The following is an 894,097-nucleotide window of genomic DNA, read 5'->3' as shown; positions in this document are numbered from 1 at the left end:
ATGGTGGCGGCTCAGGAACTTGGTGACCGAGGCCAGCACCTTCTCGCCCTCCTCCTGGTAGTAGCGCTCGACCACCTCCTTGCCCAGCGCCACCCGGGCGCGCGGGGCAGTTGCGGCTGCACCGTGAGGGCGGTGTAGGTGTGGTCGGTGCCCAGCATTTCGTTGTGCGCAGCCAGGTAGGCCAGCATCTTCTTGGTGTAGGGGCTGCCGTCCACGGCGAGCAGGATGTTCATAGGTCGTTCCTCCGGTGGGCGGCAGCGGGGCGCCGCACGCCTGTTCATCTGTTCATGTATGTGCCCGGGCAATCATACGGGGAGCACGCAGTGGGGTGCGAAGGTTCTTTGCTCGCCCTTGCCCCGGTAGCCCAGCGGGTTGGCCACCACGCGGCAGCGGCCCACCGAGCCGTCGGCGCGCAGGCCGTGCGCGGTGTAGTCGCTGGGCGCGTGCAGATGGCCGTGCAGCCACAGGTCGGCCTCGGGCAACAGCTCGTCCAGCGCATTGCAAAAGCCCGCCGTGCCTGGCACCAGGCCGTAGCGCGGGTCGGCGCTGCGCAGGCTGGGAGCAAAGTGCGTCACCACCACCGTGGGGCCAGCAAAGGGCTGGGCCAGCGCAACGCGCAGCCAGGCCTGGCAGGCCAGCGCCTGCTGGCGCACCTGCTCGGCCAGGAAGGGCTGGCCGTGGCGCGTGCCGCCGGTCTTTTCCAGGTAGAAGTTGGCCGCCCGGAAGGCCTTGGCACGCTGGCGCTGGCGCTGCTCGGCGTTGCCGCCGCGCGCCAGCGCGATGGCGTCGAAGTCACTCCACAGCGTGGTGCCAGCGAAGCGCACGCCATCCAGCACCAGGCTTTGGCGCTCCAGCCAGGCGATGCCCAGGCGCTCGCAGGTGGCGCGCAGCCGCTCGTGCGCGGCGTCGAAGTCCAGCGCGTCGTATTCATGGTTGCCGGGCACGAACAGCACCGGCGTCGGCCAGCCGCCGTACTGCGGCAGCGGCGAAAAGCGCGCCAGGCCGAAATCCTCGTCGCGCAGACGCGAGCCGCGCTGGTAGGAGCCGATGTCGCCGGCCAGCACCAGCACATCGGCCCCTGCGGCGGGACTGGCGAAAAATTGCGGCTGGGCTTCCAGGTGCAGGTCGGACAGGAGCTGGATGTTCACGGCAGGTTGGCAGGAAGGACGGAAAAGTCATGGAGCTGCACACGGCGGCGCAGCGCCATCATCCCTGCGGGAAATGGGCTTTCGGGCCGTGACATGGCATGAACCTAGGGAAAACCCTAGGATTGCAGCATCGGCCAGGATTCCCAGGCGGGAAGGCGGCCAGACATGCTGGAGATGCAAGCCATGACGAATTTTGTTCAAGCCAACGACCCTGTCGTCCATCAGGGCGTGCAGCGCATGGCGCAGTTGCTGCGGCGCGGTGTGCGCTCCTGGCGCTTGGCGCACCAGCGCGCCGTCGAGGACGAGCGCACCAGAAACGCCGCCCTGCACGATGCGCGCATCATGGCTGACCTGAGCCGCGCCATGAACGGCATCGCTGTCGATGACACGCGCCGCTACCGTTTCTGAAGGCCAATGCAGGGTTGATGCGGCACGCGCCCGCACGGGCGCTTTACTCCTGAAAAAATAGCTACCATCGCTTGCCTGTCAAGGGTTTCCAGGACTTTTCCTGTAAATCCAGTCAGACTGGCGTGGACAGCCGGCCTGGCGCAGTGGCCTGCCCAGCCCCTGGCTGCCAGGGGCCGGCATGGCCGGTCAGGCCAGGGCGCTCTCAGGCGCCCAGACGCTCGTGCAGGCGCGCCTTGGTGGCCAGCAGCGCCTCGGGCAGGCGCTGGGCCAGCTTGTCGAAGTGCTCGCCGTGCAGGGCCAGCTCATCGAGCCAGGCGGAGCGGTCGATGCCAGTCACGCTGTCGAACTGGGCGGCGGAAAAATCCAGCCCGCTCCAGTTGATCTCGGCGTATTGGGGGGCGATGCCGAAGGGCGTTTCCTGCCCGGCAGCCTGGCCTTCGATGCGGTCGATCATCCACTTGAGCACGCGCATGTTCTCGCCATAGCCGGGCCAGACGAACTTGCCGGCCTCGTTCTTGCGGAACCAGTTGGTGGTGAAGATGCGCGGCAGCTCGGCGCCCTGGGCCTTGATCTTTGCGCCCAGATCCAGCCAGTGCTGGAAGTAGTCGCTCATGTGGTAGCCCATGAAGGGCAGCATGGCGAACGGGTCGCGGCGCACCACGCCCTGCTTGCCAAAGGCTGCCGCCGTGGTCTCGCTGCCCATGGTGGCGGCCATGTAGACACCCTCAGTCCAGTTGCGCGCCTCGGTCACCAGCGGCACGGTGGTCGAGCGGCGGCCACCGAAGATGATGGCGTCGATCCTGACGCCCGCCGGATCGTCCCAGGCCGAGTCCAGCGCCGGGTTGTTGGTCGCGGCGACGGTGAAGCGGGCGTTGGGGTGGGCGGCCTTGGCGCCGGTCTCGCGGGCGATGGCCGGCGTCCAGTCGCGGCCCTGCCAGTCGATCAGGTGCTCGGGCACGACACCGGTGTCGGCCTCCATGCCTTCCCACCACACGTCGCCGTCGTCGGTCAGCGCGACGTTGGTGAAGATCACGTCGCGGTTCAGGCTCAACATGCAGTTGGGGTTGGTCTTCATGTTGGTGCCAGGGGCGACGCCGAAGTAGCCCGCTTCCGGGTTGATGGCGCGCAGGCTGCCATCGGCCTGGGGCTTGATCCAGGCGATGTCGTCGCCGATGGTGGTGACCTTCCAGCCATCGAAGGCCGGCGGCGGCACCAGCATGGAGAAGTTGGTCTTGCCGCAGGCGCTGGGGAAGGCAGCGGCGACGTGGTGCTTCTTGCCGCCTGGGCTTTGCACGCCCAGGATCAGCATGTGCTCGGCCAGCCAGCCCTGGTCGCGGCCCATCTTGGAGGCGATGCGCAGCGCCAGGCACTTCTTGCCCAGCAGGGCGTTGCCGCCGTAGCCCGAGCCGTAGCTCCAGATCTCGCGCGTCTCGGGGTAGTGGACGATGTACTTGGTGGTGGGGTTGCAGGGCCAGGAGGTCTCGTCCTTCTGGCCCTCGGCCAGCGGCGCGCCCACGGTGTGCATGCAGGGCACGAACTCGCCCTCGGTGCCCAGCACGTCGTACACCGCACGGCCCATGCGCGTCATGATCTTCATGTTCACGGCGACATAGGCGCTGTCGGACAGCTCCACGCCGATGTGGGCGATCGGGCTGCCCAGCGGGCCCATGGAGAACGGCACCACGTACATGGTGCGCCCGGTCATGCAGCCATCGAACAGCGGCTGCAGCGTGGCGCGCATCTCGGCGGGGGCCATCCAGTTGTTGGTCGGGCCGGCGTCGTCCTTGTTTTCCGAGCAGATGAAGGTGCGATCCTCGACGCGCGCCACGTCGGAGGGGTCAGACCAGGCCAGGTAGCTGTTGGGACGCTTGGCCGGGTTCAGGCGCTTGAAGGTACCGGCGTCAACCAGTTGCTGGCACAGCTGGTCGTATTCCTCGGCGCTGCCGTCGCACCAGTGGATGCGCGCGGGCTTGCACAGCGCGGCCATGTCGGCCACCCAGGCAATCAGCCTGGCGTTCTTGACGTAGGAGGGGGCCTGGATGTCCAGCCCTTGCATGGTGGGTGCGTTCATGGGAGCGACCTTGAAGTGAAAAAACCGTCTTTTCAAAGGTGCGCGTCTGTGGCCTTCGGTGGCCGGCACCAGCTGCCGGCGCGGATGCGTGAAGCGGGGACGCTGCCTTGGAGAAAACGGCTCTGGACGCTGCGCGCTGCGGCGGCGCACTGTCTATCCATGCCGGCGGACGAACCCGCGATTTTATGAACCCACCTTGCATTTGTCTGTCGGATAGGGGTCAAAACTATGCAAAATCCGCATTGAAATATGCATGAATAAATATCGGGCACAAAAAAGCCCCGCTGCAGGGCGGGGCGTGTGCTGCGGGGACGGCGGCGGGCCGTGGCCGCCTCAGCCGACGTACACGGCGATGAAGGCCAGCAGGAAGATCATGGCCGCGCCCACCGCCGGGATCACGAAGGGGATGACGCCGACCACGGACTCCACAGGATCGACCGGATGGATGGTGTCGGCAGCAAGAGCAGGGTCGTGGGTCATGGCGCGTCTCCGGTGGCTTCATGGGTGGGGGGGTGCCGGCCAGTGTAGCGGAGCAGGGCGCGGCGTGCTCCTGCGCCTGCATGTCGGCGGCGCGCAGGGCGGCCAGCACCTGCTGGATGTGCGCGCGCCCGCGCGTTTGCAGCACCAGCTCGATCTCCACGTTCTGCGCCGCCAGCAGCGTGAAGGCGCGCTGGTGGTGGACTTCCTCGATGTTGGCGCCGGCAGCGGCCACGGTGGCGGTGATGCGCGCCAGCGCGCCCGGCACATCGCGCACGCTGACGGTGATGCGCGCCAGCCGGCCCGAGCGCACCATGCCGCGCTCGATGATGGCCGCCAGCAGCAGCGGGTCGATATTGCCGCCCGACAGCACCAGGCCGACGCGCTTGCCGGCAAAGCGCGCGCCGTGGCGCAGGAGCGCCGCCAGGCCGGCGGCGCCCGCGCCCTCGACCAGGGTCTTCTCGATCTCCAGCAGCATCAGCACGGCCTGCTCGATGTCGCCCTCCTCGACCAGCAAGAGGTCGTCCACCAGGCGGCGAATAGCTTCGCGCGTGATCTCGCCGGGCTGGCCCACGGCAATGCCCTCGGCAATCGTCGAAGTGCCCTGCGCGTGCTGCGTGCCCTGCACCGCATTGACCATGGCCGGAAACCGCGCCGCCTGCACGCCGACGATCTCCAGCCCGGGCTTGAGCGCCCGCGCCGCCGTGGCCATGCCGGCCAGCAGCCCGCCACCGCCGACCGAGACGACCAGCGCGTCCAGATCGGGCTGCTCGGCCAGCATCTCCAGCGCCACCGTGCCCTGGCCGGCAGCAATCGCCGCATCGTCGTAGGGGTGGATGAAAGTCAGGTGCTGCTGCTCGGCCAGCTCGTAGGCATGGGCGCGCGCCTGCTCCAGCGTGTCGCCGTGCAAGACCACCTCGGCGCCGAAGCCGCGCGTGCGCTCGACCTTGACTCCGGGGGTGAAACTGGGCATGACGATGACCGCGCGCAGGCCCAGGCGCTGTGCGTGATACGCCACGCCCTGGGCATGGTTGCCGGCGCTCATGGCGACCACGCCACGCGCGCGCTCCTCGGCCGTGAGCTGCGCCAGCCGGTTGCAGGCGCCCCGCTCCTTGAAGGAGGCAGTGAACTGCAGGTTCTCGAATTTCAGGAAGACCTGCGCGCCCACGATCTGCGACAGCGTGCGCGATTCGAGACAGGGAGTACGCAGTACCTGGCCGTCCAGCCGGGCGGCGGCGGCCTGAATGTCTTGCAGGGTCAGCATGGGCGCATTGTCGCGCCGGCGCCGCTGCCCGCGCGCCGCTGCAAGGCGCGTTCCCAGGTTTTTTCATGGAAGAAGAAGGCCACCGCCTGCACCGTCGGCTCCAGCAGGCTCAGCGTCAGCGAGGCCAGCAAATTGCCCGTGACCAGATAAGCCACGCCGGCGGCCACGCAGATATGGATGACGTAGTAGCTGGCCGTCTTCATCAGGGTCAGGCGGTGGTGCTGCAGGGTTTGGCGTATGCGGGTCATGGCAGTGCTCCTGGTGGGAATGCGACAAATGATAATTATTCTCATTTGACCCTGCCAATCGAATTTCTCTAACCCGGCGATTGCCGGCGCTTGCCAGCGCCGCAGCAACCCCGCGCACCGGCTGCAGCGCTGGCTATGATGGCTGCCGTCCGGCGCCAGCCCCCTCTCCTTTCGCCCTTCCCCCTTCTCTTGTCCTCAACTGCCCGCACCAGGAGCGCACCATGGCCCTCATGGATTTCATCAAGAAACAGTTCATCGACATCCTGCAATGGACGGAGGACGGCGACGGCACGCTGGCCTGGCGCTTTCCGATGCGGGACATGGAAATCCAGAACGGCGCCACTCTGGTGGTGCGCGAGTCGCAGATGGCCGTCTTCGTCAACGAGGGCCAGGTGGCCGACGTCTTCGGCCCGGGCAGCTACAAGCTGACCACCCAGACCCTGCCGGTGCTGACCTATCTGAAGAACTGGGACAAATTGTTCGAATCGCCCTTCAAGAGCGATGTGTACTTCTTCAGCACGCGCCAGCAGGTCGATCAGAAGTGGGGGACGCCCCAGCCCATCACCATCCGCGACGCGGACTTCGGCGCCGTGCGGCTGCGGGCCTTTGGCAACTACGCCTGGCGCGTGGCCGACCCCAAGGTGTTCCACACCGAAATCTCCGGCACGCGCGCCGAATATGTCGTCTCCGACCTGGACGGCCAGCTACGCGGCCTGGTGCTGCAAAACATCAGCAACGCCATCGCCGGCAGCGGCGTGCCCTTCCTCGACCTGGCGGCCAACCAGACCATGTTTGCCGAAGCGCTGGCCAACGCCCTGCAGCCGGCCTTTGCGCGCATCGGCCTCAAGCTCGAAAGCGTGACGGTGCAAAACCTGTCGCTGCCCGAGGAGCTGCAGAAAATCCTCGACCAGAAGATCGGCATGGGCATGGTCGGGGGCGACATGGGCAAGTTCATGCAATACCAGACCGCCCAGGCCATCCCGAAATTCGCCGAAGGCGCCGGCCACGGCGGCGGCGTGGCCGGTGACGCCATGGGCCTGGGCGCCGGCGTGGCGCTGGGCCAGGTGCTGGCGCAAAACCTGCAGGCCGGCCTGCAGGGCGGCGGCAATGCCGGCGCGGCCCCGGCAGCACCGGCAGCAGCCCCCGGCGTCAGGCCCGAGGACGTCATGGCCACCCTGGAAAAACTCGGCGAACTCAAGTCCAAGGGCATCCTGACGCAAGAGGAGTTCGACGCCAAGAAAACCGAGCTGCTCAAGAAGCTGATCTGACACTATCAAAACAATAGCTATCACCGCTTGATGGGCTTGGCTTTCAGCCTGATTTCATACTAAAAACATGGCCAGCAGCGCCCCCCAGCGCGTGTACCGCGCACCCTGCCCGGGCTGCGGCGCGCCGGTGGAGTTCCGCAGCGCGCAGTCCACCCACGCCGTCTGCCCCTACTGCCAGAGCACGGTGGTGCGCAGCGGCGAGGTGCTGCAGCGCGTGGGCCGCATGGCCGAGGTCTTCGACGACCACAGCCCGCTGCAGCTCGGCGCCAGTGGCCGGCTGCCAGCCGACTGGCCGGGCGGGCCGGGCGGGCCGGGCGGGCAGGCCTTCACGCTGATCGGCCGGCTGCAATACCAGGGCGAGCAGGGCCGCTGGGCCGAGTGGGTCGCCCTGCTGGAGGACGGCACCAGCGCCACCCTGGGCGAGGACAACGGCGCCTACGTCCTCTCGCTGCCGGCCACGGGCCGCGAACTGCCGCCGCCCGAGCGCCTGCCCCTGGGCCTGACGACCTCGGTGGCCGGCAAGCCCTTCAGCGTGGCCGCCCACCTGCAGGCGCAGCTGGTGGCCGCCGAGGGCGAGCTGCCCACGCTGGCGCCGCTGGGCCAGCCCTTCACCGTGGTCGAGCTGCGCAGCGCCGACGGCGAAGTGCTGTCCATCGACTACGGCAGCGCCCCGCCCCAGGTGCAGCGCGGGCGCAGCGTGCTGCTGCAGGATCTGGCGCTGCAGGGCCTCAAGGACGACGAATCGGTGCGCGAGGAAGCGGCGCGCCAGCTCGACTGCCCCCACTGCGGAGCGCCCGTGGCGGTGCAGCTGGACACCAGCAAAAGCTGCACCTGCCCGTCCTGCCACAGCATCATCGACCTGAGCAGCGGCCTGGGCGGCGAGCTGCGCCATGCCGCGCAGCGCAACCCCATCAGCCCGCTGATCCCGCTGGGCAGCGTGGGCCGCTTCGAGGGCGCGGACTGGCAGGTCGTGGGCTTTCAGCACCGCACCGGCGTGGAGGTTGGCGACGACGAGGAAGAATCCTTCGGCTGGGAGGAATACCTGCTCTACAACCGCCAGCGCGGCTTCATCTTCCTGGTGGACGCCAGCGACGGCTGGAGCCTGGTGCGCCCGGCCACCGGCGCGCCCACGCACAGGGACGGCACGGCGCTGGCGCAGTACTTGGGCCGCACCTACCGCCTGACCTCGCGCTACCGCGCCGAGACCGGCTACGTGGCCGGCGAGTTCTATTGGCCGGTACACAGCGGGCAGGTGACCAGCAACGCCGATTTTGCCGCTGTCGATGGCAAGGGCATCCTGTCGCGCGAGCAGGCGCCGGGCGAGGTCACCTGGTCGCACGGCCAGCGCCTGGACAGCGCCGCCGTGGCCAGCGCCTTCAAGCTCGACGCCCGCGCCGGGCTGTTTCGCCGCCAGGACGCCGGCCCCATCGGCGGCATTGGCGGAGGCAGCCTGGGCTGCGGCACCCTCATCTTGATCTTCATCGTGCTGCTGATCCTGCTGGTGCTGATGAGCAATTGCTCGGGCTCGTCGGGCAGCAGCAGCTACCGCAGCTCGGGCGGCTCCTGGGGCGGCTATACCTCGGGCGGGGGCACAAGTGATCACCTGTAGCAGCCTGCGCTCTTTCTTCATTCATCTCGTTCACAAGGAGTAAACGCCATGATGGAAATCGAATGGCTCCGGCCCGCAGCCTTTCTCGGGTCCATCCTGTACGCGCTGATCGGCGTGGTCATTTTCTGGCTGTGCTTCGTGCTGATCGACAAGATCACCCCGCACGACCTGTGGGCCGAGATAGTCGAGAAGCAAAACCGCGCGCTGGGCATGGTGGTGGCGGCGATGTGCCTGGGCATCAGCATCATCGTGGCGGCGGCGATCCATGGGGCATGAAATAGCCTGAAACAGGCTGAAAAGCCTTGTGTAGCAAGCGGTATCAGCTACTTTTTTTGAAGCAACTGGCACTGATCAGTGCATGACGACCTGATCAGCAGCCCCGGCCCGTGCGGCGGCAGCTGCCTCGGCGCGCGGGCACCTCGCCCATGAGCAGCAGTACCGGCCAGCCCACCGTCACCGTGGCTACCGCGCCAGCTCCCAGGGCCATCAGGCGTTCACTCTCCAGCGCCAGGCCCAGCAAAGCCAGCGGCACCCCCAGGCCCACCAGCGCCACACACCACAGCACACCTTTCACGTTGACCTCCGTTCATGGCTGAGTCAGGGATCGATTGGTGCCGTTTTGATTCGAGCCTGCTATTGCTGGCGAGCGAACCCGGCAGCGCAGGCGCTGGTCGGTCTGTAGCTGCTCGTTTCAATCCACGCCCGTCATTTCTGACGAGCGAACGCACCAGGGCGACGTGCTCGGATTGCACCACCTTGTTTCAATCCACGCCCGTCATTTCTGACGAGAGAACCATGCGAAGCATGGAAGGTGTGTCCTACCCATGCGTTTCAATCCACGCCCGTCATTTCTGACGAGCGAACGCCCGGCCAGCGCCCACGTTGTAGGCCAGGCTCACGTTTCAATCCACGCCCGTCATTTCTGACGAGCGAACTCACCGGCACCGCCGACAGGTTGGCGCCTACCGCGTTTCAATCCACGCCCGTCATTTCTGACGAGCGAACAGTGGGGTCGAGCGCGGCATCAAGTCGCTCGATGTTTCAATCCACGCCCGTCATTTCTGACGAGCGAACAGCTGTCCGCCGCCGGCATCACCACCAACGACTTCGTTTCAATCCACGCCCGTCATTTCTGACGAGCGAACCCAAGGGCCGCGCGCAAGCTGCATTGCAGGGCTGGTTTCAATCCACGCCCGTCATTTCTGACGAGCGAACAGCTAGTCGCGCCACTGCCCGAGGCAGTCGCGGGGTTTCAATCCACGCCCGTCATTTCTGACGAGCGAACCGTGACGCCGCCAAGACCTGGGCCGCCACGCTACAAGTTTCAATCCACGCCCGTCATTTCTGACGAGCGAACCGCCAATGCCCTGATCAGCCAGCTGCAGCAGCAGGTTTCAATCCACGCCCGTCATTTCTGACGAGCGAACGAGCTTGAGCGCGGCCAGCGCAGCAGCGGACGCTGTTTCAATCCACGCCCGTCATTTCTGACGAGCGAACAGCCGGCAACGCCAACTTCGCGCACGCCCAGGCCCTGTTTCAATCCACGCCCGTCATTTCTGACGAGCGAACTTCAACGTCAAGTGCCATAGGGGCGCCTCAAAATGTTTCAATCCACGCCCGTCATTTCTGACGAGCGAACCGCAAGGCCATCAGCGACCTCAACAACGAACTGTTGTTTCAATCCACGCCCGTCATTTCTGACGAGCGAACCGGCACCATCCAGCGCTTCGGCGAGACTATTGCCGTTTCAATCCACGCCCGTCATTTCTGACGAGCGAACGCGCCCACGGCTGCCACTTTGGCCTGCAGGCTGCTGTTTCAATCCACGCCCGTCATTTCTGACGAGCGAACGACAACGCCAAAGCCAGCTACGACACCATCAAGGTTTCAATCCACGCCCGTCATTTCTGACGAGCGAACTCCTGCGCCCCAGCAGACTGCTGGATGCCGGCGGGGTTTCAATCCACGCCCGTCATTTCTGACGAGCGAACGGCCCACGGTGCGGGTCTCTTCGCTGATGTCCGGGTTTCAATCCACGCCCGTCATTTCTGACGAGCGAACATCGGGCGAGCGCCGCCAGCGCGTGCGCGTCAAGTTTCAATCCACGCCCGTCATTTCTGACGAGCGAACGGCCCACGGTGCGGGTCTCTTCGCTGATGTCCGGGTTTCAATCCACGCCCGTCATTTCTGACGAGCGAACGCAGCGGTGCGCGGTCGAGGTTGCGCAGCAGGCCGTTTCAATCCACGCCCGTCATTTCTGACGAGCGAACCTGGCCAGCACCCTGACCGACGAGCAAAAAGCCGTTTCAATCCACGCCCGTCATTTCTGACGAGCGAACCCAGCGCAACTGTCCACGGGTAGGCGCGGGCGTTGTTTCAATCCACGCCCGTCATTTCTGACGAGCGAACCCTCAGGCAGCACCGAAGTCGTGTCCACCAGTACCGTTTCAATCCACGCCCGTCATTTCTGACGAGCGAACCACCGCCAACGACCCCGGCATCGTGGCCGGCCAGATGTTTCAATCCACGCCCGTCATTTCTGACGAGCGAACCTCCAACGCTTGGCTGGCAGCGGCAGCCTTGGCCTTGTTTCAATCCACGCCCGTCATTTCTGACGAGCGAACGCGCCCACGGCTGCCACTTTGGCCTGCAGGCTGCTGTTTCAATCCACGCCCGTCATTTCTGACGAGCGAACCGTCGTTCAGCACGGTTTCCACGTCCGATTCGATGTTTCAATCCACGCCCGTCATTTCTGACGAGCGAACAGGCGAAGTGCATAGGGGACTGAATTACTCAAGTGTTTCAATCCACGCCCGTCATTTCTGACGAGCGAACCGAAACGGAAGTGGTCGAAGTCTGGCCCGACAACGTTTCAATCCACGCCCGTCATTTCTGACGAGCGAACGCCGGAGATGTACGCCTGCGCCTGGCCGTGCATGTTTCAATCCACGCCCGTCATTTCTGACGAGCGAACGCCATGGAACAAGGCAGCGTCGTAGGCGCTCAGGTTTCAATCCACGCCCGTCATTTCTGACGAGCGAACTTGATGGCGCCCAGGCCAACCTGCCAGTTCGACCGGTTTCAATCCACGCCCGTCATTTCTGACGAGCGAACCAAGGGCCGCGCGCAAGCTGCATTGCAGGGCTGGTTTCAATCCACGCCCGTCATTTCTGACGAGCGAACCATGATGGTTTGCCCCCGGAGGGCATAGGTTGATGTTTCAATCCACGCCCGTCATTTCTGACGAGCGAACAACAGCTCGGTGTTGCTGGTGTCGATCTTCTCCACGTTTCAATCCACGCCCGTCATTTCTGACGAGCGAACGGCAAAGGCATGGGCGGAAAAAACCGCCAATGAGGTTTCAATCCACGCCCGTCATTTCTGACGAGCGAACCGATTTCGCTGATGCTGTCGATGACGATGGCCTTGTTTCAATCCACGCCCGTCATTTCTGACGAGCGAACTGATGGCGCCCAGGCCAACGGCCCAGTTGCTGCGCTTGTTTCAATCCACGCCCGTCATTTCTGACGAGCGAACCCCGCGAACTGCACCACACGCTGATCCGGCTCCTGTTTCAATCCACGCCCGTCATTTCTGACGAGCGAACACCGTCGATGCCGCCACCCTGGACATCACCGGGCTGTTTCAATCCACGCCCGTCATTTCTGACGAGCGAACCGGGGGTTGATCGTTGCGATCCTGCCCAAGGCCGGTTTCAATCCACGCCCGTCATTTCTGACGAGCGAACCCGCTTCGGTTGCGTTAAACCAGCCGTCCAGGTTGTTTCAATCCACGCCCGTCATTTCTGACGAGCGAACGCGCCACCGGCGCGGCGCCGTCCTTGGTGATGCGGTTTCAATCCACGCCCGTCATTTCTGACGAGCGAACGCCAGAGGGTGGATATGTGGTTTTCCGTAACGGAGTTTCAATCCACGCCCGTCATTTCTGACGAGCGAACCCCTGCTGGGCGTTGTGCCAGGTGGCACGCATGAGTTTCAATCCACGCCCGTCATTTCTGACGAGCGAACGTTGTGGGCGTGCTGGGCATGATGGGTACCATCTGGTTTCAATCCACGCCCGTCATTTCTGACGAGCGAACGCCAACTGCTGCGCCAGTTCGGCTTCGAGATTCGCGTTTCAATCCACGCCCGTCATTTCTGACGAGCGAACTCGCGGTGTGCCTGCAGTCGATGCAGTGGGGCATGTTTCAATCCACGCCCGTCATTTCTGACGAGCGAACTGGCGAGATCGAAACAGCCGCCCTTGCCATCGAGGTTTCAATCCACGCCCGTCATTTCTGACGAGCGAACTGCGCTTCGGCGCCATCCATCCCATTCAAGGATTGGTTTCAATCCACGCCCGTCATTTCTGACGAGCGAACCGCATCAGCCATGACGATGAGCATGGACAAGGTCATGTTTCAATCCACGCCCGTCATTTCTGACGAGCGAACGACCGCTGCTCAGGTGGTGAGCATGTTCCAGACGTTTCAATCCACGCCCGTCATTTCTGACGAGCGAACCTGCCTTCGGGCGGCCCTTTTTGCAAGACCGACTGTTTCAATCCACGCCCGTCATTTCTGACGAGCGAACGTCCGGGAAGGTCGCCATCATCGGTGCGGACATGTTTCAATCCACGCCCGTCATTTCTGACGAGCGAACCGGTGCGGACATGAAGTTCACGCCGTTCGCCATGTTTCAATCCACGCCCGTCATTTCTGACGAGCGAACGCGCAGAGTCGATCAAGTCCGACAAGCCGACCAGTGTTTCAATCCACGCCCGTCATTTCTGACGAGCGAACACGCCGACGCCCTACAGACGCACATCGAGCACATGGTTTCAATCCACGCCCGTCATTTCTGACGAGCGAACCGCCGGCTGTCCTGGCCGTGTGCATCAAGGGCCTGTTTCAATCCACGCCCGTCATTTCTGACGAGCGAACCAGTGGACTTACACCAAGACCAAGCTGGAGCCGCTGTTTCAATCCACGCCCGTCATTTCTGACGAGCGAACGACAGTCGGCTCCCGGTTGGTACGGTGAAATTCGGTTTCAATCCACGCCCGTCATTTCTGACGAGCGAACACTGCGCCACCTCGCCCCAGATCATCCCGGCATAGTTTCAATCCACGCCCGTCATTTCTGACGAGCGAACTTGCCAAGCGCGACACATCGGCCATCCCTGAGCCGTTTCAATCCACGCCCGTCATTTCTGACGAGCGAACAAGACCTCGATCCGCATTCGCTGGCGCACTGGCGTGTTTCAATCCACGCCCGTCATTTCTGACGAGCGAACTGTCCAGGGCTTGTTTGATCTTTTTGCTTGCGTCTGTTTCAATCCACGCCCGTCATTTCTGACGAGCGAACCCAAGCGCGCCGAAGAGCGGCAGGAGCGCGAGCGCGTTTCAATCCACGCCCGTCATTTCTGACGAGCGAACGCGCGGTGGCGCGCCGGCTGCGCACGTAGGCGTTGTTTCAATCCACGCCCGTCATTTCTGACGAGCGAACAGCGGCTGATGCGCCAGGCGATGGACGCGCACCTGTTTCAATCCACGCCCGTCATTTCTGACGAGCGAACCCTTCCTCGGCAACTCCTTGTTTTTCAAGGCTTTTTCTTCCTCCACGCGCGAAGCTCCTGCAGATACTGCGGAACATGACCGAGGCGGATGTCGAAAAACAAGAAAAACCATTGTTATCAAAGACTTGGGGAGAGCGCGAACCTGCCACGATGGCGGCCACCGCTTGGGGTTCGCGGCAGCCACCATAGCACGCAGTTCAGCAAGGTCTTGCAGTTGTTCAAAGCACAAGCGGCCCATCGAAATCGGTTGCCTTGAATGTGCCATGCTCCAGTACCTCAAACCCTCGAGTACCAGGAATGCGATACATCCGCAGGCAGTCCTGCGCAGGATCGATTTCCGCCAGCAGCCGGCGCTCCAGTTCTTCGAACCGCGCCACATCCACCTGACACTCGAACACCGACTTCTGCACCCGCTGTCCCGTGCTCTCGCACACTTTGGCGACGCGGCGCAGGCGGCGGCGACCGGCCTTGGTTTCGGTATTGACGTCGTAGCAAACCAGCACCAGCACGGCTGCCTCCTATTTGGGCACAAATGGGATGTACGGCGCGGCGCTGTCGCGCACGGCGCGCGCCATCAGCCGGGCCTGCACCAATGGCACCAGCCCCAAGGGCAGCGTCTGCGCCAGCAGCGGATGGCTGATCTCGTCCTTCTTGCGCTCCTGGAAGGCGACGACCACGGCCTTGCGCGCGTCTGGCGCAAGCGCTACGGCGCCGCCCTCGCGCATCGCGAAATCATGGTCGTTCAACTGGCCGCGGTTGATGAGGGTGAGCGCCAGGCGATCGGCCCAGGGGCGAAATTCCTCCATCAAGTCCAGGGCCAGGGCAGCCCGGCCCGGGCGCAGTGCGTGCAAAAAGCCCGCCTGCGGATCCAGCCCAGCCGCCTCCAGCGCACTGCGGCAATCGTTCATCCACATGGCGTACAAAAAAGACAGCAGAGCGTTGAAGCGGTCACGCGGCGGGCGACGGGTGCGACCGTCCATGGCGAAGGTGGCGCGCTGGTCGGGACGCACCAGCAGATTCAGGCCGCTGAAATACTGCCGCGCGGCTTCGCCCTCCACGCCGCGCAGGCCGTCCAGGCTGCCGGCAGCGGGCAGGGCGCGCAGACTGGCCGCCAGGTCGTCGGCCAAACGGGCCAGCGCGGCGGCCTCGGCTTCCGTCTTGGCCTCGCGCGCGCCGCGCTGTAAAACCTGTCGGCAGTTCTTGACCTTACCGGCCACGCAGGCGCGCGCCGTGTCCAGCGTGAAGGCCGCGTCCGCCAATCGCTGGAACTGCGCCTGGCGCAGCAGCACGTTGCCGCTCATCGCGCCCTCCAGGCGCGCCTTGTAGCGGCCGTTGTCGTCCAGCAGCACCAGGGCAATGCCCTCGTCGGCCAGCCGGTGCATCAGCGGCGCGGACAGGCCGACGTGACCAAAGCAGACCACTGCGCTCAGGTGGTGCAGCGGCACGCGCAGCCGCGTCTCGCGCTCGACCTCCACGCGCAGCGTGTCGTTGTCCAGCCGCAGCCAGGCGCCCTCCAGGGTGACGTACAGAGTGTTGAGCAGTTGCATGCCGGTCTCCTGCGCCGGGGCGGCGGCGTTATGCGTCGGGGTCGAACAGCGTCTGGCGGGCAGCATCCAGGCCGGCGTGCGTGGCCAGCGGCTGGCAGCGGTCGATGAGCGAGCAGCCCTTGCAGCGCCGCGTCGCCTGCTCGCCTGCCAGCGGCGGTGGCAACTCGCCACTGGCCAGCATCTGGCGGATGGCCTGCGCGGTATCGACGACCTGGGCGCGCAATTCGGCATGGATGACCACCACCCGGCGCCGGCGCGAGCTGGCGTAGTACAGCGCACCCTCGGGTACGGGCTGGCCGGTCATGTGTTCCAGGCACAGCGCCTGCGCAGCCAGCTGCAGGTCGTCGCAGGCGGCGATGTCGGCCGCCTTGTGGCGGCTGCCGTGCTTGTATTCGACCGGGTAGGGCGCGCCACCGGGCAAAAATTCGACCACGTCGGACTTGCCCACCAACCCCAGCACGTCATGCCACAGCGGCAGCGCGCGCTCCACACGCACGCCACGGGCCGTCTCGACGCCGGGCTGGTCGGTGCGCGCGTGCATGGCTTGGCCACGCAGGGTGTGCAGGTTGTCGTCGAAGGCCTGCTCCAGATGGATCAGGCCGCACTGGCGCGGGCAGTAGCACCAGTGTTGCAGCGCCGACAGGGGAATGGGGTCGGGCGTCTCGGCCATGGCTCAGCCCTGGCGCTTGCCGCCTTTGGGCGCGGGCTTGCGCGGCAGGCGGGCCGGGGGCTGGACATCAGGCGGCAGGTAGTTCGATGCAGACACCACCGGCTGGCCGGTCTGGCTCTCCAGTTGCTGGCGCGCCTGGCCGGCAATGCGCCCGCCGGCCTGCGCGGCGGTCTTGTTCTCGGCCATGCCGGTGGCCTGCTGGCGCTCGGCGATCTGGCGGGTGGACAGCTCGGCCAGCGCGGTGAAGATGAGCTCGGCCTCGCTCATGTGGTCGCGCAGGTTATGGCTGGTCAGGCCCTTGGTCTGTTTGTGCTCGGCCACGGACAGGCCCGACCATTCCTGGTGGATCAGGTTGGTGAGGATGGCGAACTCGCGCCCCTGCTGGATGCCGTGTTCGCTCCAGTAGTCGGTGAGCTTGTTGCGCGTCTCCTGCCCGGTCATGCGCTGCTGGATCCACTTGTCGCTGCGGCCCTGCTGCTGCCAGGTCTGGCGGGCGCGCTCCAGCGACAGGGCCGGGTCGGTGATCTCCTGCATGCGCTCGTAGCCGACCTTGGCAAGCCAGAGCTTGATGGGCTCGGCTTTGGGGCTGGGGATGGACTGGACGATGCGCAGCAGCGTTGCCGCCTTGGCGCAGTCGGTCTCGCGTTTCCTGCCGTCCGGCGCCGTGAGTTTCAACTGTACGATTTCCGCGTACGGTTGCTCCGACCCGGCCTCGCGCGCCAGTTTGCGCTTGAGGTCTGACCAATACCTGCGCGCATTGGTCGTACCGGTCAGCACCTGCACGATGTCAATCACGGAGAACCACCAGGTCTCGGTGGCCTCGTCATAGATGCGGCGGATGGACTGGCCTTCGAAATCAGTGGGCAGCACTTTCATGGCCGGCCCTCCCGTCAGCAAAGCCGACGCAATGTGACGCCAGGCGCCGCCTGCACTCGCTCGCCAGGCGCCAGACTCTCCCCATCGAACGCCACCTCGTAGGCATCAAAGCCGCGTGCCACCTGACCCGCCTCGCGCGGTGCGACCTTCAGGCGGTCGAACAGCGCATGTGCCGGCGCGTTGCCCAGTTCGCTCTCGTGCTCGAAGACGTACAGCCCGCGCGTCGCCATCTCGCCGCGCGCGGCCGAGCGGTCGTGCTCGAACATCTGGCCGAGTGCCTGCCACAGCAGTTCCAGATCGTCCGGGCCAAAGCCGGTCTGCCTGGCGAGGAAGGAGGAGACGAAGCCATGCGCCACATACAGGCCATAGGGCACGGTGTGCTTGCGGCCCATGGTGCGGTTGTCGCCTTGCTGCTTTTCCGCTTCGGCTTCGGTGGCCACAGCCATGCGGGTGATGGAGTGCTCCAGCGCCACGATGGGCTCGACCGAACGCGCGAAAGTCAACTGCACCGGGCCGCGCACTTGGCCGCAATTGACGCCCGTGGACATCACGGCGCCGAAAGTACGCACGTCGAAGAAGTTCTGGCACATCCACTGGCGCGCCTGGAACACTTCGTCGGCGCTGCCCTTGCGCTTGTCCTTGGCAGGCTTTTTCTTCTTGGTGTCGGGCGCTTCGCTTTCTGTAGCTGCTGGCGCTTGCTCCTCGGGCGCTACGGCCATATTCAGCGCCGAATAGGCACGCTCATGCTGCTGGTTCAGGATGGCCTTTTCACGCACATAGATCTCGAAGCGCTTTTCCCCGGCGGCAGGTTCGCGCGGCTCCTGGTCTTTCACCAGGGCGACGAAATTGCGTACCTTGCGCTTGAGCGCCACGTCGGTGACCAGACCGTGCCCGGTCTCGGCATCCAGGCGCGGCATATTGCCCGCATCCGGGTCGCCGTTGGGGTTGCCGTCCTTCACATCGAAGACAAGGACGAAGTCGTAGCGTCGGGCGAGACTCATTGGGAATCCTCCTGGTTCCTGGTTTCGGTCTTGGTGAAGAAGGCCTGGCGCTGGTGGTAGTAGCCCAGCGCGAAAAGTCCTTGATCAGGCAGCCTCAGGCGCGCAGGAAATTCAGCCACTTCGCCGAGGATGTCGCCTATCAGTTTTTCCATCTGCGCCGCGCGGCCGGGGTTCAGCTTGCCCAGGTGATGGTTCTTCAGCCGCAGCAGCGTGGTGAACACAGCGACCGGCGTGCTCGAAGCGGCGCCGTAAAAGCGGTCGCGGATGGTGGCGTTGAGCCCTGGGCTAGCTTCTTCCTGAATTTTTTCCAGGGTGGCAAACAGCCGACCGAGCCGGTAGGCCGGATGGGCGTTGGACGGGTCGAGCATGGGCAGCAACTCCTTGTCGAGGCTTTTGCGAGAACGGATGAAACGATTGAGGCAGGCCTTGATGGCGGCCGCGCGCGCGTAAGTCACCTTTTGCTCGGCACGGCAGCGCAGGACGGCCAGGTTCAGCCACTGGACTGGATAAGGCAAGCCCTCCAGGATGGAGCGCAGGACGTCGCCGCCCAGCCGCGACGGGATGTTCTCCACCTTGCCTTGCAGCGCCACGGCCGTCAGTGTGCGAAACAGAGACAAATACCGCGCTTCGTGCTCGGCGTGTACGACTTGCAGGTCGTCAAAATGCTGCCGGATGCGGAGCGCCAGCTCCGCAGCGGTGGCTGTCTCCCAGAAACGGATGCTGATGCGCGCTGCGTTCGGTGCCAGGCCCAGCACGTGAAAGCGCGTGTCAGGCCCGCCCTGGGCGAACTGGCCGGTGTGGACTGTGCGGTACAGCGCCTCGACGGCCTGGACATTGCGGTCTGGATCGTCCCTGGCTGGCTCGCCGAACAGGTCGGGCAGGGCGGTTTCCAGGTCGTGCGGCGCTTCGGCCCAGAAAACCGTCGAAGCATCGCCCACCTGGATGCGCTGGCGCGAGTCGCGCGCCAACAGGTGGTTGAGCGCCGTGGTGTAGGCAAAGGTGGCCGCCTTGCCCAGCGGCGCATTGGCGCCCTGCGACTTGCCGTAAGAGTTGAAGGCGTCGAGATTGAACGAGACGATGTTGGCCCCGGAGGTCTGCGCCCCCCAGACCCCCTTGATGGCCGGGTGCAAACGCTCAATGGCCGCAGTTTCGCCCCGCACCAGGCAGACGCCATCCGGTGGCCCTTCGCTTTGCGCGAGGACGGCATGGGCGACGGCTTCACGCTGGCAGACCAGCGCCAACTCGCCCTCCAGGCGAAAACTCAACACAGGGTTGGCCGCCTGGATATCCGCCAGCGCGGGTAGATGTTGCAATGCCTCCAAGTCCAGGCCATCGAGAAACGCCAACACCGCGCGCACCCCGGCGTCATCCTGAACGCCCTCAGGCAGTTCGGCGATTCGAGCTCGGAAGGCCGCGCGCATCTCCAGCAGGCGCGCCCGATATTCACCCTCCTTGCCTTTCTGACGGCTGTCCTCAAGCTTCCTGGGGTCAGGGGTGCCCAGCACGTATTCGGCACTGTCCCATAGCAGATTGGCAGCGACGCCTGAAGTCTTCTTGACGCCCTGCGGCACCAGGAAACGCTGGCCGATCCGCTTTTTGCCCTCGACACTGCAGGTGTCAACCACGTTCCCCAAGCGCCCCTGGGCATCGATTTCCAGGATGAAGGGAATCTCCTTGTCCTCCAGCCCTTCGGCTGGAAGCCGCTGGGCTGGGTCAGGGTCTGCCTGCTTGCGCCGGTAATAGGCGTCCAGGGCCTGGAGAATCATGCGCGCACCTCCTGGCTGCCCCAGTGGGGCACCTCGACGACACCAGCGTTGAGCTGGGCGCGGAAAAAGCGCGGCTGCGGGCTGTCGGGGTTGGAGAAATCCAGATCGTGCAGCAAGTAGCCCAGGTCGCGCGTATCCGGGATGGGGGCTGCTTCAGCCTGCGGATCGTCCACCAGGCGAAAAGCTGCGGCGAACTCACGGCAACCCAGGTAGGGCTGGTTGACGCACTGTCCCTTGCGCGCACGCCGCTCGAACATCTCGTGGTACTTGACGGCATGGGCGCCCGCGTCGCGTTCCTGCAGGAACTCCAGCCCAGCATGGACGCGGTAGGCTACATCGCGCAGAAGCAGGCCGGCACGCTGCTGGCGATCGTCTTCGACGGTAAGCCCCAAGGAGCCCTTGCCCGCCCTCATGGCAGACTCGACGTTGCGCGTGGAGACAACGCTGGCCACCTCGTTGCGCCGCAGATTGATCCAGCGGATGGGCCGCAACACTTCGATCCGGTACACATGCCAGCGAATCGCCGGCTTCCATAAAACAGCCTCGAAGCAGGCGCGCGCGGCCGAAGGCGTCATCACGTCATAACTCACGCGCTCTACTTTCATCTCAGGCCGCGTAAAGCAGGCCCAGGGGCCGGACAGTTCCAGACAGTAGGTCTTCAAGACAACCTCCCAACGCAAAACCTGTAGCGATTATTCTATTTCTTAGAAAGGCCCAATGTAGTGACTTACCCTGAAAAAATGCTCTTGCCTCTTACAATGGCGCGACGCGGCCAGCCGTGCGGATTGAAACTTAGACAGGCCCAAGGTCACGCTGGCCTGAAGCTCCAGGCGGCCGGGGATTCATCCCCGGCTGTTTTTCATGTGACATAGCTCTCGCTGCGCTGCGCCTTCCCATCCGGCAGGAGGCCCAGGTCTGGGTCGTAGAGCAGGTCGCTGACCTGGACGAACAGGCCGGGCATGAGTTCCTCGATGTCGCCCTGGACTAGCAATGCCAATGCCTTCTTCTGGTGCAGCGTGACGGTGTAGCGCTGCAGCTTGCGCATCAGCCAGCGCTGCGGGCCGTCGCGGCGCAGCAGGGCGAGCCACTGGTCGATGCTCTTGTCCTGACCGTCCTTGCCGCGGTAGCGCACGACGATGGGCAGGCTATCTTCGTCGTCGATCAGGCGGAACTTTTCGGCCGCCGTGCGAAAGCCCACAGCCAGCTCGTTGCCCTGCGCCTGCAGGAGTGAACAGATGCCCGCCTTGTCGAGATCGCAGCCGTAGTACAGCCGCTCGAAATAGGCGGAAAAGCGCTCGCGCGCCAATGGCCTGCCCTGCCCATCACGCAGGACGCTGCGGCAGGCGTCCTCCCCCAGCCGCAGCAGACCTGACGGCGCTGGTCTGGGCGGCACGAACACCACCACCTCGCCCAAACCCTCCAATTCCCCTCGCGGTTGCATCGGCCGGCCGCCTGGGCGATGGAGTCCAGCCCGGCCAGCGCCCGGTACACCACAGGAACGCTGATATCGACCCCAGCCTCGATGAGCTGTGTGCTGATGATGCGGGTGGGCACGCCCGCAGCGAGCCGCTGCTTGATGTCCTGTATGAGCTGCGAGCGGTGCGCGCCGCACATGAGCGCGGACAGGTGCAGCGTGCCCGCCGGCATGGTCTGCCAGAGCGCGCGAGCGTCGTCGCGGGTGTTGACGACGGCCAGGCAGGAGGCATGCGTGGCAAGCTCTTTAGCCAGTTCAGGCCACCCGGTCGGCTGGTGCCAATCGGCAGGCAGGCGCACCCGTACGCGCTCCAGCCGGGCGTATAGCGCATCAGGATCGTCAATGATCTCACGCACCGACAAGCCATCGCTGTCCAGCCCGCGCACGTTCTGCCTGGGGTCGAAATAGCTGCGCGTGTTCAGCGCGGGCTGGGTCGCGGTGGACAAGACCACGGTGACGCCGTAGTGGCGCACCAGCAGCCGCAGCACGTCCAAAATAGGCTGCAAGAACTGCGGCGGCAGCAGTTGCGCCTCGTCCAGCACGACGATGGAATGCACGATGTTGTGCAGTTTGCGGCAGCGCGACGTGCGCGCCGCGAACAGCGACTCAAAAAACTGCACGCTCGTCGTGACGATGATGGGCGCATCCCAGTTCTCACTGGCCAGGCGCGAGGCCGCCGTTTCATCGTCCGCAGCGCTCTCGGCGTTGCTGTGGTGCTCGATCACGGCGTCACCGAAGATGCTCCGGAAGATCCCGACCGTCTGCTCGATGATGCTGGTGTAGGGAATGACGTGGATGACGCGCCGCTTGCCATGGCGATGCGCGTGCTCCATGGCAAACGCCATGCCGGACAGCGTCTTGCCACCTCCGGTAGGCACGGTGAGCGAAAACAGCCCCGGTTCCAGCAACGCGGCGGCACGACACTGGCGCAGGATGTAGCCGCGCAACGCATTGACGGGCGTCGCGGCGGCAGTCGCAGCCAGCTTTGCCATGTGCGCATCGAACTGCGGCGCCAGCTCCTGCAGTGATGGCCAGGTGTTGCGCCGCGCGAATTGCTCGGGATCCATGTAGCGCTCGGTATCAAGGAAGTCGGCATCGACCAGCGCGGAAAACAGCATTCGTACCCACAAGGCAAAACCCTCGCTGCCGCCGGGCACGTGCTGCAGGTCAGGCTTGAAGTTTTGTGTGTCCAGAAGATCGGCAGGTGGCTGAGCAGCCAGCGATTCGTCCAGCTCCTCGCGGCTTCTGGGGTCGGACAGGCGTGCGTCCAGGCTGCCGAACCAGTCGGCGAGTCCGGCGTGGTGACCGGCGATCACATACGCCAGCACACGGCCTGCGGCACCGAAACGATCGATGGCCAGCACAGCGCCCGCTGTCGAATGCGGCGCCTTGCCGGCCTCGCCCTTGATGTGGGCGTCCGCCTGAAAGCCGCTGACCAACCGGATGTAGTGTTGAAAACGCAAGCGGAATTTGCCCAGGTCGTGCCAGCGGCCTGCCAGGCGTGCCCATTGAGGACCGAAGTCACGGGCAAAAACGGCGGCAAGCTCGCCCACCTCATAGGAGTGGTCAACCAGATCGTGCGGTGCGCGCCATTGGCCGCTTGCATCGCGGGCCGCGTGGGCGATAGGTGTCAATGCGGGCAAGGTGACTCCTGCATGGTGGATGGATAGTCGAGAGACCAGGCCAATCTATGACTTTTCCTACCTTTCGCAGGCAATATCCGCAGCTTTCTTGTCCCTGATCGGAATAAATCGAAATCTGCGGAGCGGGCAAACCCTCCACAATCCGCCTCCCATGCCCCCCGCACCATCCCTCTCGCCGACATCGACCACTGCGACACCTGGACGCGCCACCGCGCCGGTCTGTGCGCGTCCTGCAACGCCAACTGCTGCACCATGCCGCTCGAAGTGCAACTGTCCGACCTGGTGCGCCTGGGCCTGGTTGAGGCCTTTGAAGCGGACAACTTCGAGCCGCGTCTGATCGCCCGGCGCCTGGCCAAGGCACGGCTGATCGACCACTTCAATGCGAAAAACCAGCTCTTCACCCTGGCACGGCGCGCCAATGGCGACTGCCAGTTCCTGGATGCGCTCACGCGCCGCTGCACGGTCTATGAGCGCCGGCCCGAAACCTGCCGCCTGCACCCGCAGCAAAAAAGCCCGCGCCCAGGCTGGTGCGCCTACGGGGCGCGGATGCCGGCCCGCAGCTGATGCCGCCTCCGATCAGGCATCCGATCCTTGACATCCTCCCCCGCCTAAAGGCGTGGGATTCCTACCGCGCCCATTACAGACTCATCGCCTGAACCAATCGCCTCGGCGGGTTCCTGCTTCACCGAGGCTGCACGCTTGGCCCTTGCGGGCCTTGCACGGCTGACGTCCTCTCCACAGGCTGCTACGCGGTGTCCCCGCGCCAGTATGTTGATCGCGCCGATGTGATCGGCGTTGCCTTCGCACCCGCATTCGATGCACCTGAACACGGCCTGCGCCCTGCGGTTGTCCGCGCTCACGCAGCCGCACTCGGGGCAGGTTCTGCTGGTGTTGTGCGGCGGCACGGCAATCAGCATTCCCCCAGTCCAGGCCAGCTTGTATTCCAACTGCCGCCGGAACTCGTACCAGCCCTGGTCGAGGATGCTTTTGTTCAGGCCGGACTTGGCCCGCACGTTGTTGCCTGGCTGCTCGGCGCTGCCCTTGGCTGACTTGGACATGCTCCTCACCTGCAAGTCCTCGATGCACACCATCGCGTGGTTTTGGCTGATGGCTGTCGTGGCTTTGTGCAGGTAGTCGCGCCGGGCGTTGCCAATGCGGGTGTGAATGCGCTGGACGCGGGCCTTGGCCTTTTTCCAGTTACTGCTGAATTTGGTCTTGCGGCTCATGGCCCGCTGGTATCTACGCAAGCGGGCTTCATGCTTCTTAAAGCTCGCCAGCGGCTCCAGATAGGAGCCGTCGCTGAAGGTGGCGAAGCGGGCCACCCCTACGTCTATGCCGATGGCGGTGCTGGCCTGGGGGATGGGTTGTTCGACTTCCCGCTCGGTCTGGATGCTCACGAACCACTTGCCGCACGACTGGCTCACAGTGATATTTTTCACCGCGCCCAGCACCTCGCGGCTTTGCCGATAGCGCAGCCAGCCCAGCTTGGGCAGGAAGATGCGGCTGCTCGCTTGGTCGAGCTTGATCTGCTTGGCGTCGGGGTAGCGAAAGCTGTCCCGCTGGCCCTTCTTCTTGAACTTCGGGAAGGCAGCACGTTTGGCGAAGAAATTCTGGTAGGCCCGCTCCAAGTCCTTGAGCGTCTGCTGCAACGGGTGAACCGGCGCATCAGAGAGCCATGTCGTATCCGCACCGTTGCGCCACTCGGTGAGCAGCTTGCACAGGCCGGCGTAGCCGAGCTTCTTCTCGCCACGCGCGTAGCGTTCTTTTTGCAACGCCAGCGCCTTGTTGAACACGAAGCAGCAGGAGCCAGCGAAGCGGCGCATTTGCCGCTCTGGCTGGCCGTCTGGGCGCAGTTCGTATTTGAAGGCTTGCAGGCGTTGCATGGCTGGCTAAATATACAGTTGTTTGAGGACGGCTATGCCGTCCGCGCTATCCTTCCCCGGCCTGAACAGCGGGGCTTGCCGCGCACCGGGTCAGCCAGCCGCCCGCTCCAGCACCTGCAGCACCTCCAGCTCCACCGCGCCACTCGTCCCAACCCCAAGGCCCCGCCATGTACCTGCCCCAGCATTTCGCCGAACAGCGCCCCGAGGAGCTGCACCGTCTGATCCGCGCGCACCCGCTGGGCCTGCTGTGCCGCGCCGGCGCACAGGGTCTGGATGCCGACCACCTACCCTTTTTGCTGGACGCCGGGCGCGGCCCGAGCGGCACGCTGGTGGCCCACGTGGCACGCGCCAATGCGCTGTGGCGCGAGGTGCCGCCAGGCGGCAGCCAGCCGGTGCTGGTGGTGTTTCGCGGCGCGCAGGGCTACATCTCGCCCAACTGGTACCCCAGCAAGCAAGCCACGCACCGCGCCGTGCCGACCTGGAATTACGAGGCCGTCCACATCCACGGCCAGCTCACGGTGCATGACGACGAGCGCCACGTGCGCGGCGTGGTGGCGCGGCTGACGCGCACGCACGAGGCCAGCGAGCCAGCGCCCTGGAGGATGGGCGATGCGCCGCGCGGCTATCTGCAGGACATGCTGGGCGCCATCGTCGGCATCGAGGTCGCCATCACGCGCATCGAGGGCAAGCGCAAGCTGAGCCAGAACCGCAGCGCCGAAGACCGGGACGGCGCCATCGCCCAGCTCGAACTCGGCGGCAATCAGGCGCTGGCGGCGGCCATGCGCCAGATCGGCCAAGGCAGCACAGAGCCAGGCGGCTGAAGCGCCGTCAAGCCGCCGTCAAAGCGTCTCGCCCTGCACGAAGCCCTGCGGTGCAGGCACGGGCAGGCCTTCTTCCTGCACCTGCACGCGCTCCACGCGCGCTGCGCTGGGGCCTTGATGCGCCCAGGCGATTAGCTCCTGCACGGCAGGGCCGGCGCCGACGACCAGCGCCTCTACCGTGCCGTCGCTGCGGTTGCGCACCCAGCCGCACAGGCCCAGGCGCCGGGCCGTCTCGACGGTGGACTGGCGGTAGTACACGCCCTGCACCCGGCCATGGATGCGCAGACGGCGGGCCAGCAGCGCGGCAAGGTCAGCGGCGCAGTCGGCGGCGGGAGGGACGGGCGAGGCAGGGCGGGAGCTGTCGGACATGCGCCGACTGTAGCGCCTGACAGGGCTGCCAGCGCAGACCGACAGGGCGCTCCACCAGCCGGTGCTGAGATTGCCGCTCCAGCCGGGCGCACGCCTGCGCCCGGGCATTCCCCCGCGTTCCAAGCGCTACACAGGAGCCAGCAACATGAGCGAGAAATCCGCCTCCGTCCACTGGGAAGGCGCCGGCAAGGCAGGCCAGGGCCAGGTCAGCACCGAGACCGGCGCATTGCAAAAATACCCCTACGGCTTTGCCAGCCGCTTTGGCGACGACCGCAAGGGCACCAACCCCGAGGAAATCCTGGGCGCAGCCCACGCGGCGTGCTTCACCATGGCCGTGTCCTTTGCCTGCGAGAAGGCCGGCTTTGCCACCTGCACGCTGGACACCATGGCGCGCGTGCGCCTGGCCAAGGAGGGCGAGGGCTTCAGGATCGACCGCATCACGCTCATCCTGGAGGCGCAGATTCCGGGCATCGGCGAGCAGCAGTTCCAGCAGATCGCCGAAGACGCCAAGCGCAACTGCCCGCTGTCCAGGGCGCTGGCCGCCGTGCCGGAAATCGTGTTGCAGGCCAGCCTGAAGAATCAGGAATGAAAATCGCCTAAAACTCTTACCCAACAAGCGATTTAAGCTATATTTTTAGAAGCAACATCCTGTCATGTTGCACTGCGGTAAACTGCACGCCATGCCGTGTCTGCTGTCCCTGTCCACTCCTCGTGCCGCCTGCGGCGCGTGCCGTGGCGCCCGTGGGCAGCACACACGCATGATGATTACCACCATGACCACCGCGGCCCCCTGACGCGCGTGGGGTGGCCGCAGCGGCGGCCACTGGTGACTTTCCTTCTCTCCCCCACGAATGAAGAAACCCAGCCCGGCCCGCCGGGTTTTTTTATTGGGCTTTTTGTTGAACAAGGAGAGTTTCCATGCTGGCTGATCCATTCGTGGAAGAAGAACAGACGTCAACGCAGGTGCCGGCTGCCGTGGCGCAGCTAGCGCTGCCGCCCCTGTTGCCCCAGTTGTGGCACCTGCGCGCCCCGGCGGGGCTGTGCGAGGCCACGGCGGTGCGGGCACTGGCGCACGCAGGGCTGCTGATCCAGCGCCGCTGCTGGGTGGCGGCGGCGCAGGCGGGCGACTCGCCCGAGCTGCTGCTGGTGACCGCTGCGGCGCCGGACGCCCAGGTGCAGGTGGCGCTGGCCCGGCTGCGCCGCAAGACCGGCGCCGATGTGCAGTGCCAGCCCTGCCAGCCAGCCCCGGCAGCAGCACGAAGGGCAGCAGAAATTTGAGCCAAATCCGGCCCAAACCCTTGCCTGGCAAGCGCTGGCAGCTATCAAGAAATCATTTTTTCTGCTTGCTGGGAACGGTCGGCTTGCCAACGCTGTGCGCGCGCAATTCCTCGTCGGTGTCCTGCAGGCCGCGCTGCACGTCGCGCCAGCCCTGCTGCACCTGGGCATCGGGCTGGCCGCCGGTCATGTCCTTGTTCTGGTCGCGCTCGTGCGGCAGGTGCGGTTCGGTGGCCGGGGCGTCGGGCTTGGCCGGGGCGTTCAGGTCGATGCCGCGCACATCGGCGAGCCTGCCGGGCGGATCGCGATCCTGGGGCGAGGTGGGCACGGGCGGGGCAGGGCGGTCGGCAGACATGGGAAACCTCTCTTTTGCTGCTGTGCAAGGCATGGGGCGACGGTCGATGCTCACCTCCCGCCCCCAGGCATGGCGTAGGCCTGCGCCGGCTGCTGGCATAGTCCCCAGCGGCCACAGGCTTGCCGCGCTGGATTACCATCCTGGATGAAAACACAGTAAGGCGCTGCGCCAAGCAGCCACCCTTTCCCCGCCATCGTGCCTTCCCCCTCCAGCCCCGCCGGCCTGTTTCCCGGCCCACCCCCTTCCCCCATGTCCACGCAGCAATGGGCCGATGAGGCCTTGCACAGCTTCGAGGCAGTGGTGCAAGCCAGCGCCGGCTTTCGCGCGCGCGAGGGCCAGCGGCGCATGGCCGAGCAGGTGGCGCAGACCTTTGCCGGCGCCGAGCTGGGCAAGGCCGAGGACGAGGCGCACGAGCCGCAGCGCGCCATCGCCGTCATCCAGGCCGGCACCGGCGTGGGCAAGTCGCTGGCCTACAGCGCGCCCGCCGTGGCGCTGGCACTGGCACGCGGCACGCGGGTGCTGATCTCCACGGCAACCGTGGCGCTGCAGGAGCAACTGGTTCACAAGGACTTGCCGGCGCTGGCCGAGCACCTGCAGCAGCCCGTGCGCTTTGCCCTGGCCAAGGGGCGCGGGCGCTATGTCTGCAAGCTCAAGCTGGAGCGCCTGGCCGGTGGCGGCAGCGACGACGATGACGAGTGGAGCGGCACGGACGACCTGTTCGGCCCAGCCGAATCGGCTCAGCCGGCTACGCGCCAGGCGCAGCTCTCGCGCGTGCAGTTCTACGCCAGCATGGCCGATGCCCTGTCCTCGGGCGAGTGGGACGGCGACCGCGACACCCTGGCCACGCCGCCCGAGCCGGAGGCCTGGTCGCCCGTGGCCGCCGAAGCGCATTCGTGTACCGGCAAGCACTGCCCGCTGTTCTCGCGCTGCACCTACTACGATCGGCGCCGCGAACTGGTGGCCGCCCAGGTCATCGTGGCCAACCACGACCTGCTGCTGTCGTCCATCGGCGCGCGGCTGCTGCCCGAGCTGGACAACTGCCTCTTGATCGTCGATGAGGCACACCACCTGCCGGGCACGGCGCTGTCGCAGTTCGCCTGCGAAGCCGACCTGTCGCGCCTGGCCTGGATCGACAAGCTGGCCAGCCGCGCGCTGCGCATCGGCCAGGCGCTGGAAGTGGAGGAGATCGCCGACATCCCCAACCACTCGGCCCGGCTGCGCGCGGCGCTGCAGGATGCGGCGCGGCTGGTGGCGGATGTCTATGGCAGCGCCCTCAAGGCTGCGCCGCGCTTTGGCAGCGCTGCCGGCCAGCCGGCGCGCACGCGCGTGGCCGGCGGCGTGCTGCCTGAGGCGCTGGCCGAACCCTTCCAGCAGGTCGTGCAGCACGCCGAGGGCTTTGCCGCCGCGCTGCGGGCGATTTCCAAGGCGCTGCGCACGGCCATGCGCGACAACCCGGACGAGTCGCGCCGCCTGTCGCAGCTGTATGCCCAGGTCGGCACGCTGGCGCCGCGCCTGGATGGCGTGTACGCCTGCGCCCAGCTGCTGCTGCAGGACGCGCCCGAAGGCGCGGTGCCGGCGGCCAAGTGGTTCACCCAGGCGGTCGAGGGCGACTACATCACCCTGCGCGCCCATGCCTCGCCGGTGCTGCCCGGCCATGCGCTGCGCCAGCACCTGTGGGCGCAGGTGCGCGGCGCGGTGCTGACCTCGGCCACGCTGGCCAGTTGCGGGCAGTTCGACTTCTTTCTGCGCGAGGCCGGCCTGGCGGGCGATCCTGCCGTGCAGACCCTGGCCGTGGACAGCCCCTTCGACTACGCCCGCCAGGGCACGCTGGTGGCGCGCGAGACCCGCGCCGAGCCGCGCGACGTGCAGCAGTTCACCGCCGAGATGGTGGACGCGCTGCTGACCGACCTGGCCCTGGTCGAGGCCGGCGCGCTGGTGCTGTTCACCTCGCGCGAGCAGATGCGCCGCGCGGTCGATGAGCTGCCCACCGTGCTGCGCGCCAGCGTGCTGGTGCAGGGCCAACTGCCCCGGCGCGAGCTGCTGGCGCGCCACCGCCAGCAGGTGGCGGCTGGCCAGCCGTCCATCATCTTCGGGATGCAGTCCTTTGGCGAAGGGCTGGATCTGCCCGGGCAGCTGTGCGAATCGCTGTTCATCACCAAGCTGCCCTTTGCCCCGCCCGATGACCCGGTGGGCGAGGCGCGCGCCGAGTGGTTGCGCGCGGCCGGGCGCGACCCGTTCTCCGAACTGGTGGTGCCGGCCACCGCCATCCGGCTGGCGCAGTGGGTGGGCCGGGCCATCCGCACCGAGGACGACCGCGCCCACGTCTATTGCTACGACAAGCGCCTGGTGCGCACCGGCTATGGCCAGCGCCTGCTGGCCGGCCTGCCGCCGTTTGCGCTGCAGCGCGGCTGAAGTCCGCGTCAGACAGCCCCCACAGCCGCGCTGGCGGCGCACCGACCCGGCCCGCGCCGGTGCGCCCATAGAGTGATCTCTCACGCTTTCTTGCCAGGAGACCAACCACATGGCCACCGACCACCACTCCGACAGCCAAGCCGACCGCGAGGCGCTGTTTGCGCGCATCAAAGACATCCGCTTCGGCATGTTGACGCACCGCGATGCCCAGGGCATGTTGCACGCGCACCCGCTGACCACGCTCGACCAGGACATCGCCGCGCAGGCGCAGTTGCATTTCTTCATCCCGCGCGGCAGCGAACTGCACGAGCGCCTGGCCGCCGACAGCCAGGTGGCACTGAGCTACGCCAATCCCAAGGAGGACTGCTACGTGTCGATCTCCGGCACAGCCGCCTTCATAGAGGATGCAGCGCGCAAGGAGGAGCTGTGGACGCCCATGGCCAAGGCCTGGTTCCCGGACGGCCCGGGCGATCCCAACCTGGTGCTGCTGGCCGTCAACATCCAGCACGCCGAGTACTGGGACGTGCAGGACAGCAAGCTGACCCAGCTCTACAAGCTGGCCACCGCCGCCATGACCGGCGAGCGGCCCAAGGAGCTGGGCGAGCACCGCGAGTTCGATCTCTGAGAGCGTGTTTACGGTCCCCGCGCGGGTGCGCGAGCGCGGCCTCGGGCGGTCTGCGGCGTTGCAAATCCTCGCGATAGCACGGGCTATCGCTGCGGTTTGCGCCTGGCAGCCCATCCCGATCCGCACCCGCGCCCCTGCGCGCGGAGATCGTAAACACGCTCTGAGGCCTGTTCGAGAGGTCGCGCCCCGGCGCCCCATCCATCACCACCACCCAAGGAGCACGCCATGCACCCGCAGAACACCGACACCGACAAGGACGTGGACGACACTACCGGCAAGGGCCGCGAGACCGAGCGCCTGGAGCAGGACGAGATCCTGCAGACCAGCAACAAGCAGTCCGCCCAGCGCCGCGACTTGGAGAGCAACATCGGCAGCGACAACCAGCCCATGGAGCGCCGTGGCACCAACATGGACAAGTTCTGAGGCACCGCCAATAGCCTTGGCAGGCTACTGAAAACATAGCTATCGCCGCTTGCTGCACAAGGGTTTGCGGCGTTTTTCATTGAAATTTCCGAAGCAGCGGCAGCGCCATGAAACGACGCTGCTGCTACCCTGCGGCCCCATGGGCCACTTGCTTCGTGTCCGCATCCCCCGCTCCGCCGCCTGGGCCTTGGCCGCTGCCGCGCTGCTGGCCGGCTGCGCCTCGCCGCCATCGCCGGGCCGGGCCAGCGCCAGCCGGGCGCCGGCGTATTCGCGTCTGTCGGCCCAGCAGTCCAGCGACATCGCCATCCACGCCCTCGGCCTGGTCGGCACGCCGTACCGCTACGGCGGCAACACCCCGAAGGGGGCTTCGACTGCAGCGGCCTGATCGGCTACGTCTATGCCAGCAATGCCGGCGTGGCGCCGCCGCGCACCGTGGCCCAGCTCAGCGGCTTTGGCGCGCCGGTCGCTGCCGGCGAGCTGCGCACCGGCGACCTGGTGGTCTTTGGCCGGGGCGCGGCCACGCACGCCGGCATCTATGTCGGCCAGGGGCGCTTCGTCCATGCGCCCTCCAGTGGCGGCACGGTGCGGCTGGATCATCTGCAATCGCGCTATTGGGCGAAGCAGAACGCGCGCTTTCGCCGGCCCTGAGGGGCGTTGGGCGTCAGGCGCTGTGCGTGGACGGACGCGGGACGCACGGCCATCTGCACGGCGCTGGACGAAAATCCTCCCCACCGCACAACGCACAACGCACAACACCCATCGCACAACCTCCCCCACAACGCCCATGACCCCCGCCACCCTGGACACCACCCGCATCGACGACCTGCGCATCCGCGCCGTGCGCCCCCTCATCACCCCGGCGCTGCTGCAGGAAGGGCTGCCCACGCCGCCGGCTGCGCAGCAACTGGTCGAGGACAGCCGCGCCGCCATCGCGCGCGTGCTGGCTGGCCAGGACGACCGGCTGATCGTCGTGGTCGGCCCCTGCTCCATCCACGACCGGGACGAAGCGCTGGAGTACGCGCGCCGCCTCAAGGCCGAGGCTGATGCGCTGGCCGGCGAGTTGCTGATCGTCATGCGCGTGTACTTCGAGAAGCCCCGCACCACCGTGGGCTGGAAGGGCTACATCAACGACCCGCACCTGGATGGCAGCTTCGCCATCAACGAAGGCCTGGAGCGCGCCCGCGCGTTGCTGCTGGACATCCTGGAGCTGGGCCTGCCGGTGGGCACGGAATTCCTCGATCTGCTCAGCCCGCAGTTCATCAGCGACCTGGTCAGCTGGGGCGCGATCGGCGCGCGCACCACCGAGAGCCAGAGCCACCGCCAGCTGGCCAGCGGCCTGTCGTGCCCGGTGGGCTTCAAGAACGGCACCGACGGCGGCGTGCGCGTGGCCGCCGATGCCATGCTGGCCGCGCGCGCGCCGCACGCCTTCATGGGCATGACCAAGATGGGCCAGGCGGCGATCTTCGAGACACGCGGCAACGGCGACTGCCACGTCATCCTGCGCGGCGGCAAGGCGCCCAACTACGACACCGCTCATGTCCAGGCGGCCTGTGAGCTGCTGGCCAAGAGCGGCCTGCGCGAGCAAGTCATGATCGACCTGTCGCACGCCAACAGCAGCAAGCAGCACGCGCGCCAGATCGAAGTCGGGCGCGACGTGGCCGCACGGATCGCCGGGGGCGACGCGCGCATCACCGGCGTGATGATCGAGAGCCACCTCAACGAGGGCCGCCAGGACATCGTGCCCGGCCAGGCGCTGGCGCACGGCGTGTCGGTGACGGACGCCTGCATCAGCTTTGCCCAGACCGTGCCGCTGCTGCGCGCGCTGGCCGCAGCGGTGCTGGCGCGGCGCCGGCCAGCGCGCTGAGAGCGTGTTTACGATCTCCGCGCGCAGGGGCGCCGGTGCGGATCGGGATGGGTTGCCAGGCGCAAACCGCAGCGATAGCCCGTGCTATCGCGAGGATTTGCAACGCCGCAGACCGCCCGAGGCCGCGCTCGCGCACCCGCGCGGGGATCGTAAACACGCTCTGAGAGCCCAGGCCGGGGCGCTGGCCGCAGGGTGTAGGATTCCGTTTTCGCCTCCTGCAGCATCCGCAGCCCCGGGCCAGCCGCGTTTTCCTGTCAACGTCATGCAGTTGCGCACCCTTCCGACCACATCCCCAGGCGCCTGCCCGCTGCCGTGCTGGCGCCCAGCAGGCGCGGCACGCTGGCGCTGCTGCAGCGCCGGCAGCAAGGGTTGGCAGGCGCCGGGCCGCAGGCATGAAGAGCCCGCACACCTCCACAGCACCCAGCGGCGCGCAGCCCCAGACCCCCGACGAGCTGGATGCGCGTCTGGCGCGCCAGGCGCTGGAGGAAGCGCGCGCCCATGCTCTGCTGCTGCAGGTGCAGCAACTGATCAGCACGCGCACGCAAAGCCTGGAGCAAGCCCTGCAGCAGGCCGTCCAGGTGGTGCTGGAGCTGACCGCTGCCCAGGCCGCGCGCATCGAGCTGTACGCCGGCACGGTGCGGCAGTTCAGCGCCGGCCAGCCGCTCGATGCGGCACTGGCCAACGTCCACGACTGTCGCGGCACCCACGGCGCGCCGCAGCGCGACCACATCCGGATGCCGCTGCAGGCCTCGGGCAGCACGCTGGGGATGCTGCACCTGTGGGCCGAGCCCGAGCGCCACGTGGCTGACCAGCACCTGGAGCACATCCATCTGCTGGCCGGCTCGCTGGCCGCAATGGTCGAGCTGCGCCGCATGGACGAGCGTCTGCGCGCCTCCGAGCAGCAATACCGCGCGCTGTTTGCCAGGCACGCCCAGCCCATGTGGGTGTGCGAACAGGGCAGTCTGCGCCTGCTGGCCGTCAACCACGCCATGGCCCGGCACTACGGCTGGAGCGAGGGCGAGCTGCTGGCCCTGACCATGCACGCCCTGTGGCCGCCGGCGCAGCGCGGCGAGGTGGCCGCCGCCGTGGCCCGCGCCGGGCGCAGCCGCACCCCGGTGCAGTGGCGCCATGCGCGCCGCGATGGCGCAGGCGTGGACATGCAGGCCGTGCTGGGCGAAACCCTGTTCGAGGGCCAACCGGCCTGGCAGGTGCTGGCCAGCGACATCAGCGAACGCCTGCGCATGGAAGCCGAGCTGCAGCGCGTCAACCGCGCCCGGCGGATGCTCAGCGCCTGCAGCCAGATGCTGCTGCGCGCCACGCACGAGCAGGAATTCCTGGACGCCGTGTGCAGCATGACGGTGGACATCGGCGGCTACGTGCTGGGCTGGATCGGCATGGTGCGCAATGACGAGGCCAAGAGCATCCAGGTGCTGGCCCGCGCCGGCCAGCATGGCGAGCACCTGGACGACGCCGAGCTGACCTGGTCGCACGCACGCCACGAAGGCCACGGCCCTGCCGGCAAGGCAGCGCGCAGCGGCCAGACCGTGATCGTGCGCGACCTGGGCGCCGGCGAGGGCTTCCACCCGTGCGCCGCCGTGCTGGCCCGCCTGGGCCTGCACGCCGTGGTCTGCCTGCCGCTCAAGACCGCCGACCACACCTTCGGCCTGCTGTACCTGTATGCGCCGCAGGTGCTGCACATCGGCGCCGAGGAAACCCACCTGCTGGAGACCCTGGCTGCCGACGTGTCCTACGGTATCCAGAACCTGCGCACGCGCGCCGAGCAGCAGCGCCTGCAGGCAGCGCTGCTCAAGGTGGCCTCGGCCGTGTCGGCGCACGTGGGCAAGCAGTTCTTCGACCAGCTGGCCGAGGACATGGCGCAGGCCCTGGGCGCCCAGGTGGCCTGCATGGCCCGGCTGCTGCCCGTGGCCGCCGGCGCGCCGGCGCGCATCCGCACCCTGTCCTACGTCAGCCAGGGCCAGGTGCAGGCCAATGGCGAATATCTGCTGGAGGGCACGCCCAGCCAGCACCTGCTCAGGCACCGCCAGTTCGTGGTCGCCGACCACGCGGCGCAGCTGTACCCGCGCGCGCCCATCCTGCAGGCCAGCGGCGCGCGCAGCTACGTCGGCCAGCAGCTCACGGACAGCGATGGCCGGCTGCTGGGCCTGCTGTTCGTGGCCTTCACCGAGCCGCTGGAGCACTCGCAGTTCATCGTCCACATGCTGCAGATCTTCGCCGCGCGCGCCAGCGCCGAGTTGCAGCGCCAGCAGTCGGATGCGCACATCCAGCACCAGGCCTCGCTGCTGGACGAGGCGCGCGACGCCATCGTGGTGCGCGACATGCACCAGCGCGTGACCTACTGGAACCACGGCGCCGAGCGCCTGTACGGCTGGCGCAGCGACGAGGTGCTGGGCCGCAGCATCACCGACTTCCTGTACCACGACAGGCAGCCCTTCGACCGCGCCATGCAAGCGCTGCTGCGCGACGGCGACTGGAGCGGCGAGCTCACCCAGCACCACCGCAATGGCCGCCGGCTGGAGATGGAGGGCCGCTGGACGCTGGTGCGCGACGAGCACGGCCAGCCCGAGTCGGTGCTGGCCATCTGCACCGACATCAGCGAGCGCAAGGCCAGCGAGCGCGAGATCCAGCGCCTGGCCTTCTTCGACACGCTCACCGGCCTGCCCAACCGGCTGCAACTGCTCGAACACATGGGCGATGCGCTGCTGGCGGCGCGCCACAGCGGCAGCGGCGGCGCGCTGCTGTTCATCGACCTGGACAACTTCAAGACGCTCAACGACACCCTGGGCCACGACAAGGGCGACCAGTTGCTGCAGATCGTCGGCCAGCGCCTGCTGGGCTGCACGCAGGGCGCCGCCGTGGTGGCACGCCTGGGTGGCGATGAATTCGTGGTGCTGGTGCAGGGCCTGGGCGCCAGCGCGGCGCAGCGCGAGCAGGCCGCGCGCGCGCTGGGCGAGCGCGTGCTCAAGGTGCTGGGCGCACCCTACGCGCTGGCCGGCGGCTACCAGGTGCGCAGCACGCCCAGCATCGGCATTGCGTTGTTCGACAGCACCCTGACCACCGTGGGCGATGTGCTCAAGCAGGCCGACATGGCCATGTACGGCGCCAAGAAGGCCGGGCGCAACACGCTGCGCTTTTTCGACCCGGCCATGCAGCACGCCGTGGCCGAGCGCGCCCAGCTGGAGGCCGAGCTGCGCGAGGCGCTGGCGCAGGGCGAATTCCTGCTGATGTACCAGCCGGTGGTCAACGACGCCGGCGACATCGTCGGCGCCGAGGCCCTGGCGCGCTGGGCGCACCCACGCCGGGGCATGGTCTCGCCGGCCGTCTTCATCCCGCTGGCCGAGGAGACCGGCCTGATACTGCCGCTGGGGCGCTGGGTGCTGCGCACCGCCTGCGCGCTGCTGGCCGCCTGGCAGCGCCAGCCGGCGCTGGCGCACCTGACCATGGCCGTGAACGTCAGCTCGCGCCAGTTTCGCGACGCCGGCTTCATCGACGAGGTGGTGGGCGTGCTGCGCGAGACCGGCGCGCCGGCACGCCAACTCAAGCTGGAGCTGACCGAGAGCCTGCTGGTCGAGGACATGCAGTCCACCATCGCCACCATGGAGGCGCTGCGCGCGCATGGCGTGGGCTTTTCGCTGGACGACTTCGGCACTGGCTACTCCTCGCTGGCCTACCTCAAGCGGATGCCGCTGGCGCAGCTCAAGATCGACCAGAGCTTCGTGCGCGACCTGATGCAGGACGCCAACGACGCGGCCATCGTCAAGACCATCATCGCCCTGGCTGCCAGCCTGGACTTGCAGGCCGTGGCCGAGGGCGTGGAGACGCCCGAGCAGCGCGACTGGCTGGTGGACGCCGGCTGCACGCAGTTCCAGGGCTATCTGTTCAGCCGCCCGCTGCCGGTGGATCAGCTCGAACGCCTGCTGCACGAGCAGCCCGGCCTGTTCATGGATTGAAGGGCCACAGCAGCGGGATGAAGACCACCCCGGCGATCCAGAAGATCAGGTTCAGCGGCGCGCCCACCTTCAGGAAGTCCGAGAACTTGTAGCCGCCGGCGCTATAGACCATGGTGTTGGTCTGGTAGCCCACCGGCGTCAGAAAGCTGGTCGAGGCCGAGAACGTCACCGCGATCAGAAACGGCGTGGCATCCGCCTCCACCAGCCGGGCCGTGGAGATCGCAATCGGCGTGAGCAGCACCGCCGCCGCCGCGTTGCTCATCATCTCGCCCAGCAGCAGCGCCATCAGGTACAGCACTGCCAACACCACGTGCGGCCCCCAGCCGCTGGCCAGGCCGATGGTGTGCTCGACGATGAACTGCGCCGCACCGCTGTTGTTCACCGCCGTGCCCAGCGGCAGCAACCCTGCCATGAGCAGCAGGATGCGCCCGTCGATGGCGTCGTAGAGGTTGTCCACATCGATGCAGCGCGCCAGCACCAGCGCCACGGCGCCGGCCAGCGCGGCGATCGAAATGCTGACCAGCCCCAGCGCAGCGCTGGCCACCACCGCCGCCATGACCAGCAGCGCAAACGGCGCGCGCCAGTCCTGGGCCTGAGGCGCGGCGCGCTCGGACAGCACGATGATGGAGTTGCTGTTGCGCAGCCGCCCGACCTCGGCCTCGCGCATCAGCACCAGCAGGATGTCGCCCACGCGCAGGCGCACGCCATCCAGGTGCTCGCGGATGACCTGGCCGCGCCGCTGGATGCCCAGGATGGCGTTGTGGCGGGGCAGGCGCCGGTCAACCACCTGGATGCTGCGCCCGAGCAGGGGGAGTTGGGCGGCACCATGACCTCGACCATGAGCTGCTTGTCCTGTTCGGCCTCAGCCGCCGCATCCGGCGCCGGTGCCGGCGTCCGGCCACGCGGGCGCGCCTGGGCCTGGTAGTGCAGCTTCAAGTCCTGGCGCAGCCTGTCCAGGTTCGACCAGCGCCCGCGCACCAGCAGCACGTCGCCGGGCTGGAGCTTTTCCGACTTGGGCCACCACAGGCGCTGTTCGCCGCGCCACAACTGCAGCACATAGACCTTGTGCTGCTGGGCGATGTCGGCCTGCTCCAGCGTCTGGCCCAGCGCCGGCGAGTCCTCGCCCACCAGCAGTTCGGTCACGTAGTGGCCCGACTCCTGCACTGTCGGCAGGTCGGACTGGCCCTGGCTGGGCAGCAGCCAGCGCCCCAGCGTCAGCAGGTACAGGCAGCCCGCCGCAAAGCAGATCAGCCCCAGCGGCAAGAACTCGAACATGGAAAAGCCCCGGTGGCCCAAGTCCTGGGCCACCGAGTTGACGATCAGGTTGGTGGAGGTGCCGATCAGCGTACACACGCCGGCCATCTGCGCGACATAGGACAGCGGAATCAGCGCCTTGGTCGGCGCCATGCCGATGCTCATGCTGGCATTCATCACGATGGGGATGAACACTGCCACCACCGCCGTGTTGTTGACGAAGGGCGCAATCAGCGCCATCAGGCCGAACAGCATCAGCAAGAAGGCCGTGGGCGAGTGGCTCTTGCCCAGCAGCCGTCCCACGGCCGACAGCGCGCCGGTGCTCTCGATGCCGGCGGCCAGGATGAACATGGCGGCCACGGTGATGGTGGCCTCGTTGGAGAAACCGCTCAGCGCCTCGGCGGGCGTCACCAGGCCCAGCAGCGTCAGGCTGACCAGCACCAGCAGCGCCACCACGTCCATGCGCAGGCGCTCGCTGATGAACAGGTACATCGCCACGGCGGCGATGCCCAGCACGAGGGCGATCTGCAAGGTCATGGCCGGCCTCCTCCTGTTTTCCATGAAAACTGCCTGAAACCCTTGCCAGGCAAGCGTCTCCAGCTATCAATTTTTGTTGGCAGTGCAGCGCTGTGCGACCGCTGCGCGGCGCACCTTGCGCTGCGCCTTGTTATTCATTCAAGGCTTTATCAATACATAGTGGTAGTAGTAGGGCCGCGCCGGCGCTGTGGACAAGTGCTTTTATGGCAATGCTGGCGCGCACTTGCGCCACCTGCCAGGCTGTGCCCGACCATGCTTTCGCGCTGCTTGCGGTTTGGGCACAACTTGCGCCGGCGGGCCGGGGCTGTGGATAAGTGGAAACTTGCAAAAAACGCCTCCCCAGATTTATCCACAGCCGTGGCGCACGGCGTCCTGGAAGGTTGTGCGATGAGCGTCTTGCGTTGTGCGCCGCAGGGCCGGCGGCGGTTCACGCAAAGCGCAGGACGCACGATGCATGACGCACCTCAGAGCGTGTTTACGATCTCCGCGCGCAGGGGCGCGGGTGCGGATCGGGATGGGTTGCCAGGCGCAAACCACAGCGATAGCCCGTGCTATCGCGAGGATTTGCAACGCCGCAGACCGCCCGAGGCCGCGCCCGCGCACCCGCGCGGGGATCGTAAACACGCTCTCAGAAGTGCAGCGCATAGCGCAGCTGCACGAAGTTGTTGCCTGGATTGGGGTGCTTGATGCCGGCGTTGGAGACGTGCTGCACGCGCAGCGCCAGCTCGTGCTGGCGGCGCGCCCCCAGGCGCAGGCCGGCGCCCAGGTGCGAGGCGAAGTTGAAGCGCGTGCTGAATTCGCGCTCGGGCGTCTGATAGCGCTTGTCGGCCAGGGTCGCGCCGATGCCGGCCTCGACAAAAAAGGCCGAGCGGCCCTGGTCGGGCGTCAGGCGCAGCACCGGCGTGATGCCCAGCAGCGTGCTGTGGCCACTGCCGCCGGGCGCGGCGTCGAACGACCAGCGGCTGACGTAGAAATCCCAGTGCCCGCGCAGCTCGCCGCCCCACAACTGGCGCCGAAAACCCTGCCAGGGCAGCGTGGCGCCCAGGGTCAGCGCATCGGTGCCGCCGCGTGCGCGACCGGCCTGGACATAGATGGCCGGCGTGTCTGCCATCCTGTCAGCCGCCGCCGAAGGACTGGCAGCCGGCTGGGGCACCTGGGCCAGCAGCGGCGGGCTGGCCAGGAGCAGGGCACAAACGACTGCGCCGCCCACGCCAGGGAGGGCGGTCGGGCGGCGCGAGAGATGCAGGGCAGGCAGGGGCATGGTGGAGTCAGGGGTGGCACAAATGTGCCGCCACTGTAGGGGCCGCCTCCTGGCGCACCCTGTAGTCCGCCACCGCAACGCCGCGCCAGTGGCCCGGCGCTGGCTGGAGTTGGGCGATGAGCGGCTGTGCTTACTGCTGTGCAGCCTGGCCCGGGCCGGCGTGGTGCTTGCCGTGCTGCTGGCCGTGCATGGCGTGCATACCGTGGCCGCCCTTGCCGAAGCGGCTCATCATGCGTGCGCCCTCGGCATCGAAGGTCTTTTGCTGCTCGGGCTGCAGCGCGGCGTAGAAGGCCTTGATGGCCTCGCCCCGGCGATCCTGCTCGGCCGCGCGCTGGACGCGCAGCTCGCGCATCCGGTCGATGCGCTCGGGCGTGCTGAGCTGCTTCCAGTCCTGGCGCGGGCCGGGCGCCCAGGCCTGTGCATCCGGCTGCATGGCCTGCTGGAAGCTGGCCCAGGCGTTTTCCTGCTCGGGCGTGATGGCCAGTTTTTGCTTGAGCGCGGCGGTGCGGCGCTCGTGGCGCTGCTGGCGGGCCTGCTGGCGCTGCTCGGGCGTCATGTTGCGCCACTGGGCGTGCTCGGCGTGCCCGGCGTGGGCGTTGCCTGCGTCGTGCCGCGCGCTGGCCGTGGCGTTGGCCAGGGCTGCGGCAAGCGAGTTGTCGGGCTGCTGCGCCACGGCGGCGGTAGCGCCGGCCAGCGCCAGCAGCGCGGCGCAGGCGCCGGCAATGAGGGTGGAGCGGGCGGAACGGGTGGTGTGGTTGCGGTTCATGGCTGTCCTTCTTTCCAGGTGGTGGGTTGCGATGGAAGTCAGTGTGCGCCGCCGGTGTGTCGCCCGCGTGTGGCAATGCTGCGCGTGTGTAAAGTTGCGGCGCGCTGGCGCGTATTCCAAGTGTTTTTGGCATGAAATCAGCCTCAAACCCTTGTCTGGCAAGCGCTGGCAGCTATCTTTTTAGATTGGAAGGCAGTATTGCAGTGTTCAAGAATCTCATCGCCTATCGCATCGCCCCAGGCTGGCAGCCCGATCTGACGGCCCTGGAAGACGCCCTGGCGAAAACCCCCTTCACCACCTGCGGCGCCACCCAGGAGCGCAGCGCCGGCTGGGTGCCGCCGCGCGGCGAGGCGCATGGCCCGCTGGCCGAGAGCGTGGCCGGCCAGTGGATGCTGCGCTGGCATAGCGAGGCCAAGGTGCTGCCGGCCAGCGTGCTGGCGCGCAAGGTGCAGGAAAAGGCCGAGCGCATCGAGCAGGAAACCGGCAGAAAGCCCGGCAAGAAAGAGTCGCGCGAACTCAAGGACGAGGCCAGGCTGGACTTGTTGCCGCTGGCCTTCACCAAACAGGGTGGCGCCTGGGTCTGGATCGACCGCGAGGCGCGCACCCTGGTGGTCGATGCCGCCAGCCAGAGCCGCGCCGACGAGATCAGCAGCGCCCTGGTCGAAGCCTTGCCCGGCCTGGCGCTGGCGCTGATCGACACGCAGATCAGCCCACAGGCCGCCATGGCGCAGTGGCTGCGCGAGCACGAGGCGCCCGCCGGCTTTGCCATCGAGCGCGAGTGCGAGCTCAAGAGCGCGGCCGAGGACAAGGCCGTGGTGCGCTACGCCCGCCACCCGCTGGACATCGACGAGGTGCGCGCGCACATCGACGCCGGCAAGCTGCCCACGCGCCTGGCATTGAGCTGGGACGACCGGGTGTCCTTCGTGCTGACCGAAGGGCTGCAGCTCAAGAAGGTGGCGCTGCTGGATGCGGTGCTCGACGGCCAGGACGAGGACGGCGGCTTCGACGCCGACGTGGCCATCGCCACCGGCGAGTTGTCCCGCCTGCTGGCCGAGCTGGTGCAGGCCCTGGGCGGCGAGGGGCGCAGCGCCGCCATGCCGGCGCGGGCCGGCGCGGCGGCATCCGCTGGGCAGCCAGGCGCCGCAGTGCCCGATGCGGCCCATGCAGCCGACGTGGCCGACGTGGCCGACGACGATGCGCCGTTCTGAGCCTGCAGCGCCCTGATCCGGACAAACCGGCAAGAAAGGAAGGCCTGGCATGGCCATGAACTGGGTCTGGGTCGGCCTGCTGGCCGTCGGCATCGCCACCGCTGCGGTGCGCGCCGCGCTGGGCGAGGCGGACATCTTCGGCGCGCTCCTGAAAGCGCTGTTCGACGGTGCGCGCTCGGGCTTCGAGATCTCGCTGGGCCTGGCCGGCATCATGGCGCTGTGGCTGGGCCTGATGCGCGTGGGCGAGGCCGCCGGCATGGTGCAGTGGCTGGCGCGCTTGGCCTCGCCGCTATTGGTGCGCCTCTTTCCCGGCGTGCCGGCGGGGCATCCGGCGCAGGGCGCGATGACCATGAACGTCTCGGCCAACCTGCTGGGCCTGGACAACGCCGCCACCCCCATGGGCCTGGCGGCCATGCGCGAGCTGCAGACGCTCAACCGCGAGAGCGAGGGCACGGCCAGCGACGCGCAGATCATGTTCGTCGTCATGAACACCGCCGGGCTGACGCTGATCCCGACCTCGGTGATCGCCATGCGCCAGAGCGTGGCCGTGCAGCAGGGCCTGGGCGCGGGCTTCAACGCGGCGGACATCTTCCTGCCGACCCTGCTGGCCACGGCGATCTCGCTGCTGTCGGCAGTGCTGGCCGTGGCCTGGCTGCAGCGCCTGCCGCTGCTGCGCCCGCGCGCGTTGCTGGTGCTCGCTGCCATCGCCGCGCTGCTGGCTGGCGTGCTGGCGCTGTTGGCCCGGATGCCGGCCGAGCAGGCCGCGCGCATCACCGGCAGCGTGGGCGCGGCAGCCATCCTGGCGGTGGTGCTCATGTTCGTGCTGGCTGGCGCCTGGCGGCGCATCAACGTCTATGACGCCTTCGTCGAAGGCGCCAAGGACGGCTTTGGCGTGGCGGTGCAGATCATTCCCTATCTGGTGGCCATCCTGGCGGCTATCGGGGTGTTCCGCGCCGCCGGCTGCATGGACGCCATCCTGGCCGTGGTCGGGCGCGGCGTGGCGGCGCTGGGGCTGGATACGGGCTTTTTGCCGGCGCTGCCGGTGGGGCTGATGAAGGTGCTGTCGGGCTCGGGCGCGCGGGCGCTGATGGTCGATGTCATGCAGGCGCATGGCGTGGACTCCTTCCCGGCGCGGCTGGCGGCCATCATCCAGGGCTCGACCGAGACCACTTTTTACGTGCTGGCCGTGTACTTCGGCAGCGTCGGCGTGAAGAACACCCGCCACGCCCTGGCCTGCGCCCTACTGGCCGATGCCGTGGGCGTGCTGGCAGCCATCGGCGTGGGCTACGCGCTGCTGCGCTGAATTCTTTCCTGCCCTCTTTCCCTCTTTTTGACGACAGCGCCCGCCAGGGCGCTTTTTTTCGCCTGTCGAGTTTCGTCTGTCGGATGTCTGCAGTGCGGGGTGCTGCGCCACTACCACCACTATCCATTGACTTCACTATGTCAGATTAGTAGTCGTAGTAGAGTCAGCCCCGTCCTGTGGATAAGTCAGGAATTCTTTTTTGTTTCAAATACTTGTACCCACCAAAAGGCTGGGGGCCGGGGGCAGTGCGGCGGCGCCCGGTTTTGGGGACAAAGGGCGCAGATGCGCCCGTCCTGTGGATAACCATGGGCTTGTCCTGCAACCCTGCTCAGGTTTATCCACAGGCTAGATTTTTTGCGGTTTCATGGCCAAAAAGGCTTGAAACCCTTGCTGGAAAAGCGCAAGCAGCTATTGAAAAATGAGCAAAAGCAACTCTGGCCGATAATCGCCAGCCGTTTTTCCTTCACCACTTCACTTCACTGCTGCTGCCCTGCAGCGCACATCCCATGAGCACACCCACGTCCGACGCCCTGCTGCCCCTGCCCGACCGCCTGTCGATCGATCCGCGCAGCCCGCACCACGCCGCCGCTGTCTTTGCCCAGCCGGTGGAGATCGGCATCCGTTTCAACGGCAAGGAGCGCTTCGACGTGCAGGAGTACTGCGTGAGCGAGGGCTGGATCAAGGTGCCCGCGGGCAAGACGCTAGACCGGCGCGGGCAACCGCTCTTGATTACGCTGAAAGGCAGCGTGGAGGCGTTCTATAAATGACGACAGCCGCCTGGACAGGCGGCTGTTTCGTTGTGAGCAGCTACGCGCTCAAAGGCGCTGCAGGTCGCCCTGGCGCGCCAGTTCCCTCAGACGGAATTTCTGTACCTTGCCGGAGCCGGTCAGTGGAAAGGCGTCGCAGACGAACCAGTGCTCCGGCGCCTTGTGCGGCGCGATGTGCTGGCGGCAGTGTTGGCGCAGCTGTTCGGCGCTGCAGGCCGGGGCGTCCGGGCGCAGTCGCACGGCCGCGGCCACCTGTTCGCCCCAATGCGCATCGGGGATGCCGAAGACCGCCACGTCGGCCACGGCCTCGTGCTTCATGAGCGCTGTCTCCACCTGGGCCGGATAGATGTTCTCTCCGCCGCGGATGACCATGTCCTTGAGCCGGCCGGTGACACGGCAGTAGCCTCTTTCGTCCATGACGCCCAGGTCGCCAGTGCGCAGCCAGCCGTCTGCCAGCAGGGTTTGTCGGGTCGCCTCGGGCTGGCCGTAGTATTCGAGCATGGTCTGGTAGCCGCGGGCCTGGATTTCTCCTTCTTGGCCGATGGGCAGCACTGCGCCGTCGGGGTCGGCAATGCGCACCTCCACATTCCACAGCGGCTGGCCGGCGGTCTGGGCCTTGTCCTGCAAGCTGTCCTTAGGGGAGGTCTGGCAGACGATGGGGCTGAGTTCTGTCTGACCGTAAACCGTGACCAGGTCGCAGCCCAGCTCACGGCGCACCCGTTCGGTCAGTGCTGCGGGAACCGGTGCGCCGCCGGACAGTGCCTGCGCCAAGCTGGAGATGTCATAGCTCTTGGCTTTTCGCTGCTCCAGCAGGGCCAGCAGCATGGTGGGCACCGCGCCAATGTGGGTGCCGCGCTCGTCCTGGATGGCCTGCAACACCAGGTCGGGGTCGAACACTGCCACCAGCACCAGGGTGGACAGCGTGTTCACGCAGCCCAGCACGCTCATCACCGAGCCAGCGGTGTGGAACAGCGGCATGGGGCAGATGTAGACCTCCTGTCCCTGCCCGGCGCGCGCGGCCACGTAGCTGGCGTTGGTCACCAGCCCCATGTGGTGCAGCAGCGCCCCCTTGGGCTCGCCAGTGGTGCCAGAGGTGTACTGGATCTGTGCCGGACCACGCGGATCCACCGGCGCCAGCGCGGCGTCGGCGGGGCAGGCCCGCACCTGGGCGAGCCAGCCGGAAAATGTCACCACGGCCAGTCCGGGGCGTGCCAGGGCACCCGCCATGGCCGCCATGTCGGAGCCTCGGAACTGGTCGATGTGGAACAGGGCGCAGGCGCGTGACTTCTCCAGCACGTACTGCAACTCCTGCGAGCGCAGAGCCGGGTTGGCCGTGACCAGCACCAGTCCCGCCAGCGAGGCGCCGTACTGCAGCACCACCCACTCCGGCACGTTGGGTGCCCACACGCAGATGCGCTGTCCAGGCTCGAAGCGCTGCAGCAGCCAGTGCGCGCAGGCCACGGCATCCCGGTACAGATCGGCATAGGTCCAGCGGCGCTGCGTGCTGTCGGCCGCCGTGAGGGACGCCCAGGCGGCGGGCAGCTTTTCCACCAAGGCCCAGACGTGCGGTGCCTGCTGGGCTGCTTCGCGCAGGGCCTGGCCCTCGGTTTTCTCGAGCAGGGGCCGCGAGCGGTCGGCGGGCCAGTACGAGTGCTGTAGCGGCGTTGGGGGAAGGGCCATGAGGAGTCTCCTTTTTTATGTCAGATCAGGGAATGGCGGGATCAAGAGGCAGAAGTTGCCTGGTTGCCCAGATCCACTGCTGCACCAGCGTGGCAGTGGACTGCGGGTTGCTGCGCAAAATGCCCGAGACGGCCAGGCCGCGCACGAACTCCAGGCTGGTGTTGACCACCAGCTCGTAGGCCGGCGCGTCCCGCAGGGGCGCGAAGATGTCGTCCAGCACGCGCTTGCGGTCGTGCAGCGCGCGGCGCTCGGCCTCCACCAGGGTCGCGCGCAGCTCGCTATCGGTGCGGGCGACGACCCATAGCTCGATCTCGGCGAGGAAGGAGGGCTCTTTCATGCTGTCGACCAGGATGTGGATGGCGCGCTCTAACGGATCGGCAGCCCCGCTCTTGCGTCGCAGCCGTTTTGATACGGCCTGCTCATTGCGCGCCACGATGGTTTCGATCAGCGCATCCATCAGGTCGGCATGCGTGGGAAAGTGGTGCAGCAGCGCGCCGCGACTGACCTCGGCGCGCCGTTGTACTTCCAGCGTGGTGGTACGTGCCACGCCCAGGTCGATCAGGCAACCCATGGCGGCCGACAGGATGCGCACGCGCGTGGCCAGCTTTTGCTGCTCCCGCTGGTTAGGGGCTTCGGTGGACATTCCCTTTGTAGACATAGAAGGGCTTTCAGTCGTTTGATTGACAGTCAATGTTGACTGTAGGAGTTTTTATAAATACAGTCAACACTGACTGCCAAATACGTGCTTCCGTGCAGCGGTGACGCCGTGGGCAGTCCTGTCTAGACAACGAAGCCAAGGAGGCCAACCATGCCGCGCTACACCACACTCCAGATCGAAGCAGACGCACGCAACCCGCGAGTGGCCAGACTGCTGCTCAACCGGCCCGAGCGGCTCAACGCCATCAACGATGAGACCCCGCGCGAGATCCGCCAAGCGGTGGAATGGGCGCAGGACAACCCGGACATCCACGTCATCGTGGTGGAAGGTGCGGGCAAGGGTTTTTGCGGCGGCTACGACTTGGCTTATACGGCCGAGCAGAAGATCGAGCACCCCTGCCAACAGGAAAAATATCCGTGGGACCCCATGGAGGACTACGCCTTCATGAAGCGCAATACGGAAGATTTCATGAGCCTGTGGCGCTGCAGCAAGCCGACCATCGCCAAGGTGCACGGCGCCGCCGTAGCCGGTGGCAGCGACATTGCGCTGTGCTGCGACCTGCTGGTGATGGCTACGAACGCGCGTATCGGCTACATGCCCACGCGGGTATGGGGTTGTCCCACCACGGCCATGTGGGCGCACCGCCTGGGCCCGCTGCGCGCCAAGCAGATGATGTTCACCGGCGACGTGATCAGCGGCGCCCAGGCCGCCGACTGGGGCCTGGCCAACTATGCGGTCGATGAGGCCGAGCTGGAAGCCGCCACCATGCGGCTGGCCGATCGCATCGCTGGCGTGCCGCGCGGCCATCTGGCCATGCACAAGCTGGTGGTGAACCAGTTCATGCTGAACGCGGGGCTGGAGCAGGGCCAGATGCTGGCCACGGTGTTCGACGGCATCACGCGGCACAACCCCGAAGGGCTGTGGTTCCGCCGCTATGCGCAGGCGGAAGGCTTCAAGGCGGCGGTGCAGTGGCGCGATTCGGGCCGCGCCATCCCCGAAGGGGACGAGGCGCGCGCCGAGATCGCACGCATGGAAGCGGCCACGCGCGAGGCTGGCGGCTGATGCCCCTTTGCGGGGAAGAGGGGCCGGTCAGCGGCCCTTGAACTGCGGCGCCCGCTTGGCGAAAAAGGCCTCGATGCCCTCGCGCAGGTCGGCCGTGCGGGCGCAGGCGTCGAAGGACTGGGCCTCGGCGGCCAGCTGGGCGGCCAGGTCGCGATCCAGGCTGGTGCGCATCAGGCGGCGCATGTGGCCATAGGCCACGGTGGGGCCGCTGGCGATGCGCTCGGCGAAGGCGCGCGCGGCGGTGTCCAGCTCGGCGGCGGGCAGCACGCGGTTGACCAGGCCCAGGCGCAGCGCGTCGTCGGCGGCGAAGGTCTCGCCCAGCAGGGCGATCTCCAGCGCCTGGCGCAGGCCCACCAGGCGCGGCAGCGCCCAGGAGGCGCCGACGTCGCAGCTGGTTCCCAGATTGATGTAGGCCAGGTTGAACTTGGTGCCTTCGGCGGCCAGCACGAAGTCGCACATCAACATCAGCGACAGGCCGGCGCCGGCTGCCGCGCCGTGTACCTGGGCGATGACCGGGGCGTCGAGCTGCTGCAGCACCAGCAGCGCCGCGTTCAGCGGCTCCAGCAGCGCGCGCGCACCCTGCACCGGGTCGGCGCGCAACGTGGCCAGGTCGCCGCCGGCGACGAAGGCCCGCCCTGCGCCCCTGAGCAGCACGGCGCGCACGCCGCCGTCCCGAGCCAGGCCTTGCAGCGCCGCCAGCAGCGCCTGGGCCGTGGCCACGTCCAGCGCGTTCAGGGCCTCGGGGCGGTTGAAGGTCAGGGTGGCGATGGCGCCCTGGCGCTCGACGAGCAGTGGGGCGGCGGCGGCAACTGCTGCTGCCGTTGCCGCCGTCATGCCGGTTGCGCCAGAGGTTTCAGGCATGGTTGGTTTGCTCCATTATTGATAGCTGTCAGCGCTTGTCAGTCAAGGGTTTGAGGCTGATTTCATGCATAAAGCGCCTCGATCTCCCGGGCATAGGTCTTGTAGATGCTGGAGCGGCGCACCTTCATGGTGGCGGTGACTTCGCCGTCGTCGTGATCCAGCTCCTTGGTGAGTAGGTGGAACTTGCGGATGTGCGCCACCTGCGCCAGGCGCGCATTGCCGGCGGCGATCTCGCCCTCGATCAGCTCGCGCACCTCGGGCGTCTCGACCAGGGAGCGGAAATGCGTGAAGGCGATGCGCCGCGCCTCGGCCCACTTGCCCACGGTCTCCAGGTCGATCTGCACCAGAGCCGAGACGAACTTGCGCCCGTCGGCAATGACGATGCATTCCTTGATGAAGGGGCTGGCCTTCATGGCGCCCTCGATCTCGGTGGGCGTCAGGTTCTTGCCGCCGGCGGTGATCATGATGTCCTTGAGGCGATCGACGATCTTGAGCTGGCCGCCGGCCTCCTCGCGCACCACGTCGCCGGTGTGCAGCCAGCCGTCCTGGATGGTTTGCGCCGTGGCCTCGGGGTTCTTGTAGTAGCCGGCAAAGACCATCTCGCCCTGAATCTGGAATTCGCCCGTGTCGGGCGCCAGCCGGTAGCGCACGCCCTCGGTCACCGGGCCGACGGTGCCGGGGGTGACGTGCGACAAGTGGTGGCCGGTGACCATGCCGCTGGACTCGGTCAGGCCATAGACCTCGATCAGGGGCACGCCCAGCGTGCGGAAAAAGCGCACCACCTCGGGCGCGATCGGCGCCGCGCCCGTGAGCGCCACGCGCGCGCGGCGCAGGCCGATGAAGTTTTGCAGCGCGCGCAGTATCAGCCAGTAGTGCGCGCCGTAGCTGGCGCGCTCGGCCAGGCTCCACTCTTGGCGCGGCTTGTCGGCCAGCGGGGCGCAGGCGGCCAGGGCGCGCTCGTACAGCGCGCGGCGCAGGCGTCCGGTTTCCTGCATCTTGATGGTGATGGAGGAGTGGAGTTTTTCCCAGATGCGCGGCACGCCCAGGAACATGCTGGGCGCGACTTCGCGCAAGTCTTCCTGCACGGTGCGGATGGACTCGCCGAAGTTGACGGTGGCGCCCAAGTAGAGCGGCACGAAGGTGGTCAGCATCTGCTCGGCCACGTGGCACAGCGGCAGGTACGACAGATGCGAGGCGCCGCTGGACAGGTGCAGCCGCTCGGCAATGCCCGGCACCACGCCGCGCATGTTGCGCCACGAGATCATCGCGCCCTTGGGCGCGCCGGTGGAGCCGGAGGTGTAGATCATCAGGCCGATGTCATCCAACTTTTGCCGCGCCAGCAGCTCGTCGATGCGCGCCTGGCTGTGTACGGCCTGGCCCATTTTTTCCACTTCGGCAAAGGGCACGATCAGGGCGCGCTGCTCGGGCGCAAAGCTGCGCAGGCCCTTGGTCTCCATGACGATGATTTTCTTCAGGCGCGGCAGCTGATCCAGCGCTTCGAGCACCTTGTCGGTCTGCTCCTGGTCTTCGCAGACCATGATGTCGATGTCGGCGTGGCCGACCACGTAGGCGACTTCCGGCGTGGGGCTGGTCGGATACACGCCCACGGTGATGCCGCCGACCAGGCCCGCGCCCATTTGCGCGATGACCCACTCGATGCGGTTTTCGGCAATCACGCCGACATGGCCGCCGGCGGGCAGGCCGAGTTCGAGCAGGCCCTGGCCGAAGTGGCTGGCGCGGCGGTAGTAGTCGCCCCAGGTAAAAGGCTTCCAGATGCCGAAGTCCTTTTGCCGGATGGCGACGCGGTCGGCATCGTGCTGCGCGCGCTGGCGCAGCATTTGCGGCAGGGTGAGTTCGGGGAGTTGGGTCACGACAGCCACCTCTTGCGCCGCTTGTAATGCTTGATGTCCTTGAAACTTTTGGCCTCGCCGCTGCCGCCGGTGCCGAGATAGAACTCGCGCACGTCCGGATCATTGGCCAGGCGCTCGGCACTGCCGTCGATGACGATCTTGCCGTTTTCCATGATGTAGCCGCTGTGCGCCACGGCCAGGGCGACGGTGGCGTTTTGCTCGACCAGCAGCATGGAGGTGCCGCGCTCGGCGTTGATGCGGGCGATGATGGCGAAGATGTCCTCGGTCAGCTTGGGCGACAGGCCCAGCGACGGCTCGTCGAGCAGCATCAGCGTGGGCTGGGCGATCAGGGCGCGGCCAATGGCCAGCATCTGCTGCTCGCCGCCCGAGAGGTAGCCGGCCAGCCCTTTGCGGCGCTCGTGCAGGCGTGGGAAATATTCATACACCAGATCGAAGTCGGGCTTGGGCGCGCCGGCGCGTCCCGACAGGGCGTAGGTCGAGGCGACCAGGTTGTCCTCCACCGTCAGGTCTTCGAAGATGCGCCGGCCTTCCATGACGTGCGACAGGCCACGGCGCACCAGCTGCTGCGGCGCCAGGGCGGCGGTGTCCTGGCCGTCGAAGGCGATACGGCCCGCTTGCAGCGCGCCGTCTTCCAGTTCCAGCAGGCGCGAGATGGCTTTGAGCGCGGTGCTCTTGCCCGCGCCGTTGCTGCCCAGCAGCGCCACGATCTGCCCGCGCGGCACGGCCAGCGACAGGCCGCGCAGGGCCTGCACGGTCTTGTTGTAGATGACCTCGATGTTGTTGACTTCGAGGACGGGGGAGGGGGACGAAGGATTCATGGCGACGATGGATGCGGACGGCTCCTGCTCCCTCTCCCCCGAGGGGGAGAGGGAGAAAGGCGGGTCAGAGCTTGATCCAGTCCGATGCCGCAACCATCTTCTGCGCCTTCATGTCGGCGCGGTACACGCGGCCCACGGGGATGGAGTTGCCGGAAATCGTGATCGGCACGCCGATCAGCCCGCCGGTGTCGAAGTCCTTGATGCTGTTGAGCGCGCTCTTCAGGTTGTCGCCCGTGAGTGGCTTGTTCGCCTCCAGGCAGCGCTTGGCCGACTCCAGGAACAGCATGGTGGCGATGAAGCCCTGGGTGTAGGCCGTGCTCTGGTACTCCGGGCGCATGGCGCGGATCTTTTCCAGCATGGGGGCTTTTTCCGTGTCGTAGTAGTAGCGAAACGGCATCACGCCCATGAAGCCGTCGCCATCCGGGCCCATCTTCATGACGGTGGAGCTGTCCATAGTCCAGAAGGTGCCCATCCACTTGCTGGTCATGCCCTGCTGCTTGCCCTGGGTGATGAATTCGGGAATCGGCGCCAGGATGTAGCCGTGGAAGATGGTGTAGTCGGGCGCGGCGCGGCGCAGCTTGATGACTTCGGTGGACACGTCCACGCTGCCCGCGGGCGTCATGATCTTGACAGGCACCGACAGGCCGAGCTTTTTCGCCAGCGCCTCACTGGAGTCGATGGGGTCGCGCCCGAACTCGGAGTCGGAATAGACGAAGGCCACCTTGGCGCCGGGCTTCTCCTTGGCGATGTGCTTGAGCAGGATGCCGAACATCTCGGTGTAGTCCGGCCCGACCAGGAACTGGTGCGGGTACTTCTTTGGGTCGTTCAGCTCGGTGGCGAACGAGGCACCGGCCATCAGGATGTTGCCGTTGCGGTCCAGCTCGGGGTTGATGGTCTTGGCAAAGCCGGTGGAGTCGCCGTAGTACAGGTTGACCTTGTTCTGGCTGGTGATCTTCTTGAACGCGGCCACCGACACATCGACCTTGTAGCCCGTGTCCTCGGGCACGTATTTCACCTTGCGCCCGGCGATACCGCCGGCGTCGTTGACGATCTTGACGTAGTCCTGGATGCCGGCGTTGATGCCCACGCCGGCAAAGGCGAACACGCCCGTCATGGGGATGGAGCCGCCGATGACGATCTCCTCGGCCCCCTGCGCCAGCACCGACAGGGGCTGGGCGAGGGCGGCGGCGCCGGTGGCGGCAGCCGCAAGCATCAAGCTGCGGCGGCGGGCGGAAAGGGGGTGCTGTGCCATGTCTGTCTCCTGGTTGGTGGGTGGGGTCGGTTGCGCAGATTGCGTCAGTTACGGAAGGGCCACAGGTGGAAGAAGCGCCGCGTGCGTCGCCACATCTCGGCCAGGCCCAGGGGCTCGAAGACCAGGAAGCCGACGATCAGCGCGCCGAAGATGACCAGCCGCACGGGCGAGAGGAAGACGGTGAGATCGGCGCTGCCGGGCAGCACATCGACGATGAGCTTGAGCACCTCGGGCACCAGCGTCATGAAGACCGCGCCCAGAACGCCGCCCAGAATCGAGCCCATGCCGCCGACGATGATGGCCGCCAGGAAGAAGATGGACATGGACAGCGGAAAACTCTCGGGCGTGACCACGCGGAAGAAATACGCCCACAGCCCGCCCGCCACGCCGGCGTAGAACGACGACAGGCCAAAACTCAAGAGCTTGTATTGCAGCAGCGGGATGCCCAGCACCTCGGCCGAGATGTCGCGGTCGCGAATGGCGATGAAGGCGCGGCCGATGCGCGTGCGAAACAGGTTGGCCGCGCCCAGCAGCATCAGCACGGTGATGGGCACGATCAGCCAGTACAGGCGAAACGAGGTGTCGAGCACCACGCCCAGCACCTGCCCCGGCTGCATGGACAGGCCGGCCGTGCCGCCGGTGATCTTCAGGTTAGCGAAGAAAAAATGCGCGATGAAGGATGCGGCAATGGTCACGATGGCCAGATACAGCCCCTTGACGCGCAGCGACGGGATGCCCACCACCATGCCGCCCAGCATGGCGACAAAGCCGCCGGCGAGCAAATTGAACAGCAGCGGCGTGCCCCAGCGCGCCTGCAGTATCGCTACCGTATAGGCGCCCAACCCCATGAAGGCCGCCTGGCCCAGGCTGACCAGGCCGGTGTAGCCGGTCAGGATGTTCAGGCCCGTGCTGCTGGCCACGTTGATGGCGATCAGGCAGGCCAGGTACAGCCAGTAGTCGCTGGCGACGAAGGGAAAGGCCAGCAGCAGCGCAGCGGCGATGCCCAGCCAGACGTGCTGCGTGCGCGAGTCGAACAGCGCAGCGTCGCTGGCGTAGCTTTCCTTGAAGGTTCCGATGCGCATCTACAGCCTCTCGATTTCGCGTGTGCCAAACAGGCCATAGGGCCGCGCCATCAGGATGGCCACCAGCACGATGAAGGTTGCCAGCAGCTTGTATTCGCCGCCCAGGTAGGCCCCGGCCAGCGCCTCGACCAGGCCGACCAAGACGCCCGCAACCAGTGCGCCCAGCACGCTGTCCAGGCCGCCAACGATGACCACCACCAGCACCGACAGGCCGAACACGCCCATCGACGAGGAGATGCCGCCGATGGAGCCGACGATGATCCCCGACACGGCGGCCAGCATGGCCGAGGCCACCCAGGCCAGCGAGAACACGCGCGGCACGTTGATGCCCACCGAGTACGCCGCCCCCTGGTCGCTGGCCGTGGCGCGCAGCGCGACGCCGCCGCGCCAGTGGCGAAACACCAACAGCACTGCGGCGATGAACACGGCAGCGATGACCGCGCCCCAGAAGACCTTGGGCGCCAGAAAGGCCTCGCCGATCATGATGGGCTTGGTGGGCATGAAGTCCGGCAGGCGGCGCTGATCGGCGCTCCAGATCATCTCCACCAGCCCCACCAGGATGGAGCCCAGGCCCACGGTGACCATGAAGGCCGAGATCGGCGGCTCGCCCAGCAGCGGGCGGATCATGGTGCGCTCGATGATGGCGCCCAGCAGGCCACTGGCCAGCACGGCAGCGGGGATGGCCAGCCACAGCGGCAGCGCCCACATGGCGGCGAAGGTGAAGAACAGGTAGCTGCCGGCCATCAGCATCTCACCGATGGCGATGTTGACCACTCGCGTGGCCTTGTAGACCATGACGAAGGCCAGCGCGGCCAGCGCGTACAGGCCGCCGCTGGCGATGCCCGTGAGACTGATCTCGAACAGGTAGGCCCAATCCATCATGCGGCCACCCGTGCAGCTGCGGTTGTCTGTGGCTGCGGCGCGCGCCCGGCGGCGGCCTGCAGCTTGGCGCGCAGCTCGCCCACGTCGCCCGAGCCGAGGTAGGCGCGCGCCACCTCGGGGTCGGCCTGCACCTGCCCCGGCGTGCCCTGGGCGATGACCTGGCCGAAGTTCAGCACCACCACGTGATCCGACAAATCCATGACCATGCCCATGTCGTGCTCGACCATCAGCACGGTGGCGCCCCACTCGGCGCGCACGTCCAGGATGAAGCGCGCCATGTCCTCGGTCTCCTCGCGGTTCATGCCGGCCACGGGCTCGTCGAGCATCAGGATTTCAGGCTGCATGGCCAGCGCCCGGGCCATCTCGACGCGCTTTTGCAGGCCGTAGGGCAGGGCGGCGACAGGCGCGTGGCGGATGTGGTCGATCTCCAGGAAATCGATGATGCGCTCCTCGATGTCGCGGCGCAGTTCGGCCTCCTCGCGCCGGGCGCGGCCCAGGTACAGCAGGGCGTCCAGCACATTGGTCTTCAGGTGGGCGTGGCGGCCCAGCTTGATGTTGTCCAGCACCGTCATGCCGCGAAACAGGGCGATGTTCTGGAAGCTGCGCGCCAAGCCCAGCCGGGCGCGCTCGGGCGGCGGGGTGCGGGTGATGTCCTGGCCACGGAAACGGATGCTGCCGGTCGTGGGGCGGTAAAAGCCCGAGATGGTGTTGAACAGCGAGGTCTTGCCCGCGCCGTTGGGGCCGATGACAGCGGTGATCGAGCCTTGCTGCACGCCAAAACCCACGCCCGAGAGCGCGCGCACGCCGCCAAAGGCCAGCGTCACGCCATCGACTTGCAGCAATGGCGGCGCGGCTGCCTGTGTGCCGCGCCCGGGGCTTGTCTCCATGGTGTCCTCTACGGGTTTCTTCGCAACCACCGGATGTTTACTGGTGCGTAAACTGGTTACTCTTGAGTAGATTCTTGAGCTTGCGGCACAGTGCCGATATCGGGATTTACCCGGACACCAATGGTTACCCTATGGCTTCGACTTCTTCGCGCTCATCCTCCGGCGGCGGCACGCCGGCAAGCCAGGCACCGGCGCGCAAGCGTGTTCCCGCCCCTGCCCCTCGCCCTGGGTGGGGGCGGGCGACCGCCAGCGCCAGCGCGAGGCCAAGCGCAACGCCGTGCTGACTACGGCTGCCGAGCTGTTCAACGAGCGCGGCTTTCACGCCACGTCGCTGGACGACATCGCCGCGCGGCTGCACGTGAGCAAGCCCACGCTGTACTACTACGTCAAGAACAAGGACGAGATATTGCTGGCCTGCGTCAGCAAGGGCCTGGACATGACGCTGGCCGGCATCGAGGCCTCGCGCGCCGCTGGCGGCAATGCGCTAGAGCAGTTGCGCGCGTGCATGCAGGTCTATGCCGACATCGTCATGCAGCCCTTTGGCATGTGCCTGATCCGCGTAGGCGACGAGGAAGTGCCCGAGCCGGCGCGCACCGAGCTGCGCCGGCTCAAGTCCGAGATCGACCTGGCGTTTCGCCGCCTGGTGGCCCAGGGCGTGCAAGAGGGCTTGCTGCATCCGTGCGACCCGAAGATGACGGCCTTCGTCATCGCCGGCGCCCTGAGCTGGATCGGGCGCTGGTACCAGACCCAGGGCAGCTACAGCCCCGAGGAGATCGCCCAGCAGTGCATCGAGACGCTGCTGCGCGGGGTGGTGGTGCCGGCGCCGGCAAAAAGTGCTGGAAAGTTCCTGAGAGCTACTAAAAAAGGAGCTGATAGCGCTTGATGGGCAAAGGTTTTGGGCAGTTTTCACTGAAACCATGGCAGGGCTGCGCAGGACGTGTTCCTACAATGCCGCGATGGCCCGCAAACAACTCCCCATCGGCATCCAGACCCTGGCCAAGATCCGTGCCAAGGACTGTTACTACGTGGACAAGACGCCGATTGCGCTGCGGCTGATAGCGCAAGGCTCGTACTTTTTCCTGTCGCGTCCGAGGCGCTTCGGCAAGAGCCTGTTCCTGGACACCCTGAAAGAGCTGTTCGAGGGTAACCGGGCGCTGTTCGAGGGGTTGCACGCCGAGCAGCACTGGGATTGGTCAGTCAAGTACCCGGTGCTGCGCTTCAGCTTTGGCGGTGGCTTGCTGGGCAGCGTGGAGGACTTGCGCGCCAGCCTGGACGAGCAGCTGGGCACCTTCGAGGCGCGCCACGAGCTGCCCGCCGAGTATCCTGATGCGCGCAGTCGCTTCAAGCGCCTGATCCTGCGCCTGGCCGAGCAGACCGGCCAGCGCGTGGTGGTGCTGATCGACGAATACGACAAGCCCGTCCTCGACCGCATTGAAGACCAGGACGTGGCGCTGCAGCTGCGCGAGGTGCTCAAGGACTTTTATTCCGTCATCAAGGACAGCGACGCGCATATCCGCTTTGCCTTGCTGACGGGCGTGTCCAAGTTCAGCAAGGTGAGCATCTTCTCGGGCCTGAACAACCTGCAGGACATCACACTCGATCCGCGCTACTCGGCCATTTGCGGCTACGCCGAGCACGACATCGACACCGTGTTCGCGCCCGAGCTGCCCGGGCTGGATCGCGATGAGATCCGCCGCTGGTACAACGGCTACAACTGGCGCGGCGAGTCGGTCTACAACCCCTTCGATGTGCTGCTGCTGTTCAGCCACCGGGAGTTTCGGCCCTACTGGTTTGAAAGCGGCACGCCCACCTTTTTGGTCAAGCTGCTCACGCGGCGGCGCCAGTTCACGCCGGCGCTGGAGAGCGTCTTCGAGTTCTCCTCGCTGCTGTCGTCCTTCGAGGTGGACAACATCTCCACCGAAGCGCTGCTGTTCCAGTCGGGCTATCTGACGGTGGATCGGGCCGAGCAGCTGCCCGGGCGCATCGGGCTGCACCTGCGCTACCCCAACCTGGAGGTCAAGACCAGCCTGAACACCAGCCTGCTGGCCGTGCTGTGCGGCGACCAGGACGGGCCGGCGCGCAGCGTCTTGCAGATGTACCGGCTGCTGCAGGCGGGCGACCTGGCGGGCATCCACCAGCTGCTGCACAGCTTCTTTGCCAGCATCCCGCACGACTGGTACCGGGGCAACCCCATTGCCCAATACGAGGGCTACTGGGCCAGCGTCTTCTACAGCTACTTTGCTGCGCTGGGGCTGGACATGGTGCTGGAGGACGCCACCAACCAAGGCCGCATCGACATGGCGCTGCGCTGGCTGGGGCAGACCTGGCTGTTCGAGTTCAAGGTCGTGGAGCTGGTGCCTGAAGGGCGGGCCATCGAGCAGCTGCAGCAGAAAAACTATGCCGACAAATACCGCGCCAGCGGGCCGGTGCACCTGGTGGGCGTGGAGTTCAGCCGCGAGAGCCGCAACATCGTGGCATTCGATACGCTGACCTTTCCGACTCCCTCTCCCCCGAGGGGGGAGAGGGAGTGCGCCCAGTGGCGTGCGTGCAAATCATCCAGCGGCCACCCTCTCCCCCGAGGGGGGAGAGGGAGTGCGCAGCCAGGCCAGCCGCTGGGCGCTGGCGCGGCGCACGGCATCGCACCGCCTGCATCAGCCCCGCAGAACTCCTGTTTTGATAGCTGTCAGCGCTTGCCCAACAAGGATTTGCAGCCGATTTGACCTGAAAACCATCACAGCGCCATGGATGGCCGTTCCCCCATTCTGGAGCGCCAGCGCAGCAGGTGCGTGTGCCGCTCCTGGGGTTTTTTCTTGACGATGCGGGCAAAGTCCACCACGACCACCGCCGTGATGTCGGCCACGCTGAAGCGCCCGCCGGCGATGAAGTCGCGCCCTTGCAGGCGTGCATCGAGTGTGTCGAAGAACTGCTCCACGCGCGCCAGACCGCGCTCGGCCAGTTGCGGAATCTGCGCGTAGTTCACGGCCCCCGGCAAGGCCCGCCCGGCCATGGCGGGCGAGCTGTTGCGCAGCGCATCGGCCACGGCCAGCAGGCCGTCGAACTCGGCGCGCCAGTTCCAGCTGGCGATGTCGGCCTTCTCCTCGGGCGTGCTGCCCAGCAGCGGCGGCTCGGGGTAGCGCGCCTCCAGATAAGCGGCAATGGCGGCGTTGTCGCTCAGCAGCAACCCGTCCTCGGTGCGCAGTGCCGGCACGGTGCATTGCGGGTTGATCTGGCGATAGGCCGCGCCGAGTTGCTCGCCGCTGCGCAAATCCACCTGCACCGTATCGTGGGGAACACCTTTTTCGGCCAGAAAGATGCGTGCGCGCCGTGGGCTGGGGGCGGTGGCGCAGTCGTACAGGGTCAGCATGGCTTGGTATCTCCTTGGGTGTGGTTGCTGAAGGGCGCGGGCTGCTCAGGCGCCGGGAGCGAGCTTGTCCTGCGTGCGGGTGTCGAAGTCGCTGGCGTCGTGGCGTTCGTGCAGCTGGCTGTCCGGCGTGCCGAAGGTGCGGTTGACGCGGCGCCCGCGCTGCACTGCCGGGCGCGCGGCGATCTGCTCGGCCCAGCGCAGCACGTGGGTGTACTCCTGCACCTGCAGGAATTCGCCGGCCTCGTAGAGCTGCCCCTTGGCCAGTAGCCCGTACCAGGGCCAGGCGGCGATGTCGGCCACGGTGTAGTCATTGCCGGCCAGGTATTCGTGCTCGGCCAGGCGGCGGTTCAGCACATCCATCTGGCGCTTGGCCTCCATGGCGTAGCGGTCGATGGCGTATTCGATCTTGACGGGCGCATAGGCATAGAAATGCCCGAAGCCGCCCCCAGAAAAGGCGCGCTGCCCATCTGCCAGAACAGCCAGGACAGGCATTCGGCGCGCCGGGCCGGTTCGGTGGGCAGGAAGGCGCCGAATTTCTCCGCCAGATAAACCAGGATGGCGCCGGACTCGAACACGCGGATGGGCGCGTCGGGCTGGCTGCGGTCGAGCAGGGCGGGGATCTTGGAGTTGGGGTTGACGCCGACGAAGCCGCTGCCGAACTGTTCGCCCTCGTGGATGCGGATCAGCCAGGCGTCGTACTCGGCGCCGGCGTGGCCCAGCGCCAGCAATTCCTCCAGCATCACCGTGACCTTGACGCCGTTGGGCGTGCCCAGCGAGTACAGCTGCAGCGGATGGCGGCCCACGGGCAGCTCCTTGTCGTGCGTGGCGCCGGCGATGGGGCGGTTGATGCTGGCAAAGCGCCCGCCGTTGCCTGGGCTCCATTGCCAGATGGCGGGCGGGGTGTAGGGGGCGGTGTTGGCGGTGGTGTCGGTCATGCGCAAAATCCTGAGAAACGTGTGTCAGCGGGCTTGGTATCCAAAATGCCAGACCATGCCACAGTGCCGGCCTGCGTGCCTGTCTGTCCCAATACGGGCCTAAGAGCGTGTTTACGATCCCCGCGCGGGTGCGCGAGCGCGGCCTCGGGCGGTCTGCGGCGTTGCAAATCCTCGCGATAGCACGGGCTATCGCTGCGGTTTGCGCCTGGCAGCCCATCCCGATCCGCACTCGCGCCCCTGCGCGCGGAGATCGTAAACACGCTCTAAAGAAGCAGTGCCACTCCTGCGAGCAACCACCATGACCGACGATCCAGCCTCCGACTCGCCCATTCTCCAGGCGCTGCAAGCCCTGGCCAGGCCGGCGCCTGCTGCCAAGGGGCGCAAATCCCGCACGCCAGCCCAGCCTGAATCCCGGCCTGGCCCCCGCCCCAGCCGGCCTTTCAGGCCCAGGGCCAGTTGCCGCTGACGGCGCTGGCCGTGCAGGTGGCCGGCTATGGCGAGTTGCCGCAAGTGGTGGACGACACCCAGGCGCGCGCCCTGCACGCCATCAGCCAGCCCGCGCCGTTTGGCCTGCGTGCGGCCACGCTGCACGATGTCCGGGTGCGCGACAGCGGCGAGATCGATGCCGCCGCCCTGGCCCTGCGTTGGCACGGCGACGCCCTGCCGGCCCTGCAGGCCCAAGTGGCCCGCGCCCTGGGCCTGCGCGCGCTGGAGCTGCGCGCGCACAAGCTGCTGGTCTATGGCCCGGGGCAGTTCTTCAAGCCGCACCAGGACACGGAAAAACACTCCGGCATGGTCGGCACGCTGGTGCTGGTGTGGCCGAGCGCGCACATAGGCGGCGCCCTGCGCGTGCACCACGGTGGGCAGCAAGAGCTGTTTGCCTCGCAGCATCTGCGCGTCCAGGCGCTGCGCTGGTGCGCCTTCTATGCCGATTGCCGGCATGAGGTGCTGCCCGTCGAGGAGGGCTGGCGCGTGGTGCTGACCTTCGACCTGGTGCTGCCTGCCGATGCCGGCTTGCCCGCCGCCCCGGTCGATGCGGCGCTGCTGGCGGCACTGCGGGCGCGCTGCTTTCCGCAGGGCGAGCCCAGCGCCCGCCCCTGGGTGCTGCTGCTCGACCACGAATACAGCCAGCGCGGCCTGCGCTGGGAGCTGCTCAAGGGCGACGACCGCCGCCACGTCCAGGCCCTGCGCGCCGCAGCCCAGGAGCTGGGCCTGCACATGCACCTGGCGCTGGCCGAAATCCACGAGAGCTGGACGACCGACGGCAGTGGCAGCGGCGGCTATCGTCGGCGCTATGACGGCGAGGACGAGGGCTATGACGACGGCGATGGCGCCGAGCCACAGGAGCTGATCGACGAGGACATGGTGCTGGACTACTGGATCGATGCCCAGGGCCAGCCGGTGCAGCGTGCCGAGCTGCCAGTCGATCCGGGCGATGTGGAATGCCTGACCGACACCGGCGAGGACTACCTGGTGGCCGAGGAGTACGAGGGCTACATGGGCAACTACGGCGAGACGCTGGATTACTGGTATCGCCGTGCTGCGCTGGTGCTGCACACGCAGCAGGCGCACGAGGCCAACCGCTTCACGACCGAGTTCGACGCGGCCCTGGCCGATGCCGTGGCCCTGGCGCGCACGGGTGATGGGGCAGCGCTCATGCGGCGCCTGCAGCCGGTGTGGAGAACCTTGCTGGAGAAGGCGCGGCGCCTGGACGCTCCTGCCCAAGCCGCCCGCATCCATTGGGCTGCCTACGCCACGCTGGCCTGCGCCGTGCCGGATGCGGACAAGGCGCGGCAGTTGTGCGAACCCTTTGACTGGACGGGCTGGCAGCCGGACGATGCGCCGGCCCTGGCCTGCCTGGCCCGGCGCTGGGGCGCGGACTGGCTGCAGGCGCTGCTGCAGGCCTGGCGGCAGGCGGATGCGGCGAGCTGGGTCTTCAGCCGCCAGGGCGCCGCCGCCCGCGCTCCCTGGCCGCAGCCGCTGCCGGCTTTCATCCAGGCTTGTGCCGCTGCCGGTCTGGGTGAAGCCCTGCTGGATGTGTTGCTGCAGTCGTGCCTGCGCCAGTGTCAGAGCCGTGATGTCTTGTTGCAGCGCAGCACACCGCAGCGGCGCCAGCTCAATCTGCCTGGGCGGCTGCAGCAGGTGGCCGAGCTGGCCCAGGCCATGCAGTGCCGCCCCCGGCCCGAGGCGCAGGTGCGGGCGCTGCTGCAGCAGGTGCGCGCCGCGCCCATGCTGTATCCGCTGACCAGCCTGCGCCCGCTGGCCCAGGCGCTTGAGCCGCTGGCCGCCAGCCTGGCCGAGGCTGGGCAATTGCTGGCCGATGTGCGCGCCGCCCTGCAGGACGCGCTGGCGCAGCCCATGCCATCCGATGCCGACCACGGCAGCCACGCAGTGCAATGGGCCTGCTGCTGCGCCGACTGCCAGCCGGCCATTGCCTGGGCCGAGTCGCCCACTGCCGAGCCGCTGATCCTGGCGCTGGCCGAGATGCGGCGCAGCCATGTGCAGGACAAGCTGAACGCTTCGACGGCGCAGTTCGGCTTCGAGACCGTCAGGCAAGGCCGGCCCTACCGGCTGGTCATCCGCAAGGTGCAGGACTTGCCGGCCCTGCGCCGGCAGCAGCGCCAGCGCTGGCAGGACGACTTGCTGGCCTTGGGCTGAAATTCAAGGCGGTTTTCATGAGTGAAAAATGCCGCAAACCCTTATCCAACAAGCGATGATAGCTATTGAAATAATAGCTATTCAGCCTGCCAGATCGTCCAGGATGGGGCAGTCGGGCCGCTCGTCGCCCTGGCAGCAGCCGACCAGCGCCTGCAGGCTGCGCTGCATGGCCTGCAGGGCGGCGATACGCTCGTGCAGGTCGGCGATGTGCTTTTGCGCAATCTGCTTGACCTGGCTGCTCGCGCGCGCCTTGTCCTGCCACAGCCCGAGCAGGGCGGCTATCTCGTCCATCGAAAAGCCCAGCTCGCGCGCGCGGCGGATGAAGCGCAGGGTGTGTACGTCGGCCTGGCCATACTGGCGATAGCCGCTGTCGGTGCGTGCCACGGGCGCCAGCAGGCCCAGGCTTTCGTAGTGCCGCACCATGCGCGCCGACACCCCGGCGCGGGCAGCCGCCACGCCGATGGCCACGGGCCAGTGTTCGCAGGGTTGGGTCATGGGCACACTCTCGGGGGGCGCAGGATCGGGGCGGCAAATTATCGCTGTGTCATAGTGATAGTGATTGACAGTGACGCCGGCCTGCCGCAGACGGCTACTGCGGCTTCCCCACCCTTGTGCCTCTCCCGCTTTCCTGCTTGCTTGATTCCTCATGGCCTCCCCCACGGATACTGCGCTGCAATCGGACGAAGTCCTGGAGCGCGCCGCCGAGCTGTTTCGCCTGATGTCGGCTCCCATGCGGCTGAAGATCATCGGCGCCCTGTGTCAGGGCGAGAAGAACGTCACCGAGTTGCTGGCCGAGGTGGCCACTACCCAGCCCAACATGAGCCAGCACCTGAATACGCTGTACCGGGCCGGCGTGCTGGGCAAGCGGCGCAAGGGAGTGCAGATCTACTACCACATCGCCAATCCGCACGTCACGCCGCTGTGCCGCGCCGTGTGTACCCTGGTGGCGCAAGGGGCCGTGCCGCTGGCGCAGCCAGGGCTGCAGGCGCAGCACGAGGCCTGAGGGCTTGAGGGCTTGAGGCGTTGCGGGTAAGTCCCCGGTATGGCTGGCCGGGCGTCAGTTCTATGATCGCCCGGGTTTATATAAGCAGCCGACGATTTACAGCGCCGCCACGCGCCGCGACCGGCGCAGCGGCTTGCGGGCGCCGCAGGCGCCGGCGGCTGGCAAGATCGCGGCTCGACAACACAGGAGGCTCCAAGATGAAACAACTCGCTCTCTCCACCCTGGCCGCCGGCCTGCTGGCGCTGGCCGGCAGTGCCAGCGCCCAGGTCGATCCGCTGCAGGTGCGCAGCTGGGCGGCGGCCTGCGCCAACTGCCACGGCACTGCCGGACGCGCACAGCCGGGCAACGAGCCGCTGGCTGGCGTCAACAAGGACGAGATGGTCAAGAAGCTCAAGGACTTCAAGAGCGGCGCCAAGCCGGCCACCATCATGCACCAGCTCAGCAAGGGCTACAGCGACGAGCAGCTCGACGCGATCGCCGGCTGGTTTGCCGCACAGAAGAAATGAGCACAGGGAGCACAACCATGATGGATCGTCGTCAATTCATCCGCGCCGGCTCGGCTGCATCGGCCATTGGCGCTCTGGGCCTGAGTGCCGGCTGCGCATCCACGGGGGCCGCCGGCGGCGCCGGGGGCAAGGTGGTGGTCATCGGGGGCGGCTATGGCGGCGCCACGGCGGCCAAGTACATCCGCATGTGGTCTGAGGGGGGCATCGAGGTCACCCTGGTCGAGCCCAATGCAAGCTTCATCTCCTGCCCGATCTCCAACCTGGTGCTGGGCGGCAGCAGGCAGATGGCCGACATCACCGTGTCCTACGACAATCTGACGCGCCGCCACGGCGTGAAGATCGTGCGCGACAGCGCCGCCGCCATCGACGTGGACAAGCGCCAGGTGCGCCTGGCCGGCGGCAGCACGCTGTCCTACGACCGGCTGGTGGTCTCGCCCGGCGTGGATTTCATGTGGGATGCCCTGCCGGGCATGAAGAAGCCCGGCGCCCAGGACAAGGTGCTGCACTCCTGGAAGGCCGGCGCGCAGACCGTGGCACTGCGCCGCCAGCTCGAAGCCATGCCCGATGGCGGCGTGTATGCGCTGTCCATTCCGCTGGCGCCGTATCGCTGCCCGCCCGGGCCGTACGAGCGCGCTTGCCAGGTGGCGCACTACTTCAAGACGGCCAAGCCGCGCTCCAAGGTGCTGATCCTGGACGCCAACGATGACGTGACCTCCAAGGGCCCGCTGTTCAAGAAGGCCTGGGCCGAGCGCTACCAGGGCATCATCGAGTACCGGCCCAAGCACAGCACCATCGATGTCGATGCGGCCACCAATACGCTGAAGTTCGACTTCAACGATGACGTCAAGGCCGATGTGCTGAACGTGGTGCCGCCGCAGCGCGCCGGCGATATCGCGCATGGCGCCGGCCTGGCCACGGCCAACCAGCGCTGGTGCGAGGTGGACTGGCTGACCATGGAATCAAGCGCCGCCAGAAACGTCCATGTGCTGGGCGACGCGCTGCAGATCGCGCCGCTGATGCCCAAGTCCGGCCACATGGCCAACCAGCACGGCAAGGTGGCCGCAGCTGCCATCGTCGCCCTGCTGTCGGGCCGCGAGCCGGGCAAGCTGCCGATCTACAACAACACCTGCTACAGCTTCGTGAGCGACACCGATGTGGTTCACGTGGCCAGCGTGCATCGCTACGACGCCGAGAAAAAGACCATGCTCGCCGTGCCGGGCTCGGGCGGCGTGTCAGCTGCGGCCAGCGAACTGGAAGGGCGCTATGCCATGGCCTGGGCGCACAACATCTGGGCCGACTCCCTGATGTGAGCCGCTGTGCCGGGCGGCGGGCACGCGCCTGCCGCCCATCGATTTTCCGGGGCCGCTGCTGGCCCCTTTTCCTTGCCTTTTTCTGGCTGAGACAACGAATGGACAAGAGGGGAGCAATCATGCGTGTGCGGCAATGGACGTCCATCATCCTGCTGGGGGCTGCGCTGGGCGCCAGCGTGCTGGCTCCGGGTCTGGCCCAGGCCGACGAGGCCGCACAGGCGCGCGCACGCAAGATCATCGGCGGCTCGTGCTTTCTATGCCACGGCACCGATGGCGAATCGGCCAGCGAGGTGTTCCCGCGCCTGGCGGCGCAGAACGCCGACTACATCGCCAAGCAGCTCGAACAATTCAAGAGCGGTGCGCGCAAGAGCACGGCCATGGCCAGCATGGTGACCAACCTGGCGCCTGAGGACATGCAGGCGCTGGGCCAGTTCTACGCCAGCCGCCCGCCGCACCAGGAAGCAGCCAAGGATGCGCCGCTGGCGGCTGTAGGCCAGTACCTCTACCACCAGGGCAACAAGTACAGCGGCGTGCCGGCCTGCGCCACCTGCCACGGCAAGGCTGGAGCCGGCAGCGACAGCCTGCCGCGCCTGGCCGGCCAGCACGCGGCCTATCTGGAGAGCCAGCTCAAGCTGTTCAACAAGCGCGAGCGCACCAACGACAACGCCGTCATGCACACCGTGGCCGAGAAGATGACACCGCTGGAGATGGCGGCGGTGTCCGAGTACCTGAGCGGTAAATAGACAGGTGTCGGCTGGCAGGCAGCTTCAGCGTGGCGAACTGGCCGGGCCGGCGCTGGCCGGGGCCTCGGGCAGCAGCCTATCCATCAGGCCGCCGCCCAGCCACATGCCCACCAGGGCCAGCCAGGCGGTGAGCGAGAAGATGGCGCCGCCGGTCATGCCCGCGCCCACGGCGCAGCCGCCGGCCAGCACGCTGCCGAAACCCATGGCCACGGCGCCCGCGATGTAGCGCAGCATGGTCAGGCCGTTGTGGAAACCCTCGATCCTGAATTCGCGCCTGACCAGCGCGCCCAGGGCCGAGCCGGCAAACACGGCAGGCAGCATGGCGGCATCGAAATCGAAGGCCGGCGCCGGGCTGTGCAGCACCCGCATCAGCCACTGTGCCGAGGGGCCGCTGAAGGTCAGGCCATTGACCGCCACGGGGTCGAAGCTGGCCACGGATACGGCATGGGTGAACCACCAGGCCAGCGCCACGGCCAGGCCGGTGCCGATGCCGCCCACCCATAGCCAGATGCGGTTGCCGGCGCGCAGCGAAAACCATATGCCGCCGGCCAGCCACAACAGTCCGAAGGCCAGGCCGGCACCGCTGTCCAGGCCCAGGCGCGCCAGCAGATTGCGTGCGCTGCCGCCATCGACCAGCCACCAACTGGCGACTGCGGTGCGCCAGGGTTCCAGGGCACCGCCCAGGGCCGCCTGCGCCGTCACGGCAAACACCAGGCCGGACAGCAGGGCGCGCAGATTGCCGTTGGCCGACAGGATCAGCAGCCGGCTGGCACAGCCGCGCGTCATGACCATGCCGATGCCGAACAATGCGCCGCCAAGCAGTGCGCCCGACAGGCTGCCCCGGTTGGACATCTGCCGCGCGCCACTCACGTCCAGCCAGCCGGCCAGCGTCAGGGCCTGGACGGCAACCACGGCGGTGGCGAAGGCCAGCAGCCAGACCCCCAGGCGCTCGCCGAAGCGACCGCGCCAGACGTCGATGACGGCGGCGCGCAGGCAAAAGCGCGAGCGCTGCGCAAAAAAGCCGAACAGCAACCCGATGGCTGCGCCACCGGCGGCCAGGACGGGCGTCGTGCCGCGCAGCTCGACGATGGTTGTCAGGTCAGGGGTCATTCCAGATAATTACTTTAGCGTTTGCTTATAAATAGGGAGTGGGTATGCAGCGTGCAATTGATCGGCGTCAATTTTTTCTGCGCAGTGCCGCTCTGGCTGGCGCTGCCGGCCTGGGCAGCACGGCGCTCTGGGCCGCCGAGCCGCCCATGCGGGCGCTGGAGGCGGCGCCCGGCTGCTGGTATGTGCAAGGCCTGTCCGAGCTGGGCTCCCGGGACAATCAGAACTTCATCTCCAACGCCGGCTTCATCGTCACCTCCGAATCGGTGGTGGTGATCGATGCCCTGGGTTCGCCCAGGCTGGCCGAGCGGCTGCTGGCCGAGATTGCCCGCGTCACGCCCAGAAAGGTTTCGCATGTGGTGCTGACCCACTACCACGCTGACCATATCTACGGCCTGCAGGTGTTTGAGAAGGCGGGGGCGCAGATCATTGCCCACCAGGGTGCACGCGAATATCTGCATTCCGACACGGCACGGCTGCGCCTGCAGGCCTCGCGCGACGAACTGGCCCCCTGGATCGACGAGCAGACCCGGCTGGTGCCGGCCACGCGCTGGATCAAGGCGCGCGAGGAGCTGACAGTGGGCGACACCCGGCTGGTACTGCAGCCGGTGGGTGCGGCGCACACGCCCGAAGACCTGGTGGTGCATGTGCCCAAGGCCCGGCTGCTGTATGCCGGCGATCTGGTGTTTCGCAGCCGCATCCCCTTCGTCGGCCAGGCCGACAGCCGCAACTGGATCGTGTCGCTGGAGCGGCTGCTGGAGTTCGACGCCCGGGTCATCGTGCCCGGCCATGGCCCGGTATCCACCGAGGCGCGCCAGGACATCCAGCTCACGCGCGACTACCTGATCCATCTGCGCCAGGCCATGGGCGAGGCTGCGCGCGACATGACGCCTTTCGATGAGGCCTACGAGGCCGCCGACTGGAGCCGCTTCGAGCATCTGCCGCTGTTCAATGCCGCTAATCGCATGAATGCCTACAACACCTATCTGCTGATGGAGCACGAGTCACCATGAACGCACCAGTGTCCCTGCCTGCGCTGCGTCGGCGCCACTGGAGTGCCTTGGCCGCTGCTGCCCTGCTGGGTGGTGCCGGCCTGCCGCTGCGGGCCGCCGGCAGGACGCTGCCGCTGTCGGTTTCGCTGCCCGACGAACTGGCCCAGGCCCTGGCCGGCAGGCAGCCGCTGGTGGTCATGGTCAGCCTGCACCGCTGCCCCTGGTGCGAGGAGGTGCGCAACAACTATCTTGCGCCCATGCGCGAGCGCGAGGGACTACCGGTGGTGCAGGTGGACATGCGCAGCGAACAGGGTACGCGCACGGTGCAGGGCGCCGGCATCACGCACGATGCGCTGGTGCGCGCCTGGCAGGTCAAGGTGGCGCCGACGGTGCTGTTCCTGGGCCGGGACGGTGCCGAGGTGGCCGATCGGCTGATCGGCGGTTCGCCGGATTTCTATCACGGCTATCTGGAGCGCCGGCTGGAGCAGGCGCGCCAGGCAGTCGCTGCAGCGCCATAGCCGTGCGACGCGCCAGGGCCGGCAGGGAAGCGGCCTGGGGGTTCTGAAAAAGGAGGTTTCCATGCAAGTCTTCCGCATCCGGTCGCAGCACCTGCTGCTGGCCGCCGCGCTGGCCGCCACCGGCGCCTGGGCGCAGGTGCCCGCTCCGGCCATCTTCAAGGACGCCGATCTGAAGCTGGGCGAGCAATTGATCGCCGAGCACAAGTGCAACCAGTGCCATGCCATGAAGTGGGCCGACGACGGCAAGGCCATCTATCGGCCCCGGGGCAGCATCGATAGCGCGGGCAAGCTGCGCGGCATGGTCGAGGGCTGCAACACGCAGATGAGTCTGGGCCTGTTCCCGGAGGAGGTCACGGCTATCGCTGCCGTGCTCAATCGCGACCACTATCGCTTCGCGCCCTAAGAGCGTGTTTACGATCTCCGCGCGCAGGGGCGCGGGTGCGGATCGGGATGGGCTGCCAGGCGCAAACCGCAGCGATAGCCCGTGCTATCGCGAGGATTTGCAACGCCGCAGACCGCCCGAGGCCGCGCTCGCGCACCCGCGCGGGGATCGTAAACACGCTCTAAGTCGAGCTGCCGGGAGGGTGCGGCTGCGCATGGAGGCGAGCCAGGGTGGGGCGGATTTTTGCGCGCGCCTGCGTATTAACCCCAGCAGTGATCTGGATCAAAGGCCGTAACATAAGTCATTGTGCATATAACCAATAAAGCATGATGACGGACATACAGCCCCAGCCCGCTCCGGCCAGCATGGAGCGCGGGCGCCTGCGCAAGGCGCCGGAAAACTTCCTTGATGCCGCAGGCGTGCGCGCTGTCTTTGCCGAAGGCAAGCAGGGTCGGCGCGACTTCATCCGCAAGGCCTTTGCCACTGCCGCCGCTGCAGGTGGCGCAGCCGCTGCCGCCGCGCAGGGCGCCCGCGACGTGGGTGAGGGCGATCCGGCCATCCTGAACCTGCCTGCGCACAGCACCGGCCTGGGCCAGCCCGTGGTGACCGATGGCTACGGTCTACCGTCCAGGTACGAAGCCAACGTGCAGCGCCGTCCAAGTCCGGGCCTGACGCAGACCACCCAGTCCTCGGTGTCCTTTGCGCCGCTGCAGTCGCTGTTCGGCATCGTCACGCCCAATGGCCTGCACTTCGAGCGCCACCACCAGGGCTGGTGGGATGTCGATCCGGCGCAGCACCGCCTGATGATCAATGGCATGGTCAAGGCGCCCAAGGTCTTCACCATGGACGAGCTGATGCGCCTGCCCAGCGTGTCGCGCTTTCACTTCATCGAGTGCGGGGCCAACACCGGCATGGAGTGGGGCAACGTGGCCGTGCCCACGGTGCAGTATTCGCACGGCATGTTGTCGTGCAGCGAGTTCACCGGCGTGCCGCTCATCACCCTGCTGGAGATGGCCGGTGCCGATCTCAAGGGCGGCAAGTTCGTGCTGGCCGAGGGCGCAGATGGCTCCTCCATGACGCGCACCATCCCCATGAGCCTGGTCACCAGCGGCCAGGTGCTGGTCGCCTACGGCCAGAACGGCGAGATGCTGCGTCCGGAAAACGGCTATCCACTGCGCCTGGTGGTGCCGGGCGTGCAGGGTGTGAGCTGGGTGAAATACCTGCGCCGCATCGAACTGGGCGACCAGCCCTGGGCCACCAAGGACGAAGCCATCCACTACGTCGATTTGCTGCCCGATGGCACGCATCGCCAGTACAGCAGCATTCAGGAGTGCAAGAGCGTCATCACCACGCCCTCGGGCGGGCAGGTGCTGCTGGACAAGGGCTTCTACAACATCAGCGGCCTGGCCTGGTCAGGCCGGGGCAAGGTCAGGCAGGTCGATGTATCCGTCGATGGCGGGCGCAACTGGCGCACCGCGCGGCTGGAAACCCCGGTGCTCGATCGCTGCCTGACGCGCTTCAACATCGACTGGGTCTGGGACGGCAGGCCGACCATGGTCATGAGCCGCGCCACCGACGAGAGCGGCTACGTGCAGCCCAGCCTGCGCCAGTTGCGCGACGTGCGCGGCACGCGCTCGATCTATCACAACAACTCCATCCAGGCATGGCTGGTGCAGGAAAACGGTGAGGTCAAGAATGTCCAGGTTTCGTGATCCGCTGGCGGCAGCGGTGATCGCCGTCTGCCTGAGTACGTCCGTGCTGGCGCAGGACAAATTTCCCGGCATTGGCCGCACGGCCACGCCCAAGGAGGTCGCCGCCTGGGACATCGACGTGCGGCCCGACTTCAAGGGCCTGCCGCCGGGCAGCGGCAGCGTGGCTGCCGGGCAGGACATCTGGGAGGCGCGCTGCGCCACCTGCCACGGCTTTTTCGGCGAGGCCAACTCCATCTTCACGCCCCTGGTGGGCGGCACCAGCGCCGAGGATGTCAAGACCGGCCGGGTGGCCACGCTCAAGCGCGCCGACTACCCCGGGCGCACCAGCCTGATGAAGGTGCCCACGGTGTCCACGCTGTGGGACTACATCCACCGTGCCATGCCCTGGGACAAGCCCAAGTCGCTCAAGACCGACGAGGTCTATGCCGTCACCGCCTTCTTGCTCAACCTGGCGCACGTCGTGCCCGAGGATTTCACCCTCTCGGACAAGAACATCGCCGAGGTGCAAAAGAGGATGCCCAACAGGGATGGCATGACTACGGCACACGCGCTGTGGCCCGGCAAGGATTTCAGGGATGCGCAGGCCAGGCCTGATGTGCAGGCCAAGGCCTGCATGAGCAACTGCGGGCCGCAGCCCACCATCACCTCGCGCCTGCCCGAGCACGCACGCAACAACCACGGCAACCTGCGCGAGCAAAACCGCACCGTGGGCCCGCAGCGTGGCTCCGATACCACGCAGCCCGAAGGGCCGTTGGGTTCCGCCGCCGGCCCGGTCAAGGTAGTGGGCAATGCCCGCAAGGACAGCCCGAACGCGGCAGCCATCGCGCTGACGCAAAAGCACGCCTGCACCGCCTGCCACAACATGGAGGGCAAGCTGGTCGGCCCGGGCTTTGCCGACATTGCCAGGAAATACCCCGGCAAAGTGGACTACCTGCAGTCCAAGATCAAATCCGGCGGCTCGGGCGTGTGGGACGAAACCCCTATGCCGCCGCAGGAGCTGCCGGAGGAAGATACCCGGGCCATGGCGGCCTGGCTGGCGGATGGGGCAGCCAAGTGAGGCCCGCCGGCCCTTTTCCAGCCTCTTTCCCGCCTTTTTCATCCAATTTGCACGCTTCATCTGTAAGGAGAAACCACCCCATGCAAACACGCAGACACACTCTCAAGCAGGGCGCCGTGGTGGCCGGTCTGCTGGCCGGCACGGGCCTGTTCCCACAGTACGCCCTGGCCTTCAACAAGGCGGCGTTCGATGCCAAGAATCTCAATGACGCCCTCAAGGCATTGGGTGCCAGTGGTGCGCCCCAGGCCAGCGATGCCGTAACGCTGACGGCACCCGACATTGCCGAAAACGGCGCCGTCGTGCCGCTGGCCATTGCCAGCACCCTGCCCGAGGTCAAGCAGTTGGTGCTGTTGGTCGAGAAGAACCCCAATGCGCTGGTGGCCGCCTTCAAGGTCAGCCCGGAAGTCGAGCCCAGCTTCGCCACCCGCACCAAGATGGGCGAGTCGTCCGACGTGTATGCCGTGGCCATCACCGCCGACGGCAAGGCGCACTACGCCAAGAAGGAAGTCAAGGTCACCCTGGGCGGCTGCGGCGGCTGATGGCCGGCCCGAGCAGCGACCCGCAAGTTTTCAGAGATCAGGAGTAAAGACATGGCAGATCCGATGCGCATCCGCGCCCAGGCGCAGGGCGACAAGACCACCGTGCGTGTGCTGATGAGCCACGAGATGGAATCCGGCCAGCGCAAGGACGCGTCCGGCAACCTGGTGCCGGCCTGGCACATCCAGGAAGTGACCGCCAAGCTCAACGACAAGGAGGTTTTCTCCTGCGAATGGGGGCCGGCAGTCTCCAAGAACCCTTTTTTGCAGTTCGTGGTCAAGGGCGCCAAGGCCGGCGACAAGATCAGCGTGACCTGGAAGGACAACAAGGGCGAGAGCCGCACCGACACCGCCACGGTGTCCTGACCCGGCAGCCGGGTTGAGGGCAGCGCCCGTGCCGAGTGGCCGGGCAGCTGCCTTTTTGTTCTGCACGCCACAAGGAGACAAGCACCATGAGATTAAAAGGCAGAAACAGCGCCGCGCTAGCCGTTGCCGCCGCCGCCACTGGCCTGATGGCCCTGGCTGGCCCGGCGCAGGCGCAAAAGACCTCCATCGAAGCCATCGAGGAATACCGCGAGATGCTGCAGGACGGCAACCCCGCCGACCTGTTCGAGGCCAAGGGCGAGGAGTTGTGGAGCAAGAAGCGCGGCCCGAAAAATGCCTCGCTGGAGCAATGTGACCTGGGCCTGGGCCCGGGGTGGTCAAGGGCGCCTTCGTGCAGTTGCCGCGCTACTTCGCCGACACCGGCAAGGTGCAGGATCTGGAGTCGCGCCTGGTGACCTGCATGAGCACCCTGCAGGGCATTGACCCGCAGGACATCATCAAAGGTCAGTGGGGCAAGGGCGAGCGCGCCAACACCACGGCGCTGGCCACCTGGGTGGCCGCGCAGTCCAAGGACATGTCTTTTGCCCTGCCGCAGTCGCACCCGCAGGAGCGCACCATGTACCAGGTGGGCAAGCGCCTGTTCTTCATGCGCGGCGGCGCACACGACTTTGCCTGCGCCTCGTGCCACGGCGAGGAGGGCAAGCGCATCCGCCTGCAGGATCTGCCGCTTCTGACCAAGAACCCCGGCGACGGCGTGGGCTTTGCCGCCTGGCCGGCGTATCGCGTGTCCAACGGCCAGATGTGGACCATGCAGCACCGCCTGAACGACTGCTACCGTCAGCAGCGCTTCCCCGAGCCCGATTTCGCCAGCGATGTCACGGTAGCCCTGGGCGTGTTCCTGGGCGTGAATGCCAAGGGCGACAAATCGGCCGTGCCGACCATCAAGCGCTGAGCGCTGCGCAGGAGAAACGAATGAACAAGCACATTTCCTGCGGCGCCCGCGTGGCCCTGCCGCTGCTGGCTGCTGCCGCCCTGGCTGGCTGTGCCGGAGGCTCCGGTGGCGCCGGCACGCCATCGGCTGCCGAGATCGACGCGCTGACGCAGAAAATCGTCCAGGAATCCTTTCACGACAAGGGCATCGTCAAGGTGCAGCAGGCCTTTGCCGAGGATGAGACGCTGCGCGCCTGCAATGCCGCCGACGTGTCCGGCCAGCCGCTGGACGAGGCCACCGCCAAGCGCATCGAGGCGCTCAACATGCAGACCATCAAGTGGCCTGCCGATGGCAAGTACCTGGGCGACTGGAAAGCCGGCGAGGCGCTGGCGCAAAGTGGCCGAGGCATGACCTGGACGGACAAGGCGGGCACGCCCAATGGCGGCAATTGCTACAACTGCCACCAGATCGACAAGAAGGAAATCTCCTTCGGCACCATCGGCCCCAGTCTGTACAACTACGGCAAGCTGCGTGGCGTGAAAGACCCGAATGCCGCCGAGTCGCGCGAGATGGTGCGCTACACCTGGGGCAAGATCTGGAACAGCAAGGCCTATTCGGCCTGCTCCAACATGCCGCGTGCCGGCCACAAGGGCATCCTGACGGAAAAGCAGGTTGCCGACATCGTGGCCCTGCTGCTCGACCCCGCCTCTCCCGTCAACCAGTAACCCGTCTCCAGGCGCGCGCATCCATGAATCTCAGCAAACGCGAATTCCTGCAAGTCCTGAGTGCGGCCAGTGTGGCCGGCCTGGGCCTGGGCGCCTATGCCCAGGCCAGCGCCCAGACGGCCGCCCAGGGGCTGTACGACATCCCGGCCTTCGGCAACGTGTCGTTCCTGCACTTCACCGACTGCCACGCGCAGCTCAGGCCGCTGTACTTTCGCGAACCCAGCGTCAACCTGGGGGTGGGCGACATGCGCGCTCGCCTGCCGCACCTGGTGGGCGACGAGCTGCTCAAGGCTGCGGGCGTGCAGCCGGGCACGGCCATGGCGCACGCGCTGACCTATCTGGACTTCGAGCAGGCCGCGCAGCGCTACGGCAAGGTGGGCGGCTTCGCGCACCTGGCCACGCTGGTCAAGCGCCTGCGCGCCAGCCGCCCCGGCGCCCTGCTGGTCGATGGCGGCGACACCTGGCAGGGCAGCGGCCTGGCGCTGTGGACTAAGGGGCAGGACATGGTGGATGCCTGCAAACTGCTGGGCGTGGATGTCATGACCGGGCACTTCGAGTTCACCCTGGGCATGGAGCGCGTCCAGGAGATTGTCGAGAAGGACTTTGCCGGCAAGATCGACTTCGTCGCGCAGAACATCAAGACCACCGATTTCGGCGATCCGGTGTTCAAGCACTACGCCATGCGCGAGATCAATGGTGTGCCCTGCGCCGTGATCGGCCAGGCCTTTCCCTACACCCCGATCGCCAATCCGCGCTGGATGGTCGCCGACTGGGAGTTCGGCATCCAGGACGAGCACATGCAGCAGGTGGTGGACGAGGCGCGCGCCAAGGGGGCCAAGGTCGTGGTCGTGCTCAGCCACAACGGCATGGACGTGGATCTGAAGATGGCCAGCCGCGTGCGCGGCATCGATGCCATCCTGGGCGGGCACACGCACGACGGGATGCCGGTGGCCAGCGTCGTGAAGAATGCCGGCGGACAGACGCTGGTGACCAATGCCGGCAGCAACGGCAAGTTCCTGGCGGTGCTGGATCTGCAGGTCAAGGACGGCCAGGTGGCGGACTATCGCTACAGGCTGCTGCCGGTGTTTTCCAACATGCTGCCGGCAGACCCGGAGATGGACGCGCTCATCACCCGGATGCGCGCGCCGTACGAGGCCAAGCTGTCCGAGCAGCTCGCCGTCACCGAGGGCCTGCTGTACCGCCGGGGCAACTTCAACGGCACGGGCGACCAGCTCATCGTCGATGCGCTGATGGAGGTGCAGGGCGCCGATCTGGCCTTCTCGCCGGGTTTCCGCTGGGGCACGACGCTGCTGCCCGGCCAGGCCATCACGCGCGAATGGGTCATGGACATGACCGCCACCACCTACAGCTACGCCACGCTGACCGACATGAAGGGCGAGATGGTCAAGACCGTCATGGAGGACGTGGCGGACAACCTGTTCAACCCCGACCCCTACTACCAGCAGGGCGGCGACATGGTGCGCGTGGGCGGCCTGACCTATGACTTCAACCCGCTCGAAAGCATGGGCAAGCGCGTGTCCAACATGCGCCTCAAGGGCGAGCTGATCGACCCGAACAAGACCTATAAGGTGGCCGGCTGGGCGCCGGTGTCTGAGGAAGCCGCCAAGGCCGGCAACCCCATGGTCTGGGATCTGGTCGAGCAGTGGCTCAAGGGCCGGGGCGGCAAGGTGACGGCGCGCCAGGCCAACATGCCGCGCCTGACCGGCGCCGTGCCCAACCCGGGACTGGCGGGCTGATCGCAGCCGAAAATCGCCCGGCAATGGATTGCATTTGGGGTCAAATCGGCATCAAACCCAATACTGGAAAGCGCTGACAGCTATCATTCTTGAATGAAAAACCGGTGCAAGGCAGCAAGCCTGCACCGGTTTTTCCTTGGCATTGGACGCTCAGGCGGCGACTTCGTAGCCCTCGTCGCGGATGGCCTGGGCGATGGCGTCGCGCGACTTGTCGCTCTCGACGCTGACCTGGCCGCTGGCCAGATCGACGCGCACGATGGCCTCGGTGTCCACCTCGCGCACGGCGTGGACGACGGCGCGCTCGCAGTGGCCACAGGTCATGCCCTTGACGTTGAACTGGTATTGCATGGCGGATTCCTTTCTTCGGGGGGTTGATGTCGGATCAGGCAGAAAAACAGTGCCCTGGCCGTGCGGGCGACTGCCAGCGACATGACCATCATGAAGCCTCACACGGTGGCAATGTCAAGCCGGGCGCCAGTGCCGACCCGCCGGCGCCGCAGGTGGCTTGACATTGCCATGCTGTCAAGGTTTAAGGTGCAGCCATGAGCACTGCCCCCATCCCCCCCTTTGCTGCCGCCACGCTCGACCTAGGCGTGGGCGGCATGACCTGCGCCAGTTGCGTGGCGCGCGTGGAGCGTGCCTTGCGCAAGGTGCCGGGTGTGCAGGAGGCTGCGGTGAACCTGGCCACCGAGTCGGTGCAGGTCAGCTACGACGCGCAGCAGGCGCCTGACATGCCGGCGCTGGCACGCCGCGCCATCCGCAATGCCGGCTACGAGCCGCGCGATCCGGAGCAGGCGCAGGCCGAGCGTGCCGATGATGCGCCCTGGGCCGGCTTTGCCCCGGTGGCGCTGGGCCTGCTGCTGTCGGCGCCGCTGGTGCTGCCCATGTTCGGCGACCTGCTGGGCCAGCACTGGATGCTGCCGGCCTGGGCGCAATTCCTGCTGGCCACGCCGGTGCAATTCATCCTGGGCGCGCGCTTTTACCGCGCCGGCTGGCACGCCGCGCGCGCGCTGACCGGCAACATGGACTTGCTGGTGGCTCTGGGCACCAGCGCCGGCTACGGCTTGTCGCTGTGGCTGTGGGCCAGCGCCGCGCCGGGCGAGGTGCCGCACCTGTACTTCGAGGCCTCGGCCGTGGTCATCACCCTGGTGCTGCTGGGCAAGTGGCTCGAAGCGCGTGCCAAGCGCCAGACCACGGCGGCCATCCGCGCGCTGCACGCGCTGCGCCCCCAAGTCGCTCACCTGCTGGGCCGGGATGGCGAGGTGGACGTGCCGATCGCCGAGATCATGGCCGGCGACCGCCTGGTGGTGCGCCCGGGCGAGCGCATCCCGCTCGACGGCACGCTGCTGGAGGGCCATACCCAGGTGGACGAATCCATGCTGACCGGCGAGCCGCTGCCGGTGGCGCGCGAAGCCGGCGGCAAGCTCACCGGCGGCTCCATCAACGGCGAGGGCCGCATCGTCATGCAGGTCACGGCGGTGGGCGCCGAGACGGTGCTCTCGCGCATCATCCGCCTGGTCGAGGACGCGCAGGCTGCCAAGGCGCCCATCCAGCGCCTGGTCGATCAGGTGGCGGCGGTGTTCGTGCCGGCGGTGCTGGTCATTGCCGTGCTGACCCTGGCCGGCTGGCTGCTGGCCGGCGCCGGCACCGAAACCGCGCTGATCCGCGCCGTGGCCGTGCTGGTCATTGCCTGCCCCTGCGCGCTGGGCCTGGCCACGCCCGCAGCCATCATGGCCGGCACTGGCGTGGCAGCGCAGCACGGCGTGCTGATCAAGGACGCCGAGGCGCTGGAGACGGCGCACCGCGTCGATACCGTGGCCTTCGACAAGACCGGTACGCTGACCGTCGGCCAGCCGCGCCTCACGGCGTTTCACGTGGAACAGGGGGCTGACGAAGCCGCACTGCTGGCGGCAGTGGCCGGCGTGCAAAGCGGCAGCGAGCACCCGCTGGCGCGCGCCGTGCTGCAGGCGGCGCACGAGCGCGGCCTGGCCGTTCCCGAGGCGGCCAGCGTGCGCGCCGTGCCGGGGCGCGGCACCGAAGGCCGGGTGCAGGGCCGGCAGTGGCTGGTCGGCAGCCAGCGCTGGATGCAGGAGCTGGGCGCACCGCTGGGCGCGCTGCAGGCACGTGCCGAGGAGTTGCAGCAAGGCGGCGCCACCGTCTCGGTGCTGGCCGAGCAGCACGACGGCGGCCCGCCCGTGGCGCGCGCCCTGCTGGCCTTTGGCGATGAGCCCAAGCCGGGCGCGCGCGAGGCGCTGGCGCGCCTGAAGGAGCACGGCGTGCGCTGCGTCATGATCTCCGGCGACAACCGGGGCGCTGCCGAGGCCATGGCACGCCGCCTGGGCCTGGAGCCGGACGCCGGCGAGGTCATGGCCGAGGTGCTGCCGGGCGGCAAGGCCGAGGCCGTGCGCCAGCTGCAGTCGGGCGGGCATGTGGTGGCCATGGTGGGCGATGGCGTGAATGACGCGCCGGCGCTGGCGGCTGCCGATGTCGGCCTGGCCATGGGCAACGGCACGGACGTGGCCATGCACGCTGCGGGCATCACGCTGATGCGCGGCGATCCGGCCTTGGTGGCGGCGGCGCTGGACATCTCGCACCGCACCGTGATCAAGATCCGCCAGAACCTGTTCTGGGCCTTCATCTACAACGTCGCCGGCATCCCGCTGGCGGCGTTGGGCTACCTCAGCCCGGTGGTGGCCGGCGCGGCCATGGCGCTCAGTTCGGTCAGCGTCATGACCAATGCGCTGCTATTGAAACGCTGGCACGGTTGAAAAATTTGTCCTTGTCGATTGTGCCGGGTCTGGCAGACTGCAACGTTTTGTTGCGCCAGGCAACGGCATGATGCTGCCGAAATCACAGGGACAAAGCCATGAACCTCCATGCCCTCATGCGGGCCTTCTCCATTCGCCTGCGGATGCTGGGCGCCATCGCCGTGGTGTTGCTGCTGCTGGCCTTGCTGGGTGGCGCCGGCATGGGCGGGATGCTGCGCATCCATGCGCAAAGCCAGTCCTTCGTCGAGCAGCAGCACGCCGCCGTGACGGTGCTGGGGCAGTTGCGCGAAACCCTGGGGCAGGTGCGCCAGGCAGAAAAGGACATGATCATCCACTACGAGCGCACCGAGCAGGTGCGCGCCGCGCACGCGCGCTGGGAGCAGGCGGTGGATGCTTCGGTGCAGCTGGCCGAGCGCTTTGGCCAGACCCTGGCCGAGGATGACCAGGCCGCGCCGCGCAAGCTGGCCGAGTATCTGGCAACGTATCGCCAGCAATTTTCCCTGGTGGCGCGGCAGTTGGAGGCGGGGGCCTATGACTCGGCCACCGTTGCCAACCGCATGAGCGAGCGCGCCGTGACGCAAATGGCGGCGGTCGCCCAGCAGATGCAGGAGCTGGACAAGCGGCTGGCGCAGGAAGTGCAGGCCGCCGTCGCCGAGCAAAAGCGCACGGCCGAGCAGACCCAGTGGCTGTTCATCGCGGCAGTGCTGCTGACGCTGGTGGTGGTGGTGCCGCTGACGCTGCTGAACATGGTCTCCATCTGCCGGCCCCTGGCGTCGGCGCGCGAGCTGGCGCAGGCGATTGCTGGGGGCGACCTGTCCGGGCGGGTGCAGGTGCAGGGCCGCGACGAGGTGGCGCAGTTGCAGCGCGCGCTGATGGATATGCAGGGTGGCCTGAGCCGCCTGGTGGCGCAGGTGCGCGATGCCAGCGGCAGCATCGCCAGCGCCAGCCAGCAGATCGCCACCGGCAACCAGGACTTGTCGGCGCGCACCGAGCAGACCGCCAGCAACGCCCAGGAGGCGGTGGTCTCGCTGTCGCAGCTCACCGCCACGGTGCAGCAGACGGCAGCCTCCACGCAGGTGGCCAACCAGTTGATCAGCTCGACTTCGGACGCCGCCACGCGCGGCGGCCAGATCGCCGCGCAGGCGGTGCAAAGTATGCACGGCATCGCTAGCTCCAGCCGCAAGATCGGCGACATCATCGGCCTGATCGACTCGATTGCCTTCCAGACCAACATCCTGGCGCTCAATGCTGCGGTGGAGGCGGCGCGCGCCGGCGAGCAGGGCCGGGGCTTTGCCGTGGTCGCCGGCGAAGTGCGCAGCCTGGCCGGGCGCAGCGCACAGGCGGCCAGCGAGATCAAGCAGTTGATTGGCGCCAGCGTGGCGGCGGTCGATGGCGGTGTGCGCCAGGTCGAGGATGCCGGCAGCGCCATGCAGGAGATCGTCGGCAGCGTGCAGCGCGTGACCGACATCATGGGCGAGATCAACGCTGCCGCCACCGAGCAGACCGCCGGCATCGGCCAGGTCAACGGCGCGGTGGGCGAGATTGACCGCATGACGCAGCAAAACGCCGCGCTGGTCGAGCAGTCCGCCGCCGCCGCCGAGTCGCTGCGCGAGCAGGCCGAGCGCCTGTCGCTGGTGGTGCAGCAGTTCCGCCTGGCCGACGGTGGCGCACCGGCTGGTGGTACCGCCCCGCGCCTGGCGGTTGGGACTGAGGCTGGGGCTGGGCAACTGCGCCTGCTGGCCTGACACCTCTATCGCTACATAAAATATAGCTATCAGCGCTTGCCTGTATTGGGTTTCAGGATATTTTCATGCCCAACACAGGCTTGCCGGGCGATCAATGGCCGCCGTCTGGCGGTAGCACCGGGTAGTCGGTATAGCCGCGCGCATCGCCGCCGTAGAAGGTGCGCGTATCCCACTCGTTGAGCGGCGCGCCGCTGCGCAGGCGCGCCACCAGGTCGGGGTTGGCGATGAAGGCCTTGCCAAAAGCCACGGCATCGGCCCGGCCACTGGCCACGGCCTGGCTGGCCAAGGCGCCGTCATAGCCGTTGTTGACCAGCCAGGCGCCGCGCCCGCCGGCGTCCCGGTAGGCGGTCTGGAAGGCGGCGTAGTCGAAGGGCCGGCCCTCGACCTCGCGCGGCCCGCCGGTGGCGCCTTCGATGATGTGCAGATAGGCCAGATCAAGCGGCGCCAGCTGGCGCGCCAGGTAGGCGTACAGCGGCTGCGGGTCGGCATCCTCGATGTCGTTGGCCGGCGTCACTGGCGACAGGCGGATGCCGGTGCGCCCGCCGCCCACGGCATCGGCCACGGCGCGCGTGACTTCCAGCAGCAGCCGGGCGCGGTTTTCCACGCTGCCGCCGTAGTCGTCGCTGCGCTGGTTGGCGCTGCTCTTGAGGAACTGCTCCAGCAGATAGCCGTTGGCGCCGTGGATTTCCACGCCGTCGAAGCCGGCCGTGTGGACGGCATTGCGCGCGGCGGCGGCAAAGGTGTGGACGATGCCGGGCAGCTCCTGGGCTGCCAGCGCGCGCGGCGTGGAGGTCGGCGCAAAGCCGGCGCGGCCATCGCCACGGTCGTGCAGGTAGGTCTTGGCCTGGACCGGCAGGGCCGAGGCCGACACCGGCGCTGCACCGCCCGGCTGTAGGCTGGTGTGCGAGATGCGGCCCACGTGCCACAGTTGGCAGACGATGCGCCCGCCAGCGGCGTGGACGGCATCGGTCACGCGCTTCCAGCCATCGAGCTGCTCGCTGCCGTACAGGCCGGGCACGTCGGCATAGCCCTGGCCCTGGTGGCTGATGGCCGTGGCTTCGGAGATCAGCAGCCCGGCGCTGGCGCGCTGGCGGTAGTACTCGGCGGCCAGCGCGCCGGGGATGGCGTTGGGGGCGCGGTTGCGCGTCAGCGGCGCCATGACGATGCGGTTGGCCAGGCGCAGCGCGCCGGCCTGCAGGGGGTCGAACAAGGTGGTGGTCATGGGGAGAAGGGAGAAGCGGGGGACGGGGGAGCGGGGCGGAGGTGGGCAGAAAAAGGGCCGCCCGAGGCGGCCCGCTGCGGCGCTGCCTACTTGAGCAGGCCCTCGGCCTTCATGGCGGCCTGCACGGCGGGGCGGGCGGCGATGCGCTCGCGCCAGGCGGCCAGGTGCTTGAGGCCCGAGATGTCCAGGCCGACGTGCTGCGGCCAGCCGGTCACGGTGAACAGGTAGGCGTCGGCGACGCTGAAATGCTCGCCCATCAGATAGTCCTTGCCGGCCAGCTCGCCATCGACCCACTCCAGGCGCTGCAGCAGGTTCTTGCGCGCAATGGGCTTGTAGTCCTCGGGCGTGTCCGGCTTGAACAGCGGCGAGAAGCCTTTGTGAATCTCGGTGCCGATGAAGGTCAGCCACTCCTGCAGGCGGTAGCGCGCCAGCGTGCCGTGGGCCGGCGCCAGATTCTTTTGGGGTGCCTGATCGGCCAGGTACTGCACGATGGCCGGGCCTTCGCGCAGGCGCGCGCCGTCGTCGAGTTCGAGCACTGGCACATAGCCCAGCGGGTTGATGGTGTAGAAATCCGTGCCGTCTTGCAGCTTGTGGCTCTTGGTGCTGGCCAGCACCGGGGTGTAGGCCAGGCCGGCCTCGTGCAGCACGATGTGCGGCGACAGCGAACAGGCGCCGGGGGAGTAATAGAGCTTCATGGCTGATCCTTCTTGGCTTGCGGGCCGTGCGGCCTGCGGTTGTCAGGGGGAGCTGGGTGCCGGGTGGCTGGCGCCCGGGCCACCGGGATGCTAGCCCGGATGGCGCAGGTCTGCCGGCGCTGCCTGCCCATGCGCCGCCCATCGGCGGGGTGCGGCGGCGCTACATTTGGCTGCGGCGGTGCGCTGCCGCCTGCCCCCCGGAGGCCCTGTCGGCCCACGGGCGGCAACAAGATCATCACAGCAAAAAAAACAGAGGGGATTCCATGCAGATATTGCGTTCCTTGTCGCTGCGCGCCCAGATGCTGCTCATGCTGGTGGGGTGGTGGCAGCTGGCCTGGGCCTGACCCTGGCCGTGCTGATGGCCCGCACGGCAGAGCTGGAGCAGACCGCCGCCCTGCGCCATGCCCAGACGCTGGCCGAGAGGCAGGGAGATGCGGCGGCGCAAGGCCTACGCCAGGCCCTGACCACAGCGCAGACGCTGGCTGCCAGCCTGCAGGCCTTGCACCAGACGCAGTTGCCGGCAGCGCAAAAGCGCGGCCTGGGCGATGCCATCCTGCGCACCGCCCTGGAGCAGGCCCCGCGGCTGAACGGCACCTGGTCGGGCTGGGAGCCGGACGCCTTCGATGGCGACGACGCTGCCTTTGCTGGCGCCCCCCACCACGACGCCACGGGGCGCTATCTGCCGTATTTCTCGCGCAATGGCGCCAATGGCAGCGTCACCCAGGCCCTCATGGAAGGCTACGAGCAGCCCGGCGTGGGCGACTACTACCTCAAGCCCCGGGCCAGCCGCAAGAGCGTCCTGATCGAACCCTACGCCTATGAGTTCGAGGGCCGGCAACTGCTCATGACCACCTTGGCCGTGCCGGTGCTGGACGGTGGGCGCTTCGTCGGCGTGGCCGGCAGCGATCTGATCCTGGCCGAGCTGCAGCAGCAGGTGCAGGCCATCCGCCTCTATGACAGTGGCTATGCCAGCTTCTTCGCGCAGGGCGGCACCTATGTGGGCGACCGCGATGCCGAGCGGGTAGGCCGGCAGCCCGATGCCGCAGCCCTGGGCATGGATGCTGCCCAGTTCGCCGCCTGGCAGCAGGCCTTGCACGGCGGCAAGCCCTTCGTCACCGAGGTCGATGACCCGCGCCTGGGCAGCCGGGCCACTTATGTGCAGGTGCCCATCCGCTTCGAGGGTCTGGATACGGCCTGGGCGCTGGCCACCATCGTGCCGACGCAGGAGGTGCTCAAGGACTTGCACGCCCTGCAGTGGCTGGCCGGTGCGCTGGCGCTGGTCAGCATTGCTGTGACCTGCCTGGTGCTGGGCTGGGGGTTGAATCGCCTGGTGCTGCGGCCCTTGGGCGGCGAGCCGCGCGATGCCGCAGCGCTGGCGCAGCGCGTGGCTGCAGGCGATTTGAGCCAGCCGATCGCCGTGCGCGCGGGCGACGACTTCAGCCTGATGCACCACCTGCAGCACATGCAGGAGGGCCTGCGCCGCGTGGTGGCGCAGGTGCGCGAGGGTGCGCACGGCGTGGCCACGGCAAGCGCGCAGATCGCCAGCGGCAATCAGGATCTGTCGGGCCGCACGGAAAGCCAGGCCAGCGCGCTGCAGCAGACGGCGGCCTCCATGGAGCAGGTCGGCAGCACCGTGCAGCACAACGCCGACGGCGCCCGCAGCGCCAGCCGGCTGGCCCAGGAGGCGGCGGACATCGCCAGTCAGGGCGGCGCGGCGGTGGCCCGGGTAGTGGCATCCATGCAGGATATGCGCAGCAGCAGCGAGCGCATCGCCGACATCATCCAGGTCATCGACTCCATCGCCTTCCAGACCAACATCCTGGCGCTCAACGCCGCTGTCGAAGCCGCGCGCGCCGGCGAGCAGGGCCGGGGCTTTGCCGTGGTGGCCGGCGAGGTGCGCACTTTGGCTGGGCGCAGCAGCGCAGCGGCGCGCGAGATCCGCCAACTTATTGGTGCCAGCGTGGAGCAGGTGGCGCAGGGCACGGCACAGGTCGATGCCGCCCGGGCCACCATCGAGCAGGTGGTGCGCGCCATCGAGCGGCTGAATGTGCTGGTGCGCGACATCAGCGCCGCCAGCCAGGAGCAAAGCAGCGGCATCGCCCAGGTCGGCGAGGCGGTCACCCAGATGGATCAGGTGACCCAGCAAAACGCTGCGCTGGTCGAGGAAATGGCGGCTGCCGCTGCCAGCCTGAATCAGCAGGCCGAGGCCCTGGTGCAGACCGTGGCGGTCTTTCGGCTGGCCGCCGGCGGGGCGCAGCTCATGCGCCCGTGACGCCGCCCGGCTGCACCGGCGCAGTCTCGCGCTCCAGCCGGGCCAGCCAGGCCAGCGCCTGCCCGCGCGAGTCGCCGCACATCTCGGGCGCGGGCGCCAGGCCGGCGCAGCAGGCCGGGCGCTGCGGCTGGCCGAAGATGGCGCAGCGGCTGTCCTCGCCCAGCTGCACGCAGCGCACACCCGCCGGCTTGCCGTGCGGCATCCCCGGGATGGCCGAGCTGATGGAGGGCGCGATGCAGCAGGCGCCGCAGTCCGGGCGACAGTCCATGATCGCTACTTTTTTAGTAGCTGTAATCGCTTGCCAGACAAGGGTTTTAGCCGGATTTCATGCGGATTCAGGCGCCGAGGCAGCGCCGTGCAGCCGTGCAGCGGCCCACAGCACCTGCCGCACCACCGCCTGCACCTGCTCATGCTGGGCCGCATCGGGCAGCGCGCCGTGTTCGTCGAAGGCGCTGGCGGCGCGTGCCAGGGCGTACTGGCGCGGCGCCAGCCAGCAGCCCAGGTTGATGAGCAGCGGCGCCAGGTGGCCCTGCGCACGCAGGCCACCCAGGGCGCCGTTGGACGCACTGAGCATCCCGACCACCTTGCCGGCAAAGGGCCGGCTGCCATCGGCGAAGACCGGATGCCCGGCCACCGGGCTGGAGGCCCAGTCCAGCGTGTTCTTGAGCAGGCCGGTGTAGCTGCCGTTGTACTCGGGCGAGGCAATGATCCAGGCCGGGTGGGCGTCCATGATTTCCTTGAGGTGGATGACGTCCGCCGGCGTGCCGCGCGCTTCCAGGTCGGCGTGGTACATGGGGATGTCGAAATCGGCCAGCTCCAGCAGCGTGACCTGGGCGCCGGCAGCGCGCCCAATCTGTGCGGCCACGGCGGCCAGGCGGCGGTTGAAGGACTGCTGGCGCGTGCTGCCGGCGAAGACGAGGAGTTTCATGGAGGGAGCATTCATGGCGGGTGATTGAAGCACAGGCGTCGGCGGCTCGGCGGCGGCCATGTTCCACGTGAAACATGCAGGCTGACCCCGGTGCTGCGCCATTTTGGTGGAGGTGGGAAAATTGCGGGTTTTCCCGGCAGCCATCCTCCGGTGCCTGCCATTTTTTTCATCGAGCACACGCCATGCTGTATCCCCAGGAATTTGACGTCATCGTCGTCGGCGGTGGCCATGCCGGCACCGAGGCGGCGCTTGCCAGCGCGCGCATGGGCTGCGCCACGCTGCTGCTCACGCACAACATCGAGACGTTGGGCCAGATGAGCTGCAACCCCAGCATCGGCGGCATCGGCAAGGGCCATCTGGTCAGGGAGGTCGATGCCCTGGGCGGCGCCATGGCGCTGGCCACCGACGAGGCCGGCATCCAGTTTCGCACCCTCAACAGCTCCAAGGGCCCGGCCGTGCGTGCCACGCGCGCGCAGGCCGACCGCATTCTGTACAAGGCCGCCATCCGCCGTGTGCTGGAAAACCAGCCCAACCTATGGCTGTTCCAGCAGGCGGTGGATGACCTGCTGATCGAGGGCGACCGGGTGGCAGGGGCCGTCACGCAGATCGGCCTGCAGTTTCGCGCCCGCGCCGTGGTGCTGACGGCGGGCACTTTTCTGGACGGGCGCATCCACGTCGGCCTGCAGAATTACGCCTCGGGCCGTGCGGGCGACCCGCCGGCGGTCACGCTGTCGGCGCGCCTCAAGGAGCTGCAATTGCCGCAGGGGCGCCTCAAGACCGGCACGCCGCCGCGCCTGGACGGGCGCAGCATCGACTTCTCGCAATGCCAGGAGCAGCCCGGCGACGGGATGCCTGGCGGCGTCAACGAGGGCCACCTGCCGGTCTTCAGCTTCATGGGCTCGGCCGACCTGCACCCGCGCCAGGTGCCGTGCTGGATCACCCACACCAACGAGCGTACGCACGACATCATCCGCTCGGGGTTCGACCGCAGCCCCATGTTCACCGGCAGGATCGAAGGCGTGGGGCCGCGCTACTGCCCCAGCGTCGAGGACAAGATCAACCGCTTTGCCGACAAGGACAGCCACCAGATCTTTCTGGAGCCCGAGGGCCTGACCACGCACGAGTTCTACCCCAACGGCATCTCGACCAGCCTGCCCTTCGACATCCAGATTGCCCTGGTGCGCTCCATGCGCGGACTGGAGAACGCGCACATCCTGCGTCCGGGCTACGCCATCGAGTACGACTACTTCGACCCGCGCGCGCTCAAAAGCAGCTTCGAGACGCGGCAGATCCAGGGCCTGTTCTTTGCCGGCCAGATCAACGGCACGACGGGCTACGAGGAAGCAGCGGCGCAGGGTCTGTTCGCCGGCCTGAACGCCGCGCTGCAGTGCCGGGGCCAGGCGCCCTGGGTGCCGGCGCGCGATGAGGCCTACCTGGGCGTGCTGGTGGACGACCTGATCACGCGCGGCGTGACCGAGCCGTACCGCATGTTCACCAGCCGCGCCGAGTTCCGCTTGCAGCTGCGCGAGGACAACGCCGACATGCGCCTGACCGAAATCGGCCGGCGCCTGGGCCTGGTCGATGACGCGCGCTGGGAGCGCTTCAGCCGCAAGCGCGATGCCGTGGCGCGCGAGAGCGAGCGCCTGAAAGCCACCTGGGTCAACCCGCGCAACCTGCCGGCAACCGAGAGCGAGCGCGTGCTGGGCAAGGCCATTGAGCATGAATACAAGCTGTTCGACCTGCTGCGCCGCCCGGACGTGGACTACGCCAGCCTGATGAGCCTGGACGGCGGCAAGTACGCCAGTGCCGATGTTTCACGTGAAACGCTGGGCGCGCTGGCGGACAGCGTAGCCCTGCAGGTGGAGATCGCCGCCAAGTATTCGGGCTATATCGAGCGCCAGAGGGACGAGGTGCAGCGTGCTGCGCACTACGAAAGGCTGCGCCTGCCCGAGGAGCTGGACTACAGCCAGGTGCCGGCCCTGTCCATCGAGGTACGCCAGACCCTGCAGAAACACCGCCCCGAGACGCTGGGCCAGGCCTCACGCATTGCGGGCGTCACGCCGGCGGCGATTTCGCTGCTGCTGGTACACCTCAGGCGCGGCGGCTTCAAGGGCTTTGCCGCTGCCGAAGCGCAGGACGCCGCATGAGTGCCGAACAGCATCTGGAAGCCGCGCTGCGTGCCGGTGCGGCAGAACTGGGCCTGGCGCTGCAGCCCGCGCAGGTGCAGCAGCTGCTGGACTTCCTGGCGCTGCTGCACAAGTGGAACCGGGTCTATAACCTGACGGCGCTGCGCGCGCCGCAGGACATGCTGACGCATCATCTGCTTGACAGCCTGGCGGCAGTGCCGCCGCTGCTGCGCTATCTCCAATCCATGCAGGAGCGGGAGCAAGAGCAGGGCAGGGCGCTGCAACTGCTCGATGTCGGCTCGGGCGGCGGCTTGCCGGGCGTAGTGTTTGCCATCTGCTGCCCGCAGCTGCAGGTGCATTGCGTGGACACGGTGGCCAAGAAGGCGGCCTTCATCCAGCAGGCGGCGGCCACCCTGCGCCTGGGCAACCTGCGCGGCATCCACGCGCGGGTGGAGAGCCTGAGCGGCCCCTACGACATCATCAGCAGCCGCGCCTTTGCCGCGCTGGCTGACTTCACCGCTTGGTCACGCGCGGCGCTGGCGCCGCAGGGCGTCTGGCTGGCCATGAAGGGCAAGCTGCCCGGCGACGAAATCGGGCAACTGCCGCCCACGGTGCAGGTGTTTCACGTGGAACAACTCGCTGTGCCGCAACTGCAGGCCGAGCGCTGCATTGTCTGGCTGCGCCCGGCGGGTGGGGAGCCGTCTTGAGGTGAGTGGGCGGGCCTCTCGTGCGTTGCGCGTTGAGCGATGAGTGTTTTGCGTGAACATCCTGCACAACGCACCCAGGCTAAGCGCTCCACCCCCCGGCTACACTTGCCGGCTGTCCACGCCCAACTCGCAGGAAACATGTTCGGCATTTCCGACTACGGCGCCTTTGTCGCGGCCATCGTGCTGTTCCTGGCCATCCCCGGCCCGGGTAATCTGGCCCTCATCACCTCCACCGGCAAGGGCGGCGTGCGCGCCGGGCTGGCGGCGGGCTTTGGCGTCATCGCTGCCGACCAGGTGCTGATGTGGACGGCGGTGGCTGGCGTGTCGGCCCTGCTGGCGGCGTATCCGGCGGCCTTCCATGCCGTGCAGTGGCTGGGCGCGGCCTATCTGGCCTGGCTGGGCTGGAAGATGCTCACTGCCAAGCCGGGCGCGGCGCCGGTGCTCAGGATGCAGCCACGGCAGTATTTCCGCCAGGGCGCGCTGATCACGCTGCTCAACCCCAAGGCCATCGTGTTCTACATGGCCTTCTTCCCGCTGTTCGTCGATCCGCAGCGCCACCAGGGCCTGCTCACTTTTGCCGTCATGGCGGCGACCATTGCCGCGCTCACCTTTCTCTACAGCTTGATCGTGGTGTTGCTGACCCAGCATCTGGCCGAGCGTATGCGGGCCAATCCGCGCATCGCCCAGGTGCTGGAAAAGACCGCCGGCACCTTCCTGATCGGCTTTGGCATCAAGCTGGCCCTGGCGCCCTGATTGCCGCCCTGTCCATCCCCTTTCTTCCCATTTCGTTGCCGTCACACTCTCGCATGGCCAAGATTTTCTGTATCGCCAACCAAAAGGGCGGCGTCGGCAAGACCACCACCACCGTCAACCTGGCCGCCGGCCTGGCCAGGATTGGCCAGCGCGTGCTGCTGGTCGATCTCGATCCGCAGGGCAACGCCACCATGGGCTCGGGCGTGGACAAGCGCACGCTTGCGCGCAGCGTCTATGACGTGCTGCTGGGCGAATGCAGCGTGGCCGAGGCGGCAGTGCCCGCTGCCCAGGCCGCCGGCTACCAGGTGCTGGGCGCCAACCGAGAACTGGCCGGCGCCGAGATCGAGCTGGTCAGCCTGGAGCAGCGCGAAAAGCGCTTGAAAACCGCGCTGGCGCAGGTCGATCGACAATTCGACTTCGTGCTGATCGACTGCCCGCCGTCCCTGAGCCTGCTGACCCTCAACGGCCTGTGCGCCGCGCACGGCGTGGTCGTGCCCATGCAGTGCGAGTATTTCGCCCTCGAAGGCGTGACCGACCTGCTCAACACCATCCGCCAGGTGCATGGCAACCTGAACCCCGATCTGCAGATCATCGGCCTGCTGCGCGTCATGTTCGACGCGCGCATCACGCTGCAGCAACAGGTCAGCGAGCAGCTCAAGGAGCACTTCGGCGACAAGGTCTTCGACACCGTGATCCCGCGCAACGTGCGCCTGGCCGAAGCGCCCAGCCACGGTCTGCCCGGCGTGGTGTTCGATGCCAACGCGCGCGGCAGCCAGGCCTTCATCGCCTTTGCCCAGGAGATGGTGCAGCGCGTCAAGCCGCGCCGGCAGCCTGGAGCGAAAGGGTGAGCGTCGAGCGGTGCGCATGGTGCGGAAAATGCCTTTATTTCAGGTAAAAACAGCCGCAAACCCTTACTGGGCAAGCGGTTGCAGCTATTAAAAAGATAGTAAAACTCCATGCAGGAAGAAGCACAGGTTCTCTTGCTGCCCGGCTGGCAGAACTCCACCGAAGGCCATTGGCAGACCGAGTGGGAGCAGGCCTTGGGCTACCAGCGCGTGCAGCAGCACGACTGGCTGCGCCCCAGGCGCGGCGACTGGTGCGCGCGCCTGGAAGAGGCCGTGCTGGAGGCGCCCGCGCCCGTGGTGCTGGCCGCGCACAGCCTGGGCTGCATCCTGGTGGCCTGGTGGGCCGCGCATTCGCGCCACACGCACAAGGTGCGCGGCGCGCTGCTGGTGGCGCCGGGCGATGTCGAGCAGCCCGGCGTGGGCGAGTTGATTCCCGGCTGGCTGCCGATTGCGCGCCAGCCGCTGCCCTTTGCCGCCACGCTGGTGGCCAGCAGCGACGACCCGTACTGCAGCCTGGAGCGCGCCCACGAGCTGGCGGCGCACTGGGGGGCGCGCTTTGCCCCGGCCGGCGCCTGCGGGCACATGAATGCCGAGTCCGCCCTGGGCCTGTGGCCGCAGGGCCAGGCACTGCTGCGGCCCCTGATGAATGGCACAAGCGAGGACTGAAGGACACATGGTGACCAAGCCATCCAAGAAACCCAAGGGCCTGGGCCGCGGGCTGGAGGCCTTGCTCGGCCCCAAGGTGCCCGAGCAGGCCGAACGCGATCAGGCGGCGCAGGCCGGCCAGCCCTCCAGCCTGGCGCTGGAGCAGCTGGTGCCCGGCCAGTACCAGCCGCGCACGCGCATGGACGAGGGCGCACTGTACGAGCTGGCCGAGAGCATCCGCGCCCAGGGCATCATGCAGCCCATCCTGGTGCGCCGGCTGGGCGAGGGCGAGCACGCCGGACGCTACGAGATCATCGCCGGCGAGCGGCGCTTCCGGGCCGCCCGGCTGGCCGGTCTGGACGAGGTGCCGGTGCTGGTGCGCGACGTGCCCGACGAGGCCGCCGCCGCCATGGCGCTGATCGAGAACATCCAGCGCGAGGATCTGAACCCGCTGGAGGAGGCCCAGGGCCTGCAGCGCCTGGTGCGCGAGTTCGGCCTGACGCACGAGCAGGCCGCGCAGGCCGTGGGCCGCTCGCGCAGCGCGGCCAGCAATCTGCTGCGCCTGCTCAACCTGGCCGAGCCGGTGCAGACCATGCTGATGGCGGGCGACTTGGACATGGGCCATGCGCGCGCCCTGCTGGCGCTGGACAAGGCCGGCCAGATCACCGCCGGGCACCAGATCGCCGCGCGCAAGCTGTCGGTGCGCGAGGCCGAGGGCCTGGTCAAGAAGCTCGGCGCCGAGGCCGAAGGGGCTGCGCCGGCCAGGGCGGCGCGCACGGACAAGCCGCGCGATGTGCGCCGGCTGGAGGAGGAGCTGTCCGACCTGTTGACCGCCGAGGTCGAGATCCGCGTGAAAAAGCGCGTGCGCCGCGCCGGGCGCATGGAGGAGCTGGGCGAGGTGGCCATCCAGTTCGGCTCGCTGGATGCGCTCAACGGCCTGATCGAGCGCCTGCGCGGCGGCGCGGGCGAGTAGCGCGTGGCCGGGCGCCCGTGCGCGGCATGGCTGCCCGGATGCGGGCCTGCAGCCGCCTCGGCGGGCCTGGCAACAGCTCCTGGGCCGCAGTTGCCGCGTCTCTTGCTTGCTGCCCCAGAGGCACGCTTTCAGCATCCTGTGAAACACCGCCCCGTGCCCGCCCAGCCATGCGTCTGAAGCTGCCCTGGCCGCTGCCGGCCCTGCTGGCCTGGGCCGGGGCGTGGCTGTTGTACCTGGCCAGCGCGCGCGCCCTGGGGCCGCTGCCGGCCATGCTGCTGGCCAGCGTGCTAGGCCTGGTGGCCGGCGCGCTGCTGCGCAACTGGTGGCGCCGGGCGCTGGTGGCGCTGGGCTTTCCGCTGTCGCTGGCCCTGTCGGGCGCGGCCACGCTGCCGGCCTGGGCCTGGCTGCTGCCGCTGGCCGCGCTGCTGCTGCTGTACCCGGTGCAGTCCTGGCGTGATGCGCCGCTGTTTCCGACGCCGGCCCAGGCACTGGCTGGGCTGGCCGAGCGGCTGCCCCTGCCGCCCGGCGCCTGCGTGCTGGACGCCGGCTGCGGCCTGGGCCACGGCCTGCGCGCCCTGCACGCGGCCTATCCGCAGGTGCGGCTGGAAGGCGTCGAATGGAGCCGCCCGCTGGCGCTGCTGTGCCGCCTGCGCTGCCCGTTTGCGCGCGTGCGGCGCGGCGACATGTGGGCGCTGGACTGGGGCGGCTACCAGGTGGTCTATCTGTTCCAGCGGCCCGAGAGCATGGCGCGCGCGGCGGCCAAGGCGCAGCAGGACATGGCGCCGGGCAGCTGGCTGGTCAGCCTGGCCTTCGAGCTGCCCGGCCAGGTCGCGCAGGCCCGGCTGCAGACCCTGCCGGGACGCGAGGTCTGGCTGTACCGCCTGCCGCTGGCCGTGCCAGCCACGGCGGCCCAGGCCACGGGCGGCAGTCCATGAAAAAGGCCGCCCGGGCAGGGCGGCCTTGCGTGCCGTGGCAGCGCTGCGCGCGGCTTCAGCGCGGCAGTGCCAGCAGGCGGTTGATGTCGCGGTCGTTGGGCAGGGCGTAGTCGTGCGCGCGGATGATGCGGCTGTCCTCGGTACGCACCAGCTTCAGGCTGATGTAGGTGTAGTGGGCAGCCGGCGAGAAGGTGCCAACCACGACCATCGAGGCGTTGTGGTTGCGTGCGATGTCCTTGAGCTCGCGCGACAGCAGCAGCTCGCCGGCGCCTTCCTTGACGAAGATGTCGCCGCGCAGCTTGATTTCCTTGACATCGAAGCCGGCCATGGCCATGGCGCTGGCGTACTGCTCGGACAGCGTGCGGCCCAGCGGCGAGGACATGCTCATGTCGTTGACGTTGACCACGGTGGCCACCAGCACTGGGCCGGGGCCGGTGATGCTGGTGTCCAGGCGTTCGACCAGCTGGCCGATGGCGTCGCGGCTGCTTTGCAGCAGCGGAGCGCGGGCGGCGTCGGCATAGGTCGGCTCGACGCGCAGCGGCTGGGGCGGCTGCGTCTGGAACTGCGAGCAGCCAGTGGACAGCAGTGCGGCACCGGCCAGGGCGCCGAGCAGCGCCAGGGAGCGGGGCTTGTTGCTCATCGTCGTCTTCGTACTCATTGCGCCACCACCTGCATGGGAGTGGGGCGGTATTGCGGGGGCGGCGGCAGCGGGCGCAGAAACAGCGGCACGTCGGCGTTTTCCAGGTAATAGACGTCGGTCTTGCGCACCAGGTATTGCCCGCCGCGCGCCACCGTGGTGGTCAAGACCAGCTCGGTGTTGGTCGGGCCGCCGGAGTTGATGCTGGCGGCAAAGTCCGCCGCGCCGGCCAGGCCCAGCGTGGCCAGCAGCTTGGCATCGATGTGCTCATGGCGCAGGCCGTAGGCGGCCATCAGGCCGGCGGCGATCATGGTGTACTGGCCGGGGATGACGTGCGGACGGTCGCTGTTGTGGCGTACCAGCTGCGTGGTGTAGCTGACCTCCAGGCCGGCGCCGGGCTGCTGCTGCACCACGGCGCCGCGCTGCACCATCTGGGTGATCAGGAAGTCGCGGAACGCCAGATCGAAGGAGCTGGGGTTGGGCGGCAGCGCCACGTGCAGCGGCGCGTCCTGGCCGAAGCCGATCTGCGCCAGCGAGGCGCGCGTTTGCTCGACCACATCGCTGGACAGCAGCTCCCAGTGCCCGGCGGAGCGCACCTTGTGCTGGCTGGTCTGCTCGAAATTCTTGGCCAGCGGAATCGGCGCACTGCCGCAGCCGGCCAGCGCCAGTGCAGCTGCTGCGGCTGCAGACAGGCCCAGGGCCTTGATCAAGGACATGAATCCCTCCTGATTGGATGAATGGATACGGCGTGCCGTCTGCAAATGATTCTGATGGCTCACCGGGGTAATGACAAGTTTTGCGCCTGCAGCGCACCAACGCCGCGCGGGCCGGTGTTGTTTTGCCGGCATGTCGGCGTGGCCTGCCGAGGTTTCGGCCCTGGTGTCCTGCAGCTTCAGCCGGCAGCGCGCTTTTGCAGAATTTCGAAGGCTGGCAATTCTTTACCCTCCAGCACCTCCAGGAAGGCCCCGCCGCCGGTGGAGATGTAACCAACCTTGTCTTCGATGCCGAATTTGGCGATCGCCGCCAGCGTGTCGCCGCCGCCGGCGATGCTGAAGGCGCTCGATGCGGCAATGGCCTGGGCGATGGCGCGCGTGCCCCCGGCGAACTGGTCGAACTCGAACACGCCTACCGGGCCGTTCCAGACGATGGTGCCGGCGGCCTGCAGCTGCACGGCCAGGCGGGCGGCGGTTTCCGGGCCGATGTCCAGGATCAGGTCGTCGTCCTGCACATCCTGCGCGCGTCTGACCGTGGCTGGGGCATCGGCGGCAAAGGCCTTGGCCACCACCACGTCGGTCGGGATGGGCACCTGGGCGCCGCGTGCGGCCATGGCGTCGATGACGGCGCGGGCCTCGCCCACCAGGTCGGCCTCGGCCAGGCTCTTGCCGATGGGCAGGCCGGCGGCCAGCATGAAGGTGTTGGCGATGCCGCCGCCGACGACCAGGCCATCGACCTTGCCGGCCAGGCTTTGCAGGATGGTCAGCTTGGTGCTGACCTTGGAGCCGGCGACGATGGCCACCAGGGGGCGCTTCGGTGCGGCCAGGGCGCGCGTGAGCGCGTCGATCTCGGCGGCCAGCAGCGGGCCGGCGCAGGCCACGGGGGCATATTCGGCGATGCCGTAGGTCGTGCCCTCGGCGCGGTGCGCGGTGCCGAAGGCGTCGTTGACGTAGATGTCGCACAGTTGCGCCATCTTCCTGGCCAGCGCCGGGTCGTTCTTCTTCTCGCCCGGGTTGACGCGGCAGTTCTCCAGCAGCACGACCTGGCCGGGCGCCACGCGCACGCCGTCCACCCAGCCGGCCAGCAGCGGCACCTCGCAGCCCAGCAGCTCGGCCAGGCGCGCGGCCACCGGGGCCAGCGAATCTTCGGGACGCAACTGCCCTTCCTGGGGCCGGCCCAGGTGGCTGGTGACCATGACGGCGGCGCCGGCGTCCAGCGCCATGCGGATACAGGGCACGGAGGCGCGGATGCGCGTGTCCTCGGTGATGTGGCCGGCGGCATCCTGCGGCACGTTCAGATCGGCGCGGATGAACACGCGCTGGCCGCGCACGCGGCCTTGCTCGCACAGGTCGGAGAAACGAAGAATCTGCATGGTCGGGAAAGTCTGCAAGAGCGCCGGCAGGACTGGCGCAAGGGGAGGAGACGGGACGGGGGACTTGGCGCGCGATTCTAGGCGGCCTGCTGCCGGCTACCAGCCCAGCCCGATGTGCAGCGGCAGATAGACTGCCATGCCGACCACGATGGTGCCCAGAATGCCCCGGCGCCAGAAGTAGTAGCCGCAGGCCAGCAGCACGGCGGGTACCCGCGCGTCGGCCAAGGTCTGGATCAGCGCGCCGCCGGTCATCAGGATTTCCGGCGCGATGACGCCGGCCAGCGCCGCCAGGGGCGCGTATTTCAGGCCCCGGCGCAGCCAGTCGGGCAGGGGCAGCTCGCGTTCGGGCAGCATGAAAAAGGCCCGGGTGATGAGCGTGATGATGGCCAGGCCCACGATGGCCAGCACCGCCCAGAGCCAGGACTGCAGCGCGTCTGCGCTCATGCCGACGGCCCCCGCGCGCGCTGCTGCGCACGCTGCAGGGCGCGGCTGGCGGCCTCGGCGCCCAGGCCGGTGGCGACGGCAGCGACGATGGCCAGCAGGATGTTGAGCTTGAGCGGCAGCGCGAAGGCGGCAATCGCCGCCGTGCCGGCCACCAGCGTGGCCAGCCAGCTGGTGCGGTCGCCCAGCATGGACAGCAGGATGCCCAGCAGCGCCAGCACGCCGGCAAAGCCCAGGCCCCAGGACAGCGGGATGACGTTGGCCAGTGCGATGCCGGCCAGCGACGGCAGCTGCCAGGCCAGCCAGTTGGACACGGCCGAGCCCCAGAAATAGGGCACCTGCTCGGGCGCTGGCTGGGGCTGCGGGAAGCGCTTGAGAAAGGCCACGAAGATCACGTCGCCGCTGAAATAGCCCAGCAACATGCGGTGCCAGCGCGGCAGGTGGGCGAAGTAGCTGCGCCACATGCTGCTGAAGATGACGAAGCGCAGGTTCACGCAGGCGGCGGTGAGCCAGATGACCCACAGCGGCGCGCCGGCGGCCAGCAGCGGCAGTACCGACAGCTGCGCGCTGCCGGCATAGACGAGGAGCGACATGAAGACCGCCAGCCCCGTGGGCAGGCCGGTCTTGACCATGGCCACGCCGGTGACCAGACCCCAGGCGGCGATGCCCAGGCCGGTGCCCAGCATGTCGCGCGCACCCAGGCGCGTCCAGGGATTGGCCAGCCAGGCGCGCAGTGCCGTGCGCGCAGCGGCGCTCATGCGCTGGCGCCCAGCACCAGGCCTGGGGCGAGTGCCGCGCCGCGCAGGAAGTCGCGCGCCGCCAGGCGCTTGCCGCCGGGGCGCTGCAGCTCGGTCAGCACCAGCACCGTGCCATCGCCGCAGGCCACATGCAAGCCAGTATCGTTTGCCAGCAAAATCTGGCCTGGAGCCTTGTCTGGCAAGCGCTGACAGCTATCAATCTTGCAGTCCCAGACTTTCAGCGTCTCGCCTTGCAGCGTGGTTGCTGCGCCCGGGAAGGGGTTGAAGGCGCGCACCCGGCGGGCGATGACCTCGGCGCTGTCGCGCCAGTCGATGGCGGCCTCGGCCTTCTCGATCTTGTGGGCGTAGGTGATGCCCGCCGAGCCATCCGGCGGCTGCGGCGTGGCCTGCAGGCGGTCGGCCTGGGCGTCGGCCAGGGCCTGCACGATGAGCTGGCCGCCAAGCTGCGCCAGACGGTCGTGCAGCGTGGCCGTGCTGTCGTGTGCGGCAATCGGCACGCTGCGGCGCAGCAGCATGTCGCCAGTGTCCAGGCCGGCGTCCATCTGCATGATGGTGATGCCGGTCTCGGCGTCGCCGGCCTCGATGGCGCGGTGGATGGGAGCGGCGCCGCGCCAGCGCGGCAGCAGGCTGGCGTGGATGTTCAGACAACCTCGCGGGGGAGCATCGAGCGCCCACTGCGGCAGGATCAGGCCGTAGGCGGCGACCACCATGACCTCAGCCTGCGCTGCGGCGATGGCGGCCTGGGCGGCGGCGGCGTCTTCGGGGTATCTGCCGTCCAGGCGCAGGCTGCGCGGCTGCGCCACGGCGATGCCGTGCTGCATGGCCAGTTGCTTGACCGGCGAGGCCTGCAGCTTCATGCCGCGCCCGGCGGGGCGGTCGGGCTGGGTCAGCACCAGCGGCACCTCGTGGCCGGCGGCCAGCAGCGCGGCCAGCGCCACGCGGGCGAACTCCGGCGTGCCGGCGAAGATGACTTTCATGCGCGCGCTGGCGGCTGCGCCCTGTGCTGCTTGAGCAGCTTGGTCTTGATGCGCCCGCGCTTGAGCGGCGAGAGGTATTCCACGAAGACCTTGCCCATCAGGTGATCCATCTCGTGCTGGATGCACACGGCCAGCAAGTCCTCGGCCTCGATCAGGCGCTCGCGGCCCTGCTCGTCCAGCGCGCGCACGCGCACGGCCAGCGCGCGCTCCACGCCGTCGTAGATGCCGGGCACGGACAGGCAGCCCTCCTCGCCCAGGCGCGTCTCGGGGCTGGCCCAGAGCAGTTCGGGGTTGATCAGCACCTGCGGCTGGTTGCGCTCCTCGGACACGTCGATCACGACAATGCGCTCGTGGATGTCCACCTGCGTGGCCGCCAGGCCGATACCCTTGGCGTCATACATGGTTTCGAACATGTCGCGGACGATGGCGCGCACGCGCTCATCGACCGTGGCGACGGGCTGGGCGACCTTGTGCAGGCGCGGATCGGGAAAGCAGAGAATGGATAGCAGGGCCATGGTTGCAAGGCGAGTGTTTCGACATTTTCGCCACTTTGCCCTGCCGGCGCGCCGCCCTGTCGCAATAATCGTTGCCCGTTCAAGGGCTTGGAACCAGAATCGCCGCACAGCCAGCGCCGCTGCACGGCCAGTGAGAGGGACATATTTTTCCGATGGATCATCAGCACCACCCCCTGAAAGCCCTGGCGGCTCTGGCCAGCGTCGTCGCGCTGCTGGCCCCGGCCAGCCAGGCACACAGCCAGAGCGTCACCGATGCCCAGCGCGCCACCGCCCAGCAGGTGGCCGAGCGCGGCGTGCCGCTGGCCGAGCTGGCTGCCGGCGCCCCCGACACCTACGTGGTGCAGCGCGGCGACACCCTGTGGTCGATTGCGGCGCTGTACCTCAACCGTCCCTGGCGCTGGCCCGAGCTGTGGGGCATGAACCTGCAAAGCGTCGCCAACCCGCACCTGATCTACCCCGGCCAGACGCTGTACCTGGAGCGCACCGGCGGCCACGCGCGCCTGCGCACCAGCCGCGCCGGCGCTGCGCCGGGCAACGAAACGGTGCGGGTATCGCCGCACACGCGCAGCGAGAGCCTGTCCTCGCTGGCCGTCCCCACGCTCAAGGCCCATCTGATCGAGCCCTTCCTGGCCGAGCCGCTGGTGGTCGATGAGCGCGAGCTGGCCCTGGCGCCGCGCATCATCGCCGCGCAGGAAGAGCGCTTCGTGCTGGGCAGCGGCGACCGCGTCTATGCACGCGGCCCGCAGAGCAGCCCGCTGGAGCTGGAGACCGGCTCGCCGCGCAAGTGGCGCATCTTCCGCAACGCCACGCCGCTCAAGGATCCCGTGACCGGCCAGGTGCTGGGCTACGAGGCGCACTTCGTCGGCCAAGCCACGCTGGTGCGCGGCGAGTCCGTCGAGCAGGCTGTCAACGCCAAGGGCGAGGCCTTCAGCGAGATCGTGCCGGCCACGGTGCAGCTCAGCCGCACGGTCGAGGAGGTGCGCATCGGCGACCGCCTGCTGCCCGCGCCCGAGCGCACCTTCAGCAACTACGCCCCGCACGCCCCGCGCGAGGATGTCGAGGCCGCCGTGGTCTCGCTGTATGGCGGCACGGCCATGCGCTACGCTGGCCAGAACGCCGTCATCGCCATCAACCGGGGCAGCGACGACGGCCTGCAGGCCGGCCACGTGCTGCGCCTGATCACGCGCGGGCGCACCCTGGTGGACAAGACCGATGAAGACCGGGCCAGCGTGCGCCTGCCGCACGAGACCAACGGCCTGGCCATGGTGTTCCGCACCTTCGAGCGCGTGTCCTACGCGCTGGTGCTGCAGGCGCAGCAGCCAGTGGTGGTGGGCGACCGCCTGACCAACCCCGACTGAGCAGCGCCAGCGCTGCCGTCCCAGCGACCCCGACTGCCCCAAGCCCCATGGAGCGCGACGAGCTGACCGCCTGGCTGCGCCTGACGACCACGCCGGGCGTCGGACGCACCAGCGCGCGCCGGCTGCTGGCCGCCTACGGCCTGCCGCAGGAGGTCTTTGCGCACACGCCTGCCGACTGGCGCCAGCACCTCGCCCCGGGGCCGGCGCAAGCCCTGGCGCAACTGCCGCCCCGGCTCGATGAGCAGATCGGGCGTACCTGGCAGTGGCTGCACGCCGGCGCCGAAGCGCCCGAGGCTGCCGGCCTGCGCCGCGCCATCGTCACCCTGGGCGATGCGGCCTATCCGCCGGCCCTGCTGGAGACACCCGACCCGCCGCTGCTGCTGTACCTGCTGGGCGCTGCCGAACTGCTCGATGCCGGCCAGCCTTTCGCGCCCACAGCCTGCCTGGCCGTGGTCGGCAGCCGCAACCCCACGCCCCAGGGCCGCGAGAACGCCCGGCAGTTCGCCCGGGCGCTGGCCGGGCAGGGCCTGTGTATCGTCTCCGGCCTGGCGCTGGGGGTGGACGCTGCGGCGCACGAAGGCGCGCTGGCGCTGGCCGAGGGCGGCCCTGCCGGGGCTGCAGATGCCCCCGGCATGTCCAGCACGCCCGGCGCTCCCCGCACGGCCCGCACCATTGCCGTGGTCGGCACCGGGCTGGATCGCGTCTATCCGGCAGCGCATCGCAGCCTGGCGCAGCGCATCGCGCGCCACGGCGTGCTGGTCAGCGAATATCCGCTGGGCGCGCCGCCGCTGCCGGCGCACTTCCCGCAGCGCAACCGCATCATCTCCGGCCTGGCGCTGGGTACGCTGGTGGTCGAGGCAGCGCCGGCCTCGGGTTCGCTCATCACGGCGCGCATGGCGGCCGAGCAGGGGCGCGAGGTGTTCGCCATTCCCGGCTCGGTACACGCCCCGCAGGCGCGCGGCTGCCACGCGCTGATCCGCGACGGCGCCACGCTGGTGGAGACGGCGCAGGACGTGCTCGACGAGTTGCGTCCAGTGCTGGCACGGCAGCAGGCCGACGGCGGCAGTGGCGCCGGCAGCGCTGCCGATCGCGGCAGCGAAGGCAGCGACAAAGGCAGCGACGAGAGCAGCGACGAGGTGCTGCAGGCGCTGGGCCATGACCCTGCCGGGCTGGACGCGCTCATCGCCCGCACCGGGCTGGACGCCGCCCGGCTGCAGGTGCGGCTGCTGGAGCTGGAGCTGGACGGCCAGGTGGCGCGCCTGCCCGGTGGTCTGTTCCAGCGCATGGCGCGTGCCTGATTGAATCTTTTTTGATAGCTGTCAGCGCTTGCTGGATAAGGGTTTGAGCCGGTTTTGGCTGTAATTCCTCAACCCTCCTCCCCGAGGGTGGTGGCACAGGCCTGGTCGCGCCTGGCGTGCTTGGCGGCATACAGCTGGGCGTCGGCAGCCTCCAGCAGCTGCTGGGCGCTGTGCATCCCGTCCGCCAGGGTGGCCACGCCGATGCTGATGGTCAGATAGGGAGGCTCGGCCAGGGTGTTGGGCAGGTTCAGCGCCGCCACCCCGGCGCGCATCCGTTCCGCCACGGCACGGGCCTCGCTGGCGCTGGTGTCGGGCAGCAGGCAGACGAATTCCTCGCCGCCATAGCGCGCCGCCAGATCGGTGGGCCGGGCGGCGGCCTGGGCCAGCACCTCGGCCACGGCGCGCAGGTAGTCGTCGCCGGTGGCGTGGCCGTAGTGGTCATTGACGCGCTTGAAGTGATCCAGGTCGATCATCAGCAGGCTCAGCGGCGAGGCGGTGCGCTGCCAGCGGCCATGCTCGCGCGCCAGCGTCTGGTCGAACAAGCGCCGGTTGGCCAGCCGGGTCAGCGCATCGGTATGGCTGAGCTGCTCCAGCTCGGCATTGGCGGCCTGCAGCGCGTGCTGCTGCTGCAGGATGCGCTGGTGGCTGTGCGCCAGGCTGCGCGCCAGATGGCGGTACTTGCGCAGGGCGATGCACGCCGCCAGCGCCAGCAGCACGGCCAGCGCCACGGCGGCCTGCATCAGCGTGCCCTGGCTGCGCTGGCGCACGTAGCGCTCGATGAACTGGCGCTCGCCGTCCTCGTGCGCCTGCAGCGACAGCGTGGTGTCGATGACGGCCAGATAGCGGTCGAAGACGGCAGCCAGGTGCCGGTGCTGCGCCGAGCGGGTCAGGTAGAAGCGGTACTGGCGCGGATAGGAGCGCAGCGTGTGGATCACCTCCAGATCGAACAGCTCATGGCGAAAGCGTTGCTCGGCAAAGAAGTCGGCGTTGAACACCGCCACGTCGATGCGGTCGTTGCGCAGCGCCTCGAACAGGCCGGCGGAGGTGGTGATCTGGTTGAAGGCCAGCAGCTGCTCGGCGGGCACGATGTCCTGCAGCACCGGGCGCAGCGCCACGCCATCGATCAGGCCGACGCGGTAGCGTGCCAGGTCGGCGGTCTGCGCCACCGCCAGGCGCCGCCCCTTGCGCGCGATGACCACGTAATAGCTGTCGTAGAACGGCGCCGTGAAGGTGCCCAGGCGCTCGCGTTCGGGCAGATGGCTCAGGGGCAGGAACAGATCGACCTGGCCGTCCTGCACCTGCTGGATCTTCTGCGCCACGGTCAGCTCGGGCGCGGCCACGAATTCATAGCCCAGGCCCAGCTGCGTGGTGATGAAGCACAGTACATCGACGGCAATGCCGCTGTAGCCGCCCGCCTGGTCAGGGGCCGACAGCGGCGGCGCGCTCACGGCCAGCACCTTCAGCGGCGGTAGCTGGCCCAGGATGGCCAGCTCCTGGGCGTCCAGCTCGACGGGCTGGATCAGGCGGATGCGCTCGGCGCCCTGGCAGGGCGCTGGCGCAGCCTCTGCTGCAGCCGCGCTGGCGCAGGCCACCGCCAGCAGCGCTGCAACGATACGGGCGGACTGCCGAAGCAGCCGGGGCAGCGCGATCATGCGGACGGGAATCTCCGGGGCAGGGGGGAGACAGGCGGCCACCGTGGCTGCCTGAAACTGCCAATCATCGCCCCTGGCGGGCTTGTCTGGACAGGGGCAATCTGTCAACAAGTTTGCATCGGGCGGGGCGCACGGGACTGGCTGGGCGCGAACTGCCGGATATTGCGCAAGGGCGCAAGCGCGCAAAAACCGCAGGGTCTTTCAGGCCAGCCGCGTGCCTTCAGGCCGCTGCCGCGAACAGCCGGCGCGTGCCCACTGGCGCCACGGCGCGGGCGATCGCGCCGATGTGCTCGGGCGTGGTGCCGCAGCAGCCGCCGACGATGTTGACCAGCCCCTCGGCGGCGAATTCGTGTACCAGGCGGCTGGTGACCTCGGGCGTTTCGTCAAAACCCGTGTCGCTCATCGGGTTGGGCAGGCCGGCGTTGGGGTAGCAGCTGATGAAGGTGTCGCCGGCCACGCGCGCCAGCTCCTGGATGTAGGGGCGCATCAGCGCTGCGCCCAGGGCGCAGTTCAGGCCCACCGACAGGGGCCGGGCGTGGCGCACGCTGTGCCAGAAGGCGGTCACCGTCTGGCCGCTCAGGATGCGGCCCGAGGCGTCGGTCACCGTGCCGCTGATCATGATGGGCAGGCATTCGCCGGTTTCCTCGAACACCTCGTCGATGGCAAACAGCGCGGCCTTGGCGTTGAGCGTGTCGAAGATCGTCTCGACCAGCAGCACGTCGGCGCCGCCGTCCATCAGGCCGCGCGTTTGCTCGTGGTAGGCGGCGCGCAGCAGCTCGAAGGTCACGTTGCGTGCGCCGGGGTCGTTCACGTCGGGACTGATGCTGGCGGTCTTGGGCGTGGGGCCGAGCGCGCCGGCGACAAAGCGCGGCCAATCGGGGGTGCTGAACTTGTCGCAGGCCGCGCGCGCCAGGCGGGCGCTTTGCAGATTCATCTCGTAGGCCAGTTCGCCCATGCCGTAGTCGTCCTGGGCAATCGACGTGGCGCCGAAGGTGTTGGTCTCGATCAGGTCGGCGCCGGCGGCCAGGTAGCCCTCGTGGATGTCCTGGATCACGTCGGGACGGGTCAGGCTCAGCAGTTCGTTGTTGCCCTTCACGTCGCGCGGGAAGTCGGCAAAGCGCGTGCCGCGGTACTGGTCTTCAGTCAGCTTGAAGCGCTGGATCATGGTGCCCATGGCGCCATCGAGGATGGCGATGCGCTTGGCCAGGATGGCGGGCAGCTGCCGGGCGCGGGTGTAGGCGGGCAGGGCGGGGCGGACAGGGTGGGCGGGTTGCTGGCTCATGGTGGCGGCGATTGTAGGAACGCCGCCTGCAGGCAGCCGCGCGCGCAGTCAATGAAGGCCTGCAGCGCAGGGCTATCGATCTCCTCGTGCCAGACCAGTGCGCCCACCGCCGGATGGCGCAGCCCGGCGATCGGCACGAAGCGCACGCCCTGCAGCCCGGCGCGCGCCAGCGACGCCGGCACCAGCGCCACGCCCATGCGCAGCGCCACCAGCGACACCACGGTCAGCCACTGGCGCGCCGCGTGGCGCGTGCGCGGGTGGATGCCGGCGCGCTGCAGCAGCGCAATCACGTTGTCGTGGTTGGCCGGCGCCGCATCGCGCGCGAACATGACGAAGCTCTCATGCCCCAGCTCGCGCAGCGGCACGGCCTTCGTGTGCGCCAGCGGATGCTCCTGCGGCAGGCAGCACACCAGGTGGTCTTCGGTCAGCGGCAGGTGCGCCAGGCGCGGCGCCAGCGCCAGCAGCTGCTCGCTGGACGACAACTCGCGCAGCTGCACCTCGATGCCCGGCGCGCGTGCGGCAAAGGCGTGGACGATGCGCGGCATGTCGCGATACGCCATGGAGCCGGTAAAGCCGATGTCCAGCCGCCCGGCCAGGCCGGCGGCCACGGCGCGCGCGGCCTCGGCGGCACGCTCCACGTGGTCGAGCACGGCGCGCACTTCGACCAGGTAGGCATGGCCGGCCGGGGTCAGGGCGACGTGCTTGCTGCTGCGCTCGAACAGCCGCACGCCCAGGCCCTGCTCCAGTGCCTTGATGCCCGAGGACAGCGGCGGCTGCGTGATGCACAGCCGCTCGGCGGCGCGGCCAAAGTGCAGCTCCTCGGCCAGCACGGCGAAGTAGCGCAGCAGATGCAGTTTCATGGGCGCGCATGATGCCCCAGGCCGACAGGGGCCTTGCTGCACCTGCCCGCCCTGCCGCACTGCGCGCGGGGATCGTGAACACGCTCTCAGTACGACTTGGGCAGCCCCAGCACCTTCTCGGCGATGAAGCACAGGATGAGCTGCGGGCTCACCGGCGCCAGGCGCGGAATCCAGGCCTCGCGCATGTAGCGCTCGACGTGGTACTCCCGCGCATAGCCCATGCCGCCGTGCGTGAAGATGGCGCGCTCGCAGGCGCGCCAGCCGGCCTCGGCGCCCAGGTACTTGGCGGCGTTGGCCTCGGCGGCGCAGCTCGCGCCCTGGTCGTACAGCCAGGCGGCCTTGTGTACCATCAGGTGCGCCGCCTCCAGCTCCATCCAGGCCTCGGCCAGCGGGTGCTGGATGCCCTGGTTCTTGCCTATGGGCCGGCCAAAGACCTCGCGCTCGGCGGCATAGCCGGCAGCGCGCGCCAGGGCGGCACGGCCCAGGCCGATGGCCTCGGCGGCGATCAGGATGCGCTCGGGGTTCATGCCGTGCAGGATGTAGGAAAAGCCCTGGCCCTCCTCGCCCACGCGATCTTCCACCGGGATGCGCAGGCCGTCGATGAACAGCTGGTTGGTGTCCACGCACTTGCGCCCCAGCTTGTCGATCTCGTGTACGTCGATTTTGCTGCGGTCGAGGTCGGTGTAGAACAGCGTCAGGCCTTCGGTGCCACGCGCCTGCTCCACCGGCGTGGTGCGCGTGAGCAGGAGGATCTTGTTGGCCACCTGGGCGGTGGAGATGAAGACCTTCTGGCCATGCACCACGTAGTGGTCGCCCCGGCCACCGTCGCTGCGCACCGCGCGCGTCTGCAGCTTCAGCGTGTTCAGGCCGGCGTTGGGTTCGGTCACGCCAAAGCAGGCCTTGTCGCGGCCCTGGATCAGCGGCGGCAGCCAACGCTTTTTCTGCTCGTCGCTGCCGAACACCACCACTGGATGCAGGCCGAAGATGTTCATGTGGACGGCAGAGGCGCCCGACAGCCCGGCGCCGCTGGCCGAGATGGTGTGCATCATCAGCGCTGCCTCGCTGATGCCCAGGCCGGCGCCGCCGTACTCCTCGGGCATGGCGATGCCCAGCCAGCCCGATTCGGCCAGCGCCTGGTGGAAGTCGTGCGGAAAGCCGCCCTCGCGATCCTTGGCCAGCCAGTAATCGGCGTCGAAGGGCGCGCAGATGCGCTCGATGGCGTCCTGGATCTGTTGCTGCTCGGGGTGGGGGCGAAGTTCATGGTGGTTTCGGTGTCTCGTGCTGCCGGGCGGGTGGCAGCGCTGGGGAGCGGATGCGCCAGGCATCTTCGGGGTGCAGCGCCCAGCCGTCCAATTCAATCCCCAGACCGCTCCATAGGATTTGAAAATCGTGGCCCAGGGGCAAAATGCCCGTTTGCCCTGCGCTGCCAGCCAGCTCCGCCCCAGGCTCTGGTATTTCAAGCCAAATACGGCCAAAAGCCTTGTCTGGCAAGCGTTGATAGCTATCGAAAAGAGAGTATTTCTTGTCTCCCGCGCACACCGTTTTGCACACCGTCTTTGGCTACGAGCACTTCCGTGGCCCACAGCAAGCCATCGTCGAGCATGTGACCGATGGCGGCGACGCGCTGGTGCTCATGCCCACGGGCGGCGGCAAATCGCTGTGCTACCAGGTGCCGGCCATCGTGCGTCGCCAGGCCGGCTGCGGCGTGACGCTGGTGGTCTCGCCGCTGATCGCGCTGATGCACGACCAGGTCGGGGCGCTGCTGGAGGCCGGCGTCGAGGCGGCCTTTCTGAACTCCACGCTGGACTGGCCGCAAACGCGCGAGGTCGAGCAGCGCCTGGCGCGCGGCGAGCTGACGCTGCTGTATGCCGCACCCGAGCGCGTGACCACCGAGCGCTTCATCGCCCTGCTCGACGACCTGCACGCGCGCGGCCAGCTGTCGCTCATCGCCATCGACGAGGCGCACTGCGTGAGCCAGTGGGGGCACGACTTCCGGCCCGAATACCGCCAGCTGTCCCTGCTGCACGAGCGCTACCCCGACGTGCCGCGCATCGCGCTCACGGCCACCGCCGACGAGCTGACGCGCGCCGACATCGTCGCGGGGCTGCAACTGCAGGAGGCGCGCCTTTTCGTCAGCAGCTTCGACCGGCCCAACATCCGCTACCGCATCGAGGAAAAGAAAAAGGAGCCGCTGGCGCAGCTGGTGCGCTTCATCGAGCACGAGCATCCGGGCGATGCCGGCATCGTCTATTGCCAAAGCCGCAAGCGCGTCGAGGAGATGGCGGCGGCGCTGCAGGACGCCGGCATCCAGGCGCTGCCCTACCACGCCGGCATGGGCGCCGAAGTGCGCCAGCAGCACCAGGATCGCTTTTTGCGCGAGGACGGCATCGTCATGGTGGCGACGATCGCCTTCGGCATGGGCATAGACAAGCCCGACGTGCGCTTCGTCGCCCACCTGGACATGCCTAAGAACATCGAGGGCTACTACCAGGAGACGGGCCGCGCCGGGCGCGACGGCCTGCCGGCGGACGCCTGGATGGTCTATGGCTTGCAGGACGTGGTGAACCAGCGGCGCATGATCGAAGGCGGCGACGCCGCCGAGGAATTCAAGGCCGTGCTGCGCGGCAAGCTCGATGCGCTGCTGGCCCTGGCCGAGGCCACGGACTGCCGCCGCGTGCGCCTGCTGCGCTACTTTGGCGAGGAGTACGGTCGGTCGGCCCGCGCGGACGGCGGCGCCTGCGCCACCTGCGGCAACTGCGACAACTGCCTGCAGCCTCCGGCGGTATGGGACGGCACGGACGCGGCCAGAAAGCTCCTGTCCGCCATCTACCGCGTCCACCAGGCCAGCGGGCTGAGCTTTGGCGCCGGGCACCTGCTGGACATCGTGCGCGGCAAGGACACGGACAAGGTGCGCCAGTACGGCCACGAGCGGCTGTCCACCTTCGGCGTCGGCCGCGAGTATTCAGACCGCCAGCTGCGCGGCGTGCTGCGCCAGCTGCTGGCGCTGGGCGCCGTGGGCGTGCAGCGCGTGCAGCTCGAGGGCAGCTACAGCTTCGACACGCTGACGCTGACCGAAGGCTCGCGCCCGGTGCTGCGCGGCGAGCAGCAGGTGCTGCTGCGCGAGGCCACGGCGCAGGCCGCAGGCCGGCGCACGCGCCGCGCCGCCGCCCCGCCGGTGGCGGCGGCCAATCTGGATCAGGACGCGCAGGTGCGCTTCATCAACCTGCGCGCCTGGCGCGCCGAGGTGGCGCGCGAGCACAACCTGCCGGCCTACGTCATCTTCCACGACGCCACGCTGGCCGCGATTGCCGAGCGCAACCCAGCCTCGTTGCAGGATTTGCAGGGCATCAACGGCATGGGCGCGAAAAAGCTCGAAGCCTATGGCGAGGACGTGGTGCGGGTGTGCCGGCAGTAGGCCGCCGGCGCGTCCAGTGCGTCCCCCGGCCGCCGCAGCGACAGCCAGGCGAACAGCCAGCCCACGAGCGCCCCGGCCATCGCGTCCAGCGCCACGTGCTGCAGCGTCGCCAGCGTGGACCAGGCGATGGCCCCGCAGGTCAGGGCGCTGGCGATGGACCATCCGCGCGGTGCGCCCATGACCAGGAAGATCCGCCGCAGCCAGAAGGCGGCGAACACGGCGGCCGCCACATGCAGCGAGGGGAAGGCGTTGCCGCCGGTGTCCACGCTCTTGAGCAGTGACATGCCGGGGTGGCTGGCCCAGTCCAGCGCGTTGTCGGGTACCTTGGTGGGAAAGACCCAGAACACGGCCAGGCACACGGCGCACATCAGCCCAGCCCACAGGCCGTGCCACAGCAGGCCCCTCAGGTTGCCGATCAGCGCTGGCGGCAGCGACACATAGACCCACAGCGACGCATACACCGGGAACGCCAGCGGGGTGAAGCCTACCCAGTCGTCGATCCACGTCGTAGGCATGGTCCAGACGGTCTGGCCGGGGAAGCGCAGCACGTAGAAGTACGCCTGGAAGAAGAGGGTGATGAAGAGCGTGGTGCCGGCTGCCTTCAGGGGCCAAAGGCAGGTCAGGCGCGGCCGCAGCTGGCTGCGCCAGGACGGCGGCTGGAGGGTGGGTGACGGGGCGCTGTGCATGGAGGGGGCCGACGGCCAGGCGGCATCATATCGGCCGTCCGTGGCGGCAGGGCGGCCAGTGGAGCGCTCGTTAAAATAGCCGATTCGGGCAGGGGTCTTGGCGAGATCTCTGCCGCTGTCCACTTCCGTCCCTCACCACCATGGATTCGATCGAATTGATTCGCAAATTTCTCCAGGAACGCCTGGGTGTCGAGCCCGAGAAAGTCCAGAGGGATTCCGTGCTCGCCGATCTGGGCGTGGATTCGCTGATGGTGGCCGAGCTGATGTTCGAAGCGGAAGACCGCCTGGATATTTCCATCGACAACGACCAGCCGGTGCCCGTCACGGTGGCCGACATGCAGCTCATCATCGACCGGCTGCTCGCGCAAAAAACCGCGCAGGCATGACGGCACGCCGCGTCGCCGTCACGGGCCTGGGACTGGTCAGCCCGTACGGTGGTAACCTGCCGGACTTTTTCAGCCGCCTCATGGACGGTGAGTCCGCGGTCTACCATCTGCAGACCGACGACGTGCCGCGCCCGCTGTCGATGCCATTCGTGACCTGCCGCGACTTCGATGCGAGGGCCGCACTGGGCGGCCCGCTGGCCGCCATGATGGAGCGCTTCGCCCACCTGGGACTGGCCGCCGCCTTCGACGCCTGGGCCGACGCGGGGCTTGAGCGCCAGCCTTGCGAGAGCGAGACGCGCGAGGACTGGGGCTGCGTCTGGGGCACCGCACTGGGCGGCATCCAGGCCTTCGAGCGCGGCTACAAGGACATCTGGCTCAAGGGGCGCGAACGTCTGTCCCCGCTGTCGGTCGTGATGGGAATGAACAACGCCGTGAATGCGCACATTTCCATCCAGCTGGGGCTGGGAGGTGTCAGCTCCAGCCATGCCGCCGCCTGCGCTTCGTCGGCCATTGCGATCGGCGAGGCCTACCGGCGCATTCGCGCGGGCCACGCCAGCGTGATGCTGACGGGCGGATCGGACGCCACGCAGACCTACGGCGTGGCCCAGGCCTGGCTGGCGATGCGCCTGATGTCGCCCGACGTGGGCGATGCCGCCGCGCAGGCCTGCCGCCCCTTCGCCGCCGACCGTGCCGGCCTAGTGCTGGGCGAGGGTGGCGTGGCGCTGGTCTTGGAAGACTGGGAGCACGCCAGAACGCGCGGCGCGGCCATCCATGCCGAGATGGTCGGCTATGGCGTGAGCTGCGACCACACCCACCTGGTGCGCCCCGACGCCGGAGGGCAGGCGCGTGCCATTCGCGCGGCGCTGGCCGAAGGCGGCCTTGCGCCCGAAGACGTGGACTACGTCAATGCCCACGGCACGGCCACGCCCGAGGGCGATCCCATTGAGATCCACGCGCTGCAGCAGGTGTTCGGTGGCCACGCCGCGCACCTGCCCGTGAGCGCCACCAAGTCCATGCACGGCCATCTGATGGGCGCCGCCGGTGCGATGGAGGCACTGGCCACGGTGCTGAGCGTGCGTGAACAGGCGCTGCCGCCTACGGCCCATCTCGAAGGCCGCCTCGACCCTGCGTGCGAGGGCGTCGACCACATCCTGCGGGGGCGGCATGACGTGCGCGTGCGCGCCGCCCTGTCCAACTCCTTTGCTTTTGGCGGCAGCAACGCGGTGCTCGCGTTCCGCCAGGCGTCCATTCAGTGAGCTCTTGCATGACCACCACTTCCATCGACACCCTGCGCTCCGAGGTCGCTGCCCTCATCGTCGAGGCGCTGAACCTGGACGTGCAGCCGCAGGGCATCGACCCGCAGGCGCCGCTGTACGGCGACGGCCTGGGGCTGGACTCCATCGACATGCTGGAGATCGCGCTCGTGGTCTCCAAGCGCTACGGCTTTCAGCTCAAGTCGGACAACGAGAACAACCAGCAGATATTCGCCTCGCTACAAGCGCTGACCGAGCACATCGCGGCCCACCGGACGCAATGACCTGCTGGCGCAACGCCCTGGCCGTGGCGCTGCTGCTGCTGTGGGCTGTTTCGGCCCACCTGGCCAGCACAGGTGTCGGCCCCATCGACTTGCACATCGCCGTCGCGGTCACGCCGCTGGCGTTCTCTGCATTGCTGCTGGCGTTCCAGATGCCATGGCCGGGGCTTGCCGCCAGTCTGGTGGCAGGCGTCAGCGCGCTTGTGCTGGCGGTGGCCTGGCCTTGGCTGCGCGGCCACGTCACATGGCTTTATTACCTGCAGCACCTGGGCGCGCATCTGGCGCTGGCGGCATGGTTCGCGCGCTCGCTTGGCGCGGGGCGCGAACCAGTGGTCAGCGCCATGGCGCGCATGATCGCTGCTGGCCCCTTGAGCGCGCGCACGCGCCGCTACACGCGCAGCGTCACCCTGGCCTGGGCGCTGTTCCTCGCGGGCAATGCGCTGGTGTCCACGCTGCTGTTCGCCTGGGCGCCGGCGGAAGTCTGGTCGGTGCATGCCAACCTGCTCACCGGCCCGCTGCTGGGCGTGTTCTTCCTGCTGGAGATGCTGGTGCGCCAACGGATGCTGCCGCCCGAGGACCGGCCCTCCATCAAGGACGTGGCGCGCGCCTGGCAGGCCCAGCGCGGCCGCTCCCCGGCCTCGGATCGCGTTGCATGAGTGGCCTGCCTCTGGTCGGCGGCCGTGGGCCGGGCGACATCCTTGCCTGGCGCCCGCAAGGGCCGGTCAGCGTTGCGCGCTACTGCGCCGACGCCCTTGCGCTGGCCGCTGCGCTCCCCCCGGGGCGCTATATCGTCAACCTGTGCGAGGACCGCTACCACTACGCGGTGCTGCTCGCCGCCTGCGCGCTGTCGGGGCGCGTGAGCCTGCAGCCCTCGTCGCAGTCCGAGGCGACGCTGCGCCAGCTGGCCTGTACCTACGCCGGTGCGCTGGCCGTGACCGACGCATCCACGCCGCTGCCCGCCGAATTGCCCGCGCATCCGCTGCCCGCACTGCAGGAGCTGGCTGGCCAGCCCGGTGCGGACGTGCCGCACATCGCGCCGGACACGCTCGTCGCCATCCTGTTCACATCGGGCTCCACCGGCATGCCCCAGCCCCATGCGAAGACCTGGGGCAAGCTGGTCGCCAACGGCCGCGCCGAGGCCCAGGCCCTGGGGCTGCTGGACGCGCCGCACACGCTCGTCGGCACGGTGCCGGCGCAGCATAGCTACGGTTTTGAATCGACCTTCCTGCTCGCGCTGCATGGCGGCTGCAGTTTCTGGAGTGGCAAACCCTTCTATCCGCAGGACCTGGCCGACGCGCTCGCCGCGGTGCCCCACCCGGCGATGGTTGTCACCACGCCTTACCACCTGGCGAGCGTGCTGGCCTCGGGCGTGGCGCTGCCGCCGGTGGCGCGCTGGCTCTCGGCCACCGCGCCGCTGGATGTGCCCCTGGCCGCACAGGCCGAGGCCGCCACCGGCGCGCCGGTGCACGAGATCTACGGTTCGACCGAATCCTCGCAGCTCGCCACGCGACGCACTGCGGCTGGGGCCGAATGGACGCTCATGCCCGGCGTGCGCCTGGAGCAGCAGGGCGATACCACCTGGGCGAGCGGGGGCCATGTGGAAGGGCGCGTGGCGCTGGCCGACATCCTTGCCTTGCACGAAGACGGACGCTTCACGCTGCAGGGTCGCCATGCCGACATGGTGAACCTGGCGGGCAAACGCACCTCGCTCGCCTATCTCAACCACCAGTTGCGCACGATCCCCGGCGTGCAGGATGGGGCCTTCTTCCTGCCGGACGAGGAGGAAGCGGCCCGTGCTGGCCGGCTGGTGGCCTTCGCCGTCGCGCCGGCCGGCGAGCGCGCCGCGCTGCTGGCCGCGCTGCGCACGCGGATCGATCCCATCTTCATGCCGCGTCCGCTGGTGCTGGTCGAGGCGATCGCGCGCAACGCCACGGGCAAGATCGCGCGCAGCACGCTGGAGGCATTGCATGAGCGGTGGATACGCAATGCCCGCTGACTGGGCCGTCCCGGCAGATCATCCGGCGTTCGCCGGGCATTTCCCCGGCCGGCCCATCGTGCCGGGCGTGGTGCTGCTCGACCACAGCCTGCTGCGCGCCGGCGCCTTGCCCGTGGGCCGGCGCTGGTGCATCGCGCAGGCCAAGTTCCTGCGCCCGGTGGGCCCGGGCGAGACGCTGCGCTGGTCGTTCACCCCCGCCTCGCCCGGCGCGCAGCGCTTTGCCATCCACGCCGGGGAGGCCCTGGTGGCCAGCGGCGTGCTGCAGCAGGAGGATGCGGCGTGAGCCAGGCCGCCGCCTGGGCGCGAGAGGGCGAGCGCAGCCACATGTGGCTGCTGCGCCTGATGGTCTGGATCTCGCTGACGGCGGGACGCAGCCTGGGCCGGGTCGTGCTGCACGGCATCGCCCTGTACTTCGTGCTCTTCGCGCCCAAAGCGCAGCGCGCCAGCCGCGCCTACCTGGCACGCATGCTGGGCCGCCCGCCGCGCTGGCGCGAGCGCTACAAGCATGTGTTGTGGTTTGCCACCACCATCCACGACCGGGTGTTCCTGCTGCGCAACCGAGGCGCCGGGCTGCAGGTCGACGTGCATGGTGCGGATGCTCTGCACGCCGCGTTGCGCGGCGGGCGCGGCGCGCTGCTGATGGGCGCGCACCTGGGCAGCTTCGAGGTGTTGCGCACCGTGGGCCAGAAGCGCGGCGGCCTGCGCGTGGCCATGGCCATGTACGAGGACAATGCGCGCCAGCTCAACGCCACGCTCGCGGCCATCGCGCCCGATGCGATCCAGGACGTGATCGCGCTGGGCCGGATGGAATCTATGCTCGCAGTGCGCGATCGGCTCGACGACGGCTGCCTCGTCGGACTGCTTGCCGACCGCACGCTCGCCGCCGATGATGCTTGCGCCCGCCTGCCGTTCCTGGGCGAGGAGGCTGCCTTTCCCCTCGGCCCCTGGCGGCTCGCCGCCATGCTGCAGCGCCCGGTGTTCTTCATGGCCGGGCTCTACCTGGGCGGCAACTGCTACGAGATCCGTTTCGAGCCCGTCGCCGATTTCCATGCCACGCCGCGCGCGCTGCGCCCGGCGGCGATGGCCGAGGCGCAGCAGGCCTACGTGGCGGTGCTGGAGCGCACGCTGCGCGATGCACCCCTGAACTGGTTCAACTTCTACGACTTCTGGCAAGCCCCATGATCCTGCGCACCCTGTTCACCGTGATGCTGGCCTGCGCATCGCTTGCCGCGCACGCTTTCGACGTGGGCCAGCTCATGGGTGAGCTGGCCCAATTCAAGGGCGGTCGCGCCCGCTTCGTCGAGACGCGCCACGCTACCCTGCTGGACGCGCCCGTGGTCTCCAGCGGCGAGCTGCGCTTCGCCCCGCCCGACCGGCTGGAAAAGGAAACCCTCAAGCCCCGGCGAGAAAGCCTGGTGCTGGACAAGAACACGCTCACCGTGGAGCAGGGCGGGCGCAGCATGACCTGGCACGTCGGCGGCCGCCCCGAGGCCATGGCCTTCATTGAGAGCGTGCGCAGCACACTGGCCGGCAACCGCGCGCAGCTCGAAAAGTACTACCGGCTGGAACTGCAGGGCAGCGAGAAGGACTGGAAGTTGATCCTGCTGCCCGCGAACGCCGAAGTGCAGGCGCTGGTCACGCGCATCACGGTGGGCGGGCGCGGCCGCGAGGTGCGCCGCATCGAGTACAGCCAAGCCGACGGTGACCGCGTCGAGCTGGCCATCGAACCCCTCTCCGGCGAATGAAGCTCACGCCCCTGAAGGCTTTCCTGCTGTGGCTGGTCGCCGTGGCTGCGGGCGTGGCCTGGATCTTCCAGGCCCGCTTCACGGCGGATATGTCCTTTTTTCTGCCATCCGACCCGAGCCCGGAGCAGCGGGTGCTGGTCGATCAGATGAAAGAGGGCGCCGTCTCGCGCCTGCTGATGATCGGCATCGGGGGCGGCGCCGAGGCAGAGCGCGCGCGCGCCTCCGTCGCGCTGCGCCAGGCCATGACCGACAGCGGCCTGTTCGTCTCGGTGCAGAACGGCGAACCCGGCGGCCTGGAGGCCGAGCGCGACTTCCTGCTGGGCTTTCGCTACCACCTGAGCCCGGCGCTCACGCCCGAGCGCTTCTCGCCCGAGAGCCTGCGCGAGGCGGTGGGTCGCACCATCGACGTGGCGACTTCGCCGGTGGGCTTCCTGTTCAAGCCCTACCTGCTGCAGGATCCGACCGGCGAGATGATCGAAATCCTCTCGCAATTGCACCCGGGCACCGAGCCCGACACCCGCGGCGGCGTCTGGGCGTCGCGCGACGGGCAGCGCGCCCTGCTGCTGGCCCAGACCCTGGCGCCGGGCAGCGATACCGATGGTCAGGAGAAGGCCATAGAGGCAGTGCGCGCGCAGTTCGCGGCCCTGCAGGCAGAACCGTCGCTGGCCCCGCTCTCGCTGACGATGTCGGGGCCGGGGCAGTTCGCGGTCCAGGCGCGCGAGGCCATCCGCTCGGAGATCGAGCGCATTTCGCTGGTCAGCTCGATCGGCATCGGCCTGCTGCTGCTGTGGATCTACCGCTCGCCGCGCATGATGGCGCTGGGCCTGCTGCCCGTGGTGGCGGGCACGGTGGCGGCCATCGTCTGCGTCGACCTGATATTCGGCATGGTGCATGGCATCACGGTGGGCTTCGGCGCGGCGCTGGTGGGCGAGGCGGTGGACTATGCGATCTATTTCTTCGTGCAGTCCGGGCGCGTGGGCCTGCAATCCTGGCGCGAGACCTTCTGGCCCACGATTCGCCTGGGTGTGATCACGTCCATCGCCGGCTTCGGCGTGATGCTGCTGGCGGGCTTCCCGGGCCTGGCGCAACTGGGCGTGTACGCGCTCTCGGGCATTGCCGTGGCGGCGCTGGTGACGCGCTTCATCCTGCCGGTGGTGGCGGGCGACCGGCACGAGATCCCGTCCCCCGGCGTGCTGGGCAACACGACGCTGGGCTGGCTGGGCCAGGCGTGGCGCCTGCGCTGGCCGGCGTGGATCGTGACGGCGGTGGCGCTGGCGTACCTGGTGCAGCACCACGACAGCCTGTGGAGCACCAACCTGTCGGCCCTGTCCACGGTGAGCGAAGCCGATGCCGATGCCGATGCGCGGCTGCGCGCCGACATCGGCGCCCCCGATGCCCGCTACCTGGTGCTGGTCACGGCACCTGACCAGGAGGCGGCGCTGGTCGGGGCCGAAGCCGCTGGCCGTCGCCTGGACGGCCTGGCGGGGCAGGGCCTGATCGGCGGCCACGACAACCCGGCCCGCTTCCTGCCCAGCGCGCAGGTGCAGCGCGAGCGTCTGGCGGCGCTGCCGCCGAGGCAGGCGCTGCAGCGCGACCTGGCGCAGGCACTGCAGGACGCACCGCTGTCGGCGGGGCGGCTGACGCCTTTTCTGGACGCGGTGGACGCCGCGCGAGGGGGCCGCTGATGACGCGCGCCGACCTCGACGGCACGGCCATGGCACTGGCGGTCGATTCACTCATGTCGTCCAACGATGGCCGGTGGCACGTCGTGCTGCCGCTGCGCCCGGCGGCCACGGGCGCGACCGACATCCCGGTCGAACAAGTGCGCCAGGCACTCGAAGGCACCGGCGCGGTGTTCATCGACCTGAAGGCCGAGTTCGAGACGCTGTACGCAGGCTACCTGCAGCAGGCGGTCTATCTGGCGCTGGGCGGCGTGCTGGCGATCACCGTCATGCTGGCCTTCGCCATGCGCTCGTGGACGCGCCTGTGGCGCATGATGCTGACGCTGGCCATGACGGTCACCATCGTGATGGCCACGCTGCATGCCCTGGGCACCGAGCTGAACCTGCTGCACTTGATTGGGCTGCTGCTGATCGTGGCCGTGGGCTCCAACTACACCCTGTTCTTCGACCAGATCGACGCCGACGGCGGGCTGGCGGTCGATGTCTGGTCGTCCATGAGCGTGGCCGTGGTCACCACGGTGATCGGCTTCGGTGCCCTGGCGGTGTCGCACGTGCCGGTGCTCAAGGCCATGGGCGTGACGGTGGCGCCTGGCGTGGTGATCGCGCTGATGTTGTCGGCAGCCTTCATCGTGCCGCGCCGGGAGGCCGCCGTATGACGCCACTGTGGCGGACCGATGGCGCCGACGGCGCGTTGGTGCTGCTGCCCGGCGCCCAGATGGGCGCGGCCGATATGGCCCGGGCCGGGCTGCCGGACGTGCTGGCAGCCTCGGGCGTGCGGCTGGACCTGTTCGCCCCCGAGCTGCCCATCGACCTGGCCCATGTCGAGAACACCGTGCGGCTGCTCGCGAGGGACGTGCTGCCGCCGCTGCGCCAGCGCTACCGTCGCCTCTGGCTGGGGGGCATATCGATGGGTGGTTTGCTGGCGTTGGCCCAGGCGCAGTGCGATCCGGCTGGCCTGGCGGGGCTGTGCCTGCTGGCGCCGTACCCGGGCAGCCGCCTGACGACCAACGCCATCGCCCGCGCGGGTGGGCTCGACGCCTGGCTGCCGACGCCTGCACAGGCGGGCGACCTGGAATTCCAGCTCTGGCAGGGCCTGCGCGAAGGGCGGCCCGATCTGCCGGTCTTTCTGGGAATAGGGCGCGAGGACCGCTTCGCCGATGCCATGCTGATGCTTGCGCGGCGGCTGCCCCGGGCCGCGCTGCACGAAGTGCCGGGCGGCCACGGCTGGGATGCCTGGCTGCCCTTGTGCGACCAGTTCCTGCACTGGCTTGCGCTGCAGGAGCAGGAGCGCTGATGGCGAGGCGCTGGAAGCCCACACCGTTCTTGGCGGGTTCGGCCGCGCTGCATGGTGCCGCCGCCCTTGGCGTGCTGGCCCAACCCGCGCTGTGGCCCTGGGCCGCGGGCGCCGTGGCGGCCAACCATGCCCTCATCACCGCCGCCGGGCTGTGGCCCCGTTCGCGGGCGCTCGGGCCCAACATCACGCGGCTGCCGCTGGTGCCCGCCGGCGTGGCCGGGCGCGTGGCCCTGACCATCGACGACGGCCCCGACCCGCAGGTCACGCCGCTCGTGCTCGACCTGCTGGCCGAGCACCGGCTCAAGGCCAGCTTCTTTCTCATCGGTCACCGGGCCGAGCGGTATCCCGCGCTGTGCCGCGCCATCGTCCAGCAGGGGCACCGGGTGGAGAACCACGGCCACAGCCACTCGCACGCGCTGTCGCTGTTCGGCCCGACGCGGCTGGCCATGGACATCGCGCGCGCCCAGGCCGTGCTGCAGGATGCGAGCGGCCAGGCGCCGCGCTTCTTCCGCCCCACGGCGGGGCTGCGCAATCTGTTTCTGGAGCCGGTGCTTGCCCACCAGGGCCTGCAACTGGCGAGCTGGACACGCCGCGGCTACGACACGCGCGAGCCGCGCCCCGACCGGGTGCTGCAGCGCCTGACGCGGGCGCTGGACGACGGCGACATCCTGCTGCTGCACGATGGCCACGCGGCGCGCGCGGGTGACGGCCGGCCCGTGATCGAGCATCTGATTCCCCGGCTGGCCCAGGGCCTGGCCCAGGCCGGCCTGACCACCACCACCTTGCACGACGCATTGGCATGACTTCCATTCCTGCGCTTTCCCGCGCCCTCGTCGATGCGGCGAGCGCACGCTTCCGTCCGGCAGGGCGCTTTGCCTACCACTACGCACGCGGAAAGATCGGCGGCGATGCGGCGTTTGCCGCCCTGCTGCACCAGGGCATCCTGCCTGCGCGTGCGCGCTGGCTGGACTTGGGCTGTGGCCAGGGCAGCCTGTTCGCCCTGGTGCTGGCGGCCCAGGAGCAGCATGCGAACGGCCAATGGCCGCCAGACTGGCCCGCGCCGCCTCAGCCGCTGCACATGCGCGGCGTGGAGCTGATGCCGCGCGATGTGCAGCGCGCGGCGCAGGCCTTCGGCGCCGGCCACCCCGTCGTGCGCATCGAGCAAGGCGACATGAACCAGACGGATTTCGGGCGGTGCGACGTGGTCACGATCTTCGACGCGCTGCACTATTTCGACCATGAAAGCCAGCGCCGGGTGCTGCAGCGCATCCATGCGGCACTGGCACCCGGCGGCCTGTTCATCACCCGCATCGGCGATGCGGGGGCGGGCCTGCCGTTCCAGCTCTCCCAGTGGGTGGACCGCATCGTCACCTGGTCGCGCGGCCACCGCATGCCGCCGCTGTACTGCCGCAGCCTTGCCGACTGGCGGGCCTTGCTCCTGTCCATCGGGTTCGAAGTCAGCAGCCAGCCCATGAGCGGAGCCCTGCCTTTCGCCAATGTGCTTCTGGTGTGCCGGGTGCGGGACAATGCCCCTCCCGCTGCCTGATACCGTCCACGTGTCTCCCCTGCTTCTTTCCGCCACCACGCTGACGACCTGTCTCGGAAGAGGCCTTGCCGTGCATGCCGAGGCGCTGCGCACCGGCCAATCGGGCCTGCGCCCCTGCGATTTCGAAACGGTGCAGCTGGACACCTGGATCGGCGAGGTGGAAGGCGTTGACGCCGCCGCACTGCCTGCCAGCCTGCACGAGTACGACTGCCGCAACAACCGCCTGGCCCTGGCGGGCCTGGAGGCCGACGGCTTCGTCGAGCGCGTGCGTGCCGCCGTGCAGCGCTACGGCAGCCGGCGTGTGGGCGTGTTCCTGGGCACCAGCACCTCGGGCATCCTGGAAACCGAGCTGGCCTACCGTGCCCGCGACGCAGCCACCGGCGCGCTGCCTGCCTCCCTGCGCTATGCCACCGCGCACTGCCCCTTTTCCGTCACCGACTTCGTGCGCCAGTACCTGGGGCTGGAGGGTGTGGCGCTGACCATCTCCACGGCCTGTTCGTCCAGCGCCAAGGTGTTTGCCGCCGCCGCGCGGCAGATGGCCCTGGGCACCATCGACGCGGCCGTGGTCGGCGGGGTGGACAGCCTGTGCCTGACGACGCTGTACGGCTTCGCTTCGCTGCAGCTCACCTCCACGCAGCCCGCGCGGCCCTACGACGCGCGGCGCGATGGCATCTCCATCGGCGAAGCGGCGGCGTTCGCGCTGCTGGAGCGTGCCGACGCGGCGCAGGGCGGCGGCGTCTGGCTGTTGGGCACGGGCGAATCCAGCGACGCCCACCACATGTCCGCTCCCCACCCCGAGGGCCTGGGCGCACGCCTGGCGATGGAGGCGGCGCTGCGCTCGGCCGGCCTCGCGCCGCAGCAGGTGGACTACGTGAACCTGCACGGCACGGCCACTCCCGCCAACGACGCAGCCGAAGGATTGGCCATGGCGGCGCTGTTCGGCGCCGGCGTGCCCTGCAGCTCGACCAAGGGCGCGACCGGCCACACGCTGGGCGCCGCCGGCGCGGTGGAGGCGGTGATCGCCGCGCTGGCGCTCACGCACGGCTGGATTCCCGGCAGCCCCGGCACGCAGGTGCTCGATGAGGCGCTGGCGCTCGACTACCGCCTCGCGGTCAGCGCGGCGCCGCTGCGCACGGTGCTCAGCAACTCCTTCGGCTTTGGCGGCAGCAACTGTGCGCTGGTATTGGGGGCGCGGCCATGAACCGAGTATTGACGGCCTGGATCGACGGCATCGGCCTGATCGCGCCCGGCCTGCCCGACTGGCCCAGTGCCGCCGCCGTGCTCTGCGGGGCGCAGCCCTGGCGCAGCGAGCCTTCGGTGCTGCCCGCTGCCGCCCTGCTGCCGCCCGCCGAGCGCCGCCGCGCCAGCCGCGTGATCCGCCTGGCGCTGGCGCTGGGCCAGCAGGCCGCCGCGCAGGCGGGCGCCGACCTCGCGCAGCTGGCCACCGTGTTCGCCGCCTCCGGCGCCGACGGTCACAACTGCCATGCGCTGTGCGAACAGCTGGCGGGCGACGACCGGCAGATCTCGCCCACGCGTTTCCACAACTCGGTGCACAACGCCGCCGCCGGCTACTGGGGCATCGCCACGCGCAGCATGGCGCCCTGCCAGGTGATCTGCGCCTACGACGGCAGCCTGGGTGCCGGCCTGATGGATGCGCTGGCGCAGGTGGCGCTCGACGGCCGCTCCGTGCTGCTGGTCTGCTATGACAGCGAGTACCCCGAGCCGCTGCACGCCAAGCGCCCCCTGCCCGACGCGGCGGGCATGGCCTGGCTGCTGGCGCCCCGGCGCTCCGGCGCATCGCTGGCGCAGATCAGCGTGACGCCCGGCGGGCAGGGCGCGCCCACGCGCATGCAGGAGGGGGCGCTGGAAGCGCTGCGCGCGCAATTCCCCTCGCTGCGCGCGCTGCCCGCGCTGGATGCGCTGGCCCGCCGCAGCACCGCCGACGTGGCGCTCGACTACCTGCCCGGCCACAGCCTGGGCCTGCGCTTGCAGCCATGCTGAGACCCGACCTGCTTCCCGACCACGCCTGGATCGCGGCCCATATTCCGCACCAGGGCGGAATGTGCCTGCTCGACCGCGTGCTCGCCTGGGACGCGCAGCACATCCGCTGCAGCGCTACCAGCCACCGCAGCCCCGCCAACCCGCTGCGCGAGCAGGGCCGCCTGGGCGCGGCCAACGCCGTCGAATATGCGGCCCAGGCCATGGCCGTGCATGGCGCGCTGCTGGCGGGTGCGGGCCGGCCGCTGGGCGCGGGCTACTTGGCCAGCGTGCGCGGCGTGCGCCTGCATGCCGAGCGCATCGACGACATGGCGGACGACCTGCAGGTCGAGGCCACGCGGCTTTCGGGCGACGACGCCGTCATCCTCTACGCATTCACCGTTGGCACCGCCGGCCGCTGCCTCGCCGAAGGGCGCGCATCGGTCGTGCTGGACGCCGCTTCCTTTTCCGCCACGCCATGAACACCCCTGCATCCCCTGCGCGCCGCGCGCTCGTCACCGGCGGCAGTGGCGGCCTGGGCGCCGCCATCTGCGAGCGCCTGGCCGCCTCGGGCCTGCACGTCATCGTGCACGCCAACCAGGGCCTGGCGCGGGCGCAGGCGCTGGCCGCGCAGCTGCAGGCCGGCGGCGCCAGCGCCGAGGCCGTGGCCTTCGACGTCACCGACCGGCCGGCGTGCGCAAGCGCTCTTGAAAGGCTGCTGGAAGAGGGCCCCATCCAGGTGCTGGTGAACAACGCCGGCATCCACGACGATGCGGTGTTCGCCGGTATGTCGGGCGCGCAATGGGATCGCGTGCTGGACGTGTCGCTGAACGGCTTCTTCAACGTCACGCAGCCGCTGACGCTGCCCATGCTGCGCACGCGCTGGGGACGCATCGTCAATGTCTCGTCCGTCACCGCCGTGGCGGGCAACCGGGGCCAAGTGAACTATGCCGCCGCCAAGGGCGGGCTGCATGCCGCCAGCCGCTCGCTGGCGCTGGAGCTGGCCAGCCGCGGCGTGACGGTGAACGTCGTGGCGCCCGGCATCATCGACAGCGGCATGGCCGAGGGCCAGTTCGGCGCGGACGCGCTGCGCCAGATGGTGCCCATGCAGCGCGCCGGCCGGCCCGCCGAGGTGGCGGATCTGGTGGACTTCCTCGTGTCCGAGCGCGCGGCCTACATCACGGGGCAGGTGATTTCCATCAACGGCGGCATGGCGTAGGGGGCTTGAGGCCAAATCGGCCTCCAGCGCTTATCCAGCAAGCGCAAGCAGCTATGATTTTCGATGCTGACGCCAGCGCGCCAGCTTCGGCTCCACGATTGGTATGGTCACCATGGTGCTGGCCACCGCCATCAGCAGCAGCGCGGTGAAGGTGGCGCTGGTGATGATCTGCCGGTCCAGCAGCACGTTGGCGAAGATGATCATGATGAGTGCCTTGGTCTGCAGCAGCCAGCCGATCATGCTGGCTTCGCCCGGGCGCCAGCCCAGCACCCGGCCCGCCAGGTGAACGCCGAGCAGCTTGCCGGCGACGGCGGCTGCCAGCAGCCAGGCCGCGGCCAGCACCACGTCCAGGCCGCCCATGCTCCAGCCGGTGCGCAGGCCGGTCGAGAGGAAGAACACCGGCATCAGCGTCAGCAGCACGTGGTGGCGCAGCAAGTCCATCTGTTGCTGGTTGAACCATTCGGCGTCGAGTACGGCGCCGGCCAGGAAGGCGCCGACCATGAAGTGCAGGCCGGCCCAGTCGGCACCGAGCGCGCACAGCGCCAGCCACACCAACGCCAGGTACCAGCGGTCCTGCTCGGGCACGCGGCGCATGAGCCGGCGGCACAACCAGGCCGCCAGGCCAAAGGCCAGCAGGAACAGCGCCTGCCGGCCTACACGCTCCCAGTCCATGACGATCAGCGCCAGCACGCCCCAGATGGCGATGTCGTCCAGGCTGGCGTAGCGCAGGATGCGCTGGCCCAGGGGGTCGCGCAGGATGTCCAGCTTTTCCAGCAGCAGGATCAGGATCGGCAGCGCCGTCACCGCGCAGGCCATGCCCATGCCGAGCACGAACTGCCAGGGCCGGGCCTCGGGCGTGAGCCAGCCTGGCCAGTGCAGCATGGCCAGGGCCGCGCCGCAGCCCAGCAGCATGGGCGTGCCCAGCGCCAGGCCGGCGGTGATGCCGCTCTCGCGCCGGTGCTGCCAGGCGGCTTTCAAGTCCAGCTCGATGCCGGCGATCATCACGAACAGCGTCACGGCCCACCAGGCCAGGCCGTTGAGGGCGTGGCTCACCTCGGGGGTGAACACGGCGTTGTAATAGTCCGGGTACCAGTGGCCCAGCACCCCGGGGCCGAGCACGATGCCCAGCAGGATCTGCACCACCACCAGCGGCGCCCAGCGGTCGGTGCGGCCCAGGCGCCAGATCAGCCAGGGGACGGTGAAGATGATGAGCAGCGCGATCAGGAAGCGCTCGGCGGTGCTCACGGCTGCGCCCGCGTGCCGGTGTATTCGCGGAAGATGCCCAGCGTCACGCCGCAGCGCACGTCCTGGAAGCCGGCGCGGCGCAGCGCGTCCAGCACGGTGTCCGGGTCTACCGCCGCCTCGATGGTGTCACCGTAATAGGCCCACAGCCGCTTGACGTCGGTGTGGCGGCCGCTGAGGCGCGCCATCAGCGGCACCATGGCGCCGATGTGCAGTTTCAGCAGTATGCGGCCCAGCCAGCTCGCGGGCCGACTGATTTCCATGATGCAGGCCTTGCCGCCGGGCTTGAGCACGCGCAGGTATTCGGCGAAGGCCTTGTCCATGTCGCCCACATGCCGCAGCGCGTAGCCCATCGACAAAAAGTCCACCTGCGCGTCGGGCAGCGGGATGGCCTCGGCATAGGCCTCGACGGTCTCGCAGCTGAGCTTGCGGCGCAGCTCGGCCAGCATGCCGGGCGACGGGTCTAGCGCCACGACGCGGCCCTGCGGACCGGCCAGCGCCAGCGCCTCGGCGGTGACGAGGCCGGTGCCCGCTGCCACGTCGAGCACATGCATGCCGGGCTTGAGGCCTTCGCGGCGCAGCACCTCGCGCCGGTACCAGCTACCGCTGCCCAGGGCCGTCAGCGCCTCGGCTCTGTCGTAGCCCGTGGCGGCCTCGTTGAACATGACCTGGGTCACCCGGCGCCGCTCGGCCTCGTCCGAAAAATAGGCCTTCAGGTGCGCGTCGCCGCTTTTCATGGCGCTCTGGGCGCGGGGTCTCGGTTCGGTCATGGTCTTTTCTCTGGTGGCCGCAGACGGCGCCAGGCCAGCAGGGGCAGGCGCAGTACGAAGCCCAGGAACAGGCGCGTGTGCATCCAGGTCAGCAGGGTGTTGTCGCGCAGATAGCGAAAGTGCGAGACGCCGCCTTCGCTGGCGTCCAGGTAGCGCACGGGCGCGTCCAGGTTCACCGGCGGCACTCCTGCCCAGCACAGCCGCACCACGGCCTCGGGGTCGAAATCGAAGCGGCGCATGAAGCGCTGGCCGCGCATGACCTGCATCAGCGGCGCGATGGGATAGACGCGAAAGCCATAGAGCGAGTCGCCAATGCCCGCCCACAGGGTCTCCAGGTTGGCCCAGGCGTTGGACACCTTGCGCCCGTTGACGCGCAGGGCCGGCGCTTCCGGGCCGAACACCGGCTTGCCCAGCACCATGGCAGCGGGCTGCGCCTGCGAGGTGGCCATGAACGCCGGGATGCGGTCGGCCGGGTGCTGGCCGTCCGAGTCCATGGTCAGCGCGTGCGTGAAGCCGGCTGCCCGCGCCTGGCGAATGCCTTCGAGCACGGCGGCGCCCTTGCCCTGGTTCACGGCCTGCACGATCACGCGCAGGCCCGGGTCTTGCCCGGCCATCTCGCGCAGCCACGCGTCGCTGCCGTCGGTGCTGCCGTCCACGACCACCCACACCGGGTTCCAGTGGCGCCGCGCCGCGCGGACGGTGTCGACGACGGTGCGCCCCGGGTTGTAGCTGGGGATCAGCACCAGGTGCGTGCTGGAGGCGGCAGGGGGCGTATTCATGGAGTCGGGTGGGCCAGTTCGGTGCGGAAATGCTGCTCCAGCGCCCGGGTGAAGGCGACGTGATCGGCCGCCGGCTCGAAGCGCCCGCCCAGCCGCGCCGTGCAGCGCAGCGGCAGCACGGGCGGCCTCCACAAGGGCCAGTGCTTGCCCAGGTAGGGCGTGGAGAACTCCAGCAGTACGGTCTGCACCGGCACCTGGGCGCGCCGGGCCAGCAGGCCCAGCGTCCGTCCGAACGGGTCCAGCGGGAAGTGCTGCGTGCGCGAGCCTTCCGGAAACAGCACCACCTGCGCGCCTTCGGCCAGGCTGTGACAGCTATGCCTCACCAGCTGCAGGGCGTCGTCGTTGCGCACGTAGCGCGCCATCCGTGCGGCGGCGCCGAACAGGATGTTGTCCAGCAGGCTGGCCTTCATGATGCACACGGCGTTGGGCAGGCGCGAGACCAGCAGCACCGCGTCCAGCAGCGACGGGTGGTTGGCGGCGATGATCAGCGCGCGCTCGTGGCGCAGCGCATCCAGCTCCGACAGATCGAACCGGCAGGCGCACAGCAGCGACAGTACGCCCAGGTAGAAGCGGAAGGCCAGCGTGATGACCCGGCGCCCCAGCCACTGCGCCTGCGCGCGTGGCACGATGGGGTGCAGCACGGCCGCGAACGGCAGCCACACCAGGCACAGCAGCGCCAGGGTGCCCAGGCCGATGCACATGGCCAGGCGCTCATACAGGTGCCACAGCGCGCGCACCAGGCCCCTGCGCTGCAGGTCAGGGCTGGTACTGCGCTGCGTCATCGACCGGGCGGATGTTCCAGCGCCGCTTTCTCCAGGCCATGAAGGCGCGGCGCGGCTGCAGGACGTTGGCCGAGTAGTACAGCGCCTTGAACACCAGCAGCGAGCGCCAGATGGGCGTCTTGCCGAAGATGTCGCCCGCCAGCACCGACAGCAGCGCTTCCTTCACGCGAAAGACGTTCTTCGGGTACATGAAGAAGTCGCGCATGATGGGGTTGGTCATGCGGTAGATGAACCAGGAAAAGTGGCGCGGCCCGTGGCGCATGACGCGGTCGAAGCGGCGCAGCGCGGCCGGGGCGGCCGCCGGGTCGCGCAGGCAGGCGTCCACGGTGTCGGCGCCGACCACGCCGCTGTTCATGGCCAGCCAGACGCCGGAGGAAAACACCGGGTCCACGAAGGCGTAGGCGTCGCCCAGCATCAGGTAGTTGGCGCCGTGGTTGCGGCTGGCGGAATAGGAGAAGTTACCGGTCGCCTCCACGGGCGTCATGCGCTCGGCGTGCGCCAGCCGCTCCTGCAGCGCCGGGCAGGTGGCGATGTTGTCCATCAGGAAGCGCTCCAGGCTGCGGCCGGCGCGTGTCTTCATGTGGTGCGGCCAGGTCACCATGCCGACGCTGGTGGTGTCGTTGCTCATGGGGATGAACCAGAACCAGCCGTGCTCGAACCAGAAGATGGAAATGTTGCCCTCGGCCAGGCCCTCGTGCCGCCGCGCGTGGGCGAAGTGCGCGTACACCGCCGAGCTGTTGTGGTCCGGGTTGCGCTGCTTGATGCGAAAGCGGTTGGCCAGGAAGGTGTCGCGGCCCGAGGCATCGACCAGGAAGCGCGCATGCCAGCGCCGCTGCGTGCCGTCGCCGTGTTTGGCGTCGACCTGCACGCTGCCGTCGTCGGCGAAGCTCACGCCGGTGGCCTTGCTGCCCTGGTGCACCTGAGCGCCGCGGCGCTCGGCGTTCTTCAGCAGCAGCGTGTCGAACTCCGCGCGCTTGACCTGGTAGGCGTGCGGCATGGACTTGTCCCAGGCGTCGGCGAACACGAAGGTCTGCGTGTGCGCATGGTGCGGCGAGATGAATTCCGCGCCCGCCTTGTGCATGCCGATGGCGCGCATCTCCTCGGCCACGCCCAGGCGCTCGAACAGCGGCAGGTTGGCCGGCAGCAGCGACTCGCCGATGTGAAAGCGCGGGTGGCGGTCCTTGTCCAGCACCACCACCTTGTAGCCACGCTCGACCAGCAGGGCGGACACCGTGGAGCCCGCCGGCCCGCCACCGACCACCAGCACGTCGCAATGCTCTTCTTCGATGGGGTGCGACGGGCTTTCAGAAACTGCGTTCATGGGAGTGTGGGCTCCTGGGAAAACGGGGAGTCGATCATACGTGCGGCGGGCGCTGGCGCAGGCCGCGCCCAGGCACCGTTACTTCGCGGCGACGACGGCCGGCAGCCACGTCGACAGCCCCGGCACGGCGGCGATCAGCACCAGCACCGCGATCACCGCCAGCAGGAAGGGCAGCGTGGCCCGAAACAGCTCGCCCATGCCGATGCGTGCCTGCATCATCGCCACGTACAGGCCCGGCCCGACCGGCGGCGTGACCAGGCCGACCACGGTGACCACGCTGCAGACCACGCCGAAGTGGATGGGGTCGATGCCCAGCCGGTTCACTACCGGCATCAAAAGCGGCACCACCATGATCAGCACGCTGATGCTCTCCAGGAACATGCCCAGCACCAGCAGCAGCGCGGTGACCAGCAGCAGGAAGCCGAGCGGCGAGGTGGACCACGCCGCCATGCGCTGCACCAGCGCGTCCGGCACGCCCTGGAAGGACAGCACCCAGGTGAGCACCGAAGCGGCGGCGATCAGCGCGGTGATGGCGGCCGTGCCGGTGGCCACGTTCAGCAAGATGGCGCCCAGGTCGCGCAGGCGGATCTCGCGGTAGGCCAGTCCCAGGGCCAGGGCGATCATGGACGCCACCGCGCCCGACTCGGTGGGCGTCATGACGCCCAGCATGATGCCGGCGATCACCATCAGCGGGATCATGAGCGGAAACAGGCCCTGGCGCAGTACCAGCAAGCGCGAGCAGCTCCTGTTTTGATAGCTTTTCGGAAAGCCTGCGCCCCACAGCCCGTGCAGGAAGATGACCAGCGCCAGCGCCGCCACGATCAGCAGCCCGGGCACGATGCCGGCGATGAACAGCGGCCCGATGGGCTGCACGGCGACCACGCCATAGATGATCATCAGCATGGACGGCGGGATGATGGGGCCGAGCAGCCCGGCCGAGACCGTGACCGCACCGGCGAACGCGCGGTCGTAGCCGGCGCGCTCCATGGCCGGCATCATGGTCTTGCTCATCACGCCGATCTGCGCCATGGCCGAGCCCAGGATGGACGCGGCCATGGCGTTGGTCACCAGATTGGCATAGGCCATGCCGCCGCGTACGCCGCCCGTCAGCAGCTCGGCCAGGGCGATCAGGCGCCGCGTCAGGCCGGCCTGGTTCATGATCTCGCCGACCAGCAGGAACAGCGGGATGGCCAGCAGGCTGTTGATCTCCAGTGCGCCGTAGAACTGGATGGGGATGGACTGCAGCAGCACGCCCAGGTCGTTGCTGGCCATGAAGGCGATGACCGCCGCCAGGATGGCGCCGACGATGGGCAGGCCCGCGAACAGCAGGCCGAGAAAGACGATCAGCGCGATCACGTGCGCACCGCGCCTTCAACCGTGCGCGCCCCGGGCCGCAGCGGGCCCAGCAGCACCGCCATCTGGTGCCAGGCCATCAGCGCGAAGGCCACGGGAAAGGCGCTGTAGCTGTACCAGCGCGGCACGCGGGTGGTGGCGCCCAGCTCCAGGCGCACGTCCGCGCGGCTCACCCACTGCCAGCCCAGCCAGGCGAGGTACGCCAGCAGCGCCAGCATCAGCGCCGCCAGCAGCGTCTGCACGATGCGCCTGGGCAGCCCGGGCAGCAGGCCGGCGAGGACGTCGATGGCCACCAGCTGCCTGGCACGCACCAGCAGCGACATGCCCACCAGCGTGATGAACACCAGCAGCTGCACCGAGATCTCCTCGGCCCAGAACAGCGGGGCGCTGAAGCAATAGCGCAGCACGACCTGCGCCATCATGATGGCCGCCAGCGCGCCGGTGAGAGCGATCGCCAGCAGCGCTTCGAGCCGCGCCAGGCGCGCGTCGACGGCCTCTACCAGGACGAGCAGCATGGCCTGCGGTGCGCCTCAGAGCCCCTGGACCTGGCGGTAGAAGTCACCGATCAGCGGGTTCTTCGCGATGTATTTGTCGCGCACTTGCCCGCCCATCTTGCGAAAGCTCTCGATGTCGGCATCGACCACCTTGGCGCCATCGGCGCGGGCCTTGGCCAGGTTGCCGGCGTCGGCCTCGATGGCCGCGCGCCAGCCCCACTGCTCGGCGCCCCGGACGGCCTGCTCGATGGTGCTGCGCTCGGCCTGGCCCAGCTGGTCCCACCACTTCTTGGACGCCACGATGACCGCCGGAAAGGCCATGTGCCCGGTCAGCGTCAGGTTCGGCGCCTGATGGTGGAATTTCATGCCGACCAGCGCGTCCAGATCCACATCCACCGCGTCCAGCAGCCGGGTGACCAGCGACGGCCCGATCTCCGACAGCGTCATGGCCGTGGGCGCGGCGCCGTTGGCCGTCCACCAGTCGTTGTAGATCGGGCTGGGAAAGGAGCGCAGCTTCTTGCCGGCCAGGTCGCGCGCGCTGGCCACCGGCTGCACCGACAGCACGTGGCGCATGCCGGCAAAGGCATAGCCTAAGCCGACCAGGCCATGCTGGTCCAGGCGCTTGAGCATCTCCTGCGCCGCCGGCGTGGCCGCGGCCCGGCTGGCGTGCGCCACGTCCTTGAAGGCATAGGGCAGCGACCAGCCCAGCAGCGACTCCTCGCGGTTGGACAGCGCACCCACGGTGAACACCCCAAGCTGCTGCGCGCCGGACTGCATCAGCTGGATCATCTGCGCCTCGTTGCCCAGCTTCTGCAGCGGGCTGACGGCGACCTTTGTCTTGCCGCCCGAGGCGTGCTCCAGGTCGGTCGCGATTTTCTCGGACACCTGGTGCCACACGTGCGAGGGCGGCGTGATGTGGCCGAGCTTGAGCGTCTCGGCGCGGGCGAAGGAGGCACTGGCGAGCAGCAGGGCGGCGACGGCGGCGCGCCCGAAGGCTTGGGTCAGGGATGGCATGGATTGGAGGGCAGGCTTGGCGGAGAAAAAGGACGCGGCGAGCAGGTGTGTGCACGAAAAAGCAGCCGCGCCGGACGATGCTGGAGCAAAGCGCCGGGGCTGGCCACCCCGGGCGTACACCGACCGGTGCCGGACTGCCGCGCCACGTGGCGCGGCATGATACGCAAGGGCTTTGCCACTGTTTTTATAATCAGTGTTTTGCGCGCAACAGCCCATGCCGCCACCCCCACTCGCCCGCCAACACCGCACCCGCCTGATGGCCATCTGGCGCTCGGCCGGCTGGCCGTGCCAAGACGGACTGGAGATCGACCTGCTGGCCGCCGGCCTGCTGGAGCGCCAGACCAGCGCCGCCGGCCATACGCTGCTGCGCGTGACCGATGCCGGCATCGCCTGGCTGGCCGAGGCGCGCCGTGCCGGGCAGCGGCGCATCAGCCTGCACGACCGCATGGCGCTGGCCTTTGCGCGCCAGCAACTGCTGCCGGCTGGGCGCATCGTCTGGCGCGAGCTGTCGCTGCGTGCGGCACTGGCGCCCGATGAAGAACTGGCGCCCGGTGGCGCGGTCGCGGCGCCGGCCCTGCCGCCAGGCGCCGAGGCGGCAGGGCAAGCAAGGGCACCGGGCGCACCACCGCCCCCGGCCCCACAGCCATCTGCAGCGCTGCTGCCCACGCTGTGGGACGAGCAGGAACTGCCCGCGCCGCCCGCCCGCCGCGCCGCCCGCATCTGGCGCGTGGCCCGGCCCGATCTGTTTTCGATTCGCAACACCAGCGTGGCGGCCTACCTGCGGCCCATGGTGCATGAGGTCAAGGCCAGCCGCGCCGATTTGCTGTCCGACTTGCGCCACGCCGCCAAGCGCCGCGCCTACCAGTGGCTGTGCGAGGAGTGCCACTACGTCCTGCCCGCCGGCATTGCCCAGCCGCAGGAGCTGCCGCCCGAGTTCGGCGTCTGGCTGATGCACGGCACGCCCGATGAGGACGGCCAGGGCGCACGCTTCGAGCTGGCGCGCCCCGCGCGGCACGTGCGCTGCACGCTGCCGTTCGATGTCTGGATGGCGCTGTGCAGGGCGACACCCCTAGCGCCCGGGGGCGAGCCGGCGCAAAGCCGGCTGGGCGCGCTCGGGGATGGGCTGTCCGAGCCGGACAGCGAGCGCCCGGACGCCGGCGGGTGAACAAAAAAAGCCGGCCTGTGAAAGCCGGCTGTAAAAGCAAGGTGCCCCTATGCCCTTGCCGATGGAATATGCGAGTGTTTTTGGCCTCCAGCCCTTGTTCAGCAAGCGCTGGCAGCTATCAAAAATGATTCGCCCGGTGCAGCATCAGCGCAGCGCCAGCGCCTCCTCGGCCTCGATGCGCGGGTAGAAGTCGCGGTCTTCGCGGCGCATCCGGTCATAGACGCTGCGCAGCTCGACGTTGGCCTCGGCGCGAAAGCCCTCGGGGTCGGCGGCGATGCGCTCGGCGGTGTTCCAGCGCCGCACGAACAGCATGAAGCGGCTGGCGATCTCGCCCATCTCCTGCTGGAACTGCGCGCCCAGGCGTGCCAGCTCGGCATTGCTGCCGGCCTGCAGCGCCGGATACAGCATCCGGTCTTCCACCGCCAGGTGCAGGCGGATGGTCGAGCTGATGGCGACGATGCCTCGGGCGATCTGCGCGGCCTGCTCGACCGGGCCGGCGTGGCTCAGGGTGCGCAGCTTGTCGATCTGCGCCAGGATGTCGATGTGCTCGTGCTTGAAGCGGTCGATGTTCATGGCAATTCAGCAGGAAGTGGGCGGGATGGGCGCAGCACCTTGCTACACGGCTGGTATCGCTGTGCGGCAGGGGCTGCGCCCGGTGCGGCCCCTCAGCGGGCGCCTGCCAGGCGGGTGCCGCCGGTAGCCTCGCCGGCGCGTGCGCCGAACAGCACGGCGCTGACCACCTGCCAGGTCACGCACAGCGCGCCGGTGATGAACACCACGTCGCCGAAGGTGCGCACCCAGCGCAGCGTGACCAGGAAGGGCTGCTGCATGAACTCCTCGCTGCGGGCGTACCACAGGCCTTCGCTGACGCTGGCGTGGAACTGGAACAGGCCGATGGGCAGCAGGCTGGTGGCGATCATCAGCACCAGGCCGGCGTTCAGCCACCAAAAGCCCGTCTTCATCAGCCGCTCGTTGAGCACCACCTCGGGCCGCACATAGCGCAGCACCAGCAGCACGAACCCGAGGGCCAGGAAGCCGTAGACCCCGAACAGCGCGGCGTGGGCGTGTACCGGCGTGGTGTTCAGGCCCTGGATGTAGTACAGCGACACGGGCGGATTGATCATGAAGCCGAAGACGCCCGCGCCCAGCATGTTCCAGAAGGCCACGGCGACGAAGCACATCACGGGCCACTTCAGGCGGCGCATCCACTCGGCCTTGTGCTGCATGCTCCAGTGCTCCCAGGCCTCATGGCCCAGCACGACGAGCGGCACCACTTCCAGCGCGCTGAACGAGGCGCCGACGGCCATGACCGGCGTGGTCGTGCCCGAGAAATACAGGTGGTGGAAGGTGCCGGGCACGCCGCCCAGCATGAACAGCGACGCCGAGGCCAGGCTGGCAGCCGTGGCCATGCGGTACGACACCAGGCCCAGGGTCGAGAAAATGAAGGCCAGCGCGGTGGTGGCAAAGACCTCGAAGAAGCCCTCCACCCACAGGTGGACGACCCACCAGCGCCAGTACTCCATGACCGAGATGTGCGTGCGCTCGCCGTAGAACAGGCCGGCGCCGTAGAACAGGCCGATGCACACCACCGAGGAGGTCAGCAGGGCCAGCAGGTTCTTGTCCTGGCCGTTGGGCCTGAACAGCGCGGGGAAGATGGCGCGCGCCATCAGCACCAGCCAGAACACGATGCCGGCGAACTTGCCGATCTGCCACAGGCGGCCCATATCGACATATTCATAGCCCTGGTGGCCCAGCCAGAAGTTCAGCTCGGGCGGCAGCACCTGGGCAATGGCCAGATACGTGCCGACGAAGGTGCCGCCGGTGACCACGACCAGCGCCCAGAACAGGATGTCCACGCCGATCTTCTGGAACTTCGGATCCTTGCCGCCATTGATGACCGGCGCCAGGAACAATCCCGCCGCCAGAAAGCCCGTGGCGATCCAGAACAGCGCGGCCTGCAGGTGCCAGGTGCGCACCAGCGAGTAGGGGAACCACCTGGAGATCTCCAGGCCGTAGAACTGCTGGCCTTCCACGGTGTAGTGCGCCGTGACGCCGCCCAGCAGCACCTGTACGGTGAACAGCACCACCACCAGGAACAGATACTTGCCCAGGCCGCGCTGCGAGGGCGTCAGCGCCACGCGGGTCAGCGGATCGTGCGCGGGGATCTTGGGCGCATCGTCATCCTGCTTGCGCAGGAAGGCCCAGCCCCAGACCAGAAAGCCCACGCCGGCCATCATGACGACCACGCTGATGATCGACCACATGATGTTCTCGCCGGTGGGCTGGTTGCCTATCAGCGGCTCATGCGGCCAGTTGTTGGTGTAGGTGGCGCCAGTGCCGCCGTGGTCGGCCGGGCGCTCGGTCGAAGCCACCCACGAAGTCCAGAAGAAGAAACCCATCATCTGCGCGCGCCGCTCGGCGCTGGGCAGGGTGTTTTCCTTCATGGCGAAGTGCTCGCGCGTCTTTTGCAGAGCCGGGGCGTCGCCAAACAGCTGGTCGTAGTACTTGGCGACCTGCTCCACGGCCTGGGCGCGGATGGGCGAAATCGTCGCCGTGTCCGTCACCTTGTCGTAGGTGTTGCTGCGGTACTCCTTCTTCAGCCGGGCCTTCAGCGCCGCCTGGGCATCGCCGTCGAGCTTGTCGAACGGCTTGCCGTACAGCTCCTGCGCCGACAGCTCCAGCCAGGCCAGCAGCTCGCGGTGCAGCCAGTCGGCCGTCCAGTCGGGCGCCTGGTAGGCGCCGTGGCCGAAGACCGAGCCCAGCTGCATCCCGCCAATGGACTGCCAGGCGCTCTGGCCGTCCAGGATGCTGTCCTCGGTGTAGAGCGGCTCGTTGCTGCCGGCGACCAGCACCTTGGCCGGTATCGGCGGTGCCGTGCGATAGACCTCCACGCCGTAATAACCCAGCAGGCTGAAGGTCACGATCAACACGCCTATCAGCGTGTACCAGTACTTCGCGTACTTACCCATGAAGGGCCTCCATCATCGTGAGGTTGTGGATCGAGAAAGAAACGGAAACTTTTGCAATGGCTTTGCGACGCAAAACACGAACCGCAAACGTTGCCTGTCCTTTGCAAGGCCCGTACCAGCTTGGCAGCAACCAAGAATCAAGGGTTTGCACGGGTATGGGTAAAATTGACCATCGCTAAAAATGGTAAAAAGGACTATAAAAAGGTGAATACAACCGTATTCGAGGCCTCCGCAGCAGTGGCGGAGGACGCGCTGCTGGCGCTGTGTACCGACCTGGGGGCCGAGCTGCCGCAGGCCGTGCGCCTGCAGCGCCTGGTGGATTTGCTGCGCGCGCAGTTCGGCTGCGGCGCGGTGGCGCTGCTGCGCCTGGAGGACGAGCGGCTGCGCCCGGTGGCCGTGAACGGCCTGGTCAGCGACGCCCTGGGCCGGCGCTTTGCCGTGGCCCAGCACCCGCGCCTGGCGGCCATCCTGGCGCGCCACGAGGTGACCTGCTTCGAGCACGACAGCCAGCTGCCCGACCCCTACGACGGTCTGCTCGACACCCTGGTCGGCGAGCCGCTGCCGGTACACGACTGCATGGGCGTGGCGCTGCACGTCGAGGGCCGGCCCTGGGGCGTGCTGACGCTGGACGCGCTGGTCACCGGCACGTTCAGCGCGGCGGCGCGCGCGCGGCTGGCGCGCAGCGTGCCGCTGGTCGAGGCGGTGCTACGCGTGGCGCGGCTGGAGCAGGAGCTGCGCACCCTGCGCATGGCTGCCACCACGCCCGGCGCCGGGCTGGCGGGCGATGCCGGCGGCCTGGCGCGCGGCGGCGGCGAGGTCGAGATCGTCGGCGAAAGCCCGGCGCTGGCGCGGCTGCTGCACGAGCTGCAGGTGGTGGCCGCCTCCGAGCTGCCGGTACTGCTGCTGGGCGAGACCGGCGTCGGCAAAGAGCTGTTCGCGCGGCTGCTGCACCAGCGCTCGGCACGGCGCAGCAGGCCGCTGGTTCACGTCAACTGCGCGGCGCTGCCCGAGTCGCTGGCCGAGAGCGAGCTGTTCGGCCACGTGCGCGGGGCGTTCTCCGGCGCGGTGAGCGACCGGCCCGGGCGCTTCGAGGCCGCCGAGGGCGGCACGCTGTTTCTGGACGAGGTGGGCGAGTTGCCGCTGTCGGTGCAGGCCAAGCTCTTGCGCACGCTGCAAAACGGCGAGATCCAGCGCTTGGGCGCCGACCGGCCCAAGAGCGTCGATGTGCGCGTGGTGGCGGCGACCAACCGCAACCTGCGCGAGCAAGTCGCCAGCGGGGCGTTTCGCGCCGACCTGTACCACCGCCTGTCGGTCTATCCGGTGCCGATCCCGCCGCTGCGCGAGCGCGGCAACGACGTGCTGCTGCTGGCCGGGCGCTTTCTGGAGTTGAACCGCGCGCGCCTGGGCCTGCGCAGCCTGCGCCTGTCACCCGAGGCGCAGGCGGCGCTGCGCCGCTATCCCTGGCCGGGCAATGTGCGCGAACTGGAGCACGTCATCAGCCGCGCCGCGCTCAAGGCGCTGAGCCGCGGGGCGGATGCCACGGCCATCGTCACGCTGGAGGCCGGGCTGCTCGACCTGGAGGCGCTGCACAGCCCGGCGCCGCCCGGCTTGCCCCTGCCGGGCGCTGCCTCGGTGGCGGCGCCCGCCCTGGCCGCCGCCACGCTGCGCGACGCCGTGGACGACTGCCAGCGCCGCGCCGTCATGGCCGCGCTGGCGCGCGAGGGCGGCAACTGGGCCGGCGCGGCGCGTGCGCTGGACGTCGATGCCAGCAATCTGCACAAGCTGGCGCGGCGGCTGGGGTTGAAGCATTGAGCGCATCCGGCACCTGGGCGGCTTCCTGTCCCGGCATTAAGGGTAAAAAATCCCTGTAGCCTTTGCCCATCAAGCGTTGATAGCTATCAAAAGATGAGTTATCAGGTGAAGCACGTCTGGCCGAATCTGCGGACGGGACGTGACAATGCCAGCATTCCAGGCCCGCAGCCACCGTCCACGCCCCAGAGTTCAGAAAGATTGCCATGCCCCTGCTGTCCCGTCTCAAGCTGCTGCATAAATTCGGCATCCTGGCGCTGGTGGGCCTGCTCACCAGCGCCCTGCCCATCTGGCTGCACGTCGGCGATGCGCTGCGCACCATCGGCCACGCACGCCAGCAGGCCAGCGGCGCCGCGCCCCTGGCGGCGCTGAGCCGGGTGGTGCAGGAGATGCAAAAACACCGTGGCCTGTCCGCCGGCATGTTGGGCGGCGATACCAATCTGGAGCAGCGCCGTCCGGCAGTGCGCGATGCCATCAACCAGGCCATGCAGGAGGTGGCCCGGCAACTGTCGGCCAGCACGCCGGCCCAGGGTCAGGTTGGCGCCTGGCAGCAGGTGCAGCAGACCTGGCAGCAGCTCGAAGCCGGCGTGGCCGGGCGCCAACTCGCGCAGGCGCAGAGCACGGCGCAGCACACGGCGCTGGTGACGCGCCTGTTTGCCATCAGCGAGGAGTTGCAATACGCCTACGGCCTGCAGGCCGAGGCCGACCCGGCGCTGGCGGCGCTGATCCAGGCCGCCGTGGTGCAGACGCCGCGCCTGGGCGAGACGCTGGGCGTCACGCGCGCCATGGGCAGCGGCTTTCTGTCCTCGCGCGAGCTGCCCGAGCAGGCACGGGGCCGGCTGCAGGCGCTGCACCAGCGCGGCCAGGAGCAGCAGGTCGAGGCTTTCCGCAGCTTCGGGCGCGCCAGCCAGGCCAATGCCGCGTTGCGCCAGGGCCTGGAAGCGCCCGCGCAGGCTGCCCGCGCCCAGGTCGATCAGGCGCTGCAGCTGGTGCTGCGCGAAGTCATCGAGGCGCCGGCGCTGCAGTATTCGCCGACGCAATACTTCGACGCCTTCACGCGCACCATCGACGGGCTGTACGCCCTCAACGCCCAGGCCATGCAGGCGCTGGACGCGCAGCTGAACCAGCGCATCACCTATTTGCAGACCGTGCTGGCGCTGCAGGGCGGGGTGCTGGCGCTGGTGCTGCTGGGCGGCGGCGTGCTGACGCTGCTGTTCGTGCGCTCCATCGCCCGGCCGCTGACCCAGGCCATGGAGCTGGCGCACGCCGTGGCGCAGGGCGATCTGGCCGGCCCGCCGATCGCCCACGGCAACGACGAGGTCGGGCGCCTGGTGCAGGCGCTGGTGCAGATGCGCGCCGCACTGGCGCAGGTGGTGGCGCGCGTGCGCGCCAGCGCCGACGGCCTGGCCAGCGCCAGCAGCGAGATTGCCCACGGCAACCAGGATCTGTCGGCGCGCACCGAAAGCCAGGCCAGCGCGCTGCAGCAGACCGCCTCGGCCATGGAGCAGATGACCGCCACCGTGCAGCACAACGCCGACAGCGCCGCCCAGGCCAGCCAGTTGACCGGCGAGGCCAGCGCCGTGGCGCGCCAGGGCGGCGAGGTGGTGGCGCAGGTGGTCAGCACCATGGCCGGCATCCACGCCTCGTCCGGGCGCATCGCCGACATCATCGGCGTGATCGACTCGATCGCCTTCCAGACCAACATCCTGGCGCTCAACGCGGCTGTCGAGGCCGCGCGCGCCGGCGAGTCCGGGCGCGGCTTTGCCGTGGTCGCCGGCGAGGTGCGCAGCCTGGCGCAGCGCAGCGCCCAGGCCGCGCGCGAAATCAAGGAGCTGATCTCCGAGAGCGTGCGCAGCGTCGAGCAGGGCAACGACCAGGTCGAGCGCGCCGGCGCCACCATGCAGCAGGTGGTGCAGGCGGTGCAGCGGGTCAGCGCCATCGTGGGCGAGATCAGCTCGGCCAGCCGCGAGCAGGCCCAGGGCGTGGCCCAGGTCGGCGAGGCGGTCGTCCACATGGATCGCTCGACCCAGCAAAACGCCGCCCTGGTCGAGCAGATGGCGGCGGCGGCGGCCAACCTGGACAGCCAGGCGCGCGAGCTGGCGCAGGCGGTGGCGGTGTTTCGGCTGCAGGGGCGATGATGGCGCCCATGCAGCATCCATCCGACACTCCAGCCCCATCCTGCGACAACCCATTCGCCGGCGAGCCTGCCGGCGTGCTGTTCGGCCTGCCCATGCCCATGGCCGGCGCGCTGGCGCTGCGCGGCGAGTGCATCGGCGCCGACCGCGCCCAGGTGCGCATGGCCTTCCAGCCGCAGTTCGGCAACAGCCGTCTGCAGGCGCACGGCGGCGCCATCGCCGCGCTGCTGGACTGCGCACTGGCCTCGGCGGTGCGTGCGCACGACCCGGCGGGCCACGGCGTGGCCACCATCGACCTGACGCTGCATTTCGTGGCCACCGCCAGCGGCGACCTGATCGCCAGCGCGCACTGTGAGCGGCGCGGGCGCTCCATCAGCTTTGCCCGTGGCGAGGTGCGCGCCGAGGACGGCACGCTGGTGGCGCTGGCCACCGGCACCTTCAAGCTGCTGCCGCGCCAGCCGGTGCCATGAGCCTGGACGCGCCGCGATGCGGCGGCGCGCTCACAGCGCTCACAGCGTGCGGGCGATGATTTCCTTCATGATTTCGTCGCTGCCGCCATAGATGCGGCCCACGCGCCTTGGCCTCGGCCAGTTTGAAGCGGGTGTTCTGGAGCTCGAACACGCTCTGGCCGAAGGCCTTGCGTTCGCGCGTGTAGTCGATGGTCTTTTGCAGAAAGGTTTCGATGGAGGCGGCGGCGCGCACGGCCACCACCAGGCGCTCCTGCGCCAGCTCTTGCATCAGGTACTGGAAGCCCTGGTTCTCCTGGCCCAGAAGATTGCCCACCGGCACGCGCCGGGCATCCGCTTGATGACCACCATGCTGCACGCGCTCGAAGACAACGGCCAGCGCTTTGGCCTGCAGTCCATGTGCGAGGCCGGCGGCATGGCCAACGCCACCATCATCGAGCGCCTCTGATTCCTCTCTCTCTTGCTTCCTCCCTCTGGGGAAGGAGGCAACACCAAAAACGCCAGGAAACACCATGAAACTGCAACAGGGAATGACCGCTATCGTCACCGGCGGGGTCTCGGGCCTGGGCCAGGCCTGCGCGGAGCAACTGCTTGCGCGCGGCCTGCAAGTCGTCGCCGTCGATCTGAACGCCGAGCGCGGCGCGGCCATGGAGCAGCAACACCCGGGCCAGCTGCGCGAGCGCGGCGCCTGCGTGCTCACCGCCTCGGTGGCCGGCTACGAAGGGCAGATCGGGCAGATCCCCTACGCCTCGTCCAAGGCCGGCGTGATCGGCATGACGCTGGTGGCGGCGCGCGACCTGGCCACCCGACTGATCCGCGTATGCACCATTGCCCCGGGCCTGTTCGAGACGCCGCTGCTGATGCGCCTGCCCGAGAGCGTGCGCCAGTCGCTGGGTGCCTCGGTGCCCCATCCCTCGCGCCTGGGCCAGCCGCACGAGTTCGCCATGACGGCGCTGCACATCCTGGAAAATCCCATGCTCAACGGCGAGACCATCCGCCTCGATGGCGCCATCCGGATGCAGCCGCGCTGAAAGACTGCCCAGCGGCTGCGCCGGGCGATACTGCGCAGCCCGCACCCGCCCGGGTGTTGACCCCTGTGCAACCCCAACCATGAAGGAGAACCCATGAAAGTGCTGGACAGCGTGCGCGTGCTGGAAATTGGCGGCCTGGGGCCGGGGCCGTTCTGTGCCATGCACCTGGCCGACCTGGGCGCGGACGTGATCTCGCTGGTGCGCCGCCCCGAGGGCCAGGCCATCACCTCGGCGCTGCTCAATCGGGGCAAGCGCTCGGTCTTCGTCGATCTCAAGGACGGCGCCGACCGCGAGCTGGTACTCAAGCTGGTGGCCGAAGCCGATGTGCTGATCGAGGGGATGCGTCCCGGCGTCATGGAGCGCCTGGGCCTGGGGCCGACCGAGTGCCACGCCGTCAACCCGCGCCTGGTCTATGGCCGCATGACCGGCTGGGGCCAGGACGGCCCGCTGGCGCCGCGCGCCGGGCACGACACCAACTACGCCGCTGTGGCCGGCGCGCTGTGGGGCTGCAGCCCGGCGGACGCGCGCCCAGTCTCGCCCTTTGCCGTACTGGGCGACATCGGCGGCGGCGCGCTGTACCTGATGACCGGGCTGCTGGCCGGCATCGTGCAGGCGCGCGCGAGCGGGCGCGGCACGGTGGTCGATGCGGCCATCGTCGATGGCGCGGCGCACATGCTCAACCTGATGCTCAGCGCGCGCGCCGCCGGGCTGCTGGGCGACGAGCGCGGCCAGAGCATCCACGACAGCTCGCCCTTCTACGACACCTACGTCTGCGCCGATGGCAGGCACATCACCGTGGGCGCCATCGAGCCGCAGTTCTACGCCCTGCTGCTGCAGACCCTGGGCCTGCAGGAAGACGCCGACTTTGCCGGCCACCAGTGGGACAAGGCCGCCTGGCCCCGGCGCCGCGCCCGCTTGGCCGCGCTGTTCCTGGGCCAGCCGCGCGCGCACTGGCAGGCGCTGCTGGAGCCCACCGATGCCTGCTTCGGCGCCGTGCTCAGCCCGGTCGAGGCGGCGCAGCACCCGCACCTGCGCGCGCGCGGCACCTATGCCGAGCCAGGCGGCGTCCTGCAGGCTGCGCCGGCACCGCGCTTCGATGGCGCGGCCTATGCCATCCAGGATGCCTGCGAGGCCGGCGCGCATACGCAGCAGGTGCGCGAGCAGCTCGGCAGCGGCGGCGCTGGCGCCGTGTGGCGCACTATTTGAGGTCAAATCGGCCCCAAACCCTTGCCAGTCAAGCGCTTGCAGCTATCAAAAATGCAGTTCAACCAGCAGCCTTGCCGCTCCCGCCCGTTGCCAGCAGGGGCGACGCCGGCAGGAAGCGAAAGGCCAGCGACGCCAGGCCCAGCCAGGCGGCAATGGCCAGCAGCACCGCGCGGTAGGTCTCCCAGCCGGCCTGCGCGGCCCAGGCTGCTACCACGCCGGTGAACCACTGCATCAGCGCCACGCCCAGGAACATCGCCGCCGTGAACAGCGACAGCGCCCGCCCGGTCAGCGCGCTGGGGTAGGAGGCGCGCACGTCGGCGTACTGCAGCACGCCATAGCCCGAGATCAGCCCCATCAGCACGATCAGCGCCAGCGCCGCCACGTGGCCCCGCACGAAGGCCAGCAGCACAAACAGGCCGGCCATGAGCAGCGACACGCCGGCGATCCAGGCGCGCCGGCGCCTGACGCCCGGGTCGATGCGGCCAAAGACCGCCGGCACGAACAGCGCCAGCAGCGACAGCACCAGCGCCACGTTGCCGCTGCCCACCAGCGAAAAGCCAAAGCGCCCGATCAGGAATGGCCCCAGCCACAGCCCGCGCAGCGACAGAAACGCCGCATAACCCGACATGCCCAGCGCCAGGATGCCCCAGGTGTGCGGCAGCAGGAACAGCGCCCCCATGCGGGCAAACGACTGGCCCCAGCCCTCACGCGGCGCCGATGAGCCGTAGGCGGGCGGCGGCTCGTGGACGCTGCGCCAGATCAGCAGCCACGACAGCAGCGCCAGCGCCGTCAGCACCCAGAAACCGGCGCGCCAGCCCCAGTGCTGCACCACCCAGGCCAGCGGCGTGCCGGTGAAGATCAGGCCCAGCCCGCCCACGCTCATGCTCATGCCGGAAAACAGCGCAAAGCGCTCGACGGGAAAGTGCCGCGCGATGAACACCGTCGAGGCGATGAAGGCCGGCGAGCAGCCCATGCCGATCAGCAGCTGCCCGGCCATCAGCCAGCCATAGCTGGGCGCCAGCGCCGACAGTGCGCTGCCGGCCACCGCCAGGGCAAAGGCCAGCAGCACCGTGCGGCGCAGGCCATAGACATCCAGGCCGATGCCCATGAGCAGTTGCGCAACGCCGAACGACAGGCCGAACAGCCCGGCAAACGCCCCCAGCGCCTGGCCCGACAGGCCGAACTCGGCCTGCAGGCTCGGCCCCAGCATGGCGGTGACGGTGCGAAACGCCTGGCTCAGCGCAAAGGCCGACAGCAGCGCGGCCAGCATGAAGACCAGCGGCGCCTGCGGGCGCGGCGGCGTTGGCGTTGGCGGTGTCGGCGAGGGGGGCGGGGCAGGGGTGGAGGCGGGATCGGCAGGCATGGGCAGGGGGCGCATTGTGCGCGCGGCGCTGGCGCAGCGCTGTCCCCAGCGCGCCGGGGCGCACCAGAGGCGCATCAGAGCAGGTTCACGAGCTGGGCGGCACCCCCAGGCATTGCGGGGCGGGCCGCAGCCCTGCGCGCTTGTGCGACCGGTGGTGCGTCTGGCGCACCGCGCACCACGCACGGCCCGCCCACGCCCTCACAGCAGCGGCCCCACGCGCGGCCACTGCGCCACCTGCCACAGGCGCTGCACGGCGGCCTGCGCCTGCGCGGCCGGCACGGCGCCGCCGTAGGCCGCCAGGCGCAGCGCCTTGTCGGTGATCTCCTGGCGCGACAGGCTGTTGCCCGGGTCGCCCTTGGGCTCATCGACGCGGCCCGTGAGCTGGCGCCCGTCGGTGGTCTGCACGCTGACGCGGCCCAGCCAGCGGCGCGGGTAGGCGCCATCGACCTCGGGGTCGAGCACCATGCCGACCTTCTCGCGCAGCGCCACGGTCTCGGGCGCCAGATAGTGTTCGTCGAACTCGGCCAGGCCGGCGTGGCCGAAGCGCGCCACCAGCGCCAGCACCGTGCCCATGGAGAACTTGCTCTGATGCACTGTGGCCGGCGCGCTCACCGGGCCGAGCACGTCGATGGCGCCCTGATGGACGCGGCAGGTGATGCGCTCGATGTCCTGCGGCGCAAGCGCGTGTTCGCGCATGAGCTGCAGCAGCGCATCGGCTGCCGGGTGCGTGTGGCGGCACGAGGCGTGCCATTTGAACGAGGTCTCCGCCGTGGCCCAGCGCGCGCCCAGGCCGTCCGTGAGGCGCGCCGGATCGCTGTCGCTCGACATGCCGGCCGCCAGCCCTTGCGGCCCGGTGAAGATGTCCTGCGCGCCGGTGAAATCGTCCTTGGCCAGGTACGCCGCCATCAGCCCGGCGGCGGCGGCGTGCGCGGTATGCAGCTGCTTGCTGTCGGCGCCAGTGCGCAAGAACTCCCACAGCCCGGCGGACTGCGTGCCCGCCGAGCCGAAGGCGTGCTGCATCTGCGCGGGCGTCAGCGCCAGAAGCCGGCCCACGGCGGCGGCGGCGGCCAGCGTGCCGGCGGTGGCCGTGGTGTGGAAGACGCGGTAGTGGCTGCGCCCGAGGAATTCGCCCACGCGGATGCCGACCTCGTAGCCGGCCACGCAGGCCGCCATGAGCTGGGCGCCGCTGGCGCCGATGTCCTGCGCCACGGCCAGCGCCGGCGCAAAGACCACCGCCGCCGGGTGGAAGACCGAGCCGTTGTGTACGTCATCCTGCTCGGCCACGTGCGACGCAGCGGCGTTGGCCAGCGCGGCCATCATGGGCGAGGTGCTGGCGCCCTGGTGGCCGATGACCTCGGCCGGGCCGCTGGCCGGCCCCTGCGCACGGGCAAAGCGCGTGATGCTGGCCACAGGCCGCGCGCGGCAGCCGGCCAGCACCGAGCCGAACCAGTCCACCCACAGGTCTTCGGCGCGGCGCTGCACAGGCTCGGGGATGTCGCTCCACTGGAGCTGGGCGGCAAAAAAGGCCAGGGGGTGGATGGGGGCGGGGGAGGGCGGGTTTGGGGTCATTTAAGGCTCCAGCCGTCTTGGGACAAGCGCAAACAGCTCATGTTTTGATAGCAAATGGCGATGGATGCGCCTCACTGCCCCACCAGTGCGGCGATGCGTGCCTCGGCCCAGCCCAGCTCGGCCAGGATGGCGCGCGTGTGCTGGCCGAGCGCCGGCACGGCGTCCATGCGCGGCTCGAAGGCGCTGCTCACACCCGGGGGCAGCAGCGCCGGGATGCGGCCTGCGGGCGAGTCCACCTCGCGCCAGCGCTGGCGTGCCTGCAGTTGCGGGTGCGCCCACACATCGGCCATGTCGTTGACGCGGGCGTTGGCGATGCCGGCGGCCTCCAGGCGCTCGACCAGCTGCGCGGCCGTGAGCGGGGCAAAGGCCTGGGCGATCAGCTCCTGCAGCTCGGCGCGGTGCTGGCTGCGCTGGGCGTTGGAGCAAAAGCGCGGATCGCTGGCGATATGCGGCTGCTGCAGCACGCCGGCGCAGAAAGCCTGCCATTCGCGCTCGTTTTGCAGGCCCAGCATGACGCTGCCGCCCGCGCCGGCGGCAAACGGCCCGTAGGGGTAGATGCTGGCGTGCGCGGCGCCAGCGCGCGGCGGCGGCGCTGCGCCCTCGAAGGCGTAGTACAGCGGATAGCCCATCCACTCGGCCATGGCTTCGAGCATGGACACGTCGATATGGCTGCCCAGGCCCGTCCTGCCGCGCAGCAGCAGCGCCGACAGGATGCTGGAGTAGGCATACATGCCGGCGGCGATGTCGGCCACCGAGATGCCGGCCTTGGCCGGCGCGTCAGGCGTGCCGGTCACGGACAGAAAGCCCGCCTCGCTCTGGATCAGCAGGTCGTAGGCCTTCTTGTCGCGGTACGGGCCGCTGGCGCCGTAGCCCGAGATGTCGCACACGATCAGGCGCGGGTGCGCCGCGTGCAGCGCGGCAAAGGACAGGCCCAGGCGCGCGGCGGCGCCGGGCGCGAGGTTTTGCACCAGCACGTCGGCGCGCGCCAGCAGCTGCGCCAGCGCAGCCAGCGCCTCGGGCTGCTTCAAGTCCAGCGCCAGGCTTTCCTTGCTGCGGTTGATCCAGGTGAAGTGCGAGGACTGGCCGCGCACGCGCGTGTCGTAGCCGCGCGCAAAGTCGCCGCTGCCCGGGCGCTCGACCTTGATGACGCGCGCGCCCAGGTCGGCCAGCTGGCGCGTGCAAAACGGCGCTGCGACGGCGTGTTCGAGGGAGACGACGGTGATGCCGTCCAGGGGTCGGGTCATGGGTGGGCTCTCGTGCCTGGTGGGCCTGGTGGGGTTGGCGTTGGTTTTCGCTCCCTCCCCCACAGGGGGAAGGAGCAAGGCATCAGAACGATCGTGGCAGTCTGAGGATGTGCTCGGCCACGTAGGAAAAGATCAGGTTGGTGGAGATCGGCGCCACCTGGTACAGCCGCGTCTCGCGGAATTTGCGCTCCACGTCGTACTCGCAGGCAAAGCCGAAGCCGCCGTGGAACTGCAGGCAGGCGTTGGCCGCCTCCCAGCTGGCCTTGGCCGCCAGGTACTTGGCCATGTTGGCCTGCGCGCCCATGCTCTGGTGCGCGTCGAACAGCGCGCAGGCCTTCCAGCGCATCAGGTTGGCGGCCTCGACCTCGATGAAGGCCTCGGCGATGGGGAATTGCACGCCCTGGTTCTGGCCGATGGGCCGGCCAAAGACCTGGCGCTCGCGCGCATAGGCGCTCACGCGGTCGATGAACCAGTAGCCGTCGCCGATGCACTCGGCGGCGATCAGCGTGCGCTCGGCGTTCAGGCCGTCCAGGATGTACCTGAAGCCCTGGCCCTCCTGGCCGATCAGGTTGTCCTCGGGGATTTCCAGGTCTTCGAAGAACAGCTCGTTGGTCTCGTGGTTGACCATGTTGGCGATGGGGCGCACGGTGAGGCCTTTTTGCTGCGCCTCGGCCAGATCGACCATGAAAATGGACATGCCCTCGCTCTTCTTCGTCACCTCGGCCAGCGGCGTGGTGCGCGCCAGCAGGATCATCCAGTCCGAGTGCTGCACGCGCGAGATCCAGACCTTCTGGCCGTTGACCACGTAGCGGCCATCTTTTTTCACGGCGCTGGTCTTGATCCTGGTGGTGTCGGTGCCGGTGCTCGGCTCGGTCACGCCCATGGACTGCAGGCGCCACTGGCCGCTGGCAATTCTGGGCAAAAAGCGCTCCTTTTGCGCCGCCGAGCCGTGGCGCAGCAGCGTGCCCATGTTGTACATCTGGCCGTGGCAGGCGCCGGCGTTGCCGCCCGCGCGGTTGATCTCCTCCATGATGACGCTGGCCTCGGCCAAGCCCAGGCCCGAGCCGCCGTACTCCTGCGGGATCAGCGCCGCCAGCCAGCCGGCCTGCGTCAGCGCATCGACGAACTCGGCCGGGTAGGCGCGCTGTGCGTCCACGCGGCGGAAATACTCGTCCGGGAACTGCGCGCACAGGGCGCGCACGGCCTCGCGCAGTTCCGGGTAGTTGTTGGACAGGGTTTGTTCGATCATGGAAATTTTCAGTGTTTTTGGCTGGAAACCCTTATGGGGCAAGCGCTGACAGCTATTGTTTTTGATGATTTCCGGTTCAGGCCAGGTGGGCTGTGGCCTGCATGGTCAGCCAGCCCTGGTGATCCTCGGCCCACAACTGGACGCTGCGGCCATCGGCGGCTGGCTGGCCGTGGACGCTGAACGGGTGCAGGTCGAAGGTCGGGCGCACGGCGCGGAAATCGAAGGCCGCCAGCCGCGCCTGCGGCAACTGGCGGTGCAGCAGATCGAGTAGCAGCGTGGCGATCAGCGGGCCATGCACCACCAGGCCGGGGTAGCCCTCGGCCTGGGTGGCGTACTGGCGGTCGTAGTGGATGCGGTGGCCGTTGAAGGTCAGCGCCGAGTAGCGAAACAGCAGCACTGCATCTGGCTCGATGCGCCGCGACCAGGCGGCCTGGCCGGCCAGCGGCGGCGCTTGCGGGGGCGCCGCCGGCTCGCCCGGCTGGGCGGCGCTGCGATAGACGATGTCGTGCTCCTCGGTCAACGCCAGGCCGGCGGCGTTGCTGTAGTGATGCTCGACTACGACGAATAGCAACTCGCCCGAGCGCCCGCGCTTGTGCTGCACGCTGCGGATCGTCGATTGGCGCTGCACCGGCTGGCCCACGCACAGCGGGTTGTGCGGCTGCCAGCGCAGGCGCCCGCCGGCCCACATGCGCCGGGGCAGCGGCACTGGCGGCAGGAAGCCGCCGCGCCGGGGGTGGCCGTCCGGGCCGATCGCGCTGCGCGGCGCCAGCGGCAGGAAGTACAGCCAGTGCCACAGCGGCGGCACGGCCTCGTCCGGCTGCGGCGCGGCGCCCGCCAGATCCAGCGTGGCTGCCAGCGCGGCCAGCGGTTGTGCGGCAAGCTGTTCGTGCAGGGTTTCGCTTTTCCCCTGCCAGGACTGCAGGTGCGCCACGGCGGCGGCGTCCAGGGGGGCAGATGGTGCAGAAGGCGTGGATGGCGGCATGTCGGTCATGGCCGCGATGGTCGGCGCTGGGGCCACTGGGCGCAATCTGCCTTTGTGAAAGCGTGCCTTCGACGGGCATGAACAGGGCGGTGAGCCAGGCGGGCGCTTTCAGTGCGCCAAAGCCCGGCCTAGCGATTGGCGAATGGCGCAGGCGTGGTTTTGCGGCCATGCTTGTGCGGTTTTCGACAACTCCATTTCAGCAGCAGCAAAGGACGGCACGACATGGCGCAGCACGGCGGCGACGACACGATGATGCAGGGCAAGGTGGTGGTGGTGACGGGCGCAGGCGGCGGCATTGGCCGCGACATCGCGTTGGCCCTGGCGGCGCAGGGCGCGCAGGTGGTGGTCAACGACATCGGCACCTCGACCAGCGGCGAGGGCCAGGACGCCGGCCCGGCGCAGCGCGTCGCCCAGGAGATCCGCGCCGCCGGCGGCCAGGCCGTGGCCAGCACCGACAGCGTGGCCGAGGCCGCGCCGGCCGGGCGCATCGTGCAAAGCGCGCTGGATCACTTCGGGCGCATTGACGGCGTGGTCAACAACGCCGGCATCCTGCGCGACCGCTTTTTCCACAAGATGAGCCTGGACGAGTGGGACGCGGTGCTCAAGGTGCATCTGTACGGCAGCTACTACCTGAGCCGTGCGGCAGCCAACCACTTCAAGGAGCAGGAAGGCGGCGCCTTCGTCCACATGACCTCGACCTCGGGCCTGATCGGCAACTTCGGCCAGGCCAACTACAGCGCGGCCAAGCTGGCGCTGGTGGCGCTGTCCAAGTCGATCGCGCTGGACATGGCCAGATTCCACGTGCGCTCCAACTGCATCGCGCCCTTTGCCTGGAGCCGCATGATCGGCTCCATCCCGACCGACACGCCCGAGCAGCAGGCGCGCGTGGCCAAGATCCAGCAGATGACGCCGGGCAAGATCGCGCCGCTGGCCGTGTACCTGCTGTCGGACGCCGCGCAGGACGTGAACGCCCAGGTCTTTGCCGTGCGCAACAACGAGATCTTCCTGATGAGCCAGCCGCGTCCGCTGCGCTCAGTCCACAGGAGCGAGGGCTGGACGGCGCAGGACATCGCCGCGCACGCCATGCCGGCGCTGCAAAGCTCGTTCGTGCCCATGGAGCGCTCGGGCGACGTGTTCTCCTGGGATCCGATCTGACGGGGCCGGCGCATGGCCATCGACTACCACCATCTCAAGGGCCGCCCCTTCGCGCCGGTGCGCCAGCACTACGCCGAGCGCGACACCATGCTGTATGCACTCAGCCTGGGGCTGGGCTGCGATCCGCTCGACGGCGCCAGCCTGCCCTACACCTACGAAGGCCTGGACGGCGGCCTGCGCGCCCTGCCCACGCTGGCCGTGGTGCTGGGCTACCCGGGCTTTTGGGCGCGCGAGCCAGACACCGGCATCGACTGGGTGCGCCTGCTGCACGGCGAGCAGCGCGTGCGCTGGCACCAGCCGCTGCCGGCCAGCGGCGATGTGGTCGGCAAGAGCCGCATCACGCGCCTGATCGACAAGGGCGCGGACAAGGGCGCCATCCTGGTGACCGAGCGGCGCCTGGAAAGCGCTGCCGGCGCGCTGCTGGCGACGCTGGAGCAGGTGACATTCCTGCGCGGCGATGGCGGCTACAGCCAGCGCACGGGCCAAGCCAGCGATGCGCCGCTGCCGGCGCTGGCAGCCACGCCGCACGAGCGCGCGCCCGATGGCATCGACCAGCAGGCCATCCGCCCCGAGGCGGCGCTCTTGTACCGCCTGATGGGCGACTACAACCCGCTGCACGCCGACCCTGCCGTGGCGCGCCAGGCGGGCTTCGAGCGCCCCATCCTGCACGGCCTGGCCAGCTATGGCCTGGTGGCCTGGGCGCTGGTGCGCCAGTGCGCAGGTGGCGATGCGTCGCGCCTGAAGGCGCTGGACATCCGCTTTGCCGCCCCGGTCTATCCGGGCGAGACCCTGGTCACCGAAATCTGGCGCGTGCCGGGGCAGGATGGGCGCTATCAATTGCGCGCCCGCGTGGCCGAGCGCGACAAGATCGTCCTGAGCCACGGCCACGCCGAGCTGGCCTGACAACCACCAGGAAACCACCAGGAAACCACCAGGAGACATCGATGAGCGAACCCGCCGTGTTGGCCACCGTCGAAGACGGCATCGGCACCATCACCATGAACCGCCCCGGGGCGCGCAACGCGCTGAACCAGGACATGCGCGCCGGGCTGGACGAGGCCGTGCGGCAGATGCGCGACGACGCCGGCGTCCACGCCGTGATCCTCACCGGCGCGGGCGGCGCATTCTGCTCGGGCGGCGACATCTCCGCCATGCTCGACGCCAGCCGCACCGGCCTGGCGTTTCGCAACGGGATGCGCCAGTTGCACCAGTGGTTTCCCGAGCTGGTCAACCTGGAAAAGCCGGTGATCGCCGCCGTCGATGGCCCGGCGTTCGGCGCCGGCATGAGCCTGGCGCTGGCGGCGGACTTCATCGTGGCCACGCGCAGCGCCCGGTTCAGCGCGGTGTTTGGCCGCATCGGCCTGGTGCCCGATCTGGGCATGTTGCATCTGCTGCCGCGCATGGTCGGCCTGCAAAAGGCCAAGGAGCTGGTCTTCAGCGCACGCACCGTGGCCGCCGAGGAGGCCCGGCAGCTGGGCCTGGTGTACGGGATCGTGGCGGACGGCAACGAGCTGCGAGCCGCTGCGCTGCAGCTTGCGCAGCGCTTTGGCGATGCCTCCACCGCCGCTATCGGCATGGCCAAGAACCTGCTGAACCAGTCGTTCGAGACCGACGCGCGCACCTTGGCCGAGCTGGAGGCCTACGCCCAGTCGCTGGCACGCAGCTCGGCGTACCACCAGGATGCCGTGCAGCGCTTTGCCGGCAAGCAGCCGCTGCGCTTCGACTGGGATCGCGCGCCGTGAGGCTGCCGGGCGGGCCAGCCTCCGCCCTGCCTGCGTCCGCTAGGCGACAGAGTTCAGGGTCACAACCCTTGCGCAGCGTCTAGGCTTGCACGAAGCTGACATCACCGGACGGTCGGGCGCGACGGCACGGCCGGGACTTTCTCTCATCGCAATCCAATCACCAGGAGACATGGCATGAACCAACCCAGCAATCCCTTCAACCGCCGCAATGCACTCAAGGGCACGCTGGCCCTGGCGGCAGCGCCGGCCATCGTCACCTCGGCCAGCGCGCAGGCCAAGGTGACCTGGCGCGTGCAGTCACACTGGCCCAAGGCCTCGGGCTCGTTCAACGCCAGCCTGGTGCCCTTGGCCAAGGAGCTGGAGGAGCGCACCAAGGGCCGCTTCAAGCTCACCTTGATGGGCGCGGGCGAGATCGCCAAGGGCGGCGAGGTCTTCAACGTGGTGCGCCGCGGCGTGGTGCAGATGGGCTCGACCGCGCCCAGCTACAACCCGGACGAGTCCGAGCTGATGGATCAGTACTTCGGAATGCCCGGCACGCTGCGCGAACCCTGGGAGATGGCGCACCTGGTCAAGAACCTGGGCCTGGAGGCAGCGCTCAATGAGCAGCTCAAGGCCAAGGGCGTGTTCATGATGGCCGAGAAGACCTATCCCACCGAGCTGGTGCTGAAAAAGAAGATCAAGGCCGGCGACGATCTCTCGCGCATCAAGGTGCGCTCGGCGGGCAATCTGATCGACTACCTGTCGGCAGCCGGCTTCGTGCCCCAGCGCATCGATGGCCCCGAGCTGTACCAGGCGCTGGCCACCGGCGTGATCGACGGCGCGCACTGGGGCGCTGCCGTGGGGGCGCTGTCCATGAAGCTGTGGGAAGTGGCCAAGTTCCAGATGAAGCCGCCCATCTTGCTGGCCAACGACGTGTACGTCATCAACCTGGACGCCTACAACAAGCTGCCCGAAGACCTGCGCGGCATCTTCCACGGCCTGCTGGAGGAGCGCTACTTCCGCCGCACCGTGGCCTACCAGCACGAGGAGGCGCAGGCCACCAACAGCGGCGTGTCCAAGATGGGCCTGGAGCTGGTGCCGTTCCCGGACGATGTGCAAAAGCGCATGGCGCAGGCCTCCAAGGACATCCTGGCCAAGGACATGCAAAAAGGCGCCAAGGCCAAGGAGATGGGCGAGCGGCTGCTGGGTCTGATGAAAGACCTGGGCTACGTCTGAGCGGCCATCGGCCATTGCTGCGCCACACCAGGAGAGACAAATGCACGCCTTCGCGCGCTTGATCACGCAGACCAACCTGTGGGTGGGCCGCTTTGCCGGCTGGCTGATCGTGCCCATGTTCCTCGCGCTGCTGGCCGACGTGGCCATGCGCTACCTGGTGGGCAGCGCCACCGTCTGGACGTCGGAGCTGGCGCAGCTGATCTTCGGGCTGTATGCCGTCATCGGCGGCGGCTACCTGCTGGCCGAGCGCGGGCATGTCAGCGTGGACATCTTCTATGGCCGCTGCACGGCGCGCAAAAAGGCCGTCATCGACCTGGCGACCTCGTTCCTGTTCCTGTTCTTCCTGATCGTGCTGATCTGGCAAAGCGGCGACATGGCCTGGGAGTCCATCGGCAAGTGGGAGCGCTCGCACAGCCTGTGGAACCCCTACATCTGGCCCTTCAAGGCGGCCATTCCGGTCGCTGGCGTGCTGCTGCTGCTGCAGGGCCTGGTGCGCATGGGTTCGGACATCCGCGTGCTGCGCGGCCTGCAAAACGACCCGGCGGTCTGGGGCAGACAGGCGGCCGATGGCCCCGAGCATTGACAACGAGGAGTCATCGTGTCGGTTGAATTGATCACTGCGCTGTTTTTCGGCTCGCTGCTGTTTTTCCTGTTTCTGGGCGTGCCGCTGGTGTTCACGCTGGGCGGCATCTCGGTCGCCTTTCTGTTCTTTTCCATCGGCACGCCGGGCTTTTACATCGTCGCGTCCAAGTTCTGGGACTCGATGAGCAATTTCACGCTGCTGGCCATCCCGATGTACGTGTACATGGCCATGCTGCTGGAGAAATCCGGGGTGGCCACCAACCTGTACCGGATGATGCACCTGTGGTTTGGTGGCCTGCGCGGCGGCCTGGCCATCGGCACGGTGGCGATCTGCGCCATCTTTGCCGCCATGAGCGGGGTGAGCGGCGCAGCGGTGGTCACCATGGGCACCATCGCCCTGCCGCAGATGCTCAGCCGGGGCTATGACAAGCGGCTGGCGGCGGGTGCCATCAACTGCGGCGGCGGCTGGGGCATCCTGATCCCGCCGTCGGTGCTGATGATTCTGTACGCCATGCTGACCGAAGTCTCGGTGGGCCGGCTGTTCGCCTCGGGCATCGGCCCGGGCATCTTGCTGTTCGTGCTGGTGACCATCTACATCGGCGTGCGCGCCTGGCTGCAGCCGCACCTGGCGCCGGCGCTGCCGCCCGAGGAGCGCGGCGACTGGAAGATGAAGCTGGACTCGCTCAAGGCGGTGTTCCTGCCGCTGTTCATCGTGGCGCTGGTGCTGGGCGCCATCTTCACCGGCCTGGCCACGGCCACCGAGACGGCGGCGCTGGGCGTGTTCGGCGCGCTGATCGCCGCCGCCGTACACCGCAAGCTGTCCCTGGAGGTGCTGCGCGACTCGGGCGTGCAGACGCTGCGCCTGACGGCCATGGTGATGTGGATTCTGTTTGCCGCGCACGCCTTTTCCACGGCGTACTCGACGCTGGGCGCCGACGCGCTGATCGACGAGTTGATGCTGCTCATCCCCGGCGGCGAGTACGGCGCGCTGGCCTTCATGATGCTGGTCATGTTCATCCTGGGCATGGTGCTCGACCCGGTGGGCATCATGCTCATCACGCTGCCGGCCTTCCTGCCGGTGGTGAACAACTACGGCTGGGATCCGATCTGGTTCGGCGTGCTGTTCATCATCATGATGGAGGTGGGCTACATGACGCCGCCGTTTGGCTTCAACCTGTTCTACCTCAAGGGCGTGGCGCCGCCGGAGATCACCATGCGCGACCTGTACGTCTCGGTCATTCCCTACGTGCTGGTGACGCTGCTGGGGGCGCTGATCATCATCGCCTTCCCGCAGATTGCGCTGTATCTGCCGAATCTGTTCTTTGGCAAGCCGGTGATGTAGGGCCTGGCCACGGCGCCCGCCGCGCCGTTGTGCTTGGCCGTCAACACAATGAATGGGTTCCCGTGGAGGCGGGAGCCCATTTTTCCATGCTGTCGCAAAGACAGGCTCCGTACACGCAAAGCCACCCTTTCACATTGGCAAATTGCCCAGGGCCGGCACTTGCGGGCATCCTCACGTGCCATGCACATGACCGCGCACACCCACTACCAGGCTGAGCTGGACGCCGGGCGCTTCCGGCTCCAGCAATGCGGCGACTGCAGCCGCCATATCTTCCCGCCGCGCGAGCTGTGCCCGCACTGCGGCGCCGGCGCACTGCACTGGACGCCGGCGCGCGGCACGGGCAGCGTGTACTCCACTTCCACTATCGCCCGCAAGCCTGACGCCGGCGGCAGCTACAACGTGGCGCTGATCGACCTGGACGAGGGCGTGCGCATGATGGGCCGCGTCGAGGGCGTGGCACCCGAGAGCGTGGCCATCGGCCAGCGCGTCCATGCCTACGTCGGCAGCAAGGACGGGCGCGGCCTGGTGCTGTTCGCGCCGCTGCGCGAGGCCCAGCAGCAGCCGGCGGCGGCAGGAGGTGCCGCATGAGCCGTACGAACTACCCGCAGCTTCCCACGAGCCGGCTGGATGCCGCCGCCGTCAACCGCCCGCTGCGCGGCAGTGCCGCCATCGTCGGCGCCGCCACCTATGGCTGCGGCGCGGCGCCGGGCATGGACGACATGGCGCTGCTGGTGCGCGCCGCGCAGGCCGCAGTGGCCGACGCCGGCCTGGCCATGCAGGACATCGACGGCATCGCCACCTGCAGCGTCGGCGCCACCATGTGGGCGCTGCCGGTGATCGAGCATCTGGGCATCAATCCCACCTACGTGGACAGCACCATGCTGGGCGGCTCCAGCTTCATCGCCCACTTGCTGCCGGCCATGCGCGCGCTGGCCGCCGGGCAGTGCCAGGCCGTGCTGGTGTGCTATGGCAGCGCGCAGCGCAGCGCCACCTTCGGGCGCAAGGAGGTGCAGGCCGTGCGACGCTTTCTCGACCCCCAGCCCTATGAATTCCCCTACGAGCCGGTGCTGCCGGTGGCCGCCTACGCGCTGGCGGCAGCGCGCCACATGCACGAGTTCGGCACCACACGCGCGCAGCTGGCCGAAGTCGCCGTGGCTGCGCGCGCCTGGGCGCAGCTCAACCCCGAAGCCTTCATGCGCGATCCTTTGAGCATCGACGAGGTGCTGGCCGCGCGCCCGATCGCCAGCCCGCTCACGGTGCGCGACTGCTGCCTGGTGACTGACGGCGGCGGTGCCATCGTGCTCACGCGCGCCGAGCGCGCACGCGACCTGCCGCAAAAACCCGTCCATGTGCTGGGCAGCGCCACGGCGGTATGGCACCGGCAGATCTCGTGTATGCCCGATCTGACCACCACGGCGGCAGTGCAGTCCGGCGCGCAGGCCTACGCCATGGCCGGCCTGGCGGCGGCGGACATGGACATGGCGCAGCTCTACGACGCCTTCACCATCAACACCCTCCTGTTCCTGGAAGACCTGGGCTTTTGCGCCAAGGGCGAGGGCGGCGCCTTCGTTGCGGACGGCGGCATCGCCCCCGGCGGGCGGCTGGCCGTGAACACCAACGGCGGCGGCCTGTCGTGCGTCCATCCGGGCATGTACGGCATCTTTGCCCTGATCGAGGCCGTGCGCCAGCTGCGCGGCCAGGCAGGCGCGCGCCAACTGCCGCAGGCGCGCACTGCCGTGGTGCATGGCAACGGCGGCACCCTGTCGAGCCAGGCCACGGCCATCCTGGGCACGGCGGACACCCTTTGATGAATCTGCAGGAAGGACAGGCATCGCCATGATCCGCGACCCCGAAACCCTGGAGGCGCTGCTGGACAGCGTGCGCCGCTTCGTGCGCGAGCGCCTGGTGCCCGCCGAAGAAACAGTGGCCGAGACTGACGAGATCCCCGAACAAATCGTGCAGGAGATGCGCGAGCTGGGCCTGTTCGGCATGACCATCCCGCAGGAGTTCGGCGGGCTGGAGCTGACCATGGAGGAGGAATGCCGCGTGCTGCTGGAGCTGTGCCAGACCGCGCCGGCCTTCCGCTCGGTCATCGGCACCACTGTGGGCATAGGCTCGCAGGGCATCCTGATGGATGGCACGCCCGAGCAGCAGCGCCAGTGGCTGCCGCGCATGGCCACGGGCGAGGTCATCGCCTCGTTTGCGCTGACCGAGCCTGAGGCCGGCTCGGACGCCGCCTCGCTGCGCACCACGGCGATCCGCGACGGCGAGCACTACGTCGTCAACGGCACCAAGCGCTTCATCACCAATGCGCCGCACGCCGGCATGTTCACGCTGATGGCGCGCACCGACCCGGCCAACAAGGGCGCCGGCGGCGTGTCGGCCTTCATCGTCGATGCCAGGACGCCGGGCATCAGCTTCGGCAGGAACGACCGCAAGATGGGCCAGCGCGGCGCGCACACCTGCGACGTGATCTTCGACAACGTGCGCGTGCCCGCCGCCAACCTGATCGGCGCCAAGGAGGGGCGCGGCTTCAAGACCGCCATGAAGGTGCTGGAAAAGGGCCGCATCCACATCGCCGCCGTGGCCGTGGGCGTGGCCCAGCGCATGTTGCGCGACGCGCTGGCCTATGCGCTGGAGCGCCGGCAGTTCGGCCAGGCCATTTGCGACTTCCAGTTGGTGCAGGCCATGCTGGCCGACAGCCAGGCCGAGATCTACGCCGCCGAGTGCATGACGCTGGACGCCGCGCGCCGGCGCGACGAGGGCCGCGACGTGGCCGTGCAGGCCTCGTGCGCCAAGATGTTCGCCACCGAGATGTGTGGCCGCGTGGCCGATCGCGCGGTGCAGATCCTGGGCGGCGCCGGCTACATGGCCGAGTACGGCATCGAGCGCTTTTACCGCGACGTGCGCCTGTTTCGGCTGTACGAGGGCACGACGCAGATCCAGCAGATCATCATCGCGCGCGGCATGATCCGCGCCGCGCGAGACGCATGAGCGCGCTGGCGCCCGAGCCGGGCTGCAGCGAGGGTGGTGGCGAGCGCCTCGGCCAGGACGGCCCAGCGCCCGAGCGCAGCGCCTTCATGCGCCTGATCGGCGCGGCGCAGGTACCGGCGCCCGAGGGCCGCGTCTGGGTGCGCCTGCCCGAGCTGCGCGAGGAGCTGCTCAACCAGCTGCCTGCTGCGCATGGCGGCGTGATCATGGCGCTGCTGGACTCGGTCATGTCGCGCGCAGCCGGCGAGTTGCCGGGTGCCCCCTCGCGCACCGCCGTGACGGTGGAGATGAGCAGCCGCTTCCACCGCCCGGGCCGGGGTGCGCTGCTGGCCGAGGGCTGGGTGGTACACGCCACGCGCAGCCTGTGTAGCTGCGCGGCGCAGTTGCTGGACGCCGAGGGCCGGGTGGTGGCCACCGGCAGCGGCACCTTCAAGTATTGGCTGGCGCCGACGACCTGGCAGCACCACGAGAAAATGCCTGCAAAAAAGTGAGCTTCCAGCGCTTGCCCCATAAGGGTTTGCAGCGGATTTGACTATGAAAACGGGGTGTTTTGAGGTGCTCTCAATGCTCCCGGATAAATAGCTGCTCACGCTTGCCCTGCAAGGCTTTCTGGCGGTTTTTGCTGAAAAACTCACGTTCCATGCACTGTGCCGGCTCGTCCGTCTCGTAGCTGGCGCCGAAGGCCGCCACGCTCTCCTTGATGCCGCGCTCGATGTGCGGCTCTTCCCAGGCGCGCAGCAATGCCTTTTGCGTGCGCAGGGCGCGCGGGCCGCAGGCCAGCAGTTCGGCCAGGGTGTGCTCGATGGCGCCGTCCAGGCCGCCGGGCTGCGCCACCTCGTTGACCAGGCCCCAGCGCAGCGCTTTTTCCGCATCGATGGGCGCGCCGGTCAGCAGCAGCCAGCGCGCATGGCCCTCGCCGATCAGGCGCGCCAGCAAGATGGCGTGGATGACCGAGGGGATGCCGATGCGCACCTCGGGCATGGAAAAGCGCGCGTCGTGCGCGGCGATGCGCAGGTCGCACGCCGCCGCCAGCTCCAGCCCCCCGCCCATGCACCAGCCGGCCATGCGGGCGATAGTGGGCGCGGGAAAGTCGCGCATGGCTTCGCACAGGTCGCGCAGGCGGCTGATGAAATCGACGGCGCTGTCTGGCTCCAACGCGGCCAGCTCGTGGATGTTGGCGCCGCCGATGAGCGCCCGCTCGCCGCTGCCGCGCAGCACCAGGGCGCGCACGGCGTCGCTGCGGGCCAGGCGGCGCAGCGTGGCCGTCATCGCGGCGATGGTGGCGCTGTCCAGGATGTTCAGCGGCGTGCCGTTGGCGATAGTCAGGGTGGCGACGCCGCGCGCGTCGATGTCGAGGGTGTGGTGTGGCAAGGCCATGGAGATCTCCTGCAGTGGGTCAATGTGCAGCCGGTGCTGGATCGGAACCAAGCTCCCTCTCCCGCCAGCGGGAGAGGAGGAATTGCGCGAAAGCCGTTGCGGGTAAAGCGCGGCTAGCTATTGGAAAAGGAGTGGGCCGCAGCTCATCAGGCCAGCGGCAGCCGCCCCTGCGCATCGGCCTGCAGCAGCTGCACCAGCTCCTGCGCGAAGGCGGGCAGCGCCGGCAGGCTGCGCATACAGATCAGCATCTCGCGCACCGACCAGGCATCGGCCAGCGGCACGATGGCGATCTGCATGGTGTGGGCATGGCGGGCGGCGGCGGACTCGGGCAGCACGCCCACGCCCACGCCGGACTCGATCATGCGGCAGGCGGTCTCGAAGTTGCCGACCTGAATGCGCTGCTTGATGGGCCGGTGCAGCTGGTCGCTGGCCTGGCGCAGAAAGGCGTGGATGGCGCTGGACTCGTGCAGGCCCACGTAGTCCAGCTCCAGCGTGTCGGCAAAGGCGATCTGCGTGTGCCCGTCCAGGGCGTGGCCGCGCGGCACCACCAGCACCAGGCGGTCGCGGCGGTAGGGGCGCGTCTCCAGCGCCTCGGTGCGCACCAGGCCGGCGACGATGCCGATGTCGGCCTGGCCCTCGGTCACGGCGCGCACGATGTCGTGCGACAGCCGCTCGCGCAAGTCCACGTTTACGTCCGGATGCCGGCGCAGGAAGTGGCGCAGCACTGGCGGCAGAAATTCGCCCAGCGAGGTGGTGTTGGCAAACACGCGCACATGGCCCTTGATGCCGCGCACGTACTCCTGCATGTCGCCGCGCAGGTGCTCCAGTTGCGCCAGCACGGTGCGCGCGTGGCCGACGAAGGACTGGCCCGGCGGCGTCAGCGTCACGCCCTGGCTGGTGCGGTACAGCAGCTTGGTGCCGATGCTTTCCTCCAGATTCTTGATGCGCGTGCTGGCCGCCGGCAGCGAGATGTGCGACAGCTCGGCGCCGCGCGTCATGCTGTTGGCGTCGGCGATATGCACCATCAGGCGCAAGTCCACGAGGTCGAAGTGCATGGCCATGGCGCGCGATTGTAGGAAGCGCAGGGTGCGTGCGGCGGCGCCTGAAGAGGCGCTTTCACAAAGGCGAAGGCCGGCGCGGATGGCCCGCGTACCATGCAGCGGCCCACTCTTTGCCTATCCTTGGCCCGTCCTGCGCCGCGCCAGCCGCGCGCCGTCCCCCTTGTCCGACTGCCGTATGAACGCATCCTCCGCCCTCCCGCATCCTCCCAGCCGCCCGCCGGCGCCCTGAGCCATCTGCGCGTGCTCGACCTCTCGCGCGTGCTGGCCGGCCCCTGGTGTACGCAGAACCTGGCCGACCTGGGCGCCGACGTCATCAAGGTGGAAAAGCCCGGCGAAGGCGACGACACACGCCACTGGGGGCCGCCCTTCTTCCCGGACGCCAGCGGCCAGCCCACGCAGGAGGCCTGCTACTTCGCCGCCTGCAACCGCAACAAGCGCTCCATCACCGTGGACATGGCCACGCCCGAAGGCCAGCAGCTGATCCGCGAGCTGGCCAGCACCAGCGACGTGCTGGTGGAGAACTTCAAGACCGGGGGCCTGGCGCGCTACGGGCTGGACTACGCCTCCCTGAGCGCCTTGAATCCACGCCTGATCTACTGCTCGGTCACGGGCTTTGGCCAGACTGGCCCGTATGCGCCGCGCGCCGGCTACGACCTGCTGATCCAGGCCATGAGCGGCCTGATGAGCATCACCGGCCACGCCGACGGCCAACCCGGCGGCGGCCCGCTGCGCGTGGGCGTGGCCGTGATTGATCTGTTCACCGGCCTGTACGCCACCAGTGCCATCCTGGCCGCGCTGGAGGCGCGCCACCACACCGGGCGCGGCCAGCACATCGACATGGCGCTGCTGGACGTGGCCATGGCCGTGCTGGCCAACCAGGGCGCCGGCTTTCTGAACGCCGGCAACATTCCGGGCCGCCAGGGCAACACGCACCCCAGCGTCGTGCCTTACCAGGACTTTCCGACCCGGGACGGCCACATGCTGCTGGCGATTGGCAACGACGGGCAGTTCGCGCGCTTTTGCGAGGCTGCCGGGGTGGACTGGGCGCGCGACGAGCGCTTTGCCAGCAACGCCGGGCGCGTCACCCATCGCGCTGTGCTGATCCCCATGATGGCCGAGCTCACGCGCACGCGCGCCACCGCCGACTGGATCGCGCTGCTGCAGGACAAGGCCGTGCCCTGCGGCCCCATCAACAACGTCGGCCAGGCTTTCGACGACGTGCAGGTGCGCGCGCGCGGCCTGCGCATCGAGCAGCAGCGCTGGCCCGCTGGCCAGCTGCCGCCGGGCCAGGCCGTGGACACGGTTGCCAGCACTGCCAGCCCGCTGCGGCTGTCGGACACGCCGCCCACGCTGCGCCACGCGCCGCCGGCACTGGGCCAGCACACCGAAGACGTGCTGCGCGAGCGCCTGGGGCTGGATGCGGGGCAGATCGAGGCGCTGCGCAGCCGGGGCGTGGTGTAGCGCGCCTGCAGGGCCGCTGCTGCCGGTCTGACGGGGCAGCGCGGGTGGCGCTGCGCGTTGCTGAGAAAATCGCCGCTGGCCGGCGCCACCCAGGCTGCGGCCAATGCCGCCGTGGCGCCTTTCTGTTCTCGTTTGCTCCCGCCTCCATGAATGCCTTTTCTCCCCGCCGGCTCGCTGTCCTGACCGCCCTGGCCTGCGCCGCCACGGCGCACGCCAAAGAACCCGCCACGGTGCTCGATGCGCTCGTCGTCACCGGCACGCGCACGGCCACCACGGTGCGCGACAACCCCGCATCGGTGTCCATCGTCGAGCGCGAGACGATAGAGAACAACGGCTCGGGCAGCATCGCCGAGCTGCTGCGCGACGTGCCGGGCGTGTCGGTGGTCGATTCGGCGGTGGCCGGCATCCAGCGCATCCGCATCCGGGGCGAGCAGTCCAACCGCGTGGTCATCCTGGTCGATGGCCAGGAGCTGACCGACCACAGCTCGTTCGGCTCGCCGCTGCTGGTCGATCCGGCCAACATCGAGCGCATCGAAGTCGTGCGCGGCCCGGCCTCGGTGCTCTACGGCGCCAAGGCCATTGGCGGAGTCATCAACATCATCACGCGCACAGGCGCAGCCGCGCCCCTGGCCACCGAGGTGGGCGCGACCCTGGATAGCGGCACGCGCGGCTGGCGCGGCTGGACGGCGCTGTCGGGCACGCAGGGCCGGCTGGACTGGCGCGTGTCGGCCAGCGCCGACGAGCACGGCGACCGCCGCGTCGCCAAGGGGTCATACAGCGCCGATGGCCGGCTGGACAACTCGTCGTATGCCAACCAGGACGTGAGCGCGCACCTGGGCCTCAAGCTCGACGAGGCCGGCCGGCACTACGTGGCGCTCAAGGCCAACCACCACAGCCTGCGCGCCGACGGCTGGCAGGATCCGTTCGCCCTGGTGACTTTGAGGAACGTGGACATCAACCCGACCATCGCCGGGCGGCAGGCGCGCATCGACATCGCCGAGGCGGCCATCAGCCAGTTCAACGCCAACCTGCCCCAGCGCGACCTGAGCAAGCTGGGCCTGCACTACGAGGGCAAGGAGCTGGGGCCGGTGCTGCGCAAAGTGAGCGCCGATGCCTTCGTGCAGCGCGTCGATCGGGAGTTCGGCAACCTGATCAGAATCCGGGGCCGGGGCGGGCGCGTCCACATCCCCGGGCCGGGGGCGGGAATGACCATCCCCTTGAACACCAGCGACATCGTGATGGACTCGGCCTCCACCGACCGCACCGACACCTGGGGCGCCAGCGTGCAGCTGGACTGGCGTCTGCACCCCGATCACTACACCGTGCTCGGCGGGCAGTGGCTGCGCGACGACCTGCAGACCACCAAGCTCAACAACATCACCGTGGTGGGCGCCAACCCGCTGCCGCCGCTGCCGCAGTACCAGCCACCGTTCGGCGTGCGCAGCACGGCCTATGACCGCGCCACCATGCAGACTGCCTCGGCCTTCGTGCAGGACGAGTGGACGCTGGCGCGCGACTGGAAGCTCACCGGCGGCCTGCGCTACTACCGCGTCAGCTCCTCGCTGGACGAAACCACCAGCAGCGCCCACCAGGCCGGCGAGCGCAGCCGGCACGGGCGCTTCGTCAAGGCGCTGGGCCTGACCTGGACGGGCCTGGCGCATTCCACCGTGCGCGCCGGCTATTCCGAGGGCTACGTCATGCCCTCGCTGCTGGAGCAGTTCACCGACTCGCGCGCCGGGCGTGGCATCGTGCTGCACGGCAATCCAGAACTTGCGCCCGAGCGCTCGAAGAACTACGAACTCGGCCTGCGCTACCAGAACCAGGGCGTGGTCTTCGACGGCACACTGTTCGCCAGCCGTGCCAAGGACTACATCACCTTCGAGTCCTGCGCCATTGGCGGGCGTTGCAGCGGCGGCGACATCTACGTCAACGCCGACAGCGCCAGGAGCTACGGCCTGGAGCTGCTGACGGAATACCTGGTGCCGGGCACCAGCCTGACGCCATATGTCTCCGCCACCTGGATGCGCCGCCAGATCACGGTCGATGATTTCTCCACCTACCAGACCGACGTGCCACGCCTGGCCGGGCGCCTGGGCCTGCGCTACGAGGACACCATCGCCAACGCCAACACCTGGCTGGACGTATTCGTGCAGGGCGCCACGGCGGTGGACAAGCGCGAGCGCGACATCGAGAAATCCGGCAAGGTCTCGCGCCACCTGGCCGGCTGGGGCACGCTCAACCTGGCCGTGGGCACCAGCTTCGGCCCGCAGGATCGCTACCGCGTCGCCCTGCACCTGAACAACCTGCTGGACAAGGGCTACCGCGCCGGCGTCGATGAGCTGCCCGGCCTGGGGCGCAATGCAGTGCTGACGTTCTCGGCCAAGTTCCAGTGATGCAGCCCGGCGGGGCGATGAGCCGCCCCTGACCTGCGCAGAGCGCCATGAAAAAGGCCGCCCGACTGGAGCGGCCTGATCCACCTGACCTGGCAGGAGGGGTCATTCAAGAGCGCTGGCCGTCCGCCTGGCCAAACAACTCCTGCACCGAGGCCGCCGTGAGGATGGCCGCCGCCCAGGCCAGCAGCTCGTCCTGTGTGGCGGCTTGCAAGCGGGCATCGACCCAGGACGGTACGCTGCCAAAGCGCATCTGCACCTGCAGGGCGATGGCGCGGGCCAGGCCTTCAAGACGGCCCTCTTGCCGGCCCTCCTGCCGCCCCTCCTGCCGCCCCTGGCGCACGCCGCGCATGGTGGCCTCATCAAACCAGCGTTCAATCGTCTGCTCCAGCATGGCATGGCCCTCCAACAGGTCGGTGATGGTCTCAATGTCGGTGATGTTAGCTTTGGGCACCTTGCGCCGCAGCAGCTTGCGCACCCAGATGTCCACCGTACGCCGCAGCTGCTGCATCTCCTGGCCCTGCAGCACCTCGCCCAGGCTTTTGAGCACGCGGATGATGTCCTCGGGCGTGCGGCTTTGCTCCAGTTGAAACAGCGCCTCGGCCAGGTTGCGCACTCCCTGCAGGGAATGCAGCTTCAGCCGCGCCTCGTCGACCAGGTGGTAGAGCAGGCGCGGGCGATAGGGTTCCAGCCCGGGCAGGCTGGGCGCGTAGCACTCGGCCACGTCGGTGGCGGCCTTCCACGCCGGCGCGCCGTTGTACAGCACGATGGGCACGATGGCAGGGAGCTTGCCGTCCTGCAATTCCCCCTCCTTGACCAGGTGCTGCGACAGCAGGCCTACATAGACCAACATGCGCAGCGCCATCCAGGCGTCCGCCTCGCTTTGGAACTCCAGCAGCAAATAGACCCACACCCACTGCTCGCCCACCTTGAGGCGCCAGACCATGTCGTCGTGGCGCTGGCGGTCGGATTCGCTCACATAGCTGGCGTTGACGCGCTCCAGTGACGAGAAGTCCGCTCGCTCGCGCCACGGCCCGGGCACGAAGCCCAGCAGCAGGTCGCGCACCATCTGGGGGTGCGAGAACAATTGCTTGTAGCCGCTGTCGTGCTGGTGCGAAGAGGGCGGTGGCATGGTCTGGGCAGCAAGCGTTCTCTCAGGGATACAGCCCGCGCATCTCGCGTGCGTGCAGGATGCGCTTGCAGGCCACGATGAAGGTCGCGGTGCGCAAGGACACCTGGTGCTCCTGCGCCACCTGCCAGACGCCAGCAAAGGCGTTTTGCATGATGCGCACCAGCCGGTCGTTGATCTCGTCCTCCGTCCAGAAAAAACTGGTGAAGTCCTGCACCCACTCGAAATAGCTCACGGTGACGCCGCCGGCATTGGAGATCACGTCCGGCAGCACCAGCACACCATTGCCCTGCAGGATGTCGTCGGCCTCGGGCGTGGTCGGGCCGTTGGCGCCCTCGATGACCATGCGCGCGCGGATGCGGCCTGCGTTGGCGGCCGTGATCTGCCCCTCCAGCGCTGCCGGGATCAGGATGTCGCACGGCACCCCCAGAACTCCTCGCTGGCCATGGCTTCGGCACCGGCAAAGCCGCCCACGCCGCCCGTCTCCTGCACATGGGCCAGCAGCGCCGGCACATCCAGCCCGCCATCGTTGAACACGCTGCCGGTGTGATCCTGCACCGCCACCACCCGGGCGCCAGCCTCGGCAAACAGCCGGCCCGCCGTGCCGCCGACGTTGCCAAAGCCCTGCACGGCCACGCGCGCGCCCCCGATCTCCAGGCCGATATGCCGCGCCGCCTCCACCCCCACAGTGAACACGCCACGTCCGGTAGCCTCCAGGCGGCCCAGCGAGCCGCCCAGGTCGATGGGCTTGCCGGTGACCACGCCGGTCGAGGTCTCGCCCACGTTCATGGAATACGTGTCCATCATCCAGGCCATGATCTGGCCGTTGGTGTTCACGTCGGGCGCCGGGATGTCCTTGGTCGGGCCGATGATGATGCCGATCTCGCTGGTGTAGCGCCGCGTCAGGCGCTCCAGCTCGCCGCGCGAGAGCTTTCTCGGATCGACGCGGATGCCGCCCTTGGCGCCGCCGTAGGGCACGTTCACCGCCGCGTTCTTGATGCTCATCCAGGCCGACAGCGCCATGACCTCCGACAGCGTCACGTCCTGGTGAAAGCGCACGCCGCCCTTGCCCGGGCCGCGGCTGGTGTTGTGCTGCACGCGGTAGCCCTCGAAGTGGGCAATCGTGCCGTCGTCCATCTCGATGGGCACATCGACGATCAGCGCACGCTTGGGGCGCTTCAAGGTCTCCACCCAGCGTGCCAAGTTGCCCAGATAGGGCGTGACGCGGTCGATCTGCTGCAGATACACGCCCCAGGGGCCGAGGTGGGCGGGGTCGAGGTAGGAGGGCAGCGCGTGCTGGAGGTTGGACGAGGAAGAAGAGTGGCTGGACATGGCTGGCTCCTGGCCGGACGGGTGCCCGGCGCAACCGGGCTACTCTATGCCGCACTCGTGGCACTGTCCAACACTGGCGCCCAAGCGCTGCCGGGCCGCCTGTCCTATACGTTACCAAAAGCTATCAATTAAATAGCTGTCAGCGCTTGACTGGCAAGGGTTTTGGCCGCATTTTCCATTATGTTGCACTGCGGTATCGCCCCCTGCCTATACTGGCCCAATGCCTGAGAGCAACTCCCGCACACCCGTGCGCCGCCCATCTTCCCCGCCCCCCCTGATCCCCGGCCTGCAAGGCGCGCGCCGGCGGGTGGTCTTCGTCAGCCTGTACGAATTCATTGCCATCGTCGCCTCCAGCCTGCTGTTCATGGCCATCGGCCAGGAGGCGGCGGCCTCGGGCGTCATGTCGGTCGTGGCCTCGACGCTGGCCATCATCTGGAACGTGACCTTCAACCATCTGTTCGAGCGCTGGGAGGCGCGCCAGAGCGTCAAGGGTCGCTCGGTGCTGCGCCGCATCGTGCACGCCCTGGGCTTCGAGGGCGGGCTGGCGCTGATGCTGATCCCGCTGATGGCCTGGTGGTTCGGCGTCGGCCTGTGGCAGGCCACGCTGATGGAGGCCGGGCTGCTGGTGTTCTTCCTGGTCTATACCTACGCCTTCAACTGGGCCTTCGACCGCATCTTCGGCCTGCCCGCGTCGGCCCTGGCGCTGCCTGAAGCCACGCCCGCCTGAGCCAGTGCCGCAGGCCTGAAAAACCCGTAAAAAAGCCCGCAAACCCTTGCCAGACAAGCGTTGGCAGCTATCAAATTTTCTGAAAAGGCCGGCTCAAAAAACGCGAGCCAGCCGCGCCAAAGCGCCACGGCACATCCACTGCCCGGGTGATGCCAATGCGCGGGCCGACCACCAGGGCCGGCGCCGGCGCGGCGTCCTGTGGTGCCAGCAAGCTGAAAGGCGGCGCATCCAGCGGCAGATGGTCGAAGCTGCCGTCGATGCCCAGCGCCTGCGCCAGCCGCCCCGGCCCGGCGCACAGCAGGCGCACATCCCCGCCTTCGGGCAGCCTGCGCCGCGCGCGCATGGCCTCCAGGCCATGCGTGGGCTGCAGCGCGCGGATCAGCACGGCGGCGCCGTCCTCGGGCCGCCCGCACACCAGGTTCAGGCACCAATGCACGCCATACGAGCGATAGACATAGGCCCGCCCCGCCGGCCCGAACATGGCCGCGTTGCGCGCCGTCGGGCCGCGAAAGCTGTGCGAGGCCGGGTCGCTGGCGTCATAGGCCTCGGTCTCGACAATGCGCCCGCCCACGCCATCGACCAGCAGCGTGACGCCGATGAGCAGCGGGGCCAGCGCCTGGGCGGGCAGCGTGAAGTCGAGCGCGGCGGGCACCAGTGGCTGCACATCGGTGGCGGCAGCAGCGCCGGGCGCTGCGTGGGGGCGGGTGTCAGGCCCATGCGGTGGCCCGAGGTCAGCGCCCGCCTTGGAAGACGAAGAAGTCCACCGCCGACGGGGCCACGCTGGTAATGGTCAATCGCGTGCCATCGAGCAGCGCAATGCCCGCCACGGCAGTGCCGTGCGGCAGGGGGCAGCCATCGCCGGTGAACGACGCGCGCAGGTCATATACGCCGCGCCCACCGGGACGCACCCCGACGGAGCCGCGCACCAGGCAGGCTGGCGTGGGCTCGGTGGACATCAGGCCGCCGTCGGCATGGATGGTCAGCGCCAGCGGCGCCGGCCAGCCGCCCACGCTGCCGACATAGCTGCCAGCCAGTGCAGCGACGGGTGCCGTGCGCTCGTAGCCGGGCACATAGGTGCCGGAGAAGACATCAAAGACGAAGCCTGCCTCCAATTGGCGTTGCGGCACATAGCTGCCGCCGTAGAGCGACGAATGCACCTGCCCGGCGCGCTCGTAGTCCACCACCGCCGCCGAGCCGCGCAACTGCCCGCCGGAGGAGCTGCTGGAGCCATGAAACGCACCGTGGATGACCGGCCCGCGCGTATAGACGCCCCAGGTCTCGCCCGTGTCGAGGATGGTCAGCAGCACGTCATAGCCGGTCGAGGCGCGGCCCGCCCAGCGGCCCTCGGCCCCGGCGATGGGCCTGGCTGGCGGCGGGCCGGTGGACGGGTCATCGTCGCTGCTGCTGCCGCCGCCGCAGGCGCTGAGCAGCAAGGTAGCGGCAGCCGCAGCAGCCACGGACATACGCAGAAAAAATGGAGGTGTACGCATGGAGCAAGCCTTGGAGGGAAGGCCTGAATGTAGCGCGCCCCTGGCGCAGGCCAGCGCCAGCCAATGCCGGCCAGCCCAGGCCAGCGCTGCTTGGCTGATCAGCGCGCGCAAACCCAAATTTTGGCCGTGCCGTAATACGAGCCTTGATAAGCAAATGCCAGCGGGAAGCGCGATTGCGGCTTGGTGTCGAGCGAGATGAAGTGCAGCGGGAATTGCTGGCTGGCGTAATTTCTTTTGCCGTCTGCTTCTTGGGAATAGAAGCTGCCCGCGTAGCCTGACGGCAAGCTTGCGATGCGCTGCTGCGCCCGGGGTTGCTGCAGTCTTCCTAGAATCCCCCACTTTGACCCGCTTTCCCCGCCAAGGAGCGTTGCAGCGGCTGCCTTTTGTCTTGTCCTGTGTGTCGAGCGGCAGACCGTCAGGCTTGGCAGGGCGTGACCACAACCCATCAACGACGCTCACCTGTACCCCTTGATATCGACCCCACAGGTGAGCCTGATGACTTCCACTGGTACTGCAACCACTGCCTCCATTCCTGCTGTCGCTGCCGTGTGCGTTCCCCCATGAAGCTCTCCGGCCTGGAGCCGGTGCTGATCGGCGAGGACAGCCTGTTCGTCAACGTCGGCGAGCGCACCAACGTCACCGGCTCCAAGGCCTTTGCCCGGCTGATCCTGAACGAGGAATACGAAAAGGCCCTGTCCGTGGCGCGCCAGCAGGTGGAAAACGGCGCCCAGGTCATCGACGTGAACATGGACGAGGCCATGCTCGACAGCAAGGCGGCGATGGTGCGCTTCCTGAACCTGATCGCCTCCGAGCCGGACATCGCCCGCGTGCCGGTCATGGTGGACAGCTCCAAGTGGGAGGTCATCGAGGCCGGCCTGCGCTGCCTGCAGGGCAAGGGCATCGTCAACTCGATCAGCATGAAGGAGGGGCTGGAGGAGTTCCGGCGCCAGGCCCGGCTGATCCGCCGCTACGGCGCCGCCGCCGTGGTCATGGCCTTCGACGAGAAAGGCCAGGCCGACACCTTCGAGCGCAAGATCGAGATCTGCGAGCGCGCCTACCGCGTACTGGTCGATGAGGTGGGCTTTCCGCCCGAGGACATCATCTTCGACCCCAACATCTTCGCCATTGCCACCGGCATTGAGGAGCACGCCAACTACGCGGTGGACTTCATCGAGTCGGTGCGCTGGATCAAGGCCAACCTGCCGGGCGCCAAGGTCTCGGGCGGCGTGTCCAACGTGTCGTTTTCCTTTCGCGGCAACGACCCGGTGCGCGAGGCCATCCACACGGTGTTCCTGTACCACGCGATTGCCGCCGGCATGGACATGGGCATCGTCAACGCCGGCATGGTGGGGGTGTACGACGACCTCGACCCGGCCCTGCGCGAGCGCGTCGAGGACGTGGTGCTCAACCGCCGCCCGGATGCGGCGGAGCGATTGCTGGAGATCGCCGAGGCCACCAAGGGCGCGGCCAAGGACGACAGCAAGAAGCTCGAATGGCGCGGCACGCCCGACAACCCCAAGACCGTGGGCGAGCGCCTGTCGCACGCGCTGGTGCATGGCATCACCGACTTCATCGTGGACGACACCGAGGAGGCCTACCAGAACATCGTGGTGCAGGGCGGTGGCCGACCGCTGCACGTCATCGAAGGGCCGCTGATGGATGGCATGAACATCGTGGGCGACCTGTTCGGTGCGGGCAAGATGTTCCTGCCGCAGGTGGTGAAATCCGCCCGCGTGATGAAGCAGGCCGTGGCCCACCTGATTCCCTACATCGAGGAGGAAAAGCGCCAGCAGGAGGCCGCCGGCCTGGACGTGACCAGCAAGGGCAAGATCGTCATTGCCACTGTCAAGGGCGACGTGCACGACATCGGCAAGAACATCGTCACCGTGGTCTTGCAGTGCAACAACTTTGAGGTCATCAACATGGGCGTGATGGTGCCCTGCCACGAGATATTGGCGCGCGCCAAGGCCGAAGGGGCAGACATCGTCGGCCTGTCGGGCCTGATCACACCCAGCCTGGAGGAGATGCAGTACGTCGCCGGCGAGATGCACAAGGACGAGTATTTCCGCATCAAGAAAATTCCGCTCCTGATCGGCGGCGCGACCTGCTCGCGCGTACACACCGCCGTCAAGATCGCGCCGCAGTACGACGGGCCGGTGGTCTATGTGCCTGATGCGTCGCGCAGCGTGAGCGTGGCGCAGAGCCTGCTGGGCGAGGGCAAGGATCAGTACCTGGCCGAAGTCCAGGCCGACTACGACCACGTGCGCGAGCTGCACGCCAGAAAGAAGCGCGTGCCGCTGTGGCCCATCGACAAGGCCCGCGCCAATGCTACGCAGGTGGATTTCGTGCAGTTCCGGCCCACCGTGCCGCGCGCCCTGGGCCGGCGCGTGCTGCGCAACTTCGACCTGGCCGAGCTGGTGCGCTATCTGGACTGGGGGCCGTTCTTCCAGACCTGGGACTTGGCCGGGCCGTTTCCGGCCATCCTGGACGATGAAGTGGTGGGCGAACAGGCGCGACAGGTCTATGCCGATGGCCAGGCCATGCTGAAGAAGATCATCGAGGGCCGCTGGCTCACGGCTAATGGCGTGCTGGGTATCTACCCGGCCAACCGCGTGGGCGACGACATCGAGTTCTACACCGACGAGACGCGCAGCGAAGTGCTGATGACCTGGTACGGGATGCGCCAGCAGACGGAAAAGCAGGTGGACGCCGAGGGCCGGCTGCGCCCCAGCCGCTGCCTGGCGGACTTCGTGGCGACCAGGGAGTCGGGCATTGCCGACTACGCCGGCCTGTTCGCCGTCACGGCGGGCATAGGCGCGGAGAAGAAGGAAAAGGAATTCCTGGACGCGCTGGACGACTACTCCAACATCCTGTTCAAGGCCATTGCCGACCGTCTGGCCGAGGCTTTTGCCGAGTGCCTGCACGAGCGCGTGCGCCGCGATCTGTGGGGCTATGCGGCGGATGAAACCCTGAGCAACGAGGATCTCATCAAGGAAAAATACCAGGGCATCCGCCCCGCGCCCGGCTACCCGGCCTGCCCGGATCACACGGCCAAGGTCGATCTGTTCAAGGTGCTCGATGCACCCGAGATCGGTATGGAGCTGACCGACAGCTTCGCCATGTACCCGGCGTCCAGTGTCAGCGGCTTTTACATCGCCCACCCGCAGGCGACGTATTTCAGCGTTGGGCAGATCGGCGACGACCAGGTGCAGGACATGGCGCAGCGCCGGAGCATGGACGTGGACGAGCTGCGCCGGCGGCTGGCGCCGAATCTGGGGTGAGACAGGCAGAGCATCTTGAGACCCTTGGATCTGGGGGCGGCGGGAGTTGCGGTTTCTACGGGTCGGACAGTGATCGGATTGCGCGTCAAAGCCCGCCCTTCAGGGCTGGGAAGGAAAGCGCGGACACCGAAGGCGTCCTGAAATAACTGTCTATTCATACAGGTATGCAACGCCTGCAAGCCTTCAAATTCGAGCTTCGCCCCAACGGCGGGCAAGCGCTTGCCATGCGCCGCTTTGCCGGGGCGTGCCGTTTCGTCTTCAACAAGGCGCTGGCGCTGCAAAAGGCCAACCATGAAGCGGGCGGCAAATTCATCGGCTACGTGGCGCTGGCCAAGCACCTGACCGCATGGCGCAACGGCTCTGAAACGCCTTGGCCTGGACTGGGGGAATGCTGATTGCCGTGCCGCCGCACAACACCAGCAGAACCTGCCCCGAGTGCGGCTGCGTGAGCGCGGACAACCGCAGGGCGCAGGCCGTGTTCAGGTGCATCGAATGCGGGCGCGAAGGCCACGCCGATCACACCGGCGCGATCAACATACTGGCGCGGGGACACCGCGTAGCAGCCTGTGGAGAGGACGTCAGCCGTGCAAGGCCCGCAAGGGCCAAGCGTGCAGCCTCGGTGAAGCAGGAACCCGCCGAGGCGACTGGTTCAGGCGTTGCGCCTGCAATGAGCGCGGTAGGAATCCCACGCCTTTAGGCGGGGGAGGATGTCAAGGGTACGTGGCTATCATGGCCCGCTGCGCCCCGCCGCTGGCCCGTGCCAGCCGCCGAGGATGTTTTTTTTCTGACAACAGGAGAGCCTCACTATGCAACGACGCCACCTTATCGCCGGCGGCCTGGCCGCTGCCGCGCTGCCCGGCTTCAGCTTCGCCCAGACGCTGGAAAAAACCAAGCTGACCATCGCTGTCGGCGGCAAGAACCTGTTCTATTACCTGCCGCTGACCATTGCCGAGCAGCAGGGCTACTTCAAGGATGAGGGGCTGGACGTCACCATCGTGGACTTTGCCGGCGGCTCGCGCGCGCTGCAGGCGGTGGTGGGTGGCAGTGCCGATGTGGTCTCGGGCGCGTTCGAGCACACCATCAACATGCAGCTCAAGGGCCAACCCATGCGCGCCTTCGTGCTGCAGGGCGCAGCGCCCCAGGTGGTGCTGGGCGTCAACCCCAAGACCATGCCCAACTTCAAGTCGGTGGCTGATCTCAAGGGCAAGAAGATTGGCGTCACGGCGCCGGGCAGCTCCACCAACATCGTCGCCAACTACGTGCTGGCCAAGGCGGGGCTCAAACCCAGCGATGTGAGCTTCGTCGGCGTGGGTGCGGGCAATGGCGCCGTGGCGGCGATGCGTGCCGGGCAGATCGATGCCATCTCCAACCTTGATCCGGTCATCACGCTGCTGGTGCGCTCGGGCGACCTGCGGATCGTCTCCGACACGCGCAAGATGGACGAGGCCGAGCAGGTCTTCGGCGGCCCCATGCCGGCGGGCTGCCTGTACGCGCCGCAGCCGTTCCTGGACAAGAACCCCAACACTGCCCAGGCCCTGGTCAACGCCATGGTGCGTGCCGACAAGTGGATCCAGCAGGCCGGCGGCGGCGATGTCATCAAGGTCGTGCCCGAGAGCTATCTGCTGGGTGACCGGGCCGTCTATATCGATGGCTTTCTGGCGTCCAAGCAGGCCTTGTCGCCCGATGGCAGCTTCCCGGCCAGGGGCGCGGAGACGGCCCTGCGCGCGCTGGCCAGCATCGACCCCAAGCTGGATGCGAAGAAGGTCGATCTGAATGCCATCTACACCAACGATTTCGTCAAGCGGGCCAACGCCAAATATCCCAAGGGCTGATGTGGCAATGAGTGCTCCCGCAATCGAGTTGCAAGGGGTGGCCTGCACCTTCACGGACAAGGACAACCCCGCTCAGCGCTACACCGCCGTGAGCGGCGTGAACCTGACCGTGGGCGCCGGCGAGTTCGTCAGCGTGGTCGGCCCCACGGGCTGCGGCAAGAGCACGCTGCTCAACGTGGCTGCTGGCCTGCTGGTGCCTTCCGAGGGCAGCGTGCGCATCTTCGGCCAGCCGCTGGCGGGCATCAACGCCCGCGCCGGCTACATGTTCCAGGCCGAGAGCCTGATGCCCTGGCGCACGGCGCTGGCCAACGTCATGGCAGGTCTGCAGTTTCGCGGCGTGCCCGAGGCGCAGGCCCGCGCCCAGGCGCAGGATTGGCTGCGCCGCGTGGGCCTGGGCAATTTCGGGGATCGCTACCCGCACCAGATGAGCGGCGGCATGAGAAAGCGCGCCAGCCTGGCACAGACCCTAGTCATGGATCCGGACATCATCCTGATGGACGAGCCGTTCTCGGCACTGGACATCCAGACGCGCCAGCTCATGGAAAACGAGGTGCTCGACCTGTGGCAGCGCAAGAAAAAGGCCGTGCTGTTCATCACGCACGACCTGGACGAGGCGATTGCCATGAGCGACCGGGTGGTGGTGCTGAGTGCCGGCCCGGCCTCGCACCCCATCGGCGAGTTCGCGATCGACATCGAGCGCCCGCGCGATGTGGCCGAGGTCAAGATGACGCCGCGCTTCCTGGAGCTGCACGCCGCCATCTGGGACGAGCTGCGCGGCGAGGTGCTCAAGGGCTATCAGCAACAACTGCAACGCGCCTGATGCCAGGCGCCGTCCGACCATGTGGAATCTGATCAAACCGCGCCCGGCCACGCTGCGGCTGTGGCAACTGGCGCTGCTGGTGGCGCTGTTCGTGTTCTGGCACGTCATGACCCGACCGGGCGTGATCCCGCCCTTCATGTTCGACAACGACCAGCAGGCGGCGTTCTTCTTCGGCGAGCCTTTGAAGATCCTTGGCCGCATCTGGGACTGGTTCGTGGTGGATGCCGACATCTATCAGCACCTGTGGATCACCCTGGCCGAGACGGTGCTGGCTTTTGCCATCGGCGCTGCCGGCGGCCTCGCGGGCGGGCTGTGGCTGGCACTGTCGCCCATGGCCTCGGCCATCCTGGAGCCCTACATCAAGGCGGCCAACGCCATGCCGCGCATCATCCTGGCGCCCATCTTTGCCGTGTGGTTCGGCCTGGGGATAGGCTCCAAGGTGGCCCTGGGCGTGACGCTGGTGTTCTTCATCGTGTTCTTCAACGTCTATCAGGGCGTGCGCGAAGTCAGTCCGGTCATCCTGGCCAACGCCCGCATGTTGGGTGCCAGCCAGCGCCAGTTGCTGCGCCACGTCTATCTGCCCAGTGCCACGAGCTGGGTCTTCAGTTCGCTGCATACCAGCGTGGGGCTGGCCTTCGTCGGTGCGGTGGTGGGCGAGTACCTGGGCTCCAGCCAGGGCGTGGGCTATCTGATCCTGCAGGCCGAGGGCAGCTTCGACATCAACACGGTGATGGCCGGCATTCTGGTGCTGACGGCGTTTGCCCTGGCGCTGGACGCCGCAGTCGGGCGCATCGAGCGGCGCCTGATGCGCTGGCAGCCGCAGGCGGGGGACGGGGGCAAGCTGTAGCTGTTGGCTGCCTGAAGGCCAGCCAGTCAGTCAGCGCGGTGCGGCTGCGCCGGCTCCTGCCTGCAGCAGTTCCAGCGCCAGGTTGACCAGGCCCGCCACCGTCGGGCGGGGCAGCTCCAGGAGGTGCTGCGCAGCCTCGCGGTACAGCGGGTCGCGCACGCGGTACAACTCGCGCAGGCGTGCCAGCGGATCGGCGACCTGCAGCAGAGGCCGGCTCTGGTCGTGGCGCAGGCGACGCAGCAAGTCCTCGGGCGTGGCGTGCAGGTACAGCACCTGTCCGGCGCCAGCGCGCAGGGCGGCGCGGTTGGCCGGGCGCAGCACCACGCCGCCGCCGGTGGACAGCACCATGGGGCCGTCCTGGGCCGTCAGCTCGGCCAGCAACTGCTCCTCATGGTTGCGAAAGCTTTCCTCGCCGCACTGCTCGAAATACTGGCGGATGCTGCTGCCCAGGCGCTCCTCCAGCAATTGATCCATGTCGATGAAGGGTGCCTGCAGGCGGCGCGCCAACTGGCGCCCCACGGTGGTCTTGCCGGAGCCGGGCATACCGATGAGGGCGCAGCGCGTTTGCATGGGAAGGTGCTTGTCTGGATCAGGGAAGAAGGCGGCAGGCGGGGCGCCAGGGACTGGCTGCCGAGTGTACGGGCCTGCCGATGCGGTCTGCGCCGACACGCCTGGTTGCAAAGCTTGCCGACAATGCCGCCATGCCAGCATTTCCGAACAAGCTCCAGGCGCTCAAGACATGGGCGCAGCCGCTGCTCAGGCCCATACGGCCGTTTTTCCGGGCCGTGTCCCTGTGGTCGGGCGCGGACGGGCTGCGCATGAGCGCCGCCATGTCGTTCTACGGGATGCTCAGCCTGGCACCTCTCTTGCTGTTGCTGGTGGGCGTGCTGGGCTGGTGGTTCGACCGCTCCTACCTGGAGAGCAACCTGATCGCCCAGGTGCAGGGTGTGGCCGGCAATCGCGTAGCCGGCGTGGTGCGCGATGCGTTGGCCAGCGCGCAGGAGCCGGCGGAAGGGCGGCTGGCCGCCATCGCTGCCTTCGTGCTGCTGCTGTCGGGGGCCAGCGGGGTGTTCGTCGAGCTGCAGAACTCGCTGGAGCGTCTGTGGGAGGCCGGGCGCGGCGAGCATTCCGGCGAGGCTGCGGCCAGGCCCGCCTGGTGGCGGCTGGCCTCGTTGCGCCTGCGCGGGCTGGCCTACATCCTGGCCATCGGCTTCTTGCTGCTGGTGTCGCTGGTGCTGTCCACGGCCATCAAGGTGTTGTCCACATGGGCCAGCGAGTGGCTGCCCTTTGGCTCGGGGCTGGTCTCGGGCCTGATCAGCGAGGGTGTGGCCATGGGCGTGACGGTGCTGCTGTTCGTCGGCCTGATGCGCATCGGCGGCGGGCACCGGCCACCGCTGCGCTTCCTGTTCTTCGGCGGCTTTATTGGTGCCGTCTTTTTCACCGTCGGCAAGCAGGCGCTGGCGCTGTACCTGTCCACCGCCGCCGTGGTCTCGGCCTATGGCGCGGCGGGTTCGCTGGTGGTGCTGCTGATGTGGATTTATTTTTCCTCGGCGGTGCTGCTGTTTGCCGCCAGCAGCGCGCGCGCGCTGCACGAGCAACGGCGCCCGCAGGACGCGCACACGGCACCGGCAGCGCACCAGCGCCCGGCTCGGCAGGGCAGTGCTGCGCCCGGCAGCCGGGCCACGCTGGCTGCCCGCTCCGGTGGCTGTGCAGTTCCTGCCACCCCGGTCGGCCCGCCCAGCTTCGAGCAGGCTGCCGACCTGGCTGAGCTGGCGCGCATGGCCCGGGGCGAGCCGGGCCGCCAGCCCACGTCCAGCGCTTGAAGTGCTGCGCCTATTTCTCGACGAAGGCGCGCTCGATCACGAAGTCGCCTGGGCGCGTGGTGTTGCCTTCCTCGAAGTCGCGCTTTTCCAGCAATTCCTTGAGCGTGGCCAGCATCTCCGGGCTGCCGCACAGCATGACGCGGTCTTCCAGCGGCGACAGCGGCGGCACGCCCAGGTCGGCAAACAGCTTGCCGCTGTCGATCAGCTCGTTGATGCGGCCCTGGTTGCGAAACGGCTCGCGCGTCACCGTCGGGTAGTACTTGAGCTGCGCCGAGACCATCTCGCCCAGGATTTCATGCTGCGGCAACTCCTTGGTCAGGTAGTCGTGGTAGGCCAGCTCGGCCACCTCGCGCACGCCGTGGATCAGGATGACCTCCTCGAATTTCTCGTAGGTTTCCGGGTCGCGGATGACGCTCATGAAGGGCGCCAGGCCGGTGCCGGTGGACATCAGGTACAGCCGCTTGGCCGGCAGCAGATAGTCGATCAGGAGCGTGCCCGTGGGCTTCTTGCCGACGATGATGGTGTCGCCCACCTGGATGTGCTGCAGGCGCGAGGTCAGCGGGCCGTCGGGCACCTTGATGGACAGGAATTCCAGATGCTCCTCGTAGTTGGCGCTGACGACGCTGTAGGCGCGCAGCAGTGGCTTGCCGTCCACCTTCAGGCCAATCATGGTGAAGTGGCCGTTGGAAAACCGCAGGGCGGTGTCGCGGGTGGTGGTGAAGGAAAACAGGCGGTCAGTCCAGTGGTGTACCGACAGGACACGTTCTTCGAGGAAAGCGCTCATTGCAGGAATGGATCAGCAGTGGATCGGGGAGTGGAAAAATCGGATCAGATCGGATGCCAGAGGTTGCGGCAGCCGGGGCGGCAATGTCGCGGTTTTTTTATGCGGCATGGGCATAAGCCGATATTTATAAGCCAGCATTGATAAATCGTCGGCCTGTCGCGATGCGTTCTGCCTTCGGTTGGCCAACCGTTTGCCATCAGGACAAACCCGCAAATTGTGGAGCAAACTCCCGCCCCGGGTACATTTGCCTCCCCCTGCACTGACCTGCAACAAAGGATTGCGAAAGGATTGCGTCGCCATGCCTCTTCGTCTGCGCGCCCGCGCCACCTCCGTCTTTGCCCTCGGCGTCCTGGCCGCCAGCCTGGCCCAGGCCCAGGGTAGCTACAAGCTGGGCGAGATCAACAGCTACAAGGCCCAGCCGGCCTTCCTGGAGCCCTACAAGAAAGGCATGGAACTGGCCGTCGAGCAGGTCAATGCCACCGGCGGCGTCAACGGCAAGAAGCTGGTGCTGCTCACGCGCGACGACAACGGCACGCCGGGCGACGCCGTGCGCGCTGCCGAGGAGCTGATTGCGCGCGAGAAGATCGACGTGCTCATGGGCAGTTTCCTGTCGCACGTCGGCCTGGCGCTGACCGACTACGCGCAGCAGAAAAAACGCTTCTTCCTGGCCGCCGAGCCGCTCACCGACAAGATCGTCTGGGAACAGGGCAACCGCTACACCTTCCGCCTGCGGCCCTCGACCTACATGCAGGTGGCCATGCTGGTGCCCGAGGCGGTGCGGCTGAACAGGAAGCGCTGGGCCATCGTCTATCCCAACTACGAATACGGCCAGTCGGCGGTGGCGACCTTCAAGAAGCTGCTGGCCGAGGCCCAGCCGGGCGTGGAGTTCGTCGCCGAGCAGGCCACGCCCCTGGGCAAGGTGGACGCCGGCAGCGTGGTGCAGGCGCTGCAGGATGCCAGGCCGGACGCCATCTTCAACGTGCTGTTTGCTGCCGATCTGGCCAGGTTCGTGCGCGAGGGCAACACGCGCGGCCTGTTCGAGGGCCGCGCCGTGGTCAGCCTGCTGTCGGGCGAGCCGGAATACCTGGACACGCTCAAGACCGAGACGCCCGATGGCTGGATCGTCACCGGCTACCCCTGGTATGCCATCAAGACGCCCGAGCATCAGGCGTTTCTGGACGCCTACCAAAAGCGCTTCAAGGACTATCCGCGCGCCGGCTCGGTGGTGGGCTACAACGCCGTGCTGTCGGTCGCGGCGGGGCTGAAGAAGGCCGGCTCGGCCGACACGGAAAAGCTGATCGCCGCCTTTCGCGGGCTGGAAGTCGCCACGCCGTTCGGCCCCATCACCTACCGCGTGCAGGATCACCAGTCCACCATGGGTGCCTACGTCGGCAGGACGGCCCAGCAGCAGGGCAAGGGCGTGATGGTGGACTTCAGCTACATGGACGGCGGCAAGTTCCAGCCCTCGGACGCCGAGGTGGCCAGGCTGCGGCCTGCGGGCAAGTGAGCCTGGCGGTGGCGGCCACCCGCAGGGGCTGGCCCCCATCCCAGTCTTCCCCCAGGGGGCAGCTGTGCCCCGGGTCTTGCTCCCTCTCTCCCTGGCAGAGGGCTGGGGTGAGGGCCGGCTGGCCATGGGCGCAACACCCGCCCGAGACCTCGCCCCATGACCCTGTCCAGCCTGCTCGTCCAATTGCTCAACGGCCTGGCCGGCGCGTCCACATTGTTTCTGGTCGCCGCCGGCCTGTCGCTGATCTTCGGTGTCACGCGCATCGTCAATTTCGCGCATGGCTCGCTGTACATGCTGGGCCTGTACGTGGCGTACTCCAGCGTCGAGCACCTGGCCGCCAGCATCGGCTTCTGGCCGGCACTGCTGCTGGCGCCGCTGGCCATCGGCGCCCTGGGCGCGCTGGTCGAGGTGCTGCTGCTGCGCCGCATCTACCATGCGCCCGAGCTGCTGCAGCTGCTGGCGACCTTCGCCCTGGTGTTGATCATCAAGGACGCAGCGCTGGCCCTGTGGGGCGCGCAGGAGCTGTTCGGCCCGCGTGCGCCCGGGCTGGAGGGAGCAATACAGATTCTGGGGCGGCGCTTTCCGGTCTATGACCTGTTCCTGATCGCCGCCGGGCCGCTGGTGCTCTTGCTGCTGCACCTGCTGCTGACGCGCACGCGCTGGGGCACGCTGGTGCGCGCGGCCACGCAAGACCGGGAGATGCTGGGCGCGCTGGGCGTGAACCAGGCCTGGCTGTTCACGGCAGTCTTTGCCCTGGGCGCGCTGCTGGCCGGCCTGGGCGGCGCGCTGCAGCTGCCACGCGAGCCAGCCAGCCTGGAGCTGGACATGCTGACCATAGGCGCGGCCTTCGTCGTGGTGGTGGCCGGCGGCATGGGTTCGCTGCCGGGGCCTTCGTTGCCGCACTGGTCATTGCCGAGGCCAAGGCGGTCTTCATCTGGCTGGGCGTGCAGCACATCGGCGGCGCCGAGGTGGACTTTCCCAAGCTCACGCTGGTGGTGGAGTTCGCCGTCATGGCCGCCGTGCTGGTCTGGCGGCCCTGGGGCCTGCTGGGCCGCCCGCACGAGGCCACGCGCGCCCCCAGTGCGCCCGAGCTGCCGCTGCGCCCGGTAGGCCGCGCCGCCAGCGCCGGCTGGGCGGCGCTGCTGCTGGTGCTGGCGCTGCTGCCGTTGCTCACCGGCGGCGGCAGCTACGCCACGGTGCTGCTGGCCGATATCGCCCTGGCGGCGCTGCTGGCGGCCAGCCTGCATTTCATCGCCGGGCCGGGCGGGATGCACTCCTTTGGCCATGCGGCCTATTTCGGTGCCGGGGCTTATGCGGCGGCGCTGCTGGCGCGCGGCAGCGGCCTGCCCCTGCCGGCGGTGCTGGCGCTGGCGGCGCTGGGCGGTGCGGCCCTGGCGCTGGTCTATGGCGCGCTGTGCGTGCGCCTGAGCGGCGTGCCGCTGAGCATGTTGACGCTGGCGCTGGCGCAGATCACCTGGGCCGTGGCCTGGCAGTGGGATGCGGTGACCGGTGGCAGCAACGGCCTGACGGGCGTCTGGCCCCCTGAGTGGCTGGCCGAGGGCGCGCGCTTTTACTGGCTGGTGCTGGCGCTGGCCGCCGCTGCCTTGTACGCGCTGCGGCGCGTGCTGTTCGCGCCCCTGGGCTGGGCGCTGCGTGCGGCGCGCGACTCGGCCCTGCGCGCCGAGGCCGTGGGCCTGCACGTGCGCGGCGTGCGCTGGGCGGCCTTCACGCTGGCCGGGCTGGTGGCCGGGCTGGGCGGGGCGCTGTTTGCCTACTCCAAGGGCGGCGTGGCACCGGACGTGCTGAGCGTCAACCGCTCGGTCGATGCCTTGGTCATGGTGCTGCTGGGCGGGGTGCAGCAGCTCGCCGGCCCCATCGTCGGCGCGGCGGCCTTCACCTGGCTGCACGACAGCGTGGCCCGGGCCAGCGAATACTGGCGCGCCTGGATGGGCGGGGCCATGCTGCTGCTGATCTTGCTGTTTCCAAAGGGAATTTCGGGTTTTACCCAATACTGGCAAGCGCGAGCAGCTATCAAAAAAAGAGTGAATGAGGTGCCGGCATGAATGTATCGGCACCCGCCCTGCTGCAGATCGCGGGCCTGCACAAATCCTTTGGCGGCGTGCAGGCGGTGCAGGGCCTGTCGCTGCAGTTGCACGCGGGCGAGTTGCTGGCGCTGATCGGCCCCAACGGCGCGGGTAAGACCACCAGCTTCAACATGGTCGGCGGCCAGCTGGTACCCGACGCCGGGCGCGTGCTGCTGGCCGGGCGGGACATCACCGGCGTGCCGCCGCGCCGCCTGGCGCGCCTGGGCGTGGGACGCACCTTCCAGATCGCGCAGACCTTCCAGAGCTTCACGGTGCTGGAGAACGTGCAGTTGGCGCTGCTGGCGCAGGACGGACTGGCCGGGCTGCTCGGGCGCTGGTGGCGGCGCGCGGCGCGGCATCGCCCGCAGGACGCGCTGGCGCTGCTGGTGCAGGTCGGCATGGACGAGCAGGCGGCCCGGCCCTGCAGCGAGCTGGCCTATGGCGACGTCAAGCGCGTCGAGCTGGCCATCGCCCTGGCCGGCGCGCCGTGCCTGCTGCTGATGGACGAGCCCACAGCCGGCATGGCGCCGGGCGAGCGCGTGGCGCTGATGGCGTTGGTGCGGCGCATCGCGCGCGAGCGGCAGATGGGCGTGCTGTTCACCGAGCACAGCATGGACGTGGTGTTCGGCCAGGCCGACCGCGTGGCGGTGCTGGTGCGCGGGCAGCTGCTGGCCGAGGGCGCGCCGCAGGAGATTCAGGCAGATGCGCGGGTGCAGCAGGCGTATCTGGGGGCGGGTTTTGCAGCGGCGGACGGGCCGGGTGAAGCGTCGGGGGATGCCAGCCTCGCTGGCCCTCACCCCAGCCCTCTCCCAGAGGGAGAGGGAGCAAGACCGGGTACCGCTACGCCAGAGCCTTCGCTCCCTCTCCCCACTGAGGAGAAGACTGACGCAGCCAGAAAATGGCCGACAGCGCAGCAGTCTTCACTTCCTCTGCCCTCTGGGGAGAGGGCTGGGGTGAGGGGCCGGCCCGCCCAGGGCGCTCCCCATCCCCCGCCGCCCCTGCCGCCGCTGCCCCGCCCCTGCTCACCGTCCAGCACCTGCACGCCTGGTACGGCGCCGCGCACGTCCTGCACGGCGTGTCGCTGCACGTTGCCCCCGGCGAGGTCGTGGCCCTGATGGGGCGCAACGGCGCGGGCAAGTCCACCACGCTCAAGGGCATCGCCGGCCTGCTGGCGCGCACGCAGGGCGACGTGGCCTTTCTGGGCCAGCCTATCGCCGGCCTGCCGGCACACCGCATCGCCCGCCTGGGCCTGGGCTATGTGCCCGAGGAGCGGCGCATCTTCACCGATCTCACCGTGCTGCAAAACCTCGAAGCGGGCCGCCAGAGCCCGCGCGCCCGCCCGGACGGCACGCCCCTGCCATCCTGGACGCCCGAGCGTCTGTTTGCGCTGTTTCCCAACCTGGGCGAGATGCCGCAGCGCCCCGGCGGGCGCATGAGCGGCGGCGAGCAGCAGATGCTGTCGGTGGCGCGCACGCTGATGGGCCAGCCGCTGGCGGTGCTGCTCGACGAGCCGTCCGAGGGCGTCGCCCCCCTGATCGCCCAGCAGATGGCGCGCGCCATCGCCGAGCTTAAGCGCCAGGGCCTGGGCGTCCTGCTGTGCGAGCAGAACCTGCCCTTCGCTGCCGCCGTGGCGGATCGTGCCTGTGTGCTGGAAAAGGGCCGCATCGTGCACGAGGCCCCGATGGCCGAGCTGGTGGCCGACGAGGCAGCGCGGCGGATGTATCTGGGGGTGTAGGTTGACAGGGTGACGGCGGGGTCAACGCTTTTTCGCGCTACGAGACCGGCAGGACGCGCCCGCCGCTGGCCCTGGTGCAGCTACTGAAACTGCTGGAGCGGCATCCGCATCTGCTCCAGGAGATGCGGCAGGCCTGAGCCAGTCTCTTGCCCCCTCTCCCGCGCGCGGGAGAGGGTTGGGGTGAGGGTGCCGGCAATGGGCGCTGCGCCGCAGCTGCGCGCCCCTTTTCTCACTGCTCCCGCAGCACGCGCCGGTACTGCACCGCCTCGGCGACATGCGCCACGGCCACCGTCTCGCTGCCGGCCAGGTCGGCAATGGTGCGCGCCACCTTCAGCGCCCGGTGCGTGCTGCGCGCCGACCAGGCCAGGCGCGTGGCGGCGGTCAGCAAGAACGCCCGCGCAGCATCGTCGAGCCGCGCCTGCTGGTCGATCTCCTGCCCGGCCAGCGCCTGGTTGGCTTTGCCCTGGCGCGCCAGGGCACGCTCGTGCGCGGCAGCCACGCGCTCGCGCACCACGCCGCTGGCCTCGCCCGGCGGGGCGGCCAGCAACTCATCCGCCGGCAGGGCCGGCACCTCGACGTGCAGGTCGATGCGGTCGAGCAGCGGGCCGGACAGCCGGCCCTGGTAGCGCGCTACCTGCTCAGGCGTGCAGCGACAGGCGCGCTGGCGCGAGCCGGCAAAGCCGCAGGGGCAGGGGTTCATGGCGGCGATGAGCTGAAAGCGCGCCGGGAACTCCGCGCGCTGCGCCGCCCGGGCGATCGTGATGCGCCCGCTCTCCAGCGGCTCGCGCAGCGCCTCCAGCGCGCTGCGGGCGAACTCCGGGAATTCATCGAGAAACAGCACGCCGTGATGCGCCAGCGAGATCTCGCCCGGGCGCGGCGGCGAGCCTCCGCCCACCAGGGCCACGGCGCTGGCGCTGTGGTGCGGGCTGGCCGTGGGGCGCTGCATCCAGCGCTCGGGCGCAAAGCGCCCGGCCAGGCTGGCGATGGCCGCACTCTCCAGGCCCTGGCGCACGCTCATGGGCGGCAGCAGACCGGCAAAGCGCTCGGCCAGCATGGACTTGCCTGATCCGGGCGGGCCGATCAGCAGCAGGCCGTGGCCGCCGGCAGCGGCGATCTCCAGCGCCCGGCGTGCGCCGGCCTGGCCCTTGACGTCGGCCAGGTCGGGGCCGCAGGGAGTCGGCACGGCGTCGCCCGGCTCCAGGCGCTGCCAGCCGTCGCCATCCGCAACATCCGCACCGCCATCCGCACCGGCAGGCAGGAACTGGCGCACCACATCCAGCAGATGGCGCGCGCGCCAGATGCACGTGCCGGGTACCAGGGCGGCCTCCTCGGCGCTGCCGGGCGGCAGCACCACGCGCGGCGCGGCAGTGCCCGGCAGCGCGCCCAGCGCCAGTGCCACGGCCAGCGCGCCGCGCACCGGGCGCAGGCTGCCCGACAGCGATAACTCGCCGGCGAACTCCCAGCCGGCCAACTGCGCCACGTCGATCTGCCCGCTGGCCGCCAGCAGCCCCAGGGCGATCGGCAGGTCGAAGCGCCCTGAGTCCTTGGGCAGGTCGGCTGGTGCCAGGTTGACGGTGATGCGCTTGTTGTGCGGAAACTCCAGCCCGGCGTTGTGCAGGGCGGCGCGCACGCGCTCGCGCGCCTCCTTGACCTCGACATCGGCCAGGCCGACCAGGGTGAAGCTGGGCAGGCCGTTGGCCAGATGCACCTCGACGGTGACGGCGGGCGCATCCAGCCCCAGCAGGGCGCGGCTTTGGACGAAGGCAAGGCTCATCGGCTGGGAGGGCAAAGCATAGGTGCCCGGCACTTTAGCGGGCTGTGCCCAGGCCGGGAAGCCCAACAGGGATAAAAAATAAATGCATGACCTGATGCTGAATATGCATAATGGTGCGGCGCAACATCTGATCTTCCACAAAGCTTTCCGAAAGGATTCGCGCCATGAAAATGGTCACCGCCATCATCAAGCCGTTCAAGCTCGACGAGGTGCGCCGTGCCTTGTCGGCTGCAGGCGTGCAAGGCCTGACGGTCACCGAAGTTCGGGGTTTTGGCCGGCAAAAAGGGCACACCGAGCTGTACCGCGGTGCCGAGTACGCAGTGGATTTCCTGCCCAAGATCCGCATCGAGACCGCCGTGCCCGACGCCCTGCTCGAGACCGTCGTCGAGGCCATTGAAGCGGCTGCCCGCACCGGCAAGATCGGTGATGGAAAGGTCTTCATCACCGAGCTGCTCCAGACCGTGCGCATCCGCACGGGTGAGACCGGCGACGCGGCCGTCTGAACTCGTGAACATCCCCTGAACAGCCATGACCTGCGCCTGCGTGCTGTCAACGGCTGCCTATTGCTGCGCTTTTTCCACCTTTCCAGGGAGCTTCCATGCCCACCCCGCACACTCCTGAAGACGTCCTGTTCATCCTCCTGGGCGCCATCCTGATCCTGGCTATGCACGCCGGCTTTGCCTTCCTCGAACTGGGCACCGTGCGCCCCAAGAATCAGGTCAACGCCCTGGTCAAGATCCTGGTGGATTTCTCGGTCTCCACGCTGTCGTACTTCTTCATTGGCTATGGCATCGCCTACGGCATCCACTTCTTCAGCGGCGCGCCGGCATTGGCCGAGCACAACGGCTATGACCTGACACGCTTTTTCTTCCTGCTGACCTTTGCCGCCGCCGTGCCGGCCATCGTCTCGGGAGGCATTGCCGAGCGCGCGCGCTTTGCTCCGCAGTTGGCGGCCACCTTCTTCATCGTCGGCTTCGTCTATCCGTTTTTCGAGGGCATTGCCTGGAATGGCGCCTTCGGGCTGCAGGACTGGCTGACGAGGCACCTGGGCGCGCCTTTCCACGACTTCGCCGGCTCGGTCGTGGTACACGCGGTGGGCGGCTGGATTGCCCTGATGGCGGTGCTGCAACTGGGCGCGCGCCGCGGGCACTACGCTGCGGGCGGCGTGACGGCGCACCCACCCTCGAGCATCCCGTTCCTTGCCCTGGGCGCCTGGATTCTGATCGTAGGCTGGTTCGGCTTCAACGTGATGAGCGCGCAGTCGCTGGACAAGATCACCGGGCTGGTGGCGATGAACTCGCTCATGGCCATGGTGGGCGGCACCATCGCCGCCACCCTGAGCGGGCGCAATGATCCAGGCTTCGTGCACAACGGCCCGCTGGCCGGTCTGGTGGCCATCTGCGCGGGTTCCGACATCGTGCATCCGCTGGCGGCGCTGCTGATCGGCGCCGTGGCCGGGCTAATTTTCGTGCAGCTGTTCACCTGGACGCAAAACCGCTGGAAGATCGACGACGTGCTGGGCGTGTGGCCGCTGCATGGTCTGTGCGGCACCTGGGGCGGCATCGCCTGCGGCATCTTCGGCCAGCGCGCCCTGGGCGGGCTGGGCGGTGTGAGCTTCTGGAGCCAAGTGCTGGGTACGTTGCTGGGCGTGGCCATCGCCTGTCTGGGCGGGCTGGCGGTGTATGCCACGCTGCGCCGTCTGGTGGGCATCCGTTTGAGCCGCGAGGATGAGTTCATGGGCGCCGACCTGGCCATCCACCGGATTCGCGCCACCTCGGACATGGTCAATTCCTGAGTTGCCGCGCTGAAGGGTGACAGGCCCGGTGGCCCTGTCCCACAATGGCCGCCATGTCCGCCCCTGCTCCTGCCTCTTGCCCCTCTTCCTGGTCGGCGCTGCCCGGCCAGAGTCCCGCCCTGCTGGGCGAGTCGCCCTTGTGGCACCCGCTCGAACAGCGCCTGTACTGGGTGGACATCGCTGGCCGCGCCCTGCTGCGCGCGCGCCTGGATGGCAGCGCGCCCGAGCGCTGGCCCCTGCCGACCGAGCCAGGCTGCATCGCCCCGGCGCGCAGGGGGGGTGCAGCGCCGGCCTGGTCGTCTCCCTGCGCGGGCACATCTGCCATGCGTCCGAGTGGGGCGGCCCGCTGGCCGAGATCGCGCGGCTGCCCTTCGATGCCGCCACCCAGCGCGCCAACGACGGCAAGTGCGATGCGCTCGGGCGGCTGTGGGTCGGCAGCATCCACGAGCCGGCCAGCGGCGCACGCCAGCCCGTGGGTGCGCTGTACTGCATTGATGCGCGCGCCGGCGGCCCGGCGCGGGTGCAGCGCATCTTCGACGGCGTGGCCACGGCCAACGGCCTGGCCTGGGCGCCCGATGGCCGCACGCTGTACTTTGCCGACACGCCCACGCACGCCATCCGCGCCTGGGACTGCGATGCGCAGCTCCAGCCCGTGGACGCGCCGCGCGTGCTGCACCGCTTTGCCACGCGCGAGCAGTGCGAGGCCGCCGGCCAGCCTTATGGCGGTCGGCCCGATGGCGCCAGCGTTGACGCTGCCGGCAACTACTGGTGCGCGGCCTACGAGGGTGCGCGCGTGCTGTGCCTGTCGCCGGTCGGCGAGGTGTTGGCCGATCTGCCCGTGCCGGTGCAGTGCCCGACCATGCCCGTGCTGGGCGGGCCGGACGGGCACACGCTGTTCGTGACCAGCGCCAGCGGTGGTCGGCCCGAGGCCGAGCTGGCGCGCCTGCCGCTGTCCGGCCAGGTGCTGCACAGGCCCGTGGCTGCGACAGCCCTGCCGGTGGCCTGGTGCGAACTGGGCTGAGTGCCAGGGCCTGCTGCCCGAGCACTGCAGGTCGGGGCGGAAAACTTCACGCCGCGCGTTCAGAAAAATCACAAGGCCTGCGCGGGCCTGCGCCTTACCATCGCCGGCCATGGATACCGTCCTTCGCCAGATCACCAAGCGCGTGCGCGATGCCGCCGTACAGCGCCAGCCGCTGCGCATCGCCGGCAGCGGCAGCAAGAATTTTCATCCGGACAGCCGCGCCGGTGCGCCAGTCCCGGCGCTGGACATGCGCCCCTATGCCGGGGTGTTGAGCTACGAGCCCAGCGAACTGGTCATCACCGTGCGCGCCGGCACGCCACTGGCCGAGGTCGAGGCGCTGTTGGCCGCGCACGGCCAGTGCCTGGCCTTCGAGCCGCCGCGCTTCGGTGCGGGCGTGGCTGCAGCGGGGGACGAGGCAGGCGGCACCGTCGGCGGCATGGTCGCTGCCGGCCTGTCCGGCCCGGCGCGCGCCAGCGTCGGCGCGGTGCGCGACTTCGTGCTGGGTGCCGAGATCGTCAATGGCCGGGGCGAGCTGCTGCGCTTTGGCGGGCAGGTCATGAAGAACGTCGCCGGCTACGACATCTCGCGCCTGATGGCCGGCTCCTGGGGCCGGCTGGCGGCCATTACCGAGGTCAGCCTGAAGGTGCTGCCCGTGGCCCCCGCCGAGGCCACGCTGCACTTTGCCGACTGCTCCCAGCACGACGCCCTGGCGCGCCTGCACGCCTGGGGCGGCCAGCCATTGCCACTGAATGCCAGTTTCTGGCTTGAGGAGGGCGGCATCGGCCAGCTCTACGTGCGCCTGCGCGGCGCGCGCGCCGCCATCGAGGCCGCCTGCCGGCGCATGGGCGGCCAGCGCCTGGCCGAATCCGGGGCGGCCGGCGCGGGCAGCCCTGCTGCCGACTGGCAGGCCTGCCGCGACCAGCGCCTGCCCTGGTTCGCCGCACGCGAGCCGGCCCTGGCGCTGTGGCGCCTGTCGCTGCCACAGACGGCGCCGGTGCTGGAGCTGCCCGCCGGCGTCGGCGCACCGCTGATCGAGTGGCAAGGTGGCCTGCGCTGGGTGCAGGCGGCGCCGCAGCATGGCGCCCAACTGGCACGACTGGCCCGGGAGGTGGGCGGAAGTGCTTCGTTATTCATAGCTGACAGCGCTTGTCCAGAGCGGGTTTCAGGCCATTTTGACCTAAAAGATGCGGCCTTGCAGGCGATCCACCAGCGTCTGTACGCGGCATTCGACCCAGCCGGGGTCTTTGGCTTTGCTGCGGCGGCCTGACCATGCGCCGCGTGCTGCGCCACCTGACGGCGCGCCATCGCACCGTGGCCACCAACCGCACGCTGGGGCTGATGCTGGCCTTCAACGCTGGCGCCATGAATGCCGGCGGCTTCATGGCAGTGCATATGTACACCTCGCACATGACGGGCTTTCTGGCCACGCTGGCCGACAGCCTGGTCATCGGCGAGTTCGCCCTGGCGCTGGCGGCGGTGGGGGCGCTGTGGGCCTTCATGTCGGGCGCGGGCACCACGGCCATCCTGGTCAACTGGGGCCGGCGCCAGCGCCTGCACGGCACCTGGGCGCTGCCGCTGCTGCTCGAAGCCGTGCTGATGCTGCTGTTCGGCCTGCTGGGCGCCATCATGCTGCAGTGGCCGACGCCCTTTGCCGTGCCGCTGGCGGTGCTGCTGCTGGCTTTCATGATGGGCGTACAAAACGCCGTGGTCACCAAGATGAGTTCGGCGCAGATCCGCACCACGCACATGACCGGCGTGGTCACCGATCTCGGCATGGAGCTGGGCAAGATGCTGTACTGGAACCGCACTGGCACGCCGCGTGCTGCGCGCGTGCGCGCCAATCGCGAGCGCGTGCGGCTGTACGCCAGCTTGCTGGCGCTGTTCGTCATCGGCGGCGTGCTGGGCGCGGCGGCGTTCCAGCACTACGGCTTCATCTGGGTGGTGCCGCAGGCGGCGCTGCTGCTGGGCCTGTCGCTGCCGCCGCTGCTCATGGACACCCAGCGCCTGGCCGCCTGGTGGCGCAGCCGCCCGGGCCGCCGCCCGGACAGCCGGATGTAGAGGCCGGCTGCAGCAGACTTTGAAGGGATACGACACCATGCAGACCACCCTGGCACCCCAGTACGCCGGCACGCCCGAGGGGCAGGAGGCCGAAGCCATCGTGCGCAAGTGCGTGCATTGCGGCTTTTGCACGGCCACCTGCCCGACCTACCAGTTGCTGGGCGATGAGCTCGACGGCCCGCGCGGGCGCATCTACCTCATCAAGCAGGTGCTGGAGGGCCACGCGCCCACGCGCAGCACGCAACTGCACCTCGATCGCTGCCTGACCTGCCGCAACTGCGAGAGCACCTGCCCCAGCGGCGTGCAGTATGGCCATCTGCTGGACATTGGCCGCAAGCTGGTCGATGAACAGGTGCCGCGCCCCATGGGCGAGCGCGCCGTGCGCTGGGCGCTCAAGGAGGGCCTGACCTCGTCGCTGTTTGCCCCGGCCATGAAGCTGGGCCAGGCCGTGCGCGGCCTGCTGCCGCCGGCGCTGCAGGACAAGGTGCCGCCTGCCGCGCCACCGCAGCAGCGCACCCGGCCCTGGCCCAAGCGCCGCCATGCGCGCCGGGTGCTGCTGCTGGCCGGCTGCGTGCAGCCGACCCTGGCGCCGGGCATCAGCGCGGCCACGGCGCGCGTGCTGGACGCCGCCGGCATCGAATGCGTGATCGCTCCCGAGGCCGGCTGTTGCGGCGCCATCCGCTTTCACCTCAACGACCAGGATGGCGGCCTGGCGCAGATGCGCGCCAACATCGACGCCTGGTGGCCCTATATCGAGCCCGGCACCGGGGCCGGCGGGGTCGAGGCGCTGGTCATCGACGCTTCGGGCTGCGGCGCCACGGTCAAGGAATACGGCCACCTGCTGCGCCGCGATGCGCGCTATGCCGAGCGCGCCGCCCGCGTCAGCCAGCTGGCGCGCGATGTCTCCGAACTGCTGCCCGATCTGGTGCCACGGCTGCAGGGCCGGGTGCGCGCGCCTGCTGCGCCGCTGGCCTGGCATCCGCCGTGTACGCTGCAGCACGGCCAGAAGCTGCGCGGCGGTGTCGAGCAGGGCCTGGCCGCGCTGGGCTTCGAGCTGCGCCTGGCGCGCGTCGAGGCGCACCTGTGCTGCGGCTCGGCCGGCACGTACTCGGTGCTGCAGCCCCAGCTGTCGCAGCAGCTGCGCGAGCGCAAGCTGGGCGCTCTGGGCGAGGTCTTTGCCGACCAGCCGCCGGCGGCCATCGTCTCGGCCAACGTCGGCTGCATCCAGCACCTGCAGGGCGGCACGGCCACCCCGGTGCGGCACTGGATCGAGGTGCTGGACGAAGCGTTGGATGAGGCGCTGGATCAGGGGCCGGTGACGACGGCCTGAACTTGCGCCGAAGCCTTGCCCGCCTGCGCCTGCGCCCAGGCCACCAGCGCATCCTCGGGCAGGGGGCGGCTGAAGTAATAGCCCTGGAACACGTCGCAGCCGGTGGCCACCAGACGCGCCAGCTGGCTGGGCGTCTCCACCCCCTCGGCCAGCACGCACAGGTCGAGCTGGTGCGCCATGGCCACGATGGCATCGATCAGCACCGAGGGCGACTTGCCACCGCTGCCGCCGTCCTGCACCGGCGCGCCGATGTCCATGACGAAGGAGCGGTCGATCTTCAGGGTGTTGATGGGCAGGTGCTTGAGGTAGGACAGGCTGGAGTAGCCGGTGCCGAAATCATCCAGCGCAAAGCGCACGCCGTGGCGGCGCAGCTCGGCCATCTTCTCCAGCGTCGCCTGCAGGTCGTCGGCGACCACGTTCTCGGTCAGCTCCAGCTCCAGCGACAGCGCATCCACGCCCACGCACGCCAGCACATCCTGCACGCGCGCCACGAAGTCGTTGTCGCGGAACTGGCGCGGGCTGACGTTGACGCCCATGGACAGCTGGCGCGCCCAGGGCAACTCGTCGGCGCGGCTGCGCCAGCGGCGCAGGCAGCTCACGGCTTCCTCCAGCACCCATTGGCCCAGCGGCACGATCAGGCCGCTGGCCTCGGCCTCGGCGATGAACTCGCCCGGTGGGATCAGGCCGCGCCGAGGGTGCTGCCAGCGCACCAGCGCCTCCACGCCCAGGATCTGCCCGTGCCTGTCCACCTGCGGCTGGTAGTGCAGCAGCAGCTGGCCATGGCCGTCGAGCGCCTGGCGCAGATCGTTGCGCAGCAGCAGCCGGGCGCTGGCCGCCTGCTGCAGCGCATGGGCGAAGAACTGCACACGCGTGCCGGCCTGCTTGGCCTGGTGCATGGCGGTTTCCGCCTCGCGCAGCAGCTCGGGCGGCTCGCGGCTGTCGTTGGGCATCATGACCACGCCAGCCGCCGCGCTCAGGTGCAGCACCTGCTCGTGCTCGGGCAGATGCAGGGGCTGCGCCACCTGGGCCAGCAGCCCTTCCACAGCGCGCGCCGCCGTCGCCGAGGCCTGCTCCAGGCTGCCCTGCAGCCCGCTGATCAGCAGGGCAAAGCTGTCGGCGTTGATGCGCGCCACAGCCTGCCCGGGTACCAGCGCCGCGCTCAGGCGCCGCGCGATGGTGCGCAGCACCAGGTCGCCGGCGGCCATGCCCAGCGAGTCGTTGACCGACTTGAAGGCGTCCAGGTTCAGCACCGCCAGCGCGGCGCGCCGCCCCGGCAGGCCGTCCCGGGCGACTTCCTCGGCCAGCTGCTGCAGCAGGGCGTGGCGGTTGGGCAGGCCGGTCAGGGCATCGACGTGCGAGAGCTGGCGGATTTCGGCCTGCGCTGCCAGGCGCTCGCGGATGTCGCGCACGGCCACCACGCGGAGGGTGCGCCCACCCACGCTGCGCTGGCGCACGCTGCACTCGGCGGCAATGATGCTGCCTGTGTGGTCGAGCAGATCGACGCTCCAGACGCCTTCCTCGCCCTGCTGGGCGCGCTGGCGCATGATGGGCATGTCATGGGCAGCGACGAAGGAAAACAGGTCGCGCCCCATCAAGCTGCCCGGCGGCACGCCCATCAGTCGCTCGGCAGCGGCGTTGCCATCGACGATCACGCCGTCCTCGTGCAGCACGATGCCCTCGAAGGCGGCGTCCGAGAGCTGGCGGTAGCGTGCCTCGCTGTCCTGCAGCGCGGCGCTGCGCGCCTGCAGTTCGGCGGCCATGCGCGCCATGGCATCGGCCAGTTCGCGCAGCTCGCCCCGGCCGCGCAGGCGCGGCACGTGGGTGAAGTCACCCGCGCCGATGCGTGCCAGGCCCTGCTGCAGCACCTGCAGCGGCCGCAGGATGAGGCGGCGCGCCAGCAGCACCGCAATCAGCGCGCCCAGCAGCAGCACGCTGCCGAAGACCAGCGCCTGCTGCAGCAGATGCCCCAGCGCCTGCCGTGCCAGAGGCGAGAGGTCATATTCGATCAACAGCAGGCCATGGCGGGTGGCGCGCAGCTCGCCCGGGCGCAGGCCCAGGGTGACCGGGGCCAGTGCTGTCAGCCGCTGTCCGGCGATGGACAGCTCCAGCGCCTCGCGCTGTGTCTGCAGCACCTGCCGGGCCGCTTGCTGCGGATAGTCGGGGATGAGCTGCGGCGCTGCCCCGCCCTTCCAGGCCAGGCGTGTCGCGGCCAGGATGGCGCCGGCATCATCGACCAGTGCCGCGTGGCGCACGGCCCGATCCAGGCCCAGTCCGGTGACCAGCCCGTCCAGGCTGCTGCCATCGGTGCGGCGCAGCGCCGCCTCCAGGCTGCGCCGGGTGCGCAGCAGCTCTTCGTGCGCGGTGCGATCGGCGAACTGCTGCAAGCTGGCGATGTAGCGCCCGCCATCGACCACCAGCAGCACGCACAGGATGGCCAGCGCCGTCAGCACCATGCCCAGCGGCAGCCACAACTGCAGGCGCACCACGCGGGGCGTGTCGGGGGCGGCAGTCTGCGCCAGGGGGCGGGTGTCGCTCATGGCGTCTGCTCCGCGCTGGTGTGGGCGAAGCGATCGTCGATGAGCTGGCCCAGATCGGGCTGGCGCGGCAGCAGGCCCTGCTGCCACATGGCCTGCATCAGTTGCCCGGCAGTCTGCGCCAGCGGCGGGTTGGCCCCGGCCAGCAGGCGCTGGTTGGCTGCGCCATCGGGCAGCTCCATGCCAGCCAGGGCTGCGGCCACGCCCTCGGGCGACAGGCCCAGGCGCGGCGCCATGCGCTGCAGGGCGTCCTGGGGCTGCGCTTGCAGATGGGCCAGCGCCTGCTGCTGGCTGGCGATCAGCTGGGCGATGCGCGCCGCGCAGCACTGCAGTGCCGCACGCCGTGCCACCAGCACATCGACGATCTGGCCGGGGATCTGCCGGCTGTCGAACATGGTGCGTGCGCCGGTGTCCAGCAGCATCTGGCGCGGCGGGTCGAAGGTGACCAGCGCATCGACGGCGCCGGTGCTCCAGGCGCTGACATGCTCGTCCACGGGCAGCGGGACGATGGTGACGTCCTCGGCCTTCAGGCCGGCGTGGCGCAGCGCGGCGTCGAGCATATAGGCGCCCAGGGCGGTCTGCTCGACGCCGATGCGCCGCCCGCGCAGGCTGGCCAGGTCAGGCACATCGGCCTGCGCCAGCACGGCGTCGGCGCCGGCGGAGATGTTCATGACCCAGACCACGCTGATGGGCACGCCCTCGTGCAGCAGGGTCAGCGTCTCGTCCAGCGTCAGCCCGGCCACATCCAGCGAACCCACGCGCAGCGCGTCCATGGCCTGGGTGGTCGAGCCCAGCTCCACCAGGCGCAGCGCCAGGCCCTCGTGCAGGCCCAGATCGCGTGCCAGGTACAGCGGCTCGTAGCCCACCCAGGTGTTGGTGCCAATGCTCAACGGGGCCTCATGGCGCGCACCGCAGCCCGCTGCCAGCGCCAGGCCGACGAAACCGGCCAGCGCCAGGGCCTTCCAGCCTCGACGCGGGGGGGCAGGCAGGGGTGAGGGAGGGTTCGGAGGCAGCGGGGCGGATGGGCGCATCGGAGCAATTTTAAAATGCGCCATCGGTTTTTACGTATCGTTGCCTGTCTTACTCGGACTCTGCCGATGGCAGCTGCCATGGCCCTTGTGCAACCGGGTGATGCTGCGGGCGCTGGCATGATGGCGGGCTTTTCTTTCATCGACCACAGGCGCCAGCGCGCCACGCCGCCGTAGCGGTTGAGCCATGAACCATCCCGCGAATACTCCCCCGCCGCAGCCCAGCGCCGAGCTGGCTGCCGTTCCCCTGGCGCCGCCGAGCCGGCAGCGGCTGCGCCAGGCCCAGACAACGCCGCGTCTGGCACTGTGCCTGACACAGCGCCAGCCACCCAGGCCGCAGCCGGCCCAGCCGGGCAGGCAGCTGCTGCGGGGGCGCCAGAGCGCCGCGCCGCCCGCCGTGGTGGCCAGCGCCGCCGGGGCCGGGGCGCCCCTGGCGTGGCGGGCGGCGCTGCCGGGCCGGGAGCTGCGAGCGCACCAGCCGCGCGACCGCCCGCTGGCCCCCGCCCCGCCATCCGCTGCTGGAGCAACTGGCGCAGTGGCACCCGCAGCTGTTCGGCGTGCAGCCGCTGCCGCTCAAGCGCGGCATCTTCCATGACCTGCTGGCTGCGCATGGCGAGGCCATCGCCAAGGACGATTTGAAGCTGGCGCTGGCGCAGCACACGCGCTCCACGCGCTACCTGACGGCGGTGGCCAGCGGCCAGCAGCGCCACGACCTGTCGGGCCAGGCGGTCGAGGCCATGGCGCCCGAGCATGTCCATCATGCGCTGCTGGAAGTGTTTCGCCGCCGCCGCCCGCGCGATGGGGAGGACTTGGCGACTAAGCTGCGCCGGCGCATCGCCCAGGCTTTCGAGACCAGCGGCTTGACGCGGGACGCCTACGACGCGCTGGTGCGCGGGCGCGATGAGCGCGCCAATGCGCTGCTCGACGAGGCCTTTGCCGAAGTCGCCGAGCGTGATGCCCGGGCCGAAGCGCTGCTGCGCGCCTTCGAGGCCAGTGGCGCCACGCCCGAGCACTTTGCCGACATGTACGGGATGGACAGGCGCCAGGTCACCCAGCAGCTGGCACGGGCGCGCCGGCTGCGCGCGGCGCCGGCGCAGGAGGCAGCATCCGAGATACCTGAAACGCCTGAAGCACCCGAGGCACCCGAGGCGCCTGCGACGGGCGCCTGAGGCGGACTCAGCGGGCGCTGCTACTGCTGGCCGGGCTGCCCGAGGCATCGCCCGTGCCCGGCCCCATCAGGGCTGGCGAGCTGGTGCTGGTGCCGGCGGGGTTGACGGCGGCGCGCTCGCCCTGCTCGGGCGCCGGCACTGGCGTGGCGTCGCCCTGCGCCGGGCTGCGGTTGCCCTCCGAGGGCGTGGCCGGGTCAGAGGGCAGGGCGGTCGCCGTCCCGGATGCGTCGGAGGCATCGGCGGCAGCGGGCGGCGGCACGTTGGCGGCTGTGGCCGGGGCTGGCTCGGCGGCGCTGGGCAGGTCGCGCAGCGCTGGCTGGTTGGCCGTGGGCGGGGTCTCGTCACGGCGGTTGCAGCCGCTGGCAAAGGCCGAGGCGGCTACCAGCAGGGCGAGGCACAGGCGGGGCCAGGTGGCGCGGGCGAAGGGGGGCTGGCGGGACATGGGCGGCTCTCCTGAGGTTTGGATGGATGTCCGCCCGATGCTGGCCGCTGCCGGCGCCCGGTGCGTGCCGGGCCGGCCTGATTCCCGCGTCAGGCGTGGGCGCTGGCGGCTGTAGGCCCGCCGAGGGTTGCGGTTGAGCGTGAACAAACGCACAACGCACAACCTCCCCTCACCGCCGCAGCGCCGCCAGCAGTGCCGCGCCCACTACCAGAGCGCCGCCCAGCAGGGTCTGCGCCGTCGGCTGGGCGCTGCCGGCCAGCATGGACGAGCCGCTGGCAAAGACCACTTCCGACAACATGACCACCGCCGTGGTGCCGGCAGCCAGGCGCGCTGCGCCGTACTGCAGCGCCCAGTTGCCCACCATCAGCAGTACGGCCAGGCCCGCCGCCGCCAGCGCCCAGCGCGCATCGAAGGCCGGAAACGCCGGCACCAGCGCCAGGGCCTGCCCGCCCAGGGCTGCCAGCAGTGCCATGGCGCAGCAGCCGACGAACATGGCCAACATGCGCGCCTGGCTGGGCACGGCCTGCATCCGCCGCAGCAGCACGTTGGTCAGCGCGAACATGAAGCCGCCCAGCAGCGCCAGCCCATCGGCCAGGCCAAGCGTGGCCGACAGCCGGGCGCTGGCGCCCGCGCCCTGCGGCCACAGCACCAGCAGCACGCCGGCAAAGGCCAGCGCCAGGCGGCCCAGCGCTGCGGGGGTGGGCCGCTCGCCCAGGATGCGCCAGGCCAGCAGCACGGCCCAGGCCGGCATCAGATAGAACAGCAGGATGACGCGCACCACGTCGCCAATCGAGATTGCCCAGTTGAAGGCCACGTTGTTCAGCCCCGAGCTGAAGGCCAGCAGCAGCAGGGCCGGCACGGCGCGCGCCTGCGCCCAGATGCCCGGGCGCGCCAGCGTCAGCACCGCCACGATAGCGGCATACATCAGCGCCGTGGCCCACAGCGGATGCAGGCCGGCGTCCAGCATCTGCCGGAACGGCCACCAGGCCAGGCCCCAGATCAGGGCGTTGAACAGCAAGGCCAGGACGGGCAGTGGTGTCTTCATGAAGAATTCATGTCAAAAATGCCTCTAGCCCTTGACTGGCAAGCGCTGACAGCTATAAAAAAAGGAGTTTTGGAGAGGCGGTCAGTGCTGATCGCTGCGGGCGATGGCGAGCAGCTGCTCCATCTCCCGGGCGTGGCAGCGCAGGTTGTAGCGGTGCCAGCGCCCGATCAACCACATGACCACGGCCACCAGCAGGCCAAAGATGGTGATGGCGCCAAAGGCCGACAGGCCGAACCTGGTGGACAGGCTGTAGAACGCACCCATGCCCAGGATGGCCGCCTGCTCGTTGAAGTTCTGCACGGCGATGGAGCGGCCCGCGCCCATCAGGTTGTGCCCGCGGTGCTGCAGGAGCGCATTCATGGGCACGACCAGAAAGCCGCCCAGAGCGCCCAGGATGATCAGAAACGGTATCGCCAGCCAGATGCTGTGGATGACGTTCATCAGCATCACGAACACGCCCATGGCAATGCCCAGCGGGATGACGCGCGTGGCCGTGTCCAGCCTCATGCGGGTCGAGGCCAGGATGGCGCCTGCGGCAGTGCCGATGGCCACCACGCCGACCAGCGCCGAGGCCTGCGTCACGCCATAGCCCAGCGCGGCAGCGCTCCAGGCCAGCACGATGTAGCGCAGATTGCCCGACACGCCCCAGAACAGCGTGGTCGTGGACAGCGAGATCTGCCCCAGCCGGTCGCGCCACAGCCGGCCATTGCACGTCCAGAAATCGGGTAGCAGTGCCAGCGGGTTGCGCGGCATGGGGCGCAGTTCCACGTTGGTGCGCGGGATGCGCAGGTTGAACCAGGCCGCCAGGCCGTAGATGGGCACCAGGGCCATGATGGCGGACTCGGCGGGCAGGTCGATGCCGAAGTCGATCAGCGGAAAGTCCAGCGCCAGCAAGATGCCCGAGATGTGCGGCGCCACCAGCTGCCCGCCCAGCAGCACGCCCAGGATGATGGAGGCAATGGTCAGCCCCTCGATCCAGCCATTGGCCTGCACCAGTTGCGAGGCCGGCAGCAGCTCGGTCAGGATGCCGTACTTGGCGGGCGAATACGCCGCCGCGCCCAGGCCGACCACGGCATAGGCCAGCAGCGGGTGCGAGCCGTAGAGCATCATCAGGCAGCCGACCACCTTGATGGCGTTGCTGATGAACATGACGCGGCCCTTGGGCTGCGAGTCGGCAAAGGCGCCGACGAAAGGAGCCAGCACGACGTAGAACAGCGCGAACATCGGCACTAGCGCGGCGCGCTGCCACTCGGGCGCGCCGCTGGTACGCAGCAGCTCCACGGCGGTCACGAACAGGGCGTTGTCGGCCAGCGAGCTGAAAAACTGCGCCGACATGATGGTGTAGAAACCGCGCTTCATCGGGGGCGAGATGTGCCGTCGGCGTTGGCCGGCGGACCTTGAAAACTCCAGGCACTCCGGGGAGCGACGGGTGGTTATAGCACGGGGGTTGCGGCGTCAATGTGAGAATGCCCCCTCGCGACTCCCGTGCCCGACCTGCCATGCCGCGCCCCATTCACGCCACCATCCACCCGGCCGCCGTGCGCGCCAACCTGGAGCGCGCGCGCCGCGCCGCGCCCGACGCGCGCCTGTGGGCCGTGGTCAAGGCCGATGCCTACGGCCACGGCATCGAGCGCGTCTGGGACGCCGTGCGTGCCGCCGACGGCATCGCGCTGCTGGATCTGGCCGAGGCGCAGCGCGTGCGCCAGCTCGGCTGGCGCTGCCCCATCCTGCTGCTGGAGGGCGTGTTCGAGCCGCGCGACCTGGAGCTGTGCTCGCGCCTGTCGCTGTGGCATGTGGTGCATTGCGACGCGCAGATCGACTGGCTGTCGGCGCACAAGACGCACGCGCCGCACCGGGTGTTCCTGAAGATGAACTCGGGCATGAACCGCCTGGGTTTTGCGCCCGGGCGCTTTCGGGCCGCCTTTGCCCGGCTGTCGGCCTTGCCGCAGGTGGACGAGATCTCGCTGATGACGCATTTCTCCGACGCCGACGGCGCGCGCGGCATTGCCCATCAGCTGGCGGCGTTCCAGGGCGCCAGCCAGGATCTGCCGGGCGAACGCAGCATTTGCAACAGCGCGGCGCTGCTGCGCCACGGCCTGCAGGCCGGCGTGCGCCTGGACTGGGTGCGCGCCGGCATCGCGCTGTATGGCAGCGCGCCCGACCACCCCGAGCGCACGGCGCAGGAGTGGCAGTTGCAGCCGGCCATGACGCTGGCCTCGCGCCTGATCGGCGTGCAGCAGCTGAACGCCGGCGACACCGTGGGCTACGGCTCGCGCTTCGTCGCGCCTGAGCCGATGAGCATCGGCGTGGTCGCCTGCGGCTATGCCGACGGCTACCCGCGCCATGCGCCCAGCGGCACGCCGGTGCTGGTCGATGGCGTGCGCACGCGCCTGGTCGGGCGCATCAGCATGGATATGCTGACCGTGGATCTGACCCCGTGCCCGGCGCCGGCATCGGCAGCGCCGTCACGCTGTGGGGCCGTGGCCCGGGCGGCGCCCTGCTGCCCATCGACGAGGTGGCGCAGGCGGCCGGCACTATCGGCTACGAGCTGATGTGCGCCCTGGCGCCGCGCGTGCCGGTGAGCGTCGAGGGCGACTGAAAGCGCCAACGCACAACGCCCCATGCCCCGCAGCACCCGGCCAGACTCCCCCGGGCCACGCTCGAACTGGCGCCGGCTGCAGGCGCGCCAGCGTGCGCCGCTGGCCGACGGTTTGCAGCGGCGCCATGCGCTGCGCCTGCATGGCCTGCTCATCGGCAGCTTCACGCTGGTGCTGATGTGGAGCAGCGCGCACGTGCTGCGCACGCTGGGCGTGCAGTCGCTGGCGCTGCGCTACCTGCTCACGCTGGGCGCGGGCTATCTGGCCTATCTGCTGGTGCTGCGCCTGTGGGCCGGCTGGCTGGTGCGCCGCCCGGATCGGTGGGGGCGCGGCGGCGACGCCTGGCTCGATGGCGGCTGGCCGGTAGGCGACGGGCGCGCCGGCGGCAGTGCAGGCGGTAGTGCGGGGAGCGGCTCCTGGGGCAGCGGTGGCGGCGGACGCTTTGCCGGCGGCGGGGCCAGCGGGCAGTTCGACAGCGCCGGGGCAGCGCAGGTCGGTCTGTTCGACGGCGGCAGTGGCCTGGAGGCGGGTGGCGGCAGCCTGGGCGATGCCGCCGGCGGGGCGCTGGAGGCGGTGTCCGGCGTGGACGAGGGCGCGGTGGTCATCGTGCCGGTGCTGGCCATCTTCCTGCTGGGCGCAGCGCTGCTGACGGGCGCCGGCACCCTGGCCTGGCTGTATTTCAGCTCCGAGGTGCTGCTGGCGGTGGCCGTGGAGCTGGCGTTCTCGGTGGCGGCGGCGCGCGCCGCCATGGGCGCCGAGCGCGCCGGCTGGCTGGGCGCCGCCGTGCGCCTGACCTGGAAGCCGCTGCTGGGCGCCACCCTGTGCGCCGCCGTGCTGGGCGCGGCGCTGCAGCACTTCCTGCCCGAGGCGCAGTCCCTGCCGCACGCCGTGCGCCTGCTGCGCGGGCGCTGAAAAAGGCAGGGCCGAAGGGCGGCAAAGACCCTGTTGAAAAAATAGTCTTGCTTTGCCTCAAGTCAAAGTGCAGCCCAGGGTATTCCCGAAGAATGGGGTTGCAGCGGCCTCGTTGCCCTGCACCCATACAACGATACGAGTGGAGTGCCCCATGCGAGATAAACCCCTGTTCAAGTCCCCCGTCCTGCGCTTGGTGCTGGGCGCCGTGTCCGCCGCCGCCATGCTGGCCTTGGCCCCGGCGCGCGCTGCCGAGCCGGTGCAGCCCATCGAGCCGGCCCGAAACGTCAACGCTGCCCAGGCCGAGCTGGGCAAGAAGCTGTGGTTCGACCCGCGCCTGTCGCGCTCGGGCTTCATCTCGTGCAACTCCTGCCACAACCTGAGCATGGGCGGCTCGGACAACCTCAAGACCTCCATCGGCCACAACTGGCAAAAAGGGCCGATCAACTCGCCCACGGTGCTCAACTCCAGCCTGAACATGGCGCAGTTCTGGGACGGCCGCGCCAAGGATTTGCGCGAGCAGGCCGGCGGGCCGATCGCCAACCCGGGCGAGATGGCCTTCACCCATGACCTGGCGCTGGACATGCTGCGCTCCATCCCGCAGTACGTGGCCGAGTTCAAGCAGGTCTTCGGCCACGACAAGCTGACCATCAACGAAGTGACCACGGCCATCGCCGCTTTCGAGGAAACCCTGGTCACGCCCAATGCGCGCTTCGACAAATGGCTCAAGGGCGACAAGCAGGCCATCAACGCGCAGGAGCTGCGCGGCTACGAGCTGTTCAAGGGCTCGGGCTGCGTGGCCTGCCACAACGGCCCCAACCTGGGCGGTACCTCGTTCCAGAAGATGGGCCTGGTCGAGCCTTACCAGACCGACAACCCGGCGGAAGGCCGCTACGCCGTGACCAAGAACGACGCCGAGCGCTTCAACTTCAAGGTGCCGACGCTGCGCAACGTCGAGCTGACCTACCCCTACTTCCACGACGGCGCCGCCGATACGCTGGCCCAGGCCGTGGACACCATGGGCCGCATCCAGCTCGGGCGCAAGTTCAGCGAGCAGGAAAACGCTGACATCGTGGCCTTCCTGAAGACGCTGACCGGCGAGCAGCCCCAGATCGTGCTGCCCATCCTGCCGCCGTCCAGCGACAAGACCAAGCGCCCCCAGCCGTTCGACTGAGGCACAAGGGCTGAGCGGCGCAGCTGCCGCCGCGCTGCACCATGAAGGCCGGGCCTGCTGCGGGCGCCGGCTTTTTTCGTGGGTGCATCAGCCGCAGAGAATCAACCTGTTGCTATATTTGTAGTAGCTGTCAGCGCTTGCTGGTAAAGGGTTTGAGGCACTTTTCGTATAAATACCGAGTCTGGCCTGCGCTGGTGCTGGTGCTGGTGCTGGTGCCGCCGTGGCCGAAGGGCTGGGCACGGGCGGCGCCGTGGGCTGCAGCGGCTTGTCCGCCGGGCGCGGATCGCAGGCCGCCAGCGCCGCGCACAGCAGCAAGCAGGCGGCGAGGGCACGGCGGGCAGGTGGTGGAGCGGTGGTTGCAGGCATGGACGGCAGGGCGCAAAGGGCAGGGTGGCAGGGCGGGCGCCGCCCATGCTAGGACGCACCCGGCGCTGCGTGGGTAGGAGGGCGGCGCACCAGGCGGCCCCAGTTGCCGACATGACAGCGCCGCCGTGCGCAAGCCGCTACCTTGGGCGCTGCACTTTCCCAAACCCCGCAAGGAGACAGCACCCATGAGCGTGAAAGCATTGTTCGACCTGACCGGCCAAGTGGCCCTGATCACCGGAGGCTCGCGTGGCCTGGGCCTGCAGATGGCCGAGGCCTTGGGCGAGATGGGCGCGCGCCTGGCCATCGTGGCGCGCAAGGCCGATGAGCTGGAGCAGGCGCGCCAGCACCTGCAGGGCCTGGGCCATGAGGTCGAGGCCTTCGTGGCCGATCTGCAGCACTTCGATGCCATCCCCGCCCTGGTGGACGGCGTGCTGGCGAGGTTCGGCACCATCGACATCCTGCTCAACAACGCCGGCGCCACCTGGGGCGCCAAGGCCGAGGACTACCCCGACGAGGCCTGGCACAAGGTCATGAACCTGAACGTCTCGGCGCCGTTTTTCCTGACGCGCGAGGTCGCCCGCCGGGTGATGATCCCGCGTGGCCAGGGCAAGGTCATCATCACCGCCTCGGTGGCCGCCTTCAAGGGCACGCCGCCGGGGATGCACACGGTGGCCTACAACACCTCCAAGGCCGCAGCAGTGCATCTGGCGCGCACCCTGGCCTCGGAATGGGGGCCTTACGGCATCCGCGTCAACGCCATTTGCCCGGGCTTTTTCCCCAGCAAGATGGCCGACGGCCTGATCGGCAAGATCGGCGAAGCCGTCATCGCCCGCGCACCGCTGCGGCGCATCGGCGGCGCGGACGATCTCAAGGGCGCCGTGGTCTATCTGGCCTCGGATGCCTCGCGCCACATGACCGGGCAGGCGCTGGTGCTGGATGGCGGCGCCAGCCTGCTGTGAAGCGGCTGCGCCGGTGACGCCAGGGCTGTGGTGCGCACCGCCCTGCCGATATACTGGTTTACCCCAATAATTCAAGCAACCGCTTGATTGATTGATTGGCCTGGGTGACACTGCCGGCTATGCCAGCAGCACGACCCCAGCCAGCACCGCCTCCGGCCAGCGCCGGCGGCGATGACGCCGCCGCCCACCCCGGGCACGGCGCCCCAGCGCCGCAGCGGCGCAGCCGCTCCGCACGCAGCAGCGAAGGCAGCAGCCGGCGCTCCGAGCTGATTGCCATTGCCGCGCGCAGCTTCCGCGTCAAGGGCTTCGATGCCACCACCACGCGCGACATCGCCAGCGCCAGCGGTATGCAAAGCGGCTCGCCCTTCTATCACTTCAAGAGCAAGGGTGAACTGCTGTTCGCCGTGATGGAAGAGGGCATGTTGGCCGCCCTGGCCAGCCAGCAGCAGGCGCTGGATGCGCTGGCGCAGCCGGCTTCTGCCGAGCAGCGCATCCACGCCCTGGCGCTGCACCATTTGCACGTGCTGCTGACGCCGGGCAACGATTTCATTGCCGTGATGCTGTACGAGCAGCGCGCCCTGAGCGCGCACGAGCGCCGGCGCATCGACGACCTCAAGAACGACTACGAGCGCGCCTGGGCGCAGGCCTTGCAGGAGCTGGCCGAGCAGGGCCGGCTGCGCGCGCCGGCCTCGTTGGTGCGGCTGATGTTCTTTGGCGCGCTGCATGGCACGCTGACCTGGTACGACCCGGCGCAGACGCTGTCGCTGCCCGAGCTGGCCGCGCAGTTCACTGCCGTGTTCGTGCCCCCGGCTGGCACGGCCAACCCGATCCCTTCCCCAACCACCGGCCCAGCCTGCGCGCCAGCCCCGGCTGGCCGCACCCCGCGCAAGCGCACCTGACCCTTTTGTCCATGACCGCCTCCCTTCCCGTCTCTCCCTTCCCGCTGTTCGAGTCGCGCTGGAATGGCCAGTCCACCCAGGCCCTGGAGCGCCGGGCCGCCATGCTGGCACGCCTGGACGAGTGGCGCGCCCTGCAGGAGCGCGCTGCCCAGGCCTCGCTGCGCTCGCTGCCGGCCTTCGAGCGGCGCGGCCAGCTGCTGCCGCGCCAGCGCATCGCTCTGCTGCTCGATGCAGGCCGGCCCTGGCTGGAGCTGTCGGCCCTGGCCGGCTACGGCGCCGACACCGACGACCTGGATAAATCCGTGCCCGGCGGCGGCGTGCTGGCCGGCATAGGCTGGATCAGCGGCGTGCGCTGCATGGTGGTGGCCAACGACTCGGGCATCAACGCCGGTGCCATCCAGGCCATGGGCGGCGAAAAAATCCTGCGCGCGCAGGAGATCGCCCTGCAAAACAGGTTGCCTTTCGTCTTCCTGGTCGAGAGCGCCGGTGCTGACCTGATGCGCTACCGCGTCGAGGGCTTCGTGCTGGGCGGGGCGCTGTTTCGCAACCTGGCGCGGCTGTCGGCGGCGGGCAACCCCATCGTGACCATCCAGCACGGCTCGGGCACGGCGGGCGGCGCCTACATGCCTGGCCTGTCGGACGTGGTCATCATGGTCAAGGGCCGCTCGCGCGCTTTCCTGGCCGGGCCGCCGCTGCTCAAGGCCGCTACCGGCGAGATCGCCACCGAGGAAGAACTCGGCGGCGCCGAGATGCATTGCCAGGTCAGCGGCCTGGGCGAATACCTGGCCGAGGGCGACCGCGACGCCATCGGCATCGCCCGCCAGGCGGTGGCCGCGCTGGGCTGGAGCGAGAGCGCAGCCGCCGACACCGACCCAGCCCCGCCGCGCTACAGCCAGGACGAGCTGCTGGGCCTGTTCGCACAGGACTTGCGCCAGCCGGTGGACATGCGCGAGGTCATGGCCCGGCTGGCCGATCGCTCCGAGCTGCTCGAATTCAAGCCCGACTACGGCGCTGCCACGCTGTGCGTGCAGGCGCGCATCCATGGCCGGGTGGTGGGTTTCATCAGCAACAACGGCCCCATCGACGTGGCCGGCGCCAACAAGGCCACGCACTTCATCCAGTGGATGTGCAAGCTCGGCCAGCCGCTGATCTACCTGCAGAACACCACGGGCTACATGGTCGGCAAGGACAGCGAGCAGGCCGGCATGATCAAGCACGGCTCCAAGATGATCCAGGCGGTGACCAATGCCGCGCGCCTGATCCCGCAGATCACCATCCAGTGCGGCGCCAGTTTCGGCGCTGGCAACTACGGCATGTGCGGGCGCGCCTTCGAGCCGCGCTTCCTGTTCGCTTGGCCGAACGCGCGCACGGCGGTCATGGGCGGCGAGCAGGCCGCGCAGACCATGCGCACCGTGGCCGAGGGCGGCCTGGCGCGCAAGGGCGTGGCAATCACCGATGCCATGCGCGCCCAGCTCGACGCCCAGGCGGCGGCCATCGTGGACAACTTCGAGCGCCAGGCCGATGTGTTCTACACCAGCGGCCAGATGCTCGACGACGGCGTGATCGACCCGCGCGACACGCGCGCCGTGCTGGCGCAGTGCCTGGCGGTCTGCACCGATGGCGATGCGCGCCAGGTGCGCCCGCTGCAATTCGGCCTGCCGCGCATGTGACGCCGGCGCCACAACCCCAATTTTCTTCCCTCACCCGAACCGGACAAGACCGCAGGAGACCCTCATGGAATGGAGCCACGAACACCTGGAAATCCAGCGCACCCTCAAGCGCTACGTCGAAGACCACATCAATCCGCATGTGGACGAGTGGGAGCGCGCCGGCATCTTCCCGGCGCATGAGGTCTTCAAGGGCCTGGGCAATCTGGGCCTGCTGGGCCTGACCAAGCCCGAAGCCTTTGGCGGCGCCGGCCTGGACTACTCCTACGGCGTGGCCATGGCCGAGGCGCTGCACCACATCCCCTGCGGCGGCATCCCCATGGCGATTGGCGTGCAGACCGACATGTGTACGCCGGCGCTGGCGCGCTTTGGCAGCGATGAGTTGCGCCATGAATTCCTGGCCCCGGCCATTGCCGGCGACATGGTGGGCTGCATCGGCGTGTCCGAGCCAGGCTCGGGCAGTGACGTGTCCTCGGTGCGCACCTTTGCCAGAAAGGAGGGCGGCGACTACGTCATCCGCGGCGAGAAGATGTGGATCACCAACAGCCTGCAGGCCGACTGGATGTGCATGTTGGCCAACACCAGCGAGCCGGTGGGCGGCAACATGCACCACAACAAGAGCCTGATCATGGTGCGCCTGCGCGAGAACGGACGCCTGCTGCCTGGCATCACGGCGCACAAGATCGAGAAGATCGGGATGCACGCGAGCGACACCGGCCACCTGTTCTTCGACGACGTGCGCGTGCCGCAGCGCAACCTGATCGGCCAGGAGGGCAAGGGCTTCATCTACCAGATGCAGCAGTTTCAGGAGGAGCGCCTGTGGGCGGCGGCCTCCGCCTGGCCCGATCTGCGCTCGCTGATCGACCAGACCATCGAATACGCCCAGCAGCGCCAGATGTTCGGTGGCTACCTGTCGGACATGCAGTGGTTCCAGTTCAAGATGGGCGAACTCGCCACCGAGGTGGAGGCCCTGCGCGCCATGCTGTACCGCGCCTGCGAGCGCTACGTGGCCGGCAAGGATGTGCTGGAGCTGGCCACCATGGCCAAGCTCAAGGCCGGGCGCACCAGCCGCGTGGTAGCCGACACCTGCCTGCAGTTCTGGGGGGCATGGGCTTTACCTGGGACAACCGCATCTCGCGCGCCTACCGCGATGGCCGGCTGGGCTCGATCGGCGGCGGCGCCGACGAAGTCATGCTGGGCATCCTGGCCAAGACCATGGGCATCGCACGCAAGCCATGAAACGCATCCTTATTGCCAATCGCGGCGTTCATGCCGCAGGCATGGCGAAGCAGATTGCCCGAGCACGCGCAGCGTGCGGGCGGGCGATCGAGCCGCGAGGGCACACCGCATGAAAAAAATTCTGATTGCCAATCGCGGCGTTCATGCCGCAGGCATGGCGAAGCAGATTGCCCGAGCACGCGCAGCGTGCGGGCGGGCGATCGAGCCGCGAGGGCACACCGCATGAAAAAATTCTGATTGCCAATCGCGGCGTTCATGCCGCAGGCATGGCGAAGCAGATTGCCCGAGCACGCGCAGCGTGCGGGCGGGCGATCGAGCCGCGAGGGCACACCGTATGAAAAAAATTCTGATTGCCAATCGCGGCGAGATCGCCCGCCGGATCATCCACACTGCCCACGCCATGGGCATAGAGACCGTCGCGGTCTATTCCGACCCGGATCGGGAGGCGCTGCACGTGCGCGAGGCGACGACCTCGTTTGCCCTGGGCGGCACCACCTCCGCCGAGAGCTATCTGCGCATCGAGCGGCTGCTGGCGGCGGCGCGCGCCACCGGGGCCGACGCGGTGCATCCGGGCTATGGTTTTCTGAGCGAGAACGCCGAATTCGCCCAGGCCGTGCAGCAGGCCGGCCTGGCCTGGATCGGCCCGCCGCCGGATGCCATCCGGGCCCTGGGCGACAAGGCCGGCGCCAAGGCGCTGGCGCGGCAGGCGGGCGTGCCCTGCCTGAGCGGCTACGACGGCGAGGATCAGTCCGAAGAACTGCTGGTGCGCCAGGCGCAGCAGATCGGCTACCCGGTCATGGTCAAGGCCGTGGCTGGCGGCGGCGGGCGCGGTATGCGCCTGGTCAGCCAGCCGGGGCAGTTGATCGAGGCCGTGCGCAGCGCCAAGTCCGAAGCGCTGGCGGCCTTCGGCTCGGATCGTGTGCTGCTGGAGCGCGCCCTGACGGCGCCGCGCCACGTCGAGGTGCAGGTCTTTGCCGACCAGCACGGCCACTGCATCCACCTGGGCGAGCGCGACTGCTCGGTGCAGCGGCGCAACCAGAAGATCATCGAGGAGGCGCCCAGCCCGGCGGTTGACGCGGCCATGCGCGCGCGCATGGGCCAGTGCGCCGTGCAACTGGCCCAGGCGGCGGGCTACCAGGGCGCCGGCACGGTGGAGTTTCTGGTCGAGGGCGGCGAGTTCTTCCTGATGGAGATGAACACCCGGCTGCAGGTCGAGCACCCGGTGACCGAGGCGCTCACTGGCCTGGATCTGGTCGAGTGGCAGATCCGCGTGGCGCGCGGCGAGCCGCTGCCGCTCGCGCAGGGTGAGGTGCGCCTGCACGGCCACGCCATCGAGGTGCGCCTGTGCGCCGAGGACGAGAACTTCGTGCCCTGCGCCGGCAGCGTGGCGCTGTTTGCCGCGCCGGCGGCCAGCCAGTTTTGCACCAGGCCGCTGGGTGCCGGGCCGGTGCTGCGCTTCGACCATGCGCTGCAGGCCGGCATGGCGGTGACGCCGTACTACGACTCCATGCTGGGCAAGCTGATCGTGCACGCAGCCGACCGCGCCAGCGCCATCGACGCCCTGGCACGGGCGCTGCGCGAGGTCTATGTGCTGGGCCTGCCGACCAACCGGGCCTTTCTGGCAGCCTGCCTGGAGCACCCCGTTTTCCGCGCCGGCGCTGCGCTGGTGCCCTTCCTGCAGACCGCTGCCGACCCCATCCGCGAGGGGCTGGCCGAGGCCGAGGGCGCGGCCCTGGTGCCGGCAGTGCTGGCTACGCAGCTGCAGGGACTGGATGCGCGCGCCCTGCTGGCGTGCCCGCTGGAGCGCCCGCTGCGCGTGCGCCACCGGGGCGCCGAGCGGCTGCTGGGCCTGGCCTTGGGTGCCGGGCAGCAGCTGTGCGTGCGCGATGGCGACGGCCTGCAGGACTGGGCCTGGAGCGGCGGGCCGCCAGCCAGGGCGTGGTGCGCCTGCGCCAGGACGGTGCCGAGCTGAGCGTGCGCGCCGCACCCGGCGAGGTGGCCGACCAGTGGCATGTGCAGACCGGCAGCGGCGCCGAGCTGTGGCTGGAGGACACCAGCATCCGCCCGGCGCAGGGCCGTGGCGCCGCTCAGGCCGCCACTGAGCTGCGCGCGCCCTTCAATGGCCGCGTCATCCGCGTGGCCGCCGAGGCTGGCCAGGTGCTGGCCGCCGACGACACGGCCGTGGTCATCGACTCCATGAAGCTGGAGCACAGCTTGAGCACCGGCGCGCGGGTGCGTGTCGAGGAAGTGCTGGCCGAGCCAGGCCAGCAGGTGGCGCGCGGCCAGTTGCTGCTGCGCCTGGCGCCGGCCAGCGACGGCTGAGGGGAAGGCTGGGTGCTTTGCGCCCTGCGGTTTGCGTTGTGCGTTTTGTGTTGGAGAAAGAGGCACCGTGGAGCAAGATCAGGAACTGCTGCAGCAGCGCGAAGGCAACGTGCTGCACCTGCACATCAACCGGCCCGAGCGGCGCAACGCCATGAGCGCCGCCGTTGTCGAGGGCCTGGCCCAGGCTATCCAGGGCGCACGCGCGGATCGCCAGCTGCGTGCCATCGTCATCCGGGGCGCGGGCGAAGCGGCGTTCTGCGCCGGCGCCGACTTGCAGACCGGCAAGTCCTTCCAGTTCGACTTTTCCCAGCCGCAGCTGGCCTTTGCCGATCTGCTGCGCGCCGCGCGGGCCTGCCATGTGCCGCTGGTGGCCTATGTCAACGGTGCCTGCATGGCCGGCGGCATGGGCATCCTGGCCATGTGCGACCTGGCCATTGCCGTGCCGCACGCGCGCTTTGGCCTGCCCGAGGTGCGCGTGGGCGTGTTCCCGGCGCAGGTGCTGGCGGTGCTGCAGCCACTGCTGCCGCCGCGTGTGCTGAACGATCTGTGCCTGACCGGGCGCCACATCGATGCCGAGCGCGCGCTGGCGCTCAACCTCATCAACGAGATCGACCACGACGGCCAGGCGTTGCAGCGGCTGCTGGCCGAGCTGCAGGCCGTTTCGGGCACGGCGCAGCGGCGCGGCCTGTACACGCTCAAGCACGCCCAGGGCCTGGGCTTCGAGCCGGCCATGGCCTTCACCGAGAGCCAGATCGGCCTGTTCGCCCAGACCGAGGACGCGCGCGAGGGCCAGGCGGCTTTCCGCGAAAAACGCCCGCCGGCCTGGACGGGGCGCTGAACGGGCAGGGAGAGGGAGGCGAAGACAGGAGCATCATGCTTCCTGAATCGCTTCTTTATTAATAGCTGACATCGCTTGATGGGCAAGGGTTTTGGGTCGATTTGACCTAAATTACAGGCGGTTCAGGGGCGGGTTGCGGGCGTGGTACGCTGGCTGGCGTGAAGCCTGCCCCCGCCTCTGTCTCTGCCCTCGCCTCTGACCCGAAGTGCCGCCCCGGCCACCCTGCGGCCCCGCCCTTCAACGTGGCCGAAGCTGACGACCGCCGCTTCGTCACCGCCCTGGCGCGCGGGCTGGAAGTGCTGTCGTGCTTTCGCTCTGGCGAAAAGCTGCTGGGCAATCAGGAGATCGCGGCGCGCTGCGGCCTGCCCAAGTCCACCGTATCCCGGCTGACCTTCACCCTCACCGCGCTGGGCTATCTGCACCACCTGCCCGAGGAGGGCAAATACCGCCTGGGCACGGCCACCCTGGCGCTGGGCAGCGCCATGCTGTCGGGTCTGGATGTGCGCCGGCTGGCCCGGCCCCTGATGGCGAAGTTGTCGGCACTGCTGCAGTGCGAGGTGGCGCTGGCCACGCGCGACCGGCACAACATGGTCTATATCGAGCACAGCCCGTGCCCGCAGCCCATCGTCTCCAACCTGGGCATTGGCGTGCGCCTGCCGCTGGCCACCACGGCCATTGGCCGCGCCTGGCTGGCCGCCAGCCCGGCGCATGAGCGCCAGCAGGCGCTGGACTATCTGCGTCGCCACGCCCCCGAGCAGTGGCAGGCCGTGCAGCCGGAGCTGGCGCACTGGCCGACGACGGTCGGCGGGGTGCGCCCCTGGATATGCCACTCCTTTGGCGCGTGGCAAAGCGATGTCAATGCCATCGCCCTGGCATTTGCGCCTGGGCGCGGCCTGCCGCTCATGGCCATCAGCTGCGGCGGCCCGAGCCGGCTGGTGTCTGCAGAACTGCTGCTGCGCCGGGGTCGGCCCGAGCTGGAGCGGCTGGTGCGCCGGCTGCAGCAGCTCATCCAGCGCGCCTGAGGGGCTGGCCCCGGGTGGTTGGGCGCGGTGCGCCGTGCGCTCGGCGCACCGCGCATCACGCACAACGTCTCCCTCACTGGGCCGTTTCGATGGCCAGGATCTTGCCGTCCTTGACGGCTGCGCCGCGCACCTGGGTGATGGTGCCGCCGCGCTCGTCCACGCCCTTGATCTCGCCTGGGTTGGCTGCCGGCGTCAGGGACTTGAAGGCCGCGTCCAGCTTGGCCTGGATGGCTGCAGCGTCGCTGGTCGTGCCGGCCAGCTGCATGGCCTTGATGGTGGCGTGGATGGTGGTGTAGTTCCACTGCGCTTCCGAACCCGGCGTGCGGCCTGGATAGATCTTGCCGAAGCGCTCGACGAAGGCCTTCATCTCCGGGCGCGCGTCCTCGATCACCGGCATCACGCCCATGGCGCCTTCCAGCATGGCGTAGCCGCCCAGCACGCGCGCCATCTCATCGAGCTTGGCCTGATCCATGATGATGAAGCCGCCCTTGAAACCCAGCTCGCGCGCCTGCTTGACCACCAGGGCCGTGGGCTCGGAGGCGCCGCCGATGAACATCACGTCGGGCTTGTCGGCCAGCGCCTTGCTCACGCCGCTGTAGAAGTCCGTGGCGCGGTTGTAGCTCATGGGATTTTCCGCAACCACGCTGCCGCCGAGCTTTTCCCAGCCGGGCTTGAAGGCTGCGGCCCAGGCCTTGGCGTAGTCGTGGTCGGCGCCCACCATGGCCACCTTCTTGCCGAAGCGCTCGATCTCGTATTTGGAGAACGGCTCGATGTAGCCGGTGTACTCGGGCGGGATGCGCAGCGTCAGCTTGTTGCCCTTGGCGGTGATCTGCGGCACCGAGCTGTAGGCCAGCACGATGAAGTTGCTGCGCTCGTTGGTGGTCTGCAGCGCAAAGATGCCGCCCGAGTGCGGCACCAAGATGGCTGCCGTCTTGTGCTGCTGCACCAGGCGCTGGGCGTTGATGGCGGTCTCGGACGGGTTGTATTTGTCGTCCAGGGCGACGATCTCGAACTTGACCTTCTTGCCGGCCACCTCGGGGCTGGCGGCGTTGATCTCGGCCACGGCCATCTGCATGCCGTCCAGGACGTTCTTGCCGTATTGCGCAGCGCCGCCCGACAGCGGGCCGGAGTAGCCGATCTTGACCACTTCCTGGGCCAGGGCCGGCCCGGCCATCAGGGTGGCGCTGGCCAGGGCCAGGGCATTCAACTGGCGGCGGCTGAGGCGGGAAAGGGCGTGCATGAAAGTCTCCTTGTGGATGGGCGAAAGAGGAAAGGGAAAAAAAGGGGGGTCAGGCGCCGATGTAGGCGCGGCGGATGGAGTCGTCGGCCAGCAGCTCGGCGGGTGTTCCCTCGCGCACGATGCGGCCACTCTCCAGCACATAGGCGCGGTGGGCGATCTTCAGCGCGGCATAGGCGTTTTGCTCGGCCAGCAGCACGGTGGTGCCGCCCTGGTTGATGCGCTGGATGACCTCGAACATCTGCTTGATGACCAGCGGCGCCAGGCCCAGCGAGGGCTCGTCGAGCAGCAGCGCCCGGGGCCGGCCCATCATGGCGCGGCCTATGGCCACCATCTGCTGCTGCCCGCCCGACAGCGAGCCGGCGGGGTCGTGCTGCTTCTGGCGCAGGATGGGAAACAGCTCCAGCACCTCCTCCAGGATCTGCTGGCTGGGGCCAGGGTCGCGCCGGTGGGCATAGGCGCCCAGCTCCAGGTTCTTGCGCACGCTCATCTGCGGGAATAGCTTGCGCCCCTCGGGGCACTGCACCATGCCGGCCTGCACGATGGCCGAGGGCTTCTTGCCGATCAGCTCCTGGCCCTGCCAGGCGATGGAGCCGCCGGCGGCGCGGTGGATGCCGCTGGCCGTGAGAAACAGCGAGCTCTTGCCCGCGCCGTTGGCGCCCAGCAGCACCACCAGCTCGCCCTGCTGGGCGTGCAGGCTGACCTCGTCGAGCGCCAGAAAGCTGCCGTAGCGCAGCGACACCTTGTCAAATTTCAGCATGGTCGCTCCCCAGGTAGGCGTCGATCACCGCCGGGTTGCGCTGGATCTGTGCCGGCGTGCCCTCGGCGATCTTCTCGCCGTAGCTGAGCACCAGGATCTTGTCGGCCAGGCTCATGATCATGCCCATCTTGTGTTCGATCAGCGCCACCGTCAGGCCGTGGCGCACCATCTTGCGGATCAGCTCGGCCAGGCCGTCGGTCTCCTCGGGGTTGACGCCGCCGGCGGGCTCGTCGAGCAGCAGCAGCTTGGGCTGGGTGGCCAGCGCCAGGGCGAAGGCCACGCGCTTGCGCTCTTCCTGGCTGATGTCGCCGGCCATGCGCTGGGCGACGTGCGACAGGCCCACGAAGTCCAGCGCCTCGCGCGCCTTCTCGCGGCACACCCGCTCTTCCTCGCGCAGCCGGCTGGAGCCGCGCAGCACGTCCCACAGGCCCGAGTGCGTGCGCAGCCGGTGGCCGACGATCAGGTTGTCCAGCACGCTGGAGCGATCGAACAGCGCCGTGGTCTGGAAGGTGCGGGCGATGCCCAGGCGCGCCACCTGGTCGGGGCGCAGCGAGGTCACGTCCTGCCCGTTGAAGGTGATGGTGCCGCTGGTGGGCCGGTGCGTGGAGCTGATGAGGTTGAAGAACGTCGTCTTGCCGGCGCCGTTGGGGCCGATGATGGCGTTGATCTTGCCCTCTTCGATGACGGTGGAGACGTCGTTGACGGCGGCCAGGCCGCCGAATTTCTTGGTCAGGCGGTCAATTTTCAGCATGGGAGCCTCCCTTGAGGGCGTCCTGGCGCGCGCGCCACTGCAGGAAGCTGCCGACCACGCCATAGGGCAGGAAGATCACCAGCGCCACCAGGATGGGGCCGAAGACGATGAAGCGGTACTCCTGCAGGAACTGCAGCGACTGCGTGATCCACGGCATCCCGATGGAGCCCAGCAGCGGCCCCAGCACCGTGCCCAAGCCGCCGACCATGGCGAAGATCATCATGTCGAAGGTGTGGTGTACGCCGGCCATGTCCGGGCCGATGAAGCGCACGAAGCCGGCGTACAGGCCGCCGGCGATGCCGGCGTAGAACACGCTGAGCATGAAGGCCAGCACCTTGTTGCGCATCAGGTTGATGCCCAGCGCTTCGGCCAGCTCGTCGCTGTTGCGGATGGCGATGAAGGTGCGCCCCAGCAGCGACTTGACGATGCGCCGCATGGCCCACACCAGCACCACCAGAAAGCACAGCACGAAGTAGTACAGGCGCAGCGGCGTGTCGAAGGTGAGGCTGCCGATGGCCTCGGGCTCGGGGATGCCCATGATGCCTACCGTGCCGTGGGTCAGGCTGTCCCACTTCTCGATCACCAGGAACATGATGTAGCCCACGCACAGTGTGAAGATCGAGAAGTAGTGGCCCTTCAGGCGCAGCGACACCAGGCCGATGCCGTAGCCCAGCACCACGCACACCAGGCCGGACATGGGCAGCGCTGCCCAGAACGTCCAGCCGTGATCGACGGTCAGGATGCCCACGGTGTAGGCACCGGTGGCCATGAAGCCGGCGTGCGCCAGGTTGAGCTGGCCGGTGTAGCCGGTGATCAGGTTCAGCCCCAGCGTGGCGATGGCGAAGATGTAGGCCGTGCTCATCACCGTCAGGTGGTAGTCGTTGCCGGCCACCCAGGGGAAGGCGATGGCCGCCGCCAGCAGTAGCCCCCAGGCCAGGCGGCTGTCCAGGAATGCGTTCATGTCAGCGCCCCCTCTTGGCAAACAGGCCCTCGGGGCGCATGGACAGGATGACCACCAGCAGCACGAAGGCAATGATGTCCTTGTAGTCGGTGGAGATGTAGTAGGCGCCGAAGCTCTCGGCAAAGCCGATGATCAGCCCGCCCAGCACCGCGCCGGGGATGCTGCCCATGCCGCCCAGGATGATGATCACGAAGGCCTTGGTGATGACCAGGTGCCCCATGGCCGGATAGACCAGGTTGATGGGCGCATACAGCGCGGCGGCCACGGCGGCCAGCGCGCCGGAGATGGCAAACGTCATCATCGCCACCCGGTTGGCGTCGATGCCCACCAGCGAGGCACCCTCGCGGTTTTGCGCCATGGCGACGATGGTCGAGCCGGTGATGGTGCGCGTCAGGAACAGGTGCAGCGCCACCATCAGCGCAAAGGCGGCAGCGATGATCAGCAGGCGCTGCGCCGGCACGGTGACCGAGCCGAGCTCCACCAGGCTGGTGTAGGGCGTGGGCATGCGCTGGAAGTCCGCGCCCCACAGCGCCTGGGCGCCGGCCTCCAGGAACAGCAGCAGGCCGATGGAGGCGATCTTGGGGTGCAGCGGCGAGGCGTTGCGCAGCGGGTTGAAGACCAGCCGCTCGCTGAGCAGGCCCAGCACCGCCACCGCCACCGCCGCCAGCAGCATGGCCGCCCAGTAGCCCCAGCTCCAGGCCACCATGGCCTGGAAGGCGACAAAGGCGCCGATCATGTAGAAGCCCCCGTGGGCGAAGTTGGGCACGTGCAGGATGCCGTACACCAGGGTCAGGCCCAGCGCCACCAGGCCGTAGATGCCGCCCAGGGTCAGGCCGTTGAGCAGTTGCTGGAAGAAAACGTCCATCACGCCCCCGTCCTGTGGGGCCGCAGCGCGCTGCTGGCCGTCGAGCCGTATTTCATTGCGAAGTCTCCTTGCAGTTGGCTGCTGCCGGTCTGGCCCGGGCCTGTCGGGTGTTTGTCAGGCTCATGTCAGATTTCCGTCAGCGCTTTCAGCTTATGGCGGCAAACACCAGCGACAAGCTGCAAGTTCTGCACAGCGGAACACTTAGGGGAAACCCTGCGGAAAAACGGGGGTGCCGAGTTACCTAGATGACAGGGCGCCCACCCTGGCGCGGGGCCGGCACGTGCCTCGCTATAGTCAGCAGGCGATGGCCAAGGAAAAAACCCTCTACACCTGCACCGAGTGCGCCGCCACCAGTCCGCGCTGGCTGGGCAAGTGCCCTGGCTGCGGCGCCTGGAACACCCTGATCGAGACCGTCGCCGACAGCCCGGGCGGCGGCAGGAACCGCCTGAGCACGCCGCAATACGCCGGTCTGGCGCAGGCGCAGGCCGTGATGCCGCTCTCCAGCATCGAGGCCACCGAAGTGGCGCGCACGGCCAGCGGCATCGAGGAGCTCGACCGCGTGCTGGGCGGCGGTGTGGTCGAGGGCGGCGTGGTGCTGATCGGCGGCGATCCGGGCATTGGCAAGTCCACCTTGCTGCTGCAGGCCATGGACGCGCTGCAGCGCGCTGGCCTGCCGACGCTGTACGTCACCGGCGAGGAAAGTGGCGCGCAGGTGGCGCTGCGCTCGCGCCGGCTGGGGCTGGAGGCCAGCGCCGTCAACGTGCTGGCCGAGATCCAGCTGGAAAAGATCCTGGCCACGGTGCAGGCCACGCAGCCGGCGGTGTGCGTGATCGACTCCATCCAGACCATGTACTCGGATCAGCTGACCAGCGCCCCCGGCAGCGTGGCCCAGGTGCGCGAGTGCGCGGCGCACCTGACGCGCCTGGCCAAGGCCACCGGCATTGCCGTGATCCTGGTCGGCCATGTGACCAAGGAAGGCGCCATTGCCGGCCCGCGCGTACTGGAGCACATGGTCGATACGGTGCTGTACTTCGAGGGCGACACGCATAGCAGCTTTCGCCTGGTGCGCGCCATCAAGAACCGTTTTGGCGCCGTCAACGAGATCGGCGTCTTCGCCATGACCGAGCGTGGCCTGCGCGGCGTGTCCAACCCCAGCGCCATCTTCCTGTCCCAGCACAGCGAGCCGGTGCCCGGCTCGTGCGTGCTGGTCACGCTGGAGGGCACGCGGCCCATGCTGGTGGAGATCCAGGCGCTGGTGGACAGCGGCGGCCCCAGTCCCCGGCGCCTGTCGGTGGGCCTGGAGCGCGACCGCCTGGCCATGCTGCTGGCGGTGCTGCACCGCCATGCCGGCATCGCCTCGGCAGATCAGGATGTGTTCGTCAACGCCGTCGGCGGCGTGCGCATCAGCGAGCCGGCAGCCGATTTGGCGGTGCTGCTGGCCATCACCAGCAGCCTGCGCGCGCGCGCCCTGCCCAAGGGCTTCATCGCCTTTGGCGAGGTCGGCCTGGCCGGCGAAGTGCGGCCCGCGCCGCGCGGCCAGGAGCGCCTGAAGGAAGCCGCCAAGCTGGGCTTCACCGTCGCCGTCGTGCCCAAGGCCAATGCCCCGAAAAAACCCATCGCCGGCCTGGCCATCCATGCCGTGGAGCGCGTCGAGGAGGCCATGCAGGTGGTGCGCGGGCTGGAATGACGCCCGGCTCTACGCAACATCCGCAGTCCTGCCGACCGGCGGCTGCCCGGACAATCGGCGCCATGAGCACCCGATTGCGCAACCTCGCCATCCCTGTCGTCATCATCGCCCTGCTGCTGGCCGGCTGGCAGTCCATGCGCTGGCAGGGTGTGCTGGCAGTCGGCGGCGGCCTGCTGCTGTGGGCGTTGCTGCACTTCACGCGCCTGATGAACGTGATGCACAAGGCCGCCCGCAACCCCATCGGCCACGTCGGCAGCGCCGTCATGCTCAATGCCCGGCTGCGGCCCGGCGTCAATCTGATGCACGTCGTGGCGCTGACGCGCGCGCTGGGCCGGCAGCTGTCCGCCGAAGGGCAGGAGCCGGAAATCTACGCCTGGACGGATGCGGGCGGCGCGCAGGTGTGCTGCGAGTTCGTGCAGGGCCGGCTGGTGCGCTGGCAGCTTGAGCGGCCCAGTGCTGCAGCCGGAACGTAAAATCGCCGGTTTCGCGGCCCGGCCCGCATTGTTTACCTCATCCCCGAGTGTCAAAGGATTCCCATGAGCCCTGTTGTTCCTTCGCTGGCCGACCGTGACGGCAAGATCTGGATGGATGGCCAGTTGGTGGACTGGCGCGATGCCAAGATCCATGTGCTGACCCACACGCTGCACTACGGCTGCGGCGCCTTCGAGGGCGTGCGCGCCTACGACACCGTCGATGGCACGGCCATCTTCCGCCTGCAAGAGCACACCGACCGGCTGTTCAACAGCGCCAAGATCCTGCGTATGCAGATGCCGTTCTCCAAGGACGAGGTCAACGAGGCGCAAAAGGCCGTGGTGCGCGCCAACAACCTGCAGTCGTGCTATTTGCGTCCGCTGGTGTGGATCGGCTCGGAAAAGCTCGGCGTCTCGCCCAAGGGCAACCGCATCCACGTCATGGTGGCCGCCTGGGCCTGGGGCGCCTACCTGGGCGAAGAGGGCATGAAGCGCGGCATCCGCGTCAAGACCAGCAGCTACACGCGCCACCACGTCAACATCACCATGACGCAGGCCAAGGCAGTGTCCAACTACAGCAACTCCATCCTGGCCAACATGGAAGCGCTGGACGACGGCTACGACGAGGCGCTCTTGCTGGACGCCTCGGGCTTTGTCTCCGAGGGCGCGGGCGAGAACATCTTCGTCGTCAAGGACGGGCGCATCTACACGCCCGACCTGTCGGCTGGCGCGCTCAACGGCATCACGCGCAATACGGTGTTTCACATTGCCGAGGATCTGGGCCTGGAGATCGTGCAAAAGCGCATCACGCGCGATGAGGTCTACATCGCCGACGAGGCGTTTTTCACCGGCACGGCTGCCGAGGTCACGCCGATCCGCGAACTCGACCGGGTGCAGATCGGGGCCGGCCAGCGCGGCCCGATCACGGAAAAGGTGCAGGCCGCCTTCTTCGATATCGTGAACGGCCGCAACCCGAAATACGCCCACTGGCTGACCAAGGTCTGAATGCCATGAGCCAAGAAACTGTCGTCGAACTGCTGGCGCGCGATCTGCTACGCGGCAATGGCGTGCATTGCCCCAACCCCCAGGCCGACATGAAGCTGTGGAACACCCATCCGCGCATCTATCTGGAGCTGGGCCACGCCGGCGAGACCAAGTGCCCGTACTGCGGCACGGTCTATCGGCTCAAGGCCGGTGAAGTGGTCGCTGGCGGGCACTGAGACACAGAAAGGCAGGTCATGGAGCAGGCTGCAGGGGGCGCAGCAGCGCCGCCCACGCTGACCGTGGCCGTGCTGACCTATAACGAGGCACAGCGCATCGGCGAGTGCCTGGCCAGCGCCGCCTTTGCCGATCAGCTGCTGGTGGTGGACAGCGGCAGCGACGATGACACCGTGGCCATCGCGCGCCGCCTGGGTGCCGAAGTCCACAGCCACCCCGACTGGCAGGGCTTTGCCGTGCAGCGCAACCGCCTGCTGCAGCACGCGCGCGGCGACTACATCTTCTTTCTCGATGCCGACGAGGTCATGACGCCGGCCTTTGCCCAGGAGCTGCGTGCCATCGTGCAATCAGGCGCCCAGGGCGTGTGGACGATCCGCTGGCGCATGGTGGCTTTTGGCAGCGAGTTGCGCTGGTTTCGCGCGCAGACGCGCATCGAGCGGCTGTTCGTGCGCCGGCTGGTCAGCCGCTTTTCCGGCGCCGTGCATGAGCAGGCCGAGCTGCTGCCTCTGGCGGACGGCACGCCGCCGCCGCGCCGGCACATGCGCGCGCGGCTGCTGCACTACTCGCGCAACACCGTGCGCGGCAGCCTGCAAAAGCTGACCCAGTACGTGATGCTGGGCGCCGCCAAGAGGAGCGAGCGCGGCAAGCGCGGCGGGGTGCTGCGCGGCCTGGCCTCGGGCACCTCCATGTTCGTGCGGCTGTATGTGCTGCAGCTGGGCTTTCTGTGCGGCGGGGCGGGCTTTCTGTACTGCCTGTTCGTCGCGCTGGAGGGCTTTTTCCGCTACGCGGCGCTGCACTACGACAGGGACAGCCTGACCGAACGGGTGATCCGCTGATGGCGCGGTATCCGGCTTCTGGCGCTGGGGCAGGCGCGCAGGCGGTCATGCCGCTGTGGCAGCGCTGGGCCTGCCTGGGCGCCTTCATGGTGCCGGGCCTGTCGCTGGCTCTGCCCTCGGGCTACTCCTATGGCGCGGTGCTGCTGCTGCTGGCGGCGCTGGCCAGCAGCCCGCACTGGCTGCGCCAGCCGCTGCCGCGCCCGGGCTGGGCCCTGGTGGCGCTGTTTGCCGCCATGGCGCTACTGTGGCTTGCCGACGAGGCCGCTGGCCCGGGCTGGGGCAGCCTGGACAGGCCTTCCAAGTACCTGCTGGCCTTGCCGTGCGTGTTCTTCCTGATGCGCTGGCCGCCACGCCTGCCGTGGCTGGTGGCGGGCATTGCCGCTGGCGGTATCGGCGCCGGCGGCGTGGGCCTGTACCAGACGCTGGTGCAGGGCCTGCCGCGCGCCAGCGGCTTCACCAACGCCATCCAGTACGGCGACCTGGCGGCGCTGCTGGCGCTGCAGGGCGCGCTGGCGCTGGCCGTGCTCGGGCGCGGCCTGCGGCGCTGGCAGTGCCTGGTGCTGCTGGCCGGTGCCTTGCTGGGCCTGCTGGCCTCTGTGCTGTCGCAGGCACGCGGCGGCTGGCTGGCGCTGGCGCTGCTGGCGCCGCTTGCCGCCACCTTGCTGGCCCATGCGACCGGCCAGCGCGGCCGCCGCCTGGGCCTGGGCCTGGGCGCCCTGCTGGCGGCGGGCGCCCTGCTGACGCAGGTGCCGCTGTTGCAGGAGCGCGTCGAGCTGGCGCAGCAGGAAGTGCAGGGCTACCTGGACAGCGGCGCTGGCGACAGCTCGGTCGGCCACCGCCTGGCGCATTGGCGCCTGGCCTGGCAGATGGGCCTGGACAAGCCCCTGGCCGGCTGGGGTAAGCAGGGCTACGAAGCCGAAAAAGCCCGGCGCGTGGCAGCCGGCGAGGCGCCGCCCGTGGTGCTGGTCTTTGGCCATGCGCACAACGAGGCGCTGGATCTGTGGGCCAAGCATGGCGCGCTGGGCGTGGCGCTGCTGGGGCTGTTCTATGGCGTGCCGCTGGCCCTGCTGTGGCCGACGCGCGCGCGCATCCACGATGCCCGGGGCCAGCTCGACCGCGCGGCGCTGACGCTGTGCCTGATCGGCTCCATGCTGCCGCTGTCGTATGCCGCCTTCGGCCTGACCCAAGTCTTTCTGGCGCACAACAGCGGCAACCTGTTCTACCTGTTCATGTGCCCGCTGGTGCTGGCTGCGCTGCACGCCCGCCTGGCCAGCCGGGCGGCCCCGCTGGCCCCTGCCGCACCGGCTCCGGCTGCACCCGCTGCACCGAAGGCACCACCGCCATGCACGTCCTGCTGATCAACAACTCGCCGATCCCGGTCTATGCCTACGGCGGCACCGAGCGCGTCATCTGGGACTTGGGCCGCGAACTGGTGCGCCGTGGCCACCGCGTCAGCTACCTAGTGCCCGAAGGCTCGCGCTGCGACTTCGCCGCCGTGCTGCCGATCCGCCCCGACGCACCCTGGGAGGGCCAGATCCCGGCGGACGTGGACATCGCCCACTTCCAGTTCAACCCGCGCTGCGAGCTGGCGCGGCCCTATCTGGTCACCGAGCACGGCAACGCACGCAAGCCCAAGCCCCTGCCGCGCAACACGGTCTTTCTGTCGCACGACCACGCGGCGCGCTATGGCTCGCGCGAATACGTCCACAACGGCCTGGACTGGGCCAGCTACGGCCCGGTGGACTTCGAGCGCGCGCGCCAGCACTACCACTTCCTGGGCAAGGCCGCCTGGGGCGTCAAGAACGTGCGCGGCGCCATCCGCGTAGCGCTGCGCGCCGGTGTCGAGCTGGACGTGCTGGGCGGCGACCGGCTGAACTGGAAGCGCGGCTTTCGCTACACCTTCTCGCGGCGCATCCACTTCCACGGCATGGTCGGCGGGCAGCAAAAAACCGGCCTGCTGGGCGCCTCGCGCGGGCTGATCTTTCCGGTGCGCTGGCACGAGCCCTTCGGCCTGGCCGTCATCGAGAGCCTGTACTTCGGCTGCCCGGTCTTTGCCACGCCCTACGGCGCGCTGCCCGAGCTGGTGCCGGCGCACTGCGGCGTGCTGGCCGACAGCGCCAGCGCCTTGGCCGAGGCCGTGCGCGCCAACGCCTTCGACCCCCGCGCCTGCCACGCCCACGCGCTGGAGAACTTCGGCGTGCAGCGCATGGCCAGCGGCTACCTGCAGATGTACGAGCGCGTGCTGGCGGGCGAGCTGATCAACGCCCAGCCGCCCGTCATCCAGGGCCCGGCGCGCGAGCTGCCCTGGCGGCGCTGATGGCGGGGCGCCCGGGGTCTTTCAGGCCTGTTTCAGGCTTGTTTTGTGGTCATTTCATGAGTCAAATCGACCGCAAAGCCTTATGGGACAAGCGCTGGCAGCTATCAAAAAAATAATTTCCTGCAGTGCCCTCGTGCATGGCCTCGCATCACCCGCGCGCCGCCTCGCCGGGCAGCACCTGCGCCAACTCCCGCGCCAGCACCCGAACCAGCTCCCCTGCCGGCAGCGCCCGCGCCAGCGCCACGCCCTGGCCGGCCCACAGCGACAGATAGTCGGCCCGGCCCTGCTGCGCCGCCGCCCGGCGCAGCGGCCCGGTCAGGGCGTTCTGGATGGGGTAGGGCGGCAGCTCGGCCTCGCAGGCGTCCAGCCGCTGCATCAGGGCGTTGACGATGCCGCGCGCCGGCCGGCCCGAGTAGGCGCGGGTGATGCGCGTGTCGCTGCCCCTGGCCTGGGCCATGGCCGCGCGCTGCGCCGCCCCGATGGCCGACTCCGGGCAGGCCAGGAAGGCCGTGCCCATCTGCACCGCCTGCGCGCCCAGGGCCAGCGCCGCCGCGATGCCGCGCCCGTCCATGACGCCGCCGGCGGCAATGACCGGGATGGCCAGCGCATCGACACACGCCGGCACCAGCGCCAGCGTGCCGATCTGGCTGCTGGAGGACAGATCCAGAAAACTGCCCCGGTGCCCGCCGGCCTCCATGCCCGAGGCGCATACGGCGTCCGCCCCCACGTCCTGCCAGGCCAGCGCCTCGGCCACGGTGGTGGCGGTACCGATGACCAGGCTACCCGCCTCGTGCTGGATGCGCTGCACCTGCGCGCGCGTCAGGATGCCGAAGGTGAAGCTGGCCACCGCCGGGCGCGCCGCGATCAGGGCGTCGAGCTGCGCGTCGAAATCCTCGCACCAGCGTGTGGGCACGGTGGGTGCGGGCAGGCCCAGATCAGCATACAGCGGGGTGAGCCGCTCGATGGCGGCCTGCACCAGGGCCGGCTCGGGTGAGGGCGTGGCCAGCACGAACAGGTTCATGCCAAAGGGCCGATCGGTGGCGGCGCGCACGGCAGCGGCGGCCTCGGCCATGGCGGCGGGCGCACGCATCCCGCAGCCCAACATGCCCAGGCCACCGGCGGCGGACACGGCGGCGGCCAGCGCCGGCGTGTCCGATCCGGTCATGGGGCCCTGGATGATGGGCAGAGCAAGCTGCAGGCGGTCGAGCAGGTCGGTGCGGGTGGCGGGGGCGGCGAGGGTAGCGGGAGCGGTGGCCATGACGGGTTCTCCAGTCCGGGATGAAAAAATCGGTTCAGCTGACAGGTGCGGGGGTGCGGCAGGCCGTCAGTCCGGCGCCGCAGCGCGGGCAGTCGCAGGGGCCACAGCAGACGCGGGCGTCAGCTCTCCGCGCAGCGCCTGCAGCAGCGCCGCCAGCGCCGGCGTCGCATAGCCCGTGCGCTGCACCAGCACCGTGGGGCATTCGCCCAACTCCAGCCAGGTCAGCGGCGGCGGTGCGCGCAGCAGCTCCAGCACCGAGGCCGGCAGCACGCCGGCGCAGCGCCCCGACGCCACGCAGGCCAGGATGGTGGCGTAGGAGGCCAGCTCCAGCACGCGCGGCGCACGGCCCAGGGCGGCGCGCATCCAGTCCTCGCCGATGCGCCGGTAGCTGCAGCCGTGGGCAAAGGCGGCCAGGGTGTCGAGCTGCAGATCGGCGGGCCGGGCCAGCGGCGGATGGCTGGCCGGCAGGGCCAGCAGCAGGCGCTCGGTGAAGACGGGAGTGCGCTGCAGCGGCAGTTCGGCCCCGTCCTCCAGGCCCGGCGGCGGCCAGGCCACCAGGGCGCAATCCAGCCGGTGCGTCAGCACCTCGTCCGTGAGCGGGCGCGAGGAGCCGGTGCGCAGCTCCAGGCGCAACTGCGGCCAGCGCTCGTGTAGTTGCGCCAGCGGGCCGGGCAGGCGGGCGGCGGCGGTGCTCTCCATGGCGCCCAGGCGCAAGCAGCCGCTGGGCGTGTCGGCGCAGACCTCCTGGCGCGCCTGCTCGGCCAGGGCCAGCAGGCGCTCGGCGTGCGGCACCAGGCGCTGGCCAGCCGGCGTCAGCGCCATGCCCCGGCCCTCGCGCACGAACAGCGGGCAGCCCAGCGATTCTTCGAGTTGCTGTACCCGCGTGGTCACGTTGGACTGGGCGCGCGCCAGCCGCTCGGCGGCGCGGGTCACGCTGCCCTCGCGCGCCACGGTCAGAAAGATCTCCAGCGCCACCAAGTCCATGGGCAAGCAATCCTTTTATGGGATGATTCGGAAAAAATCCATCTTAAAACAATATGTATAGTGCAAACGTGGATACCCCGTCCGCCCTGCGCGACCAGCCCCGCGCCGTGGTGCTGGCCGGGCTGCTGTCGCTGGCCGTCGCCATGGGCGTGGGGCGCTTTGCCTTCACGCCGCTGCTGCCCATGATGCTGGCCGATGGTGTGGTCAACCTGGCCGGCGGCAGCTGGCTGGCCACTGTCAACTACATCGGCTATCTGCTGGGCGCGCTGGCCTGCATGGCCCTGCCCTGGGTGGCGGCGGCGTGGTATGCGCGCTGGCACCCGGCGCGGCTGGCGCGCGTCGGGCTGGTGGCCACCGTGGTGCTGACGCTGGCCATGGCGCTGCCCCTGGCCGATACATGGCCCGCCCTGCGCTTTGCCGCCGGCGTGGCCAGCGCCTTCGTGCTGCTGAACGTGGCGTCGTGGTGCATGGTGCGCCTCACCGTGCTGGGGCAGCCGGCGCTGGGCGCGCTGATCTTTTGCGGGCCGGGCGTGGGCATTGCGCTGACCGGCTTCATGACCAGCGCCATGGTGGCTCTGCACTGGCGTGCGGCCAGCGGCTGGGCGGCGTTCGGCGTGCTGGCGCTGCTGCTGTGCGTGCTGGTCTGGCCGGTGCTGCAGGGCCGCGCCGCCGAGCCTGGGCGGGCTGCCGCACCCGGCGCTGCGGCGCACGCGCCGGCGCCGCCGCCGGCCAGCGCCCTGGCGCGGGCGCTGCACGCGCTGGCCTATGGCCTGGCGGGCCTGGGCTACATCATCACGGCGACTTTTCTGCCGGTGATCGCGCGCGGCGCGCTGCCTGCCGGCTCGGCCTGGCCCGATCTGTTCTGGCCCATCTTTGGCGTGGCCGTGGCCGTGGGCGCGGCGCTGAGCTCACGCGCCAGCGCCGCCTGGGATCGGCGTTGGCTGCTGGTGGGCTGCTACGTGCTGCAGGCCCTGGGCATCGCCGCCGGCCTGTGGTGGCCGACGCCAGCGGGCTTTGCGCTGGGCAGCGTGCTGCTGGGCCTGCCGTTCACCGCCATCACCTTCTTTGGCCTGCAGGAGGCGCGCCGCCTGTGGCCGGCGTCGGCGGACAGCTTTGCCAGCCTGGTCACCGCCATGTACGGCCTGGGGCAGATCGCCGGGCCGCCAGTGGCGGCGGCGCTAGTGGCGGCGGGGGGCGAGGCTGCGGGCTTCAGCCGGGCGCTAAGTGTGGCGGCGGGGGCGTTGGTGCTGGGGCAGGGATTTATGTGGGGGCGGCGGTGCGGTGGCGGTCGCCGGCTGCCGGCTGAGAGGCCGCCGACGATAGGATGAGACATTTATCTATGAACTTGGCCAATTTATTTGCACCTTGCGGTTCTGGGCAATGCAGTCACGCAGGTATAAATTAATGAGGCTTTGGTAAGGGACGCCTGCTTCCTCCGCCATATTTTTGAAATAATCCACGACATCCCCAGAAAGGCGCATGGTCACCGGCTTTTTCAACATCGATGCATAAGGATTCTTGCGCGACCGCATCTTGGAAAGATCGTACTCGGATTTCATGTCAATCACCTTGATAAAACGCGCTCTCACGCTTGGTTGCCTTGCGAGCGGAAATAATGCGAATGACATTTCCGTAATCACGCTCGCAGTGACAGAAAATCAACAGTCGAGCCTCTGAGCTGTACCCCAGCATTAGGAATCGCTCTTCCTCCGCGGAATGTTCTTCATCAAAAAACTAGACCGCATATTCATCGAAAAAGACAGACTGGGCCTCATCAAAAGACACTTGGTGCTTTTTCAAATTCGCAGCCGCTTTTTGAGGATCCCACTCGAAAGTAACCATAAATGCATGGTATTTATTTCCGGGGTGGTGTCAAGCTGGACGCAAGAGGAGTCACTGCCGATCAGGCTGGATCGGACTGTCACTCGTCATCGAATACCTGCCGCCTTTGGGTTTGCCGCAGGATGCCTGGAAGCGCACCGCATCAGCTCCCGCCCTCACCCTACGCAGCAGGCTCGGGCTCAGGCCACGGGAGCCACCTCCCCATCCCCCTGATTCACAAAAATCCCCACCCCCAGCAGCGTCATATAGAACCGAAACGCCCCCGCCTGCCCATTCCAGGTCGGTGACTGCCACATCAAAAACCACTCGCCGCCGATGACCATGAAGCCCAGGAACCACAGCACGAAGCCCGCCAGCACGCCCGCCATGGCCCAGTGCTTGGCGCGGGCGAATTGCGCCGCCGATGCGTGCCGCGCCTGCCACAAGGCCCAGGCGCCCCGGCCCAGAAGGAGCGCCGTGGCGATCTCGCCGGCGATGATCAATCCATACAGCGTGTGCCACAGCAGCGGGCTTTGAATCGCCCGCCAGCGGATCAGGTGCCGGCTGCCGTCGAAGATGTCATCCATGGCCAGCACGTGCTGGACGAAGGCAAGGTTGGCGCGGTAGTCCACCAGGTTGTTGAAGGCCACCAGGGCGGCAAACAAGGCCAGGCAGGCCACCATGACGGCCTTGGCGCAGCGGGTCATCAGCATGGGTTTTCCTCCTCCGGGCGGCATCATGCCGCAGCGCCTGACTGCCTCAAAAAACCGGCCTGCACCCAAGGGGACGCAGGCCTCAGCCCGGCTTCACCCCATCGAGGCGCGAGCGCCAGTCCTCGACCTGGCCGCTGTCCAGCCGGCGCGCAAACAGCCGCTCCCAGTTGGGCGGCAGCGGCAGGGTCAGCAGCTGGCGCATGAGCGGCGGCGCGCACTCGCCCGTGGCGATGGTCTGCATGATGCGCGCCAGCGGCCAGTCCGGGTGGGGCCGCGACAGCAGGCGCACGGCGTCGCCCGCCTGCACCTGGCCGCCTTGCAGCACGCGCAGATACCAGCCGGTGCGCAGACTGGTCTGCACGCGCAGCGCCATGCCGGGCACGGCAAAACGATCGCTCAGCTTCCAGCACGGCTGGCGGCCCTGGCTGACTTCAAAGACGGCGCTGCCCACTTGCCACTGGTCGCCCAGGCAGACGCTGGCCTCGGCAATGCCCTGTAGGCTGAAGTTCTCGCCAAAGGCGCCCGGCTGCTCCAGCAGGGCCAGCGCCTGCGGGTATCCGGCCAGCTCGGCGCGCCAGGGGGCGTATTGCTCCCAGGCGTAGCAATGCACGGCCTTGAGCGGGCCGCCGTGGACGCGCAGATCGCCCTGCTCGTCGCCCTCCAGGCCCTGCACGTGAGTAGCTACCGGCCCGCTGCGCGGCTGCTTGGCGATGGCGCTCAGGCTGCCGGGGCGGGTATAGGGCCGGGCCTTGCCGGTCAGCACGCTGGCTAGCGTGCCGATGACGGGGGCCGTGGCTGGTGCCGGTGCTGCGGCGAGTGGGGCACCTGGGATGGGTGCAGGGGTGGTGGTGCAGGGAAGGGCGCAGGTGGGTTTGGCTGGGCGGGTCATGCCCGCGATGATGCCGCAGCGCCCATGCCGCCAGCGCTGGCCGGGTCGCCCGGGGCGCCCGGGGCAAAGGCAGGCGCCGGCCCGGCCTGCACCGGCAGGCGCAGCACGAAGCATGCGCCCGTCTGCCCGTCCGGGCGTGCCGTGCATTGCACGCTGCCGCCGTGGCGCTGGGCGATGGAGCGCACCAGCGCCAGCCCCAGGCCGACGCCGCCGGCGCGCTCGCTGGCGCCGGGTAGGCGGTAAAACGGCTCGAAGATGCGCTCGCGCTGCGCCGGCGGCACGCCAGGGCCGTGGTCGCAGACCTGCAGCACGCAGACCGCGCCAGCGGCGGGCGCTGCGGTAGCCGCCCGGGTGTCGGGCCGACGTCGCCAGCAGCGTTGCCGGCGCCGTCAGCGCTGCCAGGGCCATGCGTGTCCGCGACCCGCGCGATGTGCAGCGTGACCTCGCCCTGGCTGTAGCGGCGCGCGTTCTCCAGCAGGTTGCGCAGGGCGCGGCGCAGCAGCCGGGCGTCGCCGTGGACTTCCAGCGGGCCGCCTGCGCCGTCCATGTCCTGCGCGCCGTCGTCGCTCCCGCTGCTGCCGGCACTGCCGGCACTCAGTTCGGCATCGACGCGGGCGCACTCCTCGGCGGCCAGGCCCAGCAGATCGACGCTCTCGAAGCTGTCGCCGGCAAAGGCGCCGGCGTCCAGCCGGCTGGCCAGCAGGATTTCATCGACCAGCTGATCGAGCTCGGCGATGTTGCGCTCGATCTCGGCGCGCGCGGCGCCCAGGTCGGTGCTGCCGTGCAGCAGCTCCAGGCCCATGCGGATGCGCGTCAGCGGCGAGCGCAGCTCGTGCGAGGCATTGGCCAGCAGCGACTTGTGCGATGCCACCAGCGCCTCAATGCGCGCTGCCGAGGCGTTGAAGCGCTGCGCCAGGCGTGCCACCTCGTCGTGTCCCTGTTCGTGTACGCGCGCCGACAGGTCGCCCTCGCCAAAGCGCTGCACGCTGCGTTCGAGCTGCTCCAGGCGCTGCAGCAGGCGCCGGATGATGGGGAACAGGGCCACGCTCACGGCCAGTCCGGCCAGCGCCAGCGTCCAGGCGAAGCCATAGGGCGGGCGCAGCCAGAAGGCTGCGCCGCGGCGCTCGTGGCCTGGCGCTCGCTCGCGCGGCGCCAGGCGCAGGCGGTAGGACTGGCCGTCCTCGGCCTCGATGCGCAGTTGCAGGCCGGCTTCCGGCTCGCCCGTGACGCGTGTGGACAGGCCCTGCAGCAGCACGCGGCCATCGGGCGCCAGCAATTGCAGCTCGCGCCCGGGCTGGGCCTCCAGGCGCTGGGCGTTGTGCTCGGCAGCCACGCGCCAGGCGTAGCCGACGATCAGCGCGAACACCGCCAGGCTGGCGGCCACAGCCAGCCAGATGCGCAGGTACAGGCGCCGCGCCAGGGGGCTGGTGGGGCTCATCAGGGCCATGGCCGCACTCCTTCGACCGGCGCCGTCAGTCCTGCTGGCGCGCAAAGACATAGCCTACGCCGCGCACCGTGAGGATGCGCCGGGGCGTTTTGGGGTCGGCCTCGATGGCGGCGCGGATGCGGCCCATGTGGACGTCGATGGAGCGGTCGAACGCCTCCAGCTCGCGCCCGCGCACGGCCTCCATGATCTGTTCGCGCGTGAGCACGCGCCCGGCGCGCTCGGCCATGGTCACCAGCAGGTCGAACTGGTAGGAGGTCAGCTCCGCCGGCTGTCCGGCCACGCTCACGGTGCGCGCGTCGCGGTCGATCTCCAGGCTGCCAAAGCGCAGCACGTTGGCCGCGGGCTGGCTGCCGGCCTCGCGCCGGCGCAGGAGCGCCCGGATGCGCGCCAGCAACTCGCGCGGCTCGAAGGGCTTGGGCAGGTAGTCGTCGGCGCCGATTTCCAGGCCGATGACGCGATCCATGGCGTCGCCCTTGGCGGTGAGCATCAGGATGGGCAGGCGCGCCGCGCTGCCCGGCAGCGCGCGGATGCGCCGGCAGACCTCCAGGCCGTCCATGCCAGGCAGCATCAGGTCGAGGATGACCAACTCGGGCAGTGGCGCGCCGGCGGGGTTTTGCAGCAGCTCCAGGCCGCCCTCGCCATCGCCACGGTGCAGCACTTGCAGGCCCGATTGGGCCAGGTAGTCGCTGACCATGTGCGCCAGGCGCGCGTCGTCTTCGATCATCAGCAGCTGGGAACTCATGGCACGTATCCTGGGTGCGGGCTGTGGCACAGGTTTGTCCTGCGGGTAAAGCAGCGGTAAAGATGAAATGCTTTTTTGATAGCTGCTAGCGCTTGCCCATCAAGGGTTTGCGGCGGTTTCTGTGGTTTTTACCCTGGCGGCCAGCGCCACCAGCAGCAGCACCGGCGCGCCCAGCAGCGCCGTGCCGACAAAAAATGTGGCGTAGCCGTGGGCATCGACGAAGGCGCCGGAAAAGCCCGCCAGCCATTTGGGCAGCAGCAGCATCATGGAGCTGAACAGCGCGTACTGCGTGGCCGAGTACTGCACATTGGTCAGGCCCGACAAATAGGCGATGAAGGCCGCCGAGGCGATGCCGCCGGCCAGGTTGTCCGCCGACACCACGAAGACCAGCCCGGCCACGTCGTGCCCGCGCGTGGCCAGCCAGGCAAACAGCAGGTTGCTGGCCGCTGATAGCACTGCTCCCAGCATCAGCACGCGCATCACGCCCCAGCGCATCGCCATGGCGCCGCCGACGAAGGCGCCGGCCAGCGTCATGGCCACGCCATAGACCTTGGTCACCGCAGCCACTTCGTCCTTGGAAAAACCCATGTCCACATAAAAGGGGTTGGCCATGATGCCCATGACCACGTCGGCGATGCGATAGACGGCAATCAAGGCCAGCACCAGCGCCGCCTGCCAGCGGTAGCGGCGGATGAAGTCGGCAAACGGCGCGACCAGCGCGCCGCGCAGCCACTCGGCAGCGCTGCGTGCCGCAGGCAGCGGGCGCGGCTCCGGCTCGGGCGACAGCAGCACCGTGAACACGCCCACCAGCATGGACGCGGCCATGGCCAGATAGGCCGTGCGCCAGGCCAGCGGCTGGTAGCCGGCGATGCCGCCGGCCTCGGCACGCGCGGCCAGCCACAGCACGCCGGCACCGGCCCAGATCATGGCCAGGCGGTAGCCGGTCTGGTAGGTGGCGGCCAGCGCGGCCTGGCGGTCGGCGTCGGCGGACTCGATGCGAAAGGCGTCCAGTGCGATGTCCTGCGTGGCCGAGCCGAAGGCCACGGCCAGCGCGCACCACACCAGCGCCGCCAGATCGGCGCGCGGGTCTTGCCAGGCCATGCCGGCCAGGCCGGCCATCACCAGCGCCTGCGCCAGCAGCAGCCAGCTGCGCCGCCGGCCCAGCCAGCGCGTGAGCAGTGGCAGCGGCATCCGATCGACCAGCGGCGACCAGACCCACTTGAAGGCGTAGGCCAGCCCGACCCAGGACAGGTAGCCGATGGTGGTGCGATCCACCCCGGCCTCGCGCAGCCAGAACGACAGCGTGCCCAGCACCAGCAGCAGCGGCAGCCCGGCAGAAAAACCCAGCGCCAGCATCCGTAGGCTGGCCGGCTCCAGATAGACGCGCAGCGCCTGGCGCCAGGAGCGGCGGGTGGGGGTGGCGGGCGCGGGGGCTGGCAAAGGGGCGGGCATGGGGCTGGCAGCGTGGCTGGAGGACAGGCAAGGTGCGGGGCGGGCGGGTCATTATCCGCAGCCCCCGGCGCCTGCAGGCTGCTTGCAGGGGGTGTGCCGCTGGCATGATCGCCGCCCATGACCGCATCCTCCCTGCCCGGCATTGCGCTGGTGCTGCTGGCCGCCATGCTGTGGGGCACGACCGGCACGGCGCAAAGCCTGGCGCCCGATCAGCTCTCGCCCTACTGGATCGGCGCGCTGCGCCTGGCCGTGGCCAGCGTCTTCTTCGCCCTGCTGGCCCGGCTGGCACGGCGCCAGGACGCCGGCCCCGCACCCTTGCCACGCGGCGCAGCGCTGCTGGCGGCCATTTGCGTGGCGGCCTACAACCTGAGCTTTTTTGCCGGCGTCAAGGCCGCCGGCGTCGCCCTGGGCACGGCGCTGGCCATCGGCAGCGGGCCGATCTGGGCCGGGGTGCTGCAGACTGCGCTGCTGCGTCGCCTGCCGCCGGCGCTGTGGTGGCTGGGCACGCTGCTGGGCGTGGCCGGCGGCGCGGCCCTGGTGCTGGACGGGCAGGGCGGCGGCGCTGCCGGCGTATCGGTGGCAGGCATCGCCTTGTGCCTGCTGGCCGGCCTGTCCTATGCCGGCTATGCCCTGGTCAACCAGCAGCTGGTCGCGCAGGTTGGCGCGGCGCGGGCCAACCTGGCAGCCTTTGGCGGGGCCGCCGTGCTGGCGCTGCCGCTGGCGCTGATGCTGGGCGGCGTGCCGGCGCCGCAGCCTGGCACCTGGGCCGTGGTCATTTACCTGGGGCTGGTGGCCACGGGCCTGGCCTACCTGCTGTTCAGCACGGCGCTGCGGCGCATCAGCGGCGCCACGGCGGTGACGCTGGCATTGGCCGAGCCGGTTACCGCCTTCGCGCTGGCCATTGCCATCGTCGGCGAGCGCCCCGGCGCCCTGGCTTTCGGCGGCCTGGCAGCGGTGCTGGCCGGGCTGCTGCTGGTCATCGTGGCCGAGCTGCGTGGGCAAAGGCAGGCCTGAAAGCGGTTTCAGGGAACATTTTTTGATAGCTGTCAGCGCTTTCCAGGCAAGGGTTTGAGCCTGATTTCATGATTATTCCAGTGATGTTTTGGCGTTTCTGGACGGTTTTTCAGGCGGTTGCCGGCCCGTAGCTGCCGCCTGGGCGCATGATTTCTTGAAAATACAGTCAAATCAGCTCCAAAGCCAATACTGGCAAGCGCCGGCAGCTATCAAAATGTTTGAAAACGCCCATTGCCGGCAGCGCCAGCCGGCCTCGTCCTGCAGCGCCGGGCTGCTGCAGACATAGACTTGCGCCCACCATGCACCGCCCGAATTCCTCCCGCCCGCCCGCCGCTCCTGCTGCCTCTGCGGTCTCTGCCGCTCCTGTCTGCGACTGCTGCCGCGTCTGGAGCGCACGCCGGGCCTTCGTGCTGGCCGCTGCCGTCGCTGGCGCTGGCGCGGCGCTGCCGGCGGCGGCCCAGGTCGATGTCGGCGGCGCCTCGCGGATGCGCAGCCTGGTGCCCGCCGAGACGCTGGAGAGCTCGGCCACGCAGCAATACCAGCAGATGCTGGAGCAGGCCCGCGCCAAGCGCGCCCTGGCCCCGATGGCCATCCGCAACTGGTCAAGCTGCGCGCCATCGCCACGCGGCTGATCCCCTTTGCCGTGCAGTGGAACCCGCGCGCACGCGACTGGCGCTGGGAGGTCAACTTGATCGGCAGCCAGCAGATCAACGCCTTCTGTATGCCCGGCGGCAAGATCGCCTTCTACACCGGCATCCTGGATCAACTGCGCCTGACGGATGACGAGATCGCCATGGTCATGGGCCACGAGATGGCGCACGCCCTGCGCGAGCACGCCCGCGCGCGCATCGCCAAGACGCAGGCCACGGGCATCGGCCTGTCGCTGGGCGCGCAGCTGCTGGGCCTGGGCGATCTGGGCAACATGGCGGCCAACCTGGGCACGCAGCTGCTGACGCTGAAGTTCAGCCGCTCCGACGAGACCGAGGCCGATCTGGTTGGCCTGGAGCTGGCGGCGCGCGCCGGCTACGACCCGCAGGCCGCCGTCAGCCTGTGGCGCAAGATGGGCGAGGCCACGGGCCAGGGCGGCATCGCCTTCCTGTCCACCCACCCCAGCGGCCCGGAGCGCATCCGCGAGCTGCAAAGCAACGTGCCGCGCGTCGAGGGGCTGTACGAGCAGGCGCGCCGGCGCTGAGGTTGTGCGTGAACAGCCCGCGCAACGCCAGATGCACAACGCCCCTACCCTCCGGCCTCCGCCGCGTGCTGCGGCAGCACCACCCGTCCCTCGCGCAGCGCCTGGATCAGCAGGTCGGGCGTGGCGCGGATGTGCGCCTCCAGCGCCAGCGCGGCGCGCGCCTCCTGGCCGGCCAGGGCGTAGCGGGTGATCTCCTCGTGCTCGGCGTGTACGTCGCGCCGGCTGCCCGGCAGCGCCATGGCATACGAGCGGTAGCGCTCGCTGTGGCGCGACAGCAGGCGCAGCACGCGCAGCGTCCATTGCGAGTCGTGGCCCGACAGCAGCGCCTCGTGAAAGCGCAGGTTCAGCGCCTCCCACAGAGGCCGGCGCTCGGGCTGGATGGGTTCCTCGGCCGACAGTGCCTCGAAGGCCTCGTCCACGGCGGTGCGCCAGTCTGGGCCGCCGTTGCGCATGGATTGGCGCAATGCTTCGGTCTCCAGCTGCACGCGCAGCCGCGTCAGGTCTTCCAGCTCCTCCAGCGCGATCGGCGCCACGCGAAAGCCGCGCTGGCCCTGGGCGCTGACCAGCGCGTCGCTGGCCAGCCGGGTGATGGCCTCGCGCAGCGTGCCGGCGCTCACGCCGTAGCGCTCCTTGAGGTGCTCCACGCGCAGCTTCTCGCCCGGCGCCAGCCGGCCTTCGATGATGTCGCCGCGCAGGTGCTCGTAGGCGCGCTCGATCAGCGTGCGCGAGGTGGTGGGACTGCCGGCGGCGGCCTCGGCCCGCCCGCCCGGATCGTTGAGGATGCTGCGCTTGGCCATGTGCGGGGGTCTTTCAGTGCGGTGCGGGTCGATGCGTCAATCGCTGCGGATCTTGTTCAGGCGGTAGCTCAGCTGGGGCCGCGTCAGGCCCAGCAGCCGCGCGGCGGCGGCCAGGTTGCCCTGGCTGCGCGCCACCGCTTCTTCGATGAGCTGGGTTTCCAGGCGCTGCAAGTCCAGCGGCTGGGCCAGCAGTTGCCCGACCAGCGCCGCGCCCAGTGCCGGCGGCTGCTCGGCGCGCAGCCGGCCCGAGGCTTGCAGCGTGTGCGTGGGCGCGGCGCCGACGCCGGCGGCCTGCTCGGGAAAGAGCTGGCCCAGATCCAGCGGCTGGCCGATGTCGGCCAGGATCACGCCGCGCTCGATCAGGTTTTCCATCTCGCGCACGTTGCCCGGCCAGCCGTGCTGGCGCAGCGCGTCCAGGGCGCGGTCGGTGAAGCCGGCGACGTGCTTGTCGTGCAGCCGGGCAAAGCGCTCCAGCAGGTGCCGGGCAAAAGGCTCGATGTCTTCGAGCCGCTCGCGCAGCGGCGGGATGCGGATGGGATAGACGTTCAGCCGGTAGTACAAGTCCTGGCGGAAGCGCCCGGCGCGCACCGCCTCGGCCAAGTCCACGTGCGTGGCGCCGACCAGGCGCACATCGACCTGGCGCGTGTGCGTGGCACCCAGGCGCTCGACCTCGCCCTCCTGCAGCACGCGCAGCAGCTTGGCCTGCGCCGGCAGCGACAGCTCGCCCAGCTCGTCCAGGAACAGCGTGCCGCCGTGCGCGCGCTCGAAACGCCCGGGGCGGGCCGCGTCGGCGCCGGTGTAGGCGCCTTTTTCCGTGCCGAACAGCTCGGACTCGATCAGCTCGCCGGGCAGGGCGGCGCAGTTGACGGCGACGAAGGGCTTGGCTGCGCGCGGGCTCAGGGCGTGCAGGGCGCGGGCGAAGCGTTCCTTGCCCACGCCGGTCTCGCCGCCCAGCAGCACCGTGACCTGCGTGCCGGCGGCCTTGCGCAGTAGCTGCGTGGCCACCGTGAAGGCGGCCGAGCGGCCAATCAGCTGGCCCAGGGCGTCGGCGCTGGTGGCCGGCTGGTCTTCGGCGGGGGCCGGGGCCGAAATGTGGGGCGCTGCGCCGTCGGCCCCGGCCTCCTCGCGCCCGGGTGGGGCGCTGACGGCGCCCGGCGCGTAGTCGGTGGCCAGTTGCGCGCCGTCGGGCCAGTCGCCTACGGGCCGGCCCTCTATGCGGCAGTGCGCCGCGCCGCAGGCGTGGCAGGCGACTTCCTTGTAGAAGATCTGCCGGCCCATGAAGGCGCTGGTATAGCCCGAGGCGTAGCCCAGCAGCGTCCAACACACCGGATCGCGCTGGGCGCCGAAGTCGCGCAGGTGCGTCTCCACCTCCCAGGAGTGATCCCAGCGGAAGATGCCGTGAAAGTGGCCGCTGACGGCATCGAGCTCCAGCAGCTCGGGCGTGACCTGCACCGCGCCCTCCAGCATGTGCAGCTGCGGGCCGACGGCAAAGCGCGCGAAGTCGTCCGCGCCGGCGCGCAAATGGTGCGCCAGGGCCGCGTCGCGCTCGCCTGAGGCATAGCCCACGCGCAGCAACATGCGCCGCGCGCCGGCGTGCCCCAGGGTCTGGATCAGCTCGCGGCGCAGTATGCCCAGCGAGGCCGCGTGCATCAGCACCATGCGCTGGCCGGCCAACCAGATGCGGCCATCGGTCGAGGAGAACTGCACCTGGCGGCGCAGGTCGGCATCAGCGGGCAGGGCAGGCAGCATGGACATGATTGATTATCGATAAAACATTTTGTGTGCGGCAAGCGTCTTGGCACAGGATTTGATCAAATCATCACTTTCCTGCGTTTGATGTACTGCAAAACATCATGTTGCACTGCAAGAAAATGTGGAAACCGGTGCTGGCTGACAAGGCTGAGGCCAGTGATGTGGCAAGGCGGTTAGGGGTTTACCCGGAAATTATCGAGAATTTTCCGAATTGGGCCAAAGCCGGCACGGCTTGTGCAAGACCCTGGGCATGACCCGCACACCCGTCCCCTCTCCCGACGACGAGCGCTGGGATGTCCAGCGCCGCTTCATCCGCATCGTGCATGAGCACGCCAACGGCATGGTGGAGTTCGAGTTCGCCGTGGGCGAGCCCGGCATGTTCGCCGAGATGATCCTGCCGCGTGCCGAGTTCGAGGACTTCTGCCGCACGCAGGGTGTGCAGCCGACCCACGGCGCGCTGCCCGCCGCCGCCGATGGCAGCGCCCAGGGCGAGTGGGACTGGAGCCTGCGCGATGCGCGCGAGCAGCACTTTCGCGCCCCCGACTGAGGCCTGACCGAGTCCGGCCAGCCTGTGCGCGGCGCACTGGCCTTCCCCTTCACCGACAACCCCAGGAGACAAGCCCCATGCAGATCGACCTGCGCACCGTCAGCATCACGCCGCTGCGCCAGACCTACGCCAACATCGCCGCCCGCCAGGGCGACAAGCCGGCTTCGCGCTATCTGGAAGGCACCATGGACGTGCAGCCGGATGCCAACTTCCACTACCGCCCGACCTGGGACAGCGAGCACGAGCTGTTCGACACCGGGCGCACGGCCGTGCAGATGCGCGACTGGTACGCGCTGAAGGATCCGCGCCAGCTCTACTACGGCGCCTACGCCCTGGCGCGCGCCCGGATGCAGGAGACTGCCGAAGCCGACTTCGACTTCGTGGAGACGCGCGATCTGGCCAGCGGCTACGACGATGCCGCACGCCGCACGGCGCTGGACTTCTATGTGCCGCTGCGCCACGTCGCCTGGGGCGCCAACATGAATGGCGCCTACCAGTGCGCCTACGGCTACGGCACGGCCATCACCCAGACCTGCCTGTACGCCGGCATGGATCAGCTGGGCATCGCCCAGTACCTGACGCGCCTGGGCCTGCTGCTGGGCACGCCCGGCGACCTGGAGGCCGGCAAGCACGCCTGGCTGGAGGCACCCGTGTGGCAGCCGCTGCGCCGCCTGGTCGAAGACACCTGGGTGGTCAAGGACTGGTTCGAGCTGTTCGTGGCGCAGAACGTGGCGCTGGACGGCCTGCTGTTCGGCCTGGCGTACCGCGAGGTGGACGTGGCGCTGCGCGAGCGCGCCGGCCCCACGGTGTCCATGCTCACGCGCTTCCAGGCCGAGTGGTTCCAGGACGCCTGCAAGTGGGTCGATGCCGTCATCAAGGTGGCTGCCGCCGAGAGCGAGGACAACCAGCTGCTGCTGTCGGGCTGGTACGCCCGCTGGCGTGGCCGCGCCCACGAAGCGCTGCTGCCGGTGGCGCAGCTGGCCCTGGGCGAGGGCGCTGAAACGGCGCTGGAGCGCGTGCAGGCGCAGCTCGACGCACGCATGAAGAAAGCCGGCCTGGCCGTCTGAGCCGCGCCCACACCAGGAGACACGCAGCCATGTCCAACGTATTCATTGCCTTCCAGAAGAACGAGGAGACGCGCGCCATCGTCGCCGCCATCCTCGCCGACAACCCCCATGCCGTGGCCAACGACCAGCCGGCCATGGTCAAGATCGACGCCCCGGGCCGCCTGGTGGTGCGCAAAAGCACCATCGAGGAAGAAATGGGCCGCGAGTTCGACCTGCAGGAGATGCACATCAACCTCATCACCCTGACCGGCAACATCGACGAGACCGAAGACGAATTCACCCTGAGCTGGAGCCACTGAAGGCCCGCCGCAGCACCCCACAGGACGAACAGGAGACCGACCCCATGGACATGAAAGTCACCAAGAAGCTGGGCCTCAAGGAGCGCTACAACCTGATGACGCGCGACCTGGACTGGACGCCCACCTACCAGGCCGTGCGCGATGTCTTTCCTTACATCGAGTACGAAGGCATCAAGATCCACGACTGGAACAAGTTCGAGGATCCGTTCCGCATGACGATGGATTCCTACTGGAAGTACCAGGCAGAAAAGGAGCGCAAGCTCTACGCCATCATCGACGCCTTCACGCAGAACAACGGCCACCTGAGCGTCACGGACGCGCGCTACATCAACACGCTCAAGCTGTTCCTGACGGGTGTGTCGCCGCTGGAGTACATGGCGCACCGGGGCTTTGCCCACATTGGCCGCCAGTTCCCCGGCGCCGGCCCCAAGGTGGCCTGCCAGATGCAGTCGCTCGACGAGATCCGCCACTGCCAGACGCAGCTGCACGCGCTGTCCAACTACAACAAGCACTACAACGGCTTCGAGAACTGGCGCCACCAGCATGACCGCGTGTGGTACCTGAGCGTGCCCAAGTCGTTCTTCGACGACGCCGTGAGCGCCGGCCCGTTCGAGTTCATCGTGGCCATCAGCTTCGCCTTCGAATACGTGCTCACCAACTTGCTGTTCGTGCCCTTCATCTCGGGCGCGGCCTACAACGGCGACATGGGCGCGATGGCGTTCGGCTTCTCGGCGCAGTCCGACGAGGCGCGCCACATGACGCTGGGCCTGGAAGTCATCAAGTTCATGCTGGAGCAGGATCCGGACAACCTGCCCATCATCCAGGGCTGGATCGACAAGTGGTTCTGGCGCGGCTACCGCGTGCTGACGCTGGTGGCCATGATGATGGACTACATGCTGCCCAAGCGCGTCATGAGCTGGAAGGAAGCCTGGGAGATCTACGGCGAGCAAAACGGCGGCGCGCTGTTTGCCGACCTGGCGCGCTACGGCATCCGCCCGCCGCTGGGCTGGGAGCAGGCCTGCAAGGAAAAGGATCACCTGTCGCACCAGGCCTGGAACGTGTTCTACAACTACGGCGCCGCCGCCCCCTTCCACACCTGGGCACCCAGCGAGGAAGACATGAAGTGGCTGTCGAGCAAGTACCCCGACACCTTCGACAAGTACTACCGCCCGCTGTGGACGCACTACGCCAAGGAGCAAAGCGAGGGCCGGCGCTTCTACAACCAGACGCTGCCCATGCTGTGCCAGACCTGCCAGATCCCGATGTTCTTCACCGAGCCGGACGATCCCACGCAAGTCGCCTACCGCGAGAGCGAATACCAGGGCATGAAGTACCACTTCTGCTCGGACGGCTGCAAGCATGTGTTCGACCAGGAGCCGGAGAAGATCTCCCAGGCCTGGCTGCCGGTACACCAGATCTACCAGGGCAACTGCTTCCCCGAGGACGCCGATCCGACCAAGCCCGACTTCAACCCGCTGGCCGAGGTGCTGCGCTGGTATCGCATGGAGTTCGGCCGCGACAACCTGGACTACGCCGACTCGCCGGACAAGAAGAACTTCGAGGCCTGGCGCGCGCAGGCGACGACCAACTGAGCAACGCACAGACAAGGAGAGACCCCCATGGCCGTCAAAGCCCTCGGCACCTATGACTTCGCGCCCAAGGACACGGTGGACAAGTTCCCCGCGCCGCTGCTGTACATCGGCTGGGATGCGCACAAGATGCTCTGCGCGCCGTTTTGCGTGCCCATGCCGCCCGGCACCCGCTTCGGTGACCTGGTGGCCAACGTGCTGCCCGGCATGTACAGCGCCCACCCGGACTTTGCCCAGATCAACTGGGACGAAGTGCAGTGGTTCGACTCGGGCAAGCCCTTTGCGCCCGACATGGACAAGACCGTGGCCGAAAACGGCCTGGGCCACAAGAGCGTGCTGCGCTTTCGCACGCCCGGCCTGAACGGCCTGTCCGGCTCGGCTTTCTGACGACGCTCCGAAAGCCCCACCCCTTCCCGCCCGCCGCCGGGCGAGGAAGGGCAGAAATTTGCATCGAATTCGGCTCCAGCCCTTGCTGGGCAAGCGTAAGCAGCTATCAATATTGGAGTATTCAGGCATGAGCCACCAGCTCACCATCGAGCCACTGGGCCAGACCATCGAAGTCGAGGAAGGCCAGACCATCCTGGACGCCGCACTGCGCGCCGGCATCTACCTGCCGCACGCCTGCTGCCACGGCCTGTGCGCGACCTGCAAGATCCAGGTCACCGACGGCGAGATCGACCAGGGCGAGGCCAGCGGCTTCGCGCTCATGGACTACGAGCGCGAGGAGGGCATGTGTCTGGCGTGCTGCGCGACGCTGGAATCCGACGTGGTCATCGAGGCCGAGATCGACGAGGAGCCCGATGCGCGCAACCTGCCGGTGCTGGACTACCCCGGCACCGTCACGCGCATCGAGAGCCTGACGCCGACCATCAAGGGCGTGTGGGTGCGCCTGGACTCGCCCATCGCCTTCCAGGCCGGGCAGTACGTCAACCTGAGCATCCCCGGCGAGGGCACGGCGCGGGCGTTCTCGATTGCCAGCTGCCCCAGCGACGGCGGCGAGATCGAGCTGAACATCCGCCACGTGCCTGGCGGGCGCGGCACCGGCTGGGTACACCAGCAGCTCAAGGCCGGCGACCGCGTGCAGCTGGCCGGCCCGTACGGGCGCTTTTTCGTGCGCGAGAGCGGGCATGAAAAGGACAACCTGGGCTATCTGTTCCTGGCCGGTGGCTCGGGCCTGTCCAGTCCGCGCTCCATGGTGCTGGACTTGCTGGCGCAGGGCTGCCAGCGGCCCATCACCCTGGTCAACGGCGCGCGCTGCCAGGGCGAGCTGTATCACCACGAGCAGTTCGAGCAGCTGGCCGCGCAGCACGCCAACTTCACCTATGTGGCGGCGCTATCGGACGAGCCTGCGGACAGCGACTGGAGCGGCGCGCGCGGCTTCGTCCATGACGCGGCCAAGGCCCATTTCGGCAACGACTTCCGTGGCCACAAGGCCTACCTGTGCGGCCCGCCCCTGATGATCGACGCCTGCATCACCACGCTGATGCAGGGCCGGCTGTTCGAGCGCGACATCTACACCGAGAAGTTCATTTCGGCGGCAGACGCGCAGCAGGTGCGCAGCCCGCTGTTTCGCAAGATCTGAGCGCGCACGCGAGGACACGGCGCCATGGGCCACTACACCATCACCATCACCGACACCCAGGAGAGCTTTCGCTGCCTGGACGAGCGCTCCGTGCTTCAGGGCATGGAAGCGCTGGGCAAGCGCGGCATCCCGGTGGGCTGCCGCCAGGGCGGCTGCGGCGTGTGCAAGGTGCGCGTGCTGGAGGGCAGCTACAGCAAGCGCGTCATGAGCCGCGCCCACGTCAGCGCCGAGGAGGAGGCCGAGGGCTGCGTGCTCTCGTGCCGCATCAAGCCCACCAGCGACCTGCGCGTGGCCGTGCTGGGCGCCATGAAGAAGAACGTCTGCCGCCCGCTGGCTGCAGACCCCACCCACCCAAGCATTTCAACCCCCTAGCGACAACGACAAGGAGACCCATCATGGCAATGACAGGAGTTTTGCGCCCCGGCCACGCACAGATCCGTGTGCTGGATATCGAGGAATCAGTCAAGTGGTACACCGACGTCATGGGCCTGAAGTACCAGGGCCGCGACGACCAGGGCCGCGCCTACTTCAAGACCCGTGCCGAGCGCGACCACAACAGCATCGTCCTGCGCCAGGCCGACCAGGCCGGCCTGGATTTCTTCGGCTACAAGGTGCTGGATGCGGCCACGCTGGACGAGCTGGAGAAAAAGCTCAACGAGCACGGCGTCACGACCGAGCGGATCCCCGCCGGCGACCTGCTGGAGACCGGCGAGCGCGTGCGCTTCCAGATCCCCACCGGCCACACCATCGAGCTGTACGCCGAAAAGAGCGCCGTGGGCAGCGCCATGGGCTGTGTCAACCCGGACATGGACGTGATCGACCAGCCCGGCATCACCCCCATCCGCATGGATCACGCGCTGCTGTACGGCACCGACCTGGACGGCGCGACCGAGCTGTTTTGCAAGGTGCTGGGCTTCACGCTGGTCGAGCGCGTCAAGCTCGAAGACGGCCAGACCGACCTGGGCGTGTGGCTGACCTGCAGCGCCAAGGCGCACGACATCGCCATGGTGCGCCACGGCGAGCCGGGCAAGCTGCACCACGTGTCCTTCCAACTCGGCAGCTGGGAGCAGGTGCTGCGCGCCGCCGACATCATGAGCAAGAACCGCGTGTCCATCGACATGGGGCCGACGCGCCACGGCATCACCAACGGCACGACGATCTACTTCTTCGACCCCAGTGGCAACCGCCTGGAGACCTTTGCCGGCGGCTACGACCACTACCCGGACATGGAGCCCATCACCTGGACGTGGGACGAGGTCGGCGCCGGCATCTTCTACCACGACCGCAAGCTCAACGAAGCCTTCCTGAGCGTGGTGACCTGATGGCCGGCAGCAGCAGCCACAGCGTCGAGCAGCGCGTGATCTCTGCCGAGGCGGCCAACGCGGCCGTCCTGGCGGCGGTGGCGCGCGCCGGGGAGCTGGGCATCCGCATCAACGTGGCGGCGGTCGACTCCGGCGGCACCCTGGCGGCCTTTTTGCGGATGCCGGGGGCCTTCCTGCACTCGGTGGACATCGCCATCGACAAGGCCTACACGGCAGCCGGCTTCGGCTTTGCCACCTCGCAATGGGCCGGCATCCTCAAGGGCGACGAGGCGCTGCGCCTGGGGATGCCGGTGCGCGCGCGCAACGTCGTCTTCGGCGGCGGCCTGCCGCTGCGCGAGGGCGGCGTGCTGATCGGCGGCATCGGCGTGTCCGGTGGCTCGGCCGAGCAGGACGAGGACTGCGCGCGCGCCGCCATGGCCGCGCTGGGCCTGGCCGGCGACTGAGGCAGACATTTTTTTAGCAAAGCAACGAGACCATGAAAGACTTCCTCAACTTCATCAACGGCGTGTACGTGCCCAGCTCCGCCGGCAAAACCTTCGACAACATCAACCCGGTCAATGGCCAGGTGATTGGCCGCGTGCACGAGGCGGGCCGGGCCGAGGTCGATGCGGCGGTGGCGGCGGCCCGCGCTGCGCTCAAGGGCGATTGGGGACGTCTTTCCGTGGTCGAGCGCTGCAAGCTGCTGGACGCGCTGGCGCTGGAGATCAACCGGCGCTTCGACGACTTCCTGCAGGCCGAGATTCTGGATACCGGCAAGCCGCACGCGCTGGCCTCGCACCTGGACATCCCGCGCGGCGCGGCCAATTTCCAGATCTTCATCGACACCATCAAGAGCGCCTCGACCGAAGCCTTCAACATGCGCACGCCCGACGGCAAGACGGCGCTGTCGTATGGCGTGCGCGTGCCGCGCGGCGTGATCGCCGTGGTCTGCCCGTGGAACCTGCCGCTGCTGCTCATGACCTGGAAAGTGGGGCCGGCGCTGGCCTGCGGCAACACGGTGGTGGTCAAGCCCTCCGAGGAAACCCCGGCCACGGCCACGCTGCTGGGCGAGGTCATGAACGCCGTGGGCGTGCCCAAGGGTGTCTACAACGTGGTGCATGGCTTCGGCCCGGATTCGGCAGGTGAATTCCTCACGCGCCACCCGGATGTCAACGGCATCACCTTCACCGGCGAGACGCGCACCGGCGAAGCCATCATGAAGGCCGCCGCCGAGGGCGTGCGCCCGGTGTCGCTGGAGATGGGCGGCAAGAACGCCGCCGTGGTCTTTGCCGACTGCGACCTGCAGGTCACCATCGACACCCTGGTGCGCTCGTGCTTCGAGAACACCGGCCAGGTCTGCTTAGGGACAGAGCGCGTCTATGTCGAGCGCCCCATCTTCGACAAGGTCGTGGCCGCGCTCAAGGAGCGCGCCGAGGCCATGAAGCCGGGCGACCCCTACGCTGCCGACACCAAGATCGGCCCGGCCATCAGCCGCGAGCACCAGGCCAAGATCCTGTCGTACTACGACAAGGCGCGCGAGGAGGGCGCCACCGTGGTCACCGGCGGCGGCGTGCCCGACATGCCCGAGGCGCTCAAGGGCGGCTCCTGGGTGCAACCCACCATCTGGACGGGCCTGCCCGAGACCGCCAGCGTCATCACCGAGGAAATCTTCGGCCCCTGCTGCCACATCAGCCCGTTCGACAGCGAGGACGAGGTGCTGGCCAAGGTCAACAACAACCGCTACGGCCTGGCCACGGCGGTGTTCACCCAGGACATCGCCCGCGCCAACCGCCTGGCGCAGCAGATCGAGGTCGGCCTGTGCTGGATCAACGCCTGGTTCCTGCGCGATTTGCGCACGCCGTTCGGCGGCTCCAAGCAGTCGGGCATTGGCCGCGAGGGCGGCGTGCATTCGTTGGAGTTCTATACCGAACTGCGCAACGTCATGGTCAAGTTTTGAGTCAAATATGCCTCAAACCCTTGTCTAGCAAGCGCTGACAGCTATGAAAAAGGAAGCAAATCTAGCCATGTCCCCAGTCTCCGACAACCCCGAAGTGGCGCGCAGCATCACTGCTGCCGGCATCCGCACCAACTACCACGACCTGGGCAGCGGTGCGCCGGTGCTGCTGATCCACGGCTCCGGCCCGGGTGTGTCGGCCTGGGCCAACTGGCGGCTGCTCATGGCGCCGCTGGCCGAGCGTGCGCGCGTGATCGCGCCGGACATGGCGGGCTTTGGCTACAGCGAGCGCCCCGCAGGGTTTGCCTACGGCATGGACGCCTGGGTGCGCCAGGCCGTGGGCCTGCTGGACGCGCTGGGCATAGCGCGCGCCGACCTGGTCGGCAACTCCTTCGGCGGCGGCCTGGCGCTGGCGCTGGCCATTCGCCACCCCGAGCGCGTGCGCCGGCTGGTGCTGATGGGCAGTGTCGGCGTGCCCTTCGAGCTCACGCCGGGGCTGGATGCGGTCTGGGGCTATGAGCCGTCGCTGGCCGCCATGCGCGCGCTGCTGGACATCTTCGCCTTCGACCGCTCGCGCGTGACCGACGAGCTGGCCCGGCTGCGCTACGAGGCCAGCATCCGGCCCGGCTTTCAGGAGTCGTTTGCCGCCATGTTCCCGGCGCCGCGCCAGCGCTGGGTGGATGCGCTGGCCAGCCCCGAGGCCGACATCCGCCGTATCCCGCACGAGACGCTGGTGGTGCATGGCCGCGAGGATCGCGTGATCCCGCTGGCCAACGCCTACCGCCTGACCGAGCTGCTGCCGCGCGTGCAGCTACACGTCTATGGCCAGTGCGGGCACTGGACGCAGATCGAGCACGCCGCGCGCTTCGCCCGCCTGGTGGGCGACTTCCTGGCCGAGGCCGATCCTCAAGAGCCCCACCCCCTCATTCCCACAGCATCCCCTGCCAACAAGACCCATGGACACTGAATTGCACGACAAGCTGGGCGCCGAACTCTACGGCGCCCTGACCGAGCGCAGGACGCTCGCGCCGCTGACCGAGCGCCACCCGGACATCACCATCGAGGACGCCTACGCCATCCAGCAAAAGATGCTGGCGCGCCGCTTGGCCGCCGGCGAACGCGTGGTCGGCAAGAAGATCGGCGTGACCAGCAAAGCCGTCATGGACATGCTGGGCGTGTTCCAGCCCGATTTCGGCTGGCTGACCGACGGCATGGTCTTCAACGAGGGCGAGGCGATTGCTGCCGACTCGCTGATCCAGCCCAAGGCCGAGGGCGAGATCGCCTTCGTGCTGAAAAAGACCCTCAAAGGCCCAGGCGTCACCGCCGCCGACGTGCTGGCCGCGACCGAGGGCGTCATGGCGTGCTTTGAGATCGTCGATTCGCGCATCCAGGACTGGAAGATCAAGATCCAGGACACGGTGGCCGACAACGCCTCGTGCGGCGTCTTCGTGCTGGGCGACCGGCTGGTCGATCCGCGCGATGTCGATCTGGCCACCTGCGGCATGGTGCTGGAAAAAAACGGCGAGATCGTCGCCACCGGCGCCGGCGCCGCGGCCCTGGGCCACCCGGCCAATGCCGTGGCCTGGCTGGCCAACACCCTGGGCCGCCTGGGCATCGCCCTGGAGGCGGGCGAAGTGATTCTGTCGGGCTCGCTGGCCATCATGGTGCCGGTGCAGGCCGGCGACAACCTGCGCGTGACCATTGGCGGCATCGGCGGCTGCTCGGTGCGCTTCATCTGAGGAGATCCACCCCATGAGCAAGAAGATCAAATGCGCCCTGATCGGCCCGGGCAACATTGGCACCGACCTGCTGGCCAAGCTGCAGCGCAGCCCGGTGCTGGAGCCGGTGTGGATGGTCGGCATCGACCCCGAGTCCGACGGCTTGAAGCGCGCCCGCGAGATGGGCATCAAGACCACGGCCGAGGGCGTCGATGGCCTGGTGCCGCACATCAAGGCGGACGGCGTGCAAATCGTTTTTGATGCCACCAGCGCCTACGTCCACGCCGAGAACTCGCGCAAGGTCAACGAGCAGGGGGCGATGATGATTGACCTGACGCCCGCAGCCATCGGCCCGTACTGCGTGCCGCCGGTGAACCTCAAGGAGCACGTGGGCCGCGCCGAGATGAACGTCAACATGGTCACCTGCGGCGGTCAGGCCACCATCCCCATGGTGGCTGCGGTGAGCCGGGTGCAGCCGGTGGGCTACGCCGAGATCGTCGCCACCGTGTCCAGCAAATCGGCCGGCCCGGGCACGAGGAAGAACATCGACGAGTTCACCCGCACCACGGCGGGCGCCATCGAGCGCGTGGGCGGGGCCAAGAAGGGCAAGGCCATCATCGTCATCAACCCGGCCGAGCCGCCGCTGATCATGCGCGACACCGTGCACTGCCTGGTCGAGGGCGAACCCGATCAGGCGGCCATCACGCAAAGCATCCACGACATGATGGCCGAGGTGCAAAAGTACGTGCCGGGCTACAAGCTGGTCAACGGCCCGGTGTTCGACGGCCAGCGCGTGACCGTCTTCCTGGAGGTCGAGGGCCTGGGCGACTACCTGCCCAAGTACGCCGGCAACCTGGACATCATGACGGCCGCCGCCGCCCGCACTGCCGAGATGTTTGCCCAGGAGATGCTGGCCGGCACCCTGAGCCTGCAAGCCGCCTGAACCGGTCACAAGGACACCCCATGAGCACGCAAAAGATCACCCTGCACGACATGACCCTGCGCGATGGGATGCACCCCAAGCGCCACCTGATGACGCTGGAGCAGATGCGCACCGTCGCCCAGGGCCTGGATGATGCCGGCGTCCCGCTGATCGAAGTCACCCACGGCGACGGCCTGGGCGGCGCCTCGGTCAACTATGGCTTTCCGGCGCACAGCGACGAGGAATACCTGTCCACCGTCGTGCCGCTGATGAAGCAGGCCAAGGTCTCGGCGCTGCTGCTGCCGGGCATCGGCACCGTCGATCACCTGAAGATGGCGCACGAGCTGGGCGTGCATACCATCCGCGTGGCCACGCACTGCACCGAGGGCGACGTGTCCGAGCAGCACATCACACAAGCGCGCAAGCTGGGCATGGACACCGTGGGCTTTCTGATGATGGCGCACATGAACGACGCCGCCGGCCTGGTCAAGCAGGCCAGGCTGATGGAGGGCTACGGCGCCAACTGCATCTACGTGACCGACTCGGCCGGCTACATGCTGCCCGAGCATGTGACCGAGCGCATCACCGCCGTGCGCCAGGCCTTGAAGCCCGAGACCGAGCTGGGCTTTCACGGCCACCACAACCTGGCCATGGGCGTGGCCAACTCCATTGCCGCCATCCAGGCCGGCGCCAACCGCATCGACGCCGCCGCAGCCGGCCTGGGCGCGGGTGCGGGCAACACGCCCATGGAGGTGCTGGTGGCGGTGCTCGACCGCATGGGCATAGCCACCGGCGTGGACGTGTGGAAGATCCAGGACGTGGCCGAAGACTTGGTGGTGCCGCTGATGGACTTCCCCATCCGCATCGACCGCGACGCGCTGACGCTGGGCTACGCCGGCGTGTATGGCAGCTTTTTGCTGTTTGCCAAGCGCGCCGAGAAGAAATACGGCATCGCCGCGCGCGACCTGCTGGTCGAACTCGGCCGCCGGGGCATGGTCGGCGGGCAGGAGGACATGATCGAGGACACGGCCCTGACCATGGCGCGCGAGCGCGGAATCAAGGTGGCGGCATGAGACGCCGCGAGCTGCTGGCAGCCGGGCTGACCCTGGCCAGCGCCGGTGGCTCGGGGCCGGCGCTGGCCCAGCAGCAGGCTCAGAGCGAGCCGGTGCGCGTGGCCTTGATCTCGCCCACCACCGGGGCGCTGGCCGCATTCGGGGTGACCAACACCTACGTCCACCAGTTGTTCGCCGAGCGCCTGGCCGCCGGCATCCCGACGCGCAGCCTGGGCCAGCGCCCGGTGCTGCTGGAGCTGCACGACGCCGGCTCCACGCCCACCCAGGCGGCGGCTGCCGCCCGCGCCGCTGCCGACCAGGGCGCGCATCTGGTGCTGGCCAGCGCCACGCCCGAGGTCTGCAACCCGGTGTCGGACGTGTGCGAGGCCGTGGGCCTGCCCTGCGTGACCACGGTGGTGCCCTGGCAGGCCTGGTTCTATGGCCGCAAGGGCGAGCGCAACCGGGGCTTCCAGTGGACATACCATTTCTTTGTCGGGCTGGAGGACTTCGCCAGCATCTACAGCAGCCTGTTTGCCCGCGCCAGGCTGGGCGAGCTGGTCGGCGGCCTGTGGCCTGACGACATCGACGGCGAGGCCTTTCTGAGCGTCATGCCGCAGGCCATGGCGCAGGAGGGCCTGCGCCTGGTCGATCCGGGCCGCCTGCAGATGGCCGCGCCCGACTACACCGGCATCGCCACCCGGCTGCGCGACGCCGGCGTGCAGATGGTCACCGGCGTGCTGCCGCCGCCGGTGGCGCTGGAGTTCTTCGCCGCAGCGCGCAAGGTCGGCTACCAGCCGCGCATGGCCTCGATCGCCAAGGCCTTCCCCTTCCCCGAGACCGTGGCCGAGCTGCAGGGCAGCGGCATGGCGCTGGCCAACGAGGTCTGGTGGTCGCCGGCCTGGCCGTTTCGCTCGGGCTGGACGGATGCCTCGGCGGCGCAGGTGGTGCAGGAGTACGAAAGCCGCACCAAGCGCCCCTGGGTGCAGACCTTGGGCTTCTCGCACGCGCTGGTCGATCTGGCCGTGCAGCTGGTGCAGGAGACGCCCACCCTGAGCCGCCAGGCGCTGGTGCAGACGCTGCGCCGCATCAAGGCCAAGACGGTGCTGGGGCCGTTGAACTTCAGCGGGCGCTTCCCCAGCCTGAACGTGTGCTCGGTGCCGGCCGTCGGCGGGCTGTGGCAGCGCGATGCACAGGGCCGCTGGACGCTGGAGGTGGTGGACAACGCCCGCTCGTCCTTCATCCCGGTGACCACCCGGTTGCCGCAGGGGCTGGGCTGATGGCGGACTGGAGCCAGGCCGCCTGCTTCGCCCTGGGCCTGCTGGTCGGCGTGGGGCTGGCGGCGCTGCTGTGGCAGCTCCAGCTGTGGCGCGCGCGCCGGCGCCGTGGCTCATCGCGCGCGGCGGCGCTGGCGCAGGTCGATCGGCACGCCCTGGACGTCATCGTCAACAACGCCAGCATGTTGTCGTCCTTCACCCGGGTGGTGAGCTTTTCGCGCGCCCAGTCGGCCAGTCTGCAGGCGCTGCGCCAGGCGGTGCAAGGCCTGTCGGACAGCGTGGACACCGTGGTGACCTCGGCCGAGGTCTCGCGCAGCGAGGTGCAGTCCATGCACGAGCTGGCCACCGAGGGCGATCGCCTGCTGCGCGAGACCGCCGAGCAGATCACCGCGCTGGGCAGTTCGGCGCACGGCCTGGATGCGCGCTTTGACGAGGTGCGCCAGCACACCAGCTCCATCGAGGGCATCCTGGCCATGATCAGGAACGTCGCCATGCAGACGCACCTGCTGTCGCTCAACGCCGCCGTCGAGGCGGCGCGTGCCGGCGAGCAGGGGCGCGGTTTTGCCGTGGTGGCCGACGAGGTGCGCAAACTCGCCGCGCGTACCAGCGAGGCCACGCAGCAGATTCAGCAGATGGTCGCCGGCATCACCACCAGCACGCGCGAGGCTGACCAGTTCCTGCAGACCGTGCTGCAGGGCATGGACAGCGGCGTGGCGCGTACCCAGCAGTCCAGCAGCGCGCTGGCCGACATCCGCGCGCGCTCGGGTCGGGCGCTGGCGGCCACCGATGCCATGGCGCAGGCCGTGCAGGCGCAGACCGACTGGGGCCAGCGCCTGCACCAGCAGACCGGCACGCTGGCGCAGGCGGCGCAGGAGGCGGTCGAGTGGGTCGGCAAGAGCAACACCCAGGTGCGCGTGGTGCAGGCCATGGTCGGCCAGCTCAAGCGCGAGACGGCGGCGCTGCAGCCCCGGCGCCAGGCCGGCGTCGTCATGGGCGACTGCGTGGAGGAAATGCGTGCCTGCAACATCCTGATCATGAATTCCGACGCCTGGCGCGAGGTCGAGGCCGTGGTGGCGCGCATCGCCGAGCTGGACGCCCTGCTCGACCAGGCCTGGGCCGGTGCGCCGCGCCTGGGTGCGCAGCCCGGCGCCCAGGCCTTTACCGATGCCCTGCAGCATTACCGCCGCGTGCGCGCCCAGGTGCTGGAGCTGGCGCGCCAGGAAAACTTCGACGAGATCCGCCGCCTGGTGCCGGCGCAGGTGCGCCCGGCCTACGACCGCGTCAAGGAAACGCTGGAGGCGCTGACCGGCCAGCGCAGCCTGGCCGTGGCGGCCACCGTGGCGCCGCCGGCTGGCGCCACCCCTTCGCCGGCCCCGTCCGCCTCGTCCGCCTCGTCCTCTTCGCCCTTGTCTCCGAAGCCGGCATTGCGCCTGGGCCGGGGCTAGCCCGCACGGTGGCCGTCCCTGTCTTTTTCGTCTTTTTGTCTTTTCTGTCTCTTTCCCTTGATTCCTGGAGTACCCACCATGGCCTTGTCCCCTGCCACCATCGCCCAGCTTGCCGAGCACCTGGAGAACTGCCAGCTGCAGGTGCGCGACACCCCCAAGATCACCGACGACCACCCGGACATGGACTGGGACGATGCCTACGCCATCCAGGACACCATCTTGCAGCGCAAGCTGGCGCGCGGCGCGCGCGTCGTCGGCCTCAAGGCCGGGCTGACCTCGCACGCCAAGATGCGCCAGATGGGCGTGACCGACCCGGTCTTCGGCTTCCTGGTCGATGACTACAGCGTCGCCGAGGGCAGCGAAGTGGCCACGCGCGAGCTGATCCACCCCAAGGTCGAGCCGGAGATCGCCTTCGTGCTCAAGACCGCGCTCAAGGGCCCGGGCTGCCACATCGGCACGGTACTGGCGGCAACCGATTTCGTGATGCCCGGCATCGAAGTCATCGACAGCCGCTACCGCGACTTTAAGTTCGACCTCAAGAGCGTGGTGGCCGACAACACCTCGGCGGCGCGCTTCGTGGTCGGCGGCCAGCCGCAGCGCCCGGATGCCGTCGATCTGCGCACCGTCGGCCTGGTGCTGGAGAAGAACGGCGCGCCCGTCGCCCTGGGCGCCGGCGCTGCCGTGCTGGGCCACCCGGCGGCAGCCGTGGCGGCGCTGGCCAACCACCTGGGCCGGCGCGGCCAGGAAATCCCCGCTGGCAGCCTGATCCTGTCGGGCGGCGTGACCGAGGCCGTGGCCGTGGCCGCCGGCGACAGCGTCACCCTGCGCGTGCAGGGCATGGGCAGCGTGTCGCTGCGCTTTGCCTGAGCGTGTCGCCAGCCGCGCTGCTCCAACCCCATCGACCACCCTCCGCGACGCGAGACTTCTCCATGCAAAGACGTGACTTCCTGGCGGCCACCGCCGCCCTGGCCGCCAGCGCCACCACCCCGGCCTGGGCGCAGGCCGCCTATCCGGCCAAGCCGGTGCGCCTGATCGTGCCCTTCCCGCCCGGCGGGCCGACCGACATCATGGGCCGCACGGCGGCCAAGGCCATGGGCGAGCGGCTGGGCCAGCAGTTTGTGGTCGAGAACAAGGCCGGCGCCGGCGGCAACATCGGCACCGACACCGTGGCCAAGGCCGCGCCGGACGGCTACACCATCGGCATCTCGGCCATCAGCAGCCTGGCGATCTCGCCCTATCTCTATGCCAAGCTGCCCTTCAATGTCGAGAAGGACTTGCAGGCCATCTCGCTGGTCGGCACCACGCCCAACGTCATCGTCGCCAACCCGCGCGCCCCGTTCACCGACCTGGCCGGCCTGATCGCCTACGCCAAGGCCAACCCGGGCAAGCTGCTGTATGCCACCTCCGGCGTCGGCACGGGCAACCACCTGGCCGCCGAGCTGCTGCAAAAGCGCGCCCAGATCGAGCTGACCCACGTGCCCTACAAGGGCTCCAGCCAGATCGTGCCCGACCTGATTGCCGGCAACGTCATGATGAGCATGGAAAGCTCGCTGGTGACCACCTTCCAGCACATCAAGGCCGGCAAGCTGCGCGCCATTGCCCTGACCTCGGAGCAGCGCTCGCCGGCGCTGCCCGACGTGCCCACGGTGGCCGAGTCCGGCTATGCCGGCTTCGTCGTGGAGAACTGGTTCGGGCTGGTGGCGCCGGCCGCCATGCCGGCGCCGCTGGTCGAGCAACTGGCGCAGGCCTGGGCAGCCGGGGCGCAGACGCCCGAGGTGCAGGCCGCCTTCCAGTCCATCCACGCCAACCTGCGCAGCAACACGCCGCAGCAGTTCGCCCAGTTCATCCGCGCCGAGAACGAGCGCTGGAGCCCGCTGATTCGCGGCCTCGGGCTGCGCCTCGACTGACCACCCCATCCAGGAGCCGACCAACATGCCTTTTGCCCAGATCTACCTGCTCGAAGGCCGCACCGAAGAGCAAAAGAAAGCCGTGATCGAGAAAGTCACCCAGGCCCTGGTGGACGCCGTGGGCGCACCGCAGGCCAACGTCCGCGTCTGGATCCACGACGTGCCCAAGGAGAACTGGGGCATCGCCGGCGTCAGCGCCAAGGAGCTGGGGCGCTGACCTGCCCCTGTCCGGCCCCTGCTGCTGGCCGCCCGGCTCAGGTGCCGGCTCAGGTGCCGCCGACGAAGGGATTGCTGCGCCGCTCGGCGCCGAAGGTGCTCTCCGGGCCGTGGCCGGGGATGAAGACCGTGTCGTCGCCCATGGGCCACAGGCGCTGCGTGATGCTGTCGATCAGCTGCTGGTGGTTGCCCTGCGGAAAGTCCGTGCGGCCAATGCTGCCGGCAAACAGCACGTCGCCGACGAAGGCGCGCTTCAGTTGAGGCGCGTGGAACACCACATGGCCGGGCGTGTGGCCGGGCGTGTGGCGCACGTTCAGGGTTTCCTGGCCGATGCTCACCGTGTCGCCATCGTGCAGCCAGCGCGTGGGCGCAAAGGGCCTGGCCGGGGCGAAGCCGAACATGGCGCTTTGCTGTGGCAGGCCGTCGATCCAGAACTGGTCGCCTTCGTGCGGGCCGATGATGGGCAGCGCCAGCCGCTCGGCCAGCTCGCCAGCACCGCCGGCGTGGTCGATGTGGGCGTGCGTCAGCCAGATGGCCTTGAGCTGCAGGCCGCGTTGCTCGACGGCGGCCAGCAGCCGATCCAGGTCGCCGCCCGGATCAATCACGGCGGCCTCCAGGGTCTGGTCGCACCAGACCAGCGAGCAGTTCTGCTGGAAGGGTGTCACGGGGATGGTCTGGTAGTGCAGCATGGTCGTGGTTTATGAGTAAAAAGTGCTCGAAAGCGGCCTGCAGCAAGCGCTGATAGCTATTGTTTTAATAGTGAAAAATCATAGCCCACGGTGATGGGCGCGTGGTCGCTGAACTTCTCGCTGCGGTAGATGTGCTCGCTGCGCGCCAGCTGTGCCAGCGCCGGCGTGGCCAGGTGGTAGTCCAGCCGCCAGCCGACGTTGTTGGCGTAGGCCTGGCCACGATTGCTCCACCAGGTGTAGCACTCATCGGTGGTGTGGGGCTGCAGATGACGGTACACGTCCACCAGGCCGCCCGTGCTTTCCGTCGGGTGCAACAGTTTTGTCATCCATTCGCGCTCCTCGGGCAGGAAGCCGCTGTTTTTCTGGTTGCTGCGCCAGTTCTTCAGGTCGGCCTGGCGGTGGGCGATGTTGATGTCGCCGCACAGGATGAACTCGCGCTCGGCCTTGAGCGCCATCAGGTGCGGGTGGATGCCGGCCAGAAAGCGCCATTTCGCCTGCTGGCGCTCCTCGCCCGACGAGCCGCTGGGAAAGTAGGCGCTGATGATGGACAGCCGGCGCGCCGGCGTGTCGAAGCGCAGCTCGACATAGCGCCCCTCGGGGTCGAACTCGCTGCAGCCGTAGCCCACGCGCACGTCGCTGGGCTCGTGCCGGCTGTAGATGCCGACGCCCGAATAGCCCTTCTTGGCGGCAAAGTGGAAGTGCCCGGCGAGGCCGGCGAGTTGCTCGAAGCGCCCGGCCACATCGGGCGCCTGGGCCTTGAGTTCCTGCACGCAAATACAATCCGGGCGCTGCTGGCCCAGCCAGGCTTCCAGGCCCTTGGAGGTCGCGGAGCGAATGCCGTTGAGGTTGAGGCTGGTGAGTTTGAACAGGGATGGATCCATGCTGAATCAGGACGCCGCCACCACGGGCGGGCAGGGGAAAACACAGGAGGCGGCAGCGCAGGCGGCAGCCCTGGCGCAGGACTTCGTGCGCTTTGCCGTCGATTGCGGCGTGCTGCGCTTTGGCGAATTCAAAACCAAGGCCGGACGCCTGAGCCCGTACTTCTTCAATGCCGGGCTGTTTGACGACGGCGCCCGGCTGGGGCGCCTGGCGCAATTCTATGCACAGGCCCTGCTGGCCAGCGGCATCGAGTTCGACATGGTCTTCGGCCCGGCCTACAAGGGCATCCCGCTGGCTGCCAGCGTGGCCGTGGAGCTGGCGCGGCTGGGCCGCAATGTGCCCTTTGCCTACAACCGCAAGGAGGCCAAGGATCACGGCGAGGGCGGCAGCCTGGTCGGCGCGCCGCTAGCCGGGCGCGTGCTGATCATCGACGACGTGATGAGCGCCGGCACGGCAGCGCGCGAGTCGATCGCGCTGATCCGCGCCGCCGGCGCCGTGCCGCACGCCATGGCCATCGCACTGGATCGCCAGGAAAAGGCCACCGAGGATGGGCGCGATGTCGAGCACAGCGCCGTGCAGTACGTGCGCGACGTGCTGGGCCTGCAGGTCTGCGCCATTGCCACGCTGGCAGACTTGTTGCTATATCTTTCGGCCAGCGGTGGCGATGCGCAGATGCACGCGCACCGCGAGCGTGTGCTGGCCTACCGCCAGCGCTATGGCGTCGAGGACGCACTGCGATGAGCTGAACCCGAGTCCCGGGCCAGCAGCGCTGCGGCGCAAGACGTGAAACCGGCCGCAGTCGGCCTTCGTGAACAGGAGCTGGCTTGTTGAGCGCAACGCTGCATCGTCTTCACCGTCTGGCCGGCGCCACTGCCGCGCTGGCCCTGCTGGCCGCTGCCGCTGTCCCCGCCGCTGTCCAGGCCCAGGACAGCCGGGCAGCGCGCGAGGTCTATACCTGCATCGACGCCAGTGGCCGGCGGCTGACCTCCGACCGCCCGATACCCGAGTGCCTCGATCGCGAGCAGCGCGTGCTCGATGGCACGGGCACCGAGCGCCGGCGCATCGGCCCGGCGCTGTCCGAGCTGGAGCGCGCCGAGCAGGAGGCGCAGCGCCGCCGCGAGGCGCACGAGCGCGCCCGCGTCGCCGAGGAGCGCCGGCGCGAGCGCGCCCTGACGGCCCGCTACCCCGACGAGGCCACGCACCAGGCCGAGCGCGCCAATGCGCTGGCGCAGGTCGATGAGGTGATTGCCGTGGCGCGCCAGCGCATCGTCGATGTCGGCGCCGAGCGCAAGCGCCTCAATACCGAGCTGGAGTTCTACCAGGGCGACGCGAGCAAGGCGCCGGTCACGCTGCAGCGCCAGCTGCACGAGAACGACGAGGCGGTGCGCGAGCAGCAGCGCTTCATTGCCGCGCAGGAGCAGGAGAAGCGCCGCATCGGCCAGCGCTTCGACGCCGAGCTGGTGCAGCTGCGCCAGCTGTGGGCAGCGCAGCGCGCGGCTGCGGAAAAATGGACGGCCCCTGGGGGTGGCGGTAGTGGCGGCGGGGGCGAGCGCCAGCAGCCCTGAGGACACTGCCGCAGACACGGCGAAGGTCTCCGCAGAGGCCTTCAATTTTGATAGCTGTCAGCGCTTGCCTGGCTTGGGTTTGCGGCTGATTTCATTGAAAATCAATCCAGCCGGCTCTTGAGCAGGGCATTGACCTGCTGCGGATTGGCCTTGCCCTTGCTGGCCTTCATGACCTGGCCGACCAAGGCGTTGAAGGCCTTGTCCTTGCCGGCGCGGTACTGCTCGACATTGCCCGGGTTGGCGGCGATGACCTCATCGACGATGGCCTCCAGCGCGCCGGTATCCTGCATCTGGCGCAGGCCCTTGGCCTCGATCAGCACATCGACCTCCTGGCCCTCGCCGGCCCAAAGGGCATCGAACACCTGGCGCGCGGCGTTGTTGCTGATGGTGCCGTCGTGGATGCGCGCTATCAGCGCGGCGAGCTGGGCGCTGCTGACCTTGGCCGCCTCCATGCCGATCTCCTCAGCGTTCAGCCGGCGCGAGATCTCGCCCATGACCCAGTTGCTGGCCAGCTTGGGCTGGCCGCAGGCGCGCGCCACGTCCTCGAAGTAGGCCGCCATGGCCTGGCTTTGCGTGAGCGTGGTGGCGTCGTACTCGGGCAGGCCGTACTGCTGCACGAAGCGCGCCGCCATGGCGCGCGGCAGCTCGGGCATCCGGGCGCGCACCTGCTCGATCCACTCGGGTGCAATGACCAGCGGCGGCAGATCGGGGTCGGGGAAGTAGCGGTAGTCAGCCGCGTCTTCCTTGGTACGCATGGCGCGCGTCTCGCCGCTGTCGGGGTCGAACAGCACGGTGGCCTGCACGATCTGGTGCCCGTCCTCGATCTGCTCGATCTGCCAGCGGATCTCGTAGTCGATGGCCTGCTGCATGGACTTGAACGAGTTCAGGTTCTTGATCTCGCGGCGCGTGCCCAGCGGTTGGCCGGGTTTGCGCACCGAGACGTTGGCGTCGCAGCGGAAACTGCCTTCCTGCATGTTGCCGTCGCAGATGCCGATCCAGGTCACCAGCTTGTGCAGCTCGCGTGCATAGGCCACGGCCTCCTCGGTCGAGCGCATGTCCGGCTCGGTCACGATCTCTAGCAGCGCCGTGCCGGCGCGGTTCAGGTCGATGCCGCTCATGCCGATGAAGTCCTCGTGCAGCGACTTGCCGGCGTCGGCCTCCAGGTGGGCGCGCACCAGGCGCACAGTCTTCTTTTCGCCCTCCAGGTAGAACGACACCTCGCCGCCGGCCACCACGGGCTTGTCGAACTGGCTGATCTGGTAGCCGTGCGGCAGGTCGGGGTAGAAGTAGTTCTTGCGCGCGAAGATGCTCTCGTGGGCAATGTCCGAGCCCAGCGCCAGGCCGAGCCTGATGGCGTACTCCACGGCTTTCTTGTTCATGACCGGCAGCGTGCCGGGCAGGGCCAGGTCGATGGCGCTGGCCTGGGTGTTGGGCGGTGCGCCGAAGGCGGTGCTGGCGCGGCTGAAGATCTTGCTGGCGGTGGCCAGCTGGGCGTGCGTCTCGAAGCCGATCACGACCTCGTAGCCCTGGATGAGTTTGGCTGTCATGGCAAGCGGGCAGGTGTCTCGGGTTCAGGCAGTGGCCGGGCGGCGCAGATGGAAGTCGGTGGCCTGCTGCAGGCGGTGCGCCACATTGAGCAGGCGTGCCTCGCCGAAGTGGTTGCCGATCAGCTGCAGGCCCACGGGCAGGCCGTGCGCGCCAAAGCCCGCCGGCAGGCTCATGGCCGGCAGGCCGGCCAGCGACGCGGGCAGGGTGTAGATGTCGGCCAGATACGTGGCCAGCGGGTCGGTCTTGGCGCCGATCGGCCAGGCCACGCTGGGCGAGACCGGGCCGGCAATCACGTCGCACTGCGTGAAGGCCTGCTGCAGGTCGTCGGCGATCATGCGGCGCAGGCGCTGGGCCTGCAGGTAGTAGGCGTCGTAGTAGCCCTCGGACAGCACATAGGTGCCGATCATGATGCGCCGCTTGACCTCCTCGCCGAAGGCCTCGGAGCGCGACTTCTTGTACATGTCCAGCAGGTCGGTGTAATCCCTGGCGCGGTGGCCGTAGCGCACGCCGTCGAGCCGCGCCAGGTTGGAGCTGGCCTCGGCCGGGCTGATGATGTAGTACACCGGCACGGCCAGGTCGGTGCGCGGCAGCGAGATGTCCACCAGCCTGGCGCCGAGCTTTTCGTATTCCTTGAGCGCTGCCTCGATGGCGGCGCGCACGTCCGGCGCCAGGCCGTCGGCGAAGAACTCGCGCGGCACGCCGATGCGCAGGCACTCGATGCTGCCCGAGAGCGCGCGCGTGAAATCCTCTGCCGGCATGTCCAGGCTGGTCGAGTCGCGCTCCACGTCCGGGCCGCACAGGCACGACAGCAGCAACGCGCAGTCGGCGGCCGAGCGCGCCATGACGCCGGCCTGATCCAGGCTGGAGGCGTAGGCGATCATGCCAAAGCGGCTGGCGCGGCCATAGGTCGGCTTGATGCCGGTGATGCCGCACAGCGCAGCCGGCTGGCGGATGGAGCCGCCCGTGTCGCTGGCCGTGGCGCCCGGCGCCAGGCCGGCGGCCACGGCGGCGGCGCTGCCGCCCGAGGAGCCGCCGGGCACGCGCGCCGTGTCCCAGGGGTTGCGCACCGGCTGGGGCGCGTCCAGGCCGATGGCGGGCACGGCGGCGCTTTCGTTGGCGCTGCCCATGGCGAATTCGTCGCAGCTGAGTTTGCCCAAGCTGACGCTGCCCGCCGCCGCCAGGTTGGCAACGATGGTGGCGTCAAAGGGCGAGCGGTAGCCGGCCAGCATCTGGCTGGCGGCGCTGGTCGGGAAGTCCTGCGTGACGAACACGTCCTTGTGCGCGATCGGCACGCCCGCCAGCGGGCCGGCCTTGCCGGCGGCCAGGGCCTTGTCCTGCGCGCGTGACTGCGCCAGCGTCACCTCCTCGTCGATGGCCAGGAAGGCGGCCAAGTCCTGGCGCTGGCGGATGCGGGCCAGAAAATGCTGCGCCAGCTCCACGGCGCTGACCTGGCGGTTGTGCAGCTGCGCCGCCAGCGCCACCACGCCCATGTCGTGCCATGCGGTGTTCTTGGAGTCCATGCTCATGCTCGCTTGTCGTTGTCGCTGTGCTTCGTTCACTCGATGACCCGGGGCACCAGGAACAGGCCGCGCTCGACGGCGGGCGCGTTGGCCTGGCATTGCGCACGGCGGTCGGGCTCGCTGGCCACGTCGTCGTGCAGGCGCAGCTGCACCGGCTGCACGGCGGCCAGCGGATGGGCCAGCGGCTCCACGCCGGTGGTGTCCACCGCCTGCATCCGCGCGACGATGGCGAAGAAGTCGTTGATGGTGGAGAGCATTCGCTCACCCTCTGCGGGCGTGAGCTCCAGCCGGGCCAGATGGGCGATGCGGCTGATGTCCTGGGGGGTCAGTGCCATAGATAGGGGCGGCGGCAACCGGATGTAAATTCGACGCTCGGGCGGCCAGCCGGTGAAAGTTATTCACAGGGGATGCGTTATTATCCAGCCTTTGCCGCAACGCCTTCCCGCCTCATCGGTGATCGTGCGAAAAAAGCGCCTTCCCCCTGCTACCCCTTGAGATTTTGACGGCGACGGCAAGCCGACGCGCATGTCGTGCCGCATGAGGATTCCTGAATGTTCGGATCATTGCGTCGGTACCTCTCCACCGACCTGGCCATCGACCTTGGCACCGCCAACACCCTGATTTTTGCGCGCGACAAGGGGATCGTGCTGGACGAACCCTCCGTGGTCGCCATCCGCCACGAAGGCGGCCCGCACGGCAAGAAGGTCATCCAGGCCGTTGGCTCCGAGGCCAAGGCCATGCTCGGCAAGGTGCCGGGCAACATCGAGGCCATCCGCCCGATGAAGGACGGCGTGATCGCCGACTTCGTCATCACCGAGCAGATGATCAAGCAGTTCATCAAGATGGTGCATCCGCGCTCGGTGCTGACCCCCAGCCCGCGCATCATCATCTGCGTGCCCTGCGGCTCCACCCAGGTCGAGCGGCGCGCCATCAAGGACGCGGCCGAGGCCGCCGGTGCCACCGCCGTCTATCTGATCGAGGAGCCCATGGCCGCCGGCATCGGCGCCGGCCTGCCGGTGTCCGAGGCCTCCGGCTCCATGGTCGTGGACATCGGCGGCGGCACGACGGAAGTCGGCGTGATCTCGCTGGGCGGCATGGTCTACAAGGGCAGCGTGCGCGTGGGCGGCGACAAGTTCGACGAGTCCATCATCAACTACATCCGGCGCAACTACGGCATGTTGATCGGCGAGCCCACGGCGGAGCTGATCAAGAAGCACATCGGCTCGGCCTTCCCGGGCAGCGAGGTCAAGGAGCTGGAGGTGCGCGGCAGAAACCTCTCCGAGGGCGTGCCGCGCAGCTTCACCATCTCCAGCAACGAAGTGCTGGAAGCGCTCACCGAGCCGCTCAACCAGATCGTCAGCGCCGTCAAGAACGCCCTGGAGCAGACGCCGCCGGAACTCGGCGCCGACATCGCCGAGCGCGGCATGATGCTCACCGGCGGAGGCGCGCTCTTGCGCGACCTCGATCGCCTGCTGGCCGAGGAGACCGGCCTGCCCGTGCTGGTGGCCGAGGAGCCCCTGACCTGCGTGGTGCGCGGCTGCGGCATGGCGCTGGAGCGCATGGAGCGCCAGGGCAGCATCTTCACCAGCGACTGAGGCCGGCGCGCTGCCCGCCCGTCCACCCCAGCGCGTCGTGCCTCTGGCCTGTCCGCGCAGCCCTGGCGCGACAGGTGCGCCCCATTGACCCTGAGCCATGCCACCGGGAACGCTTGAACGCGCCGCTCCCTCGATGTTCCGTCAGAGGCCATCGCCACGCGCGCAGTTGCTGCTGTATCTGGCGCTGGCGCTGTTCCTGATGGTGGCCGACGCACGCTTTCGCATCACCGAGCCGCTGCGCAACGTCGTGGCCGCAGCGCTCTATCCGCTGCAATGGCTGGCCCTGCAGCCGGTGCAACTGGCCAGCCAGGGTGCGGATTACGTCCAGCAGCTCGATGCTGCCCGCCACGAACTGGAGCAGGCGCGCGAGGCCATGGCGCAGATGACGCTGCGCGCCAGCCAGAACGAGCAGTTGCTGCGCGAGAACGCCCAGTTGCGCGAACTGCTGGGCCTGCGCGAGCGCCTCACGACCCCGGCGCGCCCGGCGCAGGTGCTCTACGACACGCCCGACCCCTATACCCGCCGCGTCATGATCGACCAGGGCCAGCTGGCCGGCGTCGAGCCCGGCTCGCCGGTGCTGGACGCGCACGGCGTGCTCGGCCAGGTCACGCGCGTCCATGCCGGCCTGAGCGAAGTCACCCTGCTGATCGACCGCGACCAGGTCATTCCCGTGCTCAACGTGCGCACCGGCGCGCGCAGCGTCGCCTATGGCGACCCGGCCGCCATGCAGGGCGGCGGCATGGAGCTGCGCTTCACCCCGGGCAACACCGACGTGCAGGAGGGCGACCTGCTGTCCACCAGCGGCATCGATGGCGTCTATCCGCCCGGCCTGCCGGTGGCGCGCGTGGTGCGCGTCGAGCGGCGCGCCGACTCCACCTTTGCCCGCATCTACTGCCAGCCGCTGGCCCAGGTACATGGTGCGCGCCATGTCATGGTGCTGACGCCGGTGGCGCAGGCGCTGCCCGAGCTGCCTCAGCCGGAAGCCTCGCCGCAGAGAAAACGCATCAAATCCACCCCGGCTGCCGAGGCCGCCGGGGCAGCAGCAGGAGGACGCCGATGATCATGCCGCGCGGCCAGCCGCTGTTGATGCCAGTGCGCCCGGCCTTCATTGCGTTCAGCCTGCTCATTGCCTTGGTGCTGACCATGCTGCCCCTGGGGCGCGTGCTGTGGACGCCCGACTGGGTGCTGCTGCTGCTGGTCTTCTGGAGCCTGCAGCAGCCCCAGCGCCTGGGCCTGGGCGTGGCCTTTGCGCTGGGCCTGGTGATCGATGTGCAGCAATCGGCACTGCTGGGCCAGCACGCCATCGTCTATGCGCTGGCGGTGTTCGGCGTGCAGGCGGCGGCGCGGCGGCTGCTGTGGTTCGGCACGCTGATGCAGGCGCTGCAGCTGGCGCCGCTGTTCGTGCTGGCGCACGCCCTGCAGGTGCTGCTGCGCGTGGCCGCCGGCGGCATCGTGCCGGACTGGACGGTGCTGCTGGCCCCGCTGCTGGAGACGCTGCTGTGGCCGCTGGCCAGCTGGGTGCTGCTGGCGCCGCAGCGCCGCCCGCCCGATCAGGACGACAACCGCCCGCTGTGAGGGACGAGGCTCGATGACGGAACTGCGCAATGCCCAGGCCGAAGCGTGGCGCTTTCGCCTGCGCGTGGTGGTGGTGGCGCTGGTGGTGCTGGCCGCCTTCGGCCTGATCGCCGCGCGCCTGTACGTGCTGCAGGTCGTGCGCCACGAAGGTCTGGCCGACCAGGCCGAGAACAACCGCACGGCAGTCGTGCCCATCGTGCCCAACCGGGGCCAGATCCTGGATCGCAACGGCGTGGTGCTGGCCACCAACTACTCGGCCTACACGCTGGAGATCACGCCCTCGCGCTCAATGGATCTGGAGGCCACCATCAACGCGCTGGCCGAGATCGTGGACATCCAGCAGCGCGACCGCCGGCGCTTCAAGCGGCTGATGGACGAGTCGCGGCGCTTCGACTCGCTGCCGATCCGCACGCGCCTGTCGGACGAGGAGGTGGCGCGCTTTGCCGCCCAGCGCTGGCGCTTTCCGGGCGTGGAGATCAAGGCGCGGCTGTTTCGCACCTACCCGTTCGGCGAGGTGGCCAGCCATGCCATCGGCTACATCGGGCGCATCAACCAGCGCGAGAAAGAGCGTATCGAGGACTCCGAGAACGCGGCCAACTACCGTGGCACGGACTACATCGGCAAGCTGGGCGTGGAGCAGAGTTTTGAAGAAACGCTGCACGGCCACACCGGCGTGGAACTGCTGGAAACGTCCGCCGGCGGCTACGCCGTGCGCCGGCTGGAAAGCCACCCGGCCACGCCCGGCAACACCGTGATGCTGTCGCTGGACATCCGGCTGCAGAAGATGGTGGAAGACCTGTTTGGCGAGCGCCGGGGCGCGCTGGTGGCGCTCGACCCGAGGAATGGCGAGGTGCTGGCGCTGGTGTCCAAGCCGACCTTCGACCCTAATTTGTTCGTCGAAGGCATCGACCAGGAAAACTGGCAGGCGCTCAACGAGTCCATCAACAAGCCGCTGCTGAACCGCGCCCTGCGCGGCACCTACCCGCCCGGCTCGACCTACAAGCCCTTCATGGCGCTGGCGGCGCTGGAGACCGGCAAGCGCGCGGCCAGCGTGGTGGTCAGCGACCCGGGCTTCTACAACTACGGCGGACGGACGTTCCGCAGCCACGAGGGCGGCCTGGGCGGCGTGGACATGCACCGCGCCATCCAGTTTTCCAGCAACACCTACTTCTATTCGCTGGCCGTGGAGATGGGCGTGGACATGATCCACGACTTCATGGCGCCGCTGGGCTTTGGCCAGATCACCGGCATCGACCTGGGCGGCGAGGTGCGCGGCGTGCTGCCCAGCCAGGAGTGGAAGCGAAACGCCTACAAGCGAGCCGAGGCCAAGCGCTGGTACTCGGGCGAGACGGTGTCGCTGGGCATCGGCCAGGGCTACAACAACTTCACCATGCTGCAACTGGCCGTGGCCGAGGCGACGCTGGCCAACGGCGGCACGCGGCATCGCCCGCACCTGATCAAGGCCGTGCGCGATCAGGTCACCGGCATCACCACCGAAGTCGAGCAGCCGCCGGGTGAATCGCTGGGCTTCAAGCCGCGCCATGTCGAAGTCATCAGGAATGCCCTGCGCGCGGTGAACGAGGCCGGCACGGGCCGGCGCGTGTTTGCCGGCGCGCCGTACTCGTCGGCGGGCAAGACCGGCACGGCGCAGGCCGTGGCCTGGGCGCAGGGCACGAAGTACAACGCCCGGCTGCTGGCCGAGCACCAGCGCGACCACTCGCTGTTCGCCGCCTTCGCGCCGGTGGAAGACCCCAAGGTGGCGGTGGCCATCATTGTCGAGAACGCCGGCTTTGGCGCCGCCGCCGCCGCGCCCATCGTGCGCCGGGTGTTCGACTACTGGCTGCTGGGCCAGTACCCGAGCGAGGAAGACATCGCCGCCGTGAGCAAGGGCCAGGGCGGCCCGCCCATCGGCACGCCGCGCCGGGCCGAGGAGGTGGAGCTGGCGCCGACGGTGGTGCCGTAGGGCATACGCGCCGGCTTCTCCGCATCAGACATTTATATTGCTATTTTTATAATAGCTAATATCGCTTGCTGGACAAGGGTTTGAGCCGTTTTTATTCTGATTTTCAGGCCGACATCAGCACCGGCCCGCCCTTGTCCAGGGCGCGCTGGTAGGCCGCCCTGGCCTCCATGCGCTGGCGATAGGCGCGCAGGTGCGGCCAGGCATCCTGGCCGCCGCCACGCGCCAAGGCGGCTTCGACGGCAAAGCTCATCTGGAAGTCGGCCATGGTGATGTGCTCGCCGGCAAACCACAGATGCCGCGCCAGATGCGCCTCCATGAAGGCCAGCGCGGTCTGCACGTTGGGCTGGATGAGGGTTTGCTGCACCTTGGCGCACAGGGCGCGGGCAATCGGGCGCACGAAGAACGGCATGGGCTGGCGCGGGATGGTGTCGAACACCAGCTGCATCACCAGCCAGTTCATCAGCGACCCCTCGGCGTAGTGCATCCAGAAGCGGCACTGGCGATGCTCGGGCGTGCCGCGTGCTGGCTCCAGGTGGGCCAGTTCGGCGGGGGCCTGCGCGCCAAAGCGCTCGACCAAGTATTCGATGATGGCGCCCGACTCGGCCACCACGGTCTCGCCATCCTCCACCACGGGCGACTTGCCCAGGGGATGGATTTTCTTCAGCGCCGCCGGTGCCAGCCGGCTCTTCGGATCGCGCGGGTAGCGGCGGATGTCATACGGCACGGCCAGCTCTTCGAGCAGCCACAGGATGCGCTGCGAGCGCGAAGTTTCGAGATGGTGAACGATGAGCATGATGGGCGCAGTGGGGGAGGACAGGGCGGCCGGGCCGACGGGCGCAAAGCGTAGCAGGGCCGCGCCGGTGCTGCCGGGCGCCGCCTCGGCAGCCGGCAGGGTGCGCCTGGCCTTCAGGGGCTGGTGGGCTGCACTTCCTGCCGCGCCGGCACCCGTGCCGGCTGCACCTGGCTCACGATCAGCGCCGCCACGATCAGCGCCGCGCCGGCCAGGCCGCTGGCGCCCAGCGTCTCGCCAATCAACACCCAGGCCGTGAGCGCGGCAAACACCGGCTCCAGGCCGAAGATGATGGCGCTGCGCATGGCGTCCACGCGCTGCTGGCCCCAGGCCTGCAGGGTCACCACGACCACGCTGGCGACCACGCCCAGGTAGATCAGCGCCGCCAGCGCCGGCCCGGGCAGGTCGCCGATGCTGGCCCAGGTGCCGGCCATGCCGCCGTGGCGCGCCAGCAGCAGGGCGCCAGCGGCCACGAACATGACCAGCGCCTGCATGGCCGCCAGCCGTGTGGCGCGCAGCGGTGCGGCGGCGGTGCGGCGCGCGCACTCCTCCAGCACCAGGATGTAGAGGGCATAGAACAGCGTGCTGGCCAGCGTCAGCGTATCGCCCAGGTTCCACGGCTCGTCCTCGTGGAACATCAGCACCATGCCGGCCAGCGCCATGGCGCACGCCGCCCACAAGGCCAGGCCATAGCGCCGGCCCAGCACCGTCATGGCCAGCAGCGGCACGACCAGCACGTTCAGGCCGGTGACGAAGGCATTGCGGTTGCTGCTGGTGCGCGCCAAGCCTTCCACCTGCAGCCAGAAGGCGACAAACAGCAGCGCGCCCAGCAGCAAGCCCCAGCGGCGCTCGGGCGCGGTCAGGCCACGCCACAGGGGCGCCAGCACCAGCAGCGCGATGGCAAAGCGCGCCCAGATGATTTGCAGGGCATCGAGCTGCGCGGACAGCAGCTTCATGGCCGGGAAAGTCGTGCCCCAGACGGCGACGACGAGGAGCAATGCCAGCAGGCCGTGGCGTTCAAAGCGCATGGTGATAGTGTGGGATGAAAAGCGCCGGTGGGGCGGCGGTGGGGATTTGCTCCTTCCCCCTGAGGGGGAAGGCGGGGATGGGGGCCGGCTCGCGGTGGGCGCCGCCGCTGGCTATCCAGCCGCCGCTGGCCTCCGCCCCAGCCCCCCACAGGGGAGGGAGCAGGAGAGAGTGCAGGGTTCAGGGTAAAAAAGGGCGGTAGCGCACGTCCCACAAGCGTGGGCAGCTATCGAAAAAATAGCTCAATCAACTGCTCATGCGCCGCAGGAAGGAGCGGATGCGTTCGCTGGCCGGGTTGGCGAAGAACTCCGCCGGCGGCGCGTCGTGCGCGATGCAGCCCTGGTCGAAGAACATGACCCGATCCGCCACCTCGCGGGCAAAGCCCATCTCGTGGGTCACCACGATCATGGTCATGCCGCCGCGCGCCAACTCGCGCATGACGTCCAGCACCTCCTGCACCATCTCGGGGTCGAGCGCGCTGGTCGGCTCGTCGAACAGCATGACCTTGGGCGCCATGGCCAGCGCCCGGGCAATGGCCACGCGCTGCTGCTGCCCGCCCGAGAGTTGCCAGGGGTACTTGTGCGCGTGATCCTGCATCCCCACGCGCTTCAAAAGCTGCATGGCCTGGCCATTGGCCTCGGCGCGCGGCGTGCGGTGGATGCGCCGGGGCGCCAGCGTCAGGTTGTCCAGCACCGTCAGGTGACCGAACAGGTTGAACTGCTGGAACACCATGCCGACCTCGCAGCGCTGCGCCTGCAGCGTGCGCGCATCGTCGGTCACCTCCACGCCGCCGATGGTGATGCTGCCGCTGTCGTGCGGCTCCAGCCGGTTGATGGCGCGCAAGAGCGTGCTCTTGCCTGAGCCGGAGGCGCCGATGATGGTCGTGACCTGGCCGGTGTGGAACTGGGTCGATACGCCCTTGAGGACTTCATGGCTACCGAAGGCCTTGCGCACGTCCTTGCAGACGATGTAGGGGGTGCTCATTGGACGCGGCCCTCCACGTCGAAGCGGTGCTCGATGGCGTGCGTGACCTGGGTGACCAGCGTGGTCAGGATCAGGTAGGTGATGGCCACCGTGGTCAGTGTCGCCACCGGCTGGAAGGTGGCCGACTGGATGCGGTTGCCGACGTTGGTCAGCTCGACCACGCCGATGACGTAGGCCAGCGAGGAGTCCTTCAAAAGCGCGACGAAGTTGCTCACCAGCGGCGGCAGGGCGATCTTGAAGGCCTGCGGAAACACCACGTCCAGGAACACGCGCGAGCGCGGCAGGCCCAGGGCGCGCGCGGCCTCGGTCTGGCCGCGCGGCACGGCCAGGAGGCCGGCGCGGATGGCCTCGGCGTTGTAGGCGCCCACGTTCAGGCCCAAGGCTACGCAGGCGGCGGCGAAGTCGGGCAGGTTCAGGCCCGGCACCAGCACCGGCAGGGCGAAATAGACGAACAAAATCTGCACCAGCAGCGGCGTGCCGCGAATGGCCCAGATGTAGAAACTGGCGATGCCGCGCAGCCAGGCCAGGCGCGAGGTGCGCGCCAGCGCCGCCGCTGTGCCCAGGATCAGCCCGGCGATGCCGGCGACCACCGTGAGCTCCAGCGTGGTCAGCGCTCCTTCGGCAAACAGCGCGGCGTTGGAGCCTATGGGCTCGGGGAAGAACGACAGCAGCCAGCCAAGCAGCGACAGAACCAGCGCCATCAGCACCAGCGCCGCCACCAGCGTGGCGTTGCTGCGCTGGGGCCGGCTCCAGTTCGAGGGCCAAAGAGCGACAAGCATGGGACAGACAAAAGCAAAACGCCTGCGCCGGGCGATGCGGCCCAGCGCAGGCAGGAAACGAGGGATCAGGCCGATGCGGGCTGCAGGGCGCTCACTTGCAGGTCACGTCTTCCTGGAAGTATTTCTGCGAGATCTTGCCGATGGTGCCGTCGGCGACCAGCTCCTGGAAGGCCTTGTTCCAGGCGTCGGCCAGCGGCTGGTTGCCCTTGGCCACGGCGGCGGCGACCTTCTCGATGAACAGCATGTCGCCGGTCTTGAAACCGGCCTTGGGCGCCTTGGCCAGCATTTCCTTGGCTACGAAGCGGTCGGTCACCCAGGCATCGACGCGCTTGGAGGCCAGGGCGCTGCGTGCGGCCTCGTCGGTGGGGAAGTTCTTCACGTCCTTGACGCCGGGCACTTCCTTGACGTGCTGCAGGTAGGAGGTGCCGGTCTGCACCGCCACCACCTTGCCGGCCAGGTCGGCAGCCTTGGCGATCTCGGGCTTCATGGAGACGATCTGGCCGCCCGAGCAGTAGTGCGGGTCGGTGAAGGTGGCAGCCTTGGCGCGCTCCTCGGTGATGCCGTGCGAGGCAATGACCAGATCCCAGCGGTCTTGCTGCAGGCCCGTGAGCAGGGCGTCAAAGCCCACCGTCTTCCACTCGTACTTGAGGCCCATTTTCTTGGCCACGGCCTCGGCAACCTCGATCTCGTAGCCCGTCAGCTCCTTGCCCTTGAAGAAGTTGAAGGGCGCGTACTGGCCTTCGGAGCCGAGGACGATGGTGCCGCTTTTCTGGATGTCGGCCAGGGGCGGGCGTGGACGGTGGCGGCGGCGCACAGTGCCAGGGCAGCGGCGGCCAGGGTCTGGAGCATCTTCATGGGTGTTGATCCTGCAGGGGTGTCAGGGACAAAAAAACCGGCCTTGCGGGTGGCAGGCCGGACACTGCAAAAGGCCCAGGCCTGCAACAACCGGTCGGGGAAAAAGGCTGGCCTCGTGGGGGTGGCGCATTATAGGGACGCGCTTTTATCCCTGTGCATGGGCGCAAACCCGGTGAAATCCCGCAGTTTTGTGCCGATCTGCCGCCTCGGGCCGGGGCGGTCAGCGCAGGCGCATCAGCGTGGATTTGCCAAACAGGCTCTCCAGCAGATCGACGGCCAGCTCGGCGGTCTGGTTGCGGATGTCCAGCGCCGGGTTGAGCTCGACCAGATCGCACGAGGCCAGCCGCCCGCTGTCGGCCAGCATCTCCATGCACAGCTGCGTCTCGCGGTAGGTCAGGCCGCCGCGCACGTCGGTGCCCACGCCGGGAGCCACGGCCGGATCCATGGCGTCCATGTCGAAGCTGACGTGCAGGTGGGTGTGCTCATCGACATCGGCCAGCGCCGCCTGCATCACCGCGCGCATCCCCAGCTCGTCGATGGTGCGCATGTCGTGGACTTCGATGCCGTGCTCGGCGACGAAGCGTTTCTCGACCGCGTCCACGCTGCGCACGCCGATCAGGGCGATCTGGCCGGCGGCCAGCGCCGTGCCCCCGGCCAGTTGCGCCAGCGCGCGCGGCCCCTGCCCGAGCAGGCAGGCCACCGGCATCCCGTGCAGGTTGCCCGAGGGCGAGGTCTCGGGCGTGTTGGCGTCGGCGTGGGCGTCGAACCACAGCACCTTCAGGCGCCGTCCCCGGACGTGGCAGTGCGCGGCCACGGCGCTGATGGAGCCGATCGCCAGGCAGTGGTCGCCGCCCATCAGCAGCGGCAGCTCGCCGCGCGCCAGGGCGGCGGCAGTGGCGTCGTGGACGGCGCGGTTCCACTGCACGACTTCATCGAGATGCCGAAAGCCGTCCTGCGCCAGCGCCTGCGGGTTGCCCGGGCCGTGCAGGTTGCCGGCATCGTGTACCGCCAGGCCCAGGGCGCGCAGGGCGCGGGCGAGGCCGGCGATGCGCAGCGCATCCGGCCCCATGCTGGCGCCCAGCACGCTGGCGCCGACATCGGTGGGCGCGCCGATCAGGGTCACGGTGCTCATGGGGCGGACTCCTCGTCGCAAGGTTCAAGAGCAGGCAACTGGGGGCAAGGGTGGGCAAGGCAAGGCTTAGCGCAGGAAAGCATCCCAGCCGGTCTTCACGATCAGCGCGCCGACCACGACGATGAAGATGCCGCGCACGAAGCCCGCGCCGTGCTTGAGCGCCAGGTGCGCGCCCAGCAGGCTGCCGACCACGTTGGCCAGCGCCAGCGGCAGCGCGAAATGCCACCACACATGGCCCTTGGCGGCAAACAGGATCAGCGCGGCGACGTTGGTCGCCAGGTTCAGCAGCTTGGCGCTGGCCGAGGCGTGCAGGAAGTCGTAGCCCAGCACGCGCACGAACAGAAAGACGAAGAAGCTGCCCGTGCCGGGGCCAAAGAAGCCGTCGTAGAAGCCGATGGCCAGGCCGATGGCGCTGGCCGCCCAGGCCTCCTGGCGCGCGGCCAGGCGCGGCGCGTGGGTGCGGCCCAGGTCTTTCCTGGCCAGGGTGTAGGCCAGCAGCGCCACCAGCACCAGCGGCAGCAGCTTGCGCAGGAAATCCGCCGAGATCAGCGTGACCACCCAGGCGCCCGCGAAGGCGCCGGCAAAGCCCGCCGCCGTGGCCGGCAGCATGGCCGGCCAGCGCAGGGTCACGCGCCGGCTGTACTGCCAGGTGGCGATGCCCGTGCCCCAGATGGCTGCGCTCTTGTTGGTGCCCATCAGCGTGGCCGGCGCAGTGGCGGGGAAGGTGGCAAACAGGGCGGGCAGCAGGATCAGCCCGCCGCCGCCCACGATTGCGTCCACGAAACCGGCCAGCAGCGAGGCCAGCGAGACGATGAGCCATTCCATGGGCGCGATTGTGGCAGTGTTGGTGGTTCTTTTTTGATAGCTGGAGGCGCTTGACTGGCAAGGGTTTCAGCTCGTTTTCATCAAAAAATGCAAGGAAAGCGGGCAAAAAAAAAGCACCTGGCGGGCAGGTGCTGGCAGGAAAAAGGCGCCTCTTGCGGGCGCCTGTCTGGATATTGGTGTTCTTGTATCGCGGCGAGCTGTCTCCTCGGCCCCTCGTGTGGCGTGCCGGGGGCGCGCGTCGAGTGGGGGCAATGTAGCCAAGCGAGCTGGCGCCGGCATCGGGGATTTCCCCCGGATGGCCTTGAAATTTTGTTCAGGCCGGCCTTCGGCCCGCTCAGGCGCCAGCGCTGCCCCGGCGGATCCACTGCGCCGCCATCTCGGCCATCATCAGCGTCGGGCTGTTGGTGTTGCCGCTGGTGATGGTCGGCATGGCGCCGGCGTCCACCACGCGCAGGCCGGCCACGCCGCGCACGCGCAGCTGCGCGTCCAGCACCGCCATCGGATCATCCTGGCGACCCATGCGCGTCGTGCCCACGGGGTGGAAGATGGTGGTGGCGATGTCGCCGGCCAGGCGCGCCAGGTCTTCGTCGCTGTGGTACTGCGGGCCAGGCTTGTATTCCTCGGGCGCGTAGGGTGCCAGCGCCGGCTGGCCGGCGATGCGGCGCACTACGCGCAGGCTGTCGGCGGCGACTTGCCGATCCTCCTGCGTGGACAGGTAGTTGGGCGCAATCGCCGGGGCGTCCTCGAAGCGCGGACTCTTGATGGTGACGCTGCCCCGGCTGGTCGGCTGCAGGTTGCACACGCTGGCGGTGAAGGCCGGGAAGCTGTGCAGCGGATCGCCGAAGGCTTCGAGCGACAGCGGCTGGACGTGGAACTGGATGTTGGCGTGCTCGTAGCGCTCGCTGCTGCGCGTGAAGGCGCCCAGCTGCGAGGGCGCCATGCTCATGGGCCCGCTGCGCCTCACGGCGTATTCCAGCCCGATGCGCGCCTTGCCCAGCAGCGTGCTGGCCAGCTGGTTGAGCGTCGGCACGCCCTGCACCTTGTACACGGCGCGGATCTGCAGGTGATCCTGCAAATTGGCGCCGACGCCGGGCAGCTCGTGCCGCACCTCGATGCCGCGCTGCCGCAGCAACTCGCCCGGGCCTATGCCCGACAGCTGCAGCAGCTGCGGCGAGTTCACGGCGCCGGCGCTCAGGATGACCTCGCGCGTAGCGTGCGCCGTGACCATCTCGCGGCCCGTCCAGACCTGCACGCCGGTGCAGCGCTGGCTGCCGTCCTCCTGGCGCTCCAGCAGCAGCCGCGTGGCCTGGGCGTTAGTCCACAGCTCGAAGTTGGGCCGGCCATAGCAGGTCGGGCGCAAGAAAGCCTTGGCGGTGTTCCAGCGCCAGCCGGCCTTCTGGTTGACCTCGAAGTAGCCCACGCCCTCGTTGTCGCCGCTGTTGAAATCCTGCGTGGCCGGGATGCCGGCCTGCTGCGCCGCCTGGGCAAAAGCGTCCAGGATGTCCCAGCGCAGGCGCTGGCGCTCCACGCGCCACTCGCCGCTGCTGCCGGTGCGCTTGTTGCCGTGCAGGCGGGCAAAGGCCTCGTCGGCCTGGCCGGGCGCATCGAGCCGCCAGTGATCCTCGTGGCGGCGAAACGCCTGCAGCACGTTGCTCCAGCGCCAGGCGTCCTCGCCCGTCAGTTCGGCCCAGTGCTCATAGTCGCGCGCCTGGCCGCGCATGTAGATCATGCCGTTGATGCTGCTGCAGCCGCCCAGTGTCTTGCCGCGCGGGTAGCGCAGGGTGCGGCCGTTCAGGCCGGCGTCAGGCTCGGTCTGGTACAGCCAGTCGGTGCGCGGGTTGCCGATGCAGTACAGATAGCCCACCGGCACATGGATCCAGTGATAGTCGTCCTTGCGGCCGGCTTCGAGCAGCAGCACGCGGCACGACTTGTCCGCGCTCAGGCGGTTGGCCAGCAGGCTGCCGGCGGTGCCGGCGCCGATGATGATGGTGTCGAAAGTGGTGTCGGTGCTCATGGCTTTTGCAGTGGCGCCTGGCTGACAGGCTGGCGCGCCATTGTCCGAAGGCAGGCTCGGCTGTCGAGAGGGAAAATCCTGCGTGCTTCTTTTTGTATAGCTGCATTCGCTTGTCCAGCAAGGGTTTCCAGGCTTTTTGGATGTTTTTTCAATACATTCTGGCAGTGCCGCAGGCGATTGTGCAAAACTGCCCCCCCATGCCTGAGCTGACCCCACCCACCCTGAGCCGTGAGCCAGCCGCCGGCGCTGCCGGTGCGCGCGTGCTGTTGCGTGGCGACTGGCTGGCCGCCGCGCTGGCCGACCGGGCGGCGGCGCGGCGGCTGCTGCGCCAGATGCGCGAGAGCGCTGGCGCCGGCCAGGAGAGTGCTGCGCCGGCCTGGGATCTGTCGGGTGTGCAACGCCTGGATCACATCGGCGCGCAGCTGCTGTGGGATCACTGGGGCCAGCGCTGGCCCGGGCAGATCGAACTGGCCGATGCCCAGCGCGCCATGATCGAGCGCGTGGCGCAATACACCACCGAGCGCCCGCCGCGCCAGCGCACCACCCTGGGCGGGGCGCTGTATGCGCTGGGCGGGCAGGTCGTCCATGCGCTGGATCACCTCAAGCACCTGGTCGAGCTGATCGGCCAGCTGCACCTGGACGTGCTGCGCCTGCTGCGCGCGCCCCTGCGCGGGCCGTGGCGCGACATCTCCGGCCACCTGTACCGCATGGGCGCGGCGGCGCTGCCCATCACCGCGCTGGTGGGCTTTCTGATCGGCGTGGTGCTGGCCTATCTGATGAGCCTGCAGCTGCGCCAGTTCGGCGCCGAGGCCTTCATCGTCAACATCCTGGGCATCTCGCTGATCCGCGAGCTGGGGCCGATGCTGGGCGCCATTTTGGTGGCCGGGCGCTCGGGCTCGGCCATCACGGCGCAGATCGGCGTGATGCGCGTGACCGAGGAGCTGGACGCCATGCGCGTCATGGGCATCCCGCACGGCTTTCGCCTGGTCATGCCGCGCGCGCTGGCGCTGGGCCTGGCCATGCCGCTGATCGCGCTGTGGACGACGCTGGCCGCCCTGGGCGGGGGCATGTTGGCCGCCGACCTGACCATGGACATCTCGCCGGCCTACTTCGCCCAGTCCCTGCCGGCGGCGGTGCAGGTGTCCAACCTGTGGCTGGCCATGGGCAAATCGGTGGTCTTTGGCGTGTTCATCGCGCTGATCGGCTGCCACTGGGGCCTGCGTGTGCAGCCCAACACGCAAAGCCTGGGCCAGGGCACGACGGCCTCGGTGGTCAGCGCCATCACCATGGTCATCATCGTGGACGCACTGTTTGCCGTGGCGTTCAAGAACGTGGGCTTCTGACGGTATGGGAAAAGCCAGCGACTCCACCGCCCCGGCAGCTGCTGCGCCACCGGGTGCCGCGCCCGCCGTCGAGATTCGCGGCCTGGCCACGGTGTTCGGCAAGGGCCGCGACGCCTTCACCGTCCACGACAAGCTGGATCTGACGGTGCGCCGGGGCGAGATCCTGTCGCTGGTCGGCGGCTCAGGCACCGGCAAGACGGTGCTGCTGCGCCACATCCTCGGGCTGACGGTGCCCACGCGCGGCAGCGTCAGCGTGCTGGGCCGCCCGGCCACCAAGCTTGGCGGCGAGGGTGCCAGCAGCCGCGTCGGCATGTTGTTCCAGCACGGCGCGCTGTTTTCCGCCTTCAGCGTGCTGGACAACATCGCCTTCGCCCTGCGCGAGCTGGGCACGCTGCCGGAGGGGGTCATCACCGATGCCGCGCTGGTCAAGCTGCGCCTGGTCGGCCTCAAGGCCGAGCACGCCACGCGGATGCCGGCTGACCTGTCGGGCGGCATGATCAAGCGCGTGGCGCTGGCGCGGGCGCTGATCATGGATCCGCCGCTGCTGCTGCTCGACGAGCCGACCGCTGGGCTGGATCCGAACAGCTCCGACGAGTTCTGCCAGTTGCTGCTGGAGCTGCACGCCGCGCTGGGCCTCACGGTCATCATGGTCACGCACGACCTGGATACCCTGTACGCCCTGTCCACGCGCGTGGCCGTGCTGGCCGAGCGGCGCGTGATCGCCCTGGGCACGCCCGACGAGGTCACGCGCTTCAAGCACCCCTTCATCGACCATTTTTTCCTGGGCGAGCGCGGTCGGCGCGCCCGGGCGAGCGAGACCAGCTGATGGAAAACCGATCCCACGCCCTGGCTGCCGGGGCCTTTGTCCTCCTCGTCGCCGCCCTGCTGGCCGGCCTGGCCCTGTGGCTGACGCGCGACCAGACGGCCTACCAGCTCTACGAGCTGTCCAGCAAGGACAGCGTGAGCGGCCTGCAGCCGCAGGCGGCGGTGCGCTACAAGGGCGTGGCCGTGGGCAAGGTCACGCACATCGGGTTCGATCCGCAGGTCAGCGGCAACGTGCTGATCCGCATCGCCGTGAACATGGACGCGCCCATCAGCCCGACCACCTTCGCCACCCTGGGCTACCAGGGCGTGACCGGGCTGGCGCATGTGCTGCTGGACGATGCCCGCCACCCCCTGAGCCAGCCCGCGCCCGGCGCCAGCGGCCTGCCGCGCCTGCCGCTGCAAAGCTCGCCGCTGAGCCAGCTGGCCGAGCAAGGCCCGGCCATCCTGGGCCAGGTGCAGGAAGTGGCCAAGCGCCTCAACCAGGTGCTGGGCGACGAAAACCAGCAGCGCTTTGCCACCGCTCTGGAGCAATTGGGCAGCGCTGCCGGCAACGTCAGCCAACTGGCCCGGCGGCTGGAGCGCACGGTGGACACCCGGCTCGACCCGGCGCTGGCCGCCGTGCCGCAGGTGGCGCAGGACGCGCGCCAGACGCTGGCCGCGCTGCGCCAGGCCGGCGAGAGTGCCGGGCGCACGGCGGATGACATCGGCGCCACCGTGCGCACTCTGAGCGCCGAGGGCGGGCCGGTCGATGCCATCGCCAGCAGCTCCAAGTCGCTGGCCGAGGCGGCTGACCGCTTTGGCCGCGTCACCCTGCCGCGCCTGAACCACGCCGCCGACGAAACCGCCCGCGCCGCACGCCGCCTGGGGCGCACTGCCTCGGGCATCAGCGACAACCCGCAGGCGCTGCTCTACGGCCCGGGGCGCGCTGCCGCCGGCCCGGGCGAGCCGGGCTTCGTCGCGCCGCCAGTCCAGCCGTGAAGGCGCCTGCATACCGCCCGGGAGATCCCATGGATACTATGAAAAATATAGCTGTTAACGCTTGTCTGACAAGGGTTTCAGGGCTTTTTCGTTTGATTTTTCTGGCTGTGGCCAGTGTGGCACTGGCTGCCTGCTCGGTGCTGCCCAAGCCGCCCGAGCGCGCCGACGTCTATGACTTCGGCCCGGGCAGCGCGACTGCTGCAGCCGCGCCGGCCCAGGCCCAGGCCCTGCCGCCGCTGGCGCTGGCCGACGTGGAGGCTACCGGCCTGCCCGAGGCCAGCTCGGCGCTGCTGTACCGCCTGGCCTATGCCAATGCCCAGCAGCTGCAGCCCTACACCCAGGCGCGCTGGAGCCAGCCGCCGGCCATCCTGGTGCAGCAGGCGCTGCGCGAGCAGCTCGGCCAGGGCCGCGCCGTGCTCTCGGGCGACGACGGCCTGGCCATGCTGGCCGACCGTGCCCGGATGCCCACGGTGCTGCGCGTGCAGCTCGAAGAGTTCAGCCAGGTCTTCGAGTCGCCCCAGCGCAGCCACGGCCTGCTGCGCCTGCGCGCGCTGCTGGCCGACAACAGCGCGCGCGGCGAGGTGCTGGTCGCCCAGCGCCTGTTCGTGGTGCAGCGCCCGGCCAGCACGCCCGATGCCGCCGGCGGCGCCCGCGCCCTGGCCGAGGCCGCCGCGCAGGCCGCGCAGGAGCTGGCCGACTGGGTGCAGCGCTCGGGCCGCTGAAGGAGCGCGCCCCTGGGCTGCCTGGACGTCCAGCGTCTGGCGCACGACGCACACGCACGCCCTGACCAGCCGCGCCGCCTACACGCGGCGCTGGCACTGCGCTGACGCTGCGCCGCTGTCCGAGCCGACGCACCGGCTGCCGGGTGATTTCTACAGTGCTTTCCATCGCTTGCAGCCACCCTGGCACGAAGCGATCGACACCAGACATTTCACCCACCGAAGGAGAGCAGCCATGAATGAAGACCGCATCAAGGGCAACTGGACGCAGTTCAAGGGCAAGGTCAAGGAGCAGTGGGGCAAGCTGACCGACGACGACATGGACGTGATCGCCGGCAAGCGCGACCAGATGCTGGGCAAGCTGCAGGAGCGCCACGGCCTGGCCAAGGAAGCCGCCGAAGACCAGCTCAACCACTGGGAGCGTGCCAATCCCGACTTCCGCTGGGATTGAGGCCGCCTCTGCCCGCACCACCCACTGTCCGGAGCACAACACCATGAAACATTTGCGCAACCTGATGGCCCTGGCCATCGCCGGCCTGCTGGCCACTTCCGGCATAGCCATGACCAAGGACGAGCACAAGGCCGCCGAGGAACGCATCGAAGCCGACTACAAGGCCGCCAAGGCCCAGTGCGATGCCCTGTCGGGCAACGCCAAGGACGTGTGCGAAAAAGAGGCCAAGGGCAACGAGAAGGTCGCCAAGGCCGAACTGCAGGCCCAGTACCAGCCCAGCGACAAGCACACTTACAAGGTACACGAGGCACGCGCCGATGCCGACTACGAAGTCGCCAAGGAAAAGTGCGATGACCTGTCGGGCAATGCCAAGGATGTCTGCAAAAAGGACGCCAAGGCAGCGCACGTGGCTGCCAAGGAAAAGGCCAAGGTCTCGCTGGCCGAGTCCAAGCCCGCGCCCAGCAATGCCAACCTGGCCAAGCAGGCCAACGTGGCCGAGGCCCGCAAGGACGCTGCACAGGAAATGCGCGAGGCCAACTACAAGGCTGCCAAGGAGCGCTGCGATAGCCTGAGCGGCGACGCCAAGGACAAGTGCGTGGCCGACGCCAAGCGCGAATACGCGCAATGACCCGTCCCCGGCTACTGCCGCAAAGCCCCGCCCGCCCAGGCGGGGCTTTTTTCCTGGCGCTTTGCCATGAGGCTTGGTGTTGACCTGAGTCAATGCCACTTCCTGCCACGCCCGTAGGCTCGCGCGCCTTCAAGGTTTGAACGGAGAAAGCACGACATGGCGACACTGCAATGGAGCGAAGAGCTGGCACTGGACTTGCCCCGCATGGATGAGACGCACCAGGAATTCGTCCAGTTGCTGCAGGCCGTGCAGGCGGCGGATGACGCCGGCCTGCCTGCCGCCTGGCAGGCGCTGGTCGAGCACACGGCAGAGCACTTCGCCCAGGAAGACCGCTGGATGCAGGCCACGCAGTTCGCCGCCGGCAACTGCCACAGCCTGCAGCACCAGGCCGTGCTGAACATCATGCGCGAGGGCGGCGCGCAGGGCGATCTGCGCGTGCTGCGCACCATGGCCGAGGAGCTGACGGTGTGGTTCCCGCAGCACACCGACAGCATGGACGCGGCCCTGGCGGCGCACCTGCGGCGCGTCGGCTTCGACCCGGCCACTGGCGTGGTGCATCAGCCGGCCGCGCTGCCCGCCGAACCCATCCACGGCTGCGGCGGCGCCTGCTCCTCGGGCGAAGCCGAAGCCGAACGCGAGGCCGAAGCCGCCCCGGCCTGAGCGCCGCGCCGGCCACAATGCCCTTTTTTGTCTGCCCTGCATGGCAAGGAGGTGCATCAATGGGTCAGTGGATCGACATCGTGGCCGAGGGCGGCTTTTGCGTGCCGGCCTGGCAAGTCAGCCCCGAAGGCACGCCGCGCGGCGCGGTGGTGCTGCTGCAGGAGATTTTCGGGGTCAACAGCCACATCCGCGACGTGGCTGGCCGGCTGGCGGCGCAGGGCTGGCTGGCGCTGGCGCCGTCCACCTTCGCCCGCGTGGAAAAGGGTGTCGAGCTGGGCTATGGCGAGGCCGACATGCAGCGCGGCAAGCAGCTCAAGGCCGCCGTGGAGGCCCTGCCCGCGCCCGGCGTGCTGGCCGACATCCAGGCGGCCATCGACCACGCCGCCCGCGACAGCGGCGCGCGCGTGGCGGTCATGGGTTTTTGCTACGGCGGCCTGCTGGCCTGGCGCGCCGCCTGCGAGTTGCAGGGCCTGTCAGCCGCCGTGCCCTACTACGGCGGCGGCATGACCACCCGCGCCGAGCTGGCGCGCACGCCGCGCGTGCCGGTGCTGGCGCACTTTGGCCGGCGCGACCACTTCATCCCGCTCAAGGGCGTGCAGGAGTTCGCCGCCGCGCACCCGCAGGTCGAGGTGCAGCTGTACGACGCCGACCACGGTTTCCACTGCGACCAACGCGCCAGCTACGACGCGCCGGCAGCGCAGCTGGCCTGGGCGCGAACGGTGGAGTTTCTGGGGCGGCATTTGCAAGCCAAATAAGGCGTCAGCCCTTGTCTGGAAAGCGCTGGCAGCTACTTTTAATGTAGCAATTAGGAGCGTCTTGGTGGCTCAATGCGCCCCTGCCGCCGCATCCGCCGCCCCGCCGGCCTGCACTCGCGGCGCGTGCGCCAGCCAGACCAGCGGGATCAGCACCATGAACAGCACGGCGGACAGGTAGAAGATGTCGTTGGCCGCCAGCATGAAGGCCTGCTGCGTGGTCATGCGCTCCATCTGCGCCAGCGCCTGGGCGTCGCTCATGCCGGCGGCGCGCAGCACCGCCAGGGCCTGCTCGAAGCCGGGGCTGGAGGGCCGCAGGTTCTCCACCAGTTGCGCATGGTGCAGCGTGGCGCGGCGCTCCCACAGTGTGGTGGTGACCGAGGTGCCGATGGCGCCCGCCGTGATGCGCATGAAGTTGGACAGGCCCGAGGCCGCCGGGATGCGCGCCGGCTCGATCTCCGACAGCGTAAGCGTCACCAGCGGGATGAAGAAGAACGCCATCGAGATGCCCTGGATGATGGTCGGCACCATGATGGTGGCGAAGTCCGCCTGAGTATTGAAGCGCGAGCGCATCCACAGCACGATGGCAAACACCACGAAGGCAAAGGTGGCGTAGCGGCGCGGATCGACCCGGCCAATGCTCTTGCCGACCATGGGCGACAAAATCATGGCCAGCAGGCCCACCGGCGCCATGATCTGCCCGGCCTGCGTGGCCGTGTAGCCCATGTGCTGCTGCAGCCACAGCGGCAGCAGCACCACGTTGCCGAAGAACAGGCCATAGCCGACCGAAGTCGCCAGCGAGCCGGCCCAGAAGTTGCGATTGCGAAACAGCGTCAGATCGACCACCGGGTGCGCCTCGTCGCGCTCCCAGATCAGGAAGGCGGCCAGGCCCACCACGGCCACCAGGGCGCTGGCCACGACCAGCGGCGAGGCGAACCAGTCGTGCTCCTTGCCGATGTCCAGCACCAGTTGCATGGCGCCTACCCAGATGACCAGCAGCGCCAGGCCGATGGAGTCGATGGGCAGGCTGCGCCGCTCGCTCTCGCGGTGGCGAAAGATGGCCCAGGTGGTGAAGGCGGCGGCAATGCCCACCGGCACGTTGATGTAGAAAATCCACGGCCAGCTCATGTTGTCCGTGATCCAGCCGCCCAGCAGCGGCCCCATCACCGGTGCGATCAGCGTGGTCATCGACCACATGGCCATGGCCAGGCCGGCCAGCGCGCGTGGGTAGCTGGCCAGCAGGAGCGACTGCGACAGCGGGATCATCGGCCCGGCGACGAAGCCCTGCAGTGCGCGTGCGGCGATCAACAGCGCCATGTTGGGCGCCAGCCCGCACAAGAGCGAGGCGATCACGAACAGCACCACGCTGGCCACGAACAGCCGCACCTGGCCGAAGCGCTGCGACAGCCAGCCGGTGAGCGGCACCGAAATCGCATTGGCCACGGCAAAGCTGGTGATGACCCAGGTGCCCTGCGTGGGGCTGACGCCCAGGTCGCCGGCAATGGCTGGCAGCGAGACGTTGGCGATCGACGTGTCCAGCACGTTCATGAACACCGCCGCCGACAGCGACAGCGTGCCCCAGGCGCGGGCGCTGCCAGTGAGCGGCGGCAGCGGCGCCGCCGGTGCGGGCGCGGCGGCCATGTCAGGACTTGCCCAGGTTGGCGGCGATGATGCGCGCCACTTCGGCCTCGGCGCCGTCGCCCAGCTGGTCGAATACGCGCGTTTGCGCCAGCGGCGCGCTGCGCGGCGCCTCGGCCAGCGCGGCGCCGTCCTGCTGGCGCGTATCCACTTCGACGTTCATGGACAGGCCCACGCGCAGCGGGTGCGCGGCGACCTGCCCGGCATCGAGGGCGATGCGCACCGGCACGCGCTGCACCACCTTGATCCAGTTGCCGGTGGCGTTTTGCGCCGGCAGCAGGGCAAAGGCCGCGCCCGTGCCCACGCCCAGGCCGGCCACCGTGCCGTGGTACTGCACCTGCTTGCCGTACAGGTCGGCCGTCAGCGTGGCCGGCTGGCCCAGGCGCAGGTTGCGCAGCTGGTTTTCCTTGAAGTTGGCGTCCACCCAGACCTCGCGCAGCGGCACGATGGCCATGAGCGGACTGCCGGCAGCCACGCGCTGGCCCAGCTGCACACTGCGCCGCGCCACATAGCCATCGACCGGGGCGATCAGCTGTGTGCGCTGGCTGGCCAGCCAGGCTTCGCGCAGCCGGGCGGCAGCGGCCAGCACGCTGGGGTGCTGCGCCACTTCGACGCCCTGGGTCAGCGCGCGGTTGCTGGCCAGCTGTTCGCGCGCAGCGGCAATGCCGGCCTGAGCCGCTGCTGCGGCAGCCTGCGCGGCAGCCTGCTGGGTGCGCGCTGCCGTGAGCTGGGTCTGGGCGTGGTTCATCTCCTCGGTGGAGACGGCGCCGGCGCCGGCCAGCTGCTGGCGCCGCTGCGCGTCGTCCTGCGCGCGGGCCACTTCGGCCTGGGCGCGCTCGATGTCGGCCTGGGCGCGGGCGGCATCGGCCTGGCGCAGGCGGATCTGCGCGGCCAGTGTCTCGTTGTTGGCGTACAGCGTGCGCGCCTGGCGCACGGCCTGGGCCAGCGCGGCCTCGGCCTGCAGCAGGGCGACGCGCGCATCCGCCGGGTCGAGCTGCACCAGGGTGCTGCCGGCGCGCACGAAATCGGTGTCGTCGGCGGCTATGGCCATGACGGTGCCGCCGGTTTGCGGCGTGATCTGCACGACATTGCCCTGGACGTAGGCGTTGTCGGTGTGCTCGTAGTGGCTGGCTACCAGCCAGTCATAGACGGCAAAGGCGGCGGCGCCGGCCAGCACCACACCGGCCAGCAGTCCCAGAGCGCGCTTGCGCCGGCCCCGGGCCTGCAGGGACGAAAGCGGGGCGGCGGCTTGGGGTGCGTTCATGGTGTTGTGTGAAAAGAGAAAAGAGAGCCGGCCCGGCATAGCCAGCCATCAGCAAAAAAGATAGCTATCAGCGCTTGCCTGGTAAGGGTTTGAGCGGGTTTTTATTGATTTTTTGAGGGGTGACCCAGGCCATCCCGGCTATCCGGCGCAGCGGTGGCCAGGTTTTGCAGGTTGGCTTCCAGCCGGTCGAGCGCGGCGCGCAGCGCGTCCTGCTCGTCCTCGTCGAAGCCGTGCAGCAGTTGGCGCTGCGCCTCGCCCAGCAGGGCTGGCAGCTGGCTGGCCACGGCCCGGCCGGCATCGGTCAGGGCCACCAGCACCACGCGCCGGTCGTGCGCGGCGCGCTCGCGCTGCACCAGGCCCTTGGCCTCCAGGCGATCAAGCAGGCGGGTCAGTGCGCCGCTGTCGATGTGGCACTCGCGCGCCAGGGCGCTGCTGGCGCTGGCGTGCTCACCCAGCAGCAGGCGCAGCAGCGGCTTCCACTGTGCGTCGGTCAGGCCCAGTGGCTCGACCCGGCATTCGATGGTCGCGCCCAGCTGGTTGACGATGCGCCGCAACTGCAGGCCGATGCTGCGCTCGGGCGCATAGGAGGCAAGGGACGCTGGTGCGTCGGTGGGGGCGGCAGGCATGGCGCGGCAGAATAATTGACGCGGCAAGCATTGTCAAAGCAAGTTTTGCGTTGAACACCTGGCGTTTTGCGTGGAAGTCCGTCCAACGCACAGCGCTCAACGCTCAACGTCCGTCTGCGCCAGGTAGCGGTTGCGCCAGAAGTACGCCGTCAGCGCGGCGGCGATCAGGAGCATGGCCAGCAGCGCGCCCCAGAAGCCGTTGTGCAGTTCGACGAAGGGCAGCACCTCGAAGTTCATGCCGAAGATGCCGGCGATCAGGTTCAGCGGCAGGAACACGGCGGTGAGCACGGTGAGCACGCGCATGATGTCGTTGGTGCGGTTGTTCTGCACGGAAAAATGCATTTGCACGGCGGCTTCGGTGCTTTGCTCCAGGCGGCGCACGTGCTGCGCCACGCGGGCGATGTGCTCCAGCACGTCGCGGCTCCTGACCTTGAGCAGCTCCAGCTCGCGCTGCGCCAGGCCGTCGTCGCAGGCCATGCGCCCGCCGTCCAGGGCGCTGCTCCAGGCCTGTAGGGCGGCGCGCTGGTCTTCGCAGATGTCGGCCAGGTGGTGCAGCGCCAGGCGCGCCACCATCAGCGAGCGCCAGTGGTTGAAGCGCCCGCGCGGGTTGAGCAGCGCGACCTGCCAGTGATCGAGCTGGCGCGACAGGTCGCGGCGCAGCTCCAGGTAGTTGTCCACGATCTGGTTGACCAGGCGCAGCATCAGATCAGCGGTGCTGCCGGGCAGGCGCACGCCGGCCACCGGGGCGCCGGTGCTGAGTTCGCATACCAGGGTGTCTGCCGCTGCCTCGGCGGCGTCGGCGTCCAGGGGTGGCGGCGCTGGCGGCGGCGGGGCCGTCAGGCGCCTGGCGTAGCTGTCGCGCACCGTGCAGTCGTGCGGATGCACGGACAGCAGCAGGGCGTCGAAGACCACCAGGGCCACCGGGCTGGTGTCGATGCGCCGCAGCACCGGCGGGCCGCCGCGCGCCGTGCGCGGCAGGGGCGCTTCGGCCTGGCCCTCGGTTGCCGCCAGCTGGCGCATGACCAGCAGGTCGTATTGCGAGGTGTAGTCGTAGTGCGAGGGCAGCTGCGTGCTGAGCAGGTCGGTCACGTGCAGATCGACCAGCTGCAGGCCGGTGACGGTCTGGATCATGGCCTGCAGGCGCGCCAGCTCCTGCTGCAGCGCGGCGCGCGTGCAGGCCACCCAGTAAAAGCCCACGGGCGGGGGCTGGGCGGGCAGCGCATCCAGTTCGGTGGCGCCGGCGCCGGGCTGGATGTGGAAGATGCGGATCGGCGCTGGGGTGGCGGCGGCAGCAGCGGGGATGGTTTTGGTGGTCAAAATGAGCTCCTGCGCTTGCTGGGCAAGCGCGGGTAGCTCTTATTTTTGCAGCAGACGGGCGGCTTCCAGGGCAAAGTAGGTCAGCACGCCGTCGGCACCCGCGCGCTTGAAGGCCAGCAGCGCCTCCATCATGGTTTTGTCGTGATCCAGCCAGCCGTTGGCCGATGCCGCTTTCAGCATGGCGTATTCGCCCGAGACCTGGTAGGCGAAAGTCGGTACGTGGAACTCGTCCTTGACGCGGCGCAGCACGTCCAGGTACGGCATTCCGGGCTTGACCATGACCATGTCGGCGCCTTCGGCCAGATCCAGCGCCACCTCGCGCAGCGCCTCGTCGGTGTTGGCCGGATCCATCTGATAGACGTTCTTGTTGCTCGCGCCCAGGTTGGCGGCCGAGCCGACGGCGTCGCGAAACGGCCCGTAGAAGCTGCTGGCGTACTTGGCGCTGTAGGCCATGATGCGGGTGTGGATGTGGCCGTGCGCCTCCAGGGCGTCCCGAATGGCGCCGATGCGCCCGTCCATCATGTCGCTGGGCGCGACCATGTCCACGCCGGCCTCGGCGTGCGCCAGCGCCTGGCCGACCAGCAGCTCCACGGTCTCGTCGTTGAGGATGTAGCCGGCCTCGTCGATCAGGCCGTCCTGGCCGTGGCTGGTGTAGGGGTCGAGCGCCACGTCGGTCATGACGCCCAGCTCGGGGAATTCCTTTTTCAGCGCGCGGATGGTGCGCGGGATCAGGCCGTCCGGGTTGAGCGATTCCTGGCCGTCGGGCGTCTTGAGCGTGCCGTCGATGGACGGGAACAGCGCCAGGTAGGGGATGCCCAGGCGTACGCACTCCTCGGCCACGGGCAGCAGCAGGTCGATGCTCAGGCGCTCGACGCCGGGCATGGACGCCACCGGCACGCGCCGCTGCTGGCCCTCATGGACGAAGACCGGGTAGATGAAGTCGTGCGGCGACAGTTGATGCTCGCGCACCAGGTTGCGGGTGAAGGCGTCGCGGCGCAGGCGGCGCGGGCGCTGGGCGGGGAAGGGGGTGGGGCTGGACAGGTGCATGGCGCTCGATTGTGCGACAGCGCCCGCCCGGCCTGTGTGCGCCAGTGCTTGCGCCTGGGGCAGGGCGGTGCTAGATTGCCGCCGGGCGCTGTGGCGCCCCCCGCTTTACCTCCCTGAGCGGGGCCTTCGGCGGCATCCGTGCCAACGAGGCTTTTCCCGCCCGGCTGCGCCGGGCTTCTTTTTTTGGTGCGCGCGCACCTTCTTGCTCGTCCTCCAATGCTCTGGGTCAAGGCTTTCCACATCGTCTTCATCGCTTCCTGGTTTGCCGGCCTGTTCTACCTGCCGCGCATCTACGTCAACCTGGCCATGACCGAACCCGGCTCGATTGCCGAGCGCGAGCGGCTGCTGCTGATGGCGCGCAAGCTGCTGCGCTTCACCACCTTGCTGGCGCTGCCGGCCATCGGCCTGGGCCTGTGGCTGTGGCTGGGCTACGGCATCGGCATGGGGCCGGGCAATGGCTGGCTGCACGCCAAGCTGGCGCTGGTGCTGGTCATCGTGGGCTACCACCACGCCTGCGCGCGGCTGCTGAAGCGGTTCATTGACGGCAGCAGCCGGCGCAGCCATGTGTGGCTGCGCTGGTTCAACGAAGTGCCGGTGTTGCTGCTGGTGGTCGTGGTGGTGCTGGTCGTGGTCAAGCCGTTCTGAGCCTTGGCAGCCGGGCCGCCCGCCGTGCACAAGACTTCGGCCTGGCCGCTGGCGCTGATCTATGTCGCGCTGATCGTCTTTGCCAGCTTGTTTCCCTTCGAGGGCTGGCGTGCGCAAGGCATCTCGCCCTGGGTGTTCCTGACGGCGCGCATCCCGCCGCCGTACTGGACGTGGTTCGACGTCAACATCAACATCGCCGGCTACGCGCCGCTGGGCTTTCTGCTGGCGCTGGCCTGCCTGCGCTCGGGCTGGCCGCGCGCAGCCGTGCCGGTGGCGGCGGCGAGCGGCGCGCTGCTGTCGCTGTCCATGGAGTTTCTGCAGATCTACCTGCCCCGGCGCGTGCCGTCCAACCTGGATCTGGCGCTCAACGCCGCTGGCGCGCTGCTGGGCGCGCTGGCTGCGGCGCTGCTGGAGCGCCTGGGCGCCATCGCCCGCTGGAGCCGCTTTCGCCAGCAGTGGTTCGTGCCCGATGCGCGCGGCGCCCTGGTGCTGCTGGCGCTATGGCCCTGGGCGCTGTTGTTTCCGGCGGCGCTGCCCTTCGGCCTGGGCCAGGTCTGGCAGCGGCTCGAAGATGCCCTGGTCGAGCTGCTGCAGGGCACGCCCTTCCTGGAGTGGCTGCCCCTGCGCGAGGCGCCTTTGGTGCAGATGTCGCGCGGCGGCGAGATGCTGGCGGTGGCGCTGGGCCTGCTCATCCCCTGCCTGCTGGGCTACTGCGCCGTGCGCCATGTGGGCCGGCGCGCGCTGCTGGCAGCGGGCGCAGCAGCCATCGGCGTGGCGGTGACGGCGCTGTCGGCCAGCCTGAGCTGGGGGCCGATGCACGCCTGGGAGTGGCTCACGCCGGCGGCGGGCGTTGGCATCGTACTGGGCCTGGCGCTGGCCCTGGCGCTGGTGGCGCTGCCACGGCGGGCCTGCGCCGCTGTGTTGCTGGTGGTGCTGATGTTGCACCTGGAGCTGCTCAACGATGCGCCGCCCAACGCTTATTTCGCCCAGACTCTGCAGGCCTGGGAGCAGGGGCGCTTTCTGCGCTTCTACGGCCTGGGGCAGTGGCTGGACTGGCTGTGGCCGCACGCTGCGCTGGTCTATGTGCTGGCGCTGGTGTCGCGCCGGGAGCGCCGCCCCGAAGCTCTGTCCGAAAGTCCGGCGCATGACGGGTCTGCATGAGCCTTCCTAGAATGCGCCCATGAACACCGGCACCCCCTCCTACTTCCAGCGCCACATTTTTTTCTGTCTCAACGAGCGCGCTGCGCCCGAGGCCTGCTGCGCCGCGCACGGCGCGCAGCAGGCTTTCGAGTACTGCAAGAAACAGGTCAAGGCACTGGCCCTGGCCGGCCCGGGCAAGGTGCGCGTGAACAAGGCCGGCTGCCTGGATCGCTGCTCGGGCGCCCCTGTCGTCGTGGTCTATCCCGAGGGCGTCTGGTACACCTATGTGGACAACGATGACATCGACGAGATCATCGACACCCACCTGCTGGGCGGGCAGGTCGTCGAGCGGCTACTGCTGGCGCCGGATGTGGGCCGTTGAGCGGCGCCTGAGCAGCACCTCCGCCGCTGGCTTGATTGTGAGTGTTTTTGGCCTCCAGCCCTTGCTGGACAAGCGCTGACAGCTATTGTTTGGGTAGCAAAACATGAATGCACAGACCGAGCGCCTGAGCCTGGCCGGGCCAGCTGGCGCCATCGAGGCGCTGCGCGATGCGCCGCCTGCCGGCGTGGCCGCGCGCGGCGTGGCCGTGATCGCCCATCCGCATCCGCTGTTCGGCGGCACCATGGACAACAAGGTGGTGCAGACCCTGGCGCGCGCCTGCGTCGCCTGCGGCTGGACGGCGCTGCGCTTCAACTTCCGCGGCGTGGGGGGCACGGCGGGCAGCCATGACGACGGGCGCGGCGAGCTCGACGACATGCTGGCCGTAGTGCAGCAGGCCGCGCCCGAGGGGCCGATCGCACTGGCCGGTTTTTCCTTCGGCGCCTTCGTGGCCAGCCATGCGCTGGCGCGGCTGTGGGGCGTACGGCAGGTCGAGCGCGCGATCCTGGTCGGCACGGCAGCCAGCCGCTTCGAGGTGGCCGAGCTGCCAGCGGACGCGCACCTGGCCACCCTGGTCATCCACGGCGAACATGATGAAACCGTGCCGCTGGCCTCGGTCATGGACTGGGCGCGGCCCCAGCAACTCCCGGTTACGGTTGTGCCCGGAGGCGGCCATTTCTTTCACGGACAATTGCCGCTGCTGAAAAATCTGGCCATGCGCCACCTGCAAGCGGCCCTGCCGTGACGCCTGCCGCTCCTGCAGCGCTTGCGTTTTCCTGTCTTTTCCTGCCTCCTTCTCCTCTCTGTCTGTTTGTCTCCGATGCCCTCTGCCCTGTCCCTGCTGCGAAATCTTCTGTGCGTCCTGATCCTGGCCCCGGCCGTCCTGTGGGCCCAGGCGCCCCAGCCACCGGAAATCGCCGCGCGCAACTATCTGCTGGTGGACGTGACGGCCGATCAGGTGCTGGCCGCCAAGGACATCGACGCGCCGGTGGAGCAGGCGTCGCTCACCAAGCTGATGACCGGCTATCTGGTCTTCGACGCCCTGCGGGCCAAGAAGATCACGCTGGAGCAGCGCCTGCCGGTGAGCGAGCGCGCCTGGAAGATGCCCGGCTCGCGCATGTTCATCGACCCCAAGATGCAGGTGCCGGTCGATGATTTGCTCAAGGGCATGATCGTGCAGTCGGGCAACGATGCCACGGTGGCCCTGGCCGAAGGCGTGGGCGGCACGGTGGAAAACTTCGTGCGCCTGATGAACGAGCAGGCCAAGGCCTTCGGCATGACCGGCACGCAGTACAAGAACCCGGAAGGCCTGACCGAGGCTGGCCACACCACCACGGCACGCGACCTGGCCACGCTGTCGCGTCGGCTGATGCAGGACTTCCCCGAGTACATGCACTACTACTCGACCAAGCAGTACCGCTACGAGGGCACGCCGGCCTCCAACAGCAACAACCGCAATACGCTGCTGTTTCGCGACCCCACGGTCGATGGCCTGAAGACCGGCCACACCCAGGCGGCCGGCTATTGCCTGGTGGCCACGTCCAGGCGTGATTTTCCGCAGGCCGGCCAGCGGCGCCTGCTGTCCATCGTGCTGGGTGCGGCCAGCGAAAACGCCCGTGCCAACGAAAGCCAGAAGCTGCTGAACTGGGGCTACACAGCGTTCGATGCCGTCAAGCTGTTCGACGCCGGCCAGCCGGCAGCCACCCCGGTCGTCTGGAAGGGCACGCAGGGTACCGTGAAGATTGGCCGCACCGAGCCCATCGTGGTCACCGTGCCTTCGGGCAGCGCCGGCAAGATCACCACCACCGTGGTGCGCCAGGATCCGCTGATCGCGCCCTTCACCAAGGGCCAGAGCGTGGGCGCGCTCAAGGTCACCCTGGGCGAGCAGCAGATCGCCGAAGTGCCGCTGGTGGCGCTGGAGGACGTCGGCCAGGCGGGCTTTTTTGGTCGCGCCTGGGATGCCATCCGGCTGTGGATCAAGTAAGAGACCAGTAGGCCGGGGGCGCCGCCGCCGCGCAGTCCGGCCAGCAGGCCGCCGGCTGGTCGCGCCCGCCAGCGCCGCAGGTGCCGATGCAGCCGGCGCAGGTCAAGGCCCGCTCCACTGCCCGGGCACGGCCCCGCTCCCAGCCCCGCTCCCAGCCTCAGCCTCGCACAGGCAGCGCGGCGCCAACTGGCACACCCCATGCGGCGGGTGCGCCAGCGCCGGATCGTCCGATCCTGCACCCCGCCTGGGCCGTGGGCATGGGCGGCTGGAGCCTGTATTTCCTGGCCAAGCTGGGCCTGTACTACCTGGGCGCCATCGACTTCGGCTGGATCGAGAACCTGCTGTTTGCCGCCTTCCTGCTTTGGCCGCCCCGGTGGCCGTGGCTGCGCCTGGCCCGGCGCTGGCTGGCCTGGCCGCTGGCCCTGTGGCTGCTCTATGAAGATTCCCTGCTGCCCGGGCCGGCGCGGCTGCTGGACGGCCTGGCCGCCCTCAGCGGCTTCAGCGGCGCCTATCTCTGGGAGCTGGCAGCGCGGCTCGTCAACCCGTGGGCGCTGCTGGCGCTGGCAGCGGCGGGCGCCGCCTATGTGCTGCTGGCGCGCTGGGTGCCCTTCGCCCTGGTGGCCCTGCTGGGCATTCTGAGCGTGCCGGTGGCCGCGCAATACCAGGCTGGGGGGGCCGGCGCGGCAGCCGCCCGGGGCGGTGCGCCGGCCACTGATCCGCAAAGCCGGCTGCACGCCTTTTATCAGGATGAATCCCGGCGCAAGCTGGAGCTGCCGCAAAGTGGTGCAACCAAGCCGGACTTCGACATCGTCGTCCTGCACGTGTGCTCGCTGGCCTGGGCTGACCTGGAAGCTGCGGGTGAGCGCAACCACCCGCTGTTCGAGCGCTTCGATGTGCTGTTCACCCGCTTCAACAGCGCCGCTGCCTACAGCGGCCCGGCGGTGCTGCGGCTGCTGTACGGCGCCTGCGGGCAGGTGCGGCACGGGCAGCTCTACCGTGGCGCGCCGCGCGAGTGCCAGATTTTCCCGGTGCTGGAGCAGGCCGGCTTCAGGACTGCGGGCCTGCTCAACCACGACGGCGCCTTCGACAATTTTTCCAAACTGCTGGAGTACCGGGGCGGGCTGCACGGCAAGGTTCAGGTCAGCCGCCAGGCGCCGGTACACATGCACGGCTTCGATGGCTCGCCCGTTCACGACGACTACGCTGCGCTCTCCGGCTGGTGGCGCCAGCAGCAAAGCCAGGGCGGACAGCCTGCTGCGCTGTACTACAACACCATCTCGCTGCACGATGGCAACCGCCTGTCCAGTGGCGGCGGGCGCAGCAGCCTGGAGTCGTACAAGCCACGGCTGCGCAAGCTGCTGGGCGACTTCGAGCGCTTCATCGCCCAGCTCGAAGCCAGTGGCCGCCCGGTCGTGCTGGTCATGCTGCCCGAGCACGGCATGGCGTTGCAGGGCGGCGGCATGGGCCAGTTCTCCGGCGTGCGCGAGATACCCGAGCCGCGCATCACGCTGGGGCCGGCGGCGCTCAAGCTGATCGGCCTGCCCAAAGCACGGCAGCCTGGCAGCCCTCTTGTCGTGAGCCAGCCGACCAGTTATTTCGACGTGAACAGCCTGCTGGCCGACCTGGTGGCCGACAGCCCTTTCAAGGCCCAGGGCGCGGCATTGCAGGGGCGCCTGGCGCGCGTCGGCAACACGCCCTTCGTTGCGGAAAACGAGGGCATGGTCGTGATGCAGGATGCATCCGGCGGCTATCTGATGAGAAACGAGCAGGGGCGCTGGAAGCCCCAGGCTTTCTGAGCTGCGAGGTCAGGCGTGAGCGCCTTGGCCTTGCCCGGCATTTCATAAAACGCTACACTCGCGGGCTTTTCGGAAATTTCCGAAGGGATTCACGTTTTCGCTTTTCACGTCCAATTCACGTTTAGGGACTCATCACAGCAATGCCAACCATCAATCAGCTCGTGCGCCAAGGCCGCACGGTCGAAGTTGTCAAATCCAAGAGCCCGGCCATGGAGAACTGCCCCCAGCGCCGTGGCGTGTGTACCCGTGTGTACACCACGACCCCCAAGAAGCCCAACTCGGCCCTGCGCAAGGTTGCCAAGGTGCGCCTGACCAACGGCTTCGAGGTCATCTCCTACATCGGTGGCGAAGGCCACAACCTGCAGGAGCACAGCGTGGTGCTGGTGCGCGGCGGCCGGGTCAAGGACTTGCCCGGTGTGCGCTACCACATCGTGCGCGGTTCGCTCGACCTGCAAGGCGTCAAGGATCGCAAGCAGTCGCGCTCCAAGTACGGCGCCAAGCGTCCGAAGGCCAAGTAAGCCGGTTTTCGTTTTTTCGGTGCTGCCCGTATCCGCCCTGAAGGCGTGGCGCGGTGTGCAGCGTAGTGACCCACAGGTGCCGGCGTCCGCCGCACGGGTCGAGTAAGTGAGAGTCCTGGTTTGACTCTCGCGGTGCCTGCAATGGCGCCAGCTGAAGCAAAGATAGAGGTAACAAATGCCACGTCGTCGCGAAGTCCCCAAACGTGAAATCCTGCCGGATCCGAAGTTCGGCAACGTCGAGCTGTCCAAGTTCATGAACGTGATCATGGAAGGCGGCAAGAAGGCCGTTGCAGAGCGCATCATCTATGGCGCCCTGGAACTGGTCGAGAAAAAGCAACCCGAGAAGGATCCCCTGGAGGTGTTCCTGACGGCCATCAACAACATCAAGCCGATGGTCGAAGTGAAGTCGCGCCGCGTGGGCGGTGCCAACTACCAGGTGCCCGTGGAAGTGCGCCCGGTGCGCCGCCTGGCGCTGTCCATGCGCTGGCTCAAGGAAGCCGCCCGCAAGCGCGGCGAGAAGTCCATGGCCCAGCGCCTGGCCAATGAGCTGATGGAGGCCAACGAAGGCCGTGGCGGCGCCATGAAGCGCCGCGACGAGGTACACCGCATGGCCGAGGCCAACAAGGCCTTCAGCCACTTCCGCTTCTAAGCCTCAAGCTCCGTTCCTCTCCTCGAAGGCTGGGAGCCCGTTCGTCCAACACCGGCGACCGGGCTCTTGGCCGTTAACGAAAGACCATCACCATGGCACGCAAAACCCCCCTGGAGCGCTACCGCAACATCGGCATCTCGGCGCACATCGACGCCGGCAAGACGACCACGTCCGAGCGCATCCTGTTCTACACCGGCGTGACCCACAAGCTGGGCGAGACGCACGAAGGCTCTGCCACCACCGACTGGATGGAGCAGGAGCAAGAGCGCGGCATCACGATCACGTCGTCTGCCGTGACCTGCTTCTGGAAGGGCATGGATCTCAAGCGCCCCGAGCACCGCATCAACATCATCGACACCCCCGGCCACGTGGACTTCACCATTGAAGTCGAGCGCTCCATGCGCGTGCTGGATGGCGCCGTGATGGTGTACTGCGCCGTGGGCGGCGTGCAGCCGCAGTCCGAGACCGTCTGGCGCCAGGCCAACAAGCACAAGGTGCCGCGCCTGGCCTTCGTCAACAAGATGGATCGCACCGGCGCCAATTTCTTCAAGGTCGTCGAGCAGATGAAGCTGCGCCTGAACGCCAACCCGGTGCCCATCGTGGTGCCGATCGGCGCCGAGGACAACTTCCAGGGCGTGGTCGATCTGATCAAGATGAAGTCCATCATCTGGGACGAAGCCTCGCAAGGCATGAAGTTCGAGTACGGCGACATCCCGGCCAACCTGGTGGACACCGCCAACGAATGGCGCGAGAAGATGGTCGAGTCGGCTGCCGAGGCCTCGGAAGAGCTGATGAACAAGTACCTGGAGGAGGGCGAGCTGTCCGAGGAGGACATCATCGCCGGCCTGCGCCAGCGCACCATCGCCACCGAGATCCAGCCCATGCTGTGCGGCTCGGCCTTCAAGAACAAGGGCGTGCAGCGGATGCTGGACGCGGTGCTGGATCTGCTGCCCGCACCCACCGACATCCCTGACGTGGCCGGCACCGATCCCGACGACGAGGAAAAGAAGCTCACGCGCAAGGCCGACGACAACGAGAAGTTCTCGGCGCTGGCGTTCAAGCTGATGACCGACCCCTTTGTCGGCCAGCTGACCTTCGTGCGTGTCTATTCGGGCGTGCTGTCCAAGGGCGACACCGTGTACAACGCCGTCAAGGGCAAGAAGGAGCGTATTGGCCGCATCGTGCAGATGCACGCCAACGAACGTCAGGAAATCGACGAGATCCGCGCCGGCGACATCGCTGCCTGCGTGGGCCTCAAGGAAGTGACCACGGGCGACACGCTGTGCGACCTGGACGCGCACATCATGCTCGAGAAGATGGTCTTCCCCGAGCCGGTGATTGCCCAGGCCGTCGAGCCCAAGACCAAGGCCGACCAGGAAAAGATGGGCATCGCCCTGTCGCGCCTGGCCTCCGAGGATCCGTCCTTCCGCGTGCGCACCGACGAGGAGTCGGGCCAGACCATCATCGCCGGCATGGGCGAGCTGCACCTGGACATCATCGTGGATCGCATGAAGCGCGAGTTCAACGTCGAGGCCAACGTCGGCAAGCCCCAGGTGGCCTACCGCGAAACCGTGCGCTCCACCGTCAAGGACGTGGACGGCAAGTTCGTGCGCCAGTCGGGCGGCAAGGGCCAGTACGGCCACGTGGTGTTCCGCCTGGAGCCCAACGAGCCGGGCAAGGGCTTCGAGTTCCTGGACGAGATCAAGGGCGGCGTGGTGCCGCGCGAGTACATCCCTGCTGTGCAAAAGGGTGTGGAAGAGGCGCTCACCGCTGGCGTGCTGGCCGGCTACCCGGTGGTGGACGTGAAGGTCGCGCTGACTTTCGGCTCCTACCACGACGTGGACTCGTCCGAGCAGGCATTCAAGATGGCCGCTATCTTCGGTTTCAAGGAAGCTGCCAAGAAGGCCAATCCGGTCATCCTGGAGCCCATGATGGCCGTGGAAGTCGAAACCCCCGAGGACTACGCCGGCACGGTCATGGGCGACCTGTCCAGCCGCCGCGGCATGGTGCAGGGCATGGACGACATGGTCGGCGGCGGCAAGGCCATCAAGGCCGAGGTGCCGCTGTCGGAAATGTTCGGCTACGCCACGCAGCTGCGCTCCATGACCCAGGGCCGCGCCACGTACACCATGGAGTTCAAGCACTACGCCGAAGCTCCGCGCAACGTCGCCGAGGCCATCATGGCCGCACGCACCAAGTAATCAGGGTGAAAATGGGCTGAAACCCTTGCCAGTCAAGCGGTGGCAGCTCATTTGTTCATAGCATTTGCAGTCTGCGATCCGGTGCCGCCCCGTGGCCCTGTGCGGGGCGAAACAGCAACCGGGTGCAGACGTTAAACCATCACACAGGCAATGCTCTTTTGGAGTTTGAAAAATGGCAAAAGGTAAATTCGAGCGGACTAAGCCCCACGTGAACGTGGGCACCATCGGTCACGTGGATCACGGCAAGACGACGCTCACGGCAGCGATCGCCACGGTGCTGGGCAAAGCCTTCGGCGGCGAGGTCAAGAGCTACGACCAGATCGACAACGCCCCGGAAGAAAAGGCGCGCGGCATCACCATCAACACCTCGCACGTCGAGTACGAGACGGCCAACCGCCACTACGCCCACGTGGACTGCCCCGGCCACGCCGACTATGTGAAGAACATGATCACCGGCGCCGCCCAGATGGACGGCGCTATTCTTGTGTGCTCGGCCGCCGACGGCCCCATGCCCCAGACGCGCGAGCACATCCTGCTGGCCCGCCAGGTGGGCGTGCCCTACATCATCGTGTTCCTGAACAAGTGCGACATGGTGGATGACGAGGAGCTGCTGGAGCTCGTCGAGATGGAAGTGCGCGAGCTGCTGGACAAGTACGAATTCCCCGGCGACGACACCCCCATCATCCGCGGCTCGGCCAAGCTGGCCCTGGAGGGCGACCAGTCCGAAAAGGGCGAGCCGGCCATCCTGCGCCTGGCTGAAGCACTGGACAGCTACATCCCCACACCCGAGCGCGCCATCGACGGCGCCTTCCTGATGCCCGTGGAAGACGTGTTCTCCATCTCCGGGCGCGGCACTGTGGTCACGGGCCGCGTCGAGCGCGGCATCATCAAGGTCGGCGAGGAAATCGAAATCGTCGGCATCAAGGACACCGTCAAGACCACCGTCACCGGCGTCGAGATGTTCCGTAAGCTCCTGGATCAGGGCCAGGCCGGCGACAACGTGGGCCTGCTGCTGCGCGGCACCAAGCGCGAAGACGTCGAGCGCGGCCAGGTGCTGTGCAAGCCCGGCTCCATCAAGCCGCACACGCACTTCACCGCCGAGGTGTACGTGCTGAGCAAGGACGAGGGCGGCCGCCACACGCCGTTCTTCAACAACTACCGCCCCCAGTTCTACTTCCGCACGACCGACGTCACCGGCTCCATCGAGCTGCCCGCTGACAAGGAAATGGTCATGCCCGGCGACAACGTGTCGATCACCGTCAAGCTGATCGCCCCCATCGCCATGGAAGAAGGCCTGCGCTTTGCCATCCGCGAGGGCGGTCGCACCGTCGGCGCCGGCGTCGTGGCCAAGATCATCGAGTAATCCGCGGTCATCACAGCAAGGGGAACATTATGTCCAAGCAAAAGATCCGCATCCGCCTGAAGGCCTTCGATTACAAGCTGATCGACCAGTCCGCCGCCGAGATCGTCGATACTGCCAAGCGCACCGGCGCCATCGTCAAGGGCCCCGTGCCCCTGCCCACGCGCATGAAGCGTTTCGACATCCTGCGCTCGCCGCACGTCAACAAGACCAGCCGCGACCAGCTGGAGATCCGCACGCACCAGCGCCTGATGGACATCGTCGATCCGACCGACAAGACGGTGGACGCGCTGATGAAGCTCGACCTGCCGGCCGGCGTGGACGTCGAGATCAAGCTGCAGTAATTAGCTGCCGCACCAGGCAGCGCCCGAAACAGGGCGTTGCCTGACCACTGCATGACGCGGGCTTGCCCTTCCGGGCAGCCCGCGTTATACTTTGCGGCTTCGCATTTTTGCGCCTTCCTTTTTGTGGGCGGTGCATGGCAAGTGCGAAGTTTCATCAACCTTCTTTCGTGCGCCCCCAGCCTTTTCTCATGACAGGCCCTGGGCGCAACGCCCGGGCCAATTGAAGTCGGGGCGGCGAGAGTTTCGGAGCAAAAACCAAATGAGTCTGAGCAACTCCCTCGGGTTGCTGGGCCGCAAGGTGGGCATGATGCGCATCTTCACCGACGACGGGCAGGCAGTGCCCGTCACGGTGGTGGACGTGTCCAACAACCGTGTGACCCAGGTCAAAACTCAAGCCAACGACGGCTACGTGGCCTTGCAGGTCACGTTCGGTGCGCGCAAGGCATCGCGCGTGACCAAGCCCGAAGCCGGCCACCTCGCCAAGGCGGGCGTCGAAGCCGGTGAAATCCTGCGCGAGTTCCGCGTGACCGAAGAGACCGCCGGCAAGTACGCCGCTGGTGCGCAGGTTCCCGTGACCGACGTGTTCGCCGTGGGCCAGAAGGTCGATGTGCAGGGCACTTCGATCGGCAAGGGCTACGCCGGCACCATCAAGCGCCACAACTTCAGCTCGCAGCGCGCCTCGCACGGCAACAGCCGTTCGCACAACGTGCCCGGCTCCATCGGCATGGCACAAGACCCCGGTCGCGTGTTCCCCGGCAAGAAGATGACCGGCCACATGGGCGACGAGACCGTGACCACGCAGAACCTGGACGTGATCCGCATCGACGAAGCCCGTCAGCTGCTGCTCATCAAGGGTGCCGTGCCCGGCTCCAAGGGTGGCTTCGTCACCGTGCGTCCCGCTGTGAAGGCAAAAACCTCCAAGGAGGCGAACTAAATGCAGCTCGAACTCCTGAATGAACAAGGCCAGGCTGCGTCCAAGGTGGACGTGCCCGAGACGGTGTTCGACCGTCAGTACAACGAAGCCCTGATCCACCAGATCGTCGTCGCCTACCGCGCCAACGGTCGCCAGGGCACGCGCGCGCAAAAAGACCGCCAGCAGGTGCGTCACTCGACCAAGAAGCCCTTCAAGCAAAAGGGCACCGGCAACGCGCGCGCCGGCATGACCTCCTCGCCGCTGTGGCGTGGGGGCGGTCGCATCTTCCCGAACCTGCCCGAAGAGAACTTCACGCAGAAGATCAACAAGAAGATGTACCGCGCCGGCATGGCCTCCATCCTGTCGCAGTTGGCCCGCGAAGGCCGTCTGGCAGTGGTGGACTCCATCAAGCTCGACAGCCCCAAGACCAAGGTGCTGGCCGACAAGTTCAAGGCCATGAACCTGGAGTCGGTGATGGTCATCGCCGACGAGGTCGATGAGAACCTGTACCTGGCGTCGCGCAACCTGAAGAACGTGTTCGTCGTCGAGCCGCGCTATGCCGACCCGGTGTCGCTGGTGCATTTCAAGAAGGTGCTGGTCACCAAGGGCGCCATCGACAAGCTCAAGGAGATGTTCGCATGAGCCGCGTCAATCCCACTCCCGCCGAACGCCAGTTCGACGAAGGCCGCCTGATGCAGGTGCTGGTCGCTCCCATCGTGTCCGAGAAGGCCACCATGGTTGCCGAGAAGGCCAACGCCGTGACATTCAAGGTGCTGCAAAACGCCACCAAGCCCGAGATCAAGGCTGCCGTCGAGCTGCTGTTCAAGGTCGAGGTCAAGGGTGTGTCCGTGCTCAACACCAAGGGCAAGCAAAAACGCTTCGGCAAATACATGGGCCGCCGCGACAACGTGCGCAAGGCCTACGTGCTGCTCAAGGAAGGTCAAGAGCTGAACCTGTCCGGGGAGGCTGCGTAAACCATGGCTGTCATCAAACTCAAACCGACGACCCCGGGCCAGCGTGGCGCGGTGAAGATCTCGCGTGACCACCTGCACAAGGGTGCGCCGCACGCGCCGCTGCTGGAGCCCAAGTTCCAGAGCGCCGGCCGCAACAACAACGGCCACATCACCATCCGCCACCGTGGCGGCGGCCACAAGCACCACTACCGCGTGGTGGACTTCCGCCGCAATAAGGACGGCATCCCGGCCCGCGTCGAGCGCATCGAGTACGACCCCAACCGCTCGGCGCACATCGCCCTGGTGTGCTATGCCGACGGCGAACGCCGCTACATCATCGCTCCGCGCAACCTGGAAGTGGGCGCCACCATCGTCAGCGGCTCCGAGGCCCCCATCCGCGTGGGCAACACCCTGCCGATCCGCAACATCCCGGTGGGCTCGACCATCCACTGCATCGAGCTCAAGGCCGGTGCCGGCGCGCAGATGGTGCGCTCCGCTGGTGGCTCGGCCACGCTGCTGGCGCGCGAGGGCACCTATGCCCAGGTGCGTCTGCGCTCGGGCGAAGTGCGCCGCGTGCATATCGAGTGCCGCGCCACGATCGGCGAAGTCGCCAACGAAGAGCACAGCCTGCGCCAGCTCGGCAAGGCCGGCGTCAAGCGCCACATGGGCATCCGCCCGACGGTGCGCGGCGTCGTCATGAACCCGGTCGATCACCCGATGGGTGGTGGCGAAGGCCGCTCCAAGAGCGGACGCCATCCGGTTGACCCATGGGGCAACCTGACCAAGGGCTACCGCACCCGTCACAACAAGCGCACGCAGGGCATGATCGTCTCGCGTCGCAAGAAGTAAGGATCTCCGCAAATGACTCGTTCTCTGAAAAAGGGTCCGTTTGTGGACCACCACCTGCTGGCCAAGGTCGAAAAGGCCATCGCCACCAAGGACAAGAAGCCTGTCAAGACCTGGTCGCGCCGCTCCATGGTGCTGCCCGAGTTCATCGGCCTGACGATTGCCGTACACAACGGCAAGCAGCACGTGCCGGTGTATGTCACCGACCAGATGGTGGGCCACAAGCTGGGCGAGTTCGCCCTGACGCGCACCTTCAAGGGCCACCCCGCCGACAAGAAGGCCAAGAAATAAGGAATGAACATGTCTGAAACACGTGCAGTCCTGCGTGGCGTGCGCCTGTCGGTGGACAAGGGCCGCCTGGTGGCCGACCTGATCCGCGGCAAGAAGGTGGACCAGGCTCTGGACATCCTGACGTTCACGCAGAAGAAAGCTGCCGGCATCGTCAAGAAGGTGCTTGAGTCGGCCATTGCCAACGCCGAGCACAACGACGGCGCCGACATCGACGAGCTGAAGGTCAAGACCATCCACGTCGAGCAGGGCACCACGCTCAAGCGTTTCACCGCGCGCGCCAAGGGCCGCGGCAACCGCATCAGCAAGCCTACCTGCCACATCTACGTGACCGTGGGCAACTGAAGGAAGAAGGCAGAACATGGGACAGAAAATCCATCCTACCGGCTTCCGTCTGTCGGTCAGCCGCAACTGGGCCAGCCGCTGGTACGCCAGCAACCGTGACTTCGCCGGGATGCTGGCCGAAGACATCAAGGTGCGCGACTTCCTCAAGGCCAAGCTCAAGAATGCCGCCGTCTCGCGCGTCATGATCGAGCGTCCCGCCAAGAACGCCCGCATCACCATTTATTCCGCCCGTCCGGGCGTGGTGATCGGCAAGAAGGGTGAGGACATCGAGAACCTGAAGAAGGAACTCGCCACTCGCCTGGGCGTGCCGGTTGCAGTGAACATCGAAGAAGTGCGCAAGCCCGAAATCGATGCCAAGCTGATCGCCGACTCCATCACCCAGCAGCTGGAAAAGCGCATCATGTTCCGCCGCGCCATGAAGCGCGCCATGCAGAACGCCATGCGCCTGGGTGCCCAGGGCATCAAGATCATGTCCTCGGGCCGCCTGAACGGCATCGAGATCGCCCGCACCGAGTGGTACCGCGAAGGCCGCGTGCCGCTGCACACGCTGCGCGCCGACATCGACTACGGCACCTCCGAAGCCCGCACGACCTACGGCATCATCGGTGTCAAGGTCTGGGTCTACAAGGGCGACACGCTGGGCCGTGGCGACCTGCCCGTCGAGACACCGCGTCCTGACGAAGAGCGCCGTCCGCGCGGCCCGCGCCGCGATGGCCGTGGCGATCGCCGCGATGGCGAGCGCCGTGGTGGCCGCCGCCCCATGGGCACCAACGCCGCACCTGCCGATGGCAGCGACAAGCCCCAGGGCGCAGGTGCAGACCCCGTTAAGCGCGTAGCCAAGGCCGCGCCCGCTGCTGCTGCAGCGGACGGTAAAGGAGAGTAATCAACATGCTGCAACCTGCACGCCGCAAGTTCCGCAAGGAACAAAAGGGCCGCAACACCGGCATCGCCACCCGGGGCAACTCGGTGGCCTTCGGTGACTTCGGCCTCAAGTGCACCGACCGCGGTCGCCTGACGGCCCGCCAGATCGAAGCTGCCCGCCGGGCGATTTCCCGCCACGTCAAGCGCGGTGGCCGCATCTGGATCCGCGTGTTCCCGGACAAGCCCATTTCCACCAAGCCCGCTGAAGTGCGCATGGGCAACGGCAAGGGCAACCCCGAGTACTACGTGGCCGAGATCCAGCCGGGCAAGGTCGTGTTCGAGATCGTGGGTGTGCCCGAGGAGCTGGCGCGCGAGGCCTTCCGCCTGGCGGCTGCCAAGCTGCCCCTGCGCACCACCTTCGTGGCCCGTCAGATTGGCGCTTGAGGAAGTACAGAGAGATCGATATGACGAAAGCTGCTGAACTGCGCCAGAAGGACGAGGCTGGCCTGAAGGACGAGATCAAGTCGCTGCAAAAGGCCCATTTCGGCCTGCGTATGCAAAAGGCCACGCAACAGCTGGGCAACACCAACATGCTGCGCACCACGCGCCGCGACATTGCCCGTGCCAAGACCATTCTTGCTGAGAAGCAAGCCGCCAAGGCCTAAGGAGCGAACATGACGGAAGCCAAACCATCCCTCAAGCGCACCCTGGTCGGCAAGGTGGTGAGCGACAAGCGTGCCAAGACCATCACCGTGATGGTCGAGCGCCGTGTCAAGCACCCCATCTACGACAAGATCGTGATCAAGTCGAGTAAGTACCACGCGCACGACGAAAACGGCGAGTACAAGATGGGTGACACCGTGGAAATCACGGAAAGCCGCCCGCTGTCCAAGACCAAGAACTGGGTTGCCACCCGCCTGGTGCAAAAGGCCGGCCTGGTCTAAGCCCATGCGAGCGCCGCACCAGCGGCACCCGAGAAAACGACCCACAATGCCTGGGTCGTTTTTTTTCGCCCTCGTTTTCTATTTTTCCAAGGAACCCTGACCATGATCAAGATCGGTGACCCACTGCCCACCGCCACGCTGATGGAGTACCAGCACGCCGAGGACGGCACCTGCGCCACCAGCGGCCCGCAGCCGGTGGATGTGCAGCAGGCCGCTGCCGGCAAGACCATCGCCCTGTTCGCCGTGCCCGGGGCCTTCACGCCGACCTGCTCGGCGCAGCACGTGCCCGGCTATGTCGAGAACGCCGATGCCCTCAAGACCGCTGGTGTCGATGAGATCTGGTGCGTGGCTGTCAACGATGCCTTCGTCATGGGCGCCTGGGCCAAGGATCAGCAGACCGCCGGCAAGGTGCGGATGCTGGCCGATGGGGATGCGGCATTCGCCAAGGCCACCGGCCTGACGCTGGACTTGAATGGCAAGGGTCTGGGCCTGCGCAGCAACCGCTACTCCATGCTGGTCAAGGATGGCAAAGTGGCGCAGCTCAACATCGAGGCCCCTGGCAAGTTCGAGGTCAGCGACGCAGCAACGCTGCTGCAGCAGGCCAAGGGCTGAACCCCCGCCCCCATGCAGCAGGCGCCGTGCAGCCCCGGGAGGCTGCGCGGCGTTTATTTTTGATAGCTGCCAGCGCTTGCTGGACGGGGCTTTGAGGCCGAAAAGACCCTGGATGACGGCTAGAAGATGTCCGCCTTCAGGTAGTGCGCCCCGGCAATCGGGTTGTAGTAGTAGGGCGGGATTTCCTGGAAGCCCAGGTCGGCATACAGGGCGCGCGCTGCCTCCATGCCGTCCAGCGTATCCAGCAGCACGCTGGCGTAGCCGGCGCGGCGTGCGGCGTCCAGCGTGGCCTCGGCCAGCTGGCGGCCCAGACCGAAGCCGCGAAAGGCCTTGCGCACATACAGCCGCTTCATCTCGCAGGCGTTGGCGTAGTCCACGTTGTCCAGCGGCCGCAGGGCGCAGCAACCGGCCAGCGCGCCATCGACCAGCGCCAGCAGCAGACAGCCGCGCGGCGGGGCGTATTCACCCGGCAGATCGGCCAGCTCCTGCGCGAAATCCTGGAACGCCAGATTGACATCCAGGCTGTCGGCGTATTCCTGGAACAGCTCGCGCACGGCGGGCATGTCCGAGGTCTGGCTAGGGTAGAGCAAGGTGATGGACGGCGGCGGCTCTTCCAGCGGCGCTGCGTCCCGGGCAGCAGAGGTCATCCGCCGCAGTGTAGCGGGCTGCTGCCGGTGTCCGGTTTGGGGAAAATTTCAGAAGGCCCCGGCGTCCAGGCGCGAGACCCACCAGGCCAGGGCTGCGGCCAGCGCCAGCAGCACCAGGGCCAGCAGGCGCGTGGCGGCGTCGTCGCGCGAGGGCGGCACGCTGGCGGGCAACTGCTTGTCGCCCGTCAGCATGGCGCGCACGATGGCCCGGCGGCGCACCAGGGCGTAGAACGCCACGGCCAGCACATGCAGGCCGACCAGGACATACAGCACATATTGGCCGACATCGGCGTGGTACCAGGTGGCCCGGCCCACCCACTCGCCGGGCAGGAAGCGCACCAGCGGCCCGGTGAAGGCGATCTCGTCGTCGCTGGCCAGGCCGCTGGCGACTTGCAGCAGCAGCACCAGCAGCAGAGCCAGCACCGACAGCGCGCCCAGTGGAGAGTGCCCGGGGGCTTGGTGCTCCTGGCTGTGGCCGCCCAGATAGCGCAGCAGCCGCCCCGGGGTCGGGGCGAAGCTGGCAAAGCGCGACCAGCGCCCGCCCAGCACGCCCCACAGCAGGCGAAACACCAGCAGGGCCAGTAGCGCATAGCCCAGACGCTCGTGCCACAGCATGGCGTTGCCGCCGAGCTTGGCGGTCGCGACTAGGGCGACGGTGGCAGCAGCCAGCGTCCAGTGGAACAGGCGGGTCGGCAGATCCCAGATGCGGACGGATGAAGTCATGGCGGGCAGGTGAGATGGGCGAAAACTGGCCGGCATTGTGCCCAGCAGAGCCGATACCTGAGCAAATCCCTGGTGCTTGCCGGCGCCGTCTTCCAGGACTGAGGCCATACTTCGCGCCGGCTTTTGACCGCTGCACGCTGCCGTGCAGCCATTGTTTGCTTTCTTGCAGGATGAATACCCCATGAAGTTCAAGACCTTTGCCCTCGCCCTGGCGACCGCCGCTTCGACCACCCTGGCGCTGCCGGCTGCCGCGCAGTTCGCCAAGCCCGAGGACGCCATCAAGTACCGCCAGAGCACGCTGTTCGTGATTGGCCAGCATTTCAGCCGCATCGGCGCCATGGTCAACGGCAAGGCACCGTTCGACGCCAAGGCCGCCCAGGCCGACGCCGAAGTCATCGCCTCCCTGGCGGCCCTGCCCTGGACGGGCTTTGGCCCCGGCACCGACAAGGCAGCGCCCAACAAGTCCAAGCCCGAGGTCTGGAGCGATTCGGCCAAGTTCACCGAGCACGCGCAGAAGTTCGAGGCCGAGGCGCCCAAGCTGCTGGCTGCTGCCAAGAGCGGCAACCTCGATCAGATCAAGGCCGCCTTCGGCCCCACGGCCAACAGCTGCAAGTCCTGCCACGACAACTTCCGGGCGCGTTGATTTACTATGTAAAACATAGCTGCCAACGCTTGCTGTACAAGGGGAAAAGCCGGTTTTCTTGATGGAAACCGGCTTTTTCATGGCGGTGGGAGTGCCCCTCAGGTCTGCGCCAGCAGGCGCTCGATGAGCTGGTGCAGCTCGGCAAAGTCGGGTGCGCCGACATAGGTCTTGACGATCTCGCCGCGCTTGTTGACGAGGTAGGTGGTCGGCGTGAGCCGGACATCGCCCCAGGCGCGCGCCACGGCGCCGGTGTTGTCGATGGCCACCTTGAAGGGCAGCTTGCGCGACTCGGCGAAGTTCACGACGTAGCTGGGCGGGTCGTAGCTCATGGCCACGGCCAGCGTCTCGAAGCCCTGCGTGCGGTATTTTTCGTAGGTGGCCACGATGTCGGGCATCTCGGCCACGCAGGTGGTGCAGCTGGTGGCCCAGAAGTTGACCAGGGCCACCTTGCCATGCAAGTCCTGCGTGGTCTGGCTGCTGCCGTCCAGCAGCACGAAGGTCGATTGCGGCGCGGCGCGCACATTGGAGTTCAGCACCACGACGGTGCCCACTGCAGCGCATACCGCCAGCACACCAGCCACTAGCCACTTCTTCATCGACCACTCTCCGCTTGGCAATCCCCCTGCTGGGCACAGACCTGGTGCGTCCGGGAGCAGGGGATTGCTCGGACACCAGCCTCCTGCCAGAGGCTGGGGGCGGCAGATTGTGCCCCAGCGCCCCTTGGCCGGTTGGGCCTGGTGGGATTGCTGCCGTGCAGCAAAGTTCACCCCTGCCTGGCGTGGGCGCGCCGTGCCGGGCAGATGGTCATAATCCCCGTCCAGCCATGAACACGCGCCTACTCATCATCGCCCACGAGCCCCTGGCCCATGCCCTGCGCGAATGCGCGCTGCATGTGTTTCCCGACTGCGCCGCCGACCTGCAGGCCCTGGACGTGCCCCCCGATGAGCCGCCCGAGGCGACGCTGCTGGCCGCGCGTGCCCTGCGCGCGCAGCAGGACAATGCGCCGCTGCTGGTACTGACCGACTTGCTGGGGGCCACGCCCTCCAACGTGGCGCAGCGCCTGGTCGATGGCGTGCATTCGCGCCTGGTGGCCGGCGTCAACCTGCCGATGCTGCTGCGCGCCGTGACCTACCGCGCCGAGCCGCTGGAGCAGCTCGCCGCGCGCGCCCTGGCCGGCGGCACCCAGGGCGTGGTGCCGGTGGCCGCCCCGGCTGTCGCCGTGGGCTGATTGGCCCGCGCCACGCGACATCCGCCATCCGCTTTGCTCAACGCCATCCGACTGCCTGCTGCCATGCTCCACAAGACTCTCACCATCAGCAACAAACTGGGCCTGCACGCACGCGCCTCGGCCAAGTTGACCAAGCTTGCCGGCAGCTTTCCCTGCGACGTGTTCATCAGCCGTGGCGAGCGCCGCGTCAATGCCAAGAGCATCATGGGCGTGATGATGCTGGCCGCCGGCCTGGGTGCGCAAGTGCTGCTGGAAACCGACGGCGAGCAGGAGGCCCAGGCCATGGCCGCCCTGACCGACCTGATCGAGGACAAGTTCGGCGAAGGCGAATAAGCCAGCCGTAGTGCATCCAGGAGAGCCAGGGCATGACGTTTTCCATCCAGGGTCTGGCCGTCTCGCGGGGCATTGCCATAGGCCGGGCCGTGCTGGCCGCAGCCAGCCGCATGGAGGTCGTGCATTACTTCATCGAGTCCGTCCAGGTCGAGGCCGAGCTGGCGCGAATGCGCCGCGCCCGCGACGCCGTGACGCAGGAGCTGCAGCGCCTGCAGGCCGACATGCCGCCCGATGCGCCGCAGGAGTTGGCGGCGCTGCTGGACGTCCACATCCTGCTGCTGCAAGACGAGATGCTGATCAGCGGCGTACGCCAGTGGGTGTCCGAGCGGCTGTACAACGCCGAGTGGGCGCTGACCACGCAACTGGAGCTCATCAGCCGCCAGTTCGACGAGATGGAGGACGACTACCTGCGCGAGCGCAAGGCCGACCTGGAGCAGGTGGTCGAGCGCATCCTGCGCCACATGCGCGGCGCCCAGGGAGCCGACCCGGTGCGCCAGGCGGCAGCGGCAGGCGTGGGCGATGCTGCGCTGGTGCTGGTGGCCCATGACCTGTCGCCGGCGGACATGCTGCAGTTCAAGCAAAGCGTCTTTGCCGGCTTCGTGACCGGCATCGGCGGCAAGACCAGCCACACGGCCATCGTCGCGCGCAGCATGGACATCCCGGCGGTGGTCGGCGCGCGCGGCATCAGCCAGCTGGTGCGCCAGGACGACTGGGTCATCATCGATGGCGATGCCGGCGTGGTCATCGTCGATCCCTCGCCGCTGGTGCTGGAGGAGTACCGCCTGCGCCAGCGCCAGATCGCGCTGGAGCGCGAGCGCCTGCAGCGCCTGCTGCACATGCCCTCGGTGACGCGCGACGGCCAGAGCGTGGAGCTGCTGGCCAACATCGAGCAGCCCCAGGATGCAGCGGCAGCGCTGGCCGCCGGGGCCATCGGCGTGGGCCTGTTCCGCTCGGAATTCCTGTTCATGGATCGGGGTGGCCGCCTGCCCAGTGAGGAGGTGCAGTACCGGGCCTATCGCCAGGCGGTGGAGGGCATGAAAGGCCTGCCAGTGACCATCCGCACCGTGGACGTGGGCGCCGACAAGCCGCTGGACAAGGGACATCGCGACACCTCGCTGAACCCGGCCCTGGGCCTGCGCGCCATCCGCTGGAGCCTGTCCGACCCGGCCATGTTCCGCACGCAATTGCGCGCCATCCTGCGCGCGGCGGCGCACGGCCAGGTGCGGCTGATGTTCCCCATGCTGGCCCATCTGGCGGAGATCCGCCAGACGCTGGCGCAGGTGGCGCTGGCGCGCGCCGAGCTCGATGCCCAGGGCATCGCCTACGGGCCGGTGCAGCTGGGCGCCATGATCGAGATCCCGGCGGCGGCGCTGATGGTGCGCCAGTTCCTGGAGCACTTCGATTTCCTGTCCATCGGCACCAACGACCTGATCCAGTACACCCTGGCCATCGACCGCGCCGACGAGGCCGTGGCGCACCTGTACGACCCGCTGCACCCGGCCGTGCTGCAGATGGTGGCCGACGTCATCGCCGCCGCCGTGCAGGCCGGCAAGCCGGTATGTGTGTGCGGCGAGATGGCCGGCGACGCCGAGATGACGCGGCTGCTGCTGGGCCTGGGCCTGCGCAGCTTTTCCATGCACCCGGCGCAGACCCTGGCCGTCAAGCAGGAGGTGCTGCGCGCCGACACGCGCCGGCTGCAGTTGTGGGCGCGGCAGGTGCTGGCTGCCGACGAGCCGGCCACGCTGCTGGCCGCCCCGCTCATGCCGGGCGGCCTGGCAGCGGCTTGATTGCTACGGATAAAATAGCTGTCAGCGCTTGCTGGGCAAGGCTTTGAGCCTGATTCGACCAAAAATACGGGTCATACGCCTGCCGCGTGCGCCTGCTGGTCGGCGTGGTAGCTGGAGCGCACCATGGCGCCCACGGCGGCGTGCGAAAAGCCCATGGCATAGGCCTCGCGCTCGTACATCTTGAAAGTGTCCGGATGCACGTAGCGGCGCACCGGCAGGTGGGCGTTCGACGGCGCCAGGTACTGGCCGATGGTCAGCATGTCGATGCCGTGGGCGCGCATATCGCGCATGACCTGCAGGATTTCCTCGTCGGTCTCGCCCAGGCCGACCATCAGGCCGCTTTTTGTCGGCACGGCAGGGTGCAGCTCCTTGAATTTCTTCAGCAGGTTCAGGCTGAACTGGTAGTCCGAGCCGGGCCGGGCCTGCTTGTACAGGCGCGGCGCAGTCTCCAGGTTGTGGTTCATGACATCGGGCGGCGCGGCCTTGAGGATCTCCAGCGCCCGGTCGTCGCGGCCCCGGAAGTCGGGCGTCAGGATTTCGATCTGCGTAGCCGGCGACAGCGCGCGCACCTGGCGGATGCACTCGACGAAATGCCCGGCGCCACCGTCGCGCAGGTCGTCGCGATCGACGCTGGTGATGACCACATAGTTCAGCTTGAGCGCAGCGATGGTGCGCGCCAGGTTCAAAGGCTCGTCCTGATCCAGCGGGTCGGGCCGGCCATGGCCGACATCGCAGAACGGGCAGCGGCGCGTGCATTTGTCGCCCATGATCATGAAGGTGGCCGTGCCACGGCCAAAGCACTCGCCGATGTTGGGGCAGGACGCCTCCTCGCACACGGTGTGCAGCTTGTGCTCGCGCAGGATGCTCTTGATCTCGTAGAAGCGCGTGCTCGGGCTGCCGGCGCGCACGCGGATCCACTCGGGCTTTTTCAGTATCTCGCCCGGCTCGACCTTGACGGGAATGCGTGCCAGCTTGGCCCCGGCCTTTTGCTTGGCCGAAGGGTCATAGGACTCGGCCGGCTGCGCCTCGCGCACGACGGTGGAAGCGCTGGCGCTGCGGGTGATGCTGTAGGAGGCGGGGGGGCTGGTGGTGCTCATGGCGGGCAGGGGCGCAAGAGAGGGGGAATCAGGGCGACAGTCGCATCGCCAGCTGCTGTCCCAGCACCGCGGCGGCCTCGTCCCAGGGGGCGTGGACGCCGATTGTAGAAAGGTCGATGGTCTGCAACCCCGCATAGCCACAGGGGTTGATGCGCGAGAACGGCTCCAGCTCCATGGCCACGTTCAGCGCCACGCCGTGGTAAGTGCAGTGGCGCGAGACCTTGATGCCCAAAGCGGCGATCTTGCCCAGGCCGGTGAAGTCGGGCTGCGGCGGCGGCTCGCCCGGGCGGCGCAGCTGTGGGCGCTGGGCCAGCATGGCGTGGCCGAAGGGGTCTTCGAGGCGCACGTAAATGCCCGGCGCGCCGGCCACGCGGTGCCCGGTCACGCCGAAATGCGCCAGCGTGCGGATGACGGCCTCCTCAATGCGATAGACGTATTCCTTGACGTAGTAGCCGGCGCGCTGCAGATCGACCAGCGGGTAGGCCACCACCTGGCCGGGCCCGTGGAAGGTCACCTGGCCGCCGCGGTTGGTGGCCACCACCGGGATGTCGCCGGGCAGCAGGACATGCTCGCTTTTGCCCGCCAGGCCTTGCGTGAATACCGCCGGATGCTCGCAGATCCAGAGCGAATCGGGGGTCTGTGCGGTGCGCTCGGCAGTGTGCTGCTGCATGGCCGCATAGGTGACGGCATAGTCCACGCGGCCCAGCTGGCGTACCTGGATCGCGCTCATGGCTAGAGCACGACCTTGACCAGCGGGTGCGCGGTCAAGGCGCGGTACAGGTCGTCGAGCTGCGCGCGGCTGGTGGCGGTGATGGTGATGGTCACGCCCTGGTAGTTGCCGGCACGGCTGTCGCGCAGCTCCACCGTGGCCTCGTCGAAATCGGGGTCGAATTGCCGCGCCAGGACTGCGATGGCCGGGGCGAACTCGGGCGTTTTGGCGCCCATAACCTTGATGGGAAAACGCGATGGATACTCGATCAGCGAGTCCTTGCGCGGGTCGGCGCCGCTGGCGCCCTCGGGAGCGGGTGTGGTGTTCATGCGGGTGATTGTGGGGCGCAGATGCAACAGAGCCAGGCGGCAAAGTCCGAAACCCCGGGCGGCCCGTTGCGGGCGACCCGGGGTTTGTACTTATAATGCGGGGCTTTGCGAGAAGTTCCGGTCTGACGTGTAGGAGTGAGCCGGCTTATGAAGCCAGTGGACTTGCAGGCCGAAGCTGAAGCCCAGGACGATGATTTCAAGGCCTTGAGTGCCGAGGAAGCTGCACAGTGGCGCCAGCGCCACCCGCTGCTTTCGCCCTGGCGCATCGTTGCCGTGCAGGCTGCGGCCACCGCGCTGGTGGCACTGGCAGCTTGGCTGTGGAGTGGCCCCGTTGCTGCCTGGTCTGCCGGATACGGCGGGCTGGCCGTGGTGCTGCCTGCAGCGCTGCTGGCGCGCGGCGTGCAGCGGCGCCGGGCCACGGCAGGGGCGGCGATGGCGGCCCTGATGGGCTGGGAGTTGGTCAAGATTGCTCTGACCGTCGCCATGCTGGCGGCGGCACCCCGGCTGGTCCCAGGCCTGAGTTGGCTGGCGCTGCTGGCCGGCATGGTGGTGGTGATGAAAACGTATTGGGTCGCCCTGCTGGTGCGACCCGGTGTCCGAAGAACCGTTTGACATTGAGGAAAAGAGTAGCCCGATGGCCGCAGATGCGAACGCCCCTACTGCAAGTGAATACATCGTTCACCACCTGCAGCACCTGCAAAACGTCAAGCAGGGTTTCATCGTTGACTTTTCCGTGGTCAACATCGACTCCATCGTCGTCGGCATCGTCCTGGGCGTGCTGATGCTGCTGGTGCTGCGCTCGGCGGCCAGCAAGGCCACCTCGGGCGTGCCCGGCCGCTTCCAGGCGGCGGTGGAAATCATGGTCGAGATGGTGGACAACCAGGCCAAGGCCAACATCCACAACGCCGAGAGCCGCAAGTTCATCGCCCCGCTGGCGCTCACCGTGTTCATCTGGATCTTCCTGATGAACGCCATGGACATGCTGCCCGTGGATCTGCTGCCGGTGCTGTGGCAGACTGCCACCGGCGACCCGCACGCCTATCTGCGCGTCGTGCCCACGGCCGACCTGTCCACCACGCTGGGCCTGTCGTCTGCCGTGCTGCTGCTGTGCTTCTGGTACAGCATCAAGATCAAGGGCCTGGGCGGCTGGATCCACGAGCTGTTCACGGCACCGTTCGGCACCAGCAAGAATCCGCTGTTCGCGGCCATTCTGGGCGTGGTGAACTTTGCCATGCAGATCATCGAATACGTTGCCAAGACGGTGTCGCACGGCATGCGACTGTTCGGCAACATGTACGCTGGCGAGTTGGTGTTCTGCCTGATTGCCCTGATGGGCGGTGCGGCGGCGATGTCGCTCTCCGGTGTGTTGCTCCCCGTGGGGCACATCATTGCGGGCTCCATCTGGGCGATCTTCCACATTCTGATCATCACCCTGCAGGCCTTCATTTTCATGATGCTGGCGCTGATCTACCTCGGCCAGGCGCATGACGCTCACTGAGCCACGTTGAGCTTTTTCCTTTCCCTTCTCCCTTCAACCTTTCTTTCTTTTCATCCTAGGAGTCATCATGGAAAACATTCTCGGCCTCGTCGCTCTGGCTTGTGGTCTGATCGTGGGTCTGGGCGCCATCGGCGCCTCGATCGGTATCGCCCTGATGGGTGGCAAGTTCCTGGAATCGTCGGCCCGTCAGCCCGAGCTGATCAACGAGCTGCAAACCAAGATGTTCATTCTGGCTGGCCTGATCGACGCGGCCTTCCTGATCGGCGTGGCCATCGCCCTGCTGTTCGCTTTTGCCAACCCCTTCGTCCTGGCCTAAAGCACTCCTTCAACGCCCCGAATAGAAAGGTGTTGCCGTGAGTATCAACGCGACCCTGTTCGTTCAAGCCATCGTCTTTCTGATCCTGGTGTGGTTCACGATGAAATTCGTGTGGCCCCCGATCGCCAAGGCGCTGGATGAGCGAGCCATGAAAATCGCCGATGGTCTCGCCGCTGCCGACCGTGCCAAGACCGAGCTTGCCGCCGCCGACCAGCGCGTCAAGCAGGAACTGGCCGCCGCCAGCAACGAAACCGCAACGCGCCTGGCTGACGCCGAGCGTCGCGCCCAGGCCATCATCGAAGAAGCCAAGGCGCGCGCGTCCGACGAAGGCAACAAGATCGTCGCCGCTGCCCGTGCCGAGGCCCAGCAGCAGGCCGTGCAGGCCCGCGAAGCCCTGCGCGAGCAGGTAGCGGCCCTGGCCGTCAAGGGCGCCGAGCAGATCCTGCGCCGCGAAGTCAACGCCGGCGTCCATGCCGATCTGTTGAACCGCCTCAAGACCGAGCTGTAAGGCAAGGAGCGAATGAATGGCTGAACTCGCCACCATTGCCCGCCCTTACGCCGAAGCGCTGTACCAGGCCTGCACCGACGCCAAGAGCGGTGCCGACCTCGCTGGCGCCACCGCCTGGGTGGACGAGCTGGCGGCGATTGCCGCCAATCCCGACCTGCTGCAATTGGCCGACAACCCCAAGGTGTCTGCCGCGCAGGTGTTCGACGTGATCACTGGCGTGGCGCGCACAGCGCTGCCCGAGCAGGCCAGGAACTTCCTGCGCACCGTGCTCGACAACGGTCGCCTGCCGGCGCTGCCCGAGATCGCCACACAGTTCCGCGCCCTGGTGAACGCGCAGAACGGCTCCTCCGATGCCGTGGTGTACAGCGCCTTCCCGATCGACGCACAGGCGCTGGCGGACTTGCAGCAGACGCTGCAAAAGCGCTTTGGCCGCAAGCTCAATCTGACCGTGCAGGTGGACGAATCCCTGATCGGCGGCATCCGTGTGGTGGCGGGCGATGAGGTGCTGGACACCTCGGTGCAGGCGCGTCTGCAACAAATGAAAGCGGCCCTCACGGCCTGAGGGCCTGAGGCTTCGGCCATTCCAAAGGAAAGAAGGAAAGAGTCATGCAACTCAATCCCGCAGAGATTTCTGAACTGATCAAGAGCCGCATCGAAGGGCTGGCAGCCAGCAGCGACATCCGCAACCAGGGCACTGTGGTGTCGGTGACGGACGGCATCGTGCGCGTGCATGGCCTGTCGGACGTGATGCAGGGCGAAATGCTGGAGTTCCCCGCTGGCAGCGACGGCCAGCCCTCGTTCGGCCTGGCGCTGAACCTGGAGCGCGACTCCGTCGGCGCTGTGATTCTGGGCGAGTACGAGCACATCTCCGAAGGCGACACCGTCAAATGCACGGGCCGCATCCTGGAAGTGCCCGTCGGCCCCGAATTGATCGGTCGCGTGGTGAACGCCCTGGGCCAGCCCATCGACGGCAAGGGCCCGATCAACGCCAAGATGACCGACGTGATCGAGAAGGTCGCCCCCGGCGTGATCGCCCGCCAGTCCGTGGATCAGCCCCTGGCCACCGGCCAGAAGTCCATCGACTCCATGGTGCCGATCGGCCGTGGCCAGCGCGAGCTGATCATCGGCGACCGCCAGACCGGCAAGACGGCCGTGGCCATCGACGCCATCATTGCCCAGAAGGGCCAGGGCGTGACCTGCATCTACGTCGCCATCGGCCAGAAGGCGTCGTCCATCAAGAACGTGGTGCGCGCGCTGGAGCAGGCCGGCGCCATGGAATACACCATCGTCGTGGCGGCCTCGGCCTCCGAGTCGGCAGCCATGCAGTACGTGTCGGCCTACTCGGGCTGCACCATGGGCGAATACTTCCGCGACCGTGGCCAGGACGCGCTGATCGTCTATGACGACCTGTCCAAGCAGGCCGTGGCCTACCGCCAGGTGTCGCTGCTGCTGCGCCGCCCGCCGGGCCGCGAAGCCTTCCCCGGCGATGTGTTCTATCTGCACAGCCGCCTGCTGGAGCGCGCCGCGCGCGTCAATGCAGACTACGTGGAAGCCTTCACCAAGGGCGAAGTCAAGGGCAAGACTGGCTCGCTCACGGCCCTGCCCGTGATCGAAACCCAGGCCGGCGACGTGTCTGCGTTCGTGCCGACCAACGTGATCTCGATTACCGATGGCCAGATCTTCCTGGAAACGGCCCTCTTCAACGCCGGCATCCGCCCCGCCATCAACGCCGGTATTTCGGTGTCGCGCGTGGGTGGCGCAGCGCAGACCAAGCTGATCAAGGGCCTGTCCGGCGGTATCCGTACCGACCTGGCGCAGTACCGCGAATTGGCCGCGTTCGCGCAGTTTGCCTCCGACCTGGACGAAGCCACCCGCAAGCAGCTCGACCGTGGCGCCCGCGTGACCGAGCTCTTGAAGCAGCCCCAGTACAGCCCGCTGCCCATCAGCCTGATGGCCGCCACCCTGTTCGCGGTGAACAAGGGCTACCTGGACGACGTGGACGTGAAGAAGGTGCTGGCCTTTGAGTCGGGCCTGCACCAGTTCCTCAAGACCAGCCACGGCGCCCTCCTGGAGCGTCTGGAGCAAAACCGCGCATTCGACAAGGAAGGCAAGGACGAGGCCGAGTTGAGCCAGGCCATCGCGTCCTTCAAGAAGACCTTCGCTTAAAGCGCGCACGAGGAGTCCTCATGGCAGCAGGCAAGGAAATACGCGGCAAGATCAAATCGGTGGAAAACACCAAGAAGATCACCAAGGCCATGGAAATGGTGGCCGCGTCCAAGATGCGCAAGGCGCAAGACCGTATGCGCGCCGCCCGCCCGTATGCCGAGAAGGTGCGTCAGATTGCCGCCCACCTCGGCCAGGCCAACCCCGAGTACGTCCACCCGTTCATGCGGGTGAACGATGCGAAGGCGGCCGGCGTCATCGTGGTGACGACCGACAAGGGCCTGTGCGGCGGCATGAACACCAACGTGCTGCGTGCCGTCACCACCAAGCTGCGCGAGCTGCAGGGTGCCGGCGTGCAGGCACAGACCGTGGCCATCGGCAACAAGGGCTTCGGCTTTCTGAACCGCATCGGTGCGCAGGTCGTGGCGCACGCCACCGGCCTGGGCGACACGCCGCACCTGGAGCGCCTGATCGGCCCCGTCAAGGTGCTGCTGGACGCCTATGCCGAAGGCCGGATCAACGCGGTGTACCTGTCGTACACCAAGTTCATCAACACCATGCGCCAGGAGTCGGTGGTCGAGCAGCTGCTGCCCCTGTCCACCGAGCAGATCCAGGCCGGCAAGGGCAAGAGCGCTGGCGCGAGCTGGGACTATATCTACGAGCCCGATGCGCAAAGCGTGATCGACGAGCTGCTGGTGCGCTATGTCGAATCGCTGATCTACCAGGCTGTGGCCGAAAACATGGCCAGCGAGCAATCCGCGCGCATGGTCGCCATGAAGGCTGCCACCGACAACGCCGGCAACGTGATCAACGAGCTGAAGCTGGTCTACAACAAGACCCGCCAGGCAGCGATCACCAAGGAGCTGTCGGAGATTGTGGCCGGCGCCGCCGCCGTCTGATCTGCCTGATTGCCGCAACGCAACCGGTTTCACACAATTTTTGGAGCAAACAATGGCTCAAGAGAACATGCAGCAAGCGAACGCCAGCGCACAGGGCAAGATCGTCCAGTGCATTGGCGCCGTGGTGGACGTGGAGTTCCCGCGCGAACAGATGCCCAAGATCTATGACGCGCTGAAGCTGGAAGGCTCGCCGCTGACGCTGGAAGTGCAGCAGCAGCTGGGCGACGGCGTGGTGCGCACTATTGCCCTGGGCTCGTCGGACGGCTTGAAGCGCGGCCTGATGGTCAGCAACACCGGCAACCCCATCACCGTGCCCGTGGGCAAGGCGACGCTGGGCCGCATCATGGACGTGCTGGGCAATCCCATCGACGAGCGCGGCCCGGTCGATCAGGAGCTGACGGCATCGATCCACCGCAAGGCCCCGGCCTATGACGAGCTGTCGCCCTCGCAGGAGCTGCTGGAGACCGGCATCAAGGTGATCGACCTGGTGTGCCCGTTCGCCAAGGGCGGCAAGGTGGGCCTGTTCGGTGGCGCCGGCGTGGGCAAGACCGTGAACATGATGGAGCTGATCAACAACATCGCCAAGGCGCACTCGGGCCTGTCGGTGTTTGCTGGCGTGGGTGAGCGCACCCGCGAGGGCAACGACTTCTATCACGAGATGGCCGACTCGGGCGTGGTGAACCTGGAGAACCTGGGCGAGTCCAAGGTGTCCATGGTCTATGGCCAGATGAACGAGCCGCCGGGCAACCGCCTGCGCGTGGCGCTCACGGGCCTGACCATTGCCGAGTCTTTCCGCGACGAAGGCCGCGACGTGCTGTTCTTCGTGGACAACATCTACCGCTACACCCTGGCCGGCACGGAAGTGTCTGCCCTCTTGGGCCGTATGCCCTCCGCCGTGGGCTACCAGCCCACGCTGGCCGAGGAAATGGGCCGCCTGCAAGAGCGCATCACCTCCACCAAGGTCGGCTCCATCACCTCGATCCAGGCCGTGTACGTGCCTGCCGACGACTTGACCGACCCCTCGCCCGCCACGACGTTTGCCCACCTGGACTCCACCGTGGTGCTGTCGCGCGACATCGCCGCCCTGGGCATCTACCCCGCCGTGGATCCGCTGGACTCGACCAGCCGCCAGCTCGACCCGCAGGTCGTAGGCGAGGAGCACTACAAGGTGGCGCGCGACGTGCAGGGCACGCTGCAGCGCTACAAGGAGCTGCGCGACATCATCGCCATCCTGGGCATGGACGAGCTGGCCCCCGAGGACAAGCTGGTCGTGGCCCGTGCGCGCAAGATCCAGCGCTTCCTGTCCCAGCCCTTCCACGTGGCCGAGGTGTTCACCGGCTCGCCCGGCAAGTACGTGCCGCTGTCCGAGACCATTCGCGGCTTCAAGATGATCGTGGCCGGCGAGTGCGACCACCTGCCCGAGCAGGCCTTCTACATGGTCGGCACCATCGACGAGGCCTTCGAGAAGGCCAAGAAGCTGGCGTCCTGATGCCGGGGCGCGCGGGCAGGGCGCCTGTGATGGCCCCGGCCCGCTGCCCTTGCACAGCACTGCTGCAGCTTTCAATCCTTTGTCAGAACGAGGCCCCAGATGAACACCCTCCACGTTGATGTGGTCAGTGCCGAGGAGTCCATCTTCTCGGGCGAGGCGCGCTTTGTCGCGCTGCCCGGCGAAGCTGGCGAGCTGGGCATCTATCCGCGCCACACACCGCTCATCACCCGCATCAAGCCGGGCTCGGTGCGCATCGAACTGCCCAGCGGCGAAGAGGAATTCGTCTTCGTCGCCGGCGGCATCCTGGAAGTGCAGCCCGACTGCGTCACGGTGCTGTCCGACACCGCCATCCGTGGCCGCGACCTGGACGACCAGAAGGCCCAGGAAGCCAAGCGCGCCGCCGAAGAGGCCCTCAAGAACGCCAAGAGCGAACTCGACCTGGCCCGCGCCCAGTCGGAGCTGGCCATCATGGCGGCCCAGCTGGCGGCCCTGCGCAAGTTCCGCGACAAGCGTTGAGCGCGCTGCGTCCGCTCCAGGAAGCAAGCAGCCGCCCATCCGGCTATTGCCAGTCAGCCAGTCCAGAGCGCGCCTGAGCTGGCCTGAAAAGGGAACGTGTTGACCACGTTCCCTTTTTCGTTTTGAGCCGGCTGCAGACAGCCCTGAACCAGCCAGGTGTTGGAGTGTGTCCACCACCCGCGCGCTGCCACCTGCTACGCAAGTCCTTGGCCGACAGGCCAATGCGCGTGCCTGCCGGCACCTCGCACCCTGCCCGCGCCCTAGCATGGGCCATGGCCTTGCCTGTTCCTTGCCAGCCAATGTGCAGGCTTTCTGATTGCTGCAAATTCGATAGCTGCCAGCGCTTGACTGGAAAGGCGTTCGGCCACTTTTTGCCTGAAAAACACCAGCCCCGGAGGCAGGCATGAAAGCGCAGCCAGACCTGATCGTTGCCCGCTCCGAAGACCGGCACTGCCCGCCGGGCGATCTCTGCGCCACTCCCCGGTGCCCAGCCCCTGACGCCGCCGGCTGGCTGGCCACGCGCGGCTGGCGGCCTTTTGCCTTCCAGCGCCAGGTCTGGCGTGCAATGAGAGCGGGCCGCTCGGGCCTGCTGCACGCCACCACCGGCGCCGGCAAGACCTACGCCGTCTGGCTGGGTGCGCTGCAGGCACTGGCTCAAGAAAACAAGAGAAAAACGGCTGAAACCCTTACCCAGCAAGCGCTGACAGCTATCAAAAAAGAAGAAAAAACACCATCCGCCGAACCGCTCACCGTCCTGTGGATCACGCCCATGCGGGCGCTGGCCGCCGACACCCTGCAAGCCCTGGCGCAGCCGCTGCAAGACCTGGCACCTGCCCATCCGGCCCTGGCGCGCTGGACCCTGGCCGCGCGCACCGGCGACACCGCCAGCGCCGAGCGCAGCGCCCAGGCGCGCCGCCTGCCCACGGCGCTGGTGACCACGCCCGAGAGCCTGTCGCTGCTCCTGGCGCGCAGCGACGCGCGCGCGCAACTGGCGCAGCTGCGCCTGGTCGTGGCTGACGAGTGGCATGAGCTACTGGGCAGCAAGCGCGGCGTGCAGCTGCAACTGGCCCTGGCGCGGCTGGCCGGCTGGTGTCCGCGCCTGATGATCTGGGGCATGTCGGCCACGCTGGGCAACCTGGACGAGGCGCGCGACACCCTGCTGGCGCCGCTGGCCCTGGCTGCGCCCGGCGTGCTGGTGCAGGGCCGCGCCGCCAAGAAGCTGGTCATCGATACGCTGCTGCCAACGGCTGCGGCAACGGCAGCCCCCCGGCCAGCAGCCCGCCGCAGCGCCCTCGGGCGCTTTTCCTGGCCCGGCCATCTGGGCCTGGCCATGCTGGCGGCGGTCGTGGCCGAGTTGGAGGGCAGCAGCACCACGCTGGTCTTCGTCAACGCCCGCGCACAGGCCGAACGCTGGTACCAGGCGCTGCTTGATGCGCGCCCCGACTGGGCCGGGCAGATCGCCCTGCACCATGGCGCGCTCGATCGCGGCGTGCGCGAATGGGTCGAGGCCGGCCTCAAGGGCGGCAGCCTGCGCGCCGTGATCGCCACCTCCAGCCTGGATCTGGGCGTGGACTTCGCGCCGGTCGAGCGCGTGCTGCAGATCGGCTCGCCCAAGGGTGTGGCGCGGCTGCTGCAGCGCGCCGGGCGCTCGGGCCACGCGCCGGGTCGGCCCTCGCGCATCACCCTGGTGCCCACGCACGGCCTGGAGATCATCGAGGCCGCCGCCGCCCGCGCCGCCGTGCGCGCCGGTCGGATCGAGAGCCGCAGCACGCCCGAGCAGCCCATGGACGTGCTGGTGCAGCACCTGGTCACCGCAGCGCTGGGCGGCGGCTTCGCGCCCGAGGCGCTGTATGCCCAGGTGCGCCGCACCCGCGCCTACCGCGATCTGACGCGCGCCGATTTCGACTGGTGCCTGGCCTTCGTCTCGGGCGGCGGGCCGGCGTTGGCGGCCTACCCCGACTACCGGCGCGTGCAACCGGGCGCGGATGGCATCTGGCGCATGGACGATGCGCGCCTGGCGCGGCGCCACCGCGCCAACATCGGCACCATCGTCGGCGACGCCAGCATGAGCGTGCAGCTCCTGCACGGCGCGCGGCTGGGCAGCATGGAGGAGAGTTTTGTCTCGCGCCTGTCGCAGGGCGACTGCTTCGTGCTGGCCGGCCAGGTGCTGGAGCTGATCCGCACCGAGCAGATGACGGCCTGGGTGCGCCGCGCGCCGCGCGCGCGCGCCGTCGTGCCGCGCTGGTCGGGCGCGCGCCTGCCGCTGTCGCCGCTGCTGTCGGGCTTCGTGGTGCGCGAATTCGCCCAGGCCGCCGCCGGGCGCTATGCCAGTGCCGAGCTGCGCGCCGTGCGCCCGCTGCTGCAATTGCAGGCGCGCTGGTCGCAGCTGCCGGCGCCGGACACGCTGCTGGCCGAGACGCTGCACACGCGCGAGGGCTGGCACCTGTTCCTGTACCCCTTTGCCGGTCGCCAGGCGCATCTGGGTCTGGCCAGCCTGCTGGCCTGGCGCGCAGCGCAGCAGCAGGCGGGCACGTTCTCGCTGGCCGTCAACGACTACGGCCTGGAGCTGCTCAGCGCCACGCCGCGCGACTGGGCGGCACTGGTGCCGCAACTGCTGCGCCCGGCTGGCGGCCATGACCGCGCCACCGACCTGCCAGCGCCGCACGACGCTCTGTGGCAGGAACTGCAGGCCAGCCTGAACGCCACCGAAATGGCGCGCCGGCGCTTTCGCGAGATTGCCCGTGTGGCCGGGCTGATCTTTCACAGCCATCCGGGCGAGCAGCGCAGCGCGCGCCAGCTGCAGGCCTCGGCGCAACTGTTCTTCGAGGTCTTTCGCAAGTACGACCCGGACAACCTGCTGCTGCGCCAGGCCCGCCAGGAAGTGCTGCGCCAGGAGCTGGACTTGCCCGCCATCGCAAGCGCGCTGCAGCACATGCAGGGGCAGACGCTGGCCGTGCAGGCGTTGGCGCAGCCCGGGCCGCTGGCCTTTGCGCTGATGGTCGAGCGGTATCGGGAAACCCTCAGCAATGAATCCCTGGCCGAGCGCATCGCGCGCATGGTGGGCAGCCTGGAGGCGGCTGCCGACGTGCGCGGGCCGGTGCCGCCGCCCGATGCGCAGCAGCAGGCCGGCATTGCGGCGGCGCTGGCCTTTGGCGCGGTAGGCGCGGATGCGGGGCAGGCGGGGCGTGCCGGATCAGGCCCGGGAGCCGGGCGGCGCCGGCGCAAGCCCTCGCGGCCTTTACCGCCGCTGTGAGCGCTGGCCCCTCTGCTGCGGCGTGGTGCTTGGCGCTACAACCGCCTCTTGTCCCCAGGATCGTGTCCATGCCGCCTGCCTCTGCCCCTGCCCCTGCCGCTGCTACTGCCGCCGCCACCGAACCCGGCCCGGCCATCGATCTGCAGGGCATCCGCGTGCTGCTGCTGCCCCAGCACGCCCTGCACTGGCCCGAAGCACACATGCTGTTCGTGGCCGACGTGCATCTGGGCAAGGCGGCCACTTTCCGCGCGCGCGGGCTGCCGGTGCCGGCTGGCGGCACTGCGGACAACCTGGCGCGCCTGTCCGGCGTGCTGGCCGCCACCGGCGCCCGGCATCTGGTGGTGCTGGGCGACTTCCTGCACGCCGCCGAGGCGCAGACGCCGGCACTGCTGGCGCGCCTGGCGCACTGGCGCGCAGCCCATGCAGGGCTGGAGCTGACCCTGGTGCGCGGCAACCACGACTGGCACGCGGGCGAGCTGCCACCCGCCCTGGACATCCGTGTGGTGGACGAGCCCTGGCAGCCCCGCGCCGCTGCGCCGCTGGCCTGCTGCCACCACCCGCAGCAGTTCCCAGGGCAGACCGTGCTGGCCGGCCACGTACACCCTGCCGTGCGGCTGCGCGGCCGCGCTCGCGATGCCCTGCGCCTGCCGGCCTTCTGCCACGACCCCGGCCTGCTGCTGCTGCCGGCCTTTGGCGATTTCACCGGCAGCCACACCCTGGCGGCGGCGCCAGGGCGGCGGCTGTATGCCGTGGGCGCCGGGCGCGTCTGGCCGCTGCCGGGGTGAAGGGCCGGGCGGCTGCCGCAGGACAGCACTTCAGGTCGGTATTTCAAGCAAAAAAGGCCAAAAACCCTTGCCAGGCAAGCGCTGGCAGCTATCAAAATGATTCCTGTTGGAGCGCTGCAGCGGCGCCCCGATCGCCCAACCGCCCCGGCTCCCTCAACTGCCCCGATCGGCCCAGCCGCGCGCCAGCACCGGCGCGTCGGGCAATTCGTTGCCCGGGCCATCCTGCCCGTGCGGCGGCGCCGGAAAGTGCGCCGCCAGCAGCGCCGTCACCTCGCTGAGCGCCTGCGTCAGCCCATCCTCCCAGCGCCCGGCGCGAAACGCCTCGCCCATGTGCGCCGTCATGGCGCGCCAGACCTCGGGCGGCACGGCGCGTGCCAGCGCCCGGTCGGCGACGATCTCGATGCGGCGCTCGGCCAGCAGCAGATAGACCAGCACGCCGTTGTTGTGCTCGGTGTCCCACACGCGCAGCTTGCCGAACTGGGTGATGGCGCGCTCGCGCACGCTGGCGGCGCGCCACACATAGGACAGCGGCAGGCCGCCCTCGATGCAGATGCGGATCTGGCCGGTGTGGCGCTGCTCGCTGGCCGCCACGCGGGCGGCCAGGCGCTGCAGCATGTCGGCGGGCAGGGCGCGGCCCAGGCTACCGTCGGCCCAGCGGTGGCGCAGCAGCCGCGCCAGGCGCGCCCACAGGCCGCGTGGCGGGATGGAGGAGGGTGAAGAAGTCTGCGCTGTCATTTTTTGCGTCCTCACCAGCTGCCCGAAGCGCCACCGCCACCAAAGCCGCCTCCGCCGCCCGAGCTGAAGCCACCCCGCCGCCAAAACCCCGCCACCGCCACCAAAGCCGCCTCCGCCGCCACCCCAGACGATGGGCACGCGCCGCCCGCCAAAGATCCAGGCATACAGCAGCGCCACCAGTCCGGCGCTGGACGCCAGCAGCACGCTGGCTGTGAACCAAAAGGCCAGCGCCCCGGCACCCGCACCCATGGCCACGCCGCCCAGGCGCTGGCCGAAGATGGCGCGCAGCACCGGGCTGAGCAGCATGACGATGAAGAACAGGAAGACCGCCATCTCGCTGAAGCCGGCCTCATCGGCGCCTGCCGTGCGCGTCGGCGCGCCGGGCAGCGGCAGCGCCTCGCCGGCGATGCGTGCGCCGATCTGCTGCACGGCGGCCTGCAGACCGCCGGCGTAGTCACCCTCGCGAAAGCGCGGCGCCATGACGGCGTCGATGATGCGCGCCGCCGCGATGTCGGGAATGGCCCCTCCAGCGCCCGCGCCACTTCGATGCGCATACGCCGGTCGTCCTTGGCGACGATGATCAGCAGGCCGTCGCCCACGTCCCTGCGGCCAATCTTCCAGGTGCTGGCCACGCGGTGGGCGAAGGCGGCGATGTCCTCGGGCGCCGTGGTCGGCACCAGCAGCACCACCACTTGCGAGCCGTGCGTGCGCTCGATCTCGGCCAGCTGCGCCTGCAGCGCCTGGCGCTGGGTTTCGCTCAGCGTAGCGGTCTCGTCGATCACGCGCGAGGTCAGCACCGGCACGGCGCGCAGCGGCTGGGCGCTGGCGGTCAGGCTGGAGATTATCAAAAAGATAGCTGTCAGCGCTTGCAGGAGTAGGGCTACAGGCATTTTTGACCCATATTCAGGCGGGTTTTGGGAGGGGCGTTGAGCATCTGGCGTGAACATCCGGCAACGCACCACGCACCACGCACCACGCACCACGCACCACGCACCACGCACCACGCACCACGCACCACGCACCACGCACAACATCCCCGACCGCCGGCCCTCAGGGCCTGGCCGCCGGCGCCGGCTGCGAGAAGTCCACCTGCGGCGGGGTGCTGATCTGCGCCTCGTTTTGCACCGTGAAGTTGGGCTTGGGCGCGTAGCTGAAGACCTTGGCCGTCAGGTTGGTTGGGAAGCTGCGCGCCAGCACGTTGTAGTCCTGCACGGTCTTGATGTAGGCGTTGCGCGCCACGGTGATGCGGTTTTCCGTGCCCTCCAGCGTCACGCGCAGGTCGCGAAAGCCCTGGTTGGCCTGTAATTGCGGATAGCGCTCGGCCACCACCATCAGGCGGCTCAGTGCGCCCGACAGCTCGCCCTGCGCCTGCTGGAATTTGTTGAAGGCCTGCGGGTCGTTGATCAGCTCGGGCGTGGCCTGGATGGAGGTGGCCTTGGCGCGCGCCTCGATCACGCGCGTCAGCGTGTCCTGCTCGAACTGCGCCTCGCCCTTGACGGTGGCGACGATGTTGGGCACCAGATCGGCGCGGCGCTGGTACTGGTTGAGCACTTCGCTCCAGGCGGCCTGGCTTTGCTCGTCCAGGCGCTGGAAGTCGTTGTAGCCGCAGCCGCTGAGGGCGCTGGCGATGGCAAGGGCGGCGATGAGTCTTTTCATAGGGCGCTGGGCAAGAGTGGAAAAAACGGAAGGCCGGCGCAGTATGCGCCGCGCTGCGCGGGCCAGGCGTCGGCCAGCAGCGCCTTGCATTGTGCTCAAGCGGCGTGGCAGGCAAGCGGCTGACGTGCTGCCGGCGCGGCGACCACAGGATGTCACCGGCGTATCCGTCTGCCATTGCGCGCCACTCCTACAGCGGCGCCGGGGCCGGCCTTCCACCATGGCTGGCACGTTGGCGCTGCGCCCGCTCTGGTCTGGTCTGGTTTGGACAGCGCCTTTTCACCCACCACTTTTCAGACAGGAGAACGGCGCCATGCTGCTGCATCGACTTCGCACCACTGCCACTTTTCTTGCCGCCGCTGGCCTGGGCCTGAGCGCCTGGGCGCAAAGCACGCCGCCGGTCATCGCCCCGCCCAGCTCGGCCGTATCCTCGCCGGGCACGTCCTCGGGGGAGGACAGTGCGCCCAATGCCACCGGCGGCAGCGCCACCAGCTCCGGAAAGACGGGAACGAATGGGGCGACAGGGACGACCGGCACGCCCCCGCCCCGGCGTCCGCCCAGCGCGCGCCCACGCCCACCGACAGCAAGCCGGCCCATGCTGATGCGTCCTTCATGAACGACGCTGCGCACGCCGGCCACTTCGAGGTCGAGGGGGCCAAACTGGCGCTGCAAAAGGCGCACAGCGATGCCGTCAAGAGCTTTGCCCAGCGCATGATCGACGACCATACGGCGGCTGCCCAGCAACTCGAAACCCTGTCTGCGGCCAAGAACCACAAGCTGCCCGACGGGCCGTCGCTGCTGCAAAAGGGCAAGCTCAAGCTGCTTTCCACGCACGACGGCGCCAAGTTCGACCAGAGCTACATCGACAGCCTCGGCCCCAAGGCGCACCGCGAAACCATCGAGCTGTTCGAAAAAGGCGCCACCAAGGCGCACGACCCGGACGTCAAGGCCTGGGCCGAGCGCACCCTGCCGACGCTGCGCGAACACCTGACACTGGCTGAGCAACTTGACCGCAGCGCAAACGGTGCCGATCCCAAGCACGCCACGCGCGACGCGCCGCTGCACGGCGATCCGGCCAAGAAGAAATGAGAGGTTGAAGAAGAAAGGGCAGGCGGCGCGCCCCCTGGCGCGGCATCCTCAGTCGAACTCTGCGGTGCGAAACTTCAATACACCGCAGTTTTCCTTGACTGTGCGCTGCAGCCCCGCCTCAAAGCCCTCCGGCGCGTGCGCCTCGACCTCGATTGTCACGGTCACCTCCACGCCGACGCGCGCTGCGAAGTGCTGGACGACTTCATTGACGATGGTGGAGAAATCCATGGTCGCCGTGGTCGCATCCACCGCCACCGTGCCAAAGAAGCGCTGGGGCAGAGGCTGAGCCCCTTGCGTTGACGTCTCGCCCTGCTGGGTGCCCGCCACCTGCCGTCCTGTAGTCGAGGCCGCAGTCGTAGTCGAACCCCCGCGCAGCGGCTGCGTGTCCGCCTGCTCTGCCTGTTCGTGCTGCTGCTTGTCCAGCCTACGCTGGTGCTCCAGCGCCGCCACAGGGCTGATGAGCAGGCTGTTCGCGTCCAGCGTCACCAGCGCAGGCCGCCCGAACACGAATCCCTGCCAGCGCTCGCCGTCCTTGCCCGCCGCATAGGCAAAGCCATCGCGCGTAGCGCAGCCCGCCGTCACGGTCTGCACGAACACGTCGGCGTTCAGCAGGCGCGGCAGGTACAGGTACTGGCAGCTGTCCTGCCACACCTTCAGCGTCGAGACCTCGCTCACGCCATCCTTGAAATACCAGTCGCTGAGCACCCGGTTCAGATGCACCGGCGACCAGGCCGAGATCACCCATTCCTCCTCGTGCATTTTGGCCTCGATGGCCTCCACCAGGTTGGGGGCCGAGGCGGGCAGGCTCACAGCCTCCCAGCGCAGCACCAGCTTGCCGCGCGCCATCTCCTCGGTGGGCACCATCAGCCAGCGCCAGGTCTCGCGCACCATTTGTTTGAGGCTGTCTTCGGCGCTGTCCATGGCGCGTCTGGACTGGTCGGCCTGGTAGGTGCCCAAGTCCATGCGGCGGTTCTGCACGTCCTCGACGATGGAGCGCCACGCCAGAAAGGTGCGCGCCGCGTCGCGCAGGCGCTGCACGGCATCACCATCCGGCGCCAGGAACACCAGCCGGTTGCGCTTCAGGCGCGGCGCATCGCCGCGCTTTTCCAGCACCTCGGTGGCGGCCAGTAGGGCGGCGCCATCATCCTGCCGGCGGTAGCCTGCGCTGGGTGGCAGCACCACCAGCCGTGGCCCCAGCCCGAAGTCGTCCGGGATGTCTGCCGATGGCACGAACACATGGATGGCCGCGAAATGATTCCTCTTGGAGAACACCTGGTTCACCCGATCCTTGAGCAGCGGCAGCACATCCTCGGCGTCCTTCAGATGCGCCTTGCGCGCCTCCATCTCGCGGCGCAGGTTGGGCCGGGTGTCGAACCAGTAGCAGTCCTTCTCGCCGTACAGATAGTGCAGCCGGTCGCGCAGGCGGCGGATCACGTCCTCGTATGTGCCCACGGCCTGGCCAGGTTGCACGGCGCCCAGCAAAATGCCTTCCACACGAATGCCGCGCACCGCCTGCGCCGCGTTCGACGGCGCGCTGCCCAGAAACACCGTGCGCGCCACGCGCCGCGCGGCCTGTACGCTGCCAAAGCGCGTGTCGTGCCCGTCGATCTCGGCCGCAGCCGAGCGCGACCCGTCGATCTCGCTCTCGATCACCGGCTCCCAGCCGTTGGGCAGGTAGTGGATGCTCTTGCCGCGCACCACAGCATCGCCCAGCGGCAGCGTGCCGGGCATGATGAGCGCGTCCTTGTCGTTGCTGTTCCACAGTCGGTGGATGACGATGGCCAGGTACTGCAGCACTCCGCGCGTGCGCTGGAATTTGTCCAGCGTGGACCAGTCCTCGTACAGCCGGTCGAACACCTCGGGGTGAATCGGATACGCCTGCGCGATGCGCTCCTCGTAGCGCGCGTCCTGCGCCTCGGGCGGAAACTTCGCCGGGTGCTGGCGGTACAGCTCGCCGAACGCCCGCGCCGTGGCCTGGATCTGCGCCGCATCGCCGGCGTAGTCGAACAGCCTGCGCCGCACGATCTCGAACGCCTCCTGCGCCGCCACCGGCTTCCACACTGACTCGATGCGACCGAAGTATTTTTCCAGCACCGTGAGTGCGCGCTGGCCCTGCGTGCCCGCCGCCTCGGTTTCCGATTCGGGCAGGGAGGCTAGCAAGATGGCATTGGGCACGCCCTTCATGGCCTCGGTCAGCGCCTGGATGAAGGTGATGTTGCTGTCAAAGGTGCCACCGGGGTAGCTCTTGCCCGGCTCCAGTTGGCGCACGTAGGCCACCAGCTCATCGAGCAGCACCACGCAGGGCGCGGCGCGCTGCAGCAGCGTACTCAAGGCCTCCTTGCCCGGCGAGGTGCCCGCCCGGTCGGCATCGGCCAACAGCGCCAGGCCCTCGGCGCCCAGCAGTTGCACCGCCAGATCGCCCCACAGCGTATTTACCGTGATGCCGGCGTGCGAACGCGGCAGGCTGGGCGAGAACTTGATGCCGTCGATCACCGCCACCCGCGCCTGCGGCAGCGAGGTGATGCCCACCGTGTCCAGAATCGGCGGAATGCCCGCCAGCCGCTCGGTCGGGCACTGGCGGCTGGCCAGGTGATACACAGCCAGCAGCGTATGCGTCTTGCCGCCGCCAAAGGCCGTCTGCAACTGGATCACCGGGTCACCCCCGCGCCCCGACAGCCGCTCGGCCACGCTTTGCAGCAGCAGCCGCATGCCCTCGGTGATGAAGGTGCGGGCGAAGAATTTCTCCGCGTCCTGGTACTCGGGCGGCGCCGTGCCGGCATGTACCTGCGAGATGTCGGCGGCGAACTCGCTTTGCTTGAACGTGCCTTGCAGCACGTCCCTGTGGGGCTGGGCGACTTCGCGCCAGGGTTTGATGGTCATGTGTCTTATCCCTGAACCGTCCAGTGCATGTCGGGGCGGATAGTGCGCTGGTCTACCACGCAAGGGTGCGGGTCGACAGCGCCAAGCAACTGTTTGAGTTTGTGCAGCACATGGGCGCGGTCGATTGGCTTGGGGTGAAGCCTGGAGAGGCTGCGCGGCGTCTCCAGATGCAGTGCTACACGCAGGCGGCGCTTGCGCAACCACGCATCGGCCATGCGCTTTTCTTCGGCGTCATTGGCATGCAAGCGTGCGGAGACCAGACCCGCGAGCGTATCGCGCACCTTCAGCGCCACTTCCTTGGCCAAATCGCTGGGCTTGGTGCGGGCATGGATGCGGTAGTCCTTCACCTCGATCAACCAGGCAGTGTCCGCTGCCACGCAAACCATATCCACCGCTTTGTTGGCGCTGCCGCACGCATTGTTGAACTGGTTTCTGTAATGTGCCCAGTCATCGTATTTGCTGGCCTGGGCTGTGGCGGCGAAGGTGAAAGTCAGCCGGTCTTCCCGGATCGGGTTGTCAATCACGGGCATGCAGGCCCTCCGCCGCCAGGAATCGATCCGACTGGTGCAGCTCCTCGTCCAGCAACACCAGGGTCTGAATGTCGTAGAGATCCGCACTTTGCTCCAGTGCTGTGGCAGTCCCGGTCTCGCCCGCTTTCAAGGCAAAGTACCTCGGCTGGACGGCGTGCAAGGCGGGTTCTTGCAGCAGGATTTCCAACTCACGCATCAAAAACAGCGAATGCGTGGCAATGAAGACCTGGATGCCCTGCTGGCACAGCGCCAGGATGCTGCGCGCGATGACCTTGATGAGCTTAGGATTCAGGTTGGTTTCCGGTTCATCCCAGAGCAGGTAGCCCTTGTCCAGCAGCACACCCGTGCTGATCAAGCGCGCCAGCATGGCCAGTTTGCGCAGACCCTCGGCCACCAGCGGCATCTCCATGCTGCCCTCGCCGGGAATGCTCAGGTAGAACTCGCCAGTGCCCGAGTCCACCACCACCTTGCCACCCATGGCCTCTTCCAGGGGGGCGAGCAGCGCTGCGGCCTTTTTCTCGCGCGGCCCTTTGACGCTGGGCGCGCCCAGCAGCGAGACCGTGTCGCGCCAGCTTTCTTCAAAGCGCAGATGGAAGTTGTCGTACAGTGGGCCGAACCAGGGGCACAGCGTGACCAGTTCGCGGGTCGGGATATACGCCGGCGCCTGCTCCAAGGCTTGCGTCGGTGCCTTGTCCAGTTGCACCTCCGACTTGGCCTGAGACGCGAAGCTGAATGCGCACGACAGTGCCGCTTCGTGCATGTGCAACTGCACCTCGCAGCGCTCGCGGCCTTGCTTGCGCTTGGCCAGCCGCCCCAGCGCGTCGGGCCGAAACACCCCTACCAACTTCTCGGCATAGGCTTTCTGCAGCTCGGCCTTGGTCAGCTCGCGTGCATCGGCATTGACCTTCAACACGGCATACAAGAGCTTGAGCAACTGCGACTTGCCAAGTCCGTTCTCGCCCACGACCACGTTCAAGCTGGGCGAGAATTGGTAGGTGCCGTTCGGTAAGGGGCCGAAGTTCTGGATGTTCGCCTTTTTCAGCATGTCGCTCTTCCTTGGTGCGCGCGGGCGGCGCGGCTATGTACCTCAAATTTTCGCGCGCGGAAAAAACAGTCGCCTGAGCCAATCGGCGAATGCCTTGCCTGCCGGAAGATTGACGTCGAGATAGCGTGCGGTGATCGCCTGCCCATAAGGCTTGCCAGGCTCCTGCTGCCACGCCAGCCAGGTGTGCATCAGCACCTTCGGACGCTTCAACACCTCAAAGCGTGTTTGCGGCAACGTGCTGACTGCCTGTTCTGCATGCGAGAGCAAGGTGTCGCCAGCGGGCACCAGGAAACGCAGGAAGTCCTCCAGGATGCCCGGCGCCTGGTTATCCGGCATGAGCCAGACCCCCACCCTGGGCAACAGGCTGTCTGCTGGCGGCTCGAAAACACCGCCCTGTGGATCAGGGTGCCCGCCGATGTTTTGATAGCCCGCAGATTGAAGCCGGCTGGACAGCGCCTGCCACCGCGCGCCCAGGTCGGTATCGGCGTCCAGGACGATACCCAGCACCGCCAGGTCGCTCTCCTTGAGCTTGACGGGCAACGTGTCAAGCAGCGGATCCTTGCCCTCCTGCGGCTCGATCCGGTCGATCACTCCCAGGTCAAAGCGACCGCAAATATTCTTGACCACATGCTCGTCATCCCGGCCTTCGACCAACAGCACCCGTTTGCCCTGCATGGTCAGCGCACCTCGATGTCGTTGCGAGTGGCAATTGCCAACTCGCGTTCATCGAACACGGTTGCTGCCACCGTGTCGGCCTGACGGGTCAGGCGAAGCAGCAAGCCGTCCTGCGGGCTTTCGGTGGCGGCCTCCTGAAAGGCCTGCACACAATCGCGGCTGTGCGTCGTGGCGAAAACCTGCACATTGAACTCTGAAGCCAACCGGAAAATCGTCGCCCAGATAGACGCCTGCACGGAGTAGTGCAGGCCGTTTTCGAACTCATCAATCAGCAGCACGCCATTTCTCGCATTGCACAGCGAAAGCACGATGCCGAACAGCCGGTTCACGCCGTCGCCGAAAGTGCGCAAAGGCACGGGCGAATCGAATTGCCGACTCTTGACGATAGCCGTGCGTGCAAGCAGGCGCGGCCCATCGCTGCCGATCATCGAAATTCCTTCGATGTCGGGCGAGATCAACTGCAACGCCTTGAGCACTTCGTCCTGCGCATCGGTCAGGGCTACAGCGTCCCACAAAACGCCAAGCTGGCCGGTAGACCGTGAACTGAAGGGGTCGAGATACACGCAGCGCACAGGTTCCTGTCCACTATCTCCCAGGCTCAACCCCAGCGGGCGCCGAACGAGCCCGCGACGGTACAGGGGAACGACACGCCGGCGCTCGCCCACTGCCAGTTCCAGGGCGGGCACGCCGGGCGCATCGCCAAACAAGTCCTCCACAACCCTGTAGCGAACCGTGCCGCGTTCCGGATCTTCTTGCTGGACTGCCCAACGCGCCGTCGCCAGCAGGGACGACTGGCTGGGTGGCAGCAGCCCCGTTGCCTGGATGGAAAAGCTGGCCGACCGAGCACTGAGGTCTGGAAAGCCCGTGAACAAACTGCGGTAGGGGCCGAAATCCAGACCAACCAGTTCACGCCGGGCTTCGCCCGCTTCGTTGGTTTCCTCGCGATAGTTCAGGATGGCTTGCAAGGTATCCAGCGCGCCGCCGGTTACCAGAATGCGCACTGCCTCCAGCAGCGAAGATTTGCCCGCATTGTTTTTGCCCGTGACCAGGTTGACTTTGCCGAACCCGGAGACGCGCAATTCCTTGAAGCCGCGGAAGCCCTTGACTGCAATGTTTTCAATGAATTCGGACATGGCCTTCTCCTGCCCGCATCGGGTCTTTCACAAACGGCAGACCGGTGGATTTTGGCCCACGCACGAGCGGATTCATGCCTCAAACCCCAACTGCTCCCCGCGCGGCCCCTGCTCGCGGCTGGCGGCCAGCACGGCGTGCCAGGCGGTGATGAGTTCGTTGTAGGCGCGGGCGTCTTCGGCCCATTTTTTGCGCTCGCACAGGGTGTAGAGGTGATAGGCCAGTTGGCGCACGGGCTCGGCCTTGTCGGGCATGGCGGCCAGCAGGGCACCGGCTGCCGCTTCGCCTTGGGTGTTGAGGGCGCGAATCAGGTGGTGCGTGGCTTCCCACACGGGGGCGCGGTGGTCGGTGGCGGGGTTCCAGCCGGTGGGGTAGTCGGCCCAGCGCAGCAGGCGCACTTTGCCAGCACCGCTTTGCACCACGCCGGCTTCGGCCACACCGGCCACGCTGGTGCCTTTGCCACGGGCCAGCACATCGGCCTCGCCAAACGGGCCTTCATCCCAGCCGTATTGCTCGAACCAGCTGTTGGCAAACAGGGTGTCGGCGTCAAAGCTGCCCGCGTCGGGCGTGAGGTACTCGGTGATTTCGCGGTTAATCAGCACCAGCGCATCGTGTACGCGCATGGGCGTGCCGTCTTGGTTGAGAACCGCCGCGTACTGGCTGTAGATGGCCATGCCGGGGCCAATGGCGGCCTGGGCCAGATCGACCGGGGCAATGGGGCTTTGGCCGCTGGTGCCGCCAATCATGGTTTCCAGCGCCTCGGGCAGCTGCTCGCGCAACTGGCGCTGGAACTCGCGGCGGCTGATGGTCTCGGCGGCGGTATCGCGCGGGCGGCAGACCAGCACGATGCTGGAGGCCAGGGCGTTGGTGCCAATGCCGATGGAGCGCGCATCGCGTTCTGTGCGCATGGGCCAGGTGCCTGTCAGGGTGAAACCGGCGCGCAGCACTGCTTCCAAAAACGTCTCCCAGCCAGTGCTGTGGGTGCCGTCGCCCTCGGAGGTATCGCTTTGCTTGAAGGCGTAGTAGATGGTGACCGGAAAGGCTGGGTGCGCCTGCGCGGCCAGGTTGTGCATGGCGGCCGTCATGCCGTCCAGAAAAAACACCTCCGCCGCCTGCTTGCTACCGTGGCGGTAGGGCGTGGCAATCAGTTCTTCGGCCTTGGGCACGGCCAGCGTGGCGTAGAGATTCGGGAAGATAGGCCGCAGGCTGCGGCGCAGCCAGACGTAGAAGAAATCGGACAGGTCGGCGTAGCCAATGTTGTCGTAATACGGCGGATCGGTGGAAATGACTTTGTTCGCACTAACTTTTTGTGTTTGCGCATCAGCTTGTCGGACTTGACCCTGCGGCTTTGCTCCTAACGCTGAGAAAGCTCGGGCAATACCTGAGACAGAAACGCCAATGTCACCTGCTGCTTCGGCAAAAACATTGATTTCTGCGTAGTCCCAAATCATCGGCAACGCTTGCCGACCAAATGTCGTTTTTGCTTGGTCGCGTGTTGGACTCCATGCAACCAAGGAGCTGTTGTAGTCAGTAGTTTTATCAACGGCAATGCCCAAATACACCCCCACCGCCTCCGCATACGCCGTGGCGCCGTTGCCGCCCGCATCCAGCCCGCGGCCATGCCGGCGGCCAGGGCGTCGGCGCGGATGCGGGCGATGGCTTCGGGCACCAGGTCGGAAAACGTGGTCAGCGCCACCAGTTGGCGCGGGGTGAATAGGTCGCCGTACACATCCAAGCCGTAGTTGGAAACATTGACGCGGCATTTGCCATGCAAAGGTGTTTCAGGCCGCCAAGTGGGTGCTGCTGCGCTGGCAATGGCATCTTGTTCTGGCGTCGGCGCGAGGTAAATACGTCCGCGTGCCCCTTCAGCCACGATGGCCATCAGTTTCGCCCCCATACGCCCGGCAGCACCTTCGGCCCGGATGTATTTGTAATCCATGGGCGAACCAGACATCAGGCAGGTAAAGCCTGCGCGCTTGCCCGCTGTCGTTCCAGCCTTGGCACTCTCCGGCGGCTTGCCCGTGCGCACCTCAAAACGGTAGCCGTCGCCCTCCACCACCGGCTCCACCCAGGCTTCCTTGCCCGCCTTGCTGCTCAAGATAAAGCTGCTGGCGAGAGGAACATCCACATGGCTAAAAGCCGGGTTGGGGCTTTTCACGGTGCGCGCCCACAGCCAAGCAATCACCGTTAGTTCTTGGCCCGCTTGCAATCCAGTCAGTCCGGCGTTTTGATGGTCTTTTTGGCCTCTAGCGCTTACTGAGTAAGCGCTAGCAGCTAGCATTTCAGGAGTAATTTGCACCGTCGGATACAGGTGACCCATGCGCTGCTGGGCCTGCTCGCGCATCCAGGCGCCGTAGCGGCGCACGTCTTCGGCCAGGCCGCGTGCGCCGCTCCAGTCTTCAAAGGCGTTTTTGGTGGCGCGTTTGGTGCCACGCTCGGCCTCAATCTGCGGCCCTACCGGCGCGCGGCCCGCAAAGCGCGGCGGGATTTCAATCATGGCCTTGTTGATGGTGACGGCCACGGGGTTCAGGTCAGAGGCGTGGCTTTCCAGCCCCAGGCGCTGCGCTTCCAGTGGCAGCGCACCCCCACCGGCAAACGGGTCGTGGAAGGCAGGCAGCACTTCGGGGTCAAAGCCGGGCTTGCCTTTATTCAGCTCGCAGGTTTCGCGCCAGCTTTTGGCAATGGCGGCGCGGGCGCGGGCCAGCACTTCTTCGTTGTTGGTGTTTTCCCATTTCACCAAGTCGCGCAGGATCTGGAACAGCTCCTCGCGCTCGGCATCGGCCTGGGCGCGCGTCTTGCCGGCGTAGTAGCCACGCTCGCCGCCGGGGTCGTTGACCATCTGCGCAAAGATGACGGCGCGCGCTGCGGCCAGCGGGCGGCGCGCCCACCACAGGTGCAGCGTGCTGGGGTGGCCGTGGCGGATAGACTTTTCGCGGGCGGAGGCGGCGTTGATGTCATCCAGTGGCAGGGCGACTTCGATGAGTTTCTTGGGTGTGCGGATGGACATGGAAAGCGGCCAGGCGGGAAGGCGCAGAGGCGGTTCACAGCACCGTGGCCAGCATGTGGCGATAGGGTGCTGTCTGCAAAAAGGTGTGGATGTCGGCAGGGGCCTGCTGCAACACGGCCAGCGCACTGCGCAGCCAGCGCTGGCGTTCATCGACAAGGTTGGAGTCGGCGTTCAGGCCCAGCATGTCGAGAGTGCGGCCCACGAGTCGCTGCTGCTTTTGGCTCAGGCCAGCGATGGGTTCGATGGTGCCGTCGGTGGACAGCGTCCACTGCGTGTTGCAGCCAGGGCCTGGCTCGATGGGCAGCAGGCCGTTGCCCTTTTTTTGGCCGCAGGTCTTGGGGTGGATGCAGCTGTGGGCGTAGTTGGTGTAGGCAAAGCACAGGTGGGGGTGGCCGTTGCCCCCCGCTTTGGGCTTGATGTGCTCCACCTGTCCACTCGTTGGTTCCAACGGGCTTTCGCAATAGACGCACAGGCCACCTTGATCGTGGTTCAGGTCAGCCTTGACGGCTCGTTTGACCGAGGCGAAGGCCGCGCTGTCGAAATCGGCCACGGCTGCGCCGGGGTGGGCCGCGATGAATGCGGCCAGCGCCGGGGTGGGGTGGGCGCGGTGTTGCAGCTCCACCATGGTCAGCTCGCCCCGCTGGCTTTGCGTGCGGCCAGAAAGCGCCAGGTGGTGAGGTCGCTTTCATGGAACTGATAACCGGCCTTGTCCAGCGAGGTGCGCAGGGTGGTGGCCGCTTCAGTGTGTTCCTGCCCCGCACGCACGAGTTGCTCGTAGTGCCGGATGTGGTCTTGCAGTGGCAGCGGCGGCTCACGGTGTGTGAGCATGATCTTGGCCAGCGCGTCGCCCGATTCGTGGGCCAGTGGGCTGAAGTCGGGCGTCTGGACGGTCATGCCGCCTTGCTCGTCCCGCGACAGGACGCGGATGTTGGCGGCGGGCACCGTCGTCAGCACCTGCGGGCTATGGGTGGTGACGATGAATTGCGTGAGCGGGAAGGTGCGCATCAAGTCACCGAGCACACGCTGCTGCCAAGTAGGGTGCAGGTGTAGGTCGATTTCGTCCACCAGCATGATGGCTGGGGCGCTCATGGCCAGGGTCAGGGCAAAAGGAGCGTGGTCGTCCGCTTCCTGCAGCGGGTGGAGGCCGATCAGCGAGGCCGATGCAGCCGTGATCTGGTCATAAGCAAAGTCGCTATCGCGTGCCAGATGCGGATTGGCCGTTGCCAGTCGGCGGGCAAAGTCCATGGCCAGCGCCAACATGCTTTGGTAGCCCTGGCTCAACTGGCTGACCAGCAAGGTGGCGCCATCGCTGGTGCGCTCCAGGGTGAACTTGTGCCGGGCATTGAAGTGCGGGTTCTCATACGCGCCGCCCAGCAGCGACACCACGGTGGCGCGCACAGCCTCCAAAGAAGCAAAGGGCATGTAGTCGCGCGCCAGCCGGCCTTTGTTGTCGCGCAGCTCGGCAGATTCCTCCTGATCGAACCAGGCCAGCATTTCCCGGAAGTCGCTGCGTGGATTGAGGCAGTCCACCAGGGCCGAGGTGGGATACGCGTAGTTGTGCTTGGCCGAGCGCAGGCGCTGCGGCACTTCAATGTGGCCCCGGCTGGCACCGTAGTAGGCAAAGACTGGGGTCAGGGCCGGGGTGTTGGTTCGGTAGCTGGCCGTGATGGCGTGCAGGTACTGCTTGAGCTCCCCTTCTCCCCAGATTTGGACTGGCTTGGCGCCTGGTGTGGTGCCGGAGGGGCGCCAGTAATCCCAGTGCAAACCATTGTCCAGTGTGTTCATGAGCTGCGCGTAATCGGCAGCGGCCCAATATGCGCTGCCGCGTGTACTGGTCAAGGGCTGGAGGCGAAAGTCCGTGTCCGAGATGCCGCGGCCACTGAGGCGCTGATTGGCAGACGACAGGTGGGTCAGCACCGGCGTCAAGCTGCTGGCGATGCCATCGAGCACAGCAGTCTTGCCGGCGCCGTTTTCACCCACGATCACGGTCAGGCGTGGGTGCAAGTCCAGTGTCAGGGACTCGAAGCAGCGAAAGTTGTTCAGGGTGACGGATTGCAAACGCATGGTGCAGCAGCTTGGGTTGCACGCACAGTTGCGGCGGCGCCGATTGTCGCCCTTATTAACACAATGTTTAGGCTACTGGGGCTTTTGCCTGGCTGTAGTAATGCTGCGGCGTGCAGGCACGCTGCAGCAGCAGCCCCAAGTCCAGGTTCTTGCTCGCCTCGGCCCAGTCTGGCTCTTGGGTGAAGGGAGCGTGGATATAGAGCACCGACTCGGCCTGATCGCCGTCCACGACCACCACGGCCAGCACAAATTTTTCTTTCTGATTCAGTCCATAGCGGATTTCGTTGGCTGTGACGGTGACAGTGTCCTGGCCCTTGGCGCGGCCCTTGACTTCGATGTGGCGCTGCAGCGGCAGGCCCTCCGGCTGGTCGATGGTGGCGGTGATGTCCCAGCCGCATTTGTCCGCCGAAACGTCTTTGGTGTGATGGCCCAGGGCGTGCTCGGCATCGAACACGGCCTGCATGGCGATGCGCTCGATGCGCGCGCGGGCGGCGGCGTCGGCGCTGAAGCCGGGCGCGCCGCGCGTGGCCAGCAAGCCCGCCGGGACGACCAGCGCGCCGCCGATGACGTGCGGCGTGCCGGAGGCGACGTGCTGCATGGCCTGCAGCTCGGCGCTGCGCTGCTTCAGGCGCGCGCTCAGCTCTTCCGCGCGGCGGCGGGCGTTGTCGGGCTGCATGCGGGGCTGCTTGCCGGCGCGCACGTCCAGATCGAGCTTGATGGCGCGGTCGGACCAGTACTGGATTTCCTTGACCAGCCGGTCGCGCACGGCAGCAAGCTGCTTGGTGGCCTGGCGCTGGCGGCGGCTGGCAATTTCCGCCGTGTGCTCGGGCACCAGATGCTGCACGGCATAAGCCTGGGCGCGCGACTCGATGTGCTGGCTGACCCAGTCGGCGCGCAGCACGTCGGCCACCTGCTCGGTCTGCGCGGGCGTGAGGGGCAGCAGGTCGAGGTGGCGCGCGAACGGGGCTGGCGCGGCGTAGCCGTCCGGCGTCATCTCGACGAATTGCAGGCGGCGCGAGATGTCGCGCGTGGCACCCGCGCCATCGGCGGCGGCTTCGCGCACGCTGTGGTCGAGCATGAACAGCACGCGCGGCGTGGTGCCGGCGTCGTGCGGGTCGAGCAGCACGGCGCCGCGCTTGAGCAGGCTGCGGTGGCTGGACAGAACCAGGTCGGTCACGGCGGCCATCAGCGGGTGGCCGGGGTGGATCAGCTCGGCCGTGGGCTTGCCGTGAAGGGTGCGGCGCTCGCGGTCGAAACAGATGCGTTCGTATTTCTTGAGCACCGGCGTGCGGCTGTGGCCGATGACGCGGTCGCGCTCGATCACGTCGGCGGGTACATGGCGCACTTCGTAGCGGCCCGCCTCGCGCTCGCGCAATTCGCCCCCTACCAGCCGAAACGCCTCGCGGAAGAAAGCGCTGATGAAGTGCGGCTGCAGCTTGCGCGCCTCGGCCTTGTCCATCTCCTCGCGGATGGCATACAGGTCGGCCAGGCTCATGTGGTTGTCCACGAGGGCGTTGCGCGCCATCAAATTCTTCAGGTGCTGGGTGTCCAGCGCCTGGCCGATGACCTGCTCCATGCGGGCGCGGGTTTCGGGCTGCTCGCCGTAGCGGATGGCGTCGATCAGCAGGTCTTTGAGCGAAATGTTGTCGAACGCCTCGCCCAGCACGTTGAAGACGCGCCCGCCCAGCGCCTGGTGCTCGACGGCGAGCTTGTCCAGCAGGGTCTTGAAGACCTCACCCTCGCGGGTTTGCGCGGCCACCAGGTTCCACAGGTGACAGACTTCGCGTTGGCCGATGCGGTGGATGCGGCCAAAGCGCTGCTCCATGCGATTGGGGTTCCACGGCAGGTCGTAGTTGACCATCAGGTTGGCGTTTTGCAGGTTGACGCCTTCGCCGGCAGCGTCGGTGGCCACGAGCACCAGCACATCGGGGTCGTTGCGAAAGGCTTCCTGAGTTTTGCGCCGGTCATCGCGATTCGTGCCGCCATGGATGGTGACTACCGCCTCATGGCTGCCCAGGGTGTCGCGGATGCGCAGCAGCAAATAGTTCAGCGTGTCGCGATGCTCGGTGAAGACGATGAGCTTGCGTCGGCGCCCGCCGGTGGTGCGCATTTCGGGCCGGTCTTGCAGCAGGCGCGAGAACTCTTCCCACTTGCGGTCGCTGCGCGACTGCACCACGCTGGCGGCGGCGGCCTCCAGGTCTTGCAGGATCGCGATTTCCGTCTGCAGCTCGGGGATGGTCTCCGACGCCGTGGCCTGATCCACCACCTGGTCGGCGACGGCTTCGTATTCGTCGGCGGACAGCTCGTCCTGCGCATCGTACAAATCCTCGGGCAAGTCCAACCGGCGGCGTACCACGTATTCGCCCAGGTTCTCGCGCAGCACGTCGGCGCGTGCCTGCAACTGCACTTCGTCGAGCCGCGCCTGCAGCTTCTTGCGCCGGCGCGTGAGCGATGTGTAGATGGCCTGCGGGCTGGAGGCCAGGCGGCGCTGCAACTGCGTGAGCGCAAAGCCCACCGTGCCCTTGCGCTTGCCGTCCAGCCGGTCGGCGCGGTTCATCTCGTTGCGCACATAGTCGGTCACCTGGTCGTACAGCAGCACTTCGGCGTCCGACAGCGTGTAGTTGACGGTGTAGGCGCAGCGCTCGGGGAACAGGGGACGACCGTCAAAGCGCAGCAGCTCTTCCTTGACCATGCGACGCATCATGTCGGTGATGTCCACTTTGTGCGCACCCTCGCGGAACTTGCCGTAGAAGCGGTCGCCATCGAGCAGCGACATGAAGAGCTGGAAGTCCTCCTCCTTGCCGTTGTGTGGCGTGGCGGTCATGAGCAGGTAGTGACGCGTCAGGCCGCCCAGAAATTTGCCCAGCTTGAAGCGGCCCGTTTCGTTGACCTTGTTGCCAAAGTAGCTGGCCGACATCTTGTGCGCCTCGTCCACCACGATCAAATCCCACTCGGTCTGCGCCAGCAGGTGTTGATAGTCGTCATTGCGCGAGAGCTGATCGAGCCGGGCGATTAAGCAGTCTTGCTCGGCAAAATAGTTGCGGCTGCGGCACTGTTCTTGCTTTTCGCGGCTGAACAGCTCGAAGTCCAGGCCGAATTTTTCGTGCAGCTCGTCCTGCCACTGCTCGGTCAGCGAGCCGGGGGAGACGATGAGCACGCGCCGGGCATCGGCACGCAACATCATCTCGCGGATCAACAATCCTGCCATGACGGTCTTGCCAGCGCCTGGGTCGTCGGCCAGCACGAAGCGCAGCGGCTGGCGCGGCAGCATGGCTTCGTACACGGCGGAAATCTGGTGCGGCAGCGGCTCGACGTTGGAGGTGTGCACGGCCATCAGCGGGTCGAACAGGTGCGCCAGGCTGATGCGATAGGCTTCCAGCGCCAGCTTGAAGGCGGCGGGGTCGGCGTCGAAGGCCCAGGCCTTGCCGGCAACGGCGAGCACAAGGCGGTATTCGTCCTGGCGAAAGAGGATCTGCTCGTCGAGTTTGCCCTGGCCGTTGCGGTAGGCCACCAGGCGCGCATCGAGGCCGATGGCCTCGACGTTGACGACCTTGACCACCTCGCCCGGCACCAAGCCGGTGAGCTGCGCATCCTTGGTGATTTCTTCGAGTCTGAGCATGGGCGCTGACTGCCTGCTGGTCTGCGGGGAGGGCTGCGGGCGCGTGAGGCCTGGCTCAGGCGGGCGGCATGGGCCGGCGTGCTCTCAGGCGCTCCAGGCTTCGTGACAAAACGATTCAGTCTAGCAGTCAGGCTGCGGCAGGTAGCCGCCGCCCCTGCACGAACACGGCCAGCTCCCCCGGCGCAAACGCCGTCCACTGCTCGTTGCTGGTCAGGGGCGCGGTGGCGATGACGGCCACGCAGTCCTGCGGCGTGGTCAGCGGGGCAAAGTCCACCTGCAAGTCCTCATCGGCCAGCCGTGCTACAGCGAACGGGTGGCGGCGCTCTATCCAGTGCAGGTGTGTGCTGGCGTGCGCCCACAGGGCGTGGCCGTTGGACAGCAGGAAGTTGAAGGTGCCGTGCGGCGCAATGCGCGCGGCCAGGTCGCGCAGCGTCAGCGTCAGCTCCTGCACCGGCGGCAGGCTGGCGTGGCTCTTGGCCAGCTCCTGCATGATCCAGCAGAAGGCGTGTTCGCTGTCCGTGCTGCCCACCGGGCGGAAGTGCCCGTGCAGGCGCGGGCGGAAGTCCTTCAGATCGCCGTTGTGGGCAAAGACCCAGTAGCTGCCCCACAGCTCGCGCACGTAGGGGTGGCAGTTCTCCAGGCTCACGGCTCCTTGAGTGGCCTTGCGGATGTGAGCGATGACGTTGCAGCTCTTGATGGGGTAGCGGCGTATCAGCTCGGCCACGGGCGAGTCGATGGCGCGCTGGTGATCGACGAAGTGGCGCACACCGCGCCCCTCGAAAAAGGCGATGCCCCAGCCGTCGGTGTGATCGGCCGTACCCCCGGCGCGCTGGGCGAAGCCGGTGAAACTGAAGGTCACGTCCGTGGGCGTGTTGGCGTTCATGCCGAGGAGCTGGCACATGGTCGGGCGGGGATCAGGGGGCGGATGAGGGCGGAGGCGGGGCCGGGCCGATCTTATCGGCCACTGGCGCAGCAGCCCCCTGGGCGCAGGCCGGACAGATGCAGGCCCGGCCACGCTGCTCGGGCGCCAGCCGCGCCAGCGCGGCGCGCGACACCGGGGCGCTCATGCACCAGCAGCCTTGCGCCGGCAGGCCGGCGGTGATGGCGCAGGTGTTGGGCTGGCCGCATAAGGGGCAGCAGGTGGCATCGGGTGCGGGCGCAGCAGAGGCAGACATGGCCGGCAGTGTAGAGGGCAGGAAAAACGGCACCCGCAGGTGCCGTCTGTGCCATTTGCATGGATGAAAACTGCCCGCAGCGCCCGTCAGTCAAGCGCTGCAAGCTATGTTTTCAGTAGCTCACCAGGGTATCAACGCTTGGCTTCACCGGATTTCACCTTCAGGCGCCAGGCGTGCAGCAGCGGCTCGGTGTAGCCGCTGGGCTGCTCCACGCCCTTGAAGACCAGATCGCACGCGGCCTGGTAGGCGGCGGACTCGGCAAAGCGCCCGTGCATCCGCTGGTACAGCGGGTCGCCGCCGTTTTGCTGATCCACCTTGGCGGCCATGCGCTCGAAGGTGGCGCGCACCTGGCCCTCGGTCACGATGCCATGCAAGAGCCAGTTGGCCACGTGCTGGCTCGAAATCCGCAGCGTGGCGCGGTCTTCCATCAGGCCCACGTCGTTGATGTCGGGCACCTTGGAGCAGCCCACGCCCTGGTCGATCCAGCGCACCACGTAGCCCAGGATGCCCTGGATGTTGTTGTCCAGCTCCTGCTGCTTTTCCTCGTCCGACCAGTTGGGGTTGCTGGATACGGGCACGGTGAGCAGGCCGGTGAGCAGGTTGTCGCGCTCGGCGTCTGCGTCCACCTTGAGCAGCTCGGCCTGCACGTCGGCCACCTTGACCTGGTGGTAGTGCAGCGCGTGCAGCGTGGCGCCCGTCGGGCTGGGCACCCAGGCGGTGTTGGCGCCGGCCTTGGGATGGGCGATCTTTTGCTCCAACATGGCGCGCATCAGATCCGGCATGGCCCACATGCCCTTGCCGATCTGGGCGCGGCCGGCCAGGCCGCACGACAGGCCGACCAGCACGTTGTTCTTCTCGTAGGCCTGGATCCAGGCGCTGGCCTTCATGTCGCCCTTGCGGATCATGGGGCCGGCCTGCATGGCCGAGTGCATCTCGTCGCCGGTGCGATCCAGAAAGCCCGTGTTGATGAAGGCCACGCGCGCCGGCGCGGCGGCAATGCAGGCCTTGAGGTTGACCGAGGTGCGGCGCTCCTCGTCCATGATGCCCAGCTTCACCGTGTTCTCCGGCAGGCCCAGCGCCTGCTCGACACGGCCGAACAGCTCGTTGGCAAAGGCCACTTCCGCCGGGCCGTGCATCTTGGGCTTGACGATATAGACGCTGCCGGTGCGCGAGTTGCGCAGGCCGCCCGCCCCGTGGCCCTTGAGGTCGTGGATGGCAATGGCTGTGGTGACCATGGCGTCCATGATGCCCTCGGGGATTTCCCGGCCCTCGGCGCCCCACAGGATGGCCGGGTTGGTCATCAGGTGACCGACGTTGCGCAGGAACATCAGCGAGCGGCCATGCAGCTTCAGCGGCTGGCCATTGGCGCCGGTGTATTCACGATCCGCGTTCAGGCCGCGCGTCATCTGCTGGCCGTCCTTCTGGAAGGTCTCGGTCAGCGTGCCCTTCAGGATGCCCAGCCAGTTGCGGTAGCCCAGCGTCTTGTCCTCGGCGTCCACGGCGGCGACCGAATCCTCCAGGTCTAGGATGGTGGACAGCGCCGCCTCGACCACCACGTCGGACACGCCGGCGGCATCGCCCTTGCCGATGGGGGTGTTGCGATCGATGCGGATGTCGATGTGCAGGCCGTTGTTGACCAGCAGCACGGACGACGGGTTGCCCGCATCGCCCTGGTGGCCGACGAACTGCGCGGCGTCCTTCAGGCCCGTGCTGGCGCCGTCCCTGAGGCTGACCACCAGTTTGCCGCCCTCGACCTTGTAGCCGGTCGCATCCTGGTGCGAGCCCTGCGCCAGCGGCGCAGCCTGATCCAGGAAGTTGCGGGCAAAGGCGATGACCTTCTCGCCGCGCTTGGGGTTGTAGCCACGGCCCTTCTCGGCGCCGTCAGCCTCGTCGATCACATCGGTGCCGTACAGCGCGTCGTACAGCGAACCCCAGCGCGCGTTGGCGGCGTTCAGCGCATAGCGGGCGTTCAGGATGGGCACGACCAGCTGCGGGCCGGCCTGCTGCGCCAGTTCCGCATCCACGTTGGCCGTGGTGGCCTGGGCGTCCTTGGGCGGCTCGACCAGGTAGCCGATCTGCGTCAGGAAGCTGCGGTAGGCCGCCATGTCCTTGATGGGGCCGGGGTTGGCCTTGTGCCAGGTGTCCAGCTCCTTTTGCAGCCGATCGCGCTCGGCCAGCAGGGCGGCGTTGCGCGGCGCCAGGTCGGCCACCAGCGCGTCGAACCCTTGCCAGAACGCTTCAGGCGCCACGCCGGTGCCGGGCAGGACGTCGTTGTTGATGAAATCGTGCAGCTCGGTGGCCACCTGCAGGCCGTGGACTTTGGTGCGTGCGGTCATGTCGATCGGATCCCTTGAAACGAAACGGTTGAGACGGTTGGAGGAGAGAAAAGCAGAGGAGGGCGCAGAGGGCGCGAAGCCTTGCGGAGAACTGTATTGCAATAGTTTGGGTTAATAAATAACCGTAAGAAGCTTTAACTAATGACTTTTTTGCAAAAATCAACCACACTGCGCCGCCGCACCAAGCGGGTACACCACCCGTCTGGCCGGCTGAGGATGTGCAAAAATCATAGCTGTCAGCGCTTGTCTGGCAAGGGTTTGAGCCGTATTTCATTCATGAAACGCCGTCAGCTGGCTGTTTTTCTGCCTGTTCATGGACAAACTCAAAGCCTTCGAGTCCTTCGTCTCCGTCGCCACGCGCGGCAGCCTGACGGCGGCGGCGCGCGCCGAAGGGGTGGCCCCGGCCATCATGGGCCGGCGCCTGGACGCGCTGGAGGAGTACCTGGGCGTCAAGCTGCTGGTGCGCACCACGCGGCGCATCACGCTCACGCACGAGGGCAGCGCCTTCCTGGAAGATTGCCAGCGCCTGCTGGCCGACGTGGCCAACGCCGAGGCCAGCGTGTCCGCCGGCGGCGTCAAGGCCACCGGGCACCTGCGCGTCACCGCGCCGGCGGGCTTTGGCCGGCGCCACGTCGCGCCCCTGGTGCCGCGTTTTCGTGACCTGCACCCGGAGGTGACCCTCTCGCTGAACCTGTCCGACCGGGTGGTCGATCTGGCTGGCGAGGGCTACGACTGCGCGGTGCGCGTGGGCGATCTGCCCGACTCGTCCCTGGTCAGCGTGCGCCTGGCTGACAACCGCCGCCTGTGCGTGGCCACGCCCGAATACCTGCGCCGGCGCGGCACGCCGCAGCACCCCGGCGAGCTGGGCCAGCACGACTGCCTGACGCTGTCCAGCGACGCTTCGCAGACGCGCGGCTGGGCCTTTCGCCTGCCGCGCCAGGAGGGCGATGGCAGCGAGGTGGTGCATTTCAAGCCCGGCGGGCCGCTGGACTGCTCGGACGGCCAGGTGCTGCATGACTGGTGCCTGGGCGGCTGGGGCATCGCCTGGCGCAGCACCTGGGAGGTTGAGGCCGAGATCGCCGCTGGCCGCCTGGTGGAGGTGCTGGCGGACTTTGCCGCGCCGCCCAATGGCATCTACGCCGTCTTTCCGCAGAGAAAGCACCTGCCGCTGCGCGTGCGGCTGTGGATCGAGTGGCTCAGGCAACATTACGCGCGCAGCGACTTCTGGTCGCGCGGGCCGGGGTGACCGTGAGGCCGGCTCTGGCCCTTTTCCCCGCTCTGTACACGCCTTTTTTGCCCCTCCAGGATTGCCATGACCATCGAAGCTCTGCTCGCCTACGCCCACATCATGACCTTTCTGATGCTGGCCACCTTCATGACCAGCGAGACGGCGCTGTGCCGCCCGGACTGGGTGAATCCGGCAGTGGTGCGCCGGCTGGTCTGGGTCAATGCCTTGAGCCTGGTGTCGGGCGTGCTGGTGCTGGCCAGCGGGCTGGCGCGCATCGCCTGGGGCGTCAAGGGCAGCAGCTGGTACTGGGCGCAGCCGCTGCTGCACGCCAAGATCACGCTGCTGGTGGTCATGCTGGGGCTGTCGCTGGCGGCGGCGCGGCGCTACCGCGCCTGGCGCAGCGCGCTGGACGCCGGCGGCGCGCTGCCCGATGCGGCAGCACTCAAGGGCACGCGCCGGCTGGTCATGTGGGCGGCGCACATCATGGTGCTGGTGCCGCTGCTGGCCGTGTTCCTGGCGCGCGGCGTGGGCACGCGCTGAACGGCCAGCCATGAAAAACCCCGCAGGCCGGGCGGCGTGCGGGGCTGTGGGGGCAGCCGGATGGCGTCAGGCGGTCGGCTTGTGGGAAAGGCACTCCTTCATGAAGGCCTTGCGTGCATCGCCCTTGAGCTGCTGGGTCTTGGCCTCGGCGTTGCAGGTCTTCATGCGGGTCTGCTGGCCGCCCTTGGCACTCTTGGCACTTTTGTCGGCCTGGACAGCGCCGGTGCCGCGACATTCCTTGATGAAGGCCTTGCGCTCCTCGCCCTTGAGGTTCTTTTCCTTGGCCTGGGCGCGGCAGGTCTCCTTGGTGATCTGGGCCGAGGCCGGGGCCGGGGCCGGGGCCGTGGCTGGGGAGTCGCCTGCTGCCGGGGCGGCAAGCGAGGGCAGGGCCAGGGCGGCAAGCGCCAGGCAGGTGAGCAGATTCTTCAGTGTCATGAAACTGTGCTCCGGTGAAGGGGTGGGCGGGCCGCAGTCGGGCGCTGCAGCCTGGCCAGCATAGCGCCGCCCCCGTGGCAGGGGAACAGGGGGCGCACCCGTAGAATCCCGCCCCATCATGCTGAGTGTCAAACAGGAATTGCTCGCGGCGCTGGCTGGCGAGCTGGAAAAACTGCAACCCGGCGCCGGTGCGCGTGCTGCCTTTGAAAACCCCAAGGTCGCCGCCCACGGCGATCTGGCCTGCACGGCGGCCATGCAGCTGGCCAAGCCGCTGAAGATGAACCCGCGCCAGCTGGGCGAGCAGCTCAAGGCGGCGCTTGCCGCCACGCCGGCCTTCCAGCAGTGGGTGCAGGCCATCGAAATCGCCGGGCCGGGCTTTCTGAACCTGCGCCTGCAGCCGGCCGCCCACCAACAGGTGGTGCGCGAGGTGCTGGCGCAGGGCGCGCGCTACGGCGTCCAGCGCGCGCGCGGCGAAAAAATCATCGTCGAGTTCGTCTCGGCCAACCCCACCGGCCCGCTGCACGTCGGCCATGGCCGCCAGGCGGCCATTGGCGACGCCATCAGTCATCTGCACGCCACGCAGGGCTGGCAAGTCCACCGCGAGTTCTATTACAACGACGCCGGCGTGCAGATCGACACGCTGACCAAAAGCACGCAGCTGCGCGCTGAAGGGCTCAAGCCCGGCGATGCCGGCTGGCCCGAGGCGGCCTACAACGGCGACTACATCCAGGACATCGCCGATGCCTACCTGGCCGGTGCCACGGTGCGCGCCGACGACCGCGAGTTCACCGCCAGCGGCGACGTGCAGGACTACGAAGGCGTGCGCCAGTTCGCCGTGGCCTATCTGCGCAATGAGCAGGACAAGGACTTGCAGGCCTTCGGGCTGAAGTTCGACCAGTACTACCTGGAGTCCAGCCTGTACGAGCGCGGGCACGTCGAGGACACCGTGCGCCGCCTGGTGGCCAGCGGCCACACCTACGAGCAGGACGGCGCGCTGTGGCTCAGGACGACGGATTTTGGCGACGACAAGGATCGCGTCATGCGCAAGTCCGATGGCAGCTACACCTACTTCCTGCCCGACGTGGCCTACCACATCCAGAAATTCCAGCGTGGCTATGGCCGTGCGGTGAATATCCAGGGCACGGATCACCACGGCACCATCGCCCGCGTGCGCGCCGGCCTGCAGGCGGCGGGCGTGGGCATCCCCCAGGGCTACCCGGACTACGTGCTGCACACCATGGTGCGCGTGGTCAAGGGCGGCGAGGAAGTCAAGATCAGCAAGCGCGCGGGCAGCTACGTCACGCTGCGCGACCTGATCGAGTGGACCAGCCGCGACGCCGTGCGCTTCTTCCTGCTGTCGCGCAAGCCCGATACCGAATACACCTTCGATGTCGATCTGGCGGTGGCGCAGAACAACGACAACCCGGTCTATTACGTGCAATACGCCCATGCGCGCATCTGCTCGGTGCTGCGCGGCTGGCGCGAGGATTGGGACATGGCAGCGCTGCAGGGCGTCGATCTGTCGCCCCTGCAAGGCCCGCAGGCCCAGGCGCTGATGCTGCTGCTGGCCAGATACCCCGAGATGCTCACGGCGGCGGCAGCCGGCAATGCGCCGCACGACGTGACCTTCTACCTGCGCGAGCTGGCCGCCAGCTACCACAGCTACTACGACGCAGAGCGCATCCTGGTCGATGACGAGGGCGTGAAGCTGGCCCGTCTGGCGCTGGTCGCTGCCACCGCACAGGTGCTGCACAATGGCCTGGCAGTGCTGGGCGTGTCGGCCCCGGCGCGCATGTAAGCGGCGAACCCCGTCATGAAACACCAGCAACGCGGCGGCACCATTCTTGGCCTGATCCTGGGCGTCATCCTCGGCTTGGGGGCGGCGCTGGCCGTGGCCGTCTATGTCACCAAGGTACCCGTGCCTTTCCTGACCAAGGCCAGCCCGCGCGCCTCCGAGCAGGACGAGGCCGAGCGCAACAAGAACTGGGATCCCAACGCCCCGCTGTACGGCAAGAACCCGGCGCGGCCAGCATCTGGCGACAGCGCTGCCGGGCCGGCGCAGCCACCAGCCCCGGCCACCCCGGCAGCGCCCGCCGAGTCCGCGTCCAGCCAGCCCGTGGCCCCTGCCGTGGTCGGCAACGTCCCCGATACAGCGGCCCCGCCGGCGCGCAGCGCCGACAGCCGCCCGCAGCCGCCACCCACCTCGGCCGATCCGCTGGGCGACCTGGCCCGGGCGCGCGCCAATGCCGCGCCGGCGCCGGCCCCTGCGTCCAGCAGCGATCCGTTCGACTATTTCGTGCAGGCCGGTGCGTTCCGCACCCAGCAGGACGCCGACGCGCAGCGCGCCAAGCTGGCCATGCTGGGCTGGGAAGCGCGCGTGAGCGAGCGCGAGCAAAGCGGGCGCACGGTGTTTCGCGTGCGCATCGGGCCGTTCGGCAAGCGCGACGATGCCGAGGGACTGAAGCAAAAGCTCGATGGCGCCGGTGTCGATTCGGCCCTGGTGCGCGTGCCGCGCTGAGTGCGCCGCGCCAGTCGCAGCGGACGCACGCTGGAACCTTTCGCCCTGCCGGGCAGTCCATCCTCACCTTTGAATCCCCTTGAATCCATCGGAGGCAGCCGCCCATGAATCGCCGTGAGTTTTCCTCGTCCACCGCTTCGGTGCTCGCCCTGTCCGCCCTGGGACTGCCGCTGGTCATGCCCACGACAGCCCAGGCACAGCAGCAGTTCAAGGAGGGCAAGGAATATGTGCGCCTGTCCAAGGCCGCGCCTGTCGAGGCGCCGGCCGACAGGATCGAGGTCATCGAGTTCTTCTGGTACAGCTGCCCGCACTGCAATACCTTCGAGCCCACCTTCGAAGCCTGGAAGAAGAATGCGCCGCAGAACCTGGCCATCCGCCGCGTGCCGGTGGCCTTCAACGCCAGCTTCGTGCCGCAGCAAAAGCTCTACTACGCGCTGGAGGGCATGGGCAAGCTGCCCGAGCTGCACACCAAGGTCTTTCGCGCCGTCCACGTCGAGCGCCTGCCGCTGAACAAGGACGAGCTGATCTACGAATGGATCGCCAAGCAGGGCGTGGATGCCAAGAAGTTCAAGGAGGTCTATACCTCGTTCACCGTGGCCAACCAGATCCGCAAGGCCACCCAGCTGCAGAACGACTACCAGGTCGAGGGCGTGCCCTCCATGGGCGTGGCCGGGCGCTACTACACCGACGGCACCATGGCCGGCAACATGGACAACGTGCTGCGCGTGGTCGAGCACCTGGTCGGCCAGGCGCGGAAAAAGACATGAGCCACCTCGTCTGGACGGCGGATCTGAACACCGGCATTGCCGAGATCGACCGCCAGCACCAGCGCATCGTCGAGTACATCAATGCGCTGTATGACCAGAAGGACAACCCCGATCGCAGTGTCCTGGCAGCCATCATCCACAACGTGGTGGACTACACCGAGTCGCACTTCGCTTTCGAGGAAGCATTGCTGGAGCAGTCGGGCTACGAGTTCCTGGACTTGCACAAGAAAGTCCATGCGCTGTTCATCCGGCGTGTGTCCCTGATCAAGGGCCGCTTCGATGGCGGCGAGGATGTGGCCGGCGAGTTGCACGACATCCTGTCGCGCTGGCTGTTCAGCCACATCCGTGCCGAAGACCACAACTACAAGGAGCGCGTCAAGGGCTATCTGGCCGGACGCGGCGCGGATGCAGCAGCGGCGCAGACCAAGGCCCAGGCCCTGCAGGCCAGCGATTACGAGCGGTTGCTGCCCGAGTTGAATCAGCGGATGCAGAAAAAAGGCTGGCTGGCACGGCTTTTCTCGCGCTGAGCCGGCTCGCAAAGGGCGCGCCGACGTGCATCGCTACAATCCTTGCAAGAAACGTGCCCCATGCAGATCCGCTCCCTTCACCCCTTCGCCCTGTCCTTGCTTGCCGCCGCGCTGCTGGCTGCGGCACCGCTGGCCAACGCCGAGAAGGCCGACCGCAGCAAGCCCATGAACATCGAGGCCGATGCGCTGCGCCACGACGAGCTGCAGCAAGTCACCGTGTTCACCGGCCACGTGGTCATGACCAAGGGCTCCATCGTGCTGCGCGGCGCGCGCCTGGAAGTGCGCCAGGATGCCAATGGCTACCAAAGCGGCGTCATCACGGCAGATGGCAACCAGCGCGCCTTCTTCCGGCAAAAGCGCGACACCGCCCCGGGGGCGCCCGATGAATACGTCGAGGGCGAGGCCGAGCGCATCGAGTACGACGGGCGTGCCGACGTGGTGCGCCTGATCCGCCGGGGCGAGCTGCGCCGCTACCGCGCCGCCGCCCTCAGCGACGAGCTGACCGGCGCGCGCATCGTCTACAACAACGCCACCGACGTGTTCACCGTCGAGGGCGGAGCGCCGACCGGCAAGGGCAGCAGCGGCGGCACACCGGGCGGGCGCGTGCGCGCCGTGCTGGCGCCGCGCGAGACGGCGCCGGCCAGCCCCGCCCCGGCACCCGCCGCCACACCCGCCCTGCGCCCCAGCCCCGAGCTGGGCGCCGGCAAGCCGTGAGCATGGCGCAGCCGGCGGCAGCGCCCCCGGTCGGCAGTGGCGCCGACGCGGCCAGTTGCCTGCAGGCCCACCACCTGCGCAAGAGCTACGGCGGCCGGCAGGTGGTCAAGGATGTGTCGCTGTCCGTGCAAAAGGGCGAGGTGGTCGGCCTGCTCGGCCCCAATGGCGCCGGCAAGACCACGTCGTTCTACATGATCGTCGGCCTGGTGCGCTGCGATGGCGGCCAGATCGGCATCGACGGCCACGACGTGACCGACATGCCCATCCACCGGCGCTCGCGCCTGGGCCTGTCGTATCTGCCGCAGGAAGCGTCCATCTTCCGCAAGCTCAGCGTGCAGGACAACGTGCGCGCCGTGCTGGAGCTGCAAAAGGACGAGCAGGGCCGGCCCCTGCCACGCGCCGAGATCGAGCAGCGCCTGACCAGCCTGCTGCAGGAGCTGCGCGTGGAGCACCTGCGCGAGTCGCCCGCGCCGGCCCTGTCGGGCGGCGAGCGCCGGCGCGTGGAGATTGCCCGGGCGCTGGCCACCCAGCCGCGCTTCATCCTGCTGGACGAGCCCTTTGCCGGTATCGACCCGATCGCTGTGATCGAGATCCAGCGCATCATCGGTTTTCTGAAGGCGCGCGGCATCGGCGTGCTCATCACCGATCACAACGTGCGCGAGACGCTGGGCATCTGCGACCACGCCTTCATCATCAGCGAGGGCAGCGTGCTGGCACGCGGCACACCCTCCGAGATCGTGGACAACGCCGAAGTGCGCCGGGTATACCTGGGCGAGCACTTTCGCATGTGAGCATGACCTTGCGCCACGCCATGACTGCTGTGCGCCTTGCCCTGCTGCCGATCGTGCCGCTCGCGCCCTGCGGCGGCCTTGCGCGATGAGCCGCCCGGCGCTGTCGCTGCGCGTCTCCCAGCAACTGGCGCTCACGCCGCAGCTGCAGCAGTCCATCCGGCTGCTGCAGCTGTCCACCCTGGAGCTGGCGCAGGAGGTCGAGCAGATGCTGGCCGACAACCCCTTCCTGGAGCACGACGACGAGGCCGAGGCGACTGCCCCGCCCGGGCCAGTTGCCGAGCCCCTGGCTGCGTCCCAGCACGGCAGCGCCGAGGATGGCGCCGACGCCGCCGATGCGCCAAGCACGCCCGAGACCGCCGAGCTGCCCGATGCCCCCGAGCGCCTGGAGTGGGAGGGCGAGGGCGCCGGCGAGAGTGACTGGGGCTTGGACGGCCCGGGCCGCAGCGGCGCCAGCGATGCCGAAGGCGAGTTCGACGCCCTGGAGTTGGCCAGCAGCCACGAATCCCTGGCCGAGCACCTGAGCCGCCAGGCGCTGGCGCTGCACCTGTCGCCCGAGGACGCGGCGGCGCTGGCGCTGCTGATCGGCTCGCTCGATGACGACGGCTATCTGCCGGACTCGCTGCCCGAGCTGGCCGACAGCCTGCTGGCGGGCGACCCCGACCCCGAGCGGCGCGAGGACGTGCTGCACCGCCTGACCGTTGCCCTGGGCTTGCTGCAGAGCCTGGAGCCCGCCGGCGTGGGCGCACGCGACCTGGCCGAGTGCCTGACGCTGCAACTGCGCGAGCGCGAGCGCGAGGGCAGCGCCGAGCCGGCACTGGTGCGCGTGGCCCTGGCCGTGTGCCGCCAGCCGCTGGAGTGGCTGGCGCGGCGCGACGTGCGCCGCCTGGCGCATACCTGCGCGGCCAGCGACGAGCAGACGCGCACCGCCATCGCCCTGATCGCCACCCTGGAGCCGCACCCGGGCCGGCGCTTTGCCGACGTGCGCCGCCTGGTGGTCGTGCCCGACGTGATCGTGCGGCGCAGCGGCAGTGGCACGCAGCAGCGCTTTGCCGTGCAGCTCAACCCCGAGGTCATGCCGCGCCTGCGCGTACACGAGCTGTATGCCGGCGCGCTGCGTGGCCACCGGGGCAGCGAGGGCCATGCCCAGCTGCAGGCGCGGCTGCAGGAGGCGCGCTGGTTCATCAAGAACGTGCAGCAGCGCTTTGACACCATCCTGCGCGTGTCCGACGCCATCGTGCAGCGGCAGAAGAATTTCTTCGTGCATGGCGAGCTGGCCATGCGCCCGCTGGTGCTGCGCGACATCGCCGAAGAGCTGGGCCTGCACGAGTCCACCATCTCGCGCGTGACCACCGCCAAGTACATGGCCACGCCGCAGGGCACCTACGAGCTGAAGTATTTCTTCGGCTCCGGCCTGGGCACGGAGACCGGCGGCAACGCATCGAGCACGGCGGTGCGGGCGCTGATCCGCCAGTTCGTTGCCGCCGAAGACCCGGCCAAGCCCCTGTCGGACAGCAAGATCGCCGATTTGCTCAAGGAGCAGGGCATCGAGTGCGCCCGCCGCACGGTGGCCAAATACCGCGAGGCGCTGAAGATCCCGACAGCCAGCCTGCGCAAGACTCTTTGAACTTTTTTTTCCATGGCCCGCATCGTCTTTGACATCCCCGCGCACTTCGGCTTTGCCACCGAGGTGCAGGTCTATATCAGCCACGTCAACCAGGGCGGGCATCTGGACAACGCCCAGCTGCTCAGCCTGGTGTCGGAGGCGCGCGTGCGCTTTTTCCACGCCCTGGGCTGGCGCGAAGGCCACGTCGGCGGCGCCGCCATCGTGGTCGGCGACATGCTGGCGCAGTACAAGTCCGAGGCCTTCCACGGCGAGACGCTGCGGGTGCAGATGACGCCCGCAGAGTTCAACCGCTACGGCTTCGACCTGGTGTTTTGCATGACCGAAACCGTCAGCGGACGCGAGGTCGCCCGGGGCAAGACCGGCATCGTCTTCATCGACCGCGAGTCGCGCCGGGTCACGCCAATTGCGGCAGACGTGCTGGCGCGGCTGCAGCAATGCTCCCAGCCACAGGTGCCGACCGACCCGCCTCCTGCGGCAGCCTGAACTGGCCGACCACCTGCGTCAGCTCCTGCGCCTGCTGGCGCAGGGACTGGGCGGCGGCGCTGGCCTGCTCGACCAGGGCGGCGTTTTGCTGAGTCGCCTGATCCATCTGCGTGACGGCGCTGCCGACCTCGGCAATGCCCCGGCTTTGCTCCTGGCTGGCGCTGCTGATTTCGGTGACGATGGTGCTGACGCGGGCGATGCTTTGCTCGACCTCCTGCATGGTCTGGCCGGCGTTGTGCACCAGGCGGCTGCCGGCGTCCACCTGCTGCACTGAGGCATCGATCAGGCCCTTGATCTCCCGGGCAGCGGTGGCGGCGCGCTGCGCCAGCGTGCGCACCTCGCCGGCCACCACGGCAAAGCCCCGGCCCTGCTCGCCGGCGCGCGCGGCCTCCACGGCCGCGTTGAGCGCCAGGATGTTGGTCTGGAAGGCAATGCCGTCGATGACCTGGATGATGTCCACGATGCGCCGCGAGGCGCTCTCGATGCCCTCCATGGTCTGCACCACCTGGCGCACCACGCCTGCGCCCTCGCCGGCGACCTGCGAGGCGCTGCCGGCCAGCTCGTGCGCCTGGCGCGCATGGGCGGCGTTCTGTTGCACCGTGGCCGTGAGCTGCTCCATGGCAGCGGCAGTCTCCTGCAGCGAGCCGGCCTGGGCCTCGGTGCGGCCCGACAAGTCCTGGTTGCCGCTGGCGATCTCGCTGGCCGCCACCTGCACCGAGTCCGCCGCCAGGCGGATGCGCAGCAGCACCTGGGCGATCTTGTCGGCAAAGGCATTGAAGGCCTGGCCGATCTGCGCCAGCTCGGGCGGGCCGTCGGTTGCCATGCGCCGCGTCAGGTCGCCCTCGCCCGAGGCGATGTCGCGCAGCGCATCGCGCACGGCCAGCAGGGGGCGCAGCTGCTGGCTGACCATGGCGACCATCAGCAGCGCCGACAGCAGCACCACCACCACCGTGGTGCCGGCGGCGATCTGCCCCAGCCGGGCAAGGGCCGACAGGGCCTGGGCCTGATCCGCCGCCACGGCCAGCACCCAGGGCGTGCCCTGCACCTGGGCGGCGTAGAGCAGCTGCGTGCGCCCGTCCAGCTCCAGCAGGGCGTGGCCGCCGCCCGCAGCCAGGCGCTGCAGGCCCTCCAGGCTCAGCGATGCCTCCATGTCCTTGAGCGGCTTGCTGGTCAGCGCAGCCTCGGGGTGCGCCAGGATGCTGCCGTTGCCGCCATCGACCAGGAAGGCAAAACTCTTGTCCGTGGCGCGGATGGCGCCGACCTTGCGCACCACCGAGCCGAGCTGGATGTCCGAGCCGACCACGGCCACGGCCTGGCCGTTTTCCAGCACCGGCTCGACCAGGCTCACGGTGAGCTGCCCGCTGGCCGAATCCGGATAGACCGGCGTCAGCACCGGGCCGCCAGCGGCCACAGCCTGCCGGTACCAGCCGCGCGCCGTGCCGTCGTAGCCCTCGGGGCGGGGCTTGGTGAAGGCATGGCTCTTGTCGGCGCGCACGAAATAGGCCAGATCCAGCCCGGACGCCTCGGCGGCGCGCAGCAGCGGCTGTGGATCCTCCAGCGCCAGCGCCAGCTTCAGCGAGCCGGTGATGCGCTGGCGATCCTGCACCCATTGGCTCAGCTCGGCGGCGTGCTGGCGCGTCAGGCCGCCGATGCGCTCGTCCAGGTTGTCCAGCAAATTGGCGCGCACCACGATGAAGGCGACAGCCGACAGAATGCACAGGGACAGCACGGCAATCGCGGTGCTGGCGCCGATCAGCCGGGCGCGCAGGCTCAAATGTTGAAACATGGTTTTTCTCCTCCTCGGATACCCATTGTCAGACATGGCTGACAGAGGATGAAGAAAATGCTGCGTTGCAGCATGTCCCCTGATGCTGCCCGGCATCCTTGCCCTACGGAATCTGTCTCATGAACTCACTGCAGTTGTTTCTCCCCTGCGCCGCCGGCGTGGAAGGCCTGCTGGCCGACGAAGTCCACGCCCTCACGGGCCTGGCCGGCCATGACCTGCTGACTGGGCGCGGCGGCGTGCTGGCGCGCGCTTCCTGGCGCCAGGCGCTGGAGCTGAACCTGCACAGCCGGCTGGCCCAGCGCGTGCTGGTGCAACTGGCCAGCCGGCCCTATCGCAGCGAGGACGACCTGTACGCGCTGGCGGCAGACGTGGCCTGGGAGATCTGGTTCACGCCGCGCCAGAGCTTCAAGATCGAAGTCACGGCGCAGCACAGCCCGCTCAAGAGCCTCAATTTCGCCGCGCTGCGCGTCAAGGATGCCGTGGCCGACCGCTTTCGCGCCAAGGCCGGCGTGCGCCCCGATGTGCAGACGCGCTGGCCCGACGTGCGCCTCCACCTGCACCTGACGGCAGGCGAGGCGCAGCTGTATATCGACACCTCGGGCGAGTCGCTGTTCAAGCGCGGCTGGCGCAATGCCGCCGATGGCGGCCTCAAGGGCGATGCGCCGCTCAAGGAGACGCTGGCCGCCGCCATGATTGCCGCCAGCGGCTGGCAGCCACACGGCGGCGCCCCGCTGCCGCTGTACGACCCCTGCTGCGGCAGCGGCACGGTAGCCATCGAAGCGGCGCAGATCGCCTGCCGCATGGCGCCGGGGCTGCACCGACGCTTTGGCTTCGAAAAGCTCCTGCCGTTTCAGGCGCATGTCTGGTCTGCTATCAAAGAAGAAGCTGTCAGCGCAGTCGTGGAGCCGGTTGCGCCGGTATTTGGCAGCGATATTGCGCACCGCATGGTGGACTTTGCCCAGCGCAATGCCGAGCGCGCCGGCGTGGCGCACGCCGTGCAGCTGCGCGGCGGCGACGCGCTGCAGCGTATGCCGCCGACGCCGCAGCCGGGCCTGCTGCTACTCAACCCGCCCTATGGCGAACGCATCGCCGCTGCCGGCAGCGCCGGGCGCAACGCCGCCGAGCGCGCCCAGGCCCGCCAGGGCGGCCACGGCCCGGGCCGCGAGAGCGCGCAGGTCGAGGACGGCGGCGATTTCTTCGCCCAGTTGGCGGCGCACTGGAAGCGGCACTACGCCGGCTGGCAGGCCTGGCTGCTCACGCCCGACCTGAAGCTGCCCAGCCGGATGCGCCTGAAGGAGTCGCGCCGCGTGCCGCTGTGGAACGGGCCGATTGAGTGCCGGCTGTTTCGCTTCGACCTGGTGGCCGGCAGCGCGCGCGCCCGCCCGGGCGCGGGAGCGGGAGCTGCCGATGCGCCGGCCTGAACTGCAGCTGAGCGCCCGGCCCACACCCGGCGAGGCCGCGCGCCCGGTGGTGCTGGACAGCAACATCGTGCTCGATCTGCTGCTGTTTGCCGACCCGGCTGCTGCGGCGCTGCGCGCGCTGCTGGGGGCTGGCCGGCTGCGCTGGATCGCCACCCAGGCCATGCGCGACGAGCTGGCCAGCGTGCTGCAGTACGCCCATCTGCAGGCGCGGCTGCAGCGGGCCGGGCAGCAGGCCGATCAGCTGCTGGCCGCATTCGACGCCGGCGCCCAGCTGCTGCCCGCTGCCGCGCGCGCGCCCTGCGTGTGCAAGGACGCCGATGACCAGAAATTCATCGATCTGGCGGTGGCCGAGCGCGCGCTGCTGCTGTCCAAGGACAAGGCCGTGCTTTGCATGAGAAAAAGGCTGGAAAGCCTTGGTGTGCAAGCGGTGGCAGCTATTGTTTTTGAAGCTCAATCAATTCTGCCTTGAAGGCTGCGCCAGCGCTGCTGCCGTCGTTTGCAGGGTTAACAAGCTTGAATCACAAGACCTGTAGCGCCACTGCACACAGCGCTTGGCGCTACAGTGCCGGGCTGCGTTTCACAGGTATCTTTTCCAGGCGCTCCCAGGCGCGAATGCTGCCAGCCGCCTCCTGTCTTCCATCCCCCGCCTCCCAGCGTCTGTCTGTCCCCATGTCCAATCTCATCGTGTACGGCGGCGCGCCGCTGCGTGGCCGCATCGTCCCGTCCGCCAACAAGAATGCCGTCCTGCCCATCCTGTGCGCCACGCTGCTGACGCGCGCGCCGCTGCGCCTGGTCGGGGTGCCCGACATCACCGACGTGCGCAAGATCCTGGACATCTTCCGCACCCTGGGCAGCCAGGTACACCTGGACGAGGCCAGTGGCGTGCTGAGCCTGCACCACGAGCACACGCGCTTCGACGCCGCCTGCCACCGCCTGCCCGAGGAGATGCGCTCGTCCATCATGCTGGTGCCGCCGCTGCTGGCGCGCTTTTGTGTGGCGCGGCTGGAGGACAACGTCAAGGGCTGCACTCTGGGCGTGCGCGAGATCGACCCGCACGTGGAGGTGTTTCGCCACTTCGGCGCCGAGGTCGAGCGCACCGAAGGCTCGCTGCTGGTGCGACGCGAGGGCGAGCTGACGCCGGTGCAGCACTGGCTGGACTACGCCTCGGTCACCACGACGGAAAACTTCGTGCTGTGCGCGGCCAGCGCGCCGGGCACCTCGACCCTGATGAACGCTGCGTCCGAGCCGCATGTGCAGGAGTTCTGCCGCTTCATGCAGCTGCTGGGCGTGAAGATCGAGGGCGTGGGCACCTCGCGCCTGGTGGTGCATGGAGCCGGTGAGCTGGGCGGCGGCGAGTTCCGCTTCGACGAGGATTTCCACGAGATCACCACCTTCCTGGCGCTGGGGGCCATCACCGGCGGCGACGTGCGTGTGAAGAACAGCGCGCCGGAGAACTTCCCGCTGATCGACCGCACTTTTGCCAAGTTCGGCGTGCGCGTGGAGCACGAGGACGGCTGGTCGTGCGCCCGGGTGGACGGCCCGCTCAAGGTGCAGACGCCGTTTACAGCCAACGTGCTGACCAAGGTTGAGGCCGCGCCCTGGCCGTACTTCCCGGTCGATCTGCTGCCCATCTTCATCGCCCTGGGCGTGCGTGCGCAGGGCAACGCCATGTTCTGGAACAAGGTTTATGACGGGGCGCTGGGCTGGACGGGCGAGTTGTCCAAGTTCGGCGCGCATGTGTTCTCCTCGGATCCGCACCGCATCGTGACGTTCGGCGGCGGCGAGTTGACGCCGGCGGTGGTCGAGAGCCCCTACATCATCCGCGTGGCGATTGCCCTGTTCATGGTCGCGGCCAGCATCCCGGGGCGCTCGGAGATCCGCAATGCCCTGCCGATCCGCCGCGCCCATCCGCACTTCGTGGAGAACCTGCGCAGCCTGGGCGCACAAGTCGAGTGGGCCAGCGAGGATTGAGCATGAAAAATGGCTCAAACCCTTGCTGTACAAGCGGTTGCAGCTACTTTTTATATAGCTGACTGAAAAACTCCCAGCCCGCCCGCAGGCGCTGCGCGTCGCGGCCCCAGCGGCGGTCGGGCGGCAAATGGCGCAGCCAGGCCAGGCGCGCCACGGTCTGTGCCAGCAGCGCCTGGAACGGCGCGCCGTAGTGCGGCTGCTGCAGCCGCGCGCGCCAGCTGCCGCGCGCCTCCTGCAGCACCTGCGCCTGCACCAGGTGCAGCGCGGTGGAATGCACATAGCACAGCAGGTCGCGCAACTGGCATACCGGCAGGGGCAGGGCGGCGGCAGGGTCGTCCTCGAAGTCGATGCAGGCGATGTGCCCGTCGGCGGCGCGCACCAGGTTGCGGGCAAAGGCCTGGCTCAGGCATTGGCCGCGCGCGTGGACATGCACCAGCGTGTCCAGGCCCTGCGTCCACAGTGCCAGCACGGCGGTGCTGTCGGCACTGTCCAGGGCGGCATCGAGTTCGCCGGCCAGCGAGGGCGCGGGCTGGCCGGGCGCGCCCAGGTCGGCCATCACAAAGCCATCCTCGGCAGCCGCCAGGAGTTGCGGCACGGCGATGCCGCGCTGGCGCAGCTCCTGCAGGCGGCGCACCTCGGTGGCAATCGCCGCGCGTCCGCCCCGGTTGGGCACGGGCGTGAGCACCGGCAGGCGCAGCAGCCGTGCCGCCAGGCCCAGCGCCCGGTAGCCGGCCATGCCGTGGCGCGGCCCGGCGCGCTTGAGCCACACGCGCGCGCCGTCCAGCTCGTGGTGCGCCACCAGCGCCTCCTGCCGGGGCAGCTGCTGGGCCAGGAAGTCGGCGGCACTCTGGCTGCAGACCGGCGCAGGCGTGGCAGCGTGAGGAATGGCGGCAGTGCTGCCGGGGGCGGCGCGGGGGCGATCGGGCATCGGGCAAGTATCAGGCCAGGCGCTACACTGCCCGGCCCTTTTTCATCTTCCCACGGGATGCGCCATGACCGAAGCCGCCTCATCCTCCGCTGGCCTGAGCCCGGACGAACTCGACGAACTCGATGCCCTGCTCGATGACCTGCGCACGCGCGACGAGCTGGTGCCGCACTGGGAGTTCTGCGACGGCGTGCTGACGGCGCTGGCGTGTACGCGCCGCCCGGTGCTGCCGCAGGAGTGGCTGCCCTTCCTGCTGGTCGATACCGACGAGCTGCTGCCTGCCGACGGGCCGCTGCCGCTGCTGGCGCCGTTCAGGGATTTGCCGCAGCAGGAGCGCTTCCTGCAGCTGTGGGAGCGCCGCCGCGCCCAGGTGCAGGCGCAACTGGCGCACGAGCCGGACTCGCTGGATCACGAGGACGCCTTCCAGCCCGAGGTCATCGACATGCGCGGCGCCATCGCCAGCCTGCCCGAGGCCGAGCGCGCCGAGATGGAGGGCGAGGAAATCCCGGCCTTTGGCCAGGTCTGGGCGGCCGGCTTTCTGTGGGCCGTCGATACCTGGGAGGACGATTGGGAGCTGCCGCGCGACAAGGAAACCGCCGAGTGGATCACGGACTCGCTGCAGGCCATCGAGGCGCTGGCTGAGGACGACAAGGGCGAGCCGGTGCTGTGCATGTACGCCGAGGATGGCCCGCCCAGCACCAGCCAGGAGCGGCTGGAGGTCTTTGGCGAGGCCATCTGGGCCATCTACGACCTGCGCCGCATCTGGCACAGCCTGGGGCCGCGCGTCGAGCAGATCGTGCGCGGCCCGCAGCCCGGGCGCAATGATCCCTGCCCGTGCGGCAGCGGCAAGAAGTTCAAAAAATGCCACGGCGCCTGAGCGCCGACCGCCGGGATTGATGCTCCTTCCCCTCTGGGGGAAGGTGGGGATGGGGCGGCTGGTGCTGGCGCGCCGGATTGCCTGGTCAGGCGTCGCTGGCCCCCACCCCGGCCCTCTCCCAGAGGGAGCAGGAGTCAGGCCGGCTGCTCCTCGGCCTGCGCCGAGCCCATGCCCAGGTAGGTATCGATGATGCGCCGGTCGTGCAGCAACTCGCGCGCCGGGCCGGTCAGCATGACCTCGCCCATCTCCAGCACATAGGCGCGGTCGGCTACCTGCAACGCGGCGCGGGCGTTTTGCTCGACCAGCAGTACCGACACGCCCAGCTTGCGCAGGTTCCACACCACCTGCAGCACCTCGCGCACGATGCGCGGCGCCAGGCCCAGCGATGGCTCATCGAGCATCAGCAGGCGCGGGCGCGCCATCAGCGCCCGGCCAATGGCCAGCATCTGGCGCTCGCCGCCCGACAGCGTCGAAGCCAGCTGCGAGCGGCGCTCGCGCAGGCGCGAGAAGATCTCGAACACCTCCGCCATGCGCTGGCGCTGGTCGTACTGGCCCCGGCGCCAGCGCGAGAAGCCGCCCAGCAGCAGGTTGTCCTCGATGGACATCTCGCCGAACAGCTCGCGCTTTTCCGGCACCAGCGCGACGCCGTGCGCCACCATGTCCTCCACGCGCGGGCGCAGCATGTGCTTGCCGGCCAGGTGCAGCTGGCCGCTGGAGGCGAGCATGCCCATGCTGGCGTTGAGCAGCGTGCTCTTGCCGGCGCCGTTGGGGCCGATCACGGTCACGATCTCGCCCGGATGCACGCTCAGGTTGACCTGGTGGACGGCCTCCACCGGGCCATAGGAGACGGAAAAATCCGTCAGTTGCAGCAGCGCGCTGCCGGGTGCTGGGGTGCTCATGCGGCGGCCTCCTCGCTGGCGAAGTCGAAGTCATCGGCGCCGCCCAGATAGGCATCCAGCACGCGCTGGTTGCTCTGGATCTCGGCGGGTGTGCCGTGGGCGATCACGGTGCCGAACTCCAGCACGGTGATGCGGTCGGCCAGGTTCATCACGAACTCCATGTCGTGCTCGACGATCAGAATGCCCAGGCCTTCGCTGCGCAGCTGCGCCAGCAATTGCGCCAGCGCCTGCTTTTCCAGGTGGCGCAGGCCGGCTGCCGGCTCGTCGAGCAGCAGCAGCGCCGGCTGGCCGGCCAGGGCGCGGGCGATCTCCACGATGCGCTGCTGGCCCAGGGCCAGCGAGCCGGCGGGCACGTCGGCATAGGCGCCCAGGCCGCAGCGCTCGATCTGCCGGCGCGCCTCGGCCAGCAGGGCGGCTTCCTCGGCGCGATCCAGGCGCAGCATGGAGGCCAGCCAGCCACGGTGCGCGCGCAGGTGCGCGCCCAGGGCGACGTTCTCCAGCACGCTTCTTTGGCCCAGCAGGCGCACGTGCTGGAAGGTGCGCCCCAGCCCCAGGCGGGCGAACTCGCGCGAGGGCTTGCCGGCCATGGGCTGTTGCTGCAGCGCGATGCTGCCCTCGGTCGGGTCATCGACGCCCGAGATCATGTTGAAGAAGGTGCTCTTGCCGGCGCCGTTGGGGCCGATCAGGGCGTGGACTTCGCCGGCGCTCACCTGCAGATCGACGCTGTTGTTGGCCACCAGGCCGCCAAAGCGCTTGGTCACGGCGCGCGCATCGATCAGCCGCGTGCCGGCTGCCGGCAGGGCGCGCTTGTCCAGGTGGCTGGCGCGCACCGCCTTGCGCGCCGGCGTGGGCTTGAACAGCGGGGCCGTGAAGTGCTGCAGCGTCGGCCACAGACCCTGGGCGAAGCGCTGCAGCACCAGCACCATCATCAGGCCGAAGACGATGGTCTCGAAGTTGCCCGAGCCGCCCAGCAGCATGGGCAGCCAGTCCTGCAGCTTTTCCTTGAGCAGCGTGATGATGGTGGCGCCCAGCACCGCGCCCCACAGGTGGCCCGAGCCGCCGACCACGGCCATGAACAGGAACTCGATGCCGATGTTCAGGTTGAAGGGCGTGGGGTTCACAAAGCGCTGCATGTGCGCGTACAGCCAGCCCGAGATGGCGGCCAGCAGCGCGGCCAGCACGAACAGCTTGATGCGCTGGCGCGTGGTGTCTATGCCCATGGACTCGGCCATGACCTGGCCGGTCTTGAGCGAGCGCACGGCGCGGCCCTCGCGCGAGTCCAGCAGGTTGTGCAAGAGCCAGATGGCGATGAGCAGCACTGCCCAGATGACCACGCCCAGGGTGCGCGGCGAGGCCAGATCCAGGCCGGGCAGCGAAAGCGCCGGGATGCCGGTGATGCCGGTCTGCCCGCCCAGGAATTGCATGTTGCCGAACAGGTAGTACAGGCTCAGGCCCCAGGCGATGGTGGCCAGCGGCAGGTAGTGGCCCGACAGGCGCAGCGTGACTGCGCCCAGGCCCCAGGCGATGGCAAAGGTCACCACCAGGCCCAGCAGCAGGCCGAGCCAGGGCAGCAGCGGCGCCGGCACGGAGGAAAACCAGGCGGCGGCCTGCGGCGAGGTACACATCCAGGCCGTGGCGTAGGCGCCCACGCCGACGAAGGCTGCCTGGCCGAAGGAGGTCATGCCGCCCACGCCAGTGAGCAGCACCAGGCCCAGGGCGACCAGCGAATACAGCGCGATGTAGCTGGCCACGACCACGGTGAAATCGGGCAGCAGCGGCCAGGCGATGGCCAGCGCCAGCACGAACAGGCCAGTGGCCTGGCCGCGCGTGATCCAGCCGCGCGCGGCGCCATCCGCAGCCGGGGCGGGCGCCGGCGCTGTTGCGCCGGGCAGGGTTTTGGCGGGCGCGCTCATTCTTCGTCCTCCACATGGCGGCTGCCGCGCGAGCGCCACCACAGCACAGGGATGATCAGGGTGAAGACCAGCACTTCCTTGTATGCGCTGGCCCAGAAGGAGGAAAACGATTCGAGCTGGCCGACCAGCAGCGCCCCGGCCAGCGCCAGCGGATAGCTGGCCAGCCCGCCGACGATGGCGGCGACGAAGCCCTTGAGGCCGATCAGAAAACCCGTCTCGTAGTAGATCGTGGTGATGGGGCCGATCAAGAGGCCCGAGATGCCGCCGATGACCGCGGCCAGGGCAAAGCTCACGTCGCCCGACATGTCGGTCGGGATGCCCATCAGGCGCGCGCCCACGCGGTTCACGGCCACGGCGCGCAGCGCCTTGCCGACCATGGTGCGCTCGAAGAACAGGAACAGCACCAGCACCAGCGCCGCTGTCGTGCCCAGCACCACCAGGAACTGGCCGGAGATGTTCATCTCGCCCCACTGGAACGACGCCTCCGAGAAGGCTGGCGTGCGCGAGCCTTCGGCGCCGAAGAACAACAGCCCTGCGCCCACCAGAACCAGGTGCAGCGCGACCGAGACGATGAGCAGCATCAGCGTGGTCGCACCGGCCAGCGGGCGGTAGATCAGGCGGTACAGCAGCGGCCCCAGCGGCGCGATCAAGAGCAGCGTGATCAGGCTTTGCGCCCACAGCTGCTGCGGCTGCCACAGCAGTGTCATGGCGGCCACCAGGCCGGGCAGGGCCACGCACCAGCCGAGCGTGGCAAACCAGTTCACGGCGGTGCCCCGGCTTGCGCGCCAGGCCTCGACGGCCAGCACCGCCACCGACAGGCCGGCCAGCAGCCACAGCGTGGGCGGCACGCGGCCCATCTGCAGCATGGCCAGCGACAGTGCGCCAAAGGCGACGAACTCGCCCTGGGGAATGAAGATCACGCGGGTCACGGAAAACACCAGCACCAACGCCAGCGCCATCAGGCCGTAGATGGCCCCGTTGACCAGCCCGTCCTGCCCCAGCAGCAGGGCAATCTGGAAATCCATGGTTGTCTCTTTCGTTATGGGCGGGCAGGGCGGCCCGGCCTGCCTGGCCGGCCAGGGCAGGCCAGGCCAGGCGGTCGTCAGGCCATCAGGCCATCAGGCCGCCAACTGCATCAGGGCTGGTACTTCCAGGTGCCGTTTTCGATCTTGACCATCACGCGGGCGCGCTGATCCAGGCCCAGGTGGTCGTTGGGCGACATGGTGAAGATGCCGTGCGCGCCGGGCACTTCCTTGAGCTGCTCCAGCGCATCGCGCAGCGCGGCGCGGAACTCGGGCGTGCCGGGCTTGGCCTTCTTGAGCGCCTCGGGCACGGCAGCGGCCATCAGCACGCCCGAATCCCAGCCGTGCGCGCCGAAGGTGGACACGCTGCCCTTGCCGTGCGCGTCCTCGTAGGCCTTGACGTAGGCCATGGCCGAGGCCCTGACCGGGTGGCTGGCCGGCAGCTGGTCGGCCACCAGCACCGGGCCGGCGGGCAGCAGCGTGCCTTCCACGTCCTTGCCGCCCACGCGCAGGAAGTCGGCATTGGCCACGCCGTGCGTCTGGTAGTACTTGCCGGCGTAGCCGCGCTCCTTGAGCGTCTTTTGCGGCAGTGCGGCGGGCGTGCCCGAGCCGGCCACCAGCACCGCATCGGGCTTGGCGGCCATGATCTTGAGCACCTGGCCGGTCACCGAAGTGTCGGTGCGGTTGTAGCGCTCGTTGGCGACGATCTTGAGCTTCTTGATCTCGGCGGCCTTGACGAACTCCTGGTGCCAGCCCTCGCCGTAGGCGTCGGAGAAGCCGATGAAGCCCACCGTCTTCACGCCCGCCGCCGCCATGTGCTCGGCGATCGCCAGCGACATCATGATGTCGTTCTGGGGCGTCTTGAAGACCCACTTCTTCTTCTCGTCCATGGGCTCGACGATGCGCGCCGAGGCGGCCATGGAGATCATGGGTGTCTTGGCCTCGGAGACCACGTCGATCATCGCCAGCGACACCGGGGTGGTGCTGGAGCCCAGGATGATGTCCACCTTGTTCTCGCTGATCAGCTTGCGCGTGTTGGACACGCCGTTGGTGGTGTCCGAGCCGTCGTCCAGGACGATGTAGTTCACCTTCTCGCCGGCGATGGTGCGCGGCATCAGGGCGATGGTGTTCTTCTCGGGAATGCCCAGCGATGCTGCCGGGCCGGTGGCCGAGACGGTGACGCCGACGTTGATGTCGGCCAGCGCGGCGCTGCCGGTGAAGGCGCCAATGGCGGCCAGGGCCAGGGCGATGCAGGTCTTTTTCATGGTATGTCTCCTTGTGTGGATGGGGCGTTGAGAAAAAATCGATAAAAAAATCGGCAAGGCGGCGAATCATGGAGCCAAACAGGCGGTTTGCACCCCGGGCAAAGCCCTGACCTGTCGGTCGAAAATGACACTGTGGACTGGGGCGGCGCGCCTCAGTCCTGGCGCTCGGGCTCCTGCAGGTGGGCAGGTGCCCGCATGGCCGGCACGCCGCCGAAGAACAGGTCGGCCACCATGGGCGCCAGGTCTTCGTGGGTCAGGCTGCCCTCGGGGCGCAGCCAGGTGAACATCCAGTTGATCATGCCGAACAGCAGCATGGTCGTGGGCTTGGTCAGCCGCGCCGTGCCGATGTGCGGCCACTGCTGGCCGATGGCGCTGGCGAAATGGCCGACCACGCTGCGCTCGGTGCCCAGGATGCGCGCCTGATCCTCCTCGGTGAGGAATCTCACGTCCTCGGTCAGCACGCGGTGCGCGTCGCGGGCGCGCGCGTATTCGAGCACGAAGCGCTCGATCAGCAGGCGCAGGCGCGGCTCGGGCGCCAGCTGCAGGGTATCGACCTCCTCGACCAGCTCCTGCAGGCGGCTGACATGCTCCTCGGCGATGTGTACCAGCAGGGCGTACTTGTCGCGAAAGTAGTGGTAGAGCGCCGGCTTGGACAGGCCGCAGGCCTCAGCCACCTGGTTCATCGAGGTGCCGCTGTAGCCCTGGCGGGCGAACAGGTGCGCCGCGCGCTCCAGGATCAGCTCGCGCTGGTCGTCGTAGTGGGCCGAGCGTCCACGTGCCATGGTCTTGACTGCCTTCCTCGGATCAGCGTTCGTCGAACGACAGCAGCACGCGCGGCGTGAGCGGGCGGCACTGGCAGGTCAGCACGAAGCCGGCAGCCACCTCGGCCTTGTCCAGCGCGAAGTTGCGCTCCATGCGCACCTCGCCCTCCAGGCACTTGGCGCGGCAGGTGCCGCACACGCCCGAGGTGCAGGAAAACGGCACCTCCAACCCGGCGGCCGAGGCCGCATCCAGGATGCTGGGCTGGCCGCTGGAGTAGCTGAACTCGCGCGACAGGCCGTCGCGCACGATGGTGATGCTGGACTGCTCGGCATCCCCCGGCTGGGCCTCGCGGTGCTCGACGGCGCCGGCCTGGCCGGCAGGCGACAGGGCAATGCCGAAGCGCTCGATGTGGATGCGCTCCTCGGGCACGCCGGCGGCCAGCAGGGCGGCCTCGGCCTCGTCGTTCATCTGGAAGGGGCCGCAGATGAAGACCTCGTCGATGCTGGCCGGCGCGATCAGCGTGGCGAGGAACTCGCCCACCTTGTCGCGGTTCATCAGGCCCATGTTCAGGCCGGCGTCGGTCTGCTCGGCCGAGAACACATGGTGCAGGGCCAGGCGCTGCAGGTAGCGGTTCTTCAGATCCTCCAGCTCTTCTTTGAACATGGTGGACTGCAGGTTGCGGTTACCGTAGAGCAGCGTGACGCGGCTGCCCGGCTCGCGCGCCAGCACCGTCTTGATGATGGACAGGATGGGCGTGATGCCGCTGCCCCCGGCGATGGCCAGGTAGTGGCGCCGCGCGTCGGCGTCCAGCGGTACGTAGAAGCGCCCCTGCGGCGCCATGACATCGATGCTGTCGCCGGGTTTCAGCTCGGTGTGCAGCCAGTTGGAGAACACGCCGCCGTTGACCCGGCGCACGCCCACGCGCAGGTGCGCGTCATCGACGCCGGCGCAGATCGAGTAGGAGCGGCGCAAGTCCTGGCCATCGACGCGCGTGCGCAGCGTCAGGTACTGGCCCTGGATGAAGCCGAAGACCGGGCGCAGCGCGGGTGGGACGTCGAAGGTGACGATGACGGCCTCGGGCGTATCAGGCTCGATGGCGCGCACGCGCAGGGGGTGGAAGGTGACGCTCATGGAAGGGAGGAAGAGGAGTGGAATGCGACGTGGCCGCGCTCCCTCTCCCGCAAGCGGGAGAGGGAGCTGGAAGCGGGTCGAGCGGATGTGGCCTGGCGCATCAGATCGGCTTGAAATGCTCGAACGGCTCGCGGCAGCTCAGGCAGCGCCACAGTGCCTTGCAGGCCGTGGAGCCGAAGGCCGACAGGCGCTCGGTGTGCGTGCTGGCGCAGCGCGGGCAGGCGATGCCGGACTCGGGCGGGCGCCGGGGCATGAAGACCAGGGGCCGGGCGGCGTCGGCAGCCACCGGGCCGGGCGGGGCGATGCCGTAGGCGCGCAGCTTCTCGCGTCCGGCGGCGCTGATCCAGTCCGTCGTCCAGGCCGGGGCGCGCTGCAGCAGCACCTGCACCGGCCCCAGGCCGGCGGCGTCCAGCGCGGCGCGCACGTCGGCCTCGATGACCTCGGTGGCCGGGCAGCCCGAGTAGGTGGGCGTCAGCACGATGTCCAGCACGCCGTCCGCACCCTCGCGCACGTCGCGCACGATGCCCAGGTCGCACAGCGAGATCGCCGGCACCTCCGGGTCGGGCACGGTGTGCAGCACGGCCCAGGCCTGCTGCACGCGCTGGCCGGCGCTGGCCAGGGTATGGCTCACCAGGCGCCTCCGGGGAAGGAGCGCTGCAGATACTGCATCTCGGCCAGGATGCGGCCCATGTGCTCGCTGTGGATGCCGTGCTTGCCGGTGCTGCGAAAGGCCGTCAGTTCGGGAGCGCTCAGGTCGGCGGCGGACAGGATGGTCTGCATCTCGGACTGCCACTCGCCCTGCAGGTCGGCCCAGCGCGGCCCCAGGCCGCTGGCCAGTGCAGCCTCGTCGATGGCGTCCTGCTCGAACAGCTCGGCGCTGTAGGGCCACAGCTGGGACAGCGCGTCTTCCATGCGCCGGCGCGACTCCTCGGTGCCGTCGCCCAGGCGCACCACCCAGTCGGCAGCGTGCTGCTGGTGGTAGCGCGCCTCCTTGACGGCCTTGCCGGCGATGGCGGCCAGCTCGGCGTCGCTGGAGTCCTGCAGGCGCTGCCACAGCAGCTTGAGCAGCGTGGCCAGCATGACGTTGCGCAGGCAGGTGGCGGCGAAGTCGCCGCGCGGCAGCTCGGCCAGGGTGACGTTGCGGTAGTCGCCCTCGCCGCGCAAAAAGGCCAGTTGATCCTCGTCGTGGCCGCGCCCGTCGAGTTCGCCGGCGCGCGTGAGCAGCGCGCGCGCCTGGCCGATCAGATCCAGCGCCATGTTGGACAGGGCGATGTCTTCTTCCAGGATGGGCGCGTGGCCGCACCACTCGCTGATGCGCTGGGCCAGGATCAGGCAGGTATCACCCAGGCGCAGCAGGTACTGGAACTGCGGCTCGCTGCCGATGCGGATGCTTTGCATGTGGCGCGCCTCCTTACATGTGATCCACGGCCTTGGGCAGGACGTAGAAGGTGGGGTGGCGATAGACCTTGTCCTCGGCGGGGTCGAAGTAGGCGTCCTTGTCCGCCGGGTCGCTGGCGACGATCTGCGCCGAAGGCACGACCCAGACGCTGGTGCCTTCCTGGCGCCGGGTATAGACGTCGCGCGCCATCTGGATGGCCATCTTGGCGTCGGCGGCGTGCAGGCTGCCGCAGTGCTTGTGATCCAGGCCGGCCTTGCTGCGCACGAAAACTTCCCACAGAGGCCATTCGTTGGCGGGGGCGGCGGTGTCGGGGGTGGTGCTCATGGTGTCTGCGGGTGTCCGATCAGGTCTTGAATACTTTTGTTTTGATAGCTGCCAGCGCTTGTCTGGCAATGGTTTGCGGCCGATTTGGCTGTTTTTCAGGCCACGGCGCGTGGCGTCTCGGCGCTCTTGGCGGCATGCGCCAGGGCAGCCTCGCGCACCCAGGCGCCGTCGTCCCAGGCCTTGACGCGCGCGGCCAGGCGCTCGCGGTTGCACGGGCCGTCGCCACCGACCACGCGCCAGAACTCGGCCCAGTCGATGGCGCCGAAGTCGTGCTGGCCGCGCTCGTCGTTCCACTTCAGATCCGGGTCGGGCAGCTGCACGCCCAGCACCTTGGCCTGCGGCACGGTGGCATCGACGAACTTCTGGCGCAGCTCGTCGTTGGAGATGCGCTTGATGCCCCAGCGCATGGATTGCGCGGTGTTGGGCGATTGCTCGTTGGGCGGACCGAACATCATCAGCGACGGCCACCACCAGCGGTTCACCGCGTCCTGCACCATGGCGCGCTGGGCGTCGGTGCCGCGCTGCATCATGGTCAGCAGCGCGTCGTAGCCCTGGCGCTGGTGAAAGCTTTCTTCGCGGCAGATGCGCACCATGGCGCGCGCATACGGGCCGTAGGAGCAGCGGCAGATCGGCACCTGGTTCATGATGGCCGCGCCATCGACCAGCCAGCCGATCACGCCCACGTCGGCCCAGGTGAGCGTGGGGTAGTTGAAGATGGAGCTGTACTTGGCGCGGCCCGAGTGCAGTGCATCGAGCATCTGGTCGCGCGAGGTGCCCAGCGTCTCGGCGGCCGAGTACAGGTACAGGCCGTGCCCGCCCTCGTCCTGCACCTTGGCCAGCAAGATGGCCTTGCGCTTGAGCGTGGGCGCGCGCGAGATCCAGTTGCCCTCGGGCAACATGCCGACGATCTCTGAGTGCGCGTGCTGGCTGATCTGGCGCACCAGCGTGCGGCGGTAGTTCTCGGGCATCCAGTCCTTGGCTTCGATGAACTCGCCGGCGTCGATGCGCGCGTCGAAGCGCTCCTGCAGCTGCATGTCCTGCGCGCTGCGCAGGGCCGGGGCGGCGCTAGCGTCCTTGCCCATCAAATCCATGGCCTGGGTGTACATCGGGGGCTTCCTTCCTTGGTTCGTTCTTGCTTGCGGTATTGCGGTGTGCGTGGGGGGCGGTGTCTGCGCCGGGCCTGTCAGGCCTGGGCAAAAAAGCCCTCGGTATGGATCTGCGGCTCCACCGCGCCCAGGGCGCGGGCGGCGGCCACGCAATCATCGACGAAACCGGTGGTGCCGGCGATGAAGACGCTGTAGCCGCTCAGGTCGGGGAAATGCTGGCCCAGGATGTGCGGGATGCGGCCCTGCGCCATGCCGTCCTGCTGGCCGCGCGTGAGCGTGGGCAGGTAGCGGAAATTGGGGTGGCGTGCCTGCCAGTAGCGCATCAGGCCCTGGTCGTACAGGTCGGCCGCCTCGCGCGCCGAGAACATCAGCGTCACGGGCCGGGCGTAGCCCCGGCGCAGCGCGGCCTCGGTCAGCGACAGGATGGGCGCCAGGCCCGAGCCGGCGGCCAGGCACAGCACCGGCGTATCGACGGAAGGGTCGCCGATGAAGGTGCCGTGCGGGCCGGAAAAGCGCAGCTGGTCACCCAGCTGCACCTCGTCGTGCAGCCAGCGGCTGGTGCGCCCGGCAGGGGTGTTGGCCTCGTCGGCATCGACGCGCGTGACCTGCAGCTTGATCTCGCCGTCCGGGCGCGGGGCGCTGGCCAGCGAGTAGCTGCGCACCGGGATGCCGCGCGAGTGGTCGCCCAATTGCACGTATTGCCCGGGCCAAAAGCGCATCGGCTCGCCCAGCGGGCGCAGCACGAACTCAGTGATGCGCGGCGTGCGGGCGATGCGATCGACCAGCACGGCGTACTGCGACTCGCGCGGCGGGAACAATTTGGGCTTGGCATCCGCTGTGCCCCACTCGATTTCGAGTTCGGGCGACAGCGGCTTGGCCATGCACATCAGGCCATACCCCTGGGCGCGCTCGTCCTGCGACAGGGCCATGTCGAGCACGAAGCCCTGGTCGAATTCGCCGGCGCGCACGCGCACCTTGCATTCGCCGCAGGCGCCGGCACGGCAGTTGTTGGGCAGGGCGTAGCCGGCGCGTTCCAGCGCCTCCAGCACGGTCTGGCCGCTGTCGCAGGTGACCGTCTGGCCCGAGGGGTAGAGCTTGATGTGGGCAGTCATCGCGTCCTCAGAACACGGGGATGATGTCGTCCAGATCCACGTCGGACACTTCCTCGCCGGTGATGCCGACTTCCGGAATGGCCGGGAAGGGGATGCCGTACTTGTCCAGCGCACCCTTCAAGTTCAGGATGGCGCTGCGCCAGTTGTTCTTCTTGGCCTCGTACTCTGGGATGGCAAAACCGGCGGCGCGGGCCACCGCCTCGCCGGCGCGCTGGTTGTCGATGAAGTCAGCGGGCAAGTCCCAGAACTCCATCGGCGGCTCGAACAGCACGGCCGACAGGAACAGGTAGCCGGCGCGGATCTGCTTGGTGATGATGCTGCGATCCTCGATGGCCAGCTTGGGATAGTCGCGCTCCATCAGCGCCAGGCAGATGCCCATGTGGCGGCCCTCGTCCTTGCCGATGTTGCGGAAGGCTTCCTTGAACACCGGCTCGGTGCAGCCAGCGGCCATCTGGTGGAAGATGGTGGCGGCGGCGATCTCGCCCATCAGGAAGGACGAGAACAGCACCGCCAGGCTGTACTTGGGCACGGCGGTCTTGTAGCCGTTCCAGTAGCGCCCGCCGTTGTGGTACAGCCACTTGGCGTTCTTTTGCAGGCGCCGGCCCAGCTCGGTCTTGGGCTCGTAGGTCAGCGGATCGGGGTGCTCCAGGAACTTGGTGATGGCCATGCCGCACATCTGCTCATGGTTTTGCTCGTCCTGCGTGACGCTGAAGAAGCACCGGCGCACGGCATCTTCCTCGTGGGCCTCGTAGGTCTTGATCATGGCGGCGGCAAACACCGGCGGCGCCGAGGCGTCGAACACCGACAGCAGCGTCCACCAGTAGGCAATCGCCTCGCGCTGCTCCCAGGTGTACTTGCCCACGTTGAAGGTGTCCCAGGGGAGCTTTTTCGGATCCCAGACCTCGCGGCGCGAGGCGTCCCAGATCTCTTCCAGCTTCTTGGTGTGCTGGTGCCAGGACAGGGGATAGACGTTGGGCTGCTCGATCGGCGGCGGGAACTCCATGCTCTGGGCGAGTTTTTCCTTATTGCTCATGGCTTGTCTCCTCGGATGGTTACGGGTGGGTTGTTGTCAGTCCGACCAGTCGGTCGAAGTATTGCGGAAAAAAACTGCGCCGACTTGCTGTCCGGCGCAGCGGCAGGCTCAGCGCGGACGCTGATCGATGACGCGCCTGGCCTTGCCGACCAGGGTGCGCTCTATGGACTCGCTGGGCAGCACCTGCACGCGGGTGCTGATGCCCACCAGGGTCTTGATGCGGTGCTGCAGCCAGCCGCTGATCTCCTGCACCTCTTGCGCGCCCAGGTGGGAGGCAAAGGGTTGCAGCTCGCAGCGCACCTCCACCTTGTCGAGGTTGCCGTCGCGCGTGACCAGGATCTGGTAGTGGCCCGAGAGCTGCTCGTGCGCCAGCACGATCTCCTCGATCTGCGTGGGGAACATGTTGACGCCGCGGATGATGAGCATGTCGTCCGAGCGCCCGACGATCTTGCCCATGCGCCGGAACGACCGCGCCGTGGGCGCCAGCAGGCGCGTCAGGTCGCGCGTGCGGTAGCGGATCACCGGCAGGCCTTCCTTGGTCAACGTGGTGAAGACCAGCTCGCCCTCAGCGTCATCGGGCAGCACCTCGCCGGTCAGGGGGTCGATGATCTCGGGGTAGAAGTGGTCTTCCCAGATGGTGGGGCCGTCCTGGGTTTCCACGCACTCGCTGGCCACGCCCGGGCCCATGACCTCGGACAGGCCGTAGATGTCCACCGCCTTGATGCCGGCGCTGTGTTCGATCTCGCGGCGCATGGCCTCCGTCCAGGGCTCGGCGCCGAAGATGCCGACCCTCAAAGAGCTCTCGCGCGCATCCAGCCCCTGGCGGGCGAACTCCTCGACGATGACCTGCATGTACGACGGCGTCACCATGATCAGGTCGGGCTTGAAGTCCTGGATCAGTTGCACCTGTTTTTCCGTCTGCCCGCCCGACATGGGCACCACGGTGCAGCCGGCGCGCTCGGCGCCGTAGTGCGCGCCCAGGCCGCCGGTGAACAGGCCATAGCCGTAGGCGATGTGCACCATGTCGCCGGGCCGCCCGCCGGCGGCGCGGATGGAGCGCGCCACCAGGTTGGCCCAGGTGTCGATGTCGCGCGCGGTGTAGCCGACCACCGTGGGCTTGCCGGTCGTGCCCGAGGAGGCGTGCACGCGCATGATCTGGTTGCGCGGCACGGCGAACATGCCGAACGGATAGTTCTCGCGCAGGTCGCCCTTGGTGGTGAAGGGGAACTTGGCCAGGTCGGCCAGGGTTTTCAGGTCGCTCGGGTGTACGCCCTTGGCATCGAAGCTGCGCCGGTAGTGCGGCACGTTGTCATAGGCGTGCTGCAGCGACCAGCGCAGGCGCTGCAGTTGCAGGGCCTGGATCTCGTCGCGGCTGGCGGTTTCTATGGGTTCGAGTTCGCCGGGGGCGGGGCGCGTGGGGGACATGCGGAGGGTCTCCTGGGGGCTGGTGTCTTGGTCTTGTTGGCTGGGTGGTGGCGCGGGCGGGTGGGCGCGGGCCGTTCAGCCGCCTGCGCCGCTGCTGGCCGCTGGCACGGCAGGCTTGCCCTTCATGCGGTACGAGCGCCCCCGGAACACGGCGATCAGCTCGCCGCGCTGGTTGCGCACGCTCACGTCATAGACGCCGGTGCGTCCGGCGTGCGAAACCTCGTGCCCCTGGGCGGTGAGCACGTCGCCCTCGCGCGCCGGCGCCACGAAGTCGATGGCCAGGCCCGAGGCCACGGTCAGCTCGTTGCCCGAGTTGCAGGCGAAGGCAAAGGCCGAGTCGGCCAGCGCGGTGATGAAGCCGCCGTGGCAGGTGGCGTGGCCGTTGAGCATGTCGGGGCGCACGGTCATGGTCAGCGTGGCCGTGCCCGGGCCCATGGCGCTGATGCTCATGCCCAGGCTTTGCGTGGCGCGGTCGTTGGCCCACATGCCGACGCGCACGTGGTCGGCGATCTGCTGGGCGCTCAGGTTCTGTTCGGACATCGGGGTGAATATCTTTTTGATAGCTGTCAGCGCTTGACTGGCAAGGGTTTCAGGCGTTTTTCATTGTTTTTTCGATGGGCGGGATAGCCGATCAGCGGCTCAGCGATCGCGAAACTGCGGCGTGCGCTTGTCGCCAAAGGCCTGCACGCCCTCGCGGTAGTCGTGGGCCAAGCCCAGCTCGCGCTGCTGCGCGGCCTCGCGCGCCAGCGCGGCCGGCCAGTCCAGCAGCAAGGCGTCGTCCAGCGCGGCGCGGATGCTGGCCAGCGCCTTGACCGGCATGGCCGCCAGGCGCTCGGCCAGGGCCTGCACGGTGGGCTGCAATTGCTCGTCGTCCACGCACTGCCAGATCAGGCCGATGCGCTGCGCCTCCTCGGCGCCCAGCTTGTCGCCCAGCAGCGCCAGGCCCAGGGCGCGCGCGCGCCCCACCAGGCGCGGCAGCAGCCAGGTGCCGCCGCTATCGGGCACCAGGCCGATCTTGGCAAACGCCTGGATGAAGCTGGCCGAGCGCGCCGCCACCACGATGTCGCAGCCCAGCGCAATGCTGGCTCCGGCCCCGGCGGCCACGCCGTTGACGGCGGCAATCACCGGCACCGGCATGGAGCGCAGGCGCAGGCACAGCGGGCGGTAGTGCTGGACGATGACCTCGCTCAGGTCGCGCGGCGCGGCGCCGGGCGTGGGGTCGGGCGCGACGGCCGGGTCGGCCAGATCCTGCCCGGCGCAGAACGCCCGGCCCGCGCCCGTGAGCACCACGCAGCGCACCTCGGGGTCGGCGGCGCCGGCCTCCAGGGCGGCCAGCAGCTCGCCGTGCAGCGCACCGGTGAAGCTGTTGAGCGCGCCGGGGCGATTCAGTGTCAGCGTCAGCACGGCGCCGCTGCGGGCGGCCAGCACCAGCGGCTGATCGGCGGGTGAGGATGAAATTGCGGGCATGGAGGCGAAATCTCGAAAAACGACCGGTGCCGGCCTGTTGTTTGACAAAGAATCAAAGCATTTTTGACCGATCGGTCGGTCGATAATCGATAATATGCTCTGACTGCTTTCTGATGCAAGTCAAAACCACACCCGGATAAACCCCTAGACAGGAGACGTTCCATGAGCTTGTTCGACACCCACCGCGCCCTGCTGGACGGCGCTTTGCAGGCCATTGCCACGCGCGGCTACTGGTCGCCCTTCCCTGAAGTCGCCTCGCCCAAGGTCTATGGCGAGACGGCCCAGGCCGATGGCCAGGCGGCGGTGCAGGCGTTGCTGGGACACGACTTTCCCCTCAGCCAGCCCGGCGAGGTGGGCCGCGTGGCCACCGAGGACTCGCCCTACGGCGTGGCCATCGGCGTGCGCTACCCCGAGTGCGCGCCCGAGGCGCTGATCGCTGCCGCCCAGGCCGCCGAGCCGCAGTGGCAGGCGCTGGGCGCGCAGGGCCGTGTCGGCGTGCTGCTGGAGGCGCTCGTGCGCATCCACAAAAGGAGCCACGAGATCGCCCACGCGGTGATGCTGACCACCGGTCAGGGGCCGATGATGGCCTTCCAGGCCGGCGGCCCGCACGCGCAGGATCGGGCGCTCGAAGCCATCGCCTACGCCTGGAAGGCCATGGCCGACGTGCCCGGCGAGGCGCTGTGGAACAAGCCCCAGGGCAAGAACCCGCCGCTGGTCATGCAAAAGCACTTCGAGGTCGTGGGCCGGGGCGTGGCGCTGGTGATCGGCTGTGCCACCTTCCCGACCTGGAACACCTATCCCGGCCTGTTCGCCGCGCTGGCCACGGGCAACCCGGTCATCGTCAAGCCGCACCCCAATGCCGTGCTGCCGGCGGCCCTCTCGGTCAACATCATCCGCGAGGTGCTCACCGAGCAGGGGCTGGACGCCAACCTGGTCACGCTGGCGCTGAGCAACGACCCGGCGCACACCCAGCAGCTCGCGCGCGACCCGGCGGTGGCCAGCATCGACTTCACCGGCAGCAACGAGTTTGGCCGCTGGCTGGCCGACAACGCCCGCCAGGCCCGCCTGTACGCCGAGATGGCCGGGGTCAACACCGTGATCGTCGAGTCCACCGACCAGTACGGCGCCATGCTGCGCAACCTGGCCTTCACGCTGTCGCTGTACAGCGGCCAGATGTGTACGACCACGCAGAACATCCTGATCCCCAGGGACGGCATCCAGACCGACGAAGGCCACAAGAGCTTCGAGCAGGTCGGGCGCGATCTGGCGGCGGCGGTGGACAAGCTGCTGTCCGACCCGCGCGTGACCAGCGCCGTGCTGGGCGCCATCAGCGCGCCGCAGACGGTGCAGCGCATCCAGGAGGCCGCTGGCAAGGGCGCGGTGCTGCTGGCCTCGCGTGCCGTGGACAACCCCGACTATCCGCAGGCACGGATGCACACGCCGGTCATGGTGGCGCTCACCCAGCAGGATTACGCTACCTATGCGCGCGAGTGCTTCGGGCCGGTGTCCTTCGTGGTGGCGACCGACGGCGCCGAGGGCGCGCTGCAGACGGCCCAGTCCACCCTGGGCGAGCAGGGCGCGCTGACGCTGGGCGTGTATTCGACCAGCCGCGACTTCATCGAGCGCAGCGTGCAGCTGTCGCGCCGCGCGCGCGTGGCGCTGTCCATCAACCTGACGCAGGGCGTGTACGTGAACCAGTCGTCGGCGTTCTCCGACTACCACGCCACCGGCGGCAACCCGGCGGCCAATGCCAGCTACACCACGCTGGCCTTCGTGGCCGACCGCTTCGTGGTCGTGCAGCGGCGCGAGCACGTGGCGGCGCCGGCGGCGTGAGGCGGCTGGCCTGACACGGCCGCCCCCGCCGTGCGTCAGGCCCGCTTGTGCCCCAACAGTGACGCCAGCCGCCCCAGCGCATGGCGCACGGTGGCGGCGCGCACGGCGGCGCGGTCGCCGGCGAAGTGCTGCACTTCGCTGTGCGTGCGCCCGGCCAGGCTCCAGGCCAGCCACACCGTGCCCACGGGCTTGGCCGGACTGCCGCCGCCCGGGCCGGCCACGCCGGTCACCGCCAGGCTGGCCTGGGCGGCGGAATGCGCGAGAGCGCCCTCGGCCATGGCGCGCGCCACCGCCTCGCTGACGGCGCCGTGCGTCTCGATGAGCGATGCGGGCACGCCCAGCAGCTCGGCCTTGGCGGCGTTGGAGTAGCTGACGAAGCCGCGCTCGAACCACTGGCTGGAGCCGGCCCGGTCGGTGCAGGCTGCGGCGATCAGGCCGCCGGTGCAGCTCTCGGCCGTGGCCAGCATCCAGCCACGCGCCAGCAGCGCGTCGGAAATATGGGTCAAATCGGCCTCTAAGCCAATGCTGGCAAGCGTTGGCAGCTCATTTTTCGATAGTTCCACGGGCAGGCTCCAGCGGGTGCTCAAAAGAAGAAATGCCGCCACAGGGCGATGGTCAGCAGCGTGCAGCCCGCGGCCACCAGGTCGTCGAACATGATGCCGAAGCCGCCGCGCCAGCCAAAGCCCTTGAACAGGCGGTCGGCCCAGCCCACCGGCCCGGGCTTGGCGGCGTCGAAGTAGCGAAACAGCGCAAACGCCAGCGCCTGGCCGGCAAAGCCCATGGGCATGGCCAGCCACAGGATCAGCCAGATGGCGGCGATCTCGTCCCAGACCACAGCCCCCGGATCAGCCACGCCCATATGCCGCGCCGCCAGCGTGCAGGCCCACCAGCCCACAGGCAGCGACGCCAGCACCAGCCAGCCCAGCGCCGCCGGTGGCAGCCACAGCTGCAGCACCAGAAAAGCCAGCCAGCCCCACAGCGTGCCCACCGTGCCCGGCGCGACCGGCGACAGGCCGCTGCCGCCGCCCAGGGCGATGAAGTGCGCCGGGTGGCGGAGTAGGAAGCGGCGGAGCTGGGATGGGGCGATGGCGGGCATGGGGAGAGGTTGTGCGTTGTGCGTGTGCGCTGGCGTGGTGCGTGTTGCATCGCTCGCCAGAGGCTGGGCGCGCAACGCGTCACCGGCGTGTGGAGGTGGCAAAGAGACTGTTGACCGTCAACAGCGACAGCTGCGCCCCCTTCAGCGCCGCTCGCGCAGCAGCACGTCCTTGTCGTGGCGCAGGACGTGCCGGGCGGCAAAGCGCGCACTGGCGCCGGCGGCCAGCGGCTGGCTCCAGGCGATGGTGCCGGGCTGGCCGCGCCAGGCGGCCTCGGCAGGGGCCGGCTCGTAGTGCGACTCGACCTTGACCTGCGCGTCGCGCGAGACTGGCGCGGCGTCCAGCACCTGCAGCTGCACGCTGCGCTGGTGGCGGTTGGTGAAGGTGTAGCTGCGCTCGGTGCTGCGTTCGGTGCGCGCGCCGGTCAGGCCGGCGCTGGCGCTGTGCTGCTGCTCAGGCTCGGCGCTGACGCCGATGCGCTCGTCGCGCCCGAAGGACAGCTCGGGCTGCGCCTGCGCCTGCGCCGATGTCGCATCCAGCGTGCCCTGGCCGACATAGGCGCCGTCGCGGTACAGGGCCACCGGGCCGGCGGGCCAGACGCCGGGCAGCGGCGCCAGTTGCGCCACCAGGTAGGCGCTGGCGTCCAGCGCCGGCGTACTGCGGCTGAACAGGCTGGCCGGCAGCTCCTGCGCCTGCAGCGCCAGGGCGATGCGCGGGCCGCCCGAGGGCACGCTGACGCGCTGCGGCACGGCAAATTCGGTGGCGTAGGCGCCCTCGGCCACGGCGACGCTGAAGTCCGGCTGCGCCTCGTCGGCGGCTGCGCCGGCGGCCTCGGGCCGGGCCAGGCGCGCCATGGCGGCAGGCGCCGGGGTCGGCAGGGCGCTGGGCGGCTCGGCCATGGGTGGGCGCACATCGACTGTCCAGGGGCGCGGCAGCGGGGCGGCGCTGGCGCGCAGTGGCTGGCCGGTGGACAGGGTGAGGGCGGCGTCCTGCCAGTCCTCGCCGGTGCTTTGGCTGACCAGCGCCAGGCGCTCCAGGCGCACCGAGGGGCTGGCGCTGGCGGTGTCCAGCGTGGCGCGGTAGCTGGGTGACCAGCTCGGGCCGCGCACCTGGTAGCTCAGGCGCAGCTCGGTCTCGCGCGCCGCCGCCAGGGCGATGCGCACGCTGGCCACGCGCGCCTGGGGGCCGAAGGCGCGCTCGCGCTCGGCGCTCAGGGCCTTGAATTGCTGCTCCAGCTCGTCCTGGCGCGCGCGGGCCTGGTACAGCCGGCCCAGGGTGTCCTGGCCGACGCGCTGCAGTGCCTCGGTGGTGGCGGCGATCTGGCCGGGGGCGGGCGCCGCGCCGCCACGGCTGGCCGCAGGGGCGGCAGGGGCTGGGGCGGCGGCAGCGGCCGTGCTGGCAGCGGGTGGGGCGCCCGGAGCACTGCCGGCCACGCTGTGCAGATAGCCCTGGGCCAGCTCCAGCGCCCCGGTTTCGGCCCGGGCCTGGGCCAGGCGCTGTTCCAGCTCGCGCACGCGCGCATCCAGCGCACTGGTGCAGCCGCTGGCCAGGGTGCGCGGCTGCACCTGCACGGCGATGTCGCCGACCTGCAGCGCTGCGCCGCCCGCCGCCGGCGCGGCCTGTACCTGCACGCTGCCCGCGTCCAGGCCGGCTGGCAGGCAGTCGAAGAGCACGCTGCGGCTGCCCGCCGGCACGCGCGCCGTGCGCTCGACGGTGGCGCTGCCGGGGTAGAGCTTGACGGCGCTGATGCGCGAGGCCAGCGGCTGGCCTTGCGCCAGGGCGCTGCCGTGGCCCAGCAGCAGCGCCGTGGCCAGCACGGCGGGCAGGACGGGCAGGGCCGAGAGGGCGGGGTGGCAGGGCTGAGGCAAGGGCATGGCGAAACTCCGGTGAGGGCAGGACAGATGGGGTGCCGTCGGCTCGGCTGCTGCGCGGGTCAGCCGAAATGGTCGAACGAGGCAAAACGGCCCGCCACCGCCTGCCCGCTGGCATCGACCAGGCGCAGGCCGGCCTCGGCCTCGATGCGGCCGATGCGGGTGACGTGCGTGCTGCTGTCCGCGCCGGCCTGCTGCACGGCGGCGCGCTGCGTGGCCGGGGCGGTGAACAGCAGCTCGTAGTCGTCGCCGCCGGCCAGCGCGCAGCGCATCAGCAAGAGACGATCGAAATGGGCTTTTCCCAAGGCCAATCTTGCGCAGTCAGCTAGTAAATCAGTAGCAATATCGGCTTGCACACAGGCGCCCACGCCCGAGGCGCGCAGGATGTGCGCCAGATCGCCCAGCAGGCCGTCGCTGACGTCGATGGCGCTGCTGGCGATGCCGCGCAGGCGCTGGCCCAGGGCCAGGCGCGGCATGGGGCGCTCCAGGCGCTGGCGCAGCAGGGTCAGCAACTGCTCGCCCGCCGCAATCTGCCCGCGCAGCGCATCCAGCGCCAGCCGCGCCTGCCCGGGCCGGCCACTGACCCAGAGATCGTCGCCCGCGCGCGCGCCGCTGCGCAGCAGGGCCTGGCCGGCGGGCGCCTGGCCGAAGACGGTGATGCAGATGTTGAGCGGCCCCTGGGTGGTGTCGCCGCCGACCAGCTGGCAGCCGCTGTCCTCGGCCAGCTCCAGCAGGCCGCGCGCAAAGCCCTCCAGCCAGACCTCGTCGATGCGCGGCAGCGCCAGCGCCAGGGTGAAGGCCAGCGGCTCGGCGCCGCAGGCAGCCAGATCCGACAGGTTCACCGCCAGCGCCTTGTGCCCCAGGTGGGCCGGATAGACGTCGGCAAAGAAGTGCCGGCCCTCGACCAGCATGTCGCTGGAGACGGCCAGCTGCATTCCGGCAGCCGGCTGCAGCAGTGCGCAGTCGTCGCCCACGCCCAGCGCCACGCCGCCGCCCGGGCGGGCGGGGCGGGTGAACCAGCGTGCAATCAGGTCGAATTCGCCCATGTTGGGTGGTGATTTGGTATCAAATCGGCCTCAAGGCCTTGTGGGGCAAGCGTTGATAGCTATCAAAATAGTTGTGTGTTGTGCGCGCAGGCTCTCACGGCTGCCCGCGAAAGCGCAGCGCTGCCTGGCGGCTGACCTCGGCCAGCAACTGCTCGTCGCGCATCCGGCTGCGCAGCCAGCGCGCGTCGTTGTCGCCGGCGATGGCCTCGCCGCGCAGCATGTGCAGCGCGCCCGAGGCGCCCAGGCCGTTGCCGTGGCGCGCGATGTGGTCGATGGTCTGCACGATGTGCTCGCGCAGCGGCATGTGGCTGCCCGTGGCCGGATCGACATAGACCGCATCCATGCCGAAGCGGCAGGCCTGGAAGCGGTTGTAGGTATAGACCAGGTAGTCGTCCTCGGCGGGCGTGAAGGGCTGCTCGGCCAGGAACCACGCGGCCAGCGACTGCACGAAGCCGGCCAGGGCGGCGGCGCGCTCGATGGTCAGAGGCGTGTCGAAGACGCGGATCTCGATGGTGCCGAACTCGGGCTTGGGCCGGATGTCCCAGTAGAAGTCCTTCATGCTCTTCACAACGCCGGTGCGCGTCATCTTGTCGAAGTAGCGCCCGAAATCCTCCCAGGTCAGCACGCAGGGCGCGCGGCCCGACAGCGGGAAGGCGAACACCGAGTTCAGCCGCGCCGAGTCGAACGCCGTGTCCTGCCCCTGCACGTAAGGGCTGGAGGCCGACAGCGCGATGCAGTGCGGGATGTAGCGGCTCATGCGGTGCAGCATGACCAGCGCCGCGTCGGCATCCGGGCAGCCGATGTGTACGTGTTGGCCGAAGATGGTGAACTGCTTGGACAGGTAGCCGTACAGCTGCGACAGCTCCTGGAAGCGCGGCTTGTCGTAGATGCGCCGCTCGTGCCACTGCTGAAACGGGTGCGTGCCGCCGCCGACCACGGCGATGTTGAGCTTGTCGGCGCTCCTGACCAGCGCGTCGCGGATCTGCGCGAGCTGGCCCAGCACTTCGCTGGAGCTGTGGCATACGCCGGTGGAGACTTCGATCATGCTGCTGGTCATCTCCGGCACCACACTGCCGGGCAGCGGGGTCTTGAGCATCAGGCGCAGCATGTCCTCGGCATAGGGCGCCAGGTCGTAGTCGTGCGTGTTCACGAGCTGCAGCTCCAGCTCGACGCCCAGCGTCAGCGGCTCGGATTTCTGGAAGGCTTCAAGGCTCACGGCGGCTGTCCTTTTCGCTGGCTGCGGCGGCTGTGGCGGCGCTGGCGCGGCTGCCCCAGGGCCTGGAGCTTTCGCCAGCGCGGTAGATGGCAAAGGTGGCGATGACGGCGCCCAGCACCTCCATCAGCAAGATGGCCGGCAGGGCGATGCTGGAGACCAGCGCGCCGGTCTCGGCGTCCGCTGCCACCAGTTGCGAGGCCACCAGCAGGGCAATCGCCGACATGGGCGCCATGGCGCCGCTGACCCATACCGCCTGGCGCCAGCTGGCGCCGCTGCCGATGTTGCCCAGGCCCACGCCCACCGCCTTGGCCACCAGGCGCGCGGCGATCAGCGCCAGCACCAGGCCGGCCACCAGGGTGCTCCAGTCGGCTTGCGCGGCCACGGTGGACACCAGCACGAACATCAGCATGGTCAGAAGCGAGGTGGCCGAGCTGGACTGGCGCGGCCAGGCCCAGGGGCGCGGGTGCAGCTGCTTGAGCAGCATTCCGCCCAGCAGCGCCGCCAGCGGCGCCGAGCCGCCCAGGTGTGCGGCCAGTGCGGTCGAGGCCGCCACCAGCGTCAGCAAGAGGATGGCGGTGTTCTCGCTGGACGGGCTCATGATGCGCAGCGCCAGCCGCATCAGCAGCGACAGCAGCGCCCCCATGGCGACCGAGATGCCCAGCACCACCAGCACCGGGTACAGCGCGTCTCGCCAGTCGCCAGCGGGCTGGGTGGACATGCCGGCCTGGGCGCTGCCCAGCGCCAGCGCATACAGCGACGACAGCGTGGCCAGCACGATGGCGCGATCCGTCACCGGGCCGGCGGCGCGCGTGTCGGCCACCACGCGCATCAGCACCGTGGGCGAGGCCGCCAGCGCGATCAGCGCCAGCGGCGCGGCGGCACGCTCGGGCACCCCCAGCCACGCCAGCACCCCATAGACCGCGCCCCAGGCCAGCGCCGACTCGGCCAGGCTTTGCACCAGCACCATGGGGTTGTGGCGGAACCAGCGCAGCGGGATGCGCCCGCCGGCCTCGAACAGCACCAGCGCCACCGCCAGCTCGACCAGGAACAGGCCGATGCCCTGCAGCGGCCACAGCACGCCGGAAAAGCCCAGCAGGCCGGCCACCGTGCCCACCAGGGTGTAGCCCACCACCTTGGGCAGGCCGCTGTAGCGCTGCAGAAGATAGCCAGCCACGGTGGCCGCCGCCAGCAGCAGCGACCACTGCACCGTCGGCAGCCCGGCGGAAGGACGCAGCCACTGGGCCCAGAAAGTCATCCATTCATTCATCGTTGCAGCCGGCGCGCCAGGAGGCGCGCAATCAGTGTGTTGTCTTTCCGAATGTATCGGCGCCGCTGGCAGCAGTGCTGTAGGACGCCGGGCAGGGCACCTTAGCAGACAGGCCGGCGGCGGGCCGGCCAGCGCAGCGCTCAGGGGGCTGCCTGCCGGGGCGTGGCGGTGGCGGCGCGCCGTGGTGGCAGGAAGAAGCTCGCCGGCGCCCGCCGCAGGCGCGCGCGCAGCGCGCGGTAGATGCGCGTGCGATCCACGCCGCTGACGTTATGCGCGCGCAGGGCGACGCGAAACGCCAGGTAGAAGCTCACCAGCACGTTCAGCGCGCCGTTGAACGGAATCAGGGCCACGGCCCACCAAAACAGTGGCTCGTGCAGCGTCTGCCAGCCCAGCGAGGCGGCGGCGGCGCCGATCTGGCCGGCGGTCAGGGTGACGTGGCGCACTTCCAGCGCCAGCCCGAAGAAGCCGGCAAAGGCCGGTGTCAGGCCCAGCATGAAGCCCAGCGAGATGTTGGCGGCAAAGCCGGAGATGTTCTCGCGCAGGTACAGCGCCCAGCGCGCCGCACGCTCGCGGCCCAAGGCGCGCGTGATGCGCGGGTTGAACTCGATGGCCGAGTCCAGCCGGCGCAGCACGAACCAGTTCTCCATCCAGCCGGCGAAGATGCTGGAGGCAAACAGCAGTACGCCGGTGAAGGCGGCAAACAGCACCGATGGCCCCAGCAGATGCAGCGAATCGAGTACCTGGCGCGCGTGCGCCGCATCGAGCGCCGGCGCGCCCTTGATCCAGCCTATGCCCAGCGCCAGCGCCAGCGCCCCGGGCAAGACCAGCAGCACGTTGCCCAGCACGGCAGCCACCTGCGAGCGCACCAGGTGCGTCACCTTGTCCACGAATTCCTGCACGCTGGCGTCGTCGTGCAGATCGCCCAGCTTGGCGGCCATGGCCGGCGCGGTCATGGCCGGCTGCTTGGTGGCGACGGTGAAGTGCAGCAGCTGGATCAGCACGAAGCTGGCCGCGTAGTTGATCCCAGCCAGAAAGCCGCCCCAGAAGACCGGCAGCGCCAGCGCGTACAGGCCCAGCTTGATGAGCGTGGTGAAGGCCATGACCAGGCCGCCGCCAGCGGCCATGCGCACCATGGCCAGGTACTCGCCGACGGTGCGGGTGATGTAGTGCTCGCCGGTCTCGGCGCTGCGCTCGGCCACCTTGGCCGCCAGCAGCGAGGAGCTGGTCGCCAGCAGTGCGCGGATGCTGCGCCGCTCGCGCCCCACCGTGACCAGTTGCGCCAGCAGCCGCACGGCAGAGGCAGCCGGGCGGGCGGTGAGCAGGCACTCCAGCAGGTCGCGCACGCGCAGGATGCGCTCGCGCAGCTGGCGCAGGCGAAACACCAGGCCGACCGAGATGCCCTCTTGCTCGAAGTGCGCATAGACGGTGCTGGCGGCGGCGCGGCAGGCGTCGAGCCGCTCGCGCAGGCGCTGCACGGCCTCGTCGCGCCGCTCGGGCGTGCGCAGCGGGTGCAGCACTTCCACGCGCAGGCTCTCCACATCGCGGATCAGGGCGTGGAAGGGCTGGGCCTCGCGCGCCTGCTCGCTCATGCGCAGGCGCAGCTCGGGCGCAAAGCCGGTGGACAGGATCTGCCCGGCGCAATACGTCATGGCGTCCAGCAGCGCCACCTGCCAGGCGCCCGCGCCGTTGCCCTCCAGGCTCTCGGGGGCGATCACGGCGCGCAGCCGTGCCAGCAGGTCGTCATCGATGGCGGCCAGCCAGCGCGCGTCGAAATCGCCCGGCAGCGCCAGCATGAACAGCTCGGAGGCATCCAGCGTGTCCGGGCTGGCCGGCAGCAGCTTGTAGCGCAGCCGCTCGGCCAGCTCGCTGCCCATGGAGGTGCGCTGGGCGAAGCCGAAGTCGGCCAGCAGCGTGGTGATGTCCAGCGCCTGGGTCAGCTGGCCCCACCAGGCGGCCAGGCGCGCAGCGGTGTCGGGCGAGCGCTCGGCAGCCTCGACCAGCAGTGCCACGCGCCCGGTGGCGGCTTCGACCGAGCGGCCATCGCCGCGAATCCAGTCCAGCAGGGCGATCAGCTGCAGGTGCCGCTGAGCGGTGCCGGCGCGGGCATCCAGGCCGGCCAGCAGCGTGGCCAGCGTGGGTTCAGGCGGTCTCAATGCAGTACCCGATGGGTTGGGGCGCCGGGGTTGCCACCAGCCGGCCCGTCGGCTTCGAGCACGAAAAGCGCCACCGGGCACTCGAAGCGCTCGCCGTCCTCGGCTACGCAGAAGAAGCTGCCGTGCATGGTGCCGCTGGCCGTGCGCAGCCGGCAGCCGCTGGTGTAGCGAAAGGACTCGCCCGGGCGCAGCAGCGGCTGCTGGCCGACCACGCCCAGGCCCTTGACCTCCTCGACGTGCCCGCCCGCGTCCACGATGACCCAGTGGCGCGCGATCAACTGTGCGGTCACGCTGCCGGTGTTGGTGACGGTGATGGTGTAGGCGAAGCTGTGGATGCCGCGCCCGGGCGCGGACTGCTCGGGCAGGTACTCGGGCTGCACTTCGGCCTGGAACTGGTACTGAGGCATCGCGCGATGGTAAAGGCAATGCCGGGCGCTGCCAGGGCGCCAATCGCCATGCGCGGCGCGTAGGCGGCGGGGCTGCGACAATTTGGCGCATGAGCCGCACCTACCGCATCGCCCCCTCCATCCTGTCCGCCGACTTCGCCCGCCTGGGCGAAGAAGTGCGCGACGTCATCGCCGCCGGCGCCGACTGGATCCATTTCGACGTCATGGACAACCACTACGTGCCCAATCTGACGCTCGGCCCCATGGTCTGCCAGGCGCTCAAGCCCCACGCTGTGACGCCGGATGGCGTGGCCGTGCCCATCGATGTGCATCTGATGGTGCAGCCGGTGGACGAGCTGGCCACGGCGTTTGCCAAGGCCGGCGCCGACTACATCAGCTTCCACCCCGATGCCTCGACGCACGTACACCGCAGCATCCAGAACATCAAGGCGCACGGCGCGCGCGCCGGCCTGACCTTCAACCCGGCCACGCCGCTGGACGTGCTGGACTGGGTCATCGAGGACATCGACCTGATCCTGCTCATGAGCGTCAACCCCGGCTTTGGCGGCCAGAGCTTCATCGACAGCACGCTGCGCAAGGTCGAGGCGGCGCGCCGACGCATCGACGCCAGTGGCCGCGACATCCGGCTGGAGGTCGATGGCGGCATCAAGGCCGCCAACATCCGCCGCGTGGCCGATGCCGGCGCCGACACCTTCGTGGCCGGCAGTGCCATCTTCAGCCAGCCCGACTACCGTGGCGTGGTGGACGCCATGCGCGCGGCGCTGGCCTGATCTGATGGGGGCAGGCCAGAGCGTCTGGCCGCAGCGCACAACCTCTGCTGCCGCTTCACTGGCGCACCGGCACGATGGTCGTGGCCTCGCGCAGCACGCCGCCGCCCTCGACCGAGCCGGATACCGGGTTGCTGCGCACGCGCTTTTGGCAGTCAGACCTGTCCTGCTCGTTCTTGAACACTTCGCAGCGCGCTGTGGCGTTGCGCTCGTAGGTGCTGTCGCCCGGGCTGGTCAGCTGGCCGTTGCGTGCAGCCTGGGCAGCGGCGCCAGCCTCGCGAATGCAGGCCGCGCGGCTGGCCTCGGATACCTGGGCGCAGGCGGCGCGCTCTTGCTGGTAGTGGCTGCGGGTCTGATTGGCGTTGTTGCCGGCGGCCTGGGTGGCGCCACACAGCAGCAGGGCGGCAGCGCCGGCGAATGCGGTGAATCGGGACAGGGCCATGGTGCTTTCTCCAAAGGGTTGATGAATGTCCGGCATTGAACAAGCGGCCACGAACAGGCATGGACAGGCATGGACGGGCCGGGAAAATACCGCTGCAAGGCTAAGTCTGCCCGCCCCGCACCGCCTGTCCGCGCCCGGCCCCGCCGACTGTCGGACACTGCCGCGCCCCCGCTCACACGCATGTTTCTCTCCTTGCCCGACCACGCCATCATGACCATCGATGCCACCACGCCTGCTTCCTGTGCCCATTCCAGCCTTCCCGGCAACCTGCTGACGCGGGTGGACGCCGCCATGGTCGATCTGGACGGCACACTGGTGGACACCCTGGGCGACTTTGCCCAGGCCCTCAACCGGATGCTGGCCGACCTGCAGTTGCCGCCGATCGCCGCCGACACCATCGGCCACATGGTCGGCAAGGGTTCGGAGCATTTGCTGCGTTCAGTGCTGAAACACGTTCTGAGCCTTTCTGGACAAGCGCCAGCAGCTATGAATATCGAAGCGCAATTGGAGCAGCTCTACCCCGCCGCCTGGCAGCGCTACCAGCACCACTACCTGGCCATCAACGGCCAGTTCGCCCAGGTCTATCCCGGCGCGCGCGAGGGGCTGCAGAAGCTGCGCCGCGCCGGCCTGCGCCTGGCCTGCCTGACCAACAAGCCGACGGACTTTGCCCTGCCGCTGCTGCGCGCCAAGGGCCTGCTGGAGCATTTCGAGCATGTCTTCGGCGGCGATGCCTTCGAGCGCAAGAAGCCCGATCCGCTGCCGCTGCTGCGCACCTGCGCGGCCCTGGGCAGCGCGCCGGCGCGCACGCTGATGCTGGGCGACTCCAGCAACGACGCGCGCGCCGCCCGGGCGGCCGGCTGCCCGGTGGTGCTGGTGACCTATGGCTACAACCACGGCCAGCCGGTGCGCGAAGTGGACGCCGACGGCTACGTCGATACCCTGAGCGCGCTGGCCTGAGCGTCTGCCAGGCGATCCACCAGGCGAAACACCGCCACCTCCTGCACCAGCTGCCCCGCCTGGGCCTTGAGGCTGCTGGCGGCAGCGGCGCTTTGCTCGACCAGTGCGGCGTTTTGCTGGGTGGCGTGATCCATCTGGGTGATGGCCTCGCCCACCTGGGACACGCCACTGGCCTGCTCGCGGCTGGCGGCGCTGATCTCGCCCACGATGTCGGACACGCGGCGGATGGCGCCGACGATCTCGCCCATGGTGGCGCCGGCCTGGTCGGCCAGTTGCGTGCCCTGCTCGACGCGCTGCACGCTGTCGGTGATGAGCTGCTTGATCTCGCGCGCGGCTTCGGCACTGCGCCCGGCCAGGGCGCGCACTTCGCCGGCGACCACGGCAAAGCCCCGGCCCTGCTCGCCGGCGCGCGCCGCTTCGACAGCCGCGTTGAGCGCCAGGATGTTGGTCTGGAAGGCGATGGAGTCGATGACCTGGATGATGTCGGCGATCCTGTGGCTGGCATCGTTGATGCCGCGCATGGTCTGCACCACCTGATCGACCACGCTGCCGCCCTGGCTGGCCACGGCGCTGGCGCTGTGTGCGAGCTGGTTGGCCTGCTGCGCGCTGTCGGCGTTGTGGCGTACGGTGGCGCCGAGCTGCTCCATCGACGCTGCCGTTTGCTGCAGCGCGCTGGCCTGGCTTTCGGTGCGTGCCGACAGATCCTGGTTGCCCTGGGCGATCTCGGCGCTGGCCGTGGCCACGCCCTCGGCGTTGCTGCGCACGCCCGAGACCACGCGCGTCAGGCTGGCCTGCATGTCGTGCAGTGCGCGCAGCAGCGCGGCGGCCTCGTCGCGGCCACGCACCTCGATGCTGTGCGTCAGGTCGCCCTGGGCAATCTGGCCGGCACGGCGCACCGCCAGCGCCAGCGGCGCGGTGATGGAGCGGCTGAGCAACCAGGCGGCAATGCTGCCCAGCAGCAGCGCCGCCACGGTGCAGGCGATCAGCACGAGGCGGCCTTGCGCCGCCATGGCCTGGTTGCGCTGGTGCGATTGCTCGTCCAGGCCGGCCTGGTATTGCTCGAACTCCACCAGGCTGCGCTGGAATTCTTCTGCCCGCGCCTTGAGGTCGCCGGCCAGCAGGTGGGCCGTGTCCTCGCCTGCCGCCTTGCGCTTGATGGCATCGTCGCGCCCCGAGCGGAAGGCTTCGCGGGCTTTCTCGATCCGTTGGAAGAGCTGCCGCCCATGATCTGTCCTGAGCAGGCGCTGCACCGTCTTGCGCGCCTCGGCGGTTTCGGCGGTCGTGCGATCCATGTCAGCCTGCCAATACTGCAGCCGGTCGCTGCTGCCATCGAGCAGCACGGCCTGCGTGCGCACCCAGTTCAGGTCTGCGGCCTGGCGCCACTGGCGGGCCGCCTGCACGCGGGCGTTGTCCACGCGCACCATCTGCTGCGTGGCCTGGGACAGCTCCTGCAGGCGCCACACGCCGATCGCGCCCATGAGCACAATGATGAACAGCAGCAGGCCAAAGGCCAGGCCCAGGCGGGGGCCGATCTTGAGGTGATCCAGGTGCATGGGCAGGAGTGTGATGGTCATGCCGGCGCCGCTGCACAGGCCCTGGCGCCGGCTGGGTTGGGGCAAACTGCCAACTGTAGCGCCAAGCCCGGGCTGCGGGCCGTCCTGCCCGCGCCGCCCTAGGCGCCGGAGGCCTTGCCCAGCAGCGCGTCCTTGAGCTTCCAGTCCGCCGGCTGCTGGCCCAGCCAGATGGCCAGCAGCGCATCGAAGAATTCCGGCTCCTTGAAAGGGCCGCCCTGCGGCTGGCCCTTGACGGTGACCAGGGTGCCGGTGCCGGGCAGCCAGTCGATGGTGAAGCTGTCGCCGGCCTTGAGCATCTTGTGGTCGGAAAAGATCTGGCTCATGCGCAGCACGCCGGGCACCAGCCTGGAAAAAGTGCTGCGATCCATGTTGTCCTCCATGCCGCGCGAGAACAGCCGGCCCAGCTCGGCCGAGTCGATGTCGCGCAGCATGGTGATGGCCAGGCGCTTGGGGCTCTTGAGCGCATTGACCTCGGCCTGGCTGGTAGCCTTTTTCTCCAGGTACAGGCCGGCGGCATAGACCTTGAAGACGGTCTTGTAGCGCACGCCTGCGCCATTGAGCTGCAGGGCCTGGCCTTGCACGCTGACCACGGGCTCGAAGGCCACATCGCCCACCGTGACCGGATCGGCGGCCTGGGCGGACAGGGGCAGCAGGCACAGGCAGGCAGTCGTACCCAGCCATTGCATGGCGCGGCGCCGGTAGAGAAAGGTCATGGCGGAATCTCCGGAAAAGAACGACCGTGCTTTTTCATATTGTTACGGTATCCCCGGCGTGCGGGCAATAGGGTTTTCGCCCGGACGGTGGCCGGATGCTGCGCCCGGTCAAGGCGCTTTGCTACACTTTCCCGCTGCGTCCGGCAAAGACCGGCGCCGGCCCGGGATCCAATCCAAGCCAACCAATCGGACAACAGAACATGCATCGCACATTCATTGCAGGTCGCCGCGACCGGGGGGCCTGGCCCTGGCGCAAGCCTGCAGCGACGAAACCGTGACCGATGCACCTGGGCTGCGCTCCCAGCGTGCGCCCGAGGCACCACTGCCACCGAAGCGGCAGTGCGCTGCCGGCCCAATGAACCCCTGCGGCGCCCTGTTGCCAAGCCATCGGAGTGCATGGCGCGCGCCGCTCCTGCCGGGAAGCATCCTGCGTGATCACCGAACTGGAATTCAAAAGCCTGGCCCATGAGGGCTACAACCGCATCCCCCTGATCGCCGAGGCCTTCGCCGATCTGGAGACCCCGCTGTCGCTGTACCTCAAGCTGGCCCACGCGCGTGGCGACGGCACGCACAGCTTCCTGCTCGAATCCGTCGTGGGCGGCGAGCGCTTCGGGCGCTACAGCTTCATCGGCCTGCCGGCGCGCACGCTGCTGCGCGCCAGCGGTTTCGGCGCGGCTGCCAAGACCGAGGTAGTGACCGACGGCCAGGTGGTCGAGACGCACGCCGGCAACCCGCTGGACGTCATCGCCGACTACCAAAAGCGCTTCAAGGTGGCGCTGCGGCCGGGCCTGCCGCGCTTTTGCGGGGGCCTGGCCGGCTACTTCGGCTACGACGCAGTGCGCTACATCGAGAAAAAGCTGGAGCACTCCTGCCCGCCCGACACCCTGGACTGCCCGGACATACTGCTCTTGCAGTGCGAGGAGCTGGCCGTCATCGACAACCTGTCGGGCAAGCTGTATCTGATCGTCTATGCCGACCCGGGCGTGCCGGAGGCCTACGCCCGGGGCAAGAAGCGCCTGCGCGAACTCAAGGAGCAGCTCAAGTACTCGGTCAGCGCCCCGCAGGTCAAGGCCAGCGAAAGCCACCCGGTGCAGCGCAGCTTCGCCAAGCAGGACTACCTGGCGGCGGTGCATGAGGCCAAGGAGCTGATTGCCGCCGGCGACTTCATGCAGGTGCAGGTCGGCCAACGGATGCACAAGCGCTACACGCAAAGCCCGCTGTCGCTGTACCGCGCGCTGCGCTCGCTCAACCCCTCGCCCTACATGTATTACTACCACTTCGGCGACTTCCACGTGGTCGGCGCCAGCCCGGAAATCCTGGTGCGCCAGGAGGCCACGCCCGAGGGGCAGAAAGTGACCATCCGCCCGCTGGCCGGCACGCGCGCGCGCGGCGCCACGCCCGAGGCTGACCGCGCCATCGAGCAGGAGCTGGTGGCCGACCCCAAGGAGCGCGCCGAGCACGTCATGCTGATCGACCTGGCGAGAAACGACATCGGCCGCATCGCCAGGACTGGCACGGTGAAGGTCACCGAGGCCTTTGCCGTGGAGCGCTACAGCCACGTCATGCACATCGTGAGCAACGTCGAGGGCATCCTGCAGGACGGCATGAGCAGTATGGACGTGCTGCGCGCCACCTTCCCCGCTGGCACCCTGACCGGCGCGCCCAAGGTACACGCCATGGAGCTGATCGACCGGCTGGAGCCGGTCAAGCGCGGCATCTACGGCGGCGCCTGCGGGTATCTCAGCTTTGCCGGCGACATGGACGTGGCGATTGCCATCCGCACCGCCATCGTCAAGGACGGCACCTTGTACGTGCAGGCCGCGGCCGGCGTGGTGGCCGACTCGGTGCCGGAGCTGGAGTGGAAGGAAACCGAGCACAAGGCGCGCGCGCTGCTGCGTGCCGCCGAGCTGGTCGAGGAGGGCCTGGAATGAGCGCGCGCGCCATCGACAAGACCCGGCACTGCGCCGGCATGGGCCAGGTGCGCGCGCACATCGACGCGCTGGACGACATCCTGGTGCCGCTGCTGGTCGAGCGCGGCGGCTATATGACGCAGGCCGCGCGCATCAAGCCGCGTGCCGAGGATGTGCGCGACGAGGCGCGCATCGAGCAGATCGTGCAGCGCGTGCGCGCGCGCGCCGCCGCCGAAGGGGGCGAGCCCGACGTCATCGAGGCCATCTACCGCGCCATGATGGAGGCCTACATCGCCTTCGAGCACCGCGAATTCGCCCGCCTGGCCGCCGCCGGCAACGGACGCGACCCCAAGGCCCAGCCGCAACAGGAGACTACGCCATGACCCGCGTGCTGATGGTGGACAACTACGACAGCTTCACCTGGAACATCGTGCAGTACCTGGCCGAGCTGGGCGCGCAGGTGCAGGTGTTTCGCAACGACGAGATCGACCTGGCCGGCATCGAGCAGCAGGCGCCCGAGCGGCTGGTGATTTCGCCCGGCCCATGTTCGCCCGCCGAGGCCGGCATCTCGGTGGCAGCCATCCGGCACTTCGCTGGCCGCCTGCCCATCCTGGGCGTGTGCCTGGGCCACCAGAGCATCGGCGCGGCCTTTGGCGCGCGCATCGTGCGCGCGCAGGAGCTGATGCACGGCAAGACCAGCACCATCACCACCACGCAGCAGGGCGTGTTCGCCGGCCTGCCGCGCCAGTTCACGGTGAACCGCTACCACTCGCTGGCGATCGAGCGCGCCAGCTGCCCCGAGGTGCTGGAGGTGACGGCCTGGACGGAGGACGGCGAGATCATGGGCGTGCGCCACAAGGAGCTGGCCATCGAGGGCGTGCAATTCCACCCCGAGAGCATCCTAACCGAGCACGGCCACGCCATGCTGCGCAACTTCCTGGAGCAGCGCGGCTGACGTTCTTGCCCCCTCTCCCGCGCGCGGGAGAGGGTTGGGGTGAGGGTGCCGGATGCGGGCGTGGCGCCTGAACTGCCCCTCACCCCAGCCCTCTCCCAGAGGGAGAGGGGGCAAGAAGCCGTGCCGGAACTGCGTGAACAGCTATCAAGATTGGAGCATCCGATGACCCCCATCACCCCCCAGGAAGCCCTGCAGCGCACCATCGAGCACCGCGAGATCTTCCACGACGAGATGCTGCACCTGATGCGCCTGATCATGGGCGGCGAACTCTCGCCGGTCATGGCGGCGGCCATCCTCACCGGCCTGCGCGTCAAGAAGGAGACCATTGGCGAGATCACCGCCGCCGCCCAGGTCATGCGCGAGTTCTCGCGCAAGGTACATGTGCAGGATGCCACGCACCTGGTGGACATCGTGGGCACCGGCGGCGACGGTGCGGGCACCTTCAACATCTCCACCTGCGCCACCTTCGTGATCGCCGCCGCTGGCGCGCGCGTCAGCAAGCACGGCGGGCGCAGCGTCAGCAGCACCTCGGGCAGCGCCGACGCCATGGAGGCGCTGGGCGTGAACATCATGCTCAGCCCCGAACAGGTGGCCGCGTGCATCCGCGAGGTCGGCATCGGCTTCATGTTCGCGCCCAACCACCACCCGGCCATGAAGAACGTCGCCCCGGTGCGCCGCGAGCTGGGCGTGCGCACGCTGTTCAACATTCTGGGGCCGCTCACCAACCCGGCGGGCGCGCCCAACATCCTGATGGGCGTGTTTCACGAAGACCTGGTCGGCATCCAGGTGCGCGCGCTGCAGCGCCTGGGCGCCGAGCACGCGCTGGTGGTCTATGGCCGCGACGGCCTCGACGAGATCAGCCTGGGCGCGGGCACGCTGGTGGGCGAGTTGAAGGACGGCGTGGTGCGCGAGTACGAGATCCACCCCGAGGACTTCGGCCTGCGCATGGCCGGCACGCGGTCGCTGCGCGTGGACAACCCGGGACAGTCGCGCCAGCTGCTGCTGCAAGTGCTGGAGGGCGCCAGCGGCCCGGCGCGCGACATCGTCTGCCTGAACGCCGGCGCGGCGCTGTATGCCGCCGGCGTCGCGCCCGACATCGCTGCCGGCCTGGCGCGCGCCCAGGCGGCCATCGACAGCGGCGCGGCCCTGGCCAAGCTGCGCGAGCTGGTCGCCCACACCCAGGCCCTGGCCCCGGCGGCGGCATGAGCCTGCTGGATGCCCCCATCTGGCACGACCCTGGCACCTGGATCGTGCTGGGCGTGTCGCTGCTGTCCATCGTCGTCGCCATCGCTATGCACCAGGTCATCCGCCGGGTGCTGCGCGCGCCGCCGCCGCCCGAGCCCGGCGCCGGCCAGCCTGACAAGAACCCTGACTGACCCGCGCCCCAAGGAGCCGCCATGTCCGACATCCTGCAGAAAATCTGCGACACCAAGCGCGAGGAAGTCGCCGCCGCAAAGAAGCGCCTGCCCCTGGCCGACATGCGCCGCGACGCCGAAAGCCGCGTGCTCACGCGTGACTTCGAGGGCGCGCTGCGCGCCAAAATCGCTGCCGGCCAGGCCGCCGTGATTGCCGAGATCAAGCGCGCCAGCCCCAGCAAGGGGGTGATCCGCGAGGATTTCATCCCCGCCGACATCGCGCAAAGCTACGCCCAAGGCGATGGTCGCGTGAGCGCCGCCTGCCTGTCGGTGCTGACCGACCGCCAGTACTTCCAGGGCAGCGGCGACTATCTGAAGCAGGCGCGCGCCAGCTGCCCGCTGCCGGTGCTGCGCAAGGATTTCATGGTCGATGCCTACCAGATCTACGAGTCGCGTGCGCTCGGCGCCGATGCCATCCTCCTGATCGCCGGCTGCCTGGACGACGCGCAGATGGCCGACATGGAGGCCATCGCGCACGGCCTGGACATGGCGGTGCTGGTGGAAGTCCACGACGGCGCGGAACTCGAACGCGCGCTGCGCCTGAAGACGCCGCTCATCGGCATCAACAACCGCAACCTGCGCACCTTCGAGGTCAGCCTGGACACCACGCTGGCCCTGCGTCGCGAAGTGCCGCCAGAGCGCCTGCTGGTGGCCGAGTCCGGCATCGCCACGCGCGCTGATGTGCAGTGCCTGCGCGAGGCCCATGTCCACGCTTTTTTGGTGGGCGAGGCCTTTATGCGCGCGCCCGAGCCGGGTGCGGCGCTGGCACAACTGTTCGCCTGAGCGCGGGCGGTCACTGAGCCGCTGGGCCGCTGAGGGCAAGGACGCATTTCCTACAATGCGTCTTTTTGTAACTGACCGGCTGCACCATCGCGTGGTGCGCAGCCACCCAGAACACGGATTCTTGCTTGCTGCAGACTTTGCGCTCACCCCCGCCACGCGTCGTGCGCGAGCGCTGGCTGCTGCTGCTGGCGTGGCTGGCGCTGGGCGTGCTGCTGGCCGGCTTCCTGGGGCTGGAGCGGCGTGAGCTGGAGGACGGCGAGCGCCGGCGCCTGGCGCACCAAGCCGGCATCGTCCATGACAACCTGGCGCGCCACCTCACGGCCATCAACAGCGTGCTGGGGCGGCTGGTGCGCGATGCAGGCAGCGCACAGGCGGGCGGCGGCAGGGGACTGGCGGTGGACAACGCCCGCCTGCGCGCCTTCAGCGAAGCGCTGGCCGGGGTGCGTACCCTCAACGTGCTGGACGCCAATGGCCGCGTCACCGCCTCCAACCGCAGCGAGCTGATCGGCCAGGAGGTCAGTTGGCGCCCTTACTTCCAGCGCGCGCAGGCGACCGCGGAGCTGCAAACGCTGGTCGTCAGCGCTCCGTTCAAGGCCACCCTGGGCGGCTGGTACCTGATCTTGGCGCGCATCGTGCCTGCGCCCGACGGCAGCTTTGGCGGCATGGTCATGGCCACGCTCGATCCGGAGCAGTTCGTGACGCTGCTGCAGTCCATTCGCTATGCACCGGACATGCAGGCCGGGCTCATCCACGGCGAAGGCCTGCGCTTTTTGCTGGTGAACGAAGCCGGCGCCGCGCCCGCGCCCTCAGGGCCTGCCGACGCCGGCCCGATGGTCAACCTGGCGCAGCCCGGCTCGCTGTTCATGCAGCACCGCAGCAGTGGGCGCGCGCAAAGCGTGCTGCTGGGCCCCATCGTGGCCAGTGCTGGCGTGCCGGTGCTGGCAGCGCTGCGCACGGTGCAGCCGCCCGACTTGCACATGGATGTGCCGCTGGTGGTGGGCGTGGCGCGGCAGTGGGACGTGCTGCTGGCCGGCTGGCGCACCAGGGCCTGGGTGGTGGCCGTTGCCTGGCTGCTGGGCGGGGCGGGCGTCGCCGCGCTGCTGCTGTCGGTGCAGCGGCGCCGGCGCGATGCCGCCTTGCACGCCCAGGAACTGGCGCACCAGCACGAGGCGCTGGAGGCGCGCTGGCGCGCCGTGCTGGAGGCCACCAGCCTTGGCGTGTGGGAGTGGCGCAAAGAGGACGGCGGGCAGATTTATTTCTCCCCGGCCTGGAAGCGCCTGTTGGGCTATGGCGACAGCGAGATCGAAGCCGCTGCCTTCGACTGGCGCACGCATCTGCACCCTGACGAGCGCGCCCATGTGCTGCACGAGCTCAAGCAGCACTTGCACGGCGACACCCCGCTGTACGACGTCACGCACCGCATGCGCCACCGCGCTGGCCACTGGTTTTGGGTCACGGCGCGCGGGCGGGTGCTCGAGCGCGATGCCCAGGGGCAGGCGCTGCGCTTTGTCGGCACTTATGGCGACGTGGCAGAGCACGGCGAGCACCGCATCCGGCTCGACCGGCTGGCCGAGAACATGCTGGGCGTGCTCTACCAGTACCAGCTCGAACCCGACGGCAGCAGCTTTTTTCCCTATGCCAGCGCCGGGATGCACAGCATCTATGGCCTCTCGCCCGAGCAGTTGCGCGTCGATGCGGCGCCGGTGTTTGCGCTCATCCACCCGGACGATCTGCACGCCCTGCACGCCTCCATCGCGCAGTCCCAGCGCAGCTTACAGGACTGGCACGCCGAGTACCGCGTGCGCCTGCCCGGCGGCGGCGAGCGCTGGATGGCCGGGCAGGCCCGGCCCCAGCGCCTGGCCAGCGGCGGCACGCTGTGGCATGGCTACATCCGCGACATCACCGAAGCCAAGCAGCAGGCGCTGCAGCTGCAGGAGACCGAGCGGCTGCTGCAGCACTTGATGCAGGAGATGCCCATCGGGCTGGCCATGGTGGATGGGCAAGGTCGGTTTTATTTTCGTAACCGGCGCTTTGCGGCGTATTTCGGCTATGACGATGGCGAGATGGCCACGCTCGAGCAGTGGTGGACTGCCATCTACCCGGAGCCGGCCTATCGCCAGCAAGTGCAGGCCACCTGGGCGCAGGCCGTGGCGCGCGCCGCGCAAGGCGGCGGCGACATCGAGGCGCGTGAATACCGCACCCGCGCCAAGGACGGCAGCGAGCGCGTCATGGCCATCGGCGGGCTGGTGTTCGGCAACCACTTCCTGGCCACGTTCCAAGATCGCACCGAGCAGCAGGTGCAAAGCGAGCTGCTGCGCCGCCTGGCCTACATGGACGGCCTGACGGATGTGGCCAATCGGCGCCACTTCGACCAGACGCTGGAGGCCGAGTGGCGCCGCTGCCGGCGCAGCCACCAGCCGCTGGCGCTGATCTTGCTCGACATCGACCACTTCAAGCAGTTCAACGACCGGTACGGCCACCAGGCCGGCGACGAGTGCCTGCGCCGGGTGGCGGCGGCGCTGCGCAGCGGGCTGTCGCGCTCGCACGACTTGGTGGCGCGCTATGGTGGCGAGGAGTTCGTCTGTCTGCTGCCTGAGTCGGCCCTGGCCGGCGCCGCCACGCGGGCCGAGGCGCTGCGCCAAGCGGTGCAGGCGCTGGGCATCGAGCACGCCGGCAGCCCGGCGGGCGTGGTCACCATCAGCGCCGGCGTGGCTGCCCTGGTGCCCGAGGCCGACAGCAGCCCCGCAGCCCTGCTGGCCCTGGCCGACGAGCGCCTGTACCGGGCCAAGGCGCAGGGGCGCAACCGGGTAGTCAGCGCGCTGGCTGCGGATGGCGCAGGCCAGCCAGACCCTGCAGGCCAGGACGGTGAACTATGAAAAACATAGCTGTCAGCGCTTGACTGGCAAGGGGAAAAGGCCTTTTTGATGCAAAACCAACCCTCCGGCCACGAGGCCACGCAACTGCACAGCGCCGACCCGGCAGACTGGCCGGTGGCGCCGCTCTGGCAGCCGCTGGTCGATGACTTCTTCGCCAGCGAGCGTGGCCAGGCGTTGCTGGCCTTCCTGCGTGCGCGGCTGGACGCCGGCGCGGTGATCTTCCCGCCGCAGCCGCTGCGCGCGCTGCAGCTCACGCCGCCAGGCGCCGTGCGCGTGGTCATCCTGGGGCAAGACCCCTACCACGGGCGCGGCCAGGCCGAGGGGCTGGCGTTTTCCGTCCAGCCGGGCGTGCGCATCCCGCCCTCGCTGCGCAACATCTTCAAGGAGCTGCAGCGCGACCTGGGCGTGCCGCCGCCGCCTTTTCCGGCGCCCGGCGGCAGTCTGGTCAAGTGGGCCAAAGGCGGCGTGCTGCTGCTCAACACCACGCTGACGGTGGAGGAAGGCCAGGCCGCCAGCCATGCCGGCAAGGGCTGGGAGGTGCTGACCGATGCCGTCATCCGCCACGTTGCCGAAGGCGCGCGGCCCGTGGTCTTCATGCTCTGGGGCAGCCACGCCCAGGCCAAGCGCGCGCTGATCCCGTCGGATCGCGGCCATCTGGTGCTGCTGGCCAACCACCCCTCGCCGCTGTCCGCCGAGCGCCCGCCCCGCCCCTTCATCGGCTGCGGCCACTTCGGCCAGGCGCGGGCGTTTCGGGAGAGGCTGAACGTCGAAGGTTGAAGCTCTGGCGTGAAAGCCCGCACAACGCCTGAAAGAGGCGTCAACGCGCGCAGCGCTCCCCCGTGCCGGGCAGCAACGCCGTCACCAGGCCCAGCAGCGGCAGCCAGGCGCACCACTGATAGACGCGCACGATGCCGTAGCTGTCGGCCAGGTGGCCCAGGCTGGCCGCGGCAATGCCGCTCACGCCGAACATCAGCCCGAACATGACGCCCGAGACCAGGCCCACGCGCCCCGGCACGGCCTCCTGGGCATAGACCACCAGCGCGGCAAAGGCCGAGGACATGACCAGGCCGATGGCCACCGCCAGCACGGCCGTCCAGAAGGCGCTGGCGTGCGGCAGCAGCAGGGCAAACGGCGCCACGCCCAGGAACGACACCCAGATCACCGCCTTGCGCCCGATGCGGTCGCCCACCGGCCCGCCGACGAAGGTGCCCGCCGCCACCGCCGCCAGGAACAGAAACAGGTACAGCTGCGCCTCGCGCACCGGCAGCCCGAAGCGCTGCATCAGATAGAAGGTGAAGTAGTTGCTGAAGGTGGCGATATAGACGAATTTGGCGAACATCAGCACGGCGATGACGGCCAGCGCCCGCACCAGCGCCGCGCGCGGCAGGGCGGCGGCGGCCTGCTGCGCGCCAGCGGCCAGCGGCGCCGGGGCGTGCCTGAGCGTCCAGCCGGTGATCTTGAGCAGCACGGCAATGCCGGCCAGCGCGGCCAGCATCAGCCAGCCGATGGCCCCCTGGCCGTAGGGCAGCACCACGGCAGCCGCCACCAGCGGCCCCAGCGCCGAGCCGGTGTTGCCGCCGACTTGGAAGGTGGACTGCGCCGTGCCAAAGCGCCCGCCCGAGGCCATGCGCGCCACGCGCGAGGCCTCCGGGTGGAAGGTCGAGGAGCCCACGCCGATCAGCGCCGAGGCCGCCAGCAGCAGGGGATAGCTGCCGGCCACCGCCAGCAGCGCCACGCCGGCCAGCGTCACCGATGCGCCCAGCGGCAGCAGGTAGGGCAGGGGCGGCGGTCGGTGTACAGGCCGATCCAGGGCTGCAGCAGCGAGGCCGTGAGCTGATAGACCATGGAAATCCAGCCTACCTGCGTGAAGCTCAGCGCGAACTGCGTCTTGAGCATGGGATAGATGGCCGGCAGCACGGCCTGGATCATGTCGTTGAGCAGGTGCGCCAGGGCGGCTGCGCCGACGATGTGCGTGACGAAGCCGGTGCTGCGTGCGGCGGCGGCTGCAGCGGCTGCGTCCACGGTCGCGGCCTTGCCGCTCATGGCTGGCGCTCCAGCAGCATGGCGTCGCCGTAGCTGAAGAAGCGGTAGTGCTGCGCCACCGCGTGCCGGTACAGCGCCATGACGTGCTCGTAGCCGGCAAAGGCGCTGACCAGCATCATCAGCGTGCTTCTGGGCAAGTGGAAGTTGGTCACCAGCAGATCGACCACCTGGAAGGCAAAGCCCGGCGTGATGAAGATGTCGGTTTCGCCCGTGGTGCGGCCGCTTTGCGCCCAGGATTCGAGCGTGCGCACCGTGGTCGTGCCCACCGCCACCACCCGGCCAGCGCGCTGGCGGCAGCGCTCCAGGGCGGCCAGGGTGGCGGGCGGGATGTCGTACCACTCGCTGTGCATCCGGTGCTCGGCCAGGTTCTCGGTCTTGACGGGCTGGAAGGTGCCGGCGCCCACGTGCAGCGTCACGCTGGCCGTGTGGATGCCGCGCTCGGCCAGCTGCGCCAGCACGCCGGCGTCGAAGTGCAGCGCGGCGGTGGGCGCGGCCACGGCGCCGGGGCGGGCGGCGAACACGGTCTGGTAGCGCTGCTCATCCTCGGCGGCGTCGGCATCGTGGCCGCCGGCCTGCTGGCGCTCGATGTAGGGCGGCAGCGGCAGGTGGCCGTGGCGCTGCATCAGCTCGTGCGCCGTCTCGCCATTCGGTGCGCGCAGCGCCAGGCGAAACAGCGGGCCGTCCCGATCAGGCCAGCGCGAGAGCAGCACGGCGTCGAAGCCGCCGCGCGCCAGGCCGCCGGCCAGGTGGATGGCATCGCCCACGCGCGGCTTCTTGCTGACCTTCATGTGCGCCACGACCTCGCCGCCGGCCAGCACGCGCTCGATCAGCAGCTCCAGCCGCCCGCCGCTGGCCTTCTCGCCAAACAGGCGCGCACGCAGCACGCGCGTGTCGTTGAAGACCAGCAGGTCACCCGGCGCCAGCAGCGCGGGCAACTCGCGGAAGATGCGGTCGGCAGGGGGCAGCGCGCGGCCATCGAGCAGGCGCGAGGCGCTGCGCTCGGGGGTGGGGTGCTGGGCGATGAGAGACTCGGGCAGGGCGAAATCGAAATCGCCCAGGGTGTAGGTGCAGTCGGCGTCGGCCATGCGGGTCGGAGGCGGCAAAGGGCGCGATTGTCGCAAACCGGCCCGACCGGTGCGGGCGCGGGTCTTCGCGGCCCGTACACTTGCCGGCTTGCGGCTGGCGCTGTGCCTGCAGGCGGCGGCCCGGGATGCTCCCTTTTCCTGCAGGCGCCACTGCCCGCGCCGCGCACGCGCTTTGCCCGCCATGGATGCTGCCTTTATCTGGGACAAGAGTTTCATCACCGACCTGCCCGATGTGGACGAGCAGCACCAGGAGCTGGTGGCCCTGTTCAACGAGATCCAGCGCGCCCTGTTCGCCCCGGCCGATGCCAGCCGGGAGGCGCAGGTGGGTGACGTGTACAAGCGGCTGCTGGCCTATACCGAATACCACTTCCGCGAAGAGGAAGAGCTGATGCAGCGCATCGGCCTGGACGAGCGCCACCTGGAGCTGCACCGCAACCTGCACCTGCAATTCGTCGAGCAGATCCACCTGCTGTGGGCGCAGCGCGCGCACTGGAGCGACGCCGGCACGCCGCTGGTGGGCTTTCTGACCTCCTGGCTGGGCCTGCACATCCTGGGCGTGGATCAGTCCATGGCGCGCCAGATCGCCGCCATCGAGTGCGGCACCAGCCCGGGCGAGGCCTTCGAGAGCGAGCGCGACGCGCACGACAAGGGCACGCAGGTGCTGCTCAAGATGATTGGCCGGCTGTATGCCGTGCTGTCCACGCAGAACGCGCAACTGGCGCGCGCCAACGAAAACCTGGAAGAGCGCGTGGCCCAGCGCACGCGCGAGCTGGAGCAGCTCAACGCCCGGCTGCACGCGCTGTCGCGCACCGATGCGCTGATGGGCATTGCCAACCGGGCGCACTTCAACGAGCGCCTGGAGCAGGTCTGCGCCCAGGCCCGGCGCGCGCAGCGGCCCCTGGCGCTGGTCATGATCGATGTCGATCATTTCAAGCGCTACAACGACTATTACGGCCACCCGCAGGGCGATGCCTGCCTGCAGGCGGTGGCGCGCGCCGTGGGCGGTTGCGTGCAGCGCGAGACCGATTTGCTGGCGCGCTACGGCGGCGAGGAGCTGGTGGCCATCCTGACTGAGACCGACGAGCGCGGCGCCTTGGAGGTGGCCATGCGCATGTTGCAGGCGGTGCGCAACCTGCAGCTGGCGCACGCCGATGCGCCGCTGGGCTGGGTGACCATCAGCGCCGGCGTCCATGTCGGTGTGCCGCCCGTCGATGGCCCGGCCGGCAACGGCTCGGCGGCCATGGTGGCGCGCGCCGATGCGGCGCTGTACCGCGCCAAGCAGCAAGGGCGCGACCGCTGCGTGGTCGAGTCCGGCATTTGAGCGAATCCGGCGTTTGCGCCCGCCAGTCAAGCGCTGGGTGCTATCAGAATGTTGTGCCGGACAGGGCTGCCGGGGCGCCGTCGGCAGCGCCCTGCCAGGGCGCGCCCTGCAGGCCGCTCCACAGGCTGTGCAGGTCGGGGAAATTCCAGCGCGCCGGGTCTTCGCGCGCGGCGATGCGCTCGGTGCAGCCGGCGGCGGCCAGGTCGATCAGCTCGGGCGGGATGCGCAGGTCGGACTTGAGCGAGAAGAAGGCCCTGACCTGCGGCGCCAGCAGCGTGCCGCCGCCTTGCTGCACCACCACCGCCAGCCGCCCCGACTCCAGGCGCACCAGCGAGCCTATGGGATAGATGCCCACGGTCTTGACGAAGGCCTGGAACAGCCGCGCGTCCAGGTGGCTGCCCGTCCAGGCGGTCATCTGGCGGATGGCCTCGGCGGGATCCCAGCCCCGCTTGTAGCAGCGATCGGACGTGATGGCGTCATAGACATCGCAAATGGCCGCCATGCGGGCGAAAAGGCCCAGCTGCGCGCCGTGCAGGCCGTCGGGATAGCCTTTGCCGTCCATGCGCTCGTGGTGGTGCAGGCAGGCGTCCAGCACCTGCTCGTCGCTCACGCCGGACGCCTTGAGTAGCTCCCAGCCCCGGCGCGCGTGGTGCCTGATCTGGGCAAACTCGGCATCGCTCAGCCGGCCCGGCTTGTTGAGCACCTGCAGCGGCACCGCCGCCTTGCCCAGGTCGTGCATCAGGCCGGCCAGGCCGGCGCTGCGCACCTGGCCCTCGTCCAGGCGCAACTGGCGCGCCAGCGCCGTCATCAGCGCGCACACGGCCACGCTGTGCATGTAGGTGTAGTCGTCGGCGGTCTTGAGCCGCGCCAGACTGATCAGCGCGCCGGGATTGCGCGCCACCGAGTCGGCAATCTCCTGCACCAGCTCGGTGGCCGCGCCGGCGTCGATGGCCTGGCCCATGCGCGCCTGCTGGAACATGGATAGCACGGCCTGGCGGGCGCGGCGGCAGATCTGCGCGGCGCGCGCGGCCTCTTGCTGCAGGCTGGCCGGGTGGAGCGCCAAGGCGCAGCCGCAGGTGCCCGGCTTGGCGTCCGCCAGCGCGGGTTGCACGGGCCGGGCGCTGGCGCCCTGCGCTGCAGCCGGCGCGTGCGGCGTGGGCTGCGCGACATCCTGGCCGCGCGCCAGGTCGATCCACACCTCGCGCAGCCCGGTGGCGCGGATGCGCGCCAGATCCTGCGGCTCTTGCAGCAAAAAACCCGTGCGCCAGAAAGGGTGGTGCATCCAGGAGCCGCAGAACTCATGCACATACATGCCCAGGGCCAGTTCCTCGGTGCGGATTCGCTTGAGCATGGGCGTGCAGCAGGCTGGATGGATGGGGCAGGGCAGTGGCGGCGGTGGAATTGGCCCGCATGGTAGCCTTTTCGCCGTGCCCAGAACCCGCCTTGCCCCCCCGAACCGGCCCAGCACGCGCCTGCTGTGCAAACGACTGTCAAACCCGCCGCCAGCCCGGCCAAGAAGGCCCTGGAAAAACTCGGCCTGGTGCGCGACATCGACCTGGCGCTGCACCTGCCGCTGCGCTACGAGGACGAAACCCGCATCACCCCGATCGCCAGCGCGCGCGAGGGCCAGATGGTGCAGATCGAAGGCACGGTGACCGCCAGCCAGGTGCAGCTACAGCCGCGCCGCCAGCTGTTGGTCACGCTGCAGGACGCCAGCGGCAGCAGCTGCGAGCTGCGTTTCTTCAGCTTCTACCCCTCGCACCACAAGACCATGGGCGTGGGCGCGCGGCTGCGTGCGCGCGGCGAGATCCGCGGCGGCTTCTGGGGCCGGCAGATGCTGCATCCGGCCGTGCGCAGCGCCGATGCCGAACTGCCCGCCGCCCTCACCCCGGTCTATCCAACGGCGGCGCAACTGCCCCAGGCCTATCTGCGCCGCGCCATCGCCACGGCCCTAACGCGCGTGCAGCTGCCTGAGACGCTGCCCGCCGGCCTGCCCCCGCCGCCGTTGGCGATTTACCGGGAAAACGCCGGGAAAACCGCATGGAGCCTGCGGGAAGCGCTATTGTTCTTGCACAGGCCGACACCCGATGTGGCGCTGGCGACGCTGGAAGACCACAGCCACCCGGCCTGGCAGCGCCTCAAGGCCGAGGAGCTGCTGGCCCAGCAGCTGTCGCAATTTGCCGCCCGGCGCGAGCGCGCGCAACTGGCCGCCCCCGTGCTGCGCCCGAGCGCGCAGGGGCAGCCGCTGCACGAGCAGCTGCTGGCCGCGCTGCCCTTTGCCCTCACGGCGGCGCAGCGGCGCGTGGGCGAGGAGATTGCGCGCGACTTGGCCCTGAGCCGGCCCATGCACCGGCTGCTGCAGGGCGATGTCGGCTCGGGCAAGACCATCGTCGCCGCGCTGGCCGCGTGCATCTGCATAGCCGCCGGCTGGCAGTGCGCGCTGATGGCGCCCACGGAAATCCTGGCCGAGCAGCACTTTGCCAAGCTGATCGGCTGGCTGCAGCCGCTGCTGGCCGAGCGCGGCCTGGGCATCGCCTGGCTGGCCGGCGGGCAAAAAAAGAGCGAGCGCACGGCCATGCTGGGCGCCATTGCCGATGGCACGGCAGCCCTGGTCGTGGGCACGCACGCCGTGATCCAGGAGCAGGTGCGCTTTGCCCGCCTGGGGCTGGCGGTGATCGACGAGCAGCACCGCTTTGGCGTGGCCCAGCGCCTGGCGCTGCGCAAGAAGCTGGCCCACCTGGGCCAGGAGCCGCACATGCTGATGATGAGCGCCACGCCCATCCCGCGCACCCTGGCCATGAGCTACTACGCCGATCTGGACGTGTCCACCATCGACGAGCTGCCGCCCGGGCGCACGCCGGTGGTGACGCGCTTGCTGGCCGACAGCCGCAAGGACGAGCTGATAGCACGCCTGGCCGTGCAGGTCGGCGTCGGGCGCCAGGCCTACTGGGTCTGCCCGCTGATCGAGGAGAGCGAGGCGCTGGATCTGGCCAGCGCCACGGCCACGCACGCCGAGTTGAGCGAAGCCCTGCCCGGGCAGGTCGTGGGCCTACTGCACTCGCGCCTGCCGGCGGCGGACAAGCGGGCCGTGATGGAGGAGTTCAAGGCCGGGCGCATGGGCGTGCTGGTCTCGACCACGGTGATCGAGGTCGGGGTCGATGTGCCCAACGCCTCGCTGATGGTCATCGAGCACGCCGAGCGCTTCGGCCTGTCGCAGCTGCACCAGCTGCGCGGGCGCGTGGGCCGGGGCGCGGCGGCGTCGGCCTGCGTGCTGCTGTACTCCACGGGCGACTCCGGCCGCCTGGGCGAGACTGCGCGCGAGCGCCTGCAGGCCATGCAGGACACCAGCGACGGCTTCGAGATCGCCCGGCGCGACCTGGACATCCGGGGCCGGGCGAGTTCCTGGGCGCGCGCCAGTCGGGCGATGCGCTCTTGCGCTTTGCCGACCTGACCGGCGACACCGGCCTGCTGGACTGGGCGCGCGAGGTGGCGCCGCTGATGCTGGAGCAATACCCGGAGCTGGCGGCGCAGCATGTGGAGCGCTGGCTTGGCGGCAGGGCAGACTTTCTGAAGGCATGAGCAGGCGCACAACGTGCAACGCACAACCCCTTGGGACGAACGCCTGCAATGCCACCGATGAGGCCATGCCTAAAATCGCCTGATGGACGCGCAACCTCTTTTGTTCACTCTGCAAGATGCCTCTGCCGGGTATGAGGTGACCCCGCAGCGCGTGCCCCTGGCGGTTTTGCGCGACTTCACCCAGGATGTGCAGGAGCTGCTGCAGGGCGACGCCGGCGAGCTCGATGCCAGGGCCTTGGAGGTCAGTGTCGTTGCCGGCTCCCTGGGCATCCGGACTCCACCCATCGCGGCTGCCGGCCTGTGGCGCGATCTGCACCAACTGGTGCGCTCGCAGCGTCTCGATGGCCTGGAGAAAAGGCGCCGCCAGGTGATCGAGCGCTGGCAGAAACAGGCGCGCGGCGCCCGCCGGTGCATCTTCGGCATCGACTCGCCTGGTGCGCCAGCGGCCCTGGCCGTATCCGTGTCCATCAGCGCCGCAACGGATTTTCACGCCGACGATGCAGATCAGTGGGTGCTGGTGGAGCGCTACTTGCAGGGAGAAATCGTCGAGCTGGGGGGGTCAGGAAAATCACGGCAGACATCCGTCTGCCCGATGGCACGCTGCTGCCCGTCCAGTCGGAGCGGGACGTGTTGCGTGACGACGCCTCCAACCGTCTGTACAAGGTGACCAGGGCGCGCTCCGTGCCGAATACAACGTGGCCACGCGCGCCTATCGCAACGCCCATCTGCTCGGTTTCGAGGAATGCCAGCCGGCGCTGGACGAGGCGCAGCTGGCGCGGCTGGTCGAGCGCGGCGCCAGGGCGTGGCGCGATGTACCCGACGCCAGCGCCTGGGTGGATGGCCTGCGCGGGGGCACCGCTTGATCTCCCTGCTGCTGGATACCAGCTATCTCATCACCCTGGCCGACCCTGCGCGAGCGCAGCATGGCGTCGCCGTGCAGTACCTGCGTCAGGCTCTGGCGCACGGCTGCCCGCTGTATCGGTCGGCCATCGTCGCCTCGGAATTCCAGGTGGGGCAGGCTGTGACGGATCTGCCGCTGCGCACCTTCCATGTGCTGCCGTTCAACATCGACCACGCCATGACTGCCGGCAATTTCATGCGCGCCCTGCAACGTGACCCGGCGGATGACCGGGTGGCAGTGAAGGACGACATCAAGCTGCTGGCACAGATGGCGTGCGAGTCGATCTCCCACATCCTGACGGAGGATGCCAACACCCTGGTGAAATACCTGGATCGCCTGCGTGGGCGCGCCCTGCTCGACGCCCAGGCCATCGTGTTGGCCCAGGGCTTTGATATGTCCTGGTTCCAGGGTGGGCAGAGGCCCTTGCTGGACTGAAATTTCATGACCTTGACCGAACTCAAATACATCGTCGCCGTGGCCCGCGAGCGGCATTTTGGCCGGGCGGCCGAGGCCTGCTATGTCTCGCAGCCGACGCTGTCGGTGGCCGTCAGAAAGCTCGAAGACGAGCTGGAGGTCAAGCTGTTCGAGCGCAGCACGGGCGATGTCAGCGTCACGCCGCTGGGCGAGGAGATCGTGCGCCAGGCGCAAAGCGTGCTGGAGCAGGCCGCTGCCATCAAGGAGATCGCCAAGCGCGGCAAGGATCCGCTCGCTGGCGTGCTGACCCTGGGCGTGATCTACACCATCGGCCCCTATCTGCTGCCCGGCCTGGTGCGCAATGCCATCGCCAACACGCCGCAGATGCCGCTGATGCTGCAGGAGAACTTCACCGCGCGCCTGCTGGAGATGCTGCGCACCGGCGAGATCGACTGCGCCATCCTGGCCGAGCCTTTTCCGGACACCGGGCTGGCGATTGCGCCGCTGTACGACGAGCCTTTCATGGCCGCCGTGCCGTCCAGCCACCCTCTGGCAGGCCAGGAAGCGGTCACGGCCACCGAGCTGAAGAACGAGACCATGCTGCTGCTGGGCGCGGGCCACTGCTTTCGCGACCATGTGCTGCAGGTCTGCCCGGAATTCGCCCGCTTCGCCAGCAACGCCGAGGGCATCCGGCGCACCTTCGAGGGCTCGTCGCTGGAGACCATCAAGCACATGGTTTCCGCCGGCATGGGCGTGACGCTGGTGCCGCGCCTGTCGGTGCCGCGCGATGCGCTGCATACCGGCGTGCGGCGCCGAAAGAGCGACGATGCCCACATCCGCTACCTGCCCATCACCCCGGACGACAGCGGCGGCCCGCCGGTGCGCCGCGTGGTGCTGGCCTGGCGGCGCAGCTTCACGCGCTACGAGGCCATCGCCGCGCTGCGCAATGCCGTCTATGCCTGCGAGCTGCCGGGTGTGAAGCGGCTATCCTGAATCGGTTTCGCCACCCATCCCAACCCTCTCAAGGAGAACCCTCGATGGCCAAGACCCCGAGCAGCAAGACCGGCGCTGCCAAGCCCGCCAAGCCCGCCAAGGCTGTGAAAGCCGCCCCCAGCGCCGCCGCCGGCGTGCCGCGCATCAACATCGGCATCAGCGAGCAAGACCGTGCCGCCATCGCGCAAGGCCTGTCGCGCCTGCTGGCCGACACCTACACGCTGTACCTGACCACGCACAACTTCCACTGGAACGTCACCGGCCCGATGTTCAACACGCTGCACGCCATGTTCATGGAGCAGTACACCGAGCTATGGAACGCCGTCGATCCGGTGGCCGAGCGCATCCGCGCGCTGGGCCACCACGCGCCGGGCTCGTATGCGGCGTTTGGCAAGCTGGCCAGCCTGCCGGACGCGCCCGAGGCGCCGCCCGCCGCGCTGGAGATGGTGCGCATCCTGGTCGAGGGCCACGAGGCCGTGGCGCGCACCGCGCGCGAGCTGTTCCCGGTGGCCGACCAGGCCAGCGACGAGCCCACGGCGGATTTGCTGACCCAGCGCCTGACGGTACACGAGCAGACCGCGTGGATGCTGCGCTCGCTGCTGGAATAATCAATTTTGATAGCTGTTGGCGCTTGCCTGGCAAGGGTTTGCGCCTGTTTTGTCTTGAAATGACTGCTGCCCCGCCCCTGCCCGCGCCCTCGCGCCTGGCGCTGTACCTGAACCTGATCCGCTTCGACCGCCCGGCTGGCTGGCTGGTGCTGGTCTGGCCCACGCTCACGGCGCTGTGGGTGGCGGCGGGGGCTTTCCGGGCTGGCATCTGCTGGCCGTGTTCGTCGCCGGCACGGTGCTCATGCGCAGTGCCGGCTGCTGCGTCAACGACGTGGCCGACCGCGATTTCGACCGGCACGTCAAGCGCACCCAGGCCCGGCCCATCACCACCGGCCAGGTCAGCGTGCGCGAGGCGCTGGTGCTGGCTGCGGCGCTGGCGCTGGTGGCCCTGGCGCTGGTGCTCTCCACGCGCTGGCAGGCCGTGGCCTGGTCGGTGCCGGCGGTGGTGTTCACCGTGCTGTACCCGTTCACCAAGCGCTTTTTTGCCATGCCGCAGGCGTTTCTGGGCATCGCCTTCAACTTCGGCATCGTGATCGCCTTTGCGGCGGTGCAGGGCGAAGTGCCGGTGGCCGCCTGGGTGTTGTGGCTGGCCAATCTGTTCATGGTGCTGGCCTACGACACCGAGTACGCCATGGTCGATCGCGACGACGATCTGAAGATCGGCATGAAGACCTCGGCCATCACGCTGGGGCGCTTCGACGTGGCCGGGGTGATGGCGTTCTTTGCCCTGGCGCTGGCGCTCACCGGCGCGGTGCTGGCGCCCCTGGGCCTGGGCTGGCCGCTGTGGCTGGGCCTGGGCGCGGCGGCGGCGCAGGCGCTGTGGCATTACACGCTGATCCGCGACCGCACGCGGGCGGGCTGCTTTGCCGCCTTCAGCAAGAGCCACTGGATGGGGGCGGCGATCTTTGCCGGCGTGGCGCTGGGGTTTGCGCTGCGCGGCTGAAGACGCCAGGCCTCAGGCGCCGAACTGCGCCGCCAGCTCGCGCGCGCGCTGCTCGGCAGCGTGTATGGCGGCGATGAAGTGTTCGCTCATGCCGCCCGCCTGCATCCGCGTGATGGCGGCGTGCGTCGTGCCGCCGGGGCTGGTCACGCGCTGGCGCAGCACGGCCAGTGCGTCCGGCGAGCGCGCCGCCAGCTCGGCCGCTCCCTGGAAGGTGGCCACGGCCAGCTGGCGTGCCTGCTCGGCGCTCAGGCCCAGCTCGGCGCCGGCCTGCTGCATGGCCTCCAGAAACAGAAAGACATAGGCCGGCCCGGAGCCGGACAGGGCAGTGACGGCATCGAGCTGCGCCTCCTGCGCCACCCACAGCGTCTGCCCGGTGGGCGCCAGCACCTGCCCGACCAGCGCCCGACCAGCGGTATCGACGGCGGGGCGGGCAAACAGCCCGGTCATGCCGCGCCCGACCAGCGCCGGCGTGTTGGGCATGGCGCGCACGATGCACTCGCTGCACAGCCAGCGGGCGATGCTGTCCGTGGTGATGCCGGCGGCCACGCTCAGATGCAGGGCGCCGGGTGCCAGGTGCGGGCGTGTCTGCGCGGCGGCGTCGGCAAAGGTCTGCGGCTTGACAGCCCAGACGACCAGGGCGGCGCGCGCCAGCGCCGGCGTGGGCGCAGCCTGCGCACTCAGGCCGAAGCCGTCCTGCAGCGCCTGGCGCGCTGGCTCGAAGGGCTCGACGACTTCGAGCTGGGTGGCCGGCAGGCCTTGGCGCAGCAGGCCGCCGATCAGCGCACTGGCCATGTTGCCGCCGCCGATGAAGGCGATGGTGGTTTCGGGGGGGTGGGGATGGGTCATGGGAGCGAGGGGCGGGCAGACAGACAAAATAATGGTCAAAACACGCTCAAAGCCTTATGGGGCAAGTGGCGACAGCTATCTTTTTTTGATGATCATGGAGCGGGCAGCGCGGCCTGCGCCACGGCGTGTTCCCAGCGCGCCATCAGGCTTTGCGCCTGCTGCGGGGCCATGGTCGGCATGAAGCGCCGCTCGGCGCGCCACAGCGCGGCCAGCTCGTCCCGGTCGGCATAGACGCCGCTGGTCAGGCCTGCCAGGTAGGCCGCGCCCAGGGCGGTAGTCTCCACGCAGGCCGGGCGCACCACGGGGATGCCTAGCAGGTCGGCCTGGAACTGCATCAGCAAGTCGTTGACGCAGGCGCCGCCGTCCACGCGCAGCTCGGACACTGGCGCGCCGCCGGCGGCCACGGCGTCGCGGCTCATGGCGCCGAGCAGCGCGGCGCTTTGGTAGGCGATGGATTCGAGCGCCGCACGTGCGATGTGCGCCAGCGTGCTGCCGCGCGTCAGGCCGGTGATGGTGCCGCGTGCGTCGGGCTGCCAGTACGGCGCGCCCAGGCCGGTGAAGGCCGGCACCATCATCACGCCGCCCGAGTCGGGCACGCTCTCGGCCAGGCGCTGCACCTCGCTGCTGGCGCGGATGGCGTGCAGGCCGTCGCGCAGCCACTGCACCACGGCGCCGCCGACGAAGACGCTGCCCTCCATGGCGTATTCCGGCGTGGTGCTGGTCTGCGCCGCGCTGGTGGTGAGCAGGCCGTTGTGGCTGGTCTCGAAGCGCTGGCCGGTGTGCATCAGCATGAAGCAGCCCGTGCCATAGGTGTTCTTGGCCATGCCGGCGGAAAAGCACGCCTGGCCGAACAGCGCGCTTTGCTGGTCGCCGGCCACGCCGGCTATTTGTATGGCGCTGCCCAGCAGTTCCGGCGCCGTGCTGCCGAACTCCAGGCTGGCCGAGGGCAGCACCTCGGGCAGCAACGCGCGCGGGATGTCCAGCAGCGCCAGCAGTTCATCGTCCCACTGGTTGGTGTGGACGTTCAGCAGCATGGTGCGGCTGGCATTGGTCACGTCGGTGACGTGGCGTGTGCCGCTGGTGAGCTGCCAGATCAGCCAGCTGTCGATGGTGCCGAAGGCCAGCTCGCCGGCCTCGGCAGCGCTGCGCGCGCCGGGCACGTGATCCAGCAGCCACTGCAGCTTGGTGGCGGAAAAGTAGGCGTCGATCAGCAGACCGGTCTTTTGCTGGATCAGCGCCTCGTGGCCCTGCGCGCGCAGCTGGGCGCAGGCGGGCTCGGCGCGCCGGTCTTGCCAGACGATGGCGTGGTGGATGGGCGCGCCGGTCTTGCGGTTCCACACCAGCGTGGTCTCGCGCTGGTTGGTGATGCCGATGGCGCGCACCTGGCTCGCCTGGATGCCGGCCTGCGCCAGTGCGGCGCGCGCGGTGGCCAGTTGCGTGCGCCAGATCTCGCGCGCGTCGTGCTCGACCCAGCCGGGGCGCGGGTAGATCTGCGGCAGCTCCAGCTGCGCCTGGGCGACGAGGTGGCCGCTGCGGTCGAAGACGATGGAGCGGGAGCTGGAGGTGCCCTGGTCGAGGGCAAGCAGGTAGGGCGTCATGGCGGGCAAGCATACGACTGCCGCACGGGGCCTGGTGCTGCGCAATGCCGGGACGGAGCCGCAGCTCGTGCGCGATCCTGGGTAAACCCTGACACGAATCTTTCAACTGCGAGAAAATCCCGCCATGACCGCCAACACCACCGCCCCTTGCCCACCGACCGCACCGCGCTGCTCGCGCAGCTCGCCCAGCCTCGTACCTATGACCTGGCGGTGGTCGGCGGCGGCGCCACTGGCTTGGGCGTGGCGCTGGATGCGGCGGCGCGGGGCTTTTCCGTGGTGCTGCTGGAGTCGTACGACTTCGCCAAGGGCACGTCCTCGCGCGCCACAAAATTAGTACACGGCGGCGTGCGCTATCTGGCCCAGGGCAACATCGCCCTGGTGCGCGAGGCCCTGCACGAGCGCACCACGCTGCTGAACAACGCCCCGCACCTGGCGCAGCCGCTGGCTTTCGTCATGCCGTCGTACAAGCTGTGGGAGACGCCGTTCTACGGCACGGGCCTGAAGATGTATGACGCGCTGGCCGGCAAGGCCGGCCTGGGCGCCACGCAACTGCTGGGGCGCATGGAAACCCTGCGCTGCCTGCCCACGGCGCTGGCCGATGGCCTCAAGGGCGGCGTCAAATACTGGGACGGCCAGTTCGATGATGCCCGCCTGGCGCTGGCGCTGGCGCGCACGGCGGCGGCGCGCGGCGCCCTGCTGGTCAACTATTGCCCGGTCACCGATCTGCTGTACGAGGCCGGCAAGGTCGCCGGCGTGGTCTGCGAGGATGCGGAGGGCGGGCAGCGCTTCGAGGTGCGCGCACGCTGCGTGGTCAATGCTGCGGGCGTGTGGGTCGATGCGCTGCGCCAGCGCGATGGCGAGGCCGCCGGGCGCAAGTTCGCGCCCATGGTGGCGCCCAGCCAGGGCGTGCATCTGGTGGTGGATCGCGACTTCCTGCCCGGCGACCACGCGCTGATGGTGCCCAAGACGGCGGATGGCCGGGTGCTGTTCGCCGTGCCGTGGCTGGGCAAGCTGATCCTGGGCACGACCGACACACCGCGCCACGACCTGGCTCGCGAGCCCGTGGCCATGCGCGATGAGGTGGCTTTCATCCTGGGCGAGGCGGCGCGCTACCTGCGCCGTGCGCCCAGGGTGGAGGACGTGCGCAGCATCTGGGTGGGCCTGCGCCCGCTGGTCAGGCCGCAAGGTGACGATGGCGACAACACCAAGCGCATCAGCCGCGAGCACACGGTGATCGCCAGTGCCAGCGGGCTGGTGACGGTGACCGGCGGCAAGTGGACGACCTACCGCGCCATGGCCGAGGATGTGCTGGACAGATGTTTCGAGGCGGGTCTGTTGCCGCGTCGCGCCGGCGGCGTGACGGTGGCGCTGCCACTGGTCGGCGCGCCGACCGCCCGGCCACGCCACGGCATGAATCAGCCGCAGGGTCTGCACTCCTATGGCAGCGAGGCGGCAGCAGTGGCTGCGTTGCCTGGGGCCGATGCGGTGCTGGCCCAGGGCTACAGCGAAGCCATGGTGCGCTGGGCCGTGCGCTACGAGTACGCGCGCACCGTGGAAGACGTGCTGGCGCGGCGCGCGCGCGTGCTGTTTCTGGACGCCCGCCTGGCGGCAACGTTGGCGCCGCGCGTGGCGCAGCTCCTGGCCGAGGAGCTGCCGGGCCACGATCCGCAGCTGCCTGCTTTCCTGGAACTGGCGCATCAGTACGCCACGGTGCCCGCGTGAGCATCCTGCTCAACGCACAGCTTCAAAAGAAGTGCGCCTCAAGGTACTTGACGGGCAGTTCTCTTTTGGCGATACTTGCGGGCTTCGCGCTTTGCTGCGCGAGGCTTATCTGCCCAGCGGGAAGCGCCGCATACGGTTTGCGGCGTGGACGACGGGCCCAAGACTGACTGGCGTTGCGCCTTGTTCCTTGAGCGATCAAGGGCGGGGGCCGCTGGTACAAGTTGGGAATATTCAAATGATCCAGACAGAATCTCGGTTAGAGGTTGCCGACAACACCGGCGCCAAGTCCGTCCTGTGCATCAAGGTGCTGGGTGGCTCCAAGCGCCGTTATGCCAGCGTCGGTGACATCATCAAGGTCAGCGTGAAGGAAGCCGCTCCGCGTGGTCGCGTCAAGAAGGGCGAGATCTACAGCGCAGTGGTGGTTCGCACCGCCAAGGGCATCCGCCGTGCAGACGGTTCGCTCGTGAAGTTCGACGGCAATGCCGCCGTGCTGCTCAACGCAAAGCTGGAGCCCATCGGCACCCGCATCTTCGGCCCCGTGACGCGCGAACTGCGCTCCGAGCGCTTCATGAAGATCGTGTCCCTGGCTCCTGAAGTCCTGTAAAGGAAAAAGCACCATGAACAAGATCCGCAAGGGCGATGAAGTCATCGTGCTGACCGGTCGCGACAAGGGCAAGCGCGGCACCGTTGCGCTGCGCAAGGACGATTCGCACCTGGTCATCGAAGGCATCAACCTGGTCAAGAAGCACGTCAAGCCCAACCCCATGAAGGGCACCATGGGCGGCATCGTGGAAAAGGCCATGCCCATCCACCAGTCCAACGTGGCCATCTTCAACGCCGCCACCGGCAAGGCTGATCGCGTCGGCATCAAGGTGCAGGCCGATGGCACGCGCGTGCGCGTCTTCAAGTCCAGCGGCGCCGAAATCAAGACGGCTTAAAGGATTTCACCATGGCACGACTGCAACAAATCTACCGCGACAAGATCGCGCCCGAACTGAAGGAAAAGTTCGGCTACCAATCCGTCATGGAAGTCCCGCGCCTCACCAAGATCACCCTGAACATGGGTGTGGGCGAGGCCGTGGCCGACAAGAAGGTCATGGACAACGCCGTGGCCGACCTGACCAAGATCGCCGGCCAGAAGCCCGTGGTCACCAAGGCCAAGCGCGCCATCGCCGGCTTCAAGATCCGCGAAGGCCAGCCCATCGGCTGCATGGTCACCCTGCGCGGCGTGCGTATGTACGAATTCCTGGATCGTTTCGTCACCGTGGCCCTGCCGCGCGTGCGTGACTTCCGCGGCATCTCGGGTCGCGCCTTCGATGGCCGTGGCAACTACAACGTCGGCGTCAAGGAGCAGATCATCTTCCCTGAGATCGAGTACGACAAGGTGGATGCCCTGCGTGGCCTGAACATCAGCATCACCACGACGGCCAAGAACGACGAGGAAGCCAAGGCGCTGCTCGCTGGCTTCCGTTTCCCGTTCAAGAACTGAGGAAGGCGCATATGGCTAAGAAAGCTTTGATCGAGCGCGAACTCAAGCGCGAAAAACTGGCCGCCAAGTACGCTGCCAAGTATGCGGAACTGAAGGCCATCGCCGGCGACGCCAAGCGCACCGACGAAGAGCGCGAAGCCGCCCGCCTGGGCCTGCAGAAGCTCCCGCGCAACGCCAACCCGACGCGTCAGGTCAACCGTTGCGAGCTCACGGGCCGTCCGCGTGGCGTGTTCCGCCAGTTCGGCCTGGCCCGTCACAAGATCCGCGAACTGGCTTTTGCCGGTGACATCCCCGGTGTCACCAAGGCCAGCTGGTAAGCCAGGCAGGAGAGATACAACATGAGCATGAGTGATCCCATCGCTGACTTGCTGACCCGCATCCGCAATGCGCAGATGGTCTCCAAGTCCACCGTGTCGGTGCCGTCTTCCAAGGTGAAGGTCGCCATCGCCCAGGTGCTCAAGGACGAGGGCTACATTGATGGCTTCGAAGTCAAGAGCGAAGCCGGCAAGTCCGAACTGCAGATTGCCCTGAAGTACTACGCTGGTCGCCCGGTCATCGAGCGCATCGAGCGCGTCAGCCGCCCCGGCCTGCGCGTGTACAAGGGCTCCGCCGCCATCCCCCAGGTCATGAACGGCCTGGGCGTGGCCATCGTCACCACGCCCAAGGGTGTGATGACCGATCGCAAGGCACGCGCCACCGGTGTCGGCGGCGAAGTGCTGTGCTACGTGGCCTGATGCCGGCATCGAGGAGAAAACAGAAATGTCCCGAGTAGGCAAATCCCCCGTGGCCATCCCGCAAGGCGTGGATGTGTCCATGAGCGCCGAGCAGATCAGCGTCAAGGGCGCAGGCGGCTCGCTCTCGCTGCCCCAGAATCGTCTGGTCAAGATCTCGCAGGCCGACGGCAAGCTGAGCTTCGAGCCGGCCGATGAGTCGCGCGAAGCCAATGCCATGAGCGGCACCATCCGCCAGTTGGTCAACAACATGGTGGTCGGCGTCAGCCGTGGCTTCGAGAAGAAGCTCACTCTGATCGGCGTGGGTTTCAAGGCTGCTGCATCCGGCTCCAAGCTGAACCTGAGCATCGGCTTTTCCCACCCCGTGAACTTCGACATGCCTGCCGGCATCACCGTGGCCACCCCGACCCCGACCGAGATCGTGATCAAGGGTGCTGACCGCCAGGTGGTGGGCCAGCTGGCTGCCGAGATCCGTGCCGCTCGTCCACCCGAGCCCTACAAGGGCAAGGGCATCCGCTATGCGGACGAGAAGGTCGCGATCAAAGAGACCAAGAAGAAATAAGGAGCTGCAACATGTTGAGCAAGAAAGAGCAGCGTCTTCGCCGTGCCCGCCAGACCCGCATCCGCATCGCCCAGCAGGGCGTGGCGCGTCTGACCGTGCATCGCACCAACCTCCACATCTACGCCAGCGTCATTTCCGAAGACGGTGCGCGCGTGCTGGCCAGCGCCTCGACGCAGGAAGCCGAGCTGCGCCAGTCGCTGGGCAATGGCAAGGGCGGCAATGCTGCTGCTGCCAGCGAAGTCGGCAAGCGCATCGCCGAGAAGGCCAAGGCCGCCGGCATCGAGCGCGTGGCCTTCGATCGCTCGGGCTTTGCTTACCACGGCCGCGTCAAGGCCCTGGCCGAAGCCGCCCGCGAAGCCGGTCTGCAGTTCTAAGGGAGCGACACAACAATGGCTAAATTTCAACCCCGCGTGCAGGACGAAGGTCGCGACGACGGTTTGCGCGAGAAGATGATCGCGGTCAACCGCGTGACCAAGGTCGTCAAGGGTGGTCGCATCCTGGGCTTTGCCGCGCTGACCGTGGTCGGTGACGGCGATGGCCGTATCGGCATGGGCAAGGGCAAGTCCAAGGAAGTGCCCGCCGCCGTGCAAAAGGCCATGGAAGAGGCCCGCCGCAAGCTGTTCAAGGTATCTCTCAAGGATGGCACCATCCATCACCAGGTGACCGGCCACCACGGCGCGGCCCGCGTGATGATGGCTCCCGCCCCCAAGGGTACCGGCATCATTGCCGGCGGCCCGATGCGCGCCGTCTTCGAAGTCATGGGCATCACCGACATCGTGGCCAAGAGCCACGGCTCGTCCAATCCCTACAACATGGTGCGTGCAACGCTGGACGCTCTGGCCAACTCCACGACCCCGGCGGAAGTCGCCGCCAAGCGTGGCAAGTCGGTCGAAGACCTGTTTGCCGCCTGAGCCGGAGTCGACAAGCAATGACGACGCAAGAACAAACCGTGAAGATTCAACTGGTGCGCAGCCCCATCGGCACCAAGGAATCGCACCGCGCCACCATCCGTGGCCTGGGCCTGCGCAAGCTCAACAGCGTGAGCGAGCTCAAGGACACGCCGGAAGTGCGCGGCATGATCAACAAGATCAGCTATCTGGTCAAAGTCCTGTAAGAGGTCGATGATGGAACTCAATAGCATCCAGCCCGCAGCTGGCGCCAAGCACGCCGCTCGGCGCGTCGGTCGCGGCATCGGCTCCGGCTTGGGCAAGACGGCCGGTCGCGGCCACAAGGGTCAGAAATCGCGCTCGGGCGGCTACCACAAGGTTGGCTTCGAGGGCGGGCAGATGCCCCTGCAGCGCCGCCTGCCCAAGCGCGGCTTCAAGTCGCACCTGCTCAAGTACAACGCCGAAGTGACGCTCGCGGCCCTGAGCCGTCTGGACGCCGCCGAGGTGGACATGCTGGCCCTGAAGAATGCCGGCCTGATCGGTGAACTGACCCGCGTGGTCAAGGTCATCAAGAGCGGCGAGATCACTCGCGCCGTCAAGCTGTCGGGCATTGGCGCGACGGCAGGTGCCAAGGCTGCCATCGAGGCAGCCGGTGGCAGCGTGGCCTGATCGGGCAGACAGCTAAGGAAGGCATTCGTGGCAACGAACGCAGCTCAACTGGCGAAGACCGGCAAGTTCGGTGATCTTCGCCGGCGTCTGGTCTTTCTGCTGCTCGCGCTGGTCGTGTACCGCGTGGGCGCGCATGTGCCGGTTCCGGGTATCGATCCGGTGCAGCTGCAGCAGTTGTTCAAGAGCCAGGAGGGGGGCATCCTCAACCTGTTCAACATGTTCTCGGGCGGGGCGCTGTCGCGCTTTTCGGTCTTTGCGCTGGGGATCATGCCGTACATCTCGGCATCGATCATCATGCAGCTGATGACCTACGTGCTGCCTGCGTTCGAGCAGTTGAAGAAGGAGGGGGAGGCCGGTCGTCGCAAGACGACGCAGTACACGCGTTATGGCACCGTGGGCCTGGCGTTGTTCCAGTCGCTGGGCATCGCCGTGGCGCTGGAGAGCCAGGCCGGTCTGGTGATCGATCCGGGCTTTGGTTTTCGTCTGACCTCGGTCATCACGCTGACCACGGGCACCATGTTCCTGATGTGGCTGGGTGAGCAAATCACCGAGCGCGGGCTGGGCAACGGGATTTCCATCCTGATTTTTGCCGGTATCGCTGCCGGTCTGCCCAGCGCCATGGGCGGCATGCTGGAGCTGGTGCGCACCGGTGCCATGAGCATCATTGCAGCCATCTTCATCGTGTTCCTGGTGGGCGCGGTTACCTACTTCGTGGTGTTCATCGAGCGCGGTCAGCGCAAGATCCTGGTGAATTACGCACGTCGCCAGGTTGGCAACAAGGTCTATGGCGGACAGTCGTCGCACCTGCCGCTCAAGCTGAACATGGCCGGGGTGATTCCGCCGATCTTCGCGTCGTCGATCATCCTGCTGCCGGCCACGGTGGTGAACTGGTTCAGCGCGGGCGAGTCCATGCGTTGGCTGCGCGACATCGCCGGCACGCTGACGCCAGGTCAACCGATCTATGTGCTGTTGTATGCAACCGCCATCATCTTCTTCTGTTTCTTCTACACCGCGCTGGTATTCAACAGCCGTGAGACGGCAGACAACCTGAAGAAGAGTGGCGCTTTCATCCCCGGGATCCGTCCTGGTGAGCATACGGCGCGCTACATCGACAAGATCTTGCTGCGCCTGACGCTGGTGGGGGCGATCTACATCACCTTCGTGTGCCTGCTGCCGGAGTTCCTGATCCTGAAGTACAACGTCCCGTTCTACTTCGGCGGAACGTCGTTGCTGATCATCGTGGTTGTCACCATGGACTTCATGGCCCAGGTACAGAACTATCTGATGAGCCAGCAGTACGAATCGCTGCTCAAGAAAGCCAATTTCAAGACTGCAGCCAACTGATCCAGCTTTGTGGTTTTGGCGGATGAGGTATAGTCACCGGTTCGCCAAAATCAGCTGGTTGCCATGATGCCCAACGGTTGATCGCGGGGCACTGTTTTTTAGTTCCGCGCAAGAGCCGCGATCCCCGCGAGGGCCGGAACACTTTGGACAAGTTTAGGAGAAAGCAATGAGAGTTTCGGCTTCGGTGAAGAAGATCTGCCGCAACTGCAAAATCATCCGCCGCAAGGGCGTTGTGCGCGTGATCTGCACCGATCAGCGCCACAAGCAGCGCCAGGGTTGATTCGAACAAGACCGTTAGAGGACGCACATGGCTCGTATCGCTGGTATCAATATTCCGCCCCATCAGCATGCCGAGATTGGCTTGACCGCCATCTACGGCATTGGGCGCACCCGTGCTCGCAAGATCTGCGACGCATGTGGCATCGCTTATTCCAAGAAGGTCAAGGAATTGACCGACGCCGATCTGGAAAAGATCCGCGACCAGATCGCCCAGTTCACCATTGAGGGTGACCTGCGCCGTGAGACGACGATGAACATCAAGCGCTTGATGGATATCGGCTGCTATCGGGGCTTCCGTCACCGCCGTGGCCTGCCCATGCGCGGCCAGCGCACGCGCACCAATGCCCGCACCCGCAAGGGGCCGCGCAAGGGCGCAGCGGCACTGAAGAAATAAGGACTGAAAGAACCCCATGGCCAAGTCTCCCTCCAGCAACGCCGCCCAGCGCGTACGCAAGAAGGTTCGCAAGAACGTCTCCGACGGCATCGCCCACGTTCACGCGTCCTTCAATAACACCATCATCACCATCACCGACCGCCAGGGCAATGCCCTGTCGTGGGCTTCTTCGGGTGGCCAGGGCTTCAAGGGCTCGCGCAAATCCACTCCGTTTGCTGCTCAGGTGGCTTCCGAAATGGCTGGCCGTGCCGCCATGGAGCAGGGCATCAAGAACCTGGACGTCGAAATCAAGGGCCCTGGCCCTGGCCGCGAATCCTCGGTGCGCGCCCTGGGTGCCCTGGGCATCCGCATCACTTCGATCTCCGACGTGACACCGGTGCCGCACAACGGCTGCCGCCCGCAGAAGCGCCGCCGCATCTGATCGTTATCGTCAACCATTGACCTCCACCGCCACCCGGCGTCCATTGCGGCGCTGCAGGTGGCTCCCACAAGCGGTGGCGACCGCCTGCGGCAGCTGAAAATTTCAAGGAATCCCAAGTGGCACGCTATATCGGCCCCAAGGCCAAACTCTCCCGCCGTGAAGGCACAGACCTGTTCCTCAAGAGCGCCCGTCGCTCGATCGCGGACAAGGCCAAGTTCGACACCAAGCCAGGCCAGCACGGCCGCACTTCGGGCGCCCGTACCTCCGACTACGGCCTGCAGTTGCGCGAGAAACAGAAGGTCAAGCGCATGTACGGCGTGCTGGAAAAACAGTTCCGCCGCTACTTTGCCGAGGCCGAGCGCCGTCGCGGCAATACCGGCGCCAACCTGATGGGCCTGCTGGAGTGCCGCCTGGACAACGTGGTCTATCGCATGGGCTTTGGCTCGACGCGCGCCGAAGCCCGTCAGCTGGTATCCCACAAGGCCATCACCGTGAACGGTCAGTGCGTAAACATTGCCTCCTACTTGGTCAAGGCCGGTGACGCGGTGGCCGTGCGCGAAAAATCCAAGAAGCAGGCCCGTATCGTCGAGGCATTGCAACTGGCGCAGCAGGTCGGCATTCCGGCTTGGGTCGAGGTCAACGCCGACAAGGCCGAGGGTGTCTTCAAGAAGGTGCCGGATCGTGACGAGTTCGGTGCCGACATCAACGAGTCGCTGATCGTCGAGTTGTACTCGCGTTGATTCCCGGGGCGCACCAAGCGCCCATTGCGCACGCAAAAACCGTCCCCCATACCGCGAGGCATCGCGGTATGGGTGCTTCACCAGCCTTACCGGTGTAACGAGCTGGGGGTATTGAGAGGAAGTCTGCATGCAAACCAATCTGCTGAAGCCCAAGACCATCAACGTCGAGCAGCTGGGCCCCAACCGCGCCAAGGTCGAACTGGAACCGTTCGAGCGCGGCTACGGCCACACCCTGGGCAATGCCCTGCGCCGGGTGCTGCTGTCGTCCATGCTGGGCTACGCAGCAACCGAAGTGACGATCGCTGGGGTCGTACACGAGTATTCGTCCATCGACGGTGTCCAAGAGGACGTCGTCAATATCCTGCTGAACCTCAAGGGAGTAGTGTTCAAGCTGCTCAGCCGCGATGAGGTGACGCTGTCACTGCGCAAGGATGGTGAGGGCGTGGTCACCGCGCGTGACATCCAGACACCGCACGATGTCGAGATTGTCAACCCGGATCACGTCATCGCCTCGCTGTCTGCTGGCGCCAAGCTGGACATGCAGATCAAGGTCGAAAAAGGCCGGGGCTATGTGCCCGGCAACTTGCGTCGCTACGCCGACGAATCGACCAAGTCGATTGGCCGTATCGTGCTGGATGCCTCGTTTTCGCCGATCCGCCGCGTCAGCTACACGGTGGAGAGCGCCCGTGTCGAGCAGCGCACCGACCTGGACAAGCTGGTCATGGAGATCGAGACCAATGGCGCCATCACCGCAGAAGATGCAGTGCGCGCCTCGGCCAAGATCCTGGTCGAGCAACTAGCCGTGTTCGCGCAGCTCGAAGGCGGCGAGTTGGCAGCATTCGATGCGCCGGCCAGTTCGCGCAGTGCTGCCACGTTCGACCCCATCCTGCTGCGTCCGGTGGACGAACTCGAACTCACGGTGCGCTCGGCCAACTGCCTGAAGGCCGAGAACATCTATTACATCGGTGATCTGATCCAGCGCACCGAAAACGAACTGCTCAAGACGCCCAACCTGGGCCGCAAATCGCTCAACGAGATCAAGGAAGTGCTCGCCTCACGCGGCCTGACCCTGGGCATGAAGCTCGAAAACTGGCCGCCCGCCGGCCTGGACAAACGTTGATCGTTTTTTCCCCACTGGGGAGTGCTGCGGGCAGTACCTAATACGGCTGCCCGTTTTAATTGACTGAAAAAGGAAAGCACCATGCGTCACGGACACGGACTCCGCAAGCTCAACCGCACGACATCGCACCGCTTGGCGATGCTGCAAAACATGATGAACTCGCTCATCGAGCACGAGGCCATCAAGACCACCGTCCCCAAGGCCAAGGAATTGCGCCGCGTGATCGAGCCCATGATCACTCTGGCCAAGGAAGATACGGTGGCCAACCGCCGCTTGGCCTTCAACCGCCTGCGCAACCGCGACAGTGTGACCAAGCTGTTCAACGAACTCGGCCCGCGCTTCAAGGCTCGTCCGGGCGGCTACACGCGCATCCTGAAGATGGGCTTCCGTGTGGGTGACAACGCCCCCATGGCCTATGTCGAATTCGTCGAGCGTGCCGAAACAAAATCGCAAGAAACTTCGGACAACGCCTGAAAATAGGTTATACTTACGTTTCTGACGCGCGATGGAGCAGCCTGGTAGCTCGTTGGGCTCATAACCCAAAGGTCGGAGGTTCAAATCCTCCTCGCGCAACCAAATTCAGTAGGTTGATCTGCCATCAAAGACCCGCAACCAGCGGGTCTTTTTTTGCCCGTATTTTCTACGGTCGGATCTGCAATGGCCAATTTTCCAGATTGGACAGGGCAGAATGTTCAGCCTTCGCCCTTCATCTGTAGCGCGGCCGCATACAGTTCATTGCGCGGGACTCCAGTGAGCTGTGCGGCCAGTTTCACCGCTGCCTTGGTCGGCAGTTCCGGCAGTAGCTGGCGCAGCACGTCCAGGCCCTGTGTTCGGTCTTCCTGTGGTGCCGTGGGGTGCAGCAGCACCACGAATTCGCCGCGTGCGCGTTGCGGTGCGCCATCCAGCCAAGCAGCCAGCTCGTGCGCCCGATGGGTGCTGATCTCTTCAAATTGCTTGGTCAACTCGCGCGCCAAAGTGACGGGCCGGCAGCCCAGTGGCGCCAGTGCCTGCACCAGCTCGCGAATCCGATGGGGCGCTTCCAGCAGGATGACGCAGCGGCTTTCCTGCGCCAGGCGCTGCAATGCCGCACTGCGCTCGGCGCCCTTGGTCGGCAGGAAGCCCTCGAAGACAAAGCCTCCCTGCTGCGCTGCCGGAGCAATGGTGCCTGCCACACTCAAGGCCGTCGTCACGCTGCTGGCCCCGGGCAGGGGTATGCAGCGCAGACCCTCAGCCTGCACGGCAGCAGCCAGACGCGCGCCAGGGTCGCTCACCCCAGGGGTGCCGGCGTCGCTGACGTAGGCCACACGCTGCCCCTGCTGCAGCCGCTGCACCACCTGCTGCGCTCCCTGGACTTCATTGTGCTGGTGCAATGCCAGCAGGCTGCCGGTAGCCTTGTCGATGCCATAGGCACGCAGCAATGTCTGCGTATGGCGCGTGTCCTCGCAGGCAATGGCATCCACCAACTGCAGCACGTGCAATGCGCGCAGTGTGATGTCGGCCAGGTTGCCGATGGGCGTGGCCACCATGTACAGGGCGGCCTGCGGATAATGCTGGCCGGCAGCCGCGTCGTGTGCTGCGCTCAACGCCAGGGCAAAGGATGTGCTCAATGGGATTCCTCAACAAGGACAGGGCGGTGTCGGCCACGACTCGATCCAGGGGGCAGGCAGCAGAAGACCAGGCGTTGATCCACCTGCGGGCTGCTGGTCTGACACTGGTGGAGCGCAATTATCGGACTGCCGGTCGGGGCGGCGGCGAGATCGACCTGATCATGCGCGAGTCGGACGGCACGCTGGTCTTTGTCGAAGTGCGCAGCCGTGCGCACTCCACGCACGGAGGAGCGGGCGCCAGCATAGGTTTTGCCAAGCAGCGGCGCATCATCTTTGCGGCACGCTGCTACCTGATGCGCCTGTCCGTGCCGCCAGCATGTCGCTTTGATGCCGTGCTGGTCGAGGACGGACGGGTGCAGTGGCTGCGGGCAGCCTTCGACGCCAGCGGCGCCTGAGCAGTCGGGCGAGCGGTGCTGCGCGCCGGCAGGCGTGGCAGCGCGCACCCGAGGGCGACAGGTATGATTTGCGGCCCATGCTTGAGCAACGTATCCAACAGCACTTCATCGACAGCGCCGACCTCAAGTACCAGGCCGCGCAGACCCTGAGTCCGGCCATTGCTGCGGCGGCGCAGGCCATGGTGGCATGCATGACCAGTGGCGCGCGCGTGCTGGCTTGCGGCACCGGGCCTTGTGGTGCCTTGGCCCAGCAGTTTGCAGCGCTGTGCATCACCGGCTTCGAGCGCGACCGGCCCGAACTGGCCGCCCTGGCCATCGCGGCGGATGCCACCTGGTCGTGCGTCAGCGCCGAAGGTGGCCCCATCGATGCCCGCCTGGCGCAGCAGGTGCGCGCCTTGGGACAGGCGGGCGATGTACTGCTCATGTTCACCATCACCGGCAACGACCCGGCTCTGCTGCAAGCCGTGCAGGCGGCGCATGAGCGCGACATGACGGTGGTGGCCTGCTTTGGCCGTGATGGCGGCGCCCTGGCTGCGCAGCTGCGCGAGACGGACGTGCAGATCGGCGTCATGCACGAGCGCGCTGCCCGCGTGCGCGAAATGCAGGTCCTGGTGCTGCACTGCCTGTGCGACAGCATGGACATCTTGTTGCTTGGAGATCAGGAGATCCTGCTATGAAAATATTGCTGGTGCGTGGCCTGCTGGCTGCGCTGGCGGGCGCCGTGCTGTCCGCCTGTGTGCCGCTGGCCATAGGCGGCGCCGCCGTGATGGGCACGATGGTGGCCATCGACCGCCGCACCGCCGGCACGCAAGTGGAGGACGAAGGCATCGAGCTGCGCGCCGCCGGGCGCATACACGAGGCGTTCGGCGAGCGCGTACACGTCAACATCACCAGCTACAACCGCCAGGTGCTGCTGACCGGCGAGGTGCCTACGGCGGACGCTGGCCGACAGATCGAGCAGCTTGTGCGCGCCGTCGAAAACGTCCAGTCCGTGGTCAGCGACCTGGTTCTCATGGCGCCCTCGACGCTGGCGCAGCGCTCCAACGACACCTTCATCACCGGCAAGGTGCGCGCCAGCCTGGTCGATGCCAAGGACTTGACGGCCAGCGCATTCAAGGTAGTGACCGAGCGCAGCGTGGTCTATCTGATGGGCCGCGTCACGCAGCGCGAGGCCACGCGCGCCGCCGAGATTGCGCGCGGCGTCAACGGCGTGCGCAAGGTGGTGCGTGTTTTCGAGCTGGTCACGGAAGAAGAGCTGAGCCGCCAGATGGCAGCGCCGGCCATCCAGGATCCGGCAGCCGCCCAGACACCGGCCAAGCCCTGAGCGGCTCTCTTGACCATGCGTCGTGCGGTTGGCGTGCTTCCCGCCGAACCCTCAACGCATGACGCACAAACGTTGAACAAGCCCCAGGCTCAGGAGCCGTCTTTTTTCGGCACCAGGCGGGTGATCAGGCTGGACGTGTCCCAGCGCCCGCCGCCGGCGCCTTGCACGTCGGCATAGAACTGATCGACCAGCGCCGTCACCGGCACGCGTGCGCCATTGCGCCGGGCCTCGTCGAGCACCAGGCCCAAGTCCTTGCGCATCCAGTCCACGGCAAAGCCGAAATCGAAGCGCCCTTCGACCATGGTCTTGCCGCGATTGTCGAGCTGCCAGCTCTGCGCCGCGCCCTTGCCGATCACGTCCAGCACCAGCGGCATGTCCAGGCCGGCCTGCTGGCCGAAGGCGATGGCCTCGGACAGGCTTTGCACCAGGCCAGCGATGCAGATCTGGTTGACCATCTTGGCCAGCTGTCCGGCCCCGCTGCTGCCCACCAGCGTGACGGCGCGGGCGAAGGCCAGCGCCACCGGGCGCACGGCATCGAAGGTGGCCTGGTCGCCGCCGCACATCACCGTGAGCTGGCCGTTCTGTGCGCCCGATTGCCCGCCCGACACCGGCGCGTCCAGGAACTGCAGGCCACGCTGCGCCGCCAGGGCGTACAGCTCGCGCGCCACTGCCGCCGAGGCGGTGGTGTGATCGACGAAGATGGCGCCCGGCTTCATGCCGGCAAAAGCGCCCTCCGGCCCCAGTACCACGCTGCGCAGGTCGTCGTCGTTGCCGACGCAGCAAAACACGATGTCGGCATCGCGCACCGTCTCGCGCGGCGTATGGGTATGGTTTTGGTCTGCAGCCGGCGTGAATTCAGCGCACCAAGCTATCTTTTTGATAGCGTTTCGGTTGTACACCGCAACCGTGTGGCCAGCGCGCGCCAGATGGCCGGCCATGGGATGGCCCATGACCCCAGGCCCAGGAAGGCGACGCGGCGGGAGGGCGTGGCTGCATAGTCGCGGGGATTGATGCTGCTGGTCATGCGGACGGGGTTCCTTGAAAGAGGGACGAGGCGTTCTTGCCGCCTGCAGGGAGGGAGGCTGGCAGTTTCAGACGATGGTCAGGTGTTCGGTGCCGGCGGCCAGGTCGGTGGTCTTGAGGCGTCGGCTGTTGAGCTTGATCTGCAGCCGCAGGTCGTTGACCGAGTCGGCATTGCGCAGGGCATCCTCGTAGCTGATGACGCCTGCCTCGAACAGGTCGAACAGCGATTGGTCGAAGGTCTGCATCCCGAGGTTGCGGCTTTTCTTCATGATTTCCTTGATCTCGGTGACCTCGTTTTTGAAGATCAGGTCGGCGATCAAGGGGGTGTTCAGCATGATCTCCACGGCGGCCGCACGGCCCTTGCCGTTTTGGTGCGGGATCAGTCGCTGCGAGATCATGGCGCGCAGGTTCAGCGACAAATCCATCAACAGCTGCTCGCGCCGCTCCTCGGGAAAGAAGTTGACGATGCGATCGAGCGCCTGGTTGGCGCTGTTGGCGTGCAGCGTGGCCAGGCACAGGTGGCCGGTCTCGGCGAACACCACGGCGTGCTCCATGGTCTCGCGGTCGCGGATCTCGCCCATCAATATCACGTCGGGCGCCTGGCGCAGGGTATTTTTCAGCGCCACCTCCCAGCTGTCCGTGTCCAGGCCGATTTCGCGCTGGGTCACCACGCAGTTCTTGTGCGGATGCACGAATTCCACCGGGTCTTCCACGGTGATGATGTGGCCGTAGGTGTTCTCGTTGCGCCAGTCCAGCATGGCCGCCAGCGTGGTGGACTTGCCCGAGCCGGTGGCACCCACCAGGATGCACAGGCCGCGCTTGGTCATGACGATTTCCTTGAGCACCTGCGGCATCCCCAGGCCGTCGATGGAGGGCGGGCGCGTCGGGATGGAGCGCATGACCATGCCCACCCGGCCCTGCTGCACAAAGGTGTTGACGCGAAAACGCCCGATGCCCGCCGGCGAGATGGCGAAGTTGCACTCCTTGGTGCGCTCGAAGTCCGCCACCTGGCGGTCGCTCATGATGGAGCGCGCCAGCGCCAGCGTGTGGCCGGGCGTGAGCGGCTGCGGCGAGACCTTGGTGATCTTGCCGTCCACCTTGATGGCCGGCGGGAATTCGGCCGTGATGAACAGGTCGCTGCCCCCCCGGCTGACCATCAGCTTGAGCAGATCGTTGATGAATTTACTGGCCTGATCGCGTTCCATGTCCGTGCTTTCGTATTGCCGTGTAGCCGTGCAACCCGGCTTCAGCCCGGGAAGTTCTCCGGGATCTTGGCCTTGCTGCGGGCCTCTGCCGGGCTGATGATGTTGCGCCGCACCAGATCCGTGAGGTTCTGATCCAGCGTCTGCATCCCCAGGCTGTTGCCGGTCTGGATGGCCGAGTACATCTGCGCCACCTTGGCCTCGCGGATCAGGTTGCGGATGGCACTGGTGCCCAGCATGATCTCGTGCGCCGCCACGCGGCCCTGGCCGTCCTTGGTCTTGCACAGGGTCTGCGAAATCACCGCCTGCAGCGACTCCGACAGCATGGCGCGCACCATCTCCTTTTCCTCGGACGGGAAGACATCGATGATGCGGTCGATGGTCTTGGCGGCGCTGGACGTGTGCAGCGTGCCGAACACCAGGTGGCCGGTCTCGGCGGCGGTCATGGCCAGGCGGATGGTCTCCAGGTCGCGCATTTCGCCCACCAGGATGGCGTCCGGGTCTTCGCGCAGGGCGGACTTGAGGGCGGCGGCGAACGACAGCGTCATCGGCCCGACCTCGCGCTGGTTGATCAGCGACTTCTTGGACTCGTGGACGAACTCGATCGGGTCTTCCACCGTCAGGATGTGGCCGTAGGAGCTTTCGTTGAGGTAGTTGACCATGGCTGCCAGCGTGGTGGACTTGCCCGAGCCGGTCGGCCCGGTGACCAGCACCAGGCCGCGCGGCTTGAGCGACAGGTCGGCGAAGATCTTCGGGGCGTTGAGCTGCTCCAGCGTCAAAATCTTGCTGGGAATGGTTCGGAACACCGCCGCCGCGCCCCGGTACTGGTTGAAGGCGTTGACGCGAAAGCGCGCCAGGCCGTCGATCTCGAAGGAGAAATCAACCTCCAGGAACTCCTCGTAGGCCTTGCGCTGGGTGTCGGTCATGATGTCGTACACCATGGCATGGACGGTCTTGTGATCCAGGGGCTCGACGTTGATGCGGCGCACATCGCCATGCACGCGGATCATGGGCGGCAGTCCGGCGGACAGGTGCAGGTCGGAAGCCTTGTTCTTGACGCTGAAGGCGAGCAACTGGGTGATGTCCACGAAAATTCCCTCGGGTGGATTGCTTTTTGAAACGTCGAAAGGTCTGATCAAACATTATGGCGACGATAGCCGAGCAACTGGCGCAGGTGCGTGCGCGCATCGACAAGGCCTGCGGCCGCGCCGACCGCGCCCCGGGCTGCGTGGCCCTGATGGCCGTGTCCAAGACTTTCGGCGCGCAGGCCGTGCTGGCTGCCGCGCAGGCTGGCCAGCGCAGCTTCGGCGAGAACTACCTCCAGGAGGCAGTGGACAAGATGGCCGCCGTGCAGACGCTGGCGCCGGCGCTGGCCGGGCAGCTCGTCTGGCATTGCATCGGCCCCATCCAGAGCAACAAGACGCGCCTGGTGGCCGAGCACTTTTCCTGGGCCCACACCATCGACCGGCTGAAGATCGCCCAGCGCCTGTCGGATCAGCGCCCGCAGGACATGCTGCCCCTCAATGTCTGCATCCAGGTCAACGTCGATGGCGGCGCCAACAAGTCCGGCGTGCCGCCCGAACAGGCGCTGGAGCTGGCGCGCGCCGTGGCGCAGCTGCCGCGCCTGGTGCTGCGTGGCGTCATGGCCATCCCCGAGCCGGCGCCGGATTTCGCTGCGCAGCTGGCCGTGCATCAGCGCGTGCGCGCGGTGTTCGACGCCATCGCCGCCTCAGGCCCCCAGGGACTGGAGCACTTCGACACCCTCTCGCTGGGCATGACGGGCGATCTGGAGGCGGCGATTGCCGCCGGCAGCACCCTGGTGCGCGTGGGCAGCGGCATCTTTGGTGCGCGTCCTCCTCAGGCCGCCGCGACCTGAGAGTGCGCTCACGACCTTGGTGACACCTTTAAGGTCTGCAGACAGCGGCCCTTTGCATCTTGCACACAACGCATGGCGCACAACTTCCAAGACCGTGAATACGGCTCTGAGCCGGCGCCTCCGGGACGGGGTTGACCGGTCAGGGGCGCTTCATCTTGCACTCGGTGCCTTGAGCCAGCTCGTTGCCCGAATAGGCGGCGTCGGTGCGGAAGCCGTAACGAGTACCTTCCCAGCCGAGCTTGACAGCCTTGCCGTCGACTGGAGCGATGGTGTTGACGACCTGCGGCAGCAGTAGCTGGTGATCTTCGCCACGCATACGCAGCGGCCCCAGTGTGGTTTCGACCGTGAGGTCTTCCAGCGCACGGGCAATTTTTACCGGATCGGTGGATTGCGCCTTGCTGATGGCCGCTGCCAGAAAGCGGGGTGTCAGGTCGATGCGCGGCGCCAGGAAGTCCTTGCCGGTCTTGGCCTTGTAGGCCGTAGCCAAGGCATCCACCTTGGGAGCGTCGGCCTGGCCGGGATGCCATTCAGCCACCCAGGTCAGCTGGCCCATCCCCGCCTGGGAGACGGCCAGCACAGTGCCGGGCACAGAGCCGGCGCTGTGGTTGAAGTAGCGCAGGTCATGCCCGGCCTCGCCGGCTGCCTTGAGCAGCAGTGTCATGTCCTGCCCCCAGTTTCCGGTGATCACGGAGTTGGCTCCCGAGCCCTTGATCTTGGAGACGTAGGGCGCAAAGTCCTTGACGCGCCCGATGGGGTGCAGCGTCTCGCCGGTGAACTGGATGTCGGGGCGCGCCAGAGTCACGAGTTCGCGGCCATAGTGCGCCCACTGCTTGCCGTGCGCATAGTCCTGGTTCAGCAGATACATCTTCTGGATGTCGCTCTGGCCCTTGATGTAGTTGGCGATGGCTTTCATCTTCATGGCCGTGTTGGCCTCGAACTGGAAGTGCCAAAAGCTGCACGCCTTGCCGGTCAGCTCAGGATCGATGGAGGAATGGTTCAGCACCAGTACCTCCTTGCCCGGGTTGCGCTGGTTGTGGCGGGTGGCGGCCTGCACCAGCGCCGTGACCACCGACGAGCCTGAGCCGCCCGTCACGATGGCCCGGGCGCCTTGGTCGATGGCCGCTTGCAAAGCACTTTGGCTCTCCTGCGCCGACAGCTTGCTGTCGAATTGCAGCAGCTGCAGCTGCGTGCCCTTCCACAGGCCGCCTTTGGCGTTGATGTCCTCGATCGCATATTGGGTGTGCGTCAGCATCAACTCTCCGACGTTGGCGAATGGCCCGGAGAGGGGATCGATGTAGGCGATCTTGAAAGTTTCCTGGGCGTGGGTGCTGATGGCGCACAGGGCGAGAGCGGCGGCCAGGGGGAGCAGGCGTGGAGTCATGAGGCACTTTCTTCAGGTGGATTGGGGGCAGACAGGGGAGGCGGTGCTGGCTTGCGGCGCACCTTGCGCAGGCCCAGGACGCGCCAGGCCAGCTCGGACAGTTCGCGCACCACTTCGGCGGGCGCCAAGCGCCCATCGGGGCGATACCAGTGATAGAGAAAGCCCGGCAGGCTGCAGGCGGCCATGGCTGTCAGGCGGGTTTCCTTGAAGTCCAGCATTCCGTCCTCGCGGGCCTGCTCCATCAGCGCGCACATGCGGTCATAGAAGTGGTTGGCCAGCTTCTTTTGCATGGCTAGGAATTCGGGCCGGAACACCTGCGGCTCGCGATATGGGAAAAAGGCCGCCGGGTGATGCTCGATAGTGGCGCGAATCAGCCGCTCGACGCCCTCGGTGACCTTGAGATGCGCCGGGCGCGTGTCGTCCTCGGGGAAGTCCATGGCAGTGAAGCAGGCCACGGCTGGACGCCAGCACAGCGTCTCGAAGATTTCCTGCTTGTTGCGGAAGTAGTAATAGACATAGGGCTTGCTCACCCCGAGCGCCTGGACGATCTGCTCCATGGTCGTGAGGGCGTAGCCTTGGGCATCGAACAAAGTCTCTGCTGCCGCCAGGATGCGCTCACGCTTTTCGTCAGTGGCAGCAGTGCTGGCGCGCTGCCGGCCCCGTGCCTGCACCGGGGACTTTTCCCAGAAGGGAGCAGTTCTCGAAATGCTTGTCGCTTTTGTTCTACCCATCAGTAGTATTTTTCTACCAATCGGTATACATTGGCAATACGGTGCCTGGCCGCTGTCCTCATGGCAAACCCTCGGAAGGCGCCGCGAAACAACGATTTCTGACATACAGGAGACAGTTCATGGATCGCACTGCAGATCGCCAGCCCTTGCACGAACACCTGCGCCGCCACGCCCGCGCGACCCCCGGGGGCACTGCCATCGACTGGTACGGCCACAGCATCAGCTGGGCCGAGCTGGACGCCACCAGCGATGCCTTTGCCGCGCGGCTGCAGGCGCTGGGTGTGCAAAAGGGCGAGCCGGTGGTGCTGTTCCTGAACAACTGCCCGCAATACCTGGTGGCGCACTACGGCATCCAGAAGATCGGCGCCATCGTCTGCCCCAGCGGCCCGCTGAACAAGGAGCACGAGCTGGCCTACCAGGTGGGCGACCTGAAGGCGCGCGTCATCGTGGCCGCTGCCGACTTGCTGCCGGTGGTGGACAAGGTGCGCCCAGGCAGCCAGCTCGAGCACGTCTTCGTCGTGCATTACGCCGACCTGCTGCCCGGGCAGCCCACCATTGACCCGCCTGCCGAACTCGTGGCCGCACGCCAGGCGCCGCGCCAGGTGCCCGCCGACTGCGAGGACTTCCTGACCGTGATGCGCGCCGCTGCGCGCCCCGCGCCGGTCGAGCTGAGCCTGGACGACGTGGCCTTGATGACCTACACCAGCGGCACCACCGGCCTGCCCAAGGGCGCGATGCTCAGCTATGGCAACGCCCTGTTCAAGACCGAGGTCACGGCACAGACAGCGCAGATCGGCGCGCAGGACATAGCGTTGTCGGTGGCGCCGCTGTACCACATCGCCGGGATGCTGATGGGCGTGAACGTGCCGGTGCTGGCGGGCGCCCGGCAGGTGCTGCTGTTTCGCTTCGACCCGGTGGCGGTGCTGCAGGCCATCGACCGCCACAAGGTCACGCACTGGTACTCGATTGCGCCGATGAACTTCGCCTGTATGCAGGTGCCCCAGCCCGAGCGCTTCGACCTGACGAGCCTGCGGCGCAACCCGGTCACCAGCTTCGGCATCACTCTGACCGAGCCGCTGGCACAGAAATGGCAGGCCTTCACCGGCGGGCCGTGCATCAGCTGCGAGGCAGCCTACGGCCTGTCCGAGACGCACACCATGGACACCGGGATGCCGTTCGATGCCATCCGCTGGGGCACGCACGGCAAGCCCATGCCGGGCGTGGCCATCCGCATCATCGACCCGGCCACCGGCGCCGAGCTGCCGGTGGGCGAGATGGGCGAGATCACCCTGCTGTCGCCGGGCAACTTCAAGGGCTACTGGAATAAGCCCGAGGCCACGGCGGCCACGCTCAAGGACGGCTGGGTACACACCGGCGACATGGGCCGCATGGATGCCGACGGCTATCTGACCTTCACCGGGCGCTTCAAGGAAATGATCAAGGTCTCGGGCTACAGCGTCTTCCCCGAGGAGGTCGAGGCCATCCTGAACAAGCATCCCGCCGTGGCGCAATCGGCGGTGATCGGCGTGCCCGACGCGGCCAAGGGCGAGGTCGTGCGCGCCTTCATCGTGCCGCGCCCCGGGCAATCGGTGCAGGAGGCCGACTTCATCGCCTGGTGCCGCGAGCACATGGCGCCCTACAAGGCGCCGCGCGAGGTGCGCGTGATCGACGCCCTGCCGGCCACTGGCGCCGGCAAGGTGCTGCGGCGGCTGCTCAAGGACGCGGCCTGATTCTTCCCTCCCTCTCCCGCGAGGGAGCGGGCGGAGGTGAGCTGCGGGCGCACGAGCAGTCAGCCTTCCAGCTCCCTCTCACCCTGGGGGAGAGGGAGAAGCGGCCGCGAGCCGGCTCCAAGCAAGCGCATGCAGCTATCAAATTTGAATAAGTCGCCGAATATGTTCGAGAAAGTCCTGATCGCCAACCGCGGAGAGATTTCCATCCGCATCGCCCGCGCCCTGCAGGAGCTGGGCGTCGCCAGTCTGGCCGTCTTCGCCGAGGACGACGCCCACGCCCCGCACGTGCAGGCCGCCGATGCCGCCGTGGCCCTGGCTGCCAGCGGCCCGGCGGCCTACTTGGATGGCGCACAGCTCATCGCCATCGCCCGCGCGCACGGCTGCGATGCCATCCATCCCGGCTACGGTTTTCTGAGCGAGCGCGCCGACTTCGCCCAGGCCTGCGCTGACGCCGGCCTGCGCTTCATCGGCCCGACGCCGGCGCAGCTGGCGCTGTTCGGCGACAAGGCGCGCTCGCGCGAGTTGGCGCAGCAGCAGGGCGTGCCTGTCATGCCCGGCAGCGCCAGCGCGGTCAGCCTGGAGCAGGCGCGTGAATTCTTCAGCGCCCAGGGCGGCGCCGGCGTCATGCTCAAGGCCGTGGGCGGCGGCGGCGGGCGCGGGATGCGCGCCGTGCGCAGCCTGGCCGAGCTGGAGGACGCCTACGCGCGCTGCCAGCGCGAGGCGCGCGCCGCCTTCGGCGTCGAGGGCGTCTATGTCGAGCGCCTGATGGAAGGCGCGCGCCATATCGAAGTGCAGGTGCTGGCCGACGGCCACGAGGCCATCGCCCTGGGCGAGCGCGAATGCACGCTGCAGCGGCGCTTCCAGAAGCTGGTGGAGATTGCGCCCAGCCCTTCGCTCACGCCGGCGCTGCGCGCGCAACTGCAGGGCGCTGCGCTGACCCTGGCGCGCGCCGTGGCCTACGAAGGCCTGGGCACCTTCGAGTTCCTGGTGGACTTGCGCAGCGAGGACTTGCCCTTCGTCTTCATCGAGACCAACGCCCGGCTGCAGGTCGAGCACACCATCACCGAGGAGGTCACCGGCATCGACCTGGTGCAGGCCCAAGTGCGCCTGGCCGCCGGCGCCCGGCTGGCTCAGCTGGGGTTGGACGCCGCTGCCCCGCCCCCCGTGCGCGGCTGCGCCATCCAGTGGCGCATCAACGCCGAGACGCTGGATGCCCAGGGCAACGCCGTGCCCGGCAGTGGCCGGCTGGCGCGCTTCGACCTGCCCGGCGGCCCCGGCGTGCGTGTCGATAGCCACGGCCAGGCCGGCAGCGCGCCCTCGCCGCACTACGACACGCTGCTGGCCAAGCTGATCGTGACCGCCCCGGATGGCTTCGAGGCGGCGCTGCGCCGCTCGCAGCGCGCGCTGGCCGAGTTCTATATCGACGGCCTGGCGACCAATCTGGCGCTGCTGCGCGCGCTGGCCGAGCGGCCCGAGATGCGCAGCCAGCAAGTCCATACGCGCTGGCTGGAAGGTGTGCTGCCGCAGTTGCTGGAAGAAGCAAAAACCATAGCTGTCAGCGCTTGTCCAGCAAGGCTTGAGGGCCAAAATCATACAAATTCTCCTGCTGTTGCCGGGGATGCTCCGCCAGCCCCTGCAGGCGCCCTGTGCGCCCCTATGTCGGCGCGCCTGGTGCAGTGCAGCGTGGCCGAGGGCGAGTGGGTCGCCGCCGGCGCCGAGCTGGCCCTGCTCGAAGCCATGAAGATGGAGCACGTGCTGGCTGCGCCGCACGCGGGCCGCCTGCGCCAGTGGCTGGTGGCGCCGGGCGCGCAACTGGCGCCAGGGCAGGCCATCGTGCTGCTCGACGCCGCCGGCGACCAGCAGGGCGAGGCCGCCAGCGGCCCGGCCACGCAGCACGACCCGGAGCACATCCGCGCCGACCTGCAGCGCGTCATCGAGCGCCATGCGCACACGCTGGACGCCGCCCGGCCCGAGGCCATGGCGCGCCGCCACGCACGCGGCAGCCGCAGCGCACGCGAGAACATCGCCGACCTGTGCGACGCCGGCAGCTTCATCGAATACGGCCAGCTGGCCGTGGCCGCGCAGACGCGCCGGCGCAGCATGGAAGACCTGATCGCCAACACGCCCGCCGACGGCATGGTCACCGGCATCGGCAGCGTCAACGGCGCGCACTGCGAGAACGAGGAACGCGCCCGCACCGTGGTCATGGCCTACGACGCCACGGTGCTGGCCGGCACCCAGGGGATGCGCAACCACGCCAAGACCGACCGGATGCTGGGCCTGGCGCTGGATCAGCAGCTGCCCGTGGTGCTGCTGGCCGAGGGCGGCGGCGGTCGGCCCGGCGACACCGACATGGCCATCGTCGCCGGCCTGCACGTACACACCTTTGCCGCCTACGCCGCCCTGTCCGGCCAGGTGCCGGTGGTTGGCATCGCGCACGGACGCTGCTTTGCCGGCAATGCGGCGCTGCTGGGCTGCTCGGACGTCATCATCGCCACGCGCGCGAGCAACATCGGCATGGGCGGCCCGGCCATGATCGAGGGCGGCGGCCTGGGCGTGTTTGCGCCCGAGGACATCGGCCCGAGCGGCGTGCAGCACGCCAGCGGCGTGATCGACGTGCTGGTGCAGGATGAGCGCGAGGCCGTGGCGGCGGCGCGGCACTATCTGTCGTTCTTCCAGGGCCGGGCGCGCCAGTGGAGCGCGCCCGATCAGCGCCTGCTGCGCGCCGTGGTGCCGGAAAACCGCCTGCGCGTCTATGACACCCGCGCTGCCATGACGGGTCTGGTGGACGAGGGCAGCCTCTTGCCGCTGCGCACCGGCTTTGGCGTCGGCATCCACACGGCCCTGGCGCGCATCGAGGGCCGGCCAGTGGGCCTGCTGGCCAGCAACCCGGCGCACCTGGGCGGCGCCATCGACGCGCCGGCGGCCGACAAGGCGGCGCGCTTCATGCAGTTGTGCAACGCCCACGGACTGCCCATCGTCAGCCTGATCGACACGCCCGGCTTCATGGTCGGGCCGGATGTCGAGCGCACCGCCCAGGTGCGCCACGTCAGCCGCCTGTTCGTCACCGCCGCCAGCCTGCGCGTGCCGTTTTTTGCCGTGGTGCTGCGCAAGGCCTATGGCCTGGGGGCCATGGGCATGGCGGCGGGCGGGCTGCACGCGCCGGTGTTCACCGTCTCCTGGCCGACGGGCGAGTTCGGCGCCATGGGGCTGGAAGGGGCGGTGCGCCTGGGCTTTCGCAAGGAGTTGGAGGCCGTGGCCGAGGGGGCCGAGCGCGATGCGCTGTTCCAGCAGCTGCTGGCGCGCCAGTACGCCCACGGCGAGGCCATGCACATGGCCAGCACGCTGGAGATCGACGCCGTGATCGACCCGCTTGAGACCCGCGCCTGGCTCGCGCGCGGCCTGGCCTCGGCGCAGCTGCGCGAAGGCCGCGCGCGCTTCGTGGATACCTGGTAGGCCGGTGGTAAGCTGCCCCGCCCTGGGGCCGCGCGCCCGCTATTTCTGGAGAAAACCACACCATGCCCGGACTGCTTCCCGATATCGACCCTGATGGACTGCTGGAGTTTTCCGTTGTCTATACCGACCGCGCGCTCAACCACATGTCCCGGCGCTTCGTCGGCGTCATGCAGGACATCCTGGCGACGCTCAAGGAGGTCTATCACGCGCACACCGCAGTCCTGGTGCCGGGCAGCGGCACCTTTGGCATGGAGGCCGTGGCGCGCCAGTTTGCCAACCGGGAAAAGGTGCTGATCGTGCGCAACGGCTGGTTCAGCTACCGCTGGACGCAGATCTTCGACGCCGACGCTGGCCTGGGCGGCGGCTCCGTGGTCTGCAAGGCGCGCCAGCAGGAAGGCGGCAGCCAGGCGCCCTGGGCGCCTTGCCCGGCGGACGAGGTGGCTGCCGCCATCCGCGCCGAAAAGCCCAGGGTGGTGTTTGCCCCGCATGTGGAGACGGCCAGCGGCATCATCCTGCCCGATGACTATCTGCGCACTGTGAGCGAGGCCGCGCACGAGGTCGGCGCGCTGTTCGTGCTCGACTGCGTGGCCTCGGGCGCCATGTGGGTGGACATGCAGGCCACGGGCGTGGACGTGCTGATCAGCGCGCCGCAAAAGGGCTGGAGCGGCTCGCCGTGCTGCGCCATGGTCATGCTGTCCGAGCGCGCGCGGGGCGCCATCGAGGGCACGCAAAGCTCCAGCTTCTCGTGCGACCTCAAAAAATGGATGCAGATCGCCGAAGGTTACGAAAAAGGCCAGCACGCCTACCACACCACCATGCCCACCGACGCACTGGTGCTGCTGCGCGACGTCATGCTGGAGACGCGCGACTACGGTTTCGGGCGCGTGCGCGCCGAGCAGATCGAGCTGGGCGCCAAGGTGCGCGAGCTGCTCGAATCGCGCGGCTTTCCCAGCGTCGCCGCCGAGGGCTGGAAGGCGCCGGGCGTGGTCGTGAGCTACACCACCGACCCCGGCATCCAAAGCGGCAGGAAGTTCCTCGAAGCCGGCCTGCAGACCGCCGCCGGCGTGCCGCTGCAGTGCGGCGAAGGGCCGGACTTCCAGACCTTCCGCATCGGCCTGTTCGGGCTGGAGAAATGGCACAACGTCGAGCGCACCGTAGGCCACTTGCGCGCAGCGCTCGACCAAGTGGCGCCGCGCGGCTGAGGCTGCCCTCAACAGGCGGCGCGCTCGTCCTCTTCGGCCTGGTGGGCGCGCGCGATCGCCAGGATCACGTCGCGCGCCAGGCGCCGCTTGGGCACGGGCAGGCGCAGATAGATCTCGAACAACTCGCGATCCTGGTAGCCCAGGCCGGCGTGCCAGGCCTTGGGACGCTCGCTCACGCGTTGCGGGTTGTCCATGCCGTAGCCCAGCTCCTGTACCGGAACGTCCAGCCACGTGGCCAGCGTCATGAGCTTCTTGTGGTCGGGCATGGTCTGTCCCAGCAGCCAGCGGCGCACGCCATGCAGCGTCATGGGCTTGCCCCAGTGGCGCATGTTGAACTCGCGCTCCAGCACTGCGGGCTTGGCCTCATAGCCCGCCGCAGCCATGGCCTGGCGTAACTGCTGCGCAAACCGTTTTTTTGCATCCTGCATCCGGCCACACTAGGAAGGCCACTGGAATGCTGGGTTACTTGATTTAATAGTCACGTAAAACGTCTGCTTACAAGTTGCGTTAAGGCCTCCTGGCGCAACAGGCGGCAGGCGGGCCTGGCCTGGGGCCTTGCATCCAATGGAAATCGCACCCCCGACACGTGCCCAGCGCGAGGCCATGCTGGCCAACATGCGGCGTCTGCGCGAACTGGACGAAGCGCCCGCGCCTGCCCAGCAGTCCAGGCCGCCGGACTGAATGCGCGTCTGGGCGCACATGCGGGCGCACCGTGCTCCTACAGCGGGGCGATGGACTGCGGTCGCAGCGCCGGTCTATGCTCGGCTCCATGCACGTGCCATTCCCGCAGCCCCAGGCCAGCGGTGAGGCTGCGGCTGCCGAGCCAGCCGCCAGCACCGCCTCCGCTGCCTCCGCCGTCCACGCGCGCCAGCTCACGCGCGCCAAGCGCCAGGCCACGGGCTTGTTGCTGGCCGTCATTGCCGTCTTTGCGCTGACGCACTTCCTGCCGCCGAGCCTGGCCGTGCGCTGCCTGCGCGCCGTGGCCGAGGCGGCCATGGTCGGCGCGCTGGCCGACTGGTTTGCCGTCTCGGCGCTGTTTCGGCGCATCCCGCTGCCGCTGGTGTCGCGCCACACCGACATCATTGCGCGCAACAAGGATCGCATCGGCGGCAACCTGGCCGGCTTCGTGCGCGATAAGTTCCTGGACGCGCCCTCGCTGGTGGCCATGATCCGCCAGCACGACCCGGCGCGGATGCTGGCGCAGTGGCTGGCCGCACCGGCCAACGCCGAGCTGCTGGGCCGCCAGGTGGCGCGGCTGGCGCTCACCGTGCTCGACACCATCGAGGACGCCAAGATCCAGGCCTTCCTGGCGCGTGCCGCGCGCACCCTGGTCGGACGGCTGGACATCTCCGCCACCATGGCCTCGGCCCTGGGCGCGCTCACGCACGAGGGCCGGCACCAGGCGCTGCTGGATGCCCTGCTGGCACGCCTGGGCGAGCGCGTGCGCACGCCCGAGACACGCCAGTTCATCGCCGACACGCTGGTGCAGTGGCTGCGCCGCGAGCACCCGCTCAAACAGCGGATGCTGCCCACCGACTGGCTCTCGGGCAAAGGCGCCGATGCCATCGCGCACGCCGTCGATACGCTGCTCAAGGCGATCGCCGAAGACCCGCAGCACGAGTTGCGCGAGGCGCTGGACGGCGCCATTGCCCGCCTGATCGAGCGCCTGCAGCAAGACCCCGAGTGGGCGCGGCGCGGCGAGGAAATCCGCAGCTATCTGCAAAACGACGAGCTGCTGGGCGAGTATGTGTCCGGCATGTGGCAGCAGGTGCGCCAGCGCCTGCGCGCCGACCTGCAGGACGAGGCGTCCGAGCTGTCGCGCCGTGTGGCCGGCATGGGGCTGTGGCTGGGCGCCTCGCTGGCCGGCGACGCTGCCCTGCGCGTGCGCCTGAACGTGCGCCTGGAGCTGTGGGCTGCCACCTTCGCGCCGGATGTGGCGCAGTCCGTGGCCGAGCACATCCAGGCCACGGTGCAGCGCTGGAACGCCCAGGAGACGGCGCGCCTGGTCGAGCTGCACATCGGCACCGACCTGCAGTACATCCGCATCAATGGCACCATCGTGGGCGGCCTGATCGGGCTGGCGCTGTTTGGCGTGTCGCACGCCGCGCCGCTGTGGGCGCTGCTGGCGGGGCCGGGCGGCTGAGTGTGCTCCAGACGGGCCGCAACTGCCCTGTCTTTTGCATGAAAATCGGCCCAAGCCCTTGCCAGTCAAGCGCTGACAGCTATCTTTCTTGAATCACACTCCGTTCATCGCCCGCCCATGGAACTGTCCATCGCCGACCTGCTTGCCGCCTACGCCAAGAGCGTGCTGTTCGTGGTGGCCGGGGTGCTGCCTATCATCAACCCGCTGGCCACGGCGCCCATCTTCGTCAGCCTCACGGGCGAACTCAGCGAGGACAGCCGCCTGTGGCTGGCGCGGCGCGTGGGCCGCTACGTCATGGTGCTCCTGATGGGGGCCATGCTGATCGGCTCGTATGTGCTGCACATCTTCGGCATCTCGCTGCCGGTGGTGCGCGTGGCCGGCGGCCTGATCGTGGCCTCCATTGCCTGGAACATGCTGCACGCGCAAAGCGTGGCCAGCCAGGACGCGACCAGCATGGCGCAGTCGCTGAGCGAGGAGAAGGCGCGCATCAACGCCTTCTACCCGCTCACCTTCCCGCTGACCTTCGGGCCGGGCACGATTGCCGTGTCGATCGCCATCGGTGCCAGCCTGCACGTGCGCACCAGCCTGCCCACGACCATCGCCAACATGGCCGGCGGCCTGACGGCAGCCGTGCTGCTGGGGCTGCTGGCCACGCTCACCTTCCGCTACGCGCCGCGCCTGCTGCGGATGCTGGGCGAGACCGGCAAGATCGTCTTCCTGCGCCTGATGGCCTTCGTGCTGCTGTGCGTGGGCGTGGAAATCCTGTGGGACGGCGTGCGCGCGCTGCTGGTCAGCATCCTGCCGGCGGCAGCGGGCTGAACGGACTCGCAGCGGTCAGAAGCGGAAGTCCAGTGTCTTGGGCGCGCCGCCGACTTGCACCGTGCGGGCGTGGCTCTGGCCGGCGCCCTGCACCTCAACGCGGTAGCTGCCGGCGGGCAGCTGCAGCAGGCACACCGGGCCGGCAGCGTTGAAGGTCATGGTCTGCGCGCTGGCGCCCTGGGCGGTGATGCGCACGCCAACGTCGGCTTCATAGGCGCCGTCGGCGCGGGCAAACAGCAGCGACAGCGGATAGCGCCCCATGGCGGCGCGCATGGCGGTGGACTCGTCCGTGCCGATGCCGCCGCACTGGTAGCGCAGCGCGCCGCTGGTCTGCTGGGCGGGCAGATGGGCCTGGGTATCCGTGGGGGCTGCCGCCTGCTGCGCCAGGGCGGCGGAGCTGGCCAGCAGGGCGCCCAGGCACAGCGGGGCCAGGCGGCTGAACGGATGGCTGAACGGGCGGATGAACGAACGCATGGGCATGGCAAATCCTCCTGGCCGGAAAAGAAAAGCCCATGCTGGTGCCGACGCGCGCGCAGCCCTGTCAGCGCAGGGCGCCCCCGGCTGTGGTGCAAGCTGCCGGGGCGGCGGTCAGAAGCGCGGCAAGTCCGGGTGCGCCAGCCGGCCTGCGCGCACCAGCATCTTGCCGTACTCGGCACAGCGGTTGAGCGTCGGAATCACCTTGCCGGGGTTGAGCAGCTCGGCCGGGTCGAACGCCGCCTTGAGCGCCAGCATCTGGGCGTTTTCCTCGGCGGTGAACTGCACGCACATGCTGTTCAATTTCTCCACGCCCACGCCGTGCTCGCCGGTCACCGTGCCGCCCATGGCCACGCTGGTCTCCAGGATGTCGGCGCCGAACAGCTCGCAGCGGCGCAGCTCGTCGGGGTCGTTGGCGTCGAACAGGATCAAAGGGTGCAAATTGCCGTCGCCGGCGTGGAAGACGTTGACGCAGCGCAGGCGGTATTTCTTCTCCATCTCGGCGATGGCCAGCAGGATGTCGGCCAGGCGCTTTCTCGGGATGGTCGAGTCCATGCACATGTAGTCCGGGCTGATGCGCCCGCTGGCCGGGAAGGCGTTCTTGCGCCCGCTCCAAAAGCGCGCGCGCTCGTCCTCGCTGCCGCTCACGGCAATGGCGGTGGCGCCGGCAGCGGTCAGCACGGCGCTCATGCGGGCGATTTCCTCCTCGACCTCCTCGGGCGTGCCGTCGCTCTCGCACAGCAAGATGGCGGCGGCGCTCAGGTCGTAGCCGGCGTGGACGAAATCCTCCACCGCTGCGGTCATGGGCCTGTCCATCATCTCCAGCCCTGCCGGGATGATGCCGGCGGCAATCACCGCAGCCACGGCGTCGCCGGCTTTGCGCACGTCGTCGAAGCTGGCCATGATGCAGCGCGCCAGCTGCGGGTGCGGGATCAGCCGGACGGTGATCTCCAGCGCCACGGCCAGCATTCCTTCGCTGCCGATCACGGCGGCCAGCAAGTCCAGCCCGGGGGCGTCCAGCGCCTCGGCTCCGAAGGTCACCGGCGTGCCGTCGGCGCCGTAGCCGCGCACGGCAAGCACGTTGTGCAGCGTCAGGCCGTATTTCAGGCAATGCACGCCGCCGGAGTTCTCGGCCACGTTGCCGCCGATGGTGCAGGCGATCTGGCTGCTCGGGTCGGGCGCGTAGTACAGGCCGTGCGGCGCGGCCGCCTCGCTGATGGCCAGGTTGCGCACGCCGCACTGCACGCGCGCCGTGCGGCTGACCGGGTTGACCTCCAGGATGCGGTTGAAGCGCGCCAGCGACAGCGTCACGCCCAGCGGGTGCGGCATGGCGCCGCCCGACAGCCCGGTGCCGGCGCCGCGCGCCACCACCGGCACCTGCAGGCGGTGGCAGGTCTGCAGTACGGCCTGCACTTCGCTCTCGGTCTCGGGCAGGCAGACCACCAGCGGGCGCTGGCGGTAGGCCGTCAGGCCGTCGCATTCATAGGGCGTGGTGTCCTCGGCCTGCCACAGCAGGGCGTGCCGGGGCAGGCAGGCGGACAAGGCCTGGACGACCTCGTTCTGGCGCCGGGCGCGCTCGGCGGGGCTGGGGGTGGGGACGGGGCTGAAGCCGGGGCTGGAGGGCGCAGTCATGGCGGCAACTGTAGGCCAGTGCCGGGGCCACGGGGTTGAGCTTTCTTGCAGCGATGTGTGAAAACGCTGCGCCTGAAACTCACTTATTGATAGCTTTCAACGTTTGACAGTAAAGGGTTTGAGGCCGATTTGACCAAAATATATTGGCTTCAGTGCATGGCGCGGCGCAGCCATTCGGCAAAGGCCGCGCATTCCCAGCGATCCATGGTGCCGGTGCGCCAGCACAGGTAGTGGGCGTGCGGGCTGGGTGCGTCGATGTCGAACAGGCGCACCAGCAGGCCCTGATCCAGCCAGGGCGCGCCCAACTTCAGGCGCACCAGGGCCACGCCCATGCCGGCAGCAGCGGCGTCGCACATCAGGCCCACGTCGTTGAATTGCGAGCCTTCGGCGGGCGCCGGCCAGTCCAGCGCGCAGGCGTCGAACCAGCTGCGCCAAGGCTCCAGCGGGCTTCTGAGCAGCGGCACTTCGGCCAGGTCTTCGGGCCGCTCGAAGGGGCCGTGCTCGCGCACGAAGGCCGGCGAGGCCAGGGGCGTGACGATGTCGCGCGCCAGTTCGATGTGCTCCATGTCGGCGTAGTGGCCGGGGCCGAAGCGCACCACCAGGTCGGCGTCCTCGGCCACCACGTCCAGCAGCGGAATGGACACCTGCAGCGCCAGGTCGATCTCGGGGTAGGCCTCGGTGAACTGGCGCAGGCGCGGGATCAGGATGGCGCGGGCAAAGGTCGGCGTCACGGCGATCTTCAGGCGCCGTTTGGCCGGGTTGGTTGCCATGCCGGGAAAGCGCTGCAGCGCCGTGAGCCCCTCGCGTACGTGCGCCAGGTAGGCGCTGCCGTCGGTGGTCAGCGAGAAATCCGAGCGGCCGAACAGCCGCGTGCCCAGGATCTGTTCGAGCTGCTTGACGCGGTGGCTCACCGCACTGGGCGTGACGCACAGCTCGTCGGCGGTCTGCGTCACGCTGCGCAGGCGCGCCAGCGCCTCGAAGGTCAGCAGGCACTGGATGGGCGGAATGCGCCGCAGGCTGGCGCCTTCGGGGATGGTCATGGCGGATGGCGGCGCGGCGGGCTTCAGCGAAAGACCACGGTCTTGTGCCCGTTGGGCAGCACGCGGTGCTCGCTGTGCCACTTGACGGCGCGCGCCAGCACCAGGCTTTCGGTGTCGCGGCCGCGCGCCGTCAGGTCTTCCACAGTGTCGGTGTGGTCGGCGCGGGCCACGTCCTGCTCGATGATGGGGCCTTCGTCCAGGTCAGCGGTGACGTAGTGGGCGGTGGCGCCGATCAGCTTGACGCCGCGCTCGTGCGCCTGGTAGTACGGCTTGGCACCCTTGAAGCTGGGCAGGAAGCTGTGGTGGATGTTGATGGCACGCCCGGCCAGCTTCTGGCACAGATCGTCCGACAGCACCTGCATGTAGCGCGCCAGCACGACCAGCTCGGCGCCCTCGGCCTGGATGATCTCGTACTGCCGCGCCTCGGCCTGGGGCTTGGTGGCAGCCGTGACCGGAATGTGGTGGAACGGGATGTTGTAGCTGGCCGCGAGCTGGTAGAAGTCGCGGTGGTTGCTGATGATGGCCGCCACCTGGATGGGCAGCAGGCCGCTTTTGACGCGAAACAGCAGGTCGTTGAGGCAGTGGCCCTCGCGGCTGACCATGATTACGGTCTTCATGGGTTCGCCCACCGTGTACAGTCCCAGGCGCATCTGCAGCGGCGCGCCGAACTCGGCCAGATGCGCGCGCAGCGTGGCCGCGTCGTGGGCATCGCAGGCAAACTGCACGCGCATGAAGAACAGGCCGGTGGCGTGGTCGTTGTATTGCGCGGCCTCTTCGATGTTGGCGCCGTGCTCCAGCAAAAAGCCGGAAACGGCATGTACCAGTCCCAGGCGGTCGGGGCAAGAGAGTGTCAGAATGTAAGCTTGGCTCATGGTGGCGGATTGTCGCAGCAGGGCCAAGCACGTTGGCAGGCCATGGACTTCGACATCCCGGAGCAAAAATCACGCATGACGCCCCTGTGGGGCATGTTTCTGTACCTCACCGTGGGCACTGTCTGGGTGGTGGTGGGCGACGCATTGCTCGACCACTGGGCGGCAGGCAGCCCTCATCTGGCGCGCTGGCAGCTGGCCAAGGGCTGGCTGTTCGTGCTGCTGACGGGACTGCTGGCCTGGTGGCTGCTGGTGCGTATGCGCCGCGCCGAGCAGCTGCGCTCGGCGCTGTCGCACGAGCTGGCGCAGGTCGTGCGCCATGCGCCAGCGGGCATCGCCCGGGTCGATCCGCACAGCCTGCAGATCCTGTGGGCCAACGAGCGCCTGTGTACCTGGCTGGAGCTGCCGCTGCACGCGCTGCGCGGGCGCCGGTTCTCTGATCTGGTGGTGCCGCCGGATGGCATTCCGTCAGCACAACAGCTGGAGGAGCTGCTGGCCGGGCGCATCGAGCGCTACCAGGGCGAGCGCGTCTGCCAGCCCGCCGGCGGCGGCGAGCAGCTGCCAGTACTGTGCAACGTCAGCCTGGTGCCCGCTGCCGAGGGCATGCCCGAGCATCTGGTATGCGTGCTGCAGGACATGGGCGAGATCGGCGCCGCCCGCGCCGCGCTGGCGCACAGCCAGCGGGTGCTGGGCCAGGCGCTGGAGGGCAGCGGCAGCGGCCTGTGGGACTGGGATCTGCTGCAGCAGCGCTCGACCTACTCGCCCGGATTGCTGCGCCTGCTGGGCCTCGCCGGCCCACAGCCCGAGCCAGGCCACCTGCTGCTGCTGCAGCGCCTGCATCCGGACGACCTGGAGCGCGTGCGCGCTGCCGTGGAGCAGGCCATCGCCACCGGCGAGGCCTTCGAGGTGACGGCGCGGCTGCAGCACGGCAGCGGCGAATGGCGCTGGTTCCACGCGCGCGGCCAGCGCCATCTGGATGCCGACGGGCAGCCCGAGCGCTTCTCGGGCATCCTGACCGATCTGAGCGCCCGGCGCGCTGCCGAGGAGCGCCAGCGCCTGGCGGCCACGGTGGTGGACAACACCATCGAGGGCGTGGTGGTGACCGACGCGCAGATGCAGATCCTGTCGGTGAACGCCGCCTTCACGCGGCTGATGGGCTACACCGAGCAGGAGCTGCAGGGCCACACGCCGCGGCTGTTCAAATCCGGGCGCCACGGCAAGGAGTTCTACCAGCTCATGTGGGACGCCATGCAGCGCACCGGCCACTGGCAGGGCGAGATCTGGAACCGGCGCAAAAACGGCGAGATCTTCCCGGAGCGCATGTCGCTGTCGGAGGTGCGCGACGGCCAGGGCGAGGTCACGCACTACGTGTGCATGTTTACCGATATTTCCGAGGAAAAGCAGCAGCAGGAGCGCCTGGAATTCCTGGCCCACTGCGACCCGCTGACGGGCCTGGCCAACCGGCTGTGGTTCGGCGAACAGTTGCAGGGCGTGGTGCAGCAGGCGCAGGCCAGCGGCGAGCGCCTGGCGGTGCTGCTGCTGAACCTGGATCGCTTCAAGGATGTCAATGGCAGCTATGGCCACACCGTGGGCGATCAGGTGCTGCAGCACATCGCCCAGCAGGTGCGCTCCGAGCTGCGCCCGGGCGACCTGATCGGGCGCCTGGCCGGCGACGAGATCGCCGTGGTGGCGCGCCACCTGCGCCATGCCGACGGCGCCGCCGCCGTGGCGCGCAACCTGATCGGCGCCGCCGCCCGGCCCTGGCACACGCCCGACGGCGTGGCCGTGGTCGTGGGCGTGAGCATCGGCATCTGCCTGTACCCGGAGCACGCCGACAACGCCCAGCACCTGCTGCAGGGCGCGCACGCCGCCGTCTATGGCGCCAAGGCGCGCGGGCGCGGGGCGTATTGCTTTTTCTCCGAGCAGATGACGCAGGACGCGCGCGAGCGCCTGCGCATCGAGGCGCGCCTGCGCCTGGCCCTGGCGCGCCAGCAGTTGCAGCTGTACTACCAGCCGCAGGTGGACGTGGCCAGCGGGCGCATCGTCGGCGCCGAGGCGCTGGTGCGCTGGTTCGACCCCGAGGAGGGCATGATTTCGCCGGCGCGCTTCATCCCGGTGGCCGAAAGCTCGGGCGTGATCGGCGCCCTGGGCGACTGGGTGTTGCGCGAGGCCTGCCGCCAGGGGCGCAGCTGGCAGGATGCCGGCCTGCCCCGGCTGCGCATCGCGGTGAACGTCTCGCCGCGCCAGTTCCAGGTCAACGACGTGGCTGGCAGCGCCGCCCAGGCGCTGGCGGCCAGCGGCTTTTCCGCGCGCAACCTGGAGCTGGAGCTGACCGAGAGCGTGCTGGCCGAGCGCCCCGAGGAGGCCCGCCAGACGCTGCTGCGCCTGCATGAGCTGGGCGTGACCATCGCGGTGGACGACTTCGGCACCGGCTACTCGTCGCTGGCGCAGCTCAAGCGCTTTCCCATCGACGTGCTCAAGATCGACCAGAGCTTCACCCGCGACGTGCCGGCCAGCGGCGACGACATGGCCATCAGCGCCGCCATCATCGCCATGGGCCACAGCCTGGGCCTGCAGGTGGTGGCCGAAGGGGTGGAGACGCCGGCGCAGCTGGACTTCCTGCGCGAACGCGGCTGCGATCTTTACCAGGGCTATCTGTGCAGCCGCCCCCTGCCCGCCGATGAATTCGCAGCCCTGCTGCGTGCCAGCCTGGAGCCGGGCGCTGGCGCTGCTGGGGGCATCGACAGCCGGCGCTGAAAGGCTCGGGCGCATTTGCGAAAATGGCGCGCTGCGCGCCGGCGCGTCCGGCCTGCCGGTGTTTTCGGCCCTGGCCCCGCCCCTGTCGATCCCGAGCGGCCTGCACGGCCCTGCCAAAGACTGCACCGCCGTGGCAAGGCAATGACGGATACCCCAGCAGGGACTTTGTGGATTTTGCGCGACTGTGCGCCAGCAACCGCCGGCGCCGACCGCAAACCCCGCGCTGCCCGCATGGGGTGCCGAGCCGGCGCTATGGAAATCACAGCCCGGACAGCCCCGGGACACAAGCTGGCACACCTGCCCGGGCGCCGGGCCGCTCCCCGGGTGTACAACCCCTGGCCCGGCCCGCCCTCCACGGCCCGGCTATCGCCGCTTTGGCGCGATGGCCGGCGCGCCCCGTTCTTCATTCCTCTTTTTCTTTCCTTTCTGCCGAGAACCCGACGCCATGCAACGCGAATCCACCAGCCTCGCCCCAGCCTGCCCGCCCAGCCCATCAGCCAGGATGTGCTGAGCGAGAAATATTTCAAGAACGGCGAGAGCAGCGAGGAGCATCTGTTTGCCCGCGTGGCGCGCGCCCTGGCGTCGGTGGAAAAGCCCGAGCTGCGGCAGAAATTCGAGCAGCGCTTTCTGGAGAACCTGCGCGCCGGCGCCATTGGCGCCGGGCGCATCATGAGCGCCGCCGGCACCGACATCCAGGCCACGCTCATCAACTGCTTCGTGCAGCCCGTGGGCGACTGCATCCAGGGCGTCGATGACGCCGGCTACCCCGGCATTTACGAAGCGCTGCGCGAGGCCGCCGAGACCATGCGCCGAGGCGGCGGCGTGGGCTACGATTTTTCGCGCATCCGCCCGCGCGGCGCGCTGGTCAAGGGCACGGCGTCCATGGCCTCCGGCCCGTGCAGCTACATCAACGTGTTCGACCAGTCCTGCTCCACGGTGGAGAGCGCCGGCGCCCGGCGCGGCGCGCAGATGGGCGTGCTGCGCATCGATCATCCGGATGTGCTGGACTTCATCACTGCCAAGCGCACGCCCGGGCGCTGGAACAACTTCAACGTGTCCGTGGGCGTGCCGGACGCCTTCATGCAGGCCGTGGAGCAGGACGGCGACTGGGAGCTGATCCACGCCGCCGCCCCCGGCCAGGAGCTGATCCGCGAGGGCGCCTGCCAGCGCGCCGACGGCCAGTGGGTCTATCGCAAGCTGCGCGCGCGCGAACTGTGGGACACCATCATGAAGTCGGCCTACGACTTCGCCGAGCCGGGCATCCTGTTTCTCGACCAGATCAACACCGACAACAACCTGCGCTATACCGAGAACATCCAGGCGACCAACCCCTGCGTCACCGCCGACACGCGGCTGGCCACGCAGCATGGCCTGGTGCGCATCGGCGACCTGTACCACGCAGGCGCGCCGCTGCAGGCCACGGTCGATCGCCGCGCACTGGGCCAGCCGGGGCGCGGCGTGGAAGTGCGCCCGGCCAAGCCGGCCTTCATGACGGCGCGCCAGGCCGAGGTCTTCAAGGTCACGACCGAAGACGGCTACGAGATCAAGGCCACCGCCTGGCACGATTTCTACACCCAGCGCGGCAAGATCAAGCTGTCCGAGCTGCAGGTCGGCGACGAGCTGTGGGTGCAATCGGGCAAGGGCCAGTTCGGCAGCCAGGGCGGCGAAGACCTGGGCCTGCTGCTGGGCCTGGTCACGGGCGATGGGCACTTCACGCACCGTGGCAAAGGCCAGGAAGTGGTGTGCATCAACCTGTGGAACCAGGAGCGCGCCCTGGCCGAGCGGGTGACCACGCTGGTCAACACCATGATCGCCGGGGCCGCGCGCACGCCGCGCAGCTACCGCGTTGCACCGGTGGCCGTGGCCGAGCGCAACCAGGTCTTCATCCGCTCGGTGCTGCTGGCGCGCGTGCTGGCCCTGTGGGGCTTCACGCGCGAGACCAAGCTGCGCGTGCCGGAAGTCGTCTGGCAGGGCAGCGAGGCCTGCGTGCGCGCCTACCTGCGCGCGCTGTTCCAGACCGACGGCACGGTGAACGTCTGCAGCAATGGCAGCAGCTGCTCGGTGCGCCTGGCCTCCAGCCAGCCGCAGCTGCTCAAGGACGTGCAGGTACTGCTGAGCAATTTCGGCGTCTTCAGCCGTGTGCGCCTGCGCCGCCAGGCGGGCATCAAGGCCCTGCCCGATGGCCGGGGCGGGCGGGCCGACTACGCCTGCCAGGCGCAGCACGAGCTGATCATCGACGGCCAGTCGCGCGAGCAGTTCATGCAGGAGGTCGGCTTTTTGCTCGACTACAAGGCCGAGCGCTATCGCCAGTGGGTGGCCGACAAGGTGCTGCACAAGACCCAGCGCTTTGCCAGCCGCATCGCCGCCATTGATTTCTGCGGGCGTGAGGCGGTCTTCGACACCACTCAGGACGACCACAACACCGTCATCTTCAACGGCCTGGTGACCGGGCAATGCGGCGAGCAGCCGCTGCCGCCCTACGGCTGCTGCGACCTGGGGCCGGTCATCCTGACGCGCTTCGTGCGCAACCCGTTTGGCCTGCAGGGCGAGGCGGCGTTCGACTTCGAGGCCTTCGAGGCCGCCGTGGCCACGCAGGTGCGCGCGCTGGACAACGTGCTGGACGTGACCTTCTGGCCGCTGCCGCAGCAGCAGGCCGAGTCAAGCGCCAAGCGGCGCATCGGCGTGGGCTTCACCGGCATGGGCAATACCCTGGCCATGCTGAAACTGCGCTACGACCGCCAGGACGGGCGCGACATGGCCGTCAAGATCGCCCGCCGGATGCGCGACGCCGCCTACCGCGCCTCGGTCGAGCTAGCGCGCGAGAAGGGCGCTTTCCCCAAGTTCGACGCCGAGGGCTATCTGGCCGAAGGGACGTTCGCCAGCCGCCTGCCCGAAGACCTCAAGAAGCAGATCCGCAAGCACGGCATCAGAAACAGCCACCTGCTGTCGATCGCGCCCACCGGCACCGTGAGCCTGGCCTTTGCCGACAACGCCTCCAACGGCATCGAGCCGCCGTTTTCCTGGACGTACACGCGCAGAAAGCGCGAGGCCGACGGCAGCAAGAGCGAGTACACCGTGGAAGACCACGCCTGGCGCCTGTACCGGACGCTGGGCGGCAATGTTGAGCAGTTGCCCGAGTACTTCGTCAGCGCCATGGACATGAGCGCCGCCGACCACGTAGCCATGATGGAGGCCGTCCAGCCCTACGTGGACACGGCCATTTCCAAGACCGTCAACGTGCCGGGCGACTACCCCTACGAGGACTTCAAGGGCCTGTACCTGCAGGCCTGGCACTCCGGCCTCAAGGGCCTGGCCACCTATCGGCCCAACAGCATCCTGGGCGCGGTACTCGAAGTCACGCCGGCTGCTGCGCCGGCGCCAGCGCCTGCCGAGCCGGTGGCCGAGCCGGCGGCGCCGGTCGATCCCATGCGCACCGTGATCGAGAGCCGGCCGCACGGCGGCCTGGCGGCCGTGGCCGAGAAGATCGAGTACTGGACGCAGGAAGGCCACAAGCGCCTGTACCTGATCGTGTCCTTCCTGCCGGTGCCCGACGGGCGCGGCGGCACCGTCGATCGGGCCATCGAGTTCTTCATGCCAGTGGGCCAGAGCGGCGAGTCGCAGCAGTGGATCACCTCCAGCATGAGGCTGCTGTCGCTGGCCGCGCGCGGGGGCTTCCTGGAGCGCGCCCTGTCGGACATGCGCAAAGTGGCCTGGGATCGCGGCCCGGTGCGTCTGGGCACGCACACCCGCGCCGATGGCGTGCAGGTGCCGCTGTGGCATGACTCGGAGGTGGCAGCGGTAGCCTATGCCGTGCAGAACATCCTGGCGCGCCGCCTGGCCGAGCCCGAGCAGCAGCTGCTGCCGCTGGACGAGCCGGCGATCGCCGTCAGCGGTATGCCGCCGGCCATGGCCGGCAAGAAGTGCTTCGAGTGCGGCGCCCACGCCGTGATCCGCAAGGACGGCTGCGACTACTGCACCCAGTGCGGCGCGCTGGGCAGTTGCGGTTGATTTGCTACTGATTAAGTAGCTATCATCGCTTGTCCAACAAGGCTTCAGGGCATATTTCATGGTGAAAATGGCGCTGGCGGAAGGTGATTGCGCCAGCGGCCTACACTGCCGCCATGCGCCATCGCCCCACGCTCTCGACCAAGCTGCTGGCCATGGGCACGGCCTTCTTGCTCGTGGCCCTGGCCTCCATTGGCTTCACCCTGTGGGTGACCTGGAAGCTCGAAGGCGGCGCGGCGGCCGTCAACGAGGCTGGGCGGCTGCGCATGAACATGCTGCGCATGGTGCTGGCCCAGCAAAGCGGTACGCCGCAGGAGTTCGACCAGCTCGCCCAGCGCTTTGACACCAGCCTGGAGCTGCTGCGCACGGGCGACCCCTCGCGCCCGCTGTTCGTGCCCTGGAGCGACGCCACGCGTCAGCACTATGCGGCCATCGTGCAGGAGTGGCAGGCCATCCGCTCGCAGTGGCGCGGCCAGGCGCCGACGCACGAGCAGGCGCTGGTGCGCGGCGACACCTTCGTGACCGAGCTGGACGCCTTCGTGCAGGCCATCGAGGAGCAGATCGCGCGCTGGACGGCGGGCCTGCACCTGTTCCAGCTGCTGATGGTGGCGCTGGCCATCGCCGCCGCCGTGACCTTCATGGCGCTGAGCTATCTGCTGGTGCTCAACCCGGTCATGCGGCTGCAGCAGGCGCTGGCACGGCTGCAACGCGGCGAGCTGGGCACACGCCTGGCCGTGGAGGCCGACGACGAGTTCGGCCAGCTCACCGCCGGCTTCAACCGAATGGCGCACGCGCTGCAGGCCTCGCACCAGGATCTGGAGCGCAAGGTGCGCGAGAAGACCGCCAGCGTCGAGGAGCACAACCAGCGCCTGGCTGCGCTCTACCAGGTCAGCGCCCTGGCCGCCGAGGCCGGCAGCCTGGACGCGCTGACCCAGGGCTTCGTGCAGCAGGTGCGGCGTGTCGCCGCCGCTGACGGCGCCGCCGTGCGCTGGTCGGATCAGGCCAATGAGAGTTATGTGCTGCTGGCCGCCGATGGCCTGCCGCAGGCCATGATCGAGCACGAGCACTGCGTGATCGCCGGCTCCTGCGGCTGCGGCCAGCCCCAGGCGACGGCGCGGATGCGCGTGATACCCATCGTGCCGGCCACCGACATGCAGTTGCCGCACTGCCGCGAGGCGGGCTTCCAGACCGTCATCAGCGTGCCGGTGCAACTGCACCAGCGCCTGATGGGCGAGGTGACGCTGTTCTTTCGCCGCCCCTACGCGCTGGCCGACGACACGCGCGAGTTGCTGGCCAGCATGGCGCGGCACCTGGCCAGCTCGATGGAGAACCTGCGCGTCAGCGCGCTGGAGCGCGAGGCTGCTGTGGCCGCCGAGCGCAGCCTGATCGCGCGCGAGCTGCACGACTCGATTGCCCAGTCGCTGGCCTTCCTGAAGATCCAGGTGCAGCTCTTGCAGGGCGCGGTGGCGCGCGGCAACGACGCGGCGCGCGACTCGGCAATAGCCGAGCTGGATGTCGGCGTACGCGAGTGCTATGCCGACGTGCGCGAGTTGCTGGTGCACTTTCGCACGCGCACGCAGGACGAGGACATCGAGGGCGCGCTGCGCGCCACGCTGTCCAAGTTCGAGCACCAGACCGGCGTGCCGACGCAGCTGGCCATGTCCGGCCAGGGCCGGCCCCTGGCGCCGGACGTGCAGATCCAGGTGCTGCACATCGTGCAGGAGGCGCTGTCCAACGTGCGCAAGCACGCCGGCGCGCGTCGGGTCGAGCTGCGCGTGCAGCGCCATCCGCGCTGGCGCTTCGAGGTGCGCGACGATGGCTGCGGCTTCGATCCGGCCGCCGTGCCGCCGGACTCGCTGCACGTCGGCCTGGGCATCATGCGCGAGCGCGCCGAACGCATCCAGGCCGAGCTGAGCGTGCAATCCCTGCCGGCAGGGCGCGGCACCAGCGTGGTGCTGGAGCTGGCGCCAGCCGACCTCGTCGAAACCCCCGGTGCCGCTGCGCCCGCCCCCTCACTGGACAGCCTGCCATGACGACGCCTGCCGCCGCCACACCCCACCCGACCGCCCATCCTGGCGACGACATCTCCGTCTTCCTGATCGACGACCACACGCTCTTGCGCCGTGGCCTGGTGGCGCTGCTGGGCCAGCAGGGCGGACTGCACGTCGTGGGCGAGGCCGGCGACGCCGCCGAGGCGCTGCGCCTGCTGGCGCAGCTGCGCCCGCAGGTCATCTTGCTGGACAACCACCTGCCCGGCGTGCGCGGCGTGGATGCCATTGCCGGCCTGCGCGAGGCCTCGCCGGCCAGCCGCATCGTCATGCTGACCGTGAGCGAGGACGGCGCCGACCTGGCGGCGGCGCTGCAGCGCGGCGCCCAGGGCTATCTGCTCAAGACCATCGATGGCGAGCTGCTGGCCGCGGCCATCCGGCGCGCGGCGCGCGGCGAGCCGGTGGTCAGCCCGGAGATGATGGGCAAGCTGGTGGCTGCCTTCCAGACCCAGGGGCCGCCGCCCGAGCCTGCCGTGGCCGAGCCCGAGGCAAGCGGGCAGGGCGACGCCGCGCCGCTGTCGCCGCGCGAGGAGGACGTGCTGCGCGAGATCGCACGCGGCGCCAGCAACAAGGAGATCGCCCGTACCCTGGACATCGCCGAGACCACGGTGAAGATCCATGTGCAGCACATCCTGCGCAAGCTGGGCCTGTCCTCGCGCGTCCAGGCGGCGGTCTATGCCTCCGATCGCGGGCGGCGCGGCTGACGTCTGGCCTGTGCCTTGATGCCTGTCAATTCCCATGATGAAGGTGCGGATACATTAAGGAACAGATGTAACCCGGACTGCCGGCGGCAGGGCGGGCCAGTTTCTGTCGTTTCCTTGAGGTACCTGCATGCATATCGGTCAGCGTCTGTGGCGCCGTCAGCGCCTGGGCATCAAACTCGCATTCACCAATTTCATCTGGGTCAGCGCCATCGTGGCCTGCCTGATTGGGGGCATTGCCTGGGGCGTCACGCGCAACATGTACGGGCAATTGCAAGCCCAGATGGAGCAGGGCATCACCATGCTCGGGCGCTTCATCGAGGCCAGCGACAAGGATCTGCGCCAGCGCATTGGCTTCCTGGCCGACAGCCTGGAGGCGACGCTGGCCAGCGGCCCGGCATCCCAGGACGGCGCACAGGGGGCACAGGACGCAGAGAGCGCAGAGCCGTCTCAGCCACGGCAGTCGCCGGGCGATGCGGCGCCCGGTGGCGACAGCGAGCGGCTGGAGCGCTTCACGCGCACCACGGGTGCCGTGGCCACGCTGCTGGTGCGCCAGGGCGACGATTTCGTGCGTGCGGTTTCGTCGCTGCGCGACGGGCAGGGCCGGCCAGTGCAGGGTATGCCGCTCGAAGCCGGCCACCCGGCACTGGCGGCACTGCGCGCTGGCGAGCGCTACACCGGCATCGCCACCATGTTCGGCAAGCAGTACATGACGCACTACCGCCCGGTCAAGGATGGGCAGGGCGCCGTCGTCGGGGCGACGTTTGTCGGGCAGGATTTCTCGGCCCTGCTGAACCAGCTCAAGGCCTCGATCCGCGAGCTCCAGGTGGGCGGCGAGGGCGGCTACTACTTCGTGCTGCGCGCCGACCCGGGCGAGTTCTACGGCACCCTGGCGGCCCACCCCAGCCAGGAGGGCAAGAACCTGGTGCGCCTGGAGGACGGCAGCGAGGGGCCGGCCTTCGTGCGCCAGATGCTGGAGCGCAAGCAGGGCGTGATCGAGTACGAGTGGCTGGATCCTGGCGCTACCAGCACCCGCGACAAGCTGGCCGTGTTCGGCCACTATGCGCCCTGGAACTGGGTCTATGCCTCCAGCGCCTACAAGGATGTCTTCGTGGCCGATGCGCTGCGCCTGCTGGCCATCTTTGCCGCCCTGGGGCTGGCGGCGGTGGCCGTGCTGGCCGGTGTCTGGTGGCTGCTGATCCGGCGCATGGTGGTGCGTCCGCTGCGCCAGGCCAGCGATCTGGCCGGGGCCATCGCCCAGGGCGACCTGACCGGGCGCATCGAGCACCAGCGCGCCGATGAGATCGGCCATCTGCTCGACGACATGAACAAGACCGTCGCCGGCCTGCAGCAGGTGGTGCGCACGGTACATGCGCGCGCCGACAGCGTGGCCACGGCCAGCGCCGAGATCGCCCACGGCAACCAGGATCTGGCCAGCCGCACCGAGAGCGCCGCCAGCGCCCTGCAGGAAACGGCTGCCGCCATGGAGGAGCTGGGCAGCACGGTGGCGCACAACGCCGAGCACGCGCGCACGGCCGAGCAGCTGACCGGCGCGGCCCAGCGCGTGGTCACCGAGGGTGGCGATGCGGTGCGCGCCGTGGTGCAGACCATGCAGGGCATTGCCGCCAGCAGCAAGAAAATTGCCGACATCACCAGCGTGATCGACGGCATCGCCTTCCAGACCAACATCCTGGCGCTCAACGCCGCCGTGGAGGCCGCGCGCGCCGGCGAGCATGGCCGCGGCTTTGCTGTAGTCGCCGGCGAGGTGCGCAGTCTGGCGCAGCGCAGCGCCCAGGCGGCCAAGGAGATCGACCAGCTCATCGCCGCCAGCGTGGCCGAGATCCAGCAGGGCAACGCCCGTGCCAGCCGCGCCGGCGAGACCATGGAGCAGGCGATCGCCGAGATCCGCAAGGTCACGCAGCTGATTGCCGACATCAGCCACGCCAGCCGCGAGCAAAGCACCGGCGTGGCCCAGGTGGGCGAGGCGGTGGGCAACATGGATCAGGCGACGCAGCAAAACGCCGCCCTGGTCGAGCAGATGGCGGCGGCGGCAGAGAGCCTGCGCCAGCAGTCCGACGAACTGGTGGGCGTGGTGTCGATATTCCGGCTGCCCGGACAGGCGCCGGCGCTGGCACTGAGCGCCTGAACTGCTGGACATCCCAAGGCCGCGCCCCCTTCGAGGGGCCGGGGCGCCCAGGCCTTGCGTGCGCCTGCGAGCGCGTGCGTCGTCGTTGTGCATCGCACGCCAAATGCGCAGTTTCAAAAAATGATAGCTATCAGCGCTTGCCCTACAAGGGTTTGGGCCTGATTTCATCTTGAATCTGGCTGTGCCATAGTTCTTTGGGAGTAGGTCTTTCACGGGCGGCCATCGTTCTTTTGCCGCGCCCGGCCCGTGCCACGGAAGGATGGGCGCGCCGCCCGGTTGCGATGACCATTGCGGGCATCACACAACCGGAAAACCTGCAATGGCTACCCCGTCACAGACAGCGGCAGTCGATACCCGCCGCAACGCCCGCGCCTGGTCGGTGCTCATCGTCAGCACCCTGGCCTTCACCGCGTGCTTCATGGTCTGGATGATGTTCGGCGTCATCGGCATCCCGATCAAGAAGATGCTGAACCTGTCGTCCACCCAGTTCGGCCTGCTCACCGCCATGCCGGTGCTCACCGGCTCGCTGATCCGCGTGCCGCTGGGCATCTGGACGGACAAATACGGCGGGCGCATCGTCATGACGGTGCTGCTGGCCATCACCGTGCCGGCCATCTGGGTCATGGGCTATGCCACCGAGTACTGGCATTTCCTGGTGATCGGGCTGTTCGTCGGCCTGGCCGGAGGCGCGTTCTCGGTGGGCACGCCGTATGTGGCGCGCTGGTTCCCCAAGAACCGCCAGGGCATGGCCATGGGTGTGTATGGCGCTGGCAACTCGGGCGCGGCGGTGAACAAGTTCGTCGCCCCGGTCATCCTGGTGGCCTTCGGCTGGCAGGCCGTGCCGCACGTCTATGCCGCCATCATGCTGGGCGTGCTGGTGCTGTTCTGGATCTTCAGCGCCAGCGACCCGGCGCACCTGGTGGCGAGCAACGTGTCGTTCACGCAGCAACTCAAGGCCCTGAAAGACCCGCGCGTGCTCAAGTACTGTCAGTACTACAGCATCGTCTTCGGCGGCTACGTGGCCCTGGCCCTGTGGATGGTGCAGTACTACGTGGGCGAGTACGGCCTCGATATCCGCGTGGCCGCGCTGCTGGCGGCGTGCTTCTCGCTGCCCGGCGGCGTGCTGCGCGCCATCGGCGGGGTGCTCAGCGACAAATACGGCGCGCACAGCGTGACCTGGTGGGTCATGTGGGTCAGCTGGATCTGCCTGTTCCTGCTGTCGTACCCGCAGACCGACTTCACCATCCAGACCGTCAACGGCCCCATGACGCTGCATATCGGCCTGAACGTCTATGTCTTCACCGGCCTGATGTTCATCCTGGGCATCGCCTGGGCCTTCGGCAAGGCCAGTGTCTTCAAGTACATCAGCGACGACTACCCCGGCAACATCGGCGCCATCAGCGGCATCGTGGGCCTGGCCGGCGGCCTGGGCGGCTTCATTCTGCCCATCCTGTTCGGCCTGCTGATGGACTGGACGGGCATCCGCTCCAGCGCCTTCATGCTGATGTATGGCGTGGTCTGGGTCTCGCTGATCTGGATGTACTGGACCGAGGTGCGCCGCACCGATCTCATGGCCCCGCACGGCGCTGCTGGCGCCGCTGCGTCGCGCTGACCCCCTGCCCCTCAACGGAGACCTTTGCATGTCTTCCATCCCCAACGCACCGTCCGGCAGTTCGCGCAAGGGCCGGCTGCTGACCATCTGGACGCCCGAGGACAAGAACTTCTGGGCGCGCGAGGGCGAGGCCGTGGCCAAGCTCAACCTGTGGATATCGGTGCCCGCGCTGTTCGTGGCCTTTGCTATCTGGCAGGTCTGGAGCGTGGTCGCCGTGAATCTGCCCAACCTGGGCTTCAAGTACTCGACCAACCAGCTGTTCTGGCTGGCGGCGGCGCCAGCGCTGTCGGGCGCCACGCTGCGCATCTTCTACTCGTTCATGGTGCCGATCTTCGGCGGGCGGCGCTGGACGGCGCTGTCCACGGCGTCGCTGCTCATTCCGGCCATCGGCATCGGCATGGCGGTGCAGGACACCAGCACCAGCTATCCGACCATGCTGATCCTGGCGCTGCTGTGCGGCCTGGGCGGGGGCAACTTCAGCTCCAGCATGGCCAACATCAGCTTCTTCTTTCCGAAGGAGCGCAAGGGCTCGGCGCTGGGCGTGAACGCCGGCCTCGGGAACCTGGGCGTGTCGGTGGTGCAGTTCCTCAGCCCGCTGGTCATCACCCTGGGCATCTTCGGCATCTTTGGCGGCGAGCCGCAGAGCATGATGCGCAACGGCACGCAGCAGCTGGTGTGGGCGCAGAACGCCGCCTTCATCTGGGTGCCGTGGATCGCCGTGGTGTCGATCGCCGCCTGGTTCGGTATGCACGACATCGCCGATGCCCGCGCCAGCTTTGCCGCGCAGGCGGCCATCTTCAGGCGCAAGCACAACTGGATCATGTGCCTGCTGTACCTGGGCACCTTCGGCTCGTTCATCGGCTTTGCCGCCGGCTTTCCGCTGCTCATCAAGAGCCAGTTCCCCAGCGTCAACCCGCTGGCCTATGCCTGGCTGGGGCCGCTGGTGGGCGCCGTCGTGCGGCCCTTCGGCGGCTGGCTGTCGGACAAGTTCAGCGGCGCCAGCGTCACGCTGTGGAACTTCCTGGCCATGGCGCTGGGCGTGGTCGGCGTGCTGTATTTCCTGCCCAAGGGCACGGGCGGCCACATCATGCCCTTCGGCCCCGCCGAGGGCAGCTTTGCCGGCTTCTTCATCATGTTCCTGGTGCTGTTCTTCACCACCGGCATCGGCAACGGCTCCACCTTCAGCATGATCCCGGCGATCTTCCTGAAGCTGAAGCTGCGCGAGGCGCCGGATGCCGACGAGGCCGCACGCGCCGCCGCCATCAAGGAAGGCAACACCGAGGGCGCTGCCGCCCTGGGCTTTGCCGGCGCGCTGGGCGCCTACGGCGGCTTCTTCATTCCCAAGAGCTACGGCAGCTCAATCGCTGCCACTGGCGGGCCGGAACTGGCGCTGTGGCTGTTCGCCGTCTTCTATGTGCTGTGCATCGTCGTGACCTGGTGGTATTACGCGCGCAAAAATGCCGAGATGCCGTGCTGACCAGCGACCGAATGCCCGCTTTCCCCTTTCCCCTGCCTGCCACAACGAATACACCATGAAGGAAACACGATGAGTCACTTCCTCGATCGCCTCACCTATTTCTCGCAGCCGCGCGAGACTTTTGCCGGCGGGCACGGCCAGGTCACCGGCGAAGACCGCACCTGGGAGGACGCCTACCGCAACCGCTGGGCGCACGACAAGATCGTGCGCTCCACGCACGGCGTGAACTGCACCGGCTCATGCTCGTGGAAGGTCTATGTCAAGGGCGGCATCGTGACCTGGGAGACCCAGCAGACCGACTACCCGCGCACGCGCTGGGACATGCCCAACCACGAGCCGCGCGGCTGCTCGCGCGGCGCCAGCTACAGCTGGTACCTGTACAGCGCCAACCGCGTCAAATACCCCATGGTGCGCGGGCGCCTCTTGCGCCTGTGGCGCGAGGCGCGCCAGACCATGGGGCCGGTGGAGGCCTGGGCCAGCATCGTCAGCGACGACGCCAAGCGCAGCGAATACCAGAAAGTGCGCGGCATGGGCGGCTTTGCGCGCTCCAGCTGGGATGAGGTCAACGAGATCGTCGCTGCCTCCAACATCCACACCATCAAGCGCCACGGGCCGGATCGCATCATCGGCTTTTCGCCCATCCCGGCCATGTCCATGATCAGCTACGCCGCCGGCACGCGGTATCTCAGCCTGATCGGCGGCGTGTGCATGAGCTTTTACGACTGGTACTGCGACCTGCCGCCGTCGTCGCCGCAGGTCTGGGGCGAGCAGACCGACGTGCCCGAGAGCGCTGACTGGTACAACTCCAGCTACATCATCGCCTGGGGTTCCAACGTGCCGCAGACGCGCACGCCGGACGCACACTTCTTCACCGAGGTGCGCTACAAGGGCACCAAGACCGTGGCCGTGACGCCTGACTTCTCCGAGGTCGCCAAGCTGTCCGACATCTGGCTGCACCCCAAGCAGGGCACGGACGCCGCCATGGCCATGGCCATGGGCCACGTCATCCTCAAGGAGTTCTATTTCCCGGAAAACGGCGAGAGGAGCGCCTACTTCGACGACTACGTGCGCCGCTACACCGACATGCCCATGCTGGTGACGCTCAAGGAAAAGGTGCTGGAGTCGGGCGAGACGGTGCTGGTGCCCGATCGCTACGTGCGCGCCAGCGACTTCGACGAGAACCTGGGCCAGCCCAACAATCCGGAGTGGAAGACCGTGGCGCTGGACGACGCAGGTCGCGTGGTCGTGCCGCAGGGCGCGATCGGCTTTCGCTGGGGGCCGGATGGCCGTGCCGACAAGGGCCAGTGGAACCTGGAGCAAAAGAGCGCCGACGATGGCAGCGAAGTGCTCCTGCGCCTGTCGCTGCTGGAAGGCGATGGCGCGCAGCCCGAGACCGCCCGCGTGGGCTTCCCCTACTTCGGCGGCATTGCTTCGGAGCACTTTCCGAACAACCCGCAGTCCGACGTGCTGGTGCGCACGGTGCCGGTGCAGCGCCTGCAGCTGGCCGGCGGTGACACGCTGGTGGCCACGGTGTTCGACCTGCAAGTGGCCAACTATGGCGTAGCGCGCGGCCTCCCGGGCGAATTCGCCGCCAAGGATTTCGACGACAACCACCCCTACACGCCGGCTTGGCAGGAGAGAATCACCGGCACCCCGCGCGACCAGGTCGTCACCGTGGCGCGCCAGTTCGCGCAGAACGCGCACGACACCGAGGGCCGCTCCATGGTCATCATCGGCGCGGCGATGAACCACTGGTACCACTGCGACATGAACTACCGCGGTGTCATCAACATGCTGATGATGTGCGGCTGCATCGGCAAGAGCGGCGGTGGCTGGTCGCACTACGTGGGCCAGGAGAAGCTGCGCCCGCAGACCGGCTGGACGCTGCTGGCCTTCGCGCTGGACTGGATCCGCCCGCCGCGCCAGCAGAACTCCACCAGCTTCTTCTACGCCCACACCGACCAGTGGCGCTACGAGAAGATCGGCGTCGAGGAAGTGCTCTCGCCGCTGGCCGATCGCAGCGAATACGGCGGCAGCATGATCGACTACAACGTGCGCGCCGAGCGCATGGGCTGGCTGCCCACCGCGCCGCAGCTCAAGACCAATCCGCTGCAGGTGGTGCGCGACGCGCAGGCTGCCGGCCAGGATCCCAAGGACTACGCCGTCAAAGGCCTGCAAAGCGGCAGCCTGAAGATGAGCTGCACCGACCCGGATCACCCGGACAACTGGCCGCGCAACATGTTCGTGTGGCGCTCCAACATCCTGGGCAGCTCGGGCAAAGGGCATGAATACTTCCTCAAGCACCTGCTGGGCACGGGCAACGGCGTGCAGGGCAAGGACTTGGGGCCGCAGGAGGCCAAGCCCCAGGAGGTTGTCTGGCACGACCAGGCGCCTGAGGGCAAGCTCGATCTGGTGGTCACGCTGGACTTCCGCATGAGCACCACCTGCCTGTACTCGGACATCGTGCTGCCCACGGCCACCTGGTACGAGAAGAACGACCTCAACACCAGCGACATGCACCCCTTCATCCACCCGCTGTCCACTGCCGTCGATCCGGCCTGGCAGGCGCGCAGCGACTGGGACATCTACAAGGGCTTTGCGCACAAGTTCAGCGAGCTGTGCCCCGGCCATCTGGGTGTGGAGCGCGAACTGGTGCTGTCTCCGCTGATGCACGATTCGCCGCAGGAGCTGGCGCAGCCCTTTGGCGTATCCGACTGGACGCGCGGCGAGTGCGACCTGATCCCCGGCAAGACCGGGCCACAGATGACCGTGGTCGAGCGCGACTACCCCAACGTGTTCAAGCGCTTCACGGCCCTGGGGCCGCTGATGGACAAGCTGGGCAACGGCGGCAAGGGCATCAACTGGGACACCAAGCTCGAAGTCACGCAGCTGGGCCAGTTGAATGGCGTGGTGCGCGAGCCGGGCGTGTCGCAGGGGATGCCCAGGATCGAGTCCGACATCGACGCCTGCGAAGTGGTGCTGCACATGGCGCCCGAGACCAACGGCCACGTGGCCGTCAAGGCCTGGGAGGCGCTGGGCGAGCAGACTGGGCGCGACCACACGCACCTGGCGCTGTACCGCGAGGATGAAAAGATCCGCTTCCGCGACATCCAGGCGCAGCCGCGCAAGATCATCAGCTCGCCCACCTGGAGCGGCATCGAGAGCGAGACGGTGAGCTACAACGCCGGCTACACCAACGTGCATGAGCTGATCCCATGGCGCACCCTCACCGGGCGCCAGCAGTTCTACATGGATCACCCGTGGATGATTGCCTTCGGCGAGGGCTTCACCAGCTACCGTCCGCCGGTCGATCTGAAGGCCACGGCGGAGGTCATGGGCCGCAAGCCCAACGGCAACCCCGAGATCCAGCTGAACTTCATCACGCCGCACCAGAAGTGGGGCATCCACTCGACCTATACGGACAACCTGCTCATGCTCACCCTGAGCCGCGGCGGGCCCATCGTCTGGGTCAGCGAGGAGGATGCCAAGCGTGCCGGCATTGAGGACAACGACTGGATCGAGCTGTTCAACGTCAACGGCGCTCTCACCGCGCGCGCCGTGGTCAGCCAGCGTGTCAAGCCGGGCATGGTCATGATGTACCACGCCCAGGAAAAGATCGTGAACACCCCCGGCTCGGAGATGACCAACGTGCGCGGCGGCATTCACAACTCGGTCACGCGGGTGGTCTTGAAGCCCACGCACATGATCGGCGGCTACGCGCAGTTCAGCTACGGCTTCAACTACTACGGAACCATTGGCACCAACCGCGACGAGTTCATCGTCCTGCGAAAGATGAGAAAGATCGACTGGCTGGATACGCCTGTGGCAGACCAGCTCATCAAGCCCACGCTGGATCAAGGAGAAACCGCATGAAAATCCGCGCGCAAATCGGCATGGTGCTGAATCTGGACAAGTGCATCGGCTGCCACACCTGTTCCGTCACCTGCAAGAACGTCTGGACCAGCCGCCCCGGCATGGAGTACGCCTGGTTCAACAACGTCGAGACCAAGCCCGGCATCGGCTACCCCAAGGATTGGGAGAACCAGGATCGCTGGAACGGCGGCTGGGTGCGCCGCCCGGACGGCTCCATCATTCCGCGCCAGGGGGCGAAGTGGAAGCTACTCATGCGCATCTTCGCCAACCCCAACCTGCCGGAGATCGACGACTACTACGAGCCCTTCACCTTCGACTACGCCCACCTGCAGTCGGCGCCCGAGATGAGCACCTCGCCCACGGCCAAGCCCAGGAGCCTGATCACCGGCAAGCAGATGGACAAGATCGTCTGGGGGCCGAACTGGGAGGAAATCCTCGGCGGCGAGTTCGAAAAGCGCAGCAAGGACAAGAACTTCGACGACATCCAGAAGGAGATGTACGGCCAGTTCGAGAACACCTTCATGATGTACCTGCCGCGCCTGTGCGAGCACTGCCTGAACCCGACCTGCGTCGCATCGTGCCCGTCGGGTTCGATCTACAAGCGCGAGGAAGACGGCATCGTGCTGATCGACCAGGACAAGTGCCGTGGCTGGCGCATGTGCGTCTCGGGCTGCCCCTACAAGAAGATCTACTACAACTGGAAGAGCGGCAAGGCCGAAAAATGCATCTTCTGCTATCCGCGCATCGAGGCCGGCCAGCCGACGGTGTGCTCGGAGACCTGTGTGGGCCGCATCCGCTATCTGGGCGTGCTGCTGTATGACGCCGACCGCATCCAGGAAGCGGCCAGCGTGGAGCGCGACCGCGACCTATACCAGGCGCAGCTGGACATCTTCCTCGATCCGCACGACCCGGCGGTGATCGCCCAGGCCAAGAAGGACGGCATCCCCGACAAGTGGATGGAAGCCGCCCGCAAAAGCCCCGTGTACAAGATGGCCGTGGATTGGAAAGTGGCGCTGCCGCTGCACCCCGAGTACCGCACGCTGCCGATGGTCTGGTACGTGCCGCCGCTGTCGCCCATCAGCTCGGCGGCCAACGCCGGGCATCTGGGTGTGAATGGCCAGATCCCGGACGTGAACCAGCTGCGCATCCCGGTCAAGTACCTGGCCAACATGCTCACCGCCGGCGACACGGCTCCGGTAGTGCGCGCCCTGGAGCGGATGCTGGGGATGCGTGCCTACCAGCGTGCCAAGCACGTCGAGCGGCGCATCGATGCCAGCGTGCTCAGCCAGGTCGGCCTGAGCCAGGACGAGGCCGAGGACATGTACCAAATCATGGCCATTGCCAACTACGAGGATCGCTTCGTCATCCCGACCACGCACCGCGAGTACGCGGAAAACGCCTTCAACGTGCGCGGCGGCTGCGGCTTCACCTTTGGCAACGGCTGCTCGGACGGCGTGTCCAACGTCAGCCTGTTCGGCCAGGAAAAGCGCCGCACCATCCCCATCAAGGCGGAGGTCTGACATGCAGGCCGTTGACAACGTCCCCGTGACGCAGCGCGTCGCCGGCCGCCACCCAGGCGCCGTGACGCTGCGCGTGCTGGGCGCGCTGCTGGGCTACCCCGATGCCGCGCTGCGCCAGCACCTGTACGAGTTCGAGGCGCTGCTGGCCGCCGATGGCGTGCTCGGTGCGCGCCGACGCGCCGGCGTGGCCGCGCTGATCCAGCACCTGCAGGAAAGCGACGCGCTGGCCGCCGAGACCGAATACGTCGAGCTGTTCGACCGGGGCCGCGCCACCTCGCTGTACCTGTTCGAGCACGTGCATGGTGACTCGCGCGACCGTGGCCCGGCCATGATCGACCTGGGCGAGACCTATGCCAAGGCCGGCCTGCTGCTGGTCGAAGACGAGCTGCCCGACTATCTGCCGGCGGTGCTGGAATTCGTCTCCACCCAGCCGCCGCGCGAGGCCAAGGGCTTTCTGGGCGAGATGGCGCACCTGCTGGATGCCGTCCATGCGGCGCTGGCCCAGCGCGCCAGCCCCTACGCTGCCGCGCTGGCGGCGCTGCTCGACCTGGCTGGCCACAAGCCGCAGGCTGACCGCGAAGTGCCCGAGGAGCCGCCCATCGACGAGAGCTGGCAGGAGCCGGCAGCCTTCGACGGCTGCTCCTCAGCCGGCCAGGCGCGCCCCGGCCAGCCCCAGCCCATCCACATCATGCGCAAGAACCCCACCCCGCCCCAAGGAGCCTAAGCCATGGACTCGGTATATCGCTTCCTCTTTCAGGTCTATCCCTACGTGTGCTTCGTCGTGTTCGTGGTGGGCAGCCTGATCCGTTTCGACCAGAACCAGTACAGCTGGAAGAGCGACTCCTCGCAGATGCTGCGCACGGGCCTCTTGCGCTGGGGCAGCAACCTGTTTCACTTCGGCATCCTGTTCCTGTTCTTCGGGCACATGGTGGGTCTGTTCACGCCGCACAGCCTGTACGGCATCTTCATGAGCGCCTCGACCAAGCAGATGCTGGCTGTGACGGCGGGCGGCATCGCCGGCGCCATCTGCTTTGTCGGCCTGACCATGCTGCTGGTGCGCCGCCTCACCGACCCGCGCATCCGCTACACCAGCCATTCGACCGACATCGCCGTGCTGGTAGTGCTGTGGATCCAGCTGTCGCTGGGCCTTTTGACCCTGCCGCAGTCGCTGCAGCACACTGACGGCAGCGCCATGCTGATCCTGGCCGACTGGGCGCAGCGCATCGTCACCCTGCGCCCGGTGGATGCCTCCGCCGTGGCCGCGCTGCACTGGACGTTCCAGGTACACATCGTGCTGGGTGTGACCATCTTTTTGCTGTTCCCGTTCAGCCGGCTGGTGCACGTGTGGAGTGGCTTTGCCTCTATCGCCTACATCTTCCGGCCCTACCAGATGGTGCGCTCGCGCCGCCTGAACGTGCCCGCCGGCCAGAACCTGCCTGGGCAGGCCAGCGCCGTGCCCTCGCCCGTGGTGGCCGAAGCCATCCACAATCCCAAGGCCACGCGCTGATGCGCGCCCCGAGCCACAGGAAGAAATTGCCATGACCACAGCCACCTCCGCTGCCCCTGCTGCAGCAATGCAGGCCCGCATCAACGGTGTGCCCATCGTGGCCGCCGACGAGCACATCAGCACCGAGGAGCTGCGCCAGCGCGCCTGCACCGAGCTGCTGCGCCAGGCTGCCCAGCGCGATGGCCTGCTGTCCGCCGATGACCCGCCGCCTCAGGCTGGCGCCATCAGCGAGGCCGCCAGCGAGGCCATCGAGCGCTGGCTGGAGCGCCACCTGAACGTGCCCGAACCGACCGAGGAGGCCTGCCGGCGCCACCACGCCGCGCACGCTGCGCGCTACCGCGTGGGCGAGCGCGTACACGTGCGCCACATCCTGTTCGGCGTCACGCCGGGCGTCGATGTCGGTGCGCTGCGCTCGCGCGCCGAAAGCTGCCTGCTGGACGTGCGCTGCCACGACGACAACGCCGCCGAAGACGCTTTTGCCCGCGCGGCGCGCGAGCTGTCCAATTGCCCCACGGGCGCGCAGGGCGGGGCGCTGGGCTGGCTGAGCGCCGAGGACTTCGCGCCCGAGATGGCGCAGGAAATCTTCGGCAAGCCCGAGATCGGCGTGCTGCCGCGCCTGGTACACAGCCGCTTCGGCCTGCATGTGGTCGAAGTGCTGGAGCGCGACGCCGGCACCGAGCAGCCCTATGAGGCCGTTCGCGGCGCCGTGCAGCTGGCGCTGCGCCAGCAGTCCTGGGTCACGGCGTTGCGCCAGTGCCTGCAGCTGCTGGCCGCCGATGCCGAGGTGCAGGGCGTCGAGCTCGACGCCGCCACTTCGCCCCTGGTGCAATAGCGCCAGCGTGCCTCGCCACCTCCGGCAGAGTCCACCATGGATCAGCCCCCCGGCGCCGTCCCCGACGAGCTGCTGCAGCGCCTGCAGCACTTCCACTCGCAGTACTTCCCGCTGCACCAACAGCGCTTCCAGGATCTGGTGGCGCAGGGTCAGCATCCCAAGACGCTGTTCATCGGCTGCTCGGACTCGCGCCTGGTGCCCTACCTGCTGACCGGCACCGGGCCGGGCGAGCTGTTCATGGTGCGCAACGTGGGCGCGTTCGTGCCGCCCTACGACGGCTCGCACGGCCACCACGGCACGGCGGCGGCCATCGAGTTCGCCGTGCTCAGCCTGCAGGTCAGCCGCATCATCGTGTGCGGCCACAGCCACTGCGGCGCCATCAAGGCGCTGTATGGCGAGGTGCCGGCCGAGGCGCACAACCTGCAGCGCTGGCTCGACCTGGGGCGCGGCGCCGCGCTGGCGGTGCCGCCCTGTGCCGACGCGCTGCGGCGCACCGAGCAGCGCGCTGTGCTGCTGCAGCTCGAACGCCTGATGGCCTACCCGATGGTGCGCGCGGGCGTCGAGCAAGGGCGCATCAGCCTGTACGGCTGGCACTACGTCATCGAGGATGGCGAGGTACACGTCTTCGACGCCCAGCAGCGCGGCTTTGTTGCCGCCTCGCGCGCCCAGTGCGGCAGCGCCGGGACGTATGCCCCCTATGTGGAGCACGATGGCCAGGTGCTGGTGGATGCATGACACGCAGCGAGCGGCCAGCCGATGGCGCCCTGCTGGCCACCTTGCTGCAGGCGCGCCGCACCGTGCTGCCTCGGCGCCTGGGCGCGCCCGGCCCTTCGGACGAGGCGCTGCACGCCATCCTGTCCGCCGCCGCCCATGCACCCGACCACGGCCAATTGCTGCCCTGGCGCTTCATTCTGGTGCCGCAGCCGGCGCGGCCCGCCCTGGCCGAAGCCTTTGCCCAGGCCCTGTTGGAGCGCGACCCGCAGGCCGGCAGCGAGGAGCAGGCGCGCGCCCGCGACAAGGCGGCGCGCGCCCCGGCCCTGCTGCTGCTGGTGGCGGATGAGCGCGGCGGCGACGCCGCCATCCCGGCTGCAGAGCGTGTGCTGTCTGCCGGCTGCGCGGTGCAGAACCTGCTGCTCATGGCCACGGCGCTGGGTTTCGGCTCGGCGCTGACCAGCGGCAAGGCCTTGACCTCGGTCGCCCTGCGCACGCTGTTTGCCTTGCAGCCACACGAGCGGGCGCTGTGCTTCGTCAGCATTGGCAGCGTGCTGACGGCCAAGGCAGCGCGCCAGCGTCCTGCTCCAGCGCAATACGTCAGCGTGCTGCAGCCCGGTGTGGGCACGCAGCCGCTGATGCCTTGAACCCTGACCTACCATCGCCCGCCATGACCCAAGAAATCCGGCATTTCCACGACCTGCTGCGCGCCGCGCACGCCCAACCAGAGCGCCAGCGCCTGCTGCTGGTCTTCGTCAGCTCCGAACTGCCCGAGGGCGCGACGCCGGCCCAGCGCGAGAGTTTTGCGCGCGGCGAGGGCGGTGCGCTCACGCCGCTGATGTGCGTGGACAAGCTGCCCGAGGAGATCGAATCCTTCGACGCCCTGGTGCGCGAGGCGCGCGAATACGCCCTGCCCGGGCCGCAGTGGCAGCTGATCTTTGTTGCCGCGCTGATGGGCACGCCCGAGCACGAGCCGGGCGACGCCGAGACCGACCGCGCCCTGGGCCGCCTGGTCGAGGCCATCAAGGGCGGCACCATCGACGGCCTGCTGCCCTTCGACCGCCAGGGCAACGTCGTCGAGCTGGGGCGGGCATGAGCGCCAGCCGCGTCTCGCTGCCCGGGCTGCGCAGTCCGGGCGGGGGCTTCGACGAGCCCTTTGCCATGCTGGACGCTTGCCATGAGCGCGTGCGCCGTTCGCTGGATCTGCTGGCGCGCCTGCGCGCCTACCTGCACGACAAGGGCTGCGACGACTCGGCGCGCCAGGCGGCACGCGACGTGCTGCGCTATTTCGACATCGCCGCACCGCTGCACCACCAGGACGAGGAGCTGCACGTCTTCCCGCCACTGCTGGCGCAGGGCGACGCCCAGGTCGTGCAGTGGGTGCGCCAGCTGCAGCGCGACCATGTGGACATGGCGCGCCACTGGGCGGCGGCGCGCGGCGCGTTGCAGGCGCTGGCCGATGGCGAGATCACGCAGTGGACGGCGCAGCAGGAGGCGCTGCTGGAGCGCTTTGGCGCCGGCTACGACGAGCACCTGCGCCGCGAGGACTGCGACATCTATCCGGCAGCGCGCGCCGTGCTGGATCGGCAGGCCGAGCAGGCCATGGGCGCCGAGATGGCGCAGCGCCGGGGCGCGGTCAGGCCGCCCGGGGACGGGCGGCGCTGAATGGCCGAAGTCGTGAAAGCTGCCGTTTTGCTGCTGAAATGATAGCTGTCAGCGCTTGCTGGGAAAGGGTTTGAACCAGTTTTGACTATGAATGGTGGTCAGTGGACGACCACTGGGTTCTGCGCCAGGCCGGCGTAGCCGTCCAGCGTATCCTCGACCTCCTGCTGGGTCGGCGTGTTGCGCTGCCAAGCCAGGATTTGCTGCTGGAACATTTCGGCCCAGGAGCCGTCCAGATAGACCTCCTTGCCCGAGCGCTTGTCCACGATCTCGAAGCCGTGGCGCACCAGTTGCGGCGCGCGCGGGGCTTGTTCGCTGGCGGCCTGCGCCGGCGCGTCGGGCTGGAGGTGGACTACCACGAAGGAGTCCGAGTCGTAGAGCATGTGCATGGTGTTCTCCCTGAATCTATGCCCTGCAGATGGACGCAGTTTGCCCGACTTCAACCTTGCCCGCCTGGGGTGCCGGGCATTGGGCCTTGCGGGGTTGAGCGTTGAGCGACGCACCGGCTCAAGGCTCGGACTGCTCATCGAGCAGCAGGTCGGCAAAGTCCCCATTGGCCTGGGTGATGCGGATGCGCACCGGCAGATAGCCCAGCTGCGTGCCCAGCCACAACTCGGCGGTTTGGTCGTAGTCCTTGTCCGCGCGCGGCACGCGCTGCAGCTTCAGCGCCGGCACGCTGCCGATGGGCAGCTCCAGCTGCTCCTGGCCCTGGACGGTGAACGTCCAGCGGTCGGCATTCTTGACGCCTACCGTGGTCAGGGTGATCTGCGTGCCGGCTGGGTAGCGCTCGGGTGCGGCGGCCAGCATGGCACCGAGCTGCAGGAACACGCTCAGGCGATCCTGCGCGCCCTCGTGGATGCTGGCGCGTGGCGCGTTGGCGCTGAAGGTGACCTCGCCTTTGGCAAAGTCGAAGTGCGCGGCGCGCTCGCTGCGCGACTTGTCGCCGAAGCGCTCGGGCTGCAGGCCGTGCGCCGTGATGCGCCCGGTGCTGCTTTGTGCGCGCGTGCCCAGCAAGAAGGCCTTGATCTGCTGGCGCGCCTGGTAGCGCTGGCCGTCGTGCTGCCAGGTCAGCTCGGCGCTGGCGCGATAGTGCAGCCGCTTGGCCTGGCCCTGAACCTGGAAGGCCAGCCGGGCCGGCGCCGGCAGCCGCACCGGTGGCAGGGCGCCCTGCAGCGGCGCGGCGCCAGCGCCGGGCGGGCGGATGTCCACGCCGACGGCTTCGGTCGCGGCAGTGCCGGCTGGCGCGTCGGGGGGCGCTGCGGCCAGCGCCGGCTGCGGGGCTGGCGGCTGCGGGGCCTCGGGTTGCAGCGCTGCGGGGCCGGGTGCTGCATCCGGTGCCGGGTCTGGTGCTGCGTCCGGTGCCGCACCGGAGGGTGGGGCTGCCTCGTCCTGCGGCCCGCCCGGCAGTCCGGGCGCGGCCTCTTCGCCCAGCAGATCGGCGGCAGTGGCCAGCGCAACATCGTCGGCATAGGCGCGGCTGGCCTGCGCCGGCAAGGCCGGGGCAGGGTCGGCGCTGTTCCCATCGGCAGCGTGCCGGGGCGGTGGCGTGCTATCGGCGCTCCCGGTGTTCTCGGCGCCCTGGAGACTCCTGGCGGCTGCGTCGGGTGGTGGTGCTGCTGCCGGCACCGGTGCGGGCCTGGGCGCCGGCTTGGGGCGAGGCCGGGCGGGTTCAGCCGCAGGGGGCGAAGGGGGCGCTGTCGGTCGGGCGGCTTCGGGCGCCTGGGCCACTTCAGGCCGGGCTGCTCTGGCTGCTGGCGCGGGCGCCGGCAACATGCGCGTCTGGAAGGCCACCGGGGTCGAGGCGTCTGCCGGTGCGCCGTCCACGCCCAGCGGCAGATGGGCCAGCGCCAGCCAGTGCCCGGCCAGCACCAGGGCGACGAGTGCCAGCAGCACCGGGCGGGGCATGGAGGCCCGCTTCACGTGCGCTGCCCCCGGCCCGGCTCTTCTTGCCCAATAGCTCGGCTATTGGGCGGCAAATCCGGCAAAAACTGTGCTCGCTGGGGCCGATTGCCGCTTTCGGCGCTCCCAGTCCGCCAGACTCCTAGAATTTTGTGTTTTTCCGTATGCATGGCCCTGCTGGATCGACCCGCGTGGCCGGCAGTTCCCGACCATCGACAGCGCACTGCCGCGCCCAGCCATGAAACTTGCCACCTACCAGGATGGATCGCGCGACGGCCAGCTCGTCGTGGTCTCGCGCGACCTGAGCCAGGCCCATTATGCGAGCGGCATCGCCAGCCGCCTGCAGCAGGTGCTGGACGACTGGAATTTCCTCGCCCCGCAATTGGCCGAGCTGTACGCCGACCTCAACCAGGGCCGGGCGCCGCACGCCTTCGCCTTCGAGCCGGCGCGCTGCCTGGCGCCGCTGCCGCGCGCCAGCCAGCACGCCATCGGCCAGGCCTGGCCCGGGGCCGGACAGGCGCCGCGCCGGGGCGCAGCCTCGCCGCCGCCCATGTACCAGGGCGCGGGCGATGCGCTGCTGGGCGCCTGCGCGCCGGTGCGCCTGCCCGCCGAGGGCCTGGACATCGACTTCGAGGCCGGCCTGGCCGCCATCACCGCCGACATCCCCGCCGGCGCCACGCCCGAGGCGGCGCTGCACGGCGTGCGCCTGCTGGCGCTGGTCAGCGTGGTGGCGCTGCGCCAGCTCGAAGCCGCCGAGCGCGCGGCTGGCCTGGGCCTGCTGCGCGCGCGCCCGGCCACGGCCTTCAGCCCGGTGGCGGTGACGCCCGACGAGCTGGAGGGCGCCTGGCAGGACGGGCGCATCCACCTGACGCTGCAATGCAGCTGTAATGGCCGGCGCGTCGGCATGTGCGAGGCCGGCTCCGACATGGCCTGGCACCTGGGCGAGCTGATCGCCCATCTGGCAACCACGCGCAGCGTGCGCGCCGGCACCATCGTCGCCGCCGCCCCGGTGGCCAACCGCGATGCGGCACGCGGCTGGGCCAGCATCGCCGAGCGCCGCCGCATCGAGCAGGCCGAGGCTGGCGCGCCGGCGACCGGCTGGCTGCGCTTTGGCGACAGCGTGCGCGTCGAGATGAAGAGCCGCCTGGGCCACAGCGTGTTCGGCGCCATCGAGCAGACGTTCGCGCCGCTGCACGATGCAGGTGAGGCTTTCTAGAAGAAAAAGCGCCCCAGCCCTTGCCTGGCAAGCGCAGTAAGCTATTATTTCGAGAGCATATGCTGCGGTTTCACTGGCGCCCGCCCCTGGGTGTCGTGCAAAGCGCTGCTGCAAGGCGACAGCGCGCAGGGGACCAGAAGCGGTGCCTGGATGTCAACCGCACGCCGAGCGAGCGCGACGGCTTCATCGTGCGCCGGCGACGGGACTCAGGCGGCCTGCCCGGGCCGCGTCCGGCCCAGGCGCAGCCAGCCGATGAAGGCGCAGGCCATCAGCGCGAAGCCGATGTAGCCATACAGGGGATAGACGATGCCCACCAGGGTGATGAAGCCGACGAAGCTGCCGCCCAGCGCCGCGGTGCCCGCCACCGCGCTGCCCCAGCGAAAGCGCGTCGTGCCGACCGGCAGCAGGCGCGCCAGGAAGGCATACAGCATCCCCACCGCGGTGTTCAGGATCATGCCGAAGATGACCAGCGACATCAGGTGGCCCAGCCAGGGCGAGATCTGCGTGGCCAGCGCCAGCATGGGCATGGGCGTGGCGCCTAGCGTGTCCATGCGCCAGTACATCGCGCTGGCGATGGCCAGCATCAGCACGCCCAGCAGCAGCCCGCCCAGCACGCCGCCCCACAGGGCGGTGCGGCGCGAGCTGGCCTGGCCGCCCAGGATGACCAGGAACGGCATTCCCGCCACCACGTTGTAGGACACGTACAGGAGCGCGGCCACCAGCCAGTGGCTGGCGCCCTGCGGCTGGGCGGCGGCGGCCGCCTGCAGCGCGGCGCTGTCGGCGCGGGGCGTCGCCAGCACGTACAGCGCGACGATCACGACCATCAGCACCAGCAGCGGCGTGACGGCGCCGATGAAGGCGATCACGCTGCGCACGTCCAGCATGACGATGAGCACCGTGGCGACGGTGGCCAGCACGCTGCCCCAGACCTCGGGCAGGCCCAGCCACTGCTGCAGCAGCGAGCCCGCGCCGGCCAGCATGACCACGGTGACGGCGAACAGGAAGAACGCGATCAGCAGGTCGAACACCCCGCCCAGGTGGCGGCCCAGCAGTGCCTGGATGACCTCCTTGTGCGAGCGCGCATGGATGGCCTGGCCCAGGGTGGAAAACACCATCGACAGGAAGGCGAAGGCCAGCCCGGCGACCAGGCTGCCCCACAGGCCCTGGCTGCCGAAGCTGGCGAAAAACTGCAGCAGCTCCTGCCCCGAGGCAAAGCCTGCCCCGACGATGACGCCCACGAAGGCGCCGGCAATCTTGCCGATTTCCTTGAAATCACCCATGTCCTGTCTCCTGGTTGTGTCGGGCTTAGCAGCATTCAGCGGTCAAAACGCGCCGGGCTGAGCTGGGCGGGATCGACCCCTTGCGCGAGCAGCGCGGGCGCCAGCGGCTGGCCCAGCAGCAGGGCGCTGGCCGCGGCCGATGCGCCGGCGGCGGTCTGGATGCCATAGCCGCCCTGGCCGGCCAGCCAGAAGAAGCCGGGGCAGTGCGCGTCCCAGCCGATCACGAAGTCGCCGTCGGGCGCGAAGCTGCGCAGCCCGGCCCAGACATGGCTGGGCCGGCGTATGCGCAGACTGCTCCACTCCTCGATGTGGTGGATGCCCGTGGCCACGTCCAGCTCCTCGGCCACCACGTCGTGCGCGGGTACGGGGTCGGCGTTGGCGGGCGAGCCCAGCAATTGGCCGGCATCGGGCTTGAAGTAAAAGCTCTCGTCCACGCCGATCACGGCCGGCCAGTGCTGGATGTCCGCGCCCTCGGGGCGGGGAAGGTGAAGGCCGTGCGGCGCCTGGGCTGGATGCCCAGCGGGCGGGCGCCGCACAGGCCGGCCACGGCGTCGGCCCACGCCCCGGCGGCATTGACCACCGCGCGGCAGCGCAGCGTGCCGCCGTCGGCCAGGCCCAGCGTCCACACGCCCTGGCCGCTGGCATCCGGCGCGTGGCGGGCAGTCTGCAGCTCGGCATGGCAGCGCAGGCGGGCGCCGGCCTGGGCCATGCCGCGCACAAAGCCCTGGTGCAGCTCGGCCACGTCGATGTCCATGGCGTCCTGGTCGTGCACGGCGCCGACCAGTGCCTCGGCGTTCAGGCAGGGCACCAGGGCCAGGGCCGCGGCGGCGCTGATGCGCTCGGCGCGCAGCCCCTCGGCCTGGTAGGCGGCCAGGGCCTCGTCCAGCAGGCCCTCCTGCTCGGCGCGGCCCACGTACAGCGTGCCGCGCGGCTGCACCAGCGCATGGCGGCAAAAACCCGCTGGCGGCGCGGTGTAGAAGGCGCGGCTGGCGCGGGTCAGCGCACGGATCTGCGGCGTGCCGTAGCTCTCCATGAACAGGGCAGCGGAACGCCCGGTGCTGTGGTAGCCGGGCTGCGACTCGCGCTCGAGCAGCACGACCGAGGCGCCTTCGTGCGCCAGCCGGTAGGCCACCGATGCGCCCGCTATGCCGGCGCCGACGACGACGAAATCCCAAAGTTCTTGATGCACAGGTAGCCCTAATTTTTCCGATCAGAAAATTATCCGATAAGAAAATTTTTAGGCAAGCCTTGTGAAGTCAGGGTTTTTACCGAGGGCGGCCCGCCGGGGAGTCAGCAGCACACAGAGAGCACCTGCGCCGGCTCGGCGCTCAGGCTCACGTACACGTGGCCGATGCCGCTGTCGAAGTACGCGGCCTCGTGGCGGGCCAGTTCGATGGTTTCGCCGTTCTCGAACAGGATGCGTACCTGCCCGTGCAGCACCATCACGAACTCCTGCCCGGGGTGGCGGATGGTCTCGGAGAAGTCGCCCGCCTCGCGCGCATGGATCACCGCCATCAGCGGCTGCATCTTCTTGTCGGGAAAGGCGCCGCACAGCACGCTGTAGGCGTAAGGCCCGGTCTCATAGTGCTGCACGTCGGCGAAGCGATCCTTGACCACGGTGGGCCGTGGCTGTCCGTCGGGCGCATCGCCCACTATGAACAGGCGCGTCAGGTCGATGTCCAGCGCGCTGCCCAGCTTGAGCATCTTTTCGTAGCTCAGCGCGATCTGGCCGCGCTCGGCCTTGGAGATGGTCGACAGCGCCAGGCCGCTGCGCGCGGCCACCTGCTCCAGCGTCAGCCCGCGCGCCTTGCGGGCGCGGCGCAGCTTGGCGCCGACCTCGGTCTTGCCCACGGGCGCGCGCCTCTCCTCGGCCGCCAGGGCTCCCGGCAGCACGGCAGCCAGGATCTCGGCGGGGGTCGGCGAAGCGGTAGGTGGCGAAGGGCTCTCGGGGCGGCTCATGGTGGCGGACAGGGCAAAAAGCCGCATTCTCGCGGCTTGCGCGCGCGCCGCTGCCGCCCGCCAGGATCGTGCGCTGGCGCGCGCCCTGGGCGTGCAGCACCAGGCGTTCAACTTCAGCCACGGCATACGGGTGCGGGCCTGGCACGTGCAAAACGTCAATGCCTATGCAGCCGGCCGCGCCTGTGGATGCCTCGCTGCAAGGCGGGGGCCCTCAGGCATCTGAACGCCTGCATGGGCTGGTAGCGGGCTGCTGTCGAAGGCCTGGCCGGTTCGCCGCAGCCGGCCCGCAGCCGGCCACAGGAGTGGCTTTGGCCATGGCAGCTCGAGTGCCTCATCAGTATTTGCGGGAGGCCTTGAATCGTTGAATCGATCTCCAGCCCTTGCCTGTCAGGCGCTGCAAGCTATTTCTTGTGTGGCCCGATGGGCCTGGGGCGGTGCGCTGCTCGTGCTCCCGCTCCCGCGCCGGTGCTGGCCATGCAACGGCAACAGCGGCAGGTGGGCGCCTGGGCGTCGTGGCCGGCACGCTGCGCGCCATGTCCGGCGCAGCGCCAGGGTTGCGCCGGCGCCGCTAGACTGGCCGGCTTCCAAGGACGACGAAGCACATTCCAGGCAGACCCCATGAAAATCATCGACTCCATCGCCCTCGAAGCCGCCGCCATCGCCGCCGTGCGGCGCGACATCCACGCCCACCCGGAGCTGTGCTTCGAGGAGGTGCGCACCGCCGATGTGATCGCCGCCAAGCTGGCCGAGTGGGGCATTCCCACCCATCGCGGCCTGGGCACGACCGGCGTGGTCGGCATCGTGCATGGCCGCGACGGCGGCGCCAGTGGCCGCGCCGTGGGCCTGCGCGCCGACATGGACGCCCTGCCCATGCAGGAGTTCAACACCTTCGCGCACGCCAGCCGCCACCCCGGCAAGATGCACGCCTGCGGCCATGACGGCCATGTCGCCATGCTGCTGGCGGCGGCGCGGCATTTCGCCGACTCCGCCAACCGCGACTTCGACGGCACCGTCTATCTGATCTTCCAGCCGGCAGAGGAAGGCGGCGGCGGCGCGCGCGAGATGCTCAAGGACGGCCTGCTGGAGCAGTTTCCGATGCAGGCAGTGTTCGGTATGCACAACTGGCCGGGCCTGCCGGTGGGCAGTTTCGCGGTCAGTGCCGGGCCGGTCATGGCGTCCAGCAACGAGTTCAAGATCACCATCCGTGGCAAAGGCGCGCATGGCGCCATGCCGCACCTGGGCATAGACCCGGTGCCGGTGGCCTGCCAGATGGTGCAGGCCTTCCAGAACATCATCAGCCGCAACAAAAAGCCCGTGGACGCCGGCGTCATCTCGGTGACCATGCTGCGCGCCGGCGAGGCCACCAACGTGGTGCCCGATTTTTGCGAGCTGCAGGGCACGGTGCGCACCTTCTCCATCGAGGTGCTCGACCTGATCGAGCGGCGGATGCGCGCCGTGGCCGAGCACACCTGCGCGGCCTTCGAGGCCAGCGTCGAGTTTGAGTTCGTGCGCAACTACCCGCCGACCATCAACTCCGCTGCCGAGGCCGAATTCGCCGCTCGCGTCATGGCCGGCATCGTCGGCCATGACAACGTGCGCGCTCAGGAGCCGACCATGGGCGCGGAGGATTTCTCCTTCATGCTGCAGGCCCGGCCCGGTGCCTACGTCTTCATCGGCAATGGCGAGGGCGACCACCGCACGATCGGCCACGGCGGCGGGCCATGTACGCTGCACAACCCCAGCTACGACTTCAACGACGAGCTGATCCCGCTGGGCGGTACCTTCTGGGTCGAGCTGGCGCGCCAGTGGCTGGGGCAGGCAGCAGGCTGAGCGACGAGCGTTGTGCGTCCGATGCACGGCGCACAACGGAAAAGCACGGTCGTTCGATTCTTGACTACACTGGCGCCTTCCCATTCTTGTACCCAGGAGAGAGCCACCCATGTCCGATCTGAACGCCACCTTCGAGGCCGCCGTCGCCAATTCCAAGAACCTGAGCGAGCGCCCGGACAACCCGACGCTGCTCAAGATCTACGCCCTGTACAAGCAGGCCACGGTCGGCGACAACCAGGACAAGAAGCCGAGCTTTTCCGACATCGTGGGCCGCGCCAAGTGGGACGCCTGGGAAAAGCTCAAGGGCACGGACGCCGACGCGGCCAAGCAGCAGTACATCGACCTCATCGAGTCGCTGCGCGGCTGAGCTGGCGCATCTGCGCCTCGCGCTCGGGCGCCGGCGCCCGGGCCAGCGCCTGCACGGCGGCATGAAAGCGCGGCCAGTCTCCGCCGAGCTGGGCAAACAGCGCCAGGAAGGCCGGCACCTGGTCGTCGTAGGCGCCCTGTGCGGCAAAGCTGGCGTTGTTGGCGCTGGCCACCCAGCGATCCAGCCCGGCCAGTTGTGCCGGCGCCACGCCTGCCGCCAGCCAGCCGGCGCGCAGCCGGGCGTAGGCGGCGGCAAACTCGGCAAAAACTTCTTTTTTCATAGCTGCCAGCGCTTGCTGGTCAAGGGTTTGCGCCGAATTTGGCTCTTGATCCGGGGAGGCATACAGCGCCGCCAGCCGGGCGCGTGTGGCGCTGGTCAGCTCGCGCCACTGCTGGCGGCGCTGTTCGCTGCGCTCCCAGGCGCTGCGCGTGGCGGCGTCGGCATGGGCGTCTAGCCACTGGCGCACGCCCAGGCGCTCGACGGCGCTGGCGTAGGACTCGTTGAACGGCGTGTCGCCGCTGGCGTAGGCCACCTGGTGCGCCAGCTCGTGCAGCAGCAGGCGCACGAAGTCGCCCTCGGGCCAGCCGATGAAGGTGGATAGCAGCGGATCGCCGCCCAGCCAGTTGCTGTAGCCCAGCGTGGAGTACGCCGGCACCGGATAGACGTTCACCTCCAGCCCGGTGCGCGCCAGCCGCGCGGCTTCGGCCTGCGCGGCGGCCTGATCGAAATAGCCCCGGTAGCCGATGCAGCCCGTGACCGGAAAGCACCAGGTATGCAGCTGCAGCGACCACGGTGGCGCGGCCACCACGTTCCACACGGCGGCGCTGCGCGGCAGCCGGGCGTAGCGGCGGTAGCTGGCGTTGTCCGGCAGTGCCAACTGTGCGCTGGCAAAGGCGCGCACCTGCTGCGCCAGACGCAGGCGCTGGCGCAGCGGCTCGGGTGTGTCGGGAGCGTCCAGCCACTCGGGCAGGGGCCGCGCGGCCTGCAGGATGTCCAGGTGCCCGCGCAGCGATTGCCAGTAGTAGCCCAGCGCATCGCCGGTCTGGGCGCAGCCCGCCAGCAGCACGGCGGCGCAGGCCAGGGCGGCGCAGTGCCGGCCAGGCGCGGGTCTGGCGGGCCTGGGCGATCCGTTCACATTCTTTCAGGCCAGCGCGTCCGAGCGCAGGTGGATGCGCTCGAAGCCCAGCGCCAGCAGGGCCGCGCGCAGGATGAGCACGGCAGCGGCGAAGCGGCCCTCGCCGGGCAGGGGCGGGGCAGCGCCAGCCGCGTCCGGCGGTGCCTGGCCCAGCAGGCGCTGGAACACGGCCTCGATGCTGGCCAGCGGCAGTTCCATGCCCGGCTGCGCCGGCAGGCCGGCCGCCAGGGCGATGCGGCGGATGCCGCTGTCGGCGCTGTAGAGCCGGGAGTGGGGCGCCAGCCGCTGGCGCAGTGGCGCGAAGACGGCCTGCGCCGCCTGCGCCGCCGCCTGCAGTTCGTGCGGCTGCGGCTCGTCGCCGGCAAAACGGGTGGTGGCGAGGACGCGTGCGCCCAGGTCGAGCGTGCGCTGCATGAGGGGCGCGCTGCCCGCCATGCCGCTGGCCAGCGTGCTGTGCGAGCCGCCGATGTGCAGCGTTGTCAGGGCCGTGCCTGGCGCGGCCTGCTGCGCCAGCCAGCGGTACAGGGACGGGGCGTCTTCGGTCACGGGGCGCGCGGGGGTATCGGACATGGCAGTCGGGGTGGCCGTGGCTGCGGCGCAGGCGTGGGCGGTGGCGCGATTGTGCGGCAGCGCATGAAAAAGCCCTCGCAGGGAGGGCTTGGAAGCGGTGCCGGCGCTGGCCGATCAGCGATGGCGCTTGCCGGGGTTCTTCTTGTGGTGCGTGTTCACGCCGCGCTCCAGGCTGATGCGCTGGCCACGGCCATGGCGCACCGGAGACGTGCCGGGCAGGGGGGTGGGACGGGGAGTGGCCTTGCGGTCGGCTTCGGTGACGATTTTGTTGCCCATGGTGGTTTCCTGAGGACGATAAGAAAAAAGACGAAAGCCCGCTATTAGGCCATAGCTGGCCCGGCTTACCCGAAAAGCCTGCCCGGATGCCAGGTGCAGCGGCCGGATATCGGTTCTCATGCTCGCGATTGAATAGCTGAAAGCGCTTGCTGGACAAGGGTAAAAGCCGTTTTTCATGGCTATTTTCGCTGGCGTCGGCGGCGATGCCCATGTCAGCCAAGGCCTTGCCGGGTTGTCGGCCAGTGGCCATTGACCCAGCCTGGGGTGGCTCCAAGAATGCCAGTTGCTGCTGCTGGCGCGCGCTCCTGCAAGCCGGTGCGCCGCACGCCAAACGCACAGCGCACCAGCAGCCAACCGCAGCCGCCCCTGCAACCCCCTGAAGGCGCCAGCGCTACCGTGGGCGCGCTGCCAGAGTTGGCCGGAGGACATGGGATGAAGAACTTGCTGAATTCGCTGGAAGAAAGCTTGGCCCTGTCGCCCGTGGGCGTGGCGGTGGAGCTGCCGGGCGGCACCCTGCTGGGCCGGCCCGATGCTGACGTGCGCCTGCGCGTCCAGGATCGCATGGCGCTGGTGGCGCTGGCCATGGGCGAGATCGGCAACGTGGGTGCGGCCATCGTCGAGGGCCGCGTGGCGCTGGAGGGCAATATGCGCCAGCTCATGGCGGCGGCGGCGGCGCTGCTGCGCCTCGATCCGGCGCGCGACGTGCAGATGGGCTGGTGGCAGCGCGTGCTGGCGCGCTCGCGCTCCAGGGCGGCGCATACGCTGGCCGGCGATGCGCGCAGCATCCGCTTCCACTACGACCTGTCGGATGATTTCTACGCGCTGTGGCTGGACGCACGGCGCGTCTATTCCTGCGCCTACTACCGCGAGGCCGGCATGACGCTGGAGCAGGCGCAGCAGGCCAAGCTCGACCACATCTGCAAAAAGCTGCTGCTGCGCCCGCACGAGCGTTTCCTGGATATCGGCTGCGGCTGGGGCGGCCTGCTGCTGTGGGCGGCCGAGCACTACGGCGTCCAGGCCAGCGGCATCACCCTGTCGCGCAACCAGCATGCGCACGTGCAACAGCAGATCGAGCAGCGCGGCCTGGCGGGCCGGGTGCAGGTGCTGCTGCTGGACTGGCGCGAGCTGCAGGTGGCGCAGCCCTTCGACAAGATTGCCTCGGTGGGCATGTTCGAGCATGTGGGCCGTGCGCAGATGCCGCGCTACTTCGCCGCCGTGCAGCGGCTGCTGCGCCCGGGCGGCCTGCTGATGAACCACGGCATCACGGCGGGCGGCCTGGACAACGATGGCCTGGGCGCAGGCCTGGGTGACTTCATCGAGCGCTACATCTTTCCCGGCGGCGAGTTGCTGCACATCAGCGCCGCGCTGCAGCACCTGGCCGGCAGCGGGCTGGAGATGGTGGACACGGAAAACCTGCGCCCGCACTACGCGCGCACGCTGTGGGCCTGGTCGGATGCGCTGGAGGCGCGCCAGGACGCGGCGCTGGCCATCCTGGCCGCCCAGCATGGGCTGGAGGAGGGCGCGCGCGCCCTGCGGGCCTATCGCCTGTACCTGGCCGGCTGCGCCCTGGCCTTCGAGCGCGGCTGGATTGCGCTGCACCAGATCGTGGCCCAGCGCCCCAGCGGCCAGGTCGAGCACGGCGCCCTGCGTGGTGCGCAAGGCGACTATCCCTTCAATCGTTCCTACATGTACCAGGGCGCGCCGGCGGCAGGCGGCTGAGGTGTGCCGGCTTATCCTCGGGCCATCGCCGTTTCCAACCCAGGGGTTCCCATGCTCTACAAGTTCAAGTCCCGCGCCACTGCCGACGTCATCATGCTGGAGGCCAATGCGCGCCAGTTGCTCAAGATCGTCGGCAAGGGCGAGGAGCCGCACGGCATCATCACCGTGGCGCAGATTCCGGCAGCCATCGAGGCCCTACAGGCTGCCGTGGCCGCCGAGGAGGCGGCAGCGCGCGAGCGCGGCCAGGCCGCCGATGCCGACGAGGCTGCTGCGCAGGAGGGCGACGCCCCGGCGCGCGATCCGGTGACGCTGCGCCAGCGCGCCACACCCTTCATCGACATGCTGCGCCGCAGCGCCGCCGAGGAGCACGACGTCATCTGGTGAGCGCCGGCGCGCGCCATGCGCGCCGTTCGCTCACTTGCTCACTTGTAGCTGCGCGCGTCCTCGATGACCTTGCCGTCGTTGGGCAGGCTGCCCGGGGGCAGCATCTCGATCTCGCCGCGCAGCTTGGTCACTTCGCGCAGGGCTTCCTGCAACTGCAGGGCCAGGCCGGGCGCGGTCTCGGTGGTTTCCACGCGCAGCACCATCTGGTCGCTGGCCATCTCGCCGCTGACCACCAGGCGGGCGCGCTGCACCTGCGGAAAGCGCTGCGTCACGGCGGCGATCTGGCCCGGATGCACGAACATGCCGCGCACCTTGGTGGTCTGGTCGGCCCGCCCCATCCAGCCCTTGATGCGGGTGTTGGTGCGCCCCGTCGGGCACTGGCCGGGCAGCACCGCCGACAGGTCGCCCGTGCCGAAGCGGATCAGCGGGTACAGGGGGTTGAGCGTGGTCACCACCAACTCGCCGACCTCGCCCTCGGGCACCGGATCGCCCGTGCCCGGGCGCACGATCTCGACGATCACGCCCTCGTCGAGCACCAGGCCCTCGCGCGCTTCGGTCTCGTAGGCGATCGAGCCCAGGTCGGCCGTGCCGTAGGCCTGGTAGGCGGCAATGCCGCGCTCGCCGAACCACTCGCGCAGCGACGGCGGCAGGGCTTCCGCCGACAGCAGCGCCTTGCTCAGGCTGGGCAGCGGCACGCCCATCTCGCGCGCCTTCTCGACGATGATCTTCAGAAAGCTCGGCGTGCCGATGTAGCCCGCCGGCTTGAGGTCGGCCATGGCCTGCACCTGCTGCTCGGTCTGGCCGGTGCCGCCCGGGAACACCGTGCAGCCCAGCGCGTGGGCGCCGGACTCCATCATCGAGCCGGCCGGCACGAAGTGGTAGGAAAAGCAGTTGTGTACCAGCTCGCCGGCGCGAAAGCCGGCTGCGTACAGCGCGCGCGCCATGCGCCAGTAGTCGGGCGTGCGGCCCTCGGGCTCGTACAGCGGGCCGGGGCTGGAGAACACGCGCGGCATGTCGGTGCCGAAGCCTGCGGTGGCAAAGCCGCCGAAGGGGTCGCTGGCGCGCTGCTCCTGCTGGCGCTCGGCCAACTGGTACTTGCGCGTGACCGGCAGGCGCGCCAGCGCCGCGCGGCTGGTGACGGCCTGGGGATCGGCATCGGCCAGGATCTGGGCGAAGGCCCGGGATGCCTGGCGGGCGTGCGCGACCTGCTGGGGCAGTGCCGCCATGAAGGCGGCCTCGCGCTCGGCGCTGCTGCGTGTCTCCAGGGCGTCGTAGAAGCTTGTCGTGCTCATGCTGTGTTCCTCCGGATTGGAAATTTTGGCAAAAACAGCCCCCAACCCTTTGCTGACAAGGGCAAGCAGCTATGAAAATGTGAGTGTTTGCGAGGGTGGTTCGGCCTGGCCCCTCAGGCCAGCCAGCGCTTCCTGCGCTTGTAGCTCTTGACGTCCTTGAAGCTCTTTCTCTCGCCGCCGCCCACGCCCAGGTAGAACTCCTTGACGTCCTCGTTGTTGGCCAGCTCCTGCGCCGGGCCGTCCATGACGATGCGCCCGCTTTCCATGATGTAGCCGTAGTCGGCGTATTTCAGCGCCATGTTGGTGTTCTGCTCGGCCAGCAGGAAGGTCGTGCCTTCCTTGGTATTCAAATCCTTGACGATGTTGAACACCTCCTCGACGATCTGCGGCGCCAGGCCCATGGAGGGTTCGTCCAGCAGCACGATGGAGGGGTTGCACATCAGCGCGCGGCCAATGGCGCACATCTGCTGCTCGCCGCCCGAGGTGTAGGCCGCCTGGCTGGTGCGCCGCGTCTTCAGGCGCGGGAAGTAGTTGTAGACCTTCTCCAGATTGCGCGCGATCTCGGCCTTGTCGGTGCGCGTGTAGGCGCCGGTGAGCAGGTTTTCCTCGATGGTCAGGTGGGCAAAGCAGTGGCGCCCTTCCATGACCTGCACCACGCCCCGGCGCACCAGGTCGGCGGGGCTGAGGTTCTGAATCTGCTCGCCGCGCAGTTCGATGGAGCCCTTGGTGACTTCGCCGCGCTCGCCCTTGAGCAGGTTGGAAATCGCCCGCAGCGTGGTCGTCTTGCCCGCGCCGTTGCCGCCCAGCAGCGCCACGATGCCGCGCTCGTGCAGTTGCAGCGAAACGCCCTTGAGCACCAGGATCACGTGGTTGTAGATGACCTCGATGCCGTTGACCATGAGCACGGGCGCGGCGGGAGTGGGGGCGTGGGCGGGGCGATTGTCGGTCATGGGGTCACCGTGGGGCGTTGTGCGTGATGCGTTGTGCGATGTGCGATGGAGGGTGCGCCGTGCGCTGGGCATTTCGCAAAATGCCCAGCGCATCACGCGCAGTGCCTCTGTCTCAGTTGCAGGTGCGGGTCTTGATGTTCTTGTCCTTGGCGTACTTGGCGCCGTACTCCTGCACCAGCGGGGCTACCAGGGACTGGTCGGCCTGGTACCAGTCCGAGACGACTTCCCACTTGCTGCCGTTCCACTGGGCGATGCGCTGCCAGTCGGTGCCCAGGTGGTTCTCGCAGCTGGTCTTGATGGGCCTCAGGATCTTGCCGAAGCCCAGCTCGTTGAGGCGCTCCTGCGTCAGGTTCAGGTTCTCCAGGCCCCAGCGCACCTGCTCGGGCGTCATGTACTTGCCCTTGCCGTACTTTTCCTGGGCCGTGCGGATGGCCTCGACCTGCAGCATGGCGATCACCATGCCGCGCGTGTGCGCCATGGCGCCGAGTTCCCGGACATCGCTGGCCGTGCCCTGACCCTTGTCATAGACCTGGGCCTTGATCTCGTCGTGGATCTTGTCGTGCTCGGCCGTGTTGTGGATGGTCACGGTCTTGTAGCCCTTGGCGCCGGCGATGTCCTTCACATCGTGATCCGAGCCGGCCCACCACACGGCATACATCTTCTCGCGCGGAAAGCCCGTGGCCTGCGCCTCGCGGATGGCCGTGGGCGTCATCACGCCGGCCGACCACAGGATCACGTAGTCGGGGCGGTTCTGGCGCACCTGCAGCCAGGTGGCCTTTTGCTCCACGCCGGGGGCCGTGACGGGCAGCAGCTGCAGCGCAAAGCCTTCCTTCTCGGCGCGCTTTTGCAGCAGCGGAATGGGCTCCTTGCCATAGGGCGAGTCGTGATAGACCAAGGCGATCTTCTTGCCCTTCAGGCTGCCCTTTTCCTGCTTGAGAATGTCTTGCACGACGGCGTCGGCGCCCGTCCAGTAGTTGGCCAGCAGCGGGAAGTTCCACTCGAAGACCTTGCCGTCGGCGGACTGCGACAGGCCGTAGCCGGGGGTGATGACGGGCATCTTGTCGGCGGGCGCCTTGTCGGTCACGGCGAAGGTGATGCCGGTGGACTGGGTGTCGAAGCCGGCGGCGCCGCCGCCCTTGCCCTTGAGGCGTTCGTAGCACTCGACGCCGCGGCTGGTGTCATAGGCCGTCTCGCACTCCTCGTAGGTGATCTTGACGCCGTTGATGCCGCCCTTGGCATTGACCAGCTTGAGATAGTCTTGCTTGCCATCGGCCCAGGGAATGCCCAGCGGGGCCAGCTGGCCGGTGCGGTAGGACAGCAGCGGGATGAACTGCTCCTGGGCCTGCGCCAGGGCGCTGCCGGCGAAGCCGGCGCCCGCTGCGGCAAGCGTGGCAGCCAGGGCCAAACGGGTGAATTTCATGTCTATCTCCTTGCTCTCTCGGTTGGAAGTTGCACCTTGCGCGATGGGTGCGCACACCCATCGCGCGGCTCACCGTGAGTCTTTGCTCACTTGCAGTCGGTGCGGCGGGTGAGTTTCTTGTCGGCCAGGTACTTGTCGCTGTGCTCCTTGATGAGCGGGCCCAGCACCTTGTCGTCGGCCTGGTACCAGTCGGACGAGTAGTTCCACTTCTTGCCGTCCCAGGTGTGGATGCGCGCCGAGGACGAGCCCATGTGGTTGGAGCAGCTCGTGGCCATGGGCAGCATGACGTTGCCAAAGCCCATCTCGTCGAGGCGCTTTTGGTCGATCTTGAGGTTTTCCATGCCCCAGCGGATCTGCTCGCCGGTCATGACCTTGCCCTTGCCGAACTTTTCCTGCGCCGTGCGGATGGCCTCGATGGCCAGCATCTGCGTGATGACGCCGTGTACATACAGCACGCTGCCGACTTCGTCGCGCGGGCCCGAGCCCTGCTTGGCGTCGTGGACGTGCTTGAGGATGTCCTGGACGACCTTGTAGGACGTGCCGTGGCCGTTGAGCGACAGGGCGTTGAAGCCCTTGGCGCCGTCGCCCACGTCGCGCACCGCTGGTTCGGTGCCGCCCCACCAGACGCTGTACATCTTGTCGCGTGCAAAGCCGGTGGCCTGCGCTTCCTTGAGCGCCGTGGTGTTCATCACGCCCCAGCCCCACAGCATCAGGTAGTCGGGGCGGCTCTGGCGCACCTGCAGCCAGGTGGATTTCTGCTCCACGCCGGGGGCCGTCACCGGCATCAGCTGCAGCTCGAAGCCGTGCATCTCGGCGCGTTTTTGCAGCAGCGGGATGGCGTCCTTGCCGAACGGGCTGTCGTGATAGACGTAGGCGATCTTCTTGCCCTTCAACTTGTCCAGGCCGCCGGCCTTGGCGCCGATGTGCTGGATCAGCACGTCCGCGCCCGTCCAGTAGCTGCCCAGGAAGGGGAAGTTCCAGGGGAAGGCCGTGCCGTCCTGCGAGATGGACAGGCCGTAGCCCTGCGTCATCAGCGGGATCTTGTCCACGGGGGCTTTTTCGGTCAGCGCGAAGGTGATGCCGGTGGCCAGCGGCTCGACCACGGCCACGCCAGCATGGGTCTTGAGGCGTTCGTAGCACTCCACGCCGCGGTCGGTGGCGTAGGCGGTCTCGCACTCCTCGTAGGTGATCTTGACGCCGTTGACGCCGCCGTCGCGGGCGTTGATCAGCTTGATGTAGTCCAGCTTGCCGTTGGCCCATGGGATGCCGTAGGCGGCGTAGGCGCCCGTGCGGTAGGACAGCAGCGGGAAGAACTGTTCGTTGGCGGCCTGCGCCGAGGCGCTGGCGGAGAAGCCGGCGCCAGCGGCGGCCAGCGTGACAGCCAGGGCCAGACGGGTGAATTTCATGGTTGCATTCCTTCTGTTGAGAGGCGGAGGGTCACGCAGCAGCCTGCGTGATGAGCGAAAAAAGTGAGCTGCCTGGGCTTGCCTGGCAAGGGTTTGAGGCCGATTTCATGCTCAAGACCGTGGCCAGGCAGGCAGTTGCGGGGGGCATCGCGGGCGCTGGCGCCATCAGTGCGGGAAAGGCCACACGCGCATCTTCTGCTTGCCGGTGGACCACAGCTTGGCCAGACCGTGCGGCTCGACGATCAGGAACCATACGATCAGCGCGCCGAAGATGATGAACTCGGCGTGCGAGACGCCGGCGGTGGAGATCTCCACGCCCACCAGGGCCGCCAGCGCCGGCAGCAGCTGGCTGAGCACGATGGGCAGCACCACGATGAAGGCCGCGCCGAAGAAGCTGCCCATGATGGAGCCCAGCCCGCCGATGATGACCATGAACAGCAGCTTGAAGGAGATGTCCACCGAGAAGGCAGCCGGCTCCCAGGCGCCCAGGTGGACGAAGCCCCACAGCGCGCCGGCCACGCCGACGATGAAGGAGCTGACGGCAAAGGCCGACAGCTTGGCGTACATCGGGCGGATGCCGATCACGCTGGCGGCCACGTCCATGTCGCGGATGGCCATCCACTCGCGGCCAATGGCGCTGCGCACCAGGTTCTTGGCCAGGATGGCAATCACCACCAGCACCAGCAGGCAAAACAGGTACTTGGCCTGGGGCGACTGGATCGGGATGCCGAAGACCTGCAGGTTGCTCACCGACACCGAGCCCGAGGGCGAGTCGTTGGTGAACCACTTGACGCGCAGGAACATCCAGTCGGCGAAGAACTGCGCGGCCAGCGTCGCCACGGCCAGGTACAGGCCCTTGACGCGCAGGCTGGGCAGGCCGAACAGGATGCCGAAGAAGGTGGCGCACAGCCCGCCCAGGATCAGCGCCGGGATGAGCGGCATGTCGGGGATGCGGGCCACGAAGTTGTAGGCGCCGTAGGCCCCCACCGCCATGAAGGCGCCCGAGCCCAGCGAGATCTGCCCGCAGTAGCCCACCAGGATGTTCACCCCCAGCGCCGCCAGCGACATGATGACCAGCGGGATCAGGATGGCCAGGTAGAAGTAGTCGGACGCCAGCATGGGCACGACCACGAAGCAGGCGGCCACCAGCGCCCAGATGGCGATCTTGTCCTGCAGGATGGGGAAGACCTGCTGGTCGGCGCGGTAGCTGGTCTTGAACTGGCCGTTTTCACGATAGAACATGGTTTCTCCTCAGTCGTTGCGACGGCCTGTCACACACGGTCAATGATTTTTTCACCGAACAGGCCCTGCGGCCTGAACAGCAGGAACACCAGCGCCAGCACGTAGGCGAACCAGATCTCGATGCCGCCGCCGACGAAGGGGCCGAGGTACACCTCGGAGAGTTTCTCTCCCACGCCGATGATCAGCCCGCCGATGATGGCGCCGGGCACCGAGGTCAGGCCGCCCAGGATGACCACCGGCAGCGCCCGCAGGGCCACCGTGGTCAGCGTGAATTGCACGCCCAGCTTGGAGCCCCAGATCATCCCGGCCACCAGGGCCACGATGCCGGCCACGCACCAGACGATGACCCAGATGCGGTTGAGCGGAATGCCGATGGACTGCGCCGCCTGGTGGTCGTCGGCCACGGCGCGCAGCGCCCGGCCGGTGGTGGTCTTCTGGAAGAAGATGGACAGGGCGACGACCAGCGCGGCGGCGATGACGGCAGCGATCACGTCCTCCTGGTTGATCATCACGCCGCCGTCGAGCACCGACTCCAGCACGAACACCGGATCCTTGGGCATACCGACATCGATCTTGTAGATCTCGCTGCCGAACAGCGCCTGGCCGATGCCTTCCATGAAGTAGGTGATGCCCAGCGTGGCCATGAGCAGCGTGGCTGCGTCCTGGTTGACCAGGTGGCGCAGCACCAGGCCCTCGATGGCCCAGGCGACCACGAACATGATGGCGGCGGCGATCATGAAGGCCAGCACGTTGGCCACGATCTTGTTGTCCAGGCCAGTCCATTGCGGGATCCACTCGGCAAAGCGAGCCATGGCCAGGGCGGCGAACAGCACCATCGCGCCCTGCGCGAAGTTGAACACGCCCGAGGCCTTGAAGATCAGCACGAAGCCCAGCGCCACCAGGGCGTAGAGCATGCCGGCCATCAGGCCGCCAGTGAAGGTTTCCAGAAAGAATGCCATTGCGTTGTCTCCGCTTGCGCCTTCAATGCCCGGCGCCCAGGTAGGCGCGGATCACGTCTTCGTTGTTGCGCACCTCCTCGGGTGCGCCGTCGCCGATCTTCTTGCCGTAGTCCAGCACCACGACACGATCGCTGATGTCCATCACAACGCCCATGTCGTGCTCGATCAGCACGATGGTGGTGCCGAACTCGTCGTTGACATCCAGGATGAAGCGGCTCATATCCTGCTTTTCCTCGACGTTCATGCCGGCCATGGGCTCATCGAGCAGCAGCACCTGCGGCTCCATGGCTAGGGCCCGGCCCAGGTCGACGCGCTTTTGCAGGCCGTAGGGCAGCTGGCCCACGGGCGTCTTGCGGTGCGCCTGGATCTCCAGGAAGTCGATGATGTGCTCGACGAATTCGCGGTGGCGGATCTCCTCGCGCTCCGCCGGGCCGATGCGCAGCGCCTGCAGGAACAGGTTGCTTTTGATCTTCAGGTTGCGCCCGGTCATGATGTTGTCGATCACGCTCATGCCCTTGAACAGCGCCAGGTTCTGGAAGGTGCGCGCCACACCCATCTCGGCCACCTGGCGGCTGTTCATGTTGGCGAACGTCTTGCCGCGGAAGGTGATCGAGCCTTCGGTGGGCGTATAGACGCCGTTGATGCAGTTGAGCATCGAGCTTTTGCCGGCCCCGTTGGGGCCGATGATGGAGCGGATCTCGTGCTCGCGCACGTTGAACGAGATGTCCGTCAGGGCCTTCACGCCGCCAAAGCGCAGGCTGATGTTCTTGATGTCCAGGACGACATCGCCGATCTTCTTGCTGGTCATGGGTGTGCTGCTCTCGTGTGTCAGGCGGCGGCGCGCGTGTTGGCCGGCCAGGTCTTGGCGTCCACCAGCTTGAGCGTGGCGCTCACGGCTCCGGTGCGCCCGTCCTCGAACTTGACCTGGGTCTCGATGAACTGCTCGGTCTTGCCTGCGTACAGCGCCTCGACCAGCACGCCGTACTTGTCGGCGATGAAGCCCCGGCGCACCTTGCGCGTGCGCGTGAGCTCGTCGTCATCGGGGTCGAGCTCCTTGTGCAGCACCAGGAAGCGCGCCACCTGGGTGTCGGCCATGCCGTCCTCGGCGGCCAGGTCGGCGTTGACCTTGCCCACGCACTCGGCGATCAGCTGCAGCACCTGCGGCTTGGAGGCCAGATCGACATAGCCGCCGTAGGGGATGCCCTGGCGCTCGGCCCAGTTGCCCACGGCCTCGTAGTCGATGTTGATGAAGGCGCAGACCTGCTCCTTGCCGTTGCCAAAGCACACCGCTTCCTTGATGTGCGAGAAGAACTTGAGCTTGTTCTCGATGTAGTTGGGCGCAAACATGGCGCCGCTGGCCATCTTGCCCACGTCCTTGGCGCGGTCGATGATGCGCAGCTGGCCCAGCGAGTCGATGATGCCGGCGTCGCCGGTCTTGAAGTAGCCGTTCTCGTCGATGACCTCGGCGGTGGCGTCCGGGCGCTTGTAGTACTCCTTGAGCACCGACACGCCCTTGACCAGCACCTCGCCGTTGTCGGCAATCTTCAGCTCGATGCCCGGTGCCGCCTGGCCCACGCTGTCGAGCTGCACCTGGCCGTCGCGCTGCAGGCAGACGTAGGCGCAGGTCTCGGTCTGGCCGTACAGCTGCTTCAAGTTGATGCCGATGGAGCGGAAGAAGCGAAACAGATCCGGCCCGATGGCCGCGCCCGCCGTGTAGGCCACGCGGATGCGCGACAGGCCCATGGCGTTGCGCAGCGGCCCGTAGATGGCCAGGTCGGCCAGCTTGTATTTCAGGCGATCGAGGCCGCCCACGCTCTTGCCGTCCAGGATGTCCGAGCCGACGCGGCGCGCCAGCGCCATGCACTTGTCGAACAGCCAGCGCTTGGCCGGTGCGGCGTCCTCCATGCGGATGGACACCGAGGTCAACATGCCCTCGAACACCCGGGGCGGCGCGAAGTAGTAGCTCGGGCCGATCTCGCGCATGTCGATGGAGACGGTGCTGGCCGACTCCGGGCAGTTGATGGTGAAGCCGGCCACCATCCACTGCGCGAACGAGAACAGGTGGTCGCCCACCCAGGCCGGCGGCAGGTACGACAGCACGTTGTCCGAGGGGTTGAGCCTGTCCACCTCGACGCCGCCGCGCGCCGAGCCGGCAAAGGCCTCGTGCGTCAGGCACACGCCCTTGGGCTTGCCGGTGGTGCCCGAGGTGTAGAGGATGACGGACACGTCCGTGCCCTTGATGCCGCCCAGCAGCGCATCGAACACGCCAGGGTTGGCGCGATCCCATTCGGTGCCGCGCGCCACCAGCTGCTCGGTGCTGATCAGGCCCGGCTGGTCGTACTTGCGCAGGCCGCGCGGGTCGTCATAGATGATGTTGCGGATGCCGGACACGCTGTCGCGCACCTCCAGCAGCTTGTCCACCTGCTCCTGGTTCTCGGCGAAGGCGAAATCGATGCTGGCGTCCTGCATGACGAAGCCCATCTCGGTGGCCACGGCATCCTGGTACAGCGGGATGGGCACGCCGCCCACGCTCTGCACGGCCAGAAAGCCCATATAGACGTGGGGCCGGTTGTCGCTGATCAGCGCCAGGTTCTGGCCGCGCGTGAAGCCCAGGGACAGCAGGCCGCAGGCCATGGCACGCACTTCGGCGGCAGCCTGCTGCCAGCTCCAGGTCTGCCAGATGCCGTACTCTTTTTCGCGCAGCGCCGTCGCCTGCGGGCGCTCGGCAGCATGGCGCTGCAGCAGGTGGGGGAACGTGGTCGTCATTTCCGGTTCCTGTCGGGTTCGGGGGCTAGCGAGCACCTGTGTCGGCGTATGCCCAAGGCGTTTCGCAATCGGATTGGCCGCAATGGTAGGAACGACTTTGACGTTATCTTGTCCACCCAACGACAATTTAGGGGTTAATCCTGAGGGATCAAACCCTGATGATGCGACTTTGGCCGACATGCCGCCCCGCTCTGGCCCGCAGCACTATCCTCACTCCCATGTACGCCCCCTTTTTCGGCCTGGAGCAGCCGCCGTTTTCCATCGCGCCTGATCCGCGCCTGCTGTTCATGAGCGAGCGCCACCGCGAAGCGCTGGCCCATCTGCTGTACGGGCTGCAGGCGGGCGGCGGCTTCGTGCTGCTCACGGGCGAGGTCGGCACCGGCAAGACCACCGTGTGCCGCTGCTTTCTGGAGCAGGTGCCGGACAGCTGCAGCGTGGCCTATATCTTCAATCCGCGCCTGACCGTGGTCGAGCTGCTGCGCTCGATCTGCGACGAGTTCGGCGTGGCGCGCCCGCCTGCGGCGCACGGCCTGGAGACCGTCAAGGACTGCATCGACCCGCTCAATGAATTCCTGCTGCGCGCGCACGCTGCCGGGCGCACCAGCGTGCTGGTCATCGACGAGGCGCAGAACCTGGCGCCTGAAGTGCTGGAGCAGTTGCGCCTGCTGACCAACCTGGAGACCAGCGAGGCCAAGCTGCTGCAGATCATCCTGATCGGCCAGCCCGAGCTGCGCGCGCTGGTGGCGCAGCCGCAGCTGGAGCAGCTGGCGCAGCGCGTGATTGCGCGCTACCACCTGCAGGCGCTCAGCCGTGCGGAGACGGCGCAGTACGTCGCCCACCGCCTGGCCGTGGCCGGACTGCGCGGCCCGCTGCCCTTCGACCGGCGCGCCCTGGCGCTGATCCACACCCTCAGCGGCGGCGTGCCCCGGCGCATCAATGTGCTGTGCGACCGCGCGCTGCTGGGCGCCTATAGCCGGGGCGAGCGCGAAGTGCGCCCGGCCACGCTGCGCCGGGCCGCCCGGGAGGTCTTCGGCGGCGCACACCGCGTGGCGCCGGCGCGCCCGGCATGGCGCGCTGTGGGTGCCGGGGCGCTGGCGGGTGCGGCGCTGGTGGCGGCACTTGGCTGGGGCCTGGGCTGGCGTGTTCCCGGTGGCACCGGGCAACAGACAGCGGCAGCAATCGGCAGCCCGAAGGCGAGTGCGGCAGCTGCCAGTGCGGTATCCGCTGCGGCCCCGGATGCCGGTGCGCCAGCGGGCAAGGGGCAGGAGGACGGGGCGCCGCCGCCCTCCGCATTGGCGCAATGGCTGGCCGCCCAGCCCGAGGCCGGCGCAGGGGAGGCCGCTGGCTGGGGCCAGCTGGCGCGCGCCTGGCAGGCGAGTGTGCCGCCCGATGCCGCCGATATCTGCGCCGCCCTGGCGCGCAGCGACCTGCGCTGCTGGCGCACGCGCCGCTCCAGCCTGGCACAGTTGCGCCAGCTCGACCGCCCGGCGCTGCTGACCCTGCAGCCGCCCGGCGCTGGCAGTGTGGTGCGGGTGCTGGCCCTGCTGGCGCTTGATGGCGAGCAGGCGTTGCTGGCCGGCGCCGGCGGCGCCCGGCTGAGCGTGCCGCTGGCCGAGCTGACGCCGCTGTGGCAAGGCGGCCTGGCCACGCTGTGGCGTGCGCCCGCCGGCTGGCCGGCATCCGGCACGCCGCCCGCCGGCAGCGCCGCTGCCATCTGGCTGGAGCAGCAGCTGGCACGTCTGCAAGGCAGCAAGGCGCCGACCAATCGCCCCGGGCCGGGCGCAGGAATGCGGACTCCGGCGAGGCAGACCCGAGCGCGCGCGTGCGCCGCTTCCAGAGCGAGCAGGGCCTGACGCCCGATGGCCAGGCCGGCCCGCTGACTCTGATGCTTCTCAACCGCGCTGCCGGCGTCGCCGAGCCGCGCCTTTCGCAACGCGGCGGCTGAAAACCCATGTCCTACATCCTCGATGCGCTGCGGCGCGCCCAGAGCGAACGCCAGCGCGGCGCGCTGCCCGACCTGCACACGCCGGCCAGCGCTGCCGCCTTGCCGCAGGTGGCGCCAGCGGGGCCGGCGGGCCGCGGCCTGTGGCTGGCAGCCGCCGTGCTGGGCGGCGCAGCGCTGCTGGCACTGGCCTGGTGGCTGGGCCGCGCCGGGGCGGCACCTGCCGGATCGGCCAGCGCTGCTGGCACCGCCCCTGGCACCGCTGCGGTGGTGGCGTCTGCCGCTGCGCCGGTTGCCACTCCAGATGCTGCTCCGGTTACTGCTTCGGTTGCTGCTCCGGCACCTGCTGCACCTGTTCCTGCGCCTGCAGACCCTGCCGCCGCAGCCAGGGGAGCGCCCAAGCCTGCCCCGGCGGTGTTGCCGGCAGCACCTCCTCGCCCGCCAGCGCCGAGCAAGAAGGCCACCCCGGCGGCCAGCGCACCCAGCGCACCCGCTGCCCGGGCTGCTGCCGCCGCACCCAGCGCCACCCCCACCGCCACACCCGTCGCCACGGCAGCGGACAGCCCAGCCGTGCCCGCGCTGCAAGACCTGCCGCCCGCCACCCGCGCCCAGCTACCGGCCCTGCGGCTGGCCGGCATCACCTACTCGGCCAACCCGCTGCACCGCATGGCCATCGTCAACGGCCAGGTGCTGCACGAAGGCGAGGCCGCCGCGCCCGGCCTGGTGCTGGAGCGCATCGAGCCGGCGCGCGTCATCTGGCGCTACCAGGGCCAGCGCTGGGCGCAGGCGGCACAATCTGCATGAAAACCGCTGGAAAGCCAATACTGGCAAGCGATGATAGCTATATTTTATATAGCAAAAATCATTCGCTTGCATGGGCGCCAGGCCGTGCTGCACCCGGGCGGCCATGCGGGCCGCGCGGCCCTCGTGGTATTCCCGGCTGCCCGGCGCCGGCCTTTGCCGACAAGCTCAAGCCATGACGCAAGACGCCCCGCTGCACCAGCGCCGCCGCCCGCCCACCGCCGACGAGCTGCACGGCATTCCCTGGCTGGAGCGCCTGCTGCCGGCGGAGCGCGAGCGCGCCACCGGCGCCATCGTCGTGGGCGATGCGCGCGCGGGCGACTACGTTTGCCGCATCGGCCGGCCCGTGACCTACTGGTTCGGCTTGGTCGAGGGCCTGCTCAAGATGAGCGCCGACAACGCCGACGGCCTGACCATGACCTTCACTGGCGTGCCGCCCGGCGGCTGGTTCGGTGAGGGCACGGCCGTCAAGCGCGAACCCTACCGCTACAACATCCAGGCGCTGCGGCGCAGCGTCGTGGCCGGCCTGCCCATCGAGACCTTCCACTGGCTGCTCGATCACTCCATCGGCTTCAACCGCTTCATCATGAACCAGCTCAACGAGCGGCTGGGCCAGTTCATCGCCGCGCGCGAGATCGACCGCATGAACAGCCCCGACCTGCGCGTGGCGCGCAGCCTGGCCTCGCTGTTCAACCCGGTGCTGTATCCGGGCGTGGGCGATGTCTTGCGCATCACCCAGCAGGAGCTGGCCTACCTGGTCGGCCTGTCGCGCCAGCGGGTCAACGAGGCGCTGGCCTTTCTGGAAGGCTGCGGCGTGATCCGCGTCGAGTACGGCGGCCTGCGCGTGCTTGATCTGGCGGCGCTGCGCAGCGGCCAGTTCGCCCATGCGCCGGCCCTGGCCCGGCACGGCGATGCTCGCCCCCGGCGCGCGCGACAATAGGCGCATGTCCGACCGGCCCGCCCGCCCCCATCCGCCCCCACTCCTGACCGGCCACGCCTGACGCTGCGCCGCTCGGCAGCGGCCCAGCCTGCTGCCTCTGCGCCGTCTCCTGCGGCCAGAGCCGCCGTGGCCAGGCCAGCGCCCGTGTACGCCCGGCCCAGCCCGCAGTCAACCAGCCGGCAATCACCTGGCCCTGCTGCCACCGCCCAGGCGCGCCCGCCAGCGCCCGCCGGCGCGTCCGGCCTGCAGCGCCTGAACAAGCGCATGGCCGAGCTGGGCCTGTGCTCGCGCCGCGAGGCCGACGAGTGGATCGCGCGCGGCTGGGTGCGCGTCGATGGCCGGGTGGCCGAGATGGGCCAGCAGGTCGGCACGCAGGCGCGCATCGAAGTCGATCGCGCCGCGCGCGGCCAGCAGCGCGAGCAGGTCACCATCGTGCTGCACAAGCCCATGGGCTACGTCAGCGGCCAGGCCGAGGACGGCCACACCCCGGCGGCCACGCTGATCGGCCCGCGCACGCACTGGTCGGGCGATGCCAGCCGCACGCGCTTTTCGCCGGCGCAGCTGCGTGGCCTGGCGCCGTGCGGGCGGCTGGACATCGACTCGGTAGGCCTGCTGGTGCTGACCCAGGACGGGCGCGTGGCGCGCCAGCTGATCGGCGAGGACTCGACCATCGACAAGGAATACCTGGTGCGCGTGCAGTACGGCGACATCGCCCAGGACGTGCGCGCCGCCTTTCCGGCGCAGCAGCTGGCCCTGCTGCGCCACGGCCTCGCCCTGGACGGCAAGCCGCTCAAGCCCGCGCAGGTCGAGTGGCAAAACCCCGAGCAGCTGCGCTTTGTGCTGGCCGAGGGCAAGAAGCGCCAGATCCGGCGCATGTGCGAGCAAGTCGGCCTGAAGGTGGTCGGCCTCAAGCGCATCCGCATTGGCCGGGTGCAGCTGGGACAGCTGCCCGTGGGGCAATGGCGCTACCTGGGGCCGGATGAGCGCTTCTGAGGGCGGTGGTGCGCGATCTCTCCCTGTTACTGTCGCTTACATGACAGTCCCTACAGGATTGTGCCCATAGGGGCCGCTCGTAATCGGCACTACCCTCGCCAGCCTGCCGGGCGTTTGGCTCCCGGCGCCGAGTGGGTGGATTTGACCTATGGGACTGAACAATTTGCGTGTGGGCGTGCGCCTGGGGCTGGGTTTCGGCCTGATTCTGATCATCACTGCCGTGCTGGCGCTGTCGGGCATGTGGCGCATTGGCGTGCTCAGCGAGGCTGGCGAGCGCGTCGCCACGCGGGAGATCGAGCAGCGCCTGGTGGTCGAGGAGTGGGCGGCCCTGGTGCGGCTGAACTGGGTGCGCTCGGAAGCCTTCCTGAAAGCCATCGAGCTGGCCTACATGGAAAAGCTCACCGCCGACATCGAGGCGGACATGAAGCTCACCGACGCCAAGGCCCAGCGCACCGCCGAGCTGGTGCAGGATGGCGCCGGCCAGGCGCTGCTGGCGCCCATCCAGGCAGCCCGCCAGGCCTACCAGGCCAAGCTCGATGAAATCCGCGAGCTGCACCGCGGCGGCGAGCCGGCCATCTCGACCATGGTGGACGAGCAGTTGCGTCCGCTGGCAGAAAAATACCTGCAGGCGCTGGCCGCCCTGCGTGCCGATATGGAAACCCGGCTGCTCGCCGGCCAGCAGGGCACGCAGAGCCTGGCCAGCACCAGCCAGGCGCTGCTGGGCGCCGGCCTGGCGCTGGCGCTGGCGCTGGGCCTGCTCATGGCCTGGTGGGTGACGCGCTCCATCACGCAGCCGCTGCGCCAGGGCACGCGCGCCGCCGAGCGCATCGCCGAAGGCGACCTGACGCAGCCCCTGGCCAGCACGGCGCACGACGAGACCGGCCAGCTGCTGCAGGCGCTGGCGCACATGCAGTCGCGCCTGGCCGGCATCGTCGGTGAAGTGCGCCGCAATGCCGAGGGCGTGGCTGCCGCCAGCAGCGAGATTGCTCAGGGCAACAACGACCTGTCGGCGCGCACCGAGCAGCAGGCCAGCGCGCTGGAGCAGACCTCGGCGGCCATGGAGGAGCTGGGCTCCACCGTGCGCCAGAACGCCGACAGCGCGCGCGCGGCCAACCAGCTGGCCCTCAACGCCTCCAACGTCGCGCAGCAGGGCGGGCAGGTGGTTGGCGAGGTCGAGCAGACCATGCAGGGCATCAGCGCGGCCAGCAGCAGGATCGGCGACATCATCCAGGTCATCGACGGCATCGCCTTCCAGACCAACATCCTGGCGCTCAACGCCGCCGTGGAGGCCGCGCGCGCCGGCGAGCAGGGCCGGGGCTTTGCCGTAGTGGCCGGCGAGGTGCGCACCCTGGCCGGGCGCAGCGCCGAGGCGGCCAAGGAGATCAAGCAGCTGATCGACGCCAGCAGCGAGCGCGTGCAGGCCGGCACGGCGCTGGCCGAGCGTGCCGGCGCGACCATGCGCGAGGTGGTCTCGGCCATCCAGCGCGTGACCGATGTCGTGGGCGAGATCAGCGCCGCCAGCAGCGAGCAAAGCCAGGGCGTGACACAGGTCGGCGAGGCCATCGTGCAGATGGATCGCACGACCCAGCAAAACGCCGCCCTGGTCGAGCAAAGCGCGGCAGCGGCCAGCAGCCTGAAATCGCAGGCCGGGCAGCTGGTGCAGGCGGTGGCGGTGTTCAGGCTGGCGGGTGCAGCTGGCGCATCGGCGCTGCGGCCTGCCGTTCAGCCGGCGACACCCGCGGCGGCGCCGGCGCCGGCGCCGCTGGCCCCGGCGTCGGCACCTGCTGCTGCCCTGGCCAGGCCGGCTGCAGGGGCTGGCCGCACCCCGGCGCCGGCTGCTGCGCCCTCGACAGCCGGGGCGGCAGCTGCCAAGCCGCCAGCGCCCCGGGCCATCGCGGCCCCCCGGCCCGCTCCCAAGGCCGCCGTGGCCCAGGCAGAGGATGAGTGGGAGAGTTTCTGAAGCGTGGCTTGCCGCGCTTGCGGCCAAGCCGGTCGATCAGGCGGCCCGCTGCTGCGGACTGGCGATGAAACCGAAGCGCTGCGGCAGCGCCGCCGCTGCCAGCGTCTGGGGCGTCCAGCGGCCCTGCTCGACGGCCTGCGCCACCAGGCCCATGTCCTGGCTGCGCACCAGGCCGAAACCCAGGTCGGTCAGCAGGTAGGCCCGGCCCTCCTCGTCCAGCCAGAGTTCAAGCGGCTGCGCGGCACGCCCGGTGTGCGCGATCACGCGGCCATCCTCGTGCAGATGCCAGACCCAGGGCGTGGCCTCCAGCTCGACATGCACGCGCTGCGGGCCGTTCTGGAAGAACCATTGCCCGTGTGCGTCAACGTCATAGTTGCGGCCGATGAAGGCGATCAGGCCCTCGTGCTCCAGCACACTGCCCCGGGCGCCGGGCACACCGCTGGCAAAGGCGCCCAGCGCCTGCGCCGCCTCATCGCGCAGCCACCACCGGCCACGCGCGTCCAGGCCCAGCCAGCCGCTGCAATGCGGCACATGCGGCCATTTGGCCATGGCCTGTCTGACGATGTCGTCCATAAGGTGTGATCCTGCAGGTGATGGGTCGGGACAGCCACTGCCCCGGGGCCATCATACGAAGCCCAGCACACCCCTGCCGCCCTCCTTGAGCGCGCATTCCGCCTCCAGCGCTGCCACCAGCGCCGCAGCGTCCGGCAGCGGCTTGAAGCGCGCCTGGCGCAGCACGGCGGCGAAGTCGCCCGGGGCGAGTTGGCGCAATTGCGCCAGCCGGGCCTGCTCCTGCGGCCCCGGTGCGGCCAGGCCGGCTTGCGCGCAGTGGCGCTGCAGCAGCTCCCAGGCCTGCGCAGGTCGCAGCCAGTCCAGCTTCACCTTCAGGTCGAAGCGCCGCAGCGCCGCCTGATCCAGACCTTGCATCAGGTTGGTCGAGGCGATGAAGACGCCGTCGAAGGCCTCCATCTGCGTCAGCATCTCATTGACCTGGCTCACCTCCCAGCTGCGCTGCGCGCCCCGGCGATCCTGCAGAAAGCTGTCCACCTCGTCGATCAGCAGCACGGCGCCGTCCTGGCGCGCTTCGTGGAAGGCGCGGGCGATGTTCTTCTCGCACTCGCCGATCCACTTGGATTGCAGGTCGGACGCGCGCCGCACCAGCAGCGGCGCGTCCAGCTCCTGCGCCAGCCAGTGCCCGTAGGCCGTCTTGCCGGTGCCCGGCGGGCCGTACAGGCACAGGCGGGCGCTGCGCTGCCGGGCGATGCCGCGGGCGACGGCGGCCAGATCGGTATCGGCGTGGATGAAGGCCGGGTCATAGACCTGGGGCAGGCGCAGCGCGCCGTGCTGCTCCAGCCCCGATGGCCCTGGGCGAGCAGGGTGTTGTTGACCAGCCGCTCCAGCGCCTGCGAGGCCGGCTCCTCACGCAGCTCATCCTGAACGCAGCGCACCACCCGGGCCGCGCGCGCCACCACCGCCGGGGCCAGGGTCTCGACCGCGCTCATGCGCTCGATGGCGGCGTCGTCCAGCAGCCCGGCGCATTCGCGCTGCACGATGCCGCGCCGCTGGCGCCGGGGCGGCACGGGCAGCTCGAACACCAGATCGAAGCGGCGGATGAAGGCCGCATCCAGCGCGCCGCTGTTGGACAGCCACAGCGTGGGCACCGGGTTGTCCTCCAGCATCCGGTTGATCCAGGCCTTGTGCGACTGCGCCGTGCTTTGCCCACCCAGCGGGCCTTCGCAGTCGTTGAACACGTCCTCGACCTCGTCGAACACCATCAGCGCGCGGCGGTTGACGAAGAAGCTCTGGGCTGCGCGGAAGGCGCGCAGGCGGCGCACGGCGCTGATGGGGTCGCCGTCGCTGTCCTCGCTGGCGACTTCGAACAATTCGCAGCCCAGGGCCTGGGCCAGGGTGCGCGCCAGTTCGGTCTTGCCGGTGCCGGGCGCGCCGTGGATGAAGATGTTGACGCCGCGCCCGCCGCTGGCCTGCATCTGGCGCAGATAGGGCAGGGCGATGTCCAGCTGGGGCTGGATATGCCGGTAGTCCTGCAGCTGCAGCTGTGCGCCGGGTGCTGCGCGCACCTTGTCGCGCAGCAGGTGCAGCACATCGGACGCCGGCACCTGCATCATTTCCGCCAGTTGTTCCGACAGCAGGTCGAGCCGGCTGCGCAGCCAGCCCCGGCCATTGCGCTCCAGGGTCAGCAGGCCGGTACGCGCCAGCACCGCGCCGGGTGCCAGGGCGCTGCGTACCGCATCCACGGGCAGGGCCAGGATGGTGGCCACGCAGGCGATGACTTGCACGATGGACAGGTTCTCGAACAGGTCGGTGGCCTCCTCCAGCAGCGAATCGCAGTGCAGGCAGCAGGTGAATTCGAGGATCTTGCAATCGACCTCGCTCAAGTGCGCCAGCGCTGCCAGTTGCGCCAGGTTCTGGCGCAGCGCCGGCGCGCTTTGGACGCTGTCAGCGTGCGCCTCGGCCTGGGCGTGCAACTGGCGCAGCTCCCAGCGCACCGCCTTGGGATTGAAGGGGCGGTTGGCCTCCTCCTCCAGCCAGTGCCCCAGGCCCAGCGCCCGGGCCAGCTTGTCCTCCCTGAAGTCATGCGAGCGGATCCAATGCTTGTGCCCGCCCAGGGTCTGCATGATCCTGAGCAGCCACAGCCGGGTCAGGTCGTCGGGTTGCTCCTCGGATAGGGGGTGCGGCTTCGAGCCGGGCCGAAAACGGGGCATGGCATCTCCTGTGTCTCAACGGAGGTGGATGATGCGCCCGGGGTGCGACAGGATGTGTCGCAAGCGGACAGCCCCCAAAAAAATCTGCAGCAGGTGCATGGCTGCCGGATTGTCCTGTTGGCAGGACGCAAAGTCGGCCATTTGCCGTATTTCAACGGGATCGTCCTGCCCCTATCTTCAGGGTCAGGCTATTTTTGATTTTCTGGAGAAGGACGATGAGCAAGCGAGTTCTGGGCCGCTTCGGCAACGAGCGCGGCCACTGGGTGGGCGACGGGTTTCCGGTGCGCTCGCTGTTTTCCTATCACGACATGGGTTCGCGCATCAGCCCGTTTTTGCTGCTGGACTATGCCGGGCCGCACACCTTCGAGCCGACCGGCGCGCGGCGCGGCGTGGGCCAGCACCCGCACCGGGGCTTCGAGACCGTGACCATCGTCTATGACGGCGAGGTCGAGCACCGCGACAGCGCCGGCCACGGCGGCGTCATCGGCCCGGGCGATGTGCAGTGGATGACGGCTGCCGGCGGCATCCTCCACGAGGAATACCACTCGCCGGCCTTTGCCGCTGCGGGCGGGCCGTTTCGCATGATCCAGTTGTGGGTCAACCTGCCGGCCCGGGACAAGAATGCTCCAGCGGGCTACCAGGGCATCGTGAGCGCCGACATTCCGGTGGTCGAGCTGCCGGGCGGCGCCGGCACGGCGCGGGTCATCGCAGGCGAATATGGCGGCGCCAAGGGGCCGGCCAGGACGTTCACGCCTGTCAATGTCTGGGATCTGAACCTGCAGGCCGATGCCGCGCTGACGCTGGAGCTGCCCGAGGGCCACACCAGCATGGTCGTGGTGCTGACCGGGCAGATCACCGTGGGCGGCACGCAGGCAGCGGGCGAGGCGCAGATGGTGCTGCTCAGCCGCGACGGCAGCGATGTGGCGATCCGTGCCGATGCTGCAGCCCGGCTGCTGGTGCTGACTGGCGCGCCCATCGACGAGCCCATCGTCGGCTACGGCCCCTTCGTGATGAACAGCCAGGCCGAGATCCGCCAGGCCATCGAGGACTTCAACAGCGGGCGCTTCACGCACCCGGCAACCCAGGGGGAGACGGCATGAGCGCAGTGGACATGGTCATCGGGCAGCGCCGGCGCAGCCTGGGCGGCGGCTTCGAGGTCGGGCGCGTGCTGCCCTTTGCCAGGCGGCGCATGGTCGGGCCGTTCATCTTTTTCGACCACATGGGGCCGCTCGACCTGGCCGCCGGCGTGGATCGCAGCGTCGATGTGCGAGCGCACCCGCATATCGGCCTGTCCACCGTGACCTATCTGTTCGCCGGCGAGATGATGCACCGCGACAGCGTCGGCTCCACCCAGGCGATTCGCCCGCGCGAGGTCAACTGGATGACCGCCGGGCGCGGCATCACGCACAGCGAGCGCTTCGAGCGCGCCCGCGCCGTGGGCGACCACCTGCACGGCATCCAGGCCTGGGTGGCGCTGCCCAAGGAATATGAGGAGGCCGAGCCGTCGTTCTCGCACCACGAAGGCTGCGACCTGCCGCAGTGGAGCGAGGGCGGCGTCGAAGGCCGGCTGATCGCCGGCAGCGCCTATGGCCTGACGGCGGGCGCGGCCACGCATTCGCCGCTGTTCTACGCGCACCTGGATATGCAGGCCGGGGCCACGGCGGAAATCCCGTCAGGCCACGCCGAGCGCGCGCTGTACGTGGCGACCGGCGCGGTCGAGGTCGGCGGCCAGCGCTATGGGGCTGGGCAGATGCTGGTGCTGGGCGCGGATGCCTGCAGGCTGCGCGCCGTGGAGCCGGCCACGGTGATGGCGCTGGGGGGCGAGCCGGTTGGCGAGCGCTTCATCTACTGGAATTTCGTGTCGTCGTCGAAAGAGCGGCTGGCCCAGGCCGCTGCCGACTGGGAGGCCGGTCGCATGAAGCTGCCCGACGCCGACGACCAGGAATTCATCCCGCTGCCTGATGGGCCCCGGCCCAGTGCCCCGGCCATGTCCTGAACCGGCGGCGGCAGCCGAAATGCTCCGCCCTCAGCCCAGCTGCTCGATAGCCGCCGCCAGCGCCAGCAGCTCCCGGTCGCGCCCGCGCTGCGCCACCAGCATCAGGCCGAAGGGCAGGCCGCCCGCCCGTCCGGCAGGCAGCGACAGTGCCGGCAGATCGTAGAAGTTGAAGACCGACGGATTGCGCAGCACCAGCGCGTTGGCGCGCATGAAGGCCGCGTCGTCCGCCTGCAGCGCGTCGATGCGCGGGGCCACGATGGGCACGGTGGGCAGGGCCAGCAAGTCCACGTCCAGCAGTTCGGCGTCGAACTCGCGCTGCAGCCGGGCGCGCTCCTGCAGCACGCCGACGTAGTGCGGGGCGGGCACGCTCAGGCCCGGCTGGATGCGCGCCAGCACGCGCGCGTCGAGCTGCCCGGGCGCGCCCTCCAGCAGCGCGCGGTGGATGTGCGCCGCCTCGGCGGATGCCAGCGAGCCGCCTTGCTGCACGCGCGCCGGCGCCATCAGCCAGTCGTCGAGCTGCAGGTCTTGCACGCGCGCGCCAGCGCCGGACAGCCGCGCCAGCGCCTGCTCGAAGGCGGCCAGCACGGCGCCCTCCGCCTCCGACAGCAGCCAGCCGCGCGGCACTCCCACACGCAGGCCGGCCACCTGGCGTGCCGGTAGCGGCTGCCAGGCGTTGCCCGAGAGCACGGCGTCGGCGCGCGCGCAGTCCTCCACGCTGGCCGCCAGCGGGCCGATGGTGTCCAGCGTGTACGACAGGGGCAAGGCGCCATCGCGCGGCACGCGCGATTGCGTCGGCTTGAAGCCGGCGATGCCGGCCAGGGCCGCCGGGATGCGAATGGAGCCGCCCGTGTCCGTGCCGATGGCGATCTCGGCCATGCCGCGTACCACGCTGACCCCCGCGCCGCTGGACGAGCCGCCAGGGATGCGGCTGGCGTCGTGCGCGTTGCCCGGCGTTCCGTAGTGCGGATTGATGCCGATGCCCGAGAAGGCGAACTCGGTCATGTTGGTCTTGCCAACGATCACGCAGCCCGCCGCACGCAGGCGCTGCACCACGGCGGCGTCCTGCCGGGCAGGCGGGGCATTCTTGAGCACGGCGGAGCCGGCTGTGGTCGGCTCGCCCGCCACGTCGAGCAAATCCTTGATGGAGACGATGCGGCCATCGAGCGGCCCTAGGCTGATGCCCTGCGCCGCGCGCTCGTCGGCGGCGCGCGCGGCTGCCAAGGCCGCGTCGGTGTAAACGCGGGTGAAAATCCGCCGGCCTTCGTCGCCGGTGGCCTCGATGGCGGCCAGGGCGCGCTCGGTGCGTTCAGTGCAGTTGCTGTGGGGTGTCGTCATGCGGCGAGTGTGCCGCACGCGAGCGCCCTTGAAGCCACCCGCCGCGCCCCCACATGGCTTCGCTGTACGCCGGCGCTGGCTTTCGCCCCCTCTCCCGCGTGCGGGAGAGGGCTGGGGTGAGGGAGGCCAGGGCGCTGCCCTCGTCGTTTTCTTTCTCGTTCCACCAACGCACTATGAGCAACACCAAACAACAGCACTCCTTCCAGGCCGAAGTCGCCCAATTGCTGCACCTGGTCACGCACTCGCTGTACTCCAATCAGGAAATCTTCCTGCGCGAGCTGGTCTCCAACGCCTCCGACGCCTGCGACAAGCTGCGCTTCGAGGCGCTGAACCAGCCCGAACTGTACGAAGACCAGCCCAGCCTGGAGGTGCGCGTGTCCTTCGACAAGGCGGCGCGCACCATCACCATTGCCGACAACGGCATCGGCATGAGCCAGCAAGAGGCCATCGAGCACCTGGGCACCATCGCCAAGAGTGGCACCAAGGACTTCATGAGTCGCCTGACGGGTGACCAGCAGGCCAGCGCCAGCGAGCAGGGCCAGCTGATCGGCCAGTTCGGCGTGGGCTTTTACTCGGGCTTCATCGTGGCCGACCGCATCACGGTGGAGAGCCGCCGCGCCGGCCTGCCGGCGTCCGAGGGCGTGCGCTGGATGAGCGCTGGCGCGGGTGACTTCGAGGTCGAGCAGATCGAGCGCAGCCAGCGCGGCACCAGCGTCATCCTGCACCTGCGGGGTGATGCCGACGAGTTCCTGAACGCCTGGAAGCTCAAGCAGGTCATCGCCAAGTATTCCGACCACATCAGCCTGCCCATCCTGATGGAAAAGGAGGAGTGGAAGGAGTCGGACAAGGAGGGCGAGCCCGGCGAGATGGTCAAGACCGGCGAGTGGGAGACGGTCAACAAGGCCAGCGCCCTGTGGACGCGCCCGAAAAAAGACATCACCGACGAGCAGTACCAGGACTTCTACAAGACGATTGCCCACGACCACGAGAACCCGCTGGCCTGGAGCCACAACCGCGTCGAGGGCAACACCGAGTACACGCAGCTGCTGTACATCCCGGCCAAGGCGCCCTTCGACCTGTGGAACCGCGACAAGGCCGCCGGCGTGAAGCTGTATGTCAAGCGCGTGTTCATCATGGACGACGCGGAAAGCCTGATGCCCAGCTACCTGCGCTTCGTCAAGGGCGTGATCGATTCCAGCGACCTGCCGCTCAACGTCAGCCGCGAGCTGCTGCAGGAATCGCGCGACGTGCGCCTGATCCGGGATGGCTCCACCAAGCGCGTGCTGTCCATGCTGGAAGACCTGGCACGCCACGACCGGCACGATGCTGGCGAGGGCCAGGACGGCGTGACCGACGTGGTCAGCGAGGAAGACAAGGCCAAGGAGGGCAAGTACAGCCAGTTCTGGGCCGAGTTCGGCGCGGTGCTCAAGGAAGGTTTGGGCGAGGACTTCGCCAACCGCGAGCGCATCGCCAAGCTCTTGCGCTTTGCCTCGACCACCAGCGACGCCGTGAGCGTGTCCCTGCAGGACTACAAGGCGCGCATGAAGGATGGCCAGGAGGCCATCTACTACATCACCGCCGACACCCTGGCGGCGGCCAGGAACAGCCCGCAGCTGGAGATCTTCAAGAAAAAGGGTATCGAGGTGCTGCTCATGACCGACCGGGTCGATGAGTGGGCGCTGGGCTATCTGCACGACTTCGACGGCACGCCGCTGCAGTCAGTCGCCAAGGGCGCGGTCGATCTGGGCAAGCTGCAGGACGAGGAGGAAAAAAAGGCCGCCGAGGAGGCAGCCGAGGCCTTCAAGCCGCTGCTGGCCAAGTTGAAAGAGGCGCTCAAGGACAAGGCCGAGGACGTGCGCGCCACCACGCGCCTGGTCGATTCGCCCGCCTGCCTGGTAGTGCAGGAGCACGGCATGAGCACGCAGCTGGCGCGATTGCTCAAGCAGGCTGGCCAGAGCGCGCCCGAGTCCAAGCCGGTGCTGGAAGTCAACCCCGAGCATCCGCTGGTCAAGAAGCTCGATGGCAGCGTGCATTTCCACGACCTGGCGCACATCCTGTTCGACCAGGCCCTGCTGGCCGAAGGCGGCCTGCCGCAAGACCCGGCGGCCTACGTGCGCCGGGTGAATGCGTTGCTGGTCTGAAGTCTTTCGGCGCTGCGGCGGGTGGCGACCATCGAGAGCATTGGCTCCTCCACCCGCATCGAGGGCAGCAGGCTGACCAACCGTGAGGTGGAGCGCCTGCTCTCCAACCTATCCATCCAATCTTTCGACACGCGCGACGAGCAGGAGGTGGCCGGCTACGCTGAGCTGATGGATCTGGTCTTCAGTGCCTGGCAGGACATTCCCTTCAACGAAAACCACGTCAAGCAGCTGCACCAGATCCTGCTGCGCCACAGCGAAAAGGATGCCCGCCACCGGGGGCGGTACAAGACCCACTCGAACAGTGTCGCCGCCTTCGATGAGAGCGGGCGGCAACTCGGGGTGGTCTTCGAGACGGCCACGCCATTCGATACACCGAGGTTGATGGCTGAGCTGCTGTCATGGGTGAACGATGAGCAAGGCAAGGGGCAGCTGCACCCTCTGCTGATCATCGCCATCTTCGTCGTGGTGTTTCTGGAGATCCACCCCTTCCAGGATGGCAACGGACGCCTGAGCCGTGTATTGACCACCCTGCTGCTGCTCCAGGCCGGTTACGCCTATGTGCCGTACAGCTCGCTGGAGAGCGTGATCGAGCTGAACAAGGAGGCCTACTATCTGGCGCTGCGCCAGACCCAGAGCAGCATCCGCACCGAAGCCCCGACTGGCAGCCGTGGCTGATGTTCTTCCTGCGCTCGCTGGCCGAGCAAGTGCGGCGCCTGGAAAAAAAGGTGGAGCGCGAACGGCTCGTGCTGGCCACGCTGCCCGAGCTGTCCTTGCAGATCGTGGAGTTCGCCAGGGAGCACGGGCGTGTCACGATGATGGACGCCATCAAGCTGACCGGAGCCAGCCGCAATACCCTCAAGCAACATTTTCGCGACCTGACCGAGCGCAACCATCTGGAGCTGCATGGCAGCGGGCGCGGCGTCTGGTATCGGCTCAAGTGATGCCCTCAAGTGATGACCTGACACGCGGCGGTCAGGCGTTCAGCGGCTCCTCGCCCATCGCCTCGATCTGCCCGCGCAGCAGCTGCACCTGCTCGCCCCAGTACTGCGCCGTGCCGAACCACGGAAAGTGGATGGCAAAAGTGGGGTCGCCCGCCGCAAAGCGCCGCGCCAGCCAGGCGCTGTAGTGGATCAGGCGCAGCGTGCGCAGCGGCTCGATCAGGCGCAGTTCGCGCCGGTCGAACGCGCGCAGCTGCTCATAGCCGTCGAGCAGCGCCGACAGCTGCAGCGTGCGCTGGCGCCGATCGCCCGACAGCAGCATCCACAAATCCTGCACCGCCGGCCCCATGCGCGCATCGTCCAGATCGACGAAATGCGGCCCGCCGCCCAGGCCGTCCGCGTCCGGCGGCGTCCACAGGATGTTGCCCGGGTGGCAGTCGCCGTGCAGGCGCAGCACGGTGGCATCTTTCAAGCAAAAACTGCCTGAAACCCGCTCTGGACAAGCGCTGTCAGCTATCATTTTCAAAGCTGTATCACAGACCTCGCGCCAGGCTGCGACGTGCTCGGGCGCAATCGCCTGGTGCGCCAGCAGCCACTCGCGCGGCTCCTGGCCGAAGCTGGCCACGTCCAGCGCTGGGCGCTGCGCGAAGGGCTGCGCCGCGCCCACGTTGTGCAGCCGCGCGATGAAGCGACCAATCCACTCCAGCGTCTCGAAATCATCCAGCTCCGGCTGGCGCCCGCCGCGCCAGGGGCTGACGGAAAACACAAAGCCCGCGTGCGTGTGCAGGCTGCTGCCCGCCAGCACCAGGGGCGCCACCACCGGCACCTCGGCGCGCGCCAGCTCCAGGGCAAAGGCGTGCTCCTCCAGGATGTGCGTCGCGCTCCAGCGCCCGGGGCGGTAGAACTTGGCCACCACCCGGCTGCCGTCCTCCAGCACCACCTGATAGACGCGGTTCTCGTACGAGGCCAGCGCCATCAGGCGCCCGTCGCCGTGCAGGCCGATGTGGCCCAGGGCGTCCAGCACCACGTCGGGGGTGAGCGAGGCGTAGGGATGGGCAAAAGCGCCAGGCGCAGCGGCTGGCTCACCGGTCGGAAGCGGGGGCAGATTCATGCCCGGCATTGTCACCATGCGCACCGCTGCCCAGCACATCGAACGGCAGCTGCTGCTTGACCAGAATCACCGTACACGGCGCATCGCGCGCCACGCGCATCGGCACGGTGTCGATGAAGCGCTGCATCTGCAGCCCGTGCGTGGCCGCGCCCAGGATCATGAGGCCCACCCGGTTGCCCTCGGCATAGCGCAACAGCGCCTGCGCCACGTCGCCCGCCTCCAGCACGTGGTAGCTCACGCTGTGCTGCGCCAGCGGCAGCGGCTGCGCCCATGTCTTCAGGCGCGCCAGGTGCAGGCGGCGCAGCGCGGTTTCGCTGCGCTCGGTATCCGAGTTGCTCGCCGCCGCGCCCGAGATCACCGTGACGCAGGCCAGCCGCGCCCCCGGGCGGATGCCCAGCGAGCGCGCCACCGCCTCGCGCAGCGAGTACAGCGTGGCGTCGCTCACATCGTCGTGCGGCACCGCCACCATGACGATGGGCGAGCGCTCGATCTGGTCGTGCGGCAGCGCGCTGGGTTCATAGTGCATCCCCGCCGCGCGCAGCCAGCGCTTGAAATGCCGGCGCAGGCCCGGCCCGCGCGTGCGCTGGCCGCGCTCGGTGATGGCGACCTGCCCGGGGTTGGCCAGATCGAATGCCAGGTGCGCCGCCGACGGATGGCGCGCCGCCGCCACCGGCTCCAGGCAGCGCAGGATGACCTCCTGCAACCACTCGGGCAGATCGGAGCGGTGCGCGCGCGGCGGCTGCGGCGTCATCCACAGGCGCTGGCGCAGGCCGCCCGCCGTGGCCGGCGCGCCAAAGGGCAACTCGCCCGTGGCCATCTCGTAGAGCATCACGCCGATGGCGAAGATGTCGCTCCTCAGATCGCCGCGCACGCCCACCACCTGCTCGGGCGCGATCCAGGCCGGCGAGCCGACGGCCTTGCGTAGCTCCTCGGCCAGCAGATCGGGGTAGTGCGCGTGGCACGACAGGCCAAAGTCCAGCAGCACCACGCTGCCATCGGGGCGCAGCAGGACGTTGGCCGGCTTCAAGTCCAGGTGGCAGACGTTTTGCTCATGCAGGCTGTGCGCGGCCATGGCCAGCGCCGCGCCGATGCGGGCGATCGCCTGCGGGCTGCGCGCCGCGCGGTCACTAGCTGGGTGCGCGTCCAGCCAGTGCTGCAGCGTGTGGCCGGGAACGTACTCCATGACCAGATAGGGCAGGCGCAGCAAGTCGCCCGCAGCCACGAAGCGCGGCACGTGCGAGCCGCTCAGGGTCGGCAGGATGGCCAGCTCGACCTCGAAGCTGACGATGTTCTCGGCGCCGTCGCGCACCGTCATGCGCGGGATCTTCATGGCCATGGGAAAGCCCGGATCGCGCGCCGCATGGGCATAGCCCACGCGGTAAATGTGCGCCATGCCGCCCGAGTGGATGCACTCATGCACGGTGAAGCCGTCGATTTCGGTGCCGGGGGCGAGCAGTTTCATGGTCGGGGCTGCGGGGCGGGCTGGGATGGATGGGCAGTATGGAAGCCTTCGGTTACAGCAAACTTGCCCGGACACAGGACGCGGCGAGAATGCGGCGCAACCCTGCCCGGCCCCTGCGCCCGGCCTGCCCTTGTCTGAGTTGCGAACGGATTGCGCCATGCCCCTGTCCTGGAACGAGATCAAATCCCGCGCCCTGGCCTTCTCGCGCCGCTGGCAGGACGCCAGCGAGGAAAAGCAGCAGTCCATCCCGTTCTGGATCGATTTCTTCGAGGTCTTTGGCATCACCAACCGCCGCGTGGCCAGCTTCGAGCACGCCGTCAAGAAGCACGGCGGCGGCCAGGGCTGGGTCGATCTGTTGTGGCCCGGCGAGTTGCTGGTCGAGCACAAGTCGCGCGGCAAGCCGCTTTCGCCGGCCTTCGACCAAGCCATGGACTACTTCCCCGGCCTGCCCGAGCGCGACCTGCCGCACACCCTGGTGCTGTGCGACTTCGCCAGTTTCCGCGTGATCGACCTGGACAGCCGGCGCGAGATCACCTTCGCCCTGCAAGACCTGCACCAGCACGTGCGCTGGTTCGGCTTCATCGCCGGCTACAGGGCGCAGGTCATCACGCCGCAAAACCCCGTCAACATCCGCGCTGCCGAGCGCATGGGCCGGCTGCACGATGCGCTCAAGGCCAGCGGCTACGGCGGCCATGCGCTGGAGGTGCTGCTGGTGCGCCTGCTGTTTTGCCTGTTCGCCGACGACACGGCGATTTTCCCGGCGCAGGGCTTTCGCGACCTGATCGAGGAGCGCACCGCCGCCGACGGCAGCGACACCGGCGCGCGGCTGGCGCAGTTTTTTCAGGTGCTCAACACGCCCGAGGCGCAGCGCAGCAAGAACCTGGACGAGCAACTCGCCGCCTTCCCCTACATCAACGGGCGGCTGTTTGCCGAGATGCTGCCGCTGGCCGAGTTCGACGCGCCCACGCGTGAGGCGCTGCTGGACGCCTGCGCGCTGGACTGGTCGGCCATCAGCCCGGCGATTTTCGGCAGCCTGTTCCAGAGCATCATGGACGCCGGCGCCCGGCGCAACCTGGGCGCGCACTACACCAGCGAGGAAAACATCCTCAAGCTGATCGGCCCGCTGTTCCTCGACGAGCTGCGCGCCGAGTTCGCGCGCGTGAAAAACCAGCGCAACCGGCTGTTCGAGTTCCACAAGAAGCTGCGCTCCCTGAATTTTTTCGATCCAGCGTGCGGCTGCGGCAATTTCCTGGTCATCAGCTACCGCGAACTGCGCCTGCTGGAGCTGCAAGTCCTGCGTGCCGCTGCCCAGCTCTCGGGCCATGCCGGCCAGCGCAGCGTGGATGTCCACGCGCTGATCGGCGTCAACGTCGATCAGTTCCACGGCATCGAGATTGAGGAATTCCCGGCGCAGATCGCCCAGGTCGCGCTGTGGCTGGTCGATCATCAGATGAACCTGCGCGTGAGCGAGGAGTTCGGCCTGTACTTCGCCCGCATCCCGCTGGTCACCAGCCCCGGCATCGTGCATGGCAACGCCCTCGCGCTGGACTGGAACGAGGTGCTGCCGGCGGCGCAGTGCAGCTATGTGCTGGGCAACCCGCCATTCGTCGGCGCCAAGTTTCTGGACGACACGCAGCGCGAGGACGCGCGCGCCGTGTTTGCCGGCATCGACGGCGCGGGCCTGCTGGACTTTGTTGCCGCCTGGTATGTGAAAGCCGCCCGCTACCTGCGCAGCGCTTCGGATTTACTATCGAATAAGGAGCTGTCAGCGCTTGCTGGACAAGGGTTTGAGGCTGATTTCATGCGCAAAGCCGCACTGCCGCGCGCGGCCTTCGTCTCCACCAACAGCATTACCCAGGGCGAGCAGGTCGGCGTGCTGTGGGGCTGGCTGCTGGCGCAGGGCGTGCATATCCAGTTCGCGCACCGCACCTTTGCCTGGAGCAACGAGGCGCGCGGCAAGGCGGCGGTGCATTGCGTGATCGTCGGCTTCGGGCTGCAGGATCGCCCGGGCAAGGTCATCTACGAGTACGCCGACATCCGGGGCGAGCCGCAGGCCGTGCCGGCGGCCAACATCAATCCGTATCTGATCGACGGGCCGGACGTGGTGCTGGCGCGGCGCAGCAGGCCGATCTGCGATGTGCCGCAGATCAGTTTCGGCAATCAGCCCATTGACGGTGGCCATCTCGTTTTGACACCTGAAGAGGCGGCCGAGCTTGCGGCTGAAGCACCAGAACTTTCGCCCTACGTGCGTCTGTTTCTTGGAGCGGAGGAATTCATCAATGGAGGCGAGCGTTACTGCCTCTGGCTGAAAGATTGCCCTCCGTCTCTCTTTCGCAGGAGCAAAACAGTGTTGGCACGGCTGGAGGCAGTGCGTCGCTTTCGCTTGGATAGCAAACGGCAAGCCACCCGCGACCTTGCTGCGACGCCTTCCACCTTCGCCTTCGTTTCGCACGTCGAAGGCTCCTTCATCGTCGTGCCCAGCGTGTCGTCCGAGCGGCGCACATTCATCCCCATCGGCTTCAGCCAGCCCAACCTGATCGTCAGCAACCTTTGCTTGGCGGTATACGAAGCGTCCTTGTTCCACTTCGGCATCCTCTCCAGCACCATGCACAACGCCTGGGTGCGCGCCGTCTGCGGTCGCCTGAAAAGCGACTACCGCTACTCCGCCGCCATCGTCTACAACAACTTCCCCTGGCCCTTGTGCGGCCTGGATTCACAGGCAAAAACGGCTGAAACCCAATACAGACAAGCGATGGCAGCTATAGAAAAAGAAGCGAAGGCGGTGCTTGATGCCCGCGCCCAGTTCGCCGGCAGCAGCCTGGCCGACCTGTACGACCCGCTGACCATGCCGCCCGCGCTGCTGCGCGCGCACCAGCGGCTGGACGCCGCAGTCGATCGCGCCTACCAGCTCGCCGGCGGCCCCAAAAGCTACAGGAACGACGCCGAGCGCGTGGCCTTTCTGTTCACGCTGTACCAGCGCATCACCAGCTTGCTGCCCGTGGCCGCCAGCCGCCCGGCGCGCAAGCGGGGGGCGGCCAGGACAGCGTGACGGCAGCAGCCTTGTTCTGTTTGACCAGATGATCAGTCTCGAACCGAATCTTCTGCTGGAGCGCCAACTGTTGCTGCAACTGGGGGAGCGGTTGCGGCGCGCTCGGCACCGCTGTGGCGCGAGTGGCTGCGCCTGCTGGATGCGGGCGACTGGCGCCGGATACTGGGTCGCAGCCAGCGGGCGCAGCAATTGCGCCAGGCGTCTCCCTTGGTCACGGTACTGCCCCAGGAGGTGCGCCAGGGCTTGCTCGCCCAGGCGGCCCAGCTCAGGGGCGCAATCACGCTGGGCGCGCCGGGTGAGACGGCTCGGGAGGCGGCAGCGCAGGAGTGGTCATGACCCGGCAGGAGCTGGAGCACATCATCCGCGCCGCTGCGGAAATCACCGATCAGTACGAGTTCATCATCATCGGCAGTTAGGCGATCCTGGGGGTGGGGCCTGAGACGGCCCTGCTGCCCGAGGGCTGGCTTGAGCGGGTGCATCGCGTGCAAAGCCCGAATACTGGAGGGCGCGTGGGGTACTGCCTGGATGTGGCAGACCTGTTTCTCTCCAAGACTGGAGCGGGTCGCCCAAATGCCTGTGGATGGCAGCTATCAGCGCAGGTTGCGTGCAGCCATTCGCCGCTGGGCTGCGAATGCCCGGGTCGCAGGTCGGGCGGGCGCGGCGCTGCTGCGCCCAGCGCCATGATCAGCGCGCTTGCGCTTGTGGTTGTGTTTGCTGGCGCTCCAGCGCCTGCCGGATGCGCTGCCCCAGGCGCAGCGCACCGGCGCGGGTGATGTGGTTGCTGTCGTAGTACAGCAGTTCGCCGCCCTGCATTCCCCAGCACCACTGGTCATCGCAGAAGGCCGGCGCGCCATCGACGGGCAGGACTTGCGGGAAGTCCGCCAGCACGCGGTTGACCAAGGCCCGGTAGGCCTGGCTGCGCGCCTCGTAGTCCTGGCGCGCGATGGCGCAAGGGGTGCGCGCGGCTTGCGCGCGCCAGCTCCAGGGCCGGGCCGGCAGGCACGATGGGGCGGCAAAGCCCAGCTCCGGGGCGTCGAAGACAAACACCACTTGCCGGCCGGCAGCGCTGAGCTGGCCCAGGGTGTTGCGCAGCGCCGCCTCGAAAAGCAGGGCGTTGTCGGCTGGCACGCCGGGCAGGTCGGAATACACGCTGCCGCGCACCTGGGCATCGGCCTCGCCGAAGCCGACGCCGTGCAGATAGGCCGGCCAGCGGGCATCCAGGATGACGGTGTGCAGCCCGGGGGTGGCCAGTACATGGCGGCGGATGGCCTCATTGCCGGCGCGCCGGATGCCGATCCATTCGTCCGTGGCCGGGTCGGGGCCGCCAGCCACCAGGCCCCACAGCGGGGCTGCCAGGGCAAAGCCCATGTGCTCGGCTTGCCAGGGGCTGCCGGCCAGTGCCTGCACCAGTCCGGGGTAGAGGCTGACCGCGTGCGAGTCGCCCAGCAGCACGGTGTTGTAGCGCTCGGTGCCCGGCACGCGTCGGCAGAACATCAGCGAAGCCACCGACTGCGGCAGCAGGCCCTGCAGCTGCGCCTGGCAATCGGCCTGCTGCTGCCCGGGCAGCCAGGGCCGGTCGGGCGCATCCAGCACGGCCAGGGCGGCGGCCATGTCCGGCGGCAAGCGCTGGGGCAGGCCAGCGTGGCGCTTCACCGCCCAGCCCAGGCCAGCCAGCAGCGCCAGCAGTACGCACAGGCCGGCGACCACCCGGGGGCCGGGGCGGCGGCGCAGCGGGCGCTCGATGTAGCGCCAGGTCAGGGCGGCCAGCAGTACGCTGAGGGCTACCGCCGCCAGGCGCAGTAGCAGCGGCGGCTGGCCTCCTTCGACGATGCGCAGCAACACCAGCAGCGGCCAGTGCCACAGATACAGCGGATAGCTGATCAGGCCGACCCAGACCAGCGGGCGCCAGGCCAGCAGGTGGCGGTTGGGCCAGGCCTGGCTGCCGGCGGCAATCAGCAGTGCCGCGCCGCTGACTGGCAGCAAAGCGGCCCAGCCAGGCCAGCGGGTGCTGGAGTCCAGGCCCAGCACGCTGCCGGCGATGGCCGTCAGGCCCAGCCAGGCCGCCAGGTGCTGCCCGGCGTGCGCGCCCGGGCTGCTGGTGTGCGCGGTCTGGCGCGTGGTCTCGCGCGTGATCTGCCAGTGCGCCAGCAGGGCGCCGGCCAGCAGCTCCCAGGCGCGCAGGTGCGGCCAGTAGAAGGCGGCGGTGGCGTCGATGCCGCCCAGCGCGCCCCAGAGCAGCGAGCCGGTCGCCGCCAGCAGCAGGCCGAGCCACATGGCGCTGCGTCCCAGCCGCCACAAGGCCCAGGCCAGCAGGGGAAACAGCAGATAGAAATGCTCCTCCACGGCCAGCGACCACAGGTGCAGCAGCGGCTTGCCGTCCGAGGCCACGTCGAAGTAGCCGGCCTCGCGCTGCAGGGCAAAGTTCTGCAGGAAGGCGGCGCTGGTGAGCACGTGCTTGCCCAGCAGCCGGTATTCCTGCGGCAGCAGCACGAACCAGCCAGCCAGCAAGCTGGCGGCCAGCACTGCCGCCAGCGCCGGGAAGATGCGCCGCACCCGGTGGGCATAGAACTCGGCGAAGCGAAAGCTGCCGCGCTGCAGGCTGCGCAGGATGATCAGCCCGATCAGGTAGCCGGAGATGACGAAGAAGATGTCCACCCCGGCAAAGCCGCCCGGCGCCAGGCTGGGAAAGGCGTGAAAGGCCAGCACCGGCAGGATGGCCAGGGCGCGCAGGCCGTCGATGTCGGGGCGGTATTGCGGATGGAAGTTGCTGCGCTGGGGCGGCGTCATGGCGGGTGCGCCGGCAGGCTCACGAGCACGCTGGTGCCGGCGGTGGGACGAGGATGGGGGCCGTTGCGCTGGCAAGTGGGCGGGGGCTGTCAGAGCCCGCGCTCCAGCCGCTCGGCAAAGAAGGCGGGCAGGCCGGCGGCGCGCACGGCGGCCACTTCGGCCAGGTGGTCGTAGGCCACGCGGTGGAAGGTGATGTGCGCGGCGGCCTCGTCGAACAGCGCATACATGGCGCGCACGTCGCCGTCGCGCGGCTGGCCGCACGAGCCGACGATGGCCAGCCACTGGCGGTGCGGCGGCACCGGCACCGGCACGCCGGGGCGTGGCGAAAACCGCATCAGCTTGGCCGTGGGCGTGAGGAAGTACAGCGCCTGCTCATGCACGTGGCCGCTGAAGACGTAGCGGATGGCCGGGTCGAGCTGCGTGGCCGCCGCCATGCTGCGCTCGGCGGCGTTGCTGTCGGTGACGTAGTGCCAGCGCTCGGGCGCGTCGGCGCTGGCGTGTACCAGCAGCACCTGCGGCCCGGCGCGGGCGGTGAGCGGCAGCCCGGCCAGAAAGGCGCGCTGCTGCGCGTTCAGGTGCGGCGCCGTCCACTGTGCGCTTTGCTCGCCCAGGTTCTGCGGGTTGGCCGGCGGGTCGATGCTGGCCTGGTCATGGTTGCCGCGCACGGCCAGCGCGCCGCCGGCTACCAGCGACATGCACGCATCGAGCACCGGCGCCGGCTCGGCGCCGTAGCCGACCAGGTCGCCCAGCAGCGCGAACTGCTCGGCCCCTGGGCGCGGGCGTGGGCCAGCACGGCCTGCAGCGCCGGCAGGTTGGCGTGGATGTCGGACAGCAGGGCGAGTTTCATGGTCGGGCGGACGGGACTGGCGGCGGGGCGGGGCAGGAGGCGGGGTGGAAGGCCACCACCATCATGGCCGCAGCCGGCACGCCCGCAGGTCGGCCGGCTGCATGTTCATATTGATGGTGATTTTCGGCTTAAAGCCTTGCCAGACAAGCGCTGACAGCTATGATTTTAGTAGCTGTACACGCCTTGCTTGGTCTTGCGGCCCAGGCGGCCTGCGGCCACGTATTCGCGCAGCAGCGGGCAGGCGCGGTACTTGCTGTCGCCGAACTCGGCCAGGTACACGTCCATGACGGCCAGGCACACGTCCAGGCCCACCATGTCGGCCAGGGCCAGCGGGCCGATGGGCTGGTTGCAGCCCAGCTTCATGCCGGCGTCGATGTCCTCGGGCGTGGCCAGGCCTTCGGCCAGCACGAAGAAAGCCTCGTTGATCATGGGCACCAGGATGCGGTTGACTACGAAGCCAGGCGCGTTCTTGACGGTGATGGGCGTCTTGCCCAGGCGCTCGGCCAACTCCTTGACGGCGTCGTGCGTCGCGTCCGAGGTCTGCAGGCCGCGAATCAGCTCGACCAGCGCCATCATGGGCACGGGGTTGAAGAAGTGCATGCCGATGAACTTGTCGGCGCGGCTGGTGGCGGCGGCCAGCTTGGTGATCGAGATCGAGGAGGTGTTGGAGGCGATGATGACCTCGGGGTCGACCAGCTCGTCGATCTGCTTGAGGATCTTGAGCTTGAGCTCGTAGTTCTCGGTGGCCGCCTCGATCACGATCTGCGCGCCCTTGAGGTCGTCGTAGCTGGTCGAGCCCTTGATGCGCGCCAGGGCGGCGTCCTTGGCCTCGGCGCTGATTTTTTCCTTCTTGAGCAGGCGATCGAGGCTGCCCGAGACGGTGGCGATGCCCTTTTGCACGGCAGCTTCCGAGATGTCCACCATCACCACGTTGATGCCCACCACGGCGCAGGCCTGCGCGATGCCGTTGCCCATGGTGCCGGCGCCAATGATGCCTACGGTCGAAATCGTCATATAAAGAATCCTTTGCAAAGAAAAAAACAAACAAACACAAACGGCCAAACCCCCTGATCGTATCGGCATTCCCCCGGCTGGCCGGGCGCCGGCGGGACACCGGTGGCGACAGATGGGCAACAGACGGGCAACAGACGGGTGACGGGCGGGCGACGGGCGGGCGACAGGGGCAGGCCACCAACCAGGAGACAGACCCATGTATGACTACGTAGTGATTGGCGGCGGCTCGGCGGGCTGCGTGTTGGCCGGACGCCTGAGCGAAGACCCCGCCGTGCGCGTGTGCCTGCTGGAGGCCGGCAAGGCCGATGCCAGCGCGCTGATCCACTGCCCCGGTGGCCTGGCGGCGATGGCCGCCACCGGCGCGCACAACTGGCGCATCGACACCACGCCGCAGCCCGGCCTGGGCGGGCGGCGCGGCTACCAGCCGCGCGGCAAGGTGCTGGGCGGCTCCAGTTCGGTCAACGCCATGATCTACGCGCGCGGCCACGCCGGCGACTACGACCATTGGCGCGACGCCGGCAATCCCGGCTGGGGCTGGAGCGATGTGCTGCCGTGGTTTCGGCGTGCCGAACACAACGAGCGCGGCGCCGATGACTGGCACGGCACGGGCGGGCCGCTGAACGTGGCCGATCTGCTGGCGCCGCACCGCATCAGCCGCGATTTCGTCGAGGCCGGCGTGCAGGCCGGCTACGCGCGCAACCCGGATTTCAACGGCGCGCAGCTCGAAGGCGTGGGCCTGTACCAGGTCACGCACAAGGGCGGCGAGCGCCACAGCGTGGCCAAGGGCTATCTGACGCCGCATCTGGGGCGGCCCAATCTGCATGTCATCACCGGCGCACATGCCACGCGCATCGTGCTGGGCGAAGGCCGGCGCGCCACGGGCGTGGAGTATGTGCAAGGCGGCCAGCGGCGCACCGTGCAGGCCACGCGCGAGGTGCTGCTCAGTGCCGGAGCGCTGCTGTCGCCGCAGTTGCTGCTGCTGTCGGGCATCGGCCCAGGGCCGCAGCTGCAGCGCCACGGCATCGCCGTGCAGCACGACCTGCCGGGCGTGGGCCGGCACCTGCACGACCACCCGGACGTGGTGCTGGTGTTCGACGCCCCGGCGCTGACCGATTTGTTCGGCCTGTCGGCCACTGGCGCCTGGCGCGTGCTGCGTGCCATGCAGGAGTGGCGCAGCCGGCGCAGCGGCATGTTGACCACCAACTTCGCCGAGGCCGGCGGCTTCATCAGGAGCCAGCCCGGCGAGGCCGCGCCCGATCTGCAACTGCATTTCGTGACCGGCAAGCTGGTCAACCATGGCCGCACGGCCAGCTGGGGCCACGGCTATTCGTGCCACGTCTGCCTGCTGCAGCCCAAAAGCCGTGGCAGCGTGTGCCTGGCCAGCAGCGACCCGCTGGCGCCGCCGCTGGTCGATCCGGCCTTCCTGGACGACGCGGACGATCTGGTGCGGCTGGTGCGCGGCGTGCGCCTGACGCGCCATATCCTGCAGCAGCCGGCCCTGGCGCAGCACGGCGCGCGCGAGTTGCCGGCCTCGGCGCAGGCGCGCAGCGATGGCGAGATGGCTCAATTCGTGCGCCAGCACGCCGATACCATCTACCACCCGGTGGGCAGTTGCCGCATGGGGCCGGGGCCGCAGGACGTGGTGGACGCGCAGTTGCGCGTGCATGGCGTGCCGGGCCTGCGCGTGGTGGACGCATCCATCATGCCGCGCATCGTCAGCGGCAACACCAATGCGCCGACGGTCATGATCGCCGAGCGGGCCGTGGACTGGATCCGACACCGTCCCGCCTGATGCCCGGTGGCGCGGGTGCTCATTTGACGCGCGTCAAGAATTAGGGGTTACCCTATAGGCACAATACGTTTGGTTGTATTTTGGTTGTACTTGTTACCGTGGAGACTTTGTGGCATGAATTCCTCTTCCGATTCCGCCTCCCCCCGTGGCGTCCAACGTCAGGCCGCGCGTGACCTCGACGCCTCGGTGCGCGGGCAGCTGGCCAAGGCTTTCAGCGGCCTGTCGCCCATCGCCCTGGGCCTGGCCCATGCCGACTGGGCCATGCACCTGCTGACCTCGCCGGGCCGCCAGGCCGTGCTGGCGCAGCGCGCGCTGGAGCTGTCGATGCAGGCGCTGGGCAACCTCAGCCGTCCGGCTGGCGAGGAGTCCCCGGTGGAAAAGGATGGCCGCTTCGCCGATGCCGGCTGGAGCCAGTGGCCCTACAACGTCTTCAAGGAAAACTACAAGGCCGCCGACACCTGGTGGCGCGAGCTGGCGCAGCAGGACGACGGCATGTCGCGCCACCACCAGCACATGGTGAGCTTCTTCACCGGGCAGACGCTGGATGCGCTGTCGCCCTCCAACTGGCTGGCCACCAACCCCGAGGTGCTGCGCACCGCGCAGGAGACGCAGGGCCGCTCGCTGCAAGATGGCCTGCAGTTCTTCCTGCAGGACTTGCGCGAGCAGCTGTCGGCGCGCCCGGACACGGCAGCCGAGGAGCTGGAGCCGCTGGAGTACGCCGTCGGCAAGGACGTGGCCGTCACGCCCGGCAAGGTAGTGTTCCGCAACGACCTGATCGAGCTGATCCGCTACAGCCCCAGCACCGACAAGGTGCTGCCCGAGCCGGTGCTGATCGTGCCCTCGTGCATCATGAAGTACTACATCCTGGACTTGTCGCCGCACAACTCCATGGTCAAGTACCTGGTGGACAAGGGCCATACGGTGTTCATGGTGTCGTGGCGCAACCCCGGCCCTGAAGACCGCGACCTGAAGATGCAGGACTACCTGAGCAGCGGCGTGCTGGCCGCCATGGCCGCGGCACGCGCCAGCAGCGGCGCGGCGCGCCTGCACACCATGGGCTACTGCCTGGGCGGCACCTTCCTGGCGATGGCCGCCGCTGCCATCGGCCGCATCACGCGGCGCAAGAAGGGCCAGCGCACGGCCAAGGAAGAAGCGCTGATCCCCGCCGACCTGCCCGAGCTGGCCTCGGTCATCCTGCTGGCGGCGCAGACGGACTTCTCCGAGCCGGGCGAACTCGGCGTGTTCATCGACGAGGCGCAGCTGGCCACGCTGCGCGAGTCCATGAACCAGCGCGGCTACCTGTCGGGCAAGCAGATGGGCGGCTCCTTCGTCTATCTGGCCTCGCGCGGCCTGCTGTGGGGCCGCAACACGCGCCGCTACCTGCTGGGCGAGGATGACGCCAGCTTCGACCTGATGAGCTGGAACGCCGACACCACGCGCTTGCCGGCGCGGATGCACTCGGAGTACCTGAATTCGCTGTTCCTGAACAACGCGCTGGCCGCCGGGCAGTACCGCTTCGCCGGCTCCACCCTGGCGCTGATGGACATCCAGGCGCCGATGATGGTCGTGGCCACCACGCGCGACCACGTCTCGCCCTGGAAGTCGGTCTACAAAGTCCACCTGCAGACCGACACCCACGTGACCTTCGTGCTGGCCGAGGGCGGGCACAACGCCGGCATCGTCAGCGAGCCGGGCCGGCCACGGCGCAGCTACCAGCTGGGCAGTGTCGAGGACAACACTGGCTGGATCGACCCCGACGAGTGGAAGGCCCAGGCGCCGGTCGAGCAGGGTTCGTGGTGGGTGGCGATGCACGACTGGATCGCCGCCCGCTCGGGCCAGCCAGTGGCCGCCACGCCGATCCCGGCCAAGCAGGCGCTGTGCGACGCCCCCGGCACCTATGTGATGACACGCTATGCCGACTGACGCCACCATCGACACGCCGCTCGCGCCCGGCCAGGAGGCCATCGCCACGCGGCTGGATCGCATGGTCGGGCACATGGCGGCGGTGAGCGCGCGCATCGCCTTCCTGGGCCGTGCGCTGGACATCCCGCTGCAGACCCCGGCGGACATCCAGAACGCCCTGGAATGCGATGCCGCCTGCGCCGCCAGCCGCACGGCCTCGCGCCAGGTGCGGATGCGCGAGGAGCTGCGCGGCCTGCTGGTCATGCGCTACGACGTGGTGGTGCGCATGGCGCGCAGCGAACAGGTCGGCGCGCCGGCCACGCGCGACATCCTGCTCACCGCCAACGACCGCCTGCTGACGCAGGGCTTCGATGCCGAGGCGCCGGGGCTGAACCTGCGCCCGCTGTTCGACGGCCTGGACGCCTGAGCGCGCCTCCTGCAAGGCCGCATCGGCTCACGCGAGAGCGGCCCTCCCATCGTTTTTCCTTCCCGCCCGGGCTGCCCGCGCGGGCCGTGCCTTCCCACACTTTTTCTGACCCATGACCTCTTCCCTGTTCAGCCTGGCCGGCAAGAAAGGCCTGATCCTCGGCATCGCCAACGACAGCAGCATCGCCTTTGGCTGCGCTCGCCTGGCACGCCAGATGGGCGCCGAGGTGGTCGCCACCTGCCTCAACGACAAGGCGCGCCGCTTCGTCGAGCCGCATACCGAGCCGCTGGGCATCGACCTGGTCAACTGCGACGTGGAGGTGCCGGGCGAACTCGAAGCCACCGTGCAGCACGCCGTGGACAAATTCGGCCAGCTCGATTTCGTCATCCACTCCATCGCCTGGGCGCCGCTCTCGGATTTGCACGGCGACGTGGTGGACAGCTCGCGCGAGGGCTTTGGCCGCGCCATGAGCATCTCCTGCCACAGCTTTGCCGAGCTGGCGCGCCTGTGCGTGCCGCACATGCCGCAAGGCGGCAGCATGTTGTCCATGACCTACCTCGGCTCGGGCGAGGCCGTGCCCAACTACGGCCTGATGGGGCCGGTGAAGGCAGCGCTCGAATCCATGGTGCGCTACATGGCCATGGAACTCGGGCCGAAGAACATCCGCGTACACGCCGTCTCGCCCGGCCCATCCTCACGCGCGCCGGCTCGGGCATCGCCAACTTCGACACGCTGATGGCCACGGCCCAGGCCAAGGCGCCGCTGCAGCGCCTGGTGACGCTCGACGAGATCGCCCAGCTCAGCGCCTTCCTGTGCATGGATGCGGCCAGCGGCATGACCGGCCAGACCATCTACGTGGACGGCGGCGTCCACGCCATGGATTGAGCCTGCCCGGCCCATCCGATACCGAACCACCACAGCAACCCAGCCCCGACATGAACACCACTGCCGAACACGACAACGACACGCCCATCTGGATGGAAAACGTCACCTACGACGAGCTCAGCGTGGGCCAGAGCGCCCGGCTGCTGCGCACCGTGACGCTGCAGGACATCCAGGCCTTTGCCGCCGTCTCGGGCGACATCAACCCGGCGCACCTGAACCCGGAATACGCCGACGCCACCATGTTCAACGGCGTGATTGCCCACGGGATGCTGGGCGCGGCGCTGATCTCGGCGCTGTTCGGCACGCAGTTCCCCGGCCCCGGCACCATTTATCTGGGCCAGGACCTGAAGTTCACCCGCCCGGTGCGCATCGGCGACACGCTCACCGTGCTGGCCACGGTGAGCGAGAAGAACGACGAGAAAAAGCGCGTCAAGATGGACTGCCTGGTGACCAACCAGGGCGGCGACGTGGTGCTCAAGGGCGAGGCCAATCTGATGCCGCCCACGCAGAAAGTGCGCGTGCAGCGCATCAACGCGCCGCAGATCCAGCTGTTCGACCCCGAGGCGCGCTTCAACGCCCTGCTGGACAAGGTGCAGGGCCTGCCCATCATGCGCTGCGCGGTGGTGCATCCGGTCGATGCCGGCTCGCTGTCGGGCGCCATGGACGCGGCCAACCACGGCCTGATCCAGCCGGTGCTGATCGGCCCCGAGGGCCGCATCCGCCGCGTGGCCGAGGAAGCCGGCATCAACTTGCAAGGCGCGGCCATCATCTCGGTCGAGCACAGCCACGCCGCCGCCGAGATGGCTGCCGACCTGGCTGCGCGCCGCGAGGTGGACATGATCATGAAGGGCAGCCTGCACACCGACGAGCTGCTCAAGGCCGTGCTGTGCCAGCCGGCGCTGCGCACCGGCCGGCGCCTGTCGCACATCTTCCGCTTCGACGTGCCGCTGTACGCCAAGCCGCTCATCATCACCGACGCGGCCATCAACATCCGCCCGACGCTGCCCGAGAAGGCCGACATCATCCAGAACGCCATCGAGTTCGCGCAGATCATGGGCATCGAGCAGCCCAAGGTGGCCATCCTGTCGGCAGTGGAGACGGTGACGGCCGGCATCCCCTCGACGCTGGATGCAGCCGCCCTGTGCAAGATGGCCGACCGGGGCCAGATCAAGGGCGGCCTGCTGGACGGCCCGCTGGCCTTCGACAACGCCATTTCCATGGACGCCGTGCGCATCAAGGGCATCGCCTCCGAGGTGGCGGGCCAGGCCGACATCCTGGCCGCGCCCGACCTGGAGAGCGGCAACATGATCGCCAAGCAGCTCGAATACCTGGCCGGCGCCAGCGGCTCGGGCCTGGTGCTGGGCGCGCGCGTGCCGATCGCCCTGACCAGCCGCGCCGACGGCCCGATGGTGCGCGTGGCCTCCACCGTGCTGGCCGTGCTGGCCGCGCACCACGAGCGCAAGAAGCAGGCCGACAACGCCTGGAAGCAGGGCTGAGCAGCCCGCCCCATTGCAAGGAGGAAACACGACATGGCCATTCTTGCCGTCAATGCCGGCTCGTCGTCGCTGAAGTTCTCGCTGCACCCGCTGGCGGGTGGCGAGGTGCAGCCGCACGTGCTGTCGGGCAACATCCAGGGCCTGGAGCCCGGCGGCACGCCCGAGATGGGCTGGCAGCACCAGGGCCAGAAACACCAGCGCACGCTGAGCGTGCCGGCGGGCAGCAGCCCGTTCGCCGCAGCACTGGACGCGCTGCGCGCACTGGTGCAGTGCCTGGCCGACGCGCCGGCCTTCATCGCCGTGGCGCACCGCGTGGTACACGGCGGCGGCGAGTTCACGCACAGCGTGCTGGTCGATGATGCGGTGCTGGCGCGCCTGGAGCGCTTCAATTCGCTGGCGCCGCTGCACCAGCCGCACAACCTGGAGGGCATCCGGCGCTTTCGCACGGCCTTTGCGCAGCTGCCGCAGATCGCCTGCTTCGACACCGCCTTCCACGCCCACATGCCCGAGGTGGACTACGCCTTTGCCCTGCCGCACGAGGTGACCGGCCAGGGCGTGCGCCGCTATGGCTTTCATGGCCTGTCCTACCAGTACATCATGGGCGAGCTGCAGCAGCGCACCATCCGCGGCAATGGCCGGGTGGTCATGGCGCACCTGGGCAACGGCGCCAGCCTGTGCGCCGCGCAGGGCGGGGTGAGCGTGGCCACGACCATGGGCTTTTCCGCGCTGGACGGCCTGATGATGGGTACGCGCAGCGGCTCGCTGGATGCCGGCGTGCTGCTGTACCTGCTGGAGCAGGGCTGGACGCGCGAGCGCATCGAAAAGCTGCTCTACAAGCAATCGGGCCTGCTGGGCGTGTCCGGGATCTCTGCCGACATGCGCCGCCTGCGCGCCGAGGCGGCTGGCGGCAGCCAGGACGCAGCGCGCGCCATCGCCCAGTTCACGCATCGCGTGGTGCGCGAGACCGGCGCGCTCACGGCCTGCCTGCAGGGCATGGATTTGCTGGCCTTCAGCGGCGGCATCGGCGAAAACGATGCCCAGTTGCGCGAGGACGTGTGCCAGCGCCTGGCCTGGACGGGCCTGCGCATCGACGTGCAGCGCAACCGCGCCGCCGGGCAGGACGCCTGCGCCATCCATGCGCCTGACAGCCGCATCGAGGTCTGGGTCGTGCCCACCGACGAGGGCCGCGTGGCCGCGCGCGAGGCGGCGGCGCTGGTGCAGGACGCGTCCCAGGAATTGCTGGCTGTGGCTGGGTGAGTCCAGGCGATGGCGGAAATTGGCGGGCGATTTGGGATGAAAAATGCCTGGAAGCCTTGCCAGTCAAGCGATCCTAGCTATTTAAAAAATAGCTTTATTTCTCCTGCGCGCTACTTGTGGCGCGTAGTTCACTCAGGCTTTTGCGGTACCAGTCCGATGGCGCCAACCCGAAACGGGCCTTGAACAGCTTGCTGAACGCCGACTGATCGGCGAATCCGCATTGCCACGCCGTCGAGCCGACATGCAGGCGTGTGCTGCGTTCGATCATGTCGTGTGCGCGCTGCAATCGAATCTCGCGCAGCGTATCCATGAGGGATTGGCCTTGCTCGGCAAACGCTTCATAGAGCCGCGTGCGTGAACAGCCCACGCCTTGCGCGATGGCGGCGGCATCTAGGTCATGCCGGTGAGCATGTTGCTCCATAAAGCGCAGTGCCGCTGCTCGGCGCCCCGCATGAAGACTCTCGCGTCCATCAGGACAGTCTGCGGCCAGGCCCTGCCGGCCCAGATTGCGCAGCATCAGCAATGCCAGCGCACGCGTCGCATCCAGCAGTACCGCAAAACTCTCATCAGTGAGTGCTTCGGGCGCCCGTGCCAGCTGCCCTAGATGGCTGAGGTGGCTGCTGAGCATGGAGATGAGCACTCCTTGCCGGGGCGAGAGCAGCGCGTTGCCCGGCTGCTGGCCCAAGGCTTCCCACACGGCACGGCGCGGCAGTGCCACATAGGTCTGGCGCGCGTACTGGCTCCAGCGGTAACAGCCTTCCTGCTGCGGCACATAAATTCCCAGCGTGCCAACACGTGCCCGGTGGCCCTGGCCCGGTGCAGCGTTCAAATCCAGGTGCCCTGCCTCCAGTAGCGAGACCACCACCATGTCCTCTCCTGGAGGGACGTGCCTGGCATGGGTGCGCATCTCATAGGCCGTTGAGCGCTTGGTGCCAAAAAAACAGTCCTGCCCGCGCAGGAGCGACCAGGACGCATTGAGTTCCACCCCTGGCGACAGAGGCTGCACATCAACCCAGTTATGCGCCACGTCGTGCCAGTACGGTAGGCGGGCAGCGGGATCGACCTTGCTGGAGGACCAGTGCTCCAGCACACAAGGGGGCATTTTTGGCATGGGACGGAGTGTAGTTTTCTGCATGAAGTGATGCGATACCGCTATCGCCATCACGGAAAACGGAACGCCATCCACCAAATCGGGATGCAGCACCATAACTTTGGTGCTCGCATGGCTGTTGGCAACCCTAGACTTTTTGGTACTTTCGATTCGCGCCCTTGCGCCAATCCCGCCGGGAGCCTCGTCACCATGAATTTGCAAGCATCTACCGCCTGCTGGGCAGGAAGAGCCCTTCTTCAATGGCTGGTGTGTCTGCCGGCTGCGATGCCGCTGCTGGCCTTGGCCCAGGTCACCGCCCATGACCAGACCGCCCAGAGTGCCTACAACAGATGGTCGGAGTTCAGGCTCTCGGGCACCGACGATACGCCTGGCGGCCCCTACGCCATCAGCTACGCCATCGCATCGCTACCGCTGCATGGCACGCTGGGCAAGCTCGTTGCCACCAACGGCGTGTGGTCTGTCTCGTACCTGCCCGAAGATGGCTATGTGGGCCAAGACAGCTTCACCTACACCGCCAGCACCGTCAACGGCACCTCGGCTGCGGCCACTATTGCCGTCACCATGCACGCGCCCGTGCCGCCGGTGGCCAACAGCAGCAGCTACTACGTACCCTTCAATACCACAGCGGATTTGCTCCTGGGAGGAAACAACCCCAACTACCGCTCCGACCCGCGCGTGTACTACGAGCCCGTCGCCCCACCCGCGCATGGCAGCGTGGTATTTGGCGAATACAACGCCGTTGCCTACACACCGGAGACGGGCTACATGGGCACCGACAGCTTCACCTTCCGCGTGCGCCACCCCGTGTTTGGCCCGTCCAATGTGGCCACTGCCACCATCACCGTAGCCCGTGCCGCGCCGCCTGTGGCCCAGCCGGGCAACAGCTACGTGCCCCACGGCACAGCCACGGCCATCGCCCTGGTGGCGCAGGATGTCAATCCTGGTGGCCCCTACGCCCTGTCCTATGCCCTGGCCACGCCGCCCGGACATGGCAGCGTGGCCATCAGCGGCAGCAGCGCCACCTACACGCCCGCCGCAGGCCACTGGGGCGCGGACAGCTTCACGTTCACCGCCACTTCGGCCAACGGCACTTCCTTGCCCGCCACCGTGACGCTGCTGGTTGGCCAGCCGGTAGTGCTGGGCCTGGCTGCGGCCAGCCTCAACGACACCGGCCAGGGCCAGTGCGCCAGCGGCGCTGCCATGAACCCCTGCTTGCCCACTACCTCCGGGCAGGATGGCAGCCAGGGGCGTGATGCCCAGGCGGCTGCCGGCCAATTGCCCAAGGCAGGTGCTGGTGCTGCCGGCTTTGACTTCACCGCCCTCGATATGCAGGGCATGGCCATGGCAGCGGGCAGCCATGACTGTGTGGCCGACCGCACCACCGGCCTGGTCTGGTCGGCCCAGACCCTGCCCGCCCAGAGTCAGGCCGCCGCTGCCAGTGCTGCCACTGCGTACAGCCATTGCGGCCTGACTGGCGGCTGGCACCTGCCGACACGGCGCGAGTTGCTGTCCATCGTGCATCACGGCGCGAGTGGCCCGGCGATTGATGCCGGCTACTTCCCGGACACTGCCAGCGTCCCCTATTGGAGCGCCGACATAGCGCCGGGCGGTCAGGCCTGGGCTGTCAACTTCAGCGACGGCGCCACGCTGCGCAGCCCCGTCGGCCAGACATATGCCGTGCGCCTTGTCACGAGCCAGGTCAACCAGGCCCCAGCCATCACCCTGGGGGCCCAGGAGATCGTGCTGTCCAACAACGAGCGCCCCGGCCCGCGCACCTACCCCGGCTGGGCTACGGGCATCAGCGCCGGCTCCACGCGCGAGGCTGGGCAGCAGCTCATCGCCACCGTGCGGCTGCTGCCCGTGCCGGGCAGCAAGACGCTGGAGTTCGATGAGCCTCCCGCCATCGACCTGGCCACGGGCAACCTTACGTTCACCGTGCATCACCGCCTGTACCCCAACCCCACGGGCGACCACTGGAGCGACGGCATCACCCACTACTGGTGGACGTCGTCCGCCGGGCGCGTGCGTGTCGAAGTCACGCTGCAAGACGATGGCGGCACCGAAGGGGCGGGGTGGACACCACGGTCAAGAGCTTCGAGATCGAGGTTTCCCCCGTGCCCTATGCCTTCGACGTGAACATCAAGCACCCCTGGAAGGCTGCCTGCATACCCGTCTCCATGCATGCGCAGGACATCGACACGGACATGATGATCACCACCATCTATCCCAAGCGCTACTGGCCCTACTTCAAGATCAAGACCTATCCCTCCAAAGGCTTCCTGACAGACCAGGTCAGCTACCGCGCCGCGCCGCCCAGGATGCACAAGGCCAGCATCAGTGTGCCCTTGGGCGACGATCTGACAGGAACAGGACACGCCGGCATGACGGGCAACCGCGCGCCTGTTGCCGAGGTCGTCAGCCCCTGGGGCTTCTATGTCTCCACGCTGTGCTACGTGCCCTTCAGCAGCACCTTCTTGGGCGCCGATTCCTTCACCTACACCGTCATCGACGTGGATGACAACGAGAGTGCGCCCGCATCGGTAAGCATTGAAATCTTCGAGGTCATCTGATGGCTATCAAAAATATAGCTTTCAACCCTTGCTGCATAAGGGGTAGAGTCCAAAAAAGCCTTCAATGCTGCATGGCTGCCCTGGCCCTGCTGCCCCTGCTGGCGGGGGGCTCAACTCAATGACACTGGCCAGAACCGCTGCGCCAGTGCGGCGGCCATGATTCCTTGCTCCGCTGCCGCCACCGGACAGGATGGCAGCCAGGGGCGCGATGCCCAGGCGGCTGCCGGCCAATTGCCCAAGGTGGGCGCTGGTGCTGCCGGCTTTGACTTCACTGCCCTTGATGCGCTGGGCATGGCCACGGCAGCGGGCAGCCACGACTGCGTGGCTGACCATGTCACCGGCCTGGTCTGGTCTGCCGAAACCCTGGCCGCGCAGGGCTGGATGGATGCCGCCAGCGCTGCAGCCAGCTACAGCCATTGCGGCATCGCCAGCGGCTGGTACTTGCCCACGCGGCGCGAGTTGCTGTCCATCGTGCACCACGGCGCCAGCGGCCTGGCCATCGATGGCGATTATTTCCCTGCCACTGCCAGCGCCCCCTACTGGAGCAGTGACGCGGCACCGGGCGGCCAGGCCTGGGCTGTCAACTTCAGTGACGGCGCCACGCTGCGCAGCAGTGCCACGCAAACATACCCGGCGCGCTACGTCGCGCGGGTAGCCAACGTGGCACCACTGATCACCCTGGGAGCCAACATCGTGGTGCCGCGCGAAGACCGGCCCGGCCCGCGCATCTACCCTGGCTGGGCCACGGGCATCAGCCCAGGCCCGATGCGCGAGGCCGGGCAGCACCTCACGGCCACCGTCGAGCTGCTGCCCTTGCAGTCCGGCGATCCAAAGGCGCTGGAGTTCGAGACGCCGCCCGCCCTCGATCTGGCCACGGGCGACCTGACGTTCACCATCCAGCACCGCATCGATCCCGATCCATCAGACCGGGGGAACTGATGGAGGAGTGGTACTCCTCTGCCGGGCTGGCGCGCGTGCGCGTCACCTTGCACGACGACGGCGGCACGGCGAACGGCGGGCAGGACACGGCCAGCGCCGAGTTCACCATCTTCCTGGATCCGGCGCCCGTGGCCCTCGACCAGCCCATCAAGCATCCCTGGAAGGCCGCCTGCATCCCCATCTCCTTCATGGCGATGGACATAGACACCGACCCGGTGATTGCAGACACCTGGCACCAGGGCGACCCCTGGCCCTATCCGACGTTCCGCATCCTCACCTACCCCAGCAAAGGCTTCATCACCGACTACGTGTCCTACCACACCCCCGACGGCCACCAGGCGATCCGCTTTGCCAGCAAAGACCTGAGCTTCGACTACCTGCTGCCCCAGAGCGGCATGGTCAAGGTCGGCACCCAGGCCGCCGCAGCCACCGTCGTCGTCCAGGACAGCCAGCCCGACCTGCAGGCGGTGATGAACCCCAACCCCCCAGGGCGGGCTGGGACAAGCCCGGGAGCCTGCGCACGACCTTCAACTGGATCATGACCTGGTGCTACGTGCCGTTCAGCACCACTTTCGTCGGCTCCGACGTTCTCACCTTCGATGTCACCGACCCGGACGGCAACGTGAGCAACGCCGGGGCCATCAACATCGAGATTTTCGAAACAAAATAAAGGCGCCACTATGAAAAACAGAGCTGCAGGCGCTTGCCTCGTGGGCGCCAGGACTGAAAAACACCTCAAGCCCTGCGCCGCGCTGCTGTGGCTGCTGTACGCCACCCCTTGCGCAGCTGCGCTCACGCAGCAGTCCGACACCACCGTGGCCGACAGCGCCACTGCCCTCGCGTGGGATGCTTGCGCCTGGGGCCAGGCGCGCTCGGGCGGCACCTGCAGCGGCAATGCCACGGCGCTGACCTGGGCGCAGGCGCTAGCCGCCGCCCAGCAGGCCAACACCGCTGCCCACCTGGGCCACACAGATTGGCGCGTGCCCAACCGCACCGAGCTGGAATCGCTGGCGCTGCCCGGCGCCACCCCTGCCATTGACGCTGCAGTGTTTGCCAGCGCCATCGGTCGCTACTGGAGCAGCACCAGCTATCAGTCCATCCCTGATCAAGCCTGGAGTGTTGACTTTGCCGAGGGCGACAGCCTGCCGGCTGCCAAGACTGCGATCCAGGCATTGCGCCTGGTGCGTGGCGGATCGGCTGCCAGCGCCTGGGCAGCCAACCCCACTGCTGCTTTGCCATTGAGCAGTGGCGGCACAGCCCAGGTGCTGGTGAGCAGTGCAAATGGTGGCTGTTATTTCAGTACCGCGCAGTTCCAGGCCAACGCCATCGCTGATTCCTTGCCGGCAGGGGTGACGTCGGTGAGTGACTTGTTCAGCTTCATCTTGGATGGCTGTGCAGCCGGTGAGACGGCGACCATCCGCATCACTTGGCCCAGCCTTGCTGCCGGCGCCCAATACTGGCAGTACGGATCAACTTTTGGCAATGCGGCAGGGCATTGGTATCCGCTCAGTGGCGCTGCCATCAGCGGCAACACCATCGTGCTGACCATCCAGGATGGGGAGGAAGGAGACAACGACCTGGCTGCCAACGGCCAAATCAGGGGCTCTGGCAGCTTGGTCACAGTGGCTGCGCCGCCACCCCCACCACCCCCACCACCACCGCCACCGCCACCCCCACCACCTCCACCTCCACCTCCACCTCCACCTCCACCTCCACCGCCCGACCCCCAGGAGCCCCCCGCACCAGCCGAGCTGCACATCACCGCCCCCGGCACCGTGCAGCTCACCGAGCCGTCACGGCCCATCGTCATCGCCCCGGGTGCAGAGGGCGCCACGCTGGTGCTGCCGGGCGCGGGCAGCACGCCGGTGGCGCTGGCGCTGACCCTCAACGGCCAGGCGCTGGCCGTGCGCGCCCTGCCAGGCACGCAACTGCAGGTGGCGCTGCACCAGGGCGAGGCGCTTTTGGTGCTGCGCGTGCTGCAGGGCTGGGCCGAGTTGACGGCCAGCTGCGCCGGCCAGCCGCTGGTGCTGGCCGGCGCTGTGCTGCTGCGCGCCGCCAGCGCCGGCACGCGCGTCGAGGGCGTGCCGCTGGCCAGCGGTGTGCTGGCCGGTGCGCTGCTGGCGCCGCCGGGCCAGCTGCCCCAGCTGGACGCGCGCGGCCTGCTGGCCGGCGAGCGCCTGCGCATCGACGGCCAGGGCCGGGTCAGCGCCATCGAGCTGGGCACGGTCGGCGCTGCTGGAGGCGGTGCCGGCCCATCTGGCGCTACGGATGTGCCGCCGGGCGATGCGCTGGCGCTGCCCGAGCTGGGCGCGCAGGTGCGCTTTGCCGCTGCCCCGGTGCAGCTGCAGGGTGCGGTGGCGCGGTTGGCAGCAGGTGCGGCAGGTGCGCAGCCGCCAGCCCAGGCCCGCGAGGCCGGCAATGTCCCGGCCAGCGCTGCCGGCTGGCCCGCCGTGCTGCAGCAGCACGCCCGCGCCCTGGCCCAGGCGCTGGCGCTGGCGCCGGGGGCCGCCGCCAGCGTGCAGTTCGACCGCCACGGCCTGATGCTGTGGCGCCTGGGGCCATGGACGGCGGCGCTGGCCCCGCTGGCTGCCGTGCAGATCGACGTGCGCCGGCCCGATGGCCTGGGCTATACGCCCGAGGGCCTGGTGCAGATCGCCCACTCGGGCCTGGTGCTGACGCTGGCGCCCAGCGTGGCCGACTGGCCGGGCCTGGTGCAGGCGCTGGCCGCTGCCGCGCCCCAGGCCAGCGTGCAGCTCACGCCCGAGGGGGTGCTGGTGTTGCGCCTGGACGGTGCGCGCTGGGTGCTGCGCCCGGCGCTGCTGGCGCAATCGGGCGCGCCGCAGCCCGGCGCTTCAGCCGCGCCGGCTTGGCTCGATGCCGACGCCGACGGCACGCTGGTGCTGCAAGGCCCGCACGCGCAGCGCCTGCCCTGGGCGCTGGCCGACTACGCCCGCGCCCGCGCCGTGCTGCACGAGCTCCTGCCCGGCGCGCAGGTGCAAGCCGGCCTGGCGCCCGAGGGGGCGCTGCAGGTGCAGTTGCCAGAGGGCGCAGGCGCCTGGGCGCTGCTGCCCCAGCCGCAGTTGCGCAGCACTTGGCTGGAGCCTGGGCTGGCGGCGCTGTTTGCCGATGGCCAGCGCTGGGCCGTGGATGGCAGCGGCCAGTTGCTGCTGCGCCTGCCTACCGGCGTGCAGGCGCTGGCCATCGTGCCGCTGCCGTGAGGCCCTGGCGTATCAGCCCTGCAAGACGCTTCGTTTTCAATAGCTTGCAGCGCTTGTCCAGCAAAGGCCTGGCCCGGAAAACACCAAAATCACTGAAACGCCACCTCGGCAAAGCTGCGCAGCTTGCGGCTGTGCAGGCGGTGCGTGCCGCCGGCGCGCAGGATGTCGATGGCGCGCATCCCGATGCGCAGGTGCTGATCGACGCGCTCGCGGTAGAAGTGGTTGGCCATGCCGGGCAGCTTGATCTCGCCGTGCAGCGGCTTGTCGGATACGCACAGCAAGGTGCCGTAGGGCACGCGGAAGCGAAAGCCGTTGGCGGCAATCGTGGCGCTTTCCATGTCCAGCGCAATCGCCCGGCTCTGCGAGAAGCGCCGCTGCGGCAGGTTGTCGGGCAGCAGCTCCCAGTTGCGGTTGTCGGTGCTGGCCACGGTGCCGGTGCGCATGATGCGCTTCAATTGGTCGCCCGGCATTTGCGTGACCTCGGCCACCGCCTGCTGCAGCGCGACCTGGATCTCGGCCAGCGCCGGAATCGGCACCCACAGCGGCAGCTCTTCGTCGAGCACGTGATCCTCGCGCACATAGGCGTGCGCCAGCACGTAGTCGCCCAGCTGCTGGCTGTTGCGCAGGCCCGCGCAGTGGCCCAGCATCATCCAGGCGTGCGGGCGCAGGACGGCGATATGGTCGGTGATGGTCTTGGCGTTGGCCGGGCCGACGCCGATGTTGACCATGCTGGTGCCGCTTCTGTCCGCGCGCACCAGATGGTAGGCCGGCATCTGGGGCAGGCGCGGCAGGGCGGCGCCCAGCTCGTCGCCGGCCTCGCTCGGCAGGCCGGTGCGGCGCGTGACGACGTTGCCCGGCTCGACGAAGGCGATGTATTCGCTGTCCGGCCTGGCCATCTCGGCGCGGCCCAGGCGCACGAACTCGTCGATGTAGAACTGGTAGTTGGTGAACAGCACGAAGTTCTGGAACCACTCGGGCGCCGTGCCGGTGTAGTGGCGCAGGCGGTGCAGCGAATAGTCCACGCGCGGCGCGGTGAACAGCGCCAGCGGCTGCGCCTCGCCGGGGCGCGCCATGTGCGCGCCGTTGGCGATGCCGTCGTCCATGGCGCCCAGGTCGGGCAGGTCGAACACGTCGCGCATGAGCAGGCGCCGCTCGGCACTCAGCGAGCCTTCGATGTGGTCGTGCTCGGCAAAGGAGAAATGGATGGGGATGGGTTGCTCGGACAGGCCGACCTCCAGCTCCACGCCGTGGCTGGCGCGCAGCAGCTGGAATTGCTCCAGGTAGTAGCGCGCAAACAGGTCGGGGCGCGTCAGCGTGGTCTCGTAGCGCCCTGGCCCTTCGACGAAGCCATAGGCCAAGTGCGTGGGCGCGCGCGCCACGGTGGCGATGTGCATACGCACATAGGGGTAGAAGGCGCGCACCGGCGTGGCCGGGGTCTCGCCGGCGACGAAGCGCTGCATGGCGCAGCGCAGGTGCTCGATCTGCTGCTGGTACAAAAGCTGCACCTGCGCCAGGGCGGCGGCCGGGTCGCTGTGCAGGACGGGTTCGGGAAGGTCGGGTAGCGGCTGCATGGCGTGCATTGTCCATGCGCCGAATGACAGTTCAGGAGATGTTGCCCTCAGCCCGGCAGGGCCAGCATCCAGGCCTGGGCCTGCTGCGCCGGCAGCGGGCGCGAGATGCCGAAGCCCTGCGCCAGGTCGCAGCCGATGCGGCGCAGCAACTGCAGCTGCGCATCGCTCTCGACCCCTTCCGCCACGGACTTGAGCTGCAGGCTGCGCGCCAGCTGCACCACGGCGGTCACGATGGCCACGTCGTCGCTGTCGTGCGGCGTGTCCATGACGAAGGAGCGATCGACCTTGATCTTGTTGAGCGGGTAGTGCTTGAGGTAGGCCAGCGAGGAGTAGCCGGTGCCGAAGTCGTCCACCGTCACCGCCACGCCCAGCTCCTGCAGCGCCGCCAGCGTGGCCCGGGTGCCGGCCACGTCGTGCATCAACACCGATTCGGTGACCTCGACCTCCAGGTATTGCGGCGCCAGATTGCATTCGCGCAGCACCTGGGCGATATCGCTGACCACATCGCGCTGGCGGAACTCGATGGCCGACAGGTTGACCGCCACCGGCACGCGCGGCAGGCCGGCGTCGTGCCAGGCGCGCAACTGCTGGCAGGCGGCGCGCAGCACCCAGCGGCCGATGTGCGTGATCAGCCCGCGCGACTCGGCCAGTTCGATGAAGGCACTCGGCCCGACCAGTCCTTGCAGGGGATGCTGCCAGCGCACCAGCGCCTCCAGGCTGTGCAGCCGGCCCGTGGCCACTTCCACCTGCGGCTGATAGTGCAGCACGAAGGATTGCTGGGCGATGGCCTCGCGCAGCAGGTATTCCTGGTGCAGCAGTGCTGCCGGCTGGCCCTCCATGCCCGGGGCATAGAACAGGTGCGTACCGCGTCCGCTGTCCTTGGCCTGCTGCAGGGCGCTGGCGGCGCGGCGCAGCAGCTCGTCGGCCACCTGGCCGTCGTCCGGAAACAGGCTGATGCCCAGCGAGGGCGAAATCGATACCGGCGTGCCGGCGATGGTGCAAGGCGCGCGCAAGCGCTCCAGCAGCGCATCGGCCTCGCGCGCGGCCTGGGCGCGATCGATGGCGCCGGTCAGCAGCACCACGAACTGGTCGCTGCCGACGCGGGCGATGAAGCCGGGCCGCCCGGGCCGCTTGCCGTCCTGCAGGCGCCGCGCCACCTCGCACAGCAACTGGTCGCCGGCGGCGTGGCCCAGCGACTCGTTGACGGTGCGAAAGTGATCCAGATCCAGAAACAGCAGCGCGGCCTGGATGGGGCCGACTTGCGCGCGATGCTGCAGCCGTTCGAGCTGCAGCATCAGATGGCGCCGATTGGGCAGCTGCGTCAGCGCATCGTGCCAGGTCAGGAACTCGGCGCGCTGCTGCGCCTGGCGCCGCGCCGTGGCATCGCGCGCCACCACCACGCGGTAGCCGCCGGCGGCCTGCGGCATGGTCTTGCCGATCACCTCCAGCGCCACGATGGCGCCGCTCTTGTGCCGCACGGCAATCTCGTAGATGTCCTCGCGGCCCTGGGCCATGTAGCGGCGCACCGCCTCCTGATCCTGCGGGTGGATGAACTGCAGCAGGTGCTGCCCGATGATCTCGTCGCGCCGGTAGCCGGTCAGGCGCAGCAGCGCGTCGTTGCAGTCGGTGATGACGCCATCGGTGTGAAAGGCGATGCCCTCCTCGGTGGCGGCGGAGAACTTGCGCATCCGCTCTTCGCTTTGCTGCACCGCCCGCTCGGCGCGCAGCTGGCGGCTGCCGTCCTGGATCAGCACGGCAATGCCATGCACCTGCCGCGCGCCACTCCCATCGGCGGCAAATTGCGGCAAGACGCTGATCTGCCAGTGCTGGGCCTCGCTGCCCGCCGCTCCCTGGGCTAGGCGCAACTGGGCTGGCTGGCCGGCCAGCGCCTGCTGCAGCGCCGGCTGCAGCGCCTGCCACTGCGCGTCGTCGAGCAGCTCGCGCAGCGTGCGCCCCAGGGCGCTGGCGGGGCTGTGGCCGCTTTGGCGCGCGTAGTCCAGGCTGGCGAAGGTGCAGCGCAGCGAGGCGGCATCGAAGCAGGCCAGCAGGGTCGGCAGGGCATCGGGCTGCAGGGCCGGGGACACGCATATCTCAGCGCTGGCGGGCGCGCCGGCCTGGGGACGCAAGGGAGCAGGAGGGGTGGGAGCGACCGTGTCGTTCATGCAGGGAAACTTATAGCCCATCCGCAAGGGCTTGGCGAGATGCCGATGGCCCGCGCGGTGCGCGCTTCGCATAATCGCCGGCATGTCCGAACCCTTGTCCAACAAGCCCCTGCCCGGCTGGATGACGCCGGTGAACCTGCTGCGCGTGTCGGTGGGCGTGGCGCTGCTGACCATCGTGCTCAAGACTCTGGCCTGGTGGGTCAGCGGCTCGGTGGGCCTGCTGTCCGATGCGCTGGAGTCCTTTGTCAACCTGGCCGGCGCCATGTTCGCGCTGGCCATGGTCACGGTGGCGCAGCGCCCGGCAGACGACTGCCACCCCTACGGGCACCACAAGGCGGAGTATTTCTCCTCGGGCTTCGAGGGCATCCTGATCCTGGGCGCTGCCGTCGCCATCCTGTGGGCGGCGGGGCTGCGCCTGCTGCATCCCCAGCCGGTGCAGGAGCTGGGCTGGGGCCTGGGCCTGTCGCTGGCCAGCACGGCCTGCAACGGCGCCCTGGCCTGGGGCCTGCTGCGCGCCGCGCGCGTGCATCGCTCGGCAGCGCTGGAGGGCGATGCGCGCCATCTGCTGACCGATGTGTGGACGTCCATCGGCGTGGTCGTCGGCCTGCTGGCGGTGCGCGCCACCGGCTGGCTGTGGCTGGATCCGCTGGTGGCCATCGGCGTGGCGCTGAACATCCTGCGCGAGGGCGCGCGGCTGCTGTGGGATGCCTCGCAGGGCCTGATGGACAAGGCCATGCGGCCCGAGCAGCTGGCGCAGGTGCAGGCCGTGCTGGATCAGCACGCGGCAGACAACGCCGGTGCGGTGCAGTTCGACGGCCTGGTCTCGCGCCGTGCCGGTGCGCGCAGCCACCTGGAGCTGCACATGCACCTGCCGCACGACTGGACGCTGGGGCGCGCCGCGCGCGAGCGCCGCGCTGTCGAGCAGGCCCTTTTGCACGCCGTGCCCGGCCTGCGCGCCACCATCGAGTTGCTGCCGCGCGACCACGCCACGGTCTTCGAGACCATCCAGGCGCGGCGCGAGCAGGAAGAGCGGCAACAGGGCCAGAGCGGCGAGGAGGGAGCCGCATGATCAGCGTGCTGCAGCGCGTGCGCCAGGCGCATGTCGAAGTCGGGGGCCAGGTTATCGGGCGCATCGGCCCGGGCCTGCTGGTGCTGCTGTGCGCCGAGCAGGGCGATGGCGATGCCCAGGCTGAGCGCCTGCTGGCCAAGGTGCTGCGGCTGCGCGTGTTCAGCGACGCGGCCGGCAAGATGAACCGCAGCGTGCAGGACGTGGGCGGCGGGCTGCTCATCGTCAGCCAGTTCACGCTGGCCGCCGACACGCGCAGCGGCAACCGCCCGGGCTTCAGCCAGGCCGCCGCGCCCGCCGAGGGGCGGCGCCTGTACGAGCACTTCGTGCAGCGCGCCCGCGAGCTGCACCCGGATGTGCAGACCGGGGAGTTCGCCGCCGACATGCAGGTACACCTGGTCAACGACGGGCCGGTGACCATTCCGCTGCGCATCGAGCCGGCGGGGTCAATTCAAAAACAATAGCTGTCTGCGCTTGTCTGATCATGGTTTCAGGCGGTTTTGATGCTGAATTTGCCGGTTCCTGCCAGATTTCTCAGTATCAAGGTTGAACCAACATATATATTGCTTTTTTGTTCAATCTGCCTATGTATATGTCATGTCAAAACGATCTGCCACGATTGATGCCATGCCTGCCGCAGTGCTGAGCCACCTGCGCACCCTGGGCGAAGACCTGGCCATTGCCCGCAAGCGCCGGCGCGAGCCGCAAAAATCCTGGGCGCAGCGCATCGGTGTCTCGCAGCCCACGCTTGCGCGCATGGAAAAGGGAGATCCCAGCGTCTCCATGGGCGTCTATGCCACGGCCCTGTGGTTGATGGGGCGCTCCCAGGCCCTGGCCGAGTGCGCCGCGCCCGAACACGACCTGGGTGCCCTGGAGGATGCCGTGCGCGCTGCCCAGGCACGATCGGTGCGCCGGCGGCCTGCGCTCTATCCCCCGGCGGGTCAAGGCCGCAAGACAGGAGACGTTGCGCCATGATCGCTTTCGATCTGCAACGCTACCAGCCGCAGGACACGCTTTATCTGTGGTGGCTGGCCGACCCCGCTGCCGCGCCTGGCTGACGTCCAGGCCATGCAGGGACTGGTCGAGCAAATCCTGTCCGGTGAGCCGGTGCCACAGGAGCAGCGCCGCCTCATCGCCCCTGGCACCACCCTGGGTGGGGCGCGCCCCAAGGCCTTGCTGGAGCTGCAGGGGCATCCCTGGGTGCTGAAGTTCAACGAGCCTGGCGAGGCCATCGACATGGCGCTGGTCGAGCACGCCACCATGACGTTGGCGGCCCGCGCCGGCATGGAGGTTGCCCCCACGCTGCCCGTGCCGTTGCGTCGGGAGCACGCTGTGGCAGTGCGTCGCTTCGACCGTGAGGAGGGCGAGCGGCGGCGCCATGCGCTGTCCGCTCGGGTCGTCTTGCTGGCTGCTGGCGAACAGCCCGGCTATCCCGAGCTGGCGCAATGGCTGCGCCGACGCGGCGTGACGGCTGAAGGCCGTCACCGCGCGCAGATGCACGAGTTGTTTCGCCGCATGGTCTTCAACATCCTGATCGACAACACCGACGACCATGAGAAGAACCACGCCTTGCTGATGACGGCCACCGGCGAATACGAGCTGTCGCCAGCATTTGACGTACTGCCCTCGGGGCAGGCGTTGGGTTACCAGCAGATGCGCGTCGGTGCGGCCTGAAAAAACCCGAAGCCATCGCCCAGATCAGGCGGGTATGCGAAGTGGTTGCCGGATGGCAGGAGCATTTCGCAAGCGCGGGTGTGGCAGCGGCACAGGTGCAATTGCTTGCCGGACAGATCGACCGGCCCTTCCTGCGCGAGCAGCGTGCAGCCTTCCTGTGACCGGCACAGCCTGTGCATATTTCAGCTCTCTACTGCTTCCAGAAAAACAGCGCCGTCATGACCAGCCCCGTGGCGACGATGCCCCAGCGCAGCACGGCGGGTGGCAGCCGGCGCGCCAGGCGGGCGCCGCCGTAGCCGCCGGCGGTGGCAGCCACCATCATCACGAGCGCCTGGTACCAAAAGACCTTGCCGCCGGCGGCGTAGATCAGCACGGCAATGGCCGTGAGCAGGGCCGAGACCAGGTTCTTCATGCCGTTCATGGCGTTGAGCTGGGTCTGGCCGAGCAGGCCGAACAGCGCCAGCAGCAAGATGCCCAGCCCGCCGTTGAAGTAGCCGCCATAGATGGCCACGGCCAGCACGCCCGCGCCGGCCTTGAGTGGCGAGGTGCTGCCGCCGCCGTGCGTGGCCGCGCCGGCCCACTGGCGCAGCTGCGGCCCGAACGCGAACAGGGCGGTGGCGGCCAGCAGCAGCCAGGGCACGATCTTGTTGAAGGCGGCATCCGAGGTGATCAGCAGCAGCGCCGCCCCCGCCGAGCCGCCGATCAGCGACAGCCCGATGACGGCGCGCAGCGACAGGCCGGGCGGTGCCTGCATGTCCTCGCGAAAGCCCCAGGCGCCTGCCGCGTAGCCGGGCAGCAGCGCCACGGTGCCGGTGGCGTTGGCGACCACGGGTGGCACGCCGGTGAAGACCAGCGCCGGCAGCGTCAGAAAGCTGCCGCCGCCGGCCACGGCATTGAGGGCGCCGGCCACGAAGGCAGCAACGAGGAGCAAGGACAGATCAAACATCAGGGTCGCAGGAAATCAGCCGGCACAGCGCTGGCCGCGCCGATCTTAGAGCGTGTTTACGATCTCCGCGCGCAGAGGCGCGGGTGCGGATCGGGATGGGCTGCCAGGCGCAAACCGCAGCGATAGCCCGTGCTATCGCGAGGATTTGCAACGCCGCAGACCGCCCGAGGCCGCGCTCGCGCACCCGCGCGGGGATCGTAAACACGCTCTTAGGGGGGGCGGCGTGCGCCATTGGGCCTGTGCAGGGTTGCAGTGTTTTGACGGCCCGGATATCCGTGCGGCTGTTCACGCGCAAACGCCCGGCGCCAGACGCCCGGCGCTCAACCTGCCGCGTAGGGATCGGCAAAGCCCAGCCCGCGCAGGATGGCGCTTTCGTAGTCCTCCATCTCCTGCGCGTCCTGCTCGCTGGTCTCGTGATCCCAGCCCTGGGCGTGCAGCGTGCCGTGTACCAGCAGGTGGGCGTAGTGCTCGGCCAGCGTCTTGCCCTGCTCGCGCGCCTCGCGCTCGACCACCGGGGCGCACAGCACCAGGTCGGCCACGGCGATGGGCTCCTGCTGGTAGTCAAAGGTGAGCACGTTGGTGGCGTAGTCCTTGCGCCGGAACTCATGGTTCAGGCGCCGGCCCTCGGCCTCGCCGACGATGCGCACGGTGATCTCGGCGTCCACCGCCAGGGCATGGCGGATCCAGCGCGTGACCTGGTGGCGCGCCAGCAGCGGGCGGTGGGCGGTGGCCTCGGCGTCGCGGGCGAATTGCAGCGACAGACTCAGGTGGTGCAGTGCCATGAGGTCAGGACAAAATGTTGAATTTTTAGTGTTTTCAGGCCCAAAGCCTTGCTGGACAAGCGCTGACAGCTACTAAAAAGATAGTTATTTGCTCACTCGCCCGCGCTGCGCCGCACGCTGGTGCCGCTGCGCGCATCGTAGGCATCGACGATGCGCGCCACCAGCGGATGGCGCACCACGTCGGCGCTGGTGAAGCGCGTGAAGGCAATGCCCTGCACGCGCTTCAAGACGCGCTCGGCGTCGATCAGCCCGCTCATGGAGCCCTTGGGCAGGTCGATCTGGCTGACATCGCCCGTGACCACGGCACGCGAGCCAAAGCCGATGCGCGTGAGGAACATCTTCATCTGCTCGGGCGTGGTGTTCTGCGCCTCGTCCAGGATCACGAAGGCGTTGTTCAGCGTCCTGCCGCGCATGAAGGCCAGCGGCGCGATCTCCAGCGCGTTGCGCTCGAAGGCCTTTTGCACGCGGTCGTAGCCCATCAGGTCGTACAGCGCGTCGTACAGCGGGCGCAGGTAGGGATCGACTTTCTGCGTGATGTCGCCCGGCAGAAAGCCCAGGCGCTCGCCGGCCTCCACCGCCGGGCGCGTGAGCACGATGCGCTGCACGTTACTGCGCTCCAGTGCATCGACGGCGCTGGCCACGGCGAGATACGTCTTGCCGGTGCCGGCCGGGCCGATGCCGAAGGTGATGTCGTGCGCGGCGATGTTGGCCAGGTAAGCACCCTGGCCGGTGGTGCGCGCGCGCAGGTCGGCGCGGCGCGTGGCCAGCAGGGCAGGCGTGCCGGCGTCCTCGGGCATGTCCGGATCGCCCGCCAGCATGAGCTGGATCTGCTCGTCGCGGATGGGCCGCTCGGCCATCTCGTAGAGCGCCTGCAGCAGCTCCAGCGCCTGCGTGGCGGCGGCCTTGGGGCCTTCGACCTTGAACTGCTCGTGGCGGTGCGCGATCTTGACCTGCAGCGCCGCCTCGATGGTGCGCAGGTGCGCGTCCGCCGGGCCGCACAGGTGGGACAGGCGGGTGTTGTTGTGAGGGGTGAAGGTGTGGCGCAGGATCACGCTGATAATTTCCCGAGGGCTTTTGGATGGTTTTCGGCGGCTGGGCGCACGCTGCCCGGCGCGCCGCAGGCGAATGAACGAGTGAATGAGCGAGGACAGCCATGATAGGCAAACTGACCGGCACGCTGCTGGAGAAAAATCCCCCGAAGTGCTGCTGGACTGCCACGGCGTGGGCTACGAGGTGCAGGTGCCCATGAGCACTTTCTACAACCTGCCGGACGTGGGCCAGAGCGTGTCGCTGCTGACGCATTTCATCGTGCGCGAGGACGCGCAGCTGCTCTACGGCTTTGCCACGCAGCCCGAGCGCGCGGCGTTTCGCGAGCTGATCAAGGTGGCCGGCGTGGGGCCGAGGACGGCGCTGTCGGTGCTGTCGGGCCTGGGCGTTGCCGATCTGGCGCAGGCGGTGACGCTGCAAGAGGGCGGGCGCCTCATCAAGGTGCCCGGCATCGGCAAGAAGACCGCCGAGCGGCTGCTGCTGGAGCTCAAGGGCAAGCTGGGCGCCGACATGGGCGGCGCGCGCGCCCAGGTCAAGAGCGACGCCCAGGCCGACATCCTGCAGGCGCTGCTGGCGCTGGGCTATAGCGACAAGGAGGCGGCAGCGGCGCTCAAGGCCTTGCCGGCCGAGGTCGAGGTGAGCGAGGGCATCAAGCTGGCGCTCAAGGCGCTGGCGCGGTAGTCAGTCTGTCCTGCCGGCTTTGCTCCCTCCCCCAGAGGGGAAGGAGTGGGGGCGCAGCTACAGCAGCACCAATCCCGGCGGCAAGCTGTCGCCCAGGCTGCGCTGCCGATCTTGCGCCTCCAGCTCCACCACCTCGCGCACCTGCTGCAGCCAGCGCTCGGGCGCGCCGCTGGCGGTCAGCTTGTCCAGCACGGCGGCGCGCACGGCGTCCGGCACGTCCAGCGTGCGCTCGCCCGTTTTACGCGCCATCTGCACGGCGGCGAACATGGCGTGCTCGTTCTTGCGCCAGTCCTGCGCCAGGGCGGCGTCCAGGAACTCCTGCGCCGCGCCCGGCGGCATGACGCGGTGCGCGTTGGCGGCCAGCGCCGTGCGCGCCGCCAGCCGGCCAATGGCCCACCAGGTCTGCGCCGGCTCGCCGGATTTTTGCAGGCGCGCCAGCATCCACTGGCCCATCTCCAGGCGGTACTGCCAGGGCACGGCCTCGACGGCGGCCAGCAGGCGCAGCATGTCGTCGTAGCTGCCCCACTGCGCGCGGGCGCTGCCGCTGCGCTGCACGGCTTTTTGCAGGCAGGCGGCCACGTCTTCGAGCAGCTGCATCTGCTGCGCCTCGTCCAACCCGGCGGCGACGCGCCGCCACAGCACCCACCATTCCGTCCAGTTGGCCGGCTCGCCCGGATGCCCCAGCCCCTGCCCGTACAACTGCCACAGCTGCGCCATGCGCCAGCCGTCCAGCTCGGCACCCACGCCAGGGCGCAGGCACCAGCCGGCCAGGTTCAGCCAGGCGCGCTCGTGCTCGGGCGTGCGCCGGCGCCGGCGCGCGCGCGCAAGCAGCGCGTCGAACAGCGCGCGCAGCAGCGGCACGTCCCAGCCCTCGCGCGGGCCGAGCAGTTGTTGCAGCGACTGGCGCAGCTGGCGCACTTCGCGTGGGGCGACGCCGCGGCCCTGGTTGCCGAAGATGCGCTCAATCAGCGCCAGGGCGGCGGGCAGGCCGGTGGCGGCACCGTCCGAACCGCCGGGTTGATTCTTTGGGTCTTTTTGGCGGGTTTCCCTTGTGGGGTCAGTGCTGGCAGCTATGGTTTTTGATGCTTCATCGTTGGCAGCATCGGCCTGTATGCGCGCATCCGCGCCAGCGCCCACGCCGCGCACGGCAAAGGGCAGTAGCCACGACTGCTGCGGGTCATCGACGGCCACGCAGCGCAGCTCCAGCGTGCCGACCTCGCTCATGCTGGCCTGCAGTTGCACCTCGACACGCGCCGTCTCGCGCCCGGGCGGTGCCGGCAGGGCGGTGGCCACGGGCGGCAGCTCCGTCCAGCCCTCGCCCTCGATGGCGATGATCTGCCCGGCCTGCGCCTGGCCCTCGCTGCGTGCCAGCAGGGCAAAGCGCACGGCCTGGCCCAGGCGCAGGGCAAAGCGCCGGCCCGTCAGCACCAGGCGTACGCCTTCCTCGGTGCCGCGCGGCAGCAGGCACAGGCCGCGCGCGGGCGCGCCGCTCTTGCCCGGCAGCACCAGCCAGTAGCTGCGCGCCGAGCCGCCACCGATGCGGGGGACTATGCTTTTGCTAGCTGTCAGCGCTTGTCCAGCAAGGGTTTGCGGCTGATTTGATGAGGATTTTTCCGGGGATTGGGCCGGATGCTGGGCCTGGTATTGCGCCTGGTACTGCGCCAGCGCATGGGCGGCTGCGCCGCGCGCCACCGCCCAGTCCGGGTGCGGGTTGGCCAGCACGCGCACCGGGGCGCCGCGCCAATGGCCGAGCAGGCCGGTCAGTCGCTCGGCCAGGGCGTGGGCGTGGAACACGCCGCCATTGAGCAGCACGGTATCGGGCAGGCCGTCCGCAGCGTGCCGGCTCAGGAATTGCGCCAGGTGCCGCGACAGCGCCGCATCCGCCGGATACGGCAGACCCAGGCCGCGCAGTGCGCCCTGGCGGCGCGCCGGAGCGTCGGTCAGCTCGGCAGGCGGCACAAAGGCCTCGACCACCCATTGCTGCACCTGCTCGCGCGTGAGCGCCGCCGAGCGCGTCTGCGCCAGCAGCCGCGAGCCGGCGCCCAGCAGGGTGATGGGCAGCTGCCCGGGGGCATCGGCGGCCAGCAGCTGCTCCTTGGCGCTGCGGCAGCGCTGCACCAGCTCGGCAAAGCGCGTCGGCGCCAGGCGCTGGCCGTCGCCGCCGGCAAAGTGCGGCTCCAGCCGGTGCGCCAGGGCCAGATCCATGTTGTCGCCGCCCAGCATCAGGTGCTCGCCCACGGCGCTGCGCGTGAGCTGGGGCAGGCCTGCGCCGTCCTGCGCGGGTTGCACGCGGATCAGCGTCAGGTCGGTCGTGCCGCCGCCCACGTCCACTACCAGCACCAGGCGGCTGGCGGCGAGTTGTGCGGCGAGTTGCTCGCCCTGCAGCACCAGCCAGTCGTGGAAGGCCGCCTTGGGTTCTTCCAGCAGCTGCACGGGTGGCAGGCCGGCGAGTTGCGCCGCCTGCAGGGTCAGCGCGCGCGCGCCCTCGTCGAAGGAGGCCGGCACGGTGAGCACCACGCTTTGCTGCGCCATGGGGGCATCGGGGTGGGCGGCGTCCCAAGCGGCGCGCAGGTGCGCCAGGTAGCTGGCCGAGGCGTCGAGCGGGGAGATTTTCGCCACGTCCTCGCCCGCGCCCCAGGGCAGGATGGGCGCGCTGCGATCGACACCGGCGTGCGACAGCCAGCTCTTGGCGCTGGCCACCAGCCGCTGCGGGCTGCCCGCACCCAGCACCCGCGCCCAGTGGCCGATGACGGCGGGGGCGGCGTCGCCCGCGCCCAGCGGCGGCCAGGGGGTGCGCCAGGCCTCGTGCAACTCGCCGCTCGCGCCCTGGTAGCGCATGGAGGGCAACAGGGGCTCACCCTGCACCTCGGCGGGCGAGATGCGCTGGGGCAGGGGCAGCAGGCGGATGTCCTGCGCGCTGGCGGCGAGCGACACGAAGGCCAGGGCGGTGTGGCTGGTGCCCAGGTCGATGCCGATGGCGTAGCGGAGGGTGGGGTGTGTGGAGGTGGCCGTCATGTATCTGCCTGCTCCTCATGGCTGGTCTGCCCGCCAGCCGGATCGTTCAGGCCGCCCAGGGCGTATTCGGCCACCACCTTGTTCCTGCTTTTGCACAGCAGCAAGCCGATGGTCGGGTTGTCTTGTTCGTCCTTGATCTGGCCGGCGTACCACCGGCGTGCCTCGGGGCCAGGCAGCTTGTCCAGCAAGGCGAGCTGGTGGTACCAGGGCAATCGTGCAAGCTCCTCTTGCACAAATTCCGCCTCCGGCCACGCTTGGGCAAAAGCGCGCATGTATTTCAGGTTGCGCGGCGAAAACCCCTTCATGTCCGGAAACGCCACCCGCAGGTCGTGCGCCAGTCGTTCGATGACCTTGGCGCCCCAGCCCTGTTGCTGCTGGCGCTGCAGGATGTCCTGGCCGATCTGCCAGTACAGCAGCACCAGTTCGCGGTTGACGGCCAGCGCCGCGCGTTGCTGGGCGCTGTGGATGCGGGTTTGCAGCTCGGCCAGCCACGGGGCGTAGCCGTCGGGCGGGGTGGTGAGGGAGGCGGGGCGCTCGGGCATGGGACGGACTCCTGGGCGGTTGCGCGGGGGCGTGGTTGATGCTGGTGCTGTGTCGGAGGCGCGCTCCCTCTCCCCCAAGGGGCGAGGGAGCCGGGAGTCAACCAGCCGCTGGAGGCCAGGCTTCACAGAGGTTGGCTACGCCGCCCCGCCGCCCGCACGTCGAACTCCACCTTCCAGCGCTCGCTGCCGCCCACCGGCACCGCCGCCAGCTCCAGCGTGCCGATCTCGCTCACGCGGGCGTGCAGGGTGACGGGCACGACCTCGCCGGCGCTGCGGCCCTCGGGCGGCAGGGTGGCTTCGATCTCCTGCAGCTCGGTCAGCTCCTCGTCGGCCCAGAACTCCAGCAGCGTGCCCACCGCATCCTGGCGGCGCACGCTGGAGCCAAAAAAGCGCAGCCGCACCGGCTCGCCCACGACCAGGCCGAACTGCTGGCCGCTCAGCTCGACCTCGCTGCCTTCCTCCATGCCGAACGGCGCCAGGCACAGCGCGGCGATCGGCGGCTCCATGCCGGGGATGGCCGGCATGTTGCCCTCCACGCCGACGTAGTAGCTCTGCGCCGTGCCGCCGCGAATGCGCACGCCGCGCCCCTGCGCCGCCACATGGCCGAAGTAGGCCGCGCCGCGCGCCACCGCCAGATCGAGCTGCGCGCCATCGAGCAGCCGCACGGGTGGTGCGCCCTCGGCGGCCAGCCAGCCGTTCAACACTTCCAGGATGCGCGCCTCGATCTGCGCGGCCTTGAGCACGCCGCCGTTGAACAGCACAGCCGTCGGATGCACGAAGCTGGCGCCCTCGGGCGGCGGCGCCAGGCCCTCGATCTGCGCCGTCGCGCCCACCTGGCGCGCCAGAAAGGCCGCCAGATGGCGCGTCACCGCCGCGTCCTGTGCGTAGGGCAGGCCCAGTTGCGTGAGGGCGGCGCGGGCGCGCGTTTGCGGGCGGTCGGTGATGGCGGCGTGCGGGAAAAAGCCCTCGACCAGCAACTGCAGCACCTCGGCGCGCGTGACCTCGGTGCGGATGCTGGCGCCGATCAGCCTGGCGCCCCGGCTGGGCACGACCACGGGCACGGCCTGCACGCTGTCGTCCTGCAGCAGCTGCTCCTTGGCGGCGCGGCAGGCGTGCGCCAGCGCTCGGGTCTGCCAGGCGTCGAGCTGCCGGCCCTCCTGGGCCAGCTTGCGCGCCACGCCATAGGCCAGCGCCAGATCCATGTTGTCGCCGCCCAGCAGGATGTGCTCGCCCACGGCGATGCGCTGCAGCTGCAGGTTGCCATCCTGCTCCAGCACGGCGATCAGCGACAGGTCGGTCGTGCCGCCGCCCACGTCCACCACCAGCAGGATGTCGCCGTGGCGCACCTGCTTGCGCCAGGCGCCGCCGCTGGCCTGCAGCCAGCTGTACAGCGCCGCCTGGGGTTCTTCCAGCAGCGTGAAATGGCCCAAACCCGCAGCCTGGCAGGCCTCGGCGGTCAACTCGCGCGCCGCCGGGTCGAACGATGCGGGAATGGTCACCGTGACCTGCTGCGCCGACAGCGGCGCGTCCGGGTGGGCGGCGTCCCAGGCGCGGCGCAGGTGCTTCAGGTATTCGGTGCTGGCCTGCAGGGGCGACAGGCGGGCGATCTCGCCCTCGGGGCCTGTGCGGCATCGGGCGGCAGGATGGGCGCGCGCCGATCCACGCCGGCATGGCACAGCCAGCTCTTGGCGCTGGCCACCAGCCGCATCGGCGTGGCCGCGCCGCGCGTGCGCGCCAGCTCGCCGACGATGAAGTCCTGCGGCGCATCGCCGCCAGCCAGCCCGGGCACGCTGCGCTCGGCGGCGCTCAGTTCGCTGTCGTGCGGCAGGTACAGAAAGGACGGCAGCAGCGGCCGCGCCTCGACGCTGGCCGGCGCGGTGAGCTGAGGGATGTCCAGCACGCCCTGCGCCACGCGCTCGCCGTCGCAGGCGGCGGCGTCCACGAACGACAGCGCGCAGTGCGTGGTGCCCAGGTCGATACCGATGCTGTAGCGGGGGGTGCCGGCAGCGGCGTTTTGTGGGTGATTTTCGGCTGAAACCGTTGCCTGGTCAGCGATAGTAGCTATTTCTTTGGTAGCGTTCACAGCTCCACCTCCGCCTGCGCCAGGATGCGTGCGGCCTGGGGGTCGGTCAGCTGCGGCAGGCGCACTTCGCCGGCCTGCCAGCCACGGTGCGCCAGCGTGCCAGTGAACGGCGGCTGGCCGACCACGTTGCCGCTGACGCGCACGGCGCCGGCGTCAAAGCCGGGCTGCAGCGTGATGCGGCTGCCTTCGCTCTCGGCACGCACGGGCGTGATCGCGAAATGCCCGGCCAGCACCTTGCGGCAGCCATCGTGCACCACGCGGGCGGCGGCGCCGATCTCGGCATCGCTGTAGCCGGCCACGTCCTCCTGCACGAAATCGACAAAGCGCGCCTCGCGCTGCAGCAGGCCCAGCAGCTGCAGCGCGGCGGTGGGGGCGTGGACTTCGGTGGTTTTTTCGACGATGCGCTCGACCGGCACCTCGATGCGAGTCTCGACGATCTTCTCGACGGGCACCTCGACGCGCACCTCGCGCGGCGGCACGTCGGCGGCCAGCGCCTCGCCGGCGCGCAGGCGCGACACGCCCTGCGCCAGCGAGGCATTGCCCAGGATGGCAAAGAAGCTGCCGATCGCAATGGCGATACGGCTGAGGAAGGAGGGGGGAGAGGTCTGTGGTGTGCTCATGGTGCAAAAAAGTGGCCGGCGGGCGGGCACGCCGCGCCGGGCACGGAAATCAGGTGGGGATCAGGCAGGCCGGGCGCCGCTGGGGCGCACGCAAACCCGGCAAAAAGGGGCAACGATGTTACCCAAAGGCCCTTATAGACCTTGGGCGCGGGCCCATCGCGCACAATCTTTTACTGTATGACCATACAGACTGACGACTTCGCCCCCGTCCCGCCACCGGCCCCCGGCGGGCGCTCTGCGCGCGTGATTTCCGCCGCGCCGGCATCGCCCCAGGAGGAAGCCCTGGAACGCGCCCTGCGCCCCAAGCTGCTGGATGAATACGTCGGCCAGGCCAAGGCGCGCGAGCAGCTGGAGATCTTCATTGGCGCGGCCCGAAAGCGCGGCGAGGCGCTGGATCACGTGCTGCTGTTCGGCCCGCCCGGCCTGGGCAAGACCACGCTATCCCACATCATCGCCACCGAACTCGGCGTGCAGCTGCGCCAGACCAGCGGCCCGGTGCTGGAAAAACCCAAAGACCTGGCGGCGCTGCTCACCAACCTGGAAGCCAATGACGTCCTGTTCATCGACGAGATCCACCGCCTGTCGCCGGTGGTCGAGGAAATTCTCTATCCGGCGCTGGAGGACTACCAGATCGACATCATGATCGGCGAGGGGCCGGCGGCGCGCTCCATCAAGCTCGATCTGCAGCCTTTCACCCTGGTGGGCGCCACAACGCGCGCTGGAATGCTCACCAACCCGCTGCGCGACCGCTTCGGCATCGTGGCGCGGCTGGAGTTCTATACGCCCGAGGAACTGGCGCGCATCGTGCGCCGCTCGGCCGGCCTCTTGAATGCGCCCATCGACGACGAAGGGGCGTTTGAGATTGCCCGGCGCTCACGCGGCACGCCGCGCATCGCCAACCGCCTGCTGCGCCGCGTGCGCGACTACGCCGACGTCAAGGGCGACGGGCGCATCACGCTCGATATCGCCCAGCGGGCGCTGACCATGCTGGATGTCGATCCGCAGGGCTTCGATGTCATGGACAGAAAGCTCTTGGAGGCCGTGGTACACCGCTTCGACGGCGGCCCGGTGGGGCTGGACAACATCGCCGCCAGCATCGGCGAGGAGTCGGGCACCATCGAGGACGTGATCGAGCCGTATCTGATCCAGCAGGGCTTCTTGCAGCGCACGCCGCGCGGGCGCACGGCCACGCTGGCGGCGTACCGGCATCTGGGCGTGGCGCCGCCACGGGCCTCGGGCGGGCTGTTTGCCGAATAAGGTTGAGCGATGCGCGCCTTGCGTTTTGCGTGAGTCCCCGCACAACGCTTGAGTTGGGCGGCACTTCAGATCCATCGTATCGTCTGGTTGCGGCCAAGACCTGACAGTCGGCAGCCGTTGCAGAACGCCCGTTATTGAGTAACTACAACTACGCTCTAAATTCCGTGGCTGCGTAGCTATTGCCTATTGCAGTACTGGCAATTCACCAAGCTTCCCATTAACCGGCTGATGCGGTCGGTACAACCAATGTCCGCCGTTTTCTGCAATCACGCGTGTACCAGGTAAGTGCTGTGCGTCTACATCGCTGTAATAATGGAAGACAAGGCTGCGACGCGTGAGCGCAGGGTCACGGATCGGCGCACCCCCGTGCAGAAGATATGCGCTCCATATGAACACATCGCCTTTCCTGGCAGGAAACGTTACAGGGCTCAATTTCAAACGCTGCACTTCGTAGTCCATGTATGTCTGCCACGCTTCCATTTCGCTGTCCACGCAGTGACTAGACCCGGTCGAGAAGAGGTATGGCGCAATCTTGTTACTACCCGGGTAATAACGAAGCGGCCCGGCATCAGGACTACAATCTTCCAGTCCAACCCAGATGGCGATCAAATGGCCATCCGTGCGTGGGGTCATATACAAAGCGTCTACGTGGTCAGGCTGACTGCTGCCTTTATCGAAGCTCAATGAGTTGCAGATGACCGGCGCATGGCCCAGCAGTTTCTTCAAAATCGGAGTCAGGCGGCTATTTATGGCTAGCGACCGAATAATAGGTGATTCGAGATATAGGTCGTTCACCTTAAACCGGTGCTCTGTTCGGTCATGCTCGGGCACATCCTGGATACGCAATCTGTGGCCGGTAACCAAGTCGTCAGCGACGATACGTGGACGGCGCTCATCCCACGCCGCTCGCTGTTCTGCAAGCACCCTATCGATTTCGGCGCATGAATAGAATTCAGGAAGTAAATAATATCCGTCTGTCGCCCATTTTTGAATATCAATCATGGTTACTCCTATCGTGATTCGCGCTCTCGCAGAGGCATCGTTGCGCGACACGCCTACTCTACGCTGCAATGCGAGGTGATCCCACACGTTTGGACAGCCGAACTCGTGAAATAAGTGGGAAGCAGCCAGGGATTAGGCAGCCTTGGGTGGAAGCGGCCGTGCCGTCCAACGCTGAACGCACCACCCGTTACCGGCGTGCAGAAAGCCAGCACGCCGCAAGCCGCGCAAGCGCCCCTCAACCCGTGTGCGCCCCCCAGCGTTCCAGTAGGCCTGCAGCACGCCGGGCAGCTCCTCGATGCGCTGCACGGCAGCTTCCAGCTCCTGGCCCTCCACCGAGGTGGCGTACAGCACGGCCTCGATTTCCGTGTCGCGCAGGCCCAGGTGGTTCTTGTGGACTGTGCGCACGGGGTAATGCGCGTCATCCAGCAGTTGCACCATGCGCTCGCGCACGTCCGACTGGTCGGCACGCCGGCACAGGGCATAGACGTGGTAGGTCGCTTCGGAAGATGCGCTGCTCAGAGGGCTGCGGTTGATGTGGTTGACCACCGGGCGCAAGAGCGTGTTGCTGGCCAGCACGAACAGCGTGGCCAGCGCGGCCTCGACGATGAAGCCGGCCCCGGCGCACGCGCCCACGGCAGCCGAGCCCCACAGCGTCGCCGCCGTGTTCAGGCCCGTGACGTTGATGCCCTCCTTCATGATGGCGCCGGCGCCCAGAAAACCCACGCCGGTGATGACGTTGGAGACCACGCGCGCTGCGCCCTCCACGCCGTTCATGCGCATGGACAGATCGACGAACACCGCTGCGCCCACGGCCACCAGCGCGTTGGTGCGCAGACCGGCGGTGCGCTGGCGGATCTGGCGCTCCAGGCCGATCACGCTGCCGAAGACGAAGGCAAAGAACAGGCTGACCAGCGTGTTCAGCGTAGCGGCAGGGTCGATGTTGTGCAGGGCCGGCATGGATGAGTGCGGGGGCGTTCGGGCAGGGGCAGGGATGGCGGGCAGGCGCCCCGGATGGGCACGCTGCGGCGGCCTTGAGCGTAGCTCAGGAAGAGGCCGAGGCCGCCAGGCCGGGCCGGGCCGTGGCCAGCAGGCGCCGCAGCCGGCCAAGCGCACCAGTCACGCCGGTCAGCAGAGCATGGCAGGCGCCGGACAGGAGGCCGCGCGCGTGCCGGGCCGCTTGATCTGTCTGGTCTGCCTGATCTGCTGGTTCTGCCTGGGCCGCGCTGCTGCCCCGCGCGTGGGTGGCAGTGCTGGCGGCCAGCCCGCCCCAGCGCCGCCGTGCCGCCGGCGACAGGCGCGCCCAGACGGCGCCGCGCTGCCTGGGCGGCAGCAGCGACAGCGCATCCATCATCTGCCGCGTGCTCAGGCGCATCAGCACCCGGGCGAAGGCGCCGGCGCCGGCCTGCTCGGCCAGGCGCTCCAGCACCTGCGGGCGGCGCTGGCGCAGGGCGGCCAGGATGGCGCGCTCCAGCGCACTGCTGCCGCTGCTGGGGACGATGGCGTGGGAGGGAAGGCGGCGGTGGTCGGCGCGCTGGTGCGAGGCGCGGCGTCCGGTGGAATGCGGCATGTGGGCAGGAACTCCTTGTGTTCAGTGGCATGGGCCACCACAGACATGCCGCGCCTCCTCAATGGCAGTGCGCGGCCTGCGGTGGCCGTGGGGGTTGGCAAAAAAGGGCCGGACGCCAGACATCGCCGCAACGCTCGTGCCGTGCCCAATGCACGGGAGAGCGCCGCAGCGAGACCGTCGTGCGTGCCGGGTTGGCCCTGCCTGCCGCCGGGCCGCTCCAGGCCCGGGGGCGGCAGCGGCGCGACAGCAAAGGCGCTGTTGAAGGCGCCGTCAGCGCCATGGCCGGCAGGCCGGATCGCCGTTCAGCGTCCGCCGCGTCCACGCGCATCCTCCTGCATGGTCAGGAAGCTGCGGATGCGGTGCGTCGGCCAGTCGGTGCGCGCATCCAGATCCAGGGTCTCGATCAGCGGCGGGGCCGGTGCGCGTGCCGGCTGCGGGTCGGCGCTTGCCCTGGTGGGCAGGAGGCGGCGCAGGGCGTGCAGGTGCTTCAGGTGGGCTGGCATGGCTGGTCTCCGGTGCAGGCACGGGAAGGGCCACGTAGCAGTACGCATCAACCAGGCCGGCTTCGGCAGGTCGGGCAAAGCCGGTGCGCAGCGAGTATGGAAACGCCATTGCCCAGACCGCCTTTGCAGGCGGTGGACGGCAGTAGGGGAATGCGGATCGCCTGGATCCACAAAAAAGGCAGCAGGCCGGCTCAAGGCTCCCGCTGCCTGGCAGGGGAGTCGGTCAGCCGGCCAGCAGCGCGGCCCTTGCGGCGCGCTTCATCTCGCTGGTTGAACTGGCACTGTCCACGTGGGGACTCCGAAAACGACGAAGCGCGCATTGTTGCAAAAATACGTCAAGCTGTCAAGCCCCTGCGCCCTGGAGGGCGGGCGCATCCGGCGCCGGCGCAGCAGCTGCCGGCGCAGCGATGGCGCGCAGCATGCCACCGACGATCAGGGCCTGCGCGGCGTAGTAACTGGCCAGCACCCAGGCCAGCGCCCAGGGCAGGGGCTGCACGAAGCGGTCGATGGCCAGCAGCGCATCGCTGAGCACGAAGCACAGCGTCCCGGCGGCCACGGCCCGCGTGCCCGGCAGTTGCGCGCCCAGCCGGGCATGGCGCGCCAGCGCCTGCGCGGCCATCAGGGCGATCAGCAGCACATAGACCGCCACCGGCAGGCGCAGCGCCGCCGGCAGCCCGCCCAGTACCAGCACGGCATACATGGCCGCCGCCACGGCCAGCATGGCGCCCAGCGCCCGGGGCGCGGCAAACCAGGGCGCGCCCTGGCGAAACAGCCCCAGATAGGCCACGTGCGCGAGCAGGAAGGACACCAGCCCGGGCAGGAACAGGCCATCGAACAGCGTCCCGTCGAGCATCAGAAAGACATCGCCGGCCAGCGAGCCGATGAGGGCCAGCAAAAGCAGGAAGATAGACTTGTTTTCATGGTCAAAAACGGCTCCAGGCCTTATTTGGCAAGCGCTGGCAGCTACTGTAAAAATAGCAAAAATCATGGCCAGCGGCTTGAACAGCCAGTGCCACTCCCACAGCCCCAGCGCCCCGCTGGCCGTGGCCAGGGCGCCGGCCTCGATCATCAGCGCCAGGCCCATGCCGATGCGCCCCTGCATGGCGGCGGCCAGCGCCCACTGGCAGGCCGCCAGCGCGGCAAACCACAGCACGGCCTCGGCGCGCGGCAGGCCTTCGACGTGCCACAGAAAGGCCGCCGCGCCGCCCAGCAACAGCGCGAACTGCAGCGCGACGAAGACGCGTAGCGCCGCACCCATGGGCGGGGCAAACAGCGGCAGGTCGTCGATGTCGAAGGGCGCCCTGGGGTCGCTGCGTGCCACGTCGGCTGGGCGCCAGCCCGGGGGCTTGAGCCAGACGCGCAGCTTGTCGGCCCAGTGGCGTGTACGCCAGCTGTCGCGCGCCAGGCCGGCATAGACCTGCGCGTTGGCCCACAGCGGATCCCAGCTGTTGAGCAGCCCGCGCGTGCCATAGACGCAGGGCTGGCGCGGGTCTTCCTCGCGGAAGGTGCCGAACAGCCGATCCCAGACGATCAGGATGCCGCCGTAGTTCCTGTCCAGATAGTCGTCGTTGACGGCGTGGTGGACACGGTGGTTGCTTGGGCTGCAAAACCACCGGTCGAACCAGCCCAGGCGCCCGACCTGCTCGGTGTGTACCCAGAATTGGTACAGCAGGTCGATCAGCCCGACCACCACGAAGACCAGCGGCGGCACGCCGGCCAGCGCCAGGGGTAGGTAGAACAGCCAGCCCAGCAGCGCGCCAGAACTGGTCTGGCGCAGCGCCGTGGACAGGTTGTAGTGCTGGCTTTGGTGATGCACGGCGTGCGCCGCCCACAGCACGGCGACCTCGTGGCCCATGCGGTGCAGCCAGTAGTAGCAAAAGTCGTACAGCAGCAGCGCCAGCAGCCAGCCGTACCAGGCCGTCCAGAAGGCGTCACTGCGCCACAGCGCGAAATGCTCCCAGACCAGGGTGTACAGGCCCAGGCTGAGCAGCACCATGAAGCCGGCGCTGGTCTGGCTGAGCAGGCCCAGGTTCAGGCTGCCGATGGCATCCGCCAGCGCTATCGAGCGCCGCCCGCGCCGGCGATCGACCACCCACTCCAACGCCATGAGCAGGAAAAATACCGGGGCAGCGAGAACGATGATCTGGCCAGGGGACATGGCGGCGATTGTGGGCGGCGGCAGCAGATGGCAACAGCCGGGCAAGCCCTTGCTGTGGACGCCCCGGGCCGTTCCTGCCGATCAGGCGTGCAACTCGTCGCGCCCGCCGCCCTCCAGGTGCTGCACGTCCCCCAGCCCACCAGCGCCAGGCCCTGCGGCGTCCACAGCAGGCGGTTGATGGCGGCGTTGGCCAGTTGCCAGGTGCGCGGCGCCTGCAGCTCCAGCCGGGTGGCCAGGCGGTACAGGATGTCGAGCACGCCGCCATGCGCCACCAGCACGATCTGCTGGCCGTCGTGCCCGGCGGCCAGGCGCTGCACGGCCTCCTGCACCCGCGCGTGCAGGGTGATGAGCGTCTCGCCCCCGCCTTCGGGTGCGTAGTGCGGGTCGCGCGTGCGCCAGCGCCGGGCGTGCTCGGGGCTTTCCTGCTCGACCTGGGCGAAGCTGCGGCCTTCGAAGCTGCCAAAGCCGCGCTCGCGCAGGCCGCGCTCGGCCAGCAGCGGCGCGCGCGTGGCCTGGGCAATCGCCTGGGCCGTGGCAAAGGCGCGCTGCAGGTCGCTGCTGTAGATGGCGGCAATGTCCTCGTGCGCCAAGGCCTGTGCCACACGGCGTGCCTGCCACAGGCCGGTGTCGTTGAGCGCGATGTCGGTATGGCCCTGGATGCGCGTGTCCGCGTTCCAGGCGGTCTCGCCGTGGCGGATGGCCAGGATGCGGGTGGCGTGCTGGCTCATCGGCATCAGCGCTGCGGCAGCACTTCGGTGCGCACGCGCCGCTCGGTGCGCGGCGGCTGCGGAAAGCCGCTCAGCGCCTGCTGGAACAGCACGCCGTAGATGGCTGGATCCTGCGTCCACACGTCCTCATAGACGGCGGAAGTCTCATAGACCACCTGCTGGCTGGCTGCGTCGCGCAGTACCAGGCTGACCTTGCGGTGGTACAGCGTCGGCGGGCCGTCCATCATCCAGCCCATGCCCAGGCCGCCCCAGGGGCCGCGCCCGCCCCAGCCCAGGCCCCAGCCGAAGCGGGCGTGGAAGGGGTCGTGCGACCAGTACGGCCAGTCGCGCGGCACGGCATAGCCGCCCTCGGCGCCGATCAGCGCCAGCAGGCGCGGCTGGGCATCGTCGCGGCGCAGGCCGACGCCGGCCAGGGCGCGCTCGGCCTCGGCCTCCAGGCTGGCGATGGCCTCGGGGTGGGCCTGCTGCGAGGGCAGGCGCTCGAAGCGGTAGGTCGGCGGGCTGGGCAGCGCGCTCAGGGTGGAGTAGCTGCGCACGTCGCTCTCGACCAGGCGCGGGCCGGCGCAGGCGGTGAGCAGCGCCGCCGCGCAGGCCAGCGCGGCGCGCGGCAGCAGGCGGGAGGGGGGCAACAGGCGGTTCAGGCGGGTCAGGCGGTGGGATTCGGGCATGGCGATGGCTCCTCGGCCCGCCATGCTAGCCGGCGCAGCCGTCGCCGCTGCCGGACGGCGCGCCGCGCCCCTGTGCGCACGCAAGGCCGGGCAGGCGCCGGGCGTCAGCCGATCTGCACCACCTGCAGCCCCGGCAGGCTGGGCATGGCGGCGGGGAATTCCTCGTGGTCGAAGGCGGTGTCGCCCTCGGGGTCGGCCACGCCCGTGGCGCGGGCGTTGCGGAAGTCGAACAATCGGGGATCCATCATGTGCGTGGTCACCACGTGGCCCATGGCGCGCAACATGCTTTCGATGCGCCCCGGGAATTTCCTGTCCCACTCGCGCAGCATCTCGTTCACGGCCACGCGCTGCAGGCCGTCCTGGCTGCCGCACAGGTTGCACGGGATGATGGGAAATTGCTGGTATTGCGCCCAGCGCGCCGTGTCCTTTTCCGGCACGTAGCACAGCGGGCGGATCACGACGTGCCTGCCGTCGTCGCTGACCAGCTTGGGCGGCATGCCCTTCATGCGCCCGCCGTAGAACATGTTGAGCATCAAGGTGGCGACGATGTCGTCGCGGTGGTGGCCCAGGGCGATCTTGGTCGCACCCAGCTCGTCCGCCACCTTGTACAGAATCGCCCGGCGCAGGCGCGAGCACAGGCTGCAGGTGGTCTTGCCCTCGGGCACCACGCGCTTGACCACGCTGTAGGTGTCCTGGTTCTCGATGTGGAACTGAACGCCGATGCTCTTGAAGTAGTCCGGCAGCACGTGTTCGGGAAAGCCGGGCTGCTTCTGATCCAGATTCACGGCGACGATGGAGAAATTCACCGGCGCGCGCTTTTGCAGGCGGCGCAGGATGTCCAGCAGCGTGTAGCTGTCCTTGCCGCCGGACATGCAGACCATGACCCGGTCGCCGTCCTCGATCATGTTGAAGTCCAGGATGGCGCGGCCCACTTCGCGGCACAGGCGCTTTTCCAGCTTGTGCGCCTCGCGCTCGATCTTGGGTTTGGCGCCGGCGGCTTCGGTGGGCGCAGTTGCTTCGGCAAGCCAGGGGGATTCGGTGGCGGTGCTCATGGGGCAGAACGTTGCAGGGCTGAAAGAACAAGGGGGCGATTTTCCCTGCATCGCGCTTGCAGCCCTGGCGCACAAGGTCTTTGGCCCGGCTGCCGCAGCGCCGGCGCGCCCGCCGCCGTGCCCATAATTGCAGCGCAACGCGCCACCACACTTCCTGCCATGCCATCGCGCCCACCGCCGTCGCACTCGCTGACCGTGCGCATCGCCCTGCTGATGCTGGGCTTTCTGCTGGCCGGCATGTGGGCGCTGGCCTGGTATGCCGACCACCGGCTGCGCGAGGACATGCGCGAGCAGTTGCAGGCGCACCAGCAGACCCTGGCGGCGCTGCTGGCGCGCGAGCTGGAGCGCACCCTGGCCGAGCGCAGCAGAGCCCTGCAGGCGGTGGCGCGCAGCCTGCTCACGGGCGAACAGCCGGGCGCGGCGCAGACCCTGGAGCGGCTGCAGGCCGTGCTGCCCCGGCTGTCGGTGCTGCAGCAGATGTTCAGCGGTGGCTACTTCGTCACCGATGCGCAGGGCCTGGCCATCGTCTCCTATCCGGCCCACCTGCAGGGGCAGCGGCGCATGTTCGCCGCCAGCCAGGCCACGGTCGGCGCCCTGGCCGGCGAGACGGTCATCAGCGAACCCATGGCCGGCCTGGTCGAGGGCCGGCCCGTGGTCGCCATCGCCGTGCCGGTGCCTGGCCCGGATGGCCGGGTGGCCGGGGCGCTGGTCGGCGTGGTCAAGCTGCGCGATGCCGGCCTGCTGCAGCTGCTGCCGGAGATCGCCGGCCAGCCGGCCAGCAGCTACCTGGTCGTAGGGCGCACCAGCCGCGCCATCGTGGTGGCCGATGCCGAGCAGCGCATCCTGCAGAGCCTGCCCGCGTCGGGCGAAGTCCCGGCCCTGGACGCCCTGCTGGCGGGCAGCGAGGGCAGCGTCCTGCATGTCGAGCAGGGCCGCGAAATGCTGTCCTCGGTGCAGCTGCTGCGCTCGGTGGACTGGGCGGTGCTGGTGTCGCAGCCCACGGCGCTGGTGTATGCGCCGCTGGCGTCGGTGCAGCGGCGCATCCTGCTGGCGGCGCTGGGCCTGACGCTGCTGGCCGCCGCCGGCGTGTGGTGGATGCTGCGCCGGGCGCTGCGGCCCGTGCTGGACATCGGCCAGCGCCTGGCTGCCATGGCCGAGGAGGGCGCGCCGCTGCAGCCCCTGCCGGCGCAGGCCACTTACGAGCTGGGGCAGCTGGTGCATGGCTGCAACCACCTGCTGACCGAGATCGATCGGCGCCAGCAGGCGCTGCAGGAAAGCCGCCAGCTCTACCTGGCGGCCTTCCAGACCAGCCCGGATGCGCTGGACATCACGCGCGTGGCCGATGGCGTGCATCTGGCGGTCAATGCCGGCTTCGAGCGCCTGTTCGGCTGGCCGCGCGCCGAGGTGCTGCACCATTCGGGCCTGGAGCTGGGCATCTGGCGCGCTGCCGATGCCCCCCGGCGCGAGCAGTTCGTGCGCCAGGTGCTGGCCGAGGGCGGCGTCTGCGGCTGGGAGCAGCAGCTGTGGCGGCGCGACGGCACGCCGGTGACGGTGCTCATGAACGCACGCCTGCTGGATGTCGGGGGCGAGCCGTGCATGTTGTGGATCTGCCACGACGTGACGGCCAGCCGCGCTGCCGACGACCGCATCCAGCGCTTGTCCTCCACCGACCAGCTCACCGGCCTGCCCAACATGCAGCAGTTCGTGCAGCTGCTGGAGCAGGCGCAGGCGCGCTGCCTGCAGACGCAGCGCCTGGCGGCGCTGCTGTGCATCGACCTGGACGACTTCAAGACCATCAACGACGGCCTGGGCCATGAGCATGGCGACCAGTTGCTGCGCCAGGTCGGCCAGCGTATCGGCGCGCAGCTGCGCCCGGGCGACTTGCTGGCGCGCCTGGGCGGCGACGAATTCCTGCTGCTGCTGCCCGACCTGCCGCCCCCGCTGGGCGCGGCGGCGCAGCAGGCCGAAGCCCTGGCGCAGCGCCTGGCCATCGAGCTGGGCCAGCCGCTGACCATCGAGGGCACGACCCACAGCATCAGTGTCGGCGTGGGCATCGCCGTGCTCGGCCAGGAGCACCAGGAGCCGCGCGAGCTGCTGCGCCAGGCAGTGCTGGCGCTCAACCAGGCCAAGGCCGCCGGGCGCGGCGCCATGCTGCTGTTCGAGCCGCAGATGCAGGCCGAGGTCAACAGCCGCGCCCGCCTGCAGCGCAGTCTGCGCGAGGCGCTGCAGCAGCAGAACTTCGTGCTGCATTACCAGCCGCAGCTCGACAGCGACGGCGCCGTGGTCGGCGTCGAGGCGCTGGTGCGCTGGCCGCTGCCGGGTGCAGGCATGGTCTCGCCGGGCGAGTTCATCCCGCTGGCCGAGAAGACCGGCCTGATCGTGCCCCTGGGCCGCTGGGTGCTGCACTGCGCCTGCAGCCAGCTGGCGCTGTGGGCGCGCCAGCCGCAGCGCCGGCACCTGGACATGGCGGTCAACGTGAGCGCCGGGCAGTTCCAGCAGGATGATTTCGTCGCCACGGTGCAGGAGGTGCTGCACCAGACCGGAGCGCCCGCCGAGCGGCTCAAGATCGAGCTGACCGAGAGTCTGATGATGTATGACATCGAGCACATCATCGAGCGCATGAACGCGCTGCGGGCGCTGGGCGTGCGCTTTTCGCTGGACGATTTCGGCACCGGCTTTTCCTCGCTGGCCTACCTGAAGCGCCTGCCGCTGCAGCAGCTCAAGATCGACCAGGGCTTTGTGCGCGACTGCCTGGAGGATCACAACGACGCGGCCATCGCCCGCACCGTGATTGCCCTGGGCGAGAGCCTGGGCCTGGAGGTCATTGCCGAGGGCGTGGAGACGCCGGCGCACCGCGCGGCGCTGGCGCAGTGGGGCTGCCGCTTCTTCCAGGGCTATCTGTTCAGCCGGCCCCTGCCGATCGCACAGCTCGAAGAATTCCTGCAGCAGCACGCCGCAGGAGCGGCCGCCGACGCGCCGGCGCCGGGCTGAGGCCCGGCCACCGCCCTCACCACTGCCCGGTCTCGACGCGGATGGCGACCTCGCAGTCGTCGAAGATCTCCAGCTTGGCGATCTTCACGCGCACGCCCAGCACGCCGGGCAGCTGCATCAGCCGCGCGGCCAGCTTGCCGATCAGGCTTTCGAGCAGGTTGACGTGCTCGGCGCGGCACTCGTCGATGATGATCTGGCGCACCTTGCGGTAGTCCAGCACGTGCAGGATGTCGTCGTCGGGCGGGTGCAGCGGCTGGCGGCCCAGGTTCAGCTCGGCATCGACCTGGATGGGCTGGGGCGCGGTCTTCTCATGGGCCAGCAGGCCCAGGCTGGCGTCAAAGCGCAGCCCGGTCAGGGTCAGGATCTGGGTGCCGGCGGCAGTGTGCATGGGGTGGCCAGGAAAGGAGAAGGGCGCACGGCAGCGGCGTGCGCCGGAATTCACATCAGCGAGAAATCGCGCTCGAAGCGCATCAGGTGCTGGCCGCCATCGACCAGCAGCGTGGTGCCGGTGATGGAGCGGTTGTCCAGCGCAAAGCGCACAGCGGCGGCCACGTCCTCGGGGGTGGACGAGCGCCCCAGGGGGCTGAGGGTGTGCAGCTGCTCGAAGCGCTGCTGCTCCAGCAGATGGCTGGTCAGCGTCAGGCCCGGCGCCACGCCGACCACGCGGCAGCGCGGCGCCAGCGCCAGCGCCAGCATGGTGCCGGCGGCCTCCAGCGCGGCCTTGGACAGGGTGTAGCTGGCAAAGTCCGGGTTCTGGTTCCACAGCTTCTGATCGAGCAGGTTGACCACCACGCCCTGCACCTCGGCCTCGCCGGCGCCGGCGCGCTGCTCCAGGTGCGTGTGCAGCGCCTGGGCCAGCAGCACCGGCGCGCCGGCGTTGCTGCGCAGGTGCTGCTCCAGCCGGGCGTAGCCGAAGCTGGCAAAGCTGTCGTGCTCGAACAGCGAGGCGCTGTTGACCACCGCATCCACGGCGCCGAAGTGCGCCACCACGCGCGGCAGCAGGGCGCGCACTGCGGCCTCGTCTTCGAAATCGGCATCAAAATGGCCGCTGAGGCCCGACAGATCAGCGCAGGCAGCTACTGTTTCAATAGCATCCTGCGCTGACGAGCGGTAATGCACGGCAACCTGCCAGCCCGCAGCCGCCAGCGCCAGCGCGATGCTGCGGCCCAGGCGCCGGGCAGCGCCGGTCACCAAGACGGTGCGCGGGCGGGGAGCAGGGGCGGCAGACATGGCGGGGTGACAATCGGCGTCTGAAACACGAGAGATGAGAGACGAGATGCGCGAAAAGCATGGGATGCACGGAACGCCTGAGGCGCAGCCCGAAACCCGGGACGGCAGCGGGGCCGACGAGGCCGCGAGTGTAGCGCCGGCCCTGCAGGCACGGATGGCCCAGGCCATCGCCGACGCCGGCGGCTGGCTGCCTTTTGACCGCTTCATGCAGCTGGCGCTGTACGCGCCCGGCCTGGGCTACTACGCCAACGACTCGCGCAAGTTCGGCGCCCTGCCGCAAAGTGGCAGCGACTTCATCACCGCGCCCGAGCTCTCGCCGGTCTTTGGCGAGCTGCTGGCGCTGCAGGTGCGCGAGGCGCTGCAGGTCAGCGGCACGCACGAGGTCTGGGAGTTCGGCGCCGGTAGCGGCGCGCTGGCGGCGCAGCTGCTGGGCGCGCTCGATGCGCTGGGGGTGGCGCTGCAGCGCTACTGCATCGTCGATGTCTCGGGCAGCCTGCGGGCGCGCCAGCGCGAGCGCCTGGCTCCCTGGGGCGAGCGCGTGCAGTGGCTGGACAGCCTGCCGCCGGCCATCGAGGGCGTGGTGGTCGGCAACGAGGTGCTGGACGCCATGCCGGTGCAGCTGCTGCAGCGCAGCGCCGGCGTCTGGCACGAGCGCGGCGTGGTGCTGGATGCCGCCGGGCAGCTGGCCTGGGCCGACCGGCCCACGGCGCTGCGCCCGCCGCTGGAAGTGGCCGGCACGCACGACTACCTGACCGAGATCCACCCGCAGGCTGAGGGCTTCATGCGCACCCTGGCGGCGCATCTGCGGCGCGGTGCGGCGTTGCTGATCGACTACGGCTTCCCCGAGGCCGAGTACTACCACCCGCAGCGCGACGCTGGCACGCTGGTGTGCCACCGCGCGCACCGCGTGGACGACGACCCGCTGGCCGATGTCGGCTGCAAGGACATCACGGCGCACGTCAACTTCACCGGCGCGGCGCTGGCGGCGCAGGAAGCGGGGCTGCAGGTGCTGGGCTACACCAGTCAGGCACACTTCCTGATCAACTGCGGTTTGCTATCGAAACTGGAGCTTATGCCGCTTGCTGGGCGCGCCCAGGCGGCCAAATTGATCATGGAGCACGAGATGGGCGAGCTGTTCAAGGTGCTGGCCCTGGGGCTGGCGGCGCGCCCTGGGTGCCGCTGGGCTTCGTTCAGGGCGACCGCACGCACCGGCTGTGACGGGCTTGGGCTGGCGCAATTTTGATAGCTGCCAGCGCTTGATGGACAAGGGTTTGCATATGTTTTTCATCTTAAACCCTTGCTGCACAAGCGTTACTAGCTATTAGAAAAGGAGCAAAGCTTATCCCGCCATCCCGGCGGGCGCGCTCGGCGCCAGCACCCCGGGGCGCCGGCGCCGGCCCTGCGACCACCACACCAGCAGCACCAGGGCGATGGCCGGCAGGTAGAACCAGTGCGCCGAGGGGCGGTCGGCGCGCACCTGGATGCCGGTGGCCAGCGAGCTTTCGCCCGAGATGGCGGACGCGGCGAACGTCGCCAGCCCCACTGGCGGCGTGATGTCGGCCATGATCCCGTAATAGAAGACGAACATATGCACGGCGATCAGGGGAATGACCATGCCGGCCTGCGCGCCCAGCTCCACCACCACCGGCGCCATCAGCGTGGCCACCAGGATGTAGTTGGCCGTGGTCGGCACGCCCAGGCCGGTGAGGGTGATGCCGCCGACCACGATGCCGGCGGTCGCCGTGGCGATGCCGATGCCGATCATGTTGCGCGCGCCGTTGTGAAAGCCCTCGACCACCGCCGCGCCGCCGTCGCTCCAGGTGCCGGCCTGCGGCGCGCCGCGAAACAGCGCAATCAGGGGCCGCTGCGTCAGCATCAGCAGCGCCAGCGATGTCACGGCCCAGAAGGCCGACAGCGACGGCGACATCTGCTCGACCATCAGGCACCACACCAGGATGCCAATCGGCATGATGAAGTGCAGCCCGGCGCGCACCGTGGGCCAGGCATCGCGCAGGTGGCCGCCCTCGGAGGCGCCCTCGATGCTGTCGGGCAGATCGGGGCAGCGCGCCGCCTGCCAGATGGCCACCAGGTACAGCGCCAGCACCGTCGCCCCCACGGCCCAGGGCGCGGCTGCGCCCAGCAGCGCCTTCATGGCGCCGATGGCGTAGTACAGCGTACCGACCACGATGCTGGTGCCCAGCACGCCGAACAGGTTGCGCACGATGCGGTCGCGCCAGGGCCGGGCGCGGCGCAAGGCGATGGGCTGCATCCCCAGGCGCAGCGCCTCCAGATGCACGATGTAGAACAGGCCCAGGTACGACAGGATGGCTGGCAGGAAGGCGTGGCGGACGATGTCCGAGTAGGGGATGCCCACGTACTCGACCATCAGGAAGGCCGCCGCGCCCATCACCGGCGGCATGATCTGCCCGTCCACCGAACTCATGGTCTCGATGGCGCCGGCCTTGACGCCGCCGTAGCCGGCCTTCTTCATCAGCGGGATGGTGAAGATGCCGGTGGACACCACGTTGGCCACCGACGAGCCGGAGATCATGCCGTTGAGTGCCGACGACGCCACCGCCACCTTGGCCGGCCCGCCGCGCAGGTGGCCTAAAGCGGCGAAGCTGACCTGCATCATGTAGTTGCCGCCGCCGCTTCGATCCAGCAGCGCGCCGAACAGCACGAACACGAAGATGGTCGAGGCCGACACGCCCAGGGCAATGCCGTACACCCCTTCGGTGGTCAGCCACATGTGGGTCAACATGCGGTTGAGCGAGGCGCCCTTGTGCGAGATGACGTCCGGCAGCCACGGCCCGGCCATGCTGTAGCCGATGAAGACCAGCGCCAGCACCGCCATGGGCCAGCCCACGGCGCGGCGCGTGGCCTCCAGCAGCAGCACCAGGCCGATGCAGGCGACCACGATGTCGCCCGTGGTCGGGTTGCCGGGGCGGTTGGCCAGCTCGGCATAGAACAGCATGATGTAGGCCGCCGCGAAGGCCCCGGCGGCGGCGAACAGCCAGTCCTGCAGCGGCACGTAGTGGCGCGGCGAGCGCTTGAAGGCCGGCCAGGCGGTGAAGGCCAGGAAGATGGCGAACGACAGGTGGATGGCGCGCGCCTGCGTGTCGTTGAGGATGCCCCAGCCCAGCGCGAAGGGCAGCGGCGAGGCGTACCAGTACTGGAACAGCGCCCAGGCCAGCGCCACGCCGAAGATCCGGTGGCGCGTCAGCCCCGCGGGCTGGCGCCCGCCGGTGTCGGTGTCGGCAACGAGTTGCTGCAGGGCCTCGGGGGCCTTGTCCATTTCAGAGGCCATGGTGCGTTCCTCGGCAAAACAAAAAGGGGCGAAGCGGCAGGGCTTCGCCCCTGGGGGCGGGGTTGCAGGGAGGCGGGCGGTTTACTGGATCCAGCCCTTTTCCTTGTAGTAGCGCGCCGCGCCCTCGTGCAGCCGCTCAAGGGCTACAGCATCACCGTGCCGGCCAACGGCCAGCCCGGCGCGGCCCCTGCCGTGAGCGTGACCGACGCGGCACGCAAGGTGGTCTTTGCCCGCCTGGGCCAGCGCCTGCGCATCGCCGGCATGGCTGAACTGACGCACGCCCGCGACCAGGCCATCGCCCCGCAGCGCATCGCCGCGCTGCTGGAGACGGCGCGCGAGGTCTTTCCCGCCGGGGGCGACTACCAGCGGGCTGCGCCCTGGGCCGGCCTGCGTCCGGCGACGCCCCGGGGGCTGCCGGTGCTGGGGCGCCTGCCCGGCGGGCCGGCCAATCTGCTCATGAACACCGGCCACGGTGCGCTGGGCTTCACCCTGGCCTTTGGCAGCGCACGGCGCCTGGCGGCACAGGCGGGCAGCCTGCACGGCTGATGCCCGCCAGGCCAATGCCGCGCGGGCGGCGCCTACACTTGCGCGCATGGTGCGCTGGCTGATCGTCGTTTTCCTGGCCCTGGTGCTGATCGAGGGGCTGGCGCCGTGGCTGCGCCGGCTCGGCCTGGGCCGGCTGCCGGGGGATTTTCGCTTTCGCCTGTGGGGGCGCGAATGGTCGATTCCGCTGGCCAGCACGGTGCTGCTGAGCGTGCTGATCACGCTGGCGCTCAAATGGCTTTGAAATTCAAGTGAAAAACGCCTTTTGACCAATACAGTCAAGCGCTGACAGCTATCAAAAAGATAGTCAACTGCAGCCTTCGCCCTTGCCTTACACACCGGTTGCACGCGGCGCGCGATGATGCCGGCCATGCCAGAGCCTGTATCCCCTCCCTCCTCCACGCCGCGCCTGCAGGCCGGCATCGACATCGGCGGCACCAAGGTGGCCGTGTGCCTGGCGCGTCCGGGCGCGGGCGCCGTGCCGCCGGCCATCCTGGCGCGGCTGGCCGAGCCGACCGCCAAGGCCGGCGCGCCCGAGGCCCTGGCGCAGCAAGTGCTGGCGCTGCTGGCGCGCCTGTGCGCCGGCCAGGGCGTGGCGCTGGCCGATCTGGCGGGCGTGGGCGTGTCCTCGTGCGGGCCGTTCGTGCGCCGTGCGGGCTGCATCGAAGTGGCCAACCCCAACATCTGCGGCGGCCTGGCCGGCCCGGCGGGCGGTGTGGCGACCAACGACTGGACGCAGGTGCCGCTGCAGGCGCCGCTGGAGCTGGCGCTGCGCGGCGTGCGGCTGCGTATCGCCAACGACGCCGTGGCGGCGCTGGCCGCCGAGCGCCGCTGGGGGCGCTGGCCGGCGTGGCCGACTGCGCCTACGTCACCTGGAGCACCGGCATCGGCGTGGGCCTATGCGTCGATGGCCGGGTGCTGGCCGGGCGCAATGGCAATGCCGGCCATGCCGGGCACAGCTTCGTCGGCGATGTGGCGGGCCATGCCGGGCTGGACGCTCCGCTGTGCGGCTGCGGCAACCGGGGCGATGTCGAATCGCTGGTGGGCGGCGCTTCGCTGGCCGCCTGGCTGGGGCGCGATGCACCGGCGCTGCTGGCCGCAGCGCAGCAGGGCGAGGCACAGGCGCTGGCACAGGTGCAGCTGCTGTGCCGCCTGCTCGGGCGGCTGCTGTACAACCTGGTGGCGACGCTCGATCTGGCGCGCATCAGCCTGGGCGGGGCGGTGTTCCTGCACCACCAAGCGCTGCTACTGCCGCTGCTGCGCACCGAGCTGGCGCAGCACTTTCCGGCGTTGACGGATGGCGTCGAACTGGTTGCCGCCGGCCTGGGCGCGCAGGTGGCGGACTACGCGGCGCTGGCGCTGCTCGATGGCTGAGGCTGCCCTCTTGATGCGGGAGGCTGCGCGCCAAACGCCAACGCACAGCCTCGTCTGCAGGGGCGCAGAGGGCCGCCCCTGCACTGCAATGCTCAGAGCGTGTTTACGATCTCCGCGCGCAGGGGCGCGGGTGCGGATCGGGATGGGTTGCCAGGCGCAAACCGCAGCGATAGCCCGTGCTATCGCGAGGATTTGCAACGCCGCAGACCGCCCGAGGCCGCGCTCGCGCACCCGCGCGGGGATCGTAAACACGCTCTCAGGCCGCAGGCTCCTGCAGCGCCTGCAGAAAGCTGCGCCGCCACCAGTGAACGTCGTGCTGGCGGATGCTCTCCATCAGCCGGGCGTGGCGCTGCTGGCGCTCCTCCAGCGGCATGTGCAGCGCGGTCTGGATGGCGGCAGCCATGCTTTCGGTGTCATAGGGGTTGACCAGCAAGGCATCCTTGAGCTGCTCGGCGGCGCCGGCAAAGCGCGACAGCACCAGCACGCCCGGGTCTTGCGCATCTTGCGAGACCACGTACTCCTTGGCCACCAGGTTCATGCCGTCGCGCAGCGGCGTGACCAGCCCGACCCGCGCGGCGCGGCACAGCCCCGGCACGCGCCGGCGCGCCACGATGCGGTGGATGTAGCGCAGCGGCATCCAGTCCAGATCGCCATAGTCGCCATTGATGGCGCCGCACAGGCCCTCCAGCTCCTGGCGCAGGTCGGTGTAGGCCAGCACGTCGTCGCGCGAGGGCGAGGCGATCATGATCAGCGTGGAGCGGCCCCGGTTTTCCGGGTACTTCTCCAGCAGGTGGCGGAAGGCGCGCACGCGCTGCGGGATGCCCTTGGAGTAGTCCAGCCGGTCGATGCCCAGCAGCAACTGGCGGCGCGCGTACTCGGCGCGCAGTGCCTCGCCGGTCTGCACGGCCTCGGCGCCCCGGCCCAGGCGCTCGAACTCCTGCACGTCCATGCCGATGGGGAAGGCGCCGACGCGCAGCTCGCGGCTGAAGGCGGCCAGCCGGCCCGCGCCCAGGTCTTCGGCGTTGGCCTCGTTGATCATGTAGCGGCGGAAGTGGCCGACATCGGCCTCGCTTTGCAAGCCCACCAGGTCATAGGCGAAGAAGGCGCGCATCAGCCACTCGTGCTGCGGCAGTGCGGCCAGCAAGAGCGGCGGCGGCACGGGGATATGCAGAAAGAAGCCGATGCGCTGGCGGCAGCCCAGGGCGCGCAGCTCGGCGGCCAGCGGGATCAGGTGGTAGTCGTGGATCCAGATCAGGTCGTCGTCGCGCAGCAGTGGCAGCAGCCGGGCGGCGAACATGCGGTTCACACGCCGGTAGCCGTCCAGGTAGGCGCTATGAAAATCCGCCAAGTCCAGCCGGTAGTGGAAGACCGGCCACAGCACGCTGTTGGAGTAGCCCTGGTAGTAGGCGACATGATCCTCGGTGGCCAGATCGACCGTGGCCAGGGTGACGCGCCCGGCCTGGCGCTGATGCAGGCGGGATTCGCCCGGCTGGAGCTGCGGACGCACCGTGCCGCTCCAGCCGAACCACAGCCCGCCAGAGCGGTTGAGCGCATCGCCCAGGGCTACGGCCAGACCGCCGGCGGCAGGCCGGCGCGGGTCGGCCAGGCGGTTGGAGACGACGACCAGGCGGCTCATATCACGCTGTCCCAGGGCGCCGACAGACGCATGGCAGCGTTGATCACGCCGACCATGGAATACGTCTGCGGGAAATTGCCCCACATCTCGCCGGTGGTGGCGTGCGTGTCCTCGGACAGCAGGCCCAGCGGGTTGCGCACGGCCAGCATGGCCTCGAAGATCTCGCGTGCCTTGTCCTTGCGGCCCACGCGCGCCAGGGCGTCGATGCGCCAGAAGGTGCAGATGTTGAAGGAGGTCTCGGGCTTGCCGAAGTCGTCGGCGGCCTCGTAGCGGCGCATGAAGGGGCCGTCGCACAGGACTTCCTCCATGACATCGAGCGTGCGGATGAAGCGCTCGTCGCGCGCATCGACCAGGCCGACCTCGGCCATGAGCAGGATGCTGGCGTCCAGCTCGCGCCCGCCGAAGCTCTCGGCAAACACCCCGCGCTCGGCGTTCCACGAGCGCGACAGGATTTCCTCCTTCATGCGCTGCGCGTGGCCGCGCCAGTGCTCGGCGCGGTCGGGCAGGTGCAGGGCGTGGGCTATTTTTGCGAGACGGTCGCACGCCGCCCAGCTCATCAGCGCCGACGAGGTGTGGATGCGCGCGCGCGTGCGCAGCTCCCACATGCCGGCGTCGGGCGTGCCATAGACCTGCACGGCCAACTCGCCGATGCGCTCCAGGCGTGCGAATTCGGCGGCCCCGGCGGGCTGCAACATGCGCTGGTCGTGGAAGGCCTGCGCCGAGCCCAGCACGATGTTGCCGTACACGTCGTGCTGGAAGTGCTCGGCCGCCTGGTTGCCCACGCGCACCGGCCCCATGCCGCGATAGCCGGCCAGTTGCGGCACGAAGGACTCGGGCAGCTCGTGCTCCAGTCCGATGCCATACAAAGGCTGGATGTGGCCCTCGCCGGCCTTGACCACGATGTTGGCCAGCCAGCGCAGGTAGTCCTCCATGGTGCCGACCTCGGACAGGCTGTTGAGGGCGCGCACGACAAAGAACGCATCGCGCAGCCAACAGTAGCGGTAATCCCAGTTGCGCCCGCTGTGCGCCGACTCGGGGATGCTGGTGGTCATGGCGGCGACGATGGCGCCGGTGTCCTCGAACAGGGACATCTTGAGCGTGATGGCGGCGCGGATCACGGCGTCCTGCCACTGCAGCGGCACATGCAGGCGCATGGTCCAGTGCTTCCAATAGCTGATGGTTTCCTGCTCCCAATAGCGCGCGGTGTCGGCGATGCCCTCCATCAGCGTCTCGTCGGCGCCCAGGATGAAGTTGTGCTCGCGCGCGGCGATGAAGGGTTCGCCCGACAGCACGTAGGGCACGGGCGCATCAGTGGTCAGGCGCAGCGTCTGTGAGCCGCCGACGTAGCGGATGTGGTGGCTGCCGCGCGTCAGGTGCGGTGCGCTCTCGCCCCAGTCGTAGCGCACATTGAGCAGCACGCGGATGCGCGGCGCACCGCGCACCGGGCGGATGCGCCGCACGATGCTCACCGGTCTGAAGAAGCGCGAGCGCGCCTGAAAGCGCGGGCAGAAATCGGTCACCTCCAGGCAGTTGCCGCTGCTGTCCGTCAGGCGGGTGTGCAGCACGGCGGTATTGGACTCATACCACTGCTCGCTGGCGGCGAAATCCTCCAGCTCGATGGCAAAGCGCCCGGCATCGTCGCCGGGGTGCAGCAAGGCGTTGAAGACCGGGTCGCCATCGAAGCGCGGCAGGCAGCTCCAGACGATGACGGCGCGGGCATCGACCAGGGCGCTGATGGTGCAGTTGCCGATCATGCCCAGGTTGAGCGAGGGCGTGGCGGTGCCGGGGGAGGTGGGCGCGGCGGCGGATGCAGCGGGCAGGGCGGTTTCCTGGGTCATGGGTGCTGGGGTGCAGGGTGGAGTTCTTCCCGGGCAGCTGGCGTGGCTGCGGCCAGGTGCTGGGCGGCCTGATGCAGCCAGGCACGCGCAGCCGTGGGCGAATCCAGGCGGGCGTGCGCCAGGCTCTCGCCCGGCCCAACCTTGACACCCAGGCCGCCGGCGGCCTGCACGGCGGCAAAGCCGGCCTCGTCGGTCACATCGTCACCCACGAAGACGGGGATGCGCCCGGCAAAGGGGGGCTGCTGCAAAAAGCGCGCAATGGCCCGGCCCTTGTCGTTGCCGGCGGCGCGCACTTCATAGACGCACTTGCCGGCCAGCAGCTCGGCGCCGCTGGTCTGGCGCAGCGCCTCGGTCAGCGTGTCGCGGCACAGCTGCTGCAGCTGCGGGGCCTGGCGGTAGTGCAGGGCGATGCCGGCGCTCTTGCGCTCGACGAGCAGCTCGGGGTGGCGCGCGCTCAGGGCCTGCAGCGCGGCATGGATCGGGGCCAGATCCGGGGGCGGCGCGCCAGTGGCCTCACAGCCGGCGGCGCTGCGCCAGTGCGCGCCGTGCTCGCCGGCCAGCGCCGGCTGCCAGTCGTGCAGGTGGGGCTGGATGTCGGCCAGGGCGCGGCCCGTGACCAGGGCCAAGGCGCCCTCCAGGGCCGCCTCGAGCGTGCGCAGATCGTGCAGGGTGGCGGCGGCCAGCGCGACATCCTGCGGCTGGGCGGCGATGTCCACCAGCGTGCCGTCGAAGTCCAGGAACAGCGCGTGGCGGGGTGTCGGAAGGGGGGGAACAACATCGGCGGTCACCATAGCAAGGCCAGGGCAGCCCGGCTGTAGGCCGGCGGCCCAAAAGCCACACGCCGCCTCGCCGTCGGCACCGAACTGGCCTGGCGCAGCTGCCGCGTTGAAAAAACCGCCGCCCGGCCACAGCTGCACGGCATCCCTCTGCCCCTTCACCCTCAGGAAAGACCCCCATGAGCCAGGACACCAGCCCCGCAGCGACGCTGCACGTCGTCTGCCCGCACTGCCACACCACCAACCGCGTGCGCGCCGACCAGCTCGTGGCGGCGCCCGACTGCGGCAGTTGCCACCAGCCGCTGTTTGCCGGCCAGCCGCTGGCGCTGGATGCGGGCAGCTTCGACAGGCACGTGGGGCGCAGCCAGCTCCCCGTGGTGGTGGATTTCTGGGCGCCCTGGTGCGGCCCGTGCCGGCAGATGGCGCCGGCCTTCGCCCAGGCGGCGCAGCAGCTGGAGCCGCGCGTGCGCCTGGCCAAGCTCGACACCGAGGCGCAGCCGCAGGTGGCCGGGCGCTACGGCATCCGCAGCATCCCGACCATGATCGTGTTCAAGGGCGGGCAGGAGGTGGCGCGCATCTCCGGCGCGCTGCCGGCGGGCGAGATCGTGCGCTGGGTGCAGTCGGTGGTGTAGCCGCATCTTGCGCAGCGAGCAGGCGCCGGTCAGGCGTGGGCCAGCCAGGCGGCCAGCGCCTGCTCGCGCGCGCGGCGGATCCAGTCGCCGACTTGCGCGCCCTTGGCCCCTGCGCGGCGGCCTGCGCCGCCACCTCAGCAGTCGGTACGGCCAGGGCCTGCTGCAGCGCGGCCAGCAGACGCGGGCGCTGCGGATAGGGCTGCTCCTGCAGGCCGCCGCGGCCACGCGCATCGCACTCGCAGGCCAGCAGCACCTGGGCAAAGCGCTCGGGCTTGCGCAGCGCGTCGCAGCGCTCCAGCAGGCGCAAGAGGGCTGCGGCCTGCAACTCGCCGCTGCGGTGGATGTTGCCGTGCTCGCGTGCCACCACGTCGGCCGTCTCGCGGCAGTCACCCGGCACACGCAGGCGCTCGCATACGCCCTTGAGCAGCCGGGCGCTGCGCTGCTCATGTCCGATGTGGCGCGGCAGCACGTCGGCCGCCGTCGTGCCCTTGCCCAGGTCGTGCGTTAGGCAGGCAAAGCGCACGGCCAGCGGCGCATCCAGGCGCGCCGCCATGTCCAGCACCAGCATGACGTGGATGCCGGTGTCCACCTCCGGGTGGTACTCGGCGCGCTGCGGCACGCCCCACAGGCGATCGACCTCGGGCAGCAGCACGGCCAGCGCGCCGCACTCGCGCAGCACCTCGAACATGCGCGAGGGCTGGCGCTCCATCAGGCCGCGCGCCAGCTCCTGCCAGACGCGCTCGGGCACCAGGTGGTCGGCCTCGCCGTCCTGCACCATCGCGCGCATGAGCTGCAGGGTCTCGGGTGCGATGGAAAAGTCGGCAAAGCGTGCGGCAAAGCGCGCCACCCGCAGGATGCGCACCGGGTCTTCGCGGAAGGCGTCGGTGACGTGGCGCAGCACCCTGTCCTGCAGGTCGCGCACGCCGTTATAAGGGTCAAAAACCGCTTCAGCGCCCGTCCAGTCTGCGGGAGCAGCTATTGAATTGATAGTGAGGTCACGCCGTGCCAAGTCTTCCTGCAGCGTGACCTCGGGCGAGGACAGCACCGTGAAGCCCCGGTAGCCGCGCCCGCTCTTTCTCTCGGTGCGCGCCAGGGCGTATTCCTCGTGCGTCTCGGGGTGCAGAAAGACCGGGAAGTCGCGCCCCACCGGCACGAAGCCGCGCGCCGCCATGTCCTCGGGCGTGCTGCCGACGACCACCCAGTCGCGGTCGCCGCAGGGCAGACCCAGCAGCGCATCGCGCACCGCGCCGCCGACCATGTAGATGCCGGGCTGCTTCATGCCAGCGCCACCACCAGCTGCGGGTCGAAGCGCGCGTTCTCGACCACGCCGTCCTTGGCGTAGCCGCGCGGGTTGCACAGCACGCGCGTGTTGCCGACCTGGTAGTCGAAGCTGTCATGCGTGTGCCCGTGGATCCACAGGCGTGCGCCGCTGCCGGCCACCAGCGCTGCCGCATCCGAGACGAAGCAGGCATTGATGGGCGAGCCGGCAAAGCGTGGGTGGATGCTGTGCAGCGTGGGCGCATGGTGGGTGATGACCACCGTCGGGCCGGCAAAGGGCCGGGCGCATTCATGCTGCAGCCAGCGCGCGTTGGCGGCAAACAGCGCGGCGCTGTCGAGCGGGCTGAAGAGGCCCTCGCCGGGCTGCGCGCCCATCCGGATGCGGCTGAAGTCGCGCATGAACTGCTGCGCCTGCGCCATGGCGTGCTCGCGCGCCGGGCCGTCGCCGGTGGCCAGGAAGTCCGTCCACAGCGTGCTGCCGATGAAGCGCACGCCCTGCAGCACGGTGCTGGCGTTGTCCAGCACCTGCACCTGGCTGCCGGCGCTGTGCTGCTGCAGCAGGGCGCGGGTCTCTGCCAGGCTGCTGCCGTAGAACTCGTGGTTGCCCGGAACGTACAGCACCGGCTTGCCAAAGCCGCGCGCCCAGTCGATGGCGGCTGCCGGGCGGGCGATGTCGCCGGCCAGGATGACCACGTCGGCGTCGGTTTCGGGATGCTGCAGGCCCTGCACGCTCAGGTGCAGGTCGGACAGGATGTGCAGTTTCATGTCGGTCTACGTTGCCCTCGGTTGTCCTCAGTCTCAGTCGCGCGCCAGGCGGTAGGGCTCCTCGAAGTCGCGAAAATCCTGCTCGGCCAGCGCGCCGGCGATCCATTCGGCCACGCCCGGCAGGCCTTGCACGCGCTGCACGTAGGCGGCGACGACGGCGGGCACCGGCAGCGCATAGGTCACCAGGCGCATACACACCGGGGCAAAAAAAGCGTCGGCAATGCTGAATTCGCCATACAGCATCTGGCCACGGTGGCGCGCCAGCAACTCGCTCCACATCTGGCCCAGGCGCTCCACGTCAGCGCGCACGCCAGGCTGGTCGCGCCAGATCAGCGCGCCGATGTCGGGCAGGCGTGCCTCGATGTTCATGGGGCAGTGCGTGCGCAGCTGCGTGAAGCCGCTGTGCATCTCGGCCACCACGCTGCGCGCGTGCGCCCGGAGGGCGGCGTCCTGCGGCCACAGATGCTTGGCGGGGAATTGCTCGGCGACGTATTCGGCAATCGCCAGCGTGTCCCAGACCACGGTGTCGCCATCGACCAGCACCGGCACCTTGCCAGTGGGCGAGACGCCTTCGAGCTGGCGCTTGAACTGCGAGTCGGCAGCGAAGCTGTCGAAGCGCACCGGCACCTCCTCGAACGCTATGCCCGCCTGGCGCAGCAGCACCCAGGGCCGCATGGACCAGGAGGAATAGTTCTTGTTGCCGATGTGGAGCTGGAGCATGGGCTTTCCTCGTGCGTGTTCAGGGCGTTCAGGTTCAGACCGGCCAGACCACGCCGTTGTCGTTCAGGATGGCGTCCAGCGGCATGTCGTGCGGCTGCGGCTCGAAGTCGTCCAGGTAGCCCACGGTGTAGCCCAGGCCGACGGTGGCCGGGCGCGGCTGCAGCGTGGCCAGCGTGCGGTCGTAGAAGCCCCCACCATAGCCCAGCCGGTAGCCCCCCGGCCCGTAGCCCACGCAAGGCACGAACAGCAGTGTGGGCACCAGCGCCTCGGTGTCCTTGGGCTTGGGGATGCCGTAGGCGTCCTCCTCCATCGGGCAGCCCGGGTACCAGGCGTGGAAAGTGAGCGTCTTGTGCTGCTTGTTGACCACCGGCAGGCCGATGCGCCGGCGCAGCGGCTCGTCCAGCAACTCCCCGTCTTCCTTCCAGCGGTGTAGTGCGGGCAGCGGATCGAACTCGCCCTTGATGGGCCAGTAGGCGCCGATCACGGTGTCGGGCTTGTCCACCAGCCAGATGCGCAGCACGCGCTGCAGCCGTTCGGCGCGCGCCAGCCGGTCGGGCAGTTGCAGGCGTTCATTCACCAGGGTGCGGCGCAGGGCTGATCTGTCCATCACATAATTTCCCGTTTGTTTGCTTGCTTGATCCATGCCCGTGATCGGACGAAATGGGGAGGGGCCAGGCCTTCCCGGGTGCCTCGTTCCGTTGCGGCAGGAGCGCCAGGCCGGAGTTTGTTTCAGATGAAAAAGTGGTTCGGGATTCTGACACCGCTGCTGGTGGCAGCCGTTTTCGGCGGCAGCGGCGCAGTGGCACAGGCGCAGGGCGCGGCCTCCATGCCGGGCGCCCTGTCGGGTGATGAGGCCGTGCTGGAGATGCAAAAGGCCTTTCGCAAGGGCGACAAGGCGCGCCTGGCGCAGTTGCTGCCGGCCACCCAGGGCCACCCGCTGGAGCCTTGGGCGGCGTACTGGACGCTGCGCGCCCGGCTCGATGAGGCGCAGGACGGCGAGGTCGAGGCCTTTTTGCAGCGCTGGGCCGGCAGCTACCAGGAAGACCGCCTGCGCAACGACTGGCTGCTGCTGCTGGGCCAGCGCCGCGACTGGGAGCGCTTTGCCGCCCTGCATCCGGCGTTTCGCATGAACGACGACCGCGAAGTGCGCTGCTACGCCGTTACCGTGGAACACCTGAGCGGCACGGCAGGCACCGGCGCGGCAGATGAAGTGCTGCGCAACTGGTACGCCCTGCGCGACGCCGACGATGGCTGCAGCCACGCTGCCGGCGAGTTGCTGGCCGCCAGGAAAATCAAGCCCGATGATGTCTGGCGCAAGGCCCGCCTGGCCGCCGAGGCCAATCGCCCGCGTGCCGTGCGCCGCGCCGTCGAGCTGGTCGCGCCCGAGGCCGTGGCCTCCCTGGACGCTGCCCTCAACGCCCCGGCCAAGTACCTGACCAGCCGCGCCGTGGCACCGGGCCGTGTGCGCCAGGAGGTCATTGCCCTGGCGCTGGCGCGCATGGCCGCCTCCGACGCCGATGGCGCCGCGCGCCTGCTCGACGCCAAGTGGGGCGTCCACCTGCCGGTGCAGGAGCGCAACTGGCTGTGGGGCCTGATCGGCAAGCAAAAGGCCCTGGCGCTGGCGCCCGATGCGCTGTCGTACTTCAACCGTGCCACGCGCGAGACCGACCTGAGCGACGAGATGCTGGGCTGGAAGGCGCGCGCCGCGCTGCGCGCCGGGCAGTGGCTGGCCGTGGCGCGCAGCATCGATGCCATGAGCGCCGCCGCGCGCGAGGACGCCACCTGGACCTACTGGCGCGCCCGCGCCCACCTGGCCGGCAGGCCCGGCGAGGCCGAGCGCGCCCAGGCGCGCGCACTGTACGAGGGCATCGCCGGCATCACGGGCTTCTATGAGCAGCTGGCGCTGGAGGAGCTGGGCGGGGCCATCGCAGCGCCGCTGCCGCCCGCGCCGCTCACCGCCCAGGAAAAGGCCGCCGCCCGCGCCAATCCTGCGCTCAATCGCGGCCTGTACGCCATCTTGCTGGGTCTGCGCAGCGAGGGCGTGCGCGAGTGGAACTACGCTACCAATCTGCACACGCCGGGCGGCATGGGCGAGCGCGACTTGCTGGCCGCCGCCGACTTCGCCTGCCAGCAGCAGGTCTGGGATCGCTGCATCAACACCAGCGAGCGCACGCGCACCAGCATCGACATGGCGCAGCGCTTCCCGACGCCGTACCGCCAGGCGGTGCTGGAGCGCACGCGCGCCATCGGGCTGGATGCCGCCTACGTCTATGGCCTGATCCGCCAGGAAAGCCGCTTCATCATGGATGCGCGCTCGGGCGTGGGCGCCTCGGGCCTGATGCAGGTCATGCCGGCCACGGCGCGCTGGACGGCGAAGAAGATCGGCCTGGCCGGCTTCACGCCCGAGCAGATCAACGACCGCGACACCAACATCACCATCGGCACGGCCTACCTGAAGCTGGCGCTGGATGATTTCCAGGGCTCCATGCCGCTGGCCGCTGCCGCCTACAACGCCGGCCCGGGCCGCCCGCGCAACTGGAGGAACGGCCCGGTGCTGGACGCCGCCATCTGGGCCGAGAATGTGCCCTTTGCCGAGACGCGCGACTATGTGAAGAAGGTGCTGGCCAATACGGTGAACTACGCCGCGCTGCTGACGGGCCAGCCGCAATCGCTCAAGAGCCACCTGGGAGTGGTGGGGCCGCGCGTGGCGGCGGGGGAGGATCCGAGCAGGGATCTGCCTTAGATCGTAAACACGCTCTTACGAGTTCACCAGTGCCCAGCAGTTGCTGGAAGATTTTTTCGCAGATACGGATCGCGTGCTGCAAGAGGTCAACAAGCCATGAAAACTCCACCCGCCTCGCAACCCATCGTGATCGGCATCCTTGCGCAGGAACAGATGCGCCAGCGCGTGCTGGCCATTGCCAGTGGCCAGTACAAGCCAGGCCCTCAAGAACCCAAGGTCTGGTTCACCTCCATGAAATCGCTTGCCGAAGTGTTGAGTGACGACAACCGTGCTTTGTTGCGTGTGATTGCACAGACCCAGCCCGGGTCGATTGCAGAGCTGGCTCAGGCGACCGGGCGTAAACCCAGCAATCTTTCGCGCACGCTCAAGACCATGGCCAATTACGGAATTGTTGAGCTGCAACGGCACCGCAATCTGGTTCGTCCCATTGCCCGGGCCACGCAGTTCCAGATCGTTGCTGCATAAAGGCTGGTCAGCCGCATGTTCACGGTCGCGCCCAGCGCCGCAGCAGGTTGTGATAGACGCCCGTGAGCTGCACCAGCCGCATGTCGTCGGACGCCAGCAGCGGCGTGAGCTCCTGCACCGACTGATCCAGGTCGAACAGCAGCGTGCGCTCGCCTTCGTCCGCCACCAGGCTCTCGATCCAGAAAAATGACGCCACGCGCGCGCCGCGCGTCACCGGGGTCACGCGGTGCAGGCTGGTGGAGGGGTACAGCACCATGTCGCCGGCGGCCAGCTTCACGGTCTGCACGCCGAACGGCCCTTCGACCTCCAGCTCGCCGCCGTCGTACTCCTCGGGTTCGGCCAGGAACAGCGTGGCCGACAGGTCGGTGCGCATCTGCTGCCCGCCGCTGCCGGGCAGGAACATCAGCGCGCTGTCCACGTGTGCGCCGTACTGGCCGCCGCCGGCATAGCGGTTGAACTTGGGCGGATAGATGGTGCGCGGCAGTGCGGCACTGATGAACAGCGGCGTGGCAGCGAGGCGGCGCAGGATGTGCTGGCCCAGGCGTGTGGCCAGCTCGCTGCCGTCCTGCAGTTGCTGGTTGCGCTTGACGCTGATGGCCAGCGTGCCGGCAGTGGCCGTGCCGTCCTGCCAGTCGGCAGCGTCCAGCTCGGCGCGGAAGGCGCGCACTTCGTCCTGGGACAGAACCTGGTCGATGGAAATCAGCATGGGTGGGCCTCGGTCGTCAATCGGTCAATCGTCGGTCAATCGGTCAGCCGGTCAAGCCGCTGCAGCGGGCGGGCAGGGCAGCAGCGCCCCGGGCGTGATGTCGGCCAGCGCCGCGCAGCCGGCCTGCGCCATGCAGGCGTGCAGCTCCTCGACCAGCAGCGTCAGCATGTGTGCCACACCCAGGGCGCCGGCAGCGGCCAGGGCATACATCTGCAGCCGTCCGATGAGCACGGCGTCGGCCCCCAAGGCCAGGGCCTTGAAGGCATCCTGGCCGCTCCTGATGCCGCCATCGAGCAGCAGCGGATAGCTGCTGCCCACGGCGGCGCGCACGGCGGGCAGCTGGGCCAGGCTGGCTGGCGCGCCGTCCAGGCTGCGCCCGCCGTGGTTGGACACGACGATGCCGGCCACGCCGGCGCCTTGCAGCTGGCGCGCATCCTGCGGGCTGAGCACGCCCTTGACCCACACCGGCAGCCGCGTGGCCGCAAGCAGCCAGGCCAGGTCGTCCCAGGTCGGGGCATGGCGCATGGCGCCCTGGAAGATGCGGCTGGCGCCGGGCGGCAGGGCGCTCGCCGGCGCTGGCGGGAAGCCTGCCAGATTGGCCGGCGTGCAATCCGCCGGCATGGCGAAGCCGGCTGCCAGTGCGCTGCGGCTGGGCAGCTGGATGCTGGCGTCCAGGGTGAGCACGATGGCCTGATAGCCGGCGCCCTCGGCGCGCGCCAGCAGCGCCAGCGTGTGCGCGCGCTCGGGCTGCAGGTAGAGCTGGAACCAGCGTGGCGCGGCGCTGCCGCCGGCTTGTGCGATGGCCTCCAGCGGTACGGACGACAGGGTGCTGGCCACCAGGCAGGTGGCGGTGGCCTCGGCGGCACGGGCGGTGGCGATTTCAGCATCCGGGTGCGCCAGGCGCTGATGCGCCACCGGGGCCAGCAGGAAGGGGTGGGCCAGCTGCTGGCCACCCAGCATCAGCCGCGTATGCCCGCCGCGCACGTCGCGCAGCAGGCGCGGCACGATGCTCCAGCGCCCGAAGGCGGCGCGGTTGGCGGCCAGCGTGGCATCCCAGCCGCAGCCGCCAGCCACGTAGGCATGGCGGCCTGCGTCCATGGCCTGAGGCGCCAGCCGCTCGTAGTCGATGGCGTTGTGGATGCCGTTGGGGATGCGGGCCTGGGAGTGCATCATTTTTGATAGCTGCCAGCGCTTGCTGGCATTGGCTTAGAGCCTGTTTTGACCATAAAACTCGGCAGCTTCAGCAAGATCCCTTGCAAGGGCTTGCGCCCTGCGCTGGCGGCAGTCGTGCGTTGCGCGTGCGTTGTGCGCCTGGCGGCGCATCGAAGGCTGATGCGCCGCAACACCTTGAAAGGGCAGTGGGGGCGCCTCAGAAGTCCAGGTTCAGCGTCAGGCGCACGGCACGGGCATCGCCCTTGTAGAGGAAGGCGCCCGAGCGATAGACCGCCGTGAAATAGTCCTTGTTGGTCACATTCAGCACGTTCAGGCGCAGGTCGGCGCTCTTGTTGATGCGGTAGGTGGCAAACAGGTCATAGACGGTGAAGCTGGGGATGGGCTGCGAGCAGTAGCCATTGGCGTTGAAGCTGGCGCCGGTGTCGGGCTGGCCGCCGCACTTGCCGCTTTCGTAGCGCGCCACCGCGCCCAGGCCGAAGTTGCGCGTGAACTGGTACTTGCCCTGCAGCATGGCCGAGCGGTCGGCAAAGTTGGACAGCGGGTTGCCCAGGTTGGCCGCCGACACCGACTTGAGCACCTTGGACTTCATGAAGGCCAGGCCGCCCTGCACCTCCAGCTGCGGCGTCAGGTTGCCGGCCAGGCCGAACTCGATGCCCTGCACGCGGTTCTTGCCGGTGTTGAACATGCCTGCGGAGTCATAGCCGGTGCCGCTGGGCGCGGCCTCCATCACGTCCTTCTTGACCGTGCGGAAGGCGGCAGCGGTGAACAGCAGCTTGTCGTCCAGCAGGTTCCACTTGGTGCCGATCTCGAAGTTGCGCGACAGCTCGGGCTTGGCGCTGGCGCTGCCGTTGGTGTCCACCACCAGGCCGCCGTAGCCGGCGCTGGTGCCCACATCGGACTCGCCGCCGTTGATGTCCTGCGCACTGCCGTAGCTGGCATAGACCATGCCGAAGGGGTTGACCTTGTAGCTCACGCCCAGGTGGCCGTTGAGCAGCGTGTCGCTGTAGCCGTAGTCGGCGGACTGCACGCCGGTGGCGGCGGTGTAGGTGGCCAGGCTCAGCTTGGTGTGGTCGGCGCGCAGGCCGGCGAACACCGTCCACTGGTCTGTCAAGTCCACCGTGTCCATGGCCGACAGGGCCAGGGCCTTGACATGCCAGTCGCGCGCCATGCCGGTGCGCGTGTAGGAGCGCCCCGTCAGGCTGCCCAGGTTGGGCAGCAGGTTGCCGGCCGCATCGGTCATGCAAAAGCCGTTGTTGGCCGTGGCCGTGGCGTTGGTGATGCAGTTGAAGGCGCCGGCGGTGTTCACGCCGTAGCCGCCGGACTTGACGCGGTGGTTGGTGTACTCGAAGCCGAAGATGAATTCATGCTTGAGGCCGCCGATCTCCGCGTCCCAGCGCAGGTTGTCCTGGTGGGCGAAATACTTGACTTCCTGCCAGCCCCGGTGGCCGCCGTCGATGACGGCGCTGTTGGCGGTGGCGTTGAACGAGGCGCCGTGGTTGGCGTAGCTGTTGTCGGACTGGCCGTAGCGCGTCAGGCTGGTGAGCCTGACGTTGGGCGCGAAGCGGTAGTTGACGCGCGCCGTCACCGTGTCCACGTCGGACTGCGCGAAGTCGTTGTCCTGCGCGTACATGGGCACGTTCGTGGCCGGGCGGCGGTTTGGGGGCGTGCCGATCAGGTAGTGGCCCAGGTCGGGGCGCTTGTCCTTGGCGCGCAGGCCGTAGTAGTCCAGGACGACCGACAGGTCTTCGTTGGCATTCCACAGGCCCGACAGCGCCAGGCCGTCGCGCCGGCGCTGCGACGGGCTGCGATCGGGCACGTCCTCGCCCGCCGTGAGCGCATTGGCGCGCAGCGCAAAGCTGTCGGAGAACTTGTGGTTCATGTCCAGCGTCAGGCGGTGGTGCTTGTCCGTGCCCAGGCCGACGGAGGCGCGGGTGAAGCTGTAGTCGGTGGTGGCCTGCTTGGTGATGGCGTTGATGGCGCCGCCAGCCGAGCCGCGCCCGGCAAAGCTGGAGTTGGGGCCTTTGGTGATTTCGAGCTGCTCGACGGCAAAGCTCTCGCGCGTGGTCATGCCGGTGTCGCGCAGACCGTCCACGAACACGTCCGAGCGCGCCTCCTGGCCACGGATGATGTAGCGGTCGCCAAAGGCGTTGCCGTTCTCGCCCGTGCCCAGGGTGATGCCGGGCTGGGCCGACAGGATGCTCTTGAGGTCGCTCTGGCCGGCGTCCAGGATGGCCGCGCCGGTGATGACCTGGATGGTCTGCGGCGTCTCGGCCAGCGGGCGCGTGTGGCGCGTGTCCGCCGAGGTCTTGGCCTTGTAGGGCGCGCCGACTTCAGCGTTGGGATTGGGGTCGATCTTTTGCTCCTGCACCGTCACCGTGGGCAGGGTGGCGGAGGCTGCCGGGGCGCCCTGCTGCTGGGCCAGGGCCGACAGCGGCAGCAGCGCGGCAGCGGCCATGCCGGTGGATTGGAGAAAGCGCAGGGATCGGGGTTTCTTGATGCAGGACGGGACATGGCGCTGCAGGGCTTCCTGTAAAAGTTGGCAAAAAAGGTGAACGATACGAAGGAAATCGCCTCAATTATTGTTGAGAATCAATCTCGTTTGCGTAAGCATTCACGGAAATATCGATTTTTTGCCCATTGCATCTGCTTTCAGTGCCGTTGCTGTTGCCCTGTTGCAACGGGGCAAGAGCCAGCCATGCCGGATGGCACAAACGCGCCCGGCCCGGTCGTGCGGCCAGTGGATTTCAAGCCAAATCAGCCACAAACCCTTGATAGTCAAGCGCTTTCAGCTATCAAAAAAGAAGCAATCGATAGTGCCGGGCGCTCACACGTTGACCAGCGTGTCGCCCTCGCGGCGCAGTGCGCCGCTGGCCTCCAGCTCGTGCACCAAGGCGTCGTGCCAGGCATGGATGTCGTGCTCGGCAAAGAACTGTGCGTGCAGCGCCCGAAAGTGCGGCGTGGCCAGCAGCCAGGCGCGCGAGTCGGCCTCGCTCACGCGCTGCCACTCCAGCAGCTTGTACTTCAGCAGCACCTTGGCGGCGTAGCGCGCGTGCTTGAGCGGCTGGGCGCGAAACACCGCCAGGCGCTGGCGCGCACGCGCCAGCGCCGCCGGCACGTCGCCGAACACGCTGCCGTGGCCGGGGATGACGATGCGCGGGGCCAGTTGCTCGATGATGTCCAGCGTGTCCGCCGCCTCGGCAAAACCGCTGGCGCCGCCCAGCTCCGGGAAGATGACGCCAAAGCCGTTTTCCCACAGCGCATCGCCCGAGATCAGCACGCGCGCATCAGGCTCGAACAGCAGCACGGCGTGCGGGTCGTGCCCCGGCGCGGCGTGGATCTGCCAGGCGCGCCCGGCCAGCTCGATCTCGCTGCCCGGCTGCAGCACGCCATCGGCGCGAAACTGCGGGCACTCTTGGCCGGTGGGTTCGTAGCTCAGCTCGTGCGCATCCCAGGCGCGCACCTGCTGGAAGTGCCCGGGTGGGATCAGTGTCTGCACCTGCGGCCAGCGCTGCTGCAGTGCAGCATTGCCGCCGCAGTGGTCGCTGTGCAGGTGGGTGTTGAGCAGTCGCACCAGGGGCTGGCCGGCCAGCTGCGCCTCGACCAGCGCCACGGTTTGCGCGCTGTGCGTGCAGTAGCCGCTGTCCACCAGCGCCGCGCCGCCGGCGCCGCCCTGGAACACGATGTTGTTGGCCGACAGCCAGCCGCGCTCAAGCACGCTGATGCCGGGGGGAGGGGCAGGGAGTCAGGGGACATGTCTCGGTATCGGAAAAATCAGGTGATGAAAACGTGCCGCCGCCAAGGGGCGGCGCTGGCGCTGTATGGTGCCCGATTACGGGACAACAGGCCGGGCGCGGCTGTGCGTCCGGCGACAGCGGCAGGAGGTGGACATGCAGGTGGGCAACGCGCAATGGCAGCGCTGGCTGGTGGCGCTGCACTGGCTGCTGATCGCGCTGTGGGCCTGGTTGGCGTGGCCCCACTCGCCCTGGTGGGCGGCGGCGGGCCTGGTGCTGGTGCCGCTGGCCTCGCGCCTGCTGATGCTGCCGCAGTTCCTGTTGATGGCCGCTGTGCGCGCGCGTGCCGGCGAGCCGCGCATTGCCCCGGCGGCGCTGCTGCGCGGCTGGTGGGCCGAGTCGCGCTGGGCGGCGCTGGTCTTTGGCTGGTGGCAGCCGTTTGCCGCCCAGGCCGAGCCGGACTGGCTGCCCGAAGCGCCGGCAGCTGCAGCCGCAGCGGTCGCTGCCCAGCCCACGGCGCGCGGCGTGGTGCTGGTGCATGGCTTTCTGTGCAACCGGGGTTTCTGGCTGCCGTGGCTGCGGCGGCTGCGCGCACATGGCCATCCGTGCATCGCGCTGACGCTGGAGCCGCCGTTTGCCTCCATCGACGACTACGCGCCGCAGATCGAGGCCGCCGTACAACGGCTGCAGGCGGCCACCGGGCAGGCGCCGCTGGTGCTGGCGCACAGCATGGGCGGGCTGGCGGTGCGTGCCTGGCTGCGCGCCGTGCCGGAGGCCCAAGCGCGCGTGCAGCGCGTGGTCACCATCGGCACGCCGCACGGCGGCACCTGGCCGGCGCGTCACGCGCGCAGCGCCAATGGCCGGCAGATGCGCCTGGACAGCGCCTGGCTACGCCAGCTGGCGCGCGACGAGCCGCCTGGGCGCGCCCGGCTGTTCGAGTGCTGGCGCTCGGACATGGACAACGTGGTCTATCCCGACAGTGCTGCCCGCCTGGCTGGTGCGCGCGAGCAGGTGCTGGCCGGCGCCGGCCATGTCGAGCTGGCCTTTGCGCCGCGCATCATGACGGCGGTGCTGGCCTTGCTGGAGCAGCGGGGCGGCCCCCACCCCAGCCCTCCCCCAGAGGGGGAGGGAGCAGGCAGCAGCCCGCCCCCAGCGGCAATACCAAATCAATAGCTGCCAGCGCTTGCCAGCAAAGGGTTTGCGGCTGATTTGGCTATGAATCCGGCGCCAGCTCCAGCAGCAGCACGTTGCGCCCGGCAGCGCGCCGGTACAGCAGGCGGCGCAGGTAGTGGCGCATCAGGCGCAGGCCGTGGCCGCCGATCTCGGCCTGCTCCAGCGAGGCGGCCAGTTGCGGCGAGTCCTGCGCCGTCGGGTCGAAGGGCGCGCCGTCGTCCTCGATGCACAGCGCCAGCGCGTGCGGCGTGGGGCCGCAGGCCAGCCAGATCTGCGCGGCGCCGCCTTGCGGGGTGCGTCCGTGGCTGGCGATGTTGGTCAGGGCCTCGTCGGCGCACAGCGTCAGGGCGAACAGGGTGCGCGCCGGCCAGCCCTGCTGCTCGCCCAGTGCCTCCAGCCAGGCCAGGGCCTGCGCCACGCCCGCCAGGCCGGCGCCTGCCGCCAGGCGCTGCGGCGGCTGCTGCCACACGGGCCAGTCGGTTGCGTTGGCGGGCGCGGGCTCGGCGGATGGAATGGACATGGTGCTGGGCCTTGCTGAGGATGGCTGCGGTGGATCGGAAGGGCCGGCGCGTCAGGGCATGTGCAAGGACGCGCTCTCAGTGCTCGAAGTGCAGCCGCAGCCAGGCCTGATCGCCTGCCGCGCCGCTGCTGACGCGGTCGGCCAGGTGGCGCAGCAGCCGGCCCGACAGGGCGGCCAGCGCATCGTCCAGCGCGGCGTCGTCGGCGTCCAGCAGCGCCGCATCGACGCGTGGTGTGGCGCTGGCTGCCAGCGGTAGTGGCACGCCGCTGTGCAGCAGTTCCAGATCCAGGTTGAACTCGTCGAAGCTGCCCCGGATGCCGGTCACCCGGCGGCCCTCGCCGGCAGCGGCGATGGCCTCGGCGGCCTCCAGCGCGGCCAGGGCGGCGCGCTGCACGGCGCTGCGCCGCGCACCCCAGGCGGCGCCGCGCGACTCGACGAAGTTGGTGATGTCGGCGTGCAGCGCCGGGCTGGCCGCGTCCAGCGCCTGCGTGGCGCGCTGCGCCGTGCCCAGGCGAAACAGCAGGTTCAGCGCGATGACCAGGATGCCCGTGACCACGAAGGGGTTGCCCAGCAGGAAGCGCAGGCCCTCGGGCAGCTGCTGCGCCAGCTGCGGGCGCTCCATCAGCGCCACGCCGGCGGCCAGCGACAGGCCGACGGCAAAAATGGCCCGGTTGTCCAGCGCGCGCGAGACCACCAGCTCCATGCCCGAGACGATCAAAAAGGCCGCCGCGTACAGGCCGACCGCGCCCAGCACCGGCTCGGGGATCAAGGTCAGCGCCAGGGTCAGCTGCGGCAGGAAGGCCACCAGCGCCAGCAGGGCCGCCGCGCCCAGGCCGATGACGCGCGCCGTCGAGCGCGTGGCATAGGCCAGCGCGATGTTGGCCGAGCAGGTGCAGGTTGGAAAGCCGCCCAGCAGGCCGGCGGCGATGTCGCCCACGCCGTTGGCCTTGATGCCGCCGGCGACCATCTGCATGTTGGCGCGCTTCCAGTCGGCGTCGTCCATCTTGTCCATCATGGTCACGCTGCCCAGGGTGTCGAGCTGCGTGAGCACCGCCACCAGCGCCACCGCCACCAGCAGCCCGGCGTCGAGCGCAAACACCGGCGTGGCCACGCGCGGCAAGTCCACCAGCGGTACACCGGCCAGCGCCTCGGTGCCCTCGATGCGCCCCAGCAGCGCCGCCAGCGCCACGCCCAGGGCAATGGCGCCCAGCAGCGCCAGCAGGCGCAGCCGCCCGCCCCAGATGGACAGCACCACGATACAGGCCATGGTGGCGCCGCCCATCAGGGCGCTGGCGCCATCGATGATCGGCTGCGCGCCGGTCACGCCCATGATGCTGCTCGCCGAACCCGGCACCAGCGCAATGCCGCCCATGCAGATGACCACACCGACCACCGTGGGCGGGAACACCGGGCGCAGGTGGCGCACCAGCGGCGCCAGTACCAGGGCGGTGATGCCATGCACCAGCGCCGCACCGGCCAGACCGCCCGGGCCGTGGGCGGTGATCAAGGCGGCGGCAAAGGTGATCATGAACGGGTCGGGCATGTGGATCAGCAGCGCGCCCGAGCCCCAGCGCCCGCCCCAGGCCTGCAGGGCGGTACACAGCGCCATGCCCAGCAGCGTCATGGCGACCATGGTCTGCGTGCCTGTGCGATCCAGCCCGGCCATCTTGGCGGCCACCAGCACGTAGGCGATGAAGGCCATGGCCGTGCCCGCGTGCTGTGCCGCCAGCAGCGCCAGCGCGCCGGCGGGCGGACGTTCGCCGGCGGCATAGACCAGGTCGGGCGGGCGCCGGCGGGGCGGCAGGGCAGGCAGGCGCAGGGCGGCAAAGGGCATGGGCAAAAACTTCGTATGGCAAAAAAATGCCGCGCTATATCATCGCGGCGCCCGCATTCTGCGACAGCCTCTTTCCAACGTTCCAGAGAATTTTTGCCATGTCCATCGCCACGGAAGCCACCCCCAGCGCCCACATCGTCACCCTGCAGGGCCAGCTCAACAGCGCCAATGCAGCCAGTGTGGAAGCTGACATCCTGGGCCTGGTCGATGGCGGGGCCAGGCAGCTGGTGCTGAACTTTTCGCCGCTGGACTACATCTCCAGCGCCGGCCTGCGCGTGGTGCTGGTGCTGGCCAAGCGCCTCAAGGCCGAGGGCGGAAAGCTGGTGCTGTTCGGGATGCAGCCGCACGTGCGCGAGGTCTTCGACATCAGCGGCTTTCTGGCCATCCTGAACGTGCAGCCGGGCCGCGTCGAGGCGCTGGCGCAGTTCTGATTGCTACAATAACAATAGCTGCCAGCGCTTGACTGGCAAGGGCTGCAGGCCTTTTTCATTCATATTCAACCATTCCAAGACATGCTGCTGACTCAAGACCAGGAAATGATCCGCGACGCCGTGCGTGCCTTCGTGCAGGAGCGCATCGCCCCGCACGCCGCCCAGTGGGATCGCGAGCACACCTTTCCGCACGATGTGCATCGCGGCCTGGCCGAGCTGGGCGCATATGGCATTTGCGTGCCCGAGGAGTGGGACGGCGCCGGCCTGGACTACGTCAGCCTGGCGCTGGTGCTCGAAGAAATCGCTGCCGGCGACGGCGGCACCAGCACGGCGATCAGCGTCACCAACTGCCCGGTCAACGCCATCCTGATGCGCTATGGCAGCGAGGCGCAAAAGCGCCAATGGCTCAGCCCCTTGGCGCGCGGCGAGATGCTGGGGGCGTTTTGCCTGACCGAGCCGCATGTCGGCTCGGACGCCTCGGCGCTTCGCACCACGGCAGCGCGCGAGGGCAACGAGTACGTCATCAACGGCGTCAAGCAGTTCATCACCAGCGGCAAGAACGGCCAGGTGGCCATCGTGATTGCCGTGACCGACAAGGCCGCCGGAAAGCGCGGCATGAGCGCCTTCCTGGTGCCCACCGATGCGCCGGGCTACCAAGTTGCGCGGCTGGAGGACAAGCTGGGCCAGCACAGCAGCGACACGGCGCAGATCAACTTCGACGACTGCCGCATCCCGGCGGCCAACCTGATCGGCGCCGAGGGCGAGGGCTACCGCATCGCCCTGTCGGCGCTGGAGGGCGGGCGCATCGGCATTGCCGCGCAAAGCGTGGGCATGGCGCGCGCGGCCTTCGAATTCGCCCTGCAGTATTCCAAGGAGCGCGAGGCCTTCGGCCAGCCCATCTTCCAGCACCAGGCGGTGGGCTTTCGCCTGGCCGAGTGCGCCACGCAGATCGAGGCGGCGCGCCAGCTCATCTGGCACGCCGCCAGCCTGCGCGACGCGGGCCGGCCCTGCCTGAAGGAGGCCGCCATGGCCAAGCTGTTCGCCAGCGAGATGGCCGAGCGCGTGTGCAGCGCCGCCATCCAGACGCTGGGCGGCTATGGCGTGGTGGCCGACTTCCCGGTCGAGCGCATCTACCGCGACGTGCGCGTGTGCCAGATCTACGAGGGCACCAGCGACGTGCAGAAAATCATCATCGCCCGCGCCCTGGCCTGATGGTGTCGCCCGCGTCCACAGCCGCCCAGCCCTGCCCCTGTGGCCGCCAGGGCGCGGCAGGCCGGGCGCTGGCCTGGGGCGCGTGCTGCGGCCGCTACGTCGAGCACTTCGACGCCGCCCCCGCGCCGGACGCCGAGAGCCTGATGCGCTCGCGCTACAGCGCCTTCGTGCGCCAGCGGGCCGACTATCTGCTGGCCACCTGGCACGCCTCGCGCCGGCCTGCGCGCATCGACTTCGAGCCGGGTGTGCGCTGGCTGGGCCTGCAGGTGCGCGGCCACTGGACGGCGCAGCCAGGCCATGCCGAAGTCGAATTCGTCGACCGCCAGCGCGGTGCAGGCGGCCGCGCCTGGCGCCTGCACGAGCGCAGCCGCTTCGTGCGCGCGGCGGACGGGCGCTGGTACTACGTGGATGGCGACATTTTGAGGTGAAATCTGCCAAAAAGCCTTGTCCAGCAAGCGCTGCCAGCTATCAATAAAGTAGCTCAGTGCTTCAATCCCACCACATCGCGCCGATGTCGTGGGCAAAGATGGGGTAGTTCATCCAGGCGCCGCGCAGGCCCTTGCGCACCACGGTCACGATGCTGGGGTTGAAGATCCAGGCGTTGACGGCGTCGTGCGCCAGGTGGCGCTGCAGCCGGGCGAACAGCTGCTGGCGCTGGCGCGCCGCCGTGGCCTGCGCGTATTCGCGCGCCAGCGTGCGAAAGGCCGGGCTGTCGTAGCCGAAGTAGTACTCGGGATCGGTATAGATCAGGTAGTCCAGCGGCTCGACGTGGTTGATCAGCGTCATGTCGAACTGGCCGCGAAACGGCCCGGACAGCCATTCCTGCCAGGACAGTTTCTGCAGCTCGGCCTGGATGCCGGCAGCGGCCAGGTATTCGGCCAGCACGCTGCCGCCTGAGTGCGCGTAGGGCGCCGGCGGCAGCGCCAGCGTCAGGCGCAGTGGCGTGGCCACGCCGGCCTCGCGCAGTAGCGCCCGGGCGCGCTGCGGGTCGTGCGGGTACAGGCTGTCCAGGTGCAGGAAGCCGGGGTCGGTGGGCGCGAAGTGGCTGCCGATGGCCGTGCCGTGCCCGTCCAGCGCGCGCTGGATGAAGCCCTCGCGGTCGATGGCGTGCGTGATGGCGCGGCGCACGCGCACATCGTTCAGCGGTGCGCGGCGCTGATTCAGCGCCAACATGCCCTTGCCGCTGGAGCTGCCCAGCAGCACCTGGTAGCGCACATCGTCCTGAAAGCGCCGCACGGTGCTGGTGGCGAACTGGAAAAACAGATCGACCGTGCCGGCGCGCAGCGCCGCCTCGCGCTCGGCCGGCTCGTGGATGAAGCGAAACACCGCGCCGTCCAGGCGCACCTGGCGCGCCGCACGCGCCTGTGGGGCGCGCCCGAGCGTGATGCTGTGGCCGCGCCGGCGCTGCACCACCTGGTAGGGGCCGGTGCCCACCGGCGCCTGCGCCAACTGGCCAGCGCTGGCCGGGTGCACGATGGCCGCCGTGGCCTCGCCCAGCCGGAACGGCAGGTGTACGTCCGCGTGGTGCAGCGTCAGCGCCACGCTGTGCGCATCAGGCGTGGCGATGTGGGCGATGTTGTCGAACAGCGCGCGCCGCGCCTTGTTGGTCGAGCCTGGCGCTGCCGCGCGCTCGAAGGAAAAGCGCACGGCGGCGCTGTCCAGCGCACTGCCATCGTGGAAGCGCACCCCCTGGCGCAGGCGCAACGTGTAGCCACGCCCGCCCCCATCCATGTCCCAGGACTGGGCCAGCAGGCCGGTGACGCTGCCGCTTTCCTCGATGCGCGTCAGCCCCTCCAGCACATTGCCATGCACCACCTCCGCCACGGCAGCCGAAGGCGCCATGGTCGGATCCAGGCTGTCGGGCTCCAGCGACAGGTTGAGCACCGGCGGGCGCCGGCTGCCCCGGGCGGGCGGTGCATCCGCAGCCCCGGCAGCACCCAGGGCGGCGGGCAGACCGGCCAGCGCTGCAGCCTGCGCCAGCCAGGCGCGGCGGGTACTGGCTGGCACCAGCAAAGGGCCAGAAACATGAGAAAAAGGGTTGACAATTTCTGTCATGGTCAATCCGGGAGCAGGCAGCGACAATGGTAGCGCCCGGTCGCCAGATACCCCCTCGTCCGCTCCCATGCCCCTGCTTCGCTCCCCTGCTGCACGCTCACGCCTGGGTGCGCTGTTGCGTGCCGGGCGCCTGGGGCCGCTGGCGCTGCTGGCCTTGCTGGCGCTGGCGCTGTGGGGCGGACGGGCGCTGTACCTGGAGCGCGAGCAGCGCTACCACCACGTCATCGAGGGCGGGCTGCTGGCCATCAACCAGTTGCAGACGCGCAGCGTGGCCAACTGGCGCCAGCGCCGCCTGGGCGAGGCCGAAGCCCTGAGCGAGGATGCCGTGCTGGGCCTGGCCGTGGCGCGCTGGCGCGAGGCGCCCACGCCCGAGCGCGAGGCGCGGCTGCGCGACCGCCTGCGCGGCCTGGTGGAGTACATGCAGTACGCCGATGCCTATTTGCTCGACACCCAGGGCCGGCTGCTGCTGGCGCCGCAGGGCCGGGCCGTGGGTGAGCTGGCGCCGGCGCAGCAGCAGACGCTGGCGCTGGCGCTGGCACGCGGCCAGGCCGTGGCCGACGGGCTGCGGCGCGACGAGAGCTTTGCCTTCCCGCACTACGGCTTGCTGGCGCCACTGTTCGACGGCGTGCAGGCCGTGGGCGCCGTGTGGCTGGTGCTGGATGCGCGCAGCACGCTGTACCCGCTGCTGGAGGCCTGGCCGGGCGGCAGCCGCACCACGGCGGAATCCCTGCTGGTGCAGCGCCAGGGCGATGAGGTGCTGTTTCTGAGTCCGCTGCGCGAGGACGATGATGCGGCCCTGGTGCGGCGCCTGCCCCTGGACGCTGCCAGCGATGCCGCAGTGCTGGCCGTACGCGGCGCGCGCGGTGCGCTGTACAGCAGCGACTACCGGGGCCGGCAGGTGCTGGCCACGGCCAGCGGTGTGCCGGCCAGCGACTGGCTGCTGCTGTCCAAGATCGACCGGGCCGAGGCCTTTGCCGACGCCCGCCAGGGCGATTGGCTGTCGCTGACGGTGTTCGTCAGCGCGGCGCTGCTGCTGCTGGGCAGCCTGGTGCTGCTGTGGCAGTGGCGCGCCTGGCGGCGCGAGCGCATCCTCAAGGAGCGGCTGCAGCGCAACATGCGCTGGCTGGAGAGCGCCCAGCGCGCCGCCAGCCTGGGCTACTTTGCCTACGACCCGGCGCAGCGGCGCTTTTTCATGTCCGGCATGGCCAATGCCATCTTCGGCCAGCCCGAGCACGCGCGCATGACGCTCAAGGAGTGGATGGCACTGCTGCACCCGCAGGATCGCCAGCACATCCTGCAGGTACACGGCCAGGCCATGTCCGAGCGCAGCGCGCTGCGCCTGCAATACCGCATCTGCCCGGCAGGTGGGCTGCCGCTGCGCTGGGTCGAGGTGTACGGCGAGTTCGGCCAGGCCCATGACCGGGCGCCCAGCTGCATGACCGGCACCATCCAGGACATCACCGAGCGCCGCCAGGTCGAGGAGCAGCTCGAACGCTACCGCGCGGCGCTGGAGGCGCAGGTGCGCATCGACCCGCTGACCCGGCTGGCCAACCGCCTGGCGCTGGACGAGCACGTGGCGCAGGAGTGGGCGCGCGCACTGCGCAGCGGCGCGCCGCTGGCGCTGCTGATGCTGGATGTGGACTACTTCAAGGCCTTCAACGACCACTATGGCCACGGCGCCGGCGACCGCTGCCTGCAAAGCGTGGCGCAGGCGCTGGCCGCCGGCGTGCAGCGCGCTGGCGACATGGTGGCGCGCTATGGCGGCGAGGAGTTCGCCGTGCTGCTGCCCGGCATCGACGAGTACGAAGCCCTGGCCGTGGCCGAGCGGCTGCGCCTGGCCGTGCGCGCGCTGGCCATCGAGCACGCGCCGACGGTCAGCGCCGACGCCATCGTCACCATCAGCATCGGCGTGGCCAGCGTGTCGGCGCCGGCCATGGCTGCCGCCCAGCAGGGTCAGCCCGAGGGCCGCGATGCGGCGCAGGTCTTGTTCCAGCGCGCCGACGCCGCCCTGTACTGCGCCAAGCGCCTGGGGCGCGACCGCAGCGTCGTCCACAGCCCGCAGTGCGACACGCTGCTGCACGATGCGCCGGACAGCCTGCGCGCCGGCCTGTGATGCCAGCCGGCGACGCCGGTGCGTCCTGGGCAATGTGCGCAATCTGTTTGAAAGGAATCCCTCATGAATACCCAGACCCTCGGGCGCTGGCAGGCCGTGCTGTTCGACTGCGACGGCGTGCTGGTGGACAGCGAACCCATCACCAACGGCGTGCTGTGCGCCATGTTGAACGAAGCCGGCTGGCCGATCACGCCCGAGGAGTGCATGGCCACCTTCATCGGCAAGACCGTGCGCAGCGAGGCCGCGCTGATCGAGGCGCGCACCGGACGGCCCCTGACCGACGCCTGGATGGCCGAGTTCTACGCACGGCGCAACCTGCGCCTGGCCGCCGAGCTGCAGCCGATTGCCGGCGCGGTCGAGGCGGTGCAGGCCGTGCATGGCCTGTTGGCCGGGCGCATCGCCTGCGCCTCCGGGGCCGATCGGCACAAGGTGGAGATGCAGCTGGCGCAGGTCGGCCTGGCGCCGCTGTTTGCCGGGCGCGTTTTCAGCGGCCATGAGCTGGCGGCGACCAAGCCCGCGCCCGACGTCTATCTGGCGGCCGCCGCTGCCGTGGGCGTGGCGCCGCAGCATTGCCTGGTGGTCGAGGACACGGTCATCGGCGTGACCGCTGGCGTGGCCGCCGGTGCGGCGGTGGTCGGCTACAGCCCGGGCGGCAGCGGCCACGGCTCGCCGCAGGCGCTGCGCGCCGCCGGGGCCGTCCACATCATCCGCGACATGCGGGAGTTGCCGCAGTTGCTGGGCTGAGCGGCCCGATCCTTGCTTGCCAGCCTCCAGCGTTGTTTCTTATGACCGGAGGTGCAACATGCAAGATCGCAGAAGCTGGCTGCTGGCAGGATTGGGCGGGCTGGCAGGATGGGCAGGAGAGGGCCTGGCGCCACAGGCCTGGGCCGCGCAGCAGGCTGGCGCGCCGGATCGCGCGGGCGGCGATCCGCTGGGTTCGCTGCAATGGCCGACGCTGCGCGAGCAGTTCCTGGGCGCGGATGCGCGCGTGCGCTTCAGCGACGCCGTGCAGGTGTACACGCCGGCCTTTGCCGACGACACCATGAATGTGCCGCTGCAGATCGATGCACGGCCCCTGGCCGCTGCCGGCACGCCGATCCAGCGCATCCTGGTGGCGGTCGATCGCAATCCGGTGCGCGAGGTGCTTGCCTTCGAGCCGCTGCGCGCTCTGCCCATGCTGGCGTTTCGCATCCGGCTGGAGCAGGCCTCGCCGGTGCGCGCCATGGCGCAGACCGAGGATGGCGTGTGGCACGTCGGCAGCGCCCTGGCCCAGGCACCGGGCGGGGGCTGCACGGTCTCGGGCGCCTCGCGCCTCGACGGCTCGTGGAAGAGCACGCTCAATCAGGTGCAGGCGCGTATCTTCAGGAACGTCCTGGAGGGCAGCCGGCGCCTGCGCGTGAGCGTCATGCACCCCATGGACACCGGCCTGGTGGCCGGCATTCCGGCGTTCTACATCGAGCAGCTGCAACTGCTCGATGCCGGCGGCGCGCCGTGGTGGCGGCTGGCGCTGCATGAGCCGGTGTCGGAAAACCCCTTCCTGACCTTCGAGCTGCCGCTGCAGGGGCCGCAGGTCTTTCGCCTGACAGGGCAGGACAACAACGGCAACCGCATCGATGCCGAGGTGCGTGCATGAGTGCCGCCCGCCGTACCTGTGCCGCTGCCGTGCTGCTGGCCGCCGCCTCCGGTCTTGCCGCCAGCGCTGGCACACCCGCCCCGGCTGCTGCGCAAGCCACTGCAGCCGCCGCTTTTGCGCCCCCCGACGCGCAGCGCCTGGACTACCGTCTGCAGCCGCGCCGCATCGCCGAGAACACCTGGGTCATCGAGGGCGAGGTGGCCGATTTCTCGCGCGCCAACGGCTGCAACATCATCAATACCGCCTTCATTGCCACAGGCGATGGCGTGCTGGTCATCAACACCGGCCCCTCGCGCCTGTACGGCGAGCAGCAGCGCCGCGCCATCGCCCGCGTCACCGGCGAGCCGGTGCGCCAGGTGCTGAACCTGAACCTGCATCCGGACTATTTCCTGGGCAACCAGGCCTGGGCCGACACACCCGTGGCGGCGCTGCCCGGCAGCATTGCCGGGATGCAGCGCGAGGCCGCCGCCTACGAGGACAACCTCTACCGCGTCTGCGGCGACTGGATGCGCGGCACCCAGGCGGCGCCGGCGCGCGAGCCGCTGCAGCCGGGCACGCTGGAGCTGGGCCGCCACCGCTTCACGCTGCAGCGCCTGCACGGGCACACCGGCGACGATCTGGTGGTGCTGGACGAGCGCACCGGCGTGCTGTTTGCCGGCGGCCTGGTGTTTGCCGAGCGCGTGCCGAGCACGCCGCACGCCGACCCGGCCGCCTGGCTGGCCAGCCTGGACACGCTGGCGCAGTGGCATGCGCAGCAGCGCTTTGCCCTGGTCGTGCCCAGCCACGGGCCGGTACATGCCGGCCTGGCCGGGGTGGCGCAGACGCGCGACTGGCTGCAGTGGCTCGGGCGCCTGATGGCCGACAGCGCCGGGCGCGGCATCGATCTGAGCGAGTTGCTGCGCGCGCCGGTGCCCGCGCGCTTTGCCCGCTGGGGCGCGCAGCCCGCCGAACTGCAGCGCAGCCTGGTGCAGTGGTATCCGGGCCACGAGCGGCGTGCGTTGGAGCGCGCCCAGCGTTGACGCAGCGGCTGCGTCAATCTGGAGCACATGCGCCGGGCGCAACCGTGTTGCACAGTGCTCCCCGGCCCGGGTGCGGGGTGCAGCAGCACCCGGGCATGGATGTTGCTCATATCGATGGCGCCGTTGTCCCTTGCGGCCTTTTCCTCTGCCCCTTACTCCACGGTATCTGCCATGCGTTCTGTTCACTTTCTCACCCTCGGCTTGCTGCTGGCCGGCGCTGCCGCCCAGGCCACGCCGGCTGCCGGCGACCTGGCCGCAGCCGCTGACCTGGCCAAGGCCAATGGCTGCTACAGCTGCCACTCGGCGGCGGAAAAAATCGTCGGGCCGGCCTTTGTCTCGGTGGCGGACAAGTACGCCAGCGACAAGGACGCCGTGGCCTCGCTGGCCCAGTCCATCCAGATGGGCTCCAAGGGCAAGTGGGGCCGCGCCGCCATGCCGGCCCATCCCAGCCTGAGCGCTGGCGATGTCAAGCTGCTGGCCGCCTGGGTTCTGGCCACCAGGCCATGATGGCCCGGCCCACGCGCGCCGCGCCTGCGCACCCGCGCACGCTGCTGGGCGCTGCGCGGGTGCTGCTGCAGGCCGCGCGTGAGGACGATGCGCAGCAGCTCCAGGCGCAAGCGGCGCGCGCCCTGTGGGAGGCCTGTGTCGCCAGCGCGCGGGCTGGGGCAGCGCATCCGCCGGCGCCCCCCGGCAGCGCGCCGCGGCGGACGTGAGCCGCAAGCCGTGCGCTGCAGGATTGGCAGCGCACGCAAGACTTTGTTTTGCTATTTTTTCAGTAGCTGCAACCGCTTGTGCAGCAAAGGCTACAGGGTGTTTTTGTCCTGAATCAACGTGGCGTGCCCCAGATATCGGCGCTCATGGCGGCGTACCAGGCGGCGCCATTGCGCGCCTCGGCGGCACGCAGCGCAGCGCTGCCGTCCAGCGCGCTGGCGCCCACGGCGTGGGGCAGGGCGACGATCTGGCCCGCGCTGGCGCGGTACACCCCCGAGACCGAGATGCCGTAGCCCGGCCCCAGCAGGCTGTAGCAGGTGTTGGCGTACCAGGCCGTGGGCGCGGGCTGGCCGGTCAGCTCGGCGGCAATGGCGGCGGCCACCACGCGGCCCTGGTTGCTGGCCGCGAAGGCTGATTTCGGGATAGGGCCGGCCAGCGCCGCATCGCCCAGCACATGGATGCCAGGCACCAGGCGCGACTCCAGGCTCTCGCCCCGCACGGGCGCCCAGCCGCTGGCGTCGCACACGCCGGCGCTGCGGGCGATCGCGCCGGCGTGCTGGGGTGGGATGACGTTGAGCACGTCGGCCCGGTGGCGCGTGCCGAACAGGGTCTCGACCTCCAGCGCCTTCGCATCGACGCGCACCACCTGGCCGTCCTGCGCCAGGCCGACCCACTCGATCATGTCGCCGTAGAGCTGCTGCCAGCCCTGCAGGAACAGCTCCTTTTTGGAGAAGTTGTTCTTGGCGTCCAGCAGTAGCAGCTTGCTGCGCGGCTTGTGCCGGTGCAGGTAGTGCGCCACCAGCGCCGCACGCTCGTAGGGGCCGGGCGGGCAGCGGTAGGGGTTGTCCGGGATGACCATGACGAAAGTGCCGCCGTCGCGCATGGCCTGCAGCTGGCGCTGCAGCAGCAGCGTCTGCTCGCCCGCCTTCCAGGCGTGCGGCGCCAGGGCGGCGGCGGCCTGGCCGTAGCCTTCGAGCGCGTCCCAGCGCAGATCGACGCCAGGCGACAGCACCAGCCGATCCCAGGGCAGCGCCTGGGCGCCCTCCAGGCGCAGCGTGCGCGTGTCGGCATCGACCTGCAGCGCCCGGGTATGCAGCACCTGCACGCCGGCGCAGCGCAGGCCGTCGTAGCCGTGGCCGATGCTGTCCAGCGTGCGCAGACCGGCCAGCACATGGTTGGAAAACGGGCAGGTGAAGAACCGCTGCGCCGGCTCGACCAGCGTGACCTGTACGTCAGGAGCGTACTGGCGCAGGTAGCGCGCAGCGCTGGCGCCGCCGAAGCCGCCGCCGACCACGACCACCCGGGCGCTGGCGGCGTGTGCGCGCACCAGTGCCGGCAGCGCCAGGCCGGCAGCGACCGGCAGGGCGCGCGCCAGCAGGCGGCGGCGCGACAGTGGGGCTGGGGACGGGGCGGGGAGCAGGCTCACGGCTGGCGTTTCAAGGGAGTGTTGCAAAAAGGCGTTTCAAGGAGGCGTTTCAAGGGGCTTGCGGCGGCATTGCGGGCCTTGGCTGCGGCTCGCTGGTGCCGCATTCCTGGGTGGGCGGTGACTGGGCAAACCACTGCGCCAGCGCCTGCAACTGCGCCTCGTCGTAGCCCTGCAGCAGCAGCGGCATGACGCTGGCCTGCGCCACCTGGCCACGGCGCAGGGCCTGCATCCGCTGCAGCAGCTCAGCGGCTGGCCGGCCCTGCAGGCGCGGCATGGCCTGGGCGGCAGCCGGCGGCGCCGCGCCTTGCGCGCCGTGGCAGGCAAAGCAGGTGCCGGCCAGCAGCGCCATGTCCAGCGGGGACGGGGCAGCCGGGGGCGCTGCCTGGGGAGCAGCGCCGCCAGCTGCGGCGCCGGGCTGGGGGGCGGGTCGGGTGGGGCGGATCCGGCGGTCGCCCAAGCCAGGCCGGGCAGGGCCAGCAAGCAGAGGTGGATGGAGATTTTTTTGATAGCTGGCAGCGCTTGCCCAGCAAGGGTTTGAGCCGTTTTTGGCCATAAAAGCGCTGCGGCTGGATGGCCTGCGCCCCTGCAACTGCGGGGGCTCATCCGAGGGCGCGCGACTGGGCGTCGCTGCGAAACACCAGCGGGATGTGCCGGCGCGCCGGGGCGTCGCGCACCAGCTGGACGATCTGGCCGTGCGCCGGCGACTTGGCGCACACCGGGTCGGTGGCGGCGGCGTCGCCGGTGAGCAAGAAAGCCTGGCAGCGGCAGCCGCCGAAGTCCTTGTGGCGCTCGTCGCAGCTGCGGCAGGGCTCGTGCATCCAGTGCTCGCCCCGGTAGGCGTTGAAGGCCTGGCTGCGCTGCCAGATGTCGGCAATGCTGTGCTCGGCGACGTGGGGTAGGGCCAGGCCGGGCAGGTCGCGCGCGTTGTGGCAGGGCATGGCCAGGCCGTCCGGGGCGATGCTCAGGAACACCGAACCCCAGCCGTTCATGCAGGCCTTGGGGCGCTCCTCGAAGTAATCGGGCACGACAAACAGCAGCCGGCAGCGGCTGCCGATGCGCTCGCGCCAGGACTGCACCACGGCCTCGGCCTCGCGCAGCTGCTCGCGCGTGGGCATGAGCTGGTCGCGGTTGAGCCAGGCCCAGCCGTAGTACTGCACGTTGGCCAGCTCCAGGTACTCGGCCTGCAGCGCCAGCGCCATTTCGATGATGGTGCCCACGTGCGGCAGGTTGTGGCGGTGCAGCACGCAGTTCATGACCATCGGCCAGTCGTGCTCCTTGATGGTGCGCGCCACTTTCTGCTTGAGCTCGAAGGTACGCGTGTGGCTCAGGAAGTCGTTGAGCTCGCGCGTGCTGTCCTGGAACGACAGCTGCACATGATCCAGCCCGGCGTCCTTGAGGCGGCGCGCGCGTGCCGCGCTCAGGCCGACGCCGGAGGTGATCAGGTTGGTGTAGTAGCCCAGCTGGCGGGCTTCCTGCACCAGCTCCTCCAGGTCGCCGCGCAGCAGGGGTTCGCCGCCGGAAAAGCCCAGCTGCGCCGCCCCCAGGGCGCGCGCCTGGCGCATGACATCGACCCATTGGGCGGTGCTCAGCTCGGGGCCGGCGCGCGTGTAGCGCGTCGGGTTGTAGCAAAACACGCAGTGCAGCGGACAGCGGTAGGTCAGCTCGGCCAGCAGCCACAGCGGCGGCGCCGGGCCTTCAGTCGAGCCAGCCACGGCGCGTGCCCTCCTCGATCAGCGACTGCACCTGCGCGGCAATGCCGCGCGTCTCGAACAGCACCTCCAGCTCGCCGACGATCTCGGCCACGGTGTGGCGGCCATCGCAGCGGCGCAGTATCTCGGCGGCGCTGTCGTTGAGCTGCACCATGCCCTCGGGGTACAGCAGCACCCAGCGGCCCTGGGCCGGCTCGTACTGCAGGCGCAGGCGGCGCGACAGGCGCGGCAGGGCGGGCGCTTCGGCCAGGTCGGGGAAGGCGGCGTCAGGCTGGCTCATGGCAGGCCTTTTCGATGGCGTCGAGCATGCTCCACAGGATGTCGAGCTTGAAGTGCAGGATGTCCAGCGCGCGCTGCTGCGCCGCGCGGGTCGTGAAATGCGCCAGCGTCACGCGCAGGCCGTGCTCGACATCGCGGCTGGCCAGCGGGATGCGCGAGCGAAAGTACGCCAAGCCCTGCGGGTCTATCCACGGATAGTGCAGCGGCCAGGTGGCCAGGCGATCCTTGTGGATCTGCGGCGCGAACATCTCGGTCAGCGACGAGCACACGGCCTCCTGCCAGGGCGCGCGGGCGGCAAAGTTGACGTAGGCGTCGCAGGCAAAGCGCACGCCGGGCACGACGCGGCGCAGCGACCACAGCTCCTCGCGCTCAATGCCCACGGCCTGGCCCAGGCGCGTCCAGGCCTCGATGCCGCCGGCGGCAGCTCCCTGGTGTTCGCCGTGGCCGTCGTGGTCGAGGATGCGCGTGATCCACAGCCGGCGCTCGGCGCGCTCGGGCATGTTGGCCAGGATGGCGGCGTCCTTGCGCGGGATGCAGATCTGGTAATAGAAGCGGTTGGCCACCCAGCAGCGCACCTGCTGGGGCGTGCAGGCGCCGGAGTTCAGGCGCTGGTTGAAGGGGTGGTGGATGTGGTAGGCCGCGCCCTTGTCGCGCAGCCGGGCCTCGAACTCCTCGGGGCTCCAGGCTGGCAGGTCGGCGGGCGGGGCCGGCTCGGTGGCGATGTCCATGCTCATGGCGGCGGGTCTTTCGGCTTCAGAACTCGATGGTCATGCCGTCGTGCGCCACTTCGACGCCGCAGGCCGCAAGGGCGGCGCGCTCGGCGCCGTCTTCGATCAGGATGGGGTTGGTGTTGTTGATGTGGATCAGCACCTTGCGCACGCTGGCGGGCAGGCGCGCCAGGTGTTCGAGCATTCCGCCCGGGCCGCTTTGCGGCAGGTGGCCCATGTCGGCCGCGCTGCGCGTGCCCAGGCCCAGGCGCTGCATTTCGTCGGCGCTCCAGAAGGTGCCATCGACCAGCACGGCGCTGCAGCTGGCCAGCAGCTCCAGCAGTTCAGGCGTGAGCGCGCCCAGGCCGGGGCGTAGAAGATGCGCGCGCCCGTGGCCGGGTTGTGCAGCAGCACGCCGATGTTGTCGCCCGGGCGCGGCGCGCTGCGGTGCGGCGAGTACGGCGGCGGGCTGGACGACAGCGCCAGCGCCTGCACCACCACGCCCGGCAGGCCGGGCACGCTGAAGCGGCTGCCGTCCAATGGCAGGACATGGGGCGCGACGCCGCAGTAGTGCGACAGCACGCGGGTCAGAGGCAGGCTGTCTTCGAGTTCGGCCAGGACTTCGCGCGTGGCCAGCAGCGGCAGCGGGCTGCGGCGCTCGCGCAGCATGAGCAGGCCGGCGGTGTGGTCGATCTGCGCGTCCATCAGCAGCACGGCGGCAATGCCGCTGTCGCGCAAGGCGCGCGCCGGCTGCAGCTGTGCAGTGGCACGGATTTGCGTCAGGATGTCGGGCGAGGCATTGATCAGCAGCCAGTCGCGGCCATCGGCGCTGACGGCCACCGAGGACTGGGTGCGCGGCGTGGCGCGCACGCGGCCTTGGCGCACGCCGTCGCATTGCGGGCAGTTGCAGTTCCACTGCGGAAAGCCGCCGCCGGCGGAAGAGCCCAGGACACGGAGTTGCATGGCTGAAGATGGGGAAAGAGGGGTCGGGGTTGCGGCTGGCAACACCCGGGCATGGGCACCGGGCGTTGCACTGGGGCCGCTTTCTCGGCCAGCCGCCAGTGGTCAGCGGTTGGCGATGTACATGGTGATTTCAAAGCCGAAGCGCAGGTCGGTGAAGGCGGGGGTGTTCCATTGCATGGCAGTCTCCTGAAAAAATTGATGTGGCACGGATCATGTGTGTGCCCTGGATGAAGACAGCTGACACCGGCTCCAGCGCAGGCACGAACCATGACATGCAAGAACGATGCCACCACACCCTCCTGGCCAGCGCCGCGCCATCTGCCGCGCAGCCATCTGCACCGCGTCGCCTGGCGCGACGTGGGCGCGCCTGCCGGCGAGCCCTGGCTGCTGCTGCATGGCGGGCCGGGCAGCGGCTGCCAGCCGGGGATGCTGGCGCCGTTCGACCTGCGCCGCCAGCGGGTGATTGCCGTCGATCAGCGCGGCGCCGGCGCCTCGCGCCCGCATGGGCGCGTGCCGGGTAACCACCTGCAGGCGCTGGTGGCTGATCTGGAAGCGCTGCGCCGGCAGCTCGGCCTGCAGCGCTGGGCGTTGCTGGCTGGCTCCTGGGGCACGGTGGTGGCGCTGGCCTATGCGCGCCAGTACCCGCAGCGCGTGCAGCGCCTAGTGCTGCGCGGTGCCTTCGGGCTGACGCGCCGGGAGGTCGGCGGCTTGCTGGAGGTGCGCGCCACACGCTGGCGCCTGCCTGGCGGCGCGGCACTCTGGCCGGCCCGCGCGGCTATGCCGCTACCCGCGCTGCTGGCGCGGCTGGAGCAATTGCTCCGAAGCGCAACACCGGCTGCTCCACGGCTGCACGCCCAGCGCGGCTGGGCGCTGCGCGAGCTGCGCGATGCCCTGCACGGCCTGCGGCGCAGCCTGCGCCACGCCAGGGGTGCGGAGCTGGCCGCGCGCCGGCCAGCATGGAAGGCGCTGGCGCGCCAGCGCCGCCGAGCGCTGGCCGGGCTGCGCCTGGCGCGGGCCACGCCGGCAGATCGCCGGCTGTGGGTGAAGTACCGGCTGCAGGCGCATTACCTGCGCCGCCGTGGCTTCATGCGCCCGGGCGGGCTGGATGCCGCCGTGCTGGCGCTGGCGCAGTCTGGTACGCCGGTGCAGTGGCTGCATGGCCGCTTCGATGCGATCTGCCCACCCCAGGCCAGCCGCCGCTGGGCGGCCATGGGGGCGGGCCGGGGGCGCCGGCGGCGTGTACGTTGCCGGCCAGCGGCCATCTGGGCCATGAGGCGCAGATGCTGCAGGCGCTGCGTGCCAGCGTGCGCAGCGCCATCCAGGCATTGGATGAAAAATGATGAAAAGTGGCTGAAACCCTTGCCGGGCAAGCGTTAGCAGCTATCAATAAGAAAGCATTAATCAGCGCAATGGGTTGCTTTCAATGAAGCTGCGCAGCGCCCAGGCCACGTCCGGGCCGATCACACCTTCCCACGGCGGCATGTGGACGATGCCGAATTTTTGCTTGCCATAGCGCACCGAATGGATGAAGAAGGCATCGGCATCGCCCATGCAGCGCTGGCGCAGCGCCGCATCCTGGATGCGCCGGCAGCCCAGGCCCAGGCGGCGCAGGTCGGGCGCCGGCGAGCGCGAGCCGTTGGCATCCTCGCCGTGGCAGCGCGCGCAGCTTTGGTTGAAGGCGCTGCGTCCCAGGGCGATGGCCGCCTCGTTGCCGCGCAGCGGGTTGGGCTCGGCCCAGGTGCGGGCCTGCTCGGGCAGCGCCGAGGCATCCACCTGCGGGGCCACGCGCTCGATGGCGTGGGCGGCAGCGCCGACCAGCACCCCGACTGCCAGCAGTGCCAGGGCAGCCAGGCCCGAGCGCGCCCGGGCCTGGATGGAAATGCGTGTGTACTGCTGCATGGCCTTACCTCCAGTCCGGATGGCAGCCCCGGCATTCGTCCATGGCCGACTCGGTGAATATGGTGTAGCGCGTGAAGTTGCCCTCGAAGAAGGCGTCCTTCAGGTTGGTGGCGACGAACTTGCTTTCCTGCAGGTTGCTGCCGATGAAGCGCGTGCCGACGAACCAGGCATGGTTCAGCCGCGCCATCTCCAGGTTGGCGCCGCGAAATTCGGCGCCGGAAAAATCCGAGCGCATCAGCCGCGTGGCCTCCAGGTCGGTGCCGATGAAGCGGGCGTTCCTGAAATCGGTGTTGGCCGCCGAGGCCTTGGTCAGGCGCGCGCCGGTCAGGTCGGCGCCGTCCAGGTTGGCTGCCGACAGGTTGGCGCCGCGCAGGTCGGCGCGCGTCAGATTGGCCCCGCGCAGATCGGCGCCGGCCAGGTTCTTGCCGACCAAGCTGGCGTGGCGCAGGTCGGCGCCGGGGCAGCGGGTGTAGGGCCAGATCGGGCAGCCGTTGACCACCAGGGGCTGTCCGGCGGCTGCGGTTTCGGCGGGCGGTGCGGCGTCTGTGGGCTGGGCATGGACGCTGCCAGCCCATGCCAGACAGGCGGCGCTGGCCAGGGCCAGGCGGGTGAGGGGATTCATGGGTGGCTCCAGGGTGGGGCTGGCAGGGGTGCCCTCTCCCGCGCAGGCGGGAGAGGGCGGGTCGAAGTCCGGGGTCGGGGCTTACTTGCCCGCGACTTTCTGCGCCTTGGGCAGTTTGAAGACCCACATCGAGCCGCCTTGCGAGACCTGCTTGGTCAGCTCGGCCATGTCGCCGCCCCACAGCGGCACGGCGCCGCCGTAGCCGGACTGGATGGCCAGGTACTGCTCGCCGTCCATCTCCCAGGTCACGGGCACCGAGACCACGCCCGAGCCGGTCTGGAATTTCCACAGTTCCTTGCCGCTCTTGTTGTCGAAGGCCTTGACGAAACCGTCGGAGGTGCCGGTGATGAGCAGGCCGCCGGCGGTGGTCAGCGTGCCGGCCCACAGCGGGAACTCCTCCTTGTGCTCCCAGACGATCTTGCCGGTCTGCGGGTTGATGGCGCGCAGGGTGCCGACGTGGTCGTCATAGAGTTTCTTGATGCGGAAGCCCTGGCCCAGGTAGGCCGCGCCGGGCTTGTAGGTGATCTGCTCGGACCAGTAGTCCATGGCCCAGTGGTTGGCCGGGATGTAGAACAGGCCCGAGTCGGGGCTGTAGCTCATGGGCATCCAGTTGGTGCCGCCCAGGAACGGGGGCGAGACGAAGATGCTCTCGCCCTTTTCCTCGCCGGGCTTGGGCTCGGGCGGGCGGTTGTTGTTCTCGATGGGCAGGCCGGTCTTGAGGTCGAAGCCCTTGGCCCAAGTGATGCCATCAACGAACGGATAGGCGCCGATGATGGCGTTTTGCTTCCAGGGATGGCCACCGTCCGCCTTGGCAAGCTTTTCGCGGTCGGTCAGGAAGAAGAAGCCATTGCGGTCGGCGTGCGCCGAGGCCTTGATGGTCTTGCCGCTCTTGGGATCTTTGTAGTCGAACAGCAGCACCGAGTTGTTGCCGGAGAAATCCCAGGCGTCGTTGGGCGTGTGCGAGAAAAAGCCCTTGAGGTCGCCCGTGGTCGGATCGACGTAGGCCTGGCCCGAGGTGTACAGGCTGGGCCAGTTGCGCGGATCGTCGCCCTTGGCGGTGCGCTTCCAGGTGTTCCAGGGCGCCGGGTTGCCGGTGCCCACGACGATGGTGTTGGTCTCGATGTCGAAGGAGGGCGTCTGCCACGGCGCGCCGCCGCCCTGGCTCCAGGCCTCGACCTTGCCGGTGGGGCTGTTCGGGTCGTCGGGCCAGCTCGGGGCCTTCGGGTCGCCCGTGGGCGTGCTGGGTTGGCCGTTGAGGCGGCCCACGTGGCCCTCCACCATGGGGCGCGCCCACACTTCCTTGCCGGTCTCCGGGTCGCGCGCGTACAGCCAGCCGACCACGCCGAACTCGTCGCCCGAGGAGCCATGCACCAGCAGCACCTTGCCGGTCTTTTGATCCTTGATGATGAAGGGCGCGCCGGTCATGGTGTAGCCGACCTTGTGGTCGCCGAACTTCTCGTTCCAGACCACCTTGCCGGTGTTGCGATCCAGCGCCACGATGCGCGCGTCCAGTGTGCCGAAATAGACCTTGTCGCCGTAGATGGCGGGGCCGCGGTTGACCACGTCGCAGCACGGGCGGATGTCCTCGGGCAGGCGGTGCTCATACGTCCACAGGCGCTTGCCGCTGCGCGCGTCCAGCGCCACGAAGCGCGAGTACGAGGCGGTCACGTACATCACGCCGTCGTGGATCAGCGCCTGGGCCTCCTGGCCGCGCTGCTTCTCGCCACCGAAGGAGTAGCTCCACACGGGCACCAGGCCGGCGACGTTGGCGGTATTGAGCGCCTTGGCCGGGCTGTAGCGCTGCGCCGTCAGGCCCAGTCCGTAGCTGAGCACGTCGCCGGTGGTCTTGTGGTCGTTGGCGATGTCCTCCCAGCTCACCGGCTTGACGTTGGCGGCCTGTGCCGGCAGTGCGAAAGCGGCGGACAGGGCGACGAACAATGCGCTCAGGCCCAGGCGCATGGGGCGTGTGGAATCAGGGGTCATGATGAGGTGCTCCTTGTGTTGTATCGGACGGGGTGCCCGGCCTGTCCTGAGCAAGAGGCGTGCCACCGGTGCCGCTGGCGTCCTGGCGCTGTTGCTGCTGGCCTGGCGGGGGATTGGCGTGGCCGCAGCGGCGCTGGCCCGCCGGGCCGTGGGCCAGGCGTTCAAATGTGGAGCGCCCGGGCGGGCGCGGATTGCTCAGTTCCGGAGCAGCCGCCGCGCCCCGGCCCTGCGGCCTTCAGCGCATCCGCCGCAATGCGCCGTCGCGCAGCACGAGCTGATGGTGCGCGGTGGCCGCCACGTGCAGCACGGCCAGCGCCAGCAGCGCCCAGGCCGACCAGTGATGCACGCCGGCCATCAGCGCTTTGGCAGCATCCCAGCGCCCGCTCCACTGCGGCAAGAGCAGGCCGTAGAAGCGGATCGGGTAGCCCGAGAAGACCGAGCCCAGAAAGCCCGCCAGTGGCACCAGCAGCATCAGTGCGTACAGCAGCCGGTGCGCGCCGCTGGCCAAGCGCTGGCGCGCTGCGCCCTGAGCCAGGGGCGGCACGCGCGGGCGCAGCAGCGCCCAGGCCAGGCGCAGCAGCACCAGCAGGCCCAGCACCATGCCCAGCGACTTGTGCTGGTTGAACCACCAGGCGCGCACGCCGCTGCCGTCCTTGGGCAGGCCGGTCATCCAGATGCCCAGGGCGAGCTGGGCCAGCAGCAGCGCGGCCATCAGCCAGTGCAGCACAACGGAGAGACGGTCGTAGCGGGTGTCTTGCATGGCAAATCCTTTCCGGGTGGGGTGGCCCGGGCGGATCGGCCGGGTCAGTCGAGCAGGTCGGGCGGCAGCAGGTTTTTCTTGCGATAGATGGTGTTGCGCGACACCCCCAGCGCCTTGGCTGCCGCCGAGACGTTGCCCCGGTGCTGGCGCAACATCTGTGCCATGGCCTGCAGCGTCACGTCCTGCAGGCTCTGGCCGTCCTCGGCAGGGTCATCGGGCCAGGCGCTGGTGGGCGGGGTGCCCACGGCTGGCACCAGGGCAGCGTCGGTCGTCCCCAGCGCCAGGCGCACGGTGGGCGACGGCGCCTGGGGCGGGCGCAGCTCGTCGAAGAAGTCGTCGGGCAGGTGCTCCATGCGGATGGTGCAGTCCTCATCGACCATGGCGCAGGCAGTGCGCAGCAGGTTGTGCAACTGGCGCACGTTGCCCGGCCAGTGGTAGTGCGACAGCAGTTCCATGACGCCGGGGTCGATGCGCACCCTGGTGCAGTTCTCGCACAGGGTTTTCAGCACCTTGCGTGCCACGGCCTCGAAGTCGCTGCGCTCGCGCAGCGCCGGCAGGCGCACTACCAGGCCGTTGAGGCGGTAGTACAGGTCTTCGCGGAATTCGCCCCGGGCGATCAGCTCCTTGAGGTTCTTGTGCGTGGCGCTGATGACCTTGACATCGACCTCGATCTCCTTGCCTGCGCCCAGCGGGCTGATGCGCCGCTCCTGCAGCACGCGCAGCAGCCGCGCCTGCAGGTGGCGCGGCATGTCGCCGATCTCGTCGAGAAACAGCGTGCCGCCGTGGGCCTGCTGGATCTTGCCCATGGCGCCCTTTTTGCGCGCGCCGGTGAAGGCGCCTTCCTCGTAGCCGAACAGCTCGGCCTCGATCAGCGTGTCGGGGATGGAGGCGCAGTTGACGGCGACGAAGGGCTGGCGCGCGCGCGCCGAATCGTGGTGGAAGGCCTGCGCCAGCAAGTCCTTGCCGGTGCCGGTCTCGCCCAGGATCATGACCGGGATGTCGCGGTCGATCACCTTGCGCAGCTTGGCGATGACGCCGGCGAGTTGCTCGTCGCCCGTATCCAGGTACTGCAGCGACGACAGATGGGGCCGGCGCGCTGGCGGGGCGGTACGCGGCGGTGCCGGCGGGGCGGCCTCGGCGCTGCTGGCGATGGGCGCGACCAGCGGCGCCGCCCACGGCCCGGCGGGGCGGATCTCGGTGCGGCACCACACATTCACGCCGTTGTGCAGGCACAACTGGCGCGGCGCCGGGCTGGGGCCGGCGAACAGCTCGAACAGCGCCGACATGGGCAGGTCGAACAGCGAGGAAAAGGTGTGCGCCTGCAGCGCGTTGACCGACAGCCCGAACTGGAATTGCGCGCTGCGGTTGGCCGAGATGAAGCGCCCCTCGGGCGTGAACACGGCGATGCCCTCGACCAGCGTGCCCAGGAACTCCGGGCGCGAGTGGAAGTGCAGCCGCACGGCCTTGGGAAAGCTGGCGGCGAACATCTGGTTTTCGATCATCTGCGCCGACATGCGCACCAGCGCCAGCGTGTGCTGGTGGTAGCTGCGGTGGTCGCCGCTGACATCCAGTGCGCCGATGAGCTGGCCTTGTGGGGCAAAGATCGGCGCGCATGAGCACGTCAGGCTCTGGTTGGCCTGCATGTAGTGCTGCGCGCCGTGTACCGTGATGGCCTCCTGCTCGGTCAGGGCGGTGCCGATGGCATTGGTGCCGCGCGTCTGCTCAGACCAGTCGATGCCCGGCAGCAGCGCCACGCTGGAGGCTTTTTCCAGGAAGTCGCTGTCGCCCTTGGAGTGCAGCACCAGGCCCTGCGCCGAGGTCAGCACGACCATGCTGTGGGTGTTGGCGATCTGCTCGTACAGCGTCTCCATGATGGGCACGGCGTGCTGGAACAGGAAGCGGTTTTCTTCCAGCGCAGCACTCAGCTCGCCCCGGCTGACGCGCGTGTAGTCGGGCTTTTCGTCCAGCGTGACGCCATAGGACTGTGAGCGCGAATGCGCCTTGTCGATCAGGGGGCTGTCCTGCGGCGGGCCATCGGAGCGCTCCAGAGGGTGGTTGTGCATGTCGTCTCCTGTTGCCAAGGCTTTGGCTTGTGGTCTTGTGCCGCTGCTGCGGCGCGGGCATGTGCGGTTTTGTAGCAAGAAACGCGCCGACTGTCTCGCAGGCGACAAAGTGCTCCAGCGTGCAACACCTGCGGTGTATCTGGCGGGCACTGGACAGCCGGCGCGCGGCGCTGGCCTGCGGGAGTGGCCCGCATATTGCTTGGCAAGGCCATCCCCTTTCAAACACTGATCCAGGAGACGCCCATGCCCCGATTCTTTCCGCCTCGCCTTGCACGCAGCTTGCTGCTGTGCGCCGCTGCCGCCTGCCTGAGTACGGCGGCGCTGGCGCACGGTGATGTCGTGCCCCAGGCTGTTGACACGTCCTCGCTGCCCCAGCTCGGCGCCAAGTGGCTGGAGGCCAACCCCTACAGCAGCGGCGAGGGGCACAAGGAGGCGCTGCGCATCGGCAGCTCGGCCTACAACCAAAACTGCGCGCGCTGCCACGGCCTGGAGGCAGTGTCGGGCGGCATTGCGCCGGATTTGCGCAAGTTCGACGAGGAATGCTCCGGCTACGCCGACGCTGCCAAGAAAAAGGTTTGTTTCCAGGAAATGGACGACTACTACGCTGGCACCGTGCGCCGGGGCCGCACGCGCGACGGGCGCGTCTATATGCCGCCCTTTGAGGGCACGTTGAGCCAGGAGGCCGTCTGGGCCATCCGCACCTATCTGGAGGAGCGCCGCGAGCAGCAGTGAACCTGGCGCCGGTCGCTGGCTGCCGGCAAGGTGCATCGGCCCGGCGCAGTGATGCGCCGGGCCGTTGTTGCTGGAGCGGTTGTGCCACTGCCGATGCGAGTGGCTATTGCAATTGGCTATTGGCCGCCTGGCTCACCCAGGCGGCGGCTCTGCGAGATGGCATAGGGCGCCGAGCGGGCCGCCAGCATGGGATCAGCCGAGGCCACCACGCCGCGCGGCAGCACCAGCGGCACGAAGGTCAGCGCCGTGCAGGGGCCGGCGCCTGCGCTGTCGGCGGAGACGGAGGTGATCTTCAGGCGCCCCAGGTTGACCTTGCGCCGTCCGGCGGGCAGCGGCACCACGGGGCTGTCGATGCGGTCGCCGGCTTCGGCCAGCTCCAGGTTGAAGTCGAAGGCCACCTGGCCCTGGCGCACGCGCTCGCGCAGGTCGGCAAACAGAAAGTCGCCGCCACGGGCCTTGGCCTGGGCCTCGTCCAGGCCCTGTACGCCGCCCACCGGCTCGAACAGCCACTTGCCCCAGGTGGTCTGCCCTTGCGCGTTGACGAAGCCAAAGCCGTGGACGCCCCAGTAGTTGATGCTGGCGAAGCTGGCCGGCACGGGCTGGGCCGCCAGGTACTTGCCTTGCAGCAGCACCTCGGGGTTGGCATCGGCAAAGGCCTTGGCGCGTGCCGCATCGGGCTTGCCGGTGGCCGGGTTGGGCTGCAGCGATGCCAGCCGCCCCAGGAACTGCGCCGGCGTGGCCGCGCCAAAGACCGGGCTGGAGATGTTGCCCATCTGCCACTGCTCGCCTGCCGGCAGGTCGAACTGCAGCGCCATGTTGCGCTGGCTGCGGGTGTTGTCGGGCGCCTTGGGGTTGGCGCCGACCACGGAAAAGCGCGCCAGCACCGGCACTGGCTGGCCGCTGAAGGCCGAGGCGCTCGACAGCGCCCTGGCCTGGGCGCTGCCGATGAATTCGCCAGCGGCGCAAATGCCCTTGGCGCCCGAGCGGCGCTGGCCGGCGAACTTGCCGGTGGTGGCTTCGAGCTGGTTGACCAGCGCTGCCGGGTCGGTGGTATCGGCAGCGGCGCCGCTGCCGGTCTGGGCGCAGCCGGCGAGCAGTGCTGCTGCGGCGGCCAGGGGCAGGCGCCAGCGCCAGGCGAGATGATGGTTCATGTTGTGGTCTCCTCAGTGGTTTGTTTTACAAGAAAAACGCCTCCAGCCCTTGCTGGACAAGCGTTGGCAGCTATCAAATCAATATTGATGCCCGGCCCGGGGCCATTCGCGATCCTTGAAGGCTGTGCGCTGTGCGCCGGCACTTGCACCACCCTGGACGCACCACCGCCCGCAGGTGCGCCAGCGGCTGATTCGCCGCAGCGCCTTGAGAAGGTGCAAGGGCTGGCCCTCAGAGCGTGTTTACGCTCTCAGAACTGGTGCGTCAGATTCAGCCCGACCATCCACTGGCGCCCCGGCGCGCCCTCGTAGTAGCGGCCATTGCCTTCGTTGACGATGACCGAGCCGACGTAGCGCCGGTCGGCCAGGTTGTCGATGCGGGCAAAGGTGTCGAGCTTCCAGGCGCCCAGGTGCAGGGTGTGGCCGGCGCTGGCGGCCAGCACAGCGTAGGACGGCGCCAGCACACTGTTGCTGTCGTTGGCGGCGATGCTGCCGACGTGGCGCCAGTCCAGCCCGAAGCGCCAGGCGCTGTCCGGGCGCCAGTCCAGCGCCAGCGCAGCCTGGCGCTGCGCCGTGCCGGCAATGCGCCGGCCCGCTGGCACGCACACGCCCTTGGCATCGCAAAAGCCCGCGCGCAGCTTGGCGTCCAGCACGGTCAGCGCGGCATCCAGGCGCAGCGTGCGCGTCAGCCACAGCCCGGCGCCCAGCTCCAGGCCCTGGCGCCGCGTGCGTCCAGCGTTCTGGTAGGAGGTGCGCCCGCCGGCGTTTTCCGCCGGCACGATCTCGTTGCTGGTGCGCGTGTGGAACAGCGCCGCCGACCAGTCGCCGCGCAGGCCGTCGCCCGCCAGGCGCTGGCGCAGGCCGATCTCGGCGCTGGTCGAGGTGGCCGGCTGCAGGCCGAAGTTCAGCCCCGGCAGGCCTGCCGGACGGTAGGAAATCTCGTTGAACGTGGGCGTCTCCAGGCCGCCGCCGATGGAGGCGTACCACTGCGTGCGGGCATCCCAGGCGTGCTGCAGCGACAGCACCGGCAGCAGGCGGCGGTAGCGCGCCTCGCCGCTGTCGTCGCCGTTGCCCGGAGCGATGTAGTGGTCGCGCGACTTGAAGCGCACCCGGCTCCAGCGCACGCCGGCGTCCAGTTGCCACTGCGGCGCGAAGGCCCAGCTGGCCTGCGCGTAGGGGTCGAGGTTGCTCAGGGTGTTGCGCTCGTCGCGGCGCAGCGCGCCCTTGATGCCCAGCAGCTCGCCGGCGTGGTTGTTGTAGCCCTGGCGGTCTTCCTGCACCACGTTGGCTGCCAGGCCCACGATCACGCCGACTTCGCCGGTCTGCGGCTGGGCGTTGTGCGCCCAGCGCAAGTCCAGGCCGCCGTAGTCGCGCCCCATGTCGATCACGCCGCCGGCGCTGGTGGGCGGCTTTTGCGCCGCCACCGGGATGGATTGGTACTGCGTGATGCGCCGGCTGCCGCCATAGACCATGGCGCGCACGGCAGTGCCGCCGCCGAGCTGGCGCTCGTAGGTCAGGCCGGTCTGCGTCTGGCGCATGGACTTGCGCATGTTGAACTGCAGCGGCCCGGCGGCGGTGCTGCGCGGGTCGAGTTGCCACTCCTGCGGGGTCAGGCCGCCGGCGTCCTGCGCGTCGATGTTGACGTGGTTGGCGACCACGGTGAGCTGGCTGTCGGCCCCGGGGCTGGTGTCCAGCCGGGCATTGAACAGGTTCTTGTCGGCGCCGCTGTGGACGCGCCAGCCGTCGGTCAGGAAGCGGCTGGCGCTGACCACGTAGCCCACGCCGCCAGCTTCGCCCTGGGCCTTGAGGCCCAGGCGCTTCTGGCCATTGCTGCCGACGGCAAAGCTGCCCTGCACGCTGGGCTGGCCTTGGCCGCGCTCGGTGTAGGCGTTGATGACACCACCCGAGGCGTTGCCGTACAGCGCCGAGTACGGCCCGCGCAGCACCTCGATGCGCTCCAGCGCGGACAGGTCGATGTGGTTGGTCTGGCCCTGGCCGTCCGGCATGGTGGCCGGCAGGCCATCGACGAAGACCTGGATGCCGCGCACGCCAAAGGTGGAGCGCGCGCCGTGCCCGCGGATGGACAGCTGCAAGTCCTGCGCGTAGTTCTGGCGGTTTTGCAGCAGCAGGCCGGGCGTGCCGGCCAGGGCCTCGGACAGGTTGACCTGCCACTGGCGATCCTGCAGGCGCTCGCCATCGAGCACCGTGACCGAAGCCGGCGTGTGCTCGGCAGACGACTGCAGCAAGGTGCTGCGGATGGTGATGTCGGGCAGCGTGCCGGTCGCCGCTGCTGCCGGTGCGGAGCTGGACTGCGCCAGCGCTGCCTGGGCCAGCAGCAGTGCGGCGGCCAATGCGCTGGCCTTGAGCGGCCAGCCAGCCACGGGGCAGGGCGGTTGGGTGTGCATGGGCATCCTTTGCAAGCGATGAGAGGCGGACAGGGCAGACGGAAAAAGCCGGGCCTCAGCCGCCTGTGCTGAGTGCCCGGCCCTGGCGATCCGGCCCCGAAGCAGGGCCGGATGCGCCCGCTCCAGCCTCAGAAGAAGCCCAGTGCCTGGGGGTTGTAGCTCACCAGCAGGTTCTTGGTCTGCTGGTAGTTGGACAGCGCCAGCTTGTGCGTCTCGCGGCCAATGCCCGACTTCTTGTAGCCGCCAAAAGCAGCGTGCGCCGGGTACAGGTGATAGCAGTTGGTCCAGACCCGGCCTGCCTGGATGGCGCGGCCCATGTGGTAGGCGATGTTGCCGTTGCGGCTCCACACACCGGCGCCCAGGCCGTACTCGGTGTCGTTGGCGATGCGCACGGCGTCCTGCACGTCCTTGAAGGTGGTCACCGAGGCCACAGGGCCGAAGATTTCCTCCTGGAACACGCGCATATGGTTCTGGCCGTACAGCAACGTCGGCTTGATGAAGAAGCCGTCGTTGATCTCGCCGCCGGCGCGCAGGCGCTCGCCGCCGGTCAGGCACTTGGCACCCTCGCCCCGGCCAATGTCGATGTAGCCCAGGATGCGGTCGAGCTGCTGCTGCGACACCTGCGCGCCGACCATGGTGCTCCTGTCCAGCGGGTGGCCCTGCTTCATGGCCTCGACGCGGGCCACGGCGCGCTCCATGAAGCGCTCGTAAATCGATTCCTGCACCAGGATGCGCGAGGGGCAGGTGCAGACCTCGCCCTGGTTGAGCGCAAACATGGCAAAGCCTTCCAGCGCCTTGTCCAGGTATTCATCGTCGGCGTCGAGCACGTCGGCAAAGAAAATGTTGGGGCTCTTGCCGCCCAGCTCCACCGTGGAGGGGATCAGGTTGTCGGCGGCGGCGTGCAGGATGCGCTGGCCCACAGGGGTGGAGCCGGTGAAGGCGATTTTTGCGATGCGTTTGCTCGTCGCCAGGGCTTCGCCGGCTTCCCTGCCGTAGCCGTTGACGATGTTGACCACGCCCGGGGGCAGCAGGTCGGCGATCAGCTCCATCAGCACCATGATCGACGCCGGCGTCTGCTCGGCGGGCTTCATGACCACCGAGCAGCCTGCCGCCAGGGCGGGCGCCAGCTTCCAGCAGGCCATCAGGATGGGAAAGTTCCACGGGATGATCTGGCCGACCACGCCCATGGGCTCGTTGAAATGGTAGGCCACGGTGTTGGCGTCGATCTCGGAGATCGTGCCCTCCTGGCCCCGGATGCAGCCGGCAAAGTAGCGGAAGTGGTCGATGCCCAGCGGCAGGTCGGCGGCCATGGTCTCGCGCAGCGGCTTGCCATTGTCGATGGTCTCGGCAATGGCCAGCAGCTCCAGGTTCTGCTCCATGCGGTCGGCGATCTTGAGCAGGATGCCCGAGCGCTCGGCCACCGAGGTCTTGCCCCATTTTTCCTGGGCGGCGTGGGCGGCGTCGAGCGCCCGGTTCACGTCGGTGGCGTCGGATTGCGCCACCTTGCAAAACGGCTTGCCGGTGATGGGCGAGACGTTGTCGAAATAGCGTCCGGCGGCGGGAGCGACCCACTTGCCGCCGATGAAGTTGTCGTATTGCTGGCGATAGGGATAGGCGATTTCGAGGTTGAAACGCTTGAGTTCGAACATGTCCATGGTGGTCTCCTGGGTGTGGATCGGCGGGTGAGGGCCGGTGCATGAAAAAACCGGCTTGCCCTGTCCATACAAAGTTCGTGCCAGCCTGGGCCTGGGCCTGCCTGGCACTGGGCAGGCCGGGTGCGGACTGGGCGGCCAGGGGTTGCGCCGCCGCTGGCGCAACCGGCGCTGCTCCAAATTGCGCCACTGTGGCCGGCTTTGGAGCAGCGCCCGTGTGTCAGAGCGTGTTTACGATCCCCGCGCGGCGCCGCGCAACTGTCCCGGCGAGTGCCCCGTCCAGCCGCGAAACGCCCGGATGAAGCTTTTTTCGCTGGCAAAGCCCACGGCCTGCGCCACCTGCTTGATGGGGCGTTCGCTGCGCTGCAGCAGCTCGATGGCGCGTGCGCAGCGCACCTCGTCCTTGAGCTGCTGCAGCGTTGCGCCCTCGGCAGCGAGCTGGCGGTGCAGCGTGCGCGGCGACAGGTGCAGCGCCTCGGCCACGCTGGGGCCGCTGTGCGCCGCCTCGGGCGCCAGCGCCAGCCACTGGCGCACGCGCTGCACCAGCAGCCGGTCGCGCCGGTACTGGCGCACCGTGAGCGGCAAGGCGCGCTGCAGCATCTGGTTCATGGCCGCCTCGTCGCGCACCAGGGGCCATTGCAGGCACTGCGCGTCGAGCTGCACGGCGGCGGCATCGGCGCCAAAGCCGATGGCCCCGTCGAACAGCACGCCGTAGGCCGGCGCGTGCACCGGCGCGGCAAACGGGAACTGCGCGCCCAGCACCGGCAATCGCGAGTCCACCAGCCAGCTCGCCAGGCCCAGCACGTTGCGCAGCACCGACACCAGGCAGAACTCGCGCAGCGGCCCCAGGTCGCAGCGCTCCTCGATGGCCAGCTGCGCCTGGCCGCCGGGCTGCTGCGTCAGGCGCAGCTCGATGGCCTGCGTCAGCAGCGCGTGATGGCGGCACCAGCGCGCCAGCGCCAGGCCCAGCGTGGGCGCCGACAGCGAGGCGCGCGCCAACATGCCGTAGCTGCCCCAGGGCAGGCGGCGCTCGAACCAGCCCAGGGCCTCGTCGTCGAGCTCGCGCATGGCGCCCTCGCACAGCACTTCCATCTGCCAGGCGGTGATGCGGGCGTCGGTGCGGGCCAGTTGCGCTGGCGCAATATGTGCCCGCGCCAGCACCTCGGCGGCATCCATGCCGCGCCGTGCATAAGCCAGCACCACCGCCTGCACAAAAGCCATGGGCGTTGCTGCCACAGTGCCCTGGCGCAGTGCCAGAGGGCTGCGGCTGGATTGCGGGGGCAGGGCAGGGGTGAACATGATGTGGCCATTATTGCAACCTCGCTGGCCCCATCTGGGCGGGGCGGCGGCGTATGCTGCACCCCGGGGCAGGCCGCGCACCGGCCTGTCATATTTTCTGGAGACAGCCGACATGACGGACACGACGGAGCTCAACGCCCCAGCCACCCCCGCATCCCCGGCCCCGAGCCACGCCCGGGGCCGCCTGGACACGCCGCTGATCGAGCAGACCATTGGCGACTTCTTTGCCGACATGGCGCGGCAGCAGGGCAGCCGCGACGCCCTGGTCAGCCGCCACCAGGGCCTGCGCTACAGCTACGCCGAGCTGCAGCGCGAGGCGCGCCGCCTGGCCAGTGCGCTGCTCGGCCTGGGCCTGCAACAGGGCGACCGCGTCAGCATCTGGTCGCACAACAACGCCGAGTGGGTCTTGATGCAATTGGCCACGGCGCAAGTCGGCCTGATCCTGGTCAACATCAACCCGGCGTATCGCGTGGCCGAGGTCGAATACGCGCTGAACAAAGTCGGCTGCAAGGCGCTGGTGAGCATGGCGCAGTTCAAGACCAGCGACTATCTGGCCATGCTGCGCGAGCTGGCGCCCGAGCTGGGCCGCTGCGCCCCCGGCCTGCTGGCCGCCCGGCGCCTGCCCGAGCTGCGCGCCGTGGTCTGGATCGACGTGGCCGGCCAAGGCGACGAGCAGCCCGGGATGCTGCGCTTTTCCGAACTGCTGCAGCGCGGTGACCCGCAGGATGCGCGCATCGATGCGGTGGCCGCGCAGCTCAAGAACACCGACCCGATCAACATCCAGTTCACCAGCGGCACCACGGGCTTTCCCAAGGGCGCGACGCTCACCCACCGCAACATCCTGAACAACGGCTTTTTCATCGGCGAGTGCATGAAGCTCACGCCCGAGGATCGGCTGTGCATCCCCGTGCCGCTGTACCACTGCTTCGGCATGGTGCTGGGCAATCTGGCGTGCTTCACGCACGGCGCGACCGTGGTCTATCCCAACGACGGGTTTGATGCGCTCACGGTGCTGGAGACCGTGCAGGCCGAGCGCTGCACCGGCTTGCACGGCGTGCCGACCATGTTCATCGCCGAGCTGGATCACCCGCGCTTTGCCGAGTTCGACCTGTCCACGCTGCGCACCGGCATCATGGCCGGATCGCCCTGCCCGACCGAGGTCATGAAGCGCGTGGTCAGCGAGATGCACCTGTCGCAGATCACCATCGCCTACGGCATGACCGAGACCAGCCCGGTGAGCTGCCAAAGCAGCACCGACACGCCCCTGGAAAAGCGCGTGTCCACCGTGGGCACGGTGCAGCCGCACCTGGAGATCAAGATCATCGAGCCGGAGAGCGGCGCCATCGTGCCGCGTGGCACCAGCGGCGAGCTGTGTACGCGCGGCTACTCGGTCATGCACGGCTACTGGGGCGATGCGGAAAAGACGCGCGAGGCCATCGATGGCGAGGGTTTCATGCACACCGGCGACCTGGCCACCATGGATGAGGAGGGCTACGTCAACATCGTGGGCCGCATCAAGGACATGGTGATCCGTGGCGGCGAGAACCTGTATCCGCGCGAGATTGAGGAATTTTTGTACCGCCACCCGCTGGTGCAGGACGTGCAGGTGGTCGGCGTGCCCGATGCGCGCCTGGGCGAGGAGCTGTGCGCCTGGATCATCGCCAAGCCCGGCGCTGCCCCCAGCGAAGCCGACATCCGCGAGTTCTGCAAGGGCCAGATCGCGCACTACAAGGTGCCGCGCTACATCCGCTTCGTGCAGGAATTTCCCATGACCGTGACCGGCAAGATCCAGAAATTCAAGATTCGCGATGTGATGAAAGACGAGCTGGGGCTGCAAGAGGCGCACACCGCGTGACCGCCAGCCCGCTCGTCTCTTTGCTCCCTCTGCCGCGCCCCTCTACTCAGCGACTGAAATCCCATGATCCTCGACACCCAACTCAACCCACGCTCTGCCGACTTCCAGGCCAATGCCGCTGCCATGCGCCAGCTGGTCGATGACCTGCGCGCCCAGCTCGAACGTGTCGCCCAGGGCGGCGGCGAGGCCGCCCGCGCCAAGCACCTGGCGCGCGGCAAGCTGCTGCCGCGCGACCGGGTTCTGAACCTGCTCGACCCGGGCACGCCATTTCTGGAAATCGCCCCGCTGGCCGCGCTCAACATGTACGAGGGCGCCGCGCCCGGCGCCGGCATGATCGCCGGCATCGGCCGCGTGGCCGGCACCGATTGCCTGATCGTGTGCAACGACGCCACCGTCAAGGGCGGAACGTACTACCCCATGACGGTGAAAAAGCACCTGCGCGCGCAGGAGATCGCGCAGCAGAACTGCCTGCCGTGCATCTATCTGGTGGACTCGGGCGGGGCCAACCTGCCGAATCAGGACGAGGTTTTCCCCGATCGTGAGCACTTTGGCCGCATCTTCTACAATCAGGCCAACATGAGCGCCCAGGGCATCGCGCAGATCGCCGTGGTCATGGGCAGTTGCACGGCGGGCGGCGCCTACGTGCCGGCCATGAGCGACGAGACCATCATCGTCAAGGATCAGGGCACCATCTTTCTGGGCGGCCCGCCGCTGGTCAAGGCCGCCACGGGCGAGGTCGTGAGCGCGGAAGACCTGGGCGGCGGCGACGTGCACACCCGCCTGTCGGGCGTGGCCGACCACCTGGCACACAATGACATGCACGCCCTGGCGCTGGCCCGGGCGGCGGTCAAGAATTTGAACCGAAATCGGCCTCAAGCCCTTGAGGGGCCAGCGCCGGCAGCTCCCAAATTTGCAGCGGAGGAACTCTACGGCGTCATCCCCACGGACACGCGCAAGCCCTTTGACGTGCGCGAAATCATCGCCCGCATCGTCGATGGCAGCGAGTTCGACGAGTTCAAGGCGCGCTTTGGCTCGACCCTGGTGTGCGGCTTTGCCCGCATCGAGGGCATGGCGGTGGGCATCATCGCCAACAACGGCATCCTGTTCAGTGAGTCCGCCGTCAAGGGCGCGCACTTCATCGAGCTGTGCTGCCAGCGCAAGATTCCGCTGGTGTTCCTGCAGAACATCACCGGCTTCATGGTCGGGCGCAAGGTGGAAAACGAAGGCATCGCGCGCCACGGCGCGAAACTGGTGACTGCCGTGGCCACGGCCAATGTGCCCAAGTTCACCGTCATCATTGGCGGCAGCTTTGGCGCCGGCAACTACGGCATGTGCGGGCGCGCCTATTCGCCGCGCTTTCTGTGGATGTGGCCGAACGCGCGCATCAGCGTGATGGGCGGCGAGCAGGCCGCCAGCGTGCTGGCCACCGTGCGCCGCGACGGCATCGAGGGCAAGGGCGGCCAGTGGTCGGCTGAGGAGGAAGAAGCCTTCAAGGCGCCGATCCGCCAGCAATACGAGGATCAAGGCCACCCTTACTACGCCACGGCGCGCCTGTGGGACGACGGCGTGATCGACCCCGCCGACACGCGCCGCGTGCTGGCGCTGGGCCTGGCGGCGGCGCGCCATGCGCCGATCCCCGACGTCAAGTTCGGCATCTTCCGCATGTAAACCGGGGCGCTGCCATGAGCCAGAACTCTTCCCAGAACTCCTCCCAGAACCTGTCCATCAGCCAAACGGGCGCTGTCGCGCGCATCACACTGACCCAGCCCGAGGTGCGCAACGCCTTCAGCGACGAGGTCATCGCCGAGATCACCGCCGCCTTTGCCGACGTGGGCGCGCGCGCCGATGTGCGCGCCATCGTGCTGGCCGCAGAAGGCCCGGCGTTCTGCGCCGGCGCCAACCTGAACTGGATGCGCCGCATGGCCGACTACACGCGCGCGGAGAACCTGCAGGACGCCGCCAAGCTGGCCGAGATGCTGCGCGTGATCTACGAGTGCGAAAAGCCGACGATTGCCCGCGTGCAGGGCGACGTCTATGCCGGCGGCATGGGGCTGGTCGCCGCCTGCGACATGGCGGTCAGCGTGGACACGGCGGGCTACTGCCTGTCCGAAGTGAAGCTGGGCCTGATCCCGGCGACCATCAGCCCCTACGTCATCCGCGCCATGGGCGCGCGTGCGGCGCACCGCTACTTCCTGACCGCCGAGCGCTTCGACGCCGCCGAGGCGCTGCGCATCGGCTTCGTGCATCAGGTGGTGGTAGCCGACCAGCTCGATGCCGCCGTCGATGCGCTGGCCAAGGCGCTGGCCAGCGCCAGCCCGAATGCCGTGCGCGCCTGCAAGCGCCTGGTGCAGGACGTGGCCGAGCGCGCGATCGACGCGCAGCTCATCGCCGCCACGGTGGCGGGTATTGCCGACATCCGCGCCAGCGACGAGGGGCGCGAGGGCGTGCAGTCGTTCTTGCAAAAACGCAAGCCGGGGTGGCTGGCGTGAGTGCTCGCACTGCCGCTGCGCGTCAGCACCCCTGCGCCCGCGCGGCAGAGGGGCGGGCCGTCTTGCTCCCTCTCCCGCTGGCGGGAGAGGGCTGGGGTGAGGGTGGCCGCCCGCAGCGGGCGCCGCGCCTGAACCACCCCCTCACCCCCACCCTCTCCCCCACGGGGGAGAGGGAGTAGCTGCCGGCCCCAGCGCCCGCGCCCTCCATGGATCAGCTCTGGCTCTCCCTCGTCCAATGGCTGCACACCATCGGCCTGCACGTCGATGCGAGCACCTCGCGCGCCGTGGCCGAGGGCGCGGCGCGCGCCACGCAGCAGCTGGACATGCCCGGCCTGCTGGCGCTGGCCGCCGCCCTGGGCTGGGCCAGCGGCTTTCGGCTGTATGCGGTGGTCTTCATCGTCGGCAGCCTGGGCGCGCTGGGCTGGCTGGCGCTGCCGGCAGGCCTGGCCGTGCTGATGCATCCGGCGGTGCTGGGCACGAGCGGCCTGATGCTGCTGGTCGAGTTCTTTGCCGACAAGATCCCCTGGCTGGACAGCGCCTGGGATGCCTTGCACGCCTTCATCCGCGTGCCGGCGGGCATGGCGCTGGCGGCGGGCGTGTTCAGCGCCGACAGCGCCACCATGGCCGTGGTGGCGGCGCTCTTGGGCGGATCGCTGTCGGCCACGGCGCTGGCCACCAAGATGACCACGCGCGCGGCCGTGAACACCTCGCCCGAGCCGTTTTCCAACTGGGGCCTGTCGTTTTTCGAGGACGGCCTGGTCGTCGCCGTGGTCTGGCTGGCCACGCAGCACCCGCTGCTGTTCGGCCTGGCGCTGGTGCTGATGCTGGCGCTGTCGGCACTGCTGCTCGCAGTGCTTTTCAAATTTCTGCGCGCCGTGCTGCGGCGCATGTCTTCTTTGTTTTCCGGCTCTGCCAAGGTGGCCTGACATGTTCCAAAAAATCCTGATCGCCAATCGCGGCGAAATCGCCTGCCGCGTCGCTGCGACGGCCCGCCGCATGGGCGTCAAGACCGTTGCCGTGTATTCCGACGCCGACGCCCACGCCAAGCACGTCGCCGCCTGCGACGAGGCCGTACACATCGGTGGCAGCGCGCCCAAGGACAGCTATCTGCGCTGGGAGCGCATCCTGGAGGCGGCCCGCGCCACCGGCGCCCAGGCCATCCACCCGGGCTACGGCTTTCTGTCCGAAAACGAGGACTTCGCCCGCGCCTGCGCCGAGGCCGGCCTGGTCTTCATCGGCCCGCCGGCGTCGGCCATTGCCGACATGGGCCTGAAGGCCGAGTCCAAGCGCCTGATGGACAAAGCCGGCGTGCCGCTGGTGCCCGGCTACCAGGGCGAGGATCAAGACCCGCAACTGCTGCAGCGCGAGGCCGACCGCATCGGCTACCCGGTGCTCATCAAGGCCAGCGCCGGCGGCGGCGGCAAGGGGATGCGGCTGGTCGAGAACAGCGAGGACTTTGCCGCTGCGCTCGATTCGTGCAAGCGCGAGGCCATCAATAGCTTTGGCAACGCCGCCGTGCTGGTCGAGAAATACGTGCTGCGCCCGCGCCACATCGAGATCCAGGTCTTTGGCGACACGCAGGGCAACGTGGTCTATCTGTTCGAGCGCGACTGCTCGGTGCAAAGGCGCCACCAGAAGGTACTGGAAGAAGCCCCCGCGCCCGGCATGACGCCCGAGCTGCGCCGCCGGATGGGCGAGGCCGCCGTGGCCGCCGCCAAGGCGGTGGGCTACGTCGGCGCCGGCACGGTGGAGTTCATCGTCGAGCAGCCGGGCGGCTACGACCAGCCCGAGGCCATGAAGTTCTACTTCATGGAGATGAACACGCGGCTGCAGGTCGAGCACCCGGTGACCGAGGCCATCACCGGCGAAGACCTGGTGGAGTGGCAATTGCGCGTGGCCTTTGGTGAGCCGCTGCCCAAGCGCCAGGACGAGCTTGCGATCACCGGCCACGCCGTCGAGGCGCGCATCTGCGCCGAGAACCCGGACAACCAGTTCCTGCCCGCTACCGGCACCCTGGCGGTGTACGCCAAGCCCGAATGCACGGCCTTTGAACGCGAGAACCTGCAGGGCACGAGTGCCCGGCCCCGTATCGACGATGGTGTGCGGTGCGGCGACGCCATCAGCCCGTTCTACGACAGCATGATCGCCAAGCTGATCGTGCATGGCGAGACGCGCGAGCAGGCGCTGGCGCGGCTCGACGATGCGCTGGCGCAGACGCACATCGTCGGCCTGGCGACCAACGTGCAGTTTCTGCGTCATGTCGTGAAGAGCGATGCGTTCCGGCGCGCCCAGCTCGACACCGCGCTGATCCAGCGCGAGGCCGCCGTGCTGTTCGACCAGGACAGGGTCGGCCTGCCGCTGGCCGCCGCCGCCGCCGTGGCGCAGACCCTGGCGCGCGAGCAGGCCGGCGCCGTGGCCGGCGACCCGTTCAGCCAGCGCGACGGCTGGCGCGGCCTGCTGGCCAGCCACCGGCGCTTCGACTTCGACTACCGCAGCCAGCCGGCCACGGCCTGGCTGCGCTATGGCCAGGCGGGCGCGGCGCACCACCTGTCGGTGGGCGCGGACGGCAGCGAGAACGTGAGCGCCAGCGATCTGGCCTTTGCCGTGCTGCCGGACGGCGCGCTGGAGCTGCAGTTCGCCGGCCAGCGCACGCGCGCCCGGGTCTATGCCCAGGGCGAGGCGCTGGAGGTCTTCACGCCGCAGGGCGCGACGCTGGAGGTCTTCACGCCGCAGGGCGCGACGCGCATCGCCGTGGTCGATCCGCTGGCCCACGCCGGCGAGACGGCCAGCGAGGGCGGGCGCCTGACCGCGCCCATGCCGGGCAAGGTGGTGTCCTTTGCCGTGCAGGCCGGCGACCAGGTCAGCAAGGGCCAGCCGCTGGCCGTGATGGAGGCCATGAAGATGGAGCACACCATCGCCGCCCCGGCCGATGGTGTGGTGGCCGAGCTGCTCTACGCCCCGGGCGACCAGGTGGCCGAGGGGGCGGAGCTGCTGCGGCTGACGCAGGAGTGAGCGCGGTCAGCCACCCCGGTTTGCGCTCCTTTCCCCAGAGGAAGAGGGAGCAGGAGCTTCGACCTGATTTTCAATTTTGATAGCTGTCAGCGCTTGTCCAGCAAGGGTTTCAGCCTGTTTTGACCATGAAACAGAAAAACAGCGAAGCTTGCTACCCTCACCGGCCATGAAAATCGCTTTTTGCTGCACCGATACCCGCCCCGAACCCTGGCTGCAAGGCCTGTCCGCCGCGCTGCCGCAGGCCGACATCCAGGTCTGGCAGCCCGGCATGGCGCCATTCGACTACGCCGTGGTCTGGGCGCCGCCCCAGCAGTTCATCGACGAGCAGCCCGGCCTGCGGGCGCTGTTCAACATCGGCGCCGGCGTCGATGGCCTGCTCAAGCTGCGCCTGCCGCCCGGCCTGGCTGTGGTGCGGCTGGAGGATGCCGGCATGTCGGTGCAGATGGCCGAGTACGTCTGCCATGCGCTGATCCGGCATTTCCGCGAGTTCGACGCCTACGAGGCCAGCGCGCGCCAGGGGCAGTGGAGCTTTCGCAAGCCGCGCTCGCGTGCCGACTTCCCCGTGGGCATCATGGGCCTGGGCGTGCTGGGCCGGCGCGTGGCGCAGGCGGTGGCGCAGTTCGGCTTCCCGGTCAACGGCTGGAGCCGCGCGCCGCGCGCGCTGGATGGCGTGCAGACCTACAGCGGCCCGCAGGGCCTGCAGGATTTCCTGGCCGCCAGCCGGGTGCTGGTCAACCTGCTGCCGCTGACGCCGGACACGGAAAACATCCTGAACCACGACACCCTGGGCCGCCTGCAGCCGGGCGGCTACCTGATCAACGTGGCGCGCGGCGCGCATCTGGTCGATGCCGATCTGCTGGCGCTGCTGGACGCGGGACAGCTGGCCGGCGCGACGCTGGACGTGTTCCGCACCGAGCCGCTGCCGGCGCAGCACCCGTTTTGGCAGCACCCGAAAATCACCGTCACCCCGCACACCTCGGCACGCACGCTGCGGGGTGAGACCATCGCCCAGGTCGCCGGCAAGATCGCCCGCCTGGCGCGCCAAGAACCCATTACCGGCGTGGTGGACGTGGCACGCGGCTATTGAGACCGTGGAGCCACCGACGCCGCCGCAGCACCCTCTCCCGACAAGAAAGCCACCATGCCTCTGCCCACCCGCGTGAACATCATCGACGTAGGCCCGCGCGACGGCCTGCAAAACGAAAAGCAGCCCGTGCCCACCGATGTCAAGGTCGGCCTAGTGCAGCGCCTGCAGGACGCGGGCCTGGCCGAGATCGAAGTCACCAGCTATGTCAGCCCCAAGTGGGTGCCGCAGATGGCCGACAACCACGCCGTCATGCAGGCCATCGCGCGCCGTGGCGGCGTGCGCTACTCGGTGCTCACCCCCAACCTCAAGGGCTGGGAGGCAGCCGTGCAGGACAGGCCGGATGAGATCGTGGTCTTCGGCGCGGCCAGCGAGGCCTTCAGCCAGAAGAACATCAACTGCTCTATCGCCGAGAGCATCGAGCGCTTCGCCCCGGTGGTCGAGGCGGCGCGCGCCGCCGGCGTGGCCGTGCGCGGCGCCATGAGCTGCACCGTGGGCTGCCCCTATGAGGGCGACATCGCCCCCGGGCGCGTGGCCTACCTGGCCGGGCTGATGAAGGGCATTGGCGTCGAGCGCGTCGATGTCGCCGACACCATCGGCGTGGGTACGCCCCTGGCGGTGCAGCGCGCCATCGAGGCGACGCAGCAGCACTACGGCATCGACCAGATCTCGGGGCACTTCCACGACACCTACGGCCAGGCGCTGGCCAACACGCTGGCGGCGCTGCAGATGGGTGTGTGGAACTTCCAGTCGTCCGTGGCCGGCCTGGGCGGCTGCCCTTATGCCAAGGGCGCGACCGGCAACGTGGCCACCGAAGACCTGGTCTTCATGCTGAACGGCATAGGCATAGAGACTGGCATCGACCTGGATCGGCTGGTGGACGCGGGCGTGTTCATCAGCGATTTCCTGGGCCGCAAGCCCAACTCGCGCGTGGCCACGGCGCTGCTCAACAAGCGTGCCGGGTGAATGGATCAGCGACGGATGAGCGCCATGCCCGATTCCACCTTGCCCACTTTCGCTCCCAACCCCACGGCGCACGCCGCCCTGCCCGAGGGCGTGCAGCGCATCGCCGCCGTGCTGGCCGCCGCCGGCCACCCGCACGCGCCGCTGATGCTGGACGCCGCCGCGCGCACCGCGCAGCAGGCGGCCGATGCCCTGGGCGTGGCGCTGGGCCAGATCGCCAAGAGCATCATCTTCCGGCGCAGGCAGGACGATGCGGCGGTGCTGGTCATCACCTCGGGCGACCGGCGGGTCGATGAGAAAAAAGTCGCCGCACTGGTTGGCAAGCTGGGCCGGGCGGATGCCGATTTCGTCAAGGTCAGGACGGGCTTTTCCATCGGCGGCGTGGCGCCCATCGGCCACGCCAGCGCGCCGGTCACGCTGATCGACGCCGAGCTGCTGCGCTTCGATGTGATCTGGGCGGCGGCTGGCCATCCGCACGGCGTGTTCCAGCTCAGCGCGCAGGATTTGCAGCGCCTGACCGGCGCGCCGCTGGCCGATGTGGTGCTGGCGGTGCTGCCGCAGCCGGCTTCGTGAACAATGGCGGCATGGATACACCTGTTGTCGTTACTTCTGATTTGATAGCTGCCCGCGCTTGCCAGGCAAGGGCTGAAGGCCAATTTGACCCGGATTTTGCCGATGCCGTGCCCTCGCCCTGCGTGTCCGTGTGCCGCATGACGCCGGATCGCAGCCACTGCCAGGGCTGCTTTCGCACCATCGAGGAAATCCGCGCCTGGTCGGGCGCGGGCAACGGCCAGCGCCGTGCCATCTGGGCCGCGCTGCTGGCGCGCGCCGGCCTGCCCGTGCCCGGGGAGCTGCAGGCATGAAGCACATCACCTTTTATCTGGACGTCGTCTCGCCCTACGCCTGGCTGGCCTTCGAGCAGTTGCCGCAGGCGCTCGAAGGCCTGAGCTACCACGTCAGCTACCGCCCGGTGCTGCTGGGCGCGCTGCTGCAGCACCACGGCAACCCCGGGCCGCTGGGCGTTGCGCCCAAGCGCGACTGGACGTATCGCCACGCCGCCTGGCTGGGCCACAGCCTGGGCTGCGGGCTGGACATGCCGGCGCAGCACCCTTTCAATTCGCTGGCGCTGCTGCGCCTGGCGCTGGAGTGCAGCGCGGACGGCAGCATCAACCGCTTCGTCGCCGGAGCCGTGCTGCGCCATGTCTGGCGGGGCGGGCGCGATGCGCTTGATGCTGCGCGGCTGCAGGCGCTGGCCGAGCTGCTGGCCGGGCAGTGGCGCGGCGCGCCTGACGAGCGCCGCGCGCGCGCCAAAGAACTGCTGCGCGCCAACACCGACGCGGCGGCGGCACGCGGCGTGTTCGGCGTGCCGGCCTTCGAGGCCGAGGGCCGCCTGTTCTGGGGCCTCGACAGCCTGCCCATGCTGCGCGCCTGCGTGCAGGGCGATGCGTGGTTCGACACATGAATTGACACATAGGGGCCGGGTGCTGCAAGCGCGGCGCAAGGCTGGCCGGGTTGAATGGCGGGGCAGCCAACTGCCACCACGATTGCCCCATGCCCAATGCCTTCAACTTCTCCGCCTCGCCCTTTGACTGCCTGAGCAGCCAGGAGCAGGCGCTGGTGCGCGCCAGCGTGGACATCGCCTACTACCCCGAGGGCGCGGTGGTGCTGCAGCCGGGCGATGCGCCGCAGCACCTGCTGGTCATCATCAAGGGCCATGTCACGCAGACCGAGGGCGAGGAGCTGCTGGCCAGCTACGGCCCGGACGATGTCTTCGATGGCCGGGCGCTGGTGGCCGGGCGTGCCAGCAGCCGCTTTGCCGTGGCCGAGGAGCTGGTGGCCTACCAGTTGCCGCGCGCCACGGTGCAGGAGCTGATCGCCAGCAATGCCACCTTCGGCGCGCTGCTGTTTGCCGACCTGGGCCACAAGCTCAACGCCCTGGCGCAGCGCGCGCAGGAGCACGAGGCGCAGTCGCTGCTGCTGGAGCGGGTCGATCAGGCCTATCTGCGGCCCATCCACACCGTACCCGCCGCCACCGATGTCGTCAGCGTGGCGCGGCTGTTCCAGGCCGAGCGCACCACCAGCGTGCTGGTCTCGGGCCTGGCGGCGGCGGCGGACGGCCTGGGCATCTTCACCGCCAATTCGCTGCAGCGCGCCATCCTCCATGGCCAGCCCCTGCACAGCCTGGCGGTGGGCGAGCTGGCCGTGCATCCGGTGGTCAGTGTGTACGCCAGCGCCACCATCGGCGACGCGCTGGCGCTGCTGCTGCGCAAGCGCGTACACCGGCTGCTGGTGCGCGGCGACGACGGGCAGATCCTGGGCGTGCTGCGCGCGCTCGACCTGTTCGGCTTCGTCGCCAACCGCTCGCACCTGATCGGCGTGCAGATCGAGCAGGCGCGCGACCTGCCGGCGCTGGCCGCGGCGGCGGCGCAGATCACCCGCCTGATCGCCACGTTGCAGCGCGGCGGCACGCGCATCGCGCTGATGGCGCAACTGGTGCAGCAGCTCAATGCCCGGCTGTTCGAGCGCGCCTGGGCCATGGTCGCGCCGCCCGAGCTGGTGGCACACAGCTGCCTGTTCGTCATGGGCAGCGAGGGGCGCGGCGAGCAACTGCTCAAGACCGACCAGGACAACGCCCTGGTGCTGGCCGATGGCTACGTGCCGCCCGATGATCTGCAGGCGATTTGCGAGCGCTTTGCGGCGGCGCTGGCGCAGTTCGGCTACCCCGAGTGCCCGGGCCACATCATGCTGCGCAACCCCCAGTGGCGCGGCAGCGTCGGCCAGTGGCAGGAGCGCGTGCGCGGCTGGCTGCTGCAGCCCGAAGGCGAGAGCCTGATGCATCTGGCGATCTTCCTGGATGCGCACGCCGTGGCCGGCGATGCCCGGCTGCTGGATGAGGTGCGCCACAGCCTGTTCGGCCTGGCGCTGGTGAACGACGCCCTGGTGGCGCGCTTTGCCCTGGCCATCGACGCCTTCGGCAGCTCCGCCAGCGCGGCGGGCTGGTGGGGCCGGCTGCTGGGGCGCGAGGAGGCCGAGGCCGTGAACCTGAAGAAGGCCGGCATCTTTCCCATCGTGCATGGCGTGCGCAGCCTGGCGCTGGCGCGCGGCGTGCCGGCCAGCAGCACGGCGGAGCGCATCGATGCCCTGGTGGCCGAGGGCAGCCTGGATGCCACCCTGGGCCAGGAGCTGCTGCAGACGCTGCACTTGCTGATGGGCCTGCGCCTGCAGGCCGGCCTGCAGCAGCTGCGCCTGCAGCGCCCGGTGAGCGGCGAGGTCGATCCGGCGCGCCTGTCCACGCTGGAGCGCGATCTGCTCAAGGACGCGCTGGCCGTGGTCAAGCGCTTCAAGGCCGTGCTGCACCAGCGCCTGCGCCTGGATGCGGCATGAGCTGGCTGGCCGCACGCTGGCAGCAGCTGCGCCGCCAGTGGCTGCTGTATCACCTGGGCGCGCCCGAGTTCGCCTTCATGTTCGAGCCGCCGCCGCCCGATGAGTGGGTGGCACTGGACTGCGAGACCACCGGGCTGGATCCGCGCCGCGACGAGATCGTCTCCATCGGCGCCGTGCGCATCGTGGGCGAGCGCATCCTGACCAGCCAGCGCCTGGAGCTGCTGCTGCGTCCGCACAAAGGGGTCTCGGCGGACAGTGTGCGCATCCACCGCCTGCGCGAGCGCGATCTGGCCGGCGGCCTGTCCAGCGACGCGGCCATGCGCCAGCTCATGCACTTCATCGGCAGCCGCCCGCTGGTGGGCTACTACCTGGAGTTCGACGTGGCCATGCTCAACCGCGCCCTGTGGCCGATGCTGGGCATGGGCCTGCCGCAGCCCCGCATCGAGGTCTCGGCGCTGTACCACGACTATAAGTTCAGGCAATTGCCGCCCTGGCAGCAGCAGGGCGGCGCCAGCATCGACCTGCGCTTCGACACGCTGATGCGCGACCTGGGCCTGCCCCGGCGCGAGGCGCACGATGCGCTCAACGATGCCGTCATGGCGGCCCTGGCCTTCATCAAGCTGCGCCGCCTGCGCGGCTGAGGCGCCGGGCGCGCACAGGGCGCGGGCATAAAAAAACCGGGCTCCGGTGGAGCCCGGTTCCGGTTGCACGGCAGGTGCAACCTCCCCCCTCGGTTGTGTTTTTTCTATGCGCTCAATCGGCGTCCATCAGTGGCCCGAGGCACCGGCGGCGCCCAGGCCGGTCTCCGAGCGCACCTGCTGGGCCGGGAAGCCGGCGCGGTCGGCCTTGGCGCGGGCGCTCTTGTCGGTGATGGAGAACAGCCACACGCCCACGAAACCGATGGTCATGGAAAACAGCGCCGGCGAGGTATAGGGGAACAAGGCCGAGCCGGCAGGGTTGCCCAGGGTGGCCTCCCACACCGAGGGCGACACCACCGTCAGGCCGACCGAGGAGATCAGGCCCATGAAGCCGCCGATCACCGCGCCGCGCGTGGTGCAGTCCTTCCACAGGATGGACAGGATCAGCGCCGGGAAGTTGGCCGAGGCCGCCACGGCAAAAGCCAGCGACACCATGAAGGCGATGTTTTGCTTCTCGAACAAAATGCCCAGCAGCACGGCGATGACGCCAAGTGCCAGCGTGGTGATGCGCGAGACGCGCAGCTCGGCAGCGCTGTCGGCCTGGCCCTTCTTGATGACGGTGGAGTACAGGTCGTGCGAGACGGCAGAGGCGCCCGACAGCGTCAGGCCGGCCACCACGGCCAGGATGGTGGCAAAGGCCACTGCCGAGATGAAGCCGTAGAAGATGTTGCCGCCCACGGCCTTGGCCACCAGCACCGCTGCCATGTTGGCCGTGCCGGCGCCGCCCTTGATGACGCCCTTGACGGTGTCGGACATCTCCGGGTTTGTAAGCACCATGGTGATGGCGCCAAAGCCGATGATGAAGATCAGGATGTAGAAGTAGCCGATCCACACCGTGGCCCAGCCCACCGACTTGCGCGCTTCCTTGGCATTGGGCACGGTGAAGAAGCGCATCAGGATGTGCGGCAGGCCGGCAGTGCCGAACATCAGCGCCATGCCGAAGCTGATCGCCGAGATCGGATCCTTGATGAAGCCGCCCGGGCCCATGATGGACAGGCCGGCGCGGGCGGCCTCCTCAGGCGTCTTGCCGGCGTTGGCGGCGATCTGCGTGCGTACTTCGACGCCCTTGGCAAACAGCGCCTCGGGGCTGAAGCCGTAGTTGGCCAGCACCATGAAGGCCATGAAAGTGACACCCGCGAGCAGCAGCACGGCCTTGATGATCTGCACCCAGGTCGTGGCCGTCATGCCCCCGAACAGCACATAGACCATCATCAGCGCGCCGACGATGACCACTGCCATCCAGTACTCCAGGCCGAACAGCAGCTTGATGAGCTGGCCGGCGCCGACCATCTGTGCGATCAGGTAGAAGGCCACCACGATCAGCGTGCCCGAGGCGGCAAACAGCCGGATGGGTGTTTGCTCGAAGCGATAGCCGGCCACGTCGGCAAAAGTGAACTTGCCCAGGTTGCGCAGCCGGTCGGCCATCAGGAAGGTGATGATGGGCCAGCCCACCAAAAAGCCGATGGAGTAGATCAGGCCGTCGTAGCCGGTGGCCATGACGGCGGCGGAAATGCCCAGGAAGGAGGCTGCCGACATGTAGTCGCCGGCAATGGCTAGGCCATTTTGAAAGCCGGTGATGCCGCCGCCGGCGGTGTAGAAATCGGCTGCCGAGCGCGTCTTGGACGCCGCCCACTTGGTGATCCACAGCGTGGCGGCGACGAAGACGGCGAACATGATGATGGCCGTCCAGTTGGTTTCCTGCTTGGCGGCAACGCCCAGGTCGCCACCGGCGGCATAGGTGCCGGCAGAGGCGCCAAGGGCGGCCAGGGCCAGCGCGGCGCTGGTAAAAATCGTCGGGCGGCGGCTCATTTGGTCACGTCCTTGAGGATTTCTTCGGTCAGGGCGTCGAACTTGTTGTTCGCGATGCGCACGTAGTAGATGGTGATGGCGATGGTGAACACGATGACCCCCATGCCGATGGGAATGCCCAGCGAGGTCACGCCGGCGCCGATGGGGCGCGCCAGGAATTCCTTGTCGAAGGCGATCAGCGAGATGTAGCCGTAGTACACGACCAGCATCAGGATGGTCAGGATGGTGCCCAGCGGGTTGCGCTGCGCGCGCAGCTGCTGGTATTTGGGGTGGCGCTGGATTTGCTCCACGATGGGATCGCTCATGCTCGTCGGTCTCCTTTGTAGATGAGGCCTGCGCGATGCCTGCTGCATTGCACAAACGGGCGCGATTCTGGGAAGCGGTTCTGACCGTCTGCTTACTGTTGCGCTGCAGCAAGATAAAAAAATTCTGGCTTTTTCATCAGGAAAAACGCCGGCTAAGGGTTGCCACCAGGGTTGTAAGACAGCGTTCAGGGATGCGTCAGTGCAGCGTAAGTGCCCGATTCGATAGTGAATGCGCCGCCCTGCCAGACGGCTGCATCACAAACGACAGGAGACAAACCCCATGGCAACCCTCACCGCTCCCGCTGCCGTCAAGGCAGCGCACCGGCCGATGTCGCCGGAAGAAAAGAAAGTCATCTTTGCCTCATCGCTGGGCACCGTGTTCGAGTGGTATGACTTCTATCTCTACGGCTCGCTGGCGGCCATCATCGCCAAGCAGTTCTTCAGCGGCCTGGATGCGGGAGCCGCCTTCATCTTCGCGCTGCTGGCCTTCGCGGCGGGCTTTCTGGTGCGGCCCTTCGGCGCGTTGGTCTTCGGCCGCCTGGGGGACATGATCGGACGCAAGTACACCTTCCTGGTGACCATCCTGATCATGGGTGTGTCCACCTTCATCGTCGGTGTGCTGCCGTCGTATGCCTCCATCGGCATCGCGGCGCCGGTCATCCTGATCATGCTGCGCATGTTGCAAGGTCTGGCGCTGGGGGGCGAGTACGGCGGCGCTGCCACCTACGTCGCCGAGCACGCGCCCAATGGCCGGCGCGGCGCCTACACCTCGTGGATCCAGACCACGGCCACGCTGGGCCTGTTCCTGTCGCTGCTGGTCATCCTGGGCACGCGCACGGTGCTGGGCGAGACAGTCTTCAACGACTGGGGCTGGCGAATTCCCTTCCTCGTGTCCATCCTGCTGCTGGCCGTGTCGGTGTGGATCCGCCTGTCGCTGTCCGAGTCGCCGGCCTTCCAGAAGATGAAGGCCGAGGGCAAGACCTCCAAGGCGCCGCTGTCCGAATCCTTCGGCCAGTGGAAGAACCTGAAGATCGTGATCCTGGCGCTGGTGGGCCTGACCGCCGGCCAGGCCGTGGTCTGGTACACGGGCCAGTTCTATGCGCTGTTCTTCCTGACGCAGCAACTCAAGGTCGATGCTGTCACGGCCAACCTGCTGATTGCCGCCGCCCTCTTGATCGGCACGCCGTTCTTCGTCATCTTCGGCACGCTGTCGGACAAGGTCGGTCGCAAGCCCATCATCATGCTGGGCTGCGTGCTGGCCGTGCTGACCTATTTCCCCGTGTTCAAGGCACTGACCGAGGCTGCCAACCCCGACCTGGCCCACGCCCAGGCCAACGCCGGCGTGGTGGTCACGGCAGACCCGGCCACCTGCTCCTTCCAGGGCAACCCAGTGGCGCGCGAGATCGACTTCAAGAGTTCGTGCGACATCGCCAAGCGCTACCTGGTGCAGAACTCGGTGAGCTACGACAACGTGACCGGCCCGGCAGGTTCGCCCGCCGTGGTCAAGATCGGCGACAAGACCGTGACGGCCCCGGTGGGCAACGTGGTCAACCACAAGTTCGATGCCGACAGCGTGGCTGCCATTGCCGCCTTCAAGAAGGAAATGGGCGAAGACCTGAAGCTGGCCGGTTACCCGACCAAGGCCGACCCGGCCAAGATCAACAAGCTGATGGTGCTGGTCATCCTGAGCTACCTGGTCATCCTGGTGACCATGGTCTATGGGCCGATCGCCGCCATGCTGGTGGAGCTGTTCCCCACGCGCATCCGCTACACCTCGATGAGCCTGCCCTATCACATCGGCAACGGCTGGTTCGGCGGCTTGCTGCCCACCACTTCGTTCGCCCTGGTGGCCTCGGCGGGCAACATGTACAGCGGCCTGTGGTATCCCATCGTGATCGCCGGCATGACGGTTGTGATCGGCACGCTGTTCCTGCCCGAAACCAAGGACGTGGACATCTATGCCGATGCCTGATGGCTGGCTGAATCGCTGCCGCGCCTGAACGGCTGCCCCAAAGCCCTCGCAAGAGGGCTTTGGCGTATCGTCTCGCGCGCAGTTGTTGCAGCAAAACATCAGCAGCCTCGAAGCTCCTGCTTTCTGCACCGGTTTGCCCTGCCGCGCCACCTAAAATCCTGCCCTTGGGTGCCCAGGGCGTCTGCGGGCCAGTGGTGGTTTCAGAAGCCGGATGCCTCATCCGAATCCCCAATAGACACACGATCTCACAAGGAATCCACATGCAAAAAGTCAATCGCCTGCTGCTGGCCACCGTCGCCCTGCTGGGTACCTCCGCTGTCTTCGCCCAGAGCAGCGTCACGCTGTATGGCCGCGTGAACACCACCGTCGAGCGCCAGAAGGTGGGCGACGAGAGCAAGACCGTGATGCAGAACAACTCCTCGCGCTTCGGCTTCAAGGGCGTGGAAGACCTGGGCGGCGGCCTGAAGGCTGGCTTCCAGCTGGAAAGCGGCTTCAATTCGGACGATGGCGCCGGCTCGGGCTGGACGCACAACACCGGCACCGGCCTGAGCTTCGCCCGTCAGAGCGAAGTCAACCTGTCGGGCGGCTTCGGCATGGTGCGCCTGGGCAACTTCACGCCCGAGTCCTATTTCGCCACCGCCGACTACGTGAGCATGCACAACCATGACACCGGCACGTCCTCTGACGCTTTCTACTACGACCCCGTGTGGTTCGGCGGCCTGAGCACCAAGAACAAGATCGGCTATCGCACCCCCAGCCTCGGCGGCCTCACGCTGGACGTGGCGGTGAATCTGCACGAGCAGACCACCGGGGGCAAGAACGGCTATGACCTGGCAGCCAACTACAACGTCGGCGCCATCAACCTCGGCGCCGGCTACAGCCAGACCGATGGCAACAAGCAGCTGGGCCTGCGTGGCCTGTACACCATGGGCCAGTTCGTGGTTGGCGGCTACTACCAGCGCAACGACGAGGACATCCTGGGCACGCGCAACAACTACCGCCTGGCCCTGGCCTACATGATGGGCGCCTCCGAGTTCCACGTGAACGTAGGCCGCGCCAGCAAGTGGAAGAACGTCGCCGACAGCGCCGCCACGCAGTGGACGCTGGGCTACAACTACAACCTGAGCAAGCGCACCAAGGCCTATGCCTTCTACACCAAGGTGGACAACAAGGCTGGCGCAGACTACATGACCGGCGCTGCCGGCGTGGATTTCAGCTCCTTCGCCGTCGGCCTGCGCCACAACTTCTGATTTCCGGCAGCGCAAGCTGCTCCCCCTGCGGGCCGTGCCATCAGCGCAAACGGCCTGCCACTGGAAATCCAGAGACCCTGCACACCCGTGCAGGGTTTTTTTTTGGCCGCCCGGCCTCACCTTCGCCCCCATGACCCACGGCCTCATCCGCATCCAAGGTGCCCGCCAGCACAATCTGAAAAACCTCGACCTGGACATCCGCACCGGTGAGCTCACCGTGGTGACCGGCCCCAGCGGTTCGGGCAAGTCCAGCCTGGTCTTCGACACCCTGTACGCCGAGGGCCAGCGCCGCTACGTGGAGACCTTCAGCGCCTACGCGCGCCAGTTCCTCGACCGCATGGACAAGCCGGCGGTGGACAAGGTCGAGGGCGTGCCGCCGGCGATTGCCATCGATCAGACCAATCCGGTGCGCAGCTCGCGCTCCACCGTGGGCACCATGACCGAGCTGAACGACCACCTGAAGCTCCTGTTCGCCCGCGCTGGCCAGCTTTTTGACCGCCAGAGCGCGCAACTGGTGCGCCACGACACGCCCGACAGCATCTACGCCGAACTGCTGGCGCGCGCCGCCAGCGCCGGCGACCCGCGCCTGGCCGTCACCTTCGCCGTCGAATTGCCCGCAGGCACCAGCGCCGAGGAGGTGCAGCAGTGGCTGTCCGCCAGCGGCTACACGCGCGTGCAGGCCGAGCGCGAAATCGCCACGCCGGCTGGCCAGAAGAAGCTGCTGGACGTAGTGGCCGACCGCTTTCGCATCCAGGGGCCGAGCGCGCCCGCGTGCTCGAAGCCATCGAGGCCGCGTTGCACCGGGGCGCTGGCCGCCTGGCCGTGCATGTGCTGCCGGCGCAAGAGGGGGCGGCGCCCAGGTCTGGAAGTTCTCCACCGGCCTGCACTGCCCCGAGAGCGATCTGCGCTACGCCGAACCCATCCCGTCCATGTTCAGCTTCAACTCGCCCGCTGGCGCCTGCGAGACCTGCCGGGGCTTTGGCCGCATCATCGGCGTGGACTGGGGCCTGGTCGTGCCCGACGAGCGCCTGACCTTGCGCGCCGGGGCCATCAAGACCTTGCAGACCCCGGCCTGGAAGGAGAACCAGGACGACCTGCTGCGCCATGCCGAGGCCGCCGGCATCCCGCGCGACACGCCCTGGTACAAGCTGACCGAGGCGCAGCGCCAGTGGGTCATCGACGGCGCGCCCGACTTCAAGGCCGGCAACTGGAGCCGGCAGTGGTATGGCGTGCGGCGCTTCTTCGAGTATCTGGAGAGCAAGGCCTACAAGATGCACATCCGGGTGCTGCTGTCCAAGTACCGCAGCTACACCCCGTGCCCGACCTGCGCCGGCGCGCGGCTGAAGCTGGACAGCCTGCTGTGGCGCGTGGGCAGCAAGGCGGCTGCCGACGCTGTGCTGCCGCCCGCGCAGCGCTTCCTGCCGCAGGGCGTGGCCTGGACACGCGCCCAGCTCGAAGCCCTGCCGGGCCTGTGCCTGCACGATTTGATGCTGCTGCCCATCGAGCGGCTGCGGCGCTTCTTTGCGCTGGTCGAGGCGCAGGCTTGTGCCACCCCGCCAGCCGGCCCCCACCCCCACCCTCTCCCAGAGGGAGAGGGAATCGCACGGGACAGCGCCGACGCCCAGGCCCTGCGCCTGATCCTGGAAGAAATCCAGACCCGGCTGCGCTACCTGACCGACGCCGGCCTGGGCTATCTGACGCTGGATCGGCAAAGCCGCACCCTGTCCGGCGGCGAGGTGCAGCGCATCAACCTGACCACGGCCCTGGGCACTTCGCTGGTCAATACGCTGTTCGTGCTGGACGAGCCCAGCATCGGCCTGCACCCGCACGACATGCACCGCATCACCCAGGCCATGCTGCGCCTGCGCGATGCCGGCAACACGCTGGTCGTGGTCGAGCATGACCCGGCCGTGATGCTGGCCGCCGACCGGGTACTGGACTTCGGCCCCGGCCCGGGCGAGCAGGGCGGGCGCATCGTCTTCGATGGCACGGTGGACGCGCTGCGCCACGCCGACACGCTCACCGGCCAGTACCTGGGCGGGCGCCGCCAGGTCAGCGCCGGCATCAAGCGGCTGGTCACCGAGGCCACGCCGCGCCTGATCCTGGAGGGCGCGCGCGCCCACAACCTGAAAGACCTCAGCGTGGACTTCCCGCTGCAGCGCCTGGTCACGGTGACCGGCGTCTCCGGCTCGGGCAAGTCCACGCTGATCCAGGACGTGCTGGCCCCGGCCCTGCTGCGCCACTTGGGCCGCGCTACCGAGACACCCGGGGCACACGACCGCCTGCTGGGCGCCGACCACCTGGCGGACGTGGTGTTCGTCGATCAATCGCCCATTGGCAAGACGGCGCGCTCCAACCCGGTGAGCTACGTCGGCGCCTGGGACGCCATCCGCGCCATCTTCGCCAATGCCCCGCTGTCGCGCGAGCGCGGCTACACCGCGCCCAAGTTCAGCTTCAACTCGGGCGACGGGCGCTGCCCGACCTGCGGCGGCTCGGGCTTCGAGCACGTGGAGATGCAGTTCCTGTCGGACGTGTACCTGCGCTGCCCGGACTGCGACGGCCAGCGCTACCGGCCCGAAATCCTGGAAGTGCGCATCGAGCGCGGCGGGCGGCTGCTGAGCGTGGCCGACGTCCTGGCCCTGACGGTGGCCGAGGCGGCGCACATCTTTGGCGCCGACCGCGAGGTCATCCGCGCCCTGCAGCCCATCGTCGATGTCGGGCTGGACTATGTGCGCCTCGGCCAGCCGGTGCCGACACTGTCGGGCGGCGAGGCGCAGCGCCTGAAACTCGCCGGCTTCCTGGCCGAGGCGGCGCGCAGCGCGTCCAAGTCGCGCCAGCCGCTGGCCAGAAAGGGCACGCTGTTCCTGTTCGACGAGCCGACCACCGGCCTGCACTTCGACGATATCGCCAAGCTGATGCGGGCGCTGCGCAAGCTGCTCGATGCCGGCCACTCGCTGATCCTGATCGAGCACAACCTGGACGTCATTCGGGCCAGCGACTGGCTGATCGACCTGGGGCCGGACGGGGGCGAGCACGGCGGCACCCTGGTGGCCGAAGGGCCGCCCGAGGAGCTGCGCCAGCACCCCACGTCGCACACTGCCGCCGCGCTGCGCGAGTACGAGCTGGCGCTGAGCGAAGGCGGCCACGCCGTGCATGACGGCGCACTGCCCTCTTACTCCCTCTCCCCCGAGCGGGAGAGGGCGGGGGCGAATACCGAAGGCGCCATCGAGATCGTCAACGCCCGCGAGCACAACCTCAAGGGCCTGGATGTCGCCATCCCGCGCGGCAAGTTCAACGTCATCACCGGCGTATCCGGCTCGGGCAAATCCACCCTGGCCTTCGACATCCTGTTCAACGAGGGCCAGCGCCGCTATCTGGAAAGCCTCAACGCCTACGCCCGCTCCATCGTGCAGCCGGCGGGACGGCCCGAGGTGGATGCGGTCTATGGCATCCCGCCCACGGTGGCCATCGAGCAGCGCCTGTCGCGCGGCGGCAGGAAAAGTACGGTGGGCACGACCACCGAGGTCTGGCACTACCTGCGCCTGCTGTACGTCAAGCTGGGCGTGCAGCACTGCATCCACGACGGCGCACCGGTGCAGCCGCAGACCCCGGACAGCATCGCCGCGCAACTGCTGCAGCGCTACCGGGGCCAATGCATCGGCCTGCTGGCGCCGCTGGTGGTCAACCGCAAGGGCGTCTATACCGAACTGGCCGACTGGGCGCGGCCCCGTGGCTACACGCATTTGCGCGTCGATGGCGAGTTCCTGCCGACCACCGGCTTTGCGCGCCTGGATCGCTTCAAGGAGCACACGCTGGAGCTGCCTGTGGCCAGCGTGCGCGTCGGCCCGGCGCAGGAAGAGGAATTGCGCGCCCACCTGGCCCGCGCACTGGAGCTGGGCAAGGGCGTGCTGCACGTGCTGACCGGCATCGAGGGGCTGGAGGCAGCGCTGGCAGCCGGGTTGCCTACCGCCGGCATCGGGCAGGTCGAGGTGTTTTCCACCAAGCGCGCCTGCCCGGTCTGCGCGACCAGCTATGCCGAACTCGACCCGCGCCTGTTTTCCTACAACAGCAAGCATGGCTGGTGCCCGGACTGCGTGGGCACGGGCGTGCAGCTCACGCGCCAGCAGCGCGCCGTGCTCGACGACTCCGTGCCGCTGGACAAGTCCCAGGGGCGCGAGCAGACCTTTGCCGAACCCGAGGTGGACGACCTGGCGGGCCACGCCTGCCCGGCCTGCGCAGGCACGCGGCTGAATGCCGTGGCACGTGCCGTGCGCTTTGCCGGCAGTGGCATTGCCGAGGTGGCGCGGCTGTCGGTACACCAGGTGCGCGCCTGGCTCGACAGCCTGGCGCTGTCGCCCCGCGAGCAGGAGATCGCCCGCGACCTGATCCCCGAAATCAAGGGCCGGCTGGACTTCCTGCAGGAGGTCGGCCTGTCCTATCTGACGCTCGATCGCGGTGCGCCCACCCTGTCGGGCGGCGAGGCGCAGCGCATCCGCCTGGCGGCGCAGCTGGGCAGCAACCTGCAGGGCGTGTGCTATGTGCTCGACGAGCCGACCATCGGCCTGCACGCACGCGACAACGGCATCTTGCTCAATGCCCTCCAGCAGCTCGGCGACAAGGGCAACACGCTGGTCGTGGTCGAGCACGACGAGGACACCATCCGCCGGGCCGAGCACATCATCGACATCGGGCCGAGTGCCGGCAAGCGTGGCGGGCGCCTGGTGGCGCAAGGCAACGTGGCCGACATCGAGGCCGCGCCCGACTCGCAGACGGGGCGCTATCTGCTGCACGCCATGCGCCATCCGCAGCAGCCGCGCCGGCCTGTCTTGCCCCCTCTCACGCCTGTGGGAGAGGGTGGGGGCGAGGGTCAGCTTGCTATGCAATCCATAGCTGCCACCGCTGATGAGGCGGTCGTTTTAACTAAAAAACCAGCCAGAACCCGCAAGGGACAAGCGCTGACAGCTACTGAAATGATAGTGCCACGGGCTGCTCCCGCCTGGCTGACCGTGCATGGCGCTTTCCTGCACAACCTGCAGCACGTCACCGCGCGCGTACCGCTGCAGCGCCTGGTGGCCATCACCGGCGTGTCCGGCTCGGGCAAGTCCACCCTGGCGCGCGATGTGCTGCTGGCCAACGTGGCCGCCTGGGTCGGCCAGCGCGCCACCCGCGCCGGGCGCGAGGCCATGGATCTGCAGGGCAGGGCGCCGGCGCTGGCCGGCTGCGCCGGCCTGTCGGGCTTCGAGAGCGTCGATCGCGTGCTGGAAGTCGATCAGACGCCGATCGGCAAGACACCGCGCTCGTGCCCGGCCACCTACATCGGCTTCTGGGACACCATCCGCAAGCTGTTTGCCGAGACGCTGGAAGCGCGCGCGCGCGGCTACGGCCCAGGGCGCTTCTCCTTCAACACCGGCGCAGGCCGCTGCCCAGCCTGCGAGGGCCAGGGCGTGCGCACCATCGAGATGAGCTTTCTGCCCGATGTGAAAGTGCCTTGCGAGGTCTGCCACGGCGCGCGCTTCAATCCCGAGACCCTGGCCGTGACCTGGCGCGGCAGGAACATCGGCGACGTGCTGCAGATGGAGGTCGATGAAGCCGTGGACTTCTTCGCCTCCATGCCGGCCATCGCCCATCCGCTGCAATTGCTCCAGGACGTGGGCCTGGGCTACCTGACGCTGGGCCAGCCCTCGCCCACGCTGTCGGGCGGCGAGGCCCAGCGCATCAAGCTGGTGACCGAGCTGTCCAAGGTGCGCGACGAGGTGGGCCGGCGCGGGCAGAAGGCGGCGCACACCCTGTACGTGCTCGACGAGCCCACCGTGGGCCTGCACATGGCCGACGTGCATCGCCTGATCGCCGTGCTGCATCGCCTGGTGGACGGCGGGCACAGTGTGCTGGTCATCGAGCACGACCTGGACGTGGTCGCCGAGGCCGACTGGGTCATCGACCTGGGGCCGGAGGGTGGCTCGGGCGGCGGGCAGATCGTCGCTGCCGCCACGCCCGAGGATGTGGTGCGCGCCGGCACGCACACCGGCGTGGCGCTGGCGCCGGTGCTGGCGCGCTGAAGTCCAAGTCCTACAAGGGGTTCGGGCCGTGACCCACGCGGCGCCAGCCCGCCCCTTTCTAGGATCCGCGTCAGTCATTTGCATGAGTTACCCCTCGCCCCTTCAATGGGGTTTGCCCCGGCTGCCGCAGCGCAGCCGGGGCTTTTTCTTGGGGCGCGATGGGACAATCGCGTCCCATGACACATACTGCCGCCCCCGCCGACACCTTGACCCTGACCCGCCCGGACGACTGGCATCTGCATGTGCGCGATGGCGCGCCGCTGGCTACCGTGGTGCCGCACACTGCCGCCCAGTTCGGGCGCGCCATCATCATGCCCAACCTGCGCCCGCCGGTGACCACCGCCGCCCAGGCGCTGGCGTACAGGGAGCGCATCCTGGCCGCCGTGCCGCCGGGCCTGCAGTTCGAGCCCCTGATGACGCTGTACCTGACCGACAACCTGGCGCCCGAGGAGATCGCCCGCGCCAAGGCCGCCGGCATCCATGCCGCCAAGCTGTACCCGGCCGGCGCCACGACCAACAGCGACGCCGGCGTGACCGACCTGCGCAGAATTCATCCGGTGCTGGAGGCCATGCAGAAGGCCGGGATGCTGCTGCTGGTGCATGGCGAAGTGACCAGCCCGGACATCGACCTGTTCGACCGCGAGGCGGTGTTCATCGAGCAGCAGCTGATCCCGCTGCGGCGCGACTTCCCCGGGCTGAAGATCGTCTTTGAGCACATCACGACCCGCGAGGCGGCGCAGTACGTGGCAGACAGCGATGCGCACACCGGCGCCACTATCACCGCGCACCACCTGCTGTACAACCGCAACGCCATCTTCACCGGCGGCATCCGCCCGCACTACTACTGCCTGCCGGTGCTCAAGCGCGAGGTACACCGCCAGGCATTGGTGCAGGCCGCCACCAGCGGCAGCAACAAATTCTTCCTGGGCACCGATAGCGCCCCGCACCCGGCGCATCTCAAGGAGCACGCCAGCGGCTGCGCCGGCTGCTACACCGCGCACGCTGCCATCGAGCTGTACGCCGAAGCCTTCGACGCCGCCGGTGCGCTGGATCGGCTGGAGGGTTTTGCCAGCTTCCACGGCGCGGATTTCTACGGCCTGCCGCGCAATTGCAGCACCATCACCCTGCGCCGCGAGGCCTGGACGGCCCCCGAGCGCTATGCCTTCGGCGAGGCCGAACTGAAGCCGCTGCGCGGCGGCGAACAACTGGCGTGGCGGCTGGCGGCCTGAGCGCCGCCGATGCCGCCAGGGCGCTGGCGGCCATCGACTGGCAACGCCCCTGGCTGGCGCCGTATCGCGTCCTGGGCCAACTCGCCGTGCAGCAAGTGGTGCAGGGCGCCGGCGTGGCACAGGCGCTCAATGCGCTGGTCGAGCAGGGCCAGGTGCCCGACCCGGGCGTGTACTTCGCCGCCCAGGATGCGCTGCCCGCCGGCCTGTCCTACGAGCGCTTCATCTTCGAGCAGCGCCGCGTGCCCACGCGCGAGCACCTGCATGACTTTTTCAACGGCCTGATCTGGCTGCACTGGCCACGCGCCAAGCGCCAGCTCAACGCCTGGCAGGCGCAGGCCATTGCCCAGGACGGCATCGGCGCCCGGCGCGGGCCGCTGCGCGACGCCATCACGCTGCTGGACGAGAACGGCGCGCTGTTGTGCGCCCCGCCTGCGCTGGTGGCGGCGCTGGAGCAGCGGCAGTGGCAGCGGGCCTTTCTCGAACTGCGTCCGCTGTGGCGCCAGGCGCGGCTGCATCTGTTCGGCCATGCGCTGCTGGAAAAGCTGGTTCAACCACGAAAACCCATCACAGCCCATGTCCTGCAAGCGCTTCCAGCTATTGAAACAGTAGCATCTGCCGATGCCTGGCTGGCCACGCAGCTGAGCGCCGAGGCCCTGGCCGGCAAGCCCTTCAATCCGGTGCCGGTTCTGGGTGTACCCGGCTGGGATGAGGGCAATGCGGCGGCGGGCTTTTATGATGACCCGCTCGTTTTCCGGCCACCCCGCACGGCTTGAACCGGCTGGCGCGCGCCCCACATAGGCCGGACGCGCCGGCATCCTGGCCGAAGCGGTTTTTCTTCCCCCGTGGAGTCTTTTTCCCTTTTTCGACATGAAACGCATAGCGCTTTTCCTGCTGACCAACGTCGCCGTGGTGGTGGTGCTGGGCATCGTCGCCAGCCTGCTGGGCGTCAATCGCTACATGACGGCCAATGGCATGAACTTCGGCGCGCTGCTGGGCTTTGCCTTCGTCATGGGCTTTGGCGGCGCCATCATCTCGCTGCTCATGAGCAAGCCCATTGCCAAGATGAGCATGGGCGTCACGATCATCAACGCCCCGCGCAACCAGGACGAGGCCTGGATCGTCGAGACCGTGCGGCGCTTCGCCGACAAGGCCGGCATCGCCATGCCCGAGGTCGGCATCTACGAGGGCGAGGCCAATGCCTTTGCCACCGGCGCCTTCAAGAATTCCGCCCTGGTGGCGGTGTCCACTGGCCTGCTGCAGGGCATGACGCGCGAGGAGGTCGAGGCCGTGATCGGGCACGAGGTCGCCCACGTGGCCAATGGAGACATGGTGACCATGGCGCTGATCCAGGGCGTGATGAACACTTTTGTGGTGTTCCTGTCGCGCGCCATCGGCTATGCCGTGGACAGCTTCTTGCGCAAGAACGATGAAAGCAATGCCGGCCCCGGCATCGGCTACATGGTCACGACCATCGTGCTGGACATCCTGCTGGGCTTTCTGGCGGCCATCATCGTGGCCTGGTTCTCGCGCCAGCGCGAGTTCCGCGCCGATGCCGGCGCCGCGCAGCTCATGGGCCGCAAGCAGCCCATGATCAACGCCCTGCACCGCCTGGGCGGCATGGTGCCCGGCGAGATGCCCAAGAGCCTGCAGGCCATGGGCATCACCGGCAGCCTGGGCAAGCTGTTTTCCTCGCACCCGCCCATCGAGGAGCGCGTGGCGGCGCTGCAGGCGCGCCAGGGGGCTTGAGGTTGCGGGCGCACTATTTGTTCATAGTGCGTCCACAGGCGCAGCGGGTCAATGGGCTGCCGGTTCTGCCCTTTGCCCCGCCTTGGCCAGCAGGAATTCGATGCAGGTGCGCACCGCCCGTGTCTGGTGCCGGTTGGGCAGGTACAGCAAATACAGGTGCGTGCCGAAGATGCTCAGGCGGTAGTCCTGCAGCGTGACCAGCACCTGGCCGCTGGCCACCTCCTGCTGCACCACGTAGTCGGGCACCAGGCCCACGCCCAGGCCGGCCAGGATGCCCTGGCGCAGAAACGGGAAGTGCTCGGAGATCAGCGTCGGCTCCAGCATGACCTCCTGGCGCTCGTCGCCCTGGTAGGCCGACAGGCGCAGCTGCCGCCCCAGCACGCCCGAAGTGATGACCGGGCTGGCGCGCAGCTCGTGCAGCGTGCGCGGCAGGCCGTGCTCCGCAGCCCAGGCGCGCGAGGCGCAGGCGATGTAGCGCATCTCGCCCAGGCTGCGCGCCACCACTGACAGCGGCGGCTCGGAGATCACGCGCACGGCGATGTCCACCTCGTCGCGCAGGTGGTCGGCGCGGTTCTCGAACAGCACGTCCAGCACGATGCCCGGATACAGGCGCTTGAACTCGATCAGCCAGTCGCCCATCACCATTTGCCCATAGCCGCTGGGCACGCTGATGCCGACGCGGCCCTGCAGGCCCTGGCCCAGGTTGGCAATGGTCTCGCGCGCGGCGGTCATCTCGTTGTGGATGGCGCGGCCATGCTCGTACAGGCGCAGGCCGACCTCGGTGGGCTCGGCGCGGCGCGTGGTGCGGCGGATCAGCTGCGCGCCCACCGATTTTTCCAGCTGCGTCAGGTGGTAACTGACGTTGGCGCGGGTCATGCGCAGCTTGCGTGCGGCCTGGCTCAGGTTGCCGTTGTCGATGATCTCCACCAGCAGGGTCAGCGATTGCAAGTCCATGTCGTATCGTCAAATTTATTTTGACGCTCTGTCAATGAAACATGGGATTGTAAAAAACAGCTAGCCAAGCAAAATGAGCCATCCCGTCCCGCCAATCCGATATGCCGTGTCAGAAAAAGCCTCGCTCAGTGGTGCGTCAAGGCAGAGATTTGCGGATTGGCACCGCCGCTTGCCACTCAGGAGACACACGGCAATGATCAAGCACAAGTACCTGTCCGGCGGCCTGATGGCCCTGGTCGGGCTGGGCACCATCGTGGGCAGCAACAACTACACCATAGGCTCTCTGGCCCGCATGGGGCCGGGCCTCTTCCCCCTCCTGCTGGGCGTCATCATGCTGGCCATCGGCCTGTTGATCGCGGTCACGCCCGACTCGCCCGATGAAGTCCTGGCCGACAGCCGGCAGGAGCCGTTTTCCCAGGTGGTGCGTGCGCACCTGCGCCCCTGGAGCGCCATCATCGGCGGCATGGTGGGCGTCTACAGCGGCAACAACAACCTGTTCGACGTGGGCGTGGTCATTGCCCTGGGCGTGGCCGGCTACCTGTTTGCCGCGCTGGGCTTTCCGCCTGCGCCGCTGCTGCTGGGTTTCGTGCTGGGGCCCATGGTCGAGGAGAACTTCCGCCGCGCGCTGCTGCTGGCGCGCGGCGACTTCAGCGTGTTCTTCACGCGCCCGCTGAGCGGCGCCTTCATGGCCATCACCATTGTGATGATGCTCTACGTGGCACTGCGCAGGCTGCGCCGCCCCAGGCTCGCGTGCCTGCCGTAGGCTGAGGCCGCCGCGCCCCTGATTGACCTGATTGATCAACCCCCATCCGGAGACACCACCATGAACGAGTCCACTTCCTCTCCCGTCAGCACACGCCTCGATGGCGAAGTGCTGGTGGTCAGTATCGACAACCCGCCGGTGAATGCGCTGGGCCAGGCGGTGCGCGCCGGCCTGCTGGCCGCCGTCCGGCAGGCGCAGGGCGACGCCGCCGTGCGCGCCGTGCTGCTGGTGGGCGCGGGCCGCGCCTTCATCGCCGGCGCCGACATCCGCGAGTTCGGCAAGCCGCCGCAGCCGCCGGCGCTGCCCGAAGTCCTCGACTGCATGGAGCTGCTGGACAAGCCGGTCATCGCCGCCATCCACGGCCCGGCGCTGGGCGGCGGGCTGGAAGTGGCCATGGCCGCGCACTGGCGGCTGGCGCTGCCTGGGGCCAAGCTGGGCCTGCCCGAAGTGAACCTGGGCCTGCTGCCCGGCGCCGGCGGCACGCAGCGCTCGCCACGCCTGATGGGCGCCGTGGCCGCAGCCGAGCTGATGCTCTCGGGCAAGCATCTGTCGGCCAAGGCCGCGCAGGCCGCCGGCCTGGTGGACAGGCTGGCCGAGGGCGACGACCCCACGGCTGCCGGCCTGGCCTATGCCCGGGAGCTGCTGGCCAGCGGCGCTGGCGTGCGCCGCACCCGCGACCTGCCCATCCCCGACGCGGCCACTGCGCCAGCGCAGCTCGAGCAACTCGCTGCCGACACCGCCAGGAAGGCGCGCGGCCTGTTCTCGCCCGCCAAGATCATCGAGTGCGTGCGCGCGGCGCTGGAGCTCACCTTCGAGCAAGGCCTCAAGCGCGAGCGCGAGCTGTTCCTGGAGTGCCTGAACAGCCCGCAGCGCGCCGGCCTGGTACACGCCTTCTTCGCCGAGCGCGAGACGGCCAAGATCCCCGAGGCCAAAGCCGCCGCGCCGCGCCCGTTCGCCCACGTGGCCATCATCGGCGGCGGCACCATGGGCGCCGGCATTGCCGTGTCGGCGCTGGACGCCGGCCTGTCGGTGACCATGATCGAGCGCGATGCCGAATCCATCGCCCGTGGCCAGGCCAACGTGGAGAAAGTCTATGACGGCCTGATCGCCAAGGGCCGCATGAGCGCCGAGGCCAAGGCTGCCACCATGGCACGCTATACGCCCAGCACGTCCTACGACGACATCGCGGACGTCGATCTGGTCATCGAGGCCGTGTTCGAGGACATCGAGGTCAAGAAGGCCGTGTTCCGCGAACTCGACCGTGTGTGCAAGAGCGGCTGCGTGCTGGCCACCAACACCTCCTACCTGGACATCGACGCGATTGCCGCCGTCACCCAGCGCCCGCAGGACGTGATCGGCCTGCATTTCTTCAGCCCGGCCAACATCATGAAGCTGCTGGAGATCGTGGTCGCCGCCAAGACCGCGCCCGACGTGGTGGCCACGGCCTTCGAGCTGGCCAAACGCATGAAGAAAGTGCCGGTGCGCGCCGGCGTGTGCGACGGCTTCATCGGCAACCGCATCCTGGCCGTCTATCGCGAGGCCGCCAACCACGTGCTGGAAGATGGCGCCAGCCCCTACGAGATCGACGCTGCAGTGCGCGCCTTCGGCTACCCCATGGGGCCGTTCCAGGTGTCTGACCTGGCCGGCGGCGACATCGGCTGGGCCACGCGCAAGCGCAAGGCCGCCACGCGCGACCCCAGGGCGCGCTACGTGGAGATTGCCGACCGCATCGCCGAGCGCGGCTGGTATGGCCAGAAGACCGGGCGCGGCTGGTACCTGTACCCGCAGGGCGCGCGCATCGGCCAGGAAGACCCCGAGGTGCTGGCCATCGTCGATGCCGAGCGCGCGAAGAAAGGCATTGCCCCGCGCAGCTTCACGCACGAGGACATCATGCGCCGCTACATGGCCGCCATGGTCAACGAGGGCGCGCGCGTGCTCGAAGAAGGCATCGCCCTGCGTCCGCTGGACATCGACGTCACCTTTTTGTTCGGCTACGGCTTTCCGCGCTGGCGCGGCGGCCCGATGAAGTGGGCCGACATGCAGGGCCTGCCCAAGGTGCTGGCCGACATCCGCGAGTTCGCCCAGGAAGACCCGCTGTTCTGGCAGCCCGCGCCGCTGCTGGAAAAGCTGGTTGCCGAAGGCCGCGATTTCGACAGCCTGAACCGCGCCGCCTGAGCATCCCCACTCCCTCCCCTTCTGGGGAAAGGGGAAAACAGTGAAAAACGCCTCCAGCCCTTGCCAGTCAAGCGCTGATAGCTATCAATTTTGCATTCAACCCCTACGAGGTATTTCCCATGCGCGAAGCCGTCATCGTCTCCACCGCCCGCACGCCGCTGACCAAGGCGCACCGGGGCGAATTCAACGCCACGCCCGGCCCCGAGCTGGGCGCCTTTGCCGTGCGCGCTGCTGTCGAGCGCTCGGGCGTTGATCCCAACCTGATCGAAGACCTGATCTGGGGCTGCGGCTACCCGGAAAACTCCATGGGCCGCAACATCGGCCGCCAGACCGCCCTGCGCGCCGGCCTGCCGGTCACGGTAGGCGGCACCGTCATCAACCGTTTCTGCTCCTCGGGCCTGCAGGCGATTGCCGTGGCCGCCGGCCGGGTGGTGCTGGAAGGCGTGCCGGCCATCATCGCCGGCGGCGCCGAGAGCATCTCGCTGCTGAACCCGGCCGGGCGCAGCGGCGCCGCGCACCTCGACCCCTGGCTGGTCGAACACAAGCCCGAGCTGTTCATGGAGATGATCGACACCGCCGACGTGGTGGCCCAGCGCTACGGCATCTCGCGCGAGGATCAGGACGCCTTTGCCCTGCAAAGCCAGCAGCGCACAGCAGCAGCCCAAAGCTCCGGCGTGTTCGACAACGAGATCGTCCACTGCACCACGCGCATGGCGGAAAAGAACAAGGAGACCGGCGAGGTCACCTACCGCCAGGCCGTGGCCACCATGGACAACTGCAACCGCCCCTCCACCACCCTGGAAGGCCTGGCCAAGCTGGAGCCGGTCAAGGGCGCGGGCAAGTTCGTCACCGCCGGCAATGCCTCGCAGCTGTCCGACGGCGCAGCCGCCTGCGTGATCATGGAAGCCAAGGAGGCCGAGCGCCTGGGCCTGTCGCCCCTGGGCGCCTTCCGTGGCTTTGCCATTGCCGGCTGCGAGCCTGACGAGATGGGCATCGGCCCGGTCTTTGCCGTGCCGCGCCTGCTGGAGCGCGCCGGCCTGAAGGTGCAGGACATCGACCTGTGGGAGCTCAACGAGGCCTTCGCCTCGCAGGCCCTGTACTGCCAGCGCAAGCTGGACATCCCGATGGAGCGGCTGAACGTCAACGGCGGCGCCATCTCCATCGGCCACCCCTTCGGCATGACCGGCGCGCGCCTGGCCGGCCACATCCTGCTGGAAGGCCAGCGGCGCAAGCAGCGCGGCGAGAAAGCGAAGTGGGGCGTGGTGACCATGTGCATCGGCGGCGGCATGGGTGCAGCCGGCCTGTTCGAGATTTTCTGAAGGCGGGCAGGACATGGACTTGCAATTCACGCCAGAGGAAGAAGCGTTCCGCGCCGAGGTGCGCGCCTTCCTGCAAGAGCACCTGCCGCGCGACCTGGCGGCCAAGGTTCGCGCCGGCCAGCGCCTGACGCGCTTCGACCAGGAAAACTGGCACGCCATCCTGAACAGGAAGGGCTGGCTGGCCTACCACTGGCCGACCGAGTGGGGCGGCACGGCCTGGACGCCGGTGCAGAAGTTCATCTTCGACGACGAGAGCGCCCGCGCCGGCGGCCCGCGCTTGGTGCCGTTCGGCATCAGCATGTTGGGGCCGGTGCTGATCCAGTACGGCAGCCAGGAGCAGAAAAAGCGCTGGCTGCCGCGCATCCTGGATGGCTCCGACTGGTGGTGCCAGGGCTACTCCGAGCCGGGCGCCGGCTCGGATCTGGCCAGCCTCAAGACCACGGCGGTGCGGGTCTCGGACGCCGCAGGCGACTACTACCTCGTCAATGGCCAGAAGACCTGGACGACGCAGGGCCAGCACGCCAACATGATGTTTTGCCTGGCGCGCACCGACCGCGCGGCCAAGGCGCAGTCGGGCATCAGCTTTTTGCTGATCGACATGAACCAGCCGGGCGTGGAGGTGCGCCCCATCCGCACGCTGGACGGCGACGCCGAGGTCAACGAGGTCTTCCTGACCGACGTGCGCGTGCCGCTGGAGAACCTGGTCGGCGAGGAAAACAAGGGCTGGACTTACGCCAAGTATTTGCTGACCTATGAGCGCACCGGCATCGCCGGCGTGGGCCTGTCCGTCGCCGCGCTGGAAAAGCTCAAGCTCATCGCCAGCCGCGTGCAGCGAAACGGCAAGCCGCTGGCCGAGGATCCGCAGTTCGCCACGCGCATGGCGCAGGTCGAGATCGACCTGGAGAACATGAAGACCACCAACTTGCGCGTGCTCGCTGCCGTGCAGGGCGGGGGCGTGCCGGGGGCGGAGAGCTCCATGCTCAAGATTCGCGGCACGGTGATCCGCCAGGAGCTGCTGTCGCTCATCCGCCGCGCCATGGGGCCGTATGCGCTGCCCTACATCGAGCAGGCGCAGCACGCCGGCTGGGCCGAGCCGCCGGTCGGCCCGCCCGAGGCGGCCACGGCAGCGGCGGCCTACTTCAACTACCGCAAGCTGTCCATCTTCGGCGGCTCCAACGAGATCCAGAAGAACATCATCTCCAAGACCATCCTGGGGCTGTGAGGGGTTGACTGAGCCATGAACTTTGAACTGAACGAAGACCGCCGCATGTTGGCGGACGCCCTGGGCCGCTTCCTGTCCGAGCAGTACCCGGCCGAGGTACGCAACCGCACGGCCTACGGCGCGCAGGGCTGGAGCCCCGAAATCCACGCGAAACTTGCCGAGATCGGCGCCATCGGCGCGCTGCTGCCCGAGGACGAGGGCGGCTTTGGCGGCGCGGGCGCCGACATCGCCCTGGTGTTCGAGGTGCTGGGTAACCACCTGGTGGCCGAGCCGGTGCTGGGCGCGCTGCTGGTCGGGCGCGCCCTGGTGCTGGCCGGCAGTGCTGCGCAAAAGGAGCGGCTGGCCGGCCTCATCGACGGCAGCACCATCGCCTCTCTGGCGCACGACGAGCCGGCCAGCCACTACGAGCTGGAGCGCGTGGCCACCAGCGCGCGGCGCGCGGGCGAGGGCTGGGTGCTCGACGGCGCCAAGGCCGTGGTGCCGTTTGGCGACCAGGCGCAGCTGCTGCTGGTCAGCGCGCGCACCGCAGGCGAGGTGGGCGATGCGCAGGGCATCTCGCTGTTCCTGGTGCCGGGCGACGCGCCGGGCATCAAGGCGCGCGGCTATGGCCGCATCGACGGCGGCCATGCCGCCGAGCTGACGTTCGAGAACGTGCAGCTGGGCGCCGATGCGCTGCTGGGCGCCGAAGGCCAGGGCCTGGCGCTGCTGGAGCGGGTGGTGGGCTATGGCCTGCTGGCGCTGTCGGCCGAGTCGCTGGGCGCCATGGAGCGCGCCAAGATGGACACGCTGGAATACCTGCGCACGCGCCGGCAGTTCGGCGTGCCGATCGGCAGCTTCCAGGCGCTGCAGCACCGCATGGCCGACCTCCTGCTGGAGGTCGAGCAGGCGCGCTCGGCGGTCATCAATGCCGCCGCTGCCATTGAGGGCGACGAGCGCATCGCGCGCGAGAAGGCCTTGTCGGCGGCCAAGTACAGCGTCGGCAGGATCGGCACGCTGGTGGCCGAGGAGGCCATCCAGCTGCACGGCGGCATCGGCGTGACCTGGGAGCTGCCGCTGGCGCACTACGCCAAGCGCCTGGTCATGATCGACCACCAGCTCGGCGACATGGATCACCACCTGGCGCGCTGGATGGCGCTGCGCGACTGAAACTGCCGAAAAGCAGTCTGAAAAAACAGTCAAAACAGCCAAAAACCCTTGCCTGGCAAGCGTTGACAGCTATCAAAATAGTATCAATCAGACCCTGGAGGAAGTGGCCATGGATGCCCCAGCCTTGCTCGCCCGCCGCGATGGCGCGGTACTCATCCTGTCTAACAACAACCCGGCGGCGCGCAACGCGCTCACCCCCGGCTTCTACCAGGGCATGACCGAGGCGCTGCACGCCGCCGGCGCCGACAGCAGCGTCGGCGCCGTGGTGCTGACGGGCGAGGGCGGGCATTTCTGCGCGGGCGGCGACCTGCGCCAGTTGGCCACCCGGCGCGAGCTGCCGATGGCCGCGCGCCGGCAAAAGCTCGAAGGCCTGCACGACCTGATCCGCACGCTGCGCGACTGCCCCAAGCCGGTCATCGTCGCCGTGGAGGGCGCCGCCGCCGGCGCCGGCCTGTCGCTGGCGCTGGCTGGCGACATGCTGGTGGCGGCCAGGAACGCCGTGTTCGCGGTGGCCTACGTCAAGGTCGGCCTCACGCCCGACGGCGGCGCCACGGCGCTGCTGGCCGAGCATCTGTCGCGCCAGCTGCTGACCGAGCTGTGCCTGACGGGCCAGCCGGTCAGCGGCGAGCGCCTGCACCAGCTGGGCGTGGTCAACCGCCTGGCCGAGCCGGGCCAGGCGCTGCAGCAGGCGCTGGAGCTGGCGCAGCAGATCGCGCGCGGCCCCGAGCTGGCCATGGGCCGCATCAAGCACCTGTGCCGCATGGCGCCGCGCAACACGCTGGAGCAGCAGCTCGAACTCGAAGCCCTGTACATGCCGCTGTCGCAGGGAACCGAGGAGTCGCGCGAGGGCATCGCCGCCTTCCTGGAAAAGCGCCCGGCCGACTTTGCCCGCCTGCGCAAGCCTTCTGCGGCGCCGCGCGCATGACCATGCTCTCAATACCTACCAGCGAGGAAACGCCATGAACCGAATGATCGAGGACGCGCGCAGTGTTCTGGATGCGCAGCCCTTCAGCCAGCTCGTGCAGGCCGAACTGACGCGCTACACCTGCGAGGGAGTGGAGCTGCGCCTGCCCGTCGCCCAGAAAATCCAGCAGCAGCACGGCTTCGTGCATGGCGGCGTGGTGTCCTATCTGGCCGACAACGCGCTCACCTTCGCCGGTGGCGCAGCCCTGGGGCCAGCCGTGGTGACCTCTGAGTACAAGATCAACTATGTGCGGCCTGCCATGGGCCGGCAGCTGGTGGCGCGTGCCTCGGTCGTCCATGCAGGACGCTCCCAGGCGGTATGCCGCTGCGATGTGTACGCGGTGGATGCTGCGGGCGTGGAAAAGCTGTGCGCCATCGCCCAGGGCACGATCGCCCTGATGGGCGCCCCGAAATCCGAGTGACCTGGACAGCAGACAGTACCGAGCCATGACCACCATCCAAGATCAAGACCCGCACCGCCTCGACCTGCCGCTGGCCGGCGTGCGCGTGCTCGACCTCTCGCGCGTGTTCGCCGGCCCCATGTGCGCCATGGTGCTGGGCGACCTGGGCGCCGAAGTCATCAAGGTCGAGCACCCCGGGCGTGGCGACGACACGCGCGACTGGGGCCTGCGCATCGGCCAGACCGAGACCACCTACTACAACAGCATGAACCGCAACAAGCGCTCCATCACGCTGGATCTGCAAAGCCCCGAGGGGCTGGGGATCGTGCGCGAGCTGGTGCCGCAGTGCGACGTGGTCATCCACAACTTCAAGACCGGCGGCGCGGAAAAGCTCGGCGTGGGCTACGAGCAGCTCAAGGCCCTCAAGGACGACCTGATCTACTGCGCCGTGGCGGGCTACGACACCAGTGGGCCCGAGGCGCGCCGGCCCGGCTATGACCTGGTCATCCAGGGCGAGGCCGGTCTGATGGCGCTCAACGGCGAGGCCGGCACGCCGCCGCTGAAGTTCGGCGTGGCGGTGGTCGATCTGATGACCGGCATGTATGCGGCGCAGGCCATCCTGGCAGCGCTGTACCAGCGCCAGCGCCAGGGCCGGGGGCGCTTCATCGAGATGGCGCTGTACGACTGCGGCCTGACGATTACCGGCTACTACGGCCTGGACGCGCTCCAGCTCGGCCACGACCCCGAGCGCTACGGCAATGCCCATCCCTCCATCGTGCCCTACGGCATGTACGAGGCGGCCGATGGCCCCTTGATCATCGCCGTGGGCAACAACGCGCAGTTCGACAAGTTCTGCCGCCAGGTCATCGAGCGCCCGGACATCGTGCAAGACCCGCGCTTTGCCACCAACGTCGAGCGCGCGAAGAACCGTCTGGCGCTGGGCCCGCTGCTCAAGGAGCTGATCCGCACCTTCCCGCGCGAGCTGCTGCTTGAGCGCCTGACGGCAGCCGGCATCCCGTGCGGGCGCGTGGCCGGGCTGCACGAGGCGCTGACCAGCGAGCGCACGCGCCGTGGCCGCCTGGTGCAGGACATGCCCCACCCGGTGGCCGGCACAACGCCGGTGTTTGCGCCGCCCTACCGCCTGGACGGCCAGCGCCTGCCGATCCGCCGCGCGCCGCCCACTCTGGGCGAGGGCACGCGCGAGGTGCTGCACCAGCTGCTGGCGCTGGACGACGAGGCGCTGGCGCGCCTGCAATCCGCAGGCGTGCTGACGCTGCCGCAGCGCACGGGCTGACCGCCCGCACCCCCCTTTTTTTTGTTTCAAGGGCCACGGCAGGCGCTGCCTGCCGAGCTGCCGCCGTGGCCGGCATCCAGGGAGAAAAATGATGCAATTCATCGACAAGCAACGCCGTGCATTGCTGCAGGGCGCAGCCGCGTTGGGCGCCACCGGCTGGCTGGGCAGCGCTGCGGCGCAAGGTGCCAAGGCCTGGCCCAACAAGCCGATCCGGCTGGTCGTGCCCTTCCCGCCCGGCGGGCCCACCGACACCGTCTCGCGCCTGGTCGGCCAGAAGCTGGGCGAGCGCCTGGGCCAGTCGGTCATCGTGGAAAACCGCGCGGGCGCCTCGGGCTCCATCGCTGCCGCCCAGGTCAGGAAGGCCGAGCCCGACGGCTACACGCTGATGATGCTGGCCACGCCGACCATGCTGGCGCCGCACCTGTACAGAAAGCTCGGCTACGACACGGCCCGGGATTTCACGCCCGTGGCCACGGTCTATGACCTGCCCATCGTCATCGTCGTCAACCCGAAGCTGCTGCCCCAGGTGACCGACCTGAAGTCGCTCATCGCGCACGCCAAGGCGCAAAAAGCCCCGCTGAACTACACCAGTTCGGGCACCGGCAGCTTTGGCCACCTGAGCATGGAGCTGCTCAAGCAGATGGCGGGCTTCGACATGCAGCACGTGCCCTACAAGGGCGGGGTGCCGGCGATCACCGACACCATCGGCGGCCAGGTGCCGGTCATGTACTCGGATCTGGTGGCCGCGCTGCCGCACATCCAGGCCGGCAAGCTGCGCGCCATCGCCGTCGGCTCGCCCGAGCGCGTGCAGATGCTGCCGCAGGTGCAGACCATCTCCGAGCAGGGCATCGAGGGCTACGACGCCGTGTCCTGGGGCGCGCTGCTGGCGCCGGCGGGCACGCCCAAGCCCATCGTCGAGCGCATCGCCGGCGAAGTGCGCCAGATCCTGGCCGACAAGGACATGCAGGAGGGCATGATCAGCGCCGGTGCCATCGCCCGCTACCAGCCGCCCGCCGAGCTGGCACAGCGCCTGCAGCAGGACTACCAGCGCTGGGGCCAGATCATCCGCGACAAGGGCATCAGCCAGGACTGAGCCATTTGTCCATCAGAGGAAACAGGCAGACACCATGAAAACCCGCATCACCGAATTGCTGGGCATCGAGCGCCCCATCATCTCGGCCCGCCTGGCCGGGCTGCTGCGCTGATTTTTTCCAACCAACAGAGATTGCACTTATGAAAATTCTCGTTCCCGTCAAGCGCGTGGTGGACTACAACGTGAAAGTCCGGGTGAAATCGGATGGCAGCGGTGTGGACACGGCCAACGTCAAGATGAGCATGAACCCCTTTGACGAGATCGCCGTGGAGGAGGCGGTTCGCCTGAAGGAAAAGGGCGTGGTCACGGAAGTGATCGCCGTCTCGTGCGGGGTGGCGCAGGCGCAGGAGACGCTGCGCACCGCCATGGCCATCGGCGCCGACCGGGCCATCCTGGTGGAGACGCCGGCGGACGCCGAGCTGCAGCCGCTGGCGGTGGCCAAGCTGCTCAAGGCCGTGGTGGACAAGGAGCAGCCCCAGCTGATCATCCTGGGCAAGCAGGCCATCGACGACGACGCCAACCAAGTCGGCCAGATGCTGGCCGCGCTGGCCGAGCTGCCCCAGGGCACCTTCGCCAGCAAAGTGGAAGTGGCCGACGGCAAGGCCAGCGTCACGCGCGAAGTCGATGGCGGGCTGGAGACCGTGCAGCTGTCGCTGCCGGCGGTGGTCACCACCGACCTGCGCCTCAACGAGCCGCGCTACGTCACGCTGCCCAACATCATGAAGGCCAAGAAAAAGCCCCTCGAGACGCTCAAGCCCGAAGAGCTGGGCGTCGATGTCGCCCCGCGCCTGAAGACACTCAAGGTGGCCGAGCCGGCCAAGCGCGGCGCTGGCGTCAAGGTGCCCGACGTGGCCACGCTGGTGGCCAAGCTGCGCGGCGAAGCCAAGGTCATCTAAGGGATAAGGACAAGGACACAAGACATGACAGCACTCGTCATTGCCGAACACGACAACCAAAGCCTCAAGGGCGCCACGCTCAACGCCGTCACCGCCGCCGCTGCCTGCGGCGGCGACGTCCACGTGCTGGTCGCTGGCGAGAACGCCCAGGCCGCCGCCGACGCTGCGGCAAAAATTGCCGGCGTCGCCAAGGTACTGCTGGCCGACGGCGCCAGCCTCAAGGACGCGCTGGCCGAGAACGTCGCTGCCCAGGTGCTGCAAATTGCCGGCCACTACAGCCACATCGTGTTCCCGGCCACCGCCAGCGGCAAGAACGTCGCGCCGCGCGTGGCCGCCAAGCTGGACGTGGCGCAAATCAGCGACATCACCAAGGTGGTCAGCAGCGACACCTTCGAGCGCCCCATCTACGCCGGCAACGCCATCGCCACCGTGCAAAGCGTGGACAGCGTCAAGGTCATCACCGTGCGCGGCACCGGCTTTGATGCCGCCGATGCAAGCAGCGGCAGCGCCAGCGTGGACAGGATCGACGCTGTGCAGGACTCTGGCAAAAGCGCCTTCGTGGGCCGCGAAGTCACCAAGAGCGACCGCCCCGAGCTCACCGCCGCCAAGGTCATCGTCTCCGGTGGCCGGGCGCTGGGCAGCGCCGAGAAGTTCCAGGCCGTGCTCACGCCGCTGGCCGACAAGCTGGGCGCGGCCATCGGCGCCAGCCGCGCCGCAGTCGATGCCGGCTACGCGCCCAACGACCTGCAGGTCGGCCAGACCGGCAAGATCGTGGCGCCCCAGCTGTACATCGCCGTGGGCATCAGCGGGGCCATCCAGCACCTGGCGGGCATGAAGGACTCCAAGGTCATCGTGGCCATCAACAAGGATGCGGAAGCGCCCATCTTCAGCGTGGCCGACTACGGCCTGGAGGCCGATCTGTTCGAGGCCGTGCCGCAGATGCTGCAGGCCCTGCAGTGACCGCCTGCCTGGCACCGGTTTGCTGCTGGAAATTTGCATGAAATCCGGCGCAAACCCTTGCCAGTCAAGCGCTGATAGCTATTATTTTTAATAATCCACGACATCTGGAGACACCGCCCATGCAGCCCGCCGCGCCTGACGTTCCCTACCAGCCCCTGTCCGACCTGATCCGCGAGCACGCACGCCGGCAGGCAGAGCGCCTGGCGCTGACGGGCGAGGGCGAGGCCCTGAGCTACGCCCAGCTCGATGTCCTGATGGATCGCATCGCCGCCGCCTTGCAGCAAGGCGGCGTGCTGCCAGGCCAGGCGATCGCCATCTGCGCGCTGAACTCGGTGCGCTATGGCGCGCTGTTCCTGGGCGCTTTGCGCGCCGGCGTGGTGGTCGCGCCGCTGCCGCCCAGTGCCGCGCCCGAGACGCTGGCCGTCATGCTGGGCGACGCCGGCGCGCGGCTGCTGTTTGCCGACCAGGCCGCGCCGCAGGACTGGCCCGGCACGCAGGTGGCGCGCATCTCGCTGGACGGCGTGGCCCCCGGCCAGGCCTGGGACGCGTGGCTGGCCCCCGAGGGCGCGCAGCCGCAGCCGGTGGCGGTGCCGCCCGAGGCGGCGTTCAACATCATCTACTCGTCGGGCACCACCGGCATTCCGAAGGGCATCGTGCAGTCGCACGGTATGCGCTGGGCGCACATCCGGCGCGGCGCCACGCAGGGCTACGGCCCGCAGGGCACGACGCTGCTGTCCACGCCGCTGTACTCCAACACCACGCTGGTGGTGTTCTTCCCGACGCTGGCCTATGGCGGCACAGTGGCGCTGATGGCCAAGTTCGACGCGGCGCGCTACCTGCAGCTGGCGCAGCAGCTGCGCGTCACGCACACCATGCTGGTGCCGGTGCAGTACCAGCGCATCATGGATCAGCCCGATTTCGGCAGCCACGATCTGTCCAGCTTCACGCACAAGTTCTGCACCAGCGCGCCGTTTCGCGCCGAGCTCAAGGCCGACGTGCTGGCGCGCTGGCCTGGCGCGCTGGTCGAGTTCTACGGCATGACCGAGGGCGGCGGCACCTGCATCCTGGAGGCGCACCTGCACCCGGACAAGCTGCACACCGTGGGCCGCCCCGCCGCCGGCCACGACATCCGGCTGATCGACGAGGAGGGCCGCGAAGCGGCGCCTGGCGAGGCCGGCGAAGTCGTGGGCCACTCGCCCGGCATGATGACCGGCTACCACAACCAGCCGGAAAAGACGCGCGAGGCCGAGTGGTTCGACGCCCAGGGCAAGCGCTTCATCCGCACCGGCGACGTGGGCCGCTTCGATGCCGAGGGCTTTCTGACGCTGCTGGATCGGCGCAAGGACATGATCATCAGCGGCGGCTTCAACATCTACCCCAGCGATCTGGAGGCGCAGTTGCGTGCGCACCCGGCGGTGGCCGACGTGGCCGTGGTCGGCGTGCCCTCGCGCCAGTGGGGCGAGACCCCGGTGGCCTTCGTCGTGCCGCGCGCCGGCCAGCCAGCCGATGCGCAGGCGCTGCGCGCGTGGTTCAACCAGCGCGCCGGCAAGACCCAGCGCCTGGCCGATCTGCGCCTGGTCGATGAGCTGCCGCGCAGCGCCATCGGCAAGGTGCTCAAGCGCGAGCTGCGCCAGGACTACGGCAGCGCCCCGGCCTGAACGATGCACCTGATTGGCGCAGCGAATCGACGCAGAGTTTTTTGCAATTGGACGTGCTGGCACGGTGTTTCCACAATTGAAATTTCCTCCCCGGCCACTTGGGCGCCGGGCCTGGATTTCGACAGGAGACAAAACGCATGAATGCACCCCACAGCACGCGCCGCCAATGGCTGATGCAGGGCCTGGGCCTGGCCGCCGCCGCAGCTGCGCCCGGCTGGGCCATGGCGGCCAGCGCCAGCGGCTACCCGAACAAGCCGGTGCGCGTCATCGTGCCCTTTGCCGCCGGAGGCACCACCGACGTGGTGGCGCGGCTGGTGCTGCAAAAGCTCGGCGAGCAGGTCGGCCAGTCCTTCATCGTCGAGAACAAGGGCGGCGCGGGCGGCTCCATCGGCACCGAGCAGGTGGCGCGCAGCGCGCCCGATGGCTACACGCTGCTGATCAACACCGCCGGTGCGCAGACGCTCAGCCCGGTCATCTACAAGGTCGGCTACGAGGCGCTGGCCAGCTTCGAGCCGGTCACGCACATCTGCGACGTGGGCTTCATCGTGATTGCGCGCAAGGACTTGCCGGCAAACAACATGAAGGAGCTGATTGCCCTGGCGCGCGGGCCGCAGCCCCTGTCCATGTCCTCGGGCAGCAGCATGATCAACCTGATGAGCGAGGAGTTCAAGCGCATCATCGGCGCCCCCGAGACCATCAACGCCCAGTACAAGGGCACGGCGCCGCAGATGCAGGCGGTGGTGTCGGGCGAGGTGGATTTTTCGCTGGACTCGTTCGCCGCCGTGGAGATGATCCGCGCCGGGCGCGTCAAGGCGCTGGGCGTGGTCATGCCGCAGCGCGCGGCGTCTTTTCCGGATGTGCCCACGCTCAGGGAGCAGGGCATCGAGGGCATGGATTTCGCTTCCTGGGCCGGCCTGCTGGCCCCAAGGGAACGCCCAAGGAGGCCGTGGCCTATCTGGCGCACGAGATGGACAAGGTCATGCAACTGGAGGACGTGCAGGCCAAGCTGCGCAGCTACAACTACACGCCCCGGCGCACCACGCCCGAGGAGTTCGGCAAGATGATCGCCGCCGACAACGAGCGCTGGAAGCGCATCGTCAAGGAGACCGGCTTCAAGGTCAGCTGAGGCCTGGCAGGCTGCCGGCGCGCGTGGGCGCCTGGCGGCGCCACAGCAGCTCGGTGGCCAGCAGTGCCAGCGCTGCCACGGCCAGCGGCGCCAGGTAGTACAGCGCGCGAAACGCCAATACCACCGCCAGCGCCTGGCTGGCGGGTAGGTAGCCCGAGAGCACGGCGGTGCCCACCGCCTCCAGCACGCCCAGCCCGGCGGGAATGCGCGACACCAGGCCGACCACCGCCCCCAGCAGCACCGTGGCCAGCGCAGCCGGGTAGGGCGCCTGGCCCTGCGCCAGCGCCCACACGGCAGCGCCCATCAGCGCCCAGTTCAGGCTCGACAGCAGTAGCTGCAGCAGCGCCACGCGCCAGGTCGGCAGCGGCAGGCTGCGCCCGCGAAAAATGAAAGGCTGGCCGCCCCGCAGCGCGCACAGCAGCACGTACAGCACGCTCACCGCCGCCAGCGCCACGCCCAGCCAGCGCAGCTGCAGCGCGCCGATCTGCCAGCTGCCTGGCAGTTGCGGCGTCCAGCGCCAGAACACGGCGCAGGCCAGCAGGAAGTAGCCCACCCAATTGGTGACGATGGACAGCACGACAACCTGTGCGATCTGCCCCACGTCCAGGCCCTGGCGCGAGTACAGCCGCCAGCGCACCGACACCCCGCCGATCAGCGAGCCCAGGTTGAGCGTGAACGGATAGGCGATCAGCGTGATGGCCATGGTGCGGGACACGCCCAGGGGGTGGCGCACGACGTGCCGGCCAAACAGGTCGAAGCAGCCATAGGCCAGGTGGCTGGCCCAGGCCAGTGCTGCCCCCAGCGCCAGCGTGGCCGCCGGCAGTGCGCGCAGCGCGCGCCACACCGCTGGCCAGTCCACCTGCATGGCGCGCTGCACCAGCAGCGTGGCGACGGCCAGCGCCACCAGTGCCATCAGCGCACCGCCCAGCCAGCGCCAGGCGCGGCTGGCCAGCAGAGTGCGCCAGCGTCCGGGCTGGTGCTGCTGCTCAACGGGTGGTGCTGCCCGCATGGCCGGCCTCGGGCTGCACCAGCGAGATATGCGGCTGGTGGCGCGGCAGCCAGCCGGCCCAGGTCGGGAACCAGCGCATCAGGTGGTACAGCAGATAGCCGCGCAGCAGCCGCAGGCCTTCGAAAGCGCCCTTGGGCTGGGCCTGCACCTGGGTGCAGGCCTCGCGCATCAGGCGTGCCAGGCGCGCGTGCAGCCGGGCGTTGAAGCCAGCGTCGCGGATGATGACGTTGGCCTCCAGGTTCAGCGACAGGCTGAGCGGATCGAGGTTGCTCGAACCTACCGTGGCCCACTCGCCATCGACCAGCGCCACCTTGCCATGCAGTGGCCGTTCGCAGTATTCGAAGATGCGCACGCCGGCGCGCAGCAGGTGGTCGTACAGCAGGCTGGCGGCCGTCTTGACGATGGGCATGTCCGGCTCGCCCTGCAGGATCAGCGTGACCTGCACGCCCCGGCGCGCCGCCCGGCGCATGGCGCGTACCAAGCGCCAGCCGGGGAAGAAATAGGCATTGGCAATCACCACCCGCTGGCGCGCAATGCGCAGGGCGATGCGGTAGTGGCGCTCGATGTCGGTGGTGTGTAGGTCGTTGTCGCGCGTGACGAAGATGGCGTCTGCCATGCCGGCGTGCGCCAGTTCGGGCAGGGGTGCGCGCAGCTTGCGCCGGCGCTCATCGCCCCGCGGCAGCACGGCGCAGCGGGCAAAGCGCTGAATGTGCGCCACGATGGGCCCGCGCACGCGCACCGCCCAGTCCTGCTTGGCCTGCGGGCCGAAGTCGGCCACGTGGTCGGCCGAGTAGTTGATGCCGCCGATGAAGGCCAGCTGGCCATCGACCACAACGATCTTGCGGTGCATCCGGCGCAGCACGTTCAGCCGCTGGCCGAACAGGCGCCGCCCGCCTGGGTCGAACACACGGTAATGCACGCCGGCCTGCACCAGCGCGGCGATGAACTCGGGCGGCAGGTCGGGCGAGCCAAAGCCATCCACCAGCACATGCACCTGCACGCCCTGCTGCGCCGCCTGCAAGAGTGCAGCGTGCAGGGCGCGGCCGATCTTGTCGTCGAACAGGATGAAGGTCTCCAGCAGTACCTCGTGCCGGGCGCTGCGGATGGCCTCGAACACGGCGGGGAAGAACTCCTCGCCGTTTTCCAGCAGCTCGAAATGGTTGCCCGGCACCCAGCGCGAGGCGCGCCGTGGTGCGGGCCGGGTGGCTGTAGGGGCGGGCTTCACAGTGCGATCTCCGCCGCCAGCGGGGCATGGTCGGACAGCCGGCTCCAGGGCCGCCGGGGCAGCGGCACCGGCGCGTGGATGGCCACGCCGCGCACGTAGATGCGATCCAGCGGCAAGAGCGGCATGGGCGCCGGGAAGGTGCGCAGCGCCCGGCCCAGGGAATGCACGAAGACCTCGCGCAGCCCGGCCTCGCGGGCCAGCAGCGTGTGCGCCCGGCCCCGCCAGTCGTTGAAGTCGCCGGCGACGATGATGGGCTCGCTCTCGGGCAGCGAGCGCACCAGCGCCGCCATGCGGTGCAACTGCTGGTGGCGGTGCGCCTCCTGCAGGCCCAGGTGTACGCAGATGGCATGTACCGGCGTGGCCAGAGTGGGCGGCTGCAGCACGCAGTGCAACATGCCGCGGCGCTCCGGGCCAGCGATCGAGATGTCGTGGTTCTCGAAATGCACGATGGGGAACTTGGACAGCAGCGCGTTGCCGTGGTGGCCGCTGTCATAGACGGCGTTGCGGCCATAGGCGTACTGGCTCCAGATGGAGTCGGCCAGGAACTCGTAGTGCGGCTGCGCGGGGAAATTGCGCACCCGGCTGGCGTGGCGCTGGTGCGTGCCCAGCACCTCCTGCAGAAAGACCACGTCCGCCGCCACCTGCCGCACCGCCTCGCGCAGCTCATGCAGCATGAAGCGGCGATTGAAGGAGGTGAAGCCCTTGTGGACGTTCACGGTGAGCACCTTGAACGCCAGGCGGGCGGCGGGGGCGGAGGAGAAATCTGGCATGGGCGGGCGATGGGCAGGGCGGCTGGGCGGGTACGGCCCCAGCCATTCTTCGCCCCGGCCCTGGCACCGGCTGTAGGACGCAGCAGCCTGCCTGTGCGTGAGCACGGCGCAAGCGGGCGTCCCGCCACTGTTGGCACGGCTGTCGAAGCCTGGATTCGTGTAGCTACAATAACGTCATGCGCGTGACCTTCGACCCCGCCAAGACTATGGTGAAACCCGCATCCTGTGCTATGGCCTGCTGGCCGGGCGCATGGTGGTTGTCGGCTACACCCCGCGTGGCGCGGCCCGCCATGTCTTCAGCATGAGGAAGGCCAATGAGCGCGAGAAAGACCGGATCGGCACGCTGCTTGGGCTCTGACCTGCAGCGGGTCGATGCCCATCAGGTAGGCGCTGCGGAATATGACGAACTGCCGGAACTGACCGACGAGATGCTGGCGCGCGCCCGGGTCAACCGGGGCGGGCGCCCGAAGTCCGCAGCTCCCAAGGTGCTCCTGTCGGTGCGCTACAGCCCGGAGGTCGTCGAATATTTCCGCAGTACCGGCGAGGGCTGGCAGGCGCGGATGGATGCGGTGCTCAAGGAGCATGTCCTGTTGCACCGCAACAGGCGTGCTGCATCGTGAGCTGTCTGCCGGCTTCAACCCGGCAGAAAGCCTTCCACCGACAGGTAGCGCTCGCCAGTGTCGTAGTTGAAGCCCAGCACACGCGCACCGGCCGGCAGCTCGGGCAGTTTTTGCGCGATGGCGGCCAGGGCGGCGCCCGAGGAAATACCCACCAGCAGACCTTCCTCGCGCGCCGCGCGGCGGGCGTATTCGCGCGCCGGCTCGGCCTCGACCAGGATCACGCCGTCGAGCAGATCGACGTGCAGGTTGCGCGGGATGAAGCCCGCGCCCAGGCCCTGGATGGGGTGCGGCCCGGGCTGGCCGCCGGAGATGACCGGCGAGCCGGTGGGCTCCACGGCAAAGACCTTGAGCGCCGGAAAGCGGCTCTTGAGCACCTGCGCCACGCCGGTGATGTGCCCGCCCGTGCCCACGCCGGTGATGATGGCGTCCAGCCCGTCGGGGAAGTCGGCCAGGATTTCCTGCGCCGTGGTGCGCGCGTGGACTTCGATGTTGGCCGGGTTCTCGAACTGCTGGGGCATCCAGGCGCCGGGCGTGGCCTGAACGATCTCCTGGGCGCGGGCGATGGCGCCTTTCATGCCCTTTTCCTTGGGCGTCAGGTCGAACGTGGCGCCGTAGGCCAGCATCAGGCGGCGGCGCTCGACGGACATGCTGTCGGGCATGACCAGGATCAGCCTGTAGCCCTTGACGGCAGCCACCAGGGCCAGGCCGATGCCGGTGTTGCCGCTGGTCGGCTCGACGATGGTGCCGCCGGGTTGCAATTGGCCGCTGGCCTCGGCGGCCTCGACCATAGCCAGGGCAATGCGATCCTTGATGGAGCCGCCGGGGTTGCTGCGCTCGGACTTGATCCAGACATTGGCGCCCGGCCCGAACAGCCGGTTGATGCGGACGTGGGGCGTGTTGCCGATGGCCTGCAGGATGTTGTCGATGCGCATGTCGAAGCTCCGGAAGAAGGTTGCACCCCAGTGGGCGGGAAAGGATGGCGGCCATTGTGGCGGACATCTTTTGCGCGCGCGTGATATGGATATGCCCTTCCCGCCAGCGGCCCGGGCGCACAGCGCAGCGATAATCGCGCGCTGTGAAGCCTGCCAGACCGCCGCTGGTGCATGTGCCGAAAGGCCGCACTGGAGGAACGTCCGGACTGCACAGGGCAGCGTAGCAGCTAACGGCTGTCCACCGTGAGGTGAGGATCAGAGCAACAGAGACGAGCCGATTCAGTTCGGATGAAACGGGCAATCTCTACGCGCAGCAACACCAAGTAGGCACACGTTGACGGGGCCCCCGGAGTGTGCGGGTAGGTGGCATCGAGCCGGGTGGGCGACCCCCGGCCCAGAGTAATGGCGGTCACATCCGCGCAGCCCTGCAAGGGGCGTGCGGATGCACAGAATCCGGCTTATCGGCAGGCTTCACACTTTCTGTCGTTTCGTGCTCCAGCCCTGATGGGGCAAGCGCAAGAAGCTATATTTTCAATAGCGAAACCGGGCGTTTCAGAACCGCTCCCACGGCAACACATAACGCCACTGCCCCTCGGCCAGCGGGGCCAGGGCGATGCGGCCAATGCGCAGGCGCCTGAGCGCCGTGACCGAGAGGCCCACGGCGGCGCACATCGCCGGCACCTGGCCAGGCCGGATGCCCTTCAAGGCAAAGCGCAGGCGCTGCTCGCTTTGCCAGCTGACCTTGATGGGCGGCAGGGGCCGGCCATTGAACTCCAGGCCGTGGCACAGGCGCTGCAGGCCGCCGTCGGCGATCTGGCCGGCCACTTGGACGATGCACTCGTGCTCCAGCGTCTCGGCGTCCTGCTGCAGCTTGCGCGCCACGCGGCCATCCTGGGTATAGACCACCAGGCCGCTGGCCTCGGTGGGCAGGGGCGTGTGGCAGGCCAGGTTCTTGAAGTGCCGGCCCAGCACGCGCACCGGCGGGCCTTCGCCTACGTGGTGGCTGTCCGGGCGCAGCAGCTCCAGCGCCAGGGGCGCCTCGCCCCGGCTGCGGCTGGCGTGCGCCTCGCCCGGGGTCTGCCCCAGGCCCAGCCCGGCCTCGAAGCCCGGCGGCTTGTGCAGCAGCAGCGTGACCGGCGGCAACTCCTCGGCGCGCGCGCCGGAGGCCAGGCGCACCTGCTGCTGCGCACCGACGCGGGCGCCCGGCTCCTCGACCACCCGGCCATCGACGCTGACGTGGCCGCCCTCGATGTACAGCTCGGCCTCGCGGCGCGAGCAGCCGACCTCGGCAGCCAGGCGCTTGGCCAGGCGGATGGCCGGCGCCTGCCCCGGGTCGGTCACGTCAGCTCCGTCAGGTTGTTGCCCGGCTCCAGGGCGCGGATGCGCTCCACGTGCGCCAGCAGCGAGCGCTGCGCCAGCGGCCACATGCGCTCGGGCACGTCGCCATAGGCCAGGCGCACCCAGTCCTCTATGCTGCCGCCCGGGCGCGCCTGCATGGCGGCCAGCACCTTGGCCTCGCGTGCCAGGCGGTGCGCCTGCAGGCCGGCGATGACGCGGCGCGCATCGCCCAGCACATAGCCATGCGCCGGGGCGATGTAGTCCACGCCGTGCTCGGCGCACAGCGCGTCCAGGCGCTCGAGCGAGTCCAGGTAGTCGGCCATGTTGCCGTCGGGCGGGTCGATGATGGTGGTGCTGCCGTTCAGGATGTGGTCGCCCGAGAACAGCAGCCCGTCCTCGCGCAGGATCAGGCAGATGTGGTTGGCCGCGTGGCCGGGCGTGTGGACGACTTCCAGGGTATGGGTGATTTTGCCCTCTAGCCCTTGTCCAGCAAGCGTGAGCAGCTCACCATTCGATAGCGCTCGGTCGGGCGTGAACTGGCTGGCGGCGCGTGCCGTGGGGCCGAGGGCAGGCCCAGGATGGGTGGCGCGGCGCGGCCATGCGCGGCCACCAGCGCCTGCAACGGCGCCGCGCCCGGGAAGTGGTCGGGGTGCGAGTGCGTGCAGACGATGGCGCGGATGTCGCCGCCAGCGGCGCGCCACAGGCGCTCGATGTGCTCGGGCTCGGCCGGGCCGGGGTCGATGGCGATGTAGCCAGTGGCTGGCTCGCCCACCAGATAGCTGTTGGTGCCCGGGCCGGTCATGACGCCGGGGTTGGGTGCCGTGAGGCGCTGCACGTTCTTGAGCAGCGGCAGCACGCGCTCGCACTGCCAGTCCAGCGGGTGCTGGTGGTGGCCATCCGGGCAGACCAGGGCCAGCTCGCCATAGGCCGGCTCGTGTTCCATGAAGTGCTCGACCTTGCCGGCCACCAGGCCCGAGCGCGGGCAGGTCGTCCACAGCGGCTGCTCGTGCGCCACCGCATCCAGCACCTCCTGCGCGCTGGCGTACTGCGCCAGGCGCTCCAGCGTGCGAATGGTCGGGAAAATCATGAAGAATTGCCCGGCCTCGTGGCGTGCCAGCGCGTCCTGCGGGCGCACCCACACCGGCTCGAACTGCTCGGCCTCGTCGGCCACCGGCTCCTGGCCGGGCGGCATACGGGCGACCAGGAAGGGCACGGCAAAGCGCTTAGGCAGGTTGCGATCGGCCGTCCAGTGCGCCAGCTGGTACATGGCGTCGGCGGCCAGGCGCAGGCCGCGTGCGGCGCACTGCGGGGCAAAGTCGGCCTTGCGGTCGAGCGCGGCGATGTCGCCGGCATCGGCCCAGCGGCCATTGGGGTGGCGCGCCAGCAGGATGCCCAGCTCCTCGAAGCTCTCGCGCAGTGCGGCCAGGGCCTCGGTCAGGCGTTGGCCGGTCTGCGCCGGGCGATGGTCGGCCAGGGCGTGCGCTTCGGGCGCGGCGTCCTGCGCCTCGATGCCGCCGCCCGGGAAGACGTAGGCACCAGGCACGAAGCTGGCCTTGGCCGAGCGGCGCGTCATCAGCACTTGCAGCGCCGGGGTGCCATCGGCGCCGGGCGCGTCGCGCAGCAGCAGCACGGTGGCCGCCTGCAGTGGGGTGGGCGGGGTGCGGCGGGGATGCAGGTATTGGTTGTCGCGGGGCATCGGCTGATTATGGCGAGGCCCGGCGCTGTCCGTGCGTCTCCCGCGTGCCACCGGGATAATCCCCCGGCCAGCTCAACCTTGCGTACCTGACCCATGACCCAGCCCCTCAATCCCATCACCGAAGACGACATCGCCCAGTACCTGGCCAGCACGCCGGGCTTTTTCGAGCGCCACGCCGAGCTGCTGTCCATCGTCACCCTGACCAGCCCGCACGGCCAGCGCGCCGTCAGCCTGCAGGAGCGCCAGGCCGAGATGCTGCGCGGCAAGATCAAGGATCTGGAGCAGCGCGTCATGGACATGGTGCGCAACAGCCACGAAAACGCCACCATCGCCGGCAAGATCCACCAGTGGGCGCGCCAGCTGGCGGCGGTGCGCGCAGCCGCCGACGTGCCGCAGGCCGTGCAGCAGGGCATGGCCACGCTGTTCGACGTGCCGCAGGTGGCGCTGCGGCTGTGGGGCGTTGCCGCCGAACACGCCCAGGCGCCCTTCGCCCAGGGCGCAAGCGACGACGTGCGTGCCTTTGCCTCATCGCTGACCATGCCGTTTTGCGGCCCCAACCTGGGCTTCGAGGCCGTGGGCTGGCTGGAGCAGGGGCAGGATGTGCAGTCGCTGGCCCTGCTGCCGCTGCGCCCGGGAGCGCTGGACGACACGGCACAGCCGGCCTTCGGTCTGCTGGTGCTGGGTTCGCCCGATGCCGAGCGCTTCGACGCCACCATGGGCACGGACTTTCTGACGCGCATGGCCGAGCTGGCGGCCAGCGCCCTGCAGCGGCTGATCTGACATGGCCCGGCGCGCGCCGGGCGCAGCCCCGCCGGCCCTGCCTGCCGAGGCGCTGGCCTACCTGGAGCACGCACGCGTGCAAAAGCGCCTGGCCGAGCGCACGCTGCAGCTCTATACCCAGGACTTGCAGCGCCTGCAGGCAGCGGCGCAGCCCCTCGGCCTGCCGCTGCTGGCGCTCACCAGCGCTCACCTGCGCCGCTTTGCCGCGCAGCTGCACGCCAGCGGGCGCAGCGCGCGCGGCATTGCGCTGATCCTGTCGGGCTGGCGCGGCTTCTACACCTGGGCGGCGCGCCAGGGGTTGCTGGAGCGCAACCCGGCGCAGGGCGTGCGCGCCCCCAAGGCACCCCGGCCACTGCCCAAGGCGCTGGCGGTGGACGAGGCCGTGCATCTGGCCGAGCACTGCGAGCCGCAGGCCGACCCGTGGGAGGAAGCGCGCGACGCCGCCATGGTCGAGCTGCTGTACGGCTGCGGCCTGCGTGTGGGCGAGCTGGTCGGGCTGGATGTCGCGGCCAGCAGCGCCGCGCACCGCCAGGGCCGTGGCTGGCTGGATCTGGACGGCGCCGAGGCGCATGTCCTGGGCAAGGGCGGGCGCCGGCGCAGCGTGCCCATGGGGCCGCCCGCCGTGCGCGCCGTGCAGGCCTGGCTGGTGCAGCGCGCCCGGCCCTTTGGCGGCGTGCGGGCGCTGCGCCTGGATGCCGATGCGCTGTTCGTCGGCGTGCGCGGCGCGCGCATCACGGCGCACATGGTCTGGCTGCGCCTGCGCCAGCGCAGCGCCGCCGCCAGCCTGAGCACGCCGGTGCATCCGCACATGCTGCGCCACTCGTTTGCCAGCCACCTGCTGCAGTCCAGCCAGGACTTGCGCGCCGTGCAGGAACTGCTGGGCCACGCCAGCATCACCACCACCCAGGCCTACACCCGGCTGGACTTCCAGCATCTGGCGCAGGTCTATGACCAGGCGCACCCGCGCGCCAAGCGGCGCACGCCCAAGGATTGAGGCCGGGGCCGGCGCACGCCCTCAGAGCGTGTTTACGATCTCCGCACGCAGGGGCGCGGGTGCGGATCGGGATGGGCTGCCAGGCGCAAACCGCAGCGATAGCCCGTGCTATCGCGAGGATTTGCAACGCCGCAGACCGCCCGAGGCCGCGCTCGCGCACCCGCGCGGGGATCGTAAACACGCTCTCAGGCACCCCTCTCTTGCTGGCCAAAGCCCAGCGTCGGCTGGACGCTGCCGTCGTCGAACTGCAGCGTGCGCTCGGGCCAGCGCAGGGTGGCCAGGCGGAAGTCGCCCGGTGCGCGCTGCGGCTCGCGCCGCTCGCGCCAGCGCCCGCCCACCGAGTAGTCCACGCAGAACACGTTGCCGCGCTGCCCGTGCCAGCGCAGCGGGTCTATGGCGCTGAACAGATCGGCGTCGCCCTTGCCGACATCGCGCCGGTTCATGGGCCGGGCGCTGCGCCAGTAGTGCCCGACCACCACGGCGCGCGGGTCGGCGTACTCGTTCCACCAGGCCACGCGCGCGGCAAAGCGCCACTTGCCGCTGGTGAAGAAGGGCTGCTCGGCCTTGCGCTCGACGCCCGAGGTCAGCACCTTGAGCGGGTTGAACATCTGCTTGTTGGCCTCGTTTTGTGCGTAGGCGTGCAGAAAGGGTGGCGGGCAATCTTCCTGCTCCAGACCCTGCGGGCAGGCCTGCAGCTCGGCGCGCACGCGCTCGGCCAGGCCGGTGCTGTGGCCGTGCTCCAGCGCGCTGCGCTCCCAGCGCGTGTAGGCCGGGCCGGCCTGACCCAGGGGCACGGCGCGCGCGGCGGCGATGGCCTCGTCCAGCCAGACGGCGTGAACCACGCGCAGATCCGCGCGCTCCAGGGCGATGGGCAGGCCGGCCAGCCAGTCCACGATGGCCTGGCGCTCGGGCGCCGTGGGGCGGGCATAGGGGGCGTATTTGTCCTGGTCGTGCGCCACGCGCTCGTCGAAGAACCAGCCCGAGCCGTCCTTGGCGTCGCCGTTGAGCAGATTCATCTCGTGGTTGCCCAGCACCGCCACGGCGCGGCCCGCCTCGACCAGCTGCTGCGCCAGCGCCAGCACGGCGGGACTGTCCGGGCCACGGTCGCAGAAATCGCCCACGAAGACCAGCGTGCGGCCCTGCGGGTGGCGGCCCTGCGCGTCATAGCCCAGGTGCTGCAACAGCGCCTGCAGCGCGGCGAATTCACCGTGGATGTCGCCCACGATGTCCAGCGGGCCGGGCGGCAGGGGTTGAACCAGACTCATGCAATTGCTCCAGCGTGATGTGACCGGGGGATTGTGCGGGCTTGCGCCTGGCGCGCGCTGGCGCTGGCTGTGGGCCTATCGGGCGCGCCACTCGCCGGACGGCCCGTTAAGTGGCATCCTTGCTGCACTTTTTCACCACCACCCACGAAAGGAGAACCCCATGGCCGATACTTGGCTGACCTCGCTCATCACCGACACGCCCCAGCAAGGCTTCGAGCTGGCCATCACCCTGAGCCGCCGCGGCGTGAAATACACCCAGCCCGACGCCGAAGTGCTGCACAAGCTGCGCCCCGAATACGCCAACAGCCACGAGGCGCTGACGGCGGCCTCGCAGGTCGTGGCCATCAACTTCCAGACCGTGGCGGCAGCCAACAATTACTGGCGCAAGTGACCCACAGCCTTTTGGCTATCTGTTATTTGCTATGTAAAACATAGCTATCAGCGCTTTCTGCACAAGGCTTTTAGGCTGAAAACACTCTGAAAATCAGCCTTTTGGCGGGCCTGCAGCCCAGGGTCTGCCCGGCTTCGCTACAGTCAGGCCCACCGCGCCCGTGCGCCGTCCCGCCAGGGCCAGCGCGCGGGCGCTTTCGTTGCCAGCCGCACCCCTCAGCAAAGCCCTTCACCATGTCCCTGATTCCCGCCACCATCCTCACCGGCTTCCTCGGCGCCGGCAAAACCACCCTGCTCAAGCGCGTGCTGACCGAGGCGCACGGGCAAAAAATCGCCGTGATCGAAAACGAGTTCGGCGAGGAAAACATCGACAACGACATCCTGGTCACGGACTCGAAAGAGCAGATCGTGCAGATGAGCAACGGCTGCATCTGCTGCACCATCCGCGAAGACCTGCGCGAGACGCTGCAGCTGCTGGCGGCCAAGCGGCGCAAGGGCCTGCTGGACTTCGAGCGCGTGATCATCGAGACCACGGGCCTGGCCGACCCCGGCCCGGTGGTGCAGACCTTCTTCATGGACGACGAGATCGCCGAGACCTATCTGGTCGATTCGATCATCACCGTGGTCGATGCCAAGCACGCCGGCGCGCAGCTCGACCAGCGCCAGGAGGCGCGCCGCCAGGTGGGCTTTGCCGACCAGATCTTCCTGTCCAAGACCGACCTGGTGAGCGAGGACGAAAAGCACGCGCTGATCCATCGCTTGAAGCACATGAACCCGCGCGCACCCATCAAGGCCGTGCATTTCGGCGAGGTGCCGCTGGCCGAGGTGCTGGACTTGCGCGGCTTCAACCTGAATGCGCGGCTGGACATCGACCCGGACTTCCTGAAGGAGGGCGATGGCCACGACCACAGCCACGGCCATGTCCACGACGAGCACTGCGGGCACGAGCAGCACGGCCACGAGCATGGGCATGAGCACGGCGGGCACTGCAGCCACCCGCACCACCACCATCACGACGACGACGTGAAAAGCTTCGTCTATCGCGCCGGGCGGCCTTTCGATCCTGCGCGGCTGGAGGACTTCCTGGGCGCCATCGTCAACGTCTATGGCCCGCGCATGTTGCGCTACAAGGGCGTGCTGGACATGCAAGGCACCAACCGCAAGGTCATCTTCCAGGGCGTGCATCAGCTCATGGGCAGCGACCTGGGCCCCGAGTGGCAGCAGGGCGAGCCGCGCGTCAGCCGCATGGTCTTCATCGGCATCGACCTGCCGCGCGACATCCTGGAGCAGGGCCTGGGCCAGTGCTTGGCCTGAGAGCGTGTTTACGATCCCCGCGCGGGTGCTCGAGCGCGGCCTCGGGCGGTCTGCGGCGTTGCAAATCCTCACGATAGCACGGGCTATCGCTGCGGTTTGCGCCTGGCAGCCCAGCCCGATCCGCACTCGCGCCCCTGCGCGCGGAGACCGTGAACACGCTCTGAGCGGGGCGGCGATGCCGCAGCGCCGGCGTGCGGCATGGATGGGCTGCGCCCGGGGCCCCGCCCTACAATCGCGCCCCGTTGTCTGACAGCCGCCGGCGGCACAAGCACTACACTGCCGGCCCGGCGCAGCGCGCACCATCGCTGGCCTGACCGCCGCGTCGCCTCCTCCACGAGAGGACGAGACGGCAATCAGGCTGTTTGTTCCACTTTCGGCAACCAGCGGCAGGCTTGCCCTGCCGTGCCAGCTTCATCAATTCAGACCATGACTACGACCCTGCAAAAATCTGTGGCGGCCGCCAAGAAGGACTCCAAGCTGGCCAACAACTGGAAGACCAAGAGCGCCGAGGAGTTGACCGACGCCGAAGTGCTGGCCATGCCCGATGCCGAGTACATGAACGACAAGCAGATGGCGTTCTTTCGGCACAAGCTGGTGCTGCTCAAGCAGGAAATCCACGCCAACGCCGACGAGACCACGGAAAACCTGCGCGAGGACACGGTGGTCGTGCCCGACCCCGCTGACCGCGCCACCATCGAGGAAGAGCACGCCCTGGAGTTGCGCACGCGCGACCGCGAGAGGAAGCTGCTCAAGAAAATCGAGCAGTCCATCGACCGCATCGACGCCGGCGACTACGGCTACTGCGACGAGACCGGCGAGCCTATCGGCGTGGGCCGGCTGATCGCGCGTCCCACGGCCTCGCTGTCGCTGGAGGCGCAGCAGCGGCGCGAACTCAAGCAGAAGATGTTTGGCGACTGACGGCAACCGGGCTTTTCCAGGGATTGCGCGCGGCGCCCGCAAGGCACAATGACCCGCATGAGCAAGGATGAGTCCCCCGCCGGCCCGCCGCCCTCATCAGGGCGCGGGCTGCTGTCCAAGATGGTGCGCTTCGTGCGCCACCCCACCGTGAACTGGTCCGAGATCGACAATCTGGACGAGGAGCGCGAGAGCCAGTACAGCAAGCAGATGCTCAAGGACATGATCGAGCGCAAGCGGCGCAACGACTTCGTGCGCCGGCGCGAGTTCGATCAATTGCGCAAGCTGCGCAGCCGCGAGGGCGCGCGCGCGCAGCCCGAGGCCGAAGCCGAGGTCTCGTCGATCCGTACCTCGCTGTTCCAAAGCAGCATCAGCTCGCCCGACGAGCGCGCCGACACCCTGCGCAAGATCGACGAGATCGAGGCGCAGATGTCGCACCAGTGGTGGAAGGGCCGGGCCGGGGCGGCGCCAGCGGCTGCGCCCGCACAGGCCGCGCCTGCCGCAGCGCCCCAACCGGACAGCGCCGCAGCGCAACTCTCGCCCGCTGCGCAGGCCATGGCCACTGCCCTGGCCAACTCTCCCTTCGCCACTGGCGAGCACGCCAAGGCCTTTGCGCCGACGGCGCCGCTGACCCTGCCGCCGGCAGCCGACACCGCCGGGCTGACGCAGCCGGCGGCGCTGGAGCCGTCGTTGGCGTTTGCCCCTTCTGCCCCTGCCCCTGCTGCCCCCGCCGCGCCGACAGCCGCGCCCGCAGCCGCAGCCGCACCGCCTGGCACCAGCTTCGTTCATGACCCCGAGCTGGAGGAGGCCGCCATCCGCTTTGCCAGCGCCGACCATGCCGGCGCCGAGACGGCCCTGCGCGAAGTGCTGGCGCGCCGCGAGCGCGCCGCTGCCGCCGACCTGGCCGCAGCCGATGCTGCGCCAGCCCAGCAGGAGGCGCGCATCGTCTGGCTGACGCTGTTCGACCTGTTTCGTGCCACCGGGCAGCACGAGCCGTTCGAGGCCCTGGCCATCGAATACGCGGCGCGCTTTCACCACACCGCGCCGCTGTGGTTCTCCCTGCCCCAGCAGCTGGGCCTGCCGGCGCTGGTCGAAACCGGCGCCAAGCCCGCAGCAGCCCAGCGCGAGCTGAGCTGGAATGCTCCAGCCCTGCTGACGGCGCAGTCGATCGCCAGCCTGCAGGCCGCGCTGGCGCGGGCGGCCCAGCCGTGGACGCTGTCGTGGAGCCGCCTGGGCGATATCGAGCCGTCGGTCGTGCCGCTGTTGGCCGATCTCGTCGAGCGCCTGGCAGACGAGCCGGCGCAGTTGCGCTTCGTCGGCGTGCCGCAGCTGCAGGCCATCGTGCAGGGCAACACCCCTTCCGGCGAGCGCACGCGCGACCCGCAGTGGTGGCGGCTGCACATGGCGCTGCTGCGCCTGATGGATCTGCCCGACGAGTTCGAGCTGGCGGCCCTGGACTACTGCGTGACCTACGAGGTCTCGCCACCGTCCTGGGTGCCGCCGCGCTGCACCTTCAGCGGCGATGCCCAGGCCTTGGCGCAGCCCGGCGCTGATGCTGACCCGCTCCAGGGCGCAGGGCCGGACAGCTACCTGCCCTCCATGCAGTCCGGCTTTGCCCTGTCGGTGCCGCCGGGCAGCGAGCAGGGGCCGGTGCCCTCGCTGCTGGGCGTCATCGAGGGCGACGCCAGCGCCGCGCTGCAGGCCCTGCAGGAGCTGATGCGTCCCGGCGTGCCGCTGGTGGTGGCCTGCGACCAGCTGGTGCGCATCGACTTTGCCGCTGGCGGCGGCGTGCTCAACTGGGCAGCCAGCCAGCAGGCGAGCGGGGCGGTGCTGGAGTTTCGCAACCTGCATCGGCTGGTGGCGGTGTTCTTCAACGTCATCGGTATCAACGAGCACGCCCGGGTGGTGTCGCGCAGCGATTGACCCTGCCGGGCGCGCGGCCCGTGGCCCGGCTTCTTGCAAACTCAGCCCCCGGGCCTCATATCTCCCCACCATGGAACAATTTCACGGCACCACCATCCTGAGCGTGCGTCGCACGCTGGCCGACGGCAGCGTCCAGGTCGCCCTGGGCGGCGACGGCCAGGTCACCCTGGGCAATATCGTCGTCAAGGGCTCGGCGCGCAAGGTGCGCCGCCTGCACCACGGCAAGGTGCTGGCCGGCTTTGCCGGCGCCACCGCCGACGCCTTCACCCTGTTCGAGCGCTTCGAGGCCAAGTTGGACAAGCACCAGGGCCACCTGACGCGCGCCGCCATCGAGCTGACGCGCGACTGGCGCACCGACCGCGTGCTGCGCCGCCTCGAAGCCATGCTGGCCGTGGCGGATGCCAGCGCCTCGCTGATCATCACCGGCAATGGCGACGTGCTGGAGCCTGAAGCCGGCATCGTCGCCATCGGCTCGGGCGGCGCCTACGCCCACGCCGCCGCCAAGGCGCTGCTGGACAGCACCGAGCTGGGCGCACCCGACATCGTGAAGAAGGCGCTGGAGATCGCCGGCGAGCTGTGCATCTATACCAACATGCACCACACCATCGAAACGCTGTGAGCGTGGGTGGTATTACACTTTTTTGATAGCTGTCAGCGCTTGCCCAGCAAGGGTTTGCGGCTGATTTCATTGTATTTTTGCCAGGCTGCTGCATGTCTCTTTCCATGACCCCGCAGGAGATCGTCTCCGAACTCGACCGCCACATCGTCGGCCAGGCGCCGGCCAAGCGGGCGGTGGCGATTGCGCTGCGCAACCGCTGGCGCCGCCAGCAAGTGGACGCCGGTCTGCGCCAGGAGATCACGCCCAAGAACATCCTGATGATCGGCCCCACTGGCGTGGGCAAGACCGAGATCGCGCGGCGCCTGGCGCGCCTGGCCGATGCGCCCTTCATCAAGGTCGAGGCAACCAAGTTCACCGAAGTCGGCTACGTCGGCAAGGACGTGGACTCCATCGTGCGCGATCTGGTCGAAGTCGCCGTCAAGCAAACGCGCGAGGCCGACATGAAGAAGCTGCGCACCCGCGCCGAGGATGCTGCCGAGGAGCGCATCCTGGATGTGCTGTTGCCACCGGCGCGCGGCAGCGAGCCTGCCGAGGGCAACGCCACGCGCCAGGCCTTTCGCAAGAAGCTGCGCGAGGGCCAGCTGGATGACAAGGACATCGAGATCGACCTGGCCGACGCCCGCCCGCAACTGGAGATCATGGGCCCGGCGGGCATGGAGGAGATGGCCGAGCAGCTGCGCGGCATGTTCAGCCAGATGGGCCAGGAGCGGCGGCACACGCGCAAGCTCAAGATCGCCGAGGCACTGCGCCTGCTGACCGACGAGGAGGCGGCCCGGCTGGTCAACGAGGACGAGGTGCGTTCCCGCGCCCTGCACAACGCCGAGCAAAACGGCATCGTCTTCATCGACGAGATCGACAAGGTGGCCGCGCGCCAGGAGGCCGGCGGCGCCGATGTCTCGCGCCAGGGCGTGCAGCGCGACCTGCTGCCGCTGGTCGAGGGCACCTCGGTGTCCACCAAATACGGCATCGTCAAGACCGACCACATGCTGTTCATCGCGTCCGGGGCCTTTCACCTGGCCAAGCCCAGCGACCTGATTCCCGAACTGCAGGGGCGTTTTCCGATCCGCGTCGAGCTGACGTCGCTGTCGGTGCAGGACTTCGAGGCCATCCTGACGCAGACCGATGCCTCGCTCACGCGCCAGTACCAGGCGCTGCTGGCCACCGAGGGCGTGCGGCTTGAATTCACGCCCGAGGGCATCACCCGGCTGGCGCACATCGCCTGCGATGTCAACGAGCGCACGGAAAACATCGGCGCGCGCCGCCTGTCCACGGTCATGGAGCGCCTGCTCGATGAGGTCAGCTTCGGTGCCGCCCACCTGTCCGGCCAGAGCGTGACCATCGATGCCGCGTATGTGCAGGCCCGCCTGGGCGACCTGAGCCAGGACGAGGATTTGTCGCGCTTCATTCTCTGAGAGCGTGTTTACGATCCCCGCGCGGGTGCGCGAGCGCGGGCTGCCGGAGACGGTCATGGCGGGCAGGGGTTTCCTGCTAAAGTGCCGTGCCTGAAAGTGCCAGAAAGTGGGAGAAGTTGCCCTCGGCGCGTGTTTTTTCAGGTTTGCTCTCTTCTCCATGCCGTGCCGGCCATATCCGTCCGAGGGTTGTCTTCCCGTGTTGCCAGGGCCTTCTTCATCGCTGAGCCCGCAGGCCCCGGCCATGCCGGCGCCCCCGTTCATCCTGTCCGCCCCGTCCGCCGGGGCGCAGTTTTTTGCCTGCTGAAGGGGTGCGGCACATGAACCAGGCCCCTGGGCACACCACCGTCTTGCTGCACGAAGCCGTCGAGCACCTGCTCGGTGGCCCGCTGGGCGCACGCGGCTGCTTCGTCGATGGCACCTTCGGGCGCGGCGGGCATTCGCGGCTGATCCTCTCGCGCCTGGGCGCCGATGCCCGCCTGATCGCCTTCGACAAGGATCCGCAGGCCATCGCCGAGGCCGCGCCGCTGGCGGCGGATGCGCGCTTTGCCATCCGCCACGAAGGCTTTTGCGGCATCGCCGAGCTGCCGCCGGGCAGCGTCAGCGGCGTGCTGCTGGATCTGGGCGTCAGCTCGCCGCAGATCGACACGCCCGAGCGCGGCTTCAGCTTCCGCTTCGACGGCCCGCTGGACATGCGCATGGACACCACACGCGGGCACAGCGTGGCCGAGTGGCTGGCCGGCGCCGAGCCGCCAGCCATCGCCCAGGTGATACGCGACTACGGCGAGGAGCGGTTCGCCGGCCCCATTGCCAAGGCGCTGGTGGCCTGGCGCGACAAGCACGGCCCGATCACGCGCACGGCGCAGCTGGCCGACATCGTGGCCGCCACCGTCCGGACGCGCGAGCCGGGCCAGCACCCGGCCACGCGCACCTTTCAGGCCTTGCGCATCCACATCAACGCCGAGCTGCAGGAGCTGCGCCAGGCACTCGCAGCCAGCCTGTCGGTGCTGGCGCCGGGCGGGCGGCTGGTGGTCATCAGCTTTCACTCGCTGGAAGACCGCATCGTCAAGCAATTCATCGCCCAGCACGCCAAGGAGGTCTATGACCGGCGCGCGCCCTTTGCCGCGCCCCAGCCCATGCACCTGCGCGCACTGGAGCGCATCAAGCCGGGCGCTGCCGAGGTGGCGGCCAACCCGCGCGCGCGCAGCGCCGTGATGCGCGTGGCCGAGCGCACTGAGGTGCCGGCATGAGAGCGCTGGCCGCCGGCGTCGGCCTGGCGCTGCGCCGCCCGGCAAGGGCGCGCGCATGACCCGCATCAGTGCCATGCTGCTGCTGGCCGTCATGGCCAGCGCCATGCTTTTGGTACACAGCCAGTACCAGGCGCGCCGCCTCTACACCGAGATGCACCGCGCCCAGGCCGAGGCGCGCCAGCTAGCCACCGAGCACCAGCGCCTGCAGGTCGAGCGCCGCGCCCAGGCCACGCCGCTGCGCATCGAGCGCCTGGCGCACGAGCGCCTGAACATGCGCATGGCCACGCCGGCCATCACCCAGTGGGTGAGCGACGACGGCAGCAGGCCTGGCGCGTCCGGCGCAGCCAATGCGGCAGTCCCGGCCAGCTCCCCCGGAGGTGTGCGATGAACAGCGTGCGCGGCGTGAACTACGCCTCCAGTCCGCTGCTGGCGGCCAAGACGCCGGCCTGGCGCAGCAGCTTCATCGTGGTGCTGGTGGCGCTGGGTTTTTGCGGCCTGGCGGCGCGGGCGGCCTATGTGCAGGTCTTCGGCAACGACTTCTTCCTGCGCCAGGGCGAGGTGCGTTTTGCCCGCACCCTGGAGCTGCCGGCCAACCGGGGCCGCATCCTCGATCGCAACGGCTTGATCCTGGCCTCCAGCGTGCCGGCGGCCAGCATCTGGGCCATCCCCGAGGACGTGGACACGGACGACGCCGAGGCGGCGCCGAAGCTCAGGGAGCTGGCGCGGCTGCTGGAGATGCCCCTGCCGCAGCTGATCGCCAAGCTGGCCGACGAGGACAAGACCTTCGTCTGGCTCAAGCGCCAGCTCGACTGGGACGTGGGCCAGCAGATCATGGCGCTGGGCATCAAGGGCATCTACCACCGCAAGGAATACAAGCGCCAGTACCCCGAGGGCGAGTCGGCGGCGCACATCGTCGGCTTCACCAATGTCGAAGACCACGGCCAGGAGGGCATGGAGCTGGCCTTCGACAAGGAACTCGCCGGCAAGCCCGGCTCCATGCGCGTCATCAAGGATCGCCTGGGCCGCGTGGTCGAGGGCGTGGGCGCCGAGGTGCCGCCCATGAACGGGCGCGACATGCAGCTGTCCATCGACAGCAAGGTGCAGTTCTTCGCCTACCAGAAGCTGCGCGACACCGTGGCCGAGCACAAGGCCAAGGCCGGCAGCGTGGTGGTGCTGGACGCCCATACCGGCGAGGTGCTGGCGCTGGCCAACTACCCCAGCTACGTGCCCGACAAGCGGCGCAACCTGACAGGCGAGCAGCTGCGCAACCGCGCGCTCACCGACACCTTCGAACCCGGCTCGACCATGAAACCCATCACCGTCGGCCTGGCGCTGGAGTCCGGTCGGGTGCGCCCCGAGACGCCCATCGACACCTCGCCCGGGCGGCTGACCATCACCGGCTCGACCATCAACGACACGCACAACTACGGCCTGCTCACCGTGGAGGGCGTGATCCAGAAGTCCAGCAACGTCGGCACCACGAAGATCGCCATGCAGATGCCGGCGCGCGAGATGTGGGAGACCTTCTCCGCCCTGGGCTTCGGGCAAAAGCCCACGCTCGCCTTCCCCGGCGCCGTGAGCGGGCGCCTGCGCCCCTACAAGAGCTGGCGGCCCATCGAGCAGGCCACCATGAGCTATGGCTACGGCCTGTCGGCCAGCCTGTTCCAGATGGCGCGCTCCTACACCGTGTTCGCCAACGGCGGCCGCGTCATCCAGGCGACCATGCTCAAGAGCGACCAGCCGGCGGTGGGCGTGCCGGTGTTTTCCGAGCGCACTGCCGATCAGGTACGCAAGATGCTGCAGATGGCCGCTGGCCCGGGCGGCACCGGCCAGAAGGCGCAGACCGTGGGCTACTCGGTGGGTGGCAAGTCGGGTACGGCGCGCAAACAGGTGGGCAAGAGCTACGCCAGCGGCAAGTACCGCGCCTGGTTCACCGGCCTGGCGCCGGTGGACAACCCGCGCATCATCGTCGCCGTCATGATCGACGAACCCAGCAACGGCGTGATCTACGGCGGCGCCGTGGCCGCGCCGGTCTTCAGCGAAGTGGTGCAGCAAACCCTGCGCCTGATGGGCGTGCCGCCGGACATGGCCGTCAAGCCGCTGATCGTGGCCGACCCGGTGGAGGAATCGCTGTGAACACCCCCCTGACCCTGGCCACCCTGCCCGAGGCCGTCGCCTGGCTGCGCGCGCGCTTGCCCGGCACCTTGCACACCGACAGCCGGCAGGTAGCGCCGGGCGACGCCTTCATCGCCTGGCCAGGTGCCGCCACCGACGGGCGCGCCCACGTGGCCGATGCCTTGGCGCGCGGCGCTGCCGCCTGCCTGGTCGAGGGCGAAGGCATACAGGCCTTCGACTTCGGCGGCGACGAACGCATCGCCGCGCTGCACGGCCTCAAGGCGGCCACCGGACTGATCGCCGCCGAATGGTTTGGCCACCCGAGCGCACGCCTGGACGTGCTGGCCGTGACCGGCACCAATGGCAAGACCAGCAGCGCCTGGTGGCTCGCCGAGGCGCTCAATGTGCTATCTAAAAATGAGCTGTCAGCGCAAGCTGGGTGTGGCTTGATCGGCACTTTGGGCATTGGTGTGCCGCCCGATCTGGCGCCCACCGGCCTGACCACGCCCGACCCGGTGCAACTGCAGCGCGCCTTGGCCCGCTTCGTGCAGGACGGGCGCAGCGCCTGCGCCATCGAGGCCTCGTCCATCGGCCTGGCCGAGCAGCGCCTGGCCGGCACGCGTATCCGCGTCGCGCTGTTCACCAATTTCACCCAGGATCATCTGGACTACCACGCCAGCATGGCCGACTACTGGCAGGCCAAGAGCGTGCTGTTCGACTGGCCGGGCCTGCAGGCGGCGGTGGTCAACATCGACGACACGCGCGGCGCCAGCTTGCATGAGTCGCTGCAGGGCCGGGCGCTGGACGTGTGGAGCGTGTCGCGGCACGTGCCGGCACGGCTGCAGGCGCGCGATGTGCGGGCCACCGGCGCCGGCCTGGCCTTCACCGTGGCTGAGGGCGTCCACACCGTGACGCTGCAGACGCGGCTGGTCGGCCTGTTCAACGTCTCCAACCTGCTGGGCGTGATTGCCGGCCTGCGCGCGCTGGGCGTGCCGCTGGAGGCGGCGGTCTGCGCCTGCGCCCGGCTCGATCCGGTGCCTGGGCGGATGCAGCAGCTCGGCGGCGCCGGCCAGCCGCTGGTGGCCGTGGACTACGCGCACACGCCCGACGCGCTGGCGCAGGCGCTGGCGGCGCTGGCCCCCATGGCGGCGCAGCGTGGCGGTCGGCTGTGGTGCGTGTTTGGCTGCGGCGGCAACCGCGATGCGGCCAAGCGCCCGCTCATGGGCGCGGTGGCGCAGCAGGGCGCCGAGCGCGTCATCGTGACCAGCGACAACCCGCGCGGCGAGGCGCCGGCGGCCATCATCCAGCAGATCCTGGCGGGCACCATCGCCAGCACGCACATCGAAGCCGAGCCGGATCGGGCCACCGCCATCGCCCAGGCCATCGCCGGCGCTGAGGCACGCGACGTGCTGCTGATCGCCGGCAAGGGCCACGAGGACTACCAGGAAACGGCGGGCGTGCGCCGGCCTTTTTCCGACCTGGAGCACGCGCGCGCCGCGCTGGCGCGCCGCCCGGGATCGACAGCCGACAAAGAGAACCAGTGAACGCCACCGAGTCCCCGCTCATGACCCTGGCCCAGGCCTGCGCGCTGATCCGCACGCGCCTGCCGGGCGCGCGCCTGCTGGGTGCAGGCGACACGCCCATCGGGCGTGTGCATACCGACACCCGCAGCCTGGGCGCAGGCGACCTGTTCGTGGCGCTGGCCGGCGAGCGCTTCGACGCGCATGACTTCCTGGCGCAGGCCAGGGCTGCCGGGGCGGTGGCGGTGCTGGCGCAGCGCGGCGTGGAGGCTGCCGGCCTGCCCGGCATCGAGGCACCCGACAGCCTGGCCGCGCTGGGCGCCCTGGCGGCGGGCTGGCGCGCGCAGTTTGCGCTGCCGCTCGTCGCCGTCACCGGCAGCAACGGCAAGACCACGGTGACGCAGATGATCGCCGCCGTGCTGCGCGCCTGGCTGGGCGAGGCTGCCCTGGCCACGCGCGGCAACTTCAACAACGAAATCGGCGTGCCGCTGACGCTCTTGCGTCTGCTGCCTGAGCACCGCGCCGCCGTGGTCGAGCTGGGCATGAACCACCCGGGCGAGATCGCACGCCTGGCCGCTCTGGCCCAGCCCACGGTGGCGCTGGTCAACAACGCGCAGCGCGAGCACCTGGAATTCATGCACACGGTCGAAGCCGTGGCGCGCGAGAACGGCAGCGTGCTGACGGCGCTGCCGGCAGACGGCACGGCGGTGTTTCCGGCGGATGATGCGTTTGCGCCGCTATGGCGCGAACTGGCCGGCGGGCGGCGCTGCCTGACCTTTTCCGGCTGCGCCGGCCCCTCACCCCAGCCCTCTCCCCAGAGGGGAGAGGGAACGCAGGCGCTGCAGGCCTCGGTGGAGAAGGGAGCGGCCATGCCAACTGCTTTGGCGGACGAGGGCGCGGATGTGCTGGCTGCCCAGAGCACTCAGGAAGTCACGGCGCCCCCGGTTTTGCTCCCTCTCCCACTGGAAGAGGGCTGGGGTGAGGGCCAGCGCGTCCCGCGCGCCGACATCGCCTGCACCGCCGCCCGCTGGCAGGACGGCGCCTGGCAGGTGCGCATCGCCACCCCGCAAGGCGACTTCGACACCCGGCTGCACATCGCCGGCCAGCACAACGTCGCCAACGCCCTGGCCGCCACCGCCTGCGCGCTGGCCGTCGGCGCGCCACTGGACGCCATCGCCCGCGGCCTGCAGGACTTTCGCCCCGTCACCGGCCGCTCGCGCGCCCTTACCGTGCAACAGGAGGGGCGCGCCGTCACCGTGGTCGACGACAGCTACAACGCCAACCCCGACTCGGTGCGTGCCGCCATCGACGTGCTGGCCGCGCTGCCCGGCCCGCGCCTGCTGGTGCTGGGCGACATGGGCGAGGTCGGCGAGCAGGGGCCGCAGTTCCACGCCGAGGCCGGCGCGTACGCCCGCGCTGCCGGCATCGAGCATTTGTACACGCTGGGCGCCTTGAGCACCCACACCGCCCAGGCCGGCGGCCCCGGCGCCCGGCATTTTGATGACAACATGGCCGCGCTCACGACTGCGGTGCGCGCCGCGCTGCCGAAACTGGGCAGCGTGCTGGTGAAAGGATCACGCTTCATGAAGATGGAACAGGTGGTGCAGGCCATCGAGCAGCAGGAGGCAGCGCCATGCTCCTGATGCTGACCCAGTGGCTGCAAGGCCTCTCGCCCGAGCTGGGCTTTCTGCGCGTCTTTCAATACCTGACCATGCGCGCGGTGATGGCGGCGCTGACGGCGCTGTTGATCGGCCTGGTCGCCGGCCCGCGCGTGATCCGCGTGCTGGCGGCGCTCAAGATCGGCCAGCCAGTGCGCAGCTACGCCATGCAGACGCACCTGGCCAAGAACGGCACGCCGACCATGGGCGGGGTGCTGATCCTGCTGGCGATTGCCATCTCCACGCTGCTGTGGTTCGACCTGTCGAACCGTTTCGTCTGGATCGTGCTGGCGGTGACGCTGGGCTTTGGGGCGATTGGCTGGGTGGACGACTGGCGCAAGGTGGTGCGCAAGGATCCGGAAGGGATGCGCTCGCGCGAGAAATACTTCTGGCAGTCGCTCATTGGCCTGCTGGCGGCGCTGTACCTGGTGTTCTCGATTTCCGAGAACTCCAACGCCCGCGTGTTCGAGCTGTTCGTGACCTGGGTGCAGTCGGGCTTTTCGCTGGATTTGCCGCCGAAGGCCGGCCTGCTGGTGCCCTTCTTCAAGGAGGTCACCTACCCGCTGGGCGTGCTGGGCTTCGTCATCCTGACCTACCTGGTCATCGTGGGCGCGAGCAACGCCGTGAACCTGACCGACGGCCTGGACGGCCTGGCCATCATGCCGGTCATCATGGTCGGCTCGGCGCTGGGCATTTTTGCCTATGTCACGGGCAGCGCCAGTTATTCCAAATATCTGCTGTTCCCGCACATCCCCGGCGCCGGCGAGCTGCTGATCTTCTGCGCCGCCATGGCTGGCGCCGGGCTGGCCTTCCTGTGGTTCAACGCGCACCCGGCGCAGGTCTTCATGGGCGACGTGGGCGCGCTGGCGCTGGGCGGCGCCCTGGGCACCATCGCCGTCATCGTGCGTCAGGAGATCGTGCTGGCCATCATGGGCGGCATCTTCGTGGTCGAGGCGCTGTCGGTCATGGCCCAGGTGCTGTGGTTCAAGTACACCAAGCGGCGCTACGGCGAGGGCCGGCGGCTGCTGAAGATGGCGCCGCTGCACCACCATTTCGAGAAAAGCGGCTGGAAGGAGACGCAGGTCGTGGTGCGTTTCTGGATCATCACCATGCTGCTGTGCCTGATCGGCCTGTCCACGCTGAAGCTGCGGTGAGTGCGATGAGCGAGCAAGCCCCCGTGCCCCCTCCACCCCTGCCGTCCCGGCTGCGGCTGCGGACACCGCGCCGCCCGCTGCCGTGCCGGTGCCGAGTGCCGCTGCCGAGGCGGCGCAGTTCGTGGCGCGCATCTTTGCCGATGTGCAGCGTGCGGATGCGGGCCCGGATGCAGACGCAGATACGGGTGCGGACATGGGTGGGGACGCTGCAACGGCTGCATGGATGGCGCCGCCGGCAGCCACACCCGAGCTGCCGGCGCTGCGCGCTGCGCTGGCCACCAGCATGGCCGGGCAGCGCGTGCTGGTGCTGGGCCTGGGCACCTCGGGCCTGGCCATGGCGCGCTGGTGCCTGCGCTGCGGGGCCGAGGTCACCGTGGCCGACACGCGCGACAACCCGCCGCAACTGGCCGTGCTGCGCGCGCAGCTGCCGCAGGTGCGCTTTGTTGCCGGGCCGTTCGATGCCCGCTTGGTCGAGGGCGCAGCGCTGGATGTGCTGCTGCGCTCGCCCGGCCTGATGTCCGCCGAGATTGCTCCTTTGTTGATAGCTGCCAACGCTTGTCAGATAAGGGTTTGCGGCGAATTAGACTTGTTTTCGGAGGCGCTGGCATTGCTGCGCGCGCAGGGCGGCTACGCCCCCGCCGTGCTGGCCGTGACCGGCACCAACGGCAAGACCACGGTGACAGCGCTGACCGGCCATCTGCTGGCCTGGGCCGGCGTGCCCGTGGCGGTGGCCGGCAACATCGGCCCGTCGCTGCTGGACACGCTGGCCCGGTGCCTGGACGCCGAGGCCACGGGCGGCGTTGATGCCCTGCCGCGCGCCTGGGTGTTGGAGCTGTCGAGCTTCCAGCTCGATGGCAGCCAGGAGGGCTTCGAGCCCACGGCGGCCACGGTGCTGAACCTGACGCAGGATCATCTGGACTGGCACGGCAGCATGGCGGCCTACGGCGCGGCCAAGGCGCGCATCTTCGGCCAGCAGGCGCTGATGGTGCTCAACCGCGACGACCCGGCGGTGCTGGCCATGCTGCCCGAGCCGGTGCGCGTCCGGCTGCAAAAGCCCCAGCAGCGCGCCCATGTGACTTTTGGCGCCGACATGCCGCAGCGCCCCGGCGACTTCGGCATCGAAGTGGCCGCCGGCATGGCCTGGCTGGTGCGCGCCCACGAGGCCGACGAGACTGCGCGCCGCGCCAGCCGGCAGGACGAGGAGCTGCACATCCAGCGCCTGATGCCCGCCGAGGCGCTGCGCATCCGGGGCCGGCACAACGCCACCAATGCCTTGGCGGCGCTGGCGCTGGCGCAGGCGGCGGGCTGCCAGCTCGCCCCGCTGCTGCACGGCCTGCGCGAGTACCGGGGCGAGCCGCATCGGGTCGAGCCGGTGGCCATCGTGCAGGACGTGGAGTATTTCGACGACAGCAAGGGCACCAACGTCGGCGCCACCGTGGCCGCGCTGGCCGGCCTGGGCGCCGAGCGCCGGCTGGTGGTCATTTTGGGCGGCGACGGCAAGGGGCAGGACTTCGCGCCGCTGGCTGCACCGGTGGCGCGCCACGCCCGCGCCGTGGTGCTGATCGGGCGCGATGCACCGCGCATCCGCGCTGCGCTGCACGGCTGCGCCGTGCCGCTGGAGGATGCCGCCACGCTGCCCCAGGCCGTGCGCCAGGCGGCGGCGCGGGCGCACGCGGGTGACGCCGTGCTGCTGTCGCCGGCCTGCGCCAGCTGGGACATGTTCAACGGCTACGAGGAGCGCGCCCGCGTCTTCCGCGCCGCCGTGCGGGAGCTGGCCGAGGACGCCGGCCAGCCCTTCATGGGGGGAGGCGCGGCATGAGCGACACCGCTGCCGCCAGCGCCGGTCTGCTGGCGCGCCTGCGCGCGCGCCTGGGCCGGCGCGCGCCCGACGCCGTGGACGTGCTGCCGGTGCGCGTGGCCGGCACCGAGCTGCGCGGCACCGCCGCCACGCCGGCGCGTGTGCTGGGCTTCGACGAGGCGCTTTTGTGGATGGTGGTGCTGCTGCTGGCCTTCAGCGTGGTCATGGTCTATTCAGCCTCGATCGCCATGCCGGACAACCCGCGCTTCGGGGCGATTGCGCCGACGCATTTCGTGGTGCGCCACGTCATGGCGATTGGCATCGGCTTCGTCTGCGCGCTGCTGGCCTTCCAGGTGTCCATGAACACCTGGGAGCGCCTGGCGCCGTGGCTGTTCGTGGTCTCGTTGCTGCTGCTGATTGCCGTGCTGATCCCGCACGTGGGCCTGATGGTCAACGGTGCCCGGCGCTGGCTGAGCCTGGGTTTCATGAACTTCCAGCCCTCGGAGCTGGCCAAGTTCGCGGTGCTGCTGTATGCCGCCGACTACATGGTGCGGCGCATGGATGTGAAGGAGCGCTTCTTTCGCGCCGTGCTGCCCATGGGACTGGCCGTGGGCATCGTCGGCGGCCTGCTGCTGGGCGAGCCGGACATGGGCGCCTTCATGGTCATTGCCGTGATCGCCATGGGCATCCTGTTCCTGGGCGGGGTCAACGCGCGCATGTTCTTCCTGATCGCGCTGGTTCTGGTGCTGGCCTTTGCCGCCATGGTCTGGCTCTCGCCCTGGCGGCGCGAGCGCATCTTCGCCTACCTCGATCCGTTTTCCGAGGCGCACGCCCTGGGCAAGGGCTACCAGCTCTCGCACGCCTTGATCGCCATTGGCCGGGGCGAACTGTTTGGCGTGGGCCTGGGCGCCAGCGTGGAAAAGCTGCACTGGCTGCCCGAGGCGCACACCGACTTCCTGTTGGCCGTGATTGGCGAGGAGTTCGGCCTGGTTGGCGTGCTGGTGCTGATCGTGGCCTTTCTGTGGCTCACGCGCCGACTGATGCAGATCGGGCGGCAGGCGATTGCACTGGATCGGGTGTTCTCCGGCCTGGTGGCGCAGGGCGTGGCCATCTGGTTCGGCTTTCAATCCTTCATCAACATGGGCGTGAACCTGGGCGCGCTGCCGACCAAGGGCCTGACGCTGCCGCTCATGAGCTTCGGCGGCTCGGCCATCCTGATGAATTTGGTGGCGATTGCGGTGGTGCTGCGCGTGGATTACGAGAACAAGGTTTTGATGCGCGGAGGGCGTGCATGACGCAAAAGGTCGCCCTCATCATGGCCGGCGGCACCGGCGGCCACATCTTCCCCGGCCTGGCTGTAGCCGAGGAGCTGCGCGCGCGCGGCTGGCGTGTGCATTGGCTGGGCACGGCGGGCAGCATGGAGGCGCGCATCGTGCCGCCGCACGGCTTTGCCTTCGAGACCATCGAGTTCTCCGGCGTGCGCGGCAAGGGCGTGCTGACGCTGGCGCTGGCGCCGCTCAGGCTGCTGCGCGCCCTGGCCCAGTCCTGGCGGCTGCTGCGCCGCATCCGGCCCGACGTGGTGGTCGGCCTGGGCGGCTACGTCACCTTCCCCGGCGGGCTGATGGCCTCGGCCACGGGCTGCCCGCTGGTGATACACGAGCAAAATTCCGTGCCCGGCATGGCCAACCGGCTGCTGGCGCTGGTGGCCGAGCGGGTCTTCACCGCCTTCCCCGAGGTGCTGAAAAAAGGCCGCTGGGTCGGCAACCCGCTGCGCGCCGCCTTCACCCGGCAAGCCGGCCCCGCCGAGCGCTTCGCCGGGCGCAGCGGGTCGCTCAAACTGCTGGTCGTGGGCGGCAGCCTGGGCGCACAGGCGCTCAACGAGATCGTGCCGCAGGCGCTGGCGCTGCTGCCCGAAGCGCAGCGCCCCATGGTCACGCACCAAAGCGGCGCGGCGCAGATCGAGCGGCTGCGCGCCAACTACCAGGCCGCCGGCGTGCAGGCCACGCTCACGCCCTTCATCGACGACACCGCCAGCGCCTACGCCGAGGCCGACATCATCGTCTGCCGCGCCGGCGCCAGCACCGTGACCGAGATCGCCGCCGTGGGCGCCGCCGCCGTGTTCGTGCCCTTTCCGCACGCCGTCGATGACCACCAGAGCGCCAATGCGCGCTTCCTGGTCGATGCCGGCGGCGGCTGGCTGGTGCCCCAGCGCGACCTGACACCCCAGGGTTTGGCCGAATTGCTATCTAAAATGCAGCGTTCAGCGCTTGTCCAGTGCGCCCTGGAAGCCAAAAAGATGCAAAAGACCCAAGCTGCCCGCGAGGTGGCCCTGGCCTGCGAGGAGCTGGCCGCCCGATGAAACACGCCATTCGCCACCTCCACTTCGTCGGCATCGGCGGCTCGGGCATGTGCGGCATTGCCGAGGTGCTGCACCACCTGGGTTACCGGGTCTCCGGCTCCGATCTGCAAGGCAGCGCCGTGCTGCAGCGCCTGGCCGATCTGGGCATCGCCACGCACCTCGGCCACGCGGCGGCGCACATCGCCGGCGCCGATGCCGTGGTCACCTCCACGGCGGTGCCCGAGGACAACCCCGAGGTGCAGGCGGCGCGCGCTGCCGGCATCCCGGTGGTGCCGCGCGCGCTGATGCTGGCCGAGCTGATGCGCTTTCAGCGCGGCATCGCGATTGCCGGCGCGCACGGCAAGACCACGACCACCAGCCTGGTGGCCAGCATCCTGGCCGAGGCCGGGCTGGATCCGACCTACGTCATCGGCGGGCGCCTGAACAGCGCCGGCAGCAACGCCCGGCTCGGCAGCGGCGACTACATCGTGGTCGAGGCCGACGAGTCGGATGCGTCGTTCCTGAACCTGCTGCCGGTGCTGGCCGTGGTCACCAACATCGACGCCGACCACATGGAGACCTACGGCCACGACTTTGGCCGGCTGCAGCAGGCCTTCGTCGATTTCCTGCACCGTATGCCTTTCTATGGCCGGGCCATCGTCTGTATCGACGACGCGCCGGTGCGCGCCATCGCCGCCCGGCTGCAGCGGCCCGTGACACGCTACGGCCTGTCTGGCGACGCCCAGGTGCGCGCCCTGGACGTGCGCGCCGTGGGCACGCAGATGCACTTTCGCGTGCTGCGCGAGACGGCCGGCCAAGCGCTGCCGGCGCTGGACGTGGTGCTGAACCTGCCCGGCCAGCACAACGTGCTCAACGCCCTGGCGGCGATTGCCGTGGCCGCCGAGCTGGAGGTGGACGATGCGGCGCTCCTGCGCGCGCTGGCCGGCTTCGGCGGCGTGGGCCGGCGCTTCCAGAGCCACGGCGAGCTGCCCAGCGGCGACGGCGGCAGCTTCACCCTGGTCGAGGACTACGGCCATCATCCGGTCGAGCTGGCCGCCACGCTGGAGGCCGCACGCGGCGCCTGGCCGGGGCGGCGCATCGTGCTGGTCTTCCAGCCGCACCGCTACAGCCGCACGCGCGACTGCCTGGACGACTTCGCCGCCGTGCTGGCGCGTGCCGATGCGCTGCTGCTGACCGAGGTCTATGCTGCCGGCGAGGCGCCGATCGCCGGCGCCGATGGCCGGGCGCTGGCGCAGGCCGTGCAGGCAGCCCAGACCCGGGCCTCGGCCAGCCAGCCGGCACCACTGTTCGAGCCTGATGTGTGCCAACTGCCGGCGCGCATCGCCGAGCTGGCGCGCGCTGGCGACGTGGTGCTGTGCATGGGCGCCGGCTCCATCGGTGCGGTGGCCGGGCAGGTGGTGGATTTGCTGCAAAAAAGTGAGCTGTCAGCGCTTGCTGGGAGCGGGTTATGAGCCAATTTGATTCAAAAATTGAAAACATCGACAGCGCTGCCCTGGGCAAGGTGGCGGTGCTGATGGGCGGTTCGTCCGCCGAGCGCGAGGTCTCGCTGATGTCGGGTGGCGGCGTGCTCAATGCGCTGCGCTCGCGCGGCGTCGATGCCCATGCCTTCGATCCGGCGCAGGCCGATCTGGGCGAGCTCAAGGCGCACGGCTACGCGCGCTGCTTCATCGCGCTGCATGGCCGCCACGGCGAGGACGGCACGGTGCAGGGCGCGCTGGAGCTGCTGGGTATCCCCTACACCGGCCCGGGCGTGCTGGCCTCCAGCGTGTCCATGGACAAGATCATGACCAAGCGCATCTGGCGCGCCGACGGCCTGCCCACGCCCGACTGGCGCCTGGTGGCCAGCGCCGACGAGACGGCGCGCGCCTTCCAGGAGCTGGGCGCGCCCATGATCGTCAAGCCTGCGCGCGAGGGCTCGACGCTGGGCCTGACCCGGGTGAGCTCCATCGGCCAGTGCGAGCAGGCCTACCGCCTGGCCGCGCGCTTCGACCCCGAAGTGCTGTGCGAGCAGTTCATCGACGGCGACGAGACCACCTGCCCGGTGCTGGGCCAGGGCGCGGCTGCGTCCGCGCTGCCGCTGATCCGCATCGTCGCGCCCGAGGGCAACTACGACTACCAGAACAAATACTTCACCGACGCTACGCAGTACCACTGCCCCAGCGGCCTGCCCGAGCATGAGGAGCAGGCCATCCGAGAGCTGGTCGTGCAGGCCTACCGTTCGCTGGGCTGCCGTGGCTGGGCGCGCGCCGACATCATGGTGCGCGCCAGCGACCGCCAGCCCTTCTTGCTGGAGATCAACACCTCGCCGGGCATGACCGGGCATTCGCTGGTGCCGATGTCGGCGCGCGCCGCCGGCATCAGCTACGAAGACCTGTGCCTGCACATCCTGGCCGGCGCGTCGCTGGACGCGCTGCAGGGGCGTGCAGCTTGCGAGGCCGGCGCGACACCATGAACGCCGCTGCCGCCCTGCCCGCACCGCTGGACGTGCGCCTGATGAACATCACCGCCTCGGTGGTGTTCCTGGGCGCGCTGCTGGCCGTGCTGTGGGCGGGCGGCCTGTGGCTGCTGCGCCACCCGGCGTTTGCCGTGGGACGCATCGTGGTCGAGGGCGACCTGGCGCACACCAGCGCCATGAGCCTGCGCGCCAACGTCGCGCCGCAGCTGGTGGGCAATTTCTTCACGCTCGATCTGCAGGCTGCGCGCCGCGCCTTCGAGCAAGTGCCCTGGGTGCGCAGCGCGCAGGTGCGCCGCGAGTTTCCCAGCGGCCTGCGCGTGCTGCTCACCGAGCACGACGCCGTGGCCCATTGGGGCGCCGAAGGCAGCGGCATGTTGATGGATGGCCAGGGCGTGGTCTTCGAGGCCGAGGCGGATGACCAGGACGACCAGGACGAAAGCCGCCTGCCGCGCCTGATCGGCACGCCCGAGCGCGCCAGCGAATTGCTGGCCATGCTGCGGCTGCTTGCAACGGCGCTGGCCCCGCTGGGCTCATCCGTGGATACGCTGACGCTCACGGCGCACGGCGGCTGGCGCGTGCAGTTGGGCAGCGGCGCGGTGCTGGAGCTGGGCAGCGGCACGCAGTCCGAGGTGCTTGAGCGCGTGCGCCGCCTGGCCAATACCCTGGCACAGGTGACGCAGCAGCACGGCGGACGCAGCGTGGGCGCGCTGGAATACGCCGATCTGCGCCACGCCGGCGGCTACGCCGTGCGCCTGCACGGGGTGACGACCATGAGTGCCGAGGAGGCTGCCCGGGCCGCGCGCGCCAGGCCGGCAGCGCCGCGTGCGGCGCCAGCGGCATCCACACCGACACCGGCGCGACGTGCCGTACAGAACAACCGAGGGTAAGCATGGCAAGGGAATACAAGGACGTCGTGGTGGGGCTGGACATCGGCACGGCCAAGGTCATGGCCGTGGTGGCCGAGGTGCTGCCCGGTGGCGAGCTGAAACTCGCCGGTTTGGGCATCGCCCCGGGCAATGGCCTCAAGCGCGGCGTGGTGGTCAACATCGATGCCACGGTGCAAAGCATCCAGCAGGCGCTCAAGGAGGCGGAGCTGATGGCCGACTGCCGCATCCAGCGCGTCTATACCGGCATCACTGGCAGCCATATCCGTGGGCGCAACTCGCGCGGCATGGTGGCCATCAAGGATCGCGAGGTCTCAGCCACCGACGTGGCGCGGGTGGTCGAGACGGCCAAGGCCATCAACATCTCCAGCGACCAGCGATTGCTGCTGGTCGAGCCGCAGGAGTTCGTGATCGACGGCCAGGATGTGCGCGAGCCCATCGGCATGAGCGGCATCCGCCTGGAGGCCAACATCCACATCGTCACCGGCGCGCAGAGTGCGGCGGAGAACATCATCAAGTGCGTGCGCCGCTGTGGCCTGGAGGTCGAGCAGCTGATGCTCAACCCGCTGGCCTCCAGCCACGCCGTGCTCACCGATGACGAGCGCGAGCTGGGCGTGGCGCTGGTGGACATCGGCGCAGGCACCACCGACATCGCCGTGTTCACCGGTGGCGCCATCCGGCATACCGCAGTAATCCCGATTGCCGGGGACTTGATTACCAGCGACATTGCCATGGCGCTCAGGACGCCGACCAAGGACGCCGAGGACATCAAGGTCGAGAGCGGCTATGCCAAGCAGCTGCTGGCCGACCCCGAGGGGCAGGTCGAGGTGCCGGGCCTGGGCGACCGCAGCCCGCGCATGTTGTCGCGCCAGGCGCTGGCCGGCGTCATCGAGCCGCGTGTGGAAGAGATTTTCTCGCTGGTGCAGCAGGTCATCCGCGAGTCCGGCTACGAAGAGGTGCTGTCCTCGGGGATAGTGCTCACCGGGGGCAGCGCCGTCATGCCGGGCATGGTGGAGCTGGGCGAGGACATCTTTCTGAAGCCCGTGCGCCGTGGCATACCGAAGTATTCCGGCGCTTTGGCTGACATGATTGCCCAGCCGCGTGCGGCTACCGTTATGGGCCTTTTGGAGGAAGCCCGCCTGGCGCGCCTGCGTGGCTTCAAGGTGGCCGCCAAGAGCAGCACCGTGAAGACGGCCTTTGGCCGTTTCAAGGATTTCATTGTGGGGAATTTCTGACATGTACCTTCGCAAACACAGAAAGTGCGGGCGATGGCGAAAATCCAGGCCAAGTTCAAGCCAGAGGCCGGCAGATGAGGCCGGCGCGGCAACGCAACAAACGCAATAAAGTTTGCCAATTTCTTTTTCCAGCTACACCACTTCAGCAAGCAGACACGGGAGCACGCACATGAGCATCGAAATGATCGAGTCCGAAGAGTTCAACCAGGGCACGCGCATCAAGGTGATCGGGGTGGGCGGCGGAGGCGGCAATGCCGTCGAACACATGATCGCGCGCAACGTTCAGGGCGTGGAGTTCATCAGCGCCAACACCGACGCGCAGCAGCTGCTGCGCAGTTCGGCGCACCGCACTATCCAGCTCGGCCACAACGGCCTGGGCGCGGGCAACAAGCCCGATCGCGCACGCGAGGCCGCCACCCAGGCCGAGGAAGATATCCGCCAGGTGATCGAGGGTGCCAACATGCTGTTCATCACTGCCGGCATGGGCGGGGGCACCGGCACGGGCGCCGCGCCCGTGATTGCGCGCGTGGCCAAGGAGATGGGCATCCTCACCGTGGGCGTGGTCACCAAGCCCTTCGAGTGGGAAGGCAGCCGCAAGATGAAGAACGCGGAAGAAGGCCTGGCCGAGCTGGAGGCCAACGTGGACTCGCTGATCGTCGTGCTCAACGAGAAGCTGCTGGAGGTGCTGGGCGACGACATCGGCCAGGAGGAAGCCTTCGCCCATGCCAACGACGTGCTCAAGAACGCCGTGGGCGGCATTGCCGAGATCATCAACGAGTACGGCCAGGTGAACGTGGACTTCGAGGACGTGCGCACCGTGATGGGCGAGCCGGGCCGCGCCATGATGGGCACGGCCACGGCCAGCGGCCCGGATCGCGCCCGCATCGCCGCCGAGCAGGCCATTGCCTGTCCGCTGCTGGAGGGCATAGACCTGTCGGGTGCCAAGGGCGTGCTGGTGCTGGTCACGGCGGCCAAGGGCAGCCTGAAGCTGGCCGAGTCGCGACTGGCCATGACCACCATCAACGCCTACGCTTCGCAGGACGCCCAGGTGATCTTTGGCGCCGCCTATGACGAGTCCCTGGAGGACGCCATCCGCGTCACGGTGATCGCCACCGGACTGGCACGCGCCGGCGCGCGTCGCCAGGCCATGCAGGTGGTGCAGGGCAGCCTGCGCACCGGCACCGACAACGTCGCCTACACCATGCCCGGGGCTGGCTCTGCGACGGCAGCCAGCGCAGTGGTCGGCGGCGACTACGGCAACATGACGGTGCCCAGCGTCTGGCGCAACAATCGCACGCAGGCCACGGCGCGAGTCGATGCCCTGTCCTCGGGCGGCATGGACGAGCTGGACATCCCGGCTTTCCTGCGCAAGCAGGCAGACTGATGGACGGCGGGCTGGCCCGCCACCTGCTCCAGGGCCGGGCTTGTCAGCCCGGTTTTTCATTGCTTCCTAGAATCTGCCGATGCTCCAGCAACGCACCATCAAGACCCTGACGCGCGCCGTGGGCATGGGTCTGCACAGCGGCCAGCGGGTCGAGCTGACCCTGCGCCCGGCGGCGCCCGACACCGGCATCGTCTTTCGCCGGATCGATCTGCCCGAGCCGGTGGACATTCCCATCAGCGCCGAGGCAGTGGTGGACACGCGCATGGCCTCCACCATCGGTGTCGGCGGCGCCAAGGTACACACCGTGGAGCACCTGATGTCCGCCTGCGCCGGCCTGGGGCTGGACAACCTCTACATCGACATCACCGCCGAGGAAGTGCCCATCCTGGATGGCTCGTCGGCCTCCTTCGTCTTCCTGCTGCAAAGCGCTGGCATCGAGCTGCAGAACGCGCCCAAGCGCTTCATCCGCGTGACGCGGCTGGTGGAGGTGCGCGAGGGCGAGGGCAGCAACCTCAAGTGGGCGCGCCTTGCGCCCTACCACGGCTTCAAGCTGCGCTTCGAGATCGACTTTGCCCACCCGGCGGTGGACTCGACCGGCCAGAGCGTTGAGTTCGATCTGGGCGAGGGTAACTATGCGCGCGACATCGCCCGCGCGCGTACCTTCGGCTTCACGCGCGACGTGGAGATGCTGCGCGCCAGCGGCCTGGCCCTGGGCGGCGGGCTGGACAATGCCATCGTCATGGATGACTACCGCGTGCTCAATGCCGACGGCCTGCGCTACGACGCCGAATTTGCCCGCCACAAGATCCTGGACGCCATGGGCGACCTGTACCTGGTGGGCCGGCCACTGCTGGCCGCCTACAGCGCCTTCCGCTCGGGCCATGCCATGAACAACCTGCTGCTGCGCGAGCTGCTGGCCCAGCGCGATGCCTGGGAGCTGGTCAGCTTCGAGCACGAGCGCCAGGCGCCGCGCGGCTTTGCCCGGGCGGTGCGGGCCTGGTGAGCAGGCGCTGGTGGGGCTGAAGCCATGCTGCTGTTTCGCTGGCTGGTCATGCTGCTGTTGCTGGTGGCGGCGGTGTGCTTTGCCTTCTACGCCGGCACCGGCCAGGCGCACTGGCGGCGCCTGGGTTGGATCATCCTGAAGTGGACGCTGATCGCCGCCGGCATGTTCTTTGCCGTGCTGATCATGGAGCGCGTGGCCTGAGTAGGGGGGGAAAGTTGTGCGATGGGCGTTTTGCGTCCGCCCTGTGAGCAACGCCCAACGCCTATACTGCGCCCGCTCCGGGGTGCACGAACGACAGGCGTGCTGAGATGGCGAACCCGATCGCCAAAACCGCGAACTTGATCTGGTTAGCACCAGCGTAAGAAGAGCTGCAGCAGGAATGGCCCGGGTGCGTTTGCGAGCGCCCAGCCCTTTCCTGTCGATTGCGGAGCATTCCCTTCACCATGAACTGGAGTGCCTGCCATGAACGCCCCCGCCGATTTCTCCCATCTGCTGGCCCGCGCCCGCGAGCCGTTTCCTGCCTCGACCAAATCCTTCATCACCGGCAGCCGCGCCGACCTGCGCGTGCCGGTGCGCGACATCACGCTGACCAACGGCGAGGTGGTCAGCGTCTATGACACCTCCGGCCCCTACACCGACCCGGCGGCCAGCATCGATGTGAAGAAGGGCCTGGCCAGCGTGCGCGGCGCCTGGATTGCCGAGCGCGGCGACACCGAAGTCTATGAAGGGCGCAAGCCGGTTGCCCTGGACGATGGCAGCAAGAGCGAGGACGCCGCCCGCCTGGCCGTCCTGCGTGCCGAAGCCGCTGCGCTGCAACGCCAGCCGCGCCGCGCCAGCCGCGGCGCCAACGTCACGCAGATGCACTACGCCAGAAAGGGCATTGTCACGCCGGAGATGGAATACGTCGCCCTGCGCGAGAACGGTCGGCGCGAGTGGATGGCGCAGTACCAGCAGGATGCCGCACGCGAGCAGCGCCTGGCTGGCAACCCGCTGGGCGCCAGCACCCCCAGGATCATCACGCCCGAATTCGTGCGGGATGAAGTGGCGCGGGGCCGCGCCATCATCCCGGCCAACATCAACCACCCCGAGGCCGAGCCCATGGCCATCGGGCGCAACTTCAAGGTCAAGATCAACGCCAACATCGGCAACTCGGCCGTGACGTCGAGCATCGAGGAGGAGGTGGAAAAGCTGGTCTGGGCCATTCGCTGGGGCGCCGACAACGTCATGGATTTGTCTACCGGCAAGAACATCCACACCACGCGCGACTGGATCATCCGCAACTCGCCCGTGCCCATAGGCACCGTGCCCATCTACCAGGCGCTGGAAAAGGTCGGCGGCATCGCCGAAGACCTGAGCTGGGAGATCTTCCGCGACACGCTCATCGAGCAGGCCGAGCAGGGCGTGGACTACTTCACCATCCATGCCGGTGTGCGCCTGGCCTTCATCCATCTGACGGCGGGTCGGCGCACCGGCATCGTCTCGCGCGGCGGCTCCATCATGGCCAAGTGGTGCATGGCGCACCACAGGGAGAGCTTCCTCTATACGCACTTCGAGGACATCTGCGACATCATGAAAAGCTATGACGTCGCCTTCAGCCTGGGCGATGGCCTGCGCCCGGGCTGCGCGTCGGACGCCAACGACGAGGCCCAGTTTGCCGAGCTGCACACCCTGGGCGAGCTCACGCAAATTGCCTGGAAGCACGATGTGCAGACCATGATCGAAGGCCCTGGCCACGTACCCATGCACATGATCCAGGCCAACATGGCCGAGCAGCTCAAGACCTGCCACGAGGCGCCGTTCTACACCCTGGGGCCGCTGACCATCGACATCGCGCCCGGCTACGACCACATCGCGTCCGCCATCGGTGCCGCCATGATCGGCTGGATGGGCACGGCCATGCTGTGCTACGTGACGCCCAAGGAGCACCTGGGCCTGCCGGATCGCGACGACGTCAAGCAGGGCATCATCGCCTACCGGATCGCCGCGCACGCGGCAGACGTGGCCAAGGGCCACCCCGGCGCCCGCGCGCGCGACGATGCCCTGTCCCAGGCGCGCTTCGAGTTCCGTTGGCAGGATCAGTTCAACCTGGGGCTGGATCCGGACACGGCACGCGAATTCCACGACGAAACCCTGCCCAAGGACAGCGCCAAGGTGGCGCATTTTTGCTCCATGTGCGGGCCGAAGTTCTGCTCCATGAAGATCACGCAGGAGGTGCGCGAATACGCCGCCGCCCGTGGCGTGGGCGAAGCTGAGGCGGTGGCTGTTGGGATGCAGGCCAAGGCCGAAGAGTTCAACCGCGCCGGCGGGGATTTCTACATCCCCATCGCCACGCTTGCTCCTTGAGCGGGCTGTTGCCCAGCAAGGAAAGCGGGACGCGGCAGGCGCCAACAGCTTCGGCAGCCCGTGCTTTCCCGGGTTCTGCCGCAGCCCGGCGCTACCTATGATGCCTTCAGGGCGCAAGCACGCTCAACTCCAAAGGCTGGCCTCACAAGGGCTGGCTATTCTTTCCTTGAAGGTCTGCACATGTCCTTATCCGGGCGCATCTCCATCCGTGCGCGCTTGTATGCCGCGACCGTTTTTTCGCTGCTTTTGCTTGCCATCGTTGGCGCCCTGGGGTACGGCGCCCTGGAAAGCTCCCGTGCCACGGTACATGAGTTGTTTGCCCGGCAGGTGCAGACGCTCACGGCCATGACCGAGTTGCGCACCAGCCTGGGGCAGCTGCGACGGCTGGAAAAGGACATCGTCATCAATTTCAACAATGCCGATGCTGTCGGTACCCTGCGCCAAGTCTGGGACAGACAGCGTGCAGACCTGCAGGACGGCCTGGGCCGTGTTCGGGCACGCGCCGATCAGGATGCACAGTTCGGCGCAGCAATCGATCGGACACTGGCCGAGATCGGGCTCTATGCCGCAGGCGTCATCCCCATCTTCGAGCAGATCGAGCGTGCCCAGCTCGATGGTGCAGGTGCCGCAGCCTATGCCGAGCGCTTCAATGGACACATGGAAAGCGCCGACCGGGTGCTGGCCGAGCTGACCGATCAGGCGCGCCAGCACATGGAGCAGGCCCGCGCGCAACTGGACGCGCGCGCGGCCCGCATGGCACTCGTGATTGCCTTGGCCGTGGCGCTGGCGCTGCTGGTGCAGATACCGCTGACCCTGCTGACAGTGCGCTCCATCGCGCGTGCGTTGCGCCAGGCCAGCGAACTGGCCGAGCGCATCGCCGGCGGAGACCTGACCCAGGTGGTTGCAGCCACAGGCCGCGACGAGGTGGGCGAGTTGATCAACGCCATGGGTCGTATGCAGCAGGCGCTGCATACCCTGGTGGGTCAGGTGCAGCAGGCAGCAGGTGGGGTGGGGCAGGCCAGCTCAGAGATTGCTGCCGGCAACCAGGATTTGAGCCAGCGCACCGAGCAGACCGCAGCCAGCCTGCAACAGACCGCTTCGTCCATGGAAATGCTCACCAGTGTGGTGCAGCAAGGCGCCGAGTCCTCGTGCCATGCCAGCCGCCTGGCGGCAACGGCTGCCGATGTGGCCGGACGCGGTGGGGCCGTCGTGGGGCAGGTGACGCAGGCAATGGAGAAGATCTCCGAAAGCTCGCGGCGCATCGGCGATATCACTGCGGTCATCGACTCCATCGCCTTCCAGACCAACATCCTGGCGCTCAACGCCGCCGTGGAGGCGGCACGTGCCGGTGAGGCTGGCCGGGGCTTTGCCGTGGTGGCCAGCGAGGTCAGAACCCTGGCGCAGCGCAGTGCCCAGGCGGCGCGGGAAATCAGGGAGCTGATCCAGGTGTCAGCTGAACATGTCTCGGGCGGTGCCAGGCTGGCCGGGCAGGCGGGCGAGACCATGGCGCAGATTGTGGGCAGCGTGCGCCAAGTCTCGCAACTGGTGGCCGAAATCACCGAAAGTGCCGCCATGCAAAGCGACAACCTGGCGCAGATCAACCAGTCGGTGGCCCACCTGGATCGGATGACGCAGCAAAATGCCGCCCTGGTCGAACAGTCCACGGCGGCATCGGCTGCGCTGCATGGGCAGGCCCGGCAGCTGGCACGGGCGGCTGGGCAGTTCCGCCTGGAAGGCGGGCGCCCGCACCCGCGCCCGATCCCATCAATCGCTCAATAGGTCACGGCCATCGCCGGCACGTCGATGCGCAGCGTGGGCCGCGCCAATGCCGCCACGGCGGCCTGGCCGAACTGGGCGGCCCAGGCGGCATCGCCAAAATGGCGCGCCCCGGCGGCCTGGGCGATGACCAGCACCTTGTCGGCCAGCAGCACCTTGCCGCTGGCGCGCAGTGGTTCGCACTCCAGGCGGATGAATTCGTCATCCAGCCAGCGGCGCGCCTGCTCCAGCTCCATGGGGGTGCTGCCGTGCAGATCCAGGCGCTGCTCTTCACCGGGGGAGAGTGTGACGAAGACTTCGTTTTGCATGATGTGCGGCTTTCTTGATCGAGAGGGTTGGGGAAAAGAACAAGCTTACCCTGCGCTGCGCCGTGTCCGCACCGCAGCGGCCAGCTCGTCCAGCAGCGCCTGCGAGTCCTCCCAGCCCAGGCAGGCATCGGTGATGCTCTTGCCGTACTCCAGCGCCTGCGGCCTGTCGCTGCCGGGGGTGAACTTCTGCGCGCCCGCCACCAGGTGGCTTTCGACCATGACGCCGAACACGCTGCTGGAGCCACCGGCGATCTGCGCTGCAATCTCGCGCGCCACGTCGCGCTGCTTTTCATGCTGCTTGCTGCTGTTGGCGTGGCTGCAGTCCACCATCAGCGATGGGTGCAGGCCGGCAGCCTCCAGATCCTTGCAGGCGGCCTGGACATGGGCCGCGTCGTAGTTGGGCGCCTTGCCGCCGCGCAGGATGACGTGGCAGTCCTGGTTGCCCTTGGTGTGGACGATGGCCACCTGGCCGTTCTTGTGTACCGACAGGAAGTGGTGGCCCCGGCTGGCCGACTGGATGGCGTCGGTGGCGATGCGGATGTTGCCGTCCGTGCCGTTCTTGAAGCCGATCGGCGCCGAGATGCCCGAGGCTAGCTCACGGTGTACCTGGCTTTCCGTGGTGCGCGCGCCGATGGCGCCCCAGCTGATCAGGTCGCCGATGTACTGCGGGCTGATCACGTCCAGGAATTCGCTGCCGGCCGGCACGCCCAGGCGGTTGATGTCGATCAGCAGCTGGCGGGCGATGCGCAGGCCTTCGTCGATGCGGTAGCTGCCGTCCAGGTAGGGGTCGTTGATCAGGCCCTTCCAGCCCACGGTGGTGCGGGGTTTCTCGAAGTACACGCGCATGACGATCTCCAGATCGCCGGCGTATTGCTGGCGCACCGCCTGCAGGCGGCGGGCGTAGTCCAGCGCTGCCTCCGGGTTGTGGATGGAGCATGGGCCGATGACCACCAGCAGCCGGTCGTCCTGCCCCTGCATGATGCGCTGGATGTTCCTGCGCGTGTCGGCGATGAGGCCCTCCACTTCGGAGCCTCGGATGGGGAAGAAGCGGATCAGATGTTCTGGCGGGGGAAGCACGGTGATGTCCTGGATGCGTTGGTCGTCGGTCTGGCTGGTGGTCTCGACGTTGGGATACCAGGTATCGGGCGCGGGGATACGGGCGTTCATGGGTGCTTCCTCGTGGTGGACGTTGGATGGTTGAATGGACGGAAGGGAGAAAGAGGCCAAAAAAAACCGCCGGGCTGCTGTCAGCTTCGGCGGTTGTCTGGAGGGGGCTGTGTCTGGTGTGGGTGCGCGCGTGCCTCTCTCATCCGCCGGGGATGGAGAACCAAAAGTAAAAATAGGACACGCTGGCGCTGTACATAGCGAGCCAATGTAGCATGGTTTGCGGCACTGCAACATGCCTTGGTGTTGCCGCTGTGCTACAGGCGCTGTCCGCCCAGCCAGGCGCGCAGGCGCGCCAGCAGGGTGGGGCGGGATGGCCTGGGCGGTGTGGAAGGTGGCGCGGCGCGCTGCGGGGCGGTGCTTTGCTGTTCATAAAGATCAAGCACCAGCAGCGCTTCGCCCAGGGTGCGCCAGGCCAGACGCTCGAAGTCCTGGAAGCATTGCGGCTCCGCCGAGCTGCGCCGGCGCAGCGTCTCGCGCCAGCCCTCCAGCGCCTGGCGCAGCGACTGCACCGCCTGCTGGTATGCGCCGAATTCGTACAGGCCATGCCAGGCCGAGCCCATGCCGGTCAGCAGCAACTGATGCTGGCGTATCTGGTGCGACAGCCTGGCGGCCTGGCGCTCGATGGTGTCGATGGATGACTGCGTGCGGCGCACGTGGGCGGTGCGCTCCACCAGGGCCGACAGGGAGGAGACGCTCAGGCGCAGCGACTGGGTTTCGGGATTGGCCGCATCCTGCTGCAGAAAGCGGGTGACACCGGCAAAGTCCAGGCCCGAACTGATGACCTGGTGATCGGACAGTGTGGTGCTCTGGCTTGGCGATGAGGTCATGACCGGCCAGGCCTCCAGTGGATGCAGCAGTGCCCGGCAAGCCTCAGGCCGTGCCGCCCACCGTGAGGCCTTCGATGCGCATGGTCGGCTGGCCTACGCCCACCGGCACGCTCTGGCCTTCCTTGCCGCAGGTGCCCACGCCGCTGTCCAGCGCCAAGTCGTTGCCGATCATGGTCACGCGCTTGAGCGACTCGGGGCCGCTGCCGATCAGCGTCGCACCCTTGACCGGGTACTGGATCTTGCCGTTTTCCACCCAGAAGGCCTGGCTGGCCGAGAACACGAACTTGCCGCTGGTGATGTCCACCTGCCCGCCGCCGAAGTTGGTCGCATACAGGCCGCGCTCGATGCTGGCGATGATCTCGCGCGGATCCTTGTCGCCGGCCAGCATGTAGGTGTTGGTCATGCGCGGCATGGGCAGGTGGGCGTAGCTCTCGCGCCGGCCATTGCCGGTGGTCGGCACGCCCATCAGGCGCGCATTCAGGCTGTCCTGGATGTAGCCCGTGAGGATGCCGTCCTCGATCAGCACGTTCTTCTGCGTGGCGTGGCCCTCGTCGTCGATGTTCAGCGAGCCGCGCCGCTCGGCAATGGTGCCGTCGTCGAGTACCGTGACGCCCCGGGCGGCCACGCGCTCGCCGATGCGACCGCTGAAGGCGCTGGAGCCCTTGCGATTGAAGTCGCCCTCCAGCCCGTGACCGACGGCCTCGTGCAGCAGCACGCCGGGCCAGCCGGGGCCGAGCACCACGGTCATCTCGCCCGCCGGCGCTGCTCGCGCGTCCAGGTTGGTCAGGGCGGCGTTGACTGCCTCATCGACGTACTCGGCAATCTGCAGATCGGTGAAATAGGCCAGGCCGAAGCGCCCGCCGCCGCCCGAGGAGCCGACCTCACGGCGCCCGCCCTGCTCGGCGATCACCGTGACCGACAGGCGCACCAGCGGGCGCACGTCGGCGGCCAGGGTGCCGTCGGCGCGCGCCACCAGCACCACGTCGTACTCGCTGGCCAGGCCGGCCATGACCTGCACGATGCGCGGATCGCGGCTGCGCGCGCGTTGCTCGACACGTTCGAGCAACTGCACCTTGGCCGTGCTGTCCATGCTGGCAATCGGATCGATGGCGGGATACAGCAGTCGGCTTTTTGCTATTTTTTTGCTAGCTACCCGCGCACGTCCCGCCTGCCCTACGGCGGAAATCGAGCGCACGGTGCTGGCCGCATCCATGAGCGAGGCGGCGGAGATGTCGTCGGAGTAGGCAAAGGCCGTCTTCTCGCCGCTCACGGCGCGCACGCCCACGCCCTGGTCGATGGAGAACGAGCCGGTCTTGACGATGCCCTCCTCCAGGCTCCAGCCCTCGTGGCGGGTGTACTGGAAATACAGGTCGGCGTCATCGACCTGGTGCGCGCGGATGTGCGCCAGGGCGCGCGCCAGGTGCGTTTCGTCCAGGCCGAAGGGGGTGAGCAGCAGCTCGTGCGCCGTGGCCAGGCGCTCGATGGTCGGTTCGCGGGAAATCATCGCGCGATTGTAGGCAGCGCCCGCTTTCCTGAAGGCGGCAGGGGCGGGCGGGCCGGCAGGTTTCAGGCCGCCTCGGGCTGCCAGGCCTGCTCGGCGGGCTGGTGCTGGGCGCGGGCGATCGACATCAGCACGCCCAGTGCCAGGCCCAGCGTGGCCATGGCGGTGCCGCCGTAACTGATGAAGGGCAGGGGCACGCCCACCACCGGCAGCAGGCCGCTGACCATGCCCATGTTCACGAAGGCGTAGGCGAAGAAGATCATTGACACGCCCGCGGCCATCAGCCGGCCAAACAGCGTGTCGGCCTGCACGGCGATGGCCAGGCCGCGCCAGACCAGCAGCAAATAGCAGGTGATCAGCGTCAGATTGCCGGCCAGGCCGAACTCTTCGGAGAACGCCGCGAAGATGAAGTCCGTGGTGCGCTCGGGGATGAACTCCAGGTGTGTCTGCGTGCCGGCCATGAAGCCCTTGCCCCACAGGCCGCCCGAGCCGATGGCGATCATGCCCTGGATGATGTGGAAACCCTTGCCCAGCGGGTCACGCGTAGGGTCGAGCAGCGTGCAGATACGCTGCTGCTGGTAGTTGTGCAGCACCGGCCAGCGCACGCCGTCGGCGCACAGCTGCGGCTCGTACCAGACCACCAGGCTGATGCCGACGGCAGCCAGCAGCACCGGCGGCAGCACCAGCTTCCAGGGCAGGCCGGCAAAGAAGATGACGGAGGCGCCCGCAGCCAGCACCAAGAGCGCCGTGCCCAGGTCGGGCTGCTTCATGATCAGGCCCACGGGCAGGGCCAGCAGGGCGGCGGCGATCAGGAACTCGGCGGCGCGGATCTGGCCCTCGCGCTTTTGGAACCACCAGGCCAGCAAGAGCGGCATGGCGATCTTCATCAGCTCGCTGGGCTGCAGCACCACGCCGATGTTGATCCAGCGCTGCGCCCCCTTCTTGGTGATGCCGAACAGCGCCACCGCCACCAGCAGCGCCACGCCCAGCGCATACAGCGGCAGCGCCAGCGTCATCAGGCGCTGCGGCGGCACCTGCGCCACCAGGAACAGGATGCCGGCGGCCAACAGCATGTTGCGCGCGTGGTCGGCAAAGCGCGTGCCGTGGTCGTAGCCGGCGGAATACATGGCCACCAGGCCGATGCCGGCCAGCGCCAGCAGGATCAGGATCAGCGGCCAGTCGAAGCCGCGCAGCAGCGGCATGATGCGCTGCGCCAGCGTCGGGGACTGGAAGGTCGAGCTGCTGAGGGTGGCCATGGGGCGGCGATTATCCGGCGCTGCGCCGCGTCACAATCGCGCCCATGCCCAATACCCATTTGCTGTATCTGCACGGCTTTCGCTCCTCGCCCCAGTCCATGAAGGCACGCCAGGTGGCCGACTACGTGGCGCGCCGGCACCCGGACGTGACCTTCTGGTGCCCGCAATTGCCGCCCTCGCCGGCCCAGGCCCAGGCACTGGTGGCACGCGGCATCGCCGACTGGCCGGGCGCGCGCATGGCCGTCATCGGCTCGTCGCTGGGGGGCTTTTATGCCAGCTGGGTGGCGCACCACAAGGGCTGCCCCAGCGTGCTGCTCAACCCGTCCACCGACCCGGCCGGCACGCTGGCGCGCCATATCGGCGAGCAGACCGCCTGGCACAACCCCGAAGACCGTTTTTTCTTTCGCCCCGAATACATCGACGAGCTACGCGCCTGGGATGTGCGGGATGCGCGCGGCCAGGGCAGCGCCGGGCCGCAGCTGCTGATCGCCGCCCAGGGCGATGAGGTGCTGGACTGGCGCACCATGGTGGCGCGCTACCCGCAGGCGCGCCAGCTGGTGCTCCCGGGCGGCGACCATGCGCTATCCAACTTCCCCGAGCTGATCGGGCAGGTCATGGAGTTCTGCGACCTGGCCTGAGGGTGTGTTCAGGGTGTGCGCTGGCGTGTGCCGCGCGCTCCCCGCCCAACGCCCAACTCCAGGGCGCGCGCCGTGCGCCACCCCCGCGTCGGTGCATTGCGGCAAGTGCCGGTCATGGGCGTGGGAAAATCCCGCCCCTATGCACGCACTGTTTGACGAAGCCGGCAAATTCCTGGCCGGGCGCATCCTGTCCGAGGCCGAGTCCTCCGCACAAATCGAGCTGGACTCGGGCAAGCGGGTCAAGGTCAAGACCGCCAACATCCTGCTCAGGTTCGACAAGCCGGCCCCGCCGAGCTGCTGGCCGGCGCGCGCGCGCTGGCCGCCGAGATCGAGCTGCCGCTGGCCTGGGAGTTCGCCCCCGAGGACGAATTCGGCTTTGCCGAACTGGCGCGCGAGTATTTCTCCGCCGCCGCGCCGCCCATGGAGCAGGCCGCCATGCTGCTGGCGCTGTTCGAGGCGCCGCATTACTTTCGCCGCGCCGGCAAGGGCCGCTTCAAAAAGGCTAGCGCCGAGGTCGTGCAGCAGGCGCTGGCGGCCATCGAGAAAAAGCGCCAGCTGCAAGAGCAGATCGACGCCTGGGCCGGCGAGCTGGTGGCGGGCCGCTGCCCACAGCCCGTGCTCGATCAGCTCTACCGGATACTGTTCAAGCCCGACAAGAATGCGCCCGAGTACAAGGCCGTGGTCGAGGCCAGCCGCGCCGCGCAGCTGGCGCCGCTGGCGCTGCTCTCGCGCGCCGGCGCCATCCAGTCGAGCTACCAGTTCCACTGGCAGCGCTTTCTGTTCGATTTCTTCCCGCGCGGCACGGGCTTTGCCCCGCTGGCCGCGCCCGAGCCGCCGCAGGAGCTGCCGCTGGCCGACGTGCAGGCCTTCTCCATCGACGACTCGGCCACCACCGAGATCGACGACGCCCTGTCGCTCACCGGCCTGGGCAGCGGCACGGTGCGCCTGGGCATCCACATCGCCGCGCCCGGCCTGGCCATCGAGCCCGGCGGCGAGTTGGATCGCGTGGCGCGCACCCGCCTGTCCACGGTCTATATGCCGGGCCACAAGATCACCATGCTGCCGCATGAGGTGGTGCAGCGCTACACCCTGGACGAGGGCCGCGCCAACCCGGCGGTGTCGCTGTACGTGAGCATCGACGAGGCCACGCTGGCCATCACCGGCCACGAAACCCTGCTCGAACGCGTGCCAGTCAGCGTCAACCTGCGCCACGACCAGCTCGATCACATCGTCACCGAGGACTGGCTGGCCCACCCAGAAATTCAGATAGAAAACACGCCGCAAGCCTTGTCTGACTTGCGCGAACAGCTATCATTTTTACACCGACTGGCGCGCCAGCTCAAGCTGCAGCGCGAGGAGGTGCGCGGCAAGCCCGAGACCTTCAGCCGGCCCGACTACAGCTTCCGCCTGCACGGCGTGGCCGGCGACGAGCCCGACGGCAGCGAGCGCGTCGAGATCAGCACGCGCCGGCGCGGCGCGCCGCTGGACTTGATCGTGGCCGAGGCCGCCATCGTCGCCAACAGCACCTGGGGCGAGTTGCTGGCCGACTACGGCGTGCCCGGCATCTACCGCAGCCAGGCCAGTCTGGCGCCCGGCGTCAAGGTGCGCATGTCCACGCGCGCCCTGCCGCACGCCGGCATCGGCGTGAAGAGCTACGCCTGGGCCACCTCGCCGCTGCGCCGCTACGTCGATCTGGTCAACCAGTGGCAGGTCATCGCCTGCGCGCGCCACGGCAAGACCGCCGCGCTGGCCGCGCCCTTCAAGCCCAAGGATGCCGAGCTGTTCGCCATCATCAGCAGCTTCGAGGGCACCTACAGCGCCTACAACGCCTACCAAAGCAGCATGGAGCGGCTGTGGACGCTCAAGTACCTGCAGCAAAACGCCATCGCCGAGCTGGACGCCACCGTGATCCGCGATGCCAATGCCGGCGGCCTGCTGCTGCGCGCCGACACCTTGCCGCTGGTGCTGCCGGCGCTCGGCCCGGACAGCCTGACGCGCGGCGCGCGCGTGCGCGTGCGCCTGGGCGAGATCGACGAGATCAGCCTGGACGTGCATGGCACGGTGCTGGCGCGCCTGGACGATCCGCTGGACGCCAGCGACGACGGCCCGGTGGATGACGACGAGGGCGAGGGCGAAGCCGTGGCCGGCCCCATCGCCATTGCCGTCGATGTGCAGGAGGGCGACGGCGCGCCAGCGGCTCCGGCTGCGCCCGCGTCGGCATGAGTCTGGCTGCCCGCACTGCCATGGCCCGCCCGTCCACCCTGCACATCGCCCTGGGCGTATCGGTGGCGCTGCACGCGCTGCTGCTCACGGTGCGCTTTGTCGATCCCGAGCGCTTCAACCGTATCTTCGAGGACACGCCGCTGGAGGTCATCCTGGTCAATGCCCGCTCCGAGGAGGTGCCGGACAAGGCCCAGGCCATCGCCCAGGCCTCGCTGGCCGGTGGCGGCGACGCCGAGGCGGGACGCGCCACCAGCCCGCTGCCGTCCTCGGCGCTGACGCGCATCGGCGACGACCTGGAGGAGTCGCAGCAGCGCATGGATCAGCTGCTGGAGCAGCAGACCCAGATGCTGGCGCAGCTGCGCCGCGAGCTGTCCGCGCTGCCTACGCCCGAGCCGCGCGCCCCCGCCGACAGCGGCGAGCAGCAGACGCAGGAGCAAAAGCGCCTGCACCTGCAAAAGCTGCTGGCCGAGATCGAGCGGCGCATCAACGAGGAAAACGCCCGCCCGCGCAAGCGCTACATCAGCCCGGCCACGCGCGAGGAGGTTTATGCCATCTACTACGACACGCTGCGCCGCCGGGTCGAGGACAAGGGCACGCGCAACTTCCCCGAGCACGCCGGGCAAAAGCTCTATGGCGAGCTGGTCATGATCCTGACCGTGAACCACGATGGCCGGGTGCTGGACACCGAGATTGCGCAAGGCTCGGGCAATGCGCTGCTCGACCGCCGCGCCGAGGCCATCGCCCGTGCCGCCGGGCCGTTCGAGCCTTTCGGCCCGCAGATGCGCGCGCGCGCCGACCAGATCGCCGTGGTCTCGCGCTTCAAATTCACCCGCCAGCAGACGCTGGAGACCGAAGTGCGCTGAATTTCCTGCTGACCTGCCTGACCCTGCATGACCACCCCTGACCTGTATTGCGTGATCGGCAACCCCGTGGCGCACAGCCGCTCGCCCTGGATCCACGCGCGCTTTGCCGCACTGACCGGCCAGCACCTGCACTACGAGCGCCTGCTGGCGCCCGAGGACGGCTTTGCCGACGCCCTGGCCGCGCTGGCGGCGCGCGGCGCGCGCGGCTGCAACGTCACCGTGCCCTTCAAGCACCAGGCGGCGCAGCTGGCGCACAGCACCAGCGCCCGGGTGCAACTGGCCGGCGCCGCCAATACCCTGGTGCTGCAGCCAGGTGGCCGCATCCATGCCGACAACACTGATGGCCTGGGCCTGGTGGCCGACATCGTGCAGGGCGCCGGCGTGGCACTGGCCGGGCGCGACGTGCTGCTGGTCGGCGCGGGCGGCGCGGCGGCTGGCGTGCTCGGGCCGTTGCTGGAGCAGCAGCCGCGCCGCCTGGTGGTGTGCAATCGCACCCACGCCCGCGCACAGGAGCTGGCGCAGCGCCATGCAGAATTGGCAGCACTACAAAAAGTAGAGCTGCTCGCACTTGGCCAGCAAGGGCTGGAACAGGATTTCGATGTCATCATCAACGCCACGGCAAGCAGCCTGGCGGGCGCCGATGTGCCGGTGCCGGCGCGGGTGCTGCGCCCGGGCAGTCTGGCCTGCGACATGATGTACGGCCCGGCCGCCGAGGGCTTTCTGTCCTGGGCGCGCACACACGGCGCGCAGCCGCGCGACGGCCTGGGCATGTTGGTGCAGCAGGCGGCGGCGGCCTTTGCCCTGTGGCGCGGCGTGCAGCCACCTGCCGCCCAGGTGCTCGGCGAGCTGCGCGCCGCCATCGCCGCCGGCCAGGCCTGAGCGGGCCGGCGTCGGGAGGCGGTGCCCATGCGCGCCCTGCTGCGCTGGCTGCTGCTGCTGGCGTGCGCCTTTGCCGCGCTGCAGCTGTTCTTCGTGCTGCGCATCGCCCTGATGGCGGTGCTGGCGCCCGAGTCCACGAGTTTTCAGCGCTCGCAGGCCTGGAGCCTGGTGCGCGCCGATGGCAAGCTGACCTGGCGCCAGCAGTGGGTGGCCTACGACCAGATCTCCGACCACCTCAAGCGCGCCGTGATCGCCGCCGAGGACGACGGCTTTGCGCGCCACGAGGGCGTGGAGTGGGGCGCCATGGAAAAGGCCTGGGAGCGCAACGCCCGCCAGGCCGCGCGCAGCCGCCCGGACAGCACGCGCGCGCCGCGCCTGCGCGGCGGCTCGACCATCACCCAGCAGCTGGCCAAGAACCTGCTGCTGTCGGGCGAGCGCACCCTGCTCAGAAAAAGCCAGGAGCTGGTGCTGGCCTTTGCGCTGGAGCGGCTGCTGAGCAAGCAGCGCATCCTGGAGATCTACCTGAACAACGTCGAGTGGGGCGCCGGCGTCTTCGGCGCCGAGGCGGCGGCGCAGCACTACTATCGCAAGAGCGCCCGCGCCCTGAGCGCCAGCGAGGCGGCGCGCCTGGCCGTCATGCTGCCCGCGCCCCGGCGCTTCGAGAAAACGCCGGCCTCGCCCTATCTGGCTGCACGCAGCCGCGCCCTGCTGGCGCGCATGGGGCGCAGCGAATTGCCTTGAATATCAGGTCAAATCAGCCTCAAACCCTTGTCTGACAAGCGTTGTCAGCTATCAATTAAAGAGCTTCAAGAGCTGGGTGAACCAATGAGAATCCTCGGCATCGACCCCGGACTGCAGACCACCGGCTTTGGCGTGGTCGATGCCGACGGCCAGCGCCTGAGCTATGTCGCCAGCGGCACCATCCGCACTGCCGGCGTGGCGCTGGGCGATCTGCCGGGCCGGCTCAAGGTGCTGTTCGACGGCATCAGCGAAGTGGCCTCGCGCTACCAGCCCGAAGCGGCGGCGGTGGAGATCGTCTTTGTCAATGTCAACCCGCAGTCCACGCTGCTGCTGGGCCAGGCACGCGGCGCGGCGCTGACTGCGCTGGTCAACGCCCAGCTGCCGGTGTCCGAATACACGGCGCTGCAGATGAAAAAAGCCGTGGTCGGCCACGGCCGCGCCGCCAAGTCGCAGGTGCAGGAGATGGTGCGTCGCCTGCTGGCGCTGCCCGGCCTGCCCGGCACCGATGCCGCCGACGCCCTGGGCCTGGCCATCACCCACGCCCATGCCGGCGCCGCCATGGCGCGCCTGGGTGCGGTGGCGCAGCTCAAGCGCCGCCAGCACGCGCTGTACAAGGGCGGGCGCAGCTATTGAGGGGCTGCGGGGGGGAGCAGCGGTAGGGCTAGCGGATACCGGCCAGAAAGCCCGCCACCAGCTCCAGCACCTGCGGCGGTCGCTCGCGGTGCGGCACATGGTGCGTATCCGTCAGCAACTGCATCTGCACCGGGCCGCCGACGTGGCCGGCAATCAGGCGTGGGTGTGCTGCGGAGCCGTATTCGTCCTCGCTGCCGTGCAGCACCAGGGTCGGGCAGCGCACCTGGGGCAGCACGGCCAGCAGGCTGAAGTCGGCAAACTGCGGCGACAGCCAAGTGCCTATCCAGGCCTCCAGCACCCAGTCGGTGCGCGCGCCGTGGTAGCGCTGCAGCCGGGCGCGCTCCTCGGGGTTGGCGAACGCCGCCTGCGCCTGGCGGATGCCGGCGCGCGTGCGCTCCTCGACGAAGGCCTGCGCGGCCACAGTGATCAGCGCCTGGCAGTCCTGCGGATAGCGCGCCGCGCAATGCACTGCCATGCCGCCGCCCACGCTGTGGCCAAAGACGATGAAAACCCCGATCTGCAGCTGCGCGCGCAGGGCGGCAAAGGCCTCGTCGGCCTCGCGCGCAACGAAGTCGGCGGCCAGGCGACCGCTGCGCGGCGCGGACTGGCCGAAGCCGGGCCGGTCATAGGCGATGACGGCGCGACCGGTGTGCCCGGCCAGCAGCGCCGGAAAGTCGCGCCACAGCGCGATGCAGCCCAGCGAGTCATGCAGCAGCACGATGGGGGCGAGTGGGCCTTGCTGGCCCTGCGGCAGCCAGCGGCGCGCCAGGACGTGCCCATGCTGCGTGGCGATGTGGAAATCCTCGGGGCAGGGGTGGCGCTCATGTCGGCTCGGGCTTGCAGTTCGGGTCTGTAGTTCAGGCAGAAAAGGCCGGGCGGGCGGCCAGGCCCTGCAGCAGCCGTGCATGGATGCCGCCGAAGCTGCCATTGCTCATGCACACGATGTGGTCGCCCGCCCGCGCCTGGGCCAGCAGCTGCGCCAGCAGCGCATCCAGATCGGCAGCGGTGGCGGCGCGCGCGCCCAGCGGGGCCAGGGCGGCGGCGGCGTCCCAGTCCAGCCCGGCGGTGTGGCAAAAGGCCAGGTCGGCACTTTCGAGCGACCAGGGCAGTTGCGCCGCCATGGTGCCCAGCTTCATGGTGTTGCTGCGCGGCTCGAACACCGCCAGGATGCGCGCGCCGGCGCCCAGGCGCTGGCGCAGGCCGTCCAGCGTGGTGCGGATTGCCGTCGGGTGGTGGGCAAAGTCGTCGTACACGGCCACGCCGGCGGCTGCGCCGCGCAGCTCCATGCGCCGGCGCACGTTCTGAAAACTCGCCAGCGCCGCGCAGGCCTGCGCCGGCGGCACGCCGACATGCTCGGCAGCGGCAATGGCGGCCAGGGCGTTGAGCTGGTTGTGCGTGCCGCCGAGCGCCCAGCGCACCCGGCCCACCGGCTCGCGCTGCCCTCGGCGCAGCACGGCGAAGTCGTGCGCCGGGCCGTCGGCGGAAAAATCGCTGTCGGCGCTGCCAAAGCTGGCCACCTCGCTCCAGCAGCCCTGGTGCAGCACGCGCGCCAGGCTTTCCTCCAGGCCGTTGACGACCACCCGGCCCGAGGGCGGCACGCTGCGCAGCAGGTGGTGGAACTGGCGCTCGATGGCCGCCAGGTCGTCGAAGATGTCGGCGTGGTCGAACTCCAGGTTGTTCAGCACGGCGGTGCGCGGGCGGTAGTGCACGAACTTGCTGCGCTTGTCGAAAAACGCCGTGTCGTACTCGTCGGCCTCGATCACGAACAGCGGGCGCGGCTGGCCCGCCGCCTGTGCGCCCAGGCGTGCCGAGACGCCAAAGTCCAGCGGCACGCCGCCGACCAGGAAGCCGGGCGCCAGGCCAGCGCACTCCAGCACCCAGGCCAGCATGGAGGTCGTCGTGGTCTTGCCATGCGTGCCGGCCACGGCCAGCACGTGGCGGCCCTGCAGCACGTGCTCGGCCAGCCACTGCGGGCCGCTGGTATAGGGCGCGCCGGCGTCCAAAATGGCTTCCATCAGCGGGAACTTGGGCGTGCCGTCGGCCAGCCGGGCGCGGCTGACCACGTTGCCGACCACGAAGACGTCGGGTTCGAGCTGCAGCTGCTCGGCGCCGTAGCCCTCGATCAATTCGATGCCCAGGGCGCGCAGCTGCTCGCTCATGGGGGGATAGACGCCGGCGTCGCAGCCGGTCACGCGGTGGCCCGCCTCGCGCGCCAGGGCGGCCAGGCCGCCCATGAACGTGCCGCAAATGCCCAGGATGTGGATGTGCATGATGGCGTGCATTCTATGAAGGCCGGCAACAGTGCCTGGTTTTCAGGTAAAAACTGCCTTGAAGCCTTGTCCGACAAGCGCTGATAGCTATGTTTCAAGGAGCAAAAAACGGCTGTCCGCGACAATCCCCCGGCCCGGGCAGGCCCTCCCGGGCCGGAGGGCCGCGGCGCCGGGCCACAATGGCCGGCCCTGGCGCTGCCGCGCCGCCTGGTCTGTCCCCGCCTGTCCCATGTCTGCACCCATCGCCGTCGAGATCGCCCACACCGCCGCCCGCCTGGCCGTCGAGGAGGGGCTGGAGTGGGGCGCGGCCAAGCGCCGCGCCGTCAAGGAGCTGGGCCTGCCGGCACGCACCGCGCTGCCCGACAACGATGTGCTGGAGGACGCCGTGCGCGCCTACATCGGCATGTTTTGCGCCGACACCCAGCCGGGCGAGCTGCGCGCGCTGCGCGAACTGGCGCTGCTGTGGATGGAGCGCCTGGCGCAGTTCCGCCCCTACCTGGGTGGCGCCGTCTGGCACGGCACGGCCACGCGGCTGTCGGATGTGTATCTGAGCCTGTTTTGCGACGACCCGAAATCCGCCGAGATCGCGCTGATCGAGCACAACGTCAGCTACGAGCCGGACAGCACCCGGGGCCTGCGCGGCGAGACAGTGGACGTGCTGAGTCTGTCCAGCCGCTCGCCGGCGCTGGGCGAGGACATCGGCGTACACCTGCTGATCTACGACCTGGACGACCTGCGCGGCGCGCTGCGTGCCGACAGCCAGGGCCGCAGCCCGCGCGGCGACGCTGCTGCCGTGCGGCGCCTGCTGGAGGCGCCCGCCGAGCCTTCCGAAAAAATCACGCTGACCACCCCGCATCTCTCATGACCGAGCCGCAGCCTTCGACCCCGCCATCTTCCTCGGCTGCCACCGCTGCCCCGCGCCGGCGCTGGCTGTTCCTGGGTGCCGGCGCGGCTGCCGCCCTGGCCGGCGCCGGCCTGGCCACCTGGCGGCTGTCGCTGCAGCCGGCGCAGCCGGGCGCGCAGGAGGCGCTGTGGAGCGCCAGCTTCGAGGGCGTCAACGGCGGCCAGCCGGTGCAGATGGCTGAGCTGCGCGGCAAGCCACTGCTGCTGAACTTCTGGGCCACCTGGTGCCCGCCCTGCGTCAAGGAATTGCCGTTGCTGGACGCCTTCCACGCCCAGCAGCAATCGCGTGGCTGGCAAGTGCTGGGATTGGCCATCGATCAACCGGCAAATGTGGAGAAATTCCTGCAACGTGTGCCGCTGCGGATGCCGCTGGCGCTGGCTGGGCTGGGTGGCGCCGACCTCAGCCGCGCCCTGGGCAACGAACGCGGCGGCTTACCCTTTACCGTCCTATTCGCCGCAGATGGCAGCATCCTCAAGCGTAAAATGGGCGAGCTGAGCGAGAGCGACCTGGCCGGCTGGGCCAGGCTGGCCTGATAGCAACCCCATGCCGGCCTGCTGCTGCACAAGTCTTTGCCTGCATCAAGAAACGAGCGGCAAATTGCAGTGCGATCGACGCAATAAGGCGTTGATGCCAGAATTTGATGTAAATTCGCGCCCTTTGTCGTTTCAGCCGTTGGAGCTTCCATGGATTTGCGAAAACTCAAGACCCTCATCGATCTGGTGTCCGAGTCGAATGTTTCTGAACTCGAGATCACCGAAGCCGAGGGCAAGGTGCGCATCGTCAAGGCCGGCACCACGGTGGTGCAGCAGGTCGTGGCAGCGCCGGTGCCGGCAGCAGCCCCTGCGGCAGCCGCCGCAGCGCCTGCCGCAGCCGTGCCCGAGCTGCCGGCGCCTGCCGTGCCCAGCGGGCACATCGTCAAGTCGCCCATGGTCGGCACCTTCTACCGTGCCTCCAGCCCCGGCGCCAAGCCCTTCGTCGAAATCGGCAGCACCGTCAAGGAAGGCGAGACGCTGTGCATCGTCGAGGCCATGAAGATCCTCAACGAGATCGAGGCCGACAAGAGCGGCACCATCACGCGCATCCTGGGGGAGAACGGCCAGGCCGTCGAATACGGCCAGCCGCTGTTCATCATCGAATAACCACAAGGCGCAACCCTCGTGCGACTGTGCCACGCCGCCTGCCCTGCGGCTGCGCACGGCCCCTGGCGCCTGGAAGACCGATATGTTTAAAAAAATCCTGGTCGCTAATCGTGGGGAGATCGCCCTGCGCATACAGCGTGCCTGCCGTGAGCTGGGCATCAAGGCCGTCATGGTCTATTCCGAGGCCGACCGCGACGCCAAGTACGTCAAGCTGGCCGACGAGGCCGTGTGCATCGGCCCGGCGCCCTCGCCGCTGTCCTACTTGAACATGCCGGCCATCATCTCGGCCGCCGAAGTCACCGACGCCGAGGCCATCCACCCCGGCTACGGCTTCCTGGCCGAGAACGCCGACTTTGCCGAGCGCGTGGAAAAAAGCGGCTTCCAGTTCATCGGCCCGACGCCCGAATCCATCCGCCTGATGGGTGACAAGGTCTCGGCCAAGCAGGCCATGCTGCGCGCCGGCGTACCCTGCGTGCCAGGCTCGGACGGTGAGCTGCCCGACGACCCGGTGCAGATCCGGCGCATCGCGCGCGGCATCGGCTACCCGGTCATCATCAAGGCTGCGGGCGGCGGCGGCGGACGCGGGATGCGCGTGGTGCATACCGAGGCGGCCCTGGTCAACGCCGTGCAGATGACCAAGGCCGAGGCCACGGCGGCCTTCGGCAACCCGGCGGTCTACATGGAGAAATTCCTGCAGAATCCGCGCCACATCGAAATCCAGGTGCTGGCCGACAAGCACAAGAACGCCGTCTATCTGGGCGAGCGCGACTGCTCCATGCAGCGGCGCCATCAGAAGGTGATCGAAGAAGCTCCGGCGCCGGGCATTCCGCGCAAGCTGATCGAGCGCATTGGCGAGCGCTGCGTGACCGCCTGCAAGAAGATCGGCTACCGGGGCGCCGGCACCTTCGAGTTCCTGTACGAAAACGGCGAGTTCTATTTCATCGAGATGAACACCCGCGTGCAGGTCGAGCACCCGGTGACCGAGTGGATCACCGGCGTGGACATCGTGCGCACGCAGATCATGGTGGCCGCCGGCGAGAAGCTGCCGTTCTCGCAGCGCCACATCCAGCTGCGCGGCCATGCCATCGAGTGCCGCATCAACGCCGAAGACCCCTACAAGTTCACGCCGTCGCCGGGGCGCATCACCAAGTGGCACGCGCCGGGCGGCCCGGGCGTGCGCGTGGACTCGCACGCCTACACCAACTACTACGTGCCGCCCAACTACGACTCCATGATCGGCAAGATCATCGTCCACGGCGACACGCGCGAGCAGGCGCTGGCGCGGATGCGCACGGCGCTGCTGGAAACCGTGGTCGAGGGCATCAGCACCAACGTGCCGCTGCACTGCGAGCTGATGGTGGACGCCAGCTTCGTCGCCGGCGGCACCAACATCCACTACCTGGAAGAGTGGCTGGCGCAGAGGAAGCGTTGAGGGCGGGTTGTGCGTTGTGCGCCAGCCTTTCCATTGCCCCTGATTTCCTCCCGATGACCCTGAAAAGAACGCTGCCATGTACGAGCTGACCCTGCTGTGCCCCGAGGAGCGCGTCGATGCCGTGAGCGAGGCCTTCGATGCGCTCGATGCCCTGAGCGTCTCGGTCGAGGATGCCGACGCGCAGACCGAGGCCGAACAGGCGCTGTTTGGCGAGCCTGGTATGCCGGCACCGCGCCAGGCCTGGAACAAGAGCCGGGTGACGGCGCTGTTTGCCACGCACGCGGCGGCTGACGAGGCGGCGCAATTGCTGGCGCCGCAGGATTTCTTTGCCGGCTGCGAGGTCGCCGGCATCGCCGAGCTGCCCGAGCAGGACTGGGTGCGGCTGACGCAGTCGCAGTTCGAGCCGGTGCAGATCACGCCCGAGTTCTGGATCGTGCCGAGCTGGCATGAGCCGCCCGCCGGCGCGCTGCAGACCATCCGGCTCGACCCCGGCATGGCGTTCGGCACCGGCACGCACCCGACCACGCGCATGTGCCTGCGCTGGATCGCGCGCCAGGGCGCGGCAGGCGCCGGGGCGCTGGGGCGGGTGCTGGACTACGGCTGCGGCTCGGGCATTCTGGCCATCGGCGCGGCCAAGTTTGGCGCTGCGCCGATCGACGCCGTGGACATCGACCCGGCTGCCGTGCAGGCCACGCTGGACAACGCCCAGGCCAACGAGGTGCAACTTGCCGCCGGCCTGCCTGAACAGGCCCAGGGCGCGTATCGCACGGTGCTGGCCAACATCCTGGCCACGCCGCTCAAGGTGCTGGCGCCGCTGCTGTGTACGCACGTGGCGCCGGGCGGGCATCTGGTGCTGGCCGGCATCCTGGAGCGCCAGGCCGAAGAGCTGCAGCAGGCCTACGCGCCCTGGCTGCAACTGGCCGTGGCCGACAGCGAGGACGGCTGGATTCTGATGGTGGCGCAGCGCCCCTGAGCGTCGGCGTCGGCAGCCGGCGCGCCGCCTAGAATTGCCGCCTCATGAGCCAGACCACCCGCTGCCCGCACTGCGCCACCACCTTTCGCGTGGTCGCGGATCAGCTGCGCATCGGTGGCGGCTGGGTGCGCTGCGGGCACTGCAAGCAGGTGTTCGACGCCACCGAGCACCTGCAAATCCGCGTGCCGGCACCGACACCAGCCGCCGAATCGCCGCCAGGCCTGGCGCCATCCTCGCCGCCTCCTGTGCCCCCACCCTTTCTGCTGGCCGAACACCAGCCGGCAGGGCAGCCGGCGCCAGCGCCTGGGCTCAGGCCCGAGCCGGAACCTGAGCCTGAGCCTGAGCCGGAACCTGAGCCGGAACCCCTGCCCGAGCCAGTCCCAGAACCCGAGCTGGAGCCGGAGCCGAAGCCAGTCCCAGAACCCGAACCTGAACCCGAACCTGAAGCAGAGCCGGAACCCGAACCTGAACCGCAAGCGCCTCTGGCCGAGCCGCTTCAGACTGCGGCCCTGCCCCCGCCCTCGGGGCCCGAGTCCAGGCCGGCGCCGATGGCTGAACCTGAGCCCAGCTTTGTGCGCGCCGCGCGCCGCAACGCCTTCTGGCGCCACCCGGCCATGCGCGGTCTGCTGACGCTGCTGGCGCTGGCGCTGGCGGCGCTGCTGATGCTGCAGATTGCCCTGCAGCATCGCGATGCCCTGGCTGCGCGCTACCCGGCGGCGCGTGCCGTGCTGGAGCCACTGTGCCAGCGATGGGGTTGCACCCTGCAGGCACCGCGCGAGCTGGCGGCGGTGGTCATCGACAGCTCGTCGTTCGTCGCCACCGACGCTGCAGCCGGGCGCTACGAGTTGCGTTTTGCCCTGAAGAACAGCGCGGGCCACGCCGTGGCCATGCCCCTGGTCGAGCTGACCCTGACCGACGCACGCGACGATGTAGTGCTGCGCCGGGTGCTCGATCCGCAGCGCGAGCTGGGCGCTGCGCCCGCGCTGGCCGCTCGCTCGGACTGGGGGGTGCGCACACCCGTCGAGCTGGCCGGCGTGCCGACGGTGGCCGGCTACCGCGTGCTGGCCTTTTATCCATGACGCCCGGCCAGCCGGCCCGGCTGCTCGTGCGCCTTTCCTTCGCTTCCCCACCCTGACTCTTTGGACACTCCACGACATGGCAGCACTGATTTGCGGCTCCCTGGCCTTTGACACCATCATGACCTTCGAGGGTCGCTTCGCCGCGCAGATCCTGCCCGAGCAGCTGCACATCCTGAACGTGTCCTTTCTCGTGCCCACGCTGCGGCGCGACTTCGGCGGCTGCGCCGGCAACATCGCCTACAGCCTGAAGCTGCTGGGCGGCGCGCCGCTGCCCGTGGCCATGCTGGGCAGCGATGGCGGCGACTATCTGCAGCGCCTGCGCGATCTGGGCATCGACACGCGCCACGTCGGCCAGGCCGGCGACAGCTACACCGCCCAGGCCATGATCATGACCGACATGGACAACAACCAGATCACCGCCTTCCACCCCGGCGCCATGACGCACGCCCACCGCACGCGCATCGAGGCCAGCGCGGAGGCCGCCATCGGCATCATTGCCCCGGACGGGCGCCAGGCCATGCTGGAGCACGCCGCGCAGTTCGCCAGCGCCGGCATTCCCTTCGTGTTCGACCCCGGCCAGGGCCTGCCCATGTTCGACGGCCAGGAGCTGCGCCAGTTCATCGAGCAGGCGGATTGGGTCACCGTCAACGACTACGAGGGCAAGATGCTGTGCGAGCGCACCGGCTGGAGCCTGGCGGACATCTCGGCGCGCGTGCGTGGCCTGGTGGTCACGCTGGGAGGCGAGGGCTGCGAGGTCTGGGAGGGCGGCGCGCGCACCCTGGTCGAGCCTGTGGCCCCGGTGCAGGTGGTCGATCCGACGGGCTGTGGTGACGCCTGGCGCGGCGGTCTGCTCTACGGGCTGGAGCGCGGCTGGCCGCTGGCGCGCTGTGCGCAACTGGGCAACCGCCTGGGCGCGCTGAAGATCGCCCGGCGCGGGCCGCAGAACTACCGCCTGGATTTCGCCCCCGAGGCGCTGTGAGGGCAGGCCGGAACGGCCTTGCACCAGGGGGCGCCGACCATTTGCTAGTGGGTTTTTTGCTACTTAAATAATAGCTGTCAGCGCTTGCCAAATAAGGGTTGGAGCCTGATTTCATGCTCAAGCCGCCAGCCATGAAAAACCCGGCAGGGCTGCCGGGCTGGACATCAGGCCTAGCCAGGCTGTCAGGGCTTCTCGCCCAGCGGGAAGGGCCAGGCGGCGTGCGGGCTGATTTCGGTGCGGGCCACAGGGATGGCTGGCGCTGCTGCCGGCTTGGCGGCCTTCCGGGCAGGCGCTGCCTTTTTGGCGGCGGGGGCCGCAGCATCGGCCTGCGCCGTGCTGGTTTTCCTGGCGGGCGCTGCAGTCTTTTGCTTGGCCGTCGCTGCTGCCTTTTTGGCGGGCGCTGCGCTCTCCTGCGCCGGGGCTGTTGCCTTCTTGGCCGGCGCAGCGGCTTTCTTTGCCGGTGCCTTGGCGGCGGGGGCCGGCGCCGCCTTTTCGGCTACTGCAGTGGCGGCCTTCTTGGCTGGTGCGCCAGCCTTCTTGTCGGCGGCTGGTGCGGCGGCCTTGGACTTTGCCGCAGGAGCTGCTGCCTTGGGGGCCTCCTGGGCCGGCTGTGCTGCCGCAGTGGCTTGCTTTGCCGCAGCCTTCTTCGCGACGGTCTTGGCTGCCGGAGCTGCGGCTTGCTGGGCCGGTGCGGCGGCCTTCTGGGCGCTAGTGGACTTGGCGCTGGCGGTCTTGCTGGCTGCCTTCTTGGCGACCGGTGCCGGCGCGCTCACTGGTGTGGCCAGCTCGGCGGCGGCGCTGGCGGCCTTTTTCGCGGGGGCCGCAGCGGTTTTGGCGGTTTTGGCGGCTTTGGCAGGGGTCTTGGCGGGGGCGGTTTTTTTCGCAGTTGCCATCATTTTCTCCTTCGGGTCGGTTAGCTGAAAGCACCCGGCGCCAGTGTCGGGCGGGTGCGCGAGTGAAATCCCATGCCGGCTGCCTGCTGACCTGATGCCTGCCCCTGCACCGCTTCAGTCCCAGGACAGCGCGCCGCCGGTCTGGTACTCGATGACGCGGGTTTCGAAGAAGTTGCGCTCCTTCTTGAGGTCGATCATCTCGCTCATCCAGGGGAAGGGGTTTTCCTCGTTCGGAAACAGCGCCTCCAGGCCGATCTGCGTGGCCCGGCGGTTGGCGATGTAGCGCAGATAGCCCTTGAACATCGCGGCATTCATGCCCAGCACGCCGCGCGGCATGGTGTCCTCGGCGTAGCGGTATTCGAGCTCCACGGCCTCATGGAACAGGGCGGTGATCTCGTCCTTGAACTGCGCCGTCCACAGCTGGGGGTTTTCCAGCTTCAGCTGGTTGATCAGGTCGATGCCGAAGTTGCAGTGCATGGACTCGTCGCGCAGGATGTACTGGTACTGCTCGGCCGCGCCGACCATCTTGTTCTGCCGGCCCAGGGCGAGGATCTGCGTGAAGCCGACGTAGAAGAACAGCCCTTCCATCAGGCAGGCGAAGACGATCAGGCTTTTGAGCAGCGTCTGGTCGGCCTCGGGTGTGCCGGTCTTGAAGGCCGGATCCATGATGGCGTCGATGAAGGGGATCAAGAACTGATCCTTGTCGCGAATCGACGCAATCTCGTTGTAGGCGTTGAAGATCTCGCCTTCATCGAGGCCCAGCGACTCGACGATGTACTGGTAGGCGTGCGTGTGGATGGCTTCCTCGAAGGCCTGGCGCAGCAGGAACTGGCGGCACTCGGGGGCGGTGATGTGGCGATACGTGCCCAGCACGATGTTGTTGGCCGCCAGGCTGTCGGCAGTGACGAAAAAGCCCAGGTTGCGGCGGACGATGCGCCGCTCGTCCTCGGTCAGCCCATGCGGGTCTTTCCACAGGGCGATGTCGCGCGTCATGTTGATTTCCTGCGGCATCCAGTGGTTGGCGCAGGTGGCCAGGTACTTTTCCCAGGCCCATTTGTACTTGAAGGGCACCAGCTGGTTGACGTCGGTCTTGCCGTTGATGATGCGCTTGTCAACGGCGCTGACGCGGCCGCTGGCGGTGCTGGCCACGGAGGCCGGGCTGGAAGGCGTGCGCGGCGGCTGCAGGGGGCCGCCATGCTGGCCTTCCTGCGGAATGTGTTGCGAGGGGGTTGTGACTTCGTCGTCCCAGGTAAGCATGGCTCGTCCAGTGCGTGGATTATGGAAGCAGTGCTTCAAAAAGGAAAGCATCGAAGCGTTGTGCGGCGCTGTTTTGTTGCGTATGCACCTGCCCAGTACGGCTTCGGCGCGGCTTCGATGCGGCGGGTGGTGATGGCGGCTGCGGCCTTTACTGGCAGGCCTCGCAGCCGGGGTCGTCGATGGCGCAGAACTTCACGTCGGTAGCCGCCGCGCTGGCGGCCAGCGCTCCGGCGTCGGCCTCGCTGGGCACGGCATTGAGCTGGCGCTTGTTCACCGTGCTCATCTCGACGTGCGTGGCGCTTTGCGTGCGCAGGTAGTAGGTGGTCTTCAGGCCGCGCAGCCAGGCCAGCTTGTAGGTCTCGTCGAGCTTCTTGCCCGAGGCGCCGGCCATGTAGATGTTCAGGCTCTGCGCCTGGTCGATCCACTTCTGGCGGCGTGCGGCGGCCTCGACCAGCCAGGTCGGCTCGACCTCGAAGGCCGTGGCGTAGAGCTGCCTGATGTCCTGCGGCACCCGGTCGATGGCCGCCAGCGAACCCTTGAAGTGCTTGAGATCCATGACCATCACGTCGTCCCACAGGCCCAGGCGCTTCAGGTCGCGCACCAGGTACTGGTTGATGACGGTGAACTCGCCCGACAGATTGGACTTGACCGACAGGTTGCCGAATGACGGCTCGATGGAGGCGTCCACGCCGACGATGTTGGAGATCGTCGCCGTGGGCGCGATCGCCACGCAGTTGGAGTTGCGCATCCCGTGGCGGGCGATGTGCGCACGCAGGGCGTCCCAGTCCAGGCGCGTGCTGCGATCGACCTCGACATGGCCGCCGCGCTCGCGCGCCAGCAGATCGAGCGAGTCCAGTGGCAAGATGCCCTGCGACCAAAGCGAGCCTGCGTACGTCTCGTAGCAGCCGCGCTCGCGCGCCAGCTCGCTGGAGGCCTGGTAGGCGTAGTAGCAGATGGCCTCCATGGATTCGTCGGCGAACTGCACGGCGGCATCGCTGGCGTAGGGCAGGCGCAACTCGTACAGCGCATCCTGAAAGCCCATCAGGCCCAGGCCCACCGGGCGGTGGCGCAGGTTGGCGTTGCGCGCCTTGTCCACGGCGTAGTAGTTGATGTCGATCACGTTGTCGAGCATCCGCATGGCGGTGGTGACGGTGCGGCGCAGCTTGTCGTGGTCGATCTGGCCATCCCTGAGGTGCTGCGCCAGGTTGATCGAGCCCAGGTTGCACACTGCCGTCTCGCTGTCGCTGGTGTTGAGCGTGATCTCGGTACACAGATTGCTCGAATGCACCACGCCCACATGCTGCTGCGGGCTGCGGATGTTGCACGGATCTTTGAAGGTGATCCACGGGTGGCCGGTCTCGAACAGCATGGACAGCATCTTGCGCCACAGGTCGATGGCCGGCACGCGCTTGGACAGCCGGATCTCGCCGCTGTCGGCGCGGGCTTCGCAGGCGAGGTAGGCGCGCTCGAAGGCCTGGCCATACAGGTCATGCAGCTCGGGCACGTCCGAGGGCGAGAACAGCGTCCACTGGCCCTTGTCCAGCACGCGCTTCATGAACAGATCCGGGATCCAGTTGGCGGTGTTCATGTCGTGCGTGCGCCGGCGGTCATCACCGGTGTTCTTGCGCAGCTCCAGGAACTCCTCGATATCGAGGTGCCAGGTCTCCAGATAGGCGCAGACGGCGCCCTTGCGTTTGCCGCCGTTGTGCGCCAGTCCTGCGTGGGTCATGTAGCTGGGGTCGCCCTCGACCTTCAAGTCCACCACGAAAGGAAGCGGCCGGATGGCTCGGACGCCCCGCACCCGGGTGAAGACGCAGCCGTCGTGCTCAATCCAGTTGCGCTTGGTCAATGGTCGGGCGCCGACCAGTGCTGCGACTTCGGGCACTGCCGGAATGCGCAGATCCCAGGCCCTGACCGTCGCATTGAAACTGATGGTGCTGCCATCGGCACGCTGGCCTTGGTGGCACTGTGCCTGCTCACGGTACTGCCCGGACGTGGGCACACCCAGGCGCAGCAACTGGTAGCGCAGGCCCTGCACCAGCGGCTCGGATGTGCTGGTGAAATAAATCTCCTTGCCCCGGCTGACGCCGCCGTCGGTTTCCAGCAGTCCCTGCACCAGGGCCAGCGTCTGGGCGCGTGGCAGGTGTGACAAGCGTGGGGCGATGCGCTTGCGACCCTGGGCATCGTAGAGGTCGGTGCGTTCGAAGGGCAGGTGCGGGGCGCCGCTGCCACGCACCAGACGCCCGGTGGAGGCCTCGCGCGCAACACCGCAGCCTACCGCCCAGTGCAGCTGGGCGTAGGTCTCGCCCCGTGTGGTTTCCCAGAAATGGATGCCGCGCTGCTCCAGATAGTGGCGCACGAAGGTCAAATGGGTGTCGCATGTGGGATTGCCCGAGACACCCCACTGGTCTTCATCGATGCTCATATGGCCATCGCCCAGCAGGATGCCGTACAGGCGTGCGTCATCCTGACTCAAACCGGTCACCGGCACCACTTCGGTCGGCACGACCTGGGCGATATAGTCGCCGCGCGCCAGCTCACCGGCGTCGCACCATTGCGGCGCGACCTTGCCGCTGTCCAGCCAGCGCAGGGTGCGCGCGTTGCTTTGCTCCATCGGCACCCCTCGAATAGCCCACAACGGGTGGCCCGCCGTGACTTGCAAGGGTTGCAGCGCGTGCTTGACGGTGACCTCCACCATGGGATCGGTCTGGTTGTAGACCATCTGTTGCAGTACCTCGCGGTACTCGCCGCGCTGGCCCAGCACCAGGTCGCCGGGCTTGACCTCGCGGATCGGTTTGGGGCCATCGGCTGTCAGCAGCAGTGTGTCCGGGGCAAAGCACTGATTGACCGCGACCGCCGTGTCGTTGACCACCTTCAGAAACGGCACCACGCCCTGCGACTCGCCATTCGTGCCCTTGATGCGCGCGCCCAGCGCGCGCACGCGCGTCCAGTCGTTGCCCAGGCCGCCGGCGAACTTGGACAGCAGGGCGTTTTCCTTGATGGCTTCGTAGATGCCCTCCAGGTCGTCGGGCACGGTGGTCAGATAACACGACGACAGCTGCGAGCGCAGCGTGCCGCTGTTGAACAGCGTGGGCGTGCTGCTCATGAAATCGAACGACGAGAGCAGCTCGTAGAACTCGATGGCGCGGGCGTTGCGATCGTCCTCGCGCAGCGCCAGGCCCATGGCCACGCGCATGAAGAACGACTGCGGCAGCTCGATGCGCGTCCTGGCGATGTGCAGGAAGTAGCGGTCGTACAGCGTCTGCAGGCCAAGGTAGTCGAACTGCAGGTCGCGCTCGGGCCTGAGCGCTGCGGCCAGGCGCTCCAGATCAAAATCCAGCAGCTCAGGATTGAGCAGCTCATGCTCCACGCCGCGCTGCACGAACAGCGCAAAGTGCGCCGCATAGGCCGTGCCCATCTCCGCCGGCGCCACGTCGCGGCCCAGCACCTCGCGCACGATGGTATGCAGCAGCAGCCGCGCCGTGGCGTAGGTGTAGCCGGGGTCTTTCTCGATCAGCGTGCGCGCGGCCAGGATGCAGGCGCGGTGGACTTCGCCCATGGACACGCCGTCGTACAGGTTGCGCAGCGTCTCGGCAGCGATCGGCGCGGCCTGCACCTCGCTGCCCAGGCCGGCGCAGGCCGATTCGATCAGTGCCTGCAGGCGCAGCACGTCCAGCTCCACGCGCTGGCCGCCGTCCTGCACAAACAGCGCCGGCAGCTGCGGCATGAGCTGCGCGCGCTTTTGGGCGCGCTCCTGGGCGCGGCGCTCGCGGTACAGCACGTAGGCGCGCGCCACGTCGTGGTGGCCGCCGCGCATCAGGCCGAGTTCCACCTGATCCTGCACGTCCTCGATGTGGAAGGTGCCGCCCGCCGGGCGCGAGCGCACCAGCGCGCGCACCACGCCCTGGGTCAGCTCCTCGACCAGCTCGCGCACGCTGGCCGAGGCCGCGCCCTGCGCGCCGCGCACGGCCAGGAAGGCCTTCATCAGCGCCACGGCGATCTTCTGCGACTCGAACGCCACGACGGCGCCATTGCGCCGCACGATCTGCCACTGGGCCAGCGCTGCGCCAGCCGGGGCAGCGTCTGCGGGAATCGCTGCCGGCCGCACGGAGGCGGCGGGCTCGGAAACGGAAAGCAAAGAAGAATCTTGCATGGTCATGACCTTTCGGATGGGGGATGCGCGCTGCGCTGCGGCTGGGCCTCGTGAGCGCTGGTCAGAGGCGGGATTTCAATCAGATACACCACATATAGTGGATTTTTGTGTGTCAAACACTATGGGTAGTGTATCGCCTGGGCAAGCTATCCAAGCCGAAAGCGCCCGCAAAGCGCCTTCGTCCGACAGTGCAGGGGCTGGCGCAGTGCGGCCCGCCAAGCGGGGCAATGGGCGGCTATGGATAGTAAAAATATGGCCAAAAAGGCCTCCAGGCCTTGTCTGGCAAGCGCTGACAGCTATCTTTTTTGCGAGCGCTGCAGACCTGGCGGGAAGGTGATGCCCGAGCCGGCCAGCGCACCCGAGAGCTGCGCCCAGTCGAAGCCGGCGCCCGGGTCGCCCTTGCGCTGCGGGGCGATGTGCTCGTGCCCGGCGATCCAGGCGATGGGGTAGCGCTGCAGCAAGGCCGCGCACAGCGCCTGCAGCGTGGCGTATTGCGCCGGCTCGAAGGCCAGGCCCTCCAGACCCTCCAGCTCGATGCCGATGGCGTCATCGTTGCAGGCGTCCCGGCCCCGGTAGTGCGAGCGCCCGGCGTGCCAGGCGCGCTGGTCGGCGCTGACGAACTGCCACAGCGCGCCGCCGCGCTCGATGAAGAAGTGGCTGGACACGCGCAAGCCGCGGATCTGCCCAAAATACGGGTGCGCGTCCCAGTCGAGCTGGTTGGTGAACAGCTGCTGCACCTGCGCGCCGCCGTACTGGCCCGGAGGCAGGCTGATGGAGTGCAGCACGAGCAGATCGACCGCCGCGCCGGCGGGCCGCTGGTCGCAGTTGGGCGAGGGCAGGCGGCGTGCGCCGCGCAGCCAGCCGCCGCGCCCCCAGGACAGCCGCCGGGCTGCGGCTTCAGGTCTCGGGCGCGTCATCGGCGGCCTCGCCGCTTTGCGGCAGCGGGATGCTCAGGCGGTCGATGCGGTAGCGGATCTGGCGCAGGCTGATACCCAGGCGCGCTGCCGTGGCCGTGCGGTTGTAGTTGCAGGCCTGCAGGGCGCGGATCAGGATGTCGCGCTCTTGTTGATCCAGCCAGCCTTGCAGATCGCTGGGCAGGGCATCGGGCGCTCCGGTTGGACTGCCGGGCGTCACCGGGGGCGCCAAGGGCACCGGGGCCGAAGGGCTGGCCTGTGGCGCAGGCCGGACTGGCGCCGCCGCCGGGCCGGCCACTGCAGCGGGCAGTTCGATGTCCAGCTGCAGCGCCGTGCCATCGCTCAAGGCCACGGCGCGGTGCAGCAGGTTTTCCAGCTCGCGCACATTGCCCGTGAGCGGGTGGCGCGCCAGTTGCGCCAGCGCCGCCTCGGACAGCGGCGGCACGGCCAGGCCGCTTTCCTGGGCGATGCGCGCCAGCAGGTGCGCGCACAGGGCAGGCAGGTCTTCGCGGCGCTCGCGCAGCGGCGGGATCAGGAGCTCGATGACGTTGAGCCGGTAGTACAGATCCTGGCGAAAGCGCCCGTCCTGCACGTCGGCGGCCAGGTCGCGGTGCGTGGCGCTCAGGATGCGCACATCGACGCTCTCCTCCTGCGTCGAACCCAGGGCGCGCACGCTGCGCTCCTGGATGGCGCGCAGCAGCTTGGACTGCATGGGCAGGGGCAGGTCGCCGATCTCATCCAGGAACAGCGTGCCGCCGCGCGCTGCCTGGAAGTAGCCCTCGCGGTCGTGGCTGGCGCCGGTGTAGGAACCCTTGCGCGCGCCAAAGAACTCGGCCTCCAGCAGGTTTTCAGGGATGGCGCCGCAGTTGACGGCCACCAGCGGGCCGGCGGCGCGCTGGCTGCTGGCGTGCAGGGCGCGCGCCACCAGCTCCTTGCCGGTGCCCGATTCGCCCCGGATCAGCACCGGCGCCATGCTGCGCGCCACCCGGGCGATGCGCTGCTTGACGGCCTGCATGGGTGCGGACTCGCCGATCAGCGGCCCCAGGGCGTCGCTGGCGGCCTCGCCCGGCCCGGCCCGGCCCGCCCGCCCGGCGCGCTGCGGCACCGGCACGCCGCCCATGCCCTGCACGGCAGAGGCCACGACGGCGCGGAACTGCTTGAGATCGACCGGCTTGGTCAGGTAGTCGAAGGCGCCGGTGCGCAGCGCCTCGACGGCGTTCTCCGCCGAGCCGTAGGCCGTCATGACCACGCAGCGCTCGGGGCGCTGCTGCTCGCGCAACTGCTGCAGCAAATCCATGCCGAAGCCGTCGGGCAGGCGCATGTCGGTGATCACGGCATCGAAGCCGTGTTGCGCCAGCTGCGCACGCGCCTCGGCTACGGTGGCGGCAGTCTCCACGCGGTAGCCCTCGCGCAGCAGCGTTAGTTCGTACAGCGTGCGCAGGTCGGGCTCGTCATCGACCACGAGGATGGAAGCGGCTGGGTCTGTCATGCGGCTGGATTGTCGGTCGTTGCGATGTCGGCCCGAAACAGCACGGTGAAGGCGTTGCCGGCGACTTCGCCGCGCGCCAGCTGGCGGCTGCTGCGCTGGTAGCCGATGCTGGCGCCGTGGCGCTGGCACAGCTCGCGGCAGATGTACAGGCCCAGGCCGCTGGAGCGGCTCTCCGACGAAAAAAACGGCTCGAACAGGTGGCGCTCGACGCTGGGCTCCAGAGGCGCGCCGTCGCTCCAGACCTGCAGGCCGGGCCGCCCGCTGGGCGACACGCGCGTGGCCAGGCACAGCGAGTCGGGATGCGCGCCGCAGTAGCGCAGGGCGTTGTCGAGCAAGTTGGTCAGCACCCGGCGCAGATGCTCGGGGTCGAAGGCGACCTGCGCCTGGGGCGCCTGCAGGGCGAGCAGCACCTGGCGCCGGGCCGGCTCCTGCGCCTGCCAGTCGCGGCAGATCTGCTGCACGCTGGCGTCCAGCGGCACCGGCTCTGCCGGCGCCGGGTGGCCACTGTGCTGCACGCGGGCGATGTCCAGCACGTCCTCGGTGATGCGCGCCAGGCGCTGGGCGTTCTGGCGCACGATGGCGCTCAGGCGTCTTTGCCCCGGCTCTTGCAACTCCTCGTCGAGCAGTTGGTTGGCCTGCGAGATGGCCGCCAGCGGGTTGCGGATCTCGTGCGCCACGGCAGCCGACATGCGGCCCATGGCGGCGAGTTTTTCCGTGCGCAGGCGCGCTTCCATCTCGCGCAGGTCGTGCAGGAACAGCACGCACAGCGGCTCGCCGTCGGCAAAAGCGCTGGCCGCGCGCGTGTGCGTGGGCCAGCAGCGCACGCGCAGGGCAATGGGCGGCTGGCCCTCCTGGGCGACGTTCACGTCCAGCGTCTGCGGCTGCTGCAGGGCCAGGGTTTCGCGCGCCAGGCGCAGCAGCGGCTGCCACGGGCCGTCCGCCGCCAGGGCAAAGGGCACGGCGCCGGCTTGCATCTGCAGCAGCAGCAGGGCCGCCGGATTGGCCAGGCGCACCAGGCCGCCGGCGTCCAGCACCAGCACGCCATCGCCCACGTGCTGCATGACCAGGGCGCTCACGGCGCGCTGGGTGCGCGCATCGATCTGGCTCAGGCGGGCGGCCTTTTGCTCGCTGATCAGGCGCGCCGCCAGCTGGTGCGTGAGGTAGGCAACGATGAAGTAGCCGGTGCCGGTGAGGGCCGCCTGCAGGGTCTGGGCAGCGCTGTCGCCGCCGCCTTGCCGCACGGCCCAGGCCAGCAGCAGCAGCGTCGCCCCGGCAGCCGTGCCCAGCGCCAGGGTCAGCGTGCCCAGCACCGAGGCCAGCAGCAGCGGCAGGCCGAACAGGGGCGTGAAGTTCATGTTGCCCGCCGGCTGCAGTGTCTGCAGCAGGCCGATGAGCAGCATGTCCACGCCGACCGAGGGCAGCCAGTGCAGGCCTGGCTGCGGTGCCGGCGGCTTGCGCGCGCCCAGCGCGCGCAGCAGCACCGTGGCAGCGAAATAGCTCACGCTGGCCGCCAGCAGCCAGGGCGAGGAGGCCTGGCCGACAGCAGCGCCCAGCATCAGCAGCACCAGCAGGGCCAGCGCCACCATGATGCGCCCGGTCAGGAAGCCGTGCCACAGGCGCAGGAAGGACAGGTCGTCGGGCGCACGCGGGGACGCCAGCAGCGCGGCCTTGACAGTCGGCATCGGCCTAGGCCCTTGCGGCTGCGCCAGCGCTCATGCGTCGCGCCCCTGGCGCCGGTGCGCCTCGCAGCAGTAGCTGTGCCCGTCGTGGCTCAGCGCCTGCGACTGGGGCAGGTGGACGCCGCAGCGGGCGCAGCGCACCATCGGCTCGGGCAGGCTGGCCTGGGGCGCGCCGCGCGGGCCAGCCGGGGGGCGCGGCATCCGGCGCTGCCCATTGCGCCACAGGGCATAGACCACGGCGATCACCGCCGCCAGCAGCAGGTACTTCATCATCCGGCGCGCCCCAGCAGCACTTCCATGACGAAACGCGAGCCGGCGTAGGCCAGCAGCAGCAGCGCCGCGCCGGCATACAGCACGCGCGCCGCCCGGGCGCCGCGCCAGCCAAAGCGCGCCCGGCCCAGCAGCAGCACGGCAAAAGTCAGCCAGGCCAGCAGCGAGAACACCGCCTTGTGATCCCAGCGCCAGGCCTGGCCATAGAGCGCCTCGCCAAACAGCCAGCCCGCCACCAGCGTGGCCGACAGCAGCAGGAAGCCGGCGGCGACGAAGCGCAAGGTGAGGCGCTCCAGCGTCAGCAGCGGCAGCGCCGTGGACGAGGTGACGGCCTGGCGGATCTGGCGCTCGGCGCGCCCCATCAGCCAGGCGTGGATCACGGCGGCGGCAAACAGTCCATAGCAGGCCACGCCCAGCGTCAGGTGCAGCGCCAGCCAGGGCGAGGCCGAGACCGGCAGCGCCCGGCCCGGAAACAGCGCCGCCAGCAGCACGGCGGCAGCGCCCAGGCCGCCCAGCGCGGCACGCGCGCGCATCTGCGGAAACAGTTGGTGCTCGACGGCGTAGATGGTCAGCACCAGCCAGGCCGTCATGGACAGCGCCGGCGCAAAGCCGAAGTGCGGCGTGCTGCCCATCAGGCCCCAGGCCAGGGTCACGGCGTGCAGCACCCAGGCGGGCGCCATGGCCCACAGGCTGCGCCCGGCGTGGGCGCCGGCGCCGGCACGTGCGGCGCTGGCCGCGCCCAGGGCGTAGGCCAGGGCGGCGCTGGCGGCCAGCAGCCACAGGGCCAGGGGGCGCTGGGTAAAATCATGGGTTCGCAGTTTAGCCGTCCAGCCTCGCGCAAGGGACGGCCCTCGGGCGCAGCACGCGCGCCCTCAAAAGTCTCTGGAGCACGCATTCATGGCCTCCGCCCTGACCGAAAAACTCACCCGTCTCGTCAAGGAAATGCGCGGCCAGGCCCGCATCACCGAGTCCAATGTGCAGGACATGCTGCGCGAAGTGCGCATGGCGCTGCTCGAAGCCGACGTGGCGCTGCCGGTGGTGCGCGACTTCATCGCACGCGTCAAGGACAAGGCCCTGGGCCAGGAAGTGCTGGGCAGCTTGAAGCCCGGCCAGGCGCTGGTGGGCATCGTCAACCGGGAGCTGGCCGCCACCATGGGCGAGGGCGTGGCCGACCTGAACCTGGCCGCGCAGCCGCCCGCCGTCATCCTGATGGCCGGCCTGCAGGGTGCAGGCAAGACCACGACCACGGCCAAACTCGCCAAGCACCTGATCGAAAAGCGCAAGAAAAAGGTGCTCACCGTCTCGGGCGACGTCTATCGCCCGGCGGCCATCGAGCAGCTCAAGACCGTGACCAAGCAAGCCGGCGCCGAGTGGTTTGCCAGCACGCCGCAGCAAAAGCCCCGCGACATCGCCACCGCCGCGCTGGACTACGCGAAAAAGCATTACTTCGACGTGCTGCTGGTGGACACCGCCGGGCGCCTAGCCGTCGATGAAGTGCTGATGCAGGAAATCAAGGACTTGCACGCGGTGCTCAAGCCCGTCGAGACGCTGTTCGTGGTCGATGCCATGCAAGGCCAGGATGCGGTGAACACGGCGCGCGCCTTCAAGGAAGCGCTGCCGCTCACCGGCATCGTGCTGACCAAGCTCGATGGCGACTCGCGCGGCGGCGCGGCGCTGTCGGTGCGCCAGATCACCGGCGCGCCGATCAAGTTCGCCGGCGTGTCCGAGAAGATCGACGGCCTGGAAGTGTTCGACGCCGAGCGCCACGCCGGGCGCATCCTGGGCATGGGCGACATCGTGGCGCTGGTCGAGCAAGTCAGCGCTGGCGTGGACATGGAGGCGGCGCAAAAGCTCGCCGCCAAGGTCAAGAGCGGCGACGGCTTCGATCTGAACGATTTCCTGGGCCAGCTCCAGCAGATGAAGCAGATGGGCGGGCTGTCCAGCCTGATGGACAAGCTGCCCACCGAGCTCACCGCCAAGGCCGGCGCCGTGGACATGGATCGCGCCGAGCGCGACATCCGCAGGAAGGAAGGCATCATCTGCAGCATGACGGCGCAAGAGCGCCGCAGGCCCGAACTCATCAAGGCCACGCGCAAGAAGCGCATCGCCGACGGCGCCGGCGTGCAGGTGCAGGAAGTCAACCGTCTGCTCAAGGAATTCGAGCAGATGCAGGGCATGATGAAGAAGATGAAGGGCGGCGGCCTGATGAAGATGATGAAAAAAATGGGCGGCATGAAGGGCATGAAGGGGATGCCTGGCCTGCCGTTCTGACAGGATTGCAAGACTTGCCAAACCGATGGGAGCACCAGCCATGACCGCAAGCACGCACTTCATCACCGAACAGGATTACGAACAGGGCAGCCTGCCCATTGACTGCCTGGACATGGCGCTGCCGCTGGACGAGATCTATCTGGATGTCCCGGCAGCCTGAAAAGCCCTGGATTGAGCATGTTTCCCGGCTCAAAGCCAATCCAGGCAAGCGCTGACAGCTATCAATATCAAAGCGGTTTTTGAACCTGCAGCAGGGCCTGCACCTGTTGCTGGGCGATGACGTGCCTTGGCTGCCAGCAAAATTTGCTGTATGGCAGCGTTAAACAACCGGCGCCGTCGTCTATCCGCACCGATCAGGGGCCAGAGTTCACCAGCTGGGCTTTCATGGCATGGGTTGCGGCACGGTGTGTGCGGCTCCTGTTCAACCATGCAGGCTGCCCGATCTAGAACGTCTGCATCGAGAGCTTCAACGGCAAATTCAGGGAGAAGTACTTGAAGGAGCAATGATTGCAGAGCACGTTCTCGTTAACGCCCAGGTCTTTTTCCGTCTGGGCCACAGACACGCCATGCTCAACGGTTCGTAGACTCTTTTGTTCATGATGGCCTCGATTCTGAAGGGAGTGTTGCACTTCAGATTTGAGGCCGCCAAGGTTTCAAGGTCAAAACTATCTGAAACCGTTGCAGGACAAGCGCTGGCAGCTAGCGTTTCAATAGCTTGCCGGCACCCGGGCCAGCACCTCGCCACGCAGCGTATAACTGCGCGCCTCGGTGATCCGCACGTCGATCATCTGCCCGACCAGCTCGCCGCCACCGGCGAAGTTGACCACGCGGTTGCACTCGGTGCGCCCCATCAGCTCGCTGGCGTCGCGCCTGGACGCGCCCTCGACCAGGATGCGCTGCACCGTGCCCACGCGCTGGGCGCTGATGTCCTTGATGTTCTGGTTGATCACGGCCTGCAATTGCTGCAGCCGGGCCAGCTTGGCCTCGTGCGGCGTGTCGTCGTGCAAATTGGCCGCCGGCGTGCCCGGGCGCGGGCTGAAGATGAAGCTGAAGCTGTTGTCGAAGTGGACATCGTCGATCAGCTTCATCATCTTGTCGAAATCCTCTTGCGTCTCGCCCGGGAAGCCGACGATGAAGTCGCTGCTCATGGCCATGTCGGGGCGGATGGCGCGCAGCTTGCGCACCGTGCTCTTGTATTCCATAGCTGTGTAGCCGCGCTTCATGGCCATCAGGATGCGATCCGAGCCGTGCTGCACGGGCAGATGCAGGTGGCTGACCAGTTTTGGGATTTTTTCGTAGGCGGCGATCAGGCGCGGCGTGAACTCGTTGGGGTGGCTGGTGGTGTAGCGGATGCGCTCGATGCCGGGGATCTCGGCCACGTATTCCAGCAGCAGGGCGAAGTCGGCCTTGTCCGCCGTCTCGCCCATGGCGCCAGCATAGGCGTTGACGTTCTGGCCCAGCAGCGTCACTTCCTTGACGCCCTGATCGGCCAGGCCGGCGACTTCGACCAGCACGTCCTCGAACGGGCGGCTGACCTCCTCGCCGCGCGTGTAGGGCACGACGCAGTAGCTGCAGTATTTGGAGCAGCCTTCCATGATGGAGACGAAGGCCGAGGCGCCCTCGACGCGCGCCGGTGGCAGGTGGTCGAATTTCTCGATCTCGGGGAAGCTGATGTCCACCTGGGGCCGGTGCTGGCGCTGGCGTGCATCGAGCAGCTCGGGCAGGCGGTGCAGCGTCTGCGGGCCGAACACCACATCGACGAAGGGCGCGCGGCGGATGATCTCCTCGCCCTCTTGGCTGGCCACGCAGCCGCCCACGCCGATCAGCACGCCCTTTTCCTTGAGGTGCTTGACGCGGCCCAGGTCGGAAAAGACCTTTTCCTGCGCCTTCTCGCGCACCGAGCAGGTGTTGAACAGGATCAGGTCGGCCTCGTCGGGGTTGTCCGTGGGCTGGTAGCCTGCGGCGGCCTGCATCACATCGGCCATCTTGTCCGAGTCGTACTCGTTCATCTGGCAGCCGAAGGTCTTGATGAAGATTTTCTTCTGGCTCATGGGCGCGCTCCAGGCAGCCGCAGGGCGGCAGGGGCCGGGCTGGCCGAGGGGCGGGCGGGGTGGCGGGCGTCAGCCCGGCAGTGCGGGTCGGGAGGGCAGCGGAGCATGGTGTTTATCCAGGAGCTGGGGGACAGAAAGGGTGGAAGGGCCGCGATTGTGCCCAAAGCGCAGAGGCCGCAGCTATCGCCTGTCTCCCGGCTATGCGGGGACAATCAGGGGATACCCGGACGCCAGGTAGCAAGAAGCTACAAAATGGGCGCTGGCTGATCGCCGACCGGGGGCGCTGTGGAGGCGCCCGCACAGCCGGTCATCCAGCCTTTTTTCTTTCCGTGAGCAAAGCAGCCATGAATTTTTCCCATATGAAAGTTGGCACCCGGCTGGGGCTGGGCTTCGCCCTGGTCATCCTCGCCGGGCTGGCCGTGGCCCTGATCGGCGGGCTGAAGTTGCAGGCCATCCAGGCCAATACTGCGCTGCTGGTGCAGGATCGCATGGTCAAGATCGAGCAGATCAACGACATCATGAACAACCTGAACGTGGTGGCGCGCGCCTCGCGCAACATCGCCATGATGGATGACCCGCAGCAGCAGCAGCAGGAAAAGCTGCGCATCGACGAGGCACGCGCGCGCAACAGTGAGCTGTACAACAAGTTGCAAGCAACTGTGAACACAGACGCTGGCCGGCAGTTGTTGGAAAAACTCTCCCAGCAGCGCGCAAGCTACAACGCCACTATCGACAAGGCGGTGGATCTGGGTCTGGTTGGCCAAAGCGCCATGACCATCGACGTGCTGCTGCGCGAGAACCGCCCACTGCAGGCGGCCTACCTCGCCACCTTGCAGGAGCTGACCGACCTGCAGAAAAAAGCCGCCCAGGACACGGCCCGGGAGGTGCAGTCCATGGCCCAGTCCACCACTGCCCTGATGGCGCTGGTGGCGGGGCTGGCTGCCGTGGTGGGCGCGGTCATTGCCTGGCTGATCACGCGCACGCTGGTGCGCCAGCTCGGCGGCGAGCCCGACTACGCCGCCAGTGTGGCGCGCGAAATCGCCGGGGGCAATCTGGCCGTCGAGGTGCGCCTGCCTGCGGGCGACAGCACCAGCTTGCTGGCCACCATGCTGGCCATGCGCGACAGCCTGGCGCAGGTGGTCACGCGCGTGCGCCAGGGCTCGGAGGCGGTGGCTTCGGCCAGCACGCAGATCGCCCAGGGTAACCAGGACTTGTCGGGGCGCACGGAAAGCCAGGCCAGCGCGCTGGAGCAGACGGCCGCGTCCATGGAGGAGCTGGGTTCGACGGTGCGGCAAAACGCCGACAACGCGCGCACTGCCAACCAACTGGCGCAAAGCGCCAGCACCGTGGCCGTGCAGGGCGGCGAGGTGGTCGATCAGGTAGTGCAGACCATGCGCGGCATCAACGATGCCAGCCGCAGGATTGCCGACATCATCGGCGTGATCGATTCGATCGCCTTCCAGACCAACATCCTGGCGCTCAATGCGGCTGTCGAGGCGGCGCGCGCCGGCGAGCAGGGCCGGGGCTTTGCCGTGGTCGCCGGCGAGGTGCGCCAACTGGCCCAGCGCAGCGCCGAGGCGGCCAAGGAGATCAAGCAGCTCATCACCGACAGCGTCGAGCGCGTCGAGCAGGGCACGCAGCTGGTCGATCGCGCGGGCAGCACCATGGATGAGGTGGTCACCGGCATCCGCCGCGTCACCGACATCATGGGCGAGATCAGCGCCGCCAGCGGCGAGCAAAGCCAGGGCGTGCTGCAGGTCGGCGAGGCGGTGCAGCAGATGGATCAGGCGACGCAGCAAAACGCCGCCCTGGTCGAGGAGATGGCGGCGGCGGCCTCCAGCCTGAACCAGCAGGCGCAGGAGCTGGTGCAGACGGTGGGCGTGTTCCGGGTGGCGGGCAGCATGGGCGGCGCATCAGCCGCCAGCCGGCGGGCCGTCGCGCCAATGGCAGCCAGGCCGGCACCGGTGCGCACTGGCCCTGCGGCGGTTGCACAGCGCCCGGCGGCTGTCCCGGGCGCGGCGGGCAGCAAGGCCCCGGTCGCCAGCAAGGCGCCAACGCTGGCTGCGCCCAAGGCACCGGCCCGGGTGCCGGCAGCAGCCCCTGCGGCGGACAACGATGAGTGGGAGAGTTTTTGAGTTGAGCTGACGCCGCAGCCCAGGCCCGCCCGCACTATTGCGGCAGGCCTTGGGCAGCCTGCCTGCGTACAGCGGCCAGGCAACAAAAAAGCCCGGCGACTGCCGGGCTTTTTTATGCTTTGTCTGGTGGTGGTACCGGGACTTGAACCTGGGACATCAGCATTATGAATGCTGCGCTCTAACCAACTGAGCTATACCACCGAAGCCGCAGATTATAGAGCAAAAATCTGCGGTGCAAGAAAAATCACTGGTGCGTGAAGTTGGCCTGGCGCTTGTTCACGAAGGCGTCCATGCCTTCCTTCTGGTCGGCAGTGGCAAACAGTGCGTGGAACAGGCGGCGCTCGAACATCAGGCCGTCCGAGAGCGTGCCCTCGAAGGCGCGGTTCACGGTTTCCTTGGCGGCCATGACGGCAACCTGCGAGAAGCCGCTGATGACGATGGCGGCGCCAATGGCTTCTTCCATCAGCTTGTCCAGCGCCACCACGCGGCTGACCAGGCCGGCGCGTTCGGCCTCGGTGGCGTCCATCATGCGGGCGGTGAGCGCCATGTCCATGGCCTTGGACTTGCCGATGGCGCGCGGCAGGCGCTGCGTGCCGCCGGCGCCGGGGATCACGCCCAGCTTGATCTCGGGCTGGCCGAATTTGGCGTTGTCGGCGGCGATGATGAAATCGCACATCATGGCCAGCTCGCAGCCGCCGCCCAGGGCGTAGCCGCTCACGGCGGCGATCACGGGCTTTCTGATCTGGCGGATCTGCTCCCAGTTGCGCGTGATGTAGTCGCCCTTGTAGGCGTCGGCAAAGCTGTACTTGGCCATGGCGCCGATGTCGGCGCCGGCGGCAAAGGCCTTCTCGCTGCCCGTGACGATGATGCAGCCGATTTTCTCGTCGGCATCAAAGGCCTTGAGCGCCGCGCCCAGCTCGTCCATGAGCTGGTCGTTGAGGGCGTTGAGCTGCTTGGGACGGGCAAGCGTGATGATGCCGACCTTGTCCGCTTCGGTGCGCACTTCGATGCATTCGTAGGCCATGGGGGTTCTCCGTGTTGGCTGGGTTGTGGTGAGGGAAAGCAAAACCGTCTGACTATAGCCACGGCGGGCCACGGCGGGCCACGCCAGGGCGCATCAGGCGCCCAGCCAGCGCTGTGCCAGGCCGGCATCGGCCACGTCCAGGCGCACGGTGTCCGCGCCCGGGCCGCCAGGGGGCACGTCCAGTGCCAGGCGCAGCAGCCGCCGGTCGCGTGCCACCAGCGCAGTGCAGGGCTGCTGCGGGTCGGCATACAGCAGCACGTCGTCGAGCTGCTGCACGCGCCAGGCCTCGCCGGGCGTCTCGATGCCCAGCCACTCGTCGCCGGCCATGAAGCCGGCAGCCTCGGCGGCGCCGCCGCGCAGCACGGACTTGATGTGGACGCTGCCGGCCGCCTCGCTGGCGCGCAGGCCCAGGCGCTGGGCCAGCGCGGGCGGCTGCTGCACCAGGGCGATGCCGTGCGCGGCCAGCAGCTCGGCCAGGGGCAGCTCCTGCGTGCCGTGTACCCAGGCGCCGATCTCGCCGGCCCAGCTGCGCCCGGTCAGCGCGTGCAGCACCTGCAGCAGCTCGCCTTCGTCCATCGGCCCGCCCTGGGTGCGCTGCCACAGCGCGCGCATGACATCGTCCAGCGTCGTGTGGCCACCCCGGCGCAGCGCCAGATCCAGGCACAGGCCGACCAGGGCGCCCTTGGTGTAGTAGCTCACGGTGGCGTTGGGGGTGTTCTCGTCCTGGCGGTAGTACTTGACCCAGGCGTCGAAGCTCGCCTCGGCCACGCTCTGCACGAAGCGCCCCGGCGTCTGCAGCACCTGGTTGATGGTCTTGGCCAGCACGCGCAGGTAGCTGGCGTGGTCGAGCAGGCCGGCGCGGCGCAGCAGCAAGTCGTCGTAGTAGCTGGTGAAGCCCTCGAAGAACCACAGCAGGCGGGTGTAGTTCTCGCGCGCGTAGTCGTAGCGGGCGAACTGCGCCGGGCGCAGGCGCTTGACGTTCCAGGTGTGGAAGTATTCGTGGCTGAACAGGCCCAGCAGGCTCTGGTAGCCCTCGCTGGGGGCCTCTTCGCCCAGGCGCGGCAGGTCGCGCCGGCTGCAGATCAGCGCGGTGGAGTTGCGATGCTCCAGGCCACCGTAGCCGTCATTGACCACGTTGAGCAGGAACACATAGCTGTCGAAGGGCGGGCGGCCATCGCCGTGCCACAGGCGGATGGCCTCCTCGCAGATGCGGCGCACGTCGCGCACCAGGCGCTGGCTGTCGAAGCTGGGCGCGGCGCCGGCCACGACCAGGCGGTGCGGCACGTTGCAGGCGGTGAAGCGGATGCTCCAGAACGGCCCCATCTCGACCGGGCAGTCCACCAGCTCGTCATAGTTGCGCGCGCGGTAGCTGCCAAAGCCCGAACGTGCCACGCGGTGCGGACTCAGGCCGGTGGCCAGCGACCAGCCGGTGAGTTCGCGCGGGCGCTCGATCTCCAGGTCGTGCGCCTCGTCCTCCTGGCCGTGTACGCGCAGGCAGACGCTGGTGCCGTTGAAGAAGCCCCGCTGGGTATCCAGCCAGGCGGTGCGCACCGAGGTGTCGTAGGCGGCGACTTCGTAGCTCACCGTCAGGGGCCGGCCTGCGGCGCAGCCGGCGCGCCAGCTGCACTTGTCCAGTTGCCGCAGCTCGACCGGCTGGCCGTCCTGGCTGGCGCCGCGCATGTGCAGGTTCTTGGCAAACTCGCGCACCAGGTAGCTGCCGGGGATCCACACCGGCAGCGACAGCTCCTGTTGCGCGGCAGGGTTGTGGACGGTCAGCAGCACGCGGTACAGGTGCTCGTGGCGGGCGGCTGGGTCGATGCGGTAATGCACCGCTGCCGAGGTCGGGCGCAGCGTGGTCATGGGGCGGGTGGAGTTTCCTTTTTGCTACCGTATATATAGCTGTCAGCGCTTGCCTGTATTGGGTTTGAGGCTGATTTGACTGTTATTGACTGTCACTTTGCGGCTTCGGCCAGGCGTTTTTCCACGTCCTGCGCGCCGATGGCGCCGGGCACACGCGTGCCGTCGGCAAAGATCAGCGTGGGCGTGCCGGTGATCTTGTACTTGCGGCCAAAGGCCAGGTTGCGCTGCAGCGCGGCGGTGTCGCAGCTGGCGGCGGTGGGCGCCTTGTCGCGCAGCATGTAGTCGTCCCAGGCGCCGGCCTGATCCTTGGCGCACCAGATGTTGCGCGACTTCTCCGCCGAGTCGGGGCTGAGGATGGGGTAGAGGAACAGGTACACCGTCACGTTGTCCACGTTCTGCATGTCTTTTTCGAAGCGCTTGCAGTAGCCGCAGTTGGGGTCTTCGAAGACCGCCAGCTTGCGCTCGCCCTTGCCGTGGACGATGGTGATGGCATCTTGCAGCGGCAGCGCCTTGAAGTCGATCGCGGTGAGCCGGGTGATGCGGTCTTCGGTCAGGTTGCGCCGCGCGCGCGTGTCGATCAGCTCGCCCTGGATCAGGTAGTTGCCGCTGGCGTCGGTATAGAACACGTCGGTGCCCACGCGCACTTCGTACAGGCCCTTCATGGGTGTCTGGCGCACTTCGTCGATCTGCGACAGCTGCGGAATGCGCTCGGCCAGGGTCTTGCGGATGGCAGCATCCTGCGCGCAGGCAGCGGCGCCGGTGAGCAAAAGGGCTGCCGCAGCGAGCAGGGTACGGGCTGTTGTCATGGAGAGAATCCGCTCAGGATGGGGAAGATGAAAAAAAGCACGGGCCGCGCAGCGCACGGCCCGTGGCGGGAGGTCGATCAGATGGCGGCGCTGCCCATGGCGCGCCGCGCCACCCACTGCTTGAGCGGGCCGCTGCGCGCAAAGCCGTTCATGCCCCAGTTGCGCGCTGCTGCGATGAAAGGCTCGCGGCGGGCAAACAGCTGCTGCAGCCCGTCCATGACCACACTGGCCGGCAGCAGCGCCGCCTTGGCGCGGCGCTCGTAGCGGCGCAGCAGGCGCAGGTCGTGCAGCGCGCGCCAGGATTCGCGCCCCTGCAGCACCTGCGCCAGCGCCAGCGCATCGGCCAGGCCCAGGTTCAGGCCCTGGCCGGCCAGCGGGTGGACGTTGTGCGCCGCATCGCCCGCCAGCACCCACGCGGCCTGCGCCTGCCCCGGCATGGGGCCGCACCAGCGGCGCGCGCGCGCCTGCTGCAGCGGCCAGCTGGCACGCGGGGCGCTCACGCGCAAATCTCCGAGGGCGTGCTGGCTGGCCTGGGCCAGCGCCTGGGCCAGGGCGTCGTCGTCGGCCGCCAGCCATTGCTCGATGTGTTCATGCGGGACAGACCAGACCACGGCCACCGAGTTCCCCGCCGGCCCGTCCAGCGGCAGAAAGGCCAGGATGGAGCCGTCCGGCGCAAACCACTGGCGCGCCACCTGGCCATGCGGCAGGCTGCATTCGAGCCGCGTGGCCAGCGCCGTCTGGCCGTAGGGCGTGATGTCGAAGTCGATGCCCAGCTCGGCGCGCGTGCGGCTGGCGCGGCCCTCGCAGATCACCGTGAGCGGCGCGGCCACTGGCGCCTCGACCACCTCCACCTGCGGCTGAAAGCGCACGGCCTCGCGCAGGCGCGCCTCCAGCGCCGGCACATCGACGATCCAGGCCAGCGCCTCGCTGCCCTGGCTGCTTGCATCAAAGCGCACCAGGCCGTCCTGGTCGGCGGCCACTTCCATGTGCAGCACCGGCGTGGCGTGCTGGGCGTCGGGCCAGGCGCGCAGTGACTGCAGCAGGGCCTGCGAGGCGCTGTTGAGCGCATAGGCACGCACGTCCGGCGCCGGGGTCGCTGCTGGGGCCGGGGTGGGTGCGACCAGCGCCACGCGCAGGCGCTCGCGCGCCAGTAACAGGGCCAGGGTGCGGCCCACGATGCCCGCGCCACGGATGCAAATGTCGAATGTCTGCGCCATGCGGGCGATTGTAGGAGGCGGCTGCGGCGGGTCATTCGGGGCCGCATCCTAGAATCGCGGGTTTCCCAGACACCCAGAAAGCCTTAAGCGCCATGAGCCTGAAATGCGGCATCGTGGGCCTGCCCAATGTCGGCAAGTCCACCCTGTTCAACGCCCTCACCAAGGCCGGCATCGCTGCCGAGAACTACCCCTTTTGCACCATTGAGCCCAACACCGGCGTGGTCGAAGTGCCCGATCCGCGCCTGGCGCAGTTGGCCGCAATCGTCAAGCCCGAGCGCACCGTGCCGGCCATCGTCGAGTTCGTGGACATCGCCGGCCTGGTCGCCGGCGCCAGCCAGGGCGAGGGCCTGGGCAACCAGTTCCTGGCGCACATCCGCGAGACGGATGCCATCGTCAACGTGGTGCGCTGCTTCGAGGACGAGAACGTGATCCACGTCGCTGGCCGGGTCGACCCGATCGCTGACATCGAGGTCATCCAGACCGAGCTGTGCCTGGCCGATCTCGCCACTGTCGAAAAAGCGCTGAACCGCTATTCCAAGGCCGCCAAGAGCGGCAACGACAAGGAGGCGGCCAAGCTGGTCGCCTTGCTCACGCCCATCCAGGCGGCGCTCGACGAGGGCAAGCCGGCGCGCACGGTGGAGGTGTCCAAGGAGGACGCGCCGCTGCTCAAGCAGTTCTGCCTGATCACCGCCAAGCCGGCCATGTTCGTCGGCAACGTGGCCGAGGACGGCTTCGAGAACAACCCGCTGCTGGACAGGTTGAAGAACTACGCTGCCGCCCAGGGCGCGCCGGTGGTCGCCATCTGCGCCAAGATCGAAGCCGAAATGGCCGAGATGGACGACGACGACCGCGCCATGTTCCTGGCCGAGATGGGCCTGGAGGAGCCTGGCCTGAATCGCCTGATCCGCGCTGGCTACGACCTGCTGGGCCTGCAGACCTACTTCACCGCCGGCGTCAAGGAAGTGCGCGCCTGGACTGTTCGTAAGGGCGACACCGCGCCGCAGGCTGCCGGCGTGATCCACGGCGACTTCGAGCGCGGCTTCATCCGCGCGCAGACCATTGCGTTCGACGACTTCCTGCAGTTCAAGGGCGAGCAGGGCGCCAAGGACGCAGGCAAGATGCGCGCCGAGGGCAAGGAATACGTGGTCAGGGATGGGGATGTGATGAATTTTTTGTTCAACGTCTGACGCTGCCCTGCAGCCCAGATGGGATTGCCTGGTCTGCCAGCCAAAGGGTCGCGGGGCGCCGGTGCGCGTCAGGGCGCCGGCGTCAGCGCGCGAAACGCCGGGCGCGAGAAGAAGTAGCCTTGCATCAGCGCTACGCCCTCGTGGCTGAAGAAGTCGCGCTCGCCGGCGGTTTCGATGCCTTCGGCGATGACCTGGATGCCCAGTTCCTGGCAAATGCGCAGCAGGCCGCGTGAGATCGATTGGCGTGCGCGGTCGGTGTCCACACCGCGCACCAGGCCCATGTCCAGTTTGACGATGTCGGGTTGAAAATCCGCCAGCAGCGTCAGGCCGGCGTAGCCAGCGCCGAAGTCATCAATCGCCGTGAGAAAGCCACTGCGCTGGTACTCGCGCAGGATTTCCGCCAGCCACGGGCCATCCTCGACGCGCTCGCCTTCGGTGACTTCGAAGATGATGCGTTCGAGCGGGAACTGATGGCGGCGCGCTGCCGCCAGCGTGGTGCGGATGCACAGCTCGGGCCGATAGACGGCGTTGGGCAGAAAGTTGATCGACAGCCGCGTATCCATGCCCAGTGCCGCTGCCGTGGCAATCGCCTTGACGCGGCAGGCTTGGTCGAAGCGGTAACGGTTGTCCTCGGTCACTTGCTCAAGTACCCAGCCCGCGCCCTGGCCTTCAGTGCCGCGCACCAGGGCTTCATGCGCCCATACGCTGCGCGCGTGCGTGTCCATGATGGCCTGATACGCGAAATCGAAAGAGAAGTTGAGCTTTTGCGGCGACGAGCAGCCGGGACAGGCCGAGGGCGGCTCGTCGGGCAGGATGTTGATGAATTCCATGGCAGGCGGCCTCGTGAAGAGGGAGGGAAGGCGTGGACGACCTTGCAAAAAGAAACATTATCTGGCTGGTGTGCGCTCAGGCTTTGCCTCCTGCAGGGCGTGCGGCGGCACAATCGGCTTTTGCGCGCCTGCTGTCCCTGCTGCTGTCTGCGGGCCGCTCGGCCTGGCAAACGTGCCCCGGCCCTGGCACTTTCTGCCCCAGCGCCCCATTTCCTCCCTCCACCCCATGTCCCCGGCATCGCCTACGCCACCGCCGCCTACACCGCCTGGGGCCTGTTCCCGCTGTACTTTCGCCAGCTCGCGCAGGTGTCGGCGCTGGAGGTCATCGCGCATCGCACGCTGTGGTCGATGCTCTTCGTCGCCCTGGTGCTGCTGGTGCGCCGGCAGTGGGCGTGGCTGGCGCCGCTCTTGCGCCAGCCACGGCTGCTGGCCGTCTCGGCGCTGTCGGCGCTGCTGTTGTCAGCCAACTGGCTGCTCTACGTCTGGGCCGTGAACAACGGCCATGTGCTGGACGCCAGCCTGGGCTACTTCATCCTGCCGCTGATCAACGTCGCCCTGGGCTACGCCGTGCTGGGCGAGCGCCCGCGCCGGGGCCAGTGGGCAGCCGTGGCGGTGGCGGCCTGCGGCGTGCTGTGGCTGGCGCTGCAGGCCGGGCGCCTGCCGTGGATCGGTCTGGCGATTGCCCTCACCTTCGGCGGCTACGGCCTGCTGCGCAAGACGGCGCCGCTGGGGGCGCTGGAAGGCCTGGCGTTGGAAACCACCTTGCTGACCCCGCTGGCCTTGGCCCTGCTAGCCTGGTGGGCAGGCCAGGGCACGGCGGCCTGGACGCAGGCCGGTGCTGCCGACTGGCTGTGGCTGCTGGCTGCCGGCCCCATCACCGCCGTGCCGCTGCTGTTGTTTGCCGCCGGCGCGCGCCGCGTGCCGCTGGCTACGCTGGGGCTGCTGCAGTACATCTCGCCCAGCCTGCAGTTCCTGCTGGGCGTGGCGCTGATGGGCGAGTCGGTGCAGCCGGCGCGGCTGCTGGGCTTTGCGCTGATCTGGACGGCGCTGGCGCTGTTCGCCCTGGAGGGCGCCTGGCAGCGCCGCGCAGCCACAGTTTGAGCATCAAATCCGGCTCAAACCCTTGTTGGATAAGCGCTGACAGCTATAAAAATTGCAAATCAATGGGTCTGCAGCCCCGCCTGTGCTCAGCCATGCAGCCAGCGCAGCCAGCCCTCAGGCACGGTGTGCAGCAGCAGCCAGGTCATGACCAGGTAGCGCAGGAACTTGCCCACCGCCATGTAGGCCACGCAAGGCCAGAAGGGCAGGCGCAGCCAGCCGGCGACGGCGCACAGCGGATCGCCCACCACCGGCAGCCAGCTCAGCAGGCAGGCGCGTGCGCCCCAGCGGCGCAGCCACACGCGCACGATGCGCTCGTGGCGCGACAGTTCGCGCGGGCGGCGTGCTGGGGCGGGTTGCGCAGGCGCGTCGCGGCCCAGTTGGCGCGCGGCGTGCCAGGCCTTGTGCGCGCCCAGGCCCATCCACCAGCTGACGGCGCCGCCCAGCGTGTTGCCGGCGCTGGCCACCACGATGGCCGGCCAGAACATGGCCGGGTTGAGCTTGATCAGGCCGAACACCGCCGGCTCCGAGCCCAGCGGCAAGAGCGTGGCCGAGACGAAGGCGACCAGGAAGACCGTGCTCAGGCCGAATTGCGGCAGGGCCAGGGTGTCGAGCAGCAGTTGCATCCAGTCGGGCATAGCGGGCAGGGCGGGGTGGCGGGAAGTCGAAGGGGCGAAAGCGCGAAAGAGGGCGAAGCGCCGATTCTTGCCCCTTGGGCGAGGCCATCTTGTATCGTCCGGCTTCTGTTTCCACGTAGGAGTTCGCAGACCATGGTCAGTCAGCAGCAAGGCAGGGCAAGGATGAACAGGGCGGCCAAGGCGCGCCCGGCATGGCAGGCGCTGGCAGCGGCGGCGCTGCTGGCGGCACTGGCTGGCTGCACCGGCCCGCAAGGCGGCAGGCCGGGTAGCGCGGCGGAGGCCAGCGCCAGCCGCAGCCCGGCTGCCGGTGCGCCCGACCTGGTGGCGCTGGCCAGCGTGGCGCCGGATATTGCGCAGGACATGCGTTATCGCGGCAGCCACAACTTCCTGGGCCGTCCGGTGGCCGGCTACGAGGCCGCGCAATGCTGGCTCAGCCGCCCGGCGGCGCAGGCGCTGGCCGCCGTGCAGCGCGAGGTGGCGCCGCTGGGCCTGCGCGTCAAGGTCTTCGACTGCTACCGGCCACAGCGTGCCGTCGATGACTTCGTGCGCTGGGGGCGCGATCTGCAGGATCAAAAGACCAAGGCGGCGTTCTACCCGCGCGTGCCCAAGGAGGAATTGTTCCAGCGCGGCTACATCGCCGAGCGCTCGGGCCACAGCCGCGCCAGCACCGTGGACATGACGCTGGTGGTGCTCGATGGCGTACGCGCGCGCAGCGTGCTGGCCGGGCCGCTGGCCGATGGCCAGGAGGCCGACATGGGCACGCCGTTCGACCTGTTCGACGAGCTCTCGCACACCGACAACGCCGAGCTGCCACCCGACGTGCAGCACAACCGCCACTGGCTGCGCGCGCTCATGCAGCGCCACGGCTGGCGCAACCTGCCCGAGGAGTGGTGGCACTTCACGCTGGAGCGCGAGCCCTATCCGGATCGCTTCTTCGACGTGCCGCTGCGCTGAGACTGCTGAAAATTTGGGCAGTACAATCGCCTCCCCCGCAGCCTGCCTGGCTGCTCCGCGCCCGCCCAGCCGCCTTCTTCGTCCACTCGCCTGCCATGTCTGCCCTGTGCATCGGCCCCCATGCCCTGCCCAATCGCCTGTTCGTCGCGCCCATGGCGGGCGTGACCGACCGGCCGTTTCGCCAGCTGTGCAAACAGCTGGGCGCGGGCTATGCGGTCAGCGAGATGGTGACCTCGCGGCGCGACCTGTGGGACAGCCTCAAGACCAGCCGCCGGGCCAACCACGAGGGCGAAAGCGGCCCGATTGCCGTGCAGATCGCCGGCACCGAAGCCAGCATGATGGCCGAGGCCGCCCTCTACAACATCGACCGGGGCGCGCAGATCATCGACATCAACATGGGCTGCCCGGCCAAGAAGGTGTGCAACAAATGGGCCGGCTCGGCGCTGATGCAAAACGAGCCGCTGGCCGTCGAGATCGCCGCCGCCGTGGTGGCCGCCTGTGCGCCGCGCGGCGTGCCCGTCACGCTGAAGATGCGCACCGGCTGGTGCGAGCAGCAAAAAAACGCCGTGCAGCTGGCGTGCCAGTTCGAGGACGCGGGCATCCAGATGCTCACCGTGCACGGGCGCACGCGCGAGCAGGGCTACCGTGGCCAGGCCGAGTACGAGACGATTGCCGCCGTCAAGGACGCGGTGCGCGTGCCGGTGGTGGCCAACGGCGATATCGACAGCCCCGAGAAGGCGCGCGCCGTGCTGACCGCCACCGGCGCCGACGCCCTCATGGTAGGCCGCGCGGCGCAGGGCCGGCCCTGGATCTTCCGCGAGATCGCCCATTTCCTTGAAACCGGCCAGCACCTGGCGCCGCCGCTGGTGGCCGAGGTGCGCCGCTTGTTGTTGGCGCATCTGCTTGATCACTACCAGCTCTACGGCGAGGCCAGCGGCGTGCGCAGCGCGCGCAAGCACATCGCCTGGTATGTGCGCGCGCTGCCCGGCGGCGAGGCGCTGCGCCGGCACATCAATACCCTGGAGGACAGCGGCGCGCAGTGGCAGGCCGTGGCGCAGTATTTCGACGAACTGGGCGCGCGCATGGATCGCCTGCCCGCCGCCGCCACAGACGCTGCCGCCAGCGCCCACCCGGCCAGCTTCCCCCTGAACGCATGAGCACCGAACCCGATCCTGCCTCGGCCGCACCCGACGCTGCCCGCCAGGCCAGCCTGGAGCAGTGCGTGCGCGACAGCCTGAACAGCTACTTCCTCGACCTGGGCGGCGAATCGCCCGACCGGGTCTATGACATGGTCGTACGCCTGGTCGAGCGGCCCTTGCTGGAAGTGGTCATGCACCACGCCCAGCACAACCAGTCGCGCGCCGCGCAGTGGCTGGGCCTGAACCGCAACACGCTGCGCAAGAAGCTGCTCGATCATCAGCTGCTGGATGTCGAGAAAAATCAAAAACCATAGCTGCCAGCGCTTGTTGGACAAGGGTTCGAGCCGTATTTCATTCAAAAATCACCACTATCGAGGGCACCCATGAATGCTTTGATTTCCGTCTCCGACAAGACCGGCATCGTCGAGTTCGCGCGCGCGCTGCACGCCCTGGGCGTGCGCCTGCTGTCCACCGGCGGCACGGCGCAGCTGCTGGCGCGCGAGGGTCTGCCGGTCACCGAAGTGGCCGAGCTGACGCAGTTCCCCGAGATGCTCGATGGCCGCGTCAAGACGCTGCACCCCAAGGTACACGGCGGCCTGCTGGCGCGCCGCGACGTGCCGGCGCACATGGCGGCGCTGGCCGAGCACGGCATTGACACCATCGACCTGCTGGTGGTCAACCTGTATCCGTTCGAGTCCACCGTGGCCAAGGCCGGCTGCACGCTGGCCGACGCCATCGAGAACATCGACATCGGCGGCCCGGCCATGGTCAGGAGTGCCGCCAAGAACTGGAAGGATGTGGGCGTGCTGACCGACGCCAGCCAGTACCCGGCGGTGCTGGCCGAGCTCAAGGCCGGCGGGCGCCTGAGCGACAGGCTGCGCTTTGCCCTGTCGGTGGCCGCCTTCAACCGCATCGCCCAGTACGACGGCGCCATCAGCGACTACCTGTCCTCGGTGGACTTCGAGGATGGCCAGGAGGCGGCCAGCTACGTGCCCGTGCGCCACCTGTTCCCGGGCCAGAGCAACGGCATCTTCACCAAGGTGCAGGACTTGCGCTATGGCGAGAACAGCCACCAGAGCGCGGCGCTGTACCGCGACCTGCACCCGGCGCCCGGCTCCATCGTCACCGGCGAGCAGCTCCAGGGCAAGGAGCTGTCCTACAACAACATCGCCGATGCCGATGCTGCCTGGGAGTGCGTGAAAAGCTTCAAGCTGCCGGCCTGCGTCATCGTCAAGCACGCCAACCCCTGCGGCGTGGCCGTGAGCACGAATGCGCTGGAGGCGTATTCCAAGGCCTTCCAGACCGATCCGACCAGCGCCTTCGGCGGCATCATCGCGCTCAACCGCCCGGTGGATGGCGCGGCGGCGCAGCAGATCGCCAAGCAGTTCGTCGAGGTGCTGATGGCACCGGACTTCGCGCCCGAGGCGCTGGAGGTCTTCAAGGCCAAGGCCAACGTGCGGCTGATGAAGATTGCCCTGCCACCGGGCGGCGACACGCCCTGGCAGCAGGGCCGCAACGCCATGCACGCGCAGCGCGTGGGCTCGGGCCTGCTGCTGCAGACCGCCGACAACCACGAGCTGCTGCTGCCTGACGTGCGCGTGGTGACCGAGCGCCAGCCCACGCAGGAGGAGATGCAGGATCTGCTGTTCGCCTGGAAGGTGGCCAAGTACGTGAAAAGCAACGCCATCGTGTTCTGCAAGGGCGGCATGACCATGGGCGTGGGCGCGGGGCAGATGAGCCGGCTGGACTCGGCGCGCATCGCCAGCATCAAGGCGCAGGCGGCGGGTCTGTCATTGGCCGGCACGGCGGTGGCGAGCGACGCCTTCTTCCCGTTCCGCGACGGGCTGGACGTGGTGGTCGATGCCGGCGCCACGAGCGTCATCCAGCCGGGCGGCTCGATGCGCGATCAGGAAGTGATAGACGCGGCCAACGAACGCGGCGTGGCCATGGTGTTCACCGGCGTGCGCCACTTCCGCCACTGAACTGGGCGCGCCGCCGGTGCCCGCTCCCTCACCCGCGCGCGGGAGAGGGAGCAAGACCGGCGTTACTGCCTGGCCAGCTCGGCAAGCACCTCGCGCGCGGCCTCGACGGTCTGCGCGATGTCCTCGTCGGTATGCGCGCTGCTGACAAACCCGGCTTCGTACAGCGCCGGCGCGACATACACGCCGCGAGCAAGCAGCCCGTGGAACAGGCGGTTGAAGCGCGCGCCGTCGGTGGTCAGCACCTGCGGGTAGTTCTGCGGCAGCTCGGCCATGAGGTAGAAGCCGAACATGCCGCCCTGGCTGTCGGTGGCAAAGGGCACGCCGGCCTCGCGCGCGGCGCCCTCCAGACCCTGCATCAAGGCCTGCGTGCGCGCCGCCAGGTGGTCGTAGAAGCCCGGCTGCGCGATCTGCTGCAGCGTGGCCAGCCCGCAGGCCGTGGCCACCGGATTGCCGCTGAGGGTGCCGGCCTGATAGACCGGCCCCAGCGGCGCGAGCTGCTCCATGATGGCGCGCGGCCCGCCAAAGGCGGCCAGCGGCATACCGCCGCCAATCACCTTGCCCAGCACCGTGAGGTCGGGCTGGAAGCCGCCGATCTGCTGCGCGTACAGGCTTTGTGCGCCGCCCAGGGCGACGCGAAAGCCAGTCATGACTTCGTCCAGGATCAGCAGCGCGCCGCTGTGCGTACACAGCTCGCGCGCGCGCTGCATGAAGGGCACGCTGGCGCGCACGAAATTCATGTTGCCGGCAATCGGCTCCATGATCACGCAGGCGATTGTTGGGCCGTGCAGCGCGAAGGCTTCTTCCAGCTGCGCCACATCGTTGTATTCCAGCACCAGCGTGTGCTGCACCACCTCGGGCGGCACGCCGGCGCTGGTGGCGTGGCCGAAGGTCGCCAAGCCCGAGCCGGCCTTGACCAGCAGCGAGTCCGCATGGCCGTGGTAGCAGCCGTTGAACTTGATGATCTTGGAGCGCCCGGTGGCACCGCGCGCCAGGCGGATGGCGCTCATGCCGGCCTCAGTGCCCGAGCTGACCAGGCGGATCATCTCCATGGATGGCACGTGGCGGATGATTTGCTCGGCCAGTTCGACCTCGCGCTCGGTGGGCGCGCCGAAACTGAAGCCCTCCAGCGCCGCCTTTTGCACCGCCTCGACCACCGCTGGATGGCCGTGGCCCAGGATCATCGGCCCCCAGGAGCCGATGTAGTCGATGTAGCGCTGGCCGCCCGCATCCCACATGTGGGCGCCGTGCGCGCGCTCGATGAAGCGCGGCGTGCCGCCCACGGCGCGAAAGGCCCGCACGGGCGAGTTCACGCCGCCGGGGATCAGTGCCTGGGCGCGCTCGAAGAGCTGCTGGTTGCGGTCGCCAGTGGCGGCGGTGGTGGAGTCAATGCTGTGTGTCATGCGGTGGAATCTGAAAGCCGGCGGGGTCGAGCGGATCGGGCGCGGCTGTGGCGTCGCCGTCTTCGCCCTCCTCGGGTTGCGCCCAGAACATGCGGTCGGGCAGCACATGGCCCATGCCCGGATGGATGCCATGCTCCAGGCTGCCATCCAGATAGGTCAGCGCCTCGGCCAGGGCTTCGCCCAGGTCGCAGCCGCTGGCCACCAAGGCGGTGAGCGTGGCGCTGAGCGTGTCGCCGGCACCGATGAAGGTCGCCGCTATGCGCTCGAAGCGAGCGCTGGCCACTGCCGCCTGGGGCGAAGTGAGGACGTTGTCGATGTGCTGGTCGGACAGGTGGACGCCGGTGGCCAGTACATAGGGAATGCCCAGTTCGGCGGCAGCCAGGGCCAGCTCGCGCGGGCTGGGAGTGGTGCTGGCGCTCCAGTCGGGCAGCAGCCAGCGCGCCAGCAGGCTGTGGCTGCCCACCAGCAGCGAGACCTGCGGCGCCAGCAGTTCGGCAAAGGCGTCCAGGTACTGGTCGATCAGATCGTCGCGCCACCACGACAGGTCGGGCATCCAGGCGATGACGGGCACATTGGCATAGTCGTCGGTGATTTCGGCGATCAGCGCCAGGTTCTGCGGGCTGCCGACGAAGCCGACCTTGATGGCCTGCACCGGCATGTCCTCCAGCACGGCGCGTGCCTGCTCGGCCACGATGTCGCTGTCGAAGGCGAAGTGTTCGAAGATCTGGCTGCTGTCGCGCGCATAGGCGCCTGTCACCACAGCCAGGGGGTGGCCGCCCACGGCACTGATGGCAGCGATGTCGGCGCTCAATCCGCCGGCGCCGCTGGGGTCGTTGGCGTTGAAGGTCAGCACGCACACCACGTCGGCCATGGCATCGGCTTCCTCGGGCGTGGCAATCGGGGTTTCCGTGGGGCGCGCAGGGCTGTGATTCATGCAAAAAACGGCCAGCGTGAGCGGTGGCGTGAAAGCTACGGAGGCTGATGGCCGCTGGCTACAATCCGCGCATTCTATGGGATGCCTTCTGCGTGACTGAATTGAAAACCTGGATGTGCCTGGTCTGTGGCTGGCTCTACGATGAGGCGGCCGGCGCCCCCGACCACGGTCTGGCGCCTGGCACGCGCTGGCAGGACGTTCCCGTAGATTGGACTTGTCCCGAATGCGGCGCATCCAAGACCGATTTCGACATGGTGGAGTTCTGAGCGGCAGGCTGGCTTGCCGCGTTCAGGGCCACAGCCCGAGGAGCACCGAACAATTGGCTACGACGACGAATTCCCCCACCTTCAAGGTGCTCGTGGTGGACGACAGCAACACCATCCGGCGCAGCGCCGAAATCTTTCTCAAGCAGGGCGGCCACGAGGTGCTGCTGGCCGACGATGGCTTCGATGCGCTGGCCAAGGTCAACGACTATGAGCCGCAGCTCATCTTCTGCGACATCCTGATGCCCAAGCTCGATGGCTACCAGACCTGCGCCATCATCAAGCGCAACCCACGCTTTGCCGACACCCCGGTAGTCATGCTGTCGTCCAAGGACGGCATCTTCGACAAGGCGCGCGGGCGCATGGTGGGCTGTCAGGACTACCTCACCAAACCTTTTACCAAGGATCAGCTGCTGCAGACCGTGCTGCAGTTCGCCTGCGTGCCACAAGGAGAAAAATGATGTCTATCCACAAGGTACTGGTCGTGGATGATTCCAAGACCGAACTGATGTTTCTGACCGGCCTGCTGCAAAAGCAGGGTATGCAGGTGCGCACCGCAGAAAACGCCGAGGAAGCCTTTCGCTGCCTGGCCGAGGAAAAGCCCGATCTGATCCTGATGGACGTGGTCATGCCCGGCCAGAACGGCTTTCAGCTCACGCGCGCCATCTCGCGTGATCCGCAATACGCCGATGTGCCCATCATCATGTGTACCAGTAAGAACCAGGAGACCGACCGCGTCTGGGGGATGCGCCAGGGCGCACGCGGCTACGTCACCAAGCCGGTCGATCCGGCGCAGCTGCAGGCCACCATCGCCGCGTTGAACTGATCCGGCAGCTTGCATGGCCAATCGCGAAGCGCTCAAGGAACTGCAGACCCGACTGGCGGCGCGCCTGCAGGCTGCCCGCTCCGAAGGGGTGGCAATCTCATCCTGGCTGGCGGTGGAGTCGGCCGGCAGGCGCCTGCTGCTGCCACTGTCGCAGGCCGGTGAAATCTTCCCCTGGAGCGGCGTGCAGCGCGTGCCCTACACGCAGCCGTGGTTCCTGGGCGTGGCCAACCTGCGCGGCGCCCTCAGGGGAGTGGTCGATCTGGCCATGCTGCTGGGCGCCGCACCGCTGCGCACCGAGCAGACCCTGGCCGAAGCCAGCCTGCTGACGCTGGGCGAGACGCTCGAAGTCAATGCCGCGCTGCTGGTCGAGCGCCTGGCCGGCTTGCGCAACGCCGATGCCTTTGCCACCAGCGAGCCGGCACCCGAGAGCGGGCCCGACTACCTGGGCGCCTGCTATATCGATGCACAGGGCGAACGCTGGCAAGAAGTCGATCTGCAGGCGCTGGCGCAGCATCCGACGTTTCTTGCCATCAGATCCTGATTTCCCGCCACCTCTGTCAAGGCAGCACCATGTCCGTTGTCAATCCTTTTGGAAAACTGTTCAATCGCAAGGCTGCGGGTTCCGGCGATGTGGGGCTGGCTGGCCCCGCGTCCGTCCAACCTGCGGCCGCCGCGATGAACCAAGGCTATGCACAGGATGCGCTCAACACTGTCCAGGGCGACCCCGGTGCCATCCTGCGCGCGACGGTGCATGACGATGGCCTGCCACGCGAGGATGTGGTCAGCCTGCCTCTGCTGGGCAGCGCTCCGGCCAGCACGCACCAGCGCCGCCTGTTGATGCTGCTGACCCTGGGCCTGGTGGTGCTGGCGCTCATCGCCGGCTGGGTGCTGCAGCAGGCCAACCGCTCGGCGGCGCACCTGGCCGCCACGGGTCAGGCGCTGATGCAGTCGCAGCGGCTGGCCAAATCGGTCTCGCAGGCGCTGGTGGGCAATCCGCAGGCCTTCCCGGACGTGGTGGACAGCTCGGGTGTGCTGGCGCGCAACGTGCGTGCGCTGGCCAACGGCGACTCTGCGCTGGACGTCCAGGCGCTGAGCGAGCAGTACCAGGCTGACCTGGAAGGCATCACCCCGCTGGTCGATCGGGCCGAGAAGAACGCCGCCACCGTGATGGGCCAGCAGAAGATCCTGACCCAGGTGGGCGACGCCCTGCGCACCATCAACCGCCAGTCCTCGGATCTGCTGGAGATCACCGAGACCATTGCCTCCCTGAAGCTGCAGCAGGGCGCATCGCCTGCAGAGATCTCGGCAGCTGGCCAGCTGGTGATGCTCACGCAGCGCATCGGCAAGTCGGCCAATGAGTTCCAGACCACCGAGGGCGTGAGCCCGGAGGCCGTGTTCCTGCTGGGCAAGGACTTGAACGCCTTCAAGGAAATTGCCCAGGGGATGCTGGACGGCAGCGCCGCGCTGCGGCTCGATGTCACGCGCGACGCACAGACACGCGAGCAGCTCGAAGCGCTGATCAAACTTTATGAGCAGACCCGTACCCAGGCCGGCGCCATCCTGGGCAACCTTCAGGGCCTGGTGGCAGCGCGCGAGGCACAGGCCGCCGTGATCGCCGACAGCGAGCCGCTGCGGCGCAAGCTCGAAAGCCTGCAGGATGAATTGAATGCCCGCTCGGGCATGAGCATTGGGCAATTCGCCGCATTGGCTGCAGCCGGTCTGTTCGTGCTGCTATGCGGCATGGCGATTTCGCGCGTGCAGCTGCTCGACAGCCGCAGCCGCCAAGCGCTGGCCGAATCGCAGCAGCGCGATGCCCGCCGCCAGGAGCAGGAGCTCAAGCGCGTCAACGACGCCAACCAGGCAGCCATTTTGCGCCTGATGAACGAGCTGCAGACGGTGGCCGAGGGCGACCTGACGCAGGAAGCCACGGTGACCGAGGACATCACCGGCGCCATCGCCGACTCGGTGAACTACACGGTGGAGGAGCTGCGCCTGCTGGTGGGCAGCGTGCAGAACACCGCAGCGCGCGTGGCTGAGACCACGGCACTGGTGGACACCACATCGACCGAGTTGCTTGCGGCATCGACCGAGCAGCTGCGCGAGATCCGCGAGACTGGCCGCTCGGTGCTGGACATGGCCGGGCGCATCAACGACGTGTCCTCGCAGGCGCAGGAGTCGGCCCAGGTGGCGCGCCAGTCGCTGCAGGCTGCCGAGCAGGGCCTGACGGCGGTGCAGAATGCCATCGGCGGCATGAACGCCATCCGCGACCAGATCCAAGACACTTCCAAGCGCATCAAGCGCCTGGGCGAATCGTCGCAGGAAATCGGCGAAATCACCGAGCTGATTTCCGACATTACCGAGCAGACCAACGTGCTGGCCCTGAACGCCGCCATCCAGGCCGCATCCGCCGGTGAAGCGGGCCGGGGCTTCTCGGTCGTGGCCGAGGAAGTGCAGCGCCTGGCCGAGCGTTCGGCCGATGCCACGCGCCAGATCTCGGCACTGGTAAAGGCCATTCAGACCGATACGCAAGACGCCGTGGCCGCCATGGAGCGCTCCACCCAGGGCGTGGTCGAGGGCGCACGCCTGTCCGACTCTGCCGGCACTGCACTGACCGAAATCGACCGCGTGTCGCGCCGCCTGGCCGAGCTGATCGAGCAGATCTCCTCGTCGGCGCTGCGCGAGGCCGAACTGGCCAACGGCGTGGCTGACAACATCCAGCACATCTTTGCCGTGACCGAGCAGACCGGTGAAGGCACGCGCACGACGGCGCAGCAGGTGCGTGAACTCTCGCACATGGCGGAAGAGCTGCGCCAGTCGGTGGCACGCTTCAAGATCGCCTGAGAGGCCACGGCATTTCGTGCCCATCTGCCCGCAGCGCCTCATCTGGCGCTGCGTCCATCCACCAATGAACTGGCCGCCGGACGGTCGGGGACGAATCCATGTCAACCAAGGAAGCTGCCAACGCCATGGCACCTGAATGGCACCAGGGCGAGCACGACCTCGGGCCCCTGGCCTGGGTGCTGGGTGAATTGCGCAAATCCCTGGAGGGAGCGGTCAAGGCCATGCATCGCTTCGTGCGCGATGCCGAGGTGGCGCGCCAGTCGGATCTGGCATCGCTCGATGCCAGCGGCCTGCGCGCCGCACGCCAGCAGCTGCACCAGGCCGCTGGTGCGCTGGAGATGGTCGGCATGGATCAGCCGGCGCTGGTCGTGCGCGCCCTGGAGGGCGCGGTGCAGCGCTTCGTGCAGCGTCCCGAGCTGTGCAGCGACGAGGCCTCGGGTGTCGTCGAACAGGCCAGTTTTGCGCTCATCGAATACCTGGAGCATGTGCTGGCCGGTCGCGCCGTGTCGCCGGTGGCGCTGTTCCCGCAGTATCGCCGCGCCCAGGAGCTGGCCGGCTCCGAGCGCGTACACCCGGCCGATCTGTGGCCCGTGCCGCGCCGTGTGCGCGAGCCCGTGCTGCCCCAGTCCATGCCGGCGGCTGCCGCGCTGGCCTATGGCGCCCAGGCCCGGGCGCGGCTCGATGGTGCCGTGCTGCGTATCGTCAAGGCTGCAGAGCCGCAGGCGGCAGCCGAGCTGCGCGCCATCTCCCTGGCCTTCGCTGCCGCGCAGCACGATGCTGGCGTACGTTCCTTCTGGAAGATCAGCGCCGGCTTTTTCGAGGCGCTGGCGCTGGGTGCGCTGGTGCCTGACGTCTATGTCAAGCGTGTCGCCTCGCGCGTGCTGATGCAGTACGCCTCGCTGGCGCGCGGAGAAACCGCAGTCAACGACCGCTTGGTGCAGGACATGCTGTTCTTCTGCGCCCAGGCTGCGATGGCAGAACCGCAGGCCGCCCCGGTGCTGGATGCCGTGCGCCGGGCCAACGATCTGACGGGTCACGGCACGGTCGATTACGAGCAGCCCCGTTTCGGGCTGTACGACCCGGCTGTGCTGGCGCAGGCGCGCAAGCGCATTGCGGCTGCCACCGAGACCTGGTCGGCCCTGGCCGGGGGCGATCGCAACAAGCTCAAGCTGGCGGTGGATCAGTTCGGCCTGGTGTGCGATTCGCTGCGCCGGCTGCAGCCCGGCAGCACCAGCCTGGCGCAGGCTCTCACCAGCGCCGTCGCGGCCACCATGCGCAGCGGCGAACCGCCGGGCACCTCGCTGGCCATAGAGGTGGCCACGGCGGTGCTGTACCTGCAGGCGTCGTTCGAAGACCTGGACATGGGCCAGGAGGAGATGACCGAGCGGGCGCAGGATCTGGCGCACCGCATCGATGCCGTCATGGCCGGTGGCGAACCACAGCCGCTGGAGCTGTGGATGGAAGAGCTGTATGGCCGGGTCAGCGAGCGCCAGACCATGGGCAGCGTGGTGGGCGAACTGCGCGCTGCGCTGGCCGAGGCCGAGAAGGCCATGGATCAGCATTTCCGCGACCCGCAGGACAAGGCTGTGCTGGCACCGGTGCCCGATGGCCTGCAGCAGATGCGCGGCGTGCTGTCGGTGCTGGGCCTGGATCAGGCGTCGCTGGCGGTGCTGCACATGCGTACCGTCGTCGAGCGGCTGCTGGTGGGCGACATCCCGCAGGAGCAGCGCGCCGCAGTCTTCGAAAAGCTCGGCAACAACCTCGGTGCCCTGGGCTTTCTGATCGACATGCTGGGCTACCAGCGCGCCATGGCCCGCAAGCTGTTCCTCTATGACGAGGAGCAGGGCGAATTGCGCATCCTGATGGGGCGGGCGCGCCCAGAGACGTCCCGTGAGGCAGTCCATGAGGCAGCCCCTGCGGCGGAAGCTGAGGCAGCGCCGGCCAGCGTGCCGCCGTCCCAGGCGCAAGCCGCTGCTCCTGGGGCGGTGCCTGCAGCGGTGCCGACCGCGCCGGCCCCAGAGGCCAGCCAGCCCGCAGTGCCACCATCACCAACGGTGCCAGCCCCGGCAGCGCCGGCGCCAGCCAGCCCCGCCGCTCAGCCGCAGATCGTGGTGCGCGACGAGCAGGATCAGGAACTGCTGGACATCTTCCTGGAAGAGGCGCGCGAGGTGGTGGCCACCGGCCTGGAGGCCATTGCCACGCTGCAGGGGCAGCCGGGTGACCTGAGCGAGCAAACCACCCTGCGCCGTGCCTTCCACACCCTCAAGGGCAGCTCGCGCATGGTCGGGCTGAATGAATTCGGCGAGGCTGCCTGGGCCATGGAGCAGACGCTCAACGCCTGGCTGGCCGAGCAAAAACCCATCCAGCCGGCATTGCTGGCCCTCTCGGCCCAGGCATTGCAGGCCTTCGGCCAGTGGGCCGATGCCATTGCCCAGGAGCAGGCACAGAGCTGGCAGGCCCAGCCATTTCGCGCCGCTGCCGATGCCATGCGGCTGGAGGGGCGGCTGGTCGATCTGCATGGTGCCCAGCCTTTGTCTGTCCCAGACGCGCCGCAGGACGAGGTGGTCGTGCAGGAGGCAGCGCCGTCAGCTCCCGCAGTGCAGGATGAGCCGGCGCCAGACACTCCTGAGCCAGCTTCCGAGGCCACCCTGGAGCCTGTCCTGGAGCCGCAGCAGGCAGCATCCGAGCCAGCATCTCCAGCGCCCGAGCCGGTGCTGGACTTCGGATTCGAGTTCGATCTGGAGCCAGCGCCGTCGCCCGAAGCGCAAGCTGGGGCAGCATCCGGGGGCCAGCCCGAGCCTGAAGCCGAACCCGCAGCCGCGCCGACGGCAGAATTGGTGCCCGAGCCGCCACTGCTCTTGGAGCCGGCTGCGGCCCCGAGCCGGACATCCTGCCGCAGCCGAGCTTGCCTGAAGCAGCATCGCTGCTGGAGGATGCTCTCGTGCAGGCGGTTCCCGAGGAGCCGACCCCTGCCGAGGCCGTACCCGAGCTGGACGCCGACGAGCCGGTCAGAGACTTTGCCGATACCTGGATCGGTAGCGAGCCGCCGTCTGCCGAGGCTGTGGCACAGCCGCAGGAGCAAGCTCCCCTGGCCGTGGGCGAAGAGATCGACTTTGCCTTTTTCGAAAAGGCGCTCCAGGCCATGGAGGCCCAGCCGGAGCCGTCGGTGCAGCCAGCGCAGACCGCTCCGGCCTTGCCGCCAGCGGAACCAGACCTCCAGGACACTTTCTTCCTGGCGCCGCAGGATGCCGAGGTTCAACTGGTGCTGGAGCCTGCAGAGGAGGCGCCTGCCGAGGCGCCACAGGCCGACGACGGCATGGCCGCAGCCCGGCCGGAGGCGGCGCTCGATGATGCAGTGGCGTTGCCACCCGAGGCGGCTTTGTCCGAGCTGCTGCCCGAGTCTGCCCTGCCCGACTTGTCGCCTGAGCCGCCGCTGGAGATATCGCTGGAGCCGCCCGCGCCGCTGATGGTGGCAGGTCTTGCCGACCTGCCTGCGGAGCAGCCCCCCATCCAGCCACCCGCCGAGACCCCTGTCGAGCCGCCTGCCGACGAAACCAAGGTCATTGGCGATCTGCGCATCGGCATACCGCTGTACAACGTCTATCTGAACGAGGCCGACGAGTGGTCACGCCACCTGGTCACCTCGCTGCAGGAATGGGCGCTGGAGCTGCATCGGCCGGTGCCCGATCTGGCCGTGGCGCTGGCGCATTCGCTGGCCGGCAGTTCCGGCACCGTCGGCTTCACTGCGCTGTCCGAGCTGGCGCGCACGCTGGAGCATGTGTTGCAGCATCTGCAGCTGCTGCCCGGTGGGTCGGTCGAGCAGGGTCGGATCGTGAATGCTGCGGCCACCGATATTCGCCGGTTGCTGCACCAATTTGCCGCCGGCTTCCTCAAGGAGCCCAACGCCCAGGTACTGGTGCAGCTGCGCGAATTGCTGCAGTTGGAGGTCACCAGCGCGCCTTCGCCGCTGGCTGACGAGCTGCCGCCCGGGCTGGAGCAGATCGTGCCGGACATGCCGCAGACGCCGGACGCCCTGGCTGCGCACGGGCCGGCTCCTGTCCAGCCCGCTGCCGCAGCACCTGAGGTCGCCGTGCTCTGGCCCACGTCCTCGGTGCTGCCCGACGCCGAGCCCAGGGTCGATGCAGCCGCAGGGTCAGCCGTGCCGGATGAGGACGACATCGACGCGCTGGACACCATTGACCCCGACCTGTTTCCGATCTTCGAGGAAGAGGCCGTCGAGCTGCTGCCGCGCCTGGGCGGCGCGCTGCGCCAGTGGGCCGCGCGCCCGGACAACCTGAGTGCCCGTAGCGAGCTGCTGCGGGCGCTGCACACGCTCAAGGGCAGCGCCCGCCTGGCTGGTGCCATGCGGTTGGGAGAAATGGCGCACCGCATGGAGAGCGCCGTCGAGCACATTCCTTCCGAGGGCGCGCAGACCAGCGACATCGAGCCGCTGCTGGGGCGCCTGGACGCCCTGCAGGCGGACTTCGACAACTTGCGCACCATTGGCGCCCAACCCCTGACCGAAGCGGTCACGGTGGCGCCGCAGGCCAGCGCTGCAGAGTCGTTGCCGTTGCCGCTGTCCGGGGCGGATGCGCAGCCGGCCTTCCCCCAGCCGGCTGCGGCATCGGCGGTGCAACCCTCTCCGACCGCTGCAGCGCGCGCCGTACCAGCGCGTGCCAGCCAGGCCGGGCAGTCGGTGCGCGTGCGCTCGCAGCTGCTCGATCGTCTGGTCAACCAGGCTGGCGAGGTCATGATTGCCCGCTCGCGCCTGGAGGCGCGCATGGGCCAGATGCGCAGCTCGCTGAACGACTTGACCGGCAACCTGGAGCGCCTGCGTCAGCAGCTGCGCGACATCGAGATGCAGGCGGAAAGCCAGATGCAGTCGCGCTTGGCCCTGTCGCGCGACTCGGCAGCAGGCTTCGATCCGCTGGAGTTCGATCGCTTCACGCGAGTGCAGGAGCTCACGCGCATGATGGCCGAGTCGGTCAACGACGTGGCCACGGTGCAGCGCAACATGCAGCGCGCCATGGAAGGCGCCGAGGACGACCTGATCGCCCAGGGGCGCCAGGCGCGTGAGCTGCAGCGCGACCTGCTGCGCACACGCATGGTCGAGTTCGAGAGCATTGCCGAGCGCCTGTATGCCGTGGTGCGCCAGTCCTCCAAGGAAATGGCCAAGCAGGTCAAGCTGGACATCACCGGCGGCGCCATCGAAATGGATCGCGGCGTACTCGACCGGATGACGCCGGTCTTCGAGCACCTGCTGCGCAACTGCATCAGCCACGGCATCGAGACGCCCGAGCAGCGCCAGGCCGCGCACAAGCCGGCGGTCGGCACCATCACCATCGGGCTGCGCCACGAGGGCAACGACGTTGCCGTCGAATTTCGCGACGATGGCGCCGGGCTGAATGTCGAGCGCATCCGCGCCAAGGCGCTCGGGCTGGGCCTGATCGCCCCGGATGCCCGCATCGGCAATGTCGAGGCGGCGCAACTGATCTTCCAGCCGGGCTTTTCCACAGCCAGCGAAGTGACGGCGCTGTCGGGCCGTGGCGTCGGCATGGACGTGGTGCGCACCGAGGTCGGCGCCCTGGGCGGACGCGTGGAGACCGAGACCGAGGCAGGGCAGGGCACGGCGTTCCGGATGGTGCTGCCGCTGACCACAGCGGTGACGCAGGTGGTCATGCTGCGCGCCGGCACGCTGGTCTTCGGCGTGCCGGCCGCGCTGGTCGAGCTGGTGCGCCGCAGCAGCGACGCGCAGCTCGAAGCAGCCTATGCCAGCCACACCTTCGAGCATGGCGGCGAGGCCCTGCCCCTGCACTGGGCGGGTGCCTTGCTGCAGTCCTCGGCGCGCAGTGACGAGGCCGGCAGCAAGAGCCGACCGGTGGTCATCCTGCGCAGCGCTGCGCAGCGCCTGGCCATGCACGTGGACGAAGTGCTGGGCAACCAGGAGGTGGTGGTCAAGAACCTGGGGCCGCAGCTGTCGCGCCTGCCTGGTCTGGCCGGCATGTCGGTGCTGGCCTCGGGCGCCGTGGTGCTGATCTACAACCCGGTGGCCCTGGCCAACGTGTATGGCGAGCAACTGCAGGCCGGCACGCTGGCGCCTCTGCTGCACGGCGACCCACGGGCGGCCGGCATCGTGGCCGCAGGCGCCGGGGGTGCCGTGCCGGCCGCTGCCGCTGCTGCACCGTTGGTGCCGCTGGTGCTGGTCGTGGATGACTCCATCACCGTGCGCCGCGTGACCCAGCGTCTGCTGGTGCGCGAGGGCTACCGCGTGGCCCTGGCCGCCGACGGCCTGCAGGCGCTGGAGCGGCTGCAGGAGGAGCGCCCGGCGGTGGTGCTGTCGGACATCGAGATGCCGCGCATGGACGGCTTCGATCTGGCGCGCAACATCCGTGGCGACGCCGCGCTGCAGGACTTGCCCATCATCATGATCACCTCGCGCATTGCCGAAAAGCACCGTGAGCACGCCATGGAGCTGGGCGTCAACCACTACCTGGGCAAGCCCTACTCGGACGAGGAGCTGCTGGGCCTGGTGCAGCACTACACGCGCCAGCAGGCTGCGGCTCAGCCGGCCTGAGCTGCGCGCCCGGCCCGGGCCGGGCGCAGCCTTGCTGCGGGCCGTGCGGGCAAGGGCTTGCGCCTAAAATCAGGCGTATGTCCGACTCCAGCCCGACCATGAACCTGACGCACCACTTCCTGATTGCCATGCCCGGCCTGGAAGAGGCGTCCTCCTTTTTCTCGCGCAGCGTCGTCTATCTGTGCGAGCACAGCGAACGCGGCGCCCTGGGCCTGGTCATCAACAAGCCCATGGGCATCGACCTGGACAGCCTGCTGGAAAAGGTCGATCTCAACCTGGGTCGCAAGGACTTGAGCGGCGCGCCGGTCTTCCACGGCGGCCCGCTGCAGACCGAGCGCGGCTTCGTGCTGCACGACGCCATGCGCCCGCACGAGCCGATCGAGGGGGAGGACACCTCGCCCTACGCATCGACCATGCAGATTGCCGCCGGCGGGCTGGAGATGACCACCTCCAAGGACGTGCTCGAAGCCCTGTCGCACGGCGCCGGCCCCAGGCGCGTGCTGGTTACGCTGGGCTATGCCTCCTGGGGCGAGGGCCAGCTCGAATCCGAACTGGCGGAAAACTCCTGGCTTACCGTCGAGGCCGATCCGCAGGTCATCTTCGATGCCCCGGCCCCGGAACGCTACGACCAGGCACTGGCGCTGCTGGGCCTGAAGTCGTGGATGCTGTCGAGCACGGCGGGGCACGCATGAACGCCCCGGCCCGGCCTGGCCCGGCCCGCCTGCCGACCAGCGTCCCGGTGGCCGCGCAACACCAGACCTTTCTGGCTCTGGACTTTGGCCTGCGGCGCACCGGCGTGGCCTTTGGCACGCGGCTGCTGGGCACCGCCTCGGCGCAGCCGACCATCCGCGCCGACGGTGCCGACGCCCGCTTCGCTCAGGTGGCGGTGCGCATCCGCGAGTGGCAGCCCGATGCGCTGGTGGTCGGCGTGCCGCTGCACCCCGATGGCGCGCCGCACGAAAACACCGAGCGCGCCCTGAAATTCGCCCGCCAGCTGCGAGGCCGCTTCGGCCTGGCGGTCTATGAGGTGGATGAGCGCTACAGCACCACCGCTGCTCTGGAGGCCGGCGCGCGCGACGCCGACGCCGGCGCCGCCTGCATCATCCTGGAACAATTCCTGAGGAATCTCTGACATGACCCCCACCCCTGCCGCCAGCGCGGGCGGCGTGCTGCTGCTCGACGCCGAGGCCCTGTATGCGGAACTTGCGCGCGGCGTGCGCGCCCTGCTGGCGCCCGGCACCCGCCTGGCCGGCATCACCTCGGGCGGCGCCTGGCTGGCCGAGCGGCTGCAGCGCGACCTGGGCCTGCAGGATGCCCCCGGCGTGCTGTCCTCGGCGCTGCACCGCGACGACTTTGCCCGCCGCGGCTTGTCGGCCAGCGCGCAGACGCAACTGCCCTTCGATGTGAACGGCGCCGACATCGTGTTGCTCGACGACGTGCTCTACACCGGTCGCACCGTGCGCGCCGTGCTCAACGAGCTGTTCGACTATGGCCGCCCGGCGCGCGTGCGCCTGGCGGTGCTGGTCGATCGCGGCGGGCGCGAGCTGCCGATTGCCGCCGAATACGCCGCAGCCCGCATCAGCCTGCCCGCCAGCCGCTCCCTGGCGCTGGCGCGCAGCGCAGCCGGCACCTTCCACTTCGATGTCAAAGAGGCCTGATGGTGCTGTACAAGCGCAACCCCCAGCTCAACAAGAACGGCGAGCTGATCCACCTGCTGTCCATCGAAGGCCTGCCGCGCGACACGCTGACGCACATCCTGGACACGGCCAGCAACTTCGTGTCCATGAACGACCGCGAGGTGAAAAAAGTGCCGCTGCTGCGCGGCAAGAGCGTCTTCAACCTGTTCTTCGAGAACAGCACGCGCACGCGCACCACCTTCGAGATCGCCGCCAAGCGCCTGTCGGCCGACGTGTTCAATCTGGACATCGCGCGCAGCTCCACCGCCAAGGGCGAGACGCTGCTGGACACCATCGACAACCTCTCGGCCATGGCCGCCGACCTGTTCGTGGTGCGCCACAGCGAGTCCGGCGCGCCCTACCTGATCGCCCAGCACGTCGCGCCTCATGTCCACGTGGTCAATGCCGGCGACGGACGCCACTCGCACCCCACGCAGGGCCTGCTGGACATGTACACCATCCGGCACTACAAGCAGGACTTCGCCAACCTGACGGTGGCCATCGTCGGCGACGTGCTGCATTCGCGCGTGGCGCGCTCGGACATCCACGCGCTGACCACGCTGGGTTGCGCCGAGGTGCGCGTAGTCGGCCCGCGCACGCTGGTGCCGTCCGATCTGTCGCACATGGGCGTGCGCGTCTTTCACAACCTGGAAGACGGCATCAGGGACTGTGACGTGGTCATCATGCTGCGGCTGCAAAACGAGCGCATGAGCGGCGCGCTGCTGCCGTCGAGCCAGGAATACTTCAAGAGTTTCGGCCTCACGCCGGAAAAGCTGCGCCTGGCCAGGCCCGACGCCATCGTCATGCACCCCGGCCCCATCAATCGGGGCGTGGAGATCGCCTCCGCCGTGGTCGATGGCCCGCAGGCGGTGATCCTGCCGCAGGTCACCTTCGGCATCGCGGTGCGCATGGCCGTGATGTCCATCGTCGCCGGCAATGAAGCGTGACGCCACGGATGGCTGAAAAATCAATTTTGATAGCTGCTCGCGCTTGCCTGGTGCGGGTTTCAAGCCATTTTGGCTATAAATCATGAAGATACTCATCGAACATGGCCGCGTGCTCGACCCGGCCAGTGGCCTGGACAAGGTGTGCAGCGTGGCACTGGCGGCGGGGCGCATCATCGCCGTCGATCGCTTGCCCGAGGGCTTTGCGCCGACGCGGCGCATCGACGCCAGCGGCTGCCTGGTGCTGCCTGGCCTGGTCGATCTGGCGGCGCGCCTGCGCGAGCCGGGCTACGAGCACGAGGGCATGTTGGAGTCCGAGATGGCCGCAGCCGTGGCCGGCGGCGTGACTAGCCTGGTCTGCCCGCCCGACACCGATCCGGTGCTCGACGAGCCCGGCCTGGTCGAGATGCTCAAGTTCCGCGCCGAAAAACTGCACCAGGCGCGCCTGTTCCCGCTGGGCGCGCTGACGCGCAACCTGGCCGGTGCGGTGTTGACCGAGATGGCCGAGCTGACCGAGGCCGGCTGCGTGGGTTTTTCCCAGGCCGAGGTGCAACTGGAGAGCACCCAGGTGCTGCAGCGCGCGCTGCAGTACGCCGCCACCTTTGGCTACACCGTCTGGCTGCGCCCGCAAGAGCTGCACCTGGGCCGGGGCGTGGCCGCCAGCGGCCCGCTGGCCACGCGCATGGGCCTGTCGGGCATCCCGGTAGCGGCGGAGACCATCGCGCTGCACACCATCTTCGAGCTGATGAAGACCACCGGCGCGCGTGTCCACCTGTGCCGGCTGTCCAGCGCCGCCGGGGTGGAGCTGGTGCGCCAGGCCAAGGCGGCGGGCCTGCCGGTGAGCTGCGACGTCAGCATCAACTCGCTGTTGTTCACCGACACCGACATCGGCTACTTCGACAGCCGCGCGCGCCTGACGCCGGTGCTGCGCCAGCAGCGCGACCGCGACGCCCTGTCCGCTGCCCTCGCCGACGGCACCATCGATGCGCTGGTCTCGGATCACACGCCGGTCGATGACGACGCCAAGGCGCTGCCCTTTGCCGAGGCCGAGGCCGGCGCCACGGGGCTGGAGCTGCTGCTGTCGGTGGCGCTCAAATGGTCGCACGATGCCGGCGTGCCGCTGGCGCGGGCGCTGGGCGTCATCACGCACGAGCCGGCGCGCGTGCTGGGCAGCGCGCTGGGCACGCTGCAGGCCAGCATCGGGCGCATCGTCGAGGGCGGCGTGGGCGACTTGTGCGTGGTCGCGCCCGAGGACTACTGGACGGTGGCACCGCACGCCCTGGCCAGCCAGGGCAAGCACACGCCGCTGTCGGGCTACGAGCTGCCGGCGCGCGTGCGCGCCACGCTGGTGGGCGGGCACATCGCGTTCGAGCGCTGAGGGCCGCAAAGGTCAGGCTGCGCGCTCGAAGGTCACCACGTGATCGACCTGCGGGCGGATGCCGATCCACTCGCCCACGGCATGGTCGTGGTGGCTGGGCACGTGGGCCATCACCGTCAGGCCGCCGGCCAGCTCCAGCGTGTAGAGAAACTCCGCGCCGCGAAACGACTTGCGCAGCACGCGCGCCTGCACCGGTGCATGGTCGTCGTGTACCACGTCGTCCGGGCGCAGCAGCACGTCGCAGCGCGCGCCCGCATACGCCGAGGGCAGGGGGCAGCCATCGACATCCATCAGATCGCCCAGCGGTGTGCGCGCCACGACGTGGCCGTCCTGGCTGACCAGCTCGGCTGGCGCAAACACGCCGTGGCCGATGAAGCTGGCGACGAAGCGCGTGGCCGGGCGGTGGTACAGCGCATAGGCGTCGTCCCACTGGTGCAGGTGGCCGGATTCCATGACGCCGATGCGGTCGCCGATGGCAAAGGCCTCCATCTGGTCGTGCGTGACGAACAGGGCCGTGGCGCCGGCGGCCTTCAGGATGCCGCGCACCTCGTGCGCCAGGCGCTCGCGCAGATCGACATCCAGATTGGAAAACGGCTCATCGAGCAGCATCAGGCGCGGGCGTGGCGCCAGGGCGCGCGCCAGCGCCACGCGCTGCTGCTGGCCGCCTGACAGCTCATGCGGAAAACGCGCTTCGCTGCCGGCCAGGCCCACCAAGGCCAGCGCCTCGGCCACGCGCTGGCGCTGCTCGGCCTTGGGCAGGCCGTGGATGCCAAAAGCCACGTTGCGCCCCACCGACAGGTGCGGAAACAGCGCGTAGTCCTGGAACACCATGCCGATGCGCCGCTCCTCGGGCGGCAGGCTGCGCCCGGGCGCGCCGACCAGCTCCTGCCCCAGCCGGATGCTGCCGCCGGCCACCGGCTCCAGCCCGGCGACGGCGCGCAAGAGCGTGGTCTTGCCGCAGCCCGAGGGGCCGATCAGCACGCCGATCTCGCCAGCCGCCAGGCCCAGAGTCACGCCCTGCACGGCGGCCTGTGCGCGTGCGCCGTAGCGCACATCGAGTTGAGAGACTTCCAGGAACATCGGTGCAATTGTAAGTTTGTATGTGGGCAACTTGCGTAGAATCATTCCCATTTGCATTGACGGGCCGTCCGCGCCCGCACGCTGGCAGGCCACCTGGCCGCTGCGCCTCCCCAGGGTCTGCATCATTTTTCCCTTGCCACGCCCCCTTGCCGCGCTGCTGCGCAACGTTTTTCTGATCCTGCTGGCGCTGGCGCTGGTGCTGCCGGTGCTCACGGTGTTTTCTGCCTGGCTGCCGGGCACGCTGGGCGGCGAGCAGGCCGGCGCCATCGTGCGCGAGATGGCGGCCACCGTGCTGCCCGACTACCTGTGGACGACCTTCGTGCTGGGCCTGGCGGTGGCTGTCGGCGCTGCCGTGGTCGGCACGGCCTGCGCGGCGGCGGTGACGCTGTTCGAGTTCCCGGGGCGGCGCAAGCTGGAGTGGCTGCTGCTGCTGCCCCTGGCCATGCCGGCCTATGTCACGGCCTACGCCTATACGGATTTTTTGCAGTTCAGCGGCCCGCTACAGGTCTGGCTGCGCGCGGCCTTCGGGCTGGAGGGGCGCCTCTTGCCCGAGGTGCGCAGCCTGTGGGGCGCCATCTGGGTCTTCATCTTCGCGCTGTACCCGTATGTCTATCTGCTGGCGCGCACGGCGTTGTCCGAGCGCGCGGCGCACCTGATGGAGGCCGCCCGGCTGCTGGGCGCCTCGCCCGCGCGGCGCATCGCCCAGGTGGCGCTGCCGCTGGCGCGCCCGGCCGTGGCCGCTGGCGTGGCGCTGGTGCTGATGGAGACGCTGGCGGATTTCGGCGTGACCAGCTACTTCGGCATCCAGACCTTCACCGTGGGTATCTACAAGGCCTGGCTGGCCATGGACGACCGGCTGGCTGCGGCGCAGCTGGCCACCATCTTGCTGGTGCTGGTGGCGCTGCTGTTGCACCTGGAGCTGCGCGCCCAGCGGCGGATGCGCTTTGCCGCCGGTGGCGTGGGCCGGGCCGGCTCCGCCGAGGCCGAGCCGGTGCGCCTGCGCGGCTCAGGCCTGGCGCTGGCCTGGGGCGTGTGCCTGGTGCCGGTCTTCATGGGCTTTTTCGCGCCGGTGCTGTTCATGCTGCGCCCGCTGGCTTCAGACTGGTCGGTGCTGCCCTGGGGGCGCTTCGTCGAGTGGGCCGGCAACAGCGTGCGCCTGGGCGGCATCACTGCCGCGCTGGCGGTGGCCATCAGCTTTGCCCTGGCCTTTGCCGTGCGCAGGAGCCGCGACGCTGTCACCCGCGCCGTGGTGCGCCTGGCCAGCCTGGGCTATGCCGTGCCGGGCGCGGTCATCGTGGTCGGCCTGCTGCTGCCAGTGGGCTGGGTGCAGGCGGCGGCGCCCACGCTGGCCCTGCCGGCGCTGATCACGGCCACGGCGGTGGGCATCGTCTGGGCCTATCTGGTGCGCTTTTGCGCGGTGGCGCTGCAGTCGGTGCAAAGCGGCTATGCGCGTATCCCCATGAGCCTGGATGATTCCTCGCGCATGTTGGGCGTGGGTGGGGTGCGCCTGCTGTCGCGCGTTCACTGGCCGCTGCTCAAGCGCTCGGCGGCTGCCGCCGCGCTGCTGGTCTTCGTCGATGTCATGAAGGAGCTGCCCGCCACCATGGTGCTGCGGCCCTTCAACAGCGACACCCTGGCCGTGGTGGCCTACCAGCTGGCGCGCGACGAGCGCCTGGGCGAGGCGGCGCTGCCCTCGCTGGCGCTGGTGGCCGTGGGCCTGGTGCCGGTCATATTGCTCAGCCGCACGCTGCGTGCGTCGCGGCGGTGAGGGTGCAGGCGCGATCCTGGCGCCAGCTTTCAGTACTCGACGCACAACGTACAACGCACAACGCACAACGGCACGGTACTTACACTTGGGCCGCATGAGTACGCATCCCGACATCACCATTTACCACAACGCCCGCTGCAGCAACTCACGCGGCGCGCTGGCGCTCCTGCGCGAGCGCGGCATCGAGCCGGCCATCGTGGATTACCTCGCCCAGCCGCTGGACGCCGCCCAGCTCACCGCCCTGGTGGCGCAGCTTGGCGTGCCGGTGCGCGAGCTGCTGCGCAGCAAGGAGGCGGCCTATGCCGAGCTGGATCTGGCCGACCCGGCACGCAGCGATGCCGAATTGATCGCTGCCGTGGCCGCGCACCCCGAGTTGCTGAACCGGCCCATCGTCGTCACGCCGCGCGGCGCGATGCTGTGCCGTCCGCCCGAGCGGGTGCTGGAGCTGCTGTAGGCAAGCAGGCTTGTTCTGCCCCAGGGGCAGCGCCTGACGCAGCTGCCCGAACTCATTTTTCAATAGCTGTCAACGCTTGACAGGTAAGGGTTTCAGCCTGTTTTGACTGATTTTTTGCCCAGGTGCCCGGCCCTGGCTTCCGCGCTCTGCGCCGCCTCCTTGGCTCAAGAGTCTGAGCGCACTCTTAGAGCGTGTTTACGATCCCCGCGCGGGTGCGCGAGCGCGGCCTCGGGTGGTCTGCGGCGTTGCAAATCCTCGCGATAGCATGGGCTATCGCTGCGGTTTGCGCCTGGCAGCCCATCCCGATCCGCACCCGCGCCCCTGCGCGCGGAGATCGTAAACACGCTCTTATGCTTGGCCGTCATGCTTGAGTCTGTCTTTTTGCGTTTGCCGCAGCGCTGCCCTGCCCTGGCCGGAGCTGGGGCGTGATCCGCATTGCGCTGCTGTCCGGCCTGGGCCACACCATCGTGGTCGTGCTGGGGCTGCTGATCTATGTGCTGGGCACGCGCATCAACCACCAGCGGCGCCACCCTTCCGCCGCGCTGGGCTGGGTGCTGGGCATGGTCACGCTGCCGTATCTGACGCTGCCGCTGTTTTTGCTGTTCGGCGTGCGCAAGTTCGCGCGGCCGGAGCGGCGCCACCACTGGCAGGCGCCGCCCACGGCGGGCGAAGGGCCGGCCTGGGCGGCGCAGCTGCTGGCCGGCATGGAAGTCGCCCCGGCGGTGCGCAACCAGCACGTCGAATGGCACGCCGATGGCCGGCAGGCGCTGGCCAGCCTGCTGGACACCATCGCTTCGGCGCAGCGCCAGCTCGATGTCTGCACCTATGTCTTTGCCCACGACGAGACGGGCCGGCAGGTGGCGCGCGCACTGCTGGCGGCGGCGCAGCGCGGCGTTGCCGTGCGCCTGCTGGTCGATGCCGTGGGCAGCCTGCGCACGCCGCGCGGCATGTTCCGGGAGCTTGCGCGCCAGGGCGTGCAGGTGCGCCGCTTCATGCCGGTGTTGGGCAACCCGCTGCGCGGGCACACCAATTTGCGCAACCACCGCAAGCTGGTCGTGGCCGATGGCCAGCGGCTGTGGAGCGGCGGGCGCAACCTGGCGTGCGAATATTTTCTGGATCGGCCCGGGCGCCCGGCCTGGGTGGATCTGAGCTTCGAGATCCACGGCCCGGTGGCGCAGCACGCGCACATCCAGTTCGGCACCGATTGGCGCATCGCCCAGGGCCGCACCCTGCGGCGTATGCGCCGGGCGCCGCACCTGCCGGCGCTGCCCGGCCCGGTGCATGGCCCGCTGGCGCAGTGGATCGCCAGCGGCCCCGATCACGCCGACGACACCGTGCATGCCCTACTCATGGCCGGCGCCTTCCACGCGCAGCGGCGCATCCTGGCTGTCACCCCGTACTTCGTGCCCGACGATGGCCTGCTGGACGCCTGGTGCCTGGCCTGCCGGCGCGGCGTGCAGGTCAGCCTGCTGGTGCCGGCGCGCTCCAACCACCGCCTGGCCGACATTGCCCGCGAACGCGCCCTGCGCGAGCTGGTCGCCGCCGGCGCGCGCGTCTGGCTGTCGCCGGCCATGATGCACGGCAAGGCGGTGCTGATCGACGACGATCTGGCACTGGCCGGCTCGGTCAACCTGGATGCGCGCAGCCTGTTCCTGAATTACGAGGCCATGACGGCTTTCTACGGCGCGGATGAGCTGCGCTGGCTGTCCGAGTGGTGCGCGAGCCTGATCCGCCAAGCCCGGCCCCACATGGGCAATGCGCCATCATTGCCGCGCGACCTGCTTGAAGGTGTGGTGCGGGCGTTGGGCTTTCAGTTGTAGGTCGATCCAGGCGGAGGGCTGGCCGTGCCGTGCCGGCTTTCTTCGGCCCGTTGCGGCCTGGAGGCCGCCGCCACCGAGCACTCGAAGGCGCCGCCCAGTTGCTTGATGGCAATGTCGTAGCGCTCGGATGTTTCGGCGGCGATGCAGTCCTGCGGCGTCCAGACCTCGTAGCCGTGCATACGCGCGTCGGTGGCCGACAACAGCACGCACATGTCGGCCGCCCAGCCGGCGATGGTCAGCTTGCGCGTGCCCATTTTGGACAGCAGGTGGTGCAGCGGCGTCGAATGGAAAGCCGAGTGCTGGGGCTTGAGGATGACCAGGTCGTCGGGCGTGGGCGTGAGCAGCCGCGCGATGGCGCCGCGCTGGCCCGGCAGCAGCTGGCAGACCGCCAGGATGTCGCGGAACTCGCTGTGCCAGGTGCCGTAGTTGTCGTTGGCGTAGATGGCTGCGGCGCCCTGCGCGGCCAGGTGTTTCTTCAGGCGGGCGATGCGCTGCGCGGCAGCCCAGGCGTGGGGCAGCAGATCGCCTGCAGCCGGAAAGTCCAGCGGGTTGATGACATCGACCAGCAGCAGCACGTGTTCGCTGCGAGGCAGGGGAGTGCTGGTCAGCGCGCGGGCGCGACTCGAAGACATGGATGGGCTCCGGCAGGGATAGGACAGGCGGGAGCGGCCAACATACCGAGTCGCCTGGCACCGCCCTGTAGGAGGAGGGCTGCCACCTGCGGCAACGCCGGCCATGAAAAAAGCCGCCCGTCGCGACGGCTGCGACGGGCGGCTTTCCAACTGGTCCCTCCGACAGGAATCGAACCTGTATCTGACGCTTAGGAGGCGTCCGTTCTATCCATTGAACTACGGAGAGGAAAGGGGCAAAGCCGACGATTGTAAGCGCGCTGGTGGCCTATCCCGCCCGTCAAGGGGGATTCGACGAAGCAGGGGCTATCAACAAAATGATAGCTATCAGCGCTTGCTGGACAAGGGATTGGGGTGTTTTTCATACCAACTCAATCGTAGCGCACGGTATAGATCAGATCGACCGCGCTTTGCTGCCCGGTCTGGCCGCGCAGGGTCAGGCGGCGGGTCAGGTCGTAGAAGATGTACAGGGTGCCCAGCGCGCCCGAGAGGCTTTTCTCGTAGGTCACGTACAGGTCGCGCGACAGGCGCTTGCCGAAGGTGAGCGCCGCGCCATTGGCGCCCTCGCCCTGGCCCGGGCCCTTGAAGCCGATCTCGTCCAGGCCCAGTTTTTGTGCGATCCCGCCGCCGCTGCTGCCGTCGCCTTCGCCGCTCAGGAAGGCCAGTGCCGCCTGCTGCAGGAGGGCCGCTTCGGCCCCACCGGCTGCGGCGCTCCTGCCCAGTACCACCCAGGAGAGTTTTTCCGCATCGGGCATTTCCGGCTCGGAGTACAGGCGCACGCGCGGCGCCTTGGCGCTGCCGCTGACCTGTACGCCGGCGCGCACGGCGATGTTGGGGCGCAGCGCCAGCACGTCCAGCGCCGGGTTGTCGTAGGGGCCGTTAAAGCGCAGCAGGCCGTTTTCCACGTCCAGCGCCTGGCCCCAGGCGCGGTAGCGGCCCTGGTCGGTGCGCACCTCGCCGCTCACGCGCGGCTGGCCGGCGCTGGCGGCGTTGGCGGTGATGGCCAGCTCCCCGGTCAGGCGCGTGGTGATGCCCCGGCCCTGCAGGGCGAAGTCGTCGCCCAGGTTCAGCTTGATGGCCACGTCCGGCGGGCGCGCGGTCTGCACGCCGCTGCCGGTCTGCTCGCGCGCCTGCGCTTGGCGCGCGGCCTGCTGGGCCTTGGCAGCGGCGGCGCGATCCAGCGCAGCCGAGCGCACCACCACGTCGTCGCCCAGCGCGGGAGCGCCAGCCTCGGGCAGGATGATGGTGGCGCGATCGACTGCCAGATCGCCGCGCAGGACGACCTGGCCCTGCTCCAGCCGGGCGCGCAGCTCGCCCGAGACGCTGACTTGCCGGTCGGCGCGCACCAGCACCTGCAGCGCCCGGGCCTGCGCGCGCAAGTCCATGCGGATGCCGGACAGGGCGCTTTGACCCTCCGGCTGCGGCCCGCTGGCGGCGTGTACCCAGGATAGCGTGCCGCTGCCCTCCAGCGTGCCGCCATCGAGCGGCGCTGCCGTGCGGTTGCCGCTGAAGCCGGCGATGCGCGCCCGGCTGCCGCGCCCGCCTTTGAGGTGCAGTTCGGTGATGTCCAGTTGCTGGCCGTGCAGCGTGGCACGCAGGCGCCCGTCCTGCAGATCGACGCCATCGAGCACCGAGCGGATGGCAAAACGGTCGGCGGCCAACTGGCCGTCCCAGCGCGGTGCGGTGCGGCTGCCCGACAGGCGCACGTCGGCGTTGAGCGTGCCTTGTACGCGCCAGCCTGGCGGCGCCAGCATCGACCACACGCCGACTTCGGGCAGGCTGGCGGCGATGCCAGCGGCCAGCGGTGCGTCCTCGCTCCACTGCCAACCACCGTCGGCTCCTTGTGCCAGGCGCGTGCTGCCCTGGGCTTGCACACGGCCGGCGCGCTCGCTGTCCCAGGACAGGCTGGCGCGCACGTCCTCGCCCTCGGCGGACAGCTCCAGCGCCAGCTCACGTAGGCCGGCGCTGGTGGTGCCGTTGCCGTTTCTGGTGCCGCCGCTGGCCGTCTTGGGCGCGCCGGCGCCTTCGCCCTGGCCGCTGCTGTGGACGACGGTGACCGCCGGGTTGGCCGTGGCCTCGCCGGTGGCAAAGCGAATGTCGCCGCTGCCGCGCTGCACCTGGACGCGCGCGCGCAGACCTCGTTCGGTGGCGGCCACGTCCCAGGCGCCGGTCAGCAGCAGGTCGGTGGCCACACCCAGGCGCGCCAGTGCGCCCTGGCCATCCTGCTTGATGGCGTTGGCCCAGGCCAGCGGCAGGCCGCCGAGCGTGCCCTGGCTGGTCAGCTCGACACCGCCCTGCGCGCCCTGTGCGAAATGCACAGGTTGCCAGCGCAGCTGCACTTCGCCCGGCTCGGGGCTGCGCAGGCTGGCGCTGGCGGCACCAGCCTCGATCTGCAGGCGGGGCGACTGCTGCACGGCCAGGCTGAGCGGCTCGGCCAGGCGTAGCGCCCACGGGCCGGGCTGGTTCTTCATGCTGGCCTGGACGCTCAGTTCGCCCACCTGGCCCTGCCAGCGGCCCGCGCCCCGGCTGCCGAGGTTGGCGCGCAGGTGCAAGTCGGCCTGCAAATCGTCGTTGTGGCGCAGCTGGCCGTCCCACTCCAGCGCCAGATCGGCCAGGCTGCCACGCAGCGCAGCGCTGGTGCGTGACAGCTCCAGCGCCAGCGCGGCACTGTCCCCCTGGGCCGGGCGCGACAGCGACAGGCGCGGGCTGGCCAGCTGTGCCTGCAGGCTGAAGCTGCCTGGGCTGGCGCCGGCTTTTTGACCAGCCTGGCCGTTGCGGCCCTCACGTCCTGCTGATTTTTCTGATTCGGTGGCCAGCAGTCCGGCGGCTTGCAATTGCCGCTGCGCCGCCTGCCAACCGCCGCGCCACTGGGCGTCCAGATCGGCGCGACCGGCCAGGCTGGCGCCGGCGCCGGAGATGCCCAGGCCGGCCAGCCAGCCCTGCGTGCGCTGGGCGTCGAGCACGCGCATGGCCAGGGTGCCAGCGCCGCTGTCCGGGCCGATCTGGCCGTTGGCCTGGGCCGTGGTGCCGGGCAGTTCGGCCTGCAGGCGGCCACTGGCGGCCAGGGCCTGGGTGTCGATCTGCAGGCCGTCGCCGCGCACCTGGGCGCCCTCGGCCTGCAGCAGCAGTTGCGCCAGCTCGATGCGCTGGCCCTGCCAGCGGCCTTGGGTAGACAGGCGCTGCAGGGCAATCGGCGCCGCCACCGGGGCGCTGCTCTTGCCCCCTTTGCTGCTGGCCAGTGCCCGGCCAGCCGGGCCGCTGGCGCGCACGTCGGCCTGGAAGCGCACGGCAGCGTCCTCGCCGGCGGCGCTGCCGCTGGCGCTGGCCGTGCCCGACAGGGGCAGCGGCGCCAGGCGCGTGTGCAGCTGCGCCGGGTTGACCTGCACCAGCCGCGCCTGTCCTTGCAGCGCCTGGGTGGCCGGGGTGAAGCTGCCCTGCGCTTCGATGTGGCCGCCGCCGGCTTCAATGCGCGAGGTTGCCAGCGTCCAGGTCTGGCCGTCGAAGCCGGCCTCGGCCTGCAGCGCCTGCATGGGCAGGTGCTGGCTGTCCCAGGGGCCGGGCCGGGCGTTGTTCAGGTCGGCGCTGATGTGCCAGCCGCCTTCGCCCTCGGGCTGCACGGCGGCCTGGCCGGCAAGCTGCGTCGTCGGCGCCAGCGGCCACAGCAGCGCCAGATCCAGACCCTGCACGTCGGCGCTGGCCTGCAGCAGCGGCTGCGGCTGCCAGGGGGCGATGCGTGCCTGCACGTCGGCGCGCAGTGGCGCGCCGCTGTCCGGCTCTTGCGCTCCGCCGTGCAGTTGCGCCGTGGCGTCCAGGCGCGCCTCCTGACCGGCCAGCGTGCCATGCACGCGCGCCTCGGCCTGGGCGCGCATGGTGGTGTCACTGCCCGGCCCGGGGGCGCGCACGCTGCCCTTGAGCCTGGCCTCCAGCGGCATGGGCGCGCGCGCGCCCAGCGTGGCCTGGAGGCTGTAGCGGCCCTGGGCGACTTCGACGTGCTCGACCTCCAGGCGGTGCTCGCTGCCGTCGTAGCGGTAGTGGCCGGCCAGGTCGTCGATGACCAGGGGCTGTGCGCCGGTGCCTTGTCCACCATCCGCAGCCGTGATGTCGGCGGCACCCGGGCCTGTGTCCGTCGCCGCGCCCGCGCCGCGCCCGGCCCAGATCAGGTGATCGATGCGAAACGGCACGTCCAACTGAATGGGCAGCACCAGCTCCTGCAACGGCTGCAGCGGCTCGTCGTCGGGCGGCTGGTCGCCCTGCTGGGTGATGGTGATGGTGTCGGCGTGGACTTCGCCCAGCTTGAGCTGGCGCTGCAGCAGCGCGCCGAGCTGCCAGCCGATGTCCACGTCCCGGGCTTCGACGGCCAGGCTCTCGCTGCTCCAGCGCAGCCGCTCGATGTGGCCGCCGGCGCGCAGCGAGCCGCGCACGCCCTCGGCCTGCAACTGCTGGCCGGCGGGCAGCCAGCGCGCCGCACGGTCGAGCGCCGTGGCCAGCGAGGTGCTGCTGCCGGCCCACCACCACAAAGCGGCGGCCAGCAGCGCCAGCAGCACGCCCAGCAGCGCCAACGCACGCCAGAGGTGGCGCCAGCGGCTCCTGCGTGGCGGGGCGGGTTGTGGGGCCGTTGCGGCGGCGTAGGGGCGGAGGATTGATGGTCGGACATGAAGCGGGATGTCTGGCTGCAGCCCGGGTCAGGCGGCGATGTGGGCAGGGGCTGGAGGGCGGCGCCACCGCGCGAGGATATCGGTACTTGGCCCCGCTGCCTGCCAGCGCCTGCAGCAAGCCGTGTAGGAACTCAGTCGCAGCGGTTGTAGGCGCCAAAATATGAATGAAATATGCCTGAAAGCCAATACAGGCAAGCGCTGGCAGCTATGAAAAAAGGAGTGCCGGGGCAGCAGGTTTCTGAAACAGGAAACATGCGCTGGAGGCTGTCAAGGCTGCTGCGCCGCAACGCCCTGGAGCAATGCGAAAAGGCCCGCTCAGAACGTATAGCCCAGCCGCAGATGCAGGCGCACCTGGCGCTCCTTGACGCCGTAGGCCAGATCGGCCTGCAGCGGGCCGACCGGGCTGCGCCAGCGCAGGCCGGCGCCCACGCCGACGCGCGGGCGCAACTCGCCCACCTTGTCGGCCACGGCGCCCACATCGATGAAGGTGGCGCTCTCGAAGTCCGTGCGGTTGCCACGGATGGTCATGGGACGCTGCCACTCGACGCTGCCCACCGTGAGGTAGCGCCCTCCGTACAGCGTGCCGTGGTCGGTGCGTGCGCCGATGCGCCGCCAGCCGTAGCCGCGCACGGTGGTGTCGCCGCCGGTCAGGAACAACTGCGTGACCGGGATGGCCGCGCTGCCCCGCGCCAGCACTGCGCCGCCTTCCAAGCGCAGCGAGATGCGGCTGTTTCTGCGGATGCCCTCGCCCAGATCGACCCGGCCCGTATCGATGAAGGACTGCCAGCGCAGCAGCACGCGCGTGAACGGGTCGCGCTCGGGGCGCAACGTCAGGCCGGCGCCCAGCTCGGCGGCCAGGCCCCAGCCGCGCGTGGGGTTGTTGTTGTCGTTGAAGTAGCGCCCCGTCCAGCCGTAGTTGGCCGTCAGGGCGCTGCTGGAGGGCGGGGCGCGCTCGCCCTGGCTGCTGGCAGTGTCGAACTGCAGGAAGTAGCTGCGGTCGATGTGGTCGCTGCCCTTGGTGCGACCGGCGCGCAGGCGGCTGCTGTTGGTCTCGTAGTCACCCGTGGTCTCGCGCTGCAACTGCAGCCCGGTGAACCAGCGCCAGCCGTTTTCGCCGGGCAGCGCTGTCCAGTCGGTGGAGACGAGCTTGTGCTTGCGGTCGAGTTCGATCTTGCTCAACGCCCGCCAGCCGATGCCGGGCAGGCGGTTGTGCGTGTGCTCCAGCGACAGGCGCGGGCCGCTGTCGGTGGACAGGCCGACGCCGAAGACGGCCTTTTGCAGCGGCGCCTCGCGCACCTGGGCCACCACGGGCACGCTGGCGGCGGCAGCGTCGCGGTCGATGTTTTCCGTGTCCAGCGTCAGGAAGGCCGCGTCGTAGTAGCCACTGCTGGCCAGGCGCTGCTGGGCGTCGAGCAGGCTTTGTTCGCTGTAGGGCGCGCCCACGGGCAGGCGCGCCAGGCGGCGCGCGCCGTCGGGGTCGTAGCGCTCGCTGCCCTGCACCCGCAGCGCGCCGAAGGACAGATCCGGCCCCGGCGCGTACTGCACCTGCAACTCGGCGCGGGCGCGGTCGGCGTCCACCTCGGCGCGGCTGCCGTCCACGCGCGCCAGGGCGTAGCGGCGCGTCTGCAGGCGGCGCAGGCCTTGCGACTTGGCGCTGTCCCAGTCCTTTTGCGTGAAGAAATTGCCCGGCTGCAGGTCGAAGTCGCGCTGCAGCTGCTGCTGGCGGCGCTGCAGGCGGGCGGCATCGGGGCGCTGCGTGTCGCTGCCCAGCACGCTGATCCGGGTGGCGGCGATCTGGGTGCGCTCGCCGGGCTGGACGTTTACGGTGATGGTGCGCGCCGGGGTGTCCGTGCGCTGGCCGGCGTCGGCCTCGGTGCGGGCCGGGTTGTCCGTCAGCGCAATGGTGATGTCGGGACTGAAATAGCCCAGCGTGGCCAGCAGTTCGCGCACGTCGGCCTCGGCAGCGCCCAGCAGGCGGCGCAGCTCGGCGTCCTGCAGGTCGGGCAGGTGGGCAAAGCGCTGCAGCTGCATGTGCCGCTCCAGGTACTCGCGCACGTCCTTGTCCGGCGCCTGCACCTGCAGGGCGAAGGCGTCGGGGCCGCTGCCCTCGGGGGCGTCGGATTCGATGGCACCTTCGCGTTCGCCCTCGTTGGCCTGCTGCTGTCCAGCGCTGAAAAAGCCCTTGACCGTGCTGCAGCCGGGCAGGGCGGCGGCCAGCAGCAGCGTCAGGGCCACGACAGGCCAGCGGGGGCGGCGCGGGGCCTGCCTGGGCGGGAGGGTGTGGATGGGGGGAGGTGCAGTCGTGCTCACGCCGCCATTATTTGGACAGAAGGCGCATGGCCTCCTCCAGGCCCTTGAGTGACAAAGGAAACATGCGGTTTCCCATGAGCTGCTGGATGATGGCGATGCTTTGGCGGTATTGCCACACGCCTTGCGGCTCGGGGTTGATCCAGGCGTGGTGCGGGAAGGCGTTGGTCAGGCGCTGCAGCCACTCGGCGCCGGGCTCCTCGTTGTTGTATTCCACGCTGCCGCCGGGCTGCACGATCTCGTAGGGGCTCATGGTGGCGTCGCCGACGAAGACCAGCTTGTAGTCCTTGTTGTACTTGCGGATGATGTCCCAGGTCGGGAATTTCTCGGCAAAGCGGCGCCGGTTGTTCTTCCACATGTAGTCATAGACGCAGTTGTGGAAGTAATAGAACTCCAGGTGCTTGAACTCGGATTTCACGGCCGAGAACAGCTCCTCGACGCGCTGGATGTGCTCATCCATGGTGCCGCCCACGTCCATGAGCAGCAGCAGCTTCACGTTGTTGTGCCGCTCGGGCACCATCTTGATATCCAGCCAGCCGGCGTTGGCGGCGGTGGATCGGATGGTGTCGGGCAAGTCCAGCTCCAGGTCGCTGCCGGTGCGGGCGAACTTGCGCAGCCGGCGCAGCGCCACCTTGATGTTCCTCGTGCCCAGCTCCTGCGTGTCGTCGTAGTCGCGATACGCGCGCTGCTCCCAGACCTTGACGGCGCTTCGGTTGCGCCCCGGCCCGCCGATGCGCACACCCTGCGGGTTGTAGCCGCCGTGGCCGAACGGGCTGGTGCCGCCCGTGCCTATCCACTTGTTGCCGCCTTCGTGCCGGCCCTTTTGCTCTTCCAGGCGCTTTTTGAGCGTCTCCATCAGCTCGTCCCAGCCCATCTTCTCGATGGCGGCCTTTTGCTCGGGGGTCAGCTCGCGCTCCAGCATCTTGCGCAGCCAGTCGGCGGGGATCTCCTTGGTGATGTCGGTCAGCAACTCCACGCCCTTGAAGTAGGCGCCGAAGGCACGGTCGAATTTGTCGAAGTGCTTCTCGTCCTTGACCAGGGCGGTGCGCGCCAGGTGGTAGAAGTCATCCATGCTCCAGGCGTCATCGGAGTGGGGGCCGGCGACGCCGGCGCCCAGGGCTTCGAGCAGGGTCAGGAATTCGCGCACCGACACCGGCAGCTTGCCGGCACGTAGGGTGTAGAAAAAATCAATCAGCATGTAAACGGCCTCCAGGCCTTACCCAGCAAGCGAAAAGCGCTGCAAAAGATAGAGCAGTTGCGCACGCGCCTCGGGCCATTCGCCGGCAGTCATGCTGTACATGACGGTGTCGCGGATGGTGCCGTCGCGGCGCAGCGCATGGCCCCGGATCACGCCGTCTTTTTTCGCGCCCAGGCGCTCGATGGCGCGCTGCGACGCGAAGTTGAAGTTGTCCGTGCGCCAGCCGACCACGTGGCAGGCCAGAGTGTCGAAGGCGTGGCCCATCATCAGGAGCTTGGCGGCGGTGTTGACGTGGGTGCGCTGCACGCTGTTGGCATACCAGGTGTAGCCGATCTCCACGCGCCGCACGGCGGGCAGGATGTCGTGGTAGCTGGTGCTGCCCAGCACGCGGCCGCTGGCCTCGTCGAGCACGGCAAAGGCGAAGCGGTTGCCGGCCTCGCGCATGGCCAGGGCGGTCTCGATGTAGGCGCGCGTGTCCTGCGGTTCGGGCACCGAGGTCACGCGGATGCGCCACAGCTCGCCGTCGGCGGCAGCGGCGGCCAGGCCGGCCTCGTGCTCCAGGGCCAGCGGTTCCAGGCGCACGCCGCGCCCCTGCAGGGTGATGGGTTGGACAAGGCTCATGGTTCAGTGCCGGCGGGCCGGGCGGTGCGCGCCAGGACTCAGCGGTTCCTCTGGTTCATGAAGACCAGCTTCTCGAACAGGCTCACGTCCTGCTCATTCTTGAGCAGCGCGCCCACCAGCGGCGGCACGGCGACCTTGTGGTCGGCGCTTTGCAGGGCGGTGGCGGGGATTTCCTCGGCCAGCAGCAGTTTCAGCCAATCGATGAACTCGCTGGTCGAGGGTTTTTTCTTGAGGCCAGGCAAGTTGCGCACGTCGTAGAAGGTCTTCATCGCCGCCGTGAGCAACTCGCTCTTGAGCGTCGGGAAATGCACATCGACGATTTTCTTCATCGTCTCCGGCTCGGGGAATTTGATGTAGTGGAAAAAGCAGCGGCGCAGGAAGGCGTCGGGCAATTCCTTTTCGTTGTTGGAGGTGATGAAGACCAGCGGCCGGTGCCTGGCCCGGATCAGCTCGCGCGTCTCGTAGCAGTAGAACTCCATGCGGTCGAGTTCGCGCAGCAGGTCGTTGGGAAACTCGATGTCGGCCTTGTCGATCTCGTCGATCAAGAGTGCCACCGGCTGCTCGGACGTGAAGGCCTGCCACAGCACGCCTTTCACGATGTAGTTCTGGATGTCCTTGACGCGCTCCGAACCCTCGATGTCGGCCAGCTGCGAGTCGCGCAGCCGGCTCACGGCGTCGTACTCGTACAGGCCTTGCTGCGCCTTGGTGGTGGACTTGATGTGCCATTGCAAAAGCGGCATGTCCAGGGCCGTCGCGACTTCCTCGGCCAGCAGCGTCTTGCCGGTGCCGGGTTCGCCCTTGACCAGCAGCGGGCGCTGCAGCTTGATGGCGGCATTCACGGCCAGCATCAGATCCTGCGTGGCCACGTAATTCTGGGAACCTTGGAATTTCATGAGAGAAAAAGAGGAAAACAAGGGAAATCGTTGATGAAAAGGCTTGACAGGTGCTCGTTATAATGTTTTTCGAGCTATCGCCGAGACAACCAATCACTTAGATTGTGCGCGCAAAATGAAAAAAACATGGACTACGCTATTCGGCCTGACTGTCGCCCTGGCGACCGGCACGGCCCTCGCCCAGGACATCCAGGGCAACGCCCAGGCCGGTGCTGGCAAGGTGGCCATGTGCATTGGCTGCCACAGCATTCCGGGCTATCAGGCCAGTTTCCCCGAGGTACACAAGGTGCCCATGATCTCGGGGCAGGGCGCGGGCTACATCAGCGCTGCGCTGCACGCCTACCAAAAGGGCGAGCGCCGACATCCCACCATGCGCGGCATCGCCGATACGCTGACGGATCAGGACATCGCCGACGTGGCGGCCTTCTACGCCGGGCAAGGCCCCGCCGAGGCGGGTGCCGCCCAGGCGCGCGAGCCTGGCCCGCAGGTGGCGGCGCTGCTGCAAAAGGGCGCCTGCGTGTCCTGCCACGGCGACAATTTCTCCAAGCCCATCGACGGCTCCTATCCCAAGCTGGCCGGCCAGTATTCGGACTACCTGTTCGTCGCCCTGAAAGCCTACAAGCGCGACCCCGCCGCCTACGTGGGCCGCAGCAACGGCGTCATGGCCGGCATCGCCAAGCAGTTCAGCAACGCCGAGCTCAAGGAACTGGCCCACTACATGGGCTCGCTCGACGGTGACTTGCGCGTGGTGCCGCAGTCGCGCTTTCGCTGAGCCAGCTGCCCGCTCTGCCGGCCTTTAGTCAAGACCCGCGCCGGCGGGTTTTTCCTGGCAAGAGTGTTGAAAATTGCCGCGAAATTGCTGTAAATGGCTGCACAAGCCGACAGATAACAGCATAATCGGGTGCGGCATTGCTGGCCTTCGCGGTCTCGATTTACTACAATCGAGCGCCCGCCGAAGACAGCCGTCCCACCACCTGGCACGGCCCCTGGCCAACCCCGCGCCGGCCTTTCTTCCCGCACGGCAGCAGCGGCAGGCCGTCCACCCCGAGACACCCCAGACAACTCCTCAGACAACCCCCATGCGCTTTCCTGCTTCCACCCCTTGCGTTCGCACCGCGCGGCTGGCCTGCTGCACGGCGGCGCACGCGCGCGCCCTGCGCCTGGGTGGGGTCGGGCAGCCGGCACTGCCGCCTGCGGATTCCTGCGCCCGGCGGTAATCAGTCTCCCGGCCCTGACACCACGGTGCAGGCCGCGTCATCAGCACCGCCGGGCCGCCCGTTGCGCTGCCACAGGCCCTGCCGACCCGCAGGACTGCGCAGCAGCCGGGTCGATGACTGCCACCGGCCAGCGCCCGCTGGCCTCTGCCCGTATTCGCTGCCCAGGAGTTTGTCATGCGTATCCAGACTGTTGTTGTCCTCACCGATTTTTCCGCCGCTGCCGAGCAGGCCGTCGAGCGTGCCGTGCTGCTGGCGCTGCGGCATCAGGCGCGTCTGGAGCTGGTGCTGGCAGCGCAAGGCCGCGCCGGCCTGCCCGGCGATGCGGCCACACGGCTGGAGCAGCGCGCGCGCCAGCTGTCGCGCCGCCACGGGCTGACCGTGCTGGCCCTGGCCGATGATGGGCAGGGCGGCCTGGACACGGCGCTGCAGGCGGCGCAGCGTGCCGATCTGCTGGTCATGGATGCACGCACCCAGGGCCGCTGGCGCTGGCCGACGCGCGCCACCGGAATACTGGCGCAGGTGCTGCGCGCCAGCGCCTGCCCGGTGCTGGTGGTGCAGGCCGCACCGCGCAGCGACTATGCCCACGCGCTGGTGCATGCCATCAGCGATGCCGATGGCGAGTTGCTGCGCGGCGTGCGCGCCCTGCACGCGGCGGCCACCGTGGAGCTGTTCCACGTCGCCCGCCCACTCAGCGGCCTGCGCCTGGCGTGCAGCGAAGCGTTCACGCACGCCCTGCAGCGGCGCCGGCGCAGCGCCTCGGCGCGTCCAGCCAGCCAGCCGAATCAGCCGCGCGTGCGGGTGTCCGACGCCTTCGAGGCGCGGCGCAACCGTGTCGGCCTGAGCACCGGCCGACTCGATGCCGTGCGCCAGTTGGCCGTGCAGCAGCAAAGCACGCGCGCCGATCTGCTGGTGCTGGCCCAAGCCCGGCGCAGTGTGCTGCGCGATCTGCTGCAGGCCGGCAAGGCCTGGCGGCTGCTGACCGAGCCGGGCGGCGTGCGCTGCGATGTGCTGCTTGTGCCGCAGCCGGGCCGGGTGGCCGCAGCGCAGCGGCCCGGGGTCGAGGCGCCGGCTCAGTCAGCGGTGGCGCGCCGCTGGACGCAGGCCACGTAGGCCTCGCCGTCGGGTGGGCGGCCGGCGCGCTGGGCCTCCCACAGCATGGAACCCAGGCATTGCATGGCCGCATGGTGGGCGTCATGCAGCGAACCCAGGCGGCGTGCGAGCAACTCCACCGCCTGGCGGATGCCGCGCGGCTGGTCGATGCTGCACTGCTCGCTGATGGACAGGTGCATGGACAGGTGCAGGAACGGGTTGGCCTGCTCGGCGCCTTCGGCATAGACGCGCGCCAGTGCTGCCTGCACGTCGGCCAGCTCGCCATGGAATTGCGGGTGCTCGGCAATCCACAGCCCGGCCAGCGTCTCGATGGCCTCCATGGGCTGGCCCGCCTGCTGCTTGGCGTGGGTGGAGCAGAAAAAACGCCGGACTTCGGCCTGGGTGGGGTTGAACATGGGGGCAGCGTAGCACGGGCTTGCCAGGCCATCCCTGCCAGGGCGCTTCCCTCATGGAGAGGGCCTGGCGCCCGCTGCTGCGGTGGGGCGTTGAGGGCCTGGCGAGGGGGTATCCAATGCACGGCGGACAACGCACAATGCCGCAGCTTGCTCCTCATTCAATAGCTACCAGCGCTTGTCTGCAAAGGCCTTTTGCCGGTTTTCATTCAATTCTTCAGGCAGGCTGGCGGGTGGCTGCGCGGCAGCCATGCGTTCCTGGCGTTCCTTGGCCAGTTGCTCCACCAGTTGCTGGCGGCCCTGGCGGGCCACGGCGATCATGGCCTCGCGGTCATGGTGGTGCTGGTACATGCGCTCGGCCAGTGCGGTGTTGTGCGCCGTGAAGCGCTCGGCAAAGGCCTGCGCCTCGGCCGCCTCCTGGCCCAGCAGCTCCAGCACCGTGCGTGCGCTGGCGACGCTGGCGGGAAACAGCTCGCGCTCAATGTGCTGCACGCCCAGGTCGCGCAGGGCGTGCCAGTGCGTCACGTCGCGCGCCCGGGCGACGATCGTGAGATGCGGGAAATGCTGGCGCGCGGCCTGCACGATCCTGAGCGACTGCTCGGGTGCATCCACTGCCACCACCAGTACGCGCGCGCTGCCGGCGCCAGCCAGACGCAGCAGCGGCACGCGTGTGGCATCGCCATAGAACACGCGGTAGCCGAAGGTGTGTGCCACCTCCAGCATCTCCACGCTGTGGTCGAGCACTGTCGCCGGCACGCCCTGCGCCAATACCATGCGCGCGACGATTTGCCCATAGCGGCCAAAGCCGGCAATGATGACCGGCGCGTCCTGCGGCTCGTGCAGGCTGCGCCCGCCTTGCGCGGCGTCGCTGCCGGGCTCTTGGGCCAAGCGGGCGTGGCGCGGCAGCAGCCAGCGATCAAGCAGCACCAGCACCAGCGGGCCGAGCAGCATGGACAGTGCCACCGCGCCTATCAGCAGCGACGCCGCCTCGGCCTGGATGGCGCCAAAGCTGGCGCCAGTCTGGAAGACTACGAAGGCGAACTCGCCGCCTTGCGCCAGCAGCAGCGTGAACACCGGGCGCTCCCGGTAGGGCATGGCGCTGGCGCGCGCCAGCAGCCAGATGACCAGCGCCTTGATGGCCAGAAAGCCCCCCAGCAGCGCCAGCATCGTCCAGGGCGCTCGCGCCAGCACGCCGAAGTCGATGCTCATGCCCACGGCGATGAAGAACAGGCCCAGCAGCAGGCCCTTGAAGGGCTCGATGTCGGTCTCCAGCTCGCGCCGGTACTCGCTGTCGGCCAGCAGCACGCCGGCCAGAAAGGCGCCCAGCGCCATCGACAGGCCCACCGACAGCATCAGCATGGCGATGCCCACCACCAGAAACAGCGATGCGGCGGTGAAGATTTCCGGCTGCTTGCTGCGTGCGATCCAGCGCAGCACCGGGCGCAGCAGCCAGCGCCCGCCCAGCACGATGGCGCCGACCACGGCGGCGATGCGCAGCGCCTCCAAGCCTAGCTCGCGCGCGCTGTGCGGCTGCGCGGCGCTGGCCACTGCACCCAGCAGCGGCAGCAGCGCCAGGATGGGAATTGCCGCCACGTCCTGGAACAGCAGGATGGAAAAGGCCTTTTGCCCGCTGTCCGAGCGCAGCAGGTTGCGTTCGCCCAGCACCTGCAGCGCGATCGCCGTGGACGACAGCGCCAGGCCCAGCGCACCCACCAGCGCCACGCGCCAGGGCAGGCCGAGCAGCCAGGCGGCCAGCCACAGCAGCAGCGCGCAGCCAGCCATCTGTGCCGTGCCCAGACCCAGGATGGGGCGGCGCAGGCTCCACAGGCGCTGCGGCTGCAGCTCCAGGCCGACCAGGAACAGCATCAGCACCACGCCAAACTCGGCAAAGTGCAAGATGTCCTGCACGTTGCGCACCAGGCCCAGGCCCCAGGGGCCGATGGCGATGCCGGCAGCCAGGTAGCCGATGATGGCGCCCAGGCCCAGCGCGCGGGCAATGGGCACGGCAATCACCGCAGCGGCCAGGTAGGTGAAGCCGTAGGAGAGCCAGACGGGGGCTTGGGCCATGCGTGCGGGGAGTGATCGGGAGCAGGGGAGCGCGGAAATTGTGGCACTGGCGCCAGCAATGCCGGTATTGCCTGCTCGACATGCTCCTTGGATAATAGCTGCCAGCGCTTGCCTGGTAAGGGTTTGCGGTGCATTTTATGTGTAACGACAGTACTGCCCAGCCCGGGCGTGCAGCGCCGCCGCTCGCCGCTCGATAATGCAGGCCGCTACGCCTTGTGGCGGGCGTGGCTTTTTCTGGCACGACTTGGAGAGCCTGTGCGCGATGTGGGGAGTCTGCGTTGTGCGCCCGGCGCCCAGCCGTTCGCAGGGGCGCACAGGGCTGCTCCCTGCAATGCCTTGAAAAGGCGGCCAGGATCGTGAACACGTTTTGAGACCCTTTGCATGGATTGGCATACCTGGTTGGCATTTTTCGCGGCGTCGTGGGTGATTGCCATCTCGCCGGGCTCGGGCGCAGTGCTGTCCATGAGCCACGGCCTGTCGTATGGCGTGCGCGGCGCCGGGGTGACCATCCTGGGGCTGGAGCTGGGTCTGCTGTTCATCCTGGTCGTGGCTGGCGCGGGCGTGGGCTCGCTGCTGGTGGCCTCGGAGCTGGCCTTCAGCGTGGTCAAGGTGCTGGGCGCGTGCTATCTGATCTGGCTGGGCTGGTGCCAGTGGCGCGCCGGTTCGGCAGGCACTCTGGGCGGAGAGCTGACCGCTGCGCCCATGAGCCGGCGCCGGCGTCTGCTGACCGGCGCGCTGACCAATGCCACCAACCCCAAGGGCATTCTGTTCATGGTGGCGGTGCTGCCGCAGTTCATGAGCGAGGCGCGTCCGCTGTGGCAGCAGCTGGCAGTCATGGCGGCGACGCTGCTCGGCGTCGATCTGCTGGTCATGAACGGCTACGCCGCCGGCGCCAGCGTGCTGCGGCGCTGGATGCAAAGCAGCGGTGCCATGCGTGCGCAAAACCGCATCTTCGGCGCGCTGCTGATGGCTGTGGGTGCGGGGCTGTTCTTTGTCAGGCGTGGCGGGCAGGGCGCTTGAGACCGCCGGCAGTCACCGACTGGACAGGCGCACACAAGGCCGCTGGCTACAGTGGCCGGCCATGAAAAAGACCTTTCGCAACCATTCGGACATCGTGGCCAGCATCGGCCAGGAAGTTGCCGTGACCGACTGGGTGGAGATCACCCAGGAGCGCATCGACCTGTTCGCCCGCGCCACAGGCGACCACCAGTGGATCCACGTCGATCCCGAGCGTGCCGCCCAGGGGCCGTTCGGCACCACCATCGCGCATGGCTTTCTCACGCTGTCGCTGATGGCGCAATTCATGGGCGAGGCCTACGAGATCGAGGATTCGCAAATGGGTGTCAACTACGGCCTGAACAAGGTGCGATTTCCGGCCCCGGTGCCGGTGGGCAGCCGGCTGCGCGCCCGTATGAAGCTGCTGGCCACCGAGCCGGTGGCGCCCAATGGTCTGCAGATGACCTGGGAAGTGACGCTGGAGCGCGAAGGCAGCGACAAACCGGTGTGCGTGGCCGAATCGCTGGTGCGCAGCTACGGCGCTGCCGTCTGAGGCACCACGCCGGGGCGCGCGGCGGTCAGCAAGAAGCTGTTTTGCCGCCAGGCCTCATAGACCGTGATGGCCACGGCGTTGGACAGGTTCAGGCTGCGCTGCGCCGGCTGCATGGGCAGGCGCAGGCGCTGCGCGGGCGGGAAAGTCTCGCGCAGCACAGGTGGCAGGCCGCGCGACTCGGCGCCGAAGACCAGCCAGTCGCCGGGCGCAAAGCCCGTGTCATAAACCGAGCGCTCGCCATGCGTGGTCAGGGCGAACATGCGCGACGGATCGGGCTCCAGGGCGCGTAGCAGGGCCGTCCAGCCCACGTGGCGGCGCACGTCGGCCCACTCGTGGTAGTCCAGGCCGGCGCGGCGCAGGAGCGCATCCTCCATGGAAAAGCCCAGCGGCTCGACCAGGTGCAGGGTGCAGCCGGTGTTGGCGGCCAGCCGGATCACGTTGCCGGTGTTGGGCGGTATCTCCGGCTCGACGAGGACGATGTTGAACATGGGCGCCATTGTCGGCGCGAACCGCGACCGCGCACCCGCCGCGCGGGCGACAAACCTGCTGCCCAGCAGGTTTCGGTTGTCAGGAATCGTTTCGCGCCGGCGTGCGCGCCAGCACCAGGGCCGCAATGTGCGCCGCACCGGCAGCGCGCAGCACCAGCGCTGCAGCGTGCAGCGTGGCGCCGGTGGTCATGACGTCATCGACCAGCAGGACGCGCCGGCCGGCCACGGCCTGCGCCGCCAGAGGCTCCAATGCAAAGGCGCCGCGCAGATTGCGCAGGCGCTGGGCGCGCGCCAGGCCGCTTTGCGCCGCCGTGTCCTGCAGCCGCAGCAGCAGATCGGCGCGCAGGCGCGCTCCGGCGCCCAGGTGGCGCGCCAATTGCAGCACCTGGTTGTAGCCGCGCTGGCGCAGGCGCTGGCGCGACAGCGGGATGGGCAGCACCCAGTCGGCCTGCCCGATGGCGTCTGATGCGCCGGGCGCGGCCCGCATCAGGCCGGCCAGCGTGCCGGCCCAGCCGGGCTGGGCGCGGAACTTGAACCGGCCCACGATGCCCGCCCAGGGCCAGCCATAGTCCACGGCTGCGATGCAGCCATCGAGCGGCGGAGGCTGGGTCAGGCAGGCGCCGCATTGCGCCACCGCGTCCGGCAGCGCACAGGCGCAGGTCAAGCAGCGCCGGCGGGCCGTGGCAAGACTGGCGAGACAGGCTGCGCACAGGGGCTGCGCCGGCCAGGCGTGGCACAGCGCGCACTGGCCGGGCACGAGCGTATCCAGCTGGCCCAACTGGCTGACCAGGCGGTGCCAGAGGGCGCCATATCCATGCGGGCGGAGGGTGGACATGGCTTCAATATACTGATCCGCCGCCTCGCCGACAGGCGCATTTGCCCCAACATGTCCGATCAGCAGCTCCCTCCCATCGACCCCCAGGCCGCCGCCCGCTGGCACGCCGCGCCGGCGCAGGAGTCCCCCTGGTTGCATGAGGAGGTGGCACGGCGGATGCACGAACGCCTGTCGTGGATCGTGCAGCCACCGGCGGCCTGGTGCGACTGGGATCCGCTGCGTGGCGGCATGGAGGGCCATGCCCTGGTGGCACAGCAGTTCGCCCAGGCGCACAGCCAGGTAGCGGAGACCTCATCGGCCCGGAGCCAGGCCCAGGTGCAGGCCCGGCTGGCGCGGCCCTGGTGGAGTCCGGCGCGCTGGACGGGTGCGGCCCCGCGCTTTGGCCTGCCGCCGCAGGGCAGCGTGCAGATGCTGTGGGCCAACATGGCGCTGCACATGATGGCCGACCCGCAGGCGCTGATCCGGCAGTGGCACCGGGCGCTGGCCGTCGATGGCTATCTGATGTTTTCCTGCCTCGGGCCGGACACGCTGCGCGAGCTGCGTGCGCTGTATGCCCGGCAGGGCTGGCTGTCGCCGGCGCATGAGTTCACCGACATGCACGACTGGGGCGACATGCTGATCCATGCCGGCTTTGCCGATCCGGTCATGGACATGGAGCGCATCACGCTCACCTTCGCCACGCCCGAGCGGCTGATCGAGGAGCTGCGCGGCCTCGGGCGCAACCTGCACCCGCAGCGCTTTCCCGCCCTGCGCGGTCGGCGCTGGCGGGCGCAATTGCATGAGTGCCTGGCCACAGACCTGGCCGATGCGCGCCATGACGGCCAACTGGCGCTGACCTTCGAGATCATCTACGGCCACGCCATCAAGCCGGCGCCGCGCGTGCGCGTGGAGGGTGAGAGTGCCGTGTCGCTGCAGGACATGCGCGCCATGCTGCGCAACAAGGTGCCGCGCTGAAAAGCCGTTGCAGATGTTCCCGCCGGTCTGGCGAGGGCGGCATATCGCGGGCGTGTCATTGACTTTGGTCAATGCGAACTACAATAAATCCGCCTGCGTATGAGGGGTCTTTCAGGGGATGGCTGCCGTAGTCCGGCTGGCAGTGTTGCAAAGGCACTGCCGTTGTTCGGGATTTGTAACCTCTTTGCCCTGTATCAATACTGTCCTCAGGAATAACGTGTATTGCCGTGCTGGTCGGACTTGATCATGCTCGACGATCAGGAAGAGCGCAGCCTCGAATCGAAGGGCCGCCCTCTTGCCGCAGGTGGAGACAACAGGCTGCCACGCAAGCAGCCTGGACTGATTGAAGGCCGGGTGCCATGCCTGCAACGGGGCTTACGAGTTCCGCTGCGCGCGCAGCCAGCTGTGGATTGGTCAAACTGCAAGGAAAAGAAGTGAGAACCATGAAGCGCATTTCCAAGAAGCTGGGTTCGTTGCTGCTGGGGGGCTGGGCCTGGATGGCCGTTGCCGCCCATGCAGTGCAGGATCTGCCCGGCGGCCCGGCAGTCAACCAGCTCAACCTGCACCCGCCGGTCACGAAAATAGCCGAGGAGCAGCACTTCCTGCACTGGATGATGCTGATCGTCTGCACGGTGATCTTCATCGGCGTCTTCGGGGTGATGTTCTATTCCATCTGGCACCACCGCAAGTCGCGTGGCGCCCAGGCCGCCAACTTCCACGAATCGGTCACCGTCGAAGTCGCCTGGACGGTCATCCCCTTCATCATCATCATCCTGATGGCCCTGCCGGCCACCAAGGTGCTGGTGGCGCAAAAGGACACTACCAACGCCGACCTGACCATCAAGGCCACCGGCTACCAGTGGAAGTGGGGCTACGACTACATCACCGGTGAGGGCGAGGGCCTGGGCTTTGTCTCCACGCTGGACAGCAGCCACCGCCAGATGTCCGACAGTGGCGATGTCAGCAATGCGCCGGTGGACTATCTGCTCAAGGTGGACAACCCGCTGGTGGTGCCGGTGGGCAAGAAGGTGCGCATCATCACCACGGCCAACGACGTGATCCACTCCTTCATGGTGCCGGCCTTCGGCATCAAGCAGGACGCCATCCCGGGCTTCGTGCGCGATACCTGGTTCCGTGCCGAGAAGGTGGGCGACTACTACGGCCAGTGCGCCGAGCTGTGCGGCAAGGAGCACGCCTACATGCCCATCCACGTCAAGGTGGTTTCGGCGCCCGAGTACACCGCCTGGGTGGGCGAGGAGAAGAAAAAACTCGCCGCCAGGCAAGATGACCCCAACAAGGTCTGGACGCTGGAGGCCTTGCTGCCGCGCGGCGAGAAAGTCTATGCCGCCAACTGCGCCGCCTGCCACCAGGCCAATGGCAAGGGCGCCGGCCCGATCAAGCCGCTCGATGGCTCGCCCGTGGTGCTCGACCAGGATCACGCCAAGCAGATCCACATCGTGCTCAATGGTGCTGCCGGTGGCGCCATGCCGCCGTGGAAACAGCTCGGCGACACCGACCTGGCGGCAGTCATCACCTACACCAAGAATGCCTGGGCCAACAAGACCGGCCAGCTCGTACAGCCCGCCGAGATCCTGGCCCAGCGCGGCAAGTGATCGCGCGCCAGCCAACGCACGGATGAAAAGAGGACTCAAGTCATGAGCGCAGTTCTGGACAACCACGGACACGGCCACGGGCACGACGAGCACCACCACGCCACACCCACCGGCTGGCGGCGCTGGATGTATGCGACCAACCACAAGGACATCGGTACGCTGTACCTGCTGTTTTCCTTCACCATGCTGATGGTGGGCGGCTTGCTGGCTATGCTGATCCGCGCCGAGCTGTTCCAGCCCGGCCTGCAGCTGGTCAACCCGGAGCTGTTCAACCAGCTCACCACCATGCACGGCATCATCATGGTGTTCGGCGCCATCATGCCGGCCTTCGTGGGCTTTGCGAACTGGATGCTGCCGCTGCAGATCGGCGCCTCCGACATGGCGTTTGCACGCATGAACAACTTCAGCTTCTGGCTCCTGATCCCGGCGGCCAGCATGTTGATCGGCTCGTTCTTCATGCCCGGCGGCGCGCCGGCAGCCGGCTGGACGCTGTATGCGCCGCTGACCCTGCAGATGGGGCCGTCCATGGACGTGGCCATCTTTGCCATGCACATCATGGGCGCCAGCTCGATCATGGGCGCCATCAACATCATCGTGACCATCCTGAACATGCGCGCGCCCGGCATGACGCTGATGAAGATGCCCATGTTCTGCTGGACTTGGCTAATCACCGCCTACCTGCTGATCGCCGTGATGCCAGTGCTGGCCGGCGCCATCACCATGACGCTCACGGATCGCCACTTCGGCACCAGCTTCTTCAACGCCGCTGGCGGCGGCGACCCGATCATGTACCAGCACATCTTCTGGTTCTTCGGCCACCCGGAGGTGTACATCATGATCCTGCCGGCCTTCGGCATCGTCAGCCAGGTCGTCCCCGCCTTCAGCAGGAAGCGCCTGTTCGGCTATGCCTCCATGGTCTATGCCGTGGCGGCGATTGCCATCCTGTCCTTCATCGTCTGGGCGCACCACATGTTCACCACCGGTATGCCGGTGACGGGCCAGCTGTTCTTCATGTACGCCACCATGCTGATCTCGGTGCCCACGGCGGTGAAGATATTCAACTGGACGGCCACCATGTGGCGCGGCTCCATGACCTTCGAGGCCCCGATGCTGTGGGCCGTCGGCTTCATCTTCGTGTTCACCATCGGCGGCTTCACCGGCCTGTTCGTGGCCATGGCGCCGCTCGATATCCAGTTGCAGGACACCTACTACGTCGTCGCCCACTTCCACTACGTCCTGGTGGCCGGTTCGCTGTTCGCCATGTTCGCCGGCTACTACTACTGGAGTCCGAAGTGGACTGGCGTGATGTACAGCGAGGCGCGCGGCAGGTTCCACTTTTGGGGCTCGATGATCACCTTCAACATCACCTTCTTCCCCATGCACTTCCTGGGGCTGGCCGGAATGCCGCGCCGCTACGCCGACTACCCCATGCAGTTTGCCGATTTCAACATGATCGCCTCCATCGGTGCCTTCGGCTTCGGCCTGATGCAGGTGTATTTCTTCCTGTTCGTGGTGCTGCCGGCTATGCGCGGGCGCGGCGCCCCGGCGCCGCAACGGCCCTGGGAGGCGGCCGAGGGCCTGGAGTGGGAAGTACCCTCGCCGGCGCCTTTCCACACCTTCGAGGTGCCGCCCAGGCTCGACGCCACCGCCACGCGCGTGATTGGCTGATGGACAGCGCCATGCCTTTGCCCGAAGACAAGAAAAAGGTCAACGTGCGGCTGGCGCTGATCCTGGCGTCCATGGCGCTGGTGTTCCTGCTGGGCTATTTCGTGCGCATGGTCTGGCTGCGCTGAAGAGGAGGCAAGCAATGGGCAGGCGCCAGGAAAACGTCAGGATGGTGGGCAAGCTGGCCGTGGTGACGCTGGGCATGTTTGCCTTCGGCTACATCCTGATTCCCATCTACAAGAGCATCTGCGAGGTCACCGGCATCAACATCCTGACGCTGTCCGAGCGCCTGGTGCCCGGCAACGGCAGCGCTGGCCCCAACGCCCGCATTCCCGGCAATACGCAGATCGACAGGAGCCGCACCATCACCGTCGAGTTCGACGCCAACGCGCGCGGGCCGTGGGACTTCAAGCCGGGGCAGCGCTCCATCCAAGTGCATCCGGGCGAGCTGGCCACGGTGATGTACGAATTCCAGAATGTGCAGGACAGGCGCATGTCGGCGCAGGCCATCCCCAGCTATGCCCCGCGCCAGGCGGCGGCGCACTTCACCAAGCTGGAGTGCTTTTGCTTCAGCCAGTACACCCTGGAGCCGGGCGAGAAGAAACTCTGGCCGGTGGCCTTCGTGATCGATCCACGCCTGTCCAGGGACGTCACCACCATCACCCTGTCCTACACCTTCTTCGAGGTGGGCGGACGCACGCCGGCAGCGCCGCAGTCCACCGCTGCCGCTGCCGGGGCTGCTGGCGGGGGCAGGGCAGGGGCAGACGGTGCATGAAGCCGCCGCACGACACCAGACCACCGCCAGCGCCACCGCGCAAGGCCTCGCTGCTGCGCACGCTGCGCGCCGTGGCCTGGTCGCTGATCGGCCTGCGCGCCGGCGAGGAATACCGGCGCGACCTGCAAAGCATCCAGCCACTGCACATCGTGCTGGTCGGCCTGGTGGCGCTGTTTGCCTTCGTGCTGGGCCTGATCCTGCTGGTGCGCTGGGTCGTCTAGCCAAAGGGGCCGGGTGCAGCGGGGCAACACACAACAGCGGACTGTCCGCACGGAAGTTTGAGACCGAGGAGCTGACATGAGTGCAACCACACCCGGCGCAACGCCGTACTACTACGTCCCTGCGGAGTCGCGGCATCCGATGTTCGCTGCCATCGGGCTGTTCTTCGTCATCCTGGGGGCCAGCCAGTGGATCAACGGCCACCAGTGGGGCAAGTGGACTTTCTGGTTCGGCATCGCCTGGTGGCTGTTCGTGCTGTTCCAGTGGTTCCGCGACGCCGCGCGCGAGAGCGAGCGCGGTCTGTACGGGCGCAAGATCGACCTGTCGTACCGCTGGAGCATGAGCTGGTTCATCTTCTCCGAGGTCATGTTCTTCGGCGCCTTCTTCACGGCGCTGTGGTGGGCGCGCGCGCATTCCGTGCCTGAGCTGGGCAGCCTGGGCAATGGCCTGCTGTGGCCCGGCTTCAAGTCGGTCTGGCCCAGCGTGGCCGCCGGTGTCACGGCTTCGCCCGCCGGCACGGTGGAGCCTTTCCAGACCGTGGGCCCTTTCTGGCTGCCGACCATCAACACGGCGCTGCTGCTGACCTCGGGCGTCACGCTGACCATTGCCCACCACGCCCTGCAGGCCGGCAACCGGGGCCGCACCATCGCCTTCATGTGGGTCACGGTGCTGCTAGGCATCACCTTTCTGTGCGTGCAGGGCTATGAGTACTACCACCTCTACACCGAGCTGAACCTGAAGCTGAGCTCGGGCGTGTTCGGCTCGACCTTCTTCCTGCTCACGGGCTTTCACGGCTTTCACGTCTTCGTCGGCATGTTGATGCTGCTGTTCATCACGCTGCGTCTGCAAAGCGGGCACTTCACTGCCCAGCGCCACTTCGGCTTCGAGGGTGCGGCCTGGTACTGGCACTTCGTGGATGTGGTCTGGCTGGGCCTGTACATCCTGGTCTACTGGATGTAGGCAGGCGCTCGGCCTGATCGGCGTTCGCTATCATAAAAATAGCTGTCAGCGCTTGCTGGGTGCCGCTTCAGGCCAGAAATGGCTTGAAACGGACACTCAGGTGCCGGTCACGCCGGTCAGCCTCGCACAGCCGGTACGCCGGTCGGCTGGATGTAGCCGAGCTTCCAGGCCAGCAGCAGGCAGACGAACAACAGCACCGACAGGCCGACGCGCAGCGCCAGCGAGCGGGCCATGCGACGGCTGCGGTGGCTGTCGTCCTGGCCGGCCCGGTCGCCACGCATCATGAAAAACAGCGCCGAGCCCAGGCTGGCCACAATGCCGAGAAACGCGAGAGCTACGAGGATTTTCATGGATGGTCTGCCTGGTTGGACTGGCCAATCATCGTAGCGACTGCCAGCCTTTCCTTCCGATGCAAGACCATGAGACCCCCGGCAGCCCACGCCCACGCGTGGAGTGGCGCTTCTGGCTGATCACCCTGGCCGCCGTCCTGACCATGGCGCTGACGGCGTCACTGGGCCGCTGGCAACTCGCACGGGCGGCGCACAAGCAGGCGCTGCAGGCCGCGATCGATGAGCGCGCCAGCCGGCATCCGCTGTCCAGCGCGCAGCTGCTGACCGCAAGCAGTGGTGCTGACGACAGCGGGCCGCTGCTGCATCGCCCGGTGCATCTGCAGGGCCGGTGGCTGGCCGAGCACACCCTGTTCCTGGACAACCGGCAGATGTACGGCAGACCGGGCTTTTTCGTGCTGACGCCGCTGCGCCTGGGGCCGCCGGGCGCTGCCGTGGTGCTGGTGCAGCGCGGCTGGGTGCCGCGCGACTTCCAGGAACGCAGCCGCCTGCCGGACATCGCCACCCCGGCAGGGCCGGTGCAGCTTGATGGGCGGCTGGCTGGTTCTCCGGCGCGCCTGTACGAGTTCGCCGCCACCACTGCTGATCCTCCGGGGCCTTCGCGCATCCGGCAGAATCTGGACGTTGTGGCCTTTGCCGCCGAAACTGGCTTGCCGCTGCTGCCACTGACCGTGGTGCAGACGGGCAGCAGCGAAGGCGGTGCAGGCCTGGCGCGTGACTGGCCCGCCGTGGACAACGGCGTGAGCAAGCACTACGGCTACGCTTTTCAATGGTTCGGGCTGTGCGCCCTGGTGGCAATCCTGTATGTCTGGTTCCAACTCATCCGACGCTTCGCTCGCCCCAGGCCTTGAGCGTCCCGGTGTCCCGGCGGCAGTGGCCAGCATGACGGATGAGCCGCTGTCCCTGACGGTACACAACCTGCCGCCCGCAGGCGATGCGCTGGCGGCGCTGCAGCGCTCGCGCCGGGGCCGCTGGCAGATGCTGGGCCTGCTGCTGGTGGCAGCCGCGCCGGTGCTGGCCTCCTACTTCACCTACTACGTGATCCGGCCCGAGGGCCGGCGCAATTTTGGCGAGTTGATCGAGCCGCAGCGCCACCTGCCCGAGGCCATGCTTGCCCTGGCGCCCGACGGCAGCACGCAACCGCTGGAGCAGCTGCGCGGGCAGTGGCTGCTGCTCAGTACTTCCGGCGCTGCCTGTGGCGAGGTCTGCCGCAGCAACCTGTACCTGCAGCGCCAGCTGCGCGAGAGCATGGGCCGCGAGAAAGACCGCATGGACTGGGTCTGGCTGGTCACCGACGATGGGCCGCTGCCTGCCGACATCGCCCCGGCGCTGGCGCAGGCCACGGTGCTGCGCGTGGCGCCGCAGCAGCTGCAACAGTGGCTGGCCCCCGCTGTCGGCCACACGCTGGAGGAGCATCTGTACCTGGTCGATCCGATGGGCAACTGGATGATGCGCTTTCCGGCGCGGCTGGATCGGGCCGGCGCCGCGCAGGCCAAGCGCGATCTGGAACGGCTGCTGCGCGCGTCCTCTTCCTGGGACAAGCCTGGCCGTGGGCAGGAGCCGCACTGATGCCCACCGATGCGCAAGCCCTGTACGACCTGGCGCCGGTGCTGGAACTGATGGCGCTGGGCCTGGCCATCGCCGGGCTGCCGCTGGCCTGGGTCTGGCGCAAGAGCCGGGGCCGCACGCCGGCGGCGCGTCTGCAGGCGCTGGCCGTGCTGACGCTGTTCCTGACCTTCGACCTGGTGCTGTTCGGTGCCTTCACGCGCCTGACCGACTCCGGCCTGGGCTGCCCGGACTGGCCCGGCTGCTACGGCAGCGCCAGCCCGGTGGGCGCGCGTGCCGAGATCGCCGCCGCGCAAGCCGCCATGCCCACCGGCCCGGTCACGCACGGCAAGGCCTGGGTGGAGATGATCCACCGCTACCTGGCCAGCGCCGTGGGTGTGCTCATCATCGCCCTGACGCTGCTGGCCTGGCGCGAGCGGGCGCGCCTGAAGGCCAGCGCTGCCGGGCCGGAGCCCTCGCTCAATCCCTGGTGGCCGTTTGCCACCCTGGTCTGGGTTTGCCTGCAAGGGGCGTTCGGCGCACTGACGGTGACCATGAAACTGTTTCCGGCCATCGTCACCCTGCACCTGCTGGGCGGCGTGGTGCTGCTGGCGCTGCTGTGCGTCCAGGCCGTGCGACTGACGCGGATCGTGCGTGCGCAGGCTGCCGTGCCGGTGTCCAGCGGCCTGAGGCTGGCCCTGCTGATAGTGGCCGCCCTGGTAGTGCTGCAGGTGCTGCTGGGCGGCTGGGTCAGCACCAACTACGCCGTGCTGGCCTGCACCACGTTTCCGCAATGCCAGGGTTCGTGGTGGCCGGATATGGCCTTTGCCGAAGGCTTCACGCTGTGGCGCCCGCTGGGCCTGCGGGCCGATGGCGGCCACATCGGCTTTGCCGCCCTCACCGCCATCCATTACGTGCATCGGCTGGTGGCCTACGGCGTGTTGACGGCGCTGCTGGCGCTGGCCTGGGCGCTGCGCTGCGCCGGGGTGCTGCAGGTGCAGGCGCGCTGGCTGCTGGGGCTGGCGCTGGCGCAATTGCTGACCGGGCTGTCCAACGTGGTGCTGGACTGGCCGCTGGCCGCTGCCGTGCTGCACACTGGCGGCGCCGCCGCCCTGGTGGTGGTGCTGACCTGGGCGCTGGCCGCCAGTCGCGCTGCCGGGCTGGCGGCTGCCGATGTGCCGCACCTTTCTGCCAAGCGAGTTTCCGCATGAGTGCCGCTCCCGCCCCTGCTCCCGCCCCCGTGCCGCCAGCGCCTGCCGGCGCCGCCCGACCAGCGGGTGCGCTGCCCTCGCGGCTGGCGCAGTTCTATGCACTGACCAAGCCGCGCGTGGTGCAGCTCATCGTGTTCTGTGCCTTCATCGGCATGGTGCTGGCCGTGCCGGGCCTGCCCAGTGCGCGCCAGTGGCTGGAGATGGCCATCGCCAGCGCCGGCATCTGGCTGGTGGCCGGCGCGGCAGCAGCCTTCAACTGCCTGGTCGAGCGCGGCATTGATGCGCGCATGAAGCGCACCGCCTGGCGGCCCACGGCGCGCGGCGAACTGTCGGGTGGCCAGGCGCTGGCGTTCTCGGCGCTGCTGTGCGCTGCCGGCTCGGCGCTGCTGTACGTGCTGGTCAACCCGATGACCATGTGGCTGACCTTTGCCACCTTCGTCGGCTACGCCGTGATCTACACCGTGATCCTGAAGCCCCTGACGCCGCAGAACATCGTGATCGGCGGGGCGTCGGGCGCCATGCCGCCGGTGCTGGGCTGGGCCGCCATGACCGGCGAGGTCGGCCCCGAGGCGCTGATCCTGTTTCTGATCATCTTTCTGTGGACGCCGCCGCACTTCTGGGCGCTGGCGCTGTACCGCGTCGAGGACTACCGCAAGTCCGGCCTGCCCATGCTGCCCGTGACGCATGGCAACGAGTTCACCCGGCTGCAGGTCTTTTTGTACACCCTGATCCTGTTCGCCGGCTGCCTGATGCCGTTTATCTATGGCATGAGCTCCTGGATCTACCTGGCTGCTGCCGTGCTGCTGAGCCTGGGTTTTTGCGCCTATGGTTTTGCGCTGTGGCGCCACTACTCGGATCAACTGGCGCGCAAGACCTTTCGCTTTTCCCTGATCCACCTGAGCGCACTGTTCGCCGCCCTGCTGGTGGATCACTATGTCCTGTGATGCTGAACCCGAACCTGAACCCGAACCGTCGTCGCGCTCTTGAAAAGATAGCTGCCAGCGCTTGTCTGGCAAGCCTTGGAGCCGTTTTTCTTGCTGGATGTGGGCCTGCTGCGGCTAAATTCCAGGGTGTGGATGTGACCGGTGCCGACTATGGCCGCGACCTGCCCCTGCCCGACCAGGATGGCCGGCAGCGCACGCTCTCGGACTTTGCCGGCAAGGTCGTCGTGGCCTTCTTCGGCTATACCCAGTGCCCGGACGTGTGTCCCACGGCCATGAGCGAACTGGCCGAGGTCAAGCGCTCGCTGGGCGCCGACAGCGAGCGCGTGCAGGGCGTCTTCGTCACGGTCGATCCCGAGCGCGACACGCCCGAGGTGCTCAAGGCCTACATGGCCAATTTCGACCCCAGCTTCGTGGCTCTGCGCGGCTCGCCCGAACAACTGGCCGCCGTGGCCAAGGACTTCAAGATCTATTACAAGCGCGTCGAGGGCAGCACGCCGACCAGCTACACCATGGATCACTCCGCCGGCACCTACGTCTATGACACGGCCGGGCGGCTGCGCCTGTACCACCGCTACGGCAGCGGCGCGCAGGCGCTGGCATCCGACATCCGCATCCTGCTCGACCAGGCGCGCTGAGGGCGCGCGCAGCGCGGGTAGCCCCGCTCCCGGCCAAGGGGGTGGCGGTTTTTACTGCGCCGTGATCTTTTGCTCGCGGATCACCTGGCCCATGGCGGCAGTGTCGGCGCGCATCCGGTTGGCCAGGCCTTCTGCGGACGAGCCAACGGCCTGCCAGCCCTGCTGGAACATCTTCTCGCGCACCGCAGGGGTGCGGGCAATGTCGGCGATGGTCGCCGACAGGCGCGCCCGCACGGCGGCCGGCATGTTGGCCGGTGCAGCGAAAGCGTTCCAGATTTCCAGCTCGAAATCCTGGACGCCGGCCTCGGCCAGGCTGGGTACCTCGGGGGCCAGCGTGCTGCGCCCGGCAGAGGTCACGCCGATGCGGCGCAGCTTGCCGGCGCGCTCCTGCGCCAGCGCCAGCGCCGGCGGCAGCAGCGCCATCTGCAGTTGCCCGCCGCCCATGGCCGTGGCCACCTGCGGGTAGCCGGGGTAGGGCACGTGCAGCGGATCGATGCCGGTGCGTGCCTTGAGCAGCTCCGTGCCCAGGTGGCCCACCGTGCCCACGCCGGGCGTGCCATAGCTCCAGCGGTCGCCGGCGCCGCGGGCAGCGGCCAGGAAGGCCCGCGCGTCACCGTCTGCCGGCACGTCCTTCTGGCCCACGGCAGCCGTGAGCACCAGGGGCGACACGCCGATCAGCGACAGCGGCGCCAGGTCGCGCGCCGGGTCATAGGGCACCTGCGGATTGATCAGCTTGGCAATGGTCAGGTTGCCATTGATGAACAGGCCGATGGTGTGGCCGTCCGTGGCCTTGGCCACCGCGTCGGCGCCGATGTTGCCGCCGGCGCCGACCTTGTTTTCCACGATGACCGACTGGCCCAGCGCCTGCGCCAGCGGCTCGGCAAAGGTGCGCGCCGTCAGATCGGGCGAAGAGCCGGGCGGGAAGCCGACGATGATGCGTACCGTCTTGGCCGGCCAGCCGGGTGTGGCCGGAGCGTTCTGTGCGACGGCGACGCCGCAGGCGCCCGCCAGCCCGGCGGCAACGGCGAGGGTAAGCAAGGCGCGGCGCGCGGCAATGGGGCGGGGCATGGGCGGATCTCCTGTAGGAAAGGGAAAAAGCGGCAGACGGCACAGCGCAGCGCAGCGCCCGAGCGCCAGATGCACAACGCCATCTGCATAACGCAAAAAAGCGCGCATCCATGAAGGATGCGCGCCTCGATTATCCGCCTGCCCCGGGCAGCAGGCAGGCCGGGCGTCAGGCGTATTCGACCAGCGCCTTTCTCATCTTCTTCATCGCTGCGACTTCGATCTGGCGGATGCGCTCGGCGCTCACGCCGTACTCGGCGGCCAGCTGGTGCAGCGTCATGCCGCCCGAGCCGTCGTCGTTGACCTGCAGCCAGCGCTGCTCGACGATGCGCCGGCTGCGCGCATCCAGGCTGTCCAGCGCGGTGGCGATGCCGTCGGTGGCCAGCATGTCGCGCTGGCGCGATTCGAGCATGGCAGTGGGCTCGTGGCCGGTATCGGACAGGTAGGCGATCGGCCCGAAGGCCTGCTCGCCGTCATCACTGGGTGCTGGATCGAGCAGGATGTCGCCGCCCGACAGGCGAGTTTCCATCTCGATCACGTCCTCGCGCTTGACGTTGAGCTGCTCGGCCACCTGGTCGATCTCGCGCTCGGACAGGGTGTCGCGGTGCGTGTCGGCATCCAGCGCATCGGCCTTGAAACCCTGCTTCATGGAGCGCAGATTGAAGAACAGCTTGCGCTGCGCCTTGGTGGTGGCCACCTTGACCATGCGCCAGTTCTTCAGGATGTATTCGTGGATCTCGGCCTTGATCCAGTGCATGGCATAGCTGACCAGGCGCACGCCCTGATCCGGGTCGAAGCGCTTGACGGCTTTCATCAGGCCGACGTTGCCCTCCTGGATCAGGTCGCCGTGCGGCAGGCCATAGCCCAGGTACTGGCGCGAGATGGACACCACCAGGCGCAGGTGCGACAGCACCAGGCGGCCAGCGGCATCGACGTTGCCGTCATCGCGCAGCTCGCGGGCATAGCGCTGCTCCTCCTCCAGCGTCAGCAGGGGCAGGCGGTTGACGGCAGTGATGTAGGCGTCCAGATTGCCCAGCGGCGGCACGACGGCCCACGGGCTAGCGGGCGTGAGCGCGGCAGAGCCGGAGAGTGCGGAAGTGGTCATGAGCGGCGTCCTTGATCGTTGTATGTGTCGTCCGAAGGCCAGCAGGAATGGCTCAATCGGAGGATGTTAGCACTCTCTTGGATCGAGTGCTAAAGCCGAAGTTCCCGTGTCGCAAAGCGTGAAAATGCCGGCTTCGCGTGTCAATCTGGTTTTTCTCAACCCATCTTCTGCGATGTCTGCTGCCAATCCTGTCTCCGCACCGCCCACTGCCGCTGTCGGCCATCTGCCAGTTGCGCTGTGGCTTTTGACCACTACCGTGGCCAACCGTGACGATGCCCGCCGCCTGGCGGGACTGGTGCTGCAGCAGGCGCTGGCGGCCTGCGTGCAGATCCAGCAGATCGAATCGCACTACCGTTGGGATGGGGCGCTGCAGCACGAGGCCGAGTGGCGGCTGGACTGCAAGACCACCGCTGCCGCCTTGCCGGCCCTGTGCGGCCTGCTGCAGCACGAGCACCCCTACCAGGTGCCGCAACTGACGGCCCAGCCGCTGCACGCCAGTGCCGCCTACGGCGCGTGGGCGCAGGAGCAGGTGGCGCAGCCGTGACCCCGGGCCGCTCAGAAATCCCCCTTCGGGGCGCCCTTCAGACGCTCAGGTCGAGCTGCTGCACGTGGCCGACCCGGCCATCCTCGTACAGATAGGCGCTGGTGGCGCGCACCTGGCCCAGGCTGCGGTTGTCCGCTGTGCGCAGCGCGAACTCCGTGCCGGCGGCAGCCAGCGAGATGGCGCCGACGCCGACCTCGCGCAGGCTGCGCAGCGTGCCCGGGCCATCGGCGGACGGCGTCCACACGCGCAGCTGCTCGAAGACCTGGTCGTTTTCGTCGATCCAGCCATTGCCGTCGTCGTCGTAGGCCGCCAGTTCGGCAAAGCCGTTGCCGGTGCCCGGGCCGAACAGCTCGCTGCCGTTGTCGATGCGCTGGTTGCCGTTGCGATCCAACGCCAGAAAACCCCGGTTGCCGGCCAGCAGCGGCACCTGCTCGGCGTGTCCGTCGCTGTCCAGGTCGAAGGCAAAGCGCACGTCCTGCAGCTCGGCTGCCGTGCCGTCGAAGTTGATGACCAGCGGGTCGATCGGACGGGCGTTGCCCAGGCGCAGCGAGGTGTTGCTTTCCTGGCGAAAGTGGCGCTGCATCTGCAGCTCGATGCTGAAACTGACCTCACGCCCGTCGGTGGTGTGTATCGTGCCCTGGGCGGCCCAGCGGGTGCTCTCGCTTTCTTCCAGGACGTGGTGCTCGTCGTACTCCAGGCCCCAGTTGGCGGCCTGGGCAGCACTGGCCAGCGCGCGGCCCTCGCTGTCCGTGGGCAAGGGCTGCGCCTGGGCGGCGCCAGCCTCGACGCGGATCAAGTTGGCGCCCACGCCGGTCATGTGCTCGATGAGCTGGCTGATCATGCTCTGCAGCGGGCTGAGCTCCGAGCGCCACAGCGGCTGCTGCGCCCGATCGACGGCGCTGCCGGCCTGCAGGCCTTCTTCTCGCAGCAGGCGACGGGCTTCCTGGCTGATCTGCAGGGATGAGCGCACCAGCGCGGCCCCGGCCTGGCCGGCGGCGTTGGAGGCCTGCCCGCCGGCGGGCAGGGCAGCGCCCAGGGCCGCAGCGTCGGCAGGGCGCTGGCCGCTCCAGGAACGCAGACTGGCACTGTGGCTTTCCGTGCGGCTGGCGCTGTGCTCGGCCTGCCACTCCAGGGTCGATGCGGCAATCTTCATGGTGTGATCTCCCGGGGTTGCACGCGGGCGCGCACGAAAAAGCGCACGAGGCGTAAGAGCGTGTTTACGATCCCCGCGCGGGTGCGCGGGCGGTCTGCGGCGTTGCAAATCCTCGCGATAGCACGGGCTATCGCTGCGGTTTGCGCCTGGCAGCCCATCCCGATCCGCACCCGCGCCCCTGCGCGCGGAGATCGTAAACACGCTCTAAGTGCCTATCGGCCAGCTGCCGCCAATACTTGAGCGGCAACTTCCGGGAATAATGATGAAAAAGCCATCAAACCCTTGATTGGCAAGCGTTGGCAGCTATTGAAAGCGTAGCTGAAAGGGCGCTGTCCCGATGGCCCGCGCGCCGCCCTGCGCCGGGGGCGGTCGTGCGGTCAACGCCAAATGCACCACGCACCACGCGCTACGCGCCTCCATCCCCGGGCGCGCCCTCAGGCCAGCAGCGCCTGGGCGAACTCGCGTGCGTTGAAGGTCTCCAGGTCTTCCAGGCGCTCGCCCACGCCGATGAAATACACCGGCACGGGCCGCTCCTGGGCGATGGCCGCCAGCACGCCGCCCTTGGCCGTGCCGTCGAGCTTGGTCACGATCAGGCCGGTGAGCTGCAGCACATCGTCGAAGGCGCGCACCTGCGCCAGCGCGTTCTGGCCGGTGTTGCCGTCGATGACCAGCAGCACCTCGTGCGGCGCGCTGGCGTCGGCCTTGGTGATGACGCGGCGGATCTTGGCCAGCTCCTGCATCAGATGCGGCTGCGTGGGCAGGCGCCCGGCGGTGTCCACCAGCACCACGTCGCGCCCGCGTGCGCGCCCGGCAGCCACGGCGTCGAAGCTCACGGCAGCCGGGTCGCCCCCTTCCTGGCTGATGATCTCCACCGCACTGCGCGTGGCCCAGACGCCCAGCTGCTCGCGCGCGGCGGCGCGGAAGGTGTCGGCGGCAGCCAGCAGCACGCTCTGGCCGTGCTCGGCCAGATGGCGCGTGAGCTTGCCGATGGAAGTCGTCTTGCCCGCGCCGTTGACGCCGGCCACCATGATCACGGTGGGCGTGTGCTCGCCGATGACCAGGGGCTTTTCCAGCGGGCGCAGCAGATCGGCCAGCGCGTCGGCCAGCAGTGCCTTGACGGCGGCGGGCTCGGTGGCCTTGGTCTCCTTGACGCGCCGGCGCAGGTCGTCCAGCAGGTGCTGGGTGGCGCGCACGCCGGCATCGGCCATCAGCAGCGCGTCCTCCAGTTCCTCGTACAGCGCCTCGTTGATCTGCGTGCCGGTGAAGACGGTGGCGATGCTGGTGCCGGTCTTCTTCAGCCCGGATTTCAGGCGTTCGACCCAATGCTGGCGGGCGCTGGCAGCGGGCAACGGCTTGGCGGTCGGCTCGGGCGCAGCCGGGAATGCCGCAGGAGCCTGGGCGGCGGCTGGCGCGGCGGCATCGGATTCGGCACCGGCGCCGCCGAAGGACTTGCGCAGCCAGGCCATGGCGCCTGTGGCCGGGCTGGCCGCTGCGGGCGGGGCCGGGCTGGGAGCGGCAGGGGTGCTGGCGGAAGGCGCTGCGCCGGCAGCAGGGATCGGCGCGGCCACGGGCGCAGCAGGGGACGCCGGCTGTTCTGGCGGCGCTTCGGGGGCGGGGGTTTTTTTCTTGAAGAAGCTGAACATTGGCGGGTTCTTAGAATCGCAGCCATTCTATGAAACGCGCTCTTACCCTCATGGCCCTGCTGGCGGGCGTGTCCGCGCTGGCCCAGCAGGCTTCCTCACCGTCCGCCGCCGCAGTGCCGGCCCCGGCCCTCCAGCAAGCCCAGGCCGCCACGGCCAGCGGCGCCCAGCAGTTCACGCTGGCCAACGGTATGCAGCTGATCGTGCAGCCCGACCGGCGTGCGCCCACGGCGCTGCACATGGTCTGGCTGCGCGTGGGCTCCATGGACGAGGTGGACGGCACCTCGGGCGTGGCCCATGTGCTGGAGCACATGATGTTCAAGGGCACCAAGACCCTGGCGCCGGGCGAGTTCTCGCGCCGCGTCGCCGCCCTGGGCGGACAGGAAAATGCCTTCACCAGCCGCGACTACACCGGCTACTACCAGCAGATCCCGGCCAGCCGGCTGGCCGATGTCATGCAGCTCGAAGCCGACCGCTTCGAGCACAACCAATGGCCCGACGAGGAGTTCCGGCGCGAGCTGGAGGTGGTCAAGGAAGAGCGCCGGATGCGCACCGAAGACCAGCCACGCGCGGCGCTGATCGAGCAGCTGTACGCCAGCACCTTCATCGCCGCGCCCTATCGCCGCCCGGTGGTGGGCTGGATGAGCGACCTGGACGCCATGACGCCCGATGACGCGCGCCAGTTCCACGCGCGCTGGTATGTGCCGGCCAATGCGGCGGTCGTGGTGGCGGGCGACGTCGAGCCGCAGCAGGTGCTGGCGCTGGCGCAGCAGACCTACGGCAGCATTCCCGCACGGCCTGTGCCGGCCAGGAAGCCGCGCGAGGAGCCCGAGCAAAAGGGTATGCGCCGCATCGAGTTCAAGGCGCCCGCCGACCAGGCCTATGTGGCGCTGGCCTTTCGCGTGCCGCGCATCGAGCGCGTGCAGGATCTCACGCCAAGCGACCGCGATGCGCTGGCGCTGCTGGCGCTGTCCGCCGTGCTCAGCGGCTACGACGGCGCGCGGCTGCAGCGGGCGCTGACGCAAGGCGCCGACCGCGTGGCCGACAACGCCGGCAGCGATGCCTCGGTGGTCGGGCGCGGGCCGGCGCTGTTCCTGCTGTCCGGCGTGCCGGCGGCGGGCAAGAGCGCCCAGGATGTCGAACGCGCGCTGCGTGCCGAGATCGCCCGCGTGGCGCGCGAAGGCATCGGCGCTGCCGAGCTGGAGCGCGTGACCACGCAGTGGGCCGCAGCCACCATCTACGCGCGCGACTCGCTGCAGGCCCAGGCCAGCGACCTGGGCAGCAACTGGGTACAGGGCCTGCCACTGGATGCCGACGAGCGCCTGCTGCAACTGCTGCGCGGCGTGACGCCTGCCGAGGTGCAGTCGGTGGCGGCGCGCTGGTTCGGCGACGATCAGCTGACCGTGGCCACCCTGGTGCCGCAGCCGCGTCCAGCGCACAACCCCACCCAGCCCCAGCCTGGGGCGCAGGGCCAGGCGCCGGCCAGCGGGCGCGTCCATTGAGCCGGGGCACAAGGTCATGATGATGCAAGATACTCTCAAAAAGATAGCTATCCGCGCTTGCCTGGTATGGGCTGGAGCCGTTTTTTATGCTCAATCAGCCTGGGCGCTGCTGCCCATCGAGCACTGGAGCGAGGCCAGCGGCGCGCGTGTCTGGCTGGTGCAAAGCCCGGCCATTCCCATGGTGGATGTGCAGATCGACTTCGACGCCGGCACGCGCCGCGATCCGCCGGCACAGGCCGGCCTGGCCAGCGCCGTGGCGCTGATGAGCAGCAAGGGCGTGCAGGCTGCGGGCAATGCGCCGGCGCTGGACGAGAACGACCTGGGCGAGGCCTGGGCCGACCTGGGCGCCAGCTTCGACGCCGGCGCCGAACGCGACGGCCTGGTCTTCGGCCTGCGCTCGCTGACCGAAGCCGATCTGCTGGAGCGCGCCGCGCAGTTGGCCGCGCGCCAGTTGGCCCAGCCCAGCTTTGCCGCCAACGTCTGGCAGCGCGAGCGCGCGCGCTGGCAGGCCAGCATCCGCGAGGCCGACACGCGCCCCGGCACCGTCGCCGGCAAAGCCTTTGCCCGCGACGTGTTCGGCAGCCACCCCTATGGCCAGTTCGCCACGGCGGACACCCTGGCCGCCATCGGCGTGGCCGACATGCAGGCCTTTCATCAGCGCTACGTGCAGGCCTGCCGCGCGCGCGTGTCCATCGTCGGCGCGGTGACGCGCGCACAGGCGCAGGCGCTGGTGCAGACCTTGCTGGCACGCCTGCCGGCTGCCGAGGCTGCCGACTGCGCGCCGCTGCCGCCCGTGCCAGCCGTGCAGCCGCTGGCGCGCGCCGTGCAGCAAGACATTGCGCTTGCCTCGGCGCAGGCGCATGTGCTGATCGGCCAGCCGGGCTTTGTGCGCAGCGACCCGGATTTTCTGGCGCTGCTGGTGGGCAACCACATCCTGGGCGGCGGCGGCTTCACCTCGCGCCTGACGCACGAGGTGCGCGAGACGCGCGGCCTGACCTATGGCGTCTATAGCCAGTTCTCGCCCGGCCTGAACGCCGGCGCCTTCGTGATCGGCCTGCAGACGCGCCCGGATCAGGCGCAGCAGGCGGTGCAGCTCACGCGCGAGGTGCTGGCGCGCTTCGTCGCCGAAGGCCCGACCGAGGCCGAGCTGCGCGCCGCCAAGGACAACCTGATCGGCGGCTTTGCCCTGCGCATCGACAGCAACCGCAAGCTGCTGGCCAATGTGGTCAACATCGCCTGGAACGATTTGCCGCTGGACTACCTGGAGCACTGGACGGAGCGGGTGCAGGCCCTCACCGTGGCCGACATCCGCGCCGCCATGCAGAGAAAGCTGCAGCCCGGGCGCATGGTCACCGTCATCGTCGGCGCGCAGCCGGCCAAGCCATGAGCAGGGCAGCCAGCGGCAGGGCCGATGGCCAGCCAGGCAAGAGCGGCAAGTCTGCCGGGGCCGCCAGGATCGCCCATCCCGCCAAGACCGGCAAGACGGGCGGAGCGCCAGGCGCGCCGGCCCCGGTCAGCGGCGAGGTGCGCATCATCGGTGGGCAATGGAAGCGCACCCGCCTGCCGGTGGCCGACAAGCCCGGCCTGCGCCCCACGCCCGATCGCGTGCGCGAGACGCTGTTCAACTGGCTGGGCCAAGATCTGGGCGGCTGGCGCTGCCTGGACGCCTTCGCCGGCACTGGCGCGCTGGGGCTGGAGGCCGCCTCGCGCGGCGCCGCCAGCGTGCTGCTGGTGGAGAGCGACGCCGCCCTGGCGGCGCAGTTGCGCCGCCATGTGCAGCGGCTGCAGGCCAGCCAGCAGCAGGTGTCGATCCGGCGCGGCGATGGCCTGCAGGCCCTGCAAGGTGCGGCGGCGGCCAGCCTGGAGCTGGTCTTCATCGATCCGCCCTATGCCCAGCAGGACAGTTTCGCGCCGGCCCTGCGCAGCGCAGCCCGGGCGCTGGCGCCGGGCGGCTTCATCTACCTGGAGGCCGGGCAGGCCTGGGAGCCGGCGGCACTGGCGGCACTCGGGCTGGCCCTGCATCGCCACCTGAAGGCAGGGGCCGTCCACGCCCACCTGCTGCAGGCTGCGCCAGACGCTGGATAATCATCAAAAAAGGTAGCTGCCAGCGCTTGCCAGGCAAGGGCTGGAGCTTGATTTGATGCCAAAACCAGACCGATTTATCGGTAGCAGGCCGGCCCCATGCGCCGCCGCTGCCGACTCTTAGAGCGTGTTTACGATCTCCGCGCGCAGGGGCGCGGGTGCGGATCGGGATGGGCTGCCAGGCGCAAACCGCAGCGATAGCCCGTGCTATCGCGAGGATTTGCAACGCCGCAGACCGCCCGAGGCCGCGCCCGCGCACCCGCGCGGGGATCGTAAACACGCTCTTACTACCAACCACCGCCGCAGTCGCAATCAGGAGAGTTTTGCCATGCCGCACGTGCTTGCCGTCTATCCCGGCACTTTCGACCCCATCACCCTGGGGCATGAGGACGTGGTGCGGCGCGCCGCGCTGCTGTTCGATGAATTGATCGTGGCCGTAGCCGCCGGCCACCACAAGAAGACCCTTTTCAGCCTGGACGAGCGCATCGAGATGGTGCGCCACGCCGTGCGCGACTACCCGCAGGTGCGGGTGGAGAGCTTTGCCGGCCTGATGCGCGACTTCGTTGTCGCACGCGGCGCCCGGGCCATGGTGCGCGGGCTGCGTGCAGTGACGGATTTCGACTACGAATTCCAGCTCGCCGGCATGAACCGGCATCTGATGCCGCAGGTCGAGACAGTGTTCCTGACGCCCAGCGACAAGTACCAGTTCATCAGCAGCACCTTCGTGCGCGAGATCGCCTCGCTGGGCGGCGAGGTGGACAAGTTCGTCTCGCCCGAGGTCGATCGGCGCCTGCGCGCGCGGCTGGCGCAGGGCTGAGGCGGCCAGCGGCTGCCAGGCGCGCCAGACGAAAAAAACCGGGGCTGCTGCCCCGGTCGCTGCGTATGGCGTTGCCGGCTGCGCTTACGGGCGCACAACAATGCTGTTGCGCACCTCGCGCACGTTCTTGGTGTTGCGCGCGATGTTTTCGGCGCGATCCTTTTCCGCCTGCGACTTGGCAAAGCCTGACAGCTGCACCGTGCCGTTGAGCGTCTCCACGCTGATGGAGGTGGCGGCCACGGTCTTGTCCTCGGCCATCTTGGCCTTGACGGCGGTGGTGATGCCGGCATCGTCCACATAGGAGCCGACGGTCTGCTGGTGGCGCGCCACCGAGCAGCCGGTAGTGACGATGGTGGCGCTGGCGACCAGTGCAAAGGCAAGGGCTCGGGCGTATTTCATGGTGTTTTCCTTGGGGTCTGGGTTGGGGGAGAGAAACGGGATGTCCTGGCTCAGCGCCTGAGCCAGTCGCTGAGTTCGTCGGCGTGCTCTTCTTCCTCGGCCAGCACGCCCTCCAACATGCGGCGCGTGGTCGGATCCTTGTCGCCGATCAGCTCGACCATCTGGCGGTAGCTTTCCACGGCGATGCGCTCGGCCACCAGGTTGGCGCGCAACATGCCTTTCAGATCCGTGCATTCGTCGTAGTCGGCATGGCTGCGCTCCAGCAGCGAGGCCGGGTTGAAGTCCGGCGAGCCGCCCAGTTGCACGATGCGCTCGGCAATCCTGTCGGCGTGCGCTGCCTCCTCGTTGGCGTGCTCCAGGAATTCGGCGGCAATGGCGGGCGATTCCAGGCCGTCGGCGGTGAAGTGGTGGCGCTTGTAGCGCAGCACGCAGACCAGCTCGGTGGCCAGCGCGGAGTTGAGCAGCTTGATGATGGCTTCGCGGTAGGGGCCGTAGCCGGGGGTCACGGCACCGTCGTCCAGGTCGGCAGTGCCGGCCTTGCGCACAGCCTCCATGTCGAGCTCCAGGGCCTGGGGCTCGCCTGCGTGCTGCTGCTGGCCCTCGGCGCCGTTCTTGCTGGGTTTCATTGGGCTTGCCTCCGTGTGCTGGGTTGTCGTGGGTTCATGTCTGCGTCCAGGGCGACTGCCTCAGCGGTCGCTGCGGCGCGACATCATCAACGCTGTGGCCAGGGCGGCGCCGGCAGCGGCGGCCAGCAGCATGGACTTGGCAGGCTGATCCGACACATAGCGGCAGGTGGCGTCGGCAGCGTCGTTGAACTGGCGCCGGGCGCGCTCGCCAGTCTCGGCGGCGTAGCTGATGCTGCGGCTGGCAAATTCCTGGGCGCGGGCGGCCAGGTCGTCGATCATGGGGTCGATCTCTTCCTTGACACGCTTGACGCCTTCCTCGGCCTTGTCCAGGGCCTCGTTGGCCACGCGCCGGGTGGCCTGCACGGCGTCCTTGGCGCTGTCCCTGGCGCTGTCGGCCATGTCGTGGGCGGCGTCGGCAGCTTTCTTGGTGGTGTCCTGTGTGTCCATGGTGTTTCCTTGTCTGTGAGTCGTGGAGCTGTGGAGCGATGGGGGCGGGGAAGGGGCGGGGTGCGGCGTCAGCCTCTCTTGAGCAGGCCCAGCACGAAGGTCACCACGGCCATGATCACGAAGATGAAGAAAAGTATCTTGGCAATGCCGACTGCGCCGGCGGCAATGCCGCCGAAGCCGAACAGCGCGGCCACCAAGGCGATGACCAGAAAGACGACTGCGTAATGCAACATGAGGAACCTCCTTGTATCTGGGGATGCGCTTGCTGCCTGGCGGTGTCCGAGGGCGTTGGGCGCGTGGTTCCAATGTAGGAGCAGGGGCGTGGGCGACGCTGCCAGCAGCCGGCGTGCTGCCCTGTAGGACGCTGCCCTTGCGCTCAACCGGCGGGCAATTCGGCTGGCAGATCGGCGCGCACCACGGTGCCTTGGCCGGCAGCGGTTTCGATGCTCAGGCGCCCGCCCAGGGACTCGACCCGGTGGCGCATCCCCAGCAGGCCGTGCGAATCGGCAGGCGCCTGGGCGCTGTCGAAGCCCCGGCCATCGTCGCGCACCTGCACGCAGACCTGGCCGCCGTGCTGCTGCAGCAGCACCCAGATGTTGTGCGCCTGGGCGTGCTTGTGGATGTTGGTCAGCGCCTCCTGTACCAAACGGTAGGCGGTCAGCTGGGCCGGCTCGGATAGCTGCACGGGCTCCAGGCGGGTCTGCAGCGCGGTGCCGCTACGCTGGGCGAACTCCCGGGTCAGGATTTCCAGCGATGCCACCAGGCCCAGGTTGGACAGGGACGAGGGGCGCAGGTCTTCGATGATGCGCCGCTTCAGCGCGATGACCTGGTTCAGGCAGTCGCTGAGATGCTGCAGCCGCTCGGCGCCCTCGTGGTTGCCCGCATCGAGCCGGCGGCGCAGCCGGGCGATGTCCAGCTTGGCGGCGGTCAGCAGTGCGCCCAGCTCATCGTGCAACTCGCGCGCCAGATGGGCGCGCTCGTCCTCGCGCACTTGCTGCAGGTGATCGGCCAGCCGGGACAGCGAGGCGGTGCGCTCAAGCACCAGCTGTTCCAGCCGGTCGCGTTCGCGCTCCAGGATCTGCTGCTCGCGCTCCTGTGCGGCTCGCAGCGCGCGGCTGCCGCGCAGGTACAGGTAAAACACCACCAGCCCCAGCACGCCCGCCAGCGCAATGCCGGTGCGCGAGCGCGCCAGCGAGGCGTGGATGGCTTGGGTGCTGCGCCCGGCCTCGTCAGCGCTGCGCTGGATCAGCTGCGTGGCCAGGGTACGCAGGTCTTCCATCTCTTGCTGCCCGACATCGGTGGACAGCACGAAGCGCCAGGCCTCGTCTTCGTTCTGGCGGCGCAGGTTGACACTCATCTCCATCTCGGAGAGCTTGCGCGCGATCAGCTCCGACAGGCGGGCCATATCGCCGGGCTGCAGTGCCTGGCTGTCGTGCGCGCTGCGGATGGTCTGCAAATGGCCCTGGATGGACGCGACGGCACTCTGGTAGGGCCGCAGATAGCGCTCGTCGCCGGTCAGCAGGTAGCCGCGCTGGCCGGTCTCGGCGTTCAGCATGGACTGCAGCATCTGGTCGAGCGCGGCGCGCGTGGCGTGCGAGCGCGCCAGGGTGTCCACGGCCTGCTGCGAGTGGTGGTAGCCGATCTCGTTGATGGCCAGCAGCGCGCTGGCGACCAGCAGCGCCAGCAGCCCCAGCAATCGTCGAACGTGCAGCTTGTTCATGCCGGACAGACCCGAATGGAATGTGCTCCGGCGTCTGACAAGCCGGGGTGCGGAAAATGCCTATGATCATCCGGTGCTGCCGCGCTGGCTGCCAGCGTGCAGCAGGGAGCGCATCGCAAACCATATGTCACGCAGGACTGGCCTGCGTGTCCCATGAAAGAAGGCTCAATGATCAATATCGGCATTGTGGATGACCATGCAATCGTGCGGTCGGGGTTGCGGCAGTTCCTGTCGGAACACGTCGATCTGCGCGTGGTGGGGGAGGCGGCCAATGGCCGGGAGGCCATTGATCTGGTGCGCACGCACGAGATCGACGTTCTGGTCATGGATTTGTCCATGCCGGGGCAAAGTGGCCTGGACGCGCTGGCCATGCTGCGCGCCAAGGCGCCGGATATGGGCATCCTGATCCTCAGCGGCTATCCCGAGGAGCACTACGCCATCAACCTGATCCGCCAGGGCGCCAGCGGCTACCTGAACAAGGAATGCGAGCCCAAGGAGATCGTCGAGGCCATCCGCACCATCTCGCTGGGCCGGCGCTACCTGACGCCTGCCGTGGCCGACCTGCTGGCCCAGCAACTCAACAGAAAGGACGACGCACCGCCGCACGAGCAGCTGTCCGAACGCGAGTTCCAGGTCTTCCTGAAGCTGGCCAAGGGCGAGACAGCCGGCGAGATCGCCAAGGCGCTGTCGCTGAGCGTCAAGACGGTAAGCACCTACCGCACCCGGCTCATGGAGAAAATGGGCCTGTCGTCCAACAGCGACCTGACCTACTACGCCCTGAAGAACAAGCTGATCGATTGACACGTTCGGTGGCAAATGCGCGAAGCCGGCTCATGCCGGCTTTGTGCGTTTCTGAGTGGCTTTCGGGTGACTCTCGGGTGGCTCGCGCACGGCCTGCCGGGAAGCTCGGTGCGCATGGGTTCAGGACGCCTGGATAGCCGCGCCCGGCGGCTGCGTCCGGGACGAGCCGTGGGCGATGCAGTAATCGATCAGCGCGTCGATCTCGCTGGACTTGTCGAACACGGCATCGACCCCCAGTTGCGCGCAGCGCATCCGTACATCGGGCGTGGCGTAATTGCTCAGTACCACCATCTTCTGCGTGGCCGGGCGGTTGCGGCAGGCCGCCAGAACGCCCAGGCCGCTGCCCTGGCGCAGGAACAGGTCAACAATCGCCAGATCCCACTGGGTGGAATGCTCGGCCAGCCAGGCCTTGCCTTCGTCCTCCGTCTCGGCCATGCCCACGGCTTCTATCTGGGCCAGCTCCTGCAGCGCGCCGATCAGGTTGTCCCGAATGGTGGCGTTGTCCTCGACGATGTAAGTACGCAATTTCACAACCTTCCTTTTTCACCCTGGCGCGCTCAGACCCGGCCTGCGCGGGGCTGGACTGAATGTAGGGCGAAACAAGCGGGGAATTTGCCAGCTTCGGAGCGCTGGCAGCGTAGGAGAGATGCTGACTTGCAAGCTACCGGCCACAGACTTGGCAGCCCGGATCGCGCGCCACGCGCATCTGGCTCCACTGCATGTCGCGTCCGTCGAGCATCAGCAGTCGCCCAGCCAGCGACTGGCCGATGCCGACGATCAGCTTGAGTGCCTCGGCAGCCTGCATGGTGCCGATGATGCCGACCATGGGGGCAAACACGCCCAGGGTGGAGCACTGCACCTCCTCGAACTGCGCGTCCGGGGCGAACAGGCAGGCGTAGCAGGGGGCGCCGGGATGGCGCCGGTCATAGACCGAGACCTGGCCATCGAAGCGGATGGCGGCGCCCGCCACCAGAGGCTTGCCGGCGGCCACGCAGGCGGCGTTGATGGCGTGGCGGGTGCGGTAGTTGTCGCTGCAGTCCAGCACCACATCGGCCTGCGCCACCAGCGCATCCAGCGCCTGCCTGTCCACGCGCTGCTGGATGCAGCGCACCTGCACCTGCGGGTTGATGGCCTGCACGGCCTGGGCGGCGGATTGCACCTTGGGGCTGCCCACGCGCTCGCTGGTGTGGGCGATCTGGCGCTGCAGATTGGTCAGATCGACTTCGTCGTCGTCCACCAGCGTCAGCGTGCTGACCCCGGCGGAGCCCAGGAACAGGGCGGCGGGGGAACCCAGGCCACCGGCGCCGATGATCAGCACATGGGCCGCCAGGATGCGTTCCTGGCCCTCGATGCCGATCTCGTCGAGCAGGATGTGGCGGGAATAGCGAAGCAGTTGGTCGTCGGTCATGGCGGGCGGTGGATGCGGCGCATGTGACAAGGCCGGGCGCCCTTGCGGACGGCCCGGCCTGGTGTCTGGCGCTGGGTTGGCGAGCTGCGGGGCAGGCAGCGCAGCGGATCAGTTTTCCTGGGGCTCTTCCTTGCGCTCGGTCAGCGTCTTGCTGGCCAGCACGGTCTTGCCCTTGAGCTGGTTGAGCGCCTGGGTGAGCTGGAAATCTTTGTCGGTGCCGAACTCGGGCAGCTTGCGCTCGGCCAGGGGTTTCTTGACTTCTTCCTCCAGGCGCTTTCTGGCTTCCTCGCGCGCCTTTTCGCGCGCCGGGTCTTTTTCTTCCTCGCCCTGGCCGCTGGACAGGTGCTTTTCCAGATCGGCCTCGCGCATCCGCAGCGAGGCGAACAGGTCGCCCTCGGCGGTCTCGTCCAGCATCACATCGGGCACGATGCCCTTGGCCTGGATGGACTTGCCGCTGGGCGTGTAGTAGCGCGCCGTGGTCAGCTTGATGCCGGTGTCCGGCCCCAGCGGGCGCACGGTCTGCACCGAGCCCTTGCCGAAGGTCTGGCTGCCCATGATGGTGGCGCGCCCATGATCCTGCAGCGCACCGGCGACGATCTCGCTGGCCGAGGCCGAGCCCTCATTGACCAGCACCACCAGCGGCACGCGCTTGAGGGCTACCGGCAGGCGCTTGAGCGGATCGCCCTGGCCGCGACGCAGGTAGAACTCGGGCGAGGCCTTGAAGGTGGACTTGCTCTCGGCGAGCTGGCCGTTGGTGGAGACCACCGTGACATCCTCGGGCAGGAAGGCCGCCGAAATCGCCACGGCGGCATCGAGCAGGCCGCCCGGGTCGTTGCGCAGATCGAGCACCAGGCCCTTGAGCTGCGGCTCGCTCTTGTAGATCTCCTCGACCTTGCGCACGAAGTCATCCACCGTGCGCTCCTGGAATTGCGACAGGCGGATCCAGCCGTAGCCAGGCTCGACCACCTTGCCCTTGACCGACTGGGTCTTGATTTCCTCGCGCGTGATGGTGACGGGGAAGGTGCGGCTCTCGTCCTTGCGGAAGATGGTCAGCGTGACCTTGGTGCTTGGCTCGCCTCTCATGCGCTTGACGGCATCGCTGAGCGACAGGCCCTTGACGGCGGTGTCGTCGATTTTCGTGATCAGGTCGTTGGTCTTGAGGCCGGCGCGAAAGGCCGGCGAGCCTTCGATGGGCGAGACGATCTTGATCAGGCCGTCTTCCTGCGTGATCTCTATGCCCACGCCGACGAAGCGCCCGGACGTGCCCTCGCGGAATTCCTTGAAGGACTTCTTGTCGAAATACTGCGAGTGCGGATCGAGGCTGGCCACCATGCCGGAGATGGCATCGGTGATCAGCTTCTTGTCATCGACCGGCTCGACATAGTCGGTCTTGATCAGGCCGAAGACCGCAGAGAGTTGCTGGATCTCCTCCAGCGGCAGCGGCGTCATGGCGCCACGCGCCACGGTCTGCAGCGACACGGTGGTCAGCACCCCGGCCAGGGCGCCAATCGAAATCCATCCCGCAATCTTGAGTTTCTGGCCCATCGAGCACCTTTGAAGCGTGTTTTTCAATATACCGCTTGGACAAAGCCCCGCCTGGCCGGTTCCCCGGGGCGGGCCATCCTTGGCCAGTCAGGCCTTGCCCTGCGAGGCCACGGCAGCGGCGGCGCGCGCTGCGGCCTCGGCGTCGCCCAGGTAGTAGTGGCGCAGGGGTTTGAGTTCGGCATCCAGCTCATAGACCAGCGGAATGCCGTTGGGGATGTTCAGGCCCACGATGTCGGCGTCCGAGATGCCATCCAGATATTTCACCAGGGCGCGGATGGAGTTGCCGTGCGCGGCGATCAGCACGCGCTGGCCGGTGCGGATCTGCGGGGCAATCGTCTCGTGCCAGTAGGGCAGCACGCGCGCCACGGTGTCCTTGAGGCACTCGGTCAGCGGCACTTGATCGGCCTGCAGTTGCGCGTAGCGGATGTCGCCGCGCTCGCTGCGCGGATCGCCCGCTTCCAGGGCCGGCGGCGGCGTGTCGTAGCTGCGGCGCCAGACCAGCACCTGCTCGTCGCCGTACTCCCTGGCTGTCTCGGCCTTGTTCAGGCCTTGCAGCGCGCCATAGTGGCGCTCGTTGAGGCGCCAGCTGTGCGCCACCGGCAGCCAGGTGCGCTCCATGGCGTCCAGGCAGTGCCAGAGGGTGTGCGTGGCGCGCTTGAGTACGCTGGTGTGGCACTGGTCGAATTCATAGCCTTCGGCGGCCAGCAGCCGCCCGGCGTTCCTGGCCTGCTCGACGCCGGTGGCGGTCAGCTCCACGTCAGTCCAGCCGGTGAAGCGGTTTTCCAGGTTCCAGGTGGACTCGCCGTGGCGAATCAAAACGAGCTTGTGCATGGGACTCCCAGTGTTTGCAGGCCGAAATCAAACCCGGCATTCTAGAATCCCCGCCTCGCTCTTGCCCTGGAACGCTTTGCTGTGAACTTCATTCTCGACAACTGGTATCTGATCTTTCTGGCTGTGGCCTCCGGCGCGTTACTGCTGGTGCCCACGCTCAAGGGCGGCATGGCCGGCGGCGTGACGGCCGCCGAGGCGGTGCAGCTCATCAACCGCGAAAAGGCCGTGCTCATCGACGTGTGCGAGCCGCAGGAATACGCCGCCGGCCACGTCAAGGGCGCCAGGAACGTGCCCCTGGCGCAGCTGCAGGAGCGTCTGCCGCAGGTCGCCAAGAACAAGGCCGTGCCGGTCATCATGGTGTGTGCCAAGGGCGCGCGTTCGGTGCGCGCTGCGGCAGTGGCCCGGGCGCTGGGCTATGAGAAGGCGCAGTCGCTGTCCGGCGGCCTGGCGGCCTGGCGCGCCGCCAGCCTGCCGGTTGAAAAGGCCTGAGGCCGCCTGCACCTGCCCTGTCTGGCCACCCCGAACCCTGAAAGGACACCCCCATGCAAGCCGTCAAGATGTACACCACCGCCGTCTGCCCCTACTGCATCCGCGCCAAGCAGCTGCTCAAGGCCCGGGGCGTGGAGCAGATCGAGGAGATCCGCATCGACACCGATCCCCAGGCGCGCCAGCACATGATGGACGCCACGGGGCGGCGCACCGTGCCGCAGATCTTCATCGGCGACACGCACGTCGGCGGCCACGATGACCTGGTGGCACTCGACGGCCGGGGCGCCCTGATGCCGCTGCTGCAGGGCTGAGGCGGCTTTTCGCCCCATGCGGCCCCCATGCGCCATTGCATAATGGCGCCCCAGTAGCCCGCTGCGGGAGCGCTTCCCCGGCGGGCTTTGTTTTGACTGACGATTGGACTTCCCCCATGGCCACCGAAGACGCAACCCCCGTATTCCAGATCCAGCGCGTGTACCTGAAGGATTTGTCGCTGGAGCAGCCCAACTCGCCCACCATCTTGCTGGAGCAGGAGCAGCCCAGCGTGGACATCCAGCTCGGCGTCGAGGCCACGCCGGTGGTCGAGGGCATTTTCGAGGTGGCCGTCACCGCCACCGTGCAGACCAAAATCCAGGACAAGACGGTGTTCCTGGTCGAGGCCAAGCAGGCCGGCATCTTCGAGATCCGCAACGTGCCCGAGGAGCAGATGGGCGTGGTCGTCGGCGTGGCCTGCCCGCAGATCGTCTATCCCTACCTGCGCGCCAGCGTGGCCGACGTGATCACGCGTGCCGGCTTCCCGCCCGTACACCTGGCCGAGATCAACTTCCAGGCCATGTACGAGCAGCAGCAGGCCGCCGCTGCCGAAGCGGCCAACAGCACGGCGCAGTAACCCGGCAATGAACCGGCAGTAAACAACCGACGCAGCCGGCTGCGCCCTCCGGCAAGGCAGGGCTGCAATCGGCTAAAAAGAGGCTGAATACACGCTGGAATTTCAGTCTTTTTCGGCTCTAAGCCTTGCTGGACAAGCGCTGATAGCTATGAAAATAGTAGTATTCGGAGCGGGTGCCTGGGGCACGGCAGTGGCCATCAGCGCTGCCACGCACCCCGCCGGGCACCAGGTGACGCTGTGGGCGCGCGATGGTGCCCAGGCCGCCGACATGCGCTCGCGCCACGAGAACACCCGCTATCTGCCCGGCGTGGCGCTGCCGCCGGCGCTGCGGCTGGCCACGGGTGAGTTCTCCCCCTTGCTGGCGGGTGCCGATCTGCTCATTCTGGGCACGCCCATGGCCGCCTTGCGCGGCCTGCTGCTGCAACTGCGCGCGTGCCGCACGCCCCTGGTCTGGCTGTGCAAGGGCTTCGAGGCGGCGCAGCAACACGAACCCTTTGGCCTGCTGGCGCATGAAATCCATGCCCGCATCGCCCCGCAGGTACCCGGCGGCGCCCTGAGCGGCCCCAGCTTTGCCCTGGAGGTGGCGCGCGGCCAGCCCACGGCGCTGGTGGCTGCCAGCCGCGACGCCCAAGTGCGCAACCTGCTGGTGCAGGCGCTGCACAGCCCGCAGCTGCGCGTCTATGCCAACGACGACATCGTCGGCGTGGAAGTGGGCGGGGCCGTGAAGAACGTGCTGGCCATTGCCACCGGCCTGTGCGATGGGTTGCAGCTGGGCCTGAACGCGCGCGCCGCCCTGATCACGCGCGGCCTGGCCGAGATGACCCGCCTGGGCCTGGCGCTGGGCGCCCGCGCCGAAACCTTCATGGGCCTGTCCGGCCTGGGCGATCTGGTGCTCACGGCAACGGGCGACCTGTCGCGCAACCGCAAGGTTGGCCTGCTGCTGGCGCAGGGCCACAGCCTGGAGCAGGCCGTGCAGTCGCTGGGCCATGTGGCCGAAGGCGTCTATAGCGCCCGCACGGCGCTGGCGCGCGCACGCCACGCCGGGGTCGAGATGCCGCTGACCGAGACCGTGGTGGCGCTGCTCGATGGCCGCATCGACGCTGCTGCCGCCGTGCGCCAGCTGATGGCGCGCGATCCGCGCGAGGAGTGAAGAAAGCACGACGCCCCGGCCAGCGGGGCGTCGTTGCCGGGCAGGAGCGCTGCCGGCTCAGAAACGGTAGGACACGCCCACGCGCACCACGGGCGCCCAGCGGTAGTCGCGCACCTTGTCGTCGAACTTGCGGCGCTCTTGCTGCACGCGATCATTGCCCCAATAGCGCTGCATACCAGGCGAGACATCGTATTCGGTGCGCAGCGAGCCATAGCTGGCGCCCAGATCAGCGGTGAAGGACAGGCCCGGCCCGGCCTTCGGCCCGAAGCCCCAGCCTATGCCCAGGTAGGGACGCGCCGTGCGGGTGCGCACCCGGCCCTCGACGTACTCGCCGGGCAGCACGTCCGAGGTCGGGCTGTTCTTGCCATAGGCGGAAATCTTGTCCTTGCCCAGGAAGGCGCCGGCGGTGATGCGGAACTGGCCAACGGGGAAGAAATCGGCGAACAGGCCTACGGTGGTGAATTTCAGCTTGGCGCCGTAGTCCACGCTGCCGGCGTGGAAGTTGCGGCTGTAGTCGGCAAAGTTCAGGTCGCCGCGCAGGTTGAAGCTGTCCATATGCTGGACATAGCCCAGTGTGCCGCCGGTGGTGCCGACCTGGCCATAGACGGACTGGGCGCCGGCCGTGCCGGTGCCGAGCAGGGCAGCCAGCAGGGCTGCGCCGAGGGTGATCTGGTTCATGGGTTCATCCTGAGGAAGTGGAGGGCAGTGCGCCGCAGGCATTATTGTTGCCCGCCGCTTGCGCCATGCAAACAACCCGCGAGGCCGGCAGCCTGGCGGGTTGTGGGCAGGGGGAATGCTGCAGTGGGTGCGCCGGTCTGCCAGCGCACGGCACGGCTCAGATGACGCCGAACAGCAAGAGCAGTAGCACGATGGACAGCGGAACGCCGAGAAGCCACAAGATGATGGGCATGGAAAACCTCCTGGTGAGCGAATCGTTGAGACGCCCTCACCTTATCCAGGGCCGGCTGCGCAGGCTGTCCGTGTAGGGTCAGGCCCGGCGTAGGCCTGAATCCCCTGTGCCATTCGCTTTCACAGACAGGAGGCAGACACCATGCAACCACGCGAACTGCAGGTCATCGCGGACGGCTTCACCTACCTGGAGAGTCCGCGCTGGCACGACGGCGCCCTCTGGTTCGTCGATTTCTACACCCACCGTGCGGTGCGCATGGCCGAGGGCGGGCGCATCCTGGAGCAGATCGACACGGCGCCCGAGGGCATCTTTGCCGTGGCGCTGGGCGGCGACGATGGCCGCACGCTGTTCCTGTGCGCCGCGCAGCGCTGCCCGCCAGGCACGCCTGCTGGCGACGCGGGTGGACGTGCCGCGTTTTGCGCCTAGCGCACAGCCTCCGAAGATCGCGTGAACTCGCGCTCAGAACTCGATGTTGTCGATCAGCCGCGTGCCGCCCAGCCGCGCTGCGCCCAGGGCCACCAGCGTGCCGGCCTGCAGCGCGGTCGGCGGCTGCAGATCGCTGCGCTGGCGCACTGTCAGGTAGTCGGGCTGCCAGCCCTGCGCGCGCAGCGTGTCCAGGGCGCGTTGCTCCAGCGCTGGCAGGTCGGCGCCAGGCGCCAGCGCGGCATCGGCCAGCCCCCGCAGCGCCGCATACAACTGCACCGCCTGGGCGCGCTCGGCCTCGCTCAGGTAGCCGTTGCGCGAGCTCAGCGCCAGCCCATCGCCCGCGCGGCAGGTCTGGCCGGCAACGATCTCCACCGGCAGAGCGAACTGCCGGGCCATGGCGCGCACCACCATGAGCTGCTGGTAGTCCTTGGCGCCGAACACCGCCACGCCCGGGCTGCCGGCAAACACGCACGACAGCAGCTTGAGCACGACGGTGCATACGCCAGTGAAGAAGCCCGGGCGAAAGTGCCCCTCCAGCATGTCGGCCAGTTGCGGGTCGGGCTGCACCTTGTAGGTCTGCGGCTCGGGGTACAGGTCGGCCTCGCGCGGAGCGAACAGCAGGTCGCAGCCGTGCGCGCGCAGCAGCTCGGCGTCCTGCTCCAGGGTGCGTGGATAGCTGTCGAAATCCTCGTGCGGCAGGAACTGCAGGCGGTTGACGAAGATGCTGGCTACGGTGATGTCGCCCAGGCTGCGGGCCTGGCGCACCAGGCCCAGATGGCCCTCGTGCAGATTGCCCATGGTGGGCACGAAGGCCGGGTGGCCACGCCCGGACAGGGCCGCGCGCAGGTCGGCAATGGTGTGGACGGTCTGCATGACGCGCTCCGGGAAAGTTGAAGAATCAGGCAGACCAGGCGTGCTGCTGGTTGTCGGGGAAGCTGCCGTCCTTGACGGCGCGCACATAGGCTTCGATGGCGCCGCGCACGCTGCCGTCGCCCGCTGCCATGAAGTCGCGCACGAAGCGCGGCATCCGCCCCAGGTTCATGCCCAGCATGTCGTGCAGCACCAGCACCTGGCCAGCGGTGCCGCTGCCCGCGCCGATGCCGATGGTGTGGCAGTGGGGCAGCTCGGCGGTCAGTGCGCTGGCCAGCGGCGCGGGCACCATCTCCAGCACCAGCATGGCCGCCCCCGCGTCCTGCAGCTCCAGCGCATGGCGGCGCAGCTCGGCGGCGGCCGCGTCGCCCTTGCCCTGCACGCGGTAGCCGCCCAGGGCGTGCACGGTCTGCGGCGTCAGGCCCAGGTGGGCGCACACCGGCACGCCGCGCTCGACCAGGAAGCGCACGGCCTCGGTCGTCCAGCCGCCGCCTTCGAGCTTGACCATGTGCGCGCCCGCCTGCATGAGCTGGCAGGCGCTGCGCATGGCCTGCTCGCAGCTCTCGCCATAGCTGCCGTAGGGCAGGTCGGCGATCAGCCAGGCCGTGCCCTGCACCCGGTGCAGGCCGCGCGCCACGCTGGCCGTGTGGTAGGCCATGGTCTCCAGCGTCACGCCCACGGTGCTGGGCAGGCCCTGGCAGACCATGCCCAGCGAGTCGCCCACCAGAATGCATTCGACGCCGGCGGCGTCGGCCACGGCGGCGAAGGTGGCGTCATACGCCGTGAGCATGGCAATCTTCTCGCCGGCGGCGCGCAGCTGCGCCAGGCGCGGCAGGCTGATGGGGCGGCGCTGCGGCAGCGGCGAGGCCGGCGGCAGGGTGCCGTAGGGCGTGGCGGGGCTGGTGTCGGTCACGTCGGAACTCTAGGCAAGTCGGATTGGCAGCAGAAAAACGCCCGCAAGTCTATGCGCAGTGCAGCATCGCCCCTGCCCGGGCCTGCCGCCAGGTGCGTTGCGGCTATGCTTCGCGCCCCATGAAGACTCCCTCCGATATTCTTTTCGACCCACGGGCCGTGCAGGCGCTGGCGCAGGCCGACGTGCAGCGCGCACTGGCCGAGGACGTGGGCGCCGGCGACCTGACCGCCGGCCTGATAGCCCCCGAGCGGCGCGCCCAGGCCCGCATCCTGGCGCGCGAGAGCGCCATCGTCTGCGGCGCGCCCTGGGTGGAAGCTGCGCTGCGTGCGCTCGACCCCGAGGTGCGGCTGACCTGGCACGTGGCCGAGGGCGGGCGCTGCGCCCCCGACCAGGTGGTGCTGGACATCGAGGGCCAGGCGCGCGCCCTGCTGTCCGCCGAGCGCACGGCGCTGAACTTCCTGCAGCTGCTGTCCGCCGTAGCCACCAAGACGCGCGCCTACGTCGATGCCGTGGCCGGCACGCGCGCGCGCATCGTCGATACGCGCAAGACCCTGCCCGGCCTGCGCCTGGCACAGAAATACGCCGTGCGCACCGGTGGCGGGCTGAACCACCGCATCGGCTTGCACGACGCCGTGTTGATCAAGGAAAACCACATCGCCGCTGCTGGCGGCGTGCGCGCCGTGCTGCACGCCGCGCAGGCCGTGGCGCAGCAGGCCAGCTTCATCGAGATCGAGGTGGAAACCCTGGAGCAGCTGAGCGAAGCCCTGGACGCCGGCGCGCAGATGGTGCTGCTGGACAACATGCCGCTGGCCATGCTGCACGAGGCCGTGCGCCTGAACGCGGGCCGCGCCGTGCTGGAAATCTCCGGCGGCGTGCAGCTCGCCGGCCTGCGCGCGCTGGCCGAGACCGGCGTGGATCGCATCTCCATCGGCGCGCTGACCAAGGATGTGCGCGCCACCGATTACTCCATGCGCCTGCAGGAGCTGGCATGAGCAGCGCCCCCGTCATCAGCGTCGAATACGAGCAGCCGCAGGGCGCATCCGCCTGCGCCACGCGCCACGCCTGGGCGCGCGTGCCGCCCGAGCCGCCGCCGGCCGAACGCGCACGGCTGAAGGAGCGCATCCGCCAGTTGCTGCGCCAGAAGAACGCCGTGCTGGTGTCGCACTACTACGTCCACCCCGACCTGCAGGATCTGGCCGAGGAAACCGGCGGCATCGTCAGCGACTCGCTGGAGATGGCGCGCTTTGGCCGCGACCATGCGGCCACGATGCTGGTGGTGAGCGGCGTGCGCTTCATGGGCGAGACGGCCAAAATCCTGTCGCCCCACAAAACCGTGCTCATGCCCGACCTGGACGCCACCTGCTCGCTCGATCTGGGCTGCCCGGCAGATGAATTCAGCGCCTTTTGCGACGCGCACCCGGATCGCACGGTGGTGGTCTATGCCAACACCAGCGCAGCCGTGAAGGCGCGCGCCGACTGGGTGGTGACGTCGAGCTGCGCGCTGGACATCGTGGGCGCGCTGCACGCCGCCGGCCACAGGATTCTGTGGGCGCCGGATCGCCACCTGGGCGCCTACATCCAGCAGCAGACCGGCGCCGACATGGTGTTGTGGAGCGGCGCCTGCATCGTGCATGACGAATTCAAGGCGCAGGAGCTGGAGTTGCTCAAGGCCGAGCACCCCGGCGCGCGCGTGCTGGTACACCCGGAAAGCCCGGCGGATGTGGTGGCGCTGGCCGACGCCGTGGGCTCGACCAGCGCCATCCTGCGTGCGGCGCGCACGTTCGAGGCCGACACCTTCATCGTCGCCACCGACAGCGGGATGCTGCACCAGCTGCGCACGCAAAACCCCGGCAAGACCTTCATCGAGGCGCCGACCGCCGGCAACAGCGCCACTTGCAAGAGCTGCGCCAGCTGCCCCTGGATGGCCATGAACGGCCTGGCCGGCGTGGCCCATGCGCTGGAGACCGGCGCTGGCGCCATCGAAGTGGATGCGGCGCTGATCCCGCGCGCGCGCCAGCCCATCGACCGGATGCTGGCCTTTACCGCTGCGCTCAAGAGCGGGCAGAGCGCGGGCGCGCTGGTGCCGCACCTGGGCGCCGCCTAGCCGCGCACGCCGCTCCCTCTCCCCCTCGGGGGAGAGGGAGCTTGCAGGGTCTTTGTGCTGCTTTTTTAATAGCTGCTTCCGCTTGTCCACCAAGGGTTTCAAGCCATTTTGATGCAAAACCTCAGCGCACTGATCGACTTCGCCAACCCTTGGCAGCCGGCAGCACCGCGCCTGCGCCAGGCCTTTGGCACGCCACTGCAGGTGCTGCAGGCCTGGCAGCCGGGCGAGGTGCCGGCCCTGCTGCACGCCGTCGAGCAGGCCGCGCGCGCCGGCCATTGGTGCGTCGGCGCCCTGCGCTACGAGGCTGCGCCGGCCTTCGATGCCGCGCTGGCCGTCCATGAAGTGCCCGCGCAGCAAACCGTCCCGCTGGTTTGGTTCGCCGTGTATGACGCCCCGCTGCCCTGGCCGCAGCAAGGTGCTGCCGACGCACAGCCAGACGCCAGCGTGGACTGGGCCGACCCTTTGCCGCGCACCGACTTCGACGCCGCCCTGGCGCGCATCCAGCAGGGCATTGCCGAGGGCCGCTTCTACCAGGTCAACTACACCGCCCCGCTGACCGGGCGGCTGCACGCCGGCACGCCGCAGGCGCTGTTCGCCGCCCTGCAGCGCGCCCAGCCGGGCGGCTATGCGGCGCTGCTGGACATGGGCGAGGTGCAGGCGCTGTCGGTCTCGCCCGAGTTGTTCTTCGACTGGCGCGCCAGGGCGGACGGCAGCGGCGCCATCCTCACGCGGCCCATGAAGGGCACGGCGGCGCGCGGCGCCACGCCCGAGGCTGATGCACAGCGTGAGCAGCGGCTGCGCGCGTCCCCGAAGGAGCGGGCCGAGAACGTCATGATCGTGGACTTGCTGCGTAACGACCTCTCGCGCCTTGCCCAGCCGGGCAGCGTACAGGTGCCGCGCCTGCTGCAGACACAGGCGCTGCCCACCGTGTGGCAGATGACCTCGGACGTGCAGGCCGCGACGCGCGCCGGCACGCAGCTCGCTGACGTGTTTGCGGCGCTGTTCCCGTGCGGCTCGGTCACCGGCGCGCCCAAGGTCGAGGCCATGCGCGCCATCCGCCAGTTGGAGGCCGGCGCGCGCGGCATCTACTGCGGGGCTGTGGGCGTGGTGCGGCCCGATCCGCACAAGGGGGCCGGCGCGATGGCCGCCACCTTCAACGTGCCCATCCGCACGCTGGAGCTGCAGGGCAGCGAGGTGTACTGCGGCATCGGCAGCGGCATCGTCTGGGGCGCCGAGCCTGACGCCGAATGGCGCGAGTGGGCCGCCAAGCGCGCCTTCGTCGAGCGCGCCAGCCAGCCCTTCGAGCTGCTGGAGACGCTGGCGCTGGAGGAGGGCGCGCTGCGCCACCACGCCGCGCACCTGGCACGGCTGCAGCGCGCGGCCGGGCATTTCGGCTATGCGTTCGATCAGGCGGCGGTGCAGCTCTGCCTGGACGGGCTGGCGCGCGCCCACCCTTCGGGCCTGTGGCGCGTGCGTCTGCTGCTGGATGCGCAGGGCGGCGCGCGCGCCCAGGCCTTTGCCCTGGCGCCCACGGCCACGCCGGTGCTGCTGGCGCTGGCGGATCGCCCCTTCGCGCACGCGCACAGCGAGTTCGTGCGGCACAAGACCACCCGGCGCGCGCACTACGCCGCCTTTGCCCCGCCGCCGGGCAGCGGGGTGTTCGACACACTGCTCTACAACGAAGCCGGCGAGATCACCGAAACCACCTTCGGCAACGTCGCCGCGCTGCTCGATGGCCGCTGGATCACGCCGCCCCAGGCCTGCGGACTGCTGCCCGGCGTGGGCCGGGCCGAACTGCTGCGCACGGGGCGGCTGGTGGAGCAGGCATTGACCCTGGCCGACCTGCCGCGCGTGCAAGGCTGGGCCTTCGTCAACAGCCTGCGCGGCTGGCTGCCGGCACGGCTGGTGGCAGGCGCACGGCAGCGGTAGCACGCAGGGCAGGGCGCCACCACGGCGTGTCCTCCCTGAAGACCCATGAGATCGCAGCCCACCGCAAAGAGGCTGCATGAAAACCCGGGCTATGGAGTCCACGATTCAGGGTAACCTTAGAGCCAATGCAGACAATGACAGCCACATGCTTGACATGCGCTCTTTCAACGTCACATTTTTGAGCCGAGCCGAGCCGAGCCGAGCCGAGCCGCTTTAGCGCCTGTTTTTCTCCATTTGCCTTTTGAAGCGCCGTCCAGGCCAGCCTGGGCGGCGCTTTTTTGCGCCTGGTCTTTTTTGCACCCCTTCCCCGCACCCTCTGCCCAAGGATTTTTGGCATGACCCGCACCCCCGCTTCTTTGTCCCGCAGCGCCGCCCTTGCGCCCTGGCTGGCCCTGGCCCTGTGTACCGCCCCCGCCGCGCAGGCCCAGACCCACCCCCTGAACGACACCGGCATCACCTGGAGCGGCGATGCCCTCAACGGCAACGTCAGCACCTGCGATGCCAGCCACCCCGCCGGGCAAGACTGCCACTACGGGCGCGACAAGGCGGCAGCCGATGGCGTGTTGGCCAAAATCGGCGGCGGCAACGCAGGCTTTGACTTCAGCAAAATCTCCAACAGCGGCCATGTGCTGGATGCAAGCGTCGCCCTGGGCAGCGGCCCCGACGACTGGGCTTGCACGCGCGACAACGTCACCGGCCTGATCTGGGAGGTCAAGACCACCAGCGGTCTGCGCAGCCAGAGCCACACCTACACCTGGTACAACACCGACACAAACACCAACGGTGGTGCCGACGGCGCTGCAGGCAACACCACCACTTGCAGCAATACCTTGGGTGGCCAGAACTGCAACACGCAAAACTACGTTGCAGCCGTCAATGCCGGTGCAGGCTTGTGCGGCCACACCGACTGGCGCATGCCCACCATCAAGGAGCTTGAAGGCATTGCCGACCTGGGGCGTAGCAACCCGGCCATCGACCCCATCTATTTCCTGAATACACCGTCTTCGAACGTCTGGTCGGGTTCGCCCGATGCCGGCAATTCGAGCTACGCGTGGTTCGTGGGTTTCAACGTTGGCTACGCCGGCCTCGACTACCGCAGCAACGACTTCCACGTTCGCTTGGTGCGCGCGGGACAGTGATTTTGCTTTTTGCCCTGTCTGCCCATGAACCACCCCAACGCACGCGGCCCGCGCTACCGGCAATTGCCGCTGTGGCGCGATGCGCAGCGCCTGCTGCTGCAGGTGGAGCTGGCCGTGCGCGGCTTTGCCCGTTACCACAAATACACCCTGGGCAGCGAGCTGCGCCAGCAGGCCATGGCCATTTGCCGCCTGGTGGCGCATGCACTCGCGCATCCCCTCACATCCACCCCCTGCTCTCCAGGAGCCATTTCATGAAATTTCCACCCCTGCTTGCCCTGTCCCTGGGCCTGTCCGCAGGCGCAGCCCAGGCCTTGTCCTGCCAGAACAACATCCCGGCCAGCAACCCCGACAACATCTACACCGTGCATGACGACCAAACCGTCACCGACACCCGCACCGGGCTGATGTGGAAGCAATGCCTGGAGGGGCAAAACTGGGACGGCAATACCTGCACCGGGTCGGGCACGAACATGAACTGGGCCGATGCCCTTAGCACGGCTGAAGCGGCCAGCTTTGCCGGTCACAGCGATTGGCGCCTGCCCAACCTGAAGGAGTTGCGCAGCCTGGTGGAGGAATGCAAGACCGACCCCAGCATCAATGACGCGGTTTTCCGGGGAACGCCGTCTTCGGACGTCTGGTCGGGTTCGCCCGTTGCCGGCTATTCGAGCCGCGCGTGGGGCGTGAGTTTCTACGGTGGCAGCGCCAGCGGCGACGGCCGCAGCCTCAGCTACCGCGTTCGCTTGGTGCGCGCGGGACAGTCTTTGGCTCCTTTGCCGGCGCTCAGCGCCGTAGCGATCTCGGGCACGCCCACCAGCACCAGCGCGGCTTTTGTGGGTACCAGCGACAAGGCCGGCACCGGCTACTGGCTGGTGGTGCCCAGCGGCAGCACGGCACCCACGTCCGCGCAGGTCAAGGCCGGGGCGGGCTACGGCAGCGTGACACTCGTAGCCAATGGTAACGGCACGATGATAGCGGGCACGCTCGCCAGCTTTACCGCCAGCGGCCTGAGCGCGGCGACCAGCTATGACTTTTATCTGGTGGCAGAGGCTTCGGGCCAGTTGAGCGCGTCGCCAATCAAAGTGCAGTTCACCACTGCTGCCGCCGCCATCAATGGGGCTTGCGGCAGCGCCAGCGGCACGGCCAGCGCCACGGCCCCTGCTGCCAACCTGTGCAGCAGTGGTACAGAGACATCAATCACCGGCATCGGTGGCCAGTGGCAATGGGGTTGCAACGGCAGCAATGGCGGCACCAATACCGCCTGCACCGCCGCCTACGCCAGCCAGACGCTGACCATCAGCGCCAGCCCCGCCAGCATCTTCAGGGGTGGCACCAGCGCCATCAGCGCCAGCAGCAATGCGGGCCTGAGTGTGAGCCTTACGGGCAACACCCACTGCTCGGTCAACGGCACTACCGCTACGGGTACCAACCCAGGCACCTGCATCGTGACGGCCAGCCAGGCGGGCACGGGCGATACGGGCACCAACCGTTATCTGCCAGCAACCGATGCCACGGTGAATATCTCGGTGAGTACGCCACCGCCGCCACCGCCACCGCCACCGCCACCGCCACCGCCACCGCCACCGCCACCGCCACCGCCGCCACCGCCGCCACCGCCACCGCCGCCACCGCCGCCACCGCCACCGCCGCCACCGCGACCGCCCACCACCGGTGGCGACGTGCTTGACGTAACCTCTGGGCAGACCTTGGCCTTGGTCAATAACGGCAACAGCGGCACTGTCTTGCGTCTGGATGCTCCCATTGCCAGCAACCAGCCGGCCACCATTGGGCTGCCCGGCACCGGCACGCTGCAACTGACGGGCAGCAGTGGTAGCGCGTTGCTCGTGCAGCAGCCCTGGCCAGGCCAGTTCGCGCTATCGCTTACCGCCGGGCAGGTGACGCTGGTGGGCCAGAGTGCAGGTCAGTCTTTGCTGGCGCTGCCTGGCGCCGGCGCGGCCCCTGGCCCCGTGCTGCAAGGGGGCGACTGCGCCGCCACGCCCGCCAGCCTGGTGGCCAGCGTGCAAAACGGCGCTACCCAAGTAGCTGTCGCTCAGTGCCATGTGGATATCGTCGGCCCCGAACAGTCTGCCTCGCAGCCGTATTTGTGGCGCTTGTACGCCGGCGAGCAGGCGCGCTGGAGCGCACAGGGACAGATGCAAGGCCTGCCCTGGCTGGGCTCACCCAGCGGCAACCAGGGCTGGGCGGGCGACCCTTTGAGCCTGCCCACCACACCCGGCCTGACGCTGCAAACCACTGTGCCCCAGCTCAATGCCGCTGCCCAGCGCAGCGGCCAGAACGTGCTGACCCTCTTGCGCCAGCAACTGGCGGGCATGGGCCTGCAACTGGAGGGCGATGCCCCCAACGACTGGGGCGGCTGGCTGGTGCGTGACGCCCAGGGCAACCGCTACAGCGTGGCCATGCTCGGGCAGGTACGGGCCGATGCCGGCCTGCAACTGGCCGATGGCGTGCAGCACTCTGGTGACGCCGCGCCCGGCAACGGTGGGTTGGCCCTGGTACAACAACACTTGGCCGTGCCGTTGAGTCCGGCGGTCTCAGACCTGGGGGCGCTGGCTGGTTTTGTCCGTAGCCTGGGTGGCAGCACCGCTTTGCAGGCCGACGGCAGCCTGCGGCTGAACCTGTCGGGCCAGCAATGGGCGGTGCAGGCGGGCTATGCAGTCCAGGAAGGTGCCAGCCCTGGAGTGGGTACGGATGCTGCCGGCCACCTGACCTGGACTGACGCGCAAGGCCACAGCCAAACCCTGTACCCGGTGGCGCATGATTTTGCGCGTGTCCAAAGCCTGGTGCGTATGCTCGATGCCGCCGCCCAGGTGCGCGGCAACGCTGACGGCACCATCAGCGTAACCCTGCCGACCGGCCACCAAGCCCAGCACTACACCCTGGTGCCCGACTACGCCTTGCAGCGCCTGGATGTCAGTCACTTGCAAAGCACCTGGTGGTTTGGAGAGGACGGCAAGCTGTACGTGCGCTATCCCGGCCGGGGGCTGATGCAGGGCTTTGCGGTGCGTTGAGTGGTGTGAACGGCTTTGTTGCACAACTCGGGTTCACTCATGTCCCGAGATTGCCAGCCCCGCAGGTTGGCTTTGTGCAACAAAGCCCGTTTCAGTTCACAGCCGTTCCTTGACGTAGGACGGCCTGTCCATGTCCACGATTTCCACGCTCAACTGCACCAGCACGCCATCCGGGCGCGGTGTGCAGCGGCGCAGCACGCTGGCGACGCGCTCGGCCAGGTCGCCCTTGGCCTGGGGCGTGCGGCCCGACAGCAGGCGCAGTTGACCATGCACGAAGGCGCGCTGCGCCGGGGCGGTGCCGATCTCGTAGCTGTCCACGCGCCGGATGCGGGTCTTCAGATCGGCCTCGTCGGCCACCTCGGGGCTGGCGCAGACGGCGGCGTTCAGCGCGGCCAGCGCCTCGCGCTCAGGGAAGTCCGGCAGGTTGGACGAGTATTCGACGATCAGATGGGGCATAGAGGCCTCGCAGGATGGATGAACAAGCCGCCGCTCAATGCGCCGGCGGCACCAGGATGGTGGGTGCGGCTGGCGCCGCCAGTTCGGGCCAGTCGCGGCTGTAGTGCAGGCCACGACTCTCGCGGCGCAGTTGGGCGCTTTTGACGATCAGCTCGGCCACCTGCACCAGGTTGCGCAGCTCCAGCAAGTCGCGCGAGACGTGGAAATTGGCGTAGAACTCGTCTATCTCGCCCTGCAAGAGCGCGATGCGGTGCGCCGCGCGCTCCAGGCGCTTGTCGGTGCGCACTATGCCCACGTAGTCCCACATGAAGCGGCGCAGCTCCTCCCAGTTGTGCGAGATGACCACGCACTCGTCGGCGTCCGTGACCTGGCTGTCGTCCCAGGCGGGCAGGGCGGCAAGCGCCTTGGCGCTGTCTTGTGCGATGTGGGCAGCGGCGGCACGTGCCAGCACCATGCACTCCAGCAGCGAGTTGCTGGCCAGCCGGTTGGCGCCGTGCAGCCCGGTGCAGGCGGTCTCGCCAATGGCGTACAGGCCGGGGATGTCGGTGCGCCCGGCCAGGTCGGTGAGCACGCCGCCGCAGGTGTAGTGCGCCGCTGGCACCACGGGGATGGGCTGGCGTGTGATGTCCAGCCCCAGCTCGGCGCAGCGCGCGGCGATGTTGGGAAAGTGCTCCAGGATGAAATCCCGGCCCTGGTGCGAGATGTCCAGATACACGCAGTCCAGGCCACGCTTTTTCATCTCGAAGTCGATGGCGCGCGCCACCACGTCGCGCGGGGCCAGCTCGGCGCGTGCGTCGTGCTGCGGCATGAAGCGCGTACCGCCCGCAGATTCCGGCAGCAACAGCCGCCCGCCCTCGCCGCGCACCGCCTCGGTGATCAGAAAGGACTTGGCCTGCGGGTGGTACAGGCAGGTCGGGTGGAACTGGATGAACTCCAGATTCGCCACGCGGCAGCCGGCGCGCCAGGCGGTGGCGATGCCGTCGCCCGTGGCCGTGTCGGGGTTGGTGGTGTACAGATAGACCTTGCCCGCCCCGCCCGTGGCCAGGATGGTGTGCGGGGCGCGGAAGGTGGCCACCCGGTCGGTGGCCTCATCGAGCGCATACAGGCCCAGGCAGCGCTGGCCGCCCTGCAGCCCCAGCTTGCGCGCCGTGATGACATCGACCAGCGTGTGCTGCTCGAAAACCTGGATGTTCGGCGTGGCGCGCACCGCCTCGATCAGCGTGCGCTGCACCGCCGCCCCGTGGCGTCCTGGGCATGGACGACGCGCCGCGCGCTGTGCCCGCCCTCGCGCGTCAGGTGCAGCTGCCCGCCCTCGCCGGAAAACGGCACGCCCAGCTGCTGCAGCCAGGCGATGCACTCGGGCGCGCCCTCGACCACGGCGCGCGTTGCGCCCAGGTCGCACAGGCCGGCGCCGGCCACCACGGTGTCGCGCACGTGGGCCTCGAAGCTGTCGTCCGGCGCCAGCACGGCAGCGATGCCACCCTGCGCCCAGCTGCTGGCGCCGTCGGGCAGGGCGCGCTTGGTCAGCACGGCGACGCGGTGGGTGGGGCTGAGCTGCAGCGCGGCCGTCAGGCCAGCCAGGCCGCTGCCGACGATCAGGACATCGAAGTCGTGGTGTTGGCGGTTCATGGGGAGGATGGAAGGGTGGGCGCGCCCGGCATCAGGCGGGGGTGTAGGCCAGGCGCACGTAGATGGGCGCAAAGGCTTCGGCCTGGGTGATCTCGACCAGGGTTTCCTTGGCCAGCTCCAGCAGGGCGATGAAGGTCACGACCAGCACCGTGCTGCCGCGCGCCGGCTCGAACAAATCCTCGAAGGGCGTGAAGCGCCGGCCCTGCAGGCGCTTGAGCACATGGCTCATGTATTCGCGCACCGACAGCTCCTCGCGCGTGATGCGGTGGTGCTGCACCAGCCGGGCGCGGCGCAGGATGTCGGCCCAGGCCTGCTGCAACTCGCCCGCCTCGACGTCCGGCAGGCGCAGCAGCCGGCTTTGCTCGATGTGTACGCGCGCCGCCAGCACGTCGCGCCCGAACTGCGGCAGGGCGTGCAGCTGCTGGCCGGCCAGCTTCATCTGCTCGTATTCGAGCAGCCGGCGCACCAGCTCGGCGCGCGGGTCTTCAGGCTCGGCTGCGCCCTCCTGGCGGCGCGGGGGCAGCAACATGCGCGACTTGATCTCGATCAGCAGCGCCGCCATGAGCAGGTATTCGGCGGCCAGCTCCAGGTTGCGGCTGCGGATCTCCTCGACATAGCCCAGGTACTGGCGCGTGACATCCACCATGGGGATGTCCAGGATGTTGAAATTTTGCTTGCGGATCAGGTACAGCAGCAGATCCAGCGGGCCTTCAAAGGCCTCCAGGAAGACTTCCAGCGCATCGGGCGGGATGTACAAGTCCTGTGGCAGCGCAAACAGCGGCTCGCCGTACAGGCGCGCCAGGGCGACTTGATCGACCACCTCGGGCGGGGCGTCGGTGGCGGTTTGCATTGCTATTATATCAATAGCTGACAGCGCTTGTCAGACAAGGGTTTGAGCCGTATTTCTTCATTACTCTTGAAGGGCAGGCCGGCAGCGCTGCACCACCGATCGTCAGCCGTGCGTCTGATAGACGTAGGGCTGCTGCGCCACGCGGCCAGCCTTGTAGTCGTCCCACAGGTCGCGATCGACCGGCTTGTCCCACAGCAGCGCGCGCCCAGCCTGCTGCTGGGTGTCCAGCTCGGGGCGCTGGGCCTTGAGCTGGTTGATGAACTGCGTGGCTTCGGACTGGTAGTCGGGGCGGCGGAAGAAGGACATGGCGCTTGGATGGCAAGGGGGTGGGGAAAGACCGGGTGGCCTCTCGGGCTACATTCACGGCAACCGGGCATTCTAGCCAGCGCACCTGCCGCGCCGGCGCCCGCATCGAAGAGAGCAAACCATGGCGTCAACCCCCTGGATCAAGCGCGCCGGCACAGCAGCCCTGGCCGCGCTGACCACCCTGGCAGGCCTGGGCCTGGCTGGCTGCGACGAGCAGCGCATCCGCGAGCTGGAGGAAGGCCTGTCCACCGAGGCCCAGGTGCGCGAGCGCTTTGGCCAGCCCGACCGCATCTGGCCCGAGGAGGGCGGCGCGCACACGCTGGAATACAACCGCCAGCCGGCTGGGCGGCGCAACTACATGATCACCATCGGGGCGGACGGCCGCATGAGCGCGCTGCAGCAGGTGCTGGCGCCGCACCACTTCGACAAAATCCAGCCCGGCATGACCGAAGAGCGCGTGCGCCGCCTGCTGGGCCTGCCGGCCAAGCGCATGACCTACGAGCTCAAGCAGCAGACCGAGTGGGACTGGTACTGGAGCGACGGCCCGGGGCGCGACATGATCTTCACCGTGGTCTTCGACGCCGCCACGGGCCGGGTGCTGCGCAGCGGCGCCAGCGAGCGCCTGCACGACGGGCCGTGAGCGTTGGGCGCTGGGCGCCGTGCGGACTGCCCCGCCAAACGCCCAACGCCAGACGCACAACCCTCTTAGAGCGTGTTTACGATCCCCGCGCGGGTGCGCGAGCGCGGCCTCGGGCGGTCTGCGGCGTTGCAAATCCTCGCGATAGCACGGGCTATCGCTGCGGTTTGCGCCTGGCAGCCCATCCCGATCCGCACCCGCGCCCCTGCGCGCGGAGATCGTAAACACGCTCTTACGGCGCGATGCCGCGCTTGAGCGCCTGCGCCAGCGGCCCCGGCAGGCGCTTGAGCGAGCCCAGCAGGTGTGGCAGCACGCGCAGCTTCAGGCCCGTGAGCGTGGGCGGCACCACAGCCTCGATCAGGTGCGGGCCGGGCGTGCGCAGGGCGTGCGCCAGCGCCTGCACGAAATCCTCGGTAGTCGTGGCGCGCCGCGCCGGCACGCCCATGCCGCCGGCCAGCTGCACGAAGTCCAGCGCCGGCGTGCCGATGTCGAGCTGGCTGCGCGCCTTCTCGCCCGCGCCCTCGGCGCCCACGCGCTGCAGCTCGACGTTCAGGATGGCGTAGGAGCGGTTGTTGAAGATGATGCTCACCACATCGAGCCGCTCGCGCGCCATCGTCCACAGCGCCTGCAGGTTGTACATGGCCGAGCCGTCGCCCGACAGCGCCAGCACCTTGCGATCCGGGCAGGCGATGGCCGCGCCCACGGCGCAGGGCAAGGCCTGGCCAATCGCCCCGCCGGTGAGCGTCAGCAGGTCGTGGCGCGGGCTGCCGGCGGTGAACATGGGCAGCATGATGCCGCTGGTCTGCGCCTCGTCCATGATGATGGCGCGCTCGGGCAGCAGGTGGCCAATGGCCTTGCAGACCTTGTCGGCGGTGAACTTGCCCTGCGGCAGCTCGGGGCGCCGGGGCGCTTGCAAGAGCGGCTGCGCGGCCTGCGCGCCGGTGGCGTCCAGCAGGCGCTGCACGCTGGCGGCCACGTCCTCATGCGGCGCGGCCAGGGTGTGTACCTGGCAGCCGCGCGGCACCAGGTCGCTGTCCTTGCCGGGGTAGGCGAAGAACGATACGGGCGACTTGGCATCGACCAGGATCAGATGCTCCAGGCCCGACAGCTGTACCGACGCCAGCTCGGCCAGATAGGCGATGCGCTCGACGTGCGGCAGGCCGGCGCCGCGCTCCATGCGCGTCGGAAACACTTCGGCAAACAGGCGTGCGCCGGTGTGCTGGGCGATGCGCGAGAGGTTTTGCAACATGCCATCCCGCAGCGCCCGGCCGCCCAGCAGCAAGGCGGTCTTTTTGCCGCTGGCGGCCAGCGCACGCGCGATGGCCTGCACGCGCGCTGCGTCGGCTGCCGGGGCCGGAGGCGGCGGCAGGCAGGTCTGCGGCACGCCGCCCTCGCCCCAGGACACGTCGGCGGGCAGGATCAGCGTGGCCACGCCACCCGGCGGGCCCATGCAGGCAGTGAGCGCCTCGGCGGCGTCGCGGCACAGCTCGGCGGTGCTCATGCTGGTGCGCACGAAGTCGGGCGAAACGTTGCGCGCCACCGTTTCGATGTCGGACTGCAACTGGGCGTCGTAGCGCATGTGGTGCGTGGCGTGGTCGCCGACGATGTTGAGCACCGGCACCTTGCCTTTGCGGGCGTTGTGTAGGTTGGCCAGGCCGTTGCCCAGGCCGCAGCCCAGGTGCAAGAGCGTGGCGGCGGGCTTGCCGGCCATGCGCGCGTAGCCGTCGGCGGCGCCGGTGGCCACGCCCTCGAACAGGGCCAGGACGGCGCGCATCCGGGGCTCGGTGTCCAGCGCGGCGACGAAGTGCATCTCGCTGGTGCCGGGGTTGGAGAAGCAGACCTCGATGCCGGCATCGGCCAGGGTCTTGATCAGGGCTTGGGCGCCGTTCATGGCGAAATCCTTCCGCTGCAAGGGTTGGGTTTTGCTGCTGAAAACATAGCTATCAGCGCTTGATACACAAGGGTTTGAGCCATATTTGACTATTTTTTTCAGGCAGACCCGGACTCCAGTTGCGCGGCGCCAATGTCGGCCACGCAGGTGACGCCGGTGAGCATCATGGCCAGCTCGAATTCGCGCTGCCAAAGCGCCAGCAGCTGGCGCACAGCGGCCTCGCCGCCGCCGGCCAGCGCCCAGATCCAGGCGCGCCCGATCAGCACGCCGTGCGCGCCCAGGGCCAGCGCCTTGAAGACATCGGTGCCACTTCGCACGCCGCCGTCGAGCAGCACTTCGGTGCGCCCGCCCACGGCAGCGGCAATCGCCGGCAGCGCGGCGATGGTCGAGGGCACGCCGTCGAGCTGGCGCCCGCCGTGGTTGGACACCACGATGCCGTCGGCGCCGCTGTCCAGCGCGGCGCGCGCGTCCTGCGCGTCCAGGATGCCCTTGAGCAGCAGCCGCCCGCGCCAGTGCTGGCGCAGCCAGTCGATGTCGCGCCAGCTCACCGTGGGGTCGAACTGCGCGTCCACCCAGGCCTTGAAGGCGTTCAGGTCGCGCCCGCCGGGCACCTGTTCGGTCAGGCAGCCGAAAGTGAGCGGCTTGCCGCGCAGCGCCACGTCCCAGGCCCAGCGCGGGCGCGCCAGCACCTGCGCGGCGCGCAGCAGGCCGGCGCGCGCACCGCTGTGCGCCAGGCCGTTGCGCACGTCGCGCAGGCGCGGGCCGGTGGCGGGCAGATCGACGGTGAAGACCAGCGTGCGGCAGCCCAGTTGCCAGGCCTTGTCCAGCAGCGCGCGCACGGCGGCGCGCTCGCGCAGCATGTACAGCTGGAACCACGGCGGTGGGCTGCCGGTCAGCGCGGCGGCGCAGACTTCATCCAGCGCGCAGATGCCCACCGTGGACAGGGTGAAGGGCAGGCCGGCGCTGCTGGCTGCGCGCATGGCCTGCGCCTCGCCCCGGCGCGCCATCATGCCGGCCAGGCCGACCGGGGCCAGCGCCAGCGGCATGGCGCAGTCCTGCCCGGCCAGCCGGGTGCGCGTGTCCACGGCGCCGACATCGACCAGCACGCGCTGGCGCAGGCGGGCGTGGCAGAAGTCCTGCACGTTGGCTGCCAGCGTCTGCTCGGCACTGGCGCCGCCATCGAGGTAGTCGAACAGAAAGCGCGGCAGGCGCCGGCGCGCGCGCTCGCGCCAGTCCAGGGCGGTGGCCGGGTAGCTCAGGGCTTTCATGACACGGCCTTGCCGGTAATGCTGGCCGCCGCCGCCCGCGCCGTCAGGATGCAGCCGGGCAGGAAGGTGCCCTCCAGCGAGCGCCGGCCACTGGCGCCGCCGCCGCCAAAACCCGCTGCCTCGCCCACGGCGTACAGGCCGGCGATGGGGCTGCCCGTGCCATCGAGCACCCGGCTTTGCAAGTCGGTGGCCAGCCCGCCCAGGCTCTTGCGCGTGATCAGCTGCATGTGGATGGCGATGAAGGGGCCGGCGCCGGGCTTTTGCAGCGGCGCCGGCGCGCAGGTGCGCAGCTTGTCCGGTGGCCACTGGCGCGCGTGCAGGATGCGGCGGATCTGGTCGTCGTTGTGCAGCTTGAGGCTGGCGCCGGCGGCGAAGTTGGCGTCGAAGGCATCGGCCGTGGCCTGCAGTGTCTCAGGCCGGATGTGCTGGCCGCCGGTGAGCTGGTTCATCCTGGCGGCCAGGCCAGCCAGCGTGTCGTCCACCAGGAAATGCGGGCTTTCCTGCTGCATCTGGCGCACCAGGCGATGGTTGCCCAGCAGGGTTTCCTTGACGAACAGCGGAAACTGCATGTCGCGGATGCGCTGGTTGTGCTCGGCGCCGGAGATGGCAAATTCCTTGGCGGCGATGCGCCAGTTCAGCAGGTGCCACGTCCAGGGCTGCTCCTGCTCGGCCACGCGCCGGCACAGCCAGTGCGTGTCAAAGCCCGTGACCAGCGGCTCGGGGCCGATGCGCCGGCCCGTGTGATCCAGCCACAGCGCCGATTTGCACGGGATGGCCGACAGGCCGTGGCCCTCGAAGTGCGGCTGCGGGTGGGGAAAGCCGGCGGCGTAGTTCCACATCTCGCCGGCATTGCGGATGCTGGCGCCCAGGGCCGCAGCGGCGTGGTGCAGCGCGCCATCGGCAAAGGGGTGGGCGCCGTTGAGCATGGTGCGCGGCAGCGGGCGGCCTTGCGGCCAGTTGGCGCGCGTCTTTTCATGGCCGCCGTTGATGCCGCCGGTGGCCAGCACCACCACATCGGCGCGCAGGCGCACCTCGCCGCCGCTGGCCTCGTCGATGGCCGCGGCGCCGCGAATGCGCCCGCCCTCGTGGTCGAGCCGGGTGACGCGGTGGCGGTGCAACAGCGTCAGCCGCCCGCCACTGCCGGCGCCTTGCAGCAGCTCGATCATGCGCAGCGTCAGCCGCCGCGAGGTGCCCCAGACGATGTGGTAGCGCGGCAGGCTGTTGCCGTCGCCCAGGCGCCCGCGCTCGACCCAGTTCACGGCGGGCATGAATTTCAGGCCCTGCGAGAGCAGCCAGTCATAGACCTGCGTGCGCGAGTGCTCGACGTAGTGCCGCGCCCAGGCCAGGGCGTGCGGGTTGGCGAGGCTGTCCAGCTCGCCAAAGCGCAGCCAGTCGGCCAGGGCGCGCTCGGGGCTGTCGGGGATTTTCATCTTGGCCTGCAGCGGCGTGCCGATCAGCGCCATGCCGCCAAAGGCCCACAGCGCCAGGCCGCCGAAGCGCTCGGGCGTGTCGCGATCGACCAGCGCCACGCGCTGGCCGGCGCGCAGGGCCTGCAGGGCGCAGACGATGCCGGCCAGGCCGCCGCCGACCACCAATACGTCGGCTTGCACGGGGGAATTCATGTCGTGTGTCTCCTCGGGCTGTGCGCTCTGGCGGGCATGGCGGCGAAACCTGTCTGGGCCACCTGCCCCGGCGCGCTGGCGCAAGAGTACGGCCTATCATCCCGCTGCGATTGACTTTGCAGGACACGAACCTTGACCTTGCAGGCCACGGTCTCCATGAACTGGGTGGACACGGTGCTGGGCGCCGCCGAGCGCCAGGGCGTGGCGCGCACCGATCTGCTGGCGCGCGCCGGCATTGCCGCCGAGGAGCTGGCGCGCGAGCGCTGGCCCATCGACCACATCACCCGGCTGTGGCGTGCGGCGGCGCTGATGACGCAGGATGCGGGCTTTGGCCTCAAGGCCGGCCAGCACGTCGGGCCGCACAGCTTTGCCGCCATCAGCCGGCTACTGGCAGCCTCGCCCACGCTGCGCCAGGCGATTGCCGCCGTGCAGCGCTACCAGCGCCTGATCAGCGATGGTGGGCGCTTTCAGGCCGTGGCCGGGGCCGAGGCCAGTTGGCTGGTCTATCACCCGCGCCAGGGCAGCCTGGCCTTCAGCCCGCACCAGATCGAGGCCGTGCTGGCGGCGGTGGTCAGCTTTGCCGGCTGGGTGCGCGGCCTGCCGGTGCAGCCGCTGGTGGTGCAGTTCAGCCAGCCGCGCCTGGGGCCGCTGGCGGGCTACCGGGCGGCATTCGATTGCCCGGTGCGCTTCGAGCAGGCCTTCAGCGGCGTGCTGCTCGCCAACGCCGTGCTGGACGCCCCCCTGCCGCGCGCCGACGCCCGCGCCCAGCGCCTGCATGGCCGCGATGCGGCGGCGCGGCTGGCCGCACTGGGCAGTGGGCCGCAGCTGGCGCAGGAGCTGCGCGCCTGGCTGCTGGCCGAGCTGCAGTCGGCGCAGCTGCCCACGCGCGCCCAGGCGGCGCGGGTGCTGCTGATCAGCGAGCGCACCCTGGCGCGGCGCATGAAGGATGCCGGCCTGAGCTTTTCCGGGCTGCTCGACCAGGCGCGGCGCGAACTGGCACTGGCCGCCGCCGCAGACGGCAGCCGCAGCCTGGCGGAGATCGGCCAGTCGCTGGGCTACGCCGAGCCGGCGGTGTTCTGGCGCGCCTTCCGGCGCTGGACGGGCTGCACGCCGGGGCAATGGCGGCAGCGGCAGGACGTGGAGCCTTGAGGCAATCGCTTTTTTTGATAGCTGCCAGCGCTTGCCAGACAAGGGTTTGGGGCGATTTTCGTCAGAATACGGAGGTGCCGTACTGCGGTTCGGAAAATATGAGTCAAAAACCGCTAAAGCCCTTGTGCAGCAAGCGTTGATAGCTCCTGTTTCAGGAGCGCCTCAATGCCCCTCGCCCCAGGGCGCCAGCCGCCCCAGCTTGTGCGCCAGCTCGATGGCCGACTCCACGCCCATCTTCTCGAAGATGTTGGCGCGGTGGAACTCCACTGTGCGCGCGGTGATGCCCAGGTGCTCGGCGATGTTCTTGTTGTAGTGCCCGCGCAGCAGCTCCCCCAGCACCTCGCGCTCGCGCGGACTCAGGGAGGCCAGCGCCTGGCGCAGGCGCTGCGCCTCGCGCTCGGCGTCGCTCGCGCGCAGCGCGGCCTGCATGGCCTGCTCGACGCGATCGACCAGCATGTTGTCCTGGAAGGGCTTTTCCAGAAAATCCCAGGCGCCGTTCTTGACTGCCTCCACGGCCGTGCCGACGTCGCCATGCCCGGTCAGGAACAGTACCGGCCAGGGGCAGCCCAGGCGTTTGAGCTGCTCGAAGGTCAGCGGCCCGGACAGCGGCTGCATACGCACGTCCAGCAGCACCACAGCCAGGCCCCAGTCGCCGCTGGCCACGCTTGGCTGCACGGCGGCCAGCAATTCGGGGCCGCCGGCCCAGGTGCGTGTCTGCCAGCCGCGCGAGTCGAACAGCCAGGCCAGGCCGTCGCGCACGTCGGCGTCGTCGTCAACGATGTGGATGTCCACGGCGTGCAGGGGCGCGGAGGTCATGCGGTCGAAGCAAAGGAGGTGCAGGCCGGCGCCAGCGGCAGCTCGGCAGTGAACAGCGCGCCGCCCAGCAGCGCGTCGTGGCCCACGAGGATACGCCCGTGGTGCGCCTCGGCGATGGAGCGGCAGATCGCCAGGCCCATGCCCATGCCGCCGTCCTTGGTGCTGTAGAAGGCGTCGAAGATGCGCGTTTGCGCCTCCTCGGGCACGCCCGGGCCGCTGTCGGCCACGGCCAGGCAGGCCTGCTGCGGCGTGTCGGCGCTCAGGGCCAGGCGCAGCTGCACCTGCGGCGTGCGCCCGCCGCGCCGGGCCCAGTCCAGGGCGTTGCTGCACAGGTTGTGGATCAGGTGCTCCAGCAGCAGCTCGTCGCCCTGCACCCACACGGGGGCGGACGGCAGCAGCAGCTGCAGTGCGGCCCTGGCGTCGTCCTGGAGGTTGGCGGCGGCGCGGCGCACCAGCGCCACCAGATCCAGGCGCCTGAGGTTTAGCTCGCGCCGGCGGGCAAAGGCGTTGACGCGCTGGGTCACGCCGCCGGCGCGCTCGGCCAGGCGGGCCATGCGCTGGGCTACGGCGGCCAGCTCGTCCGGCGGGATGCTGCCGCGCGCCAGCCGGTTGACCAGGCCGTTGGCAAAGCTGGCCAGCGCGCCCAGGGGCTGGTTGAGCTCGTGCGCCAGCGTCGAGGCCACCTCGCCCACGGCCACCAGGCGCGCCGAGGCTTCGAGCTTTTCCTGCTGCGAGGCGGCCAGGCGCTGGGCGCGCTTTCTCTCGCTGATGTCCAGGATGGAGCTCATCCAGCCGATCTGCGTGCCGTCGGCGGCGGTCAGGGGCGCTTCGTGGATCAGCACGTCCACCAGGTGGCCGCTGCGGTGGCGGAACTGCGCCTCCACGCCCTGGCCCTGGGTGCCGTGGCGGATGACCGCCTCGTGCAGCGCCGCCAGTTGCGCCGTCTGCTCAGGTGGCCAATAGGGCAGCGGGGCGCTTGTGCCGCGCAACTCCTCGCTGCGGTAGCCGAGCATGGTGCAAAAGGCCTGGTTGACGTACAGGATGCGCCCATCCATGTCCCAGGCGCGCATCCCGATGGTGACCGAGCGCTCCATGGCGGTGCGCAGCGCCACTTCGGCTTGCAGGCGCTGCTGCACCTGCTGGCGCTTGCCGAAGTCGCGCCGCAGCGCGGCCAGCGCCGCCAGCATCCCCACCAGGAACATCAGCGCCACCACGAAGAACACGCGCGGCACGGCAGAGGCCTGTGGCCCCTGCGGCACGACTTCCAGCAGCAGGTCGGCTCCGGGCAGGTTCATCACGGTGCGGTAGGGCGCCGGCTGGCGCCCCGCCGCCGGCGCCAGTGCTGCCTGGTCGGCATCGACCACCAGGCGCACGCCCTGCTTTTGCGCGAACCACGGCGGCAGCAGGGCATCGACCGCTTCGCGCATGGCCAGCTGTACCGCGTACATGCCGATCATGCGTGCGCCGTCGAAGTAGGGCACGGCCAGCCACAGCAGGTCGGTGCTGCTGCCGTCCTCGCGCTGCATGGGGCCGGCGTAGCTGGCGCGGCGCAGGCCGTGGGCGATGTCCTCCAGTGTCTGCAGCGCCTGCTGGTTGGCCTCGTGGCGCAGCACGTCGGCCTGCCAGATGGCCACGTCGCCGCTGCTGCGGCCTTCGCTGGCCAGCCAGGCGCGCGCCGTCACCACCCCGGGGGCGCGCAGCAGCAGGCCGGCTGGCTCGCTGTCGGGCGCGGACTCGCGGGCGGCGTCCGGCCCGGCGGCGTCCGGGGCGTGCGGGTGCAGGGCGGCCTGGCGCGCCAGCTGGGCCACGTCGCTCTCCAGGCGGCGAAAGTGGAACTGCACGCTTTGCTCCAGCCATTGCGCATCCGCACCCTGGCGGCGCTCCTCTTCCTCGCTCTCGAAGCGGTTCAGGTACCAGCCCAGGGTGACCACTGCGGCCACGATCAGCACCGCCAGACCCATCATCCACAGCACTGTCCAGCGGCTGCGGTCGGGCAGGTGGCGCGTGCTGGCGTGCAGCAGCGCGAAATCTTCGGCTGGGGGTGGTTGGCTCAGGGGCACGGCGGCAAACGGCAGGGCGCTCGGCGCAGGGCGCGCAGGGCAGGGGCAAAACGGCGTCCAGATAATAGTCACCATGCAAGCTGCTGCCACCCGCCGCCGTCTGGTGCAGGCCCTGGGCCTGGCGGCGCTGCCGCGCCTGGGCGCAGCGGCGGCGGCAGCGGGCCGGGCGCGCGTGACGCTGCGCCTGTCGCACGTCGTGGCGCAGCAGACGCCCAAGGGGCTGGCGCTGGAGCATTTCCGCGAGCGCGTGCAGGCTCTCAGCCAGGGTGACATCCAGGTCGTGATCCACCCCAATTCGCTGCTGTACGGCGACGAGGACGAGATGCAGGCGCTGCAGCTGGGCGCGGTGGACATGCTGGCGCCCTCGCTGTCCAAGTTCGGGCCGATCGGCTTTCCCGAGTTCGAGCTGTTCGACCTGCCCTTCCTGTTCGACGATGCCGAGCAGGTGCAGCGCGTCAAGCAGGGCGCCGTGGGCCAGGAGCTGCTGGCCCTGCTGGCACGCCAGCGCCTGGTCGGGCTGGGCTATCTGGACAACGGCTTCAAGCACATGAGCGCCAACCGCCCGCTGCTGGCGCCCGAGGACTTTGTCGGCCTGCGCGTGCGCATCCAGTCCTCGCGCGTGATTGCGCACCAGATGCGCGCCCTGGGTGCGCGGCCTGTGGTGCTGTCCTTTGGCGAGACGCGCCGGGCGCTGGCCGCGCGCGTGGTCGATGGCACGGAAAACCCGATCTCCAACTTCTGGACGCAGAACATGCACCAGGTGCAGACCGACATGAGCCTGACGGCGCATGGCTATCTGGGCTACTGCATCGTGGTGCATGAGCGCTTCTGGCGCCAGCTGGCGCCGGGCGACCGGGCGCTGATCGGCCAGGCGCTGGCCGAATCCCTGGCCTGGGGCAGCGCCATGGCCCAGCGTGCCAACGAGCAGGATTTGGCGGCCCTGCGCGCCAGCAGCGCCACGCGTGTGCATGAGCTGGACGCCGTGCAGCGCCAGCGCCTGCGCCACGCCACGCGCAGCGTCCATGAGGGTCTGGCGGCGCGCATCGGCGAGGAGTGGATACGCCGCATCCGGGGTGCGGCTGCGGCGTCTGTCTGAAACTGCAGCAGCACCGTTGTATGCGGGTTAACCCTAGCTGTGGAACGCCACAGTTACCCCGCATGGGCGGTTTCCCTACAGTGCGTTGCGTCATGCAACATTTCGTACAGGAGACCCTCATGCGTTTTTCCCTCAAGACCACCCTGGCCTGCGCCCTGCTGGCCGTGGGCGCCACCGTTGCCCACGCGCAAACGGTGATCAAGTTCAGCCACGTCGTGGCCCAGGACACGCCCAAGGGCAAGGCGGCCGAGTTCTTCGCCAAGAAGGCTGGTGAATTGACCCAGGGCAAGGTCAAGGTCGAGGTCTATGCCAACAGCGCCCTGTACAAGGACAAGGAAGAGATGGAAGCGCTGCAGCTGGGCTCGGTGCAGATGCTGGCGCCGTCGCTGGCCAAGTTCGGCCCGCTGGGCGTCAAGGAGTTCGAGGTCTTCGACCTGCCCTTCATCTTCGACAACCGCGACGATCTGCACAAGGTCACCACCGGCGAAGTGGGCGCCAAGCTGATGAAGAAGCTGCAGACGCGCGGCATCACCGGCCTGGCCTTCTGGGACAACGGCTTCAAGGTCTTCTCGGCCAACAAGCCGCTGCACGCCGTGACCGACTACAAGGGCCTCAAATACCGCATCCAGTCGTCCAAGGTGCTGGAGGAGGAAATCCGCGCCCTGGGCGGCATCCCCCAGGTGATTGCCTTCGGCGAGACCTACCAGGCGCTGCAGACCGGCGTCGTGGACGCCACCGAGAACCCGCCGTCCAATTTCTACACGCAGAAGATGCACGAGGTGCAAAAGCACCTGTCCATGACCAACCACGGCTACCTGGGCTATGCGGTCATCGTCAACAAGAAGTTCTGGGATGGCCTGGATGCCACCGTGCGCGGCCAGCTGGAGGACGCCATGCGCCAGGCCACGGCGTATGCCAACCAGATTGCCCAGGACGAGAACGACCAGTCGCTGGAGGCAGTGAAGAAGAGCGGCAAGACCACCATCTACACGCCCACGCCCGAGGAGCGCGCCGCGCTGAAGAAGGCCCTGGTGCCGGTACACGACAAGATGTCCGGCCGCATCGGCAAGGAAATCATCCAGGACGTGTACAAGGCTACCGGCTTCGATCCCAAGAAGCTGTGATCTGACCTGAGCCGATCTGGCAACCACATTCCCGGGGCGCAGCGCAGCGCCCCGGTGGAACACCAAGGCGCCCTTTGCAGGCGCCTTTGCCGTACCCACGTACCGCGCCCGACCTCCTGAGCGGAGAAAACCATGATGAAAATCCTCGATCACCTGGAAGAGTGGCTGATCACCTTCTTGATGGGCGCTGCCACGCTCATCGTCTTCGTCGCGGTGCTGCACCGTTACACCGCCGGCTATGCCATCCCGGGCCTGCAGGACTGGCTGCTGTCCATCAACATGACCTGGGCGCAGGAGCTGACCATCATCATGTTCGTGTGGATGGCCAAGTTCGGCGCGGCCTACGGCGTGCGCACCGGCATCCACGTGGGCGTGGACGTGTTCATCAACCGCATGGGCAAGAGCGCGCGCGGCAAGTTCATCATCTTCGGCATGGGCGCGGGCGCGCTGTTCACCGGCATCGTGGCCATCATGGGCGCCACCTTCGTCTGGGACAACGGCGCGCACTACGCCATCTTCAACTTCCTGGGGCTGAACGTGGAGGAGCTGATCGAAGGCCCCACCACGCCCGACCTGGAGTGGCCGACCTGGACGGTCTACAGCGCCATTCCGCTGGGCAGCGGCCTGATGTGCTTTCGCTTCCTGCAGGTGATGTGGGGCTTCATCCGCACCGGCGAGCTGCCGCACCACGACCACGGCCACGTCGAGGGCCTGGAGGAGACGCCCGAGGAGGGAGCGGCGCAGAACACCGAGTTCTACAGCCTGCAGGACAACCTGCACCCCGATGAAGACCGCCCCGGCCCGGGCGGCAGGAATGCAGACCGCAACGCAGGAGAGCGCAAGTGAACGCCGCCATCATCTTCTTCATCCTCGCGGCGCTGATGCTCACCGGTATGCCGGTGTCCATCTCGCTGGGCCTGACGGTTCTCACCTTCCTGTTCGGCTTCACCGACGTGCCGCTGGAGTCGGTGGCGCTCAAGCTGTTCACCGGCATCGAGAAGTTCGAGATCATGGCGATCCCGTTCTTCATCCTGGCGGGCAACTTCCTCACGCACGGCGGCGTGGCGCGGCGCATGATCAACTTCGCCACCGCCATGGTCGGGCACTGGTACGGTGGCCTGGGCCTGGGCGGCGTGCTGGCCTGCGCGCTGTTTGCGGCAGTGTCGGGCTCCAGCCCGGCCACGGTGGTGGCAATCGGCTCCATCTTGCTGCCGGCCATGGTCAAGGCGGGCTTTCCCAACCGCTTCGGCGCGGGAGTCATCACCACTTCGGGCGCTTTAGGCATCCTGATCCCGCCGTCCATCGTCATGGTGATGTATGCCGTGGCGACCAATACCTCGGTGGGCGCGCTCTTCATGGCCGGCGTGGTGCCGGGCCTGGTGCTGGCCCTGGTGCTGGGCGGCGTGACCTACTTTCGCGCACGCAAGTACAACTACCCGCGTCTGCCCAAGGCGTCCTGGGGTGAGCGCTGGACGGCGTTTCGCAAGTCGGCCTGGGGGCTGTTTCTGATCATCGTGGTCATGGGCGGCATCTACGCCGGCATCTTCACGCCGACCGAAGCCGCTGCCATGAGCGCCGTCTATGCCTTCATCGTGGCCGTGTTCATCTACAAGGACATGGGCCTCAAGGACGTGCCGCGCGTGCTGCTGTCCTCGGCCAACATGAGCGCCATGCTGCTGTACATCATCACCAACGCGGTGCTGTTCAGCTTCATCATGACCAACGAGAACATCCCGCAGGCGCTGGCCGACTGGATGCTGGGCAACGGCCTGGGCGTGATCGCCTTCCTGCTGGCGGTGAACGTGATCCTCTTGATTGCCGGCAACTTCATGGAGCCGTCGTCCATCATGCTGATCTTCGCGCCCATCCTGTTCCCGGTGGCCATGAAGCTGGGCATCGATCCCATCCACTTCGGCATCATCATGGTGGTCAACATGGAAGTCGGCATGTGCCACCCGCCCGTAGGCCTGAACCTGTACGTGGCCTCGGGCATCACCAAGATGGGCATCACCGAGCTCACCGTGGCCGTCTGGCCGTGGCTGCTGGCCATGCTGGGCTTCCTGGTCGTGGTCACCTACGTGCCCGAGCTGAGCCTGTGGTTCCCGCGCATGTTGGGCATGCTCTGACACCTCTCTGAGCCCTTCCGAAGCGAGGGCAGCAAGCGCCGGCTCCTGCCGGCGCTTTGCCTTGCACTTCTCTTGAAACTTCCTTGTGGTCCGATCCCCTGCAGGGCGCGGGCGGCCGGCACGCCATGCGAATCGACGATCTGCGAATTTCTTCCCGCCTGGTGCTGGGCTTTGCCCTGCTGGGGCTGATGGTGCTGGCCATGGTGGCGGCGGTGTGGGTGCAGCTGTCGGCCATGACCGGGCTGTTCGGCGACGTGGCGGGCACGCGCATGCCGCGCATGGTGGCGGCCAACGCCATCAAGGAGGACGTGCAGGTCATCGGCACCAGCGTGCGCAACATGATCCTGATGAGCGACGGCGCCGCGATCCGCGCCGAGGACGAGCGCATCCAGCGCACGCAGCAGCGCATCGCACAACGCTTCGCCGGGCTGCAGCAGCTGCTGGCGGGCGACGCGGCCGCCGAGGCCGCGCTGGCCCGGGTGCAGGCCGCGCGCCAGGCCTACGAGCCGCTGCAGGAAGAGGCACGCGACCTGTCCGCCTCGGGCCAGGTGTTCGACGCCAAGGAGCTGCTGGTCGAGAAGATGCACCCGGCGCAGCAGGCCTACCTGGGTGCCATCGACGCGCTGCTGGCGCAGCAGCAGGGCCAGCTGAAGCAGGCCACCGGCGCCACCATGCACGAGGTGGTGGCGGCGATTGCCCGCGCCACGGCGCTCATGGGGGAGATCAGCCGCGCCAGCGACGAGCAGCGCGCCGGCGTGGCGCAGATCGGCGAGGCCATTGCGCAGATGGACTACGTCACCCAGCAAAACGCCGCGCTGGTGGAGCAGGTGGCGGCGTCGGCCGGCAGCCTGGGCAGCCAGGCGCAGGAGCTGGTGAACGCCGTGGCGGTGTTCCGGGTGGACGAGGCTCAGGCCACATCCGCCGGCTTGCTGAGACTATCGAATTGATAGCTGCCAGCGCTTGATTGGTAAGCGCTGGAGGCCTTTTTGATGCTTAAAACTTGAGGGCGCCTCAGGCCACCGTAATGGCTTTGGAGGCGCTGGTGCTCTGGCCCGCATCGTCCTTCCACAGCAGCTTCAGCTCGCCGCTGGTGCGCGCCACGAAGGTGAACTCGATGTAGGGGTTCTGCGCCACGGAGATGCCAGGCTCCCAGGCGAACAGCAGTGCATCGCCCAGGCGCGCCTCGAAGCGCGTGACGATGTTGCGTGGGCGGATCTTGCCGGCGCCGTCGCTGCGCAGGCCGCTTTCCATGACGTGTTCGATCTGGGCGCGCACACGCAGCACCTCGCCGGCCTTCGGGCTGGCGTTGCTGATCCAGACGCGGGGTGGTTTCCGGTCCATGCGGGGCTCCTGGTTACATGCCGCAGCCGCTGGCGGCCACGGTGACGGCCTGGCTGGCGGCCAGCAGCTGGCCGCTCTTCATGCGGGCCAGGGCGTGGAGGGTCTGCGACTGCGACAGGCGCACTCGCACCGCGGCCTCGGCCGTGCCGGCGGCCGCCGTGAACTGCAGCCGGCAGGCCAGCGGCGAGGGGTTCAGGTCGGCCAGCACGATGATCTCCTCGCACCAGTCCTGCTCGGTGATGGGCAAGGTCACCTTCACTTTCACCGGCACGGCGCCGGGGTTGTCGGCCAGCGTGGGCACGTCCAGCAGCAGGCCCTCGGCCTGCGCCACGTGCCCCTGCGTGAAGTCGGCCATGGCCTTGCGGAACGCCGCCGGGTTGGGCGCCAGGGCGTCAGCCAGCGGCGCCTTGCTCTGCGCCTGCGCCAGCGCCGCGCCCGGCAGGGCCAGCGCCGCGCCGGCAGCCATCAGCGCGCGGCGGGAAGGATGTCGTTGCATGTCGGTGATGTGAGAAAGCTCGGTTGAAAACAGGCACTACGCCATGCCAGCAGACGCCGCGCAGCGGCTCAGGGGGGTGTCACAAGAAATCCGCGAACTTGGAGCGCGCCCAGGCAAAGTCTTCCTTCACCAGGTCGGCGGAGCGCACGTCCATGTCGATCTGGTTCTGGATGACCTGGCCCGTGGCGTCCACCTCGTACTCGAACTTGACCGAGATTTCTTCCTGCGGCTCGGTGTTGACCATCATGTAGCACAGGTTGTCGGGCAAGAGCGGCTTGACCTCCTGGCCCGCCACGCGCTGGGCGATGTACTTGGCGACGATCTGGCCGATGTAGTTGGCCACGTGCGCGCTCTTGGGGTAGTGGCCGAACTGCGGCGAGATGGCGCCCATCAGGTCGCCCACGAAGTACACGCTGTCGTCGCTGTGGGCGTGGAACAGGCGCGGGTGCATGTCGGCCCAGCCGGTAGGCTTGCCGGTGGCCGCGTCCTTGCCGATCAGGCCGGCGTGCCAAACCATGTCGGCGGCCTGGTGCGGCGGCATCAGGATGGCCTCGTCGAACTTCAGCTCGCCGGCCGTGGTCTTGATGCGCTTGGCGAACGGATCGACCTCCTGCACGCGCGCGTTGGGCACGTGGGTGATGATGTCCGGGTACAGCTCGTCGAAGGCCTGCTTGTAGCCCATGCCGATGGGGGCGATCTTGGGCTTGGGGTCCAGGATCACGATCTTGCCCGGGATCTTGTTCTTCTTGATGTGCGAGGCAATCAGGCAGGCGCGCTCGTAGGGCGAGGGCGGGCAGCGGTGCGGCGGGGGGGCAGCGTCATGACCAGCGTGCCGCCCTTGAAATCCTTCACGCGCTGCTTGAGCGCGAACATCTGCTGGTTGGGGATGTAGGCGCTGGCAAAGTGCGCGCGCGTGTGGTCGATGGCGCGCTGGTCGTCGCCGAACCAGGCGTCCCAGGCGTCGCGGATGCCGCCCGACAGGATGAGGTAGTCGTACTCGACCAGGCCATGGCCGGTGCGCACCAGCTTCTTGTCGCGCTCGAAGCCCGTTACCTCAGTCTGCAGCAGCGTGTAGCCGTACTTGTTGGCCGGGCGCAGCATGTCGTGCTGCACGAAGTCGGTGTTCACGATGTCGATGAGCCACTTGTTGCTCATCGGGCCAGACCAGAAGGTGGCGTTGCGCTCCAGCACCACCACATCAGCATCGGGGATCTGCTCGCGCAGGTAGCGCGCGGCCGTCAGGCCGCCCCAGCCGCCACCGCAAATCACGATGCGCGGGCCCTTGCCGCGGCGCGGCAGGATGCGCGACTGCGCGGAGATGACGGCCGGCGCGGCCAGCACGGGGCCGGCCGCGGCGCCCAGGGCCAGGGCGGGCGGGGTGATCAGGAAATGGCGGCGTTGCATGACGAGGCTCCCTCCGTGTGGGTTGACGAGAAAAAAGATTGCAGGCGCAGCATGCCCAGGGCGCCCGCGGCGATGCCCAGGCACGCGGGCAGACTTGCCAGTGCCAGCGTGGACAGGCCCGACAGGCCCTGGCCGATGGAGCAGCCCACGGCCAGCACGCCGCCAAAGCCCATCAGCAGCCCGCCGCAGGCCGAGGCGGCCAGGCGCCTCGGGCTGTCAAAGCCCTCCCAGCGCGCGCTGCGCGTGATCAGCGCGGCGGCGGCCGCCCCCGCCAGCGTACCGGCCACGATGGCCGGCCCCAGGCTGGGTGCGCGGCCCACGGCCAGCTGCAGGAACAGCAGGCCCTCGGCCACCGGGCCGATGAAGCTCAGCGAAGTGAGGGGCGCGGGCTCGAACGGGTCCACGCCGACCTGGGCGGTGATCCACCAGCCGGCCGCCACCAGCGCGCCGATGGCGGCGGCGCACAGCAGCTGCAGGGGCTGGTGGCGCAGCGCAGGGCGCCACAGCGCAAAGCCAAGCAGCGCCAGCGCCGGCACGGCGGCGGCGCACAGAATGGCGGCGCCCGCCGGCAGGCCCAGGGCGGCCAGTTGCCCGGGCAGCGTGGCCTGCGCCAGGGCGACCATGCCCCAACCCTGCAGCGCCTGGCGCAGCGGGGCCAGCACACCGGTCAGCGTGGCCTGCGCTGCCAGGCCCAGGCACAGCAGGGTCACCAGCGCGCGCAGATTGCCGCCAGCCAGCAGCACCAGGGCGCGCGCGCCGCAGTTGCGCGCCAGCGCCATGCCGGCGCCAAACAGCAGGCCGCCCAGCAGCACGCCGGGCACGGAAAACTTGGCTCGCACGACCTGCGCCGCGCCCAGATCCACCAGGCCGGCCCAGGCCAGCGTCTGCGAGGCCAGCAGCGCCACGGCCAGGGCCAGGGCGAAGGCCTGCAGCGCCGGCGCACCGTCCACGGGTCGCCCGTGCCACTCGCGCAGGCCGCGCGCCAGGCAAAAACGCCCCAACCGAGCCGCGACGCCGAAGGCGCAGCCCAGCAGGAATCCGGCCCACAGCAGCATGTCAGTACCCCCCTGCGCTGCGCACCGCGCAAGACTGTTGGGGCAGGCGCGCGCCAGGCCAGCGGCCGCCGCGCAAGGGCCGCCTCGCCGCGCTGGCGATGTCCCCCTTCCCGCAGCGCGCAGCGATGCGAGAGAGGGGGGAAGGCGCGCAGCGCCTCAGGGGGATGTTCATCTACCTACCCCAGATGTCGGCGGAGATGGCGGCGTACCAGGCCTCGCCGTAGCGCGCTTCCGCCGCGCGGTAATCCGCATTGCCATCCAGCGGACTCACGCCGCCCGAGCCTGCGGGCTCGACCAGCTTGCCACCCTCGGCGCGGTACACGCCCGCCACCGAGATGCCGTAGCCCGGCCCGATCAGGCTGTAGCAGGTGTTGGCGTAGCTGGCCGTGGGCGCGGGCAGGCCCAGCAGGTCGGCGGCGATGGCGGCGGCGGCCACCTTGCCCTGGGTGTTGGCCGCAAAGCCGGATTTGGGCATGGGCGCGGCGATGGTCGCATCGCCCAACGCGTAGATGCCGCTCACCTGGCGCGACTCGAAGCTCTCGGCCTTGACAGGCACCCAGCCGCTGGCGTCCGTCACGCCGGCGCGCTCGGCGATGAAGCCGGCCTTTTGCGGCGGGATGACGTTCAGCACGGCGGCCTTGTGGCGCGTGCCGAAGGCGGTTTCCACCTCCAACCGGGCGGCGTCCACGCGCATCACCTGGCCGTCGTCCTTCTGGCCTACCCACTCGATCATGTCGCCGTACAGCGCCTTCCAGCCCTGCTGGAACAGCGCCTGCTTGGAGAAGCTGTCCTTGGCGTCCAGCAGCAGCAGCTTGCTGCGCGGCTTGTGCTGCTTGAAGTAGTGCGCCACCATCGCCGCCCGCTCATACGGCCCGGGCGGGCAGCGAAACGGGTTGTCGGGGATGGCCATCACGAACGTGCCACCGTCCTCCATGGCCTGCAGCTGGCGGCGCAGCAGCAGCGTCTGCTCGCCGGCCTTCCAGGCGTGCGGGGCCCGCTGCGCGGCGGCTTCGCCATAGCCCTGCAGCGCGTCCCAGCGCATGTCCACGCCGGGCGAGAGCACCAGGCGGTCCCAGCGCAGCACCTGGCCGGTGGACAGGCGCAGCGTGCGCGCGCTGGCGTCCACGTCCTCGGCGCGGGCATGGACTACGTCCACGCCGGCGGCGCGCAGGCCGGCATAGCCGTGGCCGATGCTGTCCCAGCTGCGCAGGCCGGCCAGCACCAGGTTGGAGAACGGGCAGGTGTAGAAGCGCTCCGCCGGCTCGACGAGCGTCACGCGCACGCCCGGGGCGTGGCGGCGCAAGTAGCGCGCCGCCGTGGCGCCGCCGAAGCCTCCGCCCACGACGATCACATGGGCCGATGCGGCACGGGCCTGCACCAGGGCGGGCAGGGCCAGGGCGCCGGCCAGCACGGCGCGGCGGGTAGGGTGGTGCGCTGCGGCCATCACTGGCCCTCCTTGCGCGCGAACCACTGGGCCAGGGCCTCGATCTGCGCATCGTCGTAGCCCTTCATCAGCCGTGTCATCACGGTGGCGTCCGGCGCCTGCCCGCGCTGAAAGGCGTGCAGGCGCTGGCGCAGTTCAGCGGGGCTGCGGCCCTGCAGGCTGGGGAGGGCGCCGGCGGAGCGTCCGTCGGGCCCGTGGCAGTTGAAGCAGGTGCCGGCCAGCACCGCGGTGTCCAGCGCGCCCGGCTGCGCGCTGGCAAAAGGCGATGCCAGCAGCAGCGCCAGCCAGAAGGCGCGGTACAAGGACGGCAAGAGAGGGGGCATGCAGACTCCTGGGATGCGAGAGGCCCGGCGCTGGTAGCGCAGGGGCCCGGCACCGGAGCAGTCAACGTGGGCAAGCGAGGTGCTTGGGCGTTGTGTGGAGCCCGAAGGGCTCGCTGCTGCACCGGCTGGTGCATCCCTCTCGACCGGCACGCGGCACAAGCGGAGTTGTTGAGTGGGGGCGATTCTACAAGACGCCGCCGGCGCGGGGGCGCCGGGGGATTTATAGGTCAAAAGTGGCTCCAGCCCTTGTGTATCAAGCGCTGACAGCTCACTTTTTTGATGATCAGTGGATGCGCATACCCGGCTGAGCGCCGGCAAAGGGCTCCAGCACGTAGATGCCCGGCTGCGCTTTCTCGTCGGCATGGCTGGCGGCCAGCACCATGCCTTCGGACACGCCGAACTTCATCTTGCGCGGCGCCAGGTTGGCCACCAGCACGGTGAGCTTGCCCGTCAGCTGCTCGGGCGCGTACATGCTGGCGATGCCGGAGAACACGTTGCGCGTCTTGCCCTCGCCGGCATCCAGCGTCAGCTGCAGCAGCTTGGTCGAGCCTTCCACGGCCTTGCATTCGACGATCCTGGCGATGCGCAGGTCAACCTTGGCGAAGTCGTCGATGGTGATGGTGGGGGCAATTTCCTCTCCACCTGGCAGCACCTTTTCCACCACCGGCTCGGGCAGGGCGAACAGGGCGTCCAGCTGCTCCACCGTCACGCGCTGCATCAGGTGCTGGTATTGGCCGATGGCGTGGCCTGCGCCCAGCAGGCGCTGGGTGTCGGCAAAGGCCAGCGGCGCCACGTTCAGGAAGCCCTCCACCTGCGCGGCGACGACCGGCAGCATGGGTTTCAGGTAGACGGTCAGCAGGCGGAAAGCCTCGATGCAGGTGCTGCACACATCGTGCAGGCGCGCCTCCATGCCTTCCTGCTTTGCCAGCTCCCAGGGCTTGTTGGCGTCCACGTAGCTGTTCACGCGGTCGCACAGCAGCATGACCTCGCGCGCCGCGCGGGCGGTGTCGCGCGCTTCGTAGGCCTGGGCGATGGCGTCGGCCTGCACGCGCAGGGCAGCCAGCAGCTCCTGGCCGTCGGCACTCACCTGGCCCAGCTGGCCGCCGAAGCGCTTGGCGATGAAACCCGCCGCGCGCGAGGCGATGTTCACGTACTTGCCGATCAGGTCGGCATTGACGCGCGCCATGAAATCCTCGGGGTTGAAGTCGATGTCCTCATTGCGACCGTTGAGCTTGGCGCCCAGGTAGTAGCGCAGCCACTCGGGGTTCATGCCCAGGCTGAGGTATTTCAGCGGATCCAGGCCGGTGCCCCGGCTCTTGCTCATTTTTTCGCCGTTGTTCACGGTCATGAAGCCGTGCACGCAGATCCGGTCGGGCGTCTTCCTGCCGCTGAACTTGAGCATGGCCGGCCAGAACAGCGTGTGGAAGGTGATGATGTCCTTGCCGATGAAGTGCACCTGCTCCAGCTGCGGGTCGGCCATGTAGGCGTCGTAGTCCTGGCCGCGGCGCTCCAGCAGGTTCTTGAGCGACGCCAGATAGCCCACGGGCGCGTCCAGCCAGACGTAGAAATACTTGCCCGGCGCATCCGGGATCTCGATGCCGAAATACGGCGCATCGCGCGAGATGTCCCAGTCATCCAGGCCGGTGCTGGTGCTGCCATCCGGGTTGGTGCGTGTGCCAAACCACTCGCGGATCTTGGCGGCCACTTCGGGCTGCACGTGCTCACCGTTTTGCGTCCACTCCTTGAGGAACTCCACGCAGCGCGGATCGGACAGCTTGAAGAAAAAGTGCTCCGAGGACTTGAGCACCGGCTTGGCGCCCGACAGGGCCGAGTAGGGATTGATCAGCTCGGTGGGCGCATACACGGCGCTGCAGACCTCGCAGTTGTCGCCGTACTGATCCTTGGCGTGGCAGCGTGGACACTCGCCCTTGATGAAGCGGTCGGGCAGGAACATGTTCTTCTCGGGGTCGAAGAACTGCTCGATGGTGCGCGTCTCGATCAGGCCGGCGGCTTTCAAGTCCAGGTAGATGGCCTGAGCCAGCTCGTGGTTCTCTGGCGCATCGGTGCTGTGCCAGTTGTCGAAGGCGATGTGAAAGCCATCCAGGTACTGCGCGCGCCCGGCGGCGATGCCGGCCACGAACTGCTGCGGCGTCACGCCGGCTTTTTCCGCCGCGATCATGATGGGCGCGCCGTGTGCGTCGTCGGCGCCGACGAAGTTGACCTCGGCGCCCTGCATTCTCTGGTACCGCACCCAGGTGTCGGCCTGGATGTATTCCATGATGTGGCCGATGTGGAAGTTGCCGTTGGCATACGGCAGGGCGGTGGTGGCGAAAATCTTGCGGACGGTCATGGCGGGGCGGATGAGGCTTTCAGGGGCTTGCGCGGAAAACCGGCCATTTTAGGAAACCCGCCTGCGCCCCAGCCGAAGAACGCGCAGACTTCATCGCGCCGCGCCAGCGTGTCGGCGCGCCCCAGGGCGATCAACTCGCGCGTGAAGCTGCGCTCGAACAGCAAATAGCTGGCCAGGGCCGCATCGCGCTGGCCGGGGCCAGTGCCGCCGACGCCCACGCCCAGGGTGTTGAGCAGGGCGCGCACCGTGGCCGGCAGGTGTGCGACATGGCGCCCGGCGATGTCGTCCAGGGACTCGCTGGGCGTGATGAACAGCAGCTGCACCGGGCGCAGCGGGCTGGCCTGGCGCGCAGCCTCGGGGATCAGCGACAGCGTGGTGTTGATGCGCAGCAGCCGCTCGACATCGACCGGCAGCGCGTCCAGGAAGATGCTCGACAGGGCATGGCCGGCGATCTGGCCCAGGGCCGGGTAGTGCGCCGGCCCCGGCGGCTGCCGGCGCACGGGCCGGGCGCCGCCGTTGACCGTGTCGGCCTGGCGCCCGGTGCCCACGACCAGCAGACGTGCCGCCCCCAGGTGGATGGCCGGGGCCACCGGCGCCGTCTGGCGCATGGAGCCGTCGCCAAAATACTCGCGGTGCCCGTCGATGTGGACGGCCTGCGCCGGGAAGATGAAGGGGATGGCCGAGGATGCCAGCAGATGCTCGTGCGTGATGCGCACATGCAAGGCGCGCCGCTGCGAGCGCACCCAGGGCTGGAAGTCCTCGTGCGCGTCGAAGAAGGTGATGTGCTCGCCCGAGCTGTAGCTCGACGCCGTCACCGCCAGCGCCTGCAGATGCCCGGCCTGCAGCAGTTGCGGCAGGCGCTGCAGCGGCACCATCTGATGCAACAGCCGGCCCAGCGGGGCATTGTTGAGCAGTGAGCGTGGCCGCGTGTAGCGCCAGTGCGCCAGCATCCAGCCCAGCGACATCAGCGTCAGCCAGCGTGCGCCGCTGCGCAGCATGTGGATGGCGTCGGCGTGATAGACCTGCTGCGCATGGAAGTCGCTCCAGACCTGCACGATGCGCTGCACGCCCAGCTCGAAATCATCCGCCGCGCAGGCCAGCGCCGCCGCATTGATGGCCCCTGCCGAGGTGCCGCTCAGGATCGGGAACGGATTGGGCGCCTGCTGCGTCCCGCACGCGCGGCGCAGCTCGGCCACGGCCTGTAGCACGCCCACCTGATAGGCCGCGCGGGCGCCGCCGCCGGTCAGCACCAGGCCGGTGTGCGCAGCAGGGGCGATGGCAGGACTGGCAGGGGGGAGCATGGCGCGTTTGTAGCGGTTTTCAGGGCGCGTCCATAACCATTAGCAGCCGCGCAGCAGCAGGGTGTCCAGCGCAGCACCCTCCAGGATGGCCAGGCCGTGCGCGGCGGCAAAGGCGCGCGCGGCATCGCTGACGCTGCCTTGCAGCACGACATAGGTGCCGGCCAGCGCGCCGCGCGCTTGCACCTGGGCGTGCAGTGCGCGCAGCGGCTCCACGCCGTGGCTGGCGGCCTTGTAGCGGCGCGCGGCCACCAGCACGCTCTGGGCAGCATCGCCCTGGCGCAGCAGGCGCAGGTCGGCGGGCTGGGCGTTGGCGGGCAGCGGCTCGACGCTGTGGCCTTCGGCGCTCCAGGCGCGCGTCAGCAGGGCGGCAAAGTCGCGCCAGGGCATGGCAGCCGCTGCCGCCCGTGCGGCTTCGACGCGCGCCGCGCTGGGTGCGCGCCACTGGCGCCAGGCGGCAATGCAGCCGATGACGGCAATCGGCAGGGCGCCAGCGGCGGCAAACGGCACCAGGTGCGCCGGCAGCAGCGCCGCGCACACCAGCACGATGGCGCCGGCGATCAGAAAACTCACCCACCAGGGCGAGCGCAGCAGCACGGCAAAGCCCGAGTTGGGGGCCATCTTGAATTTCATGGGTGGATCACAAGGGTTTTTTACTATGAAAAATATAGCTGTCAGCGCTTGCCAGTATTGAGTTTGAGGCCGATTTGATGCTCAAAACAGGCTTTTTTATGGCCTTTTTTGCATGGTTGTCAGCCCTGTTCAGCCCTGTTCAGCCCTGTTCAGCCTGCTCCAGCCGCAACACGTCCTGCGCCAGCGCGGCAATGCCCGCCGGCGTCAGGTCGGGCGCGGCCAAGCGCTGGCGCGCGTCCCAGCGGGCGAAGTTGCGCTGCTGCGAGCGGCCATAGTGCGGGTCGTAGTGCAGGCGCATCAGCTCGTCGAACAGCGCGGCCAGCTCGCCCATCTGCGCCCAGCCCTGCCAGCGCTGCACCGTGGCCTTGCCGTGCAGCTCGGCCAATTGCGCCAGGCGCTGGCACAGGGCGGCGGGGTCGTCGCCCAGATAGGCGTAGTCGCGCAGCAGGTAGGCCAGGCGCTCATCGGGCGGCGCGTCCAGCTCGATGCACGCCGCCGCGCGCAGGCGCTGCACCAGCGGCACCGGCACGGACAGCCGGCCAATGCGCGCGCTCTCGCCCTCGACATACACGGGCCGGGCCAGCTCGAAGCCTTCGAGCCGCGTGGCCAACTGCGTCTCGAAGTGCTTTTGCGACGGCTGCTCCACGCCCGGCAGCGCGCCCAGCAGCGAGCCCTTGTGCCGCGCCAGCCCTTCCAGGTCGAGCACCTGCGCGCCCTGCTCGGCCAGCGCGTGCAGCACGCGCGTCTTGGCGCTGCCCGTGGCGCCGACGATCACGCGCAAGTCCAGTTGCGGGGTGAGCGCCGCGATGCGCTCGATGACGTGGCGGCGAAACGCCTTGTAGCCGCCGGCGAGCTGCTGCGCGTCCCAGCCCACCAGGCGCAGCCACTGCACCATGGAGCCGCTCCTCATGCCGCCGCGCCAGCAATAGATGAGCGGGCGCCAGTTCGCCGGCTTGTCGGCCAGCGGCCCGGCCAAGTGCCGTGCCAGGTTGGCTGCCACCAGGGCGCCGCCCACGCGCCGCGCCTCGAAGGCGCTTTGCTGCACGTAGATGGTGCCCACCAGCGCGCGCTCGTCGTCGCTGAGCACCGGGCAGTTGATGGCGCCGGGGATGTGGTCTTCGGCAAACTCGGCGGGCGTGCGCGCATCGATGATGGCGTCGAAGCCGTGGCGGTCTTGCGGGCGGATGGGGCGGTGGTGGGACACGGCGGCAGGGTCTGGGAGGGCAAAAAAGCGCAAACGCAGCGTACGGGATGCGGCTGGCCGGGCTGGGCGCGGCGGGTGGCGGGCGGCGGGCGGCGCCCGATGAATCTGGGATGATCCGGCGCTGCCCGCCACCGCGCCGTCGCGCCAGTACGCCGGACGGGCGCACATTGTCCGAGAACCCGCCCTTGCCCATATGCCCGCCATGAATGCCACTGTGTCCGCCGCCTCTACTGCCGCCCCTGCCGCCCCTGCCACCCCCGCCTGACCTCGCTGTCGCACGGCGGCGGCTGCGGCTGCAAGATCGCCCCGGGCGTGCTGTCACAGATCCTGGCGCAGTCCGGCGCCGCCGCCGTGGTGCCGCCCGAGCTGCTGGTCGGCCTGGAGACGGCGGACGACGCCGCCGTCTATCGCCTCAACGACAGCCAGGCGCTGGTGGCGACGACGGACTTCTTCATGCCCATCGTCGATGACCCCTACGAGTTTGGCCGCATCGCCGCGACCAACGCGCTGAGCGATGTCTATGCCATGGGCGGCAAGCCCATCATGGCGCTGGCGCTGGTGGCCATGCCGGTGGGCCAGCTGCCGCTGGAAGTCATCGGCGCCATCCTGCGGGGTGGGCAGGACGTGTGCCGCGCCGCCGGAATCCCGGTGGCCGGCGGCCACACCATCGATTCGGTCGAGCCCATCTACGGCCTGGTGGCCCTGGGCCTGGTGCATCCGGATCGCGTGCGCAGGAACGCTGGTGCGCAGGCCGGCGACGTGCTGATCCTGGGCAAGCCGCTGGGCGTGGGCGTGTACTCCGCCGCGCTGAAGAAAGAGCAGCTCGGCGATGCCCACTACCGCGAAATGATCGCCAGCACCACCCGCCTGAACACCCCCGGCCCGCTGCTGGCCGAACTGGCGGGCGTGCACGCCATCACCGACGTGACCGGCTTCGGCCTGGCCGGCCATGCGCTGGAGATGGCGCGCGGCGCTGGCGTGTCCGTACACATCGACTGGGCGCGCGTGCCGCTGCTGCCCGGCGTGGCGGCACTCGCGCAGCAGGGCTTCGTCACCGGCGCCAGCGGGCGCAACTGGGCCGGCTATGGGGCCGATGTGCAACTGGCGGACGGTCTGCCGGCTACCGCCCAGGCGCTGCTGAGCGACCCGCAGACCTCGGGCGGGCTGCTGGTGGCGTGCGCGCCGGAGGCCGCCGACGAGGTGCTGGCCGTGTTTGCGCGCGAGGGCTTCGAGCACGCCGCCGTGGTGGGCCGGGCGCAGGCGGGCGCTGCGGGGCTGCACGTGCAGGCCTGAGCCGTCCCCCGCTCCCTCGCCCGCCCGATAAGCCCAGCCCCGGGAGTGCCAAGCCCCCTTGGCTAGACTCGGGCACCCCCGAAATCGGTCAAGACAACATCACCATGGCACTCACAGAACAAGACTTGCTGGCAGCCTTGGCCAGCGTCACCGACCCCACACCGGCAAGGATTTCGTCAGCGCCCGCGCCGTGCGCAACGTGCAGATCAACGGCGGCGACGTTGCCTTCGACGTCGAGCTGGGCTACCCCGCCAAGAGCCTTATCCCCGAGCTGCGCAGCCAGCTCGTTGCCGCTGCGCGCACGCTGCCGGGCGTGGCCAACGTCTCGGTCAACATCGCCAGCAAGATCACGGCCCATGCCGTGCAGCGCGGCGTGCAGCTGCTGCCGGGCGTCAAGAACATCATCGCCGTGGCCTCGGGCAAGGGCGGGGTGGGCAAGAGCACCACCGCCGTCAACCTGGCGCTGGCCCTGAGCGCCGAGGGCGCGCGCGTCGGCCTGCTGGACGCCGACGTCTACGGCCCCAGTATGCCGACCATGACGCGCACGTCCGGCAAGCCCGACAGCGTGGACGGCAAGCTGATGGAGCCCAAGGTCTCCATGGGCCTGCAGATCAACTCCATCGGCTTCCTCGTCGATGAAGCCCAGGCCATGATTTGGCGCGGCCCCATGGCCAGCCAGGCGCTGGAGCAGCTCATCACCCAGACGCGCTGGGACAACCTGGACTATCTGATCGTGGACATGCCGCCCGGCACCGGCGACATCCAGCTGACCATGGCGCAGAAGGTGCCGCTCACCGGCGCGGTCATCGTGACCACGCCGCAGGACATCGCGCTCATCGACGCGAAAAAGGGCATCACCATGTTCCAGAAGGTGAGCGTGCCCATCATCGGCCTGGTGGAGAACATGGCCGTACACGTGTGCAGCCACTGCGGCCACGCCGAGCACATCTTCGGCGCCGAGGGCGGCAAGAAGATGGCCGAGAGCCTGGGCCTCAAGTACCTGGGCGCGCTGCCGCTCAAGATGTCGATCCGCGAACAGGCCGACAGCGGCCAGCCCACCGTCGCCGCCGAGCCGGACAGCGAGGTGGCCGGCCTGTACAAGGACATCGCGCGCCAAGTCGCAGTGACCATCGCGCAGCAGTCCAAGGATTTTTCGAGCAAGTTTCCGACCATCACTATCAGCAGGAAGAGCTGAAGTAGCAAACAAGAAGGGCGCCCTGCTCAGGCCTCGCCTTTGCTTGCGCGGACGCTGCGGCTGTCAGTTCGGCGAGGTCGTGGCCCCACTCTGGGTGACGCAGGCCGGCTGCAGCCTCACGATCACGGCGGTAGATTGCACGTCTTGATCGTGGAGTGCACAAGCTTGCTGGCTCTTTGCCTGAGTTCTGCCACAGCGTTCCAGTGGTGGTGACGGGCAAACGGGCTGAGGCTGGTCTTTTCCTGGAGTTGCATCAGGGCATCAGTCCAGTAGGCCAGCAGGGCGCGGCGCACACCGGGGAGTTGCAAGAATTCGAGAGCCTCCTGAAAAGAAGCTTCGAACCATATGGCCGTGGAGCGTGGCAGACCGCTGGCATAGACATCGTCGAGCAACTCTCCCTCTTTGCCTGCCAGCCAGGCCCGGGCTTCGGGCAGTCCATGGATTAGGCTGTCCAGGTGCAGCATGTGCAAGCGGGGCCGCTGCGGCCTCGGCAGGGTGGCAAATGCCACCTCGTGCCGTCCGATATTGATCGTGTAATACCTGCCGCCGCTGGTGGAGGGGAAAAGATTCAGAGTCCAGGCGCCCTGCAAGTCCAGCCAGTTGAACAGACCGGTGAACTGGAACAGCTCGTCCAGGTAATGCGACAGTTCCTCGTCCTGAAACAGGCGGTCGGCCTTGGGCTTGCGCAGCAGTAGGGACGGCTCGATGTCCTGCAACAGCCGGGCGGCGTCAGTGGGCGGCAGGTCGAAAAGTTCGCGCTGCCCAGGCACGCTGCTGGCGAATCTGCTTCTGAGCGCATAGTGCAGCGAATATTCGACCTTTCTCCAGTCGCTGACCTGCCGGAAGTCGTGCAGTGACCAGGGGCCCAGGCTTTTGTAGGGTTCGCAAGCGTTGATTTCCTTGATGCGCTTGAGCGGAGCATGGTCGGTGCCGCCTATCTTGATCTGGGAACAGTTGGGCGATACCAGGATGTAGACATGGCCCTCCCGGCCAGGGTTGTCGGCGAGCATGAGAGTCGGCGTGGATGCTTCGTGTGTTGCTGTGAGTGCGAAGCATTGTTGCCGGACTTTGCTGCGTAACGCTCTGGCATATCGAGGCCTGCTGACGACTATCGAATCAATAGCTGCAAGCGCTTGATGGGCAAAGGCTGTGGCCCTGAAAGACTGTCATTCCGATACCGGCGCGGGCCACCCTCACCGCGCCGGCGGCACTGGTATCGCCGGCGCCTCGGCGCCGGTGGCCGTGCGGCTCTCGGGCAGGTAGGGGTCTTCGCCCGAGGCGAACAGCCGCCCCAGCCCGGCGACCACCAGCACCAGCGCCAGCACCACGGCAATGACGCCCACGGCGCGGCGCAAGTCCACGATGGCGGGCACCTGGCGCGGGTGGATGGGTGGGTCGGAGTTTTCGATTTTCTGGTCGGGGATGCGGGCCATGAGGAGCCTCCTTGCGCTGTGCGGCACGGGGCGTGCCGGGGTTCGTGAACTGGCCTTCCTTTCTAATCAGCGTCAGCCGCCCGGGTCGTCGGACAAGGGCGCGCCCCCGCCGCCGAAGCGCGCGCCTGCTGATGCGGCGATTGACACCCCCATCCCAGCCCGCAAGATACGCGCCCATGAACCCGCAACAAAAAATCACCCTGTACGACGGCCCGGCTGGTGGTTGGGGCGCGCTGAACAGCGTCAAAAATGCGCTGCTGCACCACGGCATCCCCGTCAAGGGCGCGAAAACGCTGCTGTCGGCCAACCAGCCCGAGGGCTTTGACTGCCCCGGCTGCGCCTGGCCGGATCGCAACCACCACTCGACGTTTGAGTTCTGCGAAAACGGCGCCAAGGCCGTGGCGGCAGAGGCCACGGCGCGGCGCGCGACGCCCGAGTTCTTCGCCCGCCACAGCGTCGCCGAGCTGGCCGCGCAAAGCGACTTCTGGCTGGAAGACCAAGGTCGCCTGACCCACCCCATGCGCTACGACGCGGCCAGCGACCGCTATGTGCCGATTGCCTGGGACGAGGCCTTTGCCCTGATCGCCCGCCACCTGGGCGCCCTGGCCAGCCCGCACGAGGCCATCTTCTATACGTCAGGGCGCACCAGCAACGAGGCGGCGTTTCTGTATCAATTGTTCGTGCGCCAGTTCGGCACCAACAACTTCCCCGACTGCTCCAACATGTGCCACGAGGCCAGCGGCGCAGCCATGCGCGCGCAGCTCGGCACGGGCAAAGGCACGGTGTCGCTGCAGGATTTCGAGCAGGCCGATGCCATCTTCATCTTCGGCCAGAACCCCGGCACCAATCACCCGCGCATGTTGGGCGAGCTGCGCGCGGCACACCAGCGCGGCGCGCGCATCGTGAGCTTCAACCCCCTGCGCGAGCGCGGCCTGGAGCGCTTTGCCGACCCGCAGGACAAGCTGCAGATGGCCACCCTGGGCTCCTCGCCCATCAGCACGCACTACTTTCAGTTGCGCATCGGTGGCGATCTGGCGGCAGTGCAGGGCATGGCCAAGCACGTGCTGGAGCTGCAGGCGCGCGGCCACCGCGTGCTCGATGAAGACTTCATCGCCCAGCACACCAGCGGCCTGCACGACTGGGCGGCGCTGCTGGCGTCCACGCCCTGGCAGCAGCTGGAACAGGCCTCGGGCCTGAGCGAGGCGCAGTTGCGCGCTGCCGGTGATGTCTATGCCAATGCCGGCAGCGCCATCGCCTGCTGGGGCATGGGCATCACGCAGCACCAGCACGCGGTGGCGACCATAGGCGCCATCGTCAATTTGCTGTTGCTGCGCGGCAACATCGGCCGCCCTGGCGCCGGGCCGTGCCCGGTGCGCGGACACAGCAACGTGCAGGGCGACCGCACCATGGGCATCTGGGAGGCGCCGCCCGCCGCGCTGCTCGATCGCCTGGCAGCGGTGTATGGCTTCGAGCCGCCGCGTGCGCCCGGCGTGGACACCATAGGCGCCATCGAACAGATGCGCCGGGGCGGCTGCCGGGTGTTTTTCGCCATGGGCGGCAACTTCGCTGCGGCCACGCCCGACACGCTGCAGACCTGGGCCGGCCTGCGCCAGTGCGCCCTGACGGTGCACGTGGCCACCAAGCTCAACCGCAGCCACGTCGTGCATGGCCGCGAGGCGCTGATCCTGCCCTGCCTGGGCCGCACCGAGATCGATGTGCAGGCCGGCGGCCCGCAGGGCGTGACGGTGGAGGACTCCATGAGCATGGTGCATATCAGCGCCGGCATCAACGCGCCGGCGTCGCCGCACCTCATGTCCGAGCCGGCCATCGTCGCGCGGCTGGCCGAGGCGGCGCTGGGCAGCCGCTCGGCCGTGCCCTGGCGCTGGCTGGTCGAGGACTACGCCCGTATCCGGGACGAGATCGAAAAAATCTTTCCGGACTTCCACGACTTCAACGCCCGCGTGGCGGTGCCGGGCGGCTTTCGTCTGCGCAACCCGGCCAGCGAACGCCAGTGGGCCACCGCTAGCGGCAAGGCGCAGTTCAGCATGGCAGCGCTGCCGCAGGCCACGCCCACGCAGCGCGCGCAGCAGCAATTGGGATCGAATGCACTGGTGTTCACGCTGCTCTCGACGCGCTCGCACGACCAGTACAACACCACCATCTACGGCTTCAATGACCGCTATCGCGGCGTGCGCGGGCGGCGCGATGTGCTCTTCATCCACCCCGAGGACATCCGCGCCCTGGGCCTGCAGGCGGACGACCGGGTGGACATCCACACCGTCTGGCACGACGGCGAGGAGCGCATGGTGCGCGGCTTTGCCCTGGTGCCGTATGACATCCCGCGTGGCAACCTGGCGGCCTACTACCCCGAAACAAACCCGCTGGTGCCCCTGTCGGCGGTGGCTGAAGGGGCCGGCACGCCGACCTCCAAATCCATCCCGGTGCTGCTGCGCGCTCACCGAGCCGCTGTGACGGTCTGTGCTGCCTGATGCTCAGTGGTCAATGAGCGGATACAAGCCAAGCCCCTGGCGCTGGCCGCTCTGAGGGCGCTGGCCGAAGAGCCCGCGGGGGCAGCTCTTTCCCTGCCGCGTCTGGCCAAGCGCCTGGGTAGCAGTGCCAGCGTGCTGCTGCGTGAACTGAACCTGATGAGTGCGGTTGCACTGGGCGAGCATTCTGGCCCCGGCTGGGTGCGCGTATGGCAGGACGGCGGGCGCTGGTGGGTTGCGCTCTGCGGTGCTGCGGTGGACGATTTCTGAGGTTTTTGGGGTTCTCGACCACTCCTTGTCTAGGTGTTTGCCCTTGACTTGAGGGCATTGCGAGGCCGTTGTAAGTCTCGCGCAAGCACACCCTCTAGAGTGCCGAGGCAATGTCTGAAAGCCAGGGATTTCTACGCCAGCCGCAAACATGGCGCAGGAGATCCAGAAAACCCGTCTCTATCCTGTCCTGTCCGGATTTTCCTCCGGTCTTGGCAGTGTTTGACATTTTCCTGTCCCCTGTGTTTTCAGTCAGATGGCAGCCATCGTTGGGGCGATTGCGAGCAACTGAAAGCATAGGAGGTGCGGCGACCACGAATGAAAGAGAGCGTTATTCGATTTATAGGTTATGTAGCCTGGCCGTGCAAAGACACGAAGACAAGGGGTTATTTATGGCTAAACAGATTACGGAGAGAGATCAGGCCTATTGGCGTGCGAATGTTCGCCTGATCACAATTTGCCTGGTCATATGGGCAACAGTTTCTTATGGCTTTGGGATTTTGCTGCGTCCATTGGTAATGGGCATTTCCGTTGGCGGCGCTGATCTGGGCTTTTGGTTTGCCCAGCAAGGCTCCATCCTCACCTTCCTGGCGTTGGTCTTCTTCTATTCATGGAGAATGAACCGGCTCGACGAAGAATTCGGCCTGGAGGAGTGACCATGAGCCAATTCTGGATCAACTTCATTTTCGTCATCGGGTCTTTCGTGATCTATACCTGGATCGCCATCTGGGCCCGAGCGAAGACGACGCGCGAGTTCTACATCGCCGGCGGCAACGTACATCCGACCCTCAACGGCATGGCCACGGCGGCCGACTGGCTCTCGGCCGCATCGTTCATCTCGGTGGCCGGCCTGATCTCGGTGGGTTACGTCAACTCCTCCTTCATCATGGGGTGGACAGGCGGCTACGTGCTGCTGGCGACGCTGCTGGCACCCTATCTGCGCCGCTTCGGTGCCTATACAGTGCCGGACTTCGTGGGCAAGCGCTACGCCAGCAAAGGCGCACGCGTGGTGGCGGTGATCTGCCTGATCGTGATCTCGCTGACCTACGTGATCGGCCAGATGACGGGCGCGGGCGTGGCCTTCGCGCGCTTCCTGGAGGTCAAGAGCGACACCGGCCTGATCATCTCGGCGCTGGTGGTGTTCTTCTATGCCGTGCTTGGCGGCATGAAGGGCGTGACCTACACGCAGGTGGCGCAGTACATCGTGCTGATCCTCGCCTTCACCATCCCGGCGGTGTACCTGTCGCTGATGATGACCGGGCACTTCCTGCCGCAGACCGGCCTGTTCGGCGATCACTCCGCCTCCGGCATGCCGCTCCTGCAAAAGCTCAACGAGGTGGTGCGCGACCTGGGCTTCCAGGACTACACGGCGGACGTCAGCAACAAGTGGAACATGTTCCTCTTCACCCTGACGCTGATGGTCGGCACGGCAGGTCTGCCGCACGTGATCATCCGCTTCTTCACGGTGCCTAACATCCGCGACGCCCGCTGGTCTGCCTCCTGGGCGCTGGTGTTCATCGCCTTGTTCTACACCACTGCTCCGGCGCTGGCCGGCATGGCGCGCATGAATTTGCTCGATACCATCTATCCCGGTGGCCCGCGGGCCGCGCCGCTGGTGTATGAGGAGCGTCCGCAGTGGGTGAAGAACTGGGAGGCCACCGGGCTGATCAAGTTCGAGGACAAGAACGGCGATGGCCGCATCCAGTTCTACAACGAGGCGAACAAGGAACTGGTCAACAGCGCCGAGTGGGCCAAGGACTGGAAGGGTAACGAACTGGTGGTGAACAACGACATCCTGGTGCTGGCCCTGCCCGAGATCGCCAACATGCCCGCGTGGATCATCGGCCTGATCGCGGCCGGGGGGATCGCGGCGGCGCTGTCCACGGCGTCCGGGCTGCTGATGGCGATCTCGTCGGCGGTGAGCCACGACCTGCTGAAAAATACGCTGATGCCGCACCTGTCCGAGCAAAAGGAGATGCTCTATGCGCGCATCGCCATGGTCGGGGCGATCGTCGTCGCCACCTGGCTGGGCCTCAATCCACCAGGCTTTGCGGCGCAGACGGTGGCGCTGGCCTTCGGGATGGCGGCCTCGTCAATTTTCCCCGCGCTGGTGCTGGGCATTTTCTCCACGCGCATCAACAGCAAGGGGGCGATGGCAGGCATGGTGGCCGGTTCGCTGGCGACCGTGACCTACATCTTCATGTACCTGGGCTGGTTCTTCATCCCCGGCACCAACTCCTTCCCGAATACGCCGGAGCACTGGGTGCTGGGCATCTCGCCGCTGTCGGTGGGCTGCATCGGGGCGGCGATCAATATCGCCGTGTCCGTTTTCGTTTCCCTGGCGACCGAGGACACGACCGAGGAAACCAAGGAAATGGTGCGCCACGTGCGTTACCCGTGATGGCTGTGCAATCCTGAGAGGATTGCGGTTTGCAGGTGGGCTTTCGGTGAAAGCCCACCTTTTTTGTCAGGGATGGAACAACAATGATTTGGCATCTGGTCGGTGTTCTGGTCATGGGCCTGTGCCTCGGGGGAATGGCCTTTTTCGTACGGAAGGCCACGCGCAACCGGCTGGCCAAATGGTGGATTCCGGCATCGGCCGCGGCCGGTATGTTGGGATACCTCGCCTATTACGACTATGACTGGTACGCTTTCAAGCGCAGCCAGCTGCCCGAGGGCACGGTCGTGATTCACGAGGAACGCGGCCGCAGCCTGCTCAAGCCCTGGAGCTATCTCCATCCGGCGGTCAATTCCTTCGTGGCCCTCGATGGAAAGCACAGCACGCGGCTGCAAGACCGCCAGCGGCTGGTGGAATATTTCGAATACCATTTCCACAAGGATCCGCTGGAGCGCCTGGAAACCCAGGCCTACGTGCTCAATTGCGAGACCCAGGAGCGTGTGGCTTTCGATGACAAAAGCGGCAGGCCGACCGGGCCGGTGGAAAACGTTTCCATCGAAAGTGCCATTTTCCGGAGTGCCTGCCGCTGATATTGCGGGAGGGACGAGATGCGCAGAAGTCGGCTCAGGGAACGCCTGCTCGGGCTGTTTGCCGCGGGCTGGCTGCTGCTGAATTTCCCGCTGCTCAGCATCTGGGACCGGGAGCAGTTCGTGCTGGGCTGGCCGCTACTGCCGGCGGCGGCCTTCGCCATCTGGCTGCTGCTGATCGTGGCGCTTGCCGTGCTGATGGAGCGCGGGCGCGGTGCCAGCGCCGGCGCGGCGGGCGGCAAGGAGCGCGCGCAGCCGCCCGCGGATGGCTGAGCGATGGGCGCCCCGCTGGTCTTGACCGTCTCGCTGGCCTACCTGGCCCTGCTGTTCGTGGTCGCCTGGGTGGGCGACCGGCGCGCGGCGCGCGGGCGCTCGCTCATCAACAGTCCCTGGGTGTATGCGCTCTCGCTGGGCGTCTACTGCACCGCCTGGACTTACTTCGGCAGCGTGGGCCGCGCGGCCAGCGAGGGGCTGTGGTTCCTGCCGGTGTATCTCGGGCCGACCATGGCGATGGTGCTGGGCTGGATGGTGCTGCGCAAGATCGTGCGCATCGCCAAGGCGCAGCGCATCACTTCCATTGCCGACTTCATCGCCAGTCGCTACGGCAAGAGCCGGCTGCTCGCCGTGGGCGTGACGGTGATCGCCATCGTGGGCGTGGTGCCGTACATCGCGCTGCAGCTCAAGGCGGTCTCGGCCGCCTATGGGCTGCTGGTCACGCCCGGCGTGGTGGAGAGCACGGCCCAGGTGCCCTGGAGCCGCGACAGCACCTTCTACCTGGCGCTGGTGCTGGCCGGTTTCACGATGATCTTCGGCGCGCGCCACCTGGACGCCACCGAGCGCCACGAGGGCATGGTCGCGGCCATCGCCTTCGAGTCGGTGGTCAAGCTGATCGCCTTCCTGGCCGTCGGCGCCTTCGTGACCTACGGCCTGTTCGATGGCTTTGCCGACGTGTTCGCGCGCGCCCAGGCCCAGCCGCAGCTACGTGCATTGATGCGGCTGGAGCAGGGCGCGGCCTTTGCCTGGCCGCAGTGGTTCACCATGAATGTCCTGGCCATGGTGGCGGTGCTGATGCTGCCGCGCCAGTTCCAGATCATGGTGGTCGAGAACGTGCATGAGGAGCACCTGCGGCGTGCCACCTGGCTGTTTCCGGCCTATCTGCTGGCAATCAACGTGTTCGTGATCCCGATCGCCCTGGGCGGGTTGCTGTTGTTCGCCGGCCAGCCTGTCAACCCGGACAACTTCGTGCTGTCGTTGCCTCTGGCGGCGGGGCAGGGCGGGCTGGCGCTGCTCGTCTTCATCGGTGGTCTGTCGGCTGCGACCGGCATGGTGATCGTCGAAAGCATTGCCGTATCCATCATGGTCAGCAACGAACTGGTGCTGCCGCTGCTGCTGCGCTGGCGCGCGCTGGTGGGCGAGGGGCTGTCGGATCTGACGCGCATCCTGCTCAACATCCGGCGTATCACCATCTTGGTGCTGCTCCTGCTGGGCTATGCCTATTTCCACGTGGCCAGCGAGGCCTATGCGCTGGTCAGCATCGGCCTAATCAGCTTCGCGGCGGTGGCGCAGTTTGCCCCGGCGGCGCTGATCGGGCTGTACTGGCGCGCCGGCACGCGGCTGGGAGCGCTGGGCGGGCTGTCGGCAGGCTTCGGGGTCTGGGTCTATACGCTGATGCTGCCCTCGATTGCCAAGTCCGGCTGGCTCGACGATGCCTTCGTGCGCGGGGGGCCGGCGGGTCTGTGGTGGCTGCGGCCGGAAGCGCTGTTCGGCCTGGACGGGCTCGATGCGCTGACGCATTCGCTGTTCTGGAGCCTGTTGCTGAATGTCTCGGTCTACATCGCGCTGTCGCTGGCGCGCGAGCCCTCGGCGCGCGAGACCAGCCAGGCGCTGATCTTTGTCAATGCCGGACGGCACGCTGGCGACGCCACGCCGATCTTCTGGCGCGGCGAGGCGCATGTGGAAGACCTGCGTCAATTGTGCCTGCGCCTGTTCGGGCGCAGCCGCACGCAGGCGCTGTTCGACGAATACACCAGCCGCTGGGGAGTGCAGTCGCTGGCGCGCGCCGATGCACAGTTCGTCAGCTTCATCGAGACCAAGCTGGCGGGCGCCGTGGGCGGGGCCTCGGCACGGGTGCTGGTGGCCTCGGTGTCCAAGGAGGAGTCGCTGACCACCGACGACGTGTTGAGCATGTTGGAGGAGGCCTCGCAGTTGCGCGCCTACTCGCGGGCGCTGGAGGAGAAGTCGCGCTCACTGGAGGAGGCCACGCAGCGCCTGCGCGAGGCCAACGAGCAGCTCAAGGGTCTGGATGAGTTGCGCGAGGAGTTCATGTCCTCGGTGACGCACGAACTGCGCACGCCGCTGACCTCGATCCGGGCGCTGGCCGAGCTGATGCGCGACGACCCCGACATGCCGGTGGCGCAGCGCCAGCAATTCGTGGGCATTGTGGTGGCCGAGGCCGAGCGCCTGTCGCGCCTGGTCACGCAAGTGCTCGATCTGGCCAAGATCGAGGCCGGGCGGGCGCAGTGGAACGATGTCGAACTGGATCTGCGTGCGCTGGTGGCGCAGGCTGCCGAGACCACGCGCGAGTTGCTGCGCGAGCGCGGCAGCGCCCTGGAACTGGAGCTGCCGGAGCCCGGGCCGCAAGGAGGCCTATGGGTGTGCGCCGATCCGGATAAGCTGCAGCAGGTCATGCTCAACCTGCTGTCCAATGCCATCAAGTTCGTACCAGCGCAGACCGGGCGCGTGCGGCTGAGGCTGCAGGCCGAAGGCGACTGGCTCACGGTGTCGGTGACGGACAATGGCCCGGGCATCTGCGCCGAGGAGCAGCAGGCGGCCTTCGACAAGTTCCGCCAGGTGGGCGATCCGCGCCAGCGTCGCCAAGGCACCGGGCTGGGACTGCCCATCTGCCGGCAGATCGTGGAGCATTACGGCGGGCGCGTCGGCGTGCGCTCGGAAGTGGGCCAGGGCGCGACCTTCTATTTCTCGCTGCCGTGGCTGCACCCGGCGACCGCCGGGGAGAAAGGACGGGAGACATGACACACAAGGTGCTGGTGGCAGACGATGAGCCCAATATCGTGGTGTCGCTGGAGTATCTGCTCAGGCGCGAGGGCTACGAGGTGCTGCTCGCCGCCGATGGCGAGCAAGCGCTGGCGACGCTGCTGCGCGAACGGCCAGCACTGGTGCTGCTGGACGTGATGATGCCGGGCAGGACGGGCTTCGAGGTTTGTCAGCAGGTACGCGCCGACCCGGAGCTGGAAGGGGTGCGAATCCTGATGCTCACTGCCAAGGGGCGCGACACCGACATCAGCAAAGGGTTGGCACTGGGCGCCGACGCCTACATGACCAAGCCCTTTTCCACGCGCGAGCTGGTGCAGAAAGTCGCGCAGATGCTGCGGGGGGTGCCTTGAGGCGTGGCCTGCTTCTGAAGCTGGCGCTGGCGGCGGGGCTGGCGCTGGGAAGCTGCCTGCTGCTCGGGCTGGTACTGGCAGGCCTGCCGCTGCCGCCGCCGGAGCGGGAGCGTTTCGCCGCGCTGGCGCTGCGCGGTGCGCCCCTGCTGGTGCTGGGCTGGGTGGTGGGCGTGGCGGTGGCCGTGGCGGCGCTGCAGCGCTGGTGGCTGCCGCGGGCGCAGGCCTGGCAGAGCCTGGCTGAGCAGACGCGCGCCTTGCTCAACGCCACTGAGCCACTGCAACTGCCGACCCGCCCGGCAGCCGACCAGCAGGCGCTGGCCCAGGCCATCCAGGCTCTGGCAAACCAGCGTGACGCGCTGCGGGCCGATACCGCTGCCGAGGTGGCGCGCGCCAGTGCCAGTGTGCGCCAGGAGCGCAACCGCCTGGCGGCCCTCATGGCGGAGCTGACGCAGAGCGTGGTGGTGTGCAACCGCGAGGGGCGCATCCTGCTGTACAACAACCGCGCACGTATGCAATTTCGTGCCCTGTCCGAGGCGCCGCGGCTAGCGGGAGGCGCCGAACTCATGGGTATCGGTCGCTCGATCTACGCAGTGTTTGACCAGCAGCTTGTGGCACATGCCCTGGAGCGGGTGCAGCAGCGGCTGGCGCGTGGGGCAATCCACCCATCGGCCCAGTTCGTCACCGCCACACGTGCCGGGCAGTTGCTGCGCGCGCAACTGACGCCGGTAACCGATGCCGGGGGCGATGCCCATCCAGGCGAAGTACGCACCCCTGAAGGTTTTGTGCTGATGCTGGACAACATCACACGCAGCTTCGAGGAGGAATCGGCGCGCGGCCAGTTGCTGTACGGACTCACCGAAGGCAGCCGAGCAGCGCTGGCGAGCGCCCAGGCGGCCCTGGACATGCTGGATTACGAGGATCTGGAGCCGCAAATGCGCGAGCGCTTCCTGGGCGTGCTGCGTCATGAGGTTGCCGCCATGGTCGAGCGTGTGGATGCGGTGGCGCGCCGCTCGGCCAAGGTGCTGCGCACGCGCTGGCCGCTGGAGGACATGCGCGGCTCGGAGTTCATCGAAATGGCAGTCCGCCAGATGCAAGCACGGTGTGCAGTGCCGATCCTGGCCGAGGAAGTCGATGCGCTGCTGTGGCTGCGCCTGGACAGCTTCTCTTTGCTGCAGGCGCTGATCCACCTGGGCACATGCCTGGTGGAGGAATTCGGTGTGCGCACCCTGCAATTGCGGCTGGCGCGCAAGGGTGGACGGGCGCAGTTGGATCTGGCATGGGTGGGCCATGCCGTGAACACCGAGACGGTGATGGGTTGGGAGATCGACCCCATGCGCATTGGCGGCGAGGCGCATCCGCTATCGGTGCGCGATGTGCTGGAGCGTCACGACGCCGAGATGTGGTTCGAACGCCACCGGGCCGAGCATCAGGCTTTCTTTCGCTTTCTGCTGCCGCTGGCGGGCGGTGCGGCAGAGGCAGAGGCAGAGGCAGAGGCAGAGGCAGAGGCAGAGGCAGAGGCAGAGGCAGAGGAGGTGCCCGATGTGCAGGCGTTGGACGGGCGACCGGAATTCTTCGACTTCGACCTGTTCGCCGTCGCGAGCACGGATGAGCAACTCGACGAGCGCCCCCTGGCTGAGCTGGCCTATACCGTGTTCGACACCGAAACCACCGGCCTCGACCCTGCCGGCGGCGACGAGATCATCCAGATCGGTGCGGCGCGCGTGGTCAATGGCCGGCTGCTGCGGCACGAGGCCTTCGAGCAGCTCATCGACCCCGGACGCGACATCCCCGAGGCGGGCATTTCCATTCACGGCATCACTGCCCAGATGGTGGCCGGGCAGCCGCGCATCGAGCAGGTGCTGCCGGCCTTTTACCAGTTCGCACGCGATACGGTATTGGTAGCGCACAACGCTGCCTTCGACATGCGCTTGCTGCAATTGCTGGAGCCGCGCACGGGGCTGCGCTTCCAGCAGCCGGTGCTCGACACCTTGCTGCTGTCGGCGCTCGTGCATCCACACCAGGAGTCGCACCGGCTGGAGGCTATTGCCGAGCGCCTGGGCGTAACGGTACAAGGGCGCCACACGGCGCTGGGCGACGCCTTGGTGACGGCGGAGATCCTCCTGCGGCTGATGCCGCTGCTGCGCGAGGCGGGTGTCGTCACCCTGGGGCAGGCGCGGGCACGTTCGCAGCAGACCTACTACGCCCGCTTGAAGTATTGAAATGCGGCGGCGGGTGGATGCACGCATGGCCGCCCCTGGCAGGAGAGCGAGACGATGGAGCATGGATGGGATATCGCAGGCCTGATGGCCACGCAGCGGGTGCTGGGCGCCCTGCCTGAGTCGGCGCGCCAGCAATTGGCTGGGCACTGGCAGGAGATGCATGGCGCGCCGGCCGAGGTGCTGCTGGCCGATGGCGAGCTGTCCGAGCGGCTGGGCTGGCTGCTCGACGGCACTCTGGAGCTGGCTGATCCACAGGCTGGCTGGAGCCTGCCGCTGCGCCCTGGGGAACTGTTCGGTGGCGGGGTGCATGGGGCCGCGCCAGGGGTGCAGGTCGTGGCCACGACGGCCTGTCGGGTGTTGTTGCTGGACGTCGCAGTGCTGCAGCGCATGGTGCAGCAGTACCCCTGGCTGCAACTGTTGCTGCCAACGCTGGAGGGCAGCACGCCAGTGCCAGCGCCGGCGCCGGCATTGGCCAGCGGCAATCTGCTGGCCGGCCCGGTGGGCAGCCTGATCAGCCGGGCGCCTGTTTGCATCGATGGCAGCCAGAGCATCCGCAGTGCGGCGCGTCGCATGGCCGAGGCGGGGGTGTCATCCATCTTGCTGACGCAGCAGGGGCAGCTCTCGGGCCTGCTCACGGATCGTGACCTGCGTCGGCGCGTGCTTGCCGACGGCCTCGATCCCGAGCGCCCGGTGGCTGAGGCAGCCACGCCGGCGCCCTGGACACTGCAGCGCCAGCAGCCCATCTTCGATGCCATGACGCTGATGGCGCGCCACCACATCCATCATCTGCCGGTGCTCGATGGCGGGAAGCTCATTGGCATGGTGACGGCATCTGACCTGTGGCGCCTGCAAAGTCCGTTCGCACTGCATCTGACGCAGGACATCTACCGCCAGGGCGACCTGGCCGGACTGGTCGCCTGCAGCGCGCGCGTGCGCCATTTGCAAAGCAGCCTGGCGCGTGCCGGTGCCAGCGCGCACAGCACCGGCATCCTGATCACCTCGGTGACCGACGCCTGCACCATTCGACTGATCCAGTTGGCCGAGCAACACCTTGGCCCGGCCCCAGTGCCCTATGTCTGGGTGGCCGCTGGCTCGCAGGCGCGCATGGAGCAAGCGGCGCGCACCGACCAGGACAATTGTCTGGTGCTCTCCGATGACTACCGGCAGGAGATGCACGGGGCCTATTTCGATCTTCTGGCCCGCTTCGTCTGCGACGGTCTGGCTGCCTGTGGCTATGTCCATTGCCCGGGCGGCATCATGGCCATGACGCCGCAGTGGCGCCAGCCCTGGGCGCAATGGGATGCCTATTTCTCGCGCTGGACACGCCAGCCCGATGCCCAGGCGCTGATGCTCACCGGCGTGTTCTTCGACATGCGCGCCGTATGCGGGGAGGCGGCGCTGCTGCACAGCCTGCGCCGTGCCATGCTGCAGCGCACGCGTGGCAATGGCCTGTTCCTGGCGCACATGGTGGGCAACGCCCTGGGGCAACGGCCACCGCTGGGCATGTTCGGCCAGATCACAGTGGAGCGCGGTGGAGACCATCCGGGTACGATCGATCTCAAGCATGGCGGCATCGTGCCCATCATCGACCTGGCACGTGTCTATGCCCTGGCCGGGGCACAGGAGGCGGTCAATACCCATGAGCGACTGGCCGTGGCTGCCGACAGCGGCGAGGTCAGCGCCGAGGCGGCGCGCGACCTGATGGACACGCTGGAATTCATCGCTGGACTGCGCATCGCCCACCAGAGCCGCCAGATCGCTGCCGGTCAGGAGCCGGACAACCACTTGCAACTTGCCGAGCTGTCCAGCTTCGAGCGGCGCATGCTCAAGGACGCCTTTGGCGTGGTGCAGAAACTCCAGGCCGTGCTGGGGCAGCGCTATCAGGCCGGACGCTTCTGAGAAGGCGCCACCGGGCCTGGGAGCCAGTCGCCGCGGCGTCTTATGGGTCGCGGGCCAGAACGCACAATCAGTGCCGGCGGCGCCTGAGGGCGCGGGTGCGCATTGTGTCTCCAGGGCTGCCCTGTCTCTGCGACAGTCCTTTGCCTACCCGCCCAGACCTGCGCCTGAGCCCTTTCTGATGATGACTGCACAACCCCCGCTGCTTTCCTACCCCTTCCAGCCACCCGAACCACGCACCAGCCTGGAAGTCGCCCCCGGCGTGTACTGGATCCGCCTGCCGCTGCCCTTCAAGCTCGACCACATCAACGTCTGGGCCATCGACGATGGCGATGGCTGGGTGCTGGTGGACACCGGCCTGAACAGCCCCCAGGCCGTGGCCGATTGGCTGGCGCTCATGGCCGAGGGGCCGCTGGCGCGCCCGCTCAAGGGCGTCTATGCCACGCACATGCACCCCGACCACCTGGGGCTGGCCGGCTGGTTCACGCGGCGCGCCGGCGTGCCGCTGTCCATGAGCCGCACCGAATACCTGGCCTGCCGCGTGCTGCACGCCGACACCAGCCGCGAGGCGCCGCCCGAGGCCGTGCAGTTCTACCGGCAGGCCGGCTGGCCCGAGGCTGCCCTGGAGACCTACCGCAGCCGCTTCGGCGGCTTCGGCAAGTTCATCCACGCGCTGCCCGATGTCTATCGGCGGCTGCAGGACGGCCAGCGGCTGGACTGGGGCGGGCACCAGTGGCGCGTCATCGTCACCGCCGGCCACTCGCCCGAGCACGTCAGCCTGTACTGCGCCGAGCTGGACGTGCTGATTGCCGGCGACCAGGTGCTGCCGCGCATTTCCTCCAACGTCTCGGTCTATCCGAACGAGCCGCAGGCCAACCCGCTGCAGGACTGGTTCGACTCATTGGACAAGATGGCGCGCGAGGTGCCCGATACGGCCCTGGTGCTGCCGGCGCACAACGAGCCGTTTCACGGCCTGCACGCGCGGCTGGAGCAGCTGCGGCGCAGCCAGGAGCGGGCGCTCGCGCGGCTGCTGGAGCAACTGGCCGCGCAGCCGCTGCGCATCGTGGACAGCTTTACCGCCCTGTTTGGCCGGCCCATCAGCCTGGACGACGCCAGCCAACTGGGCCTGGCCACGGGGGAGGCGATGGCGTGCATGAATTACCTGCTGGCGCAGGGGCAGGTGCGGCGGGAGGTGGATGGGGCTGGGGTGGCGTGGTATGCCGCCAGGGAAGACTGATCTAACCGCACTGCCACAGCATCTTGCCCTTGCTTGCGCTTTGGTCGATGAATACGTATGCAATGCCTGCATCCCCGAAATTGACGAAAAAAGGTACGGCAGCGGAATCAAGCTGGAGCAAGAGCCTCCAGTCTTGTCCATCCGGGAATTCGTCTCCTTGAAGAAAGAGTGGGGTTCCGCCTACCTTGCTCCCCTCCAAAGCCGAAGCGTATTCATGGGATTGCTCCTGCGTCCAATCCGCTTGCATGGCTTCGGGTTGAAACGGCGGCTCCTCGACATCCAGGAAATCGACAGCGAATTCCACAGATTCAGGCTGAAGGCTGTCGAACCCCGGTTTTTCTATCATTCGGTACAGGGTCGGCCCTTGTGCAAGAGATGCAAACGAACCGGTGTAGCTGCCTGGCTGGAGAATTACCGCATTCTCGCCGCCATCCGGCTCCCAGGTGCCATCAACATATTCATCGAGATCGTCAGTCATGAAGACGTAGGCCATTTTCCCCTGGCCCGGTTCGAAGGCTGGCGGCTCCAGGGCGATCTGGCCAATAAACCGCATGGGCTTGCCCGTTGCCTGACTCAACGGCCACTGAGGATCCGACAACCAAGTCGGCTGGCCGCCAAATTTGGTTGCCAGCGCCCTGATCGGCTTCTGGGTGGGTACAAAGCTGATTTTTCTGGCGATTGTCATTTGTTTTTCTGGGCGCCTATAAGCCGCACTGCAAAGCGGTGTCGAACTGGATGAGTAGTGAGGGGAATCAGGGGGTATCCGGTGTAGCCTCGATTGAAGGGCGCTGATGTTCAAAGATCAGACATGCACCAGCAAGCTCCAATCCGGCTCCCGGCGGGTACTCCGACTGGCTTTCTGTGCCGCGATTTCGATGCTCCTCAAGAACGATTTTTAAAAATTTACCCATAACAAGGCGTGGGATTGCACCGCTATCTAGGCCTTTGGCTGAAAACCACTCTAACGGATTGCGTGCGCCCTTTTCCATGTTACAGGAGGAGCAGGATAAAACCATGTTGTCAATTGTGTTTGGCCCATTTCGGCTTGCCGGGATGATGTGCTCCCATTCCAATCGTCCCTTCATTGTGCCGCAATACGCACATTGATTCCCGCCTATAACGAGCATCTGATTTTCGCGTAAGACGCTGGACGGCGCTATGCTTTGTTTGACCAGTTTATGATAGGTATAGCCTACGAATGACCAATAGGCTCGACTCTTTCGAGTGGCTGGCGCCAGATCTGAGCGATTCTCGATGGCGCGGTCTGCAATGAGCTTTGCGTACTCATACATAATAATTTCAAAGACTGTATTTCTTTTGGCAGCCACGATATTCCCAAAAAACTCACTCTAATGGGCGAGGCAAGCCGACCGCTGAAGGCGGGTGGGCTTGACCGAAATGGTTGGAGCCATAAGCTAAAACGGGTAACCTGAATTTCGTGAAGGGCGCGAACTGCGAAAAAGCACAGCGCCACCAAGGCTGCGCAGCACTACGAAAACAATAGCTGCTTGCGTTTGCTGCACAAGGGCTGGAGGCCAAAAAGACCAAAAATCAGCGTGACGCCACAAGGCGAAGCCCAGAGAAACGAAAACCCAGCGCTGCACAACGCTTGAGAAATTAAATGCCGTTTGAGTAAGTATGGGCAAATAAATTGGTTTTCTTCGGTGCTAACGCCGAAAGTAAGCCGCCCGCCGCAGGCGGGTCGGCTTGACTGCCTGGTTAGACCCGAAGGCCAAAAGGGTGCGCCCGGACTTGAAGAAGGGCGCGGCGCACGAAAAAGCACTGGGCCAAGGAAGCGACGCGGCGCTGCAAGAATGATAGCTGGTAGCGCTTAACTGGCAAGCGCTGGAGGCCAAAAAGGCTTGGAATTTGCGCGCCGAATGCAGGCGGAGCCCGGCGGAGCGCCAAAACCCCGAAGGAGAAACCTTTGAGAAGGGCGAATCGCTGGAATAAATGCTGACCTGCATAAAGCGAATTATGAGGGGACTAACGTTTGACGTGAGGGGCGGCCAGAGCCGCGACGCGGCGGAGGGTATTTGCAAGCGCAGCTTGCAAACAGTCCCTCTCGACGGAGTTGCTAACCGATAGTTCACGATACAAGCTTGTCAATCTCAGCTCTTGCTTTGATATTCAAGGATACCGGGCCTCCGGCATACTCGCGTAGAAGCAATCCTTGTTGTACGAGTTTTCCCAATGTGGCATCAAGATTGTGGACGTCTCTGCAAAAATGATTACGCAGCGTTTCTTGCGCAACTGATTTCTGCCCCCAAAAGTGTTTTGTGTAGAGTTTAAGAAGAACTTGGCGACTAGACACATCAATTGCACCAACACTCTTAAAGCCCTCAATAGACTCATCCAGATTTTCGAGTATTTTTTCGTAATCTTCGATTCCGAAGTAGTGGCTGTGAGTCCTCCTTACGGTTGCGACGTGAGATGAACCAATCAGAACCACTTCGAAATTCTTTTCCACTGGAAATTGATTTTCGTAGTGAACGTAAGCCTTGATGGCTTCATCTGGGGTTTTTCCAACAATATCCCAGCTGACGAATTTTCCTGAACTCCAATCAAAGACGATAATCCAATTGTTAATTGGGCTTGAGCTTCTTCTCTCTTTTTCGGTGAGTGTAAGAATAATGTCCTCGTTTACATGACTATCAATGGTTTTTGATAAACTATGTTTTCGAATAATTTCCTCAGCATTCTTCTTTGCTACATCAATTTCTAGCCGAGAGCGCACCGATGGGGTGCGGCCAGATTCAATTTCAAAGAAGGCGTCAGACAATTTCTGGAAGTATGAGATGACTTTCTCGTCACCTTCACTTTCTTTTAAGTGGTGTCCGTAAATTACAGAGGTGCGCTCAATGCTTTCTGCCCAGTAATGCTGAATCCGACTTCTAAGCTGAAGCTCCAATTTCTTTCCACTGCGCTCAAGTAGTAGGTGCACTGAACGGTAGCCAGTAATATCCCGTCCCTTCTCTCGATAGTCCGTAATGCGTACAAGCTTGAGTTCTTCTGTGCTTGCTATTTTGCCCTTAAGAAATTCAATGATTTGATCGACCAGTTCATTTTTTTCAACAATTATTCGGCATCCTCCGATGTCTTGGAGTTGCGTGAGTCGGACGCTTAGACGATTTAACTTTCTTATTATTTGAGGCTTTCGCTTTAATCGCTGGGCTATGTAGTAATCATGGCCATATTCGTTAAGCCATCTCTGGAGTTCCAGTGTTGTTTCGGATAGCGGCTCAAGGTGTGATTTTCGATATTCGTCGAAGACATCTTCGAGTTCAATCATTTCGTCGACATTGCGGAAGCTGTCCTTCGCAAGCGCAATTCCAGCTCTGTCGATTTTGCTTTTGGTGAGAGTCAACGAAATTTCTCCTGATGGCTAACGGCCAAGGTAAGCCGCCCGCCGTAGGCGGGTCGGCTTGACCGAAATGTTAGAGCCAGAAGCCGAAACGGATAACCTGAATTTGGCGACGGGCGCTAACTGCGAAAAAGCACAGCGCCACCGAGGCGGCGCAGCACTACCAAAACAATAGCTGCTTACGCTTTCTAAGCAAGGGCTGGAGGCCAAAAATACTGGAAACCTGCGCAGCCCATGCAGGCGAAGCCCGGAGAAACGACAAACCCAGCGCTGAACAGCGCTTGAGAAAATGAATGCCGCTTGAATAAACATGGGCTAAATAAATTGGTTTTCAGTGGTGCTAACGTTTGAGGTAACCGGATTGCGTAGCAAGTCCGGTTGACCGATGGGTTAGATAAATTAACTAGGCAGTCAATTTTTTGGAATTGCGATGGCGTTCATGGTGAGCAAAGCACCAGGCTTCGGGAGCGCTGCAATACCGATGACCGTCCGCGCCGGATAAGAATTAGAGAAAAATTCTGAATAAGCTCGATTCATTTCTGTGAAATCTGAAACATTTATAAGGTTGACTTGAATGTGAGCAATGTCATCTAGTGATGCACCCACAGAGGCAAGAATAGATTGGAAGTTCACTAACACCTGTTTGGTTTGCAGGTAAGCATCTTTTCCCGCGAGTTGCCCAGTTTTGGGATCGATTCCGGGCGTGCCAGAGATGAATATTTGACCGCCTGCCATAACTGCGTGGTTGTATGGGCCGATTGGTTCAAAGAGTTCTGACCGGATGGTTTCTTTTGGCATAAATATCTAACGCCTTGAGTTCAGCCGCCGCCGTAGGCGGTCGGCTGCGACGAATAGTTAGAATTCCGGAAACGGGCCACCTTTATCAACAGGGTAATCATCGGCATAATTTGAAACTGAAGTCCATGGTGTTCCGTATCTATCAAGATATGCATCTTGTTGAATTTTCATTTCATATTCAATATTCCTATTGAAATGTTCTTGCCAAGCTGCTTCTGAATCTTCTTCTTGACATTCACATGTGCCGCAGAGGCAGATTTTTCTATTGCAATCGAAGCAAATATTTAAATTGCCTTCAAATAGATCGTGCCCACACTTGTGACATCTGCTTTGCAAGCGTATTTTGTCTAGATAAAAATTAATATCAGGCTGAACTGTTTTTAATTCGCTTGACGCAAAGCTTTGAAATCCTGTGCGAACTACGTCTTTGAGAAAAGTAGAAAATTCTCTATTTTTTAATTTGAATAATTTTACTTCTTTATACGTGAGTTCATTTTGATCGAACGGATCATAAAGTATAAATCCAACGCGCCTATGTTTTCCAAGCCAAAGTGCTCTGCCGCGGTAATGAATAGTTGGCATTTGAGAAATCTAACGGGCGAGGTAAGCCGACCGCAGAATGCGGGTCGGCTTGACCGAAATGTTAGAGCCAGAAGCCGAAACGGATAACCTGAATTTGGCGACGGGCACGAGCTGCGAAAAAGCACGGTGCCACCGAGGCGGCACAGCACTACCAAAACAATAGCTGCTTGCGCTTGCTACGCAAGGGCTAGAAGCCAAAAAGGCTGGAAAACGACGCAATGCCAGCAGGCGAAGCCCGGAGAAACGGCAAACCCATCGCTGCACAGCGTTTGAGAAAATGAATGCCGTTTGAATAAACATGGGCTTGATGAATAAAGCGGGTTTTCAGTGGTGCTAACTAGAATTAGACAGCCATGAGGACACCCCATGAAGTCTGATAACACAAACCTGTCTGTCCCTGACGCTTAGGGCGTACTCACCACGAAAATTTAGGCAAACCTAAATTTTTCCGGATGAGGCGCCCCGCGCCCACAGCGCCTGCAGGCCCTGCCACCGCTCCCGCTGCAGGCATATCGATGCCAGCCATTGAAAGATTGGTTGCGCCTTGTATCACACCCCCAGTCTTCGGTCTCCCAGGGTTTGTGGCACTTTGGCATCGCTCATCGACCGTGTGCAAAGCCCTGTTCCGAAGCGGCGCGCATTGCCCGCCTATGGCGGCGCAACCTCCCCACTCGATGACGCCTCGATCTCGTGCCGCGCCCGGCCCGCTCCCAGGCCCATGGCGCCGCCTGTCGCGATGCCGCCACCGCCCATACCGCCGCCGCCCCCGCCGCCGCCGCCGCCCCCGCCCCGCCACCTTTCCCGCCAGGGCCGCCCCGCCTCCACGCCCACCGCCCCCGCCAGTGCGCAGCGGCCCCTGCGGCGGCACGACCAAATGTGCCGGAACAGGCTCCAGCTCCAGCACCTCGCGGATGAAGTTGCGCAGCGAAACCACCAGCGCCGCGGTTTCGACCCGGCGACCGGCCACCAGGTCGTCCGCCGCCTGCACGGCCAGCGTGACCTGTTCGGTCGTGCCCAGCAGGATCACGTCCGAGAGCGCGGCCTGGACGGCGTCGCGCGTGCGGCGGCGGCGCTCGGAGGTGGGCTGGGCGGTGTCGGCCTCCCCGGCTTCCTGCCCGGATTCAGCGGCAGACTGCGTGGCGCGCAGTTCGCGCATGTGCCGGGGATCGACCGAAAGATCGCCGGTGAACGAGCCGCCCAGCGTCTTGTAGGCGGCGATCAGGGTTTTCAGGCGCTCGTTGATCTGGCGGTTCTGCCGCTCGCGGCGTTGCTGCACACGCTGCATGACCAGCAGCCGCACGCCCACTGCTACCAGCGTGAACAGCACCAGGCCGAACAGCGTGGTCAGCAGGCCTTGCCATGAACTGAAGTCCAGGAGGTTGCGCATGTGCGCCACCGTAGCAGAGGCGGCCTGCGCGCGCAGGCCGGACGGCGCCGTCTGGCGTTCGGCAAGGACAAGACAGGGGAGGGCGGAAAGGAGAAGGAGTCGAACCTTCCGGCCACGCGTGGCGCAGCCCGCCGGGTTTGAAGCCCGGGCGCCCCACCAGGGACGCTTCCCTTCCAGGAAAGAAAAAAACTCAGCCTGTGCCGCCGCTGTCCTGGCTGAACAGCGCCGTGCCCGGGCGCAGCAGATGGGCGTCGCGCACGCGGCGCGTGAAGCCCACGCGGTCAAAGAACTCCAGCACTTGGATGGCCCGCTTGCGCCCCAGCCCGGTCGCGTCGCGAAACGCTGCGGCCTGCAGGCCCTCGGGTGCTGCCTGGCATTGGCGTGCGATGGCGGCAAGGCGCTCGAGTGTAGCCGCTGGATAGTACAAATCCTTGACCACCTGAAAAGCCTCGCCGCGCCGCGCCAGGCTGGCCAGCGTCTGGCGCACCAGCGCTTCGGGTGCGCCCAGGTCGCCGGCAAGCGTTCGTACCCACGGCGGATCGAACGCGCCCTGCAGCATCAGGGGGCGCAGGCGCTGGGCCAGGGTCTCCTCGGCGGCGGAAAGGCGCGCGGCGTGCTCGGGCAGGTGCAGCCAGTGCGCCGTGCGCGCCAGTGTCCCGCCGGCCAGCAGCTGGGCGATGGCGTGCTGCCACAGCGCATCGCTGGCGCGCGGCGCAGCCAGGCGCTTGAGCCGGCGCGCGTCCGGGCCGATCTCGTCCGGGCTGCGTGTGTGAAAGGCCTGCAGTTGCGCCAGCGCCTGCTGCTGCAGCGCCTGCAGCGCCGCCGGGGTCACGGCCAGGGCGCCGTTGTCGATGTGGATGGCATCGGCGGGTAGCGGCAGTGCGGCGGCGCTGGCCAGGCCTTCGGCGCGCGCCGTCTGCTCCAGCGGCATGCCCAGCGGCGAATGCGCCAGCAGCGCAGCCAGGCGCTCGGCCCGATCCGGCAGCGCCAGCGCGGCAAGCTGGGCCAGGCGCTCGGGCGTGCGGCGCCAGCGCTGCGGCGCGAACGGGTCGAGCACGCGCACCCCGGCCAGCGTGTGCGTGGCCGAGGCGTCGCGCAGCACGCCACGGCTGCCGTGCCAGGCGGCCACGCTGCCGCGCAGCACCAGTTGCGCCAGCGCAGTCTCGCCCGGTGCCAGGGCCGGGCGGTCGAGCAGCACCAGCGAGGCCACGACATCGGCCGTGCCCAGATGGACGTGAACCGGGCTGCCCGAGCGCAGTTCGCGTGCCTCGTCGGGCCACAGCTGGCACAGCACGTCGATGCGGCTGGTGGCCAGGGCAATGGCCGGCGGGCAGGCCTGGTCGCCCCGGCGCACCTCGTCGCGCGCGGCGCCGGCCAGTGCCAGGGCGCAGCGCTGGCCGGCCCGGGCGGTCTGCGCCGGCTGGTTTTGCGCGTGGATGCCGCGCACGCGCACGCGCCGGGCGCTGCCGTCCGGGCCGGGGGCGATGGCCAGCTCGTCGCCCACCTGCACTTGGCCGGCGGCGACGGTGCCGGTGATGACCGTGCCCACGCCGGCCAGCGAAAACGCCCGGTCTATGGGCATGTGGAAGGCCGGCGCGGGGGCGGCCTGCTCCTGCATGGGCGAGGCCTGCGCCCCGGGGGCCGGCGCGCTGGCGGCTGCCTGCAGACGCGCCGCTGCCAGCAAATGCTCGCGCAGCGCGGCAATGCCCTGGCCGGTGGCGGCGGAGACTTCGAAGATGGGCGCATCGGCCAGCGCCGTGGGCGCCAGCAGCGCCTGCACGTCGCGGCGCACCTGCGCCAGCCGCGCGCCGGCCTGCTGCGCGTCGAGCCGGTCGGTCTTGGTGATGGCCACGCTGGCGCGCGCCACGCCCAGCAGCGCCAGCACCGCCAGATGCTCGCGCGTCTGCGGCATGACGCCGTCGTCGGCGGCGACGATGAGCAGCGCGTGGGCGATGCCGGTGGCGCCGGCCAGCATGGTGTGCAGCAGGCGCTCGTGGCCGGGCACATCGACGAAGCCCAGCGACACGTCGCCGTCCTGCAGATAGGCGTAGCCCAGCTCGATGGAGATGCCCCGGCGCTTTTCTTCGGGCAGGCGGTCGGTTTCCACGCCGGTCAGGGCGCGCACCAGGGTGGTCTTGCCGTGGTCGATGTGGCCGGCAGTGCCGATGATCATGTCAGATTACTTCTCTTTTGATAGCTGTCAGCGCTTGCTGGTATTGGGTTTGAGGCCGATTTGATGCAGATCTTTGGTCAATCTGGAAGGGTTTTGCCGATTTTTCAGGAGCTCAGGCGGTTCAGGCCTGGGCCAGCGCCTGGGCCAGCAGCGGCAGCTGCGCGCTGAAGTCGGGCTGCTCGTGTGCCTGCAGGCAGCGCAAGTCCAGCCACAGCGCGCCGGTCTCGATGCGGCCAATGACCGGGCGGGGCAGGGCGCGCAGTGCCGCCTCCAGCCGGCCCAGCGCCCGGCCTGCGCCCCGGGCCTCCAGTGGCTGCAGCGCCAGGCCCCAGCTGGGCAGGGTGTTGACCGGCAGGGCGCCGCTGCCGATCTGGCTGAAGCAGGCCGCGCTGCGCACCGCGTAATCTGCGCCAATGGCCGCCTGCACGGCGGGCTGCAGGGCGCTGGCCTGCGCCTGCATCTCGGCCTGTGCGCGGGTGAACAGGCGCAGCGTGGTCAGGCGCTCGGGCAGGCGCTCGGGCGCCAGGTACAGGCGCAGCACCGGTTCGAGCGCCGCCAGGGTCAGCTTGCCCACGCGCAGGGCGCGCTTGAGCGGGTTTTTCTTGATGGCGGCGATCAAGTCCTTGCGGCCCACGATCAGGCCGGCCTGCGGCCCGCCCAGCAGCTTGTCGCCGCTGAAGGTGACCACATCGGCGCCGGCAGCGACCACGTCGCGTACCGTCGGCTCGTGCGGCAGGCCCCACTGCGCCAGATCGACCAGCGTGCCGCTGCCCAGATCGACGACGAGCGGCAGGCCGTGCGCGTGGGCGATGGCCGCCACTTCGGCCTCGCCCACGCTCTTGGTGAAGCCGGTGATGGCGTAGTTGCTGCAGTGCACCTTCATCAGGAGGGCGGTCTGCGCGCGGCAGGCGCCCGCGTAGTCGTGCGCGTGTGTGCGGTTGGTGGTGCCGACCTCGACCAGCGCGCTGCCGGCGCGCGCCATGACGTCGGGGATGCGAAACGCCCCGCCGATCTCCACCAGCTCGCCCCGCGAGACGATGGCTTCGCGCCCCAGCGCCAGGGTGTTGAGCACCAGCAGCACGGCAGCGGCGTTGTTGTTGACCACGGTGGCGGCTTCGGCGCCGGTCAGCTCGCGCAGCAGGCCTTCGACCAGGTCGTCGCGGTCGCCGCGCCCGCCGGTGGCCAGGTCGTACTCCAGATTGGCTGGGGCGGTGAGCGCCTGCACGACCGACTGCACGGCCTCATCGGGCAGCAGGGCGCGGCCCAGGTTGGTGTGCAGCACCGTGCCGGTGAGGTTGAAGACGGCCTTCAGGCGCGGCTCCAGGCGCGCGCGCAACTGCTCCTGCACGCGCTGTGCGATGGCCTCGGGGGCCAGAGCTTCGGCTGCCAGCTCGCCAGCCAGCATTGCCGGGCGCAGTGCGTCCAGGGCGGCGCGCACGGCGGCAGTAGTGCTGCTGGCGCCGTGCTCGGCGCTCAGAGCGCGCGCCAGCGGCGTGGACAGCACCCGATCGACGCTGGGCAGGCGTGCGGCGGGCTGCGGGGGAAGGGGCGGGGCGCTGGTACTCATGCCGGGCCGGGTGCGCTGGTGTCCGGCCCGGGATCGACGTCCGACATGGGCAGCAACGGGTTCATGCTGGCGCGGGCAAAGTCGGTCTCGCCCATCAGCAAGTCCAGCAGCAGCGTGGCCAGGTCGTCGGCCAGCGGCTCGGCCAGCGGGTCTTTTTCCTGGTTCACCAGCTTGCGGTAGGTGTGGCAGGCCTCGCAAGTCTCGGCCAGCACGCTCTGGTCGGCCTGGGCGCTGCCGGGCTGCAGCTGCTCCAGGCCCTGGTACTGGATGCCGCGCGTGGATTCGCAGTGGCTGCACTTGACGCGCACCATGTGCCACTCGGTGGCGCAGGTGCCGCAGTGCAGGTAGCGCAGGCCGGCGGACTGCCCGCCGATGCGCAGCACGCTGGCCACCGGCGCCGTGCCGCAGACCGGGCAGATGGTGGCCGGGTCGGTGTAGGGGATGTCGGCCTCGCGCAGGCGGCTGGCGCGGTCGGCAAACATCACCTGCAGCGCGGCCATGACGAAGGGCGCGGCGGCCAGGTCGTCGCTCTCGGCCAGCAGGCCGACCAGCACGCGCCGCGCCAGGGTGTCGCGCTCGGGCGCGGGCAGGGCGCGCAGCCGCTCGATGGTGGGCGCCAGCTGCTCGGGCAGGCCGGGTGCGTCCCGCACGGCATCGAGCAATTGGTCGAGCACGCCCTGCCAGGCCGGATCGACGTGGCTGGCGGCGGGCAGCAGCGGCATGGAGTGCTGCTGCGCCTGGGCGATGGCCTCCTCGTCGGGCGCGGCAGTCTGCACCGCACCGGCTGCGTGCTGCTGGGCGCGCACCAGGTGGGACAGGAACAGCAGGTAGTCGCCTATGGGGTTGTCCTGGGCCTTTTGCGCCAGGCGCGCGGCGCGGTCGGCAAACACGCTGGCCGGCTGCGGCAGGCGCACACGCTGCGGGCTGGTGCGATCCAGGGCTTCGATGTCACCGGGCTGCAAGATACGTTGCATGAGGAAACGACTCCAGAAATAAGACCGCCGCCGGTCGGCACGGGGCCGGCGGCGGCGGATTTGAGGGTAGCAGCAGTTCGGCTGCCGTCTGGCCGATCGGGATCGGCTTAGCTGTTGTCGCCGGTCATCTTGCGATACCAGCCGCGGTGGTGCTGCTTGGCCCAGGCGCGCGTCACCGTGCCGTACAGCATGGCGCGGACGGTGCCGCGCGTCCAGATGGCGGCATAGACGTGCAGGATGAAGATCAGCGCCATGACCACGGCGCTGATGGCGTGGACGACGGAGGCCAGGCGCACCATGTCCACCGGCAGCGTCAGCCAGGCGCGCCACATCATCACGCCGCTGGCGAACAGCAGCAGCAGGCACAGCAAAAAGCCCCAGAACACGAGCTTCTGGCCGCCGTTGTACTTGCCCTGCTCGGGCATGTCGTGGTCATCGCCGTCCACCATCTTGCCGATGTTCCTGAGCCACTCGACATCGCGCGACTCGATCAGGTTGAGTGCGGCAAAGCGCACCACCATGCCCAGGAAGAACACGAACATCACCACCCCGATGTAGGGGTGCAGGATGCGCGCCCACGGCCCGCCGCCGAAGAACTGCACCAGCGGGTAGAAGGCCGGATGGAAGAACGCCAGGCCCGACAGCGCCAGCAGGATGAAGCAGATGCCGACGATCCAGTGGTTCAGCCGCTCGCCGGCGGTGTAGCGCGGCAAATCGCGCGGGTTGCGAATCATGGCAGTCTCCCTGTAGCGGCGGCTTCCGCCTCACGATCCTTGCGCTCCATCTCGTCTTCCAATTCCTTGGAGACTTCGTTGGGGCCTTTGGCGATGAAGTGAAACAGGCTGCCCAGGGCGGCTGCGCCCAGGGCGATCATGGCCAGCGGCTTGGACGCGCCCTTCCACAGGCTGACCATGGGGCTGATGCGCGGCGCATCCGGCAAGCCCTGGTACAGCGAGGGCTTGTCGGCATGGTGCAGCACGTACATGACGTGCGTGCCGCCCACGCCGATGGGGTCGTACAGGCCGGCGTTGCCGTAGCCGCGCTCCTTCAGATCGACGATGCGCTCGGCAGCGTGATCCTTCATGGCCTGCTTGGTGCCGAAGACGATGGCGCCCGTCGGGCAGGTCTTGACGCAGGCCGGCTCCTGGCCGACGGCCACGCGGTCGGAGCAAAGCGTGCATTTGTACGCCTTGTTGTCCTTTTGCGAGATGCGCGGCACGTTGAACGGGCAGCCGGTGATGCAGTAGCCGCAGCCGATGCAGTGCTCCTCGTGGAAGTCCACGATGCCGTTGGTGTACTGCACGATGGCGCCGGGCGCCGGGCAGGCCTTGAGGCAGCCCGGGTCTTCGCAGTGCATACAGCCGTCCTTGCGGATCAGCCACTCCAGGTTGCCGGTCTGCTCGTTGTCGTATTCGGTGAAGCGCATCACCGTCCACGCATTGGGCGTCAGGTCAGCCGGGTTGTCATAGGTGCCGGGGCTGGTGCCCGGCTCCTGGCGCAGGTCGTTCCATTCCATGCACGCCACTTGGCAGGCCTTGCAGCCGATGCACTTGGAGACGTCGATCAGCTTGGCGACGTCGCCCGAGTGCGGGTTGCGGGCCTGTGGCGCAGGCGTGGTGGTGGCCGATACGCGCTGGATATCAAGCGATTGCAATGCCATCTCGCGCCTCCTTACGCTTTCTCGACCTTGACCAGGAAGGTCTTGAACTCGGGCGTGTTGGTGTTGCCGTCACCCACGAAGGGGGTCAGGATGTTGGCCAGATAGCCTGGCTTGGTGACGCCCTTGAAGCCCCAGTGGATGGGGATGCCCACGTGATGCACGGTCTTGCCCTCGATCTGCATTGGCTTGATGCGCTTGGTCACCACCGCCACGGCCTTGATGTGGCCGCGCTTGGAGCTGACCTTGACGCGGTCGCCCGCAGCAATGCCCAGCTCCCGGGCCATGGCCTCGCCGATCTCGACGAACTGCTCGGGCTGGGTGATGGCATTGACCAGCGAGTGCTTGGTCCAGTAGTGGAAGTGCTCGGTCAGGCGGTAGGTCGTGCCCACGTGCGGATAGTCTGCGGCCTTGCCGAAGGTGTCCCAGATATGGTCGAACACGCGCGCAGCCGGCGAGGACGTGGCCTTGGCGTTGTTCGGGTACATCGGGTTCATGCCCAGCGGCGTGTCGAAGGGCTCGTAGTGCGTGGGGAACGGCCCTTCGGCCAGCCCCTTGCGCGCAAAGAAGCGCGCCACGCCCTCGGGGTTCATGATGAACGGGCCGTTGCCGGTTTCCGGCGCCAGCGCCACGCCCATGTCGGGCACGTCGGCGCCGACCCAGGCGCGGCCATTCCACTCCACCAGCTTGCGCCGGGGGTTGAAGGGCTTGCCCTGCACGTCGGCAGAGGCGCGGTTGTAGAGCACGCGGCGGTTCGCCGGCCAGGCCCAGGCCCAGTTCAGCGTGTTGCCGATGCCCGTGGGGTCGGAGTTGTCGCGCCGCGACATCTGGTTGCCTGCCTGCGTCCAGCAGCCGGCATAGATCCAGCAGCCGCTGGCCGTGGTGCCATCGTCGCGCAGCTCGGCAAAGCCGGCGACCTGCTGGCCAGCGGCGCGGATGACCTTGGCCGGGTCTTTGGGATCGACCAGATCGACCAGCGCACGGCCGTTGTACTCCTTGGCGATCTCCTCGGAACTCGGGTGCTCGGGCAGGGCGTACTTCCAGTCCAGGTTCACGATCGGGTCGGGGAAAGCGCCGCCGTCCTGGGCGTACAGCGCCTTCAGGCGCAGGTGCAGCCCGGCCATGATGGCCACGTCGGTACGTGCCTCGCCCGGCGGCTCGGCGGCCTTCCAGTGCCACTGCAGCACGCGCGAGGAGCTGACCACCGTGCCCTCTTCCTCGGCAAAGCAGGTCGTGGGCAGGCGAAAGACCTCGGTCTGCACACTGGCCGTGTCGATGTCGTTGAACTCGCCGTGGTTCTTCCAGAACTCCGATGTCTCGGTGGCCAGCGGATCCATGATGACCAGGAACTTGAGCTTGGCCAGGCCGTCGCGCACGCGGTGGCTGTTGGACAGCGCTGCGATCGGGTTGAAGCCCTGCGCGATGTAGCCGTTGACCTTGCCCTCGTTCATGAGCTGGAAGATCTGCAGCATGTCGTACTGCTTGTCCAGCTTGGGCAGATAGTCGAAGGCCCAGTTGTTCTCGGCCGTTGCTGCGTCGCCGAACAGCGACTTCATCAGGCTGACGTGGAACTTGGGGTAGTTCTGCCAATAGCTCATCTGGCCCGGGCGCAGCGGCTTTTGCGTGCGTGCGGCGATGTAGGCCTGGTAGTCCTGCTCCTTCTCGCCCGGCAGCGACAGGTAGCCCGGCATACTGGCCGACAGCAGGCCCAGGTCGGTCAGGCCCTGGATGTTGGAGTGCCCGCGCAGCGCATTCATGCCGCCGCCGGCCACGCCGATGTTGCCGCACAAAAGCTGCACCATGGCGGCGCAGCGCAGGATCTGCGAGCCGATCGAGTGCTGCGTCCAGCCCAGCGCGTACATGATGGTCGCGGCGCGGCCGGCCACTGCCGTCGAGGCGAACTTCTCGGCCACGTGCAGGAATTTCTCCTTGGGCGTGCCGCAGACGCTCTCCACCTTCTCGGGCGTGTAGCTCTCGTAGTGCTTCTTCATGAGCTGGTACACGCAGCGCGGGTGCTGCAGCGTGGGGTCGGTCTTCACATAGCCGTCCTCGCCCAGCTCGTAGTCCCACGACTTCTTGTCGTAGGTGCGCTTTGCCTCGTCGTAGCCCGAGAAGATGCCGTCCACGAATTCAAAGTCATCGCGCACGATGAAGCTGAAGTCCGTGTAGTTGTGTACGTACTCGTGGTGGATCTTGTCGTTGGACAAGAGGTAATTGATGATTCCGCCCAGGAACACGATGTCGCTGCCCGAGCGGATCGGGGCATAGAAATCGGCTACCGAGGCCGAGCGGTTGAAGCGCGGATCGACCACCATGAAGTGCGCCTTGTTGTGCGCCTTCGCTTCGGTCACCCACTTGAAACCGCAGGGGTGTGCTTCGGCGGCATTGCCGCCCATGATCAAAATAACGTCCGCATTCTTGATGTCGACCCAATGGTTCGTCATCGCTCCACGGCCAAACGTCGGGGCAAGACCTGCCACCGTCGGGCCGTGTCAAACACGTGCCTGGTTGTCGAATGCGAGGATGCCCCAGGAGCGGGCGACCTTGTAGGTCATATAGCCGGCTTCGTTGCTCGATGCCGAAGCGGCCA

Annotated in this window: 796 protein-coding genes, 4 tRNA genes, 1 other RNA gene, 45 pseudogenes, 1 CRISPR repeat array and 2 riboswitches (2 of these 849 running past the window's edge); of the genes and pseudogenes, 481 read left to right on the top strand and 365 right to left on the bottom strand. The window is 68.5% G+C overall.

What is annotated here, in order from left to right:
• Positions 1-233: pseudogene (locus IDM45_RS14130) on the bottom strand (universal stress protein); it reaches 189 nt to the left of the window's first position.
• Between the two features lie 72 nt (positions 234-305).
• Positions 306-1,148: a metallophosphoesterase gene (locus tag IDM45_RS14125; RefSeq protein WP_209423422.1), complete on the bottom strand. Its 843-nt coding sequence runs from the start codon at positions 1,146-1,148 to the stop codon at positions 306-308.
• Between the two features lie 183 nt (positions 1,149-1,331).
• Here IDM45_RS14125 and IDM45_RS14120 point away from each other — a divergent pair, with 183 nt between their 5' ends.
• Complete coding sequence (locus IDM45_RS14120; protein ID WP_209424199.1) at positions 1,332-1,556, top strand: hypothetical protein; 225 nt, start codon at positions 1,332-1,334, stop codon at positions 1,554-1,556.
• Positions 1,557-1,758: 202 nt separating this feature from the next.
• Here IDM45_RS14120 and IDM45_RS14115 read toward each other — a convergent pair whose 3' ends face one another.
• From IDM45_RS14115 to IDM45_RS14105, 3 genes and pseudogenes are all read right to left on the bottom strand, one after another.
• Positions 1,759-3,627, bottom strand: a complete 1,869-nt coding sequence (locus tag IDM45_RS14115) for a phosphoenolpyruvate carboxykinase (GTP) (protein WP_209423421.1) — start codon at positions 3,625-3,627, stop codon at positions 1,759-1,761.
• Between the two features lie 553 nt (positions 3,628-4,180).
• A pseudogene (locus IDM45_RS14110) lies at positions 4,181-5,368 on the bottom strand (threonine ammonia-lyase); the annotation flags it as partial.
• Positions 5,362-5,616 (bottom strand): DUF2061 domain-containing protein, encoded by a 255-nt coding sequence (locus tag IDM45_RS14105; RefSeq protein ID WP_209423420.1) that lies wholly within the window; start codon positions 5,614-5,616, stop codon positions 5,362-5,364. The gene IDM45_RS14105 and the pseudogene IDM45_RS14110, both read right to left, overlap by 7 nt.
• A gap of 221 nt (positions 5,617-5,837) precedes the next feature.
• On the opposite strand from IDM45_RS14105, the gene IDM45_RS14100 reads away from it, so the two are divergent.
• The 3 genes from IDM45_RS14100 (at position 5,838) to IDM45_RS14090 (ending at position 8,769) form a co-directional block, all read left to right on the top strand.
• Positions 5,838-6,884 carry an SPFH domain-containing protein gene (locus IDM45_RS14100; RefSeq protein ID WP_209423419.1) on the top strand — a complete coding sequence of 349 codons (1,047 nt, stop codon included), beginning with the start codon at positions 5,838-5,840 and terminating at the stop codon, positions 6,882-6,884.
• Between the two features lie 67 nt (positions 6,885-6,951).
• A complete protein-coding gene (locus IDM45_RS14095; RefSeq protein ID WP_209423418.1) occupies positions 6,952-8,493 on the top strand; it encodes a DUF4178 domain-containing protein in 1,542 nt (513 codons plus the stop codon).
• Positions 8,494-8,541: 48 nt separating this feature from the next.
• Complete coding sequence (locus tag IDM45_RS14090; protein ID WP_209423417.1) at positions 8,542-8,769, top strand: DUF350 domain-containing protein; 228 nt, start codon at positions 8,542-8,544, stop codon at positions 8,767-8,769.
• Between the two features lie 94 nt (positions 8,770-8,863).
• Here the strand turns inward: IDM45_RS14090 and IDM45_RS14085 are convergent, their stop codons facing one another.
• The 10 genes from IDM45_RS14085 to IDM45_RS14040 all read right to left on the bottom strand — a co-directional run bounded on the left by IDM45_RS14085 (position 8,864) and on the right by IDM45_RS14040 (position 23,046).
• Positions 8,864-9,067, bottom strand: a complete 204-nt coding sequence (locus IDM45_RS14085) for a hypothetical protein (protein ID WP_209423416.1) — start codon at positions 9,065-9,067, stop codon at positions 8,864-8,866.
• 114 nt (positions 9,068-9,181) lie between these two features.
• Positions 9,182-14,069: a CRISPR direct-repeat array (repeat unit 36 nt; unit sequence GTTTCAATCCACGCCCGTCATTTCTGACGAGCGAAC).
• Between the two features lie 218 nt (positions 14,070-14,287).
• On the bottom strand, positions 14,288-14,578 hold the full coding sequence (cas2, locus tag IDM45_RS14080) for a CRISPR-associated endonuclease Cas2 (RefSeq protein WP_209423415.1): 291 nt from the start codon (positions 14,576-14,578) through the stop codon (positions 14,288-14,290).
• 9 nt (positions 14,579-14,587) lie between these two features.
• Positions 14,588-15,616 carry a type I-C CRISPR-associated endonuclease Cas1c gene (gene cas1c / locus IDM45_RS14075; RefSeq protein WP_209423414.1) on the bottom strand — a complete coding sequence of 343 codons (1,029 nt, stop codon included), beginning with the start codon at positions 15,614-15,616 and terminating at the stop codon, positions 14,588-14,590.
• Positions 15,617-15,644: 28 nt separating this feature from the next.
• A complete protein-coding gene (cas4, locus tag IDM45_RS14070; RefSeq protein WP_209423413.1) occupies positions 15,645-16,286 on the bottom strand; it encodes a CRISPR-associated protein Cas4 in 642 nt (213 codons plus the stop codon).
• A gap of 3 nt (positions 16,287-16,289) precedes the next feature.
• Positions 16,290-17,162, bottom strand: a complete 873-nt coding sequence (locus IDM45_RS14065; protein ID WP_209423412.1) for a BRO-N domain-containing protein — start codon at positions 17,160-17,162, stop codon at positions 16,290-16,292.
• 14 nt (positions 17,163-17,176) lie between these two features.
• Positions 17,177-18,163: a type I-C CRISPR-associated protein Cas7/Csd2 gene (gene cas7c / locus IDM45_RS14060; RefSeq protein ID WP_209423411.1), complete on the bottom strand. Its 987-nt coding sequence runs from the start codon at positions 18,161-18,163 to the stop codon at positions 17,177-17,179.
• Positions 18,160-19,929 carry a type I-C CRISPR-associated protein Cas8c/Csd1 gene (gene cas8c / locus IDM45_RS14055; RefSeq protein WP_209423410.1) on the bottom strand — a complete coding sequence of 590 codons (1,770 nt, stop codon included), beginning with the start codon at positions 19,927-19,929 and terminating at the stop codon, positions 18,160-18,162. The genes cas7c and cas8c overlap by 4 nt, the downstream gene beginning before the upstream one ends.
• Complete coding sequence (gene cas5c / locus IDM45_RS14050) at positions 19,926-20,591, bottom strand: type I-C CRISPR-associated protein Cas5c (protein WP_209423409.1); 666 nt, start codon at positions 20,589-20,591, stop codon at positions 19,926-19,928. The genes cas8c and cas5c overlap by 4 nt, the downstream gene beginning before the upstream one ends.
• A 197-nt stretch (positions 20,592-20,788) precedes the next feature.
• Positions 20,789-21,127 carry a hypothetical protein gene (locus tag IDM45_RS14045; protein ID WP_209423408.1) on the bottom strand — a complete coding sequence of 113 codons (339 nt, stop codon included), beginning with the start codon at positions 21,125-21,127 and terminating at the stop codon, positions 20,789-20,791.
• Positions 21,091-23,046 carry a CRISPR-associated endonuclease Cas3'' gene (locus tag IDM45_RS14040; RefSeq protein ID WP_209423407.1) on the bottom strand — a complete coding sequence of 652 codons (1,956 nt, stop codon included), beginning with the start codon at positions 23,044-23,046 and terminating at the stop codon, positions 21,091-21,093. The genes IDM45_RS14045 and IDM45_RS14040 overlap by 37 nt, the downstream gene beginning before the upstream one ends.
• Positions 23,047-23,211: 165 nt before the next feature.
• Between IDM45_RS14040 and IDM45_RS14035 the strand changes: the two genes are divergently transcribed.
• Entirely contained in the window at positions 23,212-23,610 is a 399-nt protein-coding gene (locus tag IDM45_RS14035) for a YkgJ family cysteine cluster protein (RefSeq protein WP_209424136.1), read from the top strand.
• 44 nt (positions 23,611-23,654) lie between these two features.
• Here IDM45_RS14035 and IDM45_RS14030 read toward each other — a convergent pair whose 3' ends face one another.
• Positions 23,655-24,929, bottom strand: a complete 1,275-nt coding sequence (locus tag IDM45_RS14030; RefSeq protein ID WP_209423406.1) for an RNA-guided endonuclease InsQ/TnpB family protein — start codon at positions 24,927-24,929, stop codon at positions 23,655-23,657.
• A gap of 167 nt (positions 24,930-25,096) precedes the next feature.
• Here IDM45_RS14030 and IDM45_RS14025 point away from each other — a divergent pair, with 167 nt between their 5' ends.
• Complete coding sequence (locus IDM45_RS14025; protein WP_209423405.1) at positions 25,097-25,750, top strand: FMN-binding negative transcriptional regulator; 654 nt, start codon at positions 25,097-25,099, stop codon at positions 25,748-25,750.
• An 18-nt stretch (positions 25,751-25,768) separates the two neighbouring features.
• Here IDM45_RS14025 and IDM45_RS14020 read toward each other — a convergent pair whose 3' ends face one another.
• Positions 25,769-26,119 (bottom strand): acylphosphatase, encoded by a 351-nt coding sequence (locus IDM45_RS14020; RefSeq protein WP_209423404.1) that lies wholly within the window; start codon positions 26,117-26,119, stop codon positions 25,769-25,771.
• Positions 26,120-26,264: 145 nt separating this feature from the next.
• On the opposite strand from IDM45_RS14020, the gene IDM45_RS14015 reads away from it, so the two are divergent.
• Together IDM45_RS14015 and IDM45_RS14010 are read left to right on the top strand one after the other, a co-directional pair.
• Complete coding sequence (locus IDM45_RS14015; protein WP_209423403.1) at positions 26,265-26,708, top strand: OsmC family protein; 444 nt, start codon at positions 26,265-26,267, stop codon at positions 26,706-26,708.
• 329 nt (positions 26,709-27,037) lie between these two features.
• A complete protein-coding gene (locus tag IDM45_RS14010; protein WP_209423402.1) occupies positions 27,038-27,397 on the top strand; it encodes a hypothetical protein in 360 nt (119 codons plus the stop codon).
• Positions 27,398-27,449: 52 nt separating this feature from the next.
• Here the strand turns inward: IDM45_RS14010 and IDM45_RS14005 are convergent, their stop codons facing one another.
• Positions 27,450-27,749, bottom strand: coding sequence for a hypothetical protein (locus IDM45_RS14005; protein WP_209423401.1), 300 nt, complete (start codon positions 27,747-27,749; stop codon positions 27,450-27,452).
• A gap of 249 nt (positions 27,750-27,998) precedes the next feature.
• Here IDM45_RS14005 and dinG point away from each other — a divergent pair, with 249 nt between their 5' ends.
• The 6 genes and pseudogenes from dinG to IDM45_RS13975 all read left to right on the top strand — a co-directional run bounded on the left by dinG (position 27,999) and on the right by IDM45_RS13975 (position 37,041).
• Positions 27,999-30,161, top strand: a complete 2,163-nt coding sequence (gene dinG, locus IDM45_RS14000; protein ID WP_209423400.1) for an ATP-dependent DNA helicase DinG — start codon at positions 27,999-28,001, stop codon at positions 30,159-30,161.
• Between the two features lie 109 nt (positions 30,162-30,270).
• On the top strand, positions 30,271-30,786 hold the full coding sequence (locus IDM45_RS13995; RefSeq protein ID WP_209423399.1) for a pyridoxamine 5'-phosphate oxidase family protein: 516 nt from the start codon (positions 30,271-30,273) through the stop codon (positions 30,784-30,786).
• A gap of 225 nt (positions 30,787-31,011) precedes the next feature.
• Positions 31,012-31,209, top strand: a complete 198-nt coding sequence (locus IDM45_RS13990) for a hypothetical protein (RefSeq protein ID WP_209423398.1) — start codon at positions 31,012-31,014, stop codon at positions 31,207-31,209.
• A 139-nt stretch (positions 31,210-31,348) separates the two neighbouring features.
• A pseudogene (locus IDM45_RS13985) lies at positions 31,349-31,857 on the top strand (C40 family peptidase).
• 136 nt (positions 31,858-31,993) lie between these two features.
• A complete protein-coding gene (locus tag IDM45_RS13980) occupies positions 31,994-33,073 on the top strand; it encodes a 3-deoxy-7-phosphoheptulonate synthase (RefSeq protein WP_209423397.1) in 1,080 nt (359 codons plus the stop codon).
• Positions 33,074-33,465: 392 nt separating this feature from the next.
• Complete coding sequence (locus tag IDM45_RS13975; protein ID WP_209423396.1) at positions 33,466-37,041, top strand: sensor domain-containing phosphodiesterase; 3,576 nt, start codon at positions 33,466-33,468, stop codon at positions 37,039-37,041.
• Here IDM45_RS13975 and IDM45_RS17765 read toward each other — a convergent pair.
• From IDM45_RS17765 to IDM45_RS13960, 4 genes are all read right to left on the bottom strand, one after another.
• Entirely contained in the window at positions 37,031-37,597 is a 567-nt protein-coding gene (locus IDM45_RS17765; protein ID WP_233457670.1) for an SLC13 family permease, read from the bottom strand. The two genes, IDM45_RS13975 and IDM45_RS17765, sit on opposite strands and share 11 nt — an antisense overlap.
• A gap of 110 nt (positions 37,598-37,707) precedes the next feature.
• Positions 37,708-38,832, bottom strand: coding sequence for an SLC13 family permease (locus tag IDM45_RS17760; protein WP_233457507.1), 1,125 nt, complete (start codon positions 38,830-38,832; stop codon positions 37,708-37,710).
• Between the two features lie 628 nt (positions 38,833-39,460).
• Entirely contained in the window at positions 39,461-39,943 is a 483-nt protein-coding gene (locus IDM45_RS13965) for an acyloxyacyl hydrolase (protein ID WP_232654422.1), read from the bottom strand.
• A gap of 280 nt (positions 39,944-40,223) precedes the next feature.
• Positions 40,224-40,859 (bottom strand): Spy/CpxP family protein refolding chaperone, encoded by a 636-nt coding sequence (locus tag IDM45_RS13960; RefSeq protein WP_209423394.1) that lies wholly within the window; start codon positions 40,857-40,859, stop codon positions 40,224-40,226.
• A 203-nt stretch (positions 40,860-41,062) separates the two neighbouring features.
• On the opposite strand from IDM45_RS13960, the gene IDM45_RS13955 reads away from it, so the two are divergent.
• From IDM45_RS13955 to IDM45_RS13945, 3 genes are all read left to right on the top strand, one after another.
• Positions 41,063-42,067, top strand: coding sequence for a recombination-associated protein RdgC (locus IDM45_RS13955; protein ID WP_209423393.1), 1,005 nt, complete (start codon positions 41,063-41,065; stop codon positions 42,065-42,067).
• Positions 42,068-42,116: 49 nt separating this feature from the next.
• Entirely contained in the window at positions 42,117-43,370 is a 1,254-nt protein-coding gene (locus IDM45_RS13950; RefSeq protein ID WP_209423392.1) for a nucleoside recognition domain-containing protein, read from the top strand.
• Between the two features lie 506 nt (positions 43,371-43,876).
• On the top strand, positions 43,877-44,137 hold the full coding sequence (locus IDM45_RS13945; RefSeq protein ID WP_209423391.1) for a DUF3297 family protein: 261 nt from the start codon (positions 43,877-43,879) through the stop codon (positions 44,135-44,137).
• Positions 44,138-44,185: 48 nt separating this feature from the next.
• On the opposite strand, the gene IDM45_RS13940 is transcribed toward IDM45_RS13945, so the two are convergent.
• Both IDM45_RS13940 and IDM45_RS13935 read right to left on the bottom strand, forming a co-directional pair.
• Positions 44,186-45,817: an AMP-binding protein gene (locus IDM45_RS13940; protein WP_209423390.1), complete on the bottom strand. Its 1,632-nt coding sequence runs from the start codon at positions 45,815-45,817 to the stop codon at positions 44,186-44,188.
• A 25-nt stretch (positions 45,818-45,842) separates the two neighbouring features.
• Entirely contained in the window at positions 45,843-46,475 is a 633-nt protein-coding gene (locus IDM45_RS13935; protein ID WP_209423389.1) for a TetR/AcrR family transcriptional regulator, read from the bottom strand.
• 150 nt (positions 46,476-46,625) lie between these two features.
• On the opposite strand from IDM45_RS13935, the gene IDM45_RS13930 reads away from it, so the two are divergent.
• Positions 46,626-47,537 carry a crotonase/enoyl-CoA hydratase family protein gene (locus tag IDM45_RS13930; RefSeq protein WP_209423388.1) on the top strand — a complete coding sequence of 304 codons (912 nt, stop codon included), beginning with the start codon at positions 46,626-46,628 and terminating at the stop codon, positions 47,535-47,537.
• Between the two features lie 27 nt (positions 47,538-47,564).
• Here the strand turns inward: IDM45_RS13930 and IDM45_RS13925 are convergent, their stop codons facing one another.
• From IDM45_RS13925 to IDM45_RS13895, 7 genes are all read right to left on the bottom strand, one after another.
• A complete protein-coding gene (locus tag IDM45_RS13925) occupies positions 47,565-48,371 on the bottom strand; it encodes an enoyl-CoA hydratase/isomerase family protein (protein WP_209424135.1) in 807 nt (268 codons plus the stop codon).
• An 89-nt stretch (positions 48,372-48,460) separates the two neighbouring features.
• Positions 48,461-50,269 (bottom strand): AMP-dependent synthetase/ligase, encoded by a 1,809-nt coding sequence (locus tag IDM45_RS13920; RefSeq protein ID WP_209423387.1) that lies wholly within the window; start codon positions 50,267-50,269, stop codon positions 48,461-48,463.
• Complete coding sequence (locus IDM45_RS13915; RefSeq protein ID WP_209423386.1) at positions 50,266-51,087, bottom strand: ABC transporter ATP-binding protein; 822 nt, start codon at positions 51,085-51,087, stop codon at positions 50,266-50,268. Before IDM45_RS13915 ends, IDM45_RS13920 begins: the two co-directional genes overlap by 4 nt.
• 64 nt (positions 51,088-51,151) lie before the next feature.
• Positions 51,152-52,339: an ABC transporter substrate-binding protein gene (locus tag IDM45_RS13910; protein ID WP_209423385.1), complete on the bottom strand. Its 1,188-nt coding sequence runs from the start codon at positions 52,337-52,339 to the stop codon at positions 51,152-51,154.
• Between the two features lie 44 nt (positions 52,340-52,383).
• Positions 52,384-53,421 (bottom strand): branched-chain amino acid ABC transporter permease, encoded by a 1,038-nt coding sequence (locus IDM45_RS13905; RefSeq protein WP_209423384.1) that lies wholly within the window; start codon positions 53,419-53,421, stop codon positions 52,384-52,386.
• On the bottom strand, positions 53,422-54,300 hold the full coding sequence (locus tag IDM45_RS13900) for a branched-chain amino acid ABC transporter permease (RefSeq protein ID WP_209423383.1): 879 nt from the start codon (positions 54,298-54,300) through the stop codon (positions 53,422-53,424).
• Entirely contained in the window at positions 54,300-55,190 is an 891-nt protein-coding gene (locus tag IDM45_RS13895) for an ABC transporter ATP-binding protein (protein ID WP_209423382.1), read from the bottom strand. Before IDM45_RS13895 ends, IDM45_RS13900 begins: the two co-directional genes overlap by 1 nt.
• 229 nt (positions 55,191-55,419) lie before the next feature.
• Between IDM45_RS13895 and IDM45_RS13890 the strand changes: the two genes are divergently transcribed.
• Together IDM45_RS13890 and IDM45_RS13885 are read left to right on the top strand one after the other, a co-directional pair.
• The gene (locus IDM45_RS13890) at positions 55,420-56,073 is read left to right on the top strand and encodes a TetR/AcrR family transcriptional regulator (protein WP_325168983.1); all 654 of its coding nucleotides are present in this window, start codon (positions 55,420-55,422) and stop codon (positions 56,071-56,073) included.
• A 73-nt stretch (positions 56,074-56,146) separates the two neighbouring features.
• Entirely contained in the window at positions 56,147-57,910 is a 1,764-nt protein-coding gene (locus IDM45_RS13885) for an ATP-binding protein (RefSeq protein WP_209423381.1), read from the top strand.
• Between the two features lie 11 nt (positions 57,911-57,921).
• On the opposite strand, the gene IDM45_RS13880 is transcribed toward IDM45_RS13885, so the two are convergent.
• Together IDM45_RS13880 and yghU are read right to left on the bottom strand one after the other, a co-directional pair.
• A complete protein-coding gene (locus IDM45_RS13880; protein ID WP_209423380.1) occupies positions 57,922-58,554 on the bottom strand; it encodes a glutathione S-transferase family protein in 633 nt (210 codons plus the stop codon).
• Positions 58,555-58,599: 45 nt separating this feature from the next.
• Positions 58,600-59,489 (bottom strand): annotated as a pseudogene (yghU, locus tag IDM45_RS13875) (glutathione-dependent disulfide-bond oxidoreductase).
• Positions 59,490-59,945: 456 nt separating this feature from the next.
• Here yghU and IDM45_RS13870 point away from each other — a divergent pair.
• Entirely contained in the window at positions 59,946-62,147 is a 2,202-nt protein-coding gene (locus tag IDM45_RS13870; RefSeq protein WP_209423379.1) for a 2OG-Fe(II) oxygenase family protein, read from the top strand.
• Positions 62,148-62,228: 81 nt separating this feature from the next.
• Here the strand turns inward: IDM45_RS13870 and cueR are convergent, their stop codons facing one another.
• A complete protein-coding gene (gene cueR / locus IDM45_RS13865) occupies positions 62,229-62,642 on the bottom strand; it encodes a Cu(I)-responsive transcriptional regulator (RefSeq protein WP_209423378.1) in 414 nt (137 codons plus the stop codon).
• Positions 62,643-62,793: 151 nt separating this feature from the next.
• On the opposite strand from cueR, the gene IDM45_RS13860 reads away from it, so the two are divergent.
• From IDM45_RS13860 to IDM45_RS13845, 4 genes are all read left to right on the top strand, one after another.
• Positions 62,794-63,150, top strand: a complete 357-nt coding sequence (locus IDM45_RS13860) for an ArsR/SmtB family transcription factor (RefSeq protein ID WP_209423377.1) — start codon at positions 62,794-62,796, stop codon at positions 63,148-63,150.
• Between the two features lie 197 nt (positions 63,151-63,347).
• A complete protein-coding gene (locus IDM45_RS13855; protein ID WP_209423376.1) occupies positions 63,348-63,656 on the top strand; it encodes a c-type cytochrome in 309 nt (102 codons plus the stop codon).
• A gap of 20 nt (positions 63,657-63,676) precedes the next feature.
• Entirely contained in the window at positions 63,677-64,966 is a 1,290-nt protein-coding gene (locus IDM45_RS13850) for an NAD(P)/FAD-dependent oxidoreductase (protein WP_209424133.1), read from the top strand.
• Positions 64,967-65,085: 119 nt separating this feature from the next.
• On the top strand, positions 65,086-65,709 hold the full coding sequence (locus tag IDM45_RS13845; RefSeq protein ID WP_232653897.1) for a c-type cytochrome: 624 nt from the start codon (positions 65,086-65,088) through the stop codon (positions 65,707-65,709).
• A 24-nt stretch (positions 65,710-65,733) separates the two neighbouring features.
• On the opposite strand, the gene IDM45_RS13840 is transcribed toward IDM45_RS13845, so the two are convergent.
• Positions 65,734-66,819, bottom strand: a complete 1,086-nt coding sequence (locus tag IDM45_RS13840; protein WP_209423375.1) for a YeeE/YedE family protein — start codon at positions 66,817-66,819, stop codon at positions 65,734-65,736.
• Positions 66,820-66,863: 44 nt separating this feature from the next.
• Between IDM45_RS13840 and IDM45_RS13835 the strand changes: the two genes are divergently transcribed.
• The 10 genes and pseudogenes from IDM45_RS13835 (at position 66,864) to soxB (ending at position 75,750) form a co-directional block, all read left to right on the top strand.
• Positions 66,864-67,829, top strand: coding sequence for an MBL fold metallo-hydrolase (locus IDM45_RS13835; protein WP_408631659.1), 966 nt, complete (start codon positions 66,864-66,866; stop codon positions 67,827-67,829).
• Positions 67,826-68,326, top strand: a complete 501-nt coding sequence (locus IDM45_RS13830) for a thioredoxin domain-containing protein (RefSeq protein WP_232653900.1) — start codon at positions 67,826-67,828, stop codon at positions 68,324-68,326. Before IDM45_RS13835 ends, IDM45_RS13830 begins: the two co-directional genes overlap by 4 nt.
• 61 nt (positions 68,327-68,387) lie before the next feature.
• A complete protein-coding gene (locus IDM45_RS13825) occupies positions 68,388-68,729 on the top strand; it encodes a hypothetical protein (protein ID WP_209423374.1) in 342 nt (113 codons plus the stop codon).
• 308 nt (positions 68,730-69,037) lie between these two features.
• Entirely contained in the window at positions 69,038-70,420 is a 1,383-nt protein-coding gene (soxC, locus tag IDM45_RS13820; protein ID WP_232653901.1) for a sulfite dehydrogenase, read from the top strand.
• Positions 70,404-71,477 (top strand): c-type cytochrome, encoded by a 1,074-nt coding sequence (locus tag IDM45_RS13815; RefSeq protein WP_209423373.1) that lies wholly within the window; start codon positions 70,404-70,406, stop codon positions 71,475-71,477. Before soxC ends, IDM45_RS13815 begins: the two co-directional genes overlap by 17 nt.
• An 80-nt stretch (positions 71,478-71,557) precedes the next feature.
• Complete coding sequence (gene soxY / locus IDM45_RS13810) at positions 71,558-72,016, top strand: thiosulfate oxidation carrier protein SoxY (RefSeq protein ID WP_209423372.1); 459 nt, start codon at positions 71,558-71,560, stop codon at positions 72,014-72,016.
• A gap of 51 nt (positions 72,017-72,067) precedes the next feature.
• A complete protein-coding gene (gene soxZ / locus IDM45_RS13805) occupies positions 72,068-72,379 on the top strand; it encodes a thiosulfate oxidation carrier complex protein SoxZ (RefSeq protein WP_209423371.1) in 312 nt (103 codons plus the stop codon).
• 86 nt (positions 72,380-72,465) lie between these two features.
• Positions 72,466-73,289, top strand: a pseudogene (gene soxA, locus IDM45_RS13800) (sulfur oxidation c-type cytochrome SoxA).
• A 20-nt stretch (positions 73,290-73,309) separates the two neighbouring features.
• Positions 73,310-73,993, top strand: a complete 684-nt coding sequence (gene soxX, locus IDM45_RS13795) for a sulfur oxidation c-type cytochrome SoxX (RefSeq protein WP_209423370.1) — start codon at positions 73,310-73,312, stop codon at positions 73,991-73,993.
• A gap of 23 nt (positions 73,994-74,016) precedes the next feature.
• Positions 74,017-75,750, top strand: a complete 1,734-nt coding sequence (gene soxB / locus IDM45_RS13790; RefSeq protein WP_209423369.1) for a thiosulfohydrolase SoxB — start codon at positions 74,017-74,019, stop codon at positions 75,748-75,750.
• 150 nt (positions 75,751-75,900) lie between these two features.
• Here the strand turns inward: soxB and IDM45_RS13785 are convergent, their stop codons facing one another.
• The gene (locus IDM45_RS13785; RefSeq protein WP_209423368.1) at positions 75,901-76,098 is read right to left on the bottom strand and encodes a heavy-metal-associated domain-containing protein; all 198 of its coding nucleotides are present in this window, start codon (positions 76,096-76,098) and stop codon (positions 75,901-75,903) included.
• Positions 76,099-76,292: 194 nt separating this feature from the next.
• On the opposite strand from IDM45_RS13785, the gene IDM45_RS13780 reads away from it, so the two are divergent.
• Both IDM45_RS13780 and IDM45_RS13775 read left to right on the top strand, forming a co-directional pair.
• The gene (locus IDM45_RS13780) at positions 76,293-78,518 is read left to right on the top strand and encodes a heavy metal translocating P-type ATPase (protein WP_209423367.1); all 2,226 of its coding nucleotides are present in this window, start codon (positions 76,293-76,295) and stop codon (positions 78,516-78,518) included.
• A 98-nt stretch (positions 78,519-78,616) separates the two neighbouring features.
• On the top strand, positions 78,617-80,263 hold the full coding sequence (locus IDM45_RS13775; RefSeq protein WP_209423366.1) for a methyl-accepting chemotaxis protein: 1,647 nt from the start codon (positions 78,617-78,619) through the stop codon (positions 80,261-80,263).
• A gap of 91 nt (positions 80,264-80,354) precedes the next feature.
• Here IDM45_RS13775 and IDM45_RS13770 read toward each other — a convergent pair whose 3' ends face one another.
• Both IDM45_RS13770 and gstA read right to left on the bottom strand, forming a co-directional pair.
• Entirely contained in the window at positions 80,355-81,485 is a 1,131-nt protein-coding gene (locus IDM45_RS13770) for an alkene reductase (RefSeq protein WP_209423365.1), read from the bottom strand.
• Positions 81,486-81,571: 86 nt separating this feature from the next.
• Positions 81,572-82,180, bottom strand: coding sequence for a glutathione transferase GstA (gene gstA, locus IDM45_RS13765; RefSeq protein WP_209423364.1), 609 nt, complete (start codon positions 82,178-82,180; stop codon positions 81,572-81,574).
• 322 nt (positions 82,181-82,502) lie between these two features.
• On the opposite strand from gstA, the gene IDM45_RS13760 reads away from it, so the two are divergent.
• Entirely contained in the window at positions 82,503-84,452 is a 1,950-nt protein-coding gene (locus tag IDM45_RS13760) for a methyl-accepting chemotaxis protein (protein ID WP_209423363.1), read from the top strand.
• Here IDM45_RS13760 and IDM45_RS13755 read toward each other — a convergent pair.
• Both IDM45_RS13755 and IDM45_RS13750 read right to left on the bottom strand, forming a co-directional pair.
• Positions 84,439-84,720 carry a YkgJ family cysteine cluster protein gene (locus IDM45_RS13755; RefSeq protein ID WP_209423362.1) on the bottom strand — a complete coding sequence of 94 codons (282 nt, stop codon included), beginning with the start codon at positions 84,718-84,720 and terminating at the stop codon, positions 84,439-84,441. The two genes, IDM45_RS13760 and IDM45_RS13755, sit on opposite strands and share 14 nt — an antisense overlap.
• Positions 84,721-84,777: 57 nt before the next feature.
• Positions 84,778-85,380, bottom strand: coding sequence for an NADPH-dependent FMN reductase (locus tag IDM45_RS13750; protein WP_209423361.1), 603 nt, complete (start codon positions 85,378-85,380; stop codon positions 84,778-84,780).
• 182 nt (positions 85,381-85,562) lie between these two features.
• Between IDM45_RS13750 and mnmG the strand changes: the two genes are divergently transcribed.
• The 7 genes from mnmG to IDM45_RS13715 all read left to right on the top strand — a co-directional run bounded on the left by mnmG (position 85,563) and on the right by IDM45_RS13715 (position 92,364).
• On the top strand, positions 85,563-87,527 hold the full coding sequence (gene mnmG, locus IDM45_RS13745; RefSeq protein ID WP_209423360.1) for a tRNA uridine-5-carboxymethylaminomethyl(34) synthesis enzyme MnmG: 1,965 nt from the start codon (positions 85,563-85,565) through the stop codon (positions 87,525-87,527).
• Positions 87,524-88,213, top strand: coding sequence for a 16S rRNA (guanine(527)-N(7))-methyltransferase RsmG (gene rsmG / locus IDM45_RS13740; protein WP_209423359.1), 690 nt, complete (start codon positions 87,524-87,526; stop codon positions 88,211-88,213). Before mnmG ends, rsmG begins: the two co-directional genes overlap by 4 nt.
• Positions 88,214-88,351: 138 nt before the next feature.
• Positions 88,352-88,966, top strand: coding sequence for a LysE family translocator (locus tag IDM45_RS13735; RefSeq protein ID WP_209423358.1), 615 nt, complete (start codon positions 88,352-88,354; stop codon positions 88,964-88,966).
• 53 nt (positions 88,967-89,019) lie between these two features.
• Entirely contained in the window at positions 89,020-89,814 is a 795-nt protein-coding gene (locus IDM45_RS13730) for a ParA family protein (RefSeq protein WP_209423357.1), read from the top strand.
• Positions 89,815-89,922: 108 nt separating this feature from the next.
• Positions 89,923-90,477 (top strand): RBBP9/YdeN family alpha/beta hydrolase, encoded by a 555-nt coding sequence (locus IDM45_RS13725; RefSeq protein ID WP_209423356.1) that lies wholly within the window; start codon positions 89,923-89,925, stop codon positions 90,475-90,477.
• 10 nt (positions 90,478-90,487) lie between these two features.
• Positions 90,488-91,429: a ParB/RepB/Spo0J family partition protein gene (locus tag IDM45_RS13720; protein WP_411828424.1), complete on the top strand. Its 942-nt coding sequence runs from the start codon at positions 90,488-90,490 to the stop codon at positions 91,427-91,429.
• A 167-nt stretch (positions 91,430-91,596) separates the two neighbouring features.
• Positions 91,597-92,364, top strand: a complete 768-nt coding sequence (locus IDM45_RS13715; protein ID WP_209423354.1) for a class I SAM-dependent methyltransferase — start codon at positions 91,597-91,599, stop codon at positions 92,362-92,364.
• A gap of 55 nt (positions 92,365-92,419) precedes the next feature.
• On the opposite strand, the gene IDM45_RS13710 is transcribed toward IDM45_RS13715, so the two are convergent.
• The 7 genes from IDM45_RS13710 to def all read right to left on the bottom strand — a co-directional run bounded on the left by IDM45_RS13710 (position 92,420) and on the right by def (position 97,778).
• Complete coding sequence (locus IDM45_RS13710) at positions 92,420-93,004, bottom strand: FlgO family outer membrane protein (protein ID WP_209423353.1); 585 nt, start codon at positions 93,002-93,004, stop codon at positions 92,420-92,422.
• 14 nt (positions 93,005-93,018) lie between these two features.
• Positions 93,019-93,717: a hypothetical protein gene (locus IDM45_RS13705; RefSeq protein ID WP_209423352.1), complete on the bottom strand. Its 699-nt coding sequence runs from the start codon at positions 93,715-93,717 to the stop codon at positions 93,019-93,021.
• A gap of 176 nt (positions 93,718-93,893) precedes the next feature.
• A complete protein-coding gene (locus IDM45_RS13700; protein ID WP_209423351.1) occupies positions 93,894-95,087 on the bottom strand; it encodes a phosphoglycerate kinase in 1,194 nt (397 codons plus the stop codon).
• A gap of 96 nt (positions 95,088-95,183) precedes the next feature.
• On the bottom strand, positions 95,184-95,531 hold the full coding sequence (locus IDM45_RS13695) for an AzlD domain-containing protein (protein WP_209423350.1): 348 nt from the start codon (positions 95,529-95,531) through the stop codon (positions 95,184-95,186).
• Positions 95,528-96,286, bottom strand: coding sequence for an AzlC family ABC transporter permease (locus IDM45_RS13690; protein ID WP_209423349.1), 759 nt, complete (start codon positions 96,284-96,286; stop codon positions 95,528-95,530). Before IDM45_RS13690 ends, IDM45_RS13695 begins: the two co-directional genes overlap by 4 nt.
• The gene (fmt, locus tag IDM45_RS13685) at positions 96,283-97,263 is read right to left on the bottom strand and encodes a methionyl-tRNA formyltransferase (protein ID WP_209423348.1); all 981 of its coding nucleotides are present in this window, start codon (positions 97,261-97,263) and stop codon (positions 96,283-96,285) included. The genes IDM45_RS13690 and fmt overlap by 4 nt, the downstream gene beginning before the upstream one ends.
• Positions 97,260-97,778: a peptide deformylase gene (gene def, locus IDM45_RS13680; RefSeq protein WP_209423347.1), complete on the bottom strand. Its 519-nt coding sequence runs from the start codon at positions 97,776-97,778 to the stop codon at positions 97,260-97,262. Before def ends, fmt begins: the two co-directional genes overlap by 4 nt.
• 152 nt (positions 97,779-97,930) lie before the next feature.
• On the opposite strand from def, the gene IDM45_RS13675 reads away from it, so the two are divergent.
• The gene (locus tag IDM45_RS13675; protein WP_209423346.1) at positions 97,931-99,136 is read left to right on the top strand and encodes a LysM peptidoglycan-binding domain-containing protein; all 1,206 of its coding nucleotides are present in this window, start codon (positions 97,931-97,933) and stop codon (positions 99,134-99,136) included.
• Positions 99,137-99,183: 47 nt separating this feature from the next.
• On the top strand, positions 99,184-100,434 hold the full coding sequence (locus IDM45_RS13670) for a DNA-processing protein DprA (protein ID WP_209423345.1): 1,251 nt from the start codon (positions 99,184-99,186) through the stop codon (positions 100,432-100,434).
• A gap of 68 nt (positions 100,435-100,502) precedes the next feature.
• Here the strand turns inward: IDM45_RS13670 and IDM45_RS13665 are convergent, their stop codons facing one another.
• From IDM45_RS13665 to IDM45_RS13650, 4 genes are all read right to left on the bottom strand, one after another.
• Positions 100,503-102,086, bottom strand: a complete 1,584-nt coding sequence (locus IDM45_RS13665) for a GGDEF domain-containing protein (protein WP_209423344.1) — start codon at positions 102,084-102,086, stop codon at positions 100,503-100,505.
• A gap of 220 nt (positions 102,087-102,306) precedes the next feature.
• Positions 102,307-103,368: a homocysteine S-methyltransferase family protein gene (locus IDM45_RS13660; RefSeq protein ID WP_209423343.1), complete on the bottom strand. Its 1,062-nt coding sequence runs from the start codon at positions 103,366-103,368 to the stop codon at positions 102,307-102,309.
• Positions 103,365-104,228 (bottom strand): LysR family transcriptional regulator, encoded by an 864-nt coding sequence (locus IDM45_RS13655; protein WP_209423342.1) that lies wholly within the window; start codon positions 104,226-104,228, stop codon positions 103,365-103,367. The genes IDM45_RS13660 and IDM45_RS13655 overlap by 4 nt, the downstream gene beginning before the upstream one ends.
• Before the next feature lie 86 nt (positions 104,229-104,314).
• Positions 104,315-105,553, bottom strand: coding sequence for an acyl-CoA dehydrogenase family protein (locus tag IDM45_RS13650; RefSeq protein WP_233457506.1), 1,239 nt, complete (start codon positions 105,551-105,553; stop codon positions 104,315-104,317).
• A gap of 197 nt (positions 105,554-105,750) precedes the next feature.
• On the opposite strand from IDM45_RS13650, the gene recQ reads away from it, so the two are divergent.
• Complete coding sequence (gene recQ, locus IDM45_RS13645; protein WP_209423341.1) at positions 105,751-107,643, top strand: DNA helicase RecQ; 1,893 nt, start codon at positions 105,751-105,753, stop codon at positions 107,641-107,643.
• Here the strand turns inward: recQ and IDM45_RS13640 are convergent.
• Positions 107,607-108,329: a phosphatase PAP2 family protein gene (locus tag IDM45_RS13640; RefSeq protein ID WP_209423340.1), complete on the bottom strand. Its 723-nt coding sequence runs from the start codon at positions 108,327-108,329 to the stop codon at positions 107,607-107,609. The genes recQ and IDM45_RS13640 overlap by 37 nt on opposite strands.
• A gap of 140 nt (positions 108,330-108,469) precedes the next feature.
• On the opposite strand from IDM45_RS13640, the gene IDM45_RS13635 reads away from it, so the two are divergent.
• From IDM45_RS13635 to fabG, 17 genes are read left to right on the top strand one after another with little or no spacing between them, the layout of a single operon-like run.
• Positions 108,470-108,715, top strand: a complete 246-nt coding sequence (locus IDM45_RS13635; protein ID WP_209423339.1) for an acyl carrier protein — start codon at positions 108,470-108,472, stop codon at positions 108,713-108,715.
• The gene (locus IDM45_RS13630; RefSeq protein ID WP_209423338.1) at positions 108,712-109,971 is read left to right on the top strand and encodes a beta-ketoacyl-[acyl-carrier-protein] synthase family protein; all 1,260 of its coding nucleotides are present in this window, start codon (positions 108,712-108,714) and stop codon (positions 109,969-109,971) included. Before IDM45_RS13635 ends, IDM45_RS13630 begins: the two co-directional genes overlap by 4 nt.
• A gap of 8 nt (positions 109,972-109,979) precedes the next feature.
• Positions 109,980-110,252, top strand: coding sequence for a phosphopantetheine-binding protein (locus IDM45_RS13625; protein WP_209423337.1), 273 nt, complete (start codon positions 109,980-109,982; stop codon positions 110,250-110,252).
• The gene (locus IDM45_RS13620; RefSeq protein WP_209423336.1) at positions 110,249-110,905 is read left to right on the top strand and encodes a COG4648 family protein; all 657 of its coding nucleotides are present in this window, start codon (positions 110,249-110,251) and stop codon (positions 110,903-110,905) included. The genes IDM45_RS13625 and IDM45_RS13620 overlap by 4 nt, the downstream gene beginning before the upstream one ends.
• A complete protein-coding gene (locus IDM45_RS13615; RefSeq protein WP_325168982.1) occupies positions 110,902-112,245 on the top strand; it encodes an AMP-binding protein in 1,344 nt (447 codons plus the stop codon). The genes IDM45_RS13620 and IDM45_RS13615 overlap by 4 nt, the downstream gene beginning before the upstream one ends.
• Positions 112,235-112,528 carry a hypothetical protein gene (locus IDM45_RS18145; protein WP_325168981.1) on the top strand — a complete coding sequence of 98 codons (294 nt, stop codon included), beginning with the start codon at positions 112,235-112,237 and terminating at the stop codon, positions 112,526-112,528. Before IDM45_RS13615 ends, IDM45_RS18145 begins: the two co-directional genes overlap by 11 nt.
• Positions 112,525-113,427 carry an LpxL/LpxP family acyltransferase gene (locus IDM45_RS13610; protein WP_232653904.1) on the top strand — a complete coding sequence of 301 codons (903 nt, stop codon included), beginning with the start codon at positions 112,525-112,527 and terminating at the stop codon, positions 113,425-113,427. The genes IDM45_RS18145 and IDM45_RS13610 overlap by 4 nt, the downstream gene beginning before the upstream one ends.
• Positions 113,424-113,990, top strand: coding sequence for a LolA-related protein (locus IDM45_RS13605; protein WP_232653905.1), 567 nt, complete (start codon positions 113,424-113,426; stop codon positions 113,988-113,990). The genes IDM45_RS13610 and IDM45_RS13605 overlap by 4 nt, the downstream gene beginning before the upstream one ends.
• On the top strand, positions 113,987-115,675 hold the full coding sequence (locus tag IDM45_RS17970; protein WP_209423335.1) for an MMPL family transporter: 1,689 nt from the start codon (positions 113,987-113,989) through the stop codon (positions 115,673-115,675). Before IDM45_RS13605 ends, IDM45_RS17970 begins: the two co-directional genes overlap by 4 nt.
• Entirely contained in the window at positions 115,675-116,328 is a 654-nt protein-coding gene (locus IDM45_RS13595) for an MMPL family transporter (protein WP_209423334.1), read from the top strand. The genes IDM45_RS17970 and IDM45_RS13595 overlap by 1 nt, the downstream gene beginning before the upstream one ends.
• On the top strand, positions 116,325-116,966 hold the full coding sequence (locus tag IDM45_RS13590) for an alpha/beta hydrolase (protein WP_209423333.1): 642 nt from the start codon (positions 116,325-116,327) through the stop codon (positions 116,964-116,966). Before IDM45_RS13595 ends, IDM45_RS13590 begins: the two co-directional genes overlap by 4 nt.
• Positions 116,966-117,769, top strand: coding sequence for a polysaccharide deacetylase family protein (locus IDM45_RS13585; protein WP_209423332.1), 804 nt, complete (start codon positions 116,966-116,968; stop codon positions 117,767-117,769). Before IDM45_RS13590 ends, IDM45_RS13585 begins: the two co-directional genes overlap by 1 nt.
• Entirely contained in the window at positions 117,766-118,512 is a 747-nt protein-coding gene (locus IDM45_RS13580; RefSeq protein WP_209423331.1) for a class I SAM-dependent methyltransferase, read from the top strand. The genes IDM45_RS13585 and IDM45_RS13580 overlap by 4 nt, the downstream gene beginning before the upstream one ends.
• Positions 118,513-118,522: 10 nt before the next feature.
• Positions 118,523-119,713, top strand: a complete 1,191-nt coding sequence (locus IDM45_RS13575; RefSeq protein WP_408631661.1) for a beta-ketoacyl-[acyl-carrier-protein] synthase family protein — start codon at positions 118,523-118,525, stop codon at positions 119,711-119,713.
• Positions 119,710-120,513, top strand: a complete 804-nt coding sequence (locus IDM45_RS13570; RefSeq protein WP_209423329.1) for a beta-ketoacyl synthase chain length factor — start codon at positions 119,710-119,712, stop codon at positions 120,511-120,513. Before IDM45_RS13575 ends, IDM45_RS13570 begins: the two co-directional genes overlap by 4 nt.
• Entirely contained in the window at positions 120,507-120,971 is a 465-nt protein-coding gene (locus tag IDM45_RS13565) for a hydroxymyristoyl-ACP dehydratase (RefSeq protein WP_209423328.1), read from the top strand. Before IDM45_RS13570 ends, IDM45_RS13565 begins: the two co-directional genes overlap by 7 nt.
• Positions 120,968-121,708 (top strand): 3-oxoacyl-ACP reductase FabG, encoded by a 741-nt coding sequence (gene fabG / locus IDM45_RS13560; protein WP_209423327.1) that lies wholly within the window; start codon positions 120,968-120,970, stop codon positions 121,706-121,708. The genes IDM45_RS13565 and fabG overlap by 4 nt, the downstream gene beginning before the upstream one ends.
• 51 nt (positions 121,709-121,759) lie before the next feature.
• Here the strand turns inward: fabG and IDM45_RS13555 are convergent, their stop codons facing one another.
• The 8 genes from IDM45_RS13555 to IDM45_RS13520 form a co-directional block, all read right to left on the bottom strand.
• Positions 121,760-122,953 (bottom strand): cation:proton antiporter, encoded by a 1,194-nt coding sequence (locus IDM45_RS13555; RefSeq protein WP_209423326.1) that lies wholly within the window; start codon positions 122,951-122,953, stop codon positions 121,760-121,762.
• Positions 122,950-123,720: a class I SAM-dependent methyltransferase gene (locus IDM45_RS13550; protein WP_232653906.1), complete on the bottom strand. Its 771-nt coding sequence runs from the start codon at positions 123,718-123,720 to the stop codon at positions 122,950-122,952. The genes IDM45_RS13555 and IDM45_RS13550 overlap by 4 nt, the downstream gene beginning before the upstream one ends.
• Positions 123,717-124,499 (bottom strand): glycosyltransferase family 2 protein, encoded by a 783-nt coding sequence (locus tag IDM45_RS13545; protein WP_209423325.1) that lies wholly within the window; start codon positions 124,497-124,499, stop codon positions 123,717-123,719. The genes IDM45_RS13550 and IDM45_RS13545 overlap by 4 nt, the downstream gene beginning before the upstream one ends.
• Positions 124,496-125,281 (bottom strand): lysophospholipid acyltransferase family protein, encoded by a 786-nt coding sequence (locus tag IDM45_RS13540; protein WP_209423324.1) that lies wholly within the window; start codon positions 125,279-125,281, stop codon positions 124,496-124,498. Before IDM45_RS13540 ends, IDM45_RS13545 begins: the two co-directional genes overlap by 4 nt.
• Positions 125,256-126,602, bottom strand: coding sequence for an NAD(P)/FAD-dependent oxidoreductase (locus IDM45_RS13535; protein WP_209423323.1), 1,347 nt, complete (start codon positions 126,600-126,602; stop codon positions 125,256-125,258). Before IDM45_RS13535 ends, IDM45_RS13540 begins: the two co-directional genes overlap by 26 nt.
• Positions 126,603-126,680: 78 nt before the next feature.
• Positions 126,681-127,958 (bottom strand): TRAP transporter large permease, encoded by a 1,278-nt coding sequence (locus IDM45_RS13530; RefSeq protein WP_209423322.1) that lies wholly within the window; start codon positions 127,956-127,958, stop codon positions 126,681-126,683.
• A complete protein-coding gene (locus IDM45_RS13525) occupies positions 127,955-128,470 on the bottom strand; it encodes a TRAP transporter small permease (protein ID WP_209423321.1) in 516 nt (171 codons plus the stop codon). The genes IDM45_RS13530 and IDM45_RS13525 overlap by 4 nt, the downstream gene beginning before the upstream one ends.
• A 15-nt stretch (positions 128,471-128,485) precedes the next feature.
• A complete protein-coding gene (locus IDM45_RS13520; protein WP_209423320.1) occupies positions 128,486-129,463 on the bottom strand; it encodes a TRAP transporter substrate-binding protein in 978 nt (325 codons plus the stop codon).
• Positions 129,464-129,677: 214 nt separating this feature from the next.
• Between IDM45_RS13520 and IDM45_RS13515 the strand changes: the two genes are divergently transcribed.
• On the top strand, positions 129,678-130,628 hold the full coding sequence (locus tag IDM45_RS13515) for a hypothetical protein (protein WP_209423319.1): 951 nt from the start codon (positions 129,678-129,680) through the stop codon (positions 130,626-130,628).
• Positions 130,629-130,772: 144 nt separating this feature from the next.
• Here the strand turns inward: IDM45_RS13515 and IDM45_RS13510 are convergent, their stop codons facing one another.
• Together IDM45_RS13510 and IDM45_RS13505 are read right to left on the bottom strand one after the other, a co-directional pair.
• Positions 130,773-131,201 (bottom strand): hemerythrin domain-containing protein, encoded by a 429-nt coding sequence (locus IDM45_RS13510; protein ID WP_209423318.1) that lies wholly within the window; start codon positions 131,199-131,201, stop codon positions 130,773-130,775.
• 92 nt (positions 131,202-131,293) lie between these two features.
• Positions 131,294-133,597: a nitric-oxide reductase large subunit gene (locus IDM45_RS13505; protein ID WP_209423317.1), complete on the bottom strand. Its 2,304-nt coding sequence runs from the start codon at positions 133,595-133,597 to the stop codon at positions 131,294-131,296.
• Between the two features lie 204 nt (positions 133,598-133,801).
• Here IDM45_RS13505 and norR point away from each other — a divergent pair, with 204 nt between their 5' ends.
• From norR to IDM45_RS13490, 3 genes are all read left to right on the top strand, one after another.
• A complete protein-coding gene (gene norR / locus IDM45_RS13500) occupies positions 133,802-135,409 on the top strand; it encodes a nitric oxide reductase transcriptional regulator NorR (RefSeq protein ID WP_408631662.1) in 1,608 nt (535 codons plus the stop codon).
• A gap of 203 nt (positions 135,410-135,612) precedes the next feature.
• A complete protein-coding gene (locus IDM45_RS13495) occupies positions 135,613-137,544 on the top strand; it encodes a methyl-accepting chemotaxis protein (RefSeq protein WP_209423316.1) in 1,932 nt (643 codons plus the stop codon).
• 8 nt (positions 137,545-137,552) lie between these two features.
• The gene (locus tag IDM45_RS13490; RefSeq protein WP_232653907.1) at positions 137,553-138,011 is read left to right on the top strand and encodes a PaaI family thioesterase; all 459 of its coding nucleotides are present in this window, start codon (positions 137,553-137,555) and stop codon (positions 138,009-138,011) included.
• An 88-nt stretch (positions 138,012-138,099) separates the two neighbouring features.
• Here IDM45_RS13490 and IDM45_RS13485 read toward each other — a convergent pair.
• A pseudogene (locus IDM45_RS13485) lies at positions 138,100-138,342 on the bottom strand (acyl-CoA dehydrogenase family protein); the annotation flags it as partial.
• On the opposite strand from IDM45_RS13485, the pseudogene IDM45_RS13480 reads away from it, so the two are divergent.
• From IDM45_RS13480 to IDM45_RS13470, 3 genes and pseudogenes are all read left to right on the top strand, one after another.
• Positions 138,331-138,456, top strand: a pseudogene (locus IDM45_RS13480) (steroid 3-ketoacyl-CoA thiolase); the annotation flags it as partial. The pseudogenes IDM45_RS13485 and IDM45_RS13480 overlap by 12 nt on opposite strands.
• A gap of 64 nt (positions 138,457-138,520) precedes the next feature.
• Positions 138,521-139,039, top strand: a complete 519-nt coding sequence (locus IDM45_RS13475) for an SDR family NAD(P)-dependent oxidoreductase (RefSeq protein WP_209423314.1) — start codon at positions 138,521-138,523, stop codon at positions 139,037-139,039.
• Between the two features lie 93 nt (positions 139,040-139,132).
• Positions 139,133-140,245: a CaiB/BaiF CoA transferase family protein gene (locus IDM45_RS13470; RefSeq protein ID WP_209423313.1), complete on the top strand. Its 1,113-nt coding sequence runs from the start codon at positions 139,133-139,135 to the stop codon at positions 140,243-140,245.
• A gap of 58 nt (positions 140,246-140,303) precedes the next feature.
• On the opposite strand, the gene IDM45_RS13465 is transcribed toward IDM45_RS13470, so the two are convergent.
• From IDM45_RS13465 to IDM45_RS13445, 5 genes are all read right to left on the bottom strand, one after another.
• Positions 140,304-141,608 carry an MFS transporter gene (locus tag IDM45_RS13465; protein ID WP_209423312.1) on the bottom strand — a complete coding sequence of 435 codons (1,305 nt, stop codon included), beginning with the start codon at positions 141,606-141,608 and terminating at the stop codon, positions 140,304-140,306.
• 198 nt (positions 141,609-141,806) lie between these two features.
• Positions 141,807-143,177, bottom strand: a complete 1,371-nt coding sequence (locus tag IDM45_RS13460; RefSeq protein WP_209423311.1) for an MmgE/PrpD family protein — start codon at positions 143,175-143,177, stop codon at positions 141,807-141,809.
• Positions 143,178-143,248: 71 nt separating this feature from the next.
• Complete coding sequence (locus tag IDM45_RS13455) at positions 143,249-144,421, bottom strand: CaiB/BaiF CoA transferase family protein (RefSeq protein WP_209423310.1); 1,173 nt, start codon at positions 144,419-144,421, stop codon at positions 143,249-143,251.
• 82 nt (positions 144,422-144,503) lie between these two features.
• Positions 144,504-145,670 carry an acyl-CoA dehydrogenase family protein gene (locus IDM45_RS13450; protein WP_209423309.1) on the bottom strand — a complete coding sequence of 389 codons (1,167 nt, stop codon included), beginning with the start codon at positions 145,668-145,670 and terminating at the stop codon, positions 144,504-144,506.
• A gap of 76 nt (positions 145,671-145,746) precedes the next feature.
• Positions 145,747-146,652, bottom strand: coding sequence for an HTD2 family dehydratase (locus IDM45_RS13445; RefSeq protein ID WP_209424123.1), 906 nt, complete (start codon positions 146,650-146,652; stop codon positions 145,747-145,749).
• A gap of 249 nt (positions 146,653-146,901) precedes the next feature.
• Between IDM45_RS13445 and IDM45_RS13440 the strand changes: the two genes are divergently transcribed.
• From IDM45_RS13440 to IDM45_RS13395, 10 genes are all read left to right on the top strand, one after another.
• The gene (locus IDM45_RS13440) at positions 146,902-147,807 is read left to right on the top strand and encodes an SDR family NAD(P)-dependent oxidoreductase (protein ID WP_209424122.1); all 906 of its coding nucleotides are present in this window, start codon (positions 146,902-146,904) and stop codon (positions 147,805-147,807) included.
• 12 nt (positions 147,808-147,819) lie between these two features.
• Entirely contained in the window at positions 147,820-148,710 is an 891-nt protein-coding gene (locus tag IDM45_RS13435; protein ID WP_209423308.1) for a MaoC/PaaZ C-terminal domain-containing protein, read from the top strand.
• 41 nt (positions 148,711-148,751) lie between these two features.
• Positions 148,752-149,549 carry an enoyl-CoA hydratase/isomerase family protein gene (locus IDM45_RS13430; protein ID WP_209423307.1) on the top strand — a complete coding sequence of 266 codons (798 nt, stop codon included), beginning with the start codon at positions 148,752-148,754 and terminating at the stop codon, positions 149,547-149,549.
• A 174-nt stretch (positions 149,550-149,723) separates the two neighbouring features.
• The gene (dctP, locus tag IDM45_RS13425) at positions 149,724-150,764 is read left to right on the top strand and encodes a TRAP transporter substrate-binding protein DctP (RefSeq protein ID WP_209423306.1); all 1,041 of its coding nucleotides are present in this window, start codon (positions 149,724-149,726) and stop codon (positions 150,762-150,764) included.
• Between the two features lie 40 nt (positions 150,765-150,804).
• Positions 150,805-151,347 carry a TRAP transporter small permease subunit gene (locus IDM45_RS13420; RefSeq protein WP_209423305.1) on the top strand — a complete coding sequence of 181 codons (543 nt, stop codon included), beginning with the start codon at positions 150,805-150,807 and terminating at the stop codon, positions 151,345-151,347.
• A gap of 15 nt (positions 151,348-151,362) precedes the next feature.
• Positions 151,363-152,688: a TRAP transporter large permease gene (locus IDM45_RS13415; protein ID WP_209423304.1), complete on the top strand. Its 1,326-nt coding sequence runs from the start codon at positions 151,363-151,365 to the stop codon at positions 152,686-152,688.
• A 180-nt stretch (positions 152,689-152,868) separates the two neighbouring features.
• On the top strand, positions 152,869-153,276 hold the full coding sequence (locus IDM45_RS13410) for a Zn-ribbon domain-containing OB-fold protein (protein WP_209423303.1): 408 nt from the start codon (positions 152,869-152,871) through the stop codon (positions 153,274-153,276).
• Positions 153,273-154,496 (top strand): thiolase, encoded by a 1,224-nt coding sequence (locus IDM45_RS13405; RefSeq protein WP_209423302.1) that lies wholly within the window; start codon positions 153,273-153,275, stop codon positions 154,494-154,496. Before IDM45_RS13410 ends, IDM45_RS13405 begins: the two co-directional genes overlap by 4 nt.
• Before the next feature lie 28 nt (positions 154,497-154,524).
• Positions 154,525-155,682 carry an acyl-CoA dehydrogenase family protein gene (locus IDM45_RS13400; protein WP_209423301.1) on the top strand — a complete coding sequence of 386 codons (1,158 nt, stop codon included), beginning with the start codon at positions 154,525-154,527 and terminating at the stop codon, positions 155,680-155,682.
• Positions 155,683-155,768: 86 nt separating this feature from the next.
• Positions 155,769-156,170: a PaaI family thioesterase gene (locus IDM45_RS13395; RefSeq protein WP_232654427.1), complete on the top strand. Its 402-nt coding sequence runs from the start codon at positions 155,769-155,771 to the stop codon at positions 156,168-156,170.
• Positions 156,171-156,240: 70 nt separating this feature from the next.
• On the opposite strand, the gene IDM45_RS13390 is transcribed toward IDM45_RS13395, so the two are convergent.
• Positions 156,241-157,056 carry an enoyl-CoA hydratase gene (locus IDM45_RS13390; RefSeq protein ID WP_209423299.1) on the bottom strand — a complete coding sequence of 272 codons (816 nt, stop codon included), beginning with the start codon at positions 157,054-157,056 and terminating at the stop codon, positions 156,241-156,243.
• Between the two features lie 146 nt (positions 157,057-157,202).
• On the bottom strand, positions 157,203-158,117 hold the full coding sequence (locus IDM45_RS13385) for a LysR substrate-binding domain-containing protein (protein WP_209423298.1): 915 nt from the start codon (positions 158,115-158,117) through the stop codon (positions 157,203-157,205).
• 183 nt (positions 158,118-158,300) lie between these two features.
• Between IDM45_RS13385 and IDM45_RS13380 the strand changes: the two genes are divergently transcribed.
• On the top strand, positions 158,301-159,578 hold the full coding sequence (locus IDM45_RS13380) for a CaiB/BaiF CoA transferase family protein (protein WP_325169009.1): 1,278 nt from the start codon (positions 158,301-158,303) through the stop codon (positions 159,576-159,578).
• Between the two features lie 146 nt (positions 159,579-159,724).
• Complete coding sequence (locus tag IDM45_RS13375) at positions 159,725-161,971, top strand: TonB-dependent receptor plug domain-containing protein (protein ID WP_209423296.1); 2,247 nt, start codon at positions 159,725-159,727, stop codon at positions 161,969-161,971.
• Between the two features lie 106 nt (positions 161,972-162,077).
• On the opposite strand, the gene IDM45_RS13370 is transcribed toward IDM45_RS13375, so the two are convergent.
• Positions 162,078-163,100, bottom strand: a complete 1,023-nt coding sequence (locus tag IDM45_RS13370) for an Rpn family recombination-promoting nuclease/putative transposase (RefSeq protein WP_209423295.1) — start codon at positions 163,098-163,100, stop codon at positions 162,078-162,080.
• A gap of 22 nt (positions 163,101-163,122) precedes the next feature.
• Positions 163,123-164,429: pseudogene (locus IDM45_RS13365) on the bottom strand (Glu/Leu/Phe/Val family dehydrogenase).
• Positions 164,430-164,649: 220 nt separating this feature from the next.
• On the opposite strand from IDM45_RS13365, the gene IDM45_RS13360 reads away from it, so the two are divergent.
• The gene (locus IDM45_RS13360) at positions 164,650-165,156 is read left to right on the top strand and encodes a PACE efflux transporter (protein ID WP_209423294.1); all 507 of its coding nucleotides are present in this window, start codon (positions 164,650-164,652) and stop codon (positions 165,154-165,156) included.
• A gap of 70 nt (positions 165,157-165,226) precedes the next feature.
• On the opposite strand, the gene IDM45_RS13355 is transcribed toward IDM45_RS13360, so the two are convergent.
• The 3 genes from IDM45_RS13355 to IDM45_RS13345 all read right to left on the bottom strand — a co-directional run bounded on the left by IDM45_RS13355 (position 165,227) and on the right by IDM45_RS13345 (position 166,930).
• Positions 165,227-165,820, bottom strand: a complete 594-nt coding sequence (locus tag IDM45_RS13355) for a DNA-3-methyladenine glycosylase (RefSeq protein ID WP_325168980.1) — start codon at positions 165,818-165,820, stop codon at positions 165,227-165,229.
• Between the two features lie 67 nt (positions 165,821-165,887).
• Positions 165,888-166,646 (bottom strand): hypothetical protein, encoded by a 759-nt coding sequence (locus IDM45_RS13350; protein WP_209423293.1) that lies wholly within the window; start codon positions 166,644-166,646, stop codon positions 165,888-165,890.
• A gap of 98 nt (positions 166,647-166,744) precedes the next feature.
• Positions 166,745-166,930 carry a hypothetical protein gene (locus IDM45_RS13345; protein WP_209423292.1) on the bottom strand — a complete coding sequence of 62 codons (186 nt, stop codon included), beginning with the start codon at positions 166,928-166,930 and terminating at the stop codon, positions 166,745-166,747.
• 69 nt (positions 166,931-166,999) lie between these two features.
• A riboswitch (S-adenosyl-L-homocysteine riboswitch) is annotated at positions 167,000-167,110 on the top strand.
• 96 nt (positions 167,111-167,206) lie between these two features.
• Here IDM45_RS13345 and metH point away from each other — a divergent pair.
• From metH to IDM45_RS13320, 6 genes and pseudogenes are all read left to right on the top strand, one after another.
• Complete coding sequence (metH, locus tag IDM45_RS13340; protein ID WP_209423291.1) at positions 167,207-169,927, top strand: methionine synthase; 2,721 nt, start codon at positions 167,207-167,209, stop codon at positions 169,925-169,927.
• A 164-nt stretch (positions 169,928-170,091) separates the two neighbouring features.
• Positions 170,092-170,301, top strand: a pseudogene (locus IDM45_RS17745) (helix-turn-helix domain-containing protein); the annotation flags it as partial.
• Positions 170,302-170,315: 14 nt separating this feature from the next.
• Positions 170,316-170,624 (top strand): transposase, encoded by a 309-nt coding sequence (locus IDM45_RS17740; protein ID WP_232653917.1) that lies wholly within the window; start codon positions 170,316-170,318, stop codon positions 170,622-170,624.
• Between the two features lie 109 nt (positions 170,625-170,733).
• A complete protein-coding gene (locus IDM45_RS13330; RefSeq protein WP_209423290.1) occupies positions 170,734-171,759 on the top strand; it encodes an ABC transporter substrate-binding protein in 1,026 nt (341 codons plus the stop codon).
• Between the two features lie 7 nt (positions 171,760-171,766).
• Positions 171,767-172,579, top strand: coding sequence for an ABC transporter ATP-binding protein (locus IDM45_RS13325; RefSeq protein WP_209423289.1), 813 nt, complete (start codon positions 171,767-171,769; stop codon positions 172,577-172,579).
• 19 nt (positions 172,580-172,598) lie between these two features.
• Positions 172,599-173,426, top strand: a complete 828-nt coding sequence (locus IDM45_RS13320; protein WP_209423288.1) for an ABC transporter permease — start codon at positions 172,599-172,601, stop codon at positions 173,424-173,426.
• Positions 173,427-173,456: 30 nt separating this feature from the next.
• On the opposite strand, the gene IDM45_RS13315 is transcribed toward IDM45_RS13320, so the two are convergent.
• Entirely contained in the window at positions 173,457-173,996 is a 540-nt protein-coding gene (locus IDM45_RS13315; RefSeq protein ID WP_209423287.1) for a shikimate kinase, read from the bottom strand.
• Between the two features lie 131 nt (positions 173,997-174,127).
• Between IDM45_RS13315 and IDM45_RS13310 the strand changes: the two are divergent.
• Positions 174,128-175,084: pseudogene (locus IDM45_RS13310) on the top strand (YihY/virulence factor BrkB family protein); the annotation flags it as partial.
• 175 nt (positions 175,085-175,259) lie between these two features.
• On the opposite strand, the gene IDM45_RS13305 reads toward IDM45_RS13310, so the two are convergent.
• Positions 175,260-176,033, bottom strand: a complete 774-nt coding sequence (locus IDM45_RS13305; protein ID WP_209423285.1) for a ferredoxin--NADP reductase — start codon at positions 176,031-176,033, stop codon at positions 175,260-175,262.
• Positions 176,034-176,331: 298 nt separating this feature from the next.
• On the opposite strand from IDM45_RS13305, the gene IDM45_RS13300 reads away from it, so the two are divergent.
• The 5 genes and pseudogenes from IDM45_RS13300 to IDM45_RS13280 form a co-directional block, all read left to right on the top strand.
• The gene (locus IDM45_RS13300) at positions 176,332-177,540 is read left to right on the top strand and encodes an ABC transporter substrate-binding protein (protein ID WP_209423284.1); all 1,209 of its coding nucleotides are present in this window, start codon (positions 176,332-176,334) and stop codon (positions 177,538-177,540) included.
• A 156-nt stretch (positions 177,541-177,696) separates the two neighbouring features.
• Positions 177,697-179,603, top strand: a pseudogene (locus IDM45_RS13295) (ABC transporter permease).
• A pseudogene (locus IDM45_RS13290) lies at positions 179,600-180,361 on the top strand (ABC transporter ATP-binding protein); the annotation flags it as partial. The pseudogenes IDM45_RS13295 and IDM45_RS13290, both read left to right, overlap by 4 nt.
• Positions 180,362-180,699: 338 nt before the next feature.
• Positions 180,700-181,359 (top strand): ABC transporter ATP-binding protein, encoded by a 660-nt coding sequence (locus tag IDM45_RS13285; RefSeq protein ID WP_325168979.1) that lies wholly within the window; start codon positions 180,700-180,702, stop codon positions 181,357-181,359.
• A 14-nt stretch (positions 181,360-181,373) separates the two neighbouring features.
• Positions 181,374-181,496 (top strand): annotated as a pseudogene (locus tag IDM45_RS13280) (type II toxin-antitoxin system MqsA family antitoxin); the annotation flags it as partial.
• Positions 181,497-181,588: 92 nt separating this feature from the next.
• Here the strand turns inward: IDM45_RS13280 and IDM45_RS13275 are convergent.
• A complete protein-coding gene (locus IDM45_RS13275) occupies positions 181,589-183,133 on the bottom strand; it encodes a YifB family Mg chelatase-like AAA ATPase (RefSeq protein ID WP_209423282.1) in 1,545 nt (514 codons plus the stop codon).
• A 164-nt stretch (positions 183,134-183,297) separates the two neighbouring features.
• On the opposite strand from IDM45_RS13275, the gene IDM45_RS13270 reads away from it, so the two are divergent.
• The 7 genes and pseudogenes from IDM45_RS13270 (at position 183,298) to glcF (ending at position 189,337) form a co-directional block, all read left to right on the top strand.
• A complete protein-coding gene (locus IDM45_RS13270) occupies positions 183,298-183,636 on the top strand; it encodes a P-II family nitrogen regulator (RefSeq protein WP_209423281.1) in 339 nt (112 codons plus the stop codon).
• A gap of 95 nt (positions 183,637-183,731) precedes the next feature.
• Positions 183,732-184,928 carry an ammonium transporter gene (locus tag IDM45_RS13265; protein ID WP_209423280.1) on the top strand — a complete coding sequence of 399 codons (1,197 nt, stop codon included), beginning with the start codon at positions 183,732-183,734 and terminating at the stop codon, positions 184,926-184,928.
• A 44-nt stretch (positions 184,929-184,972) separates the two neighbouring features.
• A pseudogene (locus IDM45_RS18140) lies at positions 184,973-185,149 on the top strand (SMP-30/gluconolactonase/LRE family protein); the annotation flags it as partial.
• Positions 185,068-185,949, top strand: a complete 882-nt coding sequence (locus IDM45_RS13260; protein WP_325168978.1) for an SMP-30/gluconolactonase/LRE family protein — start codon at positions 185,068-185,070, stop codon at positions 185,947-185,949. The pseudogene IDM45_RS18140 and the gene IDM45_RS13260, both read left to right, overlap by 82 nt.
• A gap of 109 nt (positions 185,950-186,058) precedes the next feature.
• Positions 186,059-187,216: a glycolate oxidase subunit GlcE gene (gene glcE, locus IDM45_RS13255; RefSeq protein WP_209423279.1), complete on the top strand. Its 1,158-nt coding sequence runs from the start codon at positions 186,059-186,061 to the stop codon at positions 187,214-187,216.
• Between the two features lie 2 nt (positions 187,217-187,218).
• A complete protein-coding gene (locus IDM45_RS13250; RefSeq protein ID WP_209423278.1) occupies positions 187,219-188,007 on the top strand; it encodes a YoaK family protein in 789 nt (262 codons plus the stop codon).
• Between the two features lie 37 nt (positions 188,008-188,044).
• The gene (gene glcF, locus IDM45_RS13245) at positions 188,045-189,337 is read left to right on the top strand and encodes a glycolate oxidase subunit GlcF (protein ID WP_209423277.1); all 1,293 of its coding nucleotides are present in this window, start codon (positions 188,045-188,047) and stop codon (positions 189,335-189,337) included.
• Here the strand turns inward: glcF and IDM45_RS13240 are convergent.
• Complete coding sequence (locus tag IDM45_RS13240; protein WP_232653922.1) at positions 189,313-191,874, bottom strand: putative bifunctional diguanylate cyclase/phosphodiesterase; 2,562 nt, start codon at positions 191,872-191,874, stop codon at positions 189,313-189,315. The genes glcF and IDM45_RS13240 overlap by 25 nt on opposite strands.
• Positions 191,871-192,761 (bottom strand): ABC transporter substrate-binding protein, encoded by an 891-nt coding sequence (locus IDM45_RS13235; RefSeq protein WP_233457504.1) that lies wholly within the window; start codon positions 192,759-192,761, stop codon positions 191,871-191,873. Before IDM45_RS13235 ends, IDM45_RS13240 begins: the two co-directional genes overlap by 4 nt.
• A gap of 444 nt (positions 192,762-193,205) precedes the next feature.
• On the opposite strand from IDM45_RS13235, the pseudogene IDM45_RS13230 reads away from it, so the two are divergent.
• A pseudogene (locus IDM45_RS13230) lies at positions 193,206-194,068 on the top strand (ProQ/FinO family protein).
• 7 nt (positions 194,069-194,075) lie between these two features.
• Here IDM45_RS13230 and IDM45_RS13225 read toward each other — a convergent pair.
• From IDM45_RS13225 to lplT, 3 genes are all read right to left on the bottom strand, one after another.
• The gene (locus IDM45_RS13225; RefSeq protein WP_209423275.1) at positions 194,076-194,510 is read right to left on the bottom strand and encodes a hypothetical protein; all 435 of its coding nucleotides are present in this window, start codon (positions 194,508-194,510) and stop codon (positions 194,076-194,078) included.
• 169 nt (positions 194,511-194,679) lie between these two features.
• Entirely contained in the window at positions 194,680-195,555 is an 876-nt protein-coding gene (locus IDM45_RS13220; RefSeq protein ID WP_209423274.1) for a DMT family transporter, read from the bottom strand.
• Between the two features lie 81 nt (positions 195,556-195,636).
• Entirely contained in the window at positions 195,637-196,914 is a 1,278-nt protein-coding gene (lplT, locus tag IDM45_RS13215; protein WP_209423273.1) for a lysophospholipid transporter LplT, read from the bottom strand.
• A 140-nt stretch (positions 196,915-197,054) separates the two neighbouring features.
• On the opposite strand from lplT, the pseudogene alr reads away from it, so the two are divergent.
• From alr to IDM45_RS13160, 11 genes and pseudogenes are all read left to right on the top strand, one after another.
• Positions 197,055-198,154, top strand: a pseudogene (gene alr, locus IDM45_RS13210) (alanine racemase).
• 22 nt (positions 198,155-198,176) lie between these two features.
• Positions 198,177-199,064: a hypothetical protein gene (locus IDM45_RS13205; RefSeq protein WP_209423272.1), complete on the top strand. Its 888-nt coding sequence runs from the start codon at positions 198,177-198,179 to the stop codon at positions 199,062-199,064.
• A 151-nt stretch (positions 199,065-199,215) separates the two neighbouring features.
• The gene (locus tag IDM45_RS13200) at positions 199,216-200,235 is read left to right on the top strand and encodes a cytochrome-c peroxidase (RefSeq protein ID WP_209423271.1); all 1,020 of its coding nucleotides are present in this window, start codon (positions 199,216-199,218) and stop codon (positions 200,233-200,235) included.
• A 551-nt stretch (positions 200,236-200,786) separates the two neighbouring features.
• Positions 200,787-201,560: an SDR family oxidoreductase gene (locus IDM45_RS13195; protein WP_209423270.1), complete on the top strand. Its 774-nt coding sequence runs from the start codon at positions 200,787-200,789 to the stop codon at positions 201,558-201,560.
• A 119-nt stretch (positions 201,561-201,679) separates the two neighbouring features.
• The gene (locus IDM45_RS13190; RefSeq protein ID WP_209423269.1) at positions 201,680-202,459 is read left to right on the top strand and encodes a TetR family transcriptional regulator; all 780 of its coding nucleotides are present in this window, start codon (positions 201,680-201,682) and stop codon (positions 202,457-202,459) included.
• 11 nt (positions 202,460-202,470) lie between these two features.
• Positions 202,471-204,129, top strand: coding sequence for an acyl-CoA carboxylase subunit beta (locus IDM45_RS13185; protein ID WP_209423268.1), 1,659 nt, complete (start codon positions 202,471-202,473; stop codon positions 204,127-204,129).
• A gap of 64 nt (positions 204,130-204,193) precedes the next feature.
• Positions 204,194-205,365 (top strand): annotated as a pseudogene (locus IDM45_RS13180) (acyl-CoA dehydrogenase family protein).
• A gap of 334 nt (positions 205,366-205,699) precedes the next feature.
• Positions 205,700-207,337, top strand: coding sequence for an acetyl-CoA carboxylase biotin carboxylase subunit (locus IDM45_RS13175; protein WP_209423266.1), 1,638 nt, complete (start codon positions 205,700-205,702; stop codon positions 207,335-207,337).
• Positions 207,304-207,687, top strand: coding sequence for an acyl-CoA carboxylase biotin carboxyl carrier protein subunit (locus IDM45_RS13170; protein ID WP_209423265.1), 384 nt, complete (start codon positions 207,304-207,306; stop codon positions 207,685-207,687). The genes IDM45_RS13175 and IDM45_RS13170 overlap by 34 nt, the downstream gene beginning before the upstream one ends.
• A gap of 67 nt (positions 207,688-207,754) precedes the next feature.
• A complete protein-coding gene (locus IDM45_RS13165) occupies positions 207,755-208,525 on the top strand; it encodes an enoyl-CoA hydratase-related protein (protein ID WP_209423264.1) in 771 nt (256 codons plus the stop codon).
• A gap of 242 nt (positions 208,526-208,767) precedes the next feature.
• Positions 208,768-209,547, top strand: coding sequence for an IclR family transcriptional regulator (locus tag IDM45_RS13160; RefSeq protein WP_209423263.1), 780 nt, complete (start codon positions 208,768-208,770; stop codon positions 209,545-209,547).
• A gap of 73 nt (positions 209,548-209,620) precedes the next feature.
• Here the strand turns inward: IDM45_RS13160 and IDM45_RS13155 are convergent, their stop codons facing one another.
• Genes IDM45_RS13155 through IDM45_RS13135 form a run of 5 tightly spaced genes read right to left on the bottom strand, consistent with a single transcriptional unit; the run spans position 209,621 to position 214,121 of the window.
• Complete coding sequence (locus tag IDM45_RS13155) at positions 209,621-210,787, bottom strand: ABC transporter substrate-binding protein (RefSeq protein ID WP_209423262.1); 1,167 nt, start codon at positions 210,785-210,787, stop codon at positions 209,621-209,623.
• Positions 210,788-210,836: 49 nt separating this feature from the next.
• Positions 210,837-211,544 carry an ABC transporter ATP-binding protein gene (locus tag IDM45_RS13150; protein ID WP_209423260.1) on the bottom strand — a complete coding sequence of 236 codons (708 nt, stop codon included), beginning with the start codon at positions 211,542-211,544 and terminating at the stop codon, positions 210,837-210,839.
• Positions 211,531-212,295, bottom strand: a complete 765-nt coding sequence (locus IDM45_RS13145; RefSeq protein WP_209423258.1) for an ABC transporter ATP-binding protein — start codon at positions 212,293-212,295, stop codon at positions 211,531-211,533. Before IDM45_RS13145 ends, IDM45_RS13150 begins: the two co-directional genes overlap by 14 nt.
• Entirely contained in the window at positions 212,282-213,256 is a 975-nt protein-coding gene (locus tag IDM45_RS13140; RefSeq protein WP_209423256.1) for a branched-chain amino acid ABC transporter permease, read from the bottom strand. Before IDM45_RS13140 ends, IDM45_RS13145 begins: the two co-directional genes overlap by 14 nt.
• Before the next feature lies 1 nt (position 213,257).
• Positions 213,258-214,121 carry a branched-chain amino acid ABC transporter permease gene (locus tag IDM45_RS13135; protein ID WP_209423254.1) on the bottom strand — a complete coding sequence of 288 codons (864 nt, stop codon included), beginning with the start codon at positions 214,119-214,121 and terminating at the stop codon, positions 213,258-213,260.
• Between the two features lie 304 nt (positions 214,122-214,425).
• On the opposite strand from IDM45_RS13135, the gene radA reads away from it, so the two are divergent.
• The 7 genes from radA (at position 214,426) to IDM45_RS13100 (ending at position 220,649) form a co-directional block, all read left to right on the top strand.
• Complete coding sequence (gene radA, locus IDM45_RS13130) at positions 214,426-215,808, top strand: DNA repair protein RadA (RefSeq protein ID WP_209424119.1); 1,383 nt, start codon at positions 214,426-214,428, stop codon at positions 215,806-215,808.
• 62 nt (positions 215,809-215,870) lie between these two features.
• A complete protein-coding gene (locus tag IDM45_RS13125; protein ID WP_209423251.1) occupies positions 215,871-216,281 on the top strand; it encodes a glycerate kinase in 411 nt (136 codons plus the stop codon).
• Between the two features lie 63 nt (positions 216,282-216,344).
• Positions 216,345-217,283 (top strand): branched-chain amino acid transaminase, encoded by a 939-nt coding sequence (locus IDM45_RS13120; RefSeq protein ID WP_209423249.1) that lies wholly within the window; start codon positions 216,345-216,347, stop codon positions 217,281-217,283.
• Between the two features lie 5 nt (positions 217,284-217,288).
• On the top strand, positions 217,289-217,498 hold the full coding sequence (locus IDM45_RS13115; protein ID WP_209423247.1) for a zinc-finger domain-containing protein: 210 nt from the start codon (positions 217,289-217,291) through the stop codon (positions 217,496-217,498).
• A gap of 18 nt (positions 217,499-217,516) precedes the next feature.
• Positions 217,517-218,332 (top strand): glycosyltransferase family 2 protein, encoded by an 816-nt coding sequence (locus IDM45_RS13110; RefSeq protein WP_209423245.1) that lies wholly within the window; start codon positions 217,517-217,519, stop codon positions 218,330-218,332.
• Positions 218,333-218,379: 47 nt separating this feature from the next.
• A complete protein-coding gene (locus tag IDM45_RS13105; protein ID WP_209423243.1) occupies positions 218,380-219,690 on the top strand; it encodes an O-antigen ligase family protein in 1,311 nt (436 codons plus the stop codon).
• A complete protein-coding gene (locus tag IDM45_RS13100; protein ID WP_209423241.1) occupies positions 219,675-220,649 on the top strand; it encodes a glycosyltransferase in 975 nt (324 codons plus the stop codon). Before IDM45_RS13105 ends, IDM45_RS13100 begins: the two co-directional genes overlap by 16 nt.
• 148 nt (positions 220,650-220,797) lie before the next feature.
• Here the strand turns inward: IDM45_RS13100 and IDM45_RS13095 are convergent, their stop codons facing one another.
• Positions 220,798-221,907 (bottom strand): NAD(P)H-dependent flavin oxidoreductase, encoded by a 1,110-nt coding sequence (locus tag IDM45_RS13095; RefSeq protein ID WP_209423239.1) that lies wholly within the window; start codon positions 221,905-221,907, stop codon positions 220,798-220,800.
• Between the two features lie 66 nt (positions 221,908-221,973).
• Positions 221,974-222,891, bottom strand: a complete 918-nt coding sequence (locus tag IDM45_RS13090; RefSeq protein WP_209423237.1) for a LysR family transcriptional regulator — start codon at positions 222,889-222,891, stop codon at positions 221,974-221,976.
• Between the two features lie 68 nt (positions 222,892-222,959).
• Here IDM45_RS13090 and IDM45_RS13085 point away from each other — a divergent pair, with 68 nt between their 5' ends.
• Complete coding sequence (locus IDM45_RS13085) at positions 222,960-224,219, top strand: YbfB/YjiJ family MFS transporter (RefSeq protein ID WP_325168977.1); 1,260 nt, start codon at positions 222,960-222,962, stop codon at positions 224,217-224,219.
• Positions 224,220-224,228: 9 nt separating this feature from the next.
• On the opposite strand, the gene IDM45_RS13080 is transcribed toward IDM45_RS13085, so the two are convergent.
• From IDM45_RS13080 to IDM45_RS13050, 7 genes and pseudogenes are all read right to left on the bottom strand, one after another.
• On the bottom strand, positions 224,229-224,450 hold the full coding sequence (locus IDM45_RS13080; protein WP_209423234.1) for a BrnA antitoxin family protein: 222 nt from the start codon (positions 224,448-224,450) through the stop codon (positions 224,229-224,231).
• A gap of 1 nt (position 224,451) precedes the next feature.
• Positions 224,452-224,733, bottom strand: a pseudogene (locus IDM45_RS13075) (BrnT family toxin).
• 179 nt (positions 224,734-224,912) lie between these two features.
• On the bottom strand, positions 224,913-225,425 hold the full coding sequence (locus IDM45_RS13070) for a DUF2165 family protein (protein ID WP_209423233.1): 513 nt from the start codon (positions 225,423-225,425) through the stop codon (positions 224,913-224,915).
• An 82-nt stretch (positions 225,426-225,507) separates the two neighbouring features.
• Positions 225,508-226,314, bottom strand: a complete 807-nt coding sequence (locus tag IDM45_RS13065) for an MOSC domain-containing protein (protein ID WP_209423232.1) — start codon at positions 226,312-226,314, stop codon at positions 225,508-225,510.
• Between the two features lie 89 nt (positions 226,315-226,403).
• A pseudogene (locus IDM45_RS13060) lies at positions 226,404-227,752 on the bottom strand (ATP-binding protein); the annotation flags it as partial.
• Positions 227,753-227,786: 34 nt separating this feature from the next.
• Entirely contained in the window at positions 227,787-228,503 is a 717-nt protein-coding gene (locus tag IDM45_RS13055; RefSeq protein WP_209423231.1) for a response regulator transcription factor, read from the bottom strand.
• A gap of 99 nt (positions 228,504-228,602) precedes the next feature.
• Positions 228,603-229,955 carry an AmpG family muropeptide MFS transporter gene (locus IDM45_RS13050; RefSeq protein ID WP_209423230.1) on the bottom strand — a complete coding sequence of 451 codons (1,353 nt, stop codon included), beginning with the start codon at positions 229,953-229,955 and terminating at the stop codon, positions 228,603-228,605.
• Between the two features lie 117 nt (positions 229,956-230,072).
• Between IDM45_RS13050 and IDM45_RS13045 the strand changes: the two genes are divergently transcribed.
• Positions 230,073-230,969: a DMT family transporter gene (locus IDM45_RS13045; RefSeq protein WP_209423229.1), complete on the top strand. Its 897-nt coding sequence runs from the start codon at positions 230,073-230,075 to the stop codon at positions 230,967-230,969.
• Positions 230,970-231,268: 299 nt separating this feature from the next.
• Positions 231,269-232,161: pseudogene (locus IDM45_RS13040) on the top strand (M48 family metallopeptidase).
• A gap of 44 nt (positions 232,162-232,205) precedes the next feature.
• Here IDM45_RS13040 and IDM45_RS13035 read toward each other — a convergent pair.
• Positions 232,206-232,958, bottom strand: coding sequence for a GntR family transcriptional regulator (locus tag IDM45_RS13035; protein WP_209423228.1), 753 nt, complete (start codon positions 232,956-232,958; stop codon positions 232,206-232,208).
• A 36-nt stretch (positions 232,959-232,994) separates the two neighbouring features.
• Complete coding sequence (locus IDM45_RS13030; protein ID WP_209423227.1) at positions 232,995-234,713, bottom strand: sigma-54-dependent Fis family transcriptional regulator; 1,719 nt, start codon at positions 234,711-234,713, stop codon at positions 232,995-232,997.
• Positions 234,714-234,960: 247 nt separating this feature from the next.
• Between IDM45_RS13030 and IDM45_RS13025 the strand changes: the two genes are divergently transcribed.
• The 19 genes from IDM45_RS13025 (at position 234,961) to IDM45_RS12935 (ending at position 251,584) form a co-directional block, all read left to right on the top strand.
• Positions 234,961-235,257 carry a phenol hydroxylase subunit gene (locus IDM45_RS13025; protein ID WP_209423226.1) on the top strand — a complete coding sequence of 99 codons (297 nt, stop codon included), beginning with the start codon at positions 234,961-234,963 and terminating at the stop codon, positions 235,255-235,257.
• A 77-nt stretch (positions 235,258-235,334) separates the two neighbouring features.
• Positions 235,335-236,324 (top strand): ferritin family protein, encoded by a 990-nt coding sequence (locus IDM45_RS13020; RefSeq protein WP_209423225.1) that lies wholly within the window; start codon positions 235,335-235,337, stop codon positions 236,322-236,324.
• A gap of 29 nt (positions 236,325-236,353) precedes the next feature.
• Positions 236,354-236,623, top strand: a complete 270-nt coding sequence (locus IDM45_RS13015; RefSeq protein ID WP_106683624.1) for an MmoB/DmpM family protein — start codon at positions 236,354-236,356, stop codon at positions 236,621-236,623.
• Between the two features lie 44 nt (positions 236,624-236,667).
• Positions 236,668-238,215, top strand: a complete 1,548-nt coding sequence (locus IDM45_RS13010) for an aromatic/alkene/methane monooxygenase hydroxylase/oxygenase subunit alpha (RefSeq protein ID WP_209423224.1) — start codon at positions 236,668-236,670, stop codon at positions 238,213-238,215.
• Between the two features lie 27 nt (positions 238,216-238,242).
• Positions 238,243-238,599, top strand: coding sequence for a phenol hydroxylase subunit P4 (locus IDM45_RS13005; RefSeq protein ID WP_106683622.1), 357 nt, complete (start codon positions 238,243-238,245; stop codon positions 238,597-238,599).
• Positions 238,600-238,726: 127 nt separating this feature from the next.
• Positions 238,727-239,794, top strand: coding sequence for an NADH:ubiquinone reductase (Na(+)-transporting) subunit F (locus IDM45_RS13000; protein ID WP_209423223.1), 1,068 nt, complete (start codon positions 238,727-238,729; stop codon positions 239,792-239,794).
• 24 nt (positions 239,795-239,818) lie between these two features.
• Positions 239,819-240,166, top strand: coding sequence for a 2Fe-2S iron-sulfur cluster binding domain-containing protein (locus IDM45_RS12995; protein WP_209423222.1), 348 nt, complete (start codon positions 239,819-239,821; stop codon positions 240,164-240,166).
• Positions 240,167-240,189: 23 nt separating this feature from the next.
• Positions 240,190-241,116 (top strand): catechol 2,3-dioxygenase, encoded by a 927-nt coding sequence (locus tag IDM45_RS12990; RefSeq protein WP_209423221.1) that lies wholly within the window; start codon positions 240,190-240,192, stop codon positions 241,114-241,116.
• Entirely contained in the window at positions 241,116-241,559 is a 444-nt protein-coding gene (locus IDM45_RS12985) for a GlcG/HbpS family heme-binding protein (RefSeq protein ID WP_209423220.1), read from the top strand. The genes IDM45_RS12990 and IDM45_RS12985 overlap by 1 nt, the downstream gene beginning before the upstream one ends.
• 32 nt (positions 241,560-241,591) lie before the next feature.
• On the top strand, positions 241,592-243,052 hold the full coding sequence (locus IDM45_RS12980; RefSeq protein WP_209423219.1) for a 2-hydroxymuconic semialdehyde dehydrogenase: 1,461 nt from the start codon (positions 241,592-241,594) through the stop codon (positions 243,050-243,052).
• 67 nt (positions 243,053-243,119) lie between these two features.
• The gene (locus tag IDM45_RS12975; RefSeq protein WP_209423218.1) at positions 243,120-244,016 is read left to right on the top strand and encodes an alpha/beta fold hydrolase; all 897 of its coding nucleotides are present in this window, start codon (positions 243,120-243,122) and stop codon (positions 244,014-244,016) included.
• Positions 244,006-244,788 carry a 2-oxopent-4-enoate hydratase gene (gene dmpE / locus IDM45_RS12970; protein ID WP_209423217.1) on the top strand — a complete coding sequence of 261 codons (783 nt, stop codon included), beginning with the start codon at positions 244,006-244,008 and terminating at the stop codon, positions 244,786-244,788. The genes IDM45_RS12975 and dmpE overlap by 11 nt, the downstream gene beginning before the upstream one ends.
• 13 nt (positions 244,789-244,801) lie before the next feature.
• Positions 244,802-245,710 (top strand): acetaldehyde dehydrogenase (acetylating), encoded by a 909-nt coding sequence (locus tag IDM45_RS12965; RefSeq protein ID WP_209423216.1) that lies wholly within the window; start codon positions 244,802-244,804, stop codon positions 245,708-245,710.
• Between the two features lie 20 nt (positions 245,711-245,730).
• Entirely contained in the window at positions 245,731-246,762 is a 1,032-nt protein-coding gene (gene dmpG / locus IDM45_RS12960) for a 4-hydroxy-2-oxovalerate aldolase (protein ID WP_209423215.1), read from the top strand.
• Entirely contained in the window at positions 246,759-248,018 is a 1,260-nt protein-coding gene (locus IDM45_RS12955; RefSeq protein WP_209423214.1) for an ABC transporter substrate-binding protein, read from the top strand. The genes dmpG and IDM45_RS12955 overlap by 4 nt, the downstream gene beginning before the upstream one ends.
• Entirely contained in the window at positions 248,018-249,460 is a 1,443-nt protein-coding gene (locus tag IDM45_RS18135) for a methyl-accepting chemotaxis protein (RefSeq protein ID WP_209423213.1), read from the top strand. The genes IDM45_RS12955 and IDM45_RS18135 overlap by 1 nt, the downstream gene beginning before the upstream one ends.
• A gap of 78 nt (positions 249,461-249,538) precedes the next feature.
• Positions 249,539-250,327, top strand: coding sequence for a 2-oxo-3-hexenedioate decarboxylase (gene dmpH, locus IDM45_RS12945; RefSeq protein ID WP_209423212.1), 789 nt, complete (start codon positions 249,539-249,541; stop codon positions 250,325-250,327).
• Between the two features lie 62 nt (positions 250,328-250,389).
• Positions 250,390-251,367, top strand: coding sequence for a Bug family tripartite tricarboxylate transporter substrate binding protein (locus IDM45_RS12940; protein ID WP_209423211.1), 978 nt, complete (start codon positions 250,390-250,392; stop codon positions 251,365-251,367).
• A 7-nt stretch (positions 251,368-251,374) separates the two neighbouring features.
• A complete protein-coding gene (locus IDM45_RS12935) occupies positions 251,375-251,584 on the top strand; it encodes a 2-hydroxymuconate tautomerase (protein WP_325169008.1) in 210 nt (69 codons plus the stop codon).
• 49 nt (positions 251,585-251,633) lie between these two features.
• Here the strand turns inward: IDM45_RS12935 and IDM45_RS12930 are convergent, their stop codons facing one another.
• Together IDM45_RS12930 and IDM45_RS12925 are read right to left on the bottom strand one after the other, a co-directional pair.
• Positions 251,634-252,272: an MBL fold metallo-hydrolase gene (locus tag IDM45_RS12930; RefSeq protein ID WP_209423209.1), complete on the bottom strand. Its 639-nt coding sequence runs from the start codon at positions 252,270-252,272 to the stop codon at positions 251,634-251,636.
• A 56-nt stretch (positions 252,273-252,328) separates the two neighbouring features.
• Positions 252,329-253,141, bottom strand: a complete 813-nt coding sequence (locus IDM45_RS12925) for an exodeoxyribonuclease III (protein WP_209424118.1) — start codon at positions 253,139-253,141, stop codon at positions 252,329-252,331.
• A 10-nt stretch (positions 253,142-253,151) separates the two neighbouring features.
• On the opposite strand from IDM45_RS12925, the gene pyrE reads away from it, so the two are divergent.
• Together pyrE and IDM45_RS12915 are read left to right on the top strand one after the other, a co-directional pair.
• The gene (gene pyrE, locus IDM45_RS12920; RefSeq protein ID WP_209423208.1) at positions 253,152-253,892 is read left to right on the top strand and encodes an orotate phosphoribosyltransferase; all 741 of its coding nucleotides are present in this window, start codon (positions 253,152-253,154) and stop codon (positions 253,890-253,892) included.
• An 83-nt stretch (positions 253,893-253,975) separates the two neighbouring features.
• Positions 253,976-254,716, top strand: coding sequence for a DUF4124 domain-containing protein (locus IDM45_RS12915; protein ID WP_408631663.1), 741 nt, complete (start codon positions 253,976-253,978; stop codon positions 254,714-254,716).
• 101 nt (positions 254,717-254,817) lie between these two features.
• Here IDM45_RS12915 and gatB read toward each other — a convergent pair whose 3' ends face one another.
• Genes gatB through gatC form a run of 3 tightly spaced genes read right to left on the bottom strand, consistent with a single transcriptional unit; the run spans position 254,818 to position 258,119 of the window.
• On the bottom strand, positions 254,818-256,263 hold the full coding sequence (gatB, locus tag IDM45_RS12910) for an Asp-tRNA(Asn)/Glu-tRNA(Gln) amidotransferase subunit GatB (protein ID WP_209423207.1): 1,446 nt from the start codon (positions 256,261-256,263) through the stop codon (positions 254,818-254,820).
• Positions 256,264-256,287: 24 nt separating this feature from the next.
• The gene (gene gatA, locus IDM45_RS12905; protein ID WP_209424116.1) at positions 256,288-257,784 is read right to left on the bottom strand and encodes an Asp-tRNA(Asn)/Glu-tRNA(Gln) amidotransferase subunit GatA; all 1,497 of its coding nucleotides are present in this window, start codon (positions 257,782-257,784) and stop codon (positions 256,288-256,290) included.
• Positions 257,785-257,819: 35 nt separating this feature from the next.
• The gene (gene gatC, locus IDM45_RS12900; RefSeq protein ID WP_209423206.1) at positions 257,820-258,119 is read right to left on the bottom strand and encodes an Asp-tRNA(Asn)/Glu-tRNA(Gln) amidotransferase subunit GatC; all 300 of its coding nucleotides are present in this window, start codon (positions 258,117-258,119) and stop codon (positions 257,820-257,822) included.
• A 216-nt stretch (positions 258,120-258,335) separates the two neighbouring features.
• Here gatC and IDM45_RS12895 point away from each other — a divergent pair, with 216 nt between their 5' ends.
• From IDM45_RS12895 to mrdA, 4 genes are all read left to right on the top strand, one after another.
• A complete protein-coding gene (locus IDM45_RS12895) occupies positions 258,336-259,379 on the top strand; it encodes a rod shape-determining protein (protein WP_209423205.1) in 1,044 nt (347 codons plus the stop codon).
• A 97-nt stretch (positions 259,380-259,476) separates the two neighbouring features.
• On the top strand, positions 259,477-260,439 hold the full coding sequence (gene mreC, locus IDM45_RS12890; RefSeq protein WP_209423204.1) for a rod shape-determining protein MreC: 963 nt from the start codon (positions 259,477-259,479) through the stop codon (positions 260,437-260,439).
• Positions 260,436-260,954 (top strand): rod shape-determining protein MreD, encoded by a 519-nt coding sequence (mreD, locus tag IDM45_RS12885; protein WP_209423203.1) that lies wholly within the window; start codon positions 260,436-260,438, stop codon positions 260,952-260,954. Before mreC ends, mreD begins: the two co-directional genes overlap by 4 nt.
• A 13-nt stretch (positions 260,955-260,967) precedes the next feature.
• Positions 260,968-262,917 carry a penicillin-binding protein 2 gene (gene mrdA / locus IDM45_RS12880; protein ID WP_209423202.1) on the top strand — a complete coding sequence of 650 codons (1,950 nt, stop codon included), beginning with the start codon at positions 260,968-260,970 and terminating at the stop codon, positions 262,915-262,917.
• A 103-nt stretch (positions 262,918-263,020) separates the two neighbouring features.
• Here mrdA and IDM45_RS12875 read toward each other — a convergent pair whose 3' ends face one another.
• The 8 genes and pseudogenes from IDM45_RS12875 to IDM45_RS12840 form a co-directional block, all read right to left on the bottom strand.
• The gene (locus tag IDM45_RS12875; protein WP_209423201.1) at positions 263,021-263,710 is read right to left on the bottom strand and encodes a glutathione S-transferase family protein; all 690 of its coding nucleotides are present in this window, start codon (positions 263,708-263,710) and stop codon (positions 263,021-263,023) included.
• A gap of 113 nt (positions 263,711-263,823) precedes the next feature.
• Positions 263,824-264,735 carry a DMT family transporter gene (locus IDM45_RS12870; protein WP_209423200.1) on the bottom strand — a complete coding sequence of 304 codons (912 nt, stop codon included), beginning with the start codon at positions 264,733-264,735 and terminating at the stop codon, positions 263,824-263,826.
• Positions 264,736-264,979: 244 nt separating this feature from the next.
• Positions 264,980-265,717 carry an amino acid ABC transporter ATP-binding protein gene (locus tag IDM45_RS12865; RefSeq protein WP_209423199.1) on the bottom strand — a complete coding sequence of 246 codons (738 nt, stop codon included), beginning with the start codon at positions 265,715-265,717 and terminating at the stop codon, positions 264,980-264,982.
• Positions 265,714-266,496 (bottom strand): amino acid ABC transporter permease, encoded by a 783-nt coding sequence (locus IDM45_RS12860; protein ID WP_209423198.1) that lies wholly within the window; start codon positions 266,494-266,496, stop codon positions 265,714-265,716. Before IDM45_RS12860 ends, IDM45_RS12865 begins: the two co-directional genes overlap by 4 nt.
• Before the next feature lie 91 nt (positions 266,497-266,587).
• A pseudogene (locus tag IDM45_RS12855) lies at positions 266,588-267,351 on the bottom strand (ABC transporter substrate-binding protein).
• A 220-nt stretch (positions 267,352-267,571) separates the two neighbouring features.
• Entirely contained in the window at positions 267,572-268,483 is a 912-nt protein-coding gene (gene rocF, locus IDM45_RS12850; protein WP_209423197.1) for an arginase, read from the bottom strand.
• A 66-nt stretch (positions 268,484-268,549) separates the two neighbouring features.
• Complete coding sequence (locus IDM45_RS12845; protein ID WP_209423196.1) at positions 268,550-269,308, bottom strand: sulfite exporter TauE/SafE family protein; 759 nt, start codon at positions 269,306-269,308, stop codon at positions 268,550-268,552.
• A 334-nt stretch (positions 269,309-269,642) separates the two neighbouring features.
• Positions 269,643-271,322 (bottom strand): GMC family oxidoreductase, encoded by a 1,680-nt coding sequence (locus tag IDM45_RS12840; protein WP_209423195.1) that lies wholly within the window; start codon positions 271,320-271,322, stop codon positions 269,643-269,645.
• A gap of 197 nt (positions 271,323-271,519) precedes the next feature.
• Between IDM45_RS12840 and IDM45_RS12835 the strand changes: the two genes are divergently transcribed.
• The 8 genes from IDM45_RS12835 (at position 271,520) to IDM45_RS12800 (ending at position 277,681) form a co-directional block, all read left to right on the top strand.
• Positions 271,520-272,665, top strand: coding sequence for an MlaE family ABC transporter permease (locus IDM45_RS12835; protein ID WP_209423194.1), 1,146 nt, complete (start codon positions 271,520-271,522; stop codon positions 272,663-272,665).
• A gap of 4 nt (positions 272,666-272,669) precedes the next feature.
• Complete coding sequence (locus tag IDM45_RS12830) at positions 272,670-273,491, top strand: ABC transporter ATP-binding protein (RefSeq protein WP_209423193.1); 822 nt, start codon at positions 272,670-272,672, stop codon at positions 273,489-273,491.
• A complete protein-coding gene (locus IDM45_RS12825) occupies positions 273,491-274,468 on the top strand; it encodes an MlaD family protein (protein ID WP_209423192.1) in 978 nt (325 codons plus the stop codon). Before IDM45_RS12830 ends, IDM45_RS12825 begins: the two co-directional genes overlap by 1 nt.
• Before the next feature lie 29 nt (positions 274,469-274,497).
• Positions 274,498-275,190, top strand: a complete 693-nt coding sequence (locus tag IDM45_RS12820; RefSeq protein ID WP_209423191.1) for an ABC-type transport auxiliary lipoprotein family protein — start codon at positions 274,498-274,500, stop codon at positions 275,188-275,190.
• 232 nt (positions 275,191-275,422) lie between these two features.
• The gene (locus tag IDM45_RS12815) at positions 275,423-275,638 is read left to right on the top strand and encodes a CsbD family protein (protein ID WP_209423190.1); all 216 of its coding nucleotides are present in this window, start codon (positions 275,423-275,425) and stop codon (positions 275,636-275,638) included.
• Between the two features lie 43 nt (positions 275,639-275,681).
• Entirely contained in the window at positions 275,682-276,266 is a 585-nt protein-coding gene (locus IDM45_RS12810) for a hypothetical protein (protein ID WP_209423189.1), read from the top strand.
• Positions 276,267-276,422: 156 nt separating this feature from the next.
• Positions 276,423-276,926, top strand: coding sequence for a hemerythrin domain-containing protein (locus IDM45_RS12805; protein WP_209423188.1), 504 nt, complete (start codon positions 276,423-276,425; stop codon positions 276,924-276,926).
• A 59-nt stretch (positions 276,927-276,985) separates the two neighbouring features.
• Positions 276,986-277,681, top strand: a complete 696-nt coding sequence (locus IDM45_RS12800) for a dienelactone hydrolase family protein (protein WP_209423187.1) — start codon at positions 276,986-276,988, stop codon at positions 277,679-277,681.
• Positions 277,682-277,750: 69 nt separating this feature from the next.
• Here the strand turns inward: IDM45_RS12800 and IDM45_RS12795 are convergent, their stop codons facing one another.
• The 5 genes from IDM45_RS12795 to hemB form a co-directional block, all read right to left on the bottom strand.
• Positions 277,751-279,319 carry a DHA2 family efflux MFS transporter permease subunit gene (locus IDM45_RS12795; protein ID WP_209423186.1) on the bottom strand — a complete coding sequence of 523 codons (1,569 nt, stop codon included), beginning with the start codon at positions 279,317-279,319 and terminating at the stop codon, positions 277,751-277,753.
• 1 nt (position 279,320) lies between these two features.
• Positions 279,321-280,580, bottom strand: a complete 1,260-nt coding sequence (locus IDM45_RS12790; protein WP_209423185.1) for an efflux RND transporter periplasmic adaptor subunit — start codon at positions 280,578-280,580, stop codon at positions 279,321-279,323.
• A gap of 101 nt (positions 280,581-280,681) precedes the next feature.
• Complete coding sequence (locus IDM45_RS12785; RefSeq protein WP_209423184.1) at positions 280,682-281,206, bottom strand: MarR family winged helix-turn-helix transcriptional regulator; 525 nt, start codon at positions 281,204-281,206, stop codon at positions 280,682-280,684.
• 96 nt (positions 281,207-281,302) lie between these two features.
• On the bottom strand, positions 281,303-282,523 hold the full coding sequence (locus IDM45_RS12780) for a magnesium transporter CorA family protein (RefSeq protein ID WP_232653941.1): 1,221 nt from the start codon (positions 282,521-282,523) through the stop codon (positions 281,303-281,305).
• Positions 282,524-282,562: 39 nt separating this feature from the next.
• On the bottom strand, positions 282,563-283,570 hold the full coding sequence (gene hemB, locus IDM45_RS12775; protein WP_209423183.1) for a porphobilinogen synthase: 1,008 nt from the start codon (positions 283,568-283,570) through the stop codon (positions 282,563-282,565).
• A 216-nt stretch (positions 283,571-283,786) separates the two neighbouring features.
• Between hemB and IDM45_RS12770 the strand changes: the two genes are divergently transcribed.
• From IDM45_RS12770 to IDM45_RS12665, 22 genes are all read left to right on the top strand, one after another.
• A complete protein-coding gene (locus IDM45_RS12770; RefSeq protein ID WP_209423182.1) occupies positions 283,787-284,215 on the top strand; it encodes a CopD family protein in 429 nt (142 codons plus the stop codon).
• A gap of 24 nt (positions 284,216-284,239) precedes the next feature.
• Complete coding sequence (locus tag IDM45_RS12765) at positions 284,240-285,376, top strand: VanZ family protein (RefSeq protein WP_209423181.1); 1,137 nt, start codon at positions 284,240-284,242, stop codon at positions 285,374-285,376.
• Between the two features lie 19 nt (positions 285,377-285,395).
• Entirely contained in the window at positions 285,396-285,737 is a 342-nt protein-coding gene (locus tag IDM45_RS12760; protein WP_209423180.1) for a (2Fe-2S) ferredoxin domain-containing protein, read from the top strand.
• A 103-nt stretch (positions 285,738-285,840) separates the two neighbouring features.
• Positions 285,841-286,479 carry an alpha/beta hydrolase gene (locus IDM45_RS12755; protein WP_209423179.1) on the top strand — a complete coding sequence of 213 codons (639 nt, stop codon included), beginning with the start codon at positions 285,841-285,843 and terminating at the stop codon, positions 286,477-286,479.
• A 75-nt stretch (positions 286,480-286,554) separates the two neighbouring features.
• On the top strand, positions 286,555-287,718 hold the full coding sequence (locus tag IDM45_RS12750) for a D-alanyl-D-alanine carboxypeptidase family protein (RefSeq protein ID WP_209423178.1): 1,164 nt from the start codon (positions 286,555-286,557) through the stop codon (positions 287,716-287,718).
• A 257-nt stretch (positions 287,719-287,975) separates the two neighbouring features.
• Positions 287,976-289,514 (top strand): cellulose biosynthesis protein BcsG, encoded by a 1,539-nt coding sequence (gene bcsG, locus IDM45_RS12745; protein ID WP_209423177.1) that lies wholly within the window; start codon positions 287,976-287,978, stop codon positions 289,512-289,514.
• Positions 289,515-289,654: 140 nt separating this feature from the next.
• Positions 289,655-290,032, top strand: coding sequence for a 30S ribosomal protein S12 (gene rpsL, locus IDM45_RS12740; RefSeq protein WP_209423176.1), 378 nt, complete (start codon positions 289,655-289,657; stop codon positions 290,030-290,032).
• Between the two features lie 175 nt (positions 290,033-290,207).
• On the top strand, positions 290,208-290,681 hold the full coding sequence (gene rpsG, locus IDM45_RS12735; protein WP_106683578.1) for a 30S ribosomal protein S7: 474 nt from the start codon (positions 290,208-290,210) through the stop codon (positions 290,679-290,681).
• A 92-nt stretch (positions 290,682-290,773) separates the two neighbouring features.
• Positions 290,774-292,882, top strand: coding sequence for an elongation factor G (gene fusA, locus IDM45_RS12730; protein ID WP_209423175.1), 2,109 nt, complete (start codon positions 290,774-290,776; stop codon positions 292,880-292,882).
• A 172-nt stretch (positions 292,883-293,054) separates the two neighbouring features.
• Positions 293,055-294,245, top strand: a complete 1,191-nt coding sequence (tuf, locus tag IDM45_RS12725; protein ID WP_209423174.1) for an elongation factor Tu — start codon at positions 293,055-293,057, stop codon at positions 294,243-294,245.
• Between the two features lie 29 nt (positions 294,246-294,274).
• Positions 294,275-294,586, top strand: coding sequence for a 30S ribosomal protein S10 (gene rpsJ, locus IDM45_RS12720; RefSeq protein WP_005796953.1), 312 nt, complete (start codon positions 294,275-294,277; stop codon positions 294,584-294,586).
• Positions 294,587-294,845: 259 nt separating this feature from the next.
• Positions 294,846-295,520 (top strand): 50S ribosomal protein L3, encoded by a 675-nt coding sequence (gene rplC, locus IDM45_RS12715; RefSeq protein WP_209423173.1) that lies wholly within the window; start codon positions 294,846-294,848, stop codon positions 295,518-295,520.
• Positions 295,521-296,141, top strand: a complete 621-nt coding sequence (gene rplD, locus IDM45_RS12710; protein ID WP_209423172.1) for a 50S ribosomal protein L4 — start codon at positions 295,521-295,523, stop codon at positions 296,139-296,141. It abuts the gene before it with no gap.
• Positions 296,138-296,473 (top strand): 50S ribosomal protein L23, encoded by a 336-nt coding sequence (rplW, locus tag IDM45_RS12705; protein ID WP_209423171.1) that lies wholly within the window; start codon positions 296,138-296,140, stop codon positions 296,471-296,473. Before rplD ends, rplW begins: the two co-directional genes overlap by 4 nt.
• 3 nt (positions 296,474-296,476) lie before the next feature.
• Complete coding sequence (rplB, locus tag IDM45_RS12700; protein WP_209423170.1) at positions 296,477-297,301, top strand: 50S ribosomal protein L2; 825 nt, start codon at positions 296,477-296,479, stop codon at positions 297,299-297,301.
• Positions 297,302-297,313: 12 nt separating this feature from the next.
• Positions 297,314-297,589, top strand: a complete 276-nt coding sequence (gene rpsS, locus IDM45_RS12695; protein ID WP_003059413.1) for a 30S ribosomal protein S19 — start codon at positions 297,314-297,316, stop codon at positions 297,587-297,589.
• Positions 297,590-297,598: 9 nt separating this feature from the next.
• Positions 297,599-297,931 (top strand): 50S ribosomal protein L22, encoded by a 333-nt coding sequence (gene rplV / locus IDM45_RS12690; RefSeq protein ID WP_209423169.1) that lies wholly within the window; start codon positions 297,599-297,601, stop codon positions 297,929-297,931.
• Positions 297,932-297,947: 16 nt separating this feature from the next.
• Positions 297,948-298,814 (top strand): 30S ribosomal protein S3, encoded by an 867-nt coding sequence (rpsC, locus tag IDM45_RS12685; protein WP_209423168.1) that lies wholly within the window; start codon positions 297,948-297,950, stop codon positions 298,812-298,814.
• A 5-nt stretch (positions 298,815-298,819) separates the two neighbouring features.
• Positions 298,820-299,236 carry a 50S ribosomal protein L16 gene (gene rplP / locus IDM45_RS12680; RefSeq protein WP_013517326.1) on the top strand — a complete coding sequence of 139 codons (417 nt, stop codon included), beginning with the start codon at positions 298,820-298,822 and terminating at the stop codon, positions 299,234-299,236.
• 20 nt (positions 299,237-299,256) lie between these two features.
• Entirely contained in the window at positions 299,257-299,457 is a 201-nt protein-coding gene (rpmC, locus tag IDM45_RS12675) for a 50S ribosomal protein L29 (protein WP_209423167.1), read from the top strand.
• Between the two features lie 9 nt (positions 299,458-299,466).
• Positions 299,467-299,736, top strand: a complete 270-nt coding sequence (gene rpsQ / locus IDM45_RS12670) for a 30S ribosomal protein S17 (RefSeq protein ID WP_209423166.1) — start codon at positions 299,467-299,469, stop codon at positions 299,734-299,736.
• Between the two features lie 102 nt (positions 299,737-299,838).
• Positions 299,839-300,348 (top strand): peroxiredoxin, encoded by a 510-nt coding sequence (locus tag IDM45_RS12665; protein WP_209423165.1) that lies wholly within the window; start codon positions 299,839-299,841, stop codon positions 300,346-300,348.
• Positions 300,349-300,467: 119 nt separating this feature from the next.
• Here the strand turns inward: IDM45_RS12665 and IDM45_RS12660 are convergent, their stop codons facing one another.
• Both IDM45_RS12660 and IDM45_RS12655 read right to left on the bottom strand, forming a co-directional pair.
• Positions 300,468-300,995 (bottom strand): GNAT family N-acetyltransferase, encoded by a 528-nt coding sequence (locus IDM45_RS12660; protein WP_209423164.1) that lies wholly within the window; start codon positions 300,993-300,995, stop codon positions 300,468-300,470.
• A gap of 48 nt (positions 300,996-301,043) precedes the next feature.
• Entirely contained in the window at positions 301,044-301,718 is a 675-nt protein-coding gene (locus IDM45_RS12655) for a cytochrome b/b6 domain-containing protein (protein ID WP_209423163.1), read from the bottom strand.
• Positions 301,719-301,899: 181 nt separating this feature from the next.
• On the opposite strand from IDM45_RS12655, the gene IDM45_RS12650 reads away from it, so the two are divergent.
• Positions 301,900-302,361, top strand: a complete 462-nt coding sequence (locus IDM45_RS12650; protein WP_209423162.1) for a c-type cytochrome — start codon at positions 301,900-301,902, stop codon at positions 302,359-302,361.
• A 98-nt stretch (positions 302,362-302,459) separates the two neighbouring features.
• Here the strand turns inward: IDM45_RS12650 and IDM45_RS12645 are convergent, their stop codons facing one another.
• Positions 302,460-302,957, bottom strand: coding sequence for a TlpA disulfide reductase family protein (locus tag IDM45_RS12645; RefSeq protein ID WP_209423161.1), 498 nt, complete (start codon positions 302,955-302,957; stop codon positions 302,460-302,462).
• A gap of 227 nt (positions 302,958-303,184) precedes the next feature.
• On the opposite strand from IDM45_RS12645, the gene IDM45_RS12640 reads away from it, so the two are divergent.
• The 3 genes from IDM45_RS12640 to ptsP all read left to right on the top strand — a co-directional run bounded on the left by IDM45_RS12640 (position 303,185) and on the right by ptsP (position 305,709).
• Positions 303,185-303,589, top strand: coding sequence for a PTS sugar transporter subunit IIA (locus tag IDM45_RS12640; RefSeq protein ID WP_209423160.1), 405 nt, complete (start codon positions 303,185-303,187; stop codon positions 303,587-303,589).
• Positions 303,590-303,652: 63 nt separating this feature from the next.
• Positions 303,653-303,922, top strand: coding sequence for an HPr family phosphocarrier protein (locus tag IDM45_RS12635; protein WP_209423159.1), 270 nt, complete (start codon positions 303,653-303,655; stop codon positions 303,920-303,922).
• A gap of 32 nt (positions 303,923-303,954) precedes the next feature.
• On the top strand, positions 303,955-305,709 hold the full coding sequence (ptsP, locus tag IDM45_RS12630) for a phosphoenolpyruvate--protein phosphotransferase (protein ID WP_209423158.1): 1,755 nt from the start codon (positions 303,955-303,957) through the stop codon (positions 305,707-305,709).
• 71 nt (positions 305,710-305,780) lie between these two features.
• Here the strand turns inward: ptsP and lipA are convergent, their stop codons facing one another.
• From lipA to IDM45_RS12615, 3 genes are read right to left on the bottom strand one after another with little or no spacing between them, the layout of a single operon-like run.
• Entirely contained in the window at positions 305,781-306,806 is a 1,026-nt protein-coding gene (lipA, locus tag IDM45_RS12625) for a lipoyl synthase (protein WP_209423157.1), read from the bottom strand.
• A gap of 28 nt (positions 306,807-306,834) precedes the next feature.
• On the bottom strand, positions 306,835-307,536 hold the full coding sequence (gene lipB, locus IDM45_RS12620) for a lipoyl(octanoyl) transferase LipB (RefSeq protein ID WP_209423155.1): 702 nt from the start codon (positions 307,534-307,536) through the stop codon (positions 306,835-306,837).
• 2 nt (positions 307,537-307,538) lie between these two features.
• A complete protein-coding gene (locus IDM45_RS12615; protein ID WP_209423153.1) occupies positions 307,539-307,844 on the bottom strand; it encodes a YbeD family protein in 306 nt (101 codons plus the stop codon).
• A 147-nt stretch (positions 307,845-307,991) separates the two neighbouring features.
• On the opposite strand from IDM45_RS12615, the gene IDM45_RS12610 reads away from it, so the two are divergent.
• The 11 genes from IDM45_RS12610 to pdeM all read left to right on the top strand — a co-directional run bounded on the left by IDM45_RS12610 (position 307,992) and on the right by pdeM (position 319,271).
• Entirely contained in the window at positions 307,992-308,456 is a 465-nt protein-coding gene (locus IDM45_RS12610; RefSeq protein WP_209423151.1) for an ATP synthase subunit I, read from the top strand.
• A gap of 22 nt (positions 308,457-308,478) precedes the next feature.
• Positions 308,479-309,342, top strand: coding sequence for a F0F1 ATP synthase subunit A (gene atpB / locus IDM45_RS12605; protein ID WP_209423150.1), 864 nt, complete (start codon positions 308,479-308,481; stop codon positions 309,340-309,342).
• A gap of 67 nt (positions 309,343-309,409) precedes the next feature.
• Positions 309,410-309,658 carry a F0F1 ATP synthase subunit C gene (gene atpE / locus IDM45_RS12600; RefSeq protein ID WP_011803767.1) on the top strand — a complete coding sequence of 83 codons (249 nt, stop codon included), beginning with the start codon at positions 309,410-309,412 and terminating at the stop codon, positions 309,656-309,658.
• Positions 309,659-309,695: 37 nt separating this feature from the next.
• The gene (locus tag IDM45_RS12595) at positions 309,696-310,166 is read left to right on the top strand and encodes a F0F1 ATP synthase subunit B (protein WP_209423149.1); all 471 of its coding nucleotides are present in this window, start codon (positions 309,696-309,698) and stop codon (positions 310,164-310,166) included.
• Positions 310,167-310,182: 16 nt separating this feature from the next.
• A complete protein-coding gene (locus IDM45_RS12590; protein WP_209423147.1) occupies positions 310,183-310,728 on the top strand; it encodes a F0F1 ATP synthase subunit delta in 546 nt (181 codons plus the stop codon).
• A gap of 44 nt (positions 310,729-310,772) precedes the next feature.
• Complete coding sequence (gene atpA / locus IDM45_RS12585) at positions 310,773-312,332, top strand: F0F1 ATP synthase subunit alpha (protein ID WP_209423146.1); 1,560 nt, start codon at positions 310,773-310,775, stop codon at positions 312,330-312,332.
• A gap of 20 nt (positions 312,333-312,352) precedes the next feature.
• Positions 312,353-313,228 (top strand): F0F1 ATP synthase subunit gamma, encoded by an 876-nt coding sequence (atpG, locus tag IDM45_RS12580; RefSeq protein ID WP_209423145.1) that lies wholly within the window; start codon positions 312,353-312,355, stop codon positions 313,226-313,228.
• A gap of 52 nt (positions 313,229-313,280) precedes the next feature.
• Positions 313,281-314,717, top strand: a complete 1,437-nt coding sequence (atpD, locus tag IDM45_RS12575; RefSeq protein ID WP_209423144.1) for a F0F1 ATP synthase subunit beta — start codon at positions 313,281-313,283, stop codon at positions 314,715-314,717.
• Between the two features lie 99 nt (positions 314,718-314,816).
• A complete protein-coding gene (locus tag IDM45_RS12570) occupies positions 314,817-315,233 on the top strand; it encodes a F0F1 ATP synthase subunit epsilon (RefSeq protein ID WP_209423143.1) in 417 nt (138 codons plus the stop codon).
• 403 nt (positions 315,234-315,636) lie between these two features.
• Positions 315,637-318,486 (top strand): ligase-associated DNA damage response DEXH box helicase, encoded by a 2,850-nt coding sequence (locus IDM45_RS12565; RefSeq protein ID WP_209423141.1) that lies wholly within the window; start codon positions 315,637-315,639, stop codon positions 318,484-318,486.
• A 68-nt stretch (positions 318,487-318,554) separates the two neighbouring features.
• Entirely contained in the window at positions 318,555-319,271 is a 717-nt protein-coding gene (pdeM, locus tag IDM45_RS12560; RefSeq protein ID WP_209423140.1) for a ligase-associated DNA damage response endonuclease PdeM, read from the top strand.
• 153 nt (positions 319,272-319,424) lie between these two features.
• Here pdeM and IDM45_RS12555 read toward each other — a convergent pair whose 3' ends face one another.
• Both IDM45_RS12555 and IDM45_RS17725 read right to left on the bottom strand, forming a co-directional pair.
• Positions 319,425-320,006, bottom strand: a complete 582-nt coding sequence (locus IDM45_RS12555) for a TPM domain-containing protein (RefSeq protein WP_209423139.1) — start codon at positions 320,004-320,006, stop codon at positions 319,425-319,427.
• A 471-nt stretch (positions 320,007-320,477) separates the two neighbouring features.
• Positions 320,478-320,788, bottom strand: a pseudogene (locus IDM45_RS17725) (TPM domain-containing protein); the annotation flags it as partial.
• Here IDM45_RS17725 and IDM45_RS18130 point away from each other — a divergent pair.
• Positions 320,708-320,884, top strand: a complete 177-nt coding sequence (locus IDM45_RS18130; RefSeq protein ID WP_325169012.1) for a hypothetical protein — start codon at positions 320,708-320,710, stop codon at positions 320,882-320,884. The pseudogene IDM45_RS17725 and the gene IDM45_RS18130 sit on opposite strands and share 81 nt — an antisense overlap.
• Before the next feature lie 172 nt (positions 320,885-321,056).
• Here IDM45_RS18130 and IDM45_RS12545 read toward each other — a convergent pair whose 3' ends face one another.
• Entirely contained in the window at positions 321,057-321,662 is a 606-nt protein-coding gene (locus IDM45_RS12545; RefSeq protein ID WP_209423138.1) for a LemA family protein, read from the bottom strand.
• 609 nt (positions 321,663-322,271) lie between these two features.
• Between IDM45_RS12545 and IDM45_RS18275 the strand changes: the two genes are divergently transcribed.
• Positions 322,272-322,748: a DUF4142 domain-containing protein gene (locus IDM45_RS18275; protein ID WP_209423137.1), complete on the top strand. Its 477-nt coding sequence runs from the start codon at positions 322,272-322,274 to the stop codon at positions 322,746-322,748.
• 48 nt (positions 322,749-322,796) lie between these two features.
• Here IDM45_RS18275 and IDM45_RS12535 read toward each other — a convergent pair whose 3' ends face one another.
• From IDM45_RS12535 to IDM45_RS12480, 13 genes are all read right to left on the bottom strand, one after another.
• Entirely contained in the window at positions 322,797-325,628 is a 2,832-nt protein-coding gene (locus IDM45_RS12535; RefSeq protein WP_209423136.1) for an ATP-binding protein, read from the bottom strand.
• Positions 325,629-325,633: 5 nt separating this feature from the next.
• Positions 325,634-326,158: a hypothetical protein gene (locus IDM45_RS12530; RefSeq protein WP_209423135.1), complete on the bottom strand. Its 525-nt coding sequence runs from the start codon at positions 326,156-326,158 to the stop codon at positions 325,634-325,636.
• Positions 326,145-327,203, bottom strand: coding sequence for an AAA family ATPase (locus tag IDM45_RS12525; protein WP_209423134.1), 1,059 nt, complete (start codon positions 327,201-327,203; stop codon positions 326,145-326,147). Before IDM45_RS12525 ends, IDM45_RS12530 begins: the two co-directional genes overlap by 14 nt.
• Positions 327,204-327,245: 42 nt before the next feature.
• Positions 327,246-327,878, bottom strand: coding sequence for a DUF3226 domain-containing protein (locus IDM45_RS12520; protein WP_209423132.1), 633 nt, complete (start codon positions 327,876-327,878; stop codon positions 327,246-327,248).
• 2 nt (positions 327,879-327,880) lie between these two features.
• On the bottom strand, positions 327,881-329,011 hold the full coding sequence (locus tag IDM45_RS12515; RefSeq protein ID WP_209423131.1) for an AAA family ATPase: 1,131 nt from the start codon (positions 329,009-329,011) through the stop codon (positions 327,881-327,883).
• A gap of 72 nt (positions 329,012-329,083) precedes the next feature.
• The gene (locus IDM45_RS17720; protein WP_233457502.1) at positions 329,084-330,175 is read right to left on the bottom strand and encodes a hypothetical protein; all 1,092 of its coding nucleotides are present in this window, start codon (positions 330,173-330,175) and stop codon (positions 329,084-329,086) included.
• 281 nt (positions 330,176-330,456) lie between these two features.
• Positions 330,457-332,016 (bottom strand): DUF1156 domain-containing protein, encoded by a 1,560-nt coding sequence (locus IDM45_RS17715; RefSeq protein WP_232653947.1) that lies wholly within the window; start codon positions 332,014-332,016, stop codon positions 330,457-330,459.
• Positions 332,017-332,050: 34 nt separating this feature from the next.
• Positions 332,051-332,641 (bottom strand): retron system putative HNH endonuclease, encoded by a 591-nt coding sequence (locus IDM45_RS12505; protein ID WP_209423130.1) that lies wholly within the window; start codon positions 332,639-332,641, stop codon positions 332,051-332,053.
• A 2-nt stretch (positions 332,642-332,643) separates the two neighbouring features.
• Positions 332,644-334,080, bottom strand: a complete 1,437-nt coding sequence (locus IDM45_RS12500) for an AAA family ATPase (protein ID WP_209423129.1) — start codon at positions 334,078-334,080, stop codon at positions 332,644-332,646.
• A 67-nt stretch (positions 334,081-334,147) separates the two neighbouring features.
• Positions 334,148-337,699, bottom strand: coding sequence for a helicase-related protein (locus IDM45_RS12495; RefSeq protein WP_209423128.1), 3,552 nt, complete (start codon positions 337,697-337,699; stop codon positions 334,148-334,150).
• A gap of 127 nt (positions 337,700-337,826) precedes the next feature.
• On the bottom strand, positions 337,827-338,600 hold the full coding sequence (locus IDM45_RS12490; protein WP_209423127.1) for a class II glutamine amidotransferase: 774 nt from the start codon (positions 338,598-338,600) through the stop codon (positions 337,827-337,829).
• 13 nt (positions 338,601-338,613) lie between these two features.
• Positions 338,614-338,874, bottom strand: coding sequence for a cysteine-rich CWC family protein (locus IDM45_RS12485; protein ID WP_209423126.1), 261 nt, complete (start codon positions 338,872-338,874; stop codon positions 338,614-338,616).
• Positions 338,875-339,005: 131 nt separating this feature from the next.
• Complete coding sequence (locus tag IDM45_RS12480) at positions 339,006-341,210, bottom strand: malate synthase G (protein WP_209423125.1); 2,205 nt, start codon at positions 341,208-341,210, stop codon at positions 339,006-339,008.
• 313 nt (positions 341,211-341,523) lie between these two features.
• Here IDM45_RS12480 and IDM45_RS12475 point away from each other — a divergent pair, with 313 nt between their 5' ends.
• Together IDM45_RS12475 and IDM45_RS12470 are read left to right on the top strand one after the other, a co-directional pair.
• Positions 341,524-342,456: a LysR family transcriptional regulator gene (locus tag IDM45_RS12475; RefSeq protein WP_209423124.1), complete on the top strand. Its 933-nt coding sequence runs from the start codon at positions 341,524-341,526 to the stop codon at positions 342,454-342,456.
• 66 nt (positions 342,457-342,522) lie between these two features.
• Entirely contained in the window at positions 342,523-342,978 is a 456-nt protein-coding gene (locus IDM45_RS12470; protein ID WP_209423123.1) for a DUF2214 family protein, read from the top strand.
• A 66-nt stretch (positions 342,979-343,044) separates the two neighbouring features.
• Here the strand turns inward: IDM45_RS12470 and IDM45_RS12465 are convergent, their stop codons facing one another.
• Positions 343,045-343,413 carry a PsiF family protein gene (locus IDM45_RS12465; RefSeq protein ID WP_408631664.1) on the bottom strand — a complete coding sequence of 123 codons (369 nt, stop codon included), beginning with the start codon at positions 343,411-343,413 and terminating at the stop codon, positions 343,045-343,047.
• A gap of 118 nt (positions 343,414-343,531) precedes the next feature.
• On the opposite strand from IDM45_RS12465, the gene argS reads away from it, so the two are divergent.
• From argS to IDM45_RS12425, 8 genes are all read left to right on the top strand, one after another.
• Complete coding sequence (argS, locus tag IDM45_RS12460) at positions 343,532-345,211, top strand: arginine--tRNA ligase (RefSeq protein WP_209423122.1); 1,680 nt, start codon at positions 343,532-343,534, stop codon at positions 345,209-345,211.
• A gap of 15 nt (positions 345,212-345,226) precedes the next feature.
• A complete protein-coding gene (locus IDM45_RS12455; RefSeq protein WP_209423121.1) occupies positions 345,227-345,931 on the top strand; it encodes an SPOR domain-containing protein in 705 nt (234 codons plus the stop codon).
• A gap of 104 nt (positions 345,932-346,035) precedes the next feature.
• A complete protein-coding gene (locus tag IDM45_RS12450) occupies positions 346,036-346,698 on the top strand; it encodes a thiol:disulfide interchange protein DsbA/DsbL (protein ID WP_209423120.1) in 663 nt (220 codons plus the stop codon).
• Positions 346,695-347,225: a bacteriohemerythrin gene (locus tag IDM45_RS12445; RefSeq protein WP_209423119.1), complete on the top strand. Its 531-nt coding sequence runs from the start codon at positions 346,695-346,697 to the stop codon at positions 347,223-347,225. Before IDM45_RS12450 ends, IDM45_RS12445 begins: the two co-directional genes overlap by 4 nt.
• Before the next feature lie 60 nt (positions 347,226-347,285).
• Complete coding sequence (lptA, locus tag IDM45_RS12440; protein WP_209423118.1) at positions 347,286-347,939, top strand: lipopolysaccharide transport periplasmic protein LptA; 654 nt, start codon at positions 347,286-347,288, stop codon at positions 347,937-347,939.
• A 2-nt stretch (positions 347,940-347,941) separates the two neighbouring features.
• A complete protein-coding gene (gene lptB / locus IDM45_RS12435) occupies positions 347,942-348,730 on the top strand; it encodes an LPS export ABC transporter ATP-binding protein (RefSeq protein ID WP_209424113.1) in 789 nt (262 codons plus the stop codon).
• Positions 348,731-348,815: 85 nt separating this feature from the next.
• The gene (locus IDM45_RS12430; protein ID WP_209423117.1) at positions 348,816-350,354 is read left to right on the top strand and encodes an RNA polymerase factor sigma-54; all 1,539 of its coding nucleotides are present in this window, start codon (positions 348,816-348,818) and stop codon (positions 350,352-350,354) included.
• A 12-nt stretch (positions 350,355-350,366) separates the two neighbouring features.
• Complete coding sequence (locus IDM45_RS12425) at positions 350,367-350,837, top strand: acyl-CoA thioesterase (RefSeq protein ID WP_209423116.1); 471 nt, start codon at positions 350,367-350,369, stop codon at positions 350,835-350,837.
• Here the strand turns inward: IDM45_RS12425 and IDM45_RS12420 are convergent.
• Complete coding sequence (locus IDM45_RS12420; RefSeq protein ID WP_209423115.1) at positions 350,749-352,623, bottom strand: methyl-accepting chemotaxis protein; 1,875 nt, start codon at positions 352,621-352,623, stop codon at positions 350,749-350,751. The genes IDM45_RS12425 and IDM45_RS12420 overlap by 89 nt on opposite strands.
• 119 nt (positions 352,624-352,742) lie before the next feature.
• On the opposite strand from IDM45_RS12420, the gene IDM45_RS12415 reads away from it, so the two are divergent.
• The 3 genes from IDM45_RS12415 to IDM45_RS12405 all read left to right on the top strand — a co-directional run bounded on the left by IDM45_RS12415 (position 352,743) and on the right by IDM45_RS12405 (position 356,015).
• On the top strand, positions 352,743-354,044 hold the full coding sequence (locus IDM45_RS12415) for a THUMP domain-containing class I SAM-dependent RNA methyltransferase (protein ID WP_209423114.1): 1,302 nt from the start codon (positions 352,743-352,745) through the stop codon (positions 354,042-354,044).
• Positions 354,031-354,513: a putative toxin-antitoxin system toxin component, PIN family gene (locus IDM45_RS12410; protein ID WP_209423113.1), complete on the top strand. Its 483-nt coding sequence runs from the start codon at positions 354,031-354,033 to the stop codon at positions 354,511-354,513. Before IDM45_RS12415 ends, IDM45_RS12410 begins: the two co-directional genes overlap by 14 nt.
• A gap of 200 nt (positions 354,514-354,713) precedes the next feature.
• Positions 354,714-356,015: a UDP-N-acetylglucosamine 1-carboxyvinyltransferase gene (locus tag IDM45_RS12405; RefSeq protein WP_209423112.1), complete on the top strand. Its 1,302-nt coding sequence runs from the start codon at positions 354,714-354,716 to the stop codon at positions 356,013-356,015.
• A gap of 43 nt (positions 356,016-356,058) precedes the next feature.
• Here the strand turns inward: IDM45_RS12405 and IDM45_RS12400 are convergent, their stop codons facing one another.
• Positions 356,059-356,943: a BUD32 family EKC/KEOPS complex subunit gene (locus IDM45_RS12400; protein WP_232653949.1), complete on the bottom strand. Its 885-nt coding sequence runs from the start codon at positions 356,941-356,943 to the stop codon at positions 356,059-356,061.
• A 64-nt stretch (positions 356,944-357,007) separates the two neighbouring features.
• Here IDM45_RS12400 and IDM45_RS12395 point away from each other — a divergent pair, with 64 nt between their 5' ends.
• Positions 357,008-357,817 (top strand): YecA/YgfB family protein, encoded by an 810-nt coding sequence (locus tag IDM45_RS12395; RefSeq protein WP_209423111.1) that lies wholly within the window; start codon positions 357,008-357,010, stop codon positions 357,815-357,817.
• A 134-nt stretch (positions 357,818-357,951) separates the two neighbouring features.
• Here the strand turns inward: IDM45_RS12395 and IDM45_RS12390 are convergent, their stop codons facing one another.
• The 15 genes from IDM45_RS12390 to IDM45_RS12320 all read right to left on the bottom strand — a co-directional run bounded on the left by IDM45_RS12390 (position 357,952) and on the right by IDM45_RS12320 (position 372,675).
• A complete protein-coding gene (locus tag IDM45_RS12390; protein ID WP_209423110.1) occupies positions 357,952-358,716 on the bottom strand; it encodes an ABC transporter ATP-binding protein in 765 nt (254 codons plus the stop codon).
• Positions 358,713-360,629: a branched-chain amino acid ABC transporter ATP-binding protein/permease gene (locus IDM45_RS12385; protein ID WP_209423109.1), complete on the bottom strand. Its 1,917-nt coding sequence runs from the start codon at positions 360,627-360,629 to the stop codon at positions 358,713-358,715. The genes IDM45_RS12390 and IDM45_RS12385 overlap by 4 nt, the downstream gene beginning before the upstream one ends.
• Entirely contained in the window at positions 360,626-361,654 is a 1,029-nt protein-coding gene (locus IDM45_RS12380) for a branched-chain amino acid ABC transporter permease (RefSeq protein WP_209423108.1), read from the bottom strand. Before IDM45_RS12380 ends, IDM45_RS12385 begins: the two co-directional genes overlap by 4 nt.
• A 110-nt stretch (positions 361,655-361,764) precedes the next feature.
• Positions 361,765-362,916: an ABC transporter substrate-binding protein gene (locus tag IDM45_RS12375; RefSeq protein WP_209423107.1), complete on the bottom strand. Its 1,152-nt coding sequence runs from the start codon at positions 362,914-362,916 to the stop codon at positions 361,765-361,767.
• Between the two features lie 152 nt (positions 362,917-363,068).
• Entirely contained in the window at positions 363,069-363,698 is a 630-nt protein-coding gene (locus IDM45_RS12370; protein ID WP_209423106.1) for a TetR/AcrR family transcriptional regulator, read from the bottom strand.
• Between the two features lie 22 nt (positions 363,699-363,720).
• Positions 363,721-364,809: a 1,2-phenylacetyl-CoA epoxidase subunit PaaE gene (gene paaE, locus IDM45_RS12365; RefSeq protein WP_209423105.1), complete on the bottom strand. Its 1,089-nt coding sequence runs from the start codon at positions 364,807-364,809 to the stop codon at positions 363,721-363,723.
• A gap of 100 nt (positions 364,810-364,909) precedes the next feature.
• Complete coding sequence (gene paaD, locus IDM45_RS12360) at positions 364,910-365,443, bottom strand: 1,2-phenylacetyl-CoA epoxidase subunit PaaD (protein WP_209424111.1); 534 nt, start codon at positions 365,441-365,443, stop codon at positions 364,910-364,912.
• Positions 365,437-366,207, bottom strand: coding sequence for a 1,2-phenylacetyl-CoA epoxidase subunit PaaC (gene paaC / locus IDM45_RS12355; RefSeq protein ID WP_209423104.1), 771 nt, complete (start codon positions 366,205-366,207; stop codon positions 365,437-365,439). The genes paaD and paaC overlap by 7 nt, the downstream gene beginning before the upstream one ends.
• Positions 366,208-366,220: 13 nt before the next feature.
• A complete protein-coding gene (paaB, locus tag IDM45_RS12350; protein ID WP_209423103.1) occupies positions 366,221-366,532 on the bottom strand; it encodes a 1,2-phenylacetyl-CoA epoxidase subunit PaaB in 312 nt (103 codons plus the stop codon).
• A 95-nt stretch (positions 366,533-366,627) separates the two neighbouring features.
• Positions 366,628-367,638 carry a 1,2-phenylacetyl-CoA epoxidase subunit PaaA gene (gene paaA, locus IDM45_RS12345; RefSeq protein ID WP_209423102.1) on the bottom strand — a complete coding sequence of 337 codons (1,011 nt, stop codon included), beginning with the start codon at positions 367,636-367,638 and terminating at the stop codon, positions 366,628-366,630.
• A gap of 77 nt (positions 367,639-367,715) precedes the next feature.
• Positions 367,716-368,750, bottom strand: a complete 1,035-nt coding sequence (locus IDM45_RS12340) for a 2Fe-2S iron-sulfur cluster-binding protein (RefSeq protein WP_209423101.1) — start codon at positions 368,748-368,750, stop codon at positions 367,716-367,718.
• Positions 368,751-368,757: 7 nt separating this feature from the next.
• Positions 368,758-369,783: a diiron oxygenase gene (locus tag IDM45_RS12335; protein ID WP_209423100.1), complete on the bottom strand. Its 1,026-nt coding sequence runs from the start codon at positions 369,781-369,783 to the stop codon at positions 368,758-368,760.
• Between the two features lie 108 nt (positions 369,784-369,891).
• Positions 369,892-371,208, bottom strand: a complete 1,317-nt coding sequence (gene paaK, locus IDM45_RS12330; RefSeq protein WP_209423099.1) for a phenylacetate--CoA ligase PaaK — start codon at positions 371,206-371,208, stop codon at positions 369,892-369,894.
• 75 nt (positions 371,209-371,283) lie between these two features.
• Positions 371,284-371,748 carry a hydroxyphenylacetyl-CoA thioesterase PaaI gene (paaI, locus tag IDM45_RS12325; RefSeq protein ID WP_209423098.1) on the bottom strand — a complete coding sequence of 155 codons (465 nt, stop codon included), beginning with the start codon at positions 371,746-371,748 and terminating at the stop codon, positions 371,284-371,286.
• Positions 371,749-371,847: 99 nt separating this feature from the next.
• On the bottom strand, positions 371,848-372,675 hold the full coding sequence (locus tag IDM45_RS12320) for an enoyl-CoA hydratase-related protein (RefSeq protein WP_209423097.1): 828 nt from the start codon (positions 372,673-372,675) through the stop codon (positions 371,848-371,850).
• 162 nt (positions 372,676-372,837) lie between these two features.
• On the opposite strand from IDM45_RS12320, the gene paaN reads away from it, so the two are divergent.
• Positions 372,838-374,508: a phenylacetic acid degradation protein PaaN gene (gene paaN / locus IDM45_RS12315; protein ID WP_209423096.1), complete on the top strand. Its 1,671-nt coding sequence runs from the start codon at positions 372,838-372,840 to the stop codon at positions 374,506-374,508.
• 35 nt (positions 374,509-374,543) lie between these two features.
• Here the strand turns inward: paaN and IDM45_RS12310 are convergent, their stop codons facing one another.
• The 8 genes from IDM45_RS12310 to apaG all read right to left on the bottom strand — a co-directional run bounded on the left by IDM45_RS12310 (position 374,544) and on the right by apaG (position 383,562).
• On the bottom strand, positions 374,544-374,975 hold the full coding sequence (locus tag IDM45_RS12310) for a CinA family protein (protein WP_232654315.1): 432 nt from the start codon (positions 374,973-374,975) through the stop codon (positions 374,544-374,546).
• 116 nt (positions 374,976-375,091) lie between these two features.
• Entirely contained in the window at positions 375,092-375,604 is a 513-nt protein-coding gene (locus IDM45_RS12305; protein ID WP_209423095.1) for a phosphatidylglycerophosphatase A family protein, read from the bottom strand.
• Positions 375,605-375,745: 141 nt separating this feature from the next.
• The gene (locus IDM45_RS12300) at positions 375,746-377,476 is read right to left on the bottom strand and encodes a DUF4139 domain-containing protein (protein WP_209423094.1); all 1,731 of its coding nucleotides are present in this window, start codon (positions 377,474-377,476) and stop codon (positions 375,746-375,748) included.
• A gap of 59 nt (positions 377,477-377,535) precedes the next feature.
• The gene (gene thiL / locus IDM45_RS12295) at positions 377,536-378,519 is read right to left on the bottom strand and encodes a thiamine-phosphate kinase (RefSeq protein ID WP_209423093.1); all 984 of its coding nucleotides are present in this window, start codon (positions 378,517-378,519) and stop codon (positions 377,536-377,538) included.
• Positions 378,520-378,613: 94 nt separating this feature from the next.
• Positions 378,614-379,735, bottom strand: coding sequence for a YbdK family carboxylate-amine ligase (locus IDM45_RS12290; protein WP_209423092.1), 1,122 nt, complete (start codon positions 379,733-379,735; stop codon positions 378,614-378,616).
• Positions 379,725-381,002 carry a cation:proton antiporter gene (locus tag IDM45_RS12285; RefSeq protein ID WP_209423091.1) on the bottom strand — a complete coding sequence of 426 codons (1,278 nt, stop codon included), beginning with the start codon at positions 381,000-381,002 and terminating at the stop codon, positions 379,725-379,727. The genes IDM45_RS12290 and IDM45_RS12285 overlap by 11 nt, the downstream gene beginning before the upstream one ends.
• 140 nt (positions 381,003-381,142) lie before the next feature.
• Positions 381,143-383,155 (bottom strand): site-specific recombinase, encoded by a 2,013-nt coding sequence (locus IDM45_RS12280; RefSeq protein WP_209423090.1) that lies wholly within the window; start codon positions 383,153-383,155, stop codon positions 381,143-381,145.
• On the bottom strand, positions 383,152-383,562 hold the full coding sequence (gene apaG / locus IDM45_RS12275) for a Co2+/Mg2+ efflux protein ApaG (protein WP_209423089.1): 411 nt from the start codon (positions 383,560-383,562) through the stop codon (positions 383,152-383,154). Before apaG ends, IDM45_RS12280 begins: the two co-directional genes overlap by 4 nt.
• 89 nt (positions 383,563-383,651) lie before the next feature.
• Between apaG and rpe the strand changes: the two genes are divergently transcribed.
• Complete coding sequence (rpe, locus tag IDM45_RS12270; protein WP_209423088.1) at positions 383,652-384,332, top strand: ribulose-phosphate 3-epimerase; 681 nt, start codon at positions 383,652-383,654, stop codon at positions 384,330-384,332.
• Positions 384,333-384,387: 55 nt separating this feature from the next.
• Here the strand turns inward: rpe and IDM45_RS12265 are convergent, their stop codons facing one another.
• Positions 384,388-384,771 carry a hypothetical protein gene (locus IDM45_RS12265; protein ID WP_209423087.1) on the bottom strand — a complete coding sequence of 128 codons (384 nt, stop codon included), beginning with the start codon at positions 384,769-384,771 and terminating at the stop codon, positions 384,388-384,390.
• A gap of 210 nt (positions 384,772-384,981) precedes the next feature.
• On the opposite strand from IDM45_RS12265, the gene gph reads away from it, so the two are divergent.
• Positions 384,982-385,728: a phosphoglycolate phosphatase gene (gph, locus tag IDM45_RS12260; RefSeq protein WP_209424108.1), complete on the top strand. Its 747-nt coding sequence runs from the start codon at positions 384,982-384,984 to the stop codon at positions 385,726-385,728.
• Here the strand turns inward: gph and IDM45_RS12255 are convergent.
• Both IDM45_RS12255 and IDM45_RS12250 read right to left on the bottom strand, forming a co-directional pair.
• The gene (locus tag IDM45_RS12255) at positions 385,698-387,302 is read right to left on the bottom strand and encodes a methyl-accepting chemotaxis protein (RefSeq protein WP_269783626.1); all 1,605 of its coding nucleotides are present in this window, start codon (positions 387,300-387,302) and stop codon (positions 385,698-385,700) included. The two genes, gph and IDM45_RS12255, sit on opposite strands and share 31 nt — an antisense overlap.
• A 98-nt stretch (positions 387,303-387,400) precedes the next feature.
• Positions 387,401-388,015 (bottom strand): chalcone isomerase family protein, encoded by a 615-nt coding sequence (locus IDM45_RS12250; RefSeq protein ID WP_209423086.1) that lies wholly within the window; start codon positions 388,013-388,015, stop codon positions 387,401-387,403.
• 431 nt (positions 388,016-388,446) lie between these two features.
• On the opposite strand from IDM45_RS12250, the gene trpE reads away from it, so the two are divergent.
• From trpE to IDM45_RS12210, 8 genes are all read left to right on the top strand, one after another.
• The gene (gene trpE, locus IDM45_RS12245) at positions 388,447-389,946 is read left to right on the top strand and encodes an anthranilate synthase component I (RefSeq protein ID WP_209423085.1); all 1,500 of its coding nucleotides are present in this window, start codon (positions 388,447-388,449) and stop codon (positions 389,944-389,946) included.
• On the top strand, positions 389,943-390,308 hold the full coding sequence (locus IDM45_RS12240; RefSeq protein ID WP_209423084.1) for a chorismate mutase: 366 nt from the start codon (positions 389,943-389,945) through the stop codon (positions 390,306-390,308). The genes trpE and IDM45_RS12240 overlap by 4 nt, the downstream gene beginning before the upstream one ends.
• A complete protein-coding gene (locus tag IDM45_RS12235; RefSeq protein WP_209423083.1) occupies positions 390,305-390,880 on the top strand; it encodes an anthranilate synthase component II in 576 nt (191 codons plus the stop codon). Before IDM45_RS12240 ends, IDM45_RS12235 begins: the two co-directional genes overlap by 4 nt.
• Before the next feature lie 162 nt (positions 390,881-391,042).
• Positions 391,043-392,086, top strand: coding sequence for an anthranilate phosphoribosyltransferase (gene trpD, locus IDM45_RS12230; RefSeq protein ID WP_209423082.1), 1,044 nt, complete (start codon positions 391,043-391,045; stop codon positions 392,084-392,086).
• Positions 392,083-392,256, top strand: a complete 174-nt coding sequence (locus tag IDM45_RS12225; protein WP_209423081.1) for a hypothetical protein — start codon at positions 392,083-392,085, stop codon at positions 392,254-392,256. The genes trpD and IDM45_RS12225 overlap by 4 nt, the downstream gene beginning before the upstream one ends.
• A gap of 21 nt (positions 392,257-392,277) precedes the next feature.
• Positions 392,278-393,078 (top strand): indole-3-glycerol phosphate synthase TrpC, encoded by an 801-nt coding sequence (trpC, locus tag IDM45_RS12220; RefSeq protein ID WP_209423080.1) that lies wholly within the window; start codon positions 392,278-392,280, stop codon positions 393,076-393,078.
• A gap of 125 nt (positions 393,079-393,203) precedes the next feature.
• Positions 393,204-395,954, top strand: a complete 2,751-nt coding sequence (locus tag IDM45_RS12215) for a diguanylate cyclase (RefSeq protein WP_209423079.1) — start codon at positions 393,204-393,206, stop codon at positions 395,952-395,954.
• Between the two features lie 48 nt (positions 395,955-396,002).
• A complete protein-coding gene (locus IDM45_RS12210) occupies positions 396,003-396,731 on the top strand; it encodes a uracil-DNA glycosylase (protein WP_209423078.1) in 729 nt (242 codons plus the stop codon).
• A gap of 40 nt (positions 396,732-396,771) precedes the next feature.
• On the opposite strand, the pseudogene IDM45_RS12205 reads toward IDM45_RS12210, so the two are convergent.
• Positions 396,772-397,997, bottom strand: a pseudogene (locus tag IDM45_RS12205) (MFS transporter).
• Positions 397,994-399,082, bottom strand: a complete 1,089-nt coding sequence (gene queA, locus IDM45_RS12200) for a tRNA preQ1(34) S-adenosylmethionine ribosyltransferase-isomerase QueA (protein WP_209423077.1) — start codon at positions 399,080-399,082, stop codon at positions 397,994-397,996. The pseudogene IDM45_RS12205 and the gene queA overlap by 4 nt, the downstream one beginning before the upstream one ends.
• Positions 399,083-399,263: 181 nt before the next feature.
• Here queA and IDM45_RS12195 point away from each other — a divergent pair, with 181 nt between their 5' ends.
• Complete coding sequence (locus tag IDM45_RS12195; RefSeq protein ID WP_209423076.1) at positions 399,264-400,403, top strand: GGDEF domain-containing protein; 1,140 nt, start codon at positions 399,264-399,266, stop codon at positions 400,401-400,403.
• Between the two features lie 43 nt (positions 400,404-400,446).
• Here IDM45_RS12195 and IDM45_RS12190 read toward each other — a convergent pair whose 3' ends face one another.
• Entirely contained in the window at positions 400,447-401,754 is a 1,308-nt protein-coding gene (locus tag IDM45_RS12190; protein ID WP_209423075.1) for an HD-GYP domain-containing protein, read from the bottom strand.
• Between the two features lie 126 nt (positions 401,755-401,880).
• Between IDM45_RS12190 and recG the strand changes: the two are divergent.
• The 7 genes and pseudogenes from recG (at position 401,881) to ubiA (ending at position 407,841) form a co-directional block, all read left to right on the top strand.
• Positions 401,881-403,982 (top strand): annotated as a pseudogene (gene recG, locus IDM45_RS12185) (ATP-dependent DNA helicase RecG).
• Between the two features lie 82 nt (positions 403,983-404,064).
• The gene (locus IDM45_RS12180) at positions 404,065-404,649 is read left to right on the top strand and encodes a hypothetical protein (RefSeq protein WP_209423074.1); all 585 of its coding nucleotides are present in this window, start codon (positions 404,065-404,067) and stop codon (positions 404,647-404,649) included.
• Positions 404,650-404,677: 28 nt separating this feature from the next.
• Complete coding sequence (locus IDM45_RS12175) at positions 404,678-404,845, top strand: hypothetical protein (protein WP_209423073.1); 168 nt, start codon at positions 404,678-404,680, stop codon at positions 404,843-404,845.
• Positions 404,842-405,318, top strand: a complete 477-nt coding sequence (locus IDM45_RS12170; RefSeq protein WP_209423072.1) for a type II toxin-antitoxin system VapC family toxin — start codon at positions 404,842-404,844, stop codon at positions 405,316-405,318. Before IDM45_RS12175 ends, IDM45_RS12170 begins: the two co-directional genes overlap by 4 nt.
• A 6-nt stretch (positions 405,319-405,324) precedes the next feature.
• Positions 405,325-406,290 (top strand): LysR substrate-binding domain-containing protein, encoded by a 966-nt coding sequence (locus IDM45_RS12165; RefSeq protein WP_209423071.1) that lies wholly within the window; start codon positions 405,325-405,327, stop codon positions 406,288-406,290.
• Between the two features lie 44 nt (positions 406,291-406,334).
• Positions 406,335-406,898 carry a Dps family protein gene (locus tag IDM45_RS12160; protein ID WP_232653956.1) on the top strand — a complete coding sequence of 188 codons (564 nt, stop codon included), beginning with the start codon at positions 406,335-406,337 and terminating at the stop codon, positions 406,896-406,898.
• Between the two features lie 59 nt (positions 406,899-406,957).
• A pseudogene (gene ubiA, locus IDM45_RS12155) lies at positions 406,958-407,841 on the top strand (4-hydroxybenzoate octaprenyltransferase).
• 12 nt (positions 407,842-407,853) lie between these two features.
• Here ubiA and proC read toward each other — a convergent pair.
• Both proC and glpK read right to left on the bottom strand, forming a co-directional pair.
• Positions 407,854-408,687 (bottom strand): pyrroline-5-carboxylate reductase, encoded by an 834-nt coding sequence (proC, locus tag IDM45_RS12150; protein ID WP_209423070.1) that lies wholly within the window; start codon positions 408,685-408,687, stop codon positions 407,854-407,856.
• Between the two features lie 92 nt (positions 408,688-408,779).
• Complete coding sequence (glpK, locus tag IDM45_RS12145; protein WP_209423069.1) at positions 408,780-410,285, bottom strand: glycerol kinase GlpK; 1,506 nt, start codon at positions 410,283-410,285, stop codon at positions 408,780-408,782.
• Between the two features lie 147 nt (positions 410,286-410,432).
• Here glpK and IDM45_RS12140 point away from each other — a divergent pair, with 147 nt between their 5' ends.
• From IDM45_RS12140 to IDM45_RS12050, 19 genes are all read left to right on the top strand, one after another.
• On the top strand, positions 410,433-412,007 hold the full coding sequence (locus IDM45_RS12140; RefSeq protein WP_209423068.1) for a glycerol-3-phosphate dehydrogenase/oxidase: 1,575 nt from the start codon (positions 410,433-410,435) through the stop codon (positions 412,005-412,007).
• 235 nt (positions 412,008-412,242) lie between these two features.
• Complete coding sequence (gene rplN / locus IDM45_RS12135; protein ID WP_106683476.1) at positions 412,243-412,611, top strand: 50S ribosomal protein L14; 369 nt, start codon at positions 412,243-412,245, stop codon at positions 412,609-412,611.
• Between the two features lie 13 nt (positions 412,612-412,624).
• Positions 412,625-412,945 (top strand): 50S ribosomal protein L24, encoded by a 321-nt coding sequence (gene rplX / locus IDM45_RS12130; RefSeq protein WP_209423067.1) that lies wholly within the window; start codon positions 412,625-412,627, stop codon positions 412,943-412,945.
• 11 nt (positions 412,946-412,956) lie between these two features.
• Positions 412,957-413,496, top strand: coding sequence for a 50S ribosomal protein L5 (gene rplE, locus IDM45_RS12125; RefSeq protein WP_209423066.1), 540 nt, complete (start codon positions 412,957-412,959; stop codon positions 413,494-413,496).
• A gap of 11 nt (positions 413,497-413,507) precedes the next feature.
• On the top strand, positions 413,508-413,813 hold the full coding sequence (rpsN, locus tag IDM45_RS12120; RefSeq protein ID WP_209423065.1) for a 30S ribosomal protein S14: 306 nt from the start codon (positions 413,508-413,510) through the stop codon (positions 413,811-413,813).
• Positions 413,814-413,834: 21 nt separating this feature from the next.
• Entirely contained in the window at positions 413,835-414,230 is a 396-nt protein-coding gene (rpsH, locus tag IDM45_RS12115; RefSeq protein ID WP_106683472.1) for a 30S ribosomal protein S8, read from the top strand.
• Positions 414,231-414,255: 25 nt separating this feature from the next.
• On the top strand, positions 414,256-414,789 hold the full coding sequence (gene rplF / locus IDM45_RS12110; protein WP_209423064.1) for a 50S ribosomal protein L6: 534 nt from the start codon (positions 414,256-414,258) through the stop codon (positions 414,787-414,789).
• 11 nt (positions 414,790-414,800) lie between these two features.
• On the top strand, positions 414,801-415,163 hold the full coding sequence (gene rplR / locus IDM45_RS12105) for a 50S ribosomal protein L18 (protein ID WP_209423063.1): 363 nt from the start codon (positions 414,801-414,803) through the stop codon (positions 415,161-415,163).
• 15 nt (positions 415,164-415,178) lie between these two features.
• Positions 415,179-415,700, top strand: coding sequence for a 30S ribosomal protein S5 (rpsE, locus tag IDM45_RS12100; protein ID WP_106683469.1), 522 nt, complete (start codon positions 415,179-415,181; stop codon positions 415,698-415,700).
• Between the two features lie 17 nt (positions 415,701-415,717).
• Positions 415,718-415,903 (top strand): 50S ribosomal protein L30, encoded by a 186-nt coding sequence (gene rpmD / locus IDM45_RS12095; protein ID WP_209423062.1) that lies wholly within the window; start codon positions 415,718-415,720, stop codon positions 415,901-415,903.
• Between the two features lie 10 nt (positions 415,904-415,913).
• Positions 415,914-416,345, top strand: coding sequence for a 50S ribosomal protein L15 (gene rplO / locus IDM45_RS12090; RefSeq protein ID WP_209423061.1), 432 nt, complete (start codon positions 415,914-415,916; stop codon positions 416,343-416,345).
• Between the two features lie 27 nt (positions 416,346-416,372).
• Entirely contained in the window at positions 416,373-417,689 is a 1,317-nt protein-coding gene (gene secY, locus IDM45_RS12085) for a preprotein translocase subunit SecY (protein ID WP_209423060.1), read from the top strand.
• Between the two features lie 166 nt (positions 417,690-417,855).
• Positions 417,856-417,969 carry a 50S ribosomal protein L36 gene (gene rpmJ / locus IDM45_RS12080; RefSeq protein ID WP_003050535.1) on the top strand — a complete coding sequence of 38 codons (114 nt, stop codon included), beginning with the start codon at positions 417,856-417,858 and terminating at the stop codon, positions 417,967-417,969.
• Between the two features lie 27 nt (positions 417,970-417,996).
• Positions 417,997-418,362 (top strand): 30S ribosomal protein S13, encoded by a 366-nt coding sequence (rpsM, locus tag IDM45_RS12075; RefSeq protein WP_091569047.1) that lies wholly within the window; start codon positions 417,997-417,999, stop codon positions 418,360-418,362.
• Positions 418,363-418,378: 16 nt separating this feature from the next.
• Positions 418,379-418,783 carry a 30S ribosomal protein S11 gene (rpsK, locus tag IDM45_RS12070; protein ID WP_209423059.1) on the top strand — a complete coding sequence of 135 codons (405 nt, stop codon included), beginning with the start codon at positions 418,379-418,381 and terminating at the stop codon, positions 418,781-418,783.
• Between the two features lie 116 nt (positions 418,784-418,899).
• Positions 418,900-419,523, top strand: a complete 624-nt coding sequence (rpsD, locus tag IDM45_RS12065; RefSeq protein ID WP_209423058.1) for a 30S ribosomal protein S4 — start codon at positions 418,900-418,902, stop codon at positions 419,521-419,523.
• A gap of 127 nt (positions 419,524-419,650) precedes the next feature.
• Complete coding sequence (locus IDM45_RS12060) at positions 419,651-420,643, top strand: DNA-directed RNA polymerase subunit alpha (RefSeq protein ID WP_209423057.1); 993 nt, start codon at positions 419,651-419,653, stop codon at positions 420,641-420,643.
• A gap of 81 nt (positions 420,644-420,724) precedes the next feature.
• The gene (gene rplQ, locus IDM45_RS12055) at positions 420,725-421,117 is read left to right on the top strand and encodes a 50S ribosomal protein L17 (protein WP_209423056.1); all 393 of its coding nucleotides are present in this window, start codon (positions 420,725-420,727) and stop codon (positions 421,115-421,117) included.
• Positions 421,118-421,142: 25 nt separating this feature from the next.
• Positions 421,143-421,219: transfer RNA gene (locus tag IDM45_RS12050), tRNA-Met, on the top strand.
• Positions 421,220-421,335: 116 nt separating this feature from the next.
• Here the strand turns inward: IDM45_RS12050 and rsmI are convergent.
• Complete coding sequence (gene rsmI / locus IDM45_RS12045; protein WP_209423055.1) at positions 421,336-422,250, bottom strand: 16S rRNA (cytidine(1402)-2'-O)-methyltransferase; 915 nt, start codon at positions 422,248-422,250, stop codon at positions 421,336-421,338.
• Between rsmI and IDM45_RS12040 the strand changes: the two genes are divergently transcribed.
• The 3 genes from IDM45_RS12040 (at position 422,250) to IDM45_RS12030 (ending at position 423,969) form a co-directional block, all read left to right on the top strand.
• Positions 422,250-422,645, top strand: a complete 396-nt coding sequence (locus IDM45_RS12040) for a YraN family protein (RefSeq protein WP_209423054.1) — start codon at positions 422,250-422,252, stop codon at positions 422,643-422,645. The genes rsmI and IDM45_RS12040 overlap by 1 nt on opposite strands.
• A gap of 77 nt (positions 422,646-422,722) precedes the next feature.
• Positions 422,723-423,322 (top strand): SIS domain-containing protein, encoded by a 600-nt coding sequence (locus tag IDM45_RS12035; protein ID WP_209423053.1) that lies wholly within the window; start codon positions 422,723-422,725, stop codon positions 423,320-423,322.
• Positions 423,319-423,969: a BON domain-containing protein gene (locus IDM45_RS12030; protein WP_209423052.1), complete on the top strand. Its 651-nt coding sequence runs from the start codon at positions 423,319-423,321 to the stop codon at positions 423,967-423,969. The genes IDM45_RS12035 and IDM45_RS12030 overlap by 4 nt, the downstream gene beginning before the upstream one ends.
• A gap of 89 nt (positions 423,970-424,058) precedes the next feature.
• Here the strand turns inward: IDM45_RS12030 and IDM45_RS12025 are convergent.
• From IDM45_RS12025 to IDM45_RS12015, 3 genes and pseudogenes are all read right to left on the bottom strand, one after another.
• Positions 424,059-424,993, bottom strand: a pseudogene (locus IDM45_RS12025) (NAD(P)-dependent oxidoreductase).
• 67 nt (positions 424,994-425,060) lie between these two features.
• Positions 425,061-426,197 (bottom strand): PilT/PilU family type 4a pilus ATPase, encoded by a 1,137-nt coding sequence (locus IDM45_RS12020; protein ID WP_209423051.1) that lies wholly within the window; start codon positions 426,195-426,197, stop codon positions 425,061-425,063.
• Between the two features lie 41 nt (positions 426,198-426,238).
• The gene (locus IDM45_RS12015; protein WP_209423050.1) at positions 426,239-427,282 is read right to left on the bottom strand and encodes a type IV pilus twitching motility protein PilT; all 1,044 of its coding nucleotides are present in this window, start codon (positions 427,280-427,282) and stop codon (positions 426,239-426,241) included.
• Positions 427,283-427,338: 56 nt separating this feature from the next.
• On the opposite strand from IDM45_RS12015, the gene IDM45_RS12010 reads away from it, so the two are divergent.
• A complete protein-coding gene (locus IDM45_RS12010) occupies positions 427,339-428,070 on the top strand; it encodes a YggS family pyridoxal phosphate-dependent enzyme (RefSeq protein WP_209423049.1) in 732 nt (243 codons plus the stop codon).
• A gap of 139 nt (positions 428,071-428,209) precedes the next feature.
• On the opposite strand, the gene IDM45_RS12005 is transcribed toward IDM45_RS12010, so the two are convergent.
• Both IDM45_RS12005 and IDM45_RS12000 read right to left on the bottom strand, forming a co-directional pair.
• A complete protein-coding gene (locus tag IDM45_RS12005; protein ID WP_209423048.1) occupies positions 428,210-429,451 on the bottom strand; it encodes a branched-chain amino acid ABC transporter substrate-binding protein in 1,242 nt (413 codons plus the stop codon).
• Positions 429,448-430,182 (bottom strand): TetR/AcrR family transcriptional regulator, encoded by a 735-nt coding sequence (locus IDM45_RS12000; RefSeq protein ID WP_209423047.1) that lies wholly within the window; start codon positions 430,180-430,182, stop codon positions 429,448-429,450. The genes IDM45_RS12005 and IDM45_RS12000 overlap by 4 nt, the downstream gene beginning before the upstream one ends.
• Positions 430,183-430,301: 119 nt before the next feature.
• Between IDM45_RS12000 and IDM45_RS11995 the strand changes: the two genes are divergently transcribed.
• From IDM45_RS11995 to IDM45_RS11985, 3 genes are all read left to right on the top strand, one after another.
• Entirely contained in the window at positions 430,302-431,912 is a 1,611-nt protein-coding gene (locus tag IDM45_RS11995; protein WP_209423046.1) for an AMP-binding protein, read from the top strand.
• A gap of 162 nt (positions 431,913-432,074) precedes the next feature.
• The gene (locus IDM45_RS11990) at positions 432,075-435,368 is read left to right on the top strand and encodes a carboxyl transferase domain-containing protein (RefSeq protein WP_209423045.1); all 3,294 of its coding nucleotides are present in this window, start codon (positions 432,075-432,077) and stop codon (positions 435,366-435,368) included.
• Positions 435,369-435,430: 62 nt separating this feature from the next.
• Positions 435,431-436,570: an aminotransferase class V-fold PLP-dependent enzyme gene (locus IDM45_RS11985; protein WP_209423044.1), complete on the top strand. Its 1,140-nt coding sequence runs from the start codon at positions 435,431-435,433 to the stop codon at positions 436,568-436,570.
• An 8-nt stretch (positions 436,571-436,578) separates the two neighbouring features.
• Here IDM45_RS11985 and IDM45_RS11980 read toward each other — a convergent pair whose 3' ends face one another.
• On the bottom strand, positions 436,579-436,998 hold the full coding sequence (locus IDM45_RS11980; RefSeq protein ID WP_209423043.1) for an XRE family transcriptional regulator: 420 nt from the start codon (positions 436,996-436,998) through the stop codon (positions 436,579-436,581).
• A gap of 341 nt (positions 436,999-437,339) precedes the next feature.
• On the opposite strand from IDM45_RS11980, the gene IDM45_RS11975 reads away from it, so the two are divergent.
• Both IDM45_RS11975 and IDM45_RS11970 read left to right on the top strand, forming a co-directional pair.
• Entirely contained in the window at positions 437,340-438,713 is a 1,374-nt protein-coding gene (locus IDM45_RS11975; RefSeq protein WP_232653963.1) for a DUF445 domain-containing protein, read from the top strand.
• Between the two features lie 117 nt (positions 438,714-438,830).
• Positions 438,831-439,532, top strand: coding sequence for a MarC family protein (locus IDM45_RS11970; RefSeq protein WP_209423041.1), 702 nt, complete (start codon positions 438,831-438,833; stop codon positions 439,530-439,532).
• Positions 439,533-439,547: 15 nt separating this feature from the next.
• Here IDM45_RS11970 and IDM45_RS11965 read toward each other — a convergent pair whose 3' ends face one another.
• From IDM45_RS11965 to purU, 4 genes are all read right to left on the bottom strand, one after another.
• Positions 439,548-440,006 (bottom strand): peptidase associated/transthyretin-like domain-containing protein, encoded by a 459-nt coding sequence (locus IDM45_RS11965; protein WP_209424106.1) that lies wholly within the window; start codon positions 440,004-440,006, stop codon positions 439,548-439,550.
• 114 nt (positions 440,007-440,120) lie between these two features.
• The gene (locus IDM45_RS11960) at positions 440,121-441,638 is read right to left on the bottom strand and encodes an FAD-linked oxidase C-terminal domain-containing protein (protein ID WP_209423040.1); all 1,518 of its coding nucleotides are present in this window, start codon (positions 441,636-441,638) and stop codon (positions 440,121-440,123) included.
• Between the two features lie 149 nt (positions 441,639-441,787).
• Positions 441,788-442,678, bottom strand: coding sequence for a LysR substrate-binding domain-containing protein (locus tag IDM45_RS11955; RefSeq protein WP_209423039.1), 891 nt, complete (start codon positions 442,676-442,678; stop codon positions 441,788-441,790).
• Between the two features lie 23 nt (positions 442,679-442,701).
• On the bottom strand, positions 442,702-443,550 hold the full coding sequence (purU, locus tag IDM45_RS11950) for a formyltetrahydrofolate deformylase (protein WP_209423038.1): 849 nt from the start codon (positions 443,548-443,550) through the stop codon (positions 442,702-442,704).
• A 42-nt stretch (positions 443,551-443,592) separates the two neighbouring features.
• Here purU and IDM45_RS11945 point away from each other — a divergent pair, with 42 nt between their 5' ends.
• From IDM45_RS11945 to IDM45_RS11870, 16 genes are all read left to right on the top strand, one after another.
• Entirely contained in the window at positions 443,593-446,304 is a 2,712-nt protein-coding gene (locus tag IDM45_RS11945) for a sensor domain-containing protein (protein WP_232653966.1), read from the top strand.
• Between the two features lie 504 nt (positions 446,305-446,808).
• Positions 446,809-450,312 (top strand): LAGLIDADG family homing endonuclease, encoded by a 3,504-nt coding sequence (locus tag IDM45_RS11940; RefSeq protein WP_411828420.1) that lies wholly within the window; start codon positions 446,809-446,811, stop codon positions 450,310-450,312.
• A 113-nt stretch (positions 450,313-450,425) separates the two neighbouring features.
• Positions 450,426-452,342 (top strand): type IV pili methyl-accepting chemotaxis transducer N-terminal domain-containing protein, encoded by a 1,917-nt coding sequence (locus IDM45_RS11935; protein WP_209423037.1) that lies wholly within the window; start codon positions 450,426-450,428, stop codon positions 452,340-452,342.
• On the top strand, positions 452,339-453,061 hold the full coding sequence (locus IDM45_RS11930) for a response regulator (RefSeq protein WP_209423036.1): 723 nt from the start codon (positions 452,339-452,341) through the stop codon (positions 453,059-453,061). Before IDM45_RS11935 ends, IDM45_RS11930 begins: the two co-directional genes overlap by 4 nt.
• Positions 453,062-453,188: 127 nt before the next feature.
• A complete protein-coding gene (locus IDM45_RS11925; protein ID WP_209423035.1) occupies positions 453,189-455,204 on the top strand; it encodes a methyl-accepting chemotaxis protein in 2,016 nt (671 codons plus the stop codon).
• Positions 455,205-455,523: 319 nt separating this feature from the next.
• Positions 455,524-456,816, top strand: a complete 1,293-nt coding sequence (locus IDM45_RS11920; RefSeq protein WP_209423034.1) for an MFS transporter — start codon at positions 455,524-455,526, stop codon at positions 456,814-456,816.
• 28 nt (positions 456,817-456,844) lie between these two features.
• Positions 456,845-458,293 carry a NarK family nitrate/nitrite MFS transporter gene (locus tag IDM45_RS11915; protein ID WP_209423033.1) on the top strand — a complete coding sequence of 483 codons (1,449 nt, stop codon included), beginning with the start codon at positions 456,845-456,847 and terminating at the stop codon, positions 458,291-458,293.
• Between the two features lie 69 nt (positions 458,294-458,362).
• Positions 458,363-462,166 (top strand): nitrate reductase subunit alpha, encoded by a 3,804-nt coding sequence (locus IDM45_RS11910; protein ID WP_209423032.1) that lies wholly within the window; start codon positions 458,363-458,365, stop codon positions 462,164-462,166.
• Positions 462,163-463,686, top strand: coding sequence for a nitrate reductase subunit beta (gene narH, locus IDM45_RS11905; protein WP_209423031.1), 1,524 nt, complete (start codon positions 462,163-462,165; stop codon positions 463,684-463,686). Before IDM45_RS11910 ends, narH begins: the two co-directional genes overlap by 4 nt.
• A gap of 1 nt (position 463,687) precedes the next feature.
• Positions 463,688-464,410, top strand: coding sequence for a nitrate reductase molybdenum cofactor assembly chaperone (gene narJ / locus IDM45_RS11900; RefSeq protein WP_209423030.1), 723 nt, complete (start codon positions 463,688-463,690; stop codon positions 464,408-464,410).
• Positions 464,411-464,413: 3 nt separating this feature from the next.
• Entirely contained in the window at positions 464,414-465,193 is a 780-nt protein-coding gene (gene narI, locus IDM45_RS11895; RefSeq protein WP_209423029.1) for a respiratory nitrate reductase subunit gamma, read from the top strand.
• Between the two features lie 31 nt (positions 465,194-465,224).
• A complete protein-coding gene (locus IDM45_RS11890) occupies positions 465,225-466,025 on the top strand; it encodes a peptidylprolyl isomerase (RefSeq protein ID WP_209423028.1) in 801 nt (266 codons plus the stop codon).
• A 36-nt stretch (positions 466,026-466,061) separates the two neighbouring features.
• Positions 466,062-466,760 carry a carbonic anhydrase gene (locus IDM45_RS11885; protein WP_209423027.1) on the top strand — a complete coding sequence of 233 codons (699 nt, stop codon included), beginning with the start codon at positions 466,062-466,064 and terminating at the stop codon, positions 466,758-466,760.
• Positions 466,757-467,383, top strand: a complete 627-nt coding sequence (locus IDM45_RS11880) for a nitroreductase family protein (RefSeq protein WP_209423026.1) — start codon at positions 466,757-466,759, stop codon at positions 467,381-467,383. Before IDM45_RS11885 ends, IDM45_RS11880 begins: the two co-directional genes overlap by 4 nt.
• A gap of 23 nt (positions 467,384-467,406) precedes the next feature.
• The gene (locus IDM45_RS11875; RefSeq protein WP_209423025.1) at positions 467,407-467,832 is read left to right on the top strand and encodes a ribonucleotide reductase subunit alpha; all 426 of its coding nucleotides are present in this window, start codon (positions 467,407-467,409) and stop codon (positions 467,830-467,832) included.
• Positions 467,829-468,401 carry a hemerythrin domain-containing protein gene (locus IDM45_RS11870; protein ID WP_209423024.1) on the top strand — a complete coding sequence of 191 codons (573 nt, stop codon included), beginning with the start codon at positions 467,829-467,831 and terminating at the stop codon, positions 468,399-468,401. The genes IDM45_RS11875 and IDM45_RS11870 overlap by 4 nt, the downstream gene beginning before the upstream one ends.
• Positions 468,402-468,499: 98 nt before the next feature.
• Here IDM45_RS11870 and IDM45_RS11865 read toward each other — a convergent pair whose 3' ends face one another.
• Positions 468,500-468,787, bottom strand: a complete 288-nt coding sequence (locus IDM45_RS11865; RefSeq protein WP_209423023.1) for a BTH_I0359 family protein — start codon at positions 468,785-468,787, stop codon at positions 468,500-468,502.
• A gap of 118 nt (positions 468,788-468,905) precedes the next feature.
• The gene (locus IDM45_RS11860; protein WP_209423022.1) at positions 468,906-470,303 is read right to left on the bottom strand and encodes a DUF3108 domain-containing protein; all 1,398 of its coding nucleotides are present in this window, start codon (positions 470,301-470,303) and stop codon (positions 468,906-468,908) included.
• 232 nt (positions 470,304-470,535) lie between these two features.
• Here IDM45_RS11860 and IDM45_RS11855 point away from each other — a divergent pair, with 232 nt between their 5' ends.
• Complete coding sequence (locus IDM45_RS11855; RefSeq protein ID WP_209423021.1) at positions 470,536-471,513, top strand: fumarylacetoacetate hydrolase family protein; 978 nt, start codon at positions 470,536-470,538, stop codon at positions 471,511-471,513.
• 206 nt (positions 471,514-471,719) lie between these two features.
• Here the strand turns inward: IDM45_RS11855 and IDM45_RS11850 are convergent, their stop codons facing one another.
• The 3 genes and pseudogenes from IDM45_RS11850 to IDM45_RS11840 all read right to left on the bottom strand — a co-directional run bounded on the left by IDM45_RS11850 (position 471,720) and on the right by IDM45_RS11840 (position 474,752).
• Positions 471,720-472,793: a YkvI family membrane protein gene (locus tag IDM45_RS11850; protein ID WP_209423020.1), complete on the bottom strand. Its 1,074-nt coding sequence runs from the start codon at positions 472,791-472,793 to the stop codon at positions 471,720-471,722.
• A 35-nt stretch (positions 472,794-472,828) separates the two neighbouring features.
• A pseudogene (locus IDM45_RS11845) lies at positions 472,829-473,982 on the bottom strand (NAD(P)/FAD-dependent oxidoreductase).
• Between the two features lie 101 nt (positions 473,983-474,083).
• Positions 474,084-474,752, bottom strand: coding sequence for a helix-turn-helix domain-containing protein (locus tag IDM45_RS11840; protein WP_209423019.1), 669 nt, complete (start codon positions 474,750-474,752; stop codon positions 474,084-474,086).
• A 618-nt stretch (positions 474,753-475,370) separates the two neighbouring features.
• Between IDM45_RS11840 and IDM45_RS11835 the strand changes: the two genes are divergently transcribed.
• Together IDM45_RS11835 and IDM45_RS11830 are read left to right on the top strand one after the other, a co-directional pair.
• A complete protein-coding gene (locus IDM45_RS11835) occupies positions 475,371-476,582 on the top strand; it encodes a M20 aminoacylase family protein (protein ID WP_209423018.1) in 1,212 nt (403 codons plus the stop codon).
• A 109-nt stretch (positions 476,583-476,691) separates the two neighbouring features.
• Complete coding sequence (locus IDM45_RS11830) at positions 476,692-476,949, top strand: acyl-CoA-binding protein (RefSeq protein ID WP_209423017.1); 258 nt, start codon at positions 476,692-476,694, stop codon at positions 476,947-476,949.
• Here the strand turns inward: IDM45_RS11830 and IDM45_RS11825 are convergent.
• The 3 genes from IDM45_RS11825 to IDM45_RS11815 form a co-directional block, all read right to left on the bottom strand.
• Positions 476,927-478,030 (bottom strand): aminopeptidase, encoded by a 1,104-nt coding sequence (locus tag IDM45_RS11825; RefSeq protein WP_209424103.1) that lies wholly within the window; start codon positions 478,028-478,030, stop codon positions 476,927-476,929. The two genes, IDM45_RS11830 and IDM45_RS11825, sit on opposite strands and share 23 nt — an antisense overlap.
• A 60-nt stretch (positions 478,031-478,090) precedes the next feature.
• On the bottom strand, positions 478,091-478,654 hold the full coding sequence (locus IDM45_RS11820; protein WP_209423016.1) for a hypothetical protein: 564 nt from the start codon (positions 478,652-478,654) through the stop codon (positions 478,091-478,093).
• Between the two features lie 114 nt (positions 478,655-478,768).
• Positions 478,769-478,930, bottom strand: coding sequence for a hypothetical protein (locus IDM45_RS11815; RefSeq protein WP_209423015.1), 162 nt, complete (start codon positions 478,928-478,930; stop codon positions 478,769-478,771).
• 432 nt (positions 478,931-479,362) lie between these two features.
• On the opposite strand from IDM45_RS11815, the gene IDM45_RS11810 reads away from it, so the two are divergent.
• Positions 479,363-480,649, top strand: coding sequence for a class I SAM-dependent methyltransferase (locus tag IDM45_RS11810; RefSeq protein ID WP_209423014.1), 1,287 nt, complete (start codon positions 479,363-479,365; stop codon positions 480,647-480,649).
• A 51-nt stretch (positions 480,650-480,700) separates the two neighbouring features.
• Positions 480,701-481,033 (top strand): DUF1840 domain-containing protein, encoded by a 333-nt coding sequence (locus IDM45_RS11805; RefSeq protein WP_209423013.1) that lies wholly within the window; start codon positions 480,701-480,703, stop codon positions 481,031-481,033.
• A gap of 38 nt (positions 481,034-481,071) precedes the next feature.
• On the opposite strand, the gene IDM45_RS11800 is transcribed toward IDM45_RS11805, so the two are convergent.
• From IDM45_RS11800 to IDM45_RS11765, 8 genes are all read right to left on the bottom strand, one after another.
• Positions 481,072-482,325, bottom strand: coding sequence for a phenylacetate--CoA ligase family protein (locus IDM45_RS11800; RefSeq protein ID WP_209423012.1), 1,254 nt, complete (start codon positions 482,323-482,325; stop codon positions 481,072-481,074).
• A gap of 113 nt (positions 482,326-482,438) precedes the next feature.
• Positions 482,439-483,275 carry an ABC transporter ATP-binding protein gene (locus tag IDM45_RS11795; RefSeq protein ID WP_209423011.1) on the bottom strand — a complete coding sequence of 279 codons (837 nt, stop codon included), beginning with the start codon at positions 483,273-483,275 and terminating at the stop codon, positions 482,439-482,441.
• Between the two features lie 112 nt (positions 483,276-483,387).
• The gene (locus tag IDM45_RS11790; protein ID WP_209423010.1) at positions 483,388-484,695 is read right to left on the bottom strand and encodes an ABC transporter substrate-binding protein; all 1,308 of its coding nucleotides are present in this window, start codon (positions 484,693-484,695) and stop codon (positions 483,388-483,390) included.
• 86 nt (positions 484,696-484,781) lie between these two features.
• Positions 484,782-486,101, bottom strand: a complete 1,320-nt coding sequence (locus IDM45_RS11785) for an ABC transporter substrate-binding protein (protein WP_209423009.1) — start codon at positions 486,099-486,101, stop codon at positions 484,782-484,784.
• A gap of 165 nt (positions 486,102-486,266) precedes the next feature.
• Complete coding sequence (locus IDM45_RS11780; RefSeq protein ID WP_209423008.1) at positions 486,267-487,343, bottom strand: branched-chain amino acid ABC transporter permease; 1,077 nt, start codon at positions 487,341-487,343, stop codon at positions 486,267-486,269.
• A gap of 29 nt (positions 487,344-487,372) precedes the next feature.
• On the bottom strand, positions 487,373-488,302 hold the full coding sequence (locus IDM45_RS11775; RefSeq protein ID WP_209423007.1) for a branched-chain amino acid ABC transporter permease: 930 nt from the start codon (positions 488,300-488,302) through the stop codon (positions 487,373-487,375).
• A gap of 22 nt (positions 488,303-488,324) precedes the next feature.
• Positions 488,325-489,110 (bottom strand): ABC transporter ATP-binding protein, encoded by a 786-nt coding sequence (locus tag IDM45_RS11770; RefSeq protein ID WP_209423006.1) that lies wholly within the window; start codon positions 489,108-489,110, stop codon positions 488,325-488,327.
• 20 nt (positions 489,111-489,130) lie between these two features.
• On the bottom strand, positions 489,131-491,068 hold the full coding sequence (locus IDM45_RS11765; RefSeq protein ID WP_209423005.1) for an AMP-dependent synthetase/ligase: 1,938 nt from the start codon (positions 491,066-491,068) through the stop codon (positions 489,131-489,133).
• A gap of 218 nt (positions 491,069-491,286) precedes the next feature.
• Here IDM45_RS11765 and IDM45_RS11760 point away from each other — a divergent pair, with 218 nt between their 5' ends.
• The 6 genes from IDM45_RS11760 to IDM45_RS11740 all read left to right on the top strand — a co-directional run bounded on the left by IDM45_RS11760 (position 491,287) and on the right by IDM45_RS11740 (position 497,704).
• A complete protein-coding gene (locus IDM45_RS11760) occupies positions 491,287-492,921 on the top strand; it encodes an AAA family ATPase (RefSeq protein ID WP_325168975.1) in 1,635 nt (544 codons plus the stop codon).
• Complete coding sequence (locus tag IDM45_RS18270; protein ID WP_411828419.1) at positions 492,891-493,013, top strand: peptidoglycan-binding protein; 123 nt, start codon at positions 492,891-492,893, stop codon at positions 493,011-493,013. Before IDM45_RS11760 ends, IDM45_RS18270 begins: the two co-directional genes overlap by 31 nt.
• A 6-nt stretch (positions 493,014-493,019) precedes the next feature.
• A complete protein-coding gene (locus IDM45_RS11755; RefSeq protein ID WP_209423004.1) occupies positions 493,020-493,814 on the top strand; it encodes a general secretion pathway protein GspB in 795 nt (264 codons plus the stop codon).
• Positions 493,815-493,986: 172 nt separating this feature from the next.
• Positions 493,987-494,751: a Crp/Fnr family transcriptional regulator gene (locus IDM45_RS11750; RefSeq protein ID WP_209423003.1), complete on the top strand. Its 765-nt coding sequence runs from the start codon at positions 493,987-493,989 to the stop codon at positions 494,749-494,751.
• Between the two features lie 243 nt (positions 494,752-494,994).
• Complete coding sequence (locus IDM45_RS11745) at positions 494,995-495,744, top strand: pseudouridine synthase (RefSeq protein ID WP_267912135.1); 750 nt, start codon at positions 494,995-494,997, stop codon at positions 495,742-495,744.
• A gap of 148 nt (positions 495,745-495,892) precedes the next feature.
• Complete coding sequence (locus tag IDM45_RS11740; RefSeq protein ID WP_209423002.1) at positions 495,893-497,704, top strand: methyl-accepting chemotaxis protein; 1,812 nt, start codon at positions 495,893-495,895, stop codon at positions 497,702-497,704.
• A 36-nt stretch (positions 497,705-497,740) separates the two neighbouring features.
• Here IDM45_RS11740 and IDM45_RS11735 read toward each other — a convergent pair whose 3' ends face one another.
• The 3 genes and pseudogenes from IDM45_RS11735 to IDM45_RS17705 all read right to left on the bottom strand — a co-directional run.
• Positions 497,741-498,277, bottom strand: a complete 537-nt coding sequence (locus IDM45_RS11735) for a DUF2946 family protein (protein ID WP_209423001.1) — start codon at positions 498,275-498,277, stop codon at positions 497,741-497,743.
• 51 nt (positions 498,278-498,328) lie between these two features.
• Complete coding sequence (locus IDM45_RS11730) at positions 498,329-498,892, bottom strand: ATP-binding protein (RefSeq protein ID WP_233457648.1); 564 nt, start codon at positions 498,890-498,892, stop codon at positions 498,329-498,331.
• Between the two features lie 452 nt (positions 498,893-499,344).
• Positions 499,345-499,692, bottom strand: a pseudogene (locus tag IDM45_RS17705) (AAA family ATPase); the annotation flags it as partial.
• Between the two features lie 950 nt (positions 499,693-500,642).
• Here IDM45_RS17705 and IDM45_RS11720 point away from each other — a divergent pair.
• Positions 500,643-501,527, top strand: coding sequence for a pirin family protein (locus tag IDM45_RS11720; RefSeq protein ID WP_209422998.1), 885 nt, complete (start codon positions 500,643-500,645; stop codon positions 501,525-501,527).
• Positions 501,524-502,423, top strand: coding sequence for a pirin family protein (locus tag IDM45_RS11715; protein WP_209422997.1), 900 nt, complete (start codon positions 501,524-501,526; stop codon positions 502,421-502,423). Before IDM45_RS11720 ends, IDM45_RS11715 begins: the two co-directional genes overlap by 4 nt.
• 30 nt (positions 502,424-502,453) lie before the next feature.
• On the opposite strand, the gene IDM45_RS11710 is transcribed toward IDM45_RS11715, so the two are convergent.
• Positions 502,454-503,758, bottom strand: a complete 1,305-nt coding sequence (locus IDM45_RS11710; RefSeq protein WP_209422996.1) for an amidase — start codon at positions 503,756-503,758, stop codon at positions 502,454-502,456.
• 173 nt (positions 503,759-503,931) lie between these two features.
• On the opposite strand from IDM45_RS11710, the gene htpG reads away from it, so the two are divergent.
• From htpG to IDM45_RS17695, 3 genes are read left to right on the top strand one after another with little or no spacing between them, the layout of a single operon-like run.
• The gene (gene htpG, locus IDM45_RS11705; protein WP_209422995.1) at positions 503,932-505,899 is read left to right on the top strand and encodes a molecular chaperone HtpG; all 1,968 of its coding nucleotides are present in this window, start codon (positions 503,932-503,934) and stop codon (positions 505,897-505,899) included.
• A 21-nt stretch (positions 505,900-505,920) separates the two neighbouring features.
• Complete coding sequence (locus IDM45_RS17700; protein WP_325168973.1) at positions 505,921-506,574, top strand: Fic family protein; 654 nt, start codon at positions 505,921-505,923, stop codon at positions 506,572-506,574.
• Positions 506,574-506,840: a hypothetical protein gene (locus IDM45_RS17695; protein WP_233457500.1), complete on the top strand. Its 267-nt coding sequence runs from the start codon at positions 506,574-506,576 to the stop codon at positions 506,838-506,840. The genes IDM45_RS17700 and IDM45_RS17695 overlap by 1 nt, the downstream gene beginning before the upstream one ends.
• Positions 506,841-506,871: 31 nt before the next feature.
• Here IDM45_RS17695 and IDM45_RS11695 read toward each other — a convergent pair whose 3' ends face one another.
• Together IDM45_RS11695 and IDM45_RS11690 are read right to left on the bottom strand one after the other, a co-directional pair.
• The gene (locus IDM45_RS11695; RefSeq protein WP_232653981.1) at positions 506,872-507,948 is read right to left on the bottom strand and encodes a serine/threonine protein kinase; all 1,077 of its coding nucleotides are present in this window, start codon (positions 507,946-507,948) and stop codon (positions 506,872-506,874) included.
• Positions 507,920-509,410, bottom strand: coding sequence for a serine/threonine protein kinase (locus tag IDM45_RS11690; RefSeq protein ID WP_209422994.1), 1,491 nt, complete (start codon positions 509,408-509,410; stop codon positions 507,920-507,922). The genes IDM45_RS11695 and IDM45_RS11690 overlap by 29 nt, the downstream gene beginning before the upstream one ends.
• Positions 509,411-509,567: 157 nt before the next feature.
• Here IDM45_RS11690 and IDM45_RS11685 point away from each other — a divergent pair, with 157 nt between their 5' ends.
• Positions 509,568-512,459: a class I SAM-dependent DNA methyltransferase gene (locus IDM45_RS11685; protein WP_209422993.1), complete on the top strand. Its 2,892-nt coding sequence runs from the start codon at positions 509,568-509,570 to the stop codon at positions 512,457-512,459.
• 684 nt (positions 512,460-513,143) lie between these two features.
• Here IDM45_RS11685 and IDM45_RS11675 read toward each other — a convergent pair.
• The 3 genes and pseudogenes from IDM45_RS11675 to IDM45_RS11665 all read right to left on the bottom strand — a co-directional run bounded on the left by IDM45_RS11675 (position 513,144) and on the right by IDM45_RS11665 (position 517,107).
• Positions 513,144-515,246, bottom strand: coding sequence for an acyltransferase family protein (locus IDM45_RS11675; RefSeq protein WP_209422992.1), 2,103 nt, complete (start codon positions 515,244-515,246; stop codon positions 513,144-513,146).
• 89 nt (positions 515,247-515,335) lie between these two features.
• Positions 515,336-516,093, bottom strand: a pseudogene (locus IDM45_RS11670) (metallophosphoesterase family protein).
• 165 nt (positions 516,094-516,258) lie between these two features.
• Positions 516,259-517,107 (bottom strand): 3-hydroxybutyryl-CoA dehydrogenase, encoded by an 849-nt coding sequence (locus IDM45_RS11665; RefSeq protein ID WP_209422991.1) that lies wholly within the window; start codon positions 517,105-517,107, stop codon positions 516,259-516,261.
• Between the two features lie 196 nt (positions 517,108-517,303).
• On the opposite strand from IDM45_RS11665, the gene IDM45_RS11660 reads away from it, so the two are divergent.
• From IDM45_RS11660 to IDM45_RS11635, 6 genes and pseudogenes are all read left to right on the top strand, one after another.
• Complete coding sequence (locus IDM45_RS11660; protein WP_209422990.1) at positions 517,304-518,899, top strand: GMC family oxidoreductase; 1,596 nt, start codon at positions 517,304-517,306, stop codon at positions 518,897-518,899.
• Positions 518,900-519,013: 114 nt separating this feature from the next.
• Positions 519,014-520,822 (top strand): PHA/PHB synthase family protein, encoded by a 1,809-nt coding sequence (locus tag IDM45_RS11655; RefSeq protein ID WP_209422989.1) that lies wholly within the window; start codon positions 519,014-519,016, stop codon positions 520,820-520,822.
• The gene (locus tag IDM45_RS11650; RefSeq protein WP_209422988.1) at positions 520,812-521,228 is read left to right on the top strand and encodes a hypothetical protein; all 417 of its coding nucleotides are present in this window, start codon (positions 520,812-520,814) and stop codon (positions 521,226-521,228) included. The genes IDM45_RS11655 and IDM45_RS11650 overlap by 11 nt, the downstream gene beginning before the upstream one ends.
• Positions 521,229-521,340: 112 nt before the next feature.
• A pseudogene (gene fabI, locus IDM45_RS11645) lies at positions 521,341-522,113 on the top strand (enoyl-ACP reductase FabI).
• A gap of 50 nt (positions 522,114-522,163) precedes the next feature.
• A complete protein-coding gene (locus IDM45_RS11640; protein ID WP_209422987.1) occupies positions 522,164-523,609 on the top strand; it encodes a bifunctional enoyl-CoA hydratase/phosphate acetyltransferase in 1,446 nt (481 codons plus the stop codon).
• Between the two features lie 33 nt (positions 523,610-523,642).
• Positions 523,643-524,866 (top strand): acetate/propionate family kinase, encoded by a 1,224-nt coding sequence (locus IDM45_RS11635; protein WP_209422986.1) that lies wholly within the window; start codon positions 523,643-523,645, stop codon positions 524,864-524,866.
• A gap of 94 nt (positions 524,867-524,960) precedes the next feature.
• On the opposite strand, the gene IDM45_RS11630 is transcribed toward IDM45_RS11635, so the two are convergent.
• Entirely contained in the window at positions 524,961-526,073 is a 1,113-nt protein-coding gene (locus tag IDM45_RS11630; RefSeq protein WP_232653985.1) for a helix-turn-helix transcriptional regulator, read from the bottom strand.
• A 168-nt stretch (positions 526,074-526,241) separates the two neighbouring features.
• On the opposite strand from IDM45_RS11630, the gene IDM45_RS11625 reads away from it, so the two are divergent.
• From IDM45_RS11625 to IDM45_RS11605, 6 genes are all read left to right on the top strand, one after another.
• Positions 526,242-528,113, top strand: coding sequence for an Ig-like domain-containing protein (locus IDM45_RS11625; RefSeq protein ID WP_209422985.1), 1,872 nt, complete (start codon positions 526,242-526,244; stop codon positions 528,111-528,113).
• Positions 528,050-528,547 carry a hypothetical protein gene (locus IDM45_RS11620; RefSeq protein WP_209422984.1) on the top strand — a complete coding sequence of 166 codons (498 nt, stop codon included), beginning with the start codon at positions 528,050-528,052 and terminating at the stop codon, positions 528,545-528,547. Before IDM45_RS11625 ends, IDM45_RS11620 begins: the two co-directional genes overlap by 64 nt.
• Positions 528,548-528,703: 156 nt before the next feature.
• A complete protein-coding gene (locus IDM45_RS11615) occupies positions 528,704-529,486 on the top strand; it encodes an Lcl C-terminal domain-containing protein (RefSeq protein WP_209422983.1) in 783 nt (260 codons plus the stop codon).
• A complete protein-coding gene (locus IDM45_RS11610) occupies positions 529,486-530,028 on the top strand; it encodes a hypothetical protein (protein ID WP_209422982.1) in 543 nt (180 codons plus the stop codon). Before IDM45_RS11615 ends, IDM45_RS11610 begins: the two co-directional genes overlap by 1 nt.
• Positions 530,025-530,156, top strand: coding sequence for a hypothetical protein (locus tag IDM45_RS17960; protein ID WP_267912110.1), 132 nt, complete (start codon positions 530,025-530,027; stop codon positions 530,154-530,156). The genes IDM45_RS11610 and IDM45_RS17960 overlap by 4 nt, the downstream gene beginning before the upstream one ends.
• Positions 530,157-530,196: 40 nt before the next feature.
• Positions 530,197-532,704, top strand: coding sequence for an Lcl C-terminal domain-containing protein (locus tag IDM45_RS11605; RefSeq protein ID WP_209422981.1), 2,508 nt, complete (start codon positions 530,197-530,199; stop codon positions 532,702-532,704).
• An 89-nt stretch (positions 532,705-532,793) separates the two neighbouring features.
• On the opposite strand, the gene IDM45_RS11600 is transcribed toward IDM45_RS11605, so the two are convergent.
• The gene (locus IDM45_RS11600; RefSeq protein WP_209422980.1) at positions 532,794-534,275 is read right to left on the bottom strand and encodes an AMP nucleosidase; all 1,482 of its coding nucleotides are present in this window, start codon (positions 534,273-534,275) and stop codon (positions 532,794-532,796) included.
• Between the two features lie 47 nt (positions 534,276-534,322).
• A complete protein-coding gene (locus tag IDM45_RS11595; RefSeq protein WP_325168972.1) occupies positions 534,323-536,359 on the bottom strand; it encodes a putative bifunctional diguanylate cyclase/phosphodiesterase in 2,037 nt (678 codons plus the stop codon).
• Between the two features lie 160 nt (positions 536,360-536,519).
• On the opposite strand from IDM45_RS11595, the gene IDM45_RS11590 reads away from it, so the two are divergent.
• From IDM45_RS11590 to IDM45_RS11575, 4 genes are all read left to right on the top strand, one after another.
• A complete protein-coding gene (locus IDM45_RS11590; protein ID WP_209422978.1) occupies positions 536,520-537,506 on the top strand; it encodes a cation diffusion facilitator family transporter in 987 nt (328 codons plus the stop codon).
• Positions 537,503-537,967 carry a D-aminoacyl-tRNA deacylase gene (dtd, locus tag IDM45_RS11585; protein ID WP_209422977.1) on the top strand — a complete coding sequence of 155 codons (465 nt, stop codon included), beginning with the start codon at positions 537,503-537,505 and terminating at the stop codon, positions 537,965-537,967. The genes IDM45_RS11590 and dtd overlap by 4 nt, the downstream gene beginning before the upstream one ends.
• Before the next feature lie 163 nt (positions 537,968-538,130).
• On the top strand, positions 538,131-538,478 hold the full coding sequence (locus tag IDM45_RS11580) for a helix-turn-helix domain-containing protein (RefSeq protein ID WP_209422976.1): 348 nt from the start codon (positions 538,131-538,133) through the stop codon (positions 538,476-538,478).
• A gap of 93 nt (positions 538,479-538,571) precedes the next feature.
• On the top strand, positions 538,572-539,177 hold the full coding sequence (locus IDM45_RS11575; protein ID WP_209422975.1) for a HipA domain-containing protein: 606 nt from the start codon (positions 538,572-538,574) through the stop codon (positions 539,175-539,177).
• Between the two features lie 190 nt (positions 539,178-539,367).
• Here IDM45_RS11575 and IDM45_RS11570 read toward each other — a convergent pair whose 3' ends face one another.
• The 3 genes from IDM45_RS11570 to IDM45_RS11560 all read right to left on the bottom strand — a co-directional run bounded on the left by IDM45_RS11570 (position 539,368) and on the right by IDM45_RS11560 (position 541,957).
• The gene (locus IDM45_RS11570; RefSeq protein WP_209422974.1) at positions 539,368-540,123 is read right to left on the bottom strand and encodes a sulfite exporter TauE/SafE family protein; all 756 of its coding nucleotides are present in this window, start codon (positions 540,121-540,123) and stop codon (positions 539,368-539,370) included.
• Between the two features lie 320 nt (positions 540,124-540,443).
• Positions 540,444-540,905, bottom strand: a complete 462-nt coding sequence (gene ybeY, locus IDM45_RS11565; RefSeq protein WP_209422973.1) for an rRNA maturation RNase YbeY — start codon at positions 540,903-540,905, stop codon at positions 540,444-540,446.
• A gap of 92 nt (positions 540,906-540,997) precedes the next feature.
• Entirely contained in the window at positions 540,998-541,957 is a 960-nt protein-coding gene (locus tag IDM45_RS11560) for a PhoH family protein (RefSeq protein WP_209422972.1), read from the bottom strand.
• Between the two features lie 101 nt (positions 541,958-542,058).
• Here IDM45_RS11560 and ruvA point away from each other — a divergent pair.
• A pseudogene (gene ruvA / locus IDM45_RS11555) lies at positions 542,059-542,633 on the top strand (Holliday junction branch migration protein RuvA).
• A gap of 57 nt (positions 542,634-542,690) precedes the next feature.
• Here the strand turns inward: ruvA and IDM45_RS11550 are convergent.
• The 4 genes and pseudogenes from IDM45_RS11550 to IDM45_RS11535 all read right to left on the bottom strand — a co-directional run bounded on the left by IDM45_RS11550 (position 542,691) and on the right by IDM45_RS11535 (position 548,893).
• Complete coding sequence (locus IDM45_RS11550) at positions 542,691-545,648, bottom strand: Hsp70 family protein (RefSeq protein WP_209422971.1); 2,958 nt, start codon at positions 545,646-545,648, stop codon at positions 542,691-542,693.
• Positions 545,649-545,785: 137 nt separating this feature from the next.
• Positions 545,786-546,190, bottom strand: a pseudogene (locus IDM45_RS11545) (DUF1016 N-terminal domain-containing protein); the annotation flags it as partial.
• A 122-nt stretch (positions 546,191-546,312) separates the two neighbouring features.
• Positions 546,313-548,174 (bottom strand): annotated as a pseudogene (locus IDM45_RS11540) (Hsp70 family protein).
• A gap of 95 nt (positions 548,175-548,269) precedes the next feature.
• On the bottom strand, positions 548,270-548,893 hold the full coding sequence (locus IDM45_RS11535; protein ID WP_209422969.1) for a DUF2760 domain-containing protein: 624 nt from the start codon (positions 548,891-548,893) through the stop codon (positions 548,270-548,272).
• A gap of 177 nt (positions 548,894-549,070) precedes the next feature.
• Between IDM45_RS11535 and ruvB the strand changes: the two genes are divergently transcribed.
• A complete protein-coding gene (gene ruvB, locus IDM45_RS11530; RefSeq protein ID WP_209422968.1) occupies positions 549,071-550,150 on the top strand; it encodes a Holliday junction branch migration DNA helicase RuvB in 1,080 nt (359 codons plus the stop codon).
• A 183-nt stretch (positions 550,151-550,333) separates the two neighbouring features.
• Here the strand turns inward: ruvB and IDM45_RS11525 are convergent, their stop codons facing one another.
• From IDM45_RS11525 to ttcA, 8 genes and pseudogenes are all read right to left on the bottom strand, one after another.
• Complete coding sequence (locus tag IDM45_RS11525) at positions 550,334-551,152, bottom strand: phytanoyl-CoA dioxygenase family protein (RefSeq protein ID WP_209422967.1); 819 nt, start codon at positions 551,150-551,152, stop codon at positions 550,334-550,336.
• A gap of 132 nt (positions 551,153-551,284) precedes the next feature.
• Entirely contained in the window at positions 551,285-552,109 is an 825-nt protein-coding gene (locus IDM45_RS11520) for an MgtC/SapB family protein (protein ID WP_209422966.1), read from the bottom strand.
• 85 nt (positions 552,110-552,194) lie between these two features.
• Positions 552,195-552,719, bottom strand: a complete 525-nt coding sequence (locus IDM45_RS11515) for a hypothetical protein (RefSeq protein ID WP_209422965.1) — start codon at positions 552,717-552,719, stop codon at positions 552,195-552,197.
• 302 nt (positions 552,720-553,021) lie between these two features.
• On the bottom strand, positions 553,022-553,222 hold the full coding sequence (locus IDM45_RS11510) for a hypothetical protein (protein ID WP_209422964.1): 201 nt from the start codon (positions 553,220-553,222) through the stop codon (positions 553,022-553,024).
• Positions 553,223-553,565: 343 nt separating this feature from the next.
• Positions 553,566-555,380 carry a lysoplasmalogenase family protein gene (locus IDM45_RS11505; protein WP_209422963.1) on the bottom strand — a complete coding sequence of 605 codons (1,815 nt, stop codon included), beginning with the start codon at positions 555,378-555,380 and terminating at the stop codon, positions 553,566-553,568.
• 81 nt (positions 555,381-555,461) lie between these two features.
• Positions 555,462-556,108, bottom strand: a pseudogene (locus IDM45_RS11500) (histidine phosphatase family protein).
• A 5-nt stretch (positions 556,109-556,113) separates the two neighbouring features.
• Positions 556,114-556,776, bottom strand: a complete 663-nt coding sequence (locus IDM45_RS11495; RefSeq protein ID WP_232653993.1) for a DUF4136 domain-containing protein — start codon at positions 556,774-556,776, stop codon at positions 556,114-556,116.
• Positions 556,777-556,880: 104 nt separating this feature from the next.
• A complete protein-coding gene (ttcA, locus tag IDM45_RS11490) occupies positions 556,881-557,828 on the bottom strand; it encodes a tRNA 2-thiocytidine(32) synthetase TtcA (RefSeq protein ID WP_209422962.1) in 948 nt (315 codons plus the stop codon).
• A 159-nt stretch (positions 557,829-557,987) separates the two neighbouring features.
• On the opposite strand from ttcA, the gene IDM45_RS11485 reads away from it, so the two are divergent.
• Positions 557,988-560,819: a bifunctional diguanylate cyclase/phosphodiesterase gene (locus IDM45_RS11485; protein WP_209422961.1), complete on the top strand. Its 2,832-nt coding sequence runs from the start codon at positions 557,988-557,990 to the stop codon at positions 560,817-560,819.
• A gap of 16 nt (positions 560,820-560,835) precedes the next feature.
• Here the strand turns inward: IDM45_RS11485 and IDM45_RS11480 are convergent, their stop codons facing one another.
• Together IDM45_RS11480 and IDM45_RS11475 are read right to left on the bottom strand one after the other, a co-directional pair.
• Positions 560,836-561,207: a dihydroneopterin aldolase gene (locus IDM45_RS11480; RefSeq protein ID WP_209422960.1), complete on the bottom strand. Its 372-nt coding sequence runs from the start codon at positions 561,205-561,207 to the stop codon at positions 560,836-560,838.
• Between the two features lie 50 nt (positions 561,208-561,257).
• The gene (locus IDM45_RS11475) at positions 561,258-562,049 is read right to left on the bottom strand and encodes an SDR family oxidoreductase (protein WP_209422959.1); all 792 of its coding nucleotides are present in this window, start codon (positions 562,047-562,049) and stop codon (positions 561,258-561,260) included.
• 154 nt (positions 562,050-562,203) lie between these two features.
• On the opposite strand from IDM45_RS11475, the pseudogene IDM45_RS11470 reads away from it, so the two are divergent.
• Positions 562,204-563,267: pseudogene (locus tag IDM45_RS11470) on the top strand (class I SAM-dependent methyltransferase).
• 121 nt (positions 563,268-563,388) lie between these two features.
• Here IDM45_RS11470 and IDM45_RS11465 read toward each other — a convergent pair.
• Positions 563,389-565,356: a TRAP transporter permease gene (locus tag IDM45_RS11465; protein ID WP_209422958.1), complete on the bottom strand. Its 1,968-nt coding sequence runs from the start codon at positions 565,354-565,356 to the stop codon at positions 563,389-563,391.
• Between IDM45_RS11465 and IDM45_RS11460 the strand changes: the two genes are divergently transcribed.
• The 3 genes and pseudogenes from IDM45_RS11460 (at position 565,261) to IDM45_RS11450 (ending at position 567,273) form a co-directional block, all read left to right on the top strand.
• On the top strand, positions 565,261-565,902 hold the full coding sequence (locus tag IDM45_RS11460; protein WP_325168971.1) for an FAD-dependent oxidoreductase: 642 nt from the start codon (positions 565,261-565,263) through the stop codon (positions 565,900-565,902). The two genes, IDM45_RS11465 and IDM45_RS11460, sit on opposite strands and share 96 nt — an antisense overlap.
• 46 nt (positions 565,903-565,948) lie before the next feature.
• Positions 565,949-566,143, top strand: coding sequence for a DUF2905 domain-containing protein (locus IDM45_RS11455; RefSeq protein WP_209422956.1), 195 nt, complete (start codon positions 565,949-565,951; stop codon positions 566,141-566,143).
• A gap of 165 nt (positions 566,144-566,308) precedes the next feature.
• Positions 566,309-567,273: pseudogene (locus IDM45_RS11450) on the top strand (ROK family protein).
• Between the two features lie 256 nt (positions 567,274-567,529).
• Here IDM45_RS11450 and IDM45_RS11445 read toward each other — a convergent pair.
• Genes IDM45_RS11445 through otsB form a run of 3 tightly spaced genes read right to left on the bottom strand, consistent with a single transcriptional unit; the run spans position 567,530 to position 571,538 of the window.
• Positions 567,530-568,909, bottom strand: coding sequence for an alpha,alpha-trehalose-phosphate synthase (UDP-forming) (locus tag IDM45_RS11445; RefSeq protein ID WP_209422955.1), 1,380 nt, complete (start codon positions 568,907-568,909; stop codon positions 567,530-567,532).
• The gene (locus tag IDM45_RS11440) at positions 568,906-570,747 is read right to left on the bottom strand and encodes a glycoside hydrolase family 15 protein (RefSeq protein ID WP_209422954.1); all 1,842 of its coding nucleotides are present in this window, start codon (positions 570,745-570,747) and stop codon (positions 568,906-568,908) included. The genes IDM45_RS11445 and IDM45_RS11440 overlap by 4 nt, the downstream gene beginning before the upstream one ends.
• Positions 570,744-571,538, bottom strand: coding sequence for a trehalose-phosphatase (gene otsB / locus IDM45_RS11435; protein ID WP_209422953.1), 795 nt, complete (start codon positions 571,536-571,538; stop codon positions 570,744-570,746). Before otsB ends, IDM45_RS11440 begins: the two co-directional genes overlap by 4 nt.
• A 164-nt stretch (positions 571,539-571,702) precedes the next feature.
• On the opposite strand from otsB, the gene trxC reads away from it, so the two are divergent.
• Entirely contained in the window at positions 571,703-572,155 is a 453-nt protein-coding gene (gene trxC / locus IDM45_RS11430; RefSeq protein ID WP_209422952.1) for a thioredoxin TrxC, read from the top strand.
• Between the two features lie 29 nt (positions 572,156-572,184).
• Here the strand turns inward: trxC and IDM45_RS11425 are convergent.
• From IDM45_RS11425 to IDM45_RS11410, 4 genes and pseudogenes are all read right to left on the bottom strand, one after another.
• A pseudogene (locus IDM45_RS11425) lies at positions 572,185-573,434 on the bottom strand (multifunctional CCA addition/repair protein).
• Complete coding sequence (locus IDM45_RS11420) at positions 573,431-574,198, bottom strand: metallophosphoesterase (protein ID WP_209422950.1); 768 nt, start codon at positions 574,196-574,198, stop codon at positions 573,431-573,433. Before IDM45_RS11420 ends, IDM45_RS11425 begins: the two are co-directional and overlap by 4 nt.
• A 33-nt stretch (positions 574,199-574,231) precedes the next feature.
• Positions 574,232-574,918 (bottom strand): glutathione S-transferase family protein, encoded by a 687-nt coding sequence (locus tag IDM45_RS11415; protein WP_209422949.1) that lies wholly within the window; start codon positions 574,916-574,918, stop codon positions 574,232-574,234.
• 34 nt (positions 574,919-574,952) lie between these two features.
• Positions 574,953-575,525, bottom strand: coding sequence for a 5-formyltetrahydrofolate cyclo-ligase (locus IDM45_RS11410; protein WP_209422948.1), 573 nt, complete (start codon positions 575,523-575,525; stop codon positions 574,953-574,955).
• A gap of 126 nt (positions 575,526-575,651) precedes the next feature.
• On the opposite strand from IDM45_RS11410, the gene IDM45_RS11405 reads away from it, so the two are divergent.
• Complete coding sequence (locus IDM45_RS11405; RefSeq protein ID WP_209422947.1) at positions 575,652-577,661, top strand: lytic transglycosylase domain-containing protein; 2,010 nt, start codon at positions 575,652-575,654, stop codon at positions 577,659-577,661.
• A gap of 96 nt (positions 577,662-577,757) precedes the next feature.
• Positions 577,758-578,126: an HVO_A0114 family putative DNA-binding protein gene (locus IDM45_RS11400; protein WP_232653998.1), complete on the top strand. Its 369-nt coding sequence runs from the start codon at positions 577,758-577,760 to the stop codon at positions 578,124-578,126.
• Positions 578,127-578,145: 19 nt separating this feature from the next.
• On the opposite strand, the gene IDM45_RS11395 is transcribed toward IDM45_RS11400, so the two are convergent.
• The 4 genes from IDM45_RS11395 to IDM45_RS11380 form a co-directional block, all read right to left on the bottom strand.
• Positions 578,146-578,832, bottom strand: a complete 687-nt coding sequence (locus IDM45_RS11395; RefSeq protein WP_209422946.1) for a Fe2+-dependent dioxygenase — start codon at positions 578,830-578,832, stop codon at positions 578,146-578,148.
• Positions 578,833-578,883: 51 nt separating this feature from the next.
• Entirely contained in the window at positions 578,884-580,002 is a 1,119-nt protein-coding gene (locus tag IDM45_RS11390) for an alpha-hydroxy acid oxidase (RefSeq protein WP_325168969.1), read from the bottom strand.
• 199 nt (positions 580,003-580,201) lie between these two features.
• Positions 580,202-582,460, bottom strand: a complete 2,259-nt coding sequence (locus IDM45_RS11385; RefSeq protein WP_209422944.1) for a TonB-dependent receptor — start codon at positions 582,458-582,460, stop codon at positions 580,202-580,204.
• A gap of 369 nt (positions 582,461-582,829) precedes the next feature.
• Positions 582,830-583,720, bottom strand: coding sequence for an MBL fold metallo-hydrolase (locus IDM45_RS11380; protein WP_325168968.1), 891 nt, complete (start codon positions 583,718-583,720; stop codon positions 582,830-582,832).
• A 178-nt stretch (positions 583,721-583,898) separates the two neighbouring features.
• Between IDM45_RS11380 and IDM45_RS11375 the strand changes: the two genes are divergently transcribed.
• A complete protein-coding gene (locus IDM45_RS11375; protein WP_209424096.1) occupies positions 583,899-584,909 on the top strand; it encodes an esterase/lipase family protein in 1,011 nt (336 codons plus the stop codon).
• A gap of 40 nt (positions 584,910-584,949) precedes the next feature.
• On the opposite strand, the gene IDM45_RS11370 is transcribed toward IDM45_RS11375, so the two are convergent.
• Both IDM45_RS11370 and IDM45_RS11365 read right to left on the bottom strand, forming a co-directional pair.
• Positions 584,950-585,429, bottom strand: coding sequence for an ATP-binding protein (locus IDM45_RS11370; protein ID WP_209422943.1), 480 nt, complete (start codon positions 585,427-585,429; stop codon positions 584,950-584,952).
• Between the two features lie 76 nt (positions 585,430-585,505).
• The gene (locus tag IDM45_RS11365; RefSeq protein WP_209422942.1) at positions 585,506-587,263 is read right to left on the bottom strand and encodes a solute carrier family 23 protein; all 1,758 of its coding nucleotides are present in this window, start codon (positions 587,261-587,263) and stop codon (positions 585,506-585,508) included.
• Positions 587,264-587,361: 98 nt separating this feature from the next.
• On the opposite strand from IDM45_RS11365, the gene IDM45_RS11360 reads away from it, so the two are divergent.
• The 3 genes from IDM45_RS11360 to IDM45_RS11350 all read left to right on the top strand — a co-directional run bounded on the left by IDM45_RS11360 (position 587,362) and on the right by IDM45_RS11350 (position 589,334).
• Positions 587,362-587,694 carry an STAS domain-containing protein gene (locus tag IDM45_RS11360; protein WP_209422941.1) on the top strand — a complete coding sequence of 111 codons (333 nt, stop codon included), beginning with the start codon at positions 587,362-587,364 and terminating at the stop codon, positions 587,692-587,694.
• Positions 587,695-587,775: 81 nt separating this feature from the next.
• Entirely contained in the window at positions 587,776-588,906 is a 1,131-nt protein-coding gene (locus tag IDM45_RS11355; protein ID WP_209422940.1) for an acyl-CoA dehydrogenase family protein, read from the top strand.
• Entirely contained in the window at positions 588,906-589,334 is a 429-nt protein-coding gene (locus IDM45_RS11350) for a YchJ family protein (RefSeq protein ID WP_209422939.1), read from the top strand. Before IDM45_RS11355 ends, IDM45_RS11350 begins: the two co-directional genes overlap by 1 nt.
• A gap of 61 nt (positions 589,335-589,395) precedes the next feature.
• On the opposite strand, the gene IDM45_RS11345 is transcribed toward IDM45_RS11350, so the two are convergent.
• Positions 589,396-590,913, bottom strand: coding sequence for an ABC transporter substrate-binding protein (locus tag IDM45_RS11345; protein WP_232654003.1), 1,518 nt, complete (start codon positions 590,911-590,913; stop codon positions 589,396-589,398).
• A gap of 115 nt (positions 590,914-591,028) precedes the next feature.
• On the opposite strand from IDM45_RS11345, the gene IDM45_RS11340 reads away from it, so the two are divergent.
• The 6 genes from IDM45_RS11340 (at position 591,029) to IDM45_RS11315 (ending at position 596,439) form a co-directional block, all read left to right on the top strand.
• Entirely contained in the window at positions 591,029-593,074 is a 2,046-nt protein-coding gene (locus IDM45_RS11340) for a sensor domain-containing diguanylate cyclase (protein ID WP_209422937.1), read from the top strand.
• A gap of 63 nt (positions 593,075-593,137) precedes the next feature.
• A complete protein-coding gene (locus IDM45_RS11335) occupies positions 593,138-593,818 on the top strand; it encodes an HAD family hydrolase (protein ID WP_209422936.1) in 681 nt (226 codons plus the stop codon).
• A 58-nt stretch (positions 593,819-593,876) separates the two neighbouring features.
• The gene (locus IDM45_RS11330; protein ID WP_209422935.1) at positions 593,877-594,707 is read left to right on the top strand and encodes a quinoprotein dehydrogenase-associated SoxYZ-like carrier; all 831 of its coding nucleotides are present in this window, start codon (positions 593,877-593,879) and stop codon (positions 594,705-594,707) included.
• Positions 594,704-595,726: a quinoprotein relay system zinc metallohydrolase 1 gene (locus IDM45_RS11325; RefSeq protein WP_209422934.1), complete on the top strand. Its 1,023-nt coding sequence runs from the start codon at positions 594,704-594,706 to the stop codon at positions 595,724-595,726. Before IDM45_RS11330 ends, IDM45_RS11325 begins: the two co-directional genes overlap by 4 nt.
• A gap of 171 nt (positions 595,727-595,897) precedes the next feature.
• Positions 595,898-596,233 carry a c-type cytochrome gene (locus IDM45_RS11320; RefSeq protein WP_209422933.1) on the top strand — a complete coding sequence of 112 codons (336 nt, stop codon included), beginning with the start codon at positions 595,898-595,900 and terminating at the stop codon, positions 596,231-596,233.
• A complete protein-coding gene (locus IDM45_RS11315) occupies positions 596,230-596,439 on the top strand; it encodes a hypothetical protein (RefSeq protein ID WP_209422932.1) in 210 nt (69 codons plus the stop codon). The genes IDM45_RS11320 and IDM45_RS11315 overlap by 4 nt, the downstream gene beginning before the upstream one ends.
• Before the next feature lie 113 nt (positions 596,440-596,552).
• Here IDM45_RS11315 and IDM45_RS11310 read toward each other — a convergent pair whose 3' ends face one another.
• From IDM45_RS11310 to pqqA, 8 genes and pseudogenes are all read right to left on the bottom strand, one after another.
• A complete protein-coding gene (locus tag IDM45_RS11310; protein WP_232654004.1) occupies positions 596,553-597,863 on the bottom strand; it encodes an NAD(P)/FAD-dependent oxidoreductase in 1,311 nt (436 codons plus the stop codon).
• 49 nt (positions 597,864-597,912) lie between these two features.
• Positions 597,913-598,212, bottom strand: coding sequence for a c-type cytochrome (locus tag IDM45_RS11305; RefSeq protein ID WP_209422931.1), 300 nt, complete (start codon positions 598,210-598,212; stop codon positions 597,913-597,915).
• Positions 598,213-598,462: 250 nt separating this feature from the next.
• A complete protein-coding gene (gene pqqE / locus IDM45_RS11300) occupies positions 598,463-599,575 on the bottom strand; it encodes a pyrroloquinoline quinone biosynthesis protein PqqE (RefSeq protein WP_209422930.1) in 1,113 nt (370 codons plus the stop codon).
• A complete protein-coding gene (gene pqqD / locus IDM45_RS11295) occupies positions 599,559-599,852 on the bottom strand; it encodes a pyrroloquinoline quinone biosynthesis peptide chaperone PqqD (RefSeq protein ID WP_209422929.1) in 294 nt (97 codons plus the stop codon). The genes pqqE and pqqD overlap by 17 nt, the downstream gene beginning before the upstream one ends.
• Positions 599,839-600,579 (bottom strand): pyrroloquinoline-quinone synthase PqqC, encoded by a 741-nt coding sequence (gene pqqC / locus IDM45_RS11290; RefSeq protein ID WP_408631675.1) that lies wholly within the window; start codon positions 600,577-600,579, stop codon positions 599,839-599,841. Before pqqC ends, pqqD begins: the two co-directional genes overlap by 14 nt.
• 25 nt (positions 600,580-600,604) lie before the next feature.
• Entirely contained in the window at positions 600,605-600,763 is a 159-nt protein-coding gene (locus IDM45_RS18265; RefSeq protein ID WP_411828441.1) for a hypothetical protein, read from the bottom strand.
• Between the two features lie 3 nt (positions 600,764-600,766).
• Positions 600,767-601,521: pseudogene (pqqB, locus tag IDM45_RS11285) on the bottom strand (pyrroloquinoline quinone biosynthesis protein PqqB); the annotation flags it as partial.
• Between the two features lie 102 nt (positions 601,522-601,623).
• The gene (pqqA, locus tag IDM45_RS11280; protein WP_209424094.1) at positions 601,624-601,698 is read right to left on the bottom strand and encodes a pyrroloquinoline quinone precursor peptide PqqA; all 75 of its coding nucleotides are present in this window, start codon (positions 601,696-601,698) and stop codon (positions 601,624-601,626) included.
• Positions 601,699-601,788: 90 nt separating this feature from the next.
• Here pqqA and IDM45_RS11275 point away from each other — a divergent pair, with 90 nt between their 5' ends.
• Positions 601,789-602,898: an alpha/beta fold hydrolase gene (locus IDM45_RS11275; protein WP_209422927.1), complete on the top strand. Its 1,110-nt coding sequence runs from the start codon at positions 601,789-601,791 to the stop codon at positions 602,896-602,898.
• A gap of 24 nt (positions 602,899-602,922) precedes the next feature.
• Here the strand turns inward: IDM45_RS11275 and IDM45_RS11270 are convergent, their stop codons facing one another.
• The 5 genes from IDM45_RS11270 to IDM45_RS11250 all read right to left on the bottom strand — a co-directional run bounded on the left by IDM45_RS11270 (position 602,923) and on the right by IDM45_RS11250 (position 608,848).
• Positions 602,923-603,420, bottom strand: coding sequence for a c-type cytochrome (locus IDM45_RS11270; protein WP_209422926.1), 498 nt, complete (start codon positions 603,418-603,420; stop codon positions 602,923-602,925).
• A 4-nt stretch (positions 603,421-603,424) separates the two neighbouring features.
• On the bottom strand, positions 603,425-604,042 hold the full coding sequence (locus tag IDM45_RS11265) for a pentapeptide repeat-containing protein (RefSeq protein WP_209422925.1): 618 nt from the start codon (positions 604,040-604,042) through the stop codon (positions 603,425-603,427).
• A gap of 81 nt (positions 604,043-604,123) precedes the next feature.
• The gene (locus tag IDM45_RS11260) at positions 604,124-606,025 is read right to left on the bottom strand and encodes a methanol/ethanol family PQQ-dependent dehydrogenase (RefSeq protein ID WP_209422924.1); all 1,902 of its coding nucleotides are present in this window, start codon (positions 606,023-606,025) and stop codon (positions 604,124-604,126) included.
• A 235-nt stretch (positions 606,026-606,260) separates the two neighbouring features.
• The gene (locus IDM45_RS11255; RefSeq protein WP_209422923.1) at positions 606,261-606,785 is read right to left on the bottom strand and encodes a cytochrome b; all 525 of its coding nucleotides are present in this window, start codon (positions 606,783-606,785) and stop codon (positions 606,261-606,263) included.
• A 44-nt stretch (positions 606,786-606,829) separates the two neighbouring features.
• A complete protein-coding gene (locus IDM45_RS11250) occupies positions 606,830-608,848 on the bottom strand; it encodes a sigma-54-dependent Fis family transcriptional regulator (RefSeq protein WP_209422922.1) in 2,019 nt (672 codons plus the stop codon).
• 243 nt (positions 608,849-609,091) lie between these two features.
• Here IDM45_RS11250 and pedF point away from each other — a divergent pair, with 243 nt between their 5' ends.
• Positions 609,092-609,580, top strand: a complete 489-nt coding sequence (gene pedF, locus IDM45_RS11245) for a cytochrome c-550 PedF (protein ID WP_209422921.1) — start codon at positions 609,092-609,094, stop codon at positions 609,578-609,580.
• A 116-nt stretch (positions 609,581-609,696) separates the two neighbouring features.
• Here the strand turns inward: pedF and IDM45_RS11240 are convergent, their stop codons facing one another.
• The 4 genes from IDM45_RS11240 to IDM45_RS11225 all read right to left on the bottom strand — a co-directional run bounded on the left by IDM45_RS11240 (position 609,697) and on the right by IDM45_RS11225 (position 616,084).
• Positions 609,697-610,731: a catalase family peroxidase gene (locus IDM45_RS11240; protein WP_209422920.1), complete on the bottom strand. Its 1,035-nt coding sequence runs from the start codon at positions 610,729-610,731 to the stop codon at positions 609,697-609,699.
• 248 nt (positions 610,732-610,979) lie between these two features.
• Complete coding sequence (locus IDM45_RS11235) at positions 610,980-613,133, bottom strand: TonB-dependent receptor (RefSeq protein WP_209422919.1); 2,154 nt, start codon at positions 613,131-613,133, stop codon at positions 610,980-610,982.
• Between the two features lie 128 nt (positions 613,134-613,261).
• Positions 613,262-614,788 carry an acetaldehyde dehydrogenase ExaC gene (exaC, locus tag IDM45_RS11230; RefSeq protein ID WP_209422918.1) on the bottom strand — a complete coding sequence of 509 codons (1,527 nt, stop codon included), beginning with the start codon at positions 614,786-614,788 and terminating at the stop codon, positions 613,262-613,264.
• A 228-nt stretch (positions 614,789-615,016) separates the two neighbouring features.
• Entirely contained in the window at positions 615,017-616,084 is a 1,068-nt protein-coding gene (locus IDM45_RS11225) for an AraC family transcriptional regulator (RefSeq protein ID WP_209422917.1), read from the bottom strand.
• 112 nt (positions 616,085-616,196) lie between these two features.
• Here IDM45_RS11225 and IDM45_RS11220 point away from each other — a divergent pair, with 112 nt between their 5' ends.
• The 12 genes from IDM45_RS11220 to IDM45_RS11165 all read left to right on the top strand — a co-directional run bounded on the left by IDM45_RS11220 (position 616,197) and on the right by IDM45_RS11165 (position 629,512).
• Positions 616,197-617,939, top strand: coding sequence for an AMP-binding protein (locus IDM45_RS11220; protein WP_209422916.1), 1,743 nt, complete (start codon positions 616,197-616,199; stop codon positions 617,937-617,939).
• 63 nt (positions 617,940-618,002) lie between these two features.
• Positions 618,003-619,607, top strand: a complete 1,605-nt coding sequence (locus IDM45_RS11215; RefSeq protein WP_209422915.1) for a carboxyl transferase domain-containing protein — start codon at positions 618,003-618,005, stop codon at positions 619,605-619,607.
• Between the two features lie 14 nt (positions 619,608-619,621).
• Positions 619,622-620,428, top strand: coding sequence for an enoyl-CoA hydratase/isomerase family protein (locus IDM45_RS11210; protein WP_209422914.1), 807 nt, complete (start codon positions 619,622-619,624; stop codon positions 620,426-620,428).
• 206 nt (positions 620,429-620,634) lie between these two features.
• Positions 620,635-621,354 carry a DUF4126 domain-containing protein gene (locus IDM45_RS11205; RefSeq protein ID WP_209422913.1) on the top strand — a complete coding sequence of 240 codons (720 nt, stop codon included), beginning with the start codon at positions 620,635-620,637 and terminating at the stop codon, positions 621,352-621,354.
• A gap of 1 nt (position 621,355) precedes the next feature.
• On the top strand, positions 621,356-623,440 hold the full coding sequence (locus tag IDM45_RS18260; RefSeq protein ID WP_209422912.1) for an acetyl/propionyl/methylcrotonyl-CoA carboxylase subunit alpha: 2,085 nt from the start codon (positions 621,356-621,358) through the stop codon (positions 623,438-623,440).
• A gap of 166 nt (positions 623,441-623,606) precedes the next feature.
• The gene (locus tag IDM45_RS11195; RefSeq protein WP_209422911.1) at positions 623,607-624,527 is read left to right on the top strand and encodes a 2-hydroxyacid dehydrogenase; all 921 of its coding nucleotides are present in this window, start codon (positions 623,607-623,609) and stop codon (positions 624,525-624,527) included.
• Positions 624,528-624,581: 54 nt separating this feature from the next.
• A complete protein-coding gene (locus IDM45_RS11190; protein ID WP_209422910.1) occupies positions 624,582-625,490 on the top strand; it encodes a hydroxymethylglutaryl-CoA lyase in 909 nt (302 codons plus the stop codon).
• 24 nt (positions 625,491-625,514) lie between these two features.
• A complete protein-coding gene (locus IDM45_RS11185; RefSeq protein WP_209422909.1) occupies positions 625,515-626,060 on the top strand; it encodes a YbaK/EbsC family protein in 546 nt (181 codons plus the stop codon).
• Between the two features lie 11 nt (positions 626,061-626,071).
• Positions 626,072-626,350, top strand: a complete 279-nt coding sequence (locus IDM45_RS11180) for a DUF1289 domain-containing protein (RefSeq protein WP_209422908.1) — start codon at positions 626,072-626,074, stop codon at positions 626,348-626,350.
• Positions 626,347-626,949 carry a 2-hydroxychromene-2-carboxylate isomerase gene (locus tag IDM45_RS11175; RefSeq protein ID WP_209422907.1) on the top strand — a complete coding sequence of 201 codons (603 nt, stop codon included), beginning with the start codon at positions 626,347-626,349 and terminating at the stop codon, positions 626,947-626,949. Before IDM45_RS11180 ends, IDM45_RS11175 begins: the two co-directional genes overlap by 4 nt.
• 89 nt (positions 626,950-627,038) lie before the next feature.
• The gene (locus IDM45_RS11170) at positions 627,039-628,871 is read left to right on the top strand and encodes a DUF294 nucleotidyltransferase-like domain-containing protein (RefSeq protein ID WP_209422906.1); all 1,833 of its coding nucleotides are present in this window, start codon (positions 627,039-627,041) and stop codon (positions 628,869-628,871) included.
• A complete protein-coding gene (locus tag IDM45_RS11165; RefSeq protein WP_209422905.1) occupies positions 628,868-629,512 on the top strand; it encodes a 3'-5' exonuclease in 645 nt (214 codons plus the stop codon). Before IDM45_RS11170 ends, IDM45_RS11165 begins: the two co-directional genes overlap by 4 nt.
• Positions 629,513-629,638: 126 nt before the next feature.
• Here IDM45_RS11165 and IDM45_RS11160 read toward each other — a convergent pair whose 3' ends face one another.
• The gene (locus IDM45_RS11160; RefSeq protein WP_209422904.1) at positions 629,639-631,378 is read right to left on the bottom strand and encodes a cation acetate symporter; all 1,740 of its coding nucleotides are present in this window, start codon (positions 631,376-631,378) and stop codon (positions 629,639-629,641) included.
• Positions 631,375-631,683, bottom strand: coding sequence for a DUF485 domain-containing protein (locus IDM45_RS11155; RefSeq protein ID WP_209422903.1), 309 nt, complete (start codon positions 631,681-631,683; stop codon positions 631,375-631,377). The genes IDM45_RS11160 and IDM45_RS11155 overlap by 4 nt, the downstream gene beginning before the upstream one ends.
• A 280-nt stretch (positions 631,684-631,963) precedes the next feature.
• On the opposite strand from IDM45_RS11155, the gene IDM45_RS11150 reads away from it, so the two are divergent.
• Complete coding sequence (locus tag IDM45_RS11150; RefSeq protein WP_209422902.1) at positions 631,964-633,655, top strand: MFS transporter; 1,692 nt, start codon at positions 631,964-631,966, stop codon at positions 633,653-633,655.
• 260 nt (positions 633,656-633,915) lie between these two features.
• On the top strand, positions 633,916-634,905 hold the full coding sequence (locus IDM45_RS11145; RefSeq protein ID WP_209422901.1) for a porin: 990 nt from the start codon (positions 633,916-633,918) through the stop codon (positions 634,903-634,905).
• 40 nt (positions 634,906-634,945) lie between these two features.
• On the opposite strand, the gene IDM45_RS17685 is transcribed toward IDM45_RS11145, so the two are convergent.
• Positions 634,946-635,782 (bottom strand): hypothetical protein, encoded by an 837-nt coding sequence (locus IDM45_RS17685; RefSeq protein WP_233457497.1) that lies wholly within the window; start codon positions 635,780-635,782, stop codon positions 634,946-634,948.
• 52 nt (positions 635,783-635,834) lie between these two features.
• Between IDM45_RS17685 and IDM45_RS11140 the strand changes: the two genes are divergently transcribed.
• From IDM45_RS11140 to htpX, 4 genes are all read left to right on the top strand, one after another.
• Complete coding sequence (locus IDM45_RS11140; RefSeq protein ID WP_233457496.1) at positions 635,835-640,961, top strand: excinuclease ABC subunit UvrA; 5,127 nt, start codon at positions 635,835-635,837, stop codon at positions 640,959-640,961.
• Between the two features lie 176 nt (positions 640,962-641,137).
• The gene (pyrC, locus tag IDM45_RS11135; RefSeq protein WP_209422900.1) at positions 641,138-642,190 is read left to right on the top strand and encodes a dihydroorotase; all 1,053 of its coding nucleotides are present in this window, start codon (positions 641,138-641,140) and stop codon (positions 642,188-642,190) included.
• Positions 642,172-642,963 carry a DUF3025 domain-containing protein gene (locus IDM45_RS11130; protein WP_232654010.1) on the top strand — a complete coding sequence of 264 codons (792 nt, stop codon included), beginning with the start codon at positions 642,172-642,174 and terminating at the stop codon, positions 642,961-642,963. Before pyrC ends, IDM45_RS11130 begins: the two co-directional genes overlap by 19 nt.
• A 94-nt stretch (positions 642,964-643,057) precedes the next feature.
• Positions 643,058-643,936 (top strand): protease HtpX, encoded by an 879-nt coding sequence (htpX, locus tag IDM45_RS11125; RefSeq protein ID WP_209422899.1) that lies wholly within the window; start codon positions 643,058-643,060, stop codon positions 643,934-643,936.
• A gap of 48 nt (positions 643,937-643,984) precedes the next feature.
• Here htpX and IDM45_RS11120 read toward each other — a convergent pair whose 3' ends face one another.
• Complete coding sequence (locus IDM45_RS11120) at positions 643,985-644,890, bottom strand: LysR family transcriptional regulator (protein WP_209422898.1); 906 nt, start codon at positions 644,888-644,890, stop codon at positions 643,985-643,987.
• A gap of 193 nt (positions 644,891-645,083) precedes the next feature.
• Between IDM45_RS11120 and IDM45_RS18110 the strand changes: the two genes are divergently transcribed.
• The 13 genes and pseudogenes from IDM45_RS18110 to IDM45_RS11055 all read left to right on the top strand — a co-directional run bounded on the left by IDM45_RS18110 (position 645,084) and on the right by IDM45_RS11055 (position 659,906).
• Positions 645,084-645,653: a tripartite tricarboxylate transporter permease gene (locus IDM45_RS18110; protein WP_209422897.1), complete on the top strand. Its 570-nt coding sequence runs from the start codon at positions 645,084-645,086 to the stop codon at positions 645,651-645,653.
• Positions 645,654-645,713: 60 nt separating this feature from the next.
• Complete coding sequence (locus tag IDM45_RS11110) at positions 645,714-647,828, top strand: FAD-dependent oxidoreductase (RefSeq protein ID WP_209422896.1); 2,115 nt, start codon at positions 645,714-645,716, stop codon at positions 647,826-647,828.
• A gap of 119 nt (positions 647,829-647,947) precedes the next feature.
• Complete coding sequence (locus IDM45_RS11105; RefSeq protein ID WP_209422895.1) at positions 647,948-649,147, top strand: acetyl-CoA C-acyltransferase; 1,200 nt, start codon at positions 647,948-647,950, stop codon at positions 649,145-649,147.
• A gap of 13 nt (positions 649,148-649,160) precedes the next feature.
• Positions 649,161-650,369 (top strand): acyl-CoA dehydrogenase family protein, encoded by a 1,209-nt coding sequence (locus IDM45_RS11100; protein WP_209422894.1) that lies wholly within the window; start codon positions 649,161-649,163, stop codon positions 650,367-650,369.
• Positions 650,370-650,384: 15 nt separating this feature from the next.
• A complete protein-coding gene (locus tag IDM45_RS11095) occupies positions 650,385-651,515 on the top strand; it encodes an acyl-CoA dehydrogenase family protein (protein WP_209422893.1) in 1,131 nt (376 codons plus the stop codon).
• Positions 651,516-651,624: 109 nt separating this feature from the next.
• Positions 651,625-652,440 (top strand): oxepin-CoA hydrolase, alternative type, encoded by an 816-nt coding sequence (locus IDM45_RS11090; RefSeq protein ID WP_209422892.1) that lies wholly within the window; start codon positions 651,625-651,627, stop codon positions 652,438-652,440.
• 34 nt (positions 652,441-652,474) lie between these two features.
• The gene (locus tag IDM45_RS11085) at positions 652,475-652,900 is read left to right on the top strand and encodes a PaaI family thioesterase (protein WP_209422891.1); all 426 of its coding nucleotides are present in this window, start codon (positions 652,475-652,477) and stop codon (positions 652,898-652,900) included.
• A gap of 25 nt (positions 652,901-652,925) precedes the next feature.
• Positions 652,926-654,173: a CaiB/BaiF CoA transferase family protein gene (locus IDM45_RS11080; RefSeq protein WP_209422890.1), complete on the top strand. Its 1,248-nt coding sequence runs from the start codon at positions 652,926-652,928 to the stop codon at positions 654,171-654,173.
• Positions 654,174-654,264: 91 nt separating this feature from the next.
• Positions 654,265-655,266, top strand: a complete 1,002-nt coding sequence (locus tag IDM45_RS11075; protein WP_232654013.1) for a Bug family tripartite tricarboxylate transporter substrate binding protein — start codon at positions 654,265-654,267, stop codon at positions 655,264-655,266.
• A 140-nt stretch (positions 655,267-655,406) separates the two neighbouring features.
• A complete protein-coding gene (locus IDM45_RS11070; protein ID WP_209422888.1) occupies positions 655,407-656,162 on the top strand; it encodes an electron transfer flavoprotein subunit beta/FixA family protein in 756 nt (251 codons plus the stop codon).
• Between the two features lie 24 nt (positions 656,163-656,186).
• Positions 656,187-657,122 (top strand): electron transfer flavoprotein subunit alpha/FixB family protein, encoded by a 936-nt coding sequence (locus IDM45_RS11065; protein WP_209422887.1) that lies wholly within the window; start codon positions 656,187-656,189, stop codon positions 657,120-657,122.
• Between the two features lie 119 nt (positions 657,123-657,241).
• Positions 657,242-658,780 carry a class I adenylate-forming enzyme family protein gene (locus tag IDM45_RS11060; protein ID WP_209422886.1) on the top strand — a complete coding sequence of 513 codons (1,539 nt, stop codon included), beginning with the start codon at positions 657,242-657,244 and terminating at the stop codon, positions 658,778-658,780.
• 137 nt (positions 658,781-658,917) lie between these two features.
• Positions 658,918-659,906 (top strand): annotated as a pseudogene (locus tag IDM45_RS11055) (Bug family tripartite tricarboxylate transporter substrate binding protein).
• Here the strand turns inward: IDM45_RS11055 and IDM45_RS11050 are convergent.
• From IDM45_RS11050 to IDM45_RS11040, 3 genes are read right to left on the bottom strand one after another with little or no spacing between them, the layout of a single operon-like run.
• The gene (locus IDM45_RS11050) at positions 659,899-660,915 is read right to left on the bottom strand and encodes a lysylphosphatidylglycerol synthase transmembrane domain-containing protein (protein ID WP_209422885.1); all 1,017 of its coding nucleotides are present in this window, start codon (positions 660,913-660,915) and stop codon (positions 659,899-659,901) included. The pseudogene IDM45_RS11055 and the gene IDM45_RS11050 overlap by 8 nt on opposite strands.
• Complete coding sequence (gene clsB / locus IDM45_RS11045) at positions 660,893-662,140, bottom strand: cardiolipin synthase ClsB (RefSeq protein ID WP_232654019.1); 1,248 nt, start codon at positions 662,138-662,140, stop codon at positions 660,893-660,895. The genes IDM45_RS11050 and clsB overlap by 23 nt, the downstream gene beginning before the upstream one ends.
• Positions 662,137-662,910, bottom strand: a complete 774-nt coding sequence (locus tag IDM45_RS11040) for an endonuclease/exonuclease/phosphatase family protein (RefSeq protein ID WP_209422884.1) — start codon at positions 662,908-662,910, stop codon at positions 662,137-662,139. The genes clsB and IDM45_RS11040 overlap by 4 nt, the downstream gene beginning before the upstream one ends.
• A gap of 250 nt (positions 662,911-663,160) precedes the next feature.
• On the opposite strand from IDM45_RS11040, the gene IDM45_RS11035 reads away from it, so the two are divergent.
• A complete protein-coding gene (locus IDM45_RS11035; protein ID WP_232654020.1) occupies positions 663,161-663,268 on the top strand; it encodes a BrnT family toxin in 108 nt (35 codons plus the stop codon).
• Positions 663,258-663,530, top strand: coding sequence for a BrnA antitoxin family protein (locus IDM45_RS11030; RefSeq protein WP_232654022.1), 273 nt, complete (start codon positions 663,258-663,260; stop codon positions 663,528-663,530). The genes IDM45_RS11035 and IDM45_RS11030 overlap by 11 nt, the downstream gene beginning before the upstream one ends.
• A 14-nt stretch (positions 663,531-663,544) precedes the next feature.
• Here the strand turns inward: IDM45_RS11030 and cysK are convergent, their stop codons facing one another.
• On the bottom strand, positions 663,545-664,462 hold the full coding sequence (cysK, locus tag IDM45_RS11025; RefSeq protein ID WP_209422882.1) for a cysteine synthase A: 918 nt from the start codon (positions 664,460-664,462) through the stop codon (positions 663,545-663,547).
• A gap of 145 nt (positions 664,463-664,607) precedes the next feature.
• Between cysK and rnpB the strand changes: the two genes are divergently transcribed.
• Positions 664,608-664,939: RNase P RNA component class A (rnpB, locus tag IDM45_RS11020), an RNA gene on the top strand.
• A gap of 75 nt (positions 664,940-665,014) precedes the next feature.
• On the opposite strand, the gene IDM45_RS11015 is transcribed toward rnpB, so the two are convergent.
• Complete coding sequence (locus IDM45_RS11015) at positions 665,015-665,803, bottom strand: RNA pseudouridine synthase (RefSeq protein ID WP_209422881.1); 789 nt, start codon at positions 665,801-665,803, stop codon at positions 665,015-665,017.
• Positions 665,800-667,496: pseudogene (locus IDM45_RS11010) on the bottom strand (MBL fold metallo-hydrolase). Before IDM45_RS11010 ends, IDM45_RS11015 begins: the two are co-directional and overlap by 4 nt.
• A gap of 93 nt (positions 667,497-667,589) precedes the next feature.
• Between IDM45_RS11010 and IDM45_RS11005 the strand changes: the two are divergent.
• Both IDM45_RS11005 and IDM45_RS11000 read left to right on the top strand, forming a co-directional pair.
• Positions 667,590-668,276, top strand: coding sequence for a DUF484 family protein (locus tag IDM45_RS11005; protein WP_209422880.1), 687 nt, complete (start codon positions 667,590-667,592; stop codon positions 668,274-668,276).
• Position 668,277: 1 nt separating this feature from the next.
• Positions 668,278-669,270: a tyrosine recombinase XerC gene (locus IDM45_RS11000; RefSeq protein ID WP_209422879.1), complete on the top strand. Its 993-nt coding sequence runs from the start codon at positions 668,278-668,280 to the stop codon at positions 669,268-669,270.
• A 185-nt stretch (positions 669,271-669,455) separates the two neighbouring features.
• On the opposite strand, the gene IDM45_RS10995 is transcribed toward IDM45_RS11000, so the two are convergent.
• Entirely contained in the window at positions 669,456-670,535 is a 1,080-nt protein-coding gene (locus IDM45_RS10995; protein WP_209422878.1) for a metallophosphoesterase, read from the bottom strand.
• A gap of 160 nt (positions 670,536-670,695) precedes the next feature.
• Here IDM45_RS10995 and IDM45_RS10990 point away from each other — a divergent pair, with 160 nt between their 5' ends.
• From IDM45_RS10990 to IDM45_RS10870, 24 genes are all read left to right on the top strand, one after another.
• Complete coding sequence (locus IDM45_RS10990) at positions 670,696-670,926, top strand: hexameric tyrosine-coordinated heme protein (RefSeq protein WP_209422877.1); 231 nt, start codon at positions 670,696-670,698, stop codon at positions 670,924-670,926.
• A 233-nt stretch (positions 670,927-671,159) separates the two neighbouring features.
• Positions 671,160-672,239 (top strand): CobW family GTP-binding protein, encoded by a 1,080-nt coding sequence (locus IDM45_RS10985; protein ID WP_209422876.1) that lies wholly within the window; start codon positions 671,160-671,162, stop codon positions 672,237-672,239.
• A 426-nt stretch (positions 672,240-672,665) separates the two neighbouring features.
• Positions 672,666-673,157 carry an RNA polymerase-binding protein DksA gene (gene dksA, locus IDM45_RS10980; protein WP_209422875.1) on the top strand — a complete coding sequence of 164 codons (492 nt, stop codon included), beginning with the start codon at positions 672,666-672,668 and terminating at the stop codon, positions 673,155-673,157.
• Between the two features lie 57 nt (positions 673,158-673,214).
• Entirely contained in the window at positions 673,215-675,077 is a 1,863-nt protein-coding gene (locus IDM45_RS10975; protein WP_209422874.1) for an STAS domain-containing protein, read from the top strand.
• Positions 675,078-675,147: 70 nt separating this feature from the next.
• Complete coding sequence (hslV, locus tag IDM45_RS10970; protein ID WP_209422873.1) at positions 675,148-675,696, top strand: ATP-dependent protease subunit HslV; 549 nt, start codon at positions 675,148-675,150, stop codon at positions 675,694-675,696.
• 92 nt (positions 675,697-675,788) lie between these two features.
• Entirely contained in the window at positions 675,789-677,108 is a 1,320-nt protein-coding gene (gene hslU, locus IDM45_RS10965) for an ATP-dependent protease ATPase subunit HslU (RefSeq protein WP_209422872.1), read from the top strand.
• Between the two features lie 317 nt (positions 677,109-677,425).
• Positions 677,426-678,355 (top strand): 16S rRNA (cytosine(1402)-N(4))-methyltransferase RsmH, encoded by a 930-nt coding sequence (rsmH, locus tag IDM45_RS10960; RefSeq protein WP_209422871.1) that lies wholly within the window; start codon positions 677,426-677,428, stop codon positions 678,353-678,355.
• Positions 678,356-678,410: 55 nt separating this feature from the next.
• The gene (gene ftsL / locus IDM45_RS10955; protein WP_209422870.1) at positions 678,411-678,743 is read left to right on the top strand and encodes a cell division protein FtsL; all 333 of its coding nucleotides are present in this window, start codon (positions 678,411-678,413) and stop codon (positions 678,741-678,743) included.
• Positions 678,740-680,491, top strand: coding sequence for a peptidoglycan D,D-transpeptidase FtsI family protein (locus IDM45_RS10950; RefSeq protein ID WP_209422869.1), 1,752 nt, complete (start codon positions 678,740-678,742; stop codon positions 680,489-680,491). The genes ftsL and IDM45_RS10950 overlap by 4 nt, the downstream gene beginning before the upstream one ends.
• Entirely contained in the window at positions 680,488-682,014 is a 1,527-nt protein-coding gene (locus IDM45_RS10945) for a UDP-N-acetylmuramoyl-L-alanyl-D-glutamate--2,6-diaminopimelate ligase (protein WP_209422868.1), read from the top strand. The genes IDM45_RS10950 and IDM45_RS10945 overlap by 4 nt, the downstream gene beginning before the upstream one ends.
• Positions 682,015-682,034: 20 nt before the next feature.
• The gene (locus IDM45_RS17670; RefSeq protein ID WP_232654325.1) at positions 682,035-683,633 is read left to right on the top strand and encodes a UDP-N-acetylmuramoyl-tripeptide--D-alanyl-D-alanine ligase; all 1,599 of its coding nucleotides are present in this window, start codon (positions 682,035-682,037) and stop codon (positions 683,631-683,633) included.
• Positions 683,624-684,802 carry a phospho-N-acetylmuramoyl-pentapeptide-transferase gene (gene mraY / locus IDM45_RS10930; RefSeq protein ID WP_209422867.1) on the top strand — a complete coding sequence of 393 codons (1,179 nt, stop codon included), beginning with the start codon at positions 683,624-683,626 and terminating at the stop codon, positions 684,800-684,802. The genes IDM45_RS17670 and mraY overlap by 10 nt, the downstream gene beginning before the upstream one ends.
• 283 nt (positions 684,803-685,085) lie before the next feature.
• Positions 685,086-686,621 (top strand): UDP-N-acetylmuramoyl-L-alanine--D-glutamate ligase, encoded by a 1,536-nt coding sequence (murD, locus tag IDM45_RS10925; protein ID WP_411828438.1) that lies wholly within the window; start codon positions 685,086-685,088, stop codon positions 686,619-686,621.
• Entirely contained in the window at positions 686,618-687,895 is a 1,278-nt protein-coding gene (gene ftsW, locus IDM45_RS10920; RefSeq protein WP_209422865.1) for a putative lipid II flippase FtsW, read from the top strand. Before murD ends, ftsW begins: the two co-directional genes overlap by 4 nt.
• Complete coding sequence (gene murG, locus IDM45_RS10915) at positions 687,892-688,959, top strand: undecaprenyldiphospho-muramoylpentapeptide beta-N-acetylglucosaminyltransferase (RefSeq protein WP_209422864.1); 1,068 nt, start codon at positions 687,892-687,894, stop codon at positions 688,957-688,959. The genes ftsW and murG overlap by 4 nt, the downstream gene beginning before the upstream one ends.
• Positions 688,956-690,410 (top strand): UDP-N-acetylmuramate--L-alanine ligase, encoded by a 1,455-nt coding sequence (gene murC / locus IDM45_RS10910; RefSeq protein WP_209422863.1) that lies wholly within the window; start codon positions 688,956-688,958, stop codon positions 690,408-690,410. The genes murG and murC overlap by 4 nt, the downstream gene beginning before the upstream one ends.
• Positions 690,407-691,411 carry a D-alanine--D-alanine ligase gene (locus IDM45_RS10905; protein WP_209422862.1) on the top strand — a complete coding sequence of 335 codons (1,005 nt, stop codon included), beginning with the start codon at positions 690,407-690,409 and terminating at the stop codon, positions 691,409-691,411. Before murC ends, IDM45_RS10905 begins: the two co-directional genes overlap by 4 nt.
• Positions 691,408-692,301 carry a cell division protein FtsQ/DivIB gene (locus IDM45_RS10900; protein WP_209422861.1) on the top strand — a complete coding sequence of 298 codons (894 nt, stop codon included), beginning with the start codon at positions 691,408-691,410 and terminating at the stop codon, positions 692,299-692,301. Before IDM45_RS10905 ends, IDM45_RS10900 begins: the two co-directional genes overlap by 4 nt.
• Before the next feature lie 2 nt (positions 692,302-692,303).
• Positions 692,304-693,533 (top strand): cell division protein FtsA, encoded by a 1,230-nt coding sequence (gene ftsA, locus IDM45_RS10895; RefSeq protein ID WP_209422860.1) that lies wholly within the window; start codon positions 692,304-692,306, stop codon positions 693,531-693,533.
• A 169-nt stretch (positions 693,534-693,702) separates the two neighbouring features.
• Complete coding sequence (ftsZ, locus tag IDM45_RS10890) at positions 693,703-694,917, top strand: cell division protein FtsZ (protein ID WP_209422859.1); 1,215 nt, start codon at positions 693,703-693,705, stop codon at positions 694,915-694,917.
• A 79-nt stretch (positions 694,918-694,996) separates the two neighbouring features.
• Positions 694,997-695,920, top strand: coding sequence for a UDP-3-O-acyl-N-acetylglucosamine deacetylase (lpxC, locus tag IDM45_RS10885; RefSeq protein WP_209422858.1), 924 nt, complete (start codon positions 694,997-694,999; stop codon positions 695,918-695,920).
• Positions 695,921-695,944: 24 nt separating this feature from the next.
• Positions 695,945-696,121: a hypothetical protein gene (locus IDM45_RS10880; protein WP_209422857.1), complete on the top strand. Its 177-nt coding sequence runs from the start codon at positions 695,945-695,947 to the stop codon at positions 696,119-696,121.
• Positions 696,122-696,189: 68 nt separating this feature from the next.
• A riboswitch (TPP riboswitch) is annotated at positions 696,190-696,302 on the top strand.
• Between the two features lie 80 nt (positions 696,303-696,382).
• On the top strand, positions 696,383-698,263 hold the full coding sequence (gene thiC, locus IDM45_RS10875; protein ID WP_209422856.1) for a phosphomethylpyrimidine synthase ThiC: 1,881 nt from the start codon (positions 696,383-696,385) through the stop codon (positions 698,261-698,263).
• Between the two features lie 180 nt (positions 698,264-698,443).
• Positions 698,444-700,042, top strand: a complete 1,599-nt coding sequence (locus IDM45_RS10870) for a methyl-accepting chemotaxis protein (protein WP_209422855.1) — start codon at positions 698,444-698,446, stop codon at positions 700,040-700,042.
• Here the strand turns inward: IDM45_RS10870 and IDM45_RS10865 are convergent.
• From IDM45_RS10865 to rodA, 5 genes are all read right to left on the bottom strand, one after another.
• Positions 700,036-700,347, bottom strand: a complete 312-nt coding sequence (locus tag IDM45_RS10865) for a hypothetical protein (RefSeq protein WP_209422854.1) — start codon at positions 700,345-700,347, stop codon at positions 700,036-700,038. The genes IDM45_RS10870 and IDM45_RS10865 overlap by 7 nt on opposite strands.
• A 45-nt stretch (positions 700,348-700,392) precedes the next feature.
• The gene (locus IDM45_RS10860; protein ID WP_209422853.1) at positions 700,393-701,514 is read right to left on the bottom strand and encodes a 3-deoxy-7-phosphoheptulonate synthase; all 1,122 of its coding nucleotides are present in this window, start codon (positions 701,512-701,514) and stop codon (positions 700,393-700,395) included.
• 254 nt (positions 701,515-701,768) lie between these two features.
• Entirely contained in the window at positions 701,769-702,341 is a 573-nt protein-coding gene (locus IDM45_RS10855) for a hypothetical protein (RefSeq protein ID WP_209422852.1), read from the bottom strand.
• A gap of 43 nt (positions 702,342-702,384) precedes the next feature.
• The gene (gene tldD / locus IDM45_RS10850) at positions 702,385-703,845 is read right to left on the bottom strand and encodes a metalloprotease TldD (protein WP_209422851.1); all 1,461 of its coding nucleotides are present in this window, start codon (positions 703,843-703,845) and stop codon (positions 702,385-702,387) included.
• A 62-nt stretch (positions 703,846-703,907) separates the two neighbouring features.
• Positions 703,908-705,098, bottom strand: coding sequence for a rod shape-determining protein RodA (gene rodA / locus IDM45_RS10845; protein WP_209422850.1), 1,191 nt, complete (start codon positions 705,096-705,098; stop codon positions 703,908-703,910).
• A 44-nt stretch (positions 705,099-705,142) separates the two neighbouring features.
• Between rodA and IDM45_RS10840 the strand changes: the two genes are divergently transcribed.
• The 6 genes and pseudogenes from IDM45_RS10840 (at position 705,143) to ruvC (ending at position 711,075) form a co-directional block, all read left to right on the top strand.
• Complete coding sequence (locus tag IDM45_RS10840) at positions 705,143-705,736, top strand: YqiA/YcfP family alpha/beta fold hydrolase (protein ID WP_209422849.1); 594 nt, start codon at positions 705,143-705,145, stop codon at positions 705,734-705,736.
• A 139-nt stretch (positions 705,737-705,875) separates the two neighbouring features.
• Positions 705,876-707,959 (top strand): annotated as a pseudogene (locus IDM45_RS10835) (ribonuclease catalytic domain-containing protein).
• Positions 707,960-707,979: 20 nt separating this feature from the next.
• Positions 707,980-708,822, top strand: coding sequence for an energy transducer TonB (locus IDM45_RS10830; RefSeq protein ID WP_408631665.1), 843 nt, complete (start codon positions 707,980-707,982; stop codon positions 708,820-708,822).
• Between the two features lie 27 nt (positions 708,823-708,849).
• Positions 708,850-709,701: a shikimate dehydrogenase gene (gene aroE / locus IDM45_RS10825; protein WP_209422847.1), complete on the top strand. Its 852-nt coding sequence runs from the start codon at positions 708,850-708,852 to the stop codon at positions 709,699-709,701.
• Between the two features lie 27 nt (positions 709,702-709,728).
• Complete coding sequence (mtgA, locus tag IDM45_RS10820) at positions 709,729-710,442, top strand: monofunctional biosynthetic peptidoglycan transglycosylase (protein ID WP_209422846.1); 714 nt, start codon at positions 709,729-709,731, stop codon at positions 710,440-710,442.
• An 84-nt stretch (positions 710,443-710,526) separates the two neighbouring features.
• Positions 710,527-711,075 (top strand): crossover junction endodeoxyribonuclease RuvC, encoded by a 549-nt coding sequence (gene ruvC, locus IDM45_RS10815; RefSeq protein ID WP_209422845.1) that lies wholly within the window; start codon positions 710,527-710,529, stop codon positions 711,073-711,075.
• Positions 711,076-711,103: 28 nt separating this feature from the next.
• On the opposite strand, the gene IDM45_RS10810 is transcribed toward ruvC, so the two are convergent.
• Positions 711,104-711,793: an alpha/beta fold hydrolase gene (locus IDM45_RS10810; RefSeq protein WP_325168967.1), complete on the bottom strand. Its 690-nt coding sequence runs from the start codon at positions 711,791-711,793 to the stop codon at positions 711,104-711,106.
• A 139-nt stretch (positions 711,794-711,932) separates the two neighbouring features.
• Positions 711,933-713,345 carry a UDP-N-acetylmuramate:L-alanyl-gamma-D-glutamyl-meso-diaminopimelate ligase gene (mpl, locus tag IDM45_RS10805; RefSeq protein WP_209422843.1) on the bottom strand — a complete coding sequence of 471 codons (1,413 nt, stop codon included), beginning with the start codon at positions 713,343-713,345 and terminating at the stop codon, positions 711,933-711,935.
• A gap of 229 nt (positions 713,346-713,574) precedes the next feature.
• Between mpl and IDM45_RS10800 the strand changes: the two genes are divergently transcribed.
• The 8 genes and pseudogenes from IDM45_RS10800 (at position 713,575) to IDM45_RS10770 (ending at position 719,851) form a co-directional block, all read left to right on the top strand.
• The gene (locus IDM45_RS10800; RefSeq protein WP_209422842.1) at positions 713,575-714,210 is read left to right on the top strand and encodes a hypothetical protein; all 636 of its coding nucleotides are present in this window, start codon (positions 713,575-713,577) and stop codon (positions 714,208-714,210) included.
• Complete coding sequence (locus IDM45_RS10795; RefSeq protein ID WP_209422841.1) at positions 714,207-714,782, top strand: TlpA family protein disulfide reductase; 576 nt, start codon at positions 714,207-714,209, stop codon at positions 714,780-714,782. The genes IDM45_RS10800 and IDM45_RS10795 overlap by 4 nt, the downstream gene beginning before the upstream one ends.
• A 150-nt stretch (positions 714,783-714,932) precedes the next feature.
• Positions 714,933-715,388, top strand: coding sequence for an acetyl-CoA carboxylase biotin carboxyl carrier protein (accB, locus tag IDM45_RS10790; protein WP_209422840.1), 456 nt, complete (start codon positions 714,933-714,935; stop codon positions 715,386-715,388).
• A gap of 82 nt (positions 715,389-715,470) precedes the next feature.
• Entirely contained in the window at positions 715,471-716,820 is a 1,350-nt protein-coding gene (accC, locus tag IDM45_RS10785) for an acetyl-CoA carboxylase biotin carboxylase subunit (RefSeq protein ID WP_209422839.1), read from the top strand.
• 76 nt (positions 716,821-716,896) lie between these two features.
• On the top strand, positions 716,897-717,793 hold the full coding sequence (prmA, locus tag IDM45_RS10780) for a 50S ribosomal protein L11 methyltransferase (protein ID WP_209422838.1): 897 nt from the start codon (positions 716,897-716,899) through the stop codon (positions 717,791-717,793).
• A 44-nt stretch (positions 717,794-717,837) separates the two neighbouring features.
• Positions 717,838-717,942, top strand: a pseudogene (locus IDM45_RS17955) (zinc-ribbon domain-containing protein); the annotation flags it as partial.
• Between the two features lie 399 nt (positions 717,943-718,341).
• Complete coding sequence (locus tag IDM45_RS17660) at positions 718,342-718,872, top strand: DUF3426 domain-containing protein (RefSeq protein ID WP_232654326.1); 531 nt, start codon at positions 718,342-718,344, stop codon at positions 718,870-718,872.
• A 76-nt stretch (positions 718,873-718,948) separates the two neighbouring features.
• Complete coding sequence (locus tag IDM45_RS10770) at positions 718,949-719,851, top strand: carbohydrate kinase family protein (RefSeq protein WP_209422836.1); 903 nt, start codon at positions 718,949-718,951, stop codon at positions 719,849-719,851.
• A gap of 182 nt (positions 719,852-720,033) precedes the next feature.
• On the opposite strand, the gene IDM45_RS10765 is transcribed toward IDM45_RS10770, so the two are convergent.
• From IDM45_RS10765 to IDM45_RS10720, 8 genes and pseudogenes are all read right to left on the bottom strand, one after another.
• Entirely contained in the window at positions 720,034-720,744 is a 711-nt protein-coding gene (locus tag IDM45_RS10765) for a histone H1 (RefSeq protein ID WP_209422835.1), read from the bottom strand.
• 114 nt (positions 720,745-720,858) lie between these two features.
• Positions 720,859-722,001 carry a ribonucleotide-diphosphate reductase subunit beta gene (locus tag IDM45_RS10760; RefSeq protein ID WP_209422834.1) on the bottom strand — a complete coding sequence of 381 codons (1,143 nt, stop codon included), beginning with the start codon at positions 721,999-722,001 and terminating at the stop codon, positions 720,859-720,861.
• Positions 722,002-722,149: 148 nt separating this feature from the next.
• Positions 722,150-726,154 (bottom strand): ribonucleoside-diphosphate reductase subunit alpha, encoded by a 4,005-nt coding sequence (locus tag IDM45_RS17655; protein WP_232654033.1) that lies wholly within the window; start codon positions 726,152-726,154, stop codon positions 722,150-722,152.
• A gap of 296 nt (positions 726,155-726,450) precedes the next feature.
• Complete coding sequence (gene ampD, locus IDM45_RS10740) at positions 726,451-727,071, bottom strand: 1,6-anhydro-N-acetylmuramyl-L-alanine amidase AmpD (protein ID WP_209422833.1); 621 nt, start codon at positions 727,069-727,071, stop codon at positions 726,451-726,453.
• Entirely contained in the window at positions 727,052-728,557 is a 1,506-nt protein-coding gene (locus IDM45_RS10735) for a sigma-54-dependent transcriptional regulator (protein WP_209422832.1), read from the bottom strand. Before IDM45_RS10735 ends, ampD begins: the two co-directional genes overlap by 20 nt.
• Entirely contained in the window at positions 728,554-730,239 is a 1,686-nt protein-coding gene (locus IDM45_RS10730) for a sensor histidine kinase (RefSeq protein WP_209422831.1), read from the bottom strand. The genes IDM45_RS10735 and IDM45_RS10730 overlap by 4 nt, the downstream gene beginning before the upstream one ends.
• 30 nt (positions 730,240-730,269) lie before the next feature.
• Positions 730,270-730,509, bottom strand: coding sequence for a PP0621 family protein (locus IDM45_RS10725; protein WP_408631666.1), 240 nt, complete (start codon positions 730,507-730,509; stop codon positions 730,270-730,272).
• Positions 730,506-731,314 (bottom strand): annotated as a pseudogene (locus tag IDM45_RS10720) (cytochrome C assembly family protein). Before IDM45_RS10720 ends, IDM45_RS10725 begins: the two are co-directional and overlap by 4 nt.
• Positions 731,315-731,403: 89 nt before the next feature.
• Here IDM45_RS10720 and ffh point away from each other — a divergent pair.
• Entirely contained in the window at positions 731,404-732,777 is a 1,374-nt protein-coding gene (gene ffh, locus IDM45_RS10715; RefSeq protein WP_209422830.1) for a signal recognition particle protein, read from the top strand.
• A 707-nt stretch (positions 732,778-733,484) separates the two neighbouring features.
• Here ffh and miaB read toward each other — a convergent pair.
• The gene (miaB, locus tag IDM45_RS10710; RefSeq protein WP_209422829.1) at positions 733,485-734,828 is read right to left on the bottom strand and encodes a tRNA (N6-isopentenyl adenosine(37)-C2)-methylthiotransferase MiaB; all 1,344 of its coding nucleotides are present in this window, start codon (positions 734,826-734,828) and stop codon (positions 733,485-733,487) included.
• A 344-nt stretch (positions 734,829-735,172) separates the two neighbouring features.
• Between miaB and IDM45_RS10705 the strand changes: the two genes are divergently transcribed.
• A complete protein-coding gene (locus IDM45_RS10705; RefSeq protein WP_209422828.1) occupies positions 735,173-736,963 on the top strand; it encodes a methyl-accepting chemotaxis protein in 1,791 nt (596 codons plus the stop codon).
• Positions 736,964-737,087: 124 nt separating this feature from the next.
• On the opposite strand, the gene IDM45_RS10700 is transcribed toward IDM45_RS10705, so the two are convergent.
• The 5 genes from IDM45_RS10700 to IDM45_RS10680 all read right to left on the bottom strand — a co-directional run bounded on the left by IDM45_RS10700 (position 737,088) and on the right by IDM45_RS10680 (position 741,870).
• Positions 737,088-737,164, bottom strand: a tRNA-Met gene (locus tag IDM45_RS10700).
• A 43-nt stretch (positions 737,165-737,207) separates the two neighbouring features.
• A complete protein-coding gene (locus tag IDM45_RS10695) occupies positions 737,208-737,987 on the bottom strand; it encodes an enoyl-CoA hydratase (RefSeq protein WP_209422827.1) in 780 nt (259 codons plus the stop codon).
• A gap of 93 nt (positions 737,988-738,080) precedes the next feature.
• The gene (locus tag IDM45_RS10690; RefSeq protein WP_209422826.1) at positions 738,081-739,847 is read right to left on the bottom strand and encodes a M61 family metallopeptidase; all 1,767 of its coding nucleotides are present in this window, start codon (positions 739,845-739,847) and stop codon (positions 738,081-738,083) included.
• A 92-nt stretch (positions 739,848-739,939) separates the two neighbouring features.
• A complete protein-coding gene (locus IDM45_RS10685) occupies positions 739,940-740,653 on the bottom strand; it encodes a DsbC family protein (protein WP_209422825.1) in 714 nt (237 codons plus the stop codon).
• Positions 740,654-740,730: 77 nt separating this feature from the next.
• On the bottom strand, positions 740,731-741,870 hold the full coding sequence (locus IDM45_RS10680) for an FAD-dependent monooxygenase (RefSeq protein ID WP_209422824.1): 1,140 nt from the start codon (positions 741,868-741,870) through the stop codon (positions 740,731-740,733).
• Positions 741,871-741,962: 92 nt separating this feature from the next.
• Between IDM45_RS10680 and ychF the strand changes: the two genes are divergently transcribed.
• Positions 741,963-743,057, top strand: coding sequence for a redox-regulated ATPase YchF (gene ychF, locus IDM45_RS10675; RefSeq protein ID WP_209422823.1), 1,095 nt, complete (start codon positions 741,963-741,965; stop codon positions 743,055-743,057).
• A 68-nt stretch (positions 743,058-743,125) separates the two neighbouring features.
• On the opposite strand, the gene IDM45_RS10670 is transcribed toward ychF, so the two are convergent.
• A complete protein-coding gene (locus IDM45_RS10670; protein ID WP_209422822.1) occupies positions 743,126-743,887 on the bottom strand; it encodes an EAL domain-containing protein in 762 nt (253 codons plus the stop codon).
• Between the two features lie 237 nt (positions 743,888-744,124).
• Between IDM45_RS10670 and rarD the strand changes: the two genes are divergently transcribed.
• Positions 744,125-744,988 (top strand): EamA family transporter RarD, encoded by an 864-nt coding sequence (gene rarD, locus IDM45_RS10665; protein ID WP_325169005.1) that lies wholly within the window; start codon positions 744,125-744,127, stop codon positions 744,986-744,988.
• Between the two features lie 86 nt (positions 744,989-745,074).
• Here rarD and IDM45_RS10660 read toward each other — a convergent pair whose 3' ends face one another.
• A complete protein-coding gene (locus IDM45_RS10660; RefSeq protein ID WP_209424088.1) occupies positions 745,075-745,611 on the bottom strand; it encodes a YqaA family protein in 537 nt (178 codons plus the stop codon).
• 174 nt (positions 745,612-745,785) lie between these two features.
• On the opposite strand from IDM45_RS10660, the gene IDM45_RS10655 reads away from it, so the two are divergent.
• From IDM45_RS10655 to purH, 4 genes are all read left to right on the top strand, one after another.
• On the top strand, positions 745,786-746,577 hold the full coding sequence (locus IDM45_RS10655; RefSeq protein ID WP_209422821.1) for a M15 family metallopeptidase: 792 nt from the start codon (positions 745,786-745,788) through the stop codon (positions 746,575-746,577).
• A gap of 95 nt (positions 746,578-746,672) precedes the next feature.
• The gene (dusB, locus tag IDM45_RS10650; RefSeq protein WP_209422820.1) at positions 746,673-747,734 is read left to right on the top strand and encodes a tRNA dihydrouridine synthase DusB; all 1,062 of its coding nucleotides are present in this window, start codon (positions 746,673-746,675) and stop codon (positions 747,732-747,734) included.
• Positions 747,731-748,030 (top strand): helix-turn-helix domain-containing protein, encoded by a 300-nt coding sequence (locus IDM45_RS10645; RefSeq protein WP_209422819.1) that lies wholly within the window; start codon positions 747,731-747,733, stop codon positions 748,028-748,030. Before dusB ends, IDM45_RS10645 begins: the two co-directional genes overlap by 4 nt.
• A 69-nt stretch (positions 748,031-748,099) precedes the next feature.
• The gene (purH, locus tag IDM45_RS10640) at positions 748,100-749,698 is read left to right on the top strand and encodes a bifunctional phosphoribosylaminoimidazolecarboxamide formyltransferase/IMP cyclohydrolase (RefSeq protein WP_209422818.1); all 1,599 of its coding nucleotides are present in this window, start codon (positions 748,100-748,102) and stop codon (positions 749,696-749,698) included.
• Between the two features lie 62 nt (positions 749,699-749,760).
• Here purH and hemL read toward each other — a convergent pair whose 3' ends face one another.
• Together hemL and thiD are read right to left on the bottom strand one after the other, a co-directional pair.
• Complete coding sequence (hemL, locus tag IDM45_RS10635; protein ID WP_209422817.1) at positions 749,761-751,098, bottom strand: glutamate-1-semialdehyde 2,1-aminomutase; 1,338 nt, start codon at positions 751,096-751,098, stop codon at positions 749,761-749,763.
• On the bottom strand, positions 751,082-752,032 hold the full coding sequence (gene thiD / locus IDM45_RS10630; protein WP_209422816.1) for a bifunctional hydroxymethylpyrimidine kinase/phosphomethylpyrimidine kinase: 951 nt from the start codon (positions 752,030-752,032) through the stop codon (positions 751,082-751,084). Before thiD ends, hemL begins: the two co-directional genes overlap by 17 nt.
• Positions 752,033-752,145: 113 nt before the next feature.
• On the opposite strand from thiD, the gene IDM45_RS10625 reads away from it, so the two are divergent.
• The 12 genes from IDM45_RS10625 to IDM45_RS10570 all read left to right on the top strand — a co-directional run bounded on the left by IDM45_RS10625 (position 752,146) and on the right by IDM45_RS10570 (position 766,534).
• Positions 752,146-752,298 carry a rubredoxin gene (locus IDM45_RS10625; protein WP_233457635.1) on the top strand — a complete coding sequence of 51 codons (153 nt, stop codon included), beginning with the start codon at positions 752,146-752,148 and terminating at the stop codon, positions 752,296-752,298.
• Positions 752,299-752,351: 53 nt separating this feature from the next.
• The gene (locus IDM45_RS10620; RefSeq protein ID WP_209422814.1) at positions 752,352-752,756 is read left to right on the top strand and encodes a response regulator; all 405 of its coding nucleotides are present in this window, start codon (positions 752,352-752,354) and stop codon (positions 752,754-752,756) included.
• Positions 752,756-753,121, top strand: a complete 366-nt coding sequence (locus IDM45_RS10615) for a response regulator (protein ID WP_209422813.1) — start codon at positions 752,756-752,758, stop codon at positions 753,119-753,121. Before IDM45_RS10620 ends, IDM45_RS10615 begins: the two co-directional genes overlap by 1 nt.
• A 13-nt stretch (positions 753,122-753,134) precedes the next feature.
• The gene (locus IDM45_RS10610; RefSeq protein WP_209422812.1) at positions 753,135-753,662 is read left to right on the top strand and encodes a chemotaxis protein CheW; all 528 of its coding nucleotides are present in this window, start codon (positions 753,135-753,137) and stop codon (positions 753,660-753,662) included.
• A 29-nt stretch (positions 753,663-753,691) separates the two neighbouring features.
• Positions 753,692-755,962, top strand: a complete 2,271-nt coding sequence (locus IDM45_RS10605) for a methyl-accepting chemotaxis protein (protein WP_209422811.1) — start codon at positions 753,692-753,694, stop codon at positions 755,960-755,962.
• Between the two features lie 125 nt (positions 755,963-756,087).
• Positions 756,088-759,429: an Hpt domain-containing protein gene (locus tag IDM45_RS10600; protein WP_411828418.1), complete on the top strand. Its 3,342-nt coding sequence runs from the start codon at positions 756,088-756,090 to the stop codon at positions 759,427-759,429.
• Complete coding sequence (locus IDM45_RS10595; protein ID WP_411828437.1) at positions 759,429-762,536, top strand: hybrid sensor histidine kinase/response regulator; 3,108 nt, start codon at positions 759,429-759,431, stop codon at positions 762,534-762,536. Before IDM45_RS10600 ends, IDM45_RS10595 begins: the two co-directional genes overlap by 1 nt.
• Positions 762,537-762,613: 77 nt before the next feature.
• Positions 762,614-763,228, top strand: a complete 615-nt coding sequence (locus tag IDM45_RS10590; protein ID WP_209422810.1) for a YqgE/AlgH family protein — start codon at positions 762,614-762,616, stop codon at positions 763,226-763,228.
• Positions 763,225-763,668 (top strand): Holliday junction resolvase RuvX, encoded by a 444-nt coding sequence (ruvX, locus tag IDM45_RS10585; protein ID WP_209422809.1) that lies wholly within the window; start codon positions 763,225-763,227, stop codon positions 763,666-763,668. Before IDM45_RS10590 ends, ruvX begins: the two co-directional genes overlap by 4 nt.
• Position 763,669: 1 nt before the next feature.
• Positions 763,670-764,194 carry a bifunctional pyr operon transcriptional regulator/uracil phosphoribosyltransferase PyrR gene (pyrR, locus tag IDM45_RS10580; protein WP_209422808.1) on the top strand — a complete coding sequence of 175 codons (525 nt, stop codon included), beginning with the start codon at positions 763,670-763,672 and terminating at the stop codon, positions 764,192-764,194.
• A 2-nt stretch (positions 764,195-764,196) separates the two neighbouring features.
• Positions 764,197-765,159: an aspartate carbamoyltransferase catalytic subunit gene (locus tag IDM45_RS10575; RefSeq protein WP_209424086.1), complete on the top strand. Its 963-nt coding sequence runs from the start codon at positions 764,197-764,199 to the stop codon at positions 765,157-765,159.
• 82 nt (positions 765,160-765,241) lie between these two features.
• Positions 765,242-766,534, top strand: a complete 1,293-nt coding sequence (locus tag IDM45_RS10570; protein ID WP_209422807.1) for a dihydroorotase — start codon at positions 765,242-765,244, stop codon at positions 766,532-766,534.
• 12 nt (positions 766,535-766,546) lie between these two features.
• Here the strand turns inward: IDM45_RS10570 and IDM45_RS10565 are convergent, their stop codons facing one another.
• Positions 766,547-767,614, bottom strand: a complete 1,068-nt coding sequence (locus IDM45_RS10565) for an ABC transporter ATP-binding protein (protein ID WP_209422806.1) — start codon at positions 767,612-767,614, stop codon at positions 766,547-766,549.
• 133 nt (positions 767,615-767,747) lie between these two features.
• Here IDM45_RS10565 and IDM45_RS10560 point away from each other — a divergent pair, with 133 nt between their 5' ends.
• From IDM45_RS10560 to IDM45_RS10550, 3 genes are all read left to right on the top strand, one after another.
• The gene (locus tag IDM45_RS10560; protein WP_232654045.1) at positions 767,748-769,382 is read left to right on the top strand and encodes an ABC transporter permease; all 1,635 of its coding nucleotides are present in this window, start codon (positions 767,748-767,750) and stop codon (positions 769,380-769,382) included.
• A 94-nt stretch (positions 769,383-769,476) separates the two neighbouring features.
• Positions 769,477-769,836: an arsenate reductase (glutaredoxin) gene (arsC, locus tag IDM45_RS10555; RefSeq protein ID WP_209422805.1), complete on the top strand. Its 360-nt coding sequence runs from the start codon at positions 769,477-769,479 to the stop codon at positions 769,834-769,836.
• Between the two features lie 425 nt (positions 769,837-770,261).
• On the top strand, positions 770,262-771,656 hold the full coding sequence (locus IDM45_RS10550; protein WP_209422804.1) for a phospholipase D-like domain-containing protein: 1,395 nt from the start codon (positions 770,262-770,264) through the stop codon (positions 771,654-771,656).
• Here the strand turns inward: IDM45_RS10550 and IDM45_RS10545 are convergent.
• The 7 genes from IDM45_RS10545 to IDM45_RS10515 form a co-directional block, all read right to left on the bottom strand.
• The gene (locus tag IDM45_RS10545) at positions 771,647-772,288 is read right to left on the bottom strand and encodes a cysteine hydrolase family protein (RefSeq protein WP_209422803.1); all 642 of its coding nucleotides are present in this window, start codon (positions 772,286-772,288) and stop codon (positions 771,647-771,649) included. The genes IDM45_RS10550 and IDM45_RS10545 overlap by 10 nt on opposite strands.
• A 151-nt stretch (positions 772,289-772,439) precedes the next feature.
• Positions 772,440-772,514, bottom strand: a tRNA-Arg gene (locus IDM45_RS10540).
• A gap of 142 nt (positions 772,515-772,656) precedes the next feature.
• The gene (locus tag IDM45_RS10535; RefSeq protein WP_233457493.1) at positions 772,657-776,844 is read right to left on the bottom strand and encodes a translocation/assembly module TamB domain-containing protein; all 4,188 of its coding nucleotides are present in this window, start codon (positions 776,842-776,844) and stop codon (positions 772,657-772,659) included.
• A 411-nt stretch (positions 776,845-777,255) separates the two neighbouring features.
• A complete protein-coding gene (locus IDM45_RS10530; RefSeq protein ID WP_232654049.1) occupies positions 777,256-779,175 on the bottom strand; it encodes an autotransporter assembly complex protein TamA in 1,920 nt (639 codons plus the stop codon).
• An 82-nt stretch (positions 779,176-779,257) separates the two neighbouring features.
• The gene (locus tag IDM45_RS10525; RefSeq protein ID WP_209422802.1) at positions 779,258-780,445 is read right to left on the bottom strand and encodes a vWA domain-containing protein; all 1,188 of its coding nucleotides are present in this window, start codon (positions 780,443-780,445) and stop codon (positions 779,258-779,260) included.
• Between the two features lie 18 nt (positions 780,446-780,463).
• Positions 780,464-781,066, bottom strand: a complete 603-nt coding sequence (locus IDM45_RS10520; RefSeq protein ID WP_209422801.1) for a GNAT family N-acetyltransferase — start codon at positions 781,064-781,066, stop codon at positions 780,464-780,466.
• Positions 781,067-781,104: 38 nt separating this feature from the next.
• A complete protein-coding gene (locus tag IDM45_RS10515; RefSeq protein WP_209422800.1) occupies positions 781,105-781,959 on the bottom strand; it encodes an AAA family ATPase in 855 nt (284 codons plus the stop codon).
• A gap of 115 nt (positions 781,960-782,074) precedes the next feature.
• Here IDM45_RS10515 and IDM45_RS10510 point away from each other — a divergent pair, with 115 nt between their 5' ends.
• A complete protein-coding gene (locus tag IDM45_RS10510) occupies positions 782,075-782,731 on the top strand; it encodes a c-type cytochrome (RefSeq protein WP_209422799.1) in 657 nt (218 codons plus the stop codon).
• Positions 782,732-783,350: 619 nt separating this feature from the next.
• Complete coding sequence (locus IDM45_RS10505) at positions 783,351-784,286, top strand: universal stress protein (RefSeq protein WP_209422798.1); 936 nt, start codon at positions 783,351-783,353, stop codon at positions 784,284-784,286.
• Here the strand turns inward: IDM45_RS10505 and IDM45_RS10500 are convergent.
• Together IDM45_RS10500 and kefC are read right to left on the bottom strand one after the other, a co-directional pair.
• Positions 784,247-784,681: a DUF1841 family protein gene (locus IDM45_RS10500; protein WP_209422797.1), complete on the bottom strand. Its 435-nt coding sequence runs from the start codon at positions 784,679-784,681 to the stop codon at positions 784,247-784,249. The genes IDM45_RS10505 and IDM45_RS10500 overlap by 40 nt on opposite strands.
• 165 nt (positions 784,682-784,846) lie before the next feature.
• Positions 784,847-786,745, bottom strand: a complete 1,899-nt coding sequence (gene kefC, locus IDM45_RS10495) for a glutathione-regulated potassium-efflux system protein KefC (protein WP_209422796.1) — start codon at positions 786,743-786,745, stop codon at positions 784,847-784,849.
• A 381-nt stretch (positions 786,746-787,126) separates the two neighbouring features.
• Here kefC and IDM45_RS10490 point away from each other — a divergent pair, with 381 nt between their 5' ends.
• Together IDM45_RS10490 and IDM45_RS10485 are read left to right on the top strand one after the other, a co-directional pair.
• Positions 787,127-787,765, top strand: coding sequence for a LysE family transporter (locus IDM45_RS10490; RefSeq protein ID WP_209422795.1), 639 nt, complete (start codon positions 787,127-787,129; stop codon positions 787,763-787,765).
• A gap of 61 nt (positions 787,766-787,826) precedes the next feature.
• A complete protein-coding gene (locus IDM45_RS10485) occupies positions 787,827-788,294 on the top strand; it encodes a MaoC family dehydratase (protein WP_209422794.1) in 468 nt (155 codons plus the stop codon).
• Here the strand turns inward: IDM45_RS10485 and IDM45_RS10480 are convergent.
• Positions 788,276-788,782 carry a tRNA (cytidine(34)-2'-O)-methyltransferase gene (locus IDM45_RS10480; protein WP_209422793.1) on the bottom strand — a complete coding sequence of 169 codons (507 nt, stop codon included), beginning with the start codon at positions 788,780-788,782 and terminating at the stop codon, positions 788,276-788,278. The two genes, IDM45_RS10485 and IDM45_RS10480, sit on opposite strands and share 19 nt — an antisense overlap.
• 79 nt (positions 788,783-788,861) lie before the next feature.
• Positions 788,862-789,617: a ComF family protein gene (locus IDM45_RS10475; RefSeq protein WP_209422792.1), complete on the bottom strand. Its 756-nt coding sequence runs from the start codon at positions 789,615-789,617 to the stop codon at positions 788,862-788,864.
• Between the two features lie 51 nt (positions 789,618-789,668).
• Here IDM45_RS10475 and IDM45_RS10470 point away from each other — a divergent pair, with 51 nt between their 5' ends.
• The 8 genes from IDM45_RS10470 (at position 789,669) to IDM45_RS10435 (ending at position 795,803) form a co-directional block, all read left to right on the top strand.
• Entirely contained in the window at positions 789,669-790,571 is a 903-nt protein-coding gene (locus IDM45_RS10470; protein WP_209422791.1) for a methyltransferase domain-containing protein, read from the top strand.
• A 246-nt stretch (positions 790,572-790,817) separates the two neighbouring features.
• The gene (locus IDM45_RS10465; protein WP_209422790.1) at positions 790,818-791,009 is read left to right on the top strand and encodes a hypothetical protein; all 192 of its coding nucleotides are present in this window, start codon (positions 790,818-790,820) and stop codon (positions 791,007-791,009) included.
• A 5-nt stretch (positions 791,010-791,014) separates the two neighbouring features.
• Positions 791,015-792,184 carry a cytochrome c oxidase subunit II gene (gene coxB, locus IDM45_RS10460; RefSeq protein ID WP_209422789.1) on the top strand — a complete coding sequence of 390 codons (1,170 nt, stop codon included), beginning with the start codon at positions 791,015-791,017 and terminating at the stop codon, positions 792,182-792,184.
• 42 nt (positions 792,185-792,226) lie between these two features.
• Complete coding sequence (ctaD, locus tag IDM45_RS10455; RefSeq protein ID WP_209422788.1) at positions 792,227-793,852, top strand: cytochrome c oxidase subunit I; 1,626 nt, start codon at positions 792,227-792,229, stop codon at positions 793,850-793,852.
• 11 nt (positions 793,853-793,863) lie between these two features.
• Positions 793,864-793,977 carry a cytochrome oxidase small assembly protein gene (locus IDM45_RS10450; RefSeq protein WP_209422787.1) on the top strand — a complete coding sequence of 38 codons (114 nt, stop codon included), beginning with the start codon at positions 793,864-793,866 and terminating at the stop codon, positions 793,975-793,977.
• A gap of 14 nt (positions 793,978-793,991) precedes the next feature.
• Positions 793,992-794,624, top strand: coding sequence for a cytochrome c oxidase assembly protein (locus IDM45_RS10445; RefSeq protein ID WP_209422786.1), 633 nt, complete (start codon positions 793,992-793,994; stop codon positions 794,622-794,624).
• Complete coding sequence (locus IDM45_RS10440; protein WP_209422785.1) at positions 794,621-794,845, top strand: DUF2970 domain-containing protein; 225 nt, start codon at positions 794,621-794,623, stop codon at positions 794,843-794,845. Before IDM45_RS10445 ends, IDM45_RS10440 begins: the two co-directional genes overlap by 4 nt.
• A 76-nt stretch (positions 794,846-794,921) precedes the next feature.
• Positions 794,922-795,803 carry a cytochrome c oxidase subunit 3 gene (locus IDM45_RS10435; RefSeq protein WP_209422784.1) on the top strand — a complete coding sequence of 294 codons (882 nt, stop codon included), beginning with the start codon at positions 794,922-794,924 and terminating at the stop codon, positions 795,801-795,803.
• 116 nt (positions 795,804-795,919) lie between these two features.
• Here the strand turns inward: IDM45_RS10435 and IDM45_RS10430 are convergent, their stop codons facing one another.
• The gene (locus IDM45_RS10430; protein ID WP_209422783.1) at positions 795,920-796,153 is read right to left on the bottom strand and encodes a twin transmembrane helix small protein; all 234 of its coding nucleotides are present in this window, start codon (positions 796,151-796,153) and stop codon (positions 795,920-795,922) included.
• A gap of 59 nt (positions 796,154-796,212) precedes the next feature.
• Between IDM45_RS10430 and IDM45_RS10425 the strand changes: the two genes are divergently transcribed.
• The 5 genes from IDM45_RS10425 to IDM45_RS10405 are packed head-to-tail and all read left to right on the top strand — an operon-like array spanning position 796,213 to position 800,485.
• The gene (locus IDM45_RS10425) at positions 796,213-797,001 is read left to right on the top strand and encodes an SURF1 family protein (RefSeq protein WP_209422782.1); all 789 of its coding nucleotides are present in this window, start codon (positions 796,213-796,215) and stop codon (positions 796,999-797,001) included.
• Positions 796,955-797,719, top strand: coding sequence for a hypothetical protein (locus IDM45_RS10420; RefSeq protein ID WP_209422781.1), 765 nt, complete (start codon positions 796,955-796,957; stop codon positions 797,717-797,719). The genes IDM45_RS10425 and IDM45_RS10420 overlap by 47 nt, the downstream gene beginning before the upstream one ends.
• The gene (locus IDM45_RS10415; RefSeq protein ID WP_209422780.1) at positions 797,719-798,906 is read left to right on the top strand and encodes a COX15/CtaA family protein; all 1,188 of its coding nucleotides are present in this window, start codon (positions 797,719-797,721) and stop codon (positions 798,904-798,906) included. The genes IDM45_RS10420 and IDM45_RS10415 overlap by 1 nt, the downstream gene beginning before the upstream one ends.
• Positions 798,903-799,850: a heme o synthase gene (gene cyoE / locus IDM45_RS10410; protein ID WP_209422779.1), complete on the top strand. Its 948-nt coding sequence runs from the start codon at positions 798,903-798,905 to the stop codon at positions 799,848-799,850. Before IDM45_RS10415 ends, cyoE begins: the two co-directional genes overlap by 4 nt.
• A complete protein-coding gene (locus IDM45_RS10405; protein WP_209422778.1) occupies positions 799,850-800,485 on the top strand; it encodes an SCO family protein in 636 nt (211 codons plus the stop codon). The genes cyoE and IDM45_RS10405 overlap by 1 nt, the downstream gene beginning before the upstream one ends.
• 51 nt (positions 800,486-800,536) lie before the next feature.
• On the opposite strand, the gene IDM45_RS10400 is transcribed toward IDM45_RS10405, so the two are convergent.
• Positions 800,537-801,553 carry a Bug family tripartite tricarboxylate transporter substrate binding protein gene (locus tag IDM45_RS10400; protein WP_209422777.1) on the bottom strand — a complete coding sequence of 339 codons (1,017 nt, stop codon included), beginning with the start codon at positions 801,551-801,553 and terminating at the stop codon, positions 800,537-800,539.
• A 166-nt stretch (positions 801,554-801,719) separates the two neighbouring features.
• Positions 801,720-802,655, bottom strand: coding sequence for an RNA polymerase sigma factor RpoH (gene rpoH, locus IDM45_RS10395; RefSeq protein WP_209422776.1), 936 nt, complete (start codon positions 802,653-802,655; stop codon positions 801,720-801,722).
• Positions 802,656-802,827: 172 nt separating this feature from the next.
• On the opposite strand from rpoH, the gene cutA reads away from it, so the two are divergent.
• Positions 802,828-803,199: a divalent-cation tolerance protein CutA gene (gene cutA / locus IDM45_RS10390; protein ID WP_232654052.1), complete on the top strand. Its 372-nt coding sequence runs from the start codon at positions 802,828-802,830 to the stop codon at positions 803,197-803,199.
• 37 nt (positions 803,200-803,236) lie between these two features.
• Here cutA and IDM45_RS10385 read toward each other — a convergent pair whose 3' ends face one another.
• Positions 803,237-804,352 (bottom strand): hypothetical protein, encoded by a 1,116-nt coding sequence (locus tag IDM45_RS10385; RefSeq protein ID WP_209422775.1) that lies wholly within the window; start codon positions 804,350-804,352, stop codon positions 803,237-803,239.
• A gap of 434 nt (positions 804,353-804,786) precedes the next feature.
• Entirely contained in the window at positions 804,787-805,995 is a 1,209-nt protein-coding gene (gene ftsY / locus IDM45_RS10380) for a signal recognition particle-docking protein FtsY (RefSeq protein ID WP_209422774.1), read from the bottom strand.
• 29 nt (positions 805,996-806,024) lie between these two features.
• Here ftsY and IDM45_RS10375 point away from each other — a divergent pair, with 29 nt between their 5' ends.
• The 4 genes from IDM45_RS10375 to coaD all read left to right on the top strand — a co-directional run bounded on the left by IDM45_RS10375 (position 806,025) and on the right by coaD (position 810,393).
• Entirely contained in the window at positions 806,025-807,494 is a 1,470-nt protein-coding gene (locus IDM45_RS10375; protein ID WP_209422773.1) for a M16 family metallopeptidase, read from the top strand.
• Positions 807,495-807,516: 22 nt separating this feature from the next.
• A complete protein-coding gene (locus IDM45_RS10370; protein WP_209422772.1) occupies positions 807,517-808,881 on the top strand; it encodes a M16 family metallopeptidase in 1,365 nt (454 codons plus the stop codon).
• Positions 808,878-809,579 carry a 16S rRNA (guanine(966)-N(2))-methyltransferase RsmD gene (gene rsmD / locus IDM45_RS10365; RefSeq protein WP_209422771.1) on the top strand — a complete coding sequence of 234 codons (702 nt, stop codon included), beginning with the start codon at positions 808,878-808,880 and terminating at the stop codon, positions 809,577-809,579. Before IDM45_RS10370 ends, rsmD begins: the two co-directional genes overlap by 4 nt.
• A 325-nt stretch (positions 809,580-809,904) precedes the next feature.
• Complete coding sequence (gene coaD / locus IDM45_RS10360) at positions 809,905-810,393, top strand: pantetheine-phosphate adenylyltransferase (protein ID WP_209422770.1); 489 nt, start codon at positions 809,905-809,907, stop codon at positions 810,391-810,393.
• A gap of 84 nt (positions 810,394-810,477) precedes the next feature.
• On the opposite strand, the gene IDM45_RS10355 is transcribed toward coaD, so the two are convergent.
• The 5 genes from IDM45_RS10355 to IDM45_RS10335 all read right to left on the bottom strand — a co-directional run bounded on the left by IDM45_RS10355 (position 810,478) and on the right by IDM45_RS10335 (position 813,585).
• Positions 810,478-810,792, bottom strand: coding sequence for a BON domain-containing protein (locus IDM45_RS10355; RefSeq protein WP_209422769.1), 315 nt, complete (start codon positions 810,790-810,792; stop codon positions 810,478-810,480).
• A 50-nt stretch (positions 810,793-810,842) separates the two neighbouring features.
• The gene (locus tag IDM45_RS10350; protein WP_209422768.1) at positions 810,843-811,418 is read right to left on the bottom strand and encodes a ferritin-like domain-containing protein; all 576 of its coding nucleotides are present in this window, start codon (positions 811,416-811,418) and stop codon (positions 810,843-810,845) included.
• 60 nt (positions 811,419-811,478) lie between these two features.
• Positions 811,479-811,865 carry a hypothetical protein gene (locus tag IDM45_RS10345; protein ID WP_209422767.1) on the bottom strand — a complete coding sequence of 129 codons (387 nt, stop codon included), beginning with the start codon at positions 811,863-811,865 and terminating at the stop codon, positions 811,479-811,481.
• Positions 811,866-811,933: 68 nt separating this feature from the next.
• Complete coding sequence (locus tag IDM45_RS10340; protein ID WP_209422766.1) at positions 811,934-812,098, bottom strand: DUF1328 domain-containing protein; 165 nt, start codon at positions 812,096-812,098, stop codon at positions 811,934-811,936.
• Between the two features lie 143 nt (positions 812,099-812,241).
• Complete coding sequence (locus tag IDM45_RS10335; RefSeq protein ID WP_209422765.1) at positions 812,242-813,585, bottom strand: CHASE3 domain-containing protein; 1,344 nt, start codon at positions 813,583-813,585, stop codon at positions 812,242-812,244.
• 168 nt (positions 813,586-813,753) lie between these two features.
• Between IDM45_RS10335 and IDM45_RS10330 the strand changes: the two genes are divergently transcribed.
• On the top strand, positions 813,754-814,386 hold the full coding sequence (locus IDM45_RS10330) for a response regulator (RefSeq protein WP_209424081.1): 633 nt from the start codon (positions 813,754-813,756) through the stop codon (positions 814,384-814,386).
• 120 nt (positions 814,387-814,506) lie between these two features.
• Here the strand turns inward: IDM45_RS10330 and IDM45_RS10325 are convergent, their stop codons facing one another.
• From IDM45_RS10325 to gpmA, 4 genes are all read right to left on the bottom strand, one after another.
• Positions 814,507-814,917 carry a response regulator gene (locus IDM45_RS10325; RefSeq protein WP_209422764.1) on the bottom strand — a complete coding sequence of 137 codons (411 nt, stop codon included), beginning with the start codon at positions 814,915-814,917 and terminating at the stop codon, positions 814,507-814,509.
• A 130-nt stretch (positions 814,918-815,047) separates the two neighbouring features.
• Complete coding sequence (locus tag IDM45_RS10320) at positions 815,048-815,794, bottom strand: HesA/MoeB/ThiF family protein (protein WP_209422763.1); 747 nt, start codon at positions 815,792-815,794, stop codon at positions 815,048-815,050.
• Between the two features lie 108 nt (positions 815,795-815,902).
• Positions 815,903-817,339: a S41 family peptidase gene (locus IDM45_RS10315; RefSeq protein WP_209422762.1), complete on the bottom strand. Its 1,437-nt coding sequence runs from the start codon at positions 817,337-817,339 to the stop codon at positions 815,903-815,905.
• An 87-nt stretch (positions 817,340-817,426) separates the two neighbouring features.
• Entirely contained in the window at positions 817,427-818,170 is a 744-nt protein-coding gene (gpmA, locus tag IDM45_RS10310; protein ID WP_209422761.1) for a 2,3-diphosphoglycerate-dependent phosphoglycerate mutase, read from the bottom strand.
• Positions 818,171-818,251: 81 nt separating this feature from the next.
• On the opposite strand from gpmA, the gene IDM45_RS10305 reads away from it, so the two are divergent.
• The 4 genes from IDM45_RS10305 (at position 818,252) to IDM45_RS10290 (ending at position 820,695) form a co-directional block, all read left to right on the top strand.
• Positions 818,252-818,659, top strand: coding sequence for a rhodanese-like domain-containing protein (locus IDM45_RS10305; RefSeq protein WP_209422760.1), 408 nt, complete (start codon positions 818,252-818,254; stop codon positions 818,657-818,659).
• Positions 818,660-818,712: 53 nt separating this feature from the next.
• Positions 818,713-818,970, top strand: a complete 258-nt coding sequence (grxC, locus tag IDM45_RS10300) for a glutaredoxin 3 (protein ID WP_209422759.1) — start codon at positions 818,713-818,715, stop codon at positions 818,968-818,970.
• Positions 818,971-819,086: 116 nt separating this feature from the next.
• Positions 819,087-819,545 carry a protein-export chaperone SecB gene (secB, locus tag IDM45_RS10295; RefSeq protein ID WP_209422758.1) on the top strand — a complete coding sequence of 153 codons (459 nt, stop codon included), beginning with the start codon at positions 819,087-819,089 and terminating at the stop codon, positions 819,543-819,545.
• A 148-nt stretch (positions 819,546-819,693) separates the two neighbouring features.
• A complete protein-coding gene (locus IDM45_RS10290) occupies positions 819,694-820,695 on the top strand; it encodes an NAD(P)H-dependent glycerol-3-phosphate dehydrogenase (protein WP_209422757.1) in 1,002 nt (333 codons plus the stop codon).
• Between the two features lie 57 nt (positions 820,696-820,752).
• Here IDM45_RS10290 and IDM45_RS10285 read toward each other — a convergent pair whose 3' ends face one another.
• Entirely contained in the window at positions 820,753-821,373 is a 621-nt protein-coding gene (locus tag IDM45_RS10285) for a hypothetical protein (RefSeq protein WP_209422756.1), read from the bottom strand.
• Positions 821,374-821,746: 373 nt separating this feature from the next.
• Here IDM45_RS10285 and IDM45_RS10280 point away from each other — a divergent pair, with 373 nt between their 5' ends.
• Complete coding sequence (locus IDM45_RS10280; RefSeq protein ID WP_209422755.1) at positions 821,747-822,031, top strand: SMP-30/gluconolactonase/LRE family protein; 285 nt, start codon at positions 821,747-821,749, stop codon at positions 822,029-822,031.
• Positions 822,032-822,064: 33 nt separating this feature from the next.
• On the opposite strand, the gene panC is transcribed toward IDM45_RS10280, so the two are convergent.
• Both panC and panB read right to left on the bottom strand, forming a co-directional pair.
• On the bottom strand, positions 822,065-822,904 hold the full coding sequence (panC, locus tag IDM45_RS10275; RefSeq protein WP_209422754.1) for a pantoate--beta-alanine ligase: 840 nt from the start codon (positions 822,902-822,904) through the stop codon (positions 822,065-822,067).
• A gap of 25 nt (positions 822,905-822,929) precedes the next feature.
• A complete protein-coding gene (gene panB, locus IDM45_RS10270; protein ID WP_209422753.1) occupies positions 822,930-823,814 on the bottom strand; it encodes a 3-methyl-2-oxobutanoate hydroxymethyltransferase in 885 nt (294 codons plus the stop codon).
• Between the two features lie 119 nt (positions 823,815-823,933).
• Between panB and nadC the strand changes: the two genes are divergently transcribed.
• The 6 genes from nadC to IDM45_RS10240 all read left to right on the top strand — a co-directional run bounded on the left by nadC (position 823,934) and on the right by IDM45_RS10240 (position 832,012).
• Positions 823,934-824,806, top strand: a complete 873-nt coding sequence (nadC, locus tag IDM45_RS10265; RefSeq protein ID WP_209422752.1) for a carboxylating nicotinate-nucleotide diphosphorylase — start codon at positions 823,934-823,936, stop codon at positions 824,804-824,806.
• On the top strand, positions 824,803-825,918 hold the full coding sequence (nadA, locus tag IDM45_RS10260) for a quinolinate synthase NadA (RefSeq protein ID WP_209422751.1): 1,116 nt from the start codon (positions 824,803-824,805) through the stop codon (positions 825,916-825,918). Before nadC ends, nadA begins: the two co-directional genes overlap by 4 nt.
• 111 nt (positions 825,919-826,029) lie before the next feature.
• A complete protein-coding gene (locus IDM45_RS10255; protein WP_209422750.1) occupies positions 826,030-827,847 on the top strand; it encodes a chorismate-binding protein in 1,818 nt (605 codons plus the stop codon).
• Between the two features lie 335 nt (positions 827,848-828,182).
• The gene (locus IDM45_RS10250; protein WP_209422749.1) at positions 828,183-828,986 is read left to right on the top strand and encodes an Lcl C-terminal domain-containing protein; all 804 of its coding nucleotides are present in this window, start codon (positions 828,183-828,185) and stop codon (positions 828,984-828,986) included.
• Positions 828,987-829,010: 24 nt separating this feature from the next.
• The gene (locus tag IDM45_RS10245; RefSeq protein ID WP_209422748.1) at positions 829,011-829,241 is read left to right on the top strand and encodes a four helix bundle protein; all 231 of its coding nucleotides are present in this window, start codon (positions 829,011-829,013) and stop codon (positions 829,239-829,241) included.
• Positions 829,238-832,012: an Lcl C-terminal domain-containing protein gene (locus IDM45_RS10240; protein ID WP_209422747.1), complete on the top strand. Its 2,775-nt coding sequence runs from the start codon at positions 829,238-829,240 to the stop codon at positions 832,010-832,012. The genes IDM45_RS10245 and IDM45_RS10240 overlap by 4 nt, the downstream gene beginning before the upstream one ends.
• A 96-nt stretch (positions 832,013-832,108) precedes the next feature.
• Here IDM45_RS10240 and IDM45_RS10235 read toward each other — a convergent pair whose 3' ends face one another.
• The 5 genes and pseudogenes from IDM45_RS10235 to IDM45_RS10220 form a co-directional block, all read right to left on the bottom strand.
• Complete coding sequence (locus IDM45_RS10235) at positions 832,109-832,468, bottom strand: 5-carboxymethyl-2-hydroxymuconate Delta-isomerase (protein WP_209422746.1); 360 nt, start codon at positions 832,466-832,468, stop codon at positions 832,109-832,111.
• 34 nt (positions 832,469-832,502) lie between these two features.
• Entirely contained in the window at positions 832,503-833,870 is a 1,368-nt protein-coding gene (nadB, locus tag IDM45_RS10230) for an L-aspartate oxidase (protein ID WP_325168964.1), read from the bottom strand.
• Positions 833,813-834,097: pseudogene (locus IDM45_RS18105) on the bottom strand (FAD-dependent oxidoreductase); the annotation flags it as partial. The pseudogene IDM45_RS18105 and the gene nadB, both read right to left, overlap by 58 nt.
• A gap of 31 nt (positions 834,098-834,128) precedes the next feature.
• On the bottom strand, positions 834,129-834,947 hold the full coding sequence (locus tag IDM45_RS10225) for a segregation and condensation protein A (protein ID WP_209422745.1): 819 nt from the start codon (positions 834,945-834,947) through the stop codon (positions 834,129-834,131).
• A gap of 102 nt (positions 834,948-835,049) precedes the next feature.
• A complete protein-coding gene (locus IDM45_RS10220; protein ID WP_209422744.1) occupies positions 835,050-835,253 on the bottom strand; it encodes a DUF3460 family protein in 204 nt (67 codons plus the stop codon).
• A 121-nt stretch (positions 835,254-835,374) separates the two neighbouring features.
• Between IDM45_RS10220 and IDM45_RS10215 the strand changes: the two genes are divergently transcribed.
• Positions 835,375-835,893 (top strand): outer membrane protein assembly factor BamE, encoded by a 519-nt coding sequence (locus IDM45_RS10215; RefSeq protein ID WP_209422743.1) that lies wholly within the window; start codon positions 835,375-835,377, stop codon positions 835,891-835,893.
• Positions 835,894-836,122: 229 nt separating this feature from the next.
• On the opposite strand, the gene IDM45_RS10210 is transcribed toward IDM45_RS10215, so the two are convergent.
• The 3 genes from IDM45_RS10210 to IDM45_RS10200 form a co-directional block, all read right to left on the bottom strand.
• Positions 836,123-837,781, bottom strand: coding sequence for an acetolactate synthase large subunit (locus tag IDM45_RS10210; protein WP_209422742.1), 1,659 nt, complete (start codon positions 837,779-837,781; stop codon positions 836,123-836,125).
• 98 nt (positions 837,782-837,879) lie between these two features.
• Positions 837,880-839,049, bottom strand: a complete 1,170-nt coding sequence (locus tag IDM45_RS10205) for an L-lactate dehydrogenase (RefSeq protein WP_209422741.1) — start codon at positions 839,047-839,049, stop codon at positions 837,880-837,882.
• Entirely contained in the window at positions 839,046-840,671 is a 1,626-nt protein-coding gene (locus tag IDM45_RS10200; protein WP_209422740.1) for an FAD-dependent oxidoreductase, read from the bottom strand. Before IDM45_RS10200 ends, IDM45_RS10205 begins: the two co-directional genes overlap by 4 nt.
• 132 nt (positions 840,672-840,803) lie before the next feature.
• Between IDM45_RS10200 and IDM45_RS10195 the strand changes: the two genes are divergently transcribed.
• Positions 840,804-841,820, top strand: coding sequence for an AraC family transcriptional regulator (locus IDM45_RS10195; protein WP_209422739.1), 1,017 nt, complete (start codon positions 840,804-840,806; stop codon positions 841,818-841,820).
• Between the two features lie 162 nt (positions 841,821-841,982).
• Here IDM45_RS10195 and IDM45_RS10190 read toward each other — a convergent pair whose 3' ends face one another.
• Both IDM45_RS10190 and IDM45_RS10185 read right to left on the bottom strand, forming a co-directional pair.
• Positions 841,983-842,636: a response regulator transcription factor gene (locus IDM45_RS10190; RefSeq protein ID WP_209422738.1), complete on the bottom strand. Its 654-nt coding sequence runs from the start codon at positions 842,634-842,636 to the stop codon at positions 841,983-841,985.
• Positions 842,633-844,771, bottom strand: coding sequence for a two-component system sensor histidine kinase NtrB (locus tag IDM45_RS10185; RefSeq protein ID WP_209422737.1), 2,139 nt, complete (start codon positions 844,769-844,771; stop codon positions 842,633-842,635). Before IDM45_RS10185 ends, IDM45_RS10190 begins: the two co-directional genes overlap by 4 nt.
• Here IDM45_RS10185 and IDM45_RS10180 point away from each other — a divergent pair.
• The 5 genes from IDM45_RS10180 to IDM45_RS17950 all read left to right on the top strand — a co-directional run bounded on the left by IDM45_RS10180 (position 844,770) and on the right by IDM45_RS17950 (position 849,989).
• Positions 844,770-845,792: a DctP family TRAP transporter solute-binding subunit gene (locus IDM45_RS10180; protein WP_209422736.1), complete on the top strand. Its 1,023-nt coding sequence runs from the start codon at positions 844,770-844,772 to the stop codon at positions 845,790-845,792. The genes IDM45_RS10185 and IDM45_RS10180 overlap by 2 nt on opposite strands.
• A gap of 119 nt (positions 845,793-845,911) precedes the next feature.
• Positions 845,912-846,916 (top strand): TRAP transporter substrate-binding protein, encoded by a 1,005-nt coding sequence (locus IDM45_RS10175; RefSeq protein WP_209422735.1) that lies wholly within the window; start codon positions 845,912-845,914, stop codon positions 846,914-846,916.
• A 135-nt stretch (positions 846,917-847,051) separates the two neighbouring features.
• A complete protein-coding gene (locus tag IDM45_RS10170) occupies positions 847,052-847,762 on the top strand; it encodes a TRAP transporter small permease (protein ID WP_209424080.1) in 711 nt (236 codons plus the stop codon).
• Positions 847,759-849,042, top strand: a complete 1,284-nt coding sequence (locus IDM45_RS10165) for a TRAP transporter large permease (RefSeq protein ID WP_209422734.1) — start codon at positions 847,759-847,761, stop codon at positions 849,040-849,042. Before IDM45_RS10170 ends, IDM45_RS10165 begins: the two co-directional genes overlap by 4 nt.
• Before the next feature lie 125 nt (positions 849,043-849,167).
• A complete protein-coding gene (locus IDM45_RS17950; RefSeq protein ID WP_209422733.1) occupies positions 849,168-849,989 on the top strand; it encodes an MCP four helix bundle domain-containing protein in 822 nt (273 codons plus the stop codon).
• Positions 849,990-850,053: 64 nt separating this feature from the next.
• Here the strand turns inward: IDM45_RS17950 and soxZ (IDM45_RS10155) are convergent, their stop codons facing one another.
• The 10 genes and pseudogenes from soxZ (IDM45_RS10155) to mnmH all read right to left on the bottom strand — a co-directional run bounded on the left by soxZ (IDM45_RS10155) (position 850,054) and on the right by mnmH (position 860,590).
• Positions 850,054-850,383, bottom strand: a complete 330-nt coding sequence (gene soxZ, locus IDM45_RS10155) for a thiosulfate oxidation carrier complex protein SoxZ (RefSeq protein WP_209422732.1) — start codon at positions 850,381-850,383, stop codon at positions 850,054-850,056.
• A 13-nt stretch (positions 850,384-850,396) separates the two neighbouring features.
• The gene (locus IDM45_RS10150) at positions 850,397-850,879 is read right to left on the bottom strand and encodes a thiosulfate oxidation carrier protein SoxY (protein WP_209422731.1); all 483 of its coding nucleotides are present in this window, start codon (positions 850,877-850,879) and stop codon (positions 850,397-850,399) included.
• A 79-nt stretch (positions 850,880-850,958) separates the two neighbouring features.
• Positions 850,959-852,283 (bottom strand): annotated as a pseudogene (locus IDM45_RS10145) (FAD-dependent oxidoreductase).
• Positions 852,262-853,338 carry a YeeE/YedE thiosulfate transporter family protein gene (locus IDM45_RS10140; protein WP_209422730.1) on the bottom strand — a complete coding sequence of 359 codons (1,077 nt, stop codon included), beginning with the start codon at positions 853,336-853,338 and terminating at the stop codon, positions 852,262-852,264. Before IDM45_RS10140 ends, IDM45_RS10145 begins: the two are co-directional and overlap by 22 nt.
• A gap of 172 nt (positions 853,339-853,510) precedes the next feature.
• Positions 853,511-854,782 (bottom strand): NAD(P)/FAD-dependent oxidoreductase, encoded by a 1,272-nt coding sequence (locus tag IDM45_RS10135; protein WP_209422729.1) that lies wholly within the window; start codon positions 854,780-854,782, stop codon positions 853,511-853,513.
• Positions 854,782-855,105, bottom strand: coding sequence for a c-type cytochrome (locus IDM45_RS10130; protein ID WP_209422728.1), 324 nt, complete (start codon positions 855,103-855,105; stop codon positions 854,782-854,784). The genes IDM45_RS10135 and IDM45_RS10130 overlap by 1 nt, the downstream gene beginning before the upstream one ends.
• A gap of 283 nt (positions 855,106-855,388) precedes the next feature.
• Complete coding sequence (gene metG, locus IDM45_RS10125; RefSeq protein WP_209422727.1) at positions 855,389-857,455, bottom strand: methionine--tRNA ligase; 2,067 nt, start codon at positions 857,453-857,455, stop codon at positions 855,389-855,391.
• Positions 857,452-858,756 carry a patatin-like phospholipase family protein gene (locus IDM45_RS10120; RefSeq protein WP_209422726.1) on the bottom strand — a complete coding sequence of 435 codons (1,305 nt, stop codon included), beginning with the start codon at positions 858,754-858,756 and terminating at the stop codon, positions 857,452-857,454. Before IDM45_RS10120 ends, metG begins: the two co-directional genes overlap by 4 nt.
• A gap of 39 nt (positions 858,757-858,795) precedes the next feature.
• On the bottom strand, positions 858,796-859,374 hold the full coding sequence (locus IDM45_RS10115) for a restriction endonuclease (RefSeq protein ID WP_209424079.1): 579 nt from the start codon (positions 859,372-859,374) through the stop codon (positions 858,796-858,798).
• Positions 859,375-859,525: 151 nt separating this feature from the next.
• Positions 859,526-860,590, bottom strand: coding sequence for a tRNA 2-selenouridine(34) synthase MnmH (mnmH, locus tag IDM45_RS10110; protein WP_209422725.1), 1,065 nt, complete (start codon positions 860,588-860,590; stop codon positions 859,526-859,528).
• Positions 860,591-860,851: 261 nt separating this feature from the next.
• Here mnmH and selD point away from each other — a divergent pair, with 261 nt between their 5' ends.
• Together selD and apbC are read left to right on the top strand one after the other, a co-directional pair.
• Complete coding sequence (gene selD, locus IDM45_RS10105; RefSeq protein WP_209424078.1) at positions 860,852-861,883, top strand: selenide, water dikinase SelD; 1,032 nt, start codon at positions 860,852-860,854, stop codon at positions 861,881-861,883.
• A 58-nt stretch (positions 861,884-861,941) separates the two neighbouring features.
• Positions 861,942-863,078 (top strand): iron-sulfur cluster carrier protein ApbC, encoded by a 1,137-nt coding sequence (apbC, locus tag IDM45_RS10100; protein WP_233457492.1) that lies wholly within the window; start codon positions 861,942-861,944, stop codon positions 863,076-863,078.
• 122 nt (positions 863,079-863,200) lie between these two features.
• Here apbC and IDM45_RS10095 read toward each other — a convergent pair whose 3' ends face one another.
• Together IDM45_RS10095 and IDM45_RS10090 are read right to left on the bottom strand one after the other, a co-directional pair.
• Complete coding sequence (locus tag IDM45_RS10095; protein ID WP_209422724.1) at positions 863,201-864,088, bottom strand: GIY-YIG nuclease family protein; 888 nt, start codon at positions 864,086-864,088, stop codon at positions 863,201-863,203.
• A gap of 183 nt (positions 864,089-864,271) precedes the next feature.
• Positions 864,272-864,511, bottom strand: coding sequence for a hypothetical protein (locus IDM45_RS10090; RefSeq protein ID WP_209422723.1), 240 nt, complete (start codon positions 864,509-864,511; stop codon positions 864,272-864,274).
• A 176-nt stretch (positions 864,512-864,687) separates the two neighbouring features.
• On the opposite strand from IDM45_RS10090, the gene IDM45_RS10085 reads away from it, so the two are divergent.
• The 11 genes from IDM45_RS10085 to IDM45_RS10035 all read left to right on the top strand — a co-directional run bounded on the left by IDM45_RS10085 (position 864,688) and on the right by IDM45_RS10035 (position 879,005).
• The gene (locus IDM45_RS10085; protein ID WP_209422722.1) at positions 864,688-867,000 is read left to right on the top strand and encodes an FdhF/YdeP family oxidoreductase; all 2,313 of its coding nucleotides are present in this window, start codon (positions 864,688-864,690) and stop codon (positions 866,998-867,000) included.
• Between the two features lie 132 nt (positions 867,001-867,132).
• A complete protein-coding gene (locus IDM45_RS17945) occupies positions 867,133-867,267 on the top strand; it encodes a hypothetical protein (protein ID WP_267912109.1) in 135 nt (44 codons plus the stop codon).
• Positions 867,268-867,482: 215 nt separating this feature from the next.
• Complete coding sequence (locus tag IDM45_RS17635; RefSeq protein WP_232654329.1) at positions 867,483-867,920, top strand: DUF4212 domain-containing protein; 438 nt, start codon at positions 867,483-867,485, stop codon at positions 867,918-867,920.
• A gap of 2 nt (positions 867,921-867,922) precedes the next feature.
• Positions 867,923-869,665 carry a sodium:solute symporter family protein gene (locus tag IDM45_RS10070; RefSeq protein ID WP_209422721.1) on the top strand — a complete coding sequence of 581 codons (1,743 nt, stop codon included), beginning with the start codon at positions 867,923-867,925 and terminating at the stop codon, positions 869,663-869,665.
• Between the two features lie 83 nt (positions 869,666-869,748).
• The gene (locus IDM45_RS10065; RefSeq protein ID WP_209422720.1) at positions 869,749-870,252 is read left to right on the top strand and encodes a hypothetical protein; all 504 of its coding nucleotides are present in this window, start codon (positions 869,749-869,751) and stop codon (positions 870,250-870,252) included.
• A gap of 18 nt (positions 870,253-870,270) precedes the next feature.
• The gene (locus IDM45_RS10060; protein ID WP_209422719.1) at positions 870,271-870,522 is read left to right on the top strand and encodes a hypothetical protein; all 252 of its coding nucleotides are present in this window, start codon (positions 870,271-870,273) and stop codon (positions 870,520-870,522) included.
• Positions 870,523-870,525: 3 nt separating this feature from the next.
• Entirely contained in the window at positions 870,526-873,282 is a 2,757-nt protein-coding gene (locus IDM45_RS10055; protein WP_209422718.1) for a sensor histidine kinase, read from the top strand.
• Positions 873,279-873,653 (top strand): response regulator transcription factor, encoded by a 375-nt coding sequence (locus IDM45_RS10050; protein WP_209422717.1) that lies wholly within the window; start codon positions 873,279-873,281, stop codon positions 873,651-873,653. Before IDM45_RS10055 ends, IDM45_RS10050 begins: the two co-directional genes overlap by 4 nt.
• Positions 873,650-875,872 (top strand): 3'-5' exonuclease, encoded by a 2,223-nt coding sequence (locus IDM45_RS10045; protein WP_209422716.1) that lies wholly within the window; start codon positions 873,650-873,652, stop codon positions 875,870-875,872. Before IDM45_RS10050 ends, IDM45_RS10045 begins: the two co-directional genes overlap by 4 nt.
• Positions 875,873-875,926: 54 nt before the next feature.
• Positions 875,927-877,771 (top strand): putative nucleotidyltransferase substrate binding domain-containing protein, encoded by a 1,845-nt coding sequence (locus IDM45_RS10040; RefSeq protein ID WP_232654060.1) that lies wholly within the window; start codon positions 875,927-875,929, stop codon positions 877,769-877,771.
• A 181-nt stretch (positions 877,772-877,952) separates the two neighbouring features.
• Positions 877,953-879,005 (top strand): MBL fold metallo-hydrolase, encoded by a 1,053-nt coding sequence (locus tag IDM45_RS10035; RefSeq protein WP_232654061.1) that lies wholly within the window; start codon positions 877,953-877,955, stop codon positions 879,003-879,005.
• A gap of 1 nt (position 879,006) precedes the next feature.
• Here the strand turns inward: IDM45_RS10035 and IDM45_RS10030 are convergent, their stop codons facing one another.
• The 17 genes from IDM45_RS10030 to fdnG all read right to left on the bottom strand — a co-directional run.
• Positions 879,007-879,690: a DUF1963 domain-containing protein gene (locus IDM45_RS10030; protein ID WP_209422714.1), complete on the bottom strand. Its 684-nt coding sequence runs from the start codon at positions 879,688-879,690 to the stop codon at positions 879,007-879,009.
• A gap of 67 nt (positions 879,691-879,757) precedes the next feature.
• On the bottom strand, positions 879,758-880,333 hold the full coding sequence (locus tag IDM45_RS17630) for an HNH endonuclease (protein WP_209422713.1): 576 nt from the start codon (positions 880,331-880,333) through the stop codon (positions 879,758-879,760).
• Positions 880,334-880,349: 16 nt separating this feature from the next.
• The gene (locus tag IDM45_RS10020) at positions 880,350-880,544 is read right to left on the bottom strand and encodes a DUF1010 domain-containing protein (RefSeq protein ID WP_232654062.1); all 195 of its coding nucleotides are present in this window, start codon (positions 880,542-880,544) and stop codon (positions 880,350-880,352) included.
• Positions 880,545-880,672: 128 nt separating this feature from the next.
• A complete protein-coding gene (locus IDM45_RS10015) occupies positions 880,673-880,972 on the bottom strand; it encodes a DUF1010 domain-containing protein (protein WP_209422712.1) in 300 nt (99 codons plus the stop codon).
• A gap of 122 nt (positions 880,973-881,094) precedes the next feature.
• Complete coding sequence (locus IDM45_RS10010) at positions 881,095-882,372, bottom strand: RelA/SpoT domain-containing protein (RefSeq protein WP_232654064.1); 1,278 nt, start codon at positions 882,370-882,372, stop codon at positions 881,095-881,097.
• A gap of 18 nt (positions 882,373-882,390) precedes the next feature.
• Complete coding sequence (locus tag IDM45_RS10005; protein WP_209422711.1) at positions 882,391-882,681, bottom strand: DUF1010 domain-containing protein; 291 nt, start codon at positions 882,679-882,681, stop codon at positions 882,391-882,393.
• Positions 882,682-882,780: 99 nt separating this feature from the next.
• The gene (locus IDM45_RS10000) at positions 882,781-883,167 is read right to left on the bottom strand and encodes a RidA family protein (RefSeq protein WP_209422710.1); all 387 of its coding nucleotides are present in this window, start codon (positions 883,165-883,167) and stop codon (positions 882,781-882,783) included.
• Positions 883,168-883,224: 57 nt separating this feature from the next.
• Complete coding sequence (locus tag IDM45_RS09995) at positions 883,225-883,749, bottom strand: hypothetical protein (RefSeq protein WP_209422709.1); 525 nt, start codon at positions 883,747-883,749, stop codon at positions 883,225-883,227.
• 9 nt (positions 883,750-883,758) lie between these two features.
• Positions 883,759-884,049 carry a DUF1010 domain-containing protein gene (locus IDM45_RS09990; protein WP_209422708.1) on the bottom strand — a complete coding sequence of 97 codons (291 nt, stop codon included), beginning with the start codon at positions 884,047-884,049 and terminating at the stop codon, positions 883,759-883,761.
• Positions 884,050-884,164: 115 nt separating this feature from the next.
• The gene (locus tag IDM45_RS09985; RefSeq protein ID WP_233457704.1) at positions 884,165-885,136 is read right to left on the bottom strand and encodes a hypothetical protein; all 972 of its coding nucleotides are present in this window, start codon (positions 885,134-885,136) and stop codon (positions 884,165-884,167) included.
• A gap of 83 nt (positions 885,137-885,219) precedes the next feature.
• Positions 885,220-885,311 (bottom strand) — tRNA-Sec (locus tag IDM45_RS09980).
• 15 nt (positions 885,312-885,326) lie between these two features.
• Entirely contained in the window at positions 885,327-887,309 is a 1,983-nt protein-coding gene (gene selB, locus IDM45_RS09975) for a selenocysteine-specific translation elongation factor (protein WP_209422707.1), read from the bottom strand.
• A gap of 121 nt (positions 887,310-887,430) precedes the next feature.
• On the bottom strand, positions 887,431-888,876 hold the full coding sequence (gene selA / locus IDM45_RS09970) for an L-seryl-tRNA(Sec) selenium transferase (RefSeq protein ID WP_209422706.1): 1,446 nt from the start codon (positions 888,874-888,876) through the stop codon (positions 887,431-887,433).
• Entirely contained in the window at positions 888,873-889,850 is a 978-nt protein-coding gene (gene fdhE, locus IDM45_RS09965) for a formate dehydrogenase accessory protein FdhE (RefSeq protein WP_209422705.1), read from the bottom strand. Before fdhE ends, selA begins: the two co-directional genes overlap by 4 nt.
• Before the next feature lie 107 nt (positions 889,851-889,957).
• Positions 889,958-890,584, bottom strand: coding sequence for a formate dehydrogenase subunit gamma (locus IDM45_RS09960; protein WP_209422704.1), 627 nt, complete (start codon positions 890,582-890,584; stop codon positions 889,958-889,960).
• The gene (gene fdxH / locus IDM45_RS09955) at positions 890,581-891,510 is read right to left on the bottom strand and encodes a formate dehydrogenase subunit beta (protein ID WP_209422703.1); all 930 of its coding nucleotides are present in this window, start codon (positions 891,508-891,510) and stop codon (positions 890,581-890,583) included. The genes IDM45_RS09960 and fdxH overlap by 4 nt, the downstream gene beginning before the upstream one ends.
• 11 nt (positions 891,511-891,521) lie before the next feature.
• A protein-coding gene (gene fdnG, locus IDM45_RS09950) for a formate dehydrogenase-N subunit alpha (RefSeq protein ID WP_233457490.1) crosses the window boundary here: on the bottom strand, positions 891,522-894,097 show its 3' portion. The gene runs 490 nt beyond the window's last position; 2,576 of the gene's 3,066 nt are visible here — the last part of the coding sequence; the start codon falls outside the window, past its right edge; the stop codon is at positions 891,522-891,524.

This window comes from Melaminivora jejuensis (genome assembly GCF_017811175.1).
In the GTDB taxonomy this organism is placed as follows: domain Bacteria; phylum Pseudomonadota; class Gammaproteobacteria; order Burkholderiales; family Burkholderiaceae_C; genus Melaminivora; species Melaminivora jejuensis.
The sequence above is the reverse complement of the archived record's forward strand: the minus strand, read 5'-3'. Positions and strand labels throughout refer to the sequence as shown.

What these genes read in the sequence shown, in the direction of transcription:
- IDM45_RS11630 (WP_232653985.1), bottom strand. Translation starts at nt 526,073, where the DNA reads ATGGTGCTGCATCCCGATTTGGTGGATGGCGTTCCGTTTTCCGTGATG.
- paaE (WP_209423105.1), bottom strand. Translation starts at nt 364,809, where the DNA reads ATGAGCGTCACCTTCCACCCCCTGCGCGTGCGCGCCATCGAGCCTGAT.
- IDM45_RS11035 (WP_232654020.1), top strand. Translation starts at nt 663,161, where the DNA reads ATGGTGGTTGTCGGCTACACCCCGCGTGGCGCGGCCCGCCATGTCTTC.
- IDM45_RS13505 (WP_209423317.1), bottom strand. Translation starts at nt 133,597, where the DNA reads ATGGGTAAGTACGCGAAGTACTGGTACACGCTGATAGGCGTGTTGATC.
- IDM45_RS12940 (WP_209423211.1), top strand. Translation starts at nt 250,390, where the DNA reads ATGCAAAGACGTGACTTCCTGGCGGCCACCGCCGCCCTGGCCGCCAGC.
- IDM45_RS12545 (WP_209423138.1), bottom strand. Translation starts at nt 321,662, where the DNA reads ATGAAAAGACTCATCGCCGCCCTTGCCATCGCCAGCGCCCTCAGCGGC.
- IDM45_RS13000 (WP_209423223.1), top strand. Translation starts at nt 238,727, where the DNA reads ATGAGCCACCAGCTCACCATCGAGCCACTGGGCCAGACCATCGAAGTC.
- atpD (WP_209423144.1), top strand. Translation starts at nt 313,281, where the DNA reads ATGGCTCAAGAGAACATGCAGCAAGCGAACGCCAGCGCACAGGGCAAG.
- IDM45_RS09960 (WP_209422704.1), bottom strand. Translation starts at nt 890,584, where the DNA reads ATGATTCGCAACCCGCGCGATTTGCCGCGCTACACCGCCGGCGAGCGG.
- IDM45_RS18260 (WP_209422912.1), top strand. Translation starts at nt 621,356, where the DNA reads ATGTTCCAAAAAATCCTGATCGCCAATCGCGGCGAAATCGCCTGCCGC.
- cyoE (WP_209422779.1), top strand. Translation starts at nt 798,903, where the DNA reads ATGAGTGCCGCTCCCGCCCCTGCTCCCGCCCCCGTGCCGCCAGCGCCT.
- IDM45_RS13385 (WP_209423298.1), bottom strand. Translation starts at nt 158,117, where the DNA reads ATGGCCATGCACTTCGACCTCGTGGACTTGCGCCTGATGGTGCATATC.
- IDM45_RS13440 (WP_209424122.1), top strand. Translation starts at nt 146,902, where the DNA reads ATGATGCAGGGCAAGGTGGTGGTGGTGACGGGCGCAGGCGGCGGCATT.
- IDM45_RS13655 (WP_209423342.1), bottom strand. Translation starts at nt 104,228, where the DNA reads ATGAAACTGCATCTGCTGCGCTACTTCGCCGTGCTGGCCGAGGAGCTG.
- fabG (WP_209423327.1), top strand. Translation starts at nt 120,968, where the DNA reads ATGAACACCCCTGCATCCCCTGCGCGCCGCGCGCTCGTCACCGGCGGC.
- IDM45_RS13725 (WP_209423356.1), top strand. Translation starts at nt 89,923, where the DNA reads ATGCAGGAAGAAGCACAGGTTCTCTTGCTGCCCGGCTGGCAGAACTCC.
- IDM45_RS17655 (WP_232654033.1), bottom strand. Translation starts at nt 726,154, where the DNA reads ATGCAAGATTCTTCTTTGCTTTCCGTTTCCGAGCCCGCCGCCTCCGTG.
- glcE (WP_209423279.1), top strand. Translation starts at nt 186,059, where the DNA reads ATGGATACCGTCCTTCGCCAGATCACCAAGCGCGTGCGCGATGCCGCC.
- IDM45_RS13465 (WP_209423312.1), bottom strand. Translation starts at nt 141,608, where the DNA reads ATGCCTGCCGATCCCGCCTCCACCCCTGCCCCGCCCCCCTCGCCGACA.
- rplF (WP_209423064.1), top strand. Translation starts at nt 414,256, where the DNA reads ATGTCCCGAGTAGGCAAATCCCCCGTGGCCATCCCGCAAGGCGTGGAT.
- IDM45_RS10975 (WP_209422874.1), top strand. Translation starts at nt 673,215, where the DNA reads ATGAGCAAGGATGAGTCCCCCGCCGGCCCGCCGCCCTCATCAGGGCGC.
- IDM45_RS11665 (WP_209422991.1), bottom strand. Translation starts at nt 517,107, where the DNA reads ATGACGATTTCGACCGTAGGCATCATTGGCGCCGGCACCATGGGCAAC.
- ftsZ (WP_209422859.1), top strand. Translation starts at nt 693,703, where the DNA reads ATGAGCATCGAAATGATCGAGTCCGAAGAGTTCAACCAGGGCACGCGC.
- IDM45_RS11050 (WP_209422885.1), bottom strand. Translation starts at nt 660,915, where the DNA reads ATGCGGGCAGCACCACCCGTTGAGCAGCAGCACCAGCCCGGACGCTGG.
- IDM45_RS11795 (WP_209423011.1), bottom strand. Translation starts at nt 483,275, where the DNA reads ATGACCGACAATCGCCCCGCCCACGCCCCCACTCCCGCCGCGCCCGTG.
- IDM45_RS13095 (WP_209423239.1), bottom strand. Translation starts at nt 221,907, where the DNA reads ATGGCCACCGCTCCCGCTACCCTCGCCGCCCCCGCCACCCGCACCGAC.
- IDM45_RS12020 (WP_209423051.1), bottom strand. Translation starts at nt 426,197, where the DNA reads ATGGAACGCGATCAGGCCAGTAAATTCATCAACGATCTGCTCAAGCTG.
- atpA (WP_209423146.1), top strand. Translation starts at nt 310,773, where the DNA reads ATGCAACTCAATCCCGCAGAGATTTCTGAACTGATCAAGAGCCGCATC.
- IDM45_RS11225 (WP_209422917.1), bottom strand. Translation starts at nt 616,084, where the DNA reads ATGTTCACCCCTGCCCTGCCCCCGCAATCCAGCCGCAGCCCTCTGGCA.
- thiD (WP_209422816.1), bottom strand. Translation starts at nt 752,032, where the DNA reads ATGAATCACAGCCCTGCGCGCCCCACGGAAACCCCGATTGCCACGCCC.
- IDM45_RS10210 (WP_209422742.1), bottom strand. Translation starts at nt 837,781, where the DNA reads ATGAACGGCGCCCAAGCCCTGATCAAGACCCTGGCCGATGCCGGCATC.
- IDM45_RS11710 (WP_209422996.1), bottom strand. Translation starts at nt 503,758, where the DNA reads ATGACGACACCCCACAGCAACTGCACTGAACGCACCGAGCGCGCCCTG.
- IDM45_RS10770 (WP_209422836.1), top strand. Translation starts at nt 718,949, where the DNA reads ATGGCAGCACTGATTTGCGGCTCCCTGGCCTTTGACACCATCATGACC.
- IDM45_RS10490 (WP_209422795.1), top strand. Translation starts at nt 787,127, where the DNA reads ATGGATTGGCATACCTGGTTGGCATTTTTCGCGGCGTCGTGGGTGATT.
- cas8c (WP_209423410.1), bottom strand. Translation starts at nt 19,929, where the DNA reads ATGATTCTCCAGGCCCTGGACGCCTATTACCGGCGCAAGCAGGCAGAC.
- IDM45_RS11465 (WP_209422958.1), bottom strand. Translation starts at nt 565,356, where the DNA reads ATGGCCTCTGAAATGGACAAGGCCCCCGAGGCCCTGCAGCAACTCGTT.
- paaK (WP_209423099.1), bottom strand. Translation starts at nt 371,208, where the DNA reads ATGTCCCCCACGCGCCCCGCCCCCGGCGAACTCGAACCCATAGAAACC.
- IDM45_RS12370 (WP_209423106.1), bottom strand. Translation starts at nt 363,698, where the DNA reads ATGGCACGTGGACGCTCGGCCCACTACGACGACCAGCGCGAGCTGATC.
- IDM45_RS17970 (WP_209423335.1), top strand. Translation starts at nt 113,987, where the DNA reads ATGAAGCTCACGCCCCTGAAGGCTTTCCTGCTGTGGCTGGTCGCCGTG.
- IDM45_RS13605 (WP_232653905.1), top strand. Translation starts at nt 113,424, where the DNA reads ATGATCCTGCGCACCCTGTTCACCGTGATGCTGGCCTGCGCATCGCTT.
- IDM45_RS12615 (WP_209423153.1), bottom strand. Translation starts at nt 307,844, where the DNA reads ATGAACACCACACCCGCTCCCGAGGGCGCCAGCGGCGCCGACCCGCGC.
- paaC (WP_209423104.1), bottom strand. Translation starts at nt 366,207, where the DNA reads ATGCAAAGCATCCGCATCGGCAGCGAGCCGCAGTTCCAGTACCTGCTG.
- secB (WP_209422758.1), top strand. Translation starts at nt 819,087, where the DNA reads ATGGCCACCGAAGACGCAACCCCCGTATTCCAGATCCAGCGCGTGTAC.
- IDM45_RS13705 (WP_209423352.1), bottom strand. Translation starts at nt 93,717, where the DNA reads ATGTCCTTGATCAAGGCCCTGGGCCTGTCTGCAGCCGCAGCAGCTGCA.
- IDM45_RS11625 (WP_209422985.1), top strand. Translation starts at nt 526,242, where the DNA reads ATGCCGCTGCTGGCCTTGGCCCAGGTCACCGCCCATGACCAGACCGCC.
- IDM45_RS11735 (WP_209423001.1), bottom strand. Translation starts at nt 498,277, where the DNA reads ATGGACGACATCGTCAGACAGGCCATGGCCAAATGGCCGCATGTGCCG.
- gatC (WP_209423206.1), bottom strand. Translation starts at nt 258,119, where the DNA reads ATGGCACTGACCCCCCAGGACATCAGCCGCATCGCCCATCTGGCCCGG.
- IDM45_RS13620 (WP_209423336.1), top strand. Translation starts at nt 110,249, where the DNA reads ATGACCTGCTGGCGCAACGCCCTGGCCGTGGCGCTGCTGCTGCTGTGG.
- IDM45_RS13175 (WP_209423266.1), top strand. Translation starts at nt 205,700, where the DNA reads ATGAAAAAAATTCTGATTGCCAATCGCGGCGAGATCGCCCGCCGGATC.
- IDM45_RS10565 (WP_209422806.1), bottom strand. Translation starts at nt 767,614, where the DNA reads ATGTTCCTGGAAGTCTCTCAACTCGATGTGCGCTACGGCGCACGCGCA.
- IDM45_RS10140 (WP_209422730.1), bottom strand. Translation starts at nt 853,338, where the DNA reads ATGCTGCTGTGGGCCGGATTCCTGCTGGGCTGCGCCTTCGGCGTCGCG.
- IDM45_RS12825 (WP_209423192.1), top strand. Translation starts at nt 273,491, where the DNA reads ATGGAAAACCGATCCCACGCCCTGGCTGCCGGGGCCTTTGTCCTCCTC.
- IDM45_RS13640 (WP_209423340.1), bottom strand. Translation starts at nt 108,329, where the DNA reads ATGCACAGCGCCCCGTCACCCACCCTCCAGCCGCCGTCCTGGCGCAGC.
- IDM45_RS14105 (WP_209423420.1), bottom strand. Translation starts at nt 5,616, where the DNA reads ATGACCCGCATACGCCAAACCCTGCAGCACCACCGCCTGACCCTGATG.
- IDM45_RS11990 (WP_209423045.1), top strand. Translation starts at nt 432,075, where the DNA reads ATGTTCGAGAAAGTCCTGATCGCCAACCGCGGAGAGATTTCCATCCGC.
- IDM45_RS10285 (WP_209422756.1), bottom strand. Translation starts at nt 821,373, where the DNA reads ATGAACCAGATCACCCTCGGCGCAGCCCTGCTGGCTGCCCTGCTCGGC.
- IDM45_RS12375 (WP_209423107.1), bottom strand. Translation starts at nt 362,916, where the DNA reads ATGAAAAAGACCTGCATCGCCCTGGCCCTGGCCGCCATTGGCGCCTTC.
- IDM45_RS13660 (WP_209423343.1), bottom strand. Translation starts at nt 103,368, where the DNA reads ATGAGCCAGCAACCCGCCCACCCTGTCCGCCCCGCCCTGCCCGCCTAC.
- IDM45_RS10465 (WP_209422790.1), top strand. Translation starts at nt 790,818, where the DNA reads ATGCTCGACGATCAGGAAGAGCGCAGCCTCGAATCGAAGGGCCGCCCT.
- dksA (WP_209422875.1), top strand. Translation starts at nt 672,666, where the DNA reads ATGACTACGACCCTGCAAAAATCTGTGGCGGCCGCCAAGAAGGACTCC.
- IDM45_RS13585 (WP_209423332.1), top strand. Translation starts at nt 116,966, where the DNA reads ATGGCGAGGCGCTGGAAGCCCACACCGTTCTTGGCGGGTTCGGCCGCG.
- trxC (WP_209422952.1), top strand. Translation starts at nt 571,703, where the DNA reads ATGAGCCAGGACACCAGCCCCGCAGCGACGCTGCACGTCGTCTGCCCG.
- IDM45_RS12195 (WP_209423076.1), top strand. Translation starts at nt 399,264, where the DNA reads ATGGATGCTGCCTTTATCTGGGACAAGAGTTTCATCACCGACCTGCCC.
- IDM45_RS13135 (WP_209423254.1), bottom strand. Translation starts at nt 214,121, where the DNA reads ATGGACGTTTTCTTCCAGCAACTGCTCAACGGCCTGACCCTGGGCGGC.
- IDM45_RS11215 (WP_209422915.1), top strand. Translation starts at nt 618,003, where the DNA reads ATGATCCTCGACACCCAACTCAACCCACGCTCTGCCGACTTCCAGGCC.
- IDM45_RS12515 (WP_209423131.1), bottom strand. Translation starts at nt 329,011, where the DNA reads ATGTCCGAATTCATTGAAAACATTGCAGTCAAGGGCTTCCGCGGCTTC.
- atpB (WP_209423150.1), top strand. Translation starts at nt 308,479, where the DNA reads ATGGCCGCAGATGCGAACGCCCCTACTGCAAGTGAATACATCGTTCAC.
- IDM45_RS11610 (WP_209422982.1), top strand. Translation starts at nt 529,486, where the DNA reads ATGGAGGAGTGGTACTCCTCTGCCGGGCTGGCGCGCGTGCGCGTCACC.
- IDM45_RS10985 (WP_209422876.1), top strand. Translation starts at nt 671,160, where the DNA reads ATGTCCCTGATTCCCGCCACCATCCTCACCGGCTTCCTCGGCGCCGGC.
- IDM45_RS10430 (WP_209422783.1), bottom strand. Translation starts at nt 796,153, where the DNA reads ATGAAAATCCTCGTAGCTCTCGCGTTTCTCGGCATTGTGGCCAGCCTG.
- IDM45_RS13580 (WP_209423331.1), top strand. Translation starts at nt 117,766, where the DNA reads ATGACTTCCATTCCTGCGCTTTCCCGCGCCCTCGTCGATGCGGCGAGC.
- rplQ (WP_209423056.1), top strand. Translation starts at nt 420,725, where the DNA reads ATGCGTCACGGACACGGACTCCGCAAGCTCAACCGCACGACATCGCAC.
- IDM45_RS11305 (WP_209422931.1), bottom strand. Translation starts at nt 598,212, where the DNA reads ATGGCGCTGCTGGCCGGCACCTGCTTTGCCTGCCACGGCGCGCAAGGC.
- IDM45_RS11810 (WP_209423014.1), top strand. Translation starts at nt 479,363, where the DNA reads ATGAAGAACTTGCTGAATTCGCTGGAAGAAAGCTTGGCCCTGTCGCCC.
- IDM45_RS10245 (WP_209422748.1), top strand. Translation starts at nt 829,011, where the DNA reads ATGAACCACCCCAACGCACGCGGCCCGCGCTACCGGCAATTGCCGCTG.
- rplO (WP_209423061.1), top strand. Translation starts at nt 415,914, where the DNA reads ATGGAACTCAATAGCATCCAGCCCGCAGCTGGCGCCAAGCACGCCGCT.
- dmpE (WP_209423217.1), top strand. Translation starts at nt 244,006, where the DNA reads ATGGACACTGAATTGCACGACAAGCTGGGCGCCGAACTCTACGGCGCC.
- IDM45_RS12005 (WP_209423048.1), bottom strand. Translation starts at nt 429,451, where the DNA reads ATGACTCCACGCCTGCTCCCCCTGGCCGCCGCTCTCGCCCTGTGCGCC.
- IDM45_RS10190 (WP_209422738.1), bottom strand. Translation starts at nt 842,636, where the DNA reads ATGACCTCCGCGCCCCTGCACGCCGTGGACATCCACATCGTTGACGAC.
- IDM45_RS13935 (WP_209423389.1), bottom strand. Translation starts at nt 46,475, where the DNA reads ATGTCTACAAAGGGAATGTCCACCGAAGCCCCTAACCAGCGGGAGCAG.
- IDM45_RS11440 (WP_209422954.1), bottom strand. Translation starts at nt 570,747, where the DNA reads ATGACCCAGGAAACCGCCCTGCCCGCTGCATCCGCCGCCGCGCCCACC.
- IDM45_RS13735 (WP_209423358.1), top strand. Translation starts at nt 88,352, where the DNA reads ATGTTCGGCATTTCCGACTACGGCGCCTTTGTCGCGGCCATCGTGCTG.
- IDM45_RS11590 (WP_209422978.1), top strand. Translation starts at nt 536,520, where the DNA reads ATGTCCGAACCCTTGTCCAACAAGCCCCTGCCCGGCTGGATGACGCCG.
- IDM45_RS12395 (WP_209423111.1), top strand. Translation starts at nt 357,008, where the DNA reads ATGACCGAAGCCGCCTCATCCTCCGCTGGCCTGAGCCCGGACGAACTC.
- argS (WP_209423122.1), top strand. Translation starts at nt 343,532, where the DNA reads ATGCTGAGTGTCAAACAGGAATTGCTCGCGGCGCTGGCTGGCGAGCTG.
- IDM45_RS10235 (WP_209422746.1), bottom strand. Translation starts at nt 832,468, where the DNA reads ATGCCCCATCTGATCGTCGAATACTCGTCCAACCTGCCGGACTTCCCT.
- IDM45_RS13150 (WP_209423260.1), bottom strand. Translation starts at nt 211,544, where the DNA reads ATGCTGAAATTTGACAAGGTGTCGCTGCGCTACGGCAGCTTTCTGGCG.
- dmpH (WP_209423212.1), top strand. Translation starts at nt 249,539, where the DNA reads ATGGCCTTGTCCCCTGCCACCATCGCCCAGCTTGCCGAGCACCTGGAG.
- IDM45_RS10355 (WP_209422769.1), bottom strand. Translation starts at nt 810,792, where the DNA reads ATGAAATACGCCCGAGCCCTTGCCTTTGCACTGGTCGCCAGCGCCACC.
- IDM45_RS11350 (WP_209422939.1), top strand. Translation starts at nt 588,906, where the DNA reads ATGGTGTCGCCCGCGTCCACAGCCGCCCAGCCCTGCCCCTGTGGCCGC.
- IDM45_RS13065 (WP_209423232.1), bottom strand. Translation starts at nt 226,314, where the DNA reads ATGACCCGCCCAGCCAAACCCACCTGCGCCCTTCCCTGCACCACCACC.
- IDM45_RS11685 (WP_209422993.1), top strand. Translation starts at nt 509,568, where the DNA reads ATGCCCCTGTCCTGGAACGAGATCAAATCCCGCGCCCTGGCCTTCTCG.
- IDM45_RS10055 (WP_209422718.1), top strand. Translation starts at nt 870,526, where the DNA reads ATGGGCGCCCCGCTGGTCTTGACCGTCTCGCTGGCCTACCTGGCCCTG.
- IDM45_RS13965 (WP_232654422.1), bottom strand. Translation starts at nt 39,943, where the DNA reads ATGGCAGACACGCCGGCCATCTATGTCCAGGCCGGTCGCGCACGCGGC.
- selA (WP_209422706.1), bottom strand. Translation starts at nt 888,876, where the DNA reads ATGAGTACCAGCGCCCCGCCCCTTCCCCCGCAGCCCGCCGCACGCCTG.
- IDM45_RS10225 (WP_209422745.1), bottom strand. Translation starts at nt 834,947, where the DNA reads ATGCAAACCGCCACCGACGCCCCGCCCGAGGTGGTCGATCAAGTCGCC.
- IDM45_RS11040 (WP_209422884.1), bottom strand. Translation starts at nt 662,910, where the DNA reads ATGCCAGATTTCTCCTCCGCCCCCGCCGCCCGCCTGGCGTTCAAGGTG.
- IDM45_RS10525 (WP_209422802.1), bottom strand. Translation starts at nt 780,445, where the DNA reads ATGCTGATTGATTTTTTCTACACCCTACGTGCCGGCAAGCTGCCGGTG.
- soxY (WP_209423372.1), top strand. Translation starts at nt 71,558, where the DNA reads ATGCAAACACGCAGACACACTCTCAAGCAGGGCGCCGTGGTGGCCGGT.
- IDM45_RS12305 (WP_209423095.1), bottom strand. Translation starts at nt 375,604, where the DNA reads ATGCCCGCCATCGCCCCATCCCAGCTCCGCCGCTTCCTACTCCGCCAC.
- lipA (WP_209423157.1), bottom strand. Translation starts at nt 306,806, where the DNA reads ATGAGCACCACCAGCCCCCCCGCCTCCTACAGCATCACCCGCAGCGCC.
- IDM45_RS12565 (WP_209423141.1), top strand. Translation starts at nt 315,637, where the DNA reads ATGAAAGCGCAGCCAGACCTGATCGTTGCCCGCTCCGAAGACCGGCAC.
- IDM45_RS12815 (WP_209423190.1), top strand. Translation starts at nt 275,423, where the DNA reads ATGAATGAAGACCGCATCAAGGGCAACTGGACGCAGTTCAAGGGCAAG.
- murC (WP_209422863.1), top strand. Translation starts at nt 688,956, where the DNA reads ATGAAACACGCCATTCGCCACCTCCACTTCGTCGGCATCGGCGGCTCG.
- paaN (WP_209423096.1), top strand. Translation starts at nt 372,838, where the DNA reads ATGAGCTTGTTCGACACCCACCGCGCCCTGCTGGACGGCGCTTTGCAG.
- IDM45_RS10255 (WP_209422750.1), top strand. Translation starts at nt 826,030, where the DNA reads ATGCAAAACCTCAGCGCACTGATCGACTTCGCCAACCCTTGGCAGCCG.
- rpsK (WP_209423059.1), top strand. Translation starts at nt 418,379, where the DNA reads ATGGCCAAGTCTCCCTCCAGCAACGCCGCCCAGCGCGTACGCAAGAAG.
- hslV (WP_209422873.1), top strand. Translation starts at nt 675,148, where the DNA reads ATGGAACAATTTCACGGCACCACCATCCTGAGCGTGCGTCGCACGCTG.
- IDM45_RS12495 (WP_209423128.1), bottom strand. Translation starts at nt 337,699, where the DNA reads ATGCTCAGACTCGAAGAAATCACCAAGGATGCGCAGCTCACCGGCTTG.
- IDM45_RS13450 (WP_209423309.1), bottom strand. Translation starts at nt 145,670, where the DNA reads ATGATCGAACAAACCCTGTCCAACAACTACCCGGAACTGCGCGAGGCC.
- IDM45_RS11475 (WP_209422959.1), bottom strand. Translation starts at nt 562,049, where the DNA reads ATGTCTGCCGCCCCTGCTCCCCGCCCGCGCACCGTCTTGGTGACCGGC.
- mrdA (WP_209423202.1), top strand. Translation starts at nt 260,968, where the DNA reads ATGACGGAACTGCGCAATGCCCAGGCCGAAGCGTGGCGCTTTCGCCTG.
- rplE (WP_209423066.1), top strand. Translation starts at nt 412,957, where the DNA reads ATGGCACGACTGCAACAAATCTACCGCGACAAGATCGCGCCCGAACTG.
- IDM45_RS13080 (WP_209423234.1), bottom strand. Translation starts at nt 224,450, where the DNA reads ATGAAATCCGAGTACGATCTTTCCAAGATGCGGTCGCGCAAGAATCCT.
- IDM45_RS11155 (WP_209422903.1), bottom strand. Translation starts at nt 631,683, where the DNA reads ATGAGCGATCCCATCGTGGAGCAAATCCAGCGCCACCCCAAATACCAG.
- IDM45_RS11255 (WP_209422923.1), bottom strand. Translation starts at nt 606,785, where the DNA reads ATGCAAGACACCCGCTACGACCGTCTCTCCGTTGTGCTGCACTGGCTG.
- IDM45_RS12335 (WP_209423100.1), bottom strand. Translation starts at nt 369,783, where the DNA reads ATGAGCAATAAGGAAAAACTCGCCCAGAGCATGGAGTTCCCGCCGCCG.
- IDM45_RS10185 (WP_209422737.1), bottom strand. Translation starts at nt 844,771, where the DNA reads ATGGTGACTATTATCTGGACGCCGTTTTGCCCCTGCCCTGCGCGCCCT.
- IDM45_RS12835 (WP_209423194.1), top strand. Translation starts at nt 271,520, where the DNA reads ATGCCTGAGCTGACCCCACCCACCCTGAGCCGTGAGCCAGCCGCCGGC.
- IDM45_RS11945 (WP_232653966.1), top strand. Translation starts at nt 443,593, where the DNA reads ATGGACTTCGACATCCCGGAGCAAAAATCACGCATGACGCCCCTGTGG.
- IDM45_RS12415 (WP_209423114.1), top strand. Translation starts at nt 352,743, where the DNA reads ATGAACTCACTGCAGTTGTTTCTCCCCTGCGCCGCCGGCGTGGAAGGC.
- IDM45_RS10865 (WP_209422854.1), bottom strand. Translation starts at nt 700,347, where the DNA reads ATGCAAAACGAAGTCTTCGTCACACTCTCCCCCGGTGAAGAGCAGCGC.
- IDM45_RS12830 (WP_209423193.1), top strand. Translation starts at nt 272,670, where the DNA reads ATGGGAAAAGCCAGCGACTCCACCGCCCCGGCAGCTGCTGCGCCACCG.
- atpG (WP_209423145.1), top strand. Translation starts at nt 312,353, where the DNA reads ATGGCAGCAGGCAAGGAAATACGCGGCAAGATCAAATCGGTGGAAAAC.
- IDM45_RS11090 (WP_209422892.1), top strand. Translation starts at nt 651,625, where the DNA reads ATGGATGCCCCAGCCTTGCTCGCCCGCCGCGATGGCGCGGTACTCATC.
- IDM45_RS12470 (WP_209423123.1), top strand. Translation starts at nt 342,523, where the DNA reads ATGACCATCGAAGCTCTGCTCGCCTACGCCCACATCATGACCTTTCTG.
- IDM45_RS13010 (WP_209423224.1), top strand. Translation starts at nt 236,668, where the DNA reads ATGGACATGAAAGTCACCAAGAAGCTGGGCCTCAAGGAGCGCTACAAC.
- IDM45_RS11660 (WP_209422990.1), top strand. Translation starts at nt 517,304, where the DNA reads ATGTATGACTACGTAGTGATTGGCGGCGGCTCGGCGGGCTGCGTGTTG.
- IDM45_RS11770 (WP_209423006.1), bottom strand. Translation starts at nt 489,110, where the DNA reads ATGACCAGCAAGAAGATCGGCGATGTCGTCCTGGACATCAAGAACATC.
- IDM45_RS11240 (WP_209422920.1), bottom strand. Translation starts at nt 610,731, where the DNA reads ATGAACCATCATCTCGCCTGGCGCTGGCGCCTGCCCCTGGCCGCCGCA.
- IDM45_RS12520 (WP_209423132.1), bottom strand. Translation starts at nt 327,878, where the DNA reads ATGCAGGGCAAACGGGTGCTGTTGGTCGAAGGCCGGGATGACGAGCAT.
- soxX (WP_209423370.1), top strand. Translation starts at nt 73,310, where the DNA reads ATGAACAAGCACATTTCCTGCGGCGCCCGCGTGGCCCTGCCGCTGCTG.
- miaB (WP_209422829.1), bottom strand. Translation starts at nt 734,828, where the DNA reads ATGAGCCAGAAGAAAATCTTCATCAAGACCTTCGGCTGCCAGATGAAC.
- rpsH (WP_106683472.1), top strand. Translation starts at nt 413,835, where the DNA reads ATGAGCATGAGTGATCCCATCGCTGACTTGCTGACCCGCATCCGCAAT.
- IDM45_RS11875 (WP_209423025.1), top strand. Translation starts at nt 467,407, where the DNA reads ATGACCCAAGAAATCCGGCATTTCCACGACCTGCTGCGCGCCGCGCAC.
- IDM45_RS13880 (WP_209423380.1), bottom strand. Translation starts at nt 58,554, where the DNA reads ATGCTGACCCTGTACGACTGCGCCACCGCCCCCAGCCCACGGCGCGCA.
- IDM45_RS11575 (WP_209422975.1), top strand. Translation starts at nt 538,572, where the DNA reads ATGCAGGGACTGGTCGAGCAAATCCTGTCCGGTGAGCCGGTGCCACAG.
- IDM45_RS11930 (WP_209423036.1), top strand. Translation starts at nt 452,339, where the DNA reads ATGACGACGCCTGCCGCCGCCACACCCCACCCGACCGCCCATCCTGGC.
- IDM45_RS11865 (WP_209423023.1), bottom strand. Translation starts at nt 468,787, where the DNA reads ATGCACATGCTCTACGACTCGGACTCCTTCGTGGTAGTCCACCTCCAG.
- IDM45_RS13595 (WP_209423334.1), top strand. Translation starts at nt 115,675, where the DNA reads ATGACGCGCGCCGACCTCGACGGCACGGCCATGGCACTGGCGGTCGAT.
- IDM45_RS10200 (WP_209422740.1), bottom strand. Translation starts at nt 840,671, where the DNA reads ATGAATTCCCCCGTGCAAGCCGACGTATTGGTGGTCGGCGGCGGCCTG.
- IDM45_RS13550 (WP_232653906.1), bottom strand. Translation starts at nt 123,720, where the DNA reads ATGACCGAACCGAGACCCCGCGCCCAGAGCGCCATGAAAAGCGGCGAC.
- IDM45_RS12665 (WP_209423165.1), top strand. Translation starts at nt 299,839, where the DNA reads ATGATCAAGATCGGTGACCCACTGCCCACCGCCACGCTGATGGAGTAC.
- IDM45_RS11270 (WP_209422926.1), bottom strand. Translation starts at nt 603,420, where the DNA reads ATGCAGCAGTACACACGCATTTCCATCCAGGCCCGGGCGCGCTCGGGC.
- rpsQ (WP_209423166.1), top strand. Translation starts at nt 299,467, where the DNA reads ATGACGGAAGCCAAACCATCCCTCAAGCGCACCCTGGTCGGCAAGGTG.
- pedF (WP_209422921.1), top strand. Translation starts at nt 609,092, where the DNA reads ATGCCCCGATTCTTTCCGCCTCGCCTTGCACGCAGCTTGCTGCTGTGC.
- IDM45_RS13815 (WP_209423373.1), top strand. Translation starts at nt 70,404, where the DNA reads ATGTCCAGGTTTCGTGATCCGCTGGCGGCAGCGGTGATCGCCGTCTGC.
- IDM45_RS10415 (WP_209422780.1), top strand. Translation starts at nt 797,719, where the DNA reads ATGCCCACCGATGCGCAAGCCCTGTACGACCTGGCGCCGGTGCTGGAA.
- rpe (WP_209423088.1), top strand. Translation starts at nt 383,652, where the DNA reads ATGAGCCGCACCTACCGCATCGCCCCCTCCATCCTGTCCGCCGACTTC.
- IDM45_RS14010 (WP_209423402.1), top strand. Translation starts at nt 27,038, where the DNA reads ATGCTGGCTGATCCATTCGTGGAAGAAGAACAGACGTCAACGCAGGTG.
- IDM45_RS12060 (WP_209423057.1), top strand. Translation starts at nt 419,651, where the DNA reads ATGCAAACCAATCTGCTGAAGCCCAAGACCATCAACGTCGAGCAGCTG.
- IDM45_RS13825 (WP_209423374.1), top strand. Translation starts at nt 68,388, where the DNA reads ATGCAAGTCTTCCGCATCCGGTCGCAGCACCTGCTGCTGGCCGCCGCG.
- IDM45_RS10590 (WP_209422810.1), top strand. Translation starts at nt 762,614, where the DNA reads ATGTCCGACTCCAGCCCGACCATGAACCTGACGCACCACTTCCTGATT.
- IDM45_RS11265 (WP_209422925.1), bottom strand. Translation starts at nt 604,042, where the DNA reads ATGAATCCCCTCACCCGCCTGGCCCTGGCCAGCGCCGCCTGTCTGGCA.
- IDM45_RS10870 (WP_209422855.1), top strand. Translation starts at nt 698,444, where the DNA reads ATGTCCTTATCCGGGCGCATCTCCATCCGTGCGCGCTTGTATGCCGCG.
- IDM45_RS13020 (WP_209423225.1), top strand. Translation starts at nt 235,335, where the DNA reads ATGCAGATCGACCTGCGCACCGTCAGCATCACGCCGCTGCGCCAGACC.
- IDM45_RS18265 (WP_411828441.1), bottom strand. Translation starts at nt 600,763, where the DNA reads ATGCTCGAACACCTGGCGCGCCTGCCCGCCAGCGTGCGCAAGGTGCTG.
- IDM45_RS13990 (WP_209423398.1), top strand. Translation starts at nt 31,012, where the DNA reads ATGCACCCGCAGAACACCGACACCGACAAGGACGTGGACGACACTACC.
- IDM45_RS13545 (WP_209423325.1), bottom strand. Translation starts at nt 124,499, where the DNA reads ATGAATACGCCCCCTGCCGCCTCCAGCACGCACCTGGTGCTGATCCCC.
- IDM45_RS17950 (WP_209422733.1), top strand. Translation starts at nt 849,168, where the DNA reads ATGCGAATCGACGATCTGCGAATTTCTTCCCGCCTGGTGCTGGGCTTT.
- murG (WP_209422864.1), top strand. Translation starts at nt 687,892, where the DNA reads ATGACGCAAAAGGTCGCCCTCATCATGGCCGGCGGCACCGGCGGCCAC.
- IDM45_RS10795 (WP_209422841.1), top strand. Translation starts at nt 714,207, where the DNA reads ATGACCGAGCCGCAGCCTTCGACCCCGCCATCTTCCTCGGCTGCCACC.
- rpsS (WP_003059413.1), top strand. Translation starts at nt 297,314, where the DNA reads ATGACTCGTTCTCTGAAAAAGGGTCCGTTTGTGGACCACCACCTGCTG.
- IDM45_RS13015 (WP_106683624.1), top strand. Translation starts at nt 236,354, where the DNA reads ATGTCCAACGTATTCATTGCCTTCCAGAAGAACGAGGAGACGCGCGCC.
- gph (WP_209424108.1), top strand. Translation starts at nt 384,982, where the DNA reads ATGACCATCGATGCCACCACGCCTGCTTCCTGTGCCCATTCCAGCCTT.
- IDM45_RS11980 (WP_209423043.1), bottom strand. Translation starts at nt 436,998, where the DNA reads ATGCAGGATGCAAAAAAACGGTTTGCGCAGCAGTTACGCCAGGCCATG.
- IDM45_RS13840 (WP_209423375.1), bottom strand. Translation starts at nt 66,819, where the DNA reads ATGACCCCTGACCTGACAACCATCGTCGAGCTGCGCGGCACGACGCCC.
- IDM45_RS12650 (WP_209423162.1), top strand. Translation starts at nt 301,900, where the DNA reads ATGAAGTTCAAGACCTTTGCCCTCGCCCTGGCGACCGCCGCTTCGACC.
- IDM45_RS12985 (WP_209423220.1), top strand. Translation starts at nt 241,116, where the DNA reads ATGGCCGGCAGCAGCAGCCACAGCGTCGAGCAGCGCGTGATCTCTGCC.
- IDM45_RS13975 (WP_209423396.1), top strand. Translation starts at nt 33,466, where the DNA reads ATGAAGAGCCCGCACACCTCCACAGCACCCAGCGGCGCGCAGCCCCAG.
- IDM45_RS11180 (WP_209422908.1), top strand. Translation starts at nt 626,072, where the DNA reads ATGGATACACCTGTTGTCGTTACTTCTGATTTGATAGCTGCCCGCGCT.
- IDM45_RS12410 (WP_209423113.1), top strand. Translation starts at nt 354,031, where the DNA reads ATGCGCCGGCCTGAACTGCAGCTGAGCGCCCGGCCCACACCCGGCGAG.
- IDM45_RS10880 (WP_209422857.1), top strand. Translation starts at nt 695,945, where the DNA reads ATGCTGCTGTTTCGCTGGCTGGTCATGCTGCTGTTGCTGGTGGCGGCG.
- IDM45_RS11260 (WP_209422924.1), bottom strand. Translation starts at nt 606,025, where the DNA reads ATGACCCCTGATTCCACACGCCCCATGCGCCTGGGCCTGAGCGCATTG.
- rplD (WP_209423172.1), top strand. Translation starts at nt 295,521, where the DNA reads ATGCAGCTCGAACTCCTGAATGAACAAGGCCAGGCTGCGTCCAAGGTG.
- IDM45_RS11250 (WP_209422922.1), bottom strand. Translation starts at nt 608,848, where the DNA reads ATGCACAACCACCCTCTGGAGCGCTCCGATGGCCCGCCGCAGGACAGC.
- IDM45_RS10605 (WP_209422811.1), top strand. Translation starts at nt 753,692, where the DNA reads ATGTCCGTTGTCAATCCTTTTGGAAAACTGTTCAATCGCAAGGCTGCG.
- IDM45_RS11420 (WP_209422950.1), bottom strand. Translation starts at nt 574,198, where the DNA reads ATGAAACTGCACATCCTGTCCGACCTGCACCTGAGCGTGCAGGGCCTG.
- IDM45_RS12535 (WP_209423136.1), bottom strand. Translation starts at nt 325,628, where the DNA reads ATGACCATCAAACCCTGGCGCGAAGTCGCCCAGCCCCACAGGGACGTG.
- IDM45_RS17765 (WP_233457670.1), bottom strand. Translation starts at nt 37,597, where the DNA reads ATGGCGGCGGTGGTGGCCAGCGCTGCGCTGGGGCTGGTCAGCATTTCG.
- IDM45_RS11965 (WP_209424106.1), bottom strand. Translation starts at nt 440,006, where the DNA reads ATGCGTTCGTTCATCCGCCCGTTCAGCCATCCGTTCAGCCGCCTGGCC.
- rpmD (WP_209423062.1), top strand. Translation starts at nt 415,718, where the DNA reads ATGACGACGCAAGAACAAACCGTGAAGATTCAACTGGTGCGCAGCCCC.
- IDM45_RS13100 (WP_209423241.1), top strand. Translation starts at nt 219,675, where the DNA reads ATGCACGTCCTGCTGATCAACAACTCGCCGATCCCGGTCTATGCCTAC.
- IDM45_RS10690 (WP_209422826.1), bottom strand. Translation starts at nt 739,847, where the DNA reads ATGACCACGCTGCGCCCGACCTCGGCAGCGGTGCATTACCGCATCGAC.
- IDM45_RS11925 (WP_209423035.1), top strand. Translation starts at nt 453,189, where the DNA reads ATGCATATCGGTCAGCGTCTGTGGCGCCGTCAGCGCCTGGGCATCAAA.
- IDM45_RS12485 (WP_209423126.1), bottom strand. Translation starts at nt 338,874, where the DNA reads ATGTCTGCCTCTGCTGCGCCCGCACCCGATGCCACCTGCTGCCCCTTA.
- IDM45_RS11695 (WP_232653981.1), bottom strand. Translation starts at nt 507,948, where the DNA reads ATGAATCTGCCCCCGCTTCCGACCGGTGAGCCAGCCGCTGCGCCTGGC.
- IDM45_RS13110 (WP_209423245.1), top strand. Translation starts at nt 217,517, where the DNA reads ATGGAGCAGGCTGCAGGGGGCGCAGCAGCGCCGCCCACGCTGACCGTG.
- IDM45_RS14090 (WP_209423417.1), top strand. Translation starts at nt 8,542, where the DNA reads ATGATGGAAATCGAATGGCTCCGGCCCGCAGCCTTTCTCGGGTCCATC.
- IDM45_RS10760 (WP_209422834.1), bottom strand. Translation starts at nt 722,001, where the DNA reads ATGCTTACCTGGGACGACGAAGTCACAACCCCCTCGCAACACATTCCG.
- IDM45_RS12225 (WP_209423081.1), top strand. Translation starts at nt 392,083, where the DNA reads ATGAGCCTGCTGGATGCCCCCATCTGGCACGACCCTGGCACCTGGATC.
- IDM45_RS12790 (WP_209423185.1), bottom strand. Translation starts at nt 280,580, where the DNA reads ATGAACGCACCCCAAGCCGCCGCCCCGCTTTCGTCCCTGCAGGCCCGG.
- IDM45_RS11275 (WP_209422927.1), top strand. Translation starts at nt 601,789, where the DNA reads ATGACATGCAAGAACGATGCCACCACACCCTCCTGGCCAGCGCCGCGC.
- IDM45_RS10660 (WP_209424088.1), bottom strand. Translation starts at nt 745,611, where the DNA reads ATGCAACTGCTGCTCGACACCCTGGCCCTGCCGCAATTCGGCCTGAGC.
- IDM45_RS13750 (WP_209423361.1), bottom strand. Translation starts at nt 85,380, where the DNA reads ATGAAACTCCTCGTCTTCGCCGGCAGCACGCGCCAGCAGTCCTTCAAC.
- IDM45_RS13350 (WP_209423293.1), bottom strand. Translation starts at nt 166,646, where the DNA reads ATGCGTACACCTCCATTTTTTCTGCGTATGTCCGTGGCTGCTGCGGCT.
- IDM45_RS11390 (WP_325168969.1), bottom strand. Translation starts at nt 580,002, where the DNA reads ATGCACTCCCAGGCCCGCATCCCCAACGGCATCCACAACGCCATCGAC.
- IDM45_RS13860 (WP_209423377.1), top strand. Translation starts at nt 62,794, where the DNA reads ATGGCCTCCCCCACGGATACTGCGCTGCAATCGGACGAAGTCCTGGAG.
- IDM45_RS12445 (WP_209423119.1), top strand. Translation starts at nt 346,695, where the DNA reads ATGAGCCACCTCGTCTGGACGGCGGATCTGAACACCGGCATTGCCGAG.
- IDM45_RS10655 (WP_209422821.1), top strand. Translation starts at nt 745,786, where the DNA reads ATGAACAGGGCGGCCAAGGCGCGCCCGGCATGGCAGGCGCTGGCAGCG.
- IDM45_RS11355 (WP_209422940.1), top strand. Translation starts at nt 587,776, where the DNA reads ATGCTGCTGACTCAAGACCAGGAAATGATCCGCGACGCCGTGCGTGCC.
- IDM45_RS13475 (WP_209423314.1), top strand. Translation starts at nt 138,521, where the DNA reads ATGAAACTGCAACAGGGAATGACCGCTATCGTCACCGGCGGGGTCTCG.
- hemL (WP_209422817.1), bottom strand. Translation starts at nt 751,098, where the DNA reads ATGACACACAGCATTGACTCCACCACCGCCGCCACTGGCGACCGCAAC.
- exaC (WP_209422918.1), bottom strand. Translation starts at nt 614,788, where the DNA reads ATGGACATGTTCGAACTCAAGCGTTTCAACCTCGAAATCGCCTATCCC.
- narH (WP_209423031.1), top strand. Translation starts at nt 462,163, where the DNA reads ATGAAAATCCGCGCGCAAATCGGCATGGTGCTGAATCTGGACAAGTGC.
- IDM45_RS13155 (WP_209423262.1), bottom strand. Translation starts at nt 210,787, where the DNA reads ATGCACGCCCTTTCCCGCCTCAGCCGCCGCCAGTTGAATGCCCTGGCC.
- IDM45_RS12975 (WP_209423218.1), top strand. Translation starts at nt 243,120, where the DNA reads ATGTCCCCAGTCTCCGACAACCCCGAAGTGGCGCGCAGCATCACTGCT.
- IDM45_RS10520 (WP_209422801.1), bottom strand. Translation starts at nt 781,066, where the DNA reads ATGAGCCTTGTCCAACCCATCACCCTGCAGGGGCGCGGCGTGCGCCTG.
- IDM45_RS17715 (WP_232653947.1), bottom strand. Translation starts at nt 332,016, where the DNA reads ATGTCCATCCGCACACCCAAGAAACTCATCGAAGTCGCCCTGCCACTG.
- IDM45_RS12805 (WP_209423188.1), top strand. Translation starts at nt 276,423, where the DNA reads ATGGCGACACTGCAATGGAGCGAAGAGCTGGCACTGGACTTGCCCCGC.
- IDM45_RS12250 (WP_209423086.1), bottom strand. Translation starts at nt 388,015, where the DNA reads ATGACCTTTCTCTACCGGCGCCGCGCCATGCAATGGCTGGGTACGACT.
- IDM45_RS11060 (WP_209422886.1), top strand. Translation starts at nt 657,242, where the DNA reads ATGCAGCCCGCCGCGCCTGACGTTCCCTACCAGCCCCTGTCCGACCTG.
- IDM45_RS10050 (WP_209422717.1), top strand. Translation starts at nt 873,279, where the DNA reads ATGACACACAAGGTGCTGGTGGCAGACGATGAGCCCAATATCGTGGTG.
- IDM45_RS13615 (WP_325168982.1), top strand. Translation starts at nt 110,902, where the DNA reads ATGAGTGGCCTGCCTCTGGTCGGCGGCCGTGGGCCGGGCGACATCCTT.
- IDM45_RS10830 (WP_408631665.1), top strand. Translation starts at nt 707,980, where the DNA reads ATGGCCCGCCCGTCCACCCTGCACATCGCCCTGGGCGTATCGGTGGCG.
- IDM45_RS11195 (WP_209422911.1), top strand. Translation starts at nt 623,607, where the DNA reads ATGAAAATCGCTTTTTGCTGCACCGATACCCGCCCCGAACCCTGGCTG.
- glpK (WP_209423069.1), bottom strand. Translation starts at nt 410,285, where the DNA reads ATGACGCCCTACCTGCTTGCCCTCGACCAGGGCACCTCCAGCTCCCGC.
- IDM45_RS12810 (WP_209423189.1), top strand. Translation starts at nt 275,682, where the DNA reads ATGAAACATTTGCGCAACCTGATGGCCCTGGCCATCGCCGGCCTGCTG.
- IDM45_RS11385 (WP_209422944.1), bottom strand. Translation starts at nt 582,460, where the DNA reads ATGGCCGCTGCCGCGCTGCTGCCGCTGTCGGCCCTGGCCCAGCAGCAG.
- IDM45_RS10120 (WP_209422726.1), bottom strand. Translation starts at nt 858,756, where the DNA reads ATGCTCCCCCCTGCCAGTCCTGCCATCGCCCCTGCTGCGCACACCGGC.
- lpxC (WP_209422858.1), top strand. Translation starts at nt 694,997, where the DNA reads ATGCTCCAGCAACGCACCATCAAGACCCTGACGCGCGCCGTGGGCATG.
- IDM45_RS11515 (WP_209422965.1), bottom strand. Translation starts at nt 552,719, where the DNA reads ATGCCGCATTCCACCGGACGCCGCGCCTCGCACCAGCGCGCCGACCAC.
- IDM45_RS12525 (WP_209423134.1), bottom strand. Translation starts at nt 327,203, where the DNA reads ATGCTGAAAAAGGCGAACATCCAGAACTTCGGCCCCTTACCGAACGGC.
- ybeY (WP_209422973.1), bottom strand. Translation starts at nt 540,905, where the DNA reads ATGGCACTGCACCACCTGAGTCTGTCGCTGCAATTCGCCCGCGACGCC.
- IDM45_RS13845 (WP_232653897.1), top strand. Translation starts at nt 65,086, where the DNA reads ATGCGTGTGCGGCAATGGACGTCCATCATCCTGCTGGGGGCTGCGCTG.
- IDM45_RS13240 (WP_232653922.1), bottom strand. Translation starts at nt 191,874, where the DNA reads ATGAGCGACACCCGCCCCCTGGCGCAGACTGCCGCCCCCGACACGCCC.
- IDM45_RS13910 (WP_209423385.1), bottom strand. Translation starts at nt 52,339, where the DNA reads ATGGCACAGCACCCCCTTTCCGCCCGCCGCCGCAGCTTGATGCTTGCG.
- IDM45_RS10220 (WP_209422744.1), bottom strand. Translation starts at nt 835,253, where the DNA reads ATGTCCTTCTTCCGCCGCCCCGACTACCAGTCCGAAGCCACGCAGTTC.
- lipB (WP_209423155.1), bottom strand. Translation starts at nt 307,536, where the DNA reads ATGAGCGCGATCCAGGTACGCCAGCTGGGCCGCGTGGACTATGCCGTC.
- IDM45_RS13830 (WP_232653900.1), top strand. Translation starts at nt 67,826, where the DNA reads ATGAACGCACCAGTGTCCCTGCCTGCGCTGCGTCGGCGCCACTGGAGT.
- hslU (WP_209422872.1), top strand. Translation starts at nt 675,789, where the DNA reads ATGTCTCTTTCCATGACCCCGCAGGAGATCGTCTCCGAACTCGACCGC.
- IDM45_RS11880 (WP_209423026.1), top strand. Translation starts at nt 466,757, where the DNA reads ATGACACGCAGCGAGCGGCCAGCCGATGGCGCCCTGCTGGCCACCTTG.
- IDM45_RS14095 (WP_209423418.1), top strand. Translation starts at nt 6,952, where the DNA reads ATGGCCAGCAGCGCCCCCCAGCGCGTGTACCGCGCACCCTGCCCGGGC.
- IDM45_RS10280 (WP_209422755.1), top strand. Translation starts at nt 821,747, where the DNA reads ATGCAACCACGCGAACTGCAGGTCATCGCGGACGGCTTCACCTACCTG.
- IDM45_RS12430 (WP_209423117.1), top strand. Translation starts at nt 348,816, where the DNA reads ATGAGCCGCCCGGCGCTGTCGCTGCGCGTCTCCCAGCAACTGGCGCTC.
- IDM45_RS10680 (WP_209422824.1), bottom strand. Translation starts at nt 741,870, where the DNA reads ATGGCGCAGACATTCGACATTTGCATCCGTGGCGCGGGCATCGTGGGC.
- IDM45_RS12845 (WP_209423196.1), bottom strand. Translation starts at nt 269,308, where the DNA reads ATGGAATGGCTCATCGTCTCGCTGGCCTCGCTGCTGGCCGGTTTCGTG.
- IDM45_RS11110 (WP_209422896.1), top strand. Translation starts at nt 645,714, where the DNA reads ATGAACGAGTCCACTTCCTCTCCCGTCAGCACACGCCTCGATGGCGAA.
- thiC (WP_209422856.1), top strand. Translation starts at nt 696,383, where the DNA reads ATGAACGCCCCCGCCGATTTCTCCCATCTGCTGGCCCGCGCCCGCGAG.
- IDM45_RS18135 (WP_209423213.1), top strand. Translation starts at nt 248,018, where the DNA reads ATGGCGGACTGGAGCCAGGCCGCCTGCTTCGCCCTGGGCCTGCTGGTC.
- IDM45_RS12955 (WP_209423214.1), top strand. Translation starts at nt 246,759, where the DNA reads ATGAGACGCCGCGAGCTGCTGGCAGCCGGGCTGACCCTGGCCAGCGCC.
- dinG (WP_209423400.1), top strand. Translation starts at nt 27,999, where the DNA reads ATGTCCACGCAGCAATGGGCCGATGAGGCCTTGCACAGCTTCGAGGCA.
- IDM45_RS13780 (WP_209423367.1), top strand. Translation starts at nt 76,293, where the DNA reads ATGAGCACTGCCCCCATCCCCCCCTTTGCTGCCGCCACGCTCGACCTA.
- queA (WP_209423077.1), bottom strand. Translation starts at nt 399,082, where the DNA reads ATGGCCGACGCCGACTGCACCTACACCCTGGGCGATTTCGATTTCGCC.
- mreD (WP_209423203.1), top strand. Translation starts at nt 260,436, where the DNA reads ATGATCATGCCGCGCGGCCAGCCGCTGTTGATGCCAGTGCGCCCGGCC.
- IDM45_RS12210 (WP_209423078.1), top strand. Translation starts at nt 396,003, where the DNA reads ATGCAAAACCAACCCTCCGGCCACGAGGCCACGCAACTGCACAGCGCC.
- IDM45_RS12310 (WP_232654315.1), bottom strand. Translation starts at nt 374,975, where the DNA reads ATGCTGGCCACGGCCGAGAGCTGCACCGGCGGCCTGATCGCCGCAGCC.
- IDM45_RS10725 (WP_408631666.1), bottom strand. Translation starts at nt 730,509, where the DNA reads ATGATGAAGTACCTGCTGCTGGCGGCGGTGATCGCCGTGGTCTATGCC.
- IDM45_RS12795 (WP_209423186.1), bottom strand. Translation starts at nt 279,319, where the DNA reads ATGGCCGCCGCGCCCGCACCGGCGGCGCCGCTGCCGCCGCTCACTGGC.
- IDM45_RS10425 (WP_209422782.1), top strand. Translation starts at nt 796,213, where the DNA reads ATGCAAGACCATGAGACCCCCGGCAGCCCACGCCCACGCGTGGAGTGG.
- IDM45_RS11765 (WP_209423005.1), bottom strand. Translation starts at nt 491,068, where the DNA reads ATGACGACCACGTTCCCCCACCTGCTGCAGCGCCATGCTGCCGAGCGC.
- rpsJ (WP_005796953.1), top strand. Translation starts at nt 294,275, where the DNA reads ATGTCCAAGCAAAAGATCCGCATCCGCCTGAAGGCCTTCGATTACAAG.
- rplB (WP_209423170.1), top strand. Translation starts at nt 296,477, where the DNA reads ATGGCTGTCATCAAACTCAAACCGACGACCCCGGGCCAGCGTGGCGCG.
- IDM45_RS12865 (WP_209423199.1), bottom strand. Translation starts at nt 265,717, where the DNA reads ATGAGCACCCCCTACATCGTCTGCAAGGACGTGCGCAAGGCCTTCGGT.
- IDM45_RS10175 (WP_209422735.1), top strand. Translation starts at nt 845,912, where the DNA reads ATGCGTTTTTCCCTCAAGACCACCCTGGCCTGCGCCCTGCTGGCCGTG.
- IDM45_RS18145 (WP_325168981.1), top strand. Translation starts at nt 112,235, where the DNA reads ATGCCCGCTGACTGGGCCGTCCCGGCAGATCATCCGGCGTTCGCCGGG.
- IDM45_RS13005 (WP_106683622.1), top strand. Translation starts at nt 238,243, where the DNA reads ATGGCCGTCAAAGCCCTCGGCACCTATGACTTCGCGCCCAAGGACACG.
- IDM45_RS11330 (WP_209422935.1), top strand. Translation starts at nt 593,877, where the DNA reads ATGCAAGATCGCAGAAGCTGGCTGCTGGCAGGATTGGGCGGGCTGGCA.
- IDM45_RS13980 (WP_209423397.1), top strand. Translation starts at nt 31,994, where the DNA reads ATGACCCCCGCCACCCTGGACACCACCCGCATCGACGACCTGCGCATC.
- IDM45_RS11205 (WP_209422913.1), top strand. Translation starts at nt 620,635, where the DNA reads ATGGATCAGCTCTGGCTCTCCCTCGTCCAATGGCTGCACACCATCGGC.
- IDM45_RS13305 (WP_209423285.1), bottom strand. Translation starts at nt 176,033, where the DNA reads ATGAGCGCTTTCCTCGAAGAACGTGTCCTGTCGGTACACCACTGGACT.
- grxC (WP_209422759.1), top strand. Translation starts at nt 818,713, where the DNA reads ATGCAAGCCGTCAAGATGTACACCACCGCCGTCTGCCCCTACTGCATC.
- IDM45_RS13590 (WP_209423333.1), top strand. Translation starts at nt 116,325, where the DNA reads ATGACGCCACTGTGGCGGACCGATGGCGCCGACGGCGCGTTGGTGCTG.
- ampD (WP_209422833.1), bottom strand. Translation starts at nt 727,071, where the DNA reads ATGACGCGCCCGAGACCTGAAGCCGCAGCCCGGCGGCTGTCCTGGGGG.
- IDM45_RS10090 (WP_209422723.1), bottom strand. Translation starts at nt 864,511, where the DNA reads ATGGCCCGCATCCCCGACCAGAAAATCGAAAACTCCGACCCACCCATC.
- IDM45_RS11800 (WP_209423012.1), bottom strand. Translation starts at nt 482,325, where the DNA reads ATGAGCACGACAAGCTTCTACGACGCCCTGGAGACACGCAGCAGCGCC.
- fdxH (WP_209422703.1), bottom strand. Translation starts at nt 891,510, where the DNA reads ATGGCATTGCAATCGCTTGATATCCAGCGCGTATCGGCCACCACCACG.
- IDM45_RS10480 (WP_209422793.1), bottom strand. Translation starts at nt 788,782, where the DNA reads ATGTTCAACATCGTCCTCGTCGAGCCGGAGATACCGCCCAACACCGGC.
- IDM45_RS11525 (WP_209422967.1), bottom strand. Translation starts at nt 551,152, where the DNA reads ATGATTGATATTCAAAAATGGGCGACAGACGGATATTATTTACTTCCT.
- IDM45_RS10240 (WP_209422747.1), top strand. Translation starts at nt 829,238, where the DNA reads ATGAAATTTCCACCCCTGCTTGCCCTGTCCCTGGGCCTGTCCGCAGGC.
- rocF (WP_209423197.1), bottom strand. Translation starts at nt 268,483, where the DNA reads ATGAGCACCGTGACCCTGATCGGCGCGCCCACCGATGTCGGCGCCAGC.
- IDM45_RS13195 (WP_209423270.1), top strand. Translation starts at nt 200,787, where the DNA reads ATGAGCGTGAAAGCATTGTTCGACCTGACCGGCCAAGTGGCCCTGATC.
- IDM45_RS13460 (WP_209423311.1), bottom strand. Translation starts at nt 143,177, where the DNA reads ATGACCCCAAACCCGCCCTCCCCCGCCCCCATCCACCCCCTGGCCTTT.
- IDM45_RS12190 (WP_209423075.1), bottom strand. Translation starts at nt 401,754, where the DNA reads ATGCTCAAGCGAATCCGCACCGAGGAACTGGCCCTGGGCATGTATGTG.
- IDM45_RS13755 (WP_209423362.1), bottom strand. Translation starts at nt 84,720, where the DNA reads ATGGACTGTCGCCCGGACTGCGGCGCCTGCTGCATCGCGCCCTCCATC.
- IDM45_RS12255 (WP_269783626.1), bottom strand. Translation starts at nt 387,302, where the DNA reads ATGACCATCACACTCCTGCCCATGCACCTGGATCACCTCAAGATCGGC.
- IDM45_RS17960 (WP_267912110.1), top strand. Translation starts at nt 530,025, where the DNA reads ATGACCTGGTGCTACGTGCCGTTCAGCACCACTTTCGTCGGCTCCGAC.
- IDM45_RS10350 (WP_209422768.1), bottom strand. Translation starts at nt 811,418, where the DNA reads ATGAAACCCAGCAAGAACGGCGCCGAGGGCCAGCAGCAGCACGCAGGC.
- IDM45_RS13435 (WP_209423308.1), top strand. Translation starts at nt 147,820, where the DNA reads ATGGCCATCGACTACCACCATCTCAAGGGCCGCCCCTTCGCGCCGGTG.
- IDM45_RS13140 (WP_209423256.1), bottom strand. Translation starts at nt 213,256, where the DNA reads ATGAACGCATTCCTGGACAGCCGCCTGGCCTGGGGGCTACTGCTGGCG.
- IDM45_RS11550 (WP_209422971.1), bottom strand. Translation starts at nt 545,648, where the DNA reads ATGACGGCCACCTCCACACACCCCACCCTCCGCTACGCCATCGGCATC.
- IDM45_RS12300 (WP_209423094.1), bottom strand. Translation starts at nt 377,476, where the DNA reads ATGCCCTTGCCTCAGCCCTGCCACCCCGCCCTCTCGGCCCTGCCCGTC.
- IDM45_RS10705 (WP_209422828.1), top strand. Translation starts at nt 735,173, where the DNA reads ATGAATTTTTCCCATATGAAAGTTGGCACCCGGCTGGGGCTGGGCTTC.
- IDM45_RS12180 (WP_209423074.1), top strand. Translation starts at nt 404,065, where the DNA reads ATGGACGCGCAACCTCTTTTGTTCACTCTGCAAGATGCCTCTGCCGGG.
- IDM45_RS13510 (WP_209423318.1), bottom strand. Translation starts at nt 131,201, where the DNA reads ATGAACATCGACCGCTTCAAGCACGAGCACATCGACATCCTGGCGCAG.
- ychF (WP_209422823.1), top strand. Translation starts at nt 741,963, where the DNA reads ATGAGCCTGAAATGCGGCATCGTGGGCCTGCCCAATGTCGGCAAGTCC.
- IDM45_RS14100 (WP_209423419.1), top strand. Translation starts at nt 5,838, where the DNA reads ATGGCCCTCATGGATTTCATCAAGAAACAGTTCATCGACATCCTGCAA.
- IDM45_RS12165 (WP_209423071.1), top strand. Translation starts at nt 405,325, where the DNA reads ATGACCTTGACCGAACTCAAATACATCGTCGCCGTGGCCCGCGAGCGG.
- rpsC (WP_209423168.1), top strand. Translation starts at nt 297,948, where the DNA reads ATGGGACAGAAAATCCATCCTACCGGCTTCCGTCTGTCGGTCAGCCGC.
- IDM45_RS10695 (WP_209422827.1), bottom strand. Translation starts at nt 737,987, where the DNA reads ATGGCCTACGAATGCATCGAAGTGCGCACCGAAGCGGACAAGGTCGGC.
- pdeM (WP_209423140.1), top strand. Translation starts at nt 318,555, where the DNA reads ATGCCGCCTGCCTCTGCCCCTGCCCCTGCCGCTGCTACTGCCGCCGCC.
- IDM45_RS11890 (WP_209423028.1), top strand. Translation starts at nt 465,225, where the DNA reads ATGACCACAGCCACCTCCGCTGCCCCTGCTGCAGCAATGCAGGCCCGC.
- dusB (WP_209422820.1), top strand. Translation starts at nt 746,673, where the DNA reads ATGTCTGCCCTGTGCATCGGCCCCCATGCCCTGCCCAATCGCCTGTTC.
- IDM45_RS13495 (WP_209423316.1), top strand. Translation starts at nt 135,613, where the DNA reads ATGCCCCTGCTGTCCCGTCTCAAGCTGCTGCATAAATTCGGCATCCTG.
- IDM45_RS11120 (WP_209422898.1), bottom strand. Translation starts at nt 644,890, where the DNA reads ATGGACTTGCAATCGCTGACCCTGCTGGTGGAGATCATCGACAACGGC.
- IDM45_RS11410 (WP_209422948.1), bottom strand. Translation starts at nt 575,525, where the DNA reads ATGGACAGATCAGCCCTGCGCCGCACCCTGGTGAATGAACGCCTGCAA.
- ptsP (WP_209423158.1), top strand. Translation starts at nt 303,955, where the DNA reads ATGACGTTTTCCATCCAGGGTCTGGCCGTCTCGCGGGGCATTGCCATA.
- IDM45_RS10485 (WP_209422794.1), top strand. Translation starts at nt 787,827, where the DNA reads ATGAAAAAGACCTTTCGCAACCATTCGGACATCGTGGCCAGCATCGGC.
- lplT (WP_209423273.1), bottom strand. Translation starts at nt 196,914, where the DNA reads ATGAAGCGCGGTTTCTACACCATCATGTCGGCGCAGTTTTTCAGCTCG.
- cas7c (WP_209423411.1), bottom strand. Translation starts at nt 18,163, where the DNA reads ATGAGTCTCGCCCGACGCTACGACTTCGTCCTTGTCTTCGATGTGAAG.
- IDM45_RS11080 (WP_209422890.1), top strand. Translation starts at nt 652,926, where the DNA reads ATGACCACCATCCAAGATCAAGACCCGCACCGCCTCGACCTGCCGCTG.
- gstA (WP_209423364.1), bottom strand. Translation starts at nt 82,180, where the DNA reads ATGAAGCTCTATTACTCCCCCGGCGCCTGTTCGCTGTCGCCGCACATC.
- IDM45_RS11365 (WP_209422942.1), bottom strand. Translation starts at nt 587,263, where the DNA reads ATGCCCTTTGCCGCCCTGCGCCTGCCTGCCCTGCCGCCCCGCCGGCGC.
- IDM45_RS13950 (WP_209423392.1), top strand. Translation starts at nt 42,117, where the DNA reads ATGGCCATGAACTGGGTCTGGGTCGGCCTGCTGGCCGTCGGCATCGCC.
- IDM45_RS12340 (WP_209423101.1), bottom strand. Translation starts at nt 368,750, where the DNA reads ATGACTGCCCACATCAAGCTCTACCCCTCGGGCCAGACGGTCACCTGC.
- IDM45_RS12030 (WP_209423052.1), top strand. Translation starts at nt 423,319, where the DNA reads ATGAAAATATTGCTGGTGCGTGGCCTGCTGGCTGCGCTGGCGGGCGCC.
- IDM45_RS13490 (WP_232653907.1), top strand. Translation starts at nt 137,553, where the DNA reads ATGCAGCATCCATCCGACACTCCAGCCCCATCCTGCGACAACCCATTC.
- IDM45_RS11535 (WP_209422969.1), bottom strand. Translation starts at nt 548,893, where the DNA reads ATGAGCACACCACAGACCTCTCCCCCCTCCTTCCTCAGCCGTATCGCC.
- lptA (WP_209423118.1), top strand. Translation starts at nt 347,286, where the DNA reads ATGCAGATCCGCTCCCTTCACCCCTTCGCCCTGTCCTTGCTTGCCGCC.
- IDM45_RS10385 (WP_209422775.1), bottom strand. Translation starts at nt 804,352, where the DNA reads ATGAAGATTGCCGCATCGACCCTGGAGTGGCAGGCCGAGCACAGCGCC.
- IDM45_RS12875 (WP_209423201.1), bottom strand. Translation starts at nt 263,710, where the DNA reads ATGCTCATCGTTCACCATCTCGAAACTTCGCGCTCGCAGCGCATCCTG.
- IDM45_RS10340 (WP_209422766.1), bottom strand. Translation starts at nt 812,098, where the DNA reads ATGTTGCATTACGCAGTCGTCTTTCTGGTCATCGCCTTGGTGGCCGCG.
- narI (WP_209423029.1), top strand. Translation starts at nt 464,414, where the DNA reads ATGGACTCGGTATATCGCTTCCTCTTTCAGGTCTATCCCTACGTGTGC.
- IDM45_RS12425 (WP_209423116.1), top strand. Translation starts at nt 350,367, where the DNA reads ATGGCCCGCATCGTCTTTGACATCCCCGCGCACTTCGGCTTTGCCACC.
- IDM45_RS13850 (WP_209424133.1), top strand. Translation starts at nt 63,677, where the DNA reads ATGGATCGTCGTCAATTCATCCGCGCCGGCTCGGCTGCATCGGCCATT.
- IDM45_RS13050 (WP_209423230.1), bottom strand. Translation starts at nt 229,955, where the DNA reads ATGCCCGCCCCTTTGCCAGCCCCCGCGCCCGCCACCCCCACCCGCCGC.
- IDM45_RS14120 (WP_209424199.1), top strand. Translation starts at nt 1,332, where the DNA reads ATGACGAATTTTGTTCAAGCCAACGACCCTGTCGTCCATCAGGGCGTG.
- IDM45_RS18275 (WP_209423137.1), top strand. Translation starts at nt 322,272, where the DNA reads ATGAACGACGCTGCGCACGCCGGCCACTTCGAGGTCGAGGGGGCCAAA.
- IDM45_RS13410 (WP_209423303.1), top strand. Translation starts at nt 152,869, where the DNA reads ATGCACATGACCGCGCACACCCACTACCAGGCTGAGCTGGACGCCGGG.
- IDM45_RS13225 (WP_209423275.1), bottom strand. Translation starts at nt 194,510, where the DNA reads ATGTCCCGCCAGCCCCCCTTCGCCCGCGCCACCTGGCCCCGCCTGTGC.
- aroE (WP_209422847.1), top strand. Translation starts at nt 708,850, where the DNA reads ATGACCACCCCTGACCTGTATTGCGTGATCGGCAACCCCGTGGCGCAC.
- IDM45_RS12455 (WP_209423121.1), top strand. Translation starts at nt 345,227, where the DNA reads ATGAAACACCAGCAACGCGGCGGCACCATTCTTGGCCTGATCCTGGGC.
- IDM45_RS12400 (WP_232653949.1), bottom strand. Translation starts at nt 356,943, where the DNA reads ATGCCCGATCGCCCCCGCGCCGCCCCCGGCAGCACTGCCGCCATTCCT.
- IDM45_RS10085 (WP_209422722.1), top strand. Translation starts at nt 864,688, where the DNA reads ATGAACCCGCAACAAAAAATCACCCTGTACGACGGCCCGGCTGGTGGT.
- IDM45_RS12755 (WP_209423179.1), top strand. Translation starts at nt 285,841, where the DNA reads ATGAATGCACAGACCGAGCGCCTGAGCCTGGCCGGGCCAGCTGGCGCC.
- IDM45_RS11750 (WP_209423003.1), top strand. Translation starts at nt 493,987, where the DNA reads ATGACGCAAGACGCCCCGCTGCACCAGCGCCGCCGCCCGCCCACCGCC.
- IDM45_RS10990 (WP_209422877.1), top strand. Translation starts at nt 670,696, where the DNA reads ATGGCCGATACTTGGCTGACCTCGCTCATCACCGACACGCCCCAGCAA.
- IDM45_RS13030 (WP_209423227.1), bottom strand. Translation starts at nt 234,713, where the DNA reads ATGTCCATGCTGCCTGCCCTGCCCGCTGATGCCGACCTGCGCCGCCAG.
- pyrC (WP_209422900.1), top strand. Translation starts at nt 641,138, where the DNA reads ATGACACATACTGCCGCCCCCGCCGACACCTTGACCCTGACCCGCCCG.
- IDM45_RS11615 (WP_209422983.1), top strand. Translation starts at nt 528,704, where the DNA reads ATGATTCCTTGCTCCGCTGCCGCCACCGGACAGGATGGCAGCCAGGGG.
- IDM45_RS17660 (WP_232654326.1), top strand. Translation starts at nt 718,342, where the DNA reads ATGGCTGAACCTGAGCCCAGCTTTGTGCGCGCCGCGCGCCGCAACGCC.
- metG (WP_209422727.1), bottom strand. Translation starts at nt 857,455, where the DNA reads ATGACCGTCCGCAAGATTTTCGCCACCACCGCCCTGCCGTATGCCAAC.
- IDM45_RS13785 (WP_209423368.1), bottom strand. Translation starts at nt 76,098, where the DNA reads ATGCAATACCAGTTCAACGTCAAGGGCATGACCTGTGGCCACTGCGAG.
- rpmC (WP_209423167.1), top strand. Translation starts at nt 299,257, where the DNA reads ATGACGAAAGCTGCTGAACTGCGCCAGAAGGACGAGGCTGGCCTGAAG.
- IDM45_RS11455 (WP_209422956.1), top strand. Translation starts at nt 565,949, where the DNA reads ATGGTGCGCTGGCTGATCGTCGTTTTCCTGGCCCTGGTGCTGATCGAG.
- ffh (WP_209422830.1), top strand. Translation starts at nt 731,404, where the DNA reads ATGGCCTCCGCCCTGACCGAAAAACTCACCCGTCTCGTCAAGGAAATG.
- thiL (WP_209423093.1), bottom strand. Translation starts at nt 378,519, where the DNA reads ATGGGCGAATTCGACCTGATTGCACGCTGGTTCACCCGCCCCGCCCGC.
- IDM45_RS10205 (WP_209422741.1), bottom strand. Translation starts at nt 839,049, where the DNA reads ATGAAAGCCCTGAGCTACCCGGCCACCGCCCTGGACTGGCGCGAGCGC.
- prmA (WP_209422838.1), top strand. Translation starts at nt 716,897, where the DNA reads ATGTACGAGCTGACCCTGCTGTGCCCCGAGGAGCGCGTCGATGCCGTG.
- def (WP_209423347.1), bottom strand. Translation starts at nt 97,778, where the DNA reads ATGGCCCTGCTATCCATTCTCTGCTTTCCCGATCCGCGCCTGCACAAG.
- IDM45_RS11815 (WP_209423015.1), bottom strand. Translation starts at nt 478,930, where the DNA reads ATGGGCAACAAAATCGTCACCGAAGCCGACCGCAAGGCCACTCCCCGT.
- IDM45_RS13915 (WP_209423386.1), bottom strand. Translation starts at nt 51,087, where the DNA reads ATGAATCCTTCGTCCCCCTCCCCCGTCCTCGAAGTCAACAACATCGAG.
- IDM45_RS13730 (WP_209423357.1), top strand. Translation starts at nt 89,020, where the DNA reads ATGGCCAAGATTTTCTGTATCGCCAACCAAAAGGGCGGCGTCGGCAAG.
- rplX (WP_209423067.1), top strand. Translation starts at nt 412,625, where the DNA reads ATGAACAAGATCCGCAAGGGCGATGAAGTCATCGTGCTGACCGGTCGC.
- tldD (WP_209422851.1), bottom strand. Translation starts at nt 703,845, where the DNA reads ATGATTTCCCGCGAACCGACCATCGAGCGCCTGGCCACGGCGCACGAG.
- IDM45_RS11075 (WP_232654013.1), top strand. Translation starts at nt 654,265, where the DNA reads ATGCAATTCATCGACAAGCAACGCCGTGCATTGCTGCAGGGCGCAGCC.
- IDM45_RS13070 (WP_209423233.1), bottom strand. Translation starts at nt 225,425, where the DNA reads ATGCTGATGACCCGCTGCGCCAAGGCCGTCATGGTGGCCTGCCTGGCC.
- IDM45_RS10035 (WP_232654061.1), top strand. Translation starts at nt 877,953, where the DNA reads ATGACTGCACAACCCCCGCTGCTTTCCTACCCCTTCCAGCCACCCGAA.
- IDM45_RS13885 (WP_209423381.1), top strand. Translation starts at nt 56,147, where the DNA reads ATGGCCCGCAAACAACTCCCCATCGGCATCCAGACCCTGGCCAAGATC.
- IDM45_RS13690 (WP_209423349.1), bottom strand. Translation starts at nt 96,286, where the DNA reads ATGAGCGCCGCTGCGCGCACGGCACTGCGCGCCTGGCTGGCCAATCCC.
- IDM45_RS11320 (WP_209422933.1), top strand. Translation starts at nt 595,898, where the DNA reads ATGCGTTCTGTTCACTTTCTCACCCTCGGCTTGCTGCTGGCCGGCGCT.
- htpX (WP_209422899.1), top strand. Translation starts at nt 643,058, where the DNA reads ATGAAACGCATAGCGCTTTTCCTGCTGACCAACGTCGCCGTGGTGGTG.
- IDM45_RS12800 (WP_209423187.1), top strand. Translation starts at nt 276,986, where the DNA reads ATGGGTCAGTGGATCGACATCGTGGCCGAGGGCGGCTTTTGCGTGCCG.
- IDM45_RS12750 (WP_209423178.1), top strand. Translation starts at nt 286,555, where the DNA reads ATGCCCTCTGCCCTGTCCCTGCTGCGAAATCTTCTGTGCGTCCTGATC.
- IDM45_RS11650 (WP_209422988.1), top strand. Translation starts at nt 520,812, where the DNA reads ATGCCGACTGACGCCACCATCGACACGCCGCTCGCGCCCGGCCAGGAG.
- IDM45_RS10450 (WP_209422787.1), top strand. Translation starts at nt 793,864, where the DNA reads ATGCCTTTGCCCGAAGACAAGAAAAAGGTCAACGTGCGGCTGGCGCTG.
- IDM45_RS12995 (WP_209423222.1), top strand. Translation starts at nt 239,819, where the DNA reads ATGGGCCACTACACCATCACCATCACCGACACCCAGGAGAGCTTTCGC.
- IDM45_RS13200 (WP_209423271.1), top strand. Translation starts at nt 199,216, where the DNA reads ATGCGAGATAAACCCCTGTTCAAGTCCCCCGTCCTGCGCTTGGTGCTG.
- rodA (WP_209422850.1), bottom strand. Translation starts at nt 705,098, where the DNA reads ATGGCCACCCTCAGCAGCTCGACCTTCCAGTCCCCGACGCTGGCGCAG.
- IDM45_RS09985 (WP_233457704.1), bottom strand. Translation starts at nt 885,136, where the DNA reads ATGCGCAACCTCCTGGACTTCAGTTCATGGCAAGGCCTGCTGACCACG.
- IDM45_RS10290 (WP_209422757.1), top strand. Translation starts at nt 819,694, where the DNA reads ATGAAAATAGTAGTATTCGGAGCGGGTGCCTGGGGCACGGCAGTGGCC.
- glcF (WP_209423277.1), top strand. Translation starts at nt 188,045, where the DNA reads ATGCAGACCACCCTGGCACCCCAGTACGCCGGCACGCCCGAGGGGCAG.
- IDM45_RS10685 (WP_209422825.1), bottom strand. Translation starts at nt 740,653, where the DNA reads ATGACAACAGCCCGTACCCTGCTCGCTGCGGCAGCCCTTTTGCTCACC.
- IDM45_RS13995 (WP_209423399.1), top strand. Translation starts at nt 30,271, where the DNA reads ATGGCCACCGACCACCACTCCGACAGCCAAGCCGACCGCGAGGCGCTG.
- IDM45_RS14005 (WP_209423401.1), bottom strand. Translation starts at nt 27,749, where the DNA reads ATGTCTGCCGACCGCCCTGCCCCGCCCGTGCCCACCTCGCCCCAGGAT.
- paaI (WP_209423098.1), bottom strand. Translation starts at nt 371,748, where the DNA reads ATGTCCGAACAGAACCTGAGCGCCCAGCAGATCGCCGACCACGTGCGC.
- IDM45_RS10860 (WP_209422853.1), bottom strand. Translation starts at nt 701,514, where the DNA reads ATGAACGCCCGTATCCCCGCGCCCGATACCTGGTATCCCAACGTCGAG.
- IDM45_RS12500 (WP_209423129.1), bottom strand. Translation starts at nt 334,080, where the DNA reads ATGCGTTTGCAATCCGTCACCCTGAACAACTTTCGCTGCTTCGAGTCC.
- proC (WP_209423070.1), bottom strand. Translation starts at nt 408,687, where the DNA reads ATGACCCATCCCCACCCCCCCGAAACCACCATCGCCTTCATCGGCGGC.
- IDM45_RS14065 (WP_209423412.1), bottom strand. Translation starts at nt 17,162, where the DNA reads ATGAAAGTGCTGCCCACTGATTTCGAAGGCCAGTCCATCCGCCGCATC.
- IDM45_RS14030 (WP_209423406.1), bottom strand. Translation starts at nt 24,929, where the DNA reads ATGCAACGCCTGCAAGCCTTCAAATACGAACTGCGCCCAGACGGCCAG.
- mpl (WP_209422843.1), bottom strand. Translation starts at nt 713,345, where the DNA reads ATGCACATCCACATCCTGGGCATTTGCGGCACGTTCATGGGCGGCCTG.
- IDM45_RS13315 (WP_209423287.1), bottom strand. Translation starts at nt 173,996, where the DNA reads ATGCAAACGCGCTGCGCCCTCATCGGTATGCCCGGCTCCGGCAAGACC.
- rsmH (WP_209422871.1), top strand. Translation starts at nt 677,426, where the DNA reads ATGAACCAGGCCCCTGGGCACACCACCGTCTTGCTGCACGAAGCCGTC.
- IDM45_RS11085 (WP_209422891.1), top strand. Translation starts at nt 652,475, where the DNA reads ATGAACCGAATGATCGAGGACGCGCGCAGTGTTCTGGATGCGCAGCCC.
- IDM45_RS13535 (WP_209423323.1), bottom strand. Translation starts at nt 126,602, where the DNA reads ATGAACGCAGTTTCTGAAAGCCCGTCGCACCCCATCGAAGAAGAGCAT.
- IDM45_RS11360 (WP_209422941.1), top strand. Translation starts at nt 587,362, where the DNA reads ATGTCCATCGCCACGGAAGCCACCCCCAGCGCCCACATCGTCACCCTG.
- IDM45_RS11780 (WP_209423008.1), bottom strand. Translation starts at nt 487,343, where the DNA reads ATGTTCTATCGTGAAAACGGCCAGTTCAAGACCAGCTACCGCGCCGAC.
- IDM45_RS13370 (WP_209423295.1), bottom strand. Translation starts at nt 163,100, where the DNA reads ATGCCACCGCCCTCTTCGCACCAGCACGACAGCGGCTACAAGCAATTG.
- purU (WP_209423038.1), bottom strand. Translation starts at nt 443,550, where the DNA reads ATGAGCCAAGCTTACATTCTGACACTCTCTTGCCCCGACCGCCTGGGA.
- ttcA (WP_209422962.1), bottom strand. Translation starts at nt 557,828, where the DNA reads ATGAGCACCGCCACCGAATCCCCCTGGCTTGCCGAAGCAACTGCGCCC.
- IDM45_RS11480 (WP_209422960.1), bottom strand. Translation starts at nt 561,207, where the DNA reads ATGCACACTGCCGCCGGCACCCAGATCCTGACCCTGACCGGGCTGCGC.
- soxZ (WP_209422732.1), bottom strand. Translation starts at nt 850,383, where the DNA reads ATGGACCGGAAACCACCCCGCGTCTGGATCAGCAACGCCAGCCCGAAG.
- IDM45_RS10510 (WP_209422799.1), top strand. Translation starts at nt 782,075, where the DNA reads ATGAAAAAAACATGGACTACGCTATTCGGCCTGACTGTCGCCCTGGCG.
- IDM45_RS17695 (WP_233457500.1), top strand. Translation starts at nt 506,574, where the DNA reads ATGTTCTTCCTGCGCTCGCTGGCCGAGCAAGTGCGGCGCCTGGAAAAA.
- IDM45_RS10765 (WP_209422835.1), bottom strand. Translation starts at nt 720,744, where the DNA reads ATGGCAACTGCGAAAAAAACCGCCCCCGCCAAGACCCCTGCCAAAGCC.
- IDM45_RS13775 (WP_209423366.1), top strand. Translation starts at nt 78,617, where the DNA reads ATGAACCTCCATGCCCTCATGCGGGCCTTCTCCATTCGCCTGCGGATG.
- IDM45_RS10600 (WP_411828418.1), top strand. Translation starts at nt 756,088, where the DNA reads ATGGCACCTGAATGGCACCAGGGCGAGCACGACCTCGGGCCCCTGGCC.
- lptB (WP_209424113.1), top strand. Translation starts at nt 347,942, where the DNA reads ATGGCGCAGCCGGCGGCAGCGCCCCCGGTCGGCAGTGGCGCCGACGCG.
- IDM45_RS13670 (WP_209423345.1), top strand. Translation starts at nt 99,184, where the DNA reads ATGGAGCGCGACGAGCTGACCGCCTGGCTGCGCCTGACGACCACGCCG.
- IDM45_RS13900 (WP_209423383.1), bottom strand. Translation starts at nt 54,300, where the DNA reads ATGGATTGGGCCTACCTGTTCGAGATCAGTCTCACGGGCATCGCCAGC.
- IDM45_RS10470 (WP_209422791.1), top strand. Translation starts at nt 789,669, where the DNA reads ATGTCCGATCAGCAGCTCCCTCCCATCGACCCCCAGGCCGCCGCCCGC.
- cas1c (WP_209423414.1), bottom strand. Translation starts at nt 15,616, where the DNA reads ATGCAACTGCTCAACACTCTGTACGTCACCCTGGAGGGCGCCTGGCTG.
- mnmG (WP_209423360.1), top strand. Translation starts at nt 85,563, where the DNA reads ATGCTGTATCCCCAGGAATTTGACGTCATCGTCGTCGGCGGTGGCCAT.
- mreC (WP_209423204.1), top strand. Translation starts at nt 259,477, where the DNA reads ATGCCACCGGGAACGCTTGAACGCGCCGCTCCCTCGATGTTCCGTCAG.
- IDM45_RS13265 (WP_209423280.1), top strand. Translation starts at nt 183,732, where the DNA reads ATGCCCACCCCGCACACTCCTGAAGACGTCCTGTTCATCCTCCTGGGC.
- IDM45_RS11395 (WP_209422946.1), bottom strand. Translation starts at nt 578,832, where the DNA reads ATGCTGATTTCCATCGACCAGGTTCTGTCCCAGGACGAAGTGCGCGCC.
- trpC (WP_209423080.1), top strand. Translation starts at nt 392,278, where the DNA reads ATGTCCGACATCCTGCAGAAAATCTGCGACACCAAGCGCGAGGAAGTC.
- IDM45_RS11840 (WP_209423019.1), bottom strand. Translation starts at nt 474,752, where the DNA reads ATGAGCCGCCCCGAGAGCCCTTCGCCACCTACCGCTTCGCCGACCCCC.
- IDM45_RS13325 (WP_209423289.1), top strand. Translation starts at nt 171,767, where the DNA reads ATGAGTGCTCCCGCAATCGAGTTGCAAGGGGTGGCCTGCACCTTCACG.
- IDM45_RS13960 (WP_209423394.1), bottom strand. Translation starts at nt 40,859, where the DNA reads ATGAACCGCAACCACACCACCCGTTCCGCCCGCTCCACCCTCATTGCC.
- soxB (WP_209423369.1), top strand. Translation starts at nt 74,017, where the DNA reads ATGAATCTCAGCAAACGCGAATTCCTGCAAGTCCTGAGTGCGGCCAGT.
- IDM45_RS11915 (WP_209423033.1), top strand. Translation starts at nt 456,845, where the DNA reads ATGTCTTCCATCCCCAACGCACCGTCCGGCAGTTCGCGCAAGGGCCGG.
- IDM45_RS17740 (WP_232653917.1), top strand. Translation starts at nt 170,316, where the DNA reads ATGCTGATTGCCGTGCCGCCGCACAACACCAGCAGAACCTGCCCCGAG.
- IDM45_RS12760 (WP_209423180.1), top strand. Translation starts at nt 285,396, where the DNA reads ATGAACACCGGCACCCCCTCCTACTTCCAGCGCCACATTTTTTTCTGT.
- IDM45_RS11995 (WP_209423046.1), top strand. Translation starts at nt 430,302, where the DNA reads ATGGATCGCACTGCAGATCGCCAGCCCTTGCACGAACACCTGCGCCGC.
- IDM45_RS13220 (WP_209423274.1), bottom strand. Translation starts at nt 195,555, where the DNA reads ATGAAGACACCACTGCCCGTCCTGGCCTTGCTGTTCAACGCCCTGATC.
- IDM45_RS12895 (WP_209423205.1), top strand. Translation starts at nt 258,336, where the DNA reads ATGTTCGGATCATTGCGTCGGTACCTCTCCACCGACCTGGCCATCGAC.
- IDM45_RS13570 (WP_209423329.1), top strand. Translation starts at nt 119,710, where the DNA reads ATGAACCGAGTATTGACGGCCTGGATCGACGGCATCGGCCTGATCGCG.
- IDM45_RS13665 (WP_209423344.1), bottom strand. Translation starts at nt 102,086, where the DNA reads ATGATCGCGCTGCCCCGGCTGCTTCGGCAGTCCGCCCGTATCGTTGCA.
- IDM45_RS11910 (WP_209423032.1), top strand. Translation starts at nt 458,363, where the DNA reads ATGAGTCACTTCCTCGATCGCCTCACCTATTTCTCGCAGCCGCGCGAG.
- IDM45_RS10610 (WP_209422812.1), top strand. Translation starts at nt 753,135, where the DNA reads ATGGCCAATCGCGAAGCGCTCAAGGAACTGCAGACCCGACTGGCGGCG.
- IDM45_RS10645 (WP_209422819.1), top strand. Translation starts at nt 747,731, where the DNA reads ATGAGCACCGAACCCGATCCTGCCTCGGCCGCACCCGACGCTGCCCGC.
- IDM45_RS13145 (WP_209423258.1), bottom strand. Translation starts at nt 212,295, where the DNA reads ATGCTGAAAATTGACCGCCTGACCAAGAAATTCGGCGGCCTGGCCGCC.
- IDM45_RS12645 (WP_209423161.1), bottom strand. Translation starts at nt 302,957, where the DNA reads ATGAAGAAGTGGCTAGTGGCTGGTGTGCTGGCGGTATGCGCTGCAGTG.
- IDM45_RS13090 (WP_209423237.1), bottom strand. Translation starts at nt 222,891, where the DNA reads ATGGACTTGGTGGCGCTGGAGATCTTTCTGACCGTGGCGCGCGAGGGC.
- IDM45_RS10065 (WP_209422720.1), top strand. Translation starts at nt 869,749, where the DNA reads ATGATTTGGCATCTGGTCGGTGTTCTGGTCATGGGCCTGTGCCTCGGG.
- IDM45_RS13470 (WP_209423313.1), top strand. Translation starts at nt 139,133, where the DNA reads ATGAAAGTGCTGGACAGCGTGCGCGTGCTGGAAATTGGCGGCCTGGGG.
- IDM45_RS10950 (WP_209422869.1), top strand. Translation starts at nt 678,740, where the DNA reads ATGAACAGCGTGCGCGGCGTGAACTACGCCTCCAGTCCGCTGCTGGCG.
- fusA (WP_209423175.1), top strand. Translation starts at nt 290,774, where the DNA reads ATGGCACGCAAAACCCCCCTGGAGCGCTACCGCAACATCGGCATCTCG.
- metH (WP_209423291.1), top strand. Translation starts at nt 167,207, where the DNA reads ATGAAGCTCTCCGGCCTGGAGCCGGTGCTGATCGGCGAGGACAGCCTG.
- IDM45_RS10130 (WP_209422728.1), bottom strand. Translation starts at nt 855,105, where the DNA reads ATGCCCCCTCTCTTGCCGTCCTTGTACCGCGCCTTCTGGCTGGCGCTG.
- IDM45_RS12965 (WP_209423216.1), top strand. Translation starts at nt 244,802, where the DNA reads ATGAGCAAGAAGATCAAATGCGCCCTGATCGGCCCGGGCAACATTGGC.
- IDM45_RS11785 (WP_209423009.1), bottom strand. Translation starts at nt 486,101, where the DNA reads ATGAAATTCACCCGTCTGGCCCTGGCTGTCACGCTGGCCGCCGCTGGC.
- IDM45_RS14115 (WP_209423421.1), bottom strand. Translation starts at nt 3,627, where the DNA reads ATGAACGCACCCACCATGCAAGGGCTGGACATCCAGGCCCCCTCCTAC.
- IDM45_RS12530 (WP_209423135.1), bottom strand. Translation starts at nt 326,158, where the DNA reads ATGCCCGTGATTGACAACCCGATCCGGGAAGACCGGCTGACTTTCACC.
- IDM45_RS11640 (WP_209422987.1), top strand. Translation starts at nt 522,164, where the DNA reads ATGAACACCACTGCCGAACACGACAACGACACGCCCATCTGGATGGAA.
- IDM45_RS11960 (WP_209423040.1), bottom strand. Translation starts at nt 441,638, where the DNA reads ATGACTGCGCCCTCCAGCCCCGGCTTCAGCCCCGTCCCCACCCCCAGC.
- narJ (WP_209423030.1), top strand. Translation starts at nt 463,688, where the DNA reads ATGCAGGCCGTTGACAACGTCCCCGTGACGCAGCGCGTCGCCGGCCGC.
- IDM45_RS11855 (WP_209423021.1), top strand. Translation starts at nt 470,536, where the DNA reads ATGAAACTTGCCACCTACCAGGATGGATCGCGCGACGGCCAGCTCGTC.
- IDM45_RS13715 (WP_209423354.1), top strand. Translation starts at nt 91,597, where the DNA reads ATGCGTCTGAAGCTGCCCTGGCCGCTGCCGGCCCTGCTGGCCTGGGCC.
- paaB (WP_209423103.1), bottom strand. Translation starts at nt 366,532, where the DNA reads ATGAGCACCACCCCCGACACCGCCGCCCCCGCCAACGAATGGCCTCTG.
- dctP (WP_209423306.1), top strand. Translation starts at nt 149,724, where the DNA reads ATGAACCAACCCAGCAATCCCTTCAACCGCCGCAATGCACTCAAGGGC.
- IDM45_RS13115 (WP_209423247.1), top strand. Translation starts at nt 217,289, where the DNA reads ATGAGCCAAGAAACTGTCGTCGAACTGCTGGCGCGCGATCTGCTACGC.
- IDM45_RS12570 (WP_209423143.1), top strand. Translation starts at nt 314,817, where the DNA reads ATGAACACCCTCCACGTTGATGTGGTCAGTGCCGAGGAGTCCATCTTC.
- radA (WP_209424119.1), top strand. Translation starts at nt 214,426, where the DNA reads ATGGCCAAGGAAAAAACCCTCTACACCTGCACCGAGTGCGCCGCCACC.
- IDM45_RS12010 (WP_209423049.1), top strand. Translation starts at nt 427,339, where the DNA reads ATGGCGACGATAGCCGAGCAACTGGCGCAGGTGCGTGCGCGCATCGAC.
- gatB (WP_209423207.1), bottom strand. Translation starts at nt 256,263, where the DNA reads ATGACAGCCAAACTCATCCAGGGCTACGAGGTCGTGATCGGCTTCGAG.
- apaG (WP_209423089.1), bottom strand. Translation starts at nt 383,562, where the DNA reads ATGCCTCAGTACCAGTTCCAGGCCGAAGTGCAGCCCGAGTACCTGCCC.
- IDM45_RS11220 (WP_209422916.1), top strand. Translation starts at nt 616,197, where the DNA reads ATGACGGACACGACGGAGCTCAACGCCCCAGCCACCCCCGCATCCCCG.
- paaA (WP_209423102.1), bottom strand. Translation starts at nt 367,638, where the DNA reads ATGTACACCCAGGCCATGGATTTGATGGGCAAGGACGCTAGCGCCGCC.
- ftsA (WP_209422860.1), top strand. Translation starts at nt 692,304, where the DNA reads ATGGCAAGGGAATACAAGGACGTCGTGGTGGGGCTGGACATCGGCACG.
- IDM45_RS13045 (WP_209423229.1), top strand. Translation starts at nt 230,073, where the DNA reads ATGACCGCATCCTCCCTGCCCGGCATTGCGCTGGTGCTGCTGGCCGCC.
- IDM45_RS13330 (WP_209423290.1), top strand. Translation starts at nt 170,734, where the DNA reads ATGCAACGACGCCACCTTATCGCCGGCGGCCTGGCCGCTGCCGCGCTG.
- pqqD (WP_209422929.1), bottom strand. Translation starts at nt 599,852, where the DNA reads ATGAGCCAGCCTGACGCCGCCTTCCCCGACCTGGCCGAAGCGCCCGCC.
- IDM45_RS10005 (WP_209422711.1), bottom strand. Translation starts at nt 882,681, where the DNA reads ATGTTTATTCAAGCGGCATTCATTTTCTCAAGCGCTGTTCAGCGCTGG.
- IDM45_RS13515 (WP_209423319.1), top strand. Translation starts at nt 129,678, where the DNA reads ATGCCGCCACCCCCACTCGCCCGCCAACACCGCACCCGCCTGATGGCC.
- pyrR (WP_209422808.1), top strand. Translation starts at nt 763,670, where the DNA reads ATGACCCCCACCCCTGCCGCCAGCGCGGGCGGCGTGCTGCTGCTCGAC.
- IDM45_RS12160 (WP_232653956.1), top strand. Translation starts at nt 406,335, where the DNA reads ATGGCCAAGACCCCGAGCAGCAAGACCGGCGCTGCCAAGCCCGCCAAG.
- IDM45_RS12385 (WP_209423109.1), bottom strand. Translation starts at nt 360,629, where the DNA reads ATGAGCGCGCCCGCCAAAACCCTGCCCGGCGCAACAGCGCCGGCGCCC.
- IDM45_RS12475 (WP_209423124.1), top strand. Translation starts at nt 341,524, where the DNA reads ATGGACAAACTCAAAGCCTTCGAGTCCTTCGTCTCCGTCGCCACGCGC.
- IDM45_RS10030 (WP_209422714.1), bottom strand. Translation starts at nt 879,690, where the DNA reads ATGACAATCGCCAGAAAAATCAGCTTTGTACCCACCCAGAAGCCGATC.
- IDM45_RS12980 (WP_209423219.1), top strand. Translation starts at nt 241,592, where the DNA reads ATGAAAGACTTCCTCAACTTCATCAACGGCGTGTACGTGCCCAGCTCC.
- IDM45_RS11485 (WP_209422961.1), top strand. Translation starts at nt 557,988, where the DNA reads ATGCCATCGCGCCCACCGCCGTCGCACTCGCTGACCGTGCGCATCGCC.
- IDM45_RS17670 (WP_232654325.1), top strand. Translation starts at nt 682,035, where the DNA reads ATGACCCTGGCCCAGGCCTGCGCGCTGATCCGCACGCGCCTGCCGGGC.
- IDM45_RS12480 (WP_209423125.1), bottom strand. Translation starts at nt 341,210, where the DNA reads ATGACCGCACGCACCAAAGTCCACGGCCTGCAGGTGGCCACCGAGCTG.
- IDM45_RS11315 (WP_209422932.1), top strand. Translation starts at nt 596,230, where the DNA reads ATGATGGCCCGGCCCACGCGCGCCGCGCCTGCGCACCCGCGCACGCTG.
- IDM45_RS11140 (WP_233457496.1), top strand. Translation starts at nt 635,835, where the DNA reads ATGTTCAGCTTCAACTCGCCCGCTGGCGCCTGCGAGACCTGCCGGGGC.
- cysK (WP_209422882.1), bottom strand. Translation starts at nt 664,462, where the DNA reads ATGCGCATCGACAACATCCTGCAGGCCATCGGCAACACGCCCCACGTC.
- IDM45_RS13895 (WP_209423382.1), bottom strand. Translation starts at nt 55,190, where the DNA reads ATGGAGACAAGCCCCGGGCGCGGCACACAGGCAGCCGCGCCGCCATTG.
- IDM45_RS13390 (WP_209423299.1), bottom strand. Translation starts at nt 157,056, where the DNA reads ATGGCCTTGCCACACCACACCCTCGACATCGACGCGCGCGGCGTCGCC.
- IDM45_RS10440 (WP_209422785.1), top strand. Translation starts at nt 794,621, where the DNA reads ATGAAGCCGCCGCACGACACCAGACCACCGCCAGCGCCACCGCGCAAG.
- IDM45_RS11095 (WP_209422893.1), top strand. Translation starts at nt 650,385, where the DNA reads ATGAACTTTGAACTGAACGAAGACCGCCGCATGTTGGCGGACGCCCTG.
- IDM45_RS11105 (WP_209422895.1), top strand. Translation starts at nt 647,948, where the DNA reads ATGCGCGAAGCCGTCATCGTCTCCACCGCCCGCACGCCGCTGACCAAG.
- IDM45_RS13525 (WP_209423321.1), bottom strand. Translation starts at nt 128,470, where the DNA reads ATGCTGCTCGTCCTGGTAGAGGCCGTCGACGCGCGCCTGGCGCGGCTC.
- IDM45_RS10570 (WP_209422807.1), top strand. Translation starts at nt 765,242, where the DNA reads ATGAAGATACTCATCGAACATGGCCGCGTGCTCGACCCGGCCAGTGGC.
- rplR (WP_209423063.1), top strand. Translation starts at nt 414,801, where the DNA reads ATGTTGAGCAAGAAAGAGCAGCGTCTTCGCCGTGCCCGCCAGACCCGC.
- rplC (WP_209423173.1), top strand. Translation starts at nt 294,846, where the DNA reads ATGAGTCTGAGCAACTCCCTCGGGTTGCTGGGCCGCAAGGTGGGCATG.
- IDM45_RS11165 (WP_209422905.1), top strand. Translation starts at nt 628,868, where the DNA reads ATGAGCTGGCTGGCCGCACGCTGGCAGCAGCTGCGCCGCCAGTGGCTG.
- IDM45_RS10335 (WP_209422765.1), bottom strand. Translation starts at nt 813,585, where the DNA reads ATGAACAAGCTGCACGTTCGACGATTGCTGGGGCTGCTGGCGCTGCTG.
- IDM45_RS14020 (WP_209423404.1), bottom strand. Translation starts at nt 26,119, where the DNA reads ATGTCCGACAGCTCCCGCCCTGCCTCGCCCGTCCCTCCCGCCGCCGAC.
- IDM45_RS13625 (WP_209423337.1), top strand. Translation starts at nt 109,980, where the DNA reads ATGACCACCACTTCCATCGACACCCTGCGCTCCGAGGTCGCTGCCCTC.
- IDM45_RS12405 (WP_209423112.1), top strand. Translation starts at nt 354,714, where the DNA reads ATGTCCAATCTCATCGTGTACGGCGGCGCGCCGCTGCGTGGCCGCATC.
- IDM45_RS12235 (WP_209423083.1), top strand. Translation starts at nt 390,305, where the DNA reads ATGACCCGCGTGCTGATGGTGGACAACTACGACAGCTTCACCTGGAAC.
- IDM45_RS11325 (WP_209422934.1), top strand. Translation starts at nt 594,704, where the DNA reads ATGAGTGCCGCCCGCCGTACCTGTGCCGCTGCCGTGCTGCTGGCCGCC.
- pqqC (WP_408631675.1), bottom strand. Translation starts at nt 600,579, where the DNA reads ATGGACATCGCCACCGAGCCGGCCCCGCCCGCCGACCTGCCAGCCTGG.
- IDM45_RS11340 (WP_209422937.1), top strand. Translation starts at nt 591,029, where the DNA reads ATGCCCCTGCTTCGCTCCCCTGCTGCACGCTCACGCCTGGGTGCGCTG.
- IDM45_RS12635 (WP_209423159.1), top strand. Translation starts at nt 303,653, where the DNA reads ATGCTCCACAAGACTCTCACCATCAGCAACAAACTGGGCCTGCACGCA.
- IDM45_RS14025 (WP_209423405.1), top strand. Translation starts at nt 25,097, where the DNA reads ATGTACCTGCCCCAGCATTTCGCCGAACAGCGCCCCGAGGAGCTGCAC.
- IDM45_RS13035 (WP_209423228.1), bottom strand. Translation starts at nt 232,958, where the DNA reads ATGGCCAAGCGCAGCATCCTCAACGATCCGGGCGGGCGGGCCGAGGCC.
- IDM45_RS13770 (WP_209423365.1), bottom strand. Translation starts at nt 81,485, where the DNA reads ATGACCACCACCTTGTTCGACCCCCTGCAGGCCGGCGCGCTGCGCCTG.
- nadC (WP_209422752.1), top strand. Translation starts at nt 823,934, where the DNA reads ATGAAGACTCCCTCCGATATTCTTTTCGACCCACGGGCCGTGCAGGCG.
- accC (WP_209422839.1), top strand. Translation starts at nt 715,471, where the DNA reads ATGTTTAAAAAAATCCTGGTCGCTAATCGTGGGGAGATCGCCCTGCGC.
- IDM45_RS10840 (WP_209422849.1), top strand. Translation starts at nt 705,143, where the DNA reads ATGCCCAATACCCATTTGCTGTATCTGCACGGCTTTCGCTCCTCGCCC.
- IDM45_RS13520 (WP_209423320.1), bottom strand. Translation starts at nt 129,463, where the DNA reads ATGCCATCCCTGACCCAAGCCTTCGGGCGCGCCGCCGTCGCCGCCCTG.
- IDM45_RS10900 (WP_209422861.1), top strand. Translation starts at nt 691,408, where the DNA reads ATGAACGCCGCTGCCGCCCTGCCCGCACCGCTGGACGTGCGCCTGATG.
- mraY (WP_209422867.1), top strand. Translation starts at nt 683,624, where the DNA reads ATGCTCCTGATGCTGACCCAGTGGCTGCAAGGCCTCTCGCCCGAGCTG.
- kefC (WP_209422796.1), bottom strand. Translation starts at nt 786,745, where the DNA reads ATGGCCCAAGCCCCCGTCTGGCTCTCCTACGGCTTCACCTACCTGGCC.
- IDM45_RS13120 (WP_209423249.1), top strand. Translation starts at nt 216,345, where the DNA reads ATGAGCCCTGTTGTTCCTTCGCTGGCCGACCGTGACGGCAAGATCTGG.
- nadA (WP_209422751.1), top strand. Translation starts at nt 824,803, where the DNA reads ATGAGCAGCGCCCCCGTCATCAGCGTCGAATACGAGCAGCCGCAGGGC.
- IDM45_RS12505 (WP_209423130.1), bottom strand. Translation starts at nt 332,641, where the DNA reads ATGGTGGAGCTGCAACACCGCGCCCACCCCACCCCGGCGCTGGCCGCA.
- IDM45_RS11100 (WP_209422894.1), top strand. Translation starts at nt 649,161, where the DNA reads ATGGACTTGCAATTCACGCCAGAGGAAGAAGCGTTCCGCGCCGAGGTG.
- IDM45_RS11935 (WP_209423037.1), top strand. Translation starts at nt 450,426, where the DNA reads ATGCGCCATCGCCCCACGCTCTCGACCAAGCTGCTGGCCATGGGCACG.
- IDM45_RS13190 (WP_209423269.1), top strand. Translation starts at nt 201,680, where the DNA reads ATGCCAGCAGCACGACCCCAGCCAGCACCGCCTCCGGCCAGCGCCGGC.
- ctaD (WP_209422788.1), top strand. Translation starts at nt 792,227, where the DNA reads ATGAGCGCAGTTCTGGACAACCACGGACACGGCCACGGGCACGACGAG.
- IDM45_RS11740 (WP_209423002.1), top strand. Translation starts at nt 495,893, where the DNA reads ATGGGACTGAACAATTTGCGTGTGGGCGTGCGCCTGGGGCTGGGTTTC.
- IDM45_RS11190 (WP_209422910.1), top strand. Translation starts at nt 624,582, where the DNA reads ATGCCTCTGCCCACCCGCGTGAACATCATCGACGTAGGCCCGCGCGAC.
- IDM45_RS10445 (WP_209422786.1), top strand. Translation starts at nt 793,992, where the DNA reads ATGGGCAGGCGCCAGGAAAACGTCAGGATGGTGGGCAAGCTGGCCGTG.
- rsmD (WP_209422771.1), top strand. Translation starts at nt 808,878, where the DNA reads ATGAGCAGGGCAGCCAGCGGCAGGGCCGATGGCCAGCCAGGCAAGAGC.
- ruvX (WP_209422809.1), top strand. Translation starts at nt 763,225, where the DNA reads ATGAACGCCCCGGCCCGGCCTGGCCCGGCCCGCCTGCCGACCAGCGTC.
- IDM45_RS11145 (WP_209422901.1), top strand. Translation starts at nt 633,916, where the DNA reads ATGCAAAAAGTCAATCGCCTGCTGCTGGCCACCGTCGCCCTGCTGGGT.
- IDM45_RS11150 (WP_209422902.1), top strand. Translation starts at nt 631,964, where the DNA reads ATGGCAACCCTCACCGCTCCCGCTGCCGTCAAGGCAGCGCACCGGCCG.
- IDM45_RS11805 (WP_209423013.1), top strand. Translation starts at nt 480,701, where the DNA reads ATGCTCTACAAGTTCAAGTCCCGCGCCACTGCCGACGTCATCATGCTG.
- rpoH (WP_209422776.1), bottom strand. Translation starts at nt 802,655, where the DNA reads ATGACCACTTCCGCACTCTCCGGCTCTGCCGCGCTCACGCCCGCTAGC.
- IDM45_RS10615 (WP_209422813.1), top strand. Translation starts at nt 752,756, where the DNA reads ATGTCTATCCACAAGGTACTGGTCGTGGATGATTCCAAGACCGAACTG.
- IDM45_RS13650 (WP_233457506.1), bottom strand. Translation starts at nt 105,553, where the DNA reads ATGCCTGGCGCATCCGCTCCCCAGCGCTGCCACCCGCCCGGCAGCACG.
- IDM45_RS13320 (WP_209423288.1), top strand. Translation starts at nt 172,599, where the DNA reads ATGTGGAATCTGATCAAACCGCGCCCGGCCACGCTGCGGCTGTGGCAA.
- mtgA (WP_209422846.1), top strand. Translation starts at nt 709,729, where the DNA reads ATGCGCGCCCTGCTGCGCTGGCTGCTGCTGCTGGCGTGCGCCTTTGCC.
- ftsW (WP_209422865.1), top strand. Translation starts at nt 686,618, where the DNA reads ATGAGCGACACCGCTGCCGCCAGCGCCGGTCTGCTGGCGCGCCTGCGC.
- IDM45_RS13055 (WP_209423231.1), bottom strand. Translation starts at nt 228,503, where the DNA reads ATGAGTTCCCAGCTGCTGATGATCGAAGACGACGCGCGCCTGGCGCAC.
- IDM45_RS10000 (WP_209422710.1), bottom strand. Translation starts at nt 883,167, where the DNA reads ATGCCAAAAGAAACCATCCGGTCAGAACTCTTTGAACCAATCGGCCCA.
- IDM45_RS10040 (WP_232654060.1), top strand. Translation starts at nt 875,927, where the DNA reads ATGGAGCATGGATGGGATATCGCAGGCCTGATGGCCACGCAGCGGGTG.
- IDM45_RS18110 (WP_209422897.1), top strand. Translation starts at nt 645,084, where the DNA reads ATGATCAAGCACAAGTACCTGTCCGGCGGCCTGATGGCCCTGGTCGGG.
- IDM45_RS13695 (WP_209423350.1), bottom strand. Translation starts at nt 95,531, where the DNA reads ATGAGCGCAGACGCGCTGCAGTCCTGGCTCTGGGCGGTGCTGGCCATC.
- IDM45_RS11445 (WP_209422955.1), bottom strand. Translation starts at nt 568,909, where the DNA reads ATGAGCCGCCTGGTCGTCGTCTCCAACCGCCTGGCCGACCCGCGCCGG.
- IDM45_RS12660 (WP_209423164.1), bottom strand. Translation starts at nt 300,995, where the DNA reads ATGACCTCTGCTGCCCGGGACGCAGCGCCGCTGGAAGAGCCGCCGCCG.
- IDM45_RS13375 (WP_209423296.1), top strand. Translation starts at nt 159,725, where the DNA reads ATGAATGCCTTTTCTCCCCGCCGGCTCGCTGTCCTGACCGCCCTGGCC.
- IDM45_RS12285 (WP_209423091.1), bottom strand. Translation starts at nt 381,002, where the DNA reads ATGAATGAATGGATGACTTTCTGGGCCCAGTGGCTGCGTCCTTCCGCC.
- IDM45_RS11570 (WP_209422974.1), bottom strand. Translation starts at nt 540,123, where the DNA reads ATGTTTGATCTGTCCTTGCTCCTCGTTGCTGCCTTCGTGGCCGGCGCC.
- IDM45_RS12240 (WP_209423084.1), top strand. Translation starts at nt 389,943, where the DNA reads ATGAGCGCGCGCGCCATCGACAAGACCCGGCACTGCGCCGGCATGGGC.
- IDM45_RS11175 (WP_209422907.1), top strand. Translation starts at nt 626,347, where the DNA reads ATGAAGCACATCACCTTTTATCTGGACGTCGTCTCGCCCTACGCCTGG.
- IDM45_RS10135 (WP_209422729.1), bottom strand. Translation starts at nt 854,782, where the DNA reads ATGGCCGCAGCGCACCACCCTACCCGCCGCGCCGTGCTGGCCGGCGCC.
- IDM45_RS10625 (WP_233457635.1), top strand. Translation starts at nt 752,146, where the DNA reads ATGTGCCTGGTCTGTGGCTGGCTCTACGATGAGGCGGCCGGCGCCCCC.
- cueR (WP_209423378.1), bottom strand. Translation starts at nt 62,642, where the DNA reads ATGACCCAACCCTGCGAACACTGGCCCGTGGCCATCGGCGTGGCGGCT.
- IDM45_RS10475 (WP_209422792.1), bottom strand. Translation starts at nt 789,617, where the DNA reads ATGTCCACCCTCCGCCCGCATGGATATGGCGCCCTCTGGCACCGCCTG.
- IDM45_RS10730 (WP_209422831.1), bottom strand. Translation starts at nt 730,239, where the DNA reads ATGCCGACTGTCAAGGCCGCGCTGCTGGCGTCCCCGCGTGCGCCCGAC.
- IDM45_RS12930 (WP_209423209.1), bottom strand. Translation starts at nt 252,272, where the DNA reads ATGCTGCACTACCAGACCATCCCCGTGACACCCTTCCAGCAGAACTGC.
- IDM45_RS10500 (WP_209422797.1), bottom strand. Translation starts at nt 784,681, where the DNA reads ATGTTCAACCCCACCCAGGCCGAAGTCCGGCGTTTTTTCTGCTCCACC.
- panC (WP_209422754.1), bottom strand. Translation starts at nt 822,904, where the DNA reads ATGCAGACCGTCCACACCATTGCCGACCTGCGCGCGGCCCTGTCCGGG.
- IDM45_RS12860 (WP_209423198.1), bottom strand. Translation starts at nt 266,496, where the DNA reads ATGCTTGTCGCTCTTTGGCCCTCGAACTGGAGCCGGCCCCAGCGCAGC.
- IDM45_RS10735 (WP_209422832.1), bottom strand. Translation starts at nt 728,557, where the DNA reads ATGACAGACCCAGCCGCTTCCATCCTCGTGGTCGATGACGAGCCCGAC.
- IDM45_RS11065 (WP_209422887.1), top strand. Translation starts at nt 656,187, where the DNA reads ATGACAGCACTCGTCATTGCCGAACACGACAACCAAAGCCTCAAGGGC.
- IDM45_RS11870 (WP_209423024.1), top strand. Translation starts at nt 467,829, where the DNA reads ATGAGCGCCAGCCGCGTCTCGCTGCCCGGGCTGCGCAGTCCGGGCGGG.
- IDM45_RS17760 (WP_233457507.1), bottom strand. Translation starts at nt 38,832, where the DNA reads ATGACCTTGCAGATCGCCCTCGTGCTGGGCATCGCCGCCGTGGCGATG.
- IDM45_RS13420 (WP_209423305.1), top strand. Translation starts at nt 150,805, where the DNA reads ATGCACGCCTTCGCGCGCTTGATCACGCAGACCAACCTGTGGGTGGGC.
- IDM45_RS12465 (WP_408631664.1), bottom strand. Translation starts at nt 343,413, where the DNA reads ATGACACTGAAGAATCTGCTCACCTGCCTGGCGCTTGCCGCCCTGGCC.
- IDM45_RS11405 (WP_209422947.1), top strand. Translation starts at nt 575,652, where the DNA reads ATGAAAAAGTGGTTCGGGATTCTGACACCGCTGCTGGTGGCAGCCGTT.
- IDM45_RS10320 (WP_209422763.1), bottom strand. Translation starts at nt 815,794, where the DNA reads ATGACCGACGACCAACTGCTTCGCTATTCCCGCCACATCCTGCTCGAC.
- IDM45_RS12450 (WP_209423120.1), top strand. Translation starts at nt 346,036, where the DNA reads ATGAATCGCCGTGAGTTTTCCTCGTCCACCGCTTCGGTGCTCGCCCTG.
- IDM45_RS11790 (WP_209423010.1), bottom strand. Translation starts at nt 484,695, where the DNA reads ATGAAATTCACCCGTTTGGCCCTGGCTGCCACGCTTGCCGCAGCGGGC.
- IDM45_RS11920 (WP_209423034.1), top strand. Translation starts at nt 455,524, where the DNA reads ATGGCTACCCCGTCACAGACAGCGGCAGTCGATACCCGCCGCAACGCC.
- ftsY (WP_209422774.1), bottom strand. Translation starts at nt 805,995, where the DNA reads ATGTTCAGCTTCTTCAAGAAAAAAACCCCCGCCCCCGAAGCGCCGCCA.
- IDM45_RS11835 (WP_209423018.1), top strand. Translation starts at nt 475,371, where the DNA reads ATGAAAATCATCGACTCCATCGCCCTCGAAGCCGCCGCCATCGCCGCC.
- IDM45_RS12655 (WP_209423163.1), bottom strand. Translation starts at nt 301,718, where the DNA reads ATGACTTCATCCGTCCGCATCTGGGATCTGCCGACCCGCCTGTTCCAC.
- arsC (WP_209422805.1), top strand. Translation starts at nt 769,477, where the DNA reads ATGAGTACGCATCCCGACATCACCATTTACCACAACGCCCGCTGCAGC.
- IDM45_RS14015 (WP_209423403.1), top strand. Translation starts at nt 26,265, where the DNA reads ATGAGCGAGAAATCCGCCTCCGTCCACTGGGAAGGCGCCGGCAAGGCA.
- IDM45_RS11005 (WP_209422880.1), top strand. Translation starts at nt 667,590, where the DNA reads ATGACCCAGCCCCTCAATCCCATCACCGAAGACGACATCGCCCAGTAC.
- IDM45_RS10330 (WP_209424081.1), top strand. Translation starts at nt 813,754, where the DNA reads ATGATCAATATCGGCATTGTGGATGACCATGCAATCGTGCGGTCGGGG.
- IDM45_RS10370 (WP_209422772.1), top strand. Translation starts at nt 807,517, where the DNA reads ATGCAAGATACTCTCAAAAAGATAGCTATCCGCGCTTGCCTGGTATGG.
- IDM45_RS10905 (WP_209422862.1), top strand. Translation starts at nt 690,407, where the DNA reads ATGAGCCAATTTGATTCAAAAATTGAAAACATCGACAGCGCTGCCCTG.
- IDM45_RS10400 (WP_209422777.1), bottom strand. Translation starts at nt 801,553, where the DNA reads ATGCCCCGCCCCATTGCCGCGCGCCGCGCCTTGCTTACCCTCGCCGTT.
- rplV (WP_209423169.1), top strand. Translation starts at nt 297,599, where the DNA reads ATGTCTGAAACACGTGCAGTCCTGCGTGGCGTGCGCCTGTCGGTGGAC.
- IDM45_RS10150 (WP_209422731.1), bottom strand. Translation starts at nt 850,879, where the DNA reads ATGCAACGACATCCTTCCCGCCGCGCGCTGATGGCTGCCGGCGCGGCG.
- IDM45_RS11520 (WP_209422966.1), bottom strand. Translation starts at nt 552,109, where the DNA reads ATGCCGGCCCTGCACAACATCGACCCTGCCGCTACGCTGAACACGCTG.
- IDM45_RS11370 (WP_209422943.1), bottom strand. Translation starts at nt 585,429, where the DNA reads ATGTCCATTCCATCCGCCGAGCCCGCGCCCGCCAACGCAACCGACTGG.
- IDM45_RS11715 (WP_209422997.1), top strand. Translation starts at nt 501,524, where the DNA reads ATGAGCGCAGTGGACATGGTCATCGGGCAGCGCCGGCGCAGCCTGGGC.
- IDM45_RS11335 (WP_209422936.1), top strand. Translation starts at nt 593,138, where the DNA reads ATGAATACCCAGACCCTCGGGCGCTGGCAGGCCGTGCTGTTCGACTGC.
- purH (WP_209422818.1), top strand. Translation starts at nt 748,100, where the DNA reads ATGAATGCTTTGATTTCCGTCTCCGACAAGACCGGCATCGTCGAGTTC.
- IDM45_RS13405 (WP_209423302.1), top strand. Translation starts at nt 153,273, where the DNA reads ATGAGCCGTACGAACTACCCGCAGCTTCCCACGAGCCGGCTGGATGCC.
- IDM45_RS11635 (WP_209422986.1), top strand. Translation starts at nt 523,643, where the DNA reads ATGGCCATTCTTGCCGTCAATGCCGGCTCGTCGTCGCTGAAGTTCTCG.
- IDM45_RS13105 (WP_209423243.1), top strand. Translation starts at nt 218,380, where the DNA reads ATGCCGCTGTGGCAGCGCTGGGCCTGCCTGGGCGCCTTCATGGTGCCG.
- rplW (WP_209423171.1), top strand. Translation starts at nt 296,138, where the DNA reads ATGAGCCGCGTCAATCCCACTCCCGCCGAACGCCAGTTCGACGAAGGC.
- IDM45_RS12610 (WP_209423151.1), top strand. Translation starts at nt 307,992, where the DNA reads ATGAAGCCAGTGGACTTGCAGGCCGAAGCTGAAGCCCAGGACGATGAT.
- IDM45_RS12590 (WP_209423147.1), top strand. Translation starts at nt 310,183, where the DNA reads ATGGCTGAACTCGCCACCATTGCCCGCCCTTACGCCGAAGCGCTGTAC.
- dtd (WP_209422977.1), top strand. Translation starts at nt 537,503, where the DNA reads ATGATCAGCGTGCTGCAGCGCGTGCGCCAGGCGCATGTCGAAGTCGGG.
- rpsM (WP_091569047.1), top strand. Translation starts at nt 417,997, where the DNA reads ATGGCTCGTATCGCTGGTATCAATATTCCGCCCCATCAGCATGCCGAG.
- IDM45_RS13940 (WP_209423390.1), bottom strand. Translation starts at nt 45,817, where the DNA reads ATGGCCCTTCCCCCAACGCCGCTACAGCACTCGTACTGGCCCGCCGAC.
- IDM45_RS13430 (WP_209423307.1), top strand. Translation starts at nt 148,752, where the DNA reads ATGAGCGAACCCGCCGTGTTGGCCACCGTCGAAGACGGCATCGGCACC.
- soxZ (WP_209423371.1), top strand. Translation starts at nt 72,068, where the DNA reads ATGGCAGATCCGATGCGCATCCGCGCCCAGGCGCAGGGCGACAAGACC.
- IDM45_RS10015 (WP_209422712.1), bottom strand. Translation starts at nt 880,972, where the DNA reads ATGCAGGTCAGCATTTATTCCAGCGATTCGCCCTTCTCAAAGGTTTCT.
- atpE (WP_011803767.1), top strand. Translation starts at nt 309,410, where the DNA reads ATGGAAAACATTCTCGGCCTCGTCGCTCTGGCTTGTGGTCTGATCGTG.
- IDM45_RS13185 (WP_209423268.1), top strand. Translation starts at nt 202,471, where the DNA reads ATGACCGCCTCCCTTCCCGTCTCTCCCTTCCCGCTGTTCGAGTCGCGC.
- murD (WP_411828438.1), top strand. Translation starts at nt 685,086, where the DNA reads ATGGCCGGGCAGCGCGTGCTGGTGCTGGGCCTGGGCACCTCGGGCCTG.
- IDM45_RS12820 (WP_209423191.1), top strand. Translation starts at nt 274,498, where the DNA reads ATGGATACTATGAAAAATATAGCTGTTAACGCTTGTCTGACAAGGGTT.
- IDM45_RS13565 (WP_209423328.1), top strand. Translation starts at nt 120,507, where the DNA reads ATGCTGAGACCCGACCTGCTTCCCGACCACGCCTGGATCGCGGCCCAT.
- IDM45_RS10215 (WP_209422743.1), top strand. Translation starts at nt 835,375, where the DNA reads ATGGCGTCAACCCCCTGGATCAAGCGCGCCGGCACAGCAGCCCTGGCC.
- IDM45_RS10060 (WP_209422719.1), top strand. Translation starts at nt 870,271, where the DNA reads ATGCGCAGAAGTCGGCTCAGGGAACGCCTGCTCGGGCTGTTTGCCGCG.
- IDM45_RS13025 (WP_209423226.1), top strand. Translation starts at nt 234,961, where the DNA reads ATGACCCGCACACCCGTCCCCTCTCCCGACGACGAGCGCTGGGATGTC.
- IDM45_RS13930 (WP_209423388.1), top strand. Translation starts at nt 46,626, where the DNA reads ATGCCGCGCTACACCACACTCCAGATCGAAGCAGACGCACGCAACCCG.
- IDM45_RS11985 (WP_209423044.1), top strand. Translation starts at nt 435,431, where the DNA reads ATGCCCGGACTGCTTCCCGATATCGACCCTGATGGACTGCTGGAGTTT.
- IDM45_RS10595 (WP_411828437.1), top strand. Translation starts at nt 759,429, where the DNA reads ATGGTGGCAGGTCTTGCCGACCTGCCTGCGGAGCAGCCCCCCATCCAG.
- IDM45_RS13205 (WP_209423272.1), top strand. Translation starts at nt 198,177, where the DNA reads ATGCCCCGCAGCACCCGGCCAGACTCCCCCGGGCCACGCTCGAACTGG.
- IDM45_RS11210 (WP_209422914.1), top strand. Translation starts at nt 619,622, where the DNA reads ATGAGCCAGAACTCTTCCCAGAACTCCTCCCAGAACCTGTCCATCAGC.
- cas4 (WP_209423413.1), bottom strand. Translation starts at nt 16,286, where the DNA reads ATGGCCGAGACGCCCGACCCCATTCCCCTGTCGGCGCTGCAACACTGG.
- IDM45_RS10115 (WP_209424079.1), bottom strand. Translation starts at nt 859,374, where the DNA reads ATGGCCCCCAACTCGGGCTTTGCCGTGCTGCTGCGCTCGCCCTGGTGG.
- IDM45_RS11070 (WP_209422888.1), top strand. Translation starts at nt 655,407, where the DNA reads ATGAAAATTCTCGTTCCCGTCAAGCGCGTGGTGGACTACAACGTGAAA.
- accB (WP_209422840.1), top strand. Translation starts at nt 714,933, where the DNA reads ATGGATTTGCGAAAACTCAAGACCCTCATCGATCTGGTGTCCGAGTCG.
- IDM45_RS13630 (WP_209423338.1), top strand. Translation starts at nt 108,712, where the DNA reads ATGACGGCACGCCGCGTCGCCGTCACGGGCCTGGGACTGGTCAGCCCG.
- IDM45_RS09990 (WP_209422708.1), bottom strand. Translation starts at nt 884,049, where the DNA reads ATGTTTATTCAAACGGCATTCATTTTCTCAAACGCTGTGCAGCGATGG.
- IDM45_RS10800 (WP_209422842.1), top strand. Translation starts at nt 713,575, where the DNA reads ATGTCTGCACCCATCGCCGTCGAGATCGCCCACACCGCCGCCCGCCTG.
- IDM45_RS13675 (WP_209423346.1), top strand. Translation starts at nt 97,931, where the DNA reads ATGGATCATCAGCACCACCCCCTGAAAGCCCTGGCGGCTCTGGCCAGC.
- IDM45_RS11415 (WP_209422949.1), bottom strand. Translation starts at nt 574,918, where the DNA reads ATGCTCCAGCTCCACATCGGCAACAAGAACTATTCCTCCTGGTCCATG.
- IDM45_RS10855 (WP_209422852.1), bottom strand. Translation starts at nt 702,341, where the DNA reads ATGACCTCATCGCCAAGCCAGAGCACCACACTGTCCGATCACCAGGTC.
- ruvC (WP_209422845.1), top strand. Translation starts at nt 710,527, where the DNA reads ATGAGAATCCTCGGCATCGACCCCGGACTGCAGACCACCGGCTTTGGC.
- cutA (WP_232654052.1), top strand. Translation starts at nt 802,828, where the DNA reads ATGTCTGCTGCCAATCCTGTCTCCGCACCGCCCACTGCCGCTGTCGGC.
- IDM45_RS12990 (WP_209423221.1), top strand. Translation starts at nt 240,190, where the DNA reads ATGGCAATGACAGGAGTTTTGCGCCCCGGCCACGCACAGATCCGTGTG.
- IDM45_RS13455 (WP_209423310.1), bottom strand. Translation starts at nt 144,421, where the DNA reads ATGACCCGACCCCTGGACGGCATCACCGTCGTCTCCCTCGAACACGCC.
- IDM45_RS10420 (WP_209422781.1), top strand. Translation starts at nt 796,955, where the DNA reads ATGTCTGGTTCCAACTCATCCGACGCTTCGCTCGCCCCAGGCCTTGAG.
- selB (WP_209422707.1), bottom strand. Translation starts at nt 887,309, where the DNA reads ATGATCATCGGCACTGCCGGCCACATCGACCACGGCAAGACCACCCTG.
- IDM45_RS11510 (WP_209422964.1), bottom strand. Translation starts at nt 553,222, where the DNA reads ATGCCAGCCCACCTGAAGCACCTGCACGCCCTGCGCCGCCTCCTGCCC.
- IDM45_RS11755 (WP_209423004.1), top strand. Translation starts at nt 493,020, where the DNA reads ATGTCCTACATCCTCGATGCGCTGCGGCGCGCCCAGAGCGAACGCCAG.
- IDM45_RS10515 (WP_209422800.1), bottom strand. Translation starts at nt 781,959, where the DNA reads ATGAAATTCCAAGGTTCCCAGAATTACGTGGCCACGCAGGATCTGATG.
- htpG (WP_209422995.1), top strand. Translation starts at nt 503,932, where the DNA reads ATGAGCAACACCAAACAACAGCACTCCTTCCAGGCCGAAGTCGCCCAA.
- rplN (WP_106683476.1), top strand. Translation starts at nt 412,243, where the DNA reads ATGATCCAGACAGAATCTCGGTTAGAGGTTGCCGACAACACCGGCGCC.
- IDM45_RS13250 (WP_209423278.1), top strand. Translation starts at nt 187,219, where the DNA reads ATGCGCCGCGTGCTGCGCCACCTGACGGCGCGCCATCGCACCGTGGCC.
- fmt (WP_209423348.1), bottom strand. Translation starts at nt 97,263, where the DNA reads ATGAAAGTCATCTTCGCCGGCACGCCGGAGTTCGCCCGCGTGGCGCTG.
- IDM45_RS11675 (WP_209422992.1), bottom strand. Translation starts at nt 515,246, where the DNA reads ATGACGCCGCCCCAGCGCAGCAACTTCCATCCGCAATACCGCCCCGAC.
- tuf (WP_209423174.1), top strand. Translation starts at nt 293,055, where the DNA reads ATGGCAAAAGGTAAATTCGAGCGGACTAAGCCCCACGTGAACGTGGGC.
- IDM45_RS13445 (WP_209424123.1), bottom strand. Translation starts at nt 146,652, where the DNA reads ATGCCGCCATCCACGCCTTCTGCACCATCTGCCCCCCTGGACGCCGCC.
- pyrE (WP_209423208.1), top strand. Translation starts at nt 253,152, where the DNA reads ATGCTGAATCAGGACGCCGCCACCACGGGCGGGCAGGGGAAAACACAG.
- IDM45_RS13395 (WP_232654427.1), top strand. Translation starts at nt 155,769, where the DNA reads ATGCGCCTGATCGGCGCGGCGCAGGTACCGGCGCCCGAGGGCCGCGTC.
- IDM45_RS12785 (WP_209423184.1), bottom strand. Translation starts at nt 281,206, where the DNA reads ATGCCTGCCGCCCCCACCGACGCACCAGCGTCCCTTGCCTCCTATGCG.
- IDM45_RS10180 (WP_209422736.1), top strand. Translation starts at nt 844,770, where the DNA reads ATGCAAGCTGCTGCCACCCGCCGCCGTCTGGTGCAGGCCCTGGGCCTG.
- dmpG (WP_209423215.1), top strand. Translation starts at nt 245,731, where the DNA reads ATGAGCACGCAAAAGATCACCCTGCACGACATGACCCTGCGCGATGGG.
- IDM45_RS12320 (WP_209423097.1), bottom strand. Translation starts at nt 372,675, where the DNA reads ATGCCCGCAATTTCATCCTCACCCGCCGATCAGCCGCTGGTGCTGGCC.
- IDM45_RS12040 (WP_209423054.1), top strand. Translation starts at nt 422,250, where the DNA reads ATGGGATTCCTCAACAAGGACAGGGCGGTGTCGGCCACGACTCGATCC.
- IDM45_RS12000 (WP_209423047.1), bottom strand. Translation starts at nt 430,182, where the DNA reads ATGGGTAGAACAAAAGCGACAAGCATTTCGAGAACTGCTCCCTTCTGG.
- IDM45_RS11600 (WP_209422980.1), bottom strand. Translation starts at nt 534,275, where the DNA reads ATGCAGCCGCTACCCGACCTTCCCGAACCCGTCCTGCACAGCGACCCG.
- IDM45_RS12420 (WP_209423115.1), bottom strand. Translation starts at nt 352,623, where the DNA reads ATGTTTCAACATTTGAGCCTGCGCGCCCGGCTGATCGGCGCCAGCACC.
- bcsG (WP_209423177.1), top strand. Translation starts at nt 287,976, where the DNA reads ATGGGCGGCTGGAGCCTGTATTTCCTGGCCAAGCTGGGCCTGTACTAC.
- IDM45_RS11000 (WP_209422879.1), top strand. Translation starts at nt 668,278, where the DNA reads ATGGCCCGGCGCGCGCCGGGCGCAGCCCCGCCGGCCCTGCCTGCCGAG.
- IDM45_RS12555 (WP_209423139.1), bottom strand. Translation starts at nt 320,006, where the DNA reads ATGACAGCGCAGACTTCTTCACCCTCCTCCATCCCGCCACGCGGCCTG.
- otsB (WP_209422953.1), bottom strand. Translation starts at nt 571,538, where the DNA reads ATGGTGACCGCCGATGTTGTTCCCCCCCTTCCGACACCCCGCCACGCG.
- rpsL (WP_209423176.1), top strand. Translation starts at nt 289,655, where the DNA reads ATGCCAACCATCAATCAGCTCGTGCGCCAAGGCCGCACGGTCGAAGTT.
- IDM45_RS13125 (WP_209423251.1), top strand. Translation starts at nt 215,871, where the DNA reads ATGAGCACCCGATTGCGCAACCTCGCCATCCCTGTCGTCATCATCGCC.
- IDM45_RS10095 (WP_209422724.1), bottom strand. Translation starts at nt 864,088, where the DNA reads ATGCTCGCCGACAACCCTGGCCGGGAGGGCCATGTCTACATCCTGGTA.
- IDM45_RS13945 (WP_209423391.1), top strand. Translation starts at nt 43,877, where the DNA reads ATGAGCACACCCACGTCCGACGCCCTGCTGCCCCTGCCCGACCGCCTG.
- IDM45_RS11495 (WP_232653993.1), bottom strand. Translation starts at nt 556,776, where the DNA reads ATGCCCGAATCCCACCGCCTGACCCGCCTGAACCGCCTGTTGCCCCCC.
- IDM45_RS13905 (WP_209423384.1), bottom strand. Translation starts at nt 53,421, where the DNA reads ATGCGCATCGGAACCTTCAAGGAAAGCTACGCCAGCGACGCTGCGCTG.
- IDM45_RS11820 (WP_209423016.1), bottom strand. Translation starts at nt 478,654, where the DNA reads ATGTCCGATACCCCCGCGCGCCCCGTGACCGAAGACGCCCCGTCCCTG.
- IDM45_RS12770 (WP_209423182.1), top strand. Translation starts at nt 283,787, where the DNA reads ATGCTCTGGGTCAAGGCTTTCCACATCGTCTTCATCGCTTCCTGGTTT.
- IDM45_RS10250 (WP_209422749.1), top strand. Translation starts at nt 828,183, where the DNA reads ATGACCCGCACCCCCGCTTCTTTGTCCCGCAGCGCCGCCCTTGCGCCC.
- IDM45_RS11885 (WP_209423027.1), top strand. Translation starts at nt 466,062, where the DNA reads ATGGATCAGCCCCCCGGCGCCGTCCCCGACGAGCTGCTGCAGCGCCTG.
- IDM45_RS11775 (WP_209423007.1), bottom strand. Translation starts at nt 488,302, where the DNA reads ATGGCATTCTTTCTGGAAACCTTCACTGGCGGCCTGATGGCCGGCATG.
- coxB (WP_209422789.1), top strand. Translation starts at nt 791,015, where the DNA reads ATGAAGCGCATTTCCAAGAAGCTGGGTTCGTTGCTGCTGGGGGGCTGG.
- IDM45_RS11655 (WP_209422989.1), top strand. Translation starts at nt 519,014, where the DNA reads ATGAATTCCTCTTCCGATTCCGCCTCCCCCCGTGGCGTCCAACGTCAG.
- IDM45_RS10315 (WP_209422762.1), bottom strand. Translation starts at nt 817,339, where the DNA reads ATGGGCCAGAAACTCAAGATTGCGGGATGGATTTCGATTGGCGCCCTG.
- IDM45_RS13275 (WP_209423282.1), bottom strand. Translation starts at nt 183,133, where the DNA reads ATGAGCCTTGCCTTCGTCCAAAGCCGCGCCCTGCTGGGGCTGGATGCG.
- IDM45_RS13635 (WP_209423339.1), top strand. Translation starts at nt 108,470, where the DNA reads ATGGATTCGATCGAATTGATTCGCAAATTTCTCCAGGAACGCCTGGGT.
- IDM45_RS13925 (WP_209424135.1), bottom strand. Translation starts at nt 48,371, where the DNA reads ATGACGGCGGCAACGGCAGCAGCAGTTGCCGCCGCCGCCCCACTGCTC.
- IDM45_RS10995 (WP_209422878.1), bottom strand. Translation starts at nt 670,535, where the DNA reads ATGAGTCTGGTTCAACCCCTGCCGCCCGGCCCGCTGGACATCGTGGGC.
- fdhE (WP_209422705.1), bottom strand. Translation starts at nt 889,850, where the DNA reads ATGCAACGTATCTTGCAGCCCGGTGACATCGAAGCCCTGGATCGCACC.
- IDM45_RS11850 (WP_209423020.1), bottom strand. Translation starts at nt 472,793, where the DNA reads ATGGGTGATTTCAAGGAAATCGGCAAGATTGCCGGCGCCTTCGTGGGC.
- ftsL (WP_209422870.1), top strand. Translation starts at nt 678,411, where the DNA reads ATGACCCGCATCAGTGCCATGCTGCTGCTGGCCGTCATGGCCAGCGCC.
- rpsE (WP_106683469.1), top strand. Translation starts at nt 415,179, where the DNA reads ATGGCTAAATTTCAACCCCGCGTGCAGGACGAAGGTCGCGACGACGGT.
- IDM45_RS13710 (WP_209423353.1), bottom strand. Translation starts at nt 93,004, where the DNA reads ATGAGCAACAAGCCCCGCTCCCTGGCGCTGCTCGGCGCCCTGGCCGGT.
- IDM45_RS13300 (WP_209423284.1), top strand. Translation starts at nt 176,332, where the DNA reads ATGCCTCTTCGTCTGCGCGCCCGCGCCACCTCCGTCTTTGCCCTCGGC.
- IDM45_RS11760 (WP_325168975.1), top strand. Translation starts at nt 491,287, where the DNA reads ATGTACGCCCCCTTTTTCGGCCTGGAGCAGCCGCCGTTTTCCATCGCG.
- IDM45_RS11400 (WP_232653998.1), top strand. Translation starts at nt 577,758, where the DNA reads ATGAAAACTCCACCCGCCTCGCAACCCATCGTGATCGGCATCCTTGCG.
- IDM45_RS13400 (WP_209423301.1), top strand. Translation starts at nt 154,525, where the DNA reads ATGATCCGCGACCCCGAAACCCTGGAGGCGCTGCTGGACAGCGTGCGC.
- IDM45_RS11185 (WP_209422909.1), top strand. Translation starts at nt 625,515, where the DNA reads ATGCCCGATTCCACCTTGCCCACTTTCGCTCCCAACCCCACGGCGCAC.
- IDM45_RS12490 (WP_209423127.1), bottom strand. Translation starts at nt 338,600, where the DNA reads ATGTGCCAGCTCCTCGGCATGAACGCCAACACGCCCACGGACGTGACC.
- IDM45_RS11720 (WP_209422998.1), top strand. Translation starts at nt 500,643, where the DNA reads ATGAGCAAGCGAGTTCTGGGCCGCTTCGGCAACGAGCGCGGCCACTGG.
- IDM45_RS10170 (WP_209424080.1), top strand. Translation starts at nt 847,052, where the DNA reads ATGAAAATCCTCGATCACCTGGAAGAGTGGCTGATCACCTTCTTGATG.
- rpsG (WP_106683578.1), top strand. Translation starts at nt 290,208, where the DNA reads ATGCCACGTCGTCGCGAAGTCCCCAAACGTGAAATCCTGCCGGATCCG.
- IDM45_RS11505 (WP_209422963.1), bottom strand. Translation starts at nt 555,380, where the DNA reads ATGTCCCCTGGCCAGATCATCGTTCTCGCTGCCCCGGTATTTTTCCTG.
- IDM45_RS12840 (WP_209423195.1), bottom strand. Translation starts at nt 271,322, where the DNA reads ATGAGCACCGACACCACTTTCGACACCATCATCATCGGCGCCGGCACC.
- IDM45_RS13700 (WP_209423351.1), bottom strand. Translation starts at nt 95,087, where the DNA reads ATGCAGATTCTTCGTTTCTCCGACCTGTGCGAGCAAGGCCGCGTGCGC.
- IDM45_RS10345 (WP_209422767.1), bottom strand. Translation starts at nt 811,865, where the DNA reads ATGGACACACAGGACACCACCAAGAAAGCTGCCGACGCCGCCCACGAC.
- IDM45_RS11975 (WP_232653963.1), top strand. Translation starts at nt 437,340, where the DNA reads ATGCACGTGCCATTCCCGCAGCCCCAGGCCAGCGGTGAGGCTGCGGCT.
- IDM45_RS12380 (WP_209423108.1), bottom strand. Translation starts at nt 361,654, where the DNA reads ATGGATTTCCAGATTGCCCTGCTGCTGGGGCAGGACGGGCTGGTCAAC.
- soxC (WP_232653901.1), top strand. Translation starts at nt 69,038, where the DNA reads ATGACGGACATACAGCCCCAGCCCGCTCCGGCCAGCATGGAGCGCGGG.
- rpsN (WP_209423065.1), top strand. Translation starts at nt 413,508, where the DNA reads ATGGCTAAGAAAGCTTTGATCGAGCGCGAACTCAAGCGCGAAAAACTG.
- hemB (WP_209423183.1), bottom strand. Translation starts at nt 283,570, where the DNA reads ATGCACCTGTCCAGCCCCACCCCCTTCCCCGCCCAGCGCCCGCGCCGC.
- IDM45_RS12390 (WP_209423110.1), bottom strand. Translation starts at nt 358,716, where the DNA reads ATGAGCACCCCAGCACCCGGCAGCGCGCTGCTGCAACTGACGGATTTT.
- gpmA (WP_209422761.1), bottom strand. Translation starts at nt 818,170, where the DNA reads ATGCACAAGCTCGTTTTGATTCGCCACGGCGAGTCCACCTGGAACCTG.
- IDM45_RS11690 (WP_209422994.1), bottom strand. Translation starts at nt 509,410, where the DNA reads ATGAAACTGCTCGCCCCCGGCACCGAAATCGACGGCTTCACCGTGCAT.
- IDM45_RS11955 (WP_209423039.1), bottom strand. Translation starts at nt 442,678, where the DNA reads ATGACCATCCCCGAAGGCGCCAGCCTGCGGCGCATTCCGCCCATCCAG.
- IDM45_RS13855 (WP_209423376.1), top strand. Translation starts at nt 63,348, where the DNA reads ATGAAACAACTCGCTCTCTCCACCCTGGCCGCCGGCCTGCTGGCGCTG.
- IDM45_RS10375 (WP_209422773.1), top strand. Translation starts at nt 806,025, where the DNA reads ATGAAACGCGCTCTTACCCTCATGGCCCTGCTGGCGGGCGTGTCCGCG.
- IDM45_RS13835 (WP_408631659.1), top strand. Translation starts at nt 66,864, where the DNA reads ATGCAGCGTGCAATTGATCGGCGTCAATTTTTTCTGCGCAGTGCCGCT.
- IDM45_RS11160 (WP_209422904.1), bottom strand. Translation starts at nt 631,378, where the DNA reads ATGAGCCGCCGCCCGACGATTTTTACCAGCGCCGCGCTGGCCCTGGCC.
- rplP (WP_013517326.1), top strand. Translation starts at nt 298,820, where the DNA reads ATGCTGCAACCTGCACGCCGCAAGTTCCGCAAGGAACAAAAGGGCCGC.
- IDM45_RS11170 (WP_209422906.1), top strand. Translation starts at nt 627,039, where the DNA reads ATGCCCAATGCCTTCAACTTCTCCGCCTCGCCCTTTGACTGCCTGAGC.
- IDM45_RS10545 (WP_209422803.1), bottom strand. Translation starts at nt 772,288, where the DNA reads ATGTCTTCGAGTCGCGCCCGCGCGCTGACCAGCACTCCCCTGCCTCGC.
- IDM45_RS12640 (WP_209423160.1), top strand. Translation starts at nt 303,185, where the DNA reads ATGAACACGCGCCTACTCATCATCGCCCACGAGCCCCTGGCCCATGCC.
- IDM45_RS13270 (WP_209423281.1), top strand. Translation starts at nt 183,298, where the DNA reads ATGAAAATGGTCACCGCCATCATCAAGCCGTTCAAGCTCGACGAGGTG.
- IDM45_RS11580 (WP_209422976.1), top strand. Translation starts at nt 538,131, where the DNA reads ATGCCTGCCGCAGTGCTGAGCCACCTGCGCACCCTGGGCGAAGACCTG.
- IDM45_RS11970 (WP_209423041.1), top strand. Translation starts at nt 438,831, where the DNA reads ATGGAACTGTCCATCGCCGACCTGCTTGCCGCCTACGCCAAGAGCGTG.
- rsmG (WP_209423359.1), top strand. Translation starts at nt 87,524, where the DNA reads ATGAGTGCCGAACAGCATCTGGAAGCCGCGCTGCGTGCCGGTGCGGCA.
- gatA (WP_209424116.1), bottom strand. Translation starts at nt 257,784, where the DNA reads ATGGACTCCAAGAACACCGCATGGCACGACATGGGCGTGGTGGCGCTG.
- IDM45_RS12035 (WP_209423053.1), top strand. Translation starts at nt 422,723, where the DNA reads ATGCTTGAGCAACGTATCCAACAGCACTTCATCGACAGCGCCGACCTC.
- IDM45_RS13540 (WP_209423324.1), bottom strand. Translation starts at nt 125,281, where the DNA reads ATGACGCAGCGCAGTACCAGCCCTGACCTGCAGCGCAGGGGCCTGGTG.
- IDM45_RS13360 (WP_209423294.1), top strand. Translation starts at nt 164,650, where the DNA reads ATGCCTGAGAGCAACTCCCGCACACCCGTGCGCCGCCCATCTTCCCCG.
- IDM45_RS09995 (WP_209422709.1), bottom strand. Translation starts at nt 883,749, where the DNA reads ATGCCAACTATTCATTACCGCGGCAGAGCACTTTGGCTTGGAAAACAT.
- IDM45_RS10070 (WP_209422721.1), top strand. Translation starts at nt 867,923, where the DNA reads ATGAGCCAATTCTGGATCAACTTCATTTTCGTCATCGGGTCTTTCGTG.
- IDM45_RS10670 (WP_209422822.1), bottom strand. Translation starts at nt 743,887, where the DNA reads ATGGAATTCATCAACATCCTGCCCGACGAGCCGCCCTCGGCCTGTCCC.
- IDM45_RS10405 (WP_209422778.1), top strand. Translation starts at nt 799,850, where the DNA reads ATGCTGAACCCGAACCTGAACCCGAACCGTCGTCGCGCTCTTGAAAAG.
- IDM45_RS10435 (WP_209422784.1), top strand. Translation starts at nt 794,922, where the DNA reads ATGAGTGCAACCACACCCGGCGCAACGCCGTACTACTACGTCCCTGCG.
- IDM45_RS12265 (WP_209423087.1), bottom strand. Translation starts at nt 384,771, where the DNA reads ATGGCCCTGTCCCGATTCACCGCATTCGCCGGCGCTGCCGCCCTGCTG.
- IDM45_RS10505 (WP_209422798.1), top strand. Translation starts at nt 783,351, where the DNA reads ATGCGTATCCAGACTGTTGTTGTCCTCACCGATTTTTCCGCCGCTGCC.
- coaD (WP_209422770.1), top strand. Translation starts at nt 809,905, where the DNA reads ATGCCGCACGTGCTTGCCGTCTATCCCGGCACTTTCGACCCCATCACC.
- rpmJ (WP_003050535.1), top strand. Translation starts at nt 417,856, where the DNA reads ATGAGAGTTTCGGCTTCGGTGAAGAAGATCTGCCGCAACTGCAAAATC.
- ruvB (WP_209422968.1), top strand. Translation starts at nt 549,071, where the DNA reads ATGACCATACAGACTGACGACTTCGCCCCCGTCCCGCCACCGGCCCCC.
- trpD (WP_209423082.1), top strand. Translation starts at nt 391,043, where the DNA reads ATGACCCCCATCACCCCCCAGGAAGCCCTGCAGCGCACCATCGAGCAC.
- IDM45_RS11235 (WP_209422919.1), bottom strand. Translation starts at nt 613,133, where the DNA reads ATGCACACCCAACCGCCCTGCCCCGTGGCTGGCTGGCCGCTCAAGGCC.
- IDM45_RS11830 (WP_209423017.1), top strand. Translation starts at nt 476,692, where the DNA reads ATGTCCGATCTGAACGCCACCTTCGAGGCCGCCGTCGCCAATTCCAAG.
- IDM45_RS11860 (WP_209423022.1), bottom strand. Translation starts at nt 470,303, where the DNA reads ATGCCCCGCCCGGTGCTGCTGGCACTCGTCGCCCTGGTGCTGGCCGGG.
- IDM45_RS12870 (WP_209423200.1), bottom strand. Translation starts at nt 264,735, where the DNA reads ATGCGCTTTGAACGCCACGGCCTGCTGGCATTGCTCCTCGTCGTCGCC.